The sequence below is a fragment of the Brevibacterium sp. K11IcPPYGO002 genome, assembly GCF_050920635.1.
GTDB lineage: Bacteria > Actinomycetota > Actinomycetes > Actinomycetales > Brevibacteriaceae > Brevibacterium.
In genome coordinates this window covers 113,968-1,036,713 of the sequence record NZ_CP131929.1, presented here as the reverse complement: position 1 = coordinate 1,036,713, position 922,746 = coordinate 113,968, and the positions used below count along the sequence as shown (strand labels likewise).

Below are 922,746 nucleotides of genomic sequence, written 5' to 3'. Positions count from 1 at the left end.
CTCTTTGTTCGCAGCGATCGCCTTGCATACGCGTGCCACACCGGGGGTGTAGGCGCGGGAGAGGTCATCGCGGTTGCGCAGGGGCACCTTCGGGGCGGATTCGAGCTTGCCGCCGAGGTGGAGGAGGAAGGTTCGGTCGGAGACCTTGTGGACCTTGACACCGGGCAGGGCGCCGAGAGCGTCGGAGACCTCGTCGGCGTGGGCGACATCGCGGGTATCGGCGCTGACGTCGATGATGACCGAGTGCGGAGTGGACTCGACGACGTCGAGGGCGGTGACTGAGGCGCCGGTGGCGGCGGCCGCGGCGACGAGGTCGGAGGTCGAGGCCTGACCGATCTCGGTGCCGACGCGCAGGGTGATGGAATATCCGGGGCTGGTGGCGACCATGGGAAATATCCTCCTTGATATCGAATTTCCGTATTATGGATAATAACTTTTGCCTGGTGGAAATTCTAGACGGTACCCGTGAATTCGGAAAGTTTCTTCCATTCACGACTACACTGAACGGAGTTTCACTGCCGAGACTCACCACAGATTAAGGAACTTCGATGAGCAGCAACGACACCCCGGCGGTCCGCCAGTCCAAGGGCGGAGTGCAGTCCGTCGAACGTGCGTTCGGACTGCTTGAATGCATCGCGAACTCCGCAGGATCGGCGACGCTGAGCCATATCGCCGCGGACGTCAATCTGCCCCTGCCGACGATCCACCGCCTGCTCAACACCCTGGTCAATCTCGGCGTGGTCCGACAGCTGCCCGACCGCGGCTATGCACTGGGACCCGGTCTGGTGCGGCTCGGCGATATCGCCGGCTCTCAGCTCGGCGCGATCGCCCGGCCCTATCTGCGCGAGCTCGTCGCCGAACTCGGAGAGTCGGCGAATGTGGCGACGATGGACGGAGACATGGTCGTCTACGTCGATCAGGTCGCCTCCGAACGACAGATGCGGATGTTCACCGAGGTGGGACGCCGGGCCCATATGCACGCCACCGGGGTCGGCAAGGCCATCCTCGCGGGCCTGGGATCCGAGCAGGTGCGGCATATCGCCGCCACCGCAGGAATGCCCACCCCCACGGAATACAGCATCGGCACGATCGAGGACCTCGAGGCAGAGCTGGGCCGCATCCGTGAGCGCGGCTATGCCATCGACGAGCAGGAGCAGGAGCTCGGAGTGCGCTGCTTCGCCATGGCGATTCCCGACTCCCCCGCTCCCTTGGCGATCTCCGTGTCGGGTCCGATCAGCCGCGTCGACCAGGCGTTCGCCGATCGGGCGGTGCCGCTGCTCAAAGACGCGGCCGCCCGCATCTCCGCAGAGATGCAGAGCGGCCGCTGACGTCGCCCTCGGGTCCTCGACCGGGTCAGGAGTCTCCGCCGGCCGTTCCCGAAGTGCCGGCGTTGACGTCGTTCAGACGATAACGTCGAGCCGCCTCGGCGGGGATGGATCCGTCGATCTCACCGCGCTTGGCAAGCAGCTGCAGGGTGCGCACGACCATCGAGTGCGCGTCGATCTTGAAGTGCCTGCGCGCGGCGGCGCGGGTGTCGGAGAAGCCGAACCCGTCGGCGCCGAGGGTCGCGAAATCGTGGTCGAGGTACGGCCGGATGAGGTCCGGCTGAGTCGAGTCGAAGTCGCTCGTGGCCACGATCGGTCCCGGCTGGCCCTCCAGCTTCTGCCGCACGTACGGCACGCGGTCGGCCGCCTCGGTGCCGTCGGCGGAGTTGAGCTCCGCTGCCTCGCAGTCGAGGCCGTCGCGGCGCAGCTGGGCCCATGAGGTCACCGACCAGACGGCGGCGTCGACGCCCCAGTCGGCGGCGAGCAGGTCCCGGGCTTCGAGCGCCCAGGGCACGGCCACACCGGAGGCGAGCAGCTGCGCATGCGGACGCTCCCCCGGGGCCTCGGCGACGCGGTGGATGCCCTTGAGGATGCCCTCGACGTCGACGTCGTCCGGTTCGGCCGGCTGGAGCATCGGCTCGTTGTACACGGTGAGGTAGTACATGACGTTGCGCTCATCCTCGCCGAGGTCGTGCTCGCCGTACATGCGATGCAGACCGTCGCGGACGATGTGCCCGATCTCGTAGCCGAAGGCCGGATCATAGACGCGCACGGCCGGGTTCGTGGCCGCGAGCACCGGGGAATGGCCGTCGGCGTGCTGCAGCCCCTCACCGGTCAGGGTCGTCCGTCCGGCGGTGGCGCCGATGATGAATCCGCGGGTCATCTGGTCACCGGCGGCCCAGAAGGCGTCGCCGGTGCGCTGGAACCCGAACATCGAGTAGAACACGTAGATCGGGATCATCGGTTCGCCATGGGTCGAGTACGCGGTACCCGCAGCGGTGAATCCGGCGGCGGCACCGGCCTCGTTGATGCCCACGTGGAGGAGCTGACCGCTGGTGGCCTCCTTGTAGGAGAGGAACATCTCGCGGTCGACGGCGAGGTAGTTCTGCCCGTTCGGGTTGTAGATCTTCGCGGTCGGGAAGAACGCGTCGATGCCGAAGGTGCGGGCCTCATCGGGGATGATCGGCACGATCCGCTCGCCCAGCCCCTTCTCTCGCATGAGGTCCTTGAGCAGCCGGACGAAGGCCATCGTCGAGGCGGCCATCTGCTGGCCCGAGCCCTTCTTCGTCTGCGCGAACGCCTTGTCACTCGGTGCGGGCAGGGTGATCCGATTGTTCTCCGGCTTCCGCGCCGGCAGGAATCCGCCGAGCTGACGTCGGCGGTCGAGCATGTACTGGATCTCCTCGGAGTCCTTGCCCGGGTGATAGTAGGGCACCGCGTACGGGTCCTCGTCGATGACCTTGTCGCTGATCGGGATGTCCATCCGATCGCGGAAGGCCTTGACGTCGTCGGCGGTGAACTTCTTCATCTGGTGGGTGGCGTTGCGGGACTCGAACGTCGTGCCCAGACCGTAGCCCTTGACGGTCTGCACGAGGATGACGGTCGGCTTGCCCTTGGTGTTCACGGCCTTCTGGTAGGCGGCGAAGACCTTGTGATAGTCGTGGCCGCCGCGCTTGAGGTTCCAGATGTCGTCATCGGACAGGTGGTCGACGAGGCCCTTCGTGGCAGGGGTGCGGCCGAAGAAGTTGTCGCGGATGAATCCGCCGGATTCGGCCTTGAACGTCTGGTAGTCCCCGTCGAGGGTCTCGTTCATGATCTTCACGAGGTCGCCGGTGCGATCCTTCGCCAGCAGGTCGTCCCATTCGCGGCCCCACAGGACCTTGATGACGTCCCAGCCGGCGCCGGTGAAGGTCGCCTCGAGCTCCTGGACGATCTTGCCGTTGCCGCGCACGGGTCCGTCGAGGCGCTGGAGGTTGCAGTTGATGACGAAGGTGAGGTTGTCGAGTCCTTCGTTGGCGGCCAGCTGCAGGGCGCCGCGCGATTCGGGTTCGTCCATCTCACCGTCGCCGAGGAACGCCCACACCCGCTGATCCGAGGTGTCGGAGATGCCGCGGTTGTGGAGGTAGCGGTTCATCTGCGCCTGATAGATCGCGTTGATCGGGCCGAGCCCCATCGACACGGTCGGGAACTGCCAGAACCCCTGCATCAGCCGTGGGTGCGGATACGAGCTCAGTCCGTGCGGGGCGCGGGAGACCTCCTGCCGGAACCCGTCGAGGTCGGCCTCGGTCAGGCGGCCTTCGAGGAACGCCCTGGCGTACATTCCCGGTGAGGCATGGCCCTGGAAGAAGACCTGGTCGCCGCCGCCGGGATGATCCTGGCCGCGGAAGAAGTTGTTGAAACCGATTTCGTAGAGCGTCGCGGCACCGGCGTAGGTGGAGATGTGTCCGCCCACGGAGATCTCCGGCCGCTGCGCCCGGTGGACGAGCATGGCGGCGTTCCAGCGCAGCCATTTCCGGAAACGACGTTCGACCTTCTCCTCACCCGGATAGAAAGGCTCCTGGTCGACGGGGATGGTGTTGACGTAGTCAGTGGTGGTGACCTTGGGCTGGGCGACGGAGTTCGTGGCCGCGCGTGCACGCAGCGCCTCCATGATCTCGGCCGCGCGCTGGGTTCCGCGCGCGTCGACGAGCCCTTCCCAGGACTCGATCCATTCATCGACCTCTTCGTCGGTGATTCCCCTCGAACTCGCCGAGGTTGTGTCCTGTGTCATATCGGGGTTTCCTTCTCACGGGGTCCGGGCTCCCGGAACAGTACCCCGGGAGCCCGGAGATGGAAAGTCCTGTCTCAGCAGGTGATGGTCAGGTCTCAGCAGAAGTCGGCGACCTGCGCCCACGCGTCCTTGTTCTCGTCGACGCCTTCACGGGTGAAGGTGGCTTCGATGAGGCCGTAGGGACGGTCGGCGACGATGAAGACCTCGTTCGGGTTCTCGAGCCCGAAACGGTCGATGTCATAGAGGAAGTGGTGCTTGTTCGGGCAGGAGAAGCGGATCTCGTCGATCTCCGGCACGGCCTCGATGACCTTCTCCCCCATCTGGTACAGCGTGTGCTGCAGGGCATGGGAGAAGTGGTCGGTGAATGAGTCGAGGATGATCTCCTTGACCTTGGTGTAGACGGCCTCGAAGTCGAGGTCGGTGGTGTTGTAGATCCACCGGGTGGCGATATCGGTGGCGAGGATCCGGTCGTCGGTCTCCGGCAGAGTCGTGTACTTGTCCTTCGGGTAGCCGACGAAGCCCGATTCCGTGGTCTTGAGCACGGTGAGCCCGTTGAAGCCGGAGATCAGCGTGTCCTCGTCGCCGTTTCGGGTGAAGACGACGGTGCGGACCTCGGGTGCGGACTTGAAGAACGAGTGCTTGTGGTCGTTGATCCGGTCCCAGCCGTATTCTTCGGCCTCCCAGCGACCGCCGGTGACCCAGTCGAAGCTCGACGTGAAATGGTCGGCCAGGCCCATGAGGAACTGTTCGGGCGAGCTCACGCCCAGCTCCTTGGCCTTCGCGAAGACCGTGTTCTTCTGCGTGTCGGTGGCGACGACGTGCTCGTTGTTGCCTTCGGTGTGCGCGGTCTCGAAGTCACCCCACAGCTGCGAGGTGACGTTGAGATCGCGGATCTCGTGGCGGTCGGTATCGCGGTAGACCCGCATGAGTCGGTTCTCCGCCTTGCCGTACTGGTTCGATGTCAGTCGGACCTTGCTCATTTTCTTCCTCCAATTCGTCGGCGTGCGGCCCTGCGCACACCGTGACCATTCGATTGGCGAGGCCTGCCGGCAGTTCCCGGTCGGCTTCGGCGGTTTGTTGAGGATGGCGATCCTGCAGGGGGCCTGCTTCCCCTGTGAGCGGTTGTGGGCGCGGCTCAGCTGCCGCGGTAGGTGCTGTAGGCGAAGGGGCTGAGCAGCAGCGGAATGTGATAGTGCTCCTGGCCGGCCTGGACGGTGAAGTCGATGGTGACCACGGGGTGGAAGTGGTCGACCTTTCGGGCTGCGAAGTAGTCGCCGGTGCCGAAGACGATCCGGTAGTTGCCCGGCTCGAGGTGGTCGGGGCCGAAGTCCGAGACTCGTCCGTTGTCGTCGGTGCGGGCCGAGACGATGACCTCGTCACCGGAGTAGAGAGTGGCCTCGAGATCAGCGGCGGGGGTGCCGACCATCGAGTCGAGGGCGTGGGCGGTGATGAAGCTCATGCGAGGATTCCTTCGAGTCTGAGTTCGGCGATCTGGATGAGCTGCTGCCCGACCTCGGCGGCCTCATCCTCTGCGGTGTTGTCCATGCGGCGCTGCAGTTCGGACAGGATCTCCTCAGGGGTGCGCCCGGCGGCGCGGATGAGGAAGACGCGGTCGAAGCGGGCTTCGTAGGCGGCGTTGCCCGCGGCCAGCTGGGACTGCACATCGGCTTCCATGGTGCCGAGTCCGGCCTGTTCACGGCTCGAATGGGCCGCCTCGGCGCTGTCGCCCTTCGCCTTCTCGCCGATGCGCGGATGATGGGACATCGCCGCGTCGATCTCGGCGCCGGTCAGCGGTGTCGCAGTTCGGGATGCCGCCTTGGCGGAGTAGAGGTCGGCCAGGGGGCGGGCGTCGACGACCGCGTCGATCCACCGGTCGACGTCGAGGCAGGGACGCAGAATTCCGCGGGCATCATCGGCTGGGAGTCGGTTGAACTCGGCCAGGTCCACGGTGACCTCCTTGGCAGGCGCTGAATGACTTTCACCGTTCGGAATACCATTTCCGAACAACTGCTCCGAGTCTGCTGGGCACTACTGGGAATGTCAAATTGCTCACATATTCTTGTGGAAACTTTCTTTCGCATGGTGGATACTGGGTGTGTGGCAAACGCCGCACACCCGACCATCGACGATGAGGTTGAATGAGTGCATGAGCCTGACAACCATTGATCCGACCCCGACGATCGTCTGTGCGCCCGATTCCTTCAAAGGTTCGGCCTCCGCCCCTGCCGCCGCGGCCGCCATGGCCCGCGGTGCCCGGGCGGTCTTCCCCGACGCGCGAGTCGCCGAGTTGCCCTTCGCCGACGGCGGGGAGGGCACGCTCGACGCTCTGCTCGCCGTCTGGGGAACTCAGCCGCGCACCGTGCACACGGTCGATGCCCTGGGCAGGACCACCTCGGCGGACTTCGGTCTCTCCCCGGACGGACGGACCGCGGTCATCGAAGCCGCCCAAGCCAATGGCCTGCCGCAGGTCTCGGACGTGGGGCTGCAGCCCGAACGCGCCGATACCTTCGGCGTCGGGCTCATCGCGGCCGCGGCACTCGACCTCGGCGTCGAGGAGATCCTGCTGTGCATCGGCGGCTCGGCGAGCACGGACGGCGGGACCGGAATCCTGGCCGCCCTCGGCGCACGCTTCAAAGATGCCGCAGGTCAGCCGGTCGCACCGGGCGGTGGCGGGCTGGCAGCGATCGCTGAGGTGGATACCTCGGGGCTGGATCGACGGGCCACGGCGGTGCGGTGGCGCATCGCCGTCGACGTCGACAATCCGCTCACCGGGCCTCGCGGGGCCGCCGCGGTCTTCGGCCCGCAGAAGGGAGCGGATGCGGACTCGGTGACCGTGCTCGATTCCGGGCTCGGGCACTTGGCCGGGGTGCTCACCGGCACCCCTTCCGAGGCGAGAGACCTGGCGGCGACTCCGGGATTCGGGGCCGCCGGCGGGATTCCGCTGGCGCTGACGACGCTGCTCGGCGCCGAGGTGGTTCCCGGATCGACGATGGTCGCCGAGGCTGTGGGCCTGGCCGAGGCTCTGGCTGATGCCGACTTTGTGCTCACGGGAGAGGGGTCCTTCGATTCCCAGTCCTTGGGCGGGAAGGTCGTCGCGGCCGTACGGGACCACGCCCCCGCCTCGGCGAGGGTGATCGTCATCGCCGGTCGGGTCGGCCTGTCCGCCGCGGAGTGCTGGGAGGCCGGGATCACGGCGGCGCTGTCGATCGCACCGGGACCCGCGGACCTGGCCAGCCTGTCCGAGCGCGCCGAAGCGCTCATCGAGGACACGGCCGCGCAGGCGTGTGCACTCAGCTCGCCGCCGAACACACCATTTCAACGACGAAAGGACGCACCATGACCACGACCATTCAGACTCAGCTCACCGTCGGAGACATCGCTCCCGACTTCACGCTCACCGACGCCGAGGGACGGACCGTGTCGAAGTACGACTTCGCCGGCCGCAGCGTCATCCTCTACTTCTACCCGAAGGCGGCATCGCCGGGCTGCACGACGGAGGCCTGCGATTTCCGGGACAACCTCTCCGCCCTGGCGGCCGCCGGCTTCGAGGTCCTCGGCGTCTCCCCCGACGACACCGAGTCGCTCAAGGAATTCGTCGCTGAGGAGGGACTGACGTTTTCGCTGCTCTCCGACCCGGGCGCTGCGGTGGCGAAGGCCTACGGCAGCTACGGGCAGAAGACGATCGGGGAGCACACGTTCCAGGGCACTCAGCGCTCGACCTTCGTCATCGGCGCCGACGGCACGCTCACCCACGCCGAGTACAACGTCGACGCCCGCGGCCACGTCGCCCGCCTCCGCACCCAGCTCCTCTAACTACTACCTGACGGCGGCCCAGCAACCTCGCGCGAAGTTGCTGAGCCGCCGTCAGGTGCTTCTGGGCGCATCATCCGGTGCGCAGACGGGCGGCGAGGGTCCCGAGGATGCGTTCGAACGGCGCGGTGCGGAACAGGTCTCCGAAGGTCAGGCGTATGATCTTGTACCCCCGGGCCTCGAGCGCCGCTTCACGCGCCTTCTCCGCGGCGAGACTCTCTCGTGTCGAACGGCCCTCCATCGTGTACTTCTCCATCCCGTCGATCTCGACGATGAGCCGGGCATCGTGGTTGCAGAAGTCGACACGGGCGATGACCTCGCCGAGGTGGCCGAAGAACTCCACCTGCGGTTCGAATCCGGAGATGCCGTGTTCGAAGAAGCGCACCGCGGCGATCGACTCCGAGGGGGCCTCGCGCCTGCCGTCGGTGAGGTCGAGAGCACGCAGCACCGCGGCGTCCCCGCGGGATTCGGGACACTCCGCCAGCACCGCTTCGATGCGGAAACGCGTGGTGCGCCGCCGGCGGATCACCTCGTCGAGCATCGGCACGGACACGTCCGGACCATAGTCTCGCGCGATGTCGATGAGCGTGCGCTCCACCGTCGTCACCGCATAGATGCCGACCATCTTCCGGTGTGCAGACGGAATCGCGCGATTGCGCACATAGAGGTGCCGGTACTTGCGACTGACGTTCGGCCGGAACACCTCCACCCTCATCTCAGCCGGATACGCGATCGGGAGCTCGTGGATGAGTGCCGCCGACAGATGGGAGAAGACCTCGCGCCCTTTCGTCACCCGCCATCGCCCCGATGCGGTGTGGATCTTCTCGGCCCGCGTGCGAATGAGCACTCTCAGGGGTTCGATCTCATCGCGCATATCGCCCTGGTAGCCGAATTCCTCGAAGTCCGCTTCGGTCAGAGCCGCCCAGATCGGCTCATGTCGCGCGTCCGCGCAGGAGCCGGTGGCCACATATCGTCCTCGCGCTACGCGTTCGAGACAGCACTTCTCCCCGCGCCGGATCTCGTCTTTGGTGAACCCCTTTTGAGTCGTCATACTTAAGTACATGAAGCCAAATTGCATCGTCATGCATCAAAACACAATAGTCCGTACTAATCTGTGGATAACTTCTCCCCGGAACTACCCGACGGCGGCCCAGCAACCTCGCGCGAGGTTGCTGGGCCGCCGTCGGGTAGTAATTCAGCGGGCTTTTAGGAGGCGGCCCGCGGGGGTCTCGAAGTCGACCGGGGCTCCGCGCAGCACCGTTCGCGTCACACGACCGCGGACGGTGCGGGTGTCGTACGCGCTGATCTGGTTGCGGTGCCAGAGTTCCGTGGCCCGCACCGTCCACTCGTCGTCGGGGGCGAAGACGGCGAAGTCCGCGTCATTGCCCTCGGCGATCGAACCCTTGCCTTCGACCCGAGCCACGGCCGCCGGAGCCGCGGACATCCAGCGGACCACCTCGGCGAGCTCGATTCCGCGCTTCGCGGCTTCGGTCCACACGAGCGAGAGTCCCAGCTGCAGCGACGAGATCCCGCCCCACGCCGCACCGAAATCGCCTGTGTCGAGCAGTTTGAGTTCGGCCGTCGAGGGCGAGTGGTCGGAGACGATGCAGTCGATCGTGCCGTCGATGAGCCCCTGCCACAGCGCCTCCCGGTTCGATTCCTCACGGATCGGCGGACAGCACTTGTGCGTCGTCGCCCCGTCCGGGATCTCCTCGGCGGTGAAGACGAGGTAGTGCGGGCAGGTCTCGACGGTGAGCTTGATGCCCTCGGCCTTGGCCGCGGCGATCTGCCCCAGCGCATCTGCCGAGGACAGGTGCAGGATGTGCGCCCGGGCTCCGGTCTCCCGGGCAGCGTCGATGACGCGGGCGATCGCGACGTTCTCGGCTTCGCGGGGGCGCGTGGCGAGGAAGTCGGCGAACTTCGGACCCGAGTTCTTCGGCGCCGAGGTCATCACCTCGTGATCCTCGGCATGGACGATGAGCATTCCGTCGAAGGAGGCGATCTCGGCCATGTTCGCCTTCATCTCCGCCGGTTCCAGCGGCGGGAACTCCTCGACGCCGGAGTCCTCGAGGAAGCATTTGAACCCGTAGACGCCCGCGTCGTGCAGGGGCCGCAGATCCGCGGTGTTGCCTGGAATCGCCCCACCCCAGAAGCCGACGTCGACGAAGGCCTTGGGTTCGGCGACAGCCCGCTTGGTCTCCAGGGCCGCGACGTCGACCGTCGGCGGCAGGGAGTTCAGCGGCATGTCGACGATCGTCGTCACTCCCCCGGCCGCGGCCGCGCGGGTGGCGCTGGCGAAGCCCTCCCACTCGGCGCGACCGGGATCGTTGACGTGGACGTGGGAGTCGACGAGACCGGGTAGCAGCACCTGATCGTCCCCGATCTCGATGACGTCGACCCCCGCCGAGGCGGCCGTGCCCAGATCCTGTCCACCGCGGGCGATCTCGGCGATCTTCCCGTCCCTGACCCCGACCGTCGCCGGCTCGATGCCCTCGGGCAGCAGAGCCTTCGCGGCATGGATGATCAGGTCGAAGTCGGCGTCGTTGCTCATGTTCCTCCTCGGTCGCCCGCCCCTGAGGGCCGGTGAATGCAGTTTCGGTATACCGTTCTAGCCTACTCGGCTCGGGCCGTTCGGCCCAGCCCTCCGGCGGGTTCGACCCCGCCTATTTCGCTGCGGCCAGTTCACCCATCGGGCTCAGCGCGCTCGGAGCGTCGGCCGGAGTCTGGGCGAGCGTCTCGAACTCGTTGATCTGATCGAGGGCGGTGCCCATCGAGATGTTCGTGACGCGTTCGAGGATGACTTCGACGACCACGGGAACCTGGTGTTCGTCCATGAGCTCCTTGGCCACGCGCAGCCCTTCGCCGATGAGCTCGGGATCCTCGACCCGCAGCGCCTTGCACCCGAGCCCCTGGGCCACGGCCACATGGTCGACTCCGTATCCCGACGATGCGGAACCGGCGGTGTTGATGTTCTCGAATGCCAGCGACACCTCGTAGTCCATCTCGAAGCCGCGCTGGGACTGGCGGATGAGACCGAGGTAGGAGTTGTTGACGACGACGTGGACATAGGGGATCTTGTGCTGCGCACCGACGGCGAGCTCTTCGATCATGAACTGGAAGTCGTAGTCGCCGGACAGAGCCACGACGGTCTCGCCGGGCTTGCCCTTGGCCACGCCGAGCGCTGCAGGCCCGGTCCAGCCCAGGGGTCCGGCCTGACCAGCGTTGATCCAGTGCCGGGGACGGTAGACGTGGAGCATCTGAGCGCCGGCGATCTGGCTGAGGCCGATCGTCGAGACATAGGTGACGTCCTTGCCGAAGGCTTGGTTCATCTCCTGGTAGACGCGCTGTGGTTTGATCGGCACCTCGGTGAAGTTCGTCTTCCGATGTTCGGTCGCTTTCCGTGCCGTGCATTCGCCGGCCCAGCCGGTGAAGTCCGGCAGTCCGCCCGACCGCGAACGCGCCGCCGCCAGCAGCGCATCGAGCGCGGCACCGGCGTCGGAGGCGACTCCGAAGTCGGGGGCGAAGACGCGTCCGATCTGGGTGGGTTCGATGTCGATGTGAACGAACTTCCGACCCTTGCGATAGACCTCGAGGTTCCCCGTGTGGCGATTGGCCCAGCGGTTGCCGATGCCGATGACGAGATCGGATTCGAGGAAGGACGCGTTTCCGTAGCGCACGTGCGTCTGGATTCCGACCATGCCCGCGGCCAACGGGTGGTCATCGGGGATCGCACCCCAGCCCATCAGGGTCGGCGAGACCGGGATGGAGGTGAGCTCGGCGAATTCGACGAGCCGGTCGGCGGCATCGGCATTGATGATTCCGCCGCCGGCGATGATGATCGGGTGCTCCGCCTCGGCGATGAGGTCGAGGATCTTCTCTGCCTGCACTGCGGTGGCCGCAGGCTTCGCGGGTGCGAGCGGTTCGTAGGTGTCGATGTCGAAGTCGATCTCGGTCTGCTGCACGTCGATGGGCAGGTCGATGAGCACGGGACCGGGGCGGGCCGAGCGCATGAGCTGGAACGCCGTCTGGAAGACGCCGGGCACCTGTCCGGCTTCGAGCACCGTCTTTGCCATCTTCGTCACCGGTTTCGCGATCGAGGCGATGTCGACGGCCTGGAAGTCCTCCTTGTCGAGCACGGCCACGGGAGCCTGGCCGGTGATGCACAGGATCGGCTGGGAGTCGGCGGCCGCGGCGTAGAGGCCGGTGATCATGTCCGTCCCTGCCGGGCCCGAGGTGCCCAGGCAGACTCCGATGTTGCCCGGTGCCGAACGGGTGTAGCCATCGGCCATATGCGAGGCTCCCTCGACGTGCCGGGCCAGGGTGTGGCGGATTCCGCCGTGGGCCCTCATCGCCGAATACAGCGGGTTGATCGCCGCTCCCGGCAGCCCGAAGGTCTCGGTGGCGCCTTCCTTCTCGAGGATGAGCACAACGGCGTCGACTGCGCGCATGCGTGTCATTGTTCGTCCTTTGTTCTGGAGCCGACGACGACGCTGTCGCCGGCTCGGTTCGTGGTGGGGCGGTGGGAAATCGCCGAGGCGGTCGTTCAGTTCTCGTTTGTGCCCGAGAGGGCCTCGATGACGGTGAAGAGACCCGAATGGTCGAGTCCTCCGTTGCCCTGCTGCACGGTTGCGGCGACGAGCTGGGCGACCGTGGCGCCGAGCGGGATCGCCACTCCTGCCTCGCGGGCGGCGGCGGTGACGATGCCCATGTCCTTGTGGTGGAGTTCGAGCCGGAATCCGGGGTCGAAGGAGCGGTCGAGCATCTTCTGCCCCTTCTGATCGAGCACCTTGGACCCGGCCAGTCCCCCGCCGAGGACCTGCAGTGCCGCACTCGTTTCGACTCCATAGGCTTCGAGGAAGACGACGGCCTCGGCAAGGAGTCCGATATTGCCGGCGACCATGAGCTGGTTCGCGGCCTTGACGGTCTGGCCGGCGCCTGAGGGGCCGACGAGGACGATGGTCTTGCCGACGGCGTCGAAGACATCGGCCGCGGCGTCGAAGTCGGCCTGGTCTCCGCCGACCATGATCGACAGGACGCCGTCGATGGCTCCGGGTTCGCCTCCGGAGACGGGCGCATCGAGGGGTTTGAGACCGGCGTCCTTGGCCTGGGCCGCCAGTTCGGTGGCCACATCGGGACGGATGGTGGAGAAGTCGATCCAGGTGGCCCCGGCTGAGGCGTGGGCGAGGATTCCGTCGTCGCCGGTCAGCACGGCTTCGACGTCGGGCGAGTCGGGAACCATGGTGATGATGACATCGGCCCCGTCCACCGCCTCGGCGATGGTGGCGGCGGCACTGCCTCCCGCCTCGGCGAGGGCGTCGGCCTTGGCCGGGGTGCGGTTGAAGCCGCGGACGTCGAATCCGGCGTTGATGAGGTTCTTGGCCATGGGCAGGCCCATGATGCCGAGTCCGATGAATGCGATGGTCTTGGACATAGTGGGGGTTTCCTTCGAGTCGTCGGTGGTGAGGTTCAGGCGGTCTGGGCGGCGCGATCGAGCCAGTCGAAGGCGGTGGCGCGGTCCTGTTTGTATTCGAGTGCCACGGATCCGGTGTAGCCGAGCTCGAGGGCGCGGTCGATCCACTGGCGCAGCGGCAGCGATCCGGTGCCGGGTGCTCCGCGGCCGTCGGCGTCGGCGATCTGGATGTGGCCGAAGTTCGGGGCTTCGGCTTCGATGACGGCCGCGACATCGTCGCCGTTGACGTGCATGTGGTAGAAGTCGGCGAGCACGGCGATGTTCTCGGGCCCGTCGGCGCGGACATGTCCGACCACCTCGGCGGCGTCGGCGTAGCGCTTGAGCGGGTAGGCCTCGGCCCCGGAGACGGGTTCGACGAGGACGGTTCCGCCGATCTCGGCGACCTTGCCGGCGGCCAGCGCCAGGTTGGCGGCGGCCGTGGCGTCCTGTGCGTCCGCGTCCTGGCCGTCGGTGCGCAGTCCGTAGAGCGCGTTGAAGGCGCGGCAGCCGGTGCGGCGGCCGATGTCGACGACGATGTCGACGTTCTTCGCGAAGTCCTCTTCGGCACCGATGATCGAGACCATTCCGCGGTCGCCGGCGGCCATGTTCCCGGCCCAGAAGTTCAGGCCCTTGAGGGCGACCCCTGCGGATTCGAGGGAGGCGATGAACTCATCGACCTCCGCCGAGGTGGGGGTCGGGTTCCCGTCGAAGGGCCACCAGAATTCGACCTCGTCGAATCCGGCGTCCTTCGCTGCCTGGGCGCGTTCGAGAACGGGCAGTTCGGTGAGCAGGGTGGAGCAGTTGAGGACGTAGCTGCCAGGTGAGGTGAAGTTCTGGGACATGGAGCTCTCCTTTGAGTTGCCGCTAGTTTCCGTATTGTGGAAGTTTATTTCCATTCCGTGAAATCAGCATAAGCGGCCCATGGAGTTCCCGTCAAGACCTTCGTCCCAGAACTACGTGACGGCGGCCCAGCAACCTCGCGCGAGGTTGCTGGGCCGCCGTCAGGTAGTAATTAGGGGTGGAGGGAGGTGCCGTCGACCCAGACGCCCGCGATGTCGGCCGGGGTGCCCATGGCGAAGATCGTCGCCAGGGCGTCGCCGTCGTCGGCGGCGTGGCGGATGCCGACGTCCAGGGGCTGCCCCTCGGCGGGACGGATGAGCACGGCGTCGAAGCGCTTGCCTTCGCTGAGCACGCCGACATCGTCGAGTTCGAGCGCTTCGGCACCGGCCGCAGTGGCCAGGTGGAGCAGATGCGCCGAGTTCAGGGCCACTCCCCCGGACGGATCGAGCTGCTGCATGAAGTACGACTGCACCCCTTCCTTGAGCAGGTTGAACCCGGTCCCCGCCCCGACGTCGGAGCCCAAAGCCACGCGGACGCCCGCCTCGATATGCCGGCGCAGCGGGAAGAAACCGCTGGCCAGAGCCGAGTTCGAGGTCGGGCAGTGCGCGGCCACGGCCCCGGCCTCGGCCATGCGTGCCAGTTCCCGATCCTGCGGGTGGACGTTGTGTGCGAGTACCGTGCGCCGACCGACGAGTCCTGCCCGGTCGTAGGTGTCGAGATAATCACGAGCCTCGGGGTGGATCTGCGCGACTCCGGAGATCTCATCGACGTTCTCGTTCAGGTGCGAAGTCACCCAGATGCCCGGATTCTCCTCCACGAGTCGGCCGCCGGCGGCCAGCAGCTCGGGACCTGCGGAGAACGAGAACCGCGGCGTCACCGCGTAGCGCAGGCGTCCGTTCCCGTGCCACCGGTCGATGAGCGCCTGACTCTCCTTCGTCGAGCGCTCCACATCGGTGAGCAGCGACTCGGGCAGGTTCCGGTCGCTGGTGACCAGGCCAGAGGTGATCCGCAGCCCCGATTCTGAAGCGGCGGAGAAGAAGACGTCCATGGCGCTCGCGAAGTGCGAACCGAAGACCATCGCCGAGGTGGTCCCCGCCGAGATCAGACCCGTGAGGAATTCGCCGGCCACCGCCTTCGCGTAGGCCGGGTCGGCGAGTTTCGCCTCTTCGGGCAGGGCGCACTGGTCGAGCCAGTCGAGCAGAGGCCGCCCGAGGTGGCCGATGGCCCTGACCTGCGGCAGATGGACGTGCGTGTCGATGAGTCCGGGGATGAGCACACCGTCGCGGAGGTCGATGACCTCGGCGTCCGGATGCGCTGCCCGGGCCGTATCGACGTCGGTGCGGGAGGTGATGAGCCCGTCGTCGACGACGAGGGCGATATCGGACGCCGAACGCAGCCGGCCTCCGGTGAACGGGTTGTCCGGCGTGTCGAAGACGCGGGCACGGTAGATGACCACAGTGGTTCTCCTTGAGTCAGTGATGAAAGTCAGTGGTGAAAGTCAGTGATGGAAGTCAGCGTGAAGCTCAGCCGATGCGGCCGAGCAGGTCCGCGGCGACGCTCACGGCGATCGTCGCGGGCGCTTTGCCCGGCAGCTCGGGCAGTCCGATGGGGCAGCGGATGGTGTCGACGGCCTCGAGGTCGAAGCCCTCGGCGGCGAGGTTCTTGCGGAAGCGCTGCCATTTCGCATTCGAGCCGATGAGTCCGACCGAGCCGAGGTCGCCGCGGGTCAGTGCCGCGGAGCACAGGTGCAGGTCTTCGGCATGGTCATGGGTCATGATGACCACGTGCGCTCCGGCCGGCAGGCTCTCAAGCACCTCTTCGCCGACGACCGCGAATTCGCGGCGGATCCGCGCCACCGGCGCCTCCAACTCGTCGAGAGCCTCGAGCTGTTCCGGACGGGAATCGGACACGGTGAGGTCGAGATCGTGGCGGGCGAGGATCCGGGTGAGTTCGAGGCCGATGTTGCCGATGCCGAAGATCGCCACCGAGGCGGGCACCGGCAGGGGTTCGAAGAGCATGGTGACCTCTCCGCCGCAGCATTGGCGACCGTATTTGGCCGGAGCCTTGTCGTTGAGCCGCAGGGTGAGCATCTCCGGGGCCGTCTGACCCTCGGCGAGCAGTTCCCGGGCACGGGTGAGGGCCGTCATCTCGAGATTGCCCCCGCCGATGGTCCCGAACAGGTCATCGGCGGTGGCGATCATCTTCGCTCCCGCTTCACGTGGGGCGTGCCCACGCACCGCGGCGAGAGTGATGAGGACTGCCGGCACCCGAGCTGCGCGAAGCTCGGCTGCGGTGTCCATCCAGGTCATGACGGAACTCGTTGTCCTTCCCTCGCCGAGGCTGCCGCCCCCGAGCCCTGACCGCGGGCTTCTTCGATCGCCCAGAACACCGCTTCGGGTGTGGCCGGAGAGGCGAGGTCGACGCTGTGACCGGGTCGTGCGAAGGCCCCGACGGCCTCGCGCAGGGCTTCGCGGACGGAGAAGGCGAGCATGAGCGGGGGTTCGCCCACGGCCTTCGACCCGTACACGGCTCCCTCTTCGTGTGCCTTGTCGAGGAAGGTGACGTTGAAGACCTCGGGGACTTCGGAGAAGCTCGGGATCTTGTATGTGCTCGCCGCCTGAGTGGCCAGACGTCCCCGGCTCGGCTTGTCCGATTCGTCCCAGCGCAGATCTTCCAGCGTCAGCCAGCCGGCGCCCTGGATGAAGCCGCCCTCGATCTGTCCGAGGTCGAGCAGCGGTGACAGGGAGTCCCCGACGTCGTGGACGATGTCGACGCGACGCAGGGTGTAGGAGCCGTCGAAGCGGTTGACTTCGACCTCGGACACCGCCGCCCCGTAGGCGAAGTACTTGAACGGCTCCCCGCGCATCTGCGAGAGGTTCCAGTGCAGGCCCTCGGTGCGGTAGAAGCCGGAGGCCGAGAGTTGGATGCGCTGGAAGTACGCGGTGTTGATCAGCTCTTCCCAGGTCACCGTCTTCGGTGAGGACAGCGCGGAGACGATCCCCCGTGAGATCTCGACTTCATGCGCAGGAGCACCGAGGATGCCCGCGGCGACCTGTCGCAGCCGGTCGAGGATCTGGTCGCAGGCGTTCTTCACCGCTCCGCCGTTGAGGTCGGATCCGGAGCTCGCCGCCGTCGCCGAGGTGTTGGGCACCTTGTCCGTGCGGGTCGGCGCCAGGCGCACCGTCGACAGGGGCACGCCGAGGGTGGTGGCCGCGACCTGCAGCATCTTCTGGTGCAGGCCCTGGCCCATTTCGGTGCCGCCGTGGGTGACGAGGACGGAGCCGTCCTTGTACACGAGCACGAGCGCTCCGCCCTGGTTGAAGGCGGTGAGGTTGAACGAGATCCCGAACTTCACCGGAGTGATCGCCAGCCCCCGCTTGATGTGCTCGTGGCTCGAGTTGAAGGCGTGGATCTCGGCTTCGCGGGCCTCCAGATCGGATTGGGAGATGAGCTGATCCCAGCATGCTTCGATCCGCTCGGGGTGGCGTACCGGCTGATAGTAGGGAGTGTCCTGGCCGTCGGCGTAGAAGTTCCGGCGCCGCAGCTCCCGGGCGCTCAGTCCCAGCTGCGGGGCGACACGTCCGATGATGTCCTCCATGACGAGCATGCCCTGCGGGCCGCCGAAACCGCGGAAGGCCGTCTGCGAGGTCTTGTTGCATTTGGCGATGCGGCCGGTGACTCGGATGTTGGGCACCCAGTAGGCGTTGTCGATATGGCACATCGCGCGGGTGAGCACGGGTTCGGACAGGTCGAGGCTCCACCCGCCGTCGGCGGTCAGTGTCGCATCGAGGGCGAGGATCTTCCCCTCCTCGGTGAATCCGATCTTCCACGACGAGTGGAAGCCGTGTCGTTTGCCGGTCATGGTGATATCGCGGGTGCGGTCGAGCCGCAGTCGCACGGGCCTGCCGGTCAGCTTCGCACCGAGCGCGGCCAGGGCGGCGTAGCCGTGGGGCTGCATCTCCTTGCCGCCGAAGCCGCCGCCCATGCGCAGGCACTGCACGGTCACCTCGTGGGCGGGGACTCCGAGGACGTGGGAGACGATGTCCTGAGTCTCGGTGGGGTGCTGGGTCGAGGACTGGATGAAGACCTGTTCGTTCTCGTCCACATGAGCCAGGCAGGCCTGCGTTTCGAGGTAGAAGTGCTCCTGACCGGCGAACTCGAATTCGCCTTCGAAGACATGGGCGGCGTCGGCGAACGCGGAGTCGACTTCGCCCTTGTCGATCGACAGGGGTGTGCCGTGGTAGCTGTCGGCGGCGATCGCATCTCGCACGGTCACCAGCGACGGCATCTCCTCGACCTCGGCGGTGACTGCTGCAGCGCCTTCCTTCGCGGCCTCGAGATCCTCGGCGAGGACCCAGGCCAGGGGCTGGCCGAAGAACATGATCTCGTCGACCGGCAGCATCGGCTCATCGTGTTTGACGCCCTGGTCGTTGACGCCGGGGATGTCGGCGGCGGTGATGACCTTGACGACGCCGGGCACCGCATAGGCGGGTGCGACGTCGATGGCGCCGAGGCGGCCGTGGGCGGTCGTCGACTGCACGGGGAAGGCGTGGAGGACGCCGGTGAGGCGGCCGATGAGGTCATCGGTGTAGAGCGCGGTTCCGGTGACGTGGCCGAAGGCGCTTTCGTGGTGGTGGCGTTCGCCGACGACCGGGTCGGCGGGGCGCTGGGAGAGCTGGCTCATCACTGGACCTCCTTGCTGGTCACGGCCGGGTGGCCGAGCTGCTCGGCGTAGAAGCGTTCGAGGGAGGACCGCAGCATCGCGGTCCGGTATTTCGCACTTGCTCGGTGGTCGTCCATCGGGGTGCCTTCGGCGGCGAGGGTCTCGGCCGCCGCATGCACGGTCTCCAGGCTCCACGGTCGGCCTTCGAGGAGGGCTTCGGTGGCGGTGGCGCGCAGCGGGGTGGCCGCGACTCCGCCGAGGCCGATCCGGGCCTTGGCGATCATGCCATCGCGGATGTCGACGGCGTAGCCGATCGCCACCGAGGAGATGTCATCGAAGCGGCGTTTGGCGATCTTCTGGAACGACGTCAGCGGAGACAGCGGCAGCGGGATGCGGATGGCGGTGATGAGCTCATCGGAGGCCCGCACCGTCTGCCGGTATCCGGTGAAGTAGTCGGCCAGCGCCACGGTCCGGGACCCGCGCACCGAGGTGAGCACGAGTTCGGCTTCGAGGGCCAGCAGGGCCGGCGGGGTGTCGCCGATGGGCGAACCGGTGCCGAGGTTGCCGCCGATCGTCGCCCCGTTGCGGATGAGGCGGGAGGCGAACTGCGGGAACAGTTTGCCCAGCAGCGGAATGCTGCCGGAGAGTTCGCGTTCGAGTTCGGACAGGGTGTGGGAGGCACCGAGTTCGACGAACGATTCGGTGCGGCGGATTCCGCGCATCTCCTCCAGCCGGTCGACGGCGAGGATGTTCTTGGCGCGCGCTCCCTTGATGTTGACCTCGACGCCCCAGTCGGTGGCCCCGGCCACGACGGTGACCTCGGGATCCTGACTCAGGGCCTCGACCGCCTCGGCGAGGGTGGCGGGACGACGGTAGCGTCCGATCCGGCCCGTGGCGGTGTCGGCCCGCTGATAATCGGTGGCCACGGGGGCCGGTGCCGGGCGGTCACGGCGGGCGGCCAGCGCATCGTCGGCGGTGGGCTGTCCGAGAGCGTTCGCGGCGTCGCGGATGGGACGGTAGCCGGTGCAGCGGCACAGGTTGCCCGACAGGGAGTGGAGGTCGAAGCCGTCCTCGCCGCGATCGGGGCGGTAGTATTCGGCGGCCATCGAGGAGATGAAGCCGGGGGTGCAGTATCCGCACTGGGATCCGCCGCGCACGGCCATCTCTTCCTGGACGGGGTGGACGGTGTCTCCGTCGGCCAGACCTTCGGAGGTCACGACCTCTCCCCCGTCGAGGGCTGCCGCCGGCAGCAGGCAGGAGTTCACTGACGTCCAGCGGGTTCCGCCGGATTCGTCGGGGCGGGCGACCATGATCGCGCAGGCCCCGCATTCGCCTTCGGCGCAGCCTTCCTTCGCTCCGGTCAGACCCTGACCGCGCAGGAAGTCCAGCGCATTCGTATGGGGTGGGCCGTCGAATTCGCGGACGGTCCCGTTGATTGTCACTTCGGCAGTTGACTGGTCCGTTGTCGCTGCGGACATCGCACTTCACACCTCCCGCGCCTCTTCACTGAGGCGCACAGTGCATGGTTGGAACAATGTGCTTCGTTCTTCGAGCTTCTGGTTATCCATGCGAACAGCGCAGAAGAACGTGGAATCGGGGACTCATGCGTCCCCGCAGGTCAAGCCCCGTGGGCGATCTGACCCTTTCCCCAAGCTGAGTGTCCAACCATTTTTCTCATGCTCCCAAGATAGCCGAAATCGGGCCGCGAACGAAGTACAGGACGAAACCGGCCGAGACGACCCACAGCAGCCAGTGGACCTGGCGGGCACGGTTGCTCATGGCGTGGATGAGCGCCCAGGAGATGAATCCGACGCCGATTCCGTTGGCGATCGAATAGGTCAGCGGCATCGTCACCATGGTGAGGAAGACCGGCAGCGAGGTGCGGAAGTCGGTCATGTCGATCTCGCGGATCTGCGTGACCATCATGGCGCCGACGACGACGAGCGCGGCGGCTCCGGCTTCCATCGGGATGACGGCGATGAGCGGTGAGAAGAACATCGACAGCAGGAACAGCACACCGGTGATGCAGGCGGCGAGCCCCGTGCGTGCCCCCTCGGCGATTCCCGCTGCGGAGTCGACGAAGACCGTGTTCGACGATCCCGAGGCGGCTCCGCCGAAGACCGCGCCGAGACCTTCGACGATGAAGGCTCCGCGGATGCGCGGGAACATTCCGTCATCGGTCTGCAGTCCGGCGCTGCGGGCCAGTCCGGTCATCGACCCCATGGCGTCGAAGAAGTTCGTGAACACGAGGGTGAACACGAGCATCGTGGCCGCGAGGACGCCGATGTGCTGGAATCCGCCGATGAGGTCGAAGGAGCCGATGAGACCGAAGTCGGGAAGGGCGATGACCTGCTGCGGGAATTCCGGAGCGGCGAGGTTCCAGCCCAGCGGGTCCGGGTCGACCGGGTCGCCGACGGTGCCGAGCTTCGCGAAGGCCTGGATGATGATCGCGGCGATCGTGGCCACGATGATGCCGATGAGGATGCCGCCGGGAATCCGCCGTGCCACGAGGATGCCGATGAGGACGAGGGCGAAGACGAAGACCAGGGTCGGCAAGGAGCCGATCGATCCGTCCTGGCCCAGCTGGACGGGAGGTCCGGCCGGGGTGCGGGTGACGAACCCGGCGTTGACGAAGCCGATGAAGGCGATGAAGAGTCCGATGCCCACCGTGATGGCGATCTTCAGCGCGTGCGGGACGGCGTTGAAGATCGCGGTGCGGATGCCCGTGGCGCCGAGGACGACGATGATGATGCCGTTGATGACCACCAGGCCCATCGCATCCGCCCAGGTGACCTCCTGGACGACGGACACGGCGAGGAAGCTGTTCATCCCCAGGCCCGCGGCGAGACCGAACGGCAGCCTGGCGACGACGCCGAACAGGATCGTGATGACGCCGGCGACGAGCCCGGTGACCGCGGTCAGCTGAGCGAAGTCGAGGCTGTCGCCGGCGATGTCCTGGGAGCCGCCGAGGATGAGCGGGTTGAGGACGACGATATAGGCCATCGCGACGAAGGCGACGATGCCTCCGCGGATCTCCTGTCTGATCGTCGACCCGCGCCCTGTGATTTCGAAGAATCTGTCGAGAAGCCCCGGTCTCGAAGATGCGGTCTGCACCGCTTGGTCGTTGTCAGCCATTTTCATGGACCACCTCAGGTTGTTCGATTTGGTCAGTCGGCGACACCATCGTCGTCGACCCTGCGCCTTGAACATGCGCAATGAAACAGACGGGCATCGATCCTCGACCGATCCAAAAATTCCACATCCTGGAAAACTCTTTCTGTTTCATCGAGCAAGTCTCGCCGCTCGACCCTGATGTGTCAATCATCACACCCCTGCCCGCACCGATGCCATCTTTCGACGGGACAGACGAAACCCCTGATCAGAATCGACTGATCAGGGGTTTCCCGTGGCGGTGGCGGTGGGATTTGAACCCACGGTAGGGGGTTGCCCTACACAACATTTCGAGTGTTGCACCTTCGGCCGCTCGGACACGCCACCGCCGACAACTGTACAGCGGTGGACTTTCTGCGTCCAAATCGGTTCGCCGTGAGCTGGGACACGTCAGCGTCTGGCCGCGAAGAACTCCCGCAGCAGGGCCCGAGCCTCCTCCGCTCGGATCCCCGAGGTCACCTCCGGATGATGGAGTGCGGCGCGGTCCCGCAGCAGGTCCCAGACAGACCCGACGGCACCGGCCTTGTCGTCGAAGGTGCCGAAGACGACTCGGTCGATCCGAGAGCCGACGAGGGCCCCGGCGCACATTGCGCACGGCTCCAGGGTGACGACGAGCGTGCAGCTGTCCAAGCGCCACTTCCCCCTCGCCGAGGCGGCAGCGGAGATCGCCATGAGCTCGGCGTGGCCGAGCGGATCGGCATCGACCTCCCGCCGATTGTGACCGCGCCCGATGATCTCACCGTCCCCGTCGACGACGACGGCACCGACGGGAACGTCGTCATGAGCCGGGGCGAGGACCGCCTCGGCGAGGGCATGCCCCATCCATTCGCCGAACCGGGCCGTGGTCGCAGCGGTCAGCGTGCGGCCTCGAGCTGATCGGCGAAGCCGACGGTCTCACCGACGTGGGCGACGACCCGGGCGGGATCGGATCGATAGCTCTCGACCTGGTCGATGAGCGTGGCGGCGGGGACTCCGCGGTCGGAGTAGATATCGGCGTCTCCACCCCATTCGGAGTCGGCGTCGAATTCGAGCATCTCGACCTCGTCTTCGTCGTCGTCCTCGGCGGCCGAGTCCTCATCCTCCTCGGCGCCGAAGTCGTCTTCGGGTTCGGCATCGTAGGCGTCGGGGCGGGAGTCGAGGAAGTCGGCGAAGATCTCCGCGAACGGGCTCGCCTCGACGGCGGCGAGATCGGACAGGAAGACCTTGACCTCGTTGTTCCCGCACAGACGCACGAGCCCGAACCATTCGTCTTCGTGTTCGATGACGGCCACGGCCTCTCCGTCGTCGCCGGCGGCCGAACGCATCATATCGACGAGGTCGTCGAGGTCGTTCGCGTCGCGGACGTCGACATCGAGGGCGCGGAAGCCATCGCCGGAATCGGCCAGGATCTCAGTGAAGTACGACATGCCTCCATTGTGAACGCTTCGGACCGCATTGACCACTGCCGAAGCGGCGAAGTTCTCCCGTACCATTTGGGGTATGCATCTTCACGTAGCCGATCACCCGCTCATCGCACACAAACTCACCGCTCTGCGCGATGCGAACACGGATTCCGCTCGCTTCCGCCAGCTCACCGAAGAGCTCGTCATGCTGCTGGCCTACGAGGCGACCCGATCGGTGGCGGTCGAGGACAAGGAGATCTCGACCCCGGTGACGACGACCACCGGCACCCGCATCGCCGAACCCCGCCCCGTCGTGGTCCCGATCCTGCGCGCCGGCCTCGGCATGCTCGACGGAATGCTGCGCATCCTGCCCACCGCCGAGGTGGGCTTCCTCGGAATGGTCCGCGACGAGACGACCTTCGAACCCAGCGCCTATGCCGACCGCCTGCCCGATGACCTCACAGGTCGGCAGATCTTCGTCGTCGATCCGATGCTCGCCACCGGCGGCACCCTGGCCATGGCCATCGACTTCCTGCTCGCTCGCGGGGCTCGCGACGTCACTGCGGTGTGCCTCGTCTCCGCCCCCGAGGGCGTGGCACGCATCGAACGCGACTACAGCGATTCCGCCGAGGTGAAGGTGTACACGGCCGCACTCGACGAGAAGCTCAACGAGAAGGGCTACATCGTGCCCGGACTCGGCGATGCCGGGGACCGGATGTACGGAATCGTCGACTGAGACCTCGCGGATGACGATTTCGGTCGTCAGCCTCGGCGAGTGGGACGTCATATTTCGTCACGGTCGTCTCATTTTCGGGTTTTCCTTTGCGCGGCCGAAGTTTTGTGACAAATAATGAAGCCATGACTTCGACGATTCATCAGATGCGAATGCCGGGCGCACATATGTGTATGCCCTGCGTTCGTGGTCGGTGATCTCACTCCCGCTGTCCGGCCTCGAACGAGTTCACTCAAGCAGCGGACTCCTCCAGTCATATCGACCTCATGGTCGAAAGCAAAGGACAGCTATGCCGAATCCAGAACCCGCCTACGTCCACCCGCGCAGTGCAGTGGCCACTCGACGTGCAGGAGCCAGGTTGAGCGCAGTCGACCCGCAGAACGCACCGCACACCTTCGGACCGGCCGGGGTCGTCCCCTCGCCGAAGGCCGCTCGCGGAATCATCGTCTACATCGGACTCGATGAGTCCAAGGCCGCAGCCGACGGCACGAACCTCTCCGCGATCGCCGCCGAACTGCAGGCCTACGCCAAGGAACTGGCCAGCCAGGCCGAGACCCAGGCCGTCATCGCCTTGGCCCCGGAAGGCCGCGGCAGCGACATCGACGCCGTCCGGGCCGTGGCCACCGGCTCCCCCGCCGCGACAGGCGCGCCGGCGGCGACCCACGGGCCCGTGCGCTCGCGCATTCCCAACCGCATCCACCCGCCGGCTCTGCGCGAGGAGACTGCTCCGGCGGCTCCCGCACCCCGCGGTTTCGGTGGTCGCGCCGGCGATGCCTACACCCAGGCGACAGGGGAACGCCTGCGCATCGACATTCCCCGCCGCGAGGTCCGCATCGACGGTGACCTCGTCGATGTCACGACGAAGGAATTCGACCTGCTCGCCACCCTCGTCTCCCACGCCGATGAGACCCTGCCCCGGGAGGACCTCATCACCGCGGTGTGGTCCGGCGGTGAGGTTCCCGACGAACGCACCGTGGACGTCCATATCCGCCGACTGCGGCGCCGCCTCGGCGAATACGCCTCCGTGGTGCGCACGATGAGGGGTTCGGGATATCGCTACGACACTCACCCCGATGTGACGGTGTGGAGCGCGACGGCGCGTCGCTGATGTCGAGCGGCTGTGAGCCGCGTCGCAAGTCGCTTCCAGCGTGGGGCCAGACTTCCCGGTTAAGATCGTTGATCGATGAACCAGGCATATTCCTCACCGCGCAGAAGGCATAGCCCCGCGAAGGGCATCACCGCATTGATCTTCGGGATCCTCTATGCGGCATTCCTGCTTCTCCACAATCTGCTGCCGACGCGGATGGGCGTCGCGCTCATCCTCGAATCGGTGCTGCCGTGGACGGGGATCGTCCTCGCGCTCGTGCTGCTCATGTTCCTCATCCGCTTCTCGTGGCTCTCGGCCATCGGATTCCTCGTGCCCGCTCTGGTGTGGACGGGGATGTTCGGTCCGGCCCTGCTGCCGAACGATGATTCCGGTGATCCGGACCTGACGGTGGCCACCCACAACGTGGGGGCGAGGATGCCGCAGCCCACCGCTGCCGCGCAGAACATCGTCGACCGTGATCCGGACATCGTCACGATCCAGGAGCTCGAGTCGCTGTCGGGCAAGATCATCCACAAAGAGCTCGACTCCTCGTTCGAGCATTCTCAGGTCGTCGACACCATCGGAGTGTGGTCGAAATGGCCGATGTCGGAGCCCGAGGAGGTCGACCTCGGCCTGCAGTGGCCGCGGGCTTTCGCGACCACGATCTCGACCGATCACGGTGACATCCGCTTCTATGCCGTACATATGCCATCGGTGCGCCCCGGCCACGAATCGATGCGCAATGCCGCTCTGCGCCGCTTGGCCACGGCCGTGGAGACCGACAGCGCCGAGCATGTCGTCGTCGCCGGCGACTTCAACACGGCGACGACCGACAACAATATGGAGACCCTGGTGCCGCCGCTGCAGGATACCCGGGAGGAGGCCCGAGGCGGCTTCGGCTTCACCTGGCCCGCCCGGTTCCCCGTCACCCGGCTCGACCATGTCCTCTACCGCGGTTTCGACGCCACCTCCGACGAGGTGCTCGAACGCGGATCGAGCGACCATCGCGCCGTCCTCGCCGGGCTCGACCTCAAGTAGTCGGGGTCAATGCGTGCACTGCCCTGTCGGCTGCGGTGTGCGCTCGGCGGCACCGGCGTCGAGTTCGTCGGCGATCTCGGCTCGGGTGAGGGCGTAGCCGGTTTCGTCATCGGTGGCCGAACGGGCGAAGACCATGCCGACGACGTTTCCGTCGGTATCGATGAGCGGGCCTCCCGAATTGCCTTCCCTCACGATTCCGCGCAGGGCATAGACTTCCCGGACGACCGACTGCGAGTCGTAGATGTCGAGTCCGCGGGCGTTGATCTTCTCCCGCACGCGGGCCGGTGAGATCGTATAGGGACCGTTGGCGGGGAATCCTACGACGACGGAGTCGTCGCCGGGTCCGAGCCCGTTTCCGAAGTCGAGGGCGGGGGCCTCGAGCCCAGCGACTCGGAGCACGGCCACATCGGCTTCGGCATCGAATTCGACGACCTCGGCCCGGTACGGCCTGCCCTTGCCCCCGACCTGCACGGCCAGTTCCGTGGACCCGGCCACGACGTGGGCGTTGGTGGCGACGAGTCCGTCCTCATAGACGAAGCCGGAGCCTTCCGAACCGGTGGCGCAGCTGGTGGCCGTCGTCGTGATCTTGACGACCGAATCGTCGACGCTGCGTCCGACGGCGACCATGCCTTCGTCGGGTTCACCGACTCCGCGGATCTGTTCGGGCTGACCGGAGAACACCTGTGGGAACCCGGAGGCGCTCAGTCCCTTCGCCAGTCCGCCCAGCGCGTTCTGGGAAGAGTAGGGAATGGTGCGGTCGATCGCGGCGATGACGGTGGAGTCGGCGACCCAGCGGTTGGGTTCGACGAGCGGGGAGGTGCGGATGAAGCCGGCGGCGAGCCAGACGACGAGGACATAGACGACTCCGGCGGTGATCGTGCCGCCGATGGCATCGATGCCCTGACCGAGGTCGGAGTCCATGTTGTGCTTGATCCACGCGCCGATGCCGCTGCCGGCGAAAGCGAAGAGAACACTGAGGACCAACGGCATCGAGGCCAGCAGCATGAGCACACCCGGGTTGTCCATGACGTCGGTGCCGGCGCTCAGCGATTCGACGAACGGGGAGAGCAGGCGCCCGAGAATCCAGCCGACGATGAAGCCGGCCGCGGTTCCGAGCGCGGTGATGATGCCCTGGCGGAACCCGGCGAAGAGCGCCCCGATGCCGAGGACGATGAGGAGGATGTCGAAGATCGTCACCGCTGGAACTTACCGCACAGTCTGTCTGGAGGCCGCGAGCAGTCGTTCGCGGGCGTCGGAGAACTGTTTGAGTTCGGCTCGTTCGATCTTGCGTTCCTGTTCTCCGCCGATACCCGCGAGCACACGCATCCGCGTCGTCGACAGTTTGCCGGAGGTGCGGATCATGGTCTTCATCTCCTCCTTGCCGCCGGGGAACGACTTCGCCCAGTCGCGGCCGTTCTTCCGACCCTTCCAGGTGCCGAGCATGTCGACCTCGGCGTGGGTGAGCCAACCGGAGTTCGCATAGTCGCCGAGCATGTTCTGGGTGTGCATTCGCTCGCTGCGGCGCAGAATGAGTCCCAGCGTCACCCAGGCGGCGGAGAGAATGGCGCTGAGCACGACGAGGCCGATGATCTGCGGGAGCATTCCGCCCATCACGTTGCGGGTCGCTTGCCCGAACGCACCGAGGAGAGTCATCGAGGCGTTCCAGAAGCCGTGCAGGACCATGCCGAGTGCGAGCCCGGGCAGCCACATGAGGATGAGCGACCACCACGGCCATTTGCGGGCGGCGAGGCCGATCGACACACCGGCGCAGGTCGAAAACGCAGTGTGCAGCAGCGGTGAGCCGAGGCAGCGCATGGCGAATGTCACTGCCAGTCCCGGAAGTTCGCCGTCGTTCCACGATTGGCCGAGGTAGAGGATGTTCTCGGTGAAGGCGAATCCGGCACCGATGAGCGAACCGTAGACGAGCCCGTCGAGGGGGCCTTCGAAGTGGCGACGGGCGGCGAGGACGATGACGAGCAAGAGAACGGTCTTGGTCGATTCCTCGAGGATCGGAGCCTGAATGACTGCACCGATGACGTCGGGCACCCCATTGATGCCGACCATATAGAGCGCGATGTCACCGACGAGTGAGAAGCCGAGGGTGAGGATGACCGAGGCGACGGCTCCCCAGAGAAGACAGATACCCAGGAGGAGCTTCGGCTGCGGTTTCCATCGATCGAGCCAGAGCACATACGCGATGATTGCCAGAAGCGGGATCGCCGCGAGTCCGATGAGACCGAAGAGGCGGACGCCGAAGCTCAGTCCGCCGAGCAGAGCGAGAAGGCCGAGCCCACCGACAAGAGCGACGAGAACGAGGATCGCGGCGACGAGGCGGACGATGTTTCCGGTCGAATCGGGTTCGGTCTCCGGTTGTGCCTTTCGCACGGCACCGGTCCAGGGAGTATCGGTGACGACCTGTTGAGGTGCCTGCATTCCTGCACGGATCCGCATCTCCTGAGTCACCGTCGGCGCAAACCGCGGCTGAGCATAGACGCGAGCCTGCGCAGGCGGGGGCGCATACATCACCGGCTGACCGGGCATGGGTTGCCCGGGCATCGACTGCCCCTGAGGCGGCATCGGGTGGCCGGGAACCGGTTGCATCTGAGGCTGGCTCTGCATGTGAGGCTGGCTCTGCGGCGGCATGGGTCCGCCGGGCGCCTGCTGCGGAGTCGGCTGCTGCGACCCCTGCACTCGCGGCCGGAACCGATCATGATTATGCGGCTGGCCCTGAGGCGGCACCTGTCCCTGTGCCGGGGGAACATTCGGGTTCGGTGGGCCCTGCACCTGGGGCGGCTGCGGTCTCTGCGAACCGGGACCGTTCTGTGCCGACATAGATCGTCCTTCTGCAATGGGGGAAATTCCGCTCACCTCAGTCTAGAGTCCAAGCCCTCAGCGAACGGCCCCGTCATGTATCTGTCCAGCAACACTTCAGCCGACTGCCACGTTCTGCTGACGGCTCCCCGAGCCCCACTCAACCATTTTCGGGTGTGGATGGTTGCGAACTCTTCGACACCACCTCGGCGCATTCGATCATCGTCCGACTGCCGACGTCGCCCACCTCACGCGCCCGACGTCGCCATTCTTGCCTGCACCACTCCCCTCCCCCTCGCCTCCGACAGGTCGCCCACTCGCACGTCACATTCTGTGGATTCTCGAAGCGGTATCCACAGCCTCTCGGGCGGCCCTAGTCCGACACGGGGCTCTCCGTGTCGAATCGGTCTATGACTACTCTCAGACTTGCGTCGTTGCGCACCGCATTGCTTCTCACCGTCCTCACAGTCGCGTCCCTCATCGGGCTGGGACCGGCCATGGCCGCGGGACCACCGGTCAGCCTCGGCGAGGTTCCTGTGCTCACCGCTCCCAGCGCCTACGGACCGGGTATCTGGCACCACGCCAAACAGGGCAAGACCTGGTACGGCTCCTACCGGACCTTCCCGGACACCTCCGCCTACTGCATCGATGCGGGGAAGAAGTCCCCGCTGCCGAAGTACTTCAAGGGCGCGAAGGCAGACACGGTCACCTCGGCTCGCACCGCGTGGGCGCTGCACGAATACGCCGACTCGCAGTCGAAGGATGTGCAGGCCGCGCTGAGCGCGATGGCCCGCTTCGACAAGGCGCTCCCCCATGATCACAAGGTGCCGCCGGCGAAGCCCGCCGACCTGGGCAAGAAGTTCACCGGTGCCGCGAAGAAGCACTCGACGATCCTCGCCGAGGCGAAGAATTTCGCCGGCCCCTACACCCTCGACATCAGCCTCGAGCCGGTCATGCGCATGCCCGTTCTCGAGCCCTATGCCGCCCCGGAGTCCGCCCCTTCTCCTGACTCCTGGGCCTCCGATTCGCCTGCCAGCAGCAAGGACAGCGCCAAGGATGACCCCGGCAAAGGCGCGGTACTCGGCACCCCCACCGATGAGGCGACGCTGACGGTCTCCCTGCTCAGCGCCTCCGGAGCACAAGTCCCCGACGTCCCCGTCACGCTCACGACCGCCGGCGCCGAGAAGGCCTCGAAAACCATGACCACGGGGAAGGAGCCTGTGACCACGACACTGCAGGCGAGCACACCGGGCACTCTGTCCGTGACCGCGAAGGCGAAGGTCGCCCCACAGACTGTGCGCGTGTTCGAACCGACGTCCGGCACGCGAGTGCAGCGGGTCATCACCCCGGACACTCCCGCGTCCGTCACGGACAAGGCGTCACTGGAGCTGAGTTCCCAGCCGAAGGTGACCACCGAGATCTCCGATCAGACACCGACACCGGGAGAGCCAGTCACCGACGACTTCACCGTCTCCGGTCTCATCGGCGACCACACCGTCACGGTCGTTCACACTCTGTGGCAGACCGCGACGGCACCGACGCAGGGCACGAAGAACGATGACGCTCGCGAAATCGGGTCCGTGACGTCGAAGAATGTCGGCAACGGCAACCACACCTCCGGCGAGATCACCGTGCCGACTGACTTCCACGGCTGGCTGTACTTCACCGAGACGATCGCCGGGGACAAGGCGACGAAGGAGTGGAAGGGTGTCCACGGCCAACCCCGCGAGACGGGGTTCGTCCCGTGGACCCCGACAGCCGACACCGAGGCGGTGCTCGAGGGCACATCGACTCACGACGAGGTGGCCGTGACGGGTCTGCGGCCGGGTTCCGAAGCCGTCCTCACCATCACCGCCTACCATGTGGAGACCGAACCCGAGCAGTCGAAGAAGACCGACGGCACGGAGCTGTCCGTGCAGGACTTCACCGTCATCGCCGACGAGAAGGGCCACGTCGAGATCGACACGGAGCCGATCGATATGCCGATCGGTTGGGTCACCTATGTGACCGCGATCGAGGGCAGCGACGTCAATAGGGCGTGGACAAGCGATTGGGGTGTTCCCGCCGAGACCGTGCACCGTCCGCCCGAGGAGAAGCCGTCAACACCCCCGGCACCGGAAGAGCCGAGCACTCCGCCGGAGGAGCCAAGCACCCCTCCGGCTCCCCCGGAACAACCCGAGCAGCCGAGCACTCCCCCGTCTCCTCCCGAACAACCCGAGGCTCCTCAGGCCCCGGAAAAGCCCGAGTCTCCACCGGTCGAACCGGTCGCGGAAACTCCCACGGCGCCCGCGGCCCCGGCACCATCCGGTGAGCTGCCCCGCACGGGCACGACTGGCACCGGCATGCTCATCGGCCTGGGCATCGTCTTCGTCGGACTCGGCTCAACGATCCTGCTGATCTGCGGCAGCCGCCGCGAGAAGGACTGAGAATTGAGCTCAGGGGTGTTCTAGGCCGATCGTCCCGGCGAGAACACCCCCAGCCCGCAAGACTGCCGCCCCACGCAGCGCCAGATCGTCCAGTCTGTCGTCGAGTGCGGCGAGCATCGAGCTCGTGTCACCGAGCTCTCGCATCATTGCCAAGGCTTCGCGGATTTCGTGAATGCCGTACCCTCCGGACCGCAGCGCGGCAGTGCTCCTCGCATCTCTGATCGCTGCGAATCGGTAGAGACGCGCAGTTCGAGCCCCGGATCCCACCCGGTGCGGGGTAATCAGTCCCTCCGATTCCCAATATCGCAACGTGGATGCACGCACGCCCACCGCCTCAGCAAGTTCGGTGATCGTCATCGATTCGTGGGTCGTCTCGCCCCCAGGCTCGCCGGCAGTTTCAGCTTCGGACCGGATCGAGAACAGCATCGAGCGTGCTGCAACGACCTGCCGACGATGCTCGTCCACTTCAGTCACTTTGCCGGTGAGAAGGGCGATCGCCTCACCGGGATCGAGCCGCGGAAGTTCGGTCATCACCGATCGGGCAGCAACAGGGCCGACGGCGAAAGCAAGATCACGGTATGCGGACAATGCACTGACATGCACGTCTGAGTACCGCCGGTAGCCGTTGACCTCCCGTGCGGCCGCGGGAATGACACCGCGGGATTCGAGCTGACGGACCTGCTGTACCGAGTACCCGCTGATCGAAGCCACGTCCGAAGTGCGAAGAGTGATCACTTCCCTAGAGAAACCCGACATAGGCACTTCAAGTGCACACTTGGATCATGAGTATGCACGAGATCATCGACCGAGTCCACAGTCTCGACGGACTGCTCCACATCGCTCCTGAGGCCGGCGGCCCGTACCCCGAGTTGACCTGGGGAGACCACTTCTTCTATTTCGCTCTCGACGGAGAAGTGCCTGCGAACACTCAGCCTTTCGCCACCATCACCACCAAGGACTACCCCGATGACACAGCCTCCGAGCTCTCGGCTCCCGATCGGTGGAGGCTCAATCTCCACATCGGGCGTGCCCGGTACTCCGCACTCTTCGGCGAACCTGACCCCGATGTCGACGCGAACGCGGACATCCTGGGTCAGCAGTCCGTCACAGACGCAGTCCACCCCCACCCGCTGTATCGCAGGCAGGGGTGGGTAGCCGTCGTGAATCCGGGATCACGCACAGGGAAGCAGGTCGACGAACTCCTCATCGCCGCCCACGACGATGCTCGGCATCGCTGGAAGCGAGCTCATCGCCAGGGGTAGGGCCGCCGCGGCGGGATCCTCAGTCCTGCACCCAAGTGTCGGCCCAGGCTCGGGCGCCGTTCATCATCAGGCCGACATCGGCACCGACGAGAACGAAGGACGCTCCGGCTTCCAGGTACTTCCGTGCCTGCTCGGGATCGAAGGCGTTGACGCCGACAGGTTTGCCGGCAGCCTTCACTGCCTCGAAGGTCCTGGCCACCGCGTCGGTGACGTCCGGGTGGGTCTGCTGGCCGAGCAGCCCCATCGACGCGGCCAGGTCCGAGGGACCGACGAAGATCTGGTCGATTCCGTCGACCGCGGCGATCTCGGCGGCATTGTCGACCGCAGTCGCCGATTCGATCTGTACCGTCAGGGATACGAATTCCTCGGCGCGCCCCAGGTACCCGTCCACGGCGTTCCACCGGGAGGCCCTGGCCAGGGCCGAACCGACCCCGCGCACACCCTTCGGCGGATAATGGACGGCCGCCACGGCCGCCTCGGCGTCGGATTTCGTATCGACCATCGGCACGAGCAGGTTCTGCGCTCCGAGGTCGAGGTACTGCTTGATGAGCACCGTGTCGTTGACCGGCACCCGGACGACGGGGGTGGCCGGGTAGCCGTTCATCGCGCGCAGCAGACTCGTCGTGGTCTCGAGTCCGATCGGGGAATGCTCGGCGTCGATGAGCACCCACTGCATTCCCGAGGCCGCGGCGATCTCGGCGGCCACGGGCGAACCCGAGCACACCCACATTCCGGCCAGGTACTGACCGCCGCCGAGTCCGGCCACACGGTCGGTGAAGGTCTGCGGAAGCTCTACTCGAAACGGCATGTGATGACTCCCAGCTCTCCGTAGTCGGCGTGGACCGTGTCGCCGGGACGGACCCACATGGGGCGGGTGAACGATCCGGCGAGCACGGTCTCTCCTGCCCGCAGCACGTCTCCGTGTTCGGCGAGTTTGTTCGCCAACCACACGATTCCGCGCGCCGGATGGTCGAGGACGGCGGCGGCGACTCCGGAGTCCTCGATCGTCTCATTGCGATAGAGCAGAGCGTTCACCCGACGCAGGTCGACGGCATCGACGGCGACCGGCCGACCACCGAGGACCATCGCCCCCAGCGCCGCATTGTCGGAGATGGTGTCGACGATCGTGCGACCCTCCATCTCGATGCGCGAGGACAGGACCTCGAGTGCGGGGACGACGTACTCAGTGGCGCGGAGGACGTCGAAGAGACTGACATCGGGTCCGCGGAGCTCATCACGCAGCACGAAGGCGAGTTCGACCTCGATGCGCACCCCGGAGTACTGGGAATGATCGATCACGGAACCGGTGGCATAGACCTGGTCGGCGAAGATCGCTCCGTAGTCGGGTTCGGTGATGCCGGTGGCCTGCTGCATCGGCTTCGAGGTCAGTCCGATCTTATGACCATAGAGCCGACGGCCGGCAGCCTCCCCGCGACGGCGCCATTCGTTCTGCACCGCATAGGAGTCTTCGACTGTCATATCCGGATACTTCGCGGTGAGCAGACCGATCTTCTTTCCTGTCCGCTCCGCAGCCGCGAGATCGTCGGCGATGGCCGCGATCGTTGCCTCATCGAGCATGTGGATTCCTTTCAGAGCTGGTTGCCCAGCTTGCCCTCGTTTTCATCCGCGCGGGTGTAGGAGAACCCGTCGGCACCGATCGTCACGGCCATCTCCGAATCGTCCGTGCGGGCGTGCACGGGCTGCGGGTTGCCGTCGAGATCGAGGACGAGTGAGGCATCCGTGTACCAAGACGGCACAACGGGGTTGCCCCACCAATCGCGGCGCTGATTGTCGTGGACGTCCCAGGTGATGACCGGATTGTCCGGGTCGCCGGTGTAGTAGTCCTGCGTGTAGACCTCGACGCGGTGTCCGTCGGGGTCGCGCAGGTAGAGGTAGAACGCGTTCGAGACGCCGTGGCGGCCGGGCCCGCGTTCGATCGAGTCGGACCGGCGGAGGGCACCGAGTTTGTCGCAGATGGAGAGGATGTTGTGCTTCTCATGCGTGGCGAAGCAGACATGGTGCATGCGCGGTCCGTCTCCGCCGGTCATCGCCGTGTCATGGACGGTGGACTTGCGGCGCATCCACGCGGCGTAGACCGTGCCCTCTTCGTCCTGGATGTCCTCCGTGACACGGAACCCGAGATCCTGCATGTACTTCACCGCCCGCGGCACGTCCGGGGTGACCTGATTGAAGTGGTCGAGGCGGACGAGTTCGCCGGGGATGTGCAGGTCGTAGCGCCACGACATGCGTTCGACATGATCGGATTGGTGGAAGAACTCGTACGGGAAGCCGAGCGGGTCGACCACCCGCACGGAGTCGCCCACGCCCTTGACGAAGCCGTCGGCGCTGCGGCGGACATCGCAGCCGAGTTCGGTGTAGAAGGCCACGGCCTTGTCGAGCTCTTCCGGGCTGCGCACCCGGTAGGAGAACGCAGCCACGGCAGCGACCTCGCCCTTGCGCAGGACCAGGTTGTGGTGGATGAACTCCTCCGTCGAGCGCAGGTAGAGCGTGTTCTCGTCCTCTTCGGTGACATAGAGTCCGAGCACGTCGACGTAGAACTCCCGCGACGCGGCCAGATCGGTGACGACGAGTTCCATATAGGCGCAGCGGAGGATGTCGGGCGGGCTCGTCTGCGGCGTGGCGATGGGGTTGTCGGCGGCGATGCTCGTCTCCTGGCTGACGAAATAGCCGGCCGAGGTCCGAGTCATATCAGTGCGTTTGGTCATGGCTGCTTCACTGCTTTCCGAAGACGGGGTTGTGGACCTCGCCGAGGTTGATGTGCACGGACTGCTGTTCCGTGTAGAAGTCGATCGACCGGTACCCGCCCTCGTGCCCGAGCCCCGAGGCCTTGACACCGCCGAAGGGGGTGCGCAGGTCGCGGACGTTGTTCGAGTTCAGCCACACCATTCCCGATTCGACGGCCTGGGAGAAGTTGTGGGCGCGCTTGAGATCCGAGGTCCAGATATAGGCGGCCAGACCGTACTTCGTGTTGTTCGCCAACTCCAGGGCCTCCTCGTCGGAGGAGAACGGGGTGATGGCGACGACGGGCCCGAAGATCTCCTCCTGGAAAATCCGCGCGTCGGGCTTCACATCGGCGAACACGGTCGGCTGGACGAAGTTTCCGGTCTCGAAGCCCTCGGGGCGTCCGCCGCCGGCGACGAGGCGGGCCTCGGACTTGCCGATCTCGACGTAGGACATGACCTTCTCATGGTGCTCGGGGTGGACGAGCGCAGCCACCTCGGTATCGGGATCCGAGGGCAGACCGACCTTCACACGCTTGGCCTGGGCCGCGTAGCGCTCGACGAACTCGTCGTAGATCGATTCCTCGACGAGGATGCGCGAACCGGCGGTGCAGCGCTCCCCGTTGAGGGAGAAGACGCCGAAGATCGTGGCGTTGACGGCAGCCTCGATGTCCGCGTCGGCGAAGACGACAGCCGGGGACTTGCCGCCGAGCTCCATCGACAGGCCCTTGAGCCAGGGGGCGGCATTGGCGAAGATCGTCTGGCCGGTGCTCGATTCGCCGGTGAAGGAGATGAGCGGAACGTCGGGGTGCTTGACGAGCGAATCGCCGGCGAAACCTTCCTCACCGAAGCCGTTGACCATGTTGAACACACCGGTGGGCAATCCTGCCTCTTCGAAGATGCCCGGCCACAGGGAGGCCGAGAGCGGAGTGAACTCGGCGGGTTTGAGCACGACGGTGTTGCCGGTCGCGATCGCCGGTCCCAGCTTCCAGGACTCGAGCATGAACGGCGTGTTCCACGGAGTGATGAGCCCGGCCACGCCGATCGGCTTGCGGTTGACGTAGTTCGCCTGGCGGCCGGGGACCTTGAAGGCGTCATCGACCTGAGCGACGATGAGGTCGGCGAAGAAGCGGAAGTTCTCCGCCGCGCGCGCCGCCTGCCCCTTGGCCTGGGTGATCGGCAGTCCGGAGTCGAAGGACTCCATGGCGGCGAGTTCGTCCTTGCGGGATTCGACGATATCGGCGATCTTGTTGAGGATGCGGGCGCGCTCGCGCGGGAGCATCGTCGGCCACGGCCCCTCGTCGAAGGCCGTCTTCGCCGCGGCGACGGCGGCTTCGATATCGGCCTTCTTGCCCGAGGCCGCCGTAATGTAGGGCTCGTTCGTCACCGGGTTGAGGACGTCGAATTCGTCTCCGTCGATGGAGTCGACGAACTCGCCGCCGATGTAGTGGCGGATCTTCTCCGGCATTGCGGCCGGCAGGGTGGTGGACTGTGTCATGAGTTGTCCTTTCGTGAATCTGTCTGCAGATCCGTGGTCGGGGCTGTGGTCGTCTGGGAGTTCTGGAAGCTGTGCAGCGTGGCCGAGCGGTGCTCGCGCACGGCCCGTTCGACCTCCTGCGCCGAGGCGCGAGCTCGGATGAGGGCGACGATGCGGGAGTGTTCCTCCACCGACTCGAGCGCCCGTTCGGGGACGAAGGAGAACGTCGAATCCCGCAGGTGGTTGAGTCGGTCCCATTCGAGTTCGACGAGGGTGCACAGCCGCTCGTTCGGGCAGCGCCGGTAGAGCGTCTCGTGGAATTCGTGGTTGAGTCGGGTGAACTCGGCCGGTTCGAATTCGTCGAGCAGCGCCCGCATCCGATCGTTGATCTGCTCCGCGGCATCGAGATCATCGGCACCGAGGTGGCCCTGAGCTTGGGCGACGGCCGCGGCCTCGAGAATCGCGACCGCTTCCATCGACTGGGTATAGGAGCCCTGGTCGACCATGGCCACGCGGGCCCCGACGTTGCGCTCGAAGGTCACGAGCCCGTCGGCCTCCAACCGACGGATGGCCTCGCGCACCGGCACCACGGAGGTGTCGAGTTCGAGGGCGATCTGCGCGAGCACAAGTTTGTGCCCGGGCTGGTAGGTCTGGTCGGCGACGCGCTCGCGGATCCACCGGTAAGCGGTCTCGGCCTTGCTCAGGGACGGGGCCGCGGTCGCTGCCTGTTCGGTCTTCACCGTGAGGCCTTCCATTCGTCGAATTTCGCCTTCCATTCGCCCTTGGGCGGGAAGAGCTCTTCGATCGGGTTGCCGGCGGCGACCTGTTCGGCCACCCAACCGTCCTCGACCTCCTTGGCCAGTGCCGCGTCGACGACTTCTTCGACGAGGCCACGGGGGATGACGATGGCTCCATCGTCGTCGGCGACGATGACATCGCCGGGTAGGACGGTGGCGTTTCCGCAGGCCACGGCCACGTCCGATTCCCACGGCACGTGCTTGCGACCGAGCACGGCAGGGTTCTTCGCGGTGGAGAACACGGGCAGGATCTCGGCCACCTCGGCGGAGTCGCGGACTCCCCCGTCGGTGACGACGCCGGCGGCGCCGAGAGATTTCGCACGCAGGGCGAGGATGTCGCCGAGGGTGCCCGAACCGGATTCGCCGCGGGCTTCGATGACGACGACCTCGCCGGGGCGGATCGAGTCGAACGCCTGCTTCTGGGCGTTGAAACCGCCGCCGTGGGACTTGAACAGGTCTTCGCGGTTGGGTACGAAGCGCAGGGTCTTCGCGGTGCCGACGATCTTCGCGCCCGGTTTCAGCGGGGCCACACCTTCGATGACGACATTGTTGAGTCCGCGCGACCGCAGCTGAGCCGACAGGCCCGCGGTCGGAGCCTCGGTGAGTTTGGCGACGAGGTCGGCGTCGAGTGCCGTCGCGGCAGTGCCATCGGCGTCGCCCTCCGGGGCAAGTCCGGCGGCAACACGCGAGCCCCAGGCGTCGACGGTGAGTGCCTCGTTCACCGCGGGGAGGCTGCCGAGATTCTCGTCGAAGTCGCCGGGCCCGTCGACGACCGTGGTGGTCAATCGTCCGGAGCTCAGCTCTTCGCCGTTCGCCGAGGCGGCCGTGACCTCGACCTCGACCGTGTCACCGGGGGCGACGACCGAGGATCCGGCCGGGGTGCCGGTGAGGATGACGTCACCGGGCTCGAGGGTGAGATGCTGGCTGAGGTCCGCGACGATCCGCGGGAGGGTGAAGATGAGCTGGTCGGCTCGCGTGCCGTCATCCTGGACGACCTCGCCGTTGACCCAGGTGCGCAGGCGCAGGGAGTCGGGGGCCGCCTCGGCGGCGGGAATGACTTCGGGACCCAGCGGGGTGTAGCCGTCGCGGCTCTTCGAGCGCACGTTCGACCCCTTGTCCGGGGTCTTCATGTCGTAGAGGCCGAAGTCGTTCGAGGCGGTCACGCCGGCCACATACGACCAGGCGTCGGCCTCGGTGACATTGCGGGCAGACGTGCCGATGACGACGGCGATCTCACCTTCGAAGGCGAGCAGCGAGGTGCCTGCCGGGCGCTTGATGGACTGGCCGGAGGCGGCGACGGAGCTGGCCGCCTTGAGGAAGTAGGACGGCTGGGCGGGGCGTTTTCCTCGTTGCGCCGCACGGGACTCATAGGCCACATGAACGGCAATGATCTTGCCCGGGCGGGCGGGAACACCTGCTGGAGTCGACATCGATCTCACACCTCATTTCGATTGGCTTCACTACAGATCGTATATGATACGGTTCCGGAGAACAAGTAATCCAGGCCACAGAGAATGTGGCCGGGATGCACTGCAGACGCACGACAGGACACAGGAGTCATGGCAGCACAGAAGCACACTCAGACCCGGGTGGCGTTCGCGACGATCGTCGGCACGAGCATCGAGTGGTACGACTACTTCCTCTACGCGGCGGCCTCGGGGCTGATCTTCAACCAGCTCTTCTTCGGCCCGCTCGGATCGACGCTGTCGACCATGGTCGCCTTCGCGACGGTCGGGATCAGCTTCCTCTTCCGCCCCTTGGGCGCATTCCTCGCCGGACATTTCGGCGACAAGCTCGGCCGCCGGGTGGTCCTCATCATCACGCTCATCGCCATGGGCGCCGCAACTGCGCTCATCGGCTTCCTGCCGACCTACGAATCCGCGGGCGTGCTCGCCCCGATCCTGCTCATCGCCCTGCGCATCATCCAAGGCATCTCAGCCGGCGGAGAATGGGGCGGAGCCGTTCTGCTCGCCGTCGAGCACGCAGATGAGAAGTCACGCGGACTGCGCGGTTCCTTCCCGCAGATCGGCGTGTCCATCGGCCTTCTGCTGTCCTCGGGCGTACTCGCCCTGATGACGTCGATCGCCCCGGGCGATGCCTTCCTCGAATGGGGCTGGCGGGTGCCGTTCTTCCTCTCCATCGTGCTCGTCTTCATCGGCTACTGGATCCGCCGCGGAGTCGAGGAATCCCCCGTGTTCCACGAGATCGCCGAACGCAAGGAGCAGGTGACGAACCCGCTGGGCACGCTCATCAAGAGCCACTGGCTGCTCGTCGTCCTCGCCTCGCTCGTCTTCATGGGCAACAACGCCGCCGGATACATGACCACCGGCGGATACATCCAGAACTACGCCACGGACCCGGCCGGCCCCATCGGCCTCGAGCGCGGTCCCGTGCTCTGGGCCGTGGCCGCCTCGGCGGTGTCCTGGCTGGTGTTCACGATCATCGCGGGCGCCGTCTCGGACAGGATCGGACGCCGGAACACCTACATCCTCGGCTGGATCCTCCTGCTCGCGGGCATCTTCTCTCTGTTCCCGCTGGTCAACACCGGTTCGGTGGGCATGCTCCTGCTCGGACTCGTCGTCCTCACCATCGGCTTGGGCTTCACCTACGGTCAGCAGCCGGCGATGTACGCCGAGCTGTTCCCCTCCAGCGTCCGCTTCTCCGGGGTCTCGGTCTCCTATGCGATCGGGTCGATCCTCGGCGGCGCCTTCGCCCCGACGATCGCGAAGGGCCTCGTGTCATCGACGGGAACGACCGCCTCGGTGGCGGTGTACCTGGGCGTCGTCGCCGTGCTCGCCCTCGCCGCGACCCTGCTGCTGCGTGATCGCACCGGAATTCCGCTGGGCCCCGACCACGAGGACGAGCAGGCGGTGAGCCCGATCATCGGGATCGGGGCGCTGCAGGTGACCCGCGATGACGGTGACCGGCACCACCCCGCCGACACCAGATCGTATATGAACTGATAGCATTCGAATATCACGACGACGTGTCACGAACCGGAGGTTGACATGCATTTCCATCAGAACGGCTACGTGTCCGCGGACCCGCGGATCGAAGAGGCCGCTGGGTACGGAATCGAGCGCAGCGAGGAGCTGCCCGATGAGGTCGATGTCCTCATCGTCGGCAGCGGTCCCGCGGGAATGATCGCGGCGGCTCAGCTGTCGCAGTACCCGCACGTGAACACGCGGATGATCGAGAAGCGCGATTCCCGGCTGGTCATCGGTCAGGCCGACGGCATCCAGGCGCGTTCCGTCGAGACCTTCCAGGCGTTCGGCTTCGCCGAGGAGATCATGCGCGAGGGCTACCACATCACGGAGATGGCGTTCTGGAATCCGGATCCTGAGAACCCCGAGAACATCATCCGCACCGGTCGGCCCAAGGATGACGAGCACGGGATCAGCGAGTTCCCGCACCTCATCGTCAACCAGGCACGCGTGCTCGACTACTTCGCCCAGTTCGCCGCCCAGTCCCCCGGCAAGATCACGCCCGACTATGGGATCGAATTCGTCGACCTCACGGTCGACCAGGACGCCGCGACCGCCTCGGCGAAGGATCATCCGGTATCGGTCACCGTCCGTTACACCGCAGGCGAGCGCACCGGGGAGGAACGCACCATCCGCGCCGGCTACGTCGTCGGGTGCGACGGTGCCCGGTCGAAGGTCCGGTCGTCGATCGGTCGGACGATGTCTGGCGATCAGGCCAATCATGCCTGGGGTGTGATGGATGTGCTCGCGGATTCCGATTTCCCCGATATCCGCACCAAGTGTGCGATCTCGTCGAAGCACGGCAACATCCTCCACATCCCCCGCGAGGGCGGGCATCTGTTCCGGATGTACGTCGATCTCGGCGAGGTGCCCGAAGATGATGCGCGCAAGGTGCGGTCGACGAGCATCGACGAGATCATCCGCCGGGCGAATGCGATCATCGCGCCCTACAGCATCGACGTGAAGAACGTGGCCTGGCATTCGGTCTACGAGGTCGGGCACAGGCTCACGGACGCCTTCGACGACACCGATGAGACCGCACCCGATTCGCAGTGCCCACGCGTGTTCATCACCGGCGATGCCTGCCATACGCATTCGGCGAAGGCCGGACAGGGAATGAACGTGTCCATGCAGGACGGCTTCAACATCGCGTGGAAGCTCGGGCAGGTCATCTCGGGCCGGTCGTCGACGGAGCTGCTGCGCACCTACTCCGCCGAACGGCAGGTGGCGGCGAAGAATCTCATCGAGTTCGACAAGGAATGGTCGACGCTCATGGCGACTCCGCAGGAGGAGCTGCCGGACAAGACCTACCTCGAGGACTTCTACGTCAAGACCGCGGAGTTCCCAGCCGGGTTCATGACCGAGTACACGGAGTCGATGATCACGACGCCGACGACGCATCAGGAGCTCGCGGTCGGATTCCCGATCGGCAAGCGGTTCAAGTCGGCTCGGGTCAAGCGCAGCTGCGATGCGAATTTCATCCACCTCGGTCACGAAGCGCGTGCCGATGGTCGCTGGAGAGTCTATGTCTTCGCCGATCGGGCCGCTCCGGTCGTCGACAGCTCCGCTGACGGCTCCGCCGGTGAGTCGAAGGTGGCGGCGCTGGCGGAGTGGCTCGCATCTGATCCGGCCTCTCCCCTGGTTGCCTTCCGCCGGGAGGGCGAGGATCCCGATGCCCTCGTTGAGCTCAGCGTCATCTACCAGCAGGAACACAAGGAGTTCGCGTTTCCCGATGTGCCGCAGGTCTTCCGTCCGCACGTGGGCGCCTACGACCTCGAATACGTGGAGAAGATCTACGCGACCCTGCCCGACGAGGACATCTTCGAGGCCCGCGAGATCAGCCGCGACGGCGCCGTCGTCGTGGTCCGCCCCGACCAGTACGTCTCCGGCATCTTCCCGTTGGACGCACATGCCGAGATCGGCGACTACTTCGCAGGAGTCTTCGAACCCGTGAAGTGATGCCGGAATGGTTCCGTGCTCAAACGCCCTCGACTGGTGGTCTCTGGACTGCTGGCCGGGGGCGTTTGGTCTGCGCGAGGAGCCCGCAGATCCCAGCTGAGATGAGTGCGGCGGCTCCGACGAGCCACAGCCCATATCCGACGGAGGGGTAGCCGATCTCCATTCCGCCCGTCGGAGTGCCGTCTGGCAGCTGACCGTCCCACATCAACAGCGGCGGCTCGAGGACGAGTCCGATGAGGAGGACGACGATGAGGGCTCCGATGAGCATGGCCGCCGCGGCCCACCACCGAGCCGAGGGGAAGAAGAGACCGAGGACGGCGATGGTGATGATCAGCGCCCAGAGGACGAGGTAGAACGTGTCGGGAGGAGTGGTGGAGTCGAGTGACCAGTCCCCCAGCGAGGTCATGATGATGCGCGGGCCGCTGTCGTTGAAGCTGTCGATGACGGGTATGAAGAGGGTGATGACCCAGGCGGTCAGCGTGATGAGCGGAAGCAACCGTGCCAGGCGCCGCAGTCGGCGTGACCTCTCTGCAGCCTCCCCCGGTGTCCTCCGCTGAGTGGTGCGTTCGATCCGGCGGCGGTCGCTGATGAACCCGCACACTCCTGCTGCGATGAGTGCGCAGCCGCCGAGCGTCCAGAGGAGGACGCCTGCTGACGGATCGGCGACGATGAGGGCTGAGCGGTCCTCGCCGGCGGAATCTGTGACCCAGACTCGCTCACGGGGTGGGCGCGCGAGGAGGACGATCTCGATGATAAGGAGCCCGACGCCGCTGAGACCAGCGACGAAGGACCAGTGAGAGAAGGGGCTGAACGCTCTGGCGGTTGCGGCACAGATGAGCACGACCGCCCATGCCAGCAGCAGTGTCGGCAGGAACTCGAGGCTGCCGAGGGACGTGACGATGAAGCGTTCGTCGCCGTGATCGCCGCTGTCGAAGATCGGGATCCAGATCATCAGCACCCAGGCGGCGACGGCGACCCACGGCAGCCGCTGTGCGAGGCGATGGGTTCGGTTCCCGCGAGGCCACGCGGTGACCCTGGGCTCCGTGCGACTGGGGGATGCTGCATCGGGAACGTGTGCGGTACCGCTGCGGACCCGGCTTCGACGATGACCGCCGAGGAGGCCGCAGACTCCCGCGGCCAGAAGACAGAGACCCCCGATAGCCCACAGCCCTGCACCGACCGCCGGTTGAGCGACGACCGTTCCGAAAACCGGCCTCCCCCGATCATCGACGGCGTCCCACATGATCGTCGGCAGATTCGCCAACGAGGCGGCCAACACGAGGAAGGCGCAGGCGCCGAGAATGAGAGTTCCCACCGACCACAGGCGCCCGACGACGTCCGGCCACGGGTGCGAATCGGGCCGAGACCGGCCGCTGATCAGGGATGAAGCAACCGCACATACGACAACGCCGACGGCGACCAGGACCATCGACACACGAGCCTCCTCGAGGTCGAACGGCGGTCCGCCGAGAGCAGTGACGATGATCCGCGGCGGGTGCGGCGCTTCGGAGATGTCCTCAGGGCTGGCGGCCACCGGAACCCACAGCATGAGAATCCACAGGCAGAGCGCAGACCACGACAGTGCTTGGGCGAATCGCAGAAGCAGTCGGCCGTCTGAAATCCGTCGGACTCTCACCAGCCCGGGCCGAGACTTACGCGGCGGGACCATGGCGCTTCGACATGCAGCGTTTGATCCGTTCACGACGGTCATGGTCCTGTTGGGCAGCTGCGACCAGACCACAGATGCCGGCGGCGACGAACAGAAGGCTTCCCAGAACCCACAGGCCGAAGCCTGCCGCAGGATAGGCGACTTCCATGCCGCCGGTGGGCATACCGTCGGCCGTCTGCCCGTCCCACATCATGATCGGCGGATCGGCGACCATCTGCAGGAGTCGCAGTCCCAGCACTGTGCCCAGAACGATGGCCGCGATCGACCACCACTTCGATGCGGACAGCAGCCAGGCAGTGAACGCGCCGGTGAGAATGACGACCCAGAGCACGAGGTAGACCTCATCGAGGTCATTCATGTCGATCGGCGAGAACCCGAGAGACGTCACACGGATCCGCATCGAGCCGGGTCCTCCGCTGTCGAGGACCGGCACGAAGATCGTGATCACCCAGCAGGCCACCGCCCCTGATGGGAGCACACGCGCCACAAGGTTGAGACTGCGCCCCCGCGCAGTCGTCAGAGGTGTGCTTCCGTTCTTACCCGCCCTGTCCATAACTACGATTCTCTGCAGTCTCTCTGTGACAGGTGTTGCCGCCATGTTCCAGATCCGACACGCAGCTCAGTCGGGCCCGAACACCACCTGCACCAACTGATGCTCGACCATGCTGCCTCCGCAGTCCTTCGCGGACGGGCGCCGGTGCGCATTGCGTCTGCGCCAGTCGGCGATCTTCTCGGCACGCGTGCAATACCGTGGTGGCCGCTCTTCCGGCTGAGCCGACGCTTGCGGTTCGTCTGTGCCGACCTCTTCGGCGGCGACCGTTGCCCTGCTGTCTTCCCTCGCTGCTCTCCTGGCTTCCTCCCTATCCGGTTCGAGGATTCGGGAGAAGAGCTGCTGCCAGTCCGATCCCGGCGGCGAACCGCCCGGTTCCGACACTGATACGGGACGCGGGAACCGTATGCGACGGACCACCGCTGGCGTGGCCACCTCATAGGAACGCCCACTCGGCGTGGTGACGCGCAGCCCGTCCGCTGTGGCCTCGTGCGTCCACCCGGGATGTTCCTTCGCGTAGTTGCAGGACGCACACAGCCCGGAGCCGTTCTCCCAGGTGGTTTCTCCGCCTGCGGCGACAGGCTGAGCGTGATCGGCGTGCCGGATCGGGGCGTCGCACCACGGGGTCCGGCAGACATCGTCACGGAAGGTGATCATCTGCCGCAGTCGGCCGGTGAACTCCCGGCTCTTCGCATCCATTCCCACCAGCTGCCCATCCTCGGGGCGGGTGAAGATCCGGCTGATGAACATCTGTGCTTCGTTCGCGGCGATGAACTCTCGGGCCGTCTTCGCCGGCAGCGGCCCGTACCCCGGAAGCCAGGCCGGAACGAGTCCGTCGGAGAGCAGAGATTCGGTGTCGACGAGCAGATGGATCTCCGCGGGCACCGCCGTTGCGCTCGCCTGCCCGCTCAGCCGTTCGACGAACGTATCGGCGATGACCTGCTGGCGGTTCCGTCCGCCGGCATCACCGGCAGCAGTGATCGTCTCAGCGCCGGCCCGGAGGCTCTCATAGGCGGCGACGGCCCGCGTCAGCGGCAGGATCGCGGAGATCCTGGCGATCCCGTCATCGATCACGGTCATGTTCACTCGACGATTGGACTTCGCTTTCGCTGCCCTCTTCGCGGCCGCCTCGGCGTCCATCTCCGCACTGAGCGCACGCACTTCGGCGCGCAGGCTCCGCAGCCCGGACGGCCCCAGACTCCGCTTCATCCGCATATCGACCGTGCGCCGATCGGCAGCGACGAGGACCGCGGTCTCATCGACCATGATGCGCACCTTGTCCTCGGAGATCTCCCCGCCGGCCAGAGCTTTGAAGGTATTGGGCATGCCCGTGACGATCGAGCGGGCAGTGCTGAGGAACTTCCGGCCCGATCCGGGCGAGACCTTCTTCGCCAGCCCGACCTCGTCACCGGCGCGCTTTCCGCAGTCGAGCGCGGGCACCCGGTTGAGCCGGTCCCGCTCGATGCGCAGTGTCTCGAAAGCCACTGTCTCTTTCGCCTGTGCGGCGGCGACAGCAGACTTGAGTTCTTCGAGCGCTGTGATCCGCTCCAGCGTCTCGGCCTCGGTGTCGCCCGGGTCGAGTGCGCGCAGGAAGTCACCGATCCGAGTGATCTCGGTCAGCGGATCCGGAACCGACGCTGGTTCCCGTGCGGGGTCGACGTCCATATGAAGACAGTACCCAGCGGCACTGACACGACTTCGCAACCGCCCCCGAAGAAGACCGTTCGCGCAGGTCACGAACTGTTCCCGGCTCAGCCGCCTCCGTTTCGGGCTCAGCCGACTCCGTTTCGGGCTCAGCCGACTCCGCGCTGGATGCGGTTGAGGATCATGTCCATGGCGACGATGTTGTGGCCGCCGTCGGGGATGATGAGGTCGGCATTGCGCTTCGACGGCTCGACGTAGAGTTCGTGCATCGGCTTGACCGTGCCCAGATATTGGTCCTCCACCGACTGCAGGGTTCGCCCGCGGTCGACGACATCGCGTTTGATCCGGCGCAGCAGGCGCACATCGGCATCGGTGTCGACGAAGAGCTTGATGTCGAGCAGCTGGCAGATCCGCGGTTCGGCGAAGATGAGGATACCTTCGACGATGATGACGGGTGCGGGCTCGACTCGCGTCGTCTCATCGCTGCGGTTGTGGATCGAGAAGTCGTAGACCGGGCTGTCGACCGCCTGCGAGTTCCGCAGCGCAGTGAGGTGGTCGACGAAGAGGTCGTTGTCGAAGGCGTCGAGATCGTCGTAGTTGACCTTCTCGCGCTCCGCATAGGTGAGTTCGTCGCGCCGTTTGTAGTAGTTGTCGTGGAAAAGCACCGACGGCGGCCCCTCGCACTTGTCCAACAGCGCCTGAGTCAACGTCGTCTTCCCGCTGCCGGTTCCGCCGGCCACGCCCACAACCAAAGTCTCCACGGCACAAATATAGACCACGACCCCCGCCGAGGCGGCTCCCGGCTTCCGTGCTCAGCCGAGGCTGCGGGTCAGCTGAGTCCACAGCTCCTGGTCGAAGCGCCGCCTGCCGAGCAGACCGGCCATATGCCTCACCGCATTGTCGACCTTGCCGCGCCAGACCTCGATCGCCATCTTCGCGTCCGCCCGGCTCAACGCGCTGAACATGGCACGGTCGTCGCTGACGATGCGGTCGCTGGCCGGAGAATAGTCGAGCTGCAGAATGGAGATGAACAGACGCAGCCGCAGAGTCAGGGCCTCGAAGGCACGCGCCGATTCCCGCAGCCCCGATGCCCGGGCCAGCTCCTGCTGGAAATGGAGGTCGGCGTCCTCGACGTCGATTCCGCTGCGCGTCGGCGCCGAGGCCTCGACCTGCCGCAGAGCCAGCTGCACGGGCACGAGGTAGCGCTGCGGACGCAGGGCCAAGGAGCGGAGCACGACCTCCCCGATGGCCATGCGCGCGGCATAGAGGTCGAGCACATCGACCGTCGTGATCAAGGGGATCCGTGCACCGCCACGAGAACCGTCGAGGAGTTTGTCATCGACCATCCGTCGCAGCGCCGCGTCGACCGAGGCCCTGGGCACCTGCATGCGACGCGACAGCAGGCGCGGATTGATCCGATCGCCGGGTTCGTATCCGGAATCGATGATCTCCTCACGCAGCGCGATCGCCAGGTGTTCGGTGATCGACCGCGTCTCCTTCGGCAGCCACGACGAGATCTCCATTGAGTCAGAAGTGATGGAAGTTCTCTGCGGCTCGTAGGGGACCGATTCCCGCCACAGCACTCCTTCGAGTCCGTGCCGAACGCGGTCGGCCACCAGATCGAGCAGGGACCCGGGAATGTCCTGACACTCGCCGAGGCGGCTCTTGAGTGCGCTGACGAAATCGTCGAAATCCGCGCACACCGCCACCCGGGCTCCAGCCCCGTCGGAGAGGTCGTCAGGAACCTCACCGAGGGGGTCGAAGACGAGGAAGTCACCGTCACCGTCGAGCAGGCCGAGCAGTTCGGCGGTGGGCACCTGCCGATGCTCGCTGTCGAAGCGCTGTGCCCACCGCCCGACTCCCGCAATCCGCAGGGCCGCGGTGATTCCGGCGATGCGTCGCTGTACCCGCCGAGGCGGCACGATCGTCGCGGACTCCTCACGACTACCTGCTCCACCTGCATCGATTCTGCGAACACCGACGATGACGAGGGGAAACCCGCTGGCAGCGAGGACGAGCTCGGAGCCGCCGGACATCTCGGTGACGGGGATCGTCAGCGCCCTCACCGACCGAGAGACGATGCTCTGACTCAGCCCCGTCGCCTCGGACAGAGCACGGGTCGAATAGTCTCGCCCGGAGATCCGGGCCCCCGCGGTCGCGACGAGAGCCTCGACGACCCGGTCGGCAGTCTCCTGGATCGGCGGGCGACCGCTGCGGGGGCGATCCTCAAGGTCGGATCGGTTCGCCCAACGACGCAGGGTCGACGGTGATGCACCCGTGCGCGCGGACGCCTCGGCGAGGGTCGACGTCGTCAGCAGCGACACCGCGTCACGACGGAACTCAGCGGAATACATCCCTCTATCTTAGGACTTCTGACTCAAACATTCTCAGCGTTCCACTCCATCTCTTCACCCCCGGATTTCGGCGGCGCATACTGATCTCACACCCCGGCTCCACGGTCAGCGCCGATACGTGAGAGCACCGAATCCGAGCACCGAAGGAGCACAGTTGCTGCACACCGAAACCGACCTCGCCACGCTCACCGCCCAGTCGATCGACACCGTCCGCCGGTGGCTGCGAGTGTCGACGTCGATGACCACGGCGAAGAACCCCGCGGCCGAACGCCTCTCCGCCGTCCTCTCCGACGACAACGGCCTCGACTTCACTGTCGGGTTCGTCGATCGGGTCGTGCGCACTGACGATGTCCACGCCGCCGCCGACGCGCTGGCCGAGGTCGGCAAGCTCGCCCCTGAGACGATGTCGTACCTCGACCGCGCGCAGATCAAGGCCGGTGCCGCACTGGCCAAGATCGCCCCGCAGGTCGTCGTGCCCGCCGCCCGCACTCGTCTGCGTCAGATGGTCGGGCATATGGTCGTCGACGCCCGGGACAAGCAGTTCGGCAAGACCGCAGCCGCGCTCACCGCCGACGGTCACCGGCTCAACATCAACCTCCTCGGCGAGGCCGTACTCGGTGACGGCGAAGCCGACAACCACCTGGAGCAGACCCACCGGCTGCTCGCCCGTGACGATGTCGACTATGTGTCGGTGAAGGTCTCCTCGGTGGCTTCGCAGATCTCGATGTGGGCCTTCGACGAGACCGTCGACTATGTCGTCGACCGCCTCCGTCCGCTCTACCAGCAGGCCGCGAAAGCCCCGACCGGTGCGAAGTTCGTCAACCTCGATATGGAGGAGTACCAGGACCTCGAACTGACGATCGCGGTATTCACGCGCCTGCTCTCCGAACCGGAGTTCAAGGATCTCGAGGCCGGAATCGTCATCCAGGCCTACCAGCCCGATGCGCTCGGCGCCGTGCAGCGGCTGAGCGAATTCGCTTCCCGTCGCGTCGAGAACGGCGGGGTCGGGATCAAGGTCCGCCTCGTCAAGGGCGCGAACCTCGCGATGGAGACCGTGCATGCCGAGATCGCGGGCTGGCCTGCCACGACGTGCGATTCGAAGCAGTCCACGGATGCGAACTACAAGCGGGTCCTGCACTGGCTGTTCACCCCGGAGCGGATGAAGGGGCTGCGCATCGGTGTGGCCGGCCACAACCTCTTCGACATCGCCTTCGCCCACCACCTCTCCGTCGAACGCGCGGTGACCGACCGCGTCGAGTTCGAGATGCTCCAGGGCATGGCCAGCGAGCAGGCCGCCGCCGTGACCGAGGACGTCGGAGACCTCCTCCTCTACGTTCCGGCCGTGCATCCGAAGGAGTTCGACGTCGCGATCTCCTACCTCGTGCGCCGCCTCGAGGAGAACTCTGCGTCCGAGAACTTCATGTCCGGAATCTTCGACCTCGCCAACGGCAACGACGTGTTCAAGCGCGAAGCCGACCGATTCACCGCATCGGTCAACCAGCTCGAATCGATCCTCGACGCCGAGGGCGAGACCGCACCGGCCCCGAACCGCCACCAGAACCGGTCGACCGAAACACTCGGCGAGACCGTGGTGCCGACCCGGTTCTTCAATGAACCCGACACCGACCCGTCCCTTCCGGCCAACCAGGAGTGGGTGCGCACAATCATCGCCGAGGCGACCGCCCCCGGCTACCTCGACGACCGTCCGAACGCGCCCAAGGTCGAATCCACGGACGTACTCGATGAGATGATCGCCCGCGGTCGCGCCGCCGCTGCCGACTGGCGGGCCCTCGGCGCCGCCGGTCGCGCCGAGATCCTCCACCGAGCCGCGGACATCTTCGCTGCCCGTCGCGGCGAGTTCATCGCCGTCGAGGCGGCCGAGGTCGGCAAGATGCCATCGCAGTCCGATCCCGAGGTATCCGAGGCCATCGACTTCATCCGCTACTACGCGCTGAATTCGCTCGAGCTCGACAACCTCGAGGGCGCGGAGTTCACTCCCGATGAGATGGTCGTCATCACTCCCCCGTGGAACTTCCCCGTGGCGATCCCCACCGGCGGCACCGTTGCGGCGCTGGCGGGCGGATCCGCAGTCATCCATAAGCCGTCGAAGCCGACCCCGCATTGTTCGGCACTCATCGTCGACTGCCTGTGGCAGGCCGGAGTGCCCAAGGACGTGCTGCAGCTGTGCGCACCGGTCGAGCGGGAGCTCGGCCAGCATCTCGTCTCGCATCCCGATGTCGACCGGGTCATCCTCACCGGTGCCTCGGAGACCGCGGCGATGTTCAAGTCCTTCCGTCCCGAACTCCACGTCAATGCGGAGACCTCGGGCAAGAACGCACTGGTCATCACCCCGGCGGCGGACCGAGACCTCGCCATGGCCGACCTCGTGTACTCGGCGTTCGGACATGCCGGGCAGAAATGCTCGGCCGCCTCGTTGGGCATCATGGTCGGGTCGACCTACGATTCCGAGCGCTACCGTCGCCAGCTCGTCGATGCCGCCTCGTCGATGGTCGTCGATTGGCCCTCGAACCTCGCATCGACCATGGGCCCGCTGACCGAGGACCCGTCGGACAAGCTGCGTCGGGCACTGACGACGCTGGAGCCCGGCGAATCCTGGCTGCTCGAGCCCAAGCAGCTCGACGATTCGGGGCGCCTGTGGAGCCCGGGAATCAAGGACGGGGTCAAACCCGGTTCCTTCTTCCACCTCACCGAGGTCTTCGGTCCGGTGCTCGGTCTCATGCATGCCAAGGACCTCGATGAGGCCATCGAGTTCCAGAACGCCGTGGACTTCGGCCTCACCGGCGGCATCCATTCCCTCGACCCCGAGGAGGTCGCCACCTGGCTCGATCGCGTCGAGGTCGGCAACGCCTACGTCAACCGCGGAATCACCGGTGCGATCGTGCGTCGGCAGTCCTTCGGCGGCTGGAAGCAGTCCTCGGTGGGGCTGGGATCGAAGGCAGGCGGCCCGAACTACCTCATGCTCTTCGGCCATTTCGCCGATGCCGGCAACCAGGACCTCGAGGCGGCGAAGGCCGATGACAAGCGCTGGTTCGAAGCCGAATTCGGTGCGGCGAAGGACCACACGGGACTGCGCGCGGAGGCGAACATCTTCCGCTACCGTCCCCGCCCGGTCACCTTGCGCGTGACCGCCGAGGCGAGCCTGTTCGATCTCGAACGCTCCCTCCACGCGGCCGCCACGGTCGATTCCCCGGTGCAGCTGTCCGTGGCCGAGGATGTGGCAGCCGAGGTGAAGATCGCGGTGACGAATGCCGGTGTTCCCGCCCGCACGGAGTCGGCCGCCGAGTTCGCCGAGATGGTCGGTCAGGGTCGCTACGACGACACGGTGGGTGCCCGCATCCGCGTTCTCGGTCGGTTCGAGGACGAGCTGCTGGCTGCAGCCGCACCCCGTCCGGAGGTCGCGATCATCGATGAGCCGGTGACCACCTCGGGACGAGTGGAGCTTCGGTACTACGTGCAGGAGCAGGCGGTGTCGATGACCCTGCACCGCTTCGGCAACCCGAGCCGTGACTTCCACGAGCTCGCCGCCACCCTCACCTCCTAATTGCTACCCGACGGCGGCCCAGCAACCTCGCGCGAGGTTGCTGGGCCGCCGTCGGGTAGTTCGGGGGCAGGGTGAGTTGTGTAGGATGAGTGCCACCTGCAGCACTCAGTGGACTGTCCGACTGTTCACAAGCTGTTCACATCTTCGCCGCTGTCGTCGATGAGTGAGCCGCTAGGGTGCAAGGGACCGCGCACGTGATCGTCACGATGCGCACAGCCGCTCATCCGCCCGAAAGGCTCCCATGAAAGTCACGACAACTCTCTCTTCCGCCGCGGCGCTCAGCCTCGTCGCAGGCCTGTCCCTTCCCCTCGCACCGACGCCCGCAGTCGCAGCAGACGCTGCGGCAGACGGCATCCACATCTCCGAGATCGCCTACACTCTCGAGACCGACTTCATCGAGATCGCCGCCGATCCCGGCACCGATGTCTCGGGCTGGACCTTCGGCTCGGTGACTCGCGGCGGCAGCGTCTATGCGCAGGAGAACACGATCACCGCGCCCGAGGACACGACGGTCGGTGATTCCGGTGCCGTGGCCATCGACGTGCCGGTCACGAACTCCGTCAAGGCCGGCTCGGCCGCCGACGGCGAATACGGTTCGAGCGCCTTCGTCATCGACGATGACGGTGAGTTGGTCGACTTCCAGCAGATCGGCGGCGTCGTCGGCGGCAAGGGCGTCACCGGCGCGAAGAACGTCTATACCCCCGCACCGGTCGTCGGACAGGAAGCCGAGCCGACGGGCGCGACGGCCGCCGGCGGCCAGTCGATCCAGCTCACCGGCGACGCATGGACGTCGGCGGCGCCCACCCCGAATGCCCTGCCCGACGGCGACGGCGGTGACCTGGATCCCGACGGCGTCACCCCGATCGCCGATATCCAGGGCACCGGCGACGCCAGCCCCGTCCAGGGCAAGACCGTGACCACCCGCGGTGTCGTCACCGCCGCCTACCCCGAGGGCGGGCTGAACGGCTACTACATCCAGACCCCGGGCACCGGTGGAGCAGGCGCCGATGACGCGACCCCCGGGGCCTCGGACGGCATCTTCGTCTACTCCCCCGACACCGTGGCCGATATCAGCATCGACGACCACGTCGAGGTCACCGGCACCGTGTCCGAACACTACGGACAGACTCAGATCTCCGTATCCGCGTCCGGCTTCGAAACAGTCGACGAACCCGCCGAGGCGGTCAAACCCGTCGAAGACGCTTTCCCCGCAGGAGACGAGAAGCGCGAATCGCTCGAAGGCATGCTCGTCCAGCCGAGCGAATCGCTGACCGTCGCCGACAACTACAACACGAACACCTACGGTGAGGTCGTCCTCGCCACCGGTGAGGGCACCCTGCCCCAACCCACCGACGTCCACCGCCCCGGCACCCCCGAGGCAAAAGCCCTGGAAACCGAGAACCTCGACCGCGAGGTCGTCCTCGACGACGGTGCCACCGTGAACTTCCTCAAGGCCGACAAGGACATCCCCCTGCCGTACCTCAGCCAGGAGGACCCGGTCCGCGTCGGCGCGCAGGCGACCTTCACCTCACCGGTGGTGCTCGGCTTCGATCACGAGAAGTGGCGGTTCCAGCCGACGACCCGCCTGACCGGAGCCAACGCCGAGGCGGTGCAGCCGACCACGTTCACCGACACCCGCACCGACGCCCCCGAGGCCGTCGGCGGGCAGGTCAGCCTCGCCAGCTTCAACGTGCTCAACTACTTCACCACCACAGGCGACCAGCTCTCAGGGTGCCAGTACTACGACGACCGCAATGGTGACCACATCACCGTCCGCGGCGGCTGCGATGCCCGCGGTGCCGCGAACGCGGAGAGCCTCAAGCGGCAGGAGACGAAGATCGTCACCGCGATCAACAAGCTCGACACCTCGGTCGTCTCGCTCATGGAGATCGAGAATTCCGCCGCCTTCGGCAAGGACCGCGATGACGCGCTGGCGACACTGGTCAAACGCCTCAACGAGGCGGCCGGGACCCAGAAATGGGACTTCGTCGAATCCCCGTCCGCGGTCCCGTCCGATGAGGACGTCATCCGCACAGCCCTGATCTACCAACCCGCCGAAGTGGCCCCGCAGAACGAGTCCACGATCCTTGACGATCAGGATGCGTTCTCCAACGCTCGCGAACCCCTGTCCCAGGCGTTCGCTCCGAAGGACGACTCCGGTGAGGTCGAGAAGGACAAGACCTTCGTGACGATCGCCAACCACTTCAAATCCAAGGGGTCGGGCTCAGGTCCGGGCAACGAGGACTCCGGCGACGGTCAGGGCGCGTCGAATGCTGATCGCGTCAAGCAGGCCGAATCGCTCGTCGGGTTCGCCGGTGACCAGCAGGAGGCCGCGGACAGCGACCTCGTCTATCTCCTCGGTGACTTCAACTCCTACACTCAGGAAGACCCGATGCAGGTCTTCTACGAGGCCGGATACAAGGACATCGCCGCTGAGAAGACGGACGAATCCACCTATGTCTATGGCTCGCGCACCGGCAGCCTCGACCATGTCCTCGCTCTCGACGCCTCGGACGCGGGCAACGATGCAGGTACGGATCCGTCGGCCTTCGACTCGGTCACCGGGGCCGATGTCTGGAACATCAACTCGGTCGAGTCCCTGGCGCTCGAATACAGCCGCTTCAACTACAACATCGCCAACCTCTACGCGCCGGACCAGTTCCGGGCTTCCGACCATGATCCGGTCGTCGTCGGTCTCTTCGACTCCTCAGATGAGGGCGGGGACGACGACGCCGACGGTTCCGATGAAGCGGATGCCGGAGACAACGCCGACGGCGCAGGCGATGATGCGAACGCCGACGGTTCGAGCGATCATCCCGGCGGAAAGAACGCAGGGAAGAACGGCAACCACTGGGGCAGCCGCGACGGCGACCACCCCGGAGGCAAGAACGCAGGGAAGAACGGTCGCCACAACGGTTGGTGACACTTAGTCGATGACGGCCACCTGCCCTCGCATGAGCACTCGTGCCGTGCGGAAGAGGGAGGTGGCCGTCACTGTGTCCGCGTCGAACACGGCACCGGCGGTGACCACACCCGACGGGGTAGCCAGCCGCACTTCCGGCCCGACTGCCCCGGGCCGGGAGCGCCGGATGATGCGGTTGATGATCGTGTCCGGGATCTGCGCGGGCGCGGTCTGCCATTCGTCCAGAAGTTTTGGTGTCTCGCCGGCCAGAATTGATTCGGAAGCGATCTCCACGACTCGTTGCGTCTGATCGTCATCCAGAAACGAAAACGAATTCGCGGCGTTGAGGGCAGTCATTGTCTTGCTACTTGCTCTCGCACCCTCGATCCGCAGTGCGCCGGCCGCTTTGAGCCCGAACTGCAGGCCGCTATCCAACACTCCAGGCCGAACAAAGCAGACATCCTGGATCGGATAATGCAGACTCTCTACATCGGAAAACGCAGAAACGCTGCATCGGATAATGCAGAGCAATCCAGTGAGAACTTGTACTCCCGAAGTAACACTCCTACAGACGTCACTGCACGGATGCCAGCGGCCTCAGCGTACGGATCTCGGCACGATCGCCATGGCCGCGAAGCCGAACAGAGCGACGACGGCGAAGAGGTAGAAGCCCCACGGGTAGGCGATGCCCGCGGTGACGAGGGCACCGGTGATGAAGGGGCCGACGATGGCACCGATCCGCCCGATGCCCGAGGCCATGCCCAGCGCGGTGCCGCGGGCTTGAGGCGGGTAGACGGCCGAGACGAAGGCGTAGACGAGCACCTGGGCGGAGAAGACGAAGACTCCCGTGATGAACACGGCGAGGTTGAGCAGCACCTGGCTGGTCATCGGGATCGACAGTGCGGCGAGGAAGATCGCGGCGAGGACGAACCACATGAGCACGATCTTCTTCGTCCCGTGCTTGTCGGCCAACCAGCCGGCCAGGACGAGTCCGACGACGGCGCCGATGTTCATGACGAAGAGCATGACCAGCGAATCAGAGACCTCGTAGCCGGCGTCGGCCATGATCTTCGGCAGCCAGGTGTTGAGTCCGTAGACGAGCAGGAGTCCCATGAAGCTCGCTGCCCACACGCCGATGGTCACCAGCGCGAGCTTGCCTGCGAAGAGTCCGGCCATTCCGGTCTTCACCTGTGCGTCGACAGTGCCGTCGACAGAGCCGGCCGGATCGGCGGCGTCTGCGTCCACCGCTTGTGCAGCGGCGGGGTTGCGTTTGAGTTCCTGAGCGATGAGGAAGACCTCGGACTCGGGCAGTTTCCAGATCAGAAGGGGAACCATGACGAGGCCCGCGATGCCGCCGGCGAGGAAGAGCAGGTGCCAGTTGTGGGAGTAGGCGACGGCGAGCAGGGAGATCGCCACCGCACCGGCGTGATAGCCGGTCATCGTCAGGGTCGTGGCCTTACCCGTCTTGCCGGACTTGTTGTACTCGCTGATGTAGGCGAGCGCACTGGGCATCACGGCTCCGAGGAAGAGTCCGGCGATGAACCGGCAGATGGTGAACAGTGCGACGTTCGGCGCGAATGCGACGAGCAGGGTGAAGACGCTGAAGCCGATGACGCAGCCGATGATCGCCCACCGCCGCCCGATCCGGTCGACGACGGGGCCGACGGATACGGCGCCGAGGCCGACGCCGACGAGACTGAGGGTGGCCACCATCGTGGCCGCCTCGGGGGTGAATCCGAGGGCCTCGGTTGCCAGCAGCTCGGGGATGACCGCGCCGAGGACGACGAGGTCGAAGCCCTCCAGGGCGACGGCCAGCCAGCACAGGACTGCCGGCCAGCGCCCCGCCGAGGCGAAGCCGGTCGTGGATGCGGATGGGGAGGGTGCGGACATCGATGTCTCCGAGGTGGTGTGGTGTCGGTCAGAACGGGTAGGGCGCGATGGACGAGCGCATCGTCACCCATTGGGTTTCGGTGAAGGCTTCGATATTCGCCTCGGCCCCTCCGAATCGGGATCCGTTGCCGGAGTCCTTCATCCCGCCGAAGGGGACGTTGGCTTCGTCGGAGACGGTCTGTTCGTTGATGTGGACCTTCCCTGTGTCGACGAGGTCGGCCAGGTCCATGGCCATCCCCACATCGCCGAGGATGCCGAGCGAGAGCCCGTATTCACTGTCGTTGACCATTGCGGCCGCCTCCTCCAGGGTGGAGAAGCGTGCGACGGGTGCGACGGGCCCGAAGATCTCCTGAGCCCAGGCCGGGTTCGAGGGGCTCAGGTCGGTGAGCACCGTGGGTGGGACGAAGGCACCTTCGCCCGGTCCCCCGGCGACGAGCCTCGCACCGTCGGCGGTGGCTTTGTCGAGGATGTCACGGACGTGGGTGCGCTGTTTCTCGTCGATGATCGGTCCGATCGCGACCTCCTCGGTGGCGGGGTCGCCGACCGGCAGGTTGCGAGCGCGTTCGGCCAACTGTTCGACGTACTCGTCATAGATGGAGTCGTGGACGAGGTGGCGGCCGGTGGTCATGCAGATCTGGCCCTGGTGCATCCACGATCCGAAGGCCCCCGCCGAGGTGGCCGGACCGACCTCGGCTCCGGGAAGGACGACGAGCGCATTGTTTCCACCGAGTTCGAGGTGGCAGCGCTTGAGGAGGCGACCGGCGGCTTCGCCGACCTTGCGTCCGGCCGCGGTGGACCCGGTGAAGGAGATGACGGAGACCTCGGGTGCGGCGACGACGGCTTCACCGGCGTCGAGGCCGCCGGGCAGGACCTGGAGCAGCCCTTCGGGCAGGCCCGCCTCGGCGAAGACCTTCGCGATCGCCACTCCGGCGCACACGGCGGTGCGCGGGTCCGGCTTGAGCAGGACTGCGTTGCCCAGGGCCAGAGCTGGGGCGACGGAGCGCATGGCGAGGATGAGGGGGAAGTTGAACGGGGCGATGACGGAGACGACTCCGGCGGGCACTCGGCGGGCGAAGGACCAGCGGGGTTCGTTCGAGGTCAGCACCTGGCCCTTGGGGTGGCTGGGCAGCGCGGAGGATTCATAGCAGATGGCTTCAGCGGAGGAGATCTCGAGAGCGGCCTTCGGCGGGATGGAGCCGGCTTCCCGGATGATCCAGCCGGCGAGCTCATCGGCGTGTTCGGCCCACAGGGCACCGGCGCGGCGCAGCACTGCGGCCCGTTCGGCCGGAGTGGTCTTCGCCCATTCCTTCTGTGCAGCGGCGGCTCGCGTGGCGGCGGCGGTGACGTCGTCGGCGCTGGCGGCACCGAGGCGGCCGAGGGTCTCACCGGTGGCCGGTTCGATGACGTCGTAGGTCTCTCCCGAGCCTGCGGTCCAGATGCCGGTGAAGATCTTCTCGTGCCAGTCGGTTCCCAGGAAATCAGTCATTGTCTGTCCTCACTTCTTTGTCGGGGCGGGACTGTGGTGCACCTCTCGTCAGGGTAGTGATCCGCACCACCCGAAGCCACAGTGATCCCATTCATTGAGAATCTGGCATCGGAACCGCTAGAATCCGAGGCATGGCGAACTCTCCTTCCGGCGATTCGATGATCGATCGGCTCGTGCGCGTGCTCGCATCCTTCGACCCGGACCATCAGAGCCTGAGCGCCGAGGAGATCGCAGAGCGTGCCGAGCTGCCGAAGTCGACGGCGTACCGACTGATCGGTGAGATGATGCGTCACGACCTGCTCCAGCGCGACCCCACAGGGCGCATCCGGATCGGGGTCGGAATGTGGGAGCTGTCGAACCGCGCCTCGGATGCCGTTGATCTGGCTTCGGTGGCCCGCCCGCACATGATGGGTGTGCATGAGTTCGTCGGTGAGAACACGCAGTTGGGCATCCTGCGGGAACGCGAGGTGCTCATCATCGAGCGCATGTCGGCGCCGAATGCAGTCATCCACCGGTCGAAGACCGCCGGTCGGCTGCCCGCTCATGCGTCCTCCTGTGGGCTCGTGCTTTTGGCCTACGCGCCGAAGCATCAGCGGGAGGCATATCTGCGGGGACCGCTGGCCGCGATCACGGAGAAGACGACGACGGATCCTGCCTCATTGCGCACAATGCTCACCTCGATCCGGTCTCACCATTTCGCCGAACTGTCCGGCCATATCGATGAGGGCACGACTGGCATCACGGTTCCGGTCTTCGACGCCGGCGGGGCGGCGATCGCCGGTCTCGGGGTCGTCATCGATTCGGAGCATCGGAAAGGAGTGCCTGCGATCATGCGGGTCCTGCGGACCGCCTCGGCGAGGATCACGCAAGATCTTGCGAACGATCGTCGCTTCGCCGACTGAGCAGGATCGCTGCGGCTCGGACCACGACGACTCAGATCAGCACGCCGACGATCAGGCAGAGAATTCCCAGCAGCGGCAGTGTTCCCTGTTTGAGCGCCGAGGCGAGCAGCTCGCGGCTGGAGAGCGCGAGCACCAATGCCGCGGCGACCATCGATCCGGCTCCGACGAAGACGAGGGTGAGTCCGACTTCGGCAGCGCCTGTGCCGAAGACGATGAGGCCGATGAACACGGTGAGAGCGAGGAAGAGGTTGTAGAAGCCTTGGTTGAAGGCCAGGGACTTCGTCGTCTCGGCCTCGGCTTCGGTCGTGCCGAAGGTGGCGCGGGCACGTGGACTCGTCCAGGCGATGGATTCCAGGTAGAAGATGAAGACGTGCAGGGCGGCGGCAAGGCCGGCGAGGACGAGTCCGGCGATCGTCATGCGCGGGCCGCGAATCTCGCTCGTCGCTTCTCCGCCTCCTCCTCTCGATTCTTCGGCGGCGCGTTCGTCACCAGCGCATCGAGGAGATGCTGAGTGGTGTGCGCGATCTCCTCGACCGCGGCGTCGAAAGCCTCGGCATTGGCCTGCGAGGGTTTCGTCGTCCCGGCGATCTTGCGCACGTACTGCAGAGCGGCGGCATGGACTTCGTCGGAAGTGGCTGCGGGCTCGAAATTATGGAGGGTTCTGATGTTTCTGCACATGCTGAAACGGTACTCCTCGGCACTGACACAGAACAGATCTTCCGCCGACTGCGGACGGAATTCTCGAGGATTGGAGCGCTGAGCCTTCAGTCCCTCTTAGGCCGGTAGGTGCGGCCGAAGCTGCGCGGATTGGCCTCGTCGATCGTGGCGAGTTCCCAATCGAGGCGTCGCCCACCGGGGACATCGAAGATCCGCGTTCCGTCCCCGAGGAAGACCGGGGCGACGTAGACCTGGAGTTCGTCGATGAGGTCGACCTCGAGCGCCTGCCGGGCGATATCGGCGCTGATGATCTGGATATCGCGGTCACCGGCGATCTTCTGGGCCCGCTCGACCGCCTCGGTGATGGTGCAGTTCATCGCCGTCACCGAGGCGTCTGCGGCCAATTCCTCGGGACGATGGGTGAGGATGATTTCCGTCCCCGACCACGCCCCACCGTACGGTTCGGCTGTCATCTCATCGCGGATGTCGGCCTGCGCCTTGGCCGCGTCATAGCCGCGCCGACCGGAGATGATGACCGCGACCCTCGATGCCATGTCCTCCGTGGTGCCCTCGGCGGTCTCCGCGGTCTCGCCCAGCCACGACATGTCATGGCCCGGCCCGGCGATGAACCCGTCGATCGAACAGGTGAAACCCCATGCTACTTTTCCCATCACTCCCCCTCGAGCTGGCGTAATCGGCTCTAGTGATTGCAGATTGCAATTAGTCAACCACTGTTGAGCGCCTCAATCAATGCTTGACGCAATCAAGCAGCCCCGCAGTCAGTGGAATGCTCTCCGGAATTTCATCGTTGTGCCTGATGAGGGCCACATCAGCCGGGCTCCGCAGATTTTCGAGAAAGAAGGACATCGCCATGGCAGATTTCACGAACAAGGTCGCACTCGTCACCGGTGGAGGCTCCGGACTCGGAGAGGCGATCTCCAAGGACCTCGCCTCCAAGGGCGCGAAGGTGGTCCTCACCGACATCAATCTCGACGCCGCGCAGCGCGTCGCCGATGAGATCGCCGAAGCCGGAGGAACCGCCTCGGCGATCCAGCAGGACACGTCCTCGAAGGAGGATTCGGAGAAGGTCGTTCAGTTCGCCGTCGACACCTATGGTGGGCTCAACTTCGCCGTGAACAACGCAGGCATCGGCGGCAAGCAGGTGCCCGTCGGTGAGACCGACCTCGACTCCTGGGACAAGGTCATCGACGTCAACCTCAACGGCGTGCTCTACGGCATGCGTTTCCAGATCCCGGCCATGCTCGAGTCCGGTGCGAAGGACTCCGCGATTGTCAATATGGCTTCGGTTCACGGAACCGTCGCCGCGATCAACAACGGCGCGTACACCGCCGCGAAGCACGGCGTCGTCGGCATCACGAAGAACGCCGCCGCCGAATACGGCGCGGAAGGTCTGCGCATCAACGCGGTCGGCCCCGGTTACATTACGACTCCGTTGCTGGAATCGAGCCTCGATGCCGAAACCCTTGAAGGGCTCAAGGCCAAGCACCCCCTCGGCCGCCTGGGCACCGCAGATGAAGTAGCTAAGGTGGTGTCGTTCCTGCTCTCCGACGACGCTTCGTTCGTCAGCGGCGCCTACTACCTCATCGACGGCGGCTACACCGCGGTGTGAGGCCCCCGGCCGGCGAACCGGACCTGGCGTTCAATGTTCCGTGCTGTTCAATCTCCTTGAACACCTGCGGTTCATTGAACACCGGGAATCGTCTGCCCGCGGGCCATGGTTCAGACCGACGACCAAGCAGCCGCCACCGCTTCTGCAGCCGCTTTCGCAGTCACCTGCGGTCGGCACTGATGGGCGAGATCAGTCGTCCACGCCTGCTCTGAAGGAATCGAAGCGAACGACACGGCACCCGGGCTCGTGAACGGCCCGTGACGCGAGAACAGCTCTGCGGCCTCGCTGCTGATGATCCCATTGACCGCCATCGCCCACATGTCATAGAGATCGCGAGAGGCATGTCTGTCGTTCCACGCTGCAAGTTTCGCTGCAGCGAATGCAGGAGCAGTCAACACGGTGAGCCGAGCAGGCGGCGCATCACTGTAGCGCTGTTCGATTTCTCGCCACTCGGTCGGCCAAGGTGGATATCCCTTCTGCGACAGCAGTTGAATCTGAATACGCGAATCGGCTACCGACATCACCGCAGGCTCCGAACGCCGAGTGTCAACCAGATCCGGAGTGAACGCCGGGCGGCCCAACGAGCGTCGCAGGCTCCTGCTCACCGCGGCTTGGATGAATCCGGCCACCAGCTGCCTGTCGCCGACGGCGATCAGATCGATGTCCTCAGACAGCCTCAAATCGGTCAGATGGGTGCGTGTCAGCGCAGTTCCACCGAAGAAGATGACGTCTTCAGAGACCGCTGCTGATAGAGCCGCCAGGACATGCGAAATGAGATGGTCACGGCGCACCTGGGATTCCGCGACACCGAAATCCTCAGCGATTGAGCTCGCCTCGTCTGCGTCGAGTAAACCCGGATCCGGCCCCGGCATCGGAGCCTTCGCTTCACTCATGCCTTCTGCCCCGTCCCCCGCACAATTCGTCTCACGGCGTCATTTGCTCGAACTGATCCGCCGACGACCTCGGCAAACTCGTCGAGGTCGATCTGCGGCCGCAGGTTCCTGGCCGCCTCTGCCGATGCTTCAGGGTTGCCACCCTGTGCCGGCCTCATCAGCAGGTCGAAGAGTGTCTGCTCACGAGACGCGATCAGCCCCGAGCCGAGCTCGGTCCTCTCCACTGAAGCGTCAATGCCACCCAGATCGCGATGAGCAAAATACACGGTTCCGCTTCCGACCCGAAGAGGCCTGCGCCCGGCGACAGGGATCGCCACCACCGTACTGCCGATGGCACGAGGGATCGCACCCCAGAATCGAGCAGCGCCGATCCCCATGAGAATCGCCTGTCGACTTCCGTGCCTGGACGCGGCAACCGCAAGCGCGGCGGCCTCAAGACTCGGTGACCATGTACGGGCATCCTGGCCATTCGGAGGTGCGGTGTACACCCCCCGCGCGATGCGCTTGAGCGCACCTTGGTCGACGAGGTCATCGAGTACTCTCCACGAGTTCGTCCCGAGACTTCGCGCATCCTGATAGCGCATCGTCCTCATCGGCGCACGAGCGACCGCCCTGAGGATATCGATCGCATCTGTCATTCCGACCACCTCTCAACTATGCACAAATATACCTTTTCGGTATATTTCTGCATAGTCACGCCAAAATGGTTGTGGCCCACCTCAGTGCTCGTGCCCGGCCGGCACTCCGACTTCTGCCTCCTGACCTCGCTCGATGACGACGAACTGGCCCATCATGCCCTCGTCCTCGTGCAACAGCATGTGGCAGTGATACATGTACGGCATCGTCGGGTCGGTGAAGTCCTCGAATCGCATGAGCAGCCGGTAGTCGCGATTCGGTTCGAGGTAGATCGTGTCCTTCCTTCCGCTCATCTCCACCGGCGGCGCCTCCCCATCGACCGAGAGCACGTCGAACTGCACATCATGGACATGGAAACTGTGCGGGATCGGCTGCCTGCTGCGCACTTCCCACACCTCGGTGTCGCCGACGTAGGCCACCTCGTCGATGCGGTTCATGTCCATCCGCTCACCGTTGATCTCACGTTCCTCGAGTTCGAACTTGCGGGTCCTGGCGGCCTCGGGCCCGTCCAGGGCATCCTCCTCGGCGTGCTTCGACGGCGACCACGCAGGTTCGGGAGCAGGTTTCAGGGTCTCGGCTGCGCGGAATTCGAGAACGTCGAAGGAATCGTGACCGCCCATCGTCGCCGGCACCGCCACCCCGCCGAGGTCGACCTCGGCCGAACGCATCCGCACCGTCTCGCCCGCCGAGAAGTCGACGACCACCTCGGCGCGCTCCCCCGGCGCCAGGCGGAGCCGGTCGACCTCGGTGGGTTCGCCGAGGAGTCCGCCGTCACCGGCGATGAGATCCATCGTCCGGTCGGGGAATTCGAAGGCGTAGGTTCTCGCCGTCGATCCGTTGAGCAGGCGCAGCCGCACCTTCTCCGACGCCACTTCCTGCACTCCGCCGATCGTGCCGTTGACCATGACGGTGTCGCCGAGCATCCCCGGCTCGGCACCGTCGTGCGAAAGCTCGAGCTCACCGTCCTCGAAGGATCTGTCCTGAACGATGAGCGGCAGGTCGTCGACTCCGTATTCGTCCGGCAGATCCGCCTCAGTGCTGGCATCGTCGTCGAGGATGACCATCCCGGCCAGCCCTTTGTAGACATGGTCTTCGGTCTTCCCGTGCGGATGCGGGTGGTACCACAGGGTCGCGGCCGGCTGGTCGATCGTCCAGTACGGCTTCCACGTCTGACCAGGGTCGATCATCTGGTGCGGTCCCCCGTCCATCTTCGCCGGCAGATGCATCCCGTGCCAGTGCACGCTCGTCGGTTCGTCGAGGTCGTTCGCGACGTCGACGGCGATCTTCTCCCCGCGCTCGGCCCGCAGGGTGGGCCCGAGAAATGACCCGTTGAATCCCCAGGTCTCCGTCGGCCCGTCCTGTCCGGGGAACTCCGTCGCCCCTTTCTCAGCGGTGAGGTCGAAGGTGCGCACACCGTCGTCGACCGTCGATTCCGCCAACGGCGGGATGGCCAGTTCGTTGTCGAACTCGGCCTGCGTCACCGAGGTGGTCGACACTCCGCAGGCTGCCAACCCGACCGCGACGACCACCGCAACGGCGGCACCGGCCGCGACCGAGGCATGCCTGCGCCGTTTCATCGCTGCTCCCGCTTCCCGAGCATCGCCTGGATGCCGAAGGCCGCCAGTCCGGTGAGGGCACCGATTCCGGCGCCCATTCCGAGGCTCGGGATGAGTGCCATGAACACCGCCGGCCCGGTGCTGATCAGCCCGGTCCCGGCGAGCAGTCCGCCGAATGCAAGGGTGAGGAAGCCGTGCGCCCCACCGCAGATCGTCAGGGTGAGCACGGGGCGAGCGACGCGGGCGAAGCCGACGGTCCCGATCCAGATCGCACCGGTGAGACCGAGCAGGGTCAGCGCGCGGACGGCACCGTCGCCGAGGATGGGCCACAGTCCGGTCAACGGCCACAGGAGTGCCAGAGAGGACAGACCGACGATGAGCGGCCAGGACAGAGGGCGTTTCGAATGTGTTGTCGTATTCATGTCCTCCACTCTTCCGACCGGCCAGATCTGCCACATCGGCGCTGAGGCGTCAGTTCCGCCCGCCCGAAGGCGAGACCCGCGTCGCCTGCAGGCGATCGCCGGATCGACGCCGGACGACTGCGGCGAACGCGTTTGCTCCGTAGTCTTGGACTATGGGTTCGGCAGATGCTGGTGAGACGGGTGAGGAGCGCGAGCGCCTCGAGCCGTGGCTGACCGATGCTTCTCTGGCGGTTGCGGTGACCCTGGTGATCTCGCTGGTCATCGCCGCCGATTCCGAGTCGTCCCCGCTGCCCGGCGTCGCCTGGGCCATCGGCTTCGGCGCTCTGCTGCTCCTGCGTCGCCGACTGCCGCTGGCCGTACTGGCCGTGACCGTGTTCGGGATCTTCGCCTACTACGCTCTGGATCTGCCGCCGATCGGCATGGTCCTGCCCGCTGTCGGCGCTCTCTACTCCACTGCCGAGGTGCGGCGCACCTCGTGGTCCGTGCTCGGCGCCGCCGTCCTTATCGCGGTGTCGACGTTCTACAGGTTCGATGACCTCGACCCGCGTGCCCACCTGACCGGGTACGGCTTCGTCACCGAACTGGCGTTGGCCGCCGCCGCAATCGCCCTCGGCTCCGTGGTCCGCTTGGTCCGCGAGACCCGAACGCAGTCGGCGCGCATCGCCGCCCTCACCTCCGCCGAGGAATCCCGAGCCGCCGAGGCGCGGATGCACGCCGAACGGGTGCGCATCGCCCGCGACCTCCACGACACGATCGGCCACACCCTGTCCGTGGCTTCGCTGCACACCTCCGTGGCGGGCGAGGCCGTGGACCCGGACGACCGTGCGGCCGCACTCGAACGGGTGCGCGGTGCCACCTCGGAGGCACTGAGGGAACTGCGTCGCACAGTCAGAGTCCTCCGCGAGGAGTCCGCGGGCGAGACCGACCCGGGTCCCGCCTCGGCGTTGGGGTTGGCTTCGATCTCCTCCGTCATCGAGGCGGCCCGCGCCGCCGGCCTCGACGTCACGGTCGACCTCGACGTCGACCCCGGACAGCTGCCGCGGGCCGTCGACGCCGCGGCATTTCGGATCGTTCAGGAATCGGTGACGAACGTGCTCCGCCATTCCGGGGCGGACGTGGCCCGTGTCTCCGCGCATGTACGTGCCGACGAGCTCATCGTGCGCATCGTCGACAACGGTTACGGCGGAACCGTCGATCCGGAGCCCGGTGCCGGCATCCGCGGGATGAGGGAACGGGCGGGACTGCTCGGTGGTCGCCTCGGTGTCGGGCCGAACGACGAAGGGTTCACTGTGACCGCGCACCTGCCGATCGATGTCGAGGAGGAACCATGACCGAGGTGATCCGCGTCGTCATCGTCGACGATCAGGAACTCGTTCGGGCCGGTCTGCGGCCCCTGGCCGAACGCGACGGTGACATCACGGTCGTCGCCGAGGCGGCGAACGGAAGGTCAGGCCTGTCGCATGTGCGGGAGCTGCGCCCCGACGTCGTGCTCATGGATATCCGCATGCCCGTCATGGACGGGATTGAAGCGACGCGGGCCATCGTTGACGACGCTGCGTTGAACGGGGTCAGGGTGCTCATGCTCACCACCTTCGACGAGGACGAGAACGTCTTCGCCGCCATTCGGGCGGGAGCCGCCGGGTACTTGCTCAAGGATGTCTCTCCCAGCGATCTGCGCGCCGCGATCCGCGCTGTCGCCGCCGGTGATGCCCTGCTGTCACCATCGGTCACCGCCGGGGTCATGCGGGCCGTCGCCGAGGGACATTCCCCCGATCCGATCGGCCATGGACTCGATGAGCTGACGGAGCGGGAGGTCGAGGTCCTCAGCGGAATCGGGCGTGGGCTGACCAATGACGAGATCGCCGCCGAACTCTTCCTCAGCCCCGCCACGGCTCGCACTTACGTCAGCCGGCTGCTCACTCGCCTCGATGCCCGGGACCGTGCCGCGCTCATCGTGCTCGCCTATGAGACGGGGTTGGTCCGGCCCGGCGATGCCACCCCTCGCTGATCGACGACTGCTCCCATCGAACGTCCTCAGAGCACCCAGTGCACACTCTGTTTGCAGGCGTAGCGTGGCAGGCACAGCCCAAAAGGTTTGGACCGTGGACGACAACACAAGGTGATCGACCATGAGCACGACACAGACCTATCAATATCCGAAGACCCTGGCGGTGGTCCTCGGCAAGAGGGCGGCACTGTTCCTCTTCATCGGCGTCCTCGGGTTCCTCCTCGTCAAGATCGTCGGCCCGATCCTGCAGTCCGGCCCCGAGTATGTCGTCGAGGCCGTCGTCTCCGGGATTCCGCTGCTCATCGCCGCCGGCAGCGCTATCGCCGCGCTGACTTTGGCGATCGTGCACAGAGTGCGTCACAAGGCTGCGTGAATACTGCCCCACATGGGTTCACTCCGGGTGCGCGACGATATTGAACACGTTGCCGTCGGGTGCGCGGACGAAGAACCGTCGCACTCCCCATTCTTCGTGGGTGAGCGGGTGGACGATCTCGATGCCCTGCTCCTGGGCTTCGGCGAAGGCAACGTCGACGTCCTCGACGAGCACCGAGGCCACGGGATTCGTCTGCCCCGTCTCATCCTCGGTGAGCACCTGCACGCTGGCGCCGGTTTCCGGGGAGGTGAAGCGTGCGACCCAGCCGAGGTTGAATTCCTCACTGCTCAGCCCGAGGAAGCCCGAATAGAACTCCCGCGCGGCGTCGATGTTGTCGACAGCGATGTCCGGGATGATCCTGTTGACCTTCATGGCATCACCACTGATCGTGGTCGAAGATCTGGCAGAACACGCTCGTCATCTGATCGCTGAAGAGGACGAACTGGACCTCATCGATCGATTCCCAGCGCCCGCGGGACCGGCCGTCGACGATGACACTGTGAGCCGCCTCGGCGACGTCTCTGGGCGACCAACCGTAGACTCCGCCGCCGATGGCGGGGAAGGCTATCGAGGTCGCACCGAGCTCCTCGGCGAGGTTGAGGCTCGATTCGAAACAAGACTCGAGGATCTCCGGGTCCGCCTCGCCCGCGTTCCGGTTCGGTCCGACAGTGTGGATGACCCAGCGGGCGGGCAGATCTCCCGCCGAGGTGGCCACGGCCTGGCCCGGCGGCAGACCGCGCACATGGGTCGTCTGTCTGACCTCGCGGCAGGCTTCGAGGAGCGCGGGACCGGCCGCGCGGTGGATGGCTCCGTCGACCCCGCCGCCACCGAGCAGGGACGAATTCGCGGCGTTGACGATCGCGTCGACGGCCACCTCGGTGATATCGCCTTCGAGAACCGTGATCTTCATGTCTTGAGTCTAGACATCGGCACTGACATTGCCCACCGTTTCGGGCGTAACCTGAGGTCAGCGCGAAGGAGGGCTCATGTGCAGACTGCTCGGGTTCATCTCCCCCACCCCGACTACGGCCGGGGATCTCATCGGGACCGATGAGTGCAGGCAATGGCAATCGATGGGGACCGTCCACGATGACGGATGGGGCACGGCATGGATCGACACCCGCGCCGAGGCGGTCGCACGGTTCCGCACGCCCACGGAAGGGGCGGATGATCCCCGGTTGGCCCGGGCATTGGACACGGATGTCAGTGAAGGTCGGATCTGCCACCTGCGGATGGCGACGACGGGGCTGGCCGACCTCGAGGAGAACACGCACCCGTTCCTCGCCGACGGTGTGGCGATGGCGCACAACGGTTCTGTGCACCCGATCGAACGACTGCGCGAATTCGTCAGCGTCGCCGAGGCGGACGAGGTGGGCGGAACGACGGATTCGGCGATCATCTTCGCCCTTGTTCTGCGGCGGCTGCGGCAGGGTGAGTCGCTGCTCGGATCCGTGGTCGGGACAGTGCGGATGCTGCGGGCCGGCTTCGACCACCCGGGCATGAATCTGCTTTTCCTCACTCTCACAGAGATGATCGTCGTCCACGCCACCGCGGGCACGCAGGTGCCGTATCTGCAGGGCCCACTGCCGCCGGATCATCACGATCACTACTACCGGATGAGCTGGCGGCGTTTTCCCGACAACGCAATGATCGTGTCCTCCTCGGGGCTCGACCACAAGGGGTGGAGCCTCATCGAGCAGAACACGATCATGCGGCTGACCGTCGCCGATGGGGCGGAGACGATCGTCAGACTGTAGGCGTTCGGCCGGGGTGGGGCCGTCAGGCCGGTCAGGCTTTCTGGACGGTGATGGTCCAGCTGGCGTCGGTGACCCGGTCGAAGTGGGTGACGGGGTAGCCGTTCTCGGCGGCCCACTGCGGGATCGCCTCGGTGGCCTGGGTGCAGTCGAAGTTGATGACGAGTTCGTCACCGGCGGTGAGACCGTTCATCGCTTCTTTGGCTTCGACGAGTGGGAAGGGGCAGACCTGGCCGTCGGTTTCGAGTACTTGCTTCATACTGTCCTGCTTTCTGCCGCGGGCGCTGCGACCTGCGACTGCTTCGGTTTGATTGTGGCCTTCGCCGCGATTCCGGCGCCGGCGATCATGAAGACCATGGACACCCAGCCCTGGTATTCGAATTGGGCGGTCGAGACCATGGCGTTGCCGACGGTGCAGCCGCCGGCGATGGCCGCGCCGACGCCCATACCGATTCCGCCGATGATCGACTTGATGATCGTGCCCTTGTCCGGCACGCGGACCCGGAACTCGCCGGAGGCCTTGGCGGCGATGAAGGAGCCGACGAGGATGCCGATGACGAGCATGACACCCCAGTCGATGAGCTGTGTGTCACCGGTGGTGAGGAACCCGGTGAGGTTCGCCGAGGGGGTGGTGATGCCCAGACCGGAGTTGCGGCCCGTGGCGGCAGAGAGCGGCCAGGCGATCGTGGCGATGATGCCGATGACCACGGCGGTGGCGAAGGGGTTCCAGCGCTTCTCGGTGAGCAGGTGCGCCAGACCGGTCTTGCGCGGCGGCAGGGCTGCCATCGGGGCCTTGAGTTTGCGATTGTGATGGACGGCCAGCCAGATGGCGATCGCTGAGATGACGGCGACGAAGACCCAGGGGCTCAGCCCGGTGCTCGCCTGCAGGGTGCCGTTGTCCAGGGTGATCGAGCGGATTTCGTCGGTGAAGCCGGCGAGAGGGCCGAGCTTCATGACAGCGGAGAACAGCGCGTAGAAGATGAGGGCGAACCAGCTGCCGACGAGTCCTTCACCCGCTCGGTAATAGGTGCCCGTCGCACAGCCTCCGGCGAAGACGATGGAGAAGCCGAAGATCAGTCCGCCGACGATCGAGGCCAACCACGGGAACGGTGTGGCCTCAAGACTGATGACCCCGAAGCTGTTGAGCAGGAACAAGCCGATGGAGTGGACGGCGATGAGGACGATGAGGGCTGAGAACCAGCGCGTGTTCCCCGTCAGGGAGAGGTCGCGGAAAGCTCCGGTCACGCAGAAGCGCCCACGCTGGAGGACGAATCCGAGGACGAGGCCGACGATGAGTCCGGTGATGATCATTGAGCTGCTTTCTGTTCACGGCAGGTTCGCGGACGAACACAACAGTTGCCCATTTTGCTCAACAATCCGGGGCGAGTCAACCGGGGGTCAGGTTAGCGCCCGCGCCTTAGTTGCACCGAAGCGCCAACCCCACAACGAGAGTCACCCCATGTCCGTTGACTGTCATCGAATTGCCGGCCCAATTGCCCACGGGCATCGCTTGCACGGTCATCTCATAGGTGGAGATGTTCAGCAGTGACGGATCTTTGAACGTGATGGTGGTATCGGTCGTCGTGTATTCGTAGGTCGTGCTCGTCAGCAACCTTCTCTTCACAACTGTGACCTTGTAGACGATCTGCACCTCACCGACCTGAGCTGGTGGTGACCAGTCGAGCCTGAGCTCGCTCCCCAGCAGCGTGAGGAGTACCGAGTTATCAGTGCACCTCAAATCTGAAATGTCTAGCGAACCAGCGTTGAGTTCCCCCTGGCTCGTCTTCGAATCAGTCCACCCGGCGAGCGTGCCGTTGACCGCGACCGGACCCGCGACGAGGGCGAGCAAGGCGACGACCGCCAACAGCAGACGGGCCCGTTTCCATGATGGCCGCGGCGAAGTTCTGCCTGTCATGACACCCTCGCTTTCCGCGTTCTCGAGACGATTGCCGAACCAGTGACCACGAGCAGTAACGCAGCGAGCAGAATCCACTGCCAACCGTCGATTCCGGTCCGCGGGAGATCACCAGATTTGTCACCATCGGAATCAGAGTCAGAATCACCTGGCGCAGAAGGATCACTGGGGTCACCCGGATCTCCGGGCCCCGTCGAGACCTCGTCGCCAAGGCCTTCAGCGAGCACACGCACCCCCGCCGTGGAACCAGCAACCGCCTGAGCATCGGCCCCGGCGTCGAGAGCAGCGGTCACTTCGACTCGGCGAGAGTCCTCGCTGTCCATGTCCAACAGCTTGCGCCCTCCGTCGGCTGCGGACTCCAATTCGCTGAGCAACATCCCGCTGGCCAGCAGTTCCGAGCCGGTCGGACACGGGGCTTCCGCTTCGGTCATCTTGCATGACCGCACGTCGATGAACAGCGAATCGGCCAAAGCCTCAGTCGACACTCCAGACCCGATCGAGACCGTTATATTCCCGGCTTCGGGAGCATCAGCCCAGATATCGACCGTCCATTTCGCCGATGCCCCTGGCCCGAGATTGCGCATCTTCTCGACATCGCCGAAATCACGCATACGCAGGATGTCATCCGTCGTTTCTGCCGACGCGGACACGTCGTGGTCCGCACCTGCGCCGAGGACATCCTCGGCGAACGATGCCTCCGGCACTGCGTGCCCTCCGACGGCCACGGCCACCACCACCGGCAGCGCGATGGCATGCCGCGGTGACCGCGCACGGGGGCGGGTTGCCTCGGCGAGGGCGTCGTCGTCTTCCTCTTCTCGGCGTGGCCAGAAGGCCCACACGACGAGGAGGCTCGCCGCGACCGTGATGCCGCCGAGCAGGAGCGGATTGCGCCACTGCTGAAGGATAGGAGCGACCCCGGGGACGGAGAACATCACCGTCCGGACAGTCTCGGCGGTGTAGGGGTCAGGGTCTTTCTCGGAGTTCGCGTCGCCCTTCATCTCAAAGGACACGGCACCGGTGGAGTCGTCAATGCTCTGGATCTCGGTGACGCGGTGGGTCACCGGCAGGACCTTCTCACCGCGATCGACGGTGACGATGTCGCCGACCTTCATGTCCTTTGCGGGGATCTCACGAACGAGAGAGGCCGATCCGGCCGGGATCGTCGGACTCATCGACCCGGTCTTGAACATGATGATCGACACGTTGAACACGAAGCTGAGGATGACGAGCACGATGCAGACCACGCCGAGAACAGCGAGGATGTTGAGCACGGCCCCGCCCAGCCATGAACCCACGCTGTCCTTCGCCGCCATGGTCAGTTCTCCGGCGCGACGGACTCGGCGTCGAACGTCCAGGTGTGAGTTGCCGACTGTCCCTGCGCGTTGGTCGAGGCATCACTCGGCAGGCTCACTTCGAAGCAATAGGCCTGGATCGAGGCACTGGCAGCCTCGAGAGTCGGCTCATTGGTGCTGGTATTCGCAGTCGTCAATGCCACGGTGCTCGACTCCCCGCCGAACACATAGGTCGCCGAGCCGTTGAAGTTCCCGGCACCACAGGCGAACCCGGAGACGTCGCCTGCGGAAATGTTCTGAGTCACCGCCCGATACTTCAGTGCGCCGGCCATGGCGTTCGGGCTGTCGATTCCGTTGCCCCTGACTGTGAGTGCACCAGCGATGGACGTGTCTGGACTGGTTCGCACAAACACGGGGGCGTAGACCTTCGACCCCGGAAACATCGGTGCGGAATCGAAGGTCATCTCATTGGTGCTGGTCCACTGGTCATCGATCGACAGCTCGATGTTGAACGTCCCGGCCTCGAACGACCCGTCAGCGGTTTCATTGTCCGTCCACGCGGCGACCGTGGCCGTCGCGCCCACGCCGAAGACGAGGCCGCCAGCGAGAATCGCCTTGATGCGGCGGCCTCGCAGCTGCCGCCGCTGAAGATTCCTGCGTCGCTGACGCATCTGCCGTCGACTGACCGGGCGGGCATCATCAGGCACCCGCCCGGTCGAGAAGAGCCTGCGAAGCGACGAGAAGTGGAAAGGCATGAATCAGGTCTGCGTGATCATTCAGCCGAGGTCGCGGTGAACCCCCACTGCGCAGTGGTGTTCTGCCCCTGCTCCAGCGAGTCGCCGGCGGTGACCTGGAAGCACAGAGTGACCCGGTCGCCGGTCGCAGTGTCTGCGCCCGCGGAGAGGTTGAAATCAGCAGCTCCCGCGGTCGAGTCCAGCGCCGTTCCCTCGGGCACAATCGACGTGCCCTCTGCGGTGGCCGAGCAGTCCCCTACCGAGGCGACCTGAACGATCGCGTAGGTCAGCGCCGCAGCGTTGTCCCCGCCACCTGCTGCCGAGGTGAGAGCGACGGTCGAGTCATAGCTCGTCGGTCCGTCGAGGCGCAGCACGAAAGGTGCCGCCACGGTATCGCCGGGCGACATGTTGTTCCCGCCGTCGAGGTCGAAGGTCAAGGCCGCGGCACCGTCACTGCTCTCATGATCGGCGAAGTCGGTTCCATTGGTGCTGCCCTGAACGTTGAACGAGCCGGCACCGAAGGTGCCTTCAGCCCACTCATTGTCGGTCCAGGCCGCCAGCGTCACGGCAGCGCCGACGCCGAGGACGATGCCACCGGCGAGGATGGCTTTGAATTTGCGCGAACGCGTCTTGGTTGTCGTCACAATGACTCCTCATCTGCGGCGCATCAGCGCCTCTGTTCTGCGGCGCACCAGCGCCAAGGTCACAAAGAAATGAAGCGGGTAATGACTTCATTGTGACTGCTGAATTACTTTACAGATACTTTTAGACACCACTTCTATTATCTGTTATTGAATGGTTACCAAGCGGCCACCTCAGCGCTCTCAGACCGGCCCGCGCTATCGCGCCTCCAGAAGCGCCTGACTCCCATTCATTGAGAACGCCATCGCTTCGTGTCCGTGACTCGGCGCACACTGTTGAGAAGACAGAAGGCAAGGAGGCCAAGGTGGCACAACTTCAGACAGACGTTGCGATCGTCGGAGCCGGACCCGCGGGACTCATGCTCGCGCACCTGCTGCACAATGCAGGCATCGAATCCGTCGTCATCGACAACCGCAGCCGCGACGACATCGCCCACACCCACCGCGCCGGCATCCTCGAAGCAGGATCGGTGCGCATGCTCGAGGCTGCAGGCGTCGAATCCCGCGTCCACTCGGACGGGCACCGCCACGACGGCATCGACATCCGAGTCAACGGCTCCTCGAACCACTTCGACTTCCCCGAACTCGTCGGCGAATCCGTCTGGCTCTATCCGCAGAACGAGATCTTCGTCGACCTCTCCGCCGCCCGCGAACGGACCGGTCGCCCCACCTATTATTCGGTCACGGACACCCGCCTCGGCGATATCGAAACCGACCGCCCGTGGGTCACCGCGACCACCTCAGACGGCGACGAGCTGCGCATCGACGCCCGCTACGTCGTCGGCGCTGACGGCTCCCGCGGACCGTGCCGCTCGATGATCCCCGACGGCACCCGGCAGCGCTTCTTCCACGAGTACCCGTTCGCCTGGTTCGGCATCCTCTGCGAAGCCCCGCCCAGCCACGAAGTCCTCATATACTCCCGCTCCGAACGCGGCTTCGCACTCATCTCCCAGCGCTCCGATGACGTCCAGCGCATGTACTTCCAGGCCTCCCCCGACACCGACGTCACCGACTGGTCCGATGACCGCATCTGGACCGAACTCCAGGCCCGCGTCGACGGCCCCGACGGCTTCGAGCTCAAGACCGGACCGATCTTCGACAAGACCGTGCTGCCCTTCCGCTCGGCCGTGACCGAGCCGATGCAGCACGGTTCGATGTTCCTCGCCGGCGACAGCGCCCACACCGTCCCACCGACCGGAGCGAAGGGCCTCAACCTCGCCTTCGCCGATGTCGCCGTGCTCGCCCCGGCCCTCATCTCGGCGCTCAAGGACTCCGACGCCGAGGCGCTGGCCGGCTATTCGCAGACCGCGACCAAACGCGTGTGGAAGGCTCAGAACTTCTCGTACCAGATGACACGGATGCTCCACACCGACCCGACTCAGGATGCCTTCGAAACGAAGCGCAGCCTCGGCGAGCTGAGATCCATCCTCGAATCCGACCACGGTCGCCGCTACCTCGCCGAGTGCTACACCGGCTGGCCCCACGGCTGAGCCGTAACCCCACCGACCCCACCACGATGTCAACCGACGAAGAGACGAAGAAAGGTTCGACGATGAGTCAGCACCAGTCCTCGGACACCGACGATCAGACCGTGAAAGGCCCCGACGACGCCGCCGAATCCCAGGCGACACTGTCCGCCGAGATCGACGGTATCGAAGCGCAGTACAAGCAGGACGTCGCCGGCGGCAAGAAGCCCGAGACCCAGCCGCGCCTGGACTACCGGCCCTACCGGTCATCGATCCTGCGCCACCCGACGAAAGATCCCCGCCACACCGACCCCGAGACGATCGAGCTCTTCTCCCCCGCCTTCGGGCACCGGGACATCGGCACCCTCGAATCCGACCTGACGATCCAGGCCGACGGCGAACCCATCGGCGAGCGCATCCGCGTCACCGGCCGGGTCCTCGACGGCGAAGGACGCCCCGTGCGGGGTCAGCTCGTCGAGATCTGGCAGGCGAACTCGGCCGGACGCTATATCCACAAACGCGACCAGCACCCGGCCCCGATCGACCCGAACTTCACCGGCGTCGGCCGCACCCTGACCGGCGACGACGGCTCCTATTCGTTCACGACGATCAAACCGGGCCCCTACCCGTGGAAGAACCACCACAACGCCTGGCGACCGGCCCACATCCACTTCTCGCTCTTCGGATCCGAGTTCACGCAGCGGATGATCACCCAGATGTACTTCCCCGGGGACCCGCTCTTCGCGCTCGACCCGATCTACCAGTCGATCACCGACCAAAAGGCGCGCGACCGCCTCGTGGCGACCTATGACCACAACATCACCGAGCACGAATTCCTCATGGGATACAACTGGGACATCGTGCTCACCGGCGCCAACCGGACCTGGATGGAAGAAGAGGACGATGACTGACACTCCCACGACCCCTGATCTCACTCCGACCCCGGGCCAGACCGTCGGCCCGTTCTACGGCTATGCGCTGCCGTTCGCTCACGACAATGAGCTCGTCCCGCCAGGCTCGGCTCGCGCCGTGCAGCTGACGGGAACCGTCTTCGACGGGGCAGGCGACCCGGTCCCCGATGCCATTCTCGAGATCTGGCAGCCCGATGAGCACGGCGTCGTCCCCCGAGAGACAGGCTCGCTTCGCCGCAACGGCTTCACCTTCACCGGCTTCGGCCGCGCCGCCGTCGACCCGGAAGGCGAGTTCAGCTTCTCCACGGTCAACCCCGGCCCCACCGAGGCGGGCAAGGCACCCTTCATCAGCGTCGTCATCTTCGCTCGGGGTCTGCTCAACCGACTGTTCACCCGCATCTATCTGCCCGAGGACACCGCGGCCCTGACCGCCGACCCGCTCCTGTCCTCGCTCGACGAGGACGAGCGCGCCCGCCTCATCGCCACTCGAGGGGCTGACGGATCGCTGCACTTCGACATACGGTTGCAGGGTGAGGAGGAAACCCCCTTCCTCCGTTTTCCCAGCCATGAGGACTGACGCGACATGACCGACACCGCCCACACCCGGTTCCTCTTCGCCCCCGGCGATCTGCGCGGTTCCGAAGCCATCGACGACGCCGCGTTCATCACCGCGATCGGCCAAGTCGAGACCGCATGGATCGTCGCACAGGGACGGGTGGGGCTGGTGTCGTCGGAGATCCGCGCCGAGGTGGCCGCCGCCATCGATGCCACGATCCGTACGCTCACGGACGATCACACCGAACTCGAGTCCTTGGGTGAGGCCGCCGAATCCGGCGGCAACCCGCTCATCCCGTTTCTCGCCCGCGTCCGCTCCCGACTCTCCCCCGAAGCCTCGCGCTGCCTGCACCGGGGGCTGACCAGCCAAGACGTCATCGATACGGCCATCGGCCTGCTCGTCTCCCGCGTCGTGCGGCAGATGCAGGCCAGGCTCGAAGTCATCGGCACCTCCCTCGTCGAACTCTCCGACGCTCACGCGACGACCCTGTGCCTGGCCCGCACCCTCACCCAACCGGCCCTGCCGACGACTTTCGGCCTCAAGGCCGCAGCCTGGGCCGCCGAAGTCAACGAAGTCCAAGGCCAGGCACCCTACGTCGACTATGTGCAGGTCGGCGGGGCAGCTGGCACCCGTGCCGCGATCCGCTGGTTCGCCGGCGACTCCACCGACTCCCTGCTGCGCGAATTCCACGTGCAGATGGTCGGTCCCGATGCGGCGCTCACACAGGTCCCCGTCCCCTGGCACACCGATCGCGTTCGCATCCTGTCTTGGGGCTCCCACCTCGCCCAATGCGTCACAGTCGGGGCCTCCATCGCCCGCGACGTCCTCATCGGCGTGCGCCCCGAGATCGGTGAGCTGTCCCTGACGTCGACCGGCGGATCCTCGACGATGCCGCACAAGTCGAACCCCACCTCGGCGGTGCTGCTCCACCGCAACGGGATGCGCGTCCCCGGAGCGCTGTCCACACTGACCACGGCCGCCGCCGAAGCCATCGAAGAACGCTCCGACGGCGCTTGGCATGCCGAATGGCCGGCTCTGTCCGAGCTCATGACCCTGGCGATCTCCTCGCTCATCATGCTCGACGAGATGATCGCGGGCCTGCGCGTCAATGCTGAGGCCATGCGCGCGAACCTCGATGCCGCCTCGCCCGGGATCTACGGGGAGAAGCTCGGCATCGTCTTCGGCGACCGGATCGACAAAGACACCCGCGCAGCCATCATCGCCCCCGGATCCGACCCCGTCGCCGCACTCCGAGCAGAGATCGGCGACGACGACGGAATCGAGGAATTCTTCACCCCCGAGTCCTACCTCGGCGAGGCCGAGGACATCCGCCGCACCATCCTGGCGACCATCAACAGCTCCGGACCGCAGGAGATCGACCTGCCGCCCTTCGACTGAGCCCCGCATTTCGACTTGAGAACCGACCGAAGAAAGTGACACCCATGGACCTCACCGCATCCGTACTTGCCGCCCCCGCCGCCCCCGCCGACGACGCCCGGGTGCTCGTCGTCCTGCCCTCGCTGGGCACCTCCGCGGCCGCCCTGTGGCAGCAGGCCGCCACCGAGCTGAACGCGCTCAGCCCGGAGACGACGGTCATCGGCATCGACCTGCCCGGTCACGGTCGCTCGGCTCCGATCGACGTCCCCGCGGGGACGTCGGTGGCTCCACGGATGACGATGTCCGACCTCGCCGAGGCGGTCCTTGCCACCCTGGACCGGGTCCTTCCCGATGTGGCCGCGCCCGGCGCTCCCGTCGACCTCGCCGGTGATTCGATCGGCGGCGCCACCGCCCTGCAGCTGGCACTCGACCACGGCGACCGCTTCGGTCGCATCGCGGTGTTCTGCACGGGCGCGAAGATCGGTGAGGCGACGGCGTGGGAGGAACGCGCCCAGACGGTGGCGACCTCGGGCACCCCGACGCAGGTCATCGGTTCGGCACAGCGCTGGTTCGGTGAAGGGTTCATGGACCGGGAACCGGATGCCTCGGCCGCGCTCCTCCACTCGCTGCAAGACGCCGACCGCTTCTCCTATGCTGCTCTCTGCTACGCGCTGGCCGACTTCGATGTCCGCGCACGACTGCCCGAGATCACGCGTCCCCTGCTGGCCGTCGCGGGCTCTCAGGACCAGCCGACTCCGGCGACGAAACTCGCCGAGATCGCAGGTGATGTTCCCGGGGCGCTGCTCGAGGTCATCGACGGTGCCGCCCATCTCGTCCCGGCCGAGGCTCCGGTCGTGACCGCGGGCCTGCTCGCCGACTTCCTGCAAGGCAAGGGCCTCGGTGCAGGGGCCGGCGGCACCGGCGGTGCGGGCGCAACTGCCGCGAGCGATTCGCCGGCCGACCTGCCCACCGCCTCCGGTCCGCGAGAGGCCAGCCGCGACGAGGTCCGTGAAGCCGGAATGACTGTGCGGCGGCAAGTGCTCTCCGATGCCCATGTCGACCGCGCGAACGCGAAGGTCGACGACTTCACGAGCGACTTCCAGGACCTCATCACCCGCTACGCGTGGGGAGAGATCTGGACCCGGCCCGGGCTCGAACGTCGCATGCGCTCGGCGATCACGCTCACGGCGATGATCGCCGGAGGCCACGAAGCCGAATTGGCGATGCACGTTAAGGCCGCGCTGCGCAACGGGCTCACCCGCGACGAGATCAAGGAGGTCCTCCTCCAGTCGGCGATCTACTGCTCCGTGCCGAGCGCGAACACCGCCTTCTCCGTCGCCTCTCGAGCCCTGGCCGAAGCCGAGGAGAACGCGGACTGAGCGCCCTGGCCTATCGATCGGCCGCCTCGGCGAGGGCCCGGGCGGTTAAGTGGGCTCAGAGTGCACATTTTTCACGAGATTCTGGCAATCTGGCCACACTCAACTGAGCAAGCGAGGGTTCCCCGACCACAGGGACCCGCGGCGGAGCCGACTGAGGCTGTTCGAATCGTCACAATGCGTCCACAGGACTACCGGGCAGCGCCGATCGACAATAGGCTGGTGCGGTTGCCTCCCCGATCTCGCCTGCCCTGAAGGAGCCCCATGAGTGATGCCCCGGTCTCCCACGGAGTCTACAAGTTCGCTGTCTTCGCCCTGGCGATCGGCGCCTTCGCCATCGGGGTGACCGAATTCGCGACCATGGGCCTGCTGCCGATGATCGCCGAGGAGCTGGGCATCACAGTCCCCCAGGCCGGGCATGCGGTGTCGTTCTACGCCATCGGCGTCGTCGTCGGCGCGCCGCTGATCACCACCATCGCAGCACACATGGATCGCAAGCTGCTGCTCCTGTGCCTGATGGGGCTCTTCGCTCTGGGCAACCTCGCCTCGATGCTCGCGCCGACGGCCGGGCTGTTCAACATCGCACGCTTCGTCTCCGGCCTGCCGCACGGAGCTTATCTGGGCATCGGAGCCGTCGTCGCCGCCTCCCTCGTCCCGGCCAACCGCCGCGGCCGAGCCATGTCACGGGTGATGCTCGGCCTGACGATCGCGAACATCTTCGGCGTTCCCTTCGCCGCGGCACTCGGCAATATGTTCGGCTGGCGCAGCGCCTACGCCCTCGTCGCCGGCCTGGGAGTGGTCACCGTCATCATGGTCGTCATCGCCGTGCCGCGCGTCAGTGTCGGAGCCGGCGAGGTTCCCTCGGCCCGAGGCGAGATCAAGGCGCTCGGCCGCGTCCAGATCATCCTCACCCTCGTCGCAGGCTCCGTCGGCTTCGGCGGCATGTTCGCCGTCTACACGTACATCACCCCGACCATGACCGACGTCGCCGGCGTCCCCGGCGTCGCGATCCCCTGGGTGCTCGCCGTCTACGGCCTGGGCATGACCGCAGGTTCGCTGATCGCGGGCCCTCTGGTCGACAAGTCCATCGAGCGCTCGGCCACCGGCGGCATGATCCTCTCGGCTCTCGTGCTCGCCGCCTTCGGCGCCTTCACCCATATAGCCGCCATTGCGATCATCGCCCTCTTCCTCATCGGCATCTCCGGGTCCATGATCACCACGGCCCTGCAGATGCGCCTGTTCCGCGAATCCCATGACGCCCCGAGCCTGTCCGCGGCCATGAACCACGCCGCCTTCAACCTCGCCAATGCCCTCGGCGCGTGGCTCGGCGGAATCGTCATCACCGCCGGCCTCGGCTATCGTGCACCGGCTTGGGTGGGCGTGGGCCTGTGCCTGTCCGGGCTGGTTGTCATCTCCATCGCGATCTTCCTGCGCCGAGGCGGCTCCCCCGACCCGAGCACCCGCACCTCCGTCGAGACCTGAGTCCCGGGCCGCACCGAGAAACGGGCTGCGTGTCGAGAAACGCGTGTGCACGCCCGTGTCTCGACGCTCAGCCCGTTTCTCGGTGAAAGTGCCGATACGATGAACGCATGGATCACCCCGCGCCCAGTCGCTCTCTTGCCCTGACCCGTCGCCCGAAGTCGGCCCTTCTGCTGACCCTCGCTGCTTTCGCCGTCCTCGCCCTTCTGCTGCTGAGCGGATGCGGATCGTCTGATTCCGAAGGGGACTCCGGCGAGTCCTCCGGGAGCTCGGACTCCTCGGCCGCTGCGGGAACCTGCTCCTACCCTGCTGACTCGCAGTCCGGCGCGAAGGAAGTCGACGCTCCTGAAGAGAAGCCGCAGGCAAAAGGCAGCGTCGACGCAACCGTGGCGACGAGCGCCGGGGACCTCGCAGTGACTCTCGATGCCGACCGCACACCGTGCACAGTCAACAGCTTCCTGTCGCTGGCCGCGCAGAAGTACTTCGACGACACCGACTGCCACCGACTGACCACCGAAGGCATCTTCGTCCTCCAGTGCGGTGACCCCACGGGTACCGGCTCGGGCGGTCCCGGATACTCGTTCCCAGATGAGCTCGATGGTTCCGAGACCTACCCGGCAGGGACTCTGGCCATGGCGAACTCTGGTCCCGATACGAACGGCTCCCAGTTCTTCGTCGTCTACGATGACAGCTCGCTGCCGCCCGACTACACGGTGTTCGGACAGCTGGACGAGAAGAGCACGAAGACCGTCGCCGACATCGCGGCCAAGGGCACGGACTCCGGCGCCGGCGATGGAGCGCCCAAGGAGAAAGTGACGATCACGCAGGTCTCGACCGCGGACTGACCGCCGGTCTGAGTCGTCCAGAACACTTCGACCACCTAGTAATCCCAATTAGTGAGACTCGGAAATCGCGTTTTGTGAGACGGGCGTAGTGTCTATTCGTCGCCGTCGACGCTGTGCCTGACACAGCGCCGACGGCCTTTTCCATTGGCACGGACCACCCGCCCGTGCCTGCACTCACGAAACAGCGGAGCACCACGACCATGTCCACCGAAACACAGCCGGAGAATCCCTCCTCAGCACCCGGAGTCGACGACGCGATCGCGGCGACTCGGAAGAACAATACCCGCGGCAAGGTCCTGACCGCCTCGATGGTCGGCACCACGATCGAATTCTTCGATTTCTACGCCTACGCCACGGCCTCCTCGCTGGTCTTCCCGGCCCTCTTCTTCCCCAACCAGACATCGACGACTCAGCTGCTGAGCTCGTTCGCGATCTTCGGCGTCGCCTTCGTCGCCCGCCCCCTCGGCTCGATCATCTTCGGCCACTTCGGTGACCGCATCGGCCGGAAGAAGACGCTCATCGCCTCCCTGCTCATCATGGGCATCGGCACCTTCCTCATCGGCCTGCTGCCGACCGCCAGCACCCCGGGCTGGGTCGTCCTCGCCCCGCTGTTCCTCGTCCTCCTGCGCTTCTGCCAGGGCGTCGGCCTCGGCGGCGAATGGTCGGGCGCGGCCCTGCTGGCCACCGAGAATGCCCCGAAGGGCAAACGCGCCGTCTGGGGCACTTTCCCACAGCTCGGCGCACCCGTCGGCTTCATCATCGCGAACCTGCTCTTCGTCGCCCTCGGCACCTGGACCTCCCCCGAGGCGTTCCTCGCCTGGGGCTGGCGCATCCCGTTCCTGCTCTCGGCACTGCTCGTGGCCGTCGGCCTCTACGTGCGCATGTCGCTCATGGAGACCCCGGCGTTCCAGCTCGTCGCTCAGAAGCAGCAGATCTCGAAGGCCCCACTCGGACGGGTCTTCGCCACGAGCTGGAAGCCGCTCATCCTCGGCACGTTCATCATGCTCGCGACCTACGTGATCTTCTACTTCATGACCGCGTTCACCCTCACCTACGGCACCTCGCCGGCCACCCCGGAACAGGCGCAGTCCCTCGCCGAGGCGGCAGGGAATTCCTTCGATCCCGCAGGCTTCGTCGCGGGGCTGGGGTACACGAAGAACGAGTTCCTCACATATCTCATTATCGGAGTCGTCTTCTTCGGAATCTTCACCGTCGTCTCCGGACCATTGGCCGAGAAGCTGGGTCGGCGGAAGATGCTGCTCGGTGTGACCGTGCTCATCGCCGCCTACGGGCTCGTCGTCAATGCCCTGTTCAATGCCGGCACCCCGGGAGTCATCATCGGCCTCATCGTCGGCTTCATCCTCATGGGCCTGACCTTCGGCCCGATGGCCGCGTACCTGCCGGAGCTCTTCCCCGCCAACGTCCGCTACACCGGATCGGCGATCTCGTACAACATGTCCAGCGTCATCGGGGCCGGTCCCGCACCGTTCGCCATGGTCGCTCTGTGGCAGGCCGAAGGAGGGTCGATCGTCTACTGCGGCCTCTACATCATCGCCGCAGCGATCCTTACGATCATCGCCCTGTGGCTGGCCAAGGACACCTCGGAGATCGACATGGAGGATCAGCTCAGCTGAGGCTGCCGAGCTCGACCAACGCCCTGAGGGCCCGACCGACGTTGTCATCGGTCGGGCCCTTTCGCGTCCGCGGCCGGCGGCTCAGGCCGGTCACCCGCATACACGGCAACACTACGATTTCGTCACAACCACCTCGGCGATCATCGATGCGACATGAGTGTGACCCAGTTCACGGTAGGATTCCTCGCAGACACTGCTCAGACTTCAACGTCAGAGCGAACCGCGAACGTGACTCATTTGTCACCGATCCCCTGGAGGAACCATGAAACGACGCTCGAGTCTGGCCATTGCGGCCGTCGGCGCCATGCTCGCCCTGTCCGCCTGCGGCGGAGGCGATTCCGAACCTGCAGCGACCGCCGAGGGCGGGGTGCCCCTGGTCAAGGAAGGCAAGCTGACCACCTGCACCCATCTGTCCTACCAGCCCTTCCAGTTCGAGAAGGACGGCGAGGTCGTCGGCTTCGATGTCGACATCGTCGACGCCGTGGCGAAGAAGCTCGGTGTCGAGCAGGAGATCATCAACACCTCGTTCGAGACGATCACCTCGGGTGCGGAATTCAACCAGAACAAATGTGACGTGGCTGCAGCGGCGACGACGATCACCCCCGAACGTGAAGAAGCCACGGACTTCTCCGAGCCGTACTTCGACGCGAACCAGGCGATTCTGACGAAGGATGACAAAACCGCGGAGGATGAGGCCGGGCTCAAGGACTTCAAGGTCGGTGCACAGTCAGGCACCACCGGCCTCGACTACGCCGAGGAGCACTTCAAAGACTCCGAGGTCATCACCTACGAAGATCTGCCGCTCTCGCTCGAAGCGCTCAAGACCGGTCAGGTCGATGCCGTCATCAATGACAATGGTGTGCTGTACAACTACAACAACGAGAACAAGGGCTTTGCGATCGGCTTCGATATCAAGACCGATGAGCATTACGGCATCTCGATGAAGAAGGGCAACACCGAGATGAAGAAGGCCGTGGACGACACGATCAAGGAGATCAAGGACAACGGCGAGTACGACAAGATCTACGAGAAGTGGTTCGGCGACGCTCCGAAGTGATTGCCTGCGAATGGGCGGCCTGCTGCGATCTGTCGTTGCAGCGGGCCGCCCGTTCGGCTGAAATCGACCGACCTGCTTGAGTCTCTTCCGTCTCTCACGGCACGCACCCTGGCGGACATCCCCGCCACAGTCTTCGAAGGACAACCATGTCAGTTCCCTCCGCGTCAGAGGACGGCCGCCCGACCGGCCCCGCCGTCCCCGTCGCCACCGCCACCCCGAAAGCGAAGATGAGCAAGCGCCAGAAGGCGAAGCTCTCCCGCGGCATCCAGTACGCCATCCTCGTCATCATCGCGATCCTCATCGCGATCTTCGCCGACTGGCCGACACTCATCGACACGTTCGGACGGGCCGACATCGCCACGGGCATGTTCCCCGACGTCATTACGATGGCCTTGAAGAACACCGTGATCTACACGTTCCTCGGCTTCACTCTCGGCCTTGTCATCGCCTTGTTCGTCGCGCTCATGCGCCTGTCCTCGGTCGGCGTCTACCGGTGGCTCGCGACGATCTACATCGAGTTCTTCCGCGGACTCCCGGCCCTCGTCGTCTTCCTCGTTCTGGGATTCGGCATGCCTGTGGCCTTTCCCGGATTCAACCTGCCGCAGCTCGTCGTCATCATGATCGCTCTCGGCCTCGTGTCCTCGGCGTACATGGCCGAAACCATCCGCGCCGGCATCCAGGCGGTGCCGAAGGGGCAGATCGAAGCCGCCCGGTCTCTCGGCATGTCCTCCTCGCGAGCGATGTTCACGATCGTTCTGCCACAGGCGATGCGCATCATCCTGCCGCCTCTGACCAACGAGCTCATTCTGCTCGCCAAGGATTCGTCGCTGGCCTATATCCTCGGCTCCTCGGTCGACGGCCGTGAGCTCGCGGCACTCGGTCGCGCCGAGATCGTCAACACCGCCAACCTCACACCCTTCATCGTCATCGCACTGTGCTACCTCATCATCACGGTTCCGCTGTCGTACCTGTCGCGGGTGTTGGAGAAGAAGTACGGTTCCGCAGATTCTGGAGTGAAATGATGAATGTCCCCACCGCCTCGGCACGCGCGACCACAACCCCGATCATCGCCATCCGCAACCTCCAGAAGAGCTTCGGAACGAACCAGGTCCTCACCGACATCAGCCTCGACGTCGACAAGGGCGAGGTCGTCTGCGTCATCGGGCCCTCGGGCTCCGGCAAGTCGACGATGCTGCGCTGCATCAACACACTCGAAACACCCACCGGCGGCTCGATCGTCGTCGACGGCATGGACATGACCGACCTCGATCTCGACATCGACGCCGCCCGCACCCGCATCGGCATGGTCTTCCAGTCCTTCAACCTCTTCGCCCACCTCACCGTGCGTGAGAACCTCACGATCGCGCAGACGAAGGTCCTGGGGCGTTCGAAGGCCGAGGCGAATAAGGTCGCCGAAGCGAACCTCGCGAAGGTCGGGCTCTCCGAGAAGATGGAGGCCAAACCGGGATCGCTGTCCGGCGGGCAGCAGCAGCGGGTCGCGATCGCCCGGGCCCTGAGCATGGACCCCGATGTCATGCTCTTCGACGAGCCGACCTCCGCACTCGACCCGGAGACCGTCGGTGACGTCCTCCAGGTCATGCGCAACCTCGCCGAGGCGGGAATGACGATGGTCGTCGTCACCCACGAGATGGAGTTCGCCCGGCAGGTCGCCGATCGCGTGGTCTTCATGGACGGCGGAGTCGTCGTCGAGGAAGGACCTGCCAAGGACGTCATCGGCAACCCGGCCGAGCAGCGGACGAAGGATTTCCTCTCCCGCGTCCTCCATCCCGGCCAGCTGGGATAGCCGCGATCTCGCCGACCGCTCACGTTACCGTCGCTGTATCAAGCTCTACGGCGCGCGCTCGACGCTGACGTGAGCGGTCGGCGAATGCGAGCAGGTTCAGAGGGTGAAGCCGGCGGGGAACGGGTCGCTGGGGTCGAGCATGAACTGTGAGGTCGCGGTCAGCCAGGCACTGCCGGTGATCGTCGGCACCACAGCCACATGCTCGCCGACTCTCGTCTCCTCGACGAGGCGTCCGGTGAACGAGGTGCCGATGAAGCACTCGTTGACGAAGTCTGTGTTCAGGTCCAGCTGCCCACGGGCGTGCCGGATTGCCATGAGCGCGATCGTCCCGGTGCCGCCGGGCGAACGGTCGAGCCAGCCGGGGTGGTTGATGAGCACATGCCTCGCATCCGGCACCTCGCCGCTCGGACCGGGTTGCGTCGGCTCCGTCAGGAACACGACGTGCTCGCAGCCGCTGTAGCCGGTGACCGGGTGCACCGGCGACAGCTGTTCGTTGACGGCGGCCATGATCTCGCGACCGGCGGCGGTGAAGTCCTCGGAACGATCACGTTCGAACGGGACGCCGACGTCGGCGGCGGAGACGAAGGCGTAGAAGTTCCCGCCGAAGCCGATGTCGCAGGCGATCGACCCTCGCCCGGGCACCTCGACGGACTGGTCGAGAGCGTGCGCATACGAGGCGACGTTGACGATGGTCACCGACTCGGCATGACCGTCCCGGACGACCACCTCGGCGGTGATGAGCCCGATCGGGGCGTCGAGGCGCACCGTCGTCACGGGCGAGGTCACCGGCACCATTCCCGTCTCGACGAGCACGGTCGCCACCGCGATCGTGCCGGCCCCGCACATCGGGAGCACGCCGGTGACCTCGATGAAGAGCACTCCCCAGTCCGCGTCGGCACGGGTCGGCGGCTGCAGGATCGCTCCCGACAGCCACCCGTGGCCGCGCGGTTCGCACATGAGGAAGGTCCGCAGATCGTCGGAGTTCTCGATGAACCACTCACGGCGTTCGGCCATGGACTCACCGGGGAATGGTCCCACTCCCCCGGTGACGACGCGGACGGGCAGCTCCTCGGTGTGGGCTTCGACGGTCTGGATGAGACGGGTGGTCTGCACGGTCGATCGCCTCGCCTTTCTCGCTCAGTTCTCCAGAACCTCTTTGAGGATGACGCGGTAACCCTGGCGGGAATCGTAGCCGTGGATCTCACGGGTGTCGAGCGCCGACATGAAGTCGAGCACCTCGGCGGTGATGACCTGTCCGGGCACGAGCACCGGAAACCCGGGCGGGTACGGGGTGACGAATCCGGCCGAGACCGGATGTTCCCCGTTCTCGACCCGGCGTCGCAGCTCATGCGGCAGCACGTGCTCGATGTTCTGGCGACGCAGACCCGCATAATAGGCGGTGCGCAGGTCGCCGTCGGGCAGCTGCTTCGACGGGTCGTCGGCGGGCACCTCGGCGGCGTAGTCGGGGGCGAAGGCCGAGAAGTCCGGCAGCGGCGGCATCACCGCGGCGGGTTCGGTCGACGCATCCTGTTCATGGAGTTCGTGCGGGTCGTTGAACTTCCCGGCCAGTTTGACGAGCACCTCGATGAGGTAGGCGACGGCCGAGCGTGAGGTGCCGATGTTCGTCATGAACAGCACCGTGTTCCGGCTCGTCTTGTTCACCTGGATGCCGTAGCGGTCCATGAGGTGTTCGTGCTTGAACGTGTCCCCGTCGACTCCCGTGCCCGAGATCTCGACGGTGATGCGGCTGGGATCGACGACGAACTCATCGCGGACCCAGGCGTCCCACATCGTGGAGAGCCCATCGCGCAGCGGCATCGTCCGTTCGGTGACCCGATATTCCTCGGGGATGAGATCGGCGGCGGTGAGCACCTTGAACGTCTTCTTCAGCAGAGGATGACGCGCGATCGCCGAGGACAGGCTCATCGCCAGGTCGAGCTGCTTCTGCACAAGTGCGAAGCCCTCCATCTCCACCTGCCTGCGACCGAGGTCGAGGGACGCGAGGATCTGGTAGTTCGGTGACGTCGAGGTGTGGGTCATGTACGCCTCGTGGAACGCCTCCTCGGCGCCGGTCGAGAACTCCTGATCGTAGACGTGGATCATCGACCCCTGGCGCAGCGCGGTCAGCGTCTTATGCGTCGACTGGGTCGCGTACACGCGGATCGTCGCGTCCGGCGGCGGCAGCAGGTCCTCCTCCAGCCACACCGAATCGGGGGCCGGGGCACCGGTCTCGGGATCGAACAGGCGCTTCTGCTGCTCCCGGTACGCCGCGGCGTGGGCGTTGGTGGCGAGGTTCTCCTCGAGGGTCTCCGCGGCGACCATGGCGGTGCGCTTGCGGGTGACCGGGTGGAACCGGGCGAAGGCGAACCAAGCTTCATCCCAGAGGAAGACGAGGTCGGGTTTGATCGCCAGGCATTCGGACATGACCTTGTAGGGGTCGTAGACGATTCCGTCGAAGGTGCAGTTGGTCAGGGTGATCATCCGCACCTCGTCGAGGCGGCCGGCGGCCCGGTAGTCGAGCAGCAGCTGCTTGATCCTGTTCAGCGGCACCGCCCCGTAGAAGGCGACGTCGTTGAGCGGATACGCCTCGAGGTAGGCGGTGCGGGCACCGGTGAGCATGAGCGCATGGTGGTGGGACTTGTGGCAGTTGCGGTCGACCATGACGACCTCGTCGGGTGAGACGACGGCCTGGTGGACGATCTTGTTCGCCGTCGACGTGCCGTTCGTGACGAAGTACGTGCGTTTGGCCCCGTACGCACGGGCGGCCAGCGACTGTGCCTTCTTCAGTGTGTGCACCGGCGCGAGCAGGGAGTCCAACTCCCCCGAGGTGGCGCTGGATTCGGCGAGCAGCAGGTTGAGCCCGTAGAAGTCGACGAAGTCGCCGATCCACTTCGACCCGACGACGGAGCCGCCGCGAGACACGGGCAGTGCGTGGAAGACACCGGCGGGGCGGCGGGCGTGCTCTCGGATGGCGTCGAAGAACGGAGTGTCGTAGAGGTGCTGGGCGCGGCGCAGCAGGGACAGATGGAGTTCGAACTGGTCCTCGCGGCGGAAGACGCGACGGAACCGGTGGGTCAGGGCACCGGCGAGGCTTTCGATATGGGCGCCCGCCATGAGGTAGAGGTCGAGTTCGGGGCGCAGATTCGCCAGCGTGTCGGCCAGCCGCAGCACCCGGCGCACCGAATTGAGCGGGCTCATCGGCGCCGTCGGCGATTCCTTCGTCGAGGTGTGCGCGAACTCGATGGAATCGCGCAGGTCACGGCTGAGCACCTCGCGGGTGTTGTCGGTGAAACCGGGGCGGATGACGCAGGCGAGCAGGTTCGGGTTCGTCAGGGCCGCCGCCACCGCATCGTCGGCGGTGGGCACGATGACGTAGTCGTAGATGAACTGGTCGGAGGCGTTGCGGAGTTTGAGCAGGTCCGTGTGCAGTTCGTCGCGACCACCCTCGGTGGTCTCGTCGACGATGAGGACCTCGAAGCGGGGACGGGTATCCTGGCGGTCCTTGAGTTCGGCTCGCTCATCCTCGGTGAGGTCGTCTTCACCGGTGTCGGGCACGGTGGTGCCGCGCAGCCGATTCACCGCACGTGTGATCATGTCGTGCGCGCGGTCGAATTCGCCGTTCGAGAGCAGGTCGGTGATCTCCTCGACATAGCGCTGACCGAAACCGGCCCAGTAGAGCTCGATCGTCTTCAGCGAGCGCAGCGAGCGCCACACCTCGCCGTCTTCGGCGATCATCGAGAAGTCACCGCCGCTGACGGCCAGGCGTTTGATCGCGAACTTCAGGTACTCCCACGCGTCCGAACGCAGCCGCCACGTACTCGCCGGCATTCCCGGATCCCGTTCGAGCTGGGCCCGGCGCGGCGTCGAGTGGGCTCCTGCGCGACTGTGCCTGCGGCCGCCGCCGAGGTCGGTGGGCTCAAACTCCTGCGCCGTTGCCTGGTCGGAGTCGATTCCGGTCATGCGAGAGCCTCCTGGCTGTCAATCTCAGTCCCCACCCCGGTCCGGTGTGGATTTCCTGCTCACGGACTCAGTCGGCGGACCGTACTGATTCCGTTGTTGCACGATCATACGACCTCACGGTTGCGAATGGGCAGGGTGGTGGGCTGTTGAGACAACCACGGGAGGCGAAATGATGATAAGCATGGGGTATGGACACCTCCGCGTCTCTTTCTGCAGGTCATCTCATCGTCGAGGAACTCGAAGCACACGGAGTCACTCGCACTTATCTGGTTCCCGGCGAGTCGTATCTCGATGTCATCGACGGTCTCCGCGATTCGTCGATCACCCCGATCGTCTGCCGCCAGGAGGGCGGGGCCGCATATATGGCCGTCGCCGAGGGGCGGATGACCGGAGTGCCCGGAATCGCCATGGTCACCCGTGGTCCCGGAGCGGCGAACGTCAAGGTCGGCGTCCACACCGCCTTCCAGGATGCGACCCCGCTCGTCGTCTTCGTCGGTCTCATCCCCACCGATCATCGCGGCCGCGAATCCTTCCAGGAATTCGACCTGGACGGCTGGTTCTCCTCGACCGCGAAGAAGGTGCTCACCCTCGATGATCCCGATAAGGCCGCCGAGGTGGTCGTCGACGCCATGCACACCGCCGTGACCGGGCGGCCCGGTCCCGTCATCGTCGGTCTGCCCGAAGAGGTCCTCGTCCGCCCGACGTCGGGGACGGTGCTGCCCCCACGCGTGCACGGTTCGGCCTCACCGTATGCCGGGGACGTCACGGAGCTGCGGGCCCGCATCACCGCCGCCGACCGTCCCGTGCTCATCATCGGCGGCGAGGACTGGTCCCCGTCGACCTCGCGGCGCATCGCCCAATGGTCACGCGACCGCGGCCTCGGCGTGCTCGGCACCTTCCGCGCCTATGACGGCATCGACCATGACAGTCCGAATTTCCTCGGCATCCTGGGCTATGGCGCGTCCCCCGTGGCGAAGCGAGTCCTCGCCGAGGCGGACCTGCACATCTTCTTGGGCTGTGTCCGCACCGATGTGGCCACCGACGGGTTCACCAACGGCGTCGACCAGCGCACCGTCGTCATCGGCCCCGACGCCGATGCGCACGGCCATTTCGGTCGTCTCGACCAGCACATCGTCACCTCGGTCGGGCGGTTCGCCCAATCCCTGTTCACCGAGGAGGGAACCCGCACCTATTCGGTGTCCTCCGACGGGTCGATCGACGAACCGCCGCTCGGCGATGCCCTGTCCGAGGCGGCCGGGGATGCCGTACCGCTGCCGGGTTGGGTCGCCGAGGCCCGGGCCGAGCTCGAGGCGTGGCGGACACCGCAGGTGGCAGGTTCGGGGTCGGCCGCCTCGGCGGGATTCGTCGACATGGACGAAGCATTCGTCCATGTGCAGGACCTGCTGCCGGACGACGCGATCATCACCTACGGGGCGGGGAACTTCTCCGGCTGGGCGACCAGGTTCCTGCCCACGCACGGGTTCCCCTCGGCGCTGGGCCCGCGCAACGGATCGATGGGATTCGGTGTGCCGGCCGCCGTCGCCGCCGCGCTCGTCCATCCGGAACGGTCCGTGTTCTGCATCGCCGGCGACGGGGATTTCCTCATGAACGGGCAGGAGATGGCCACGGCCGTCCAATACGGCACGGACCTTACCGTGGTGCTCAACGACAACTCGGTCTACGGCACGATCCGAGGCCATCAGGACCGCGAATATCCGGGCCGGGCCACGGCCACGGCACTTAAGAATCCGGACTTCGCAGCCATGGCCACGGCTTTCGGCGGGCTCGGCATCCGCGTCGAACGGACCGAGGACTTCCGCGACGCGTTCGAACGGGCTCTGGCACACAAGGGGCTCTCGCTCGTCCACTGCATCACGGATCCGACCGTTCGCGGGGCGCGCCTGCCGTGAACTGCTGGTGTGAACGGGCCGGTGTGAACGGCGGAGCGGACGACGTGCGAATCTGACTAAGGTGGCTCTATGAGAATCGACGCGATCTTCACCGACCTCGACGCCTACACGCTTGATCCGACCCGCCCGCGAGCGCAGAAGATCGGGGTGTGGGGCAACCGGATCATCGGCTTCGACGAGGAGCTCGATGGCATCGACGCCGACCGGGTCGAGTCCCTGGGCGGGGCGACGGTGCTGCCGGGCTTCAACGACGTCCACTGCCACACGACGTGGTTCGGTCTCACCCTGGCCTCGGTCGATGTCACGGCGCTGCCCGGCGGTCTGCCCGATGTCTACGCCGCGCTCGAGAAGGCCGCGGCGACGACTCCGTCAGGGGAATGGATCGAAGCCACGGGGTACGCCCACCGTGACTATGACGGGCAGTATCCGGACCTGGGCCGTCTTGACGAGATCACCGGGGACCGCCCCCTGTTCATGCGGCAGACGTCCGGCCACGCCGCGATCGCCAACACCGAGGCGATGCGACGGGCCGGGATCCTGGACCCCGATTTCGAGGAGCCGGTCGGCGGGAAGGTCGTCCGCGACGCGGCCGGACATCCGACGGGGCTGATCGAAGAGACCGCACAGACGCTGGTGCAGGACCTCATCCGCCCGTATTCGCTGGACACCGTCGTCGACGCCCTCGATCTGGCGACGGCCTACTACGCGAAGGAAGGCATCACGTCTTTCGGCGAATGCGGAATCGCCTACGGCTGGATCGGCCACTCCCCCATCGAGATCAGCGGCTACTTGCGAGCCCGCGAAGAGGGCAAGCTGCGGGCGCGAGCCCAGCTCATGCCCCAGGCCGACGGGCTGCATCCGATCGCGGCGAACTCCGCCGACGGGTTCGGCATCGGTCTGGATGCGGGACTGCGCACCGGCCTCGGCGATGATCTCATCTCGATCGGGCCGGTGAAGTTCTTCATGGACGGTGCCCTGTCCGGCGAGACCGCGGCGCTGCGGGAGAACTATGCGGGCAAGGACCACCCCGGCTATCTGCAGGACGACGCCGAGGTGCTGCGGCAGCAGATCCTGGACACCTATGCCTCCGGCTGGTCGTTGGCCGTGCATGCCATCGGCGATGCCGCTGTGGATGCGGCGGTCGCCAACATCGTGGAGGCGCAGAAGCGCTACGGCCGCCGGGCGGTGCCGAACCGGATCGAGCATGCCGCTTTGGTCCATGACGAGCATCTGGCGACGCTGGCCGAGCACGGAATCGTCGTCACCCCGCAGGCGGCGTTTGCCGACGGCATCGGGGACGGGATGAACGCCTCGCTCGGTCCGGACCGGCGGCACCTGATCTATCGGGCGAAATCGTTCGTCGATGCGGGTGTGCCGATGGCCGGCAGCTCGGACCGGCCGTGCGCCGACGGCAATGTGCTGCGCGGAATCGAAGCCTATGTCACCCGCCGGACCCGTGACGGGGATGTCATGGGTTCGGCGGCCGAAGCCCTGAGCGTCGATGAGGCGATCGCGGCCTACACGGTCGAGGCGGCAAAGGCCTCGGGTCAGGGCGCGGACAAGGGAACACTGAGCCGAGGCAAGCTCGCCGACTTCGTCGCCCTGGACACCCACCCCGGAAACGTCGCGGCGGACGAGATCGCGCAGATCCCCGTCCGCGCGACAATCCTAGGCGGCAACTACACCCACCAAACCCCCTAATTGCTACCTGACGGCGGCTGAGCAACCTCGCGCGAGGTTGCTGGGCCGCCGTCAGGTAGTAAGGGGAGCAAGTCAGTGGGGGAAGTCTAAGTCGGTGAGGACCTTTTCGAAGACTCCGAGGCCGCGTTCGAGGTCCTCTTCGCTGATGTTGATCGGCGGGACCACGTGCAGTCGGTGGTAGTTGTTGAACGGGATGACGCCGTGTTCCTTCAGCGCCGCCACCACCGAGGCGACTTCGGGTGAGCCGCCGCCGTAGGGGGCCAGCGGCTCCTTGGACTCCTTGTCCCAGACGAGTTCGATCGCCCAGAACGCTCCGGTGCCGCGAACCTCTCCGACGTGCTTCGAGTTCTCAGCGATCTGCCGCAGACGCGGACCGATGATGTCCTCCCCGATCCGGGCGGCGTGGTCGATCATGCCCTCATCGGCCATCGCGTTGATCGTCGCGACCGCGGCCGCGCATGCCAGCGGATGCCCGGAGTAGGTCAGCCCGCCGGGGTAGACGCGTTCGGCGAAGGTCTCGAAGATAGCATCGCTGATGACGACTCCGCCCAGCGGCACATACCCGGAGTTCACACCCTTGGCGAAGGTGATGAGGTCGGGGACGATGTCGAAGTGTTCGAAGGCGAACCATTTGCCCGACCGCCCGAATCCGGCCATCACCTCATCGGCGATGAGCACGATCCCGAACTCGTCGCACAGCGCCCGCACACCCTGCATGTACTCGGGACTGGGCACCATGATTCCGGCGGTGCCGGGAATGGACTCGAGGATGATCGCCGCGATCGTCGCCGGCCCCTCCAACTCGATGGTCCGCCGCAGGTGCTGCAGTGCGCGTTCGGTCTCTTCGGCTTCGGTGGCGGCGTGGAACTCCGAACGGTAGAGGAAGGGCCCGAAGAAGTGGACAACGCCCGATTCTCCGGTCTCGTTCTCCCACCGGCGCGGGTCACCGGTGACGTTGACGGCCGTCTGGGTTCCGCCGTGGTAGGACCGGTAGCGGGCGAGCACCTTGGTCCGGCCGGTGTGCAGACGGGCCATCCGGATGGCGTGCTCGTTCGCATCCGCGCCGCCGTTGGTGAAGAACACCCGGTCGAGCCCGGCAGGGGTGCGATCGGTGATGAGTCGAGCCGCCTCGGAGCGGGCGGCGTTGACGGTGGCCGGGCTGATCGTGCACAGCACATCGGCTTGGGCCTTGATCGCGGCCACGACGGCCGGATGCTGGTGGCCGATGTTCGTGTTCACCAGCTGCGAGGAGAAGTCGAGGAACTCGCGACCGTCACCGTCGACGACCGTCGACCCGAACGCTCTGACCACCGTCGGCGGGTCGATGAGCCGCTGCGCCGACCACGAGTGGAACACGTGCGCGCGGTCGAGCTCACGGGCTCGAGCCGATTCGTCCTTGAGCGCTGCGAGGTCGGCATCGCCTGGTTGGTGCACCATCGTCACCCTTTCACTGAAGTACCGGGGATGAGCACGGAATCCGCGCCCGTGGGCTCATCGTAGAACACATTCGACTACAGTGACGAGCATGTCTTACCGGACCGTCGTCAGCCCCGTCGAGGCCGAGATCGAGATCAAGAGATCCCGTTTCCTCGCCCGCCTCTCCCCCGCCGCCGATGAGGCCGAGGCCAGATCCGTCATCGCCGCCGCCCGCGCCGCGCATCCGAAGGCCCGCCACCATTGTTCGGCGTTCGTCCTCGACACCGATTCGCGCACTCAGCGTTTCAGCGATGACGGGGAGCCGGCCGGCACCGCGGGCGCTCCGATCCTCGATGTCGTCACCGGCCACGATCTGACCTTCGTCGTCGCCGTAGTCACCCGGTATTTCGGCGGCACCCTGCTGGGTGCGGGCGGGCTCGTGCGCGCTTACGGTCAGGCCGCCTCGGCGGCGGTGGAGAGGGCCCGGATCGTCACCCGTCGTGAACGCGTCCCGGTGTCAGCAGCCGTCGACTATGCCCAGGCCAACGCCCTGGAGCGGGCGGCCGGGAACCGGGGGTGGACGACGCGGGCCGACTACGGCGGTGAGGTCGGACTCGACGTCCTGGTTCCCCTCGCCGAGGTGGCCGATGCGCAGGCGATGTACGCCGACCTCACCGCCGGCCGGGCAGAGCCCGAGGTCGGTGAGGTCGAATGGGTGTGAGGCCGGGGATCGGCGCTCGGATCAGCGAGAGCTGATCAGTCGAGCGCGGCGATCTTCGCGACCTGAGCGTTCGTGAGCATGACGAGGTCCTCGGGGCGGATCTCGATCTCGAGTCCGCGACGGCCGGCCGAGACGAACACGGTGGAGTGATCGAGCGCGGTGCGGTCGACGACGACCGGCACGGCATGGCGCTGTCCGAACGGAGAGACTCCTCCGACGGGGTAGCCGGTGCGGCGTTCGGTCTCGGCCACGCCGGACAGCTGGGCCTTCTTCGCACCGCGTGCGGAAGCCAGGGCCTTGAGGTCGAGCTGACCGGAGACCGGGACGAGCGCGGTCACGGGCTGACCGTCGACCTGGATCATCAGGGTCTTGAACACCTGGTCGGAGCTGACGCCGAGCTTGTCGGCGGCCTCCGAACCGTAGCGGCGGGTGGCCGGATCGTGATCGAAGCTGCGCAGGCTGTAGTCGATGCCCGCCAGGTTGAGCACTCGCACGGCCGGGGTCGCCGCACTGGAAATCTTGGATGCAACTGTCATAAGGGGGTAGTGCCTCCTGCCCGCAGGTCGGCGGGGCCAGAAGGCGCAGATCTCACGACTTCGTGTCCCCGCGTCGATACGGACGGAATGTTGTATCGGTGCTGATAGGTACCCGCCCACAATAGGCGAAGTAGGCTCGCGGACGCCAATTCCCATGACTTCAAGTGACTCGTCGGTAAGCCCGTCGAGCATTTCGGCCGGGGAGGTTCAGCCCCACCCGAGCTCGTGGAGCCGGTCATCGTCGAGACCATAGAAATGCGCGATCTCATGGACGATGGTGATGACGATCTCCTCGCGCAGGTGATCGACATCCTCAGCGAAGTCGATGAGGTTGTCACGATAGATGAAGATGTTGTCGGGCATCTCGAACCCCGCGATCCCCCGCTCCCCGATCGGTGTGCCCTCATAGAGGCCGAGCAGGTGCCGGTCACCGTCCTCCGGCCGGTCCTCGACGAACAGGGCGACATTGTCCAGCTGTTCGGTCACCCCGGCCGGCAGCAGATCCAGGGCTTCGCCGAGGATCGCATCGAACTCCTCTTCACTCAGAGCCTCCATGCCTCCCACTCTAGCGACCCCGATCCCCTCGCCGAGGCGGCCGCGCGAAACGTCGCAAAGCGCCGTTTCCGTCGTGTGACCGAGGACACCCCTTTTCGTTTTGCATTCCGCGAATCGGGTGGGATAAGCTTAACGTCGTTGCCCACGGGGAATCCGAGGACAACCTGGGCCCCCATCGTCTAGAGGCCTAGGACACCGCCCTTTCACGGCGGCGACACGGGTTCGAATCCCGTTGGGGGTACGGTGTAAGATCGTAAGGTCTTCCATCACAACAGCAAGGCCCTGTGGCGCAGTTGGTTAGCGCGCCGCCCTGTCACGGCGGAGGTCGCGGGTTCGAGTCCCGTCAGGGTCGCGGAGCATAAGGCTCTTCTTCGGAAGAGCCTTTGTTTCTCTCGGCATACTTGATGAGTATGTCGGCGGCTCGGCTCTGTAGCTCAGTTGGTAGAGCGTTCGACTGAAAATCGAAAGGTCACCGGATCGACGCCGGTCGGAGCCACCAGAAGGAAGCCCCGCTTCCCAGTCCAGGACTGGGAAACGGGGCTTCTTCGCGTCTGCGCTGCGAAACGCTGCCCACTTGGTTCAGAGGGCCCGACGTGATCTGCGCCCCGCATTCGGGACCCCTGACTACCTTTGCGGTGACTCTGCGGATTATTCGCGTAGTACTGCGGAATTTCGGCATACCCCCGCCACTACGCTGATTGCGGCCCCGGGAGTGGTTGCTCCTCCCCGGGCAGACCGCCTCCCGCACAATCCCCTGGGAGCCCGGTCTCCACATCCCCACAGTGAGCAGGAGATCCTCGACGTGCGCACTTCAGCAGATATCGGTCAGCTCGGAACCGGAGACCACCCCTCGCTCGCAATCTTCGACCGCGGACCGGTCCCGGCCCCGCGCACACTCATCGACATCTTCACCGAGACCGTGCGCGCCCACCCCGATGCCACTGCCATCGATTCCGCCGATGCCGCCCTGAGCTACCGGCAGCTCGCCGAGGCGGCCGACCAGTTGGCCCAGCGCCTGCACCGGTGCGGGATCACCCGTGGTGATCGGGTCGGCATCCGCGTTCCCTCGGGAACCGCTGACCTCTATATCGCCGTGCTCGGAATCCTCACCGCCGGATGCGCCTACGTCCCCGTCGACTGGGACGACTCCGAAGAGCGCGCGGCCACCGTCTTCGACGAGGCCGCAGTCGCCGCCGTGATCGGAGAGAAGCTGAGCATCGTCCCCACTGCCGAACCGGCCCCCGCCGCCTCGGCACCCGCCGGACCGCCCGGCCTCGCCGACGATGCGTGGATCATCTTCACCTCGGGCTCGACGGGCAAGCCCAAGGGTGTGGCGATCACCCACCGTTCGGCCGCGGCTCTCGTCGACTCCGAACATTCCCTCTACCTCGCCTCCGACCCTCTCGGTCCGGCCGACCGGGTCATGGCCGGGCTGTCCGTGGCCTTCGACGCCTCCTGTGAGGAGATGTGGCTGGCCTGGCGCAACGGTGCCGTGCTCGTGCCCGCACCCCGAGACATCGTGCGTTCCGGCCCCGACCTCGGCGACTGGCTGACCGCACAGCGCATCACGGCGGTCTCGACCGTGCCGACGCTGGCTTCGCTCTGGCCTGCCGAGACACTCGAACACGTGCGTCTGCTCATCTTCGGCGGGGAGGCCTGCCCGGCCGAGCTCATCGCCCGCCTCCACGAACCGTGGCGGGAGGTGTGGAACTCCTACGGCCCCACCGAGGCGACCGTGATCGTCAGCGCCGCCCTCCTCGTGCCCGGGGACATTGTGCGCATCGGCCGGCCCATCGACGGGTGGGAGCTCACCGTCGTCGATCCCGACACCGAACATCCGGTGGGGTGGGGCGAATCCGGAGAGCTCGTCGTCGGCGGCGTCGGCCTCGGCCGCTACCTCGATGCCGAGAAGGACGCCGAGAAATACGCTCCCCTGCCGGCGCTCGGCTGGGATCGGGCCTACCGCACCGGCGACCTCGTCCGTGCCGAGACAGACGGCCTCCTCTTCGAGGGCCGGATCGACGACCAGGTCAAGCTCGGCGGCAAACGCATCGAACTCGGCGAGGTCGACACGTATCTCGCCGCAATCCCCGGAGCCAACACCGGAGCCGCGGCCGTGCAGAAGACGAGCGGCGGCTCCGACGTCCTCGTCGGCTATTTCACCGAGACCGAACCCGGCAGCATCGACATCGACGCCGCCCGAGCGGAACTGACCCAGAAGCTCTCGGCCGGAGTCGTCCCGGTCCTCACCGTCCTCGACGAGATGCCGATGAAGAGCTCCGGCAAGGTCGATCGCAAGGCGCTGCCGTGGCCGCTGTCGACTCCCGAGACCGAGGCGACCGGGCTGAGCCCCGATCAGCAGTGGCTGCGAGAACTGTGGGTCGAACAGCTGGGGCCGATCGCCATCGATGCGGAGACGAACTTCTTCGAGGTCGGCGGCGGTTCCGTCCAAGTCGCCCGTCTCGTCGCACGCATCCGCCGCAGCCACCCGAGCGCCTCGATCGCTCAGCTCTACGCCCATCCCACCTTGGCTCAGATGTCCGACTACATCGGCACGCTGTCGTCCTCCCAAGCCAGGAATCCGATGCCCGGACGGCTGCCGGTGGGTCCGAAGATCTTCCAGATCGCCTTCCTGACCGGCATCTACGCTCTCAACGCCGTCCGCTATATCGTCGCCACGGTCACCGTCGTCTGGGCCCTCTACTTCTTCCTCGCCGCCGCGTGGGTTCCACCCGTGCCGTTTCTGCCCGTCGCCGCCGCCTGGTTCCTCATCTTCTCCCCCATCGGACGCATCGGCCAGGCCGTCATCGTCGCCCGAGTGCTCACCGTCGGCCTGCGGCCGGGACGTTATCGCCGAGGCGGCTGGACGCATGTGCGCCTGTGGGCCGCCGATCGCTTCTTCGTCTTCCTCCGCCTCGAGCACCTGGCCGGCACCCGCCTGAACACCCTCGTCCACCGTCTGCTCGGAAATTCCGTCGGCACCGGCGCGTACCTTGCCAACCAGCCGCCCGTGTCCGGGCTCGCCCGGATCGGCGACTGCGCCGTCGTCGAGCGCGATGCCGACCTGCGCGGCTATCGCGTCGTCGGTGACACCGTCCACATCGGCCCCGTCACCATCGGCGATTCCACCCGGATCGGCACCCGCGCGGCCATCGAGCCCGGGGTCACAGTCGGCTGTCGCAGCGAGGTCCAAGCAGGCTCCCTCGTCGACATCGACATCGACGCCGATGAATCCTGGGGCGGTTCGCCGCTGGAGTTCCTCGCCGAGGCGGGGCTGAGCTGGCCCGAACAGAACCAGTTGAGCTCGTACGACGCCACCGCTTGGTCGACGGCGACACGGATCCTCGCCGAATCCGCCGGCATCATGCTCATCGGCCTGCTGCCGCTGCTGGCGTTCGTTCCCGGAATCGCCATCGTCCTCCCCCAGGTCATCGGGATCGGCGATTTCCCGACCGTGGCGACGACGCTGGCCGCCTGGGTGCCGCTGACCGCCGTGCTCACGGCGCTGACCTGGCTGACGCTCGTCACCATCACCGTGCGGGCGCTGGCCCACTACGTTCAGCCCGGCTACTACCGCCAGGATTCGGCCACAGGCTGGGCAGTGTGGCTGACTCAGACCCTGCTGGACCGGACCCTGATCTCGGCGTATCCGGTCTACGCGTCGATCGCCACTCCCCTCTTCCTGCGCTGCCTCGGTGCTCGCGTCGGCAAGGACACGGAGATCTCCACGCTCGAGACCATCCCCCACCTGACCTGGATCCAGGACCGGTCGTTCATCGCCGACCATGCCCTCATCAACGCCCCGCGTCACTATCGGGGCTGGATCCACATCGGCACGACCGTCGTCGGGCGGGGGACCTTCGTCGGCAACTCGGCGATCGTCGGTGCCGATATCGATCTGCCGCCGGACTCCCTCGTCGCCGTCCTCGGTTCGAGCCCGGTCAAGGCCGCCGTCGGCACCTCGTGGATCGGCGGGACCGCGCAGGCGATTCCCCGCTCCCGCAATGATTCCCAGTCGGCACGCACCTACCGGCCGTCGACGGCCGTGAAATGGGCCCGGGGCGCGGTGGAGAGCGGACGGTTCATCCCCTTCATCCTCACGAACTGGATCGAACTGGGACTCGTCGCCGCCCTCAACGCCATCTATATGAGCACTCTCTTCGCCACGGGCTCCCCAGCGCAGGGGCTGATCATGGCCACACTGTGGGCGTTCCCGCTGACCCTGGGCGCCGGCATCGCCTCCGTGCTCATCGCCGTCGCCGCCAAATGGGTGCTGGTCGGGAGGTTCACGGCCCGGGAGCGCCCGCTGTTCAGCAGCTTCGTCTGGCGCAATGAGCTCGCCGATGTGTTCGCCGAATCCCTGGCCGTGGCGTCGCTGATCAAGATCGCCATCGGTTCCCCGCTGGTCGTCTGGTACGTCCGGATGATGGGGGCGCGCGTCGGCCGGGACGTCTGGCTGGAGACCTGGTGGCTGCCGGAGTTCGATATCATCGACATCGCCGACCGTGCGAGCGTCAACCGCGGCACCGTCCTCCAGACGCATCTCTTCCATGACCGAGTGATGTCCCTTGTTCCCACCCGCCTCGAATCCGGAGCCACCCTCGGCGTCAACAGCTTCATCCTCCCCGGGGCCGTCGTGGGCGACCGCACCGTCGTCGGCGATGGATCCCTCGTCCTCCGAGACGAAGAGCTGCCTGCCGACTCCCATTGACAGGGCAATCCCGTCGAACCGATCACGAAGGGAGTTCCGGCATGACCGGCACCACCACCGATCGTCCGATGCCCGGGCCCAGGCGGCCGCGTGAGATCTGGACCGGGCGGTCCGAAGTGTGGCTGTCCGAAGTCTCCTCCGACCCGGCCGAACCGATGCGCAATGTCGCCGGCGGAGGACTGCGGACGTCGAACCGGATGCTCACGAACGTCGTCGACCGCGAACGACGCCGCAGACGCGCCCGGTCCTCGGGAGTCGATGCCGCACGCGGATTCGCACTGATCGGCATGTTCGCCATCCACATGCTGCCCGCCGCACGCGAGGACGGGACGCCGACCCTGGTCTGGCAGCTGCTGGCGGGGAACTCCGCGGCTCTCTTCGCCGTGCTCGCCGGAGTCTCGCTGGCGTTCAACAGCGGTGCCGAACAACCTTTCACCGGGACGAAGATGAACCGCTCACGGGCAAACGTCGCAATCCGCGGCCTCCTCCTCATCAGCCTCGGAGTCGGCCTCAACCAGATCGGTCTGGCAGCTTTCGACATCCTCCCCTACTTCGGAGTGATGTTCCTGCTGGCCATCCCCCTGCTGCCGCTGCGAGCCCGGACGCTGCTCATCATCGGCGCCGTCATGATCGTCGTCCTGCCGCTGGTCCGCTTCCTCATCCATCGTCAGGTCGACGGATTCGGCTGGCATCCGAACCCGACTCTCGCAACGATCATCAGCGCTCCGGTCGACGTGCTCTCCTCTCTGCTCATCACCGGTGCCTATCCGGGCCTGACGTGGTTCGCTCTCGTCTGCATCGGCATGGGCATCGGACGTCTGCAACTGCACTTCACGACTCCACGGATGCTCATCATCGTCGCCGGTGGAGCGGCGATGCTGTTCGCGATCGCCGTCACGAGGCTCCTGGTCTACCTCAACCGCTTCGGCGGATACACGATCGTGCGCACCTCCTTCCCCGGCAAGACGACCGACGAGGTCGATGACTTCCTCGTCTACGGGCCCACCGGCCCCCTGCCCACCGCGTCGCCGGGCTGGCTGATCTCGGGCGGACCGCACACGAATACCCCGTTCGCCTTCCTCATCGGAGTCGGCTTCGCCATGGCAGCCATCGGCACCTGCATCCTCATCGCCCGTCGCAGCAATCTGCTGCGGCCGCTCGTCATGATCGTCCGGATTCCGATGTCCCTCTACGTCAGCCACCTCATCCTCCTGACCATGTCACCCGACGACTTCGGAGCGTTCCGCCTCTTCATCGTCCAGTGTCTCTTCGCCTTCCTGTTCACGGCTGTGTGGCTGCGCTTCTTCAAGCGCGGCCCCGTCGAAGCCGTCATCACAGCAGTCACCCGCGCCCTGACGAAGCTGCTGGGATTCGGCGCATCACCAGGCAGCTCCGTGGCCAGGGCCTGAGATGGCGACCGGCGGGGCACCGACGACCGGCGCCTACCGGTGGAGAGATCGTCGGCTGCCGCCGCACACCCGGGTGCTCATCTGCCCCACCGAGGCGGCAGGTGCCTCAGGTGCCGTCGGACTGCTGCTCACCCTGCTCTCCCGGGAGTTCTCCACCCCGATCGATGACCTCGTCTGGCACCGCCCGAGCGTCGCCACCGTGCGGACCGGCTCGGACCGGCTCTTCACATCCATCTCCCGCACCGACGGCTGTGTTGCCGTGGCCGTCAGTCGCCGCCGCATCGGAATCGACATCGAAGCGACCCAGACACAGGAGCAGAGCCGCGACCTGCTGACTCTCTTCCATCCGCGCGATCAGGCAGCCGCGAACCGAGTGGACGGGGCAGCTCGCAGGAGGCGCGTGACGACGATCTGGACCCGCATCGAATCCGTCCTCAAGCTCCGCGGCACAGGGCTGAGAGTCGACCCCGGAACGGTGAGGGTCGGCCCGGGCCCCGGCGCGCTGAGAGGCCGCCGCATCCGCACGGTCTCTGCGGTCGCAGCGCTGTCCGCGACGGCCGAGTATTCGGTCTCGCTGGCTTGGGATCGATCCCGCAGGGCTTCCCACTCCTCTTGAAATCCCCACCGACTGGAGTAGGTTGAAGATGAGTTCGATGACCCGCCCACGTCGTGGTGGTGCCGGGTGAAAGGAGAGCACGATGACGAACAATCCGACGATTCAGGAACTCAGCCACGAGGACAGGGCTTTCCCACCCCCGGCGGAATTCGCCGCGAATGCGAATGCGAAGGCCGACGAGTACGACAAGGCCGCGGCCGACCGGATCGGCTACTGGGCCGAGCAGGCACAGCGCATCAGCTGGGAGACCCCCTTCGACACGGTCCTCGACTGGTCGGAGAAGCCCTTCGCGAAGTGGTTCACCGGCGGCAAGCTCAATGCCGCCTACAACTGCGTCGACCGCCACGTCGAGAACGGCCTCGGCGATCGCGTGGCCTACTACTTCGAAGGCGAATCCGGCGACACCCGCACCATCACCTACTCCGATCTGCTGCGCGAGGTCTCGAAGACCGCGAATGCGCTCACCGAACTCGGGGTGGGGACCGGCGACCGCGTCGCGATCTACATGCCGATGATCCCCGAGACGGTGTTCGCCATGCTCGCCTGCGCCCGCCTCGGCGCCCCGCACACGGTCATCTTCGGCGGCTTCTCCGCCTCGGCGATCGCCGATCGCGTCAAGGACTGCGGAGTCGAGTTCGTCATCACCGCCGACGGCGGCTATCGCAAGGGCAAGCCCTCGGGCCTCAAGTCCGTCGTCGACGAGGCGATGGACGACTGCCCCGAGGTGCGCAATGTCCTCGTCGTCCGCCGCACCGGCCAGGACGTGGACTGGAATGACGACCGTGATCTGTGGTGGCACGAGGTCGTCGATCGACAGCCGGAGACCCACACCGCGGAGGCCTTCGACGCCGAGCATCCGCTCTACATCATGTATTCCTCGGGCACGACCGGAAAACCCAAGGGCATCATGCACACCACCGGCGGCTACCTCGTCGGGACCTCGTTCACGCATTGGGCGGTCTTCGACATCAAACCGGAGACGGACGTCTATTGGACGGCCGCGGACATCGGCTGGGTGACCGGCCACTCGTATATCGTCTACGGTCCGCTGGCCAATGGGGCCACCTCGGTGCTCTATGAGGGAACCCCGGACACCCCGCACCGGGGACGGTGGTGGGAGATCGTGCAGAAGTACAAGGTCTCCATCCTCTACTGCGCCCCCACGGCCATCCGGTCGTTCATGAAATGGGGTCGCGACATCCCCGCCCAGTACGACCTGTCCAGCCTGCGACTGCTCGGCAGCGTCGGTGAGCCGATCAACCCCGAAGCATGGATGTGGTACCGCGAACACATCGGCGGGAATAGCTGCCCCGTCGTCGACACCTGGTGGCAGACGGAGAACGGCAGCATCCTCATCAGTCCCCTGCCGGGCGTGACCGAGACGAAGCCGGGATCGGCGATGCGCCCGCTGCCCGGCATCGTCGCCGACGTCTACGACGACCAAGGCAATTCCGTCGAACCCGGAAACGGCGGCTACCTCGTCATCAAAGAACCGTGGCCGTCGATGCTGCGCACCCTGTGGGGCGATGAGGAACGGTTCAAGAAGACCTACTGGTCGCAGTACCCGGACGTGTACTTCGCCGGAGACGGGGCGAAGATCGACCGCGACGGCGACTTCTGGGTCCTCGGCCGCGTCGACGACGTCCTCAACGTCTCCGGGCACCGGATGTCGACCGCGGAGATCGAGTCCGCCCTCGTCGCCCACCCGAAGGTCGCCGAGGCGGCCGTGGTCGGGGCGAGAGACGAGATGACCGGTCAGGCGATCGAGGCATTCGTAATCCTCAGGGAGAGCGCGGACGACGGCGGGGACGATGTCGTGGGTGAGCTGCGAGGTCATGTGCGGTCCTCGATCGGCCCGATCGCGACTCCGCGCTCGATCATGATCGTGCCCGATCTGCCGAAGACCCGGTCGGGCAAGATCATGCGTCGACTGCTCAAGGACGTGGCCGAGAATCGCGAGGTCGGCGATGTCACGACTCTCGCGGACTCCTCGGTGATGGACCTCATCCAGAAGGGGATGAAGGAGAGCTGACCGCCCCGGGAGACCGGCGATTGACGAACCCGCCCTTGCGTGACCTACAGCACACTGATGTACTGTTGAGTAACATCTCGTGGGACCCGCTTGGGCGGGTTCGCTTCGAGACCGACGGCACTGACACCTAACTGCAAGGACGCATCGACATGACGCGTGGAACGACGATCGCCGGCAGCCGCATCCTCATCACCGGGGCCGGAAGTGGAATCGGTCGGCTCATGGCTCTCGAAGCCGCTGACCGCGGGGCCGCCGAGGTCATCATCTGGGACCTCTCGACTGAGAGCGGTGAGACTGTCCGCCAGGAGGTCGAAGCCAAGGGTGTTCGCGCCCGCGCCTTCTCCGTCAATGTCGGAGACTCCGCTCAGGTCGCCTCCACCGCTCAGGACGTCGGCGACATCGACATCCTCGTCAACTGCGCCGGTGTCGTCACCGGCAAGAAGCTCCTCGACGCCGACGAGGCCGCGATCCGACGCACCTTCGACGTCAACACTCTGGCCCTGTACTGGACGACGAAGGCGTTCCTGCCCGGCATTCGGGCACGCAACCACGGCTCGATCGTCACCATCGCCAGCGCTGCCGGGCTGACCGGCGTGGCCAAGCAGACCGACTACTCGGCGAGCAAATGGGCCGCTGTCGGCTTCACCGAGTCGCTGCGCGGCGAGCTGCGCACAGACGGCAGCCGAGTCAACACCCTCGTCGTCTGCCCGTTCTACATCAACACGGGGATGTTCGCCGGCGTCCAGACGAAGTTCCCCCGTCTGCTGCCGATCCTCGAAGAGAACAACGTGTCCACCCAGGTCATCGACTCGATCGAATCCGGTCGTGAGCAGCTGGTCATGCCCTCACTCGTCCGGTTGGTCCCGGGCGCCCGTCTCCTGCCGACCCGCGCGTTCGACAGGGTCATGGACTTCCTCGGCGTCAACCAGACGATGGACCACTTCACCGGTCGGACCGGCAACGGCAGCTTCCGCAGCCGTCGTGCGGCACGCAGACGCCAGCCGGCAGGAGTCTGAGGCAGACTCACCCGGTGCGTCCCCGCCGCTCCCGCGCTTCGGGTCCACAATGGGATCAGGAAGACACGGGAAGGAGCCACCATGGCGATGACCGATCTCGTCCTCGAGGGCGGCGGGGCGAAGCTGCCGGGACTGGTCGGCGCAGTCGAAGCCCTTGCCGACGGCGGCTATGACTTCCACCGGATCGCCGGCACCTCGGCCGGGGCCATCGTCGGCGCGCTGACCGCGGCGGGCATCGGCCCGCAGACGCTGCGAGAGAGGGTCCTCGAACAGGATTTCACCGAATTCGAGGACCTGTCTCCTGCGTTCCGCCTCGTCCCCTGGCTGGGCAGAGTGCAGGGACTGCTGGTGCACAAGGGGATGTATGTGGGGCAGGCGCTCCACGATTTCCTCGCTTCGGCATTGGCCGATCAGGGAGTGCGCACGTGGGGTGACCTCAAGCTCGAGGATCCGAACAGCGCGGCCGGCCCGGAGCGGTCGTATCGACTCGTCGTCATCGTCTCCGACGTCTCCCGCGGCCGTATGCTCCGCCTGCCCTGGGACTACGACGAGGCCCTCGGCGTCGATGCGGACAGTCAGTCCGTCGCCGAGGCGGTGTGTGCGTCGGCGGCCAGCCCGTTCTTCTTCCGCCCGCGGGCTCTGCCTGCCCAACCGAGTGTTGCCGGCGGGGACTCCGTGCTCGGTGCCGACGGCGGTCTGCTCTCGAACTTTCCCGTCGACGTCTTCGACCGCAAGGATGCGTTTCCGGCACGGTGGCCGACCTTCGGTGTGATGCTCTCGGCCCGGCAGACAGCGGCCGCGGAATGGCGGCCCAACGCGACGACGTACCAATACGCGAAGTCCGTGCTGTCGACGATGATCAACGCCCACGACCGGCGGCACATCGATGACCCCTCGGTGACCGAGAGGACGGTGTTCGTCGACACCACCGGACACAGCAGCACGGACTTCGCCCTCACTGACGATGACAAGCTCGACCTCATCTCGTCGGGCCGAATGGCCGGAGAGAAGTTTCTGGCCCAGTGGGACTGGCAGGAGTGGAAGGACCGTTTTGACCGGAAATGATCCTGACCCCCATGGCCTGCGACCGAACGACGTGTCAGAATGAGGGCCCGACCCTGATTGCGAGTGAAGGAGAGATCATGAGCGAGTTCGACGCGGATGCAGCAGACCGGCTGGAAGACGACCCCATCCTCGATGATCCCGAACTCGACGAACCGACGGCCGATGAGTTGGATGATCCCGAACTCAGCGCCGCCGAGGCCGAGGCCGACCAGGTCGACGCCGACTCCGACATCGATTCAGACATCGATGACGAACCCGGCGACGCCCCCGTCGAACCCGGCGCGGAGGGACCCGAAGGGACCGGCATCGAAGGCGCCGACGATGTGCTCGTCGACGACGCCGGCTGGGAAGACGAGAACGAGGCCCCCGACCTCTCGGACGAGTTCGACACCGATCAGTCGCCCGCAGCGGAACAGGGAAACCGCGTCGGCGACGAGATGGTCTCCGACGGCGATGACGACTTCGAGGTCGCCGAGCTCGACGGGGATGACCTCGATGTCGATGCCCTGGCCGATGACGGGACCGAGCAGGTCTCGGTCATCGACGGCATGCCCGAAGTCATCGACGACTCGTATCAGGAGGACTGAGGCCGGTTCAGGTCGGAGAACGCCTGGTAGGACAGCACACTCGTGATCTCCGCCGGCTCATCGCCATCGAGGACGGCGAGCGACCGCATCGCTTCCGACATCGCCGCCCGGTAGAGCAGTGATCCGGTGCTGATCCGCCCGACCCCTGCCTCGGCGAGTGTCGACCCTGGATATCGCGTACTGGCCAGCACATTCACCGGGACCCGGCTGTGGCCGGTGATCGCCTCAACCGTTGTGAGGTCGAGGTCCCCTGGGACGAAGATGCCATCGGCACCGGCAGCGGTATAGGCGTCGATGCGGCAGGTGACCTCGCCGAGGCTGTCCCGGCCGAGCCAGAATGTATCGATCCGAGCGTTGACGAACAGAGCGGGGAAGGCTTCCTTGATCGCCGTCACCTTGGCCGCGAGGACTCCGGGCTCGCTCATCCGCCCCTGTCGTGAGTCCTGGATGTTGATGCCGTCGATGATGAGGCCAACCTCGGGGTCGGCGGCGAATGATTCGCGTACGACGCCGACGACGGATTCGGGACCGTCACCATATCCGTCTTCGAAATCGCAGGTCAGCGGCAGTTCGGGAACTGCTGCGCGGACGGCGGCGACGAGACGTGCGGTAGCCGACAGAGTTTCCCGGTCCTCGTCGGCGGCGCCGATGCCCGCCGCGACTCCCAGACTTGTGGTCCCGATGGCCGCATGCCCCGCCTCGGCGAAGAGCTGAGCACTGGCCACGTCCCACGCACAGGGCAGGATGAACGGGTCGCCCGGTGTGTGCAGGTCGCGGAAGGCTGTCACTGTGTCAGTCAGAGCCGATCCTTTCGTGCCGCGAGCACCCAGTCGAGGTGTTCACGCCCTTCCGGGGCGATCTTCAGCGCCCGCGAGTTCGGCCGTCTGACAATCCACTCACGGTCGAAGAACGTCCGGCAGATGTCGTCGCCTAAGACCCCGCCGAGGTGCGAGCGCCGTTCCGTCCAATCGAGGCACCGGCGCACCATCGGGCGTGGGGATGACGAGCGTTGACCGACGACCACGCCGAACGCCTCGGCGAGGCCGGTCCGGCCTTCTGCGGTCACGGTCATGGACTCACCGATCCATTCTCGCTGCATCAGGGCGGAGAAGAGCTGAGTGCCGAGCCGGCCTGCGATGTGCCTGTAGCAGGTTCGTGCCTCGAGCAGCTGACGGTCGCGGGTCTTCGCCGCCAAGGACGGTGCGGCGGCCACATGATCTCCGGCGAGAGCCCCCGTGTGTTCCAACCAGTCCGCAATGTCGGTCGAGGCGATCTGGACGTAGCGGTGCTTGCCCTGACGTCGTTCGGTGAGGACCTCGTGGTCGACGAGGATGCTGACGTGGTCGGACAACGACGACATCGGAATCGACAGGGCGCGGGAGAGTTCGGTGAGCGTCCACGCCCGCCCGTCGAGAAGGCTGGCACAGATCATCACGCGCGTGGGGTCGGCGATGGCCGATGCCAGGGCGGCGATATTCGGTGCGGACTCAGGGAATCTCCTCGTCATGTCCTCATCGTAGGGCTGTGTCGTTTCGTGATTCCCGAAATGTCCCGGCTTCGCGTTCTGCCGCCCAGCCTGGACTGCACCACGCATGGCCTAAGGTTGAGGGCGGGAGTTTCCGTCCGAGGTGAGGGGGCATGCGTGGCCGAATTGACAGAGGGCACCGAGGCGGCCGACCGACTCGAATCCGCACTGACCGGCCGAATCGATTCGTCCACCCTCGACGAGATCGCAGCACTTGCCCGGCAGGTGCCGCGTGCCGAGATCGGCCGCCTCGTCCATACTTCGACGCCGCTGCAGTCCGCGATGCTCTTCCGGGTGCTGACGAAGGAAGAGGCCCTCGATGTCTTCGAGGATCTGCCTCCGGCGTACCAGGCCGAACTCATCGGCAACCTCCGCGAACCCGAGGTTGCCGACATCGTCGACGGCCTCGACCCCGATGACCGGGCCGAACTCTTCGGAGAGCTGCCCGCCGGAGTCGCCAGTCGTCTGATGAAGGGGCTGACCCCGGACGAGCGGGCGATGACCTCGGCCGTCCTCGGCTACCCGAAGTCCGCGATCGGCCGCTACATGTCGCCGGAGGTCCTCGGCATCCACGAGGATTGGACGGCGGCTCAGGCGATGGAGGTCGTGCGCGCCCGCATCGACGGACCCGAGACCGTCTATCTCCTGCCCGTCGTCGGACCCGGCCGGGTGCTGCGCGGAGTCGTGTCCCTGCGCAACCTCATCGCCGTCGACGAGGACACGATCATCGAGGACATGGTCCGCGACTCGATCAGCACACATGCGCTGACCGACCGTGAGGAGGCCGCTCGCGAGTTCCTCTCCCACCGGCTCATCGCGATGCCGGTGACCGACCAGGAAGACCGCCTCGTCGGCATCCTCACCATGGATGACGTCCTCGACATCATCGACGAGGAGGACGCCGAGGATATCGCCCGCGGTTCCGGCACGGAACCGTTGGATCGCTCCTACCTGTCCTCGACCATCATGCGACTGGTCAAGAGCCGCATCGTGTGGCTGCTCGTCCTCGCCGTGTCTGCGATCCTCACCGTCCAGGTCCTCGAAGTCTATGAGGACCGGCTCGATCAGGTCGTCGTCCTCGCCCTCTTCATTCCCCTGCTCACCGGCACCGGCGGCAACACCGGCAACCAGGCGGCCACCACCGTCACCCGGGCCCTGGCTGTCGGAGAGGTGCGCATCCGAGATCTCGGCCGCGTGATCTGGCGAGAGCTGCGCGTCGGGGCGCTGTTGGGTGCGGTTCTCGGCGTTCTCGGTTTCTGCGTCGCCGGCCTCGTCTACGGCTGGGCGATCGGCCTGGTCATCGGGCTGACGCTGCTGTCGGTGTGCATGATGGCCGCAACAGTGGGCGGACTGATGCCGATCATCGCGAAGAAGGTCGGGGCCGACCCCGCGGTGTTCTCCAACCCATTCATCTCCACGTTCTGCGATGCCACGGGTCTCATCCTCTACTTCACGATCGCCACCGCAGTCCTCGGCCTGAGCTGATGACGCCTGCTGGGCCACGGTCTCAGCCCGACCAAGCCTCCCACAATCGCGCGTAGCGACCGCCTGCGGCAACGAGGTCGTGGTGGGTGCCTTCCTCGACGACGCGTCCGTGCTCCATGACGAGGATCCGATCGGCCTTCTCGGCCTGGCTGAGCCGGTGCGCGACGATGAGCGCACCACGGCCGGCAAGGGCCGCCTCGGCGGAGGATTCGAGGGCATGGGCTCCGGCCGATCCCGCCTCGGCGGTGGCTTCGTCGAGGATCGCGAAGTCCGGGTCGGCGAGGACGAGACGGGCCAGAGCGAGCGTCTGCTCCTGGACCGCAGACAGACGGACCCCGCCCTCCCCGATCTGCGTGTCGAGGCCGTTGGGCAGGGATCGCGCCCAGCCCGCACCGACCGTGGTCAGGGCCGTGCTGACCTCGTCATCGGTCGCATCCGGACTCGGCAGGGAGACGTTGTCGCGCAGGCTGCCGGAGAAGGTGTGGACCTCCTGCGCGACCATGGCGATGTGCCGGCGCAGCACGGATTCGTCCAGCGATCCCACATCCACCTCATTCGCCGAGGCGGCCCCGCCGTCGGTCAGCCGTGCCCGTCCGTGACCGGGAGCGGAGAGTCCCGCGGCGATCTTCGCCAGCGTCGTCTTCCCGGCACCGGTGGTGCCGACGACGGCAACGTGCTCACCAGGGGCGATGCTCAGGTTCACGCCGCGCAGCACGTGATTGTCCGTATCCGGGTCCGCGTCGTAGGAGAACCACAGATCCTCGAGCACGAGCCACGGGGCGGCGGGAGCGGCCCGGGTCGATCGGCTCGGCGCGGTGGCTGCCTCGTCGATGACTCCGACCATGCGGGTCAGGGAAGCCCCGGCCGACTGGACCTGGTCGAAGAGCCCGACGAGGGCACCGATGGGGTTGAAGAGACGGTGGAAGACCAGAGCCGCCGTGGTCACGGCTCCGGCAGTGGACTCGCCGAACCAGACGAGGGCGAAACCGGCGATGAGCAGCAGGGAGAGCACGACCGCCTCGGCGCGATTGTTGCGGCCGAAGGCGCGGGTGAGGAACCGGAAGACGTCGATCGACAGATCGCGGGCGTGCGCGGAAGCGGAGTCGATGCGACGCATCTCTCCGGCCTCGGCGCGGTAGGCGCGCAGGGTCGCACCCCCGGTGAGCCCGCCGAGCAGACGCCCGGCACGCCGGCCGAAGGCTGCGCGTTCCTCCTTGTAGATGGGTTCCGACCGGGGCAGATACCAGCGCAGGGTGAGCCAGTACATCGGCACGGCGACGAGCCCGGTGAGCCCGAGGCGCCAGTCGATGGCGGCCAGACCTGCGGCGGAGACGATGACGACGAGAAGGGATTCGACGACGAGCGGCAGCACTTGGCCGGCGGCCTCACCGATCTTCCGGGAGTCGTCGGCGACGCGGGAGACGAGGTCTCCGGTGCCGGTGACCTCGATCCGCTGGGACTCGAGGGATAGCGCCGAGTCGACGACTTCGGTGCGCAGTTCGGCGACGACAGGCATGGCGATGCGGGCGAGCGCCCACGCACCGATCCACGTTCCCGCGGCCATGACGTTGCCGGCGATCGCGACGGCGACGGCGCACGTCCAGACGAGTTCGGGACCGGCTCCGGCGGGGAGTTCGTCGACGAGGCGGCCGATCGCCCACGGCCCGACGAGGCCGGCCCCGGCATTGGCCGAACCGGCGATGACGAGGAGGACGATCCAGCCGGCTCTGCGGCGCAGCAGCGGAGCCAGATGAGCGAAAGAGCGACGTCGGGAGGCGATCGTCAGGGTGGTCTGCGTCGGCGTCGTCATCGGGTCACCGCGTCTCTGTAGGCGTCGGCGCCGTCCGCGTCTGCCTCGAGCAGGTCGGCATGAGAACCGATGAGCAGCGGGCCGGACGTCGGACGATAGACGACGGTGTCGGCGGCGGCGAGGAAGGCCGGTGAGGAGGTGAGGATGATCGTGGCTCGATCCCGTGTCCGGCGGCGCAGTCGACAGAGTCCGTGGGCGATCTTCGCCTCGGTGACGGCGTCGACGGCGGTAGTGGGTTCGACGAGGACGAGGATCTCGGGGTCGGCGTTCAGCGCGCGAGCCAGTGCGACGCGCTGGCGCTGACCGCCGGAGAGATTCCCGCCGAGCTCCTGGATCCGGTAGTCGAGTCCCCCGTCGACGAGGTCGAGCAGTTCGTCGGCTCCCGAGGCGGTGAGTACCTCGGCCGAGACCGGCGGGTGATCGGTTGCGCAGTCGACTGCGCGGTCGTCGGTGTCTGAACGGTCGTCGGCGACGACCATGGTGATGTTCGATCCGATGGTGCCTTCGAACAGGTCGACGTCGTGGGGTGCGACGAGCATCCGGGCGGGGCCGAGGGTCCGGGCATGGGAGGTCAGCGCCGACAGCAGTACCGCTGCGTCCTCGGCATCCTCGGAGACGATGCAGGTCAGTGTGCCGCTGGCGGTGGTGAGTTCGCCGGCATCGCCGTTCGTCGGCCATCCGGTGATGGTGATTCCGGATTCGGTGGTGGTGACGCTCGGGCGGTTGTCGGCGGTGTTTCGGGTAGTGGTGGCCGCCTCGGTGATGGTCTCCGTTCCATCGCGGGCGTCGTTTGGAGCGTCGATGTCGCCGAGCAGGCGGGCGATCCGTTCGGCGGCGCCGTGGGATTGGGCGAAGAGGCCGACGATCTCGGCGAGTGCGCGCATGGGTTCGGTGAGGAAGGCGGTCATGCCGAGGATGCCGATCAGCGCCCCGACGCTCATCTGGCCGTCGATGAGACGCAGACCCGCGACGATGAGGACGATCGCCAGCACCGCGGACATCACGAGCGCACCGAGCCCAGCCAGGCGACCGGTCCTCTCACCTGTGGCGATGCCGGCTTCGGCGGCCGCATCGGAGGTGGCGCGGTAACGACGCACCGCCCACGGCTCCCCTCCCATCGCCTTGACCACGCGCAGTCCGTGCATGAGGTCGGACGCCGAGCGTCCCGCGGAGGCGACGGCGTCGAGCTGGGCGGTGGCCTTCGCGGACACCGAGCGGCCGGGCAGAGCGACGATGATGAGTCCGATGGGCACGGCGACGAGGACGACGAGTCCGGTCACGGGGTCGGCGATGAGCAGGAAGACCGCCGCGGTGATCATGCCCAGCACCGAGGCGATGCCGCGGCCGGCCTGCTGGAAGGACGTGGCAGCGGTGTCGGCATCGGCGGAGGCGATCGAGAGCACCTCCCCCGATGTCCGGTCGGGTGGCAGGTGTGATGCGGTCAGGGCGGCGTGGGTGATCTCGACGCGCAGGGCATGGGCTTCGTGTTCGCGGGCGGCGTTGCACAGGCGCGCGCCGAAGCGGTAGCCGAGGCTGAGGATCGTGAAGAGGAGACCGAGGCCGAGGACCGAGACGATGAGTCCGGGCATCGAGAGCGGGATGATCGCGCGGTCGACGATGATGCCGATCGCCACCGGGACGAGGGCTTCACAGACCTGCCACAGTGAGAGCGTGGCGGCGCCGCCGAGCAAGGGGCGAATACGCCGGCGGGCGGATCGGCGCAGCAGCTGCGCCCCGGTTTCAGGGGTCTTCGGCACAAAGGCTACCCTAACAAATTCGGTGAGGAGCCGGCTCGGATGAACAGCCGACTGCCAGGGCGGGCCCCTAGGATGACCTCATGACTTCTCCGATCGACTACGGCATTCCCGATCTCACAGGGCGCACGGCCCTCATCAGCGGCGCGAACAGCGGACTCGGCCGGGTCGCCGCACGCGTGCTGGCGGGGCGGGGCGCTCATGTCGTCCTGGCCGTGCGCAACCGCGCCAAGGGTGAAGCCGCCGCAGAGACGATGCCCGGCAGCACCGAGGTGCGCGACCTCGACCTCGCCGACCTGTCCTCGGTGCGCGACTTCGCGGCGGAATTCACCGCACCGATCGATCTCCTCATCAACAATGCCGGGATCATGATCCCTCCCCTGTTCCGGACCGCCGATGGATTCGAATCGCAGTTCGGGACGAACCACCTCGGCCATTTCGCCCTGACGAACCTGCTCCTGCCGCAGGTGCGTGAGCGCATCGTCACCGTCTCCTCCATCGCCCACCGGTTCGGCACGATCGACTTCGACGACCTCCAGTGGAGGCGGCGACCGTATCGACCGATGGCCGCCTATGGCCAGTCGAAGCTGGCGAACCTGCTCTTCGTCTCCGAACTCCAGCGCCGATTGTCCGAACGGTCGTCACCGGTGATCGCGACGGCAGCCCACCCGGGAATGGCGGCGACGAACCTCTTCTCCTCCAGCGATGACGGCTCCTTGGACGCCCGAGTCAGCCGCGCGTTCACCCGGGTGGTCGCCCAGAGCGAGCAGAACGGGGCCCGGCCGATCCTCTGCGCCGCTGTCGCCGACCTGCCCGGAGACAGCTACATCGGACCGACCGGTCCGTTCGAGATCCGCGGAAAACCGGGGTTGGCATCTCGTTCGGCGAAGTCCACCGACACCGAGGTGGCCCGGCGACTGTGGACGGTGTCCGAAGAGCTCGCCGGGGTCGGATTCCCGGAATTGTGAGGACTGCCGATGCTTACGATGACGAGGGTGGAGCCATGACGATTCTGCGCAACGTACACATCATCGACGGCGACGCCGCCGGGGATCCTGTCGACATCGACTTCGGTGACACGACCACGTCGATCCGCCCGGCCGAGGGCGGGACAGGGGCGGTCGCGGAGAGGTACGTCCTGCCCGGTCTCATCGACACCCATGTGCACCTGAAATCACGGGCGCCGCTCGTCGACGCGCTTCGCTCGGGACTGACGACGCTCGTCGATCTCGGAACGCATCCGGACTCGCTAGTCGACGAGTTCCGGTCCGACCGCGGAATCCCGGCGATCATCAGCGCGGGATCGGCCGCCTCGGCGCCGGGAAGCACACAGATCGAGGTGATGGGATTCCCCGTCGAATCCGGTGTCACCGGGCCCGAGGATGCCGTCCGGTTCCTCGACTGGCGGGAGGCCGGTGGGGCCGATCTCATCAAGATCATCATCGAGGACCCGGACGCCACCGAGGTGCCCGCGCTCGACGTCGAAACGCTGCGGGCGCTCGTCGACGGAGCCCGCGGCCGGGGGCTGCTCACCGTCGCGCATGCGGTCACACCGGGGGCGTACGATCGCGGCCTCGCGGCCGGCGTCAATGTGCTCACACACGTCCCTTTCGGGGCACGGCTGAGCGAGGCGACGATCTCTCGGATCGTCACCACGGGCACCATCGTCTCCCCCACCTTGGTGATGATGCGTGCGATCGCCGAGGCCCGCCTCGGCGATCATGCCGATTCCGCGTTCGCGCTCGCTGTGTCGAATGTGCGCGCCCTGCATGCGGCGGGAGCGCGGATCATTGCGGGCACCGATGCGAATGAGACGCCGTTCGCGCCCGTGCCCCACGGGGCGTCGCTGCACGATGAACTCGGGTACCTCATCGAGGCAGGGATGACCGTCGCCGAGGCGATCCGGTCGGCCACGTCGGGGGCCGCCGTTGCGCTCGGACTGGACGATCGGGGCCGGATCGTCGACGGTGCCCGTGCGGATCTGCTGGTCTTCGAGACCGATCCGCGGGATGACGTGGGGGTTCTGCGCGCCCCTGCTGAGGTGTGGGTCGGCGGAGCGCTGGTCAGCGGCTGACCGGTTGCACCGGTTGACCGTGCCCGGGGCAGTTCAGCGGAAGGCCTGCTGGCCGGTGATGTGGCGGCCGAGGATGAGCGTGTGGACCTCGTCCGTGCCTTCGTAGGTGCGCACGGACTCGAGGTTGTTCGCGTGCCGCAACGGTGAGTATTCGAGTGTGATGCCGTTGCCGCCGAGCATCGTCCGGGCCTCCCGGCAGATGGCGATGGCTTCGCGGCAGTTATTCAGTTTGCCGACGGAGATCTGCACGGGGTCGAGGGTGCCGGCATCCTTGAGGCGTCCGGTCTGGATGGCCAGGAGCGTGCCCTTCTGGATCTCGAGGGCCATATTCACCAGCTTCTCCTGAGTGATCTGATAGGCGGTGAGCGGCTTGTCGAACTGGAGTCGGTTCTGTGCGTAGTCGAGAGCGACTTCGAAGGAGTCGCGGGCAGCGCCCATGGCGCCCCACATGATTCCGTACCGGGCCTCGTTGAGGCAGGAGAACGGACCCTTCAGGCCCGTGACCTCGGGCAGGACCGCCTCGGCGGGCAATTCCACGTCTTCCAGGTCGATATCGCACTGGATGGAGGCCCGCATCGACAGCTTCTGCGTGATCGGGGTGGCGGTGAAACCGGGGGTGCCGGTGGGCACGAGGAAGCCGCGGATACCGTCGTCGGTGGCGGCCCAGATGACGGCGATATCGGCGATCGAGGCCAGACCGATCCACCGTTTGGCGCCGTTGAGGGTCCACGATCCGTCAGCATTGCGGGTGGCGGTGGTGGCCATGGAGGCCGGGTCGGATCCGGCGGTGGGTTCGGTCAGTCCGAAGCAGCCGATCATCTCTCCTTTGGCCATTCCGGGCAGGTAGCGGTTCTTCTGCTCTTCGGATCCGAATTTGTGGATGGCCGACATCGCCAGCGATCCCTGCACGGAGACGAAGGTGCGCAGTCCCGAGTCACCGGCCTCGAGTTCGAGGGCGGCGAGACCGTATTCGACGGCGGAACGTCCCGGGCAGCCGTACCCCTGCAGATGCATGCCGAGGAGGCCGAGCTCGCCCATCTCGGCCACGATCTCGGTCGGGAAGGTTGCGCTTTCGTACCAGTCGGCGATGTTCGGGCGGATCCGATCATCGACGAAGGTCCGGACCTTCGCGCGCAGGGCCAGCTCATCGGCGGTGAGGAGTCCGGCGAGGTTGAGCAGGTCGGAGGGGTCAGCGGTGGTGTCTGGGGCGGTGTCTGCGGTGGCTGTGGTCATGAGGGTCTCCTGGGGCGTCGGGGTCGTCTTCAAGAGTGCCATCGGAATTACTCAGAGTCCAAGAGGTAATATCGAGGTGATTATTTGCAAATAGTTATCAATCTGGGCGGTAGGGGTAGGTCATGGAGTTCAGGCAGGTCACGGCGTTCCTCGCCGTCGCCGAGGAGCTGCATTTCGGGCGGGCCGCGGAACGTCTGCACATCGCGCAGCCCGCACTCAGCCAGATGATCCGCGCGCTCGAACGAGACCTCGACGTCGATCTGTTCGAGCGGACGACCCGGCGGGTCCGACTGACGCCGGCGGGTGAGGCGCTGCTCGAACCCGCCGCTGCGATCGGGACTCAGGTGGACGGTGCCCGGCGCATCGCCCGGGCCGCACAGCAGGGTCTGGCGGGCCGGGTGCGCATCGGATTCGGCGGCACGAGCGGCTACTCCATCCTCTCCAGACTGGCCCGCGAGGTCGGCGAACGGCACCCTGGCATCAGCCTCGACCTGCAGCCGCAGATGTACTGCGGGGAGGCCGCGATCGCGCTGCGCGACGGGGAGACGGATCTCGCGATCATCAGCCCGCCGGTGCCGGCCGGTGTCGAGGTCCACGTCATCCGACAGGAGAGCGTCATGATCGCCATGCCCTCGGGGCATGAGCTGGCCGAGCGCCAGTCGGTGAGCATGGGCGAACTCGCCGGTCAGCCGTTCATCTCCTATGCCCCATCGCACGGATCTCAGGTCAGAGAGGTGATGATGCGGCTGGCCGATAACGCCGGTTTCCTGCCACAAGTCGTCCAGGAGGCACCGGATCCCTACAGCCTGCTGGCGCTCGTCGGCGCGCAGGTCGGCATGGCCGTCGTCGTCGAGTCCTCGGATCACATCCGCATCGACGGGGTGCGCTATGTCCGCCTCGCCGAGGGCGGGGATTCCTTCACTCTCGCCCTCGGCTGGCGCCGGAACAATCCGTCCGAGGCGCTGGCGAGGGTGCTCGACATCATCCGCACCCTCTTCCCCTCCCCTCTTGCTACCTGACGGCGGCCCAGCAACTTCGCGCGAGGTTGCTGGGCCGCCGTCAGGTAGTTCGAGGAGCGCGAAGTCAGCGCGGAAACGAGTGAGAGACTGTGGAGATGGTGCGTTCGCCCGATCTTTCGGACTACGCCGCAAAAATGCGGCGGTTGGCTCAAACAGGTGTCGACCTCGATGTCGACGCCCGGTTCATCGATATGCTCGCGCCCCGCGGGGCGACGATCCTTGATATCGGCTGCGGGATCGGCAGCGCAGTCGCGGCACTGCGCACGGCCGGGCACCGGACATTCGGCATCGACCCGACGCCTGAGGTCCTGCAGGTAGCGACTGACCTATTCGACGCTGCTTGGTTCCGGCAGCTGTCAGCGACAGACCTGTCACCTGGAACGATGACAGATCATCGGCTACCGAAGAACTTCGATCTCATTCTCATGTCAGGTAACGTGCCGGCTTTTCTGACCCGGGCGGAGCTCTCAAGGGCATTCGCCGCCGCAGACGAGCTGCTGGCGCCAGGCGGTCGCCTCGTTGTCGGAACAACGACCCATCGACGAGGCGACCCTGCCGATCTCGATCACTGCGCGGCCGGAACATCACTGAGACTTGGGCATCGTTATGGAGACTGGCACCTCGGCGCATTCGATTCCGAATCACCGTGGTCAGTCAGCATCTATTTGGCCCAAGGTAACCGCCGCACAGCCGACGGTCCCGACGGCATTCACGTATTACCGCCCGAATAGCCCTTATTACTACCTGACGGGGGCCCAGCAACCTCGCGCGAGGTTGCTGGGCCGCCGTCGGGTAGTCCTGGAAGCGCAAAGTTGGTGCGGAACGAGAGAGACTGCGGGTATGGATCTTTCAACCAGCACTGCCGTTCGGCTAGCCGCAACGCGCGGTGCCTCTTCCTCTCACAGCGACGCCGTCGACGCGCAGACAGGTTGAGACCATGAATGTCCACACCCGAATCGCCGTAATCGGAGACGTCGGCGGCCATTTCGGGCCGCTCGCCCATCTCCTGGGAGAGCTCGGTGTGCGGTTCGGATCCGCGATCGAGTGGCCGCAGGACCTCCATGTCGTCCAAGTGGGCGACCTGGTCCACCGTGGCCCCGCATCCGCTGAGGTCGTCGGCCTCGTCGCCGACCTTCTGGAACGAGGCGTGTGGACTCAGATCGTGGGCAATCACGAGCAGCTCTACGTCGACCGACCAATCTTCGGGTGGAATGAAACCATCGACGAGGCCGCCCAGACGCAGCTGCGGGATTGGTGGGCAGATGGTCGTCTCAGACCGGCGGCGGCCGTCATCGACGACTCAGGCGAGGAGTGGCTGATCACCCATGCCGGCCTGACGGCTGGCTTCTGGCGCCATGGGCTCGGAGCCCCCGACAGCGCCGAAGCGACGGTGGCGGCGTTGAAGGAAGCCGCCGACGATGGAGCGCTCTGGCATCCCGGGACGATGCTCCTCGGTGTCGATGACGACAACGCCGGTCCGGTATGGGCAGCCGCCGGGACGGAAGTTTATCCTTCCTGGCCGCGGCTCGGGACCGAAATGCCGTTCAATCAGATCCATGGCCATTCGAGTGCGTTCGATTGGAACCGCAGCCGGTGGTCGGCCGAATCCTGGATCCAACAGCAGATCAGACTCGACGTCGATCACCGCCATGCCACTTTCGAACATGCCGGCCGCAGAATCGTCGGAATCGACCCCTGCCACCTCGCCGAGGCGGCCCCGGTCTTTGACCCGTTCATCCTCCACGGGGCAGTGATCAGCTGAGGGCCCCTCTGGAGAGACCTTGCTCTCAGTGCTACCCGACGGCGGCCCAGCAACCTCGCGCGAGGTTGCTGGGCCGCCGTCGGGTAGTAATTACCAGGAGATGACTTGGGGGACGCTGATGTGTTTGAGCCCCTCGAGACCGAATTCGAGACCGAAGCCGGACTTCTTCACCCCACCGAAGGGCACGCGGGGATCGACGGCACCGTGCTTGTTGATCCACGTGGTCCCCGCCTCGAGGCGAGCCGCGACCTGCCGGCAGACGTCGAGATCCGTGCCCCACACCGAGGACCCGAGACCGACTTCGAGTTCGTTGGCCCACTCAATGGCCTGGTCGAGGTCGGTGTACTTGATGATCGGCAGCACCGGCCCGAACTGCTCCTCGGCCACCAGCGGATTGTCGTTGTCGATGTCAGCGACCAGAGTCGTCGGGTAGAAGTAGCCGGGCTGGTCGGCGACGGGGTCGCCTCCCAGGAGCACGCGGGCTCCCCCGTCCTTGGCCGCGTCGACGAGACGAGCGACGATGTCGTACTGCTGCCTGTTCTGCAACGGACCGAGGACGTTCTCCTCGTCCAAGCCCACGCCCATCGGAGACTGTCCGGCCACCTCGACGAGGGCCTGGCACACCTGGTCGTACAGGGATTCGGGCACGTAGAGCCGCTTCATCGCCGCACATGTCTGTCCGGTGTTGATGAACGCGCCCCAGAACAGGTCTCCCGCGATCTGGGCGGGATCGGCATCCTCGAGGACGATGCCTGCGTCATTGCCGCCGAGTTCGAGAGTGATGCGGGCGAGGTTGTCGGCGGCGGTGCGCATGATCGCCTGTCCGGTCTTCGTCGACCCGGTGAACATGATCGTGTCGACGTCTGCGTGGCTGGTCAGAGCGGCACCGACCGCTCCGTCTCCGGGAACGACTGCGAGCACATCCGCCGGCAGCACCTGGTTGACCACGGCCACGAGCGCCTGCACGGACAGCGGCGTGTACTCCGAGGGCTTGAGGACGACGGTGTTGCCCATCTTCAGTGAGGGCGCGAACTGCCAGACGGAGATCATCATCGGCCAGTTCCAGGGCCCGACGGCTCCGACGACGCCGACGGGACGGTAGTGGAGTTCGGCGTGGGTCTCACCGTCATCGACGAGAACGTCGGGTTCGAGCTCGAAAGCAGCGTTCGCACGCAGCCAGGCCGCGCACGCACCGACTTCGAAACGCGCGTTGGGTCCATTGAGCGGTTTGCCCTGCTCGCGGGAGAGCAGTTCGGCCAGCGCCTCGGCGGAGGCTTCGATCGCATCGGCGGCTTTGCCCAGCAGGTCGCTGCGCTCCTGGGAGGTGCGCGCGGCCCACGCCGACTGGGCCTTGCGTGCGGCGGCCACGGCAGCGTCGATCTCTGCCGGTGTGCCTTCGTGAGTGCGGCCGACGACCTCGCCGGTGGCGGGATCATGGATCTCGCGTCCGGCGGGGTCGACGATGGCGGCAAGAATTCCAGCGGTGGTGGTCATTTCGGTGGCGGTTGCCTCGGCGGTCATGGTGCTCCTTTGATCGGCGACCGGGTGGTCGGCGGCGGTTGGTGTGGTCATTTTCCGGCGGTGTGTACGGCTGTTTCGGGCGGTCGGAACGCTTACGTCATCCCAGGGAACCACCCGAACCGATTCCTGCATAGAGGTGCGGCGCGGACGAGCGGAGGACGATGGCCCAGATCGTGCCGATGAGCCCGGGGACGAGAACGATGGCCGGCAGCAGCCAGGACAGCACCGAGGTGCCCTCTGCGCCGATGAGGGCATTGAAGTTGATGACGATGGCGACGAACAGGGCGAGCAATCCGACCGCAGACAGGCCGGGGGCGATGACGCGGGTCCACAGCGAATACTCCCCCGACGTCGTGCGCAGGAAGCCGACGACGGCGAGCGCGGTCAGCGCCATGAGCAGGACGAGCCCGAAGGCACCCATGTTCGTCAGCCAGGTGAAGAGGGTGACGACAGGGAACAGCGGGTCATCGCTGCCGGAGCCGACCACGGCGAAGACGAGGATGATGACGAGTGCCAGCGCCGACTGGGTGAGGGAGCCGGCCACCGGCGCGCCGGTGCGTCGTGAGGTCCTGGCCAGCGACTGCGGAAGGACCCGGTCCCGGCCGAGGGCGAAGACGTAGCGGGCGACGATGTTGTGGAAGGCCACGAGTGCGGCCAGCAGCGAGGTGAGGAACAGCAGGTTGCCGAGGTCGACGAACCACACCGGGGCGTGTTCGCCGAGGAAGACGAACATGAGGTCGGGTCCGAATTCCTGGGAGCGGCCGATGACCTGCGAGGCCCCTTCGCCGACGACCATCGCCCAGGCGGAGAACGCATAGAACACCGCGATGATGCTCACCGCGATGACAGTGGCCCGACCGGCCGTGCGACGAGGGTCTTTGACCTCCTCGTTGTAGATGGCTCCGGATTCGAAGCCCATGAAGGCTGCGATCGAGAATGCCAGGGCCGCGCCGACCCCGGGAGCGAAGAGCTGGTCGAACGCGAGCCCGTCGCCGGTGATGCCTTCGGGGCTGTGCGCAAGTCCGATGATGTCGAAGACGATGACGACGAGGAACTCCGCACCGACGATGATGCCGAGCACCTTCGCGGAGAAGTCGACGCGGAGGACTCCCATGATGCCGACGATGACCCAGGCGATGAGGGCGCAGACCCACCAGGACCAGGAGACGCCGAAGAGGGTGTCGAGGAAGGAGGAGAAGACGAAGCCGAACATCCCGGCGATGCCGATCTGCATGGCGTTGTAGGCCACCAGTGCGGTCATCGCCGCACCCATCCCGGCGGGCTTGCCCAACCCCTTCGAGATGTAGGCGAAGAAGGCGCCGGCGTTGTGGACGTGGCGGCTCATCGCGGCATAGCCGATCGCGAAGAGGATGAGGACGATTCCGAGGACGACGAAGGACAGCGGAATCCCGACCAGACCGGTGACGGCGAAGTTGCTGGGTACGCCGCCGGCGACGACGGTCAACGGCGCCGAGGCGGCGATGATCATGAAGACGAGCGCGGGGATTCCGATGCGGCGGGCATCGAGTGAGGCCGCGGCCGCGGATGCGTGCCCGACCTCCGTGGAATTCCGCTCGGCGGCATTGCCGAGCGGGGAACCCAGGCCGCCATTGGCCGGGTCCGAACTGAGTGTGCTCATGTGATCTACCTAACAGTCAAAGTGATTACTGCCAGTGTGGACACCGCCCGCCTGTCGCGTCTTGGCTTTGCAGGCAGAGTTCTTGACGATTCGCGCATCCGCGCCTCGGCCCTTTCGGTTCAGCCGCGGCGGGGACCGGCTCAGCCGGCCTGGGCGCTGCGGCGATACCCGGCGGGCGGCTGGCCGACGACGCTGCGGAACAGCCGGGAGAAGTGGGCAGGGTCGCTCAGTCCCCACCGGGCGCCGATGGCGGCCACCGGAGTCTGCCGTTGCCCGGGGTCGGCGAGGTCGAGTCGGCACTTCTCGACGCGCCGCCGCCGGATCTCCCCGGCCACGGTCTCACCGCTGCCTTCGAAGATCTGATGCAGGGTGCGCACCGAGATGAAGTGGGCGGCGGCGATGGTCGAGGGGGTGAGCTGCGGGTCCGAGAGATGAGCATCGATGTAGTCGGTGATCTCGGCACACAGTCGCTGCCGTTCGTCGATCTCACTGCCTGTGGCCGAGAGCTCATCGGCCATCACCGTGGTGAGCAGATCGACGACGTTGCCGGCCAGCCGCACACCGGTCGCCCGGCTGAGGGTCGGCAGCATGGCCCCGGCCTGGGAGATGACCTCGGCGACGACCGAGCCGAGCTGGTGGTCGGCACCGATCGGGGTGGCGGTGAGCTGACCGACTGTTCCGGCAGGAAGGTTGACCCGCGACTGCGGAAACATCATGACGTAGGACGAGAAGTCCGAATCGAAGCTGAGCGTATAGGGACGCGATGTGTCGTAGATGGCCAGCGAGCCGGGGGCCAGGGCCATCTCTCGCCCGTCCTGGACGAGCAGACCGTGCCCGTCGAGCTGCAGTGAGACCTTGAAGTAGTTCGTCCCGGCCGGGCAGCCGTGCGATTCCGATCGGGCTCGGGCGATCAGCTCGGGAGTGCGCAGGACGGCATGCGGGTGGGCGTTGATCTGCGACATCACCACGGAGTCGTAATCGCGCGCGCTGATGCGACCCTGGAATCCGCCTCGGCGCTGGGGTTCGGTATCGAGGGGGACGAACGAGTCCGAGACCAGGCTCCGCCAGTCGTCGAAGTCGTTCGCAGTGTCTTCAAGCAACATCGTCGTCCTCAGTTCGCTCGGCCCCGACCGCTGCGTCGAAGGCTCGTTGTCCGGTCACTCTATCCCCAAACGGCGGGGCAGTCACGACTTCGAGCCAGCTTACCGACCATTTGGTCATATATCTCCAGCAAAGCTCCCTCCACCCGGCTTACGTCGACCCCGTCGGATCAGCTCGACCGGCCGAGTCGGGCGATGAGATAGTCGAGCTGGGCCCGGAAACCGGCGAAGTCGAATCCGTACCCGCCGATGATCGCAGTGGTCTGCGCACCGAGGAAATACGTCAGGAGCACCTCGGCCTCCGATTCGATGTCGACCTCGCCCCGCAGCCGACCATCGGCATCGGCCTCACCGAGCCAGGCCACGATCCACGCCCGCCACAGCTCCATGGTCTCAGCGGTCGCGCGGGCATGATCGGGATTCTGGGCCACCTCGGCGAGATAGGACAGGACGACGCGGGCCTCATCATGTAGCTCCGGCGTCACCGGGAGCACCTCATAGGCGAAGGCACGCAGCGCATCGAGCCCACGCAGACCCGCCGTCGAGGTCGCCACCCTGGCATTCGTGGCCTCGAAGACGTAGAGATAGGTGGCCGCCAGCAGGTCTGCCTTCGACCCGAAATACGACTTGATGACTCCATTGGCGAAGCCCGCCTCAGTCGCGATATCGCGCATCGTCGCCCCATTCAGACCTTGGCGGACGATCAGGCGCAGCGTCGCCTGCACGAGGTCCAGTCGACGCTGGTCGTGGTCGACGATCTTGGGCATGGCTCCTCCACAGCGGTGCAGATCGAGTCTTGACTTTATTTCCTACGAGTGTAGATTTTAGCGTGACTCAGCCCACAGGCCCAGATTGCAAAGGTGCACCATGTCCTGCCATTCCTCCACTCCCGTCGCCGAGGCGACCACAGCCACCCCCTTCACCCTGCCGACCGAGGCCGAGATCTCGACCGTCACCGCGGTGCTGCGCTCGGCCGGGCACTTCCCCGACTCCGCACGCATGGCCTACATCGGCCTGCTCGATCCCGTGCGGGGCACGGATCGGACCACCGCCGAGGTGGATCGCCGCTTCCGTGCCTTCATCCTCGACAAGTCCGCCGGCACCGCCCACGATATCGTCGTTTCGGCGACCCGTGAGACGGTCGAATCCGTCGCCGAGGTGGACTCCACCGAAGAGGGCGAGTTCCCCGTCATGGAAGAGGAGTTCGAGGTCGTCGAAGAAGTGCTCGCCGCCGATCCGACGTGGCTGGCGAGCCTCGAGAAGCGCGGACTGCCCGTCGCAGAGGTGCGGGTGGCACCGTTGTCGGCCGGCGTCTTCGAATACCCGGAGGAGAAGGGACGGCGGATCCTGCGCGGGCTGGCGTTCCACCAGCAGCATGAGTCGGACTCGGCGTGGGCTCATCCGATCGACGGGCTCGTCGCCTATGTCGACGTCACGAACCGAACCGTCGACCAGGTCCTCGACCTCGAGAACGCACCGGTGCCCACCGAACACGGCAACTACACGGATCCCGAGCTGACCGGGCCCGTGCGGACTTCGCAGAAGCCGATCTCGATCACGCAGCCGGAGGGGCCGAGCTTCACGGTCACCGAGGGCAACCACATCGAGTGGGAGAAGTGGTCGTTCGATGTCGGCTTTGATATGCGCGAAGGCCTCGTCCTGCACAACATCGCCTTCGACGACGGTGAGCGCCGTCGCACGATCCTCGATCGGGCGGCGATCGCCGAGATGGTCGTTCCCTATGGTGACCCCTCGCCGGTGCGGTCGTGGCAGAACTATTTCGACACCGGCGAATACCTCGTCGGGCAATGGGCGAACTCGCTCGAGCTCGGGTGTGACTGCCTCGGCGATATCACCTATCTGTCTCCGTGGGTGGCGAACAACCTCGGCGAACCTCGGCAGATCAAGAACGGCATCTGCATGCACGAGGAGGACGCGTCGATTCTGGCCAAGCATTCGGACCTGTGGTCGGGTGTCGCCTACACCCGCCGCAATCGCCGCTTCGTCGTCTCGTTCTTCACCACGGTCGGCAACTACGACTACGGGTTCTATTGGTACCTCTACCTCGACGGCACGATCGAATTCGAGGCCAAGGCCACCGGTGTCGTCTTCACCTCGGCGCTGCCGAACGGGTCGACGGATTTCGCCTCCGAGATCGCGCCCGGTCTCGGCGCCCCGTTCCACCAGCACCTCTTCGGCGCCCGCCTCGACTTCGCCCTCGACGGCGGCACGTGCCGGGTCGAGGAGGAGGACGTCGTTCGTCTGCCGGTCTCGGACGACAATCCGCGCGGCAATGCCTTCAGCCGGTCTCGGACCGTTCTGGCGACCGAGTTGGCTGCGCAGCGGGATGCGGATCAGTCGAAGGCGCGGACCTGGGTGGTGACGAACCCGGAGTCGACGAACCGCCTCGGCGAACCGGTCGGGTACAAACTGCACCCGACGGGTCTGCCGACGCTGCTCGCGGCCGAGGATTCGTCGATCCATCGGCGTGCGACGTTCGCGTCGAAGTCGCTGTGGGTCTCGCAGTATCACGAGGACGAACGGTATCCGACCGGGGACTTCCCGAATCAGCATCCCGGCCATGCGGGGCTGCCGGCCTGGACGGCGGCCGATCGCAGTGTCGACGGGGAGGACATCGTCGTCTGGCACAGCTTCGGCCTCACCCACTTCCCGAGGGTCGAGGACTGGCCGATCATGCCCGTCGACACCGTCGGCTTCAAGCTGCGACCGGAAGGGTTCTTCGACCGCTCCCCTGTCCTCGACGTGCCCGCGCCCGAGTCCGGCTCCCCCTGCTGCGACTCCTGACCTCCCCAATTGCTACCCGACGGCGGCCCAGCAACCTGGCGCGAGGTTGCTGGGCCGCCGTCAGGTAGTTCGGGTGCGATTGGGCCGGAATTGACGATGCGCGCACAACCGTCGCCGACGGCTTGCCGAATCGTGCACACCTCGACCGCAGGCATTCCTCGGCGGTGACCGGCGTCACTAGCCTGAGGCCATGACAACCGAGCAGGAGGCAGGCAGCGTGGCCGCGAACATCACCAGTCATCCGACGACTTTCCCCACCGAACTCCCCGATGACCACTTCGACTACATCGTCGTCGGAGCAGGATCGGCCGGGTGCGTGATCACCCGCCGGCTCCTCGATGCCGGGAAGAAGGTCTGTCTCATCGAGGCCGGCGGGGACGAGACGAACCCGAACATCGACCATCTCAACAACCTCGGTCTCATCTGGCATTCGGCTCAGGACTGGGACTACTACACCACTCCGCAGCCGGCTGCGATGGACCGGAAGATCCATCTGCCGCGCGGGAAGGTGCTCGGCGGGTCGAATGCCCTCAACGCCGTCATCTGGGTCCGCGGTGACGCCTGGGACTACGACCAGTGGGTCGAATCCGGATGCCCCGGCTGGTCCTGGGACGAGGTCGCCCCTGTCTTCGCCGCGATCGAGAACTATGACGGCGAGATCACCGAGAACCGCGGCACCAGCGGGCCGATGGATGTGCGCGTCGACTACGCACGCAACCCCCTGCAGGAGGACATGTTCACGGCCGCCACACAGACCGGCGTGCCCGTCAACGACGACTACAACTCCGGCACCGTCGAAGGCATCGGAAAGATCCAACTCAATGTCCGCGACGGCAGACGGCTGAACACCTGGCGCGCCTACCTCAAGCCCCGCCTCGGCGATGAGAATCTGACGATCCTCACCTCCGCTCACGCCCGTCGGCTTCTCCTCGACGGGACCGCGGTCACCGGTCTCGAGATTGATTTCCGGGGACGGGTCGGCACTCTGTCCGCCGGCGAGGTCATCCTCTCGGCCGGCGCCCTGGCCTCGCCCGAGCTTCTCCTGCGCTCGGGCATCGGTCCCGCCGAGGAGCTTGCCGAGGTCGGCATCGACTCGGTCGCCGATCTGCTGGGCGTGGGCAAGAACCTCCAGGATCATTGGCTCTCACCGGTCGTCTTCGCCACCGGCGATCGGGAGGTGCCGATGGGAGAGGTCGCTCCGGCTGAGGTACATTTCTTTGCGAAGTCCCGACCGGAGCTGCCGGTCCCCGACACTCAGCCGCTGTTCTTCTCCGTGCCGATGTATGCCCAGGATGCTGCCCCTGCCGAGCAGACCGGACCGGGTCCCGGCGGAGCTTTCACTCTGCAAGGCGGCCTGGTGCGTCCCGAGAGCCGCGGCGAGGTCAGGCTCAGCGGGCCGAACCCGCAGGATCCGCTCGTCGTCGATCCGCAGGTGCTCTCCGCACAGGCCGATGTCGACGCTCTCGTCGCCTCGGTGAGGCAATGCCGTGAGATCGGGCGAGCCGAGGCCCTGTCATCGTGGCAGCCCACCGAGATCCACCCCGGCCCCGAGGTGGCCGACGAGGATCTCGAGGACTACGTCCGCGGGTCGGTCGTGACCTATCATCACCAAGCCGGAACCTGCCGGATGGGCACGGACGCCGAGGCGGTCGTCGACCCGGCCACGTTCGAGGTCCGGGGCGTGAGCGGGCTGCGGCTGGCCGATGCGTCGATTATGCCGTTGGTGCCGACCGGGAATACGAACGCTCCGACGATCATGATCGCCGAACGCGCCGCGGCCGCTCTCGTCGGCTCCCCCGCCGACGGAATCACCGCCCCAGCCTCTCACTGATTCCCCTTATTGCCACCTGACGGGGGCTCAGCAACCTGGCGCCAGGTTGCTGGGCCCCCGTCAGGTAGTAGGAGGCTGGTATCTTCTACTTCGTCGGCCGATCTGCAGACGAGAGGGACTGGGAGTGCACGAGGCAAGCGATATGACCGTCCCCGCACAGGAGCTGCTGGTGACGATCGGGACGGGCCTGCTCGCCGGTGGGATCTCGTCGGTCGATGTCGAAGACGCACTGACCGGACTGGCGCCTGCGGTCGGATTGAGGTCCATCAACGTTGCCGCCCTCCCCAAGGGCCTCTTCCTCACCATCGGCCCCGGCAGTCCCACCCGTTTCGAACGCATCGGCCCGGACCTGCGGTTCGACCAGACTGCGAAGCTGCTCGACATCGTCGATGCCGTGCGCTCGCGTCGGCTCGGCGTCGAGGCCGCCAGCCGCATGATCGAGGCCGAGGTCTATGGGACTCCTGCTCGCTGGCCCGGATGGGTGACCTGCCTCGGCGCGGTGCCCATCGGCGTCGGACTGTGTCTGCTGCTCGAACCCGGACTGGTCAACCTCGCCTTCGCCGCCCTCGGTTCGCTCATCGTCGCGGCAGTGCTCGCCGTCAACGCCCGCCACCCCAGCCTCGGACCGCTGCTGCCGGTCACCTCGGCGTTCATCGTCGCGGTGCTCATCCTCATCGGCTACCGCCTCGACTGGCTGGACAGTCCCCTGCGCACGATCGTCGCCACCCTGGCCCTGCTGCTGCCCGGCAGTGCCGTGGTCACCGGACTGACCGAGATCTCCGCCGGGGCATTGTCCGCCGGCAGTTCGCGGCTCGTCTCTGCCACCGTCCAGTTGGCGATGTTCATCGCCGGCGTCGCCGGTGCCGCTGTGGCCACCGGAACCGGGGTCGAAGCCCTTGCGAACTCCCAGCTGACCGCCTCGACCTGGTGGCTGTCGGCTCTCGGCGTGGCGGCCGCGACGCTGGGCCTCATCATCTATCTGCATACCCCACTCGAGCACACGGTGCCGATCGTCCTCACCATCGCCGCGGCCGCGCTGGCTCAGCTGGGTATCGGCGCCGAATTCGGCGCGGCCATCGGCGGGCTGGCCGGCGCTTTGACCGCATCGCTGGTGGCCGTCGTGCTCTCTCGCCTGCCGAAAGGGCCGATCTGGCGGATCAGCTTCGTGCCTGCGTTCCTCGTCGTCGCGCCAGGGTCGTTCGGGCTCCTCAACGCCTCGCAGATCGAATTCGGCGACGGGTCCGGGGTCGCCGGCAGCATGCTGGCGGCTGCGACCACGTTCTTCACCATCGCCATCGGCACGGTCATCGGCGCTGCCATCGCCCACGCGGTCGAACCCAAGGACGAAATCGTCGCCTGAGCCAGGCTTCCTGCTACCTGACGGGGGCCCAGCAACCTCGCGCCAGGTTGCTGGGCCCCCGTCAGGTAGCAATTGGGAGGAAAGTCAGGAGGGTTCTTCCTCCGCGAACGGAGTCGACGCCCGATCGAGACGGTCGACCTCGTCGGCGCTGAGCTCGAGTCCCGGTGCGGCCATGACCGCCTCGAGCTGCTCCGGCGTACGTGCCGAGGCGATCGGTGCCGTCACGCCCTTGGCCAACAGCCAGGACAGCGCCACCGTCGCCGGAGCGACATTGTGCGAATCAGCGATCGCGACGAGATCATCGACGACCTTGAGCCCCTCGGAGCCGAAGTACCCCTGCACCATTCCACCCCGGTCGGCCCCGTCGAGGTCGGCCTCGGTCCGGTACTTGCCGGTGAGGAAACCCGCAGCGAGGCTGAAGTAGGAGAACACCGCTAGATCTCGCCGCTCGGCGACCGGGCGCAGATCGGTCTCGAATTCCCTCCGATAGACGAGGCTGTACTGCGGCTGGATGGCCACCGGCTTGACCAGCCCTTCGTCCTCGCATGCGGCGAACCACCCGGCCAGACGCGCCGGCGAATAGTTCGACACGGCGATATGCGAGGCCTTACCGGAACGGACGATCTCATCGAAGACGCGGGCCACCTCGGCGATGGGGGTCACCTCATCGTCACGGTGGGCGTAGTAGAGGTCGACGTGATCGGTCTGCAGACGCTCCAGTGAGGCGTCGATGGCGGTGCGGATGTATTCGGGGTCCTGCGTCTTGTGGTCGGGATGGTCGCCGACCTTCGTGGCGATGACGACGTCATCGCGGTTGCCCCGCGAGGCCAGCCAGGTGCCGATGATGGTCTCCGATTCGCGACCGGTGTTGCCGGGCACCCATGCAGGGTAGGACTCGGCGGTGTCGAGGAAATTGCCGCCGCCGGCCACGAAGGCGTCGAGGACGGCATGGGACTGCGCCTCGTCGGCCGTCCACCCGAAGGTGTTCGTGCCGAGATTGATCGGGAAGACGGACAGGTCAGTGCCGGGAATCTGCTTCCGAGACGTCAAACTTTCCTCCATTCGTCGAATGCTCGGCCGCGTTTGGACCGCGCACCGACGTAACGGATGAGTGCGGAGGACTATTCCGCCGAGGCGGCCCGCCCGTATCCGCGCCCCGTGCGGGAGGTCGTGAACGCCGACGTTTCGTAGCCGGCGCGGGCCTCGGCCCGCGCCTGAGCGACTTGGTCGGGCACCATGGCACCGAAGACACGGTCCCGGATCGGCTGCGGCAGGAGTCCGACCAGTCGGGTCACCGGACCGATGAAACCGGGCACGGTGATCTCGAAACGGGGCCGGGTCACCGCGTCGACGACGGCGGCCGCGACATCGTCGGGACGCAGCAGCGGGCCCGCACCGGCGCCGGTCCCCGCGGCCAGGACGGTGTCGACGACGGCGGGCATGACGGCGGTGAAGTGCACCCCGGTTCCGCGCATCTCTGTGCGCACGGCCTTGAGGTAGCCGAGCACCCCGTGCTTGGTCGCCGCATACGTCGCCTCCCCCGGGGTCGGCAGAATCGATGCCGCCGAGGCGACCGTGATGAGGTGCCCGTGCCCGGCCTCGCGCATGGCAGGCGCGGCAGCCTTGATCCCGTTGATGACGCCGAGGAGGTTGACCTCGAGCTGCGCGCGAGCGACCGTATCCGGTTCCTCGTCGAAAGAGCCGACCCACATGATTCCGGCATTGTTGACGAGCACATCGACGGGTCCGAGATCGCGGCGGACGGCTTCGAGGAAATCGGCGAAGGAGTCCGGGTCGGTGACGTCGAGGCCGAAGGCAGCCACTCCCAGTTCCGCGGCGGTGTCCGCAGCCGCTTCACGATCGCGGTCGCCGATGGCCACCCGGGCGCCGGCGGTGGTGAAACGCGCGGCGATCGCCTTGCCGATTCCGCGTGCCCCGCCGGTGACGGCGACGACCTTTCCGCGCGTTGAGCCGGAGCGTTTCATGCGGCGGTTCCTCCCTTCTTCATCTCCCGGTCGATCTCCCACAGGTAGTGGTCGAAGTCGACCTCCATCGTGTGCCGGGGAGAGTCGTAGAACTGCTTCTTGTTCCGGCGGTCGTCGCGGGCCATCTCTCGGACCATGTCCCGACGGCTCGGCAGCTCGCAGTCTCCGGTGAGGATCTTCGCGACCAGCTTCGCCTGGGCCTCGGACAGCGGCATGACCGCGCCCACCGGTTGGAGCAGGCCGATGAAGAACAGACCGGGCCGATCGGGGTGGACCATCCGCTTCCACAGCGGCAGATCGTTGTTCTCGACGTCGACGACATCGGAGGACAGGAATGGGAAGGACACTCGGTAGCCGGTGGCCCAGACGATGAGGTCGGCCGGGGCTGAGGTTCCGTCGGTGAAGACGACGCGGTCGCCATCGAGGCGTTCGATCCCGGGACGCACCGTCACGGCACCGGCCTTGAGCCGATCCCGGATGGCATCGGATTGCACAGGGTGGGACTGGCCAGGCGCATGGCCGGGCACCGGCAGTCCGTACTTCTTCAACCCGCCGGAGAGGATCGCGCCGAGGCGCAGCCGGGCCGAGGTCATCCACCACGGAGCCCAGCCGGGCAGGACGATCTGGTCGGTGGCCATGCCCATGATCGTCTTCTTCATCACCCATTGGCCGCGTCGGATCGACAGGGTGACGGTGTTCGCCCGGTGCGAGCCCTCGACGGCGATGTCCATGGCCGAGTTGCCGGCACCGACGACGACCACATCGCGTCCGTCGAGCTGGTCGCCGCTGCGGTAGTCGTGGGCGTGGATCTGTTCACCGGCGAACTCCCCCGGGTAGGCAGGATCGGGCCAGCGGGCATCCCAATGATGGCCGTTGGCGACCATGACGGCGTCGTAGTGCCGAGTCTCCGACACGGCGTCCGGACCGGTTCCGGATCTGATGTCGACCTCCCAACCGCCATGGCCGCCTCGGCGAACATCGGTGACTTCGGTGTTGAAGGTGATCGTGTGACCGAACCCGAAGTGGTCGACGTAGTCGCGGAAATAGGCGAAGACCTGGTTGTGGCTGGCGTAGTGCGGGTAGTGCTCGGGCATCGGGAAGTCGGAGAAGGCCATGCGCGGGCACGAGGTGTTGATCTGCAGGGTCTCGTAGCAGGCGCTTTGACCGTTGGGGTTGCCGAAGAGCCATGTGCCTCCGATTTCGCTGCCTTTTTCGAAGCAGTCGAACGGGATCGCCGAGGTGTAGAGGGTCTTCGCGGCGGCGATGCCGGACGACCCTGCTCCGATGATGCAGACCTTCGGCAGTGAGGGGTCCGGGGCGATCGGAGCGGTGGGGGCCGGAGCGCGACGACCCTGTCGAATCATGTAAGCCATGTCACAGAGTATGCCAGTGAAAATAAGAATTTTCACTATAATGGGAGGATGGATTCTTCTCCGGCCCAGCCTTCTGCCCCACGTCGCTGGCACGGCACTCTGCGGTCGGAACGGGATTCGGCGCGTCGTACGCGCCTGCTCGACGCGGCTCTCGAGCTCTACGGAACGATCGGGTTCCGAAAGACCTCGGTACAGGCCGTATGCCAGGAATCGGGGGTCTCCAGCCGGTCCTTCTATGAGCTTTTCCCGACTCAGGAGAGCCTTCTCGAAGACCTCTACATCGAACTCAACGAGGAGATCTCCACGGCCCTCGACGAGGCGCGGATCCCCTCGAGCGCCACACTGGCCGAGGCCGCCGGGCTGATCGTCGGGGCGGCGCTGTCGCCGATGCTCGATGACGAGCGCAAGGCCCGCGTCCTCGAGGTCGAAGCCGTCGGCATCTGCGACTCGCTCGAGGAGCGTCGCCACGAGACGATGCGACTGCTGGCCGCCTCGGTGCGGGGAGCCTTCGACGAACTCGACCACGCCTACGGCCTCACCGCGCCGGCCGCTGCCGGCGACCTCACGAGCATCGTCCTCGTCGGTGGAATCACCGAGGCGCTCGTGCAGCGCATCCACACTCCCGCCGATGAGCGGTCTTCCCGGGATGAGTTCCTCACCGCCATCGCCGAGGTGGCCCTGCGCGCCCATGGCATCGCCGACCGCCAATTCCGCCTCCGCCCGGTGTGATGGTGCCGCGGGCACGGCGGGGGCCGGTGGTGCCGTCCGGGCCGACGGTCAAGGCTCACCTGAGGAGACGGTCCATGCGACGGTCGGAGAGCTTCTTGCCTCCGGTCTGACAGCGGGGGCAGTATTGGAGGGATTTGTCGGCAAAGGACACCTCGGCGATGGTCTCCCCGCAGACGGGGCACGTCTCGCCGGTGCGGCCGTGAACGGAGAATCCGCGTTTCTTCGCGGTTTTGATCTTGCCCGGCGGCAGGCCGATGAGCCTGCTGCGGGCGGTGTCGAGTACCTCGTGGATGGCGGTGTGCAGTGTCTGCGAATCGACGGTCTTCGCGGTCGCGAATGGGGAGAGTCGGGCGGCGTGGAGGATTTCGTCGGTATAGGCGTTGCCGAGGCCCGAGATGATTCTCTGATCTTCGAGGACCGTTTTGATGCGAGAGGTCGACTCGGACAGTGCGGCGGCGAGTTCGTCGACGGTGAGGCTCAGGGCGTCGGGGCCGAGCGAGGTAAGGGCGGGCACCTCGGAGAGGTCGCGGACGAGGGAGACGGCAGCGTTCTTCTTCGATCCGGGTTCGATGAGGTCGGCGGCGGCACCCGAGGCCAGTCTCACCCGCATTCCCAATGGCCCTCTGCCCATCCGGATCGGACCGCTCGGTGCGGTGTCGTGCCAGGTCAGCCAGCCCATGCGGGCGAAACGGCAGACGAGGTCGAGACCGTCGAAGCCGATGATGAGGGCCTTCCCGCGGCGGGCCGCCTCGGTGATTTCGAGTCCCGCGAGCGCATCGATACTCGGGTCGACGGTCTTGAGCAGGCTGAGTTCGGCGATGTCGGCGCGCGTGACGAAGTCCCCGACCAGCCGCGGACGCAGGAAGTCGACGAGCGCGTCGACCTCGGGCAGCTCCGGCATAGTCCCAGTATCCTCCTCACCCCACGATCCCAACACCCCCAATTGCTACCTGACGGCGGCTCAGCAACCTGGCGCGAGGTTGCTGGGACGTCGTCGGGTAGTTCGCAGACGCACATTCCCGGTCTCGGGAGGTGACCGACCTTGAGAACCCTCGAGTGCACGACTAGCGTGGATTAATCACCGGCAGCCGTATGGTTTCGGTGGATCCCTGACTGCCGAAGGAGGCGGACAATGGCTGAGAACGTTGCTCAGAAGCTCATCCGATCACATCTGGAGTCCGGGGAACTCGCTCCCGGAAACGAACTCGGGATCCGGATCGACCAGACTCTCACCCAGGATGCGACGGGCACCCTGGTCATGCTCGAGCTCGAGGCCCTCGGCCTCGACCGGATCCGCACGGATCTGTCCGTGCAGTACGTCGATCACAACCTGCTGCAGACCGATGAGAAGAACCCGGAGGACCACGAATTCCTCCGCTCTGCGGCGGCGCGATTCGGGCTGTGGTTCTCCCCCGCCGGCAACGGCGTCTCCCACCCCGTTCACCAGTCCCGGTTCGGCAAACCCGGTGCGACTCTCATCGGCTCGGACTCCCACACCTGTGCCGCGGGCGCTTTGGGCATGCTCGCCATCGGCGTCGGCGGCCTCGAGATCGCCATGGCCATGGCCGGTGAGCCCCTCTTCATCAGCGCCCCGCAGATCATGGGCGTCGAGCTCACGGGCACCCTGCCCGACTGGGTCTCGGCCAAGGACGTCATTCTCGAGATGCTGCGTCGTCACGGCGTCAAAGGCGGAGTCGGGAAGATCATCGAATACCACGGGGACGGGTTGAGAAACCTCACGGCCATGGACCGTCACGTGATTGCGAATATGGGGGCCGAACTCGGTGCCACCGCCACGGTCTTCCCCGCCGACGATGCCGTCCGCGACTACCTGGAAGCCGTTGACCGAAGCGAAGACTTCACCCGCATCGAGGCCGACGCAGGTGCCGAATACGATCTCACTGACAGCATCGATCTCTCGCAGCTCGAACCGCTCATCGCCGCACCGTCGTCGCCGGGCAATGTCACTCCGGTGCGCGAGGTCGCCGGCGACGACGTCTTCCAGGTCGTCGTCGGCTCCTCGGCGAATCCGGGCCTGCGAGATTTCGCCGTTGTCGCCGAGACCCTGGCCGACCGTCAGATCCACGCGCAGATCTCCCTCGACATCAACCCCACCTCACGCGAAGTCCTCGCCGATCTCATCGCCGGCGGATGGCTGACCTCGCTGGTGGGGTCAGGGGCCAGGATCCACCAGTCCGGTTGCATGGGCTGCATCGGCATGGGGCAGGCCCCGGCGGTCGGGCGCAACAGTCTGCGCACCATGCCCCGGAACTTCCCGGGCCGGTCGGGCACGGATGAGGACTCCGTGTGGCTGTGCTCGCCGGAGACCGCGGCTGCTGCCGCACTGACTGGGAAGATCACCGACCCCCGCGACCTCGACATGGACTATCCCGAGGTGCGGCTGCCCGAGAAGTACTCCGCGAACCGCAAGATGCTCGTTTCCCCGCTGGAACCAGAGGAAGCCCGATCGGTCGAACTCGTCAAGGGAGCGAACATCTCGACCCTGCCGGACTTCGATCCGCTGCCCGATGACATCGATCTGGAGATCCTGCTCAAGGTCGGCGACAACGTCTCCACTGACGAGATCATGCCCGCCGGCTCCCGTGTCTTGCCGTACCGGTCGAACATCCCGAAGATCTCAGAGTTCGTCTACATCCAGGTCGATGACACCTATGCCACCCGTGCCGCCGAGCACGACGGCGGGCACGCGATCGTCGGTGGGGAGAACTACGGTCAGGGGTCCTCACGTGAGCATGCGGTCATCGCTCCCCGCTATCTCGGTCTGCGGGTAGTGGTGGCGAAATCATTGGCGCGGATCCATTGGCAGAACCTCGCGAACTTCGGCGTCCTCGCCCTCGAGTTCACGGACGAGTCCGACTACGACTCACTGTCCCAGGGCGATGTGCTTGAGTTCCGTGGTCTGCGCGATGAACTCGGTGAGGGGACGACAATCACCGCCGAGGCGGCCGGTCGACCGTTCGAATTCCGCCATGGCCTGTCGCCCCGTCAGGTCGAGATGGTCCTCGCCGGCGGTCGCATCGCCCAACGCGCCGCCCACCTCAGCTGACTCTACGAACTACCTGACGGCGGCTCAGCAACCTGGCGCGAGGTTGCTGGGCCGCTGTCGGGTAGTAATTATTGGGGGTCGGCGAGGAAGCCTCGGAGGAGCGCCGCCGTGCCATCGAGGTGTTCAGCCATGGCAGCACGCGCGGCTTCAGAGTCGCCGGCGAGGATTGCCTCATGGATGTGCAGGTGCTGCTCGTGGGAGTGGACGAGGTTGGGTTCGATCATCGGGATGCATTCGAGGAGCTTGTTCGCCCGTGTCCGACTCTCGACCATCGAGCGCACTAGGCTCGGCGAACCGGTCATCTGCGCCCAGGTCAGGTGCAGCTGCGAATCGAGACGGCGGTACGAGGCCATATCAGAATCCCGGCTCGCTGCGAGGGCGGCCGCCAACTGACCGCGCTGGGCCGCGGTGAGATCCTGTGCGGCCGCCACCTCGACGATGCCGATTTCGACGACCTTTCGCCAGGTAAGTGTGTCGTCGACTTCTTCGGGTGAGAATCCGCTGCCGGGACTGTCGTCGATCCGCTTCGTGCCCGCACCCGCAGAAACAACTCTTCCGGGTCCGGCGCCGCCGTCCACCGCCTCCACTCGGGTCTTCGTCACGAATGTTCCGCCGCCGCGCCCGCGGCGCACATTCACCCATCCCGCCGACTGCAGTTCGGAGATCGCCTCTCGCAGAGTGGCCCGCGAGATCCCGAGATGCTCCGCCAACTCCCGCTCTGCGGGAAAGCGCTCACCGGGCGGGATGATGCCGAGCCGAATGATCTGCAGCAGGCATTCGATCGTCTCCTCGAAGACGTTGCCGGAACGGGCAGGGGCGATCGCCCGCAGTGCCGTCATCTGCTCCTGCGGTGCGCTCGTTTCCTCAGCACTCATACCTTCACGATCTCACAGCGGAGTCGTATAGGCGTTCGTCAGTCCCCCATCGATGGTGAACGACTGCGCGGTGACGAAGGAGGAATCGTCACTGGCGAGGAACGCTACCGCGGCGGCCATCTCCTCGGCCTCGGCGAATCGACCCATCGGCACATGCACGAGCCGTCTCGCCGCCATCTCCGGATCCTTGGCGAAGAGTTCGCGCAGCAGCTCCGTGTTCACCGGCCCCGGGCACAGGGCATTGACCCGGATGCCTTCCTTTGCGAATTCGACGCCGAGTTCCCGGGTCATGGCCAGCACCCCGCCTTTGGAGGCGGTGTAGGAGATCTGCGAGGTGGCCGAGCCCATGAGCGCAACGAAGGACGCTGTGTTGATGATCGACCCGCGCCCCTGCTTGCGCATGTGTTTGAGTGCTGCCTGAGAACACAGGTAGACGGAGGTGAGGTTGATGTCTTGGACCTTGCGCCACACGTCGAGGCCGGTCTCTGTGATCGACGCGTCGGCCGTCGGCGAGACCCCGGCATTGTTGAAGGCGACGTCGACGCTGCCATAGGTGTCCGCGGCGGTGTCGAAGAGGTTCTCCACGGCGACCGGATCCGTTACGTCAGTGGCGACGAAGAGTCCACCGACCGCCTCGGCGGCTGCCGCTCCGGCTTCGCTACTCGTGTCGGCGATGACGACGTTGGCCCCTTCGGAGGCCAGCCGCTTCGATGTGGCCAGGCCGATGCCGCTGGCCCCGCCGGTGACGACGGCGGTGCGTCCGGGCAGGCGGCGGCAGATGATCTCAGCGGATGCAGTCTCGGAGGGCCTCGGTGATGCGTTCATGGGTTTGTCCTTTGTTCAGGGAGGAGGAATTCGCGGCGGATGCGGCTTCGGGTCAGTCGGTGGCGATGAAGACGCTCTTCGTCTCGGTGAACGAATCCATCGCGTGCGGGCCGAGTTCTCGGCCGATGCCGGAACGCTTGAACCCGCCGAACGGCGTCGAGTAGCGCACCGCGGAATGCGAGTTGACCGACAGCGCCCCGGTCTCGACGCCGCGCGCGGCCCGCAGTCCGCGTCCGATGTCGCGTGTCCAGATCGAGCCGGAGAGCCCATAGTGGGAGTCGTTGGCCATGGTGATCGCCTCTGCCTCGTCGCGGAAGCGCTGGACGGTGACGACTGGGCCGAAGATCTCCTCGGTGACGATGCGATCGTGCGGCGTCTTGGGCAGCACCACGCTCGGTGCCAGCCAGTACCCGGCACCGCTGGGCGCCTGCCCGGTGAAGGCAATGTCGACTCCGTCAAGGAACTCCGACACCATCAGCAGATGTCCGGCGGAGATGAGCGGGCCCATCTCCGCGTCCTCTTGGGCAGGGTCGGTGACCTTGACGCCCTTGACTGCAGGCTCGAGGAGTTCGAGGAACCGGTCGAACACGGACTCCTCGACGAGGATGCGCGAGCGTGCGCAGCAGTCCTGGCCGGCGTTGTCGAAGACCCCGTACGGGGCCGTGGCTGCGGCCTTCTCGAGGTCCGCGTCGGCGAAGACGATGTTCGCCGATTTGCCGCCGAGTTCGAGGGTGGTACGTTTCATCGCCTTTGCCGAGTCCGCGAGGATCTTCTCTCCTACTTCGGTCGACCCGGTGAACACGATCTTCGCCACCCGCGGATCGTCGGTGAAGGTCTGCCCGACGACAGAGCCCCGCCCGGGCAGGACCTGGAACACATCCTCGGGGATGCCGGCTTCGATGGCGAGTTCGCCGAGGCGGATCGCGGTCAACGGGGTCAGTTCCGCGGGCTTGAGCACGACTGTGTTCCCTGCGGCCAGGGCCGGGGCGAATCCCCACCCCGCGATCGGCATGGGGAAGTTCCACGGCACGATGATCCCGACGACGCCGAGCGGTTCGTGGAAGGTGATGTCGACACCGCCTGCGACGGGAATCTGATCCCCGAGGTGGCGTTCGACCCCACCGGCGAAGTAGTTGAGGACGTCGCGAACGTTTGCGGCTTCCCCGCGGGCGTTGCCGATCGTGTGCCCTGCCTCGGCGACTTCGAGTCGGGCGAGGTTGTCGATGTCAGCGTCGACGGCGCGGGCGAAGCTGCGCAGCAGTTCGGCCCTTTCCGCCGCCGAGGTGGCCCGCCACCTCACGAATGCATCCGCGGCGCGGCCGATGGCATCCTTCGCCGATTCGACGGAATGTCCGGCCACCTCGGTGATGGTCGTCTCTGTGGCGGGGTTGAGGACTGCGGTCATGGTCGGGCCTCCACGGTCGGGTCGGTGGTCGTTCGGGTGCGGGCGCGGTCACGCGCGGTAGTAACGAGTGCGGTGAAAAGCCGCAGGTCATCCAGGGTCTCTTCCGGGTGCCACTGGACCGCGAGCATCCGTGCATCGGCCGTTTCGAAGGCTTCGATGCACCCGTCCGCGGCGTGTCCGCTGACGTTAAGGCCTTCGCCGAGGCGGTCGATGGCCTGGTGATGGTGGCACCGGACCGATACGGCTTCGCCGATCGTCGCCGAGGTGGTCGTGCCCGGGACGGTGGTCACGTCGACGACTGCGAATTCGTCCTTCACCTCAGCTTCGTGTGCCCCGTAACCGGTGAGGTCGGGCAGGTGCTGGTGCAGGGTGCCGCCATGGACGGTGTTGACGATCTGCGCTCCGCGGCAGATCGCGAGGACGGGGACGTCGGACTGGCGGGCGCGGCGATAGAGCGTGGTCTCGAAACTGTCGCGGCGGGTGTTGGGTACCTGGGTGCGGAGATGGGCGGTCGCCCTATAGAGAGCCGGGTCGACATCATCGCCGCCGGTGAGCACGATGCCGTCGAGTTGGGCGACCTCAACGGCCGACCACGGCTGTTCCGGCGGCAGGAGCACGACGCGTCCTCCGGCGCGGGTGACCGCGGTGACGTAGACACTGGGCAGAAAGGCTGCATCGCGGTCCCAAACACCGTATTGCCCTCTACCGTAGTAGGTCGGCAGGCCGACGAGGGGGCGGGGCCCGCCTTCGTCCTCAGAGACGTTCGAAACCACGCTTGACCTCCCAGTCCGTCACGGCCGCATCGAAAGCGGCCATTTCGACTCGCCCGGCGTGCGAGTAGTGGTCGACGACCTCGTCGCCGAAGGCGCTTCTGGCGACTGTCGAGGAGTCGAAAGCGGCGACCGCGTCGTGGAGGCGGCGGGGAATGTGCGGCACGTCCTGGGTGTAGGCATTGCCGGCGAGCGCCTCGGGCAGTTCGAGCTTGTTCTCCAAGCCATGGATGCCGGCGGCGATGAGTGCCGCACAGGCGAGGTAGGGGTTCGCGTCGGCGCCGGGGGCTCGCTGCTCGAAGCGCAGCCCGGGCCCGTGGCCGACGATGCGCACCGCGCAGGTGCGGTTGTCCCAGCCCCAGCCGACCGCGGTGGGGGCAAAAGAGCCGTCGGCGAAGCGTTTGTACGAGTTGATGTTCGGGGCGTAGAGGTAAGTGAAATCAAATTGGGTGGCCACGACGCCGGCGACGAAGTGCTTCATCGTCTCCGACATCTCCGTTCCATGCCCGGTTGGGAACGCGGGTTTGCCCTCACTGTCATTGAGGCTTAAGTGGATGTGGCAGGAGCTGCCTTCACGGTCGTTGGGCTTGGCCATGAAGGTCACGGACTTGCCCTCCTGATCGGCGATCTGCTTCGCGCCGAGTTTGTACACGACATGGTTGTCGCAGGTGGAGAGGATATCGGCATAGCGGAATCCGACCTCGAGCTGGCCAAGGTTGCATTCGCCCTTCGCGCTCTCCGTGTACAGGCCCGCCCCGTCCATCTCGGTGCGCAGCCGGTGGAGGTAGCCTTCGACCTGTCCGGTGCCGAAAAGCGAATAGTCGATGTTGTACGTGCTCGCAGCCTCGAGATTGCGGTACTCCCCGACCATCGCGTCGCGGTAGCTCGTGTTGTAGAGAGCGAACTCGAGTTCGGTGGCACCGATCGGACTGAAGCCGAGCGCGCCGAGGCGCTCGAGCTGAGCCTTGAGGATCTGCCGAGGTGAAACGGTCATCGGGGTGCCGTCGATGAATGCGAGATCGCACTGGACCATGACGGTCCCGGGGTGCCAGGGGATGTGGCGCACGGTTGAGTAGTCGGGGACGAACATGAAGTCGCCGTAGCCGCGTTCCCACGAGGTCAGCTCATAGCCGTCGACGGTATTCATCTCGACATCGGCGGCGAGCAGATAGCTACACCCCTCGGTGCCATTGTCCATCACTTCGTCACTGAAGAACCGGGCGGTGATCCGTTTGCCCTGCAGGCGACCCTGCATATCGGTGGCCGCGACGAGCACGGTGTCGACCTGCCCGGAGGCGATCTGCGCCTGCAGCTGGTCAAGCGTCAACGGGGATGGAGCAGTGCTCATGGTTCCTCTTCTCAGTAGTGGCGCATCGTTGCGGCAGCTGATGGAAGCGCTTTTATTCAAGGCTCTCGTTTAAGGTATGCCATCAATCCATTTATTGGCAAGAGTGTTGAACTCGATTCCCTCAAGTTTGCTGAATCACTCGATAAATTGACCATTGACAAACCTTTTATTGAAGTGAGAAGCTCAACGACAGAACAGAGCTGTGAGCCCGGTCACGCGCCGCCATTCCGCGCCGACCAGGCGCCCCCGGCACCACCATCAGAGTCGATCTCGCGGTGCCGCCGACGCGCAGGAGATTCCGCGCAGACGTATTAGTTTCGAGCAGAACGGTGTTCTCCATGGCCAATGACGCCACCCCACCCAAAGATCCACAGCAGCAGCCGCCGCCACAAACAGGATCCTCGCCGACGGCGGGCCTCAGCGATGATGAAGCCGGCCTCGCCGAGCTCGGCTACAAGCAGGAGCTCAAACGCGGAATGTCCGGTTTCGGCAACTTCGCCGTATCGTTCTCCATCATCTCGATCCTCGCCGGCTGCATCACCTCCTACAGCATCGCTTTAGGCTCGGGCGGCCCGTCGGCGATTACCATCGGCTGGCCCCTGGTCGGCATCTTCGTCCTCTGCGTGGCTCTGTCCATGGCCGAGGTGTGCTCGAAGTACCCGACCGCGGGCGGTCTCTACTTCTGGGCCGGACGGCTGGCCAAACGCAACAAACGGCATTGGGCCTGGTACGTCGGGTGGTTCAACTTCCTCGGCGAGGTGGCCGTCACTGCGGCCATCGACTATGGTGCTGCCACGACGATGATGGCCTTCGCGGCGCTCACCTTCGGGGTTGTGCCCACGGCGCTGAATACGTTCGGGCTCTTCCTCGTCATCATCGTCATCCACGGCCTGCTCAACACCTTCGGCGTCAACCTCGTCAACCTGCTCTCGGGCGTTTCGGCCTGGTGGCACATCGTCGGCGTGCTCATCATCGTCGGCGCCCTGTGGATCATGCCGACGAAGCACCAATCGTTCAGCTGGACGATGACGGCCTGGCACAACGAAACCGGCTTCACGTTCATGCCGTTCGTATTCCTCATGGGTCTGCTCATGGCGCAGTACACGTATACGGGTTACGACGCTTCAGCGCACGTGGCCGAGGAGACGAAGAACGCTGCCGTCGCGGCTCCGAAAGGCATCGTCATGAGCGTGCTCATCTCGATCATCGGCGGGTGGATTCTGCTCTATTCCATCACTGCGTCCATTCAGGACGGTTCCGAAGCAGGTCTGACCGCGCTCAACGCCACCGAGACCGGACTGCCGCCGGCGCAGGTGTTTCTCGACGCGCTGAACAATCCGACGATGGCGAAGTTCCTGCTCTTCATCGTGTGCGGCGCTCAGTTCTTCTGCGGCATGGCCTCGGTGACGGCGAATTCGCGGATGAGCTATGCGTTCTCCCGAGACGATGCGATTCCGGGGTCTCGGTGGTGGAAGAAGGTCAACCCGCGCACCGGGACGCCGACAAACTCGATCTGGCTGTGCATCGTGCTCTCGACCGTGCTCACGCTGCCCGCGCTGTTCAATGAGACCGCGTATCTGGCGGTGACGAGTGTGGCGGTGATCGGACTTTACATCGCCTATGTCGCTCCGGTGCTGCTGCGCAGGCTCAAGGGCAAAGACTTCCAGGACGGTCCTTGGAACCTCGGCAGGTGGAGCGGGGTCATCGGCTGGATCGCAGTCGTGTGGGTGATCTTCATCTGTATCCTCTTCGTCCTGCCGCCTAGCCTGCCGATCACTATCTCAACGTTCAACTATTCCCCGATCGCGGTACTCGCTGTGGCTCTCATCGCTGTCGTCCTCTGGTATGCCCGCGGGAAGAAGCATTTCATGCAGCACCTGGACAAGGAACAGCTGGCCATTGACGAGAAGAAGCTGCTCGAAGAAATCGACGACTGACCCCTAGTTACTACCCGACGGCGGCTCAGCAACCTCGCGCGAGGTTGCTGGGCCGCCGTCGGGTAGCAATTGGAAAAGAGAAGGCGGCCCGGACGCTCCCGCGGTGGAGAGGTTCCGGGCCGCCGTCTCGTGCGAGCTCTCGAGCGGTCAGGAGCTCACGATCTCACGCTGCTTCAGCCCTTGACCTTGGACTCGATGGCCGCGCCGACCTCGGCGTCGATGTTCTTCCAGTACTGGATCGCATTCGACAGCACCGGCTCCTCGACTCCGTCCGAGAGTGCGCCGGCGACGGTCTCGATGAGACCCTGACGCTCTTCTTCGGAGTAGACCTCGCGGACCAGGGTGTGTGCCTGGCCGAAGTCGTCGTCCTCGGCGTGCAGGCTGTAGGCGCTGCGCACCAGTTCGCCATCGGCCTCCCAGCCGTTGTCGACCGGCCCCTGCTCGTCCTGGTAGGACCGTCCGTACGAGTTCGGGGCGTAGACCGGTGCATTACCCGAGTGGTGGTACTGCATCTGCCCCTCCTTGTCGTACGAATTCGTCTTCGTGACAGGAGCGTTGACCGGCAGCTGGTTGAAGTTCGTGCCGATGCGGTTGCGATGCGCATCCGGGTACGAGAACACGCGGCCCAGCAGCATCTTGTCCGGCGAGAGCCCGGTTCCCGGCACGGTGTTCGAGGGGCTGAAGGCAGCCTGCTCGATCTGTGCGAAGTGGTTCGAGGGGTTCTCGTTGAGGGTGAAGCGGCCGACCTCGATGAGCGGGTAGTCCTTCTTCGACCAGGTCTTCGTCAGGTCGAAGGGGTTGAAGCGGTAGGTCTTCGCCTCTTCGTAGGGCATGATCTGGACGTAGAAGGTCCAGGACGGGTAGTCCCCACGCTCGATGGCCTCGAACAGATCGCGGCGGTGCATATCCGCGTCCTCACCGGCCATCCGACCGGCTTCCTCGTTGCTCATGTTCTCCACACCCTGGTCGGTGTGGAAGTGGTACTGGACCCAGAACTTCTCCCCCTCGGCATTGACCCACATGTAGGTGTGCGAGGAGTAGCCGTTCATGTTCCGCCAGCTCTTCGGCAGGCCGCGGGGTCCCATGAGGTAGGAGACCTGGTGGGCCGATTCGGGCGAGAGCGACCAGAAGTCCCACTGCATGTTGTTGCTGCGCAGACCCGAATCGGGGGTGCGCTTCTGCGAGTGGATGAAGTCCGGGAACTTCATGGGATCGCGGACGAAGAAGATGGGCGTATTGTTGCCCACCATGTCGAAGTTGCCCTCTTCGGTGTAGAACTTCAGCGCGAATCCGCGCACGTCACGCCAGGAGTCCGGCGAGCCGAGCTCACCGGCGACGGTGGAGAAGCGGGCGAGCATCGGGGTCTTCTTGCCCGGCTGCAGGAAGTCGGCCTTCGTGTACTTGGAGACATCCGCGGTGATTTCGAGCTCACCGAAAGCGCCGGATCCCTTGGCGTGGGGGCTGCGCTCGGGCACACGCTCACGGTCGAAGCGAGCAAGCTTCTCGACCAGCGCAACGTCGTGGAGCAGCAGGGGCCCGTCTGCTCCGACGCTCAGCGAATGAGCATCTGATTCCCTCGGCGCACCGGATTCGGTCGTCGAGGGCTTGGTGTTGTCGTGTCCGGCGTACTCATGATCTGTATGTTGCGTCATCACATCTCCTTCAACCGTGAGATTTCAGGCATCGTCGCTCAGCTTGCGATCACGGCCACCGGTGAGAAGTGCTTCCCGCCGGTGCAGCTGATCGAACGACTGAGTGCCGTTGGCCTGATCTCGATTTCCCGACTTCGGCGGAACCTCGTCGGAGTCACTTTCAACATAACGATGTTCGCTACCAGGTACAACCCAGGTTCGGCTGTCGAAATTCCCGTCCCTGACGTTGCCCGTCTCACCCCTGCGCCGAGGCGGCCGATCCATCACTGGAACCGCCCGTCGATCCGCCGGTTCCGGATCCGCCGGAGCCTGCCGATCCGCCGCCCGAACCGTCCGACCCGGAGCCGGTGCTGCCGCTCGTGCCGCCGCTGGTGTCCCCGGTGCTGCCGCTGCCGTCGGTGGAGGTGGAACCGCTGCTCGCATCGGTGCCGTCCGTGGTCGTCGAGCCGCCGGTGGAATCGTTCGTGCCCTTCGTCGTGTCCGAGCCCTGTGAGCTCTGGCCCTCGGCCGTACCTTCGGTGCCGGTCTCCCCCGCCGAGGTGGACTGATCGTTCTGAGTGCTCGATCCGCTGTTCGTGGAGCCCTGACCGCCGTCGGTGCCCGACCCGGATCCGCGCGACGATTCGTCCCCGCCGGTTCCCGAGTCCGAGGTTCCGTCGTTGATGACGGTTTCGTCGTTCGCGGAGCTTCCGGTCACCGATCGTGAGATCTGCGAGGTGCCTGGTGAGATATCTGCTTCGGTGAAGTTCTCGGCCACAACGACCGCGCCGAGTCCGATTCCGAAGGCGGCGACGCCGATCGTCAGCGGGTAGAGGATCCGTTTGCGGCGCAGCTTCTGCCACCAGGTACGGGATCCGCTCTTGGTGTCATCGGCGTCCCCGTCCACGTTCTCGGACTCCCCCTCTCCCGTCGCCGAGGCGGCTGTCGCGTTCGCGTTGCCGGCTGCGGGTTCCGGTGGGGCGAAGGCCGAATCCTCGGCGAGTGAGGGGTCGACTGCAGCGGTCTTCCCGTTGGGGTTCTTCGCGATCTTCGCTTTGACTGCCGGGGCGAGTTTGGATCCGACCTGTTGGATCTTCTCCTTGCCTTTGTCGAGGCTGCGACCGTAGAGAGTGACGGCCAGGGCGGTGACGATGCTGGCGACTCCGGCGCCGACGACAGTGCCTGCGACGCCGAGCTGCCCGCCGATGACCGACGAGGTCGCCGCAGCGCCTGCGCCTGCCAGCAGCTGAGTGGCGGAGATCCGACCGTCCGAGGACTTCTCGTCTTTTTCGTCGTCGACCGTCGCTGTCGATTCGGCGACGCCGGTCGCGGTCGCAGAGGTGGCCGGGGCAGCGGCCGTCGGTGAACCTTGGGGTGTGTCGGGCAGCGTCGTCATCGGCTGCTGTGCGACCTCGCCGTCGCGGCGGATCGGGTTGGGCGGCATCACCGGGGTGACGAGATGTTCGGTGGGTTCGGCCGCCGGGGTCGGGTGGGAGCTGACGATCTCTTCGGTGATCAGCGGCAGGGTCTGGGAATGTTCCGGCATACGAGTGTCATCGTTGTGCTCGCGCTGATCGTTCTTGCCGCTGTCTCCGACCGCCAAAGTTCCTCCAAAGTCCGGTGGAGCACCATTCTCGGACACCGACGTTCGGGCATCCTGACACTTCGTGCCCGAAGCTGGGAAAGACCTGATGGAAACGGTCGGGTAAGGCTCCGCCACCTCGGATGATGCGCGCGAATGTGACGCCGGGGACAATCGGCTCCCACCGATTTCTCAGATGTGTTCGTCGCACCTGCCGGTGTGGAGAACGACCACCGAGACCTCATCTGGAACAGCCTCACCCGGGTCGAGTTCGAACAGCTGAAAACGAGGGAAATCGACGTCGGCTTCGACAGTGAGCACCAACCGGATTCCGTCGGCTGGAACCGGCCGACCGATGACCATCTGCAGCTCGCCAGAAGCAGAATCGGATTCTCTGCCCGAGTCAGCGCCTGAGCCAGTGCCCGAGCCAACGCCCGTGTCGGCACCAGCGTCGCAGGCGACGTCGTCTGTGCTGTCATCGGCGACCATGAGGTTGACGGCGAAGCAGGGGTCGGCCAAATCGACGAGGCTCACGTTCTGCTCTCCGTGGAAGTGCACCGGTCGGAGGGCCGGCACGCGATGCACGTGACCGTCGATCTCAAGGGCCACCTCGGCGGTGGGCAGGAAGGTGCGCGCCATTCCGGGCAGGGCTGAGAACGGGCCCACACGTTCGAGCCTGGCGATGCTCAATCGCCAGGGGTGAAGACCTGGAGTCAGCTCCACCGAATCCGTCAGCCCGACGAGCTCGGTGGTCTGACCGCCGCCGTTGGCCCACGGAACGGGATCACGGTCGGCGAAGGAGGCGAGCGCGCGCATGACTCAGCGCGCCGTGGGCGGGTGGGGCCGCCTCGGCGATGGCGCGGTCATCCCTTGCACAGGCAGAACGGGTGACCGGCCGGGTCGAGGAACACTCGGAACGTTTCTCCCGGCTGTTCGGGGGCTTTGCCTGCACCGATCTCGAGCACAGCCTCCTCGGCGACGTCGAGATCGTCGACCATGACGTCGAGGTGCATCTGCTGCGGGTGGGCCTGACCGGGCCAACTGGGTGCGTGATAGTCCTCGACCTGTTGGATGCAGATCGGCGGCCAGGAATTGGAGACGACTTCTGCCCAGGTGCCGTCCTCGTCGACGGTGACAGACCAATCCAGGAGTTTGCCGTAGAACTCCGCGAGTTCACCGGCGTCGGGGGCGTCGAGCACGACAACGGGCTGCTTTGCGATAGCCATGTCCCGAGTCTACGCCGCCGCACTGACACGACGAAGGCCTGGACACCAGGGCGTAGGATTGTTGAGCAGATCCGCCGATGCTTCCGAATACTCTCGGTCGCATCGGCTCCCGACAGTGAAGGTGCGCGATGAGTTCTCATACCCTGCCCGTCGGCGACGCTCCCGCGGTGCACATCATCCACGACAATCAGGAATGGATCGCTCCGTTCACGGATGCGCTCGACCGCCTCGGCGTCGCCCATGTCGAATGGCTGCTGCCCGAGACCACGATCGATCTTGCCGCCGAACCTCCTGCCGGCCTGTTCTGGTCGCGGCTGTCGGCGTCGGCGCACACCCGCACCGATCCGCAGGTGAAGGAGTACGGGCGAGCGGTCCTCGACTGGCTCGCCGCCGCCGGCCGCCGAGTCATCAACGGTCGCGACGTCTACGAGCTCGAGGTGAGCAAGATCCGACAGCATCGCGAGCTGGCCGGCCAGGGCCTCGACGTGCCACGCACCGCGGCCGCGTTCGGATCGCAGGCGCTCGTCGAGGCGGCTGCCGGCTTCACTCCCCCGTTCATCACCAAGCACAATCAGGGCGGCAAGGGCCTCGGTGTGCGCCGTTTCGACTCCCTCGCCGAGCTCGAGGCAGCCGCCGATGAGTTCGCGCCCGGTGGCACGAATGCGCCGATCGACGGAATCACGCTCATCCAGGAATATGTGCAGCCGGCTCAGCCGTTCATCACCCGCGCCGAGTTCATCGGCGGACGTTTCCACTATGCGGTGCGCGTCGACGTCTCAGGTGGGTCGTTCGAACTGTGCCCGGCCGATGCCTGCGAGGTCCCGGGTGCCGGGGCCAGCCCGGACGTTCCCCAGTTCGCCCGTCGAAACGACGTCACGGCCGCAACCCCGCTCATCGCGCGCCTCGAGACGCTGCTCTCAGGTCTCGGCATCGAGATCGCCGGCATCGAGTTCATCGAAACCGCCGACGGCCGCGAGGTCGTCTACGACATCAATACGAACACGAACTACAACCCGTCGGTCGAGTCCGCCGAACTGTCGGCCGGCCGGCAGCCAGCCGTTGACCGGATAGCGCAGTACGTGTCCGACACCCTCGCCGAGGCGGCCCCGCCGTCGGTGTCCCCCGCCGGGTCCGCAGCGTGGTGAGTTCCCGGGCCCGAGTTCTGATCGATCTGCTGGCAGAGCTGCGCACCGTCCGGCCGGGTCATCGCGCATTGGTGGCAGTGGACGGAGTCGACGGAGCCGGGAAGACCACGATCGCCCGTGAGCTCGTCGACCTTGCGGACGAGAACTCGGGATGTGCCGGCGCTGCAGGCACGCGTACCGATCGGCTGGTCGCCGCCATCAGCATCGACGGCTTCCACCGTCCTCGGGTGATCCGCTACGCCCACGGCAAGGGACCAGACACTTTCTATCGTCATTCCTACGACTACGAAGTTTTCGTCGAGTCCGTCGTCGAACCGTTTCGTCGAGGTGATGCGATCGTTCCAGCTGTGTGGGACGTCGACGAGGATCGTCCGCTGGCGCCGGAACCTCGGAGTCTGCCGAAGGACTGCATCCTCCTCGTCGAGGGGATCTTCCTCCACCGTCCCGAGTTGGTGGGTCTCTGGGATGCGAGCATGTGGGTCGAGGTGCCGTTCGAGGTCTCAGCCCCACGCGGAAACGAGCGGTTCCCCGGAGCCTTCGTCGCCGATCCCGAGGCTGCGTCGAATCATCGCTATGTCGGCGGTCAGCGTCTCTACTTCTCCGAGGCAGCTCCGTGGGAGAAGGCAACATGGGTGCTCGACAATCGCGATCTGGATCGGCCAGTCCTGACCTGCCGAACCGCATTCGATCACTCTGGCAACTGTTCTTGTCCCGGGTGATAGTGTCGGAGTCCTACAGGGGAGCGCCGAGCGAGCCGGCGCTGAGAGTGCATATGCAGACCCTTTGAACCTGATCCGGTGAGCACCGGCGGAGGGAGTGGAATCGCAATGACCACCACAGACTTGGACACGTCGATCACCGTGGCTGCTGACGGAGCGGTATCGGCACTGCTACGATCAACCAGCCGGCAATGGGCGGAGGCCGTCGACCACCGGTTCGTCAGGGAACTGTTCGCCGGCACCATCGACGACACCGTCTTGCGCGACTATCTGGTGCAGGACTATCAGTTCTTCGAATCGTTCCTGTCCATGCTCGGCGCCTGCGTGGCCCATGCCGATGAGCTCGACGCGAAGCTGCGATTCGCCCGACAGCTGGGCATGCTCGTCGCCGATGAGGACACGTATTTCGTCGATTCCTTCGCCGAGTTGGGAGTCGCGCCCGCCGACTACCTCCACCCCGAACTGACCATACCGACGGCGGGCTTCCGCGATGTCATGGATGATGCCGTCGCCTCGGCGTCGTATCCGCAGCTGCTCGTCGTCCTCGTCGTCGCCGAATGGCTCTACCTCGACTGGGCCGAGTCCCGTGAGGAGATGCCGAAGCGGCAGGTTCACCGAGGATGGATCGACCTCCACCGAGGCGAGGCCTTCCGCGAGTGGGTGCAGTTCCTCGTCGACGAGCTCGAACGTGCGTTCCCGACCGACGCCCAGAGCTCAGTAGCCGAGACCCTGACCCGCGCCTGGAACCGGGCCGTCGATCTCGAACGCGCCTTCTTCGACACCGCCTACGGCAGCTGAGCCGCACTCAGCCGCCCGGGACTGCGCATCTCGGCCGCCCAGCCCACTGGCCTAGACTGGCCTCATGAGCACAGGTGTTGATGCAGTCGTCGTCGGATCTGGTCCCAACGGCATGTCTGCCGCGGTCACTCTGGCCCGGGCCGGACTCTCCGTCGAGGTGTTCGAAGCTGAAGCCACGATCGGCGGTGGTGCCCGCACACTCGACCTCGGCCTGGCACCCGGCGTCACCCACGACATCTGCTCGGCCGTTCATCCCCTGGCGATCGCCAGCCCCTTCTTCGTCGACTTCGACCTGCGCGCCCGCGGCATGGAGCTGACCACCCCCGAGATCTCCTACGCCCAACCCCTCGACGGGAAACCGGCCGCGCTGGCCTTCCACGATCTCGACGAAACGGTCGACCGCCTCGGCGAGGCGGGACCGGAATGGCGGCGATTCTTCGCCCCGCTGCTCGACCGTGTCGATGACGCGATCTGGCTCTCCCTCGGTGACAAACGCTCCGTGCCCGAGACCCTCCGCGATGTTCCCGGCATTGCGAACGTCGTGAAATTCGGTCTGCGACTCCTGTCCCAGGCCAGCCCCGCGTGGAACATTCCGCTGTCCCACGAGTCGACGCAGTCCCTGTTCACCGGGGTCGCCGCGCACGCCATCGGCGGGCTGCCGGCGATGGGCACGGCCGCTACCGCCACGATGCTCTCCACGGTCGCCCACGCCGGAGGCTGGCCCTGCCCCATCGGCGGATCTCAAGCGATCGTCGACCACCTCGTCGCCGATCTCGAAGCTCACGGCGGCACCGTGCACGCGAACTCCCCGATCGCCCACGTCACCGACCTGCCCAAGGCCCGCGCCTACCTGCTCGACACTTCGGCGTTGGGTGCGGCACAGATCTTCTCCGGCCTGCTGCCGGCCCACGTCGACACGAGCCTGCGAACGTTCAAGCACGGCAACGCCGCGGCCAAGGTCGATTTCGTCCTCAACGGTCCGGTCCCCTGGTCCGACCCCGAGGTCGGCCGTGCCGGAACGATCCACGTGGGCGGCTCGCGAGCGCAGATGGCCGCCGCCGAGGCGCAGGTGATGAACGGACGGATGCCATCAGACCCCGTGTGCCTCGTCTCCGACCCGACCGTCTTCGACCCCTCCCGCGAGGTGAACGGCCTGCGCCCGCTGTGGACGTACGCGCACGTGCCCTTCGATTGCCCGCTCGACCCGACCGAATACGTGACACGGCAGATCGAACGCTTCGCCCCGGGCTTCCGCGACCGCGTCGTCGCCCACAACGCGATCCCCGCTTCCGAGATGGCCGGGCACAACCAGAACTACATCGGCGGGGACATCGCCACCGGCGTCGTGTCCTTCTACCGGATGATGGCTCGCCCGCGCCTGACCTGGGACTCCTACAGCCTCGGCGTGCCCGGGGCGTTCCTGTGTTCGGCGGCGACCCCGCCGGCCCCGGGCGTACACGGAATGAACGGCTGGTTCGCCGCACGCCGAGCGCTGAAGACCCGCTTCGGAATCGACGAGGCACCCAGCCTGGCACCGGGCGACTGACGGAGTGCGTCCCCGCAGGGACGCACCACCATCCCAAACGTGATCGAATCGGGCACAGATTGTCGGGCGGGACGCCCTGGGCCACGGGAAGTATGGATGAGTGAAGGGAGAGATCGTGATCGCTGAACTCAATACACTCATCGACGCCATCGAGTCGAACCTGACTGCCGATTCCGCGGAGTCCGTCGAGATTGGTGCGCTGGCCGCCAGGCTCGGCACGACCGAGTATCACCTGCGGCGGATGTTCTCATCGCTGGCGGGAATTCCGCTCTCGGAATATGTCCGCAGGCGCAGAATGACCGTCGCTGCCGGTGACGTCATCGACGGTGAGGATCTGCTGAGTGTAGCCGTGCGGTACGGATACGGATCGACGGAGGCATTCACGCGCGCCTTTCGGTCCGTCCACGGTACGGCTCCGTCCGAGGCTCTGCGAAATGGCGGTCCCCTTCGCAGCCAACAGTCACTCAGGTTCCGCCTGACGATCGAAGGGAGTTCGACCATGGACACCAGAATCATCGACCACCCCGCATTCGCACTCATCGGCCATGCTGTGCGTGTGCCGCTCATCCACGAAGGAGAGAACCCGCACATCCGCGAGTTCGTCGCTTCACTCCCGCACACCGAGCACGCACGGCTCAGAACGCTGTCGGACACGACCCCGACAGGACTACTTCAGGTCACGGACGGGGTGGATCCGGACTACCGAGAAGGAACCGACCTCACCTACCTCCACGGGGTCGCGGTCTCAGCGGCCGCCTCGGCGCCGGAGGACCTCGATGTCATTGATGTCCCGGCGGGGATGTGGGCCGTCTTCACGGCACACGGCCCGTACCCGCAGGCGCTTCAGGACACGTGGGCGGCCACGGCCGGCGAATGGTTCCCATCGAATCCGTGGCGGCTGCGTCCGGGGCCTTCGATCGTGTCGATTCTCGATCGCGCCGAGGATTTCAGAACGGCGACAACCGAACTCTGGCTGCCGGTGGAACGGGACTGACTCAGCTCCGCAGCCACCGGTCGGCATCGTCGTCGCAATGCCGGTCAACCACCTCGGGGGCGGTGTCGATGACGTCGTTCAGCCCCGAACGTCGTATCCAGGTGCCAGCCCGCCATGAGGCTCGCGGGCCGATCATCGGTATTGCCCGCGGTGGGATCGTCTCCGGTTCCTCGCCGAGGTGACCCTGCCCTTCCCCCTGTAAGGTGAGGGCCGAGGTGGACTCCGTCGAACTCCTCGGACACCTGTGACCAGTCCGGGATGACCCAACGGCCCTTGCGGCCGGTGGCCTCGAACCAGGTCTGACGGCGTTGGGCGGCGACATCGGCGGGCCCTACGTCATTCGGCTCGGATTCTGGTTCCCGCTGTGATTCCGAACCCGCACCGCACGGCTGCAGACGGTCGCGGCGACCCCTGCACCTTTTCGACGGGAGAGCCGGCGGCGCATGCGGCGCTGCGGAGCTCAGCCAGGGCACGCGCTTCCGCTGTGAGAGGTTCGGCCCAGGCGCCGAATTCGTCATCGTGCCCGCGCTGGGCCAGCCCGAACACGAGCGAGCGTCCCCACGGGGACGGCAGCAGATCTTCAACGGTGAGTCGGTGGTCCGACCCGGTTCGGTGCTCTTCCGGGATGGCCATGGCATCCAGACTCTGTGAGGTCTTCTCAACCTACCCTGACGAATTCCTGCCCGTCGGAATCCTCTTCGTCCGGGCTCACGGGGGCGACCACTTTGGCGACGGCGAGGATCCGGGCACCCTTCGCTGCCTTGAACCCGGCGCCGAGGACTCCGATGATGATGAGGACAGCCCCGCACAGTTCCCCGAGTGTCACGGTCTCCCCGAGGACCAGCCATGCCGCGCTCATTCCGACCACAGGCACGAGCATCGAGAACGGAGCGACGATGCCGGCAGGATTGCGTGACATCAGCCACGACCAGATGCCGGAGCCGAGGATGGTCGCGATGACCACGGTGTAGATCAACCCCGCCGCGCCGAGCAGGCCGGTCGGTGTGCCCAGTGTCGTCATCGAACCGCCGATCGCGGCCGGTCCCTCGACCACGAGGGAGATGAGAAGCATCGGAAGCGGTGGGACGATCGACATCCACATCGTGAACTTCACCGGCTCGACCGAATGTGCCTGCCGATTGCTGATATTGCCGATCGCCCACCCGAACGCTCCGGCTAGCGTGAGGAGGAAGGGGAGGAAGCTCGCTGATGAGTCGAGGCGCTGCCAGCCGACGACCCCCAGTCCGGCCATCGCGACGAGCAGGAACACCATCTGCGAAGCACGGACCCTTTCCTGCAGGAACGTCATCCCGAGCAGCACGGTGAAGGGCCCAGACGCCTGAAGGACGAGGGAGGCCAGCCCCGTGGGCATACCGGTGGCCATCGCCCAATAGAGGAACGCGAACTGGAGCACACCGAAGCCGAACCCGTATCCGAGGATCCACCGGAACTTCACATCCGGCTTCGGCACGAACAGGAGCGCTGGCAGCGCGAGTACGGCGAAACGCAGGGCGACGAGGAAGAACGGCGGGAACTGGTCCAGCGAGAGATCGATCGCAAGGAAGTTCAGTCCCCACATCACCGCCACCGAGGCGGCGAGCAGACAGTGTTTGAATGACATGTCCTCATTCTCGAACCCGATCAGAGTGAAGCACAATCGCAGAATACTGAATCTACTCTGTAGCATACCTTCATGGTCATCGATCCGAAGCATCTCGAACTGCTCCGCCTGTTTGACGAGTACGGCAGCGTCAGCGCCGTCGCCGACGTCACCCATCGCTCCCCCTCGGCTGTCTCGCAGCAGCTGCGGCAGGCCGGTCGCGAGATCGACCGCACCCTCGTCGAACCCGCCGGACGCGGACTCACCCTCACCGCCGCAGGCAGACTGCTCGCACGGGGAGGACGGGACGTGGCCCGCACGCTCGCCCGAGTGCAAGCACAGTGGGAGGGCCACCTCGGCGAGGCCGCCGGAGAGATCGGCCTGGCCGGACTGCCGAGCGCTCTCACCCACCTCCTCCCCGACGCGCTGCGCCGGCTGCGCGAGGAACATCCGCGCATCGACCTTCGCATGGACGATGTCGATCTCGCCGAGCACGAGTTCGCAGGGCTCACCAGGGATGTCGACATCGTCGTCGCGCACAGCCTCGTCGCCGAACGCCCCATCGGCACGGACGGACTCACCGTGGTCCCGCTGGCACGCGAACCCATCGACGTCGCTCTTGCCGTCGACCATCCGCTCGCCGGACGCACCGAACTGAGCCCTGACGACGTCGCCGGATGCCGCTGGGTGGGAGTGCCTCGGGGTTACCCCTTCGACACGATCCTCACCTCGATCGAACACGTGACGGGGCACGACCTCGACGTCGTCCAGCGGATCCGGGACAACCGGCTCATCGAAGCGATCGTCGCCTCCTCGGACCAGGTCGCGCTCCTTCCCCGGTTCACGACCCCGCGCGATGCGGGACTCTCACTTCTGCCGTTGACGGGGGTGACGACGACGCGCTGGATCGTCGCGGTGATGCGGCCGGACACAGCCGAGCGGGTTGCGGTGCGCGCGGTGATCGGCGCGCTCAGCCAGGTCGAGGAATCTGCGGTCTCACCGTCTGCGGGCTGAGGCCAGTTGCTTCAGGCGCGGGCGAAGCGCCGCGGCACGAGTCTCTCCAGCGGCAGGAACGCCGTCCAGCAGATGACGGTCGGCAGGAAGTGGATGCCCAGAGCGAGATACGTCATGAGGTGGAAGAGGAAGAAGAATGCCACGGCCCCGTAGAGCCACTTGCCCTTGAGGAACAGGACGACCGGTGAGAGGAACTCGAAGACGAGTGTCGCCCATTGCGCGGCGATGAGGAGGCCGGGCATCTCGAGGAACGGCTTCGACCATTCGGCGCCGCGGCGCATGAGCGCCCAGACGATGACCGCCCCGTTGGCCCAGTGGGTGATGTTGCCCGAGGCGATCCACTTCATGAGCACCGAGTAGAAGTAGGTGAGGACGACGGCGATCTGCACGATGCGCAGCGCCCAGCCGGCCCGCGCCGAGGCGGTGCCGACGTCCCGGAAGCGCGCCGTTCCGATCGTCGGCAGGACGAAGGCGGCGATGACGAGCGCCATATGGTCGTGCGCGACGTAGCCGTAGCCCTGCGTGTAGAACATCCACGCCCCGAAGCTGATCGCCACGGCCCACCCGCTGAAGCGCTGGAGGAATCCTGCGGCGGCGAGGAGGGAGAAGACGATGATGAGGGCGAGCAGGATCTGCGCGCCGAGGACGCTGACGGCGGGGATGTGGAGGAACCTTGCCAACCACAGCGGCTGATAGAACTCGGGCGTCCAACCGTGGGCGATGACGTCACCGGAGATCGTGAGCACATCGATGATGATGAAGACGTAGATGAAGACGCGGAACACGGCCACTCGGGCCAGGGGGACCTCGGGCATGAACCAGCGGAGGACCGGGTTGGTGGGGGTCGCCTCGGCGGGGGTGGCCGTCAGGGTCGGGGTGCGTCTCATCGGACCTCCCATGTCGCCAGTGTCGTCTGTTCGGGTTCACCGACGGCCAGGCCGTTCTTCAGCTGCGTGGTGGCGCGGCAGAGGATCATCGTCTCCGGTTTCGGTTCGTCCGGATGCAGCCGGATGTACGAGTCGGCCATCGACTGCAGGAGTTCGGGGTGGGCGATGACCCGATCGAGCTGGGATTCGACGTCACCGCGTTCGATGCCGACAGTCGCGGTGTTGAACCCGAGGCGGCGCGGTTCGTCCTCACCGGGGAACTGGGCTTCGAGGCACGTGGAGTTCACGGTGCCGTTGAGGTCTTTGGCGGTGGCGTACTGGGTGAGCGATCCGAGCGGGAAGAAGTCATTGGTGTTGAGGAACTGTCCGCAGGTGAGGATGACGAAGGCAATCGCGGGCACGACGATGCGCCAGCCGATGGAGACCTTCGACAGCGGTTTCACCCGGGTCGCGGGTTTCGACCGGGCGGACGGCCCCGTGCCGGGGCCATCGGACGCGCCGGCAGCGGGGTCCTGGCTCGTCAGGAGGCGGCGCTTCTTCTCTTCCATACGCTTACAGGACTCGTCCTCTCGGGTGCGGCTCGTTCGCAGACAATCCTATCCGCCCCAATTGCTACCCGACGGCGGCTGAGCAACCTGGCGCGAGGTTGCTGGGCCGCCGTCAGGTAGTAAGAGGGGTCAGGAGCTGCGGGCGTAGAGGTTGAGCTGCTCCCACCCGGCCGCATACTTCTGGAACGCGGCGACCGCGGACTCGGAATCGTTGTTGCTCAGCGCAGTCACCCACGAGTCGACGAGTTCCGCGGCTTCGCTCGGCCACAGCACATCGGACATCCCGCCGAGGTCGAGCTCGAGGATCGAGTTCATATCGAAGGTGTCGATCCACTCGGCCAGAACCGAGGTCTGCTCGACCATATCGACGACCTTCGAGGTGTCCGCGATCGTCTCCGAGGCCCATTCCATCCGCGCCGAGGCGGCCAGGATGTCCGTGCGGATGAGCACCCGGAGGTCCTCGTCGGTCTCCTCGGTGATGATCTGATCCTCGGTCAGCGAGAAGAACAGCCACCACGACGGAGGCACGTCCCAGGCCGAGACGCGGGTGAAGATCCTGGTGTCCTTGGCGTCCTGCAGCCACTCCGCGCGACGGCTGGCGGCACGTCTCCGAGCGGACTTCGGAGCGACGATGTCCAAGGTCGCCTTCGAGGTGTGTTCGGCCAGCGAATCGAGCGCCTCCCACCCGCGGATGTCCTCCTGAGCAGGGCAGAAACGGTCGACCCCGTCCGCGGTCTGAGACGCCGGAAGGAAGATCGGAGTGCGCCGAAACGAATCAGCCACGGGCGACGGGGGCAGGGAGATCAAGCGCTTGTCAGCGTCGTGGGAAATCTGCTCCTCGATGCGTGACCGGTTGTCCTCCACCTGCCTGTCTTGCAATTCGGAATGCACCACAAGAGGTTCGAAGATCCGCAGGGTGACGACATAATCGCGACGGTAGGCCATGGGTTCAGCCTATCCAAGGTCCACTCACAAAATGGAACTTCCCAGTATGAACAGGTAGGATTTAAGCGCATAGCAGAGATCTAGTCCGGGGCTATTAGCCCCATAGACGACGGAGGGGGTCACGCCAGTGGGTCGCGGCCGCGCAAAGGCAAAGCAGATCAAGGTAGCTCGGAAGCTGAAGTACTACAGCCCGGATACCGACCTTAATAGACTCCAGCAGGAGCTGGGCGCCGACGCGCACAAGTCTGGTCCGTCCGATCCGTACGACGATGAACCCGACTACTCGGCTTACGCCGACAAGTACAACGTCGACGATGACGACGAGTACGAGGACTGAACTCGGATGAGTCCAGCCGCGCACGGCTGATCTGACACGCACAGAGGGCGGGGACTTCGGTCCCCGCCCTCTGTCGTACGCCCGGGCATCCCTCGCCGAGGCGGCTGCGCCCTCACGCGCATCACGCACCGTTGCGTGCAATTCCTCCGCCTACGTGGCCATCACGCACCGCAAGCAACACACCCCCGTGCAGGAACACGAGGGTGTGAGACCAACGGTGTGAGAAGCCTCTGCGCCGAGGGTGTGAGAGTTTCGGTGAGGGATGCCCCGCGACCAGGCCAGCCGCTCGAGATCTGCTGAGCCGCTCGAGAAGAGCTACTGCAGGATCGCAGCGCCCCCGTCGACGCCTTTGGCGCCCTGCACATAGTAGGGATCGCGCGCCAGAGAACCGTCATCGGCGGCGACGTCGCCGAGCACCCAGGCTCCGGGGCTCGCGGCGAGGACACCGTCGACGGATGCTGCGTCGACGACGAGGACCATGCCGACGCCGAGGTTCCAGGTGCGTTCACGGTCGTCCTGCGGCACTCCGCCGAGCTCGCCGAGCACGGAGAACACCGCCGGGATCTCCCAAGAGGCCCGCGACATCCTGGCGACCAGACCCTGCGGAAGCACCCTGGCCACATTGGCCGACAGTCCCCCGCCGGTGACGTGCGAGACCGAATGGACGGCATCGGGCAGTGCGTCGAAGAGAGCAGCGAGTTCGCCGGTGTAGACATGGGTGGGAACGAGCAGCTCCTCACCGAGGGTGCGGCCGAACTCCGCGACCTGCCTGTCCAGGCCCCATCCCGCCTCGGCGATGATGTGGCGGACCAGGGAGTATCCGTTGGAGTGGATGCCCGAGGACGGCAGACCGATGAGCACGTCCCCGTCGCGGACCTTCTCCGGCCCGAGCAGCTTCGACGCCTCGACGACACCCGTGGCGGCACCGGCGACATCGTATTCGTCCGCCCCGAGCAGACCCGGGTGTTCGGCGGTCTCCCCGCCGACCAGTGCGACACCGGCCGAGGCGCAGGCGTCGGCGATGCCGCGCACGATATCGGCGATGCGTTCGGCCACGACCTTGCCGCAGGCGATGTAGTCGGTCATGAACAGGGGGCGGGCACCACAGACGATGATGTCGTCGACGACCATGCCGACGAGGTCGTAGCCGATGGTGTCGTGCTTATCCATGGCCTGCGCGATGGCGACCTTCGTACCGACGCCATCGGTCGACGAGGCGAGCAGCGGACGGTCGAAGTCCTTGAGCACGGAGACGTCGAAGAGTCCGGCGAATCCGCCCATCCCACCGACGACCGAGGAGTTGTGGGTGGCCGAGACCGCGGCCTTCATGAGTTCGACGGCGCGGTCTCCGGCCTCGACGTCGACGCCTGCGGCGGCATAGGTGGTGGACTTCGGGTTCGCGTCGGAACTCAACTCAGCATCCTTTGTCGGCGGGGGTGTTGTTGACGGGAATCGGGTACTCGCCCGAGAAGCAGGCGGTGCACAGCTGGCTGCGTTCCTGCTGGGTGGCGGCGATCATGCCGTCCAGGGAGATATAGCCCAGGGAGTCCGCGCCGAGGTTCTCGCAGATCTCGTTCGTGGTCAGCCCGTTGGCGATGAGTTCGGCACGGGTGGCGAAGTCGATGCCGTAGAAGCACGGCCACTTCACCGGCGGGGAGGAGATGCGCACATGGACCTCTGCCGCTCCTGCCTCTCGCAGCATCCGCACGAGCGCCCGCTGGGTGTTGCCGCGCACGATCGAATCGTCGACGACGATGAGGCGCCTGCCCTCGATGTTCTCCCGGATCGGGTTGAGCTTGAGGCGGATGCCCAGCTGTCGCAGGGTCTGTGAGGGCTGGATGAAGGTGCGGCCGACATAGGCGTTCTTCATCAGCCCCTGACCGAACGGGATGCCCGAGGCTTCGGCATAGCCGACGGCCGCCGGGGTGCCGGATTCGGGGGTGGCGATGACGAGGTCGGCGTCGACCGGGTACTCCTCGGCCAGCTGCCGGCCCATCTGGGTGCGCGCGGCGTGGACGTTCTTGCCGGCGAGCATGCTGTCGGGACGTGCGAGGTAGACGTATTCGAAGACGCAGCGGGCCTGGCTCGGCTCGGCGAAGCGGTGCGAGCGCAGACCGTCTTCGTCGATGGCGATGAGCTCTCCGGGTTCGATGTCGCGGACGAACTTCGCGCCGACGATGTCGAGTGCCGCGGTCTCCGAGGCGACGACCCAGCCGTTCTCCAACCGGCCCAGCGACAGGGGCCTGACCCCGTGCCGGTCACGGGCTGCGTAGAGGGTGTGCTCGTCCATGTAGACCAGCGAGAACGCGCCTTCGACATGGGGCAGCAGGTTGAGAGCCGCCTCGGTGAGGTTCTCTCCCTCTTCGGTCGCGAAGAGCTCGGTGACCAGGGATGTGTCGTTCGAGGAGTCGCGGAAGGGCCGGGTGCGGGCCGTCTTCTTCGTGGCCTCCTCGACGACCTTCGTCGCATGGTCGCGGCGAGCGTCGGCCATGGTCTCGAGGGCGTCGAAGTTCGTCAGATTGCCGTTGTGGGCCAGCGCCACGGTGCCGAACGGAGTCGGCCCCAGCGTGGGCTGGGCGTTCTCGAACGAGGGTGATCCGGTCGTCGAATACCGGGTGTGCCCGACGGCGATATGGCCCTGCAGGAGCTCGAGATCGCGTTCGTGGAAGACCTGGGAGACCAGGCCCATGTCACGGTAGATGAGGATCTGCTTGCCGTTGCTGGCAGCGATCCCCGCGGACTCCTGTCCGCGGTGCTGCAGGGCGTAGAGCCCGAAGTAGGTGAGTTTGGCGGTTTCCTCGCCGGGGGCCCAGACTCCGAACACACCGCATTCATCCTGCGGTCCGCGGTCCTGGGGGTCGATTTCGTGCGTCAGCTGCCCGTCTCCTCTTGCCACGAGTGAAATTGTCTCATACCCGCAGCTGCCCTCTGACCCGGTGCTCAGACTGTGGAACCGGGGGCCGAATCCCGTCCGGCTCCCGCATCGTCCCCGTCATCGGCCGCGGGAGCCGGATCGTCGACCGCAGGTGCGGCATCCTGGCTCGCCGAGGCAGTCCCGTCGTCGCCAGCGTCGGCATCCGGGTCCTCCCCGCGGGCTTCGGCGATGCGACGGCGCGCGATCTCCTTCGGATCGTCGACCATGTCGATCTGTGCATCGACCCGGAATTCCTTCGATGTCTTCCGTCCCCGCCAGTCGAGGATGAGCGCGACGAGTCCGCCGAGGAACAGTCCCCCGATCCCGAGGACGAGCAGCAGCAGACCCAGCCCCTTGGCCACCGTGTAGCCCATCGGCATATCGGCCGGGTCGACGAAGACCGCGAGGATTCCGGCGAGCACGATGCCGAGAACCGCGCCGATGCCCATGAACACCGAGTACTTGGGGCTGCGACGGACGGAGACGTCGATCTGGTCCTTCATGATCTCCTTGGACATGTGGCCGGATGGGCCGATGGATCGCCGGGATCGCCCCGGAACTACAGGTCGCGAACAGTCTAGTCGAGTCAGCCTGAGGTTCCTCCCAGGCAGTCTCATGCCAGTTCCCATAAACTGGACACAACTAAACTGGACTCAACCAGATTGACGGTCACTGAAGACAGAGGATTGCGATATGTCCCATACGATCATCGTCGGCATCGACGGTTCCGACAACGCCGAATGCGCCCTGCAGTGGGCGATCACGCACGCACAGAAGACCTCCGCAGAGATCCGCATCGTCTCCGCCTACACCGTCCCCGGCGTGAATATGAGCCAGGCCGATATCGTCTACCCCGCCGATTTCGACAGTGCCGTGAAGCAGACCGTCGAATCCATCGCCGAGGCGGCCGCCGCCACCGTCACGAAGGCCGGGATTCCCGTCTCGACGACGATCGCTCCCGGTGACGCCTCCGGAGTGATGGTCGAGCATTCGAAGAACGCCGCCCTCGCCATCGTCGGGGCACGTGGTCGCGGCGGATTCGCCGGTCGCCTCCTCGGGTCCGTGGCCTTGGCGATGCCCGCGCACTCGCAGTGCCCCACCGTCGTCGTCCCGAGCACCTGGCCCACCCGAGTCATGCCCACGACTCCCCTGCCCGTCGATGATCCCGTCCGCACGACGGATGGTCCCTCCGCCGAGGCGGAGACCGCTTCACGCCCCGACTTCTCCGGGGAGGTCGTCGCCGCCGTCGATCCCTTCGAAACCGACACCCCGGTGCTGCACGCGGCGGCCGCTCAGGCAGCGATCTACGGTGTTCCGCTGCGCCTCGTCGGGGTCACCGCCACGCACATCCTCTCGCCGGAGTGGATGCCCAGCGAAGAGCATCTCATCCGGATGTACGACGAAGCGGCGAAGGCCTTCACCGCCGCGGCCGATTCGCTCACGACCGATTTCCCCGACCTCGAGGTGCGGTACTCGATCTTCGACGCTCCCGCCACCGAGGTGCTCGTGTCCGCCACCTACACCGCCGATCTCATGGTCATCGGCTCCCGTGGCCGCGGCGGCTTCGTCTCCACCATCCTCGGGTCGACGTCGCAGGGCGTGCTCTCCCACGCCGTGTGTCCGGTTCGGGTGGTGCGAGTCAACCGCCGTCAGCCCGGTCGTCGCCGCTGAGCCGCAGCCGCGTCAGCCGAGTGCGATGAGCCCGATGCCGGTGACCACGACGAGGGCACCGACGAGTTTGAGCAGCACGTTCCTCTCCCCGAAGAACCACCAGGCCAGCAGGGTGCCGACGATGATCGAGGTCTCCCGCACGGGAGCCACGAGCGCCACCGGCGCCTGCTGCATTGCGTAGAGGACGAGCACATACGCCAGGGGCGAGAGGATCGCCACGGTCACGAGTGCCCGCTTGTGGTTCCTCAGGATCTCACGCAGGTCCGCGCGTCGGTCCCGGCCTCCGGGCAGTGTGAACGCTCCCGCGGTCATGATCAGTCCGACGCAGGTTTCGGAGACCGCGAAGTACAGCAGCGGGGAGTCGCTGACGTGGTTGACCGCGAAGTCGTCCCAGAGCGTGTACGAGGCGATGAACGCCCCGATCAGCCCACCCCACGCCAGGCCTCGCCGCAGACCGTCGCTGGTGGTGGGACCGTCCCCACCGCGGGGGCGGATCGTGACGACAGCGATTCCGGCGATGACGGTGAAGGCTCCGAGAGCCTCGGCGAGGGTGGGACGCTCACCCAGGAGGGCCACGGCGATGATGATCGTCACGACCGGCCCGGTGCCGCGCGCCGTCGGGTAGACGACGCCCAGCGGCGCATGGTCGTAGCCGGACTGCAGAGCAACCGAGTAGGCGATGTGGAACACCGCGCTCAGTGCCGCCGCGCCGACCAGCCCCCAGTTCAGCGGCTGCGCGCCGGTGGCGATGATGACGGCTGCGACCGGGGCGAGCAGGATCGCCGAGAGCCCGTGGTAGCCGAGCACGAAGGCAAAGCCCTTGCCGGTGACGGACTTCGCGGCGAGGTTCCACACAGCGTGGGCGATCGCGGCGATGAGGACGAGCCCGAGGACGGGGAAGGTCATCTCAGCACCGCCCTCTTCGGCACCGTCACAGCTTGATGGCGACGGTCTTCGTCTGCGTGTATTCGTCGAGTGCTTCGATGGACTTCTCGCGCCCGTAGCCGGACTTCTTGAACCCGCCGAAGGGCAGTTCGACTCCCCCGCCGGCACCGTAGGTGTTGACGAAGATCTGACCGGCGTCGACCTCGGCGGCCAGGCGATGGGCGCGGGAGATGTTCTGCGTCCACAGCGCCGTGACCAGCCCGTAGTCGGTGCCGTTGGCCAGGGCCACAGCCTCATCGTCGTCGGCGAACGGCAGGGTCGCGACGACGGGACCGAAGACCTCCTCCTGGGCGATCCGAGACTGCGGGTCGACGGAGTCGACGATGGTGGGGGTGATGAACGCCCCCGCGGCGAGGTCGTCGGCCAGGCCGTCGGGCCGGGTGCCGCCGGTGACGATCTGCCCGGAATCGACCTCGGAGAGGAACCCGTCCACCCGATTATGCTGCTTGGCCGAGATCAGGGGACCGAGCATCGGGTCGTCGAGACCGTAGCCGATGGTCACGGCCGCCATGGCCGTCGCCATCTTCTCGACCACCTCGGCGTGGATGTCGCGGTGAACGATGAGCCGGGAGCCGGCCGAGCAGGTCTGCCCGGCGTTCTGGATGATGGAGCGCACGAGCGACGGAACGGCCGCATCGACATCGGCGTCGGGGAAGACGATGTTCGCGGACTTCCCGCCGAGTTCGAGGACCGTGGGCACGACCCGCTCGGCGGCGGCGTGGGCGATGGCCGAACCGGTCTGCGTCGATCCGACGAAGCCCAGGTGCGCTACCCCGGGGTGGGCGCTCAGTGCCGCTCCCGCCTCGGCGCCGAGGCCGGTGACGACGTTGAAGGCTCCGGCGGGGAAGCCGACGGAGTGGATGAGTTCGGCCAGTCGCACGGTCGACCGCGGGGTCTCGTCCGCGGGTTTGGCGACGGCGCAGTTGCCCGTGGCCAGCGAGGTGGCGGCGGCGCGGCCGATGAGCTGGAGCGGATAGTTCCAGGCCACGATGTGGCCGGTGACGCCGAAGGGCTCCCGCCGCGTGTAGACGTGCATGTCCTCGGCCAGCGGGATCGCGTGACCGTAGTAAGACTCGATGGTGTGGCCGTAGAACTCGAAGTAGCGGGCGCACACGTCGACGTCGGCATAGGCCTGGGTCAGCGGTTTGCCCGTGTCCTCGGATTCGATACGGGCCAGATCGTCGCGGTTGGCGGTGATGACGGCCGCCGTGGCGATGAGCAGACGGGAGCGCTGTTCGGGGCTCGAGCGTTTCCATTCCCGCTGCGCCTTCGCCGCCACCCGCACGGCTCGGTCGACCTCATCTGCTCCGGCGCGGGCGATGTCGCCGAGCTGGCCGCCGGTCGCCGGGTCGATGTTCGCGTAGGTGAGCAGAGAGGGGACATGCCGCCCGCCGATGAACGACGTCGTCTGCGTGATCTGTGCGCTCATCGTCGGTCCTCGAGTTCGGCAGCGGTGAACAGGGGCAGGAAGTCGCCGAGGTCGGCTCGGGTTCCCGAGGCGTCGATGTCTCCGGCGGCGAGCGCGGTGGCGAAGTCGGTGCGTCCGGTGACCAGGCCCAGCCACACCTCGGCGGAGGTTTCGACGACGTTCGGAGGGGTGCCGCGGGTGTGCCGGGGCCCGGCGATGCACTGCGTGACCCCGAACGGCGGGACCCGGACCTCGACGCTGTTGCCTTCGGCGCGAGAGGCGAGCTCTTCGAGGGTGAAGCGCACGGCGGTGGCGGTGGTCGACCGGTCGGCCGGGGCCGCATCGAGCCTCGCCTGGGTCAGCCACATCTCCACGGCACTGCGCCCCTGATCGGGGTCGATCCTTCTGCGAATCGCCATCAGTCCTGCTCCCTCCGCCGAATCTTCGCTACATCTTCACCCACGCAGAGCGCGCCGACAACGTCCGTCCGCCCCTCGGAATCCGTGCCCCCGGTGACCGTGTCCGTGATCGCTTCGATCACGGCGTCGATCGTGTCATCCTCCGGCGCCGAGGCGGCTCCCGGCCCGGCAGGGAACGCTCCGGCCCGCCGGAGCAGGGTCAGCGCCACGAGCCCGGTCGCCCGCGAGGATCCGTCGAGGCATTTCAGCGCCACCGAATACCCGGTTCGGGTGGCCATGACGATGACGCCTTCGGCCCCGCCCTTGGCGAAGACGCCGAGCCGGTCGATGACGGTCGAGTTCGGTCGGCCGTGGCCCTCGATCGCCCACGGGTCGGCGAAGACCGCCTCGGTGAGGGTGCGCGCCTCGTCCTCATACGCGGTCCATGCCCCTGTCGCCGCCTCGGCGGCGCCGTCGGTGCTGCCGATCCGCACGACGCGGCCGATCGCGCGGGCCAGTCCGGTGAGGCTGAGCGCGAACACGGGAGCCCCGCAGCCGTCGATGCCGACCGCGGACGGTTCCTCGGAGGCGAAGGCGGCGACCACCTCGGCGACCTTCTGCTGCACGGGATGGTCCGGGGACAGGTAGGTGGAGGTGTCGGCGCCGATGGCACGGGCGGCGGCGAGGAACGCCGCATGCTTGCCGGAGCAGTTGAAGTACAGGGGCGAGCGCGGGTCGGTGTCCGCATCTCCCCGCACCCGTGCGCGTTCCTGCAGTTCACGCCGGAAGGCTCCGTCGGCGGGATGGGCGGACGGGCACTGCAGGTCGGATACGCTCAGCCCTGCGGCCTCGAGCATCGATTCGACGACCTCGACGTGCCCGGCCTCGGACTTGTGCGAGGCGCTCGCCAGGGCCGCGGCGGGTCCGGTCAGCTGCGCGCCGAGGCTCATCGCGGCGATCGCCTGCAGCGGTTTGAGACTGGAGCGGGTGAACACGGCTGCGTCAGGGGCGCCCAGGCTGATCAGCGGCGATCCGTCCGGGGCGAGGACCACGGCGGATCCGATGTGCCGGGATTCGATGAACCCGGAGCGCTCGACGACTGCGAGCTCGGCGGCTTGGGCGGGAGTGAAAGTCGAGAGGGTCACGCACTCAAGCCTACGACCCTTTAGGCTGGTGGCGTGAAGGTTCTTGTCATCGGTTCGGGCGCCCGTGAACACGCCCTTGTCCTCGCTCTCTCGCGCGACCCGCAGGTCGACGCCGTCATCGCCGCTCCCGGCAATCCCGGGATCGCGCAGATCGCCCACACCGAGGCCGTCGACGCCTCGGATGCCGCCGCGGTGACCGCGCTGGCCGAGACCCTCGACGTCGACCTCGTCGTCATCGGGCCCGAAGCCCCGCTGGTCGCCGGTGCTGCGGATGCTCTGCGCGAAGCCTCCTTCCCCGTCTTCGGCCCCAGCGCGGAAGCCGCGCACCTCGAAGGCTCCAAGGCGTTCGCGAAGGAGGTCATGGAGTCCGCGAACGTGCCGACTGCCCGCACCGTGGTCGCCTATTCGACCGATGAGGCCGCCGCTGCGCTGCGCGAATTCGGCGCCCCGCATGTGGTCAAGGCCGATGGACTGGCCGCCGGCAAGGGAGTCGTCGTCACCGATGACCTCGATGCCGCGCTGGCGCATGCGAGCTCGTGCCTCGAGGTCTCCGATCGGGTCGTCATCGAGGACTACCTCGACGGACCCGAGGTCTCCCTGTTCGTCCTCTGCGACGGCACGACCACCGTCCCCCTGGCCCCGGCTCAGGACTTCAAACGCATCGGCGACGGCGACACCGGCCCGAACACGGGCGGAATGGGCGCGTATTCGCCGCTGCCGTGGCTGCCCGCCGGCACGGTCGACGAGATCGTCGACACCGTCGCCCAACCCGTCGTCGATGAGATGGCCCGCCGCGGCACGCCGTTCACCGGTCTGCTCTACTGCGGTCTGGCGCTGACGTCGAAAGGCCTGCGCGTCATCGAGTTCAACGTCCGCTTCGGCGATCCGGAGACCCAGTCCGTGCTCGCCCGGCTGGCCAGCCCCCTGGGCCAGACGCTGCTCGCCGCCGCCGAGGGGCGCCTCAACGAAGTCGCGGCCCTCGAATGGGATCCGCGCTCCTCGGTGACCGTGGTCATGGCCGCCGAGAACTACCCGGGCACGCCGAGCACCGGAGACATCATCCGCGGGCTCGACACCGCCGCGGCCCTGCCCGACGTCAGCGTCCTTCACGCGGGCACGAAGCTCGCGACCGGCCCCAGCGGCGGGTTCGCCCCCGAGGACGCCGTGATCACGAAGGACATCGCCGAGACCGGTGACATCGTCACCTCCGGCGGCCGCGTGCTCTCCGTCGTCTCCCTCGGTGACGACCTCGACGATGCACGCGCGAGGGCCTATGCCGCGGTCGACGAGATCGCATGGGACGGCGAGCAGCATCGCACCGATATCGCCGAGGCGGCCGCCGCCGGACGTATCGAGCTCGCCTCCGGCTACGCCTCCCCCGCCCCGGTCGCTCCGGTGCTGCCGGGCTGGAAGCATGTGTATTCGGGGAAGGTCCGCGACCTCTACATTCCCGCCGACGCCGCCGATGCCGCGAGCGCCGAGCAGCTGCTCATGGTCGCCTCGGACCGCATCTCCGCCTACGACTGGGTGCTCGATTCGGAGATCCCGGACAAGGGCAAGGTGCTCACCGGTCTGAGCCTGTGGTGGTTCGATCAGCTCGCCGATGTCATCGGCAACCATGTCATCAGCTCGGACGTGCCGGCCGCCGTGGCCGGGCGCGGGCTGATCGTGCAGAATCTCTCCATGTTCCCCGTCGAGTGCGTCGCCCGCGGCTACCTCACCGGTTCGGGAATGTCGGACTACCGGGCCACCGGATCGGTGTGCGGCATCCAGCTGCCCGCCGGGCTCGTCGAGGCCGATCGCCTCGAGCCTCCGATCTTCACTCCGGCGACGAAGGCGGAGCTCGGCGACCACGATGAGAACGTCAGCTTCGATGCCGTCGCCGAGACCGTCGGGACGGAGACGGCGGAGAAGCTGCGCGATCTGACCGTGGAGATCTACCAGCGTGCCGAGCAGATCGCCCGGGAACGCGGGATCATCCTCGCCGACACGAAGTTCGAGTTCGGAACCCTGCCCGATGGCACGATCGTTCTCGGCGACGAGGTGCTCACCCCTGATTCCTCCCGCTTCTGGGACGCCGCGGGTTATGAGGCCGGCAAGGCTCAGTCGAGCTTCGACAAGCAGTTCGTCCGCGACTGGCTGACCGAAGAATCCGGGTGGGACAAGGCGTCGGACACTCCTCCCCCGGCGCTGCCCGCCGAGGTCGTCGAGAAGACCCGCGCCCGCTATATCGAGGCCTTCGAGAAGCTCACCGGGGAGACGTTCCCCGGCTGAGGCCCTGCGCGCCGCAGAGCGCCAACACGTGAGCCGCGGGGCACCGACACACAGTCGGTGCCCCGCGGCTTCGTCGTTCCCAGAGACTCCCCGGCCACCTCCTGCCGGCTGTCGCCGACATTCGAGCCGCCAACTCCTCCTGTGCGAATATCGCGGAATGAGACGCTGATTCAGCATCACTGGCAATCTGCGTTGCAGTTTCCATCAATAGAGCCGCAATTGAGCAACGGAATCAGTGGAATCGGGAGTGAACTTCCGCTAAGGTGACTTCACAGTGATTCAGGACACACAGTGAGCGGACTCTGCGATCCGCCTCTGCCACGACACAGCAGTCGGGAGGCACCGATGGACCTCGACATCCTCGACGTCGCGATCTTCGACGGTGAGGCTCTGCGCCCCGAGGATCGCGTGAGCATCCGCGACGGGATCATCACCGAGATCGGCACCGGTCCCGCAGCGGTGCCCGCCGCGCGCACGATCACCGCCGCCGGCAGGCTGCTCACTCCCGGATTCGTCGATGCGCATGTGCACACGACTTTCGGCGGCCAGGAGGCCCTGGCCTGCGATATCAGCGGAGCCGACAGCCTCGAGGCGGCGCTGCAGATGATCCGTGAGTATGTCGCCGAGACGACCCGTGATGACGGCGCGACCGACCCTGCGAACGACTGGGTCATCGGCGGAGGCTGGTCGATGGCGCACTTCCCCGGGGGCGATCCGAGTGCCGACATCCTCGACGCGGCCTGCCCCGATCGGCCCGCGATCCTGCTCAGCGCCGACCATCATTCGGCATGGGTGAACACGCAGGCGATGTCCGCGGCCGGACTCGACGAGACGTCGACGGCGCCTGCCGGCGGCGTCATCGTCACCGATTCGACCGGTCGGCCCACTGGGTGCCTGCACGAATCGGCCATCGACCTCGTCTCCGCATCGGTTCCCGCGGCCTCCGACGAGGAGGTCCTGGCCGGTCTGCGCGAAGGTCAGCGCTATCTCAACTCCCTCGGGGTGACTGCATGGATGGACGCCATCGTCGGCGACTACGGCGGTCACCGCGACCCGTACGGCACCTATGTCGGGGCGGCGGAGACCGGCGAGCTCCATTCCGAGGTCGTCGGCAGTCTGTGGTGGCCGCGCGGGGTCACCGACATCGACGCCGAGGTGGCCCGACTGACCGATCTCGCCCGTGCCGAGGGACGCTTCCGCGCCACCTCGGTGAAGCTCATGCTCGACGGGATCGTCGAATCCCGGACCGCGGCGATGACGAACGAATACACGTGCACCTGCGGCGGCTTCGGAACGAGCTATTTCACGCAGCACCACCTCGAGGCCTCGTTCGCGGCCCTCGATGCGGCCGGTTTCGACATCCACTGCCATGCGATCGGCGATGCCGCCGTCAAGGCAGCCCTCGACGCCTTCGCAGCCGCCCGCAGCCCCGGCGCAGCCAACACCGGCGAACGCCGCCACCATATCGCCCACGTCCAGGTCGTCGATCCCGCCGATGTGCCGCGCTTCGCCGAACTCGGCATCACCGCGAACCTGCAGGCGCTGTGGGCCTGCCATGACGAGCAGATGATCGACCTCAACCTGCCGTTCCTCGGTGCCGAGCGCAGCGGCTGGCTCTACCCTTTCGGGTCCCTCAACCGCACCGGCACCCATCTGGCGATGGGCTCGGACTGGCCGGTGTCGACGGCGAACCCGTGGGAGGCGATCCATGTCGCACTCAACCGCTCACACCCGACCGCCGCGGACACCTCTCCCCTGCTGCCGGACGAGGCGATCGACCTGACGACGGCACTGCGTGCCTACACCGCAGGCTCGGCACACCTCCTGCGCTCGACCGACAACGGCCACATCCGCACCGGTCGGCCGGCCAACCTCGCCTTGGCCAGTGTCAACCCCTTCACACTGCCGACCACCGACATCGCCGGAATCACCAACGTTCTGACGATCTGCGACGGCCGCATCGTCCACGATGATCTGCCGCCTCAGACACCGACCACCACGTCCGCACCGACCACCACCGGCTCAGCCCGCTGACGACGAAAGGCCATCATGACCAGCACAGCCACCTCGGCGCCCTCTGCGGAAACCGGACTCGACCACCTCGAGATCCAGGGCGTGAAGAAGGTCTTCGGCGACAACACCGCCATCGAACGCCTCGACTTGAACGTCCGCAAGGGCGAATTCCTCTCCCTGCTCGGCCCCTCCGGCTGCGGAAAGACCACCCTGCTGCGGATGATCGCCGGGTTCGAGACCCCCACCGACGGGGCGATCCTGCTCGGCGGCAACGACATCGTGTCCCTGCCGCCGCACCGCCGACCGGTCAACACGGTATTCCAGTCGTACCTGCTCTTCCCGCACATGAACATCGCCGACAACATCGCCTACGGACTCAAGCAGGCGAAGGTTCCGAAACCGGAGATCGCCCAACGGGTCAGAGACGCCCTGGCACTCGTTCAGATGGAGGACTTCGCCGGACGCAAGCCCGAACAGCTCTCCGGCGGTCAGCAGCAGCGCATCGCCCTGGCCCGGGCGCTCGTCAACCGCCCGCAGGTCCTCCTCCTCGACGAGCCGATGTCGGCGCTCGACCGGAAGTTGCGGGAGGAGATGCAGCTCGAACTCAAACGACTCCACACGAAGCTCGACACGACCTTCGTCTTCGTCACCCACGACCAGGACGAGGCACTGGCGATGAGCGATCGCATCGTCGTCATGTACGACGGCGTCATCCAGCAGATCGGGACCGGTGAGGACATCTACGCGAATCCGCACAACGGCTTCGTCGCCGGCTTCATCGGCAAGCAGAACTTCATCTCCGCCGAGGTGACGTCGGCCGATTCGACGACCGCGACTCTGAGCACGGCCAACGCCGTGCTCACGGCCCCGACGCTGACACTCAAACCGTCCACCGCGGCCGGTTCGCCCCGTGATCTCACCGTCGGCGACCGGGTGCGCGCAGCCATCCGGCCCGAACGGATGCACGTCGCCCCGGCCGGCGGGGCCTCCGGGGACGCGAACACGGCACGCGGCGCGGTGATCTCGTATTCGTTCTTAGGCGACGTCATCCAGTACATGATCGTCGTCGGCGACAACGACGAGATCCTCGCTCGTGTCCCCGCCGCCGGGCGGGAGCCGATCAGCGCCGGCACCGAGGTGGAGCTGAGCTGGGACGCCGACGCCGTGGCCGTGTACGACCGTGAGCCTGGCCTGCCGACCGCGACCGTCGAGGGCGGTGCCTGACATGGCCGGCACACGACCCGATGTGACATTCCTGGCCCCGCGGGCCGCCTCGGCGAGGTTGAGCCGGCGAGCGCTGCTGGCCGGATTCGGTGTCGCGGGCCTCGGCGCACTGAGCGCGTGCGGGAAGACCACGAAGATGGCGGCGTCGCCGCCGACCGACGGCAAGCTCGAGTCGAAGCTCAACCTCTACTCGTGGGGCGACTACGATGCTCCGGAACTCATCGAGGCGTTCAAATCGAAGTATGACGTGCTCGTCCAGGTCGACTCGTACGGATCGAACGAGGAACTCGCCGCGAAGCTCTCCACCTCACGCGGCACCTCCGGCTACGACGTGGTCGTGCCGACGGGATCGAACGTTCCGCAGATGCTCAACCATGATCTGCTCCAAGAACTCGATCTCTCGCTCATCCCGAACTTCGAACACATCGACGACAACTTCAAGAACCAGTACTTCGACCCGGACAACACGTACACGGTCTGCAAGGCCTGGGGCACGACCGGATTCGTCTACAACACGACGAAGATCGACCGTGAGCTGACCAGCTGGCAGGACTTCGTCGACGCCGCGCAGAAGGAAGCGGCCGGCACGACGGCGCTGCTCGAGGACCCGTGGGAGGTCTCAGCGATCGCCTTGGCCGCCATGGATGTCAGCCTCAACACCGAGGACGAAGACGAACTCGACCGGGCTCGGACGATCGTCGTCGACCAGCTGGCCCCGAACATCAAGGCCTATATCGGCAATGCCGCCACCGGCATGATCCAAGGCAGCTTCACGATGCTGCATGCGTTCAACGGCGACGCCCGGCAGGGACTGTCGGAGGTCAAGGACCCGGAGAACTGGAAGTTCGTGTTCCCGACGCCGTCGGCGAACCTGTGGACGGACACGTGGGCGATCGCCACCGGTGCTCCGCACCCGGACTCCGCCCACGCCTTCATCAACCACATGATCTCCCCGGACACGGCCGTCGAGCAGCTCGACTACATCGGCTATCCGATCGGCACGAAGGGGCTCGAAGAGCAGGCGGTCCAGGCCGACCTCGACGAACGTGACCTCATCTTCCCGGCCCAGGAGGTCCTCGACCGTCTCGAACCGAGCAAGCAGACCCCGGCCGATCAGATCCGCACGAAGATCTTTGCCGACGCCCAGGCCAGGAGTGGAGCATGAGCACAACCACGACCACAGAGACAGCCAGGCGCGGGCTCTCCCCGCGTTTCTTCGGCCCGGCGGCCATGTCGTTTCCGACGTGGGCCTATGCGCTGTTCTTCTTCATCGTTCCGCTGGCACTCATCGTCTTCTACAGCTTCGGCTACAAACCGGATGAGTTCACGGCCATCGCCACCGACCGGCTGTCCTTCGACCGCTACCCGGAGGCGATGAGCGCAAGCTTCGTCTCCACGTTCTTCGCGACCCTGCGGATCTCGATCGTCGGCACGATCCTGTGCCTGCTCATCGCCCTGCCCTTCGCCTACTGGTTGGCGGTCAAGGTCTCCCCGGCCCGCCGTTCCCTGGCCCTGGCATTGGTGATGGTGCCGTTCTGGACGAACTTCCTCGTCCGCACCCTCGGTTGGCAGATCATGCTCTCCCCCGACGGGTTCCTGTCGAACTGGCTGCAGGGTCTCGGGCTGCTCGATGGACCGCTGGACATCCTCTACACCCGATCGGCTGTGCAGATCGGCGTCGTCTACAACTATCTGCCGCTGATGATCCTGCCGCTGTTCGTCGCCATCGACGCCTCCGGCAAGAAGCTGAGGGAGGCCAGCTACGACCTCGGCGCGGGGAAGGTGAAGACCTTCATGCGGGTGACGCTGCCGATGGCGATGCCGGGAGTCGTCTCCGGCTGCCTGCTCGTGTTCATCCCGCTCAACGGCGACTACGTCACGGCGACCGTCCTCGGCGGGGCGAGCGGCTCGATGGTCGGGCAGCTCATCGCCAATCAGTTCAACACCGCACAGAACTGGGCGGTCGGGGCGGCCATGGCGATGATCCTCATCATCTCCACCTTGGTCGTCGTCGGCCTCGGATTCGCGCTGCTCAAGCTCGGGCAGGCGATCACCGCCAGACTCAACAGTGTTCCGCTGCAGGACGGGAGGGCCTGAGATGCCGAAGAAGAACACGTTCGCACGTCGGACACCGACCGATATCGCTCTGCACGTCTGGGGCATCATCGTCTTCGTCTACCTGTTCGTGCCGATCGCGGTGATCATCGCCTATTCGTTCAACAACGGCAAGGTGCTCGCGAACTTCCGCGGATTCGGCCTGCACGCCTACATCAGCGGCATCAACAACGACATCATCGTCTCCTCCATCGTCACGAGCCTGCAGGCGGCCGTGGGCACGGCCATCGTCTCGACGATCTTCGGCACCCTCGGCGGGGTCGCTCTGGCCAGGGCGCGAAGGGGCGCATGGTGGGCGCTCGGACTGACCGCGATCCTCGGGCTGACGCTGGTCACGCCCGAGATCGTCGACGGCATCTCGTTCCTGCCGTGGTTCGTCACCGTCGGCGTCGACTGGGGCATCACTCCGCTCAACAACGGTCTGGTCAGGCTCATCATCTCGCATGCGATGTTCTCGATGGCGATCGTGACGTTCATCATCAGGGCCCGGCTCGCCGGCATGGACACCCAGCTCGAGGACGCCGCCGCCGATCTCGGCGCGACACCGTGGAACCGGTTCAAGGACATCACCCTGCCGATCGCGGCTCCCGGCATCCTCGCCGGTGCCCTGATGTCGTTCACCGTCAGCCTCGACAACACGATCCTCTCGAGCTTCGTCCAGCAGCCGGGCTACACCCCGTGGCCGGTCTACATCTTCTCCGCCGTCCGCGTGGCTCTGCGCCCCGAGGTCGCGGCGATGTCGACGGTGATGTTCGTGCTCACCCTCGCCGCGCTCGGCTTCGTCGGCTTCGTCCTGCGCAAGGCCGGCGGCAATGCCACCGAGATCATCAAGACCATGGCCGCCTGATCCAACCCATCACCGAGGCGACCCCGAAGATCGCCGGCGCCGAGGCGGCCCGCCGTTCCGCACCACCCCGCACCTGCTCATCCGGCGGAGTGTCCGCCGACCGCACCGTGAAGAAAGTGAAGTGACATGGACGTCAATGCCGCATTGGCCGACGCCTCGACCATTCCGTTCTGGCTCGATACCGACCTCCGTCCGGCGCCGCTGCCGCCGCTGGTCGAGGACCGCGAGACCGATCTCCTCGTCGTCGGCGGCGGGTTCACGGGTCTGTGGACGGCGCTGCAGGCGAAGGAACGGGACCCGAGCCGTCGGGTCGTGCTCGTCGAGGCGAACTCGATCGGGTGGGCCGCCTCGGGGCGCAATGGCGGATTCTGCGCGGCCAGCCTCACACACGGCTATGACAACGGGCTAGCCCACCTGCCTGAGGAGAACGATCGGCTCGCGCAGCTGGGCCGGGAGAACCTCGACGCCATCGAAGCAGCGGTGGCGAAGTACGGAATGGACGTCGAGTTCGAACGCACGGGCGAACTCGACGTCGCCACCGAGGACTACCAGGTCGCCGAGCTGCGGGAGGCCCACGATCCCGATTCCGGTTTCGTCTTCCTCGACCAGCAGGAACTCGCGGGGATCGTCAAGTCACCGACGTACAAGGGTGCGCTGTGGGATTCTCGTGAGGTCGCGCTGGTCCATCCGGCGAAGCTGTGCTGGGAGCTGCTGCGCGTCATCCGCGAACTCGGGGTCGACGTCTATGAGGGCACGAAGGTCACCGATGTCAGCGATGCGACGTCGACCGTGCAGGTAAGCACCCGCGTGACCGCGGAGACGATCGAGGACTGCGCATCCGCGCCGTGCACCACGATCACGGCGAAGCGGGTCGCGTTGGCGACGAATGTGTTCCCGTCCCTGCTCAAGCGGGTGAGTCTGCACACCGTTCCCGTCTACGACTATGCGCTGATGACCGAGCCGTTGACCGACGAGCAGATGGCCGCGATCGGGTGGGAGGGCCGCCAGGGCATCGGCGACTGCGCGAATCGCTTCCACTACTACCGGCTGACCGCGGACAATCGGATCCTCTTCGGCGGCTGGGACGCCGTCTACCACTTCGGACGGAAGGTGTCGTGGAAGTACGATCAGCGGCCCGAGACCTTCGAGACCCTCGCTGAGCACTTCTTCGAGACCTTCCCACAGCTGGCCGGACTGAAGTTCACTCACAAATGGGGCGGACCGATCGACACCTGCTCGCGGTTCTTCTCGTTCTTCACCAGCGCCTATGGGAAGAAGGTCGCCATGGCTGCCGGGTTCACCGGGCTCGGCGTCGGTGCGTCGCGGTTCGCCGGAACGGTCATGCTCGATCTGCTCTCCGGCGAGGACACCGAGCTGACAGCGCTCGAGATGGTGCGCAAGCTCCCCCTGCCGTTCCCTCCCGAACCCGTGGCCTGGCTGGGCATCAAGATGACGACGAATGCACTGATCAAGGCCGATGAGAACGAGGGTCGGCGCGGACCTCTGCTCAAGGTCCTCGACGCAGTGGGCATGGGCTTCGATTCGTAAGCTCGCGTCGGCCTGTCCGGCGTCCGGACCCCAGGCGGGGAATTCGGCCGTGGTTGGTAGACTCTGGGTGAGCGCGGGAGGAACTCCCGAACACTTTCACAAAGGAGCAGTACACGCATGGCACGTGTCGTCGTTGAGGTGATGCCCAAACCCGAGATCCTTGACCCGCAGGGCAAGGCGATCTCCGGCGGACTGACCCGTCTGGGCTTCACCGGGTTCGGTGAGGTTCGTCAGGGCAAGAGGTTCGAACTCGAGGTTGACGGCGAAGCCACCGAGGAGGTCCTCGCCCAGGCACGCGAAGCCGCGGAGAAGCTTCTGTCGAACCCCGTGATCGAAAACGTTGTGGCCGTCCGCGTGGCCGAGGATGCATCGTGACCGCTGTCGCTGCTGATCCCACCGCCGCGGCGACCGCAGAGTCCGGTGTCTCCGTCGGAGTCGTCACATTCCCCGGAACGCTTGATGACCGTGACGCCGCTCGAGCCGTTCGCCTGGCAGGGGCGAACCCGGTGAACCTGTGGCATGCGGATTCGACTCTGTCCGGTGTCGACGCCGTCATCCTGCCGGGCGGATTCTCCTACGGTGACTACCTGCGCTGCGGTGCGATCGCCGGATTCGCTCCGATCATGGAGTCCGTCGTCGCTGCGGCGAATGCCGGTATGCCGGTGCTCGGCATCTGCAACGGCTTCCAGATCCTCTGCGAGTCCCGTCTGCTGCCCGGTGCCCTCATCAGAAACGATCACCAGCACTTCATCTGCCGCGACCAGGACCTGGTCGTGGAGAACGCGAACACCGCGTGGACGAGCGACTTTGAGCAAGGTGAGACGATCCGCATTCCGCTGAAGAACGGTGAGGGCGGGTTCGTCGCCACCGACGAGGTGCTCGACGAGCTCGAGTCCACCGGGCGCGTGGTCTTCCGCTACCAGGGCTTCAACCCGAACGGGTCTCTGCGCGACATCGCCGGAATCACGAACGAAGCAGGCAACGTCGTCGGTCTCATGCCGCACCCCGAACACGCCGTCGAGGCCGGTTTCGGCCCCGAGTCCGGCGGCGGAATCGACGGTCAGGGGTTCTTCTCCTCGGCCGTGCGCACTCTCGTCGCCAAGGGCTGAGACCACCCCGGCACGTGGTCCGGCTTTGCTCGGACACGCTTCAGGCCCCGAACTCGGTTCTTTGCGAGTTCGGGGCCTGAGCTGTTGTGGCCGGACAGCAGTGTGTCGCTTTCGCAGTCACCACGGTCGCCGTCGGGCCGGGTGGAGTCACCAACCCGACGGGTCACCGGTCGCTGTCAGCTCCTGTTCTTCCGGCGGGCCAGTCCGATGGCTGCTCCACCGCCGAGGATGAGCAGGGCGCCTGCCGTCAGTCCGGTGAGTTCAGCACCGGTACGCGGCATCGACGAGCCGTCTCCGGATCCGCCGGAATCCCCGCCGTTACCGCCACCGGACTCACCACCGGTCACGACGAACTTTCCTGACCTGCTGACGTCCATACAAGCGGCGACGACTTGGTACGTCCCGACGTAGTACGCGGGATCATCCCCGAGGCCGTAGACCTGGATTCCGGCTGCGCCATCCTGATCAGCCGTTGCCGTCTGCTCGTAGAGCTTCTCGCTCTTATCACCCGAGTACACCTCGAAATGCACATCGGCGTCCGCTGCGCAGTCGGTGAGAGTCATCTGTACGCCCTTGTCTCGGTCGATGAAGTCCACTCCGGAGATTCGTTCGGGACTGATCGAGAGCGTCGGGTCGACGACGCTGCCGTCATCGGTGACCGTGAACGTGGTCTCGGCGCTCTTGTCGCCGCAGGAGGCGGCGACGGTGAAGTCACCGATCCAACCGGTGCCGCCGTCACCGTCCGGGAGGAACTGAACGGATCCGGCCGCATCTTCACCGGCCTCCTGGGTCTCTTCCCAGATCACGGTGTCGGGGTCTTTCGCGGAGCTCACCTGGAACGTCACCTCGGAGTCGACGTGGCAGTTGACGAGGGTGATGTTGACACCGTTCTCGAGGAAGTCGGCCAGCTTCTGGCTCTGCGGAGTGACACTGAGATCGGCATCAGTTCCGTCGTCGTTCTCAGTGACCGAGTATGTCGTCTCGGCGCTCGTGCCGCCGCACTTCGCGCTGACCACGAAGTCACCGATCCAGCCGTCGCCACCGGTGCCGGGCATGAAGGACGCAGAGACCGAACCGTCGTCGCCGGCGGTCTTCGTCTCTTCCCAGATATTCGTGTCCTCGCCCTTGCGGACGATGGTGATTGTCACCTTCTCGCCCGGTTCGCAGCTGCTCACGGTGATGTCGACACCGTTGTCGAGGTACGAATCGATCCCCTGGCTCTGCGGATCGACGCTGACTGCCGCATCCGACTCATCTTGGCTGTCGGTGATCTCCACGCTGCCGGTGAACGTCTTCGACTCCTGCCCGTCGCGGGCGACGGTCACGGTGACATCGACGACATCGCCGACCTTGAGCTCGGTATTGCCGCGGAGCTCTCCGTTGAACGTTCCGTCGCTGTCGACGGTGATGGAGCTGTTCTCGCCCGGTTCGGCGGTGACAGTATCTCCGGCCTGCAATCCGGTGATGGTGTACGGGATGGATTCAGCCGCCTCGTCGACCGGCATCGTCGACCGGTCGAGGGAGAACGAGGCGTCGATCGGGGTTGAGTCCTCGGACGGCTCCTCCGAACCTTCGCCAGGATCGGCCGCCTCTTCACCGTCGCCGGGATCGGCCGCGTTCTCGTCGCCTCCCGGATCAGTCGATTCCTCCCCGTCACCGGGTTCGGTAGGTCTGCCGTCGTTGCCGGGATCAGCGTCGTCACCAGGGCCCGCGGGCGGATCCTCCGGACCCGGGGTTTCTGCGTCACCGTTTCCTGCTCCCTGCACGACCGTCGCGTCTGCTGCAGACTTGTCGTCGGCCAGCGCGACCGCCGGACTCAGTCCTCCGATGGAGAATGCCAGGGCGAATGTTGCCGCCATTGCCAACCGTCTCATGATGGTCCTTCCAGAGTTCTGGCCGGTTGCCGTCTTCAGTTATGGCTTGGACCATACGCAGGCAGAGGAGTGCGCACGACTTTAGTTCATTTAGGTCATGACAGAAGTGATAGAGGTGTTGTGCCGAATGTTTATCACTTCGCAATACTGTTCGCGCGCCCGATCTAGGGCGCCCCGCAGGTTCGGACCAGCTGCTGTGCTCTCACCTGCACAGCAACGTCGAGTCGGGGTCCGAGATCCACACGGCAGAGCAGTCAGATCAATGTCACATTCGGGTCGATTTCGGCATAAGCCAGGCAGAAATCGTTATGCCGGATTTCCGTTCATTTCCTGATTTCTGCGGTGAAAACGAGGCCGGGTCCCCGAGCTCGAGCTCGGGGACCCTGCGACCGGTTGGAACTGTCAGGCCTGCGGCGAGGACCCCTCTTCTGCCGGCGCCTCGGTGCTCTCGCCTTCGGCGTTCGGCCCGTCCGCACTGTCACCGTCGGAGGACCCGGTCTCGTCGCCGACCGGCGTACCAGACTCGGGCTCGGTCTCGGCGAGCACCTCGGCGGTGAACTGCTCCTCGGCGTCCTCCCCGCGGAACTGCGACATGTACAGCCGGTAGTAGGCGCCTTGTGAGGCAAGCAGCTGCTCATGATTGCCGTGCTCGACGATTGCGCCGTCCTCCATCACGAGGATGGTGTGAGCGTCACGGATCGTCGACAGCCGGTGGGCGATGACGAACGACGTCCGATCGGTCCGCAGCGCCGCCATCGCCTGCTGCACGAGTACCTCGGTGCGGGTGTCGACCGAGGAGGTCGCCTCATCGAGGATGAGCAGCGAGGGGTCGGCGAGGAAGGCTCGAGCGATCGTGATGAGCTGTCGCTCACCGGCCGAGACGCTTCCACTGTCGGAATCGATGACCGTGTCATAGCCGTCGGGCAGCTGACGCACGAACCGGTCGACCATCGTCGCCTTGGCCGCTGCGACGACTTCCTCATCGGTGGCACCCAGCCGACCGTAGCGGATGTTGTCGGCGATCGTGCCCTCGTACAGCCAGGCGTCCTGGAGCACCATGCCCACATGCGAGCGGAGGTCGGCGCGGCTGAGGTCGCGGGTGTCGATGCCGTCGAGGAAGATGGTTCCGCCCGTGATCTCGTAGAAGCGCATCACGAGATTGACCAAGGTCGTCTTGCCGGCACCGGTGGGTCCGACGATCGCCACCGTGTGTCCCGGTTCTGCGGTGAAGGACACCTTCTCGATGAGAGGAATCTCGGGAGCGTAGCGGAAGCTCACCTCGGAGAACTCGACCTTGCCCGGGGTGCGCGGGGGCAGTTCCCGCCGCACCTCGTCGGGATCTTCCTCCTCGGCGTCGAGCAGCTCGAAGGTCCGCTCCGCCGAGGCGACTCCGGACTGGAGCATGTTCGCGACACCGGCCATCTCGGAGATCGGCTGCGAGAACTCACGGGAGTACTGGATGAACGCGGTCGCATCGCCGAGCGTCATCTGCCCCGTTGCCACCTTGAGGCCGCCGGCGACTGCGATGAGGACATAGCTGAGGTAGGACACGAACTGCATCGAGGGCATGATCATGCCGGAGACGAACTGTGCTCCCGCTGAGGCCCTGTACAGTGATTCGTTGCGACGGTCGAACTCGTCGAGCATGACCTCATCACGGCCGAAGGCCCTGACGATGTCGAGGCCGGAGAACGACTCTTCGACGTGCCCGTTGACCTCACCGGTGTGCTTCCACTGCGCCTTGAACAGCTTCTGCGACCGAGTGCCGATGACACCGGCGATGATCGCCGACAGCGGCAGAGCGATGAGGGCCAGCAGCGCGAGCTGCCAGGACACGATGAACATCATCACGCCGATGCCGATGATCGTCAGCGCGGACTGCACGAGCTGCGAGAACGCCTGCTGCAGGGCCTGCTGGATGTTGTCGACATCGTTGGTCACTCGTGACATCACATCGCCGCGCTGCCGCGTGTCGAAGTAGCGCAGCGGCAGTCGGTTGATCTTGCGTTCGATGTCCTCACGCAGTCGGTAGACGACCCGCATGACCAGGGCGTTGAGGATGTATCCCTGCGCCCACATGAGCATCGAGGCCACGAGGTACATGAGCAGGACGGCGATGATGATCTGCCCGAGTGCGGTGAAGTCGATTCCCTGCCCGGGCACCACCTCGGCGGTGGCGAGCATATCGGCGAAGTCGTCGCGGCCTTCGGCGCGGGCCCCGGCGATGATGTCGTCGATATTCGCACCTGCGGGCAGCCCAGCACCGATGACTCCGGAGTAGACGACGTCCATCGCCTTGCCGAGGACCCTGGGAGCGATGACGGTGAGGACCACGGAACCGACGACGAGGGCGACGACGTAGATCATGCCCTTCTTCTCGCTGGCCATGAGCCCGAACAGGCGTTTGACCGAGGGCCAGAAGTGCTTGGCCTTGCGCGGAGGTGTGCCTCCGCTCATCTCCAGTTCCTCGCCGCTGGGAATGTACTCGTCTTCCGCAGCCACCACGGTCTCGGTCGAGGTGTCGTCGGCCATGTCAGTTCACCTCTTCCGTGGTCAGCTGGGATTCGATGATCTCGCGGTAGGTCGGGTTCGCCTCGGCGAGTTCGTCATGGGTGCCGCGGCCGACGATCTTCCCTGCTTCGAGGACGATGATCTGGTCGGCGTCCCGGATCGTCGACACGCGTTGGGCGACGACGATGACGGTGGCCTCCCCCGTCGATTCGTCGAGGGCCGCCCGCAGCCGTGCGTCGGTGGCGACGTCGAGGGCGGAGAACGAATCGTCGAAGACATAGATCTGCGGCTTCACCGTCAGGGCTCTGGCGATGCAGAGACGCTGACGCTGCCCGCCGGAGTAGTTCGTGCCGCCCTGGGCGACGCGCTCTGAGAGCCGGTCCTCCTTCTCGATGACGAAGTCGTCGGCCTGAGCGATGCGCAGGGCCTCCCACAGCTCGTCGTCGGTGGCGTCCTCGTTTCCGAAGCGCAGGTTCGAGGCGATCGTGCCGGAGAACAGGTACGGCTTCTGCGGGACGAGACCGATGAGCTGGGCCAGCTGGTGGCGGTTGAACTCGGTGACTGGGGTGCCGTCGATGAGGATCTCGCCTGCCTGCGGGTCGATGAGTCTGGGGATGAGGTTGACGATCGTCGATTTGCCGGAGCCGGTCGAGCCGATGATCGCGGTGGTCGTCCCGGGCTGGGCGGTGAAGGTCAGTCCTTCGAGCACAGGCACCTCGGCGCCGGGATATCCGAAGGAGACATTGCGGAATTCGAGCTCACCACGGCCGGGCAGGTCCGTGACACCGGCGGGGATGGTCATCGTGGTGCGGGTGTCGAGGATCTCGGCGATGCGTTCGGCGCAGACGACGGCGCGCGGAATCATCATCATCATGAATACGCCCATCATCACGGCCACCAGGATCTGCAGCAGGTACTGCAGGAACGCCGTCAGCGATCCCACTTCCATCTGTCCTGCGTCGACGCGATGACCGCCGAACCACAGGACGGCTGCGGTCGCGAGGTGGAGGATCATCATGATGGCGGGGAACATGAGCACGAACAGATTGCCGACCTTGACCGAGGTTTCGGTCAGGGCACGGTTGGCATCGGCGTACCGGTCGGTCTCAAAGGGTTCGCGAACGAAGGCGCGGATGACGCGGATGCCGGTGATCTGTTCGCGCAGAACCCCGTTGATGTCGTCGACCTGGTCCTGCATGCGGCGGAACAGCGGCATGAGGAGGTAGACGAGGATGGCGACGACGATGAAGAGGACGGGCACGGAGACCCACACCAGCCAGGACAGCCCCGCGTGTTCCCGCAGGGCCATGATGATGCCGCCGATGCACATGATCGGGGTCGAGACCATGAAGTTCAGGGTCATGAGCACCAGCATCTGCACCTGTTGCACGTCGTTGGTGTTGCGGGTGATGAGGGTGGCGGAGCCGAATCTTCCGACCTCGAGCATCGACAGGTCGTCGACCTGCCGGTAGATCGCTCTGCGGAGGTCGCGGCCGACGCCCATTCCCGTGCGTGCGCCGAAGTAGATCGCGGTGATCGCAGTGACGACCTGAACGAGGCAGACGAGCAGCATCGTCAAGCCCGTCGACCAGATGAAGTCGGTGTCGCCCTTGGCGACGCCTTCGTCGATGATCCGAGCATTGAGGCTGGGAAGGTACAACGCTGCGATCGTCGAGGCCAGCTGCAGGATGACGACCAGAATGATGAAGGGCCAATAGTTCTTGGCGTATTTCAGGGACAGGCGGAGTAATGCCACGTTGAACGTCCAGAGTGAAGAAAGGCTGACAGTTGAGTCGTGAGAGTTGCGAAGCGCAACAGACTACCTTACATGAGTTCTCCTCCCCGAGGTATATGAACGGACGACGATTCTGGCAGTTCTGCTGAGGCCTCTACTCCACCATGAGGCACTGACACGGCCATCGCACCGCGTGCCTCCTCGATTCTCGGGCGCTCCCGCATACGCTTGACAGCATGAGCTCAACTCTGCAGGACCTGGTCAACCGCGCCGTCTTCTACTCGACGGAGGTGCAGACGCATTTCGGTGCGCTCATCGCCGACGCCGAGTGGGAAGTCGACTTCAGCTCCGACCCGCATCTGACGTTCACGTCGGCCGACGGTGGCGTTCTGCGCGCCCGACCACACCTGCTCGGTTCCGAGTCCGACCGAGAGAAGACTTGGCTGTGGGGATGGGAGAACGTCAATGACTTCCCCGATGCCGTCGTCGGGCTCTCCCACGAGGTGCGCAAGTACGGGGCCGCCGAGGATGTCACCGAGCTCACGACCCCGGAGCTGTCCCTCGATGAGGAGCTCGCACTACGCCTGACCCTGGCGTCGAAGGAGGCCACTGACAAGTGGGCCCACTATCCTGCCGCCGCCGGTGCCGGGACCACGGTATGGCTGCTCGTCGATGCCGCCGAGGTCGCCCTGCCCGCACCGCAGGTCAAGGTCTCTGTGCGCGCGCTCATGCAGGGTCTGACGCAGACGACGGTGACCGATCACCGCGCGGCTGTCGAGGCGTACGTCGCTAAGCGCGGCATTCCGACGGCAGAGCTGCCCGAGGGTGGGCTGCGGATGCTGTTCTCCGACGGCTCCGCCGACCTGTCCTTCGACGATCAGCGTCGCATCTCCAACTGCGACCTGAACGCTCCCTTGGAGGGTGAGGCCGCCGACCAGTTCGCCGCCGCGGAACCCACAGGCACCCCCGCCGAGGCGGCCGCCGCCTCCCGTACGCCGGATTCGGCTTCCGCTTCCGCCGCGGACGATGTTGCCGCACCGTCTGAGACGGCCCCGGCAACTCCGGCGGCTGCTCAGACAGAGGAAACTGCACCCACGAAGTCCGTGCCGGACGAGCAGCCGGCAGCGGAGGCAACCCCGGCGGCCGAGGCTCGGGCCGACGAAGCCGCAGAGCCTGCGGCGGAGGCTTCGGATGCCGCACGCGGACAGCAGCAGCCGGAAGACGAACGACCGCGCGGAGACGGGTCTGTCGAGCCTGCGCGGGCAGAGACTTCTGCCGAGGATGAACCAGTCGAGGAGGCCAAGCCGAAGAAGAAGGGGCTGTTCTCGAAGTTGTTCGGTCGTTGAAGCAGCTTTTGATCTGCCGGATCATTCATCGCCCTTCAGCGATTCACGGGTGCCTCGGGACCCCATCGGAACCCGCGGTCGAAGAGGAAACGTCTCTCGTCATCGTTGTGCAGTGTCAGTTCCGAGTCTTCTGTCCGCAGAGAGAACTCCCCCTCTCCGACCTTCGAGTACCGGAACTCGACCGTGCCGGAGGGATCGCGAATGAGGGTCTGAGCGCCTTTCCGGACGGGGTAGAGCTTCCCTGTGATCGACTGGCCATCGACGCTGTAGACACCGTCCTGGAAGTCCGCGTCGGCGTACCGCACACTCATTCTCTTGCCCTTGCCCGATCCGATCTGGCCGAAGGCGATCTGAGTGATGTCTGCGGTCGTGTGGTCGGTGCCTTCGATCGGGGTCGTCTTGCCTGACGTAGTGACGGTGTAGACACCAGAGATCTCCTCGGGAGTGCCGGGGTTGCCCCAATTCAGGCTGATACCGGTTGCCAGACCGCTGCCGATGATGATGACGACGGCGAGGATCGGGGATACCCAGCGGGTGATCCTGACGAAGATCCGGTTGCGCCAGATGAGGCCGCTGACCGCAGGACCGACGCTGCGCCCGAGTGCGAATCGCATGACTCGAGGCACATTGGGGATGAGCAGGATGAGACCGACCAGTGCCATCGCTCCGGACAGTTGCTTCACCGGCACGTCGAACGTCAGGTTGAGCAGGAAAACGACGCTCATGTCCAGAGCAGCGATGAGTGCACCGAGCCAGGCCGAGCGCCGGAAGAGCAGCAGGGTGACGGCGATCAGCTCAGCAAGGCCCGCCAGAAACTGCACGGTCGGGGAGAACGCCATGAAGCGCCACAGCAGTCCCATGGGGCTCATCTCGCCGTATTGGACAAGAGCATCGGCGTAGTCGGCGTAACCCATCTGAACGTGAAAGACCTTCGTCCAGGCGTAGGGCAGGAGAGACACCGCCAGCCCCATCCGAAGCACCCAGTGGAGGACCCAAAGGATCCCGACCCCTCGAGACCGTGACCGAAGCTGCTGAGCTGACTGTTCTGTTGATTGTTCCTGTATCGCAGTGTCTTGCGTCATCATGGTGATCAGATTACTGACAAAACCACTTGCCCCGAAGTGGGGTTCTCCGGACCATTCCAAAAGACATTCCCCACCACCCTATTACTACCTGGCGGGGGCGCAGCAACCCCGCGCCAGGTAGCCCGGCCCCCATCAGGTAGCAACAAGCACGGAAACACACCATGAATAAAAGAAGAGGCCCTGCCCCTGACCCGAAGATCAGAAGCAGAGCCTCCCCACTAAAAAATTATTGCGGCAGTCACTTACTCTCCCACAACCACCAAGTTGCAGTACCATCAGCGCGAATGGGCTTAGCTACCGGGATCGGAACGGTTAACCGGGCGTTTCCCCACCACTATCACCACCGCAAAACCACACAGACCACCACCACAACCCACAAGGATTGTCAGCGGTAGTGGTCCAAGAACCGCATAGCGAACGCGAACACCAAAAACAATGTCATGCGCACCCCACAAGGGCGCATTCTCTCATCACAACCAGAAAAGATTACTCACAGAAACACTCTCTCGCACACACCAACCCCACAAAAGGGAAAAGTTGATGAGTGATCGGTGTATTAGTACCAGTCAACTCCACACATTGCTGTGCTTCCATACCCGGCCTATCAACCCCATCATCTATAGGACACCTCCCCTGACAAAAGTCAGTTGGAAATCTCATCTCGGAGCCGGCTTCCCGCTTAGATGCTTTCAGCGGTTATCCATCCCGAACGTAGCCAACCAGCCATGCTCCTGGCGGAACAACTGGCACACCAGAGGTTCGTCCGTCCCGGTCCTCTCGTACTAAGGACAGACCTCCACAAATTTCCTACGCACGCAGCGGATAGGGACCGAACTGTCTCACGACGTTCTAAACCCAGCTCGCGTACCGCTTTAATGGGCGAACAGCCCAACCCTTGGGACCGACTCCAGCCCCAGGATGCGACGAGCCGACATCGAGGTGCCAAACCATGCCGTCGATATGGACTCTTGGGCAAGATCAGCCTGTTATCCCCGAGGTACCTTTTATCCGTTGAGCGACCACGCTTCCACAAGCCATGGCCGGGTCACTAGTCCCAGCTTTCGCTCCTGCTCGACACGTCCGTCTCACAGTCAAGCTCCCTTGTGCACTTACACTCGACACCTGATTGCCAACCAGGCTGAGGGAACCTTTGGGCGCCTCCGTTACTCTTTAGGAGGCAACCGCCCCAGTTAAACTACCCATCAGGCACTGTCCCTGAACCCGATCAGGGTCCGAAGTTAAGAAATCCACTATGGTCAGAGTGGTATTTCACCGATCGACTCCACCCCAACTAGCGTCGAGGCTTCCCAGTCTTCCACCTATCCTACACAAACCACACCGAATCCCAATACCAAACTATAGTGAAGGTCTCGGGGTCTTTCCGTCCTGCTGCGCGTAACGAGCATCTTTACTCGTAATGCAATTTCGCCGAGTTCGTGGTTGAGACAGCAGAGAAGTCGTTACGCCATTCGTGCAGGTCGGAACTTACCCGACAAGGAATTTCGCTACCTTAGGATGGTTATAGTTACCACCGCCGTTTACTGGGGCTTAAATTCTCCGCTTCACCCTTACGGGTTAACAGGTCCTCTTAACCTTCCAGCACCGGGCAGGCGTCAGTCCGTATACATCGACTTACATCTTCGCACGGACCTGTGTTTTTAATAAACAGTCGCTTCTCTCTGGCCTCTGCGACCACCACCAGCACATCCCACCGCAAGGGTGGTTCACCGGGATGGTCCCCCTTCTCCCGAAGTTACGGGGGCATTTTGCCGAGTTCCTTAACCACGATTCTCTCGATCACCTTAGTATTCTCTACTCGACCACCTGTGTCGGTTATAGGGTACGGGCAACACACACCCTCACGTCGATGCTTTTCTCGGCAGCAGAGGATCACCAGATCACCCCACCAATTGTGGGGCGCCCATCAGCTCTCACACACTTGTGGGGACGGATTTACCTACCCCCACGTGCTACAACCTTAGACCGTGACTACCATCGCACGGCCTGGCTACCTTTCTGCGTCACACCTCACGCTTACCGACTCCACACTCAGGTCCCACCCGCATCACCAAACACCAGGACCGAAGTCCCAGCGGGCGAATTGGATGGTTAGTCTCATGTGTTTTGGTACTGTCGGTTGTGTGTCGGTACCAGAATATCAACTGGTTGTCCATCGACTACGCCTGTCGGCCTCGCCTTAGGTCCCGACTTACCCAGGGCGGATTAGCCTAGCCCTGGAACCCTTGGTCATCCGGTGGACGGGTTTCTCACCCGTCTTTCGCTACTCATGCCTGCATTCTCACTCGAATCGCCTCCACCACTCGTTCACACGGCGACTTCACCGGCAACTCGACGCTCCCCTACCCAACACCACACCATTACGGCTAAACGTGGTGCTGCCACAACTTCGGCGGTGTACTTAGCCCCGCTACATTATCGGCGCTCAATCACTTGACCAGTGAGCTATTACGCACTCTTTCAAGGATGGCTGCTTCTAAGCCAACCTCCTGGTTGTCTTCGCAACTGAACATCCTTTCCCACTGAGCACACGCTTAGGGGCCTTAGTTGATGGTCTGGGCTGTTTCCCTCTCGACAATGAAGCTTATCCCCCACTGTCTCACTGCCACGCTGAACCTTGACTGGCATTCGGAGTTTAGTTGACGTCAGTAACCCGGTAGGGCCCATCAGCCATCCAGTAGCTCTACCTCCAGCAAGAACCACGCAACGCTGCACCTAAATGCATTTCGGGGAGAACCAGCTATCACAGAGTTTGATTGGCCTTTCACCCCTAACCACAGGTCATCCCCTCCATTTTCAACTGAAGTGGGTGCGGGCCTCCACGCGCTCTTACACACGCTTCACCCTGCCCATGGCTAGATCACTCCGCTTCGGGTCTAGGACACGCGACTAAATTCGCCCTATTCGGACTCGCTTTCGCTACGGCTACCCCACACGGGTTAACCTCGCCACGCACCGCTAACTCGCAGGCTCATTCTTCAAAAGGCACGCCATCACAGTCATCAAGATACTGCTCTGACGGATTGTAAGCACATGGTTTCAGGTACTCTTTCACTCCCCTCCCGGGGTACTTTTCACCATTCCCTCACGGTACTCATTCCGCTATCGGTCATCAGGAAGTATTTAGCCTTACCAGGTGGTCCTGGCAGATTCACACGAAATTCCACGAGTTCCGTGCTACTCGGGCAACGCACACACCACGACAGGTCAATGTTTCGTCTACGGGACTCTCACCCACTCCGGTCCTGTTTCCCACCAGGTTCGACTACACCAACACCAATCGCGGACCAGTCATGCTGAACCGGACCATGCACACCCCACAACACCCTGACAGCAACACCAGCACGCTTGACACTGACAAGGTTTAGGCTCATCCAGTTTCGCTCGCCACTACTCCCGGAATCATTGTTATTTTCTCTTCCTGCGGGTACTGAGATGTTTCACTTCCCCGCGTTCCCTCCACATGCCCTATATATTCAGACACGGGTCACCACCCTCACGAGTGGCGGGGTTTCCCCATTCGGAGACCCTCGGATCAACGCCTGTTTATCGGCTCCCCGAGGCTTATCGCAGATTTCCACGTCCTTCATCGGCTCCTGATGCCAAGGCATCCACCATGCGCTCTTACACACTCACCCAACCCCCTTTCAGGAATTGGCTTCGTGTGCGCGAAAAATTGTTTCATTCACCTCAACTAGATGATGACAAGAAAAATCACATTACATAAACAACACTTTCGTGTTGTTTGATGCTCGCGTCCACTATACGATTCTCAAACCACTACCAAACACCGGCCACCACACAGCACCATTTCGCTGCTGCCTGGCCGTCGGGTTGGTCCTGTTGGTTGAAACCACACCCACACACACTGTGCGGGGTTTGTGATTCCAGGACCCAATAACGTGTTCGTCCTAGCCCACCCGATCACCACCGTCGTCATGGCACACAGGCCACACCACGCTGGTTGGATGAGCGAAAGAAGTGATGTTCCACCCTTGAGCTCCCAACCAGAAACACGGACGGTTTCTGTTGTTGGGGTTCTGATGTGTGCTCCTTAGAAAGGAGGTGATCCAGCCGCACCTTCCGGTACGGCTACCTTGTTACGACTTAGTCCCAATCACCAGTCCCACCTTAGACGGCCCCCTCCCACAAGGGGTTGGGACACCGGCTTCGGGTGTTACCGACTTTCGTGACTTGACGGGCGGTGTGTACAAGGCCCGGGAACGTATTCACCGCAGCGTTGCTGATCTGCGATTACTAGCGACTCCGACTTCACGTAGTCGAATTGCAGACTACGATCCGAACTGAGACTGGCTTTAAGGGATTCGCTCACCCTCACGGGTTCGCCTCTCTCTGTACCAGCCATTGTAGCATGCGTGAAGCCCAAGACATAAAGGGCATGATGATTTGACGTCATCCCCACCTTCCTCCGAGTTGACCCCGGCAGTCTCCTATGAGTTCCCACCATCACGTGCTGGCAACATAGAACGAGGGTTGCGCTCGTTGCGGGACTTAACCCAACATCTCACGACACGAGCTGACGACAACCATGCACCACCTGTACACCAGCTCCAAAGAGAAGAACTGTTTCCAGAACGGTCCAGTGTATGTCAAGCCTTGGTAAGGTTCTTCGCGTTGCATCGAATTAATCCGCATGCTCCGCCGCTTGTGCGGGCCCCCGTCAATTCCTTTGAGTTTTAGCCTTGCGACCGTACTCCCCAGGCGGGGCACTTAATGCGTTAGCTACGGCGCGGAGAACGTGGAATGTCCCCCACACCTAGTGCCCAACGTTTACGGCATGGACTACCAGGGTATCTAATCCTGTTCGCTCCCCATGCTTTCGCTCCTCAGTGTCAGTTACAGCCCAGAGTCCCGCCTTCGCCACCGGTGTTCCTCCTGATATCTGCGCATTTCACCGCTACACCAGGAATTCCAGACTCCCCTACTGCACTCTAGTCAGCCCGTACCCACTGCACGCGCAACGTTAAGCGTTGCGTTTCCACAGCAGACGTGACCAACCACCTACGAGCTCTTTACGCCCAATAATTCCGGACAACGCTCGTACCCTACGTATTACCGCGGCTGCTGGCACGTAGTTAGCCGGTACTTCTTCTGCAGGTACCGTCACCTTACGGCTTCTTCCCTGCTGAAAGCGGTTTACAACCCGAAGGCCGTCATCCCGCACGCTGCGTCGCTGCATCAGGGTTTCCCCCATTGTGCAATATTCCCCACTGCTGCCTCCCGTAGGAGTCTGGGCCGTGTCTCAGTCCCAGTGTGGCCGGTCGCCCTCTCAGGCCGGCTACCCGTCGTCGCCTTGGTAGGCCATTACCCCACCAACAAGCTGATAGGCCGCGAGCCCATCCCCGATCGAAAAACTTTCCACCAACCCTCATGCGAGGGTAGGTCGTATCCGGTATTAGACCCAGTTTCCCAGGCTTATCCCGAAATCAGGGGCAGGTTACTCACGTGTTACTCACCCGTTCGCCACTCATCCACCAACAGCAAGCTGTCGGCTTCAGCGTTCGACTTGCATGTGTTAAGCACGCAGCCAGCGTTCGTCCTGAGCCAGGATCAAACTCTCCATAAAAAACTTTATGTCACGAATGAATCCCAGCAAGACAGCCAACCCCTCACGGGGTGAGAAGGTTGACCCATAAAATTACTGACCAAACACACCATCCACCCCACACAGCAGATGGTTCGGCGAAGAACCACCCACCAGGGGCGAACCAATGTTTGGCCAGGTGATTGTCTTACCAGAAAATAAATTGTTCTGGCATCACAACTTGTTCAAACAAACACGCTATTGGATTCTCAAACCACAAACACACACCCATCACCACACCACAAGATATAACTCTAGACCACCCCAGAGGCGACGTGCAAATCCAAAACCGACTTTCTCCACGTGACACCCACCACACGGTCTGCAGTGCTCAGCGATGCCACTTGCAGAGCGGCCGGCTGCACATCAGTCCCTGCACCAAACGAGCCCGAATGCCGCGCGATTCAGCTGCCCAGGCGTATAGCTTTGCGCAAGCGTGCGAGCTGCACGTCGATGACGGCACCCATCTCGGTGATCTCTGCCCGTCGGATCCCGCGTTCGACCGCCTGCGATCTCCACCCTTGGACTGCGCTCACGACCTCATTGAGCACTGACACAGCAGTCGGCTTCGTCAGATGGCAGAGAGAGGCGAAATCGAGCAGCGCCTCTGCTTCAACCTCCGCGGACACGACGCCATTGATCGCGGTCTGCCGTTCGACCGCGGGCTCCGGTTCCGGGTTGATGTCGAAAGCCGGGCTCAGCTGCCATCCCGCGTCCGCCCGTATGAAGCCATGGTTACGCAAATGATCGTCCGTATTGTGCAAAGCAACCGAGAATGCCACTCGGCGAAACAGTTCCGCACAGTCGCTGCGCCAGCTCCGGCTGTGGTCTTCGATAGCTTCGACGATATCGAGATAGTCACCGGCTTCTCCGTCCCGACGCCCGGTTGCTGTCATCGCACTCATATATCCGATCCGACGGTCGGCCGTACGATCGAACCTCTGCAGAAGAAGCACGGATCTCTCGTCGACGCTCAGCAACCGAGATTCAGAAGTGTCGATTCCGGCCCTACGGGCGAGCTCGAGTGCCAGACTCTCCCATGCGATGACGTCTCGATCGTCTCCGGGCCGGGAGAACTTCGCGATCAACAGTCGCCCCTCATCGTCCGCCACAGATGCTTTGGGCCGCGCCCCTCCCAGAGATCCTGTCCCAGCGTCAAGAAGGCGCTTCACAGCCGTGCCCGACCCTTCTGCGGCCCCATCGGCAGCCCGCTGCAGCTCGGGCAAGGAGAGCAGTTTCGGTACACGGTTCGTCGGGCTGAGGAAATCTTCTCCAGCCGCACGACGAAATCGCAGAGCCCCTTGCCGGGTGCGGTCGCTGACTCCGAGCAGGAAGTCGATGTCTGTCAGACGGCGGTCTCGCACGACGCCGTCGGCGACCTGCCGCCGATGCTCCTTCGCAACGAGGTTACGACCCCACCGGTCAGGAGAGCAGTCGGCGAATGCTCCCGGCAGACCAGGTACGCTGAATGGGGCTGTCGACAGCGGGAGCTCAGGGTCGATGGAATAGGCCCATCGAGTCCTCGCGTACTCATCCGAATATTTGAACGTCGTCGAGATCTGCCCCCGTGCGATGTGGAAGTACGCGGTGCCGACGAATACCGCCGTTCCGCCATGGTCCATCTCAACCCGGATCTGCTCACTCATCGACGGACCCTGTTTGGAAGTGTTTCAGCGGAACGTAATCTGCCGACATCGGTGCTCAGAGGATCAAATGCGGCGGACACATGGTCGAGCTGCCCCAGTGCCTGCATAACCGACATCACTGCCCCGATTGATACGCCTGCGTCACCACGTTCGACTTTCTGGAGCGTCGATCGAGAGATGCCGGCCCGCTCTGCGACTTCGACTGCCTTGAGCGATTGCATGAGTCGCCACCGACGAATCGAGGATCCGATCTCGCTGAGGCGGCGATCCACTTGTCGAGTGACGCTCATTTGGGCTCCTTATGAGTGCAATACTCACCACATAATCTATTAACGACTAGAATACGCGTCATTAGATCCACCGGCAATGCCCATTTCGAGCGAATCGGTGGCCGGCTCCTGTCCGGGTCGACTCCACACAATCTCTGCGCGTCAGTAAGAACACCGCTCATAGTCGACGGCGACCGGGCCGGAGAATACACGAATGGCCTCGCCCGACTCCCGCTCAGAGTCGGACGAGGCCATTTGCTACCTGGCGGGGGCGCAGCAACCCCGCGCCAGGTAGCCCGGCCCCCATCAGGTAGCAACAAGCACGGGCAACACACCTCATCGTGAATACACCTGACTTCCACAACTCGGCGCTGATTTCGCAAGTCAGTCCGTATTTGTGCTGGTCACAAGGTTGGGGATTGTGTTGGTGGGGCACTAATCGGCTGTCTACCATGGGGTTATGTCGCCTCGTCTACGGAAAGTCACCACTGCTTCTGGGGCCACAGCCGTGCAGATTGTGCGCAAACACCGTGGGAAAGTCACCGTCCTTGAGCACCTCGGGTCCGCTCACACCGAGGCAGAACTGACAGCCTTGCTCGCTGCCGGCGACGAGAAGCTCGCCGACTATGGGGCAGCCGAACAACTCGAGCTCGAATTGGGTTTACCTGCCGATACTGCTGCACCGCCACGAGCGCGAACCGTTGTGGGCTCACGGTCATCTGTCCTCATCGACGCCATCACCGCGTCGTGGAAGAGACTCGGTTTCGCTGACGTGATCGATGACAACGCCTTCTTCCAACTCGTGCTGGCACGATTGGTCGAACCTACCTCGAAGGCAGACAGTCTCCGTGTCCTTGCCGAGCTTGGTATCGAGCCACCGCATCACAACACGTTCCTCAACTGCCTCATCCGGGCCAACGAACGCGACTACCGCGGGAACATCGCAGAGAAGTGCTTCGCCCACAGTGTCGCCACCACCGGCATCAGTCTGCTCCTTTATGACGTGACGACCTTATATTTCGAGGCTGAGAAGGAAGACGCGCTGCGCCAGGTCGGGTACTCGAAAGAACGTCGCGTCGACCCGCAGATCGTCGTCGGACTCCTCGTCGATCGGACAGGGTTCCCGTTAGAGATCGGGTGTTTCGAAGGGGCGAAGGCAGAGACTCACACGATCATTCCCGTGATCAAAGCCTTCCAAGAACGCCACGGTGTCACAGACATGGTCGTCGCCGCTGATGCGGGCATGTTGTCGGCGAAGAATCTCAAGGAACTCGATGATGCCGGGCTGCGGTTCATTGTCGGGTCGAGGCAGACGAAAGCTCCACACGATCTGGCTACCCATTTTCGGTGGAACGGTGAGTACACCGAGGATGGGCAGATCATCGACACGATCACCCCGAAAGGTGTGAAGCGACTCGACCCGGATCGGGTGAAGGTCAGACGCGAACTCGTCTGGTCGGCTCAGGAACATCCGGACGCGTGGCGGGTGGTGTGGCAGTACCGGCGTAAACGGGCGATGCGTGATGAGCAGACTCTGAACCTGCAGCGCAACCGGGCATTGGCGATCATCGACGGGGAGAAGCCGGCGAAGAAGGCCCGGTTCGTGAAGGTCACGGACGAGGAGAAAGCCTTCGATGAGAAGGCTTACGAGCGGGCGATGAAGCTGACTGGATTCAAAGGCTATGTCACGAACATTCCCGCCGGGACCATGCCTGCGACCGAGGTCATCGGCAGCTATCACGACCTGTTGCACGTCGAGCAGTCTTTCCGGATGTCGAAGACCGACTTGAGGGCTAGGCCGATCTTTCACCGGAAGAGGGATGCCATCGAGGCGCACTTGACTGTCGTGTTCACAGCATTTGGCCGTATCGAGGTTCATGCAGGACGCGACTGGGATGTCGTTGAAGAAGGTCATCACGAGTTTGCGGCCGTTGCGGGAGTTCACCGGCCGAGTGGGTGGCCAAGACATCACCTTCGACCCTGAGGTCACTGGTGAAGCGAGAGAAATCGCGGCTGAGCTACTGCCGGACCGATTTTCGGGGCACTAAAATTGTGGAACTCAGGCCGGAGAATACACGAATGGCCTCGCCCGACTCCCGCTCAGAGTCGGACGAGGCCATTTGCTACCTGGCGGGGGCGCAGCAACCCCGCGCCAGGTAGCCCGGCCCCCATCAGGTAGCAACAAGCACGGGCAACACACTCTGGCATCACAACTTGTTCAAACAAACACGCTATTGGATTCGCGGGGTGTTAGCGTCCTGAGTATGAGCATCGAACCCGCAGACACATCACTGCCGAACGCCCAGGCTCCGATCGCCGTCATCGCCGGTGCATCGGGATTCATCGGCGGCGAGCTGCTGAATGCACTCACCACGTGGGGGTATGCAACACGGACGATCGGCCGCTCCCCCGCCTCGGCCGACGCCACCTGGGATCGTCCCGACCGAATCGCCGAGCTCGTCGACGGCGCCGATCTGCTCATCAACCTCGCCGGTCGCAGCGTCGGGTGCCGGTATACGGATGCCAACCGCCAGGTCATCTGGGACTCCCGCGTCGATACGACCCGCACTCTCAATACGGCCGTGGCGGCCGCCTCGGCGCCGCCGCGCCTGTGGATCAACTCGAGCACGGCGACCATCTACCGTCATGCGATGGACCGTCCGCAGACCGAGGACGACGGTGACATCGGCGAAGGGTTCTCGGTCGACATCGCCAAAGCCTGGGAGAAGGAGTTCTTCGCCGGGGACCTGCCCGCGACCAGACGAGTCGCGTTGCGAATGGCGATCGTGCTCGGTGACGGAGCGGCTTTGAACATGTTGGCCACAGCGGCCAGATCCGGTGCAGGCGGTGCCCAGTATGAAGGTCGCTGGTTCCCGCACCGGCGCTATCGCGGGATCGGCCCGGACGCTTCCGGGCCGACCGTCTGGCGGGGGCATCCGCCGACTCACGGACGACAGCGGTTCAGCTGGGTCCACATCGACGATGTGCTCCGGGCGATCCGGTTCATCGACGAACATGACGAGCTCAGCGGGCCGATCAACGTCTCGAACCCACAGGTCGCGGACAATCGCTCACTGATGAAAGCGCTGCGCACAGCAGTGCGCATGCCCGTGGGGATTCCTGCACCCAGGTGGCTGCTCGAGATCGGGATGACCGTCCTGCGTCAGGAGTCGGAACTCGTGCTCAAGAGTCGGTGGGTGCTGCCGACACGACTCGAAGCGGCCGGGTTCGACTTCAGGTGGACCGACATCGATGCGGCGACGAAGAACCTGCTGCGCTGAAGCGAGGTCACACGCTCAGCCGGCGGCCGCCTCGGTGGGGATTCCCTGCTCGACGCAGTCGGCGCAGTATGGTTGCAGGCCCTTGTCCGTGCAATCGATGCACCGCAGGTACTGCCTGCGGCACTCGAGGTTCGCACAGTTGACGAACTCCGGGGTCTTCTTGTCGCAGGACACACAGTGCCCGATGGATTCGACATTGTCCCCGAACTCGACGTGCATGCGCTTGTCGAAGACGTAGAGCGAGCCGTCCCAGTAGCCGGAGCTGCCGAAGGTCTCGCCGTAGCGGACGATGCCGCCGTCGAGCTGATAGACCTCCTCGAATCCGCGGTTCTTCATGAGCACGGACAGGACCTCGCAGCGGATTCCGCCGGTGCAGTAGGTGACGACGGGCTTGTCCTTGAGGTCGTCGTATTTGCCGGATTCGATCTCGGCGATGAAGTCACGCGTGGTGTCCGTGTCGGGCACGATCGCGTCCCGGAACTTCCCGATCTGCGCCTCCATCGCGTTGCGCCCGTCGAAGAAGACGACCTCCTCGCCGCGTTCGTCGAGGAGTTTGTGCAGGGCTCCGGGTTTGAGATGTTGGCCGCCGCCTTGGACTCCGTCGTCTGTCACGGTGATCTCGTCCGGGGTGCCGAAGGTGACGAGTTCGTCGCGGACCTTCACGCTCAGGCGTGGGAAGTCATCGCCCTGACCGTTCGACCATTTGATGTCTGCTCCCTTGAATGGCGCGTAGGACTTCGTCGCCCGCACGTACTGCTTCACGTCGAAGACGTCCCCTCCGACCGTGGCGTTGATTCCATCCTTCGATACGATGATCCGCCCTTTGAGACCGAGACCCTCGGCCAGGGTGTGCTGCCACAGCTTGACCGCTTCGGGGTCGGGCAGCGGGGTGAAGACATAGAACAGGACGATCTTGGGAGTTGCCATGGTTCCCATTCTAAGTGGCGTGCGACCGTCCGATTCCCAGCCGGGAACGGCCCATCCCTTCCCCGAGGCGGCCCTGCCGTGGACGCGCTTCGCCCTTGCGGTGGGGACACGGCTAAGATTGGCCGTGAGTGCCGTGTCGTATGAAAGGGCCCCGAAGAGGACATGACGTCTAACCTCAGCTCTGCGGATTCCACGCAGGTCGATTCCCCGCAGAATGCATCGAAGAAGGTCAAGGAGACGGTCGAGTTCGCAGCGGCGAACCCCGACGTCGAGCAGCCTTTCGCCGATCTCGGTCTCACGGCCGACGAATACGAGAAGATCAAGGCGATCCTCGGACGTCGCCCCACCTCGGCGGAATTGGCCATGTATTCGGTGATGTGGTCCGAGCACTGCTCGTACAAGTCTTCGAAGGTCCACCTGTCCAAGTTCGGTGACAAGGTCACCGAGGACATGAAGAAGCACCTGCTCGTGGGCATCGGCGAGAACGCCGGCGTCGTCGACATCGGGAACGGCTGGGCGGTGACCTTCAAGGTCGAATCCCATAACCACCCCAGCTACGTCGAACCCCACCAGGGTGCGGCCACCGGAGTCGGCGGCATCGTCCGCGACATCATCTCCATGGGTGCGCGCCCGGTCGCCGTGATGGATCAGCTGCGGTTCGGAGCCATCGACCATCCGGACACCGCCCGTGTCGTCCACGGCGTGGTCGCCGGCATCAGCAACTACGGCAATTCCCTGGGCCTGCCGAACATCGGCGGCGAGACCGTCTTCGATTCCGTCTATCAGGGAAATCCGCTGGTCAACGCCCTGGCTGTGGGTGTGATGCGGCACGAGGACATCCGTTTGGCCAACGCGTCGGGACTGGGCAACAAGGTCGTGCTCTTCGGTGCGCGCACCGGTGGCGACGGCATCGGCGGTGCTTCGATCCTCGCTTCAGAGTCCTTCGACGATTCGAAGCCGTCGAAGCGTCCAGCCGTGCAGGTCGGCGATCCGTTCGCTGAGAAGGTGCTCATCGAATGCTGCCTCGAGCTCTTCCACGCCGGTGTCGTCGAAGGCATTCAGGACCTCGGCGCCGCGGGAATCTCCTGTGCGACCTCGGAACTGGCGTCCAACGGCGACGGCGGTATGCACATCGCCCTCGATGACGTGCTGCTGCGCGATGAGACGCTGACCCCTGAAGAGATCCTCATGTCGGAGTCGCAGGAGCGGATGATGGCTGTCGTCCGTCCGGACCGCCTCGAGGAGTTCTTGCAGATCGTCGGCAAATGGGAGGTCGAGACCTCCGTGCTCGGCGAGGTCACCGACTCCGATCGTCTCATCATCGAATGGCACGGCGACGTCATCGTCGATGTGCCCCCGCGCTCTGTCGCTCACGACGGCCCCGTGTACAACCGTCCGTTCACCGAACCGTCATGGAGCGCCGAGGTGGCGGCGAACACCGTTGAGGCCGCTGGTTTGGCGAAGCCCCAGTCCGATGATGAGCTGCGGTCGACGATGCTGCAGCTCGCGGGGTCGCCGAACCTCGCCTCGAAGTCGTGGATCACCTCGCAGTACGACAAGTACGTTCAGGGCAATACCGCACTGGCCTACCCGGATGATGCCGGTGTCGTCCGCGTCGATGAGGAGTCCGGTCTCGGCGTGGCCATCGCCACCGATGCCAACGGCCGCTACAGCTTCCTCGACCCGGCGCGCGGTGCCCAGCTGGCTCTGGCCGAGGCCTACCGCAACGTCTCGACCTCCGGTGCCATTCCGCGTGCGGTCACCGACTGCCTGAACTTCGGATCCCCCGAGGATCCGGAGATCATGTGGCAGTTCGCGCAGGCTGTCGAAGGCCTCGCCGGCGCCTGCCAGGACATGGGAATCCCGGTCACCGGCGGCAACGTGTCCCTGTACAACCAGACCGGCGGAGTGGCCATCCACCCGACTCCGGTCGTCGGTGTGCTCGGTGTCTTCGATGATGTCACCCGCGCCACCCCGAGCGGCTGGCAGGAGCCGGGCCAGACCATCTATCTGCTCGGCACCACCGAGGCGGAGCTCGACGGTTCGGCGTGGGCCGACGTCACGGTGGGCCACCTCGGCGGTGTTCCTCCGCAGTACAAGCCGGCGGCGGAGAAGGAACTCGGCGAGATCCTCATCAACTGCTCGCGCGACGGCATGATCGATGCCGCGCACGATCTGTCCGAGGGTGGACTGTCGCAGGCACTCGTCGAATCGTCGCTGCGCTATGGCACCGGCGCCCGGATCTGGCTCGACGAGGTCTGCGAGCGTGACGGCATCGACGTGTTCACCGCACTGTTCTCCGAATCGGCGGCGCGCGCGATCGTCGCCGTGCCGCGGTCGGAAGAAGTCCGCTTCAAGGACATGTGCACGGCACGCCGGTTCCCGTTCGTGCGCATCGGCATGACCGATGCCGGCGACGGAGCTCCCGAGCTCGAGGTCGTCGACCACTTCCAGGTCGGCCTCGACGAACTCGGCCAGGCCCACGAGGGTACCCTGGCTGATCGCTTCGGCGGCAGCGTTGCGGCGGTGACCGAAACCGCCGTCTGACACTGGCGGCGAAGACTGACTCCCGGACGGCCTCTCGGCCTCGACAAAACCAGCTGCGGTTGGTCCTCTCGAGGCCGAGAGGCCGTCTCGCTGTCGCGCTGTGTCCAAATCGCCCTGCTGGGCGTGACGGTCACGAAAGCGAGTAAGCAGCCTTCTCACCTTGGCGCTTGCTGCGGCTCTAGCGGTCACGCAGCGGTCCGATCAGGCCCCAGGCAAGAGCGGTGAAGACGGCGACGATCGTCCAATAGATCAGCCAGAAGGAATCAGCCAAGCCCGCGATCGCGATTCCGATGGCCAGCAGTGCGATGGTGATCGTCGAGGCGGTCAGGCAGCGCAGCCAGTATCCGAGACTGGTGCGGGTCGGTACGGCAGGCAGTTCCACTTCGTTGGGGTCCTTATGCCGACGGGCGAATCGGCGGTCGACGCGGGCGATGGCCTCCGGACCGAAGACGACGGAGAAGCCGACGTAGAACGCAGCCATTCCGTGACTGAAGTCCGACGACGATCCCCGGTGCAGATCAATGTATGTCAGGCCGACGATGAGGATGTCGATGAGCGGGGTGGATACGAGGAGAACTGTCGAGACCGTTCTCCAGTGCATCAGATACCGCGCGCTTACTCCGGCGAGCAGAACGATCCAGAACAGTACTTCACCGGCGATGATGAACAACAGCATCAGGTTCCTCGCTCAATCGCGTGGGTTTGCCGTGTCTTTTGTTCGAACCTAGTGGTGTGGGAATGGCTGCTGGCCCGATCCAGGAGGCCACTGATTCGGGTGAGCCTGTGTCGTATGACCAGCTTGCGGGTAGATCTGCTGTGGGTGAACCTGTTGCTGAGTCGAAGCCGGCCGGCTTGGCATCGGCACCGTTCCAGCCGGCAGGAGGCCGAGCATGTGGAAGAGTCCGAGAATGATGAAAAGGAGTATGAGCCAGGCACCTTGGACGATCACCATCGACAGTGCCTTATCCAGTGGGCTTGCGTTCAGGCCCCGGCCAGCAACGTAGCTTCCCGCATTCATCACCACGGCGATGACGATTCCGACGACGAGGACCCACCACCTGCGGCGGCGGACGATGTTCCATGCGCAGAATACAGCGGCGAGGTACACGACGCTGATTACAACCTGGGCAATACTCGCGCGAAGCGCCGAATCTGTGCCGGCTCCAGTGCCAGCGACGCTGAAGATGAAGCTCACGACCGGGGTGAGCACCAAAAGGCAGATGCAGCCGAACAGGTAGGTTCCGGCGGCGATGAACCGGCGCGTCCAACTCACATTCTTCACCAGCAGCATGGCGATGGTACCGATGACGAGACGCAGCAGTGATGAGAGAACTGTCCAGAGACTGTAGACGACAGGGGCGTTCGAACTACCGGACATGCTCAACGGTGCCAAGACCAGGCCGGGCAGCACACCGATGATCAGCGCCGCCCAGAACAGTGACCGCGCGAGCCATCCGGGGTGGCGGGAGCCTGCCGTATTCGATATGACTGACGCCCCCGGCGTGGCCTGCGTATCGAATGGTGCCGGAGGACGCGGTGGCACCGGCGGATATGAATACTGATCTGATTCGTAAGGAGCCACCGACTGTGGAGTCGGCCGGTTCGGACTCGTCCAACGCTGCCCGTTCTGCCCATAACTCATGATTCCAGCCTACTGACCCGCGACCGTTCACGCGCCCGGGTAGCCGGGAAGATAACCGGGACGCGTATCGACCGGCCGGGCAGGCACGTTGCGGTGAAAGCTCGCAGAGTTTGCTCGGTCGATGGGTACAGTTGCCCCTCCGATCCGGCCCAGCAGGTGGAATCCACCGAATCCGCCCAGAACGAGTATCAACGACACAGTCACCACCACGGCCGTCATCAGCAAGGGAGACGTGCCGAACGACATCATCGCAAAGAAGGTCAGCTGCTGAACCACAGCGACGATGCCGGACCAGACGAACGAGAGCAGTAGAATCCACCACCGGCGATTGCGGATGATGTTCCACGCCAGATAAGTCACGCCGAAGAACAGAGTGAGACCTGCCGGCACGCGGATGAAGTCCGGTAGGAATGACATGGGCGGCTGCGACGCTGACTGGCTGTAGGGCGGCGACAGAATCGGCACGACAACCAAAGGAACGCACCAGACTGCGACGAAGAGGGACACAGCAGAAGCTCGTCGTAACCACACGGTGTTGCGCACGAGCAGCAGAGCCATGGCTCCAACGACGATAAGAAGTGATCTCAGACCTGTTGTGATCAAAGGACTCAGCATTCCAAGCACTGGGACCAGCGCCGTCAAGGCCACAGAAATCAGCGGTGGAACGATGTAGAGCGCAACTGCGAGGCAGATCAGGCACCGGGAACACCAGAGCATGACCCGAGCGAACTGTTCGGTCTGGGAAGCCGCCGCAACGGAATTGCCGGGGCTGCCCATTTGACCAGCATTCTGCTGGGGCGGCAGCGCCCGGCTCACATCTGGTGTCTGCGGCTGTATCGAACTCATGGTTTCACTCTAGGACCACGCGGCGGACTGCGACGTCCGCTGAAGTAGCAATGCTGACACGTGTACCGCGGCATCTGACATAACCGCCTGGCCCGTCAGCACACGTGACCGAAGATGACACCGACCGCACATGCACGACTGCGAATGTGATTGCCTGAAGGAGAACGATGAGCCTCAGCCGTTCCGCGGCCAGGGACTCAGCAGCACAGCAGAACGACACCACATTCAAGGAAGAGGAACCAGTCATGGCGACGATTCGCACATCCCACGCGGGATCCTTACCCCGCACCCCCGAGCTCATCGAGGCCAACAAGGCCAAGCAGGCGCAGAACACCGCCCGCCTGGCCGGCGAGTCCGTGACGCAGGAACAGGAGCAGGAATTCGACGAGCTGCTGGCCGCCAGCGTCACCGACCTCGTCAAGCGGCAGAAGAACCTGGGCATCTCACTGCCGAACGACGGCGAATACGGTCACGCCATGGCCGCGGACTTCGATTACGGAGCATGGTGGCACTACTCATTCGCCCGCACCGGCGGGCTCGAGCTCGATGATGTCGACAAGTGGGATGCACCGGCTGTGCGTTCCGAACCCGGCAAGACGGTTCTCACCAGCTTCGGCGACCGCCGCGATCGCAACCTGTTCCCCAACGTCTACTCCGACGCCGACGCCGGAACCGACACCGGCCAGCAGCCGCAGTTCCCGAAGGCCACCGGTCCGATCAGCTACATCGGTCAGGACCAGGTCAACCGCGACGTCGCGAACATCAAGGCCGGTCTGGCTGCCGCCGGGTACGACGAGCGTGCCGGGTACATCAATGCGCTCTCCCCCGGTTCGGCCTCCCGCATCGCCAACGAGTTCTACTCGTCCGATGAGGAGTTCATCTGGGCATGGGCCGATGTGCTCCGGGAGGAATACCTCGCCATCACCGAGGCGGGGCTGACCGTCCAGATCGACGATCCCTCCCTGGCTGAGAACTTCGACCAGATCAACCCGGAACCGTCGTTCGCTGACTACCGCTCGTTCATCCAGGTGCGCATCGACGCCCTCAACCATGCGCTGCGCGGAATCGACCCGGCGCAGGTGCGTGTGCACACCTGTTGGGGTTCCTGGCACGGGCCCCACGTCACCGACCTGCCGTTCATCGAGATCGTCGACCAGGTGCTCTCGATCAACGCCGCCGGCATCACCTTCGAAGCCGCGAACGTCCGCCACGAACACGAATGGCGGATCTGGGAAGAGAAGAAGCTGCCCGAGGGCAAGTACATCATCCCCGGAATCGTCTCCCACTCGACGAACGTCGTCGAGCATCCCGAGCTCGTCGCCGAACGCATCGGCCGGTTCGCCAAGCTCGTCGGACCCGAGAACGTCGTCGCCTCCACCGACTGCGGCCTGGGCGGACGAGTCCACCCGGACATCGCCGTCGCGAAGTTGCAGTCCCTGACCGAAGGTGCCGAGATCGCTTCGAAGCGCTTCTGATCTGCGGCCGCAGAAGCAACAGCAGTAACACCGGTCCCCTCCGTCAGGCTCGTCTGCCGAGCGGAGGGGACTTCTGCATCACGCCCCGATGCCGAGCTCCTCGTCGAAGCAATCGGCAAGCGTCGGGTGAGCGAACTGGTAGCCGGTTTCCTCCAGCTTCTCCGGCACCACCCGCTGATCGGCCAGCGCGAGCTCCTTCGCCCCGTCACGGCCGAGCATGATCTCGGTGATGAAACCGGGCGTCGGGATCCATGCGGGCCTGCGCAGGTGGGCGGCGAGAGCCTCGGCGAATTCCGCCTGCGAAACGAGATCCGGGGCGACAGCGTTCACGGGTCCCCGCACATAGTCGTAGAGGACGGCGTGCACATACGTGCGTGCCACGTCGTCGAGGGAGATCCAGGCCAGAGCCTGCTCCCCGCTGCCCAATCGACCGCCGGCTCCGGCGAGGAACAGCGGCGCCTGCAGTTTGAGCAGACCGCCCAAGGAACTGAGGACGACTCCGGTCCGGATCGACACGCGCCTGATTCCGGCGTCCTCGACTCCGGCCGCCGTCTCCTCCCACTTCTGGCACACCTCGGCGAGGAATCCCTCGCCGGCCGGCCCTGTCTCGTCGACAGGTTCGTCGGCTTTCGCCCCGTAATAGCCGACCGCAGAGGCGCAGACGAAGACCGACGGACGCTTCTCCTCGGGCAGACCGCGCATCGTTTCGACGAGCAGCCTCGTCGAGTCGATGCGGGAGGACCAGATCTCGTCCTTCGCGTGCTTGGTGAACCGCGTGGCGATGGATCGCCCGCCGAGGTGGACCACCGCATCCGCCCACGCGAGGTCCCGTGGATTGAGGATTCCCAGATCAGGGTTCCAATGCACCTCGTATTCGAACTTCGGGGTCTCGCGGACAAGCAGTCGGACGAAATGTCCGGCGGTGGAGAACAGGGCGGCGACCTGGCGTCCGATCATTCCGCTTCCGCCGGCGATGAGGATGTGTTTGCCCTTCTTCCGCGTCAGCAGGGGCGCGTTCGTGGATTCGAGGAAGTCGATGTCCATGAGCATCCGCTTGCGACGGGCGTCGAAAGTGGCTTCGAGGTAGTGAGTGAGGCCCCGGTCGATGACGTCGAAGCCCTGGGGAGCCATGGAGAATTCGATGTGGTCATCGATCTTCGTTCCGCCGGCGACCGAGGTGAACTCGTGCGTGTGCTTCCACTGGCTCAGCGGGCCCTTCTTCAGCTCATCGACGAACGAGAACCGCGAGGGTCCCTCCGAATGCACGGAGCTGAACGGCCGTCGCACGAGCCCGTAAGTGCCGGGCACGCTCGTCCTCACCTGCGCCACCGAGCCCGGGGCGATCGGAGGATAGCTCTCTTCGACGATCTCCTGGGCCCAATGAGGCGAGAGGCGGGTCAGCGCTCCTGGCCGAGCATGCCAGTCGAATGTGGTCTCCGCACCGAGCGGAACTTCAGATGTCGACTCAAAGATGGTCATGGCATCCCTCCTACCTCGAATGATGCCACCGGTTTCTGAGAATATGACCCGCAACTCACCTAAGACCAGGTGAATTGTTCTCGCCGAGGCGGCTCACCCGCCCAGCGGTCCCGAAAGACGCTTCCGCGGGACCCGAAAGCCGCTTCAGCGGGCTCGAAGTGTGAGCGCAGTGATCTGGATCGGGGCGCTCACACTTCGAACCCGCGGGTGCAGCGCGGTCAGTCGGCGGCAGGGATCTTGCCGAAGCGGAACGCCGACCAGAAGTCACCGCGCACGTAGCCGTGCTCCGGCTCCGGGTCGAAGTCCCAGTGGCGGACACGGCCGACTTGGAGCGCATCGGCGACGAGCTGCCTGCTGCGCTGCGAACCGAGCACATGCTCCTCGAGATGCTCGAGATCGTAGCGGGACTCGAGTTCGGCGCGCATCGACTCACGCGCCTTGGCAAAGGCCGGATCCTCGGCCCGATTGACCAACTCGTCGGGGTCGGCGGCCAGGTCGAAGAGCAGCTCCGGGTCGCCCGGGCACACGGTGAGCTTGAGATCTCCACGCACCAGCGTGACCTGCGGCCGGTAGGTGCCTTCGGCGAAGTACTCGATGACGACGTCGCGATCCTCGGGTCCGACCTTGCCCGCGGCCTCCCGCCGGGCGGACTCGAGCAGCGAGGTTCCGCTCAGACCGTCATCGATCGCCGAGGCGGCCCCGGAGTTCGCATCGCCGGCACCCACCGATCCCGGCCCGACTTCTCCCGTACCCTGGGCGATGTCGAGCAGGGTCGGCGCGAGGTCGACGAGGCTGACCGGGTTCGCATACCGGCCCGGGGCGATCACCTCGGCGGGACCGTTGATGATGAGCGGAACCCGGGAGGACTGTTCGTACGGGGACATCTTGAACCACAGCCCCTTCTCCCCCAGCATGTCGCCGTGGTCGCTCGTGACGATGATGACGGTGTTGTCCGCGAGGTCGAGTTCGGCCAGCCGACGCCGGATGGCCCCGACGTGGTCGTCGATGTAGTTGACCGCCGCATAGTAGGCCCGACGCGCTCGCCGCAGATCCTCGGTGCCCGGTTCGCGTTCGTCGAAGCCGCACATCGTGCGCAGGCGGTGGCTGTGCGGGTCCACGGCCGGATCGGGAACCTCGGGGTGGGCTGGGTCCGGGATGGCCACCTCGGCGAATCGGTCCCAGTTGGCCTTCGGCGGCTCGTACGGGTCGTGGGGATGGATGAACGAGGTGACCATCAGGAACGGCTGATCGGTCCCGGCGGCCTGGTTCGCGCGTTTGCGATCGTTGAGGTGACGCAGGGTCTTGAAGATCACCTCGTCGTCGAAGTCCTGCTGGACGTTCGCGGTCGCCGCACCGGCGGTGAACACGGGGTCGGCCTCGTGATACCACTGCAGCTTCTGCTCCAGGGGACGGTTCCAGTCGGGCACCATATCGAGGTCGGCCGGGTACACGTCCGTGGTCAGCCGCTCTTCGAAACCGTGGTGCTGATCAGGGCCGATGAAGTGCATCCGCCCGATCAGCGCCGTGTGGTAGCCGAGCTTGCGCAGGCGGTGGGCGAAGGTCGGCACCGAGGCTGCGAAGTCATCGCCGTTGTCGAGGCAGTCGATCTCCGAGGGCATCCGCCCGGTCATCATCGACGCCCGCGACGGCGAGCACAGCGGAGTATTGCAGTACGCACGGTCGAAGACGGCTCCATCGGCGGCCAGGGCGTCCATGTTCGGCGTCAGCGCGGCGGCGTCGCCGTAGGCTCCCAGGGCCTGGGCGGCCATCTGATCGGCTTGGATGACGACGATGTTCGGGGTGGTCATGAGTGGTCCTCTCTGCGGTCGGAGCCGAGGTCGGCTGCGGAATCGGTCACTGAATCCGGGTCGGGTTCCGTCGCCGAGGCGGCCACGGAGTCCGCATCCGTCGCCGAGGCGGCCACGGAGTCCGCCTCGGTCGTGGAGGCGTCGTTCCCTTCCGTCGCTTCCGTCGTCGAGGCGGCGTCCGCCTCGGCGGGGGCGGTACCGTCTTCCGGAGTCCATCCGTCGGCCCACTCCCCCGTCTCGTAGTCGAATCCGACGGGTTCGCCGTTCTCATCCGTGCGCTGGTACCAGTCGGTGTAGTCCTCGTGTTCGGAGTCGATGCCGCAGTTCGCGCCGTCTCCCGGTTCGGTGGGCACGACCTGCAGGGCGAAGTCGTCGCCGTAGGATTCGGCACCGGCGACCACCGCATTGTCCACGGCGTTCTGCGCGTACTTCCGGCGCAGCGCCATCGGGTCGGTGCGCAGCTCCCTCACCCAGGCGATGATGATGAAGAGCATGATGACCGCGAACGGCACAGCCGTGACGATGACGAGCTGCTGGAGTCCCTCGAGCGCGTTCGCGTTGCCGAGCAGGAGCATCACCACGGAGATGCCCGACATCACCAGGCCCCAGAACACGACCACCCACTTCTTCGGCTCCTGGTCGCCGCGGCTGGCGAGCATGCCCATGACCACGGAAGCGGAGTCAGCCGAGGTGATGAAGAAGATCGCGAGCACGACGATCGCCACGAACGGCAGCCATTCGACGTAGGGCAGGTTGTCGACGAGTGCGAAGAAGACCTCGGGGGCGGCCATGCTGTCGGAGAACCCGGCGGCACCGTCCCGGTACATCGAGATCGAAGTCCCGCCCATGACGCCGTAGGCGACGAAGAGCAGCGTCGAGGGAATGAAGATCGTGCCGAGGAGGAACTGGCGGATGCTGCGCCCGCGCGAGATGCGGGCGATGAAGGTGCCGACGAAAGGCGACCAGGAGATCCACCAGGCCCAGTAGTAGACGGTCCACACCGACTGGAACTCCTGGGTCTCGGAACCCCAGGACAGGGACTTGCCCATGAGATCGAACATCGACCCGAGGTACTCCATGAGCGCCGAGGGCAGCAGGTTGAGCAGGAACAGGGTCGGCCCGAGGAAGAGGACGATGCCGACGATGCCGATCGTGAGCACGATGTTGATGCTCGACAAGTAGCGGATGCCCTTCGAGACACCCGAGACCGCAGAGATGATGAAGCCGAGGGTGAGGACGAGGATGATGATGACGAGCATATTGTTCGTCATCGGTCCCGCACCGGAGACGATGCTCGCTCCGGTGCCGATCTGCATGGCTGCGATGCCGAGCGCGGCGGCCGTGCCGAACAGTGTGGCGACGATGGCGAAGATGTCGACGAGTTTGCCGGCGAAGCCCTCCGACTGTCGTTTGCCGAAGAGGCTGACGAAGATCGAGGACAGCAGCAGGGACCTGCCGCGGCGGTAGGCGGCGTAGGCGATCGCACCGCCCACCAGGGCGTACATCGCCCAAGCGTGGAATCCCCAGTGGTAGTAGGTCTGCGCCATCGCGCCGTGGAGTGCTTCGATCGACTCCGGATCATTCGTCAGCGGGGGTGGAGTGATGAAGTAGGTCAGCGGCTCGGAGGGGCCGAAGAAGAGGACTCCGATGCCGATGCCCGCGGCGAAGAGCATCGCCACCCAGGCGAACGTGGAGAACTCGGCCTTCTCCCCGTCCTTTCCGAGCGGGATCTTTCCGTACGGGGAGAACGCGAGGATGAGCATGGCGACGAGGATGACGAGGGCGACGAGGTTGAACAGCCAGCCCACATTCATCGTCGACCAGTCGAATGCGGCCTGCGCCACCGAGGCGACGCTGCCGGAATCGGCGATGCCCCAGATGACGAAGGCGACCGTGAGGGTTCCGGCGATCGCGAAGATCACTTTGTCGAGGGAGTACCGGCGCCGCTGTTCGTCGATGGCGATGCCGGGCACGAGGATCGGGTGGGTGTCGTGCGGGTAGTGGCCGTGTGTGTCTTCGAGATCGGCCTTCACGGGACCGCGCGGGCGGCGGTAGTCGAATTGGCCGAGGTTGCGCCCGGTCTCACGACCGACGCGTTTGGCGTCAGCCCCCATCCGGCGGGCATCGGCCATGATCCGTTCACGTGAGGCACGGCGAGCCGCCTCGGTGGTGGCATCGGACCGCTGATCCGGGCCCGGATCGTGTTCGTCGGTGCGGTTGGAGTCATCTGTCATGTGTCGGTTCACACTCTTTCGATTGTTGCGGAAACTGCCGAGATCGATCGGTGCCGCGCACGAAGACGAACGCATCAGGGCCCGATGGCATGAACGCACATCGGGTCAGAGTCGGGAATCAGGTGATGCGACCGGCCGGCGGTCGTCGATCTGGCAGATGGTCTGCGGATCGGCGATCAGTGACTAGGGCTCTCCGCCCCACCAGCCGACGGCCACGGGTTCCCAGGAATCATTGGCGAAGCCGCAGCTCGGGCGCTCTCGATTCGGGGTCGACCAACCCCAGCGGTGGTGGTCGTCGAATCCGAGAGGGGTCATGCCTTCGGACGATAACAGCTTGCGTGAGGCTTCACAATAAATTCTCAGCAACGAATGGGCGCCGCCATCGCCGAGGATGCACCGGGCTGAGCCGCTCGGACCTGCCCCGCGCGGGAACGGTCAATCGGGCAGTCCCGGTCGATTCGGCAGTCTCGGTCGATTCGGCAGTCCCGGGTCAGCCGATTTCGACGAGGATGACTCCGACGGTGATGAAGCCGATGCCCAGCAGCGCCTTGCGCGTGAGCGGATCCTTCCAGATGACCCGGGAGAGCAGGCAGACCAGCGCGACTCCGCAGGCCGCCCACAGACCATAGGCGACGCCGAGAGGCATGCCCTCGGCAAGTGTGCGGCCGAGGAAGAAGAAGGCCGCGGTGTAGCTGATGGCCACGGGAATGAACCAGATCCTGCGCTGCAGTCCGGCGCTCGCACGCAGGCACAGGGTGCCGGCGACCTCGCTGAGGATCGACAGGGCCAACCACATCCAGCTCATTCGGTCACCTCCGTCTCCACGGTCGCGGATTCTTCGGGAGTGCCGGATTCGACGAGGATGACGCCGATGATGATGAGGGCGATGCCGATGATGGCGCCGACGCTCAGAAGTTCACCGAAGAGCACGACACCGAGCACGGCGACGAGGGCGACCCCGCTGGCCGACCAGGTCGCGTACACGGCACCGAGCGGCATGCCCAGCCGCTGGGTGAGGCCGAGGATGAAGAAGGCCGCGGCGTAGAGGACGACGACCCCGGGAATCCACACCGGATCGGCGACCGCGGCTCGCAGCATCAGGGTGGCGGCCACCTCGGCGAGTATGGCGGTGACGAGCAGCAGCAGACGTGTCGAGTTCATCCGGTCACCTCCGTTTCAGCATCGCCGGACGTTCCCACAGCTGCATCGATGGTTGCCGCTGCGGCATCGTCGGACGTTCCCGCAGCGACTCCCGCAGCGGCATCGATGGCTGCCGCAGCGGCGTCGATGAGCGCGAGCGCGTGCGTGCGCACGGCCGCGATATCGGTGGAGGGGAACACTCCGGTGGCTTCGGACATCCATGCGCCGTCGGCACAGAACCGGGCGGCGGTGAGCAGTGACACCGCACGATCTTCGAGCCCGGCGGTGTCGAACCACGGACCGAGATGCTCGCTCCACGCACGCGACAGCTTCGGGTGGTAGAGCGCATCGGAGAAGATCCAGTAGTCGGCGCGCGAGACCTCGGCGGTGGTGGCCACGGTGACGTAGGCCCGGTGCCGTTCGAAGCTCGTCAGTTCCTGACTCGAATGTCCGGTGTGCTCGCGCAGCCGCTGCGCCCAGTCCTTCGCGGCATGGTCGACGAGCCCGAGCATGAGCGCTTCCTTGGACGGGAAGTGATACATCAGGCCCGGTTTCGTCAGTCCCGCCTGCTGCGCGACCGATTCGAGCGAGATCGTCACACCCTGCACCGAATCGTGCGATTCGGCCAGAGCCTTCGCCGCGTGAAGAATCCGCGTCCGTCCATCATTCGCCATGCCTCAACTTTACCAACCGGTTGGTAAAGTTCGCCAGTGCGGAAGAGAGGGTGGTCCACACCACGCGGTGTGAACCACCCTCTTATGTGCCTCGACTGGGCGTCATGCGCGCGGCTGCTCTCCAGCGAGCTCGTCGCCCATGCGCTTCAGCGGCTATCGAGTCTCGGCTCAGTTCAGCAGTGCCCGGTCGCCGAGCGTCGCTCCCTTGAGTTTCGAGAATTCGCCGAGCAGGGTCTCGACGGTCAGGTCCTTCTTCTCCTCGGCCGAAGCCTGGTAGATGATCCGCCCCTCGTGCATCATGATCAGCCGGTTGCCCAGCGCGATCGCCTGCTCCATATTGTGGGTGACCATGAGGGTGGTCAGCCCGTCCGCCTCGACGATCTTCTTCGTCAGGGTCGACACCAGTGCAGCACGCTGCGGGTCGAGAGCGGCGGTGTGCTCGTCGAGCAGCAGGATCCGCGGCTGGGTGAATCCGGCCATGAGCAGGCTCAGTGCCTGCCGCTGTCCGCCGGAGAGCAGTCCGACCTTCGTCTTCAGCCGGTTCTCGAGGCCGAGTTCGAGAGTCGCCAGCTCCTCTTTGAAGTGTTCGCGCCGTTCCGAGGTGGTCCCCCGCCCCAGCCCGCGCGGCTTTCCGCGTTTGAGCGCAAGGGAGAGGTTCTGTTCGATCGTGAGGTCCGGAGCGGTTCCGGCCATCGGATCCTGGAAGACTCGGCCCAGGTATCCCGCTCGTTTGTATTCGGGCATCCGCGAGACCTCGGCGCCGTCGATGGCGATCGATCCGGAGTCGATGGGCAGACGGCCGGAAATGGTGTTGAGCAGCGTCGATTTTCCGGCACCGTTGGAGCCGATGACGGTGACGAAGTCGGATTCGTCGAGTTCGAGCGAAAGCCCTTGCAGTGCCTTGCGTTCGTTGACGGTGCCGGGGAAGAAGGTCTTGGAGATGTTGTCGATCGTGAGCATGGGTCTCAGATCTCCTTCCCGGCTCTGGAGCCGGTCGCGCCGGCGGGGATGTCGGCGACCTCGGCGGGGTCTTTCATATCGGTCGTTCCCGCCGGCACCGAGGCGGCCGCGCGGTTTCCGCGTCCGCGCAGTGAGGGGATCCGTTTGAGGAATCCCCACCTGGGCAGCAGCAGTGCGATGACGACGAGCAGCGCGGTCGTCAGCTTCATATCGTTCGTATCCAGGCCCGCACGCAGGGCGAGGAAGATGATGAGCCGGTAGACGACCGACCCGAGGAGTGCGCCGAGGCTGGCCATGACGATGTTGCGGCTGCCGAACACGGCCTGGCCGAGGATCACCGAGGCGAGTCCGACGAGGATGAGGCCGATGCCCATGCTGATATCGGAGAACCCCTGGTACTGAGCGACGAGCGCTCCGCAGAGTGCGACGAATCCGTTCGAAAGTGCCAGGGTGAGCATCGTCGAGTTGTCGGTGTTGACGCCGAGGCTGCGGATCATCTCTTTGTTGTTGCCGGTGGCCTGGATGGCCAGTCCGAGATCGGTGGTGAGGAACCAGTCGATGGCGAACTTGAGGATGAGGGCGAAGGCGAGCAGGATCGCAATCGACCCCCAGGTGCCCATGAGCATGTTCTCGCGCAGCGGGGTGAACACGGTGTCTTCTCGCAGGAGCGGCAGGTTCGCCTTCCCCATGATCCGTAGGTTGATCGACCACAGGCCGATCATGGTGAGGATTCCGGCGAGCAGTCCGTCGATGCCGCCTTTAGTGTGAAGCAGGCCGGTGATGTAGCCGGCGATGAGTCCGGCGCCGATCGCCGCGAGCGTGGCCAGGAAGGGGTTGACCCCGGCGATGATGAGGGAGGCTGCGGTGGCGCCGCCCGTGGTGAAGCTTCCGTCGACGGTGAGGTCGGGGAAGTTGAGGACCTTGAAGGTCAGATAGACCCCGAGCGCCATCGCGCCGTAGATGAGCCCGAGCTCCAATGCTCCGAACATGGGTTTCCGTTCATTTCTGGTGTGTGGTTCATGGTGGCCCCGAGGTCGTCGGTGTCAGCGCCGGCGACCTCGGGGCCGGTGACGTTGGTGCAGTCGAGGAGTTCAGGACTCCCTGCACCGGGTCACGGTTGGTGTCGGTTACTCGATGACCTTGTCGGCCTCGTCGACGAGTTTCTGCGGAATCTCGGCGCCCTGGGCCTCGGCGGCCTTCGGGTTGACGACGAGCTCGAGGTTCGAGCTGGTCTCGACGGGCATTTCGGCGGGCTTCTTTCCGTCCTGGAGGATCTTCAGAGCCATTTCGCCGGTCTGTTCGCCGAGCTTCGTGTAGTCGATGCCGCGGGTGATCGCCGCGCCGGACTCGACCTGGCCGGCCTCCGACCCGACGAGCAGAGCCTTGTTCTTCTCTGCCGCCTGGACCATGGTCGACACTGCCGAAACGACGTTGTTGTCGGTGGGCACGTAGTAGGCGTCGACCTTGCCGAGCGAGTCCACGGCCTGAGCGAGCTCGCCCGAGTTCGCGATCGTCGCTTCCTTGATCTTCACATCGAGGCCCTCTGCCGCCTTCTTCGCGAGATCGACCTGCACCTGCGAGTTGACCTCGCCGGAGCTGTAGACGATGCCGACGGTCTTCGCATCGGGTTTGACGTCCTTGACCAGCTTCAGCTGCTCTTCGACCGGATTGAGGTCGGAGGTGCCGGTGACGTTGCCGCCGGGGCTGTCATTGGAATCGACGAGTCCGGCTTCTTCGGCGTCGGTGACGGCGGTGAAGAGCACGGGCTTGTCGGTGATCGCCTGGGCTGCGGCCTGAGCGGCCGGGGTGGCGACGGCGAGGACGAGGTCGAGGTCGTCGCTGGCGAACTGCTGTGCGATCGAGGTCGCATTGGCCTGTTCGCCCTGGGCGTTCTGCACGTCCCATTCGACGTCGACGCCGGCATCCTCGAAGGACTTCTTGAAGCCTTCGGTGGCGGCGTCGAGCGCCGGGTGCTGCACGAGCTGCGAGACGCCGATGGAGAACGAATCGCCTTCGCCGCCACCGCTCTCACCGCCGCCGCAGGCCGAAACCGCAAGAATCGAACCGACTGCCACCATCGCTGTGGCCACTTTGCTGAGACGCATTCTTCTCCCTTTCGGAATTTCGGTCCGCCGGTGCGGATCCGTCACGAATTCTGCATTCGACACCGTCGCTCCTCGCGGGCAAGGACAGTGACGGCAATGCAGATGAATGATGCGCCGCCGTCACTCAGACCGTTCTGAGTTCATGACGCGCATCACGTCGAATGTGATGATATCCACTCTATGGCCCGGCACTGACACCGGGTGCCGAATCCGGGTTTTGGAGACAATCGTCCCAGTATCGTTATCTGCGGCGACAGTCGTCCCCTCAGGGCTCTGTTTCGACGTCCGATCGTCCCAGCACGTCGAGGATCCAGGCGTATTCGAAGGCGACTTCCTTCCAGGCGTCATACCGCCCGGAGACCCCGCCGTGCCCGGCGACCATTTCAGTCTTGAGCAGGGCGTTCGCACCGACCTCGCGGAGTCGGGCGACCCATTTCGCGGGTTCGACGTAGAGGACCCGGGTGTCGTTGAGCGAGGTCACGGCCAAGATCTGCGGGTAGGCCGCCTCGGTGACGTTTTCGTAGGGAGAGTACGAGCGCATGTACTCGTAGACCTCCGGATCATGCAGCGGGTCGCCCCACTCCTCCCATTCGATGACGGTCAGCGGCAGCTCGGGCATGAGGATCGAGGTCAGCGCGTCGACGAAGGGCACGTCGGCGCTGATTCCGGCGAAGAGCTCGGGCGCCATGTTCGCAATCGCACCCATGAGCAGGCCCCCGGCCGATCCGCCGCTGGCCACGAGCCGATCCGGACTCGTCCACCCGGTGTCGATGAGGTGGCGGGCGACGTCGATGAAGTCGGTGAACGTGTTCTTCTTCGCCGTCGTCTTGCCCTGGTCGTACCAGTGTCGGCCCATTTCGCCGCCGCCGCGCACGTGCGCGATGGCGAAGACGACGCCGCGGTCGAGCAGCGACAGCCGCGAGACCGAGAAGTACGGGTCCATGCTCGCCTCATACGAGCCGTACCCGTAGAGGAGCAGCGGTTTCGCCGAGGCGGCTCTGCCGTTCGCCTCGTCCGCGCCGACTCCGTCCGCTGCGTCCTCCGTCGAGGCGGGATTGCCGTGTTCGCCGTGTTCGTCGTGTTCGTCGGATCGGTGCAGGTCCTTGCGGAAGACCACCGAGATCGGGATGTCGGTGCCGTCGCCGGCCTTCGCCCACAGGAGGGTTTCGGTGTAGGCGTCGAGGTCGACGGATCCGAGAACGGGCTGACGCTTGAGGACCGTGTCAGTGCCGTCTGCGACGCTGTGCGAATAGAGCACCGCGGGCGTCGACATGGAGGTGAAATGCAGTCGGATGCTCGTCTGTGCGAATTCGGGATTGCCGCCCAGTGACAGGGTTCCGGTCTCCCGGCCGAAGGGCAGTTCCTGCAGCGATCCGAAGGGTGAGGAGGCATCGCCGAGGCGGATGATGCCGACGCGGGCGAAGCCGCCGCGACGGTAGCTGAGCACGATGAAGTCGGCGAAGGCGTCGACATCTTCGATGCGCAGGTCATCGACCCGCAGTTCGCCGTTGTGCGTTTCGCCGCTGCGCAGCTTTCCGTTGAGCAGCTCTCCGTTGCTGCCTGCGGCTTCGGTGACGATGACGTCGCGACCGGGCGCGGTCGGGTCCGCGGCGGGGACGTCGACGAGCTCGAAATCGGCGCGATTGCGGTTGTGGGTGATGAGGAATCGGTCCTCACCGCCGATGACGGCGTGCTCGACGGTGTATTCGACTCCGTCGACGCGGGGCCAGATCTCCTGCGGTTCGGCTTCGAGGTCGTCGACGCTGATGCTCCAGTACCCGGTGGTCGTCTTCGACCCGGTGACGACGAACATCATCCGGCCCGAACGTGAGAATCCCGAGCCGACGAAGAAGCGCTCATCGGGTTCGTGGAAGATGCACACGTCGTCGCTGCTGTCGGTGCCGACCACGTGGCGCCACACCTTCTCCGGCCGCCAGGCGTCGTCGACGGTGGTGTAGAAGACGAAGCGACCGCTCGGGTCGAGGGAGGCCCCGGCAAAGGTGCCCTCGATCGTGTCGGCGAGGTCATCTCCTGTGACCAGGTCGCGGAGTCGGAGGGTGTAGCGTTCGTCGCCGGTGGTGTCGACACCGTAGAGGAGTCTGCTGCCGTCGTCCGAAAGTGAGAAGGAGCCGAGGGAGAAGAACTCCTGACCGGCGGCGGCGATGTTCGAGTCGAAAACGACTTCTTCACCGGGCAGAGGTTCTTCGCCGACCTCGGGCGGCGTCCAGTCATCGGGCCCGGAGATGGGGATCCGGACGCTGATGCCGTAGTCGAGCCCGGCCTTCGTGCGGGAGAAGTACCAGTAGTTCCCGCGTCGGTTGGGCACGGACATATCGGTCTCTTTGATGCGCGTCTTGATCTCGGTGAAGATCGAATCTCGGAGGCCTTCGAGGTGAGCCGTCTGTGCGCTCGTCCAGTCGTTCTCTGCTTCGAGGTGGGCGATGACTTCGGGCGACTCCTTCTCACGCATCCACTCGTAATGGTCGATGAAGGTATGGCCGTGGTGGGTGCGCTCGAAGGGAACCTTCTTCGCCACCGGCGCAGAAGCGGGGGTGGTCGCTGTCGAGGTCCCGGTCTCGGACTTGGTCCCGGCGTCGGCCCCGGCCCCGGACGGGGTCTGTGCTGCAGGAACGGTGGCAGGAGAATCGGCATCAGTCATGGTCCCACCCTAGTCACTCCGCCCGTTCACCTCGTCTGCGGCCAGTCAGCCGAGGCGTTTCCCCGATCTTCGCTGTTATACCTCGGTGGAATGATCACACACAGACGGGCCGCGACGACCAGGCGACGCCGCGCAGCGATGACCCGCTGTGCGCAGAATGCACTCAACGCGCTCAATGAGCAGAACGCGCAGAGCGAGCACAAGCTCGCAGTGGACACTCAGCAAGCTCTAAGGTGAGTCTCGAATCACACTCGCCTTCAAAGGAGAAGACCGTGCCACAGGCGCCACCTCCCGAGGATTCGACGGTCGAATCCTCCCATCCCTCACGACGCACCTTCGGACGCATCGCCTACGGGGCGATCGCCTTGGCAGCGATCGGAACGGCAACGACCTACTCGGTCAGGGCCGCCTCGGCGAAGGGCGACCTGTCGTCGAATCTCACCCTCATCGCTCCGGCCGGCGCCGGCGGCGGCTGGGACGGCTTTGCCCGCGAGACCCAGCAGGCCATGCGCGTCGACCGGCTGGCCAACAACGCCCAGGTCGTCAACATCCCCGGAGCCGGCGGCACGATCGGCCTCGGCAAGTTCTCGACGATGCACGGCCAGGCGGACACGATCCTGGCCACCGGCACCGCCATGGTCGGCGGGATCGCCCTGAACAAGTCGCCGGTCGGATTCGACAACACCACCCTGATGGCCCGCGTGGCCGAGGACTACGACGTCCTCATCGCCGCCGCCGATTCCCCGCACAATACGATCGACGATGTCATCGGCGCATGGAAGAAGGACCCGAAGGGACTCGTGTGGACGGGCGGTTCGGCGGGTTCGGTCGACCATCTCACGATCGCGCAGCTCGCGCTCCTCGGCGGGATCGCCGCGTCCGACATCACCTACATCCCGAAGTCCGGCGGCGGCGAAGCGATCCAGACGCTGCTCTCGGGGACCACCGACTTCGCCTCCTGCGGCTTCAACGAGGTCTCCGACCAGATCGAAGCCGGACGCGTCAAAGCCATCGGCGTGGCCGCCCCGAAGCGGATCGAGGGCTTCGACGAGGTGCCGACGATGTCCGAACAGGGCTATGAGGTCACGCTGACGAACTGGCGCGGCTGGCTCGGCGCCCCGGACATCACCGGCGAGGAATCCGGCCAGCTGCTCGACATCCTCCAGAAGACCCGCGACAGCGCGGCCTGGAAGGACGCCCTCGAACGGAACAAGTGGACCGACGTGTGGCTGACCGGCGACGAGTTCGCCGAGTTCATCAAGGAGGACTCGTCACGGGTGGAGAAGCTGCTGAAGGAGTTGGGACTGTGAGCGCACAGACGACGAAACGCACGGGCCACCTCGGCGCGGGAACCTGGTGGCAGGGACGGTCAGGACTCATCGTTCCCCTCATCATGGGTGCATTCTCGACCTATCTGCTCGTCGGCATCCTCACGATGGACGTGCCTGCGGATGCGGACAAACCGGGTCCGCAGTTCTTCCCGACGATCATCATGCTCGTCGGCTACGCGCTGACGGTCCTGCTGGTCATTGCCTATATCCGCAATCCCGAACCCGTCGACGTCGACGTCGACGATGCGGTACCGGCCCAGGTCGAAGAGGACAAGGCGTTCTCGACTCCGGTCACCTCGGCGGTCGCGGCCTCTCGACTCACCCCTCATGAGGAGGACGAACCCGAGGACGACCGCGCAGCCCTGGCCGCGGCCCGCAGGGCCGATTCGACGCACCGCACTCACAGTGACTTCGTGTCCCTGGCCTGGGGCGCCGGCGGTTTCGCGGCGTTCGCCCTCATCCTCGAATTCGCCGGGTGGATCATCGCCGCAGCGCTGCTGTTCTGGTGTGTGGCCCGGTCGATGGGATCGAAGAAGCCGCTGTTCGACCTCACTCTGGCACTGACGTTCTCGTCCCTGGTCTACATCGCCTTCGCGGTGATGCTGGGACTCAACCTTCCTTCGGGAATTCTGGGAGGTGGCTTCTGATATGGACGCTCTCATGTCCCTCTTCGAAGGCTTCGCACACGCTCTGACCCCGATGAACCTGCTGTGGGTGTTCGTCGGCTGCTTCCTCGGCACCGCCGTCGGCGTGCTGCCGGGCCTCGGGTCGTCGATGGCCGTGGCTCTGCTGCTGCCGATGACCTTTGCCCTCGACCCCACAGGCGCGTTCATCATGTTCGCCGGCGTCTACTTCGGTGGGCTCTTCGGCGACTCGACGATGGCCATCCTCATGAACACCCCGGGTCAGGCCTCTGCGATCGCCTCGACGTTCGAAGGCCACAAGATGGCCAAATCCGGGCGGGCCCCGCAGGCTCTGGCCACCGCTGCGATCGGCGCATTCATCGGCGGGTTCATCTCCTGCTTCCTCGTCGTCTTCGTCGCTCCCGCGTTAGCGGATCTGTCGACGAGCTTCGGCCCGGCCGAGTTCTTCGCCCTTGCCCTGTTCGCCTTCGTCGCCACCTCCTCGGTGGTCGCCGATTCGGTGCTCAAGGGGCTCACGGCTCTGGTGCTGGGCATCGGCTTCACCGTCATCGGCATCGACTCGGTTTCGGGCACGGAGCGGTTCACTCTCGGCGTCCCCGAACTCTTCGACGGTGTTTCGCTGGTCACGGTGACGGTCGGTGTGCTGGCGCTGGGCGAAGTGTTCTTCATCGCCTCCCGGATCCGCCGCCAGGCCACGGACAACACAGTCAGCTCCTCGGGCCGCCCGTTCCTCTCCCGCAAGGAGGTCGGCGAAGCTCTGCCGGCGTGGCTGCGCGGCACGGCGATCGGTCTGCCTTTCGGCGTCATCCCCGTCGGCGGTGCCGATGTACCGACGTTCATGGCCTACGGCCTGGAGCGCAAGCTCGATTCCCGGCGGAAGGATCCGCAGTTCGGACAGGGCGCGATCCGTGGTCTTGCCGCCCCCGAGGCGGCCGGATCGGCGACGACGGGCATCGCGATGGGTGCGCTGTTGGCTCTGGGTCTGCCGATCTCGGCGACGGCGGCGATCATGCTCGCGGCGTTCCGTCAGTACGGCATCCAGCCCGGTCCGCTGCTCTTCGACCGCTCCCCCGAGCTCGTCTGGGGTCTGCTGGCGAGCTTCTTCGTCGCGATGATCGTCCTGCTCATCATCAACCTGCCGTTCGCTCCGCTGTGGGCGAAGCTGCTGAAGATCCCGGACCCGTACCTCTACGGCGGCATCGCGGTCTTCTGCGGCCTGGGCATCTATGCAACGTCCGCCTCGACATTCGAGCTGCTCATCCTGCTGGGCATCGGCGTGCTGAGCTTCGTGCTCAAGCGCTACGGTGTGCCGTTGGCGCCGCTGATGATCGGCATGGTGCTCGGGCCCCTGGCCGAGTCGAACCTGCGTGATGCCCTGTTGGCGGCCGGCGGAGATGCGTCGACTTTGGTGTCCTCGCCGATCACGATCGTCATCTACCTCGTGCTCATCGCCGCTCTGGTCTACACCGGCATCGGCCGAGTGCTCGCCCGCAAGCGGCAGAAGCAGGCGACACAGGAGGTGCTCGCTCCGGCGAACTCGTCGCAGGGCTGATCCCCGCGGCCGCGGCGTGGGCCGCCGCGGTTGCTGGGTGCGGTTCCGGCCGCGGCGATCACCAGCGACTGGGGAGATGGTCCCGGCTCCGTGCCGAGGATCGTCTCCCCAGTCCTTTGCCGTAAATGGCGTCGAACATAGGTCAGCACCGGATACTTTCTACCCCCAGGAAGTATCCGGTGCTGACCTATTTTCGTGGGGAGTCCACTGCCGGGCGCGCTCTCCCCCGCGTCCACTGCCCAGCGTGCTCTGCCCCGCGCCCACTGCCCATGATGCGGGATCAGCGGTCGGAATCAGATCGGGAGGATGCTCTCGGCAGGAGTCGCCCGGCGCCCTTGAGACCGAAGCTGGTGAGCACAGCGGCGATGAGGACGAGGACCACGGCCGCACCGGCGGCCCACTGCACGCCGAAGTCGAAGGCCGACACAGCCGCCTCGGTGATCCTCTCACCTGCTGCGGAACTCAGTCCGGACGCGTATTCGAGGGCGGAGCCGAGCGTATCGAACTCGGCTCTGTCGGCTGTGTCCCCGATCGCGGACTGCAGCGCGGATCCGTACATGAAGGTCGAGAGCCCGCCGAGCACGGTCGTGCCCATGACGGATCCGAATTCGTAGGCGGTCTCCGATATCGCCGAGGCGGCTCCGGCCTTGTGAGCGGGGACCGCGGCAAGGATGAGGTCGTTCGTGATGACCTCGGCGGCGCCGAGTCCGATGCCGAGGATGAGGAAGGCCAGCAGCAGTCCCATCACGGAGTGTTCGGAGGTGAAGGCGATGATGCCCATGCCGATGGCGTTGAGCGCGAGCGCACAGGGCACGACGACGCGCGGTTCGAAGCGGGCGATGAGCGGCACCGCGAGGTAGCCGGCCGCGACCGAGGTGATCAGCCCAGGGATGAGCACAAGCGCGGCGTCGATCGGAGAGAGCCCGAGCACGAGCTGGAGCAGCTGGGTGCCGAAGTAGAGGAACCCGGCCAGCCCCATGACGCTCAGCAGGTTCGACACCACCGCCGAGGTGAACACGGAGTTCGCGAACAGCCGGACGTCGAGCATCGGGTTCGGTGTGGCGAGCTGGCGAAGGACGAAGCTGGCGCCGGCGACGATCGCCACGGACAGGGTGAACCAGAAGAGGAGGTCGGCGCCAGAGGCCATGCTGTGTTTGATGGCGAAGACGAGCGGGGCCAGGGCGAGCATCGACAGGATGATGGAGAACGGGTCGAAGCGGCCGGGGTTCGGATCGCGCGATTCGGGCAGCAGGATGGCGGCCGCGGGGATGAAGAGCGCGATGAGCGGCAGGTTGATGAAGAAGACCGAGCTCCAGTGGAAGTGCTCGAGCAGAAAGCCGCCGACGATCGGACCCAGAGCGGCACCGCCGGAGAACATCGCGGCCCAGGTGGCGATCGCGATGCGGCGGTCCTTGTCGTGGTCGAAGATGTTGCGGATGAGTGACAGCGTCGAGGGCATGAGGGTGGCCCCGAAGATGCCCAGCAGTGCACGAGCGAGGATGAGCATCTCGGCCGAGGTGGAGAACGCCGCGAGCAGTGAGGCCGCACCGAATCCGGCGGACCCGATGATGAGCAGTTTGCGACGCCCGACTCGATCGCCGAGGCTGCCCATGGCCACCAACAGACCGGCGAGCATGAGCGCGTAGATGTCGACGATCCACAGCAGCTGCGTGCCGGTCGGATGCAGACCGGTGCTGATCGCGGGGATCGCGAAGCCGAGCACCGTGTTGTCGATCGAGATCAGCAGCACGGGGATCATGAGCACCGCAAGGCCGGCCCATTCGCGCCGACCGGCACGCAGCTGTGGAGTCAGTGTCGTCGTCATGCCCACCACTGTACCGTCTGGACGGTACAGTTGGGAAGCGGAAAGGTCACCCGCATTCGCACGCTCAGGAGATACACGGAGTGCTCGACCGCCTCGGCGATGACCGTGTCCCTACCCGCATCCCCGCCCGGCACCATCGGTCCGCCCCCTCACCGCCTCGGTCCGGTTTCGGGCGCACCGTCAGTCTCATGGGCCACGCCATCGACTAGGCTCGTGGCCATGGCACGCAATCCGACCGCAACCAAGGAGAAGCTGCTCGACGCCTTCGATACGCTCCTCGACGAACACGGCACAGCCGGAGCGACTCTGGACGCAGTTGCTGCGAAGGCCGGAGTCTCCAAGGGCGGTCTTCTCTATCATTTCGGCTCGAAAGCCGAGCTCATCAAGGGCAGCTTGGAACGGCTCGACCAGCTGGTCGACGAGGACATCGAAGAGATGAAGGCCGCCGGCGAACGCCTTCACTACTACTACCTCGAGACCTCGGCCGAGGTCGGTACTCCCCTCGACCGCAGCCTCATCGCCGCCGGATGCCTCGCGCTCGAGAACGAGGAGGCCAAGGCGGCTCTGCGCAGGACCAGGGAAGCGTGGTTCAACTTACTCAACGACCACCTCGGCGATGCTGATCTGGCGATGACGATCCAGCTCATCGGCGACGGCATGTACTTCAATCAGAACTTCGGGCTGTCACAGGATGAAGCCCTCGAGCACGTGAAGCGAGTGCTCACCCGCCTCGGGCTCTGAATCACCCACCATGGAGTTCCGGACGTCTCGTGCGGGTTATTGCCTCAGCTTTCCGCACAGATCGTCCGGAAGTCGGCCCGCGGCCGCTGTATCACTCGCACACAGCTGACTGTGGATGGCGCTTCTCTATCCACAGGCTGGTTTCTCGCCATTTCTTTTCAGTGACCGGCAGGCGAAGCTGGCTCCTATGTACGCTGACTCTCGCTGGATGATGCACGATTTTCCGGAGGTGTTCCGAACCCGGGACTACATCGAACGAGGCATCACACGGCACAGCCTCTATCATTCGAAGCGCTTTCAGCAGGTATTGCCCGGCGTACGGATGGACCTCGAACGGTTCGACCGTCGCCCAGTACCGGCGTGGGCCGATGCTGACTGGCTGTTTGATGCGCAGAGACTCAGAGCCGCGCTCCTCCACTACCCGGACATTGCTGCCAGCCACGCCCTTGCCGCGCGGCTCTACGGCTGGCCGCTTCCTTCCACCTGGCTGACGTCGCAACTCCATGTCTCAGTCACAGAGCCCAATTGTCGGATCAGACTCCCAGGGATCACTCTGCGTCGAATGACGACCATGACGGTCAGGCAATGGTTCAGCTTACCCATTCTCGCTCCAGCAGAGGTCATCATCGGAATCGCAGGCGACCTGACGCAACGCGACCTCGTGAAAATCTGCGACGCGGCCGTCGGCAACTGGCACGGACCACCACAGATCGGGCTCGACGAACTGCGTGACTGCGTTCGCACACGTTCATTCCTCCGCGGACGACAGCACCTCTTGGAAGCGGCCAACCTCGCCCGTCCGACTGTTGATTCGCCACCCGAGACAGACCTGCGGCTGTGGGCCGTCGACGTCGGTCTTCCCGAACCTGTCGTGCATCCTCATGTTCCCAGCCGCCTCCTTGGGCGCATTGTCGAACCTGACCTCGGCTATCCCGACGCACGGCTTGCGCTGGAGTACGAGGGCGGTCACCACTTCGAATCGAAGCGGCAGAGAGAAAGCGACCTCAGACGCGACGAAGCGCTCCGTGCAGAAGGCTGGACGGTCCTCCACGTGACGAGCAATGCCAACTACATCCTGTTGGAGGCACAGATTCGTGACCATTTGGGTCTCGAGCCGCGCGTTCGGTCGGGCCGGGGCAGTGGTGGCGGCTGTTGACCATGCAGCGACTGACTGGAATGACGCTCGTCTCAGGCGAGATTCAGCTAAAAGATGGGAAGTTCCGGACGATCTGTGCGGAAAACTGAGGCCCAAATCAGCACAGATCGTCCGGAACTTCCTATAACACGCCTCCGCACGCAGCGAAGATGACCGGTTCGGGCGAGAGTCACCTCAGGTGGTGCACCTCCTGCAGCCCGTACACCGGAGTCTCGATACCTTCGTGCCGGGCCTTGAGCTGCAATGCCAGGTAGAGCGAGTAGTGGCGGGACTGGTGGAGGTTGCCGCCCATGAACCACAGGTTCTCCTGCTGGGTGGGCTTCCACATATTGCGCTGCTCGCCCTCCCACGGGCCCGGGTCCTTCGTCGTCTCCGATCCCAGCCCCCAGCATTTGCCGACCTTGTCCGCGGTCTCCTGGTCAACAAGGTCGGCGACCCATCCGTTCATCGAACCGTAGCCGGTGGCATAGACGACGAGGTCAGCCGGCAGCTCGGTGCCGTCCGCCAACACAACCGAGTCAGAAGTCAGGTGGTCGACCTGGCCTTTGGCCAACTTCACTTTGCCGTCGGCGACGAGCTCGGCGGCTCCGACGTCGATGTAGTAGCCCGAGCCCCGGCGCAGGTACTTGAGGAACAGACCGGACTCGTCGTCGCCGAAATCGAGGTCGAACCCGGCATCTTCCATGCGCTGGTAGAAGTCCTTATCCGCTTCCTTGATCTGGTCGTAGAGCGGGATCTGGAACTCGTGCATGATCCGGTACGGCAGCGACGCAAAGATGAGATCCGCCTTCTCCGTCGTCACCCCGCTCTCAAGAGCGCGTTCGGAGTACAAGTCCCCCATCGCGATCTCCACGAGCGAGTCGCTCTTGACGATGTGCGTGCTCGAGCGCTGCACCATCGTGACGTCGGCGCCGTTCTCGTACAGGGCTCCGCAGATGTCGAAGGCCGAGTTGTTGCTGCCGATGACGACGACCTTCTTGCCCGCATAGGCGTCAGGGCCCGGGTGCTGCGAGGAATGCTGCTGCTCGCCCTCGAAGATGTCCGAGCCCGGGAAAGTGGGGATGCTCGGCTTGCCCGACATGCCCGTGGCCATCACCAGATGGGTCGGGCGCAGAGTGACTTTCTCTCCGTTCCGGTCGACCTCGACCGTCCACCGGCCTTCTGCTTCGTCATAGGTCGCCGAGGCGGCTGTCGTCGATGACCAGTACGGAATCTCCATCACCTTCGTGTAGAACTCCAACCAGTCCGCGATCTTGTCCTTCGGTGCGAACACCGGCCAATTGTCGGGGAACTTCAGGTACGGCAGGTGGTCGTACCAGACCGGATCGTGCAGGCACAGCGACTTGTACCGCGACCGCCACTGGTCACCCGGCCGCTCCCACCGATCGATGACCAGGGAGGGCACCCCGAGTTGGCGGAGGCGAGCGCCGAGGGCGATCCCGCCCTGCCCGCCACCGAGGATGTACGGATCGGCGGTCTTACCCCAGGCGGCGTCCTCCTCGGCGAGTTTCTCCGACCAGCTCTTCCGCTCGGGATCTACGCCGTGTTCGGCACCCTTGGCCCGGCGGGTGCCGCGCGGCTCCTCGTGACCGGCGATCTCCTGCAGCGAGGTGAGCATGGTCCAGGCCTTGATGCCGTCTTCGTCGATGAGGCGGACCAGCCCTTTGCCTCGCCCCACCGAGGTGGTGAAGGTGAACCATGCTTCCGTCACTCCGTCGGCGGTTGCCGCCGGTTCGGCCAGTTCGAATTCTTCCGGTGAGACCCGGTCGAGATTGTGGGTGAGCAGGTCGGTGACTCCGTCGGGGTTCTCCACCGTTTTGAGGTTCCAGGTGAAGGACACGAGGTCCCTCCAGTAGCTGTCGGTGGCGAACAGTCCGGCGGCGGCCGGAATGTTCCTGCGGCTGAGCGCCGATTCGAAGTCCTGCAGCCACCTCATTGCGATGTCGTCGGCAGTCAGCTGGGGACGGTCGAGCGTCGTTGTCATGTCACTCCTCCTCATTGAGTTCAGTGACTCCAAACTAGGCCGGGCGTTCACGGCTCGGAAGAGTTGCATCGGATTGCAAGGCTCGCGCCGGGCCGGGATTCTCACCAACGTTCCGACCCCATGGTCAGAGATGCGTTCCCGTCTTATACTCAAGGCATGCTTCAGCCGGATCTGGCGCATCTCGCCAGAGATCTGACACGCATTCACGATGCCGTGATCACCGGGGCGTCGCCGCCGGTGCAACCGCGCGCGCTGGTCAGGCGTTCGTGGGATCGGATGCTGCGCTTGGGGCTGGACCCGGATGGTGCGAATGCGCGGATCGTCGCCGATGAAGCCGAGCTGGAGACTCGGCGGCGCACGTCGCGGTTGCGACTGGTCGTCGAGGAGATGCGCTCGGTGCTGCTGCGGGCTCCGGACGCGGCTCCGTTCATCCTCGTCGTCACCGATGCCGACGGCGTCATTCTGTGGCGAGACGGTGCGGCATCGGCCAGACGGCAAGCCGATGAGCTCGGATTCGTCGAAGGAGCGCATTGGTCCGAAGTCAAGGTCGGCACGAATGCCATCGGCACGGCGCTGACCGAGGAGGCACCCGTCCAGCTCTTCTCCGCCGAGCACTTCGAAGCCTCGCAGCATCCCTGGTACTGCAGTGCCGTGCCCGTCCACGACCCGCATGACGGAACCCTGTTGGGAGTCGTCGATATCAGCGGCCCGGCGATGACCCTCCACCCGGCCGTGCAGTCCTTGGTGACGACGGCGGTGCGTCTGGCCGAGGCGCGGCTGATGATCGCGCAGCAGGAAGCACTGAACACCTTGCGCGATCGGATGTCGGCGATGCTCGCCGGCACGTCCGGCCCGGCCCTCGTCGTCGATGAGGCCGGATGGGTGGCCTACCAGCAGGGAGTGCGCAGCCGCGACCGCATCGAGGCCCCCGCTGCCGACCGCTCGATCCTCATTCCCGGTGCTGGTCTGTGCCTGCCGGAGAAGATCACCGGCGGGTGGCTGCTGCGGCCCACCGGCGACCGTCGAGCCTCGGTGACTCTGCGGATGAGACAGGACCCACCCGTGCTCGACATCCATTCCGGCACCGACCCCCTCGTCGTTCCGCTCACGCCGCGGAGGGCGCAGATTCTGGCGGCGGTCACCTCGGCGGGGGTTGCAGGGATCAGTGCCGCCGATCTCAGCCAGCGCCTCTACGGGGACGGCGACCATGTGGTCACCGTCCGCGCTGAGGTCTCGCGTCTGCGCCGATCCGTCGGTGCGCTGCTCGCCACCCGCCCCTACCGGTGGGCCGAGGGCGTCGACGCACGGGTGGAGTGACTCTCGGGCCGATGCGGATCAGTCCGAGCCGTCACGTGCCGGCCCCGCGGTAGCTGCCGACCGACCACAGCACGCCCTCGGGGTCCTGGATGGCGAAGTCGAGCGATCCGTAGTCCTGCTCGGTCAGTCCCATGACCTCGGTGGCACCGGCGGCGAGCGCACGCTGGTGGAGCTCACGGACGTTGCCGGAGGCCAGATACACCGACCCCGAGGCGACTCCCGTCTTGGTCATGACCCCGCCGTCGTCGCGGACGGACCCGAGCATCACTCCCCCACCCTCGGGCCAAGCGAGTTCTGCGTGATCGACGCGATCCGGATAGTCGGCGTTCGTGTATTCGGCGATGACGTCGAAGCCGAGCGCCTCCTGCAGGAAGGCGATCGCGGCTTTGGCATCGCGGTAGCGGAAGGTGGGCCAGACGTTGGCATGGTTCTCGGACATGGTCACTCCTGAGTTCGTCGCAGTTGGAATTCCATCATCGACGCACACCCACCATCAGGTCTTGGACAAATGGGAACAGGTCATCCCCTCGCCGAGGCGGCCCCCACCGAATCTGTTCCCCCAGTCCGGGTCCGGGCCACGTCATCGGCGGCCAGCCACCGGCTGGGGCTGAGACCGACGAAATCCTGGAAGTCCCGGTTGAGGTGCGCTTGATCGGCATAGCCGCAGCTCACAGCGATCTCCGCCAAACTGCCCCGGCCGTCCGGGATGAGCCTCCGCGCCCGATCGAAGCGGACGATGCGGGCGGCGTCCTTGAGTCCGATCCCGTATTCGGATCGGAACTGGCTGCCCAGATGGCGCCTGCTCCATCCCACGTCGTCGGCGACGCGGGAGACGGGCAGACCGCCATGGCTGTCGGCGATCCGATGCCAGGCGGCGGCCACCTCGGTGCGGGGACGATTCGCGTCATCGATCGTGCGCGTGAGCACGTCGTCGATGGCGGCGAAGCGGGCGGACCATTCGGTCTCGAGGTTGACCCGCTCGTGCAGTTCCGCGGCCAGCGGCCGGGAGATCCGAGCGAGGTCGACGCTGTGGTGGGCGAATTCTGCGGCGGGGATTCCGAAGAACGCCCGTGGGGCCGACGGGCTGAAATTGATCTGGATTCCCGACATCGTGCCGGGGTGGGCGATGAGCGTCGAGCGCAGGTGGAGGCCGGCGAGCAGCACGTCGAAATGCTCACGGCTGCCGGTGAGCGCATCGACCTGGCACAGTGGTTCGTCGATCGAGACGATGAAGGTCAGAGTTCCCGATGGCAGTCCGAGGTGCGTCCCCGCGGGGACGCCGGAGATGTCGTAGCCGACGTAGTCGCCCACGAACGGCCGCAGACTCGGGTGAGGCCGGCCGATCAGGTCGTCAGTGCGCGACGCGGACATGGCGCCAGTGTAGACCCGCGAGTGCGGGCAGGTGGGCGTGATCGGCCCGGCCCGTCACGATCGTTCGACGACGCCCCAGATCGGGTCCGTGAACGATCGGTCGAGGTCGAGCCCGAATTCTCCACGGAGAACGGCGGCGAAGTCGGCGGCATCGGTCACCGTCCGCTCAATGCGTTCGGGCTCGTCACCGGGGCGGAGGCTGCGCAGCTGGTCACCTTCGAGCGACACCTTGCCGCCGCTGTCGAGCGTCCTTGCCACCACCGGTGCGCCGGTGAAGCGCGTGCCGGGTTTCGTCGCGGTGAACCAGTTCGACACCTCGAGGTCGGATTGTTCACGTGGGACATCCGCGAAGGCATAGACGGTGCGGAACTCCTGGTCAGCACTGGTCCGCGACTGCAGCGCCCAGTCGGCTTCCGCTCGCATCGCCGGTTCCAGCACGGTGTCGGCCGGGACGATCCTGTGCTCTCCGTGCTCTGTCGTCCGCGGTTTCGACTCTGCCTCGAGTGCGAGTGCAGCCTGCGGCGTCCCACCGCCGAACCCCGGGTCGACGAGGAAACGCCGACCCTTGATCTCGACGATCGTCGCCTGGTGGGTCAGCGGTCCGGGCGCGGACCTCCCGTCGCCGAGGTGAACGCGGGCGAGGATCGGGTGCGCGCTCAGCCCGAGCTCTCGGAGCACGGCGCGGATGAGTGTCGCATGTTCGTGGCAGTAGCCGCCGCGGCCGGCGTCCAAGAGCTTCGCCGTCAGTGGGTCGAGGTCGGTGGGAATGCCTCGCGACTTCCCTGCCGCGCGTGCGGCGATGACGTCGAGGTTCTCGAAGCAGATCGACCGGACGTGGGCGGTCAGCAGCTCGTCGATGAGGTCGACGATGTCGTCGATCGTCCCGTGCGCCCGACGGCACAGTCCGTCCTCCGAGCTGTCGAGTCCGAGCCGGTCGGCATACCGGGCTGCAAGCGATGACGGTGTCATTGCGGGTGCTTCCATTCCGGGCGCGAGTTCACGCCCACGGTTGGGGTCGGAGTCCGTGGGCTCCTCGATAGTTCGGTGAGCTCGGCTGCTCCCACTCGCCGAGGAGGTCCTCGGGGAGCCGATAGACCGTGACCTGCAGTGGGTGGCAGTTCTCCACCGGATCGGACGAGCCGTCACCGAACATCGGTGCGGACAGATCTCCGCCGGGGCAGGTGGACAGGGCCGCGAGCAGGTCTTGTTCGGCGAAGAACTCGAAGTGGTCGCCCGGGCGTGCCGGGCAGGTCTTCATGAAGTATTCGTCGTTGCTGTTCAGCCCCGTGCACTGGAAGACGTTGAGCACATCGTGGACGTCGAATTCGGTGAGGCCGTAGGGCAGGATCGCGCGGACGAGGTTCGAATGGCAGTGGTAGTCGAAGTCGACGCCGCTCAGCATCTGCGACACATACGGGTCGCATCGGGTGCCCAAGGTGTCGTGCACGCGACCGCCCTCCGGGTCGATGCCGTAGTCGGACAGTGTGTCTCCGACGATGGTGGCCATCGGTCGCAGAAACGGCAGCGTCGACCACAGGCGGTCGAATGTGGACACGTGCGCGGCCTGGACTTGTCGTGTCCGTGACGCCCAGAAGCGTTCCCTGGGATCGTAGCGATTCCACAGATTGAGGTCGCCGACCTGCGGGCCGTCGACGGTGGAGATGCGGCAGACGTGGCCGGCGGGGACGTCCCATGCCTGTCCGGAGCGGATGGGGATGGTGAACTCGTCGATGATTTCCCGGGACTGGGTGTCTTCACCGATCTGTGAGTAGAAGTCACTGTCGACCTCGAGCGCGGGGCCCTGATAGGCGGCTTCCTGCAGACGGCTCTGAGCCATTGGACGCGTCCTCCTCCGTAGTCGTGTTGCCTGCAACGATGCCAGCTTCTCACCGGCTGTCCAAGACGGTGGTCGTCGGGTCTATGCTGAAATCAGAGAGCCGACGCAGGTGAATGAGCCGCGTCGTCGCATGCACCGAACCGCGTGCACCGAGCAGTGGGAGGTCGGAATGGCTGAAGAGATCGACGTGGAGATGCAGGACACGGGAGAGTTCCTGGCCAGCATCCGCTCAGCGACGGGAACCGACGAGATCGTTCTGATGTTCGACGATGCCGAAGAGGTCTCCGACGGAGTCTTGGGCAATGACGAAGCCTCTGTCCGGGCGACCGTGGAATTCCTTCTCAGCCATCAGCCTCCCGGGGACCTGCCTGACCGGATCGACCTCGTCGACATCGCCGCCGCCTACGACGGCGCCGTCGAGTCCATCCGGAAGCTGCGGGGTTAGCAACCCACAAACACTGTGCTGACGGGCTCATGCCGAAGGGCGGAACCGACGCACTGTCGGTTCCGCCCTTCACCATGTGTTTCGATCCGGGAAGCTCCCGGGGCCTTGCTCAGTCCAGCAGGTCGTGACGCACGATCGACTGTTCGCGGTCGGGGCCGACGCCGATGACCGACATCCGGCAGCCCGAGAGCTCTTCGAGGGCCAGCACGTACTTCTGCGCATTGACCGGCAGGTCGTCGAAGGTGCGAGCCTTCGTGATGTCCTCGGTCCAGCCGTCGAAGTACTCGAAGATCGGCTTCGCATGGTGGAACTCGGTCTGCGACACCGGCATCTCATCCTGGCGCACTCCATCGACGTCGTAGGCGACACAGACAGGAATGCGCTCGATGCCGGTGAGCACGTCGAGCTTGGTCAGCACATAGTCGGTGAAGCCGTTGGTGCGGGCGGCGTAGCGGGCGATGACCGCGTCGTACCAGCCGCAGCGGCGCGGACGACCGGTGTTGACACCGAATTCTCCGCCGGCCTTCTGCAGGTATTCGCCCATCTCATCGAACAGCTCGGTCGGGAACGGTCCGGCACCCACACGGGTGGTGTACGCCTTGACGATGCCGACGACGCGGTTGATGCGGGTCGGGCCGATGCCCGTACCCACGCAGGATCCGCCGGCCGTCGGGTTCGACGAGGTGACGAACGGATAGGTGCCGTGGTCGACGTCGAGCATGGTCGCCTGACCGCCCTCCATGACGACGACCTCACCGCGGTCGAGCGCCTCATTGAGCATGAGCTCGGTCTCGGCGACGTAGGGACGCAGACGTTCGATGAAGGGTTCGAAGTATTCGACGATCTCTTCGACCGACACCGCCCGGCGGTTGTAGACCTTGACGAGCAGTTCGTTCTTCTGCCGCAGCGATCCTTCGATCTTCTGGCGCAGGATGGACTCGTCGAAGACGTCCTGGACGCGGATGCCCAAGCGCCCGATCTTGTCCATATAGGCCGGTCCGATGCCGCGGCCGGTGGTGCCGATGGCCCGCTTGCCGAGGAACCGTTCGGTCACCTTGTCCAGCGTCTGGTGGTACGGAGCCACGAGGTGGGCGTTCGCGGAGATCCGCAGCTTCGATGTGTCCGCGCCGCGCGACTCGAGCGCGTCGATCTCCTCGAAGAGCGCCTCGAGGTTGACGACGACGCCGTTGCCGATGACCGGGGTGACGTTCGGTGAGAGGATGCCCGCCGGCAGAAGCTTGAGTTCGTACTTCTCTCCTCCGACGACAACCGTGTGGCCGGCATTGTTCCCACCATTGGGCTTGACCACGTAGTCGACGCTGGTGCCGAGGATATCGGTGGTCTTACCTTTACCTTCGTCGCCCCACTGAGCGCCGACGACAACGATTGCTGGCATGAGAGTGCTTCACCTCGAAGTGAAAGGGGATGTCATTACTCCCCAAGTCTACTGGGTCACACCGACACAGCCGCCATCGGGAGCATTCCCTCACCGAGGCGGCCGCGGGCAGGAGACCCGAAGCTCCCACTCGCGGCCGCACCGAGACCCGACCCCGGTCTCACTCCATGCTCATCCCCTTGGCCGGGGCGATCCGCGACATCGACCTCGCCGGTATCGCCGAGGCGAGAACGGCGGCGAGCACTGCGGCGACGCCGATCAGCCCGATCTGCGTCCACGGCACGGACAGCACCGGATTCGCTGAGGCAGGCATCATCGATGCCGTTCCGACCCAGCCGAAGAACGTGCCGACCCCGGCTCCGACGATCAGTGCGATGACCGTCATGAGCAGCGATTCGATCGTGATCATCCGCGACATCGCGGCTCGGGTGAATCCCAATGCCCGCAGCAGGGCACCCTCTCGGCGTCGTTCGATGACCGAGAGCGTGAGTGTGTTGCCCACTCCGATCACGGCGATGACCACCGCGGCCGCCAGCAGTCCGAGCACCACGCTCAGAGCGACCTGGAACAGCGAGGCGAAATCCGCCCGGTACTGTGCCGCAGTCGCATCGGCTGAGGCACCGACGGCGTCGAGTTCGGAGGTCAGGGCCTCGATCTGCGAAGTCGAAGCGTCATCGGCGATCTTCGCCCAGGTCTGTTCGGCCGCATCGTCGCCGGCGGCCTCCTCGAGGGTCTTGGCATCAGTCCCGCTGACCAGGGCCGTCCCCGCGGGGACGTCGAAGGAAGTCTCGATCGTCAGATCGAGATTCTGATCGCCGAGGCGGACGGTCGCGCTCTGGCCGTCGACATCAGAATCCGCCTCGTCGAGTCCCACCGTTGTCGGGTCGAGGAGGATCGTGCCCTCATCGACGTCGTACCCGTCGCTGCGCAGAACCGGGGAGTCCGCGGCCGCCTCGGCGCTGGTGATCGCCACATCACCGGACCCGTCGGTCCCACCGACGCTCACCGAGGCGGTGGGGGCCGGGATGTTCATGCGCTCCTCGACGATCGGCGAATCTTCGAGCACGGAGGCGATCTTCGCATCATCGGCACCGTCTTGCCCTGCCGCGGAGACCACGAGATCGACCGGGGTGTCCTCGGCGGTGGCGAGCTCGAGGGTTCGCTGCAGGCTCGAGGAACCGACGACCACGGCTGTGACGAGGGTGATCCCGATGAGCAGGGCACCCGTCGTCGAGGCGGTGCGTCCTCCCGCTGTGCTCGCCGACCGTCCGGCCAGCTTCACTGCCGGCGAGCGCCGAGTGATCAGGCCGACTGCGGCGGCGAACAGCGCCACCAACGGCGGCACGAAGACCTTCGCACCGACGAGGAGAGCGACGAAGAGCGCGAAGCAGCCGACGATGCCGAACAGCACGGACTGGCTCGTGGTCCCGAGCAGGCACAGCGCGATTCCGCCGATGCCGAGCACAAGAGACAGGCTCAGTCGCACCCACCGGATGCGCGGGGCGGCGGCAGGCACATCGACCGGTCGAAGTGCTTCGATCGGGGACACCCGGGAGGCGCGGATCGCGGGGATCAGCCCTGCCGCGAGGGTGACGAGGATGCCGACGACGGGCCCGACGACGAACGCCGTGGCGGACGACGACATCTGAGCGAATTCCGGCATCCAGAACGCACGGACCACGGTTGAGAGTCCCCATCCGATGAGGAGACCGAGTCCGACGCCCAGCACGGAGCCGACAGCCCCGAGGCTGAGGCTCTCCACCACCGCGGCCCCGCGCACCTGACTGCGTGAGGCACCGATTGCGCGGAAGAGTGCGAGCACGCGGGTGCGGGAAGCGACGAGGACGTTGAAGGTGTTCGAGATGACGAGTGCCGCGACTCCCGCGGCCAGCAGTCCGAAGGCGATGCCGATGGTCGAGAGCATGTCGGAGGTCTTCGACAGCGACTCGATCTGCTCTTCGACGACCTGGTCGACGGTCTGGACCGATACGTCGGCACCGGCATCGGCGAGCGCGGATTCGACCGCCTCGGCGAGGGCCGTGCGATCGCTCCCATCGTCGGCGACGACTCGGATGGAGTCGGGCACGAGCTCACCCGGAGCGGTGGCCAGCCCGTCATCGGTGAGGTAGAGATTCATCCCCGCGGACGAGGAGCCGGGCATGATTCCGGAGACGGTGTAGCTCGGGCCGGCGGCGGAATGCCCTGGCCCGTCGAACTCGCCGAGGGTGATGGTGTCGCCGACGCCGACCCCGAGGGTCTTCGCGTCGGCTTCGCGGAGCATGAGTTCGTCGTTCGAGTCCGGGACGGAGCCGTCGACGGTGTCGAACTGTCCCTGTGGGAGATTCGTGGCCGACCCTGTCACCGAGGTGGACCCGGCCTTGACGGCGACGAAGGCGGACTCGGTGAGCTGGGCGGACTCGACCCCCTCGACGTCGGCCACCGTCTGACGCATGGACTCGGTGAGCGGGGAGGCCTCATCGGCTGCAGCTGCCGGGTCCTCGGATGCGGCCGCGGTGACGGCGACGTCGGCGCCGGCCCATTCGGCTTGGACCTGATTGCGCAGGGTGTCGCCGAAGGCCTGGGAGAACAGGAGCGCCGCGACGATGAAGGCGACGGACACGGCGATCGCGATCATCGCCGCGCTCAGACGCCCGGAGGCGCTGCGGAGGTTGGACCAGGCGATGCGGATCATCGGGCACCTCCGTCTGTCGGCGCGGACGCGGCGGCAGGCCCGGGACCGGCTGCAGACCCCGGGCGGGCCGACTGGCCAGCAGGTGCGGCTCCCGAAGACGCCGAGGCCGCCGTGACATTCATCAGCGCGGCGGCCACGGAATCCGGATCCGGTTGGGAGAGCTCACCTGCCAGCCGTCCGTCGGCGAGCAGAACGACGCGGTCGGCGCGGGCGGCGGCCCGGGGATCGTGGGTGACCATGACGACGGTCTGCCCGAGTTCATCGACCGAGGCGCGCAGGATGTTCAGGACCTCTTCACCGGAGCTCGAGTCGAGGTTGCCGGTGGGCTCGTCGGCGACGAGCACATCGGGCTGGGCGACGAGTGCGCGAGCGACGGCGACTCTCTGCTGCTGTCCGCCGGAGAGCTCGTGCGGCCGGTGGCCCAGGCGCTCGCGCAGACCGAGCAGGTCGACCATGCGATCGAAGATGCGGCGGTCGGTCTTCTGCCCCGATAGCTGCGAGGGCAGCAGGATGTTCTCCTCGGCACTCATCGCGGGCACGAGGTTGAAGGACTGGAAGACGAAGCCGATGCGGTCACGGCGCAGCGCCGTGAGCTTGCGGTCGCCCAGCCGTGAGATCGCCGTGCGCCCGATGAAGACCTCGCCCGAATCCGGGGTGTCGAGTCCGGCGAGCATGTTGAGCAGCGTCGATTTGCCCGAGCCGGAGGGTCCCATGATGGCGGTGAAGCGTTCGGCTTCGATGTCGAGGCTGAGGTCGTCGAGCGGTCGGACCTGCGCGTCCCCTCTACCGTAGGTTTTGCGCAGTCCGATGGCTTGGATGGCCAGCCTCGGTGCGGGGTTCGAACCCTGGCCCCGGGTCGACCCTTGCGCGGAGGTCGGGGATGAGGCCGGGGAAAGATGGGCATCGGTGTATGTCGCTGATGTGTTCATGCCTCCAGCTTCGTCGCCGGGCCCACCCTCCCACATCGGACCTGAGGATGGTCTTCGCCGCAGAGCGCCGAGGCGGCCGTGGCCCGACCGTCATACCTGAGGATGATTTCGAATTCCTTTGAGCGACCTTGCTCGCCGACGATGAACCGGTCTCGAGCAGTCGGCCCAAAGCACGTGCGAGATGCTTCCGGTTCAGTGACCGGGGCCGACGAGACCGGCTTCGTAGGCGAACACGACGGCCTGCACACGGTCACGGGCCTCGAGTTTCATGAGGATCCGACCGACGTGGGTCTTCACGGTCGGCTGCGCGAGGAAGAGCCGCTCGCCGATCTCGGTATTGCTGAGACCGGTGGCGATGAGGACGAGGACCTCGGTCTCGCGCTGGGTCAGTGACTCCAGGCGCCGCATATCGGCCGCATCGAGACGGCTCGCACCGGCCTCGGATGGTGCAGGCTCAACGCCTTCGGGCTGTGTGGGCGCACTTCCCCTGGCCGAGGTCGCCCCAGCTGACGAGGCCGCTGATTGCGGATCCGAATGGGAACGAGACTCCGCGCCGAGGTGGGGCAGGAGTCGTGTCTCGAGCAGTCGTCTGGTGGTGGTGGGAGCGATGACGGCACCGCCGTCGACGACGGTGCGGATCGACTCGAGGAGCACCTCGGGCAGGGTGTCTTTGAGCAGGAAGCCTGACGCACCGGCGCGCAGCGCGCGCAGGGCGTAGTCGTCATCGTCGAAGGTGGTCAGCACGATGATCTTCGGGGGACGGATCGTCCCCTCGTCGGCGAGAGCGAGGATCCGCTGGGTCGCTTCGATGCCGTCGATGCGGGGCATCCGGACGTCCATGAGTACGACATCGGGTTGATCTTGTACGACGATGTCGAGACCTGCCGCGCCGTCGCCGGCCTGTCCGACGACGGTGAGGTCCGGCTGAGAGTCGATGACCATGGCGAAGCCCGCCCTCACGAGGGCCTGATCATCGACGAGGACGACGCGAAGCGGCCCGCTCTCCCGAGCATCGGTCGGACCGTGCACGGTCGCCTCGTCATCGGCGCTCATCGGCTGCTCTCCTCGACTTCGACGGACTGACTCACTCCGGCCTCGGCAGCCTCGGCAGCCTCGGCGGGCTGTCGCGTCTCAGCCTCCTGTCCTGCTACGGCGAACTGCCCGGTTCCGGCAGCCCCATTCTCTCCCTGATCGGACGAATCATGAGGGCCGGTGCCCGCGGTGAGCCCGGAATCGGGTCCGGGAGTGGGCGCGGGAGCGGACAGCGGCAGTCGGGCCTCGACGAGGAATCCCGTCATCGTTCCGAAGGCGCTTCCCATGACCGCACCGGAAGAGAACCCGGGCTTCGCGTCGGTGCGCGCTTCGGACCGGTCCTTCACTCCGGTCGAACGGATCGGTCGAGCCGTGAGCGTGCCGCCGTAGAGCGCAGCGCGTTCCTGCATGCCGACGATGCCGTAGCCACGGCCGTGGGCAGCCGTCCCTGTCGGGTCGTCGGCTCCGTGGCCGTCCGTCTCTCCGCTCACGCGAGCGCTCGTCTGTCCGGTTCCGTTGTCGCTGATGCGGGCGACGAGCTCCGCGTCCTCGGCCAGCAGCTCGACATGTGCCCGAGCACCGTCTCCGGCATGTTTGAGCACATTCGTCAGCGCTTCCTGAACGATGCGGTAGACGGCGAGCGACGCTCCTTCAGCCAAGCGGCCGCGGTCGACGTCATCCAGTTCGGTCACCGAGACCGGGAGCCCCGCCGACCGCACATCGTCGATGAGGGAGCCGATGTCGGCGACGCCGGGCAGCGGCGACGAAGAGCGCTCGTCGTCCTCCTCGGCGCGGAGGAAGCCGAGCAGCGACCGCGTCTGTGCCAAGGCTTCCCGTCCGGTCTGTGCGATGGTCTCGAGGGCGCCGACCGCGACAGCCGGATCGGTCTTCGACGCATAGCGACCTCCGTCGGCTTGGGCGATGACGACGGACAGGGAATGGGCGATGACATCATGCATTTCGCGGGCGATGCGCATGCGTTCGGCATCGGCGGCCAGCCGGGTCTCGGATTCCCGTTCGCGTTCCAGCAGGCGGTTGCGCTCCCGAATACCCTCGATCTCGCGGCGGCGACGGAATCCGACTCCGCCCAACAGCCAGGCGATGAGCACAATCGACGCACACAGTGCCACGACGACGACCAGCAGCACGTATTCGCCGAAGGCCAAGGGGCGCGGGTTCACCCCGATCGTCGCCTGCAGGGACACGAGGTAGAGCCACCCGCCCAGGAAGAGTGCGCCGAGGAGGCCCAGGACGAGCACGATGCGACCGTGGTTGCGTGTCCCCCACGCCGTCGTCGAATACACGGTGAGCGGAACGGCGACGATGCCGAAGGTCGGACCCATCATCGTGAGCACGGTCAGCAGGCAGCCGACGGCGATGAGCGAGGAGCTCAGCAGCGGGGCTGCGCGCCGCAGTCCCAGCGGCAGCGTCTGGAGCAGAACGATGCCGATCTGCACTGCAACGGGCACCAGGGCGATCTCGCTCCGCTCGGCCTGGGAGGAGGTGAAGACGACGGTCAGATAGGTGATCGGCAGAGCCCAGAGCAGCGAGTCGACGATCCACGGATGAGCGGTGAGGGTGCGACGGATGCGGTCGACTCGGTCGGGGGTGGGCAGCTGCGGCTCCGGGCGGTGGCCCTCGGTCCGGATCGATCGATTGCTCATGTCGGCCATGGTAGTTCTGCGCCGCCGGGGCTCACATCATACTCAGGGCTGATCCGAGCCGACGACGCCGGCCGTGGCGCTCACCCGCGGCAGCACGCTCAGCCTGGACGGCTGCCCACCCCGACTGACCGAGCAGGACCTTCCCTAGCGCACGACCCCGGACCAGCCGCCGCGTCTCCCTCGCTCGGCGAGGATCTGCTCGCGGAGGATGTCCGCGTGCCCGCAGTGGTGCGCGAGTTCCCGCAGAACGTGGAGGAGGACCCATCGCAGCGGCATCGGTCCCGCCCGATGGCCGGTGAGCACGGTGTCGAGATCCATTCCCTCGATCGCCGAATGCGACCGCTCCACGGCGGCCCGAAAGTCAGCCGAAACGCTGGCGATCGTGTCCGAGGAATCAAGGAGGAAGGAGTCCTTGGAGTCGCGCGGCAGCCCGTAGTCGACCCGACTCTTCCCCGTGACCGCCTCACCGAACCAGACGGTCTCGACGAACACCGCATGCTTGAGCAGAGACAGCAGGCGGGTTCTGCTCGGCACCAGGGACCGCCTCGCTTCGTCTTCGCTCAGCTCGTTGAGACTGCCGAGCAGATGCTGTCGGTGTTCGTCGATGAACGCTGTGAACTGTGCGGCCAGATCGGCCTCTCGCAGGGCGAAGGTGCTGTTGGCATCGACTCCGTTGTCCGTCATGGCTCCAGCTTAGAGCCGCCTCGGCGAGGGAGGACACACCTGATCGCCGACTCGCCCGAAATCGCAGGCATCCAGCGTCCTTGTCCGCCAGGTCCCCCACCCCTATGCTGAAGTCACCCACGTAACCCGTCGTTCGGGCAGGAGCCTTGGCATGGTCGCCGGAGCCGTCGACTTCAGGGCATCACCGCTCAGAGGAGGTCGCTCATGTCCACCACGTCAATGCATCCGGCCACGAGTGCTTCGCAGAACCGATCCCCGAACCAGCCCGAGAACCAGCCGCAGTCCCCCGCGCTGCCCTACGCCCGCCGCCGCGATCAGCTCGTCGGGTCCGTCATCGATGCCTCCACCACGGTGCTGGCCCAATATCACCACGACATCGTCAAGTTCGGTATGGGGGCACCGGCCCCGGATATGCTCCCGGCCGCGGATTTCGCCCGGATCGCCTCCGACGTGTTCTCCCCGGAGAACTTCACGTACGGGGAGACGAAGGGCGAGCCCATCCTCATCGAGGCCCTCCACGACTACCTCGCGTCCACCGATCAGATCCCGCCCGAACAGCAGGGAAACCGTGACCGCCTCCTCATCACCTCCGGAGGAATGCAGGGCCTCGACCTCGGGTTCAAGCTCTTCGTCACCCCGGGCGACCTCGTCGCCTGTGAGTCGCCGACCTATACGAACGGCTCGGCGACGGCCATGAGCTATGAAGCGGAGATCCTCGAGATCCCCGTCGACGAAGAAGGCATGCAGATCGACGCCCTCGAAGAGCACACGCAGCGCACCGGGCGCGCCCCGAAGGTCATCTACACCGTCCCGACCTTCCAGAACCCCGCCGGAGTGACGATGTCTCTGCCGCGTCGCGAACGCCTGCTCGAGTTCGCTCACCGCCACCGTTCGGTCATCATCGAGGACAACCCGTACGGAATGCTGCGCTTCGAAGGCCAGTCCCTGCCGGCGCTGAGCGACCTCAGCCCGAACGATCCCCTCATCTTCGGAGTGCGCACCTTCTCGAAATTCGTCGCCCCGGGCCTGCGGGTCGGGTGGATCGACGTCGACCCGGAGGTCCGCGAGCTCGCCGTCAACGCCAAACAGACGATGGACTCCTGCGCCCCCGTTCCCAACCAGCACCTCATCGCCCGCTGGCTGGCCGAAGGCGGTGCCGACTCCCACGTCGAGGTCCTGCGCAAGGCCTACCGCGACCGGAAGATCGCGATGTCAGAGGGCTTGGCCCGCCTCTTCCACGGCGAGATCCGAGCCACCGATCCCGACGGCGGATTCTTCCTGTGGGCGACCTTCGAGGACGAATCCATCAACACCGAAGACCTCATGACCACCGCGCTCGAGGAGGGGGTCGCCTACATCCCCGGTCCCGCGTTCTCCCCGGCCGGGAACTTCTCGAATGCGCTGCGCCTGTGCTTCGCTTCGGCGGCCCCCGACCGCATCGACGACGGCCTCGAACGTCTCCGCCGTGCCGTCGACCGGTACCGCGCATAGCGCTGATCACCACGACGACAACCTCGCCGAGGCGGCCCGCCGGGTAGCTTTGTGGGTGACCTGCCAAGCTACCCAGCGACCGCCACTGGCGCGTCTGTCTGTGTTTGCCTCAGAATACCGTCACCGCCGGCTGCTCGAGGAAGGCGGTCCACGACGGCACAGTACTCGGTAGCGATCCGTCGGACCACTTCGGCTGCGGGGAGTCGTTCCGATACCAATCCTGCTGTCTGACCGGCTTCGACTTTCCCGGTCTCGACCTCACCGTCTTTGGCCGACTGGCGAAGCACTTTCGAGGCGAAGACTTCCCGTCGGTCGCCGACCGGCGCACCCGCATACTCGAGATCAAGCATCTCTTCGGTGAACTGATTGCGTAGAGTGCGTATCGGGTTGAGTTCTCGGCCGACGAGGACTGCGTCCTCGGCTTCCGCGACGAGAACCATGTCCTGATAGGCCGAATGCACGTTCGCCTCGGTGGTGGCGATGAACCGGGTGCCGAATTGGGCGCCGGCGGCTCCCAATGATAGCGCAGCGGCGAGCGCGTGACCGTCAGCGAAACCGCCGGAGGCCACGACCGGGATCTCGGGGAACTCTCGCGCAATAAGGCGGGTGAGTACCAGACTCGTCACTCCGTGCTCGGGCGGATGGCCGCCCGCTTCCGCACCGACGACGACCAGTCCGTCGACTCCGGCTTCCACGGCCTTGGCCGCGTGGGTGAGGCTCGTGACGACGTGAAGCCAGATCGTCCCGACCTCGTGAAAGGCACCGAGGTGCTTCTTCGGTCCGCCCTGTGAGGCGATGATGACCGGCGGCGCATGGTCAATGAGATGGGCGATCGTCTCCTCGGCTCCCTTGCGGTAGAGCGGCATGTTCACCGCCCACGGCCGGTTCGTGCCTGCCTGTATTCGGGTGAGGCATTCGTCGAGATCGGGCAGCCGCATCGGACCTGCCGCGATGACTCCTAGCCCACCGGCGTTGGAGACAGCCAGCGGGAGTTCGGCGCATGAACTGACCCAGGACATTCCGGCTTGGACGATGGGCAGATCCGTCCCGATGAGTCGCGTCAGTGCGGTATCGATGCGCATCTCAGACCGCCGCCATCTTATCGAGGTACGTCTGTGCCTGACGGGCCAACCCGCCGCGTTGGATCTTCGAACTAGCGGTCATGCCCAGTTCTTCGAAGTCGTCGAGGAAGCGAACGTATTTGGGTACCTTGAATCCAGCCACACGTTCGCGCAGCCATGCCACGAGCTCTGCCTCCCCCATCGACTTTCCGTGGGACAGCGAGATGAAAGCAAACGGCACTTCGATAAGGCGGGGATCGGGCACTCCGACGACTACGGCCTGGCGCACCGCTGGATGCAGGAGAAGCTCCTCCTCGATCTCGACGGGAGACACGTTCTCTCCGCCGACTCGGATCATCTCCTTGAGTCTGCCGACATAGATCAGCCGTCCTTCCTCGTCCAGGGTGCCAAGGTCCCCGGTGCGCAGCCAGCCGTCAGAGGTGCAGGCATTGCGTGTGGCCGTGGGGTTGTTGAGATACCCGGTCATGACGTTCCAGCCACGGACTTGGATCTCTCCCCTGGCTCCTGTCGGCACCGGCTCGTCGGCGGCGTCGTCCCAGATCCTCACCTCTACGCCCGGTTGCGGCAGCATCGCCGAAGCGAGCCGCACATCCGCGGGTTCCCACCAGGCCGACTGTGCGACGTTCGGTGAGGCTTCCGACTGCCCGTACCCGGCGACGACCTCAGTTGCTCCGAGTTCCTCGGCCACCCGTCGGAGCACAGCGGCAGACGCCGCTACCCAGGCTCCACGCAGGACGAGGGTTCGCTGCGGTCGGTCCGGGTGATCGAGAAGCATCAGGGCAATCGTGTCATTGCCTGAGAAGTGGGTGCAGCGTTCCCGTTCGAGGACCTCGAGAGCGGTACCAGCGACGAATCGCTCCATAGTCACCAAAGTGGACATCGACTGGGCGCTGCTGAGCACGGACAGCGTGCTGCCCGCTACGTGGAAGAACGGTCGCACCGAATGGAATCTGTCACCGGCCCGCAGTCCCATTCTTACAGCCGAAAAGTGAGCGTCGGCGCACATGCCTCGGTGGGTCAGAAGCACCCCCTTCGGCCGAGACGTCGTCCCCGAGGTGTATTGGATGAGCGAAGTGCTCGCAGGGTCGATTTCGAAGCTGTCATCGACAACGGTCTTGTTGTTGCGATCGGTTGCATCGTCGTCCGTCGTCGCCTCTTGTGACCGGGGGCCGACGAAGTCTGACCAGCGGGTCCATCCGGCAGCGATTTTCGCCTCAGCATCGTCATCGAGCACGACGACGGACTTCAGATGAGGCAGTTCAGGGTGCGGCAACTGGGATTCAGGTCCAGGTCCGATGCTGTCGATAGTCGACAGGAAATCGTTCGACAGCACGCGCGGGGCAGTGATAAGGAACGCCGCCTGCGAGTCGCTGAGCACATGTGCCAGGTCACTTGAGCGGTACCGGGTGTTAACCGCGACGACAACGGCGCCGATGCCAGTGATCGCGTAGAACAGCTCCGCCCAGCGTGGCCCGTTGCCGGCGCACAGGGCCACGCGGTCACCGGCGCGAATGCCGATGCGTTGCAACACCTCAGCGGCAGTGTCGGCTGCGTGCTTAAGCTCGGCATAGGTGACGCGGTCCTCGCCGCAGACCACGGCTTCAAGGTCCGGGACCGTCGCTGCGGCTCGAGCGAGCACTGCCGAGGTAGTCAGAGGACAGGCGTCGGCCGGCACGTCCGTGCGGTCGAATGGGTCCGGGTCGAACGCGGCCGTGGATTCGTTCAGAGCGGTCACTTCCGCACCTCCGTCGTGGTGTTCTCGTCATTTCGGGCCTCAAAGTCTGCGAGTCCCTGCTTCCATTCGCTCTGGGCGAGGTTCGTCTCGATGGCGCGCAGTTCGATGTCGAGACCCTGGTCGAGACTGACTTCGCTCCCCGAGTCTATGGCGCTCTTCGTGAGTTGCATCGCCGAGGTGGGTGCTTGGGCCATCGTCTGTGCCGTCTGCAGCGCGAACTCCCACCCTTCTGCGGCGCTGAGCACCTTCTGCACGAGCCCGAGTTCGACAGCTTCGTCCGAGCGCACCATTGAGTTTGTGAAGAGGAGTTCCTTGGCTTTGCGCATTCCGACGACGCGCTGCAGCCGTTGGGTGGCGCCGATAGTTCCCCAGTGGACTTCGGGGTAGCGAAAGCTCACGTTGTCCTGTGCGTACGCGAAGTCGCAGGAGAGTGCGATCTCTCCCCCGGAACCGACGACGGCTCCCTGCAGATAGGCGATGACCGGGACTCGGCAACGCAGAATCGCCCGGTATGCCGCAAAGGAGGCCAGCCGCCTCTTACGAATCCAGGCGGCATCCTTGTCCCGTCGTTCCTTTAGATCGGCACCGGCGCAGAACGTGGGACCGTTGGCACCGATGAGCACGGCGCCGGGGGGCTCGGCATCGATCGACGCGAAAGTCTCGCTGAGATCGTGACAGAGCTCGAAGTTGACAGCGTTGCGGGCCTCGGGACGGTTGAGAGTGACGACGAGGACCTCGCCGAGGCGCTCGGTCGTCAGAGTGTTTCGAGGACTCGGCACGAGGCCGGCATCTTGTGCCGCATGAGTCATCTGCCTCCGGCTCATGCTGGGTCCTCCGGTCCAGTGGGTTCGACCGCGCCGAGCGTGCGCACAGCTCCGACAGGGTCGAAGACTCCCAGGACTGCTTCGTTGTCTGCTCCCAGCAACGGTGGCACCGTGATTGACGGGTCGTCGTAGCTGTCGAATTTCACCGGGGTGCGTAGTGCAGAGAAGGTCCCGACCGTGGGGTGGTCGAAGGTGCCGACCATCCCCCGGGCTTGTGTCTGCGGGGCGTTCAACGCTTCCTTCACTGTGCGCACTTCGCCGGCGGGAATGCCGTGCTCACCGAGGGCGCCCACTAGCTGGTCACGAGTCCATGACGAGATGGCCGCTGAGAGGGCTTCAGTCACTTCCTCACGACGTTCGACCCGTCCCGAGTTCGTGGCCAGACGCGGATCGTGAACCAGGTCGTCGAGGCCGAGGACCTCACAGATGAGGGGCCAGTGCTGATCGCTGCCGCTGATCTGCACCCAGCCGTCTCGACATTCGAAAGCGGCAGAGGGCACCCGGCCGAGATGTGCGGTTCCAGTTCTCATCGGGTCGTCGTCGAGAGCGAAGGTGCGCGCCGCTGCGAGCGCGAGCAGGCTCGTCTGAACGTCCATCATCGCAATGTCGACGAAGGTGCCGATGCCGTGGGCGCCACGACCGACGAGTCCCGTGAGGATCGCGATCGCCACCCACAGTCCGCTGGTCATGTCCGCCAGCGGAATGCCAGCTTTGGACGGGCCCGATTCAGGCTCACCTGTCAGGTGCATGACACCGGAAAGTGCTTGGAAGACCGTGTCGTAGCCCTTCCGCGTCCGTTCGGGGCCTGTCTGACCGAATCCGCTGGCTGCGACATAGATGAGTTGTTCATTGATCTCGTGCAGGCGATCCCACCCCAGGCCGTAGCGGTCCATGGTGCCGGGAATGAAGTTCTCGACTACGACGTCGACCTCGTTGACGAGGCGTTCGACGATATGTCGGTCGTCATCGCTTCTGAGGTCGAGGGTGATGGACTTCTTGCCGCGGTTGAATGCGAAGAAATAGGCACTCTCGTCACCGATGCGCGGTTCGAAGGAGCGGGTTTCGTCACCCTTGCCCGGTCGTTCGACCTTGATCACTTCGGCGCCCATATCGGCGAGGATCTGTGTGGCCATCGGTGCTGCGAGTACGCGGGAGAAGTCGAGGATGCGGATTCCATCAAGCGGTTTGGTCATATCAGCTCCTGAATGAGCGCATAAGTGCGTTGAGGTCCTGACCGGCGTCCATCGCAGCCGCCGTCGGGAGATCTGCCACGCGGTAGTACAGGGATTTGATGGCGCTCATTGCGCGGGGGGATCGACCGGCCCAGCCGGCTGCGATCTCCTGGGCCCGGTCAACTTCCCTGCCTGCTTCGACGGCCTCGTTGGCCAGTCCGAACTCGGTCATCTCCACCGCCCCGAGCGTGCGACCGGTCGAGATCAGTTCGAAGCCGAGTTTGCGGCCGAGGTGGCGCTGCAGACCGGTCATCACGAGCGCAGGCACGATGTCGTGCTTGATCTCGGGATAACCGAACGACACGTCTTCGGCGACGACGATCATGTCGCAGGCCAGGGCCAGTCCGGCGCCGCCGCCGACCGCGTGGCCTTTCACCGCGGCGACTACAGGCACAGAGAGCTGAGTCGGAAGCGATTGCAGTTCAGAGGTCAGAGCTGCCCGCTCAATTACGCGGTCAGCGTGGTCGGGTGTGAGGTCAGAAAACTCCTTGAGGTCAGCACCGGCGCAGAATCCGCGACCAGCGCCGGTGATCACGACTGCACGCACCTCCGGCGCGCGGTCGCACTCGACGAGGGCATCGCGAATCGCCGTGGTCAGTTCCGTGTTGAGCGCGTTGCGTTTGTCCGGACGATTCAGCGTGATGGTCCTGACTCCTTCGGAGTCCGTGATGATGAGCGTGTCACTGGTCATGCGACGTCTGCCTCTCTCAATATCGTGTTCGCCAGTCCTGCTCTGGCTGTCTTGCTCAGGAGCGTACGGCCGAGGATGCTTTCGCATTCGGCAGAGGCCTCCATCACCGCGTCAAGGTCGAGGCCAGTGTCCACCCCGAGCGAATCGAAGAGATTGACCGTGTCTTCGGTGGCGACGTTGCCGGTCGATCCGGACCCGTAGTGGATCATGTTCGGGTGTCCGCCGACTCCTCCCATGGCTGAGTCGAAGCTGCGGCAGCCGGCCTCATAGGCGGCCATGATGTTAGCGATGCCGAGGCCGCGTGTGTCGTGGAAGTGAGCGACGATGGTGAGCTCGGGAAAGGCCGGCACCAGTTCCGCGAAGAGTCGCTTCGCGGCCGCTGGGTCCGCCAGGCCGGTGGTGTCCCCGATGGTCACGTATCCGGCGCCGAGATCGCGGAACCGTGCCACATCATCGATAACAATCTGCGGGTCGATGGCTCCTTCGAACGGGCAGCCGAAGGCGACCGAGACGACTCCCACCAGGGTGAAATTTCCCGCGGCAATGGCGGCCATCTCTTCGACCTTCTGCCACTGTTCTAATCGACTTGCACGCAGGTTGACCTGCGAGTGCGAGTTGCTGGCTGAGGTGAGCAAGCTGATCTCATCAGCACCGTAGCCGGCCTCAGCGTCTGCCAGCGCACGTTGAACGGCCTTCTGATTAGGGCACGTCGCTTTGAACGAGATTCCTTCACGCCTCGGTAGTGCACTGAGCAGTTCACTGGCGTCGGTGAAAGCGGGCACCTGCTTCGGATGGCTGTAGCTGGTGGCTTCAATGCGTCGGAATCCGGCGCCAGTGAAGGATGCGAGCACTGCGAGCTTCTTTGCAGTCGGTACGAATGCGCTTTCATGTTGCAGGCCGTCTCGGGCGAAACATTCGTTGATGCTCACTCTGTCGTTCATTCTGGTACTGCTCCTTTGTCGTCCCTTTAGGCTATCGCACGACTGTTGATTTAATCAACAGTCGTCATCTATTTCGCCTCACCGTTCCTCATCGCCTGACACCACGCGCCCCGACGCGACCCCATCGCCGCGGCCACCTTGATCGACTGGCGATTCCCCATCAGCATTCAGCTCGGTGCACAGCCTCGTATCCGCTTCACGCAGCGACCTGGCCGGGATACCGATGAGAACAACGAATACTCCGCACAGAATAATGAGACCACTGGCCATGAGACCAACAGATATATCGCCGGTGATCACCTGGATCGCGGCCAGCATTGCCGGGGCCACGGCAGCCATGACCGATCCCGCAGCAGTAACGAAGGCAATGCCGGTAGCGGCGGTCCGCGGCGACAGATAGATCGACGGGATCGAGTAAAAGACCGTGAGCCCCGAGTAGTGAGCGCACGCCATCACGGTGAGCAGCACTACCACGAGCGGCGGTGTATCAAGGGTGAACGCAAGGATGAACATGGTCGCGACGCCGGTCAGCCACGGCACCGCCGTATGCCAACGACGCTCGCGCGTTCTGTCCGAGTGACCCCCGACGAGCAACATGACGATGATTCCACCGATCGGCGGGATTGCAGAGAGCAAGCCCAGTGACAGCGGATCGTCGATGCCGGACCGGTGGATGATTCGCGGCGTCCAAAAGGAGACCGCATTGGCGAAAGTGTACGCCGCACAGGCGCCGAGTCCGAGAATCCACACCCTGGGGTCGCGCAGCGCAACTCGCAGACCGCCGTGCGATTCGGACCTGGCTCCTTTCGTCGCAGAGTCATCCGCAAGGTCTCGCTCAATGACAGCCTTTTCCACGTCGCTCAGCCACACGGCCTGCGACGGCCGGTCACAGAGCGACAGCCAGGCGATCCCCGCGAGGATGAGTGGCGGAATGCCCTCGATAATGAACAGCCACTGCCAGTCAGCAAGACCCGCCACTCCGCCGAAAGCGCTCATAATCCACCCGGACATCGCGGAGCCTACGGCACCCGAGATCGGAATGGCCATAAAGAAGATCGCGGTCACACCGGTCCGTCGGCTCGAAGGGAACCAGTACGAGAGGAAGAGCAAGCAGCCAGGAAAGAATCCCGCCTCGGCAACGCCGAGGAAGAACCGAGCAATATAGAAGGTCACTGGCCCGGTGATGAACATCGTGGCAATGGTGACCAAGCCCCACAACATCATGATTCGCACAATGGTCTTGCGCGCGCCGATGCGGGACATGAGCGCGTTCGAGGGGATCTCGAAGATAATGAAACCAATGAAGAAGCAGCTCACACCCAATGCGTAGACTGCCTCGCTGAATCCCAGATCGCGCTCCAGTCCGATCTGGGCGATGCCGATATTCGTCCTGTCGATAAAGCTGATGAAGTAGCAGATGACCAGGAGCGGCATCAGCCGCAGCGCCACCTTTCGATATATGCGTTTTTTCTCGGCCGGCGACACCTCTGTCGCGGAATTGATTGCCACGGTCAAGCCCCCAATGCCTTGATTCCAGTTAAGTGGTTCAAGTCTCGTCTTGAGTGTTGTACTTGTCAACACTAAAGTCAACATTCATTGCAGGGCATATTCCACGGGCTGCGATCACCTCATCCGGGAGTATCGTGCTCGTGGTGTTCAAGGACGATTGCGACGTCCGCGAGCTTGTTCAGCGCCCGGTCGAGGACCTCCCGCTCTTCGGGGTCCAAAGCCGCCAAGACCGTTTGGTCACGTTCGTTTGCCGCCTCGATGATCTGCTCGAAGAGCGACTGCCCACTATCGGTGAGGGTGAGCTGACTCGACCGGCGGGGGCCCAATGATTTGGAGACTAAGTCCCGATCCACAAGCCCCGAGATGACTCGACTCATCTGTGCTTTGTCGAGTGCAGCCAGACGAGCCAGTTTGTTCACTGTCATCGGCTGTGTTTGGCCGAGCAGGGCCAATGTTCGCCACTCGGGAAGACTGACATCGAATTCTCGCCGAAATCGCGGCCCGGCACTGGCAGACAACAGGTTGGCCAGACGACGCACTCGGAATGAGAGCAGTTCGGTGATCTGCAGCGGCTTCGCCATCGCGTCGCCTTCGGTGTGTGGTACGTCGTCCATATAGTCTTCCAATCTTCTTGCGCGCCGTTGGCATAGAACCGTCAGAACCCTATCGTTCCATGCCGCCGTGCGATTCAGGGCGCTTGAGCCGGTTCGCGAACTGCGCCGACACTTCACCGCGGCCTTTGTCGGCCGCTTATGGCACAATATTGGTGTCGCGCATGCGCGACACGGCGGTGGGGCTCGCCGTACCCAACCTCGGCGCGGGACTCGTGCAGACGCTCGAGACTCCGCAGTCGACAACAGTCCCTACCTCGACCGGCTTCAGCATGCCCGAAAGGTAGGAGAGACCATGACCACCGGCCCCGAACCGAGACATCGCGATCCGAAACATGACGGTCCGCCGCGCGCCCGCATCATCCTCGGCATCGTCCCCGATCAGCCCGCCGAGGTGATCGCCGCCGCCGCGGACTACGCCGCCCACTTCGACGCCGAGCTGATCTGTGCCCATGTCGACGACTCCCGCTACACCGTTGAGACCCGCCCCGACGGCTCCGTGCTCTCGATGCCCATCGATCCCGACACCACCGACGAGGCGGCCACCGAGTTCGACCCCGAACTCGAGCGCCGCATCGCTGCCGCCCTGGCAGGGACGCATGTGGCCTGGTCGACCCGTGCGCTGGCGGGGTCGCCGGCGCAGGAACTCGACCGGCTCGCCGAGGCGCTCGATGCCCGCATGATCGTCCTCGGCGTCCGTCGCGCAGGTGTCCGCGGATCGTTGCACGAGTTCTTCAACGGTTCGGTCGCGATCCAGCTGTCGAGGCACCAGCATCGCCCGCTCGTCGTCGTTCCGCTGGCGGCAGGCGCCGAGGGCATGGACGGCCCCGAAGCCGCTGCGACGTCGCCGACACCAGGCGCCTCCCCCGCTGCTGAACCTCTGACCGGCGAGGCCGGGCAGTGACCCGGCCGGTCCATCTGCGGCTGTCCTATCTGGGGCTCGCGTTCCTCGGCGGCACGCTCGGAACCGCGGCACGCGAGGCGGTCAGTCTGAGCCTGCCGTCCCTCGGCGATGTGCCGTGGGCGATCCTCACGGTCAACATCCTCGGCGCGTTCGCACTCGGTCTTCTCTTGGATTCCCTGGCGCGCAGCGGTCCCGATGAGGGGTGGCGCCGGAGAACGCGAATCCTCGTGGGCACCGGTTTCATGGGCGGTTTCACCACGTACAGTGCACTGGCCGCGGATACGGCGGGCCTCCTCGGCGCGGGTCCGGGCGGTGCGGACAATCCCGGTGTCGGTCTGGCCTACGGGGTGGGCACGGTGCTCATCGGCGGTCTCGCCACGTTCGTCGGCATCGCCACGGCGACGGCGCTGCGTCGAGGCGGCGGTGAGGTCGACGAGGGGGCCGACGATCTCCCGATCGATGCCGACTCCTGGGACGAGGACGCCGCGGATGCCGGTCGCGATGTCTCAACTGACCGTCACCCGGGAGGCGCCCGATGACCCCGCTGGTCTTCATCGCCCTTGCCGCCGCCGGCGGGCTCGGTGCCTCGTCACGGATGCTGCTCGACGGACTCATCAAGTCCCGCATGAGCACCGCCCTGCCGTGGGGGACGATCATCATCAACGTCTCGGGGTCGCTCGCTCTCGGTCTGCTCACCGGGCTGGCCGGAGCGAACCTGCTGCCGGAAGCCTGGCATCTGGTGCTCGGCACGGGATTCCTCGGCGGGTACACGACGTTTTCGACGGCGAGCTTCGAAACCGTCCGACTTCTCCAGCAACGTCGCTGGGTCGCCGGTCTGGTCAACGGACTCGGCACCCTCGTCTTCGCCACAACGGCCGCGGCGATCGGGCTGTGGCTCGGCGGTCTGGCTTAGCTGCGACCGACCGTTTTAAGATCAGCCGCATCTCGACACGCCTCCCCTCATCGAGGCGCTGTCCGCGCAGACGCCAAACGGCCCAGTTGAAGTCGAAGAGCACACATTTGATCATGTGCTCTTCGACTTCGACTGGGCCGTCAGCGCCCGAGCCCGTCACTCCGCCAGCGCCTCAGCATCAGCTCACGCGTAGGCCCGCTGATATTGGGCCGGGCGGTAGTCGATATCGAAGCGCAGGGCGTCGGCGGCGCGCAGCGCGAAGTTCGGGTCGCGCAGATGCTCACGGCCCGCGAGGATCGCATCGGCCTGGCCGGTGGCCAGTATGTGCTCGCCCTGGAACGGTTCGCTGATGAGGCCGACGGCCGCGGTCGGCAGCCCCGATCCCTGGCGCACGCCGGCGGCCAGGGTCGTCTGGTAGCCGGGACCGACGGGAATCGACGCCATCACATTGCCGCCGGAGGAGACGTCGATGAGGTCGACGCCGTGTTCCTTGAGCCATCCGGCGACGTGGACGGTGTCGTCGAGTGTGAGCCCACCGTCGGTCCAGTCCGTCGCGGACAGGCGCACGAACACGGGAACGTCGTCGCCCACCTCGGCGCGGGTGGCATCGACGACCTCGAGCAGCAGCCGGGCACGGTTCTCCGGCGATCCCCCGTAGGAATCGGTACGAGTGTTGCTCAGCGGGGACAGGAACTCGTCGATGAGATAGCCGTGGGCGGCATGGATCTCGACGAAGTCGAACCCGGCCTCGATCGCCCGGCGCGCCGAGGACCGGAAGGCCGCGACCACCTCGGCGATCTCCGTCTCAGTCAGGGCCCGGGGTTCGGCGAGGCCCTCGAAGGCCAACGCGGACGGAGCCACGGTCTGCCAACCGCCCTGCTCGACCGGGACGCTGCCGTCGCCGTCGGTCCCCCACTCGGGATATGTCGAGGCCTTGCGGCCCGCGTGGCCGAGCTGGATGCCGGCGGCCGCTCCCTGCGAGTGAAGGAAGTCGACGATGGGGGCGAAGGCGTCGCGCTGCGCGTCATTCCACAGCCCCAGGTCCTTCGCCGAGATCCGCCCCTCGGGAGTGACGCCGGTGGCTTCGACGATGACAGCTCCCGCACCTCCCCTGGCCATGGCGCCGTAGTGGACGGTGTGCCAAGGGACAGGGACGCCGTCGAGAGCCTCGACGGAGTACTGGCACATGGGCGGAACCCAGATGCGGTTGCGGAAGGTCAGGCCGCGCAGAGTGAGCGGTTCGAACAGCAGATGAGACATGGCACCTCGCGATCTCGTGGAGAATGTGCAATTGGATGTACGACGTTCTTCGTACTTCAATGAAGGACCATACTACGATGAATTTCGTACTACCAAATGTTTCGTACAATGGGGAGATACGGCGCTACATGTGATCGGTGGCTGTTCAGACGACATCCACCGACGCTGACCGACACGATGGCGAGAAGGGAGGGTCCTGATGCGCACACTCGACCACCCCAGCAGGGGCGAGATGAGACTCGACGCGGTTCTGGCCGCGCTGGCCGACCCGGTCCGTCGGACCGTTGCCTGCAAGCTCAACGACGCATTCGACGATCATGCGTGTGCGACCTTCGAGCTGCCGGTGTCGAAGTCGACGGCGACGTACCACTTCCGCACCCTGCGCGAAGCCGGCGTCATCCGCCAGGAGTACGAGGGCACGAAGATCATGAATACCCTGCGCAAGGATGACCTCGACGCTCGCTTCCCCGGCCTCCTCGACGCCGTATTCGCAGCCCAGTACATCGAACGCGCCGAGGCGACCGCCCCCGATCCTCAAGCCTGACCCGACCGAGTCGCCTCCGCCCAGACGCGCCCGAGCCCCCCTCCGCCCCAGACGTGACCGAAGCGGGCGGGCGACGCTCTCCCCTGCGCAAGCAAGCCCTTCTCCCCCGCTGACGAAACTTAAGTGGGGCGAGATTGCCCGCTACTTACGGGTAGACGAGCAAACTGGCCCCACTTAAGTCGCAATCGGGACGACCTCGTCGTTCTGATTGAGCACCTCGACCCAGAAATCGACGATGCCGTCGGACCGGGCCTCAGCTGCTGACCGGCTGCCCCTCCTGCCGGGCCTTGGCCCGACCGCGGGCGAGATCGACCAGTCCGATGATTCCGGCGAAGACGATGACGAGCGCGATGAACCCGAAACCCGCAACGACGGCAGCGCCGTAGCCGGCCAGAGGCTGGACGACGAAGAACACGGCGGTGACGATCGCGATGCCGATGGCCGTGCCCACCCGCTGCCCGGTCTGCATCACGCCGCCGGAGCTGCCCGCGTACTCGACGGGCACCTCGGCCAGAGTGAGCGTCTGGTTCGGGCTGATCGCCATTCCCTGTCCGAGGCCGGTGATCCCGAGCGTCAGCAGCAGCCACCAGATGCTGATTCCCCAGGCCTCATGTGCCAGCACCAGCAGCGCCGAGGCGACGACCCCGGTCAGACCGATCGCCACCCCGAGGACGACCATCTTCCGTCCGAAGGTGAGCACGACACGGCCGGCTGCCTGTGCGGCGATGGCCGAGAGCAGCGCCGAGGGCAGACCGATGAGGCCGGCGTGGAGGGCGGGGAACCCGAGACCGTTCTGCAGGTAGAGCGCCACGATGACCCAGATGCCGGGCATGCCGACGAAATACATGGACGTCAGCGACGCCCCGTAGGCGAAGCTGCGCGTCCGGAACAGCTGCATGTCGACCATCGGTGATCCGCCTCGGCGGGAGTACCGGTTCTCCCACCGCACCCACAGCCAGACGACGGCGACGCCGACCGGGACGAGGGCGTAGATCCACGCCCCTGCGCCGCGTTCGAGGAAGGGCAGCATGACCAGCAGCGTGCCCACGCCGAGCAGCACGAGTCCGATCGGGTCGAAGTCGGCCCGACGTCGGCCCTGCGAGGCGGACTCGGTGCCGGTGCCGATCCAGGCGCTCTTGGGCAGCCAGAACCGGCCGAGGATGATCGCGGTCAGGGCGATCGGCACGTTGATGAGGAACGCCGATCGCCATCCCCATTCGTCGCCGAGGACAGCGATGAGTCCACCGCCGAGGACGGGGCCGATGCCCACGGAGACCCCGACGATCGTGCCGAACATTCCGAAGGCGCGACCGCGCACCTTGCCGTGGAAGTACTGCTGGAGCATCCCCACGCCCTGGGGGCTGAGCAGGCCGGAGCCGAGGCCCATGACGACACGGGCGATGTTGAGCACGAGCGGGTCCGGGGACAGTCCCGAGATGAGGGAGCCGAGGGCGAAGACACTGACGCCGATGACGAAGAGCCGACCACGCCCGAAGAGGTCGCCGGCTCGGCCGGCGGCGACGAGGAGCACGCCGAAGGCGAGCGTATAGCCCGACAGAACCCACTGGATCGCCGAGTTCGAGGCGCCGATCGAGCGCTGCATGTCGGGGAGGATGACATTGACGATCGAGACGCTCAGCAGCGACATGAACATCGGGACGAGCATCACCGCCAGGATCTTGCGCTGCTCTGCCGTCATGACTGTCTCGGAAACATTACCCATTCATATAGTTCTACGCCGCCCTGCCGACAAGCACAATCGGCCTCCGCGGTGCGTTTGCTCACGCACCACGGAGGCCGATGTATTCGCCGACGATGCGGCGGGCCTGCTCCCTTACTCCCCGCGGCCGATGGCGTCCACGGCTGTCGGGTCGGAGGAGTGCAGGAACTCCTCGATGCGCGCGGCCTCTTCGCCTTCGCCGATCGCTCCGGCGGCACGGCCGAGAGCGTAGAGCGCGCGGAGGAATCCGCGGTTGACTTCGTGCGAGTACGGGATCGGGCCGGCACCGCGCCATCCGGCGGCACGCAGGGCGTCGAGTCCGCGGTGGTAGCCGACGCGGGCGTAGGCATAGGCGTCGACGAGGCGGCCCTCCTGGTGCGCTTCCTCGGCGAGTTCCGCCCAAGCCAACGAGGAAGCCGGCAGTGCGGCTGCCACGTCGATGGGCTCTTCACCTGCGTCGATGCGCTTGCGAGCGTCGACGTCCGGGTGGTCGTCCGGCAGGTAGGTCGGCTGCGGGCCGAGCTGGCTGGCATCCAGATTGCCGATATGCGATGGGTTGCCGATGGGCTGGGTCATTGCGTCTCCTTCGTAGTCGTGGGCATAGTCAACATCTTCTCGCCGAGGCGGCCGTCCGCCCCAGCGTCACGGTCAGTTCGGGGACACAGCTATTTCGAGGCCACGGTCAGTTCTTCTTCACTTCGGACGGCAGAACCGTGTACGGGTTCTCACTCAGCGCGCCGGTGACTCCGGCGTCTGCGAGCTTCTCGAGCTGCTTCTCGTCCTTGACGTCGGTGGCCCAGACGGCCAGGTCCACTCCGGTCCATTTCTCGGCGACATCGGCCTCGACAGCCAGGGCCGTGTATCCGCTACCGGAAAGCGACTCGTTCCGTGTCGCCGTCACGTCCCCGGTGAACATGGCGCCGACGCCGGCATCGGCGGCGGCACGGGCCACCTCGGGGTCATCGGTGCGCACGAGCGTCGAATCCTCGAGCCCCGCCTCGGTGATGGTCTTCAATGCGGGGGTGGCCACCTCGGCGGAGTCGATGGCGGGCATGAACACGGTGTCCCCGCCGAACTCGTCGACGATCTGATCCCAGGTGATGGGCTCGCCCGGGCTCGTGTCCTTGCGGGCCGGTTTGATGGTCTGGTCGAGGAATTCGTCCGAGTCGAGCTCGTCAAGGCTCTTCTTCAGGCCCATGTCCTCGGCGGCGGTCTCCGGGTTCGCGGCCACGATCGTACCGTCGCCCAGCGCGGTGAGCGTGGGTGCGGGCAGGTAGCCGAACTTCACATTCTCGGTGAAGGCGCGCTTCGAGTTCGCCGGATACACCGAGGATCCGCCGTCGAGGGCGCCCACGGCCGGCGGGTTGAGCGAATCGACGGTCAGCTGGTCGTCGGAGCCGAAGAGGTTCATCGCGAACACACCCGCGACGAGGACGACGACGATGATTCCGGCCCACAGAGGGGCGTTGAATTTCTTCGGCTCGGGACGATCGGGCACGGGAATGCGTTCGCGGGATTCGGGATCGACGCTCGGCAGCGGATCAGTGGTGCCGCGGCCGTAGCGGTCCCGGTGTGCCCGGCTCGGCTTCTTCTTGCTCATCGGCTGCTGTCCTTCGTCGTTCCGGCCCCGGTGACGAGCCCCCGGAGGAACCCGGCGCCCCAGCACAGGTGCATGGTCGGAAGGACGATGCCGAACCAGAATCGCTCGCGTCGTCCGCAGTCCTTCGCCGCCGAGGCGGTGGCCAGGATTCCGGCGATGTAGCCGAAGCTCGGCACGTGGATGAGCGAGGTGAACCGGCGGAGGAACTTCGGCCACCGCTTCGTCGTGCCCGTCAGTTGGAGCAGGGTCTCGACGACGGCCGCGCTGATGCCGAGCACGAGCAGCGGCGGGGCGAAGTAGCGCAGCGAGTTCTGCGATCCGTAGCGGCGGATGAGTTCGGCCCGCCAGATTCCGGTGGCCCAGAACTGCTGCGCGATCTTCGACCAGGTGCCGCGCGGCCAATAGGTGACTTCCATGTCGGGGTTGAACCAGATGCGGCCGCCGGCGGTGCGGATGCGCAGGTTGAGCTCCCAGTCCTGACCGCGTTTGATGCCTTCGTCGAACCCGCCGAGGTGGTCGAACACTTCCCGACGATAGACGCCGAGGTAGGCCGATTCGGCTTCCTGCGCCTCGTCGCCGGAGTGGTACGCGGGGCCGCCGAGGCCGACCGGGGACATATAGGCCCGTGCCACGGCTTTCTGGAAGGAGGTCCTGCCGCGGGCGAGCATGAGTCCCCCGCAGTTCGCGGCCTTCGTCTCGCGCAGAGTGTCGATGGCCTGCTTGGTGTAGTCGGGCCTAAGTCCGGAATGCGCGTCGACGCGGATGATCACCGGGTGCCGGGTCGCGGCGATGGCGAGGTTGAGCCCGATCGGGGTCGCGGCCTGCGGATTGTCGACCGTCTGGATCCGTGAGTCGCGGGCGGCCATCGATGCGATGATGGCATTCGTATCGTCGGTCGAGGGACCGAGAGCCAGCACGATCTCTTTGTCGCCGTCATACTCCTGCGCGAGGATCGTGGTGATCGCCTGCTCGATGTGCTCGGCCTCGTTGAGGACCGGCATGATGAAGGAGACACCGGGCTTCTCGGCCAGCGGCGGAAGGCCCTCCGGGGTCAGGATCTCAAGTACTTTCGACACGCTGTCAATCTTCCCATACCCGCGCGCACCCGGTCTTGAGGGGGCATACAGGTGGGGCCCGGCTCACAGACCCCGAGCGATGAGCTCCTTCATGATTTCGTTCGTGCCGCCGTAGATCTTCTGCACCCGGGAATCGGCGTAGAGGCGAGCAATCGGGTATTCGACCATGTATCCGTAGCCGCCGAATACCTGCAGGCAGCGGTCGACGACCCGGTTCTGAGCATCCGTGGCCCAGTACTTCCCGGCCGACGCCTGCTCTGTTGTCAGCGTTCCCCTGATGTGTTCGCTGGTGAGGTGGTCGATGAAGGTGCGGACGGACAATGCCTCGGTGGCACATTCGGCGAGGACGAACTTCGTGTTCTGGAAACCGAGGATGGGCCTGCCGAAGGCCTCCCGCTCCTTCGCATAGGCGACGGTCTCCCGGACGGCGAATTCCGCGGTCGCGGCACCGCCGACGGCGATCGCCAACCGTTCCTGAGGCAGCTGCTGCATGAGTTGGATGAACCCGCGGCCCTCGACTCCGCCGAGGACGTTCCCGGCCGGGACGCGCATGTCCTCGAAGAACAGCTCCCGCGTATCCTGTCCGTGCAGTCCGACCTTCTCCAGCACACGTCCGCGGGACAACCCCGGCAGATCATTCACCTCGGCCACGATGAGCGAAACACCCTTCGCACCGGGCTCGTCGCTCGTGCGGGCCACGATGATGACGAGGTCGGCGTGGGACCCGTTGGTGATGAAGGTCTTGGCGCCGTTGATGACGTATTCGTCGCCGTCGCGCACCGCCCGGGTCGTGATGTTCTGCAGGTCCGAGCCGGTGCCCGGTTCGGTCATCGCGATCGCCGAGACGAGCTCGCCGGTGGCCATGCGGGGCAGCCACCTGCGCTTCTGCTCTTCGGTGCCGAAGGCATTGATGTAGTGGGCGTTGATCGTCGAATGGACGCTGTTGCCCCAGGCGGTGTCGCCGACGAACCCCTGTTCCTGCAGGAGCACCGCCTCGTGGGCGAAGGTGCCGCCACCGCCGCCGTACTCTTCGGGGATCGAGATGCACAGCAGACCGGCGTCGCCGGCCCGGGTCCACGTTTCGCGATCGACCTGTTTCTGTTCGGCGAAGCGGGCTTCGTGCGGCACGATCTCCTTGGCGAAGAATCCGCGTGCCAGATCACGCAGGTCGTCGGTCTCCTGGGTTTCCCAGGTGCCGCGGTATCCGTCGAGAATCATTTTTCGTCTCCTGACATTGATGGTTGAGCTGGTGTCAGCGGGTTGAACGGGGGTGCGGGGTCCTTGAGTAGGACTTTCGTGTGCGGTGGGGATGCGCGGGTGGGGATTGTGCGTCCGGGTCACCTCGGCGAGGGGCGATCACACGAGGGCGACCGGCTCGATCGGCAGTTCGTGTTCCGCGGCGAAGGCGACCCAGTGCGCCGTCGGCTCGGCTGCGAAGACCCGCTCGAGCTCTTCGTGCTCCGACCCGAGGAGAGACCCCAGCGCCTTCGCGAAGTGCGGTTCGAGACACGCCACGGCAACGTGCCCGTCGGCCGTGGGATAGGTGCGGTAGACCGGCAGACCCCCGCCGAGGTGGCCTCCCGGTGTGCTCATTCCGTGCCGCGCCGGCCCTGCCGCCCATTCGGCCGCCTCATCGAGGACGACCCGCCGGACGACTCCGCCGGTGCGCTGACCGGCGTCCTGACCGGCATCGCGTCGGGCCTCGAGTGCACGCAGCCCCGCCAGGGCCTGGAGTGCGGCGTGCTCCCCGCCGAGGACATCGGCGACGGGCACCGTGGGCATGGTTCCGGGCAGGAGGGTGGAGTGAGCGGCCTGGTAGGTGAGGTCGTGACCGGGGACGTCGGCACGGTCGCCGGCGAATCCGACGATCTCGACGTGGACCAGTCCGTACTCGTCGACGAGTTCCGGCAGGCCGAGCGCCGCTGCCGCGCGCGGGCGCATCGAGGTGAGCAGCAGATCGGCCTCGGCCAGAAGTGCTTTGAGCTGTTCCGCTCCCGCTCCGTCCTTGAGGTCGATGGTGCGGATCTCCTGCCCGGCGGTGAGCTCCTGGTAGTAGTCGGGGTACAGCAGGTTGAGGGGATCGCCGACGGGCGGCTCGACCTTGATCACCCGGGCGCCGATCGAGTGCAGGCGTGCGGCCGCCAATGGTCCGGGAAGATTGACGGCAAGCGAGATCACCGTGATTCCGGCGAGCGGTTGAGGGGCAGTCATTCTTGGGGCCTCCGGTCGAGTCGACTACTCACTTTTGAACAAACATATAGGATGTTGAAAGACCGTTCAATGCCGCGGAGGGAATCCGTCCCGCGAAGCCGGCAGTATGCGCCGACCTGAGACAATGACGGCGGACGACAGAGGTGAGGACATGAGCGTGCCGATGAATGTGGACAACGGAACCAGCAGCGCCGACGCCGGCGGCCCCTCGGGGTCCGACCTCACCAGCCGGGCCCGCATCCGCAATGCGGGGCTCCACCAGTTCGCGACGACCGGCTTCGCCGGCACACCCCTGCGCGCCATCGCCTCCGAAGCCGGAGTGGCCATCGGTCTGATCTCGCATCATTTCGGTTCGAAGGACGGTCTCCGAGAAGCCGTCGAGGGCTGGGTCGTCGACCAATTCGCCGCAGCGATCACCGGTGCCGATTCCGCCGCTGCGAACTCCGTCGCAGATACGGCCGCTCGCGATGCCGCGGTGGCCCGGATGCTCGAGAACAATCCGCTCATCGTCGGCTATCTGCGTCGCGAACTCCTCGAAGACTCCGCCGATCGCACTCTCATCACTCGCCTGGCCCGGCTCTCGCTGCAGAGCGTCGACTCGATGCGCTCGGGCGGCGTCGCCTCCACGGACAGGGATCGCGTCGATCAGGTCGTCACCGTCATGGTCCGCCAGCTGGGCAGACTGTTCCTTCAGCCGCTCGTCGATCAGGTCGTCGACTCATTTCCCACTGATGAGCGCCCGACTGCCAAGCCGGAGCTGACGATCACCGTACGCACACCGCAGGACTGACCGAGCTCAACTGCACCCGCCCTCATCTGACCCAGCTCAGCTGCACCCGCCTCACCTGCGCGGATATCATGCCCTCTGCCCTCCGGGTTGTGCCGTGTCGCACATTCCCGTACATTCACAACATAGGACATCATACGTCTTACGTGTCGGTCCTAAATGTCAGATGGGGCTTCCGCTCGCACTCACGCCCGCGCCGGCCCTCTACATCATCCACGTGAGGAGGGAGCATGGACGCTCCGGGACTCGGCGGCCTCAACTGGGCCGTGATCATCATCTACCTCTTGGCCACTCTCGGCATCGCGGTCTGGTTCACCCGCCGGGCAGGCAGAGGCAAGGACGCCTTCTTCAAGGCCGAAGGGCGGATCCCGGCTTGGGCGGCGGGCTTCTCCATCTACGCGACGACGCTGTCGGCGATCACCTACATGTCCACGCCCGAGCAGGCGTTCCTCGCCGATTGGTCCTATGCGGCCGGCAACATCGCGATCTTCGCGATCGTCCCGCTGCTCGTGATCTTCTACATCCCGTTCTTCCGCAAGCTCGACGTCACCACGGCGTACGAGTACCTCGAGGAGCGCTTCGGCCCGAGCATCCGCGTGCTCGGCTCGGTCCTCTTCGTCCTCTTCCACATCGGCCGCGTCGCCATCGTCATCTATCTGCCGACGCTGGCCATCAGCTCGGTCACCGACATCAACCCGGCCGTCGTCGCCGGAGCCGTCGGCGTGCTCTCGGTCGTCTACACCTTCCTCGGCGGCATCGAGGGCGTCATCTGGTCCGATGTCGTCCAGGGCATCATCCTCCTCGTCGGTGCCGCGGTCATCCTCATCTTCGGCATCATGGCCATCGACGGCGGGCTCGGCACGGTCGCCGCCGACGCTGCGGCCGATGACAAGTTCATCTCCGCCGACAACTGGAAGTTCGGCGGAGCGGCAGCGGCCATCCCGATCGTCTTCCTCGGTTCGGTCTTCAACAACCTGCACCAGTACACGGCCAGCCAGGACGTCGTCCAGCGCTACCAGACCACGGACTCGCCGAAGTCGACGGCGCGTTCGCTCATCGTCAACGGCTTCCTCGCCCTGCTGACGATCCCGCTGTTCTACGGCATCGGCACCGTCCTCTTCAGCTTCTACCGGCACGCGGAGTCGCTGCCGGAGGGCTTCAACACCTCGGCGCTCGTGCCGTACTTCGCGGTCACCGCGCTGCCGGCCGGCATCTCGGGTCTGCTCATCGCCGCGATCTTCGCCGCTGCGCAGTCGACGATCTCGTCGAGCCTCAACTCGATCTCGGCCTGCGTGACCGTCGACATCCGCGACCGCTTCTTCCCGTCGAAGGACGGAGCGCCTCGCACCGGGGTCGGCTTCTCCCGCGCCGTCATCGTCATCGTCGGCGCCCTGTCCGTCGGCGTCGCGCTCTACCTCTCGGCGACCGATCAGGCCCAGACTTGGGACCTGTTCCTGTCGATCACCGGGCTCTTCGGCGTTCCGTTGGCCGGCGTCTTCGCCCTCGGGATCTTCACCAAGCGGGCGAACACCTCGGGCGTGCTGGCAGGTCTCCTGCTCGGTGCCGCACTGGCCTGGATCGTCCAGGACACGGCCGGGCTCTCGCCGTTTGCCGTCTCCACCGTCGCATTCATCGGCGCCATGGTCTTCGGCTACCTCATCTCCCTGCTCACCGGGACGATGCAGCGCGGCCGCAGCGACCACGATGTGCTGCCGCTGACGATCTTCGGCAAGCGCTCGGCCTACACTCGCCGAGTCCCCACCGAACCCGCTCGGGCGGTCGCCGCATCCGCGGCCTCCTCCCGTGCGGTCTCCGCGGCCGCCTCCCCCGCGGTCTCCGCCGACTCAGCCCCGACGATCGGATCGGATCCGACCGAGCCCGGGGCCGCCTCGGCGAGCAATGACAAGAACGACAAGTAAGGACACGACCATGACTGACTTCCACGGCATCATCCCCCCGCTGCTGACCCCGCGCACGGCGCACGGTGAGATCGACCGGGCGGGGCTGGCCGCCCTCGTCGACCACCTCGTGGCCGGCGGAGTGCACGGAATCTTCGTGCTCGGGTCCTCCGGTGAGGTCCCGTACCTGACGAACGCCGAACGTGACCTCGTGCTCGAAACCGCGCTCGAGGCCGCCGCCGGCCGGGTGCCTGTGCTCGTGGGCATCAGCGAGCAGACGACCACCCGGGTTCTCGACGAGGCCGACCGTCTGCTGGCCATCGGCGGTGACGCCGCCGTCGTGACCACGCCGTTCTATGCCCTGTCCGATGCCGCCGAGGTGGAGCGCCACCTGCGCGCCGTCGCCGCCCATATCAGCGTGCCCGTCTTCGCCTACGACGTGCCGGTGCGCACGCATATGAAGATGCCGCTCGACGTCCTCGTCCGCCTCGCCGAGGAGGGTGTGATCGCCGGAGTCAAGGATTCCTCCGGTGATGACGTCGGGTTCCGCCGTCTGCTGCTGGCGACGAAGCACCTGGACGACTTCGCCGTGTTCACCGGCCACGAGGTCGTCACCGACGGTGCGATGCTCGGCGGGGCGGCGGGCATCGTCCCCGGCCTCGGCAATGTCGACCCCGCCGGATACGTGCGCATCTATGATGCGGCGAGGGCCGGCGACTGGCAGGCTGCGGCAGCCGAACAGGACCGTGTGGCAGCCCTGTTCGACATCACCGGGGCAGCCACGCCGGGTCGCGTCTCCGCGGGTGCGGCGGGGCTCGGCGGGTTCAAGACCGCCCTGCAGCTCATGGGCGTCATCGACTCGAACCGGATGGCCGAGCCGATGGAGGCGCTCAACGCCGACGAGGCCGAGCGCGTCCGCCAGATCGTCAGCACCGCAGGACTGCTGTGACCCTGCCCGCCACCGTCGCCGTCGATGTCGGAGGCACGAAGATCCGTGCCGGCTCCGTCATCGACGGCGAACTTGCGCACGTGCGCAGCGTCCCGACGCCTGCGACCGCAGGTGCCCGGGCCGTTCTCGACACCATCGCCGAGGTGGCCGCCGCCGTCATCGCCGAGACGTCGGGTGCGCGTGGCGCCGAGACCGGCGGTCATGGCAGTGCCGCGACTGCCGGTCGTGGCAGTGCCGGATTCGGCGGTCTTGTCGGGGGCGGGGACGGCTCGGGTTCCGACTTCGTGTGGCGGATCGGCATCGGCGCGGCCGGGGTCATCGACCCGTCGAGCGGTCTCGTCGTCTCCGCGACGGAGTCCCTGCCCGGATGGGCCGGAACGGACCTGGTCGCTGAACTCTCCGCGCGCACCGGCCTTCCCGTGCGCGTCGTCAACGATGTGCACGCCCATGCCCTCGGCGAGGCCGCCGCCGGAGCCTCCCGCGGTGCTCGAAGCTGCCTGCTCGTCGCGGCGGGCACCGGAATCGGCGGCGGGTTCATCGCCGACGGGCATCTGCTCACGGGCCGGAATTCCGCAGCCGGTCATATCGGTCATGTGCCCGTCGCAGCTGCGGCCGGTCTGGGCTGCCCGTGCAGCGGCACCGGCCATGTCGAGGCCATTGCTTCGGGTCCGGCTGTTCTCGAAACCTACCGGCGCCTGGCCTCTGGCTCTGCCGAGCGCGTTCCCGGGCCGGCGGAGCCTGCGGCACACGAACATTCCCGCAATCAGGAATCGGCGAATCCGTCCAGCTCCTCCTCGGGGCCAAATTTAGGATCCGATCATGATGCGGCGGCCGCCTCGGCGAACTCAGCATCCGTCCCGGCCAACACCCGAGAATTGGCGGCGGCCGCCTCGGCGGGGGATGCTCTAGCAATCCGCGCCTTCGACATCGGGGCACGTGCCCTCGGATCGGCACTCGGCGGGATCGTCAATGTCCTCTCCCCCGAGGTCGTCGTCATCGGCGGCGGACTCGCCGAGATGGACGGCATCTGGTGGGGACCCCTCCGGGAGGCCTTCGCCGCGGACCTCATCCCCGCCGCCTCCGGAACTCAGCTCGTGAAGGCAGAATTGGGACAGGATGCCGCGCTCATCGGCGCCGCCGGCCTGTGGAACGACGAGCGCGGCGAGAAGCACTGAGACGCTTCCCTCCCGTGACACCGACACACCGACGAACGCGCCGACCGGCAAGAAGAACGGCCAGAAGAAGGAGACTCACTGATGCTGTCGAAGACCGAGATCCTCGAGGCGCTGCAGGGGCGGCTCATCGTCTCCGCGCAGGCCTATCCCGGCGAGCCGATGCGCGATCCGAGAACGATGGCGCAGGTGGCGGCCTCGGCGGTCAGCGGAGGAGCGGCGGCCGTGCGGGTGCAGGGGCTCGGCGACATCCAGGCGACCCGCTCGGCCGTCGAGGTCCCGATCATCGGCCTGTGGAAGGACGGCAAGGACGGGGTCGTCATCACTCCGACCTTCCAGCACGCCTATGCGGTGGCTCTGGCCGGATCCCACATCGTCGCCCTCGACGGGACACGGCGTGAACGACCCGACGGGCTGAGCCTGGCCGAGACGGTCGAACGCCTCCATGAGCAGACGAACGCCCTGGTCATGGCCGATTGCGGCAGCCTTGACGATGCGAAGGCCGCGGTCGAGGCCGGAGCCGACATCATCGGCACGACCCTGGCCGGCTACACAGGCGAACGGGCGAAGACCGAGGGTCCCGATCTCGGACTCATCAGCGCCCTCCGACGTGCGGAACTGCCCGCGCTGCTCGTCGCCGAGGGCCGCATCCACACCCCGCTGCATGCCGCCGCCGCGGTCGAGGCCGGCGCCGACTCCGTGGTCGTGGGCACCGCGATCACGCATCCGACGACGATCACCTCTTGGTTCACCGAGGCGGTCGAGGGCTGAGTTCGCCGGCAACCGTCCCGGGCTAGGCGCTCCGGCTGCGCGGCCGGAGTACGTGAGCCCGCCACCTACCCGTCCGAGCTGATTTCGCTCAGAGGCTCTGCCATTCCGGTTTGTTCTCGTACGCGTGACGGTAGTAGTCGCCGAGCTGCAGCCGCGACGCCGCCGCATCGTCGAGCATGACCGTGACGTGCGGGTGCATCTGGAGCACGGTCGCCGGCCACATCGCGGAGATCGGTCCCTCGACCATCTGATGCACGGCCTCGGCCTTGTTGCCGCCGGTCGCGACGAGCACGAGGTGTTTGGCCTCCATGATCGTGCCCAGCCCCTGGGTCAGGCACAGCTTCGGCACCTGTTCGACGTCGCCGTCGAAGAACCGCGCATTGTCGAGCCGCGTCTGGTGCGTCAGGGACTTCACTCGCGTCCTTGAGGCCAGGGATGATCCAGGTTCGTTGAACGCGATGTGACCGTCGCTGCCGATCCCGAGGATCTGCAGGTCGATCCCGCCCGCCTCGGCGATCTTGTGTTCATAGTCCGCCGAAGCGGCCGCCAGGTCATCGGCCGATCCCTCGGGACCGTGGACGGCCCCCTCGGCGAAGTCGACGCGCGTGGCGATCTCGGTGTCGATGACGTTGCGATAGCGCTGCGGATGGTCGTCGGCGATGCCGACGTATTCGTCGAGCATGAACGCCTGCGCGTGGGCGAAGGACAGCCCTTCGTTCTTGTGGCGGGTGGTCAGCTCATCGTAGATGCGCAGCGGGCTCGATCCGGTGGCCAGCCCGATGACCGGGGCGGCTTCGGTGCGCAGCAGCCGCTCGATCGCGTCGGCAGCGAGTTCCGCCAGCGTGTATTCGTCGGCGATGACGACTTCCATGTGGTCTCCTTCGTCGTTCAGTCAATCACTTCTGCTCGAGGGCGCGCATGATCGGCTCATAGTGGGCGGTGATCGCGGCGCGGAAAGCCGCGGCATCGCCGGATTCCGCCGCTTCGAGCATGAGGCCGTGGGCCTGCGCTGTCTGCTCGAGGTCGGCGGCCACGGCGACGTTGAGTTTGGGCAGGACGGCCGTGTGCACATCCCAGAACGCTGCGACGAGTTGACCGACGAGCGAGTTTCCGAGTTTCGCAAGCAGTCCCGTGTGGAAGGCGCGATCCTGCTGCGGGAAAGTCTTTCCGGCGGCGGCGAGCGCGGTCATCTCATCGACGAGGGAGTGCAGCTCCGGGTTGGAGGTTCCGCGCAGGGCGTCGACGATCTGCGCGGACATTCCGTGATCCAGGGCCTTGCGCACCTCGACGACATCGCGGAGGGCGTCGAGGTCGTCGCCGGGGCTGAGCACGCCGCGGAAGACGAGGGCTTCGACGAGTGCATCGAGCGTCATATCGCCGACGTACGTGCCGTGGCCGTGGCGGACGTCGACGATGTCGAGGGTCGAGAGTTTGCGGATGGCTTCCCTGACGTTCGACCGCGAGACGCCGAGGCGGGTGCACAGTTCGCCTTCGGTCGGCAGCAGGTCCCCGGGACGCAGACCGTCGGAAAGGATGAGATCCTTGATCCTGTCGGACGTCGTCACTTTCCGTCCGGTCTCTGTCGTCTCCGCCATGATCACCTTCTGCTGGTCGTTCCACGCTGACCCTCCAGTATACGTCTGACATCAGATGTACCGGTGATGAGTTCCCTCCTCGAGACGAGAGCCAGCGCCCTTGTCATATACGCGGCGCTCGATGACTACTAGAGTGATAGGAGTCAGCGGTCGTCGCACGGCCGACAACCACGACCCATTGGAGGAGTCATGAGTGGAGTGGCGGTCACCATCGCCGTTGTCATCATCATCCTCGTCGTCGCCGTCCTGCTGTTCGGGAAGCTGCGCACGAGCGTGTTCTTCACGGTGAAGACGCAGGAGAACGTCATCGTCGAAAGATTCGGCAAGTTCAAGAAGGTCGCGCGGCCGGGACTGAACACGAAGGTGCCGTTCATCGAGACGACGAGCAGGCCGATCTCGCTGCGCGTCCAGCAGCTCGAGGTCAACATCGAGTCGAAGACGAAGGACAATGTCTTCGTCACCGTTCCCGTCGCGGTCCAGTACGTCGTCGAAGAGGACAACGTCGCCGATGCCTATTACCGACTGGCGAATTCGGAGGAGCAGATCCGCTCCTATGTCTTCGACACCGTCCGTTCGGCGCTGTCGGGACTGACGCTCGACACCGCGTTCGAGTCGAAGGACGACATCGCCGAAAACGTCGAGCGCCGACTGTCGGAGTCGATGAAGCGCTACGGCTTCAAGATCGTGAGCACTCTGGTCACGGACATCACCCCTGATCCGCGCGTGCGGGATTCGATGAACTCGATCAACGCCGCGCAGCGTGACAAGGTCGCCGCGCAGTCGCTGGCCGAGGCCGACAAGATCAAGCGCGTGACTCAGGCACAGGCCGAATCGGAGGCGATGCGCCTGCACGGTGAAGGCGTGGCCGCTCAGCGGAAGGCGATCGCCAACGGCATCGCCGAACAGTACGCACTGCTGCAGGAGGTGGGCATCCACAAGACTGCCGAGCAGCTGCTGATGATGACCCAGTACTTCGACACGATGCAGAACGTCGCGCAGGAGGGCCGGTCGAACGTGCTGTTCATGCCGTCGAACCCGGGCGGCCTGGGCGAGATGGGCCAGGAGATCCGCAACGCCCTGTTCGCCGCCAATGCCGCGGACGAAGGCTCGCATCTGCCCGCTCCGCAGGGCCGCGACGACGCGGGCGATGACTCCAGGCGCAGCTCCGGCAGCGGCGCCGACCGTACGAACGTCCCGCCGCAGCCGACGACTCCCCCGGCAGATCGGTCCGGGCAGTATGCCGGCGGACAGGGCCAGGGCGGCTCCGGACAGGGAGCGGGCGGACAGGGCCAACCCGGGCAGGGCCAGCCGGGGCCGGGCCAAGGTCAGCACGGTCAGCAGGGACACACGGATCCGCGCTCCGCGGCCCAGTCGGCCGTTCGCGCCGCCGCCGAGCAGTGGCGCAACCGCCGCGGCGGCAACCAGGGCTGAGCCGGCAACGCTGAGCCGGCCGGCAGTGCTGAACCGGCAGCGCTGGTCCAGCAGAGTTGAGCTGGCAGACACCGCTCAGCGCACACCGCCGAGGGGCGGGTGAAGAGAGATCTTCACCCGCCCCTCAGCCGTATGCGCACCCCCGGAAATCCACTTGGGAACTCCTCCACCGGCGGGGTCCTCCCCATAGGAACTCGCCGCCACCTGGGAACTTCTCTTCCTAGAAACTCGCCGCCTCCTGGGATTTCGACGCCGCCCGCGAACTGACTGACTCCTGGGAACTCGCCGCCTCCCGGAATTATTGGTTGTGCACAATTGAATTGTGTGCAATCATTTTTCCCATGAACATGCTCGATCTCGACCGGCAGCTCTGCTTCGCTCTCTATTCGGCGTCACGAGCGATGACCGCGTCGTACAAAGATCTGCTTGCCGAACTCGGCATCACTTATCCGCAGTATCTGGTGATGCTCGTGCTGTGGGAAGAGGGTTCCGACGACGATGGTGTGACGGTCAAGCACCTCGGCGAGCGCCTGCAGCTCGATTCGGGCACGCTCTCCCCTCTGCTGTCACGACTCGAATCGCTCGGCTTCGTCACCCGCCATCGTTCCGCCGAGGATTCGCGCAGAGTTCTCGTCCGCGCCACCGCCGAGGGCGCGGCGGCCAAAGCACGCGCCGAATGCGTTCCCGCCCGGATCGGTGAGCGCACGAATCTCGACCCAGCGTCGATGCCCGAGCTGCTGAAGACCCTGCGCACGCTGACGAGGAACCTGCGCGCGGAACCGGCGCCCGTCGAGTCCCCCGACCCCCTGCCGCACCATTGAACTCACACCGCACCGCTGACCCCGCACTGCACCGCTGACCCCACATTTCACCACCGACCCCACTGATCACCGCCGATCCCACTGATCACCACTGATCCGACAATGCACCACCAACGGAAGGAAACATCATGAAGGCTCTCTACACAGCAGAAGCACTGGCCACAGGCGAAGGCCGCGACGGCCACGGACGCACGAGCGACGGAAAGGTCGATGTCGATCTCGCGACTCCGACCGAGATGGGCGGCAGCGGCAACGGCACGAATCCCGAACAGCTCTTCGCCGTCGGCTACGCGGCCTGCTATCACTCAGCGCTGCGCCTCGTGGCCGGTCAGGCCAAGGCGAACGTCGACGATTCCACGGTCGGCTCACGCGTCAGCATCGGCAAGGACAATGAGGGCGGGTTCCAGCTCGCCGTCGAACTCGAGGTCACTCTCCCGCACCTCGACAAGGCCGAGGCCCAGGCGCTGGCCGACAAGGCCCACAAGGTGTGCCCGTACTCCAACGCCACCCGCGGCAACATCGACGTCACCATCACCGTCACCGACGACTGAGCGGCAACGCGGCTGTCAGGAGTCGGCGGCAGCCCTCCGGCGGCTGACCGGCTCCGGCGCGCCGGCGCGGGCCAGAACCTCCGGCCGCAACAACAGCTGAGGGGCGGGTGAAGATCTCTCTTCACCCGCCCCTCAGTGCCGTTCTGATCCAGCAGCCGACCCGCAGACCCTGCCCCACCCAAACCTCAGCTGACATCAGCGGATACCAGCTGACACATGCGAACCTCAGCGCGACGCTATGACCTCAGCGCTCGGCCATCGCCTCGAGCGCGGACTTCTCGACCGCCTCGGCGACGGCCGGGGCAACACGGGAATCGAGCGCGCCGGGCACGATGTAGCCGGGCTCGAGGTCATCGCCGACGAGATCGGCGATCGCACGGGCGGCGACGAGCTTCATATCGTCGGTGATCTCGGACGCATCGGCGTCGAGCGCACCGCGGAAGATTCCAGGGAACGCGAGGACGTTGTTGATCTGGTTCGGGAAGTCGCTGCGCCCGGTAGCCACCACGGTGGCGTACTTGGCGGCGACGTCGGGGGCCACCTCGGGGTTGGGGTTCGACAGAGCGAAGATGATCGCGTTGTCGGCCATGTTGGCCAGGTGCGCCTCGTCGATGGTGCCGCCGGAGACGCCGATGAAGGCATCGGCACCGTCGAGGGCCTCGCCGATCCCACCGGCGATTCCGCGCGGATTCGTCGACTCGGCGAGGAACTGCTTGGTCTCGGTCAGATCGGAGCGGCCGGCCTCGACGACGCCCTTGGAATCGAGGACGACGATGTCCTTCACGCCTGCGTCGGCAAGGATCTTCACCACGGCCACACCGGCAGCTCCGGCACCGGAGACGACGACGCGGACGGAATCGAAGGACTTCTTCACCACGCGCAGTGCGTTGGTCAGTGCGGCAAGGACGACGACGGCGGTGCCGTGCTGGTCATCGTGCATGACGGGAATGTCGAGGGCTTCTTTGACCCGGTCCTCGATCTCGAAGCAGCGCGGGGCGGAGATGTCCTCGAGGTTGATCGCTCCGAAAGTCGGGGCCATGCGGACGATGGTTTCGACGATCTCGTCCGTGTCATTGGTGTCGAGTACGATCGGAATCGCATTCAGCCCGGAGAAGGACTTGAACAGGGCGCACTTGCCCTCCATCACCGGCAGCGAGGCGGCCGGACCGATGTCACCGAGGCCGAGCACAGCCGACCCGTCAGAGATGACCGCGACGAGCCGGCCGGTCCACGTGTGCGTGCGCGCCAGCTGCGGTTCGTCCTTGATCGCGGTACAGACCTTGGCCACGCCGGGGGTGTACGCGATCGAGAGGTCGCGCTGGGTCTGGAGCGGTGAGGTGAGCTCGGCGGAGAGCTTGCCGCCTTCGTGTGCCTCGAAGATCTCGGCGTCGGTGATCGGGCCCTGCGAGCCCTGGTCGGAGGCGGCTGAGTTGTGAGCGGTGGTCGTCATGGTTGATCCTCATGGTTGATGCGGCGGCGGTCCGTGAGCGTGAGGAGCTCGCGCGCACTCGGCTGGGCGAGCACTCTGCTCGATGATCGGATCATCGGTGCAGCCGACAGTGATCGTCTGTCCACCGGTCGGCGCGGACACGGTCAGCCGTGAGCACCGGCGATGGTCTGAGCGAAGAACTGGTCACCAGTGAAGGATGGTGCGGTGACGTCGACGCGGCCCGCGACGTGGCCCTAGGTGAAGGGCTACGCGGTTGCGCGCAGTGCGGATACGGCTCGCATGTGGCGAGTACCGACCTCATGGGTCGCATCCGGCAACCCGATCATCATAACCGATGCTGTGACCCGTTACACCCGAAAATCCCGCCCTCACCGAGGCTGTCCCGCCGTTTCGGTGGCACGTTCTCCAGACCTTTGGACCACGCGGGAGGGCTGTGGCCTTCGGCCTCACCGAGGCGGCGCGTCCTTGACGCGCCGACCCATTTCGAAATTGCGACGGGTCAGCGCCGAGGAGGCACGCCCCGATGGCCGACTCATTCTGCAGCCGCGACGGGTCAGTACCGAGGAGGCGTATTCTCCCCGGAAATCGCAGCAGACCTTCCCCGCAATCCCCACCCAGGAACCGCACTCATCCAGAAACCGCGCCTGACCTGCATGGATGAAATCCAACACTCTCATGTCAGTGCCGGATGCAACGATGATGAGGTAATCAGAACCTCTTAGATCTCTCACCGAGAAATATTCGAATCCTTTCTTTGTTTTCTATTGTGACTGTCCGTTTGAACGCTTATCATAGAATTAACAGCTTTTCGATTCAGCACCACTCCCGACAACGAAGTCCGAGGCAGGTGAAAACGCAATGAAGGGCACCACCAACCGTTCGACCCCGGGTCGGGCCGAAGAGCCGGGCGCAGCACAGACTTCGCCGTCACCGCGATTCGCCGTCCGCTTCGAATCCAGCATGTCTCGCTTCGCCGAGAATGCCGTCGCTTCCGATCGTGCGCATTTCTCGCTCCTCGAGTCGGTCTCTTCGGTCGTACTCGAACAGGTGTTCATCGAGTTCGAACTCCCCATGCCCGAGGGGTCCGAGCCTTTCCGCTGCGAGACGATTGCTGCAACCTTCGAGCGTCGAGCCGAAGAGTCCGAACAGACCACCGGCTTCGGCTCGGCGGATACGTTCGAGATCGCACCCACGGACGCACCGTCGTCGACCGATGCGCTTTCCTCCGCAGCAGTAGTGCCTTATGATGCCGACTTCGCCAGCGCGCAGGTGGAAAAGGCGGCTGAGTCCGAGAAGAAGGTCCTGCCTGAATTCCCCGAGCTCGATGAAGGCATCTGCTTCTCGAAATGGGTCTATGACTATGTCGACGCGGAGGACCTCGTTGAGATCTCGACGGTGCTGGGGACCAATACTGCACGCACCTACCGTCAGCTGACCGGCGCGATGACGATCTTCTATGGTCTTCCCCGCTTCGCCGACCGGGTCCGCGCCGGAGAGTTCACCCAAGCCCATGTCGACGTGGTTGCCCGCCAGTGTGCCGACGTCGCGTTCGCCTTCCTTCCGAAACTCGATATCTTCCTGGCGGCCCGGCGCGCCGATATCACCTGCGAGACTCTGCGCCGTGATCTGGCCAAAATGATCGCCCTGCTCATTCCGCCCGTCGACAATACCGAGCTCGCCACCAAGCGTCGTCGCATCGATGTCGACGGCTACAAGGACGGCTCAGCTTGCCTGACCGTCAGCGGACCCTCGGCGGAGATCTTCGCCTGCTACAACCGGATCCAAGGCATGGCTCTTGCCGTGCATGGCAAGAACAAGTCGGCATTCAACTTACCCGTGGGCGTTGAGATCAGCGATGACCGCTCCATCTCCCAGCTCGAGTACGATCTGTTCATCCGGCCTGTCCCGGAGCTCAAGGTCAAGGTCGTGTCGGTCGATCCGATCACGGGAATCCAAACAGCCAAAGACACATCGCTGCTCGACGCCGACGGCGAGCTCATTCCGGATATGAACTCCGACGACGCCGTCGCCGACTTTGCGAAGCATGTTGCTTCGGGCTCAGCCGGCGACGCAATGGAGACGTCCGACGGAAGTTCAGCCGGCGGCGCCGGGGAGTCGTCCGACGCTTGCTCTTCTGACGACCGGTCCGTCGGTTCGGCGTTCGCCCCGGACAGCGAGGACGCTGACGGACCCGTTGAGTATTTCGTCAAGCTGCGTATGCCCACCAATGCGTGGTGGCTGTCGCATCAGGCCGCCACCGTGGTGACCGTTCCCTTCCTCACCCTCACCGAAGATTCGGACCTGCCCGGCACCTTTGCCGATGGCTCGCCTGTACCCGCCGAGGTGGCCCGCACTATCGCCGGCCGCTCGAAGAGCATCCAACGGATCCTCACCGACCCCGGCACCGGCACTCCCCTCGACGCCAAAGCGACGACTTACCAAGTCCCCAGGGATCTTCGGAAGACCCTTGTCGAGCAGTGGACGGTGTGCACCGTTCCCGGCTGCTCGCGTCGGGCCGAGAAGTCGGAGATCGACCACGTCGTTCCGTTCTTCCACCTGAATCCGCTCAAGGGCGGTCTCACCCGGTTCGGAAACCTGCATCCTCTGTGCAAAAAGCACCATGCATTGAAGACCGCCGGCCGCCTTCGGGTCACTATGCCCAAATCCGGTGAGCTCGACTACGAGTTCAAGCACGGGATCACGACTACTGTGTCGGCGCCCGGCCAGCCGATCAATGTGGCCCAAGCGCTCGAATTCGATGCATTGGGACGACTGGGTCTCAAACGGTGGAAACTGCCCTGGTCGATGGTCCCGCCAGCGCCAAGGGTGCTCGAACTCATGCCCGGTGAGTCGACGATCCGCCAGCGCGACGAAGAGAAGCGCCGGCGCGACGAGGAGAGGCGTCAGCGAGAGGAACGCGAAGCCCGACAGCGACGTCTTTCGGAGGCGTATCGGGAGCAGCAGGCAGAAATCAGGCGACTGCGGCTTGAACGCTGCCTCGATTGGGAGAACTCTGTCTTCCAGCCGTGCCTCCCCGCCGGCACAGACCCAGCTGCAATGAAGCAGCTGACTGGGAACGCCAAGTATGCAAAAGCAGTCAAATGGGCGCGTCTCGCGGGCCTCGCCATCGACGACATCACCGTCGACCCGAACGGGCTCGACAAACCCAGCGCTCGTACCAGCACGGGCTCGAGCATCAGCGACTCGGAGGTCAAGACGCAGTCTGAGGACGCTTCCGGCTCCAAGGACGCTGGAGCCGACGATCCCTGGGACCACCGTTTCGTCTCCAAGACGGTGAACTGGGAACACGACCTCGAAGTCGATCCCCCACCATTCTGATGACGCGCCGCGGAGCCTCTGACGTCACTGCAGGTGGGGCCGCTGCAGTTCAAGCGGATGGAAGGCACCCAACCGTCCGGGCACGTAGACTCATGACAATTGAACGATCGCTCAGAGGCAGGTGGAGATCGGACACGTTTCCGCCGACACCTGGAGAAAGAGGAATAGATGAGTGTGCTCTATCTGGTCCGGCACGGACAGGCTTCGTTCGGCACCGATGACTATGATCGACTGTCCGACCTCGGCAAGGAGCAGAGCCGCATCACCGGTCGCTTCCTCGCCTCACAAGGACTCGAACCCGATCGCATCATCCTCGGTGAGATGCTGCGACAGCGCCAGACCGCCGAAGGCCTCCTCGCAGGACTCGGCCGCGAAATGGACGCCCACGTCGACGATGGCTGGAACGAATATGCCGCATGGGAGCTCACCGGCGTGCTCGAAGATCTCGACCCCCGCGCTCAGCACGATTCGAAGATCTTCCAAGGAGAACTCGAACGCGGTGCCGCCCGGTGGGCCTCGGGTGAGCACAACGCGGACTACACGGAGACCTACAACCAGTTCACGTCACGCGTCGATCGAGCCCTCGATGATGCGGTCGCAGCCATGGAGTCGGGACAGTCGACGATCGTCGTCTCAAGCGCCGGCGCCATCGCGTGGACCGCGGCCCGTCTGATCGGCGGCGGCTTCGATCAGTGGATGGCCTTCAACCGAGTGACCATCAACACCGGCATCACGAAGATCATCACCGGCCGAGGCGGAACCAGCCTCATCTCGTTCAACGACCACGGCCACCAGGACCCGAAGAACGCCACCTACCGCTGAGGCGGCGAAAGCCGACCTCGCGAGTCACCCCGCCGAAGCGGCAAAGGGCCGAGCTCGCGAGTCAGCCCGCCGAGGCGGCGAAAGCCGAGGCGGCGCAGGCCGGGCCCGCGAGTCAGTCGTTCCTGCTCTCTCCGGATCGCCCGTGTTCTGTCCCCGTGGGGATCCCGATCACTAGCGGCTCCGCAGGTCCGCAGCATCCGCCTGCGTCCGGTGCGCCTGCCGCGGGCAAGTCGACAGAACCAGGCTTGCCGGTCGGCGCGTCACACGAAGATCCGATGTCAGTCGAACACACGCCGGTCTCCGGCAGGACGAGCTCGACTCGATCCGCTGCTTCGTGGTCCCCTGCAATTGCTGCGACGACGGAGCGGACCTGCTCGTAACCGGTGTACATGAGGAACGTCGGGGCTCGCCCGTAGGACTTCATGCCCACGATGTAGAAATTCGGCTCCAGATGCCCCAACACCCGGGCGCCATGCGGAGGGACCGTTCCGCAGCTGTGATACTCGGGATCGATGAGCGGCCCCAACTGCTGCGGAGCTTCGACAACCGGGTCGAGGTTCAGCCGGATCTCGCGCAGGAATCCCAAGTCGGGACGGAAGCCGGTGGCCGGGACGACCCGATCGGCGTGGAGCGTCACCGGCTCACCGCCGGTCTCGGCCGCCACGGAGCCACCACCGTCGGCGGCGAACCCGGTGATCGTCGTAGAGGAATGCACATCGATGGCTCCATCTTCGACAAGGCGGCGGAGCCGGGCGCCCAGGGCTCCGCGAGCCGGCAGACCGTCCTGGTCCTCCCCGCCGTAGACGGATGCGGGGTCTGCGCGCCTGAGCACCCAGCCGATTCGCGTGCCCGGCACTTCCGCACGCAGCTCTGCCAGAGCCAAGAGCGTGTTCGCCGCCGAATGCCCTCCACCGACGACAAGAGTCTGCCGTCCGGCGAACTTCTCACGGTCACGGCCGGTCACATCGGGCAGAGGCGAGGTGACGAACCCGCTGCGACGTGCCTCGACTTCGCCGGGCGCTGCGAGCCCGGACTGCCCGATCGGGTTCGGGCTCTCCCATGTCCCCGAAGCGTCGATGACCGCCCTGACCTGGAAGTCCGCCGTTGCTCCATCGGAGTTCTGCGTGCGAACAAGGAAAGGAGTCGATTCACGCTGCGCGGTGCCCGTCCGGTCCATTCCGACTCGGCTCACTGCCACAACCCGGGTATCGGTGAGGATGGCGTCCCGGAGTTCATCTGTCTCGGCCAGCGGAATGAGATAGTCCCGGATGAGTTCGTCCCCTGTGGGCAGGTGCTCGCCGTCGGGTTCCTGCCAACCGGTGGGTGCCAGCAGGCTGCGGGCCGCGACGTCGATGTTGTACTTCCACGGAGAGAACAACCCGATATGACCCCACTCGGCCGCTGCCGCCGCGACGGAGGATCCCACTTCGAGGACGAGCGGTCGGGTCCCACGTCGGACCAGCTGGGCCGCGGCCGCGAGGCCGACGGGACCGGAACCGATCACGGCGACCGGCAGATCTGCGAGCGCGATATCAGTCATCGGGAGCCGCCTCGGCGATGGGGTCCGACGTGGTCGTCGGCTCTGTGGATTTCGTCCCGGCGTCGGGGGCGAGATCGACGATGAGGGCTTCGACTCGGGTCCGGATCTCATCACGGATTCGGCGCACCGATTCCAGGCCTTGACCTGCGGGATCGTCCAGAACCCAGTCTTCGTATCGTTTGCCGGGGAAGATCGGGCACGCATCGCCGCAGCCCATCGTGATCACGACGTCGGAGGTGCGCACGGTATCTGCGTCGAGCAGAGTGGGGCTGTTGCGGGTGATGTCGATGCCGAGCTCCCGCATGGCATCGATGGCGACGGGGTTGATCGTCTCGGCCGGTGCGCTGCCGGCGGACCGCACTTCGACTGATCCCCCGCCCAGTTCCCGAAGGAATCCGGCCGCCATCTGGGACCTGCCGGCGTTGTGCACACAGACGAAGAGGACACTCGGCTTTGGCGTTGGCGTGAGACTCATGCTCGATTCGCTCCTTGAACAGAGTTTGAGGGGAAGAAACGGGGTCGTGCCCAGAGCGCGACGTAGACGAGGGCGACGAGGATGGGCACCTCGATGAGCGGGCCGACGACTCCGGCGAGCGCCTGCCCCGAGGCGACGCCGTACGTCCCGATCGCCACTGCGATGGCGAGTTCGAAGTTGTTGCCGGCGGCGGTGAATGCCAGGGTCGTCGTCTTCTCATAGCCCAGGTTCAGGGCTTTGCCGATGACCATCCCGACAGCGAAGACGACGACGAAGTAGACGAGCAGAGGCAGGGCGATGCGGGCGACGTTGCCCGGGTGAGAGGTGATCTCGTCGCCCTGGAAGGCGAAGAGCACGACGATGGTGAACAGCAGTCCGTACAGCGCCCACGGCCCGACCTTCGGGAGGAAGCGATCTTCGTACCACTGACGCCCCTTCGCCTTCTCACCCACGGTACGTGTGAGGAAGCCGGCGAGAAGCGGGATTCCGAGGAAGACGAGGACGCTCGCGGTGATCGCCCAGAAGGAGAACTCGCTGCTGGTCGTCGGCAGCCCCAGCAGATTCGGCAGCCACTGCAGATAGAACCACCCGAGGAGACCGAACGCGAGAACCTGGAACACGGAGTTGATGGCCACGAGCACGACGGCGGCCTCACGGTCGCCACACGCCAGGTCGTTCCAGATGAGGACCATGGCGATGCACCTGGCCAGCCCGACGATGATCAGTCCGGTGCGGTATTCGGGCAGGTCGGGAAGGAAGAGCCAGGCGAGCGCGAACATGAACGCCGGAGCCGCCAACCAGTTGATGACCAAGGAGGTGACCATGAGCTTCTTGTCGGCCAGCACGTGCCCGGTCTCGTTGTACCGGACCTTGGCGAGCACCGGAAACATCATCACCAGGAGGCCGATGGCGATCGGCAGGGAGACGTCGGCGACCTTGACCGAGTCCAGAGCCTCGGCGAGACCGGGCACGAGCCTGCCCAACACCAGGCCCAGGGCCATGGCACCGATGATCCACAGCGGCAGGAATCGGTCCAGCGTCGACATCTTCGCCGCCCCTGGCGATTCAGCGTTGGCAGTCGCCGTGGAATGCATGGTCCCCCTCGAGGTGCGAATCGTGCCGACACCATCGTCATGTGTCGGCATATTGAAGTTCATCGATACGATAGGACCACGAGACATCGACAAATGTCAATGTATGGGCATAATGGAACAGTGACCACACAACCCGCGCCATCTCCGACGGAGACGGACGTCTGCTGCCCGTCGCTGACCGTCTCGCCGTTGAGTCTCGACGACGCCCAGGACTTCGCGCGCATCCTCAAAGCAGTGGCCGACCCGACCCGGCTGCGGCTGGTCTCCCTCGTCGCCGCGCACGAGCAGCAGGAAGCGTGCGTCTGCGATCTCACCGAACCCGTCGGTCTCGGCCAGCCGACCGTCTCCCACCATCTGAAGATCCTCGTCGATGCCGGGGTCCTGCACCGTGAGAAGCGCGGAGTCTGGTCCTACTATTCGCTCGAGGCCACCACGTTGAACCGTCTGTCGGAATTCCTCTCCCCCGGCTGAGGCGGCGCACGGGTAGGGTTCTTTCGCCGAGGCGACCCACCCCCTACCGCTGCCGGTGGACGTGCGCCACGGCTTCGGCGCGACTGCGCACGCCGAGCTTGCGGTAGAGCGCGGACAGCCGATTCTTCAGCGTCCCGGACACCACTCCGAACTCGCGGGCGATCTGCGCGATCGACTTCGACGAGTCGATCGCGAACAGCAGCGACTGCTCGGCCGGGGTGAGATCGGTCTGGAAGTCCGGGGCCACAGGCGAGGTCTCCGGCAGCTCGAGCAGTCGCCTGCGCAGCTCGGCCGCCGTCACCTCGCCCGGGCCGAACGACCTGGCCACCGCCTCCCACATCGGATGCTCAGCCGACTCGTGCACGAGCGCATGCCTCGCCTCTCGGGTAAGCTGTGTGATCGCCAGCACGGACGACGTGATCGAACAGTAGTCGAGCACATGGACGAACGTCTCGAGCGCTTCGTCTGCCCGGCCCTCATGGTGGAGGATGTCAGCGCGCAGCGCCATGGCCGAACTCTTCAGCCTGGGCCCCTGGTCACCGGACAGCGCCTGCCCAGTCGCGCTCCACAGTTCATCGTGCTGGCCGAACACCAGAGCCTGCCGTGCCTTGACGATGGAATATCCAGGGTTCTGCGGGTTCATGCGGTCACCCAGATTCTGCAGCGCCTTCGTCTCCCCCGCGGCAACCAACACGGAGCTGGCGATGTTGAGGATGCCCGAGAACCGCGTACTCTGTGCGTCGGCCATCGGCAGGAAACCTACTTGTGTGCTCTCCGTCAGCAGCTTCGCCGCTATCGATGCGCGCCCCTGGAAGACATAGTGCAGGCTGCGCACGACGTCGGGAATCGGCCCGAGGTGTTCGGTCGGCCGTGCTGTGTCGAGCGCGGAGACGATCTGTTCGGCGGCAGCGAGGTCGAGACGGTCGAGGCTGCGCATCAGCTCAATGCACAGGGCAGTATGCTCGCCCGGCAGCGCCTCCATCCCAAACCGGGACGCGGCCCCTCGCGCCCGATCCAGGCTGCGGTCCATCTCCGATCCGTGCCCATGGCCCATCCCGGCCAAGGCGGCCTCAACCAGTCCGGACAGCAGCGGGTGGGGAGAGTTCGGGGTGTAGATCTCGGCGAACTGGACGGTCCGCTGCAGCATCGACATCGCCTCGGGAAAGCGACCGGCCACGATGAGGTTGCGCCCGTGTTCGAGATTGAGTTCGGACTGCAGCATGAGCGTAGGTCCGGGGTGACCTTCGCCGAGGTGGCGCAGTCGATCACGTCCCGCTTTGAGGATGTCCAGCGCAAGTCGGTTCTCCCGATTCAACCGGTGCGTCCGCGCTTCCAGCGTGGTGAGCACAGCCACCTCGTCGGCTGAGAGCGGCAATGCAGGCTCCGCCCGGAGCAGACCGTGGAGTTCGGGCACGACGATGCTGTCGAAGTCGGTGGCGGCCAGCAGCGTCGGTCCATCGTCTGTGCGAAGCCGCAACCGGGTCGAGTCGATCCGGCGGGCCGCGCTGCGGGCCAGGGTGAGGATCGGGTTCGTCGCGAGGACATCCTCGGGGACGCTGAGATAGGCCTCGACGGCGGTGGAAGCGTCGAGAAAGACGTTGACCGAGCGGCGGGCCCAGGCTCGTTCGAGGACATGCCAGTTCCGGGTCTCGACGGCGACGTCGACGACTTCAACAAGCCCGGATCGCTCATCTGCACGCATCCGACCGAAGGTGTCGGCAGCGGCCGCACCGAGCGCTTCGCGCGGGTTCTTGCCGGCGAGTCTCGGGTCGATCGCGGTGGTGCGGCGGACGAGCATCCGGATGAGGGCGGGGACAGCGAAGACCTCGTCGGGGCCGGTCGAGATCATCAACAGGCCCTCATCGATGAGGAAGGAAGTGAGGTCCTCGGCAGTCGCGTTGGCCGTGTCGGTCACGTCGGCGGCGACGTATGCGGCGTGGACGAGATCGACCGCCGCCGAGGTGATTCGGGAAGTCCACGCGAAGAGAGTCAGCAGGAAGAGTGCCGCGGATTCCCGGGAGACACCGTCGACGACGGGTGTGAGTGCGGGCGCGAGCTGTGCATCGATACGGTCGGGGTCGGTGTCGGCAACCGGCACACCTGCGTTCAGGCGTGCCCGCAGGAGGATGTCGGCGATGCGGGTGCGACCACCGGCGCAGGTGAAGAACTGGGTGAGTTCGGACTCGGAGAGGACATCGCTGCGTTCGATCGCTGCGGCGAATTCAGCCTCCGAGTAGGCTCGTGGCCCCCATTGTGCGTCGAATGTCGAGGGCGGTGGGGTCGCCGTCTCGTGTGGGTTTACGCCTCGGTTCGTATGGTCGTCTGTCACTGTCGGGATCTTCTCTGTCGTCTCGGCGCGCGCCGAGGTGGCAGCCGGGGAGCTGCGCAGGTGGGCTGGGGATGTGCGTAACTGAGTATGACAGATCTGATCGGGCCGACCGCGTCGTCGAACCTGACTGTTTCCTTACAGCCGCCACCTCAGCCGGACTGACTCGGCCCCTCACACCCACCGATACTCGTACTCGGGCCTCCCCGGGGTCCCGTGCCGGGGCTGCTTGATCGCCTGTTTCGTCGATACGAGATGTTCCAAATACCGGCGGACGGTCACGCGAGACAGATCAAGCCGACGCCCCACCTCGGTGGCGGAGACCGGAACCGGAGAGTCCCGGACGAACGCGGACACGGCGTCCAAGGTCTCGGCGATGAGTCCCTTGGGCAGGGTCGTTGCCGACACGGACCGCAGAGCTGAGAGCGCATTGTCCACCGAGGCCTGAGTCGCCAAGGACCCCGAGCCGGTGAGTCCGCGCCGGAACTCCCGCTGGTTCTCCAGCTTCTCCCGGAAGGCCGCGAAGGTGAAGGGTTTGATGAGGTATTGGGTGATGCCCGATGAGATCGCCGACCGGATCACTTGGAGGTGCCGCACCGCGGTGATCGCGATGATGTCGACGTCCTGACCACGCGAATTCAGGCGCCCTGCAACTTCGAGACCGTGAGAATCCGTGAGGTTCATGTCTAGGAGGACGATGTCGACCGGGGTGCCGGCCGCGGCGAGTTCGTCGAAGCGTTCGATCGCCTCGTGTCCGCCCAGACACGTTGCGACGACGTCGAAACCGGGCACCCGCGCCACGAAGTCCGCGTGCGCCTGCGCCGTCATCGGATCGTCTTCGACGATGAGGACCCGCAGCGCGGCATCATCGCTCACGTGAGTCTCCTTCCGCCCGATCCTGACTCGAACCCTCACCGTCCGTGGTGGGTTCCCTGGCAGAATCGTAGTCGCCCGCCCCGTCCCCCAGCGGGAGCGTGATCGTGAAGATCGCCCCGCCATCGGAGTCGACATCGATATGCCCGCCGAGGCGGCTCACCGCCTGCCGGACCAAGACGAGTCCGAATCCGTGCCGTCCCACGCCTGCGACCTCGGGTTTCGCCGAGGCGCCGAGGTGGAAGAGCGCCTCGATGTCGTCGCCCGCAAGCCCGGGACCGGAGTCCGCGATGGTGATGATGAGCTCCCCGTCCGCGGCGACGAAGTCTGCCCACACATGCTTCTCATCCGCGTCCGCGACGGCGTCGAAGGCATTGTCGAGAAGGTTGCCGGCGACGGTGACGAGGTCGCGGGCATCGAGTCGTTCAGGCGGGAGTTCCCCGGTGGCGGTGACAGTGAGTTCGATGCCGCGTTCGTGGGCCTGCGCGGCCTTGCCGATCATGAGTGCGGTGATGAATGGTTCGTCGAGGGAGGCGACGAAGGAATCCGTCAATCGCTGCGACTCCTGCTCATCCTTGACCGCGAAGTCGAGGGCCTCCTGCACCCGGCCGAGCTCGATGAGTGTGGAGACCGTGTGCAGTCGGTTGGCATGTTCGTGGGTCTGGGCGCGCAGGGCTTCGGACAGCGTCGTCATCGTCGCGAGCTCTCCGGTGAGCTCCTGGATGTCCGTGCGATCGCGCAGCGTCGCGACGGTTCCGCCTTCATCCCGCCCGCCGCGCGGCTGCCGGGCCTGCTTCTGACTGATGACGAGGACTCGATCCTCGGTGAAGTGGATTTCGTCGACCGCGACCCGACCAGTCGCAAGAAGGTCACGGACGGATTCAGGCAGGGCCACCTCGGCGAGGGAGATCGGCGTCGAGTCCTCAACTGTGGGCAGGCCGAGCAGGGACGCGGCCTCGTCGTTGTAGAGGACGAGTCGACCGGTTTCGTCGGCGAGGATGAGTCCCTCGCGCAGGGAATGCAGGGCCGAATCGTAGAACGCGAACAGCCGGCGCAGCTCCTCGGGACCGTAGCCGAGGGTGACTCGGCGCAGGTAGCGGGCGAGCAGCCAGGAGCCGAGACCACCGAGGGCGAGAGCGGCGAGGCCGACGAGGATGATCTGCGGCAGGGAGGCCGCCTGCGCCACGGACAGTGTCTCCAGGGTCACGCCCACGGCGACCATGGCGGTGACCTCGCCGTCGGCGTCGGTGATCGGCACGATCGCGCGCACGGACGGGCCGAGCGTGCCCACATACTCCTCGGTCTCGGCCTGCCCTGCGCGGGCTTTCGCGGTGGACCCGAGGTACGTCTTGCCCAGCTGATCGGGATCCGGGTGGGTGTAGCGGGTGCCGTCACGGTCCATGATCGTCACGAAATCCACCTCGGCGGTGTCGATGACGGTCAGCGCGAACGGCTGCAACCGGGCGGAGGGATCATCCTCGGTCACAGCCTCGGTGACGAAGGGGTCGTGGGCGAGGGTCTCGGCGATGGACAGCACCCGTTCTCCGGCAGCGTGCCGAATGTTGTTCAGCGTCGTCACGTAGCTCGTCACCGACAGAGCGGTGCAGACGATGACGATGAGGACGAGCTGGACGAGGAAGAGTCGCCTCGCCAGGGTCCCGCCTCGGCGAGCCCGGAATCGATCCCGGCCCCGCCGTGGTGGGGCCGGGACGGAGGTCATTACTTCGTGTCGCTCTTCTTTTTCTTCTTGCTGCCGCCGGTCAGCAGGAGGGCCAGGCCGATCGCGGCCAGCCAGGTGTCCTTGGCCACGGCGATGCCGTCCTCGGACGGGCGGATTCCGTCGTCCTTGGTCATCGAATCGATGGAGAAGTAGTTCGCGACGAGGCCTGCGGCAAACGTCGTCAGTGCGGCGCCGGCGATGCGGGTGGGCACGAACGGCAGCAGCAGTGCGGAGCCGACGGCGATCTCACCGTAGGAGAGGAACTTCCCGAACTGGGCGGGGGTCATGTTTTCGACCATGGGCACACCGTTGGCGGCCATCTGCTGGAGTCCCGCGGCGGAATCCTCGTCGAGGCCGAGCTTGCCGATGCCCGAGTTGAGGATGAACGCGCCGGGGGCTGCGCGCAGAAGTGCGGTGCTGAGTTTCATATCCTGCTCCTTCGTAATGGGATCATCACTGAGCCAAGACTATCCGCGAGAGCGCAGGTGCGCCACAGCACAAGGACTGTCGACCCCAGCTGCCGAGACTCTCAGCCCTGCGTGCTGGTGCGGATCCGCTCGATGAGATCGTCGAGGGCGTCGTCGAACTCGCGCTGGGCGTGGTCTTCCATGAGCAGGCCCTGCAATCGGGCCACCGTGGGATACTCGCCGAGGTCGTCGCCGGCGGAGGACTCCTCCTCATCTCCGAGGACCTCCGGGGTCAGGGAGGCCGCTTGGAGCAGAAGCGCGCCGACGAGGAAGCTCGTGAAGGCCTTGTATGCCGCCACCGCCTCGGCGTCGGCAAATCCGAAGCGCTGCAGCGAGGACAGGAAGTCCTCGACCCAGCGCACGCTTCGCAGCGGCGGACGGAGCCAGGGCGCCTGAGGTGGCTGGGTGGCGATGAGAGGGAAGATCCGCGGATGCTTGAGGGCCAGATTCCGCGTGGCATTGGCGACACGCTGCAGATACTCCTCCCACGAATGGGAGTCCTCTGTCATGAGATCGTCGTCGAAGAGGCCGTCGATGAGCTCGTCGACCATGGCCTCGAGGAGGTCCCCCCGCCCCGAAACGTGCCGATACAGTGCCATCGCCTCTACGTCCAAGGCCGTTCCGAGGCGACGCATCGTGAGCTCGCTGAGACCGCAGGCATCGACGAAGGCGATCGCCGACTCGACGACCTGTGCACGATCAAGTCGCTGCTGAACCACGCGCGCCTCCCTTTCCTCGTCGGAGATGTCGCAGACCGGGCGGATTTCACCGTCAGTCTACTCGCTTGATCCGACGCGTCGAGAGATCCCCTGATAACGCGATTACACTGTAAACTCCTCATGGATGACTAAGCTATCACCCTCCATCGACCACCCGACTCGCCGGATCTATTGCGCAGCGAAAACTCGGTCTGCTAAGTTGATTACACCATAAACATGAATAGTGCTCGACAGAGCAGGACGTCCAGACCGATCCATACGAAAGGACGAATCATGAATTCCCACGACAAGGCCGACAAGACCTCAGACAAAGCAGAGGAGCTCAAGGGCAAGGCGAAGGCCGCTGCCGGCAAGGCCACCGATGACAAGAGCCTCGAGGCCGAGGGCAAGACCGACGCGGCCAAGGGCAAGATCAAGCAGGTCGGCGACGATGCCAAAGATTCGCTGAAGGGCGTCAGAGACTCGCTCAAGGACTCACCGGAGAACTGAGGGACGCGGCTGGAGGGCGGAGGCACTGTCCGCCTCCGCCCTTCGGCCATGCTTTCAGATCCTATGCCCCAGAAGTCGACGTGCCGGCACGATCCGGCCCGGCGGCACGAGAAGAAGAGACGATGATGGGAACTGACCGCCATGCTTTCGTCGTGGTGGCCAATCGCCTCCCCGTCGACCGCATCGACGGGACGTGGGAGTCCTCGCCCGGCGGGCTGGTCTCAGCCGTGGCTCCCGTGGTGCGTGAGCACGCCGGAGCCTGGGTCGGTTGGGCGGGCACGCACGACGACAGCCTGGAGTCCTTCGATGTCGATGGGATGAGCCTTGTCCCCGTGCCTCTCAGCCTCGACGAACATCAGCAGTACTATGAGGGATTCTGCAACGCCACCCTGTGGCCGCTGCACCACGACCTCATCGTCGCGCCGCAGTACCACCGCTCGTGGTGGCGGGCCTATCGGGCAGTCAACGCCCGATTCGCACAGGCCGCGATCGCGAGAGCCGAGATCGGGGCGACGATCTGGGTACATGACTACCACCTCCAGCTCGTGCCGGCGATGATCCGAGCCCAACGACCGGACCTCAGGATCGGATACTTCTGCCACATCCCGTTCCCTCCCGTCGAGCAGATGGCCCAGCTGCCCTGGCGCGACGAGATCCTGCGCGGCCTGCTCGGAGCCGATGTCATCGGTCTCCAGCGAGAGGCCGATGCCGCGAAAGTCCGCCAGGCCATGCAGAAGCTGTTGGGCATGGACCCCGAGGAACTTCGCGGCCGCGTCGGCTCGTACCCGATCTCGATCGACGTCGAGGAGATCCGAGCCGCGGCCGAATCCCCGGCCGTACAGGAGAAGGCCCGCTGCTTCCGCCGTGATCTGGGCGATCCCGCCACCCTCATGATCGGGGTCGATCGCCTCGACTATTCGAAGGGGATCCTGCACCGGCTGTGGTCCTTCGAGGAGCTGATCGATGACGGACTGCTCGATGCGCGGGGAACCTGTCTCGCACAGATCGCAGTCCCGTCCCGCGAAGGCGTGCGCGCCTACCAAGACCTGCGCGACGAGGTCGAACATACGGTCGGGCGCATCAACGGGAGGTTCTCCACTCTCGGTCGCGATGTCATCCACTACTCCCACCACTCGTATTCGACAGAGGAAGCCGTCGCCCTGTACCTGGCCGCCGACATCCTGCTCGTCACCTCTTTGCGGGACGGGATGAACCTCGTGGCCAAGGAATTCGCCACTGCCCGCCGAGGCAGGGGCGGGGCACTCGTCCTCTCCGAGTTCGCCGGGGCCGCCGAAGAACTCGACCAAGCCATCGTCGTCAATCCCCACGACCGGGCCGCCCTGAAGGCGGCCATCCATCATGCGACCACGCTCAGCGAAGACGAGGCCCGGAGGCGCATGGATGCGATGGCCGACACCGTCGCCGCCTTCGACGTCCGCCACTGGGCGCAAGCTTTCCTCCACGACCTGCGAGACCCAGCATCTGCGGCGGCTCTGTCGCCCAGCGACTGGTGACACCGCCGATTCTGACCGACCCACCCCAAGGAGACCACTGTGTACACGATGCTCAACAACCAGGAATCCTCGAAGTACGACCTCTACCTTCCCGGCAAGCTCGTCGCCGCGCTGCATTACAAACTCGAGCCCGACGCCAATGAGGTCATGTTCATCTACTGTGAGGCGATCGAGCCCACACAGGCCGACCGCCACCGGTGGGAGCTCATGCGACGGGCCGTCGAAGACGCGAAGGGCCGACGCCTCAAGCTCACCATCACCTGTCCCATCGGCCGCAAGGCCCTCGAACGGCAGGAACCGCCTGTCGATGTCGGTCCCCGGCAGGCAGAGGGCCCACGGGCCTGACCCCGCCCGGCCGACCCTCGCCGGCCGAGCCCCCGCCTCGGCGGGCGCCCAATTCCTCCTGTGAACACTATGAACGCAACCGAGACACCCGTCACACTTCGCTGGCACAGTTGTCGGGTACATCACCACCGCGGCCAATCGTCGCGTGCGATCCCACCCACCGACGGGTGAGGTCGCGAACATCATCTGGAGGAAACATGGCAACGTCGCCACAACAGCAAGGCGGATCCTTCGACAAGGAGATCGCCGCCGCAGCAAACGCTCCCGAACCGGGTGCCCCGCAGCGGAAGAAGGATCGCACGCACTGGCTCTACATCATGGTCATCGTGGCCGTGGTCGCCGGTGCCGCTCTCGGGCTCATCGCCCCGGATGCCGGAATCGCACTCGAACCCCTCGGCAAGGCGTTCGTCGCGCTCATCAAGATGATCATCGCCCCGGTCATCTTCTGCACCATCGTCCTCGGCGTCGGCTCCGTGGCGAAGGCCGCCACCGTCGGCAAGGTCGGCGGACTCGCCCTCATCTACTTCCTCATCATGGCGACCTTCGCCCTGGTCATCGGTCTCGTCGTCGGCAACTTCATCCACCCCGGCGACGGCCTGCACCTCCAGCCGTACGAGGCGGCCGCCGGTGGTGAGGAAGGCGGAATGGTCGCCTTCCTCATGAGCCTCATCCCCGGTGACATCCCGGTGCTTCCCACCCTCGTGCTCGCCCTCCTCGTCGGCTTCGCCCTGCAGTCGATGGGCAAGGCCGGCGAGCCCGTGCTCACCGGCATCAAGCACATCCAGGCCGTCGTCTTCAAGCTCATGATGATGATCATGTGGGCCGCCCCGGTCGGCGCCTTCGGTGCGATCGCCGCAGTCGTCGGCAAGACCGGCTGGGCCGCGATCGGTGCGATGGCGACCCTCATGGGCGCCTTCTACCTCACCTGCGCCCTGTTCATCGTCGTCGTCCTCGGCGGTCTGCTCAAGATCGTCACCGGGCTCAACATCTTCCTGCTGCTGAAGTACCTGGCCCGTGAGTTCCTGCTCATCTTCTCCACCTCGTCGTCCGAGTCGGCCCTGCCGCGCCTGATCGCGAAGATGGAGCACGCCGGAGTCTCGAAGCCGGTCGTCGGCATCACCGTGCCCACCGGTTATTCGTTCAACCTCGACGGCACCGCCATCTACCTGACCATGGCGTCGCTGTTCGTGTCCTCGGCCATGGGTATGCCGATGTCGATCCCCGAGCAGATCTCGCTGCTCGTGTTCATGATCATCGCGTCCAAGGGCGCCGCCGGCGTCACCGGTGCCGGCCTGGCCACCCTGGCCGCCGGTCTGCAGTCGCACCGTCCCGAGCTGCTCGACGGCATGGGCGTCATCGTCGGCATCGACAAGTTCATGTCCGAGTGCCGTGCGCTGACGAACTTCACCGGCAACGCCGTGGCCACCCTGCTCATCGGCAAGTGGACGAACGAGATCGACCTCGACGTCGCCCGTGCCACCCTGTCGGGTGAGAACCCGTTCGACGAGCTCTCGCTCGAACCGGATGCGCACGGTGCGTCGACGGATGCCCCCGAGGCGGCTCGCCCCGCTGAAGGCGAAAAGGTCACCGTGAGCTGACCCCCGGTCGCTCCCGCTCCACAACCGCCACGGGTGCCGATGTCCTCATCGTGAGGACGTCGGCACCCGTGGTGTTTCGTCTTCCCTCGCCGAGGCGGCCCTGCCCTGTCGTACCGCTGTGACGAGGGTTCGAACCATCGGATCAAGAAAACGTCCCGGCCGGCCAATCCACGTGCGCGAGCCCTCCGAACGACACATGTCCGATCCAATACGGACGACCACGAAGTCAGAAGGGGACAGAGACCATGAAGAATCTCACGCTCATCAACGCCCGCACCGTCTCCGGTGCCGCCCTCGCGAGCATCGTCATTGCCGTCGGTCTCATGGCCGCGCCCGGGGGCGCCTCCGCTGCCGAGACCTCACCGACCGATTCGACCGAGGCCTCGGGGGCGCTCATCAACGGCCCGATCATCGATCTGGGCGACCTCCTCGGCGATATCAACATCGGGCAGTTCCAGTAACGACCGATCCCCTGCTTGCTCACGTGAGCCTACAGCCGGGTTGCGCTGAGCACCCGCGCGCCTCCTTGCCGACGGAAACCTCGCCCAAGGAAACCCCCACCCAATGCGAAAGACACGATGACTGACGAGAACGCTCGAATCGACCTCACCTCAGCACAGCGCGGAATCTGGTACGCCCAGAAGATCGAACCAGACAACCCGACGTTCCAGATCGGGCTCTACGTCGATATTCGCGGGCCGCTCGATGTCGACAGAATGCGCAAGGCGGTCGCCACGACCGTAGCCGAAGCCGACTCGCTCAACGTCGTCTTCGGTGAGGACGAAAAAGGTCCCTTCCAACAGCTCGGACCGGCACGCAGCCATCTCCTGGTCCGTGACCTGCGGACGGAGTCGAGTGAGGATCCCGAAGCCTCGGCCCATGCGCTGATGCAGGAGGATCTCGAAACCGTCCACGATGTCGATGAGGGTGACCTGCTCCGGTCCCAGCTGTTCCACATCGGACCCGACCACTGGATCTTCTATCAGCGGGCCCACCACCTCCTCGTCGACGGCTATTCCGCCGTCCTCGTCCTCCGCCGCGAATCCCAGGTCTACCGGGAACTCGCCGATCAGGGAACCGCATCGGACTCGCCCTTCGGCAACCTCGACGATCTGGTGGCCGAGGAGGCTCGGTACCGTTCCTCGCAGCGCTTCACCACCGACGCCGAGTTCTGGAAGCAGGTGCGCTCCGAGTCGGAGACGGCCACCGGCCTGGCCGACCGTCCGGCATCACCGGCACGACGGCTTGTCACCTGCAATGCCGACATCCCCCAGGAGCTCTCATCACGCCTGGCCGGCTCCCGGTCGGCACCGACCCTCATCCTCAGCGCCGCAGCGGCCTACCTGCACCGCATGACCGGACGAGAGTCCATCTCGGTGGGCCTTCCGGTCACTGCTCGTCGCAGCGCCCTGTCCAAATCAGTGCCGTCCATGATGTCGAAGATCCTGCCGGTACAGGTGCAGGCGGCACCGGGGATGACGTCGGCAGATCTCGTCGCCGACGCCGGCGCCACACTGCGCGAGACGCTCACCCATCAGCGCTTCCAGTATCAGGAGCTGAGCACCGACAGCGACTACATCGGGCCTTCGGTCAACATCTTCCCGCACGTCGACGACATCGACTTCGGAATGTCGACCGCCTCGCTGCACCTGCTGTCGACCGGCCCGGTCGATGACCTCTCGATCATCGTCCACGGCATCGGAGCGGATCCCAGCTCCGATGGAGGCAGCAGGCCGGCCATCGTTCGGTTCGAGGCGAACGCCGAACTCTACGATCAGCACAGCCTCGCCGAGCACCTGCGGCAGTTCCTCTCCGTCCTGCGCCAGTTCGATCCGAGCGAAGATCAGCACCTGTCGGGGCTCGCGCTCATCGATGCCGGCGAGTCCGACGAACTCATCGCGGGCGGCCAGGGACCCGCCCAGAGCCTTCCCCGCCACACCGTGGTGGAGGAATTCTCCCGTCACGCCCGCAAATCCCCATTCGCCACCGCGGTCGTCGCCGAGGACGGGCACATCAGCTTCTGCGAACTCGACCGCCGCTCGACTGAGCTCGCGAACCGTCTTCGGGACTGCGGTGCAGGGCCCGGGACTCGCATCGCGGCACGCTTGGGCCGGTCCACCACGCTGCCCATCGCCGTGCTCGGAATCCTCAGAACAGGTGCCGCCTACGTACCCCTCGACCCTGACTATCCGGCCGACCGCCTCGAAGCGATGATCGCCGATTCCGCGCCGGTGCTCGTCATCAATTCCTCTGCAGCGTCGGGTCCCGCCGGAGAAACGAGTGTGAGCACCGACCGACCCGTCATCGACATCGACGCGGAACCACAGTCGACAGCACCGACGACCGAGTCGACCCAGACCGAGTCGACCCAGACCGGGTCAGCGCAGGCCGGATCGACGCCTGCTCCCGACGACCTCGCCTACGTCATCTTCACCTCCGGGTCGACCGGTCGGCCCAAGGGCATCGGGGTCGAGCACCGGTCGCTGCTCAATCTCTTCCACAGCCACAAGAAGACCATCTTCGATCCGGCCGCCCAACGGCTTGGACGAGGACTGCGCGTGGCGCACACGGCAGGGATCTCTTTCGACGCCTCCTGGGATCCGCTGCTGTGGCTCTTCGCCGGGCACGAACTCCACCTCATCGACTCGATCACCCGCCGTGACCCCGAAACTCTCACCGACTACTTCGCCGCCCACGGCATCGACTCGATCGAGACGACTCCTTCATTCGTCAAGGCCCTTCTCGCGCACGGCACGTTCAGCGGCACCGAGCATCCCAGCGTCGTCGCCCTGGGCGGCGAAGCGGTCGAACGCGGTCTCTGGGATCAGCTCGCGGCCCTGCCCGAGGTGGACTCCTTCAACTTGTACGGCCCGGCGGAAACGACGGTCGACAGTCTCACCGCTCCCATCGTCGCCGGTGCCTCACCCGACCTCGGCGGCTCCGTGGCGAACACCAGGCACTACGTCCTCGACTCCCGGTTGGCCCCTGTTCCGGCGCAGGCGCGTGGGGAGCTCTACATTGCGGGGCTGAATCTGGCGCGCGGCTACGTGGGCCGCCCGGCCACCACCTCAGAACGGTTCATCGCCGACCCCTTCGCCGACGACGGCTCCAGAATGTATCGCACCGGCGACATCGTCCGCAGGCCTCTGGCCGGAGGCATCGAGTTCCTGGGCCGGGCCGATGAGCAGATCAAACTGCGCGGCTATCGCGTCGAACTCTCCGAGGTCGAGCTCGCTCTCCAGTCGGAGGGCCGGATCCGGTCGGCCGCGGTCATCCTGGGACAGAACCAGGCCGGCTACAGTCAGCTTCTCGGCTACATCACCGCCGATGAGCAGATCGATACTGCCGAGGTGCGTCGGCGCATGAAGACGCGCGTACCCGACTACATGGTTCCGTCATTCATCACACAGATCGAGCGGATTCCCCTCACCGTCAACGGCAAGCTCGACCGCGCCGCGCTGCCGGAACCGCAGTCGGCGCAATCGGAATCGGCAGCACCAAGGACAGTCCAGGAGCAGGCCGTGGCCGAGGCCTTCGCCCAAGTGCTGGGGGTGGAGACCGTCGGCATCGACGATGACTTCTTCGAACTCGGCGGGCACTCCCTGCTCGCCACCCAGCTGGTGGCCTCACTGCGGGAGAGGTTCGCGTCCCCACCCGCCCTGAGCGAGATCTTCCACCATCCCACCGTCCGCGAACTCAGTGCCGGACTCGACCTCGACGACACGGCACAGGAGCCGGCAGACGAACTCGTCGCCGCAGACCGTCCCGCGACCATTCCCCTGTCCTACGCGCAGAGCCGTCTGTGGTTCCTCAACCAGTTCGACCCGGCATCCGCGGCCTACAACATTCCGCTCACCCTGCGCATCCGCGGAGACCTGGACACCCATGCTCTGCGAGCTGCCATCAACGACGTCGTCGCTCGGCACGAGAGCCTGCGCACCGTGTTCCCGTGGACCGAGGGTCAGCCCGAACAGGTGGTCCGCGCCGCCGACGATGCGCAGATCGCCCTGCCCCTTGTGGAGATCAGCGAGGACCTCGTCGATCACACCGTCGATGCGGAGACGACACACGGCTTCGACGTTTCGACGCAGCTGCCGATCCGGGCCCTGCTGATCAGGCTGGGCACCGAGGATCATCTCCTGCTCCTCACGCTCCACCACATCGCCGCCGACGGCTGGTCGCTGCGGCCCCTGGCCGGTGACCTCTCCGCTGCCTATCGCGCTCGGGCTCGCGGCACCACCCCCGCCATCCCCGAGCTGCCGGTCCAATACGCCGACTACGCACTGTGGCAGCGGAGAACGCTCGGCTCCGAGGACAACCCCGACAGCGAGATCGCCGACCAGCTGGCCTATTGGAAGGACGCGCTGACCGGGGCTCCGGTCGAACTCAGACTTCCCGTCGATCGGCCCAGGAGCGCACAGAACACCGACCGTGTCTCCCGCAGGGTCCCCGTCGACATCGACGCCGAGACCCACGCCGGTCTGCGCCGGCTCTCCGGCGAGCGCAATGCCAGTCTGTTCATGGTCCTGCAAGCCGCCTTCGCTGTGCTGCTGAGCAGACTCGGTGCCGGCAACGACATTCCCATCGGCACTCCCGTCGCCGGCAGGACGGAGACGAAACTCGACGATCTCATCGGCTTCTTCGTCAACACCATCGTTCTGCGCACCGACACCTCCGGCAACCCCAGCCTCGTCGATGTCGTCGATCGGGTCCGCGCGTCCAACCTCTCCGCCTATGCCAATCAGGATGCGCCGTTCGAACGCGTCGTCGACGAACTCGCACCCCCACGTTCGGATCAGCTCCATCCGCTGTTCCAGGTCATGCTGACCCTGCAGAACACTGCCCCCGCGGCTCTGGACATGGGTGACCTCGACGTCGAACCCGCACCCGGGCCAGAGGTGTCGGAGGCGAAGTTCGACCTCCTCCTCGACCTGGCCGAACGTGAGAACGACGGCGCGTCTCGCCCGGTCGGCGAAACAATGCCCACGGTCGATGAGGCTGCCGGCATCACCGGCTCCCTCGAGTTCGACTCCGCGCTCTTCGACGAATCCACCGCCGAAGCCATCGCCGCGCGATTCGTGCGAGTGATCGACCAGTTCGCCGCCGACCCGCACACACCGCTGCGCGAACTCGAGGTGCTGCGTCCGGACGAGCTCGCAGAGATCCGCACTCAGGGTCAGGGCCGCGCCGCGGTCGCACCCGAGTCGACGGTCCTCGACGTCCTCGATTCGACGATCAGGAGGCATCCCGACCGTCGGGCGCTCATCGCCGACGACGGTGAGCTGACCTTCGCCGGCCTCGGGGCCCGCATCGACCAGATCGCTCATGTCCTGGCCTCCCGCGGAATCACAGCGGGAGACACCGTCGCCATTGCCCTTCCCCGGTCCGCCGACGCCGTCGCGGCCCCCTTGGCCGTCCTCTCGATCGGGGCAGTCGCTGTGCCCATCGACCTCAGCTACCCCGGAGAGCGGATCCGGCTGATCCTCACCGCGAGCGCCCCCGCGGCCGTCATCACCGACGAGGCTGAACTCCCGGTCCGCCCGGGCACAGCGATCGGCACCGCCGAACTCCACACCGCCGAGGTCGGTCGACGTGCCGATGACACCGCCGACCACGGTCGCCGCTGGGCCGACCGTCCGGTTCCGAGCGACCGCGCCTATGAGATGTACACCTCGGGTTCGACCGGCACTCCGAAGGGTGTGGCCGTCCCCCACAGTGCACTGCTGAATCTGCTGGCCCATCATCGGGAGACCATCTTCGCCGAGGCGGGACTCGACGTCGGACCGGTCCAGGCGGCGCACACGGCGGGGTTGGGCTTCGACGCCGCCTGGGACCCGGTGCTCTGGCTCGTGGCAGGAGCGAGCCTGCACATCGTCGGCGACGAGATCCGCCGCGATGCCGAAGCACTCGTCCGATTCTGCCGCGAGCATGAGATCCGGGCCCTCGAGACCACCCCGTCGTTCGTCAGGCAGCTCATCATCTCAGGACTGTTCGACGACGAGACCGAGGAAGACCGCGTCCCGCTGTCGCTCGCCCTCGGCGGAGAGGCCGTGCCCGAGGATCTCTGGCAGGAGCTTGCTGCGAACCCCAAGGTGCGAGCCCACAACTTCTACGGTCCCACCGAATTCACCATCGATTCCGTCACCGCCGCAGTCGCGGGAGACCGACCCACCATCGGGCACCCGATCAGGAATGTTCGAACCATGGTCCTCGATCAGAATCTGCGTGAGGTCCCACATGGAGTCGTCGGCGATCTCTATATCGCCGGCGCCGGAATCGCCTCCGGCTACGTCAACAGGCCCAAGGAGACGGCAGCGCGATTCGTCGCCGATCCTCTCGAACCGGGCGCTCGGATGTACCGGACCGGCGACCTCGTGCGCCGACACCCCGACGGCAGCCTCGACTTCGTCTCCCGCGATGACGACCAGATCAAACTGCGCGGATACAGGGTCGAGCTCGGAGACGTCGAGAACGCCCTGGCCACGGGCAGCGGCGTCACCCAGGCGGCGGCCATCGTCGAGAATCTCACGAACCCCGAATCGGCACGGCTCATCGGCTACTACACCGGGGACGCCGACGAGGCGGCCCTCCGCGATCACCTCGCCGCCCAGCTGCCGGCACCGATGGTCCCCCACATCCTCATCGGTCTCGACTCGATCCCGCTGACCTCACACGGCAAACTCGACCGCTCCCGGCTGCCTGCCCCCACTGCTTCGGGGACCACGGACTCCAGAGCCGCGCGCAGCGCGGACGAACACACCATGTGCCGAGTCTTCTCGTCCGTGCTCGGTGCTGATGAGATCGGCCTCGACGACGACTTCTTCGACCTCGGCGGGCACTCGCTGCTGGCGGTCTCCCTCATCGGCCGCATCCGCACTGCCTTCGACACCGAGCTGCCGCTGCGCGCAATCTTCGACTCCCCCACCCCGGCTGCGCTGCTGAATCGACTCGAGTCTCGCGGCCGCACCGAGCCGGCACCCGCCGAGGAGCCCGCGAGGACGGCAGAATCGGCCGACGGTGCGCCGCACATGAGCCTCACCGCGTGGAGTCGGTCGCACGGGCAGCCCCGCCCGCAGCTGATCCCTCTGTCCTATGGGCAGGCGCGGCTGCACTTCCTCAATCAGCTCGACACCGATGCCTCGGACTACACCATCTCCTTGGCTGTCCGATTCTCCGGAGATCTCGACGCGGATTCTCTCGGCCAGGCGCTGACGGACGTGATCGCCCGACACGAGATCCTGCGCACCGTCTACCCCAGTGTCGATGGCAGCCCCGTCCAGCAGATCCTGCCCCCGGACGCCGGCGAGGGTCTCATGGCACGCCGCACCACAACCTCTGGCACGCAGACCGCGGAGCGAATGCGGGACGAGGCCGCCGTCGGATTCGACCTCAGCCGCGACCTTCCCATTCGTGCGAGCCTCTTCACTGAAGGCGACGAGTGGGTCCTCCACCTGGTGATGCACCATATCGCCACTGACGGGGCCTCGCTGAGACCGCTGACGCAGGACCTGTCCACCGCCTATGCCGCACTGCGCGGCTCGGCCCATCCGATGCAGCGCACCCTCGAGGTCCAATACGCCGAGTACGCGCTCTGGCAGCGCCATGTTCTCGAGGACGAGCAAGCCCCCCCGGCAGCGGAGGCCCCGCTCCTGGAACGAAAGGTCCGGGCGTGGCACGACCGGCTCGAGGGGATTCCCACCGACATCACCCTGCCCGCCGATCGTCCCCGTCCCACGACCGCCAGACAGTCGGGTCGTCACCATCACTTCAGCCTCGACGCCCGTACCTCTGTCCGTCTGGCAGCGGTGGCCGCGGAGAACGGGGCCAGCCTGTTCATGGCGCTGCACTCCGTGCTCGCCGGCTATCTCAGCAGGCTCGGTGCCGGTGAGGACATCGTCATCGGCTCCCCCAGCGCCGGCCGCTCGGACCCGGCGTTGGAAGACATGGTCGGACTCTTCGTCAACACCATTCCGATCCGCACCGACACCTCGGCGGGCCCCGGCCTGCGCGAGCTCCTGGCTCGCACCCGCGCCGCAGTCATCGATGCTGTGGAACTCGACGACGTGCCGTTCGAGCGTCTCGTCGAATCGGTCAATCCGCCTCGCGAACTGGGACGCCATCCCCTGTTCCAGGTCATGCTGTCCCTCGAGGAGTCGGCAGCACCGAAACTCGAGCTGCCCGGGGTGACCACGAGCATCGAACCTGAGGTCGAAACCGGTGACGCGAAGTTCGACCTCTCGTTCACATTCCGCCGCAGCGATGCCGAGGCGGGGCTCGCGGTGGTCCTCGACTTCAACTCATCGATGTTCGACGCGGAGACCATCGCCGGCATCTGCCGACGATTCTCCCGATTCGTCGATGAGGCCGTGCAGGATCCCGAACGACCGTTGCACGACATCGCCCTGCTCGACCCGGTCGAAACGCGGACGGCGATCGATTCCCTCACCGGCCCCGAGCCTGCAGACACGCCGCCACCGGTGCTCGACGTCTTCGCCGCCACGGCAGCCCGACTGCCCGATGCCATGGCGGTCCGGTCCGACCAGACGTCACTGTCCTACCGCGAACTCGACGCGGCTTCGTCCGAGTTGGCGCACAAGCTCATCGACCAGGGAGCAGGTGCCGGCGAAACGGTCTCCGTCCGACTGAGTCGCGGCCCCGGCGTCATCGTCGCCACGCTGGCCGTGCTCAAGTCCGGTGCCGCCTTCAACCCGATCGACATCGACTATCCCCGCGGCCGCACCACGGCGATCCTCACCGACGCCGAACCGCTCATCGTCATCACACAGCCGGGCGGCGCCTCAGAGCTCGCGCCCCTCCTCGCCGATGCCGGGATCACGCCGAGCATCGTCGAGATCTCGCCGGCCGACGGTTCGGATCGCACCTCGCCTGCTCCTCAGGGGACGCCGATCCCAAGGGGAACCGCTGCCACCACGACCGCGATGCCGCCCACGCCTCATCGTGAATCGGCGGCCTATGTGACCTTCACCTCCGGCTCGACGGGCCGGCCCAAGGGCGTCGAGGTCGGCCACTCGGCCTTTGCGAATCTCCTCGCCTCCCACCGCACACGGCTCCTGCCGACCCCGAGTGATGAGGCCGATCGGATTCCGGTCGCCCACACCACCGGAATCGGCTTCGACGCCGCCTGGGATCCCCTGCTGTGGATGGTGGTCGGGCATCCGCTTCACATCGCCTCGGAGACCGTCCAACGCGATCCGCAGCAGCTGGCGGCCGATCTGCGCAGACTCGACATCGGGTTCTGGGAGACGACACCGAGCTACCTTCGCCTGCTGACCACCGAACCGGAATTCGAGCGCATGATCACCGAGGCCGCGGAAGAAGACTCTCCGATCATCCTCGCCCTCGGCGGGGAAGCGATCGATCCCGATCTCTGGCAGTGGCTGCGCGACCACCCGGGCATCATCGCCCACAACCTCTACGGACCCACGGAGACCACGGTCGACGCATTCGCCGCGCCTGTGGGCGCCTCCCAGACGCCGATTCTCGGGGCACCGCTTGAGCGCATGCGCGGATACGTCCTCGATGAACGCCTCCATCATGTGCCGTCCGGCACGGTCGGCGAACTGTATCTGGCGGGTGAGCAGTTGGCCCACGGGTATCGGGGCCGACCGGGGCTGAGCGCAGAACGCTTCGTCGCCGACCCCCACGGGGGCTCGGGCGAGCGCATGTACCGGACCGGTGATCTCGTCGTCCGGCACAAGGGCGGAGAGCTCGTATTCATCGGTCGCAGCGATGATCAGATCCAGCTGCGCGGATACCGGGTCGAACTCGGGGAGGTCGAGCGGGCCCTGCGCCAGGCACCGGGCGTCAGGGACGCCGTCGTCCGCCCGTTCGGCACGGACCCTGCCACCATGCAGCTCGTCGGCTATATCATCGCCGGGGCCGGCGCGAGGACGGAGACCGACGCCGAGCTCGCCGAAGACGCAACCGGGACGTCGTCTCCAGACGTGCTCGCCGATGAGGCTCGCGACCATGTGCGTTCGGTCGTTCCGTCCTACATGGCGCCCTCGCACCTCGTCGTCATCGACGAGATCCCCCTCACCGCTCACGGCAAGATCGACGAGGCGGCCCTGCCCGATCCGTCGACAGCGGCCGTCGGATCGCGGCTGATGCCGCGCACGCCGCAGGAGGAGACCGTCGCCGCGATCTTCGCGCGCGTCCTGTCCCTGCCGCGTGTCGGCATCGATGAGTCGTTCTTCGAACTCGGCGGGCACTCGTTCCTCGCCCGGCCCCTCATCGCGGCCGTCAACGAGGCCTTCGGTGCCGATCTGTCGGTCCAGGCCCTGTTCCGCTCATCGACCGTCGAACAGCTCGTTCGCGAGGTCGGCCGAGGCGGTGCGGACTCCATGGCCGACAGCCTCCACCGCCTGCTTCCACTGCGCCGCGCGGGTTCGAAGCCGCCGCTGTTCGCCGTTCACCCGGCCACGGGCATCAGTTGGGGATTCGCCGCGATGCTCCACGGCCTCGATCCGGATCGTCCGCTGATCGGCCTGCAGATGCCCGGCCTCTCACCCGGGGACCCGGCGGAGATGACGGCCCGGACGCTGACCGAACTCGCCGACGACTACATCGACCATCTGCAGACGGTTCAGCCGTCGGGCCCCTACCACCTGATCGGGTGGTCTCTCGGCGGCGTCCTCGCCCACCGTCTGGCCACCCGCCTTCAGGAGCAGGGCGAGTCCGTCGCGTTCCTCGGAATTCTCGACGCCTTCCCCACCGGGCAGGAGCGCAACGCCGATGTCGGCGAAGGGTCCGAGCTGTGGGCGAACTACCTCGGCGCCAATCACCCGGCGATCACGGAGACGACGGAGGGTCTCGATGACGAACGGGCCCTGGAGATCCTGCGTGCACACGGTGATCCCCTCGGCAATGTGGCACCGACGACCATTGCGGCGATGACCCGCGGGTTCTTCACCCTGGCCAGACTGATCCGCGAGGCCCCGGTGGAGACGTTCGACGGTGAGCTGGTGCTCTTCACCGCGACCCGAGACGTTCCCAGCGGCACCCCCGGCCCCGACTCATGGCGCCGATTCGTCACCGGCGACATCCACGTCACCGAGGTCGATGCCCGGCACTCGGACATGCTGAGTACCGAGGCTCTCGAAGAGATTCTTCCCGTCCTGTCCATCCACATGGACGAGGCCGCCGAATCACAGATGAGTTCCATCCACTCCTGGAACCAAACCCCGCCAAGCAACACCACTAGGAGCTGAAACCCCATGAATAATCCCTTCGATGACACAACAGGGACCTTCCGCGTGCTGGTCAACGACCTGCAGCAGCATTCGCTGTGGCCGTCGTTCGCCGATGTGCCCGCGGGATGGGTCCTCGTGTTCGGACCGGCCAGCCGCGACGACTGCCTCGAATTCGTCGAGGAGAACTGGACGGACATTACTCCGCGCCGGCTCGCCGAGATCGCCTCATAGTGATTCGCCTGGAGAATCTGAGGAAGAACTATGGGGCCTTTCGGGCTCTCGACGGCATCAGCCTGGACATCGAGGAGGGACAGATCTTCGGTCTCCTCGGCCCCAATGGGGCCGGGAAGACGACGACCGTCAAGGTCCTGTCCACACTGATCCGCCCCGACTCCGGCACCGCCGTCGTCGCAGGACACTCGGTGACCGCCGATCCCACTGCCGTCCGCCGCAGCATCGGCCTCTCCGGCCAGTACGCGGCCGTCGATGAGAAGCTCACCGGGTACGAGAACCTCGTCATGGTCGCCCGCCTCTACGGGATGAGCCGCCGGGAATCGGCGGCCCGTGCCCGCGAGCTGCTGGCCGAATTCGGTCTCAGCGACGTCGCAGGCAAACGCGCAGGCGCCTATTCGGGAGGCATGCGGCGACGACTCGACCTGGCCTCGGCCCTGGTCGTGCGTCCGCCGGTGGTCATTCTCGACGAACCGACCACCGGGCTCGATCCGCGCGCACGGCTCGACACCTGGGAGGTCATCACCACCCTGGTCAGAGGCGGCACCACCGTGCTGCTGACGACCCAGTACCTGGAGGAGGCCGACCAGCTGGCCGATCGCATCGCCGTCATCGATTCCGGACAGGTCATCGCCGAGGGAACCTCCACGGACCTCAAGGGCAAGCTCGGTGCCGAACGCATCACACTGACGCTGACCCACCGCGACTCCCTCGACAGAACCCTGCGGATCCTCGACCGCATCTTAGGCGACTCCGCCCACCCGCAGACGGACGCGTCGGGACTGCGCATCACCGCGTCCGCACCACTGGGACAGAGGGATCTGCTGCAGGTTCTCGCCGCCTTGGATGAGGAGGGGCATTCCGTCACCGAGGCGGCCCTATGCCGTCCCACGCTCGACGACGTGTTCCTCGATCTCACCGGACAGCCCACCTCGGCGAGGCCCTCACGGACACCGGCAGACACCGCCGAGGTGGGAGTATGACCACGCTCGTCTCCGCCGCTCGCGACAGCTCCGTCATCGCCTGGCGCAATCTGCTCACGGTCCGTCGGACTCCGGGAGCCCTGGTCACCGGGGTCGTCCAGCCGGTGATCTTCGTCTTCCTCCTCGCATTCGTCTTCGGCGGCAGCCTCGGCGGTGGGCCGTACCGGGAGTTCCTCATCGGCGGGATCCTGGCTCAGACGCTGACCTTCAATTCCTCCTTCACCGCCGTCTACCTCGCCAAAGACCTCCAGCTCGGACTCATCGACCGTTTCCGTTCGCTGCCGATGTCACGGGTCGCCGTGATTCTGGGCAGAACATCCTCGGACCTGGTCACCAGCCTCATCTCCGTGGCCGTGACGATGATCTGCGGTCTGCTCATCGGGTGGCGCATCACCGAAGGATTCGGCTCGGCCCTGCTGGGCATCACGCTCCTGCTGCTCTTCAGCTTCGCCATGTCGTGGATCGGTGCGGTCATCGCACTGACGGCCAGGAGCGTCGAGGTGGCACAGAGCCTCGGCCTCATCTGGCTCTTCCCCGTCACCTTCATCTCCGGAGCCTTCGTCTCGATCGACACCCTTCCGGGCCCGCTGCAGACGATCGCCGCGTGGAATCCCATCACCGCGGTCGCCACCAGTGTCCGAGAACTGTTCGGCAACGCACCGCCGGCCGGGTTCGTCACCAGCACGGGCTGGGCGGCCGACAACGCCGTCATCTATGCGATCGTCAGCTGCGTTGCGGTCATCGCCGTCTTCTCGCCCATCGCCGTCTCCCAGTACCGTCGGATCAGTCGGAGATGACGAGAGCCGCGATCGAATACCTCATCAGCGACATCACAGCGATCGAACGGGTGCTCGCCGATCACCCGTGGCTCGATTCGCTGCTGTCACCGGACGAGGTCGCTCGCGCGGACCGTTTTCGCAGACCCGCCGATCGGGCCGCGTTCCGAGGGGCGCATCTGATCTTTCGGCTCATGGCGGCTCGCCGCCTCGGCGTCGATCTCGACGAGGCCGGCGAATTGGAGCTGATACGCCGCTGTCGCACGTGCGGCGGCCCCCACGGCAAGCCGACAGTCCCCGGGGCGGAACTCAGCCTGTCTCGGTCGAACGGGGCCGTGGCGATCGCCTCGGCGCCTGGGACCTCACCGATCGGAGTCGACATCGAACAGGTCCCGACCGATGTCTTCTCCGGCTTCGACGACTACGTCCTCGGCCCGACGGAGACTCTGACCGAGGGCGGCGATGCCGTGCGTCGGCGCATCGACGTCTGGGTGTGCAAGGAAGCCGCGGTGAAGACCACCGGGCATGGGCTGGCCGTGCCGCCCAGTGATATCGAAGTCATGGACCTGCCGTCGGGAATCGGCCCGCACGGACCATGGACAGCCACGATCGCGGCCCCCGGAAATTCCGAACTCGACGCACTCAACATCTCCCGGCTCACATGCCCTCGACCGTATGTCGCGGCGTTGTGCAGTGCCGATCGACTGCCCGTCGAGGCTGTCGGTCTGCAGGAGGTTCTCGCCGGACGGTGAGGATACATGCAGCCCAGCGAGACAAGCCTCCTCAGGACGGAGCCCGATCGCCGAGGACTTTCCCCGGGTTGAGGTTCTGTCCGGGGTCGGTGGCCCGAAATACGGCGTCGACCATGAATGCCCCCGGCTCGCTGATGTCGTCGACGAGCCACGGCTGGTGCTCGGTGCCGACTCCGTGGTGGTGCGACAGGCCTCCACCGGAGTCGATGAACTCCTGCTGAATGCTGTCCTTGACGTCCTGATACTCCGCCAGCGCTGTGTCCTCATCCGTGTAGGGAATCGCGAAGGTGAAGTACAGGCAGGCGCCGCCGTGATAGCTGTGGGACAGATGGCAGAACATGAACCCCGGTCCGCCCTGCTCACTGCGGGTCTGGCGGAATCGCTCGTGCACCCGAGCATGGACGTTCTTGAGATCTCCCCACGTCACTCCCGTTTCGCAGACATCGCCGAAGACCTTGTAGTTGAGCAGGAAGTCGCGCAGATACGGGGTGTCGAACTTCTTCTGATCGTAGACGGCGCCGGGCCCGGAGCCGAGACTGATTCCGCCTCGGCGAGCGATGAGTTCCTTCACTTCGGCCTTCTCACGTGCCACGCGCTCCTTCGACCCTTCGAAGCAGACGTATGACAGGCACATGCCTTCAGTCGTGTCCCAGCCTTTGGACCGCAGGTAGGCGAACAGGGCGTCCTGACCGCGAGCCGCGATCGTTGCCTTCACACCCTTCGGCTCAGAGACCATCGCGAGACTGAACCGAGTCTCGGGCCCGTCTGAGAGACGGGTGAACGCGGGCGTGACCTCGGAACGGGCGATGTCGTGCATGGCCTCGACTCCACTCGCCCAATCGGGGAAGAGGTAGGCGATGACCTGCCGCACCTTCGGCAGCCGATGCACCTGCACCGTGCATTCCGAGATCACACCGAGTCGGCCTTCGCTGCCGAGGACCATCTCATGCACCGAGGGACCCGAATCGCGGCCCGGAATGGGCTTGCTCACCATGACGCCACGAGGGTGGACGACGCGAAGACCACGCACGATGTCTTCGATGTCACCGTACTTGTCCGACTGCATTCCCGATGACCGGGTCGCCGCCCATCCGCCGAGGGTCGAATAGCTGAACGAGTCGGGGAAATGACCCATCGTCCATCCGCGAAGATTGAGCTGCTCCTCGAGGTCGGGTCCATATGCTCCAGCTTCGACTCGGGCGAGGCCCGAATACTCGTCGATGTCGATGACTCGACGCATCCTCCCGAGATTCAGCGAGACGATGGGACGCTCCTCATCCGGACTCGGGGTCACTGAGCCGGAGATGCATGAGCCGCCGCCGTAGGGTATGAGCACGAGATCGCGCTCGAGGACGAGAGCGAGGACAGCGGCGATCTCATCCTCGCTGCCGGGGTAGACGACGGCGTCGACGAGGCGGGTGATCGGCGCGTGGCGCACCCGGTAGAGGTCCGGCAGGGAGCGGCCGAACGAATGGATCACGCGCAGTTCGTCGTCGACGCTGACATTGTCCGACTCGACCACGGCGCCGAGCTCGTCGAGAAGCGTCGATGACATTCGAGACTCAGGTATGGTCAGATCGCTGAGCACCGGGGTGGTCGGCCGCGGAGCATTCCAGAGGTCGAGACCGACTTTGTCCTTGGCGATCGCAGCGAAGTCGGGTTTGGTCTCCCACCGGAAGTCGACTCCTTCGGCTCCCCAGCCCCACCAGCGGTGCCGCTTGACGTCCTGCATTCTCATGGGTTCGCTCATTTCTTCGTCCTTTCCGGCGATTCGACGTGTTCACTGCCGACACCGATGTCATCGGCTCCCGCGGCGAAGAGTTCCGCGACGAGTTGCCGCACCCGCGCGGTGAGTTCAGACAGAGATTCCTCGTCTCGGGCGGTGACCGGTTCACCGAAAGCAACATGCACAGGTGGCCTGCCCGCCGCCGGCCAGACAGCGCCTTTGGGCATCGCTTCGAAACCACCGACGACCGCTGCCGGCACGATGGGAACCGAGGCATCGACTGCCAGCCTGATCGATCCGGCCTTGAAATCAGCGATCGTGCCTGACTTCTGCCGACTTCCCTCGGGGAACAGCAGAACCGGCACACCCGAGCGCAGCAGTGCGCGGGGCAGATTCGCGCTGCCGCGTGATCCTTCGCGATAGATCGGAAACGCGTTGAACAGCCAGCGGACGAAGAGTCGCTTGTGCCACACGGTGAAGAAGTAATCGTAGGCGACTCCGGTCGCAAGGAACCGCGACTGTCTGCGCGGCAGGCTCTGCGCGATCATCGGCGCATCGAGGTGTGAGGTGTGATTGGCAATCACGAGAAAGCCTCGGTCGAGCTGGCACACTCCTGGGGCGATACTCACCGTCGGAGTGATCGCCGAACGGACGAGGCCCCGGAAGAGGACACGCTGGAGGAGGAATCGCAACGCAGAGCGCGTGCGCGACCGGTATTTCGGCGGCGCCGACGGAGAGAAAGTGTGATCAGACATCTCCACTGGTTCGGAGCCGGCAGCGGGATCGGATGGGCGTGAGGACGAACTTTTTTCGACATGACGGCGGATGACGCGCCGAGATGGTGCTTCCGGACGATCATCGTCCCCTGGCTGGGCCGGTCCCGGATTGAGCATCATCACCCTAGCCTTCCTGCGCCCGACGAGAGCCGAGAGCAGCGGACAGGCGGTGGATCACCGGACGCGGCAGCACCCGAAGCGTCGTCGAGATGACCTTCCACCGCAGCTGCGGCACCGAGATCCTCTTCCCACGAGCCGCGTCGCGCAGACACCCCTCCACCAGCATATCCGCGTCCATCCACAGCGGGTCGGGAATCGACGTTCCGGCGATCCCGGCTCGCGAGTGGAATTCGGTGCGCACCCAGCCCGGCACCAGGGCGGTGACGCTCACCCCTGTGCCTGCGGTCTGGACCGACAGCGACTCGGAGTAGTTCTGCGTCCACGCTTTGATCGCGGTGTAGTTGTTCTGGGTCAGTCCCGCGCTGACGGAGCAGACATTGATGATCCAGCCCCGCCCTCGATGCTTCATCGCTCTGGCGGCGGCCCCGCCGATGATCAGCACGGCGCGCTGCATCACTTCGAAGCCTCGATCATGTTCGGTGACATCCGGGCTGAGCAGACTCGCGCGGACCGAGAATCCCGCATTGTTGACCACGATGTCGATCTCGGGTTCGTCGCCTGGCTGCTCTATCCGGGTGGCCACGCGGGCCTGGGCATCCCGGTCGGAGAGGTCGGCGACGATCGTTGCGACGTCCACACCGAATTCCCCGCGGATGCGCTCCGCAGACGACTCCAAGGTGCCGGGGTCTCGAGCAACGAGGACAAGATTGACACCGCGTCTGGCGAAAGAGCGGGCGAAAGCCGCACCGATGCCCGCAGTGCCTCCGGTGATGAGGGCCACATTCATATTGCTACGATACAGGCATCCGATCGTCCGTCCGCGCCGAATCACCGGTGTTCACCACGTTCGCGTCCACTCCGAATCGCACTCTCTATCCGATAGGTCTCCGCATGCACGCCAGCCGATACCTCTTGACCGGTGCCACAGGGTTCCTTGGTCAGGCGCTGCTCCAAGCGCTGCTCGAAAGCGACCCGCACGTCGCCGTCACCGCACTCGTTCGTCCCCGCGGAACCCAGTCGGGACATGATCGTCTGCAGCGGCTGCTCGGCAAGCCGGTCTTCGCGTCCTGGATCGATCGGGTCGGCGAAGAGACTGTGCGTGAGGCCTTCGAGTCACGGGTCACGGCCCTCGAGGGAGATCTCGCTGATCTGCCGCCCTTGACCGATCGCTTCGACGTCGTCATCCACTCCGCATCGAGCGTGTCCTTCGACGCTGCTATCGATGAGGCGTTCGACACCAATGTCGGGGGCGTCGAACGACTCTATGCCGCTCTGCGGGAATCGGATCAGAGCCCTCACGTCATCCATGTCTCGACAGCCTATGTCGGAGGCATCGCGAAGGGCCTCGTGCAGGAGTCCCGGCTGCCCCACACCGTCGATCATGGCGATGAGTTCCGGGCGGCCCGGCAGGCCAGGACCAGCGTCGAGTCCGAATCCAGACAGCCCGAGAATCTGAGTCGATTCATCCGCACAGCCCGCGCTCGACGCTCTCGGATGGGCCCGAAATCGGTGGCCGCCGGGGCGGAAGCCGCCAGGGAGAGCTATGTGCGGGATCGACTCGTCGAGTTCGGACGCACCCGTGCCCAGTCCCTCGGGTGGACAGACATCTACACCTTCACCAAGGCGCTTGCCGAGCGGATCGGCGAAGAGTGGGCAGCCGAGGGGCATCAGGTCTCATTCGTTCGCCCGTCCATCATCGAATCCGCGTTCCGTCGACCGAGCCCCGGGTGGATCGACGGCTTCAAAGTCGCTGACCCCCTCATCATGGCCTACGCCAAAGGAAGCCTCTCGGAGTTCCCCGGGCACGCCGATTCGGTGCTCGACATCATTCCCGTCGACTATGTCGTCAATGTGATCCTCGCCCTTGCCGAACAGGGTCCACTCGAGCGGCAGCCGGCAGAGCACGACAGCGGCTCCGGACAGCCGGATCGAGGGCATTCGGACTACTACCAGGTCGTCTCGGGCACGAGCAATCCCCTGCCGTTCCACCAGATGGTCGGAACCGTCCGCGAGTACTTCCTCGCCCACCCCCTGCCTGACACAGAGGGGGTTCCCACGGTGGTGCCCGAATGGAGCTTCCCCAGCTCCGAACTCATCGAACAGCGCATCCGGCTGAAGGAACTGGTCACGGGCGTCGGCCGCGAAGTCGTCGAGAGGCTGCCCGCCTCGACGCGCACACGCGCTCTGACCTCACGGCTGCACAGAACTGACGCCAAACTGAAGTCACTGCGTCAGTTCGCCGACCTGTACCAGCAGTACACGAAGACAGAGATGATCTTCGATGATGCGAACACGAGACGGCTGCTTGAGCGGCTGCCGGAGGACTGCTCGACCAACCGCAGGTTCGACGTGACCGAGATCGACTGGACGGAGTACTTCCAAGACGTCCACATCCCGGCGATCACAGAACTCACCCGCAGCTATTCGCGCAGACGCCGCCAGAACGAGGCCCCGCCCACTCCGCGTCCCCTGCCGCCCACTTCCGAGGCTCTGGCCGTCTTCGACCTCGACGGGACGGTGATCTCGGCGAACATCGTGCAGCAGTTCGCGGCGGTCGTGCGCGCCACGCAGCCGATCTACAAGTGGCCGGCGATGATGGGAACAATGGCCGGAGTCGTCCCCGGACTGCTGCGCGCCGAGTACCGCGACCGTTCGGATCTCATCCGCATGGTCAATCGCCGATATCAGGGCTTCGAACTCGATGAGCTCCGAGCGGCCGTCACCGGCCGCCTCGGGCAGACGATCCGCGACTCCATCCGCCCCCAGGCCCGGCAGCTCATCGACGAGCACCGCGCGGCCGGTCACCGCACGGTCCTGCTCACGGGCGCTCTCGACGTCCTCGTCGAACCTCTGGCCGATCTCTTCGACGAGGTGGTCGCAACCCGGATGGACGTCACCGATGACGGTGTTCTCTCGGGGTTCCTCGCGAGCCCTCCGCTGGTCGATGAGGCTCGGGCGAACTGGCTGCGCAAATATGCCGACACCGTGGGTGCCGACCTGGGACGTTCGACCGGCTACGGCGACTCTCTGGGCGACGCCGCGTGGCTCGAACTCGTCGGCAGCCCCGTTGCCGTCACTCCGGATCTCGGTCTCTACGGCCTGGCACTGAAGAAGCGATGGAAAGTGATGGAATGGTGACAAGCGACAGAACAATCCACGACCGCCGCGTCGAGCATCCGCCCGGGCATGTCGGAGGACGACTGTTCTCCGATGCGGAGCATCCCATCGTGCTGCGCACAGCATTCGATGTCGATGACTATCTTGCTCACGCTCGAGGGCGCATCGAATTCGACTCAGAGCGCATCGAGGTGCCCGGGGACGTGGCACGCGATCTCAGCTTCCTATGGCGGCTGGAGAACTCGGCGCTGGCCGAGACCCGAGCGATGTTCGCCTCCTGGACGTCCAACGAAGCGCGAATCACAGCCTTCGTGACGGGATGGGGCTACGAGCGGTACTGGTTGGCGCGGGCGCTGCGCGACATGCTCGAAACCGCCCTCAGCCCTGAGGACCTTCGCGGGGGCAGGTCACGGAGGCTGCGCGGAATGTGGGTCGAACGGGGCCTGCCGATCCTCGCACCTGTCGTCGGCGGACTGGTCAAGGAACCTCTCACCGCCGGGCACATGGCCAGGCTCGCGATCCAGGAGGCGGGCCTCCAGGCAGCTGAACGGGCAGTGCGGACACGACTCAGCGGTGAAGCCGCTCGCGTCCTGACCGAGATCATCGACCGGCGCGAGGCGATCGTCCGCTTCTTCCGTTCGGAGGCGGTGGCTCGGATCCGACGATCACGGATCGAAGCCCTCACCGCCCGCGCTCACCTCATGCGGCCGTGGGCTCCCCTGCGGATCGTCGGAGTGCCCGAACCGGATGAGGCCGGCGCTCTGACGAGCATCTTCGCCTCTGCCTCCGACAGACGACGTCTGATCGACTCGGATGCCGAGATCGGACGGTTCCTGCCGGGGAACCCGCAGCCTTCGATGAACCAAGTGACGGCGGCACTGCGCTCGACGCGCAGAGCCCATGCTCAAGCAGGGAGAAACCATGGCATTTGACTTCGACAAGTACGCCGAGACGTCCGAGGCGGTGAACTGGACCGATCTGGATCTCGATGTCTTCGACGACATGCCCTTGGACAGAGACACTCTCCGGTCGGTGCGATACATGTGCGACGTCGAGTATCACACCACATGTTTCGTCAGGGAGCTGCTCGTCACGCCTTCACACAGCGAGGACGCCACGGCAGCATTCATGACGATGTGGAACCGTGAGGAGTTCTGGCACGGAGAGGCATTGGCCGCCGTGCTCGAGAAACACGGGATCCACGTCGATTACGACGAGGTCAAAGCCAAGCGGATGAGCTTGGGGTGGAAACTCGCTCTCGGGCCTGCGAAGCAGTCGGTGCTGTCGAACATGGTGGGCACGGACTTCATTGCCGTGCATATGGCCTGGGGTGCGGCCAACGAACTCTCCGCCACAGCCGGATATCGCAGGATGGCGGCGATGCAGGACCACCCGGTGCTCTCTCCGCTGCTTGAGCGCATCGCCAAACAGGAGACTCGGCACGTGGCCTTCTACACGACTCAGGCACGGCAGAGACTCGAGGACAACCCCCGAGCTCAGAAGATCGTGCGCCTGGCGCTGGGAAAGCTGTGGAAGCCGGTGGGCTCAGGGATGATGGACGATGCCGAAGTCGAACATGTGATGAGTCATCTCTTCCAGGATCACACAGACGAACTGGACAAGCTCGACAAGAGCGTCCAGAAGCTGCCGGGTCTGGACTCGCTGACCATCTTCCGCGATGCCTTCGCCCGCTTGGGAGTCGGCTGACTGCGGCCCGCTCTGCGAAGGATAACTCAGGTTTCTTCTCCATCCGCCCATCCGGATGCTCGCCCGCTGCGAATACCCAGTACACAGCGAGCAATGGAGACCACTTCACTGCTGTGGGATCATCCGCATCACTGTTTCTAAGGAGTGCGGAATGGATTCCGGATCCGGCAGCGACGACTCCGGCTCGGAGTCGGGCAGCTCCGAATCCCAACCGGCTGACTCGAGCGAGTCCGAGATGCCCGACGAGTCCGGCGACGCGTCCATGGCCGATTCCGACCTCGTCGGCAAGGGCTGCTCGGCCTACGCCGAGGCGAACCCGGACGGGGCCGGATCCGTCGAGGGCATGGGCCAGGACCCGGTCGCCACTGCCGCGTCGAACAATCCGATGCTGACGACCCTGACCAAGGCGGTCTCGGGCGAACTCAATCCCGATGTCGACCTCGTCGACACCCTCAACGGTGACGAGTTCACGGTCATCGCCCCGGTCGACGACGCCTTCGCCGATGTGCCCAAGGACGACCTCGACGCCCTGGCCAAGGACTCGGACCAGCTGACGAAGGTTCTGACCTACCACGTCATCCCCGGACAGCTCTCCCCCGATGAGATCGCCGGTGAGCACGAGACCGTCGAAGGTTCGAAGGTGACCGTCTCCGGTGAGGGCGAGGACATGAAGTTCGACGATGCCGGACTGGTCTGCGGCGGTGTCAAGACCGCCAACGCCACGGTCTACATGGTCGACGCCGTGATGATGCCGGAGAAGTGACCGGAACCTCCACAGTGAGAGAGCATCACGATGCAGCGGCCGGGGTCGCCCCTCAGTCGCCCGCAGATCTCTCGTCCGATCGATACTCTGCGAAACGAAGCCTGAGGAGATGAGAACATTGGTGGATGAGCTCAGACGATCCGACGGCGTTTCGACATGGTCCCCCGGGGTCCCCGACCCTCTCCAGACAACAGGCCGCCGGCTCGCCCGACGACAGTTCGGGCGATGCCAGCGGGCGGTTGCTCGTGAGGATCGCCGGGGGTGATGCAGTCGCCTTCGAGCAGCTCTTCACGAACCAGTCGAGCATCCTCATGGCCGTGATCGTCCGGATCGTCAAGAGCCGAACACTGGCCGAGGAGGTCCTGCAGGACTGCTTCACCGAGGTGTGGACGCGGTGTTCGGGATTCGACCCGACCCGCGGCAGCGGACGGGCATGGCTGATCACTCTGTGCCGCAGACGCGCCATCGACTGTGTGCGCAGTGTTCAGTCCCAGCAGGACCGTGACCTCGCCGACGGGCTGCGCACCTCCACCGAGGCGGTGGAAGGAGTCGAGCAGACTGTGATCGACCGGGCGGAGTCGGATCGCACGGTCTCCGCGTTGAAGATCCTCCCCGAAGATCAGAGCAGGCCGATCGTCATGGCCTTCTATCAGGGCATGACCCACACTCAGATCTCGGAGAATCTCCAGGTGCCGCTGGGTACCATCAAGTCACGGATCAGAGACGGAATGAAGAAGCTGCGAGAAGAGTTGGGGGCAAGCCGATGAGCGCAGATCGTGACTATCTGGCTGCCGGGCTGGCCCTCGGCGGGCTCAGCGACTCCGAGCTCGCCGAGGCTCAGGCGCTGGCCGATGCCGATGCCGAATTCCGTGCCGAAGTCGCCGCCTATGCCGACGTCATGGCCGACGCGGCCGAATCCGATGAACCGGTCGAGGTCAGTGCGACTGCCCGCAATGCGATTCTCAGCATCCCCCGAACACATGCGCAGCAGAGGCCGACGGACGGACCGCAGAGCCCGGCGACTCATACCCAGGCGGACCCGACTGCAGCGACCCCGGTCGCGCTCGCGTCTCCGGCTTCGCTGGCCGACCATCGCGAGTCACGTCGCCGCTCATGGCTGCCGTATGCGGCCGCTGCGGCCGCTCTCGTGGTCGCGACCGGCTCCGGGGTGACTGTCTGGCAGCAAACGCAGCGTCAGAACCAGCTCGAGGAGGATCTCACCACCGCGCAGCAGCAGCTCGACGATTCCACACGGCTGATGCAAGCCGATGATCTGCGCACGAGCACCGATGAGCTTCCGGAAGGAGGAACGGTCACCGTGTCATCCTCGGAGTCCGAACAGCTCATCCGGATCAGCCCCGAGGATGTCGGACGGGCTCCAGAGGGGAAATCACTGCAGATGTGGGTGATCGGCGACGAGGGGCCCGAAAGTGCCGGGCTGATGACCGGAGAATCGACGACGATCGCCGGCCACGCTTTCACCGACGGCAGCGTCTTCGGCATCACCATCGAGCCGGAGGGCGGATCGGACCAGCCGACCACGGACCCGGTCGTGGCGATCAACCTGTAAGGCCCGAGGCCAACCTCGAAGAGTCTTCCGTCCTTCGGGGAGTTGCTCCAAGGCAGGTGGGCTCGACGGCACCATGTAGCAATTGAATACTCTGCTGCCGAAAGTGCACAAGTGCTACACTGGAGAGCAGACGCAGGAGGTTGCCATGACTGCACAGGCGCATCAACCTATGGCCCCAGATGAGCAAGTGGATTTCGATGGCCTGAGCCCCCACGAGGTTCAAGACGCCATTCGGCTCTACAAACAGCGCAAGCGGCTCCGGGTGTCCGGTCGTGCCACGCTGCGAAAGCACATCGATCAGGACTATGTCGACAATGCGCAGATCGTTTCTGGAGCGACTCAGCGGCAGGCGGTCCGCAGTGGTGAGATTCGGAAGCGGCTCCTCGAGAGTGAAGGTGCAGCCACTTGCTCGGCCGTGGCTGACATGCGCGGCTCCAACGAGAAAGCCGCACGTCAGTGGGTATCGCGCCAGCGCCACGAACAGAGGCTATTCACCGTCGAGGCACAAGGGCGAGTCATCGTGCCCGCCTTTCAGCTCGACGACGAAGGCGACCTCGACAAGGCGGTCAGCAGCATAATCGTCCAGCCTATGCTCAAGGCTGGCGTCCGCGCATGGGCAATCTGGGCATGGAGCACACGACCGACTGGACTCCTCAGCGGGCGGGTCCCCGCCAAGCTGGTCCACGAGAAGCCAGAGGTGGTTGAGAACGCGGTCAAGATCCACATCGATGACCTCGACTTCCCAGCCGGCGCATGAGTCCCGCGTTCAGACCCGAAGCGCTGACCTGCCCGGAGCCGTCTACGTGCACGGTGGCGATCGATACGCTGACTGACCTGGCTCGCAGAGGCCGACTGCCGTCGACGACCATCTCCGCAGACACAGCCTGGAGTCGCGTTTATGACTCCCGGTTCGGACGCACGGAGTTCAACCCCGGGTTCGGCAACGCGCGGTTCTCCCCGTTCGACTCCGAACTGGGCGAGAACCGGGTTGCCGTCATATACCTGGCAGGAACCCCAGAGGCCGCCCTCCTCGAAGGCAGTCTCCGGGATGTCGACGTGAGCGGCATTCCGGAAGCGGAGGAGGAGAGCTTCCACGGACTTCTGCACGTCGAACTGCTCGCCTCAGAAGAGATGAAGGTTGCCGACCTTCGAGATCCGCAGTTGGACGATCTTGGCCTGAAGCGGACAGCGATTTCGTCCAGCCCCAGCCAGCATTACCCCTGCACTCGCACTGTCGCCAAAGCCGTCCATGCTTCGCCTCAGAATTTCAGCGGCATCATCTGGCACTCCCGGCAAGTAGAAGTCAGCCGACTGCCACGAGTGCCCGTCATTGTTCTCTTCGAAGAGCGTCTGAGCCGAGGCCGTGACGCCTTCCGTCTCAACCCGGGACGAGACTCCATCGGCTCCCTCTACGAAGGCGAAGGGCGAGTACAACTCGATACGCTGCTCGACCGACTCGGTGTGTCCGTCGTGGACTATTGGGACTGATCACTGGCGGAGTGACCAAACTGCGCCCTCACCCCTTGGTCATCACGAACACCGTCACCGAGCTCACGGCCAAGTTGATCCGCAGCTTGCCGTCGCCGTCTCCACCACAACCACCACGGGCGCCGATGTCCTCATCGTGAGGACGTCGGCACCACACGGCCGGATCGGCCTAGTTGGGCCTTCCTTCGCCAGCACTGGACAGCGAGCTCGATTCAGCCCAATAGCCGTCGGCCCCACGCATCCTACCTCGGACTCCCAGCATTCACCTGATCGGCCAGCCCAGCCGTTTGCGGACTTTCGCCGCCATGACTCGAACATCATCGTGTTCGAGCGTGCGGGAGAAGCTCGGAGTTTCTGGAAACGCCGAGGCGGCTCGTGCGAACAGCACGACTGCCGGATCACCCACGACAGCAGACGGGACCCAGAGACCATCGATCCGATCACCCAGCTGATCATGGATGGCTGCGGCCCATGCACGACAGGTGCTCTTCGACGCCTGCGGAAGCGAGGCAGTTGCGCCATGGCGCAGCGCCCAATCCCCAGATCCTTCACCGCCGGTCAGGTTGAGCAATTCAAGCGGCCGGCTCGGGATCCATCCCGATAATGCTCTGTCTGACGTCAGTGTGATCGCCCGGGCGGCCTGGAACACCTCAGTGAAGCAGGTGATGTAGCTCGACGCAGTGTAGGACACCCCGGCAGTCGACTGAGCACCCAGCGGCCCGGGGTGCGGGTCCCAGCGCTGACTGCGAATCGGTCCTGTCCAGCGAAGATCATTCCAAGCCGCCGGATATTGCCCCGAGGTCGTATGGATTCTCCATAACGCTCCGCCATGCTGGTAAACGGTCCCCGGAGGAAGCGTCAGCGGAACTTGGGGGCTGCGAGGGTTCTTCGCCCGAGCGGGACTCACTCATACGCCAGTTCAGCAACCAACGACGCGACAGCCTCAACTGCCCCTCCGGCACTCAGCCACTCGACAGGCGACCTGCCGCCCAGCTCGTCGTTCTCCTCTGTCATGAACCGCTGAATAGTCAGCGGGTGGGCGTACCGAGGGAATTCCGGGATGATCGCTCGCAGTCCCGGAACCACCCGATTCCCGCCGAACTGCCAGTCGGGAAACAGTGTGGAGCGTCCGTTATTCGTCGGCAGAGCATACAGGTCACCTGTCAGCTTCGATCGACGGATGCTGGCTCCTTGCCGTCCCAGCAGTTCGGCGACCTCACCGGTCGTCAGCGCGGAGTCTCGAGCTTCCTTCTCCGCAAGCGTCCGATCCTCAGCGACCTGGATGCGCGCGGCCTCGTGCGACTGCGCGGACAGGTCCTCTTCAGTGAGGTCGGTGACCTCAAGCAGGAAGTCGCGTTCGCCTGCGGACAGGGGCTCCGAGGCCGGACCGCTCATCTCGCGGAGGATGTCCAAAAAGGCATCAACGCTCAGGGGATTGCCCCGACGGTTCAGGGCAGTCTCCAAACGCTCCGTGTGGTCGAATGCCTCAGTACTCATACACACCATGTTACAGCGTGACAACAGGTAACTCCATAGATTAGGGAAATTGCCTTGACACCCAACACAGTTTTGCTTCGTTTCGCTAAAAGGGCCCTCAAGGATGCCGTCCCGGCCACTCACCCCTTCGTCATCACAAACACCGTCACCGAGCTCCCGGCCAAGTCGATCCGCAGCTTCCCGTCATCGCCCATGCCGCCGCTCTGAGCGTCCGACGCCCCGGACGCATCCGGCGAACTCGATGCCGACTCCCCAGCCGACGAAGAAGCCCCACCAGAAGCCGAAGCCGCCGCCCCATCCCCACTGAAAGGAACTGAGTCAGGCAGCGGATTCGCCGGAACCACCTGAGTCGCACCCTTCACATCATTCGACTCCCCATAAACCTGCGAGGCCGAGTCGACAGCAAACCCCGAAGGCATCGACAGCGTCACAGGATTCCCACCCACCGATGCCGCGTCGTTCGCGTTGATCACCGTCGTGACCAGGGTGCGGCCGTCGTTCTTGACCACGGTATAGGCGCTCATATTCCCACCGCCGGAAACCGAGGTCTTAGTGAAATGCCCACCGACACTCGGCACCAACAGCCGCAGCCCCAACATATTCGGACGAACTTGAAACGCATTCGACCGGTCCCCGTGATCGGCCGGATCACAGATGAGCGACATCGGCGCTCCCCCATTGCACGCACCAAGCATCGAATGCATGGCCATGCGCTCGACTCCGAGCGTGGCCGCATACAGTGTGTAATCGGCCGCCCACAGCGCCGAGGCGTTCGTCAGCGACGTGTCATTCGTCCCCGGGCAGCTCGTCGGCCCGGTCTCCTCGAGCCACAGCGGCACACCGGCCGCATCGGCCTTTGACTTCCCGATGCCGAGGTTCTTCTTCGCCGCCTCTTTCGCCAGCGGGACGATTAGGTTCACCGCCTGCGGGACTGGCCACCCTGGCCGCCGGCCTGCAGTCGCATCGACTCGAGCTGCTCGACGGTACGGGCGTCATCGTCGGCATCGACAAGTTCATGTCTGAGTGCCGGGCCCTGCCGAACTTCACCGGTAACGCCGTGGCCTCTCTACCCGGTCAGAACCCGTTCGATGAGTTCTCGCTCGAACCGGATGCCCACGGTGCGCCGACGAATGCCCCCGAGGCGGCTCGCCCCACTAAAGGCGAGTGGGTCTCCGTGAACTGACCGACGGTCCCTCTTGCTCGACTTCCCCCACGGGTGCCGACGCCCTCATCGTGAGGACGTCGGCACCCGTGGCTTCTTCAGACGGTCGTTACCGCGCGCCGCCGAGCATCTCTCCGCCACTCGCGATGAGTTGTCCACCTTTGTACACGTCTCGTTCCCGTGGAGTGTCCATGATGGCCGCAGTGACACTGTCGGAATCGAGGACGATGAAGTCCGCAGGTGCACCGAGGGCCAGCCCGAATTGCGCGTCGTCGGTGAGTTCTGTTCCGTCGGGCCGCTGTCCGGCCATGACCTGTGCACCACCCCTGGAAGCGATGTCGAAGCAGTGCTCGATCGCATCGTCGCGACGGAATCCATTGGTGAATGCCAGCTGCCACGTCCGACGAAGCAGATCGCCGTCTCCGTAGGGGCTCCAGTAGTCGCGTTGTCCGTCCTCACCGAGTCCGATGGCAACTCGATGGTCACCGAGGATGCTCTGCGGCAGGCTGCCTTTCTGCGGGGCGACGGTCGTCACCGAAATCCCGGCATCGGCGATGAGTTCGACCAGCTTCCGGACTTCGGGTTCGGGATTCGTGTTCAGAGCGAAGGCATGCGAGATGGTCACTTTTCCCTCGAGACCCAGTGCCTTTGTCCTGTGTGCGATCTCTTCAAATGAGTAGATTCCAGCGGTGCCTCCTTCGTGGAGGTGGATGTCGACTCCTTTGCCGTGCTTTTCCGCGAGTTCGAAGACGATGTCGAGGTGTGTCTTGGGGTCCCTGTCGTACTGCACCGGGTCAAGTCCGCCGACCAAGTCGGCTCCTTCGGACAGTGCGGCGTTCAGCAGGCCCTTGACGCCCTTTTCTCTCACTATCCCGGCTTGAGGAAATGCGACGATCTGCGAATCGAGGACATCGTCGTATGCGGACAACGCATCACGAACTCCGCTGAAGCGTTCGAGGAGGCAATCCGAATCGATCTGAGTGTGCGAGCGGATGCGCGTTCCTCCGGAGGCAATGATGGTGGCGATGGCGAAGCTGGCCTGGTCGCGTACGCTGCGCTCCCCGTTCCGCCAGTTGGCGCGGTCGTTCATGATGTAGCCGTGCAGGGTGCCGTCGGCCGTGTGAGGCCGGAACCGTTGGCCCATGCGGTTGGAATCGAGATGGGCATGGACATCGCCGAGGCTCGGCAGCAGCAGTTTCGACGGACCGGCCTCTCCGGTCGGGGTGATCGCATTGATCCTGCCATCAGCGACCTCGATGTCGACTGCAGCGTCATCGTGGCGGCGGGCGAATATGCGGACGTTTTTCACAGTGGTCATTTGACTCCCTCGGTCGTGTGGCGGTCTTTTGGTGGTAGGTGGGCTCCAGTCGATCGAGACCTGAAGTCAGAGATGCAGCACTGTCTGAGCGAGAACGGCAGCGACGACGAACGAGCTGGTTAAGGTGATGAGAGCGATGACAACTACACGCCAGCTGAGCTGCTTGACCGCCTTCACGTCACGCCCCAGGCTCAAACCGATGAGTGCCAGTTGCAGGAGGCCGAACAACATCACGTCCATACCGTCGACCAGGCCGGTAAGAGAAGCGGAGAAGGGCACGAAGGGGGCGCTGATAATCGTCGCGAGTCCCAGAACCCAGACGCTTGCCGGAACGGCCGGAACCCATCGTGCCATTTGGAACGACATAGCTGTTAGCGCCAGCAGGAAGACCGTGCCGAGCAGCTGTCGAGGCTCGAATGCACCTGTCCCGATCGCATTGAGCAGGAGTCCGAGTCCTCCTGCGCTGGCGTAGACGAATAGCGAGACTTTCCGCCCGGTGGGTTCGGGCGGGTCCGAAGGTGCTGCCCCTTCTGCTTTTACTGCCCCGCCATCGTCTGAGGGAACCTCAGAGACATCGCCGGCGGAGCCCCGGCGAGTATTCTCCGCCCGGGAGGCATCGCCATCGGGAACAGCTCCCCGAGCAACCAGCTTCGCTTCCTCGATCTCAACCGTGGGACGCCTCCAGATCCTGGTCCAAAACAGATACAGCTTGCGCGCCAGCGGCAGTGAGAGGAAAACGCCTGCATAGAATCCGACGATATTGGTGACGAGGTTGGACAATCCTGCCAACGCCATGATTTCAGTTGCTTGAGATGGATAGAGGACAGACAGGGCCCCGACCCCGCCCAGCATCATCGATGACGACCCGAGCCCGAGTCCCAGAGCGAGAGCCAGAGGGTGGAGAATATCGAGGCTGCCCAGCAGTCCTGCAATCAGCGAGATGTAGAGCGCACCGAAGAGTGATCCGAAGATCCACACTCCGAAGACGCCCCGATACTCCGGTGATCGAGTTCCGAACCGTTCAATGGCGAAAGCCAGAAATGACTCACGATCGACAGACCAACTCGCCCCTATCGCCGACCGCCCCATGCGCAGTCCCACTGCAATCGGCAACGCAATGATGACAGTGCCGAAGATGTGGCCGACTTCCTGCAGCAGGATCGCAGGCCCGAGGTTGGTGACCTTGCCGATAGAGGGCCCGATGCCCATGCCGAGAAGCGCAAGGAACAGAACGATTCCTATGCGAATCTGCGGCTCACCGACTGCACGGACCCGTCCAGTGATCGGCAGAATTTTCTGGAGCCCGACGATTGCGCCGATGAGAACTGCCCAGATGATAGGAAACAGCACGATTGCCGCTGGCCCGATTCTGATGGTGTGCTCACCGATGACGATCGCGACGAGGGAGATGGCGAACCCCAGTCCGACCGAGACAACCCAGTGCTTCAGCCCAGCCTTTTCGGGCATAGATCCAGCCGAGCCAGTACTCGAAACAGATGATGACGACTGTGTCATTTGTATACCAATCGATGTGAATGGAGCGAACAGTTTCCGCTTGTTCCGCATGAATCATTGCATATCTCGCATCACGTTACAATAGTCACATTCCATCTGGTATACCTAGAGTATGGATTTCTCAATTCGTGCACAGCACATCCTGGCGGGCTCCGGTGCTCATCGGCACTGGGTGAAGGATGGCTACGTTCACGTTCGCGACCAGACCATTGTCGGCATCTCACACACTCGGCCATTGACTCAGACAATCATGGACCTCGGCGAAGTGGTTATGCTTCCAGGCCTCATCGACCTCGATGCCTTAGTTGACATCGACCACCTGCTCCTCGATTCATGGCACGACCCTGAAAATTCCCTCCTTCTGTCGGGCTCCGTCGACCACTGGACTTCGCGCCCCTCGAACGTGCTCACACCTGAGGAACGCACAACTCTTCGTACATTCGGCCTCGTCCAGCTCGCTCTGCACGGGATCACCAGCTATATGCCCATCGCTTCGGAAGTCCATCTCGAATGGGATGAATCGACAGACGAACTGCGGGAACTGGCCCGCGTCTCGAAACAATTGGGACTCAGAGGGTGGCTTGGCCCGTCCTATCGATCATCGGTAGTTGCCGCAGCCGCAGATTCGAACGGACGAATCTCCCGTTCCTTGGTCGATGACGAAAACCGCGGTGAAGCCGGCTTGAGGCGAGCACTCGAGTTCGCTGACGAGATCACGGCCGCGGCAGACCCGCTCATCCACCCGGTCCTTCTGCCGTGCCGCATAGAGACGATGAGCGACGAGCTCCTCCGCGCAACCGCGGCAGAAGCAGAAAAGCGCCATCTTCTGGTGCGCCTCCACAGTTTGCAACAGGGATGGGAGCGCGAACTCATTCAGGAACGCAGCGACCTGACCCCGTTGCAGCTGATCGAGCAGGTGGGCCTGCTCAATGAGCGTCTCCTCATACCGCATGCACTGTGGACGGATCGCCACCCACGGCTGGGAGGACTCGAGACCCCCGCCAAAGAATCTGCGGATCTGCGCCGACTCGCTGCAGCCCGGGCCAGTGTGATCCACTGCCCGCTGACATCATTCCGCTACGGAGAAGTCCTCCACACGCTCAGCGACTACAACGCGGCAGGAGTCACTATGGCCATGGGCACTGACTCGTTCCCACCGGATCTCATCCGCGGCATCGATGTCGGAGTGCACGCTGCAAAGGCGCGGTTCGGATACGGGTCGGCCGATGTGTCTCAGTACATCAATGCAGCGACGAGCGGCGGCGCAGCCGCGCTGAATCGCCGGGATCTCGGAACCATCGAACCGGGCGCCACAGCCGATTTCACCGCATTCTCTCTCAGTGACTTCCTCGACGGCGTCCACGATGACCCGCTGCGCACATTAGTCCTAGCCGGTACCGGAAGAAATGCCGTGTTCTCCATGGTCGCAGGACAGACAGTCATGCGAGACGGGGTGATTCCGGGCATCGATCTCGACATGCTGAGGGCCGAGGCACAGGCGGTCTTTGAGAAATTGCGCGAAGGGTACGCCGTTCGCGATCCATTGGGGCGCTCGACCGATGAAATCTTCCCTCCGACATTTCCATTGGAGCGCTTATGCTGATCCTCACCCGTTCCGACCTCGAAGCGTTGGTCGACACCGACGCGACCATTGCTTCTCTGCGGGAGGTGCTGAGTCGACAGAGCGAGAGCGCGCTGACGGTGGCTCCCCACGCGCTGCGATTGGACGACGATTCAGCGTTCGTCCCGATGATCGGCGCTGACCTCGTGTCAGATATCGTCACGAGCAAGACCCTCATGGACAGCCCAAAGAATGCGAGACTCGGGCTACCGTCGCAACGCTCAGCGATCACCGTCATCGATCGGAACTCTGGCGAGGTGAGAGCCATCCTGCACGGTGGAGTGCCCACTCGCGTGCGCACTGCGGGAGTATCTGCCGTTGCCACCGATGCTCTTGCTCGCCCCGAAGCTTCCGTTCTTGGCCTCATTGGTGCAGGGGCGCTGGCGGTCGAACATGTCCGAGCTGTCAATCGCGTAAGACCTTTGGAGACTGTTGTCGTGTGGAGCAGAACGCGAGAGTCAATGCAGCGATTTCATACTCAACTGGAGAAAGTCTGGAATGATGGCACCATGCCCCGAGTCTCCAACGCGTCTGCACCCGAAGACGTAGTCTCTCGCAGCGAGATCATCTGCACGCTGACGCCCAGCGTGACACCCGTGGTCAAGGGTTCGTGGTTGCGGCCAGGACAGCATATCAACGTGGTCGGGGCCCGTCCGCGACCAACCGATCGAGAAGTCGACGCGGATGCCTTCGATCGCAGCCAGGTGTTCGTCGATCATCTGGACACAGTGGCTCACGAGTCCGGAGACTATCTGCTGGCCAGGGGCGAAGACGGTCGACTGCCCGAAATCGTTTCGGAACTCAGCAGGGTACTGCGCGGGGAGGTCGCTGGCCGCCGAACGTCTGAAGATATCACTCTCTACAATTCTGTCGGCGTAGGTCTCCAGGACACAGCCATCGTCAACGTCATCCTGGAAGCTGCTGCGGCGTCAAAAGCCGGGACGGTCGTGGATATCGATGCCTGAATCCCGCGCGGGAAGTCTGACCGAACAGGCCGAAATCGCCGTTCGCGAAGGCATCATTTCAGGCAGATATGAACCAGGATGCCGCCTGCGAGAACGAGAGCTCTCCGTCGAACTGGGTGTCTCGCGCGTGCCCGTACGTGAGGCACTTCGGAATCTGGAGTTTCAGGGATTTGTCACTATTCAGCCGCGGCGCGGGGCTATCGTGCGCGAGATGTCGACTCAGGACGTCGATGAGCTCTTTGATTTGAGAACCGCACTCGAACCTCTGGCTGCAGGCGCCGCCGCGCGCAGGTACCGAGCTGGGGAGCGACACGAAGGGCTCGACCACGCAATGGAAAAGGCACAGGAGGCGACCGATTCGGCTGATGCCCAGGCCATCCTGCTTGCGAACTCCGAGTTCCACACCGAGCTGGTCCTCGCCGCCCGACACCATATGCTCACCGATGCTATGGCACCGGTGCTCGCTCGCACCAGGTGGCTCTTCGCACAGACTGCCGACCGAAGCGCGGAAATCCAATCCCATGAACATCATCAGATCTACGAGTCGATTCACTCAGGTCAGGACAGGCTGGCCGCCGCCTACATGCTTGCGCATGTGGAATCGGGTCGGCAGCCGTCACTGGATGTCATCGCTGACCAGCGCTGACGGCGTGCCACAGCCTTTCCAGCGTTCACCCCTTGGTCATCACGAACACCGTCACCGAGCTCCCGGCCAAGTCGATCCGCAGCTTCCCGTCATCGCCCATGCCGCCGCTCTGAGCGTCCGACGCCCCGGACGCATCCGGCGAACTCGATGCCGACTCCCCAGCCGACGAAGAAGCCCCACCAGAAGCCGAAGCCGCCGCCCCATCCCCACTGAAAGGAACTGAGTCAGGCAGCGGATTCGCCGGAACCACCTGAGTCGCACCCTTCACATCATTCGACTCCCCATAAACCTGCGAGGCCGAGTCGACAGCAAACCCCGAAGGCATCGACAGCGTCACAGGATTCCCACCCACCGATGCCGCGTCGTTCGCGTTGATCACCGTCGTGACCAGGGTGCGGCCGTCGTTCTTGACCACGGTATAGGCGCTCATATTCCCACCGCCGGAAACCGAGGTCTTAGTGAAATGCCCACCGACACTCGGCACCAACAGCCGCAGCCCCAACATATTCGGACGAACTTGAAACGCATTCGACCGGTCCCCGTGATCGGCCGGATCACAGATGAGCGACATCGGCGCTCCCCCATTGCACGCACCAAGCATCGAATGCATGGCCATGCGCTCGACTCCGAGCGTGGCCGCATACAGTGTGTAATCGGCCGCCCACAGCGCCGAGGCGTTCGTCAGCGACGTGTCATTCGTCCCCGGGCAGCTCGTCGGCCCGGTCTCCTCGAGCCACAGCGGCACACCGGCCGCATCGGCCTTTGACTTCCCGATGCCGAGGTTCTTCTTCGCCGCCTCTTTCGCCAGCGGGACGATGAGGTTCGGCGCCTGCGGACCGCGCCCCGGCACCTTCGACGAATCACAGTCGTAGAGCTGATACCAATGCTGCGCGAGCGCGGTCTTGTTCTTGACATCAGAGTCCAAGAAGGCCGTCATCCACGCCCCGTCGTAGACATCGGGACCGATGATCGGCGCCTCGGGCCGTTTCGCATGGATCGCCTTGGCATACGCCTCGAGCTGCCTGACGTACTTGTCTTCGTTCCAGCCGTCCTCCCGGACGGCACCGTCGGGAACATCGTCGACGGTATAGCCATTGGGCTCGTTCCCGATCCCCAGACCGATGAGCGAATCGCCGAGGATGTCGACCGCATGCGCGGCCATGTCGGCTCCCCGCTCCGGATCGTAGACACCGAGGGGAACGCCGAGGGTGACCGTCGACCCGGTGGCATCGACGAGCTTCTTCAGCCTCTTGAGGTCATCAGGAGTGATCGTGGTCTTCTCGCCGTGCTTCGGCGCCTCCCCCTTCGACGTCCAGAACGTCCTCCGGTCGAGGGCATTGCCGGCGAACCGCAGTGCCGGAGACCCGAGCGCTTTCAGCTGCTCGTCGAGGTTGGACTTCGCCGGGTCGAGCCGCGGGTCGGCAAGGTCGGTGGCTTCGAAGGAGACTCCGATGTTGTCGGACCTGAAGCTCGGTCCCGTCTGTTCAGCGGTCGCGGTGATCGATGCGGCATCACCCGAGGCGCTGTCAACATTCGCCTGCTCGAATTCGGTCGGCGTGGGACTCGGCTCCGGGGACTGATTCGAGGACGACGAACCGTCCGAATCGAACCACGAACATCCCGACAGCACGAGGGCGAGCGCCACCACGCTGCCCTGGATACTCCTTCTGAGGTTCACTCCGATAACTCTGCCCTGTCCCCGCAGAATCGACAACTTCCACAGTGCCTTCGGGAGGCCTCCCGTCCGAATACCCCACCCGCCGAGGCGCCCGCCCCACGCCCATGGCATCGTAAGGGTGAAGATCACGCCACCTGAGCCCACCCGAGGAGAGGAACCGCCATGCCCGACAACGTCGCCCGGCCCTCCCTCACCCCCATCCGCGGGGCCTTGGGTATGTCGGTGGCGATGGGCATGGGCCGGTTCTTCTATACCCCGGCCCTGCCCCTCATGGTCGCAGCCCTCCACTGGAGTTCGGCTCCCGGCGCATGGATCGCGACGCTGAACTACGTCGGCTACTTCATCGGCACCCTCGTCATCGCCCAAGGCTGGGTCGAACCCAACCGCTTCGTCTACCGCCTCAGCCTCATCGTCTCCACTCTGGGTCTCGCCGCGGTCGCCTTAACCCCGAACCTCATCTGGCAGGGCGGCATCCGCACGATCGCCGGCATCGCCTCGGGGCTGATCTTCGTGTGCGTGACCCAACGGATACCCGCGAACTCCCGCCGGCCCCGCGACGGCGGCATCTCCTACGGCGGAGTCGGCTTCGGCATCCTCGTCTCCGGAGCGATCGTGCTCGCCGCCGGGAGCTTCGCCGACTGGCGTCAGCTGTGGCTCATCTGCGCGGCTGTGTCCGCGGTATTCTCGATCATCGCCTGGACGTGGCCCATCCCCGCCCGGATCCCACAACACCCCACCCTCGCCGACCCGACCGATACCACCACCAACCGCTCCCCCGCAGACACCACCAGACCCAACACCGACGATCCCGCCGAGGCGGCCACCCCCTTCGACGCCAACCGTCGGCGAGCCATGGCCGTCCTCTCCACCGGCTACTTCTTCCAAGGCGGCGGCTACATCATCATCGGCACCTATCTCGTCGTGCTCGCCGGCCCCGTCTTCGGCGCCACCGCGGCCGCCTCGACGTGGCTCATCGCCGGAATCGCGACGGCGGCCTCTCCCCTGACGTGGTCAGCCGTCGCCGCCCGCATCGGCACGGTCAAGGCTCTGACGCTCTGCTACTGCCTCCAGGTATTCGGTGCCCTGCTCGCCGTCTTCGGCTCCTCCCCAGTCGTGCTCATCATCGCCGCAGCCCTCTTCGGCTTCACCTTCATCGGGGTGGTCATGATGACGATCGGCGTCGGCACGCAGCTGGGAGTCGCGAACGCCTCGGCGAAGCTGACGTCCTGGTACAGCATCGGTCAGATCGTCGGACCGGCCGTCGTCGCAGCGGCGCTGAGCGAGCATATCGCCGCCGCCTTCGTCGCCTCGGCGATCGCTCTGGCCATCGCCATGGTCCTGACCTTGGTCGGCGTCCTCGCCGGCAATGTCGGGCGGTGACGCGTGCCGGCCATCTCTGTGTCTCGGCGGTCAGCTGCCAACGGCCCTCCGCCGCGGTTGCCGGTGCGAGCGGTCAGAAAGCTATGCGCAAGTCGGGTTCGGCGGTGAGGACCTCTCCATCGAAGTGCTCGCCTGCATCTTCAGCGGACGCTGAACGGTCATTGCCTGGCCAGAAATGGGTGAGAAGCAGCCGCTTGGCACCGGCTCTCTGAGCCCACTCACCGGCTTCGGAAGCAGTCAATAGGTTGCGGCGGGTGCTGTCCTGCTCGCCGGGTCGGTCGGTGGCATCAACGATGTAGAGATCGGCTGCGCGACCGAGATCAGCGAGTCCCGGATGCGGTCCGGTGTCTCCGGTGAAGGCGACCGCTGCCGTCGCGGTCTCGAGGCGAACTCCGTAATTGGGCACGAAATGCGGCAAAGACACGGAGCTGAGCCTCAAAGGCCCGACTTCGAAGTGCCCAGGCAGCAGATGGATGTCGAATGCCGAGGTCATGTCGAGGCCTGGTTCCACAGCGCCGAGGCGGTCGATGACTCCGGCGGGGCAGTACAGCGGCAGCTTCTTCGTCGGTGTCTCGGCATACTGACGGAAACGGAACAGCGCGTGAAGATCGATGCAGTGGTCAGGGTGTTCGTGAGTGATGACAACCGCATCGATCTCAGCATCTGGCACATGACTCAACAGGCGCGGGAACGTGCCATAGCCGAGATCGAGCACAAGTCGGAACCCATCCCAGTCAAGGAAATAGCCGCTGCAAGCCTCCCCTGGGACGGGGTGGGCGGCCGAGGCTCCGAGGACCGTGAGTGTACGCATCACATCAGCCTGTCACGCCTGCCTCGTACCGTCCACATTCTTCGTCATACGGGGGTCGGGACCGATCGCCTCTCTCACTCCGCTGTGGCCGCGAAGACGACCCCTCTGTGAAGGAGGAGGTATCGTTCGCGGTGTTTACGCTGTAATCTTCTCGGCGAGTGCTGTTTGAGGTCGGCAGACTCGGAGGATGCAAAGGCACATGGAATCGCACCCTTCGGCCGGCCAAGTGAAAGGCAGCTCTCCGACGTCGCTGCGCTCAGCCTCGGCGTTGATCAGATTCCGCACCGGCCATCGATCCGGTGGTGCCACGCTCACAGCGAAACCGATAAGGAAGAGAAATTATGGCTATTGTCCTATGGATCCTCGCAGCGCTGCTCGTCGTCTCGGGCGTCTTCGCGATCTTGCGTAAGCAGATTCTTTGGGGCGTCGTCCTCATCGTCGTCGGCTGCCTCGTGGGGCCAGGAGGGGTGAGCATCTTCGCCTGATCTGCTCGCACCGTCACGTGAGGCGTCTCTCTCCGGAGGGGCGCCTCACGTGCAGGTGGAGAACGAGTCAGGACCAGAGCGCCACCGCCCCGTAAGCGCCCCGATCTTCGGGACCGGAAGGCACCACCGCTTCAGCTCAGCTGCCGCAGATAGCTGCTGAATCCGCCGCGCGTGCGACCGGACAGACGAGCAGACGTGAGCACTCTGCAGTCGTCGGTTCTGCGGATATCTCCGCCCTCCCGCAGCACCGCGTCGACGATTGCCTCGTCCTCACCGCACACCAGCGGCGGTACGCCGCCCATGGCTTCGAGCACGCCGGCGCGCAGACCCATGTTCGCTCCGAATATGTACGGGTGGTTCTCGAGCAGTTCGTGGTTGGCATGCCAAGCTGCGATCAGTTCGGTCGATGCTGTCTCCGGGCGTGGGGCCACAGTGCCCACCAGGCAATCGACACCTGTAGCGGCGAGTTCAAGATGTGTGGTGATCCAATGTTCGGGCACTCTGCTGTCGGCGTCTGTGAATGCGATCCACGCCGAGTCGGAGTCTTGCTCTGTCGTCGATTTCTCTTTTCGCATGAAGTGCCTCCATCCGAAGTCGCGGGCTCGACCCACGGACTGAAAAGAGGTCGCGAGGACGAAGACGTCGCGATGTCGGGCGGCGAAATCCTCGACGATGCCCTCCGTGGCATCGGTGCAGGCATCTGCCACGACAAGTACTCGAAACCGACAGTTGATGCCTCTCTCGACAGCGCATGAGCGCGATCGCTGCACCGACTCGAGGCACCCGAGGATGTCTTCCTCCTCATTATGAGCCGGGATGATCACACCCAAACGCGTGATCATGCGTGCCCCTCGGCCGCGGATGGGCGGAAATCCTTTTCGATCGTGATGATGTCCAGACGATAATCCCCTTCATACCGGTGTTCGATCCGATGACGAGGCCAGGCGCCTAAGCAGATGCGATGCACTTCATCGGCATCCAGTGGCCAATCGTCGATCTCTCCCCTCCAGTGGCAGAGCACGAGGACGAAACGAACCGTTGTCGAGCCATCGATCTTCTCCAAGGTGTCGAAGAGCTGGGAACGACTGAGGTAGAAGCCGGTCTCCGACAGCACGACGCAGTCGAAAGTGCCCTGGGGCCACTCGAAGGGAATGGTGGCATGGACGAAGTTGATTGCCGATGAAGGCGCAGCCCCTCGGCGTCTGGCGATTCGCAGAGCCTGCGAACTCGCATCGACTGCCGTCACCTGCGCCCCGACACCAGCGAGCTCATGGGTCAGAGCGCCGACCGAGCAGCCGATCTCAAGGATATGAGCGTACGGAACCGCAGGCAGATGGGTGAGGAGATTCCTGCGTTTGGCGATCTCATATTCGGAACTCCACACCTGCCAGGGGTCACACCGTTGAACGTGGACTTCGTCGAAGACCGCAGAGGCCGCACTGGCGTCGTGGAGCGTCTGTGAGCTGCCGCCGCCGCAGGAAACCGGAGTCGCGGCGGCGCGGAAGTCCGAGACCGCGAAGGTGTCTCCGCCACGACGGAAATGGTCGAGATGAGCGGGGCCGACGATTGCTTCGTCTCCGGGCTGATCGGATAGCGCTGAGACCTGCGAGGGATAGCAATCGAACACTGCCTGCCTGTCGAAGTTCGCTGGATCGGGCAGAAACGACCAGCTGCGCCACGCCTCGTCGGCGGGGTCTGCCCAATGCCAGTACCAGATCGGGTACTCGAGCACCGTCGTGTGGCGGTCACGCCCCAGCTGCAGGGCTGCCGCTCCGATCGCCTCATGATCGCCATGTCCGTCCCGGCTGTAGGGTGAGACGAGCACGACGTGCCCCTGGTGCTGGTCCACTTCGACCGCGATCTCGTCGACGATCCTCTGGCTGAATGCGTCCAGCTGCCCATCAGGCAACCCCACGAAACGGCGGGACAGACGCTCGTGATCAAACAGATCCAGTGCCGCATCGAACTCGCGCAGACGCATCTCTCTGAGTTCCTTCGTCGAGTGGGTGGGAGACGCCGGATGGGATCGTTCCCCTGCGGTGAAGAGCAGGACGACGACTCGATGAGCGGACCGGCGCAGGCGGGCCAGCAGGCCGGCGGCTCCAAGGGCCTCATCGTCCGGATGTGCGGCAAGGATGATGAACGTGGCCCCGGCAGGCATGGCCTCGACCCCGAGCGCGGGAAGATCCTGCACACCGGCTTCCCTCCAACAGGCTTCGGGCGTACCGGTGTCACGATGGTCAAAACCCATTGTGGTCGACCTTCGTGCGCAGTTCCGTGCCGAGAGCGGCTTCATCGCGTGGACCGTGGTGCTGACTGATGTAGACGGTGAGGTCAGCGTCGGCTTTGGCGAAGCCGACATCGCCTGTCAGCGCCGCCGGTCCCGCGATTTCGCGACTCAGGTGCTGGATCCGGCGAACTCCTGAGTAGACGATATTGCGCACTGTCAGGGCCACGGTCCAGGCACGTGCACGGGAGTACTCGTCACTCCCGTCGGCTGCGGCCGCTGCCTGCGCGAAGACGCTACGAATCGAGAAGATCTCAGCCTCGAGCTGACCGATCAGCATCTCACCGACTGTGGATGGGTTGGAGCGCTTGCTGTGCCGCCGCACGGCGTTTCTTGCCAGTCCCACGGCTGCGCCGAACCAGCACGCTGCCACTCGGATGCCTCCCCACGCGAACGCAGGTCGATCCAGGTACCAGTTCGGCGGACCGAGGACGGTGACGGGCGTTTTCGTGAATGCGACACTTCCGCTTGGGATCTCCTGCAGCCCCACGCTCGGCCACGCAGTCGGCTGGACCTGCACTCCGCGATTCCTGAGGTCCACGGCACAGGCGTACGATCCTCTGCCGCTGCCGGCGATGACGATCGCGTGGGAGAGTTCGCCCGCCAAGGAACACCAGGCTTTTTCCCCAACGATCACGGCCTGTTCGCCATCTGCACACACGGTGAGGACGTGAGCTGGAGACTCGGCGGCGTAGACCCCCCAGGTCGAGCCATCGGGTGCGTCGTGTCCGGCTTCGGCAAGGATGCCCAGCGCATCCACATGGGGTTCGAGCATCCGAGCGACAGCGACATCGACGGCCGCCACTTCGAGCAGCGACTCCCACTGCCGCATCTGAGACGACGTCCCGGTGAGTTCGAGAAATCGACTCAAGGCGCGAACCTTGTCAGCGGTCTGCGCATTGCTGGTGACCAGCTTCCTGAGCTCGTCGCGGCAGGCAGGTTCGTCGCGCCAGGAGCCCAGAGGCGCCGAAATCATCCCAGTGACGTCTAACCGATGCTGTGTGTTCATGTCGAGTCTTTCTGAAATCGTCGGGCAGGTCCTTATCAGCCATCAGGCGGTCTGGCTGACATCATCTGTGTCCGGGTCATTGTCGGTGTATACCCGCTGTCGCATCCGCTGTCCGTGAGTCAGTCGCTTCACATCTACGTCGGAGTCGAAGCTTGCGCCGATACCGCCGGCGACGACGCCCATCGCTGCGCTGAGCCAGGCGAGGTCGAGATAGTTGGCGACCATCGCCTTCTGCTGGATCTGGGCCGTCATGAACTCGGGATCGATGACGATGAGACCGCCCAGCAGAATGAGGCCGACCAGTCCCGCGTAGAGCGCGAGCACGGTGATCAGCAGGGTCAGGACGGTCGAGAGGTTGTAGTACATCACCACCGTGGCCAGGCTATCGCTGCGTGGTTCGTCCCAGAGTTTGTGGTTGATGATCAGCCAGGTGACCATGACCAGGATGGCGGCCGCGCCGATCGACAGCAGCCGCGTGGTGGACAGATAGGTCGACATCTGCCAGATCGAACTGTAGAAGATGCCGAAAGCTCCTGTGGCCGATGCCGCGGCGAGGGCTCCAGAAAGCTTCGGGACGGTGCGCCACGGGTCGTTGGCCATCGTCATTCCCAGAACCAGACGTGGGCCTCCAGTGAAGGTGTGGGCGTGCAGCGACTGGTGCTGTGCGTCTTCGTTCCTCGACCAGTCGGACCAGCGCAGCAGAAACCGGCGGGTCGTGTCTTCGGGATCCCACGGCACCAACTTGTTGACCGAACTCATCAGCACTTTGATGATGCGGCGCTTGGTCGACCATGCGCCAAGAGTGGGACAGGACACGATCGCTAAGTTGCTGTCGGAATGGACCTCGGCGATCAGCGGGTCGCCCTGAGTATGGCGCGGGATCTCGGTGAGGATCAGAACGATGTTGACGTCCGGGTAGTCGGCCCGAAGGTCCTCGACAGCGCTGAGGTCGAGTTCGCTTTCCGGTGTCAAACGGATGGTGTCAGTCGCCGTGTACAAGGTCGTTGTGACCCCATACGCGTCTTGCAGAAGCCTTTCGAGTCGTTGATGAATAGCGGCCGCTCGGCGGCTGGGCAGGCCCGGGTCGGCCACGAGAAGGACCTGGAGGGCCTCTGAAGAGGTGTCGAGCATATTGATCCTTCTCAGCTCAGTGAGCTGTCTGAGGGTATGGCTAATTGGTTGGTGAGAGGCGGATGCGTTCGATGAGTTCGTCGAGGGCATCGTCGAACTGGCGTTGGCGATGATCTTCGCTGAGCAGGTCACTCAGCTCGTTCACGGTGGGATACTCCGATAAGTCGGAGTCGTCATCGGGCCTGTCGTGATCGTCTTCGTCGGTGATGGCGAAATTCGTGGAATGGACTTGCAGGAGCAGATCCCCGATGAGAAAGCTGGTGAACGATTTGTAGGCACCGACCGCGGCCGCATCGGAGAACTCGAATTGCTGCAGTGTGGAGAGGAACTCTTCGACCCAGCGCAGGCTGCGCAATGGAGGACGCAGCCACGGGGCTTGGGACGGTTGCGTGGCGATCAGGGGAAAGATCCCGGGATGATCGAGCGCCAGTTCTTTCGTCGTATTGGCCACCCTCTGGAGATAGTCCTCCCACGACGACGGTGTCTGCCTCATCAGCCGGTTGTCGAACAGACTGTCGATGAGAGCTTCGACCATCGCTTCGAGAAGATCTTCGCGTCCGGAGACATGCCGATACAAGGCCATGGCTTCGACCCCCAGGGACTGCCCGAGTCGTCGCATGGTCAGCGCATCGAGTCCGTGTGCGTCGACGAAGGTGATCGCCGCTCGCACGATGTCGTTTCTGGTCAGACGATTCTGGGCCATGGGATCCTCCCTGCCCGAGTTGACAAATGTTGAACCTGCTCGCTCACCTCAGATGTCACACAGCCCAAGACCTCCTTTCACCCCTGAGGCGCGATTAGCGCGTAAACACTTTTACGCTATGCCGTCCAGGCTACATCGGGTCCGCGGCGACGAGAACCCCCTGCAAAATTCGCCGTAGGCTCTTCGCACAGACCCACAGTGTCTGTTAGCGTGATTACGTCGTAAACATGAAAGGAGTCGACATGAAACCCGCAGTCAAAGAATTCCAGGACGATACCGCACTGATGGATGAAGTGAAGCGCCAGGCGGCAGCGGGCATCGCCAAGGATGACCTCTTCGTCATCTCCCATGACGATGACCGCACCGACCGCGTCGCAGGCAGCGTCAACGCCAACGAACCCGACGATCTCAGCAATCTCGTGGGCACCCGGTACGACAAGAAGGGCGACGAGCTGCGTGCGATCTTCGAGGAGTTCGGCTTCACGTCGAACGAGTCCGACGACCTCGAAGAGAAGCTCGACCACGGCAAGATCCTGCTGCTGATCAACAGCTGAGGCACAGGTAGCCGGACACGTCTCACACAGAATCTCCCATCGCATCGGATCCCGCCTGCTTGCGCGAGACCGGTCATGCACGCGAAAGGAAGAAAGATGAACGACAGCTCCCCCGAAGTCGACAAGCTCAAGGGCTCCGCGAAATCTGCCGCAGGCAAGGCCAGCAGTGACAAAGGACTGGAGGCCGAAGGCAAGACCGACAAGATCCAGGCCGAGGGCAGACAAGCCGCAGAAGAGATCAGGGACACGGCTCGTGAAGCCGCCGAATCTCTGAGGAACGGTCCGAAGCACTGACGTTGCCCGGAGGAAGGGCGAGGACCAGGTTCTCGCCCTTCCGCTGCCCCGGCAGGAGAAGAACTCAACGAGTCTCAGCGGCAGATGAGTCAGAAGAGCGAGAAGAACATGGCAGAGACCAACCCTGAACATTCGTTCATCGTCCTGGCGAACCGCTTACCCGTCGACCGGCGCGAAGACACCTGGCAGGCCGCGCCGGGAGGCCTCGTCTCCGCACTGGCGCCGATGGTCAGAGCCGAACGTGGGGCGTGGCTCGGCTGGACTGGAGGCTTCGACGAAACGATCCCACCATTCGAATTCGACCAGATGTCACTCGTTCCTGTCCCTTTGACGGAGGCTGAACATCGAGCCTACTACGAGGGCTTCTCCAATGGCGTGCTGTGGCCGCTCTACCACGACCTCATCGTCACTCCTCAGTACCATCGCACGTGGTGGCGCGCATACGAGGCGATCAATTCCCGGTTTGCGCAGGCGGCCGTCCGATCGGCCGCCTTTGGAGCCACCATCTGGGTCCACGACTATCATCTGCAACTGGTTCCGCACATGATCAGGCTGCTCCGCCCCGACGTGCGGATCGGCTTCTTCAACCACATTCCCTTTCCCCCCGTCGAGCTGTTCGGGCAGCTGCCCTGGCGCAGAGAAGTCGTCGAAGGTCTGCTCGGAGCCGACGTCATCGGCTTCCAGCGCAACTCGGACGCGGAGAACTTCCGGGCGGCGGTGCGTAAATTTGCCGTCGATGCCGATGCCCCGCCTCCCCTGATCGAGGCTTTTCCCATTTCGGTCGATACCGAAGCGATCCGTCAGGCCGCTGACTCGGAGGCGGTGGCTCGAACGGCGACCCAGATTCGCCGCGATCTCGGCGATCCGGACATTCTGATGCTGGGCATCGATCGTCTCGACTACACCAAAGGCATCCCCCACCGCCTCCGGGCGTTCGATGAACTCCTCGATGACGACCTGCTCTCACCGCAGACGACGAACTTCCTGCAGGTGGCTGTGCCCTCTCGCGAGGGCATCGCAGCCTACCAGGACCTCCGCGACGAGGTGGAGCGACTGGTGGGACGGATCAATGGTCGTTTCGCGACGCTGGGGCGAGGCATCGTCCAATACTCACACCATTCGTATTCGTTCGAGGACACTGTGGCCCTGTACCTCGCCGCCGATGTGCTCGTGGTGTCGTCCCTTCGCGATGGGATGAATCTCGTCGCCAAGGAATTCGTCACCGCCCGCAGAAATCGAGGCGGAGCGCTTGTGCTGTCAGAGTTCGCAGGCGCCGCCGATGAACTCGAGCAGGCCACCATCGTCAACCCCCATGACATCTCAGGGCTGAAGACCGGAATGCACCAGGCCGCAAGCCTGGACACCGTCCAGGCACGAGAGCGCATCGCAGCGATGGCGGCAACGGTCGAAGACCATGATGTGCACCACTGGGCCCAAAGGTTCCTCACAGCTTTGCAACCGTCCGCGCCGCTCGGTCCCGCAATGGGGAAGTCAGCGACTGCCCATCGTGACCGAGCCGCGCAGAAGGTTACATCTTCTGATTGACGACGCAATCGACTCAATCGGCGGCGTCCCGCTCACGAGCTCACCCCGCGGCGCCCACCTCATATCCGAATACTTCACTGAGAGAGACATGAATTCCTACATCCTGCTCAACAACCGCGAAGCCTCCAAATACGATCTCTACCTCCCTGGCAGACTCGTGGCGGCTCTCCACTACAATCTCGACCCTGCCGAACACACGATGATGTTCGTCTACTGCGAAGCGATTGAGAAGACAGAGGCGAACAAACACTGCCGGGAGCTGATGCGACAGGCGACTGAGCACACCAGGAACCGCCGTCTCGAACTCACCATCCCCTGCCCCATCGCGCGCAGAGCCCTCCAAGAGGCTTTGGCAGAGGTCACGAGCACCGATGATCTCGTCCCCGCCGAACGGTGAAACTCAGGCCATGAGCAACGCCGAAGAATACCAAGATCGCGCCGCCCGTATCGCTTCCGAGCTGGGCGAACTGTGCGAGACCCACCAGATAGTCGTGGGTGTTGCCGAGTCACTGACAGGTGGCAAGATCGCCAGCCAGCTCGCCGCTGTGCCGGGTTCTGGCAATTGGTTCGCGGGTGCTGTCGTCGCCTATTTCAGCGATGTCAAACATCAGCTGCTGAGAGTCCCGCGGGGGCCAGTCATCTCGCAGACGGCTGCCGAGAGTATGGCAAGTTCTGCGTGCACCCTTCTGGGCTCCGATGCCGCCGTGGCCGCTTCCGGCGCCGGGGGCCCTTCGGGCCAGGAGGGGCAGGAGCCAGGCACGACATGGCTTGCTGTCGCTGTCGGCTCGGAAGTGTACTCCGAACGACAGATCTTCTCCGGCGAACCAATCGAGATCCTCGCTCAGACTCAGGAACGGGCGCTGGCACTATTGCGGGACGTCCTGCGCGAAGCGATCTGACTCATCAGGGGTGTGGCGGCGCGGTTTGAAGCAACAGGGGAATCGTCCTCTTCACCCGGGTATCAAGGAACCGCAGACGGTGACGACTGCTTCGACTTTCAGGCCAGCCCAGAGGCGATGTAGTCGTCAAGCTTCCCCGCCTCCCGGGCCGCTGCGACAGCCAGTGCCTCGTTGGGGTCTTCGAGATGGATCACCAACGCCGCGTCATCGTATGCTCGACCGGCGCAGATCATCTCGCCATCGTGCTCACCACCGTCGGTGATCCAGACTTTCAGATCCTGCTCTTCCAGCGCATCCCAGACATCCGCTGCCTGCTGCTCGTAAGTGGGAGAGAAACGCTCAAAGACCTTTTCGACATCGTCACCTGTGGGAGCCTGTGCCCGCCCAGGTCGGGGAAAGTCGGGTCGCGTCGTTATCTTTTCTGTGCTCATGGTCACAATCTAGCAGTCCAACGGTTCCGCGACTGCCCCTCACATCCGACCAGTTAGATAAGAGCAACCAGGCCACGCGATGCTCGATGCTCCCAATACTGACGGAGTCCAAGAAAGGAGTCACAGTCCAGGCCGGCCGTGGAGATACTCATCCAGCGCGTATTGAACCGGGCGCACCGTAGAGTGCGCCCGGTGAACAATCTCAGATTGGCCTCAGACCGTGGATGAATCGTCTGTTCGGGCATACCTGGCGATCTCATAGGCCTCCGGTCGATAGATCACGGCGTGAGGACGACTCGTCGTCAGATAGTCACGAGCCCAGGACACCACCGCTGCGGCACGTTGCTGCCAGCCTGAGAGAAGACCTGCGTGGACTGCCAGCCAGCCAAGGAACGCCGGCATTCCCTGCACTTGGTATCGGCGCGGAGTCAGCTCGGCCACCGACTGCCCTCGACCGATCATCGCCATATACCCCATATCGACAAACTTGAATTCGCGGCGGGGCCGTCCAGTCAGGTCGGCTCGAATATTCTCTGCCGCCCATCGGCCCGACTGTTTGGCGACCGAGCCCAACTGCGGCAGCTTCCGATCCTTGGCATCAACGATATTGGCGGCATCGCCTAAGACATAGACTCCCTGGCACTCCGGTGCCGTGAGGTCTTTGGCCACATCGATCCGTCCCCCACGACCGGTCGTGAGTCCGGCAGGCTCCAGTAGGTGCGAGGCTTTCAATCCGGCGGCCCAGACGACGATTTCCGCATCGATCTTCGTCCCATCAGCAAGGGAGATATCTGTATCGGAGACTTCCGAGACAGCACTTCCCAAATGCACCTTGACGCCGAGTTTCTCCAACCGGTTCCTGGTGTATTGCTGGGACGTCTGCGAGAAGGGCGGCAGCACAGTGTCGACCATGTCCACCAGGTGAACCGCGCACGACGAAGCGAAACTGTGCGAGTAGTACTTGCCGACTACGTCCCTGATGTTTTCGGCGATGGCCCCGGCAGTTTCCACACCATTGGGACCCGCGCCCACGACGGCAACCGTGAAATTCTGGTTTGTGGAGTGGTCGTGGTTCGCCGATGCTCGTTCCAAAGCTCCGAGCAGTGCTGATGACAATCGGGCGGCGTCGTCGACCGAATACAGGGGGTAGGCGTGTTCTTCCGCTCCGGGAGTATCGAAGAAGTTCGGCTCCGCACCCGAGGAGATCACCAAGATCTCCGCTCGGTAGCGCACACCGTCTGCGGTGGTGACCGTTTTCTTCGCTGCATTGATCGCAACTACTTGCGCCGTGCGAATTGTGACATGCTTCCGCTCCCGGTGGAGGATGGAGCGCAGGGGGCGAGCCACCGTTGAAAGGGCGATCTGGGCGGTTGCCACTTGGTACAACAGGGGCTGGAACTGGTGATAGTTGTTCTGATCGAGCAAGAGCACGTCGACTCCGGCCCGCCCGAGGCGCTTGGCTGCTTCGAGGCCAGCGAATCCGGCGCCGACGATCACGACTTTGTAGGTTCGTGACACGGAGTCCTCGCCCGCGGTCCGTTGATCGGTAGAAGTTTCGTTCATGCTGTCTGTCCTCCTATGGCATGCTGTCGAGCAACCGTTTCGCAGACGCAATCGCTGGGGCTGGTGTCGTCTCGCGTTCTGTGAACAGATGCGCCCGCAACCGGGGAAGATAGTTGAAGCTCTTGACCAAGTCTGTCAGCGATGACGTGAACGCGATAGCCCCTTCGACTCGACCGGGAATCCTCCGCTGGGAATTCCGCGCGAGCGATGAAATGAAGCTCTGCCCCCACCGAACTTCGAAACGGAAAGCGCGGCTTGGAGTGAGCCTCAAGCACTGAAGCTCCGTTCGGATCCGCATGCGACCCAGTCGGCCACACTGACAGGCCGAGAATTAGACTGAGCGCATGCACACGAGTGTTCCAGACGACTGGCAACCCTGGCGCACGCCGTCATCGCTGGAGGGACGTAGACCCGGTCGGTCCGACCTCGAACGGGCCAGTCTTTGCGGCAGGGGCCGTGAAGACGTTCTCCCCTACCCAGACGATGAACTGTGCAGGGGAAAGATACGCCTCCTCATCGTCGGGATCAATCCGAGCCCGTGGACCATTGCCGTCAACGCGCCCTTTGCCCGACCGGGGAATCGCTTCTGGCCTTCGCTCCATCGCGCCGGGGTCACTGAAACCGTGGTCGACGCATCTCGCGGGTTGAGCAGCGCAGATGAGAGGATGCTCGCGGAGCGCGGCCTCGCCATGACGAATTTGGTCTCTCGGCCCACCGCCCGAGCCGCTGAGCTCGATGACGCTGAACTTCGCCGCGGTGGCCAGAGGACGGTGAGTCGAGTGAGCACTCTGCTCCCCCTCTCCGTAGCCGTCGTCGGGATCACGGCCTTCCGGAAAGCGTTCGATCTTCCTCGTGCGGTGGTGGGCAGACAGGACACCAACCAGCTCAATGGTTGGCCTGATCAAACCTCTTTATGGGCTCTTCCCCATCCCAGCGGGCTGAATGCGCATGAGACGCTCAGCAGCCTCGCAGAGCATTGGCACAAGGTGTGGGCCGACGTCGAGGGAGGCGCCGCGAACCGGGCCAAACCGCGGTGAGAGGGCGGGTGATGCCACTCCCCTCGAACGGCACACGCAGCAAATGACCACGGGCGAGATGACCCCGTAAAGCGAGTTCGCTCAGTATGGCCGGACCAGTATCCGAGGCGACGGCGACTCGGACCGCCGCATTGCTGCTGAGCACCAGAGCTGGTTCGACTGGCACATGATCAACGAGGAGATCCCGCGCAGCCTCATACGTTCCCGACCCGGGTTCCCTCGTCACAAGCGCGGTCGCGGCCAGTTCTTGCAAATTGATCTGCCCTCTTCGTAGGGCCATTCATATCGGGGTCCGATCGCCACCAGCAATTCGTCTTAGTGGACCACATGACTGTGCAGACCCACTGGAACATGTGATTCTTCGATGAACCCCAGCTGAAGATGTCCCTGTGAGTCCCGCTCCGGAGGAAGCATTCGCTGCTGCGCAACTACTCCATCTCCGGACACTCCCGGTTCCTGCTGGAGTCGCCGCGATCCGCGGCATTCCCGTTGGCGAGATCTGCATCAGCCGTCTTGGACATCTCCGCTATCTTTCGAGGTCGTCGGCACGCCCGCTGTGACCTGACTCGGCGTTCTCGGTCTCTGAGTTCCCGCTGTTCTGATGACTCGATGTTTCACGGTGGCGCGACGCGTATGCTGGTGTCGAACCGAGAAGAGGGGAATCGTGGACGCCGACGTCGTAGTCGTGGGAGCAGGTCTCGCGGGCCTGCAGTGTGCCAGACGGTTGCAGCGCAACGGTTTGACTGTCCAGGTCTGCGAATCGAGTGATGATGTGGGCGGTCGCGTGCGCACCGATCGAATCGACGGGTTCCTCTGTGACCGTGGGTTTCAGCTGCTCAACCCCGCGTACCCTGCAGTGCGCGCTTTCATCGACGTCGCCTCACTGGACCTGCAGACTTTCGGGGCAGGAGTGATGGTCCGCAAGGGACAGCATCTGACCACGCTGCGCGCATCCTTGAGCCGACGTGGCACCGAGTCATCCGGTTTGAGTTCCGGACTGCTCAGACCGAAGGAGATCCGCGGACTTCTGCGATGGCTCGGTCCGACTCTGCTGCGGCCATCGTCAGCCTCGCGCGCAACGCGGGACTCAACTCTCGCCGAATCTTTGGAGGCTGCGGGAGTCACGGGAGCTTTGCGCCGAGACGTCATCGACACGTTTTTGGCCGGTGTGCTGGCCGACAGTACTGGCGCGAGCTCGGCGAACTATGCTCGACTGCTGATGAGATCATTCGTGCGCGCGATCCCCGGTCTGCCCAGGAAAGGCATGGCGGCTCTACCCGAACAGATGGCGGCTTCTCTCGAAACGCCCGTGCGCGTGAACACCGCCGTACGAGACCTTCGCGAGACCGATGATGGTGTGGAAGTCGACACCGACCAGGGACGGATACGAGCGCGTGTCGCTGTCACCGCGGTCGGTGCTGAGGATCTCGAGGAACTGACCGGCGAGAAGACTCCTCCTACACGCGGACTGACGACCTGGTGGTTCCAAGCTCCGGAACCTCCTCTCGAGGATCCGCTGTTGGTGCTGGATGCCTCGGCTCCCCAGGGAGGCCCAGATGGGCCCGTCTGGCACACGGCAGTGGTCTCAAATGCAGCACCGAGCTACGCGCCTGCGGGATCGGCGCTCATTGAGGCAACGACGCTGCTCGATCGGCCCGATGGTCTGGCCGACGAACGGGAGATCCGGCAGCATCTCGAACGCATCTACGCCACGTCGACGCGCCGGTGGCAGGTTCTGATCAATCATCGGCTTCCGCACGCACTGCCGGCCTCGGCTCCCCCTCTGATCGACCGATCGGTGCAGCGGATCTCCGAGAGAATATTCGTCTGCGGCGACCACCGTGACACCGGCTCGATCCAAGGCGCTTTGGTCTCCGGCGATCGAGCCGGGCAGGGAATCGCCGGAATCCTCTCATCTGCCTCCCGCCGTTCCGACAACGAACCTAGTGCGAAACGGTGATCGCAACCTGCGGAACTCCCCCTGTCTGTGTCCGAGGAGTCCGGGCATGCCCCGGGCCAATCATCGTGACCACCCCATCCGACGGGCTGTTGCGGCCCTCCTGACCGGTCTCTTCACCGCGACTGCCTCCGTGGGCTGTGCCGCCGCAAACAGTTCAAGTCTGGATTCCCTGCTCGTGGCCGTGTACCGCGGTGAGGCCGCGTGCGACGGGTGCCCGGAGACGGTCGCACAACGGCTGAGAGCCTCGTTCGCCGACGCCGAGGTGGTCTTCATCGGTCGCGATGAACGTCTGCCACTGCAGGCCGATTCCCTTGCAGAGGTGGACCTCTACGTCCAACCCGGTGGCGGGGATGACATCGACGCTGCCGCCGACGCGCTGCCGCCTCGATCCGTCAGGGGCCTTAAACAGTATGTTGCAGACGGCGGTCGTTATCTCGGTCTGTGTATGGGTGCCTACCTGGCGGGACCGGTCGCGTTCGGCCTCGTCGACAGGGATCTCGACGGTGAGGTCGGCCGCCCCGAATTTCCAGTCACTGACAGCAGAGAGACCGTGGTCGACGTCGCGTGGGAGGGGCATCATCGCCAGACGTTCTTCCAAGAGGGCGCAGGCCTTCCTCCACCCGAGGATCGCGCCGACGTGTTCGCGCGCTATGGCAATGGCGATATCGCCACAGCACGCTACGACCACGGTGACGGTATGGCGGGTCTCATCGGCCCGCACGCCGAGGCCGACCAGACGTGGCTGGACGAGGCGGGATTTGCCGATCCGGACGGAGACGACTGGAATTACGCCGTCCCCTTCGTTGAAGCGCTGTTGGACTGACTTCTCCCCGACATCGAATGCCGGTTCTGTGACGGGAGTTCTCCTGAAATCGTCCGGTCGCCGACTCGACGTCAACGCGACCTCGCCGAGCTTACCCTCGGCGAGGTGGCACACACCCGACCGCCCGTGTAAGACTACGTAGGCGATTGCTTTTTCAATGATCGCTCGATCTGCGAATTGGCACACCGACTACGACAGCCTCCCCCACAGGAGCGCGGAGGAACCGAAGGAGCTATCCCCCATGACAGAAAATCCTGGGATCACAGGTCATTGGGACATCGATCCCTCACATTCTCGACTGGGATTCTCCACACGCCACGCCATGGTCTCGCGTGTGCGCGGAGCGTTCAATGATGTCTCCGGTTCGGCCGACATCGCCGAGGATCTTGCCGACTCGACCGCCGAGGTCATCATCCAGACCGCGAGCGTCGACACCCGCAGCGAGGGCCGCGACGAGCACCTGCGTTCGGCAGACTTCTTCGACGTGGAGACCTACCCGGAGATCCGTTTCGTGTCCTCGGCCATCGATGAGGTCGACGAAGGCTCGTACATCGTCACCGGTGAGCTGACGATCCGTGACATGACGAAGACCGTGTCCGTTCCCCTCGAGCTCATCGGCGTCGAGACCGATCCATTCGGCAACCTGCGCGCCGGCCTCGAGGGCTCGCGTCGCATCGACCGCAAGGACTGGGGCGTGACATGGAATACGACGCTCGATTCCGGCGGCGTGCTCGTCAGCGACAAGATCACCCTCGAGTTCGAGCTCTCCCTGATCAAGAACCTCGCCGAGGCGGCCCCCGCCGATTCGTCCGAAACCGCCGATGAGGACGAGGCCTCCACCGAGGCACCGGAACCCGCCCCCGAGGCAACTCCCGCGCCGAATACCCCGGAGTCAGCCCCGACCGCTGAGCCCGCCGGCAAGGAGTTCCCTCCCCCGCCGCCGGTCAAGCCCGCCGACAAGCCCGCAGAGAAGGCCGCGGCGCCTAACCAGCCGGATGCTCAGTCATCCGGGAACAGCTTAGGAAAGCTCTTCGGCCTCCGCTGAATCCAGCGCACGTCCGCAGACGTCAGCGGCCCGATACGGCAGTCCTCACCGCGGATGAGATCGGTACACGAGCCGATCTCACCCGCGGCTACTATTGAGACCAGCACCAAATGACCGGACAGAGGAAGTAGGACTGCCATGGCCAAGCTGACGAAGATGGTTTCCGCCATCGGTTCTCTCAAGGACCTCAACTCCGCCCGCGCCGAGTTCGATGACGCATCGAAGACCATTCCCACCGAGGCTGCCTTCCCACCCGCAGACATCCGTCCCACCGCGGACGACTCCCGCACCCTGATGCTTCGGGTGACGAATCCCGGAAACCCCGCCGAGGCGGCTCCGCAGTCATCGAGCCAAGGTGACACTTTCGCTGTCATCCATGTTCCCGCCGCCGGTGAATTCGCTGCCGTGCTCGTGCTCAACCCCTCCACACAGATCGAGGCAGGTCAGACGTTCGGCACCATCGCCGACGAGGGCGGGTGGCCGGTCGTCGTCGCCATGGTCGAGGAGTTCCTCGGCATCCGCATCGATCACATCGCACAGCTGGAAGCAGACGCGCTCGGTCGCGTCATCGATGAACTCGGTGGCCTGCACGTCTACAGCCGCGCAGCGTTCAGCGCCGGCGGCACTGATTTCGTCGAGGGGACGAATAACCTCGACGGAGCGACATCGGCGATCTTCACTGCGGCAGACCCGGTCGATGATGCCGGCCAGACGCGAACCCGCAATCAACGTGCTGTCGTGCGTGCGCTCGTTCAAACACTCAAATCAGGTGGGCTGGTCAAAGATCCGAACAAGGGCGCGGCGGTGCTCGGACATTTCGCGTCGGGCATTCAGCGCAACGCCGAGCTGACCACGAGTGAGCTCGTCAAGATCGCCAATGGCCTCCGCACCTTGCAGACGGACGATATCGCGGTGGTCACCGTGCCCACGAACTCGCGTCGCGAGGAAGACGGAACGGTCATCATCGACTTCGACCCCGAAGCGGTGCCGGCACTTAAAAACGTTCTGGCCAGCAACGACGTCGCAGACTTCTTCCGTTATCTCGTGTCTTTGGGGTACTGAGACGTGCAGTCTCGCATTCGCCGTGTCACTCGGCGTGAGTCGACGACGTGCCCCGCTTTTCCACCAGGTCGCGGACGCTTTGCACGATCGACCTGTAGTCCTCGTCCCGGTAGTGGAACGGCTGGGGCCCCCATTTGTGGTCTCGGTTGATCCGGACTTGGCTGCTGGCCCTTGTGACTGTTGACTTCACCATAGACTGAGCGAATCTGCGGTATCGGACATAGTCTGCATTGGCAGCGACGGCCCTATCCGCATATTCTTCTGCTTCTGTAGGTCTGACGTCTCGCAGGCTAGTCAAGGCTTCGGCGATCCCTTGCCCACGCGTCACTCTGCGGCTAGCTTCGCGGCTACCACGTTGCAGCCGTCGCCAGCTGCGACCCAGCTTCGCCAGGCTGTCGCTTTGCGGATGCTGGGCACCATCAACGGCTCCAGCCCACTCGATGTCGAGCAGAATAGTCTTCTCCCACAGCCCAGCGCCCTTAAGCCCATCAACAAGCTGGATAAAGCCAGACTTCCATCGGCCGAAGTGTTCTTCATCTCCGAATTCAATGAGTCGCGCACCATTCCGACGTGCTTCGCGGGCAGCACCACAGGATTCGACTTCGATCGAATTCGTCATGGTCGTACCGTCAGGAAATTCCCAGAACCCCCGTCGTTCGTCGACCAAGTCGAGGAGAACGACCTCGAGGTCGCTCGCGGTGTGAACGATCCGTTCGAGACCTGAACCATGAAGATCGTTAGTGACCATTCGCTCCTGGAAAGCGGAGGTCAGTTCACTCAGATCGATTCCGGCTGCCCCGTGCGGAGATTTCAAACTCGTCACCGAGTGCCTGGCCACGTAGGCCACAACTTCAGCTTCAGGCATGAACTCTGCGGTGTCACGACTCACACAGGAACCGAAGATCGCGACCTTCATCGGCGCGAATCCTGGTGGACAACAGATGCTTCATCTTCCTGCCGCAAGCGCTGCCGCTCCTCGTATCGTTCATCCGCGATCTTGCGTGCGCGCGATGCGAGTCTACGGCGGGTGAAGTCATCTGCGGCAGCAATTTCTGACGCACGATCGTCAGGATTCGCGGCCCGCAAGACCACGCGCTTCTTACTGGGGCTCATCCGTAGTGGCGGGGCATCGGAGATTCGAGGGGCGCTCACTGCTTGCGAAGCTGGTTTGGGTAGAGCCGGGAACTTGGCCTTCGGCATCTCGGTATCGAAGGATTCCGGCCAGACCTGTTCGTCAGCGGCGGCCAACATCGGGGTCGGAGTCTCTTCGACTACTTCGACCGTGTCCTGGCGCTTCACATGGCGGGCCCGAGAGGCCTTCATCTTAGACGGGCGCGCTGCATGCCGCGGAATGGGATTCTTGATGAGTTCGGGTTCGAGGATATTGATCTCTTCTTTGACGGCGTTGCTCATCACATCGGCGAGGAGTTTGTCGGCGATATCTTCCTTACCCTTGGCAACATTCCACGCCCACCACCGGTATTTCTCTGCAACAGCCTCGGCGGGGCCATTCATGAGGATTTCGCCACGGTGCATCCACACTGCACGAGTGCACAGCTCCTGAATCACCTTGGCAGCGTGGTTGACGAGCAACACCGTTCCCGCTTCAGCGAGAAGTTCGTCCATTGCACGTTCACTTCTCTCGGCGAAGGTTGCGTCACCTGTCGACAGTGCTTCGTCGATGAGCAGAATCTTCGGACGCGCAGCCAACGCGATGGCAAATCGGAGTCTGGCGCCCATACCCGACGAGTAGGTTCCCATCGGCCGGTGGATCGCCGAGCCCAATGCCGAAAGTTCAACGACATAGTCGAAGGCTTCGGCCGCCTCTTCGGGCGACAATCCCATGGCCAGGCAGCCGAGTCGCACGTTCTCGCTTCCTGACAGCGCTGGCTGCAGGGCTGCACTGACACCGAGCAGAAGAGGCTGGTATCGGACGAGAATGCGGCCGCGATCCGGCTGTTCGACTCCAGCCACATTTCGCAGAAACGTCGATTTGCCGGATCCGTTAGTCCCCACGATGCCGACCATCTCGCCCTCACGAGCGACGAAGTTGACGCCGCGGAGAGCACGAACCGTAGTCTGCCCCCGGCGACCGGCAACCGCGTTCGTCAATCGCCGAATTCCTTTGGCACGGTGGCTCGGATCGTTGGTGTTGACCGTGTATCGTACCTGAACATTTTCGGCAATGATTGTCGGATCCTGAATTTCAGAGTCGGCCATAGTCTTCCTCCCCTCTCCAGAAAAACAGGAATCCAATAACGAGCAGGCCGAATGCCCACAAAGTCCCGATGATCCACATCTTCGGATCAGACTCGACTCCATAGAGCAGCGAATTGCGCACCAGCGACAGATACGCATGCATTGGGTTGTACTGCATTGCTTCCAGAAGCGCTGGGTGTTTTCCCAAACGGTCTTCGATGGAGAAGAACACTCCTGAACCGTAGAACCAGAATCGGCTGAGTATCGACATTAGGTTCGTCAGGTCGGGGAACTTATGTCCGAGTCGCGCGAGGAAACATGCCAAACCCACGTTGAACAGTGTCTGCAGAATTATGACCGGGATGACGAGCACAGCTCGCCACGTGATGGCTTCAAGCGGCGGCACAATTGCAAGAACGATGACCATGACAAGCAGGGTCGGCATGAAATCCAGGAAATTGCGGACAACAGTCGAAATCGGCAGTGCCGCGCGAGGAAATTGAAATCCCTTGATCATCGAAGCACCTGATCTAATCGAAGCAGTCCCCCCAGTCATGCATTTGCTGGTAAACCCGAAGAAGAACACTCCGACCACTAGAAAGCCGATGAAGTTCGGAACACCGCGTGATGTCTGCAAGATGAAACCGAAGATGAACCAAAACGCAAGCACCAACATGAGCGGGTTGAGGAACAGCCAACCATAGCCGAGTAGGTTCTTCCTTGTCGAGCTCGACATCTTGGCCCGAGATTCGGCAATGATGAAGTGCCGACGATTCCAAAGCGAGGCGAGGTAGCTTCGCAGGCTCGTCCGTCGTCCGACGGGGACGAGGCCCTCGCTCGACACTGACGGTATCGTGCTCAGTCCCAGCGGGTTCTTCGTCTCACTCATCGTGCTTCAGCTCCCATGAGTTGAGAATAGACCTGCCCATATCGTCGACCGATTTCCTTCCACCTGCGAGTTGCAAGAACGTGTGCTCGTCCATTGTCCCCGAATCTTGCCCGTGCCTTGTCATCGGAGGCGAGCTCAGACAACAGTTCCGCAAGTTTCTGCGGATTCTCCGCCGGTGTCGACAAGCCCGCACCGTCCGGAACAAGTTCGCGCAATGCAGGCACGTCCGAGATGACAACGGGCCGTGCAAGACCCATCGCTTCGATCGGTTTGATCGGAGTGACCAGACGACAGACCGGTTCGTCCTTGCGCGGCACGACGATGGCATCGAGGGCGAGTTGGTACTCAATTGCCTGAGCTTGAGAGACCCGTCCGGTGAAGACTGCGTTCTCCCCCAGCGGTGCTGCACGTTCCCGTAGTTCCGGCAGAGCGACACCGTCGCCGGCGATCAGCAGCCGCAGGTCCGTGCCTTTGCTCCGGGCCAGGATGACGGCATCGACGAGGTCATCGAGGCCCTCATAGCCGACGATCGACGCCGCCGTTCCGACCCACACCCCGTCATCGGGCAGGCCGAGGCTTCTTCTCACTTCGGCCGGAATTCGGGTGACATCAGTGTCGACGACGGCTTCGGAGACCGAGTTCGGAATGAGTGTGATGGTTTCTGCCGGCACTCCCCCGGCGATCAGGTGCTCACGCATCGTCTCGCCAAGAGTGATGACGGCGTCGGCAGCCGATGCGACTTCGATCTCCTTGGCCCGCATGAGCGCGAAGCGTTGGCTGTCCCGTCGTGCGGAACGCTCTTCCGGACTGCCGCCTGCAGCCGCCCATGTCTCTTCCAGGACACCGCGGACTTCGTAGACCCACGGCAGGTCCGCTGCTGCCGCCGCCGCTCCGGCAGCCAAGCCGTTGACGTAGTGCGTTGTCGTGTGCAGGATCTCAGCACCACGTTCATGCGCCTCGGCGGCGATGCGATTCGCCTGCTCGCTCAGCCGTTCGGACGGCGTGGGACGGGGTCTCAACGGCACATCACGGATGTACTCGACGCCGTCGACGACCTCGACCGGCGCCTGGCTCAGGCGTCCGATGGTCACGGGATACGACGGGCGCGTGATCGCAGCCGTTTGATGGCCGGCCTCCGACAGAGTGGTGAGGATGGCATGTGACCGGTACGCATAGCCGGAGCGGGTATGCGGCAGAGAATTCGTCAGCACATGCAGCGCCGTCGGATGAGCATCTCGGTCATGATCCGCATGGCCGCGGGCCCGACGAGCCGTGATGTGACTCGAAACCTCGGGCCACCATTGAGACTGCAGACACTGTCGTTCATCGATCAGTCGTGTCCGGCGTGCGCCGTCAGGCAGAATTGCGATGGCTTCGTCGATGTGTCCCTTGGTCCACTCGATACGTGAACTCAGTGCGCAGGCACCGCGGACAGCAGCGGCGATCGATTCGGCTTCATCGAGGAGTCCCAGATTGAGAGCGATTTCGCCGAGTAGGCGTGAAGGCGAGGGAGAACCTGCGACCAATGACTTCGCCACTGTCTCTTCTCCGAGCAACCACGCAGATGCCGCCCGACTGGCATCGCCCGGCAAGCGTCCCAGCGTGTGTCCGACGAAACGCGAGGCAGGGCCCGGCAGGCGACGTGCCAACTGCATACCGAAGAACACGCGGTCATCGTTGATGTGTCCGACAGTCGTCACAACGACGTTCGTCAACTGCCGGGCGAGGAAGCGCAGGTTCACGAGACCACCTGCTCGAGGACGCGTTCGTAAGTGCGCCCCATTGCGGCGGCCGAAGCATGTCGAACCACCCAGTCGCGTGGGTTCTGACCTGCAGGCGGATTCGATCCGAACTCCTCACCGGTTTCGACTCGTTCTCGCATCCTCGACATCGCCGCGGCCACGGAATCGACATCACCGGGAACCGCGACTTCTCCCGCCGCGGTCTGCGTGATGATGTCAGCGGCCTCACCGGCAACGACTCCGAGGACAGGAATTCGACGAGCCATCAACGAATAGAGCTTCGACGGGACTGTGCATTCATAGGAATTGAGGCAGCTGAGGCTGACTAGTCCGGCATCTGCCCATTCCCAGTGGGCAGCGAGTTCGGCGCCTGCGATCTGGGGATGGAACTCGACCGGCACCCCATACGCTGCGGCTGCGGTTTTGAGCTCGCCGGTATCGACGCCGCCGCCGACGATGCGCAGTCGCACACCTTCGGTGCGGGCCAAGGCGCGAATCGAGGTGCTGAGATCCTGGGATCGACCGACAGTGCCCACGTACAGCAGGTTGAGCCCTCGGCGATCGGCAGGAGTCCTGCCTTTGACGGCGTCGCCGTCGGTGCCCGTCTCATCTGCGGTAGGGACCAGGGGGATTGCTCCCGTGGCGGTCAGGCCGGATGCGCCTTCCAACTCCGCCGGTGAGACTCCGCTGCGAACGACCTCTGCGGTCACTCCACGCTGTTCCAGGCGACGTTTGAAACCTTCAGTAGTGACGACGACGACCGCCGCACGCCGTTGGGCACGAGTGAGCAGGTCCGGCAGCAGTCGATGTTCGAGACGCTGCGTCAGCGTCCCGGGAAGATATCGCCCGACCGCTCCCGTCACCAAATTCATTTCCGAAATGAGGTCCGGCCACGCATCGCGCACTTCAGCGACATGCGGCACTCGCAGAAGTCGCGACAGGGTGTCGCCCGCCAGCAGAAACGGCAGTGCCGGAGTCGTGGAGACGATGACGTCGGGACGCATTCTGCCCCTCAGCCGGTCAATGACCGCCGACATCGCACCCGTCGCCGATACCGTCTGATCGAGCAGCTGACGAGCCATCGATGATCCGCTATGCAGGTACGGCACGCGAAGGATTCGCTCACCGTCGACGCCGGTGTCCCAAGTGCCGCCGAGTCGCACGTCGACTCGATGACGCCCCCGCCCGACCTTCGATCCGAAGAACCCGTTGCGGTCGGAATACGGGTAATGGGGATGCGGCGCCACCGTGATGACATTGTGACCGGCAGCGCGCAGGTGGTCGACGAGGATCCGCCACCGTCGCTGCGGTGCACCGACCTCGGGGTAGTAATAGTGGCTGAGCAGAACGATTCTCATGCGGTCGTCGCCTCCTTCAGCGCCCGTCGCCGCAGCCACAGCGGCAGCAGCGCATAGAGGGCGAGCAACCCGACCCAGAACACATGGGCCGGGTACGTTGTCGCCGTATTTCCGCTGATGAGTGTCGGGACGGCCATAATGCAGGCAAGGACGCTCAATGCGGCGTGGAAGAGCGAAACGGAACTGTGTGGCCAGCCCGCCTGCTGGATCCGCTGGTAGATATGTTCACGATGAGGCAAGAGAATATTCTCTCCCCGGAAGAGCCGTAGGACCAAAGTGAGTCCGACGTCGAAGAAGACGAAGATCATCGGTGCGATGATAACGACGATCGGGACGCCATGAACGAACAGCCAGACCGCGAGAGCGAATACAGCCGCTCCGATTCCGTAGCTTCCCGTGTCTCCGAGGAACGCCTTGGCCCGACCGAGGTTGAACGGGAGAAACCCGACAGCGGCGCCGGCCAGCGCCAGAGCAAGCAGTGCAATGTCGTTCTCTCCTACCCAGGAGCTGACGAAGGCGAACCATCCGGCAGTGACGATGGTCCACTCGGTGACATAGCCGTTGAGTCCGTCGACGAAGTTCACGGCGTTGACAGTGGTCACGCCGATGACCGCGAAGGCGATGACGTGAGCGATTCCCTGTGTTGAGAACATGGCGATGATCGCGCTGAACAGCAGAGCCAGGATCACCTGTCCGATCAGCCGCCCGGCGGGGCGCAGGGAGTCGAGATCGTCGCTCATCCCGATGGCCGAATAGCACCAGGTCAGGACCAGGAAACCGACAGGAAGGAGGATCCCGCCGAGGCCGAAGACACCGTCTTCGCTGACGGTCCACACCATGGCCAGAATCGTGGCCACGGTGATGCCGCAGCCGATGGCGATTCCCCCGCCGCGTACGGTCGACAGCGTATGCGAGGAGCGATGAGAGGGGACATCGACGACCCCCGCTCGGCGCAGCAGCGGAAAGGCGATGAGGGCGCTGAGAACAGTGACCACCGCGGCCACTACCAGAATCACCAGCGACTGCAGAGCCATCAGAGGCCGACTCCGGTGTCATGGGGGTCTGCGCCTGGCTCGGGGGTTCTTGATGTTGTCGCTGCCGGCTCGATGGCTTCCGTCGCGTCATCGGTGGCCGGTGCCGTCTCGAAGTCGAGGAGACGAGTCAGGTGCTCTTCGAGGCCCGACCTGTGAGTGAAAACCCGCGGGTCCCGAGATTCGGCGACCAGGGCACCGAGTTTCTCCAGATCGATCGGAGCGATCGGCACCTGAGTGATCAGCGGATGGTTGGGGCGGCTGTCGACCTCTCCGGGCGACAGAAGGGCTTCAGTCAGCTTCTCCCCCGGGCGCAGACCCGTGTAGACGATCTGCGCATTACTGCGACCTGACAGCGCTATCACTCTCTTGGCGAGGGCTGCGATGCGGATCGGTTCGCCCATGTCGAGGACCAAGGTCTCTCCGGGGCCACCGATCGCTGCGGCCTGAAGAACGAGTTCACAGGCCTCATCGGCGGTCATGAAGTATCGGGTGACCTCGGGATCGGTGACCGTGACGGGGTCGCCGGCCGCCACCTGGGCCACAAACGTCTCGAGTACGGACCCCCGGGATCCGAGCACATTGCCGAACCGCACCGACATATAACGTCGTCCGGTTGCCGCGGCCACAGCGGCGATCGCCCGTTCGATGGAGAACTTCGTCCGCCCCAGCACTGAGGTCGCACCGGCGGCTTTGTCGGTGGAGATGTGGACGAAGGCATCGACGTCGTGAGCCACCGCTGCATTGAGCAGATCGAGGCTGGCTCCGATGTTGGTGCGCACTGCCTGCTCCGGGAAACGCTCAAGGAAAGTCAGGTGTTTGAGAGCCGCGGCGTGGAAGATGATGTCCGGCTTCGCCTCAGCGACGAGGGAATCGATGAATGCCGGATCTCGCAGGTCTCCGAGGACGAGGTCATCACTGGTCAGAAGGGCTGAGCCCTCAAGACCGAGCTCAGTGGCGTGCAGGCCGGATTCGTCCCGGTCAGTCATGATGAGTCGGGCCGGATCGAACCGGGCGACCTGACGGCACAGCTGTGAGCCGATGGAACCGCCTGCCCCGGTGACGAGCACGACCTTGCCGGTGATCGCCGAAGCGATGTCGTCGATATTCGTTGAGATCGGTTTGCGTCCGATGAGGTCTTCGAGGCTGACATCTCGGAAGCTGCGGTGACGCAGGTCCGCGACGTCATGCGCGTCCGGCTCGGGACGGGCCAACGCGGAGTCCGAGAGTTTCGGCATGATCTTGATCTCGACCGGCCGGGATTCGAGATTCGACGCGATACGGGAGAGCTCTTCGGGCGGCAGGTCAGCGATCGCAATGATGACGGCCCCGGCTCCGGTGCGATCAACATGGGTGGCGATGTCGGCAATCGGTCCGAGCACGCGGATTCCGTTGTAGCGCAGATGCCGCTTGGCAGGGTCGTCGTCGAGGATGCCGACAGCGACGAATTCGTTGTGCGTGTCCTGAGCGATCATATCGAGGGCGAGCATGCCCTGGTTCCCCGCACCGACGACGATCGTGGGCCGGGACGCACCAGATGTGGTGAGGCTGCGTTGCCTCAAGTTGCGACGAATCCAGTTCTCGAGGCTCTTGACCACCACCATGAGCGCCCCCGCCGTGATCGGGACGCTGGTCGGGATGAGCAGTTGACTGGCGAGCGCGAATTCGGCCACCCACATGATGCCGACGCCCAAAGCAACGGTTCCCACGATGGCAGCGAACTGATCGGTTGAGCCACGTCGGTAGCGTCCGCGGTAGATCGCCAGTGGCCCGCCGACGAGGAAGACGATCAGGCCGATCGCCGAACAGACGAACATGCCCAGTGCGTTGACGAGCTCGGTGTGGAAGTCGTATCGCACCAGCGTCATCGCTACGACAAGGAACGCGAAGACGAAACCGTCGATGAGGGACAGTGCCATGGCTCTGCCGTGTCGTCTCATTGGGGTCCGTGAGGGAATGGGCTCTGTGTTGCTTCCCACTGTCCTCTTTTCGTTCTACGGGTCAGACAAGCGACCGGGCTTGCAGCCCTCGCGAATTACTCTCCAAGTATACTATTGGGCACGCTAGCAGTCTTACGTATTGGCATAAACTGACCTCCTGCAGCTCCCCGCAACCCAGACGAATGCAGTTCCTGATGGAATTCAGCCCCTGATCGCGGCATCTTTTCATCCATACAAACCAACTACGTGTGCACTGATGCGAAACCTTGCCACAAAACCAAGAGCGGGTGGCCAGATTCGTGAGACGCCCGCTAGCCTCAGTTTTGCCCCTCCAGACCGCCGCACCTGGTTGTGCTACCGCTGAACCATCGAACCTGAAGACCGCTATCCGACGTCGCAAGCGCGGTGTGTAACTCCGCCCAAAGTGTTCTTAGCGACCATCTGACATTATGCTCTAGAACCGTATCGTACGGTCAACCTAGGCAGTATGAAACCGGATTCCTGCGGCACCTTCGCCATTCTCCTCGCACAGCTACTCATCGAAATCTTACGCAGCGACACGGCGAAGAGGTCCTAACCTCGTTTCCAACCAATTCAAAGTGCCATGGCCGACTCGCAGCGCTAGTACTATTGCGAGTGCGCACATTTGTAGCGTTCCGAGAGTTCAACCTGCCCGCGCGGGTGCCGAAGCCACCGCTGACGAGAACCCACCAAACGAATCACCAGCAAGGAGAAGATGAATGGCTCACCAAACAGTCACGATTGTTGGGCAAGGCTATGTCGGCCTGCCCCTGGCACAAGCTGCGACGCGAAGCGGGTGGAAGGTCCACGGGTTAGATGTGACTGAGTCACTTGTGGACATGCTCAACAGTGGACGCTCGCACGTTGACGACCTCTCAGATTCTGAGATCCAAGAGATGCTCGACTTGGGCTACGTAGCGACTACCGATTCGGCGGTAATCGCGGAGTCCGACGTCGTGGTAATGTGCGTTCCCACCCCGCTCGCGGAAGGTGGCAGTCCTGACCTTGCCGCGGTCAAAGGGGCCAGTCGAACAGTGGGGGACAATCTAACTGCGGGCACGACTGTGATTCTCGAGTCCACCACGTACCCCGGAACAACCGACAATCTAGTGCGGCCCATACTGGAACTTGCTTCCGGCCTGGCGGCCGGTGAGGATTTCAACCTCGCCTACTCCCCGGAGCGAGTAGACCCTGGATCGAAAACGTTCGGGATCAAAAACACGCCCAAGCTCATCGGAGGAATTGATGATGCGTCCACGCAGTCCGCGGCCGCATTCTATCGGACGTTCGTTGATAAGCCAGTCCCGATGACCGGCACCAGAGAGGCCGAGACCGCGAAGCTTCTCGAAAATACCTTCCGACATGTGAACATTGCATTGGTGAATGAGATGACCAAGTTCTGCAAAGAACTGGATATCGACATTTGGGAAGTGATTCGCGGCGCGTCTACGAAACCGTTCGGATTCATGAAATTTACCCCGGGACCCGGAGTTGGTGGTCATTGCATCCCTATCGACCCGAACTATCTATCGTATGAAGTGCGAAACCAGCTCGGATATCCATTCCGATTTGTCGAACTAGCGCAAGAGATAAACAACTCCATGCCGCGATACGTAGTCGACCGCGTATCGGAGCTACTCAACGAGCATCGGAAACCCATCAACGGATCGGACATTCTGCTACTCGGTGTAACCTACAAAGCCGACATCGCAGATCAGCGCGAGTCGCCGGCAAAGCCAGTTGCCGAACTCCTCCTTGAGCGGGGAGCCAACGTTATGTTCCATGACCCAATGGTCGACGTGTGGAACCTAGAAAGCGGCGACATCACTCGCGAAGCAGATCTCGAAGACTCAGTCGTGAAAGCCGACGCGGTAGTAGTTCTCCAAGCGCACGACACATATGATCTGGGCGGACTAGCGTCCAAGTCCAAAGTCATGCTCGACACCCGAGGTTCAGCCCCTAAACCAGCCATTTGGCTCTGAGCCAATAGTTGGCCGAGCTGGCATTCACAGCACCCCAGCAGTCGCGCGGGCAGCAGGAAAGAGGTACTTAATGACTAACCGCCGAATACGTGCAGCTCTGTTCAGCGCGGGGACGGCCTTCGGCCTGCTGGGTTTGCTGTGGACCCTGGTCCCCCTCGCTAGGTACAATTTCTCTTGGATCACCACTGTTCTTATCAGTATTGGCTGGCTATTACTACTCGCACTGTTGATCAGCGACCGTCGAGGCCGCAGTGAGCGCGATCACCTTCGCATCGAACTGAAGACTCACGATGATCGCGGACTCAATCGCACGAACAGGATTCTGACAGCAATCGGAGATGAACGAGCTAAGGAATCGCGTCACGAGTATCACATGGAACGATCGCTCGAGCGAATCGAAGCGCGGCTCGGGCAACTGTCAACACGCTCAGGTTCAGCCCCACACGCTCTCAACGAAGAACACCTCGACATCCTCTTCGTCACGAGTAATGGGGCAGGACTTGGTCATATCACCCGGCTTAAATCAATAGCAAGGCATCTTGGGACTGACCTTACCAAAGAGTTCCTGACACTTTCTCGGGCCTATCGTTCACTAGCCGAGACCGGGGATACAATCCACTATTTTCCTTCCGTAGATGCGGCGGGCATCTCGCCGAAACTCTGGAATCGCGCCTTTGAGCGTCACTTTGCCGCATTGGTCGATGACAGACGCCCCAGAGTGGTGGTATTCGATGGAACGTGGGTCTACTACGGACTGACTAATGTATGTAGGGATCAGGCAATCCCGTTGGTTTGGGTTCAGCGGGGTAACTGGAAGAACGAAGTCAATCAAGCTTCCCCTCAAAGGCACAACGCAATTTCAGTCGTTGACGAAGTGATCATCCCGGGCGACTTCGCCATAGCCGAGCAGGTCGACGTCGGTCCGGAGATAGAGGCGGTGCGAACGGAGCCGATCACCTTGATGAAACGTTCTGACTTGCTCAAACGCCGTGAAGCGATCACAGAGCTCGGATTGGATCCCTCCAATAGATATGTACTGGTGAACGTGGGAGGTGGTTCACTGGGCGACCAGACCGATGTTCGAAAGACAGCATGTGAGGCCATCCACCAATTGGGAGAATCGTGGCAGGCTGTCGTCGTCAAGTCGCCCCTAACCTCCGGTGAAACAGCGCAATCCATTGGTGCCGTGGAGATTTCCGCGTATCCGGTAGCACAGTATTTTATGGCGTTTGAGTTCGTAGTGGCGGCAGCCGGGTATAACTCAGTTCAGGAGACAATCTCTCTTGGTATTCCGAGCGTTATCGTACCGAACTCTCGCTCCATAACTGATGACCAGGTCGCTCGTGCCCAAGGCGCAGCTGAGGCAGGATGGGCAATATCGGCAACAACTGCAGCTGGAATCCGAGACGCGATCGCGCGAATGGCCGACGACGCTCAACGAGCCAAAGTGGTGGACAGCCTTTGTGCCGTCGAAGAAACCAACGGAGCAGAGTCAGCCGCGCAAGCGCTTGAATCTATCGTTCGGCAGTCTCGATGGACCACCAAGATCGACAGAATAGGCACGACGAAGTCCGCCGCGAAGGCAGTTACCGACTGATTGCTGAAAGTTTTCCTCGATGCCACTCCTCAGCAATCGCGAGATGCTCGTTGAACTGATCCGGGCTCAAAGGCCCATGCTTTCCTTTGTCGAACAGCACTAGCTTGAATCTTTCAGTATCGATATCTCGATCCACTTCAGCCACTCCGAAAACACTCGCGAATGGTTTCAAATGGTTTTCAATATGAAACTTGTCCCATCTGTGCTGAGCATAGTAAACATAGTTTGACACTCCACCTACTTCGTAATTAAATGGAACTGACAGGCGTTCGCCGTAGGTTTCAAGCGCCGCATTAGAGTCGAAGCCATCGAAGCCGGCTTGCAGGAGTCGACTCACCTGAGGTTCGTGATAATTCGTGACGATTGTCTGCGGATCGGTAACGAAAGCCAAGGAACCCGGGAATTTTTGCGACGCGCGCAATGAAGCAAAACCTCCGCCAGAGCTACCGACGAAGACAAGCTGAGAGGGTTCAGCGACTTCGACGAGGCGTTGAACTAATTCAACAATCCAGTCCATTGGGTCCAGACCATCGTGCCCGGCATACCAGGCCAGCTTCAAACCCAAGTCGAGTTGGATGCTCGGATCGGCTATTGAACAGAATGATAAACTCTCCGAGCGCAACGAACGAACGCGCTCAAAGCGTGGGAACCAAGTTCCATTGACCATCGCACCGTGGAACACGACATGTAGTGGCTCACCATGCTTGAGGCTGCTGAAAGCGTAGAACTTCATGCCGAGTTTCTTAGGGTGATGAAGAACTGTGTCATTCTCTAAGATCTGGTCGTCAATCGATGCGAATGATCCCCTGGTATCGAAGATTTGAGCCGAAAACGACGCGCCCAATTTCCGTAAATCAGCATCCGGACGCGGCCGCGCTGGCGACGAAATGTCTTCTAACGCCTTGAGCCTCACGGACAACTCACGGACCTGATCTTCGGCTCTTTCCAAGCGCGCCACAAGGTCGGCAGTTAGTGGATGCGATCCGGGGTCTATATAGCGCTCATAATGAGGCATGAATTCAGTCCAATCTAAACAAACGTCTTGCTGCTAACTCGAAGCCGCGTAAAAGCGACAAACGATTCGGCTGGAAACCTCGAAACTGTTATTCGCTCACCATTGCCAGTCTCTGCACAGTGCTGTCCACAGCCGCAATGTAATCTGGCGATTCCAAAATCGCACTTACGTTCCATGACTGAACAAGCGAAATGTCCGATGAGTTAGGTTCACCAAGCCACTCAACCACGCGATCAATCACACTGCCTTTAATTGAGACTGGCACATATGCCTGAATGTTCGGCAAAAACGGCCTTTCAAGGAAGCCCAACCCATCAAATTGATCACAATATACTTTCGCTCTCGCTCCAAGAGCTTCCATGACGCCTCCGGCATGGGGGATTCTTGACAAAGCCCAAGCCAGTCCAATCTCATGGTGGATCGGCGATTGGACAATCCTTCTACGAATCTCCTGAGAACGGAAGAACGCAGAGACTTGATCGCTCGAAAACTCATCTCCACTTAATGCGGCCTCGGTAATAGACTTCCGAAAACACTTGAAACACCGACCACAAGGCTTCCCGGGCTCACCTCTCACACAGCTCTGAGCCTTTAGAAACTGTCCGTGTTCGCGAACCAATTTCGAAGTTAGAACCTCGCTCAAACCAGAAACCGGCAACGACATCTCGATTCCGGCTACTTCAAAAATCGGCGCCCACCGAGAGTAGATTGTTCGATCGCTCAGATCCGAGTATTTGTACTTACCCAGGCCACCAGCTGATTCTAGAACCGTGCCAAACGAGATCGATCCAATCTCCAAAGCATCTGCGTTCAGCACCAGCGGCAAAGAATTTGACCAATCAACTGGAAAGCCTATTGGCTGTCTGATCACCTCGACGTTGGACCGCAGAGAGACCGCGGCACGCCCGCTAGTGGCTACGGCATTGAGACTGTCGAGAGCGGCAGCCTCCTTGTACATAGATTTTGGCAGGTCATCAAGATGAGATCTCCGCATAAAGACTGACACTGTCTGTCTTGGCAAAAGCAGTAGTGCAGCACAAGAATCGATACCTCCAGAAAATGCGAGCCCGGGCAAACTACCCGCGCTTCGGCGGGCGCTATGCCCTTCGACTCCATCGTCCGAAATGACATCAATGCCGAAACGTTCTTTTACGACGCGGCACATCTCGTAGCTTGGAAGATTGGGAACGTTCAGTCGCCTGATTCTGGTCTGACCGCATACCAGCAAAGCCGCCACAGTCAGTAGATCTGGATGGATGTGATCCGACATGCCCAAGGAGCCGCCTGATACCAGCTCTGTCACTACTGGGGTCGAGAGAAGGCGATCATACTGCGCACTCCCTGCACGTGCGGATATGTCGTCACCGCTTTCAAGCTCAAACCTTAGCCAACACGACTCAAACGGTTGCTGCTCAATTGAGTAAGTAATCTTCATTCTTGCCTACATGCCTTTCTGGCTGCGTTCGCCGTCCCAGGGTTCCAAACTCAGCACCGAGTCGAACACAAATAATACCTGCGAGTGGCGACTAGCTCTTCCGGCCACACTTCAGCTAGTTAAATCTCCGAGCTCAGTACCAGTAACCTTCGGGGACACAGACTGGCTGAGGCCAAGCCTCTCGACCAAACTACGCGGAAGCTTACTAGCTACTCCCTGCAGCGTCAGACGATCGGCGTAAATCTGAAGTATGGACTCATCATGGCCCTCACCGAGAATGAGCTTCTCCAACGTCTCGAGGTCGGAAGGGGACCGAGCACCCGCCACCGATTCCAAACCGTCTACTTGTATATCGCAATCATGAAAATGCTGAGCAAGTGCAATCGCCGGCAAAGACCCGCGCCCTGAACCTCTTATCAAGATTTCTTTACAGTCGAGCAGTGTAATCAGCTCCCGCACTTTCATGGCCCAGCGGGGAATCAAGTTGTCATTTGCAGTACCAAATAACCATCCGAAACTCAAATCGACCGATTTAACGTAGGTCGTGTCGACAATTGTCAAGTGATGACTGGGAAATACACTATCGACTCGCGCTTCACGAACGAAACCAAACCGGTCAACGACGCGATCATTGGAAATACTAACAACCAGCCGATCAGTTTTACCGCGCACGAAGCTTGCAGCTAAGGGAACTTCCTCGTTCAGAGAAAGATCTGGCAATAGCGCTAGACGATTTACTCGCTTCCGGGGCAACGCTAATGAGGTAACATCGCGACAGTCTTGAATGTCATCAGTAATCCATCGCGCCCCTTTTGAACGAGGCTTAGGCTGAAGAGGAGTTGATTTAGAACGGTCTTCAAGTGTGCTGGGAACGATCGATGAGAGCCCTGTCCACAAGCGCTCCAAAATATCCGTCTTCGTCGACTCGCGCCTGACTACTTTCCCCAAATTTCTTGCACGCACGGAAGTCGCGATTAGTGGTCGCAGGTAGGGCGGGTTTGCGGCAGGACCGCTCCCAGACTCATTCATATAGCTAAGCGGGGAAGGTGTTGTTCGGCCCGAATTGACGACACTGTACTCAACAAAGTGGCTGTCTAGGAACTTTGCTAGCCGGCCGCCACCATGCAGTATAGAGATGTTGAGTTGCCCAACCGAGCCACGAAGCAGTCCCAACCAAACTGCAGAGTCGAAATCATCGTCTAACACGAGCTCAGGTACCAGTGAAGGCATCAAAGCGTACTCATGAGCGACCACCTGTTGAAGCTCGTCCAGTGCCGATCCATCGTATCTCAAAGCCACGTCGATCGGATTCCAGTACATCGCCCCATTCGAATCTCGCACCAGCTCGTCCTGGTTTGAGCTTTCGGGGCCACTCTCAAACGTCGCGCATGCAGCAGAAACTTCAACAGCTGAACCGAGAAAGTCTACCTCAATGTCACGCGCGGTTGCCCTTAGTGCTAGGCCACGGGCGTCGCAACGAATAACCACGCAATCACCCGATACGTCAGCGTATTCGCAATCAAACTCCTCAGCCGATTGCATCCACGACCCGAGCAATCGACGAGAAACTTGTTCGAGAGAGACATTAAGGCCGAATTGAGGTCCAGGCCAGCCAACTACAGCGCACCACGCTCCCGAGCTAGCTGAAGCAACTGCAATTGGAGCACGCGCTCCCCGCGTGTCCATCTTGAAACTGGGTCGTCCAGACAATTCCGACGAATCCGCAAGGTAAAGCTTCCATGCATGTCGAATCGGCGCATCCGTGGAAAATTCACCCGAGTATTCGATAGAGACAAACTGGCTCCCAGAGGTACTACTGGTAAGCGCAGGCTGCTTCGCACCCCCGATCGCATCTATAAGATCGCGCAAGGCGCCATTCCTTTGATCGATCCACGTAGGTCGCTGGCCAAACAATCGAACGCAATTGAACGCAACCGTTGCTTCATCGTATTGCTTCTCGCCTGCGCTGTCGGGAACACGCAAAAGATACAACTCCCCAACTTCCCACTCTGTCGCGCCCCATGGAATATGTTGCAACAGAGATGGGTCCGAAACAAGCAAAGTATCAATTGATCGACGTTCGCCAAACACCACGGGTTCGACGTGACCGTCGACAAATAGCGCAGAGACGTCATCATCCAACTTATCAGTTGCATACTCGCTGAAACGCATTCCAACCGCGTGTGCAAGCCCGATCCTCTTGGTTTTGGCAGCCATTCCGGCAACTGCGTCAACGATCTGCGAAGTCATTTCAGCACAAGATCGCAGATCCGCGACGAGAACCGCTTCCAGGTTTATAGCGTCGCCTAGAGGAAGACGTGGTTTGAAACTCGACGGCACAAACGAATCAATGTATTCGTGAAGGGGTCTGTAGAAACTTTCCGCTTCAGCGCAACGTTTATGAACCAGCCCAAATCCCTGGGAGTAGATAAGGCGATTCGGATGGCGAAACCCTGGAGCAAATTCGTTACGACTCAAGGAACCAGATGTCAGGCGCACGATCGCCAGCGGCTCATCTCCAACTATGGGAGTCTTAGATTGATACGCTGCTTCCATGCGCAACCGATACTCTGAATCGCCACCTTTGCGCGTGTAATGAAAGTATCCGATCCGGCGTACTGCCTCGGCCCTAAACATTAAAGACGACTCATTGCGACGGAGCACTTTCGGATAACCAATTTGAACCGGATTTAAGTAGTCATCAGTTCGAACGCAAGAAGACTGTGTCGCTACGAGAAGTGGATCATCCAACATTGGTCTAATTTGCCGCTCAAGTCTTTCCGGATGAGACCAGTCGTCACTATCCTGGAAAGTAATGAATTCGCCACGAGCGAGCGTAATTGCGCGGTTACGTATGAGATATGTTCCACCGTTGACGCGTTGCCTCACGACACGAATCCTAGGATCCATTTCCGCAAGTCGTTGGTAAATTCCCTGGTATTCCAGACCGGAATCATCGTCGATAATTAAAAGCTCAAGAGACCTCCAGGTCTGATTTAGTATTGAATGCACGGCGCCGAGAATGGTGTCGTCCCGCCGATATGTAGACATCACTACTGTAACGACAGGCCCATGCAAACACTTTTTCGGCGCAGACCACAGCTGGTCAAATGGAAAGGGCCCCAAACTTGGTTTTAGTTCGACGGGATGCAGATCCGAGCTCGGACTAAGAAATTCGTTGAAGAGCTTCAGCCACTGCGTGGCTGGAATGGCTTCCTCGTTAGCGTCATCGAAAAAGGGGCTATGGATCCCCAAACGGTACTGACGCATCCGCCATGCGTTCGGCTCCATATTTTTAAGCGCCCAGGCCGCTTTTCGACACCGACGCTTAACGATTAGCGACTCGATCAGTATCCGCCTGTATTTCGAATCAAGTTTAGGAAACTGGGGCAAATCATCTACGGCCTGCAGAATATCGATTCCCTGGTCGATTGAAATCGAACGACCAGACAAACAGAGAACCCGCGCTAAACTTTGGAGAATTTCAAATGAATACGATGAGTACAGTCTAATCGCACGGGGATCGCTTGCTATTGCCCTTCGTGCGATCCTCGCGACTTCGCTCGCATCAACATTGGCGCCGCCGTCCAGCAGCGCTGCTAAGATATCCGGGCCCAGTTCGGAGCGTTGGATCAATAATGACCCCTCGCGCTTGGGTGCGTTCAACTTCCGTAAGACCTGAGCGGATTCACGAAGAGCCAGACGAGCGCCAGTCGTCACGGTTTCTCCTTATTTGATCGCAACAAGTGCGACTGAACTGGCGTCGATGAATTCTGCAGATGGAGGTCAGGGTAGTCCTCAAGCCAGGTTCGAACCATCTGTCGCTCAGACTGCCGGTTTACGTCGTCTGCAAAAATGCGGGCACCTTCGGCCAGGCGGTCGCCCAACAAGCTCATCGCCCCACCTCGTAGCTCGCCCAAGGCTTGTGGCGGCCCATCAACAACTAACAGATCAATACGGCTAACCCCTCGTAGCTCCCGAATGTCGTACCACTCGATCTCGCGGTCATCGACCTTGTGCTCAACTATTGGTGCGTGAATCACTGTAGCGTATTCCGAAAGGTCATTTTCGATTAGCAATTCCCTCGTAGAGTTAGCAAAGTCAAGATCGTGCTCGAGAGCGTAAATGTGTCCTGAGCCTGCAGCCTGAACGGCCATGGCCATCCACAGAGTTGAAGTTCCGCTTCCACACTCGATTATGATACCGGGATGATGACGATTGATCGCATTTGTTATATCCAGCATTCCGGTTGGGGTAAGAGCCCAGCCACCCAGTAAAGGAACTCGCCCGGATGGCTGATAAAGCTTCACCAGTTTCTCGAGAGCTTCAATTTCTTTTGGTATTTGATAAGAGAGGTAATAGAGATACTTTGAATGGTCAATCTGCTCACCCTGGCCAACCGAAACTGCTTGGCTCGTTGGACCTACTTGTTTCAGCGCAACCAGTTGCCGCGAAATATTAGCGATGTCCTTTCGAGTGCGCACCATTTCTAACTGCACTTCGTCGACCATGTAGTCAATCCTGGCAGTGAATTTACCTTCAAGAAGCTCCAATAGTCCAAATGTTTCAACTTGACGTCTAACACTTCGATTTAGTTGCTGCTTGGTACGAGCGACTAGCAGTTTGGTTTCATTCAGATTGTCCGAGAAGTGTTCAATGGAAGTCCGGTTCTCAGCTTCCAATTCATAAGCTGCGAGTATTGACTTTTCGATCTTGTCAACTCTCTGAAGTACAGTTTCAAGTTGAGTGCACTTCTGATCTATCCCACGGATTCCGGAATCGATTTCATTAATTTGATCGCTCATCTCTTTTAACATATTCTCTGAAGCGAGCTGTCGTTGTTGGCCTTGTTCAATCTGCGACGAGCTGTTCTTTCGCTCAGCACGCAAATGGCGCAGTTCAGTCCGTATCTCGCGCAATGACTGCGAGGCGGCGCGCATTTTACTGACCGACCAAATGGCAACAATTCCTAGTGACAATATGGCGGCTAGAATGCTGAATTGCCAAGAGTCTGCGACTATTCCAACGATCACTCCCAGAAACAATATGCTGTACGCCGCTACAATTGAGAGCATTCCCTTGGTACCTCTCATCGCGTTGAATCTCGCTTCTGGTGTTCTGAGGTCACTTCGCTTTCGGGCCCTTCAACTATGCTCCGGAGCTCTTCAACCGTGTCAGCTAGCGCCGATTCAGTCCGTATCGTGTTAGCGGAGATTGTCCTCAGCAGCTGGTCGAAATGCATCTGAGGAACTGTCAACGATCGGGACGCAAGAGTCAGATCTTCGAATGCTCGGTGAACTTCCTTCGGCACTTTGATGGCACCGCCGGCCGGATACTTGTTGACGACAGCTTGTATGGTTGCGAGTGACGTCGCTCCACGCGCGTTCTGTTTCTGAATACCAGCCAGCCTCTGTTTCACCGTCTGCAGAGTTCTAATTTGTATATAACCGACACCCAATATGACGGTTAAGATACCGACTGTTGCCACGATAACGGCCCAAACAGCTCCGAAGGCCAGGCCCGCGACAGCGGTCAGAATCGCAGTGCCTGCAGCAACTGCCATGAGAATGTGTCGAACAAACTTCACTTTGAACCTATCTCTCGTAAACCCATCGCGGTATGGTATGCCCAGGTTCGGAACTCACCATCCTGTGTGCCTGATATACCTCGATCATCTCGTAAAATCGACGCTCTTTGTAATCCTCATAAGTCGACGGTGAGTCGAGTAGTTCCCATGTGGACTCTGGAATTACTGTCTCATATATGAATCCAGCTTTGATCAGACCACTCGGCTCGAGAGCTGAAATCAGAAATATGGGTTTGATATAGGGGTATCTGAGTTGCACAAAGGCGAATTGGTCGACAAGTTCATTGACCTCTTCGTCGGTATGTTTCGTTGCTTCGACTGCGATCCTCAACGATGTCTTCACTGCGTTCGGAGGAAGGTAGATACCCGATGGCATCTCCTGGAGTGCTGCCGCAGCTGGAACTGAGTTAACCGAGTTGGTTGTCGAAATTGAAGTCACGGTGGTCCTAGCTCGGAACTGATGTAGAAGTGGGCGAGAAAGGAACAGCTTTCGACGAGTCGAAATCTTCACTGTTCTCAGAAGAATCTTCCAGCCCCGGAGTTGGCATCTCACCGCGAACGAGTCGCTCAATGATTATGGCCGCGTCGTTCGCGCCGTTCCGTGGAAACGCTTCCACCGCCGCAGCTCTCATACGGTCCCTGACCCGCGGATTCATTATCGAACTTATTGCGTTCTCGAAGTCAATACCATCAACAGTCTTCGCACTGGCGCCAAAACCCGCTATTGGGGCGAACGATGCTCGGCGATTCTGATCGTCCAACGTCTCGGTAGCACGGGCGACGAACACAGTCGGTACGGCAAGATGCACAAGCTCATGGTACGAGTTGTAGCCCGACGTCGAAATCGCGGCGTCGAATGCATTTGCATACTCCGCAATCGGATAAACCGGCTTCATCACGATGTCTCCGACGCCTTCCAGGGCAGACGCATGTAGCGCATGGCGAGGAGCAAAGATCGTTAGTTTTTCGCCCGAAGAGGCACTCGTCCGCAGCAAGTCTTGAATTCTGGTCATCAAATCGACAAGCTGCTCGGTCGTGTCTGCAGACAGATTCAACAGGATGGCAGTGCCGTCATCTGGAAGGCCAAGTTCCTCTCGAGCCGCCGACCGAGAAAGCAACTCATCGCGTTGAACCAACGTAATTGGGGGAACGTAAAGGGTTCCCTCCCATTGCCTCGTGGTGAAGCCCATATCAACTGCAGCGGCAAGATCCATCGGCTCAAGCACATAGTCAAATGCATCAGCCATTCGGAGACCAGCTGGCTTTCTCTGCTGCCGCCACAGACCTCGTCTCGACCATACAAAAGTCACATCGGGATACTCACGACGAATCTGCCTAATCACCTCCGGTGGGTTCACATGATCGACGACGACGACAGAGGGCTTAGCTCTATCCAACATCAGTCTCATGCGGGTGTCGAGAATCTTTTCCCAGGCCGGCTTTTGCTTGGCTGCAAACTTCATCTTCTTCGCGGAGGGGAAATACTCGACGGGAAACCCTTGCTCGTGAACAAGATGATACGCCTCAGACATCGTCAGGAAGATCGGCTGAACCTCCGATCCTAGACGTTTAGCATAAGCCATCAAGCGAGTTACATGACCGAGTCCGTGCCCGTTGTCCGTATAGAAAAGTACTTTTGGCTTTCCACTGACGGATTCACTGAGCTTAGGCACGTGAACCTGCGTAGGCACGTTCTTCTTGCGAGGTGGTCCAATCAGATCATTAAGCCTATTGACATGCGACCGGTAGCTGAACCGCTCGTCAAGGGCATTGTGCGCGGTCTCGCGACGTTCGCGGAGAAATTCAGGATCTTCTGCCAGGCGGTACGCAGCCTCTTTAACCTCAGCGGCGGGCAAATACATCGCAGCATCCGAGAAAATAGCTTCGAAGTACGGCGGCAGCATGGCGATTGCTCCTGTGGCAATTGCCTCGAGCACAGCTCTACCGAATGCCTCGTGCATCGCTGGATGGTGGTAATAGGGGTAGATGTCAATCTTGCGAAGGAACTCAAGCGGCGAAAGAGCACCGAATTTGTATACAGTCCAGTTCTTCGGCACGCGCCCCAGCACTGACCGCGGAGTTTTCGCTCCTCCCATGATCGACACTTTGAATGTCCGCAGGGCGGGATAGGCGTCGAAGATCTCACGTTTGCTGATCGGCCACTTTCCCGGAGCATCCCTCGAATGCCGACCGATTCGAATTGGCCGTGGCAGCTGTCGGGGTCGTTCAACATGCCAGTCATCAAGATTGATGATGTTGGACCAGGTAATCGGTAAAAGATCGAGCTTGGGATGCCTAGCCAACATGTTCCTGCGAACGATGGACGACAGCGGAACCCAGGACCACTGATGACCGAATAGTTCTTCTGCCTGAGCCGCCACCTCATGCGGATCATAGAGAAGAGAAGAGACCGCAGGATCTGTGTTGAAAGCGTTTGCGACGAGTAGCCATTTCTGAGCCCGAACCCGAGGTTTGAATGGTTGCCTGACCCCGAACATCGAAGGCCCACGGGCAATCACCAAGCCTGCCTCGATCTGCTGATCCGGACGATACAGTCGAAGCAATCCGCTCTCAATGAGTCTGACGATACTTTCATCCAGGGGGCGTGCGCCGCCGCGTGCCGGCCCCGACAAAGACAGCAATCCTGTTGTATAACCTGCGGCAGAATGCGCCAGAATCTCCTGCGCCAGCGACTTGTTGCCGCCCCCTACTAGTCGCGCATCTGTCACGACCAAAATGTCGACGTAGTTGCTGGTCATTGCTCTCAATTCTCGGCGGGGACGGACGTCATGTTGGTGAGCATTCGCTACAACAGATCATTCCGTCTCCAGTAGACACTTCATTCCATGCTCACAGTCGAGAGTTTATTCCATCATGCGGTTCTCTGTGTCAGCAGCCACTATAGCTGGCGTTGCAAGCCAAAGGGAGTCTCCAGGTTAAGATGAGCGGACTTCCCTTCTCGCAACGACAGAACGGACTGCAACTCGATGCAAAGCACGACGCCCGCAACTCCGGACAAGACGTTCTACTGGCAAGGTTTGGAAGAGTTCCTTGCAGTCGATGCCTTACCGGACGGCATCCATCGCCTGCGTCTATCGACCAGCAATGGAACTGCTTTGACACTGGATCTGAGGATCCACCTCGATCAGGGAGCACCAATGACGGTGCACTTCTACGGAGCACAACAGTTCCCGAGAAAGAACACTGATCCCATTTTCGGTGCTCTTCCCACATCGCGGGATCTCGGCTCATCATACGTACTCATCCATGATCCGACCCTCAGCCTCAGCGTCGACATTGGACTGGCCTGGTACGAGGGATACAAGGGTTTCGCAGCTGCCCCCACCATCCGGACTGTCCTCTGTCACCTCGCCGAGATATCGAACGCACCACGCACCGTGCTGTGGGGAGGTTCGGCAGGCGGCTACGCTGTTCTGCGTCACGTCGGCACCATCCCGAACGCCGTCGGATTCGTCTGGAACCCTCAGACAGCGATCACGCGGTATCAACCCGCGCCCGTCCGCCGCTATGCGAACTTGGCGTTCGACTCTGATGACCTAGCCAGAGGCGCTGCAAGTACGCCAGGCATCACCGTTGATTTGACCACTCTCCCGCAAATGCCTTGGTCAAAGTCGTCAATAGTTTATCTTCAAGAAGCTGACGATCGTCATGTCAGCCGACACCTCGCATATCTGCTCGCTGACCAGTTTCCAGAAGTGTCGAGAGAGGTAGTCCGGCGCGACACATTGTTCGGCCTGATAACGCCCAACTTCTATCTACACCAATCCCTTTGGGAACCTGGTCATACTCGACCGCCAAAATCGGCGATGAATGCTTTCCTGCGCAGACTTCTCGATATGTCGCTCGACCTACCTGAAATCCTTTCGACCCTTCAGCAGACCTCGCATGATCTCATCCGAGCCAGCAAGTCGTCTTTCCGGGGGCCAGTAAGATTCGAGCTCGATGCGCCCGTGAAGCCAGTTTCCTCAAGAATCCGGACAGTGCAATGGGGAAGCCGTTTCGGTCGTGAGGTGACAGCACAAATGACCGATACTGCACCAGCGCTGGTGACCCGGAGCATTCTCGGTCAAAGCATCATTACAGCCTTCAGCGTGCGCAAGAGTCCGATACCGAAGACCGCACTCGATCTCGCTGCCACAGCCAATAGCGAACAACGCCAATATCTCTTGCGAGATCGGCGAGCTTCCGCCAAGGCCGAATTCGATGGGGACAGCGACGTCGAAGTTGTAGTCCTCGATCTCTTCGAGGAAGTACGCGGAACTGTAAATGCAGGAAACGGATTCATCGTCACGAACCATGGGTTCCTCCGCCGATCCGATGGAAGTGACCTCACCGAACATGAGTTCGGGAGCAAACGACATCGCACATTGTGGAAGAGTCGTCTTGAGAGATTAAACGCGATTTCCATCGAGAATGGAGTGGACCTCGTTCTCCTGCATGCAGATGCCGAAAGACTGACAATCCAAGATTGGGAGTGGCTCGGCATTCCGGAACCCACCGTGGAAGTGCTTGACCGCTGGTCCGCCATGATGGACGAAGTTAGGGAGCAATTGCCGGCTGCAACTTGGATAGACGCCGAGGTCGATGCCCCCCTCCACGATGTCGCAACAATCACCGGTGAGAAGCTGGCTCACGTGTTAACCGAGCTCAAGTCTCTCGGCCGGAACGGTAAAAAGTCTGACCCGGAAGATTCGACGGGCTTCGAACACCAGTCAACTGACTCATTCTAGTCGGACGGGCCATTGCTCGGGGTTAACCGGATGTTCGAGGAGGGTGCTATCGATCATTTCGATCATCCGATAGAAAACTGAACCGTTCTCACGACCTTCGTCGCTGATACCCAGCATCGAATCAAAAATGTTCCTGACGTTCAGCGGAATGAACGCTTCGGCATAGAAGTCACGCTCATTCATCGCTGCTCCGTGCCATGCGCCCATACGATGCTCCCAATAGAAAAGATCATACGGATCGATCTTCCTCGAGGCGGAAACGAAGTCTGTTTCGTCCATGTACTCAGCAAATATCGTCGAGACGACTGCGAACCACTCACGTCGCCCAGCATTCTCGACCCTCGCGCGGACCTTTCGGCCCATCTTTAACCAATAAAGTTCCGCCATCGCCTCGGGTGTGACTGGAGGGGCAGCGCCATTACGAATCAACGGAGTGAAGTACCGACGCGCGATCTCCAAGAGATTCCCGGTCACCGCTACGGAGGTCTGTCCGGGAAAATATGTCATAAGGTTTTCAACGACCGAAAAGTGATGTCGCAAATAGCTCGCCTCTGACAGTCGCGATGCAAGCCGACTGCTAGGTCGTGACGCAGGTACCACCGAATGAGGTAGGCTCCTTGAACCAGCCAAATCAACTGCGAAGGCTCGATCTAAGGCGGTTCGCCAATCCGAGCCGTAAGTGTATGCCTCGAAGGCGACACCACTTTGCAACAGGAGCGCGAGCATGAGCCGAGAATCGAGTCCTGAAGTCAGCGCAAGTCGAACGGGCCGTTCTGCGGCAATCTGAGATATCCCGGCAACGGCCCGCTCGATCGTCGTCGAAGCCACCTCGTCCACGGTCCGAATCTGGGGGACAGAATGCGGCCAGAATCGCTCAATTCGACCGGTCTGAAGATCTAAGAGGCAGTTCGGCGGTAGGAGTCTTACTTCAGGGAACGGAGTTCGGAAACCGGGAAATCCGAAATGGAACGCCAAGGGATCCGTAGCATTCCCAGAACCGATTACTTCAGCGACCGGTCGGGCATGTGACCCGACAACTCCCCCTGACACGCAGTAGTACACCGATCTCATACCTGTCGCGTCAGTGGCAATCTTCAGTTGACCCGAGCGCCCGAAGATGACGGCATATCGACCGACTAGGTCTCCCAGAGCCCGTAGAAACCGTTCCTCGCCAACAATCAGTTCTGAGAGCAGATACTTCGCTGGATCAGGCTGCTGATCTGGTTCGGCAATTGCACACGACCCGATGATGACGATGACGCGATCTGCATCAGCGACATGCCTGATCTCGGTCCATGGGTGGACCCACAGCCCTCCGATTGCTTCACACCTGTCAAACGACTCCGGGACTCCCGTAGCCGAATCGGTCAGAACGAATCCCCGCGGATACCGGAGGACATCAATGTCGCCCATACCTCCTAGTGTAGGGGAGCTGCGCAACTATTTCCCGAAGATGCAAGTCAATTCGCGGAGTTCAGTCACGTCCGAAGATATCTCGCGTATAGACTCTGTCCAACACTGGGCGTAGTTCGTCGGTTACTCTGTTGGAGACGATGACACTGGAACGGCGTTTGAATTCTTCTAAGTCGCTAACCACCTCCGAGTGAAAAAACTCCTCCTCAGTAAGGTTCGGCTCGTAGACGATCACTTCGACACCTTTGGCCTTGATCCGCTTCATCACTCCCTGCACAGACGAAGACCGGAAGTTGTCTGAACCTGATTTCATCGCCAGCCGATAGATACCGACAGTCGTCGGGTTCAGTTTCAGAATATCTTCGGCTACGAAGTCCTTGCGTGTGCTGTTAGCCTGCACAACGGCGGCGATGATGTTTTGCGGGACATCCACGTAGTTGGCCAGGAGTTGCTTTGTGTCTTTGGGCAAGCAGTATCCTCCATACCCGAAAGACGGATTGTTGTAGTGCCCGCCGATTCGCGGATCCAGGCTGACACCTTCGATGATTTGCCGCGTATTGAGGCCATGTGTCGCGGCATAAGTGTCCAACTCGTTGAAGTAGGCGACTCTCAGAGCCAAATAGGTATTCGCGAAGAGCTTGATCGCTTCGGCCTCGGTCGGATTTGTCAAGAGGACCGGAGCAACATCGTCGACAGCACTCTCCACGAGCAACCGCGCAAATTTTGCCGCCATGTCAGTGGTGTCGCCGACGATGATCCTCGACGGGTGGAGATTGTCATAGAGCGCCTTTCCCTCCCTCAAGAACTCAGGTGAAAAGATAATTGCTTTCGTACCATGTGTCTCGCGCAGCTGCTGAGTGAAACCGACGGGGACCGTCGACTTGACGATGATCACCGAATTCGGCGCACAGCATCGCACCGCAGAAACCACCGACTCAACAGACGACGTGTCGAACTTACCGGATTCCGAATCATAATCTGTTGGTGTCGCAACTATCACATAGTCCGAACCGGAAGCGTTGCTTTCTAGATCCGTTGTCGCATGCAGATTCAATCGCCCTTCAGCGAGATGCTGCTGTATCTCCGCATCTTCGAGTGGTGATCGACCAGCGTTAATCTCAGCGACCTTGGTTGCGTTGATATCGACTGCGACGACTTCGTTATGTCGTGCGAGGAGAACAGCATTCGACAGGCCAACGTAGCCAGTGCCGACAACAGTGATCTTCATTCATAGTCCTGACAGTAGGTGTGGGCGCCTCGACAGACGGAGGGGACAGAGACTGGATTGCATTTACCGTCTTTGATTTTAGCCCCTGAGGTGCCCACGGCCTCCCCCAACCGTGGCGACTTGGAGCCACCGGCCGCTGTAACATGGTAGTGAGCATTGCAGGTCTGCCGCGTCGACGCGCAAGGCGGTTTACCTCAAACTCCCGATAGAGCGCGCCACGGAAGAGGTACAAAAGTTGCCCGCATCACGTTTACGGACTCTGAGGACGGCGATGTGGCATCTGCGGAATGGAGGACCCTCCCAGTTACAGAAATGGCGACGGCGACGCCGAATGTCTCAGGTAGCGCCGTCAGCGCCTCGCTCAATCACTTCGGCGAATTTGGCGCACTTGAATCTTGAGGACATCTTCCCGGCTCAAGTTAACACCACTCGCCCAGCCGTCTTCGCCGACGTCAATGTCGGCGTCATCCTCGATGAGTTTACAATGGCGAGCTTCGGATATGAATGGCAAACCGTCGCCTTAAGCAGGCACTCATGGCGAGACCAGTTGGACGATCTCGATTTCGTATTCCTCGAGTCTGCATGGAATGGCAACTCGGGTGAGTGGAAGTATCAATTGACGGGAGATTCGGGCCCGAAGGCAGACATCACGGACCTGTTGGAATACTGTCGCCAACGCGGAATACCTACTGTATTCTGGAACAAGGAAGATCCACCACATTATGAAGACTTCCTCCCAATAGCGCGCCTCTGCGACGTCGTGTTCACGAGCGATTCTAGGCTTGTGGATCAGTATCGGGTCGAGCTCGGCCACGACAAAGTCGCCTCATTGCCTTTTGCAGCACAACCAGCCATCCATTCCCCTGCACGTCCGGCTCAGAACTTCGCAGTTCGGGACGTCGCGTTCGCAGGAATGTACTTCGCACACAAGTTCCCCGAACGGCGGGAGCAGATGGATATGCTCCTGGGGGCAGCTGCCGATGCGTCGGGGCGGATGGAGTATGGTCTCGAGATTTTCTCACGTTTCCTCGGCGAGGATGAGCGATACCAGTTTCCGGGCGAGCTCGCCGAACACGTCATCGGTTCCCTCCCCTACCGCAATCTGCTCACTGCCTACAAGTACTACAAGGTGTTCCTCAATGTGAACTCTGTCGTCGATTCGCCAAGCATGTGCGCGCGGAGAATCTTCGAGATCATTGCAGCCGGGACGCCTGTCGTAACTACTCCCAGTGCCGCGACAAGTGAATTCTTCCCGCGAGACGAGCTGCCCCAGCCCGAGAGCAGAAACGATGCTGAACTCGTTCTGCGCGCATTCGTTCGGAGCCGGGAACTTCGTGAGCGGGCTGTCCACAAAGCTCAGCGACGAATCTGGCGCGAACACACCTACAGTCAGCGGGCAATGACTGTGATGGACAGCCTCAACATCGCCTACGAAAATCCGTTTCCACAATCCATTTCCACCGTGGTTTCGACTAATCGTCCGGACCATCTCAATAATGTCATCGCAACTCATGCCAAGCAGCTTCACGATGATCGCCAATTGGTGCTCGTCACTCATGGGTTCGAAGTTCCGGCTGACTTCGCGGGCCGCGCGAAGGATGCCGGAATCGACAATTTCGTGGTCGTTCACGTCCCTGAAGACCGAAGCCTCGGCGAGTGCCTGAACGCCGGAGTCGCTGCAAGCAGCGGAGATGTGATTGCCAAAATGGACGACGATGACATCTATGGCGAGCACTACCTCTCAGACCAATTGGCTGCACTGAGGTACTCGAATGCCGACCTTGTAGGAAAACAAGCCCACTACCTTCACCTGCGCGGGCGCAATATCGTCATGTGCAGATTCCCTGAACGCGAGCACAGATTCACAGACTTGGTCATGGGACCGACGCTGATCGGCAGTCGCGACATTTTCGAACAGTTCCCCTTCGCTCACCGCACCCTCGGCGAAGACACGGATTTCCAGCGCCGCCTCGTCGAGGCAGACGCCAGCATCTACTCGGCGGATCGATTCAATTTCGTTCAGGTCCGCGGGGATCACGCACACACGTGGTCAGTCGACGACGATCTGCTTCTCGCAAATAGCAACGTCCATTCATACGGGTTCGCCGCCGACCATTACTGTTTCTGAGCGACGGAGAGCAGGTCGTTCATAATGACGACGCTTCTCCCTGCTGAGTAACCGTCACCGTAGGGGTTCGCAGCGTTTGCCATCTCTCGGTAGGCTTTCTTGTCGTCAAGCAGGCGAGATACTTCTGCGATGATCCTCTCCACGTCCGTGCCAATGAGCTTCACAGTACCGGCTTCGACGGCCTCGGGCCGTTCCGTATTCTCCCGCAGGACAAGTACTGGCTTCCCCAGGCTCGGCGCTTCTTCCTGAATGCCGCCCGAGTCAGTGAGCACGATGTCGGAGTTCGCAATGAGATGCGAGAACTCACCATATTCCACCGGCTCTATGAACACGACGTTGTCAAGATCTTCGATCTGCGGAGCAATCGATGCCCGAACCTGCGGGTTCTTGTGGGCGGGCCACACGATGAGGAGATCCGGATATCTAAGCGCCAGGTGACGCATCGCTCTGCCGATGTTGACCATATTCTCACCCAGGTTCTCACGGCGGTGGGTTGTGACCAGCAGGACTCGGCGCTCGTCCTTCTCTAGATCGGCAAGCCCTGGGATCGAATTCTTCGACGGTCTTTCGACAGCCCAATGAAGAGCATCGATGACAGTGTTGCCGATGACGTGGATGTTCTCGTCGGGAACACCGTCGGCCAGCAAGTTCGATCGCGAGACCATCGTCGGAGCAAGGTGGACACGGGCGATCTGAGAGACGATTTTTCGATTGGCCTCTTCGGGGAACGGTGAGTTGATGTCGCCACTGCGCAGTCCGGCTTCGAGGTGAACGACTGGGATCTCCCTGTTGAACGCAGCGATCGCAGCGCCCATCACGGTCGTCGTGTCCCCCTGGACGAGGACGGCATCGGGCCGGTGCTCTTCGAGGACCGTGTCGATCTTGGAGATGACGTTGCCGGCAATCGCGTTGAGCGTCTGGCCGTGAGCCATGAGGTTGAGATCGACATCGGGGACGATGTCGAATACTTCATTCACCTGATCAAGCATTTCCCGATGTTGAGCAGTAACAACAACGATCGGCCTGAGCTTCGTGTCTCTCTCAAGCGCCTTGATCACGGGGGCGACCTTGATAGCCTCAGGTCGGGTTCCGTAGATCACCATAACTGAGGGGTTTGAGATCTTACTGACGATGCTCAAAAAGGCTCCTACTCGAAAGCGGCGTGACCAAGCAAATCTAACACTGGTGCACCTGAAGTCCGCAGTTCCGACAGTCAGACTCATTTCCTCTATTCGAAAAAACTCATTACCATCTCACATGTCGTCATAAAATGTTTGGAGTCTCAGTAATGCCCCCCAGTCTTGCTGGCCAGCGCCCGTCAGTAGCCGTCATCGGACTCGGGTATATCGGGTTGCCGACCGCTGCGGTACTGGCAAGCTCGGGGGCTGACGTAATCGGTGTCGACATCAACTCCACCGCGGTGGAGACAATCAACGCCGGTCAGGTTCCGTTCATCGAACCCGACATGGCGACCACCGTGGCCGGCGTCGTCTCTCAGGGATATCTGCGAGCCACAACCGAGACCCCGCACGCGGACAACTACATCGTCGCTGTGCCGACACCATTCAAGGACCGGCATGAACCGGACTTGTCCTACATCGAGAATGCAGGCAAACAGATCGCTCCCCTGCTCGACGGCAATGAGCTCATCATCCTCGAATCGACTTCGCCTCCTGGAGCAACAGAGTTCCTGGCCGAGACGATCATGAAGGAACGCCCTGATCTCACCCTCAAGCCCGGCAGCGCACAGACCGTCTACTTCGCTCACTGTCCCGAACGCGTCCTACCGGGTCGGATCATGATCGAGCTGCGGACGAACAACCGCATCGTCGGCACGCTCAACGGCAATGCCGGTGAACGGGCCCGCGACCTCTACCAGCTGTTCTGTGAGGGCGAATTCCTCATGACCGATGCGCGCACGGCCGAGCTGTCCAAGCTGACCGAGAACGCCTACCGCGACGTCAACATCGCCTTCGCCAATGAACTGTCGATGATCGCCGATGGTCTCGATATCAACGTCTGGGAACTCATCGAACTGGCTAACCACCACCCACGTGTCAACATTCTGCAGCCGGGCCCCGGTGTCGGTGGCCATTGCATTGCCGTGGACCCGTGGTTCATCGTCGCCACTGCGCCAGAGCAGTCATCGCTCATCAAGACTGCCCGTGAAGTGAACGACTCCAAGCCCGGATTCGTCTTGGACAAGCTCATCCCTCAGGCGAAGCGCATCAACGAAGTGAAGATCGCAACGCTCGGATTGGCGTTTAAGCCGAATATCGATGACCTGCGTGAGAGCCCAGCTCGTCAGATCGTCAACCGTCTTGCCGAAGAGCTGCCTGAGGCGACGATTCTCGCCGTCGAGCCGAACATCGACGAACTCCCGGCAGAATTGGAGTCCCGTGACAACGTGACCCTGTCCGAGACAAAGACTGCAATCGACCAAGCCGATATCGTGCTGCTGCTCGTCGACCACAATGAGTTCATCCGCATCGACCGCGCTCTGCTCACACAGAAGATCGTCCACGACACCCGGGGCGTGTGGGGGCAAGGATAGACCACCGCCACTTCTCGTTCGGCCCGCTTCGCAGATACTTCTGGAAGCGGGTCGAATCCGTTTCGGCCCATTGACATGGGATGAATCACGGGCCCGCGAAGGTCGTCACGCATATGTCGTCCCGCGTGCCGGCATCCCCGAGGCCTTGACGAAGTAAACATAGGATGTCTAGACTTCAAAACAGGAAATCGGATGGAGATTCTTCGAGAATATCTCTATTTCTCGATCCACACATCCGATCTATAGGATTCTGTTGTGCCCGAGGAAGGGAACTATGTCTCAGATCGCCGAAGTCGACGTCATCGACCTGCGCTTCCCCACGTCACTGAGTCTTGACGGCTCCGACGCGATGAATCCCGATCCCGACTACTCGGCGGCCTATCTCATCGTCTCGACAGACGCACAGCCGGCCGAATTCGGACACGGCTTCGTCTTTACCATCGGCCGCGGCAACGACATCCAGACCGAAGCGATCCGCGTCATCGCCGAAACTCTCATCGGGCGCAATGTCGAAGCGATCCTCGACGACATGGGCGGTTTCTGGAGGGAGCTCGTCCATGACTCGCAGATCCGTTGGCTCGGACCTGAGAAGGGCGTCAGTCACATGGCGATCGGCGCCGTCGTCAACGCCATGTGGGACCTCAAGGCCAAGCGCGCAGGCATGCCTCTGTGGGAGCTACTGGGGTCGATGAGCCCGCAGGAGATCCTCGGCCTGGTCGATCTGCGCTACCTCAGCGATTTCATGACCGTTGACGATGCCCTGTCGATCCTTCAGAAGGCGGAGCACGGCAAGACTGCACGCGTGCAAGAGCTGCGCGACCGCGGCTATATGGCCTACACGACATCGCCCGGCTGGCTCGGCTACTCCGACGAGAAACTGGCCCGACTCTGCCACGAGGCCCTCGACGACGGCTTCGAACAGATCAAGCTCAAGGTCGGCGGCGATCGCGACGACGACATCCGACGCCTGCGCATCGCGCGTGACATCTGCGGTGAAGGCTTCCCTATCGCGATCGACGCGAACCAGCACTGGGATGCAGCCGAGGCCGTCGACTGGATCGGCGATCTCGCCGAGTTCGACCTGCGCTGGGTCGAAGAACCGACCTCTCCCGATGATGTCCTCGCCCACTCGTACATCCAGAAACGCATCTCACCGACGCCGGTTGCCACCGGTGAGCACTGCCAGAACCGCATTCTGTTCAAGCAGTTCCTGCAAGCCGACGCCCTGCGCGTGATGCAGATCGATGCGACCCGCGTTGCCGGAGTCAATGAGAATATCGCCAACCTTCTGCTCGCCGCACACGCTGGAGTTCCGGTCTGCCCGCATGCAGGCGGGGTCGGCCTGTGTGAGCTCGTCCAGCACATGTCGATGTTCGACTTCGTAGCCGTCTCGGGTTCGATGGACGATCGATGCATCGAGTTCGTTGACCATCTTCACGAACACTTCGTTACGCCCGTCGACCTCCGATCCGGACGCTACTGGGCACCATCGGCGCCAGGTACCGGAGCCGAGATCAAACCCGAGACTCTCCAAGCCTTTGCCTTCCCCGAAGGACCGAAATGGACGGAGCTGGCCGATACCGTAGCCCCGAAAGCACCCGCTGAGACTGCCGTCTGAGCAAACGCTCACCTCACCAGTCCCCACTACATTCCAACTCTCACCGCATAACAGGAACGACGACGTGACTGAATCATCTGACACCGCTGTTGACATTGCCCGTGACCATTCGAGAGAACCGATTCCCGGCAAGGTTATCCTCATTGCAGTCCTCGCCGGATTTTCGGGGCTGCTCTACGGTTACGACTCGGGCGCAATCTCTGGAGCGCTCCCGCTCCTCATCGATCAGATGGGTCTCAACGTCGGGGAGCAAGGGCTCATCACCTCGTTGCTGTTGTGGGGCGCCCTCCCATCGATCATCGGCGCCACGGTCGCGGCGAAGCGATTCGATCGTCGACATCTTCTCATCGTTGCCGCTGTCATCTTCCTCGTCGGCTCGCTCGCCTGTGCAATCGCGCCGAACCCAGTAGTGCTCGGTGCTGCTCGATTCTTCCTCGGCCTGGGCGTCGGGATCGCGAACATGTTCGGGCTGATCTATCTGTCCGAGCTGTCCCCCACCCGAATCCGTGGTCTCCTCACTGGCCTTTACCAACTGGCGGTCAACTTTGGAATCCTTGCCGCCTATATCGTCGGTGACGCCTTCCAGACCTCGGGAGGGTGGGAATGGATCCTCGGCATTGGAGCCCTTCCTGCTGTCATCTTCCTCGTCGGCATGGTCCTTGCCCCTGCCAGTCCACGGTGGCTAATCACCCGCGGCCGTGACGATGACGCGCGAAAGGTGTTGAAATCTCTGCGCGGCACCGAAGAAATCGCCCGCATGGAATTCAACGACATCAAGGCCAGCCTCGCCAAGCAGGAAGGCGGCATCGGCATGGTCCTACATTCTGCGCGCCGACCGATGATCGTCCTCCTCATCCTCACCTTCTTCCAGGTCTTCACTGGCATCAACGCCGTCGTCTACTACGCACCGATCATCTTCGCGGAGTCCGGCATGGGTGCCAATGCTGGAGCCTATGCGAACTACGGCGTCGGAATCGCCCTCGTCCTCTCGACCGCCATAGCACTGCCCATCATCGACAAGCTTGGGCGAGTCAAACTGCTCGCGATCTCAATGATCGGTCAGGCTATCGCGATGGTCGGACTCTGGCTACTGCCCGACGCAGGCTGGATCAGCATCTTTGCGGTCTTCATCTACACATTCGCATTCGGCATCGGCATGGGTCCGGTCTTCTGGCTGCTCGTTCCCGAGGTACTGCCCCTGTCGATCCGTGCCATCGGTACCGGGATCATCACCTTCGCCCAGTACCTGTTCAATGCGGTCTTCTCCTGGGCTTTCCCTGTAGCCCTCGACGCTATCGGATCAATCGTGTTCTTCATATTCGCCCTGCTGTCCGCAGCCGCACTGTGGTTTGTCCTCGCGCGGGTGCCCGAAACGTCGAACAAGTCTCTCGAGGAAATCGAGGCCTACTGGCGGACCGAACGAGCCGCCAAGCATCCCGAATCCTCGATCCGGAACTGAGCGGAGGACCCATGCTTACCACACCGATTACCCACCCGGAGCTGCTGGCGGCGCTCGCTCGATGCGGGCATGGATCGAAGATCCTACTCGCTGACGGCAACTATCCGCACGTCACTGGAGTGCCCGCCACAGCCGAGCGCATCGCCTTGAACGTCTCCCCCGGCCTGCTCACGGTCGATCAGATCCTCGTTCCCCTGAGTCGGACACTGACCGTCGAGTCCTGCGAGTACATGCTCACGGCGGAGTCATCGAAGGCACCGGCCGTCATCGGCTACGAAGAGATCCTGCCCGACGTCACCTTCACCGGCCATGAGCGCTTCGCCTTCTATGGTGCCGCCTGCGAACCCGATGTCGCGGTCGTTGTCGCCACCGGCGATGAACGCCAATACGCCAACCTCTTGCTCACGGTCGGGGTGTTCACAGCATGAGTATTTTCGCACCGCCCGTTGTCGACGCGCACCTGCACCTGTGGGACAGGAGCAGGCTCGACTATCCATGGATGACTGAGAATCCTCTGCTACCGCAGACTAGTCTGCCCGAGGACCTTCCGTCGTCGACCACCGGAGCCGTCGTCGTCGAAGCCGGTGCCCGTCAGGACCAGACCGCCGCCGAAGTGGAATGGCTTTCCGAGCTGTCCCACCGATTTCCCGCTATCTGGGGAATCGTGGCGGCCGTCGACCTCACCGCCCCCAACCTCGGCGAGGTACTTACGAAGCTGGGCGAGAATCCACTCGTGGTTGGCGTAAGGGACAACTTCGAGGGCCGTCCCCTCGGTGATCTCGAGCTCCGTTCGTCGGAGGGCCTGGCGCTCAAGAGAGGAATCGTCTCCGTCCTCGAGACTGGGCTGACATTCGACATCTGTGTCCGCAGCGCCCAGCTGCCACAGCTCTCCGGTTTCCTGGACTCGATCGCCGAGGCCCGCGGTTCGGCCGCCGGGCTCGTCCTCGACCATCTCGGGAAACCCCTGCCCGACGGATCCGCTGTCGATCACGAGGACTGGGCCCGGTCGATGCGACAGCTTGCCAGCCTACCTGGGTTGCACATGAAGTTCTCCGGGCTTCCCGGACAGATCGCCGGCGCTGTCGAAGTCGCCCGCGCGCATGAGCTCGTCCACGACGCGCTCGAGATGATCGACGAATTCGGGCCACAACGGACGATGCTCGGCACCGACCATCCTGTCTCCACCCTCGCTCACGGCCTCACGGCCTCCGAGTGGACGGACGTAGCCAACTCAGAGTTCCGCAATCGACTCACCACTGCAGAGTCGGAGGCGGTCAATGGCGGAACCGCCATCAAATTCTACGGACTGAGGAGTCGATCATGATCATCAACAACCCTGTCGTCCGCCGACTGCACGACCAGCGAAGTCTCGGCTTCGGCGGTGCACCGATCGGGAACCTCTACCGGCGCATCGACGACGAAACGGCCATCGGAGCCGTCACGGTGGCCTGGGAACAGGGCATCCGCTACTTCGACACCGCTCCCCACTACGGTCTCGGGTTGAGTGAGCGCCGCCTCGGTGAGGCTCTGTCCGATCGTCCACGTGAGGAATTCCTCCTTTCGTCGAAGGTCGGACGCTTGATCCGTCCGGCTGACCAGCCACGCGAACTCGATGACGAGGGGTTCGCGGTGCCCGGAGACCTGGTACGTGTGCGTGATTACTCCGGCGACGGCATTCGACGCTCCGTCGAGGAGTCCCTCGAACGGCTGGGTCTGGAGAAGATTGACATCATCTACATCCACGACCCCGACGACTACTGGACAGAGGCGTTCGACGGAGCGGTACCCATGCTCAATCAGCTTCGCGACGAAGGCATCATCGGAGCCTGGGGCGCGGGGATGAATCAGGCCGAAATGCTCACCCGTTTCGTCCGCGAGACCGACATCGATCTCGTAATGCAGGCCGGTCGCTACACCCTGCTCGAACAGGGCGGACGAGAAGAGCTTATCCCCGAGTGCGAGCGTCGGGGCGTGGGAATCGTCAACGTCGGGGTCTTCAACTCGGGCATTCTCGCCAACGCGGATCCGCTCGCCCAGGCGAAGTACAACTACGAGGAAGCGCCATCCGGGATCGTCGAGAAGGCCCAGAAACTCGCAGTGCTGGCCATGGCCCACGGCACGACTCTTCCGGCCGCTGCCCTGGCATTCAGTTTCCGGGACCCAGCCATCACAAACGTGACTGTTGGAATGCGGACCGCCGATCAGGTCCGGCGCAATGCTGATCTGTTCCGACAACCTGTGCCCGATGCTTTCTGGGCCGAGGCTGTCGACACCGGGTTGATCGCAGTCGATCCGAAGACATTCGGCTGATTGGTCTGCAGACACGTCTTGGCCAGGACGTGCTAGTTTCCCACTCGCCCCGCAGCAAATGACCGACGCTTCGGTCCGGTCAATAGCCCCAATAGAAGGAGAAACCCCATGGAGTTCATGAGAGTCGGCGCACGCGATCAGGAGACGCCGGTCGTTCGTGTCGGAGACAACCACTTCGACATCAGCAGCATCGTCACAGACATCGACCCGGCGTTCTGGGCCGAGGGTCCTACGCTCGTCGCGAAGGCTCTCGACGAGGAAAGCCTGCCGACGATCGACGTCAAGGGTCAGCGTATCGGTGCCCCGATCACCCGTCCCTCGGCAGTGATCTGCATCGGACAGAACTATGTCGAGCATGCGGCCGAGTCCGGTGATCCGGCACCCGAACAGCCCATCATCTTCTTCAAGACCCCGAACACGATCACCGGACCCTACGATGCGATCGGCATTCCTCCGCGGGCTGAGAAGTTCGACTGGGAGGTCGAGCTGGGAATCGTCATCGGCAAGCAGGCCGCATACCTCGCGAGCCGGGCGGATGCCTTGGACGTGATCGGCGGATACCTCACCGCGAACGACCTGTCCGAGCGTGACTACCAGTCGACTCACTCAGGCGGACAGTGGTCGAAGGGCAAGTGTGTGAAGGACTCCATGCCGTTGGGGCCGATCCTCGTGACCGCAGATTCCATCGACGCTCACGATCTCTCGCTTTCCAGCTGGGTCAACGGCGAACCGCGCCAAGGCTCATCTACCTCGGACATGATCTTCCCTGTCGAGGACATCGTCTTCCGCCTCTCCCAGTACATGCAGCTCGAACCCGGCGACATCATCTCCACCGGAACTCCAAAGGGAGTGGCGTTGTCGGGCAAGTTCCCTTATCTGGTTCCCGGCGATGTGTCCGAGGTCGAGATCGAAGGACTCGGCCGACAGCGCCAGGAGTTCTTCGAAGTCGAGGTTCCAGCCGGAGTCGGCGCCGATCTGCTGCTGAGCTGAGCACGTAGGGTCGGCCGGCTCGGCCGCAGTTTCTCGACGCATATGGATCACAACTATCAAGAAAGCCGAAATGAAATGAGCACATCAGAGGAATTCGCCGGACTGACCGCGATCGTCACGGGAGGAGCCTCAGGCATCGGCAAATCCGTCACCGAGCTGCTGCTGAAGTCCGGAGCGAAAGTCGCCGTCCTCGACCTCAATCCCGACGGAGCACCGGCCGGTGCTCTTGGCCTGCAGTGCGATGTCTCCGACCGAGCCTCGGTCGAGGCCGCCGTCGAGTCCGCTGCCGTCGAGTACGGCGGAATCGATATTGCCATCAACAACGCGGGCATCGGCGCCCAGGGGCAGGTCGATGCGAACGACGATGCCGAGTGGAACAAGGTCCTCAACGTCAACGTCGTTTCCGTCGCTCGCGTGACCGCCGCGGCCCTGCCGTACCTGCGCAAGTCGGATCACGCGGCCGTCGTGAACACCTCGTCGATTGCTGCGACTGCCGGACTGCCCGACCGGGTGCTCTACTCCGCGACCAAGGGAGCAATCTACTCGATGACCCTAGCTATGGCGGCCGACCACGTCCGTGAGGGCATCCGCGTCAATGCTGTGTGCCCGGGCACCGCGAACACCCCGTGGGTGATGGGCGGGTTGATGTCGAGGGCGGAGAACCCAGAAGAGGAACTTCGTCAACTCAATGCACGGCAGCCCCACGGTCGCCTGGTCGAACCTGACGAGGTGGCTCGAACCATTTTGTTCCTCGCCAGTCCGTGGCAAGGATCGACAACAGGCACGACCCTCGCCGTCGATGGAGGCATGCAGGGGCTTCGGCTTCGAGCAGAGTAGATCGACGCGTTTCCAGAGACACCTGCTGGTCGGAGAGCTCTTCGGCTGGCAGGTACTTTGTCATTTCGGAGTCTGGTACCTAACCAAATACCGAACCCAATGATTAATCTACGTTCGGCTCTGGTGGGTGAGTGCCATCAGCGTCAGCCCCTATGGCTTCATCATCGACGTCAACATGATCGACCCAGCGTTGCACACCGGTGACATGTAAAATCATGATTGACTGCGCCAGCCGAGCATCTCCGGCCGCCAACGCGTCGATGATGGCACGATGTTCGCTGAGTGTCTTCTCCACAGCCCCGACTTCGCTCATCCCTCGCCAGGTCCGAGCTCTCGTTGTTTTAACCGAAACAGCTTCAAGCATTGCCGCAAGATAGTCATTTCCGGCATAGCGGGCGATCGTGGAATGGAACTCAAAGTCGTGCGCCACCAGGGACTCGATTGATGAAGGGTCGGTCTCTGAGATAGTGGCTCGCAGCTCTTCCAGTCCGGTCTCATCGATGAGTCCAGCTGCGCGGTAGGCGGTCTCGGCTTCGAAAACCCTCCTGACCTCCAGAATCTCACGCAACGAGCCCGAAGCGTGCACGTCGACAAGGAATGACACTGCCTCGACCATGTCTTCGGCAGCGAGCGCTGTGACATATGTTCCTGATCCGCGCCGGACGTCGACCACGTTGATGAAGTCGAGAGCCTTGACAGCTTCCCGCAGCGAATTGCGGGATAGCCCGAGCCGTTCCGAGAGCTCCGCTTCAGGTGGCAGACGATCCCCGGGTTTGAGCTCACCGCTGACGATGAGGGCCTTGATCTTCTCGAGTGCGTCATCCGTCAGTGCCATGACCTCAACCTACAACACCTTTCTACGCGCCCTCCTCAGGTGCAAAGGCGCCGCTCTGGCCAGAAGTCCGGCACCCCCGCAGTTTCTTGCGTGGGTGCCGGACACATTCAGCTGTGGATCAATTTAACCGGATCGATCACTCGTACACCAGGTCAGCGATCTTCTTGTCATCAATGTTGTCCTTGTCGTACCAGTAAAAGTCGGTCGGGATCTGCTTCTCGAGTTCCTTACCGTCTATTGCGTCCACTGCCGCTTGAACGGTCGTCCCACCTATGTCAAGAGGGCTCTGGGTAACTGCGCCGAGCATCGCTCCGTTGCGGATCGCATCGAGCTGGGCCTTGCCGGAATCGAATCCGACGACTTCGACGTCTTCGTTCCCGAGTTCTTTCACGCCCTGGACAACGCCGATCGCCGCACCTTCGTTAGTTCCATAGATCGCGGCAAGATCCTTGTTCGACTGCAGGATCGCCTTAGTCGCATCCGCAGACTTCGCCTGATCCCCGTCAGCGTTCTGCTGTGCGACGATCTTGATATCCGGTTCATTCTTCTTCATATAGTCGACGAAGCCGTCACGACGGTCGACTCCTGTCGCGGCAGTCTCTGAGTGAGTGACGATCCCGACTTTACCTTTGTGAGATATCGCTTCAGCAACATGCTTAGCCGCTTCCGCCGCGGCAGCCTTGTTGTCAGTTGCCACCGTGGTGACTGGGATGTCCCCGTCGACTCCGGAGTCAAAAGCGATGACAGGAATGTCGTTCGACTGTGCCTGTTGCAGGAGCGGAGACATTGCCTTGCTGTCCAAAGCTGCCAATGCCAACGCGTCCGGCTTGTTGTCCAAAGCCGTCTGCACCTGAGTGACCTGCTGCTCGACATCCGTTTCAGTATCGGGACCGACATATGTGACCTTGACTCCCAGCTCCTTCGCCTTGGCTTCTGCACCTTTTTTCACTGTCTGCCAGAACTGGTGCTGATACCCCTTCGATACGATGGCAATCGTCTTCTCGCCGTCCCCACCTTCGTTTCCAGCCGACCCGGACCCACAACCGGTGGCGAGGAGGGCAATGGTTGACAGTGCCGCCAGAGATGTCATCAGCTTGCTAGTTCTCATAATTGTCTCCTTTGATTCTTCTTATAGGTCTAGGTTTGGGGCTGGGAGGTGACAGCGGTCGAGTCCCTCGCAGGTTTCCGATGGGGTGATACTGATCCACGAGCGGAGGCATTCTTCTTCCGTACGATGTCGAGGTAGACCGCCAGCAATACGACCACGCCGATGGCGACCTGCTGCCATTCCTGAGCAACACCGGCCATCCGCAGACCGTTGTCGAGCACTGCCATAATGAATGCTCCGATCACCGTGCCGACCATGGAACCACGACCACCAGCCAAGGAAGTTCCGCCGATTATCACAGCCGCGATTGCCTGCAGTTCGATACCGGCTCCACCGGTCGGCTGAGCTGAAGACAGTCGCGAGGCTGACAGCACTCCGGCGAGCCCGACGAAAAGTCCGCAGAGCACGTAGACGGTTATGAGCCAAGCTCTGACGTTGACTCCCGAGAGTCGGGTCGCCTTTTCATTGGAACCGATAGCGAAAGCTGTACGGCCGATCAATGTGCGTTGGAGGATGACCACAGAGACAACTATGAGAAGGATGAAGATCACGCCGCCGAGCGGCAGCCGCATACCCGGGATGAGCGAGACGTTCATAATCGCTCCGAAGCCCGGTGTCTCCGAGAAGTAGATCGGCTTCGTGCCGCTGATGACGAGCGACAGACCTTGGGTGACCATCATCATTCCAAGAGTCGCGATGAATGAGGGCAACCCTAGGACAGCGACGTTGACGCCGTTGACAAGACCGATCAGACCACCGAAGCCGATCGTCAATGCGATGCCCAACCACAAAGGCAGTCCCATATTGGTGATGAAGACACCGGCCATCACCCCGCAGAGGATCATGCCCGTACCCACGGACAGATCGATTCCGCCAGTGATGATGATGAACGTGACTCCGAGTGCGAGGAGGCCGACCGTAGTGACAGTGGTGAGAATCGTCGAGAAATTCGTCAGAGTCAGAAACGAATCCGGGTTGATAAAGGCAAAAACGATGATGATGATGACAAGACTTGCGATTGCGAGCAGCTGCTGCAGCGAGTTTCTCCAGAAGCTGCGTTTCGTTTCACTCGCGGACGCAGAATCCGAAATGAGTCGGGGAGCGAGATCTGTAGACATTCAGGCCACAATTCCTTCTGTTTCGACATGCTGGGTAGCAAGTTCCATAACTGAGTCCTGGGTAGCATCAGCCGCGTCAATGATTCCGGTGAGGTAACCTTCGCTGAGCACCCCGATTCTGTGTGAGAGAAGCAAAACCTCGGGCAACTCGGACGAGATGACGATGATCGATTTCCCCTGCTCGCTCAATTCACGCAGCAATTGATAGATCTCCGCTTTGACGCCGACGTCAATGCCTCGTGTCGGTTCGTCGAAGATGAAGATTTCACAGTCCTTGACCAACCATTTGGCAATCGCAACTTTCTGCTGATTCCCACCAGAGAGTTTGTCCAGCTCCTGGTGGATCGACGGGGTTTTGATGGCGAGCGCCGAGGAATGCTTCAGCGCAACTGCGTCGATTGCGGTCTCGTCTATGAGCCCGAACCGGCTGAACGATCTCAAGCTCGGCAATGAGATGTTGTCCCGCACACTCTGTCCAACAAGGACTCCGAGTTGCTTGCGGTCTTCGGACAAATAGCAGATTCCCAATCGTGCCGCTGCGGCCGGATCGGTGATGCGCACTTCGCGCCCGTTGAGCTTCAATGTGCCTGCGGACACCCGGTCAGCTCCGATGATGGCTCGTGCAGTTTCAGTTCGCCCGGCGCCCATCAGCCCGGCCAATCCGAGGATTTCACCTCGACGTAGGCTGAAGCTGACATCTCTCAGTTTCGCCCGGGTCTCCAAGCCGCTGACTTCGAGGACGATCTCATCGGTCCCACGATAAGCCGGCACCTCATCGACTGCGGCAAGCTCTCGGCCGACCATCATTCGGATGACCTCCGGCATTTCAGTAGTGGCTGTCTCAACCGTCCCGATCTTTTCCCCATCACGGATGACGCTGATCCGTTCAGTGATGGCCTTGAGCTCAGGCATACGATGCGAGATGTAGATGACTCCGGTCTGTGGAGTGATGAACTGGCGGATCAGACGGTGAAGGAGTGCGACTTCTTCATCGTTCAGCGCAGCAGTCGGTTCGTCCATGATGATGATGCGTGCGTCATGGCTCATTGCTTTGGCGATCTCGACCATCTGCTGAGCGGCAACCGTCAGATTCCCAACCAGTTCCTTCGGATCGAGGCTGAGCCCCAGCCGAGTGAAGAGTTCACGTGCCTGTCTGTTGAGCTCACGATCATTGACGAAGATCCCGAACCGCGGCTCGCGCCCAAGGAAGATGTTCTGCGCAACTGTGAGGTCATCCACGAGGTTAAACTCCTGGTGGATAATTGCGATTCCGTGGGCCTCAGCGTCCAAGGTCGAAGAGATCTCCGTGTGTTCGCCATCGATCCAGAACTCTCCAGCATCAGCCGTATAGACGCCAGCGAGGAGCTTCATCAGAGTGGACTTCCCCGCACCGTTTTCTCCTACTAGGCCAAGCACCTCGCCGGGGTACAGGTCGAGGTCCACTCCAGAAAGTGCCTTCACTCCCGGAAACCCTTTGCTCGCCCCGCGGATATCCAGCAACGGCACCGCTTCACTTCTGACAGTGGCAGATTCGGACACTACGGGCATGTACGGCAACTCCTCATTGAATTCCAAAGACATCCTATGTCTACTGAAAAACGTTAGATGATTCATTGGTCGCTGACAAGCATTATGCGTACTTTTTGATTTTCTGAAACAGAATCTTCAATCATTGATTGGATGACTTCTCCTGCTGGTGCTGATCACCGCACTGTCGGCAGCCACCTGAAGTCACCGCTCTGTACATATCCGTTTCACGGGATTAGGACTATAAGACCCGGATAGAGTTGCAGTGTCTGACCATCGCCCACCGCTGTGCTGAGGAGAAGAATTGACCGCTGAACCGATCTGGCTTCCCGATCCCGACCAGACTCCGCGACCGCAGATTGCCGACTTCATCGACTTCGCCAACCAGCGCACCGGCCAAAATATGGCCGGATATGACGATCTGTGGAAATGGTCGGTGGACGACCTCGACGGATTCTGGGGCGCGGTCTGGGACTTCTTCGACGTCATCGCCGATGAGCCCTACACCGAAGTCCTCGCCGATCGGTCCATGCCCGGCGCCACATGGTTCCCCGGCACCCGCCTCAACTACGCCGAACACGCCCTTCGAGCCGGCCTCGACGACACACTCGCCGACGAACCGGCCATCATCACCATCAAAGAATCCGGCGAGCGCCGCGAGACCACCTGGCGCGAACTGCGTCGCCAGGTCGGATCTGTCGCCGCCTGGCTGCGCGACCAAGGTGTAGGAGAAGGCGACCGTGTCGTCGGCTACCTGCCGAACACCCACCACACCCTCATCGCGTTCCTCGCGACTGCTTCGGTCGGCGCTATCTGGTCCGCTTGCGCTCAGGACTACGCCGCCGAAGGTGCGGCAACGAAGCTCGGCCAGCTCGAACCGAAAGTTCTCTTCGCCGCCGACGGCTACCTTTGGAACGGTCAGGCCTTCGACCGCCGCGACCAAGTCGCGGACCTGGCCAACCGGATGCCGAGCCTGCGGGCCGTGGTCGGGGTGGGCAACCTCGGCGAGGAATTCACCGATGAACACGGTCAGATCACGAACCTCACCGCCTGGGACGATATCGCCTCCGGGGATGCCGAGCCCGAGTTCGCGCGCGTCGATTTCGATACCCCGCTGTGGGTGCTGTACTCCTCGGGCACGACGGGGATTCCCAAGGGGATCGTGCACAGCCACGGCGGGGTCGTCATCGATCACCTGCGCCTGCTGGGTCTCCACCTCGACATCCGGCCAGGTGACCGGTTCTTCTGGTACACGAACACGAACTGGATGATGTGGAACCTCGTCGCCTCGGCGCTGGTGGGCGGTGCGACCACGGTGTGCTTCGACGGCAGCCCCCTCTATCCGGGGCCGGGCCGGCTGTGGGAGATCGCCGCGGACACGAAGGCGAATGTGCTCGGGGTCAGTCCCGGAATCTTCCTGGCCGGGATGAAGGCCGGGCTTGAACCCGGCACCGAATTCGACCTCTCCGCGCTGCGGACGATCGGTGCCACGGGTGCCCCGGTGCCCGCCCACTGCTTCCCGTGGGTGCGCGATGCCGTGGGCGAGCGCGTGCAGCTGGCCTCGACGAGCGGCGGCACCGACGTCGTCAGCGGCTTCGCCGGATCCGCCCCGAACTGTCCGATCTGGGCCGGGGAACTCTCACGGCCCATCCTCGGCGTGGCGTTGGAGTCCTGGGACGATACTGGTCAGCCGTTGGTCGGCAAGGTCGGCGAGATGGTCATCACCGCCCCGATGCCGTCGATGCCGGTGAAGTTCTGGAACGATCCCGACGGTGAGCGCTACCGCGACACGTACTTCTCGATGTTTCCCGGAGTCTGGCGCCACGGCGACTGGATCACCATCACCGACCACGGCAGTGTCATCATCTCCGGCCGTTCGGACGCCACCCTCAACCGGCAGGGTGTGCGCCTGGGCAGCGCCGACATCTACGACGTCGTCGACGGGATCCCCGAGGTGGCCGAATCCCTGGTCATCGGTGCCGAGCAACCGGATGGTGGGTACTGGATGCCGTTGTTCGTGGTGCTGGGTTCGGGGGTTTCGTTGGATTCTGGGTTGCGGGACCGGATTGCTGGGGAACTGCGGTCGAAGGCGTCACCGCGGCACGTGCCCGATGACATCATCGCGGTGCCCGCGATTCCGCACACGAAGACGGGGAAGAAGCTCGAGGTTCCGGTGAAGCGACTCATCCAGGGGCATGCGCTGGAGAAGGTGGCGAATCCGGACGCCGTGGATTCGTTTGAGGCGCTGGAGTATTTTGTGCGGTTTGCAGGTGGGGCGCGCAATTGAGCCTGCGTCCGATACCGAGCTGAACGAACCCGACCCCGTACTCCACTGTTCGTGGATGTACGGGGTCGGGCCGCCTCGGCGAGGGTTTTGGTTACTGACGTCGATGGAATCGACGTCATGTCACGGGATCATTTCCCGTCGATGTGTTCGGCTGCGGTCTCCTTGGTGTTTTCGACGTTGGCGACGACCTCCGCCGACTTCAGGCGGGTCTTGATGCCAACGTAGAAGACGATGGCGGTGAAGATGGTGCAGACCAGCTCACCCCAGCCGAACGTGAGCACGCCCATGGCTCCCTCGCCGTAGTTGCTCAGCAGGCTGAGCACGGCCAGTCCGCCGAGCCACAGGATCATCCACCAACCGGACTTGAACTGCAGGGGCGGAATCTTGCTGCGATCGCTGAAAGCGTAGTGCAGGCCGAGGACCACGTAGCCGAGAGCCATCGCCAGGAACAGCTTCCAGTTCGTGTCCCACCCTGTCCAGAACACGATGAGGTTCGCCGCGAGGAACCCGAGGAACGGCAGGGTGTCTCCGCCGGGCAGTTTGAACGGGCGCTCCTGGTCCGGAAGCTGACGTCGCAGCGCCGCCACCGTGACCGGGCCGGATCCGAAGGAGATGACGGTGCCGGAGGTGATGAACCCGACCATCTTCGCCCACGACGGGAACGGGAAGAACAGGAAGCAGGCGACGATGAAGGTGATGAGCAGACCGAACCACGGGATGCCCTTCTTGTTCAGCTTCGTCATCGCGTGCGGGGCATTGCCCACGCGCGCCTGCGAGTACGACAAGCGCGGGGTGAGCGCGGTGAAGATCAGACCAGTGTCGGCGGGAGAGACGACGGCATCGATGTAGAGGATGATCGCCAGCCACATCGCGCCGAGCATGAGCGCGATCTCGGCCCACGGTCCCGCCGAGTTCGAGAACGACAGTCCGCTCCAGCCGTCCTTGAGCAGGTCGGTGGGGATGGCGCCGATGAACGCGACCTGCAGGAGGATGTAGATGATGCCGGTGAGCACGATCGAACCGATGACGGCGAAGGGCACGTTCTTCTGCGGGTTCTTCGTCTCACCGGCGAACTCCACGCCCTGACGGAAGCCGAGGTAGGAGAAGACGATGCCCGCCGCGGGCAGGGCCGCGAAGATCGGTGCGATGCCGTTGGGGGCGAAACCGCCGAACTCGGGCATGTGGAAGTGACCGGGGTTGAACGCCAGCAGCGCCAGGCCGACGAAGACGAGGACGATGACGAGCAGCTTCCACCACACGAGCACGTTGTTGAACTGGGCGAAGAACTTCACTCCGAACATGTTGATGACGCAGAAGACCGCGACCATCGCGATGCTCACGAAGATGCCCGGCACCGTGAGGACGAGCACCCCCTCCTTCGACTCCATCAGCCACGGCATATAGCTCGAGGCGTACTGGACGGCCGCGAGGACCTCGATGCCGACGGTTCCCGCCGCCGACAGCCACGTGATCCACCCGCTGGTGTAGCTGGCGAACGAACCGAAAGCATAGTGCGGGTAGCGCACGACACCGCCGGCGACGGGGAACATGACACCGAGTTCGGAGTAGTTGAGTGCCACGAAGATGATGAGGATGGCACCGATGGCCCAGGACAGGATCGCGGCCGGGCCGGCCATGCTCGCGGCGTCGAAGGCACCGAAGAGCCATCCGGAGCCGATGATCGACCCGACTCCGGTGAAGAGCAGCCCGGTCTTGCCGATATCGCGTTTGAGTCCTTTGTCATGGACGACTGTCACGCTCGTATGCGAGCCCGATGACAGGGAATTGCGTAAGGACACCAGTGCCTCCCTAGGTAGTGACGGCTGAGTTTCCGCCGCCAGCTTTCTCCTGTCGAAACGTGATGTCAATTACATAGCTGGGTTATACGGCAAGGTCACAGACTCAAACGACCCCGAACACGCCTTTTGGGTGTTCGGGGTCGAATGGCGGAACGTCGAGGGTCACTATGTGAGGATTTGGGCCTTCGGGTCTCGGCTGCCGTATCGGCCTGATCAGCTCCCGGCGTTCGCGTCCGCGGTCAGGTGGGCTCGCGCCTCGGCGAGCATGGCCTAGGAAGCCGAATCCGGTCCGAGCCAAAGCGTCAAACTTTGCTGCTTACAGGGTTAGACAGCACTACGCAGGTTCTGCAGTCGGCCCTTGGTCTCTGTAGAGCCGAATACCAGGATCATGAAAAACGCATTGATCACTGCGCTCAATGCGATGAGCACGATAATGATATTGCCGGTTTCAGCGCTTATGGCCGTGACGACGGTGGGCATCATTCCGCTCAGTCCATAGCCGACATTCCACGAGAACGCAGTCGCCGTTGAACGAATCTCGGTTGGGAACGTCTCGTTCAGGAAGATGATGAGTGGTGCGCTGATCGCCCCTGAGAGCATCACCATCACAGCACTAGCTACAAGAATCCACGCCGGCTGATCGGACAGCACATATTCGATCAACCAATACAACCCCGGAATGAGAACGAGGCAGCCAAGCCCCGACCAGAGAAATACCGGTTTACGTCCGACATGCTGGCTAAGGTGCCCGCAAAGCACTGCGACCAGCGCAGATCCGAATACATTGATAATGAGAAACAAGCTAGCTTGGCTTTGGGGCAGGTGAAGGTGAGTCTTGAACACCGTGGGCAGTATGCCGGTTGTCAGGTAGTACGGGGCCGAACCTGCAAAGACGATCGCCGCAGTGATGAGCATTGGTTTGCGCCAGCGTTTAGAGAACAGGTCGCGCACCGGGGTTGGATTAGTGGGCGTGAGTGCCCCCTTCGCGCGAATCGCGTTCTGGCCGGCCTTCCACAGAGGCGATTCCTCCGTGCGCTGGACCACCACGTAGTTGATTAGAGATCCGACGAGGGCGGTGAGGAATAGAATCCTCCATCCCCATTGACCAAATGCATCGTCACCGATGATCGCGCTGATTCCGATCACCATTAGGTTGATGACGATGACAGCAAGACTGGCCCCGCCCCCTTTGATCAATCCCGCCGTCATTCCTCGGAACCGTTCGGGCACGCTCTCCGTGGCGAGAGTATGAGTAGAGGCCGCAATACCTCCAACGAACACTCCTTGCACGATGCGCAGAAGAATGAAGAGCACTGGAGCGACGAAGCCGATGGTTGCGACTCCCGGCAGGACGCCCATCAACGCCGTAGCAATGCCGGCCCCGACGACCCCGATGGTCATCGAGAGCCTGCGGCCATGCCGGTCGGCAACGGTACCGAGAATGAGCGCGCCCAGCGGTCTGACCAGAAGACTGATCGCGAACGACGCGTAGGTCGCGGTCAGAGCTAGCATGTCATTGTCACTGGGGAAGAATACCTGCGACACATAACCGGCCACATGCAGAATGACCATAAGATCGAACATGTCGATCATCCAGCCAAGGACTGCTGCCCCAACTGCTTTACCCTGCTCACGTGTCATGCGCTCTTTGCCGTCGGAAGCGGGCTGTATAGTTCTGGACTCGGACATCATCGTCCCTCCGGTGCGTTTCGTTAAAAATGAACTCTTAGTTGAACTGGAAGATTTCTTTTGGGTTGTTGACGAGTATTCGATGTCTTTGGGTCGGGTCCGGCGCGTAGCGTTCGAGCAGATCAAGCAGCTCCCCATCGTTCGGGACGGGGCCTGAATGCAGAGGGTGAGGCCAATCAGTTCCCCACAGCACACGATCAGGAGCCGCGGCGATGTACTCGCGCGCATAGGCCGTGGCATCGTCCCACGGAAAGCCAGCGACCGATCGTCGGTCGCCGTTTGACAGCATCACCCACCAGTTCCCTCGGCCGAGGAGCTCACAGATATGCGCGAAGTTCGGGTCGTCCAAACCGTATTCATACTGCAGCGGCCCCATATGGTCGATGATGATTGGGGCTTCAACATCAGCAAGGAGGTCAGTGATGGGCTTCGGATCGACGCTGTTGAGATGAAGCTTGAGGTGCCAGCCGAGGGGCGCCACTCGCTTTGCGGTTCTGATCACTTCGTCGGGGACGGGCATACGGTTCTTAAGCTTCGGGTGATAGTTAAACCGAGCACCTCGCATTCCAGCAGCGTGCAGCTCGGCTAGCTCCTCGTCGCTCGTCGAGTCATTGACTATCCCGCACCCAAGATAGTTTGGTCCGGCCCGGTGCAGTGCATCGATCATGGCAGCGTGATCATTACCGTATGCGGTCGACTGCACGATCACTCCACGATCGATGCCGAGGGCGTGGTGCATGTCAAGCATCGCATCAACAGAGGCCTGATAGACGACGTAGGCAGCATCCGGTCGGACCGGGAAATGGTCTCGATCGCCGAAAATGTGCACCTGGCTGTCGCATGATCCAGGTGGCACGTCAGTGGCCGGTGCCCGAGTCTCGGGGTCGTACAGTGCGTAGTCGAACATCTGGCTCCTCATGGTTCGCAACTTTGGTCATTGCAGGGAAGGATGGCTGTCATCTCAGATTGAATGAGGATGTGGTCACGTGTAGTGCCAACCGCGACTTGTCGGACGGGACGGTCGTACTCGTTTGGGAAAATCTCCAACCAGCGTTGGTTGAGGGACTGCCGGACGGCAGAATTCTGAATGCGCACGGAGAGTTTAATGACGTCGTCCCAGGAACTCTCCGCCTCAGCGAGAATGGATGCCAATCGGTCGAACATCAGTTCGCACTGTTCCAGCGGATCATCTGAAAATTTCGTCGGATCGGATCCCTTGCCCCCACCGTGGACGGCACCGGTCATCAGAGTGCTGCCTACAACGCACGCAGCTGGGATTGGATTCTCGTGACTGAATCCGGGGATGTACAGACTTCGTCGTCTCATCGTGTCTCCTCCTAATCGCCAAGGTGCGAATTCACACTACGAAGACGCGAATACGAGCCTCAAGAAGACCGACTAGGTTATTCATAAAAACTCGGAATATATAATAAATGCCCAGGTCAGGAGGGTCGCATCCAACCTGCAGAGCGTGATTTCTGTGCTGCTACATTGAGAAAAGTCGTGACAGCTCGTTCCATCTTCGCTCGGTAGAGAAGCCTGACGGGAAGCCATGCTGAGTCATCAGTAACGGTGTGAAGAGTTACGGCTTCGGTTGCGGTGACATTGTTCGCAACCGACTTCGGGAGAATCGACAGACATTGTGTTCCCCGCAACGCCGTCAGAGCACGATTTCCAGGTAGTGGGTTGTCGAGGAACTTAGGTCGAACGCCGGCCTCTTCGAGCATCTGATCGATCAATCCTTGATAACCGGGTGCCAGGGACTGCGGAGTCACAAAGAACGTCTCATTCTTGAGATCGATGAGTTCGACGCTTTGGGCGCCGCATAATCGGTGCCCGCGTGGGATGGCGATGCACACTTTCTCGCGCGCGATCAGCGTGCTCGAAAGGTCTTCTGACGGAGGGTCGGTCCTCACCAACCCAAGATCGGCGCGACCGCGAAGCACTCCTTCGATTACATCGCGTTCCCACATCTCCAGGGCGTCGATCGCCAGTCCCGGCAGAGCGGATTGATTCGCGGAGACGAGTTTTGGCAGAAATTCGTACCCAACGCTCATGGTGTAGAAGATTGTGAGCTTGCCTTGTCGACCCTCTTGCGCCGCTCGGGCACGCTCGATTGCGCGATCAAGCAAGGTGAGGACTTCGTTGATGTCAGAACGAAATGACTGGCCTGCCGTTGACAGTTCAACCCGTCGGGTGCTGCGAACGAATAGTTCCACCTCTAGATGATCTTCGAGTCTTTTGATTCTTTGGCTCAGCGTTGGTTGCTCAATACCAAGGGCCAATGCTGCCCGTCCGAAATGCAACTCATCCGCCAGATATGCGAAGGACCGTAATGTCTCAACGTCAAGATTCATTCCCGAATTTTATCAATAGTGGTCAGAGTTTGCTTGAGGCTCCGTTTGCGACCCCCTTACGTTGAAGAAGTCGCAAAAATACATTCATTCAGGAAATGAGGCTCTTATGACCCCTTCGCTCCGAGGTTCAATCGTCCCTCTCGTGACACCGTTCAACGATGACCAGTCGATCGACTATGGGGCGCTGAGCGCGCTCGTCGAAGAACAAGTGGAATCCGGATCTCACGGGATCTCAGTAACCGGGACTACAGGGGAACCTGGGTCCCTTGTCCTCGCCGAACGATTGGAAATGATCGAAGCGTCTGCCTCTGCAGTCGCTGGGCGGGTGCCGTTCGTTCCTGGCACAGGCACACACCAACTACCAGAGACAATTGAACTGACGAAGAAGGCCGCCGAGGTAGATGCCGATGCTGCCCTCGTTATCGTTCCGTATTATTCCAGGCCGACACAGGCCGGGCTCTACGAGTGGTACTCCCGAATAGCCGAGTCAGTGGACATCTCGATTCTGCTTTACAACATCCCCTCGCGAACCGGCGTCGAGATCTCCCCTGAGACTGTCGGACGCCTCTATCGCGACCATCCCAATATCATCGGCATGAAGGAAGCGAGCCCCAACTTCTCACACGCCAACTTCGTCATGCAGGAATGCGGCGAGGATTTCCTTCTCTTCTCTGGGCTCGAAGCACTCTGCTTCCCCATTCTTGCTATCGGCGGCGCCGGCTTCATCAGCGTCACCGCCAACTTGGTACCGAGAGAAATCGCGGAACTCTATGACGTGTTCGAAGCGGGCGACTGGAGGACAGCCCGAGCATTGCACTATAAACTCCTCGAACTCAATGATGTCGTACTGACTGAAACCAACCCGACAGCGGTCAAGTGGCTGCTCGGCAGGATGGGCAAAATCAACCCGACTGTTCGGCCTCCGCTCATTCCACTGTCGGAATCAGGCCAAACGACTGTTGCCACAGCCGCCCAGACGTGGAACCTACTGGACGGACGAGAAGCATGGGCATGAGCGAAGTAACCTACTCAGCCTTCTGCCGGACTGGGACGACAACAGTAGCGAGCCAGCTTCTCAAGCGGGGGTATCGAGATCAGCTCGTCCAGGGCGTCGGTCCCGTCGTTGACGACCAAAAGCTTGTCGGCGAGGCGTGGACGATGCGCACGATTCCTGCCCGTGAGGATACCGAAGGACTGTGGCCCGGAACCACGCCCGAATCGGGCCTCAGTCTGTTCGCGGTCGTTGAGTCCGTTCCGCGGGGAGCCGTTCTAGTCATCGACGCGCGTCGGGACCGACGCACGGCAACTGGAGGAGACATCCTCATTGAGCGGCTTAAGTTCAAGGGTGCTGCCGGAATCGTCACGGATGGGTGCCTACGCGATGCGGATGGTATTCGAAAGGCGGGGCTGCCGAGTTTCAGTGCCGGTTCCACCGCTAACGTCAGCCGCAACCACCTTCGTGTTGTCGAACAGGATGTACCTATCGGCTGCGGTGATACTGCGGTCTACCCCGGTGACATCATCGTTGGTGACGCCGATGGCGTCATCGTCGTGCCCGCGCACTGTGCTGATGAGGTGGCGCGAGATGCATATGAGCAGGAAATGCTCGAAGAGTTTCTCGCTGAGAAGATCAGGAATGGCGCTCCATTGCATGGCATCTACCCTCCCTCAGCGAAGGTGAGAGCGGAATTCGCCGGTCAAAGGATCGAAAGATGAGGATTGAATCGACATCTCTGTCGCCGGAGGAAACCTATAGATTGCTGTCCGGGGTAGTCGTTCCGCGCCCTATTGCATGGGTGCTGACGGCCTCTGCGGAGGGCTTGAAAAACCTTGCGCCGTTCAGCTGTTTCACCTTCGTCTCGAACAAACCACCAATGGTAGGAATCAACATGGGCCGTAAGAATGGTGTGCCCAAAGACACTCGCAGCAATATCGCTGTCTCCGGAGAGTATGTGGTCCACATTCCCACTGCAGCATTCACCGAGGCAGTGCATACCAGCGCCAAGGAGTTTCCTGCTGAGATCAGCGAGGTCGACACCTTGGGCTTGAGGACCGTGCCGTCGACACATGTGAGCGTGCCGAGGCTCCGAGACATCCCTCTCGCCATGGAGTGCCGATTCCACAGCACCACCGGTTATGGCGACACCGGGGCAGAGTTCGTCGTCGGAGAAGTGCTTGCCTTCCATGTCGAAGAGCATCTTTACGAGAATGGCAAGATCGACACCGCAAACCTCAATCCGATCGCACGAATCGGCGGCCCAAAGTACTCTACGCTTGGTGAAATCACGACATTGACCGCCATCAAACAAGTTCCGAAGTCGGTGATACGTCACTAGCGCAAATACGGAATTCGGTTGAAATTCCGTCGCCGATCGCGCGTAAAAGAAGATTCTTAAACTAGCCGCGTATGGATCGAGCGCCCGTGCCGGAGACTGACACCAGTTTCTTGCAATCGTCGGTCTCCGGTGCCGCTGCAGCAGTGTCCGCGCCCCTTCCTATGCGATGCCCCGCGATTTGGTCCGAAGATGAGTCTTTGACAACTTCCATATCTACTGATCACGTTTGCTCGCCCCGGCGAGGACATTCCGGGCCGAAAGCTACTTTCACAGACTCTCTCCGAACACGGACGGTTGCTCAGCCCCCGGCGTTCGCGTCCGCGGTCAGGTGGGCGCGCGCCTCGGCGAGCATGGCCTCACGGGTCGCGATCTTCACGCGCTCACGTCCTTCAGCTTCACCGAGTGCTTTCTCCGCGGCCTCGAGCCGGTGGTAGCCCTCCCAATCGGTGAAGTCGACGCCCTTCGACTCGAGCAGCTCGATGATCGAGGACTCCTCCGGGTACACGGGTTCGGTGAGCACACCTGCGGCCTGATCGTCGAGGATGTGCCCGATCGTCTCGAGTGCATCACCCTTCGTATGCCCGATGAGCCCGACGGGCCCGCGCTTGATCCATCCGGTCGTGTACACGCCGGGGATGACGTCCGCCTCGGCGGCCTTGGTCTGATCCTCGGCGTCGACGACGCGCCCTTCGTGATTCGTAATCACCTTCTTGGCCTCGTCGAAGGGCAGCTGCGGCAGCTTGGTTCCCGCATAGCCGACCGCCCGGTACACGGCATCGATGTCCCAGTCGTGGAAGTCCCCGGTGCCGTTGACGCCACCGGTCCCGTCGAGCTCCTGACGTTCCGTGCGCAGCCCGGTCACCCGATCCTCGCCGAGGATGGCCACCGGTGCGTGCAGGAAGTGCAGGTGCAGACGCCGCTTCGCCCCGGTCTCCTCCCGCATCGCAAAGTCCGTGAGCGTCTTCGTCACCTGCTTGACCTGGTTGCTCGACTCGATGGCCTCGAGCGAACCCTGATCGAACTCGTAGTCCTCGGCGTAGACGATGATGTCGACGTCGTCGACCTGACCGAGTTCACGCAGCTCGAGAGGCGTGAATTTCGCCTGCGCGGGACCCCGGCGGCCGAACACGTGGACGTCGGTGACCTTCGAGGACTTCAGCCCCTCATAGACGTGATCGGGGATCTCCGTGGTGTGCAGGTCATCGGCCTGCTTCGCGAGCACCCGGGCCACATCGAGCGCGACATTGCCGTTGCCGAGCACGGCGACCTTCTCCGCATCCAGCGGCCAGGTCTGGGCCACATCGGGGTGGGAGTCGTACCAGTTGACGAAGTCCGCGGCCCCGTAGGATCCGGGCAGATCGATCCCGGGCAGCGACAGCGGTGCGTCGATGAAGCAGCCGGTGGAGAAGATCACCGCATCGTAGCGGTCGGTGAGCTCGCCGAGGTTGATGTCCGCACCGTATTCGACGTTGCCGAACAGTCGGATGTCACCACGGTCGAGGACCTTGATGAGCGCGTTGATGATGCCCTTGATCCGCGGATGGTCAGGGGCGACCCCGTAGCGGACGAGCCCGAATGGTGAGGGCAGGCGTTCGAACAGGTCGATGCTCAGTTCCAAATCGTGCTCGGCCTTGGTCAGCAGGTCAGCGGCATAGATGCCGGCGGGACCGGCGCCGATGATGGCCACTCTGAAGGGAATAGCAGGCATGAGTTTCCTTGATCAGTCGGAGGTGAGAGGAGTCGCTCGGAATGGTTAGGAGCGAAGTCGCTGGAGTTCAGTTGTCGCTGGGTGTTCAGTCGTCGGTGTTCTGCGGCGGCAGTGCGGCGATGAAGGGATGGTCTTTGTCGACGACCCCGTGGGCGGCCGCTCCGCCCGGGGAGCCGATGTCGTCGAAGAATTCGACGTTCGCCTTGTAGTAGGCCTCCCACTCATCGGGCACATCGTCTTCGTAGAAGATCGCCTCGACGGGGCACACGGGTTCGCACGCCCCGCAGTCGACGCATTCGTCGGGGTGGATGTAGAGGGAGCGGGTGCCTTCGTAGATGCAGTCGACCGGGCATTCTTCGATGCAGGCTCGGTCCTTCAGGTCCACGCACGGCTGGGCGATGATGTAGGTCATGGGTTCCTCACGAGTTCGGATGCGTGCGCTGGCACAGGCTCGGTCGCCTGGGTGAACGCACCATCGGCGTAGGGGCTCAGGGTCACGACATCACCGGCGACGATCACGGCCGGTGACCGGACGCCTCGGCGAGCCGCCCGGAAGGCGATGTCGCCGAGCGTTCCGATGGTCACCCGCTGGTTCTCACCGAATCCGTCTTCGACGATCGCGACCGGGCAGTCGTCACCGCGCCCGGTGCGGGCGAGCACCATCGCCGAGTTGATGAGTGTGCCCACTCCCATGAGCACGACGACGGTGTGGTCGCGTCCCCCGCCGATCTCACCGAGCTGGTCGTGACCGGTCACGACCGTGTACGAGGTGGCCACCCCTCGGTGGGTGAGCGGGATTCCGGCGACCGCGGGAACCGAGTTCGCGCTGGTCACGCCGGGAACGACGCGGACATCGACACCGGCGGCCCGACAGGCGGTGACCTCCTCTCCCCCACGTCCGAGGACGAAGGGGTCCCCGCCCTTGAGCCGAACGACCCGGTGGCCCAGCTTCGCCTGTTCGATGAGGATGTCGTTGATCTCGCTCTGCGGCACCGGATGGTGTCCCGGCTGCTTGCCGACGTCGATGATCCGGGCATCCAGGGGTGCGCCGCGTTCGGTTTCGAACTGATCGATGACCGATCGGGCGCCGAGGCGATCGGCGACGATGACATCGGCGCGTTCCAAGGCGCGCAGACCGGTGACGGTGAGCAGTCCGAGATCGCCCGGTCCGGCACCGACGAGCAGCACGGTGCCCGGCTGCTGCGGGAGGAAGAGTGTCATGACTGGTCCTCGGGAGTGTGGATTCCCGCGGCGAGGGTGTTGCCCGACTGCGGGTCGATGACGACGAAGGCTCCGGCCGTGCCGTGGTCGCGGAAGTCCGGGGCCGGCAGCTCGGCGGACAGCTTCACCCGGGCCAGGCCGATGTCGTTGCCGGCGAGCACCTCGGCGGCCTCCAGCCCGGAGGTCTCAAGGTTGCGTTTGGCCTCGATGGTGACGATTCCCTTCACGGTCGTCGTGCCCGTCTTGATGAGCACCCGATCCCCCGTGCGCAGGCCCTCGGACGTGAAGGGGAAGACCTCGGCGCGCAGTTCCCGGCGCGGGGTGGGCAGGGTCCCGGCCGCGGCGATGACGCTGCCCCGGGCGGTATCGACGTCATCGGCCAACCGCAGTGCCACCGACAGCGGCGCACTCGCGGTCTCAAGCGGTCCGCTGGCGGTATCGATTCCAGTCACCGTCGTTGTCAGCCCGGCGGGGTGGATCTCGATCTCATCGCCGAGGCTGACCCGCCCGGCCGTGATCTGTCCGGCCACCGCCCGGTAGTCCCGAAATTCCTCGGGGTCGAGACCCGGTGCCAGTCCCCCTTGCGGGCGCAGCACGGTCTGCACGTCGAGGCGGAAGGCCTCGAGATCGGCGGTGTCCTCGTCCGCACTCGGCAGGGTCTCGAGGAGTTCGAGCAGCGCCGGGCCGGAATACCAGGGTGTGTTGTCCGAGGTGGTGGCGACATTGTCCCCGGCGAGCGCAGAGATCGGGATGAGGTGCGGGGTCTCGAGGCCGATCTCGTCCGCGAGGGTCGTGATGTCGTTTTCGACGGTCTCGATCGCTGCCTGGTCGTAGTCGACGAGGTCGATCTTGTTGACGGCGATGATGACGTGGCGGATGCCCAGGCGGGACACGACGGTCAGATGCCGGCGGGTCTGTTCGGTCGCTCCGGTGCGGGCGTCGATGAGGACGACGACGGCATCGGCGGTCGAGGCTCCCGTGACCATGTTCCTCGTGTACTGCACGTGTCCGGGGCAGTCGGCGAGGATGAACGAGCGACGGTCGGTGGCGAAGTACCGGTAGGCGACGTCGATGGTGATGCCCTGTTCGCGTTCGGCCCGCAGACCGTCGGTGAGCAGAGCGAAGTCGAACTCTCCGCCGAGGAAGCCGCGTTCCCGGCTGGTCGCTGTCACGGCGGCGAGCTGGTCGGCCAGTATCGCCTTCGCATCGTGGAGGAGCCGGCCGACGAGCGTGGATTTCCCGTCGTCGACGGATCCGGCGGTGGCGAAGCGCAGCAGCGTCTTCGTCGTCGTGTCCAAAGTCGGCGTCGCCTCGGTGGTGGTTGTGGTGGCGGTTGCGTCAGTGGTTGTCGTCATCAGAAGTACCCGTCCTTCTTGCGGTCTTCCATCGCCGCGGCCGAGATCCGGTCGTCGGCGCGCGTGGCTCCGCGCTCGGTCACAGTGGTGGCGGCCACCTCGGCGAGGATGGACTCGAGGTCATCGGCGCTCGATTCGACGGCACCGGTGCAGCTCATGTCCCCGACGGTGCGGTAGCGGACCGTCTTGGTCGTGACTGTCTCGTCCTCGCGCGGGGTGGAGAATTCGCCGGTGGCCCACCACATGCCGTCGCGTTGGAAGACTTCGCGGTCGTGGGCGAAGTAGAGCTCGGGCAGCTCGATGCCTTCGCGGGCGATGTAGCTCCACACGTCGAGTTCGGTGAAGTTCGAGATCGGGAACACGCGGACGTGTTCGCCGGGCAGGTGGCGGCCGTTGAAGAGGTTCCACAGTTCGGGGCGCTGGCTGCTGGGGTTCCAGCCGCCGAATTCGTCGCGCAGGGACAGGATCCGTTCCTTCGCCCGAGCTTTGTCCTCGTCGCGGCGGGCACCGCCGAAGACGGCGTCGAACTTCCCGCCCGTGATGGCATCGAGCAGCGGCTGGGTCTGCAGAGTGTTGCGGGTCCCGTCGGGGCGTTCGCGCAGACGGCCGTCGTCGATGTAGTCCTGGACCTTCGCCACCGTGAGGTCGAGGCCGTACTTCTCCGCAGTCTCATCACGGAAGCGGATGATCTCGTCGAAGTTGTGTCCGGTGTCGACGTGGAGGAGTCCGAACGGGATTTTCGCCGGCCAGAACGCCTTCGCCGCGAGGTGCAGGACCGTCACGGAGTCCTTGCCGCCGGAGAACAGCAGCACGGGGCGTTCGAACTCGGCGGCGACCTCACGGATGATGTGGATCGCTTCGGATTCGAGGACGTCGAGGGTGGACAGGGAAGTGTTCGTCGGGTTGGCGGGTGTCGCCTCGGTGGTGGTGCGGGTGTCGTGGTTGAACTGGGTGTCGATGCTCATGTGTGGAGTCCGCATTCTGTTTTGGTCGATCCGGCCCAACGGCCGGCGCGGGGGTCTTCCCCTTCGGCGACGGGGCGAGTGCAGGGCTGGCAGCCGATCGACGGGTACCCCTGGTCAAGCAGCGGGTTGACCGGGACGTCGAAGGCGCGCGAGTAGTCGAGGAGGTCGTCGAACGACCATGCGGCCAGGGGGTTGACCTTGACGAGGCCGTTCTTCTCATCGAAGGTGATCAGCGGCGTGTTCGTCCGGGTCGGGGCCTCGTCACGACGGACTCCGGTGAACCAGAGTTCGTAGCCCTTCAGTGACTTGCTCAATGGTGCGACCTTGCGGCGGGCGCAGCACAGGCCCGGGTCGCGGGCGAAGAGGTCCTTGCCGAACTCGGCGTCCTGCTCTTCGACGGTCTGCTCCGGGAGGACGTCGACGATGTGGACATCGACTCGGCGGGCCACCTCGTTGCGGGTGTCATAGGTCTCCCGGAAGTGATAGCCGGTGTCGAGGAAGAGGACGTCGACGCCGGGCTGGTACTGGGCGACGTAGTGCGGCAGGGCGGCGTCGGCCATCGAGCAGGCCACGGCGCAGGCCGCGGTGTCGAAGTTGCGGGACACCCAGCGGATGACGTCGGCGGGGTTGGCCTCGGGAACCCCGTTCTCCGGGTCACCGGCGAGTTCACGGGCACCCGCCTCGGCGAGGGCTTTGAGCTCCTCGACGGGACGTGGTTCGGGGCGGGGCTTTGCCGGTGCCCCTCCTCTCGCCGAGGTTGCCGAGGTGGGAGTCGCCTCGGTGGTGGTCGTGTTCGTGCGGCTCATACCAGTTCCTCCTCGTCAACGCGGTGGGCCCATTCGGAGAATGTTTCGGTCTCCTCGCGCCCGGCGAGGAAGCGGCGGACGAGCTTCTCGACGTAGTCGCTGAGGTTCTCGGCGGTGACCTTGAGTCCGCGGACGGTGCGGCCGAGTCCGGCTTCGTCGCGGTCTTTCGAGGCCAGGCCGCCGCCGACGTGGACCTGGAAGCCGGGAACCTGTTCGCCGTCGTCGGTGGTGACGATCTGGCCCTTGAGCCCGATGTCGGCGGTCTGGATGCGGGCGCAGGAGTTCGGGCAGCCGTTGAGGTGGAAGCTGATCGGGTGGGGCAGCTCCTCGATGTCGGCGAGGCGCTCCTCGAGCTTGGTGATGGTGTCGGCTGCGGTCTGCTTGGTCTCGACGATGGCGAGTTTGCAGTATTCGATGCCGGTGCACGCGATCGTCGAGCGGCGGAAGAGGTCCTTGCGGCTGGACAGGCCCAAGGCGTCGAGTTCGGCGACGACGGCCTCGACGTCCTTCTCCTCGATGTCGAGGAGAAGGACCTTCTGGTGCGGGGTGGTGCGCAGGCGAGTGGAGCCGTACTTCTCGGCGAGGTCGACGAGTTGGCCGAGCAGGGTGCCCGAGACGCGACCGACGACGGGGCTGACGCCGATGTAGTAGCGGCCGTCGGTCTGCTTGTGCACGCCGACATGGTCGCCGGCGGTGAGCGGTTTGGCCGGTGCCGGTCCGTCGGCGAGTTTGTAGCCGAGGTATTCGGTTTCGAGGATCTCGCGGAACTTCTCCGGACCCCAATCGGCAAGCAGGAACTTCAGGCGCGCCTTGTTGCGCAGACGGCGGAAGCCGTAGTCGCGGAAGATCTGGGTGACGCCCAGCCACGTCTCGACGACCTGGTCGGGGGCGACCCAGGTGCCGAGGCGTTCGGCGAAGCGGGGGACGACGGACAGGGCGCCGCCGACCCACAGGTCGTAGCCGATGCCGTGTTCGGGGTGGTCGACGGCGACGAAGGAGCAGTCGTTGATCTCGTGGACGACGTCCTGGCTGGGGTGGCCGGTGATCGCGGTCTTGTACTTGCGCGGCAGGTTCGACAGTGACTGGTCGCCGATGTAGCGGCGGGAGATCTCTTCGATCGCCGGTGTCGGGTCGATGAGTTCGTCGGCGGCGATGCCGGCCACGGGTGAGCCGAGGATGACGCGGGGGACGTCGCCGCAGGCTTCGGTGGTCTGCAGGCCGACCGCTTCGAGGCGGCGCCAGATCTCAGGCATGCTCTCGATCTCGATCCAGTGCAGCTGGATGTTCTGGCGGTCGGTGAGGTCGGCGCTGTCGCGGGCGAATTCGGTGGAGATGTCCGCAATGACCCGCAGCTGATCGGTGGTGAGCTTGCCGCCGTCGATCCGGACACGGAGCATGAAGTATTCGTCTTCGAGCTCATGCGGTTCGAGCTTCGCGGTGCGGCCGCCGTCGATTCCGGGTTTGCGCTGGGTGTACAGGCCCCACCAGCGGAAGCGGCCGTGCAGGTCGTCGGAGTCGATCGAAGAGAATCCGCGCTTGGCGTAGATGGTCTCAATCCGGGCGCGAACGTTGAGGCCGTTGTCCTCGGCCTTGTCGATTTCGTTTTTGTTCAACGGTTCATGACCGTCGATCTTCCACTGCCCATTGGACTTCTTTGGGCGGGCGGGCCGCTTTGCGGCTCGTTTACCCGCTGTTTCCTTGTTCTCTTCCACCTGAGTGGACATTGCTGTCTCCAAACGCTGAGGGGAACCAGTGATGAGTCACGCTACATGAATGCCGAATTGCTCAACAAATTACCGAAGGGTTTGTGTCACGGAGTGACATATGGCGTCACGGTCTGCCGCGAGCGCGGTCAGGCGTTGAGCATGTCCGGTGCGGTGGGGTGGGCGTAGTCATGACAGCCGCCTTCGGCATGGGCGCTATCTGCATGGGCGCTGCCTGCGCCACTATTGCGGCCGGCCGCGAGAACACCGGCACCGACTCGGCCGCAGATGCCCTCGCGGACTCGGTCGCGGACGATGTCGACGAGCCGGGGCGGCACGGCGGAAGCGGCACCGCCGGTGAGCAGGGGCGGGGCGAGGACGCCGGGCGAGTCAGCGCTGCTGCCACTACCGGCATCGCCGCTCTTCACACTGCCGCTCGCACTTCCGGCGACGCCGGCCTTCGCACCTCCGTCGGCCTTCGCACCTCCGCGGGCGACGAGTCTGCGCGCGAGATCGTCGAAGAATCCCGGAGCCAGCAGGTAGTTCGCTAGCACGGGGCGGGCGCCGCGACTGCGGCTCTGTTCAACGAAGTCTTTCAACGGCACTCCCCCGCCGGCGAGGAAGCCGACCTCGACGGGACGATCGAGCTCTGCCGCCAACAGTCTGCCCATCTCGCGGCAGGACTCGTTCGCCCGTTCGTCACTCGAACCGGCTGCGGCGAGGATGACCTCGTCATTGTCCCGCAAGGGCGGAAGTCGATCGGCGAGGATCTCTGCGAGCCTCGGATCCGGACCGAGCGTGGGGGTCCGTCGAACATCACGGCCCGATTCAGCGGCACGACCGACCGCCTCGGCGAGGTCGACATGGACGTGATAGCCCGGCGAGAGCAGAAGCGGCACGAGAATCACCGGACGGTCGGCGGGCAGTCGGGCGATCACCTCGTCGACGTCGGGCTTCTGGACGTCGACATGACCGAGCATGACCTCGTCGGCGATGCCCCGAATGCGCAGGTCAGTGGCGACCTCCGCGGCGAGCACCTCGATGAGGACCTGCCCGGTCGGCGATGAGGTTCCGTGGGAGATCAGACCCACCGACGGCAGCCCCGTCCCAGCGCCCGCCCGAGTCACAGTGCCCGCCCGGGTCACAGCGCCCGCTCGTGAGTCGAATACGTTGATTGCTCAACGGCTGAGTGGCCGGCGCGATCAGCTTTCGTGACTCTTGAATGCATTGCCACAGCGTAACCCATCCGCATCAACCCCGCACTCAGGCTCGTCATTGGCGAAATTTCGCCATTTTGCGTCATCTTTCGACATACGGCGACCGAGTTCGTAGGATTGCCGTTGATTTCCCATTCTGCTCAACAGTTTCGCTAGTGTGTGTTGTCAACGCACTTCTGCGCATCTGACACGTCCGCGTCGTCGACGTCGTCCTCACCGTCTGCGCCTCCACCTCCTTCGCGTCATCCACGAAAGGCAAGCACATGCGTCAGCTCATCATCCTCGGGATCGTCGGCCTCATCGCGCAGCTCATCGACGGCTCCCTGGGCATGGCCTATGGGGTCACCTCAACCACGCTGTTACTGGCGGCGGGGACGGCACCGGCGGCCGCCTCGGCGGCGGTGCATTTCTCCGAACTGGGCACAAGTCTGGTGTCGGGGATCTCCCATCACCGGTTCGGCAACGTCGACTGGCGGACGGTGGGCATCCTCGCCGGGCCCGGCTTCATCGGCGCGGTCCTCGGGTCGACGTTCCTCGCCAGTCTCAACGGGGAGGCTGCGACCCCGTGGATCTCGGGGATCCTGCTCGCGCTCGGGGTGTACGTGATCTGGCGGTTCCTCGCACTGGGTGGGAAGCGTCCGGAGTTCAAGTCACGGCCGAGTGCGGGGATGCTCGTGCCGGTCGGCTTCGTCGGTGGAGCACTCGATGCCATCGGCGGTGGCGGCTGGGGTCCGGTCGGGACGACGACGCTGCTCTCATCAGGTCGTTTGGAGCCGCGGAAGGTCATCGGGTCGATCGATACGAGTGAGTTCGTCGTCGCCGTCGGCGGTTCGCTCGGGTTCCTCATCGCGTTGGGATCGCAGGGCATCGAATGGCAGATCGTGGCGGCGCTGCTCGTCGGCGGCGTCATCGCCGCACCGTTCGCCGCATGGCTGGTCAAGCTGCTGCCCGCGAAGGTGCTGGCTGTCGCCGCGGGCGGAATCATCATCCTCACGAATATCCGCACCATCCTGCTCACCTTCGGGTTGGATGCGTCTGCTGTGTGGCTGACGCTCGCCGGCCTGGCTCTCGTCTGGTTCGCTCTGCTCGCTCACGTCGTCCGTCTGGAGCGGGTGGCCGCGAAGGCGCGGAAGGCCGAGGAGGCCGGCGTCGAGGTGGCCGTCGGCAATTGAAATTGCATCCGCGTGTTCAAAGGGCAGGCGCAGACCCCTAAGGCTCTGCACCTGCCCTTTGAACACGCGGTTGCGGGCACTCACCACGGCGGGTGAGCGGCGTCGGGAGGCCGGGCCCGAAGCGACCACCGGCAGGTGAGTGGCGTTCATTCCGCCGCCCCGTCGAGCGGATTCGCTTAAGGTGCGATCGTGGCAACGACCCGGTCCCGGCACCCGGTGTACGAGCGCCGCGCATGGGAATAGAGTGGCCACAGTCGCGTCCGCCCACTGATCGAAGTGTGCGCCTGCGACAGACAGGAAGGCTCGGACCACGGCAGATCGGAGACGCCATGGAATGGCTTGAAGTGCTCGCCTGGACTTCCCTCGCCGTCAGCGCTGGCCAGGCAGTGACGATCAGCATCGACATCACGCGCCACCGGCAGTCGATGATGCCGATCATGAACCTCGTCTGGCCGCTCATCGGCCTTTTCTTCCCTCTCGTCGGCATCTGGGCGTACTTCACACTGGGACGGTCGCACCACGAATCAACGGATGCCACGGACTCCCACGATCAGGGCAAGCCGTTCTGGCAGAGCGTGTTCGTCTCTACAACTCACTGCAGTGCCGGCTGCTCACTCGGCGATATGATCGGTGCGCCCTTGGTCTTCCTCACCGGCTTCGTCATCGCCGGTTCGAGCCTGCTCACCGACTACGTCGTTGAGTTCGCACTGGCATACATCTTCGGCATCGCCTTCCAGTACTTCGGGATGGGGTTCACCAAACACGACAGCCCCAAGGACGCCCTGAAGAATGCCATCAAGGCAGACACACTCTCGCTGGTCGCATTCGAAGTCGGCATGTTCGGCTGGATGGCACTGGTGTCTCTGGTCTTCTTCTCCTCGCCGCCAGAACCCGATTCACCGGTCTTCTGGCTGATGATGCAGATTGCGATGATGCTGGGCTTCCTCACGAGTTTTCCGGCGAACTGGGTGTTGGTCAGGAAGGGCGTCAAACATGCCATGTAGGCGGCAACTGAAGTTGCATCCGCGTGCTCAAAGGGCAGGCGCAGACCCCTAAGGCTCTGCACCTGCCCTTTGGACACGCGGTTGCGGGCGCTCACAAGCGGTTGCGGGGACTCACCCGCCGTCGCTTAGCCTCACCCGCCGTCGCTGAGGTGGCCGGTGACGACGATGTTGTCCTCATAGTGACCGGTGTCGTCGTCGAACTCCCCGCCGCAGGTGATCAGGCGGATCTCGGGGTCCTCGGTGTTGCCGTAGACCCGGTAGTCGGGGAACGAGTCCTTGCCGTAGTCGGTGACGTCGTCGATGGTGAACTCGGCTTCGGAGCCGTCTTCCCGGGTGACCAACACGGTGTCTCCGGCCTCGAGTGCACCGAGACGGTAAAACACTGCAGGCCCCTCCGAAGCGGAGTCGACGTGTCCGACGATGAGGGAAGGCCCCACTTCGCCGGGGGTGGGTGAACGCTTGTACCAGCCGGCGGGCGCGTCCTTGCCCAGGGGTGGGACTTCGAGCTCGTCGTCGGCGGTCAGCCCCAAATCCATGAGGCTGGTGTCGACGTCGATGGCCGGGATCCGCAGCCGGGTGGGGGCCGAGGCCTCCATACCGGCTTGCTGATCGCCGTCGCCGCTCTGTTCGGTCCGGGGAGTCGAGGGATCCTTCGGCTTTGCATCGGCCGACGGTGTCGTGCGCGACTCGGACTGTTCGGCGGCGGAGTCGGCGTCGGGTTGGGGTGGTGAGTGGTCGGTGAGAAGACCGGCGGTGATGAGCACGGCAGCGATGGCAAGCAGGGCCAGGGCCGCCGCGGTCCATGCGATTCTGCCGCGGCCGGTCCTGGCCTGCTTGCCGTTCATGTCGCTCCCGTCTCAGTCGTGGTCGAAGGTCACCGGGTTTCGGCCGATGACTTCCGCTTCCGGGAGATCGCGAAGGCGGCTCCCGCTGCTACGAGGACTCCCCCGCCGGCGGCGAGCATCACGGTGTCATCGGTGCCGGCGGTGCTTCCGCCGCCGGTGTCCGGTCCGCCCTTGGGCGGCTGTCCCATCTGGCTGTCAGCCAGCGTCCCGCACAGTGCCGGGGCCGTCGCGGCCTGCGGCAGGCTGTCGTCGAGGGGGCTCTTGGCGTCCTGGACCTCCTGCGACTGCTTGGCAGGATCGAGTCCGTGCACGACGACGGTGGCGCGACCGTCCTTGATCGCGTCCTTCGTGTCGGCGTCGAGGTCGATGGTCCGCTCGTAGGTGGCCGACCCGCCCTTGATGCCGGCGTGCTCGACATCGACCGCGGCGTCGGCGCTGGTGTCACCGGAGTCGGTCAGGGTCGTGGACACCTCACCGTAGGCTGCTCCGCCTTCGGGGGTGTTGACGATTCCGTCGCCGTCCTCATCCGCCGAGGCGGTCGGGCACTCGGCGCTGCCGTTGGCCTTGACGTGGATGTGCTGGACGTGGGGGTACGGGCCGTCCTGGAAGTCTTCGGCCAGTCCTTCGACGTGTTCGGTGATCATCGCCTGATCGCCTTTGAGCGTGATCATGATGTCACCCGAGGCTCCGCTGTCGTTGACCTCATTGAGATCGGCCTGGTAGGTCCAGCCCTGTTCGGAGTCGCTGCTTCCGGCTGTCGCCGCGGCCGCGGGGCCTGCTGCCAGGCCGAAGGCGGTCAGGGCGAGCACCGGGGTGAGCATGAGCTTCTTCGCTGTGCGCATGGTGTCTTTCCTCCTCATAGTCGGACGGTCCCAGTCGGGATCGAACACTCGTGATTCGGAGCACTCTGCGCATCGGATGGGTCGGTGCGTCAATTCATTGTGAATCGACGTCATCTCGGCGAGGTCAGCACCGCCTCGGCGAGGATCACGCCTGCTTGTACACCTTCCGGGCGACGATGACGCCGATGAGGGACAGCAGCGACAGGCCGGCGTAGTAGAAGCCGGGCACGGTCAGCAGACCCGTGGCACCGAGCAGGGCGGTGAGGATGAGCGGGGCGAAGCCGCCGAAGATCGCGACGCCGAAGCTGTAGGCGATGGTCATGCCGGAGCTGCGCACCTTGACGGGGAACAGTTCGGAGAGCATAGCTGGCATCGGGCCGAAGTAGAAGACCATGAACAGGCCGACGATCGCCTCGCACAGGGTGAGGACGCTGATCGACGGGTTCGCGGTCAGGAGGATGAACATCGGCCACGCGACGATGATGCCGACGATGGTCGTCGGGATCATCACGGTCGTCGGACCCACGCGGTCGGCCAGGCGGCCGGCGAACGGGGCGCCGATGAGGGTGATGAGGCCGGCGACGACGGCTCCGGGGAACGCCGCCCACGGTTCGAGTCCGAGGTTGCCGACGGCGAACTGCGGCAGGAAGGTGATGAGGTAGACCGAGATCGTGGCCATCGCGATGATGAGGAACGCGGAGAACAGGCGACCGAAGTGCTCGCCGAGGAGGACGCGCAGCGGGTTGTCGGTCTTCTCGGCGGCCTTGAATTCGGGGGTGTCATCCATCTTCGAGCGGATGTACCAGCCGACGGGCCCGATGAGCAGGCCGAGGGCGAAGGCCACACGCCAGCCCCAGGAGTGCAGGGCCTCTTCGCTCAGGGTCGAGCTGAAGATCCATGAGACACCGGCGGCGAGGAACATCGAGATGCCCTGGGTCGCGGTCTGGAAGGACGCGTAGTAGGCCTTGCCGCGCTTGGCGTTCTCGGTGAGGAAGGCGGTGGCGGACCCGAATTCGCCACCGGCGGAGATGCCCTGGATGATGCGGGCGATGATGAGGCCGATCGCACCCCAGATGCCGATGGTCGCCTCACCGGGCAGGATGACGATGATGAACACACCGAGCGTCATCAGACCGATCGTCAGCGACAGGGCCGACTTGCGGCCGTGCTTGTCGGCGTAGCGGCCGATGAGGATGGCGCCGAGCGGGCGGACGACGAAGGTGATGGCGAACGTCGCCCAGGTCATCAGCTGGGCGGACAGGCCCTCGCCGGGGTAGAAGACCACGGTGATGGAGGTGGCCATGAACCCGAAGAGGATGATGTCGTACCACTCGAGGGCGTTGCCCAATCCGGCCGCCACTACGGCTTTGCGGGCCCGCGACTTCTCTTCGCGGGTGACCTCGATCGTCTCACTCATCGTGTGCCTCTTCTTGTAGTTGCCCGGGTGCCGTGGTCGGCGGAGCCGGTGGTGGTTCGTTGGCTTACGGGATGCAGGCACCGTTGCTCGCCATCCTGGGTCTGATGTCGCTTGCTGTCGTTCTGATCGGTGTCTCTGATCTGGCGAGTACGCCCCTGCTGTCGTCAGCGTGACGATTGTAGTCCGGTCATATCCGGTCGCAAATACTGTCTCAGCAAGCGTCCGTCAGTGCCGGTTGTTACGATCACGATATGTCGACCGAAGCCCGCAATCCTGCTCCTGCCACGGCGGTCGAGGTCCGCGGTGCCCGCGTGCACAACCTGCAGGGCATCGACATCGACGTGCCTCTGAACACCCTCGTCGCCATCGCCGGCGTCTCCGGGTCGGGCAAGTCTTCACTGGCCATGGGAGTGCTCTATGCCGAAGGGTCGCGGCGCTACATCGAAGCACTGTCGACGTACACCCGCCGACGCATGGCTCAAGCCGCCCGTGCCGATGTCGACACCGTCCGCCATATCCCCGCCGCCCTCGCCCTGCGGCAACGCCCCGGAGTCCCCGGAGTCCGCTCGACTTTCGGCACCTCCACCGAGCTGCTCAACGTCATCCGCCTGATGTTCTCCCGACTGGCCTCCCACCTCTGTCCCAACGGACACCGACAGAAGCCGACCCTCAACGTCGCCGCCGAGGAGCCCTTCGACTGCCCCGAATGCGGTGAGACCGTCCACGCTCCCGGCGCCGAGGAGCTTGCCTTCAATTCCGGTGGAGCCTGCCCCCACTGCGAGGGCATCGGCACCATCAGAGAAGTCGACGATGCCTCCCTCATCCGCGACCCCGACCTGTCGATCGACGACGGCACCGTCATCCCCTGGCAGATGTTCGGCTTCAACGTCCAACCACAGATCGCCCGCGAGTTCGGCGTCCGCACCGACGTGGCCTGGCGCGACCTCGAGAGCTGGGAACGCGACATCGTCTTTGCGGGCCCCGAAGAGAAGAAGCACATCACGGTCACCTCGAAGAAGGGACTGCACGACCTCGACTTCACCTTCCGCAACGCCCGCCTGACCGTGACCGAGGAACTCAAACGCGCGGACAATGAGAAGCGCTTCGCCCGGGTCAGCCGCTTCCTCTCCGAACAGGTCTGCCCCGACTGTAAAGGCACCCGACTCTCCCCTGCCGCCCGTGCACCGCGCATCGGTGAGATCGGCCTCGCCGAGGCGACCGCCAAGACCCTCGACGAACTCGTCGACTGGGCCGCGGACGTACCTGCCGGGCTTCCCTCATCGATGCAATCCATGGCCAGATCGTTGGTGAACGCGCTGCTCGGAATGGCCCGCCGATTGCTCGATCTCGGACTCGGCTACCTCGCCCTCGACCGGGCCGGTTCGTCCCTGTCGACCGGTGAACGCCAACGCGTCCAGCTTGCCCGCGCCGTGCGCAATGAGACGACTGGAGTCCTCTACGTCCTCGACGAACCCTCGATCGGTCTCCACCCCTCGAACATCACGGGCCTTCAGGGCGTCATCACCGACCTCCTCGACGAGGGCAACTCCGTCGTCATGGTCGACCACGACCCGCTGGTCCTCCGCGCCGCCGACCACCTCATCGAGATCGGTCCCGGCTCCGGACGCGACGGCGGAACGGTCGTGGCCACCGGCACCGTCGCCGACCTCGACAATCATCCCGAGTCCCGCATCGGCCCCTACCTCACCGGCCGTGCCGAAACGCTCGTACGCGAGTCCGCAGCCGCCTCGGCGACCTTCGATCACGGGCGGATCCGATTGCGCACCGCACCGATCCACACGGTCCATGCCCTCGACGCGGAGATCCCACGGCAGCGGCTGACCGTCGTCACAGGAGTGTCCGGATCGGGCAAGACCACCCTCGTCCTCGACAGCCTCGTCCCCGCGCTCAAGGCCCCCGACGCACGTTCGCGGCCCGGTCATGTGCGTGAGATCGACGCCGACGGGATCGACCGGGTCTACGTCGTCGACGCCACCCCGATCGGCATCAATGTCCGCTCCACCGTGGCCACGTATTCCGGCGTGCTCGACGACCTTCGCCGAGCGTACGCCCGCCTCGAGTCGGCGAAGGTCGACGGGCTCACGGCCGGGGACTTCTCGTACAACACGGGTTCCCTGCGCTGCCCGAAATGCGAAGGAACCGGCGAGATCACCCTTGACGTGCAGTTCCTCCCCGATGTCGACATCCCCTGCCCTGACTGCGAGGGCCGCCGGTACAGTCCGGACGCAGACGAGTACAGCCGTGCCTCGGATGCTGATGGTCAGCCGCTGTCGCTGCCTGATCTGTTGGCGATGTCCGTCGCCGAGGCGCTGCCCCACCTTGCCGAGATGCGCAAGGTCCACGCCCGGCTGAGGGCGCTGAAAGATGTAGGACTCGGATACCTCACCCTCCACGAGGCGACACCGGCACTGTCCGGCGGAGAAGCGCAGCGGCTCAAGCTCGCCACCGAGCTCGGGAAGTCGCAGCAGCACACGCTCTTCGTCTTCGACGAACCGACCGTGGGCCTGCACCCCGAGGATGTGCGTGTGCTTGTGCGCGTCTTCCAACAGCTGCTTGACCATGGCGCAACGGTCCTCGTCATCGAACACGACCTCGACATGATCGCAAACGCCGATTGGATCATCGACCTCGGTCCCGGCGGGGGTCAGGACGGTGGACAGATCGTCGCGACGGGAACCCCGCAGCAGGTCGCGGACACCTCACACAGCGTGACCGGTGAGTACCTCAAGGGGCATTTGCAGCCGAACTCTGCCGGATAGGGTCCAACGCATAGGGACAGAGCCGCCCCGCGCGCCCGAGCGCACGTCCCTGCTCGCCTGAGCAGTCTCAGGCTCCGCTCGCGGCAGCGCCCACGCAGAGGACGAGACCGACGAGCGAGGCAACGGCCATGCCGATCATTGCTGCGGCCATGACCCACAGACGCACTCGACCCGGTCGAAAGGCGAAGCGGGCGATGAGCAGGATCAGATAGAGCACTGCCGCTATCACGATCGTGGTGATCGCTGTGGGCACCGCCGTGCTGCCGAAGACGATGATCGCTGTGAGCACACCCGCGATGACGACGAGGAAGATCCCTCCGGCCACGATCCAGATCGTGCCGGACGAGCTGCGCAGCGCAGGCTGGTCACTGATGCGACGTGACTCGATCGGCTCGCGTGAACTGTTGTCCATGCCGTCGAATCTACCGAGCGAACTGTGACTCGGCTAGGGGATGCGGTGCCTCAGCCCGGCTCCTGCTCGACTTCCTTCGCCTTTTCAGCTTTGGTGAAGGCCTGGTACTTGCGAATGACCTCGAGCGCCGGGCCATCGGCGAGCAGCTCGCCCTTCTCGATCCACAGAGCACGGTTGCACGTGTCTTTGATCGTGCGCATCGAGTGCGAGACGAGGAAGACGGTACCGGCGTTCTCACGGATGGACCGGATTCGGCCCTCGGAACGGTCACGGAACTTCTTGTCACCGACGTTGAGCGCCTCGTCGACGATGAGGATCTCATGCTGCACCGAGGTCGCGATGGCGAACTTCAACCGTTGGGACATGCCCGAGGAGTAGGTGCGCATCGGCAGGTCGATGAAGTCCTCGAGTCCGGTGAATTCGACGATCTCATCGAACTTCTCGTCGATCTCGTCACGGGTGAGCCCCAGCGCCAGAGACCCGAGAATGATGTTGCGAGCACCGGAGAGATCCGGAATCAGAGCGGCACCGACACCGAGGAGGTTCGGCCGTGAGGTCGCATAGATCGCGCCCTCGGAGGTCGGGGTCAGCCCCGTGATCGACCGCATGAGCGTGGACTTCCCGGAGCCGTTGCTGCCGATGATGCCGATGGATTCGTTCTTGTGCGCGACGAAGCTGACGCCCTTGAGGGCGTGGACCTCCCGCAGCTCGCGGCGCTTGGACATGACGTCCTTGCTGCCGAGCTTGAGCTTCTTGCCCGTGGCCAGCGTCTTGTAGCGGACGTGGACGTTGTCGCAGACGACGACGGGCGGGTTGTTCCGCGTCACCTCGGGCAGGCTGCCGGTGTCGAAGGTCTGCTCTTCGTTCGTCTCACTCATCACGACCGAACCTTTCCTCGGCCTGCCAGAAGAACACGAAGCCGATGATGAAGATGCCGAATGCCCAGATCGCCAGGTGCCAGAAGTAATCGTAGGGAATGACACCGTCCTTCATGAGGATGCCGCGGGCGATCGCCAGGACGTTGTTCAGCGGCTGCCAATCAGCGAAGGGCTGCAGCGCCGGGTTGATCTTCTCGACCATGACCTTGAGGTCGAAGAAGACGCCCGAGGTGTAGAAGATCATCCGGGAGATGAACGGAGTCACCTGGGACAGGTCACGGAAGTGGACCGTCGCGCGGGCGAAGATGAAGGCCACACCCTGGTTGAAGACCCAGAACAGGAAGACCAAGGGGATGAAGAGGAACCAATCCCAACCGGGTTTCGCGCCCCACAGCATGACGAGCAGTGCCATGAAGATGAAGGTGGGAATGAAGTTCAGCAGGTTCTGGAACACCGTGGCGATCGGCAGCACGATGCGCGGGAACGGCAGCGATTGGACGAGAGAGGCGTTCGAGATGATCGATTTCGCCCCGCCGTTCATCGAGGTGTTGAAGAACTCGAGGACGAAGACGCCGATGATGACGAAGGGGGCGAAATCGTCGGGCCGGGCGGTGGCGCCCCGCATGATGAAGCCGAAGACCGTGCCGTAGATCAGCGCCGAGAACGCCGGGCGCAGCAGCACCCAGAGCATGCCGAGGCGATTGCGCTCGTTCTCGGACTGCATCCGATACTTCGCAAGCGTGTACGTGAAGTCGCTTCGGTTGAGAAGCTGTCTGACGTACTGGGGCAGAGACGGCCGTCCACCCACTCTCTCGAGTCCGTGGTCGGCAGCAAGCCTGGCCATATCCATGAACAGAAAATTCTCTCGTCGGCGACTGGGGATAGAACAGGAAGAGTCTACGGGATGAGACTAGCGCGGACTCACAGTCGGCTGTGAGCCTTGAAGTCGAAGTCGGGGTCGGCGATCTGGGCCCGAGTCGGAATGTGATTACCGCCGAGTACCCGTCGGGCGGCCGCCTGCATCGGCGGCCAGTTGAACGTCTCGACACCGATGAGCGACGACTCCGGGCCAGGTCCGTCGAAGTGGAAGACCTGGAATTTCGCTCCGCTGGGGTCATATCGGATGATCGTGTCGTCGGCGTCGGGGCTCGTCAGGCCCGCCGTGAACACCTTCTCCGGGCCTTGGAAGCTCCAGTGCCAAGGGACATCGGACCAGACTGTCGAACCGTCTGCCGACCCGCTGCCCGAACCGGCTTCGGGGGCGTCTTCGACACCAATCGATGCCCCGTCCGAGTCTGCGCTGAGGAGTTCGGCGAGGAATTTCCCGTGGCTTTCGGCCACCGGTTCACAGGCCCAGGGGTGGTCGAGTGCATAGGGTCCGGCGGTGACGATGGCGCAGTCGCCGACGGCGAAGACACCCGGATGGGATGTTGCCAACCTCTCATCCACGTCCCACGCATGAGCGGGCCGGTGACCGTCGATCGGAATCAGTTGCGGGCGGGCTCCGACGCTGGTGATGAATAGGTCGTGAACATCGGCCGGGATGTCATCCGGGCTCGAGGTGTGGGTGACGAAGTCGACTCCGGCGGCTTTGTGCCTCTCGAACAGCGCCTGCCGGACGGGAGCGGAGAGCTGTTTGCGCAGGGGTTCGTTCCCGCGCAGGTAGACCGTGGCGCGGTGCCCGGCAGCCACCGCCGAGGTGGCCACTTCCATTCCGAGATAACCGGAGCCCAGCACGCCGACGTTGAGAGCTTCGGTTGCGTTGTTCACGCGAGCGAGGATCCATTCGGCATCGGCGAGGTCGTAGACCGGCAGGGCGTCCGGGTAGGCGGGAACCTCCGGGCGGTTCGCTGCCATCCCGGTGGCGAGGATGCAGTGGGTGAAGTCGATGGACTCCCCCGAGGCCAGGTGGACGGTGCCCGCGGTGGCGTGGTGCTCGGCCAGCGGATGGGGGTGCCGCTGGGTCTCAGCGGTGTAGCGGGAGTCCGCGGCCGCCTCGGCGAGGGTGATCTCTTCTGCCCGGTCACGGACGAAGGTGATGTGCTCCGTCGACTCGAGGTGGTAGGGCAGGTGGTGGCGGGAGCCGTCGAAGAGGTGCTTCGACAGCGGCGGACGCTCGCACGTCTCGCCGGCCCGGGGGTCGATGACGGTGACGGCCTGACCGCGCGCGTTCAGCTCCCGCGCCGCAGTCGTGCCGGCCAATCCTGCACCGATGATGACGATCCGCTTGCTCATGCCTCCATGCTAATCCTCGCCGAGGCGGTCGGGCGGGAGGTGCGGGTGCCCGGCACGGACAGAGGAGGAGCCGTGCCGAGCGCCGTGGAGCCTGGTACGGCTCAGAGTTCGGTGGTCTGAGTGCCGCCTGCCGGACGGTCTCCGGTGATCTTGGACTTGACCATGCGGAACAGGCCCGATGCCTTGCCGCCGGGCAGCCCCCAGTGCTGGGCGGAGTGTGTGACGACCGTGATGAGCCCGAGGTTCGGATCCCGACGGTCATCGAACCAAGCCTTGGCGGAATCCGACCACAGCTCATCGACCTTGGCCTCGTCGTCGACGAACTCGACGCGCCCGGCGACCGACAGCCAATTGCCCGCCTCGGCGATGCTGATATTGACCTCGCGGTTCGTCCGCAGAGCACTTGCCTGGTCGCCGTCGAGGGCGAGGAAGAACCATACGTCGGCATCCTCGGTGACCTCTTGAGGCGCCATCGGGTGGGCGAGGATCTTGCCGTCAGCCAACGCGGTCGCGAGCATGACGGAGTCGGCGCCGCGCAGGATCTTCACGACATCGGCCTGGTTGAGCTCGTCTGTCGCCGCTTCTCCCGCGGGCTTCTGCCTGTCGCCGCGGGTGCCGCCGGCTTCCGTGTCGTCGGTGGCGGAGGAGGCCACGGACCCGGCGGAGGAGGATGCGGAGGACCCGGATTCGCGCGATTCCGAGTTCGGGCCCGCCTCGGCGATTTTCGATTCGTCCACCGCCGTGTGTGAGCCGTCGGGGTTCCGATGCAGCGTCACCCCTTCCGCGTCGGCAGCGTTCTGGGCACGGGCCTCGACGTTGCGCTCGGTGTATCCGACTTCAGCCTGCGGCTTCATGTCCGAGGTCCCGGCCAGCGGCTCGGCCGCCTCGTCCAGTTTCGCGGCGACGTCACGTGCCTTCTCCTCGGCCGGTGACTCGTCACTCGTGTCTCTGTTATTCATGACCGTTTCCCTTCGCAGACGGTTCCTGGCGCTGCAGAGGCCCTCGCGGACCGGATTCGGCGAGCGCGACAGCGACTGCACGGTCATTCTTACACGGCTCTCCGATCGGCAACAGCCCCCTTGGAATCGAGTCCGAGACATGAGGTCCGGAACCGTTCTGCCAGTGTGCATGGGGTCGGGCACAGGCGCGAGCGTGGTCGCGAGGCGGCGCGGCTTCGGAAGCCTCGGGCAGATGCGGCGCCGCGTGCGGCTGCGGACCTCTCGGGCAGGTGCGAGCACTGGGTCTGCGTGCCTACACTGAAGTCATGGATGAAGAAACGACCGTCACCGTCAACGACATCCCCGAAGGGGCCGCCATCATCGACGTCCGCGAGGACGACGAGTGGGAGGCTGGGCACATCGAAGGCGCGATCCACGTGCCGCTGGGTGAACTGCCGGGCCGCCTCGACGACCTTCCTCTCGACGACGACATGTACGTTGTCTGCCGCACCGGCGGACGCTCGAACCGAGCCGTCGCCTGGCTCAACCAGAATGGCTTCGATGCCTTCAATGTCGACGGCGGCATGGGGTCGTGGAACCTCGACAACGGTAAGCCGATCGTCTCCGAGACCGGCGAAGAGCCCTGGGTGAAGTGAAGGTGTCAACTTTCTGATACTTCGCCCGACAACGGCTGGCTTCAGATGGATCGCATAGATGTCACTGACTGGCTGGTCGTGGGTGACGAGTCGATGGGTGCCGACCCTAAGATCTGGATCGCTCCGGGCCCGATGTCTGACTCGCCCTCGCTCCTCGGTGCAGATTGGTTGTTCAAGAGCGCAAAGACCGGCAACCGTCACGACGGACAGACTTATCGTCGACACGATGATGTTGCCGAAGCAGTCGTCTGCGAGGTCGCGAAGCTCTTGGAGTTGCCGACTGCACCCGTGCATTTGGCGGTCCGAGACGGAATCCAGGGCATCATTTCGCGAAATGTGATTCGGAAGGAACACACTTCCCGGTCGGGCGACCTAGTGCTCCTCGGCACCGAAGGATATGTGTCCTGTGCTGGGACCCGAACTACGAACGAGCGCCCAGGTCACAACCTCACGAACATCGCCTTGGTCTTGGAAGGGCTGAAGGGCCCAGCTGAGTCGAACTATGAACCTTGGTCAGCATTCGACGTCTTCAGCGGATACCTGCTGCTCGATGCCCTATGCGCGAATAACGACCGCCACGCCGAAAACTGGGCCATTGAGATACCTCCGCTCGGCGACGCAAAGCAACCCGATCGGCTGGCCGCAAGTTTTGACCATGGATCATCGTTGGCCTCTGCGGTCGAGGACGACGTCTGCGACAAAAAGCTTTCGGCAGTCAGCAAATTCTGCCGGGCAGGAAAAGCCAAACGGTTCGAGGACAGAAAACAATCACTGGTAGAGCTCTGGTACGACTCGCTCAAACAGTCTGACCGCTTCGCTCTGACATGGCTCGAACACCTGGCGAAGCTGGACGTCGGCAAGGTAGCCGAGGTCTGTCATGACATAGATGTCGTGTCAGATGCGCGCGCTACATTGATGACTGCGATAATAGAGGAAAACAAGCGAAGGATTCTCCAATGCGCCCTACAGAACTGATTGCGGCCCCGCAGGTTCCACGTAGCGGCCAGCATGCACGGAAACTGCTCGTTACCCAGAAACTGCCCCCGCGGAACCTTTATGAGACCATCGGAATCCTCACTCAAGAACCCGATTATTCATTCCACTTTTCGTACTTGAGCGCATACGTTCAGGCTGAATACTTCCGTGAGCTTCCGGGACTGCCGAAGGATCCAGGTGGGGTAGATTCCGATCTGCTGTTCCCGTTCTTTGCCGAACGCGTCATCTCTCCAGCGCGCCCAGATCGCTCCAAATCACTGGCGTTCCTCAGACTTTCGGAATCTGCCGAACCCTTTGAGATTCTCGCAAGATCAGGTGGCAGCAGGATCAACGACCATCTTGAGCTGCTTCCGTTTCCAGAGGCAGTTGGAGAAGATCGATATACATTCGCCTTCTTTGTCCATGGTGTGCGGTACCTCGACGGGGAAGGCCACTGCGTTCTCGAGCAGCTGGGGCCCGGCGAGGCCCTGCAGGTGGAGAGAGAACCTTCGAACCCAGAGTCCGAACTGGCGCTCAAAGTCAGTCACAACGGAGCATCATTGGGATACATTCCGCACCCGCTTCTCAATTTCGTCAATCCTGCTGTCGCGGCTGGGGACTATAACTTGACTGTCGTCCAGCGAAACTCCCCGGATGCCGGCTTTCACCAACGGTTGCTGGTCAGGTTGGATTACACAGCTCGCGGAGACGATGCGCCGTTTTCCGGAGTTGATCTCACGGAGTTCTGATCTCAGTCCTTTGAAGGCTCTGTACCCGAACCGGAGGCAGCCGCCTCGGCGGGGTCCGGGATCTCATCCGGTCGGTACTTCGGCAGCCGGGAAGCCGGCACCGCCGCGATCAGACTGATGCCGGCGAGGACGAGGAAGCCGAGCTTGAGCGTACGCAGCCGCTGCTGAGAATTCAGCTCGACGGCATGCTCGACCTGCTCCGGCGTCGCCGTCGTGCCTGCGAGGACGTCGCGCAGTTCGTCATTGCTCACGAAGTTCGCATTGTCGAGGTCGACCTGCTCGACGAGTTCCGGCGGCAGTTCGGGATGATCGTCGGCAGCTGAGGCCAGACCGGCCGAGAGCACCGTGACCAGCAGCGCCCCCATCACCGCAGTGCCGACGGCCGAGGCGAGGTTCTGCGCGGTGCCGCGGATCGACCCGACATCACCGGCCAGATGCTTCGGCGCTGCCGTGACCAGGACATTGAAGACCAGCGTCACCAGCGCACCCTGCCCGACGCCGAAGACGATGAGGCCGAGGATCGTCGGCAGAGTCTCCCAGTTGTTCGTCACGACGAACGCCAGCCAGACGAGCGCCGCCGTCGTCAGTCCGAAGGAGAACAGCGCGATCGTCCTCGGGGAATAGCGTTTGTAGAAGCGGACGATGAGGGTCGCGGTGACGAAGACCGTGAGGTTGAACGGCAGCATCGCCAACGAGGTGTCGAACGGGGTCCGTCCCTGCACGACCTGTATGTAGGTGGGCACGGTGAAGTTCACCGCCGCCTCCATGGCGACGATGACGAACATCGCATAGACCGCTGCGCGCTCACTCGGCCGGCCGAGCACGCTGATGTCGACGAGAGGCACCTTGCCTGCCGCCTTCCGGCGCTTCGTCCAGATGAAGAACAGCTGCCCGAGGACCACGCCGACGACGATGAACACCGGCGCCGGTGACAGCCCGGCGATCGAGAACGGTGCCCCATCCTCGGCGCGGATGATCCCCCACCCATTGAGGTTGTTGAACCCCAACGTCAGCAGCACGACCGCAGCACCGATGAGCGCCGAGGCGACGAGGTCGATCCGAATCGACGCGTCCCCCTTGTCCGACTTCAGCGTGAACGTCAGCGCGAAGACGATGACGGCCAGGCCCAGCGTGATGAAGAAGATCGGTCGCCACCCCACCAGCGTGCCTAAGGTACCGCCGATGAGGAACGCGCTCATCCCGGAGAAAGCCCGCGCCGAACCGAGAGACCCGACCGCAGCCGCCTGCTGCGCGCCGCGGTAGTTCTCCGCAATGAGCGCGACGAGGGCGGGCACGATGATCGCGGCGGCCGCACCGGCGAGCAGCTGACCGGCGATGACCCAGGTCACGGTGCGGGAGAAGATCATGAGCAGCGAGGAGGCCGCGAAGACGACGAGGACGACGCGGAAGATGAGCACCCACCCGATCCGCTGACCCAGCTTCGCGCCCGTCATCACGAGCGCGGCCACCGCGAGGCCGTAGACGACGATCGTCGATGAGGCGACCGTGGGCGGCACACCGAAGTCGTCGACCATTCCGCCGAGCGAGATCGGCAGGGCGGCGACGTTGAACGACATGAGGACCTGGGCGAGGAAGAGCCCGATCATCGGCGCCCACGACCGGCGCTCGTCGGCGACGTCGTTCGATGCGGTTTCGGCACTCATCATTGTCCTTTCCGTCGGCGGTCGACAGCAGCGTTCGATGCGAAGAGGTTCATGCCCAGGACCCGGGAGATGTGGAAGCACACGCGCTGACCGCGCACGCTGTTGCCCGCGGAGTCCAACCTCGGTGAAAAGGTACCCAGCGCACCCTTTCCCGGGGCGATGGCGACGATGCCGCCGGAGACCCCGGATTTGGCGGGCAGCCCGATCTCGAAGAGCCATTCGCCGCTGTTCTCATACATTCCGCACGAGGCGAGCAGCGCGAGCGTGTCACGGGCCACCTCGGCGGAGACGACCTGCCGGCCGGTCAGCGGATTGATCCCACCGTCGGCGAGCGTGGCGCCCATCACCGCGAGGTCGTGCGCGGTGACCAGCAGCGAGCACTGCCGGGTGTAGATGTCGACGGTGTCGAGCGGATCTGTGATGATCCGCCCATAGCTTTCGAGCAGCCGGGCCAGGGCCTTGTTGCGCTGATTCGTCTGCATCTCCGATTCGTACACCCGACCGTCGAGGCGAAGCGGCCGCCCGGCGAAGCGGGAGAGCCCGGAGCGGATGTTCTCCCATTTCTCCGCCGAGGTGGCCCCGGGCATCAGCGCGGTCGTGGCGATGGCGCCGGCGTTGACCATCGAGTTCAACGGTTTGCCGTCGTTGAGTTCGATCGCCATCACCGAGTTGAAGGCGAGCCCGGTGTTGTTGACGCCGACGCGTTCGTGGACGAGTTCGGAGCTGCGGGCCTGACAGACCAGTGCAAAGACGAAGGCCTTGGAGATGGATTGGATGGAGAACTCGATGTCGACATCTCCGGCCTCGTGCACGGTCCCGGCCGACTCAATGAGACTGAGCCCGAACCATCGGGGATCCGCCTCGGCGAGGATCGGAATGTAGTCAGCGACCTCACCGTCGTCGAGCCCCCGATAACGCGCGTGGATGTCGGCCAAAGTCGAGTCGATGAAACGGTCGGAGGGCAGGCCGCCGGTGGAGGCTCGCTGTCTGACCGATTTCTCGTCGGGCCCGACCATCACTGATCCTCGTCCCAATCGTGCGGGTTGGCGTGGACCAGGCCGCTGGGCGCCTGTCCGCGGAGTGATTTCACTCTATCTCAGGGATTTCCTCTTGCACAGGCCTCTGGCCAGTGATGATCGCCGAGATTGTCGGTCGGCAGTCTTAGCGCTCTGCTTCCGTGACGAGCCGGTGGGTTGCACTACGGATGAGCCGCGAAAATGAGCCCCCTTGCTCCGCTCCCACGATAGGTCTACCGTCGAGACCACGGATCACTCCCGCACCTCTTGTGATCCTCAATCCTCCGTCGAACGGCGTGAGCGTGTTCAACTCCGAAGGGAGCAGAAGTCATGAGTGACGAGAAGAAGAACCTGCCGGAGAACGCAGCAGAACAGCAGACCGAAGACGAGCAGGAGATCGAGAGCTCGACCGTCGGAGTCGGCCCCGATACGGATGCCGAAGGCAGTTCCCAGACTCCTGAAGACAGGCTCGAGCGCATCGCCGCCGAGCACGATGTCCCGATCGATCGGGACCCTGAGGAAGCCCAGGCCAAAGCCGAAGGGGCCTACTCCCCCGACAAGGAGCGGGATATCAGCGGTGGAGACACGAAGGAAGAGGACGACGACTCCGTGGAGCCGCCGGACTGAGTCTGCGGCAGCGCGGGCTCGGTCATGGAAATCCGATCCGTCGTGCCTGCAGAGTCCACGATGCAAGAACTCCGTGGACACAACTGTGACGGGTGGCCCGGATTTGGCAAGGTAGAAGAATGACAACACGCGCCGGCCAGTTGGCCCAGGACAAGGATCTCGTCGACGTCCCTGCCCTTCTCGATTCCTATCACGACTTGGTTCCCGACCCTTCGGTGCCTTCGCAAGCAGTGAGCTTCGGGACCTCAGGCCACCGCGGTTCGAGCTTCAACCGTTCCTTCAACGAGGCGCACATCGCGGCCATCACCGCGGCCATCGTCGACTTCCGCCGAGACAAAGGAATTCGCGGACCGATCTTCCTCGGCCGTGACACTCACGCACTGAGTGAGCCCGCATTCCTCACCGTCCTCGAGGTGCTCGCCGCCGCCGAGGTTCCTGCGCTCATCGACGAACGTGACGGCTTCACCCCGACCCCTGCCGTCTCCCACGCGATCCTCGGCTTCAACGCCGGGAAGTCACGCGATGAGGCGCAGGCCGACGGCATCATCGTCACTCCCAGCCACAATCCGCCCGCCGATGGCGGCATCAAGTACAACCCACCGCACGGCGGACCCGCCGGCACCGAGACGACGACCTGGATCGCCGAACGCGCGAACCGGTATCTGGCCGAGGGGTGGGAGAAGATCCCGCGCACCCCTTTCCAGCGGGCATTCCACCTGGAGAACACCGAGAACTTCGACTACGTCTCGAACTACGTCGACGACCTCGAGTCGGTCATCGACTTCGATGTCATCCGTTCCTCGGGGCTGAAGATCGGCGCCGACCCGCTCGGCGGAGCCAGCGTCGACTATTGGGCGGCGATTGCCGAGGACTACGACCTCAACCTCGACGTCGTCCACCCGGACGTCGACCCCACCTGGTCATTCATGACCCTGGACTGGGACGAGAACATCCGTATGGACTGCTCCTCCCCCTATGCGATGGCCGGCCTCATCGCCTCACGCAATGACTTCGACATCGCCACAGGCAACGACGCCGACGCCGACCGCCATGGCATCGTCACCCCCGATGCGGGCCTGATGAACCCCAACCACTATCTGGCCGCGGCCATCGACTATCTGCTCGACTCCCGCACCAACTGGCCGACCGGCGCCGGGATCGGCAAGACCCTGGTCACCTCGTCGATCGTCGACCGCATCGTCGCGGCCCACAACCGCACCCTCTTCGAAGTTCCCGTCGGCTTCAAATGGTTCGTCCCTGGCCTGCTCGACTCGACCCTGGCTTTCGGAGGTGAAGAATCGGCCGGCGCATCGTTCCTGCGTCGGGACGGCAAGGTGTGGTCGACGGACAAGGACGGCATCATCCTCGCCCTCCTCGCGGCCGAGATGACTGCGAAGACCGGACAGACTCCCTCGCAGCGCTATGCGGGACTGGCCGCGAATCACGGCACCAGCTCCTACGCCCGCCAGGATGCCCCGGCGACACGCGCACAGAAAGAACGACTGGGGTCACTGGATGCCTCTCAGGTGGGCGCGAAGACCGTCGGCGGTGAACCCGTGAAGGCGGTGCTCACCTCGGCGCCGGGCAACAACGCCCCGATCGGCGGACTGAAGGTCACCACGGACAACGCATGGTTCGCCGTGCGGCCGTCGGGCACCGAAGACGTCTACAAGATCTACGCCGAGTCCCTGCGCGACGAGGACCACCTGCGCCAGGTCCAGCACGACGCCCGAACTCTCGTCAACGGGGTGCTGGAGTAAGGGACTGCGCGTTGCTGCGGAGGTGCGCTCAGGCGGCGAGTCCCGCAGCGTCGCCTCTCAACGCCTGCTTCCGCGTGTTCGAAGTGTGAGCATAGGGATCTGATTCGCTGCGCCCACACTTCGAACACGCGGATGCGGGAGCACAGGTTCGTGCGCGCGGGATTCCGTGTGTGGGCAAGTGCGCGGGAGCGAGCACGGATGCGGGAGAGCAACTTCGTGCGGGCAAGTGCGCGGGTCACGATCGCGTATCGCTGCTCAAGCAGAACTGTTGCACAAACGCGCGCCACCAGCCGGATGGCCGCGCCGGCCACCACCGCGCCGGGCCTGCGAGCTGCGCCGGCCGCAGTGCCCACATAGAGCCCTGACCACAAGGTTCATCTGCAAGACTTCTTATCTTCACCGGTCGAGCACTCACCATGTAACAACGACCGCCGCACAGCCGCAATGTTCCTGTGTTCCGGCCGTAATCGGCTCCAAGTCGGCTTTCAGTCTCTGTTGTCGCGGCCTCATATTCGATCGCAATACTGTTCTGCGTCAGATGACACGCCGCCCCGAAATGACCTCGCGGTCAACTCGCAGAGGCGGCAGAACAGCAGAAGGGATCGACACAATGACGTCCACCATTCGCAACCGCACAGCAGCCATCGGAATCGCCACCGTCGTCGGACTCGCCGGCCTCGGGCTCGCCACAGGACCGGCCATGGCCGCCGACGCGTCTCCGGCCGACTCATCCAGCCAGTCCACTGACTCCGACGTCGGCACGCAGTCCGTGTACTATCCGACCGATCCGGTCACCTACGCCGACGAGCTCGTCCGAGCCTGGGGACAAGGCGATACCGACCGAGTGGAGGCATTCTCTTCATCCCAGGTCGCCGAGAAGCTCAAGGCCCACAGCGACGACGAAGCCACCCACTGGACCCGCGTCGGCTCAGAGGGGGCCGCCGGCACAACCTACGTCGACTACGAGAACACCGTCACCGGCGAGAAGATGTGGCTTGGGATGCCCACCGAGGCCGTCGTCAATCCCGACGACGAGTGGGGCACTCCCAACGCGGTGCACAAGGTCAACTTCGAGGACTGATTCGATCCAGGCCAGGCGAACGACAGCCGGTGGCCGAGTCTCCGCGACCATTCTGAATCAGAATAGTTGAACTTTCAACTGTATTGATATACAGTCGAAGCATGCTCAACGCACTGATCAAGAAGCTCTTCGGGCGAGACGTCAGCCCCGCCCACACAGAATCGCACCGCGCAACCCACAAGGAGACAGGCACTATGAACACATACACCATCTTCGGAACCGGCAACATGGGAACCGCCATCGCCGAGGTCCTCGGCAAGGGCGGAGCCACCACCGTCAACATCTCCCACGCCGAGGCCGCAACCGCCTCCATCACCGGAGACGTCGTCATCTTCGCCCTGCCCTACCCTGCCATCGACGAGGTCATCGGCAATCACCGCGAGGCGCTGGCCGGCAAGATCGTCGTCGACATCACCAACCCGCTCAACTTCGAGACCTTCGACGAGCTCGTCGTTCCAGCCGGATCCTCGGCGACCGCGGAGATCCAGGCCAAGCTGCCGGACTCGTCCGTCGTCAAGGCCTTCAACACGAACTTCGCCGCCACCCTGAGCACCGGCACGGTCGGTGACCTCTCAACCACAGTTCTCGTCGCCGGTGACGACGAGAACGCAAAGAAGACGCTCATCGAGGGCGTCAACGCCGGCGGCCTCGACGCCGTCGACGCAGGCTCGCTCAAGCGCGCACACGAACTCGAGGCTCTCGGCTTCCTGCAGCTGACCCTTGCCGGTGCGGAGAAGATCAGCTGGACCGGTGGATTCAGCCTCGCCGAGTAAGCCGTCGGACTGGGTGGTCAGCCCTGCGAATCACCGCATCACTGAGTCGACCGCCCAGCCGGAACAACCTTCGACAGTCCAAGCGCCCCGCTCCGGGCTGTTCCGGAACGGGGCGCTTGCGCATGAAGCCGAGGGATGCCCGGCGAGAGATGTGGCTTGGGATGCCCACCGAGGCCGTCGTCCGTCCTGACGACGAATGGGGCACACCCAACGCGGTGCACACGGTCAACTTCGAGGACTGAAACTCCGGCCCTCGAGCCGCAGACCCATGGAGCCGCAGACTCATCGAGCCCCGCACCAGGAATTCCTGGTGCGGGGCTCGGTGCGTGACTCAGCGACGCTGGGCGTCCGCGGCTGCGGCTGCGGTCGGCCGCCTCGGCGAGGGACGGCCGGGAATGGGCCGCCTCGGCGAGGTTCTAGAGGTGGGCCTCCGGGGCGTTCTGCACGTAGTCGGCCACGGTGTCGTTCTTGAACGCGTCCTGGACCTTCTTCAGCTCCTCCTCGTCGACGTTGACGATCGACTGACCGTCCGGGGAGGTGCCGACGCCGGCCACGGGGGCGGTGAAGAACTCGATGTCACCGGGGCGGACATCACGCATATTGAACGCGGTCGAGGAGATGTACTTCGCGTCCAGGCCCGAGTCGACGTACATGTACGGCGCGAAGTTCTTGACCATGTCCTGGATCTTCTTCGGGTTCGACAGAGTATCGGCCGAGATCATCTCGTTCGTCAGCCCGCGGATGAACGCCTGCTGATTGCGCGCACGCTGGAAGTCGCCGTCCTGGAACTGCTTGCGCTCGCGCACGAAGGTCAGCGCTTCATCGCCGTTGAGGACGTTCTCGCCCTTGGTGAACGTGTAGCCGTTCTTCTCGAACGCCTGCTCGGAATTCACGGTCACCCCGCCGAGGCTGTCGGTCAGAGCCTTGAACCCCTCGAAATCGATGATCGCCACGTGATCGAGGTCGGTGCCGATGAAGTCCGAGACCGTCGACACGGCCAGCGGCAGACCGCCGTAGGACAGGGCCGCGTTGATCTTCGCCTTGCCGTGGCCCTCGATGTCGACGTAGGTGTCACGCGGGATCGACATGATCTGGACGTTGCCGCCCGACTCGGGCAGATGCATGACCATGATCGTGTCCGAGCGCAGCCCGCGCGAATCGTTGACGTCGACATTGTCCATCGGCTCATCCGAGCCCAGCAGCAGGATGTTCGTGCCGTCGCCCTCCTTGCCGCCGGCGCTGTCCTTGCCGAAGACCTGCTCATCGTTGAGCTGGTTCGCGTTCTTGTCGAACGACCGGCCGACGCTCCAGACGTAGAGTCCGATGCCGAGCACGCCGAGGATGACGATGATCAGCAGGGCGACGAGGACCTTCCGCCACACGCGCTTCTTCTTGCGTGGGCGCTGCTGTTCCTCATTCTGGTGGTCGAAGAGATCGTCGAAAGTGGTGTTGTCCGTCATCGGCACTCCGGGGTTTGAGCGGTCGGCGCCGGGCGCCGGGGTCATTGGGCAATCCCGCCCATTGTATAGCGACCGAGGTGACCCAATTCTCAGCCGCGCGGCGCACCCCGCGCGAAAGCGCGCGGGCGAACGGGAGGGCAGGGCCGCCTCGGCGAGGTGTTCTGCCTTGTCAGACGTTGTGATACTCGGCTCCGACCGGGATGACCGGGACCGATATCCGTTCGTTACCCACGGATGATCCCGGCGCCGAGGTGAGGGGAGTCACCAGCAATTCCGCGGGCTCGACATGGTCGGTCGGGTCAGGGCTGGATAGACTTTCCTGGTGTTCAATAACTATCGGGAAATTCTGTCGCTTCCCGGTGCTCTCAAGTTCTCCTTGGCCGGTCTCGTCGCCCGGATGCCCATCGCGGTGCTGGGGCTGGGCATCGTCCTCTTCATCCAGGGCGTGACCGGGTCGTACGGCATGGCGGGCATCGTCTCCGCCGTGTACATGATCGTCCAGGCACTTGCCGGCCCCGGGATCGCTCGCCTGGTCGACCGCCTCGGCCAGGCGAAGGTCATGGTGCCCATCGTCATCACCCACCTCATCGCGTTGGCCCTGCTCATCGTCTCCGTGTACGAGGAATGGTGGACGGGATTCGTCTTCGTCTTCGCCGGCATCGGCGGCGCCACCGTCGGCTCCGTCGGTTCGCTGGTGCGCTCACGCTGGTCGCATATCGTCGACACCCCGAAGAAGCTGCAGACCGCGTTCTCATGGGAATCGGTCGCCGATGAGCTGATGTTCGTCTCCGGGCCGGTGCTGGCCACGGTGCTCGCGACGGCCGTGTGGCCGCCGGCCGGTATCATCCTCTCGATGATCACCGTCGGCGTCGGCTCACTGCTGCTCTACATCCAGAAGTCAACCGAGCCCCCGCCGGTGGAGCGGACCACCGACGCGAAGGGCCACGTGTTCTCGAACCCGGGCATCTTTGCGATCATCATCGTCAACATCTTCCTCGGCGTGAACTTCGGTGCCATCGACGTCATCGCCGTCGCCTTCGCCGACGAACTCGGCGTGAAGTCCACGGCCGGTGTGCTGCTGTCGTGCCTGGCGCTGGGATCGCTCATCTCCGGCGCACTGTATGGGGCGAGGAACTGGAATTCGGCAGTCCACCATCGCTACGGCACGGCCGTGGCCGGTCTGGCCGTGGGTGCCTGTCTGATGCTTCTGGCGAATTCGATGGTCACCTACGGCATCATCCTCATCCTCGTCGGATCGGCGATCGCACCGAGCCTCATCGGCGCGAACTCCGTCATCGAGCAGCTCGCTCCCCCGCGCAGGCTCACCGAGGCGTTCGCCTGGCTGGGCACCTCGCTGGGCTTCGGCGTCGCCTTCGGATCGGCCGTCGCCGGCAACATCATCGACGCCTTCGACGCGAAGACCGCGATGCTCCTGCCCGCCGGCTGCGCTGTGCTGGGGGCGATCATCGCGCTGTCGCTGCTCAAGCTGCTCAACCCTTCGCGCTCGAGCCACGAGGCGCGGCTGGAGAAGGACCGCCGGCGCGAGCGAGTTGTGGAGGGGTAAGTCAGCGGTGGGGCGAGCGCTTGCGCGATCGCTGTCTCGCGCGCCTCGGCGAGCATCCGTCACCGTTAGTGTCACACTCTCGCGTTGGTCTCTCTTCGCGCCACTGGCTGCGCATCCATCACCCATAGCGAGCAAACACCCCGTTGCGGCGGGGTGTTTTCGCGTTTGCGGGAGGTGATGCACGGAGGGGATGGCGGCGCGACCGCTCAGCCCAGCCCCAGCGGCCCAAACGTGGCCCCGCGGGGCCACGGAACGGCAGGGCCGCCTCGGTGATGTCAAAGATCATTGACATCCTGATGTCAAGCATGTTTTACTTTTCATGTAAAGAGAAGTTGACATCAAGGAACGGCATGGAAGTTCAGACCTCGAACCTCAAGCAGGTTCGCAAGGCTGCGGGGCTGACGCAGGCGCAGCTGGCACAGCTCACCGGGGTGTCGCGGCAGACGATCATCGCGACCGAGCGCGGCGACTACGCCCCCAGCGTGTATCTGGCGCTGCGCATCGCCCGAGCCTTAGACACGACAGTCGAAGAGATCTTCTCACTCCAGGAGGAATCGTCATGAACAACATCAGCGACAACAAGAACCGCCCCAACGCCTTTGCCGACCGAATCGCCGGCTTCGACGACCCCTCGATGGGAGACGAACGCGAACGCGACGTCATTCTGCGGGCGTATACCTTGGGGGCCGTCGTCTCCACCTACGTGTTCTTCGCGCTTGCACTCATCTTTGCCGTCTTCGGCGCGGGAATGTGGAGTGTGCTCATCGTCTTCGGCTCCATGGTGACCAGCATCGTCATCTCTGCATACTGCCAGCGTGAGAATGTGGACTTCTCCATGTCTATGGCTCGCGTCTCGCCGAGGCGACTGATCGTCGGCAATATCGTCGGCGCCCTGTTCGCCATCGTTTGGGTCGGTGCAATCGTCTTTCATATAAGCAACGGCTACCCGCTCATCGATGCCGGCATGGGAGCAAGCGCAACCTTCGGCGCCCCCACCAGTGCGTACACCATTGCGATCAGTGCAGCGTTCGGCTTCATCCTCGCATTGACCATTATGACGATCTCCCGGGTGCGCAAGATCAAGCAGGCCCGCGCCGAGGCGGCCGCTGCCGATGAGATCGACGACGAGGACTGATTCGACTCAACGCTTGAGGCTCGGTGCTTGAGGGTCGGTGTTTGGGCGTCCATCATTGATGGCGCCAGAACACCCCGGTCCGCTGGGGAGTTTCGCTGTCTGCGGTGTGACATTCCGCTACGTCGCCCCTGCTACTCTTGAGACTCCGTGAAAGAGACCGAGGAGGTGGTACCCGTGATTGCAGTAACAAGGGTGCTCCCCTGCGGAGTCACGGTCGGACGATGAGTCGTCCGGGAGCGCCGATCCTTCATCGCGCTCCCGAAAGGCACGACCATGCATTTCACCTCCGAACAGCACCTCGACGGAGAATTCGTCGAACGTCAATTCCGCCTCGACGATACTCCGGGCATTCTTTGGACACCGTCCTCCGCAACTGAAACCGAGCCGGCTCCGATCATTCTCATGGGTCAGCCCGGCGGCATCGGCATAGAGCGGATGTACCCGCGACTGATGGCACGCGCCCGCAGCACCGCCGCACTTGGGTTCGCTTCCGTTTGCCTCGAGATGCCCGGTTCGGGTGAGCGTCCACGCCTCCCCGGCATGGACCAGGCACGCAATCGGCTGCGTTCTGCCATCCTCGCCGGCGAATCACCCTCCGCTGATCTCATCGACGAGATCATCCTGCCGCTCGTCGAGCAGGCAGTTCCCGAATGTCAGTCGCTGCTCGATGAACTCCTGCGCCTTCCCGGCCTTGCCGACAGTGTCGGCTTCTCCGGCGGAGTGATTGCGATCGCCGTCCGGCTGGCTGCGATCGATTCCAGGGTCGCGGCAGCCGGGCTCTTCGCCGGCAGCTTCATTCCCCAGTCGACCATGGAAGAAGCCCGGCGCGTGACCATTCCGCTGCCCGTCCTCCTGCAGTGGGATGACGAAGGCAATGACCGTGCGGCCGCTCTCGAACTCTTTGACGCCTTCGCCTCAAAGGAAAAGACGCTCTACGCCAATATGGGCGGGCACACAGGAGTTCCGGATTTCGCCGGCGAGGATGCCGCCCAGTTCTTCACGCGGCACTTGAAATGAGCTGACCGCTGCAGCGGGGACCCTGGGGACGAGAAGATACTCCATCGGCCCCGCCCCGTCATGCCCAGTCCTTCTTCGCAGACGTCTCGCCGACTCCGGCGTTGAAGACGTTGTGCGGGTCGAGGTCTTTGAAGTGCGCTTCCATCTTCGGCGGCACGGGGTAGAGCCTGCCGTAGTTGTGTTCGGCGGGAACGGCGGCGCCGCGGGCTTCGAGCAGCTCGGTCATCTGCTTTTTCAGCGCCACCGTGTCGACGCCCTTCTTCGCCACATGGTCCTGGTGGAAGACGTGGCAGAAGAAGTGCCCGTAGTAGGAGCTGATGTGCAGCTGGTCGGCGATCTCGTCGGGCAGCACCTCGAGCCAGTCCTCGTCATCGCGGCGCAGCGCCACGTCGAAGGTGATCATGTCCGAGGAGTCCTCGCGGTTGAGGTTGAAGTACCGGGTCGCAGCACTCGCGGCGCCGAAGCGGTGCAGCATCGCGGACTGAGCCTCATCGGCACTGCACACGAAATAGTCACCGTGGTGGGCCTCCTCGGCGAAGAAATCGTCGAGGAATGCACCCATCCGCGCTTTCTCCTCGGCACTGACGACGAGGAGAAGATGATGCTCGAAGCGGTCGCGGTACTCGAGCATCCGCGTGGGCAGCTGCTGCGGGAGCAGGCCGAACGCGTTCTGCGCGATCGTGTCGGCGACGGTCTCGCCGAAGAACGGCAGCTTCGCGAACACGCCGTTGGCCCAGTTCTTCAGCGCAAACAGCTTGATCTGCTCGCGGCTGCCGGCGTGCTTGATCGAGACGAACGTGTCCTTGCCGTACTTCTCGGCGAGGTCGAACGAGGGGCGGCCCATGTACTCGCCCGAGATCGGCAGCGGCATGTCCGAGGTCAGGATCGCCCGTCGCAGGTCTTCGAGTTCGGCTGGGGAGTTCGTACCGACGTAGAACGTGGTCGCTCCCTCTTCCTTCGGGAAGGTGCGGGTGCGCACGGCGAAGACCATGAGCTTTCCGGCGGAACCGGAGGCCTCGTACAGGTAGTCGGAGTTCGCGTTGAACCGGGCCGGTGAGTCGACGATCCTGCGGACCTGCTCACCGTATTCGGTCTCCGTCGTGTCCTCCGGGGCGGGGGTGACGCCTTCGGGGTCCCAGTCTCCGCGTTGGAGTTTGTCGAGGATGTGGGCGGGGTCGTCACCGAGCTCCACGCCGAGGTGGTTGACGAGTTCGAGTCGCCCCGCCTCGTTGATTCGGGCGAAGATCGCGTGCTTCGTGAATGCCGGGCCCTTGCGGATCTGGGAGCCGCCGGAGTTGTTGGCGATGCCGCCGATGACGGAGGCACCGATCGACGATGAGCCGATGACCGAGTGGGGTTCGCGGTGGAACGGGGCGAGCGCCTCGTCGAGTTCGTACAGGGTGGACCCGGCCAGGCAGATCGCCTCACGGGCGTCGTTGATGAGGTAGATCTCGTTGATCCGCAGGGTCGAGATGATGACGATCGGACGGTCGTAGTCCTGCGCGCCGGGCCCGGAGCCGCCGGTCAGTCCGGTGTTGGCCGACTGTGGGATGACGATGAGGTCGTTGTCGACGCAGACCTGCAGGGCCCGCCACATGTCGACGAGGCTGCCCGGGCGCAGCACGGCCAGCACATTCCCGCCGCCGAAGCGGTTGCCTTTGGCGTACGGTGCGGTCGCCCGCGCGGAGGTGAGGACGTGACGCGGCCCCATGATGTCGATGAACGCGTTGACGGCCGGGAACTGGTGACGTGACTTGCCGGGCATGTGGTCGATCCCTATCGGTAGGCGACGGTTGTTCTCATGGTAGGCCGCAGGCCGCGAACCCCGCGACCTCTCCTATTGCTACCCGACGGCGGCCCAGCAACCTGGCGCCAGGTTGCTGGGCCGCCGTCGGGTAGCAATTAGGGGTGTTTTGTGGATAGGGCGACTGCTGAGAGGCAGGCCAGGCAGATGACCGCCACGGCCGCCAAGGACACCGTGTACGACAGCACGAGCAGCAGGGCGGCGAGCACCGTGGGCAGCAGAAACCCGGAGTACGCCAGCGAATAGTAGACCCCGGTGATGCCGGCGAGCTCCTGCGGTGTGGCGATGGCCTGGACGATGATGAGCCCCGAGACCACACAGATTCCGTAGGCGACACCGAGCACGATCGCCACGATGAACGCGAGGATCGGGTCCGCCAGAAGTGCGGCCACCGCCCCGAGCCCCATACCCACGGTCATCAGCCCGAGTCCGACGACGAGCGCCCGCCCGCCGGTCAGTCGGTTGATCCACGGCACGATGTTCTGCACCAGCGCACCGGCTCCGAGCGTGACGACGGTGAGCACCGTGGCGTACATCGTCGTCCACTCCCCCAGCTCTGCCTGCACGATCGCCGGCATCACGGCATAGGCGACGCCGGCGGCACCGAACACCCAGGGCGCGGCCGGCACGATCAGTCGCAGGAACGTCCGATGCGCGATGAGCGGAACGCGCAGACCGTGCCACCAATGGCCTGCTGCCCGTTGGTCGCGAGGCATCGATTCCGGCGCGAAGATCACCAGGATCAGTGCGGCGAGGTTGAGCACTCCGTGCACCGCGTAGGGCACGACTTCGGGCACCGGCCCCCATTGGGCCAGGCACCCGGTGACCGCCGCGCCCATGGCAAACCCCAAAGTCAGCGTCAGCGAAGGACGCCGGGCGCCGGCGGTGATTCCGGCCCGGTGATCGAACGGCGGGGCCGAGAGCTCCTTGATCCAGCTCGTGCCCACCGACATCGCCACCCCGACGCCGATCCCCGCGAGCACCCTGCCCAGGCAGAGCAGCCAGAACAGATCGAAACCGACCCCGAGGCCGAGGCTGCCGGCGATCGCGGCGAGCGATCCGGCGATGAGGACCGGTTTGCGTCCATGCCGATCCGACAGCGCCGAGGCGACCAACAGTCCCGGAATGAGTCCGCCCACGTACATGCCCAGCAGCAGGTTCGCCTGCCAGATGGCGTAGCCGCCGTCCTCCTCATACATGTGCACGAGCGGGGTGAAATGATTGCCGCCCCACGCGAGCAGGAACATCGCCGGGGCCACCCGCAGCCACGCCCGTGGTCGTCGTGGCCGCTGCGGCCCACGATCGGGAGCCACCTGGCCGAGGTGGGACCGGGCAGGGTTAGGAACCGTCGTTTCGATGTCCGTGGCGGGGGCCGCCTCGGCGTGGCTATTCCGGTCCCCTGTGGGGACTGCCTCGGCGGCGGTGTCGTTCGTGAAGGTCGAGGGGTAAGCGGTCATGGTCCTCCTCAGCGGGACTGCGGGAAGTGGGAGCCTTCGATGTGGGCGCGGACGAGTCGGGCGAAGCCTTCTGCGTCGCCCGACTCGGCGCGGTCGGTGAGAGTTTCGTGCTCGGTCAGGAGCGTGTCGAGGGTGTGCGGCGCGTCGATGGCGACCTGGAAGGTCAGGCGGGCCAGGCGCGGGCCCATGGTGGTGAGCATCTCGGTGACGATGGCGTTGTCGCCGCTGCGGATGAGGCGGGCGTGGAAGGCGTAGTCGGCGCTGGCGAAGCCGAGCGGATCGCCCGCGTCAAGGGCCTTCCTCTGCTCGCCGAGCAGGGTGCGCAGATCGGCGGCCAGAGCGGTGAGGTCGCCGCTGTCGGACAGTGTCTCGACGGCGTCGATCTCGAACATCGAGCGCACGGCGAGCAGGTCGCGGCGCTCCTTGCCCGTCACGGTGGTCACGAGCGCGCCCTTCTTGGGGACGAGGCGGACGAGGCGCCAGCGTTCGAGCTGGAGCATCGCCTCCCGGGCGGGAGTGCGACTGGCGTTGTGCGCGGCGGCGAGGTCGGACTCGATGAGGAGGTCGCCGGGTTCGTGTCGGCCTTCGATGATCTCCCGGGCGGTCGCCGCGGCCATCCGAACGGCGATCGGAGCGGAGTCGTCGATGCGCTGCCAGGGCAGTGTCAGCAAATCATTCACGGGCCCACGGTATCAGATGCATACATTGATGCATGCATCTAACTTTTCGAACTACCCGACGGCGGCCCAGCAACCTGGCGCGAGGTTGCTGGGCCGCCGTGGGGTAGTAATTAGGGTGTGGTCAGGTTGGGGAGGGCTCTTGAACGGTGGTGAGCAGGTGGGTGAGCACGTCGGTGACGGTGACGACCGCGTGGCCGCCGTCGGCCCTCTCCACCAAGGCCAGCTGCGTGCCCACGTCGCGCATCGTCGCGAACGCCCGCACCACGGTCATCGATCCGTCCACGACGGTGACGGGACGGGCCGCCTCGGTGGCGGGAGCATCCTCGGCGAGTCCGAGCACATCCCGGACATGCACCACATGACTCAGCCGACCATCAGCCTCGGCGCGGACGAGGATGCGACGGTGTCGGTCACGGCGCGACGCCTCGCGCACCTCACCCGCAGTCGCTGCCGGACCGACGGCTGTCGGCTCCGGGCGACCGGCCACGAGCTCGTCGAGGCTGAGCCGGGTGAGGTCGAGGGCGCCGAGCAGAGCCTCCGAGGACTCTTTCTCCAAGGTTCCCGCCTGCGCCGAATGCTGAAGCAGCTGCCTCAGGTCCTCCGGCGTATGCGCCTGATCGACCTCGTCGACAGGTTCGACCCGCGCGAGGCGCAGGCACGCGTTCGCAGCGTTGTTGAGCACATGCAGCAGCGGGCGGGTGAGGAACATGAACGCTCGCATCGGCAGCGCCAGCATGATCGCCGAGCGTTCCGGATGCGCCACCGCCCACGACTTCGGCGCCATCTCACCGACGACGAGGTGGAGGAAGGTGACGACGATGAGGGCGAGGACGAAGCCGATGATGTCGGCGATCCACAGCGGCAGGCCGAGCGCTTCGGCGACCGGGGTGATCCAGTGGTGGACGGCCGGTTTCGTGATCGCCCCGAGCGCCAAAGTACACGCCGTGATGCCCAGCTGCGATCCGGCCAAAAGCACCGACAGCTCGGTCGAGCTGCGCAGGGCAGCCCTCGCTGAGCGGCTATCGACGGCGGCGTCTTCGAGGCGGTGGCGTTTGGCGGCGATGAGCGCGAATTCGACGGCGACGAAGAACGCGCTCAGCCCGATGATGGCGATCGTGATCGCGGTGATGACCCAGAAATTGCTCATCGTTCCACCTCGATTCCGACCCGCAGCCGCGCGGGCACATGCGTGGCCACTTCGACGACGTCGATGACGAGGCGCTCGGTCTCCGGGGTGTCGTGTTCGCTGAGGTCGGCGGGATCGATCGGCAGTTCGATCGCGACCCGGTCGCCCACCTCGGGGAATCCGCGGAGATGTTCGATGACGAGTCCCGACAAGGTCTGCGCCGAGGTGGCCGGCAGTTCGCGTTGAAGGACGCGGGCTGCCTCGTCGAGAGGGATGGTCCCGGGGGCCTGCCAGGTGCCGTCTCCGGTCTCGACGAGTTCGTCGACGGTGTGGTCGTGTTCGTCGGCGATGTCACCGACGAGTTCCTCGCCGAGGTCCTCCATCGTCAGGATTCCGGCGAAGCCGCCGTATTCGTCGACGACGCAGGCCATCTGCTCTCCGCGTTCGAACAGCGTGGCCACCGCGTCCGGCAGTGGGAGGGATTCCGGCACGAAGACCGGGTCGCGCAGGAGGGAGCGAACCCCGGTCGCGGTGGAGGTGCCCGTGGAGCCCGGTGCCTCCTCGGCGACGTTTTCGCGGGTGCCCGGCCCCGCCTCGGCGAGGACGTCGAGGAGGTCGATCGTACCGATCACCTGATCGTCGGCGTCGAGCACGGGGTAGCGGGAGTGGCCTCGGCTCATCAGTTCGCGCACCTCGTCCAGGGGCGTGTCGATGTCGATGACGTCGACGCGTGAGCGCCGCACCGTGGCGTGGGCGACCGTCTGGGCCGGGAAGTCGAGGATGCGGTCGAGCATGAGCGAATCGTCGTCGACGATCTCGCCGCCCTCCCGGGATTCGGCGACGATGTGCTTGAGGTCGCGGCGGGTGGCCGAATGATCGACGTCGTGGACCGGTTCGATGCCGAGGACGCGCAGCAGGGCATTCGAGGCTTTGTCGAAGATCGTGATGAGCCAGCCGAACAGGGTCAGATAGATCGAGGTCGAGCGCGCGAGCCAGGTGGCGAGCGCCTCGGGGCGGGCGATGGCCAGGTTCTTCGGGAACAGTTCGCCGAAGAGCATCTGGATGAGCGTCGAGACGAGCAGGGCGAGGACAGTGCCGATGAGGATGCCTGTGCCGGCAGGGATCGGGGTGCCTCCCAGGGCCTCGCCGACGGCTGTGCCGATGAGCGGTTCGGCGACGTAGCCGACGAGCAGACCGGTGACGGTGATGCCCAGCTGCGCGCCGGAGAGCATGAAGGAGGTGCGGCGGGTGATGGACAGGGCTCGGTCCGCGGCGCGATCACCGGAGGCCGAACGAGCGGCGAGGCGGGAGCGGTCGACGGCCATATAGGCGAATTCCTGCGCCACGAAGTAGCCAGTGGCCACCGTGATGAGGAGGACGACGAGGAGGCCGACGAGAAGTGAAAGCAGCCAGGTCAACGGCGACCACCTGCCCGCGCGCTCTGTGCTCGCAAAGCGTCTGCCCGCGCGCTATTGAATTGTTCTGAGGTGCTGAAGGTGATGTCCCAGCCGGGACTTCGATAGTCGTCCATGGTCCTTCCGAAAGTGATCAAGTGGGCGGCTGGTCACGATTATCCTGACCCCGGCTGACAGAACGCTGAACCCGCGCCCCTCCCACAACTAGCCGACGGCGGTTCAGCAATCTTGCGCCAGTTTGCTGAACCGCCGTCGGCCGCGTCTCTGAATCACCGTGACGTCGCTGAATGCGCCCACAGCAGTGCGCATTCAGTGACGTTACGGTCGTCTGGCAGAACGCTGAACGGCGAAGGTCTCAGCTGCCGAAACTCTCCAGGAGCGCGATCACAGACTCTTTTCCGAGCTGATGCGCCGCAAGCGGACTGTCCCCGGTCAGGAGGTTGCGGTCGCGTGTGGTGGCACCGGTCATCTCATCGTTGATGATCTCGATGCCGTCCTTCTTCAACGTCTCGCCGAGAGCCCACGGCATCTCGCCAGGTAGATAGCCGATGTCGATGTTCGCGCCGAAGTCGAGTGCGTCCGGGAACGCAGTGACACGATAGTCGGCAAAGGGATTCGTGGAGCGACCGAGACCCGCGGCCAACAATGCCGCCGGACCATGACAGAGAGTGATGATGAGCCTGTCGTTGTCTAGGAAGAAGTCCAGGGCAGCCTGCACGTCCCGGTCGAAGGGGATGACGTTCATGGCACCGTGACCGCCCGGGATGAAGATCGCGGCGTAGTCGTCGAGGCCGTTCGCGATGACGTCGGAGAGCCTCAGCGGAGCCTTGAATTTCGTCTCGGTGCTCGACCACGCGGAGGCGATGGCCTCGTCCTGCCCGGGGTAGGCCCACCATTCGAATTTTCCGGGCCCGCCGCTGACGGTGGCCACATCGATCTCGTAGCCGGCCTCAGCCATGTGGTGGAGTGGCAACAGCGTCTCGACGGGATGGTTGCCGGTGGAGAAGAACATGCCATTCCTCATGAGCATGTACCGCTCGTCGGTGGCGATCGTGAGGATCTTCCACTTCCCGCCAGTGTATGTCTCCTCGGTGACGAGGCCGTCGAAGTCGGTCCTGCTCGACGTGTACTGGGAGAGCGAGTACGGGCTCGGGAAGAAGGCGTTGGCCTCCGCCTGATCGGGCACCGGGCTCCGGTCTTGAGATTTGTCGCTGTCAGTCATGTCTTCACCTTTCGCTCGTGTGGCTCACTTGCAGGTCGGTGTCGTCGGTGCATCGACTGACCTGTCAGCATACGGCACACGGAAAGGCACCGCCAACGACTCGGCCCAACGGGCACAGGAGCATCAACTGATCGCTGAACCTCACCCCTCCCCGGAACTACCTGACGGCGGCGCAGCAACCTCGCGCGAGGTTGCTGCGCCGCCGTCGGGTAGTAATTATTCGACGAGTTTGCCTTCTTGGCTGATTTCGTCGGAGTGCATGAGGGCTGCGACGTCTGCTGAGACCGCTGGGATCGACTCGCGGACGACTCCGGCCGACGGCGACCAGACGAGATTGACCGTGAGCTCCGGATCGATCTCGGGGTAGTCGCTGCGGTTGTGGCAGCCGCGGGTCTCCCTCCTCTCCAGGGCGCATTCGAGCGTCGCCCGGGCCGCGAGCACCGACGACCGCAGGTCGAAGGCATGGGAGAGGTCGGCGAAACCGGCAATGTCGGGATGAATACCCACAGACCCCATCCGCGCCTCGATGCCGGCGAGCTTCTCCAGTCCAGCCAAGAGTCCGGCCTCGTCACGGACGACTCCGGCGTGTTCGGTCATGAGGTTGCGGACCTCGCGCTGCAGGGCACGCACGTTCTCCGTGCCCTCGGATGCCAGCAGATCGGAGATCTCGGCTCTGGCCTCGGTCACCGCGGCATGCGACCGCACCTGCGCCTCCAGCGAATCGGAGTACGCAACGGCGGACCGTCCGACGATGCGGCCGAAGACGAGGAGCTCGATGAGCGAGTTCCCGCCCAACCGATTCGCCCCGTGCAGACCCGACGAGGCCTCGCCGATGGCCCACAGTCCCTCGACGTCGGTGCTGTGATCGACAGGGTCGACCCACACTCCGCCCATCGAATAGTGCGCGGTCGGGGCGATCTCTATCGGCGAGGCCGTGATGTCGAGCATCTGCGTCTCCATGAGTGTCTGGAACACCCGGGGCAGCCGGCTCATGATCGTCTCGCGCGGCAGGTGGGAGACATCAAGCCACACTCCCCCGTTCTCGGTGCCGCGGCCCTCGGCGATCTCCGTGTAGGCGGCCAGCGCCACCCGGTCACGGGTGGACAGCTCCATCCGCTGCGGGTCGTAGCGTTCCATGAACCGCTCCCCCAAGCCATTGCGCAGGATCCCGCCCTCGCCGCGGGCCGCCTCGGAGACCAACGTACCTGCCGCGTTCTCGGGTTCGAGGATGCCAGACGGGTGGAACTGGACGAGTTCGGCATCGCGCAGCCGAGCCCCGGCTTCGGCGGCCAGGCGGAAGGAGTCGCCGGTGTTCTCGTCCCGGCGCGAGGAGGTCCGCCGCCAGATCCGGTTGTGTCCGCCGGCGGCGAGGATGACGGCGTCGGCGTAGATCCGGTAGCCGGTGCCGTCGATGACGTCGAAGCCATAGGCGCCGAAGATGCGGCCGTCGGCCACCAGCAGCTTCGTGATGTAGACGCGATCGAGGATCGGAATCTCTAAGGCTTCGGCGCGACGAATGAGGGTGCGCTGGATTTCCAGCCCCGTGTAGTCGCCGGCGAAAGCGGTGCGACGCCAGGTGTGGGCGCCGAAGAAGCGCTGAGAGATCCGACCGTCGTCCTCCTTCTGAAAGTCCATTCCATATCGCTCCAGGTCAGCGATGCCTTCGGCTGCTCCCTGGGTGACGATTTCGACGGTGCGGGGGTTGGCGAGGTCATAGGATTCCTTGATCGTGTCGGCCGCATGCTGGGCCCACGTGTCGTCCGGGTCCATCGTCGCCAGGGCTGCGTTGATGCCGCCGGCGGCCAGGGAGGTGTGCGCGTCCTCTTTCGGACGTTTGCCGACCGCGAGGACGTCGGCGCCTGATTCGGCGACCTCGATCGCGGCCCGCAGACCCGATCCGCCGGTTCCGATGACCAGCACCGAGGTGGAGATGGAGTGTTCTTTTCGGCGGGATCCGCCCTGTGTGGTGTTCATGAATTCCACTATGGAACCGCCCACTCCATACGTCCAATGCATTGTTCGAGTCAACTCGATAGAGATATGCTATCTGCATGTCTGACCTGCAGAGAGAGCGCTCATGAACCTCGAACAGCTGCGGAGTTTCGCCGAGGTGGCCGCCACCGGCCATTTCACGAAAGCCGCCGCAACGCTTCACCTGGCCCAACCGTCACTGTCGAGGCAGATCTCGACGCTGGAGAAGGAGCTCGGGGCCGAGCTCTTCCACCGCGCGCATGGTCACATCACGCTCACGGATGCCGGAGCGACCCTGCTGCCGACGGCGAAACGCATGCTCGCCGACGCCGAGGCGGTCCGCCGTGACATGGATGAGCTCGCCGGTCTGCGGCGCGGTCGCGTCCGGCTGGGCGCGACCCCGACCCTGTGCGTGAGCCTCGTGGCCGAGGCGATCAGTCGGTTCCACACCGCCCATCCCGGCGTCGAACTCGAGCTCGTGGAGAAGGGGTCCCGTGAGCTCATCGAGGCCCTGGCCGGCGGCGAGCTCGACCTCGCGCTCATCACTCGCACCTTCGACCTCGCCCCGCAGATGCCCAGGCTCAGCCTGCGCGGGATCCTCGCCGAGGATCTCGTCGTCATCGCCGCCGCCGGTTCCGATCTGCTCACCTCGGGCCGCGCGCAGACCGATCGGATCACCCTCGCCGAGGTGGCCGACCGCCCCCAGGTCCTGTTCCATCACGGCTACGACCTCAGGGAGGCGACCTCCTCAGCGTTCGACTCAGCCGGGCTGAGCCCCCGGGTCGTCGTCGAGGGCGTGGAGATGGATGCGGCGCTGCGGTTCGTCGAACGCGGTCTCGGGGTCGCGATCGTCCCCGCGATGGTCCTCGTCGACCGGCCCCTGCTCGATTCAGTCCCACTGGTCGACCCGCGGCTGCCGCGCACGGTCAGCCTCGCCACGCGCGCGGACGTGCGAGCGACGAGGGCCGCCTCGGCGATGGAGTCGACGATCCTGTCCACCGCCCACACGCTCACCGACACCGAGCCCGGACTCTCCAACTATGTCCGGGTGCTGGAGTAGGCAGTTCCCAGCTCAGCGCGCCGCCACGCGGACACGGCTCCGAGCCTCAGAACCAGGCGTCGGCGAGCAGCGTGAGCGACCGGCGCTGCACCTCGGGGTCAAACGCGTAGGTGACGGTGATGAGTTCGTCGGCGCCGGTGCGTTCGACGAATTCGGCCATCTGCACAGTCGCGGTATCCGGTGAGCCGACGGCGCTGATGGACAGCATCGGGCTGGTTCCGCCCTGCGCATCGATCTCGGTCGGGTCGACCGGGGGCTGCAGATTGCGGCGGCGGCCGGTGCGCATGTCGTTGAACATCTGCTGGACCGAGGTGAACTGGCGGGCCGCCTCGGCGTCGGTGTCGGCGACCATGACGTTGATCCCGGCCATGACATAGGGCTGGTCGATCTGCGCGGTCGGGGCATCGGTGGTGAACGAATCGCGGTAGGTCTTGATCGCGATGTCGATCTGGTCGGGCGCGAAGTGCGAGGCCAGGGAGAACGGCAGACCCAGCTGACCGGCGATCGAGGCGCCGTTCATCGTCGATCCGAGCACCCAGATGGGCACGTTCATCCCCGCCGAGACCGCCGACTTGATCGGCATGGTGTGCGCCTGACCGGTCTCGGAGAACCAGCCCTGCATGTCATAGATGTTCTGCGCGAAGTCCTGCGGTTCGGCCGAGGACCGGGCGAGCGCCTGCGCGGTCATCCCATCCGTGCCGGGGGCACGGCCGAGGCCCAAGTCGATGCGCTCACCGTGGATGTTCGCGAGCGTTCCATACTGTTCGGCGACCATGAGCGGGGCATGGTTGGGCAGCATGACACCACCAGAGCCGACCCGGATCGTCTCCGTCACCGAGGCGGCCTGCGAGATGAGCAGGGCCGTGGCGCTGGCGGCCAGGCCCATCGTGTTGTGGTGCTCGGCGAACCACAGGCGCTGATATCCCAATTCGTCGGCGAGCTGCGCGTTCGTCATCGATTCGGCGATGGCGTCGCGGGCGTTCGATCCTTCCCGGATGGAGACGAGATCGAGGATGTTCAATGGAACGGACAAGGCGGGGGCTCCTTCGGTGGGTATGCAGTGCGACCGCAGAGCGCGATCACACGACTTCATTCACCTGTGGCAACAGTCCGGGCAGACGGTTCTATTCCTGGTCTGTTCCTGGGCAGACGGTCACAGTCGGCGGCAGACGGTTCAATTCGAGGGCTGCCGACGGATAGTCTTGTGCAACCGGACTCCGCGATGAAGGAGAGAGCATGACCACCTCACCACAGCGCCGAACCGGGCGGCTTCTCACCGGTGCCACACTGTCCCTGGCCGTCGTCCTCAGCGCCTGTTCCTCGGATTCGGACTCCGACGAGACTAACGGTCGGGGCGGGTCGGAGTCGGGGGCCGCCTCGGCGAGCGCTGGGTCCGGATCAGCCGACGCCGGGTCCACGGCGGGTGCGGACTCTCCTGAGGTTGTTGCCACCGGGCTCGAATCCCCGTGGTCGATCGCCTTCGTCGGGCAGACCATGCTGGTCAGCGAACGCGATTCGGGTCGTATCCTCGAAGTCTCCGCAGGTGGAGACGTTCGTGAGGTCGGCCGGATCGATGATGCCTCGGCCTCGGGTGAGGCCGGCCTCCACGGTCTCGCCGTCGACGATGACCGACTCTATGCCTTCTTCGCCGCTGGGACAGAGAATCGGATCGTCAGGTTCGACCTCCTCGGCGAGGCCGGGGACCTGTCCCTGGGTGAGGAGGAGACGATCCTCGACGGACTGCCGACGGCGAACTTCCACAACGGCGGGCGGTTGGCATTCGGCCCCGACGGGATGCTCTATGCCACGCTCGGCGATACGGGCGATCGCGACAGTGCCCAGGATGAGCAGGCGCTGTCGGGAAAGATTCTGCGCATGACACCCGATGGCGAGGCACCCGACGACAATCCGTTCGGCGATTCGCTCGTCTTCAGCATGGGACATAGGAACCCGCAGGGCATCGGGTGGGACGACGAGGGCACGATGTATGCCTCGGAATTCGGGCAGGACACGTGGGATGAGCTCAACGTCATCGAAGCCGGCGGCAACTACGGCTGGCCCGAGGTCGAAGGCATCGCCGAGGATGACGGTGCAGGTGACGGCTCGGGCGGCGGTGACTCGGGCGGCGGTGCCGGCGATTTCATCGATCCGGTGCAGCAGTGGTCACCCGACCAAGCGAGCCCGTCCGGACTGGCCGTCACCGAGGACAGCATCCTCATCGCCGGACTCCGCGGGCAGCGGCTGCACCGGGTGCCGCTTGATGACCTGGCGTCATCGTCGCAACTGTGGACCGGTGATTACGGGCGACTGCGCGATGTGGTCGAGGCACCCGACGGGTCGCTGCTCGTACTGACGAACAACACCGACGGCCGCGGAGAGCCCGGCCCGGACGACGACCGCCTCCTGCGCTTCACGCCCTGACGGCGTACACTCCTGGCTCACTCCACAAGAGAGCTACTCACTCACCGGTGCGGAAGATTTCGCTCGGCATCGAATGCCTGACTTCGGCCAAGACCCGCCAGTGGTCAGCCTCAGCCAGGCGCAGAAAGACGTCACATAAGTTGATCGGAATCAGCACGCAGGCGTCAATCAACACCTTGACTGCGGTCACCGCGTCTCCGAGAATCCCGCGTCTCGAACCGGTCGATAGTCGTCCACATCGTCCTCCATCGCGTCGAGGCGCTCTCGCCGGCGAATACGGTTCCTGCTTTGAAACTCGAGGACATCCCGAAGCAGCACTCTCCGGTGCCGCCCTCGCATCTCATACGGAATCTCGCCTTGTTCCAGATACTTGATCAACGTCGGCCGTGAGATTGCCAGAGTCTCGGCCGCCTGTTGGGTGGTCAGGGACTGACTCCGATGCGATACGGCGACAGCGTCACCGTTCTCAAGCACTGAAAGCACACTGTCCAATATCTCGGCGACTTCGTCAGGGACGGCCACGAAGTCCGCTCCTCCGGCCCCGAGAGTCAGAGATGAATTCGATCGAAGCATCTCCCGCATTCGGGCATACTCCGAATGCTTCGCGGGAAACGTGGTCTTCTCGTCGGAGGCCGTCATGTGTCAATGATATTCGCAATAAACGAAAATCTCTAGGGACTTATGTTCCGCAGCCAGGCTCGCCCGCCTCGCAGGTACGACCGAGGCCCCGAACGCTCTTCGCGTTCGGGGCCTCGTGACAGACGTGCTGCGTCGGTCACCGGACTGCTGACTCAGTTGTCCTTGGTTCCGGGCAGTCCCTGGGACTTGCGGCGCATGAGCAGGACGACGATGACGATGATGGCCAGGCCGCCCACGGACAGCAGCACGATCATCGGCATCGACATTCCGGAGTCGCCGCCGGTGGATTCGCCGATCTCGCCGCGATCCTCGGTGTCCTTGCCCGGTTCGTCGACGACTCCGCCGCCGAGCCCGGCCTTCGTCGACTCTCCGGACGACTCCTTGACCTCACCGCCGGCCCCTTCGGAATCCTTGATAACGAACGAGTAGTCGCCGGAGATCGGGTGGCCGTCCTGCGACACCACGCGCCAGGTGACCGTGTAATCGCCGGGCTTGAGATCGTCGGGCAGAGCGACGCTGAGCTTCTTGCCCTCAACGGTCAGCTCACCTGCGGAGACGTCTTTGCCGTCGACGACGACCTTGACCTCGGAGCCGACTTCCTGGATGTCGCCGGAGAAGGTCATCTCGAGCCATTTGGGCTGCTGGTCGAGCTCGGCACCGTCCTCGGGGTTCGACGACACCAGCTGATCATGCGCACTGGCGGCTGGAGCGAAAGCGAACACGCTCATCGCGGCCACCAGCAGGGCGGCGAAGCCCAGCCTGAGAGCGGACCAGTTCTGTCGTGTCATGAGACGAGTCATGAGAGTTTCTCCTTCGAGGCGTACCTGCGATTTCGATCGTGTCAGCGAGCTTGTGCTTACCAGTATCACTGAGATTTCGCGGCCAGCGTGCGCAGACGATCCGTGATTCCCGGCACGGATACTTCAATTGTCTCAAGAGTTTCTTCGAAATGCTTGAATTCCCCGTACCAGGGATCCTCGACATCGGGGGCGGGGATGTCGTCGTCCCCCGCCGAGGCGGCGCTGACCTCCCCTGCGGCCACCGCGGTCCCATCGGCTCCCGCGCCTCGGGCCGAGACGGCCACCCGCGGATCGAATTCGCGCAGCATCCGCAGCTCCGGGGCCGCCTCGGCGGGAAGACCTGAGATCATCCGCTGCAGCGCACGGTAGTGGCGGGCGGTCATCGCGACCGCCAGATCGCGCTGCGCCAACCATTCGGCCGTGATCTGCCGGGCGATGTGATCGTCGGTGCGGTAGCCGGCGGCGGCGAGCACACGAGCCTGACGAGGGTCGATGGGGTTGCCGGCCTCCTCGTCGCTGATCCCGGCGGAGTCGACGACCGCCTCGGCGCCGGTCTCGGCCAAGTGATGCACGAGCACACGTTCGGCGGTGACGGACCGGCAGATGTTGCCGGTGCACACGAAAACGACGGATGCCAGACTCATGCGGTCCTCCTCGGGCGGGGCGTACGGGGCACTGATCACGATACTGTGGGGCCATGACTTCTGAAACCTCACAGACCTCGATCAGGCCCGCCGACGACCTGTACCAGCACATCAACGGCGAGTGGATCGACTCGTTCACGATCCCCGACGACCGGGCCGGCGACGGAGCCATGCGTGAGCTCTTCGACACCGCCGAGACGAAGGTCCGCGACATCATCACCTCCGTGTCGGACACTGCGCAGGAGCCCGGGTCCGAGGGGCAGAAGGTCGCCGACCTGTTCACCTCGTTCATGGACGTCGAGCGCATCAACGCCCTCGGCGTCGCCCCGCTGGCCTCGACGTTCGCCGCCATCGACGCCGCCGAGGACAAGTCCGAGCTCGCCGCAACGCTCGCCCGACTCGAGACCGAAGGCATCGGCGGAGTGCTCGGCGGGTACGTCACCGCCGATGCGAAGGACTCCGACGTCTACGCCCTCTACCTCGTCCAGGCCGGGATCTCCCTGCCCGATGAGGACTACTACTTCAACGACGACCACGCCGAGGTGCGCGCGAAGTTCCTCGCGCATGTGCAGAAGATCGCGGCCCTGGCCGGTCTCGGGGAGAAGTCCGGGATCACTGATGCCGAGGTGGCCGCCAAGGTGATGGCGTTCGAGACCGAACTCGCCCGACACCACTGGGACCGGGTGGCCTGCCGCGATGCGGAGAAGACGTATAACAAGTATTCGATCTCTCAGCTGCGCGACCTCGGCCCCGAGTTCGACTTCGACTCCTACCTGGGGATCCTCACCGCCGAGGCGGCCGATCTCAAGTACCTCGTCGTCTCCCAGCCCTCGTTCGTCACGGGCATGGCGAAGGTGTGGGCGGAGACCGATATCGAGACCATCAAGACCTGGCTGCGCTTCGTCGTCGTCTCCGACACCGCCTCGCTGCTCTCCGATGAGTTCGTCGAGGAGAACTTCGACTTCAACTCCCGGACACTGTCGGGCACCCCGGCCCTGCGGGAGCGCTGGAAGCGCGGGGTCAGCCTCGTCGAGGGCTACCTCGGGGAGGCCGTGGGCAAACTCTATGTCGCCGCCGAGTTCCCGCCGTCGTCGAAGGACGCGATCGATCACCTCGTGGGCATGCTCATCAAGGCCTATGACAAGTCGATCCGCGAACTCGACTGGATGAGCGAGGAGACGAAGGAACGCGCCCTGGTCAAGCTCGCGAAGTTCACTCCGAAGGTCGGCTATCCGGAGGTGTGGCGGGAGTACCCGGCCGTGATCGACGCCGCCGACCTGGTGGGCAATGTGCGTCGCTGCTCGCAGGCCGAGCATGTGCGGCAGGTCAAACGGATCGGCGGACCCATCGACCGCACCGAATGGCTGATGACCCCGCAGACGGTCAACGCCTACTACCACCCGGTGATGAACGAGATCGTCTTCCCGGCCGCGATCCTCCAGCCGCCGTTCTTCGACGCCTCCGGTGATGTGGCGGCGAACTTCGGAGCCATCGGCGCGGTCATCGGCCACGAGATCGGGCACGGCTTCGACGATCAGGGTTCGCGCTATGACGGCGACGGCAACCTCGTCGATTGGTGGACGTCTGCTGATCGTGAGCGCTTCGAGGAGCGCACGAATGCGCTGATCGCCCAGTATGAGGAGCTGGTTCCGGCCGGTCTCGAGGCCAACCAGCATGTCAACGGAGCGCTGACGGTCGGTGAGAACATCGGTGACCTGGGCGGCCTGTCGATCGGCTGGAAGGCGCTCGAGCTCGAACTCGGCGAACGGGCGGGTACCTCGGGTGTGCCGGTGGCGCCGAGCCCCGAGCAGGCGAAGGCGTTCTTCTCCGCGTGGGCGAAGGCGTGGCGGTCGAAGATGCGCACCGAGGAGCGTGTGCGCAGGCTGTCGATCGACCCGCATTCGCCGGAGGAGTTCCGCTGCAACCAGGTCGTGAAGAACATGACCGCCTTCCACGACACCTACGGCGTGACCGAGTCCGACGGCATGTACTTAGCCCCCGACTCCCGAGTCACCATCTGGTAATTACTACCTGACGGCGGCCCAGCAACCTCGCGCGAGGTTGCTGGGCCGCCGTCGGGTAGTTCGGGGAGGAAACGGGCGCTGGGAGCCCGGGGATCCGAGTGGAGTGACTCAGCGGTGGTGGCGGATGAGGGCGACCATGCGGTAGTCGAATTCCTGCCAGCTCGAGATCGAGGCACCGGATTCCATCGCAGCCTGGAAGTCCTCGACCTCGGTGCGATCGGATTCGAGCGGAATGTCGAAGGGCATCTCCACGTAGAGCAGCCCGCTGGCGTCGGTGTGGACGATGTCGAAACCGGCCTGCTTCGGGTCGAGTTCGTTGTTCATCACGATGAGCAGCCGGTCCTCGGGGGCCGAGTATTCGGTCTCGATGCCATCGACATACCCCTGCTGCGACCGCAGCTCGCGCTGGGCCTGGATGACGAACGCCGAGTATGCGCCGATGCCGATGACCGGAATCCGTGAGGTCAGCGCTTCGGTGGCGACATCGATGAGCCGCGACCGGGCCTTGCGCCCCAGCGGGGACAGATCCCCACCGGACATGGCGACCCCGTCGAAGCCGACCAGCGAGATCCGCCCGTCGTCGTGGTTGGGGTTGAGGATGGTGATGTCGAGGCCGAATCGTGAGTACCAGGGGCGGGTCACCTCGGCGCTGTTTTCGTCCCACCACACGTAGAAGAGGAACGGCACGTTGATCCCGGCCTCCGAGTAGAAGAACGGGGGACGCCGCTCACCTGCGGTGACGTCGAAGGGAACGACGTTTCCCTCGATCGGGGCCGGGCAGGTGGCGAACGAGGTGAACGCGAACGGGTAGTTCACCGCACGGTTGAAATCGACGACGAGCGACCCGTCCTGATTCGGCACTCCGAGATCGATGGTCCGCCACGCCGAGGTGGTGCTCCCGTTCGTCGAATCGTGGAAGTCCAGCTGGAGCCCGGTCTTCGGACACCCGGTGGCGAGCAGGTTCACCTCACCGTGCTGAGTGTCGAACGTGACGATTCCCGCCGCCTGCGTCTGCAGCTGCAGATCCTCTTGAGCGGTTTCGATCGGGTAGGTCTTGAACGGGTCGAACCGGGTGAATCGGGCGAGGAAGACGAAGTCCGGGTCCGGGTCGAAGACCGGAACCTCGAAGAACTTGCCCAACAGCGGGGACTTCGAATTGCGCACACGCACACCGAGGCGGCCGGCCCGGTCGATGAGTTCGTAGAGGACGTTGCCGACGGTGAACCAGTTGAGCGATCCGCCGGTCGGAAGTTTCGCGCTGAACCCGTTCTCCTCGACGCGGACCTGAGGTCGAGCGGGCACGGCTGCGTGTCCGCCGGTCGCTTGTGAACCGGCATCCGATCCGGCATCCGCACCAGCAGAACCATCCGCACCAGCCGCAGAATCTGCGCCCGCACCGGCCGCCGCGTCGGCCTGGTCCGTGACCCTCGGCAGGGTCGAGGTGTCGCTGGGCACGGCCGGGCTCGTCGCCCGGGTCGGCCCCGAGTTGGTCACACCCGCGCCGTTCGCCCCAGTCCCAGCCCCAGGACCTCCCCCAGTCCCAGCCCCGGAACCAGTCGAATCCGAACCGTCTCCGCCGTCGCCGACCGCGCTGAGCAGGTCGAACGTCTCCGCCGCTGGACCGGCCTTGATTCCGGTGTCCAGGGACACGGTCACCCACCCGTCGTCGACGGTGAAGGTGCCGGGGGCGTCGGTCCAGGTCGATTCGTCCTCGAGCCAGTGCAGCCCGACGACGCTTAGCCAGCCGAACGGTTTCGCCAGTGCCGAGTTCCGTGAGTCGCGCCAGGTGTTCCACTCCGTCACGAACTGGTTCACGTCGAACACTCCTTGCCGTCGCTGGTGCGGCAGCAGGATCGCTGCTCCCGCCTGATTCTCGGACCCGGTGGCAACCCGGCGTCTGAGACCTGATCTTCTTCACCTCCAAACTACCGCAAACGATAGGCTGGGGAAATGAATGAATCACTCCCGAGACCGGATCGGGCCGCGACGACAGCGGCCGACCTCGGCGACTTCGTCAGCGCCTCCCCCAGCTCCTATCACGCGGTGGCCACCGCCGCGAAACGCATGGAAGAAGCCGGATTCTCCCACCTCGACGAGTCCGTTCCCTGGGCGCTGACACCTGGGACCGGGCACTACGTCATCCGGGACGGCGCGCTCATCGCGTGGATGAATCCCACCGTCACCGAGGCGGCTGACCGGTTCCGTGTGTTCGGTTCCCACACCGATTCCCCGGCGTTCAAACTCAAACCCGGCGGCGAGTACACCGCTGAGGGCACCCGTCAGGTCGGGGTGGAGGTCTACGGCGGGCCGTTGCTGAATTCGTGGCTCGATCGTGAGCTCGCCTTCGCCGGTCGTCTCGGCCTCGCCGACGGCCGCATCGTGCTCGCCCGCACCGGACCGATCGCCCGCATCCCGCAGCTGGCGATCCACCTCGACCGTCAGGTCAACGAGGGGCTGACCCTGGACAAGCAGCGTCATACCGCTCCCGTCATCGGCCTGGCCGACCTCGCCGAGGCGGACATCATCGAACTGCTCGCCGCGTCCGCCGGAGTCGATGCCGAGACCGTCGTCGGCCACGATGTCTACACCATCCCCACTCAGGAACCGGCCCTCTTCGGTGCGGCCGAGGAGTTCTTCGCCTCGCCGAGGCTGGACAACCTGCTGTCCGTCCACGCCGGTGTCACCGCGCTCACCCAGCTCGATGCCGACGGCCTCGACGGCATCCCCCTGTTCGCGGCCTTCGACCACGAGGAGATCGGATCGAATTCGCGCTCGGGAGCATGCGGCCCGTTCCTCGCCGACGTCACCGAACGCATCGTCGCCTCCTTGCTGCCGCAGTCGACGCGCAGCGATTATCTCGCGTCGATGGCCTCCTCGGTGTGTGTCTCCTCCGATGCCGGGCATGCTGCTCATCCGAACTATCCGGAACGACATGACCCGCATGTCCGCCCCCGCCTCGGCGGCGGTCCCCTGCTCAAGCTCAACGCTCAGCAGCGCTACGCCACGGATGCGGTCGGCACGGCCGTGTGGTCGCAGGCATGCACGGCCGCTGGGGTCGACTACCAGGATTTCGTGTCGAACAATGCGATGCCCTGCGGGTCGACGATCGGACCGCTGACCGCGACCCGACTGGGAATGACCACCGTCGACGTGGGTCCGGCCCTGTACTCGATGCACTCGGCCCGCGAGATGGTCGCGGTCTCCGATGTGCTCGCTCTCGGTGCCGCTGCGAAGGCGTTCCTCCAAGGCAGCTGACCTCGCACCCCCGGCGGGCCTCGAATCCGCCGACACCGCGGTTGTCCTCACCACGACGATCGTGATACGAATTGCACGACCCCACGGGAGCCCGCTGCACGGGCTGAGATCGGACTGCATCGTCCGAGACCGTAGAACCTGATCCGGTTGATACCGGCGTAGGAAGTGAGGACTGCAGATGACTGCATTCACCCCTGAAACACCCGCCCCTGCCACGACTTCGTCTGACGCAGATTCGCACGACGAATTCACCCTCGAGCAGTATCCGACGCATTCGCCGGCGTGGGTCGACGACACGGAGCACGGCATCCGCGTTCCCGTGACCCGCATCGAACTCGAGGACTCGAACGGCCGGGCCAACGATCCCGTCGACGTCTACCGCACCGTCGGACCGGGCAGCACTCCGGAAGAGGGACTTCCAGCTCTGCGATTTCCGTGGATCGAGGATCGCCTCGACACCGAAACGTACGCAGCCCGCGGCCACCGCATCGCCGATGACGGTCGTGCCGCCGTCCGCCGAGGTGCCCCGTCGCAGCAGTGGAAGGGACGCAGACCGGTTCCGCGTCGGGCCAAGACCGGTCGCACGGTCACCCAGATGCACTACGCAAGGCAGGGCATCATCACCCCGGAGATGCGGTTCGTCGCACTCCGCGAGCAGTGCGATGTCGAGCTCGTGCGTGCCGAACTCGCCGCCGGTCGGGCGATCATCCCGAACAACATCAACCACCCCGAATCCGAACCGATGATCATCGGCAAGGCATTCCTCGTCAAGATCAACGCGAACATCGGCAATTCCGCGGTCACCAGCTCCATCGCCGAGGAGGTGCAGAAGCTGCGGTGGGCCGCGAAGTGGGGTGCCGACACCCTCATGGACCTGTCGACCGGCAATGACATCCACACCACTCGGGAATGGATCATCCGCAACTCCCCCATCCCCATCGGCACCGTCCCGATCTATCAGGCGCTGGAGAAGGTCGACGGTAATGCGAACGCGCTGACCTGGGAGATCTATCGCGACACGGTCATCGAACAGTGTGAGCAGGGTGTCGACTACATGACCGTCCACGCCGGTGTGCTGCTGCGCTATGTTCCGCTCACGGCCGACCGGGTCACCGGGATGGTCTCCCGCGGCGGGTCCATCATGGCCGGCTGGTGCCTTGCCCACCACGAGGAGAACTTCCTCTACACCCACTTCGACGAGCTCTGTGAGATCTTCGCCCGCTACGATGTCGCGTTCTCACTCGGCGACGGACTGCGACCGGGGTCCATCGCCGACGCCAACGATGCCGCCCAGTTCGCCGAACTCGACACACTGGCCGAACTCACCGAACGTGCGTGGGCCCACGATGTCCAGGTGATGGTCGAAGGCCCCGGGCACATTCCGCTCCACCTCGTACGGGAGAACGTCGAACGCCAGCAGGAGCTCTGCCACGGCGCACCGTTCTACACCTTGGGTCCGCTGGTCACGGATATCGCACCCGGATACGACCACATCACCTCGGCGATCGGGGCGACCGAGATCGCCCGCTACGGCACGGCGATGCTCTGCTACGTCACCCCGAAGGAGCATCTCGGCCTACCCGACCGCGACGACGTCAAGACCGGGGTGATCACGTACAAGATCGCCGCGCATGCCGCGGATATCGCGAAAGGCCACCCCGGCGCGACGGCCCGCGATGATGCGCTGTCGAAGGCTCGGTTCGAGTTCCGCTGGCGGGATCAGTTCGCGCTCGGCCTCGATCCGGAGACTGCCGAGGCGTTCCACGACGAGACGCTGCCCGCGGAACCCGCGAAGACCGCGCACTTCTGTTCCATGTGCGGGCCGAAGTTCTGCTCGATGCGCATCTCCCAGGACATCCGCGACACCTACGGCAGCGCCGAGGCTCAGGAGGCCCTGGCAGGAATGCAGCGGAAGAGCCGCGAATTCCTCGCCTCTGGCGGAGAGGTCTACCTGCCCGATCCGACCGTCGGCCTCAAGGCGGACTGACCGTCGTTCAGGGCGTGGCGCGTCTATCGCAGTGTGCACGATTCGACTGACGCGCCAGGCCGTGAACGAGCGTTGCGGAGGCGATGTAGGTTGACGGTATGAGCGAACTTCAGCGTGCCTTCGACGCGCATCTGCACATCATCGATCCGACCCATCCGCTGATCGAGAACAACGGCTATCTGCCCGACCCATTCACGGTCGCCGACTATCGCGCGAGGCTGCAGAGCCTGCCCGAGGTGGGAGTCGACGTCGCCGGAGGTGCCGTCGTCTCCGGCTCGTTCCAGGGCTTCGACCAGGGGTACCTCGTCGAGGCGCTGCGGGGGCTCGGCGGCAGCTATGTCGGTGTCACACAGCTGCCGGATGCGACCACCGATGAACAGATCCGCCGCCTCGACGAGGCCGGCATCAAGGCGCTGCGCTTCAATATCGCCCGCGGTGGTTCGGCCACTCTCGATGCCCTCGACAGCTTCGCCCGACGGGTCCATGACCTTGTCGGATGGCATGCCGAGCTCTATATCGACGCCCGCACCATCGATGCCGACCTCGCCGCACGCATCGCCGCACTGCCGGCGGTGAGCATCGACCACCTGGGCATGCACGAGGACGGACTGCCCACCCTGCTGCGCCTCGTCGAGGCCGGGGTGAAGGTCAAAGCCACCGGTTTCGGTCGCGTGGAACTCGACCCCGCCGAGGCGGTCCGTCGCATCGTCGACACCGACCCGACCGCGCTCATGGTGGGCACGGATCTGCCGTCGACGCGGGCACGTCGCCCCTTCTCAGATGCTGATTTCACACTCCTCCTCCAGGTGCTCACCCCCACCGAGGCGGACGCCGTGTTCTGGTCGAATGCGGCGAGGTTCTACGGCCTCGAACCGTCATCCGCTGAGTAGACGTTCATCTCCGCCCAGTAGCATGAGTGAGATGAGTTCACGTCAGTCGAATCTCGCCTCCACTCTGCACACCCTCGACGGTCGCAGCTACGGCAATCTCAAACAGATCCGCGGCCGCTACACCTTCGGACCGGTCACCGTGTTCATCGATCGGGTCCAAGCCGATCCGTTCGCCTCCCCGTCGAAGGTCCGGGTCCGTGTCGATCGTGCCGATGCGAAGGTTCCGCTTGAGCTCACCACCGAGCGCGCCGATCGCATCGCAGCGGCCGACTACCTTCTCCGTGCCGGCAATGAGGTGCTCGCGAAGCTCGATCAACGCGCACTGATCCTCGGCCGCCCCGGGCAGGAGATCCTCGAACGGACGAACATCCTCATCGACGACGCCGGGCTCGAGGCACGTCTGCTCGTCAATCTGCCGGCCCGCGGCCGCCGCATCCTCGGCCACCAGGCCGCCGACATCCTCACTCGCGATCTGCCCGAATTCGCCGAACGGCTCTTTCTCTTCGACCGCTGGTCGGACGCCCCGGCAGGCAGGGGAGGGAACACTCCCGCCCCATCGGCCCACGGGCTCGCCGACCACGTCCAGCTGCACCGGGATCAGCTGGAACTGCGCAGCCGCCTCGGCGAGGCCGGACTCATCGGGTTCATCGGCAACGGGGCGATTCTGCCGCGGAAATCCGGGGATTCGGACCTGCCGATGACATCCTCCGATGCGGTGGCCTTCACCTCCCCTCCCGAACTCGAACACACGGTCGATCTCTCCAGCGGCCACAGCGTCACCGGCATGGGCATTCCCCGCGGGGTCACCGTCATCGTCGGAGGCGGCTATCACGGGAAGTCGACGATTCTGCGCGCGCTCGAACGCGGCGTCTACCCGCATATCGCCGGCGACGGGCGCGAATGGGTCATCAGCGACCCGACTGCCACCTCCATCCGAGCCGAGGACGGTCGCGCCGTGACCGGCGACGACATCTCGGCGTTCATCAACAACCTACCCTCGGGCACTGACACGAGATCCTTCTCCACCACGAATGCCAGCGGATCGACCTCGCAGGCGGCCAACCTCGTCGAAGCGATCGAGGCGGGTGCACGCACCCTGCTCATCGACGAGGACACTTCGGCGACGAACTTCATGATCCGCGACGAACGCATGCGCGCGCTCATCCCCGCCGAACGGGAACCGATCACCCCGTTCGTCGACCGCGTCCGTCCTCTGCTGACCGAGCAGGGCGTATCCACAGTGCTCGTCGCCGGCGGATCGAGCGCGTTCTTCGAAGTCGCCGACCACGTCATCGCCCTCGACGCCTATGTCCCCCGCGAAGTCACGAACCAGGCACATGACCTCGTCGGCGTCACCGCCGCCGACCTCAGCCCGGACTCCGGTTCAGACTCCCCCGCCGCCCCCGCTTTCACCGCCGCACCGCGTGTGCCGACGGCGAAGGCGCTGCGTCCGGCGTCGAAGACGAAGACCGCCCGCGCTAAGGGATCCGACCGGATCCAGTTCGGCCGCGACTTCATCGATCTCATCGCCATCGCTCAACTCGTCGACACGCAGCAGGCCGCCGGAGTAGCCGAGACACTCGAATACCTCGCGGAGATCTTCGACGGACGCACCTCCCTGACCGAGGCGCTGGCCGAGGTCGAGGACATGCTCGATGCCGAAGGGCTCGACGGAATCACGGGCCACCGCGACCATCCGGGTCACCTGACCCGGCCGCGCCGGCAGGAGATCGCCGCCGCGCTCAACCGCTTCCGCGGGTTGAACCTCGAACGCTGACGAGCGCGACCTACCTATCCAACAGTCCAACCAGCTCGGCGTTTGTACCCACCGGCAGTGAGCAGGAGGTCCCTCGGCACACGATCGCCGTCCCCGCGGGGACGTCGACCTCCCGACCGTCCGGTCCGGGCACCCCGGTCGAAGCGGTGAGCAGAGTGACCGCTGGATGCCGGGCAGCGATGGTCCGCAGCGCCTCGTCGCCGGTGGCGACCCGCACGGGCGACAGTGCCCGCTCGGCCTGCCACAGCGCATGGCCGCACCCGCGCGGAGCCTGACCGGCCAGTGCCCGATAGACCCCGAGCAGCCGATCTCTCACCTCCAACAGTCGTCCGGTATCCAGCGCGGCCGCCTCCCCTGACGACTCTGCCGCACCAGGCGTCGCACCGGATTCTGGACCACCGGACGTGGCAGCGTCGACGCCGAGCTCGGCGAGCAGCAGCACCGCCTCGGCGGCCGCCGATCGTCCCGACGGCACGGTGTTGTCGACGGGGTCCGCCGACTTCACATCGATGATCCCGTCGCCGAGCGAATCGACCGCCTCGAGAACTCCGTCCCCTTGTTCGGAGGTGAAGAGGTCGAGCATCGTCGCCGCGAGGTCGACCAGATCCTCCACCCTCGCCGAGGCGGCCCCGCCGGACAGCTGCCGAACCGTGATTCCAGCGGTGATCGTCTGCGCCCAATCGGCGAGCCCGCCCCGCCCGGGGCCGGCGACTCCGCCGGTGAAGCTGCGCCGCACATCGACCACGGCCGAGCCGGCCTGCTCCATCGATTCGGCAGGCTCCGCCGAACCGGCGCTCGCTCCTGCCCGCTTGATTCGCTCGTCCATCGCCGTCCAGAAGCGCACGGCGGTTTCTGCCCATCGCGCCGAATCCGCAGATCCGGCGTTCCCCGTGGTCGCACCACCGGTCGACTCCGCACCACCCGTCGAATCGGCACCACTGACTGACTCAGCGCCCGCACCTGAGTACAGGGCCGCCTCGGCGAGGGCGGTGACGGCCAGGGCATTCCATTCGGTGATGATCTTCTCGTCACGGGCCGGCTGGGACCGGCGAGCGCGCAGCTGGTCGAGCATCTCGCTCTGATGCTTCGTCGCCTCGATGTCCCACGGCGCGGGGTGGTCCGCGTCGAAGGGCACGTCTTCCATGCCGAGCCAGTCGATGATGCGCACGGCCGCGACGACCTGGCCGGACAGCTCGCCTCCGGCCGGCGAATCGACGAGCCCGAGCAGCCCGGCCTGCCCGGCTTCAGCGAATTCTTCGGGGGCGAAGACATAGGCCGCGCCCTCTTCGGAGACTCCCGCCGAGTTGAGTGAATCCGCGTCGAGGGCGGCGATGAATCCGTCATCGGTCGACAGGTCGCTGATCAGGAAGTTCGCGGTATCGGCGATCTCGCGTTCGGCCAGGGCGAGCCATTTCGACCTCGGGTCCAGGGCGCGTTCGACCTTCGCCCAGGCGACGACGGCACGCAGGTAGAGGGCGTTGTCGTAGAGCATCTTCTCGAAGTGCGGCACGAACCACTGCCGGTCGACGCTGTAGCGGGCGATCCCGCCGCGCACCTGGTCGCGCATGCCGCCACTGGCGATTCTGGCCAAGGTCGAGCGCACGGCGATGAGGCAGTCGAGGACGAGCTCACCGGTCAGGTGCCCGTCGGCGCCGAGCCAGCCGAGCCGTCCCTCGGCCCGGACTCGATCGATCGGGTGTTCCCCGGCCTCTCCCTCATTCGCCGAGGCAGTCCCGCCGGTTCCCGGGCGTCCCGAAGCACCGTCGTCCTCTCCCTCACCCGCCGAGGCGGTCCCGCCCAAGCGCACGAACGCGGCGAGGAGCTGGAGGACGTTCATCATCGGCGGGAACTTCGGGGCACCGCCGAATCCGCCCCAGGCCGGATCGTAGGAATCGAGCAGCGCTGCGGCAGCGGAGTCGAGCTCATCGGGGGTCAGGGACTCCGCGGCCGCCTCGGCGGGGAGGGCGCTGGTCACGGCATCGGCCATCTCGGCCAGTCCGCGGTCCATCCGGGATGTCATCTGATCGACCTCATCGCGGCGGTCCGTCCACGTCGCCGACACGGCCGAGAGCACCTGTGTGAATGCGGGCAGATTGCCCCGCGGCGCGGGCGGGAAGTAAGTGCCGGCATAGAAGGGACTGCCGGCAGGTGTTGCGAAGATCGTCATCGGCCAACCGCCCTGTCCGGTCATCGCCTGCAGGGCGTTCATGTAATAGGCGTCGATGTCCGGCAGTTCCTCACGGTCGATCTTCACGGGCACGAACCGGTCGTTCATCATCGCCGCGACCGCTTCGTCCTCGAACGACTCATGGGCCATGACGTGGCACCAGTGGCAGGTGGAGTAGCCGATCGAGATGAGGAGGGGGACGTCACGGCGGGCCGCCTCGGCGAGGGTGTCCTTCGTCCACATCCGCCAGTCCACGGGATTGTCGGCGTGCGCGCGCAGGTAGGGGCTGGTCGATTCGGCGAGTTCGTTCGGCATGCCTCCAGCGTCTCACTTCGGACGATCACACGCGAGGCCATCTCCCGCCCGCCGACAGAGATCGCCGCCCTCCAGCCGACAAGGCAGCTGGTTTTTATGGGAGCATGGGGCCATGAGCACCGCACCGGACACCGACGCCCCCGACCTGAGAATCGGCCTCGACGCCCGCAGAATGGCCCTCACCATCGTTGCCGCCGTCGTCTTCCTCGTCACGTGGGTCGGTGCAGGGCTCCTCGAGGTCAAGGCTCAAGACTCCTCTGTGTCGTCACCGGGTCCGAGCCTCCTTCGCCTCGCGCTTATCGCGGTCTCCGGCGCCGCCGCGATCACGGTCGCCCGCGGTCTTCGCCCGATCCCCCGCAGCGTGTTCATCGTCGTCACCGTGGTTCTCTGCGCCGTCGAAGCGCTCAGGTCGATCTTCACCATCGACACGTTCGGCGCCGACCCCGGGGGCCTGGCCGACAATCCCGCGCTCACCACGGCCTTGGCCTCCGCGAGCCTCATCGTCGCGGTCGCTTTCCCGATCGTTGTGGCCCTTGCCCTGGCCGCGGTCACGGCCCGCCTCGTCCCCGTCGCCGAGGCGGCCTCCCCCGCAGTCCTCCGCCGCCGTTCCCGTGCCGCCGCCATCGGATTGTTCGTGGCGGTCGGGATCGTGCTCCTCGTCTGGCTGCTGCGAACCATATTCGTCGACGCCCTGCTCCTGTTCGAGTACGGTGATGCCTTCAATGCTCTGGGCGCAGCGGCCGGAATCGTCTCCGCCGTCCTCGCCCTGCGGCTCATCGCCGAGTCCCGATCACTGCCTGCCGATGCACCGGCCGTCGGCTCGGCGCCGTCCGGCACCACGCCTCGATCTGCTCGCACTCTCGCGTTCGTCGTCATCGTCTGCGGACTGTACCTGTGCCGGGAGTCGACCATACTGGCGGTCGGATACCCACCGGCGTTCACTTTCGGATACTCGGGCTGGGTCGTCTCCATGTTCGGCCTCGTCCTCGGCAGCCTCGTGCTCGCAATCCGCACACTCAACTGCGCCCCGACCGGTGACATCGCCCCGATAGCGGAAGCTGGTTGAGCGACAAGCTCTGCCCAGGTGAACAGCCGACCGCCCAAACCTGAGCCGGACCATCTGCCGAGACGGCATCATCCGCGTCGCAGTTCCCTCTTCCCCCGCATCCGGCATTCTTCTACACTATGTAGAACTTAGTGGAGCGGGAACCGATCCCGGTGCCCGCCGCTGGGAGACAGGAGAACGACAATGAACGCCGAATCACCCTGGACGCTCGACGCCGCGGACTGCTGGGACCTCCTGCGATCCGCCTCCGTCGGTCGCCTGGCCGTCATCGCCGATGGTGCCCCGGAGATCTTCCCGGTGAACTTCACCGTCGAACATTCCGCACTCGTCATCCGCACCGGCGATGGCACGAAGATCGACGCCGTCCGCAGCCATCCCCGCGTCGCCTTCGAAATCGACGGCGTCGACGGGCAGACCGCGTTCAGCGTCGTCGTCAAAGGCGACGCGAAGGAGATCAAGGCTCCCGACGAACTGCGCGACACCGTCTCCCTCGACGTCTCCCCGCTGCAGGCCGGGACGAAGAATCATTTCGTCCGGATCCTCGCCGAGGAGGTCACCGGCAGGAGCTTCCCGGTGACCGATCCCGCGACGTGGAAGTCAGCGCTCAGCGATGTGGCACCCGCACCGCACGAGTGACCCCGTCGACCGGTTCTTCGTCGATCAGAGGGCTTCGACGACCTCGACGAGGCGGTCGGGGGCGTTGGTGATGATTCCATCGGCGCCGACATCGATGGCCCGTTCCATCTCGCCGATGTCGTCGACGGTCCACACCAGACTCGTCATTCCGAGCTCGTGGATGGCGGAGAGGAAGTCCTCGTCGGCGGCACAGAATTCCGGGTTGACCTGGTCGACCCAGTCGGCGAAGTCCTGGAGTTCGTCCGGGCACGGGCGTCCGAGCACACCGACCGGGATCTCCGGGGCGAGCGCGTGGAATTCGGCGACGAACGCCCAGTTCGCGGACTGGACGACGAGCATGCCGGCGGCCAAAGCCCGCTCGAGGTAATTCGGCACGGTGCGCAGGGCGGACAGGACCGCCTCGGCGATTCCGGGATAGACCTCGGGATGTTTGACCTCGAGCAGCAGGCCGGTGCGGGTGTCGTGGGCGAGGGTGAGCACCTCGGCGAGGTGGGGCACGCGGACACCTGCGAACTCCTCACCCTTCCAGCTTCCGGCATCGAGCGTGGCGATCTGGGCGGCATTCATGCCGGCGATTCTGCGGTCTTCGCGGTTCGGGTACAGGGTGCGGGCGTCGGTCGTGCGATCGACGGTGGTGTCGTGCATGATCACGAGCTCGCCGTCGGCGCTCATGTGGACGTCGGCTTCGATCATGTCTGCGCCCTGGTCGATGCCGGCGATGAACGCGGGGATCGTGTTCTCCGGCCACTCGGCGGACGCACCTCGGTGTGCGATGACCAGGGGCGGAACCCGAACGCGGGCAGGATCGATCACGGTGTCGGCGATGCCGGCGCTGAGGTCTCTGGGCGAGGGATCGGAGGTGGGGGTGGCGAGGGTGATGGGCATTTCAGAACTCCTCCACGGAGACTGCGGGTGGCGTTCGGGCACCGAATCCAACTGCTGCTTAGGCGACCGAACGATGAGTACTAGGCCGCCCAGACTAGGCGGCCCGAGCAAGGCCCGGGTGATGCGCGAGTGGACGGGACATGAATCCTGCCGGTGTCGGCACTGAGACTGCGATCATCCAGTGCAAGGAACGGCGTAGATTCATGAAGTTCGCATCAGGGTAACCCTCAGTAGGTCTCGCTTACCGTCATCAGACGTATCTCTCTTGAAGCAAATGAGCACTTGAATTAAGAGTTATGACGGATATGATCATCCTGTGAACCAACGCACAACGCCGTCGACATTTCTCGATCCCATCGACCGCACGATCATCGACATCCTTCACCGGGACGGTCGAGCACCGTGGTCCAGAGTCGCCGAGCAGCTGGACGTTTCCGCCGCTACGGTCCGCCGCCGATATGAAGCAATGCATTCGACAGGCACCATTCGCGTCGTCGGGGCCACCGATGTTGCCCGACTCGGAATGGGGATGCCCGTCTTTCTGCAGTTGTCCAATGCCCGCGCGGACCTCCCGGAGCTCGTCTCACGCCTCCGCGCTCGGCCTGAGGTGCGCTTCTTCGCGACGCTCCTCGGAAGCGTCGACATCACCGCGGAGATGGTGTTGCCCGAGGGGACGGATTATGGCCGGCTAGTCGGCGAGATCACCGAAGGCACTTCTGCGACTGCTGAAAGCCTCCTCATCACTCATGCCTTCGCTTCGGGCCAAGATTGGGCTCCTCCGCGGGAATCTGCCGACCCCACACGGCTAGCTCCGATCGAAACCTCGCCGGCGGCCCACATCGACCTGACGGATTCCGAGGCCAAGGTGCTTGGGATGCTCATGCATGACGGCCGGACTGGCCTCGGCGCTCTGGCCTCTGCGATCAGCAAGTCGGAGAACACCGCCGCTCGCATCATCGACCAACTGCATAGGTCCGGGGTTCTCGACTTCCGTATCCTCGTCGAGCCGGTTCACTATGGCTTCACTACCGAGTTCTTTCTGTGGCTGGAAGTCGAACCACGCTTCCTCATGGAAACTGCATCAACTCTCGCCGAACACCCTGCGACGAAGTACCTCACCGCCACCACGGGCCGGTCAAACCTGGCCGGTCAGTTCATCGTCCGCGACCGCGCCGAGCTTTTCCGGTTCTCCACACAGGTACTCGCCTCAATGCCAGGCATTCGCACGGCAGACATCTGCGTCCAGACAGCAGTGCACAAACGGGTCTGGACAACGCTCGAGAACGGCCGGTACGCAACCGATGGACAACCGCTCGACCCCCTTGAGTATCTCCAACCCTGTCCGTGAGAGATGGGGCCTGCAGTCGTGGGAAAATGCGCCGAGCCTCAGCGCTGTCACAGCGCCATCCGTTGGCACCCGCCTCAAACAGCTGCGAAGCACAACCAAACAACAAACCAGAGGAGACGGAAATGACCTCACTACCTACTGAGATGACAACGACAGCGCCCTGGCAATGGCCTGAAGAGACTTGGCGGAGAGAGGTCAACCGTGTTCGTGCAGGACGCAAGCTCGTCCACGGCAATCCTGCTCGACGTTGGCCGAACGCTGCGAAGTGCGCCGTGCTCATCTCTTATGACTCTGACCACGAAACTCCATACCTTCGCGACGGCCAGACCTCACCGGGCTCGTTAGCACAGGGAGAGTATGGCAGCCGCTCGGCAGTGCCGCGAATACTGGAAATGCTCGCGCGCCACGAGGTGCCAACAAGCTTCTACGTACCTGCCGTCTCCGCCCTGCTGCATCCTCAAGACATCGACGCCTACGTGGCGGGCGGGCACGAGGTTGCCGTACACGGATGGATTCACGAGCGCAATACACAGTTGCCCTATGAGGCAGAGCTCGACCTCATGGGACGAGCAGCTGACACACTCGAGAAGCTCAGTGGCACTCGGCCGATCGGCATCCGCACGCCGTCCTGGGACTTCTCACATTCGACGCTCCATGTCATCAAAGAACTCGGCCTCGTCTACGACTCCTCTCTTATGGCCGATGATGAACCTTACGAACTCGACGCCGACGGCACACCGACTGGAATCATCGAGATCCCCGTCGAGTGGATCAGAGATGATGCACCCTACTTCATGATGGATCGCTTCGGGGGCCTTCGACCTCATCTGTCGCCCTACGAAGTCGAGCGGATCTGGATAGACGAATTCGAAGCCGCCTATACCGCCGGCAGCATGTTCGAACTCACTCTGCATCCGCATATCAGCGGCCATCGTTCAAGGTTAGCGATGGTCGACCGGCTTCTCAGCCACATCCGGTCCTTCGACAACATTTGGTTCGGTACCCACGCTGACCTCGCCCGACACATCGTCGACATGACTCCTGGTTCCACCACAGATCTGCCGTCTGGTCGATCCTGAATTCTGTCCCCGACGGCATCAACGACGTGCCGTCACTTCGCGAAAGCATAGGCCCACAAATGTCTACTGCACCACAGACCAATCAACCACATGAGACGAAGCTGTCCCGGAAGGGCCGCAAGGCGCTGCTCGCTGGAGCCGTCGGCAACACTGTCGAGTGGGTCGATTGGGCAATCTATACGACCTTCTCGTCCGTCTTCGCCGTGCACTTCTTCCCGGCCGGCGACCCAGCGGTCGCTCTCCTGTCTACCCTGGCGGTCTTCGCCGTCGGCTTCATCATGCGGCCGATCGGAGCTGCGGTTCTCGGCAACTTCACCGATAGACACGGTCGAAAGAAGGGAATGGCGCTGACCATCGGACTCATGGCGGGTGCCTCGGCCATCATTGCCATTACCCCCGACTACTCGATGATCGGCATCTTCGCACCGATCATCCTCGTACTCGCCCGTATGCTCCAAGGCTTCTCCGCTGGAGGCGAATTCGGTGCTTCCTCGGCTTTCATGGTCGAGGCCGCTGCACCTCAACGCCGTGCATTCGCTGGTTCGTGGCAGCAGGTTTCTGTGGGGGCGGGCAGCCTTTTGGCCGCCGGAATCGGAGCGGTCATCACCTCAGCGCTCGATTCTGAGGCCCTCGATTCTTGGGGATGGCGTCTCGCTTTCGCCCTCGGTGCGTTACTGGGCTTGTTCGGCCTCTGGTTGAGGTCCAATGTGGCCGAGTCAGAGTCTTTCGAAGCGGTCAAAGCCGCAAAGCCGACAGATGAGCCGAAGCGCTCATACCTAGCGATGTTCACGCAACACCCCGGTGCTGTCGCACGCGTCTTCGGAATCACGATCGCCGGCACGCTACTCTACTACATCTGGGTCTCCTACCTGCCTACCTACGCGCATGTCGCGACAGGCTTGCCGCTCAATCAGGCGCTGACCGCGAATTTCATGGCCATCGCCTATTTCATCTGCGCGCTTCCTTTCGTCGGTCTTCTTTCGGACAAAATCGGTCGGAAACCGACAATGTCAGCTTTCGCTGCTGGATTCCTTGTGTTGGCGTTCCCCTTGCTCAATTTCCTCGACAACAATTTCTGGATCTTCCTTATTGTCGAACTCATCGGGATGACTCTGCTGCTCGGATATTCCGCCAACTGCGCCGTGATCATGGCGGAACAGTTCCCACCCGAGGTCCGAGCCACCGGTATCGGCCTCCCATATGCCCTCGCAGTCGCTATCTTCGGAGGCACCGCTCCGTACATCATCACGTGGATGAACGACATGGGAGCTGGGGACAAGGTATGGATCTACTGTGCTGTCGCCGCTGCCATCGGCCTCGCTGTCTATCTCACAATGCCTGAGACAAAGGGGAAGAAGCTCGGATGACACCGTTCGCACCACATGCTCTGATCACCGGTGCCGCCAGCGGCATTGGCCGGGAGATCGCCCACACCTACGCCACCCGTGGGTCTCGCCTCACGCTCGTCGACTTCAATGAAACTGCCCTGAGAGCATTCTGTGACGAGCTTCGCCGAGGAGGCACAGAAGCCACCCCGATCACTGCAGATCTGCGCGACCCGTCTGCCCTCACATCGGTGATGGAAACTTCGTTCGCGATCGCTCCGGTACATATACTCGTCAACTCCGCAGGTGTCTATCCTGCAGTTCCGTTTCTCGACATCACCGCAGAAGTATGGGACGCCGTGCAGGCGATCAACGTTCGTGCTCCTCAACTGCTCACTGTCGAGTTCGCCAAACAGGTACGCCGTCTCGACCAGGAGATACCTCCTGGTCTTCCTGCCGTCGTTAATATCTCCTCTGGAGCGGCACTGCGTGCACGCCCTGGAGCCGCACCGTACTCGACGTCGAAGGCGGCCGTCGAGATGGTCACCCGAGCAAGTGCTCTCGAACTCGGTGAGTTCGGCATTCGCGTCAATGCCGTCGCGCCCGGCTTCGTAGTCGTCGACAGCGAGCTCAACAGACTCACCGACGACTATGTCGAAGCAGTATCCATCAACCCACTGGGGCGTAAAGGACGGGCTGGTGACATCGCGCAAGCTGTACTTTGGCTCGCGTCCGCAGACGCCAGCTGGGTGACCGGAGAGATAGTGCGCGTCGATGGCGGATCTGCAGCCGGCGCACTCAACCTCCCTCTGCACTGGCCTGAGACTCGCACGGAGATCGAGTCCGAACTGCACACAGCGAATATCTCCCACTTCGGTGGCAGTGATAATGAGAAAGAGGACCGCAACTAGTGACCAAAGAAACACCAGCGCCATCTGACATCTACACAGTCGTCGGCGGCGGCGCGATTGGCGGTACGCTCGCCGCACACATCGCCTTGGCCGGTCATCCGATCCAGATCGTCGACGCGGACACCGAACACGTTGCTGCAATCCGCAGCTCGGGACTGAAGATCGAGGGGCCCGAGGAATCTCTGAGGGTCGACCTTCCTGCGTTCGACCCCGTCGATGCACCCGAGGAACTCGGTCCGGTTCTGCTGGCCGTGAAATCCCAGGCAACTTCTTCGGCAATGAAGTGGATTGCGCCTCGACTGCGAGAAGACGGTTACGTCGCCTCACTGCAGAACGGCCTCAACGAGGCTGCCATCGCCGAACACATCGGGATCGAACGCACTGTCATCGCCTTTGTCGACCTCTTCGCCGATGTCCTCCAGCCTGGCGTGATCAAGGATGGTGGTATAGGAACCATCGCTTTCGGAGAGTTCTCCGCGGAGTGCGCCGATAGGGAATGCAGTTCGCGTACTTCAGAGAAAGCTGAAGCGGACCTCCGAGCAGACGGAGTCATTCGGCCGAGGGTCGAGAAACTCGCTGCCGACCTTGCGCATTGGGGCAGGCCGATTGTCAGCGGCAACGTCTCCGGCTTCCTCTGGTCCAAGCTCGCCTTCGGGGCAATGCTCACCGCAACTTCGCTCGTCGACGAAGACATGGCTTCGGTTGTGGATTCGAATCGTGCCACGATGCTCGGTCTGGCACGTGAAGTGTATGCAATCTCCGACGAGCTCGGCATCCGGCTCGAGAGCTTCGACGCCTTCACTCCGGACGACTACCGAGCTGAAAGGCCCGAGGGAGTCGTCGACTCGGCGTTCGACTCCCTCTGTCGATGGCTCGAGGGACAGACAAAGACACGCTCGGGGATCTGGCGCGATATCAACGTCCGCAAACGCCCGACCGAAGTGCCGTCGCAGTATGAACCGGTCATCGCGATCGCGTCAGAGCAGGGAGTTCTTACCCCGCGACTGAGAGCGTTGGTCGATGTCATCGGGGAACTCGAACGCGGCGAGGTGCTTATGGGCCCCGAGCTGCTCAAACGGATCTCTTAGGCTCAGACACGATCCGCTTCCAGACAACTGAACTGCAGAAGCAATCGGTGGTCGCGGAACCGAGGGCCTCGCCCGAGCGGTTGCGCGCCCACCTATTTGCGCTTTTTCGCAAGTAAGCGGGTTTACAAAGTTCCCGGCCTTTCGGCACCTCGGGTTGCCTGAACAGGCCCCGCACTCCCACTGCTCGGTGCCAAGTGGCAGACTGGGGATAACCCCGGACGGAGTTCTCGCGTTCCGCACCTCCGATCCTCTCCAGCACGATTGCCGAAGGAGGCGCAGTTCAATGGAGATGCTCCAGAGTGCATTCGACAGTGTCAGCACCGTATCGTCATACATCCTCGTAGCTGTTCTCATCCCCACTGGTCTGTATTTCACGATCCGCACGGGAGTGGTGCAGATCCGCCTGCTGCCCGAGATGCTCCGCACCTTGACGGAGCCGGGCGGACGGGATTCCGAGGGCAACCGGAACATCTCGCCGTTCCGCGCCTTCTCGATCTCCGCGGCCTCGCGAGTGGGGACGGCGAACATCGCCGGTGTCGCATTGGCGATCTCGCTCGGCGGTCCGGGGGCGATGTTCTGGATGTGGCTGACGGCCATCGTCGGCGGGGCCACGGCCTTCGCCGAGTCCGCCCTCGGCCAGCTGTACAAACTCAAGGACGGCCCGAACTTCCGCGGCGGCCCCGCCTATTACATCAAGCACGGGCTGAACATGAAGTGGCTCGGATTGGTCTTCGCCGTCATCGTCGCCATCACCTACGGCGTCGTGTTCAACTCCGTGCAGTCGAACTCCATCGTCGACGCCGTCGGCGCATCCTTCGGAGTCGAGAATTCGGACGGCATCTTCGCCGCGGTCGCCGGTGCCATCATCGCCGTCGCCGCATTCGCGATCTTCGCCGGCGGTGCCAAGCGCATCTCGAACATCTCGGCTTATCTGGTGCCGATCATGGCCGGTCTCTACCTCATCGTCGGCATCATCGTCGTGGCGATGAACATCGGTGCCGTTCCGTCGATGATCGCGACGATCTTCGCTGACGCGTTCAGCATGCATTCGCTCGCCGGCGGCACTTTGGGTTCGATCATGCTCATCGGTGTGCAGCGCGGTCTGTTCTCCAACGAGGCCGGCATCGGTTCGGTCCCGAACGCGGCAGCAACTGCATCGGCGTCGCACCCGGCCAAGCAGGGCTTCGTGCAGGCGCTGGGCGTGTACTTCGATACGATCCTCGTCTGCTCGATCACCGCGTTCATCATCCTGCTGTCGAACCCGGAGTACGGCAGCTCTGCCGAGGGCATCCAGCTCACACAGACGGCGCTGAGCGGTCAGCTCGGGCAGTGGGCGATCCACTTCCTCACTTTCGCGATCTTCCTCTTCGCGTTCTCGTCGATCCTCGGCAACTACTACTACGGCGAAGCGAACATCGAGCATCTGACGACGAACCGCGCCGCATTGCGGGTATATCAGGTCATCGTCATGGTTTCGGTGTTCATCGGTGCGATCGCTGCGCTCGACCTGGTCTGGACTGCCGCAGACATCTTCATGGCGATCATGGCGCTCATCAACCTCTTCGCTCTGCTGATGCTCTCGCCGCTGGTGTTCTCGCTGTTGAAGAACTACCAGCAGCAGCGCCGAGCCGGTTTCGAACCCGTCTTCCACCGCGGCGATCTGCCCACGTTCAAGCGCATCAACACCGAGGTCGACGCCTGGGACGGCACCGACGAGGTGACCACCGCGAAGTTCTGGCAGGACCGCGGGAAGAAAGTTCGCTCCGACAGCGAGTGACGCTGCCGAACAGCAGTCGACAACGCACATCGGGCGCTCCCTTTCGGGGTGCCCGATGTGTTTTCATTTCCCAAGTTCCGCAGGCAGTCCGCTGACCCTAAGGAGGTCCCGATGAGTATCGATCGCGCCGAGTTGGCGAACGCCCTCGCCGAGGCGACCGGATGGTCAGTCACGGCCGATCCCCACCGTGTGACGTTCACGAATGATGATCCAACACAGGTGGTCATCAGGACTGTCACCGATTCCGAGATCGGGGAACTCCGCTATAACGAGAATCGCCGTGCCCAGGGTTACGGAGGCAAGAGGACTGCCGATTTAGGTGCCTTGTGGCTTCCCCTCTTGGAAGCCTTGGGCCCGTTCGAAGGATCACGCGGGATGATTCGTGGGACTGACCTGAGGATCATCGAGTAGCCGCGACCCGTCGAGGTCTGCGGGGAGGCAAAGGGGTCCGGCGTCGCGACTGCGGCACCGGACCCCTTCTGTGCTGATGCGTTCACTCCGCAGGGAGTGTCCGGCGGGTGCAGGGCATCAGCGACCGGATTCATTGCGTGTATGGAGTCACCGACCGGCAGGAGTGAAGTCCGTGCTGCCGACGAACTCCGGACGCGACTTCGGCGCTGCGAAGGGGTCCACACAGGTGTTCTCCACCGAGTTGTACACGATGAAGATATTCGAGCGTGAGAACGGAGTGACGTTGCCATTCGACGCATGCATGCAGTTGGAGTCGAACATGATCGCTCCGCCCGCGTCTCCTTCGAGCACGTCGATGCCGTATTCGTCGGCGAAGTCGCTGAGAGTCTGACGATCCGGGGTGCCTGCGCCCTGCATGATGAGTGACTTCCGATAGTTGTCCTCGGGAGTGCCTCCCACACAGCTGATGTAGCGCTTGTGCGAGCCGGGCATGATCATCAGCGGACCGTTGAAAGAGTAGTTGTCCGTCAGCGACAGCGAAATACTCACCGCACGCGGGCCGGGCATTCCGTCTTCAGAATGCCAGGTCTCGAAGTCCGAATGCCAGGAGAACTCCTTGCCCACGAATCCCGGCTTGTAGTTGATCCGGCTCTGATGGATATAGACATCGGATCCGAGGATCTGACGTGCGCGGTCGACGAGACGCGGATCGTTCGCGATCTTTCTGAAGATCTCATTGGTGCGATGGATGTCGAATATCGACCGGACCTCGTCGGACTCGGCTTCGACGACGGTGCGCTCATCGGCCTTCACCTCGGGGTCGTGCGACAGCCTCTGGAGCTCGTCGGTGAAGAGTTTGAGCTCTTCGGGGGTGATGAGCTGATCGATCGTCAGATAGCCCGTGTCCTCGAAGTGCTTGAGCTCCGCCGCCTCGAGGGGGCCGCCTCCGGGAGAACCGAAGACGATCGGACCCGTGCGCGGGAGAACCTCAGTGGTGTCACCGGAGCGAGTCGGATAGAGATCTGTGGTTGCGGTCGCAGCTGACACTGCTGTCATCATTTCTCCTTCCTTCGCTGTGTGCCGTCTGCCGGGCCGGTGGCGTAACTTCTCATCGGCCCCGCAGATCGGGTTGTGCGGCCACCGTAACAGGAGGACATCGTCCCCGGTACCCCGGTCAGAGCCAGAACAGAGAGACCGGCACCCTCGGTGCGACCCAACAGAGATGAATCGCCTCCAAAGGTGCCGGTCATTCTTTGGACGGTCAGCGTTTGACCGACTTCGAGGTCGCTCCGGTTGCCCAGCTGACCTGGCTGAAGGTGACACGGTAGTACTTCTTGCTCTTCGACTTCACCTTGTAGGTGGCCTTGCCCTTCTTCGCGGAGACCGTCTTCAGCGTCTTCCATTTGCTGCCGGACTTGACCTGGAACTTCACCTTCGGGCTGTACTTGATCTTCCCGTAGCGCTCCGGGTGGTAGACCTTCGACGACGAGGTCAGCGTGACCGTGCTTCCCTTGCGCTTTGCAGAAAGCGAAGCGTAGGACTTGCCGCGGACGTAGAAAGTGCCCTTGGTGTAGTCGGCACGCTCGACTTCGCCGTAGCTGTTATAGCTTGAGCCACCGTAGTAATAGGCCCTGACTTCTGAAGGTCCGAGGGTGTACTTACCCAGGCCATCTGACGATGGGCAGATCATGATCCGGTCCTTCTTGGAGCCGCTGTAGTCCGAGAACCACGCAGTATCGGCCCAGCCGTGACGACCCCGGATATCAGTGTCAACGTCCCAGTCATCAATCCTGGACTTCTTATGCTTCATGTAGACGTTTGTATATTTGCAGTTCCAGTCGGACACAACGACGCTGTCTCCCCAGAGCTTTGTAACGTCGAATGATGAACTCGCCGCCTCGGCGGAGACGGCGGGACCGACGGCGAGAGCAAGAGCGGCAACGGACGCCACGAGGGCGCGCTTGAGGAACTTCATGGAGACTCCAACTGAAGATGGGATGGAAGGGGATGCCTGAGTCGGAGTCAACGAATGTGTAATCGGCAACGAGAAGTCACGAACTTGAAAGTTGTATGACCGAAGATTATCACACCTGCAGTCCGCTCGGCTCCTGCTTAACCGCGCCATTCAAGCGTACAACTCAACCACACGCGAAAAGGCGGCCCGAGCGCAATGCTCGGGCCGCCTCGGCGAGTGAAGCTCAGTCAGCTTCCGCCGATCCAGTCTTCGACTGGACCTCGATCAGTTCGCGGGTGCCGCTTCATCCTCGAGGATGAGCGGGTACACGCCGTTCTCGTCGTGGACCTCACGGCCGGTGACCGGCGGGTTGAACACGCAGGCCATGCGGAGCTCTTCCTCAGCCACGACGGTGTGCTTCTCGTTTCCGTCGAGCAGGTACATGACGCCATCGTGGAGCGGGTAGACCTTGCCGGTCTCCTCGTCGGTCAGCGTTCCCTTGCCCTGCACGCAGTACACGGCTTCGACGTGGTTCTGGTAGTGGAACGTCGAGGTGGTTCCGGCGTAGATCACTGTGTCGTGGAACGAGAATCCGACGCGCTCCTTACCGAGCACCATGCGGCGTGAGCGCCAGGTCTCGGACTTCACATCGCGGTCGGTGTCGTTGAGGTCATCGCGGTTGACTACGTACATCTGTGGTCCTTTCGCAAAAGGTCGGTGAAAGTGTTCAGGGGGTGGGCCGCGGACGTCCGTCGCACATCAACGGCGTCCGTCGGCCCGGGTGGACGATCGAACAGGTGAGCTCGATTCCGCCCAAAGCTCAGGCCGGCGCCACAGCTGCGACGCCGGCCCGGCAGAGGTGGGTCAGGCCAGTGCGGCCGTGGCTGCGGCGGGAGCGAATTTGGCCACTCCGGCCTCGATGATGTCCAGACCCGCCTGCAGATCGCGCGAGTCGATCGTCAGCGGCGGCATGATCTTGATGACTTCGTCATCGGCGCCCGAGGTCTCGAGCAGGAGACCGTTCTCGAAGGCGTAGGCGGCAACCTTCTCGGCTACCTCGAGGTCCTCGAAGCACAGGCCGGCCAGCAGGCCGCGTCCGCGGATCGATGCGCCTTCGGCCTTCTCGACGATTCCGTCGAGGCGCTGGTGCAGAGCGGCGATGGTGTCGGCAAGCTGGTTCTGGAACTCGTTGTCGGCCCAGAAGGTCTTGATGGCGGCGGTGGCAGTGACGAACGCGGGGTTGTTACCGCGGAAGGTGCCGTTGTGCTCGCCGGGCTCCCAGACGTCGAGCTCGGGACGGAACAGGGTCAGTGCCAGCGGCAGACCCGAACCGGAGATCGACTTCGACAGGCAGACGATGTCGGGCTCGATGCCGGCTTCTTCGAAGCTGAAGAACGAACCGGTGCGGCCGCAGCCGGCCTGCACGTCATCGACGATGAGGAGGATGTCGTGCTTCTTGCACAGGTCGGACAGAGCGCGCAGCCATTCGGCGCGTGCGGCACGGAGTCCGCCCTCTCCCTGCACGGTCTCGACGATGACAGCGGCAGGTTTGTCGACACCCGAGCCGGAGTCCGCGAGGACCTTCTCCAGCCACAGGAAGTCGGGCACCTCGCCGTCGAAGTAGTCGTCGTAGGGAATCTTCGAGCTGTTGGTCAGCGGGATTCCTGCGCCTTCGCGCTTCATCGAGTTGCCGGTCACCGACAGCGAGCCCAGCGTCATGCCGTGGAAGGCGTTGGTGAACGAGAGCATGTGCTGACGGCCGGTCACCTTGCGGGCGAGCTTGAGAGCCGCCTCGACGGTGTTGGTGCCCGTCGGCCCGGGGAACATGACGGAGTAGTCGAGTCCGCGCGGCTTGAGGATGAGGTCCTGGAAGGTCTGCAGGAACTCACGCTTGGCCGGGGTCTTCATGTCCATCGAGTGCAGCACGGCACCCGACTGCAGGTATTCGATCAGCGGGTTGATCACGGCCGGGTTGTTGTGGCCGTAGTTCAGTGCACCGGCACCGGAGAAGAAGTCGAGGTATTCGTTGCCGTCCTCATCCCACTGCTTGGCGCCCTGCGAACGGGCGAAGGTGGCGGGCCAGGAACGGCAGTAGCTGCGAACAGCTGATTCGCGAGTTTCGAAGATGTCGGGCTTGTCAGTTGGTGTGGGCTTGGCGCTTTCAGTCATGACTTGAGTCCTTTCGACTTCCAAAGTTGTGCGTCTGCATCGGATGCAGTCGCCGAGGCGGTGGCCGCCGGCGCTTATTGCGGGCGATCTCTTCCGCCTCCTGGCACCTGGCGCGTCCGCTCCCTTGCAGCAGGGGTCCGCGCGGCACCGGGGTGGGGCTCGTTACAGGGGCGCGATCTCGTAGAGGTACTCGGTGTCGTGGCCGTCCGGGTAGAGGTCCGGAGTGAACAGCGGGCGACGGTCGAAACCGGCCCCGCGCTTCTCCGCGAACGTCTGGAACAGACGGTTGGACGCCGCATTGTCATCGGTGATCGTCGTCTCCATCCGCAGAGCACCGGTGCGGTCGGCCAGCTCGTTGAGCATGGTCGATGCGAGTCCGTGTCCGCGGAAGTTCTCGTCGACGGCGACCTGCCAGATCATCAGGGTGTCCGGATTCTCCGGACGGGTGTAGCCGGTGACGAAGCCGGCGGGCTCTCCGCCGATCCGTGCGATCACCGAGGTGTCCGCGAAGTCACGGCACCACAGCAGGTACGAGTACGAGGAGTTCAGATCGAGCACGGCTGTGTCTTTCGCGAGCCGCCATAGATGTTGCCCGTCCTCCAGCTCAGGAGTCCGGACGTCGATTTGCGTCTTCGGTTCAGCGAGTGCGTTAATCACGCCAACAAACCTAGCGGGATGAGATTGAGCGTCAACCTCGAAACCGTCGATTCCGGGCCACTTTCACAACGTTGCCCCCGGCCTGCCGACATGTAACGGACCGGACTTTCCCCATGGCATCTCTGGGATGCGTCGGGGCGCTTCTTCGCGCTCATACCGCGCCAGAGGTTCGTTATCGTTTCGTTACATTTGCGCGGAGTTGGAACAAGGGTTCCACGTGTTCCATGTCACTTCACTCGAATTTGGATAGCAAGGATGCCTGCTGGTCGGTGAGGCGCCCGAGGCCCTGTGAGCGGCTTCGCGGCGGCTGCGAGGTTGTTCGCGCAAGCGCGAAGCTGTTCGCGCAGGAGCGAGGTTGTTCGCGCAGCGCCGCCATCAGCCGGAAGCTGAGCGCCTGCCGCCGCCGACACGAGTTAAGTGTGCGAAGAATGTCGCTGAGAGGCCGATTTTCGGCATTCTTCGCACACTTAACTCTTTCTCCCCGCTGCTTCAGGCCGCTGCAGAGGTACGGAAGCAGATGAGTGCGCAAAGCCGGCTCGAAAGGTCGCGACTCAGGTGAGCCCCGCTTGCCTGGCTCCGAACCTCAGACGCACTGGCCTCAGCACTCGACGACGTTGACGGCGAGGCCGCCCATCGCTGTCTCCTTGTACTTCGAGGACATGTCCGCACCGGTCTGGCGCATCGTCTCGATCACCTCGTCGAGGCTGACCCGGTGCTGGCCGTCGCCCCACAGCGCCATGCGGGAGGCATTGATGGCCTTGCCGGCGGCGATCGCATTGCGTTCGATGCACGGCACCTGCACGAGCCCGGAGATCGGATCGCAGGTCAGGCCGAGGTTGTGCTCCATCGCGATCTCGGCGGCGTTCTCCACCTGCTCAGGGGTCCCGCCCATCACGGCGGCCAGTCCCCCGGCGGCCATCGACGAGGCGGATCCGACCTCGCCCTGGCAGCCCACCTCGGCGCCGGAGATCGACGCGCGTTCCTTATAGAGGACGCCGATGGCCGCCGCGGTGAGCAGGAAGTCGACGATGGCCCGGTGCTTCGCGGACTCGCCGCCTTCAATCACTGCGGGAACGTAGTTGAGCGCATAGTGCAGCACGGCGGGGATGATGCCGGCCGCCCCATTGGTGGGTGCGGTGACGACGCGGCCGCCCGATGCGTTCTCCTCGTTGACGGCCATTGCGATGAGGTTGACCCATTCGAGGTAGTAGCCGGGGTCCCGGTCGGGGTCCTCGGCCTTGAGTTTGAGGTACCAGTCGTGTGCGCGGCGGCGGACCTTGAGCCCTCCGGGCAGGTAGCCCGAGCGGTCCAGAGAGGCCGAAGCGCATTCCTCCATCACCGAGTAGATGTGGAGCAGTCCATGCCGGATCTCATCCTCGTCACGCATCGACAGTTCGTTGGCGTGCATGATCTCCGCGATTGACAGGTCGTTCTCGCGGCAGCGTTGCAGCAGCTCGACACCTGAATGGAAGGGATACGGCAGCTCGTCGTCGTAGGACTCGAGCTCGGCATCGACGACAGAGTCCGCCACCGCGAACTCGGCGCCCCCGTCATCGGCCGCACCAGCCTCGGCGGTCTTCTCCTTATCGAGGAATTCGGTCTCCGAGGTCACGAACCCGCCGCCGACGGAGTAGTACGTCTCCTCGGCCAGCGTTGTCCCGGCAGCGTCATAGGCGGTCACGGTCATGGCATTCGTGTGGCGCGGCAGCACGGTCAGGGGTCGTTTGACCATGTCATCCTCGGTGAACGAAAGCTCGACGCCGTTGCCGGTCGAGTCGCCGAGGATGATCGTCCCGGTCTCGGACATCCGCGTCCGCCGGGCGGTGAGCTCATTGGCTTCGATGAGATCGGGACGGCAGCCCTCGAGGCCGATGAGGATGGCGTCGAAGGTCCCGTGGCCGGCGCCGGTGGCGGCCAGGGAGCCGAACACGTCGACGCGCAGATCCGCCACGGATCCAAGCGAATCGCCGAGGAGGTCGATGAAGCTCGCGCCGGCACGCATCGGTCCGACGGTGTGGGAGCTCGACGGTCCGATGCCGACCGTGAAGAGGTCGAAGACACTCAATGGCATGGCAATCACTTCGTTTCTGATGAGATGACGACGGGGCCGACCGAACAGCCGTGCACTCACGTGCATGGCGTGCCGATGCCGACGATGTGTCGGCACCGACCTCGACCGACCCCGCTTCAGGGTTTGTGTCCTCCGCCCGGAGGCTGAGGCTCAGAGGGAGTTCGCCTCGGCGTAGCCGGCGGCGTCCATGACTTCGCCGACCTCGGTCACATTGACCTCGAACAGCCAGCCCTCACCGTAGGGGTCGGAGTTGAGCAGTCCGGGTGAGTCCACGGCCGCCTCGTTGATGGTGACGACCTCGCCGGTCACCGGGGTGTAGAGATCGGACACGGACTTCGTGGACTCGACCTCACCGCAGGTCTCACCTGCGGTGATGGTGTCGCCGACCTCGGGCAGGTCGACGTAGACGACCTCGCCGAGGGCATCGGCGGCGACGGCGGTGATGCCGACCTTGACGGTCTTGCCGACGAGCTCATCGGCCGCGCCGTCGACCCATTCGTGTTCGGCGGAGTAGGTGAAGTTCTGCGGGAGCGGGGGCAGCTGTGCCATATGTCTTCCTTACTGTGACTGCCGGTCAGCGGCGGTCACGACGTTGTTGTGCCGGATGGGACCAGTCTACGAGTCACCGGTCCCATCCGGATGAACTTTGGGTGAGCCTCAGTGGGCCTGGCGCTTGTAGAACGGCAGTTCGACGACGGTGAAGTCGTGCGCCTTGCCGCGGATGTCCACGGTCACGGCGGTGCCCGCCTCGGCGCGGTCCCGGTCGATGTAGGCCAGGGCGATCGGGTGGCCGAGCGTCGGTGAGGGCTGACCGGAGGTGACGGTGCCGACCTCGGAGCCGTCGATCGACACGGCGGCTCCGGAGCGGGCGGCGCGGCGTCCCTCCGAGCTCAGGCCGACGAGCACGCGCGGCGGTTCGGTCTCACCGAGTTTCGCCAGAGCCTCGCGGGCGAAGAAGTCGTCCTTCGTCTTGAACCCGATCATCCGGCCCAGCCCCGCGTCGAACGGGGTGGTGTTCTCATCGAGTTCGTTGCCGTAGAGCGGCATCCCGGCTTCGAGCCGCAGCGAATCGCGTGCGGCCAGTCCGCAGGGCACGAGTCCGTAGTCGGCGCCCGAGGTCACGAGCGTGTTCCACAGGCGGGTGGCGCCGATGTTCGGGATGTAGAGCTCGAACCCGTCCTCACCGGTGTATCCGGTGCGGGCGAGCATGAGGTCGATCCCGGCGATCGTCAGCGGCATCCACGCGTAGTACCCCAGGTCGCGCACCGCCTGACCGATGGTGATGGTGTCACCCCCCGCCGAGGTGGCTCCCCCGTTGGCATCGTCGGTGACCTGGGCCTTCGCCTGGTCTCCGGCACCGGTGCGGGGTCCGAATTCGCCGTGGCCGGACTCGTCGAGGGCGCGCAGGATGATCGCCTCCGAGTTCGGGCCCTGCACGGCGATGAGCGCGGTGGCGTCGGATTCGTCGGTCAGGTGCACATCGGAGCCGGGGGCGACGTCCTGGACGAAGTGCTCCACCCGGTCCTTGAGCGCTGCGACCACGGTGGGCGTGTTCGAGGCGTTGGGGACGATGAGGAACTCCTCGTCGCCGATGCGGTAGGTGATGAGGTCGTCGAGCAGGCCGCCTGACTCGTTGACGATGACTCCGTACTTGGCCTTGCCGATCTTCATCTTCGAGTACTTCGCGACGAGCGCGTAGTCGAGGAAGGCGGCGGCGTCGGTTCCGCTGATGCGCACCTCGCCCATATGGGAGAGGTCGAAGAGGCCTGCGGCCTCACGCACGGCACGGTGTTCGGCGAGTTCCGAACCGTATTTCAGCGGCATGTCCCAGCCGCCGAAGTCGGTGAACGAGGCACCGAGCTCGGCGTGGATGCCGTGCAGCGGGGTCTCTTTGGGCGTGTTCGCAGTCTGATCGGTCATCACTTGTCCTCTTCCTCGAACTCTTCGAAGGCCTCTGGCGGCGGGCAGGAGCACACCAGGTTGCGGTCGCCGTAGGCTCCGTCGATGCGGCTGACCGGCGGGAAGTACTTCGTGTGGCGCAGTCCGGGAACGGGGAACACCGCGGTCTCGCGGCTGTATTTGCCGTCCCAGTCGTCCATCACCACGGTCGCCGGGTGCGGCGCAAGAGCCAGCGGCGACTCTTCGTAGGTATACGACTTGCCGATCTCGTCGATCTCGGCGCGGATGGTGCGCATGGCCTCGATGAAGCGGTCGAGTTCGTCCTTGTCCTCGGACTCGGTGGGTTCGACCATGAGGGTGCCGGGCACCGGGAAGGCCAGGGTCGGGGCGTGGAAGCCGAAGTCGATCAGACGCTTGCAGACATCTTCTGCGGTGACTCCCGTCGCTGCGGTGATCGCGCGGAGGTCGAGGATCGTCTCGTGGCCGACGAGTCCGTTCTCACCCGAGTAGAGGATGGGGTAGACGTCGCCGAGCTTCTTCGCCAGGTAGTTCGCCCCCAGCAGGGCGGCCCGCGAGGCTTCGCGCAGTCCTTCGGCACCCATGAGTTCGAGGTAGGCGAAGCTGATGGGCAGGACTCCGGCGGAGCCGAACATCGATGCGGAGATCGGCAGCTCCTTGGCCTGCGGGTCGCCGGCGACGAGTTCCGGCAGGGTGGCGTCGCCGGGCAGGTACGGGGCGAGGTGTTCGCGCACCGCGACGGGGCCGACTCCGGGGCCGCCTCCTCCGTGGGGGATGCAGAAGGTCTTGTGCAGGTTGAGGTGGGAGACGTCGCCGCCGAATTCGCCGGGCTTGGCGAGTCCGACCATGGCGTTGAGGTTCGCACCGTCGACGTAGACCTGGCCGCCGGCGGCGTGCACCTTGTCGCAGACCTCGCGGATCTGCGGTTCGAACACACCGTGGGTCGACGGGTAGGTGATCATGATGCCGGCGATTGCGCCTTCGTGCTTGGCGATCTTCGCATCGAGGTCGTCCATGTCCACGGAGCCGTCGTCGGCGGTGCCGACGACCTGGACCTGGAGTCCGGCGAGCACTGCGGAGGCGGCGTTCGTGCCGTGCGCGGACTGCGGGATGAGCACGACGGTGCGGGCATCGTCGCCGTTGGCCACGTGATAAGCGCGGATGGCGAGCAGTCCGGCCAGCTCACCCTGCGAGCCGGCGTTGGGCTGCAGGGACACGCGGTCGTAGCCGGTGACCTCGGTCAGCGAGTCCTCGAGGCGGCCGATGAGTGCGCGCCAGCCCTCGGTCTGGTCGGCCGGGGCGAAGGGGTGGATGGAGGCGAATTCCGGCCAGGTGATGGGTTCCATCTCGGCGGCGGCGTTGAGCTTCATCGTGCACGAGCCCAGCGGGATCATCGTCCGGTCGAGTGCGAGGTCCCGGTCGGACAGGGTGCGCAGGTAGCGCATCATCGAGGTCTCGGAGCCGTGGGCGCTGAAGACGGGGTGGGTGAGGAATTCGGTGTCCCGGTGGAACTTCGAATCGTATGCGGGTTCGGGCACGGCGTTGGCTCCGAAGGTCCCCGCCGAGGCGGCTTCGAACTCGTCCGCGTCGACCCGGGCGATGATGCCGAGGGCTTCGAGCAGACCGTTGGCATCGGCGACGGTGTGGGGTTCGCCGAAGGAGACGCCGACGGTGGTGTCGTCGACGACGCGGATGTTGAATCCGGCCTGGTCGGCGACGTAGCGGGCGGCTTCGGCATCGGCCACGCGCAGCGCGACGGTGTCGAAGAAATCCCAGGTGAGAACCTCGGCGCCGGGAGCGGTGTCTGCGGCACCGGCGAACGCGTGCGCGAGGCGATGGACGCGGGAGGCGATACGGGTCAGGCCGATCGGGCCGTGGTAGACGGCGTACATGGAGGCGACGTTGGCCAGCAGCGCCTGCGCGGTGCAGATGTTGGAGGTCGCCTTCTGGCGGCGGATGTGCTGCTCGCGGGTCTGCAGGGCCAGGCGGTAGCCGGGCTTGCCCTGGGCGTCCTTGGACACTCCGACGAGGCGGCCGGGCAGCTGGCGCTGGAGTCCGGACTTCACGGCCATGAAGCCGGCGTGGGGGCCGCCGAAGAACAGGGGCACACCGAAGCGCTGGGCCGAGCCGACGGCGATGTCCGCGCCTTGGGAGGCGCAGTCCTTGAGCAGGGTGAGTGCCAGCAGGTCGGCGTCGAATGTCACGAGCGCCCCGCGGTCATGCGCGCCGTCGACGGCGTCGTGGAAGTCGCGGATGGCACCGGTGGTGCCGGGCTGGGCGCAGACGATGCCGAAGATGTCTTCGCCGACGAGACCTTCGGCGAGGTCGGCGACGGTGACGCGGAAGTCCATGGCCTTGGCACGGGCGCGGACGACGGCGATGGTCTGCGGGTGGAGTTCGGAGTCGAGGACGACGGTTGTCCCCTTCTTCACGGCGCGACGCATGAGCAGGACCGCCTCGGCGACGGCGGTGGCTTCATCGAGGAGGGAGGCATTGGCGATGTCGAGGCCGGTGAGATCCTGGACGACCTGCTGGAAGTTCAGCAGCGCTTCGAGCCGGCCCTGGGAGATCTCGGGCTGGTAGGGGGTGTAGGCGGTGTACCAGGCGGGGTTCTCGACCAGGTTGCGGCGGATGACGGCCGGGGTGATCGTGTCGTAGTAGCCCTGGCCGATGAGCTGGGTGCGCATGACGTTCTGTGAGGCGAGGTCGCGCAGGTCGTTCAGCACGTCGAATTCGGAGCGGCCTGCGGCCAGGTTGAGTTCGTCGTTCTGGATGGATTCCGGGACGGCAGCGGATGAGAGCGCTTCCAGGGAGTCATAGCCGAGTTCGGCGAGCATGGCCCGGGCGTCGTCGGCGCGGGGGCCGATGTGGCGGTCGGAGAAGGGGCGTGCGGTGTCCCCTGTTGCCTGCGTCGTATGGGCGAGTGAACTGGTCAATTGCCGTCCTAGGGTCGGTGTCGCGTCCACCGATGGGAGGACGCAGCGTTCGCTGAGTGTCCTCCCCGATCTGTCGGACCGGAGTCCTTCAGATATGCCTGCAATCGGTGGTACTGGGCCTGAGAGTTTCCCGGGGAGGGAATTGCACCTACGGCGCTGCTCGATGCCCGGCTCGGTTCGGCCTGACAGCGGCAGCTCTCCCACGTCTTGTCTTAGCGGCGTATGAAGTTATGCGCACAGCCAAGTGGGCCTCGGTGGACCCCGGCTGAGACTGCGCCTCCGATTCTAGTGAATGAAGTCACCCCCGACAAACCCCCTGCTGGCCCTCTCGCCGTGACCGCTCGTCGGACCGCTGCGAGGCCCAGCTCCCCGCGGCAGCTCCGCCTTGCCGCGTATGCAGAAATAGGTCGCTATCGGATACTCTGCTTGCTCAGAAGTATCCGATAGCGACCTGGATTCGGGCGCCGAAGCCCGTTAGCGACCTAGATTCGCCGAGGCGGCGTGCGGTCCCGCTGCGATGTTCAGATCGCGTTGAGGTCCTTGCCCTTGGTCTCGGGCAGCTTGACCACGGCGACGATCGTTGCCAGGCAGAGCAGGACCACCCAGCCGCTGGAGAGCCAGCTGAGGTCGAGCGAGTTGAACAGTCCGTTGAGATACGGTGCCGTTCCACCGAACACAGCCACAGAGACTGAGTATGCAAACCCGATTCCTTGGGTACGGACCTTCGTCGGGAAGGCCTCGGACAGGACTGCCGACAGCAAGGCTCCTGCCATCGAGACCACGAGCAGTGCCAGCGTCGACGCAACGAACAACGTCCAGCCGGTGTCCGTGATCATGCCCATGAGCGGATACTGCAGGATCGCCATGAGCACTCCGAAGCCGATGAGCACCGGCCGACGACCGATCCGGTCGGAGAGGGATCCCCAGAAGGGCAGCGACGCGAGTGCGATGATCTGCGCACCGACGGTCGCCCAGTAGGCGGTCTGCGCATCCATACCGCGTTCGGTGATCGCCAAGGTCGACGCGTACGACGTCCAGGTGTAGTGAGCCGCGGTGATACCCGAGGTCATGAGCACGACGAGGACGATCGCACGAGCCACACGGCCGCGATCCAGCGGGGTCGGGTCGACAACTTCTTCCGCTTCATCGGATTCGAAGACATCGCTTTCGACCATTCCGCGCCGCATCCACAGCGCAACGAGCGCGAGCAGACCGCCGAGCGCGAACGGAATCCTCCATGCCCAATCGGAAACAGCCGCCTCGGAGAAGACATTCGTGATTACGCCCCCGATCGTGTAGGCGACCACCGAACCGCCGAAGATGGCGACGAATACGATGGAGCCCCAGAAACCGCGTTTGTGGGCCGGAGCGATCTCGGCGATATAGGAGTTCGCCGTTGCCGACTCTCCGCCGTGGGCGAAGCCCTGTGCCACTCGGATGAGGAGGAGGATCAGTGAGGCGAAGACGCCGATCTGTCCGTAGGTGGGCAGGACGGCGATGAGGAACGAACCGCCTGCCATGATGAGCATCGTGACGATGAGAACGAACTTGCGCCCCTTCACATCGGCGATCTTGCCGAACACGATGCCGCCCAGGGGTCTCATGAGGAACCCTACAGCGAAGACGCCGAGGGTTGCGAGGACGGAGGAGACCGGGTCCTCACTGTTGAACATGGCGGCCGCGATGAACGGCGTGAACACCGCGTAGGCGCTCCACTCGTACCATTCGAGGATATTGCCGATGGTGCTCGCAACGACGGATCGCCGTTTCAGCTGCAGAGGCACCTTTGTCTCTGCGATCGTGTCGGTCATGGCTTCCTTTCCACTGCTTCATTGGAGGTGGTGGTGGTGCTGTATATCTCTGTGGTGCTGCTCGGTGGTGCGGATCCTCCTGTCTCCAGTTCGCCCTCAGACGACGGTGGCGGAGATGGCTTCGGCGGCTGCGATGAGTTCGGGGACTCCGGTTTCGAGGTTGCTGGTGAAGTCACCGGCCGCCGGTGCTTCGCCGTTGAGCCACCTCGTGTAGATGGCTTCGGAGAAGATCGCGGCCTTCCACAGCGCGAACGCCTCGTACCAGGGCAGGTCGGACAGATCGAGTCCTGTCTTCTGCTGATAGCGAGCGGCGAGTTCGGATCGGGTGAGGAACCCCTCCCCTGCCGTGACCGGGGTGAGGTCCATGACCGTGCGCGGGTGCTCGGCGTCGGTATAGGTGACGAGGAAGTAGCCGAGGTCGGCGAGCGGATCGCCGAGCGTCGACATCTCCCAGTCGAGGATCGCGGAGACCTCGACCGGCACGGACGAGGCGATCATCGCGTTCCCGGCCCGATAGTCGCCGTGGACGACCGCGTGTCGCTGAGCGGCCGGAATGTTCGCGGCCAGCCATTCGCCGAGGCGGCTGACCTGGGGCAGGTCTCGTTGAGTGTTCTTCTCCCAGAGGGAGGCGAACAGCTTGACCTGGCGCTGCATGTACCCGTCGGGACGGCCGAGGGCTGCCACCGCGGGAATGGAGACGTCGACGGAGTGGAGGTCGACGAGGCGGTCGACGAGGGCTTCGCTGAGTACGCGACGGTCGGCCGCCTCGGCGAGGAAATCGGGCAGGGTGTCGGTGACGACAGTGCCGGGAACGAAGTCCATGACGTAGAACGGCACGCCGAGCACGGACTCGTCCTCGCAGATATGGAGGATGGTCGGCACGGCCACGTCCTGGGTACCGAGGACCTGCTGGATCTTCGCCTCGCGGACCATGTCGTGGGTCGACTTCGGGATCGGGGGACGCGGCCCACGGCGCAGCACCACGTCGATGTCGTCGCGGCGGATGCGGAAGGTCACGTTCGACTGGCCTTCGCCGATGCGGTCCCAGCGGACGGGGCCGGAGCCCAGCCCGTGTTCGTCGAGGTAGTCGGTGATGACGTCGATGATGAGCAGCGGCGGCGTGGTCAGGGCGCGCGCCTCGGCGGCGGTGTCGACGACGTCGACGAGCTTCTCGGTCATCGCGCCTCTCCGACGTTGTCGAGGCGGGGTGCACCCGCGGCGACTTCCTTGCGACGCTTCGACGAAGCGCGACGGGAGATCGCGAACTTGTGTGTCTCGGTGGCGCCGTCGTAGATGCGGAACGGGCGGACGTCGTTGAGGTACTGGATCAGCGGCAGCTGGTCGGAGACTCCGTCGCCGCCGGTGATCTGAATGGCGCGGTCGATGACGCGGTAGACGGCTTCGGAGCAGTAGACCTTCGCGATCGACGATCGCGAGTTCGCTTCACTCGCGTCGGTCGCGAGCACCTCGGAAGTCTTCGTGATCATCGCATCCGAGGTTTCGATGTCGATGACCGACTGTGCGATGAGCTCCTGGGCGAGTCCCTGGCGTGCCAGGATGTCGCCGAATGCCTCACGGTGTTCGGCGCGGTCGAGTGCCGTGTCCAGTGCGCGGCGGGCCAGTCCCAGCCACCGCATGCAGTGCGTGAGGCGGGCGGGGGCCAGGCGCACCTGAGCATAGGCGAATCCCTTTCCGGGTTCGCCGAGGATCGCCGAGGCGGGGACGCGGACGTCGTCGAAGTGGACGTAGGGGTGACCGCCGGCGATGGTGCGATCGACCGTGTGGATCGACCGGCCGACGCTGACGCCGGGAGTGTCCTTGGGCACGAGGAACATCGTGGCTGCCTGGCCCTTGCGGGCCTGGGCCGAGCCGGAGCCTTCGCCGGTGTCAGCGGAGTCCTCGGCGACGGTGGCGGCCATGACGATGAAGAAGCTGCACAGCTCAGCCCCGGAGATGAAGCGCTTGTCGCCGTTGATGACCCACTCGTCGCCGTCCTTGACCGCGACCGCGCGGGTCGCCAGCGCCGACGGGTCGGAGCCGGTGCCCGGATGTGGTTCGGTCATGGCGAAGGAGGAGCGGACGTCACCGGCGGCCAGCGGAGCGAGGAACTGCTCCTTCTGCTCCTGTGTGGCGATCTGCTCGAGCATGTGCATATTGCCTTCATCAGGGGCCATGCAGTTGAGGACGGCAGGTCCGATCGGCGAGTAGCCGGCTTCCTGGAAGACAGGGGACCAGAATTCGATCGGCACGCCCTGGCCGCCCCATTGGGTGGGCACGTGTGGGGCGAAGACGCCGGCTTCCTTGGCTTTGGCCTTGAGGTCGGTCAGCACTGCTTCGTCGAGGTAGTCGCCCGGATGGGGTTCGGCGGGTATGACGACCTCGCGGATGAAGGTGCGGGTGCGCTGGCGCAGCTCCTCGACCTCTGCTGGGATTCGGCTCATGCTGTGCCTCCTGCTGTGATGAGTCCGCCGTCGGCGGTGAGAATCTGGGCGGTGACCCAGGCAGAATCGGACGAGGTCAGGTATGCGGCGGCTGCGCCGATATCCTCGGGAGTGCCGAGGCGGCCGGCCGGATAGGCGGCGGTGACTTCTTCTTCCTTGCCTTCGTAGAGGGCGGTGGCGAAGCGGGTCTTGACCACGGCAGGCGCAATGCCGTTGACGCGGATATCGGGCCCGAGTTCGACGGCGAGCGTCTTCACGAGGTGGGCGACGGCGGCCTTTGAGACGCCGTACATGCCGATGCCTTCGCTGGGGCTCTGTCCGGCGACCGAGGAGATGGACAGAATCCGGCCCTTGTTCTCCCGGAACTTCAGTCCCTCGTGATGGACGGCCCCCTGGATCCAGGCCAGGGTGCCGAGGACGTTGACCTCGAGGATCTTGCGGGCGGCATCAAGGTCGATGTCGACGGTTTCGCCGTAGACGGGGTTGATGCCGACGTTCGTGACGAGCACATCGAGGTGGCCGTACTTCTCCGCGATAGTGTCGAAGACCTCGGTGCGGTGGGCCGGGTCATCGGCCTTGCCGGCGATGCCGATCGCGGTGCCGTCGGGGAATTCGGCGACGGTCTCGGCGAGCGGTTCGGGCTTGCGGGCGGTGAGGACGACTGTCGCACCTTCGGCCTGCAGCCGCTGGGCGATGCCGAGTCCGATGCCGCGGCTCGATCCCGTGACGAGGGCGACCTGGCCCTCGAAACGGCGTCCGATCGTTGATTCGCTCAATGTCTCTCCTGTGCTGCGTGGTTGTCTGTCAGTGGTGCCTATTTGTTCGACGCTGCTTCTTTTCCGGAGTCGCGCAGCAGTCGACGTTGGATCTTTCCGGTGTGTGTTTTGGGCAGGTCGGACATGACGTGGACGGTGCGTGGGTATTTGTAGGCGGCAAGCCGTTCTTTCGTGAAGGCGATGAGCTCCTCGGCGCTGGCGCGCTGTCCGGCGCGCAGGGAGACGTAGGCGACGACAGTTTCGCCGCGGTAGTCGTCGGGCTGACCGACGACGGCGGCTTCGAGCACAGCCGGGTGTTCGTAGAGGACGTCTTCGACCTCGCGCGGCCACACTTTGTAGCCGGAGGCGTTGATCTGGTCCTTGATGCGGTCGACGAGGTAGATCCAGCCGGCGGCGTCCATGACTCCGACATCGCCGGTGCGCAGCCAGCCGTCGTCGAAAGCCGCCTCATCGGCCTCAGGTTTGCCGAAGTAGCCGGGCGTGATCTGGGGTCCGCGCAGTTCGAGTTCGCCGGCGCTGGAATCGGTGACGACGGTCCCGTCGGAGATGTCGACGATGCGGGCTTCGAGTCCGGGGAACGGCACGCCGATGGCCAGGGTGTCGGTGGCCGGGTCGACAGGGGCTTCGGTGTTCGGCGGGACTCCGATGACCGCCGAGGCAGTTTCGGTCATTCCGTAGATGTTGTGGATGTAATGACCGAACCGGTTCCGGAAGCGCTCGACCGTGGCCGGAGGCACGGGGGCTCCACCGGAGTAGAGGTAGCGAATGTCCTGCAGATCCTCGGCGGTCGCGGACTCATGTTCAAGCAGGGCGTTGTAGACGGTGATCGAGCCGATTGTCACAGTGACCTTGTCATCGCGGATGGCGGTGACGATCTTGTCCGCGTTGACGCGGCCGACGAAGTCGAGCGTGATCGGAAAGATCAGCGAGGTCGCCGCGCAGGCGACGGCTCCGGTGATGTGGAAGAGCGGGGCGATGGCGAGCATGACGTCGCCTTCGCCGAGGTTCATCCACGCTCCGTACGACCGGGCCACGGCAAGCACATTGCGGTGGGTGCCGACGGCACCCTTGGCCGGTCCGGTGGTGCCGGATGTGTAGGTGAGCAGGGCGGAGTCATCGAGTCCGGGCAGCAGTTCGGTGCGGTGACTGGGAACGTCGCTGCGGTGGGAGTCGAGGAAGGGACCCCACGCGTCGACGGCGATCCCGGACTCGGCGGGGGTCGCCTCGGCGAGGGTGGCCTCTGACTCACGGGAGGCTGCCGCCTTGGCATCGCCGGTGAAGTCAGCAGGGTCGCAGTCGTATTCGTCGTCATCGGTCGTGAGCACCCAAGTCAGCGAGCTGCCGGTGAGGGTCTCGCGAGCCTGGCCGAGATCTGCTTCGTCGCAGATGATCGCCGAGGCGGACGAATCGTCTATGAGTTCGCGCAGTTCGCGACCGCGGTACATGGGATTGAGGACGAGAGGGACGATGCCGACTTTCCACGCCGCCAGCAGTGCGACGGCGAACTGCGGGACGTTCTGGAGGTAGACGCCGACGATGCTCGATTTCTGCAGGCCGCGGGCGAGGAACCCGGCGGCGAGCGCTTCGGCCTCACGGTCGATGTCGGTGGTAGTGAATGTGCGGCCGCGGTAGGTCACGGCGGTCTGGTCAGGGTGGGCCTCGACGCGGGCATTCCACGCATGGGCAGTGGACTTGTCGTGGATCTCCGTCGCCTCGCCTACTCCGGCGGGGTAAAGCCGCGTCCACACGTGCTGCGTAGCGGTGGAGGTGTTGTCGGCTGCCATCTGACTGTCGCCCTTCATCATGTCTGGACCGAGCCGGTTCCCTGCGGCCCGACCGAGCGCTCGCTCGGTTAGTTCTGTATCGTAGGTCACACGATGGTCGGGCGCAAGGGCAGACGAAGGAGATGCCTCGGCGGCCAAGGAGAATCAACAGGCGAAGGGATATCTCGGCGACCAAAGGGACCCGCCGGACGAGAATGGCCGTAGATTAGGGATGAGACGACAGTGACACTGAGCAGGCAGGGACGACTCGTGAGCAACGCACCTTCGACCGACTGGCGCGACTACGATGCGCCGTTGCTTTCGCCGATCCTTCAGTCCGCGCTCGACAGCTTCGTCAAAGGCGGATTCCACGGCACGAGCATCCGTCAGCTCGCCGGTGCGGCCGGCCTGTCAGTGCCCGGTCTCTATCACCACTTCGCGTCGAAGCATGCGATCCTCGCCGAGATCGACCGGCTGGCGATGGAGGACCTATGGCAGCGCAGCGTCGCCGCTCTCGCCGACGGCGGGCAGGAGCCGACCGCACGATTCGACAGACTCATCGAATGCCTGCTGCTCTTCCACGCACACCAGTCCGAACTCGCCTTCATCGCATTCAGCGAGATCCGAGCGCTGAAAGATCAGCACCGGGATGCTCATATCGCTGCTCGTGACCGACAGCAGAAACTCCTCGACGAGGTGGTCGAGGAGTGCGTTGCCGACGGCAGCTTCACCACGGAGTTCCCGCGGGACGCCTCACGTGCGATCACGACGATCTGCACGGGCGTCTCGCAGTGGTACCGGGCCGGCGGTGAGCTTGATCCTGCTGGCGTAGCCAGGCGCTATGGCGAGATCTGCGCCCATGCCGCCGGCCTCCCGGTGAGGTAGCGCGTGCCCCTCAGGCGCTGCCGCCGGCGGTGACGACTCCTCCATCGGCGGTGAGCACCTGGGCGGTGATCCAATCGGCGTCGTCCGACGCGAGATAGGCGACGGCACCGGCGATGTCCTCGGGAGTCCCGAGGCGTTTGACCGGGTACGCGGACGCGACCTCCTCCTCCCTGCCCTCGTAGAGCGCGGTGGCGAACTTCGTCTTGACCACTGCCGGGGCGACGGCGTTGACACGGACGTCGGGACCGAGCTCGACGGCGAGGGTCTTCGTCAGGTGCGAGACCGCCGCCTTCGAGATTCCGTAGAAGCCGATGCCCTCGCTCGGCACCTGCCCGGCCACCGATGAGATCGCCACCACCCGTCCCCGGTTCTCACGAAAGTTCAGGCCATTATGATGGACCGCGTCCTGCACCCAGGCCAGCGTGCCGAGCACATTGACGTCGAAGATCTTTCGTGCGGCGTCGAGCTCCATGTCGACGAGCGGACCGTAGACCGGGTTGATTCCGGCGTTGGCCACGAGCACATCGAGGCGACCGAACTTCTCAGCGATCGTGTCGAACACCTCTGCCCTGTGTGCCGGGTCGTCGGCCTTGCCGGCGATGCCGATCGCCGTGCCCTCGGGGAACTCCGCGACTGCCTCGCCCAGTGCTTCGGGCTTGCGCGCGGTGAGGATGACGGTGGCGCCTTCGGCCTGCAGACGATGCGCGATCCCGAGCCCGATACCGCGGCTGGCACCCGTGATGACGGCGACCTGCCCGTCGAAACGACGTCCTGACTTCGGTTCCGCAGAGGCGGCTGTCGGCTGTGCTGCTGAGGTGCTGTCTGACATTGATGAACTCCAGTGTTCGTGCAGTGACATGGTCATTCGGCGCTGACCTGGCGAATCGCCGTGAAGCGAGCGTTCGTTCAGCGATCAGTTCTCATCGTAGGCATAGCCGTCGGAGGAAGACAAGGACTACATCAACAAGCGAGCGCACTGGACGAGAATGGAGTCATGAATCATCTCGAGTTCCACCTCGACGTCGGCCCGGCCGCACAATTCCCACTCGCCCGCGACGCGGTCTTCTCGTGGGCGCTGCAGGACCTCGCCGGCGTCGTCGTCCGCCCGTCTCGCCGGGTGGTCGAGGGCCAGATCGTCGATCTGGGACTCAATCCCGGATGGCCGGCCCCGCCGAGGCGGCTGCGCGGTCGCGATCTGCTCGTGCCTGTGGGTTCGTGCGTCGTGACCCGGGTGATCGATGAGGAGGATCGTGCCGGATTCACCTATCGCACCCTGCCGGGTCACCTCGAGGACGGAGAGGAGACCTTCCTCGTCTCCATCGGCACCGACGATCGACTGGCCGTGACCATCAGCGCCGACTCCGTTCCTGCGCATCCGCTGCTTCGCCTGGGCGCCCCGGTGACGGTGGCCGGACAGGAGATGATGGCCAGGCGGTATGCCGAGGGCCTGAAACGGCAGCTCAGCACCGCCGACAGCAGACGTCACGGCCGCGCCCTCGCCTCGGCCTCAGCACTGCTCGGTCGCGAGCTGAGCTTCACAGAGACCCTGGCCGGCGGTCAGCACGCACTGACCGTGGCAGTTCGAGACGGAGACGCGGAGCTCGTCGTCCGCGAGTTTCCCACCGGCCACGACGCAGCGATCCGGGAGTCCGCGGTGCTCGGTCGGCTGGCCCCGCTCGGCGATCTCGTCCCCCACCTCATCGCCCACAGCGCCGACACCAACAACCCGGTCATCGTCACGACCCGCGTGCCGGGGACCTTTCCGGATCCGGCCACACCGCTGACCACCATCGCTCGCGAGATGGCCGCGGCACTGGTGCGCATCCACGAACTCGACGGCACCGGTCTGCCGGTGACTCCGCAGTCCCCGCCTCCTGGAACCTCGGATCTCGCCGTTCGCGCACAACGCGAATGGGCGGACCTCGACCGCGACGAGGAGGTCCTCACGCACAGGGACTTCTGGGCAGGCAATGCCCTCTGGTCGCAGGGACGCCTCACGGGAGTCGTCGACTGGTCGGGCGCGAGCCGGGGACCACGGGGAGTCGACCTCGCCTGGTGCCGTCAAGATCTCGTGCTGCTCGGCTCCCCCGAGGCCGCCGCCGTCTTCCTCGCCGCATACGAAGAGCGATTGGGCCGCCGCATTCACGACATCCGCGCCTGGGACGTCCAAGCCGCGGCACTCGCCCACGACCGTGTCGAGACCTGGCTGCCGAACTACCACGGAATCGGCCTCACGGACATGACCGCCGAGGATCTCCGCCGCCGCCTCGACGAATGGAACGCCCAGCTGTGAGCACGTCCGGCAGTCGCCGGCGTCCGAAGTCGAACTGAACGGCGGCAGCGCCCGTCGGCCATGCACCCAGCAGCAATCCGATACCTCAACAGTCATGAATGCATGTACATTATTGACTGATTCGATATATGGTGGGATGGACCATACGCGCACCCTGCGTGCTCAAGACAGGATGCGCGAGCCGGGCGTTCCGAACCCGGCAGCACGCGGCGGCGCCGCCGGCCCGACGAGAGGGAGACATTCGACGATGAAGCAGTCGACCACTTCTGAGCACCACGACAGCGGCCCTGGGCACGACCACCACCGGTCACCTGCCCATGACCGCCTCGAGGAGTTCCTCCCGCGCGCGGGCACAGGTCCGCTGTCGGGGCAGATCGTCGTCGACTTCTCCCGTGTCCTCGCCGGCCCGTACTCGACGATGATGCTCGCCGACCTCGGCGCCACCGTCATCAAGGTCGAAGGACCGAAGGGCGATGACACCCGTCACTGGGCCCCGCCGGTGCGCGAGGACGACGCCACCTACTATCTGTCGATCAACCGCAACAAATACGACCTCGTCCTCGACTTCACAGACCCCGATGACCTCGCTACTGCGCAGAAGCTCGCGGCGCAGGCCGATATCATCGTCGAGAACTTCAAACCGGGTGGGCTGGCGAAGTACGGCCTCGACCACGACAGCATCGCCGCGACCAACCCGGCAGTCATCTATGCCTCGGTGACCGGATTCGGGCGTGAGAACCCGCTGCCCGGATACGACCTCCTCGTGCAGGCGCTGTCCGGGTTCATGTCGGTCACCGGCAGCCCCGACGGCTCGCCGTACCGCGCCGGCGTCGCCGTCTTCGACGTCATGACCGGGCTGCACACGACGATCGGCATCCTCGCCGCGATCCAGCACCGCACGCTCACCGGCGAGGGCCAGCTCGTCGAAACCAACCTCATGTCCTCGGCGATGTCCGGCCTGGCCAACCAGTCCGGCGCCTACGCCGCCGCAGGAGTGAATCCGACACGGATGGGCAACGCCCACCCGAGCCTCTACCCCTACCAGCCGATGGCCGCGAAGTCCGGCGAGATCATCATCGCCGCCGCCAATGACGGCCAGTTCCGGATCCTCGCCGAGGTGATCGGACGACCCGACTGGTGCGACGACGAGCGATTCGCCGCCGCGAAGAACCGCAACGCGAACCGCGACGCCCTCGAACCCGAACTGCTCGAGGCCCTCCAGGCACACACCGCCCAGGAATGGTTCGACAAGTTCTCGGCCGCCGGCCTGCCCTGTGCTCCGATCAACACGATCGCCGAAGGCGTCGAACACGCCACGAGCCTCGGCCTGTCACCGGTCGTGGACACCGGCACCGGCGAACGCGTCATTCCGACCGTCCGCAACCCGATCACCCTGTCGAGATCGCAGGTCTCCTACGACCTCGCTCCTCCGGAGCTCGGAGCCGACTCCGATCGGGTCCGCGCCTGGCTCGACAGCCTCTGAACCGTTCACCACAGACGAAGGAGATCCAACAATGGACAACACGGAACTCGACGACATCCTGTCTGCCGTCCGAGAATTCGTCCGCGAGAAGGTCGTCCCCCTCGAGACCCAGGTCGAGGACGAGGACGCTTTCCCAGAAGCCATCATCAAGGAATCCGCCGAAATGGGACTCTTCGGCTGGGCCCTGCCCGAGGAATACGGCGGCCTCGGCCTCAATGCCGAACAGGACGCGCTGCTCGCTATGGAACTCGGCTACACGACCCCGTCGTTCCGGTCCCTGTTCGGCACGAACAACGGCATCGCCGGACAGGTGCTCGTCAACTACGGCACCGATGAGCAGAAGTCCGAATGGCTGCCCCGCCTGGCCGCCGGCGAGGTCGTCGCCTCCTTCGCCCTCACCGAGTCCGAGGCCGGTTCCGACCCCTCGGGCCTGCGCACCAAGGCCGAACGCGTCGGCGACGACTACATCATCAACGGCTCCAAGCGGTTCATCACCAACGCCGAGGCCTCCGACGTCCTCATGGTCTTCGCCCGCACCGACCCGAACGCCACGGGCTCGAAGGGAATCTCCGTCTTCCTCGTGCCCACGGACACCGCGGGCGTGACCGTCGGACCGCACGATCACAAGATGGGTCAGGCCGGCGCCTGGACCTCGGAGATCTTCTTCGACGACGTCCGCGTGCCTGCCGCCAACCTCATCGGCGGCGAGGAGGAGAAGGGCTTCTACGCGGCCATGGCCTCGCTCAACAAGGGACGTCTGCACATCGCCGCGATCTGCGTCGGACAGTCGATCCGCATCCTCGACGAATCCGTGCGTTTCGCCGCCGAGGCGAAGCAGGGCGGCGAGCCGATCGCCCGGTTCCAGCTCGTCCAGGCGATGCTCGCCGACATCTACACCGATGTCGCCGCCGCCAAGTCGCTCGTCCTCACGGCCGCTGGGCGCTGGGACGCCGAGACCGATCGCAAGCTCGGCCCCTCTTCGGCGAAGCTCTTCGCCTCCGAAGCACTCGCCCGCGTCGCCGACAAAGGCGTGCAGATCCAGGGCGGAATGGGCTATATGCGCGAATCCGCGGTCGAACGCTTCTACCGTCACGCCCGCCTCTTCCGCATCTACGAAGGCACCTCCGAAGTCCAGCGCGTCGTCGTCGCCAAGCAGCTGCTGGGTGGCGCACACAAACCGCAGTTCAACCTCTGAGCTGGGCCCTCACTGCACCTGAACGACCAATGACACGGGCCGCCTCGGCGAGGTCAGCCTCGTGTCGCGGCACCACACCCACACGAAAGGCATCACCATGACTGAATCCACGCCCGCGAATTCCGGCATCACCGTCACCGACACCGGCGGAGTCACCGCCATCCCCGGCCTGCTTGCCGGCAAGGTCGCCGTCGTCACCGGCGGAGCCCAGGGGCTTGGCCTGGCGATGGCGCGCAGCCTCGTCGACTCCGGAGCGAAGGTCGTCCTCGCCGATATGAATGAGGAGAGCCTGCAGGCGGCCGTGATCGAACTCGGCGGAGACGGCATCGCCACCGGCGCCGTGTGCAACGTCTCCGACCTCGAGGCCGTCGAGAAGCTCGCCGAGGCGGCCACGACCGCATTCGGCGGTATCGACATCTGGGTCAACAACGCCGGCATCACCCGCGATGCGACGATCCGGAAGATGACCGAGCAGCAGTTCGACGACGTCATCTCCGTCCACCTGCGCGGCACATGGAACGGGCTCAAGGTCGCCACCGCGCTCATGCGCGAACAGGACCGCGGCGGCTCGATCATCAACGTGTCCTCGATCAGCGGCAAGGTCGGCAACCCCGGACAGTCGAACTACTCCGCCGCGAAGGCGGGCATCGTCGGCATGACGAAGGCCGTGGCCAAAGAGGTCGCGTTCAAGAACATCCGCATCAACGCGATCCAGCCCGGTTTCATCAACACCGCCATGACCGCGGCCATGCCGCAGCACGCGATCGACTCGAAGCTCGCCGAGATTCCGCTCGGCCGTCCCGGCGAACCCGAGGAAGTCGCCTCCGTCGTGCTGTTCCTCGCCTCCGGACTGTCGAGCTACCTCACCGGCACCGTCACCGAGATCTCCGGCGGCCGCAACATCTGATCGAGTTCGCCCTCGCCGAGGCGGCCCGACGTTCCTGTCGCACCTTTGCCGAGGCGGATCACCCGATCACCGTGAGAAACGGCCCGACGTCCCCGCGGGGACGTCGGGCCGTTGTCATTCCGTATCTCCGCGTCCGACGCGGCAACGTTTCACCGTAACGGTCCGGCCGCCTCGGCGAGGATCAGGTCTTGGCGGATCGTCGGCCGGGCAGGCGGACCACGCCGCAGGCGACCATGCCGATGAGCGGCAGCAGCGGCCAGATCCAGGTGACGCCGTGGCCGTCGACCATTCCGGTGTCGGCCAGGATGGCCAGGCCCGCGCAGATGGCCACTGAAGCGGCGATCGGCATCCACACGGGAGGAGCGGGACGATCGTCGGGGGACGGTGTTTCGAACCGGCCGAAAATCGCCACGAGCACCCCGGTGGTCGCCAGCAGAACGAGTGCCCACAGCGGACGGGTCAACCACCAGATCCCGGACAGCGGAGTCGGCAGCAGGGCATTCGCGTCGAGGCCGATGAGGACGTTGGCCAGGGCCGTCAGTGCAGTCAGGTGCCAGAGGAACCAGGTCATGATGCGCTGGTTGACGAGCACCGTGAGGAACCACAGTCCGGGGCTGCGCAGGAGTGCGGCCAGCGGACGCCTAAGCATGAGCACGATTCCGGCCTGAGCCATGCCGAGGAAGGCCATGGTCACACGGGTCGGGGCGGAATTCGAGATCGTGTCGGTGCCTGCGGTGATCATCGACACCGGGTACGGGCCGAAGCCGACGAGGAGCCCGAGCCCGGCGGCGCCGATGACGAAGAGCAGCAGGCAGCGTTTGATGCTGGAGAGTCGGCCGTCGAGCCAGGCGTAGCCGAACTGGTGGAAGCTCGCCCAGACGAGCAGGTAGTTCGGATAGCCGGCGAGCCTGCTGTCTGCGACGATGCTGATGAGGTCGATGATGCCGGCCAAGCCGATGCCGGCGATGATCGACCACCAGCCCCATCTCTCCCACAGGATCAGACATGGTGGGGCGACGATGACGACGAGCAGATAGGCCGCGAGGAACCACGTCGGTACGAGTGCCATCTGGGATGCCAACTGGACCGATGCAGGCGCGGCCCCGGCGGCCAGAGCAATGACGCAGGTGACCAGCCAGACGATCAGCAGTGGGATGAGGGGCAGACCGAGTCGGCGCAGGCGCGCCCGCAGCCATTCGGCGTAGCCGGTCTGTCGCCGCCTGGCCGAACGCCAAGACAGTGCGTTGGAATAGCCGCCGACGAGGAAGAAGATCGGCATCACCTGGAACACCCAGGTCAGCGGGTGCGTCCACCTGGCCTGGTCGAGCAGACCATGCGGTTCGATGCCGCCGGTGGCGCTGACGGCGATGATCGTCCAGTGGCCGAGCACGACGACGGTGATCGCTGCGGCGCGGAGGAAGTCGACCTCGCGGCTGCGGGTGTCCGGGGTCGCCTCATCGACCTTGCGGGCTTGGGCCGGGAACGAGCGGGGCATGCGGGGACGTCCTTGTCGGTTGGTCGGGGAACGGCTGTTGAGGGAACGGCCGGTGCGGGTCGCATCCATCGCCGAGGTGGCCGGCCGCCTCGGCGAGGTCAGGCGCGGTATCTGATTTCGCCGCCGACGACGGTGAGCACGACTCGGGTGTCGCGGATCGCCTCGGCGTGGACGAACAGGGCTTCCTCGGAAGCATAGCCGAGGAGCCCGTCGGCCGACGTTTGTGAGAAGGTCGGGTCGCTCGACTGCGGGGCCGCCTCGGCGGTCACACCGGCAGCGGCGCGCGCGGCGACACTCGGGTGGTCAACGCTGAGCCCTTCGGCCACGCACGGGTCGGTGTCGACGAGGATGAAGTCGGCGTCCATGCCCGGCGCCAGATATCCGCGCCGGTCCTCGAGGCCGGCGGCGAAGGCCGGTCCCTGAGTGTGCAGACGGATGGCCTCGACGGCGCTCATTCGGCGGTGCGGCTGGAAGGTCGTGGATGACTCACCTGAAATGTCCGCCCTGGTCATCGCCGCATAGATCGCGGCGAAGGGGTTGGCGGGTTCGACGGGTCCGTCGGAGCCGAAGACGACGTGCGCGCCCGCCTTGAGCAGGTCCGGCCAGGCATAGGCGGCCAACTGCGCGGACTCGTCGATGAGGTGGAGCAGGTGCAGATCGGAGATGCAGTGGCGTGGCTGCATGGACGCGAGCACCCCGAGCTCGGCGAATCGGGCGACGTCGGACGGTTGGATGAACTGGGCGTGTTCGACGCGGTGACGCAGGGGTCGGCCGAACTTCTCCTCCGCGGCCCGCGTGGTGCCTTGCAGTCGCTCATAGACGGCGAGCACATGGTGGTTCGCCTGGTCGCCGATGGCGTGGATGGCCACGGAGATGCCCGCCTCGGTGGCGATGTGCGCCTGGTCGAAGAGTTCGTCCTCGGTCATCTGCGCGATGCCGAAGTTCTCGGTCTCGCCGTCGGTTTCGGGAAACGGTGAGGACATATGCGAGGTGTGCGAGCCGAGCGCCCCGTCAGAGAACAGCTTCAGCCCGCCGCACTGCAGCCAGTCGTCTCCGTCGCCGGTGTGCCAGCCGGTCTCGATTGCCCACGGCACCTCGGGTGAGCGGAGGAACAGCGTCACCCGCATGTCCTGTCGACCGGCTTCGTGCAGGTCGTTCCACCCCAGTGTCGCGGAGATGCCGTCGAAGTCATGGATCCCGGTCAGGCCCTGGGACAAGAAGAGTTCCTGCGTGGTGGCCAGCCGTTCGACCTGGTCCTCGCGGCTGGGTTCGGGGATGAAGCGGGCGACGAGGTCAGTGGCGTCTTCGCGCACCAGACCGGTGAGCTGGCCGTCGTCGTCGTGGACGAAGCTGCCGCCCGAGGGGTCATCGGTCGTGGAGTCGATGCCGGCGATCTCGAGGGCGTGGGCGTTGACCCACAGGGTGTGCAGGTCGAGTGACCACATCGCCACCGGGTGGTCGGGAACCTCGGCGTCGAGGAGTTCCCGGTCCGGATAGGACGGGTCCTCCCACTTGTTGAGGTCCCAGCCGGAGCCGACCACCCAGGTGCCCACCGGAAGCGAATCGGCGCGTTCGCGGATGGCCTCGACCGCCTCGGCGAGCGATTTCGTCTGGGACAGGTCGAGGTCGGTGAGCGAATCGGCGTACATGATCGAGTGGATGTGGCCGTCGACGAATCCGGGCAGAATGACCTGCCCGCCGCAGTCGATCTCGTCGATCTCGAGGCCGGGGATGACCGTGGTCGCACCGACCCCACCCGCCGAGGCGAGCGCCGCAGTCGTCGACGATTCCGCGGCGGCGATGTCGAGAAGTTCGGCCCGGGTGCCGACGGCGACGATGGTCGCCCCGTCGACGAGGAGCGCGTCGGGGGCCGGCTGCGTGAGGTCGAAGGTCGGGGCGGGGGCCGTGTCAGGGGCCGTGTCTGTGTTCGATGCGCTCGGGTCGGAGGCGATCGACGCAGGGGTGCTCGAGGCGGGGGTACTCGAGTCGGGCTGGGGTGCGAACGTGCGCACCACGGCGTTGGAGAACAGACGCATGGACACCAGTTTAGAGCGGGTGCGGCGAAGTCGCTGAGTGGTCCGATCACCACCCCTTCCTTGCTACCTGACGGCGGCCCAGATACCTCGCGCGAGGTTGCTGCGCCGCCGTAAGGTAGTAATTGGTGGGCGAAGGTGAGGGCGCAGCCCGTCTTTTCTACGAGGAGTAGAATTGAAGGCATGACTCACTTCTTCAGCACCGATGACTCGCGGCTGGCGGCGAGCGCTCGGATCATCCTGCCCGCCATCTGGCTCGGGCTCATCATCGGCATCTCCCTCATCGAGGCGCCGCTGAAGTTCACGGCCCCGGGCATCACGATCCCGTTGGGATTGGGCATCGGGCGCCTGGTGTTCGGCGTGATGAACTGGGTCGAACTGGTCATCGCCGTTATCCTGCTGTGGGCCCTGCTCAAGTCGGGAGTCGACCGCGCCTACCGCAGTGTGGCCTGCGGGCTCATCGCAGTGCTCATCATCAAGGTCATCGTCATCCGACCGCTGCTCAACCAGCGCACCGATGCGGTGCTCGCCGGGGTCGACGACGGCGGTTCGGCCCTGCACCTGTTCTACATCGCCGCCGACGGGCTGCTCATCGTCGGGTTGGTTGCCGCACTCGTGCTGGCAGTGCGCCGGTGGGTGACGATCCGGCCGGCCGTCGAGGCAGACGACAAATAGAGGAGGCCGCCGGGTCTGCTCAGACCGAAAGCGCAGCCACCTTCCGTTCCCTCACCTGATCGAGGAAAGCCGAGAAGAGGATCCGGCGGTCGCGGACATCAGCGCCGTTCTCTTCGGGGTGCCACTGCACTCCGAGGATCCAGGTGTTCTCGATCCGTTCGGTGGCTTCGACGACGCCGTCGGCGGCTCGTGCGGCCACGCGGAGACCCTCCCCCACTCGGTCAACGGCTTGGTGATGGCCGTTGCGCACCGTGAGTTCGTCCTGCCCGTAGAGGTCGTGGACGATGGTGCCGGGAGTCAGCGTCACGGTCTCATCGATGAACAGCGGCTGGCCCGGAGCACCCTTGTGCAGGTCGAACGGGTCGAGGTCGGGGATGAGCGATCCCCCGCAGGCGACGTTGAGCAGCTGCGAGCCCCGGCAGAGCGCAAGCAGGGTGGCATCCTCGGCGATCGCCGTCCGAATGATCGCGATCTCCCGATCGTCGGCCCGCCGGTCCTTGCCGTATTCGTTCGGCACCGGCTCGGTGTGCCCATACAGCCGGGCATCGACATCGCCTCCGCCGAGCACGAGGATTCCGTCGGCTCGGGTGACGGCATCCGCGTCCGGTGCACTCTCGCCTCCGACGTCGTGGATGGAGACCCGAGCACCGAGACGGTGCAGATCGTCGACGGCCGTGACGGTGAGGTCCCGCTGCAGAGCGACCGAATCCTCGGGCTGGCCGGGCATATTCAGCTGCACAACCACCGCGATCTCGACATCCGCTGTCTCAGCGGGTGCGGACCGCAGCACCTCGTCGTGGGTGAGGATGTTCAGATTCACTTTGCTCCTAGGACTGATGGATTCAACCACCGAGAATGTAGTTGATGCTGTGCACCGAGGCTCTCCGCCGTCATGACGGTTCAGACGGCGGCCCCGATGCGACGGTGCCTGCGGTCTCTCGCCTGAGCGACCACCCAGGCGAAGAGTGCACTGTCGACGGGTTCGGTCTCCGCACGATCTTCTGGGTGCCACTGCACCGCCACGATCGCATGGCTCGGATCCTCGACGGCTTCGATGCAGCCGTCGCTAGAGCGGGCAGTGACCTGCAGACCCTCGCCGAGGCGGTCGATGGCCTGATGGTGATAGCTGGAGACGTCGACCGCACCGGCCAGACCGAGGGCATCGGACAGTCTCGATCCCTCCGTCACCTCGACCGCATGGACGGCTCCGACATGGTCGACACCGGCGTCGGGCCAATGCTGATAGAGGCTGCCTCCGCGTTCGACGTTCCACAGCTGGAGTCCGCGGCAGATGAGCAGGGTGGGAATGCCCTGTTCTACAGCGGCGGCTATCGCGCGTGAATCGGCGTCATCCTGGTCGGCGAAGTCCGTGGCCGCGTACGTCTCATCGGGTTCCTGCCCATACCGTCTCGGATCGATATCTGAACCGCCCGGCAGCACGATGCCGTCGACATGGGACAGCAGTCCGCTGGTCACGACCGGTGGGATGATGACCGGTTCTCCCCCGGCCCGAGCGATGGCACGGAGCACGGCATCCGCCACGACGCTTCCGGAATGACGCAGCCCGTTCACCTGGGACGACGACATCGCGGGGACGCCGATGAGCGGCTTCTCACTCACGCCGAAGCTCCTTGGGAATCAACGGCGGCAGAAGTCGTCGCCTGTCCCGCTTCGAGGGTCTCGGCGGGGAACGGCAGATGAGGCATCCAGGCAGACCACACACGTTCGAGCGAGCCGTCCTCGATGACCTGTCGGATCCCTGCATCAAGCCGCGCCAGCAGATCTGGTCGTTCCTTCGACACTCCGACGCCCCAGGGATTCCGGGTCTGGGCAGTGAAGGCGAGATCGAACTCCGCTTCATCACCAAGGGGAACGGTGACCACATCGTCGTCGACCATGGCATCGACAGCATGGTCTCTGACCGCTTGGATCATGTCACCGAAGACATCATCGGTGGGGCCGAAGGGTATGAGTTCGGCTCCGGCGAAGGTCTCGGCCAGCGCCATGTTCGCGCTGCCCTCGATGGCGGCGACCTTGTATCCGTTCAAGTCCTCCGGACCGCGGGCAGGATCGCCGGCCCGCACCAGCACGGATTCGTTGAACACGGCATAGGGGCGGGTGAAGTCGAGCTGTGCCACGCGGGAGGGAATGATTCCCTGCCCGCACCACACACCGTCGGCCTCACCGCGCTGGACCGACGGAATCATGTCGTCCCAAGCCACCACGTGCCATTCGAGGCTGAGGCCGAGAGCATCGGCGACCAGCGCGGCGGCTTCAGGCTCGTAGCCGGTGCGGGTCGCTCCGCCGTCGATGGATTTGTCGAACAGAGGCGCGGCGGCCGAATCGATGCACGCCAAGCGCAGAACCCCGCTCACGGGATTGCCTGCCAGTACTGGTCGAACTCCCACTGCGTTAGCGCGCCACAGTACTGCGCCCATTCGTTCTCCTTCATCTCGAGATAGGTGTCTGCGAGCTGAGGAGGCAGTGCGGTGCGGATGAACTCGTTGTCGCGGAACGCCTCGACGGCGTCACCGAGTGTCCGCGGCAAGTCGACGCCCTTCGCTCCCGCTTCCGGAGGTTCGACCTGGTTGCCGATTCCATCCGCCGCGGCAGCAGCCAGCAGCGCGTGGGAAAGGTAGGGATTGACCGAGGCATCGGGGACCCGGACTTCTGCGCGCCCGTTCGAGGAGATGCGGATCATCGAAGCACGATCGTCCAGACCCCAGTCGGCGGTGGCCGGAGCGAACTGGCCCGGATCCCAGAAGCGCTTGTACGAGTTCACGGTAGAGGCGAAGATGAGCATCATCGCGGGAGCGTTCTTGACGATGCCGCCGACAACCCAGCGCCCGATCTGCGAGAGATGGAGGTCCTTGACTCCCTCATCCTCGAAGGTGTTGCGGCCGGTTTCGTCCCACAGGGAGATGTTGTGGTGGCATCCGGCACCCATTTCACCGATGAACGGCTTGGGCATGAAGGAGGCTTCAACGTCGAACTCGCGGGCGACCTGGGAGCAGATCTGCCGATAGGTGACCAGACGATCCGTGGTCCTCTCGATCTCGTCGAAATTCCAGTTGAGCTCGATCTGCCCCTTGTCCTCGTAGTCTCCTTCGATCATGTCGAATCCGAGGGCGTTGGCGTATTCGTGGACGCGCTTGTAGATGGGGCGCATGCCTTCGAGGTATTCGACTTGGTAGGCGGGGTTGTAACCGGGAATCGTCTTCGGCTTGATCGATTCGCCGACCCACACCATCTCCGGTTCGGTGCCGGATTTCATCGTCAGCCCGAAATGGTCCTTGAGCAGCTGGTGCGTGCGCTTCATATGGGCGCGGGAATCATGGAAGTTGGGTCGTCCGGCGATCTCACCGAGGTGGTCCGGCTCGTAGGTCGAGCAGAAGATCCGCCCGATCGACTTGTCCCAGGGGAGCTGGTTGAACGAGTCGGGCTCGGGCATCGCGACGAATTCCTTCGAGCGGATGTCCGCGCCGATGGGATTTCCGAACACGTCGTTCTGGAAGTCCATGAGCGCGTTTCTCGTGAAGTTCACGCCTTTGTCGAGATTGCGCACGATGTGCTTCGCCGGCACCATCTTCGCAACGGTGCGCGAACGCAGCGTCGGGACCATGTAGTAGAGGTATTCGACGCCCGAACGCTCGATCTTCTCTTTGATCTTCTCGACGGCGTCGTTGTCCATGTTCGCCAAATGGTGGCGCTCAAGGGCGCCGTTGTCGAGGAGATCGTTCTGGATCGAGTTCTTGAAGCCCTCTGCGAGGTTCGTGTCGGACGAATCTCTCCGGCGCAGAATCTCCTGCAGGCACGGATCTTCAGTGGTGGGCGGGGTCGTGATGGTCATCATTCCTCTTCTCGCTGACCGGCGACGATGCCGGTTTCTGGGTTCGGCTGGTGCCGAAGTGGTGTGCGGTTGTCAGCTGCGGACGTCGAACGTCAGCGGCAGACTGATCGGTCCGGTGTTGCCGGAGTCCGGCAGCCAGGAGTCGCCGCCGGGGCAGGCGAGATTGGTGATCCTGGCTGCCAGCAGAGGCAGCGCCTGACTCATATCGGCCCGGGCGATGTAGTGACCCAGGCAGTGATGGATTCCGCCGCCGAAAGTGAAGTGGGGCTTTCTGTCTTCAGCCGTGATGTCGATGTCCGGATCGGGGTAAGCGCGTTCATCGGTCCCCGAACTGTGAGTGAAAAGATGCACCGTGGTGCCGGCTTCGAAGTGCACTCCTTGGAACTCGAAGTCCTCGATGACTTCCCGCGTCACCCACCTGGTCGTCGGATTGACGCGCAGCACTTCCTCGAGCGCAGACTTGGCCAGTTCGGGCCGCTGCGCAAGGATCTCCCACTGCTCGGGGTTCCGAATGAACGTCTGAATGGCCAGGCCGAGCTGATTGCGTGTGGTGTCCATACCGCCGAAGAGCATGAGCACCAGCGCGTTTCTGAGCTCTTCGGCATCCAGCTTGTCTCCCGATTCGCTGAAGTGGATCAGTCGCGACACGACGTCCTGACCGGGCTCGGCGCGACGTTCTTCGATGAGGTCTTCGACAAACGCATACAGTTCGCGAACAGCCTGGTCGACTTCGTCGATCTTCTCTTTGACCTCGACCGACAGTGCGTAGCCGACGGTGTTGGCGCGGGAGGCGATGAACGGCCAGTGCTTGTGGTCGAGCCCCATCATCGCGCACAGTGCCCGCGTCGCGAACGGCTCCGCGAAGTCCCGCACGAAGTCGCATTCGCCCTTGTCGATGATGGCGGCGATGAGCTCCTCGGCGATCTCTGCGAACTCCGGCTCGAGCTTGCGTGCCATCGACGGAGAGAACGCGGGATTGAGCAGCCGGCGAATCCGGTGGTGCTCGTCGCTTTCGAGAACGAGCAGATTCTTACTCCACCATTCGTGGAAGGCACCCGAGTGGACGCCGTGATGTTCCGGCCAGCGCGCACTGCCCTGCGACAGCTTCTGGTCTTTGAGCAACGCGGCGACCTCGTCGTAGCGCAGCACCGCGAATCCGTAGTTGGTCTTGGCGATCCACGACTGCTCACGTGCGTTTCTGACTCGCTCGGATGCCATGGCGAATTCCGGATCTGAGATGTCGAGATACGGAATCTCTGCTGTATCGACCGTCGTGGTCATCGTTCACACTCCCGCGAATCCTCGTTGATCTAGGTTTGAACTAAACCTTCATTTCTGAATGAATGAACTCTATGAATCAAATCACAACCGGAGCGGTACCGCAAGACCTCTGCACCAAACTTCGAATCCGGCAGAGAGTGCGGCTAGCTCCGAGATCAACGGGAAGGACCGCTGACTGGGCGCCCGAGCGACACGCTCGGAAGCGCGGCCCCAGGACGGAGGGCTTGCCGAATCATTGTTGATCCGTAATGATTGAGAAACAGATGTTATTGATTTCTGTCCCCGGTCGCTGTCAGGAGCCTCGGCTCCAACGTCACTGAGTCACAGACGAATCCAGCGACCACGACGACTGGTGGACGATCACCGGAGTTCAATGGAGAAATCGTCGACCAATGGAGGCCGAACAATGAATGCCCAGACACCCAGCCGCATCGCGGTCGTCGGCAGCGGGCCCGGAGGATGCTTCACGGCACAGGCACTGAGACGACACTGGAAAGATGCAGAGATCACGATTTTCGATCGGCTTGCAGCGCCTTACGGACTCATTCGCTACGGCGTCGCCGCCGACCATCAGCACACGAAGGCCGTGACCCGGCAGTTCGATCGCAACTTCGACTCCGATGAATTCCGCTTCGCGGGAAATGTCGAAGTCGGAAGTGACATCAGCCTGGCCGATCTCAGAAGCGCCTTCGACATCGTTGTCCTGGCCACCGGGCGGTGGCGTGATCGCGCGCTGACGGTGCCGGGTTCCCACCTGGACGGGGTGCTGGTCTCGGGCGACATCGTTAACGCCCTCAATACCGTTCCGCGTCCAAACCTGCCGATGCCCGCCATCGGCGAACGAGTCGTGGTTGTGGGAGCCGGCAATGTCGCTCTCGATATCGTTCGCTTCCTCATCAAGACCGCCGCCGACTATGACAACAGCGACGTCAGCCCGGAAGCGCTCGGGACGTATCTTGCACGGCCCGCCCGTGAGATCACGGTGCTCAGCCGCTCTCCGATCGCGTCGGCCAAGGCCGATGTCGCTATGGTGCGCGAGCTCGGGAAGATCCCTGGAGTCGCCTTCACCGTCGCCAACTCCTCATCCGCTGCAGAGGACAACACCCTCGGCCTCAAACGGGAGGCGGCCTTCGCCGACCTCGCATCCATCGCACCCGAGGAGACACGAGCGGAGGTCCGCTTCGTCTTCGGCACCGCCCCCTCACGCATCCGGGGCACCGACCATGTCGAGTCGGTCCACCTCGCAGAGGCGCCTGCCGGTGTCGACAGCGTAATCACGGCCGATACCGTCATCTCCGCGATCGGTTTCGATGTCAACGCTCCGGGCCATTGGCACTATGCAGAGGAATACGACTTCGCCCCGTCGGACGGACCGGGGCGCCTCGAATGCGGCCTCTACCGCGCAGGGTGGCTCAAACGCGGCCCGGTTGGAGCGATCCCGGCCAACCGGGCAGACGCCCACCAAGTTGCGAAGGAGATCATCGCCGATGTCGAGTCCGGTCGGTGCCCCATCGGAGACGACCCCGGCGGCTTCGCAGCACTCCCGGAAGACCTTCGCAGCAAGGCCGTGAGCTTCGCCGACTGGCAGCAGATCGATGCGGCCGAAGTCGCCAATGCCGAACCGGCGCGAATCCGCACGAAGTTCAGAACCCATGCCGAGATGCTCGAAGCAGTCGAGGATCTCAGAACGAACGGCAATGCCGCCGCACAGACCGCACCGACACACTCAATGGTGAAAGGATAGCCATGAACATCGTCGTCCTCTACGGAACCGAGTCGGGAAACTCCGAGCTCATCGCTCAGGACCTCTCGGACAAGCTCAATGCAGACGGACAGTCCGCCGAAGTCTTCGATCTGCAGGACTTCGAACCGGAGTCCATCACACCGGAGAGCTTCTACATCGTCGTGTGCTCAACACACGGCGACGGCGAACTGCCGAACACCGCGCAGGACTTCTTCGAGAAGTTCTCTCAGTTCGAGGGAGATCTGACCGGAGTCCGCTACGCGATGTTCGGCCTCGGGGACAGTTTCTACGAAGAGAGATACTCCCAGGGCAGCGAGCACATCGACCGCCGTTTCACCGAACTCGGCGCGCAGCGGGTCGGCGAATACGGCCGCCACGACGCGTCTTCCTGGGATCTGCCGAGCGATGTCGCGCTCGAGTGGCTGCCTGCAGTCGTCGCTGCCGCCGACGCCTGAGCCGACGGCAGCCGCACCCCTGAAGCCGGCGCCGCAGTCGTCTGGACGAATACGTCCAGACGGTAGGATCGAGCCAGGCGGAGCAACCACAGGAGGTGCAGGACTGTTGAGCCAGGCATTCAGGTACGTGCTTGCTTCTCACGGATCGAGTGGACCGTTCGGCTATGGCGACGCCCTGGCCGATCAGATCGTCTCGGCGATCTCGCTGGGGTCGATCTCCGTCGGCGAGCGCCTGCCTGCCGAGATCGAGCTGGCCGGGGAGTTCAATGTCGCCGTGGCGACATTGCGGAAGAGTCTTGCCCTGCTGCGCGACAAGGGCATCGTCGAGACCCGTCGTGGTCGCGGCGGCGGGACGTTCATAGTCAGGGTCCCATTCCCCTCGGACGAACAGATCAGCACCTATCTTGCGAGCCTGTCGATCGTGGCCTACCGCGACTACGGCGATGAGCACACGGCCGTCGCCACCGGCATCGCCCGCCTGGCCTGCCAACGAGCCCACTCGCAGGCCATCAGCGAACTCCGTCACGCCGCACAGCGGCTCGACGAGGCGACGACTCTGGCGGAATGTTCGGCCGCCGATTCCCGATTCCACACTCAGCTGGGTGTCGCCTCCCAATCCCCGAGGCTGCTGCGCGCGTCAATGCGCCTGCAGAGTGAGATCCTGGCCCTGAAATGGTCCCCCGCCGGCGTCGCCGCTCAGAAGAGCGAAGTCCTGGCGGACAACGCCGAGATCGTCGAAGCTGTCGCCGCTCACGATATCGAACGCGCCGAGCGTGCGGTCGAGGCCAACATCAGAAAGACCGTCTACAGCCTCATCGACGTTAAGCTGACAATCGAATCCAACGGTGCTGACCAACTGACTGTGGAGTGAGTAGGAGCGACATGACCAACGCGACAGTGCATGACGCAGCACGCGAGATCTCGGTCTGGGCCGATGGCTTGTTCCGCGGACTCGAGGACCTCGAAAGGAAGCTCAGCGCCCATCTCACCGCCGACTTCGCCGGAGAGCCGCCGTTCGAAGTCGGACGGAAGGCTCGCACCGCCCTGGGTGCCGATGTCGCCGAATTCCTTGGAGCCCATTCCGGATTCGACGGTGCCGGGCTCATCTTCAAACTCGATCTGCTCGAGCCGTCAACGGCACGCATCGAATGGTGGATCACCGACGGCGATGACATCTCGCGCAGAGATTTCATCCTCGATCGCAGCTCGGACCGCTTCTATGACTATGAGTACTTAGAGTGGTTCGAGGGCGGCTTCAACGCCGGGACGAGGACTCTGGCGGGCCCGTATATCGATCACCTCGGGGTTGATGACTATATCGTCACGCTCACCGTTCCGTGCCACGTCGGCGACCGCAGGGTCGGGGTAGCAGGAATCGACATCCTCATGAACGACGTCGAGTCGCAGCTGATTCGGGTGCTCGCACCGCTCGGACATGGGGCGGCGCTGCTCAGCCGGCACAATCAGGTCCTCGTCGGAAATTCGGGAGAGCTGAGCACCGGGGTGCGCATCGCCGTGATGCCTCCGGGATATTCGCGGCTTCCGCTGGACGTGGCAGGCGTGGATCTCAGTCTCCTCTATCGCGACGACGAGAGCTGAACCGGAATCGGAGAGCGGCCCCTATCGTGATGACAGGGGCCGCTTTCGCCGCTCCGGCTCAGGACTCCGTCAGCTGAACCTCTGTTCCGGAGTCAGTCGGCTCGGCCGGTGCTCCGGAGTCCGTCGGCTCAGCCGAGCTTCGTCTTCTCCGGTACCGCGTGCGCGAACTCAGTGGCGTCACCGCCGGCTCTCCCCCGACGCTCGGGGTGGGAGAGGAACAGATACAGCGCACCGATTCCGACGACGGCCAGTGACATGAGGCCCACGATCCACGCGTCGTACCAGGGCACGTCCGGCACCGGCCATACGACGATCACCATGGCGAACACCTGATAGGTCAGAGCGGTGATCGAGATCAGCCAGCCCCATCGGCCCATTGTGAACTCTCCGCTGGGCTTCCAGCCCTTCACTCGCGCCCTGATCGAGGCGAACACCACCGAGGCGAATGCCAGGTAGATTCCGAAGGAGGCGAAGGAGATGATCGCCAGGAGCGCATTCTCGCTCAGCAGCGAGATGAGGATGACGGCCGATGGGATCGCACCGGCGACGATGAGTGCATACGGGGGAACCGCACGAGTTCGGCTGAACTTCGCGAGCATATGCGAGAACGGAAGCTGATTGTCGCGACCCATCGAGTACATCAGGCGCGAGGCGGCCGCCTGCAGGGAGATCGTGCAGGACAGGAACGACACCAGGACGACCGCCATCACCAGCTTGAAGCCGACCGGACCGAACGCCTCGGTGAAGATGACGGTGATCGGGTCCGGGATCGTCCCGTTGATGATGTCCTCGAAGCTGCCCACTGCCAGAATCAGTCCGAGCGCGATGAACATCGAGGCGAGGCCGCCGACGTAGATCGTCATCCGCATCGCTTTGGGGATGACTCGTCCGGGGTTGCGCACCTCCTCGGCGACGTCGCCGTTGGCTTCGAAGCCGTAGTAGAGGTAAATGCCCATGATCGCGGCACCGATGAAAGCGAGCGCGAAGGGCGTCTGATCTTGAATATCTGCCGGGCGGAAGTCCTGGAACAGAACCGACAGGTCGTGCTTGCGTACGGTGAGCAGCAGCCATACGCCGATCGCCGCGGTTGCGAAGATCTCGACGACGAAGCCGACGAAGGCGACATTGGCGAGGAACTTCGTCCCGCACAGGTTGGCGATGGTGGCGAGGAGAATGATGAACAACGCCAGCAGGACGTTTGCGATCGGGGACATCTCGATGCCCAGGAGGGCACCGAGGAAAGGTCCGGCCCCGTAGGCCACCGAGGCGATGGTGACGTTGATGGCGATCATGTAGATCCAGCCGCTCATCCACCCCCACTTCTTCCCCCACAGATGTTTGTTCCAGGGGTAGATTCCGCCGGCGATCGGGTACTGGGAGACCACCTCGCCGAAGACGGTGGCCACAAGAAGCTGTCCGGCTCCGGCGAGGATCAGCATCCAGAATGCCGGCGGGCCGGCTAGTGCCATTGACGCGGCGAAAGTCGCATACACGCCGACGACAGGCGACAGATAGGTGAATCCCAGGGCAAGGTTGCCCCAGAATCCCATATCTCGTTTGAAATCTCCGACCTCGTGGTGAGCATCGCTGCCCGCAACGGGGTCGAGTGGTGAGTGAGTGTCCATGCTCCCGATTCCTTCTTTGGAGTCGAAGCTCGCCTACCGCGGCGTTCGGTCCGGCAGCAGTCCGTTCGCACTACGTATTCGACGTGGCCGACGCTGACGGGCGCGAAATGCCGATAGGGCAAGGTTCGCTGAACTAAAACATATGGAACTGTTTCTTTAAGCGCCCTGGATGTCGAATTGGACAAACCAAGAGCAGAAAGTGAATTGCCCCGAAAAGCCTGAAGTTGAACGTCTCCCCCTTGAAATGTCACGGCTTCGAGGTCTCTCTGAGCGGGCTGTTCTTCGATGGTCCACCCGACGGGTCATCTGAATACTATCAATTCTAGATGTTTAAGCAACAGGTTTTTGGCAACATTTGTGACACGGACCACTCGCCGGCTCCTCTGCGCAGCCGACAGCGTCAGCCGCGGCACCAGGCCCGGACTCAGAAGTACACGGCCAGCGGGCCTCGAGGGCCGTCGATGACGTCGACGGGGGTGTCGAACACCCGGGACAGCACCTCGCCGGTCATGATCTCCTCGGGCGTGCCGAACTCGACCACCGCACCGTCTTTGACCGCACAGATGTGGTCGGCGTAGTGACCGGCGAAGTTGATGTCGTGGAGGACGATGACGATAGTCCTGCCCATCTCGGCCGCCGCCAGGCGCAGGTGCTGCATCATCTGCACCGATCGCTTCATGTCGAGATTGTTCAGCGGCTCATCGAGCAGCACGTAGTCGGTGTCCTGCGCCAGCACCATCGCCACATAGGCACGCTGCCGCTGCCCGCCGGAGAGCTCGTCGATGAATCGGTTCTCCAGCTCACCGAGCTCGAGGAAGTCGATCGCCTGCGAGATGACTTCCTCATCGGCAGCCGTCAGGCGTCCCTTCGAATGCGGGAAGCGACCGAAGCCGACGAGCTGCCGAATCGTCAGCCGTGTGATGAAGTGGTTCTCCTGCCGCAGGATGGATACGATCTTCGCCAGGTCCTTCGACTTCGTCGACGACACATCGAAACCGGCCACCGAGATCGCACCGGAATCGAGCCCGAGCAGCCGCCCGATCATCGTCAGCAGAGTCGACTTCCCCGCACCGTTCGGCCCGACCAGGGCGGTGACTCCCCCGGCCGGGATCTGCAGGTCGACGGGTCCGATCGAGACCTCGTCGTCGTAGGATTTGCGGACCGATTCGAGCGTGATCACAGGCGCCCCTTTCGCAGGATGACGAGCAGGAAGGCGCCGCCGCCGACGATCTCGATGATGATCGACACGACCCCCTCGGCGTAGAAGATGTTCTTCATGACGAAGTACGCCCCACCGAGGACGACGAACCCGAGGAGGGCGGCCATCGGGAAGAGACGCTTGTGGTCATAGGTGTCGGCGAACTGGTAGGCGAGCATCGCGACGAGGAAGCCGAGGAATACCATCGGTCCGATCATCGACACGGACACCGCCATGAGGATGGAGACGAAGAAGAGGACTCTGATGAGTTCGCCCTTGAAGTTGAGCCCCAGGTTGCTCGTCATGTCCCGCCCCAGCGCCATCACATTCAGGCGTGAGGAACAGAGGTAGAGCCCGAGGCAGGCCAGCACACACAGTGGGATCGACACCGGCAGGTAGCTCGAATCCGAATTCGAGATCGACCCGAACAGGCGTGCGGAGAGGATGTCGAACTCGCTCGGCGTCAGCGTCCGCTGCATGAATGTCGCCACCGATCCGAGTCCGCCGCCGATGACCACGCCGATGAGCAACATGAGCGCCACCGAGGAATGCCGCCCCGACAGCAGCCACCCGTAGAGCGCCAGCGACAGCCCGACCATGAGAATGAGTTGGACGACGAAGGGCACGAGTCCCTTGAGCTCGACGATCGCCGTGACCCCGAAGAAGTACATCGCCGAGGTCTGGATCGCCACGTAGAGGGATTCGAATCCCATGATCGAGGGCGTGATGATCCGGTTGTTCGTCACCGTCTGGAAGGCGACCGTGCCGAACGACTGGCACAGCGCGACCAGGGCGATGACGACGAGGTTCGTCAGCCGCAGCTCCGCGATCAGCCAGAACCCCGGGTCCGTGATCGGCATCGGATTGTCCCAGGCCAGGATGCCCAGAGCGATCCCCGCCGAGGCGACCGACAGCACGATGATCATCGTCCAGTACCGCCGCACGGACTTCGCCGTCGGCAGCGGACCCGACGACCGCTGAGCGGGCGAAGACCCTCGCCGAGGCGGCCGAACGACCCGTGCGCCCGCACCGGAACGATCCGTGCCGGTCGGGTCAATGACAGCGGGACGATCTCGGTCGACCGCCTCGGTGCCGGTGGACCGATCCCCGCCGTTCACGACGGTGGCCGCGGTCGGGTCGGCCGCCTCGGTGCCGGTGTCGACCGGGGATTCGTCCTTCGCTCGCATCGGCACTCACCCGACCTTCCGCTGACGCAGCAGCAGGGCGACGAACACGGCCGCTCCGACGACGCCGAGGATGAGGGAGACGGGCACTTCGAAGGGCATGACGATGATGCGGCCGATGAGGTCGCAGATGGTGACGATCGCGATGCCGAGCAGGCACACCCACGGCAGATTCGAGCGCAGGTCGTCGCCGCGGATGAGCGAGACGATGTTGGGCACGATGAGGCCGAGGAACGGCAGGTTGCCGACGACGACGGTGACCACTCCGGTCGCAATCGCCACGAACACGGTGCCCAGCAGCAGGATCTGGTTGTAGTTAAGGCCGACGTTGGTGGCGATCTCCTTGCCGAGTCCGGCCACGGTGAAGCGATCGGCGAGGACGAAGATGGCCACGACGACGGCCGCGACGATCCACAGGGTCTCGTACTGGCCCCGCAGGATCGAGGTGAAGCTGCCGGCGAACCAGATGCCCAGGGATTGGAGCATGTCCGTCTGCACCGCGATGAATGTCGAGACGGCGCCGACGACGGCGCCGAGCATGATGCCGACGATGGGCACGATGAGCGAGGACTTCAGGGACACGCGGCGCAGGAAGACGAAGAAGACGAGGGTGCCGATGAACGCGGCGATGATCGCCCCGACCATCCGCGCCACGATCGAGGCATCGGGGTAGATGATGACGGTGAGCATGAGCCCCAGTCCCGCCCATTCGGTGGTGCCGGTCGTCGTCGGTTCGACGAAGCGGTTCTGGGTCAGCAGCTGCATGACCAGTCCGCACATCGCCATGGCGGCACCGGCCAGGACGAGGGCGATCGTGCGCGGGATCCGCGTGATCTGGAAAATCTCCGCCCCGCCGTCGCCGCCGAAGACGTCATAGACGCCGGTGAGCAGCGAGATCGCGAGGAGGATGGCGACCCCGAGGATGCCCAGCACAAGCGGCCATCCGAACAATGGTGCCTTCGCCGAGGCGGCCCCACGTGGGGGCGAGGCTGCCGTCCCGCTGGGGGACAGAACCGCCGTCCCGGCCGGGGACGGGTCGGCCGTTCCCTGTGGGGACTCAGCCGTCCGGTTGCGTCGGGCTTCGTTCCGACGGCGGGCCGCCTCGGCGAGGGTCATCACTTCTGGTCTTCGAGCTTGTCGGCGAAGTCGTTGAAGAATTCGGTGTACGTCTGGATGCCTTCGTTGAGGTAGGTGTCCTCGGGGAAGTAGACGATCTTGTCGTCCTTGATCGCAGGGACGTCCTTCAGCGCTTCGGAGTCTTCGAGAACTTCGGCGGCCGGGGCCGAACCTTCGTCGCGGTCTTCTGGGGCGAAGGAGGCGTCGCGGTCGAGGACGATCATGAGGTCAGGGTTCGACTTCGCGATGGCTTCGACGGAGATGTCGTCGCCCTGGTGGTCTTCGCTGCCCTCGTCGACCTCGAGAGCCGGGTCGAGGTCGAGGATGTCGAAGACGGGACCGACGGTGCGGCCGACCGATGGTGCGGCGTAGCCGATGTCGCCGGCGGACGTGATCAGGCCCATCACCTTGTCGCTGTCGTCGTAGGCGGTCTGAGCACGTTCGATGGAGGCATCGAAGTCGTCGACGAGCTCCTTCGCCTCGTCCTGCTTGCCGAAGACCTCGCCGAGCACGTCGGTCTGGCGGCGCAGTTCGGCGTCGAAGTCCTCACCGTCGCGGGGATCGAGTTCGAGCACCGTTGCGTCGGGAGCGAGCTTGGCCAGATCGTCGTGGAACTGGGCGAATCGCTGACCGTTGACGATGAGATCGGGCCCAGCCTCGACGACCTTCTCGAGGTCGGGTTCGCGGTGGTTGCCGAGGTCGAGGATCGAGTCGTCCTGGGTGTAGTCGAGGTCATCGCTCATCAGGGAGACGGCGCCGCCGCTGAGTTCGATGCCCCAGTCGCTGAGGGTCTGGAAGGTGCGATTGTCGGTGGCGACGACGGACTGCGGCGGGGAGGCGACGGTCTGCTTGCCGTTGTTGTCCTCGACCTCGATCGTCGAGCCGGAGTCATCGGCCTGCGCCGAATCGGAGTCGGCAGAGCCGCAGCCTGCCAGGGTGAGAGCGACGACGCCTGCCAGGGCGCTCAGTTGAAGGCGAGTCGAAACCATGGGGTCCCACTTTCAGGAATGAACGTATGAGAAGAGCGTGTGCACACACTGAAAGTAAGCTTAGCCTATGCTTCGAAAATAAAGTCAAAGAAGTGTGACGTTATCTGCATCACACTTGAAGTGGGATCGGGCGGGCGTACGGCGGGCTTCGCTGCGCCCTGGTCAGATGGCGGCGATGAGCCTGTCGACCTCGTCCTGGGTGTCGGCGGCGGCTGTCGGGCCGCCGGATCCTCCGCGGCTGACCTTGAGTCCGGCCTCTTCGACGATGACCGCCCCACCGGCGTAGTCGTAGATGCCCAGGCCGCGTTCGGCGTAGCCGTTGACTCGGCCTTCGGCGACCATGCACAGATCGAGTGCGGCCGAGCCGCAGCGACGGATGTCGTCGTATCCGGTCATGAGGCTCTCGAGCTTGGCCAATTGGGCGCCGCGGTTGCTCAGGGCATACGCGAACCCCGTTGCCAGGAGCCTGCCGGACAGCCCGGGCGGCGTCCCGCGCAGTCGTCGCGCCGGAATGGCGGCACCTGCCTCGCGGTGGTCGACCAGACGCCCGTCGATCCGAAAGGCGCCTAGGCCCGCGGCCGCCAGCCATGTGGCGTCCAGCCCGGGCGAGGCGACGAGTCCGATCTGCCAGTCGCCGAGTCCGAGGCCGGCGTCGTTCTCATCTGCGACCGCGCAGACGCCGACGGAGAAGGCGTGGTGTTCGATGTTGCGGACATAGTTGACGGTGCCGTCGATCGGGTCGATATGCCATTCCAGTCGCCGGCCGTCGTCCGCGATCTCATTGAGTGCACCGGTCTCCGGCTCGAAAGCGTTGAGCCCCAGCAGGAAATCCGCGGGGAAGAATTCGACCGGGTCGAGGGCTTCCGCCCCCTCTTCGCCGACCATGAGGTCGCGGGGCCTGACTCGGTTGAGGTAGCCGCGCACGAGCGCCTCGATCTGCGCGTCCGCGCGAGTGACGAGGTCGTTCGGCGAGGTCTTCGTGTCGACGACACTGGCGTCGAGGCTCGCGCCGAGCAGCGGCCTCCAGGCGAGCATCTGCTCCCACGCCATGAGTGAGAGGTCGGAGGCGATGCGGATCAGAGAGTCGTCGACGATCTCAGCGGGCAGGGACTCGAGCTCGGAGTTCATACGGCCACTCTAGACAACCCGTCGCACCCCTCGCCCGAGTGTCCGCCAACAGGCCCGGAACCACTCGGTTCCGCACCTTGTGTAACAAGACTGCAATACACCGGCGACTATGTACTTCTTGTATCTAATCCACCCCAAGGCGCCAGGAACTCCGATCACACGGCTATTCTCGCCTCCCAGAAACGCACCTGCGGTTGCCGTCACGGAACCTTGCGGCAGGTGATTTCGCAAACACAGGACACGTCGAATCCTGAAGTGATTTTCGTGTTTCGAGCAGAAATCACTGGGAGAATGTGTTCGCCCAACAGGCCCATTGTCCCCGGAACGAGAATTCCCGCTTCCGGCGTCTCGATGAATCGGTCACGCAACCGTCAGAGAACGTCCATGAATCGCACAAGGGCGGTGATCCGTACCGATTACGGGTCACCGCCCTGGTTTCTGCGAGGGAAGTGCGGACACAGAGGTGGCCGGCGAGTGCCGTTCTTCCCCTGTGACTCCTGAGGTCAGGCGGGGTCGGAGACTCCGGCCTTCGGCTCACTGCGCTTGACCGGTCCGTGCCTGCGCACGATCTCCTGGACGGCCTGCGAAGAGGTGCCAGCCGCCTCGGCGATCGCACCGAAGGTCGCACCTTCTTCGCGGGCGCGCAGAATCGCCATCACATAGTCGGTGTTGATTTTCGAACGCTGCCGCGCGACCTTTCGGACGACGCCGACTAATGCGGTCTGATCAACTGTCAATTCACGAGCTCGACGAGACATGGTTTCTTCCCCTGCATTCATGTTGTGGCCCGTTGCCACGAATTGGTGTAGTCCCATTAGATACCACGAATATGTCAAGACGCCAAGAATTCCCGGATATAGGAACTCAGGCTACTGTGTAGCACCGTTCTGAGCACGTATGATAACGAAAGTATAACTTTCCATGGGTCTGGATGATGACCGTCGCTCGCACCTTTCCTGCGTGGACGGTATCGATGTTCCGGCAACCCAGGTGGCACAATGCGGACATGACGACTATGGCCGATCCCACTGGAGCGAATCGGGCGACCGTCGACGAAGACGAGTCCCAGACGCCGCTTCCCACCGCACTCGCCGAACAGTTCCGCGCCGCGGGCATCCGTGATTTCAGCATCGACGATACCGAGCGCGCCGCGTACTCCTCCGATGCCTCGCTCTTCCGACTAGTCCCTGCCGCCATCGTCTTCCCCCACGACGAGGGCGAGGTGGCTCGTGCCCTGTCTGTTGCGCGCCGCCTCGGTGTGCCCATCACCAGCCGCGGTGCCGGCACATCGATCGCCGGCAACGCCATCGGCCGCGGCATCGTCCTCGACTTCTCTCTCCATATGAACGCGGTCCTCGACCTCGATCCGGATGAACAGGCGGCCTGGGTGCAGTCCGGCTGCATCCACGCCCACCTGCAGAAACAGGCCAAACCGCACGGTCTGCGTTTCGGCCCGGACCCGTCCACCCACACCCGCTGCACGATCGGCGGGATGATCGGCAACAATGCCTGCGGGCCCCGGGCGCTGGGCTACGGACGCACGGGCGACAACATTCTCGCGCTGAAGATCATGCTCATCGACGGCACCGTCGTCACCCTCGATGACGCGGACGCCTCCACCACGTTCCCGCGGCTGCATGAACTCGTGGCACAGAACCTCGGCACCATCCGCACGAACTTCGGCACATTCTCCCGCCAGGTCTCCGGGTACGGACTCGAATCCCTCCTTCCGGAGAACGGCTTCGACGTCCGCCGTGCATTCGCCGGCACCGAGGGCACCTGGGGCGTCATCCTCGCGGCGAAGATGCGCCTGGTCAAGGATCCGAGCTTCACCTCGGCGGTGGTGCTCGGCTACGCGGACATGGTCGCCGCCGCCCACGATGCGCCGCTGCTGAAGGACTTCCCCGTCGCCGCCTGCGAGGGACTCGATTCGCGCATGCTCGACCGGGTCATCGACACCAAAGGCGCCGAGGCGGTCCCGCCCCTTCCCGAGGGCGCGGGCTGGCTCGTCGTCGAGCTCACCGGCGAGAACGAGGCAAAGCTCGAGGCCGAGACTCAGCGCCTCATCTCCGAGTCGAAGGCCCTCGACTCCGCGGTCCTCGACGCCCGAGCAGCGGCCGAGGTATGGGCGATCCGCGCCGATGGCGCCGGCCTGGTCTCGCGCACCCCCGATGGGCGCGATGCCCACGCGGGATGGGAGGATTCGGCGGTTCCGGTGGACCACCTCGGCGATTATCTGCATGACCTCATGGAGCTGCTCGAGGAGCACGGACTGTGGGCCATTCCCTACGGGCACTTCGGTGACGGCTGCCTGCACATGCGCGTGGACTTCCCCCTCGCGGATCCGAACGGCGGGCAGGTGATGCGCGATTTCATGGTCGCGGCCACGAAGCTCGTCGCGCGCTACGGCGGGTCGGTCTCCGGGGAGCACGGGGACGGCCGGGCCCGCTCCGAACTGCTGCGCCTCATGTACACCCCAGCGGCGCTCGACCTGTTTTCCCAGGTCAAGCGGCTCTTCGATCCTCAGCATCTGCTCAATCCCGGTGTCATCGTCGACCCGGACGCGCTCGACGAGTCGGTCCGCCTCACCCAGCTGCCGCTGCGTCAGGAGCTGCCCGGCACCCTCGCGATGGCCTACGAAGGCGAGTCCGCCGGTTTCGCCTCGGCGGTGCACCGGTGCACCGGAGTCGGCAAGTGCCGTGCGGATTCGGCGGCCGGCGGCGGCATCATGTGCCCGTCGTACCAGGCCACACGGGATGAGCGGCATTCGACGCGAGGGCGTGCGCGAGTGCTGCAGGAGATGGTGTCCGGGGATCTGCTCGAGCCTCGCTGGGACTCCCCCGATGTGCACGAGGCTCTCGACCTGTGCCTGTCGTGCAAGGCCTGTGGGACGGAGTGCCCGACCGGCACGGACATGTCCACGTACAAGGCCGAGGTGCTCTACCAGTCATACAAGGGCAAGCTGCGGCCGATGAAGCACTATTCGCTCGGGTTCCTTCCGCAGCTCGCCCGTCTCATCACTCCTCTCGCACCCGCGGTCAACCGGGTCTCCGGGCTGCCGGGGCTGACGACGCTGGCGAAGAAGATGGCCGGCATCGACGTCCGCCGGTCGATTCCGCAGTTCGCGGCCACGACGTTCAGGAAATGGTGGGCCACCACCGCCGAGGCGGCACCGAAGTCGCGTGCGAGCGCCGAGTCACCGGGCGCGGATTCGTCGCCGGCCGCGGACTCGCTGCCGCCCACGGCTGAGGTCGTGCTGTTCGCGGATTCCTGGTCGAACCATTTCGCGCCGCGCATCCTCGCCGCGGCTGTCGCCGTGCTCGAGCAGGCCGGGGTTCATGTGCGGGTGATCGATCAGACGGTGTGCTGCGGACTGCCGCTCATCTCGACCGGTCAGCTCGATGCCGCGAAGGCGAATCTGTCGGAGACGATCACCACACTCGATGCCACCGGAGATGTGCCGATCATCGGCGTCGAACCCTCGTGCTTGGCAACGCTCAAGGACGATTCGCTCAAGCTCGTCGCCGATGAGGCCTCGCACCGAGTGGCGAACCGGGTGCAGACCCTGGCTCAGTATCTGCTGAGCATCGGCGCCGAACTGCCCGACCTGTCCGGAGTCGAGGCGCTTGTGCAGCCGCACTGCCACCAGTCGGCGATCTTCGGCAACGCGGCCGATCAGGAACTGCTGGCCCGGGCCGGAGCGGACACGGAGTTCCTCGGCGGGTGCTGCGGTCTGGCCGGGAACTTCGGCGTCGAAGACGGTCATTTCGAGACTTCGGTCGCCGTCGCCGAGGTGGCTCTGCTGCCGGCTCTGCGCAGACGCGGACGGGCCACCGGGGTGGAGGCTCGGGCCGATTCCGTCACCGTCTTCGATACCGATACCGATACCAATGCTTCAACTCATCGTGCGACGGAGGCTGTCTCAGATGCTTCGCGCGCTCGTGCCACGGGATCCGGCGCGGACGGGCGGCTGCAGGTCGTTCTTGCCGACGGGTATTCGTGCCGCACGCAGATCACGGATCTCAGCGACGCCGCGGGGGTGTCGCTGGCAGAACTCCTCGCGTGGGGGTGGGGGCTGGAACCGCGGCGATGAGTCCGAGGTCAGGGCCGCCTCGGCGAGGTTTCAGGCCCTGGCAGTCGCCTCAGGCCTGGCCGTCGCCTGAGGCCCTGGCCGTCGCCTGAGCCCCTGGCAGTCGCCTCAGGCCTTGGCCGTCAGCACCGGGACCTCGGCTTCGAGGAGGATGCGCTGGGCCTGCGAGCCGAGGATGAACTTCCCGATCGCCGAGCGTTTGCGCAGGCCGATGACGATGAGTTGGGCGTCGTACTCCTCGGCGAGATCGTTGAGCGTGCCGGGCAGATCGTCTTCGTGATCGGGCTGGAGCACCTCGACCTCGACGTCCGATTCCCTGCCGAGGTCGACGATCCGCTTGATCTCATCCTCACCGATCTCGGTCGGAGCTCCACTGGCACCTCGTCGCTGTGAGTTGATCACGACGGCAGCGCTCGACCGCAGTTTGGCCTCTGCGAAGCCCGCACGCAGAGCAGCCTCACCCTCGGGAGCGGGTAGGTAGCCAATGAGAATCGTCATGGCCCCCAGTATATGGACTCATCCATGATTCGTTCATTTCGGGATCACTCTACGGTCAGGTAACCGCCACCCCACTCCCCCAATTACTACCTGACGGGGGCCCAGCAACCTCGCGCGAGGTTGCTCAGCCGCCGTCAGGTAGTCCTGGGGGTGTGGATGCGTCGACGACCGCCTGCGCTCGTGCGGCGTGGTCGCGCAGGGACTCGATGAGTTCCGGCGGATGGAGCACTGCGATCTCGGCGGGGATGGCCGCCAAGGTGGCCGCGACCCACCTGAGGTCCCAGAATCCGCAGGTGATGCGCACACCATCGGCCGCCTCGGTGATGGTGGCACTCCGGGTGGGGAACCATTCCTTCGCTTCCTGCGCCGAGGCGGGGGTGCGCAGCACGACCGTGTGCGGATACGCGGTGGTGGTGACGGCGGCGGAGACGGCCGCCTCGGCGTCGTGGTGGTCCCGTGGGGTGAAGCTCAGGGTCGTCGCGTGGACCCGGTCCATGCGATCGAGGCGGAAGACCCGATGATCGTCGCGGTCGAGGTCGAAGGCGAACAGATACCAGTGCGCGCCGAGGACGACGAGGCGGATCGGCTCCACACGACGCACGGACGTGCGGCGGGCATCGTCAGGGCCGTCATCAGGGCTGTCGTCCGAACCGGACCGATACGGGATCGGTTCGGCAGTCGGTGCATTTGGCGCGCTCGTGACAGAGAGGTCGTCGGCCCCATTCCGCCGCATCTTCCGATAGTCGAAGGTCGCGATCGTCGACGCGTTGATCGCCGAGGCGAGCGTGATGACCGCATCGATGTCGACTCCGGGGACGTTTCCCTCGGACACGGACACGGCCGCCGCGATATCCGCGACGGCCGCGCGCATCGCGGGCGGGAGCCTCTCCCGCAGCTTGGTCGTCGCCGAATCCGCATGCTCGGTGTCCAGGCCGGCCCCGCGCAGGAGTGCCAGACCCACCGCGGTAGCCAGCGCCTCGCCCGCCTCGAGCTGCAGAGGCGGCAGCACCGTCCGCGATTCGGCGCGGTAGCACCCGGCAGCACCCGTGCCCGAGGAGATGATGTAACCGAGAGCGCGCAGTTCGGCGATATCGCGGCGGATGGTTCGTGGGGTGACGTCGAAGCGGGCGGCGAGCTCGGCGGCTGCGTACCCACGCCCAGATGCGAACATGCCGAGCAGAGCCAGAAGCCTCGCCTCCGAGCGCATCGCACCTCCGGGTTGAATTCGCTCAAGTGGATTCCGATCAGACTGAAATCCCGATGCGGACAGTATATGTCCGCATAGCGGCCCACGATGGGATCACCGGCGCAGCGAATCGACTGCGGCGGACATGCCAAGCGGAGACCTCATAAGGAGAGACCATGCCGTTCTTCACCCCTTCCGTCACGACCGAAGCCGATGCCGCCTTCACATACCTCACTCAGCAGTGCAGGCAGCTCAAGCTCACGTCGCTGGGCCTGACCGATGCGCAGGCTCGCAGCACGCCGACGGCCAGTGGATTGAGCATCCTCGGGCTCATCGTCCACGGCGCCCAGGTGGTCAACAACTGGCTCATCCAAGTCAAGGATCCGACTCGAGAGGTCGGAGAAGACGACTACCGGATGGTCAACGAGAAGGTGGGGCTGACGATGATGTTCGACGGGTCGGCCCTCCCCGACCTCGACATCGACGAGGCGGTCGCGATCTTCGACACGGTCATCGACGGGATCGAGGAGGCTCGCTCGGCTGTCGAAGAGGCTGGGACCGACCTCGGCACCGAAGTGCCGATGCCGGACAACCCGTGGATGCCCGATGACTTCGATATGACCGTGCGGTGGATCCTATGGCACCTGGCGACCGAGATCGCCCGCCATGCCGGTCACGCCGACATCATCCGCGAATCGATCGACGGGGCGATCGCCTACCAGCTCAACGCCGAGGCCGACGGTGAGCCGTGGCCGCCCGAGGGTACGGACTGGTCCTGAGTCCCCACAGAACCACCCCCAGAACCACCTGACGGCGGCTGAGCAACCTCGCGCGAGGTTGCTCAGCCGCCGTCAGGTAGTAATTGTTAGGCGACGAAGGCTTCGCTGGTCTTGGACACCCGGTCGACCAGGTGGTCGGTGTAGGCCGGCATGGTGAGGAACTCGGCGAACTCCTCGCCCAGAGCCGTCTCGCGGAAGATCTCCACGGCCTCGTCGAAGTGATCGTCGGCGGTGCGCTGCATCAGAGCCAGCTCCTCGCCGAGGTAGCGCTCCACCAGACGCGAGGTCAGCTGCTGACCGTTGTCCAGAGTCACCTCGTGGCGGATCCACTGCCAGATCTGCGAGCGGCAGATCTCCGCCGTCGACACGTCTTCGAGCTGGTTCTCCAGAGCCACGTGCCCGTTGCCGCCGAGCCACTCGTTCATGTACCCGATGGCCACACGGATGTTCACGCGCACACCCTCTTCGGTCACGACGGGTTCGAGACCGGTGATGTCGAGGATGTTCTCGCTGGTCACCTGCACATCGGGGCGCTTGTTCTCCAGCTGGTGCGGAGCTGATCCCAGAGCGGCGTCGAACACGGCCAGAGCAGCCGGAACCAGTGCCGGATCGGCCACCCAGGTGCCGTCGAAGCCCTGCCAGGCCTCGCGGGCCTTGTCCTCACGCATGCGCTCGAACTCGGCGGCCACGAACTCCTGGTCCGGGTGATCGGCCATGAGGTTGGACATGGTGCCGATCGCGTGTGCTCCGCGACGGTGGCAGGTGGCCACGAGGCGGTCGGTGAAGGCCTTCATCAGCGGCAGGTCCATCGTCAGACGTTCGCGGTCGGGCAGAACGTAGTCGGTGGTGTTGCGCAGGTTCTTCACCACGGAGAACAGGTAGTCCCAGCCGGCGGCCTCGAGGCCGGCGCAGTGCTCGCGCAGCTCGAAGAGGATCTCTTCCATCTGGAACACCGCGGTGATCGTCTCGATGTGAGCGGTGGCCCGGATGGTGCCCCGTTCGATGCCGAGCATGTTCTGCGCCAGGACGAACACCTTGTTCCACAGGCGTGCTTCCTGCGAGGACTCGAGCTTCGGCAGGTAGAAGTACGGGCCGGAGCCGTTGTCGATGAGGTGGCGAGCGTTGTGGAAGAAGTACAGACCGAAGTCGACCAGCGCTCCGGAGGTCGAGAACTCCTGGCCGTTGTCATCGACGTAGATCAGGTGTTTCTCGGGCAGGTGCCAACCGCGGGGACGCAGCCCGATGGTCGGCTGGTTGTCGTTGTTGACGCCGGGCAGCTGTCCGCGGATGGCGCGGAAGAGGTTGACCTGCCCGCCGATGACGTTGGCCCAGGTGGGGCTCGTGGCGTCTTCGAGATCGGCCAGCCACACCTTCGCCTGCGAGTTCAGCGCCGCCACGACCTCATCCTCGGTGACCGGGCCGGTGAGTTCCACGCGGCGGTCTTCGAGGCCGGGGGCACCGGCGGATCCGGCGACCGACCAGGAGCGGTCGGCTCGGATGCGTGCGGTCTCGGGCTTGAAACGGGGGAGGGTTCCGCCGTTCATCTCGGCCGCGCGGGCCCGCCGCGTGCGCAGCACATCGCAGATGGTGCCGGCGAACTCGTCGTGGAGCTTGGCGATGAACGTCAGAGCAGGCTCCGAAAGGACGGTGCCGAAGCCGGCTTCGAGCGGCGCGTTGATCTTGATGTAAGACATGGGCTTCTCCTCACCCGTCGTAGTGTGTGCCTGGAATGTGCGGCTGGTTCTGTGGGGGATCCTCGCCGAGGCGGCTGCCCCGTGTTCGTGAGCGTTCCCGTGGGATCGTGGCGGGGTTGTCGTTTCGTCTGTGGTGTGACGGAGCGGATCGACAATGTAAACCCCGTGAAAACACTGCCGATCCGCCCCGGGTTCTGGGTGGGTTCATCCCCGCTGGTCAGCGGAGTGCGAACCCGGTGCGGCTCAGTGGAACTGAGCGGTTTCGGTGGAGCCGGCCAGTGCGGTGGTCGAGGACTCCGGATTGACCGCGGTCGAAACCAGGTCGAAGTATCCGGTGCCGACCTCGCGCTGGTGGCGGGTCGCGGTGTATCCGCGGTCTTCGGCTGCGAACTCGCGTTCCTGCAGGTCGACGTATGCCTTCATCTGTTCGCGGGCGTAGCCGTGAGCCAGATCGAACATCGAGTAGTTGAGAGCGTGGAAGCCGGCCAGGGTGATGAACTGGAATTTGTAGCCCATGGCTCCGAGCTCGCGCTGGAACTTCGCGATGGTCGCATCGTCGAGGTGCTTGCGCCAGTTGAACGACGGCGAGCAGTTGTAGGACAGCATCTGGTCCGGGTACTCGGCGTGGATCGCCTCGGCGAACTTCTTCGCAGCGTCGAGGTCGGGAGTCGAGGTCTCCATCCACAGCATGTCCGCATAGGGAGCGTAGGACAGTCCGCGGGCGATGCCTGCTTCGATGCCGTTGGTGATCTTGTAGAAGCCTTCGGCGGTGCGCTCACCGGTGACGAACTGCTGGTCGCGCTCGTCGATGTCCGAGGTCATCAGCGTGGCTGCCTCGGCGTCGGTGCGGGCGATGACGAGGCTGGGCACGTTCTCGACGTCGGCCGCGAGGCGGGCGGCGTTGAGGGTGCGGATGTGCTGTGAGGTCGGAACGAGGACCTTGCCGCCGAGGTGGCCGCACTTCTTCTCGGATCCGAGCTGATCCTCGAAGTGCACACCGGCTGCGCCGGCGGCGATCATCGAGCGCATGAGCTCGTAGACGTTGATCGTGCCGCCGAAGCCTGCTTCCGCGTCGGCGACGATCGGAGCGAACCAGTCATCGACCTGCTTGTTGCCTTCCGAGGTCTCGATCTGGTCGGCGCGCATCAGCGCGTTGTTGATGCGGCGGACGACCTGCGGGACCGAGTTGGCCGGGTAGATCGACTGGTCGGGGTAGGTCTGACCGGCGGCGTTCGCGTCGGCGGCGACCTGCCAACCGGAGAGGTAGATGGCGTTGAGGCCGGCCTTGACCTGCTCGACCGCCTGGTTGCCGGTCAGCGCGCCGAGGGCGTTGACGTAGTCCCCGGAGTGGATGTCGCCGGCAGTGATCTGGTTCCACAGGCGCTCGGCTCCGTGACGGGCCAGCGTGTGCTCTTCGATCAGCGAACCGCGCAGTTTGACGACATCCTCGGGCTCATAGTCGCGAGCGATTCCCGACCAGCGGGCGTTGGTGGCCCAGTCGCGGCGGATGGCTTCAGCATCGTGCAAGCTGTTCTGCGTGGTGTTCTCAGTCATTGTCCTTCTCTTTCTCGATCTCTCGGGGTTGTTGATGTATCCAGTCTGCGGGGGCCGCAAGGGCTCTCGCATTGAATTTCTGGATGAATAATCTCGATATTTCCGGTTTCAGAAATTTCACGGTTCTGTCATACTGTTTTTCACGACTGTGAACCAGCCCACAGAAACCGAGGGAGGCGCCTTGAACAGCGTTGGCGCGGAAGTTGAGAGCGAAGACCAGCAGACCGACCCGCTCAGCATCGGCAGAAGAATCCGTTTTTTTCGCAAGAAGCGTGGTTTGACCCTCAACGAGCTGGGGCAGGAAGTGGGGCGCGCAGCGTCCCAGATCTCGACGATCGAGAACGGCAAGCGAGAAACTTCTGTCACGCTCTTGGCCGCGATTGCGAAGGCACTGAAGACAGATGTCTCCGAGCTCATCGATCCGGCTCCGATCGACGAACGTCAAGCCCTCGAGTTGGAGGCCGAACGCAATCAGGCCTCCCCCATGTACTCCGCACTCGGCCTGCCGCAGGTGCGGATCAAGTCCCTGCCGGCCGATGCCCTCGAAGCGATCGTGGGTCTCCAGCGGCAGCTCGGCGAAGCCCTCGAACGGCGTGCGGCCACCCCGGAGGAAGCGCGTCGGGCCAATCGGGAGCTGCGGGATCGGATGAGGGAGAAGAACAACTACTTCGCCGACCTCGAAGCCACCGCCGCCGAGCTGCTCGACCTCGTCGGCTACGAGTCCGGAACGGTCTCACAGCGGCAGACGGCACTCATCGCCGAGAAGCTCGGTTTCAGCCTGCACTACGTCTCCGACCTGCCCGAATCGACCCGGTCGATCTCGGACACCGCGAACAAGCGGCTGTATCTGCCCAATGCCGATGCCGCCTTCGATCCGCGTTCTCACCTGCTCATGAGCCTGGCTCCGCATGTCCTCGGCTATGACTCCCCGAAGGACTTCCACGAATTCCTCCAGCAGCGCGTCGAGGCCAACTATCTGGCCGCCGCGATCCTGCTGCCCGAGTCCGCGGCCGTCCCGATGCTCGAGGAGGAGAAGAAGAAGCGAGTGCTCTCCGTCGAGCATCTGCGCGATATGTTCGGCGTCGGCTACGAGATGGCCGCCCACCGGTTCACGAACCTCGCCACCGAGCACCTCGGCCTGCCCGTGCACTTCATGAAGGTCCACAATTCCGGCACCATCCACAAGGCGTATTCGAACGACGGACTGCCGTTCCCCACCGATCCGCTCGGTGCGATCGAGGGACAGTTCGCATGCAAGCGCTTCACCTCGCGCACCGTCTTCCGCGTCGCCGACCGCTTCAGCCCGTACTACCAGTACACCGATACCCCGCACGGATCGTTCTGGTGCACAGCCCGCGTGCTGCCCGGCGGCGACTTCGCCATCAGCGTCGGCGTCCCGTTCTCCCATGTCCGCTGGTTCGAAGGTCGGGAGTCACCGATCCGCTCGCAGTCCGGATGCCCGGATCCGTCCTGCTGCCGGCAGGCCCCGGACGATCTGGCCGAGAAATGGGAGGATCAGGCGCTGCCCTCGGCCCGCATGCACGCCTCCCTCCTCGCCGCGGTTCCGCCCGGTGCGGTGCCCGGAGTCGACGACACCGAGGTCTACGAGTTCCTCGAACGCCATTCCGGCTGATCGTCGACATCGATCGACGATGCAGGAACCCCTCGCCGAGGCGGGACTTCCCGGAGACCGGTGAGCCCGGGTCAGGTGCCGGGCATCGGGTGTGACGATTCCGTGTCGACGAGGCTCAGCTGGTCGTGTTCTCGAAGGCCCGATCGACGATCGTCTCGGCGATCGCCAGCGCCGAGGTGGCCGCCCACTTCGGCACGGACCTGACCATGGTCAGCCTGCCGCGCTTGGTCACAGTGAGTTCGTCGACGAGTTCGCCGTCGGCGGTCATCGCCTGAGCGCGGACTCCGCGGGTCCCAGGGACCACCGTGGTCGGGTCGAGCTCGGGGACGAAGCGGCGGATTCCGTCGACGAAGGCGGTCCTGCTCACCAGCGGCCTGGCTCCGCGGGCCACTGTCTTCGCTGTCTGCGCGGCCAACTTCCAGAACCCCTTGGATCTGGCGGTCGAGCTGATATCGGCGAGGTCGAATCCGTGGCGGTCGTAGGTTTCGCGGCCGAGAGCCACGAAGGTGTTCGGTCCGAGGATGAGCCCGTCGTCGAGTCCCCGGACGATCGAGGTTTCGGTGAAGGGGGCCTGCGGGTCGGGAACGGATCCGACGATGCCGCGGACCACCTCGGTGCCGGCGGGGGAGTCTGTATCAGCAGCAGGGATACGGTAGAAGTCGCTGGGGAAGGGCACGATCCTCGGTTCGGCATCGAGCCCCGCGGCGGTCGCGAGGTGATCGGCCTGGAGGCCGGCGCAGACGATGACGATGTCGAAGGCACCGAGCACTTCTTCGACGGCAGCGTCCCGAACCGAGCCGTCGCGGCGTGACTTGCTGGGTGTGTCACCAGCGCGCGATTCTGCGCCACCAGTGCGCGAGTCGTCTCGACGCGACCAGGAGTCCGAGAGCTTCTGCGTCCACTCGCCGATCGTCGATTCGGCCTGTTTGAACCAGTCCTGCCCACCGAAGCGATCGCGCAGCTCGTCCGCAATGCCGATGACGGGTTCGCGGCCTTCCTCTCCGCGGTAGGTGCGCGGCCGGTCGCGGACCTGATCGTCGCGATGGTCGCGGTCGTGGACCTGGTCGTCGCGGCTGTCACGGTCGTCGACGGCGTCCTCGCGCGAGCTGCCCCGTTCGCCGCCCGTGTTCGCACCTCGTTCGTCCTCATCGGACGACTCTCCGGCTGCAGCTCCATCCCCCGCCGGCAAGTCGTCTGCCGGGACCGGGCGCCCACGCAGTCGGACTTCGTTGCTCATGGCATCGACGCCGGTGATCTCGGTGCCGAAGCGGAATGTCCCTCCGGCGGCGCGCACATCGGAGGCGAGTGCCGCGGTGAGCGCCGAGAAGTCGGCGATGGCCGCATGGGGTGAGAAGAGTCCGAGGACTCCCCTGACGGCCGGTTCGACGGCTCCGATCTCGTGGCGTTCGAGCAGTCTGGCGCCTGGAACCTCGTTGTCTTTGGCGCGGGCGAAGATCTCTTCGAGTCGTTCGGCTTCGTCGGTGTTCTGGGCGATGAGCAGCTGACCGCATTCCCGGTAGGGCACGCCGGCTTCGGCCATATAGGGGAGGAGCAGCTGGAGGCCCCGCTTGGTGAGTTCGGCTTCGGCCGAACCGGGCTCCTGATCGAGTCCGGAGTCGACGATTCCGGAGGTGTGACCGCTCTGATGTGCGGCGACGGCATCTGCTTTGTCGAAGACGGTGACCTCGGCGGCGGGGAACCTCATGGTGACTTCGCGGGCGGCGGCGACACCGAGGATGCCGGCACCGACGACGGCCACTCGTGAAATACTCATACAGCAATCTTGGCACCGTTCGGGGTGAAGGAGAAGGATGACGACCGTCTTGGAGTGGCCGGGCAAGGCCGCCGCCTTCGCCCTCGGCCACCGCCTCATCGCGGATGCCGACACCGGACCCGGCCCTGGTGAACGGGGACCCGAGCCCCGCCTCGGTGAGGGTGATACGGAACGCGAGCCCCGCCCCAGCGCGGGTGACGAGGGACCCGAGCCCCGCCTCGGTGAGGGTGCCCGTCGTCCGCACCTGCGCAAGGTCGACGGATCGAGTGTCGCTCCCGATCCGCGGGAGAATCTGCTCATCGTCGGGGACAACCTGCCGGCTCTGCAGGCGCTGCTGGCCACGCATCGCGGGCGGGTCAAGGTCGTCTACATCGATCCGCCATACAACACGGGCAATGCGCACACCTACAAGGATCACGGACACGATCACGCCAGTTGGCTGTCGTTCATGACTCCGCGGCTGCTGCTCGCGCGCGAGCTCATGCGCGACGATGGGGTGCTGTTCCTCCATCTCGACGACAAGGAGAGCGCGTGGGCGCAGCTGCTCGGGCACGAGATCTTCGGTGAGGACAATTCGCTGGGCACGCTCATCCATCAGCGGGCCAAGGGCGGGGGCAATGCGCGCTCCTTCGTGCGCGGGCACGACTATGTGCATGTCTGGGCCCGGGAGGCGAGCCGGGTCGGGCCGTTCCTCACGGAGAAGAAGTCGCCGGCGAAGCTCGAGGTCATCGAGGGCAGGCGGATGCTCGTGGAGACCGATGTGCTGCGCGCCGGATTCGGCCGGTATGCGCGCGGGTCGGAGCGGCGGCTGATGTATGAGGACATCGTCGCCGTCAAAGGCGAGAGGAAACTCGCCGAGGTGGACGCGAAGCTGGCATCGGGCGAGTACATCCTCCGGCCCTGGGGAACCGAGGGCAAACACGCAGTGGTGCGGGTGACGCCGGCGGAGAAGGCGAGTTCGAAGATGTACTCGATCATCAAGGCGCTCGGCGGGCAGAACGATCTGGAGCCGCTGGGTCTGGCGGGGGTGTTCAGCTATCCGAAGCCGGTCGAGCTGGTCAAGGCGCTCGTGGCCTCGCAGACGTTCTTCGACCCCGATGCCATCGTCCTCGACTTCTTCGCCGGATCCGGGACCACGGCGCAGGCCGTGATGGAGGCCAATTCGCGCGACGCAGGTGCGCGATCATTCGTGCTCGTGCAGACCCCGGAGCCGCTACGGTCGAAGACGGCGAAGGCCGTGGTGGTCGGTGACGGAACGGGCCGGACCGGCGACGCCGAGTTCCCGACGATCAGTGAGCTCACCGCCGAACGCATCCGCCGTGCCGCCGCAGCCCACTCCCCCGGACTGACCTTCACCCAGCTCGAGGTCGACGACGGCGAATAGTGGGCCACCCTACCCACCAGCCGGACACCTGACCACGACTCAGGTCAGCAGGAGCACCGTTCGCACCGCGAGTTCCGGACGATGCGTGACGGTTTTCAGGCGCCGCCCCCGCACGGATCGTCCGAAACTCGACACAGGTACAGGCAGGGTTCGCGCGCCCAGATACCCCAGATGCTGGAACCCTGCACGGCACCGGTTCTGAGACTCTGCGGGCGATCAATCGGACTCCTCTGACAGCATTCGGGTCGGAGTCGTAGGCTCGAGGTGAGTCAGCTGCTCACCGACAACCACTGCCTCTGATGAGAAGGAGCAACCATGTCAGTCGTCGCCATCAACGCGCTCTCCGTTCCCGAACCCGCCCGGGAGGAACTCGAAAAGCGCTTCGCCGAACGCAAGCATTCGGTCGACGGGGCTCCCGGCTTCGAAGGCTTCCAGCTGCTGCGCCCCGTCGCCGGCGGAGACCAGTACTTCGTCTACACCCAGTGGGCGACGAAAGAGGACTTCGAGAACTGGCGTGCCAACCGCTCGTCCTCGCACGAATCGACCGGCAAGGCCCCGGTCTCCGACCAGGCGAACCTCCTCGAGTTCGAGGTCGTCGACCTCGGCGACTGAAGCCCGCACCAGCGCCCGGAGCGGACGCGCCCGACTCCGGGGCCTCCTCGTCGAAGGACCCTTGAAACCTCAAGCGCCTCCTCGGCGCGGTAATACCAATTGCCCGAGGACGTCGGCCTAAGCGTCGGCGTCCTTGTCCAATTCGCTGAACGCTTCGACCTTCTTCGGGCTGCCGGCCACGAGGATCTCATCGTCAGCGTAGAGGGTGACATCCCGGTCGGCGATGTCCCAATGGCCGCCGCCGCGACGTTTGAACGCGACGATCGTGACGTCATACGTCGAGCGCAGCCCCAGCGAAGCCAAAGGCACGTCGGTCGTGCGCACCGGCGGGGTGGTGCGCGCCAGGACGAAATCCTCGTCGATGGGCAAGAAGTCCGAGATATGCCCCCTGATCAGGTGGGCCAGCCGGCGGCCCATATCGTTCTCGGGGCTGATGACGTTGCCGATACCCAACTGGTGGAGGATCTCGGCGTGGGTTTCGCTGATCGCCTTCGCCCAGATGTGCCGATTGCCGAGCTTGAGGATCCGCGACGCCACGAGGATGCTCGCCTCGAGGTCGCTGCCGATGGCGATGACGACGCGGGAGACCTCGTCGATGCCCAGCTGTCGCAGCACCACCTCGTCGGTGGCATCGGCGCGGGAGGCGTGGGCGAGGACGTCGGCGAACTCGGCCACGACCGATTCGTCGCGGTCGACGCCGATGACCTCAACTCCATGCTCGGCGAGCTCACGTGCCAGTGACCCGCCGAAGCGGCCGAGCCCGATCACGGCCACCGCACCGTCCCTCGCCAGCGGCGAGGGGTCGCCGGTGAAGAACGACGCGGACCGCGCCATCCAGTTCTTCTTCTCGTTCATGGTCTTTTCCTCTCCGGCCCGGCGGCCGTCAGCCGATCAGCGGGCGTTCCTTCGGCAGTTCATAGCGGATGGGGCGCTCGCGCAGTGCCAGCCCGGAGGCGACGGTCACCGGGCCGAGCCGGCCGAGCACCATGGTCAGAATGAGCACGATCTGGCTGGGGCCGGACAGATCCGCGGTGATCCCGGTCGACAGTCCGACGGTGCCGAAGCCGGAGATGACTTCGAAGAGGACCCGGCTGAGACCGAACCTCGGGTCGACGAGCAGGATGACCATCGTCGCTGTGAGCACCCAGCCGAGCGCCAGGACGATGACCGTCGTCGCCTGTCGGTGCACGTCACGGGAGATGCGGCGGCCGAAGAGGGTCACGGCGCGGCCGCCGCGGATCTCCGTCCACGTCGTGGCCGCGAGCACCGCCATCGTCGTGATCTTGACCCCGCCCGCGGTGCCGGCCGGGCCGCCGCCGATGAACATGAGGATGTCCGTGCCGAACCACGCCACCGTGTGCATCTGGCTGATGTCGATGGAATTGAACCCGGCAGTGCGCGTGATCGTCGACTGGAAGGCCGCGGCCTGGATCTTCCCCCATACATCGAGGTCGCCCATCGTCGCTGAGTTGTTCCATTCGATCGCAGCGATGAAGACGGTTCCGCCGATGAGCAGAACCGGGGTGAGCACGACCATGATGCGCGTGGTCAGGCCCCATTTCAGCGGGGTCCGATACCGGCGGAAGAGTTCGATGAGGACGGGATAGCCGAGCCCGCCGAGGATGACCGCCAGTCCGATCGGACCGCAGATGAAGGGGTCGGCCGCGTAGTCGATGAGGCTGTCCTGGCGAAGCCCGAATCCGGCGTTGTTGAACGCCGAGATCGCATGGAAGATCGCATCCCAGATCGCGGCCGTGACGGGTTCGTCGTAGTGGAAGTAGAACCGGAGGAACAGCGCCGAGGCGACCACGACCTCCGTAGCCAAGGTCAGAGTCGTGATCCGCAGGACGAGCGGTTTGACGCCGCCGATCGCGTCGCTCTTCGTCTCCGAGGCCACGGATTGGCGCAGCCTGAGGCCGGCTTTTCCGGCCAGCAGCAGGGCGAGCAGTGCGGTGAGCAGGAGCACGCCGAGGCCGCCGGCCTGGATGAGGCAGACGATGACGATCTGACCGAAGAGCGTGAAATCCTGACCGGTGTCGAGGACGACGAGTCCGGTGACGCTGAGCGCCGAGGTGGCCGTGAAGAGGGCCTTGAGCAGTGAGATGCCGCCGTCGGCGACGGTGGCCGCCGGGGTCATGAGCAGAGTGGTTCCGGAGACCAGTGCTGCCGTGTAGCCCGCGATGACGCGGACGATCGCTGCGCGATGTGAGCTGTGCACCTGACGAAATGTAGCACCATCGCAACGGTTCGGCGTCCCGCGCAGACAACTCACCGGTAACGGTCAGAATCCTGCTACTCTGCCTTATCGGAACTGCCGTGATTCGGCTCACGCCGGCGGCACGGCCCAGTATCTGTTCGTCCGTTCACACAGAAGTGTCGAGGTACACATGAGTCAATCGCAGGCAGCAACAACGGATCGAGGCCACGGCTTCGTCAAGGCCCTCGGTTCGATCGATGCGCTCTTCATCGGATTCGGTGCGATGATCGGCTTCGGCTGGGTCGTGCTCACCGGCGAGTGGCTGTCCGGCGCCGGCACCTTGGGCGCCATCCTCGCCTTCGTCGTCGGCGGCATCATCATGTGCTTCGTCGGCACCGTGTACTCCGAGCTCGTGGCCGCCATGCCGCACGCCGGCGGTGAGCACAACTACCTGATCCGGGCGATGGGACCGCAGGTGTCCCTCTTCGGTTCTTGGGCGATCACCGGCGGCTACATCAGCGTCGTCATGTTCGAAGCCGTCGCCGTGCCGAAGACCGCCCTCTACCTGTTCCCGAACCTCGAGTTCGTCAAACTGTGGACGATCGCCGACTTCGACGTGTACCTCACCTGGGCGCTCGTCGGCACCGTCACCGCGATCATCATCTCGTGGATCAACATCCGCGGCGTGAAGATCGCCTCCCTCGTCCAGACCTTCGTCGTCTCCTTCCTCATCATCGTCGCCCTCATGCTCCTGGCCGGCGGCTTCACCGGCGGCGAGGCCGCCAACACCCAACCGCTGTTCACCGGCGGCGGTTCCGGCTTCATCGCCGTCGTCGCGGTCGTGCCGTTCCTCTTCGTCGGCTTCGATGTCATCCCGCAGTCGGCGGAGGAGATCAACCTGCCGCCGGCGAAGATCGGCAAGCTCGTCGTCATCTCGGTGCTCATGGCGATCACCTTCTACGTCATCGTCATCTGGATGACGTCTCTGGCGATGCCCGCCTCCGACCTGGCCACGCATGACCTCGTCACCGCGGATGCGCTGTCGGCCATGTTCAACTCCGCCGTCTGGGGCAAGATCGTCATCGCCGGCGGCCTGGCAGGCATCATCACCTCGTGGAACGCGTTCCTCATGGGCTCGTCTCGCCTGATGTGGGCGATGGCCGTGGCCGGCATGATCCCGGCCTGGTTCGGCAAGCTCCACCCGCGCTACCGCACTCCGGTCAACGCGATCCTCTTCATCGGGGCACTGTCCGCCCTCGCGCCGTTCCTCGGCTCGGCGGCGCTCGGCTGGATCGTCGATGCGGGGTCGCCTGCGATCGTCATCGCCTACTTCCTCGTCAGCGTCGCTTTCCTGGTCCTGCGCAAGCGCGAACCGGCGATGGACCGACCGCTGCGCATCGGAGGCAAGGGCAACTCCGGTTTCGCCATCGGTGTCATCGCGGCCGTGCTCACGCTCGTCCTCTTCGTCCTCTACCTGCCGATCACCCCGGTCTCCGCACAGCTCGCCTGGCAGTCATGGGCGATGTTCGGCCTGTGGCTGGTCATCGGAATCGTCTTCATGTTCCGCCTGCCCCGCGGAGTCAAGGCCGGCCCGAACGCCGAGAACGAACTCCTCGCGAAGGTCAAGGCGCTGCGCGGAAAGTGATCGCGGGCGCCCGGCTGGCCCAGGCGCATCCGTCACCGCAAGTCGCACTTCGCACGATTGCGAGCACCCCTCACCGGTGCCGGCACCCCGCACCAACCGCCGCACCCCTCACCCTCAGCAGCAAATCACCCCTTTGCAACGGGGTGGTGAGCTGCTGACGGTGAGGGGTGCGTAAGTATCTGGAGGAGATGCCGTTATCGGTGAGGGATGCCGGCGAACGAGCTCGGGCATGCGAACGCGGCCGCCGGCTCGAAGCAACGGCGACCGCGCTCGGTCTCGGGAGCGGGAGTCGGCTCAGACTGCGGCGTCGAGGCCGCGCATCTTCAGACGCTCACGCTGGTTGGGGTTGACGCTCGGGCGGAACGGCATCTCGACCACCTCGGCGCGAACCGGGACTCCGGGAATATCGGCGAACGGCTCCGGCAGATGCACCCAGTACTCCGTGCCGAGCTCGGTTGCCGACACCGGAACGTGCGCCATGGCGATATTCGCTTCGAGTTCCGGCGAGTACCACGGCGAGGTCACGTACCCGACGGCCTCTCCATCAGCTGCGGCGGAGACGAGCCAGAAGTCCGGCGCGTAGTCCGTGATCGGTTTGCCGCCGATCAGCAGGCCCACCAGCTGTGTGCGATACGGCGGAGTGCCGGCTTCGATGAGATCGCGCACCTCCTCGAGGCGGGCCTTGCCGATATAGTCTGCTTCCTTCTTCCGCGGCACCTGGTAGGACAGGTTGACCTGGAACGGGAGTGTCTCGAAGTCCATGTCCTGACCCCACGAGAGGATGCCGGCGGCGATCCTGCGGTGGTGGCTGGGGGCGACGACCTTGAGGTTGTACGGCGCGCCGGCGTCCAGGACGGCGTTCCACATATCCTCGGCGTACTTCGTCGCATCCTTCAGGTAGATCTCGTAGCCCTTCTCCCCGGTGAATCCCGTCTGGGAGATGATGACGTCGCGGCCGCCGACCTGGGCTTCCATGAGCCCGTAGCTCGGCAGCGTGCGCCCCTCCTCACCGACGAGGTCGGCGATGACGTCGACGGATTTCGGACCCTGGACCTGCACGGGTGCGACGTCGATCTCGGCGATCGTGACATCGAACCGGCCGCCGACGTTGACCCCCTGCAGCCAGAGCATGAGGTCGGTGTCGGAGAGGCTGAACCAGAACTCGTCGATGCCGACCCGCAGCAGAATCGGATCGTTGAGGATGCCGCCGGCTTCGTTGCACAGGATGACGTAGCGGGCACGCATCACCGGGATCTTCGTTGCGTCACGGGTGATGACGAAGTTGACGAACGCCTCGGCGTCGGGACCCTTGACCTGGATCTGCCGTTCGACGGCGACGTTCCACAGGGTCACATCGTTGACGAGGGACTGATACTCGGCCATCATCCCGCCCTCATCGCGGGTGATGTAGCCACGCGGGTGGTACATCCGGTTGTAGATCGACGCCCGCCAGCAACCCTGCTGCATGGACAGTTCCCAGTACGGGGACTTGCGGACACGGGTGTCGATGAGCATTTCGACCGGGGTCGGGCCGGACTGACGTAGGTTGATCGGGACTTGCCTGTCACTTTGGTCCACTGTGGGGACATTGTTGTCCATGGTGTTCCCCCTGCTCGCACAGTTTTATATTATGGAACTCAATTCCCATATCATGGGTACAATGAGTGTAAGATCGAACACACCGGGACGCAAGGAACTCGCACTTGCGAGTTTCATGAATCGACCTCCGAGAAGGAGACGAGGATGTCACAGTCAACGCTGCGCACGCTGTTGAGCACCGCCCGCTACGAAGTACTGCCCACGGCCGGAATCGTCGAACGCATCGAGGAGTACGTTGCACCGGGCCGCGAGATCACCGTGACCGCATCGACTGGGCTGACGCTTGAGGCGACGCTGTCCACGGCCGAGCAGCTCCAGGCTTTGGGATTCCGCGCCGTCCCCCACTTGGCCGCCCGGATGATCCACGGCAGACCCGAGCTCACGGAGATCGTCGATCGCCTCGCCGAGGCGGCTGTGGACCGGATCTTCGTCCCCGCGGGGGACGCCACTCCCCCGGCCGGCGGGTACGTCGGAGCGCACGACCTCCTCGTCGATCTCTCATCCATGGCCGCACCGTTCCAGCACATCGGCGTCAGCGCCTATCCGGAATCGCACCCGGTCATCCCCGACGATGTGACGATCCAGGCGATGTGGGACAAACGCGACTACGCCACGCACCTGGTGTCAAACCTGTGCTTCGACCCGGCACTCGTCGCCTCGTGGGTGGCCAGGGTTCGCGCACGGGGCGTCGACCTGCCGCTGGTCCTCGGCATCGCCGGGAAGGTCGAGCTGGCGAAGCTCGCTCGCGTCGCGACGAAGATCGGGGTGGGTGAGTCCACGCGGTTCCTGCGGAAGAACACGGCGACCTTCACGCGAATGGCCAAGCCCGGCGGCTACAACCCGCGAAAGTTCCTCGACAAGATCGGCCCGTTCCTCGACGACCCGGCCATGGGCGTCGCCGGTCTGCACATCTATACGTTCAATCAGATCAAGGACACCGAGGTCTGGCGCCGCAAGCAGCTCGCGGCCCTCGGCGGCGCCGAAGAGGTCTCGACTGCGTGGTAAGCAGCCACCGCAGTCAGAGAATAGGTCGCAATCGGACACGGCCACACGAATCCAGGTCACCATCGGATACTTTCAGCGCCGAAAAGTATCCGAATACGACCTATTTTCGGCTCGTCTACCTGTGGGTGACCTTGCGCTTGAGGGTGCGCGAGAGCAGTCCCGCCTCGTCGACGAGCAGTGCGCCGAGGCGGTCGTGGTGGTCGGCGATGCGCATCGTCGGTCCGGAGATGCCCACGGCGGCGACGACGTCTCCGTCGATGCCGAACACCGGTGCCGCCAGAGCGTCGAGGCCGATCTCGAATTCTTCGTGGACGATGGCGAATCCGCGTTCGCGCACCGTTTCGAGATCGTCGGTGAGCTCCTTGCGTGAGCCCAGGGTCTTCTCGGTGCGCCGTTCGAGCCGACCGGTCGGCAGCGGGATCACGTCGTAGGCGAACATGACCTTGCCCAGAGCCGAGCAGTGCGGCGGCACCTCGACGTCGGCCCAGTTCGTGGCCCCGAGGACGAAGGTCGAATCGACCTGAGCGACCTGGACGACCCCCTTGGGGCCCGGCATGGCGAGATTGACGGTCTCCCCGGTCTCTTCACTGAGGCGCTGCAGGGTCGGATCGGCCGCGGAGACGAGGTTCTCCACTCGGTCGAAGCGGGAAGCATAGGTCGCGAACAGCGATCCGCCGCGATAGAGGCCCTCACCGTCGCGTTCGACGAGACCGTTGCGCTCGAGTGCGGACAGCAGGCGTGAGACCGTCGACCGAGCCAATTCGGTCTCGTCGACCACCTCGGTGTAGGAGATCGGTTCGTCGGACCTGACGACCAACGACAGGATCACTGCCGCCCGGTCGATCGACTGGGTCCCATTGCTCATCGTGCTCAGCTCCGTCGGGGAAAGGGGGTCGGCGGAATCGAGGCCCACCGACCGCACTCACCCTACCCCACGCCCTGAGACTCTGGCCGGGTTGCACGTCGTGAGTTACAGTTTCGAAATGAGCAACAGCGAAGCGGGCTCGGGAGGCGTCCAATCCGTGGATCGGGCCGTGACGATCCTCGAGATCATCGCCCGCACCGGGCTCGCTGGGATCACCGAGATCGCCGGTGAACTCGGGGTGCACAAATCGACGGCGTCACGCATCGTCTCCACCCTCGAGGCCCGCGGACTCGTCGAACAGGATCACCACCGCGGCCGATACCGCTTGGGCCTGTCCATCCTCCGTCTGGCCGGGGCGACGACCGCGCGCCTCGACATCGTCCAGGAGGCCCGCCCGATCACCAAGATGCTCGCCGAGGCGACCGGTGAGACGATCAATGTCGCCGTCCTCTCCGACGGCGCAGCCCTCTACCTCGACCAGGCTTCGTCGACGTCGTCGGTGCAGAGCCACAACTGGGTCGGTCAGCGCATTCCGCTGCACGCAACCTCCAACGGCAAGGTCCTGCTCTCGGGCCTGAGCGAAGACGGCATCCGCGAGACCCTGGGGGCGAAGCTGACCCGCTACACCCCGCACACGGTGACCTCGGTTCCGCAGCTGCTCACCCAGGTCGCCGAGGTGGCCGCCACCGGATTCTCGCTCGTCATCGATGAGCTCGAGGTCGGGCTGACCGCGGTGTCCGCTCCCGTGCGCAATGCCCACGGGGACGTCATCGCCTCGATCTCGGCCTCGGGACCGAGCTTCCGCTTCACCGAGGACAAGGTCGCCTCGGCCAGAGATCTGCTCACTCGGGCGGCCGCCGACATCTCCGCCCGTCTCGGGTGGCGCGAACACTGAACCACGCCAAGTCGGCACCCTACGAAATCGGCATCCGCCGAAATCGGCACGCACACGCTCACGGAGGTCCGCCTCGGCGAGGGTGCGATCATCCTCCGCGAGGAGGTCGTCAGTCGAGGACGTACGTGGTGCCGTTGTCGATGCTCTCGACGGCGCGGCGGTAGAGATTGCCCACCGCCTCATCGGAGGCCGGCGGGAATCCGGGGAAGAAGTCGTGGAAGTGTGTGGCCGACTCCAGGACGGTCGGGCTGGCGACGTTGATGCGGATGCCGCGCGGCATCTCACCGGCGGCGGCCATGACGAATGATTCGACGGCTCCGCTGGCCATCGCGGCCGCCGATCCGGTGGGGATCGCGGCGCGGGCCGTCACCCCGGTCGTCAGGGTGATCGAACCGCCGTCCCGGACATGGGGCAGGCCGATGCGCACCAGATCCAGCTGGGCGAGCGTTGCCGTAGAACCCCGACTCGAAGTCCTCCCGGGTCAGTTCGGTGACGGGTTTGAACGGGACGTGTCCGGCCGTGCACACGATGGCATCGACGTCACCGACCTCGTTCAGCAGCGACTCGATCGTCGCCGGATCGTCGAGATCGACCGCCGGATCCGTGCTGCGACCGACCTGAATGAGTTCGTGCCTGCCTTCGAGCGCTCGGACGGCCGCGGTTCCGACGTGTCCCTTGGCTCCGATGATGAGTACCTTCATGGTGTCTGCCTCGTCTCGCTGGTGTCCTGGTCTGCTGCGAGCCTAAGCACAGTCGGAGGCGAAGAGAAATACCTCTGTGCAGATATTCATGTCTCGGATGGGCATGGGCGGGACTGGGCAGACACACGCACAGCCTCATCAGGGAATGGCAGACTTCCTCGCAGACACCGATCGATGCGACTCGACCCGACGATCTGGACGCGGCCCTGGCCAAAGCCGATATCGTCATCGCCATCGTGAAAGACGAATGACTGATGGACGTCGTCCTCGACAAAGCCGTCGGAATCACCTCGGCGGCGACCTCATTCACCCATTCGCATGCCGAAGTGGACTATCGCGAGATCGCCGATTCGCCCGAAGTCGACGTCACGATCGAATGGAGTTCGCACAACGCCCACTCGGCCTGCCCCCGATTCGCCGAATTCGCTCAGCAGTACTTCCGAGAGCTGACCGCCCAGCCCTGACGCTGTCGTTCGACGCGTTCGTCCGACCGCGCAATGACCGCGCAGACGCCCTCTTGACACTCCCGCCTCGGCGGAGGACGATCATCGTACGCAGTTCCACATAGCGCGCATCGTTGCATAATTTGCAACAATGCCGGTGAAGGCGACGAAGCCTTCAGAGAGGAGCCTGCTCATGGCTTCCGTCCCCGCCCACGCCAGCGTCGTCGTTGTCGGAGCCGGCATCGTCGGCAACAGCCTCGTCCATCATCTCGCCGAGCTCGGGTGGACCGATATCGTCCAGGTCGACAAAGGCCCGCTGCCGAACCCGGGCGGCTCGACCGGACACGCCTCGAACTTCATCTTCCCCGTCGATCACTCGCGTGAGATCACCGACCTCACCCTCGACAGCATGCGCCAATACAAGATCCTCGGCGTCTTCACCGAATCCGGCGGCTTCGAGGTCGCCCGCACCGAGGAGCGCATGGAAGAGTTGCGGCGGCGCATGGCCTCGGCACGGGCCTGGGGCATCGAATCCTCCCTGGTCACCCCCGCCGAGGTCGCCGAGAAAGTGCCATTCCTCGATCCCGAAGCCATCCTCGGCGCGTTCTGGACTCCGACCGTCGGCGTCGTCGATTCGGTGCGGGCGGGCACGATGATGCGCGAATCCGCCGAATCCAAGGATGCGCTCACGGTCTCGCCCAACACCGAGGTGACCGGCATCGATGTCGATGGCGGCCAGATCACGGCCGTGCACACGACGAAGGGTGAGATCGCGACGCACCGCATCCTCATCGCCTGCGGTGTGTGGTCTCCGCGCATTGCGGCCATGGCCGGTGCCGCGATCCCGCTGACTCCGGCCGTCCACCAGATGATCAGCGTCGGACCCGTCCCGCAGTTGGCCGAACGTCCCGGCGAGATCTCGTTTCCGATCGTGCGGGACATGGACACCTTCTGCTACGAGCGTCAGCACGGCTCCGACATGGAGATCGGCTCGTATGCCCACCGGCCGATCCTCCACGATCCGGATGAGATTCCCTCGATCGAGGCGGCGAAGCTCTCCCCCACGGAGATGCCGTTCACGGACGAGGACTTCGATCCGCAGCTCGAACAGGCCGTCGAACTCATGCCCGAAGTGCTGTCGAATCCGGACGTCGAGATCCGTTATGCCATCAATGGTCTGCTCTCGCTGACCCCGGACGGGGCGCCCATCCTCGGCGAATCACCTCAGGCCAAGGGCCTGTGGTCGGCGGCGGCCGTGTGGGTGAAGGAAGGGCCGGGCGTCGGTCGGGCCGTGGCCGAATGGATGACGAACGGCCTGCCGGAGATCGACGTGCAAGGTGCCGACATCGCACGCTTCCACTCTCACCAGCGCACCCGCACCCACGTGAAGGCGCGCACCTCGGAGGCATTCAACAAGACCTATGGGATCGTCCATCCCGGCGAGCAGTGGAGTTCCGATCGCGACGTCCGCCGCTCACCGATGTGGCAGCGCGAGGTCGAGCTCGGGGCGGTGTTCTTCGAAGCCGGCGGGTGGGAGCGACCGCAGTGGTTCGGGTCGAATGCCGGACTGCTCGACGAGTTCGGTGACGCGGTGATGGACCGCGGCGCCGAATGGGATTCCCGCTGGTGGTCCCCGATCATCAATGCCGAGCACCTGGCGATGCGCAAGCGCGCCGGGCTCGTCGACCTCTCGAGCTTCGTCATCTTCGACGTGTTCGGCCCCGCCGCCCTCGACGCGGTCCAGTCCATCGCCCTGGCGCAGATGGATGTGGCCGTCGGTCGGGTCGTCTACACCCCGATCCTCGATGAGAACGGCGGGTTCCGTTCCGACCTGACCATCATGCGACTGGCACACGACCGCTTCCGCGTCGTCACGGGTGCTGCCCACGGAATGGTCGATCTCAAATGGTTCGCCGACCGCCTGCCCGATATGGGCGCGCAGATCGCCGATCTCACGAGTTCGTGGACGACGATCGGGCTGTGGGGACCGCGAGCCCGCGACATCCTCGGCGAGCTCACCAGCGCCGATGTCTCCCATGAGGGGTTCGGGTTCGGCAACGCCCGGGTCATCGAGATCGGTTCGCTCGAGGTGCTCGCCTCCCGCATCTCCTATGTCGGCGATCTCGGCTGGGAGCTCTACGTGCCGATGGAATCGGGGCTGAAGCTCTGGGATGCGCTCATGGACGCCGGCCGAGGTCACGGACTCGTCCCCGTCGGTCTCGGCGTCTACGGCACCACCGGTCGGATCGAGAAGGGCTACCGCGCGTTCGGGGCCGAGCTCGATTCCGAACGCAGCGTCGTCGAGGTCGGGATGAGCAGACCGAAGGTGAAGTCCCAGGATTTCGTCGGCAGGGCCGCACACCTGCGCCACCGTGAGGAGGAGCCGAAGGCGGTGCTGTGCTCACTCACCGTCGATGACCACACGAGCGCCAGCGGTCAGATGCGGTACATGCTCGGCGGGGAACCCATCGTCTCTGCCGACGGCGATCCGCTGATCGACGGGCACGGCCGGAACTCCTATGTCACCTCGGCGGGGTCGGCTCCCAGCCTGGGCAGACACGTGCTCATGGCGTTCCTCCCACCCGCCGAGGCGGTGCTGGGCAACCGTCTGCAGGTCGTGTACATGGAGGAGTTCTATCCCGTCACGGTGGCATCGGTCGATTCGACGCCGCTGTTCGACCCCGACAACGAGTGCATCAGGAGATGAGATGAACATCCTCGTGTGCATCAAACGCGTCCCCGATATCGCCGGCTCCGTCACCCTCGATGCCACCGGTGCCGGGATCGACGACTCCGGGCTCGGCCACACCATGTCCTCGCACGAGGAATGCGCCGTCGAACTCGCGATCCAGACCGCGGCCGCCACGGGTGGGACGGTCACGGTGCTCACGGTCGGCCCCGCCGAGGCGGTCGAACAGCTGCGAGCGGCCGTGGCCGTGGGTGCGAACGACGGCATTCTCGTCGAGGCCGCCGACCCGTCCGTGTTCGCCCCCGAGGACATCGCGCAGATCATCGGCGATGTCATCCGTGATCGCGCCGAGGCGGGGCAGACCTTCGATCTCGTCCTCACCGGGGACGATGCCGCCGACACCGGCGATTTCCAGGTCGGGATCCGCCTGGCCTACGACCTCGAGTACCCGGTGCTGACGAACATCCAGACGATCAGAGTCGGTGGGGCGGATGAGGATGGCGGGTCCGGTGCCGGCCCCGGCTCCGGTCGTGTCGAGGCGCGCGGGATCGGGCCGGCGGGAACGGAGATCTTCTCACTCGGCCTGCCCGCCGTCGTCGCCGTCCACGAGGGCGGGGTCGATCCGCGCTACCCCTCGATCACCGGACGGATGAAGGCGAAGAAGGCGCAGGTCGTCGAATACGACGCCCCGGAGCCCGGGACGGGCAGCCCCCGCATCCGACTCGAACTGCCCGAGGTGAAGGCGAGTTCGGTGACCATCCTCGGCGAGGGGCCTGAGGCGGCTCCCGCCCTGGTCGATGTGCTCGAACAGATCGGAGTGATCCGGCCATGACTGTGGTCTACGTCGAAACCGACCCGACAGGCGAGGTCACACTCACCTCCGCCGAAGCCCTCACCTTCGCCCGCAAAACCCCCCAATTACTACCTGACGGCGGCGCAGCAACCTCGCGCGAGGTATCTGGGCCCCCGTCAGGTAGCACGGAAGGGGTGGTGATCGGCCCACTCATCGATTCCGCCATCGCGGCGCTGGGGCGACTCGGGGTCAGCGTCATCCACCATCTCGAGCACCCGGATCTCGCGGAGTATTCGGCGGCGGCCTGGGCGCGGGCGATCGTCGACGTCACCCCGGATTCCGGCACACTGTTGGCCTCGGGCACCCCGCGCGGTATGGAGCTCATGGCCCACGCCGCCGTCCGCACGGGTGCACGCATGGCGGCCAACGTCATCGCCTGCGACGAAGAGGGCCTGCTGCGGCAGGTCCACGGCGGCACCGCCTACGAACGCCTCCGCCTCGACGGGGACCTTCAGGTGCTCACAATCGCCGGCCACGCCTGCACCCCCGAAGAGACGACCCCGGTGACCCCGGAGGTCTATGACTACGACCTCACCGTCGCCGAGGCGGACCTCGCCACCCGTGTCCAGCGCACCGAGGCAGAGGCCGCCGATGATGCGTCCGGACTGACCTCGGCCAGGGCCGTGGTCGGCGCCGGTCGCGGAGTCGGCTCGGAGAACGGGTTCGCCGAAGTCCTCGAACTCGTCGACCACCTCGGCGGGGCCTTGGGCGTCTCCCGCGTGGTCACGGGTCTGGGCTGGCGACCGCACGCCGAACAGGTCGGTCAGACCGGTAGCCGCATCTCCCCCGACGTCTACATCGCCTGCGGCATCTCCGGTGCGATCCAGCACATGGCCGGGATCGAGGGCGCGAAGACGCTCGTGGCCATCAACACCGATGAGGAATCCACGATGGTCCAACGGGCCGACTACGCGATCATCGGCGACCTCCACGAGGTGGTCGGAGCCGTCAATGAGGAGATCGTCCGCCGCCGCGGCTGAGCCCGGTTATAGTTTCCTCAAGGACCTCGGAAGAGACGGGGCCTTCCGGAAGCGGCGAAAGGCGGCTGTCGTGCGCTCTGTCCCCACGAGTTCGACGCGATCGGCGGATCGACGGTGAACCGGCTCGTCCGCATCGCCTACCTCGGCTTCGTCGCCGGGGACTCCAAAGCCTTCACGATCATCCACCAGGTCTCGTTTGCGATCATGCTCGGGGCGAGCGCAGCCCTGCTCAGCGCATTGCGACCGGATTCCGCGGTCGCCGATGATTCGATTCTGGCCGGGGCCGGTCTGCTCATCGTCGCCACGCTCGGTGCAGTGTATTCGGAGAAGTTCTCCCGAGCCTGGGTGCCGAACCTCGTCATCCCACTGCTCGACTTCCTCGCCCTGGGGCTGTGCCGGTGGGCCACCTACCCGGACGGCGGAGTCCTGTCGATCCTCGCCTTCACCCCGGTCGTCTGGCTCGTCACGAGTTTCCGCACACGCGGTGCCGTCATCTCCGTGGCGGCCGTGCTCATCACTCTCACCTCGGTGAGCCTGTTCGGCGGTGAAGGGCCCGTCGATGCCGCCCGGATCGTGCTCGCGCTCATCCTGCCTGTAGCCGTGATCCTCGTCTCCGGGATGATCATCGGTCTCGAAACGCGTCTGAGCTCGACGAATCTGCGCCTGAGTGCGGCATTCGATCGACAGCGGGATCTGACGCGAGATCTGCGGAGAACGAGCACCCTGCTACGGGGCACCGGGGCGAGCGTCGACGTCGGGGTGAAGGTCCTCGAAGAGAACGGCACGACGGTCTTCGAGAATCCGGCGTTCACGACTCACCTCAATGCCGCCGTGGCGCGGATGACAGGCGAGCAGGATTCCCCGGCGGACGCCGTCGCCGCTGGCGCCATAGACGCGGGCGTCGACGAGGTGGACATGTTCTGCGCCGACGGGATCACCCGCATTCCCCCGTCGAACTCACCGCTGACACGCGCCCGCCGGGGCGAACGGTTCTCAGATGAACTCATCTGGGTCGGCCCACAGGACGGCGAACAGCTGGCACTGTCGGTCACGGCGGTGGGCTGGCAGGGGCATCCGAGCATCGCCCCGCACACGATCGTGACCACCCAGGACGTGACATCCACACAGCAGCTCATCCGGGCCCGCGAGCGCATCCTCGCCTCGGTCTCCCACGAACTTCGGACCCCGTTGACGTCGATCATGGGCTATACGGAGCTCGCGCTCGACGAACTCGACGACGGCTCCTCCGCAGCCGCCTCGGCGATCGCGTCCTATCTGACCGTCGTACAACGGAACTCCGATCAGCTGCTCGCCATGGTCGAGGACATTCTCAGCACCCAGCAGACACCGTCGAACCGCTTCGAACTGAACATCACCGAATTCGAACTCACCCCGCTCATCGACGACGTCGTCGAACAGCTTCGCTCGACGGCCGCCGACCAGGAAGTCGAACTCGCCGTCGAGTCCGTGGGTTCCCCGACGATTTCGGCCGATTCAAAGCGCATCACGCAGGTGCTGACGAACCTCGTGGTCAACGGCATCAAGTACTCCGGCCCCGGGCATCGCGTCACCGTCAGGACGCAGTCCGATGCGCTCGGCATCGGATTCGACGTTGTCGACGACGGAACAGGAATGCCCGCCAACGAGGTCGATCAGCTCTTCACGGCGTTCTTCCGCGGCGCCGCCGCCCGGGCCTCCAGCCAGCGGGGCGTCGGATTGGGGCTTGCCCTGGTCAAAGGCATCGTCGACGCACACGGGGGAACGATCACGGTGTCCTCGTTTGAAGGCGCCGGCAGCACGTTCAGCGTTCGCATCCCCTCCCGAGACGAAGGAACCCGACCATGACCCGAAACGAAGGTACCCGACCGTGACCGGACACGACAGCCGCTCCTCGACGAGGCAGATCGGACCGCTCGCGGTGGTTCTGTCCCTCGTCTACGGAGTGCTTGCGGCCTACATCTTCTGCTTCTCCGGATCCTTCGGCCGCCTCGGCGAGTACTGGTGGTTCGACATCGCACTCATCACCATCACGATCACGGCCTCTCTCTCACTGGCCTACGTCAGCCTGCTGCTCATCGCCTATGTCCGGCAGAAGGCCGTCGACCCCGGTGACCCGACGGACTTCACCTGGCATTTCCTCATCCCCTGCCGTGATGAGGAATCCGTCATCGCCGAGACGGTCTCGGCCGCACGGACGTCCTTCCCCACCGCGCACATCTGGGTCATCGACGACGCCAGCGAAGACTCCACCGCAGCCATCGTCACCGACATCATTGACGTCGACGACCGGACCCATCTCATCTCCCGGGTCCTGCCCGAGGCACGGACGGGGAAAGGCAAGGCACTCAATGCGGCGTACCTCTCGGTTTCCGAGTACGTCGGTGCTGATCCTGCCGACCGTGCTCGTGCGGTCATCGGGGTCCTCGACGCCGACGGGTTCCTCTCCGACAATGCTCTGGCCGTGCTCTCGGGACCGGCGGGCTTCGGCGATGACTCCCTCGGCGCAGCCCAGCTCGAAGTGTGGATGAAGAACCGCGGCGACAAGCAGCCACGCCCCGGCCGCGGCCGGTATCTCAATCTCCTCGGGCGGTTCCTCGTCCGGATGCAGGACATCGAGTTCCGCACGTCGAATTCGGCGATGCAGCAGCTGCGCGTGACCACAGGCACCGTCGGCATGGGCGGCAATGGGCAGTTCACCCGGCTGACCGTCCTCGACGCCTTGACCGAAGACCACGGGGAACCGTGGGGCAACAAGCTCAGCGAGGACTACGAACTCGGACTCAATATCCTCACCCGCGGCTTCCGCAACGGCTATTTCCCGCAGGCGCACGTGTCCCAGGAGGCGCTGCCCTATTTCCGCCGGCTGCTCACCCAACGCACGCGCTGGGGCCAGGGGATCATGGAGTGCGCGTCGAATCTGCCCGCCTTGCGCAAGAGCCGTGTCCTGAAGTTTCCCGGGTTCGTCGAGATCCACTACTTCATGAGCCAGCCGTGGCTGATGATGCTCAACCTTCTGCTCATCCCGATCGTCACCGCCGTCGCGATCGCTCAGGGATTCTTCGGCTTCGTCAGCGATGCCGCGACCTGGATCATCGTCCTCACCGGGCTCGTGTTCGTCGTCCTCCCCTACGCCCTGTGGGGTCCGCTCTACCGACGATGGGGTCCCGAACCCATCGGTCGGACCGCCTCGGTGCTGCTGGGGTTGGGGTATCTCGTCTACGTGTACTTCACGTACTTCTACTATCCGCGCGCGATCGCACGCATGGTCACCGGCCGGAATTCGTGGGCGAAGACGAAGCGCAACGCCGACGACGTGCTCGTCACCTCGACCTTCACCCCGGCAGCGCTGCAGGTCGTTCCGCTGCTCGACCAGAGCAGCCTCACCGACCTCGCCGAGGAGCTCGAAGGCAGGGACGAATACGCCGTGGAGATCGTGTCCCGGTTCGCCCTCATCTGGCCCCGCCGTCTGGCGAACCTGCAGCAGGCCGTGGCCGCCGAGGATGTGCTGGGAATCAGCGATGCGATCGCCAGCATCCGGGTGGCGTCGACGATGGTCGGGGCACGCCGACTGCAGGTCGCGGCCGAAGACTTCACGACGCTGGTCGAGAGCCGCGAATTCGATGCCGCCCGCGCCGCACTGCCGCGCCTGGCCCGCGTCGGAGACGATACGATCGTCGAGATCCGCGCCCGTTTCCTCGACCTGCCGACCCGCGGCCAGCACTGAGGTCCGGGCCGGCGCTCGTCCGGGCCGGCGCTCGTCCGGGCCGGCGCTCGTCCGGGCCGGCGCTCGTCCGGGCCGGGACCGAGATTCCGCCGGTACCACCTGACGACAGCCCCTGAACCGCCTCGGCGGTCAGCGCGTCCGGCTCATTCCGTGTCCATCGCCTGCAGGAATTCGCGGATCTCGCGTGGTTTGAAGGGTTTGGTGAGGAAGGCATCGGCACCGGCCTCGACGCTGGCGTCGCTGTCACTCTGCGTTGCCCGGGCGCTGATCACCACGATCGTCGCCACGGTGCGGGGTCGGATCTGCCGCAGGAGTTCAAGACCGTCGATATCGGGCAGACCGAGGTCGACGGTGATGAGAGTGCGTTCGACCTCGTCGAAGCGTTCGAGTCCGAGCTTGCCCGTCGCCACCGATTCGACGGTGTATCCGCTCTGTTCCAGAACGACCTCGAGCAGTCGGCGGATATCGTCATCGTCTTCGATGACCAGTGCGTTCTTCGAATCCATACCGACCCGTCCCTTCACTTCCGGCTCAGACTGCCGCGTCCGGACTCCTGCGTTCGCTCCTCAGCTTAGTCTTCTCTGCATTGACTGGGGCGAGATTTCCGTGGCCGCTCACAACCTGGTTAACTATGGAACGATCGTTCAGACACATTTCCTCATCAGCTCACGGAGGCAGTCATGGCCACATTCGAACTCTCACCAGAAGTGCGCTGGTCGGACCAGGACCTGCTCGGCCACGTCAACAACGCACGGATGATCACGCTCATCGAGGAATGCCGTGTGCGCTGGATGCATGAGCTCCGGGCCGGTCACATCACCGGCGGCGGGCTGCTCGTCGCCCGCCAGACCATCGACTACCTCATCCCCGTCATGTACGGCCCCGAGCTGAAGATGACCGTGACGGTGAAGAAGCTCGGCAACTCCTCGTTCACCGTCAACACTCGCGGCGACCAGGACGGACGTCAGGTCTTCGACCACGACTGCGTCCTCGTCCACATCGACCGGGAGACTCAGAAGCCGTCCCCTCTTACCCCCGAACTGCGCGCAGTCTTCGAACCGTACCTGCTGGACTGAGGCGCGAACCGCTTCACTCTGACAACTGGCGCCGCAACCATGGCCGATTCGTTCAAGCCGCGCCACCAACCGTCCGCATAGTCTGAAGTCATGAAACTCGACGCGATCTCCATCATCACCGCAGACATGCCCGCCGCCATCACCTTCTACTCCGCGCTCGGTCTCGAGCTCGCCGACGGCGGCCCGGACGCCCCGCACACCGAGTTCACCGCCGGGTCCCTGCGGGTCCTGCTCGACACCGAGGCGGTCATGCTCGGCATCGACCCCGAATGGACCCGGCCGACGGGCGGACACACGATGTCCTTGGCCTTCGACTGCTCCACCGCCGAGGCGGTCGATGCGACATTCGCCCGGCTCACCGGTCGTGGCGCTGAGAACTCCGGTCCCGTGGCCGGAGTCGTCCACGAACCCTGGGACGCATTCTGGGGGCAGCGCTACGCCGTGGTCTCCGATCCCGACGGAAACGAGGTCGACCTCTTCGCCGCCCTCAACTCCTAATTGCTACCCGACGGGGGCCCAGCAACCTTGCGCGAGGTTGCTGGGCCCCCGTCGGGTAGTAAATGGGTGGGCGGGCTGGTGGGACGGACGCCTAGAGCGCACCCTCATCCGATGAGCGAGCGCTCGTCTCTTCGCAGGTGCGCGGCGTCGGCATACCCGACCTCGGCCGCGGCCGCCGTGCGCGACCGGCCCGCATCGATGAGGTCTCGCGCGGCCCGCCAACGCAGGATCTTCGCCAGGTGCTTAGGTCCGTAGCCGAACCATTCCGCGCTCAGCCGGCGCAGCTGCCGCGGTGAGTACGCGAACTCCGCGGCCGCCTCGGTGACGGTGTGGGCAGGCGAACTTGAGCGCACGTCCAAGGCCCGAGCCAGGGCCATCGGCCGCAGGTCCAGCAATGCTCGGTCCGTCAGATCGCCGGCCGTATCGAGCAGCACCCGGGCAGCTCCCGTCACCGAGGCGGCCCCGCCCTCACCGACGTTCGGGACCCCGGCATGCCTGCCGCCGATCACCGCGTCAAGGGGCGTCACCCGGTCGGCCAGTTCCCCCGCGGAGGTGGTCAGCAGCTGCGGAAGCACGCCGGAGTCGAAGCGCAGGCCCACCGTCGGTGCGACCGAACCGTGGAACATCCGGGCCGTGGAATCGGCCCCGGCGATGACGATCCGTCCGTCGAGGACGATGAGGTCCATGCACCCGTCGGGGACGATGAGCGAGGGAGCTGGAGAATGCACGGCGTCCGGCCCGAAAGCGAGGTTGCGACGGGCCGGGTCGGCCGCCTCGGCGAGGAAATCCGCCGTATCGGGAACCGAGACCCACAGGCTCGCTCGCAGGCGCGGGATCCGGGTTTCTCGGTACATGAACTCGGCCTCCTGACGCTCTCGGCGGTAAACTCGACGGTGTTCATCTGATGCGGGCGGCGCGATCTGCCCCCAGAATAGCGCGCGACCGGTCCCGACAGCGGACCGAACGCCCGAGCTCACGGGAAGGAATCATGGCTGCAGCATCCGCAGCGCCGGTGTCGGCACGCAGGCAGGCTCGCCATGTCACCGTCTTCCTCGATGTCGACGGCGTCCTCAACTCCTACCCGGTGCCCAAGCTGCGCGGCATGGCCGAGGGACGGAAGAAGCTGCACGCGTGGCATTACGAACTCCACTACCGGCCGGCCGTCGTCGAATTCTTCGACCGTATCGTCGAGACCCATGAGGTCGACGTCGTGTGGCTGTCGACCTGGTCGCAGCGGTGCAAGTCCGAACTCGAACCGAAGTTCGGTCTGCGTAACTCCTTCGACGTCATCGAAATGCCCGATGAGACGCACAATCGCTTCGCTCACGATCCGCAGCAGTGGTGGAAGGCCCGTGCCATGGAGGACTGGCTGGCCACCCACGAACACGGACGTGCGATCTGGATCGATGACGACCTGGCGTGGCCGGCCACCCGCGAGTACTTCCTCAGCCACTACTCGCCCAACCGCCTCAAACTCATCGCCCCGGACTTCGCCCATGGCCTGACGAAGGCCCATCTCAAGGAGATCCGGGAGTTCGCCTACCCGAAGGCCAGCAGTCCAAAGACCGACGAAGCCAGGACCGGCGAAGCCAAGACCGGCGATCCGACAACATCCGACCCGAGGGGGACTTCATGACGCGCATCGGCCTGCTCGATTCCGGACTCGGACTCCTCGGCACCGCCGACGCGCTGTTCAACCTCGCTCCCGACGCGGATCTCGTCCTCGCGATGGACCCCGACTTCACTCCGTACGGCAGTCTGAGCACCGACACCCTCGAACAGCGGGCCCTGCATTCGGCCGGGGTGCTCGCCGACTGGGAACCCGACGCCATCGTCATCGCCTGCAACACCGCCTCGGTGCAGGCCCTCGAGGCCGTCCGCGCCCGCTACGAACCGGCCATTCCCGTCATCGGCACCGTGCCTGCGGTGAAGATGGCCGCCGGCACCGGACAGGACTTCGCGATTTGGGCGACCCCGGCGACCACGGGCAGCGAGTATCAGCAGAACCTCATCGACTCCTTCGCCGCCGACCTGCACGTGGCCAAGGTCGCCTGCCCCGGCTTGGCCGAGGCGATCAACGCCGCCGACCTGAATAAGATCGACACCGCCATCGAGGATGCCTTCACCCAGATGGGACCCGGAATGGAGACCGTGGTGCTCGGCTGCACCCACTACGGACTCGTCGCCGACCGGATCATGGCCGCCCGCGCCGGAGCGCTGACCGTCTTCGACTCCCCCATGCCGGTGGCCAAGCAGACCCTGCGTCGCATCGGCCTCGAACCCGCCGGAATCGGCGAGGAGCATTCGGACACCGGACGCGTGCTCGCGACCTTCGCCTCCGGCCGCCGCGTCAGCCTGCCCCGTGCCCTCGACGCCTACCCGGCCGGCAAACGACTGCTCGCCCGCGAGGCATGAGCGCCCCGCTCAGCGTCTGAAGGCAGCCGCCAACGCTTGGGCGCTGGCACCGAGCATAGTGGCGTCGTTTCCGACGACGGTGAAGTCGTAGCCCTCGTCAACGAGTTGCCGCGCACGCTCGCCTGTGCCTGCAGCGATTCCACAGGGAATTCCACTAGCGCGAGCTGCGTCGAGAACGGCTCGGCCTGCCTGTGCGAGCTGAGGACTGCCCGGCTCCGCACCCAGCGCTACTGACAGATCCGCAGGACCGACAAACACAGAGTCGACTCCCGCGGCCAGGATTCCTTCGATATTGGCAACGCCCTCACCCGACTCGATCTGCACGACCAATGCAGCGTTGTCTGCTTCCTGCTGATAGTCAGTCCCCGGGTCGACTGCCCACCCCCCGGCGCGGGTTGTCGGGCCGAAACCGCGGTGGCCCCGAGGCGGAAAGTGCGCTGCAGCCACGAGCTGTTCTGCCTCCTCGGCGTTGTCGACGTGTGGCACAAGGACGCCGCTGGCACCAGCATCGAGACTTCGCTGCACCCACTCATACCCGTGCGAGGGAATCCGAACCAATGATTCGACCCCCAGCGCCTTTGCCATCGCCAATAGTCGTGCTGCAGACTCAATCGACATCGGAGAATGTTCAAGATCGATGACGACCAGGTCGAAACCAGCGATAGCCATGAGCTCCACCGATTCGACGAGGGGGAACTTGATAAATGTGCCCAGCTCGACATCTTCGCCGAGGCGGCTCTTCATCGACCTCATCGGGGAAAGTCCTCGGCATTGACGACCCATCCGTTGTCGGCGAAGTCATCACGCGGTGGGCTGAAGAGGTCGATCATGAGGTTCAGTCCCTCCCCGACAGCCCGACTGGTGTGGACTGTAGGCGGCGGGATGATCGTGAGCGACGGTCCCTCTACGTCTACATGGACATCGTCCCGCCACTGGCTCTGCTTTGTGGTCCAGGGCGTCCGGATGTGATGCTTCCACGCTCCGGAAAGTGTGAGCGAACCTTGCTCGAAGTCATCATGGTGGTGCGGCGACAGCTTTTCTGGGTCACGTGGCCCGATTTGATCATCGAGGAAGTTGATCATGAGGGTGTGAGTCCTGAAGATCGTACCGAAGCGTCCATTTTCCGGCGGGTAGTCGGAGAGCGGGTAGGCTTTGAGTGCGTTCGGGGCAGGTAGGTCTTCGGCCAACCGAGCAACGCGGGGATGTGCCTGAGCATATGACTCGGCGTTGGCGGCCTGCGGCGCCCCATCGGCCATGATGTCTGAGACCGCTACAACGATGCTCTGTTCACTCGCTGATACTCGCGCAGGGCCGGGCGGAACAATGATGATTCCGCGCTCGTCAAGCGCAGCGCTTTCTTTCGAGACCGCAACATTTATCTCTCCAGGACCGTCCTCGACAATGAGAACGCATCCGCGGTCTCGGTTGAATTCGAGTTCGGATCCGGCATCTAGCTCGATGTATTCGACCAGGAAGTTCTGGCCACGAGCCGCCCAGACCCTGGTTCCGGGAACAGATGTGTCTGCTGCGTTTGGATCGCGGAACAGATGCGTCTCGGGGGCAGCAATGCCTTCGGTCCCGAGCGGCGGGGCTGTCTTCTGCGTCAGACGAGAACGGGGATCGGATGAATCGTACATAGTGGGTCTCCTCAGTCGTCGATGTCGAACAGCGTGCGCGGGTTAGTGTGGACGATCATCCGGAGGTCGTCCTCCGGCAACCCCAGATCAAGAAGCCCCTCTGCTACTCGGATAAACCCGTCCACTGGCCATGGGAATCCTTTCTGCCCAAGATCAGATCCCAGCAGGGTGTTCTCTGCGCCGAGGACCGTGATCCATTCGAGCAGTTGCTCGAGGGGCCACCGCATCTTTGCTCCCGGGTCATACATATGGAGTTCGTGCTCGACTTTGGCACCCATGTCAATGAACTTTCGGCACTGCTCCGGCTCAGCTCCGATGACGAAGTCGGGATGTGAAATGACAAGTTTCCTGACACCACGGCCGAGTGCTGCAGTGAAGCACGTCTCCATATCATCCGGGTGAAGGTGCCCACCGTTGAGAACCGCGCCTTTCTCAGCGATGAGGTCGAAGATTGGCAGAAGCTCGGGAACTACACGACCGTCTGCCTCGACTACCTCTATGCGGTTCGTTGTGACTTCGACAGTAGTCGTGGGAAATCCGTGGGACTCGGCATGGTTGTCGATGTGCCGGCCAGAGGAGACTGTCGGCAGATAGACGACCTTGCCTCCCAGCCCGAGACACATTTGGACCTGGGCGAGGTTCAGGCCTCCAATACTCGAGTTGAGAGCAACAGCGCCGATGACCTCCGTCGGCACGTCCTCGAGCAGGCTCCTCTGTGCGATTACGTCCATCTGCGTGTTGTGGTGGTGGCACTTGAAAACCATCGCCCGCATCCGCAGTCGATCCCAACCGTCTCGGGCTCCAGTTGCGGCATCGAACTCTCGCGGCATCGCCGACGGAGCGGGATGGCAATGGGGGTCGATTATTCCGTCGAGGATCCTAAGAACTCTCTCATCAGCCATGGTGGTTTCCTTTCTGCTAGTCCACTTGCTTGGGACTAGGTATTGAGCTGAGACGCTTTGTGCCTCGTAATCGGGATAGATGACGAGGATGGATCACTGCGATTTCGCGCGATCGAGGTCTGCGGCGGTGTAATTCATGTTGATGCCCTTGGTTTCAGGGAGTACCCACACCGCTATGAGGCAGGCGGCACTACTGAGGACCATGATTCCCGCCGTCCACCATGGTCCCCCTGACCAGAGGTAGAGCGCTGCAGCTGCCGCGGGCGCTGGTGCGGCCAGTAAGGCGGTTGAGATCTCACGAGACAGTGCCACTCCGGTGTAGCGGAATTCGGCGGGGAACAGTTCGGTGAGATAGGCGGCTTGTGCACCGGTGACGATGTATACCCCGAAGACCATGAGGATGTGACCGCAGTAGAGGAAGATCACCGAACCAGAGTCAAGCAGCCAGAAGAAGGGGAAGGCCGTGGCCATACCGAGGATGGAGACGATGATATAGATCGGTTTACGGCCAGCCTTATCCGTCAGCCAACCAGTGACCGGCACGAGGACGATCGCCAGAACCGACGCAACCAGGGTGCCGAGAATCGCCGTTCCACTGTCGTAGCCAATATCTTTCGCATAGCTGATGGAATAGGTCAGGCTGACGTACGAGTTCCATCCGATCGGGGCGGTGAGCAACACAGCGAGGAACAATCGCTTAGGGGTCTTCCGAAATACCTCAGCGAACGGCAGCGATCGAGCGGACCTCTCATGCTCGAGCTTCTCAAAAACCGGCGATTCCGAGATGCGCATGCGGAAGAAGAGTCCGACGAAGACAAGCGCAAGACTGACGAGGAACGGGATCCTCCAGCCGAAGCTCTCCACCCAGTCGGCGGGCGCTGAGAAGACTGCTGTGGCGACCAGCGCAGACAACACCACGCCCGCGTAGATCCCAATTCCGGGCACTGATGACCAGTATCCGCGCCGATTCGCGGGGGCCATCTCACCGATCATCACGAATGCGCCGGCATACTCAGCTCCAGCGCCTAGCCCCTGGAGCAGCCTCAACACCATGAGGAGCGTCGGAGCGAGTAGGCCCGCAGATGCGAAAGTCGGGAGAATGCCGATCATCGTCGTCGCGCCGCCCATGAGAAGCAGAGTGCTTACAAGAGCGGCTTTTCGTCCGAAACGATCGCCGATATGACCAAAGACTACGGCTCCCAGCGGTCGGGCGAGGTACCCGACACCGTACGTGGCGAACGCGGCGATAGTGCCGATTGCCGCTCCCACCTCAGGGAAGAAGATCGTAGGGAAGATGATCGCTGCTGCTTGGGCATAGATCATCACGTCATACCATTCCAGCGTGGTCCCGATCACCACTGCCGGCACTAGACCATTGCGCGACTGTTTCCACGCGGCAGCATCGTGCCTGTCCGCTCGGGGGTCGTATGTCGCTGCGGGTTGTTCGGCCATAACCATTGTGTCCTCCACGCCTCATCGCGCTGATTAGAATGTTCACATTGAGTGTATGAAGTTCACATTACAAACGTCAACAGAAATTTTCTCGGCTTTCATCACCAAAAACCTCTAAAAACGTGCGCATAATGAACTCTGATCCAGCAATCAAAGAAAGGGCCCTCTCGTGCAACGAGATCGCGGACCGCAAATACCGGTCAAAACAACCCCACACAGCGGGCAAGCAGATATCCAAGCCGTTGGACGCACCGCCCAGATCCTCTCCCTCTTAGGTCCACATCGCGAACACATCACAGCGCAGTCCACTGCGGAACTGACCAAATTGAATCGGACGACTGCCCATCGATATCTCAGTTCGATGGAACAGTCAGGACTTCTAGAGCGCGATGGGTCGAGGTACACGGCAGGACCACTACTTGCGCAGCTCTCTTCATTCCATCTCGGCCGCCAGCTCCTCATGTCGGTTGCACCCCCGAAAATGAGCGAACTGGTTCGGCAGACTGGCCTGACTTGCGCGCTCAGCGTCTATGGCTCGAACGGCCCTGTCGTCATCCACATCGAGGAGAACCGGACCAGCGAGATAATGTTGACGGTCCCGCTCGGCACTCAGCTCGATCTCTATTCCGCTCATGCACAGATATGGCTGGCCTATGGTGCCGATCAGATCGGAGCATCACGATTGCTCAGTATGCTTCCCACCGACCACCGGGCTGAGCTGGAATCATTGATTAGTGATGCGCGGGATTCCGGGATCGGGCTCCGGGCATTGAATGACTCCGGGTACGTAGCCGTATCCGCCCCTATATGGTCAGGCACCTCCCTGGTTGCCACTTTGGCGACTATGGGCACGCCGATAATGTTGCCGGACAGCAGAGACAGCCATGCCGCGCTGGCTCTCACCGAATGCGCGAAGGCGATCTCTGAAGAGATGGGCGGCAGTTCACGTTCCTGATGAGCCGAATCATGATACGAAGGAGGTGCGCGGTCACGGCGAGCCGCCCTCCCATTCGCCCGAGAGGCCTGAGCACCCCGCCTCCGCGTTCCCTCCGAGCCCGGTCTTTCCGCGCCGTACAGGCGTAGAATAGATCGGATAGTCAATCGTCAAAGGAGGCGATTCGACATGTTGGCGCTCAGTATCCTCGCCGCACTTGTCGCCCTCGGAGCAATCACGCTGGGAAACAGCCTGAAGATCGTCAAGCAGTATGAGCGTGGGGTGGTCTTCCGCCTCGGCAGAGTCAATGCCGAGCCCCGTCCGCCCGGGATGACCGCGATCGTCCCCTTCGTCGACAAACTCGAGAAGGTCAACCTCCAGATCGTGACCATGCCGATTCCCGCCCAGGAGGGCATCACCCGCGACAATGTCACCGTCCGCGTCGACGCCGTCATCTATTTCAAGGTCGTCGACCCACGCAAGGCCGTCGTCGACGTCGAGGACTATCAGCTCGCCGTCGGTCAGGTCGCCCAGACCTCGCTGCGCTCGATCATCGGCCAGAGCGAGCTCGATGACCTGCTCACCAACCGCGAACGCCTCAACCAGGGTCTGGCGATCATGATCGACAGCCCCGCCGTCGACTGGGGCGTCCACATCGACCGCGTCGAGATCAAGGACGTCGCCCTGCCGGAGACGATGAAACGCTCCATGTCGCGCCAGGCCGAAGCCGAACGCGAACGCCGCTCCCGCGTCATCATCGCCGACGGTGAGCTGCAGGCGTCGAACAAGCTCGCCCAGGCGTCCGAGGCCATGGCCCACACGCCCTCCGCCCCTGCAGCTGCGCCTGCTCCAGACCATCGTCGAGGTCGCCGCGGAACGGAACTCGACCCTGGTCCTGCCCTTCCCCGTCGAACTGCTCCGCTTCCTCGAGAACAACACCCCGGCCGCTCCTCCCACCACCGCAGCGGGAGCGAAGCCGACCACGAAAGCAGAGGCCACGACCCCGGTAGCAGAGACGGACACCCCCGCCGAGGCGGCCGACGGGTCCGAATCGGACGCGACGTCGAAGGCGCCTGCCGACCTCGACGCCATCGTCCAGGCCATGTCCGAATCGCTCAAGCTCACCGGGCTGATGCCCGAGCAGGAGCGCGTGACCTCGGACATGCCGGAACAGGAACGGACCACATCGGAGTCGGCCGACCGATCCGGCACTGCCGAACAGGAGGAGCACCTCGGGCACGCCTGACGTCTTCAGCGTCTGTCCAAACCCGAGGACTAGGCTGGGTGCATGGACCTCAAGCGCACTGGAAGAACAGTCATCGTCAACGGCGTCATCGCCCTCGTGATGGGTGCGCTGATGATGGTCTGGCCCGGCTCCTCCGCCGAGGTGGTGGTGCGGATCTTCGCCTGCTGGCTCGCCGTCATCGCCATCTCCTCCCTCGTCTTCGCACCGCGCGGAGGCCGCACCGGCAGCATGGTCACACGTGCGGTTCTGCTCATCCTCCTCGGCGTGCTCATCTTCCTCACCCCGATGCTGTTCGCGTCGATGGTCACCGTCCTGACCGGGTTCGCGATCATCTTCTTCAGCTTCCTTGCCCTCACCATGTCCTTCTTCATCCGCCGGATGGGTGTCAGGTCCTGGTGGGTGCTCACCGCCATCGGGGTGCTGGGCATCATCCTCGGCGGTTTCTTCCTCTTCGCCCCGGGCGCCGGAGTGACCGCACTGATCTTCACCCTCGCCGGATTCATCATCCTCGTCGGCATCGCCCTCATCGCCCTCGGCCGTCGCCTGCGCAGGGTCGACCGGCAGATGAGAACCGACCCGCACCGCAATCGTCCCGACGACGGCGGCGGCGATGTCATCCGCGGGGAGATCATCGACTGATTCCGGCCGCCTCGGCGAGCTTCTCCCACATCGTTTGAGCCCGGATCCGCGCAGATGCGGATCCGGGCTCAGTCTTACCCACGTTTCGGGCTGCAGTGGTCATTGTCACACAGCGAATCCCGATCCCCAGCGCACCCCTGCACCACCTCCCGGAAGGGCCCGCCGACATAGCACCTGACCTGGAACATTGCGTGAACGGACGGCGAAACCTACCGATTGTGCACGAGCATTTCGTGAGCCTCGGACGCGGTGTTCACCGTCCGTTCACCTTCGCCGTAACCTGGCGGTCATTCGACCTGCGAATCATGGAGGCAGACAGACACTGCCTCATCGACTGAACCCCGCTAGGAGAACGAATGACCCAGGTTCTGGCCCCGGAGCGCCACACTCCGCCGCCTGCCGTCGGCCGCAGCAACGACCGCCTCTGGCATCTGGCCTTCGGTGGGCTGCTGGCGATCACCCTCATCGCCTTCACCCTGTGGTCCTTCGACTTCGTGGGCCGGGACGCTCCCCGCATGGTTCTCGTCACCACCGTCATCTTCGGCGCCTTCATGGCGTTCAACATCGGCGGCAACGATGTCGCCAACGCCTTCGGCACCTCGGTCGGCGCCGGCACCCTGACGATGAAGCAGGCGCTGCTCGTGGCCGCGATCTTCGAGGTCAGCGGCGCCCTGCTGGCCGGCGGAAACGTCACCGACACGGTCAAGAGCGGCATCGTCGACCTCAGCGGGGTGGCGATCAATCCGATGGACTTCGCCTTCATCATGATGGCGGCCCTCCTCGGCGCCGCAGTGTGGCTGCTCGTGGCGACCCGGATGGGCTGGCCGGTGTCGACGACGCATGCGATCATCGGCGGCATCATCGGTGCGTCTCTGACGATCGGCTTCGTCACCGGCACCGGCGGACTCGCCATGGTGCAGTGGTCCGAGGTCGGTCAGATCGCGATCTCCTGGGTGCTCTCCCCCGCCCTCGGCGGACTCGCCGCGTTCATCATCTACGGGCTGATCAAGAAGTACGTGCTCGGGACGTCGCTGTCGCACACGCTCAAGCCGCATATGCTCGCCCCGGTCTCCGCAGCCGAGGGGTCCGTCGACGCGCAGATCGACGCCGCCACCGAGGATGCCCCCACCGGCGAAGGATCGGTCGGCTCTCATTCGGCTCTGCAGCGGTGGGTTCCCCTCATCGCCGCCGGCGGCGCGGTCATCATCACTGCGATGCTGCTGTTCAAGGGCCTGAAGAACCTCGACATGAGCGTGACCACGGTCGGCGGCCTGCTCATCATGGCGATGATCGGCGCGGCCGTGTGGCTGGCCGTGTTCGTCTTCGCCAAGACCCTGCGCAAGCAGACTGTTCCACGTGCGACCTACATCCTGTTCTCCTGGATGCAGGTGTTCACCGCCTCCGCATTCGCCTTCAGCCACGGGTCGAACGACATCGCCAACGCCGTCGGCCCCTTCGCCGCCGTCCTCGATGTGCTCCGCACCGACAGCATCAGCGGCGAGACGACCGTGCCGTTCGCGGCCATGCTCACCTGCGGCATCGCACTCATCGTCGGTCTCTGGTTCATCGGCCGCAAGGTCATCGCCACCGTCGGCACGAAACTCACCGAGATCCACCCGGCCTCCGGATTCGCCGCGGAGCTCGCTGCCGCGGGAATCGTCATGGCCGCCTCGGTGAGTGGTCTGCCGGTGTCGTCGACGCATATCCTCATCGGTGCGATCATCGGCGTCGGACTGGTCAACCGTTCGGCGAACTGGAAGCTCATGAAGCCGATCGCGCTGGCATGGATCATCACCCTTCCGGCCGCCGCGGCCATCGGTTCGATCGGCGTCATCACCCTGCGCACCATGATGGGCTGACCCACTGACACGAACACTCGCACGCGGTCGCCGGACCGCGTTCGAGACATCATGTCGAACGGATCCGCTCCTCGCCCCGCCGGCTTCCACGCGAAGGCGGCGGGGCGTTTTTCGTCCGAACCCTGGTCTCGGCAAAACCCCCTGTGCTATCTTGATCAACATGGGAACATTGAACAGCAGCGCAATGACTGCGCCTTGCTTCTTTATTCGTCTCCGCAGCGCCTGACAGCGCGCCGGACGGATTCTTCTGTGATCGGCTGACCGACGACGGTCACCCTGATCACCTCTGCAAGCGCGTTGTCCTCCCGGAGAGCCCTCGGCGTCCGGGCGATGCGGCAATCGGCTGATCCCTGTCCGATCCCCTGACCACTGCGATCATCAGTGATCGACCAGGTCATCGCGGATCGATCTGACTCACCATCATTGCGCTGCCTCGGGTGCCTCCATCTGATTCTTGGAGCACATCCCATTGCGATCCCACACACCACGACACCTTTCGACACGCAGACAGTCCCTTTCGCGTTCGGCCCCGCGGTCACAGCACGGCGGACGACATGAACTCGGCCAGAACTTTCTGCGCTCACCCACCACCATCTCAACGATTGCGAGCCTGGCTCGTTCCACTTCCGGACCGATCATGGAGATCGGTCCAGGGGATGGGGCAGTCACCGCCGAGCTCTACCGACTCGGACGAGAGCTCACGCTCGTCGAACTCGACGAAACGAGGTTGGATCACCTTGAAGACACGTACCCGCGGGCCGAGGTCCGGCACGCCGACATCCTGACCACTCGGCTCGACCGGCCGGTCATCGTCGGCAATCTGCCGTTCCACCTCACCACTGCCATCCTCCGCAGGCTGCTGCGCTCCGGGCGCTGGCAGCAGGCCATTCTGCTCACGCAATGGGAAGTGGCCCGCAAACGCGCAGGAATCGGCGGATCGACCATGATGACCGCGCAATGGACCCCATGGTTCGACTTCCGCCTCATCACCCGCGTCTCTGCCGATGCGTTCACCCCGAAACCCAGCGTCGATGGCGGCATCCTCACCATCGATCGCTGCCCCACCGGATCGATTCCAGTCAAGGCTCGATCCGATTATCAACAGTTCGTCCGTGCGGTCTTCACCGGTCGCGGGCGAGGAATGAAAGGAATCCTCTCAAAGATGAGCATCACCGATCACCGCAGCCTGCAATCGACCATGGACCGCAACGACATCAGAGGAGACACCTTGCCCAAAGACCTCACCCCCGACCAGTGGACCGGACTGTTCACCGAACTGGCCGGCGAATCAGATCAGACGAATGCGAAGAAGGGATCGACCATGCGACACAACAAAGGAAACAAGAACCCCATCGCCGAGGCGGCCCCGCAGACACCGTTGATCACCGGAGAGCTGCCCATCGCCGGCTCCAAACCGGCGACCGAGAAGCTGCAGGCGTCCATCCCGGGCACCGACCCGAAGGCGAAGAGCCATGACAAGGGCCATCTGCAGGCCGAACGCGGTTTCATGAATCAGCATCAGAAACCGCAGCAGCCCCAGCCGAGGTGGAACCTGCCGAGAAGGTGAGTCTCCGGCGTCCCGGCCCGACGTATCGCAGTCGAGCCGGGACGCTGGCCGGCCCGGGTCCCTGGCCGGCCTGTGCAACGCCTGATCTTTGTGCCGACGGGCCGTTGCAGAAGGACTTGTTCAGCTTCCTCCGCTGCTCCCCGCAGGCATCGTGAGCAGAAGCGTCGTGTCACCCCCTCCGTCTACACTGAGAACACGTTCGCGAGTTGTGGCCATCGGTACCTGGCCGGCCACACGGCAACCCGTCATCGACCGGGTGCCCCAGGGGAAGAACGGGCCCGGGCAGCCAGCCCGGGCAAGCTTCGATCCGGGTCAGCGCTGCCGAAGCGCGCCCGAGAAGGACGGTGTGCCATGTCCGCAGACTTCGACAACGACTCCGCCGATTCCCACAACGACACCGAGAACCGTCGCAGGGCCGCTGAACAGTGGCCGGGATTCGACCCCGAGGAGGCCCTGCACTGGTCGAAGGTGCTCCTCCACCACTCCCCCGACCCGCAGCGTGCCGGCATCAAAGCCCAGATGAGCTCGGCGATCAAACGGGGCATTCCGATTGCCGGACCAGGCTGGGTGAGCACGGCCGATGCCGCTCGCAGTGATGGCTTCACACCGGTGCTCTATCAGACCCTCTTCGAAACGCTGCGAACCATTCCCAAGACGGCATTCCGGTCCCACCCATGGCATCGACAGAACAGGCACGGCACTTACCTGCCCGGCACCCCGTATGAATCAGAACTCTGGTGCGACTGGCCGAAGCTCTTCCTCACCGAAGGCTTCGACGCCCACGCGGCCACAAGCCTGACCCTGCTACGTGCCGAACCGAAGTTCCCGCGGCCGCGCACACGCGGCGAAGGCGAGAGTGCCTGACTCAGCGCGGCGAAGACGAGAGGGTCTGACCCCGCTCGGCCAAGGCGAGAGCCCGGTCCCGCCCGTCACTCCGGTCCCGCCCGTCACCTCGCCGCGGCCGCATCCAGATATACGGCCGCGGCGAGCGCGGCAGCGATCGTCTCCCGCCTCCCGCCGATGTCCACGGTCACCGCGTCATCGGTGCGATCGACGACGTCGAGCGCGACATCGGGAAGCACACCCGCCTCGGCGAGCTTGCCCAGAACAACAGGATCGGCGTCGGAGACCCTCAGCACCGCATAGGACCCGACGGCCGCCTCGGCGAGGAGGGTCGGAGTATGGGTATCGACGGCACCATCGGCACCCGGGATGGGATCGCCGTGCGGGTCGGACGCCGGGTGGCCGAGGAACGCGTCGATGCGGTCGATGAGCCGATCCGAGGCGGCGTGCTCGAGGATCTCGGCCTCATCGTGGACCTCGTCCCAGCCGTACCCGAGCGACTTCACGAGGAACGTTTCGATGAGCCTGTGCCTGCGCACCATCGACAGGGCGATCGCCTTGCCCTGCTCGGTGAGCACGGGCGGACGGTAGGGCACGCGTGTGATGAGACCGAGTTCGTCGAGTCGTTTGAGCACCTCGGTGACATTGGCCTTCGTCGTTCCGAACCGCTTCGCGAGCTCGGTGGCCGTCATCGGATCCCCGCCCCATTCCTGGGCCGACCAGATGGCCTTGAGGTAGTCCTGACTGACCTCGGAGACTTCACCTGCACGCATGCCCCCAGTATCCCATGGACGCATCGGCCCGCCCGGCACTTCACCCGAAGTGAGTGATCGGGCACAGATGTTCCCAAACGATTACGACCGACCCACCCCATCGCCGAGGCGGCCCTGCCAGAATCACATTCATGACCTCACAGCCCATCCCCTCCGACCCGGTTCGCCCAGCCGACGACGCCGACCGACCGGAGTCGGTGCGGCCCGCCGTCCCCGACGGCCCCTCCCCCGCCGAGGACGGCTGGTTCCCGTTCCGTGCGTTCCGCCGCTGGGCGAGGACCCGCAGAACGGACTCTCGCCCCGCAGCCCAGCGGGGACCCACCGCCCCGGACGGCCCGCGTCCGCGACCAGAGCGGCTCACTGCACCCGGTCTGTTCCGTCCCGGCGAGATCGAATACGCGCGGCTGCGGAGCCTGCCGCCGTTCGACACCGATCTGCTCATCCTCACCAACGCGCGGATCATGCGGGTGCGCACCGACGCTCAGGGTTCCGTCGCCCAACTCTCGGAAGCGAGGCCTCGGCAGGCAGCTGATGTCCGCGTCGAGGAATCCCGTGGACGGGCCACGGTGACCGTGGAGCTGCACGTCGGATCGTCGATGCGGTTGGAGGAGACGACCCCCGCCGAGGCGCAGCGCTTCGTCGACTCCTTCACCGAGGTGGCCGCCCGCTCACGGACTTGAGCGCCGTCCCCCGAACCTGAACAGCCCCGTTCCCCACCTGCTCACGGGCTTAATTTGGGCGACCCTGCCCCTTAGTCGGCTTCCTCAAAAGAGGGGGTGCTGATTTTGTGAGAAACCTCCACTCGTAGAATAGATCGGGCCCAATTTCGGGCCCGGTCCCTTTTTGTCTACCGGAGGTCGATGCGTGCAGGATCCGAACGAAGAGAAGTTGAAGCGCCCAGTCGTCGAACGTGAGCGATTCGGCGGCACCGACCGGGCGACGCGAATCAGCAGGGACATCGACCCCGAGAAGCGCGCTCCGATCGACAGCTCGGAGATGAGCAAAGGCCCTGAGGAGCTCTCCGACGAACGCGGCTCCCGGGTCAACTGGCGAGTCTTCATCGTCGCCTCCCTCATCATCCTCGCGTTCTCCGTGTGGGCGATGGCCATGCCGGATTCGGCGCAGTCGACGATGAAGACTGTTGTCGACTGGATCGCGGAGAACCTCGGCTGGTTCTATGTCGTCACCGTCACCGCGGTCATCGGCTTCGTCCTCTGGGTCGCACTGTCGAAGGAAGGTTCGGTCCGCCTGGGCCCCGACCACTCCCGCCCGCAGTACAACCTCTTCACCTGGGTCGCCATGCTCTTCGCCGCGGGCGTGGGCATCGACATGCTCTTCTACTCGGTGACCGGACCGATCACCCAGTACCTCCACCCCGTCAACGCCTCCCCCGAATCGGCGGCGGCTTCCCAGGATGCCGTGGTGTGGACGATGTTCCACTACGGCATCGCCGGCTGGTCGATGTATTCGCTGCTGGGCATGGCGATGGGGTACTTCGCCTACCGCTGGGGTATGCCCCTGTCGATCCGCGCGGTCCTCTACCCGCTGCTGGGCAAGCGCGTGCGCGGAACCACCGGTGACGTCATCGATATCTTCGCCCTCGTCGGCACCGTCTTCGGAGTGGCCACCTCGATGGGCATCGGCGTCGTCCTGCTCAACGTCGGATTCGCCACTCTCTTCGGCCTCGAACAGGGCCTGGCCCTGCAGATCGCGCTGGTCATCGTGGCCGTGGTCATGACCGTCGCCGCCTGCACCTCGGGCGTGGACAAGGGCATCCGCCTCGTCTCGGAGCTCAACCTCTGGTCGTGCGCGGCGATGATGCTCTACATCCTCGTCACCGGCAAGACCGCGTTCCTGCTCAACGCCATGGTCGAGAACATCGGCCGGTTCATCTTCACCCTTCCCGAACGCACTCTGTCGACGTTCGCCTATGTCGACGGCGGTTCCGAATGGATGGGCGGCTGGACCCTGTTCTTCTGGGCCTTCTGGCTCGCCTGGGGTCCTTTCGTCGGTCTGTTCCTGGCCCGCATCTCCCGCGGCCGCACCCTGCGTGAGTTCGTCATCGCCGCAATCACCGCACCCGTCATCTGTGACTTCATTATCGTCACGATCTTCGGCAACTCCGCCCTGTCCGAGGTGTTCAACGGCAACGACGAGTTCGCGCAGACAGCCATCGCCTCCCCGGAACAGGGCTGGTACGACCTGCTCGAAATGTTCCCCGGAGCGACGTTCCTCATCGGACTGGCCACACTGTCGGGTCTGCTGTTCTACCTCACGAGCGCGAACTCCGGTGCCATGGTGATGTCGAACTTCTCCTCCTCGATCCCCAATCCGGAAGAGGACGGCAAGAAGTGGCTGCGCATCTTCTGGGCGCTGGTGACCGCAGTGCTCACGATCGCCATGCTCGTCGCCGGCGGTGTGACGACGATGGAGTACGCGACCCTGATCTTCGCCCTGCCGGTGACGATCATCGCCTACCTCGTCATGGCTTCGTTCTCGAAGGTGCTGCGCATGGAGCGCGCCGAGCGTGAGGGTCGGATCCGTCGTCGCCGCACCACTGCCGCTCACGGCGGTCGTGCTCCGGAGAAGACCTGGCGTCAGCGTCTGGCCACTCTGCGGTCCTACCCCACGAAGAAGTCCGTCGAACGCTTCGTCGCCGAGGTGGTCGGACCGTCCTTGGACGCCGTGGCCACGGAGTTCCGCGAACTCGGCTACACCGTCGAGCACCTCCAGACCATGAACGAGGACACCGGCATCACGACGAACACGCTCAATGTCGACATGGGCGAGCAGCGCGACTTCCACTATGAGGCCGCGGCCGTCGAAGCGAATGTGCCGTCGTTCGGTGCCCGCAATGCCCCGCGCGGCGACGACAAGTACCTGCGCATCGAGGTCTTCACCCAGACCGGTTCGGAAGGCTACGACCTCATGGGCTTGAGCTCGCAGCAGATCATCGATGACGTGCTCGACCGGTACGAGAACCACCTGTCGTTCCTCGCCTATTCGCACGAGCACTCCTACCAGTCGGTCGTCACCCCTCCCACACCGCCGACCACGGATTCGATTCCGGCGGTGCCCAAGGACCCCGACGACGTCGAAGAGCTCGAAGAGCCGAAACACTGACCCCACCCCTTCGCCGGGGTGGCCGTGCCCACCCGCAGAGGCGGCACACTGTTGATGTGCGAGCGGTCTCTGTGAGGTGGGCCTCGTCGAATCTGAAACATCATCGGCAAGTCGGGCACCCCCTGGATCTGCCAGACTCTGAGTATGAAGTTCCGCAGGTCAGCATTCCGCAGAATCCTCGTATATGGTGCCGTCGTCGCGGCCGTGATCACGGTCTACTTCCTCTGGGCAAATACAGGTTTCATGGCACAACCGAAGAGCTTCGACGGCAGCACCCTCGATGCCTCGTTCGCCAAGACTCTCGCCTTTCAGCTCTATGGCTCAGTCTGCTTGGTTGCTTTCATCGTGTTCCTGCGGATCAGTCCGCGGGACGGCGATGACTCTGGCCCAGATCCTTCAGTCGCGCAGACGCGCGGATCCTTCACCGGCTTCATCAACCAACCGTGGCACATGATTTTCGCTGTCGGTCCCATCTGGGCGGTGATCGGGGTCGCGGCGACGTTCATCTGGCACGCGAGTGCGCAGGACTCTGGGAACTTCGGAACCGTGTGGGGCGACTTCGCGTCCTCACCCTTGCCTGCTGTCGTCATGCTCTTCGCCTATTGGTCTGCGGCCAACCTCAGCTTCATCTGGACGTCGGTCGCCGAGGCGGTCAGCCGCCACCATCGCGGTCTTTACCTGACTATCCTGACGTTCATGTGGCTGTTTGTCATCGCCTCCTCCTTCTTCTTCGGATACGGAGTACCGGAGATGCCGACCTGGATTGCACTCGTCGTATGCGGTTTCATCTTGCTGCTGACGCTGCCCGTCCTCGCGGGCACACATCGGTGGGCGGTCGCCCGAATCTCCAGTTATGACCACGCGAATCCACCGCAGGACCGGAACTTTCAGGACCGGCAGACCGCCGCTGCCAGACGTCAGAGGGCACGATCCGACAGGGCAAGGGAGGGCGAACCGCCATACGATCTGCTCGCGGCCAACGAGAAGCTCTACCGGTATCACCTCAGCGATCTCGGTCGCGAACCGCAGATGATCGTGCTCACGAACACCCGGATCGTCCGTGCCTCGATCGTCGCCCCGGGCCGCTCGTTCGTCCTCGAACAGGTAGAACCGGGTCAGCTGCTCGGCGCCGAGACGACTCACCGCGGTTCGGAACCGGTCACCCTGCTCTACTTCCGGAACCGCCCGGACATGGAACTCGTCGGCGGGGACCCGGGCGCCGCAAGCACATTCGCCGGAGCGGTGACGTCCCTGGCTGCCACCGGCCGTCTGCCGCACCAGGAGGCATAGGTTATGGACTTCGGCCAGGTGGTCGCTCTGCTCACCGCCGGCGACTACACGATCTCCCGCGAAATCATCCAACGCGGTATCGCGTTGCTCTTCCTCATCGCCTTCGCATCCGCGTTCAACCAGTTCCCGGCTCTCCTCGGCGAACGGGGACTCACCCCCGCCCCACGATTCATCGCTCTGACCTCGGCCAAGCAGGCACCGAGTCTCTTCCGCTGGAAGCGGTTTGCGTATTCGGACCGACGACTCCGCCTCGTCTGCGTGATCGGAATGGTCCTGGCCGCCTCGGCGATCATCGGACTGCCCCAGGCCGGTCCCGCATGGGTGCCGATCCCGGTGTTCTTAGGCATGTGGGGACTCTACTTCTCGATCGTGTCGATCGGGCAGCGCTTCTACGGCTTCGGCTGGGAATCGCTGCTGCTCGAGGCCGGATTCCTCGTCGGCTTCCTCGGCTCCCACGAGGTGGCCCCGACGTGGACGATGATCCTGTTGCTGCGCTGGTTCGTCATTCGCATCGAATTCGGAGCCGGAATGATCAAGATGCGCGGGGATTCGTCCTGGCGCGACCTCACCGCGATGGACTATCACCATCAGACCCAGCCGATGCCGAACCCGCTCTCCCGCCGGGCCCACCTCATGCCCGGCTGGTGGCACAAGGGCGAGACCCTGGGCAGCCATATCGTCCAGCTCGCCGCCCCGTGGCTGCTGTTCCTGCCCCAGCCGATCGCATCGTTCGCCGCCGTCGCCGTCATCATCACCCAGCTCGCTCTCGTCATCAGCGGCAACTATGCGTGGCTGAACTGGGCGACGATCCTGCTCGCCTGCTCGGGAATCAGCGATACGTTCTTCCGGTGGATCCTCGGCGGCCCGTTCCCCGAATGGGGGTGGAATTCCGTGGCCGCGATCGTCACCGATCCCACTGTCACCGAGGCGGCCGGTTCGTCCGCAGGCGCCGATCCCTCTCAGCCGATGCCGGTCTGGTGGCTGATCGTCGTCCTCGTATTCGTCGCGTGGCAGGCCTGGCTGAACGTGCCAGCGCTGCGCAATCTCTTCTCGCCGAATCAGCTGATGAACGCGAGCTTCAATCGACTCGGACTCGGCAACGCCTATGGCGCTTTCGGGTCGATGACCGAGACCCGCAACGAGATCATCATCGAGGGGTGGGACGGCGAGCGCTGGCAGGAGTACGAGTTCAAGGGCAAACCCGGGGACGTGTACCGTCGCGGGCCTGTCATCGCGCCCTATCATCTGCGCCTAGATTGGCTCATGTGGTTCGCCGCGCTCGGCGACTACCGGCAGACGTGGTTCACCGAGCTCGTGCGCAGGATCGGCTCCGGTGATCCGCAGATCCGTCGCCTCATGGGCCCCGACCCCTTCGACGGTGCCGCACCCGACCTCATCAGCGTCCGCGTCTTCACCTACCGCTATGCCACCCGCGCCGAACGCCGTGAGGCCGCCGCTGCCGGAGAACCGAGACCCTGGTGGGTGCGCTCGGACCCGCGCACCCTCGTCCGACCGATCGACCTGAGGAGGGACTGACCTCCATGAGCGAACGCCGACGAGCCTTCTCCCGCACTCTCATCGGAGCCGTCACCCTCAGCGGCCTGTCGACGGTGCTCTTCTTCATCTGGAACACCGGGCTCGCGCGCACCTCCGCGACCTCGGACGTGATCATCGACGCCGAGGCGGCCGGACCTCTGAGCTTCGCATTCATCGGGCTCGTGACCTTCGTGGCCATCATCTTCTTCACCGGCACCGACCGCGACGAGGGCCAGCGAGCCAAGCCCACCGGTGCCCCGCGCGGATCGCTCAGACTCTTCACCCGGGACCCGCTCATCGCCGTCACCAGCATCGGGCCTCTGTTCGGGCTGTGCTTCAGCCTCACAGCACTGCTGTGGCACACGTTCGCATCCGTACCCGGTGCTCCCGAAACCGTATGGGGTGACTTCACGAACTCGCCGCTGCCGTTCGTCGTTCTGTGCGCGGCAGCCATCGCCTCGACGAACTTCGGCCTGGCGATGGCCGGAGTCACAGTGGCCGTACGCAACCGCACCGGCCCGGCGCTCTGGCTCGTCGCGGGCAATGTCACCCTCGGCATCGGTGCCGGGGCTCTGTTCGCCTGGCTCTCTTTTGCGAATACCGTCATCGCTGCGGCAATCACCATCCCGCTTGCGGCGGTCTCCGTGACCGCCCTGCTCGGAGCCCGCCGGATGGTCGTCAGCAGGGCCGGCGAGGAGAAGCTCTCCGCGCGTGCCCGTCGCCGTGGGCCGACCCCGCCGCCCTATGATGCCCTCGACCGAGACGAGTCGGTGTGGCTGAAGATCGGCAACCGCAATCCTCGCGGTGCCGAGTTCCTCCTCGTCACACCTTCCCGCCTGGTCCACACCCGACCGACTGCCTCAGGAAGCACGGAGATCATCGACGAGGCGGCCCCGAATCAAGTGGTCGAGGCGAGCACTCGAGTCGATCGCGGGCATGCGACCGCCGTTGTGCAGCTCCGGGACCGGCCGGCTTTCCGCCTGCACGGCACCGACCCCGAGGAGGCTGCCGAGTTCGCGCGCAGGCTCACCGTCCTCGCCCGGTCGGGAACCCTCCCCGACTGACGAACCGCATCGGCGAGGCGATTCTCCGTTCTGCACCGGGACGTCGGTGACGCCGATGCGAGGCCCCGCCTCGGCGAAGGTCAGTCCACACCGAGGGCGAGCAGGACGATGAGAACGACGTTGAGGGCGATGATGAGCGCCGAGGCGGCCGCGGCGATGAGGGTGATCCACCGGGAGTTCGCGAATTCGCCCATCACCCGGCGGCTGCTCGTGAGCCTGACCAGGGGAATCATCGCAAATGGGATGCCGAGGCTGAGCACGACCTGGCTGAGCACGAGCGCCCAGGTCGGGTCGACGCCGATGGCGAGGACGATGAGTGCGGGGATCATCGTGAACGCGCGCTGCCACACGATCGGGATGTGCACGCGCAGCAGACCCTGCATGATCGATGCGCCCGCATAGGAGCCGACTGCGCTCGAGGCCAACCCCGAGGCCAGCAGTCCGATGCCGAAGAAGAGGCCGACGACCTCGCCGAGGTTGGCCGTGACGACCGCGTGCGCTCCCTCGATCGTGTCGGTGCCGGTCTGGCCGCGCAGTGCCGCGGCGGCCAGCAGCAGCATGGCGATATTCACGGACCCGGCGATGACGAGGGAGAGCACGACGTCCCAGCGGCTGGCGCGCAGCAGCTGCCCGGTCGAGGTGGTCGCATTGTCCCGGTGCCGGTCGACCGAGAGCGCCGAGTGGAGGTAGATCGCATGGGGCATGACGGTGGCGCCGAGCATGCTCGCGGCCAGGACCACGGAGTTCGTGCCCTCGAGCCGCGGCACGATTCCACCTGCGGCTTGCCCCCAGTTCACATCCCCGACGAACAGGCCTGCTAGAAAGCCGATGGCGATGATGACCAGAAATCCGATGATGACGAACTCGAAGGGACGCTGACCGCGAGTGGATTGGATCGACAGCAGGAACAGCGACACCACGCCGACGATGACTCCGCCGAGGAGGAGCGGCAGATCGAAGAGGATCTTCAGGGCGATCGCCCCGCCGATGACTTCGGCGAGATCGGTGGCGATGGCGACGACCTCGGCCTGCCCCCAATATGCGAGGCGAGACCGCCTGCGAAGTCGATCACCGAGGAGGCTCGACAGCGACTGCCCGGAGACGAGTCCGAGCTTCGAAGACAGATATTGGACGAGAACGGCGATGAGGTTCGCTGCCACGAGCACCCAGACGAGCAGGTACCCGTATTCCGCACCGGCGGTGAGGTTGGCCGCGACGTTGCCCGGATCGACATACGCGATGGCCGCGACGAAGGCCGGGCCGAGGAGAAATGCGGTGGAGATCTTCTTCCGGCCATGCTTCTTCTGCCCATGCTCGCGAGTGCGTACCGATGCAGAGGGATCGACATTCATGAAGTTAAGGTACATTAACTTTCCTGCCGAGGGCAACACGACACTTGGCCTGGAAAGTGAACACGGAAGGGCTTAAGGTTCGAGCATGGCCAGTGAACACGTTCAACTGAGGTCCGGCAAGCGCCGGCAGACCGAGGATCGGATCATCGGCGCCGCCGCGAAGCTGTTTCTCGACCATGGTTTCAAAGCCACGACCATCCGGGCGATCGCCAAGGCCGCCGAGGTGTCGGTCGGCCGGGTGATGGCCGTCGGGGACAAAGACGCCATCCTCGTCGCCTGCTTCGACCGGTGGATCGGTCAGCTGCAAGCCGGGACGTACACGGCTCCGCCTCGGCGAGGCAGTCTCTCGCAGCGCGGGAGCTCGTCGGTGCAGCGGCATCTGCTCGAACTCTTCCTACCGTTCCTCGAGTTCTTCGCCGAACACGAGGATCTGTCCCGCGACTATGCGGCCGCGATGATGCGGGTCAGGGGCGAGCCGGAGGTATTCAATGCTCTCGCCGTGGACCTGCAGAGCCGCCTGACCGAGTCGCTGGTCTCGATCGGGATCGATGAGGGCCACGCACGCGCCAGCGCCGCAGCACTCTACGACTCGTACCTGGGCATCCTCTTCCGGTGGGCGGCGACGACGATGAGTCTCGACGACGCCGTCGAGGCGATGCTGGCCAGCATCGTCTTCCACACTCGCATCAGGAGCTCGCTGTGAGAGGTTCACCATGATCTTGCTGCCCGATCCGGTCTGGCCGGTCGTCGTCCTCGCGGTCATCGTCGCCGGCGACGGTCTGCTCACCTTCCGTCCGCCGCGCGCCATTGCCGCCTGCCTCGACGGGGTCGGCTTCCCACGCGAGTGGTGGTGGGTGCTCGCGGCGGTGAAGTTCCTCGCCGCAGCCGGCCTGGTGGCAGGGATCTGGATTCCCAGGTTCGGCGCGGCGGCCGCGGCGGGCCTCATCGCCTACTTCCTCTGCGCCGCTGCCGCGCACCTGCGCGCCAGGTATGTCGGCCGGGACTTCTGGCTCAATTGCCTGGGCATGCTCACCGTCTGCCTCGCCGTGTGCATCGTCTGCTTCTTGCTTTAGGCACCGGCTGCTTCCTGCAGACACATGCTTCTTCCTGTAGGCGCCCGCCTCCTCGCGCAGACGCACCCGCCTCCTCGCCAGCGCGTTCCATCGACCCCGCTGTGGCACCCATGTCTCAGTCCGGAGAATTCTTCGCCACATCCCGCACCTCGATCCTGTTTTGGCCTAGAGTCGAAGTACGGCATCGGCGCCACCGCGGCGTTCGGCCGTCCGGCAGAGTTGCAGAACTGCTCGGTGATGGTGCCGAGCCACCCGGCAGAGGAGTGTGGACATGCCCGAATATGCCGACAGCAGTCGCACGCGCGACGAGACTCCCCAAGAACGCCACGAGCGATGGGCCTGGATCCATGAGACGGCGTCGATGACGGGGTGGGACTTCTCCCCACTGTCCGGCCGCCTCGTCGCCGATGATCCGCCCTGGGACTTCGACCAGATCTGCCTCGACGCGATGGCCGAGTCGAGCAGCTGCCTCGACATAGGAACGGGAGGCGGCGAGCGCCTCGGCGAGCTCATCGATCGCCTCGAGGATGCCCGGCCTCCCGGCGAACCGTCGCCGACGATCTCCGCGACCGAAGGGTGGGAGCCCAACGTGCCCCTGGCCGCCTCGATGCTGGAGGATTACGGGGTCGAGGTCACCCGGTACGACAGCGATCATCACCCGGAGATGCCGTGGGGCGACGGTGAGTTCGACCTCGTGATGAACCGCCACGAAAGCTATGACCTCGCCGAGGTGGCCCGCGTGCTCTCCCCGGGCGGGCTGTTTCTCACCCAGCAGGTCGACGGCACGGAGGCGCAGGAGTTCCGCGACTTCTTCGGCGGCGGGGTGGGCGATCTGCACCAACAGCTCGAACCGTGCCTCAGCGATGCCGAGAGTCAGGGCCTGTCGATCGAGGCGGCGCGCAAATGGCAGGGGACGATGCGCTTCACCGACGTCGAGGCGGTCATCGAGTACCTCGCCTATATCCCGTGGGATGTCCCCGGGTTCTCCGTGCGGTCCAACCTCGATGTCCTCAGACGCCTGGCCGAGTCGAGTGAGCCGATCACAGTCACGCAGAAGAGGTTCCTCATCGTCGCCCGCAAACCCTGACCCGGCTCCTCCCTCCAGGGAGGTTTTCCCGACCCCGCTCGTGGGATAGCAGGATGGGGCGGCGCCGGTCCGCGTCGATAGCGTCGAAGTATGACTTCGACGGACTTCTCGTACCCTCAGCCCACCGATGATGAGCTCGCGGCACAGCAGCCCCGATCCCCCGCCCCTCCCTCTCAACTCGTCTATGCCTCCCCTCGTCCCGATGATCTGGCCGACGCACACGCCTCCGCTGCGGCTCGGATGGATGGCGCCGCCTCGGCGAAGTCACCGACGCTGGGCAAGGTGGCCGTGGTGTTCTCGATCGTCGCCATGGTCCTCAGCCTGGCCGCCTCGGTGATTCTGGGCGTCACCGTCGGCCCCTCCGAGGCGGCGTCCGGCTACTACTTCACCGACACTCCGGATTGGTATCAGACTCTGGCGACCGTGCTCGTCGGCGTCCAGGGCCTGTGCACCTGCTCAGGTCTCACAACCATCGTCCTCGGCATCACGGCCGCAGCCACCGGGCGGGGCCGAACTCCCGGCATCATCGCCATCGCAATCGCGGCGATCGCCCCGTTCGTCTCATTCGGCACCTTCGTCGCCCTCAGCTTCCTCGCCGCCTGAGCCTCCCCCGACTCCGCCGAAAAACGGGCTGAGTGTCGAGAAACGCATGCGCACACCCGTGTCTCGACGCTCAGCCCGTTTTTCGGCGATCTGTCCGAATTCCGAACCACTCATTGACACCGCCCCTCGCGCGATGCACGATTGAACAAATCGATTTGGCCTCTGTATTTCAGGCCGATCACGATGTGTATCGAGGAGCAGTGCCATGCCCGCAACACCCGATCCGGACCACACCGGCAGCACAGTCGGCAACGACGCCGACACCGCCTTCGACACCGACACAACGCCATCCGCAGACACCACCACGTCCGGCAAGGCCGTCCACCCCGTCGATCAGCTGCGCCCGATCCGCAACCTCATTCCCTTCGCCATTCAGCACGTGCTCGTCATGGTGGCGACCCCGATCTCGTCGGTGTTCCTCATCGCCACCGCACTGGGGCTGGATGCGCAGACCACCTCGGCGGTGCTGTCGGCGGTCTTCGTCTTCTCCGGTCTCGGGTCGATCCTGCAGTCGGTGGGAGTATGGAAGGTCGGCGTCCGACTGCCGTTCGTCATGCTTCCCGGCGGGGCCGCGACGATTCTGTTCATCACCATCGCGCAGGGCACCGATGTCGAGACCGCGGTCGGGGCCGTGCTGCTCACCGGTGTCTTCTACATTCTCGCGGTGACGCTGTTCGTCAAGGTGCTCAAGTTCTTCCCGCCGCTGGTCATCGGGATCATGGTCATCGTCATCGGCATCAACCTCGTCCAGGTCACCGGCAAACTCATGGTCGGCGAACCGGATTCGCCGGACTTCGGCGACCCGCAGAACCTGCTGCTCGGCCTCATCACGATCCTCATCACCGTCGTGTGCTTCCGGTTCTTCCGCGGGATGCTCGGCAAGCTCTCCATAGCGGTCGGGCTCATCGGCGGCACAATCGTCGGTGCGCTCATGGGTGCCACCGACTTCTCCGGCCAGACCGATGGCCCGCTGTTCGCTGTGCCGACCCTCTTCCCGTTCGGCTCGCCGAAGTTCGATCTCATCGCCGCGATCCCCATGCTGCTGTGGGCGCTGGCGTCCATGGCCGAGGCGACCGGACAGACGATCATCAATGCCGAGATCGTCGAGAAGAAGGTCGAGCCCGCCCGCGCAGTGCCCAGGCTCATCCGCGCCGACGGACTCACGACGATCCTCGGCGGCCTCTTCGGCACCCCGGCGATGGTCACCAGCGGCGAGAACGTCGGCATCGTGCGCGCCTCCGGTGTGCGCAGCCGCTACGTGACCGCGATCGCCGGCATCCTTCTCATCCTCATCGGGCTCAGCCCCGTCGCCCGCATCCTCAACGGAGTGCCGTCGGCTGTCGTCGGCGGCACTGCGGTGGTCGTGTTCGCCATCATCGCCGTCCTCGGCATCCAGATGCTCGCGAAGATCGATTTCAATGAGACGGGCAACCTCATCACCGCGACCGTCGGCCTGGCCGCGGGCCTCATGCCGGTGCTCCTGCCCGGAATGTACTCGAAGCTGCCACAGACGGCATCGTCCCTGCTGGGAAGTGGTGTCGCCATGGCCGCGTTCGTCTCGGTGCTGCTCAACCTGCTCTTCCACCACACCGGCAAGCGCAACCGTCACCCGAAGGCCCGGACACCGATCGCCGACCCGAGCAAGCTCGACCAGCGACCGGCCGACTACCGGATCTGAGGATCGTCCCAGAATCGGAACTGGGGTTCACCGGGAACCGAGTCCCCGGCCCGAGTATCTGGTTCAGACCCAGTTCCGGTCCGGCGAATGGCCGGCTGTCGATTCCCTGACGACGAGAACAGGACCGGATGAACCCGCCGAGGCGGCCGCCCCCGACGCGCCCACCGCGGCGGGCTCCGTGGCGCCTCCGTCCCGGGCAGCGCATTCCGTGTCGCCGTCCAAAGCGGCGGTCGCATTCGGTGAGTGATCGCCGTCGAGCACGGTCACGAGCATCTCGACTGCCGCACCCGAGATCGCCTCGAGTCCGAGGTCGACGGCGGTCAGCGGCGGATTGCTCGTACGTGCGCGCAGACCGTCATAGCGGGTGGCGATGAGCAGATCGTCGCCGACTGTGCGGCCAGACTCCTGTGCTGCTCGCACCGCTCCGGTGGCGAAGGTGTCGACGGGAGCGAGTATCGCGTTGACATCAGGGTGCGCGGCCAACAGTTCCTCGGCGGCGGCGAAGGCCCCTTCTTCTCCGGAAGTCTCCTCCGCCTCGGCGATGCGAGGGGCGAATCCACGGGCGGCAGCGGTCTCGACGTAGACCTCGCGGGCTGCGATCTGCGCACCGCGTTGGCTGCGGCTGACGAGCAGGGCCGGTTGCGTGGCGCCCTGGTCGAGAAGGTGATCGAGCAGCAGCTGAGCCGTGCCTCGATGGTGGAGATCGATGCTCCACCGGCTGGCGGCTCCGGTGTGCGTTGTTGATGCCCGTGATGCTCCGTCCGCGGCGGGCGTACTCGGCCCGTCGATCGTGACGTAGGGGATGCCCCGGTCACGCAGCGCCTCGGCGAGGGGGTCGTCAACGGTCGGCTCCAGGAGGATCGCCCCGTCGATGTCGAGCAGATCGACGGGGTTGGCCGCCTCGGTGGGTGGGGCGAGGACGAAGACGTAGCCTTCGAGCAGCGCCGTCCGCGCACATCCCATCGCCAGTTCGGTGAAGAACCCCAGCTGAGAGGGCCCGGCGGACACGGCCGCCGGCATCGACGACAGCAGGGCCAATGTCTGCGACTTCCCCGAACGCAGGCTGCGGGCACGGGCGCTCGGTCGGTAGTTCAGCCGCTCGGCGACTTCCTTGACCTTGGCCCGGGTGTCGGCATTGACCTTGCCCTGGCCACTGAGCGCGTGCGAGACCGTCGTCCGCGACACCCCGGCCTCACGCGCCACGTCGGCGATCGTGACGCGGTGCGCGCGCGGGAAGTCAGACATGGAATCAGCCTACTTCACACAGCGACGGTAGGCGGGTCCACAGAACTCAGGTCGCAATCGGACATTTCTCAGCCCTGAAAGCATCCGATGCTCACCTCTGTCTGCCGCGCCCCGCCTTTCAGGCCTGGACGATGACGATGATGCCGGAGACGATGGCGAAGCCGAGGACGATATAGCGCAGCACCGGCCCCTCGAGGCGGTGGTGGACATAGCGGGAGAGGAACGAACCGACCACGAGGAACGGCAGCAGCCACGCCGTCGCAATCATCGTGTCCGCCGAGACCTGCCCGCTGAAGGCGAGCACGAAGAGGGAGATGATCTCACCGACGAGGAAGCACACCGCCACCGTCGACCGCAGCTCCGGCCCGGGACTGTGCTGATAGGCCAGCGCATAGGGCGGCCCGCCGATGCCCGTCGAGGTCTCCGTGACTCCGGTGACGAGCCCGACCGTCGCGAGCACCGGCTTGTTCGGCGTGAATTTCGGCGCCAGCAGTGCGACGACCGCGGCGATGAGAGTCGACCAGCCGATGAGCAGCGCGAGCTGGTGGAGATTGACGATGACGAGGATCCACAGACCCGCGAACGTGCCGGCGAATCGGCCGACGCTGATCCATTTCACGCCGGTCCAGTCGATATGCTCCCGCTCGCGCGCGGCGATGTAGAGGTTGAGCGGGATCATCAGCACGAGCAGCATCACCGGGATGAGGCTCGGATCGATGAACGTCACGACGGGCGCGAGGATCATCGCGAATCCCATCCCCGTCGACCCCTGCACGAATGCGGAGATGAGGACGACCGCGGCGATGATCGCAAACGCGAGCATCGACATCAGAAGTCATCCCTCATCGACGCGGCATCCCCTTTGACCTCCGAGGCTGTACTTGATTCCGGGTTCACCAAGGCGGCCACCCCGTTCGTGGACGCGGCCGAGTGTTCTCCCATCCACCTCGCCCGGTGCTCGGCCGCGCTCGGGTCGATGCGGGTGATCGGCGAGTTCTCCACGACCCGCCGGGAGACGTCTTTCGCACGCTCGAGGAATTCGCGGCCGTCCCAGTCGACGGGCCAGCCGTGTTCGAGGCGCAGCTTGCCGTCGACGATGACCGCGTCGATCTGGTCGCGGTTGGCCAGACGGACGAGTTCCCACGGCACATCCCATGAGGGCACGAACTCCGGGGTGTCGATATTGATCACGAGGAGGTCGGCACGGGCACCGGGTGAGATCTCGCCGATCTGCCCGGACAGCCCGACGGCGTCGGCGCCGCCGCGCAGACCCTGTTCGAGCCAGGTCCAACCACCTCCCGCAGAGGAGTCGATGACGTCCATTCCGCCGGTCAGTCGCTGAGCGGTCTCGGCGGCGTCGAGGAGGCGGAAGGCGTCCGAACGGGTGCCGTCGGTGCCGAGTCCGATGCGCATCCCGAGCTCGTGCATGAGCAGTGCGGGCGCCACGGCATTGCCCTTCCAGGAGCTGGCGACCGGGTTGTAGGCGATTGCGCCGCCGGATTCGCGGAGCAGTCGGATCTCCCGCGGCGTGAGCAGAGTGGCATGAGCGGCGAGCAGCTCGGGCCCTAGAGCGCCGAGGCGGGCGAGGCGTTCGAGCGGGCGTTCGCCACCGGCAATGAGGGAGCGTTCGACGGCGACGATGTGCTCATTGAGGTGAGTCTGGAAGGGGACCCCCGCGTTCCGGGCCATCTGTGTGATCTCCACGAGCGCCTCGTCGGAGGCGACCTCGGGAATGGACACGGCCAGGGACGGGTGGACGAGGGAGGCGTCGTTCCACCTGCCCAGGTGGGCATCGGCGGCGGCGACCACCTCGGCGACGGTCGAGGTGCGCACTCCCCCGCCGAGATCATTGCAGATGACGCCGAGCACGCAGCGCAGGCCGACGTCGGTGGTGACGTCGGAGATCGCGGAGACGTCGACGCTCGAACGGGTGCCGGCGTCGGTGACGGTGGTGAAGCCGCCGCGCAGGGATTCCCAGGCGGCCAGGCGGGTGGCGACGTCGATGGCTTCGGCGTCCATGTTCGACTCCATCGGCACCCAGACGCGTTGGAAGATCTCGGAGGGTTCGCCGAAGACGAGGGACTTGCCGAAGGACTGGGTGAGATGGTGGTGGGCGTCGATGAAGCCGGGCATGAGCAGTCGTCCGGGCAGGTCGACGCGAACCGGCTCGGTGGCGACTCGGTCGGCACTGGGACTAGGGTCGGCGGCGTTCGCGTCGGTCCGCAGCGATTCGGCCTGGGCGGCCACCTCGGCGAGGGGACCGACGGCAATGATCCGACCTCCGTCGACGAGCACCGCATGGCCGGTCTGCGCGCCTTCGGGCAGGAGAACCTTCTCCGGGACGAGCAGTGTCGGGGCCTGGTGGAGGCTGCGCAGCTGAGTCATGGGGTCCTTCGCATCTCGAGGGTGTGGCCAAATCGATTTGGCTACGTTAATTCTACGGGTGCCGACGATGCCGGTCAACGCTTTCCGGGCCCTTTCCGCAGGCCGCAAGCCGTGCTGGGCGGCGACTAGAATAGGGGTATGACATCCCTGCCGCTCATCCCCGCCTCGGCGGTTTCCGGACGCCTGGAGTGCGGGTATTTCGAGCGTGGGGAATGCCGGTCCTGTGCGCTCATCGAGACTCCGTACGGGCAGCAGATCACGGACAAGGAGTCCTGGTGCCGGGAGATCCTCACCGAGGCGGCTCCGCGAGTGTGGCTGCCGACCTTCGCCGGCGGGGTGCGAGATTTCAGGAATCGGGCGAAGCTCGCCGTCGGCGGGTCGGCCGGACACGTGACCTTGGGCATCCTCGATCAGGAGTTCGACGGCGTCGATCTGCGTGACTGCGGGATCCAGACTCCGGCGATCCGTGCGGTGATCCCGGTGCTCGCGGAATTTCTCGATGCCACCGGGCTCGAGCCCTATGACGTCTCTGCTCGCCGTGGGGAGTTGAAGTTCGTCCATGTCACGGCGGCGCCGTCGGGTGAGCTGATGATCCGGTTCGTCGTCCGCACTCAGCATGGGCTCGACGTGCTGCGGTCGCGGAAGGATGCGTTCTTTGACCTCGTCCCGGACGCGTCCGTAGTGTCGGTGAATCTGCTGCCCGAACATAAGGCCGTGCTCGAAGGCAGCCGCGAAGAGATGCTCCGCGGTGAGTCGCTGCGGATGAACCTCGATCGGGTCGACCTGCTTCTGCGGCCGCAGAGCTTCTTCCAGACGAATACCGCTGTCGCCATCGGGCTCTACAACCAAGTGGCCGAGTGGGTGGACGCTGTTGACGCCTCGAACCTGTGGGACCTCTACTGTGGTGTCGGCGGGTTCGCGCTCTGCTGCGCTTCTCCCGCGCGTCGGGTCACCGGGGTCGAGGTGAGCGAGCAGGCGATCGAGTCGGCGAAGGTCAGCGCCGCAGAGCTCGGCATCGACGCTCGGTTCCTCGCCGGCGATGCCACGGAGTTCGCCGAGGCGAACCTGACGGGAACGTCCGCGGCGACCGACTCAGTCGATGTGACTGGCTCAGTCGATGTGACTGGCTCGGCCGCAGCGGCTGGGGCGGGCGACCCTGCCGGTGCAACGGAGCCGGCCGACCCAGCCGGCGTCGAACGACCGGACTGCGTGATCGTCAATCCGCCTCGGCGTGGGATCGGTGCACGGCTGTCGGCGGTGTTGGAGAACTCTGGCGTCGAGCACATTGTCTATTCGAGCTGCAATCCCGTGTCGCTGGCAAAGGATCTCGCGCGGATGCCCGCCTACGAGGTGGCCCAGGCGCGGATCTTCGACATGTTCCCGCACACGAAGCACCTCGAGGTCGCGGTCCTGCTCCAGCGGCGGTGAGCAACCCCCTGTCCGCGCCGACCGCTCGGGTTACCGCCGACCGCTCGCCGTGACTCAGCCTGCCCTCGCCCACCGCTCGACATACCGCCCAGCGCACGCCGCATAACTTGCTACAGCGACGGTAACTCGAGCGGTCGGCGAAGTCGGCGGTTTGGTCTGTTCGGCATACAGCAAGTTTCAATAGGCCATGCCCATAGCGGCACGGACGCCAGCAAGCGTCTCGTCTGCGATGGCATTTGCCCGCTCGTTTCCGTCCGCAAGTATTCGCTCAACAGCCGCAGGGTCCGCCTCAAGTTCTCGCCGGCGCGCCCGATGGACAGCGAGGTATTCATTCACCGCTTCTGCCGCTAAGGCTTTGAGCGCGCCCGCGCCCTTTTCTCCTACCTCCGAAGCTATGACTTCCGGCTCGGCGCCGGTGCAGACCGCAGTCGTCGCCAAGAGCGCAGAAATTCCCGGCCGCCCTTCAGGATCGTAGGTGATCTGTCGTTGAGAGTCTGTCTGAGTCCGACGAATGACGGCGGCAGTCTCATCAGCACTCATTCCCAACGAGATGGCGTTTCCATAGCTCTTCGACATCTTCCTTCCATCGAGTCCAGGAAGTTCGGGAGTCTGCGTCAGCATTGCTTCTGGTTCGCGAAAGACTGGGCCATATCGTTCGTTGAATCTACGCGCGATAGTGCGGGTGATCTCAACGTGCGGAAGGTTGTCCTTCCCCACCGGCACCAGATTGCCCTTGCAGTAGAGGATGTCCGCAGCTTGGTGAACTGGATAGGTCAGCAGCAGTCCGCTCAGGGGGCGTTCTGAGGCTGCAAGCTCTGACTTCACAGTTGGGTTGCGCCGAAGTTCACTGTCCGAGACAAGACTGAGGAAGGGCAGAAGGAGCTGGTTCAGGGCAGGTACGGCCGAATGAGTGAAGATCGTCGTCCGCTCAGGATCGATCCCAGCCGCGACGTAGTCCATGATCGCCTCGCGGACGTTGCTCTTCACATTCGCCGAGGTGTCCCTGTCCGTGATCACCTGATAGTCGGCAAGAACGACGAAGGTTTCGACTCCACGATTCTGCAGACTGACTCGCTCGAGGATCGAACCGAAGAGATGCCCGAGATGAAGTGGACCGGTCGGACGCTCGCCGGTGAGCATTCTGTACTTGTTCGGTTGTGTTTTAACCTCGCTGCGAAGCTGCGGCATCCGTGCGAGTGTGGCGGAGTAGGAATCCATGTGTGATCTCCCGTTTGTGCGGTGATGCGGTCAGAGGTGCACGGGTCGCACAGAAGGATCCACAGAAATTGCGGGCTGCCATGCAGCCCGCGGGTATGCGTCAGTCGGCTGCTGTGAGGAGCAGCCACCACCAGTTGAGTCCGGAATTGCGCATGCCCTCACCCTACCTCGTCTGCGGTCGGTGATCGGTTCGATGGCCCGAAACAATCCCACGCCATCGCTTCCCGCCACGCGCTATGCTGGAGCCGATGACCGGACAGGCTTACAGCCACTCACGGATCGGTGACCCGGTCCGAACATGAGCCCCACGGACCCCGAGTTCACAGCTCGCGGTCCACCCTTTCGATGCGCCCTCAGCATCCGCGAATCCAGCCATCGAAAGGAAACTTCATCATGTCAGCAACCTTCAACCACACCATCGTCGCCGCGGCAGACCCAGCCGCCTCGGCGCAGTTCTATGTCGATGTCCTCGAGGCCGAACACACCGAGTCCTGGGGGCCATTCGCCAACATCATGCTCGACGGCGGGGTCATGCTCCAGTTCGCCACTCCCCCGCCGGGATATGACATTGTTCCCGTGCACATGGCCTTCCTCTGCACGGGCGACCACTTCGACCGAGCCGTTGACATGATCAAACAGCGCGGTCTCGATTTCTGGGCTGATCCGCAGCGCACTCGCCATCAGGAGACGAACACTGAGCACGGCGGCCGCGGAGTGTATTTCCTCGACCCGTCGGGAATGTATCTCGAGCTCATCACCCGCCCATACCTCTGATCGCTCCCGACGCTCACCGACCGCTCACGTTACCGCCCACCGCTCACCGCATAACTCGGTACAGCGACGGCAACGTGAGCGGTCAGCGACAACGGGCAGAACACCCTCACCGCAGCTTGGCGGTCACCTCGGCGGCGGCAGCCTTGACCCGATCGACGATTGAATCGGTGTCCTCGGGCAGGGTCTCGGTGACGAACGAGAGGCCGATGGCCGCGATCGGGCGACCCAAGACATCGAAGACCGGTGCCGCGAGCGTCGAGATTCCCGGCGTGACTTCGCCATGTTCGATCGCGCTTCCGGTCCGTCGCTCCTGGGCGAGCACGGCATTGAGCGCCTTCACCGAGGTCGGTCCCTTGCCCGTGCGCGTGACGAACTCGGTCTCGGACTGCAGCATCGCCAGCACCTCGGATTTCGGCAGTTGAGCGAGGATCGCCCGCCCGGTCGCCGTGAGATAGCTGGGCATGCGCACCCCGGTGGCAGTGATGACCGCGACGGATTTGAGTGACTGCTCCTTGAGCACGTACTCCGTCTCCCACCCGCGGATGACGGCCAGCTGCGCGGTCGTGGCGGTATCCTCGGCGAGCTGACGGACGATCGGCTGCGCCAACCGCTGCAGCGGGTTCGTCCGCAGATAGGACGCCCCGAGCTCGTGCACACCGGCTCCGAGCACATATCCGGATTCGGTGCGTGCCACGAGGCCGAGCTCCTCGAGCACCGCGAGGATGTCATAGGCGCTCGACCGCGGGATCTCGAGCGACCTGACCAGGGCACCGGCCGTGATCGATCGGTTCGACGAGGCCATATGCCGCAGGATCGCGATCGCCCGCCGCAGCGCCGGAACTTCAGCCACGACTGCCTCCCTTCCCCGAACGCACGATGTCCTCAGCCACGGACTCAGCCCTCCATCTCCAAGACCGCGAAGGCCTGCGCGTAGAGTTCGGCGATATCGCCGAGTTCGGTGTGCACTCCGTCGCGCACGCGGACATGGCCACCGGTGACGGTCAGATGCACATCGCTCGCGCTGGCCGTGAGGATGATCTGCTCGTCCAGTGATCCCATGGTGCGCATGCTGTCGGTGCGCACAGCCACGAAGTCGCACGCCTTCCCGACCTCGAGCGCACCGACCGGAAGGTCGAGACTGCGTGCCCCGCCTTCGGTGAGTGCGGTGATGAGTTCAGCCGGAGAGAACCGTCCGCGTTGCCCTGACCGCAGCCGCTCCCCCGCCTCGAGCCCCTGGGTCTCCCGCAGGGCGTCGAGGACGACGTGCTGGTCGGAGCCGAGGGAGATCACGGCTCCGGCGTCGTCGAGTTCACGGGCCGGGCCGATGCCGTCGGCGAGGTCCGCCTCGGTGCACGGGCACATGACGATGGTCGAGCCCGATCCGCCGAGGAGCGCGATGTCCTCATCACTCAAGTGAGTGGCGTGGACGGCCGAGAGCCGGTCGTCGACGACGCCCGAGCGGGCGAGCACTTCGGTCGGGCTGGCCCCGTACGCGGCCTGCGAAGCGTCGTTTTCGGCCGGCTGTTCGGACAGGTGCACGTGCACGGGCCCGGACAGTTCAGTGAACCGCTGCAGATTCGCGGCCGGGACCGCGCGGATCGAATGGATCGCCGCACCCACGTGCACGAAGCTCTCACCTGGGGCGTTGACGGGGAATTCGTCGGCGAAGGTGTCGATCAGGCCCGCGTGCCGGTCCATGTAGCCGTCGATCGTGCCGTCGCCGAACCGGGCCTGTTCGGCCGAGAGTTCGGAGTCGATGGCACCGGTGAGGTAGCAGGTGTCGAGCAGTCGGATGCGGATCCCCGCCGAGGTGGCCGCCCGTGCCAGCGCCCGTTCCATCGCGTGGGCGCGCAGTTCGTCGTCGTTCGCGTCCCCGCGGGGACGTTCGGTGTGAACGTCCGCCTCGGCGACCGGATCCGCCGCGTCCCCGCGGGGACGATTCGTGCCGTAGGGCGTTCCGTCCTGTGCGTGGTGGACGTAGTGGAACTCCCCCACCGAGGTGTAGCCGCCGGCAAGCATCTCGGCGAACACGGCGCGGGCCACGGTCTCGTAGGACTGGGGGTCGAGTTTCGCTGCGACGGAGTACATGACTTCGCGCCAGGTCCAGAAGGTGCCGCCGTCGCCGTGGGTGCGGCCGCGCAGCATCCGGTGGAAGGCGTGCGAGTGTGCGTTGACTCCGCCGGGCAGGATGAACCCGTGCACCGCCTCGGCGTCGGAGGGTGCGGTGTCGATCCCGGTCTCGACGGCAGTGAGCGTTCCGGTGTCGTCGGCGCTCAGCAGGACTCCGTGGGCGACGGCTCCGTCGACCCAGGCGGATTCGCACCAGTAGCGGGTGCTCATCGTGCACCTCCTGCCGACGGACCTCCGGTGCTGGCCTCGGCCAGGGCAGCTTCGATGCCGAGTTCGCGGGCGAGCACTTTGACGAGTGCGTCGACTCCGGCCCTCTGGTCGTCGACCTCGCAGGCCTCTTCGGGAGCGTGGGAGACTCCGGTCGGGTTGCGGACATAGAGCATCGCCGACGGCACATGGGGCGCGAGGATTCCGGCGTCGTGTCCGGCGCCCGAGGGCAGCAGCGGTGCGTCCGGCAGCACCGAGGTCAGGCGCGAGTTGAGGTCGGCGGTGAAGTGAGTCGTCGGCGAGTAGGACTCCTGCGAGATGGTCACCTCGACCCCGGAATCGGCGCCGTGGTCCTGCGCGCGACGGCTGATCGCTTCGAGCACCTGTTTGACGACGGCGTCGTCGGGGTGGCGGATGTCGAGCCAGAAGCTCATGGACGAGGCGATGACGTTCGTTCCGCCCGGATGGATGAGGGTGCGGCCCACAGTCGCCACGGCACTCGCGTCAGTGGCGGCCGCTAGGGTCGGGATATCCCCGATCACACGGGAGGCCGCGACCACCGGGTCGGCGCGATGGCTCATCGGAGTAGTGCCGGCATGGTTGCCCTGACCGGAGAAGGCGAAGTGCCAGCGCCCGTGGCCGATGATCGAGGAGCCGATGGCGACGGCCTGATCGGTGTTGATCAGACCGATGCCCTGTTCGACATGGAGTTCGATGAAGGTACCGATACCGGCCAGCCGAGACTGGTCACGCCCGACCCGTGCAGGGTCGAGGCCATAGCCACGGGCGACGTCGGCGAAGGTGTCACCGGCGGCGTCCTTGAGCCCGAGTGCCCGGTCTGCCTCGATGGCACCGGTGAGCAGCCGCGAGCCGAGGCAGGCGACGCCGAAACGTGATCCCTCTTCTTCGGGGAACACGGCCAGGGCGAAGGGCCGGGTGGACTGGTCGAGTGCACCGGAGGCCTTGAGCACGTCGAAGGCCGCCAGCGCCGAGGCGACGCCGAGGGGGCCGTCGAACTCGCCTCCGCCGGGGACGGAGTCGAGATGGGAACCGGTGACGACGGCGTTCGCACCCTGCGGGGTGGCCCAGGCCCATGTGATGCCGTTGGCGTCGATTTCCGTGTCGAGGCCGCGGCGGTCCGCCTCGGCGAGGAACCACTCGCGCAGCTCCCGTTCGGTGGCCGAGAATCCGGGCCGCTGGTAGCCGGGACCGCGGGTGTCGCGGCCGGTGTCCTCGATCTGGCTCAGCAGCGAGACGACATCGCTCATTAACAGTTCACTCCGTTCGAAATCGGTCGGGGCCGGTGATGTGTCGGTCCCGTGGTCGGCCGGCCTGGCGTCAGAGGACCGATGGTCGGGCCGGTCGGCGACCTGCCCGACCCTGTATCAGTCTTCGTGCGTCGTGGCTGCGTCTGTGCCCGAAGCCTCGGCGGCGGCTTCGAGGTTGCCCAGCGCCGTGAACTCGGGATCGTTGACGGCCGGTCCGCCGTCTGCCGGCTGCCAGGTTCCGGCAGCGGCGGTGACGGTGTGGGTCAGCGGCGTGACCGACTCGGCGGCGGCGACCAAGGAGCCGTCCTTGACCTTCGCGATGGTCTCGGCGAGTTCGGGCGAGAGGAACCGGTCGGGGCCGGGTCCGGGGACGGTCTCGCGGATCGCCGCGATCACGGCTCCGGTCACCGGCGCCGGTGCGGCGTCACGCATATCGCAGGCGCGGGAGGCGGCGTAGAGTTCGATGCCGATGACGGAGGCGAGGTTGTCGACGACCTTGCGCAGCTTGCGTGCGGCCGACCAGCCCATGGACACATGGTCTTCCTGCATCGCCGAGGACGGGATCGAGTCGACCGAGGCCGGGGTCGCGCCTCGTTTGGCCTCGGAGACCATGGCCGCCTGCGTGTAGTGGGCGATCATCAGGCCGGAGTCGACGCCGGCGTCATCGGCGAGGAACGGGGTGAGGTTCTGGTTGCGGGCGACATCCATCATCCGGTCGGTGCGGCGTTCGGACATCGAGGCGACGTCGGCGGCGACGATGGCGAGGAAGTCCAAGGCATGGGCCAGGGGTGCGCCGTGGAAGTTGCCGTTTGACGACACCATCCCATTGGTGAGTACGACGGGGTTGTCGATGGCGGCGCGCAGTTCGCGTTCGGCGACCTGGGTGGCGAAGGCGACGGCGTCGCGGGCGGCGCCGTTGACCTGCGGGGCGCAGCGCATCGAGTACGCGTCCTGGACGAGGTGGGTGGAGTCGCGGTGGCTGGCCGTGATGCCGGAGTCGGCGAGCGCGGCGAGCATGTTCGCCGCCGAGGCGGCCTGACCGTCGTGCGGACGCAGCGCGTAATGGAGCTCGGGGGCGAAGACGGCGTCGGTGCCGAAGAGTCCTTCGATGCTCATGGCCGCGGACACATCGACGGCGGTGAGCAGGTTCTCCAGGTCGGTCAGCGCCATGATGAGCATGCCCAGCATGCCGTCGGTGCCGTTGACGAGGGCGAGGCCCTCCTTCTCGGCCAGGGTGACCGGGGTGATTCCGGCCTTCGCGAGGATCTCATCGGCGGGCCCGGCCACACCGTCGGGTCCTTCGGCCACTCCTTCACCCATGACGACGAGGGCGCATGCCGACAGTGGTGCGAGGTCTCCGGAGCAGCCGAGTGATCCGTACTCGTGGACGACCGGGGTGATACCGGCGTTGAGCAGATCGACATAGGTCTGGAGGACTTCGGCGCGGACGCCGGCGCGCCCCGTGGCCAGGGTGCGGGCGCGCAGCAGCATGAGCGCCCGCACGACCTCGCGTTCGACGGGTTCGCCGACGCCGGCGGCGTGGGAGCGGATGAGGGATTTCTGCAGCTGGGTGCGCAGCTCGGCGGGGATGTGGCGCTGGGCGAGCGCCCCGAATCCGGTGGAGACTCCGTAGACGGGCTTCTCGGCCTGGGCGAGGGCGTCGATGGCCTCGCGGTACTTGTTCACCCGGGCCAGGGTGGCCTCGGACAGGGAGACCTTCGCGTCGTGGCGGGCAACGTCGACCACCTCGGCGAAGGTGAGCGTGTCGGGGTCGAGATCGATGGATGTGGTCATGAAGAGCCTTTCTGTGAGTGCGTCAGTGTGAAGTCTGAGTCGTGGATGAAGTTCAGCCGCGGGGCCGGTTGTCGACGATGAGCTCACCGCCGGAATAGACGCGTTCGACCAGCTGGACACCGGGCCGGTAGGCCAGGTGGCGATAGCTGGGGGCGTCGAGGATGGTCAGATCGGCGCGGGCTCCCACACCGAGGTGGCCGACGTCGGTGCGCTGCAGGGCGTTGGCTCCTCCGGCGGTCGCTGCCCACACCGCCTGTTCGACGGTGAAGTGCATGTCGCGGACGCCGATGGCGATGACGAAAGGCATGCTGTTGGAGAACCCGGAGCCAGGATTGCAGTCGGTGGCGATCGCCAGCGACACCCCGGCATCGACGTAGCGGCGAGCGTCGGGGTAGGGCTGGCGGGTGGAGAATTCGATGCTCGGCAGCAGGGTGACGACGGTGCCCGCCTCGGCGAGGACGGCGAGGTCCTCATCGGAGGCGAAGGTGGCGTGGTCGACGGACACGCAGCCGAGTTCCGCGCCGAGTTTGAGCGCCCCGCCCTCGGTGAGCTGGTTGGCGTGCAACCGTGGTTTCATGCCGGCGGACTTGCCGGCTTCGATGATCCGCCGCGTCTGATCCTCGGTGAAGGCACCGGTTTCGCAGAACACGTCGATCCACTTCGCCTTGCCGGTCGCCGCCGGGATGATCTCGTCGATGACGAGGTCGACGTAGCGTTCCGGCTCGTCCTTGAACTCCGGCGGGACGACGTGCGCGGCGATGAGGGTCGATTCCTCGGTGTGCCGGTTGATGATGTCGAGGGCCTGGATCTCGTCGGCCACGGTCAGTCCGTACCCGGATTTGATCTCGAACGTCGTCGTTCCCTGCCGCTTCGCCTGGTCGAGCAGGTGGACGAGGTTGGCTTCGAGTTCGGCTTCGCTGGCGGCGCGGGTGGCGGCCACGGTGGTGGCGATGCCCCCGGCCGAGTATTTCTGCCCGGCCATGCGAGCCGCGAATTCCTCTGACCGGTCACCGGCGAAGATGAGGTGGTTGTGGCTGTCGACGAAGCCGGGGATGACGGCTTTGCCGCCGAGATCGATCGTGTCGAGTCCGCTGAGGTCATTCGCCGAGGTGACTTCCCCGTTGGCGATGTCATCGTCGTTGAGGCTGCGTCCCCCATCACCGAAGTGGCTCCCTGCTGCCGTGTCCGCCTCAGCGGACGATCCCGACCAGATGATCCGACCGTCATCGATGAGCAGTGCGGCATCGGTGATGACGCCCAGCTCGCCGAGCGTGTCGAGGTCGTTGACGACGAGTTCGCTGATGCCGGTGATGAGCTGCATGGCGAGTCGGGCCTTTCCGATCGAGAATGATTCCCTCTCAGTATGGACCGCACGATGGCGGGGCAGAACCTCTCCTGCAGATATTCGTCCGATATTTCGGACAGTCGGCAGAGGCGGCAGTCTGGGCACGCGGGCGAGCGACGGGTAGCCTGGCGACCTATCCACCTCGATCATCGAACCAGGGACAAAGGAGACGGACGATGAGCACTGCCAGCATCCTCGGCGAGGGAGAACCCGGACGTTCACTGGCCGGACGAACGATTCTCATGAGCGGCGGCAGCCGTGGAATCGGTCTGGCGATCGCGCTGCGTGCCGCCCGCGACGGGGCGAACGTCGCGCTGCTGGCGAAGACCGCGGAACCGCATCCGAAGCTCGAAGGCACGATCTATACGGCCGCCGAGCAGATCGAGGCGGCCGGCGGCAGGGCCCTGCCGATCATCGGTGATGTCCGCAGCGACGACTCCGTGGCGGACTCGGTCGCGAAGACCGTCGAGACATTCGGTGGGATCGACATCGTCGTCAACAACGCCAGCGCCATCGACCTGTCCCCGGTCGAGGACCTGCCGATGAAGAAGTTCGATCTCATGAACTCGATCAACTCACGCGGCTCCTATCTCTTGGCCACGACCGCGCTGCCGCATCTGAAGGCCTCGGACGCCGCGCACGTCCTCACGCTCTCGCCCCCGCTCAACCTCAACCCCGTGTGGGCGGGCAGGCACCTGGGCTACACGATGGCGAAGTACGGGATGTCGCTGGTCACGCTCGGACTGGCCGAAGAGCAGCGCGAAGCCGGAGTCGCGGCGAACAGCCTGTGGCCGAGGACGACGATCGCCACGGCCGCTGTGAACAACCTCCTCGGCGGCGAGCAGCTCATGGCACGCAGCCGCAAGCCCGAGATCATGGCCGAGGCGGCGTGGGCGATCCTCACCTCGGATCCGCGCAAGGTCACCGGCAATTTCTTCATCGACGACGAGGTGCTGCAGGCTCAGGGCGACACAGACCTCTCCGTCTACGCGCATGATCCGTCGCGGTCGGGTTCGGTCGGCCACGGCCCCGACGACCTCGAACTCGACCTCTTCCTCGACGAGTAGAGGCGCGGCTCTCAAGGCTCCAGCGGCGCAGCCGACTGCTCGCGATCGGCGACTCTCCGCGATCGGGGAGTCGCCGCGGCACACAAAAAGTCGAGCAGCACAGTTTTGAAACTGTGCTGCTCGACTTTTTGTGTGCTATTCAGCGCCCTTACTGCGCGGCGGATTCCTCGTCGCGCTTGTCCAGCTCCGGGATCATCGGCACGCGCTGACCGCGCTCCTCGGCCACTTCGGAGGCGCGGTCGTAGCCGGCGTCGACGTGGCGAATGACGCCCATGCCCGGGTCGTTCGTGAGCAAGCGTGCCAGTTTCTTCGCGGCCAGCTCGGTGCCGTCGGCCACGGAGACCTGTCCGGCGTGGATGGAGCGGCCGATGCCGACGCCGCCGCCATGGTGGATGGAGACCCAGGTGGCACCCGAGGAGGTGTTGACCAGGGCGTTGAGCAGCGGCCAGTCGGCCACGGCGTCCGTGCCATCACACATCGATTCGGTCTCGCGGTAGGGGCTGGCGACGGAACCGGAATCGAGGTGGTCACGGCCGATGACGATCGGGGCCGAGATCTTGCCTTCGGCGACGAGCTGGTTGAACAGCAGACCGGCCTGGTGGCGTTCCTTGTAGCCGAGCCAGCAGATGCGTGCCGGCAGGCCTTCGAACTCGACGTATTCGTTGGCCGCGTCGAGCCACGTGTGGAGGTGTTCGTTGTCAGGGAAGAGTTCCTTGAGAGCCTTGTCGGTGACCTCGATGTCCTTCGGGTCGCCGGACAGTGCGACCCAGCGGAAGGGTCCGAGGCCTTCGCAGAAGAGGGGGCGGATATAGGCGGGGACGAAGCCGGGGAATTCGAAGGCACGGTCGTAGCCGGCCTTGCGGGCTTCGTCGCGGATCGAGTTGCCATAGTCGAAGACCTCGGCACCACGGTCCTGGAATTCGACCATGGCCTTCACGTGCTTGGCCATGGACTCCTCCGCACGGATGGTGAACTTCTCCGCATCCTGCTCGGCCTCTTCGTGCCAGTCGTCGACGCTCACGCCCACCGGCAGGTAGGACAGCGGGTCGTGGGCCGAGGTCTGATCGGTGACGATGTCGACCTCGGCAGCTTCGGGGCGGTCGAGGATGAGCGGGAGGATCTCCGCGGCGTTGCCGACGAGCCCGACCGACAGAGCCTGCTTGTTCTTCTTCGCTTCGATGACCTTGGCCAGTGCGGTGTCGAGGTCGGTTTCGACCTCGTCGAGGTAGCGCTTGCCCTTGCGGCGGTCGAGGCGGGTCTTGTCGACGTCGATGATGAGGCAGGCGCCGCCGTTGAGGGTCACGGACAGCGGCTGGGCTCCGCCCATTCCGCCGCAGCCGGCGGTGATAGTCAGGGTTCCGGCGAGGGTACCGTCGAAGCGCTTGCGGGCGATGGCGCCGAAGGTCTCGTAGGTGCCCTGGAGGATGCCCTGGGTGGCGATGTAGATCCAGGAGCCGGCCGTCATCTGGCCGTACATCATCAGGCCTTCGGCCTCGAGTTCGCGGAAGTGCTCCCAGTTGGCCCAGTCTCCGACGAGGTTGGAGTTCGCGATGAGAACACGTGGGGCCCATTCGTGGGTGCGCATGACGCCGACGGGCTTGCCGGACTGGATGAGCAGGGTCTCGTCATCCTCGAGGTCGTCGAGGGTCCGCACGATCGCATCGTAGGCTTCCCAGGAGCGGGCGGCGCGACCGGTGCCGCCGTAGACGACGAGGTCTTCGGGGCGTTCGGCGACTTCGGGGTCGAGGTTGTTCATGAGCATCCGCTTGGGCGCTTCGGTCTGCCACGACTTCGCGGTGATCTCGGTTCCGCGGTCGGCGCGGATGACGCGGGACGGATCGTGCTGGGTGAACGACGGCTTGGTGGTCATGGGATTCTCCTTGTCGCTGTGTCCGACGAGGCGGATGCTTGGCTGCCGCTTCGCCGTCGCGCCGAGGTGTGGTCTCCCCTGCGCTGTCGGCTCTGACTACACCATCCATTCTGTCGGCTGAACCAGATTGCGGAAGTGGCCCGAATCAAGTTCCGTCCGACATTTCGGACACAGACGTAATCAATCACATCTAACCGCTCCCCCGCCCCTCTCCATCGCAGAACCCATTCCCACCTCGATTCATTACACCTACTTCTTAATCGAGACGTTTTCGATCCTTTAAATCAAGATGGGAACCGCATAAGGTCATGGGCAATACCTCGACCCGGACCATCTGTCCCCACGATCACGAATCGCCCGCATCCCGAAAGAGGAACAACGATGTTCATTGCTCCCACCGCCGTCGTCGCCGCCACCGAGTCAGACGCCCTGCTCACGACTCGCACCCGGGCACAGAACTGGCGGTCGAAGGACATCGGCATCCCGGACCGCGAGCTCACCGACGCGGCACTGGAGGATCTCGCCAGGCGGGCGAACATCCTCGGCGAGGAATCCTTCGAACGCACCGTCGCCGCCGTGCGTTCCAGCCGCAGCGGCGATTGCCCGATCATCCCGGACATCGCCTCGGCCGCCGAGGTGTTCCGTGAATTCCTCCGTGCCGCCCGCATCGACGGCTGGCTCTATCTGCGCGAATCCGACGGATATGTCCACCCGTACCTCGTCGTGAGCATCGACGTCGAGCACGGTGACAAGACGCGCGGGCCGCGCGTGAAGGTCACGCTCGAAGCCGACAACCCCACGGTAAAACGCCCCTCTCGGGCACCCCGGATCCTCTACTTCGAGGAGACCGAGGTGGTCGGCAAGACCCCGGAAGAAGCGCTCACCGCGGCAGGAGCCTTCCGCGAATCCCCCGAACTCAAAGACGAATACGCCCGACGCCGCGCGGATTTCAAGGAGATCATCGATCACGGATTCGGCCGCCAGTACCTATTCACCGGACGCGCCATCCGCACCGATGACCACCGTGCGGCCAACCGGCGCAGCGGCCGCAAGGTCGTCAACGACGTCGCCCCCGACGAGATCGCCGGTCTGCGCGGAGTCAGCACCTCGGTGCTCTTCGACGCCGGTGATTACGGACCGATCCCCGTTCTCACCGCAGTGCGCGTCTTCGATCTCGCTGCTCAGGACTATCTCGACGTCAACACCGGAGACCTGCGCGCCTACGAATACGACCCCACTCTCCAGGACAAACTCGTCCTACCGCCCGACCAGCGGGAGCTGCTGACCATCCTGACCACCGACATCGAGGTCTTCACCGGCGACATCATCGAAGGCAAGTCCGCCGGAAACGTCATCCTCGCCAAGGGTCGCCCCGGAGTCGGCAAGACCCTGACCGCGGAAGTCTACGCCGAGGTCATCGGCAAACCCCTGTACTCCATCCACTCCGGGTCGCTGGGCATCACGCCCGAGGCCGTGCGGAAGAACCTCGAGATCATCTTCGACCGCGCGAAGCGCTGGAACGCGGTGCTGCTGCTCGACGAGGCCGACGTCTTCGTCCTCGAACGCGGATTCGACCTCACACAGAACGCCATCGTCGCGGAGTTCCTCCGCACCCTCGAATACTTCGACGGGCTCCTGTTCCTCACCACCAACCGCACGAACGGCGTCGACGAAGCGATCCTGGCCCGTTGCGCCGCCGTCATCGACTACCAGGCCCCGTCCGCAGACGATGCGCGTCAGATCTGGCAGATCATGGCCGCCGGCAACGAGGTGGAACTCGGCGACGAACTCCTCGACCGACTCGTCACAGAGTTCCCCGACATCACCGCCCGCGACATCAAGATGGTCTTGCGCCTGGCCCTGCGCATCTCCGTCCACCGCGGCGAGCGCCTCGACCTCGACGACTTCGCCCATGCCGCACACTTTCGGGGAATCCGCATGGCCAGTGCCGCGGAGGCGACCGAGCTGGTCGGTGCGCGATGAAACTCGAGACCCGCCAGTTGGAGTACTTCACGATGGTCGCACGCGAACGGCACTTCGGGCGGGCCGCGGAACGCCTCAAGCTCGCGCAGCCGTATCTGTCGCAGCAGATCCGCAAGCTGGAAAGGCAGTTGGGAACCACTCTGCTCAACCGCACCACCCGCTCCGTGTCGCTCACCGATGCCGGGGCCCACCTGCTCGACGAGGCAGATCGCGTGCTCGCCCATCTCGACGCCCTCGGCAAGGAAGTCCAACTCATCGGCGCGGGACTCACCGGGCCGCTGCGTCTGGGCTTCACCGGTTCGACGACCTACGGCATCATGCCGCAGGTCGTCAGGCGCACGGCCAGTGCCGCCCCGAAGCTGCAGCTCAACGTCAGCGGAGAGATGGTCACTCCCCGCCTCGTCGACCGTCTGCTCGACCGCAGCATCGACATCGCTCTGCTGCGCGGAGGCACCCAGGCGAAGGGGATCAGCATCAGCGTCATCGGCAGCGAACCCTCCATCCTCGCGGTTCCCTCGGATTCGCTGCTCGATGTTCCCGGATCGATCACCGCGGCAGAACTCGGTGAGCACGCCCTCGTGGGATATCCCGGGAAATCGACGATGTCGGAGATGACCGCAGAATTCCTCGGTCGCGCCGGCTCCCGCCCCGACTACTCCGTCCGGGCTTCCGAGACCTCGACGCTGATGTCGCTCGTCGCCGCCGGTCTCGGTGCAGCGGTCGTCCCCCACACCGCCACCGCGCTCGGCATCCCCGGAGTCCGCTTCCGCAACATCGACGAGGCCCCGCGCACCGACCTGACCGTCGTCTGGCGCTCAGACGAAGAGACCCGCACCATCGTCCGGATGATCGAGATCATCACCGAAGTCGTCACTGAGAACATCGACGACCCCACCGCCGAGGAGAAGGAGCAGCCAGCGTGAAGATCACTGGCGTCGAAGCCGTCCCGTATCGCATTCCCATGCGCAAGCCGCTCAGGTTCGCCAGCGGCGAGGTCCACCACATCGAACACGTGCTGCTGCGGATCGCAACCGATGAGGGCCTCGTCGGCTGCGCCGACATCCCACCGCGCCCCTACACCTACGGCGAGACGAAAGAATCCGTCATCGGCATCGTCAACGGGGTGTTCTCGACCGCTCTGATCGGCGCCGATCCGTTCGACCGCTCCCTCATCCATTCCCGGCTGCACCGCACGATCGGCAACCAGACAGCCAAGGGCGGAGTCGACATCGCCTTGTGGGACCTCATCGGCAAGGCGCTGAACACACCCGTGCACCGCCTCCTCGGCGGGTTCGCCGATTCGCTCGAGGTCTCCCATATGCTCGGATTCGCCCCCACCGAGGCGGTCGTCGAGGAAGCGCAGAGATTCACCGAGACGTACGGAGTCCGATCGTTCAAGATCAAGGTCGGCCGACGTCCGGTCTCTCTCGACATCGACCTCGTCGCCGCTCTCAGAGAGCAGCTCGGGCCCGATGCGCTGCTCTATCTCGACGCCAACCGCGGGTGGACCGCCACCGAAGCTGCGCAGGTGCTCGAGGCCACGGCCGGACTCGACCTGCGATTCTTCGAAGAACCCGACGACGCCGACGAGATCCTCGGACGACGCCGCCTCGTCGCCTCCTCGCCCATCCCCATCGTCGCCGACGAATCGGCACCGAACCTCGGCGCCGCGGCCCGTGAGATCCATACGGGCGGCGCCAGCGCACTGTCGATCAAGACCGCACGGACCGGGTTCACCGAATCCCAGAAGATCCTGTCCTTTGCCGAGGCTCTCGGCCTCGACGTCCTCATGGGAAATCAGATCGACACTCAGCTCGGCAGCACGGCGACGGTGACCTTCGGAGCGGCCTTCGAACATTCCTCACGGTGGCCCGCCGAACTCTCGAACTTCCTCGACATGGCAGACGATCTGATCGCCGAACCGATCGAGATCACCGACGGACGCGTCCACGTTCCGACCGTGCCTGGTGTCGGCACGCTCATCGACGAGGACAAGCTCGCCCGCTACCGCATCGACTGACACCCCGAACCCACCGACCACCCACCATCCCCGACCTCGAAGGAGAGAACATGCTCTACCTCGTCAGAATGGACGTCGCTCTGCCCCAGGACCTGTCGGCAGACGACACCGCCGAACTGTTGGCTCGTGAGAAGAACTATTCGCAGGAGATCCAACGCGACGGACGGTGGAAGGAGATCTGGCGAGTCGCCGGCGAATACGCGAACTACTCGGTCTTCGACGTCGCCGATCACGACGAACTCCACACCATCCTCAGCGGGCTGCCGCTCTTCCCCCATATGAAGATCGCCGTCACCCCGCTGGCCACTCACCCGTCCCATATCTGAGACCGGAACCGATCCGGCACTGTATCAAAGGAGAGACACATGTCAGAGAACAGCTTCACCGCCGAAGTCGACGCCAAGGCCGCCGATTCCGGTGCCAACGCCTCCGCCCAGTTCCGTGAGCGTCAGGCTCGCGCCGCCTCCGGCGGAGTCGTCGACCACGAGCGGGTCAGCCTGCTGGCTGGAAAGGCGATCAAGGGGCTCAACGACCTCATCATCGAAGAGCAGGTCAGCTACGAGGAGTACAACGCACTGAAGGCGTGGCTGATCAAAGTCGGCGAGGACGGCGAATGGCCGCTGTTCCTCGACGTCTGGCTCGAACACTCCGTCGAGGAAGTCGCCAACGAAGACCGTGAGGGTTCGAAGGGCACCATCGAAGGCCCCTACTACGTCACGGACTCCCCCGAATTCCCATGGAACGGCACGATCCCGATGCGACCCGACGAACCGGGCACCCCGTTCGTCTTCAAAGGCCAGGTCACGTCCGTCAGCGGAGAGCCGCTGCCAGGTGCCAAGCTCGAACTCTGGCATGCCGACAACTTCGGCTTCTACTCCCAGTTCGCACCCGGGCTGCCGGAGTGGAACCTGCGAGGCACCTTCGTGGCGAATGAAGCCGGTGAATACGAGATCCACACGATCCGTCCGGCGCCCTACCAGATCCCCACCGAGGGCGCCTGCGGTCAGCTCATCGAGGCCGCCGGTTGGCACGCCTGGCGTCCGGCTCACATGCACTTCAAGGTGCATGCGCCCGACCACCAGCTCATCACCTCGCAGCTGTACTTCCCCGGTGATCCGCACAACGACGATGACATCGCTTCGGCCGTCAAACCCGAACTGATGCTCGATCCCCAGCCCAACCCGGACGCTGAGGGCGAAATGGTCACCTACAACTTCGTCCTCGACCCCCAGCGCTGATCCTCAGCAGGGACACGGTCCGCGCCGGATGAGGTGCAGGTCCGAACTGAGCGCCTCGGCCGCAACGAACCCATCGTTGCGGCCGAGGCGCTCAGGTCGTCATGAGAGCAGAGACGACCACGCGTGGACGGAGATCCTCCGCTGTCCGCACGCTCCCGCAACCGCCGGGCTCACACCTCGGGGATTCCGTCGCCGAGGTGGACCGCCGCCAACTCCGTGCGTGACCTGATCCCGAACTTCTCGTAGATATGCGTGAGGTGGTACTGCACCGTCTTCTCCGCGATGAAGAGTCGGCGTGAGACCTCGGCATTCGTCATCCCCTGGACGACGAGATCGGCCACGGACATCTCCTGCGGCGTCAGGATGACGGAGTCGATATTCTCCGGTCCAGCAGGGCTCCCGTCAGTGTCGGGGCTGCCCCGCCACGCCATTCCGGTCGCACGCAGCTCCCGATCACAACGCCGCAGATGGGCTTCGGCACCCACCCCTTCATAGAACTCCCGCGCCCGGACCAGACTCTCGACGGCGTCCCGACGACGGTTGGCTCTTCTCAGCATCTGGCCGCGGCTGAACAGCACCTTCGCCACGGTCGTGTCGTTCTGTCCGTCCATGAGAATCGTCAGCGCGGCGTCGAATCCGCGCTCCGCCTCGGCGAGGTCACCGGCGTCCTGTGCCGCCCTGGCCTTCGCGGCTTCGGCGCACCCACGCAGATAGGCACCCGATGTCGCGGTATGAGCGTGGAAGCTGTCGGCGATCTCGGCGGCCTGCTCGCTCAGTCCCACGGCGATGAGCGCGTCGACGATCTCCCAGCCCCACGGCCAGAAGGAGCTGCGCGAGTCCGACCACCGGTCGACGTCGAGCAGGGGTCGCAGCGCAGCGGCTCGACCGTCGTGGTCTCCTCTGAGATCGGCGGCGACCGAGCGGGCCAGTCGGGCCGGCACCTGCATCGCCAGATAGTCGCTGAGGATGGCGCCGTGTCCGGTCCGGCTCATCACTTCGTCGACGGGACGTCCCCGCCAGAGCCTGATCTCGGCCGCGGTCCACTGCAGCAGCTGAGCGAGCAGCGGAATGTTCGCGTCATCGCAGATGCGCAGCCCGGCCTCGGCCGTCTGCAGCGCGTCGTCCCATTCGCCGAGGAGGTACTGGACTCGCGCCAGCCACCCATAGGCCCACAGCGAGATCCGCAGCGAACCGCGCTCCCGGTGGGTCGGCGCCGCGGCTTCGAAGTCGCGGACGGCTCTGCGGTGGTCGCCGGCGAGCATCGCCACCCACCCTGCGCACAGACGCAGTCGCTGCTCCTGTGCCCCGCGGAGTCGTTGCGCGGCCATGGTTCGCAGCTCGGCATCGGCTTCGGCGAGGAGCCCCTGCGCGGCGAAGCCGAGTCCGCGGACCACTCTGGATTCGACATAAGCGGGTTCGCTCGGATCACTCAGTGCGATCGCGCGGCTGGTCCACGCGCAGATCTCGGGTCCGTCCCAGCGCACGAGGGAGTCCAACGTCCGGCGCAGAGCGATCTGGGCATTGAGTTCGTCACCGACGGCTCCGGCGTTCTCGGCACGAGCGAGCAGATCGTCTGCCAGTGCGGCCTGCCCTCGATGGGTGGCGATATTGGCCAGCACGGTATCGCGCAGCACCGACGGCGCGATGCTCTTTCCGATCTCGACCCACGGCAGGACTTCTGCCACTCGTCCCGCACTGGCGAGCGCATCGATGCCGGCCAGGAGCTCATGGTCGCGATCGGCAGAGGCCGGGAGGACTCTCGCAGCCCCGAAATGCAGCTGTGCCGCATCCTCCCAGCGTCCCTCCCGCTCAGCATCGACGGCAGTGGTGATGAGACGCAGGGCCAGCTCGGGATCGAGTCCCAATGAAGCCGCTGAGAGGTGGAAGAGCTTCTCCTCTTCGGACGGGGCGGTCTCGGCGGCCCGCCGGCGGAGGAACCGCCGTGTCGACGGCGCCATCGTCTCGAGGATCACTGTGGCCGCAGTCGGGTGGCAGAGCCGCAGGGTGATCCTGCCCGCCGAGTCGTGTTCTCGGTAGACGCCGTGGGCCACGCCGAGGTCGATCGTCCCTTCGATGTCGTCGACTCCGGCGACGTCCATCACCCGTTTGAGGTCCTGCGGTCGGCGCAGGATCGCCAGTGCGGAGGCGACATCCTCGACTTCGGTGGAACCGGTGCACTCGATCCGGCCCAGGACCTCGCGGATGACTGCCGGCGGCAGCGGCAGCTGGCCCGGGTCGGCCGGCCATCGGCCCGGGGGCAGCAGAGCCAGGATCTCTTCGGCGGCACGCAGTCGGCCGCCGCTCTGGGCGACCAGGGCGGCGGCGCCATGCTCTCCGATGTTGTGGAATCCGCGACCGGCGGCCAGTTCGATGGCATCGTCGGTGCCGAAGTCGCAGATCTCGATCCGGGCCGACTGGGAATCCCTCGCCATCCGCTGGAAGTCGGGGTCCAGCGAGCCTGTCGATGCCGGGTCGAGACAGATGAGAAGCAGGGTGCGAGTGTCACGCAGGCGCCGCCCGATCTGGCTGAGCACCTGCAGGCTCTCGGGATCGGCGAAGCCGATGTCGTCGAGGACGATGATGCGCTCAGCTGCTGCCGCCACGGTCGTCGATGCAGCCGTGTCACCGCGCAGCAGCTCGATGAGGGCATCGGCCACCTGCAGCTGCACAGCGGTGGGGCAGTCGTGGCCGTCCGGCAGGAACTCGGACGCGTCACGCAGCTGTCCGAGCAGAGCGAACGGGACCCCGCGACTCCAGTGCGTGCCGACGAGGACTTCGCAGCTCTGCCCGGCTGCGTCCTGCAGGGCACGGACGACACCGGACTTGCCCGCACCGGACGGCCCTTCCAGAACGACGGTCCTCCCACCCGTGTCCGCCAGCGACTTCCACAGGTCGACGACGGCGCGGAGGGCTCGTGCCGGACCGGGCAGCAGTGGAAACGCGGCTGACCCTGCTCCGTCTATCCCTGATCACCTCCGCCGACCGGCAGCACCGAGCCGTTGATGTACGAGGCGGCATCGGAGGCGAGGAAGACGATCGGCCAGGCCTGCTCTCTCAAGGTGCCGTAGCGACCGAACAGACTCGATTCCGTCGTCTGTTCGACGACCTGGCGGAACCATCCTCGCTCTTGATCGGTTTCGGCGCCCGGGCCGCGCGGGATCCGCCGCTCGGGTGCTTCGGTGCCTCCCGGTGCCGTCGCGACCACACGCACTCCCGCCTCGGCGGCCTCCATGGCCAGTGATGCAGTGAGCGCATTGACCCCGCCTTTGGCAGCCGAATACGGGACGCGATTGACTCCGCGGGTGGCGATCGATGACACGTTGACTATGGTACCCGCGCCGCGGGTCTTCATCCCCGGCAGGACGGCACGGCACATCCACAGCGTCGGGAACAGGGAGCGGCGGATCTCCGCTTCGATCTTCTCCGGTTCGTAGTGCTCGTAGGGCTTGGCCCAGATGGTGCCTCCGACGGCGTTGATGCAGACGTCCGGCAGCCGCAGCGCCTCGGTGCCCGCGGCCACCACGTGCTCCGCGCCCGTCCAGGTCTCAAGGTCACCCAGCACCGTCGCCGAGGCGAGTCGGCGTCCGCGTGCAGCCGCGATCTCCTTCGCTTCGGTCTCCGTCTCGGACACGAGATCGGATCGGTCGGCGAGGATGAGATCGGCTCCATGGGCGGCGGCGAGCAGCGCCGTCTCCCGGCCGATGCCCTGGGCGGCCCCGGTGATGAGCACGAGCTTGCCGGTGAGCAGCCCCTGGTCGTCGACCCGTGTCTGCGCCGTCTGCGGTACAGGCGTCTCGGCCGGCTCAGGAGGCATGCGGCACCACCTTGCACATCGTCGCGCGAGTGTGCTCGCTGTGCGAACGCAGAACTCGACGCGCCGCCTCGATGTCGTTGTTCTCGAACGCCGCAACGAGGTCGTAGTGCTCGGCGTCGACTTCAGGGGCGATCCAACCGCCGTTCTTCAGCGCCTCGACGATCTGGCTCTGCACCTCCAGCCGACGAAAGCTCTCGAGGAAAGCAGGATTGTCGGAAAGGATGAAGAGGTATTCGTGGAATTCTTCGTTGAGTTTGCCGAACTCCTCCGCGTCGAGGATCTCTTCGCCCTTGAGCGCCGTCGAGACGTTCTCTGCCAAACGTCGGAACTGTTCGAGCTGTTTGTCTGTCAGCCGCCCCATGAGCAGCTCGGTCACCGCCAGTTCGAGACCCGTGCGTGCCTCAAGATGGGCCATCGAGTCCTGGCGGGTGAAGGAGAGCCGGCCGGTCTGCATCGATGACACCGCATCACCGGCGCTGATCGTATCGCCTGATTCCTCGATTGCCTCTCGGCTGACCGGAGCACCCGACTCGTCGTCATCGGTCGACCCCTTGGGGGCGAACCTCTCGTAATAGAAGTTCGCCGGGGTGATGCCCTCGTCGCTGAGCCAGGAGGAGACTGCATCGACCATCGGCGGCGGACCGCAGAGGTAGATGTCGACATCGCCGCCGGCGAGGTGCTCCTCCTCGATGTACTGCGTGACGTAGCCCTTCTTCTCCGCCGTGCTCTCCGGCGAGGACACGCAGAAACTGTAGCTGAGAGTGCCCATTTTCTCGACGTAGTCATCGAGGAGGTCGAGACCGACGAGGTCGGTGTCATTGGTGACTCCGTAGATGAGGTGGATAGGCTGATCCGTGCCGTCGTCGGCGAGCTTCTCCAGGATGGACAGGATCGGGGCCAGGCCGGTTCCGCCCGCCAGCATCAGCATCCGACGCTTCGGGGGACGAAGGAAGAAGGTCCCGAACGGACCGGTCATCGTCAGCTTGTCACCGATGGCTGCGCGTTCGGTGAGGAAGGTCGACATCGCCCCGCCCGGGGTGTTGCGGACCATGAATGAGGTGTTCTCGATCTTCGGACCGGAGCTGAAGGAGTAAGACCGGGCCTGGTCGGTGCCGGGAACCTGGAGGTTCATGTACTGGCCGGGCAGGTAGGCGAGGTCGTCCCGGTTCTCCACTGCCAGCGTGAAGCTCACTGTCGAGTCCGCGTGGAACTCCAGGTCGACGATCTCGGCGTCGAAGTCTGAGGCCGAGGTCTTCGCCACGTCCGAGGTCGTGGGGACGTCGATCGTCATGTCCGTCTCGGGGGTCGCCTGGCAGGTCAGCACATAACCCGCGTCGAGCTCGTCTTCGGTCATCGCATCGTCGATGAAGTCGCCGGGGTCGAACTCTCCGGAGGTGCAGAACGATTTGCAGGTTCCGCACGCTCCGTCACGGCAGTCCGAGGGCAGGTTGATCCGCGCCTTGAACGCGGCCTCCATCACCGTTTCGAACTGATTGACCTTGATGATCTTGGTGACGCCGTCTTCGAAGCTGATCGCTACGTCGTTGCTCATTGTCTTCTCCTAAGTCTCCGCTGCGCATCCTCGGGCAGGTGGGGCTGCGCGTCCTCGGGCAGGTGGGTCATCGGTCGGTGCCGGGTGTCAGATCATGTAGATGTCGATGATCTGGTGCACCGTGTCGTTCTTGAGGATGACCTTCTTGTCGCGGATCACCGGGGCCCGGCCCGACAGATCGAGGGTGTAGAGACTGTGGCCGTAATAGGTCAATGTGCTCTGATAGCGGTAGTAATGGGTGGTCCAGCTGAACCGGACCTCGACCTGGTCGCCGTCCCGGGACAGGAATTCGATTCCGCCGAGGTTGTGCTCTGTGCGGGGTTCGGGCAGCGAGGTCGCCGCCGAACGGTCGGTCCGAATCCGGAAGACTCGGTCCTCCAGTCCGCTGCGATCCGGGTACCAGATCAGAGAGATCTCGTTCTGCGGGTCACTCGTCAGGGTGTCGTCGACGTCCCAGGCGGGCATCCAGAAGGAGGCTTCCGGGTGATAGCACTCCAGCCATTCTTCGAACTGCCACTCGTCGAGCAGCCGCGCTTCGCGGTAGAGGAACTGGCGGATCACCTCGGCGGTCTCCACATCGACGACGAGAGCGGAGGAGGTCTCCTGTGCGGTCAGGGTCATGATCGGGTCGGTCCTTTCGGGGTCTGTGCTGCGCGTGCGCGGATGTATTCCGGGGTTGCGCGGGTCTGTTCTGCGAATGCGCGGGTCGCTCCCGCGCGGGTCTGCTCCACGTGTGTGCGGATCAACTCCGCGCTGTGGCGTCTGCCGCATCCTCCCGTTCCAGAGCGCCGACCATCACGGACTGCCAGTATTCGTGCTGGACGGGGTAGAGGCCTTCGTCCTCGGTCTTCGCGCCCGAGGCGATCGGGTTGATGCCCAGGCCCTTCGCCTGCTCGTCGGGCCCGTCGATCTGGTGCTCCTGACCGCGGGACATGTCGTTCCACGGAGCTGCCGAGGCGCGGTAGGTCTTGTGCGCAGACCGGAATTCCTCGAGGTCATCGGGAGTGGCCATGCCGGTGGCATTGAAGAAGTCTTCGTACTGGCGGATCCGGTTCGCCCGGGCTTCGGCGGATTCGCCCTTCGGCGCGATGCAGAACGTGGTGACCTCGGTGAGGTCGGCGGAGATCGGCCGGATATGGCGGATCTGTGAGCTGAACTGGTCCATCAGGTAGACGTTCGGGTAGAGGCAGAGGTTGCGGGAGATGTTCGTCATGAAGTTCGCCATGGTCTCCCCGTATTCCGTGACCAGGCGTTCCCGTTCCGACCACAGCGAACGGTCCTCGGGGTTCGTCCACTCCTGCCACAGCAGCAGGTGCCCGTAGGGGAAGGAGTAGAAGCCGCCGGCGACCTTGCCCCAGCCGCCTGCATCCATGGCCTTCGTCTCGTTCTCCGATTCTCCGGACTTCCGGCGGGCGGTGGTCGCCGCATAGTTCCAGTGTACGGAGGTCACGTGATAGCCGTCGGCCCCGTTCTCCGTCTGCAGCTTCCAGTTGCCCTCGTAGGTATACGTCGTCGCGCCTTTGAGGACTTCGAGGCCATCCGGTGACTGGTCGACGACGGAGTCGATGATCACCCGGGTGTCGCCGAGGTGCTCCTCGAGCGGAAGGACATCGGGGTTGAGCGAGCCGAAGAGGAAGCCCCGGTAGCTTTCGAAGCGGGCCACTCGGGTGAGGTCGTGCGACCCTTCCTTGTTGAACTGTTCGGGGTAGCCGCCGTTGCGGCCGTCCTTGACCTTGAGCAGCTCACCGGAGTTGCGGAAGGTCCACCCGTGGAAGGGACAGGTCAGGGTGGTGCGGTTGTCGGTCTTGCGCCGGCAGAGCATCGCCCCGCGGTGGGCGCAGGCGTTGATGAGGCAGTTGAGTCCGCCCTGCTTGTCGCGGGTGATGACGATCGGCTGGCGACCGATATAGGTCGTGAAGTAGTCGCCGATCTCGGGGATCTGGGACTCGTGGGCCAGGTAGACCCAGTTGCCTTCGAAGATGTGCTTCATCTCGAGCTCGAAGATCTCCTCATCGGTGAAGATCTGCCGATTCACTCGGCGGACGCCGTCTTCGGGCCGTTCCTGGACGCCGTTCGCGATGAGTTCGCGGGTGTCGGGACGGACATCGAGCGTATCGGTCATGGGAGCCTCCATTGGTCTCTGCGGTGCGTTCGAGCATCCGATCTCAGGGCGAGCATCCGGTGTGAGAACTCGGCGCTGCCCGATCGGTCCACCCCATCCTCGGCGATCGTGATGCCCTTCACACCAGGGGGATGCCTAGGCATGACCCAGGGGGTGCGAACTGGGGTTCTCGGGGTGCCGGGCGTCGGCCTCGCGCCACTAGGGTGACCGGTGATCTCTCAGCGTTGAGGAAAGGACCGCTTCTGTGGAACGCATCGAACAGCTCTATTCGGATCTCGCCCGGCTCGGCCGCGAAACGGAGATGATGGACACCGTCATCACCATGCTCGCCGACGACCTGATGGAGAAGACGACCGCGGACGGGCACAGCCGCCACGTCGTGCTCTCCCGGATCGTCGAGGGCGGATTCGAGCTCTCCCGCCTCATCGAAGCCGCCCTCGGACTGCCGACTGCGGCCGATGCCGACGACGATGCCGTCGAGGATGTCCGCAACGGCTTCCGACGCTGCCATCTGGCGTTCACCGCGGCGGCGGGACACCTGAGCCGAATGCCCGCCCACGAGACCGTGGACTATCGCGGGCTTCACCTGAGCCCGGGCGAGGTGGTGGGCCAGCGGATCGGTGAGATCGTCATCGCCCATGATTCCCTGGGCACTGCATGGACCATCGAGGAAGCCGACCCGGACTCCGCGCTCGATGCCCTGGAGACGCTCATCCGCAGACTGCGGATCGCCGAGGCGGCCCCGGGCCTCATCATCGAAACGACCGAAGGCGACCGCTGGGAGATCGGCGAGGACGGTCAGGTCGTCACCGGCGATCGTGAGGACCTCGTACAGTGGCTGGCGTGGGGGCATCCCGGGGAGATCGAATCCGCCTCGGAGCTTCCCGTCCTGCCGACCCTGCCCCGTTGGATCTGAGCCGCTGCCTGACGAATCCGACGGGAGAATCCCCATGCACGAACGCCCCGACATCTCCGCACCCGACTCGGCGTCGCGGAGGGAGCCGCTGTTCGAACGGCCCATCGAATCGATGCCTCGGTGGGCGGATATTCGGCGCGATATCGGCCTCGATCACTGTCTCAATGCTGTTGTCGGACTGATCTTCGGCATCACGGGACCGATCGCTGTGACGATGGCGGTCGGGTTGGCCGGTGGCCTGTCGAATGCGCAGTTGGCTTCGTGGGTCTTCGGGATATTCCTGTCGGCAGGCTCGGCCACGCTGGTCATGTCACTGATCTACCGGCGCCCCCTGGGTTTCGCATGGTCGATTCCCGGGACCGTGCTGCTGGGCCCCTCCCTGCAGCACCTGAGTTTCGGTGAGGTGGTCGGAGCCTTCTTCGTCACCGGTGTGCTCACCCTGGCTCTGGGCATGAGCGGTCTGGTGCGGAGGACGATGGCGCTCATTCCGCAGCCCATCGTCATGGCGATGGTCGCGGCGATCTTCCTCCAATTCGGCACCGACATCGTCGCATCGAGTCGGACCGCGCCTGCCATCGTCGTGCCGATGGTCCTCGCCTACATCCTCCTCACAGCGGTGCCCGGACTGGCGCGGGTCATCCCGCCGGTGCTCGGGGCTCTGCTCGTCGGCTTCTTCGCCGTCGCCGTCGGCGGTGACCTCGATCTCGCGCCTGCGGGACCCGTCGTCGCCCACCCGGTGTTCACGGCACCGGTCTTCACCTGGTCGGCACTGCTCGAGCTCGTGGTTCCGCTGACCCTGACGGTTCTCGTCGTGCAGAACGGACAGGGCGAGGCCGTGCTCGCCCAAGCCGGTCACCGCACTCCGGTCAACGCCTCGGCAGTCGTCTCGGGACTCTTCTCGGTGCTCAATGCCTGCTTCGGCGCCGTCTCCGCATGCCTGACAGGCCCGACCAATGTTCTGCTCACCGCTTCGGGCGAGCGCGAGCGCCACTACACGGCGGCTCTCTTCTACTCTCTCCTCTGCTTCCTCGCAGCCGCATTCTCCCCGCTGGTCACTCGCTTCATGCTCGGGACTCCCGAGGCGTTCATCCTGGCGCTGGGCGGGTTGGCGATGGTGGGCGCTCTGCGCCAGGCTTTCGTCTCCGCGTTCGCAACCCGATTCACCTTCGGCTCACTGACGACCTTCATCGTCACGATCGCCGGATTCGACCCGTTCAACATCCATGCCGCGTTCTGGGGAATCCTCCTCGGCTGCGTGGTCTCCCGGTTCCTCGAGCCCCAGGATCACAGAGCCGCCGGACTCTCCGCAGCCGCAGAGACGTCCGCCACCGGCTGCACCGGCGAGATCCGGTAGCTTGCCGGGGTCCGGGCGAGCTTGATCGGCGAGGCCACCCCGCGGTAGCCGTCGCTCATCTCCACGACCATCTCGCGGTGCGCGGTATGCGGGTGCTCGACCACCTCGGCGGCGTCGAGGATCGGACCGGCGGGCACGCCGATGCTCATGAGCTCCTCGGACAGCTTCTCCGCCGAGGCAGAAACCATCAGCGCTTCGAGCTCGGTCCGCAGCGCGTCTCTATTGCCCAGACGGGCCGCATTGTCGACGAACCGCGGGTCCTCGGCGAGCTCGGCAGCACCGAGGTGGTCGACGAGCCGGGCGAACTGTCCGTCGTTTCCGGCGGTGATGAATATCTGCCCGGCCCCGGTCGCGAACGCCGAATACGGGGCGATGTTCGGATGGTCGTTGCCCGACAGCTTCGGCACGGCTCCGCCGCCGAAGAAGTTCGGCAGATGCGGGTGCATGACGGAGATCCCGCAGTCGTACAGCGTCGTCTCGACCCGTTGACCGCGCCCGCTGGTCACTCGTTCCTGCAGCGCCATGAGCACGCCGATGGCCGCGTTGAGCCCGGTGACCATGTCGACGGCGGGCATGCCGATGCGCATCGGCCCGGTCGACGCATCGCCGTTGACCGACATCAGCCCCGACATCGCCTGGATGATCGCGTCGTATCCCGGTCGCCCGCCCAGCGGACCGTCGTCACCGAAGCCGGTGATCGACGCGTGCACGAGGTGCGGGTAGCGGTCCGGAATATCCGCCACCGGATCGAGCCCCCACTTCGCCAGGGTCCCGGTCTTGAAGTTCTCGACGAGCACATCGGCGCCGGCCAGCAGCCCGTGCAGCGCCTCCTGCCCCGCTACGGTGCGCAGATCGAGGGTGATCATCCGTTTGTTCCGGTTGATCCCGGCGAAGTAGCTCGACACCTCGGGCGCGACGAACGGCGGCCCCCAGGTGCGCGTGTCATCGCCGGCCGGCGGCTCGACCTTGATGACCTCGGCACCGTGATCGGCCAGGATCTGCGTGCAGTAGGGCCCACCGAGGATGCGCGAGAGATCGACGACAGTGATCCCGGCGAGTGCTCCCGCGCTCACTGTCCGCTTCCTCCGGAACGCGCAGTCCCATCCTCGTCGGACTGACCGGAGCCATCCTCGCCGAGGATGTCCTCGACGGCCGCGAACGCGTCGTCCCGGCCCATGCCGACACCGTCGATGAGGGCGTCGAGGACAGCGTCGTCTTCGACGACGGGGACGAGCGGGTTCTGCGGCATCAGTTTGTGGCGCAGCACCAGGGCGGCGATGACGATGCGCGACCAGTCGCCGCGGCGCTCACCGATCCGCGCACCTTCCGAGGCCATGATGGACGCGCACACGAGGTTGTAGGTCGCGGTCGCGAGCTGCCGCACCCGCGCCTGCTCAACGCCTTCGGGCGTGTTTTCGAGCGCGTGCAGCAGCGTCGAGCTCAACGATTGGACCTGACGGCGGAACGCGGCCGGGAGGTCGGCCGCCTCGGCGATGAGCGTCTCCACGTGCAGGAACAGGGGCCCCAGCTTCCCCGCCCGGTGGGCTGCGCGGATGACGTCGAGGGCGACGATGTTCGAGGTGCCCTCCCAGATCGATCCGAGCTGGGAGTCGCGGAAGACGCGGGCGTCACCGTACTCCTCGATGTAGCCGACGCCGCCGCGGATCTCCATCGCGTCCGCGGTGACCTTGCGGGCGTCGCGCGTGGCACGGAACTTGATGAGCGGGGTGAGGATGCGCAGCACCGAGGCGGCTTCGGCATCCCCGGCATCGGCGCGGGCGAAGACGGCGGCCGTGTGCAGTGAGATCGACAGCGCCTGTTCCGTGGTCGTCATGATCTTCGCGAGCTGGCGACGCTGCAGGGGCAGCTTGCTCAGGGTCGAGCCGAAGGCTTCGCGATTGCGGCAGATGAACTTCGACTCCCCGAAGGCCCGGCGCATGAGGCCGGCCGCGCGCACGGCGTTGGACAGGCGGGAGGAATTGACCATATCGGCCATCTGCACGAATCCGCGTCCGATGTCGCCGACGAGGTAGGCCGTCGCTCCCTGCAGGCTGATCTCGCCGCTGGGCATCGACTTGGTGCCGAGCTTGTCCTTGAGACGGACGATGCGCATCGAGTTCGGCGACCCGTCCTCGAGCGTGCGGGGCAGGAGGAAGAGTCCGATGCCCTTGATGCCCGGCTGGGCTCCTTCGGGTCGGGCGAGGACCATGGCGAGTTCGGCGTCGGCGTTCGAGCAGAACCACTTCTCTCCGGTCAGCGCCCAGGTGCCGTCGCCGTTGTCGACGGCCGTCGTCGTCGCCCGGCCGACGTCGGAGCCGGCGTCCTGTTCGGTCATGAACATCGCGCCCTGGGTGAGAGTGTCGACATCGGTGCTCGTCAATCCGCCGATGAACCGCTCGACGAGTTCGGGGGATCCGTACTTGCGCAGGGTGCGGGTGAGCGAGTCGGTCATGTTCACCGGGCACAGCAGTCCGAATTCCGCCTGCGTGAACAGGTAGACGAGGAGGTACTTGACGATCGGCGGGATCGGTTCGTCCCAGCCGAGGACACCGGGCCGGTGGCTCATCGCGGCCAGACCGAGTTCACCGAAGGCAACTTCCTGCAGGCGACGGTAGGCCGGGTGGATCTCGATCGACTGCTGATCGGCACCGCTGCGGGTGCGGTGCTTGAGAACCGGAGGATTGTTGTCGGCATCGTGGGCGAGGTCGTCGAGCTCTGCCCCGAGGCGGGGCCCGAGGTCCTCGAACACGGGGCGCAGGTGCGCGAGCAGCTTCTCGTCGAGGTAGAGCGGCAGCAGGTCCTTCAGCGACCGATCGTCGGCGAACCGGTCGATGCCGTGGCTGTCCGGAACGGGGGTCATCGTCGTCTCGGGCGACGGAACTGTCTCACGCAAGATAATCTCCTTTGATGCTTTCTTCGACGGTATGCCCGAGAATCTGCAATTGACAAAGACATTTCTCTTATCCCTGATAATCTTCGGTTATGGCAGAACCGAGTCTCAAGCGCCTCCAGTACTTCATCGCCCTGGCCGAGCACGGCAAATTCCAGCTCGCCGCCGACGCGGTGAACATCTCCCAGCCGGCGTTGAGCGCCGAACTCAAGAGGCTCGAGGACTTCGTCGGCAAACCGCTGTTCCACCGCAGTCCCGTGACGAAGCTGACCGCGGCGGGAGAGGCGCTGCTGCCCTATGCGAAGTCTGCCGTCGGGGCAGCCCATCGATTCAACGAGTACGCGGCGGCCGTGAACACCGGGGCACCGACGTCGATCTCGATCGGCACCGTGGCCACCTTCCTCCACCGTGGCCTGCCGCAGACGATCACGGACTTCTCCGCGACGCATCCGGACATCCTCGTCACCACCGAGGAAGCCACCTCGGCGGCGCAGTCGGACATGCTGCTCGGCCACGACATCGACATCGCCTGCGGCCACATGCCTCTCCAGCACCCCGGCGTCGTCTGCACTCCGGCGGCCCGGGAGTCGTTCTGGCTGTGCGCTCCGGCGGGATCGCCGATCACCACCATCGCCGAGGCGGTCGACTCCCCGTTCGTCATCTTCCGCAAGAGCGCATCCCCGATCTACCACGACACCGTCGTGGGCATCTGCCGCACACACGGCTTCGAACCGCAGATCCACCATCGGACGGCCAGCTGGTCGGCCGCCGTCGAGATGGTCGCTCACGGACTCGGCGTCTCCCTCGTCCCCTCACCGGTGGCCCGCAGCTACCACGGCGATGAGCGACTGACCTTCACCCGCGTCGGCACTCGTCCGAATGCTCCGCAGGCGTGGATCACCGTTCGCCGGGAGGATCAGTCCACACTCATCGGCGACCTCGCCCTCGCCCTCGTCATCGCCTCGGAATCACTCGCCGACCCGGTCGCCGACTGAGGAACCGAGCCCCGTCTCACGAGTGTCCACAGCCGCCTCGGCGAACCCGATTTCGCACTCTGATACCCACCTGGCAACAATGACTTCCCGCGCAATCGGGACTGGTATCAGCAAAAATTCTCCCCTCCCGCTCTACGGGCCGGTAGGCCGCAGAACATCAGGGAATTCAGCTCCAGCTTCACTACAGGTTATGGCGATATAACCAAATAGTGTTTGCACGGCCCTCCGGGGCAACTTACGGTGAACGAGCACCTATACCACGTCAGCAACGCGTGGCATCGGTCGGCGCAATGACGCTCCACCTGAGAGGAATCGCATGTCTGACTCCGTCAACACCGCGAAACGTGCCCGCAAAGCCGGCATCGCATCGTTCATCGGAACCACCATCGAGTGGTACGACTTCTACATCTACGGCACCGCCTCGGCGTTGGTCTTCGGGCACGTCTTCTTCCCCGACACCCTGCCCGCCGGCGTCGGCACACTGCTCTCCTTCGTCACGATGTGGGCGGGCTTCCTCGCACGTCCGCTCGGCGGCATCATCTTCGGCCACTTCGGCGACAAGTACGGACGCAAGAAGACACTTGTCGTCACCCTTGTGATGATGGGTGCGGCGTCGTTCCTCGTCGGCCTGCTGCCCGGATACGCGACCATCGGCATCGCCGCTCCGATCCTCCTCACCGGCCTGCGCATCCTCCAGGGCATCGCCGTCGGCGGCGAATGGGGCGGTTCCGTACTCATCGCCAGCGAGAACGCCCCGAAGGGCAAGGGCGTCCTGTATTCGGCCTTCGCCCAGCAGGGATCACCGGCAGGAAACCTCATCTCCTCGGGCATGTTCTTCGTCCTCGCACTCATGCCGACCCCGCAGTTCCTCCTCTTCGGCTGGAGGATCGCGTTCCTCGCCTCGATCTTCCTCATCGTCATCGGTCTCGTCATCCGCCTCAAGCTCGAAGAGCCGGAGAACATGAAGGTCGTCAAGCAGAAGGACGCTGTCGTCAAGGTCCCCGCACTCGAGGCGATCAAGAAGCACTGGGTGCTCATCCTCCTCGGCGCCGGTGCGCTGCCGCTCATCCAGGTCACCTACCTCAAGACGACATTCGCGACCGCGTGGGCGACGGACTCCACCCATTCGTGGGGCTACAGCTCGTCGACCTTCCTCGGCATCGTCACCATCGCGCTCGTCGTGCAGTTCATCGTCCAACCGTTCGGCGCGATCATCCTCGACCGCGTCAAGGACATGCGCAAGGCGATTTTCTGGATCATCGTGCCGGAGTTCGTCCTCATGCCGCTCATGTTCTTCGCGATCGAACTCGGTCATCCCGGCATCGCGCTGGCTGCCATGGCCGCCGCGACCGTACCGCACTCGTTGTTCTACGCCGGCATCGGCGGCATCATCGCCCGGGCGTTCCCCACTCGAGTCCGGTACACGGGAATCTCGCTGGCCTACCAGCTGTGCTCGATGACCGTGGGCGGCGGCACCGCCGCGGCCGCACAGTGGATGTACACGAGCTCGGGATCCATCGTTCCGGTAGCGATCCTCAGCGCCGGCTATGCGCTCGTCTCCCTCATCTGCACGCTCATCCTGCTGAACAAGACCGGCTGGACGGCGAGCGAGAGCTCGAAGGCCGAAGCCGCCGACGAGGCGGAATTCGCCGCAGCCCGCGCCGCCGAGAAGGCCGAGCGCGACGCCGACGAGAAGGGTGTGCCTGGCGCGACCGGCTCCGCTCCGGCCGCCGACTCCGCGGACGCGGTCGGCACCAGTGATTCCGTGTCGGCCGCCGACACCACAGGCGCGGGCTCCGAACCTGTACCGGCGCGCGCCCCCGTCACTCCCTGAGGCTTCAGCCTCGACGACGATGAGGCCCCTGCCTCGATAACCATGCGGTCCCGAGTCCCCTGATGGACTCGGGGCCGCATCGCATTGCGCGGTCTGCTAGGTGTAAGAGGTCAGGAGGCTATCGACGGGGCAATCAGCCGAAGATGCTCACGGCACTGTTCACGACGAATAGCACATTTTTAAAACTGTGCTATTCGTCGTGAACAGTGCCGTGACGCTGGTGTCCTCGGGCAGGTGCCAGTGCCCCGTGCCAGCCTCAGCGCAGGTAGAGGCGAACCGTGTCGATCTCGTCGCGGAGCAGCCGGACCTCCTCGGCCGTCGGCGCCTGCGTCTGCGTGACATCCTCAGCGACGGCGAGGTCCCAGCCGGTCGCCTCCTGCACCTGCTCGACGGTCACTCCCGGGTGGACCTCGGTGAGTTCGAGCTCGCCGAGCCGCTCCCGCCGCCGCAGGATCCCCAACGGGGTGATGACGGTGGAGACGCCGAATCCACGCGGTTGGATGAAGTCCGGCTGCTCCGCCGCGCGCACCGGCGAGGCCGAGGTGACGAAGTCGAGTTCGGCGGGGAAAGCGGCCGGATCGTGGCGGCGGAGGACGACGAAGACCTCTCCGGCGCCCGCCATGATGTCCGCGGCCCCGCCCGACCCGGGCAGGCGCACTGTCGGAGAGTCCCAGTCGCCGATGACGGTGGTGTTGAGCGAACCGTACCGGTCCACCTGCGCCGCGCCGAGGAAGCCGACGTCGACGTTCCCACCCTGGAGTACGTACCCGAAGAGGGCATGCATGTTCACGACCGCCTCGGCGCCGGAGACGACGACGGAGTCCGCGATGCCCTCGGCCATCGATTCGGGGTGCGCGCCGGCGACACCGGATTCGTAGATGAGCTGGATGGTCGGATTGACCGTGCGGTGGGCGAGGTCGACGGCCAGCGTGGGCAGCCCGACGCCGGCGAAGACGGTGCGGCTGCGGGCGAGCATCTTCGCGGCCGCGCAGACGATGAGTTCGGTTTCGGTGAAGTCCTTCGCCGAGGCGGCGCTCACTTCAGGCTCCCTTCGCCGAGTCGGGCACGGCCGAGTTGGGCAGCGCCTTGTTGGGCAGGGCCTTGGGCAGTGCCTTGTTGGGCACGGCGTCCGTAATCGACCGCGCCCGAGGGGCGCGGATCCACGAGCAGACCGCGGAGGCGATCGTGACCGATCGAGTCGAGATAGTCGGCGTGGTCGCGGGTGCCGCGAACATGGGCATCGAGCCACTCCTGCAGCTTCACCGGGTCCTTCGAGATCGCGGTCCATTCGCGGTAGAAGGCATTGTCACGGTCGTAGGAGCCCTGCACATAGGACGGGTGCGCCCCGGTCCGCACCTCGCACACCGCGTCGACGGCGTGGGCGGGGATGAGGGTGCGGTTCGGATCGGAGCGGACGACCTTGTCGTCGACGATCTCCTCGACGGTGACGATGACATGGTCGGCCGCGTACACGGCTTCCTGCTGAGTGCCTGTGATGCCCCAGATCTGGACGTTGCCGTGCCGGTCGGCGCGCTGGGCATGGATGATCGTGACATCGGGGTTGAGCGGCGGCACGACGTACGTCTTACTGCCCGAGTACGGGTCGACGACGGAGCGGATGTCCGGGTTGATGCCGGGAATGTCGGACCCGACGAAGGAGGCGATCGGGGCGAACGGCAGCCGAGCGGCTCCGGCGTGATAGCGCAGCGTCATCGCGTGGTGTGAGTGCTCGTCGACCGCGAGCGGCCGCGGGTCGGCAGATTCGATGCGACGACGCACCTCGTAGAGGCTGCCCGCCGAACCGGAGGCGAAGAACGAGCAGACGAGGCGATCGACGCAGTCGGCGGCGATCATCATGTCGCTGAGCAGATCGGGGGTGAGCCGGCAGAAGGTGAGTCCGGAGATTCCCTGCCGGATGATCTCGTGTCCGGCGGCGAACGGGATAAGGTGGGAGAACCCTTCGAGCGCCACCGTGGCTCCGTTCTCGACGAAGCGTTCGATGGCCTCGGGCAAACTGACGACTGTGTCACTGTCCATGGTTCGCAGGCTATAGCAATTACCGAAATCCGCAAAACAACTCTGTGATTATTGCCTAATCATGCAATAATTAAGACATTCGCCCGGACCGCCTGATACAGGAGACCATTGTGGAGCTGCAGCAGATCCGAGCCTTCGTCGCCGTCGCCGAGGAACTCCACTTCGGCCGCGCCGCCGAACGCCTCGGCATGGCTCAGCCTCCGCTGAGCCGCACCATCCGCTCCCTGGAGACCGAGCTCGGCGCCTCACTGTTCCAACGCACGACCCGCTCGGTCAGCCTCTCCCCCGCCGGTGAGGCGCTGCTCGAACCGGCCAAGCACATGCTCGCCACCCAGCAGGCCGCCATCGAATCCGTCCACCGCTCCTCCAGCGGTGAGGTCGGACGCGTTCGCTTCGGCTATTCACACCCCTCGTCCCGCGACCTCGCCGCCACCCTCGTGGCGGCCTCACACGATCGCAATCCGGGCATCACCTTCCACCTCGAGTCGACGGTCTATGCCGACGAAGGCCTCGAGAGGATCATGGACGGCACTCTCGACCTCGCCCTGGTTCGCTGGCGCCGGCGGCCCCCGCTCATCGCCGGCCGCCCCGTGGCCATCGAGCGCCCATGCGTCGCGATGCCGAGCACCCACCGCCTGGCGGGTCGGAAGAAGATCACCGTCGCAGAGCTCGCCGACGAACCCTTCGTGCTCCTGCCCGCGCGGCCGAATTCGAACCTGCGCGAAACCGCCATGCGCCTGTGCCTCGATGCCGGATTCAGCCCGCACACGGTGCAGGAGGCCCCCGACTCGCAGTCGATCTCCGCGCTTGTGGCTGCCGGGATGGGCGTGACGATCACGTTCGACTCCGTCGCCGCCGGCTACGATTCGCGGGTCTCCGCAGTGCCGCTCGACCTGCCGAATGAGGCCACCCAGCTGCACCTCGCGTACCGCCTCGACCAGCAGGACGCAGCCCTGAACACGGTCCTCGATGTCGCCGAGGCGGTCCTGCCGACCGTCCGCTGAGCCAGGCGCATCGCCGGCCGAGTCCTCAAATTCGCCGGCTGAGCCACGCTGAACCCGTCGTTCGCGCCGAAACGATCGCGCTCAAGGGCCTCCGCGCCGCAGGGCCGGCCGACCATTCATTGAGACGCCCCTTGTCAGCCTCAATCCATTCGGATATGTTCATAAATCAGAACGTATTGATATCAGGATCGGCAGTGATGCCGATTGTGTCGGTGCCGCGGCTGCCGCAGTCGGACGGCTCGACAGCAACTCAAAGGGAGACTCTGTGTCCGAAGACATCGTCATCTGCGAACCTCTCCGCTCCCCTGTGGGCGGATTCGGCGGACAGTTCAAGAACGTTCCGCATGAGGAGCTCGGCCGACAGGTCCTGACAGCACTGCTGGAGAAGACCGACCTGCCGGGAGAGACCATTGAGGATGTCGTCCTCGGCAACTGCTATCCGCACATGGAGACTCCGGCGATCGGCCGCGTCGTCGCCCTCAATGCGGGACTGCCGATCACCGTTCCCGGCCGCCAGGTCGACCGCCGCTGCGGCTCCGGCCTGCAGGCGATCGCCGATGCCCACGCGATGATCTCGGCCGGCTTCGCCGACCTCGTCGTCGCCGGCGGCGTCGAGTCGATGAGCCGTGCACCGTTCTTCAACGAGGAGATCCGCTGGGGTGTCAAGGGCGGCAACATCGAGCTCAAGGACGGTCTCGTCCGCGGCCGCCTCACCGCCGGCGGCGAAGACTACCCTGTGCCCGGCGGAATGATCGAAACCGCAGAGAACCTGCGTCGGGAGTACAAGATCTCACGGGAGGACCAGGACGCCTACGCGGTGGAATCGCACCGTCGGGCCGCCACGGCGACGGAAGAGGGGAGGTTCGCCGACGAGATCGTGCCGATCACGCTGCCGGCCACCAGGAAGACCCCCGAACAGGTCATCACGACCGATGAGCACATCCGTCCCGGATCGACGGTGGACAAGCTCGCAAAGCTCAAGCCGATGCTCGGGAAGTCCGACGCTGAGGCCACGGTGACGGCCGGCAATGCCTCGGGCCAGAACGACGGCGCCGCGCTGTGCATCGTCACCACCGCCGCCAAGGCCGCCGAGCTGGGCCTGCGGGTCTTCGCCCGTATGCGCAGCTGGGCCGTGGCTGGAGTGCCGCCGAAGACGATGGGCATCGGTCCGGTGCCCGCGACGGCCAAGGCCCTGGAACGGGCCGGGCTCGAACTCGGCGATATCGACCTCATCGAACTCAACGAGGCATTCGCGGCGCAGGTGCTCGCCTGCACGACCGAGTGGAAGCTCACGGAGTCCGACTTCGCCGAGCGTCTCAACGTCAACGGCTCGGGCATCTCACTGGGCCACCCGGTCGGCGCGACCGGTGGGCGCATCCTCGCCACCCTGCTGCGCGAGATGGATCGCCGCGAATCGCGCTACGGCCTCGAGACCATGTGCATCGGCGGGGGCCAGGGCATGGCCGCCGTCTTCGAACGCGTCGCCTGAGTTCTTCACCAGACGATCCGACCCGCCAGCCCCGAGTTCCGGACGATCCGTGCGGGAACAGACACCCATTTCCCGCACGGATCGTCCGGAACTCTCACTCTCCTGCGGCGGGCCACGATCAGCGGTCCGCCGCAATCACCATCCAGAAGCCGGCACCTATCCGCTGGGCGGGGCATCAATCGCGCGGAGCGACCTCGACCGTCGCCGCCTTCGGGCCGGCGGCCACCATCGGGGGAAGGTAGGGGCTGCCCGCGTACTTCGCCTCGTAGGCGGAGTCGATGCGGGCGCCCAGCTCGGCATCGTCGATCGGCTCGAATTCGACCTCGTACTCCTGTCCGGCCGCGCTGATCCTGCCGAACCGCTGCTCCAGCGCCGACCGGTACCACTTGCCGTCGGTGCCGTTGTAGGCACGGACGAAGACCCGGCCGTCGACGACGACCGACCAGATCCAGGTCAGGGTTCCGGTCGTGTGTCCGTCGGCGTGGTAGACGGCTATGTGGAAATCGTCGTTGTCTCCGATCGCCTCACTGATCTCTGTTGACCATTCGTTCATGGTTTTCCTCCTCAATCGTCGGTGAAGACCTGCTTCGCGACCGACATCGCTCCCATCCCGTTGGGCCAGCCGGCGTAGAAGGCCAACTGAGTGATCGCTTCCTTGAGCTCATCCTCGGTGCATCCGTTCTGCCGAGCGAAGTCGAGGTGGAAGGCCAGCTGCTCCATCTTCCCGGTCGCCACGAGGGCTGCGACGGTGATCATGCTGCGATCGCGTTTGCTCAGGCCTTCGCGTTCCCAGACCTCGTCGAAGAGGACTCGGTCCGTGTAGTGGACCAGGCCCGGGGCGAAGTCCCCGAATGCTCGCTGTCCTCCGGTCCACCCTGTTGCCGACTCTTCCGTGCTCTCGCTCATCCCGGATCCTCCGTTCTCTGAGTTCTCTGTCATGGTGTGCGCATGCTGTCCGGTCACTTGCCGCTGTAGACGGGGAAGGCGGCGAACTCGCCGTAGTCGCTCTGCTCGAGACCGCGCAGTGTGCTCATGTCGTCGTCGGAGATGACGAAGTCGACGTCTGCATTCGTTCGCATGTGATCGGGATTCGCAGTCTTCGGCAGAGAGACTGCCCCCAGCTGCAGGGTGTAGCGGATGCACAGCTGCGGAACGCTCACTCCGTACTTTTCGGCCACGGCGGCGACGTCGCGGTTCTCGAGCATCTTTCCGTGGGCGATCGGAGAATAGGCCTCGACGAGGATGCCCTTGCTCTGGCAATGGGCGATGAGGTCCGCAGGCGTGTTGCCGATGTGAGCAAGAACCTGATTGACGTGAGGAGTCACTGTGGCGCTCTCGGTGATTGCGGCCAGGTCGCCTTCGAGGAAGTTCGAGACGCCGATCGCCCGCAGCCTGCCCGACTGGTAGGCCTCTTCGAGTGCCTTCCAGGCCTGTCGGTTGCCCTCGCCATAGTCACCGCCGCGGAAATCGTCCCACGGCTGCGGGGCGTGGATGAGCATGAGATCGAGGTAGTCGAGGCCCATCGTGTTCAGCGACTCGTCGATCGCAGCGACCGCCGTGTCATAGTCCTTGATCTCTGCGGCGAGTTTCGTCGAGACGAACAGGTCCTCGCGAGGGACGCCGCTGGTGCGGACCCCTTCGCCGACACCGCGTTCGTTTCCGTACGCCTGAGCGGTGTCGATATTGCGGTAGCCGATCTCGATCGCATCTCGCACGGCCTGAGCGGCTTTGTCGTCCTCGATGAACCAGGTGCCCAGCCCGAGCTGAGGGATGGTCACCTCGTTGGACAGTGTCAGTGTGTCAGTGAAGATCGTCATCCCTGATCTCACTTTCCGTTGATCGTGTTGTAGGTGTCGTCGTCGACCGGTTCGAGCCATTCGTTGCTGACGTCGTCACCGGGGGTGATGAACGCGAGGTGGCTGAACCAGGAGTCCGCTGCGGCTCCGTGCCAGTGCTTCGTCCCGGCGGGCACGCGGACAGTGGTGCCCGGCTCCATGCGCACCGGAGCTTCGCCTTCGGCCTGGTACCAGCCTGTTCCGGCGGTGCACATGAGGATCTGGTCGCCGCCGCCGTTCTTCCCATGATGGATGTGCCAGTTGTTGCGGCAGGCCGGTTCGAAGGTCACATTGCTCACCGGAACGCTGCCGCCGGCGAGCGGGGCGAGGTAGCTCTGGCCGATGAAGTACTGCGCGAAGGCGTCGTTGGCCTCTCCGGTGGGGAACATCTGGTCGAATTGCGGGTCGGTCATGATCTCTTCTCCTCGTGCCGATGGGTTCTTTCGGAATCCATCCTCGTCTCCGTTGAGCTGAAGCACCAGAGGCAGAAATCATCCTGGGATGCCTTTATCCCCCTCAGCAGGGACGCCGGCGGACTCTTGCCGCTCGGTCGACCATGCGGCAAGGAAACGCAGAGCTTCTCCGGTGGGACTGTCCGCGGCAGCAGTCCAGACGACGAGCGACTGTTCGGAGTCATGGGCCTCGACGAGCGTGTCCCAGTCGAGGACGAGTTCGCCCGCGGTCGGATGGCGAAGCGTCTTCGTACCCGTTGTCAGGCTCTTCACCGTGCGCCCGGCCCACCATTCGGCGAATAGGTGATCCTGAACGGAGAGCTCGCCGACAAGAGACGTCAGCTTCGGATCGTCAGGGTATTTCGCGGCCTCCATGCGCAGCTGCGCAACCGCGGTCTGCGCTGCCGTGTCCCAGTCGGCGTAGAGCGACCTCATCGTCGGGTGGGTGAAGAGAATCCGGACGTAGTTGCGCTGGGCCGCAGGGATCGCCCCGAAGTCGATCATCATCGCCGCGGCGAGGTCGTTCCACGCGAGGATGTCCATGCGCCTGCCCATGACGATCGCCGGAGTCGTTGTCAGGTCCTCGAGTACACGCTGCAGCTGGGGCACGACCTTCTGAGCGCCTCGCCGAGGCGATCTGGTCGCGGGCTTGTCGGCGAGGCTGAAGAGGTAGCTCCGCTGGTCCTCATCCATCTTGAGCACGTCGGCCAATACGCCGAGGACGGGAGCTGAGGCTCTGATCCTTCCCTGCTCGATCCGCGTGTAGTAGTCGGTGCTGATCGAGGCGAGCTGGGCGACTTCCTCGCGTCGAAGCCCCGCGACGCGACGGTGTCCGACCCCTCCGGCCAATCCAGCCTCCCCCGGAGAGATCTCCCCGCGACAGGTCTTGAGGAAGTTTCCGAGTTCATTCATCTTCGCAGTGCCAGCCATACCCATCATCATGGCACTTCCCCCTGCCGATGAGAGGGGGAGGGAAAAATCCCTGGACGAATCCATCCGACACTTCGGACGAAATCCTCATCAGCCCCGTTGTCTTCGCCCTGGTCACCGCCGAGGATGAGAATCATGAACGCAACGAAGCAGCTGCTGACCGGTGTCCGGGTCGCCGATTTCTCCCGTGTCCTCGCCGGTCCCTACGCCACGGCGATGCTCGCCGATCAGGGCGCCGAAGTCATCAAGATCGAAATGCCCGGCCACGGCGACGATTCCCGACATCTCGGACCCTTCACCGAATTCGGGTCGACCTACTTCACCGGCCTCAACCGCGGAAAGCGCTCGATCGAGGCCGACCTCAAGGACCCCGACGACCACGCACGACTGCTCGAACTCATCGCCGAATGCGACGTCGTCGTCGAGAACTTCCGCCCCGGCGTCGCCGCGAAGCTCGGCCTGTCCTACGAGGACCTCAAGGCCGTCAGACCCGATCTCGTCTATGCCTCGATCTCCGGCTTCGGCCAGGCCGGCAGTCAGGCGGGACGACCTGCCTATGACACGGTCATCCAGGCGCTGAGCGGACTCATGGCCTCGACCGGCTTCGCCGAGGGTTCTCCCACCCGAGTCGGCGAATCGATCGCCGACGTCTCCGCCGGAGTCTTCGCGGCCTTCGGCATCTCCTCGGCGCTCTTCCACCGTCAGACCACCGGCGAGGGAGCCCACATCGACATTCCGATGCTCGATGTCATGCTCGCCATGCAGCCGACGAATGCTTCCCTCCACTCAGCTGGCTCCTCTCCGTCGCGGGTCGGCAACCGCCACCCCGTCTCCGCCCCCTTCGACACCTACCGCGCCGCCGACGGACTCGTCGTCATCGCCGTGGCCAACGACCGCCTCTTCGGCACTCTCGCCGCCACGCTCGGCAAGCCGGAGCTCGCCGCCGACCCGCGCTTCGCCACCGACGGCCATCGATCGGACAACGACGAGGCTCTGCGCATCGAGATCGAAGAGTTCACCAGCGGGCGCACCGTGACCGAGCTGTGTGAGATCTTCGATGCCGCCGGAGTCCCGAACTCCCCCGTCCTCGATTTCGCCGAGGCGGTCACCGGCCCCATCGGCAATGGTCGCGGACTCACTGCCGCCGATCCGCGCACCGGTCACGCCTATCTCGGCCATCCGCTCCTCGTCGACGGCACCCGCCCAGCGTCGACGCTTCCGGCACCTCACCTCGGCGAGCACAATGCCGACTTCGCCGAGGCGGAAACGGCGGACCTGACGGAACCGACCAGCTGAGCCCCGGGCAGAGGGAATCGGCCCATCCCACGACCGGCCCTGCCTCGGCGAGCGCGTCCTCCTCACCCCACGACCGGCCCACCCTCGGCGATCCCTTCAGCTTCAGACCACATCCACGACACCATCAAGGAGCACTCTCATGGCCTTCGACATCACCGCCGATGAACAGGAATTCGTCGACGCCGTCGCCCAGATCAGCACGGACGTCCTCGCCCCTCATGCCGCGGCCGCCGATGCGAACGAGCGTGTCTCCGACGAAACGCTGAAGACCCTCGCCGAGGTGGGGGTCATGGGGCTCAATCTGCCCGAGAAGTTCGGCGGGCCCGGAGTCGGATCGGTGGCGATGAGCCAGATGGTCGCCGCCATCACCGAGGCGTGCGCCTCGACGGCGTCGATCGTCACCGCGCAGTTCCTCGCCACCGATTCGATCCTGCTCGGCGGCACCGACGCGCAGCGCGAAGCGTGGCTGCCGCGGGCCGCCGCCGGCGAGGTCATCGGTTCCTTCGGTCTCACCGAACCCGGCGCCGGGTCGAACCCGGCGGAGATGTCGACGAAGGCCACGCGCGTCGACGGCGGCTGGCACATCAAGGGCACGAAATGCTTCATCACGAACGCCGGTTTCGCGGACTTCATCATCGTCTACGCGAAGACCGACGTCGATGCCGGCCACAAGGGAATCAGCGCATTCATCGTCGACACCGCGGCCGCCTCGGCGGGGTTGGATTTCAATCCCCCGGAGAAGACGATGGGTCTGCGCGGCAGCCCGGTCTATGAGTTCGTCATCGACACCGTCGTCCCCGAGGATGCCCTCCTCGGGAACGCAGGCGAAGGCTTCACCACGGCCATGCGGGTGCTCGACCGCGGACGCATCGAGGTCGCCTCGATGAGTCTGGGAATCGGCAAGGCAGCACTCGACGCCGCCGTGGAATGGGCGGGCGAGCGCAGGATCAGCGGGAAGCCGCTGGGCCGCCTCCAGGGCATCGCGTTCAAGCTCGCGGACATGTACACGAAGTACCGCTCGGCTTGGCTGCTGACGATGGACGCCGCCGAACAGCGCGATGCCGGGGTCGACTTCACCCGGTCCTCGGCGACTGCGAAGCTCGCTGCCTCCGAGGCGGCCGCCTTCATCGCCGACGAGGCCCTGCAGATCCACGGCGGTTACGGCTTCACCCGTGACTTCCCCCTGGAGCGCTATGTTCGCGATGCCCGGATCTACCGGATCTATGAAGGCTCCTCGGAGATCCAACGCACGATCATCGCGCGCTCCCTGGCGAAGTAGCTGCCGGCACGGAACTTAGGCGCCGGTGTCCGGGAGGCCGGGCGCGAAACAGCGCCGAAATTTGTCCAGGTCTACGATCGGCACGTCGCTTGAGTGCACGTCGCTTCAGTGCACGTCGCTTGAGTGCACGTCGTCCGAGTTCCGGTCGATCTGTGCGGAACTTGGAGGCGAAAACCCGCACGCATCGTCCGGAACTCGTCGATCCCACGGGAGGCGAGGGCCGCCTCGGCGAGATTTTCCGATATCTCGGACGAAACCTGTGACTCGGATCTCGTGGGATGCGAACCGGCGGTGCCACACTGAACCAGGTCCATCAGTTCAAAGGAGAGAAACATGGCGAGTACGACCAATTCGGGGGTCGAGAAGCGGTCCATCGAGATGGTACCTGACGCCGAGCGTCACGGAACGCCGCGTTCCCAGTTCACACTGTGGTTCGGTGCCAACACTCAGATCACCGCCATCGTCGACGGAGCGCTGGCCGTCGTCTTCGGCGCCGATGCACTGTGGGCCATCATCGGCTTGCTCATCGGCAACATCATCGGCGGCATCGTCATGGCACTGCACTCGGCGCAGGGTCCGCAGCTGGGTCTGCCGCAGATGATCTCCTCGCGTGCGCAGTTCGGAATCATCGGCGCGATCATCCCGCTCGTGCTCGTCGTGCTCATGTACATCGGCTTCGCCTCGACCGGCGCGGTGCTGTCCGGCCAGGCCGTCAACCTTATCATCGGCGTTCAGACCCCATGGGTCGGCATCGTCATCTTCGGTGCACTCACGGCGCTCGTGGCCCTGCTGGGATACAAGTACATCCACGTGCTCGGTCGGATCTCCTCGGTGACGGGCCTGCTCGGGTTCCTCTTCATCACGTACTGCGTGCTCACACAGGTCGACGTCCCCGGACTGATCTCGGGTTCGTCGTTCGCCTTCCCCGCCTTCCTCTCCGCCATCGCCCTGTCCGTGGGCTGGCAGCTGACCTACGGACCGTATGTCGCCGACTATTCGCGGTACCTCCCGCGCTCGACCCCGTCGTCGAAGACCTTCTGGTTCACCTTCGGCGGATCGGTCATCGGTTCGCAGTGGTCGATGACCCTGGGCGCGCTCATCGGTGCGGCCGCCATGACCGAGTCCGGCAACGAATTCGTCGAGAACCAGGTCGCCTATGTCGGCGACATCGTCGGCGGGGGCGTGTTCGCCCTGCTCATCTTCATCGTCATCCTGCTGGGCAAGCTCACGGTCAACACCCTCAACGCCTACGGCGCGTTCATGTGCACACTGACGATCCTCACCTCGTTCAGCAACAAGGCGACCATCCGCCGCTGGACCCGCGCGGTCTTCGTCATCGGCATCGTCACTCTCACCGTGCTCGTGGCCCTGCTGGCCTCGGCGGACTTCCTCGCGAACTTCAAGAACTTCGTCCTCGCCCTGCTCATGGTCTTCACCCCGTGGAGCGTCATCAACCTCACTGACTACTACCTCATCTCGAAGGACCGCTTCGACATCCCCGCCTTCTACGACCGGCACGGTCGCTACGGCAATTGGAACTGGCGTGCGCTGGCCGCCTACGGGATCGGCGTCGTCGTGCAGATTCCCTTCCTCGCCCAGTCCTTCTACACCGGCCCACTCGTCGCGAAGCTCGGCGGAGCGGACATCTCGTGGCTCGTGGGCATCATCGTCACCTTCGTCCTCTACTACGCGCTCATCCGCAAGCACGGAGTCGCCCCGACGGAGACGATCTACCCCAGCCTCGAGGAACTCGAGCGCAAGTGAGCCCCACCCTCACCGAGGCGGCGCTGACCTAACCGGGCAGCTGACCTCGGCAGGGTGGTTCCGCTCCCCCAACGGCCGCCGGTCGGCAGCACTCAGTGCTGTCGACCGGCGGCCTTCGCCGTGTCTCGCTCACAACGAGCATTAAATCGTCGCCAGACTCCTTAGATCTGCGCATTTCATGCACACGTGTTGCGCATATCACGCATTCGGTGGCACACTTGCAGGAGCCGCGCCAACGGGGCCGTCGCGCACCGATGTGCCCCGGGCCGCAGGCACGATCACTGAACAGATCCACCTTCGTGCAAGGAAGCCGAGTACGACCGCGCAGAACATCGACCGGGACGACCGCACGGGCGCCGTCACCGCTGTCGACCCCTACCATCTCGACCCCAAGGACGTGCTCGAACCGCCCACGACCTTTGCGGGCAAACTCAAGTACCTCGGCCCCGGTCTCGTCATCTCGGCAGCGGTCATCGGCTCCGGAGAGCTCATCACGACGACTGCGCTCGGTGCCAAGGCCGGATTCGTCCTGCTCTGGCTCGTCATCATCTCCACCGCGGTCAAGGTCTGGGTCCAGCTCGAACTCGCCCAGTGGACGATCCTGGCCGGCAAGCCCGCGCTCGAAGGCTACGGCCACGTCGGCCCCCGCCTCATCGGCCGGGCCGGGTGGATCAACCTGCTGTGGATCCTCATGGACTTCGCGAAGGTCCTCCAGCGAGGCGGCATCATCGGCGGTGCCGTCGCGGCGCTGAGCATCATGGTGCCCGTCTTCGGCGAACCGCTGTCCACCCCGTCGCTCGTGTTCTGGACCGTCGTGTCGCTCGCGGTCGTCATCGCCCTGCTCGTGACGAACCGCTACAGCATCGTCGAGAAGTTCTCCGTCGGCGCGGTCATCATCTTCACCGTCTCCACTGTCGGGCTGGCGATCTCGCTGCCCTTCACCGACTTCGCCTATACTTCGGCGGACGTCATGAGCGGACTCACCTTCGCCGTTCCGGCCGGCACGCTCGGCTTCGCGGTGGCGATGTTCGGCATCACCGGAGTCGGCGCCGACGAGATGACGACCTACACCTACTGGTGCCTGGAGAAAGGCTACGCCCGCTACACCGGCCCGAACGACGGCACCGCGGAACGTGCCCGCCGCGCCCGCGGCTGGATCTCGGTCATGCGCACCGATGTGCTCGTGTCCTGGATCGTCTCGACCGTGTGCACGATGTCCTTCTACGTCATCGGCGCGGCCATCCTCCATCCACAGAACCTCGTTCCCGAGGGCAACGACATGATCACCACCCTGTCGTCGATGTACTCCTCGACGATGGGCGAGGCCGGACACTGGATCTTCCTCATCGGCGCCTTCGCCGTCCTCTTCTCGACCTTCATCGCCTCGACCGCGAGCGTTCCCCGCCTGTGGACGAACACCGTGTCCATCCTCGGCGTCTTCGACTGGGAGAACATGCGCACCCGAACTCGCATCATCCGTGTGCTCACCGTGATCTTCCCGATCATCTGGGCGTTGAGCTACCTCATCATCCAGTCCCCGGTGATCATGGTCCAGATCGGCGGGGTGGCCAGCGGCATCTTCCTCGTCGCCGTCGTCATCGCCGTCTGGTACCTTCGCTCCCGAGAGGTGCCGGCCGAGTTCAAGTCCAACCACTTCTTCACGGTGATGCTCGTCTTCGCCTCCCTGGCGATCGGCCTGCTGGGCATCTACACCGTGTTCAAGACCTTCGGAATCGAGATCGGAGCCTGATGCGCCTCACCGTCCTCACCCCGTCCTTCGGCAAATATTCGAGCACCCCGCGCGCTCGCGCAGCTGAGCTCGGTCTCGACATCATCGACCGAACCGAAAACCATCCCAAAAATGGCCAGGACCTCATCGAGGCGATCTCCGACGCCGAGGCGGTCCTCGTCGGTCTCGATCGGATCGACGCCGAGGTGCTCGCCGCCTGTCCCGGCCTCAAGGTCGTGGCCAAGCATGGTGCCGGAGTCGACAACATCGATCTGGTCGCCGCTGCTTCCGCTGGGGTTCGGGTCGTCAACACCCCCGGAGCGAATGCCGAATCCGTCGCCGACCTCACCCTCGGGCTCCTCCTCATGGGCGCCCGCCGGATCCGAGCGGCCGAGGATTCGCTGCGTGGCGGTGAGTGGGGCGTGTTCTTCGGTTCACAGCTGAGCGGCAAGCGCCTCGGCATCCTCGGCTTCGGTCGCATCGGTCGGGAGGTCGCCAAGCGCGCGTCAGGGTTCGGCCTGAGTATCGCCGCGTACGACCCATTCGTCCCCGACGAGGCGATCACCGAGGCAGGGGCCACGCCCCAGACCCTCGCCGAGGTGGTCGCCGGGTCCGATTTCCTCACCCTCCACCTCCCCGGTGGAGAGGAGCCGCTGCTATCGGCCGAACTCCTCGCCACAATGCCCGACGGTGCGGGGCTGATCAATGCCGCCCGCGGCGGCCTCGTCGACGAGGCCGCACTGGCCGCGGCGCTCGAATCGGGCCGCCTCTCCTTCGCCGCGCTCGACGCCTTCGCGACCGAGCCGCCGGCATCGGACGACCCGCTGCTCGCCGTACCGAACCTCATCGCCACCCCGCACATCGGCGCCTATTCCGATGTTGCCAACGCGAACATGGGAACCTGGGCAGTCGAGGACGTCGTCCGCGTGCTGCAAGGCGAAGAGCCCCGCTTCCCTGTGTCCTGACCGACTCGTCGATCAGCTCAGTTCGCCTCCGCCGGCTCGGCTATCAGCTCCGGTGCGTCCCGGAGATGATTCAGACCTCATCGGAGAGCAGGAACTCGGGGATCCTGCGGTGTTGGATTCCGTTCGCGTTTCCTCCGACAAGTGGGTCGAGTGTCAGAAGGTATTTCGGATGGTTGTCCGCAATCGCTTCGAGCGACCGATGTTCTCGGCGCCTGGTCTCCTCGGTCGCGATCGTCGTGGCCACCTGGATGTAGACGACCTCGTCGGCACGCTGAGCCACAAAATCGACCTCGGCTGTTCCGACCCGACCGATGGTGACCTCGTAGCCGCGTCGCCGCAGCTCCATCCACACGATGTTCTCCAGCACTCCCGAAAGACGCTGGTCCGAGTAGCCGAACAGGGCATTGACGATGCCGTGATCACCGACGAAATGCTTCTCATCTGTCGCGAGGACGGCCTTGCCGTGCAGATCGAACCGGGGCACTCGTGCGATCACGAAGGCTTCGGACAGTGCCGTCAGATAGTTGAGCACGGTCTCATGGCCGATCGACCGGCGCTGAGACTTCATGAAGTCAGCGACACGTCGAGCGGAGAACGGATTGCCGACATTGTCGATTGCGAACGCGGCGACGCGTTCGAACATATCGGCGTCTCGGATCCGATTCCGCGCCAACACATCCCGCACGAGTGTGGATCTGTAGATGTCCATGATCATCGAGCGGGCGTCGGCTTCGTCGAGGGGCAGCATGTGCACTCCGGGGAATCCGCCGAGGCGCAGATAGCGTGTGAACTCGGCGTCTGTGTCCGTCATGCTGGCGACCATAATCGCCACTCGGGCCGATCTGACCCATCGTGGCGATTATAATCGCCACAACTTGCCGAGTGAAGGATTCCGGCGATTGCAATCGCCACGAACCGGTCGGATCAGGTCAGACAGATCCGGCCAGATCGTCTCGGGCCACCTCGCCTCAGGCCAGGCCGCGCTCCACATCGGCGGCGACCGTCGCGGCGACCTGCTTCTTCGCCTCCGCCGAGAGCGCGTTGAAGGGCGCCCGGGCCGGGCCGAGTCCGAATCCGCGCTCGTTCGCGGCCGCTTTGACCACTGTGTTCGGGTTGCCGAGGGCCAGGCAGTTGCGGATCGGGCGGATGCTGTCCTGCGCGGTGCGCGCAGCCGCCGTGTCGCCGGCGGCGAACAGGTCGAAGATCGACGCCATCGTCTGCGGGTAGATGTTCGCAATCCCGCTGATCCCTCCCGCCCCGCCGGCGAGCAGGGTCCACAGAATGAGCGAGTCATTGCCGGAGATGACGTCGAAGGACTCGCGATCGGTGCGCTCGAGGTACTGCAGGATCGTGTCGAAGTTCCCGCTCGAATCCTTCACTGCGGTGATGTTCTCCACCTCTGCGAGCTTCTCGAGCGTCGCCGGGGCCACGGCGTTGCCGGTTCGCGCGGGGATGTTGTAGACGATGACCGGGACGTCGACGGAATCGGCCACAGCCCGGAAGTGGTTCTCGATCTCGACCTGCGAGGCGGCAGCGAAGTACGGGGTGATGATCGACAGCGCATCGGCTCCTGCCGCAGCCGCATCGGATGCGATCGCGATGGTCTCCCTCGTCGTCGCGGCACCGGCGCCGATGACGACGGGGACGGCACCGGACACCTCGTCGATGACGATGCGGGCCGCCTCGGCGCGTTCGGCTGCGGTCTGGGCGTAGAACTCACCGTTGGTGCCGAGTGCGAAGATGCCGTGGATGCCTGCGTCGAGCTGTCGGTTCACGTGTGCGCGCAGGGCCGCCTCGACGATGCGCTCCTCCTCGTCGAAGGGCGTGGCGATGGCGGCGAGGATGCCGTTGAGAGAGGTCATGGTGGTCCTTTCACAGGATTGGTCGAATCGAGACAGAGATGGTTCAGCGGTTGTACTTCGGTTGGGAGCCGCGCACCGCGGCGGTCGCCTCGTCGACGGCGGTGAGCACATCGGCCGGCAGCGGACCCTTCGCGATGGCCGCGATATTCGCTTCGAGCTGGGCAACGCGGCTCGCTCCGAGCAGGAGGGCAGAGACGCCCGGCGCCTCGGCGACCCAGCGCAGCGCGAGCTCGGCCTGCGGGATCCCGGCGCCATCAGCCACGGCCGCGAAGGCCTCGACCGCAGTGAGGACGGAGTCGGAGAGGTAGCGCTGCGAGTACATCTCTGCGAGCACGGAGCCGGAGAATCGATCGCCGGTGCCGTCGGTCGAGGGACGGCGGGCGAGCAGTCCGCCGGCCAACGGGTTGTACGCCATCGTCACGATGCCGTGAGCCTGTCCGCATTCGAGCCATTCATCTTCGATCCGACGAGCCAGCACGCTGTAGACGTTCTGCGCCACCATCGGTCGCGGGGCGCCGGCACGCTCGGCCGCGGCGATGACATCGACGGCCTGCCACGCGGAGAAGTTCGAGATGCCCAGGGCGGCGATCTTGCCTTCGGCACGCAGGGCGGCGACGGTCTCGAGCGTCTCGTCGAGGGCAGCCGCCCGGTCGGGCTGGTGGAGATAGAAGAGATCGATCGAGTCGACGTCGAGACGACGCAGCGAGCCTTCGACGCTCGCACGCAGACCCTTCGCCGACAGCGGCGAGTGCTCGCCGGCATCGGCATGGGGCATTCCGGCCTTCGTCGCCAACACGATCCGATCACGGTGCTTCTTCACCAGCGGCGAGATGAGCCCCTCGGTCGTCGACTTCGCATAGCCGTTGGCGGTGTCGATGCCGGTGATACCCGCGGCGATGGCCGCCTCGAACACCTCGCGCGCGTCCGCTTCGGCCACCGTGTCGCCGAACATCATCGTGCCGAGCACCAGCCGGGACAGGGGGACGGAGACTCCGTCGAGCGTGATTGTCGAGTCTGTGGTCACAAGGGTCTCCTCGTTGAGTGGGGCAGATCGTCGATACCCTGATCTTCCCACTTATGCGTGGATCGTGCAACAAGTTGCGCATTTCGCGCAGACATGTCACTGTAGAGATGTTCAGCCGGACCGGACGCAAAGGAGTGCCATGTCAGCAGGCGAATCCGGCGCCCTGGTCATCGCCGACGATCTCAGCGGCGCGGCCGAGGTCGCCGCCACACTCGATCCGGGTACGCCGATCGTGCTCACCTCGTCGAGTGCAGACTCCGCGACCGGCTCAGATGACACCATCACCGAGGCGAACGCCGGAGCAGAACCCGATCGATCCGTCATCGAGGCGGTCGTCACCGCCCCCCGGGACCTCGTCGTCGATCTCGACTGCCGTTATCTGCCGGCCGAGTCGGCCGGCGCCTGCACTTCGGCTGCGCTTCGTGACTTCGGCTCGTCCCGCGCCGCACTCATCAAGGTCGATTCCCTGCTGCGCGGCAACATCTGCGCCGCGATCACTGCGGCCCTCGACCACGCGAGCGGACCCGTGATCTTCGCTCCGGCGCTTCCGCAGCAGAGCCGCACGGTCGTCGGCGCAGTGCCCTTCGACAACGGAATTCGTCTGAGCAGCACTCGCGCCTGGAGCCTCGAGGACGGCAGCGCACCGGAGACGCTTTCGGATCTGTGCCCCGTCCCTGCCCGCCACATGGGCCTCGACGAACTGCGATCGCTGACTGGCGCTGATGCCGCCGACGTCTTCAACGACGCCGCCGACAGCCGCGACGCCGCTGTCGGCTCGGAAACCGGTGTCGACGCCTCGCATGTCGGCTTCGGCGGCGAGCGCCTCATCACCGCCGATGCCGAGTCGATGGAGGATCTCACCCGTATCGTCGCCCTCGCCGAGGCGACCTCAGCCATCCTCGTCGGCACGTCCGCACTCGCGCGCGCCCTGGCCGAGCGTCGACGAGGCAGACTCACTGCGCCAAGCGACGCATCTGCCCTGGCCGATGCTGGTGACGCCCCAGCTGAACGACCCGACCCCTCATCATTTCCGCGCACGCCTGCACGGGTCCTCACTCTCCTCGGCACCGCAGCGGAACGCATCGATGCCCAGATCGCTCACCTGTGTGACCACTCGGACGCTCGTGTGCTCGACTTCCCTGCCGCCGAGGTGGCCGCATGGGCAGACGATCCGCACCGTCTCGACGATTCCGCCGCACTCGTCCGCGCGGCCTTGACCGAGTCCCACCTCGTCGTCCGTCTCACCGACGCGGGAAGCTCCGTCGACCCTCGGCCGCTGCCGGGATTCCTCGCCGAACTCACCTCCCGCGCTCTCACCGGATTCGGACCTGTCGCCCTCGCCGCCGCCGGCGGAGAGACCGCCAGGGCCGTCCTCGACCACCTCGGCGTGGACCGGATCGAAACGGTCCGAGAGATCCACCCGGGGGCCGTGCTGTCCACGGTCGGGGCCACCTCGGCGAGGACGATCGACGGGATCGATCTCACCGCCGTCGTCACCCGGCCCGGCGGTCAGGGCGGACCCGATTCCCTCACCCTCATCCACGCGGCTCTGACCTCCGGCGAGCCCACCACGACCACCGCGGCCACCGCCGCGAACCACGAAGGAGAGCCAATGAACGCGCTTCCCACAGTCGCAGTGACCATGGGCGACGGGGCCGGGGTCGGCCCCGAGATCTGCATTGCCGCCTGCCTCGACCCTTCGGTCCTCGCCGTCGCCGCACCCGTCGTCATCGGCGATGCCGCACGACTCGAGCAAGCCGCGCAGGTGCTCGGCGTCGAGGCCGAGATCCGCCGCGTCGACTCCCCGGCCCAGGCCGAGCAGCACGACGGGGTCATCAACGTCATCGATTTGGCCCTGCTGCCGGCCGATCTGCCGTGGGGCGAACTCTCCCCGGTCGCCGGCGATGCGGCGTTCCGCTACATCGAGCGCGCCGCGCAGCTGGCGATGTCCGGTGAGGTGCAGGCGATCTGCACGGCGCCGCTCAACAAGGAGGCCCTCCACTCCGCCGGTCACAAGTACCCCGGGCACACCGAGATGCTCGCCTCGCTGACCGGGACCGAGGAGGTCTCGATGATGCTCTCGTCCCCCAAGCTGCGCGTCATCCACGTGACTACACACATCGGGCTCATCGACGCCGTGGCGAAGATCGAACCCGGCCTCGTCGAACGCACCGTCCGCCGCGGCCACGACGCCCTCGTCCGGGCCGGGCTGGAACGACCGCACATCGGCGTCTGCGCGATCAATCCGCACGCCGGCGAGAACGGCCTCTTCGGCTACGGCGAAGAGGAGGAGAAGATCACTCCGGCGATCACGCAGCTGCAGGCCGACGGCATCGACGCGGTCGGACCGCTGTCGGCCGACACCGCATTCTTCCTCGCCGGCCGCGGAGACTACGACCTCATCGTCGCGATGTACCACGACCAGGGGCACGGGCCCATCAAGGTGCTCGGCATCGACGCCGGCGTCAACATCACGGTCGGACTGCCCGTCATCCGCACCTCGGTCGATCACGGCACCGCCTTCGACATCGCCGGCACCGGCAGAGTCGACACCGAGTCGATGAGTGAGGCGATGCGTCAGGCCGCGGCCCTCGCCGTCGTCTGAGTCTCTGCTCTGCGCGGTCCGCGCGGCCGACAGTCCGGGTTCGGCGCCCTCACCGAGGCGGCCCTGCGCAATCCGCGCGATGATCCGCGATACAGTGGCGACCAACGACAACCGATCAGGAGAGAGATGAACGCTGGCGAACGTCGCGAGGAGATCCTTCAGCTGGCCCGCACCCAGGGCGAGATGAGCGTCGATGCCCTCTCGGAGATGCTCGGGGTCACCGCGTCGACGATCCGTCGCGACCTCGCGAAGCTCACTGACTCGGGCGAGCTGGCCCGCACCTACGGCGGAGTCATCGCCGTCCCGACGGAGTCCGAGACCACGCTGGCCGAGCGCTCCCATGAAGCCCCCGAGGTCAAACGCGCCATCGGATCCTGGTGCGCCAAGCAGGTGCCGGCCGGTTCGCATGTGCTCCTCGACGCCGGGACGACCACGGCGCAGATCGCGCGCGCACTCCGCGACACGGCACCCTTGTCCGTGGTGTCCTCCGGACTGACCTCGCTGCAGCAGATGGCCGACCTCGAAGGCGTGGAGTTCACGCTCCTCGGCGGCCGCTATCGGCCTGTCAGCCAGGGATTCATCGGACCCATCACCGAGGCGGGGCTGGAGAGGTTCACCTTCGACTTCGCCTTCCTCGGCGCCGATGCCGTCACCGCCGAGGACGGGGTGTGCGAGGCCCTGCCCGAACAGGTGCGACTCAAGGAGCTGATGAGCCGCCGAGCCACTCACGTCTTCGTCGTCGCCCATGCCGAGAAGCTCGGCCAGCGCCCCTTCCACGCGTGGGCCGACCTCGGCACCGGCTGGACGCTCGTCACCGATGATTCGGCCGATCCCGCGCAGATCGAACTGTTCGAAGACCGCGGCATCACCGTGGTTCGCGTCGACCAGATGGGCAGCGCCGTGCACAGCTGACGGCTCCTGCGGTTCAGCCCCAGAGCTTGCAGTCGGTGTGGACCTGGTCTTCGACGCCGGAGATCCAGTCCTCCGCGAAGACGACGTGACGGATGGCCCGTCGTGAGCTGTAGGCGAAGACGACGTGGATGAGTCCGTCGGCGTCGACGATGCCGTGCGGGTACTCCTGACGGCGGTTGCTGCGCAGATTGCCCTCACCGGAGAACCCGTCACCGGGCTCGATGACTCGACGCACGGGCCACGTGCGGCCCTCGTCGTCCGAGACGGCGATGACGATCCGCATCCGCTCATAGGGCCAGACCACTTCGCCGGGTTCCGTGGCCACCTGGTGCTCGTTCGAGACGAGTGCGAGCCTGCCCGAGGGCAGCAGGAAGGCGCTGAGACCGGCATTGTTGTTCGGCACTTCGGTGGCCTCGGGCGCCGACCAGGTCTCGCCCCCGTCCTCGGAGCGGCTGAGGTAGACCCAGTCGGCGAAGCGGGAACGGAACAGGCTGACGAGACGTCCCGACTCGAGCTCGACGATGTTCGGGTGGACTCGACCGGCAGCCTCGGGGAACTCGACCTGACGCCAGGAGGCGCCTTGGTCCGCGGAGAGCTGAACGACCGGTTGGTCGGAGCCGTTCTTCGAATCGTCGTCGAAGCACAGCCACTGAGTGTGCGCCCACGTCCCATTGTGGAGGATCTGGATCGGCTGTCGGCAGAACGTCCCCTCATGGTCGAAGAGCGTCTCCGGTTCGCTCCAGCTCACTCCGTCGTCTGCCGAGCGGATCACCTTGACCACGGAGGTGTGCTGGAGGTTGAACGTCTCCGGCACTCCTGACTGGCGGGACAGCTGGGAGGTGTAGACGAGCCAGATCGTTCCATCCGGGGCGGCGAAGAGCCCCGGGTTCTGATCGGACCGGATCTCATCACGGGTGACGCTCGCCGAGGCGGTCCACTCCCCCGTGTCCGTATCGAAGCGGGACACCAGGATGTCGATGTCCCCGTTGCCCTCATCGCTGCCGCCGAACCATGCGGCCAGCAGGTCACCGTCCCGAAGCGCAAGGATCGACGGAGCGTGGTTCGAGCGACGGCCGGTGGGGATGACGGCCGCGGCACAGCCGTCGTCCTCGAAGAAGCGGAGTCGTCCGTCCGCCGGTGGTGCCGGAATGCGGTCGAGTGAGGGCTGGGACAGCAGATTCATGGGTTTATCCTCCATGTCTTGGCAACGATCATCGGACAACGCAGGGCCCGGCCACCTCGCCGAGGGAATCCTCCGTGGAACGGCCATGCTCGTCGGTCGGGTGGGCCGCCTCGGCGAGGGAGTCCTCGCCGGCGGCGATTCGACCCGATCATCCGAACGCGGTGGCGAACATCGCGGGGATCTGCATGGCGATCTGGACGCCGACGACGATGGCGATGATACCGAGGAGAAGCAGCAGTCCGGTCTGCCATTTCCGATTGACGGCGTAGGCATGCATGTGTTTCTTCCGCGAGGTCAGCAACAGGATGCAGACGACGATGATCGGGAGGCTGAGCACGGTCGAGATCGCGGTGCCGACGATGTTGAGCGAGATGAGATCCGGGGCGCCGGGGATCGTCGACGCCAGGGGCAGGATGATGAAGACGATCGCCTGGATCCACCGGAAGGCGGGATTCTCCTCGTCGCGGCCGAGGAACTTCCGCATCGACGGCACGGTGTGGTTGATGCCGTTGATGGCCAGCTGAGCGAAGCCGCGCGACTGCGGCGGGAAACTCGTCATCGCAGCGAAGAAGATGCACATCCACAGCAGATACGGACCGACCGGACCGACCGCAACCGAGAGCATATGGGAGAGGTCGAACTCGTCGCCGATGGAGAAGCCTGGGTTGGCGGCGCTGAACTCGGCCGCGACGATCCAGAACAGGAGGTTGATGATGAGCAGCGGGGCCATACCGGCGATGAGGTCGAACTGTTGGATCTTCCGATACTTCGGCCCGACCCAGCCCTTGTCACGCATGAACCCGGAGTAGAGGAGATTGGGCATGTTGCCGGCGATCGTGCCGATCGTGGCGGAGGCGATGACGATGGGGGCGAATGCCGAGGTGTTCTGCTCCTGGGGGATCTCGAAGGCCATTCCCTGCACGAAGCCGGCGATGTCGAAGGTGCCGATCTTGATGAGCGCATAGATGAAGGCGATGATCATCGCGACCGAGGCGAAACGTGCGAAGTACTCGAGGACGACGAACTGTTTGCGCAGCATGACCAGCGACAGAGTGAGCGCGACGATGAAGATCGCGCAGAAGAACCGGCCCCAGGCTCCACCCCACTGACCACCGGTGAGCTCGTGGAGTCCGACGGCCGCGGCCAGGAGGAAGGTGGCCTGGGTGATGAATCCGGCGATGAGCACGACGGCACCCATGATTCCGGGAAGGACCGGCGAGAGGCGGGCGAAGCCGTCCAGGATCTGCGTGTCGCCGTGCTTGTTCATCAGCGTGTACTTCGCAATGGACGAGATGATGAACGTGCGGGCGATGAGAGAGAGGATGAGCGTCCACAGCAGCGCGTACCCATAGGAGGCACCGGAGACGGAGGAGCTGACGAGATCGCCGGTGCCCAGGAACGACATGGCCAGCACGAGACCGGGCCCGACCGAGGTGACGAGACCGAGGCCGCGCGGCAGCGGATTCTGCGCGGGCATCGAATTGACAGAGCTGCGTTTCACGCTATGGACATCGGCGGCCATGGCTGCACTCCCATGTGTAGATGGACATCTGAACGATTGACCGATGAATGATGCAAGGATTGGTCCGCGTCATCACCGTGCGCAATCTTCGTAAAGACTAGCCCATGTATGCGTATTGTGCGCAAGAGGTTCGACGAAAAAGATGCCAATCTGTGCGTTCTGCGCATAGAATGGCTGCTCAGAACGCGCAATCTGCGCCGCATGGTCCAATGGGCCGGGGTGGAGGAATGAGGAACCAATGGAGATCATCCAGTACCTGATCATCGGGATCGTGGTGCTGGGCTCAGCCTGCCTGCAGGGCTCCATCGGATTCGGCCTCGGCATGATCACCGCACCGGTGCTCGCGCTTCTGCGCCCCGACCTGCTGCCATCGGCGCTTCTGCTGCTGGCCACCCTCACCTCTTTCACCGCGTTTGCCCGTGAGCGTCAAGACGTGGATTGGAAGCTCGTCGGCTGGGGTGCCCTCGGACGGCTTCCCGGCATCGCGATCGGCACCGCAGCCGTGGTGCTGCTGCCGGATTCCGGACTGTCACTGATGCTCGCGGTCACCGTCCTCGCCGGTGCCGCCTTCAGCTTGGTCGGCTGGTCACCGGCGGCCTCACACCGCAATATGTTCATCGCCTCGTCGGTCTCGGGGATCTTCGGCACGGCCACGAGCATCGGCGGACCGCCGATCAGTCTCATCATGCGCTCGCTCGACCCGTCATCGATGCGCTCGACGATGAGCGCCTACTTCACTCTCGGCAGCATCCTGTCCCTGACGGGGCTGACCATCGGCGGGGAAGTCGGCACCAGGCACCTCATCGCGGCGGCGGTTCTGCTGCCATTCATGCTCATCGGTCTGTGGCTGTCGAACTTCGTCATCCGACGCGCCGACCGTCGACTCCTCTACCGCCTCGCAGTCGGCGCTTCGATCGTCGGCGCGCTCCTCGTCATCGTCGAAGTCGTCCGCTCGCACCTCGCCTGACCTGACCTCACCTGACCTGGCGACAGACCATATTCGTCACTTAACTACCGCTCAGTCCTACTATCAAGTAATGTGTGTGGTGCCCGTCACAATCAGGGCGTCCGACGGTGAACACCCTGGCCGACCGCACCCCGTCGCCACACTGCTCTCACCGTCACGATGCACACCATCGTGGTCTGCATCGACACCACTGTCCCGCACCTTCTCAATGCCGAGAGACCAGGCAGAACAGGACCACCGCCTATGAGCACGCCAACCACAGCACTGCCGACCACATCCTCCACACGACCGCATCGTCGCCTGCGGGCGCTGAGCGCCGCAGCGATCGTCGGCCTCGCACTCACCCTGTGCACGACGACCGCTCCGGCCCAGGCCGCCGAGCTCGTTCCGCAGACCGAAGACGAAGCCGAAGAGTTCCTCGACGACCGTGCGGCGGAGGATCCGAGCACGCTCGATCGCGACAGCGTCCCCGAGGACATCAGCGTCGAAGAGGCGCAGAAGGCCGTCGAGAAGACCGACGAACTCACTCCCGCCGATGTCGAATACGCCGCCGCTCAGGAGGACCTGCCGGCGTCAGGAGTCCCCGGGGACTTCTATCGGACCCCGGACTCGCTGCCGAGCGCGGACGGCACGGTGCTCAAGCAGGCCGACTCCGATTTCTACCTCGACCCGGTGAAGCTCATCAAGCATGACGCGAAGTCGACGGTCTTCATGTACAAGACCACCGATGAGAAGGGCCAGGCGCGCGCCGCGACCGCCACCCTGCTCACGCCGAACGGGGCGAGCGGCCACGCCGACGATGCCGTCGTCATCTCACCGGGGACTCAGGGCATCGCCGACAAGTGCGCTCCCAGCCGTCAGATGGGCATGGGCACCGAATACGAAGGCATCTCGGTCGCATCGGCCCTGGCCGCGAAGCATCCCGTTGTCGTCGTCGACTACATGGGCCTCGGCACCGAAGGCACCCACCACTTCGTCGACCGCGTCGAAGAGGGGCGTTCGGTCCTCGATGCGGCGCGTGCCGTCCAGCAGGTGGACGGCAGCGAGATCGATGAGGACACCAAGCTCCAGCTGCGCGGCTACTCGCAGGGCGGTCACGCCACGACGGCGGCCCTGGAGCTCCAGAAGGAGTGGGCGCCCGAGCTCAACATCGCCTCCGCTTCGGCCGGCGCGGTGCCGGTCGATCTGCACACGACCGTGTCCGGGCTCTCGAGCGTCTACACGGCATTCGCGCTCTACGGTGTCGTCGGGTTCGCCGAGCAGGCCGGCATCGACACAAGCGAGTTCCTCAACGAGAAGGGACAGAAGATGGTGGCCGAAACAGCGGACAAGTGCACCGTCGAGGCCCTGCTCTCGACCGCCTTCACGGATGGGAAGTCGCTGACGAAGAACGGCGAGTCATTCACCGACATCATCGACGAGCACTTCACGGACATCGTCGACCGTCAGCGGTTGGGCCAGGCCGAGGTGCCGAATGTACCGCTGCTGGTCAACCACAGCCGCCTCGACGACGTCATCTCGTTCGATCAGGGCAAGGAACTCGCCTCGACCTGGTGCAGAGCCGGTCACAAGGTAGCGTTCGAGGACAACCTCGCCCCCACTCACGTCGGCGGCTACATCGCCGCGCTGCCACGCATCGAGATCTTCACCACCCGCACCTTCGCGGGCAAGGCTCCGCTCGACAGCTGCTGGAGGCTGTGACCTCCCACCTTCACCGAGGCGGCCCACACCGTTGGGGAGCCCATGCACACGAGGCGGCCCTCCCGAAAGGGGAGGGCCGCCTCGGCGATATTCACACCGTTGGGCTGTGCCTGCGCACGGTCACATGACGTAGGAGAGGATCATCGACACGAGGGTCGCGACGACGACGGAGTTGAAGGCGAAGGCGACGATGACATTGGCACGCACCATCCGCCACGCGTTTCGCGACACCGCCTTCCCGGGCAGCGCGGCGGTCATCGTCGATGACAGCACGGAGAAGGTGAGGTAGTCGCCGAATTCGCGCGGGGCGTCCATGTCGAATTCGAGCTGGCGCGCGTCGGGACTGCCGCCGCCGCTGAGGTCGATGCGCATGAACTCGAGCGCGAACGAGTACACGAGCACCGACCATGAGGCGATGACATTCGCGAGACCGAGCGCTGCGGAGATGACGGGACTGTCCTCGGCGCCCGAGGTGACGAGGAAGATGTTGAAGATGAACGCCACATAGGCGGCCATCGTCGCCCAGGAGACCGCCCCTCCCATCCCGAACCACCTCGACCCCCAGCGGCGCCGGGTGGCCAGCGTCCAGCGAGCATGGACGATGAGCTCGGTCTCGTCGAGGTCGTTCAGCCCCACATGCGTCCACATCAGGTAGGTGAGGGCGAACAGGGGCCAGAAGACGAGGAAGACCGTGATGAACTCGCCGGTCAGAGCCGGCGACACAGCCGCCGATCCCTTCGCCCAGGCGCCCGAGCCCAGCGGGGAGAAATCGAGGCCGAACACGACGACCAGGCTGACGACGAGCGCCGGCACCCCTGCGATGTTCGCACGCATATCGTCGGAGAGCGTGATCATCTGACTGTGCGTGGGTCTCATCGGCCCGACTCCGGTTCGTTCGACGCGTCTGCTGTTCGAATTCAGCCTAACCGAGCGGCGAAGGCGAGCAGCTCGCGATCACTGCCGGGGCGGCCGGCCAGGTCGATGACAGCCATGACCTCCAAGCCGGCCCCACCCTCGCCGAGGCACGCCCCACCTCGGCGAGGGTGTGCTCATCGATCGGATGAGCCCAGCTGCACCGTCGGCGCCAGCCCGGTCCACGGCCGCAGCTGCTCGATCGCGGCGGCGACGTCGAAGGCGCGGGTGTCGTCATAGGGGTGGGCGATGACCTGGACGCCGGTGGGGATGCCGCAGTCGGCCATGCCGGAAGGCACATTGACGATCGGCACACGGTTGCAGATATTGAACGGCATCGTCATATGCGCCTGCCAGTAGTGGTCGAGACGCGCGCCCTCGGCGCCTCCCCCGGCTCCCGCACTGCGTGTTCCATCCGCTTGTCCGACTCCGCCGCCTTCGCGACCGATGCCGCCGCCTTCGCGACCGACGCCGTCGGCACCGACCCAGATCCCGTCGAGATAGCTCGCATCGGCCTCCAGTCCGGCCACCGCCGAGGTGGGCGCCACGAGCACATCGAACCCGTCCATCGCAGACGCCAGCTCCGCCTGGATCTGCGCTTCCATGGCGAGTCCGTCATAGAAGGAGCGGCGTGCGGCGACGGCTTCCGCATCGTCCATGAACCGCACCGTGTACTCAGCCAGGGTGTGTTCATGGCCGCGGGTGGCCTGGCGCATGGCAGGCGCGAGCAGGTTCCCGAAATGCGTGAACGCGGTCTCGAAGATCCGCTCGGACGTCCACGGCAGTGCGATCTCCTCGACGTCCGCCCCTGCCGATTCCAGCGCCGAGGCGACCGCGCGGGTGTTCGCTTCGATGTCCTTCCCGACGGGGAAGTCCCCCAATCGCACGCACAGCGCGACCTTACGTCCGCGGAGTCGGTCGGCCGCCTCGGCGGGGTCGAAGTCGTCGAGAAACCCGGGCGAGGCGATCGTCGCGTGATCGCTCGGATCGACGCCGACCATGACGCGGGCGAGGAGGGCGGCGTCGGCGACGGTGCGCGCCATCGGCCCATCCCCGCGGTACCAGTCGGCGGCCAGCGGCTGCGCGCCGGGGATCCGACCGTACGGGGCTTTGTACCCGACGGTGCCGGTGAACGCGGCGGGCAGCCTCGTCGAACCGGCGATGTCGGAGGCGGTGGCCAGGGGCGCAAACCCGGCGGCGAGCGCGGCACCGGACCCACCGGAGGACCCGCCGGGTGAGAGGTCGAGGTTCCACGGGTTGCGGGTCACGCCCCACATCGGCGAGTGCGTGATCGTCGCGCAGCTGAACTCCGGGGAGGTGGCTCGGGCGTGGACGAATCCCCCGGCGGCGCGGATGCGGGCGATGATCGCGGCATCATGGTCGGCGATGGTGTCGCGTTCGTGGAGCAGCCCTTGGGTGAGGCCGCGGCCGGCGATCGCGTGTTTCTCCTTGGCGATTACGGGAAGTCCGAGCAATGGCCGGGCGGCGGCCGCCTCGGCGAGGTCATCATCGGTGGCGTTCGCATAGAACGTCTCGGCTTCCCGCGCCGAGGTGACCGCCTCCTCGACGACTTCGGTGACCGCATTGATGCGCTCATCGTCAGAGGTGATCCGGCCGATGAGCGAGCTCAGGTAGTCGACCGGGGACAGCTCCTTGGTCCGGAAAGCAGCGAGCGCCTCGGTGGCGGACAGGGTCCAGGGTTGAGTGGGGTCGGGCGCTGTGGCTGGACCGGTTGCATTGGCGGTCATGGGGTCACCTCGATGTGAGTTCGCAGGAGGTCGCTGCTCTCACCGTAGCGGATGCGCTGAATATCGGTGCTCATGCGCGCGCCTCGGCGACGGAGGAACCGACCCACACGGCACCGTCACGGACGTCGGCGAGTTCACCGCGGACGAGTTCGCCGGCCACCGAGGTGAGGACGCGGACTCCTCGGAGCATGTCGTCGTCGGTGGTGAATTCGCGTTCGCAGTGGGAGACGCCGTCGACGCTGGGCACGAACATCATCACGGCGGGCACGCGGTGATTCATCGCCACGGAATCGTGACCGGCCATCGTCTCCAACCGGCGGATGCTCAAGCCCTCGTTGGCGACGGCTTTCTCGGCGAGTTCGACGCCCTCGGTCGGGAAGTGGCGTTTGTCGCGGATGTCGAAGTCGCGGGCGTTGATGGTGATGTCGTGGGTGCGGGCGATCTCGGCGATCTGCGTCCTCAGCGAGTCGCGGGCGGCTTGGACGATGTCGGGATCGGAGGAGCGGAGGTCGGCGACCATATGGACGCGTCGGGGCACGACGATCGGCGAGTTCGGTTCGACGACGTGCTGGCCGACCGAGGAGACGAGCGCTTCTTCCTCGAACTCATCGACCACCTCGGCGACGGCGAGGACGACCTTCGCGGCTGCGACGAGCGCATCGTGGCGGTCGGCCATGGCTGTGGCACCGGTGTGGGACTGTTCGCCGAGGACGTCGATGTCGAGTTTCTGCGTGTACCAGCTGGCCTCGACGACGCCGATGTCCGTGGCTTCGCGTTCGAGGATGCGGCCCTGCTCGATGTGGATCTCGGCGTAGGTGATCGCCTCCGGCGGGGTGTCGGTGCCGGCATAGCCGATGGCGCCCAGCGCCTCGGCGACGGTGGTGCCGTCGAGGTCGGTGACGGCGAGCATCTCGTCGAGGTCGAAGAGCCCGGCGTAGACAGAGCTGCCCATGATCGACGGGGCGAAGCGACCGCCCTCCTCATTGAACCAGTTGACGACGGCGAGATTGAACGTGGGTTTCAGCCCCGATTCGGCGAGCTCCTCTTTCACTCGCAGGGCCGCGAAGAGGGCGGCGATGACTCCGTAGGCTCCGTCGAAGCGCCCCCCGAGCGGCTGCGAGTCGAGGTGGGAGCCGATGAGGACGTACGGGGCTTCGGGGACGAACTCGAGGCACGCGAACATGTTCCCGATCGCGTCGACGCGCACGTCGAAGCCGTTGTCCGTCGCCCAGCCGCGCATCCAGTCACGCGTCTGCTTGTCCTCCGGCGTCAGCGCCTGCCGGTCGACGCCGTTGTTGTCGGTGGCACCGATGGTGGCGACGAAGTGGAAGTCGGCGAGGAAGGCTGCGTCGGAGGACGGGGCTGCCTGATGGTTCATTGCTGATCGCTTCTCTCATGAGGGTGGGTAGTGGTTTGCATGGGTCTGGGGCGCGGGTGGGGGGTCGGTTGGGGCTCGCACATCGCTTTTCGTTCAGTTCATCGCTTTTCATCTCGATGATCTGTACAAAATGTGATGTGAAAGTGGACGAAACTCGATGTCAATGCAGGCTCACCAGTGCTCACCCCAGACGTCCGCGGGTCTCGGGCAGACGCGTGACGAAGATGAGGACGAGGCACAGGGCAGCGACTGCGGCCATGTAGTAGCCGGGAGCGGTGTTGACGCCGGTGATGTCGACGAGCCAGGTGCCGACGAACGGTGCGGTGCCGCCGAGCACTGCGTACGAGATGTTGTAGCTGATGGCCGCCGAGGTGAACCGCGTCTTCGTCGAGAATCGCTCGCAGAAGAAGGTGTAGCAGCCGCCGCCGTAGCAGCATAGGGCGAGGACGAAGATGGTCTGCCCGAGGAAGGCCAGGCCCATGTGTCCGCTGGTCACAAGGCCGAACGCCGGCACCGAGGTGACCGCCAGCAGAATCGTGCCCGCGATGAGCATGGGGCGCCGACCGAACCGATCACCGAGGTAGCCCGCGATGGGCAGGAAGATCGTGTAGCTGGCCATGGCGATCGCATTGATGAGCAGCGACTGCTCACGGCTGAGGTCTCCCGTGGTCTGGATGTAGGTGACGAAGTAGGCAGAGAGCATGTAGAAGCCGAGTGCGGTGACGCCGAGGACGAAGAAGACCTGGAGCATGCCGACCCAGTTCTCGCGGAAGGATTCGCGGATCGGGCTGAACTCCTTGGGACGTTCCGCAGCGGTCTGCTTGAACAGCTCGGATTCGTCGGTCTTCGACCGGATCCACAGACCGACGGCCGACAGCGGCAGGGCCAGCAGGAACGGCACTCGCCAACCCCAGGAATCGAAGGAGGCATCGCTCATCACCGTCGACAGCACCAGGATGAGACCGCCGGCGAACACCGAGGGCAGAGCAGTCGCGGCCAAAGTGATGTTGATCCACAGACCGCGCTTGGCCACCGGGGCGTGTTCGTAGACGAACGAGGGTCCGCCCACGGATTCGCCGCCGGCGGAGAAGCCCTGGCCGAGTCGGGCGAGGATGAGCAGGATCGGGGCGAGCCATCCGATCGTGTCGAACCCGGGCAGGATGCCGATGAGCGCCGTGCAGGCTCCGACGAGGAAGATCGTGATGGTCAGCGTCTTCCGCCGGCCCACCTTGTCCCCGAGGGCTCCGAAGAACAGTCCGCCGAGGGGGCGCATGACGAAGGCGACGCCGAAGGTCGCGAAGATGACCAGCAGGCCGGTGATCCGGTCGCCGTCGGGAAAGAAGTATTCGGACAGAATGACTGCCGAGAGTCCGTACAACGTGAAGTCGTAGAACTCGACGAACTGGCCGATGCTGCCGCCGAGCAGCACTTTCCGCTGCATGCTCGTGGACGTGCGTCCCTGCTCAACTGTTGGGGTGGACATCGAGGTGCTCCTGGAGTCGCGTGATGGTTGGCACCATCTTTGCGGCACAGATCACATCAGTCCAACAGTTACTTTTTGGGTAGCTCATAGATCCGATTGATGACCGGACGCCGGGCCGAGGATCTCCTGCGTCAGCTCGCAGTAGGCCCGGCCCCGCCGATTGAGTCGGACGTCGTTGGGCCAGATGAATGCGAGGTCGATGCTCGGGAAGTCGTCGAGGAGCGGGATGTCGACGGTCTTCGAACCGATGTAGGTCCCCGAGGAGACGCTCTGGCTGAGCAGGGAGTAGCCGAGCCCCATCGCCACGAACGAGCGCACGGTCTCGTACCCGGAGAACGAGTGGCGAATGTGCGGGACGACCCCGGCGATCCGGAACAGCTCGTCGTAGTACTGGCGGGAATAGGGAAGATCGAGCTGGATGTAGTTCTCGTCCGCCAGCTCGCGCAGATGCACGGGGCGGGGACGCCCTCCGGCCCCGAGGCGGTGCTCGAGTGATACGAGGACGTGCGGCCTGACGACATCGATGAGATACGTGTCGAAGCGGTCGCTCAGCCCCAGCGTATACGTCAGGGCGATGTCGCAGTCACCGGCAGTGACCGCACGCTGCAGCTCTTCCAGGTCCGCTTCGAGGTAGTTGACCCGCACATCCGGATAGCGCTTCTCGAACTCGTCGTGGATGAGCGGCAGCCTTGTCGGTGCAATCGGCGAGAACACGCCGACGGTCAGCTGACCGCTCAGCGACCGAGAGAGCCCGAGCGCGGTCTCCCCGAGGTTGTCCGAGGACTCGAGGAACGGCGTGACCTCCGTGAGGAAGCGCTTTCCCGCCGGGGAGAGCACGACCGACCGGTTCTTCTGCCGGATGAAGAGGTCGAGGCCGATGGTCCGCTCGAGCTGCGCCATCGCCGTCGAGATCGCCGATTGGGTGACGTTGAGCTGCTTCGCCGCCTCGGTCATATTCTCCCGCCGGGCGACCTCCTGGAAGTACCGCAGCTGCACGAGCGTGAAATCGAGTGCCATAGTCCCTCATCATCCCACCCGCAGCGGCCATGCATGCAGCCACAGCCCCGCCGAGGCGGCCACCGCCACAGGAATGCCGTCCTCACCGAGGCGGCCCGTACCCATAAAAATGCCGCCCTCACCGAGGCGGCCTACCGCGGAGCCTTTGATCGCCGCGGCAATCCGCGTCGATCTCGGGTCAGTTTCGCGTCAGCTGCGCGTCGATCTCGTGTCGGTACCGACAGATAGAATCACCCTCAAACACGCCGATAACGCATTCTCTATCATTTCAATAGTCACTATCTCATGGAACGACAATTCAAATCGAATTCTTTTCGAAGTTTCTATTGTTTTCTCCATCGTGACTGCCTATAATTTCAGTAAGAGACCTTCAACGGCGAACGGAACTCGACAGCGATGACATTCACCCCCGACCGCAAGCGACGCAAGTCAGAAAAGCGCGACCGCCGCGCTGTCACTGACTCGCGCGGCGGGGCGAGTCGACGGCCACCGAGCACATCGGGTCCCACAGATCCCACCAACACCCCGTCTCGTGCCGCTCGTGACACCGCGGACAACGTCCCCATGCACCCCGAAAGCGAGTCACCACGCCCTGAGTCTCTGGCTGAGCAGCTCAAGGCAGCCGGGCTCGACCTCAGCGGCCACCACTTCGCCGAGGTGTTCGAGGCCCTTGATCCCGTATCGACCGATCCCGTATCGACCGACCCCGTATCGACCGATGGCGAAGAACAGGGCGATGCCGCATCGACTGCCAGCTGCGAACAACCGAACGCAGCCGACGCTTCAGCATCATCCACCGAGATCGAGCCGAACGCTCCGACGGACTCGATTTCACAGCCGAACCCGGCCGCACTGTTCGTAACAAGTGAGCAAAACCGCTCAACCACGCAGCCCGCATCCACTGATCCCGCCACCCCGGTCACCACAAGCACCCCCGCCGCCGCTCACCCCGAGGCTGAAGAAGACTTTCAACGACCGGCCTCGCTTCACCCAGTCCTCACCGACTCCGCTTGGAACGACCTGGCCGCGAGCACTCCCGAGATCACCGACTCGATCGCCTCACTGACCGGACTGGTCGCAGGGCTTCGGGCATTCGACCGCCCGATGGGGCCCGGCGAAGCCCTGCAGGTCATCGATGGGGCGGAGGCGCTGCGTCGGCTGAGTGAATCTCTGTCCACACTGGCACTTGCCGTCTACGAACGCGTCGGCACGCCCAAAGACAGTGGCGCCAAGTCGACCAAGGCGCTCATCCAGGAACGCCTCAACCTCTCGGGGCGGGAAGCAAACCGCCGAGCAAAGCTCGCAGAGAATCTCGGCGGACGAGTCGCGCTCGACGGCCAACCGCTTGAGCCCGAACACCCGCTCGTCGCCGAACAGCTCCACCTCGGCACCCTGCCCGCGGAGCATCTCACTGTCATCGAAGACTGCCTCAAGGCGCTGCCCGCATGGGTGGACCACGAGACGAGATCCCGCGTGGAAACCGACCTCGTGAAGTACGCGAAGTCGGTGACTGTCAGCGAGCTTCGCGACATCTTCCGTCAGATGCTTGCACTCATCGACCCCGACGGCGCCGAGCCGCTCGACCCCAGCGACCGTTCTGCCTATTTCATCACTGCCCGGCCCAAGCGCAACGGAGACTGGAGGCTGGAGGGCGTCCTCGACCCTGTAGCGGGATCCGAACTGCACGGACTGCTGACCTCAAGGATCCAATCCGCGAAAGACAACACAGCGAGCACAGCTGAATCCTCCAGCGGCGAGGAAAAGTTCGAGCCTCTCGACGCCGTCCTCACCGGAGATCGCTTCGATGCTCCACCGTGGGCCGTCAGCGAGGCCACCGGTGGCCCCGAGGCTTCAGATGATCCCGCGACCGATTCCGAAGACTCCCCTGCCGCTCGGTCCGTTCCTGCCGGCCACGGAGTCCGCCCCGACGGCACGACCGTCGATCTCATCAGCGAGCAACCCAATGCGAAGGCCTGGATCTACGAGCGTTTCGCCACTCTCATCTCGCGCATCAGCATGAAAGAAGCCGCCAAGGGCTCGCCCTACGCTCTGGTCGTCACAGCAAAAGCGTCCGACATCGCCAACGGCACCGGCGAAGCCACCACAGGCTCCGGCGACCGTTTCCCTATGGACGACATCACTCGACGCGGCCTCAACGGCACTGTCTTCTTCCATCTGATGGATGAAAAGGCTCGCACGGTGGAAGTCTGCACAGATCAGCGCTTCGCCAACAAGAAGCAGACCGCGGTCATCACCGCCCGAGACCGCGGATGCGTGTTCCCCGGATGTGACGCGCCCCCTGGGTGGTGCGACGTGAACCATGTTGTGCCGCACGCCAGGGGCGGCAAGACCGACATCAACAACATGTGTTGTCTATGCTCCTTCCACCACCACCTCATGGACCGCTCCGACTGGGAAGTCTTCATGCTCACCGACGGGCGGCCAGCATGGCGACCGCCTGAAAGCATCGACCCCGCTCGCACTCCGATCCTCCACTCGAGGTTCATCACCGACGACATCATCGAGGGCCTCTTCGGCACGTAGCCGGGCATGACGACTCGAGGGCACCGCTCTGTCTTCACTCCGGCGTGAGCACAAAAGGCACCACTGTGACTTCACCCCCGGCCCCGTCGGTGCGAGAGACGCCCCGGCCGCGCCTCCATCCCAACGCAAGCGCGAAGGGCACTGGCACGTTCACCCCTCAGCGAAAAGGGTCCGTGACTTCGCGCAGTTCGACGAGCAGCCGCTGAAGCATGTCGAATGATTCGCCCCCGAGATGGATCCTCCATTCGCCCTCAACCTCGGCCTCCGCCTGGCGGGCGATGGCGATGACTTCGAACCCGCGGTCGGTGATGGAGATGAGCTTGGCACGACCGTCCTTGGGATCCCTCGAGCGCTCCAAATAGCCGGCGGTGATGAGTTCGTCGACCAGGTAGGCCGCACTCTGCTTCGTCAGCTGCGCGGCATCGGCGAGCTCGGTCAGCCGGGAGCCCTCGGGACTGACCCGCTCGAACAACCGCGCCTGCGACAGGGTGATCGTGTGCCCGGCGGCTCCGACTGCGTCCATCGATCGCATCTCCATCTGGCGGTATGCGAGGAAGGCGAGCATCCCGAGGCTCGGCGCTGGGCTCGAATCTTGCTGCCCACTCGAACCCGCCGTCGTGTCCTGTTCGCCCATCAGCGTTCCTCACTAGCTCGAATTGCTCTTGTGCCACCTCGCCACGCAGTCTATAATAGTCAGACTATCTGACTATTATCTGTTATTCCACCGCTCTCATTCACCGCAGAAGACGACTCCACCCTGAATCGAGTCACCCGCTGAAGACGGCCCTCGCACAGGACGGTCGCCGCCTCACCAAGGAATCCTCCCGCTCAGACAGACCATCCCTTCACCAAGGAGAAGCATCATGGATGATGCACTGTGGTCCACCGTCAGTCGCGAACGCCTCAGCCTTGCCGACACGCTCGACGCGCTCACGCCCGAGCAATGGGCGACCCCGTCCCTGTGCTCCGAATGGAGCGTGCAGGATGTGGCAGCGCACTTGGCGATGACTCCGACCGCGCCCACATTAGGACAGATCGTCGTCGGCATCCTGCACTCCCGTGGCGACCTCTGGGCCTTCGGGCGCGACATCGCCCGTGAATACGCTCAACGACCGACCGACCAAATCATCACAGAGCTCCGCCGCACCGCCGATTCCAGGCACCTGCCTCCGCTGACCAACCCGGACAATGCCCTCCTCGACATCATCGTCCACGGACAGGACATCGCACGGCCGCTCGGGATCGAGCGCATGATCCCCACCAGCGCGGGCCTCGCCGCCTTCGCGCGTGCTTGGTCGATGGGCTGGCCGTTCCACGCGCAGCGACGACTGCGCGGCATTCGACTTTCCGCCACCGACGCGAAACTCTCCGCCTCCGACGCGAACTTCGCCGTCGGATCAGGCGAACTGATCGAGGGCCGCCTCGGCGATCTGCTCCTGCTTGTCACCGGTCGCACCGAGGCTGCGCTGCCGCACCTTTCCGGACCGGGAATCTCCCTGCTCACGCCACCGTCCATCTCAACGGAATGATCACCATGATCGCCATCGTCACCGCGCTCGGAGCCTTTTGGCTCGGCTACCTCCTCCGCTCAAGACTCGCCGCCCACCTCAGCTATGCCGTCGCCTACTTGTGGGCATTCGTCTTCCAGACCCTGTATCTGCTTCTGGCCAGCTTCGATGACGTCAACGACCCAGTCTTCGCCCCGGGGTCGTTCCCCTTGGAGTACGGGCTGGTCACCCTCGGAATCCTCGTCATCGGCCTCGCCCTGGTCGAGGCCGGCCACCGGCTGCGCCACCGCCGGAGCATCCGCACGGAGGCGGCGACCGACGGCGGGCTGGCCGCCGCATAAGGGATTCTCAGAGGGCCGGCAGCCGAATAACGCATTCTCAGCCACCACAAATAGACTGGGCTCATGCCTGCAGTTCCCACGAGCGCACTCCTCGCCGAGACCACACTTCCGCACGACATCTCGGCAGCGATCCCCAGCCCGTCCATCTCGAGCTTCCAACTCGGACCGCTGACGATCCACTTCTATGCGCTGTGCATCCTCGTGGGCATCATCATCGCCATCGTGCTGACCAACCGTCGCCTGACCAAGCGCGGCGTCGAGGACTGGCAGGTCCTCGACATCGCGACTCTGGCCGTCCCGATGGCCATCGTCTTCGCCCGCATCTACCACGTCATCACGCACTACACGGACTACTTCGGACCCGGCCGCAATCCCTGGAATCCGTTCGAACCCGGCTCGGTCTGGGCGATCTGGGAGGGCGGCATCGCCATCTTCGGCTCACTCATCGGCGGCACCTTGGGCGCGTGGATCATGTGCCGCAGGCTCGGCCTCAAACTCACCACTCTGCTCGATGCCCTGGCCCCGGGCCTCATCCTCGCCCAGGCCTGCGGACGCTTCGGCAACTGGTTCAACCAGGAGCTCTTCGGCCTGCCGACCACCCTGCCCTGGGGTCTCGAGATCGATCCCGGCAACCCGGCCATTCCGCTGGGCACTCCCCCCGGCACGCTCTTCCACCCGACATTCCTCTACGAGGTCATCTGGAACAGCCTCGGCGCCCTCGCCCTGCTCTACCTGTCCCGCCACATCTTCTTCCAATGGGGACGCCTCTTCGCCGTCTACCTCATGTGGTACGGCGCCGGCCGTATCGTCTGGGAATCCATCCGCCTCGACCCGAGCTTCATCATCCTCGGCCTGCGGACCAACGTGTGGGGCGCGATCGGCGCCGTCGCACTCGGCGTCATCATCATGCTCGCCCAGTGGAAACGCCACCCCGAACCCGAAGAATCACCGTTCATCCCCGGTCGCGAACCCCAGCCTGCAAAGGACTGACACACACCCTCGCCGAGGCGGCTCCCCCGCCCATGGGGATGTTTCCCCGACGAGCCGGCCGGTCCCGGGCTATCTGATTCGGGGCCAGCCGCATCGGCCCGGCTCAGGCGACGAGCGGTCCGCCTTCCTTCCAGTAACCGAGAAAGGAAATACGGCCCTTCGGGATGCCCAGTTCCTTGGCAAGGTATCTCCTCGTCCTCGTCACCGCGCCCGCTTCCCCGGCGATCCATACGTACAAGTCGTCCGCCGGACAGGCAGGGTGCGGGTCCGCCGGACTCGGGTCTGCCCGCAGCTGTCGACGCCCCCACTCGCGGACCATCGGCTCGAAACCGGAGCCGGGCCCCGCGGTCGGAGCACCCAGCTGCACGCCCGGACCAGTCGGCAGCAACTCCCTGTCGAGCGGATCCGAGGCCTCGACGAGGATCTCGGCTTCGAAGCCGTCGCCGAGGCTGCTGTGGATGTTCGCGATCGCGGGGAATGCCGTCTCATCTCCGATGAGCAGGAGCTTCGTGGCCGAGCCCGGGTCCCAGTGCAAGCCATATCCGGTAAATCCGTTGCGCACGTCCGGTCCATTGATGACGAGTCGATCCCCCACCTGTGCGCTCTGTGCCCACAGGGAAACTGGTCCGGCAGGTTCGTGGATGAAGATGTCGACATCGACCTCTGCCGCTCCCGGCCGAATCCCCGACGGTGTGTATGTCCGGAGGACGTTGCGCTCGTCGACAGGAAGCCGCTTCCATCGCGCGTACCACTCCGACGGATGCGGGGTCGGGTCCTGCAGCAGGCCGAAATCGGTGATGGTCCCGTCATGCAGCGGCAAGACCAGCTTGATGCGCTGATCGAGCCCCCAAGGAGCGAAATGCTCGAGAGTATCACCGGCGAAGGTCACACGCAGGAAGTTCGGAGTGATCCTCTTCACTGTGGAGACGCTGACTGGAAACGCCGTATAGGCCCACGGCCGAGTCGACGATGCGTGCTCGATCGCGCCTCCGGTCATGCGTGGGCATCGAGGTACGCCTCGATGTCGTCAAGCACCTTGTGAGCGCCCTTCGGCCCCACTCCAGAGACCCAGTAACTGGTGTCGACGGGGGTCACGTCGGGGAAGGCGTCGGAGTTCCCGGCGACCACCTCGGGGATTCCGGAGTCGTCGCTGACGTCGTCGACGGTGACGAACACCGCGTCTGCCAGGGCGTCGACGGCGTTCTCCGGAGAGATGTCCGCCTGCAGACCATCGGCCCAGATCTGATCGGGAATCGTATAGCCCACGCATTCGAGCAGGCTGCCGGCAAAGGAAGACGGGCCGTAGAGACTCAGCGTCGCCTCGTCCCGGGGACGGATCATCTGCGCGGTCTCACCGTCGATGTCGTGTTCGTCCCTGATCGCCGCACAGCGATCATCGACCTCTTCGAGCAGTTCGGACGCCTCCGCCCTGCGGCCCAGGGCGTCCCCAACGAGAAGTGCGTTGTCCCTCCACGAATCGGCTTGGCTGGCGATGAATACTGTCGGGGCGATGTCCTCGAGCTTGCCGTATAGCTTCGAATGCCGTGACTCCGTGCCGAGGATGAGTTCGGGTTCAAGCGCAGCAATGGCTTCGAGATCCGGCTCGGGCACCGTGCCGACAGACTCCACACCGTCAGCCTCGAGGTACTCGGGGATGCCCGTGACATTGCTCGCGACTGCCGCACCGAGTGGCGTGACCCCAAGGGCGACCGCGGTGTCGAGCTCGAGCGGCTCGAGAGTGACGACCTCATCGGTCTCAGCGATGACCTCGGAGACGCCACGCGCATGCTTGACCGAGTGAGTATCTTTGCCGCTCTCCGGCTTCTCTCGATCACCGCCGGCCTCGCAGGCGGACAGCACCGCGAGGATGCTGAGCACGGCAGCACCTGCGGCAATCGGTCGGAATCGGACTGAGTTCGACATCATGCGGATCTTTCGTCAGGATGATTGGTCGCAGAGGCACCGCGACCCGGCCATAGGTAAGGCTACCCTGACTCAGAAGCTTCGACCAGCGGGTCGGCCCGATCGACCACACAATCGGGCGCATTGCCGCATGGCTCTGATCCACAGGAAAATTACCATATAGTAACCTTGGTTCCATGCACTTCTTCCGCATGATTCTGCACCTGCTCAGGTCCCATCGACGCTCCGCGCGCGATATCTGGGACACGTACTCCCTGCCCATGCGCGTTCACCTGGGCGAGCTCGACATCTTCATGCATCTCAACAACGGCAAGTACCTCTCGATCATGGACCTGGGTCGACTCGACATGATGGTGCGCAGCGGTGCATGGCAGGCGATGCGTGAGCGCGGCTGGACCGGTGTCGTCAGCGCCGAGACCGTCAGCTTCCGCAAGTCGCTGAAACTCTGGCAGCGCTACAGCCTCGAGACCAAGATCTGCGGCATCGATGAGCGCACCGTGTTCTTCGAACATCGCATGGTCGTCGCTGGAGAGATCTTTGCCCGCGCCTATGTCGCCACGCGCGTGATCTCAGACAGTAGCCCGCTCACCAGGGACGACCTCATCGAGGCGTTCGGAGTGCCGGAGAATGCACCTGAACTGCCCGACTGGCTCCACGAGTGGCGCCGCGACAATGCACTGCCGAGCACTCGGCGGCCTGCCTGGAGCAGCTGGAACTAGCCGAGCCCCACCGCACGGCCGGCCCCAGCCACTTCAGGATTCGATCCACTCCTTGAGCCGCCCCAGGCCGCGAGTGATCGCGGCTTCATCGATACCCGAATAGGCAAGCCGGATATAGGACCGGTCCTCCCCGGGCTGCGGTGAGCCGAAGTGCTCGCGGGTGCAGAATGAGACACCCGTGGCATGCAACGCCTCGGTGGAGAAGTCCGCCAGAGTCGCGATCCCCTTCGACTCCATCGCCTCGGTGACATCGGGGAAGACGTAGAACGTCGAGCCCGGTGTCGCCACACTCATGCCGGGGATCTCATTGATGAGTCGACAGGTGGCATCGCGCCGTTTGCGCAGCACCTCCAACATCTGCCCCACCGGCCCCTGCGGTCCGCGCAGGGCAGCGATCCCCGCCCACTGCACGTACTGGTTCGTGCACGATTCGTCGTTGGTGTTCATCAGCGAGATCGCCTCGGCGACTTCCTTCGGCGCCACCGCGCAGCCGAGCCGTGACCCGGTCATCGCGTACTTCTTCGAGAACGTGTAGAGGATGACAGTGCGCTCACGCATGCCCGGCAGGGCGGCGATCGACTGAGACTTCCCGCGATAGCGCATCTCGAAGTACGCCTCGTCGGAGAGCACCCACAGGTCGAACTCCTGCGCGATCGCAGCGATGGCCTCACGCTCACCCGGGGTGGATTCCGCGGAGATCGGATTCTGCAGGTCGTTGTAGATGATGGCCGTGGTGTTCTCATCGATCGATGCCCGCAGGTGGTCGAGGTCGATGGCGAACCCGTCGGAGGTCGGGACGTACCGGTAGGGCAGCGCCGTACCGCCGAGGTATTCGATCTGGGACTCGTAGATGGGGAACCCGGGATTCGGGTAGAGCACACCCTCGCCGGGATTCATCACCGCTTGGAGGAATTTCGTGATCACGGGCTTGCCTCCCGTGGTCACGACCACCTCGGCGGGGTCGATCGTCATCCCGCGCCGCGAGCCGAGGTCATCGGCGAGCGCCTCCCGCAGTTCCGGGATTCCCGGTCCCGGGCAGTAGCCGGTCTTGCCGTCGGCGATCGCCTGGTCGAGGGCTTCGACGATGTGGCCGGCCAAGGGGAAATTGAGATCGCCGAGGTGGAACGGGAACACCTCATTGCCGCGAGCCTTCCATTCGGCGGCGGCTTGGGCCACGCGGAACGCGGTCTCGGTGCCGAGGTTGTCCAAGCGGCGAGCAGTCTTCATCGTCGGCTCCTTCTTCGGGGTCCATCTCTTCGAGGGCAATACTGTGGTATCGGGGCTGGGGTGTCCGTGGGTGCTGCGCGCCGTAGGACGGAACCGTCCCAGGGCACGGCGCGCACCGGTTCACTCACGATAGAACACCTGACCTGGGATTGTCAGCGGTGTCCGTGCCGGAGGACATAATGGCAGTCAACGACGAGCGTGCGATTGCGAGGAATCATGGACGACAGCGAACTCGAACGGTTCTATAACCGTCACGGCATCGTGCCGGAGTGCAGGTCCGGTTGGCATCCGATCATCGAGGACCTGGACAGGAAGATCGCCGCCATCGCCCCGGACTATAAGGCCGAGCAGATCAAGGAGAAGCTCGGCACACTGAGGTTCTACTTCAGCGAACTAACCGTCGACCCGGATGACTGGGACGCTGTGTACACGCTGGTCGATGAGGCAGAAGAACTGTCCCGGTCCACGTGTGAGGTCTGCGGGTCGACTGACGCGACCGTCGGCCCCCGCACCCGCAATCAGTGGATCAAGACGCTGTGCGAAACGCACGCGAACTGACGCCCGCACCGGCCCTCATCCCTCACTGGGCGCGATGAACAGCTTCCGCAGCGGAGCACCGTCGATGTACCAGCGCGTATTCATCCCCTCGTCGAGGCGGACAAGCGACCCCGGCGCCAATTCGATGGGGTCACGGCCGGGTTCGTCGAATTCGATGCGGCCGGTCCCGGAGATGACGAGGAAGACTTCGTCGACTTCGATATCCCGCATCGCTCCCCCGCTCATCTCCCACAGCCCGAAGTCGGCGCCGCCGATGGTGCCGAGTTCGGCGAATCCCGTCGTCACCGGCTCCTTCGCCGAGGCGGCCGATCCTTCCGACTCGAGCGACCCGACCGTGTCGACTTCTCCCGCCGAGGCGGACGGAACATTCTGCCACTCCTCGATCGGTTCGTGGCTGAGTGGGACATCGTGAGTGTTGATCGGCTCCATTGCGCTCATGCGACCAGTGTAAGCAGACAGCCCGCCCACTCTCCGCCAAGGCGAAGAAATCAGTAGGGTGCCGAGCTCGTTTCAGCATCTGATCTGAACTGACACAACTATTCACTTCCCGTCGGTCGTGGGATAGAACTGATTCCGTAGGCGACCGTCTGGTCTGCCTCGAGTTCAGGAGTTGATCCGTGTCCTACTTCAATGGTGAAGCCTCACACTGGCTGGCGGCCTCCCCCGCCGAAGCCTTCGACCCCACCCCATTGCCGCGCGAGAAGCAGGATCTCGTCATCGTCGGCGGCGGACTGACCGGCCTGTGGTCGGCCTATTACGCCAGGCAGGCTCACCCCGAGTGGGCGATCACGATCATCGAGGCCCGCCACATCGGCTACGGTGCCTCCGGCCGCAACGGCGGATGGCTCTCAACCCTGCTGCCGGGCAACCGCACCAAGTTCGCCGAGGCGGTCGACCGTGCCCGTCAGAGCGATCCCACCGGACCGGTCGGTTCGGCCGGGCTCGACGGCGTGGCGAGCGTCCGGGCCTTCCAGTCCGCGCTCTTCGACTCCATCGACGAGGTCCTCGAGGTCTGCAAGACCGAAGGCATCGATGCCCACCAGGTGCGCGGCGGTCATATCGACATCGCTCAGTCGGAGGCCGGCCTGTCCCGGCTGCGCGACCTTGAGGCCGGCAATGAGCAGTTCGGATATGGGCCCGAGGACATGCAGTTCCTCGACGCCGAGGCGACGCGTGCCCGCATCAACGTCGACGGTGCGCTCGGCAGCCTCTACTTTCCCGGTACCGCCGCCATCGACCCGGCACTGCTCACTCGCGGACTCGGCCACGTCCTCAGGGAACAGGGCGTGACCATCTGCGAGGCTACCTCGGCGAGGCATATCCGAAAGAATTCGGTCGCCACGGACCGCGGGCCGGTGCACGCGGACACGATCTTCGTGTGTCTCGAGGGGTATTCGGACACGGTCGGCGGCGACCTGCCGGGGCTGGCCGGACGCCAGGTCATCCCGGTGTTCTCGTCGATGATCGCGACCGAACCGCTGCCGGACGAGGCATGGGCATCGATCGGCTGGGAGGGCCGCGAATGCCTCGGCGACACGGCACACACGTTCATCTATGCCCAGCGCACCGCCGATGGTCGGATCGCGCTCGGCGGTCGAGGGGCGCCGTACGCGTTTCGATCGGGTCTGCCCGGTGATGGCGAAGTCCCCGCCGAGGTGGTGAACCTCCTGGCCGGGCGCCTGTCCTCACTCTTCCCGGACCTCGAGTTCGAGGTTGCGCATGCCTGGCGGGGTGCGCTCGGGGTGACCAGGGATTGGTGCGCCGGCGTCTTCTTCGACCCGGCACAGCGTATCGGAGTGGCCCGCGGCTATGCCGGGCACGGGGTGACGGCGACTCACCTGGCGGCGAAGACCCTGCTCGATCGGGCCGCCGGGGCCGTGACACCGTTGACCGCGCTGCCGTGGAACGACCACGTCTCCGGGCAGTGGGAGCCCGAGCCGATCCGCTGGTTGGGCATCCGGTCGATGTACAAGATCTTCGGCCTCGCCGATACGTGGGAGTCGGTGACCGGGGCGAAGAAGACGAGCCTGCTCGCCCGCTTCGGCTCCCGCCTGGCCGGGTTGCATGAGTAGCGGGGCGGCCGCGCGCCCCACGCCAGCGGCCCACTTCACCGACAGCTCACGTTGCCGTCGCTGTACCGCGCTATATCTCGAGCGCTCGACGCTGAGTCGAGCGGTCGGCAGATCGTGTCCGCGCACAGCCGACCACGACAGTCTCTCGATGTGACTTGGCCCTATTGTCGCCGCAGTTTCAGGGGCAGACTGAAGCCATGACGAACTCCCGCATCTCCCCCATGGCAGAGACCTATCCGGCCTCAGACATCCGCAAGATGTTCAATCTTGCGCTCGACTTCCCCGACGCCGTGAAGCTCACCGTCGGCGAGCCGGACTTCACCACCCCGGAGCACATCAAGGCCGCGGGCATCCGCGCGATCGAGCACGACAACACCCGCTACGTCGCGAACGCCGGCATCCCCGAACTGCGGGCCGCGATCGCGCGGAAGTACTCGACTCGGTGGAATCGCAGCATCGAGCCTGCGAACGTCATGGTCTCCTTCGGCGCGATGGAAGCACTCACCTTCGCCCTCGATGTCACCGTCTCCCCCGGTGACGAGGTCATCATCCCCGACCCCAGCTTCCCGAACTATCTGGGGCAGGTGCACCGCCTCGGCGGGGTTGCCGTGTCCGTCCCCGTCACCGAAGACAATGATTTCAAGCTCCGCGCCGAGGATGTCCGCTCAGCGATCACGGACAAGACCGCGGCGATCATCATCAACAGTCCCTCGAACCCCTTGGGTTCGGTGATGGATCGGGCCGACCTCGAGCAGATCGCCGCGCTGGCCGATGAGCACGGGTTCGCCGTCATCTCCGATGAGGTCTATGACGAGATGGTCTTCGAGGCGGAATACACCTCCATCGCCGAGGTGAAACCATCCACCGCCGAGGTGAGGGCTGAGTTCGATCGGTTCCTGGCCATCGGCAGCTTCTCGAAGACCTATGCCATGACCGGGTGGCGGTGCGGATTCGTCATCGGTACGGAGGATCTCATCGCCCCGATGGCGCTGCTGCAGGAGGGTCTGACCTCGAGCCTGCCCGGGTTCGTGCAGGAGGCCGCCGTCGCTGCGATCGAGGGGCCGCAGACGGCTGTCGAGGAGATGGTCGCCTCGTATGCGAGGCGGCGGGAGCTCATGGTCGAGCGCATCAATGCCATCGAGGGCTTGAGTCTGCTGCGACCGGCGGCGACGTTCTACGCCTGGGTGAACGTGTCCGAGTGGGGCCTGTCATCATGGGAGCTCGCGACCCACCTGCTCGAGGAGCACAATCTCGCGACGATCCCTGGTTCTGCCTTCGGCCCGGCCGGCGAGGGCTACCTGCGGCTGACCTTCGCGGTCTCGGACGAGACCATCAACACCGCGTGCGACCGGTTGGAGGCCTTCGCCGCAGCTCGGTGATGCCGGCAGGCGTTGAGCCGGCGGCGGTGATGCCAGCGAGCGTCGAGCCTGCGAGCGCTGTGCCAGCGAACGCTGATGCCGGCGAGCGCTCAACTCAGCGTCGACCGCGCAGGGTATAACGCGAGCGGTCGGTGGGACGATGCGCGGTCGCTGAACAATGTCCCTCCTCACCCCACGGCGCGAACGCTCAACTGTCGTCGTAGCTGATTTCGACGCGTCGGTTCTTCGCCCGACCCTGCGGGTTGTCGTCGCCCTTCTTCGTCGTGTTCTTTGCGACAGGGTCCGCTTCCCCATAACCCTTGACGGTCAGGTCGAGGTCGGACCGTGAGTCGGCGATGACATCGGCCACCGCCTGCGCCCTCTTCTTCGACAGCTTCTTGTTCGCCGCATCGTCGCCGATCGAATCGGTGTATCCGGAGACTGTGACTTTCGTACCGTCGGGAACCTTCTCCACGGTCGTCGCGATGGCCTTCTCGGCCTTGTCGGAGATCTCGGCGCTGCTGAAGTCGAAGAGGATGTCGCTGGCCAAGGTGATGACTGCGTCGTCCCCGTCCTTCTTGTTCGTCACCAACGGCTCGACAGACTCCGAGGTGTTCCATTCTTTGACTCCGTTCACTTCCCACCGCTGGACCGAATTCTCCAATTGTTCCTTGGATGGTTCGGGCAGGTCGGCCGGCGAGGTCGCCTGGGTGTCAGCCGCGACTCCAGCGGTTGTACCGCCTGCGATGCCGAGCCCGGAGCCGATCAGAACACCGGCCCCGATCACGCTGAGGACAGGAACCCATCGATGACGCGTGTTTGCCGCCATCACGACTCCGTAATCGGCACGTCGGTGAACTTCGGCCACGATTCCTGCACCCTGATATCGACAGAGTCGATGTCGTTCTCCGGCGCCTTGAACACGGCCCACGCGGTCATCGGGTGATTGTTCGTCGTCTCGGTGAGCACCGAGTCCGAGGTCCATTCATCATAAGTGTCCGAGATCGGCGAGTAGACCTTGAGATTGTCAGCGTCGATGAGCTGCGGGAAGAATCTGTCCTCGCCCCAGACGTCGAAAACGCTGATCACATCGTCGTCTGCCGCAGACTTGAAGTGCGGGGTGATGACCATGGTCAAGGTCTGTGTCTTTCCCCTGACCTCGAGGGAATGAATTCCGACCGTCACGTGTCCTCATTGGGCCCAGGGACTTTGACATCCTGTTTGACGATGACGTCATCGGGATCGATGTTCTCAACGCCTGGCGTCGCACCATCGCTGCTGCCGCCTCCGCCGTCGGCCGCCGAGTCCTTGTCTTTGGAATCAGAATTCTGCGGCGAGGAGCACCCCGTCACGGCCAGAATGCAGAGGGCCGCGCCAGCGAGGCCCCGAGTGAGCTTGGTCGAGATCACGATCAGTCGTCTTTCCGTCGTCGGTCATGGCACGAAACCACCGATGCCGACAGCCCCGTCATTCTCGATTGACCACGTTAACACCGGCGTAGTCCCATTCAAAGGAGGACCATAACTTCGGGGACAACCCTATCTACACACCGTCGGTCAAGAGGCAGCACCGAACGGGTCCTGCGCTGCCCATGTCACCCCACGGCGGCGAGTGCCGAATTCCAGCTTCCGTAGAACTTCCGGACGGCCGCGGCCGAGGGCACGTCGCCCTTGTGCTCGGCGGCGTATTCCGTGTAGGCCTTGTAGGTCGCGGCGGTCCCGCGCGATTCGCAGTCGGCGAGGAACTCGGCGATCGCCTTGGCATAGGCATCCGCGTCGAAGCGCAGCTGTCCCTTCGCCCGGCCGATCTTGTTCGTCGCCAGACCTGCTGCCTTGAGCGCTTCGTTCCACGAACCGAACCGCTGCACCGCGGTCTGACTGGTCGGCGGCCAGATCGTCGCCCCCTGCGCCGAGGTGGCACCGAGGTTCTCGAGCACCGTCTTGCGCAGCTGGTCGTACCGGCTGGCGGTCAGACTCGGGACCTCCGCCCGGCCACGGACGTACGCAACCGCCGCAGCCACCTCGGCGAGGGTCGACGTCACGGACGTCCCTGAATCCTTCAGTTGGACGGTCAGCGCCGACTCCACCTCGGCGAGGGTCTCCAAGTCGGCGGGGCTGAGCTTCGCCGGGTCGGCGCTCGCGGGGATCCCCGGCGCACCGGTGGAATCGAGGCCGCGGGCGGTGACGAACAGCAGCGCACCGAGCACGGCCAGCGATGAGGTGTGGGTTCTCCCGGTATCAGACATTCACTCCATTGTACGTTTCAGATGGGACACCGACCCGAAATCGTTCGGACCCGACGTCACACTGGCGAGAAGCACCTGAGCACGGTCACCTGGAGTGGCGGAGTCGCGTCGGCCCCATCGCTCGAACATCAAGCATCGTGTTCAACGCGAAGAACAGACCGCTGATCACGACCGCGGTGATCGCGGCCAACGGAATCGAGCCGGTGATGAGCAGGTAACCTCCGCCGAGCACGAGCACCGACGCACCTGCCGAGACAAGACGCCCGGTCAGCCTGCCTCCGATGTCGCTTCCGCTGAGGACGACGTCGATGGTCCGTGAGATGACGAACCAGGCGACGAGGATGCCCAAGGTCGCCAGCAGCGATTCGGTCAGACTCAATCGCATCTGCAGGTGCATCGTCTCGCCCAAGAGAGTCGCGGCGAACGGGACGATCAGGGGCAGTCCCAACGCGATGAGGATCGGTCCTGTGAGTGTGAGGACCAGCCGATGGCGATACAGCGAGCGCATGATTCGTCCTTTCTTCCTGCGGCGACGAGGTCCGTGGGCGATGGTCTGATCGGTGAAGTCAAAGATGACCGCGGCACCTGAGTGCTCTGCGCGCTCAGCCGGACAGCAAGGCGAGCGAGCCGGTGGCGATGAGCGTGGTCAGGGTCGTCCAGGCGATGATCGCGATGCCCTGCCAGAGCAGGATCCACGACGTCTTCACACCCGCACTGACGAGGATCGTCGATGTGATCTGGGTGGGAATCGCCAGCGGCCCGAGCAAGCTCGCGCCGGGGACCCCGAAGCGGGTGAGGAACTTCTTGAACTTGACTCGTCCTTTGGACTCGGGCTTCTCACCCTCACCGAGGTGGCCCTCCGCGGCCTTATCCTCCGCCGTGATGTCCGTCGGAGAGTCGCCCGAGGCGCTCTCCGCCGTCACCCCGGCCCCGACCGCTGCCAGCTCACGACTGGCACTGCGGCGGGTGACGACCGCGCGACGGGCCCGTGCCCCGAGGAGCACGATGACAGTGACGCAGACGAAGTTGCCGATGGCCCCGGCAATGCCGGCGAGCACGGGGTTCATCCCAGCCCAGACGCCGATGATCGAGGAGATCTCACCCTCGATGAAGGGAATGGCACCAGCGGCGGCGACGATGAACGGCTGGAGCAGGTCGGGAACCTGAGCGGCGAGACCTTGGAAGAATTCGATGATCGGGTTCATGGTGTCCTCCTGAACGTGTTGGTCAGATCCCGGCCCGGAAGAGCCGGATCTGACGGTTGATACGTTCAGTACAGACTGTGTTCTCGGAACAGGGTCAAGCCCTCATCGGCGAACCCTGCGAATCCTCAGCTCTCTTCCACTTGCGCGGCAACGTGCTTGATGAAAGCAATGAACCGCTCGCGATCTTCGTCCGGAATCTCGAGCGTCGGGAAGACGGCGATGAACGCCCGCTGGATGACATCGATCTGCGCGTCGTTGTACAGCTCGCTGATCGTGCCGATGATCGCGGCCTGTCCCATCTTCACGTCCCCGGTCATCCGATCGGTCGGCGCGAGGAGCCAGGGTTTGGTCTCGAGATGGCGTTTCATGCTCGGAGCGATCTGCTCGGCCAGACGCGTCCGCGTGTCCTCATCGGCGTCCTCGGCGAGTTCGTCGATCTCCCGATCGTAGGGTGTGGTCTCGGACATGATGGTTCTCATCTCCGCCAACGCGGAGTCTTCGTAGAGGCTCGAGTAGATGTTCATCAGGCTGCGATCCGCGCTCGACATCCGCGCGGCGATGTCGATGAAACCCGCGGCCGTATCGATCGGCGCCCCGTGTTCGAGGAGTTGGACCACCTCGGCGCGGGCCTTTTCCAAAGCTGCGATCTGCTCATCGAGGTCACCCTCGAGCTGTTTGAGCGCGATCTGCTGCTGCTCGTGGTCGTCGTCGACCGACCCGATGTCGGACAGCGGAATCCCGAGCTCGCGCATTCGCCGGATCTGATGGAGTCGGAGCAGGTGGGAGGCACCGTACTGCTTGTAGCCGTTGCTCATCCGTTCGGGCTCGGTGAGCAGCCCGAGCTTGTGATAATGCCGGACGGTGTTGACCGTGGCGCCGGCCAGACGCGCCAGTTCGCTCGTGCTCCAACCCACGGTCAGGTCCTTCCGCCGGTGCCGTGTCGATCGCGGATGCCCACCAGTCTAATTGGAACGGACGCACAGGTGGAGCCGGATCGGAACGGCCACGTTCGGTACACGGGCGAACGGCCACCGCCGCGTCCAGATCCCGCCGGGCTCAGCGCTCGGCGAGCAGAGCCGCGAGACCGGTGATCCCCCCGACCCCGGTCGGTTCGGTCGCGGTCAGCGGCAGCTGTGCCAGCGGAACCGTCGGCACCGCGGACCTCAGCCGTGACACATGCTCATCTTCTCGCTGTCGTCGGTCCGCGAGGAACTCTCCGGCATCGGCCGGCGAGCGTCGATTGACGACGATCCCGGACAGTTCGATGCCGATTCCACCGAGGTCGGTGACGAGGCCGAGCGTCTCGGCGACCGGCAGCTGTTCGGCGATGGTGACGATGAGGAACCCGGTCTGCCGCGAGTCGGAGATGGACCGTCTCAGCGCGGCGAAGCGGTCCCGACGAGCCTGCAGCTTCTGTCGGAGTTCGGCATCCGGCGTCGGCGTCTCCTCCTTGGGGCTGACCAGGTGGCGGGCCGCGGCGGCGAAACGCTCGGACCGGTCGCGGTTGGACAGCAGCGTCTCCGCCCAATCGGTCAGACGCTCCGGCAGCGCCAGCAGGTGCAGGGTGTGGCCGGTCGGCGCCGTGTCGACGACGACGAGGTCGTAGTCGGCCGCCTCGGCGAAGATCGTCGCGATCCGCTCGAGCACCGCCGACTCATGACTGCCGGGAGCCGACCTGGCCGAGGCCAGATGCGCGCGGGCCGCGCGGTGGGTGCTCTCGGGCAGCATCCGCGTCATCATCCGTTCGACGGAGGCGAAGTGCGCGTCGATCGTCGCTTCGGGGTCGACCTCGAGGGCATCGACGAATCCGCGCTCACCCGTATGGACCCGCCGAGGTTCGTCCGCGAGCTCCTGCCCCCAGATGTCGCCGAGGTTGTGCGCCGGATCCGTGGACACGAGCAGGACGCGTCCGCCGTCGTCGGCCCGGGCCATGGCCAGGCCCGAGGAGACAGTCGTCTTGCCCGTCCCGCCCTTGCCGCCGACGAACAGGCACCGGTGGTCGCGCGCGATGTCTAGCAGCATGCGATGTGGTCCAGGGGCGAACGGGGCAGACCCATGCGGCGATGCCAGGCATGGAAGTTCTCCCACAGGGCGGGCATGAGCTCGGCCGTGTAGTAGGCCGCCGGGTCGGGCACCCCGAGCGCCTCGCCGAGGACGACGACGGTGAAGAAGTCGTCCTCGGCCTGCTGTTCGCGCTTGAGGGTCTGCCGGTAGGGGCCGACATAGAACTCGACGAGTCCGTCCCGGAACGATGACCACCACTGCCCGAGACCACCCGAGCTCCCGGAATGCGACTGGGACATCGGCTCAGACGTTCTCTCGGGTCGCGACGAGCTGCTCGTCGGCGTCCGGGTCCTCGGGCGGTTCCGCCCATGCTCGCCGCATCGCCTGGATCGCTTCGATCGCCACCCAGATGCTGGCGATGATGATGACGACGTCGATGGCGAAGAGCAGCCAGTCCTGATTTCCCAGCGTGGTGAAGCTGACGAGCTGCTCGATGGCCGCCCAGAACGACATGACGAACACGAACACGAGCGGCACGAGGGCCGGTGCCGGGTTGCGCCGCTTGCGGATGAGGATGACGGCGATGATCGACAGCGACAGGGATGCCATGAGCTGGTTCGTCGTGCCGAACAGCGGCCAGATCCGCAGTCCGCCTTCTCCGCCGAGCCCCTGGGAGAAGGTGAGGCCGAGGCCGATGACGACGACGAGGAGCGTGGCCGGGACGTTCGTGATCTTGATCTTCACGGCATCGCCGACCTCTTGGATGACGAAGCGCAGCAGACGCATGCCGGTGTCCATCGTCGTCGCGGCGAAAAGCACCGCCATGGTCGCGAGCACCGTCGCCGACAGCGATGCCGGCAGGCCGAGGCCGTGCTCCATGAGGGCGCCGCCGCCCTGGACGAAGGCCCCGACTCCGCCTTCGCCGAAGGCCGAGTAGATCTCGTGCCACGCTGCGGTGGACTTGATGCCGCCGATGATGGCCAGCACGGTGCCGAGGGCGAGCAGCCCTTCGCCGACAGCCCCGAAGTAGCCGACGAAACGGGCGTCGGTCTCCTTGTCCAACTGCTTCGAACTCGTCCCCGAGGCGACCATGCCGTGGAACCCGGAGATCGCACCGCAGGCGATCGTGACGAACAGCAGCGGCACCATGCTCGGGGTGCCCTCCGGCACGGCGGTGTTGATGGCGGGGGCGACGATCTCGGGCTTCGTCGCCGAGAACAGAGTCGCCGTGAGCACGGAGCCGAAGAGGAGGATGAGTCCGATGAACAGCTGCACGCCGTTGATGTAGTCGCGCGGCTGCAGCAGGACCCACACCGGAAGCAGCGAGGCGATCGCTCCGTAGACGAAGAGCACGACGATCCAGAAAGTCGCCGGTCCCACGCCGAGGAAGTCATCGGGCAGGGCGACCGGAACATAGTTGCCGAGCACGATGAGGCCGTAGAGCAGGATGACGCCGACGATGGTGACGGGGATGAGCGGCACCCGCAGACGGTAGACGCAGACACCGACGATGAGCGCCACGCCGATCGCACCCCAGGCCGGGATCACGGCAGACGGGGTGCTGATGAGCAGGTCCTTGATGACCACGGCGAAGGCCGCGATGACCATGAGCAACAGCAGGAAGATGACGATGAGGAAGAGGTTCGCCCCGCGCTTGCCGATATAGCGCGCCGACAGGGCTCCGATCGACCGTCCCTTATTGCGTTCGGAGGCCCAGAGCGTCCCGAAGTCGTGCATGCCTGCGAAGAAGACGGTGCCCAATGTCACCCACAGCAGGGCGGGCAGCCAGCCCCAGATGACGGCGATCGCCGGGCCGACGATAGGCGCGGCTCCGGCCACCGAGGTGAAGTGGTGGCCCCACAGGATGTATTTGTTCGTGGGCACGTAGTCGACCCCGTCGTGGAGTTCGTGCGACGGAGTGGTGAAGGAGTCGTCGAGCTTGAAGATCTTGCGCCCGAGGAACTTCGAGTAGAGGAGGTAGCCGGCGATGAGCATCGCCAGCCCGATGATCATAATCAACAGGGAGCCCATGAGGACCCTCCCTTCGGAGTCGAACGATGCTTCTGCGCATCGTCACTGCAGTTCTTCCCAGCATTTTATCAGCGCACTTGAAGCTCGCCGACACAGCCGCCTCGGCGTCACCGGATTGAGACCTGCCGGCCGCGCATCCGTCACGGCCGACCCCTCTAGCCGCCGCACCGGAGAGGGTATAGCGTGGCGACCGGGCACCGGTCTCCCGTGCCGGAGCCCTGAGATCTGATGACCGTCAACGAAAGGCGAAGTCAATGACCGATACGAAAGTCAGCGCTTCGAGAACGATCGATGCGGCACCCGAGGACATCTTCGACGTCCTCAACAATCCGGAGCGTCACGCGCAGCTCGACGGTTCGGGCATGGTGGTCTCCGATGACACGAGCGATCGCATCACCAGGACCGGTCAGAAGTTCACCATGAACATGCAGTGGGATCAGATGGGCGGCGACTACAAGACCGACAACCACGTCATCGGCTATGAGGAGAACAAGCTGCTGGCCTGGAAGACCGCGCCGGCAGGCGAAGAACCTCCGGGCTGGGAGTGGGTCTGGGAACTCACGCCGCTGGGTCGGCACTCGACCGAGGTCTCAGTCACCTACGACTGGAGTGCGGTGACCGACAAGGAGCTGCTCAAGAAGATCAGCTTCCCCGTCGTCAGCGAACAGGACCTCGAGTCCTCACTCGGCAATCTCGCCGCAGCGGTCTCGCAGGACTGAACGCTGCCGGGCATCCGCTGGACAACCCTGCGGAGCGCCCGCTCGCTTCCGGCGGCCCTGAGCGAACTCACCGCAGTTCGCTCAGGGCCGCTTCCGCGCGCGCACGCCGATCCTCTATCGCCATCTCCCACCAGTAGTCGCCACGTTCGCCGAGCCCGATCTTCGCGGCGTTCACCCGCCGCCGGGCTTCGGCCAGATCGTCCTCCGCACCCGCCTTCTTCGCTTTCCCGACAGCGTTTCGTGCCGCACCGAGGTGGCTCTTGAGCTCCTCGACCACGCGCGGTTCCAGGCCCGGATCGGTTCGTCGCCACCTCCGCCCTGTGACGATCAGCCACTTCTCGTCATCGGTGTAGTCGTCCGCGCTCATCCGACGAAGAGGCAGAACGGGTGGCCGGAGGGATCGGCGAAGACGTACAGCGGCTCGTCGTCATCGTCGGTGCGGTCGAGCAGCAGTCGGGCGCCCAAGTCCTCCGCCCGCTCACGCTGGCACTCGAGGGCATCCCGGTCCGACACCGTGAAGTCAAGGTGCATCTGCATCGGCACATCGGGCCGCGGCCAAGTGGTGTGTTCGAAGTGGTCGACCTGCTGGAAAGCCAGCTTCCGATGCCCCTGGGCGTCGGTGAGCACCAACCAGTCTGTTTCGTCGACCTCGCTTGTCGACGGCTCGTCACCAGGGCGATAGATGTAGCCGAGCAGGAGTCGGTAGAACTCGGCTGATCGTCTCGGCTCTGTCGTGTCGATGACGGTGTGCAGCAGCTGCGGATACTCAGTCATGCAACGTCCCCCTCTCCCGTCTCGCAGGGTTCATCCGTACTCCAGCGGGGTGAGCACGGCGATCTTCCAGCCCTCGTCGGTCCGCACGAGCTGGTACATATTCCGCTCGTCGGGGGCACCTCCGTGGTAGGTCCAAGTGACGTCGACCCAGATGCTGTGTGCGGTCGATGCAGCCACCTCGACAGCGGTGTCGACCTCAGTCACCCCGTCGTACTGCCCGACGGCTTGTGCGAAGAAGTCATGGGTCTGTCCCGCATCGGTGACCAGGATTCGCTGCCCAGGGAACTCGATGAGCGCCGGCACCGCGTAGTGCTCGGCGATCGCCGCCGCCTCCCGATCGATCAGGGCACGGGTGTAGGAGTCGAAGAACTGTGTGTGAACCTCATTGTTCCCATTCATAGGGACCAGGCTACTCCGCGCCCCTGACACCGACCGAGGCCCGTATCCTGGGACTGCCATGACTGATCATCCGACGCCTGCGTCCCGCGAAGACCGCTGGCGCAGCCGTTTGGCCATGCCGGTGCTCATCGCCGCACTCGTGTCGATTCCCGCCGTGTTCCTCTCCTTCCTCTCGGAGCCGTGGAGCGCCGCCGGCCGCATCGTCAATCTCCTCTCCGGGCTCGTGCTCGTGGGCGAGACGCTCATCCTCTTCATCGTCTCCGAGGACCGTGTCGCGTGGCTGCGCCGCCACCGGTGGCTCATCGTCCTCACCGTCCTCATCATCCTCGGCGTGCTCTTCGCCCTCGGACCCGTGCAGCTCTTCCGCCTCATCCGCCTCATCGGTGCCCTGCGGATCCTGCGCACCGGGCGGATCATCAAGGCCGGCCGGCTCCTGTCCCACCACGTCGACGGCCGATGGAATCGCCTCGCGGCTCTCGGCGTGTCCGTCCTCGTCGCGATCTTCACCGCTGCGACGCTGGCGGATCCGACGTCGACGGTACGCGGCCTCCTCCACGAGGTGCTGCCCTTCCGCTTCGGACCGATCGCTGTCGTCGCCTCCGGACTCGTGCTCGCGGTCGCAACCTTCATCGTCCTCTTCGACCGCAGCTCACGCGCGGACGCCCCACACGAAGATGCCCAGGACGAGGACGACCGGACGACGACTGACGACGGTGAGCGGTGAGAGGATGTCTCCGTGCCCGAACATCGACCGACCCCCACCGCCATCCCCGCCGATTGGCGTGATGCCTTCGCCCCACTCGCCGAGGCGGCTCCGCATTCGCACACGCCCGTGGCCCTGGGATTCGAGCTCGTCCAAGTCATCCCCCGCACATGGTTCGAAGCCCAGCACTCCGTCCTCCTCGACAAGGACGACGTCACCCCGGGCGCGAATCCGAGCCTCGCGATCCGCCCGCTCATGCTCAGCGAATCCGGCAACTGGGTGAAGAAGTCCCTGACCTGGCGCACCATCGACCGCATGGCACGGCAGTTCGACATCGACCCGGCCCACCAGGAATGGTTCACCCAGCTCGCGGGACTGCGCACCCGCGGGAAGACGGACTTCACGCCCGACGGGGCGCCGTACCACCTCGGCGATTTCCGCACTCCCCTGCTGTGGGACCACTTCACGCAGGGGAAGAGACTGGGCATCGAATTCGTCGGCATCAATCCGGATATGACCATCCGCATCGGTCACAACGCGAAAGCCGCCATCGACATCCGCCGCAGCCAGAACCGCCTGCAGGTGCAGACGCGGGCGACCATCGACGAACGCGAATATGCTCCCGGGCTGATCAAACCGATCTGGACGCACGGCTTCTTCGGCATCGACGTCACCAGCGGTTTCACCGTCACCCTCGCCCCTACGGAGACTCCGACGAAGGAATCCGCGCTGCCCGTACTCCAGTCCCCCGGGCCGATCACGATCCCCGCGGCCGAGGCCGAAGAGTTCTTCGAGGAGTACTACCCGCAGCTGCGGTCCAGCGCCGAGGTCATCAGCAGCGACGCCACCGTCGCCTTCCCGCAGTACGGTCGCCCCCGCCTCGTTGTCTTCGCCGCCTTCGGCGCCGGCGACAAACTCTCCTTGCGCTGGTATTGGGAGTACCAGGGACCCCGCCGCACCTTCCCCGTCATCGACCGATTGAGACTCAGCGCCGCCTCGGCGAGGGAATACGCGGAGCAACGCGAACTCGACTTCGAAGATGCCGTCGTCACCGAGGTCGACAAACTCCTTGCCGACACCCACGGAACCGGCTCCGCCCTGCCGACCATCAGAGACGTCGAACTCGACGACGCCGACACCGCGGACTTCGTCGTCAACGTCCTGCCCGGGCTCGAAGAGATCGAACACGTCAAGGTCATCACGCGCGGGAAGAAGCAGCCATACCGGGAACTCGGCGGGGAGCCGAACGTGAAGATCACCTCGGTCGAGTCGGAGAAGAACGACTGGTTCGACCTCGGCTTCCAGATCAGCATCGACGGCCACCCGGTCCCCTTCGTCAAGCTGTACAAGGCACTGGCGGCCGGGACAAAGAAGATCAAACTCTCCGACGACTCGTTCCTGTCGCTGAACAAGCCGATCTTCGACAAGCTCAAAGCCCTCCTCGCCGAGGCGGACCTCATCCCCGAATGGGAACCCGGAGCGCCGAAGATCTCCCGCATGCATGTGGGTCTGTGGTCGGATTTCGAGGACCTCGCCGACGAGTCCGAACCGGCCGTGACCTGGAGAGACTCAGTGCGCGCATTGGCCGACCTCGAACACCTGCCCGCGACCGAGGTGCCTGACCTGAACGGCGCGGCACTGCGTCCGTATCAGGTGCAGGGATTCCGGTGGTTGGCGCTGCTCTATCGGTCCCGCCTCGGCGGGATCCTCGCCGACGACATGGGCTTGGGCAAAACCCTGCAGACGCTCGCGCTCATCACGCATGCGAAGGCGGACACACCCTTCCTCGTCGTCGCTCCCACCTCGGTGGTCCCGAATTGGGTGAAGGAGGCGACCGCGTTCACCCCTGACCTCGACGTTCGTGTCGTGGCCGAGTCGACGCGGGCGCGTGGGGTCGACCTCGCCGAGGTGGTCGACGGTGCAGATGTCATTGTCATGTCGTATGCGATGTTGAGGTTGGAGGAGACCCCGATCTCGCGGATGGAGTGGGCGGGACTCATCCTCGACGAGGCTCAATTTGTGAAGAACTCCACCGCACAGACGCACCTGGCGGCGAAGGAAGTGCGTGCACCGTTCCGGCTCGCGCTGACCGGGACTCCGTTGGAGAACTCGCTCAAGGACGTGTGGTCGCTGTTTTCGATCACGGCGCCCGGACTGTTCCCGTCACCGCATCGGTTCGAGGAGGAGTACGTGCGTCCGATCGAGTCGGGTGAGAATTCGGGACGGATGCAGCGCCTGCAACGGCGGATCCGACCGTTCATGATGCGGCGGACGAAGGATCTCGTCGCCGCAGATCTGCCGGAGAAGCAGGAGCAGGTCATCTCAGTCGAGCTCAATGCCGCACACCGGAGACTCTACGATCGGATCCTGCAGAAGGAGCGGAAGAAAATCCTCGGCTTCATCGACAGCGAATACGACAAGCAGCGGTTCATCGTCTTCCGGTCGCTGACCCTGCTGCGGATGCTCGCGCTCGACCCCTCGATCGTCGATGCCGAGCATGCCGAGGTGCCCTCGTCGAAGTTGGCTGCGCTCCTGGAGCGGCTCGACGATGTCATCGCTGAGGGGCATCGGTCGATCGTGTTCAGCCAGTTCACGTCGTTCCTGACCAATGTCGCTGCCGAACTCGACGCTCGCGGGATTCCCTATGTCGTCCTCGACGGGTCGACGCGCAATCGCGGGGCGGTCGTCGATGCGTTCCGGTCGGGTGAGGCGCCGGTGTTCCTCATCAGTCTCAAGGCCGGTGGGTTCGGGCTCAACCTCACCGAGGCGGACTACGTCTTCCTCATGGATCCGTGGTGGAATCCCGCCTCGGAGAATCAGGCGATCGACCGGGCGCATAGGATCGGGCAGACGAAGAACGTCATGGTCTACCGCTATGTCGCCGAGGGCACGATCGAGGAGAAGGTGCTCGCCCTGCAGAAGCGCAAGGCCGAACTCTTCGACGACCTCATGTCCGATTCCGGCACCTATGAGGGCCGCGGACCCGGCGGTCAGGCCTTCAGCCAGACCGTGACGGCCGCGGACATCAAGGGGCTGTTCGAGGGGTAGGGGCCGATTCCGCATCTAAGCTCACAGATGCGGCGAGAATATTGACTTTAGGGGGTCTAAAGTAAATATTCTCCTCCGCAAACTTCACCAAACTTCATCAACGGTCGCCGCTGGCACAAAGAAGCCCCGCCCGCCCGCTTCCTCAGAGGCTTCTTAGAACCGCCCGCGCACACTGGCGATATGACAGAGAAACCCCGCCTGAACTTAGCCGGCGCGCTCAGCCTCGCAGTCGTCGCTTACCTCCTCGTGCTCGCCGGCGGCATGCTCATCGTCGGCACCCCGGCCTGGTCCCCATTCGAAGACCACGCCGTGGTCGCCGTCAACGCGCTCCACTCCCCCGTCCTCGACATCATCGCGCACACCCTCAACATCGCCTTCGGGTCGATCGGGGCGATGATCCTCACCCTGGCCCTCGCGGTCGGGGCCGGTATCCGATTCCGGTCCTGGGCCACCTCGGTGCGGGTCATGACCTTGATCGTCGTCCCCTGGGCGCTGTCCTACATGCTCAAGATCATCGTCGGACGTCCTCGTCCCTCCCCGGCCGGGCTCACCCACGACACCGGAGTCGACCCATCGACACTGAGCTACCCGAGCGGCCACACCGCGTTCGCTGCCGCGATCATGGTCACTCTCGTGCTCCTCGTCATCCACGGACGCCGAGGACTCCGTATGCCGCTCATCGCAGCAGCGATCGTCGTCGTCCTCGTCGCTGGCTGGTCACGCATCTACCTCGGCGTGCACTATCCCACCGATATTCTCGCCTCCATCGTCCTCGTCCCCGCCACCGTCATCGCCGCCAACCGAGTCATCACCGGCGTCACCGGTTCACCCCTCATCCGACAGCCAGAAACCACCACCGAGGAGGCCGTCCCACCCGCTCCGCCGTCCCCGGCCACGCATTCGCTTCCGAGCTGAATGATGGCCCGGTTCTCCCTCCGCCGGTTCCGCGGGCATTCCGCCCTGGAACCAACCGACTGCGTCCGCTCGGACAACGACCTGGTGATTCCGGTGCGACCCGCGCCCCAGGTCGTGGCCCCGGCAGGCCCCAAGGTGGATGCTTGTCCTATGGACTCACACTCCCCGGACTCGCTCACCGCCGACGACCGGCCCCGGCTCCTTCTCATCGAAGACGACCCTGAGCTGGGACCGATGATGGCCAGCGTCCTCGAAGAGGTGTACGTGGTGACTCTCCTCGCCGACGGCCACGCCGGACTCGCTGCCGCGAACACCGGTCGCTTCGACGTCCTCATCGTCGACCGCCGCCTGCCCGGAATGGACGGGAGCACCGTCGCCCAGACGCTGCGCCGCGACGGAATCTCCACCCCGATCCTCCTGCTGACCGCCTTGGGCACCACCCAGGACAAGGTCACGGGACTCGACGCCGGGGCGAATGACTACCTCGTCAAACCCTTCGAATTCGATGAGCTCTTCGCCCGCCTGCGTGCCATCCGCCGCCCCGGAGCCGCCGGCGAGACCACTCACCAGATCGGCGCATGGGATTTCTTCCCGCATTCGCGCATCATCGAATCCCCCTATTCGGGTCAGATCGTACTCACACTGAAGGAATCCGAGCTGCTCGAGCTCCTTTCCAAACACCCGCTGAAGACCTTCAGCCGCGAAGAGATCCTGGCATCCGTCTTCAACGCCGAGGACACCACCGGCACCGTCGACACCTACATCCACTACCTGCGGAAGAAGACCGAACCCGAGATCGTCATCACCGTCCGCGGCCGCGGCTACCGCTTGGGTCAGCTATGAGGCTCTTCGGCCGTCCCACCGACCCCGACGCCCGGCTCATCAACGCCACCGCCCGCCGGGTCGCCCTCTGGATCACGGCAGCGGCGACAGCGCTGGCCCTCATCGCTGCCCTCGGTGCCCTGTGGGTCGTGTTCTCCCGCATCCCGCCCGGTGACCTCATCCAATCCGGCGATCAGGAACGGACCCTGACCATCAGCGGCCTCGATATCCTGGAGAACGGCCTGATCATCGCCATCGGCGCCGTCATCCTCGCCGGGGTCCTCGCCCTGCTCATCACCCGCCGTGCCGTCGCCCCGCTCGTCGACGCCCTGGCCCGCCAACGACGCTTCGTCGCCGACGCCTCCCACGAGCTGCGCACCCCGCTGACCGTCCTCGACACCCGCATCCAGCTGCTCCAAAGGTCAGTGGGTCCCGATTCCGCGCAGGCCGAGACCGTGGCGAAGCTGCGCAGCGATTCCCGCACGCTCATCACCATCGTCAATGACCTCCTCGAATCCGTCGAGGTCACCCCCACCGCCGAGGCGGCCCCCACCTCGGTGCCGGAATCGATCGATTCCGTAGTGGCCACGATGCGGCTGTCGGCGGAGAACCGGCACGTCAGCCTCGACATCGCCGAGGATGCGGCGAGCGCGGCTGCCCTTGCGCGCAACCCAGACGCCCCGGGCACCAGTGCAGACCCGCTCACCGTGGCCATGCCCGCAGCCAGCCTCAACCGGTGCCTGCTCTCCCTCATCGACAACGCCCTCAAGCACTCACCGGAGAAGTCGACCGTGCGCATCAGCACCGCTGCGGACAAGCGACGCATCTCCATCTCCGTGCGCGACGAAGGCCCTGGCATCTCCGGAATCTCTTCCGACCGCGTCTTCGACCGCTTCGCCCGCTCCTCCGATGCCCGCGACGGCGGCGGGACCTCCCGCACGGGGTTCGGCATCGGACTGTCCTTGGTCCAGGAATCGGTGAACCGGTGGGGCGGAACCGTGGAGGTGGCGGCCACCTCGGCGCGGGGAACGACGATGACCCTTAATCTGCCGCGGCCACGCAGTCGCCACCTGCGTACCCGCCGCCAGCGCCGGAGCCGGTGATGACGGGTCCGGCAGGCGTGGATTCGGCACGGTCGGCCTCCACGCCACCTGTGAGAAGGTTCAGACGCACGGCCCCGATTTTCGGGTCAGCATCCAGCTTGGGCCAGAAAGATCATGCCCATGACCACACCAACACCGCAGCACCCGTCCGCGCCCGGGCCCGCGCAGATGCTGAGCAAAGTCCCCGAGATCACGATCTGGTTCTGGATCATCAAGATCCTGTGCACCACTGTCGGCGAAACCTTCGCCGACTGGATCAATATGGCCCTCGGCGTCGGGCTGACGATAACCGCCGTCCTCTTCACCGTCGTCACGGCCGTCATCCTCACCGTGCAGATGCGTCTGCGCCGCTACCTGCCCGCCCCCTATTGGCTGACCGTGGTCGCCACCTCCGTCACCGGCACCCTCTACACGGACATCCTCACCGACCAGCTGGGTGTGCCCCTGTGGATCAGCTCCGCGGTCTTCGCCGCCGCCCTCATCATCGTCTTCGCCATCTGGCACTCGAAGGAGCACACGCTCTCCATCCACAGCATCATCTCCACTCCGCGCGAAGCCTTCTACTGGCTGGCAGTGCTCGTCACCTTCGCCTTGGGCACCGCGCTCGGCGATTGGACGCTCGAGCTCACCGGCTGGGGTCCCGGACCGTCGATCCTGCTGCCGGCAAGCCTCATCGCGGTCACCGCGATCCTCTGGCGCTTCGGCCTGGGCCCGGTCCTCGCGTTCTGGGTCTCCTACATCCTCACCCGCCCGCTGGGTGCGAACATCGGCGACTTCCTCGGCCTGTCGAAGGCCGAACAGGGACTGGGCCTGGGGACCTTGGCCACGAGCATCCTGTTCCTCGCCGTCATCGCCGCCGTCGTCATCTACCTGACGGTCAGCCGCACCGACGTGACCGAGAACAGACGGACCCACACCGAGGCGGCCGCCCTCACTTCCCCGCATGCCGAATCATCTGCGCATCCCATTCCGCCCGTATCTGCGACCCGCAGAAAGGTCACGGCCGGTGCCCTCGCCGTCACCGGCCTGGCCACGATCGCCCTGCTCACCTTCACCGGCCTGCAGCCGCATCAGAGTGCGCTGGCCGACGAGGGACCGGCACCTTCCTGCTCGTCGGACGGCCCCGCAGTCTCGACCGCGGCCCAGGCCAAGACAGCGGCTCAGGCTCACTTCCCCGCCGCGGACAATGCTCAGTTCCGCACGATCACGTCCGAGGCGAAAACACTCGTGGCAGCAGGCGATCAGAAGGGCGCCCTGGTCAAGGCCAAGGAGCTCGAGACCGCATGGGACCAAGCTCAGCCGCGTCTGCAGTCCAAAGACTGCTCGACCTGGACGTTCATCGACAGACGCATCGACCCGGTGCTCTCCTCCGTCCGAGCCGCACACCCGGACCAAGCCGCAGAGCAGCAGGCGATCACCGACCTGCTGGCCAGCCTGCCCCCGAAGTGAGCCCACCTGAAGGAGACGCCGATGCGCATTCTCGTCGTCGATGACGAAACGGAGATGGCCGCTCTCGTGGCACGTGGGCTGAGCGCCGCAGGCCACGAAGTCCTCACCGCCCACGACGGGCTCGAGGCTCTGTCTCTTGCCCATGAGCACACCTTCGATGCGGCCGTCCTCGACGTGATGATGCCCGGGATGACCGGGTTCGAACTGTGCCGCTGGCTCAAAGGCAGCGACCCGCAGATCATGGTCGTCCTGCTCACCGCCCGCGATGCCGTCGACGATCGCATCCGCGGCCTCGACGAAGGTGCCGATGACTACCTCGTCAAACCCTTCGCCATGGCCGAACTCACCGCGCGCATCCGCGCCATCCACCGTCGCGACACACTCACCCCGCAGACCCACATCAGCTTCGGATCCATCGACCTCGACCTGTTCTCTCACCAGGCCGAGGTCGACCGACGCTCATTGCCTCTCAGCCGCACCGAATTCGATGTCCTCCGCACCCTCGTTCAGGCCGAAGGCGACGTCGTCCCCCGCCTCAGACTGCTCGAAGCCGTGTGGGGGTCCGCCGCGAACATCGATCCGAACATCCTCGACCAGTACGTGAGCTACCTGCGCCGGAAGCTGCGCGAGAAGGACGCCGACTGCCGCATCAGCACCGTCCGCGGAGTCGGCTACCGACTCGAGAAGACACCCAAGGAGGCCCGGTCATGACCAGCACCCACCACCGTCTGCTGGGCCGCGTCGGCATCGGCACCCGCATCGCCGGGGGCAGCTTCCTCATCGCTCTCGTCCTCTGCGTCCTCGCCGGCCTGCTGCTCAACACCCGAGTGGAGGAGATCCTGCGCGCGAACACCGAATCCGTGCTCGCCAGCGAAGCCGCCCCCTATGCGGAGGCGATTCGGACCGAACCGGGTGAGTCCTTCGACAAACCCGGACCGTCTCAGCACGTCGCCGTCGTCGATCCGGCCGGAAAGGTGCGCATCAGCACTCTCGACGCCGACGTCTCTCGCTCCCTCAGAGCCGGAGATCTCGACCCGGGAACTCAGGAAGTCCGCGGATCGGGCACATCGACGGGGGCGTCCACGTCTGGGGCGACCAAGAACGCCGACTCCGGGTCCATCGTCCGCCTCCAGATGCTCCATTCGGCCGACGGGGACTGGCAGATCGTCGCGGCACGTCCCATCGCCGAGGAAGCCGCCGTGCTCACCCCGATGCGGGCTCTGCTCATCGCCTCCCTGACGATCATCGCCTGCGCCGTCCTCTTGGCCTCTCTCCTACTGACCTCGGCCTCGCTGCGTCCGGTGCGGCGGATCCGGCAGACCGCCGAACGCCTCATCGACACTCCCAGCGAGGAAACGCTGCCGGTGGGCACCGTCGACGATGAGATCTCCCAGCTGGCCCGGACCCTCAACGAACTCATCGGCAAGCTGCGCGCCTCGGCTCAGCGCGAACGCCAGTTGGTCTCCGACGCCAGCCATGAGCTGCGCACCCCACTGGCGATGCTGCGCACCCGGCTCGAACTCGCCCGCGCCGAACCGCGCAGCTTCGATGAGCTCCAGGACGACATCGCCGGAGCCGAACGCTCTGCGGTGCGCCTGACCTCCCTCGTCGATTCTCTGCTGCTCCTGTCCTCCATCGAGGCGGCCGACCCGTCCGCGACCACCGCAGCCGACCTCGAAGAAGAGGTACGAGAAGCCGTCGACCGGGCGGTGTTCCGCGCCGGTGACCTGCCCGGCGCCATCGACATCAACGACGACATCAGCCTCGAGGCGCGGACCGCCCGTTTCGCACTGCGCACCCACGACCTCGGCCGCGTGGTCGACAATCTGCTCTCGAATGCGCTCAAGGTCAGCAGCGACGGAGACCGCATCGACGTCGAATGCCACACGAGCTCCGAAGCGCTCACCCTCATCGTCAGCGACACCGGCGGCGGCATGCCCGAGGACTTCGCCGACCGCGCCTTCGACCGCTTCAGCCAGAGCGACGAATCTCGTGCCCAAGCCACCGGAACAGGGCTGGGGCTGGCGATCGTCGCCGCCATCGTCGACCGCGCGCACGGCACGATCGATCTGGTCAACCGGCCCGGCTCAGGGGTCACCGTGCTCATCGTCATTCCCATTGCGGAAGCGCCCGCCGTCGAATCTGAATGAAGTTTCAGACGCGGCGGCTCTCTGGCCGGGCAAGCTCCCAGGCACGGATTCCACGATCGGATCATGACCTCCTCACCGCTGCATCTCGACATCGTCCTCCCCGTCTTCAACGAGGCCGAGGCCCTGCCGGCCTCCGTGCTCGAACTCCACCGGTTCCTCTCCGAGACGGAGGATTCGCTCAACTGGCAGATCACCATCGCCGACAACGCGAGCACCGATGACACAGCTTTCATCGCCGGGTCTCTGGCTGCCACCCTGACGAACATCCGAGTCGTCCACCTTGCTGAGAAGGGCCGCGGGCGAGCGCTGAAACGGGCGTGGACCACCTCGAGCGCGCAGGTGCTCGCCTATATGGACATCGATCTGTCGACCGATCTGCGGGCGCTGTCGCCGCTCATCGCCCCGCTGCTGACCGGACATTCGGATGTCGCGATCGGTTCTCGACTCAAGCGCGGATCCCGAGTCGTTCGGTCGACCACACGCGAAACCCTGTCCCGCGGCTACAACCTGCTTCTGCACACCGTGCTCGGGGCGGCGTTCTCCGATGCCCAATGCGGGTTCAAGGCGGTGTCGGCCTCCGCCGCCCACAGGCTGCTGCCCTTGGTCGCCGATGAGCAGTGGTTCTTCGACACCGAGCTGCTGGTGCTGGCCGAACGCTGCGGTCTGCGCATCGCCGAGGTGGCCGTCGATTGGTACGACGACCCGAAATCGACCGTGGATGTGGCGGGAACTGTCAAGGACGATCTCAAGGGCATCGCCCGAATGGGGTGGCCGAATCCCACCCGCGACGAGGCGGTCGCGCAGGTTCGCACGGAGATCGGTCGGCTGCCGCTGCAGGCGGCTCCCCCACTGACGGCGCAGCTCGTGCGCTTCGGTCTCATCGGTGTGGCCTCTACGATCGCCTACAGTCTCCTGTTCCTCACCTTCCACTCCTTCCTCGGCGCTCAATGGGCGAACTTCCTCGCGCTGGCCATCAGCGCCGTGGCGAACACCATGGTCAATCGTCGCCTGACGTTCGGAGTCAAGGATCCTGCGACAGCAGGGGTGCACTTGGTGCAGGGTCTCCTCGTATTCGCCGCCACCTGGGCGCTGAGCAGCGGTGCGCTGTCGATGCTCACACGCACCTCCGAGCCGGCCGGCCCGTGGGAGACTCTTCTTCTGCTCACCGGCGCCAACGCCGTGGCCACGGTGCTGCGGTTCCTCGTGCTGCGTCTGATCTTCCGCCCGAAGGCTGAAGCCGTGCGCGTCGAATCCCGCATCACCCGACGAGAGCTCATGGGCGCATGAAGGCGAGCATCAGCGCAGTGCCGGCGAGAGGGATGGGCCCGGCACGCCGGCGAGAGCTCATCGGCCTCGGGATCCTCCTGCTCGGGGCGGCGATGCTCTACTTCACCGCCCTCGGCGCAGATGGCTGGGGCAACGTCTACTATGCGGCGGCGGCACAAGCGGGAGCCTCGAGCTGGCATGCGATGCTCTACGGGGCGTCTGACGCCGCCGCCTCGATCACCGTCGACAAACCGCCTGCTTCGCTGTGGCTGATGTCCGCCTCGGTGCGGGTGTTCGGGCTGAGCCCGACGGCAGTCGCGCTTCCCGAGGCGGCACTCGGCGTCCTCACGGTCTGGCTGGTCTACGCCACCGTGCGTCGGGTCGCTGCGGCGAATATCGCCCTGCTGGCGGGGGCGGCGGCCGCTCTCACCCCGATCGCTGCTCTTGTCTTCCGCTACAACAATCCCGACGCCCTGCTCACGGCACTGTTGGCTCTGGCGGTCTATGCCACGGTCCGCGGACTGGAGCGTCCGCAGCTGAGGTGGATGATCCTCGTCGGCGCGGCCTTCGGATTCGCCTTCCTCACCAAGCAGCTGCAGGCGTTCCTGCCGTTGCCCGGTTTGGCCTTCGCGTACCTGTTCGCCGCTCCCGTCGGGTTCTGGGCGCGAGTGCGGCATCTGCTCACTGCGGCGATCGCCCTGGTCATCACGGCGGGCTGGTGGGTCGCACTCGTCGAGCTCACTCCGGCCTCGGCCCGGCCGTACATCGGCGGGTCGACGACCAATTCGTTCCTCGAGCTCACCGTCGGCTACAACGGACTGGGCCGCATCCTCGGCGGCAGCGGCAATTCCACAGAGACGGTCGGAGGTCTTCTGCGGCTGTTCACCGGAGCGACTGCCGACGGCATCTCCTGGCTGCTGCCGACAGCGCTCATCCTCGGTGTGGCAGCGCTGGTGTTCTCACGATCCCGCCCCCGCACCGATGTGGCTCGAGCGCTGCTCATCGGCACGCTGGGCGGCCTCGTCGTCTCCGATCTTGCGCTGAGCATGATGAGCGGGATCTATCACTCCTACTATTCGTCCGTCATGCTGCCGAGCCTCGCGGTGGCCATCGGCATCGGAGCCTGCGAAGTGTGGAAGCACCGGAAGTCCGTCGCCGGGCGCATCGTCTTGGTTGCAACGGTTGCTGCCACCACCGCATGGGCGGCTGTGCTGCTGGCAGGCGGTCCCGAGCAGACCGTTCTGCTGCTGCCCGTCGTCATCGTCCTCGGTCTCGCTGCCTGCCTGCTCATCGCCTTGCCGGTCACCACGGCGTCCCGGACCGGGCGTCACAGTTTCGGTCAGAACCTCGCCGAGGCGGCCGCCCCGGCGACCGTCACCACGTTGGGTCGGGTCTTCGCCGCCTTGGCGATCACCGCAGCCCTCATCGGGCCGGCCGCGGTCTCTGTCGTCACCGCGTCGCTGCCGCATCATGGGGCCGGGCCGGTGGCGGGGTACCCGTCCGACCCGATCAGCTCGGGTGATCCTGCGGTTGTCTGTCTGCTGCAAGGTGCGGGCAGCTCCGAGTGGGCGGGAGCCGTCTCGGGGTCGACACCGGCGGCGACCTATCAGCTCTCGAGCGGAATGCCGGTGATGCCGGTCGGCGGATACACGCACACCGATCCGACTCCCACGCTCGACCAGTTCCGCACGCTCGTCGCCGAGGGCCGGATCCATTGGTACATCGGCACCCGCGGACCGATCGCCGACTGGGTGGCCGCGCACTATCAGCCGCTCAACGCGGGCAGCGCGATCGTCTACGACCTCACCTCGACTCCGGATGTACCGCAATTATCTGGTCAGCTGGGAAGTTCCTGCGGCGTCACCATCGGGCAGTAATCTCAGAGGTTCCTCAGAACCGGAAACGGATCATTGAAACATGGACATCACCAGCATCCTCATCGCCCTCGGACCTCTCGCTCTGCTCGCCGTCGGCGGGATCGTCTTCGCTGAGAACGGTCTGCTCTTCCCGTTCCTGCCCGGCGACAGCCTCGTCTTCGCAGCCGCTCTCCTGGCCGGTGCGCTGCATATCAATTGGATGATCATCGCCCTCATCGCCGGCATCGCCGCGTGGGCCGGCGGCGAGCTCGGGTACATCCTCGGCCGCAGGTTCGGTCCGCGGTTGTTCAAACCCGATGCGAAGATCCTCAAGACCCACTACCTCGAGGAAGCGGAGAGGTTCTTCGCCAAATACGGCCGACCGTCCCTGGTGCTGGGTCGGTTCGTGCCGATCGTGCGCACATTCATCTCACCGGCGGCCGCCTCGGCGAAGATGCCTCGGTCGAACTTCTCCCTGTGGAACGCGATCAGCGCCGTCATCTGGGCAGGTCTCTTCGGTCTGGCCGGGGCTCTCTTCGGGGCGATCCCATGGGTCGCACACAACGTCGAACTCATCGCCTTGGGCATAGTCGTCATCACGGTCGCCCCGGTGATCGTCACCGCGGTCGCCCGCAGACGTCGGCAGCGCTTCCTTCCGGGTGCCGAATCGCCGTCCCGTGAGGGCACGCCCCGACCCCGCACGGGTCGACACTGACACGGCGGCCCGAACTCGCAGGGCCGACCGCCCGGTCAGGCCAGCCGTCCACCGCGTCAGGCCATCGAGAGGAAGAGCTTCTCGAGCTCGTCGGTGCGCACATCGTCCTCGTCGTCCTCGAGGCATTCCCGCAGCGCCGTCGAGATGATGAGGAAACCGGCCCGGTCGAGTGCCTTCGACACCGCTGAAAGCTGATGGATGACGTCGCGGCAGTGACTTCCGTCCTCGACCGCGGTGATCACCGCACCGAGCTGCCCCTGCGCCCGACGCAGTCGGTTGAGGATCTTCTTCTGCGCAGCGGGGTCGGCGAGCATCCGCTCCCCCGGGTCTCCCTCTGCCCTTGTCGGTTCGGTCAGAGCTGTGTCGCGTTCGCTCATCGTCGTCCTTTCACGTTCTCGATGTTGACATCAACCATACCCCTAAGGGTATATTGAATGCATACCCCTGAGGGTATATAAAACCAACGATGAACTGGCCAGCGATGGCCGAAGAAGGAGACAGCTATGTGTCGAGCAGCGACGTGCCGAGTCTGCGGAAAGACCACGTGGGCAGGATGCGGACAGCACATCCAGTCGGTGAAGAGCACGGTCCCGGCCGGCCAGTGGTGCAACGGCAAGCACACCCAGGCCGAAGAGGATGCGGCCCGAGCGGCCAAGCCCGGCTTCTTCTCCCGCCTCTTCGGCCGCTGACCCCACGGCAGACCAAACACCCGTCGACCACGGAAAGAAGACTCCCATGCTCCTCGAACGCATCTTCGACGCCGATCTCGCCCACGCCAGCTACGTCATCGCCTGCCAGGCCAGCGGGGAAGCGATCGTCGTCGATCCGCGCCGGGATATCGCGGTCTACCGCGACTTCGCCGACCGCCACGGACTGACGATCACCGCCGTCACCGAGACCCACATCCACGCCGACTACCTCTCCGGCACCCGCGAACTCGCCGCCGCCACCGGCGCGACGATGTACGTCTCCGACGAAGGCGGACCCGACTGGTCCTACGGGGCAGGCTTCGACGACGCGGTGCGCCTGCACGACGGTGACGAGATCGCCCTCGGCAACATCACCCTGCGCGCCTCGCACACCCCCGGCCACACTCCCGAGCACCTGTCGTTCCTCGTCACCGACGGTGCCCAGGCCGACGCACCGGGGTTCATGCTCACCGGCGACTTCGTCTTCGTCGGAGACATCGGACGCCCAGACCTCCTCGACGAGGCGGCCGGCGGCTCCGACACCCGCTTCGCCGGTGCCCGCGACCTCTTCGCCAGCCTCCGCGACCGCCTGCTCACCCTCCCCGACTACGTGCAGATTCTGCCCGCCCACGGCGCGGGAAGCGCCTGCGGCAAAGCACTGGGGGCCATTCCGACGACCACCGTCGGCTACGAGCGCGCTTTCGCCTGGTGGTCGCCGTTCCTCGAGAGCGGCGATGAGCAGAGCTTCGTCGACGAACTGCTGTCCGGGCAGCCCGACGCCCACGCCTACTTCGCCCGAATGAAGACCGAGAACCGGGAGGGCCCGTCACTCCTCGGCGCACTCGCCGAGCTCGAAGAATTCGACGCCGGTCGTCTGCAGGAGAGGGTCGAGGACGGCTCGGCGGCCTTCATCGACACCCGTCCGACCGCAGACGTCCATGCCGGCACCCCGGCCGGGGCCCTGCACATCCCGGGACCCGGCAAGGCCGCGAGCTTCGGCGCCTGGGTCTTCGACCCGGCCGCAGAGTCGACGCCGATCATCGTCCTCGCCGATGATGCCGAGCAGGCGGCAGAGTTCCGCAATCATCTCATCCGGGTCGGCATCGACACGGTCACCGGCTACGTGACCTCGCTTGCCGGAATGGAGCTGCACCCGGTCGACCTGGTCGACCCGGCGGATCTCGCAGACGCAGCCGACATCCGCCTCGTCGATGTCCGCTCGAAGAACGAGCACGCCGGCGGCCACATCCCCGGTGCGACCCAACTCAGCGGCGGCCGCGCCCTGTGGGAACTCGACCGCCTGCCCAGCGAGGGCCGGATCGTCACCTACTGCCAGAGCGGCACCCGCAGCAGCATCACCGCCAGCGCCCTGCGCCGCGCCGGATACCGGGTCGCCGAGCTCGCCGGCTCCTACGACGCCTGGCGATCCCTCGAGTCCTGATCCGCATGTCAGAACCCTGGCGCTCGGATCACGCGAATGTCGGGCCTACGCCCCGTCGAGAAACCTCTCGATGCGTTGCGGCACTCGTCTCGTCACCGTGCGCCAGACGATGGCATCGTCCATCGCCGCACAACCGGCGTGGGCGGCGATGTTCCGGTCGCGGGTGAGCCCTTGTCAGCTGCCGCTGGATGCGCTGCAGGCCAGAACGGCGCCGGCAGGGTCGGCGATGACGACGTTCCGGTGGCCCTCAGTGTCGAACGGGCCGAGGATGACGGTGCCGCCCAGCGACTCGACGAGTTCCGCCGTGGTGTCGGCATCAGCGATGGAGATGTTGACCGCCCAGTGCGGCGGGGCGTCGGCACCGACAGAGAGCAGACCGATCCCCCGCCCGTTCAGACTCCACCGAAAGAAGGGCGCTCCCGGGACGTCCTCGAGCCGCCAGCCGAAGACGGATCCGTAGAACGCCTGAGCCGATTCGCGGTCCGGAGCATGCAGAGACGCCATCGACCATGCTCCGAGCTGGGAGGACGTCTCAACGCCCTCGGCGACTCCACCGTCATTGACGCAGAAGGGGATTCCGGACGAGTCCGCCAGAACCGCGGCCCGGCCACCCGTGCCCCGCTCCAGCGATGGCAGGAGGCACGCGCCGCCTGCGGCCAGCGCCTCGGCGATCGTGTCGTCGACGTCGCCGACGCGCACATGGATCAACCATGCGGGAGGCACCGATTCCGGGCACGCGCAGATGCCTGCGGCGCGGTGTCCGCCCAAACGGGCGACGAGGGCGCGGTCGCCCTCAGCCGGGTCGACCGTCCACCCGAAGACCTCGGTGTAGAAGTCGACGGCGTCGGACACAGATGGTTGGAGCGTCTCGATCCAGAATGGTGCACCGGTCGGGTGCGTGCTGCCATGGGACATCTGCATCATCCACTCCTGAGGAATCGGGTTTGCCGGGCACTCGGACTTCCGCCTCGTCGCCTGCATATGGCTATGGCTAGTTTTCCGCGGGCGTCGCAGGAAAGCGGTCCGGGAGCCGCCAGTGCAGCTGCCCGGTTTCGAGGTCGTGGACGAGGGCCGCGATCCATTCCCTCTCAGCGGCGAGGACAGCGCGGCGGTACTCATCTTCGATCACATAGACCCGCTCGAGCCCGTACTCCCGGCGCACCCGCTCGGGGTCGAGGGCAGCAAGCGCGGAGTCCAACTCTCCGAGGCGTTCGTCGAGAAGCTCGACCAGACGCGCCGGAGCGATCAACGGCAGGCAGGACAGAGCCGCGGGGAAGGACGGAAACTCGTTTCGCGGGTGCGCGAGCGTGTCGGCCAACCAGGACAGCAGCACCTCGCGCCCTTCCTCCGTGCTCCGGTAGACCACTCGGGCACGCGGAGCATCGTCGGGAGCCGGAACGATCAGACCATCGCGTTCCAGCCGCGTGAGCACCTGGTGGATGGAATTGCGGGAGGAGACGTTGACGACCGCATCCTTCTCACGCATGCGGATGAGCTGCTGCATCCGATATGCGTGCATGGGTGCTTCTTCCAGCAGCGTCAGCACGATCATGGCGAGCGGCGAGCGCCCCGGCTGCGGCTGTGCCATGACACCCCCTCCGTCGATTTCGTTCACACGGTATTGACCGCCATACTATACCTAGTCATATTATGACTATGACACGCGCATTGATCGTCGGAAGCGGGATCGCCGGACCCGCCGCCGCACTCGCCCTCGCCAAGGCCGGCATCGAAGCGGAGATCGTCGAACGTCATCCGCGTCCCGCCGATGAGGCCGGGGTCTTCTTCACGCTCGGCTCGAACGGTCTGGATGCACTCGCTGTACTCGATCTTCAGGAAGCCGTCCTTGCCCATGGGTTCGCGACTCCGGCGATCGAGCTGCGCAGCGGCACCGGCAGACCGCTGGGCCTGAGCCGGATCGGAACCACAGGGCCCGACGGGACGACCAGCCAGACGATGCGGCGAACCGACCTCTACGCCGTGTTCCGAGACCGCGCCGTCACCGAGGGCATCCCGATCACCTACGGCAGGGAACTCGTCTCCGCAGTCGACACCGACAACGGTGTTACGGCGACTTTCGGGGACGGCTCCACCGCAGAGGGGGACATCCTCGTCGGCTGCGATGGTGTGCACTCACGCACGAGGATGCTCATCGATCCGACGTCGCCGCCTCCGGTGAGCGCGGGGCTCATCAACTACGGCGGATACACTTCCGGCGTCGACGTGGAGACCGAACCCGGCACGTTCCGCATGATCTTCGGCGAGCGCGCCTTCTTCGGCTATGCGATGGCACCGGATCGGACGGTGTGGTGGTTCGTGAACGAACCCACCACGGTCACCTCGGCCGCCTCCCTCCCGGTGCGCAGCGAGGCCGAGCTGGCCACACACCTGAGCGGACTGTTCCGGAATGATTCCGGACCTGCCGCCGAGCTGATCACCGCAGGAAGCGACCTGGCCCGCCCCACGCTCACCTATCTGCTCCCCCATCTGCCGCGGTGGCAGAGAGGACGCATGATCGTGATCGGCGACGCCGCCCACGCCCCGTCACCGAGCTCGGGTCAGGGCGCCTCCCTCGCGATCGAGGATGCGCTCGTCCTCGCCCAATGTGTGCGCGACCTCGGCCCAACACGGACCGCCTTCGACAGGTTCGAGGCCATCCGCCGTCCACGCGTCGAGCGAATCGTCAAGGCCGCCGCACGCATCAACAGCAACAAGTCGGCCACCGGTTTCACTCGGCTCATTCGAGATGCCGTCCTCCCCATCATCCTCAGGCTCAGCGGCACCCGAGAGACCGATATGACCTACGGCCACCACATCGACTGGAACCAGCAGATCCGAGCCTAGGGCCACTGTCGTCAGCGTCATCTCCGTCCGGGGGCACAGCACGAACACGAAGCCATCATCGAAATCCGGCCCTGCGCGAGCCGCTTACCCCTCCGGGGCGGGGATGATCGGAAGCTCGGTGGTCACCTCATCCCGGGGAACCGCCTCGGTGCTGGTAGCGGTGTTGTCCACGGAATCGTCGGCGGGCATGCCGGTCAGCCGTTCGGGGCGAAGGATCTCGCCGAGCTCATTCCGCTCGAGCAGACCGTGCTCGACCACGAGATCGGCGATCGGTTCGTTCTTCGCCAGTGCTTCCTTCGCGAGCTTCGCGGCGGCAACGTAGCCGATGACCGGGGCGAGCGCGGTGATAACGGTGACCGAGCGGTCGACGGTGTCTTCGATGTGCGCCTCGTTGGCGGTGATGCCGTTGACGCAGTTGATGCGGAAGGTCTGGGCGGCGCGTTCGAGCCACGTGATCGACTGGAACAGCGAGTGGGCGATGATCGGTTCGAAGGCGTTGAGCTGCAGCTGTCCGCCTTCGACGGCCATCGACACGGTGACGTCGGCACCGGCCACGGAGTACGCGACCTGGGACACCGCCTCGGGGATGACGGGATTGACCTTGCCGGGCATGATCGACGATCCCGCCTGACGGGCCGGCAGGTTGATCTCGCCGATGCCGGCCTGCGGTCCCGAGGACAGCAGCCGCAGGTCGTTGGCGATCTTCGACATCTTCAGCGCACTGCGCTTGAGCGCACCCGAGAAGGTGATGAAGACGCCCGTGTCGGAGGTGGATTCGACGAGGTCGCCGGCCGTTTTCAGGTCGAGTCCGGTGATCTGCCGCAGGTGCTTGATGACCGCTTCCTTGTACCCGACCGGGGCGTTGATCGAGGTGCCGATGGCGGTGGCACCCATGTTCACCTCGCCGAGGAGGGCGACGGCTTCCTCGAGGCGTTCGACGTCCTCGCGCAGGGTGGTGGCGAAGGCGTTGAATTCCTGGCCGAGGGTCATCGGTACGGCGTCCTGCAGCTGGGTGCGCCCGACCTTGACGATGTAGGCGAACTCGCGGCCCTTCGCGGCGAAGGCATCGGCGAGGAGCGTGAGTTCACCGAGGAGGTTCTGCAGTGAGAACGCCAGCGCGATCTTGATCGCGGTCGGGTAGGTGTCGTTCGTCGACTGGCTGTGGTTCGTGTGGTCGTTGGGGTGGATGAACGCGTAGTCACCCTTGGAACGGCCGGCGATCTCGAGAGCACGGTTGGTGATGACCTCATTGGCATTCATGTTCGTCGAGGTGCCGGCTCCGCCCTGGACGACGCCGACGGCGAACTGGTCGTGGAGTTTGCCTGACTTGATCTCTTCGCAGGCGGCGTCGATGAGGTTCGCGCGCTGGTCGTCGAGCGCCCCGATCTCCGCGTTCGCCCGGGCCGCGGCCTGTTTGACGCAGGCGAAGGCGCGGACGAAATCGGGGTAGACGGAGATGGGGCGGCGGGCGATCGGGAAGTTCTCGTTCGCCCGGGCCGTGTGCACTCCCCAGTAGGCGGTATCGGGGATCTCGAGGCTGCCGATCGAGTCGGTCTCCGTGCGAGTGGGGAGATTCTGGCCGGTGGGGATCTGGCTCGTCGTCGACGAGTTGAGGGTAAGAGAGGCGGTGTTGGGGTCTGCGGAGGCGTTCGACTCAGTCATAGTGGTTTCAGATTCTCACATTTTCGATGCAGCCGACCATGACGGTCATGACACTGCCGCCGCTGTGAGCGGAGCATCCACCGGGGCGTAGTCGCGGTACATCCGCTGGATGCCGATCTGATCAGCCAGGTACTTCGCATCGTGCCAAACTCCCCAGATGAAGCTCGATCCACGCCGCGACAGCCACGGCAGACCGAGAAAATACACTCCGGGGACGGGCGAGACTCCGCGTGCATGAACCGGGTAACCGGACTCGTCCAGCACGTCCTCAACGTTGAGCCACGAATAGTCGACTCCGAACCCGGTCGCCCAGATCACCGTGCGAATGCCTGCCTCGGCTAGATCGAGTTCGAGGATCGGATTCACGACGCATTCCGGATCGGCTCCGAGCACATGAGCCTCGGGTTCAGGCGGCAGGTCGAGGCCATTGCGTTCGATGTATTCGTCGGCCGCGTTGAGCAGCGAGAGATAGTTCTCGTCACCATTGGCGATGTTCTTCTGCAGATCCGTCCCCAGAACGAGCCTTCCATCTGAGTACTCATTGGCCCGCCCGAGGAGCGTGATTCCGGAATCGGCCAGGTCCCGGAAGTCGACGGTATGTCCGCCTCCGGCACCGCTGACAGCAATAGTGACGTGTTCGGCTCCGGCAGGCGGCGTCACGAGATCCCACAGTCCGAGCACGCCCAGCCACCAGCAGAAATCGCGGCCACGGTAGGACCGGGGAGGACGATCATGGGGACCGACGGCGAGATGAACCGGACGGCCCGAGTTCTGAATCTCTGCGGCGATCTGAACGCCCGAAGACCCTGCTCCGACCACGAGGACTCCGCCGTCTTTGAGCTGGTCAGGGTTCTTGTACGAGCTCGAATGCATCTGGGTGAACCCTGCGTCTTCCGGAATGAGTCCGGGAATTCGCGGGGTCTGGAACGGACCGGTTGCCGACACCACGTAGTCGGCATCGATGACACCTGAGTCGGTGGTCACCCGGTAGCCTCGACTGCCGCTGTTCTCATCGACCGAGGTGACTGTCACACCGGTTCGCACTGGCAGGGCTTTGCGATCGACAAGTTTCTGAAAGTAGTCGGCAACCTCTGCCTTCGTGGCGAATCCATCAGGATCGGTCTCTTCGAATTCCTGTGTGGGGAAGCGATCGTGCCAGGCGGGCCCGTTGGCGACGAGGGAGTCCCATCGGCGGGAGCGCCAGGCTTCGGCGACCCGATCCTTCTCGAGGACGACATGGGCCACTCCCCGCTCGCTGAGATGCTCGCTCATCGCGATTCCGGCCTGGCCGCCGCCGATGACGACGACCTCGGTGGTTTCTGCGGCTGTGTTCGACATGGACACCCTTCCGTCGGTGCCGCGCTGCGGCGGCATGTGCTTCGTTGCTGGCGGGCACAACTTCGATGTTGCCCTGACGCCTTCCAGCAAACCGCAGGTGGAAGCGGCAATGCCAATAGTTCTTCACGGTCCACTGCATCTTATGAATAGATGCAGTAATCATTTGTCGATCACTTAGGAGTATCTAACGGAAACGCTCTCAGCCTGACTCGGGCGCCACCTCGGCGAGGATCTCACGGACGACCTCCGTCACGGCCGCGACCTTCGCCGTCTGCCCGGAACGGGCCAGGGTCGACACGGCCACGTGCAGGGTGGGCACCGGATCGGAGATCTCGAGGATCGTCGTCCGCTCTCCCGTGTAGGTCTGCCGGATCCGCGGACGCTGGTTGAGGATCGAGAAGCCGAGGCCCATGGCAACCATCGAGCGCACGGTCTCGTAGCTCGAGCTGCGGTAGCGCACCTGCGGCGTGATCCCGGCCAGGCGGAGCATGTTGAGGAAGTACTCGCGACTGTCCGGCAGGTCGAGGACGACGAAGGCATCGTCGGCGAGCTCGGACAGCGAGATCTTCTTCCGACGGGCCAGTCGGTGATCGGTGCCGACGATGACGTGCGGCCGGGCCTCGCCGACGATCTCGGCGCGGATGCCGTCGGATTCGGTGAGATCGTAGTTGAGCGCGAGTTCGACCCGCCCGCTGCGCAGCGCATCGATGCTCTCCTCGTGGTCTCCTTCGACGACCTCGACGGTCAGCTCCGGGTGACGTTCACCGAGCCGCTGGAGCAGCTGCGGCAGAAGGAAAGGCGCGATCGTCTGGAAGCAGGCGATGACGATGGTTCCGCGCACCTCACGCTGTCCGGCCTGGATCGAGTCGACGGCGTCGGTGATCCGCCCGAAGATCTCCCGGGTCTCGTGCAGCAGACTCTCGCCCGCCGAAGTGAGCACGAGCCCCTTCGAATGCTGTCGCACGAACAGCGGAGCCCCGAGGGCCTTCTCCAGTTGGTTGATCGCCGTGGACACGGCCGACTGAGCGATGTGCAGCTCCTGGCTGGCCTCGGTCATATTGAGCGTCTTCGCGCATTCGGCGAAGTACGACAGTTGGGTCAGCGTGATCGAGAATCTCTGCACCATTGCGGCTCCCTGAGACGAAGAATCTGTTTTGTAGATGCTCTGACTAAATTATAACTATTTCACAGATGAATGGAATGTCTCGAGAATGGGTGGCAGACAACGACCGCTTCACTCGACGAGGAGACACCGCCATGGCAGAGCCGACGCACACACGACTGAGGATGTTCAACACGAAGGACACCTATCCGGAACAGAACCTCGACAACGATCTCTGCCAGGCCGTCGTCGCCGGCGGTGTCGTCTACCTGCGCGGACAGATCGGCCAGGACCTCGAGACCCGGGAGTCTGTGGGCATCGGCGATGTCACCGCACAGGCTGAGAAGGCGATGGCGAACATCGCGATGCTCCTCGAAGAAGCCGGCAGCAGCCTCGCCGACATCGTCAAGGTCACCGTCTACATCATCGACCCCCGCTACCGCGAGGACGTCTACCGGACCATGGGCAAGTGGCTGAAGGGCGTCTTCCCCGTCTCGACCGGCATCGTCGTCCAGGCCCTGGCCCGTCCCGAGTGGCTCGTCGAGATCGACGCCACCGCCGTCATCAGCAACACCGCCGAGGCGGGACGTACCGAGGTGACCCAGTGACCTTCTCGCTCCTCCTCCACGACCCCGAGACCGGGGAGTTCGGCTCCGCGATCTCCTCGTCCTCACCGGCCGTCGCCGCCCGCTGCATCAGCCTGGCCGACGGCATCGGTGGGGTGAATTCCCAGAACATCACCGACCCGCGGCTCGGTCCGGCCATCATCGACGAGATGCGCACCGGCAAAGACGCAAAGTCGGCGCTCGACACCGTCGTCGCCGCTGCCGATCCGACCGCGATCGACTTTCGGCAGCTGCTCGTCATCGACGCCGCCGGGAATACGGCCGCACACTCGGGCGCACAGGCACTCGGCATATTCGGTGCCCGCACCGAAGCCCATGCCGTGGCCGGAGGCAATATGCTCGCGGACCTGACGGTCCTCGACGCCTTCATCGAGACCGCGCTGTCTGCCACAGGTCGCCTCGAGGAACGCCTCTTCGCAGCTTTCGAAGCAGCGATGGCCGCCGGCGGCGAAGCCGGCCCCGTCCACTCCGCCGGTCTGTCCGTCGTCAACGGCTCCGGTTGGCGGGTGACCGATCTGCGCGTCGACTGGGCCGATGAGGATCCGATCGGACAGCTGGGCCGCCTCCTCGAGATCTGGATGCCTCAGCGGGATGACTACATCACGCGCGGCCTCGACCCGGCCGCCTCACCGTCCTACGGCGTACCCGGTGACGACCGATGAACAATCCAACCGCAGTCAAGGATCGAATCGGCGCCCGGATCACCGAGATCGCGCCGAAGCTCATCACGCTGTCGAACTCCCTCCACGACGACCCCGAGCTCGGCTGGCAGGAGTTCCGCTCCTCGGCCGCCGTCGCCGGAGTTCTGGCCGATCACGGCTTCACCGTCGAACGCCCCTACCTCGGGCTCGAGACCGCCTTCCGCGCCACGTCTGGGACGGGAGAGTTCACCATCGGCTTCCTCGCCGAATACGACGCCCTGCCCGGCCTCGGCCACGCCTGCGGCCACAACCTCATCGCCGCCATGAGCGTCGGCGGGGCGATCGGCCTCGCCGAGGCGGCCACGGAGCTCGGCATCACCGTCGAGGTCATCGGGACCCCGGCCGAAGAGGGCGGCGGGGGCAAGATCGAACTGCTCGACCGCGGCGCCTTCACCGAACTCGACTTCGCTCTCATGGCCCACCCGGCGCCGGTCGACGTCGCCGAAGCCGAACCGTTCGCCGTCGCCCACTGGCACGTCGAATACACCGGTCGCGCCGCCCATGCCGCCGCATACCCCGAGCGCGGAATCAATGCCAACGACGCGTTCCTCATCGCCCAGGTGGCCCTCGGTCTGCTCCGTCAGCAGCTGCCGAAGACCGTGCGCGTCCACGGGGTGATGACGAATGGCGGAGAGGCGCCGAACGCGATTCCGGCCAAGACCGAGGGCCGCTGGTACGTGCGCGCCGAAACGACGGAGGAGCTGCTGGCCGTCGAGCAGAAGGTCATCAACTGCTTCGAGGCCGGGGCGCTGGCCACCGGTGCGCAGCTGTCCATCACCCCGGAGAGCCGCCGCTATTCGGAGATGCGCACCGATGAGGCAGCACTTGAGGCCTACCGCGCCAACGCCGAGGCTCTGGGCCGGGATTTCGACGTCGACCCCGTCGCCGCGACGATGAACCGCGCGTCGACGGACATGGGCAACGTCTCTCAGATCGTCGACGCCATCCACCCCTATATCGGTGTCGGCGGCGAGGCGAGCAACCATCAGGCGGCGTTCGCCGAGTCCTGCGTCGGCGAACGGGCCGAACGCACTCTCGTCGACGGCGCCACCGCTCTGGCCTGGACAGCCGCGGACGTCAGCGTCCAGCGCGGCTGAGCGACAGCCGCACCGCCAGCACAGCGCTGGCAACCACGATTCCAAAGGAGGATTCGGACATGTCAGGTGACACACAGGCCGCCGCGGGGCTGGCCTATCAGAAGGGTCTGCGCAAGAGCGTGGTCGCCGGCTCCATCGGCGTTCTCGTCCACTGGTTCGACTGGGCCGTCTACGCCTATATGGCCACGACGATCGCGTCGATCTTCTTCCCCGAGGAGGACAGCACTGCAGGACTGCTCGCCACCTTCGCGGTCTTCGCCGTCTCGTTCCTCGTCCGCCCGATCGGAGCGGTCATCTTCGGCCGCCTCGGCGACAAGCTCGGCCGCAAGCACACACTGTCGCTGGTCATCCTCGCCATGGCCCTGTCGACGCTCGCACTCGGAGTGCTGCCGACCTACGGAACCATCGGAGTGCTCGCCCCGATCCTCCTCATCGTCACCCGCATCGTGCAGGGGCTGGCCGCCGGCGGCGAGTTCGGCAGCGCCGCGGCGTTCCTCGGTGAGTTCTCTCCGCCGAAGCGCCGCGGCTTCGGCTGCAGCTGGCTCGAGGTGGGTTCGCTGGCCGGGTTCCTCTTGGCTTCCTTCGTCGTCTTCCTCCTCAACCAAGCACTGACGCCCGATCAGGTGAGTGCATGGGGCTGGAGAATCCCATTCCTCATCACGGTGCCTTTGGGCTTCATCGGCCTCTACATCCGCCGGAAGATCGAGGACACCCCGGAATTCGCGGCACTGCAGAAGATGGAGACCGTCGCCGAGGCGCCGCTGCGTGAGGTATTCAAACGCAATCCCAAGCAGTTCCTGCAGACCTGTGGCATGGAGACGTTCATGAACGTCACCTTCTATGTCGTCCTCGTCTACCTGCTCACGTATCAGGAGACGGCCGTCGGCATCGAACCAGGTCGGGCCGCACTGCTGTCGACCCTGGCTTCGGCGCTCGGGCTCGTCATCGTCCCCCTGGCGGGCCTCGCCTCGGACAGGTTCGGACGCAAGCCTGTGCTCATGACCGCGGCGATCGCGCTCACTGTGCTCTCGGTTCCGCTGTTCGTCCTCATGGGCGCCGACTATCCGTGGGCGTCGTTCGTCTCGACCTTCGGCCTGGCGTTCATCCTTGCGATCATCCTCGGCACCCACGCCGCCACCGTCGTCGAGCTCTTCCCGACCCGCACGAGGCAGACCGGACTGTCCATCGCCTATGCCCTGACTGCCGCACTCTTCGCCGGCACTGCGCCGTACATCCTCACCTGGCTCATCGATTCCACCGGCAGCACGCTCAGCCCCGGCTGGTTCCTCGCCGTCGTCGGCGTCATCGGCATCGTCACCGTCGCCTCACTGCCGGAGACACGCGGCATCGACCTGCTGCGCTCCGATGACCTCGAGGAATCATCGGCACCCTCGGCTCCCGAGGCGGCCGAGGTTGCCGAAGCGGCTGATGTTGCCGAGGCGGCCGCCCCGGTTGAGCGCCCCAGCCCCTCGCCTGTCGAGCCCTCCAGCGACCGCTGACCGCTGTCACTGCCCACTCGCTTCCGCATCACATTCGAAGGAGACTTTCCATGACCGCGACTCTGACCGATACCACGACCCGACCGACCACTGTGGCCGAGTGGCGCGCCGCCGCGGCGGCACTGACCATCGACGGACGTCCGGTCATCGACGGACGACGTGTCGACGCCCGCTCGGGCCAGACCCATGCGAAGACGAACCCGGCCACCGGTGAGGTGATCTCGCAGCTCCACCTCGGCGACGTCTCCGATGTCGACACGGCGGTGGCGAGCGCTCGCACCGCTTTCGATGCCGGCGACTGGTCGCGCGCCTCGGCGACCCATCGGCGTGAGGTGCTGCTGCGCCTGGCCGAGCTCATCGAAGCACGCTCAGACGAATTCGCGCTCCTCGACACCCTCGACATGGGCAAGCCGATCGGTGAGTCCTCGACGATCGACGCCCCGGGTGCCGCCGCCCTCTTCCGCTTCTACGGTGAGGCCATCGAAAAGCTCAGCGACGACATCCCGGTGACCCCGACCGGGTCCACGGCGCTCGTCACCCGCGAACCCCTCGGCGTCGTCGGGGTCATCGTGCCGTGGAACTACCCGCTCGAGATCGCGACCTGGAAGATCGCACCCGCACTGGCCGCCGGCAATGCCCTCGTCGTCAAGCCTCCGGTCGAAGCCTCGCATTCGATCCTGCTGCTCGCCGAGATCGCCGCCGAGGCGGGGCTGCCTGCCGGAATCCTCAACGTCGTGCCTGGTCGGGGCTCGGTCATCGGTGAGGCATTGGGCCGTCACATGGATGTCGACATGCTCGGCTTCACCGGGTCCACGGGAGTGGCCAAGGCCCTGCAGGTCTACGCCGGGGAGTCGAACTTGAAGCGCCTGGCGCTCGAGGCCGGCGGCAAGAGCGCGAATGTCATCTTCGCCGACACCGATGACCTCGCTGCCGCGGCTCGGAAGGCGGCGTTCGGCATCTTCTACAACCAGGGTGAGGTCTGCTCGGCCACCTCGCGGATCTTCGTCGAACGCCCCGTCTATGAGGAGTTCGTGCATCTGCTCGAAGAGGCGGCAGAGGACTTCCAGCCCGGGGATCCGCTCGACCCCGCCTCGGCGATCGGCTGCCTCGTGTCCGAGAAGCACGCCGATGAGGTATGGGAGTGCATCGAAGAGGCCCGCAGGGACGGCACCATCGTCCAGGGCGGCAACCGCCCGGCGATCAACGGCCGCCGTACCTTCATCGATCCGACGATCGTCACCGACCTGCCTGCCGATCACCGCCTGCACAGCCACGAGATCTTCGGACCGGTCGCCCTCGTCACTCCCTTCGACACCGAGGAGGAGGCGATCGCGAAAGCCAACGAAACGCCCTACGGTCTGGCCGCGGCCCTGTGGACGGGAAGCATGGCCCGGGCCCATCGAGTCTCCGCGCGGCTGGTTGCCGGCACTGTCTCGGTCAACACCGTCGACGCACTGGGTTTCACCACGCCCTTCGGCGGGTTCAAGCAGTCCGGCTTCGGCCGTGACCTCTCCGTCCACGCGCTGGAGAACTACTCGGACTTCAAGACCACCTGGCTGCAGTGGGGGTGATGCATCCTCGCTGCTGCGCGGCACACCGGCACTGAGGTTCATTCTCGGCGCGGTGAATCGGCATCTGCCCCAGCGCGGGGCAGTACCGGTTCACTGCGCCATTGTCGTCTCCACCAGTCTGCACCCTGTCAGCACTTCGGCATTGGCAATGATCATTCGAAAGATGTCGTCGACGTCGAGTGGGGTTCCGCCCATGAAGTGCAGACCGTATGCGTCTTCCATCGCCACGAGGTTGCTCGCCGCTGTGTCCACGGGCAGTGCCAGTGTGAAGACTCCCGCGTCGACGCCCTCGTTGAGGACTGCGACATAGAGCGAGACTTCGAGCCGGTACATCTCTGCCATGAGCCCTGCGTGGAAGGTATCCCTGTACGCGTGGATATGCAGCTCATTGAGCACTTGGAAGTCGACGTCGTCGCGTGAGCGCGGGATGCCGCTGCGAATGATCCGGGCGAGCCTGGTCGCCGGCGGCTCATCTGCGCTCCCCTGCTCGCGACGGTTCCAATAGAACCGCGACACCGCGTCCTCGTGTACTTCTCGCACGAGGTCTCCGAGGTCGGGATAGTAGTACGCCACCGATCCGGCGCCCAATTCTGAGTGCGCGGCCACGTCGATGGTTCGCAGCCCGTTGAGTCCGCGCTTCGCGATCGCCTGCTTCGCCGCCTGCACCAGCTGTGCTCGACGGCCCGCCTGATTCTTCGGTCTCGCCATGGGTCCATTATCTCTTGAAGTGATGCAGGCAAACGCGGATCGGTATGGCCGCACCTCTGTCAATCGACGCCTGTGCGTGCAATTCTTTACGGTGTAACTCAAAGAACTCTATCGGACGCCCACTCACAAGGAGGTGGATGGTGTCTTCCCTTGAACGCACGACCGCATACGCGGACGAACAGAAGCAGCATCTGAAGAAGACTCTCGGCCGGTTCGACATCGTGCTCATCGTCATGTCGGCGGTCTTGAGCATCGAAGTCCTCGCTGAGACCGCAGGATTCGGCGCGGAGACCTTCACGTGGACCCTTGTCCTCGCGATCTTCTTCCTCGTGCCCTACGCCCTCGTCTTCGCCGAGACCGGCAGCACCTTCGTCGGCGAGGGCGGAGCCTATATCTGGGTTCGCCAGGCCTTCGGACGTCCCGCAGGTGCGATCGCCTCGATACTCAGCTGGGTCACCCAGCCGGTATGGGTCGGCGGTTCGATGGCGTTCCTCGCTACCGGCACCTGGAACCAGTTCATCAGCCCGATCGAGACCGGATCGATCGGCGACTGGATCTTCAAGATCGTCTTCATCTGGATCACGGTGATCGCGGCGATCCTGTCGCTGGCGAAGGCGAAGTGGCTGCCCACGCTCGGCGGCGTGCTCAAGGTCATCTTCATCGCCTTCTTCCTCTTCACTACGATCATCTATGCCGTCCAGCACGGCGTTCAGCCCCTCCACCTCTCGGACTTCAGCCCCAGCCTCGGCGGTTTCCTCGGACTCGTCCCGCTGCTGCTCTTCTCCTACCTCGGGTTCGAGGCCTCGAACAGCGCCTCGGACGAGATGAAGAACCCGAAGAAGGACATCCCCGTCGCGATCGCACGCTCCGGTTTCATCTCCGCACTCTGCTATCTCCTGCCGGTCCTCGCCATGCTGCTCGTGTTGCCGACCGAGACGATCACCGGCATCGGAGGGCTCCTCGACGCCGTGCAGACGGTGTTCAACGTCTATGGGCCCGCTGCCGAAATCATGGTCGTGCTCGCGGCGCTGATGTTCGTCATCATCCTCGCCTCACAAGGCGCGGCCTGGATGATCATGAGCGATCGGATGCAGGCGCTGACTGCGGCCGACGGCGCATTCTTCGGAGGCTTCTTCGGCAAGATCTCCCGCACACTGGGCACCCCGGTCAACGTCAATCTGCTCTCGGGCACCGTCGCCACGATCTTCCTCATCGCGGCCATGCAGCTCAACGGTGATGCCGGTGCACTGTTCGGCGTCGTCCTCTCGATCTCCATCTCGACGTTCCTGCTCAGCTACCTGCTCATCATCCCTGCGGCCATCAAGCTGCGCTGGAAGCATCCCGGCATCGAACGCCCCTTCCGGGTGCCGGTCGGAAATGTCGGGTTCACCATCCTCGGCGGCATCGCCTTCCTCTGGATCCTGCTCGGATCCTGGGTCGCGATCTTCCCCGGCACGCTCGATCGGCTCTTCGGGCATGAATACAACTTCCTCGACGAATGGGGCGTCGATCAGGGACCGTTCACGGCTCTCACTCTCGGCACCCTCGGCGCACTCGCCGCGCTGGCTCTCATCGGTTACGTCCGTGGACACCGGGTCCGTGTCTTCCGCCCCACCCCGGCCGATCCTCAGGATCTGCTCGACGACCTCGACCCCGCTCTCGACAGCAAACTCGATACACAGAAAGGCATGTGAAGACCCATGACTGCACCGACAACGACTGCCACTGCAATACATCCGCTCGATCGCCTGACCGGCGAGGAGATCGAACTCAACCGGGCGATCATCGTCGACGCGGGCCACGTGAGCGAACAGACGCTCTTCGCCCTTGTCAGCCTCGTCGAACCGGATAAGCGCGACGTGATCTTCGACGCGACCGACATCGACCGTCGCGTGCGCTCGCTCATCATCGACCGCGGCACCGGGGAGCAGACGGAGCTCCTCGTGTCGCTGACCGCGCGCAGGGTGCTCTTCGCTCGAGTGCTCGATGTCGCGGCCGAAGGCCAAGCACCGATCACCATGACCGAATACGAAGAAGCCGAGCAGATGATCCGCAAAGACACGACGTGGCGGGCGGCCGTCGCGGCGCGCGGCATCACCGACGTCGAAACCGTGCGCATCTGCGCGCTCTCTGCCGGATGCTTCGACATTCCAGGCGAAGCGGGCCGCCGCCTCGTCCGTGGCTCGTCCTTCATCCAGTCGGACCCGCAGGACAATGCGTGGGCGCATCCGCTCGAGGGGCTCGTCGCCTACCTCGACCTCAACACGGGGGAGGTCGTCGAAGTCGTCGACACCGACATCGTGCCCGTGCCCCAGGAGCGCTTCGACTACCATCTCGACTCCTGGCTGCCCGAACCGCGGACGACGCAGAAGCCGATCGAGATCACCCAGCCCGGGGGAGCGAGCTTCACCCTCGACGGGGATGTCCTCGATTGGGAGAAGTGGCAGGTCCGACTCGGCTTCGATCCGGTCGAAGGGCTGGTGCTCCATCAGATCAGCTTCGATGACGAAGGCGAGCGCCGCCCCATCGTCTACCGCGCCTCGGTGGCGGAGATGGTCGTGCCCTACGGCGATCCCAGTCCGGTGCGCTTCTGGCAGAACTACTTCGACGCCGGCGAGTACTCGATGGGCAAGAACACGAACTCACTCGAACTCGGGTGCGACTGCCTCGGCGAGATCCACTACTCGGATGGCGTGCTCGCCGATGATCAGGGGCATGCGCACACGATCACGAACGCCATCTGCATCCACGAGGAGGATGCGGGGATCCTGTTCAAGCACACCGACGAGTTCACCGGCGCCGTCGACGTGCGCCGCAACCGCCGCCTCGTCATCTCCTTCTTCATCACCGTCGGCAACTACGACTACGGCTTCTACTGGTACCTCTACCTCGACGGCACGATCGAGCTCGAATGCAAGGCCACCGGCATCGTCTACACCGCGGCCTACGGTGACGAGACTCAGCGGCAGCGCTGGTCGTCACCGCTCGGCGACGAGGGGCTGGGCATGCCCTTCCACCAGCACATGTTCTGTGCCCGCCTCGACATGCAGGTCGACGGCATCGCCAATGCCGTCGATGAACAGGAAGCTGTACGCGTGCCCGTCGGCGAGGACAATCCCTACGGCAACGCTTTCACCCGCAAGCTCACGCGGCTCACTGCCGAGGGCGGTCGGACGGCCGATGGGGAGGCCGGCCGGGTCTGGCACATCGTCAATCCGGAGAAGAACAACCGACACGGGTTCCCTGTCGGCTATGAGCTGCGGGTACCGGATGAGCCGACGATGATGGCGGCCGAGGGGTCGTCGATCTCGAAGCGAGCCGGTTTCGGGTCGAAGCACATGTGGCTGACGCACTTCGATGCGGACGAACGGTTCCCATCAGGTACGTATCCGAATCAGAACCCGGGTGCCGGCACCATCAGGCAGTGGGTCGAGCAGCAGCGCCCGGTCGATGGCGACGACATCGTCGTCTGGGCGTCGTTCGCGATGACGCACTTCCCGCGTCCCGAGGACTGGCCGATCATGCCGGTCGACAAGCTCGGGTTCACAATGAAGCCCTATGGCTTCTTCGACAGGAATCCCGCGCTCGATGTGCCGCGCCCGAAGTCGGGTCACTGCGGCACCGGGGCCGGTCACTCCTGTGAGTGCGACTGAGGGGTATCCACGATGAGCAGCATGGCATCGTTCCTTATGGTCGCCTCGGGGATCCTGTGCCTGACCGGCGCTGTCGCGTCGAAGGGACGACCGGCCATCGTCGCCGCGACTGTGATGGTCCTTGCCATGATCGACCTGGCCTATGCAGCCCTGGTCCCGCCGGTCGTCTGGTCGGGGGCGCTGCTCTTCGCCGGGCTCTGCTTGGCCGTGTTCCTGCGAGCGTCGTCCAGGGCTCCTTCGCCGAGGCGGTCCCCCGCTCTCGTCACGAGTGGCGCAGGCGGCGTGTCGGGATCCGAGGACGGCCGGGCTGTTCGGTCATCGATCGCGTCTGACCGCTGCGTATCACGGGCGGATTCTCACTCGGGCCCGACGGCTGCGGTCCTCTCCGCCATCACCTATCCGGTGATGGCGTGGCAGGTCCTCAACCATGGGGCACACATGAGCGGTTCGACGCACGCCGGTGGCCATGAAGCTGGTGGCCATGGTCATCATGCCGGTGACATGTCGCTCATCAGCACATTTCTGACGGTGGCCGTCGTCGTCCTCGCCGTGCTCTTGGTGATCTGCGCTGTCCACGACATCGTCCGAAGACGCCCTCTGGTCTCACTCGACTGTTGGGGAATGGCCGCGATGATCGTGGTGATGCAGTTCCTTCACTGAGCGGAATCGTCACCGCCAGGATTCTTCACTGACCGGCAAAATAGAGATCCGAATGCGCCGCACAGCGTGGATTGAACTGCGCCGCGCATTCCGGGCATTCATCGGTTGCTTTGTAGGCGCTGATCGTCAGTTCGCTCCAGCAGTTCCCGCACAGGATCGCAGGACGATCCCACTGCTCGCGTGGCCACTGCTGTGCGGGATGGTCCGCCGTCTCCGAGTGGCACAGGTGGCAGGGATAGTAGCGGTCGCAGCAGGCGAAGCGGATCGCGATGATGTCGAGCTCGGTGGCGTAGTGGACGCACCTGGTGTGATCGTCGACGATCTTGCCATAGACCCGGACCTCGGACACCGCAGCTTCCCTTCTTCCCGCGCTCTATTCGCCGCACTTCCAGCCTAGCGGTCCTCGAGGTCCGTCCGAATAGATGGGACATCCACCTGTTGAAGATGATCCTTGACCTCCTCGAAGAATTCATTTGTTCATTCGCTGTGCAGGGCTTGGCCAACATCACGCGCGACTACCCGTTTGCGGCCCATCATGTGATCAAGAATTTCGCCGGCTTTGTACCACCCAGAGTTGCCTTTCCGGTCTGGGGGCTGTCGGCGCCAACATCAGTCACGAGATTGGCACCGCAGTTGCGGCACATCAGAGAGGTGCACGACGGTGGTGATTTTGCCAACCAAACGAAGAGAGTGGTGACTAGAGTCGACGTCCTCATATCACCTGGAACGAATACCTCAGTGGGACATTCGCCCGGGAGACTGGGTAGCTCCGTGTCTCAGTCGCGATGTGAATCAGACCGTGCGCAAAGTGCTCCCGACCAGCTCCACAGCATCGACGATCTCTTCACTGACGATCATTGAATGTATCGCCTCGATATCGCTGTGAACCGGTCGATCGTTCTTGAGCCTCGGAACTATCGCGCGAATCGAGTCGTAAGCAGCAGCCACGCCTCGACCGATGGAGTCAGAAGAAATGAACTCCACTGCCTGGCAAGCGCACAGAAGCTCGATGGCGATCACCTGAGAAACGTTCTCGACCACTTCCAGACTCTTGAGCGCGGAAGATGTGCCCATGCTCACGTGGTCCTCTTGACCTGCTGCCGACGGGATGGAATCCACTGAGGCAGGCTGTGCCAACCGCTTGTTATCAGAGACCAAGGCAGCAGCAGTGTACTGAGGAATCATGTACCCCGAATCAGTCCCCGGGTTCGGTGATAAGAATGGAGGAAGCCCACTGTGATGCGCAGATGTCAGCCTGAATGTTCGCCGCTCCGAAATACTGGACAGCTCTGTGAGAGCTATAGCGAGCAAGTCCAAAGCCATCGCCACTGACTCACCATGACAGTTCGACGACGACAGAGACATCTCGTCCTCAGTGAATACCAATGGGTTATCGGTCGCTGAGTTCATTTCGTCCTCGATCACAGACTTGACGAATCGAGTCATGTCCTTAGCAGCGCCGTGGACCTGCGGGATAGACCTCACGCTCAAAGCGTCTTGCACCTTGTCCTGCGAATTCGCTTCGCCCAAGCTGCTTCCCGCTAACATTGTTCGCAAATTCGCGGCTGTAGCTCCGACGCCCTTGTGCTTCTTCACCGCGCCTATGCGAGCGTCGAACGCGGTGAGATTCCCGCGAAGCCCCTCGACAGAGACGGCGCTTGAGATGTCGGCCGATTTCAGAAGCGACAGGGCATCATGGACGGCAAGCCCTCCGAGCGCAACCATGTCGCAGGTGCCGTTTAGCAGGCTCAGCCCCTCTTTCGCTTGCAAGGCAATCGGTCTCAGCCCTCGCCGTTCGAGTGCCTCGGCGCCAGGGAGCTCTGACCCGTCCACCCTGGCGACCCCTTCACCGATCAGAACAGACGCGATGTGAGCCTGGTACGACAGGTACCCGAGCGAGCCCTTTCGAGGGACTCGCGGTAATACATCCCCATTCAACATATTGAGAAGCAAGTCCACGACTTCTTCCCTGATCCCGGAGTACCCCAGCGATAGGTTCCTGACCATCATGGCCATTACGGCACGTGTTTCGTCCGCGGAGAGAGGCTCTCCCACTCCACTGGCGTGACTGCGGACAAGACTCAGCTGCAGCTGAGCAGATTCTTCGGGGCCGATTCGGATCTTACTGTTATCGCCGACACCGGTCGTAATTCCATAGACAATTGCGTTCTGGCGCAGCAGATCGTCGACGACTCGCCGGGACTCCCGAATCTCTCTGCGCGAATCGTCAGAAATGTACACATGGTGACGACGTCGGGCGATACGATGCAGGTCATCGACACCGAACCCATCTGGTCTGATGGTCACATATTCTTGCGAGTTGATTTCGTGCTCCTTCACTCAAAATGCCTTTACGACTGCTATGGGTATCACGACGAAAACGTGAACCGAATCAACTCTCCAGTTGAGATGTTTCGGACCTGTCATCTTCCTCGACAGCATCTATAACCTTCGCATCCGAGCGAAGGTATTTAGCGGCGCAGAACGAAATGAGGATGATCAGGAATAAGACCGGGAATCCTGCTAAGGTCGCAGTCTGTTTGACTGCGTCGATGCCCGAAATCTCTCCTCCGGTACCGGCCGTCACAGTGAGAACTGCCAAAAGGCCGATCAATCCACCCCAGAACATCTTCACCATGGCCGGGGGCTCCGGATTCTTGAGATCGTTGCCGGTTGTGGTCAATGACGACATGGTCGTGGTCAGCGAATCTGCCAGGGTGGTGAACGAAATGAAGATCGCAATCAACATGAGGGTGCCGAAGAGCAGTGACAGCGGAAGCTCGTCCAAGAATGCGAACAATGACAGCGGCACACCGCCCTCACCGTTGATGATGTCCCAAAGCTTGCCATCTCCCTTCCAATCGAAGTACATGGCCGCACCGCCGAACACCCAGAACCAGAAAGCTCCGAATGCGGCCGGCAGCAGAAGGTTGATCGTGACGAACTCACGGATCGTGCGACCATATGACACTCGAGCGATGAACATTCCGATCAAAGGGGCGTTGGCACCCCAGAGAGCCCATTCGAAGATCGGCCAATCACGGGGCCATGATTCGCCGTCCATTGGGCTGAACCACAGATGCATCTCCGCGAAGTCAGAAAGGTACTTTCCGGTGCCTTGCGTACCAATGGTCATGATGTAGGCGGTCGGACCCACTACAAGCACGAAGACCAGAAGCAAGAGGAAAAGCCGGGTGTTCTGCTCCGCGAGGAACTTGATTCCTTTTTGGAGGCCGGTGTAGCTCGACAGAATGTAGGTAATGGTGATGAGAATGGCGATGGCCGCCCACAGAGTGGGGCCATTGACGATGTCCGTATAGTGCGAAACGCCGCTGCCGATCTGCAGCACCCCTTCCCCAAGGATCGCAGACATGGCACCCGCAATGGCGAACATGCAGACATTGTCGACGACGGTTCCGAGGCCCCCAAGTGCCCGCCTTCCGAAGATGGGGTACAGCGCAGAGCTGACTGCGTAGGGCATGCCCTTGTTGTAATGTGCGTATCCGATTGCGATTCCGCAGATGACATACAAGGCATATGGGGCGACCGTCCACTGCATCGTCACGGCCGCAATCGAAAAGGTTGCTGCCTGCTCCGATCCTGACTCCAGCCCGAGCGCATTCGGCGGGTCCATGAAATGGGTCAGCGGTTCAGCCGTCCCCCAGAACAGGATTCCGGTGCCGATGCCGCTGGTCAGAGAGATCGCGAACCATTGCCATTTCGACAAAGTCGGTTTGGCCTCGTCGCCACCAATTCTTATCTTTCCGTACTTCGAAAAGCCCACATACAGACAGACGAAGATCAATACGAACACGGTCAAACTGAATAGCCAGCCGAAGTTTGTGAAGGCGAATCCCACTACTGCCGACTGTATGTTGTAGAACCATTGAGGGGCTGCGATACCCAGGACCGCGGTGGCGACCAGGAGGACCGCCATCGGGGCGAACACTCCCCACCGCAATTTCTTATTGTTCATCATTGACTCCGGTGGATTGTCCATCAATTGTGACCAATCGTCAGCACCGGGATGGCAGCAGTTCTGTACCGTCCTTGGTCACTCAGTTGCTGATGCGAACAGTGGTGCTGGAAAGGCCTCCGGCCATGCTGGCAGGTCACCATCTGGCTCACAATCCATCGACGCAGAAATATGTCCGACATGTCGGACAGGCTATAGCCGTTCTTAAAGTCCGCATAAGGTTTCGAGCCTAATACTCTCCACGCTCCTGCCGCCTTGTGTGCATGACGGAGGGACAGAAAGGCAGTTCGGTTATATTGCTGGCCTAGTGCTGTTCGATCCGGAGAAAGCCACGGACAATGCCACGTTCACACTCAACCAACGCTGGCTCCGCGCGGAATCGACGGCGTCTTCGGCAGTGGCGAACATGTGGTGGAGGACGGGCAGTCGACCGGACGCAGTGTAGGCAAGGGGATCACTGAGCCGCACTGATTGCGGGTAATGTGGAGACCCCGAGCCGATGAGGATCCATGTCGCAACCTGCAGATTTCGTGCACCCCTTCGCCGAGGTGGCGCTGAGCAACATCACCCGTGAGTACCCGTACGCTTCCCATCATCTGGCGCGGAGTTTGGCCGACATCGTGCCCGCGGTGGAGAAGCATCCGGCATTCGGGAATTCCTATGACTGGCACTCGAGCGTGCACATGCACTACCTATTGGCGTCGCTGCTGGAGACCAAGGAGGCTCAAAGAGCCAGTTGGCGCGAACGTGCGATTGAAGTTCTCTCTTCACACCTGAGCGAGGAGAATATGCTCGCCGAGGCGGCTTTCCTCCGTGAGAATCCTTCGTGGGAGCGGCCGTATGGCTGGGCGTGGGCGGTAGAGCTCAATCGGGTGGTCAATGCCAGCGAGGTTGACGAGCTGCGTGCGCTCAGCGCGAACACCCAAGTGCTCGCAGATACCGTCTTCGACCTTGTGTCCGCGTGGCTGCCCAAGGTGGCCGCGCCAGTTCGGCATGGAGTGCACTCGAATACGGCCTTCGGTCTGCGGCGGATCCTCATCGGCGCTCGGACGGCTGGCCGCGATGACGTCGTCGATGTCATCGCAGGTGCGGCGCGGCGCTTTTATGCCGAGGATGCCGCGTGGAACTTCGTACAGGAGCGCAGCGGTCACGACTTCCTGTCCCCTGGCCTATGTGAAGCCGACCTCTTGGCTGAGATCCTCACCGAGGATGAGCTCGCGTCATGGCTGCCCGAGTTCCTCTCGGAACTGTCCCCCGAATCACCAGCTCTCACTCACGTGAAGGTCCTCGACCCGACCGACGGTCAGCAGAGCCATCTTTACGGCTTGGGACTCTCGGTCGCGGCATCGGTGATGCGCTTGGCCCCGAAGTTAGAGGCGATCGCGGAAAAGTCCAGTCATGACGAGCTTCTGACCCAAGCCAAGGGCATGCTCACGCGAGTCGATTCGCTGATGGCGCCTGGCCTCGAAGCCGCAGTCTCCGATGAGTACGTGTCTTCCCACTGGATCGCGACGTTCGCATGGGAAGCGGCCTGCCTAGGCAACACCGTGCGCTCCTGAGAAGAGCCTCAAGACTACGAAGCTCAAATCCTCCCCGAATCTATTCCTCAATCATTCGACCGTGCTTACCGCATGGCCTCATACAAATAGACGCCATTTCAATCGACTGTCTCGTTGCATGTCGCAGCACCGGTCATCACCAGCGGTGCGCACAGGCCCTGCTCGAGAAGCCTGACTACGTCAATAAGCCCATTCTGTCCATGAAGCAAGCCGTGTCAGCTCCGGGTGCAAAGATAATCTAGACAAATCAGCATCAAAATTGAGAGTCGGTGAATGGAGCGAAGTGGACACATCGGTTCCCTGCTGGCTTCGCGGACACGCTACGGCCGAAAGTTATCGGAACTTCGTAATAGAAGTCTCCATCGACTCCCGAGACATTGATTCATGGGACTATCTGTGGTTCCGCTACCCCGAATTGAACGTTGAAGAAGCGATCGATCTGCATTTTTCCACAAAGTGTCATGATTGGTCAGTCGGGAGCTGGGTCAATTCGATCGCCAATTCCAGCACATCACAAGTCCCACTTGCAGTTACCCGCAAACTTCGAAGAACCTATTGGGGCCTGGCAGAAGAGTCCAGGTACCCCACATTGTTCTCCTCATTGCGAGTTGACGGTGAGTTTCTTTTGACAAGGCTGTCTAGGGCGAACTGGCAGAGAGGGGAGGTCCGTCGTACCATCTATCAATGTTTGATTGCTGAACCTTTTGGCGATAGTCAATCCGAACTTCGACTATTCCGGCACAGGCTCCGAGTGCTTGATCTGTTGGGGATATCTGCACCGCCCGACGCTGCCACATTGCTGATACGCGCTGATCGGCTTCTCTTGAATGATTCTTCTGGGCAACTGACTCCGGAAATTATCGAGTCCTTCAGACGCAGGCACCCGGGACAGATCTGCCAGTCCGTGCCCCTGACAAACAACGATTCTTGGGGCAACTGCACAGATCAACAGTCAGTTGATGCAACTGCTGCTGCCGATGTTGTTGAAACATTAGATTCCTCGCCGAGAACTACGCAGCCAGAAGAGTCGCTACCGAAGTCAGAACCGAGCTCTCACGAATCGTCGTCCAGTCTTTCTCGCGACTTGGCCGAACCAGCGTTACCTACACAGCTCACCCACGTCAGGCCATCTGCAATGGTAGTCGTCCGGCGATCGGGGATATCAGCCCTCCAGAGTTTCATTGACGAATCAAGTCACGGTCGACTGACCGTGGACGCAAAGTTCCTCGCCGCGGGTCTATCAATCCACGAGGAGTGGTACATCGCCTTCGGCTGGGGAGTAAAGGTTAGAATCGGCACCTCAACAGCTACGGTGTTGGGTGCAAAAGTTACTGTCCGCGAAAATGACCTGCTGGCCTCTTTCCGAACTTTGGACTCAGCGCCTGGAGCGTCCGAAGTGACTATAGCCCTTCGCCATTCTCAACAGTTTGAGTCCAGAACCTGGGAAGCCGCGACATCCGCATTGTTCGCCTACCTTTTCGCGCGGACTGATCGATTACGAACAACCACAGCCCGAATCGACGCGGAAGTGGCAACCATGCGGTTCAAGCGCAGTCAGTGGTCAGTTACATATCTCTGCAACGAATCAGTGTCAGTGAGTGAAGTGAAGAGAGCAGTCAAGATTCAATCCAAACAGCACAAAATGATCTCACGTAAGGCACACGACACGCGCAGCTATTTCCAAATACGACACGGAAACGTTGTGCCAGTAAGAGGCTACCGAACTGGCCGTAACAAGTAGCCGGCAGCTGAACCACTTTTGCGAATCATTAATCAAAATCCAACCAAATCGCTGGAGAACCCAAATTCCAATCGCGCATAGCTGGCTTTCCCGACACCACGACTCCAATTAGGCGATAGGCCGATGATCGCCACTTGCCTCGTCAGTGTTTACGCTCCAAGTCAATTCGAATATCGCCTGTTGGTCCGTCTTCTCCACGCACGCTCAACTAAGTCCGCTGCCACTGCAGGATCATCGTGCTCCCAAATATGAATTACGATCCAACCTGCCTGAGACATAACACGATCAACTCTTAGGTCACGGCCTTTGTTCTTTGCGATCTTTGCAGACCAATAGTCGGCGTTCGTTTTGGGCGATATGAAGTGCAGAGGACACCCGTGCCAGAAGCAACCGTCGACGAACACGACGATCTTTGCTTTGGAGAAGACTATGTCGGCGCGTGACCGAACTCCTTTGATCGGAGAGCAATCCACACGGAATCGCAACCCACGAGAGTGCAGGATCGAACGCAACGTCAGCTCAGGCTTTGTGTCCCGTCGCTTGTTCGCTTGCATCGTGCGCCGCGCGTGGTCAGATGATGCCCATGACCCGGCCATTCAATCTTCCCCTAGCTGTCGAGTGGGTCAACGCAACTCATTTATTTCGTTCCAGTGCCTCAACAGTTTGTGTATGTATTGCATCAACAACATCGCGCAAGTACTCATGGTCGTCCTCAGGCAACTGCACCACCCCGGAAGTCTGCTGAAGTCTTCGCATGAATATGTGCGAATATTCGCGTCTTACTTGCCCTGAGTAGCCTGATTCCAGGATCGCGCCAGCAACTTTCTGCGCTAGCCGCGGTCGATTGGTGACAATATGTTCGATGATCACACCGTAGTCGTCTTCTGTAAGTCTTCCATCTTCAACAATTTCTGGGCCGAAGATGATCCACCGTTTCCAGAGACGCTGAAAGACATGTCGGCGGGCTCCGCCAGTTACTCTCGCCTGAAACGACTGCGCCTTGGCTCTCGACGAGCTTCCCATAGCCATTCGCTTGGCAGCGAGATCCGGCAACAATATCAGAGTCAGGAAATCCCAAACGTGTGGATCGCCGAATTCTCCTCTTGATTTTTCTCCAGCTTGATAAAGGACCCTGCCCATTGCCATGTCAAAAAATGCAGTCGCCGACAAATTTGAACTGGTTGGGGGCATGTCCAGTGACTCAATGCATACTTGACGCAGTTCTCGTAGTGAGGCTTCTCCGATTCGGACGCCTCCGGTCGGAGGAAAGGTCCGGGGACCGTTTAGCGCGGTGTCGAAAGCGGCTTCGCTGAACTCAATGCCGCTGTCGAAGTTCTCGACGAACTTAAGCCGGATACGATTTGCCTCTTTGGCATCAACTCGAGGGTAGAGCATGTTGCTCTTCATGGTCAGTCCTTCAGAAGATTGGTTCCAGCAACGACTTCGTATTCGTGCTGCTCAGGGGTCAGCCGATACGACTTGACTGCGGCGGAAAGAGACATCTGCAGATAATGCTCTGCAGCCCGCTGTGCCGCGGCAACGACAGATTCTGGATACTCGGCGGCCACCTCTTCGACAGACTTCTGATCCGCAATGGTCGAAGACAGACGCGTAGCCGTCGCAATGAGAACTCGCACAATCGCAGCATCGAGTTCACGGACCACATGCGGATCAGGGTTGCCACTAATCAGCTTCCGCACTGGAGCAAAATCTTCATTCAGCTCTAGTCGGATCGAATGCGCGAACGGCGCTTCCAACTCATCGGCAGATACGACCAATCGCCAAGGAGCCGCAGGCATTCCTTCTTTGTCGAACGAGTAGCTCGACGTCGGAAACCCATCCAATTCAGTGTCGAGCGGCAACCTCAAGGTCGGCCCTTCAGCGATAATTCGTCTGCGGAGCCACGAGTGCGAAGAGTCCTCTCCGATAACGTGGGTACTCACAGTGAGGACTTGAGAAACGACTCTACCGTCTAACTGCAGTTCAGCCTCTGCCGTCATCGACGACTGTCCGAGCTGGAGCTGTGCGTCTATCGACGCTGAGTATGCTGTGCTCGGACAATTTACAGTCAATACCAGTCTAGGATTACGGACTGCGAGGTTGCCCAGCTGGCTGGATCCAACGCGAACTGAAATACCCACTGTGAGCTCTGCGTTAGAGTCCCAGTCGTCAGCGATTGTCGACTGCGAGACCTGGCCTCCGTTAAGTCTCAGAGTCCAGGCGGTCCAGTCGAGATCACTCGCGCCCAATCGAGGATAGGGGAACAGCCGCTGTTTACTCATGCCTCCGCCTCAGCCTTGATTGCGACTTCGAGGGCCGCTGGTGCACGAGTATGCAAGCGCAGCTGCACTTCTTCTCCCGGGGGTACAACGCAATCCGCGCCGACCTCCAATAGCTTGCCTCCGGAGCGCCATATGATTGACAGTTCGTCGTCACCAAGCCCCAGTCTTCCGTCCGACGTGATCGCGAATACCTCGGCACTTAGAGTTACTTGACGACCTTCTTTGTCTGCGGGACGCACGTCAATGACTTGGCCGCCTCCGTTTGGCAACGACATCGATCGGACGATTGTAGCTTCAGTTCCACGGCTCTTCTTGGCTCCTCCGGATTGTCGGGCTTTCCGGCGTGGTGAATCGCGGACTGTCTCATCCTCCGGGGGCAAGCCCAGCGGAACGAAACCACGAAGCCCCAACGCTACCTTTCTGACCGACTGCTCTTGCTCCTTGGGCTGAGCATGGTTCTCACTGAGAAACGCCTTCGTCTTCGCACGAATCAGGTCCAGAGCACGTCGAACCACATAGCGTGATGCTTCGCTGTCTGTGGCGTCGGGTGTCCATCTATCGTGAGTCGGTGGTTCTGACGCGGAGAAATGGTCATCGCACTGCGGGGTCGGTTTGAAAACTCCATGCCATTGGAGAACACTACTCTCAGTCTCAACTATGGGGTCGTAATTCACCACAAGTTCAGCTTCGGACCGCATCAGACAGAGAGCGTTCTTCGGCGCGGAACTCTCACTTTGAGCGTCAAGCACTGCGCTCTCGATCAGAAAGAGATGACCGATCGTATTGCCTGTCTGCTCCCCAAACAGTTCCTTCTTCTTCGATCGCATCGGACCTCGTGGGCTCAGAGTGATCGGAAAGCATTGCGAACGCACAGTGCCAATCGGGAGTGACGCCTCATAGTCATTCTTCAATTGGCCCTGCACCTGTCGGATTGAATTGAGAGCGGACGCAAAGTGCCCGTACTCAGACAGCGCTAAATCAACGACGGGCTTCTCAGCGCGATTCTCAAAGAGCTTGACGATCATTGGCCGCGACTCTTCGCCGTTCGGGACCACCTTCGGCCACGCGCTATGCGCAACAGCATCCGACACTTGTCGGATCAAAGCTTCCGCGTGCTCTTCGGTTCGAACTGGCACTCGCGCATCAAGATCATCATCGATACCGACAGTGATCACCGGGTCGAGAATGAGGATTGACGTCCCTGTTTCCGGTTCGCCCTCGTCAGTATCGCCGAAGTGGGTTCGAAATATCCGCTCGCCGATTGCCGCGGCTTCGTCTCCACGGAGCGGGACTATGTCATCGTCGTCGGGGTCGCCCCACCAGTGAGCTCCTGTGTATCTTGCATTGTCTTCTTCATATTCGTCGTGCAATGCACACGCGATGAGCCGATGCTCAGCTTCACCATTTTGTGTGAGGCATCGTGACCAATAGACGACACTATGCGCGCTCGAAATTTCGAAACTTGCGGTCTTGCCGAATCCAAATGTCCCTCCAGACCGCCCCGACGATTTTGTCGAACCGATGTCGAAGACGAAGGAGTTGAAGTTGTTCTTTTCGCCGTCTCGAGCAACCTCGGAGGCACGATAGGGCCCATTCAACCCCACAGTGCCTCGGTCGAAAATCTCGATCGCATGAACGTCCGGAGATCGAAGACAGTCTAAAAGATCAGAGAGCGAGTCGGGGAGGTCAGTGAAGACATTCTCTCGGAGAATCTGTTTCACTTCGTTATCCAGCCGGTAGACCCGAACACCGTATGCAGGGGTCCATTCCTTGTCTCGCGCATCCCATGAGTTCTGAAGAGTCTCCCGTACGAGAAGCTCCAACCTCGAAAGCGCGCTGGTGGGTCGAAGCAGCTTACCGCGCCCACCACTAGTCTGATCCCCTGCACCCCTTGGCTTTGAATATCGTTTCAGCGCAGAGAACGTCATTTTGGCCCCGCTCCTTTCGAAGCAAGTCGGGTGAAATCGAAGAAGAGATCCGAGTCCCTTAGGGACCCAAGATTCAGCGAATAGGACAGCGACGAGACTGCGTCGGCGACCTGTTCATGCAACGCTGATCGGTTCAGCACCGGGGAATGTTGGTCTATCTCCCAGAACCGCCAGGACAGCAGGCTGAATGAGAACTTGTCTGAACCGGGCATACCTTCAACATATCCCGCGTCGCGCAGCTTGCCGGTTAGAACTTGATGGTCTGCACCTAAGGCTCTGAGACGTTCAGTCGCAAGCTCAATCGAGTCAGTCCCGTGCCGTTGGATCTCGGCCACTGCTAATGTCAATGATCCGGTCTTAGGCGGTTGCAACTGACGCAGACCGTGGACCGTTACCGCGGATCGATCTTGAAACGCGGAGGTCTTCACTTCGACTCGTGCCGAGTCGCCTGTGAAGTCGTGGATATCCTGCGCAGTACGTTGCCACAATTCGATCGCCGATGAGCCGAGTTCCTCGATGGCGTCTTCGAGAAAACGAAGCTCACCGTAGATACCCGCGGCCGTAGCCTCTGACAATTCTGTCGTTGCCACGTGCAGCAAACGGCGCCAGCCTGAAGCAGCCGCGTTAACCACATCGATCACTTCAGATTCTCTACCGAGTGCCGAACGCACTTCTTCGATGAATACGAAGAAGACATCATCCAGACGCGGCTCATGGCAGACCACTTTCAATGCTCGGGTGGTGCGGCCCGACACCTCGTCGCGAATTTCAACGCTTTGGACACTGATCACCTGGCTGACCGAGTAGCTGATGTCGCGTTCACTGTCCGTCGTGAAATAGGCGGCTGCGAATTCTCCCTCTTGATAGCCAAGCCATGTACGACGCAAGCCATCCGAATCTGCGAGCAGGACTGACGCTTCACCGACGACCAGCGCCGACCCGTCACGAATCGCTGCGTGGAAGATCTCTTTCGTCGAGTTCATACGTCGCCTTTGAAATCTCGTTCGGTGTCTTCTACAAGAGGTTCATCAAGATCCTCAGCATCATCGAAGATGGGACGAACCGCGATCGTACTGCCCTTAGTCTCGAGTTCATTCCTGGAATCAAATGGTGCCACGACAGCCATGCCTACTATCGGAGGAAGACCATCCTCTACAAGAGACGGGTTTATGGCTTTCAGTGCCGAACTCATCGGCATTCTGTCTTTCGAGGTTGATTCAGAGAACCGGCTGATCGGATACAGAATGAGCAGGCCACGGCCATCGCCACCTTCTCTGTCTTTCCGCCAGTTGTACTGGGCCGCGTTGTTGAGTTGCGCAAGTGTCGCGTTTCGCGGCAACTTGTCCTGAAGGCGCAGATCGAGGATGACATCCTTGCCGGACATCAATGCACGGATATTGATCGATTCTGAGTCGTGCAGCTCTTCATCTTGCTTATTGATCGGAGAGCGCCGGATTGAACCAACCTTCGTCCCAGCAACATTTAGCCCATCGACGCCCTTCCCCTCGCTGGGCACGACTACATTCCAATGCTTCTCAGGAAGCTTCTCGCTCGACCACTTGACGGCATCGGAGAATACTGACTGATTCTTCTCATGGACTTCAAACTCCGAGAAGAATTTTTCGAGCTCTTCGATCGGGACGTCTTCAAACAAAGTCGGCACTGACAATGATCTGAAGGGTTGAAGCCGTTGCAGAAGGGCTTCCGCCGATTGTGCATTCTTCAGTGATTGCTCCGGACTTGAGAAATCAAACTCCGTGGTCTGCAGGCGGTAGCCTTCAAAATCGACTTCTGCCTCCAAGGCGTGCTTCTGTTTGGCCGAACTCGTCACTTGCAGACGACCCGGGTGCAACCGCACTCGCACGCCGATTTCCGCCGGTGTCATTCCCGCCTGCGTCATTCGAGCGATTTCACTACGCAGATCCGACTCGACAGTCGCCAAGAACCGGTAGTCCTCATCGAGTCGCGGACTAACCCAGATGCGCTGTAGGTCCTCGTACCCTCCGCGATACCCGAACCAGCGCCCCATTTGAAGCAATGTGTCGTAAGTATTGGAGGTCCGCGTGAAATATGAAACGAAAAGGCCCTCCAACGTCAATCCCCGCGACAAGGTGCTGCCGCCGATAACGATCACCGTCTGAGGCTCATGCGAATACGAAAGGCGTTCGCTGTCGTCCTCACGACCGTTGTCAACGATAGTACGCAGATAGCGCAGAACATTCGGAATCTCGTCACTGATACGAGGCCATGTCGGAGCCAGCCCGTCACCGTCGTATAGTGATGCAGCTTTGTTGATTTCGGCCTCAAACACATCTTTGAATCGCTCCACATCACCATTGAGCGACGCTTTCCGAAGTGGTTCGAGATACTCTTCCACGGCGTCGCGAGTGGCAAAGTGCGGATCCGTCCGGGGAGTCGTATGGATCAGCATCGTTGAATGCTTCTTCTGCTGTCCTCGGATACGGCGGACCGCGCATGCGACTATGAACCACCGGATCGCCTCTCCCAGCGACTTGGTGATATTCGGCTGGAACCCCTCAACAGCCTTGCCACTAGGTACGAGCTCACGAACTTCGTCTTTGGTGATCGGCCGAATCACATCCGGAGTTTCGGCGTCACGCGCTTCATCTTCGACATCGTGCAGGCCAAAGATTCTCTCCGCACCGAAGTAGTTCGCAGGAGTCGGCATGACGTGGATGAAATCCCGTGGATAGAGTTCCGGCAATGCACCCTCGGGGACATTGGGGTCCATGAATACGTTGGCAAATGGAGTGGCGGTATACCCAACGTAGGTACCATTTCGAACTTCAGCCCATATCTGCCGCATCAGGAGATTGATGGCGGTCGGTTCGTCACCGATCTTCGCAGACGCATCAGGAGTCGCCTGATCCGATTCGTCGTCGATGATGAGGAACGGTGTGTCACGTTTGGTTGCGAAGTCAAGGCTGCGAAGAAATTCCATTACCTTTTTGAGCCGGTGGCTGTTCTTCTTCACCACAGCTAGGATTTGCCCATGGTTCGCCACGATGGAACTGGCGTTGCCAGTGTGCGCATCACCAAAATCGCCTTCAGAGTCAGTGAGACGATACCAAGCTTGCCGATCTTCGAAAATGCCGAGGTCGCTATCAAGGCGGACTTGCGTCTGCCTACGCAGATTGTTGTGCACGCCTGACAAGACGAGTACGAACTTGTATCCGCTATCTAGAGCCTTTGCAATGACCGCTGAATAGTTCGCAGTCTTTCCGGACTGCACATTTCCGATCACTAGTCCGAGTCTGTTGTCTTCGTCGACTCGTGGTTCCGCCAAGGACGCGACGATTTCTTCGGTAGACCGGTCAATCGATTCAACCGCACCAGCAAGACCGCCAACCGCCATTCGACTCCGCAACTTAGCCCACACGCCGTCCTCTGGTGCTCCCGAGTACCAGCCCAATTCACGAAGATCTCTTCGTCTTGCCGTACCGACCTCTGTCAACTTCGTGCGAGTCAGAACTTTCTCTTCGTGTTCTCGCTCAATCGCCTCTAGCTCTTCATCGATCCCGGGAAACGCTTCCATCGTTACCTTCGTCTTCTTCCTCGCATCATCGCGAGACATCGTCTGAAGATACTTGTTGAATACGATTTCAATCGGCGAAGGCTCTTGGCTCATCAATGCTCCTAGGGAACGACGGATCCTGACTGCAACCGACCGCGGACGCCAGCTCAAACTGTTGGCCCCGATGCAGACATGTTTAAACCAACATTAGCGCGAACCACAGACATTGTTGTTCGGCGTACATTGCGGACTCACGACGGGCTTGAGACGTAGTTCTACCAGATAGTTCTTCTTCTGCAGGGACTTCATCGTTTGGCACAAGAACTGCAGAGGGCTTCGGAACCGAGCCCTCAAGTCAAAACACTTTGGGAAGCAGTCCGATCGACAGATCGCCGACGGTCGAGTCAGGTAGAAGTCATTTGCGATCTGCATCAAGCTGACCTCGACCTGTTTGCAACGGCCTGGGCGGAAGTACGTCAGCAATCGGCATCGGGACAGATTTGACCTCGATCAACGACAAAGATTTCTCAGTGCGCCCGACGGAACGCTATTCGCAAGCGGTACGACTTAGCGCATATCTTCCACGGTCAATTCGCTTGTTGACGCAAAGAGCTCCGCCATGCGCTCAGCGTCGATCTTGCCCTTCTGGGCAAGCCGAATCATTTCAATCCAGGCCAACATTCCGATCACAGAACCAGGGCTGTCAAGCAGGTCGGCCAACTGCCGAACCCGGTGTTTTGCACCTTTCGAAACAGAAACAGCAATGAAGACCCAGAACCTCAGCGGGCCTCCAGGCATTGCACGGTAGGTTTCCACATATTCACGCATAGCCCGCTCGTGAGACGACGGAAGCGAGTAGTCGCCACTATAGGCCTTAGTATCGACGATTCCTCGCCACTCTCCAGGCATAGTGACTACGACGTCTGGCTCACGCCCGGCTTGTCCGACGCACTCCGCATCCAGCTTGAAAACCCGCCGAAAGAGCTCGGCGGTAGCCTGTTCGAACTTCCGGGGAGCATCTTTGGCCGAGGAGTGAGGCAGCGACTGGTAGCTGTATAGAAAATTATCCAGTGTCCGATCTGTCCCGAGCACCTTTTTAGCAGCTTTCTCAACCTCAGAGTGACCAAATCCGGTCTCATCGACGAGCCGCGTGACAATGTCCGAAGTCGCACCGTCGACAAGCAGTTCCTGCTCTGACATTCTGGTTAATTTCGTAGTCACCTGACGGCGCACAAACTCGCCACGTGTGATGCCCTTAGCGCCGCTCAGATTTCTTGTGTCCTTCGACTTTCCCGGAGGGAGTCCATACGACCGCTGGAACCTGTCCTCATCCTCGGGGTTGGGAATTAGTTTGGCTCGCCCATATTCTTCAACCAATTTGGCAGCTTCATCCCCACCACTCGGGGCTAGCTCGACCTCGCCCGACCTACGGTCAATCACGCCCGTAACCTCAAGCCAATTGAATACCGTGTTTGCGATGTCACCGAACCGATCCACAAGCTTTTCGAAGGTATCGCCCCGTTTGCCGAATCTCTCTACAAACTCGATCTCGTTGATTTCTGTCGAACGATACTTCTTAACCTCCGCCGCTACTCGATCAGCGTCGGCTTCGGTGTCGCCGGTGCCGTTCAAGATCACCACTCTCGCGACTTCATCATTCGTAAGATAGCCGCCTAGTTCAGGGTGAAGAAGAAGACGGAGCAACAGTACAAATGGTCGAAGTTTGAAAGCTGGTGAAATATCAACACCGCGCGACACCGAGTAAACAGATGGGTACTGGAACTTCATCACCTGATGTTTGAGGACCGCGGACGGATTTCCGCCCTCAGCTAAGGCAGTGCCAGCTAGAGTCAGCTCAAGTCTTCCGGTTTCGTCTGAGTTGAACGCCAGGCCGAGGCTACGCACCAGTGCCGCGTGCGTCCGTCCTCCTGAACCAGTTCGGTCCCTTCGCGCACCGCGGCGTTTGATTTCTTCTCGCTCCAGGATCTCTTCGAAAACTAGGTGGCTCTCACGATTTCCACCCCACCCCGACTCACCAGCCGCTTCATTCAGGGCGGAAACAGTCAGAGGCAGACGGTAGAGTTTCCGCTGCGGCCGCGAGAGCATCCAATAATCTTTGGTCGCCATACTCGAACCCTACCGCGAACAGCTGCTCCCGCTCAGTTCGAAATGTACTTCATCAAGGACGGTTCAACATAGGGGTACTCGATTCCAGCAAAGCTGTTGAGGATAGCTTCGAAGATCACCTTCGCGCCCTTAGGCGGCACAGCCATACCGATCTGTTTGCGCACCGACTCCTTATTTCCCTTGAACACGAAGGAATCGGGGAACGTTTGGAGGCGCGCACGCTCACGATTTGTGAGAGCCCGGGGCTCTGACCAATGGTAGATGTGGGTGCCGCCTCCGCCCGACCCGGTGACAGTGTAGGCAGGCTTATCCGAGCTCAGCCGACGATAGATCGACGAAAGCTTGGTCCGCGTATTGATTCTTAGGTGTTCGGGCATGTCGGCAACCCAGGCATTGCCTCCTGCCGGGATGTGGTTGAGTCGTTCAATCACTCTCGGCGACTGGCGAGTCATTTCCTGATTGGCGGCCCAATCCGGGATACCGGCAAGTGCTGTGCTGGCAGATACGTCTGAATCGGCAAATACCTCGGGGCTGGGTACTTTGTACTCAACATCAATGTCTTTGCGGATTCCGACCACGATCATGCGATGCCGAGCCTGAGGCACCCCGTACTCTTCGAACTTGTAGTAGTGCGGGTAGACCCGGTAGCCAGCATCGATCATGTCTCGGAAGATCTTGCGAAGCGTGGCTCCACCATCAGCACGAATTCCACCCACGTTTTCAGCCAAGAACCAGTCCGGCTGGAACCGTTTAAGCGCCTGGACTCCGTATGTGTATAGCGGACCGAACTCACCTTCGAATCCTTTCCGCTCTCCAACGAGGCTGAAATCGTTGCAGGGAAAGCCGAATGAGAGACCGTCGATATCCCCGAGCTTCGCAAGCTCTTCGTAATCCAGCTTTCGAATATCCGCGTGAACGACCGACCTTGACTCTTCATCTCCGACAATGTTCGATGCGTAGGTTCGGCAGGTATCTTCGTCATAATCGGTGGCCCATTGATGAACGATCTTGCCGTGCTCATTTGAGGCCAGATGTGCGCCCACACCAAGCCCTCCCGGGCCTGAAAACAGCTCGCCCATCCTGAACGTCTTCACGGAGGCGTCTTGCGGATGCGTCGCCATGCTATCTTCCATCTGCATCGTCATCTCGAACGCCCTTCTTCCTGCCTTAGACCATGTTGTAGCGCCACCGCGGATGCACTTCACGAAGTGCTCATACACTCCGCACTGCACTGTTCAACACAGGATCATCTTAGCTGTGTTGTGTCTTGCGCGCAGCTCAGCTTCTTATACCTGCGAGCTTATGACTCGGCACTGACATGGGCAGGCACGGCTTTTGCGGAGTATCTGGACACCGTTTCTAGGATATACATTCGGTCGGACCGTTCTGCGTCAAGGTTTGGTGAGAGCCTCTACTCCACATCTGAGAAGCCGCTTCTGGCGCAGTGACAGTTCCCAACATTGTCTCAACGAGATTTCGAACTCATCGGTGGGCTTCGATCCAGTCAGCAAGATGCTTTGAACAATAGGTGTCGAAGTGACCTTTCAATGACGAGCCGTGTGTCGACCGAATAACATGCAACTCAGCCGCATCGTAAATGGTGCCGGCTCCACAGGAAGTACAAGGCGCCGCCGGTCGGTCATCCACTTGGCTGAATTCAATCGGAACGTCGAACTCTGCGTTCTCTCTGATTGCGATCTTTTCGGCAGGGATCACTGGCCGACGAGTAGTTCTTCGTTCCACATACCATGCCTTGCCTATCTGATCGCGAAGAGAACTGTAATCAACAGACGATATGGATTCTCGCTCCAGCCACCGCAGGTCAACGCTGGCAAAGCTATACGCTGCCAATCGGTGTCGTGGAACTACGTAGAACTTCCACTGAATTATGTCCAGAGGATCGAAAGCCTCCGGGTCCATCTGACCGTTAAGACACATCACATAAACGTCGGCGTTGTAGTCGGCCCGGAATGAATATTCGCCGGTTTCTTCGTTAAGAACTCTCCCTTTCAACCCTGAGAACGAAGGTTTGGAAAGTTGTCGCTGTCTCCATGACTGCAGGTATGCCGAGCTTTTCACTTCGATTCGAACCGAGTCAGTCGAATTCGGGTGCCAGAGCAGATCGAACGGATCCCATTCCACCCGATTTGATTCGATGCCGAGCGCCCTGCCTACTAGAAACTCAGCCAGGTATCCCCTTGTATTGTTCATCTGGAGATCTTGCATGGCGAATCTCCAGAAGTCCGACACAGTTGCACCGCCCACCCCTGCGAAGGCTTCATCGCCCGTCAACCGTGGCCGTGTTGTCGGGTCGGGTCGAATAATCCATCCTGCAGAGTCGCGAGGAATACCATCAGATAGATCCACCATGGCACCGGCTCCTTACAGCTGTGAACTCCGCCGAGTCTTTTGATCTCTTTGCTTACCGAACCGACCACGTTACCAACTTCCGGGTGCGCAGTTCCGGCTCCTCGTGAAATTAACGATCTATCAGGTCCGCAAGAACAGCCTCGGTGTCCCCGCTCAACTGCGGCGCTGGCATGGCATCTGCCACCGGAGTCCCACCGAACGCCAACGGCACTCTTGGCGCCAGGACTCGTCCGACACCCGGCTGGTCGATTTCGGTGAGCATCGGGTTCTCTGTCGAGCACCTAGGGTCAGAGGTCACGAGCTCCTCGAACGTTTGGAACCCGCCGACGAGCACTCCGGCCTCGGCGAGCAGCTTCGTCGCGTCCTCGGAGTCGTGCGCGGTGAACCACGGTCGCACCACCGCATCGATAGCCTCACGTGCCTCGAACCGGCCGCCCTCAGTGTTCAGGTCGACGTCGAGCAGCGGACCGATCATTTCAAGCTTCTCGCCCAGCCCTGTCGCCTTCCCCAAACCCCGCCAGTGCTTGTTCGAGATAACGACGACCATCACCTGACGGCCATCCGCGCACTCGAACGACTGCCCATAAGCCCCATACAACCCGTTGCCCAAAGCACCACGGGTCTTGCCCGTCGCCTGCACCTCCGCGATATAGCCGAGGTTGCCCACGGTGGCGAGCATGACATCCGACAGAGCCAGGGTGATCTCCTGCCCCTTACCCGAGGAACGACGATCGAGTTCGGCAGCCATGATCCCGTTAGCGATATAAAGTCCCGCAGCGACGTCCCAGGCCGGCAGCGCATTGTTCACTGGCCGCTCATCGTCACCGGTGATGATTGGGAACCCACTGGCGGCATTGACCGTGTAATCGACCGCCGGGGAACCGTCGTGCCACCCGCCCAAACGCAGCATGACAAGGTCCTCTCGATGCCGCTTGAGATTCTCATAGCTCAACCACCCGCGAGCCGGCAGATTCGTAATCAGCGTGCCCGCCTCGGCGATAAGGTCGGTGGCGATCTTCTGCCCCTCCTCCGACTTCAGATCGAGCGTGACCGAGCGCTTCCCCTTATTCAGGGACGCCCAATAGATCGAGGTGCCGTCATCGCTGATCGGCCACCGGTTCGCATCGATATTCCCGCCGATCGGGTCGATGCGGATGACATCGGCACCGAGCTGCGCCAAGGTCATTGCACCCAACGGGGCTGCGACGAACGCGGAGATCTCGACGACTTTGAGGCCGGTCAGTGGTGCGGGGCGGGTGTCGGTCATGGTCGTTCTCCTCAGTTGTTCGTGCTCACGGTCGCGGCGATGGCCGTCTTCCCATCCGAGGCGACGGCCTGCAGGTCATGGACCCCGGGTTCGGTCTCCCTGCCGACGAGGTGGATCTGTTCGTTCGCGAACAACGGGGACTTCGCGGTGAATCGATATTCGGTCACAGCCGCCTCGGGGTGGGTAGACATGAACGCATCCAACAGCCACGTTGCCGTCAACGGACCGTGGGTGACAAGCCCGGGGTAGCCTTCGATCTCGGTGACGTACGGGTGGTCGTAGTGGATGCGGTGGGAGTTGAACGTCAGCGCCGAATAGCGGAAGAGCATGACTTCATTCGGTCTGACCGAACGCGTCCAGTCCCAGCCCTCCGGGACTGCACTGTCCGTTCGCGGGGGCTTTGCTGCCGATCCCTCCGGCGCCGGGTTGGCTTCCCGGTAGACGATCGTGTGCCGATCCGTTGTCGCCAGGGTTCCGTCTGCCGTGATCTCATGGCGCAGCTTCACGAAGCACAGGGGCCCGGTGCTGCCGGTCTTCTCGGTGATCGACTCGATCGTCGTCGTGCGTTCGATGCTCTGTCCGGGCAGGATCGGGGCGTGGAAGGTCAGGTCGCTGCCGGCCCACATCCGCCTGGGCAGAGGCACCGGGGGCATGAACCCGCCAAGCGCGGCATGCCCGTCAGTTCCGAGGTCACTCATCGGTACATCGTCTTCGGAGAAGTGCAGCCAGTGCCCGAGCGGGAACAGGGGTGCCGCCGGGTCACCGTCACGGCCGAGCAGTGTCGCCAGACGTGCGGCACGTTCCCCATCGGCGGTCTCGGTGGCGGTCGAGGTCCGGCCGACCCAGTCTTGGAGGTTCGTCTCACTCATCGCAGTCAAGTTCCTTACGGTAGTTCGAAATGTGCGCCCACAGTGGCCTAATTGCTACGTGACGGGGGCGCAGATACCTGGCGCCAGGTTGCTGGGCCGCCGTCAGGTAGTAATTGGGGTTAGCGGCCGAGGAGTTCGTCGGAGATGATGCGCATCTGGATCTCCGACGAGCCCTCGAAGATCTTCGTCAGGCGGGCATCACGCCAGTAGCGTTCGACAGCGAAGTCCGTCGTATACCCGGCACCACCATGGATCTGCACCCCCTCCGAGGTGACCTTCTCACTCATCTCCCCGGCCAGGTACTTCACCATCGCCGCTTCCTTGTCACACCGGCGACCGGAATCGATCTGCGTGCACACGTGATACATCAGCTGCCTCGAGGCTTCGATCTGCGCGGCCATGTCCGCGACCTTGAACCGCAGATGCTGGAAATCAGCCAACGGGTGCCCGAACTGCTCACGTTCCTTCAGATACTTCACCGAGTCCTCGAGAGCCGCTTGAGCCAGACCGATCGACCGCGCCGCCGTGTGCGCACGACCGACCTCGAGCCCGGACACTGCCTGGTAAAATCCACGCCCTTCCTCACCGAGGAGGGAATCGGCGGGGAGGACGAAGTTGTCGAACGACAGCTCCCAGGTCTTCCACCCGTGATACCCGATCTTCTTCGCCGGCGCCCCGGAGATACCCTCAGGGAAAGTGCCGCGTTCCTTCTCGACGAGGAACACCGAAATCCCCCGATGCCGCTTCTCCTCCACACTCGTGCGGGCGAAGAGGACGATGTAGTCGGCCTGATCGGCATACGTACACCACATCTTCGTGCCGTTGATGACCCAATCACCATCAGCATTGCGTTCGGCCTTGCACCGCAGATTCGCCACATCCGACCCAGCCTCAGCCTCGGACAGGGCGAACGCACCAAGGTACTCACCACTGGCCACCTTCGGCAAAAGCCTCGCTTCCTGTTCGGGCGAGAACCCACCGCCCATCCCGTTGCCGCGAGCGAGCAGTCCGGCCACGGACATCCAGGCACGGGAGAGTTCCTCGGCCACAAGGCAGTACTCGAACACCCCGAGCCCCAGGCCCCCGTATTCCTCAGGGATGAGGATGCCGAAGAACCCCATCTCCGCCATCTGTTTGACCATCGAATCCGGGAACTGCCCCTCAACCGGGTCGAGTTCGTTGGCGATCGGCAGGACGACATCACGGGCGAACTCGCGAGCCAGAGCTTGGATCTCGAGGCGTTCCTCGGTCATCATGTGCGGAGTGTCCGGACGCGGACGCGGCTTATGAGTCATCTTCTGCCCTTTCTGGGGTCGTCATACCTACTTCGATTCGTATCACTGTCCGACCGCCGCCGGCTGAGTCGCCCATTCGCGGAGGACGGCGGTTTTGATCTTCGAGCCGTTCGTTCCCGCGGTCACGGGCATGGTCTCGACGAGTCTGACCTCGGTCGGGACCTTGAAGCTGGCGAGCTGCTGCCGGCAGTACTGCCGGATCGCCTCCGGCTCGGGAGCGGTGCCGGGCACCGGCTGGACGAAAGCGACGACTTCGGGCTCGCCGGCATCGCTGCTGCGCCCGACGACCTTGACCAGCTCAATGTCCGGGTGGGTGATGAGGTGCAGCTCGATCTCGGCGGGATCGACGAGGAATCCGCGCAGACGGATGACGTCCCCCATCCGGCAGACGTATTCGAAAGCCTCAGGCCCTTGCGCGCGCCCGAGGTCCCCCGTCTGGAACCATCCGTCGGCGGTGAAGTTCTTCCGTCCTTCTCCCCGATCGCCGAGGTAGTGGTCGACGACGTTGGGACCGCGGAGTTGGACTTCGCCTTCCGAACCGTCGGACACGGGTTGGTCCGTGACCGGATCGGCGATGCGGTATTCGTAGCGAGGATCGACGAGGCGACCGCCGCCCGAGTACCGCAGCTCTTCCGGTGTGTCGTTCGGCCAGAACGACGTGAGTGCGAAGACTTCGGAGGATCCGTAGACGCCGACGGTGTGGGTGCCGAACCGCTCGGCCGCCCAGTCGGCGATGTCGGCGGACATTCCTTGGAAATCGGCTACTCCTGCCCACCGCCACGATTCGAGTTTCGTGCCCGTGTCGTCGCAGGCCTTGCGCACGCGGGAGAGCATGTCGTCGGCTCCGACGAAGTGTGAGCCGGAGAAGGTGCTCCAGGCTTCGACGAGTTCCTGTTCGTCGAAGACCGGGTGGAGGAGGACGGCTGCTCCGCCGAAGAGTGCTCCCATTCCTGCCGAGTATCCGAAGACACCCGAGTACGGGAGGGGTTCGACGAGGACGTCGCCGGCGGTGAAACCGATTCGAGCGGCGACCTGTTGGGAATGGGTGATGACCGCTGACTCACGGTGAGCCGCGAGCTTCGGCATCCCGGTCGAACCTGAGGTCGTGAATGCGACGGAGAGTCGTGATTCTTCGGGTGCGGCCTCGGCGAATGATGCCTCTGTCTGATCCGCGGCTGGCGACTCCGCGGGGACGAGGACCGCCCCGGCTCCGAGGTCGTAGTCCGCGATCGCGGGTTCGCTCGCGGCTCCCGGCACCGCCCAGACGAATGCCTTCGGCGGGGTGAACGGCTCTCCCGGGGAACGATCCTGCTGGGCGGAACTCTCCTGCTCCACCTCGGCGATGGCTTTCTGCGCGGTGTCGAGGAAATCGAGGTTGCGGAATCCGTGGGCCATGACGAGCACGTGCGGGCGGGCCTTGGTCAGGACATGCCCCACCTCGGCGACGTTGTAGCGGGTGTTCACTCCGATCACGTGGGCACCGAGCGCGGAAGCCGCGAACTGCCATGCATAGGTGTCGGACCAGCTGGGCAGCCAGACCGCGATGCAGTCGTTCGGGCCGACACCGTGATCGGCGAGCAGGCCGGCGAAATCGTTGGTGCGGGCCAGCAGATCCGAGACGCTGATGCGCACGTGCCCGGATTCGGCTCCGTCACGAACGGCACCGGTCGGCACCGGATCGATGAGGGCCGTCCGCTGTGGGTCGGTTTCGGCCCAGGATTTCAAGTGGCCGTAGAGAGTGGCGGGCGAAGTCATGAGTGGGCAGCCTCCAGTTCTTCGGTCTTTCGGTCGGCACTGCCGGTATCGGCACTCCCGGTATCGGCATTGCCGGTATCGGCACCGCAGGTGTCAGCACTGCGCACCCAGGAATCGACCGCCTCAACGAAGTCCGGCATCTCCTCCATCGGATAGTGCCCGATTCCCGGCAGGAGGACGAATGTGCCGCGAGGGATGGACTCTGCGTCACGGCGGATCGCCGCGGTGTCGATCCACAGGTCGTCCTCACCGGCGACGAGGATCGTCGGGCAGGCGACACCGGGCAGTCCCTCATTGACGTCGTGGCGACCCCAGCCGATGAGATCCGAGTTCGACACGATCGGATCTTCTCGGCAGTGCATGCGGGCGATGATCTCCCGCTGCTCCTCGTCGACGGCCGACCCGACGACTGCCCGGGTCCCCCAGTAGGTGCGATCACCGCGGGAGGGCGTGGAGATGTCGACGAGTTCACGTGTCAGCCCGCGCAGCGACACATGGCCGGGACGGGATCCCGCGGCCATGGCGATGGCCGCGATGATACGGTCACCGGCGCGTACGGCCAGGTCGATCGTGATCTTGCCGCCGATCGAGCAGCCGACGGCGACGAACCGATCGATCCCGAGCTGGTCGAGCACGTCAAGACCGAATTGTGCGTATTCGCCGAGGTCGGTCACCGGGCCGTTCTTCGCCGGCTCCGTGCGACCGTGTCCGGGCAGGTCGGGAACGATGACCCGGTAGCCGTGGGCGGCGAGGTCCGCCGCCACATGACGGTACTGGACTCCGGACTGTCCCGCGGTGTGAACGGCGAGCAGCGGCGTCGCGTCGATGTCACCCCAGTCCTCGACGAAGGCGATGCGGTCGTCGATGATCAGCTGGTGAGCGCGGAGGGTCGTCGCTGCCGGAGTGTTCGTGTGGTTCGGGGTCGTCATCTCAGGCCACCTGCAGATTCGTGTCGAGGTTGGATTCGGAGCCGGCATATCCGGCTGTGACAGCCATGGCTCGGGCGTGGTCGATGATGCGCATGAGTGCGCTGGTCATGCGCAGGTATTCGTACCCGGATCCTGTGGACCGCATCTCCCCGCTCATCGCGGTCTCCATGAAGCGGTTGCGCTCTGCGGTCATGAGGTCGATGAAGACGTCGCCGGGGATGGAGAGCACGAAGTCGGCGCCGAGGATGGAACGGGAGACGACCTCGAGCACGTGGCCGCGGTAGCACCGGATGTGCACGGGGCGACCGCCGATGGAAAGGCCGATCGTTCCGTCGTAGGCCTCGATGAGTGTGGAGAACTCGGAATCGTCGCGCAGGCGATCGCGCAGTTCGCTGTTCCACCCGGCGCTGCCGGGGCAGAACAGTTCGGACACCTCGTCGGTGTTGTCGATGGCTTCGGCGAAGGCGAAACGCACCGAGGCGGAATAGGCGGCATTCCCTTCGAGCTGGGCTGTCACTTCGGTCCGCAGCTCCCGCCCCTTCTGGGACTGCACGGCGGTCACCACCGCCGAGGGGGTGACGAGTTCGCCGAACTCGGCCTGGACCGCTCTGTTCGTCTCCAGCTCAGCCGAAACCAGTCGGACCGCCTGCCCCAGCTCCTGACCGATCGCCTCGGCGACGGAGTCGGCCAGTGCCAGGGGACTTGCCGCGGCCAGTGCGTCAGCATCGGCGAGCAGTCTTCGACCGGGTTTGAACGGGGTAGTCATGACTGTTCCTTCCAGGTGTGCTTATGAGAGCGGGTGAACTTATGAGTAGATTGGTGCCCATGGAGGACACCCCAGCCAACGCGAACCGGCGGCGAGCAGCGCCGAGATTCATCGACCGTGACACGGTTGTCCACGCTGCCCTCGAGGTGTTCTCCGCCCAGGGTTTCCACGGCGCATCGACGCGGCAGATCGCGAAGGCGGCGGGCACCTCCCTGTCGAATCTCTACAACTACTTCGGATCCAAGAGCGAGATCCTCGAGTTCGTGCTCGAAGAGACGGCGCGAACCCTGGCCGATTCCCTCGAGGAAGCGGTCGGCGCAGCGGGAACGATCCCGCTGGCGAGGCTTGAGGCGGCGGTGCGTGCCTACGTCGATTTCATCGTGGCCCAGCCGCGCGCCTCGGTGGTGGGCATCACCGAATTCCGCTACCTCGAGGGGGAAAACCGCGCCGAGGTGGTCGCCGAGAGAGACAGGACGGAAGCAGTGTTCCGGGCAGCGATCGGTGACGCTGTGTCCGCCGGAGAGTGCGAGGTGCGCAATCTCGGCTCGGCGGTGCGCGGCGTCGTCACCCTCTGCAACTCGATGTCGACGTGGTACCGGCCCGACGGCGAACTCTCGCCCGCCGAACTCGCCGATCTGCAGGTCGACCTCGTCTTCGGTCTGGTCCGTGCCGCCACGCGACCTGCCTCTTCCGACTGACATCATCCGAGCCGTTCGACCGTTCGGGCGTCGGCGGCGTCGACGGCCGGTGGGAACGAGAACCGTGCCGCGTCCCATCCGGATTCGAGCGATGACCAGAAGAAGAACGAGACTCGACGCTCCTGGAAACGCCACCCGTGTGCCGTTCTCACCATCGTGTCTTCGTACCGACCGGCCGCGATCTGGGATTCCCCGTCGACGACGCAGGGTTGAAGCAGCCAGGTCGTCCCGGTCGCGGAGTCGCCGTCGAGTTCCACGGTTTCATTGGAGCTGAAGTGCCACCACGATGTCACGGTCGAGGAGTTGAGCTGCGGGAAGAACTCGAGCATCTCCGCACGACCGCGTGCAGTGGACAGGCCGACGAATGCGCCGTCGTCGGTGAACGTGTCGGCGAGGTCCTCCCAGCGACCGTCATCGAGTGCCTGGCAGTATCGGGCGCGGAGCTGCCCGATCTCATGAATGTCTTCGAGGCGAGTGATTCTCTCTTCGAGTGTCAGCGTGGTTTCAGGCATGTTCGGCCTCCTCAGCGGTAGTGGACTTGTCCGTCGCACCGAGCCGGCCGGCTTCGCGACGCTCGCGTTCTTCGATGTCGGCGGCCGTCTCATGCAGGTTCGCCTGGAAGCGTTCCCTGATGGAGTACACGGCGACGAAGGTGATCACGGCCATCGCGATGATGTAGAGGGAAACGCTCGCCGAGGTGCCGGTCGCCTCGATGAGGGAGACCATGATCATCGGCGCCAGGCCACCGGCGAAGACACTTGCGAGCTGGAACCCGAGTGAGGCTCCGAAGTAGCGAACGTCTGCGGGGAACATCTCGGCGAACAGTGCCGCCTGGGGCCCGAACATCATGGCGTGCAAGGTGAGGCCGACGATGATGGCTGCGGCGACGAGGATCGGGTTGCCGGTGTCGACGAGCCAGAAGAACGGGAACGCCCACACGGCCATGAGAACGGTGCCGAGCAGGAAGATCTTGCGGCGGCCGTGTCGGTCCGACCAGGCTCCGAAATAGGGGATTGTGAAGATCTGAGTGGCGACGGCGAGGCAGACGATCATGATCATCGTCGTCTGAGACAGCCCGACATTCGCGGTGCCATAGGACAGCATCCCGGAGATCATGACGTAGAAGGTGCCGTTGACCACGAAGAACGCACCAGCGGCCTGCAGAATCTGCTTCCAGTACAACCGCAGCTTGCGGCCGAAGGGCACGCGAGGCATCGTCTGACCGGCGGTCGCGGCCTCAGCCTTGGCCTGCATCGACTTGAAGACAGGGGTCTCTTCGATCTTCATCTGCACGAAGATTCCGACCGCGACGAGGAGGATGCCCGACAGGAACGGCACACGCCAGCCCCAGGCGATGAAAGCACCTTCATCGACGAAGAGCAGGATGCACAGGAAGAAGGCATTGCCGATGATGATGCCGGCAACGGTGCCCAACTGGACGAGGGAGCCGTAGAAGCCGCGACGCTTCAGCGGTGAATGCTCGGTCAGCAGCAGCGTGGCGCCGCCCCATTGGGCACCGACGCCGAGTCCTTGGACCAGGCGGGCGGTCACCAGGAGGATCGGCGCCCAGATTCCGATCGTCTCGTAGCTGGGCAGCAGTCCGATCGACGTTGTGGCCAGTCCCATGACGATCATCGAGGCGACGAGCGGTCCCTTGCGACCGAATTTGTCGCCGAGTGCACCGGCGATGATGCCGCCCACGGGGCGGGCGATGAAGCCCACCGCGAGAGTGCCGAACGAGGCGATGGTTCCCAAGGCGCCTTCGAGCGAAGGGAAGAATACGTGACCGAAGACGAGCGCCGAGGCGGTCGAATAGATGAGGAAGTCGAACCATTCGAGCGCTGTCGCGATGACGGATGCGCCGGCGAGGCGAGTCATCTTGCCCTCATCGGGCATGTCGAGTTCGGTCGCAGTCGTGCCGGACGTGGTCGTGTCAGGACCGGTGGGTGGGTTGGATGATGGATGCATTTTCACTCCTCATTGAGCAGGGAAGAACGTTCGTTCTTGTATGCTGAGTATGACAGAGGCACCCCGCCCAGGCAACAGGCATCCGATTTCAGCCCCTGATCCAGGAGGAGCACGTGACCACGAAGCACACCACCGACAACAGCCTCTACCTCGAGGATCTCGCGGTCGGCCAGGTCTATCGGTCCCCTTCGAGGACGCTCTCGGAGGCCGACCTCACGATGTTCTCGATGCTCTCCGGCGACTGGAACCAAGTCCATGCCGACGCCGAATACATGCAGAATCAAGGCGGACGCCTGCTGCACGGCGCCTTGGGAATCGCCGTCATCACCGGCCTGATGGACCGGGCCGGCTGGTTCGCTCAATCGGCCATCGCCATGACCGGACTCGACGAGTGGAAGTTCCTCACGCCGCTGCGCATCGGAGACACAGTGACGGTCGAGATGGAGATCCTGTCGTGTCGGAGGGTCTCCGCCGGAGACAAGGGGTTCGTCGACCGGCGCTTCACCCTGCTCAATCAGCACGGCGAGAAGGCGCAGGAGGGGAGATCCGGATTCCTCATCAAACTGGCACCTTCCACGCCGTGACCGAACAGGGCTGATGCCCCTCAGGCCTTGTTCCGGCCGATGAGCTGCTTGGCGATGACGTTCATCTGGATCTCGTTCGTGCCTTCGCCGACGATCATCAGCGGAGCATCCCGGTAGTAGCGTTCGACGTCGTATTCGGTGGAGTATCCGTAACCGCCATGGACGCGGATGGCGTCGAGGGCCACCTCGGCGGCCATCTCCGAGGCATAGAGCTTCGCCATCCCGGCCTCCATATCCACCCGCGCCCCCGAATCATAGGTGCGAGCAGCGTGGAGGACGAGCTGCCGGGCAGCCTCGAGCTTCGTCGCCATCATCGCGAGCTTGTTGCCCACCGACTGGTGCTTCCAGATCGGTTTGCCCATGGACTCACGTTCCTGCGAGTACTTCACGGCATCGTCGAGCGCCGCCTGCGCAACGCCGAGCGAGCGGGACGCGACCTGGATGCGGCCGATCTCGAGTCCCTTCATCATCTGCTTGAACCCGACACCCTCGGCCTCACCGAGCAGCTGCGACTGCGGCTGCCTCAGTCCGTCGAAGGACAACTCGCAGGTCTCGACGCCCTTGTACCCGAGCTTCGACAGATCCTGGGAGACGGTGAAGCCTTCCCCCTTCTCCACGAGGATGATCGAGATGCCCTTATGACGGGGCTCGGCTTGCGGGTCGGTCTTGCACAGCAGCGCAATGAGGTCGGATTTCCGGGCGTTCGTGATCCACGTCTTCGACCCGTTGATGACGTAGTCGTCACCGTCCTTCGTCGCAGTGGTGCGCATCGCCTGCAGGTCGGATCCGCCGCCGGGTTCGGTCAGCGCCATCGTCGCCCGCAGCTCACCGGTGGCCATCCGCGGCAGGTACGTATCCTTCTGCTCATCGGTGCCGTATTCCTGGAGGAGCTTCGCGACGACGGTGTGCCCGCCCATCGCACCCGCCAGGGACATCCACCCGCGAGCGAGCTCGGCAGTGATGAGCGCATACGCCTCGGTCGAGACCTTGCCCATCCCCCACGGCTCGTCGATGGCGAGCCCGTAGATGCCCATATCCTTCATCGTCTGGATCCACGCTTCGGGATATTCATCGGCGTGCTCGACCTTGTTGACGCTGGGTTTGACCTGTTCGTCGATGAATTCGGCGACCAGATCGATCATCATCTGCTCTTCATTGCTCACTGGCATGCGGGCTTCCAACTCCTCGATCATTGAGGGCACCACGCGGAGGCGGTGCACGATGCGAAAACCCGCTCGGCTGGTGTGCACTGCGCGTGCCCTCGTGGGACCAGGCCATGTGCACGGTCGTTCTCGTCGGCGAGCTCTCACCATTAGTTACATATACATTACCAATGCCATGCAATTATGTGCACTTGCATCAACAGTTGAATTGGTCGCCGGCGCCGCCCGACTGGTCAATGAAACGCACCGACGGACGACCCGAATACGCCCACTCAGCGTGCGATGCTTCGCCGCGCCCATGCGGTCTCCACCCGATCACCGCCGTCCAGTCCGAATGGAGCCTGTGGTCGCGTGATGTCGAAGACCACGTGGTGCCCGCCTGCGCCGAGCTCGGGGACGGGTTCGTCCCGTACAGCCCGCTGGGTCGCGGCTTCCTCACCGGCACCCTGACGAAGGACCAGGTGGCCGGCGATGTCCGCGGCAGGACCGCACGCATGGGTGAGGCGTGGGATGCCAATCAGCGGATCGTCTCCATCGTCGACAATCTGAGGTGGATCAGCTTCGGGCGGGAGTGAGCACAGCCGGGCGCTCTCCCCGATCGCGTCGGCACCCTCTGCCTCATCGGCATTTTCTAATGTAGAGTAGAAACTGGTTCGCAACGACGCGAAGAAAGGTCGTCTCCCATGGCACTCAAGCGCACCCTCTACGATGACACTCACGAACAGTTCCGCAGCCTCGTCCGCGAATTCGTCGAACGCAACGTCGCAGACAACGCAGCGCGTTGGGACGACGAGGGACAGGTCGACCGCTCCCTATTCACCGCCGCGGCGGAGGCCGGCATCCTCGGCTTCGGCGTGCCCGAGGAGTTCGGGGGCGGAGGAAACGAGGACTTCCGCTTCAACGCAATCATGAGCGAAGAGCTCGCTCGCAACCCGGTCTCCAGCGGCATGGGGTGCATCGCGCTCTCCAACGACATCACCATCCCCTACTTCACCGACCTGACGAATGACGAACAGAAGCGGCGGTGGCTGCCGGGAATCGCCTCGGGCGAGCTCATCACGGCCATCGCCATGACAGAGCCCGGAACCGGCAGCGATCTCGCTTCGATCCGCACCACCGCGCGGCGCGACGGAGACGACTACATCGTCAACGGCTCGAAGATCTTCATCTCCAACGGCCAGAACGCCGACCTGGTGGCCACCGCGGTGCGCACCTCGGAGGACCCGCACAAGGGCCTCAGCCTGCTCGTCGTCGAAGGCGACACCCCGGGGTTCACCCGCGGCACGAACCTCGACAAGGTCGGCCTCTCTGCCCAGGACACGAGCGAGCTGGTCTTCGAGGACGTGCGCGTACCTGCGGCGAACCTCCTCGGCGCCGAAGGCTCGGGGTTCCTCGGACTCATGCAGAACCTGCCCCAGGAACGCCTGTCGATCGCCCTCGCCGCCGTCGCCTCGAGCGAAGGAGTCCTCGAGCGGACCCGCACCTATGTCACCGATCGACAGGCATTCGGTCGGCCCATCGGCACATTCCAGAACACCCGCTTCGAGCTAGCCGAGATGACGACCGCAACCGCCGCCAGCCGCGCCTACATCGACGCCGCGATCCTCGAACACTGCCAGGGCACGCTCGGTCCGGCCGATGCCGCGGCGGCAAAATTCTGGACGACCGAGCAGTACGTCCAAATCGTCGGACGCTGTCTCCAGCTGCACGGCGGCTACGGGTACATGAAGGAGTACCGCATCGCCCAGGACTATCTCGATTCGCGCATCACCACCATCTACGGCGGCACGACGGAGATCATGAAGGAGATCGTCGGCCGCGACCTCGGGCTCTGAGAACTCAGTCCGGTGCGAATGTCGAATGGCGGACGAGATCCTGCGTCGAGGAGATGAGGTCCTCGAGTGATCGAGTGCGCGGGTTCCACCATTCGACTGCCCAGTTCATCGACCCGAGCAGCAGCAGGCGGAAGACGTTGATGTCGAGGTCCTCCCTCAGCTCGCCGGCCTCCGCCGCGTCCCGGAACAGCGTCTGCCACAGTCGGCTGTAGGCACTCTCCTCCGCCGCCGGTCGCTCTCGCACCTTCTCGGGGACCTGTCCGGCATTGCGCACTGCGGCGATCGTGTAATCGGAGATGTCCAGTTCGCAGCGCAGGTGCGCCTCCACCGCCGCCAGCAGGCGGTCCCGAGGCGGCGTGTGCTCCGGCAGCTCCGCGAGCACGGCCTCGAGATGAACCCGCACCCGATGCGCACCTTCCCACATCACCGCCTCGACCAGATCGTCGCGAGAGGGGAAGTGATAGTAGATCGCCGGGGCTTGGATTCCAGCCGCCTTCGCGACATCAGCCATGCGCATCCCCGCATAGCCCTTGCGGCTGAGGACACCTGCGGCAGCATCGAGGATCCGCCCCCGAGTGCGTGCGGACTTCGAGACCGATTCGACCATGCGACCAATCTAACAGCAATTCGAAAACCGCCGAGGCGGCTCTCCGCCTCCCACCTGGCTGACGTTTTGCCCCGCATCGACGTGCGGCAAGCAGAACCGGCTCCCATCACATTTATGAATACGTATTAGAAAAATCCGTGACTTCCGTCCGTGAGGGTGCGATACTCAAGACACACCGCTCCTTCCGATCCGACGGCATCCGGCTCGACGGCTCCCGTCGCCTCCGGACGGAGGACCGACCGCCCGGGCAGGGCGGCAGACGACGAAGTTTGAAAGGTGTCACCATGGCCGATGCTGCTATTCCCTCGCAGGCCCGCCGCAATCACTGGATGAACCAGATCGCCATCCATGCGCAGATGAAACCGGATGCCACCGCGATGAAGTTCCGCGGAGAGGTCACGACGTGGCGCGAGACCCGCGATCACATGGACGCCTTCGCCGCCGCGCTTCGCCGCCGAGGAGTCGGCTTCGGTGACCGAGTCCTGCTCCTCACCCTCAACCACCCTCAGGTGGTCGAAGCGGTGTTCGCGATCAACCGCCTCGGCGCGATGGCGGTTCCGGTCAACATCCGACTCACCCCGCCCGAACTCGGGTATATCGTCGATGACGCTGACGCGGACATCATCCTCGTCGACGAGCCGCTGCTGGCGCTGATCGATGCCGTCGGCCAGGTGACCGATCGGCTCAAGCGCGTCATCGTGTTCGGGCAGGCGACCGAAGACCGGGAGTCCTATGCCGACCTCATCGCCGAGAAGATCGGAGAGACTGACTTCCCGGACGTGCCCGAAGACACCACGGCATTGATCATGTACACCTCCGGCACGACGGGACGGCCGAAGGGAGCGATGCTCGACCACATCAATCTCTTCTCCCAAGCGGTCACCTGCCTGCAGGTGAACACCATCGTCAATGAGGACATCGCCTTTCTCACCGCGCCCCTGTTCCACATCGCCGGTCTCGGGTCCATCGCCGCGAACTTCGTCATCGGCATCCCCACGGTGATGCACCCTCTGGGTTCCTTCGATCCCGTCGAACTCCTCGATGCCTGGGAACGTGAGCGCGCATCGATCGTCTTCAACGTGCCTCAGCAGTGGCAGCTCATCTGTGCCGAACCCAGCGCCCGCACCCGCGATCTCAATCTGCGCGTCATCAGCTGGGGTGCCGCACCCGCCTCCGACACGCTGCTGCGCACCATGTCGGAGACGTTTCCCGACGCGATGAATGTCGCCGTATTCGGCCAGACCGAGATGTCACCGATCACCTGCGCCCTGCGCGGTCGCGACTCCCGGCGCAAGCTCGGTTCGATCGGGCAGCCGATTCCCACGGTTCAAGCGCGCATCGTCGACGAGTCGATGAACGACGTCGAGGTCGGCGCGGTCGGCGAGATCGTCTACCGCGGACCGAACCTCATGTCCGGCTACTGGCGCAAACCCGCGGAGACGGCGACGGCGTTCGCCGGCGGCTGGTTTCACTCCGGTGACCTCGTCCGTCAGGACGAGGAGGGTTTCGTGTGGGTCGTCGATCGCAAGAAGGACATGATCATCTCGGGCGGGGAGAACATCTACTGCGCCGAGGTCGAGAACGTCATCGCCGCACACCCGAAGATCGCCGAGATCGCCGTCACGGGACGTCCCGACGAGCAATGGGGCGAGATTCCCGTGGCCACTGTCGCTCTCGCCGACGACGATGACGCCCTCACGCTCGATGAGCTCCAGGCGTGGCTGGACGACAGACTCGCCCGGTTCAAGCAGCCCAAGCGCCTCGAGATCGTTCCGGCCCTGCCCCGCAATGCCTCGGGCAAGATCAACAAGGTGCAGCTGCGCCACCCCGAACCGGCAGGAGGCTGAGGTCGCTCACCCGATGAACCCCATCACCGACTCCCGCACCTGCAGGGCGGCGAGGAATCCGAACAGGGCCAGGCAGATGCCCAGCAGCACGTTCGACCACTTCGTGTTGCGCAGCTGCGCCGGCACGGTCGACCGATTGAGGATGACGAGCAGGGCGAGCGCGAGCACCGGCAGGATGAACGCGCTGATCGCCGCGTAGACGAGGACGAGGGTGACCGGTTTGCCGAGGCTCATGATGACCAGCGTCGCGATCGAGAGGTAGACGAGGGCGCCGCGGAACTCGATCGACTTCGCCGACATCTCGTGGGCCGGTTCGTCCTGGTGCGGGTACCGGCGCAGCACGCGCAGGCAGTCGGCGGTGACGTAGGCGATCCCGGAGAACCCGCCGAGCACACTCGTGTACACCACGGCGAGGAAGCTGATGAGGAACACGAGCCGCCCGGTCTCACCGATCCGCCCGATCAGGTCATCGGCAATGGCGAACAGAGCATCATTGTCCGCAATTGTGAAGCCCTGACCGTAGAGGATGAAGGCACCGACAGCACTCATCGCCACGGCGAAGACGAAGACGAGTCCGTAGCTGATGACCAGGTCAAGGCGCACCACAGGCTTCCAGTCGGGTGTCCGCCACGCCTTCTCGCGGATCCAGAACGAGTAGGCGAGGATGCCGGTCGCTCCCCCGACCCCACCGATGAGCGACATCACCGTGATGATCGAAGTGTTCGGGAACGTCGGCACAATCGTTGCCGCGGCCACCGCTTGAGCGTCCTGACCTTGGAACACGGAGATCGCCAGGGCGAGGATGCCGAAGAACATGAGGATGCCGAAGCCCATCATCGCCTTCTCCACGATTCCGTACCGGCCGATTCCGACGAGCACCGCGGCGGAGAGGAGCACGACGATCGCGGTCGGCCAGAACGGCAGGAGCGGGAAGATCGCCTGCAGGATGCTCGTCGTCACCGCGATGACGCCGGCACCGAAGAACAGCCCGACGAGCAGCTCGGCGATGAGGAACAGGATCGGGAACGTCCGCCCGCCGAACCGGGCGAGGTGGGAGATCAGTGACCGGTCGCCGCTCATCTGCAGCCGCGCGACCGCCTCGGAGAGGACGAACTTGAGGACGATGCCGACCGTGAACACCCAGATGAGCGCCAGCCCATACTCCGCCCCGGAGTTCATCGTCGTGATCATGTCCGACGCCCCGACGCTGGCCAGGGCGAGCACGATTCCCGGACCGATGAGGCGGAGGCGTCCGGTCCATGATGTCGGCGCCGAGGCGGCGGTCGTCGTCTGCGATGTCGTTTCGGCGGACATTGGCGGGGTGGGCTCCTTCACGTGGGGTCGTCGACGCCACCGGAGACGTTCGCACGGGGCATCGTTCGCTCAGGAGAGTATGGCCGAGGTCGCCACATTCCGGAACGGAAGTCTCAACACCCGGGAAGCGCCGCTGTTTCAACCCATTCCGCAAGGTTGTTCATCGCCCGCTCAAGACCCATTCTAGTCGCCGAATCCGAGGCCGATTCGCAGTCTGCGAGCGTATATTCGACGCCATGGCTGCAACACTCGATGAAGGACCCTTCTTCCACGGCACCCGTGCCGAGCTCGCCCCCGGGGACCTGCTGACCGCAGGCTTCGCCTCGAACTACCGGCCCGAAGTGACGATGAACCATATCTACTTCACCTCGCTCGTCGACGGGGCAGGGCTCGCCGCCGAGGTGGCCGCCCTCAACTCCGGATCTCCGCACGTCTACGAGGTCGAACCCCTCGGCGACTTCGTCGACGACCCGAACGTCACGGACAAGAAGTTCCCCGGCAACCCCACGCGCTCCTTCCGCAGCAGCGAACCCCTGCGCATCGTCCGCGAGGTCACCGACTGGAAGCGCCTGAGCGAGCAGGACCTGCAGATGTGGCGCGAACGACTCGCGGCCATCCGTGCAGACGACGACAAAGAGATCATCAACTGATTCCGCCGAGGCGGCTGACCGGTCACGACGACACCGTCGCGCCCGTGGTCGAGTCGCGCGTGCCCGAACTCAGTTGTGCCGCTCAACGATGTCGAAATCGGCGCCCGTCGCATTGCGGAACTTGCCGCCCTGGGCGGCGTAGTCATCGCCGGTCTCCTGCAGCTTCGTGACGAAGAGCGGGCACACGGGCGCGACGGTCACACCACGCTCGCGAGAATCGTCGAGTGCCTCAGAAACGAGGAATTTCGACAGCCCGCGGCCGCCGAACTTCTCGTCGACGACCGTGTGGTGGAAGATGCGTTCGGTCTCCGCGTCGGGTCCGGGCAGGAAGAATGCGCTCCCGGCGACGGTCCCATCGGCGACGGCGACTTCATAGGCCTGCGCTGCTTCGTTCAGCGAGACCGTGACCTCGGCCCCGGTCTTGTCCTCGAATGTCTTCGGCATGGTTGACGCTCCTTATCTCTGCACCTGCGGGGGTGGATTCTTCCGTGCTCTGATCGTGACGTCGGGCAGCCTCGGCGCGGGGAGCCTGCTCATCCCATCGGCGTTCTGCCCTGGCCCGCCCTTGCCGACGTAGCCGTCGACGACGCCGAAACGGTCGCCTTCGGCCTGCCATTCCTCGCGGTACCGGGCGATCTCCTCGTGGGTGCGGCCGACGAAATTCCACCACATGACGATCTCTTCGGTGAACGGCTCACCGCCGATGAGGATGAGCCGACCGGGGTCGTCACTGCGATTGGCGATGCGCAGTTCATCGACGCCGATGCCCGTATAGCCGATCGATGCGACCGGCAGATCGACGTTCTCCAGGCTGATATCACCGGAATCGACGAGGAGGCCGTGCTCGAACCGCGGATCGACGGGCAGGTCGATGGCTGCGCCCGGGTCGAGGCGGATCTCGGCGCCGACCAGCGGGCTGTGCGTGCGCACCGGTGAGGATCCCTCGCCGAGGCGGCCGAGGAAGACGAGCATCTCCCCGCCGTCAAGCGGCACGGGCTCGGGTTCGAAGTGCTCGAATTCGCGTTCGGGCTGGTGGCGGGTGGCATCGGGCAGAGCCAGCCACAGCTGAACGCCGTGCAGGCTCGTCGTATCGTCGGTCGAGACCTCGGAGTGGCAGATGCCTCGGCCCGCGGTCATGAGGTTGACCTCGCCGGGCAGGACGAGGCCCGCGTTGCCGCCGGAGTCGATGTGTTGGATGGCGCCTTCGAACAGCCAACTCACGGTCTGCAGTCCGGTGTGCGGGTGCGGTGCGACGTCCATTCCGCCGGTGACGGAGACGTCGGCCGGGCCGTAGTGGTCGACGAAGCACCACGGTCCGATCAGCGAGCGTTGGCGCTGTGGGAGAGTCCGCCGCACGGTCATCGCGCGGGGCCCGCCCAGCGGCACCTCGCGGGAGGTGATGATCTCGACCGGCGAACGTCCCTGCTGGTCACAATTGGGGCCGGGCAGTCCCCCGGCCGTGCAGACGACCTGTTCGGGACGGGACTCGACGTTGCTCATGGCCACATGCTACCGAGGATCGGGGGCTGCGGGGAGGGTGCCCGCTCCCCTACCCGACCGGGCAGATCTTCGACACGAGCTGGAAGATCTCCTCCGCCTCGGCGTCGGTGACTCCGGCGAAGCCTGCGAAGATGACCTCGGCATTCGTCTCGGCCGCCTCGTCGCAGAGCCTCACCCCCGCCTCGGTGAGGGTGACGAGCACCCCGCGCTGATCCTCCGGGTCGGGTTCCTGCCTGACCAGCCCCCGCTTCTCGAGCTTGCCGAGCAGCCGGCTGAGCGCACTGCGGCTGATGACGAGGCTGCGAAGCAGATCCCGCTGTCTGACCTGAGTTGCAGGTCGGGCATTGATGAGGACGTCGAACTCATTGGCGCTCAGTTCGTGGCGGGCCCGGAACTCCGCTTCGAACCGCGTCATGAAGTCCTGGTACTTCTCCATCATCAGCCGCCATGCGGCGATCTTGATCGGGCCGTTCTGCCTGATCATGCTGCTTACGGGAGTCGTTTTGTCCATCAGCCTGTCTATCCGTCTGCGAAGTGCCGTCCAGCGTGTCGCCCGGCACATTTGTTGCACCGTCAACAAAACCGTAGTTCAATGGTATACCCGGCCTCTTTTCAGAGGCCCGTCGACCACCCCTCGACGACAGTACCCGGCATATCCCCAACGTGCCCCCGGTTGGCAGAGGTCGAGCAGAGCCGCCCCACGGCTCCGATCTCACTCCGGGGGTATCGTATTGCCTCACGCCCCGCACTTCCCACGTACCCCGCCCGGCCGGGGTCTGACTCGATCCCCGGCCGAGCGGCGTCGTGATCACCCGAACGCCGGCCGCTCAGATCTCTCGCCAGTGCAGCCGCTCCTGCCGCTTGGCCATGAACATCGCCGCACCGAGTGCCGCGAGAGCCACGATCGCACCGACGAGGTCGAGCACATGGTTGGGCGTGACCAGACCGATCGCCCCGAGCGCCAGAACGATGCGCAGCCAGATCGGCAGCGGCACGAACAGGTGCCCTTCGGCTGCGACCGCGAGCAGCGTGACCCCGATGAGCAGGATGACGGCGGCCCGGATCGTGTCCACCGCCGAGCCGTCGAGCATGAGCAGCTCCGGCTGATAGACGAAGACGAAGGGCACGATGAGCCCGCCGAGGGCCAGGCGCATCGCGAGGAATCCGGTGCGCATCGGAGACCCACCCGACAGACCGGCCGCGGCGAAGGCCGCGAGGGCCACGGGCGGGGTGATATTGGCGAAGAGCCCGAAGTAGAAGACGAAGAGATGAGCGGCCAGGGGCGCCACGTCGAGCTGGACGAGGGCGGGGGCGGCCATCGTGGCGACGATGATGTAGGCCGGGATCGACGGCAGCCCCATGCCCAGGATGATGCAGGCGACCGCGGTCATCAGCAGCGTCGGCAGGAGGAATCCGCCGCCGATGGTGACGATGGTCCCGGCCAGCTTGACGCCGAAGCCGGTCTGCGTGGCGACGCCGACGATGATGCCCACACAGGCACAGGCCACCGCCACGGACACCGCGGTCAGCGCCCCGTCGCGCAGGGCGTGGACGATGTCGAGCAGCGACATCCGGGTGCTCTTGCGCACCATCGCCGCCGCGATCGTGACGAAGATCGTCGTCACTGCGGCGAAGAGGATCGTCGTCCCGGAGAAGAAGAGCATGTAGAGCAGGAACAGCAGCGGCAGCAGCAGGTGCCCGCGTTCCTTCATCACGTCCATGACCGCCGGCAGGTTCTCCCGGCTGATGCCGCGCAGACCCTGACTCGTCGCCCGCAGGTGGACCTGGATGAGGATGCCGAGGTAGTAGAGCACGGCCGGGATGATGGCGACGAGGACGATCTGCGTGTAGGGAACCCCGAGGGTCTCGGCCATGATGAAGGCCGCGGCGCCCATGATCGGCGGCATGATCTGACCACCCACCGAGGCGGCCGATTCGACGGCTCCGGCGAAGTTGCGCTGGTAGCCCACCCGCTTCATCATCGGGATCGTGAAGGCGCCGGTGGTGACGACGTTGGCGATCGCCGAACCGTTGATCGACCCGAGGAATCCGGAGGCGAGCACGGCGACCTTCGCCGGACCGCCGCGCGCCTGTCCGGCCAGGGCCATGGCGATGTCGTTGAAGAACTGCCCCATCCCCGACTTCTGCAGGATGGCGCCGAAGAGGATGAACAGGAAGATGTAGGTCGAGGACACGCCGATGGCCGTGGAGAAGATGCCCTCGGTGGACTCGTACATGAAGGTGACGATCCGGTCGAGGTCATAGCCGCGGTGCCGGAACAGACCGGGCATCGACCGCCCGTAGTAGTCGTAGACGATGAAGAGCACGGCCAGTATCGGCAGCACGAGGCCGGTGACCCGCCGGGCCGCCTCGAGGACGAGGACGAGGCAGAGGACGGAGAAGACGACGTCGATGGTCTCGAACCGGCCGCCGCTGACGGTCAGCCGATCGAAGACGACCGCGAGGTAGACGGCGATGGCCACGGAACCGGCGATAGCCAGCCAGTCGAACCAGGGCGGGGTCGAACGCGTCTCGCGGAGGCGGAAGCGCTGGACGGCGAAGCAGAGGACGAGGATCGCGCCGACGTGGATGCCGCGGTGGACCAGGGTCGGCGGTCCCCCGAAGAGGGCGTAGTAGATCTGGTAGAGGGAGAGTCCGACGGCGAAGACCGTCAGCGGCAGCGCCCATTTCGTCGACCAGATGTCGCGTGTGCGCGATTCCCGGTCGTATTTCTCGACTGTGTCGATCGACTCCGGCGGCGGAGCCTCGGCGGGCAGTGCGTTCGTCATGGTCTTCAGTCTCCGATCACGATCATCTCGGCGTGGACGTGGTGGCCGATGGCCCGGGTCGGCAGCAGGAGCTCGCCGTTGACATAGATCCGGTGGTGGACGCGGTGGGAGTGGATCCACCGCACGGCTTCAAAGTGCTCATCGAGGCCGCAGAGCCTGACCATGTCACCGTCGAGTTCGGTCCGCGGGGCCTCGAACGGGGCGCCCGCTCCCATCAGCGACAGTTCCGTGCAGTCGAGGACGAGTTCGTCGCCGACGGCCCGGTAGTACTCCCACCAGGGAGTCTTGTCGACCGAGTGCATCCACGTCATCGCCACCTCGTCGTCGCCGTCGATGGGCACCGACCGGTACACCCGGTCACCCGGCGCCTGCTGTCGGATGACCAGCCGCCTCGGCGCGGGACCGGACACCGCCGGCGGGACGGCGATGCCCAGCCCCACCGTGGTGGCGAGCGTGAGAGCCGCCCTGCGGGTCAGGCTCGTGATGGCTCAGCCCTGTTCGTCGAAGTACTGCTTCGCTCCGGGGGCGAGTTCGCTCACGGGCACGTCCTGCGCGTTGTCGACGGTGATGTCCTTGGCCGCGTTGTGCGAGCTCTGGATCTTGTCGATGCTGTCGAACAGGGTCTTCGTGATGTCGTAGACGGCGTCGTCGCTGAGCGAGGGGCTGACGACCAGCAGGTTGGGGATCGTCAGGGTCTCGGCCGCCTCGCTGTCGCCGTAGGTGCCCGCCGGGATCTCGCCTTCGCCGAAGTAGTCGTGTTCGGACAGCAGCTTCTCCCGTCCGTCACCGGTGAACGGGACGACCTTGACGTCGTCGCTGGTCGCCAAGTCGGTGACCGCGGAGTTCGGCAGACCGCTGGTGACGAACGCGGCGTCGAGCTGACCGTTGCGCATCTGGTCGATCGCCTCGGCGTAGGGCAGGTAGTCGGCGCTGAAGTCGTCGTAGCTGAGCCCGTAGGCGTCGACGACGGTGCGGGCGTTGAGTTCGACACCGGAGTTCTGATCGCCGACGGAGACCGATTTGCCCTTGATGTCCTCGATCGAGTCGATGCCCGAGCCTTCGATGGTCACAAGCTGGACGTACTGGTCGTAGAGGTTCGCGACGACGGGCAGGGAGTCGATCTGCTTGCCGTCGAAGGCGCCTTCGCCGGCCAGGGCTTGGTCGACCGCGTCGCCCTGGGTGAAGGCGAGTTCCGCTCCCCCGTCCTGGATGAGGGTGAGGTTCTCCACCGAGGCGCCCGTCGACTGCACGGAGGTGTCGGCGCCGAGTTCGTCGGCGAGGATCTCCGACATCGTGGCTCCGACCTGGTAGTACACGCCCGAGGAGCCGCCGGTGGCGATCGTGATGAAGTCGGCGCTCTGTTCGCCCTCCTCACCGCCTCCACCTCCGCCGCCTCCGCAGGCGGTGGCGAGCAGTGTCAGGGCCGCGATTCCGGCGGCTGCGGCGAGGGTGCGGGGTCGGCGAAGAGTGCGCGTCATTGTGTTCTCCTTCGAAACCTGATGATCAGGTGAGTGTTGCGTGAGCAATGCCTACGTACTGCACCCTAGAGGAACACCGTGACCATCGCCACAGCCGACCACTGCGCAGGACGGATTGTGATGAATCCGTTCTCCCCCGCCGAGGCGGTCCGACGTTCGCTGCCCGACCGCTGGAATCCGCCGGCCGCGAAGGAGGCCGCCCCCCACCGAGGCGGCCTGGCGTTCAGTCCCGCGGAATCCGTTTCCGCCACGGCCACCACACGGCTCGTCCGATGTCATGGACGAGGGCCGGGACGACGAGCGAACGGACGAGGATCGCGTCGAGGAGGACGCCGAAGGTGACGATGAAGGCAAGCTGGAAGAGGAACATCACCGGGATGACGGCGAGTGCGGCGAAGGTCGCCGCGAGCACGATCCCCGCCGAGGTGATCACCCCTCCCGTGGCGACGAGTCCGGAGAGCACTCCCCGTCGGGTGCCCAGGTGCAGGGATTCCTCGCGCACCCGGGACATGAGGAAGATGTTGTAGTCGATGCCCAGCGCCACGAGGAAGACGAACGCGTACAGCGGCACCGAGGGGTCGGCGCCGTCGAAGCCGATGAGGTGGTTGAATACCAACGCCGAGACCCCCAGCGCCGTGCCGAAGGACAGCACCGTCAGCGCCACGAGCAGGAGCGGGGCCAGCAGGGAGCGCAGCAGGAGGATGAGGATGACGGTGATGACGAGGAGGATGAGCGGGATCGCCAGTGCCCGGTCCGCCTCGGCGGTGGTGTTCGTGTCGAGGTCGACGGCGGTCTCGCCGCCGACGAGGGCCCCGGCGTCGATGTCGTGGACGGCCTCGCGGATGTCGGTCACGGTGGTCTCGGCGGCCAGGGAGTCGGCGGCGTCGGTGAGCGTGGCCTCGAGGAGGACGGCACCGTCGACCTCGGTGGGTGCGGGGGTGGCCTGAGACCCGTCCGAGGCCTGCGGCGGACCGCCGCGGGGGGCTTCGGGTTCGCCGTCGGCGTTGATGGCCAGGGTTCCGCTCGGGGAGTCTGCGGCGGTGACCGACAGGGATTCGACCCCGTCGAGATCGCCGATGGCCCGTGCGGCGTCTTCGAGGTCGTCGGCGGCGACGACGATCTGCGTCGGTGAGCCGGAGCCGCCGGGGAAGTGCTCGGCGAGCACGTCCTGACCGTCGCGGGCTTCGGACTGGCCGAGGACGAATTCGGATTGGGCGACTCCGGAGGCCTTGAACTGCGGGGCGGCGAGCAGCGGGAGCGCGAGGACGATGACGAGTCCGATCCAGATCGCGCGCGGACGCTTCGCGACCGCCTCGGCGATCCTCGCCCACAGCCCGCGCTTGGTCGGATTCGACGGACGCGGCGGGAAGGGCCAGAAGACGGCGCGGCCGATGGTCATGAGTGCGGCGGGCAGGAAGGTCAGTGCCGCGAGCATCGCCACGACGATGCCGATCGCCGCGACCGGGCCGAGTGCGCGCGTCGAGGCGAGGTCGGTGAGGAGGAGGACGAGGAGTCCGGCGATGACGGTTCCACCCGAGGCGGCGATCGGTTCGAGGACGCCTTTGAGGGCGCTCAGTCCCGCACGGACACGGTCGGTTTCGGTGCGCAGGGCGTCGCGGAAGCGGGCGACGACGAGGAGGGAGTAGTCGGTGGTGGCACCGACGACGAGGATGAAGAGGATCCCCTGGACCTGCCCGTTGATGAGGAGGATGCCGGCATCGGCGAGGTGCCAGATGACGAAGATCGAGGCGGAGAGTGCGGCCAGGGAGGTGAAGAGGACGATGATCGGCAGCAGCGGCGAGCGGTAGACGATGACGAGGATGACGAAGACGGCGATGAGCGCGACGAGCAGCAGGATCCCGTCGATGCCGGCGAAGGCTTCGGTGAGGTCGGCGGCGAACCCGGCCGGTCCGGTGACATAGACGTCCGCGACCGTGGTGGGGAGACTCCCGCTCTGATTCGGGGACGTGTCGGCGGCGGCCGCGATCGGGAAGGCTTCGCCGATGGCGTCCCTGATCCGCTCGACATCGTCGGCGGTGGTCTCCGCGGAGACCGGGAGGATGACCTCGAGGGCGTCGCCGTCATCGGAGGGGATGAGCGGTGAGGCGTCGGCGGCCAGCAGGTCGTCGTCGACAAGGGTCTGCGTCAGTTCGTCGAGTCGGGACCTGTCGTCGTCGGTGACTCCATCGCTGTTTTCGAGGACGACGATGGCCGGAACGTAGTCGAGGTCGCTGAACTTCTCGATCTGGTCCTGAGCGCGGGTCGATTCGGCGGATTCGGGCAGGAAGGACGAGCGGTCGTTCGTGGCGACCTCGGAGATCTTGCCGAAGTAGGGACCGCCGACACCCGAGATGCCGACCCAGGCGACGAGGAGGACCGCGAAGAGCGCGATGAGTGACTTGCGCCCGCGGATGGGGCCCATGGAGTGTCGCTGGGTCGCGGCAGCCGTGCCGTCGTCGTTTTCGTCACCACCCGTGGGGCCGCCTCGGCGGGAGTCGGGATTCGGCGGCGTCGAGGTCAGGAGGTGACGTGGCATGGTCTCAGGCTACGCCAGTTCGGAGGTATCGAGACATTGCAGTGCGAGTACGATTTCAGCCGCAGTTCGTGGGTCAGTGAGACGTGCGTCCAACACCTTTTCGATCTGCCCGATTCGGTAACGCACAGTGTTCTCGTGCACATGCAGCCGCGCAGCAACCTCAGCAATGCTGCCGCCGCTTTCCACGTAAGTGCGCAGTGTGGTGGAAGCTTCGGGCTTGGTGACTATCGGATTGAGAAATGCAGCCACTAGCCGACGATCGAAACGCAGACTCATTCGTGCCGCGGCCCATTCGATCGGGCGCATTCGGTCGACGAACGCGAACTTCGTCCCGCGCACTGAACCGAGTGCCACATTCGCAGTCTGCAGCATCTCAGGCACTTGGCTCAGTGCAGTGAAGAGGCCAGATACTCCGACGCCGAGAAGACCTGGAGCATCCAGGCGACTTTCGATATCGAAGTCTCCCGAGCACACCACGGTCTGTTCGATCGCCGATGCTCCATACTCAGACTCTCTGATGACGAGCCCGCCCCCAGGAGGCAGAGTTGGTCGTGCTGATACGGAATCTGCAATGTCGAGACGAACCCGTACTGCCCGGATCGGCTCGTAGGCGACGAATCCGAAACTTTCGAGGAGCCGCCAAATCGCAGGTTCGCGTCCCGGTGAGACTCCGGCTTCCAAATCTCGCAGGACTCGGACCGATTCCTCACGTCGATTGCTGATCGAGAAGGATTCGAATCCCTCGAAAGCACGCAAGAGCTTGGTCAAGACATCGAGGATAAGGCTAACAGCCGCATCGTCCTCCCGTTCCACAAAAGCATCGGCGTGCACGGCGACGACAATGACGTGGTTGCGACTACGCAGTCGAACTGTCTGAGCGTAGACGTGCCAACGTCCGATTGCCCCTGACTTCGGCTCATCCCACCGGGCACGGTCCGCGTCTGCGAAAATTTCATCCTGCACCCACTGAGAAATGAGATGAGTCGGCGCCGTACCGACAGATCGGATGACCTCTCCGAGCTCGTTGACGACAAGTCCCGCACCTCTGCAGATATTCGTGGCACGCAGAAGTGCCGACTCAAGAGGGTCTACTGAGTTCAGACCACTCATCAGCTCGTCGAAGATCTGCTCTCGCGTCAGTGATTTTCGGTTCGAACTCATCTGCGTCTCCCCTCACCGTCACGGGTGCCGACTGATCAGCGGGCCAGCCGTCAGCAAGAACGCCGACACTTTGTGATTTTCACAAATTCTACTGGTTCTTCCTTCGTCTGCTCCATTGACCTGCTCGAGTGCCGAGAGCCAGGCTATGGAGAACACCACAATCAAAGGAGATGACCGTGGCAGATCTACGCGTCGCAGTCGACGTCGGTGGAACGTTCACCGACATCTGTGTTTTCGACGAATCCACCCAGAAGATGAAGGTGACGAAAGTGCCTTCAACCCCGGACAACCCGATGGAGGCTGTTCTCAACGGGGTAAAGCGAGCGGACATCGACCTCAGTCAGGTTGAACTCTTCTCGCATGGAACGACCGTTGCAACCAATGCGCTCATCACTCGCAGATTCCCCAAATCAGCGATGGTGACTACCAAGGGATTCCGTGATGTCATCGAGATCCGTGATGGCACGAAGGACGATCTGTGGGACGCATACTCAGACGTCTCCGGTCCCTACATTCGTCGCCGTGACCGATTCGAGGTCACTGAACGAGTCGACTATGCCGGCAATATCGTCACCGAACTCGATGAAGTGGAGGCCCGAAAACTCGGGCGGCTGCTGAAGAAGCGCGGCGCGACGACCATTGCCGTCTGCTTCGTCAACTCTTATGCGAACTCCGCGAATGAGTTACGGATGCGAGAAATCCTCGCCGAGGAGCTCCCAGAGGCCAGCATCTCAACCTCGGCAGAAGTGCTGCCGGAGATCTTTGAGCACAACCGATTCAACACGACAGTAGCCAATGCTGTACTCGGACCTCTGGTGTCCGGTTATGTCGAACAGCTCGACAGCAACCTGACCGAAGACGGCTACGCCGGCGAGCTGCTGCTGCTCCATTCGGGCGGCGGTTCGATGACGTCGGAGATGGTCAAGAAGTTCCCGGTCCGGCTGGCGGCTTCGGGCATCGCCGCCGGCGCGATCGCCGCCCAGCACGTCGCCGAGCAGTGTGGGTACGAAAACGCCGTCGGGCTCGATATGGGCGGCACCTCGACAGACATCACACTCATCGCCGACGGTGAGCTGCGAGAGACGAACGAGTGGGAGGTCGAATACGGTCACCCCATCGTCTTCCCCAGCATCGAAGTCCTCACCATCGGCGCGGGCGGTGGATCACTGGCTCATATCGACATTGCCGGTTCGCTGCGAAACGGCCCTCAGTCAGCTGGGGCCGCCCCAGGCCCTGTCTGCTATCGACGAGGCGGGGAGGAACCGACGAACACGGATGCGAACCTCTGGCTCAATCGACTTGGCACCGATCTCGCTGACGGTGAGATGACCCTGGACCGCGATAGCTCGCGGTCAGCGATCAAGGAGAAGATCGCTGACCCGCTCGGACTCGACGTCGACACTGCGGCCGAGTCCATCGTCAAGGTCGCCAATGCCAACATGGCCGACGCAGTCCGACTCGTGTCCATCCGCCGCGGACTCGATCCACGAGATTTTGCGCTCATCGCATTCGGCGGTGCCGGTGCACTGCACGGGGCCGATGTGGCACGCGAACTCAACATCCCCACTGTCATCGTCCCGCCCAGCCCGGGAGTCACCTCGGCGCTGGGGTGCCTCCTCGTCGACATCCAACACGACCTGTCGCAGATGTTCACCGGCGTCGCGGACTCCGCAGACGCAGAAACGGTCGAACAGCACTTCCGCGAACTCGAACTCGAAGGTCGAGATCGACTGCGACATGAGAAAGTCGCCGAGGAAGACTCGGTCTTCGAACGTGGAATCTCGATGCGTTACCACGGCCAGTGGAGGTCGCTGCAGGTGAAGATGGGCTCCGGCCCGAATGCGCTGCGCGAGGCCGTCCAACTCTTTCACGAGGAACACGAGAAACAGTACGCGTTCCGGCAGGATGACACCCCGGTCGAGATCTTCCAACTCCACCTCAAGGCGCTCGGGAAGACACCGAAGCCGACCTTCAAACCGACCCCTGTCAGCAGCAAAGATCCCGGTGAGCCGCTCGAGGTCCGCGACGTCTACTTCGACGGACAGTGGCATTCGACGCCGGTCTACCAGCGGGAGAACTTGCCCTCGGGAGCCGCGTTCATCGGACCGGCGATCCTCAATCAGATCGACTCGACCACCGTCATCCCGCCGAACTCGTCCGCCGTGATCGATGAGTGGTTCAACATCCGCATCGCGCTGACGGCAGAGACAGCAGAGCCTGCGCTTTCAGCTGCGAACAATTCAACACAGAACGGCCTGTGAGGAGAGACCCATGACCACATCAACGGAACAGTCGACGTCCACGCTCGACCCGGTGACTTTCGAAGTACTGAAGAATGCCTTCGCCACCAGCGTCGACCTCATGAGCGAACAGATCCTGCGGACCTGCTATTCGTTCGTCATCTACTCACGCGACTTCTCGTCGGCACTTTGTGACCGCTACGGAAACACCGTCATGCAGGGCAGCGCTGACATCGCCGTCCACGTCGGCACTCTGCACTTTCAGTGCAAGGCCGTCATGGAGGAGTTCGGTGATGACATCAATCCTGGCGACGTCTTCCTCATCAACGACCCTTACCGAGGCGGCACGCACTTCAATGATGTCAGCTTCATCCGTCCGATCTTCGCTGATGACGAGATCATCGGCTTCGCGCAGAACAAAGGCCACTGGGCCGATATCGGTGGGTCCGTCCCGGGCTCGTTCGATGTCTCTGCCAGTGAGCACTTCGGTGAGGGTCTGCGCATCACCCCGCTTCGGGTCTGGCACAAGGGCCGGTTCCTCCACGATGTAGCTCAGCTGCTCGTGTCGAATACGCGTGCTCCCGATCAGGCCCTCGGCGATCTCAACGCCCAAGCCGAGGCCACAGCTGTATGCGAACGCGAAGTGCTCCGCCTCGTCGACAAATATTCGAAGGACACGGTCCTCGATGCGATGCAGGAGACGCAGGACTATGTCTGCCGCACCGTGCTCGCCAGCCTCGGCGATCTGCCGAAGGGCGAGTGGGAGACGGTCGACTTCCTCGACGGCGATCCGGCTAAGGGCGAGGGGCTGGCTCCGATCCGGGTGAAGCTCACGCTCGATGGGACAGGTATCCACTACGACCTCACGGGATCCGCCGAGGCGGTCTCAACGTTCCTCAACTCCGGCTACGGGACGACCTTCTCTGCGATCTACGCGGGCACGAAGACGTTCTTCCCCGAGGTTCCGCTCAACTCCGGGTTCTACCAGGCGGTGACCGCAGAGATCGGCGAAGAGGGAACCGTCGTCAACGCCGGCTGGCCGCATGCAGTGACCGGGTTCTGTTCGGGCCCGTACGAGAAGGTCATGAACGCGATCTTCGAACTGTGGTCCCACATCATGCCCGAACGCGCGATGGCGTGTGCATTCAACCTCGAGTATCTGCTCGTCGGTGGGCATGATGCCAGGACCGAGTCGAGCCCGTACTTCATGTGGTACGACTGGATGGCAGGCGGATGGGGCGGCCGGTCGACGAAGGACGGCTCCTCCGCGACTTCACCGGTATTCGGCACCGGACTCGCCGTGCAGCCGGTCGAGGGACAGGAGCGCCTGACCCCGGTAATCACGACTCAGCACTCGATCAACATCGACTCCGGCGGGCCGGGCAGGTTCCGCGGAGGATGTGGAGTGAATAAAGGCGGCATCCTCACAGATGCGACCGGTGCGGTGATGAGCTACTGCTGCGACCGCGGGCGGTCGACGACGTGGGGCATCAATGGCGGACTGCCGTCGATCCCACACGGAGTCTGGCTCAATCCTTCGTCAGAGAACCCGCGCTACTTGGGTGCCACGTTCTCGAATGTAGCCATCAGTCCGGGTGACACGTTCGAACGCCCCAGCGCTGGAGGAGGAGGCTTCGGTGACCCGCTGGAGCGAACCACCGCCGAGGTGCTCGAGGACGTCATCGACGGCTACGTATCCATAGACCGCGCGGCCAAGGACTATGGAGTCGTCATCCGTGAGATAGATGCCGAACTCGATGATTACGAGATCGACGAAGCCGCGACAGCGGATGAACGGGAACAGATCCGCTCCGAACGCGCGTCCTGGCTGGATGCCGACCCCGCCGAGGTGGCCCGCCGTTACCGCGCTGACGAGATCACCGTCCACGACGTCATCCGACAGTACGGCGTCGTCCTCGACTGGGGTACCGGTGAACTGCTCGAGAAGTCAACGGGACAGTTCCGCGATAGCATGCGAATTCGGTCCGCTTCGCACTGGAGTTGAGCACCCCCCGAAAGTGCGCCCGGCGATTCTGCATCGAATCGCCGGGCGCACTTTCGCACTTCAACTCATTCCGCCCGCTGACTATTGCGCCTGCGCAGTAATCCTATAGGATCTAGGAAAGAGGAATCAGTTCGAAGGGGAACTAGTGACCCGATTATTCAATGACCCGAATGACTTCGTCTCTGATATGTCGCGCGGCTTCGCACTCGCCTCATCTCGGTGGGTGCGAGCAGTCAACGGCGGCGTCGTGCGCTCAACGAAGAGTCATGAGCCGACGGTCTCTCTCGTTATCGGCGGCGGAAGTGGCCACTTTCCTGCGTTCTCCGGCCTCGTCGGCCCTGGGTTGGCGCACGGGACCGCCGTGGGCAACGTATTCGCCTCGCCCTCGGCGAAACAGATCATGTCAGTCGCCCGCAGCTGTGACCAGGGACGCGGCGTCCTCTTCAGTTACGGCAATTATGCGGGCGATGTCCTCAACTTCGATCAGGCTCAGCAGCAGCTGCGTGCCGAAGGAATCGACACACGGACGGTCGTGGTCACCGATGACATCTTCAGCGCGTCCCGAGACGAGATGGACAAACGCCGAGGCATCGCCGGTGATCTCGTCGTATTCAAGATTGCGGGTGCCTCCGCGGAAGCAGGCCTCGAACTGAGCGAGGTCGAACGTCTCGCCCGAGCCGCCAACCACCGTACTCGGTCAATCGGAGTCGCATTCTCCGGGTGTACTCTCCCCGGGGCCGATGAGCCGCTCTTCACCGTCCCCGAAGGCACCATGGCCGTCGGACTCGGCATCCACGGAGAACCCGGCATAGACGAAGTTCCACTCCCCTCAGCAATGCAGCTAGCCGAGCTCCTCGTATCACGTCTCCTAGACGAGGCGCCCGACTCTTCTCGACGAGTCGTCCCCATCCTCAACGGGTTGGGCACCGTCAAGTACGAGGAGCTCTACCTACTCTACGGACTCATCGACCCGCTGCTGAGGGAGGCCGGTTATGAACTCGTCGGTCCGGAAGTCGGTGAGTTCTGTACGAGTTTCGACATGGCGGGACTCTCACTGACTCTCCTCTGGCTCGATAATGAACTCGAACAGCTGTGGGAAGCACCGTGCTCCTCGGCAGCCTTCACTCGAGGCGATCTAAAGGGCCTCCATCATCCACCGGAGTTCGCCCAGCAAGAGCTTCCAAGCGAAAGCGATGCGGGTTTCACGTCGATGCCTGCCTCGACTCCCGCGTCGCTATCGTCCAAGCGACTCGGAAGACAGATCTCCACCGTCGTTGATCAGATCGCGACTGTCCTCGACGGCGCGGCTGGCGAGCTCGGCCGCCTCGATAGCATTGCCGGCGACGGTGACCACGGGATCGGCATGCAACGAGGGTCGAAAGCCGCAGCACGCGCTGCATTCGAGGCTACGAGCAGCGGCTACAGTGCTGAGGGGGTGATCCGTGCAGCCGGTGAGGCTTGGGCCGATGTCGGCGGAGGCACCTCCGGCGCCATTTGGGGTCGGATCATCTCAACACTCGCCGACGGGTTCGCAGGGGACAAAGTCCCGGATCCCACTGAGTTCTCTGCCGCTCTCGCGGCAACAGTCAGTGAGGTCCGCTCGTTCGGCGGTGTAGACGTCGGCGACAAGACTCTGCTGGATGCCCTCGTGCCGTTCGAGACGGAGTTCTCACGAAACATCGGATCCGGAAACTACGCGGCCACGAATTCAACGTTCATTCAAGCGACTTCTCGTGCCGCTCATGCAGCGACTCGAGCCGCCCACGCGACCGCCGAACTCGTCCCGAAACGTGGTCGAGCCCGCGCACATGGAGATCGAAGCGTCGGCACCCCAGACCCCGGCGCGATCTCTCTGGCGATGATTGCCGAGTCCATCGCGGATCACCTGACCTCTCACGCGACTTCCAGCACCGTGCCCACCAGCGACAACATCGCTACCTCCGACAGCACCAAACGAAAGGCAACGGGAAAATGACTCTGCGAGTAGTCGTCGGATCAGACGATGCAGGATTCGAATACAAAGAAGTCATCAAGTCCGACATGGGAGATGACAAGCGCATCGCATCTGTGTTCGATGTTGGGGTCGACTCCGATTCGCACACCTTCTACCCCTCCATCGCGACAACCGCAGCAGAGATAGTCGCCCGGGGAGACGCCGATCGGGCGATACTCATCTGCGGTACTGGACTCGGTGTGGCGATCGCGGCCAACAAGGTGAAGAGCATTCGAGCGGCCACCGCCCACGATTCGTTCAGCGTCGAGCGTTCCATCATGTCCAATGACGCGCAGATCCTCTGTATGGGGCAGCGGGTCATCGGCCTCGAACTCGCCCGGCGTCTGGCTCGGGAATGGATCGGCTACACTTTCGATCCGACGAGCGCATCGAATGACAAAGTGGCACAGATCAGCTCCTACGAGTCCCGCTGATCCATGTTCGGCGCAACTCGCTCTTCATGTATGCCGCCCCTTCCTGACTTGCTCATCGGGACCAGCCTGAAAATGTACATGTCACACGCCCAGACATTGGACTGGGCCAGAACGGTCAACACGCTCACGCGCGCCCACCCTGCGGTTGTCTCGGGAATTGCCGGGCTCGTACTCCTCCCTCAATTTCCATCGATTCCAGCCTGCCTCGACCTTGTCGGGCCGCTCCAGATCGGTGCCCAGAATCTGTCAACCGAAGATGCCGGCGCGTGGACGGGAGAGGTCTCCGGGGCCGTGCTCGCTGAATTGGGCTGCCGCTACGTCGAGGTCGGCCATGCCGAACGCCGCCGACACTTTCATGAGACCGAGGAGGTCATCCGCTCAAAGACCGCTGCAGCATTGCGGCACGGATTGTTTCCGATACTGTGCGTAGGAGAGGAGTCCAAAGGTTCCCCTGAATCTGCCTCCAAGGAGGTAGTCGCCCAGATCCGCTCGGCATTGCGCCCCTCCCCGAGCGGCTCGCCGCCCCAGGCCGCCGTCGTCATAGCCTACGAGCCGATGTGGGCGATCGGCGCACGGCAACCCGCCGCCCCTGATCACATCGCCGCGGTGTGCAAGTACGTCCGCGCACACATCCACACTGACCTCCCAAATCTCGACATCCGCATCATCTATGGCGGCAGCGCGGGACCGGGCCTCCTCACGGAACTCGGTTCGGCAGTCAACGGGCTCTTCCTAGGCCGCTTCGCTCACGATCCCGAATCACTGTCAAGGATCCTCGACGAACTCTCCGATGTCATTATGCTGAAATCATGAACGCACAGCCTTCAACCCCGCGCGCCGACATCGAACGTCGAGGACTCCGCGACCTCGTCTACGAACACATTCTCGAAATCCTTCTCACGGGCGAGATCTCACCGGGCGAAAGGGTATCCATCGACGGGTTGGCCAGGAACCTCAATGTCTCTCCGACCCCCGTGCGAGAAGCGCTGGTCGACCTCGAACGCACCGGCCTCGTCATCCGCGAAGCATTGCGCGGCTACCGCGTCTCGCCTCCGTTGGATCGCAAACAGCTGGAGGAGCTCTTCATCGCCCGCGAGACAGTGGAGACCGCCGCAACGAAATTGGCGACTCCAGCTGACGACGAGCTGCTCCGCTCGCTCGAGGAAGCCCACGCCGCGCACGAAGCGGCAGGAGCCAAGGTTCGCGAGACCGCACAACACGGTGCTGAATCCTCCGACAGTCCCGAAGAGGCGCAGCGGATGCGCGTGAGCGCGGCACAGGAATACTTCGCCCGAGACCGAGACTTTCACGACAGAATCCTCGAACGCAGCGGCAACCGCTACCTGATCAGGATGTCGCAAGACCTCGGCGCCCAAGTGCATCGTCTTCGTCAGGCTTTGCCGCACGGCATCACTGATGTGGGCGAAGCCCTGTCCGAACACCGTGCGATCATCGAGGCCTTCGCTTCGCCAGACCCCACAGCACCGGAAGCCGCCATGCGCCACCATGTCAGAATGGTCGCCCACCGAGCACTCGTCGAAGACCCTCCTACTCCCTCTCCCGACAACCATGAGGACCCATGACTCCAACCGAGCACACGATTGCCTGCTGCATGCACGGATTCTCCCCCACTGACAACAACGGACATCCCTTGACGGCAGCCGACCCCGGGTCCTGGGCCGCAATCTTCTCCACGCTGTCTAGCCTTGGATTCACGGCGCTCGAGATCGCCGACAGCCATATCCGTCCGGCCGGCCTCACCGCTGAACGACGCAACATCCTCAAACGGCTCGCCGCCTCGGCGGGAGTCGAACTCACCTCAGTCCATGTCCAACGCCAGTCGATCATCGAACCTGAACGCGGAGAGGCGAACCTCGCCTACGCCCACCGAACGATCGATGCCGCAGCGGAACTCGGGTGCCAGATCTTCTCCACAGGACTCCATCAGCCCTTCTCATCTGCCCAACGCAAAGCATTGTGGTTCTGGACTGCGAAAGGCTGGGAAGACCCGGCAGACCCTGAAGTTCGGACACTTGCGGTGCACCGGCTGAGGGAACTCGGCAGGCACGCCGCCGAAGTAGGATTGCCGATGTCGTTGGAAATGTACGAAGACACCTACTTGGGAACAGCCGAATCCGCGGTTCGACTCATCGAGGAGATCGGACTCGACAATGTCGGCCTCAACCCTGACATCGGCAACCTCATCCGCCTGCACCGTCCCATCGACGACTGGCGGGAGATGCACGAACTCGCCCTGCCCTACGCAAACTACTGGCATATGAAGAACTACCAGCGCGATGAAGCGGCCGACGCCTCTTGGTTCACGTCTCATCCCACCACCATGCAGAACGGGCTCATCGACTACCGGGCAATGGTCGCCCGGGCCGTGGAGCTCGGCTTCGACGGCCCTTTCGTCATGGAACAGTATGGGGGCGACAGCCTCGGCGTCTGCGCGGAGAACAGAACCTATCTCAGCGGACTTCTCGCCCACCCCCAACCAGCGAAAGGCCCGGCAGCTTCATGACATCCTCATCTCCTGAATCACATACTCCGCTCTCGCTGGGAGCGCCTTTTCCCGCTGAGCGCACGGCAGTCCTCACTGGCGTCGGCAGCACAAACGGGATCGGCCGACACACCGCTCACCGCCTCGCCCAATCCGGCTGGAACCTCGGACTCATCGCGCGTCGCGATGACCAAGCTCGTGACCTCGCTGAAGAGCTTGCGGAATCGTACGGCGTCTCGGCGCTCGGCATGGGTGCCGATGTCACTAACTCCGAGGCGATCGCCGAGACGGCCACCGCTTTCGAATCGAATCTGCCCCAAATCGTCGCGCTTGCGAACTTCGCAGGCGTCTCGTCGTCTGTGACCTACTTCGAGATCACCGATGAGGAGTGGACGCGAGTGATGTCGAACAACCTTACATCGACCCACCTGGTCACACAGGCGTTCGGACGCATCATGGCAAAGAACGGTCTGGGCCGCATCGTCGGTCTGTCTTCGGTCACTGCTCAGAAGGGTGGCGGAACATTTTCCAAGACTGCATATGCCGCGGCCAAGGCGGGGATTGTCGGACTCATGCGCGGAGTCGCCCTGGAGCTCGGTCCTTACGGGGTGACGGCGAACTCCGTTTCTCCCGGTCCGGTCGACACTGACATTATGGGCGGACCACTCGATGATGAACGCCGTGCGGCGATGGGAGCGGCGACCGCGCTGGGCCGCATCTCGGTGCCAGAAGATGTCTCTGCCACTGTTGAGTTCCTTTTCAGCGAGGGAGCCGGACACATCACAGGGCAGACGTTGAGCATCAACGGCGGCCTCTACTTCCACTGAGCACTTCGCCAGTATCGAATTACCGACTTCGATTAGCCGAATACACTATCGAACCGATCCAATGGAGGATCCATGTCAGTAAACGCCGACCACGTCACATTTCTCGGTCTCGGTGCCATCGGCCTGCCTATGGCACTGAGGATGTATCGCTCTGGCTTCCATGTCACCGGTGTCGATCCGTTTCCCGAACCCAGACATCGCGCTAGTGCGGAGGGCCTGCCGACTGCGGAGTCTCCGCTGTCAGCAAAAACGGCGGCAACGGTGATCGTTATGGTCGCCGACAGTGCTCAGCTCGAACAGGCTCTCGAGGGCGACACACGGACTGGATCGCCTGGGCTGCTCGACCTCATGTCGCCAGATGCTGTGCTCGTCATCATGTCCACGGTGGGGCCCGATGCTGTCCGCAGCGCCTCGGCGCGGGCATCGGAATTCGGCATCGATGTCCTCGATGTCCCTGTCACAGGAGGCATCACCGGGGTCCTGGCCGGAACCCTGCGAATGCTCGCGTCCGGTCCCCGCCATGTCCTCAAATCGCGGAAGGACGTACTCGAGTCGCTTGGAACGGTCATCGAGTGCGGTGATCGCATCGGCGACGGCCAGTCCTTCAAAGCAGTGAATCAATTGCTGTGCTCCGTCCACATCGTGGCCGCGGCGGAGGCACTGTCTTTGGCGGAGAGGCTCGGCCTTGACCAGGAGAACGTGCTCGACGCGATGTCGGCCGGGGCCGCCAATTCATGGATGCTCAGCGATCGGGGACCGCGAATGTTGGAGGGCATCGATGCCCAGGTGTCAAGTGCGGTGAGCATCTTCGTCAAGGACACAGCCCTCGTCGCCGATGTTGCCGACGGCAGCGACTTCGATCTGGTGATGCTTCCGGCGGCGGCTCAGAAATTCGCAGAGGCAGCTGAGCTCGGTCTGCTCGGCCGCGATGACTCACAGGTGGTCCGAACCTACGATCCCTGACTCGGCCTGGTCACACGTCCGCTTAGGAGCCTCGTCCGCCCGTGGATTCAGTTGTGCGGTGCCCGCTTGCCGACCACATATTCGGATGCCAGAGTCAGCGACCGCGCCACTCATAGGGGGTTTTGCTGACAAATGCATGCACCGCATTGTGGAAGTCCTCAGAACCGTAGATCCGGTGGACGATGTCTTGGTCATCAACGGTCCCGCCGGATTCCGAAAGCCTGCGCACGACTTCCTTGACGGACCACATCGTCAGCGGCGCATGGCCCTTGAGCGTGTTCGCCCATTCTGCTGTCGCCTCGGCGATGTCATCGGTGACGAGTCCGACGAAACCGGCGCCCAGCGCTTCGTCGGCGTCGAGGAAACGAGCGCGAAGCAGCATGTCGACCACCCGGGCTCGTCCGAGCAGCTCGATGAGCAGGCCAAGCGTGTCGGCGGACAAGCAGTTGCCCAGAGTCCTTGCGATCGGAACTCCGAAGCGTGCCCGTGGTGAGGCGATGCGCACGTCGGCACAGGCCGCGATTCCGAGCCCTCCGCCAACGCAGTAGCCGTCGATTGCGGCAATTACCGGAACGTTGACGGCACAGAGTCGGGCAAGTACCTCGGAGATCCGCTTCTCGTATGCGACACCCGCGGCACCGTCGAATTCAGTGAACTGCGCAATGTCGGTTCCTGCGACGAATGCTTTAGGTCCCGCACCTTGCATGACCATGACGCGGATGCCGTCGTCGGCGCCGGCCGTCTCACATGCTTCGGCAAGTCCCATGTACATATCCCATGTCATCGCATTGCGCGCCTCAGGACGGTTGAATGTGACCGTGAGGACACCGTCGGCTCTATCGACGAGAAGATTGTCAGTCGTCTCCTTGCGGTCTGGAGTGTGCATCATTTGTTTGCCTTCCCATTGCGGCTCTCAGCGTGCTGTGGAGTGAATTTGGTGAATTGTTCGGACGCTTCAGTGCGCCTTGAGTTCGGCGAGTTCATCCGCAGTGAACCCGAGTTCGTCGAGCAGATTATTGTCCGCACCGAGTGAGGGACCAGCCGGTCCCCGTTTTGTCGGCGTCCGCGACAAGCGCATGGGCGAGCCGATCTGTCGCACCGTGCCGGCAACCGGGTGCTCAGAGTCCCAGAAGAACTCACGACTGACAAGATGGTCGTCGGAAAAGACCTGCGAATAGTCGCTGATCGGAGCACACGGCACGCCCGCTTCGTTGAGGACCTCTACTACCTCGTCCGTCGTCATCATCATTGTCTTCTCTTCGATGAGTGCGATCAGCGATTCTCTGTGAGTCAGCCTGTCATAAGATTCCTGAAACCGATCGTCGGCGAGCAGATCTTCGAGCCCCAGCGCTTGACAGAATCTCTCCCAATTGCGCGGGGTGTTAGCTCCGATCGTCACGAACCCGTCGGACGTGTGGACTGCCTGATAGGGCGCCTGGTTCTGGTGTGCAGAGCCATTCGGCCGACCGACCTTCCCTTCGACGAAATATCCGGCGGCCTCCCACACCGCGTAGGAGACCCCGCTTTCAAAGAGGGATACGTCGATGTATTGCCCTTCCCCTGATCGGTGCCGTTCGTAGAGCGCCGAGGTGAGCGCAAGCGCCACGTACATCGCCGAAGTGAGGTCACAGATAGGCACCCCCACCTTGGCCGGCGGAGAATCGGGATGCCCTGTGATGCTCATCAGCCCGCTGCGCGCTTGAGCCATGATGTCAAGGCCGGCCAGTTTCGCCAACGGTCCGTCCTGCCCCCACCCGGACGCCGAAGCGTAGATGATTCCCGGATTGCGCTCTCGCACGTTTTCATAGGCGACACCGAGTCGCTGCATAACGCCGGGTCGCATGTTCTCTACGACGACATCAGCCGTCTCAGCCAACCGCATGAACGCCTCCCGCCCGACCTCACTCTTGAGATCGAGGGTGACCGATTCCTTGTTTCGATTGATGAGCATGTAAGGGGCGCTTTCGCCATTGACGAAAGGGCCGGTGGTTCGGGTTTGATCCCCACCCTGCGGATTCTCTATCTTGATCACCCGCGCGCCGAGGTCGGCCAGCTGCATGGTGGCAAATGGCCCCGCCATGAACACACCCAGTTCAAGTACCGTCACGCCGGCCAAAGGTCCAGCACTCCCGGTCAGTTCGGATTCTCGTGTATTCAAGAGCTTCTCCTCTGATCTCCATCGATCCTGTAGGAAATGGCGACCCACCTCGGATCGAACCGTTGAATTATCTGTGTGATGTGCGTTACAGTTGCCACACTACAGTATACAAAAGAGGATTCATACCACAGTGTCTATTCCCATCACGTCTCAGCCGAGCCTGGCCACTTTGGCCAGACAGGCCTTGGAGAGGACGATCCTGGCGGGGACCTATCTTCCAGGCGAGCGACTCGTCGAAGAACGCCTATGCGAAGAGCTCGGCATCTCACGCCCGCCGTTACGAGAAGCTCTCAAGGAACTCGCGAACTCTGGCCTGGTCGAACACGTTCCGCGCAAGGGAGTGCGCATCATGTCGATCACTCAGCACGACGTGTTTGAGATCGCGACTTTGCGCCGCGAGCTCGAGCGGATGGCAATGCAACTGGCCCTTCCGAATCTCGACCCGGCACGAGTCGAACGATGCAGAGAGTCTCTGCGCACGATGGAGACCATTGCAGCGACCGGCACTGAAGGCGATATGGTCGCCGCTGGCTTCGAGTTCCACTACGCCGTCGTCGGACTGGCCGGCCATCGGCGGATCGAGACGACTTACCGCGCGATGGCGATGCAGCTGCAGATGTGCATGGCTCTGAACAACCAGGCTCGGCGCATGATCGAAGACCTCGACGGCAATGTCGCTCGGCATCAGCGCATGCTCGATGTAGTTCTGCGCCGTGACCAGGAAGAGATCGAGGCCGAATTCGACAATCATGGGAATCTTTCGTTCCTCGTCGATGCGGTCGACAGACTCGAAGGCGCCACCGCTGAGTCCGATCGCTGGAAGGAAGGGGTGCGCGAGGCACTGGCCCGGGCCGAATAAACGGACCCCTTAACACCGCGATGGTCGAACGACACAGTTTGCAACTGCACCACCGAATCAGACAAATACGGACATTCTGTCAAAGGAGATGGAAATGCACTCGAAGAAACTGCTCGCCACTGCCGCCTTGACCGGTACCCTAGCTCTCGGTCTCGCAGCCTGCGGACAGGCGTCGACCGACTCTGCAGGGAGTGGCTTCGAGCCCAAGGGCAAAGTCACGATGATCGTGCCGTTCGCCGCCGGTGGTGGCAGCGACATCGCCGGGCGCGCTACGGCATCAGGACTCGAAGACACTACCGGAAAGACACTCACTGTACAGAACATCGACGGTGGTTCGGGTGCCGTAGGCTACTCCGAATTCATGGGGCGCAGCGGTGATCCAAATTATCTGCTGGCCACCGAGACAGCCATGCTAGCCCTACCCGCGACTCAGGACGTCGAATTCACCTACGAAAGCTTCACTCCGATCATGAAACTCGGAGACGACTACACACTGATCGTGACGAAGTCCGATTCACCGCTGGAGACGTGCTCGGATCTTACCGACAAAGCGAAGAAGGAACGCACAGTAGTCGCGATCTCAGGTGCAACCGGACTGGACAATATCACTTTCACTCTGATGGAGAAAGCCACAGGAGCCGAATTCGATCGAGTGCCCTTCGAATCGGGAGCCGAGGTGATCACTGCGGCCCTCGGCGGCAAGGTCGAAGCTATCTCGGTCAATCCCGGTGAGGTCTCAGGCCAGCTGGAATCAGGAGACCTAAAGGCGCTGTGCGCGGCGTCTGAGGAACGATACGACTACGACGATCTCAAGGACATCCCTACTGCCAAAGAACAGGGAATCGACGTAGCCTTCGCGCAATTCCGTGGTCTCATCGCCCCCGGGGACATTCCCGCCGAGGCCAAAGAGTATTGGATCTCGAAGGCTGAGGAGTTCGCCGAGACGGACGCTTATACCAAATACATCGAAGACAACAAGATGCAGCCGAACACCGCCTACGGCGACGACTTCACGACTTACCTGTCGGAGAACGACAAAGAGCTGCGAAACGCGATCGGAGAATGATGACGCAGCCACGGATTGTGATGACTCCGGGGGATCTCTCGGGCATCGGCCCTGAGCTCCTGGCGAAGCTGCTCGCCGACACCACTGATCGCGCGCGCATACATGCGTTCGTAACTGCTACGGAGGCCGAGCTCGATGAGTTTGCGAACCTCGCGGGCGCAGAGATCCCCGCTCGCGCTGACATCGAATTCCTCGGCACAACGTATCGCGGACCTCAAGTTCCTATCGGCGAGGTCTCCGCTCATGCGGGTCAGCGCGCTCTGGCTGACCTTGCCTCCGCGCTCGATCTTTGCGACAGCGGCCAAGCCGACGCGGTGCTATTCCTTCCGCTCAATAAGGGAGCACTGGGTTTGGCGGGAATGGCACAAGAAGACGAACTACGTTGGTTCGCCGAACGGCTCGGCTACTCTGGATTCACCTCCGAACTCAACTTCATAGAGTCGCTTGTCACAGCCCGGGTCACCTCTCATATTCCGGTGTCCCAGATCTCCGAAGGGATCAGCGCCGGTCGAGTCCTCGAGACGATCGAACTGCTCCACCACGTTGTCAGTCAGTCACGGACACCGTCCCCTCGCCTCGCAGTGTGCGCGCTCAATCCGCACGCCGGCGAGGGAGGCAAATTCGGCCGAGAAGAGATCGACGACATCGGACCCGCGATCGAACTCGCCCAGTCGCGAGGTATCGATGTCGACGGACCGTTCCCTTGCGATACGCTATTTGCCCGGGCGGCAGGCGGTGACTATGACGGCGTCGTAACCATGTATCACGATCAAGGCCAGATCGCTATGAAGCTCCTCGGGTTCGATCAGGGCGTGACCGTTCATGGGGGTATTCCGATTCCGATCGCTACTCCCGCACACGGTACCGCGCACGGCATCGTCGGCACGGGGACTGCCGACCCGGGCCCCAGCCGTCACGCATTCGATCTCGCAGTACGGATGGCCGGCGGAGCCCCTCGACCCCCTGCGACCGCCGTTACATCCACTACGGAGACAGTGGCACCATGAGTACGGCAAGCGATACCACGAAGAATCCGCCGCGAAACCGCCCAGAGGTCTCCGATGTCCTCGGGACCGCGATTCTCGGGGCCGTCGGCGCTGTTGCTGCGATGATGGGTCTCCGATACGGGCTGACTGTCGATAGCGGCCAGGTGGGACCGGGGATGTTGCCGTTCCTCACGGGCGTATTCATTTTCCTGGCTTCGGCGGCAGAAATACTCCGACTCTTCTTCGCCCGTGTCGGCACCTCCGGCGGCCGGATCATGTCGGAGGTGGAGAACATTGAAGCCGCGGCGTCAGAATCGGTCGGCTCCGCCACTTCCATGACTGAAAACGCGTCTGGCGAGGCCCTGGACACGTTCGGACGAAACGCGCAGCAACGCAATCGTGCTCCGTTCTATATCTTCTTCACCTTCGGGGTCGCACTCGCAATCGTCCCTGTCGTCGGGCTCCTAGTCGCCCTCTCTGCCGCCATCCTGTTCGTACTCGTCATCATCGAGAAGCAGAAATGGTGGACATCAGCGACAGCGACAGTCGGGGCCGCCGCTTTCGTCTACACCGTGTTCGGGCTCGTCCTGTCGGTTCCCCTCCCGACCGGCTTGCTCGGCCTAATCTGAGGAGCCAACGTGCTGGACAATCTCATGCTCGGCCTGTCCACAGCGGTCAGTCCCGAGAATCTCTTATGGTGCTTCGTCGGCGTGCTTCTGGGCACCATCATCGGCCTGCTGCCAGGCCTCGGCTCTACGACCGGTGTGGCCATCCTGCTGCCAGTCACACTCGTCTTCGAACCGGTCACCGCACTCATCATGCTCGCGGGGATCTACTATGGGTCCCAATACGGTTCATCGATAAGCTCGATCCTCATCTCCACTCCTGGTGACTCCTCAAGCGTCGTACTCACCTTGGACGGATATCAGATGGCGCGGAGAGGAAGAGCCGGAGCCGCTTTGGCAATCTCCGCAATCGCATCATTCTTCGCAGCACTGATCTCCCTCATCGGCCTAATCGCCCTCGCACAACCAATCGCCCACTTCGCCCTCAATTTCGGCCCGGCAGAGAATCTCGCGATCATCCTGCTGGGAATGGCGACGATCGTGTCCTTCGCCGGCGAGAACATGCTCCGAGGAATTACTATGGCGGCGGCCGGGCTGCTCGTGTCGATGGTCGGCGTTGCCTCCGGATTCTCCACAGCTCGCTTCACTTTCGGCAGCGTCAATCTACTCTCCGGCCTCGACTTCGTCGCGGTCATGATCGGCATCTTCGCTGTCGGAGAAGTCCTCCATCAGATCCGTCGCGGCGGAGAGAAACCGATCCGCGCTGGATTCAAAGATCTTTTCGTCACGAAGGATGAGCTCGCCCGATCGGCTCCGGCCGCAGCTCGCGGAACTGCGCTAGGATTTGGTGTAGGCGTACTCCCGGGCGCCGGCGCGACCCTCGCGACGTTCCTCGCCTATGGAGTCGAGAAGCAGGTCAGCAGGTTCAAACATCTCATCGGCAAAGGTGCTCCAGAAGCTGTTGCGTCCCCCGAAGCAGCCAACAATGCGGCCACCAACGCAAGCTTCATTCCCACGCTCGCTTTGGGCATCCCCGGCAGCGGCACGACAGCTGTACTACTGGGCGCGTTCGTCATCTTCGGACTCCAGCCCGGACCGCTTCTGTTCCAGCAGGAGCCGGATCTGGTGTGGGGACTATTAGTCAGCTTCTTCTTCGGCAATCTCATCCTGTTGGTGCTCAATCTGCCAATGGCACCAGTCTTTGCCCAAATCCTCAGGATCCCGTATGTCTTCCTCTACCCGATCGTGCTGATGATGAGCTTCATCGGAGCGTTCGCGCTTGGTAATAACATCTTTACCCTGTGGGTCGTGTTCGTTTCGGGGCTTTTGGGCTATTTCATGAAACGGTTCGATTTTCCGGCCGCCCCGTTCGTTCTCGGGCTCGTGCTCGGTCCGATGCTCGAGAAGTACCTGGTGCAGACCTCCGCACTGGGCGAAGGAAGTCTGCTCATCATGTTCCAACAGCCCCTCTCTCTCGTTCTCACACTCGCGGCTCTGATCGCTCTGCTCTATCCACTCGTCGGAGCTGTCATCCGAAATCTCAGGACCCGCAACGCAGACAGGGCGTCAAAACACAGAAAGCTCAATTCTCACTGATTTTCTGTCGTCCGACGACCGAGGGTCAGAGCAGGGCAGTGCCAAGTTCGGGCGGTCCTTCGACGGCGGAATCGCGATCGATAGCTCCGAGATGAGCAGGTTCGAGAATGCAGCCCACGAAGTCGGCACCTTCGTCGTCATCGAAGGCGTCTGCAACACGCTCTACCGCACGGCGCTGATGATCGATTCGGACCCCAGCGTCGTCGGTGTACATCGGAATGTCATGCCCAACGGCACCGAGCTCGTCATCTGGGGCTCCGAGGACGGTTCGACACTCGACACGATCGACACTCTGATCGGAAGAGTAGGCAGCGTCATCTGCTTGGAGAATGGCATGCCCCCTGGTGCGCCAGGCGATGTATGCCCAGGGAGTCGAACTCTACTGCGCTCCCACCGTCGACGACCGACCGACGTCGACTCGGCCGGACGGACCGGCTGACTGCTGAGCTCAGGTCCTGCTATCTGCGGGATAGAATTCCTGCTATTTGCCGGGTTCGCCTCCTGTCAGGAACACCCCCGATCTCAAGGGGCTGACCACGCTCCGGCTGAAAGACTATGTCGATGCTCTTGCGCCCTCGGGATTCCCCGGCCTGCAGAACTTATCGGGTCGCGCACTGAGAGCGCAGATCGACAGCTACATACGAAATTTCGTCGACAGAGACATCCCTGATTCAGGTGTGTCCGTACGCAGACCGGATGTTCTCATCGACTGGCTCAGAGCATACGCAGCAGCGATGTCGACAACGGCGAGCTACACGCGAATACTCAATGGCGCGACAGCCGGATTCGCCGACAAGCCGAATAGACAGATCGCCTCTAAATACAGAGATCTGCTCACTCAGATCTGGGTCCTCGACCCGGTTCCCGCATGGACAGCTAGCGGGTCGGAGCTCAGTCGGCTGCAGAGCAGCCCTAAACATCATCTGGTCGACCCTGCACTGGCTGCTTGCCTCATGGGCATGACATCCGAGGTCTTACTGGACGGAAAGGGCTTCGCTATCGGCCCGAAGGAAGGAACACTCCTCGGCGACGGTCACGAATTCCGATGTCCGTCATCTCCTCTGGCTGCGCAACCAGATCAGTGATCGGCTGGTGGATGCGGCCGTCATCAACACGGGTCCCGGCGCCTATCGTCGAGACGATGGGATCGACGTCAGTCCATTGGGACTTCTCGGACCCTGATCACGGTCGTGCCAAGGACGACCGATTCAGCGGAACAGCAGCCAGTCTCGGAGTAAGTCAGGCGTAGGAGAGTGGTGATCTGCATCCACATCAGGCATGGTATCGCGCCGAGCAGCATAATCGCTCAGTTCCGGTGCCCGGCTCCCGGGCGGCCCCACGCGCGAAACCCTGCACCGCCGGCCGGCTGAGACGCGGACGACCCACAATCTGACGATCATCCGCGCTCGAGCCGGCGGGTGCAGGTTCCATGGACGCTGCTCTAGCGGCGCACCAGCACGGCGTCGCGGCTCCGACGCCGTCGCGCCCTCACCCCGAGCAGCACATCGATGACGACGAAGACTGCGAGGCTGATGCCCACCAACGGCAGGAACAGACCGATCGCAATGGCGCCGAGCGCGACGGCACCCATCCCCCACCACGGCGCCTCATTCAGCGCACCACGTTCCGGGGCACGCCCGACCCTCGCGGCTTCGAACCGTGTCACCGGTCCACGCTTCGGCCGACGCTGCCACCACATCACGTAGCCCCACACGACCATCGACGCGATGCCGATGGCCAGGACGAAGAGCACGATCTGGTTGGCCAGTCCGAACATCGATCCCATGTGCACGTCGATGCCCCAGCGGGCGAGCTTCGCAGGCACGCTGTAGTCGGCGAAGTCGACGCGATCGGTGACCTCCATCGTCGTCGGGTCGAAGGCCACAGCGTCGACCTTCGTGGGGAAGCTGCGCTGGATCTCCTGAACCACCCACGCCGAGTGGTCATCGGCAGGTGGCCGGATCTCGACGAGCCCGGTGTCGATGTTGACCCCGTGTCCCATCGACAGCATCATGTCGAAGTCGGCCGGGTCGATTGCGGCATGATCAGCGGCACTGCCGGCCGCCTCGGCGGACGAGTTGCCACCATGACGGGCGTGCTCGCCGGTCGCCGAGGCACCGCCGAGTTCCGTCGACACCGCCGGGGTCTCCCAGCTCAGCGCGGCACGCAGCTTCGTCACGTTGTCCCCGCCCAGCTGCGACCAGGTGATCCCGGTGGCCGAGAGGAACAGCATCCCGATCGCCGCCCAGATCCCTACCGAGGCGTGCCAGGAGAAAGTGCGCCTCAGCCCCTGGTGCTTCCGGCTCGGTCGCAGCATGGCCAGCGGTTTCCTCGTCCGCCGAGCGCGGAGGACCCAGAGCACGATCCCCGCGGCGGCGACGATTCCCATCCATGAGGCGGCGAGTTCGCTGTAGAACCGTCCGACGTCGCCGAGGTGGAGGCTGCGGTGCATCTGATCGATCCACGTCCGCAGCGGCAGGGCACCCGAGGTGCCGTACACGGTGAGGTCACCGACCACCTCGGCGGTGGAGGGGTCGACGAAGATGGCCCGAGATTCGCTCTCCCCGAGGCTGGGGTCGGAATACATCACGCGCGTGGTGTCGCCCGGTTCGGGTGCCGGGCGGACGGCGGACAGTGTCGCGTCGGCGTCTCCGACGACGGCGTTCGCGGCCGTGACCTGGTCGGCCAGAGGAAGCGAATGGTCGGTCGCGGGGACGCTGAGCTCATCAGCGTAGATCGCCTTCTCCAACGTCGGGCTGATGGCGTAGGCCGCCCCGGTGAGCGCGGCGATGAGAATGAACGGGCCGATGAGGATCCCCGCGTAGAAGTGCAGGCGCCGCAGGAGCGGGCCGAGCCATGGGAGGCGGCGGTCGGGTCGATGCGGTTGGCTGGAAGGTCGTCGGCCGGGACGGCCGGTTCGGTGGTCAGGTACTGGATTGTTCCTGGTGAGATCTCGGCCGGTGGAGTCCGGGCCCGAGTTTTCGGGCACGGTTGATGACGGTGTGGTCATGGTGATGCTCTCTCTCAATTGTGCTGAGCCGGATCTGGTCGGCCTGATGCTTTCGACGGGCAGACGCGGTCGACGACCAGATGGGCTCAGCAGTGATCGCACCGGCTCACGGGAGCCGATGCGCGGATGTGTTGAGTGTCAGACTGCAGGCTGCGGCGGGCCCCGCCGCAGCACCGGTGAGCGGAGGACGCCGAGGCTGCGCGGCAGCTCGGGCTCGAATCCGATGAGTGCCCGCGGTTTCCCGATCGGCGGTCGCGAGACGGCGAGGCGAGGGATGACCGCGCGGATGATGAGGCGGGCGAATTCGCCGAGCATGACCGGTAGGCGTTCGCCCCAGTAGATCATCGCGATGGTGACGATCCCGGCAACGCAGTGGGCCAGCAGCATCGCCGGCGAGGAGTGCGCGTGCATCTCGGCGGCTGCACCGCCCGACCCGTCCATGGCAGGCATGACCGCAGAGTCATGGGTCATCTGCATCGCACCGCTGGGCATCGAGTTCATCGATGCATGGTGGGTCGTCTGCATCGACGCGTGCTGCGAATGCGAACCGAGGAGAGCGGCGAGCCCGCCGTCGGATCGTGTCGAAGCACCAGGCCCACCGGAAGCGGTCGGCGTGAAGAGGGAGAACAGGAGGTGGAAGAGCGTCTGGCTGATCCCGACGGAGACCGTCAGGCGCGGCAGCGACAGTCGGTGCCCGGCGAGCGCAACGCAGACGAGGATCGACAGCGCCAGCGGCACGATGAGGCCCATCGTGGTCGGAAAGGCTCCCCCGCCGAGGATGTGCGACGTCAGTGCGACGAACGTCGCCGCGCTCGCGGCGAGGGTGCCGCGCAGAGCGCGCCGGTGCCTGATCCTCATCCCCACGGGCCTATTTTCACACAAGCCCTGCGCACAGCGGTGCCGCGCGAGACAAGACGGTCCTGCCGCTCCGGGATATCCCTCGGCCGACGTTCCCCGGAGAGATGTCCAGAGGATACTCTTGCCATCTGCAGTGAACCATAGGTACAGTACCAATATGTCCACATCCTCGCAGACATCATCGTCCGCCAATGCCCGCACTCTGCTGCTGCCGTACATGCTCGGACTCATCGTCGCCATGGCCATCGTCCAGATCGTCATTGCGGCCACCGGCGGCGAGGTCACGATCCTCGCCGGCATCCTCACCGCCGTCGTAGCGCTGGGAATCGCGGTGTGGCTGTGGCGGATCCTGCGCGTGCTCAAGCGTGTCCGCTTCGGAGTCGTCATCGCCCATGCCATCGCGTTCGTCACCGTGACGATGTCGTACAACCTCCATGCGCTCGTCCGCCTCATAGACGCAGGCCGCACCATTGATACGTCGGCCGCGGAGAACCTCCATATGGCGCTCGGCGGCTCGTGGATCGGAGTCACCATCGTCATGAGCGGACTCTGGGGACTCGGCCTGCTCATCCATCTCGTCGGTTCGGTCCTCGGCCGCGGCTGGGAGGACTGAGCGTGGCGGCCGAAACCCCGGAAGAGCGCGAATGGCTCGACCACCGCGTCGACTCCTGGGTCGAGACCTACAAGAAGTCGATGCTCACCCCGATCACGCTCTCGCTCGTCGCCACGCATCAGCCGGCCGAGATCTCGACCATCGCCGAGGCGGTCACCGCCGCCACCGGCTGGCAGATCACCGAACGCGGCCTCTACCGCACGATCAAGAGGCTGCAGGACTCCGGACTCCTGGTCAGCACGGCCGTCGATGCCCCGAGAACCGGGGCAAAACGCAAACTGCTGTCCCTGACCACGCTGGGAGCGAGCTACCTGACGGGAATCCGGGGCCACCTCGTCGAGGTGCCGGAACAAGAATGACAGGAGCGGGGCCCTGAACCGGCGATGGCGGCATCAGTGAAGCAGAGTTCGGTGAACTCCCGGATCATCCGTGTGCCGATGCCCTTGCCTGTCGCGGTGACCTCTCCGATGAAGTAGTCGATCGTCAGCGCATCCCTCGGTGCGTCGGCCAGAGCGATGAGTTCCCGTTGCTCGTCCGCATAATCCCAGATCGCACTGCGTTGGATGAACCCGACCGGTACCCCGGCGTCCTCGACGATGAAGTCGAATGACGGTTCGGAGCCGTCGATGCTGCCGCCGAAGTCCCGTTCGATCGCCTCCGACGTGGTCTCGTGGTTCCAGAATCGCGCAATACGGGGCGAACTGAGCCATCGCGCGAGCAGCGGAAAGTCGGCTCTGGTCGTCCGTCGGAATTCCACGTTGTCCCCGCAGTCGGCGTCAACAACTGCCGTGCTGCCTCACATCTCTTCGTGGGTGAGCGGATCCCGGCCCTTCATCCGGCCGCGCTCGAGTCCGGAGATGGCCGCCACCTCGGCGCGGGTGAGTTCGAACTCGAAGACATCGGCATTGGAGCGTTGACGGTCGAAGTTCGCCGATTTCGGGATCGGGATGCTCCCGATCTCGATATGCCAGCGCAGAACCACCTGGGCCGGGGTCACGCCATGGGCGGCGGCCGCCTCGGCGATGGGGGCTTCGTCGAACAGCCCCTGGTCACGGTAGAGCGGGGACCAGCTCTCGGTCTGCACGCCGATCGACTTGTGGAACGCCACGAGCTCGGTCTGCGGGAAGTACGGGTGCAGCTCGACCTGGTTGACGGCCGGGGCGACTCCGGTCTTCTCGGTCAGTTCGGTGAGCATTTCGGCGGTGAAGTTCGAGACGCCGATGGACTTCACGAGCCCGCGATCGCGCAGCTCGATGAGGCCCTCCCAGGTCTCGACGTACTTGCCGACGCTGGGGTTGGGCCAGTGGATGAGGTGGAGGTCGAGGTAGTCGAGGCCGAGTCGGGCCAGCGATTCCTCGGTACTGGCGATCGCCTCGTCGAAGCCGTGGTGGCGGCCGGGGATCTTGCTCGTGACGAACAGTTCCTCGCGTGGGATGCCGTTGTTCACGATGGCCTGACCGACCTCGCGCTCGTTCTCGTAGTTCACCGCGGTATCGAGGAGGCGGTAGCCGTTGTCGATGCCCGCATCGATCGCGTCGATGCCCTCCTCGCCCTTCATCGCGTAGATGCCGAGCCCGAGCTGCGGAATCGCACGCCCGTCGTTGAGGTCGATGGTGGGGATGAAGGCTGGAGTGGTGTAGTCAGAGAAGTTGGCCATGGCCCAACCCTATGACCGCCGAGGCTGCGCTGGCCAGGGTGTTCATCGTGAGTTTGAGTGGAGGTGGGGGCGAACGGTTGCTCACTCCTGAGCGTCGAGCGCCTTGATCAACCTCGCCGAGGCGGTGTTCCGGTACGAATCGACGAGCAGTTCTCGGATCTCTCCGTCATCGAGGTCGGCGATTTCCAGGCCGACCCAGCCGGAGGGCCCCAGGTACATGGGAATGAAGCTGCCCGGCTGCTCGAGCACCGCCTCGGCGTTCATGGGGTCGAGCAGGACGAGCAGTGCCTGCGGGTGCTGCACCATCGCCCCCGAGTCGTGCTTCTCGGTGCCGCTGTAATGAGCGAAGATCTTCTTCGTGAAGAAGGCCGGCCTGCCGTGGGAGATCTTCTCGGCCGCCTCGGGCAGGCCCAGCGCGATCGCGCGGACCCGCTCGAGCATCGGATCGTCGTCATCGAACATCTGCGGATGCGCCATGAGTCAACGGTACTGCCTGCCTCACCTCCGCAGAACCGAACACCTTCGGTACGCGGATTGCCTCACCCACGGCGTACTGTCCATTCTGTGAGTGAAACGCCATCCCTCCGGCTGCGCCAGCACGGGGTCCGCGCGGTGACCCTGGTCCTCGCGGTCGCGGCTGTCCTCGTCGTGGCCGCAGGAGGCCTGACATGGGCTGAGATCGGCGAGCTGTCGACGACCACGGTTCCGGTGCTCGCGTTCGTCCTGACGATGACCATCGTGGCGAAGCTGGCGAACGTCGCGGGGGTCTTCACGGTTCTGGCCGGACATCTCGCGCGGTGGGGTCGCGGACGTGTGGCGATGCTGTGGGTTCTCGTCCTCGTCATGACCGTGCTCATCACTGCGTTCATGTCCTTGGACACCACGGCGGTCCTCGTCACCCCGATCGTCGTTGTCTTGGCTCGCCGAGTCGGCCTGTCGCTCCTGCCCTTCGCCCTGGCCACCGTGTGGCTGGCGAACACGGCCTCCCTGTTCCTCCCGGTGTCCAATCTGACGAACCTCATCGCCGCCGACACCTTCGGGCCGCACCCGAGTGACTTCATCACCGCCCTGTGGGTGCCGGCCCTGACGGCGGTGCTCATCACCGTCGCTGCGCTCTCGATCATCTACCGCCGATCGCTGAGAGGTCGGTACCGGCTCGACACCCCCGCCGAGGTGGCCGACCGTCCCCTGCTCATCGTCGCCATGATCGTTGTGGGCCTGCTCGTGCCGCTGCTCGTGTCCGGAATCCCGGTCGCTATCGTTGCCGGTGGGGGCGCCGTGGTGCTGCTCATCGCCTTCGCGATCCGCAATCGCGGTGAGCTGAGCTTCGACATTGTGCCGTGGCGGACTCTGGTGTTCGCGACGAGCCTCTTCGTCCTCGTCGAGGCCGCCCACGTGCACGGGCTCGGGTCGCTGTTGGCCTCGGCCAGCGGCACCGGTAAGGACCTCGGCAGCTTGCTGCAGGTGGCGGCGGTCGGCGCCTTGGGTGCGAATGCGGTGAACAATCTGCCGGCGTTCCTCGCCCTCACCCCAATCGCCGAGTCCCCGTTGCGCATGGCCGCCCTGCTCATCGGGGTCAACCTGGCCCCGCTGATCTCACCGTGGGCGTCCCTGGCGACTCTGCTGTGGCATCAGCAGTTGACGAGTCTCGACGTGGAGATCTCCTGGCGTCGCTACGCCCGGCTCGGACTTCTCCTCATCATCGTCCTCGTGCCCGCCTGCGTGCTTGCTCTCTGCCTGAGCTGAGCAGTCAGCTCACTCGAGGGTGCCGAGCACCTCGTTGAGCGCCTCGGTGGCCGAGGGGTGGGTGTAGATCGTGTCGCGCAGCTCGGTCGCGGTCACATCGTGGCGCATGGCGAGCGCCACGGTGTTGATGACCTCCTGCGAGTGCACGTGGACGAGTGCCGCGCCGAGGACGTGGTCGGTTGTCGCGTCGACGACGAACTTGACGATTCCGCGGGGGTCGCCTTCGATCTTCGCCCGCGGAGCCGCGGCGATATCGGCCTGGAGCTTCGCACCGACCTTGATCTCATAACCCTCTTCGCGGGCGGCCTTCTCGGTGAGGCCGACGCGGGCGACGGGCGGGGTGAGGAACATCGTGTACGGCACGGATCCGCGGTCCTTCGTCGACCGTTTGCCCTCGCCGAGGAGCTGATCGGCGAGGATCCGGTTGTCGTCGAGCGAGATGTAGGTGAACATCGGGCCGCCGTTGACGTCGCCGAACGCGTACACACCCTCGGCGGAGGTGCGCAGGTACTCATCGGTGACGATGAACCCGCGTTCGTCAGTCTCGATGCCGGCCTTCTCAAGTCCGAGGTCGGCGGTGGCGGGCTTGCGTCCGACGGCCAGCAGGACCGCCTCGGCGTCGATGGTCTGCGCCTCACCGCCAACCTCATAGGTCACGGTCGCGGCCTCGGCGCCGTCGTTGACTGCGGTCACGGAGGCGCCGTTGACGATGGTGACGCCGTCGTCGACGAGGGCCTCGGCGACGACCTCGGCGACGTCGTCGTCTTCGTTCGCGAGCGGGCGGGGTCCGCGGTCAAGGACGGTGACCTGCGAACCGAAGTGGGCGAACATCGATCCGAATTCAAGTCCGATGTAGCCTCCGCCGACGATGACGAGGCGATTCGGGAACGGGTCGACGTGCTGCAGGGATTCGGAGTCGTGGATGCGGCCGCCGAGCTGCGCGCCGTCGATGGGTGGGATGTTGGCGACGGATCCGGTGTTGACAACGACGGTGTCGGCGGTGATCGTCATGGTGTCGGCGCCGCCGGTGACACGGACTTCGCGTTCGCCGGTGAACTCGGCGCGGCCGTTGACCAGCAGCACCGAGTCGAGGTCGGCGAGCATCGAATGGTTCTTCTTCCGCATCGCACCGGTCAGGGTGTCGCGGCGTTTGACGGCCTTGGCAAAGTATTTGTCGGTGTCGTCATCGGCGCGTTTGTTCTCGGCGTCGTGGACGAGGATCTTCGTGGGGATGCAGGCGATGTTGATGCAGGAGCCGCCGATCATCATCTCCGACTGTTCGACGACGGCGACCTTCTTGCCGGCGCGAGCCATGGTCCCGGCCAGCGTCTTGCCGCCCTTGCCCCAGCCGATGACGAGGAGGTCGACGTGTTCGGTGTGGTCGGTGCCGGTGGGGGTGGAGGATGGGGTGGCTTCGGGCGAGGTGGCCTGCTGTGTCACTGTCTCTGTGGTCATGCTCAGTCCTCTCGAGGTCGGTGTCTGTCACTGTACTCGCCCCTTATTGCTACCCGACGGCGGCACAGATACCTCGCGCGAGGTTGCTGGGCCGCCGTCGGGTAGCAATAAGGCTTTTCAGTCGCCGGAGATGAGGGACATGGAGCTCGGGTTTCCGCGGGTGGAGTTCATCGTGAAGCTCGCCTTCCACGGCAGGTACCGATCATCGGAGGATTCGATGACATCACCGGCAGTCGTGAACGCCCGCCGACGCACCCGCAGCAGCGGGGTGCCCACGGGGACATCGAGGAGCTTGGCGTCGTCGTCGTTCGCACCCACCGCGTCGATGGTCCGCGACGCCCGGTTGATGTCGACTCCCTGGTCGATGAGCTCCTGATAGATCGACCCGGAATCCGTGTCGAAGGCCAACACGTGCCGACCGAACTCGAATGGGTAATTCAGCCTCTCGACCATGGCCGGAGCGTCGTCCATGAGCCGCAGCCGGAACACCGAGACGATCGGATCGCCCTCTTCGATCCGCAGGCTCGCTGCAAGCGACTTTTCCGCCGGCTCCCGTGCCACGCGCTGCGTGACCTGGCCGGGCACGATGTCCGAGGCGTGACACCACTGAGAGAAGGAGATGACGTCGTCGAAGGACTGGGTGAGGACGTTGTCGAGCACGACCGTGCGCCTCCCCCGCCCCGAGGAGATCAGCCCCTCCCCGCGCAGAGCGGACATCGCCTGCCGCACGGGTCCGCGGGAGCTTGCGAACTTCCGTGTCAGCTCTGCCTCGGAGGGCAGCTCATCGCCGGGCTGGAACGAACCTTCACGGATCGCCGTGCGCAGATAGTGCGCGATCTCGTCATGCTGCTGACGCGTGCGGTGCCTCGGGCCGGTGGTCATGACCTCACTTCTCCTTCGACGATGTCCCTGCGGCGGCTCAGAGAACAGCAGCCCATGGTCGCGGCGGTGCTGTCTCGGTGAACTCGCAATGGCTCAACGGAGTCCGAATGTCACATTCAGGTGAACAGACATCAAACTTGTACATACATATCTTCATCTTACGGCACATCCGCACGAATATGAGGGAATGCCGACAACAGATCTCATCATCACCGGCTCGGGCATCCTCGGCCTGGCCACCGCATTCCTCGCCCACCGACAGGGGCGCAGCGTCCACATCATCGACCGCTCCGACCGCCCCGTGGGCTCGTCCATCCAGAACTTCGGGCACGCCTGCTTCACCGGCCAGTCCGATTCCGCACAGCCGATCGCCGCGAAGGCCCGCGAGGGCTGGCTCGATGCCGCGGCCGCTACCGGGCTCTGGGCTGCCGAGACAGGAACCTTCATCCCCGCGATGACCGAGACCGAGCTCACCGTCCTCGAACAGTTCGCCGCTCATCGCGGCCCCGAGCAGGCACGGCTGCTCGACCCGGACACGATCGCCGAGGCGGTCGGCAACCCCGGACTCGCGGCCGTCGGCGGGGCCCATCTGCCCCTGGACATGCGCGTCGACCCCCGCCGGGCAGCCCCCACGATCGCCGCATGGCTGGCCCGCCAGGGCGTGGAGTTCACGTGGAACACGCAGGTCACCTCGGTGGCCGACGGCACCGTGTCGACGACGCGCGGGGACTTCCATGCCGAGCAGGTCGTCGTCTGTCCGGGCTATCAGCTGACAAGCCTCTTCCCCGAGATCGCCGACGCCCACGAGATCCGCATCTGCTCGCTCGTGATGTCGCTCATCGAAGCCCCGCAGCACATTCCGACAGGCTTCGCGATGCTCACCGGCACGTCGCTGGCCCGCTACGACGGGTTCGCCGCCATGCCCGGCGCCGAGACGCTGCGCCACGACCTCGACGAACGGGAACCCGAGCTGCGCGGCTGCATCGCGAACCTCATGGTCACCGACATTCCGCAGGGCCTGCTCATCGGCGATTCGCACGCCTACGACCTCAGTCCGGATCCCTTCATCGATGAGAGCATCGGCGCCCTTCTGCTCGATCGAGCCGCCTCGATGCTCGGGATCGAACGCCCCACCGTGCTGCAGCGGTGGCTGGGCATGTACGCCGACAGCCCGACGACGAACCTCGTCCTCGAACGCCCGGACGAGCGCACGACCGTCGCCGTCGTCGCCTCGGGGATCGGCATGACCCTGTCGTTCGGCATCGCCGATCTCATCCTCTCCGGCGGCACCGCTGACATCTGAGGCAACTCCCCCTCCTCGCCCTGACACCATCAAGTCCATCCGGCCCCGAGGTGGTCGCGCCCATCCACGCGACCGCCTCGGGGCCGGTTCGACAACTGGGGCCGGCTCGACGACTGGGGCCGGCTCGATGCCCCCAGAGATGCGTCGCCCGGCTCGGACCCGCCCGACCGTTTCAGTGACCGTCGCCACGATACGTCGGGGTAACTCCGAACCGACCGTGAAGTTGTCATGTCCAGTCGGTGAACTGCCCAAACTTGTATAGACATTCGTTGATGGGCTCGACAGGATGAATGCGAACGATCACTCCCGTATCGCAACCTGCTCTTCGAAAGGCAACCCCACCATGACCTCCTTCCTCCGCTCCAAGGCGGTCCGCACGATCACCGCCGGCCTCCTCGCCCTGCCCCTGCTCGCCGCGTGCGGCAGCTCCGGAGGATCCGGCGACGACACGATCACCTTCGCCGCCGTCCCCGCCGAATCCTCCTCGACGCTCGAGTCTTCCTTCGAGAACGTCACGAAGCTGCTCGAGGAGGAGACCGGCCAGAAGGTCGAATTCCAGAACGCCTCGGACTACGCCGCCGTCATCGAAGGCATGCGCGCCGGCCAGATCGATGCCGCCTCCTTCGGCCCCTTCGCCTATGTCATCGCGAAGGACTCGGGCATCGACATCGAACCCGCCGCAGCACCGACGAACGACAAGGCCAAGGATCCGGCCTATACGTCGCTGGCCTATGTGAAGAAGGGCTCGGACGTCACGAGCCTCAAGGACCTCAAGGGCAAGAAGGTCTGCTTCGTCGACAAGGCCTCGACCTCCGGCTACCTCGTGCCGATGAAGGGTCTGCAGGACGACGGCATCGACATGGACAAGGACCTCGAACCGGTGCTCTCCGGCGGGCACGACGCCTCACTCCTGTCTCTGAATTCCGGTGACTGCGATGCCGCGTTCGCCCACGATGCCATGCTCACCACCCTCGAGAAGTCCGGCCAGGTCGACAAGGGCAGCCTCGAACCCGTCTGGGAGTCCGACTCGATCACCGAGGACCCGATCGCGGTGAACAACGACTCCCTCGACGCCGATACGGCCGCGAAAATCACCAACATCCTGCGCGAGAAGGCCAACGTCCCGGCCATGGTCGAGGCCGGAATCTGCGATTCCGAGGACGACTGCGTTCTGCCCGAAGAGATCACCTACGGCTACAAGGAAGTCTCCGACGCAGACTTCGATTCGATCCGCGACATCTGCGACGCCACCCAGGCCGACGCCTGCAAGAACGTCGGCTGAGAAGGATGACCATGACACACCCTCACCCCACTTCCAACCCGACGACGCCTGAGCTCCAGACGGAGATCGACTCCATCTATTCCGTCCAGCTCGATCATGTCACGAAGGACTTCGGCGGCGGAGTGCTCGGCCTCGACGACGTCAACCTCGGGTTCCGCACCGGCGGGATCAGCGTCCTCCTCGGTCTCTCCGGCTCCGGCAAATCCACCCTCTTACGCCATATCAACGGACTGCACAGTCCCACCTCGGGGAGGGTGCGGGTCCTCAGCCAGGATATGGACCGGCTGCGCCGCTCCGAGCTGAAGGCCGTGCGCCGCGACATCGGCGTCATCTTCCAGTCCTTCAACCTCGTCGGACCGATGTCCGTGCTCGAGAACGTCTGCGCTGGCGCGCTCGGATCGCTGCGCGGACCGCGCATCACCCTGATGATGTACCCGAAGGCCATCCGTCGCGAAGCCCTCGAGAAACTCGACCGCGTCGGTCTCGCCGACCGTGCCTACCAGCGCGCCGACACGCTCTCCGGCGGTCAGCAGCAGCGGGTCGCGATCGCCCGCGCACTCATGCAGCACCCGACGGTGCTGCTCGCCGATGAGCCGGTCGCCTCCCTCGACCCGGTATCGGCCCGCGACGTCATCGACCTGCTGCGGCAGATCTCGGCCGAGGACGACCTGACCGTCATCGCCTCCCTGCACCAGGTGCAGCTGGCCATCGATTTCGCCGACCGGATCATCGGTCTGCGCACCGGCCGGGTCGTCCTCGACCGCAAGACCGCCGGGCTCAGCGCCGAGGAGGCCTCCCAGATCTACTCGAGCGTATCCGGAATGGACACCGCCGCCGAGGCGGGCGACCGTGCCGATGCGACCATCGTCGGATCGCAGACCGCGAAGTCCCGCGCAGAGGCGGCCGCCCGGGTGGGAGCCACCCGATGAGTCTCGTACTCGACCGTGAGGCTCCCGCCGTCGTCGAACCGCAGCGTCCCCGTCCGTCGGGGAACTCCACGGTGGCCGTCATCGTGCTCATCGGCCTCGCCGCTGCCGGTGCCTGGTCGGTGTGGTCACTGGGCATCGACATCGCCACGATCGCCTCGTCGTTCGACAATGCCGTGGGGTTCTTCTCCCGCATCGTCCCACTCGACTTCCCGGCTTTCGGTGAGACCGTCTCGCTTGTCGTCGAGACTCTGGCGATCGTATTCTTGGCGACTCTGCTCTCCGTCGTACTCTCGATCCCCGTCGCCCTCTTCGCGGCTCACCCCACCCGGATGGGTCGCGGTTCGCAGTGGACGGCACGGGCCCTCATCGTGCTGGCCAGGGCGATTCCCGACCTCGTGCTCGCCATCGTGTTCCTGCGGATGATCGGACTCGGAGCCACGGCCGGCATCATCGCCATGGGCATCCATTCGGTGGGGATGATCGGCAAGCTCTACGCCGATGCCATCGAAGAGCTCGACGATGGGCCCCGCGAATCGATCGAAGCTCTCGGCGGCAGCCGCTCCCAGCAGATCCTCACCGCGATCCCGCAGTCGCTCATGCCGCAGCTCATCGCCACTGCCCTGCACCGGTTCGACATCAACCTGCGCACCTCGGTGCTGCTCGGCTACGTCGGCGTCGGCGGAATCGGTCTGGCCATCGCGGACTCGCTGCGCACCCTGGACTACCAGCGCGGAATGGCGCTGGCGGTCATCGTGCTCATCCTGTGCATCGTCATCGAGCTCGTCTCCGGATCCATCCGGGCCGCGCTCATGGCCTCGACGGGGGCGACGATCACCGGCGGCACCTGGGTCGACCGGATGGTCAACCGGGGCCGGGTCACCGGGGTCGGGGACCTCGACCTCACCCCGCCGTGGAGCGTGGCACGGTTCCGTCGTTTCGCCTCGGCGGCGGTGCTCATCGTCCTCACGATCGCCGCCCTGTGGCGGGTGGACGTGTCATGGTCGGCACTGGCCGCGGGTCTGCTCGACCTGCCGCAGACCGTGAGCCTGTTCTTCCCGCCGTCGACCGGCGGGACGCTTACCAACCTCGTCGAGCAGCTGCTCGTCACCATTCAGATCTCGCTGGCGGCGACGTTCATCGGGGCGATCCTCGCGGTGCCCATCGGCGTCCTCGCCGCCCGCAACGTCGTGGCGAACCGGGCCGTGCACCAGGCGTTCCGGGTCCTCATCGTCGTCGTCCGCGGCATTCCCGAACTCATCCTCGCGATCATCTTCGTCGTCATCTCCGGACTCGGCGAGGTGGCCGGAACCCTGGCCCTGTCCATCGGTGCGATCGGCCTGCTCTCGAAGCTCATCGCCGACTCCATCGAGGAGACGGACCTCCAGGTCCAGGAGGCGGTGCGGGCCACCGGAGCCGGCGAGGCGCAGGTGTTCTTCTCGGCCACCCTGCGGCAGGCGGCACCGGCGTTCGTCGCCCACATCATGTACCTGCTCGATACGAACATCCGCTCGGCCACGCTGCTCGGCGTCGTCGGCGCCGGAGGAATCGGATTCCTGCTGCTCAACGCCTCGCGGGTCAACCAGTTCGATGTCGTGACGATGGTGCTCATCCTCATGGTCGCCGTCGTCCTCGCAGTCGAAGCCCTGTCCATGTGGCTGCGCCGAGCCGTGCGCTGAGCCTGCGCAATCAAGTCCACCCGCCCGCCGAGATTTCCGTCCGCCGACCAAGCGGGCGAAGCAGAGCCCACGAACTCGCGTGGGCACCACCGCAAGAGAAAGAGAATCGACATGAGACAACTTGCCGTCTTCGACATGGCCGGAACCACCATCGACGAACGTGACGAGGTCTACCGCGTGCTGCGCGAGGCCACCGAACGCGAGGGCGCGGACTACTCCGATCAGGTCTTCCAGAAGTGGATGGGCACGGAGAAGCACTGGGCGATCGAGAATCTGCTCCGCCTCGGCGGGGTCGAGGTCACCGAGGAGGTCCACGAGCGGGCCTGGCAGTGGTTCCGTGCCGAGCTGCGCGAAACCTACACCAAAAATCCGCCACGGCCGCTGCCCGGAATCGAGGAGGCCCTGTCGACTCTGCGGGAGCGCGGGATCAAGGTGGGATTGACCACCGGGTTCTCCCGTGAGATCGCCGATCTCATCTTCTCCACCATGGGGTGGGCACCGGGCCAGACTTTCGACGTCTCGGTCACCGGCGACGAGGTGCCCGCCGGGCGTCCGGCACCGGACATGATCAACAAGGTCATGGAGACCGTCGGGGTGACCGACCGCGCTGCCGTCGTCAGCGTGGGAGACACCTCGGCGGATATTGAATCGGCACTGGGCGCCGAAGTCACCGCCGTGGGCGTGCTCACCGGGCACCTGAGCCGGGAGGATTTCGCGGCCGAGGGCGCGCACCTCGTCCTCGATTCCGTGGCGGACCTGCCCGCGGTGCTCGCCGAGCAGGAAGCTGCAGTGAACGCAAAGTGACGGTTCAGGCTCATTCGACGATGAAAGGCACCGAGGCGGCCGATCGTGGCCGCGCGACCGCTCAGCCGTTTGCCCAGGTGTGGACCGGCGGTGCCGATTTCGAGCTCCGCGAGTTCGACCGGCCGCACCTGGCACCGGGCGAGAGCCTCATCCGACTGACCGCGGCCACGGTGTGCGGATCCGACCGGCACACCGTCAGCGGACGTCGTCCGGGGGCGTGCCCTTCGGTGCTCGGCCACGAAGGTGTCGGCATCGTTGAGGACACGCGCGGGGATGTGCCCGTCGGCACTCGCGTGGTCTTCTCGGTCACCTCGGTGTGCGGTCAGTGCCGGAACTGTCGACGCGGGCTGAGTGCGAAATGCACCTCGGTGCGCAAGGTCGGCCACGAATCGGGTGAGTCGGACTGGGCGCTGTCGGGCACCTACGCGAGCCATATCCATCTGCCGGCCGGCGTGGCCATGGTCCCGGTGCCGGATTCCCTGCCCGACGGGGTGGCGGCGACTGCGGGATGTGCCGTGGCCACCGTCATGGCGATGTGTGAAGCCGCCGGTGACCTGCGGGGACGCCGTGTCTTCGTCAACGGCATCGGGATGCTCGGGCTCACCGCGGTCGGGGCCGCCCTGTCTCGCGGTGCCGCCGAGGTCATCGCCGCCGATCCGCATCCGGACCGTCGCTCTCTGGCCGAACGGGCGGGGGCTGCTCGGTCGGTTGAGCCGGGCGTGGAGCTCGCTGATGTCGATGTCGCGCTCGAGCTCTCGGGCGCCGAGGCGGGGGTGCGCTCGTGCATCGACTCACTCGGCATCAGCGGGACCGTGGTGCTCGCCGGCAGCGTGACCCCGGGGCCGCAGGTGTCGATCGATCCCGAGCAGATGGTGCGCGGATGGCGCACGATCACCGGAGTCCACAATTTCGAACCCCACCACTTGGCCGAGGCCGTGGAGTTCCTGGCAGCCGACGGTGCCGCTCTGCCGTGGAAGGACATCCTAGGCGGCCCGATCCCGTTGACGGATCTGCCGCAGGAGTTCGCGCGCCCGACAAGGGCCCTCCGCACAATAGTCTCCCTAATTGCTACGTGACGGCGGCCCAGCAACCTCGCGCGAGGTTGCTGGGCCGCCGTCGGGTAGCACGGAAGGTGTTGCTGACAACTGAAATCGTGGTGCCCCACGCCCGATACACTGCTGAACAGCACAGGCCGTGGCCCCGGAAGAAAACGAGCGAGCGATGCAGTTCACCTTGGCACAGATCACCGGCTTCATCGCGGTGGCCGAAAACCTTCACTTCGGACGCGCCGCTGAAGAGCTGAATATGACCCAGCCACCGCTGAGCCGGCAGATCCAGAAGCTGGAGAAATCGATCGGTGTCCACCTCTTCGAACGCAACAATCGCACCGTCACACTGACGCCGGCAGGTGAGGCCTTCCTCGCTGAGGCATACGGTCTCCTCGCATCCGTCGAGCGTGCCCCTCGGCGAGCACAGAAGATCGCCGAGGGCTCCTGGGGTCAGATCACCATCGGGTGCACTGCGGTCTCGACGTTCGGCGTCCTTGGCGGTCTCGTCTCGACCCTGGCAGAACAGCTGCCGGGCATAAGCGTCGAGATCGCCGAGATGGTGACGGCAGAACAGATCAAGGCCTTGTCTGAGGGCAAGATCGACATCGGCCTGGGGCGAGTGGGCCGCATCCCCGAGACCATCGACGCGACCCTGGTCCTGTCTGAGCAGCTCGTACTGGCAGTTCCGTCGGACCATGCGTTCGCCGCACGTGACTCTGTGGGCACAAAGGAGATCTCCGGTCAGCGACTGCTCATGCACGATGCCACGAAGGCTCGATACTTCTACGATCTCACCGTTCGCTACATCGATGTCGAAGCCAATGAGGTGGCTCACTCGCTGAGCCAGATCCTAACCATCGTCAATCTCGTCGCTGCCGGTCGCGGCATTGCCGTCGTCTCGGAATCAGCTGCTCACCTCGGCGTCGACGGTGTCACCTATGTCCCGCTCCACGACGCTCCACGCGATGTCGTCGAACTTCATGCGATCTGGAACCCGGAGTCCCGCAACCCGGCGCTCAAGGAAGTCCTCACTTTGATTCGCAGAAAGTGAACACAATACCTTCCGAGCATCAATGCATATATAAATAATCTTGGACAGGAATTATTCCTCGTTCCTACAGTGGGATCACTATCCCGACTAACAAGGACGTCATTCCGTGGCCAATTACCAACCTCAAGAACTCGCCGACCACCTCAAGGACGGACTCCTCTCCTTCCCTGCGACAGCATTCAACGAAGACCTGTCCCTCGACGCCAACGCCTATTCCGACCACATCGCTTGGCAGTCGAGCTTCGACGTCGCCGGACTCTTCGCCGCTGGCGGAACCGGCGAGGGATTCAGCCTCACTCCCCCGGAAGCGAAACAGGTCGTGAGCTTGGCCGTTGCGAACTCACGAGCTGAGGTGCCGGTCCTTGCTTCGGCAGGGGGTGCGACTGCACACGCCGTTCAGAATGCGATCGACGCCGAGGAGGCCGGAGCAGAGGGTCTCCTCGTCCTTCCTCCCTACCTCACTGAATGCGGCCAAGACGGCCTCTTCGAGCACGTGTCCGCCATCTGCGAAGCTACGAAGATCGGCGTCATCGTCTACAACCGTGCAAATGCGGTCTACTCGCCCGAGACCGTTGAGCGCCTCGCCGACACCCATGAGAATTTCATCGGCTTCAAGGACGCGCTCGGCGACATCGAGCAGCTGACGAAGGTCTACGCTCGCACCGGCGACCGCCTCTTCTACCTCGGCGGACTTCCGACCGCAGAAGTCTATGCACTGCCGCTGCTGCAATTGGGAATGAGCACCTACTCATCCGCCATGTTCAACTTCGCACCCGAGTTCGCCCTCGACTTCTACGATTCAGTACGCAAACAGAACCGCGCCGCAGTGACAGAGAAGCTCAATTCCTTCGTCCTGCCCTACTCGAAGATCCGCGAACGAGTTGCCGGCTACGGCGTCTCTATCGTCAAGGGCGGCCTCAAAGTCATCGGCCGCGACTGCGGGCCGGTCCGGCCACCCTTGCAGAACCTCACCGAGGCAGACCTGCAGGATCTCGAACAAGTTATGTCCGCTGCGGGCATCCGCCTCGACCGAACCGCGTCCGCGGTCGCCTGAACGGTCAGGACGCCACGCATCCACGGCTGAGACAACCACACCCACAGATCGGCGCCGATCGGCTTGAGCCGGTCGGCGCCGAAATCGCTATCAGGAACAGAGGTCACTCATGACGACACAGCTCACTACCGCGACGACCGACGCGGACGTCCACACATCACTTTCCGGCACATCAATTGTCGCCGGCACCAAAACGCCGGGAAAGGGGGAAACCAGCCGCGCAATCAATCCTGCGACGGGCGAGACCTTGGCTCCCGAATACACGCTGCTCACCGAGGAGCAGGTATCCGCAGCCATCGCCGAAGCCCACGACGCCTTCCCTTCGTACCGCGGCACTTCGCCGGAGATCCGCGCAGCCTTTCTCGAGAGCATCGCAGCCAACATCGAGTCCGACGCGCAGCGCATCGTCGATCGGGCCGCACTGGAGACCGGACTTCCTGCGGGGCGCCTGAATGGCGAGATCACCAGAACCTCCAACCAGCTGCGCCTGTTCGCATCGGTCGTCCGGCTCGGTGACGCCCACGGAGCGCGCATTGATCCCGCGCTCCCTGACCGAGCACCGTTGCCGCGCCCCGATATTCGTCAGCGCAAGGTTCCTCTGGGGCCCGTCGCTGTCTTCGGCGCGAGCAACTTTCCCCTCGCTTTCTCGACGGCAGGCGGTGACACCGCTTCGGCACTTGCTGCTGGATGCCCAGTCATCGTCAAGGCCCATAATGCCCATCCCGGGACCAACGAACTGGTCGGTGCCGCCATCACGCGTGCCGTCCGCGACAGCGGACTCCACCCGGGTGTCTTTTCACTCGTCTATGGGTCTGGCGCCGAGGTCGGGCAGCAGCTTGCCACGGACCGGCGAATCACGGCCGTCGGATTCACCGGTTCCAGGACGGCCGGAGTGGCGTTGTCGGCCGCCGCTGCGGCTCGCCCCACACCGATCCCCGTCTATGCCGAGATGAGTTCAATCAATCCCGTGTTCGTCCTGCCGGGGGCCATTGCCGGTGACGTCGCCGAGGTGGCCCAGGGCTTTTTCGGCGCAGTGACCGGTTCCTCCGGTCAGTTGTGCACCTCCCCTGGAATTCTCTTCGTTCCCAACGGCGACCGCGGAGACGCTCTGACGGCTCGCATCGCAGAGGAATTCAACTCGTCGAAGGGCCAAACGATGCTCACCCCCTCCATAGCCGCAGCCTGGCAGAGCGGAGTCGACCAGCTTTCAGCACAGCCGGGAGTCTCATCTCTGGCACAGGGGTCGGATGGAGAGACGTTCAATGCGCCCGGACCCCGTGTGTTCACGACCTCAATCCGGGACTTCGCATCGAATAAGGAGCTGCAGAACGAGGTCTTCGGGTCTGCAGCCATCGTCGTGCGCTACGACTCGACCAATGAGCTGGTGCCTGCCGTGGCAGAGCTCGAAGGACAGCTGACTGCGACACTGCAGATGGGTGAACAGGACACCGAAGTGGCAGACGCGCTAGTGCACGCGCTGGAACTCACCGTCGGCCGGATCATTGTCAACGGTTGGCCGACCGGAGTCGACGTCGGTCACGCGATGATCCACGGTGGACCATTTCCAGCGACGTCGGCTCCCCAGACCACCTCGGTGGGTGCAACCGCGATCGACCGCTTCCTCCGCCCGGTCGCCTACCAGAACGTCCCGCAGGCCATTCTTCATCCGGTTCTCCAAGAGGCCAATCCTTGGGCAGTGGCCCGGGTGCTCGATGGTCGATACTCTGCGGCAGAACGTGGCGGCGCCTCGGACGCAACCGACGCGGCCGCCTCGGCGAAATCCTTCGTTGCCAGCGTGCGCCACCGTCTCAAGAAACTCGGATTCGACCTTCCCTTAGCCAATCCTGCCAGCTACAGCTACAAGACGGTGACCGTCGCCGGCGAGTTGGCCTTCGTATCCGGGCAGATCGCCAAAGGCGACGGAGAAGTACCCGTCCAGGGAGTCATCGGTGAAGACCTAAGCATAGAGGACGGAATTGCGGCAGCTCAGCTGTGCGCGGTGAATCTCATTGCCCAGCTGGAGACGAACCTCGGTCTGGACAATGTCGAGAGCATCGCCAAACTCAACGTCTATGTGGCCAGTCCAGCAGACTTCAGCAAGCACCCCATCGTCGCTGAAGGAGCTTCCAAACTCCTTGTCGATGCTCTGGGAGACGCCGGTCGTCATGCACGCACTGCTCTCGGAGTCCCGCGCCTGCCTGCGAACTCACCGGTTGAGATCGAAGCAGTGATCAAGCTCAAGAGTCCAGGTGAACTCCGCCCCAACTGATCAGCTGGGAAGCTGACAGCGAAAACGCAGAGCGGTCCGGTCGATTCAACGACCGGACCGCTTTTCAATTCCCTGCTGGCCAGCAGACAGCTCCATCTCACGTTTCTGCTGCCCTAAAGCTACGCAACGGGGCGGACACTCCCTTGTGAGAATGTCCGCCCCGTTCAACTTGCAAGGAGTCGGGCGTACTGCGTGAGACGCATCGAAGTGGAGAGATCCTGTCTCAGCGCTTTGAGAGGATATAGGTCCGGTCCGCCCCGATGTACCAAAGGTCCTCGGTGCCGATCGCCACATTGCCGTACCGCCAAGGAATCTCCGCTGCGCCGAAGGACCCGACATCCAAGACATGCTTGTAGCCGGGACGCAGCTCGTTGGCGAATGACTCCTGCTTGCCCATGAGGTGCCCGACATTGCGCTTGCGGTATTCCGTGTTGAAATCCACTTCTTCACCAAGCATGCCGATCTCGATCATCCTACCGAGGTGGGGTGCCAAGTAGTCCAAAGTACCTGCGTGGACGTCTTCGCACACGACTCCGGGGCGCAGTTGGCCGATGATTCCCTCACGGACCACGTCGAAGAAGAACTCATACGCTTCTTTGGCGCCGTCGGTGCGCGGAAGCGACCGTGCCATGTCGGAGGTCGCCACAGTGATCCCGTCGAAGGTGATTCGCACACCAGCGTCGAGTTGGATGCACTTCGTGTCATCGTTGATCGGGAAGTCGACGGGAGGCCCGGGGAACAGCATCCTGTTCGAGGAGTGCAAGTTGGTGAAGTACGGTTCGACCGCAAAGGGAATCACGTTCTCCGTGCGAAATTCGACGATTTTATCCACGTAGCGCGCGTAGATGTCGAGCTCGGTGAACTCAAGCCCCGCCGCCAAGGATTCCTCTGCCCATTTCAGAGCCTCTTCGATGGCGAAGACGCTGCACCTGGCAGCGACGATCTGAAACCCGAGGTCTTCGTGGTCGCGAACGTCGCGCCAGTGACCGAGAGCGGTCGACAGCTCGTTGAGGACGGCGCCTTCGGCCTCGAGTTCGAGCGCCAGACCGGTTGCAATCCACTCCTCCTCAACGCCGATCTGGTTACCATGGGCCAGTGCCACAGCTGCCGCACCGAATCCTGCGAAGCGGCCGATCGGAGTGCCGGACACACCGTGCGCGGTCTCCGGAGCGAGAACATAGAGCTTCTCGTCCTGACTGGACCAAACCGCCAGTTGACCTTCGCTCTGCTGAGTTCCGACGACCTCGCTGAAGTTCGGCGGAGCGGAGATGACGACGGCGTCGAGCCCTCGGTCCTTGGCCATCGACTGCAGAGCCGAATAGCGCGTATCGGTCTGCGACTGGATCTCCTTGCTCAGTCCGTCAAGGTGTTCAACATCAGCGATGAGCCGCGTCGCAGTCTCCGCTCCGAGCTCACGCCAGCGAGAGAAGCGCTCAAGAACCGCTGCGGTGTCGATCTCATAGGCAACAACCGGAGTCGTCGGCTGCTTGTCGGCGACGACGTCGAGGCTCTTCGACAGCGTCGAGTAGTGCTTCATGACGACACCGGAGTCAAGACCGACCTGTTCCCCTTCTGCGAGCTCCTCAACCAATGTCGCCAGTGATGCTGAGGCCGGTGTATCGGCAACAATTCGGGGATCGATCGTCACCCACGGCGCATAGAATCTCATCCGCTCCTTCGGCACCCCGGCGGACAGGGCGTTGCCCTGCTCCTGCTGGCGAACAAGCAGCACTTCACCGTCGGTCGTGTCGGCGATGAGCGGTGCAACCAGGGGGCTCGAATCTAGGCGAATCGCAGAGAACAGAAGGCTCTTCTGGGCATCTAGTCCGAACGAATCTGCCAGACGCGTCTTGTCGGTTGTCAGTTTGATCACTGCGTTTTCAACTCCATATCTTCCTTGAGACGTGTTCGCCTCTACCGGTGTGCCTTGGGCCGAAGGTGCCCTGCCGGCCATCCCTGTCTTGTGTTGGTCGGGCCGGACGATCGGACCGCTCAGCTGATCCCGGCGGTGACGCCGATGTGGGATTCGATCTCCGCCACGTAGCTGGCGAAGTTCTCTGAGAATTTGTGCTCTTTCGCGCGGGGACGTTCGATGTCCACTTTGACGTCGGCGACGATCCGGCCCGGACGATCGCCGACGACGACGACTCGATCTGCCAGCCATACAGCTTCGGAAATGCTGTGAGTGACGAAGAGGACACTGCAGCCCGTGCGACGCCAGATCCGTTGGATCTCGAAGTTCATCGAATCGCGTGTCATCGCGTCGAGCGCGCCGAATGGCTCATCCATGAGGAGGATTTCCGGACGTGAAACCAACGCGCGGCAGATGGCGACGCGCTGTTGCATTCCGCCGCTGAGTTCGTAGGAGTACCGAGTCGCCTTCTCGCCGAGTCCGACCATGTGCAGCAGCTCCATGGCGTGGTCCTTGGATTCCGATGTGACAGCGTCACGAAATTCCAAGGGCAGGAGGACATTGTCGAGATTATTCCGCCAGGGCAGGAGAACCGGGCTCTGGAACACCATTCCGATGTCCTTGAGAGCGGCGCTGATCTCGCGTCCGCGGATGAGGATTTCGCCTTCAGAGGCTTCCTGCAGACCCGAGATCGTGTTGAGCAGCGTGGTCTTTCCGCTGCCGGACTGGCCGACGATTGAGACGAACTCCCCCGGATTGACGTGGAAGTCGAGTCCCTTGAGGACGACGTTCTCCTGCCCGTCGCGAGAGGTGTAGGTCTTGCCGACGTTGTTGACTGAGATCGCATAGTCAGTGGTCATGGTCGTACTCCATTCACTTTGTAGGTGCCGCAACGTCTTCGTCATGGCGAATCGGGTCGATGTAGTCGTTCGTATAGATGTCGTCGACGGTGAGATCGGTCGAATTCTCGAGACCGAGGAAGTCGGTAGCCACGCTCAGCATCTGTCCAACTCCATCGTCGGTCATCACACCGAACTGGTCGTCTGACTTTCCGGTGGCCCAGTTCAATTCGCATTGCGACTTGAGCGCATAGGTCACGGTCTCCGGTTCGTACCCTTGAACTTCCTTCGTGAAGTCCTCTGCAGTCTGATCCGGGTGGTCGCAGGCCCAGAGAAAGCCCTTCTGCATAGCGCGGTTGAAGCGCTCAACACGCTCGGGATCATTCTTCAGGGCCTCATCCGAGACCACGATGCCATTGCCGTAGAGGTCGATGCCGACGTCAGACCATTTGAGGATGTTCGCCTTCTCACCGAGCGCCATCAGCGCCGGCTCGTCGGAGACGTAGAGCGCGAGGTTCGCATCCCAGCGGTCGGCCAGCAGACCTGGAATCTTCGATTCGCCGGTGGCGTGGACGACGTTGACGTCATCCTGTTTGAGGCCACTGCGTTCGAGCGCGAGCGGCCACATAGCCGTCATGGCACCGGCACCCTCAGTCGCCACCGTCTTGCCCTTCATGTCCTCCCAGGTTTTGATACCCGAACTCTCGAGTGCGATAGTCGCGTACGCTGATCGGGCCTGAAGCAGATTCACCTGCTTAACGTGAGCTCCTTTGCCCTGGCTGAGGATGGTCGCGCCGAAATCGGCCCATCCGGCGTCGACTCTCCCGGTTTCGACGGAAGTCACGGTGTTCGTTGAGCCGGAACCCGGCATCAGCGAGACGTCGAATCCTTCCTCTTCAAAGAACCCCTCGGCCTCAGCTGCGAAGAACGGTGCATGCTTCGGCAGATAGGCGACGTCGACCATGAGGTTGAAGTCATCGAGTCCGTCCTTTGGCGTGCATCCTGTCAGAGTGACGACAGACAGCAGGAGCGGCGCAACTAGCAGTTTCTTCAAGATGTGCATGGTTCCGCCTCTCACTTCGTGTAGTTCTTCCACGGCAGCAGCTTCTTCGAGATGAGGTCGATGATGAAGAAGAGAAGCAATGCGATCGCCGCAAGCACGATGAATGCTGCGAACATCGAGGGGAGGTCGACCTGAGAGTTCGCGAGAAGAATGACGTATCCGAGTCCCTTGGACCCGGCGATGAACTCACCGACCACGGCACCGCCGACAGCCAGCGAGATCGAGATCTTAGCTCCCGTGAAGATCGAAGGAAGCGCATAGATGAAATCGATCTTCATCATCTTCTTCAGCTTCGAGGCACGGTTGATGCGTGCAAGGTCCTGCAGCTCGTGCGGCACAGAGTTGAGCCCGTCGAATGTGTTGATGACGAGCGGGAAGAATGCGATGGCCATTGCCACGAAAGCCTTCGACTCGAAGCCGAAGCCGAACCAGACGATGAACAGCGGCGCCAGAGCGACCTTCGGAATCGTGTCGATGGCGATGAGCGCCGGATAGAGGAAGGGACGAAGGAAGGAAGCGTAATAGAGGAGTGCTCCACACAGAACGCCCAATGCTGTGCCGAGCGCAAAGCCTGCGAGACCTTCCTGCAGGGTAGTGAGAGCGTTGACCGCGAAGTATCCCGGGTTCGTGAATAATTCTTCGAACGCCGAAATCGGACCGACAAGCAGATACTTCGGGAAGTCGAAGATGAAGACTGCTAGCTCCCAGATCGCGAACAATCCGACGAGCCCGACAACAGCTTTGATTCCCGCTGTGAATGACTCAGGTTTGAGCCTAGATGCAGTCGGCGGAGCTGCCGGCGCAGGGCCGGGCTCCACAGGTCGAACTGCATCGGTATCGATGCGTGGTGCTGTTGTCATTTGCGATCCCTCCATTGGGTTCTGGTCCATGAGCAGGTGTGGCATTGCATTTGTGACGTGGAACAACTGTGATGCGTTCCAGTATTCGCGACTCAACGATGCCTGTCCAAGATTGTTTTCGCATGTTTCGATACCCTGAAGGAATTGCATCAATGAGTTTGTGCAGGCAGGAAAAACTCGAGAGTTTAATTGAGAAACGCCAGGATACTCGGACTTCCCAAGAACATCCTGGCGCACCATGGCAACTTCGCGCGCAACGCTGACCCACCCACCGACTCGAACTACCCGACGGCGGCCCAGCAACCTCGCGCGAGGTTGCTGGGCCGCCGTCGGGTAGCAATTAGGAGCGGGCGTTTGCTAGGTCGTTGCGGAACGCGCGACCTGCGGCACCCAAGTCGCCGCATGAGGTGATGAAGCGGAAGCCCTGCTCCTTGCGCAGACGCGCCTCTTCGCCGTCGCCGCAGTGGATTCCCGGGATCACCCCGGCGGCATCGGCGGCCGTGCGGATCCGCACGAGTGCCTCGGCGTGAGCTTCATTCGGCTGCCCGGGCAGGGCCCCGACGGCGAACGCGAGATCAGCCGGACCGACATAGACCCCGTCGATTCCCGGCACGGCGCAGATGTCCTCGACCGCGGACAGCCCTTCCTCGTTCTCGATCATGACGAACAGCAGCGGGCGCTCATCGTGTGTGTCCTGTACCGCACCGTGCATGATCTCGGCGGTCGGTCCCCACGATCGATCCCCGCCCCGGGATGGATAGTCGAGCGCGGCCACCGCGGCCTGCGCCTCGTCGACCGAGGACACGAGCGGGACGATGATCGCCTCGACTCCCGCGTCGGCGAGCGCCCCGATTTCCGTGAATCGGTTCGCCGCGACCCGCGCCGTCACTAGCGCGTCCCCGCTGGCGCGCACGGCATCGGTCAGCCGCAGCACATCGGTGGGGCGCACCAGCCCGTGCTGCAGATCGAGGCAGACATAGTCGAACCCGGCCGCCGACCCGACCTTCGCCAGCTCCGGGCTCGTCGACATCATCCACAGTCCGTTGTAGGTCTCCCCCGCGCGCAGGCGGGCCCGATGATTCTCAATCGCAGCAGTCATGACTGCATCGAATCACGGAACCCGCCCTGCCACCAGAGGTGCCCGATATCCGGATGAACCTCACCGAGGCGGCCCACCCCTGCGTACGAATCATCGATCATCTCGCCGAGGCGGCCCTGCCCATCCATGCGACGGATTCTCCCGCACGAAACGTCGTCCCGCCTCGGCGAGTGGACGATGGGGGCGAGTCCTCAGCCGTCCTCGAGAACCATCACTCAGCCGGGCTGTCCTCGAGGAGGGGACCGATGACTCGGTGGCGGGCGATGACGAAGGGGGCACTGGACCCGACTTCGAGGAGTTCGAGGTCGAGGCGACGAGGCAGCAGCGGCCGCCCCTTACCGAGGACCACCGGCGCGGTCCACGTGATGATCTCGTCGAGGAGTCCCTCGTCGGCGAACTGCCCGGCGAGGTCGCCGCCGCCCATCACCCACAGGTCACGGTCGCCGGTGGCGGTGCACATTTCGAAATAGTGGTCGGAGACCGAGCCCTTCGCGAATCGGATGTCGGGACTCTTCCCATCTTTCCCGGCTTCGGGCAGGCCGAGCTTCCGGTGAGTCATCACCCATGCGGGAACCTCGTAGGGCCACGGTCCGTCGAGGTTGCGCAGCACCCATTCGTACGTCGTCGCACCCATGACGATCGCTCCGACTCCGTCGATGAACCCGTCATCCGGCGGTTCTTCGGTCTGGCGCAGCAGCCATTCGAGCGAATCGTTCGGGTCGGCGATGAACCCGTCGAGCGTGGTCGCGGTGTAGTAGACGGTGCGTGACACGGGCAGTCTCCTCCTAGTTGCGTCTGTCTTTCATCCTATTGCGACAAGGCTCTCTCACAGCAGATCGGCGTCGATTCCGTCAGAAGACAGAACCGACGCCGATCGATGCGACAACTCTTCACGCCTCAGATTTACTGAGCCGCGCCGCGTCTCACACCTCCCCAGTCCGCAGCGCCTCGGCGATGTACTCGGCCTGCCGGATCGCCAGCGCCACGATCGTCAGGGTCGGGTTCGCGGCGGCACCGGTGGTGAACACCGATCCGTCGGAGATGAAGAGGTTCTTCACGTCGTGGGTCCGGCCCCACTTGTCGACGACTCCGTCTTCGGGACGTTCGCTCATCCGCGCGGTGCCGAGGTTGTGCGTCGACGGGTACGGCGGAGTGTGGTGGGACGTCTGCGCCCCGACCGCCTCGTAGACTCTCTGCCCTGCGGCGTAGGCATGTTCGCGCATCGCCAGGTCATTGGCGTGATCGTCGTAGTGGACGTTGGGCACGGGCAGACCGTTCGTGTCCTTGACCGTCGTATTCAGCGTCACTCGGTTGCTCTCCTGCGGCATGTCCTCACCGACGATCCACATTCCTGCCGTGTTGAGATACCGGTCGAGCAGCGCCGCGAAGTCCGGTCCCCACCCGCCGGGTTCGACGAAGGAAGCCATGAACGCCGGACCCAGCGAGATCGTCTCCATGTAGTAGCCGCCGGAGAACCCGCGGTCGGGGTCATGGATCGACTCATCAGCGATGACTCCGGCCATCGTCTCCCCGCGGTACATCCGCACGGGTTTGTCGAAATGGCCCCACACGGTGCCGGTCAGGTGGCGCATATAGTTCCGCCCCACATGCCCGGACGAGTTCGCCAGCCCATCGGGGAAGGACGGTGTTCCGGACAGCAGGAGCAGCCTCGGCGTCTCGATCGAGTTGCCGGCCACGCACACGAGCTTCGCGGCCTGCCGGTGGAGGTTGCCGTCCTTGTCGAGGTAGAGCACGGCATCGGCGCGGCCGTTCGCATCGTGGGTGATCTGCACGGCCTGGGACTCCGGCCGCAGATCGAGCAGCCCGGTATCCGCTGCCCGCGGCAGCTCCCTGACCAGCGTCGACCACTTGGACTTGTTCTTATCGCCTTGGAAGTTGAACCCGTCCTGGATGGAGGCGGGGCGGCCGTCGTATTCTTCGGCGTTCGTGGCGTACGGACCGGTGGCGTAGAACTTGTAGCCGACTTCCTTCGCACCGCCGGCGAAGACCTTGTAGTTGTTGTTCGCCGGCAGCGGCTTCCGACCGTGGACGTGGGTCGAGCCCATCGCCTTCTCCGCCCGATCGTAGTATGGGGCCAGTTCGTCCAGGGTGATCGGCCAGTCGAGGAGGTTCGCTCCGTCGATGCGACCATAGACGCTGCGGGCCTTGAACTCATGGGCTTTGAACCGCGGCGTCGCCCCCGACCAGTGGGTCGTCGTCCCGCCCACAGCCTTGACGATCCAGGCCGGCAGGTTCGGGAAGTCGCGGGCGATCCGCCACGATCCCGTCGTGGTCCGCGGATCGAGCCAGGCCATCTGGTTGAAGGCTTCCCATTCGTTGTTGACGTAGTCCTCGTTGCGCAGATACGGCCCGGCCTCGAGGACGACGACAGGGATGCCCTTCGCCGTGAGCTCGTAAGCCAGCGTTCCCCCGCCGGCGCCGGAGCCGACGATTACGACGGCCTCCTCGTCCGGGTCGATGCTGTATCCGGTCACACTGCGTCCGGCCTCGGCGCCGGCACCGCGTCCTGTGTTCTCAGCGGTCATCACTTCTTCACCTCTCCCATCTCGACGCTCTGCGGCGCGGGCTGATTGGTCGACTCGTCACCGACAGCACTGCCGCTGCGGACCCCCGTTGCCCCGACGCCGAGTTCGGGAATCGGCTCGTCCTCGGGGTAGACGATGCGCGGTTCGGGCAGCCAGTCGAGATCGTCGAAACCGCGGTTGATATAACCGCCCTTGTCGAACGACGGCCCTTCGTAGCCGAGCGTCTCCCACACTTCCGTATCGTCATAGAGGTTGAGCACGGCGGTGCGGCGAACGAAGCCGAAGAACTCGGTGGACTCGACCCGCCGCAGCACCTTGAGCGCGGAATCGTCATCGAGCCCGCAGAAGTCACCATCGGAGAGCTGATCCAATGACAACAGCCCTTGGATGAGGGCCACCCGGAACCAGGTCTCCTCATCGGCGGCGATGAGGATCTTCTCCGCGGTGCGCACATACGGCCCGTCGGGGAAGTCTGCGTGCGGGAACGCCACGCGCAGCACTCGGATGAGGGTCTGCTTCGCCTCGTCCGTCATCTCCATCGCATTCAGCGATGGGTATTTTGCAGGGAATGCCATCGGATGCTCCTTTGCTCCACTCGGCCGGCGGCATCGACGCACGCCCGCCACTGTCCTGACATGAGCAACCTATGTGACCCGCGACACCATCGACTATCCTCATTCTCACCACATGAAAAAGTCGATCGCCGAGGCGGCTCCACCGTCCCGCACCCACGACCGTTCCCGTCCCGGCGGGGACGGACCCGGCCCGGCGGCCGGGGCCGGATGCCCATCGCCGAGGCGATCGCACAGTCAGGAGACCGCGTGTCCAACAGTGCCGTGATCCAACGAACCTTTGCCGTTCTCGAAGCAGTTGCCTCTTCGGGCAGCGCATCAGCGAAGACCGTGGCCACCCGCCTCGAGATCCCTCTGCCGACCGTCTACCGACTCCTCAACGAGCTCGCCGATTCTGGGTATCTCGTCTATCTCAAGGACACCAAGCGTTTCGAGCTCGGCCCGAAATGCTTCGAACTCGGACTGTCGTTCCAGCAGCGCCTCGTCGCTCCGCATCCGATCCGGCAGATCACCGATCAGCTCCACCGGTCGCTGGGCACCGCCGCCTATTTCGCGATCTACCGCGGCTCCGACATCATCCTCACCTACTGCTCCGACTGCGAGAAACACCCGCGGCTGAGGCCCCTGCGCTTCGGCTTCCACGAGGCGGCGCACGCCACTGCTTTCGGCAAGATCCTCCTGGCCGGAATGCCCGAACCGCAGCGCACCGACTACCTCGAGGCGCGCGGAATGCAGGTGCTCACCCCGCAGACGATGATCAGCCGAGAGGCCCTCGACCCCCACCTCGCAGAGGTGGCCACCCGCGGAATCGCATGGGAGCACGAGGAGTTCCTGCCCCGTCAGACCTGCGCGGCCGTGCCGGTGCGCAACGGCACGGGAATGCAGGTCGGGGCGATGGCGATCAGCACTCCCTCGTCGAAGATGGCGGGGAGGGCGAAGTTGGTCGAGTCGACCCTGCGCGAACATGCGGGCCTGGCATCGAGCTACCTGCGCGGCGGTTCGGTCACCGTCCCCGTCGCCGAGCACGCTTAACCCCCAGCTTTATCGCCACATGAGAAGAACCGTGTCCTCCAAGCGATGACTCTGCTGAGAATGATCGTGCTCGCTCACAGTTGAGAACTCAAGGAGGAGAAATGGGCACGACCAACAGCGTCGCAGTGGTGACAGGATCGGCACGGGGAATCGGACAGGGCCTTGCGCGAAGGCTCGGAGCCGATGGACACCATGTCATCGTCGCCGACCTGCCGAGCATGCAGGACGGAGTGGCGGAGACCGTCGCAACGATCGAAAGCGCAGGTGGGAAGGCCACCGGCGCCGAGGTGGACGTCACGGACGAAGATTCGCTGAGCCGCCTCGTCGAGGTGGCCGTCGACGCGGGAGGGAAACTCGACGTCTTCGTCGCGAACGCCGGAATCGCCCAGGTCGAACCCCTCATCGACTATTCGAAGGCTGATTTCGAGAAGATCGTCGACGTCAACCTCACCGGCGTCTTCCTGTCGTATCAGGCTGCGGCGAAGCAGATGATCGAACAGGGCAACGGGGGCAAGATCATCGGCGCCGCCTCGATCGTCGCGTTCCGTCCTTTCGCGCTGCTGTCGCCGTATTCGGCGACGAAATGGGCGGTGCGCGGACTGACTCAGGGAGCTGCGATGGAGTGGGCCAAGCACGGCATCACCGTCAACGCCTACGGCCCGGGCATCGTCGGCACCGCGATGTGGGATCTCATCGATGAAAAGCTCGCCGCCGAGGAGGGGCTGGCCAAGGGTGAGGCGATCAAGAAATATGCTGGTGACATCCTCATGGGCCGGGTGTCCGTGCCTGAGGACGTCGCCAACCTCGTGTCGTTCCTCGCCGGCGAGGATTCCGATTACATCACCGGGCAGACCATGCTCGTCGACGGCGGAATGCAGTTCTCGTAACGTCGTCGCAGTGGGCGGTACAGGCACCGCCACCCAAGTTTTCCCACGTAAGAAGTCACCCGCAAAGAAAGGTAGAAGACATGATCTTCATCGTCGTGAAGTTCCCCGTCAAACCCGAAATGGCCGAGCAGTGGCCGGAGATCACCCGCGAATTCACCGAGGCGACCCGTGCCGAACCCGGCAACAAATGGTTCGTCTGGTCGCGCAGCCTCGATGACCCGAACGAGTACGTCCTCGTCGAAGCCTTCGACGATGATGCCGCCGAAGCGCATGTGAAGTCCGATCACTTCCAGGCCGCGACCGCCGAGGGCGGGCCGATGCACTCCGCTCTGGCAGCGACCCCGAAGATCATCTCCCGTCAGATCGACGGTGATGATTGGGATGCGATGGGCGAGCTCCAGATCGGCTGATCCCTCACCGAGGATGTCCCGCGGGCCCGCTGATTCGATCGGTGGGCCCGCGCTCTACTCACCGTCACCCTCGCTGCAGCTCGGCTGAGTCTATTCCCATGCCGCACACCGATTGATAAGATTGTCTTATGAGCTTCGTCGACGAGTACCGCCACGCGCAACGCTGTGAAGACATTGCGCGACTGCGCCGTGCACTCGCGCTCCGAGCCATGCTCGCCAGTGGCATGAGTCAGCGAGAGATCGCGAATGATCTTGGAATCTCGCAGCCTGCCGTGAGTCAGCAGCTCAAATTCGCCCCCGCTCTTGATCTGGTTCATCCGGAGATCCTCCTGGAAGCCGCTGTTCCGATTCTCATGAAACTAGCCTCGGATCACGGCTATGAGAATTTGGCTGTCTTCGGTTCCGCTGCGCGCCGTGAAGCTCGAATGGACTCCGATATCGACTTGCTCGTCGACGCTCCGGAAGGCACTTCGTCTTTCGCCTTCATCCGTTTCAAACAACTTATCGAGAAGGTTCTCGGCAGAGAGATCGACTTGGTCGACTATGGCGGACTGAAGCCGGGGGTAGACGATGACATCCGCCGAGAAGCGGTGTCGCTGTGATGGATCGCAGAATTGCTAAGGAACTGCTCCACATCGAAGCGTGGCTAGATCGTGTCGATGACATCGTCTCCCGAGGGAAAGACGCTTACCTCCGAGACGAGCTGCTTCAGGAAGCCGGAGATTCCCTGATGATGAAGCTCGGCGAAGCCGCAAATCGGCTGTCGCGCATGGAAGCGCGTTCGCCAGCGGGAATAGATTGGGCTCTGGCCACCGCCAATCGCAATTTCATCATCCATCAATACGACGCAATCAATCGCTCCGTCACCTGGCTGACCCTGTCCGTCGACCTCGGCGAGTGGAAGCAGGCGCTTCTGCCCTCGTTCAGAGCGGCGCAATCGTCACTGCAGACGCTCTCTGAACAGACCGACTGACTCTCGGCACCGGCCAGCTCCCCAGCGTGGCGAACCTGCAATAGCTCGGCCCCTGCACTAAGCCGCTGCAGGTTCACCGAGCTGAACGATCACTTCTGCGGCAGGTATGCCTTCTGAGACTCGACCCATTCGTCGAGCACGCTTACACGGTCGTCGAACTTCGCGGTCGGGAAAGCAAGCCCCTTCGTCGGCACACTGGCGCCGAGTTCGACGAGCAGCGGTCGCAGTGTCGTTTCCACCGCGAGCGTGTGCGCCGGGGATCCGATGGTGAAGACCGGGATCGCGGTCAGCCCGTGCAGACCATTTGCGTCATACCGATCGAGGAAGGCTTTGAGCAACCCTGTGTAGCTGGCCTTGTAGGTCGGGGTGGCGATGACGGCGAAGTCGGCAGTGGCCAGACGCTCGATGAGTGTGTCGAGACGGTCGGACTTCCAGGAGAAGATCTGGTCGGTCACCTCGGCGAGTTCAATGGTTTCGTCGATCTCGGAACCGGTCACCTCGGCGATCTTGCCTGCGAGGTCCTCGGCCACCTGACGGGTTCGCGAGTTGGGGCTCGGGTTGCCGACGACGACGGCGATGCGTGTGGTCATAAGGGGTCCTCTCAAGTCGACTGAATCCGTGAACGACAGAAACTCGCCGCTCACCATGAATGTCAGCTTAACCAGGCCGACTCCAGGCCGGCTCAACTGCAGTCATGGGCAGTCACAGACGAGGCCAGGCCCACACGACCGCACCGAAGACCAATTGATCTGATATTAGCGAGCAATATCACCGAACACTGCCCCACAAATCCCCTATTGACGTATAAACATCATAGGTTTAGGCTCGATTCTGCCATCAGAAGTTTCCACTTGATCACCTCAAGTCACTCCATGGCCGGTGCGCGCAGAGCCGCGCTGCACCGCACATCGCAATGAGAACGGGCTGAAATGAGCACCACCTCTGAGAACCACGATGCGCACCCGGCGGCGCGCATCAGCGGAGCCGTCGACAACCTCCTCGGCTCTGTCGGCAATGACCGTGCAGAATCCCTCGTTGCCGCGAGTGCCACCGAAATAGACCGCTCGTTCACACCACCGTCACCGCCTCATTGGCTCAATCCACCAGGCACTTCAGTCGATTCCTCAGATGTTCATTGGAACAACACCGTCGACAAGTCCCCGAGAACCGGAATCTTCCGCACATACACAGAGTCCACGGTCACTGGCGCGCCTGTACTGACAGATGAACTGTCCGGGTTAAGAATCACCCACAAAGACAATATCGGCATCCGCAACTATCCGATCACTGCTGGTAGTCCGGCCTTGTCGGACACGCGAGCAGAGACCACCTCCCCCATGCTCCGCTCACTCGAAGCGGCAGGAGGAGCGATCATCGGGGCCAACCATATGGCGGAATTCGCACTGAGTCCCACCGGCCACAACCAATGGTTCGGAGACGGCGTCAATCCCCTCAGCGCTTCCCACCTGTCTGGGGGTTCGTCAAGCGGCTCGGCAATCTCCGTCGCCACCGGCGCCTGCGACCTCTCTATAGGTACGGACACAGGAGGATCCGTACGGCTTCCAGCCGCCTATTGCGGCCTCGTCGGATACAAGCCCACCAATGGCCTCTTCTCCCATTCCGGTCTCATCCCGCTTTCCGAGACTCTTGACACCATTGGGTTGCTAGCCTCCGACACCACGATTGTGCAGCAGGCTTTCAAGGTTCTCATCTCCGACTCCGCGGTCGTCAACGCCGAAGCACGCGGACTAATCGATGCCAGCGAGGACTCAGTGTTCTCCGGCTTCGCGCACCTGTCCCGGTCTGCCGTCGTTAGAGACTGCGAGAACGAGGTCGCCTCCGCATTCGCTAGTGCACTCGACGTCGTCGAGGAGATCGTACTGAGCAATACCAGTGGATTCGGACATCTGGACGGTTCTGGAGTCGACATCGACGATGCCGAGCTCAATAGAAGGTCCGTCACAGTTGTCAGTGTCGAGGCCGCACGAAACGTCGGCAGCATCCTCGGATGGAATTGGGACCTCCTCGGCGACCAGGTGCTCTCACGCGTGATCCGTGGAACTGCGATTCCCGCGATCGGCTACGCAGATGCTCTCGCCTGCCGTTCGGCTCTGACCTCAGAGTTTCTCGCCACGGCTATGGGAGGTTCGCGGTTCCTCCTCACACCGACGAGTCCGATCCTCGCGCCACAGATGTCGACGTCCGACGCGACAGGTTCCCGTGCTCGCAGCGACTACCTGCGAGCCAGCAAGTACACACGCACCATCAACTATCTCGGACTGCCTGCGATCACTGTCCCGCTGCCAACTGCAGAAGGAGGGCTCTCGCCTGCTCTTCAGCTCATCGGCCGCCCTTACGACGACCGGACGCTGCTCGCAGTCGCGGCGACTATCGCAGAGAACTGCAGACAACCACAGAAATGACTGTCCAGAAAATCACCACGATCTCGGAATGAATCCGAGGAAAGGCGCGACAAGGATGTCCGTTGACACCAATGCAGAACAGATAGAAATCGGGGCGCGCATGGATGCGCTCACCCCCAACACCGAACACAGGAAGCTCTTCGCATACATCGGCGCCGGTGCCATGATCGATGCCTACGACATCTATGTCGCAGCCGGTGTATCAGCAGCGCTGGTCTCGACCGGCTTCGCAGGCGTCCATGAGATCGCAGTCTTCATGTCGATGACGTTCTTCGGCATGTTGCTGGGAGCTGCAACTGCAGGCTTCGTCGGTGACAAGTTCGGTCGTCGGATGAGCTATCAGATCAATCTGGCCATCTTCGCCGTCGCAGGGTTCGCTGCCGCGCTGGCTCCGAACTTCGAATTCCTCGTCGGTACCCGATTCGTTATGGGTATCGGCCTCGGGGCCGAACTCGTCCTCGCTGCTGCCATCCTCGGTGAGTTCATTCCTCCACGCAGTCGCGGGCGGTGGACGGCAGCGCTCGGCATCCTCGTGAACTCGGGTCTGCTCTTCGCCTCGGCGATCGGTGCATTGGTGATCTCGAACTTCGGATGGCGCTGGATGTTCGCCATCGGAGCATTTCTGGCGGTCATCGTCTGGCTGGCACGCCGGAGGTGCCCGGAATCGCCTCGCTGGCTAGTCGTCAGAGGACGGTTGAACGAGGCCCAGACGATCGTCGAACGGTTCGAAGCAAAGTCGGCAACGACCCTGGCAAACAATCCGCCCGCACCAACCACCGCCACTCACACCGACGAATCGTCGACAACCTCCAAACGCCCGTTCTGGCAACTTGCCGTACTCGGAACCGTCCTGGCTGTCGGAGTCAACATGTTCGTCTACGGCTTCATCTCCTGGATGCCGACGTTCTTCGTCGAACAGGGCATCGACGTCTCCCATTCCCTGGCCTATACGACTGCGATGGCTATCGGCGCGCCCGGCGGAGGCCTCGTCTGCCTGCTGCTCATCAATAGACTCAACCGGCGCACTGCGATCATCATGTTCTCGATCATCGTTATACCGCTTGGCTTCGCCTATGCAGCTGCACAGTCGATCCTCATGATCGTCATCATCGGCATTCTGCTCGTCACCACCATCTACACGCTCGTGACTTTCGTCCTCTACTCCTACATGCCTGAGCTCTATCCGACCCGCTACCGCCTTCGCGGAACCGGGATCTCCTACACCTTTGCGCGCGGCGCGTCGATCATCGTGCCTTTCGTCATGTCGGGACTGTTCGTGGCATTCGGGATCTTCGGCCCCATCGGCTTCGTCTGCGCTATGGCCGTGTGCATGATCGTCGTCGTCGTTGCGATACCCATCGAAACCCGCGGGCGCAGCCTCGAAGAGATCTCCTGATCTCGCCTTGCCCGATGAGACAGCACTCCCCTGACTATCCAGCCTTTCCAGCCACTGCCCACTAAGAAAGTAGAAACATGACAATCCACGACGCCACCATCGGCCGGTTCTTCGAGGACTTCACCGTCGGTGACATCTATCAGCACCCTTTCGGACGCACCATCACCGAGGCGGACAACGTCTGGCTGACCAACTTGACTCTCAACACGAACCAGAACCATTTCAACGAGCATTTCGCTTCGCAGAATCCGATCACCGACGGCAAGATCATCGTCAATTCCGGTCTCACAGTGGCCATGGTGCTCGGCCTGAGCGTGTTCGACATGAGCCAGAATGCAATCTCGAACCTCGCCTTCACGGACATCAATTTCCGCCATCCCGTCTATGTCGGCGACACCATCTACGCGGAAAGCGTATGTACCGAGGCTCGTCGGTCGAAGTCCCGCGACTACGCAGGCATCATCTCGATGACGACTCGCGGGCTCAATCAGGACGGTGTCACCGTGGTCAGCTGGAAACGCTCGGTGCTGATCGCCACGCGGGACAGCGGGATCGGACAAAGACATTTCCCCGAAGCAGCCGACTCAGTCAGCGACTACAGCTGAGAACCATGATGAACACGCTCTCCAAACAGCTGCGGATTCCGCAGACAGACAACAGACCGAAATCAGGAGGAGTCAGGATGCAGCCCCTCGAAGACATCCGCATCATCGCTGTCGAACAATACGGAGCGGGCCCCTGGGGATCCATGCAGCTCGCCGATCTGGGCGCGGATGTCATCAAGATCGAAGACCCGAACACCGGCGGCGACATCGGGCGTTATGTTCCACCGTTCCGAGAAGGAACCGATTCGCTCTTCTATGAGTCGTTCAACCGGAACAAGCGCAGCATCGCGCTGAGTCTGAGCGACACAGCCGATCGTGAGATCTTCGACCGCCTCGTCGCCGGTGCCGACGTCGTCTATTCGAATCTCCGCGGCGATGTTCCGGCCAAACTCGGCATCACCTACGCCGATCTCCAGGACATCAATCCCCAGATCGTGTGCTGCAACCTGTCCGGTTATGGCGGAGGTTCAGCGGCGAAACGGCCCGGCTACGACTACATGCTCCAATCTGCGGCCGGATGGATGGACATCACGGGTGAGCCCGACGGACCACCAACCAAATCAGGTCTGTCTCTCGTCGACTTCAGCGGCGGACTCATCGCAGCGATCTCGATGCTCGCGGCCGTCCATGCCTCCCGCCGCGACGGAGTAGGTACCGACTGCGATCTCAGCCTCTTCGACACTGCGGTGTCGATGCTCACCTACGTGGGCAATTGGCATCTCAATGAAGGATTCGAACCGCAGCGGACCCCAAAGTCCTCACATCCGTCGCTCGTCCCGTTCCAGGCGTTTGAGACAAGCGACGGTTGGATGACAGTCGGCTGCGCCAAAGAGAAGTTCTATCTCCGCCTCGCCGAGGTGGTCGGAGACGAAAGGCTCGTCGAGGACAGGTTCTCGAGCTTCGACAAGCGGATCGAACACCGAGAAGAACTCCTCAACATCCTCGACAAAGCATTCCTCCAGCGCACCGCCGATGAATGGGTAGGACTATTGGAGACGGCCGGAGTCCCCGTGGCCAAGGTCAAAAGCGTGGCAGAAGCGCTGCAAGACCCGCTGATCGCTGAACGCGGTCTGGTCTTCGACACCGACCACCATCGTTGGGGCACGATCCGCAATATTGCGACGGCCCCGCGAGTCGGACCTCCGCTGACGGGTAATCGAGCAGCTCCGACAATCGATGAACACCGCGCCGAACTCCTGGAGGAGCTCAGCACCACCATGAACAGCAAAGGAGCCTGAGACCATGTTCGAACTCAGCGAAGAGCAGAACGATTTCAAGACATCGCTGCGGACTTTCGTCGACAAGGAGATCATCCCTGTCGCGCGAGAGATGGAAGCAGCAGGCGAATATCCGGCCAAAATCATCGACAAACTCAAAGAGATGGGGCTGTTCGGCCTGACCATCCCCGAGGAGCACGACGGCCTGGGCATCGATCCCGTTTCGTTCGGAATCGTCTTCGAGGAGCTTGCCCGCGGATGGATGGGCATCGCTGGGGTCCTCGGCAGCCACACGATGGCAGCGAAGATGATCGCCGAACACGGCACAGACGAACAGAAGTCGAAGCACCTCTCCGCTCTCGCTTCGGGAGAGCGCCGCACGGCCCTCGCCCTGACCGAGCCCGATGCAGGGACCGACCTCCAGGGCATCAAGACGACGGCGAAGAAGATCGGTGACAAATACGTCATCAGCGGGGCCAAGATGTGGATCACGAATGCCAGGCATGCCGATCCGTTGCCGGTTCTCGTGAAGACCGATACCTCAACAACGCCGGCTCACAGGGGCATGAGTATCCTCTTGGTCAGCGCTGACACACCGGGCTTCGAAGTCACCAAAGACATCCCGAAGCTCGGTTACAAGGGCCCCGAGAGTTGTGAGATCGTTTTCGACAACTGCAAAGTCAGCGCCGATGCCCTGCTCGGCGGAGTCGAGGGCCGAGGCATGCAGCAAGTGCTTTCTGCTCTTCAATGGGGACGAGTGAATATCGCCGGCCGGTCCGTCGGCATTGCGCAGAGGGCACTCGAAGAATCAGTTGCCTATGCCCAAGAACGAGAATCTTTCGGCCAACCGATCTCTCAGTTCCAAGCGATCCAACTGCGCGTCGGTCGGATGGCAACACGGGTGCAGGCGGCACGCCAACTGATGTATTGGTCGGCTCAGTCGCTGCTCAAAGGTCGAGCCGACGGAGAGACCGGCATGGCAAAAGTCTTCTGTTCAGAAGTCGCCCTCGAATCCGCAATCGAGGCAATGTCCATCCATGGCGGCTACGGCTACTCGAACGAGTACGAAATCGAACGGCTGTACCGCGACGCTCCCCTGATGAGCATCGGCGAAGGCACGAACGACATCCTCAATACCGTGATCGCCAAGTCGATCTTCTCCGGCCGTACCGCGATCTGATCTCAGGAGATCTCATGACCAGCATCTCAGAATCCATCGCCTCTTCAGTCGCATCGATCCGGCTTGAGGACATCCCCGCAGAAGTGCAGTCTCGTGCCCGCCATCTTCTGCTCGACTCGGTCGGGGTCGCTCTTGCCGCCAGCAATCAGGATTTCGCGGCAGTCACCATCGCCGGACTCGCAGAGCTCGACCCTGGTCAGACTCCGGTCATCGGCAGCTCGACCACACTTTCCAAGACCGGAGCGGCGATCGCCAACGGCCTGATGATCCACGGCCACGACTTCGATGACACGCACATAGCGGCCGTATCGCACGTCAGCGCCTCCTCCCTTGCCGCAGTCATCAGCGCGAGCGCCGCCGACGAATCGATCAGCTTCGGCGACCTCCTACTCAGCTACATCCTCGCGATCGAGGTGAACGCCCGTCTGGGCATGGCCGTCGACGGACGGTTCCACGACAAAGGGTTCCACCCCACGGGTATCCTCGGGGCGTTCGGATCGGCTGTCGGTGTCGGAGTCCTGCGCGGACTTCAAGTCGAGAAACTGGTCGACGCTCAAGGCATCGTCGGTTCGTTCTCCTCGGGCCTCCTCCAGTTTCTCGATGAGGGCGCCCCGACGAAACGGCTGCACCCGGGGTGGGCCGCCAACGCAGGACTCCATGCCGTCTCGCTCGCAGGTGCCGGGTACTCGGGTCCGACGGAAATCTACGAAGGCCGGTTCGGGCTGTATCGCACTCACATCCAGGACGAAGAATCACCCGGGCTCGAGGCGTTCGAGAACCTCGGGGAGATCTGGGAAGTGGCGAATGTTGCGGTCAAACCGTTCCCCACGTGCCACTTCACCCATTCGTTCATCGATATTGCGCTGCGCCTCCGGCAGGAACCTAACTTCGACTTCGACCGAATCGAGTCGATCTCGGCGAAGATCCACGACGTACCCGGCGCGGTGGTCTGCGAACCGGCTGCGGACAAGCTGCGACCTCGCAGCGAGTACGATGCCAAATTCAGCCTGCCCTATCTCACGGCTGCCGCTCTGCGGCATGGGCAGATTACGTTCTCGGAACTCGACGAGACTGCTCGCGCGGACGAGTCTGTTCTCAATGTCGCTGCACGGATGAACGTCGAACACGACCCAGCGAGTCTCTACCCGAAAGCGTTCTCCGGAGACCTGGCCATTGCGCTCGACAACGGCACCATCTTCCACGAAGCAGAGCAGGTCAATCGCGGTCACGAATCCCGCCCGTTGACCAACGCCGAAGTGGCCGAGAAGTTCTCCGCCTGCGCTTCACCAGTCGTCGGCTCGGTACGAGCAGCAGAGATCGCGGCAACTGTGACAGATGCTCCTGTCGACCGGCCAGCAGCCGCTGTCATCGGAGACTTCTGTGGTTGACGACGACAGCGGACCGGGGAGCGTCACCGCCACGAACCCGCCGGAAACAGACGTGTTGGGTCCCGGATGGCTGTTCGTCCCGGCCGACCGACCAGAGCGCTTCGAGAAAGCCGCAGCAGTCAGCGACCAGATGGTCATCGACCTCGAAGACGGAGTTCGCGAAGCCGATAAGGAGAATGCCCGACGCCTGTTGCGGCGATCCGAGTCCGTACCGAGACGGGCCTGCCTGCGCATCAACGGCCTGTCTACTGCTCACGCCGAACGAGACCTCGAACTCGCACGAGAGTTGGGTTTCGATTCCGTCATGGTTCCGATGGCAGAATCGCATCAGCCCTTTTCTCGGTTAGCTGACTTCTGCGTCGTCGCTCTAGTCGAGACGGCTCGCGGGGTCATTGAATCCGATCGCATCGCGGCTCACCCCAACGTCAACGCTTTGGCCTTGGGAACGGCAGACCTGCAATCGGATCTGGGTGCGCGCGATACAACAGGGACCGCTGGTGTGTTCGAGGACCTGCTCGCGTACGCCCGGGCGACGCTCCTCTTCGCAGGCCGCGCTCACCATATTCCCGTCATCGACTCGGTACATGCCACTGTGGCCGACGATGCAGGGCTGCGACGGGCCGCCGCAATAGCGTCAGCTTACGGAATGGACGGCAAACTGGCGATCCACCCGAAACAGATCGAAATTATTCGCAGCGAGTTCGCCCCCAGCAAGTCGGAGGTGGCTTGGGCAGCTGCCGTGGTCTCTGAGGCCGAATCTCGAGCTGCAGGCGCGTTCGTCCTCGATGGCGAGCTCGTCGACGAAGTCATCATCCGCAGGGCGGAAGGAGTTCTCGCCAGGACCCAGTGACCTGAGCACCCGGCGGCACTGCGATCCGACACGGATCTGCGCGAGCCAACCGCTCTGTGGAGGGGTATCGCACTACCATGGCATCACAGGCGATCGTCTTCGGCTGCAAACCACCGATCCGACGAGCCTGACAAGGAGAGTGGACAGAATGCCCCAGTGCGCCCGCCTCAACCGAATGACGGCCAGGATTTCAGATGGTTGAGTCGAAAACCGCCTACGCCGTCGTCGCTGAGAAGATCCGTCGAAACATCCTCGACGGAACCTTTGCTCCCGGATCTCGGCTGCCTTCAGATGCCGATCTGCGCGAGACCTATGCTGTCGGACAGAGCACCATTCGCGAAGCACTTCGCACCCTGTCGAGCGAACATCTGGTCAAGAGCGTTCGCGGCGTCAACGGCGGCACGTTCGTCACGATCCCGACCGTCGGGCACTTGGGGTCGCAGTTGGAAGTCGGCGTCACTCTCCTGGCGTCATCCGACTCGATATCGATCGACGATCTCATGGAGATCCGGCATATCACCGAAGTTCCAGCGGCTGGCTACGCCGCCTCGAGGCGAACCGACGATGACCTGGAAAAGCTGCGGAACTCGGATCCGAGCCTGCGCAGCGAAGAATCGTCGTTCTCCAGTCATTCGACCTTCCACCAGCAAATCGTCGAGGCGGCTCACAACCCGTTGCTCGAGGTGGTGACGATCCCTCTGTTCAACGCACTACAGAACATCGTCGGTGAGGCGAATGCGGCCGCGAACATCGGCGCGAGCGTGAGCCACGATCACTCAGTGCTCTTAGAAGCCATCGTCCGACGCGATTCCATGGCAGCGATGTCGCTCATGCGTCAGCATCTGGATTCCGTCTCCGAGTACTATCGCAACCGCGGAATCTGATCATGTCGTTGGGGGCGCAGAATTACTCCAGAACCCCCTCCCCGCGTGCTTGCTGGCTACGGGCCGCCTGGAAACCCCAGTCTCTACTCACTCGAAGCGACACCCCTGCGCAGCGTCGACGAGTGGCCCATTCCGTTCCGCCGTCTCTGGTCTCCGCACCTCGACGCACTCTCAACCGAGATCGCCCGAGTAAAGCGACAGCGCCGCCTTGCAGCAGACGAATCCGACACGCACCCGACCACCGCTGAGGAGCGTTCATGACCACCGCCGAGCCCAGTCGACCCACCGAAGACCAGGTCCTCGCTGCACAGGCCGATGCCGTCGACCGCGGACTCAACATCACCGTCGAGGGCGACACCCAGCACACGGTGCAGACGCTGAGCCAGACCTACCCGACCACCGTCGCCGACCTCTGGGAGGCCTGCACCGATCCGGTCCGGCTCGAGCGCTGGTTCGCCCCGGTCAGCGGTGACCTCGAACTCGGCGGTCGCTACCAGATCGAAGGCAATGCCTCGGGCTCGATCGAAAGTTGCGAACCGCCCGAGTCCTACTCGCTGACCTGGGAATTCGCGGGAGGAATCAGCCATGTCACCGTCCGCACCGCCGAGGCAGACGACGGCGCACGTCTGACCCTCGAGCACTCGCACACGGGTGAGGCGAACGCCGATATCTGGGTGCAGTTCGGACCGGGCGCCACCGGGGTCGGGTGGGACATCTCCCTCCTCGGTCTCGCCAACCATCTCGTGGCCGGCACGGGACGTCCCGCCGACGAGAACGAGTGGGTCACCTCTGTGCAGGCTCAGGAATTCGTTCGTGCCTCCAGCACCCGCTGGGGCGAGGCGTCGGCGGCCGCAGGAACGCCGGTCGATCAAGCGCGCGCCGCTGCCGAGAGGACAACCGGCTTCTACCTCGGCCAGCCTCCGACTGAGTGAAACGAGGCTGAGCCCTACTCCCCCGCCTGCTTCCGCGCGCCCAGCGCCAACCGGGCGATGTCGCGCAGCACTTCGAGCTCCTCACTGCCGTCGAGCAGCGCCCGCAGCTCAACGGCGGCCCGGCTGAGCAGGGTGCGATAAGCGCCGGCGACGTTGTCCGGTTCCCGGGTCAGCGGGTAGGACACGCAGAGGGCGAACACGATCGCACCGACGGTGAAGGCCACACTCGCCGAGGCGGTCCCGGCCACCCGTGCCTGCTTCGTCGCGTAGAACTCCCCCGGATTCCCCGGCCCGCACAGCGCCAGGGCCGCCGAGCCGCCGTCGACGAGCGGCAGCACCGCTCCGACGCCACGAGAGACACGCAGCTCGTGATCAGCTTCGACATTGCGCACGCACACCCGATCCTCACCGACGCGGACCCACAGCTGCACGGATTCCCCGGTCATCGTCCGCAGATGGTCGAGCACCGAGTTCGTCGTGGCGATATTGCGCCGACCCGGGAACGGCCCCAATCGCAGCAGCCCGGACGAATCACGGACGATGAAATTGTGCTCCCGCAAGTCGTTCAGCAGCCGGTACGTCGTCGACTTCGAATAGCCGAGGCGGCGGCACACCTGTGCGGCAGTCATCGGCGAATCCTGGAGGACGGCGAGGATGGCCGCACTGCGGTCGATGACACCGATCTCCGCCGGCGCCTGCTGAGAGCTCTTCATCCCCATTCCTCACGACACCGTCACATCGGCGAGCAGCTTCCTGCGGCTCACCCACCACCGGACGATGATGGGTCCGATGATCCCTGCCACCATGAGGATGATGATCGACAGCGACAACGGCCTGGTGACCAGGGGCGCGAACGATCCGCCGGAGATCTGCAGCATGCGGCGGAAGTTGTCCTCGAGCAGCGGCACGAGCACAAGTGCGAGGATCGCCGGGGCCAAGGGGATCCCGCCCTTCTCCATGAGGTAGCCGATGACTCCGAAGATGCCGAGCATCATCAGGCCGAACAGGCTGAATTCGATGGCGTAGGCACCGATGACCACGAGCACGAGGATCGCAGAGAAGAGGATCTCCTTCGGCATCTTCAGCAGTTTGACGAACACTCCGACCAGCGGCAAGTTGAGGATGATGAGCGCGATATTGCCGATGTACATGCTGGCGATGATCGTCCAGATCAGACCGGTGTCGTCCCGGAAGATCAGCGGCCCGGGCTGCAGACCGTACATCGTGAACACGAAGAGCAGCAGCGCCGTCGTCGCCGAACCCGGGATGCCGAGGCTGAACAGCGGAATCATCGCGCCACCCACACCGGCGTTGTTCGCCGCCTCGGGACCGGCCACGCCTTCGATGGCACCGTGACCGAATTCGTCCTTCCGCTTCGAGAGCCGCTTCTCCATGATGTAGGACATGAACGAGGCCAGCGAGGGACCGACGCCGGGCAGGATGCCGATGATGAAACCGAGCACCGAACCGCGGGCCCACGGCCCGGCCGACCGCTGCCAGTCCTGCTTCGTCATCCACTTGTCTTCGCCGAAGCCCTGGATCTCATCCTTGGCCCCGCGCCCGAGCGCGAGGTTGCGGATCGCCTCGGGGATGGCGAAGAGCGCCATTGCGAAGATCGTGAAGTCGATCCCGTCGGAGAGCAGATCGATGCCGAAGGTCTGCCGGGGCAGTCCGGTCTGGAAGTCCAGCCCGATGAGGCCGACGGCCAGGCCGATGAAGATCGAGATGAGCGCCTTGGCCCGCGAACCCGCCGACATCGTCGACGCGAGCAGCAGGGCCGTGGCCATGAGCAGGAAGTATTCGGTGGCGCCGAAGACGTTCGCGAGTTTGACGAGCACGGGCGAGAGGAATGTCAGCCCGATGATGGCCAGGGTGCCGGCGAGGAACGACCCGATCGCCGCGGTCGCCAGCGCCGCCTTGCCGCGACCTCGGCGAGCCATCTCGTAGCCTTCGATCGCGGTCACCGCACTGGCAACCTCACCAGGGGTTTTGATGAGAGTTGCGGTGATCGAGCCGCCGTACATCGACCCGTAGTAGATTCCGCACAGCAGAATGAGACCGTGGACCGGTTCCATGCCGAAGGAGACCGGAATGAGGATCGCGATCGCGGAGATCGGTCCGATTCCCGGCAGTACTCCGACGACGGTGCCCAGCAGCACGCCGAGGAGGGCGAAGGCGAGGCTGGCCGGCTCGACCGCCGAGGCGAAGCCGCCGCCCAGATCGATGAGAGTATCCATGTCCGCCCCCTAGCCCAGAATCCCGACAGGCAGGTACACGGCGAGTCCGAAGACGAACGCCGCGTAGACCAGGACCGCGAAGACGACGGAGAAGATGAGATTGCGGATCCACTTCTCCGGCGCGTAGATGCTGGTCAGCCCCATGAGGAACGCCGCCGTCGACAGCAGGAAGCCGACGGGGATGAGGATCGCCAGGTAGACGAAGAAGAGCGCGAACTGGAACACGACCTTGCGCACCTGCGGTTCCGGCGGAGCATCGAGAACGACCCCGCCGACCGCTTCGTCCGTACCTGCCGTCTCCAGGGACGACTCCCCCGCCGAGGCGGCGCTTCGGTCCGTGTCTCCGCTCACCGAGGCGCTCCCGCCGCCCGCGTCGGAGCCGGGCACGGACCCCGTGCCCGCCTCAGCGGACCCCGCGGACCCGGGCCCCGCCTCGGCGAGGGTGTCCTTCCGGTGCCGGACGACGGCCTGCCCGGCGAGGAAGAGGCCGAGCACGACGAGCCCGATGCCGACGATGGCGGGGAAGGTGCGCGGGGTGACGATGTTCGCGGTCTCCTGGATGGAGAACGTCGCGATGTAGTAGACCGCGCCGATGACGGCGACGGCGCCGCCGGTGACGAGGTCGGTGCGGTGAGCGGTCATTTGCTGTTGCCCAGGTCGGTTTCCTTCACGCCTTCTTCCACCGTCTTCGCAGCGTCGTCGACGTAGGCCTGAGCTTCGTCTCCGGTGTGGAATTCGGTGGCCCACTGGTTGTTCTTCAACGTCTCCTGCCAGGCGTCGGACTTGCTCACGTCCTCGAGTGCTGTGGCCCAGAAGTCCACGGCTTCCTGCGGCATTTCGGCGGGTCCGTAGACTCCGCGCCAGTTGCCCAAGGTCACGTCGTAGCCGGAGTCCTTCGCGGTGGGCACCTCGTCGAAGGGGGCGGCGAGCGGCTTCTGCGCGAAGGTGACGAGCGGTTCGATGTCGCCGGATTCGATGACGGAACGGAATTCGCTCATTCCAGCGATCGCGACCTTCGCGTCTCCGTTGAGCATGGCCGTGGTCTGTTCGCCGCCGCCGTCGTAGTTGACGAAGTTGATGTCGGCCGGGTCGATGCCGGCTTCCTTCGCGAACAGCGCGAACGGCAGGGTGTCGTCTCCGGCGGCCGCGACGGTGACCTTCTGCGGGTCGTCCTTGAGGGCCTTGACCAGGGCGTCGAGGTCCTTGAAGTCCCCGTCCTTCGGGGTCACGACCATGAAGTCCTCGACGTAGAGGGTGGCGATGAGGGTTGCGTCCTCGGGGCCGAACTTGCACAGGTTGCGCGCCTTCATCGTCTGACTGGCCAGGGAGGTGATCGCGATCTGGTCGTCTTTGCCCTTCTCCTGCTGCATCATCGACGTCAGCCAGGAGCAGCCGGTGCCGCCGGGCTTGTTCTGCACGGGCAGCGGAGTGGAGACGATGTCTTCCTTCTGCAGCGCCTCGACGAGAGCGCGGGCCGTGGTGTCCCAGCCGGATCCGGGTTCGGCCGGAGCGGTGACCGAGACCGGCCCCTTCGGATAGTCCCCGCCTTCGCCCGGAGGCTGCGCCTTGTTCCCGCAGGCGGTGGCGACGAGGGCGACCGTGGCGAGCACGGCCCCGATCTTCGCCGCGCGCTTGCGCGTATTCGCCCGTCCTGTCTTCGCCGAGGCGGCTGTCCGTGTCCGTGTGATCGTCGTTGATCGCATGAGCTGTTCCCCTTGTGTGTTCGGTTCTCGATATTTGGTGGTGTGCTGGTGGGTCTGATGCCTGCGGGATGGGTGCCGAGCTGTTCGGAACTCCTCCGCCCGGAGCCGGTGCTCCGCTGACTGAGCTGTCAGTCCAGACGGTGCTCGTCGGGCTGGGGTCCGTCGGCCGGTGGACCCGTCGGCACCGCCGGACCGTCCCGGTAGTGGCCGTTGTGACGACCGGGTTCGGGCACAGCGCTGCGCAGACCCAGCCGAGACCCGTCGAAGGTCAACGGCAGCAGCGGCACTTCGACGCTGGTCCCACTCGGCAGCCCGGTGTGGGCGAGCGCTCCGGAGGCCACGAGGTGCGGATCGGAGGTGAGGTCTGCGGGGGTGTTGACCGGGGCCACGGGCAGGCCGCGGCGCGTGCATTTCTCTTCGATCTCGGCCAGGCTCAGCTGGGACAGTGCGGCTTGGAGTTCTGCGTGGATGCGGTCGCGTTGGTCGACTCGCCCCTGGTTGGTCAGCATGTCCGGATCGGCGGCGAGTCCGATCAGCCCGAATTCGTCGCAGAGGTCACGCCACTGCCCGTCGGAGACGGCGGCGACGAAGACCTGGTTGTCGTGCGAGTCACGGAAGATGTCGTAGACGGCCCACGTGGCCTGCCGGGTCGGCATCGGCCGCGGTGGTTCGCCGCTGATCTGGGACTGCGCCATATGGGTGCCGACGAGGAAGGCGTTGTTCTCGAACAGTGCGGAATTGATGAGTTTTCCGCGCCCCGTGGTCTCGCGCACCCGCAGTGCCGACTGGATGCCGATGACGCCGAACATTCCGCCCATGATGTCGTTGACGCTGGCGCCGGCGCGCAGCGGCTGCCCGGGCGGGCCGGTCATATAGGCCAGTCCGCCGAGCATCTGCACGACCTCGTCGAGGGCGGCCCGGTTCCCGTAGGGGCCGGACAGGAACCCCTTGAGCGAGCAGTAGATGAGTCCGGGGTTCCGGGCGGACAGCTCCTCGTATCCGAATCCGATCGATTCCATCTTTCCGACGCGGAAGTTCTCGAGCAGGACATCGGCGGAGTCGATGAGGTCGAGGACGCGGTCACGGTCGGCCGCCTCGGCGATATCGAGTTGGACGCTGTGTTTGTTGCGGTTGAACGCGGGGAACAGCCCGGATCCGGACCCGGGCAGGTAGCGGGTCTTGTCGCCGGCTCCGCGGGGTTCGACCTTGATGACCTCGGCGCCGAGGTCGGCCAGGATCATCCCGCAGCTCGGCCCCATGACCATGTGGGAGAACTCGATGACGCGGATGCCTTCGAGCGGCAGCGGTTCTGCGGTTGAGTCCGCAGGGTTCGCGGCGGGGGTGTCGTCGGTCATCTCACGCCCTCGCCGAGGCGGCCGCGAACCGGTCGTCGAAGACCGCGGGGGTCGCGGGGATGTCCGACAGGCTCGAGGTCAGGTCGTGGCCGACGGCGGCGATGAGGGGGTCGCGCACCTCGGTGAGCGCCTCGACGTCGACGCCGGTGGCCACGCCTTCGCGGTGGAGGAGGTGGACGAGGTCGTCGGTGCCGATGTTGCCGGCAGCACCCGGGGCGAAGGGGCAGCCGCCGAGTCCGCCCATCGCGGCGTCGAAGTTCGAAATCCCCAGGTCGAGGGCGGCGGCGACGTTGGCCATGCCGAAGTTGTAGGTGTCGTGGAGGTGGAGGTTGACGGGTTTGCCCGGGAAAGCGGCGAGGACCGCCGAGGTGTTGCGGCGGACCAGCGATGGGCTGGCGTTGCCGATGGTGTCGGCCACCCCGATTCCGTGTGCTCCGGCGTCGACGAAGGGGCGGAGGACCTCGACGAGGTGGTCAGCTTCGGTGATGCCGTCGAAGGGGCAGATGAAGCTCACGGCTGTCGTGATGTCGAAGCGAAGCCCCTGGTCACGGGCGAAGTCGGCGGCGTCCATGAGGCGGTCGGACGACTCGGCGATGGAGGCGTCGGAGTTCGCTTTCGAGTGCCCTTCGGAGGCCGAGAGGACGAGTTTGATGTTCTTCGCGCCTGCGTCGACGGCCCGCTGGGCGCCCTTGAGGTTGAAGACGAGGGTGTAGAACTCGACTCCGTTGTCTTGGTGCGGAGCCAGGCGGCGCAGCAGCTCGTCGGTGTCGGCCATCTGCGGGACCTTCTTCGGATTGACGAAGGAGCCGACCTCGATGTGGTTGAGGCCTGCGCCGATGAGCTTTTCGGCCAGGGCGACCTTGGCATCGGTGGGCACGATCGCTTTTTCGATCTGCAGCCCGTCGCGCAGAGTGGTGTCGAGGATGTCAACGGTTGTTGGCCGGACCATGGGACTCCTTCACACATGTTCCCGAATAGCGGGAAACGAATCGTCGCCGCGCTCCAGTGTGCGGCGTCACATTCGTTATACATGGCTCTCTGCGCGCGAAACAGAGTTTGTTCGGCATGTGAGAGGGCAATGAGAATCGCCTGTGTCCAGTCCCGTTTATCGGGAAGCCTAGGACTTCGGCCGGTATGTCTGGATCGCGTGACCTGCTTCGAGTTCACTGCGATCGACGAGTTCGAGGTCGACGACGTCGCTCAGTCCGGCGAAGAGGTAGGGACCGTGGCCGGCGATGCAGGGATGGATGACGAACTCGAACTCGTCGATGAGGCCGAGTTCGGCGAGAGCCAGCGGCAGCGTCACTCCCCCGACCGCGAGTCCCGTCACGGATTGCTCCTTGAGTTCGCGGACAGCGGTGGCGAGATCGCCGCGGATGAGTTCGGAGTTCCAATCGACGCGCTCCAAGGTGCTCGAGACGACAAATTTGCGGGCCGGGTCGATGGCCGCGACGAACGGGTCGAGGTCCGCCTCCGGGGTCGTGTCACCCTCGGGCCGACGCCAGGCGTCTTCCATCATCTGGTAGGTGATGCGGCCGAAGATCAGGCCGTCGGCACGCTTGAGATTGTTCGCATGGTGGCGGTGGAAGTCGTCGCTGATGACCCCCACGCGATGATCGCAGCAGCCGTCGACGGTGACGTTGATCGAGTACCTCAGCTCGCCCATGGCTCAAGAGTAGACCTGGGATGTCTCCGACGGTAGTGGTTTCGGCGTTCAGTCCTCGCCGCTGTCGTGGTCTAAGTCCGGAGATGCATTCTGCTCCGGTGCCAGCCCCAGCCATGACAGCACTTCGTCGGTGTGCTCGCCGAGGTCAGGCCCGAGGTGATCGATGGGGACCGATTCGCCGCCGATGACAGGAGTGATGCCGGGGAAGGCGACGTCTTCGAGCACTTCTTCGCCGGTGGAGACGTCGAGGTTCTGGATCATTCCGCGGGCGTTGAGCTGCCCGTCAGCGACGAGGTCCTCGGCTGTGTAGATGGGCCCGGCCGGAACGCCCACGTCTTCCAGGGTCTCGACGACGTCCTCGACCGAACGCTGCGCGCACCATGCCCCGATGGCCTCGTCGAGTTCGTCACGCCGCTGCCAACGGCCGGCATTCGTCTGCAGGTCGGCATCCTCGGCGAAGTCGGGCCGCTCGATGGCCGTCATCAGTCGGCCGAAGATTCCGTCCCCGTTGCCGGCGATGACCACGGATTTCCCACCGGCGCAGAGGTAGCCGTTCGAGGGCGCGATGCCCTCCATCCGACCGCCGGTGCGGGTGCGGACCTCGCCGAACGCGGAGTAGTCGGGGACAAGGGATTCCATCATGGAGAACATCGCCTCGTTGAGCGCGACGTCGACGGTCCGCTCCGACAGTGAGCCCTTGCCTTCGAAGCCGTGCGCGGATCCGACGACCGCCTCGGCGGCTCCGGCGATCTTCTGCCGCTGTCGGTCGAAGAGCATCATCACGGCACCGAACGCCGCCTGCATCCCGGCGATCGAATCCCCGATCGAGATGCCCACACGAACCGGTGGGCGGTCGGGGTCGCCGACGAGTTCGCGGAAGCCGGAATATCCTTCGGCGACGGCGGCGAATCCGGGCCGGGACGACATCGGTCCGGTCTGGCCGAACGCGGAGATCCGCACGAATACGAGGTCGGGGTTGGCCTCTTCGAGGACGTCTGGGCCGAGTCCCCACTTCTCGAGGGTGCCCGGGCGGAAGTTTTCGAGCAGGATGTCGCTGCGGCGGACGAGTTCGAGCACGGCCTCGCGGCCCTCGTCACTGCGCAGGTCGAGGACGACGGACTTCTTGTTGCGGTTGATCGTGCGGTAGAGCATCGAGGTGCTCCCGGCCTTGAGTCGCCAGTTGCGCAGTTCGTCGCCGGTGCCGGGGCGTTCGACCTTGATCACCTCGGCGCCGAAGTCCGCGAGCATCCGCCCGGCGGTGGGTGCGGCGATGTAGTTGCCGAGTTCGAGGACTCGCACACCGGAAAGGGGAAGTCGGTGCGTGCTCATGACGATGCTCCTAGTTGTGCGTGGTTCGGTTCTCCCATGGTGCCAGGTGTCGGCGCGATCGGCGCGGATATCCGCCGTCCGGGCGGTCGGACGGTCCACCTCGCCGAGGCGGTGCTCAGCTGTTCCGCAGCGTGACCTACGCGCGTTGGCCGAAGGATTCGGTCGGAATCTCAGCCTTCGACCGACCGACCCCGGCACGCACGGCTTCGCAGACCGCAACGACGAGGATGTTGACGCCGAGGCCGATGATGCCTTCGCTGATCGCCCACGGCAACGGCAGCCAGAACGTGTAGGCGATGACGACGATCAGTCCCGCCGCGAGACCGGCGATGATCGAGCGAACACTGAGACGACCGCGGAAGAAGAGAGCCGCGGCGATCGCCGGAGCGAGCTGGTCGAGGCCGGAGAACGTCAGCAGCAGGAGGTTCGCCAGCAGGTCGGGCATGACGATGGCCAGCAGCAGCGACAGGGCAGTGGCGACGACGACGATGATCTGAGTCGCAGTGAACTGATGCCGTTCGGATCTGATCCGGAAGACATTGCGTGAAGCCAGGGTCGAGATACCGATGAGCAGCGCGGCCGAGGGCACCATCGCAGTGGTGATTCCGGCGACGGCGAGGACTCCGATCACCCAATCGGGGAACATCTGTCCGGACAGGTGGAGCAGAGCCGAGTCGGCGTCGGTGTTCCGACCGAGGATGACGACGGCCACGTAGCCGACGATGAGCGGCAGGACGATGAAGGTGTTGTAGATCGGCAGCCACAGGTAGTTCTGGCGCAGCACCGCGGAGCTGCGGGCGGCGAGGATCGGCGGCCACATGTGCGGAAGAGTCACGAAGGCCACGCCGATGGCGCTGATCGCCATGTTCGAGATGTACCAGGGGATGCCGTATTCCTCTGTGCCGTGGACGCTCAGGAGGTCGGGCATGGTGGCAGCGACGGTGTCGAAGACGTTCGTGAATCCGCCGGTGAAATGTATGGGGATCGAGATGCATACGACGAAGAGCATGACGAGCATGAGCGCGTCTTTGAAGTATGCGGTCGTGGCCACGCCTCGCAGGCCCGACCACAGGACGAAGGCGACGACGAGGATGAAGGCGATGACCATTGACCACACGCCCGTCGTTCGGTTGCCGGTGACGAGTTGGACGATGAGGCCGAGTCCGGTGATCTGCAGCTGCAGGTAGGGCAGCAGGAAGATGACTCCGCAGATGCCGGCGATGACTCCGAGGGTGCGCGAGGAGTAGCTGTGTTCGAGGAAGTCGGCCTGTGTCAGGTGTCCGCTTGCTTTGGCCATGCGCCAGATCTTCGGGCCGATGAAGTAGAGGACCAGGTAGCCGAGGGGTACGTAGGGCATCGAGTAGAAGGCGGCGGCGCCTCCCGAGACCACGAGCCCGGCGGTACCGAGGAAGGTGAAGGTGGTGAAGGTTTCGCCGGCCTGAAGCAGCCAGGTGGTGGCCACGCCGAAGCGTCGGCCGCCGACGGTCCACTCGGAGAGGTCGGCATTGGGCTTCTTGCGTCCGATGAACCCGAGAATTGCGACGAGGACGATTCCGCCGAGGGTGACGATCTCGATAGTGCTCATCTCAGCCCTCCCGACCGTTGTCGGGGTGTGCCTGCACTTCCGGTCGGTCTCCGACTTTGGCCGATTCGAGACTCTCGGCTTCTTCGAGGGCAAGGTCGTCGAGGTGGCCCTGCCGTTCGAGATCGGGGCGGGTCTTCTCGATGATCAGGAGGATGCCGGTGACGAGGAGGCTGCCGGGCACACAGGTCCACCACAAGATGGTCGGCAGCCCGAGAAACAGATGTGGGCCGTTGAGAATCGGCAGCCATTGGAGGACGAAGGCGGCGATCACCGGAATGAGACAGAGAACCGCCCAGACCGTGACGCGACCTTTCGTCACCCGTCGTGTATCGGAATCGGGTGTACTCATTGTGCCTCCCGCACTCGTTCGACCGGTCTGCTCGGCCGGCGGTCCGACCACCATGGTCACGACCACGTCCATCTTCTCTCCACAAGCGGTGCTGGACGGTGACGAAATGCCGCTGACAGCAAAGTCGCATTGAAAAGCTGCCTTGGCTGAACATCAGCTGCGGCTTGAGTGAACTTCGCGCAACATTCCTTGAACTCTGTTGTCACCCAGGCTCTGGGTGCCGAAGACTGGCAGACGAGTCGCAGACAGCGATGATTCGTCACCGAATGAGGAGTTGAACATGGAATCGAACGATTTCGCAGGCAACAACGACAGCGGGCAGAACGACTTCGGCAATCAGCAGCAAGGCGGCCCCGAAGGCCACCAGAGCGGCTTCGGCGACCAGGGCGGCCACCAGGGTCAGCCGGGTCAGCAGGCTGACTTCGGCGGCCAGGATCAGCAGACTCAGGGCGGCCAGAACGACAGCGGCTTCGGCGGCGGCGATGATCGCGGCCAGCAGGAGCAGGGACAGCAGCCCGGTGGCTTCGGCGGAGACAACGACCGCGAACAGGGCGGCCAGCCCGGCGGCGGCTTCGACGGCGGCCAGGAACAGGGTCAAGGTGGTTTCGGCGGCGAGCAGGGCGGCTTCGACAAGAACCGCTGATCTCGGCGCTCACCCGATCTGGCGTCGCCTCTGAGCCGCCAATCCACACGCAAGCGGCGCACCATTCATCGGTGCGCCGCTTCGTGCATTCACTCCGTGACGGTCACGACGACCAGCCACTCCAGCCTGGATTCAGAAGAAGTACCCCTTGGGCGGCACGAGCTGCGCGAACTCGACCAACGCCAACAGTCCTCCGACGAGACATCCGGAATAGAGCACAGCGGTGAGTATCCGGATGCGGGCAACGACGATCAGGAACACGAGGGTGAAGACTCCTGACCCCACCAGCATCCCGAACGCGAAGACCACCCAGATGTAGCCGATGATCCACAGCGCGGAGACTCCGACGATCCGCAGTCTTTCTTTCCATTTCTCGTCGAAACGTCCGAAACCCTCGCTCCGGATGCGCATGACATCTCGACTGAGACTGACGAGTGCAAGCACGATCCCGACGGTTCCCACCGCCAGCGGGAACAGCTGCCCGCTGGACGAGAACTCACGCGACATCACGACCACCGCGACGAAGAACACCATTGCCGCACCCGATACGAACAGGTCGAGGAAGCCAGGTACAGACAGGTCGGACTTTTCGGAAAGATGGACGTTCGGATCCTCGTCGACCGTGGCGACCTCGACGCCGGTTCGCGAGCTCACGTTCATGGGCTCCCCCACCGGACGGGCCGACGACGGAGAGTCTGCCTTCGACATACCAATCACGGCGGACGGATCGACCGTAACCGGAGAAGCGTCCGCGCCGAACACGGCCGTTCGTGGGTCGGCACCGCTCGTGGGCCCGTTCCCGTAAGTCTGCGGCGCCGCATTCCTGCGCGTCTTGCCCAGGTAGGCGCGTACCGCGGGAACGGCGATGGCGGTGAGAAGGATGGCGGCGATGACGAGAACGACCGGTCGCGTTGCCCACTCTCCACCGGGGAAGGCATTGACGGTGAGGAAGTAGTAGCGTTCCAGCGGCTCAGCCAATACGAATGCGATGAGGAATGGGGCACGCGGAATATTCACGACCTTGCAGATCCAGCCGATGATGCCGAGCAGGAACATCAGATAGAAGACGTTGAGGTTGAGTGGCTCCTGGAAACCGCTGAGAAAGAGAACGGGGATGAGAGTCGCAGCAAGCAGCGGGAACGAGACGAAGCTCAACTTCGCCAGCGGTCGAGCGAGAAAGAAGGACAGTGCTGCACCGGCCACACTGGCAATGGCGAAGGCCCACACGATGAAGTAGACGAGGTCGAGGTCGTTGGTGATGAGCGTAGGTCCCGGCTGGATTCCGAAGATGAGCAGCACTCCGAGCAAGAGAGCGAAAGGTGCCGCGCCGGGTACTCCGAAGAGCAGGGTCGGGATCAGGGCTCCGGATTCGATGCCGTTGCTGGCGGCCGAGGGAGCGATGACTCCTCGCGGGTCGCCCTTCCCAAATTTCGAGTCGTGTTTCCGGCTGGCGAATGCCTGCGCCTGGCCGTACGCCAACCAGGACCCGGCAGTCGACCCGACGCCAGGCAGAATTCCCACACCCACTCCGACGGCCGAACCGCGTAGGACATCGCCTTTGTTCCGTGCGATGTCTTTGACTCCTTCGCGCCAGCCTCGACCGATGTCGACTTTCCCGTCGGAGACAGATGTCTTCTTCGCCACGAGGTCGATGATCTCGGCAAGGCCGAAGATGCCCAATGCCGCGGCAACCAGGCCGATTCCGTCCGTGAGGAACTCGGATCCGAAGGTGTAGCGATACTCCGCCGACACCGGTGAGACACCCACGAGACCGAGACCCAGGCCGAATACTGAGACGAGGAGACCTTTGATGATGTTGCCTTTGGACAACATGGCAGTGAGAAAGATGCCCATGACGATGAGTCCGAAGATCTCGGGAGATCCGAACGATGTCACCAGCGGAGTGGCTATGGGAATGACGAGCGTGAGCGCCACGATGCCGATGAGACCGCCGAGCATCGAGGCGATGAAGCTCGCCGACAGTGCACGCCCGCCCGCCCCCTTCTTGGCCATCTCGTGGCCATCGAGGAGGAACACTGACGCGGCCGCCGATCCGGGGATTCCGAGAACCACCGAGGTGATGACATCGGAGGTGTGCACCACCGCCACCGCGCCGATGATCATTGCAATCGCCTGATTCGGCTCCAAGACGAAGACGAACGGCAGCAGTACGGCCACCGCCCCGGTACCGCCGAGCCCGGGAATCACCCCAATGACGATCCCGACGACCACCCCCACCACCAGGTACATGAGCATGGTCGGGTCGGCGAAGGCCAATAGAGCTTCGTGTGCTGCGTCAAGCATCTGTCTTACCTCATTTCGTATGTGGATCGAGTCAGTCGAGTACTGCGCCGTACTTGTCGCTGAGCAGTGTTTTGGTGAAGGCGAGGACTTCGTCGTCGAGCTTCATTGCGGCCCGGAACTCATCACGAGCGGCCCTGCCGGAGACCAGACTGTATCCGCCGAGGGCCTCTCCCGCCTCGGCGATGAAGCGGTCGTCGGCATTGAGTTCGTCAACCATCTCGGCATACTTCTCAATCACCGCCGGGTCGGTCCCCGCGTTGGCCCAGAGTCCCTTCTGGTAGAAGAAACCGGGAACGACGAAAGCCTGCAGGGCCCGGAAGGCGGCCGACTCATGCGCTGTGGGCGTCGAGGTCTGAGACTTCTTCGCAAAGATCTCGGTGACGGTCGGGATGTCGGGAATGTTAGGATCGCGCACTACTTCGCCGTCGACGAGGCTGCCGATGGAGAACAGCGGCACGGCCTCCCCCGCTTCGACGAGCGGCTTGACCTGTTTGAGGTAGGACGAGGTCGTCTGGAAATCGAGGTCGGCCTCGCCGCGCTGGACCGCTAACCGAGTGGGACCGCGGCCTTCCATCCCGAAGACGCCTCTGATGTCGGCGCCAAGGGCTTCGAGCGCTAGCAGCGGCACCAAGTCCAATCCGGTCGCCGACATACCGCCGTAGCGATGCTGCCGGGAACCGTCGAAGAGGTCATCGGCACGCGTGATTCCTGTATCTGCGCTCGTCCACAGCACTGCTCCGGTGCCGTTGAGTGCGAGCGGCTCCATCGCCGCGAAGTCGAATTCTGCGACTCTGTGCTCAAGCATGCTCTGGAAGTAAGTCGTCGCCGAGGCGACGAGAGTCTGTCGACCGTTGACGACTTTCGCTCGTGCGTATGCGTTGGTGCCGGTGATCGATTCGCCTCCGGGAATGTTCTCGATCTGATACCGGTCGACCTCCCTCTGCAGCGAAGCGAAGTACGGCGTGATGAAGCGTGCCCAGGTGTCGGTTCCCCCACCGGCAGAATAGGGAACGACCACGTCGACGATTCCTTTGCCCGAGGGTTGGAAAGCCGTCTGCGTGGGAGCACATCCAGCGAGTGCCGCCAGCGCGCCGAGGCCGCCAAGCCCGAAAACCGATCTCCGGGAGATGATGGTGTCATTGAAGTGCCGCACTGCACTTGTCCTTTCACAGGTGGATTGAACGTCGCTGTTCTCGGAGTTGGGACAGGAGGGTCCTGCCCAGTTGGAGTCGTCAGAGCATCGGCACCGGCAGCCTGGCATGGGCTAAGGTGCGCGCGGTTCGGCGGACGGTGACCAGACGCCCTTCCGGCCTCTCGCGGACGCGAGTTTCGATGACCCCCGAGGGGATTCTGATGCGAAGGCGGTCCGAGATTCCGCTTCGCAGCGATTGGGCGACGGTCGTGCCCGCAGTCAGTGCGGCAACCGTCACCCCGACACTGCCCGTGATCGGCATCGCCGGGTGGGCTGACCCCATCGACAACATCAGGATCTGCAAGTCGGCGTCAGCATCGGCTGTTGGTCCGACGACTCCGAGTTTGGGAATGGCGCGCTCGGCCTCGGACTCAGAGTCAACGAGCCCCATGACCACTGCGGCTCGCAGCCGCAAATCCTCAAGTTCGGAGAGTCGGTCGCCGATGAGGTTCGGCCAGGTGTCGAATGCCGACACGTCCAGTCCGAGGTCGTGTGCATCGATCATCGCGAGTGGAGCTCCTGCGTCGATCATGGTGGCACGTACCGTCTCGCCTCGTCGGTTCTGCAACAGCGACTGCGGCACGCCAGCAGGCAGCAGTTCGCCGGTGGTCAGCCCCTCAGGCGATTCGAAGCCCAGATCCACCCTATGGCCGGCGAAGACGGTTCCCGGGATCGTCTCGGATCCGTGAACGGGAAGACGTCGCCCCGGTGTGGGGATGGTCTGAATGATGACCTGGTCGGTATTGGTGTTACGAGTCCGGACCTCGGTCACGTCAGAATCGGGTACGACCCACCCCTGCTCGATCGCGTAGAGACCCACTGCTGCCGAACAGTTGCCGCAGTTGCTGCCCCAGTCGACTCGAGCTTCGTCGATACGCACCTGCGCAAAGGTGTAGGTGACATCGCAGTCGTCTTCTGAGCTGCGCTCGACGATGAGTGCCTTGCTCGTCGTCGATGTACCGCCTCCGACCCCGTCGAGCTGCCGCGGGTCGGGACTGCCGAAGATTCTCGGCAACAGCACATCGGCAGGGATTCCGTAGCTGTCGAGTGCAGCTGCGTCGAACGTCCAGCACTTGCTGGTGCCTCCGCGCATCCACCGCGCATCAACGAGCTGCTGTGTCGAATCTCTGAGGGTCGCTGTCATAGCACCAATAGTGGCGATGCTATGTTTGAAGCACAATGTCGCAGATCTGATTATGACCTAACCAATTCTGCATTCTTCTTTCAAATAATCGGCAGATTCGCCACCAGAACGCTGTATCAAACGCTTCGATTCCGCGACCAACTTGAAGATGGACGATTTCACTTATACTTAAGCTATGCTTCATTCATGGCGACCTTCGATACGAAAAGACTTGAGATATTCGTCGAAACCGTGAACAACGGGTCGATCACAGCAGCCGCGGAGCTTCTCGGCTCCACCCCTTCAGCTGCGTCTCAGCAGCTGCGTCGACTCGAGCAGGAGACCGGACAACCGCTCCTGCGTCGACGGTCACGCGGCGTGGTTCCGACCGAGGCAGGCATGATCCTCGCCGCTCATGCGCGGAAGATCCTCAACCGGATGTCCGCCGCGCAGGCCGACCTCGACGACCTCACCCATGGGCGCCGAGGCTCGTTGGTCATCGGCGCCTTCCCGACGGTAGCGTCGTCTTTTCTGCCCCTGGTCATCGAACGCTTCAGCAGTCAGTATCCTTCGGTGTCCCTGTCCATCAGAAGCACACGCATCGACCAGCTCGTCTCGGACCTCGAAACGGGCCAGACCCATCTCGCCCTGCTGTGGGACCACCCATGGCGGCCGCTGGACGTCGAGGGGATCAGGACAGAGGACCTCTTCAGCGAGTCATTCGTCGTGCTCGCCTCTCGTCATCATCGGTTGGCCGAGGTTTCGGATGTGAGCATGCGGGAGCTCGCCGATGAATCGTGGGTGGTCCGGGCAGAGAAACATCCGGTCGTCGAAGTGCTCGATCGTGCAGCAATTGCGGCAGGCTTCCATCCGCAGATCGCCATGTATGCCAACGACTACCAGGAGGCCCAGGCGATGGTCAGCGCCGGCATCGGACTCGCCCTGGCACCAATGAGTGCTGTCGAGGCCACCCACCCCGGCGTTCGGGTCCTCAGCCTCGGCGAAGCAGCCCCGGTCCGTCGGATCATGGTTGGCCAGCGTGAAGAGCGAGTGTACTCACCTGCCGAGATGGCGTTTCGGACCACTCTCATCGAAAGCGTCGCTCGCCGCCGGGCCTCCAGCCGGGTCACGCCGTGACGGTCACGACTTGACGGTGCCGGCCGAGTCCCTCGAGCTCGAGTTCGACGACGTCGCCGTCGGCCAGATATGGGTATTTGCCCGACAGCGCGACTCCCTGCGGGGTGCCGGTGAGGATGACGTCTCCCGGCTCGAAGGCCATCGCCTGGCTGAGCTGGAAGATGATCTCGCCGACGGAGAAGATGAGGTCGCTCGTCGACGAATCCTGGCGAGCTTCGCCATTGACCCAACTGCGCAGCCGCAGGTCACCGGGGTCCACCTCGGCGGCGGGGCGGATCCACGGGCCGAGCGGTGTGAACCCGGGCAGGTTCTTCCCCTTCGACCACTGGCCTCCGGACTCTTCGATCTGCAGGCGACGTTCGGACAGATCGTTGCCGAGCACGTACCCGGCCACGTGGTTGAGCCCCTCCCTCGCCGAGGCGACCCTGAAGGTCCGTGATCCGATGACCACTCCGAGTTCGACCTCCCAATCGGCTTTCGTCGCATCCGGCGGCAGTTCGATCGGGTCGGTGGGCCCTGCGATGGTCGAGGGCATCTTGAAGAAGATGACGGGGCGCTCGGGAGGTTCGGCTCCGGCCTCACGAGCATGCGCGGCATAGTTCATGCCCACGCACACGATGGCAGACGGCCTGGTCAGCGGTGCTCCGACGCGCATCTCATCGGCACCGTCGAGCGCCTTGAGCTCTCCAGCGGCGAGCGCCTTTCGGACTCGTTCGATGCCGTCAGCGGCAAAGAAGTTCGGGTCGATGTCATCGGTCAGCGGGCGGAGGTCGAAGCAGACTCCGTCGTGACGGACTGCAGGAATCTCGTGTCCGATCGGTCCCAGTCGCAGCAGTTCCATGCGGTTCCTCTCTACTAGCTCTAGGCCACGTCATTGTTACCTGCAGTCAGGCTAGCGAGACTGCCTGCGCTAATTTGGAATTGTTCAAGTATTGGACACTCGCGGCATCGAAGCTCCCACCGAGCTCGACCGTCATACGGTCTGCTGGCGGATGTAATCGGCCTTCGCTCGACGGGGTACGACGACGATCGGCACCGGAGAGTTCTGCAGGATCCGCATCGCGTGGCTGCCGAGCGAGACTCGCTTGAGCGCACCCAGCCCGGAGGACCCGAGCATCATCACTTCCGGGTGCTTCCACTCGACAGCCCCGAGGGCCGCAGCCCAATCGGCGCCCGTTCCCACGACGACGTCCGTCTCACCAGGTTTGATGTGCAGCTGTTCGATCGAGCACAGGATCTTATCCGTGTCGCGCTGGACGGTCTTCGTCCACTCGTCGATGACGCGCGACTCCATATCGAAGGGCACGTTCGCCGAGGCGACCACGCGCGAACGCGGTGCGAACGAGGCGATGCGGAACGGCACGTCCGACTCCGCCGAGACCATCGCAGCACCGAGGATGAGATCCGCCGAGGTGGACGACCCCGAATACGCGGCCGTGATCCGCTCCAGCCGCGCCCCCTCCGAGGCCTGGAACCCGGCCGGAGCCAGGGCCACCGGCAGTCGTGCACTGTGCAGCAGACCGTTCGACACCGACCCGAGCGCGATCTTGCCCGACTTCCCCTCTGCCGACGGGCCGACGACAAGTCGATAGGCATCGGTCTTCTCACACATCTCGAGCAGACCGCGCCGTGACGACCGCGCAGAGTGGAGGACGCATTCGGACTCGATATCGCTGGGAATGAGCGCACGCGCTTCGTCGAGTGCCGCCTCGGCGACGGTGCGGAATCTCTTCTCATACTGGCTCTCGAAGTGCACGGGTGCCATCGGAAAAGCGGCGGAGTCGACAGCCGTCGCGACGATCCGGCGCCGATAGGTCCGGGCGAGGACGATCCCCAGTTCGACGGCAGCGCGGTTGTCCTGACCTGGGGCAAGACCGACGACAATGCTCATTTGGATCCTCCTGTGGAGTCCGTTCCGGCGGAATCGGAATTGGTGGGCCCCGCCTCGGCGAGCTGTTTGCCGAGGACCGAGGACTTACGGCCGAAGATGACGTACAAGCCCAGGATAAAGGCGGTCCAGATGACGAAGACGACAATCGTGATGACCTGCAGGCTCGAGATGATCCAGAAGCAGCCGATGATCGAGAGCACCGGCAGGACGGGATAGAACGGGACCTTGAAGCCGCGTTCGAGGTTCGGTTCGCGCACGCGGAGGATGATCACGGCCAGGGACACGACGACGAAGGCGACGAGGGTGCCGATCGAGGTCATCTCGGCGAGGAAGTTGAGCGGGATGAACCCCGCGAGTATCGCGATGACGACGGTGACGACGATCGTGCCCTTGACCGGGGTGAGCGTGCGGGGATTGACGTCGCGAAAGAGCTTGGGCATCATTCCGTCGCCGGCCATCGTGAACAGGATTCGGGACTGGCCGTATATGGAGACCAGGGTGACGGAGAAGATCGAGATCACCGCACCGGCGGCGACGATCGTGCCGGGCCACTGCGAGCCGACGATGTTCTCGAGAATGGCCGACAGGCCGGCGGTCTGACCGTCGAATTCCTCCCACGGCTGGGCAGACAGGGCGGCGACGGCGACGAGGACGTAGACGGAGGTGACGATGATGAGGGCGGCGATGAGGGCTCTGGGCATCGTCTTCTTCGGGTTCTTCGTCTCATCGCCGGCGGTGGCGACGGCGTCCATGCCGACATAGCTGAAGAAGATCAGGCCCGATCCGGCGACGACTCCGGAGATGCCGAAGGGCGCGAAGTCAGCGAAGTTGTTCGAGTCCCAGCCGGTGACGCCGACGCAGATGAAGAAGATGAGGACGCCGACCTTGAGACAGACCATGATCGCATTGACGACGATGGACTCGCCGGTGCCGCGGACCAACAGGAAGCAGCACATCGCGAGCAGCAGGATCGCCGGGAGGTTGACGATGCCGCCTTCCTCGGGAGCGTAGGCCAGGGCGTGCGGGATCTCGAATCCGAAGAGGTTGAACAGCAGCTGGTTGACGTACTGCGACCAACCGACCGCGACGGCAGCTCCCGCGACGCCGTATTCGAGGAGGAGGCAGGCGGCCACACCCATCGCCGGCAGCTCGCCAAGGGTCGCGTACGCATATGAATAGGAGGAACCGGACACGGGGACGGAGCCGGCGAGTTCGGCGTAGCAGATGACTGCGAGACCGGCGACGACACCGGCAACGACGAATGACCAGATCACTGCCGGTCCCGCCACGGGCACGGATTCGGAGAGGATGAAGAAGATGCCGGTGCCGATCGTCGACCCGACGCCGACCATCGTCAGCGAGAACAGCCCGATGGTGCGCTTGAGGTCGGTCTCGACGTCTTCCTTCTGCCGCGGAACCGGTTTGATCCGGAACAGCTGCTGTCGCAGTGTGGGCATGGTCAACTCCTGACATCATTGTCGGTTCGGTATACCTCGTCGCTTCGACTGTACTTCAGGTTCGCGGCTCCGGCGGCGTCGGAATAGTGAAATCGTGGGTCGGTGCGCGGTTGGGCGCGCAGACCTGCGGTTTGTGCGGATCATGCGGGTCGCGACTCCCTCCCGCATTTGCTACCCGACGGCGGCTGAGCAACCTGGCGCGAGGTTGCTCAGCCGCCGTCGGGTAGTCCTGAAGCGAAGCGGACGAGGTATCCGAACTTTATTCAACCAAACAGTTGACTACCGTGCACAGCCAGGTCTACGCTTCTAATCAACCGCAAGGTTGAATATCAGTTTCGATCGCGCTGCACGGGAGGCTCATATGGCCGATCAACTGTCCAAGGTCTTCGCCGCCCTGGCCGACCCGACGAGACGGGACATGGTGGCCCGCCTCAGCGTCGCGGATTCGACGGTGAACGAACTCGCCGAACCCTACGACGTGAGCCTGCAGGCCGTATCGAAACATCTCAAGGTGCTCGAGGACTCCGGACTGGTCTCCCGCACCCGCGACGCCCAGCGCAGACCGGTCCACCTCGAAGACAATGTGTTCGATCTGATGACGAAATGGATCGAAAGATACAAGCAGCAGGCAGAGGAACGCTACCAGCGCCTCGACGCCGTCCTCGAAGCGATGAACGCGGACGAGGAAATGAACGACCCGGACTCGAGCGCCGCCTCGGCGAGGGGATCCGATGACTCAGCACCACACTCAACCGACAGAAAATCACGCAAAGGAGCATGACATGACCACAACGGACACCGCAGCCGACTATTCGACTCTCAAGCTCGACGTCCCCGAGGGGGTGCAGACCGTGTCGATCACCCGCGATTTCGCCGCCACGCCGGACAAAGTGTTCCGGGCTCACATCGACCCCGAAGTGTTCGTCAAGTGGTGCGGACCGGACTCGATCACGAACACGATCCGCGAATGGAATGCGACGACCGGCGGGAACTGGAGCTACGTCTCGACCGACGATCGCGGCGAGTACGCGTTCTTCGGCTCCTTCCACGAGGTGCGGGAGAACGAGCGCATCGTCCAGACCTTCACCTTCGAGGGTTTTCCGGACGCGGTCAATCTCGAGATTCTCACGCTCACCGACCTCGGTGACGGACGGACCAGGCTGACGTCGACCTCGATCTTCGACTCGGTCGAGTCCCGCGACGGCATGGTCGCCTCGGGCATGGAGCACGGCATCGTCGAGGGCTACAACAAACTCGACCGCCTCCTCGCCTAATTACTACGTGACGGCGGCTGAGCAACCTGGCGCCAGGCTGCTCAGCCGCCGTCAGGTAGTTCTAGCGGGAAGGATCGGACATCATGGCGAAGTAGGAGTCGCGGCTGCGGCGCACGTGCCGGGCCATCACTTCGGCTGCCCGCTCGACTTGACCCGCGTCGATAGCCGCGATGATTTCACGATGCTCGGGCCACGCCTGCGGTCCTCGTCGAGTCACGTTAAGCGAATACAGCCATTCGATCTTGCCCGAGATCTGCCGCAGCAGACTGACAAACGACAGACTCCCACTGAGCTCGGCGATCGCGAAGTGGAATCGCATGTTCAGCACCGCGAGATCCTCGAACCGTTCCTGCTCGATAACAATGTCACCGGCCCCGAGAATGTCGTTGATCTCTTTGCGCTGCTCCCTCCACTTCAGGTCAGGGACATCGCTGGCGTTGAGCGCCGCCGCACGCCTGGCCGCACGCTTCGCCGTCGCCGCCTCAAGCACGATGCGAATCTCAAACAGATCTTCAGCATCCTCGACCGGCGAAGGAGCGACGACCGAACCGCTGTACTTCCGCGATTCGACGAGCCCCTCCGCCTCGAGCGAGCGTAGAGCTTCCCGGATCGGAATCCGGGACACCTCGTACTTCTCAGCCAGCGCCGCTTCACGCAGTTTGGCTCCCGGTTCGAGCCGACCACCGATGATGTCAGCGCGGATCTGGGTTCCAACGCTGCCTCCATGTGCTGAGAGCGATGGCGATGGAGCGGAATCAGACATTGAGCAGACCGGAGCCAGGTACGGCAGCGAGAAGCCGCTGCGTATATTCGGCCTGAGGCCTCTCAATCACATCTTGTGTGGCGCCCGATTCGACGACCTCTCCGCTTTTCATCACAACAACATCGTCTGCCAAGTTAGCGACCACTGCAAGATCATGGGTGATGAACAGGCAACTGACGTCCAAGTCGTTCTGCAGATTCCTCAGCAGATCAAGGATCTGCTCCTGGACCAGCACGTCGAGCGCTGAGACGGCTTCATCACAGATCAGGAGCTCAGGCTCACTGATCAGCGCTCGCGCGATCGCGATCCTCTGACGCTGACCGCCCGAAAGTTCGGACGGCCGCCGCTCAAGCATCGTCTTCGGCAGAGCCACCTGGTCAAGGACATCTGCAACCTTCTTCGACCGATCAGCACGATTGCCGATCTTGAACACGTCAAGAGGCTCCCGAATGATTCGCTCGACGCTCCACATCGGGTTCAGAGAGGAGAAGGGATCCTGGAAGACCGGCTGGCTGAATCGACGCAGAATGCTGCGTTCAGAACGGCTTGTCGCGTCAACATTTCTGCCGCCAGCGAGTACCTCCCCACTCGTCGCTTTCTCCAGCCCCAAGACGATCTTCGCGATCGTCGACTTTCCTGATCCGGATTCACCGATCACCGCGGTGGTCTTTCCACGCCGCGCTGACAGACTCACTCCACGCAGAGCATGAACTTCTCGGCCGCGCCCTCGAAGCTTGTAGACCTTGTGCAGATCATTGATTTCCAAGACCAAGTCCGTGGCTTTCTCGCCATTGCCAGATTCGACAGCATCTGCCGTTTCAACAGCGCTCTCCACCACCAGGCTCGGCGCGGCTTTGACCAGCGACTGAGTGTACTCATGCTGCGGGTTGCCCAAGACCTGCTCGGGAGCGCCGCGCTCAACGACGCGCCCCTGGTGCATGACGAGAATCGTATCCGTCCGCTCCCCCGCCACCCCAAGGTCGTGTGTGACGAACAGGAGGGACATTCCGCGCTCTGTCACCAGCTCCTGCAGGTGATCGAGAATCTGCTTCTGCACTGTCACGTCGAGAGCCGAAGTCGGCTCGTCCGCGATGATCAGATCCGGGTCTCCGGCTAAGGCTATGGCGATGAGCACCCGCTGCCTCATCCCGCCAGAGAATTCGTGCGGGTACGACCGCCGCCGATTCTCTGGGTCGGGGATCCCAGCGTCAGTCATGAGTTCGATGACACGTTTCGTGACCTCTGACGAATTCGTCATCCCGTATGTACGGAGCGCATCGCCGATCTGATCCCCGACTCGCATGCTCGGGTTGAGGCTGGCCATCGGGTCCTGCGGAACAAGAGCAATCGATCGCCCTCGCAGCGCCTGCATTCGCTGACGGCTTGCTCCGACAAGTTCTTCTCCGCGGTACTTCACTGATCCGCTGCTGACCTTTCCAGCACCGGGCAGCAGCCCCAAGATGGCCCCGATGGACGTCGACTTACCCGACCCGGACTGGCCGACCAGAGCCAGACGCTCGCCGGGTTCCAGTGCGAAATTGACGTCGTGGAGCACCGGCGACTCGTAGGAGACCTCGAGTCCCGACACTTCAAGCACGAATTCTTCGACCATCCGTCTCACCTACCCGCCGCGTAGCCCTGAGCACCGCGTGGATTGGCGCCCGCCGTCAGTCGGCCCGTCTTCGGGTCGCGAGTCACACATGACAGACGCCCTAGGTCCCAACTCCCGGCACGGGTCACTTCGTGTCCACGTGAGATGAGTCCGTTGATGACGTCCTCGCCGAGACGGTCCTCAACGACCGCTCCTCCCGGCACCCACGTACGGGGCCAGAAGGAACCCGCCAACGCGGTCGTATGCAGAGCTGGAGCGTCGATTGCCTCCTGCGCCGCGTAACCGCCGACGAGCATCCTCAGAATCAACAGCAGCTGCCACTGTTCCTGTTGATCACCCCCCGGAGATCCGAGGGCGATGATCGGCTCCCCGTCCTTTGAGATCAAAGTTGGCGTCAGTGTCGTCCTTGGACGCTTACCCGGAGTCAGCGCCGACGGGGCCGTTTCATCCAACCACATCATCTGCAGACGCGTGCCGAGACAGAACCCAAGTTCGGGGATCGTCGGGGAAGACTGAATCCAACCCCCGGACGGGGTAGCGGAGATCATATTTCCCCAACGATCAACAACGTCGATATGGCAGGTGTCTCCGTTATTCACACCATTCTTCTGCACAGTCGGTTCGCCGATGCCCGCCTTGATCAAGGCTTCCTTGTCCGCCCCTTCCAAGGTCAGCGGAGGCTGGAACGTGGGTGCAACTCCTGCACGGTCAGCGCCGGGACGGAAATCGTGCGATGCAGTCGAGCCGATGAGCTCGCGACGCTGAGTCGCATACTCCGCACTGAGAAGCCACTCAAGGTCCACATCGTTGTCGCCGTAGTAGGTGTCCCTGTCAGCCATCGCGAGCTTGAGCGCTTCGAGGATTGTGTGGGCACCCAGTTCGGTCGAGGGATCGAGACGGTCGTCGTCGAATCCCTCAAGGATCTTCAGAGTCTGCAGCAGCACAGGGCCCTGGCCCCACGCCGCGATCTTGGCGATCTGATACCCGCGGAAGTCGATTGTCACCGGCTCCTCGAAGTGGGCATCGAAGGAAGCGATGTCTTCCAGGGTCATAACCCCTGCATGGTCAGTGCCGGTCGAATGTCGGTGCGGTGCCTTGATGAACTCGGCGATCGCTTCGGCCACGAACCCTGTCTTCCATTCACGTCGGGCTGCCTGAATCCGCTCCTCTCGAGTTTCAGCGTCATCCCCAGCAGAGATCAGGCGACGCAGGACATCGGCATACTCGTGGTTGAAGATCAGGTCGCCAGCGTTCGGAACTTCACCGTTTGGCATCCACTGCGCAGCAGACGTCGGCCAATGCTCAATGAAGAGTTCCCTGACCTTTTCGATGGTCCCGACTGTCCGAGCAAGTGCGGGATGACCGTTGTCTGCATAGTCGATCGCGAATTCGAGAACGTCGGCCAGTTCCCAGCTGCCATGGTGTTCGAGAAGGTTGAGCCACGAATCGACCGCCCCCGGAACAGCTGCGGCAAGCGCCCCAGCGCCGGGAACCATATCAAGACCTTCGCTCCGAAAGTGCTCGATGCTGGCTGCGGCCGGAGCTGGACCCTGCCCCATCATGATCTTCGGAGCAGATGGCTCCTCTGCTGTTGCAAAGACACCGGTCATGTCGCCGGCGGGCCCGTTGAGATGTGGCTCGACAACATGCAGCAGAAAGGCTCCTGCCACCGCAGCGTCGAAAGCGTTGCCCTCCCTTTCAAGGACTGCCTGCGAAGCCGCGGTCGCCAACCAATGTGTCGACGCGGCCATGCCGAAATGACCTTCAAGGGTAGGTCTGGTCGTGAACTCGGGGGGTGTGGTGAATGACAAGTCAGTGTCCTTTCTTGGAATTGGGATCGAGGGAGTCGCGCAGGGCATCGCCGAAGAGATTGAAGGCAAGGCAGATGAAGAGAATTGCCAGACCCGGGAACAGCGCGGTCGATGGTGCGCGGAAGATGTACTGCTGAGCATCCGACAGCATGATGCCGAGGCTGGGCGACGGCGGCTGGATGCCAAGACCGAGGAACGACAGGATCGACTCTCCGATGACTGCAGTGGGAAGAATGACTGTCGCCTGAACGATGATCGCAGAAGCGGCATTGGGCAGAATGTGCATACCCAGAATTCGTGTCTTCGATGCATCGGTTGCGATCGCTGCTTTGACGAAGTCGGCTGACTTCAAGCGCATGGTCTCGCCTCTGACGACTCTGATCATCGTCGGCACCTGCGAGATGCCCAACGCAATCGCAGCATTGGCCAGGCTCGGTCCGGAGATGGCTGCCAGTCCGACGGCGATGATGAGGAAGGGGAACGCCAGCGTGACATCTGTCAGACGCGAGATGACTGCGTCGAGTCCTCGGAAATACCCTGCCAACAGGCCCAGAGGGGTGCCTACGACTACTGCCAAAAGCACCGCCAGAAGCCCTACCTGGAGGGACGCTCGAACCCCGAATGCGAGTCGCGACAGAATGTCACGCCCGAGGTCGTCTGTGCCGAACACATAGCCGACTGTTCCAGGCACCTGAAACGGAACTTCGAAGTTCGTCTGCGCGAATCCGTATGGGGCAATCAGTGGGGCGAAGACACCGATCAGAACAACGATGACGACCATGATCGAACCGATGAGCCCCGAGGGGGTCGAAATGATCGACCTGATCAACCAGAGCGCCCGGTTGGACGACGCGTGGAACTCGGGAACCAATCCTTGAGTCTGCTTGTTCGTGTTGGTGACAAGTGGTGTGCTCATGATGCATCCTCACTGACGCGAATCTGAGGGTTGATGACCGAATAGAGGATGTCTACGGCCAAGTTGATGAGAATGTAGGACACGGTGATCACAAGAACTACTGCTTGGATCACGGGATAGTCGCGAGAGAACACAGCGTCAAGAGTCAGTTTGCCGAGTCCGGGAAGAGCGAAGATCCGCTCGGTGACAACAGCTCCAGATATCAGTCCGCCCAGCTGAAGTCCGACGATGGTGACCAACACGATCAGCGAGTTGCGCAGACCGTAGCGGAAGAGAACCCGCGGACGCGAGAGTCCTTTCGCCCGAGCCATTCGAACGTAGTCAGTGCCCATAGTCTCGATCATCGAAGCTCGCGTCTGACGAGTGATGACTGCTGCAAGGCTGGTTCCCAGGATTACAGCCGGCAGAGTGAGATAGTAGATGCCTTTGATCGGCTCCGAGAAGATATCGACATATCCTGAGGCCGGGAACCAGCCGAGGCCGACCGCCAGACCGAGGATTGCCAGCAGTCCCAGCCAGAAGTTGGGCACGGAGAGTCCGAGCAATGCAATGAAGTTGCTGCCGAATTCCGGCCATCGACCGCGGAACCGTTCCGCGATCATGCCGAGCGCAACTCCGACGACCACAGCTACGACGATCGCATAGAGCGCGAGCCACAGCGTGACCGGCAGAGTAGTGGCGATCATGTTGGTAACCGGCAGTCCGGTTCTCGTCGACTCGCCCAGGTCTCCGGTGACGACGGATCCGATGAACTTGATGAATTGCATCAGCATCGGCTCATCGAGGCCAAGGTCGCTGCGGATGGCTGCGAGACGTTCCGGCGTCGCCTCTTCACCGGCCATGGCCAAGGCTGGGTCGCCGGGCAGCATTCTGACTCCGAAGAAGATGACGATCCCGGAGAGCACGAAGGTGATGATCGCGTGAAAGATCTTGGTGAGGACAAAGCGAGTCACTTCCGGCCTCCATTCTTCAAGAAGCCAGCTTCCGAAAGGTGGACCACACCATCCGAGAAGACCTGGATTCCCGCAACATCTTCGGTATAGGCGGTGAGGTTCTTCTGCCGGTAGAGGTAGATGATCGAATTGGTTTCTCTCATCCGTTCAGTCGCCTTCCCGTACAGTTCTGCACGCTTCTTCTCATCGGTTTCTTCGCTTGCCTTGGTCAGCAGATCATTGATCTGAGCATCGTCGATTCCAGTGACGTTATTGGCGGCACCTGGGAAGTGGAATGAATACAGGTTTCCGTGCGGATCGACTCGTCCAGACCACCCCAGTTGGAGCATCTCGTAGTCTCCGCGGTCTTGGGCATCGAGCAGCGCGGTGTATTCCACCGGCTGCACCTTGATATCGAATCCGGCTTCTTTCGTCGCAGCCTGGATGGCCTGGGCAAACCGGAGGGTGTCCTGGGTATTCGAGACTTTCATATTCACTTCGAGTGGAAGTTCGACCCCGGCGTCCTTGAGGATCTTCTTTGCACCCTCCGGGTCGTAGGCGACGCAGCCATTGCTGGCCTCAGTCGCAAACGGGCTGTCAGGGGCGATGCCAGAACAGGCTGGAGAGAACCAGCCGTTGAAGACGGTGTTGACCAGAGCCTTGCGATCGATCGCCATTGACAGAGCTTTACGCACTTCCGGCTTCTGGCCGAGAGGACCGGAATAGTTCTCCTTCTCGTCTCCGAATCCCATGTTGACAGTCAGTCCCTGGTAACCCAGCGAGTTCGACTGCAGGAGGCCGATCCCAGATTCAGCGTCCAGCGCATCGACATCTTGTGGCGAGATCGTGTCGGCGACTTGCACGTCTCCCGAGCGGATATTCGCGGCACGGATATTCGCGTCGGTCATGATCTGGTAGGTAATCGAATCCAAGTGGATCGAGTCCGCGTCATAGTAATTGGGATCTTTAATGACCTTGATCGATGTCTGAGCGATCCTCTTCTCGAACTTGAACGGTCCGACGCAGACTGGGTGATCACCGAAGTCTTCGCCCTGTTTTTCCAGTGCTGTCGGCGACATGATCATGCCTGCCCTATCAGCCAAGGCGGCGGTGAAGGGTGCGAAAGGTTTGTCGAAGGTGACTTCAACCGTGTGATCATCAGCAGCTTCAATTGATGAAATCGGTCCGAGCTCGGCCGCACGTGAAGAAGCCTCGAGGTTAAGTCCGCGCTCGATCGTGGTCTTGACCGCGTCAGCGTCGAAATCGGTTCCGTCAGCGAACTTCACGCCTCGCTTGACTGGAATTCTGACGGTTTTGCCATCTTTGGAGATAGTGGGTAGTTCCGTCGCAAGCATCGGCACTATCTCGCCGTTTTCATCGATGTCATAAAGCTTCTGACACATGGTCTGCATTACGTAGCGCGTGTACAGAGATGACGATGAAGTCGGGTCGAGCCGATCCGGCTCAGATGACAGGGCCATGACAAGATTGCCGCCGTCTTCGAAGTCTGACGCATCAGCATGCACCGACTTCACATCAGTCCGATCCGGCGGGTCCTCTAGCGGCTGCACAGGAACGCATCCCGCCAACAGTACAGCGCCGACAAGCGCCGCGCTTATCCGAATTTTCACTCGCACTCCCTCGTGGTCTCGGATCTTGGTGATTTGTTGCATACAATCTATAGTGAAATTAACCTTTTGCATACAAAAAATGTGAAAGTTTCGAGATGTGGGAATCAACCGACGCACTTCTCTCTACACATTCAGGACTTGCTCCAGTCGAACCTCCCGCCCCGAAAGGACCCTCATGACTCGTCGCCTCGACCTGGCCATGCTGCTGTTGCTGACCTTCTCGACCGGCATGGTCGATGCCATCGGCTACCTCGGCTTCGACAAGGTCTTCACGGGCAACATGACCGGCAACGTCGTCATCCTCGGCATGGGTCTGGCCGGCGCCGACGGCGTCCCCGCCCTCCGTCCCGCCCTCGCGCTCGTGTTCTTCATGATCGGCGCGGCACTGTCCGGGCGAATCCTCGGCGACATCGGCGAGAATTGGCACCATCGGACGACCGTGATCTTCTCGGCCGTCGCCGTCGGCTGTGCCGCATTGTCCGTCTACGTCGCGGTCGTTCCCGATCCAGAGATCGGCCTGGCCGGCACGATCTTCACCTCAGCCCTGTCCGCGCTCATGGGTGCGCAGGCCGCGGCCGCGCGGAAGATGAAGATCGCCGATGTCACCACCGTGGTCGTGACCTCGACGATCGTCGGCCTCGCCGCCGATTCGAGCCTGGCCGGCGGCGACAATGTCCGCTGGATCCGCCGGGCACTGGCCGTCGTCCTCATCCTCATCGGCGCTCTGGCCGGTGCCGCCACGCTCATGCTCAATCAGTGGATCGGCATCGCCCTCGTCGCCATCATGATCGCCGCCGCAGCCGTGATCGGCCACCTCGCTGAGAAGAAGAGACGAACCCGCGCCGAGGCGGCCGCCGCCGTTGCCTCGAACGCCTGAGTTCGCGTACCGCCCAGTTCGGGCCGTGGCCGCATTTGGCCACGGCCCCAACTGTCACAGCGGCACCCGTCGCGCCTCGCGTCAGCGCACGCCGAGCTTCTTCCACACCACGAGGATCGCCGTCACGCTCAGCGCTCCGGCGAGCAGCACCCAATAAGCCGGTGCCTTCGCGTCACCGGTGATGCCGATGAGCCAGGCCGCCACCAGCGGGGTCAGTCCTCCGAAGATTGCCACTCCGACGTTGTAGCCCAAGGACAATCCCGTCCCCCGCACCTCGGTGGGGAAGATGTCACCCATGACGCTGGCCAGCGGCCCGTAATAGGCGGCCTTGAGGATCGAGAAGATGATGACGACGACGATGAGCACCGACAGCGCGTTGGCCGCGACGACCCAGGTGAACAGCACCCAGGTGAGAACCATGACGGCGAGCGCCGCGGGAATCATGAAGGTCAGCCGTCCGAGCCTGTCGCAGAAGTAGCCGGCGACCGGAGTGCAGAAGAACAGCACGAGCCCGGACACGAGGGTCGCCCAGAACCCTGCGGAGCTGTTCATACCGAGGTTGTCGACTGCATAGGTCGGCACATACGTGATGAAGTAGTTCAGGCAGGTCGAGACAGCGATCGCGCCGATCGCCAAAACCACGGCCAATTTGTGATGTCGCAGCACCCCTCCGATGGCCGCTGCTTCCTTGGGCTTCTCGGCTCGGGCAGCGGCGAAGGCAGGAGATTCGGGCACATGCCGACGAATGTAGAGCCCGACCGGACCGACGAGGAGCCCGACGATGAAGGGCAGACGGAACCCCCAGGTCTCAAGCTGCGCTTGAGACAGCGTCGTCGTCACGGCCACGCCGATGATGGAGGCGAGGATCGTCGACATCGCCTGCGAGGTGAACTGCCAACTGGCCGCGAAGCCGCGGCGGTCGGGCAGGTGTTCGACCATGAGTGAGGTCGCCGACCCGAATTCGCCTCCTGCGGCGAATCCCTGAATGAGCCGGGCGAGCAGAATGAGAAGCGGCGCGGCCAGTCCGATGACATGTGCCGGCGGCATGAGCACGATCATCAGGGTGCCTGCGAACATCAGCCAGATCGTCAGCGTCAGTGCCGGCTTGCGCCCCTTCCGGTCGGCAAAGCTGCCGAGCACGATTGCCCCGACCGGGCGGATGAAGAAGGACAGCGCGAATGTGCCCAGGGCAAGCATCACGGAGACGGCGTGGCTCTCGGAGGGGAAGAACGCCACAGAGATGTAGACGGAGAAGTACGCATACACCGAGATGTCGTACCACTCGAGGGCATTGCCGATCGAGGCCGCGGTGATGACCTTCCACGATTTCACCGGCTTGTTCTCAGCGGTATTCTGCGTCGACAGCGCTTCTGTCATGATTGGGCTCCTTTGCCTGCAGTGTGGTGGTGGGACGGGCTGGTTGGCGGCGACACGGGGCCTCCGACAGCAGGTGGGGTCATTTCGAGGAGAACCAGTCGTCCGGACGCATATGCATGTCCCAGAACATTCCCGTCATGATCTCCGCCCCCTGCTCGAGGATCGACACCAGGGCATGTTCATCGGGTGCGTGCTGATTGCAGCCCGGGTAGGAATGCGGCACCCAGACGGTCGGCAGTCCGAGCACCTCGGCGAAGACATCGTTCGGAATCGTTCCCCCGAGGTTCGGCTCGACGGCGGCCCCAAGTCCGGTCGTCTTACGGATCGATTCCGCCGCCGCCGTGACGACTCGTGCTCCCGGGTCCAGACGTGTGGCCGGCATGCAGTGTTCGAACTCGACCGCGACCCCGTGGATCCCTTGTTCTTCGAGGAAGATCCGGACCCGGTTCTCGAAGTCGCTGACATCCGTGCCGACGACGTAGCGCAGCTGCATGCTCGCCGAGGCGGTGCCGGGGATCGCGTTGACGACCTGAGCCGGATCCCCGGCATCGAGAGCGAGGACCTCGAGGACATTGAAGGCGAAGACCCGTTCGGCGGGACTCAGACCGGGCTCGCCCCAGTTCGGATCGGTCTCCGGCGCCCCCTCCTCGACGATGTCGGGAAGCTTCGCCACCGCGTCGATCACCGAGGCGGGAGGAGCGTCGGGGCGCAGAGCCGGGATCCGGATGACGCCGTGGCCATCGACCAGCGCATTGATTGCGGCGGCGATGACCGTGGCCGGGTTCCGCAGACGACCGCCCCAGTTTCCCGAGTGATGGTCGCCGTCGCGTTCGTGGGCGATGAGCCGGAAGTTCAGGGCCCCGCGGGAGCCGAGGAAGAGCGTGGGCACCTCGGCGGCGATCCGCGGACCGTCGGAGGCGAGGAAGAGCTCGGCCGAGAGGTCAGCGGCATGTGCGGCCGCAAACGAGCGCAGGCCCATGGATCCTGCCTCTTCGGCGGTCTCGAGGAGGACCGTGACGTTGTAGCCGAGCGTCGCCTCGGCGACTGAGCCCGTCCCGCCGAGACCGGCGAGCACGGTCCGCAGCGCCACCGTGTTCACGCTGTGCTGTCCCTTGTTGTCGGCGGTGCCGCGGCCATACAGGCGATCACCGTCACGGGTGAGCACCCAGGGGTCGAGCCCTTCGGCCCACTGCGAGTCGTGGGCGAACTGCACATCGGCGTGGCCGTAGAGCAGCACCGTCGGCAGCCGCTCGTCCTCGACGCGGGTGGCGATGAGCAATGGATGCTCATCCGATTCCGGGTTGTCGTGGATGGTCGAGGAGAAACCGAGTTCGGCGAGTTCCGGGACGATCTCCTCGCTGAGGTAGGCCAGCGCTGCCGGCCCGCCCCCGGGAGCCTGGCTTTCGGTGCGGCGCGCGACCCGGCGGGAGAGACGGTCGATGAAGTCCGTGCTGCGGACGAATGCACCGGCACGTCGGGCCAGGTCGGTTCGGGTCTCGGCGGATTGTGCCGCAGCCTCGCGGCCGGTGTTCTCTGTGTTCATGACTGCCAGCCTCGCCGAGGAGCAGGCTCGGCGACAGCCGGATCCGTCCACGCCCGGGTGCGATTCCCGCACCGAGGTGGTGCGTTTGCTGCACCACCGACGTACGCTGGTCTCGCACCCGGCCCGAAGGACGACCACGATGACCGATCTCCGCAGTCTCACCACTCTGCTCGCCGTCGTCGAATACGGGTCGATCCACCTGGCCGCGAGGTCGATCTTCATCTCCCACTCGACCGCCAGCCGTCAGATCAGGAATCTGGAAGAGCATTACGGCACACAGCTGTTCGAGAGGACGAGCTCCGGCGTCATTCCCACCGCTCAATGCCTGGCCGTCGCCGATTTCGCTCGCCGGACCATCGCCGAGTCGGAACTGCTCGCCGACTCATTCGGCGAGTACTCGGGCGCCGTCGAAACGGTCTCGATCGTGACGAGCACCGGTTTGGGGCAGACCGTGGTGGCCGATGCCATCAACCGGCTCATGCGGACAACGGACCGAGTTCAGGTCAGCATCATCGACCGAGGCTCGGTCGAGGCTCTGCAGGTGCTGCGGAATCGACAGGCCGATCTGTGCGTGAACTTCTCGGTCTCGAGCCAGGAGTTCGGGACTCTGCCCGGAGTACGCAGAGTCGCCGAGGTCGAAGCGGCGAACTTCGCAATCCTCGACGAGGACCACCCGCTGGCCGACCGGTCCAGCCTGTTCATCAGAGACATGATCGACTATCCCGTCGGCACCCTGCCCGCAGGGAACACGGCGAGGATGCGCATCGAGCAGGCCGTGCGAGCGCAGGGGCAGGTCTTCTCCCCGTCACTTGAGGCCACGTGTCCAGTGCTCATGCTGCGATCGCTCGTGGGAACGTCGATGATCGCCATGATGGCGGGACGGACCATTCCGACGAATCTCGATGCGGTCGGCTGCACAGCGGTCCCGATCATCGACCCGGATATCGAATCACGCTACATCCAGATCCTCGAAGCCGATCCGCGCCGCGAGTCCCACGGCCTCGACCTTGTCGTGGAGGCCCTGCAGAACAGCCTCTGATTCCTCAAAAGCTGTGGAACATCACGTTCCACCACATGGATTCTCGGCGACATCGACGCTGGCCGCCGACGATAATCGAGCCATGAGCAATGGAGCCGAGACGACAGCACTTCAACAGCCGACCTTCCCACTCAAAGCGCCGGGAACGGCGGTCGTCCACGCGGGCCAGCGACAGAGTCCCCGCATCGTCTCCGTGCCGACTCGCTGCACTGAGCACGTCCTCGAACTCACGGAGGGCGCGGACCTGTTCAGCGCCCTCGAGCAATCGCTGACCGATTTCGCCGTTCCCGGCATCATGGCCGAGTTCGTCTCCGGCGAATTCGGGCACATCGACTACGTCCACCCCGCCTATGGTCCCGATGCCGAGCACCCGATGTCGTTCACCGAGGCGTTCACCATCGATGTCCCCACCCGACTGCGACATGCATCGGCCACCATCGGCGTCCGTGACGGCTCTCCTTTCTGCCACGTCCACGCATCGTGGACCGGTCCCGACAACGAAGCCAGAGGCGGCCATCTGCTGCCGGGCACGCTGGCAGGGCCGGCCGGACTGACGATCCGACTCTTCGCCCTCCCTGACGCGCAGCTGCTCAGTGAGGTCGATCCCGAGACCGGGTTCTCCGCGTTCGCGCCGCACCCGGTCACACCGGCACACGCCACCGCGTCAGCATCAACCGCGCCCGATCTCGCCGAGGCGGCCCGCCCCGCCGATGCCGTCGTCTCCCGGATCCGTCCTGGTGAGATCCTCGGCGAGGCGGTCCTCGCCGTCTGCCGGACCGCCGGCTTCGACTCCGCCGAGGTGACAGCGAGCCTCGGCAGCACGACCGGAGCCGTGTTCACAGGCGGCAGTGCCCCATGGCCGGCCGTCGAGTTCACCCACCTGAGCGGAACCGTCACCGATGCCGCGAGCGAGACCCCGCAGGTCACCCTCTTCGGCGAGGTCGTCGACGTCGCCGGAGAAGTCAGCTTCGGCACCCTCGAATCCGGAGCCAACCCGGTGGCAGTGACCTTCGAACTCTTCGTCCGCCGCACGAACTGACCCGCCAGCCACGGCCGACAGAACAGCGCCCCGGCACAGGTAACGTCCCGAGGCGCTGATTCAACTCAGACTTCCCTCACGACATCACGGCCCCGCCGTCGACGCGCAGGATCTGCCCCGTCGTGAATGCGGCACCGTCGGTGGCGAGGTAGGCGACCGCCTCGGCGATCTCATCCGGCTGACCCATACGGTCGAGCGCCTGGCCCGAGGTGTCATAGGTCTGTCCGACGGTGAGCGCGGACTCGACCGGGCCGGGAGCCACCGAATTGCAGCGGATGCCCCGGCGTCCGTACTCCTTGGCCACCCATTTCGTCAGGGCGATGATCCCGCCCTTGCTCGCCGCATACGCCGGCCCCGAGCGGGCACCGGCCTCCCCGTCGGAGACCGCTCCCCCGTTGATGCCCGAGATCGACGAGATGTTGATGATCGACCCGCTCCCGGCCTCCCACATGTGCGGGTGGACGGCGGCCTTGATGAAGTTGAACGTCCCACCGAGGTTGGTCTCGATATCGCGCTGCCACTGTTCAGCGGTGATCTCATCGATGCCGATGCGTGCGGCCGTGCCCGCATTGTTGACGAGGATGTCGAGACCCCCGAAGGTCGACACGAACGACCCCACCGCGGCAGTCACCTTGTCGGCGTCGCGGACATCGAGGGAGAACGCCGCGAATCGCTGATCCGGGTACTCCGAAGCCAGCCCGGCCGCGGCCTCCTCCGCGCCCTTGAGGTCGACGATCCCGACCGAGGCACCCCGCCTGGCAAGCGCGCTGGCGATGGCCAGGCCGATGCCCTGCGCGGCACCGGTGACCAGGGCCGTCTTGTTCGTGAGCAGATACGGTTCCATGATTCTCCTTCGACAGAGGTGAGTGAGACGTGAGATTCCCGGCCCGACCGAATGGCCGGGCCCGCCGGCCGAGGCCGACGCCCGCAGGCGCCGGCCCCGACAGCTGGCAGACCGAACTATCCGACCCCGAGCAGGTCGGGCAGCCAGTTTGAGATCGCCGGGATGTAGGTGATGAGCAGCAGGGCGATGATCGCGCAGATGAGGAACGGCATGATTCCGCGCGCGACCTCCTCGAGCTTGATCTTCCCGATGCCCGCTCCCACATAGAGGTTGAGCCCGACCGGCGGGGTGAACAGGCCGATGGCGAGGTTGACGGTCATGAACACACCGATCGTCGTCATGTCCACGCCCACGCCGATGAGGATCGGCACGAGGATCGGGATGAACAGGTAGAACGCGCTGATCGCGTCGACGAAGGCCCCGACGATGAGCAGGATGATCGTGATCGCCGCGAGGATGAGGCACTTGTTGTCCGTCACGCCCAGCACCGCCGTCGAGATCCGGTCGGCCACCCCCTCGACGGTGATGACATAGGAGAAGAGGCTGGCCACGCCGACGATGAACATGATGACCGCGGTCGAGACCCCGGACTCGAGGAACACCTTCGGCATGTCCTTCCAGGTCAGCTCCCGGTAGACGAACACCCCGACGACGAGCGCGTACACGGATGCGACGGCTCCCGCCTCGGTGGGGGTGAAGATTCCGCCGTAGATCCCGCCGAGGATGATCACCGGGATGAGCAGCCCGGGAATCGCCTTGATCAGCGCGGACATGAACTCACCGAACCCGCCGTCGTGATGGGCCGTGACCGTCGGATCGACGGTTCCGACGCCCGATCCGGACGATCCGGAACTCGCCGAGGCGGCCTTCCCGTTCGTCGTCAGCAGCTGAGTCTTGCCCGCTGTCGCAGAATCGCCTGCCGCACCGTCACCCGAACCGCCGTTCCCGGCGGAACCAGACCCCACCGCAGTCGACGTCGACCCGGCCCCCGCCTCGGCGCCGGCCTTGGCCCTCACCGGCAGACCGGCGAGCTCACGCACCCGCGGGACGAACAGGGCCGCGATGAAGAACGCGAGCGCCATGATGATGCCGGGCACGATGCCGGCGATGAACAGCCGGGAGATCGAGATCGACCCGAACTCGGCGGCGACGACGGCGAAGATGATGAACGCGATCGACGGGGGCACGACGATGCCAATCGACCCGGAGGCCGCGACGAGGGAGACCGCATGCTTCTTCTGGTACCCGTTGCGCACGAGCGCGGGGATGAGGATCGCACCGATCGCGGCCACGGTGGCCGGCCCCGATCCGGAGATCGCGGAGAAGAAGAACGCGGAGATGATCGTCACCGCGGCCAGGCCGTGGCGCAGGCGTCCGAAGATGAGGAACGCGAGGTCGACGAGCCGCTGCGAGATGCCCGTGTACTGCATGACGATGCCGGCGAGGATGAAGAACGGGATCGCCAGCAGCGTGCCCGAACTCATCGACGGGAACATCACCGAGGGCACGACGTCGAGGACCTGGAAGCCGTCGGTGGTCACAAGCGTGACGACGGCGGACAGGCCGAGGGCGAAGGCGACGGGGATCCCGAGGCCGAGGAAGAGGAAGAAGCTGCCGAAGAGCAGAAGCGCGATCATTTCCGGCCTCCTTCGGCATCGGCTGAGAATTCGGACGAATCGACGGTCGGGGTCGCCTCACCGGCGAGCCTGTCGACGACCGCCTCGGCGGAGGTGTCCTCGCCCAGAGCCGTCCGCAGGGCCTGGATGCTGCGGATGATTCCGAGCAGACCGGCCAAGGGGATGGACAGGGTGAACAGCCACTGCGGGATGCCCAGCGATGGGGTCGCCCGGCCGCGCAGCCCCTGCGCGATCGTCATCTCGCCGCCCCAGATGAGGAGAACGGCGAGGAAGACGACGATGAGTCCGGTGCCGGTGAAGAGCAGAGCGCGGCGGGTCCCTGCCTTCGCGTTCTCGACGAGGTAGGTGAATCCGAGATGCGCGCCGAGGCGGATCCCGACGACGGCTCCCATCATCGTGAGCACGACGAGGAGGTTGATGGTGATCTCCTCCGAGAAGGCCAGCGAGGCCTTGAAGATGTAGCGGGAGAGGACGTTGACGAAGGTGACGATCACGATCACCATGAACGAGGCGATGATGACCCAGTCCTCGAAGAATCTGATGACTCTCATCTCACAGTCCTTTCGGGATGAACGCCTGGGCCATGTCCGGTCCCCAGACCTTGCGGTATTCGCTGTAGATCGGACCCAGCTTCGCGCGGAAGGCGTCCTTCTCCTCGTCGCTGAGTTCGTTGACCTCCATACCGGATTCCTTGAGTTTGTCGATGAGCTCGGACTCACCGTCACGGTTCTTCTTGATCTGGAACGCGTTCGCATCACCGGCCAGCCGGGTCACAAGCTTCTGATCCTCGGGCGTCAGGGAGTCGAAGAGATCCTTGTTGACGCCGAGGATGAGCGGGTCGTAGGAGTAGTTCCACAGCGTCAGGTACGGCTGGACCTCCTGCAGGTTCGCCGAGTAGATGACGTCGATCGGGTTCTCCTGCCCATCGATGGCACCCTGCTGCAGCGCGGTGAAGACCTCGCTGAAGGGCATCGTCGTCGGGTTCGCGCCGATCTGCCGGTAGAGGTCGGTGTACATGCCGAAGCCGGGGATGCGGAACTTCATGCCCCGCATGTCCTCGGGGGTGTGGATGGGCCGGTGCGTGTTCGTCAGCTGCCGCATCCCGGATTCGCCGAAGCCGAGCAGATGCACTCCGCGTTCGGCGAGGTAGTCCTTGTACACCTGCCCGCCGGCACCGGCGAGTGCCTCCTGTCCGTCCTCGACGGAGTCGAAGACGAAGGGCGCGGTGACGGCGCCGAAGCGCGGGTCGACGCCGGCGTAGATGATCGGCGAGTTGTAGGAGAAGTCCTTCGCACCGTCCATGAGCTGTTCGACCCCGGCGGTGGGTTCGCCGGCGGAGAGTCGTTCGCTCGTGAAGATCTTCATCGTGATCCGACCGTCGGTCTCTTTCTCGAGGTCCTTCGCGAGCTTCTGTGCCGCGAGGTACCACGTGCTCGTCGAGCCCGTCGTCACCGTCATCTTCCAGCGGTAGCGCTGCTTGCCGTCGTCGGTGGTGCCGAAGTTCGTTCCGCACCCCGCCAGCAGCAGGGCGCACACCATCAGTACGGCGGACCAGACGAGCATGGTCCTCGTCGTCCGTGTTCTCGGCACCATTGCCTCCTTGATTTCCGTTATTTCACTGTCGTTGAGTTCGGCGGGGTCAGGCCCCGCTGCGGCGCAGTCCCTCGCCGAGGCGGTCGCCGCCGTCCGTACGCACCGTCCGCGTCATCGTTTCGGCATCCCCGCGTAATGGGTCAGTCCCCCGTCGACGGGGATGAGCGTCGAATTGATATAGGTCGATTCGCGTGATGCGAGGAATACCGCGAGGTCCGCGACGTCTTCGGGTCGGCCCATTGACCCGGTCGGGGATTGGGCGTGCCGGGCGGCGAGCATCTCCTCGACCGAGTCGTAGTGACCCGAGATCGAACGATGGATGAGCGGGGTCTCGATGAGCCCCGGGGCGATCGAGTTCGCGCGGATGCCTTCGGAGGCGTACTGCGCGCCGACGACCTTCGTCAGCTCGATGAGCCCGGCCTTCGACGCCGCATACGCCGGGTAGTCATAGCCCATATACCGCATCCCGCCGACCGAGGACACCGTGATGATCGACCCGTGCCCGGCCGTGCGCATATGCGGCAGGGCATGCTTGATCGCCGAGAACGCCCCGGTGAGGTTGATGTCGAGGGCTCGGCGGAAGCCGTCGGTGGCGAGGTCGTCGACTCCTCCGTTGACGACGATTCCGACGTTGTAATGGAGCACGGTCGGCCCGCCGAGGCGGTCGGCGCAATGGGCGAACGCCGCCGCCAGCGAGTCCTCGTCGCCGACATCGGCGACGACCGTGGTCAGTTGAGCGTCGAGATCAACCCCACCGAGGTGGCACCGCCCGGTGGTGTCCGCCCCGTTCGAGTCGGCCCGGGCGGCCGCCTCGGCGAGGGCCCGTGTCGCTTCGTCAAGCGCACCTGGGTCACGGTCGACGATGCAGACCTTCGCCCCCTCGCGAAGGAATCCGATGGCCGCAGCGAAGCCGTTGTTCACCTCCCCGTCCGGAGTGCCGCAGCCGATGGCCATGATCGTCGTGCCGACTAACCTACCTGCCGGCCCTGACACGACTGCCGTGTCTGCTGTGCTCATCGTGCGCTGCCCCGTCCCTGCGAGTATTCGGCTTTGAGTTCCTTGCGCGCGAGTTTGCCGTAGGCCGTCACCGGCATCGTCTCGACGACGTGGATCTCCTTGGGCACCTTGTACGCGGCGAGCCCCGACTTGCACAGCGCGGTCAGCCGCTCGGCCAAGTCGGCGATGCTGCTCGTATCCGCGGCATCGGCCCGGTCGCCGCCGCCGGGACCAGCATCGGCACCGGCCGGCGCCTTCGCACGTTCGATCACGGCCACGCCGATCTCGCCCCACTGCGGGTCGGGCACGCCGACGACGACGGCCTGGGCCACCTCGGCGTGGGTGAGGAGGAGCTCCTCGATCTCGCGGGGGTAGACGTTCGATCCGCCGGAGATGTACATATCGGATTTGCGGCCGGTGAGGAACAGGTACCCGCGGTCGTCGAGGTAGCCGACGTCGCCGGTGTGGAAGAGTCCGCCGGCGAAGGATTCGGCGTTGGCATCGGGGCGACCGAGGTAGCCGGCGCACACGGTCGGTCCGGCCACGCAGACTTCGCCCTGCTCTCCGGTGGGCAGCTGCGTGCCGGTCTCGTCGACGATGACGATCTCGACTCCGGTGCGGGCACGGCCGCAGGTGCCGATGCCGGCGTTGTCGACGGGGATGGCTCCGTGGTCCTCGGGGCGGAGGATCGTGATCGCTCCGGTCACCTCGGCGAGGCCGAAGTACTGGACGAGGCAGGGTCCGAGCCGCTCGAGCGCCCGAGCCTGGTCGGTCGCGAGCATCGGGGCACCTGCGTAGATGACGCGCTCGAGGGTGTGGTCCTCGGGTCCGCGGCCGTCGGGAAAGCCGGCGACGATGCGGTTGAGGATGGTCGGGACGGTGAAGGCGTTCGTGATCCCGTAGGCGTCGATGGCCGGCCACAGGGACTCCACGCTGGGCTTGCCGCCGGGGTGGATGACCGATGGGGTGCCGCCGAAGACCTGCCCGAGCATGTGGATGCCCGCCCCGTGCGACAGCGGTGCGAGCACAAGGGAGGCTCCCGTCTCGTCCTCGTTGGGAAAGAGGTCGCAGCGGTGGTTCATGAGCACCGCGCCGAGGTGGCGGTGCGTGAACGTCGCGGCCTTGGGTCGGCCGGTCGACCCGGAGGTGAAGAAGTACCAGCAGGGGTCGTCCTCATCGACCGTCGAGTCGACGGCTTCGGCATCACTCACCTCCGCCGAGAGCACACCTTCGCGCCGAGACGACTCTTCGTAAAGGATGCTGTCGACGTCAAGTCGTGCGCTCGGCGAGGTGCCGCCGGTGGGCAGGTCCCCGATCCAGAAGACGGGGCCGGTGAAGCCCGTGCCTTCGAGGGCCGTGACGAAATCGGAGTGGGCGCGGTCGGCGATGACGGCCGCCGGGGCCACCTCGGAACTGATGCCGAGCAGCTCCTCGGTCGACAGGGCCGCGTTCGGTGGGGCGATGACCCCGCCGGAGCGCAGAATCCCCCAGAACGACTGGATCACCTCGGCGTGGTTGGCCGAGACGAGGAGGACGGTGTCGCGACGATCCACCCCACCGGCTTGGAGGGCGGCGGCGAGCGCCTCGGCGCGGGCGTCGAGTTCGGCCCAGGTCCACCGCTGCCCGTGATCGTCGTCGACGACGGCGAGGCGGTCGGGCAGACGTCGGGCGGTCTGGGTGAGGAAGTGGGAGACGTTGACCCCGCGCCGAGGTGTGGGCGTGAAGTCCTTGGCCGGGGAGGTCTGGGAGACGGCGCGCATCAGCGGACGCGCTCGAGGACGGAGGCGAAGTTCGACACGGCGGCACCGCCCATGTTGAAGACTCCGGCGAGTTCCGGGGACTCGATCTGGATGCCGGGTGACCGACCGGTCAGCTGAGCGGCGGCCAGGGCGTGCATGGACACACCGGTCGCGCCGATGGGGTGGCCCTTGGACTTGAGTCCGCCGGAGGGATTGACGGGCAGACGACCGCCGATCCCGGTGGCGCCCTCGTCGAGCAGAGTGTGTCCCTGACCGGGAGCGGCGAGGCCGAAGGCTTCGTATTCGAGGAGTTCGGCGATGGTGAAGCAGTCGTGGGTCTCGAGGAAATCGAGGTCGTCGATGCCGATGCCGGCGGCCGTGAGCGCCTGGTTCATGGCCGCGCGGGCGCCCGCCATCTCGAGCGGGTCGCGCTGGGACAGCGGCAGGACGTCGTTGGCGTTGCCCATGCCCCTCCACGTCACGGCCTGCGGCGCGGAGGCGGCGACATCCTCGGCGGCCAGGACCAGCGCCGCGGCTCCGTCGGAGACCATCGAGCAGTCGGTGCGGCGCAGGGGTTCGGCGACGTACGGGTTCTTCTCGCTCACGGTGTTGCAGAAGTCGAAGCCGAGGTCCTTCTGCATATGCGCCAGAGGATTCTGCGATCCGTTCGCGTGGTTCTTCGCGGCGATCTTCGCCAGTGCCTCCGAGTGATCGCCGTAGCGGGCGAAGTACTGGCGGGCGATCTCGCCGAAGACTCCGGCGAAGGATTTGAAGTGCTCTTCCTCTTCTCGGAAGCTGGCGCTGAGCAGCACCTCGTTGACGTCGTGGCCGGAGGCCTGGGTCATGCGTTCGGCACCGATGACCAGGGCCGTCTTGTGGCGGCCGGCGGCGATGGAGTCGTGGGCGGCGAAGATCGCGGCAGACCCCGTGGCGCAGGCGTTCTCGTGCCGGTGGGCGGGCGTGCGGCCGAGTTCGGGGAACACGGTGCCCGGCAGGGCGGCTTCGAATCCTTGGCGGGAGAGCCCGTTGTTGAAGACGCCGACGTGGATGACGTCGATGTCGGCCGGTTCCAGTCCAGCCTCGGCGATGGCATCGCGGGCGACGTCGGCCATCATCTGGGGCAGCGGTGATTCGGACCGGCCGAACTTGCCGTGGGACCAGCCGATGATCGCAGGTGAGGACATGGACACTCCTTCGGGTACCGGGCTCTGCGGAACGAGCACTGTCCTCACATACTTTCCCGGTCCCATCAGCCGGTCAAAGAAAATCCACCATATGGAACATTGGTGTCGGCCTTCTACACACCTCCACCGGCCCAGCCGCCGAAAAACGCATGGAGCGTCGAGAAACGGGCGCACACCCGTTTCTCGACGCTCCATGCGTTTTTCGATGAGCTTCGGCGGCGACTGCCGCCCCGGCTCAACCCTTCAGGCGCGTCATCTCCGGGTCGAAGAGCGGCTCGGCGGTGACTGTGGCCGGCAGACGGCGGCCGAGGTATTCGATCTCCACGGCGTCACCGACCGACAGGGTGTTCGGCAGCCAGGCGTAGGCGATCGACTTCCCGATCGTGTAGCCGTAAGCCGCCGAGGTGACGTACCCATCCGCGACACCTGAGCCGCCGACCACGTACACCGGCTCGTTGCCGAGCGCGACGTCCGAGGGCACGTCGAGGGTGAGGCAGGTCAGCTTCGTCGTCGCCTCAGCCGCCCTGGACTCGAGCGCGGCCTTGCCGATGAAATCGTCGGTCTTCGAGGCCTTCACGGCGAATCCGAGTCCGGCCTGAACCGGTTCGTGTTCGCTGGTCATGTCGGTGCCGAAGGACCGGAAACCCTTCTCCAAGCGCATCGAGTTGAACGCCTCGCGGCCTCCGGCGATGATGCCGAATTCCTCACCGGCCTCCCACAGCACATCCCACAGTCGCGAACCCAGATCCGCCGAGGTGTAGATCTCCCAGCCGAGTTCGCCGACGTAGGACAGGCGCATCACCGTGACCGGCACTCCCCCGAGCACTGCGGGCTTCGTCCGGAAGTACTTGAGGCCGGCGTCGCTGAAGTCCTCATCGGTGACCTTGGCGATGACGTCCCGGGCCAGGGGTCCCCACAGCCCGATGCAGCAGGTGCCCGGAGTCGTCTCGCGCACGGTCACCCACTTCGACGGGTCGGCGGCGGACTGGTGCTTGGCCGCCCGTGAGATGGCGGCGAAATCGATGTTCGAGTTCGCTCCCACCTGGTAGGTCTCTTCGTCGAGGATCGCGACCGTGATGTCGCTCGTGATGCCTCCGGCCTCATCGAGCAGCAGCGTATAGCTGACCGCTCCGGGCTTGCGCAGCATCGACGAGGTGGTCATCCCGTGCAGCAGTTCGCCGGCACCGGGCCCGGTGACTTCGAAGCGTTTGAGCTGGGTCATGTCGAACATCGCCACCGAGGTGCGCGTCTTCCACGCTTCGGCCGCCGCGATGGGCGAGTGGAACTGATCCGCCCAGGCGTCGCGTTCCGGTGCCGCCCACTCGGACGGCATCTCCTCGAGCAGAGCAGCGTTCGCGTCGAACCAGTGCGGACGCTCCCAGCCGGAGGTTTCGAGGAAGAACGCACCGAGCTCCTCCTGCTGCCGCCGGAACGGGCTCGACCGCAGGTCACGCGGGGCGACCCGCGGCTGCAGCGGGTGGATGATGTCGTAGATCTCGACGAAGTTCTGCTGCGAGGTCTCGCTGACGTAGTCCGGAGTCGTCTGCACGTCCTCGAAGCGGTTGAGATCGATGCCGGACAGGTCGGTCTTCGACCGGCCTTCGGCGATGAGCTCCGCCACGGCGCGGGCGATACCGGCGCCATGGGTCACCCACACCGCCTCGGCGACGAAGAATCCGTCGACCTGACGGGACTGTCCGACCAGTGAACCGCCGTCCGGGGTGAACGAGAAGATTCCGTTGAACCCGCGCTGGATCTGCGTCTGTGCGAGTTCGGGCAGCAGAGTCTTCGTCGCCTCCCATTCGGGGGCGAAGTCGTCCGGGGTGAACTCGAGGCTCGAAGGCATCCGTTCGGATGTGATCTCGTCCGGCGAGTAGGTCCGCAGGGTGTCGAGGTCGACGGGCATCGGACGGTGGGCGTAGGAGCCGATGCCGATCCGCTCACCCCATTCGCGGTAGTACAGGTCCTTGTCCTGGTAGCGCAGGATCGGCGCCTGTGCCCCGGCGGGCACCTCGTTCTTGCCGATGAGCGAGGGCACCTCGGTGGTCCAGGCGAATTGGTGGCCCAGCGGCAGCAGCGGGATCGGGGTGCCGACCATCTCACCGATCTTCGGTCCCCAGAATCCGGCGCAGGAGACGACGATATCGGCGGGGATCCGATCCTCACCGGCGATGACGGCGCTGACCCGCCCGCCTGTCGTCTCGATGTCGGTCACCGTGGTCCGGTCGCGGAATTCGACTCCCGCGGCACGGGCACGTTCGATGACGAGCTGAGTTCCCTTCGCCGCCAATGCAAGCCCGTCACCCGGAGTGAGCAGTCCGCCATGGACCATGTCCCGGTTGAGCATGGGGAAGAGCTTCGCGCACTCGTCGGCGTCGATGACGTCGGCGTCGACGCCGTAGGACCGGTTCCATCCGGCCCTGCGGTGCAGATCCTGCAGACGATCCTCGGTGGTGGCGATCTCGAGTCCGCCGACGGGCAGGAACGAGCCGCGGCCGTCGGCGTCCTTGAGCGAGGTGAGTTTCTCGATCGTGTACTGCGCGAACTCGGTCATCGACTTCGACCCGTTCGACGAGAAGACGAGTCCCGGGGCGTGGGAGGTCGAGCCGCCCGGGATGGTCAGCGGGCCCTGTTCGATGACGAGGGTGTTGGTCCAGCCCAGCTGCGCGAGTTCGTCGGCGAGGTTGGCGCCGACGATGCCGGCTCCGATGATGACGACTCGTGGTGATGTCTTCGGCACTGAGTACTCCTTGTTGTTGACGGTGGTAGAGGCTGTTGTCGCAGCAGACGCCGGAGCGGGGCTCAGACGTCCAATGCGGAGAATTTGGTTTCCGGTGCCCAGAAGATCGAGGCGACGAACCCGACCAGGGGGAAGATCGCCGCGATGAGCAGGGTGCTCGAAACTCCCAGGTGTTCGAGCGTGACCGGGAACAGATAGGTGGCTCCGGCAGCACCGACCCGGCTGAATGCCGCGGCGTAGCCGACGCCGGTGCTGCGGAACCGGGTGGTGAACATCTCCGGGGGATAGACATACTGGATGCTGTTCGATGCGGTGATGATGAGGACGAAAGCGCCGAAGACGATGAGCACGACAAGCGACGGCAGATCAGTCCACCCGCCGAGGACGACGAGCAGGACCACCATGAGCGCGAAGGTCCAGTTGACGAAGGTGCGTCTCGGCAGCAGCCACAGCAGCCACAGCCCCACTCCGGCGCCGAAGAGCTGGAGCGCGTTCATGAGCAGATCGGTGGAGAACCCGTTGTTGAGATCGAGGTCGTCGAGCACCGGCACGATGAACGTGAAGATCGCGAACAGCGGTCCCACTTGGCAGAACCAGAACAGCCCGGAGTAGATGATCGTGCGGGTGTCGTTCTCCCGGAAGAAGTCCCGCAGCCGGGTCTTGACCACCTCGGCCGGGGCTGGAGGCAGTCCGTACTGCGGGCCGTAGTGCGCGGTGATGATCGCCTGCGCCTCGTCCGTGCGGCCCTGCGCCTGCAGCCACCTCGGCGACTCTGGCAGCGCCATCCGCAGGATGAGGACGACGAGTGCCGGCACCGCGCTGCTGGCCAGGAGCATCCGCCAGGAGTCCGCGTCCCAGACGTGGGCGACGACGAAGGCGGAGATGAACCCGATGAACCAGAAGGCCGCGATCGATCCGAGCAGGACGCTGCGGTGGCGGCGCGGAGTGAACTCCGCGAGCAGGGCCGTGCCGACCGCGTACTCGACGCCGATGAGCAGCCCCAACAGCAGCCGCATGGCCACGAGATCCCAGGTGCCGACGACGAAGAGCTGGGCCAGGGAGATGACGACGAAGCCGACGAGGTTCCAGAAGAACACCCGCTTGCGCCCATAGCGGTCAGCGATCCGTCCGAAGAACAGGCCGGAGACGAAGATGCCGATGAGCGCACTCGCCGCGATGAGTCCCTGCCCCAGCGCCGACAGTCCCAGTTCCGCAGCTGCCGGAGAGACCGCCCCGCCGATGACCCCGAGGATGTAGCCGTCGATGAATATTCCACCGAAGGCCGCCACCGCGACGAGGAGCACGAGCCGATTGAGCGGAGCCTCATCGACCGAGATCCGCCCGGCACCGATCGGCTGCGCGACAGCACCCCGACGGACCGGCTCGATGCCGTCGATGTCCTTCTGCTGTGTCATGTGGTCTCCTTCGACTCACTCAACGAATGTTGTGGTCAGGGCCCTGTTCAGGCGTCGATGACGAGGTCGGTCTTCGCCGTCGAGCAGCACGGCAGGAACTTGCCCGCGTCGATCTCCCTGGCGCGGATTCCGCCCAGATGATTCATCTCGACGTCCCCGTCGAGCTTGACGATCTTGCAGGATCCGCACATGCCCTCCTGGCAGTTCGCGGGGATCTTCACCCCCGCCTTCCGCGCGGCCTGGAGGACCGTTTCGTCCTCCCCGACGCAGACGTTGAGGCCGGTGCGCACGAACGACATCGTGTGCTCACCCTCACCCACAGTAGGCAGTGCGGCGGGGTCGACGACCTCCGTTTCGTCATCGTCGGACGATCCCGTCGCCGAGGCGGCCGTCCGGCTCCCCGCCGAACCCGCAGACCCAGCGTTCGACGCGGACCCGGAACCCGCCTCGGCGAGGTTCTCGTCGGTGACCCCGACGACCTCGATCTCGACCTCGTCCTCGACGGGCACGACCGCCTCGGCGTCGACGGCTTCGGTCGGCGCCCCGACGGCCTCGATGGGACCGTCGGCGTCGTATTCGGGTTCGTACAGATCCAACGCGGCGGGCTGGGACTCGAAGTACTCCTCTGTCGTCGCCGCGATCTCCTCGGCGATCTCACCGGCGATGGCGACTTCCTCGGCGTATTCGGCACGGATCTCGCGGTCGCCGGAGAAGAACTCCATGAACACCGAGGTGTCGTCGACGCCGACGCTGCGCAGCAGCTCGGTCGCGGAATTGAGGTAGCCCTCCGGACCGCAGGCGAAGACCTGCCGGCCGTTGGCATCGGGGACGAGTTCCTCGAGCAGCTCCTGCGACAGCCGACCCGTCCGCCCCGTCCACTCCTCACCGCACTCGCGATCGCCGAGGCAGTAGATGACCTTGATCCTGAAGTCTGCCTTGGCGAGGAAGTCGAGCTCCTCGGAGAAAGCGAAGGAGTCGGGGGCCGAACCGTGGTAGAGGAGGACGACGTCGGCCTGCCCGGGCAGGGCATGGACGGTCCGGATCATCGACATCAGCGGGGTGATCCCGGCCCCGGCCGCGAGCAGCAGGAAACGAGCCCGCCGGTCATAGTCGGCCAAGTGGAAGGCCCCGACCGGGCCGAGCATGTCCAGGGTCGTTCCGGGTCGGATGTTCTCGTGTGCCCACGGAGACACCCGACCCTTCTCGTCGCATTTGATCGTGATCGAGAACGTCCACGGTTCGGTCGGAGCCGACGAGATCGAATAGCTGCGGGATACCGGTTCGGCATTCGGTCCGTCGATGGGGAAGTCGATGTTGATGTACTGCCCGGAGCGGAACGCCAGGGGCGCACCGTCCATGCGACGGAAGACGAAGACCATCATGCCACCCGCCTCGGGGATGGTCTCCACACATTCGGCGGTGAACTCCTGCGGGTGCCAGGGGCCGAGCGCGGTGGCGGCCCCGGCCGGGCCCGCGGTACTCGACAGCACCCGGTTCCACGGCATCTCCAGGCCCCGAACCCGCTGGGCGAGCGGTGTCGCCGGCGCAGCGGAGGACCTCATCCGATGTGCTCCCGCATCCGAGTCACGTACCAGTTGATGAAGGCCTCGACCTGGTATTCGCTCTTCATGTACGGACCCTGCTCGTAGAACGGGCTCGCCGCTCCCTGCTGGCAGAGTTCGACGAAGGCTTTGTCCTGCAGGTTCGTCTGCTTCCACGTGTGGGTGAGCGTCTCGAGGTCGTAGTCGACGCCTTCGACGGCGTCATCGGCAACGAGCCAGGTGGTGCGCACCAGCGTCTGGTGTGCGTTGATGGGGTACGCGCCGAAGGTGATGACATGATCGCCGAGGAGGTGGAACCAGGAGTTCGGCTGCAGGTGCATCGAACACCGTCCGAGCCGGAAGTCGGGCAGGTCGCCGAGCAGCTTCTTCGACAGCCGACGCCCGTCTGCGGAGAAGGACTCCCCCGCCCCGTCGAGTGATTCGCGGGAGATGCGGATCCCACCGACGCGGGTGTCGAGCTCTTCGACGACCTCATAAGGCAGGCCGTAGCGGCGGCAGCGGTATTCGAGGGAGGCCTGCGCCTGCTGGTTGCGCTCCCATACATCCTCGAGATGGGGAGGGATCGTCTCGTCGGTCAGGCCCCAGGTCGGGAACAGCGAGCAGGCGAGCTCCGGATGGCCGTCGCAGTGGTAGCACTCGCGGTTGTTCTCCATCACGAGTTTCCAGTTGCCCTCTTCGACGATGTTCTGCTGGTACGCGACCTTCGTCTTCCCCAGCTCGTGCGGGCCGATATAGGGTTCGAAGATCTTCGCGGTCTCGTGGAAGTCCGTCGGCGGCTCCTCGGCCAGGCAGATGAACACGAGCCCGGCGGCGATCTTGCCGTGCGCGCGCTTGAGCGCGTAGCAGGACTTGTCGAAGGTCATCTCGCCCGGCGCCGAGGCGTGGATGAGGTCGCCCTCGGGCGAGTAGGTCCACGAGTGGTAGCCGCAGACGAGGTTGCCCGTCGTGCCCTGCGGGTCAGTGAGGACTCGTGCCCCGCGGTGGCGGCACACATTGTGGAGGACGTTGACTCCGCCGTCGTCATTGTGCAGAACGATGAGTGAGTACGGACCGTAGTCGAGCGTGACGTAGTCACCGGGCTCGGGGATCTCGGCGACGCTGCAGGCGAAGACCCAGTGCTGGCCGAAGATGGCCTGCATGTCGAGGTTGAACAGATTCGGGTCGGTGTAGAACGGCGCCTCGAGCGAGAAGCCGGCTCGACGGGTGTCGAGTCTGATACGGGTCTCGTCGAGTTTCTCCTCGGTGAAGCCGGCAGGGAAGCCCTTCTTCGTCGGTGCCAGGTTGGTAGCGGTCAATTCTCATCTCCCTTGATGTCAGCCATTCACGGCCGGTCGATGAGGCGGCGAACCCCTCGACCGAGGCCGTGGAGACCGAGCCGTGCGGCTGAGATCTCGTGAGCAAGAATAATCAGCAATAACCTCCGGTAAAAGCGCGAGATTTCGTTACATACTGTGCGGAATACCTGCATACTGTTGCTCATGATCGATCCGCGTCTGACGACCCTGCGCACCTTCGCCGCCTGCGGGACCATCGGTGCCACCGCCGAGCTCACCGGCTACTCGCCTTCAGCGGTCTCCGGCCAGCTCAGAGACCTGCAGCAGTCCTTGGGTATGACCCTTCTCGTCAAGGACGGCCGGGGACTGCGACTGACCTCGACGGGGCGCTATCTCGTCCGCCGCTCCGACGAACTGACCGCCGCGTGGGAGGACATCCGCGCCGGTGCACTCGGGGCCGGCGACCAGGCTCCGACGCATTTCGGCATCGGCGGCTTCTCGACCGCTTCGTCGAACCTTCTGGCACCATTGGCCGCCGAACTGCGCACGACCCGCCCCGGGATCAGCGTCCACGTCATCGAAGCGAGCCCGGCTCGCTGTTTCGAGCTCCTCGTCGCCGAGCGCATCGACCTCGCCGTCATCGTCTCGATGCAGGGCAATGTCCAGGTCGAGGAGGATGATCGGTTCGAAAGCATCGACCTGCTCGACGACCCACTCGACGTCATGGTGCCCGCCGATCATCCGATCGCCGACCGCGAATCGGTGACCTTGGGCGAGCTGGCCGGCGAGGAGTGGATCACCGCAGGACCGGGCTCGCCCTACCACGCCCTCTTCGTCGCCGCGTTCACCGCGGCCGGGGTCACGCCGACCGTGGCCCATGAGTCCGTCGAATGGGAGACTTCGGCAGCGCTCGTCGGAGCCGGGGTCGGAGTCAGCCTGCTGCCCAGGCTGGCCAGCCTCGCCGGGGAGGCCAACGTCCGCCGCGTCCGACTGACGGGAACCGGCCGCCTGAGCCGGAAGATCATCGCCGCAGTGCGGGCCGGAAGCCGCAGGTCTCCCCTGGTGAGAGAGTCGATGCAGCATCTGCGCACGATGTCGCAGCTCATCCTCTCGACTCGCCTGCGCGAGGACTCCTGACGAGTGTTTCGCTGAGCTGCGGCGACGAATGCATAGCGCTTGATATTTCTTCCCGCAGGGGCTTGACAGAGTCCGACGTGGGCGGCGAGACTGCAGTCACGTCTGATGAAAGACTGATATGTCAGCGTAGCCTCTCGACTCGCTCACATATCCAACTCCCCCGCACGCGCATTCATGGAGGCTCGACGATGAGCAATAAGGCAATCAGCTATGCAGGTCCCGGGAAGGTCGAGGTCATCGACACCGAGTACCCGGAATTCGTCCTCAAGGACGGGCCTGGAGTCAATCCCGCCAATATCGGCCGCAAGGTCGATCACGGCGTCATCCTCAAGACGGTGGCGACGAACATCTGCGGCTCCGACCAGCATATGGTCCGGGGCCGTACGACTGCCCCGGAGGGCCTCGTGCTCGGCCACGAGATCACCGGTGAGGTCGTCGAGGTCGGCCGGGACGTCGAGTTCGTGCGTGTCGGCGACCTCGTGTCGGTGCCGTTCAACATCTCGTGCGGTCGCTGCCGCAACTGCAAGGAAGGCAAGACCGGCATCTGCCTCAACGTCAATCCGGACCGCCCGGGTTCGGCGTACGGCTATGTCGACATGGGCGGCTGGGTCGGCGGGCAGGCCGAGTACGTGCTCGTGCCCTATGCCGACTGGAACGTCCTGAAGTTCCCGGACAAGGACCAGGCGATGGAGAAGATCCTCGACCTCACGATGCTCTCGGACATCTTCCCCACCGGTTTCCACGGTGCCGTCAGCGCCGGTGTCGGTGTGGGCTCGACAGTCTACGTCGCCGGTGCGGGCCCCGTCGGAATCGCAGCGGCCACCTCGGCGCTGCTGCTCGGTGCGGCCTGTGTCATCGTCGGCGATCTCAACGAGGACCGCCTGGCTCAGGCCCGCGGATTCGGGTGCGAGACGGTCGATGTCTCGAAGGGCGACCCGAAGGATCAGATCGCGCAGATCCTCGGCGAACCCGAGGTCGACTGCGGCATCGACGCCGTCGGCTTCGAAGCTCGCGGACACGGCAAGGACGCCGGCCATGAGGCACCGGCGACGGTGCTCAACTCGCTGATGGACATCACCCGGGCCGGAGGCAGCCTCGGCATCCCCGGTCTCTACGTCACCGGCGATCCGGGGGCTCCCGACGAGGCGGCCAAGGAAGGGTCGCTGTCGATGCGCTTCGGCCTCGGCTTCGCGAAGTCGCATGTGTTCGTCACCGGCCAGTGCCCGGTGATGAAGTACAACCGAGGACTGATGCAGGCGATCCTCCACGACAAGGTCTCGATCGCGAAGAACGTCAATGCGACACCGATCCGCCTCGAGGACGCCCCGCAGGGCTACGCCGACTTCGACTCGGGTGTGGCGAAGAAGTTCGTCCTCGACCCCCACGGCCTCATCTCTGCCTGAGGCACGTTTCGCGGGCTATTCTGCGAAAAGTGGTCGCAATCGGATAGTGCGAGCCGAAATACAGGTCGTAACCGGATACTCAGGAGGCCCTGACAGTATCCGGTTACGACCTATCTTTGCGTCCACAGCCGGCCTTCAGCCCCGCTCCTCATCTTCCAGCCGCGCAAACGCCAGGTGGGCGAGCGCCGCGGCCTGATCGCCGAGCAGTCCGTCATCGAAGACCACCCTGGGCGAATGGTTCGTCTCGGCGTCCGGGTCGATGCCTTCGGGTGTCGCACCGAGGAAGACGAATGTGCCCGGAACCTTCTGGAGCACAAAGGAGAAGTCCTCCGACCCCATCCTGGGATTGTCCATCTCGACGACCCGCTCGGCCCCGAAGACCGAGCCCAACCGCTCGAGCACGATCGCCGACTCGTCCGGGTTGTTCACGGTCACGGGGAATCCCACCTGGAAGTCGACCTCGGCGGTGCAGCGATGCGCCCGGGCGATGTTCTCACCGATCTCCGTCACCCGCTCCTGCAGCAGTGCCAGAGACTCGGCGGAGAGGAACCGGATGGAGGCGGTGAGCTTCGCCGAGTCCGGGATGACGTTGCTGGCCTGCGCGGCTTCGAGCTGGGTGACCGAGACGACGACGGGGTCGAAGATGTCGAATGACCTGCCGGTCATCGTATTCAGGGCCAGCACCACCTCGGCGAGCGCCGGCCACGGGGTCGCGGGTCGCCTGCGGTTGGCTGCTGTGTCCGCCGGCCCCGTGGATGGTCAAGGTGAGATCGGCGAACCCGGCCATGAGCGGTCCGCCCTTCGTCGTGAAGCGACCTCGAACGTCGGCTTCGACGTGGATGCCGTAGGCCGCGACGACCGGGACTCCGGCGGCCTCGAGCACGCCTTCGGCGATCATCGGCTCGGCCCCGCCCTCGACCTCCTCAGCCGGCTGGAACATGAAGATGATCGATCCGGGGATCTCCTCGCGGTGAGCGGCGAGCAGGCGGGCGGCGCCGACGAGGCCGGCCGTGTGCAGATCGTGACCGCACGCATGCATGTTCCCGTTTGTCGATGCGAAGTCCAGGCCGGTGTCCTCGACGACCGGCAGCGCGTCCATATCCCCGCGCAGCAGCACCGCGGGCCCGGGTTTGCCGCCCTTGAGGACGCCCACCACCGAGGTGAGCGACCGGCCCGTAGTGATCTCGAGCCCCAGTCCGGCGAGCTCATCGAGCACCGTCTGCTGCGTCAAGGGGAGGTCGAACCCGAGTTCGGGATTCGCGTGCAGCTTCCGTCGCAGGGAAATGAGATCGCCGAGGTGGCCCTGAGCTTCGGTGCGGAAATCTGGGGTGGTCATGGGGCTCCTTCTGCTCGCCGTCACCCGCGTGCCACGAGTTCTCGTCTGTCTCCAATCTACGCCTTGTGAGATTTTCCCATTCATTGCAGGGCCCTGTAGCGAAACGAGAATGCTTCGTCGGGAATTCTGCCCGGACCGGCAGCGGCTGGGCTCGACGTCAAGGGGGTACTGCGGAGGTCTCGCTCGTCGGGGCTGTCTCGGCCTGTCGTGGGCTACATGGACCACAGGGCGGAAGTGCGCGAATTCCTGACCTCTCGACGGGCGAAGGTCAGCCCGAAGGATGTCGGCCTGCCTGCGGGCAGGAACCGACGGGTGCACGAGCTGCGCCGCACCGAGGTCGCGGCCAACGCACTCGGCCGGGCTTTCTACAAGGATGCTTATGACATGCCCGGCCAACCTGAGAGCTTTCCACCCGCAGCGAGGACTTCCACCAGCTCTGGAGTGCCCACGACGTGCGCCACCACGGCTCCGGCTTCAAGGAGCCACCGGAACCATGAAGATCACCCTGAACATCGGCGACGACCAGGTCTCCGGCGAGCTGTACGACAACCCGGTCGCCGACCAGATCGCCGAGCTGCTTCCAATGGAGACGGACTTCGACGACTTCCATGACCAAGAGACGTTGTCTCGGCTGCCGCACCCCCTGGACGTTTCCGCAGTGCCGCGCGCCGACGAACCGAAACCGGGCGAGATCGGCTGCTACGCACCGGAATCATCATTGGTCCTCTACTACGCCAGTCCCGGCCGCTGGCCCGGGCTGGTACGGATCGGCCGCATAGATCTGCCGGTCGAACAGCTCCGTGCGCTGCCCGACGGAACCCGGATTGCGTTCGCCGCGGCCGGGTGAGCCCACGCAGCTTGGCAGAATAAGACGACGCCCAGACCCCCGCTGAGACGGCCTGGGCGTCCCTATGTTCCGGCTGTGTCCCTCAGCCGTCCACCGACGCGGGCTCGGTTCTCAACCGCGCGACTGTGCCGACTTCCTGCTCGGTGCGGCGGTCCTTGACGACCAGGATGCTGAGCGGCAGGAAGTAGAGGGCTGCGATGACTGCCCCCACGGCGACCGGTCCGGTCGCACCGAGCGCAGATTCGAAGGCGAACCCGGCGATCCAGGACCCGACGGCGGTGCCGACGTTGAACGATGAGGTGGCCAGCGCCGAGGCCAGGGTCGGTGCCTGGTCGGCATAGCCGACGGCCTTGCCGATGAGGATCGGGTTGGTCGACATGCCGAACAGGCCGAGCAGGAAGATCAGCGCCACTGTCGTGATCGGCGAGTGGGAGAACAGCGCCAGGCCCACCAGCACCAGAAAGGTAGCCGCAGCAGCAGTGAACAGTACGCCGTAGGGTCGGTGGGTGCCGAGGCGTCCGCCGAGGTTGGAGCCGATCAGAGCGCCGAGCCCGTAGGCGAGCAGCACCAGCGGCACTGCGGAGGCGACCATGCCGGTGTTCACGGTGAGCAGCGGGGAGATGAAGCTGTAGGCGGCTAGCGAGGAGCCGCAGACAATAGCCGCGCTGCCTAGGACGAGCCAGATCCGCACGTCGGCCAGTCCGGCGATCTCCCGCCGCACCGACGGTGCCGAAGCGTGGTCGGACTCAAGTGGCACCTGTTTGAGGATCGGCACAACGGCAATCAGCGCGAGGACGGCCAACGCCCAGAAAGGTCCACGCCAGCCGATGGCCTGGCCGGCGAATGCACCGAGCGGAACGCCGACGACGTTAGCGAGCATTCCACCGCCGAGCACGATGCCGAGCGCGCGGGAGCTCTGCTGCGGTCCGACTGTTTGAGCAGCGACGACGGCGGCGACGGCCCAGAATGCGCCGGTGGCCAGCGCAGTGACGAACCGCATGCCGAGGATGAGCGGGAAGGCGTCGCTCAGCGCGACGACGGCGTGGCCGATCGCGAAAACCACCAGGGAGACGGAGAGCGCAAGGCGACGCTGCATCTTCAGCGTCGCGATCGCCATCAGAGGGGTACCGACAATCATCCCGATGGCGAACACGGTGATCATCAGTCCGGTGTCTGCGACGGGAACGCCGATGCTTACGGCGATTTCAGGGAGGATGCCGGCGACAATGAACTCGGTGGTGCCCATGAGGAACACCCCTGCGGCGAGGACGTAGATCAGCAGTGGCAGCCGGGCTGCTGCGGACGGACTTGATATTTCTGGCATAGCTGGGTGTGGATCTTTCGGACCGAAGACAGATGCTGAGACCCAGGGAACGCAGGATGCGGTTGGGCCACGATCCATATCAACACCTTTTCCACGGGTGAGGGAGTCCCTGACAAGGGGGGGGTACTGAGAGAGACTCCCTAACTAGATGTCGACTGCATACCGTTGAACTGCGGACAGCATCGGGCTGAAGACCCGTCGACGGAAGGACCCTCTCATGACCACAATCGCAATCATCGGAGCCGGACCCGGACTCGGACGGGCCACGGCCCGCCGATTCGGTCGCGAGGGATTCTCCGTCGCCCTTGTCTCCCGAACTCAGGACAACGTCGATCGGCTCGCCGACGAGCTGTCCGAAGAGGGGATCACGGCACGGGGGTACGCGGCCAACGTCCGAGGCCCGCAGGCGCTGCGAGCCGCACTCGACTCGGCTGCCGCCGACCTGGGTCCGATCGAGGTCCTCCAGTACAGTCCGGTCCCGGCGAAAGAATTCATGAAACCGGTGCTGGACACGACAGCTGAGGACCTCGTCGGTCCGCTCGAGCAGTCCGTGTACGGGCCGGTCACCGCCGTGCAGCACGTCCTGCCGGGCCTGCGCGAGCTTGGCCGCGGCACTGTCCTGTTCATCAATGGATCCAGCGCGGTCGCCCCGAACGGGAACGTGACCGGCACCTCGATCGCATTCGCCGGAGAATCAGCCTACGGGCAGATGCTCCACGACGCCCTCGCCCCGGAGGGCATCCACGTCGCGCAGCTGATCATCCCTCGCGGCATCGGGGGCGGCGAACCCGATCACGAGCCTGATGCGCTGGCCGAGCGCATCTTCTCTCTGCACCGCGACCGAGGCGCGTTCCGATCGTTCGTCGGCGACGCCAGCGCCTTCGCCTGACCACGGCAGAGAGGAGACACCTATCGCTCGCGTCCTGATAACTGGCTCGACCGACGGCGTCGGACGAGCCACCGCTGCGGCACTGCTGGAGGACGGACACCACGTCATCGTTCACGCTCGCAACCGGCAGCGGCTTTCCACCGCGGACGATCTCATCTCCCGTGGAGCGACCGGTGTGGTCGGCAACCTCGCCGACCACGCCCAGGTGCTCGGCCTCGCGGAGCAGGTGCACCGAATCGGCAGATTCGACGCTGTCATCCACAACGCAGGGGTCCTTGCCGGCCCGAAACTGGTGCCGGTCAATGTACTCGCCCCATACGTGCTCACTGCGCGAATCCCCACCGCCCGTTTGATCTACCTCCCTAGCAGCATGCACCGCGGAGGTCGTACCGATCTCTCCCACCTCGGCGATACCGGTGCCGGTTTCTCGTACTCCGACAGCAAGTTAGCTGTCACGGCGTTCATGGCTGCCGTTGCGCGGCGCTGGCCCGATGTGCTCGCGCACGCGGTCGATCCGGGCTGGGTGCCCACGAAGATGGGCGGCCCATCTGCAAGCGACGACCTGGCCCTCGCTCATGTCACCCAGACCTGGCTCGCGACCTCTCAAGAGGCAGACGCGCTTGTCTCCGGGCGCTACTGGCATCACCAGCGGATCGAGCAGCCGCATCCGGCCGTGGACGACGAATCGTTCCAGGACCGGCTGCTGGCGGCTTTCGCCAAGCGCACCCGCGTCGAACTGCCGTACATCTGACTCGCGGGACAATCTGCGCACCGCAAGATTACCGAAGGAGTACCACCATGACTGAACTGACCTATGATTTCACCGGCAGAACCGCGTTTGTCACCGGAGCACCTCTGCCCGTCGACGCCGGCCACACCGCCCAATGACCGCGCTCGTGAAGTGGACATCCAATACGTCGCGTAGAACGCTTCTCTCGACGATCTCGATACTTATTGCGACCGGGCTGCTTGCCGGTTGCACGGACGGGCCCGAAGAAGGCGGGGCCCCAGTTACGCCGTCGACGTCGACGAGTCACAGCGCCGGAGAGACCGGCGATGCCGGATCATCAGTGCAGGCCGTCGAGGGTACCGTCGTTCGGTTCACCGCCGGGAGCGCTTCGGTCGACGTTACGATCGGCCAGGACAGTCCTGCGACGCGCGACTTCGTCGCTATGCTGCCGATGACGCTGGAACTGGAAGAGTTCAACGGGCGGGAGAAAATTGCCGATCTTCCCCGCGAACTCGACTACGAGGGAAGCCCGGGTTCGGATCCCGAGGACGGCGACCTCATCTTCTTCGTCCCTTGGGGCAACATCGGCTTCTACTACAACACCGACGGGATCGGATACTCCGACGACACCCTGCATTTGGGTACCTTCAAAGCGAGCGATGAAGAGCTCTCGCGTTTCGAAGGACAGTCAACAACCGTCGAGAGCATCGAATGAGACTATTCAGCTCACCTCGCGATACTTCCATCGCACTCGCCTTCTGAGTGCCGCCTTCGCACCCTTGTTGCCGGTCGACACGGGCAAGTAATGTTGACTACCCACGTCACTCAACGAGGAGACCGACCGTGCGCATCATCATCACTCAGAACATCACTCTCGACGGTCGTGTCGAGATGCTCGACGACTGGTTCGACCCACAAGCCCAGGACGAGGAGCTCTCGGCCGAACTCATGCGACAGTCCGCGAACGAGGACGTGCTGCTGCTCGGTCGGCAGACCTTCGAGGACTTCCGCGGCTATTGGCCTCACGCCACCGACGACACCACCGGGGTTGCCGACCACCTCAATCAGGTCGACAAACGCGTCGTGTCCTCGACGCTGACCGAACCGGGATGGCAGAACACGCAGATCATCAGCTCCGACCCCATGCGCGCGGTCGCCGATCTGCGGGAAGCACCAGGACGTGACGTCATCGTCACCGGCAGCATCACGCTGGCCCACGAACTCATCGCGGAGGGTCTCGTCGATGAGTATCGGATGTTCACCTACCCGGTGTGGCAGGGTCGCGGACGCGGATACTTCCACGATGGAGCGCACTCGGCCAGACCGCCCCGCCTCAAACTCATCGACTCGAAGGCCTTCCCGAGCGGCATCACCTACTCGGCCTACGAGCCGAGCACCTGACCGGCGGCGAACTCGGCCGAGCTCAGAGCCGAGAAGCTGGTACCGTCGCTGCTCATGGAGCAGCCCGGGCTTGTTGTCTACGACCTCGATGGTGTCATCACACGCAAGGACACGTTCTCCGCACTCGTCATGAGCCGCTTGGTGCGTTCACCATTGCGGATAATTCGATCGTTGTCGACGGCCGCACTCCTACTCTCCGAACGTAAGGCACTGGCGTCACGCAGGATCGCAGAGATCGCACTCGTCGCCGATTCGGCGAGCACGGAGTCCGCCTCCACGACGCATCGTGACCCGAACTGCTGTGCTAACGCCCCGCTTCACGCGGTGCCGAACATGACCTTCCGGCCATCGGGGTCCTCGACTGTGACGACGACATCGTCGACGGCCACAAGCGGAGTGCCCGCGTGTCTGATCCGCGTCAGGAACTCCGGCTGATCCGGGATCCGAAAGTACAGGTGCGTGAGATTCGACTCGGCCACCGGCGGGAACGCATAGTCGGCGAAGGCCTCGGCCGAATGCAGAGCCAGCTGCACTCCCCCGGCTTCGACGACGAAGTACGCGTACTCCTCATCGCCTGCGGTCGTCAGCGGCAGCCCCGCGATCTCCCGATAGAAGGCGGCGGTCGCCTCGGCGTCGGTGCAGGTGAGGAACACCCCGCGAAACGTCGATTCCATGGCCGACTCCCTTCGCTGCGGATGGCACGGGCCACCCTCCGTGCAATTGCGGTAGCCGCAGTGTACCCGAATCCACCTACCGCAATACCCCTTGCCAAGTGACGCACATACTCCACACATTCTTCGGGGAGTCGCCCCTGTTAACCTGACAGGCTGAAACCGATGAGCAGGAGTGAATGTGCGAACGAACCGGTGGCTGCTGGGCCTGGCCATGTCCGTCTCCGTGGTGGCGCTGGCCGCCTGCGGAAGTCAGGATGACGAAGCAAAGCCGAAGGAGTCCTCGGCCGCAGCCGAACAGTCCCCCGGCGCCGACTCCGCCCAAGACCAACAGGGCCAGCAGGGCAAACCCAACACGAAGGACATCCCCGAAGTGGTCGCCGAGGTCAACGGCAAGAAGATCACGAAGGACGAGTTCGTCCCCCTCTTCGAAACCCAGTACCAGCAGATGCAGATGCAGGCCCAGCAGTCCGGCCAGCCGGTCGATGAGAAGGGCCTGAAGAAGCAGACCGCTGAGAACCTCGTGAGCACTGAAGTGCTCGTCCAGGAAGCCGACAAGCGCAAGATCGACGTGACGGACAAGGACATCGACAAGGGGCTCAAGGAGTCCGCGAAATCGGGGCAGATGAGCGAGAAGGACTTCCTCAAGGCCATGAAGGACCAGGGAATGGATGAGAAGAAGGTCCGCTCGGAGCTGAAGAACCAGCTGAAGATCGAAGGACTCATCGAGGACGAATACGGGGAGTTCGAGGTCACCGGCGAAGAGATCGGACAAGCCTATGAACAGGCGAAGTCCCAGCAGGAGCAGATGGCTGCGCAGGGCGGCCAGGGCCAGCAGGAGATGCCTCCGATCGACGAGATGCGCCCCCAGCTCAAGGAACAGGTGAAGAACCAGAAGTCCACCGAGGCGACTCAGAAGTACGCGAAGAAGCTGCGCAAGCAGGCCGACGTCACGATCCACCTCTGAGGCCCGAGCACCACGGATTCCATCCCATTTGGCAAGAAACTGCCGCCTTTTCTCAAGAAACAGCTGAGTGTTCCTCGCATTTTCCGTGTGTGGAACTTACCCTGAGGTGGACTCTCCGGTCGGTCAACCGACCGCCGGCCGCACGTGCCGTCCGCTGACCGCTGTCGACGGTGACACGAGTTTCTCTGCAGAAAGGGACTTCCCGTGGCTTCCATTCTCACGCGCTCGGCGATCGTCGCGCCGAAGAACTTCAACCGGTGGCTGATCCCACCGGCCGCTCTGGCCATCCACCTGTGCATCGGCCAGGTCTACGCATTCAGCGTCTTCAAGATCCCGTTCATGTCCCACTTCGACACCGGTGAGGTCTCGATCGGCTGGATCTTCTCGATCGCGATCCTCATGCTCGGCATCTCCTCGGCCGTCTTCGGCCCCTGGGTGGAGAAGAACGGTCCACGCGCCTCGATGGTCGCCGCCGGTACCTGCTGGGTCGTCGGATTCTTCGTCGCCTCGCTCGGCATCATGACCGGTCAACTGTGGCTGGTCTACCTCGGCTACGGCGTCATCGGCGGAATCGGTCTGGGCATCGGCTACATCTCCCCGGTCTCGACCCTGATGAAATGGTTCCCGGACCGCCCCGGACTGGCCACGGGACTGGCCATCATGGGCTTCGGCGGCGGAGCGCTCATCGCCAGCCCGATGTCAAACCAGCTCATGGCCCTCTACGGCGGCGGCGCCGATCCCGAAGACCTCGTCGCGGGCCTGACCCCGACCTTCGTCACCCTCGGCATCGTCTACGCCGTAGTCATCGCCGCCGGCGCGTTCGTCATCCGCGTCCCCCACCCCGAGTGGTCCCCGAAGGGCTTCGACCCGTCACAGGTCAAGGCGAAGCCGATGCAGACGAAGGGCAACGTCTCCGTCCGCAACGCCATCCGCACACCGCAGTTCTGGCTGCTGTGGGCCGTCCTCTTCCTCAACGTCACCGCGGGCATCGGCATCCTCGAGAACGCCGCCCCGATGATCCAGTCCTACTTCGGCATCACCGCCGCCGCGGCCGCCGGCTTCGTCGGCCTGCTCTCCATCGGCAACATGGGCGGACGATTCATCTGGTCGACGACGTCGGACTACCTCGGGCGGAAGAACAACTACATGCTCTACCTCGGCGTCGGAGCGATCCTCTACCTCCTCGTCGCGCTCTTCGGCGGCGATTCGCTCATCCTCTTCGTGCTGGCCACACTGGTCATCATCTCCTTCTACGGCGGCGGATTCGCCACCGTGCCCGCCTACCTCAAGGACCTCTTCGGCGTTTACCAGGTCGGAGCCATCCACGGCGCCCTGCTCACCGCCTGGTCGGCAGCCGGTGTCGCCGGCCCGCTCATCGTCAACTCCGTCGTCGAGGCGGGAGAAGCAGCAGGGAAGGAAGGCCCCGCGCTCTACACTCCGGGAATGTTCATCATGGTCGGCGCGCTGGTCATCGGCTTCATCGCCAATGCCCTCATCCGCCCGGTCAGCGAGAAGCACTTCGAACGCGAAGAGGACGTCAAGGCCAAGCAGGCCGCCGCCCTCGAAGAGAACTGAAGGAAGGACCACGATCATGAATGATTCGACTCCCGTCGCCCACGTCCCCGACTCCGGCTCACCGCAGTCGCCGGTCGGCGGCGCCTACAAGTCCGTCGGCTCCGTCCTCACCGTCGTCGTGGTCGGCGGTCTCCTCTGGGGCCTGTCCCTGACCGTGATCAAGGCCGTCGCGATCTTCACCGGCTGAACCCCTCGCCGAGGCGGCCCTGACGCAGCCGCGAACCCACCGTTCTCAGCACTCGACCCACAGAATCGAAGCCTCGCCTCAGCCGCGCCACAGCCCAGCCACAGCGTGCGGGTGCTGAATAGGAGTCATCAGGAACTCCTCCTCAGCAGAGAAAGGCACGACCATGAACGAGTCGAGGCGCACGACGTCAGCACACACGGCGACCGGCGCTGGGCACAACGGTGACAACGCGTTCGGCACCAGGACGACGGCGGCATCCGTCACCCGATCCCGCCCCCGCAGGCGTCGACTCGCCCTGGCCGTCACCGGAGCGGCAGCGGCGCTGGCGCTGAGCATCGGATCGGCCGCGGGCCTGTCGGCTGCCGCTGCGGCACACACTCACACGATCGCGGCCGGGACCACCCAGTCGGCCATCCCCTTCACCGGGCAGCCGACCGACCCCGGCCGGGGAGGCAGCGGCGGCCGGGGAGGCAGCCAGGGCGGATACTCCGGAGGCACCACTCCCGGCGGCGGCTCGCAGTCGCCTGACACCGGGCAGGGCAGCGACGGTTCGTCCCAGCAGGAGGCCAGCCCGGCGAGTGCGAAGGAGTCGACCGGCGTCGTCCTCATCGACACCCAGCTCGGCTATGAGAACGCCGAGGCGGCCGGCACCGGCATGGTGCTGAGCAAGGACGGTCTCGTGCTGACGAACAACCACGTCATCGCCGATTCGACGAAGATCTCCGTCACTGTCGCCACAACCGGCAAGACCTACGAGGCTTCCGTCGTCGGTTCGGATTCGACGAAGGACGTGGCCGTGCTCAAGCTCAAGGACGCCTCGGACCTGCAGACGGCGACGATCGACGACGACTCCGTCTCGGTCGGCGACGACGTCACCGCCGTCGGCAACTCCGAGGGCGGCGGAGTGCTGCAGGCCGCCGACGGCTCCGTCACCGACCTCGGCGCTTCGGTCACCACCACCGCGCAGGGCACCGAGGATTCGGAGACGCTCGATGACATGATCCAAGTCCAGGCCGATATCGTCTCCGGGGATTCCGGCGGTGCGCTGCTCGATGACGAAGGCGAGGTCGTCGGCATGAACACCGCGGCCTCCTCCGGCAGTGCTGTGGTCACCGGCTACGCCATTCCCATCGAGTCGGCGCTGACGACCGCCGAATCGATCATCGACGGACAGCAGACGGCCACGAACACGCTCGGATATCCGGCGTTCCTCGGCATCGGGGTCCAGCAGGATTCACAGAGCGGACAGTCGGGCCAGTCAGGTCAGGGCAGCCAGTCCATCCAGCCGGGAGACGGCAGTCCGAACGGCCAGTCGGGCGCATCGTCGCAGACCGCGGGTGCCGCCGTCGCAGGTGTCTACGAGGACACTCCGGCCGCCGAGGCGGGACTGACCGCCGGCGACACGATCACGAAGATCGGCTCGACCCAGGTCACCGACGGCAACTCGTTGTCCGAGGCCATCGCCGAGCACAAGCCCGGAGACACCGTGTCCGTGACGTGGACGGACGCCGACGGTCAGACCCACACCGCCGAGGTGACCCTGACCGAGGGCCCCGCGGCCTGACGAGGAGATTGCCCGACCGCCGCGGGCGAGACGTAAGATCGGGCCATGCCCGGACACGAAGACGCCTCGCCCGCAGAGCGGTCGCCCCGCCCCCGGCTGGGCCGGGGGCGCCTCGACTGGCCGACGATCCTGCGCAATATCGCCCTCGCTCTCGCCCTGCTGGCAGGAGTGTGGGCGGTCTTCAACGTCCGCCTGCCGTCGGTCGATGTGCTGCAGGACGATATCGCAGCCGCCGGATTCTGGGGCTTCGCCGTCTTCGTCCTCATCTACATGGGCGTCGCAGCCACCCCGATCCCCGTGACGATCATGGCCACAGCGGGAGGCCTCATCTACGGCCTGCCGTTCGGCACCATCCTGTCGATGGTCGGAGTCGTCGGGGGCTGCTGGATCGGCTACTGGATCGCCCGGGCACTGGGCCGGGACACCGTGCTGCGGCTGCTCGGCTCACACGCCGAATCGGTCGAATCCCGGCTCACCGGCGGTGGGTTCTACGCGGTGTGCACCCTGCGCCTCATGCCCGGATTCCCCTACTGGCCGGTCAACTACGGCAGCGGAGCACTCGGCATCGACAACCGCACCTTCCTCTCCGCCACCGTCATCTCGTCCCTGCCGGGCCAGCTCTCACTCGTCGCCGTCGGGGCGTTCATCGGGAACCCGAGCATCCTCAACGGCATCGCCGTGGGCATCTCCTGGGCACTGGTCATCACGCTGACGATCATCACGATGCGCCGCTGGAAGCGCACGCGCGATGCTGAGCAGGCACAGGCAGAGCCGCCTGAACGTCCTGAGACCTAGCCGAAGTTCGGCTTCCGCCTCTCCTGGAAGGCCCTGAACCCTTCGGCATAGTCCGGGGTCTGCCGCGCCGATTCCTGCAGGGCCGCCTCTTGGGCCAGCACCTCGGCGAGGTTCGGGCGTTCGTCGGCGAGCTTCTGGACGAAGCCCTTCTCCAGGGCGAAGGCCTCGGCCGGTCCGGTGACGATCTTCTCCAGCTTCGATTCGACGAAGTCGGTCAGTTCCGCTGCTGGGACCGCACGGGAGACGATCCCGGTGGCGGCCGCCTCGGCGCCGGTCATGAAGTCTCCGGTGATGATGAGGTCCATGGTCCGGTGGTAGCCGACCCGGTCGAGGAACACATGGTGGGCACCGGAATCGAGCATCGCACCGATCGCGGCGAACGGGGATCCGAACTTCGCGTCCTCGGCGGCGACGATGATGTCGGCGGCCGCGGCCACTCCGTACCCGAGCCCGAGTGCCGCCCCCTGGACCTGCGCGATCACAGGGATCGGCAGCGCCCGGATCGCCTGGAAGACGGGGGCGAAGATCTCGGCGAGGAAGGCGTGGGCATCGTCGGTCTCGACGTCGACGTTCGCGATGTCACGGCCGGAGCAGAAGACCTTGCCCTCCCCGCGGATGACGAGCACGCGCACGTTCGGGACCGCCTCGGCGACCTTGGCCACGGCGGCGGCGATATCGCGGAGGTTGTCCGCGTCGAGGGCGTTGCGGGACTCGGGTCCGTCGAGGACGATCTCGGCGATCGGGCCGCGGTTCTTCAGCTGGATCTCGGTCATGGATGCTCCTTTGCGTGTCCGTATTGCGGGGATGTCACCAGGTGTAGAAACCCTGCCCGGACTTGCGGCCGAGTTCACCGGCGGCGACCTTGTCCTTCAGTATCTGCGGGGGTGTGAAACGCTCGCCGATCTCTTCGGCGAGGTGCTCGGCGATGCCGAGGCGCACATCGAGCCCGACGATGTCCGTCGTCCTCAGCGGCCCGACCGGATGCCGGTAGCCCAGAGTCATGGCCCGGTCGATGTCTTCGGCACTGGCGACGCCGTCTTCGACCATCCGCATCGCCTCCAGAGCGAGAGCCACGCCGAGGCGGGAGGAGGCGAATCCGGGCGAGTCCTTCACCGTGATCGCCGTCTTCCCCAGTCCCGTCACCCAGTCCTTGGCGACGTCGACGAGTTTCGGATCGGTGTGGGTGCCGACGACGACCTCGACGAGTTCGGACACGGGCACCGGGTTGAAGAAGTGCAGCCCGATGAGCGCCTGCGGGCGCGGCAGGGCCGCGGCGAGCTCGTCGATCGACAGCGCCGAGGTGTTCGTCCCGATGCTCGCGGCGGGAGCGTGCTTCGCGATGGTCGCGAGCACCTCCTGTTTGAGTTCGACGATCTCGGGCACGGCTTCGACGACGAGGAGGGCCTCGTCGAGCAGGGTCGGATCGCGGTCGACGATGACGGTTCCGGGCACCTCGATGCCTTTGGACGCCGACTTACTCGTAGATGCGTCGATGCGCTGCCTGGCGGCGGCCACGGTGTCGTCGGTGTTCTCGATGACGATGACGCGGGCTCCGGCGGTGGCGAAGGCATGCGCGATTCCCGCACCCATCCGTCCGCCGCCGAAGACGCCGACGACGTCGGGGACGCGGGCGGTGGTATCGACTGCCTCGGTGGGGGTGTCTGTGGTGTCGCTCATGTGTTGTCGCCTTCCTTCGCCGCCTGTTCGGCGGCCTTCTTCGCCTTCTTGGCCTCGCGTTTGGACAGGAACGCGTCCATGCGGGCGAACTTCTCGTCTGTTTCGAACAGGACCGCCTGGGCCACATTGTCGATGAGCGGATGCGCCTCTCTCGGGGCGTGGAACGCCGACTTGCTCAGGCGCACGGCCAGGGGTGCGAAGCTCGCGATCCGATCGGCCAGCGCCTGACCGGCGAGTTCGAGGTCCTCGGGGTCGACGACGTCATTGAGCAGACCGATGGCCTTGGCTTCATCGGCCTGCAGGGTCCGTCCGGCCAGGAGGATCTCCTTGGCGCGGGGTTCGCCGACGAGTTCGCGCAGGCGCCACGCGGCTCCGGCTGCGGCGAGGATGCCCAGACCGGTCTCCGGGTTGCCGATCTTCGTCGACGGGGTGCCGATGCGGAAGTCCGCGGCGAAGGCGAGCTCGGCGCCGCCGCCCAGCGCGAATCCCTCGATCAGGGCGATGACCGGCATCGGCAGTTCCTGGATGCGGGAGAAGATCTTCGAGTTGATCCCGGCCAGGGCATCATCGCGACGCCGATTGCGCAGCTGCGAGATGTCGGCCCCGGCGGCGAAGACTCCGGATGTGCCGGTGAGGATCGCAACCTTCGGTTCGGCCTCGAGTTCGGCGCACACGGCGTGGAGGGCATCGACCATCGATTGGTCGATGGCGTTGCGGACCTCGGGTCGGTTGAGTCGGATGATCGTCCGGTCGGAGTGGCGTTCGATGAGCAGTGGGGAGGCGGAATCGCTCACACGCGCTCCAACAGCAGCGCCGAACCCTGGCCGACGCCCACGCACATGGTCGCCAGTCCCTTCGTCGCCCCGGCCTGTTCCAGACGGTTGAGCAGTGTCAGGGTGATGCGGGTCCCGGAGCAGCCCAGCGGGTGGCCCAGAGCGATCGCTCCGCCGAATCCGTTGACGGTCTCCGGGTCGAGCCCGAGGTCGCCCATGCACGCCAGCGACTGGGAGGCGAAGGCCTCATTGAGTTCGACGGCCTCGAGGTCATCAACGCTCCAGCCGGTGCGTTCGAGCACCTTGCGGGTCGCCGGGACGGGTCCGATGCCCATGATCTCCGGGGACACACCGGCATTGGCACCGGCGACGACCCGGGCGCGCGGGCTCAGACCGTGCTTGTTCGCATAGTCCTCGGACACGAGCACGACGACGGCGGCGCCGTCGTTGAGCGACGAGGAGTTTCCGGCGGTGATGACTCCGCCGGGTCCGTGGATGGGACGCAGCTTGCCGAGCTTCTCCAGCGTCGAATCGCGCGGACCCTCATCGGCGGTGACCTCGCCGACGGGCAGGATCTCACGCTCGAAGCTGCCGGCCTTCTGCGCGGCCAGCGCCTTCTGATGCGACTGGAAGGCGAATTCGTCGAGAGCCTCACGGGTGAGCTGCCACTTCTCGGCGACGCGTTCGGCCGTCTGCGGCATCGACAGGGTCACGTCCTCACCGAAGGCGGGGTTCGTGAACCGCCAGCCGATGGAGGTGTCCCAGGTCCGACCCGGCTTCGGCCACGCACGCGAGGGCTTCTCGCTCACCCACGGGGCGCGGGTCATCGATTCGACACCGCCGGCCACGACCACATCGGCGTCTCCGGCGGCGATCATCGCCCGGGCCGTCGTGATCGCGGTCATTCCCGAGGCGCACAGACGGTTGACGGTGAACCCGGGCACGGATTCGGGCAGTCCGGCCAGGAGCACGGCCATGCGGGCGATGTTCCGGTTGTCCTCACCGGCCTGGTTCGCCGAGCCGAGGATGACCTCGTCGATATCGGTCGGGTCGATGCCCGCGCGCTCGACGACGGTCTTCATCGTGGCAGCCACGAGGTCGTCGGGCCGCTGGTCGGCCAGTGCACCCCCGTAGCGTCCGATGGGGGTGCGCAGTCCGTCCAGAATGAATGCCTCGGGCATGGGTCTCCTCGCTGACGAGTTCGGGTAGGTGACATGGTACGGGCTTGCACCCGTTGGTGTGCGGGCTGGCGCCCGGTTGGGTTCGGGCCGCTTACGAGTCGAAGTCGACGGTGACTTCGTCGCTGACGGGGAACGTCTGGCAGGTGAGGACGAAGTTCGCCTCGACCTCGGCGTCCTCGAGAGCGTAGTTGCGGACCATGTTGACCTCACCGCCGCAGATCTTCGCGCGGCAGGTTCCGCACACCCCGCCCTTGCAGGCGAACGGCAGATCGGACCGGGATTCCTGTGCGGAGTCGAGGATGGTCTTGCCCTGCGACATCGCCGAGGTGGAGCGTTTGCCGTCGAGGATGACGGTGACGTCGCTGGTGGCACCCTCGACGACCTTGTCCGCGTGGACGACCTCCGGCGGCGGTTCGTCGACGTAGAAGAGTTCGAAGTGGATCCTCTCCTTCGGCACGTCGAATTCGGCGAGCACCTTGCGGGCGTCTTCGAGCATGCCGAAGGGTCCGCACAGCCACACATGGTCCATGCTGCCGATCGGGACGATGGCGGTGAGCAGGTCCCGCAGCTTCTCCTCGTCGAGGCGGCCGGAGAAGAGCTCGACATCGCGGGGTTCGCGGGAGAGCACGTGGACGAGGTCGAGCTGCTGGTTGCGGGCGTCCTTGAGGTCGGCGAGCTCCTCGGCGAACATCACGGTGTTCGTGTGCCGGTTGCCGTAGAGCAGAGTCACCGAGACGTCGGGGTTCGACAGGACGGTCGAGGCGATGGAGAGCATCGGGGTGATTCCCGAGCCTGCGGCGATGCACAGGTGCCGGCCGCCGACGGAGGCATCGGCGCGGAAGCTGCCCGAGGGAGGCTGCACCTCGATGACGTCGCCGGGACGGACCTCGCCCACCAGCCACAGAGAGAAGAGTCCTTCGGGGACTTCGCGCACACCGATGCGCGGGGCGGTTCCGGCCGGGGCGCAGATCGAGTAGGTGCGGCGGTGCTCGGCACCGTCGATGATGCGGCGCAGTGTCAGGGACTGTCCGGCAGCGAAGTCGAAGAGTTCGCTGTATTCGGCCGGCACATCGAAGGTCACAGCGGCCGAATCCTCGGTGAGGTGATCGACGGACTTCACGGTCAGCGGGTAGAAAGCCGACCGGGAGAATCCGTCGGCAGGCTCGGTGGCGGGGGCCGCCTCGGCGGTCTGATCGATCGTCTGAGTCATCAGATCTCCTTCACATGGTCGAACGGTTCGAGGCAGTCGTTGCACTGGTACATCGCCTTGCACGCGGTTGCGCCGAACTCGGAGGACAGGCGGACGTTGTCCGATCCGCACAGCACGCAGGTCACGGCGCGGCGGGTGGGCATGAGGGTCAGCGCCACGGGGCCCGTGCGGACGGGGGCGGTTCCGGGTGGGGAGATTCCGGCGTCCTTGAGTGCCTGTCTGCCGCGTTCGGTGATCCAGTCGCTCGTCCAGGCGGGTGTCAGGGACACGCGCACCTCGGCGTCGGGGAATCCGGCCTCGAGGAGTTCGCGCTGCAGGTCATCGCGCATCGTCGCCATCGCCGGGCAGCCCGAATAGGTGGGGGTGATGGTGGTGACGACGTGGCCGTTCTCGATCGTGACGTCGCGCAGCACGCCGAGGTCGAGGAGGGTGAGCATCGGCATCTCGGGGTCGGTCACGCGTTCGGCTGCGGCCCAGGCACGGTCGATCGCCTCGGCGTCGGTGATGCCTTCCGGGCGGGTGCCGGTGTCGGTCGGGTAGGTCTCGAGCATGGCGGTCACCACTGCCCCTCCGGGTGCTCGCGGGCGACGACCTGCATCTCGGCGAGCAGCTTCGACAGGGCCTCGGTGTGGAGTCCGTCGCGGCCCTTGCCACCGTGGACGCCGACTCCGGCCAGACCGCCGCGTTCGGGCCGGTCGATTCCGGCCGCGGCGAACACCTGGTCGAGGATGACGGATGCCTCGTCGGCCACCGTCGCGGGGTCGACGCCGATTCCGGCTTCGGCCACGGCAGTCTCGACCGGGTGGGTCTCGAAGAGTTCGGACCACAGCGGCCACAGGCCGTTCAGTGCGGCGACCAGGCGGGATCGCGATTCCTCAGTCCCGCGGGCCAGGGTCACGACCCAGCGTCCGGCGAAGTCGCGGTGGTAGGACATCTCCTTGATGCCCTTGGCCGCGATGGCTGAGAGCACGGTGTCGCGGCTGCTCGAGAGGCGTTCGAAGATCGACAGGCGCCAGGTGGAGTAGATGAGGATCTTCGCGACCGCCTCGGCGAAGTCGCCGTTGGGAACCTCGGCCAGGCGGACATTGCGGAAGCCCAGGTCGTTGCGGAAGTACGCGAGCCGGTCCTCATCGGGCACCGGGGAACCGGCGGGCAGTTCGGGCACGAGCTGCGGATCGGCGGCTGCGGCGCGGGCGAGCAGGAGACGCGCCTGACCGAGGAGGTCGAGGGCGATGTTCGCCAGCGCGATGTCCTCTTCGAGGTCCGGGGCGTTCGAGCACCATTCGGAGATCCGCTGGCTGAAGACGAGCGCGTCATCGCCGAGCATGAGGCAGTACGCGCCGAGGTCCTCGGGATCGACGCCGTCGGGCACGGTCGTGTCGACGCCGGCCAGGGGGTCTTCGAAGTCGGTGCCGAAGGCCCAGTTCGCGTCGTTGACGAGCAGTCCGGAGTACGCGTTGTCGTGGTCGCCGTGGTCGACGTTCGTGCCGGCTTCGTCGTGTTCGACGTGGATGGTGGGTTCGTTGTTCGCAGTCATCTCTCGCCCCTTCTCACATATGGGGGACATCGGCGGGGATGTCGTAGAAGGTCGGGTGGCGGTAGACCTTGTCGCCGCTGGGGGCGAACATCGGGTCCTTCTCGTCCGGGCTTGAGGCCGTGATGTCGGAGGCGCGGACGACCCAGATGCTCACGCCTTCGTTGCGTCGGGTGTAGACGTCGCGGGCGTGATGGACGGCCATCTGGTCGTCGGCGGCGTGCAGGGATCCGACGTGGACGTGGTTGAGTCCGCGCTTGCCGCGCACGAAGACCTCGTACAGCGGCCATTCTCCGCGGGTCGAGCCCGCAGTCGAATTGTCCTTCGCCGAGGTGGGGCCGGGGTTGGTCTCGGTCATTTCGCTGCCTCCTCAGGCGTGGTGGTGTCGACGCCGGCGGCGGGAGTCTCGTCGGCCGCCGCCTCGGCGGTCTGGTTCTCGGCGAAGGCGAGCGCGGCTTCGCGTACCCACGCCCCTTCGTCCCAGGCGCGCTTGCGGTGGGTCAGGCGCTGTTCGTTGCAGGGTCCGTCGCCCTTGACGACGGCCCAGAACTCGTCCCAGTTCGGGGTGGAGAAGTCGTAGTGTCCGCGTTCTTCGTTCCACTTGAGGTTCTCGTCGGGGAACGTCACGCCGAGGGCTTCGGCCTGCGGGACGGACATATCGACGAACTTCTGGCGCAGCTCGTCGTTCGTGTGGGTCTTGATGCCCCAGATCATCGACTGTTCGGTGTTCGGGGAGTTCTCGTCGGGCGGGCCGAACATCATCAGTGCCGGCCACCAGAAGCGGTTGACGGATTCCTGGACCATCTCGCGCTGGGCGTCGGTGCCGCGCATCATCGTCATGAGCAGTTCGTAGCCCTGGCGTTGGTGGAAGGACTCTTCTTTGCAGATGCGGATCATCGCGCGGCCGTAGGGGCCGAAGGAGGTCCGGCACAGCGGCACCTGGTTGCAGATGGCCGCCCCGTCGACGAGCCAGCCGATCGTGCCGACATCGGTGTAGGACAGGGTCGGGTAGTTGAAGATCGAGGAGTACTTCTGTTTGCCGGCGACGAGCTTCTCGGTGAGCTCGTTGCGTGTGGCGCCCAGGGTTTCGGCGGCCGAGTAGAGGTAGAGGCCGTGTCCGGCTTCGTCCTGGACCTTCGCCAGCAGGATCGCCTTGCGCCGCAGGGAGGGTGCGCGGGAGATCCAGTTGCCTTCGGGCTGCATGCCGATGATCTCCGAGTGCGCGTGCTGCGCGACCTGGCGGATGAGCGTCTTACGGTAGGCCTCGGGCATCCAGTCCCGGGGTTCGATCCGATCCTTGGCCTCGATCGTGGCGTCGAACTGCTCCTGCAGCTGCGTCTCGTCGAACCGGTTGTCGTTCACTTGAGTTGTCATGACCACTCCGCCCTTGGATGTGCCCTTGTCAGGACCTGCCTCGGTCAGCGGCTGCCGACCTCGAATCGGTCCGACCATCGTCAGACCTCTGGCCCAGGGCATCCATTTACTGACCATTTGTTCTGTATTGTTTCCACCAGTGTCGCACACCCCTCGCCCGGGCGCAATGCCACCCGCAACGGAGCCGCTCAGCCCCGCCGCGTCGCCGAGTCGCCCCTCTGCTCAGCGGCGCCCGCCGAATTCAGGTCAGCGTCGGATACTTTCGGCGCCGGAAAATGTCCGATAGAGACCTATATTTCTCGGCAGCCATCCGATGGCGACCTATTCCCGCCCGGGCTTGACGATGCGTGCGCAATTCGCAGGCCGAACCACCCCGGGACTTGACACCGAAGACGATCGGCACGATATTTATTGACCAGATGGTCGTTTATTCTCCGACGGGCTGACCGTCCGGGATCACGGGGAACTCTCACCGTCGTCCACACACAGCGGCGCAGGCGCTCCTCGTGCACCGGCGCCCGAACCCGCGACTCGAGGAGGAGCCGAGCATGGGACAGCCCGCCCACGATACGACAACCGCGGAGTCGGAGACACCGAACGGCTTCTCCCCCACCGAGGCGGCCACCCCGGCCCCAGAGACCACGACGTCCTCACCCGAGCTCACCGGTGCGGCCGCGATGTTCGCCAATGACCGAGCTTCCCAGCACTTGGGCATCACCGTCGATGACCACGGACCCGGGTGGGCGCAGTGCTCGATGACGGTCACCGAGATCATGACCAACGGCCACGCCATCACCCACGGCGGCTACATCTTCCTCTTCGCCGACACGACCTTCGCGATGGCCTGCAACTATCCCGGATCGATCACGGTCGCCTCCGGCGGCGACATCGACTTCCTCAAACCCACGTACCTCGGTGACGAGCTCGTCGCTCGCGGCCATGAGGTCATCAAGCAGGGCCGCTCGGGCATCTACGACGTCACCGTCACCCGCGGCGACGACATCATTGCCACCTACCGCGGCCGCTCCCGCACGCTGCCCGCCCGCAAGTAGACCCGGCCAACCGCACGACTTCCCGACCCGCGTCCGGCTCCCCGCCGAGCCGGACGACCCCCACCGAACCACCCGTCGACGACCGGTCACCGAAGAACGGTGGACCACCTCGGCGGTCTTTGGATCTGACACACAGAAGAGATTCGCAAGGAGACGATGATGACTGAGACCGACCTCGACGCCGGCGAACGGATGAGCCTGGACGAGCTGCGCGCCGACCAGCTGACAAACCTCAAGACCACGGTGACCTCGGTGTACGAACGGGTGCCGTTCTACCGGAAGGCCTTCGACGAACTCGGCGTGACTCCCGCCGACATCACGAGCCTCGATGACATTGCGAAGCTGCCGTTCACGACCAAGCAGGACCTGCGCGACAACTACCCGTTCGGGCTCTTCGCCGTCCCGCAGGAGCAGGTCGCGCGCATCCACGCCTCCTCGGGAACGACGGGCCTGCCGACGGTCGTCGGGTACACGATGGGCGATCTCGATCGGTGGGGCAGCCTCATCGCGCGGTCCATCCTCGGTGCCGGCGGCAAGCGCGGACAGATGATGCACAACGCCTACGGCTACGGCCTGTTCACCGGCGGTCTCGGCGTCCACGGCGCCGAGCGCCACGGCTTCACGGTCGTCCCGATCTCCGGCGGTCAGACCCCGCGCCAGGTGCAGCTCATCCAGGACTTCAAGCCCGACATCATCACGGCCACCCCGACCTATCTGCTCACGATCCTCGACGAATTCCACAAGCAGGGCATCGACCCGACCTCGACGAGCCTGAAGACCGCGATCTGCGGCGCCGAGCCGTGGACGGACGAGATGCGCAAGGAGATCGAGAGCTCGTTCAACATCAACGCCGTCGACATCTACGGCCTCTCCGAGGTCATGGGACCGGGTGTGGCCTGCGAATCCGCGGTGACGAAGGACGGCCCGACGATCTGGGAGGACCACTTCTACCCGGAGATCGTCGACCCCTTCACCGGTGAGGTGCTGCCCGACGGGCAGGAGGGCGAACTCGTCTTCACCTCGCTGACGAAGGAAGCGCTGCCGATCATCCGCTACCGTACGCATGATCTCGCGACCCTGCTGCCGGGCACCGCTCGCCCGAACTTCCGCCGCATCTCGCGCATCACCGGCCGTTCCGATGACCTCATGATCATCCGCGGCGTCAACGTCTACCCCGCGAACGTCGAGACCGTGCTCTTCGAGTTCGCGCCGCTGAGCCCGCACTTCCAGCTCGTCCTCACCCGCCCGGGTCGGATGGACGAGATGACCGTCGAGGTCGAAGCCCGCGACGGCGTCGGCGCCGTCGAGCTCGAGGGTCTCGACAAGCTCGTGGCCGCCCGCATCAAGGAGCGCCTCGGCGTCTCCTGCACCATCGACATCAAGCTGCCCGGCGACCTGCCGCGCTCGGTCGGCAAGATGAAGCGCATCATCGACCGCCGCGAAGGCGTGCGCTGAGATGAGCGCCCCGGATTCGCAGCATGCGCACCGACCTGTGACCGGTATCGCGGCGTGCCGCCCGGCACCTCGTTAGACTGGTGCGCATGCCTGAATCCCCCTCACCTGCGCAGACTTCGCCGGAGACAGCGATGACTGCGAACCCGGCCGCCCCCAAACGCTCCCGCCGCGGCCGTCCCGGATACGACCGGGAGACGCTCATCAACAGGGCCACAGAGGTCTTCGTCTCCCGCGGCTACGACGGCACGTCGATGGACACGGTCGCCCGTGAGCTCGGCATCACGAAGTCGGCGATCTACCATCACGTGACGTCGAAGGAAGAGCTGCTGCATCTGGCGATCAGCCGCGGCATCCGCGCGCTCGATTCCGCCGTGGAGACCGAGAGTCTGCGTGAGAACGTCTCCGCACTCGAACGCCTGCGCCTGGCCGTGCGCGCCAGCGTGGTCATCCTCATCGAGTACCACCATTCGGTGACTCTGCTGCTGCGCGTGCGCGGAAACTCAGCCTTGGAACGCGAAGCCCTCGAGGCGCGCCGCAAGATCGATGCGAAGGTCCGAGCCCTCGTCGAGGCCGCCATCGCCGAGGGCGGCCTGCGTTCGGACTTCACCCCCGGACTCATCACCCGCCTGCTCTTCGGCATGGTCAACTCGATCACCGAGTGGTACCGGCCCAGCTATCCCGTCGACCCCGACACCATCGCCGAGGCGGTCACAACGATGGCCTTCCAGGGGCTGGAGGCCTGAGGGCCTTCACGCCGCCGATCTCTTGGACAGCGACGTCCCGGGAGGAATGCCATGAATGCTGCCGCCGCGACGGTTCCGATCATCCTCAATCCGAGTGCGCGCAGAGGCGCCGTGCTCAGGCGGATCGACCCCCTGACAAAGGCATTCGCCGCGCACGGACTCGAGGCAACGTTCATCAGGAGCACGAGCGCGGACCACGCCGGGCAGCTCGCAGCCGACTTCGCTGCGCAGGGCTCGGACCTCGTCGTCGCGCTCGGCGGTGACGGGATGGCGCGTGCGGTCGCGGCCGGGCTCGTCGGCACGGAGACCGCGCTGGGCGTCATCGCCGGCGGACGCGGCAATGACCTCATCGGCAAACTCGGCATCCCGAACGACATCGAGGCCGCCGCGGCCATCGTGGCTGCCGGTCGTGACCGGACCATCGACGTGCTCGACCTCGACGGGAAGATAAGCCTCGGCAATGTCTGTCTCGGCCTCGACTCGACCGTGCAGCACCACGCGAATACCGCGAGAGTCATCCGCGGACGCTGGGTCTACCTCTACGGCGTCGTGCGCGCACTGCTTCCGCCCAAGCGCATCGAGCTGGAGCTGACGATCGACGGCCAGCACCTCGCCTTTCGCGGGCTCACCGCGGGATTCGCGAATTCCGGCCGCTATGGCGGCGGGCTCCGGCTGTCGCCCGAGGCGGCCCTCGACGACGGTCTCATCGACGTGGTCCTGCTCCGGGAGGGGTTCCTGCCCAAGCTCGCCGTCGAAGTCGTGGAATACAGCCTCGGTCGACACCACAGGCACCCGCATATCCACTTCGCCCACGCGCGGGAGGTGAAGATCGACGTTCCTGAGGGCGCTGCCCCGGTCGAGATCATCGTCGACGGGGATGCGATCGCGCAGACTCCGGCGACCGTGACGATCCGCCCGTCATCGCTCAAGGTCCGCGTTCCCCACGACCGGTGATTCGGGTCACCCAAGGTTCCGGCGGCAGTCATCCGCCGCGAGAACACTCAGCACAGCGAGAAGGCCCAGTCCCGGACGTTCCGTGCGGTCGAACTGCTCGAAATCCCGCACAGGACGTCCGGAACTCGACATCCTTTTGCGCCCTCAGTACTCCTTGGCCACCAACGTGAGCACGTCGTAGTTCGCGACGGGCTCCTCGTTCTGGTTGACGACCTGCGCGTCCCAGCGGACCTCGCCGTATTCGTCGGTCTCACGCGGGGTGATGCGCTTGGCGGTGAGCGTCACCTTGAGCTTGTCACCTGGGGAGACGGGCGTGATGAAGTTGAGCCCCTCGAGTCCGTAGTTCGCGAGCACCGGGCCCGGGTCCGGCTGGACGAAGAGTCCGGCGGCGAAGGACACGATGAGGTAGCCGTGGGCGACGCGTCCCGGGAAGAACGGGTTCGCGGCGGCCGCCTCCTCGTTCATGTGTGCGTAGAACGTGTCGCCGGTGAAGTTCGCGAAGTGCTCGATATCGTCGAGCGTGACTTCCCGCCATTCCGAGTCGAGGGTGTCGCCGATGCGCAGATCGGCAAGCGACTTCGTGAACGGATGCTCGCCGAGGCGGCGCTCCGATCCGTTGACCCATTCCCCGCCGATGGCGGTGAGCATGTCCGGGGAGGCCTGGATCGCGGTGCGCTGCATGAAGTGTGTGATACCGCGCAGTCCGCCCATCTCCTCACCGCCGCCGGCCCGTCCGGGGCCGCCGTGGATGAGGTTCGGCAGCGGCGAACCGTGGCCGGTCGACTCTTCGGCATCGTCACGGTCGAGGACGAGCACGCGGCCGTGCCACGGGGCGATCCTGCGGACGAATTCGGTGGCGAACTCACGGTCGTGGGTGACGACGGAGCCGACCAGGGAGCCACGGCCACGGGCGGCCAGACGGACGGCATCCTCGGTGTCGGAATAGGTGATGATCGAGGTCACGGGCCCGAAAGCCTCGATATCGTGGACGGCATCGGACCAGGCGTCATCGGCCTGGAGGACGGTGGCCGCGACATAGGCTCCACCGTGCTCGGCGGCCAGACGGTCGGATTCCTCACGTCCGCCGGTCAGCAGGTGGGCTCCCCCGGCGATGATCCGGTCGACCGCGTCGAGGACGTCGGTGCGCTGTTTGTCGGAGACGACGGGGCCCAGGCGGGTGGACTTCTCGCGCGGATCGCCGACGCCCTGGGTGGCGAGCTTCGCGATGATCGCTTCGCCGACCGCCTCGGCGTGGGCCTCGGGGACGAACGTGCGGCGGATCGCGGTGCACTTCTGTCCGGCCTTGACGGTCATCTCGGCGACGACGCCGGAGACGAAGAGGTCGAACTCCTGCGTGCCGGGTGCGGCGTCGGGACCGAGCAGGGAGAAGTTGAGCGAGTCCGCCTCGGCGAAGAAGCGGGTGCCGCGCTGGGTCACACAGTCGAGCGCGGACAGCGTGCGGGCGGTGTTCGCAGAGCCGGTGAAGGCGATCGCGTCCTGTTCGGCGAGGTGGTCGAAGAGCGGGGTGACGTCACCGCTGACCAGCTGGATCGCGCCTTCGGGGAGCAGCCCGGACTCGATCATGTCGGCAACGACGGCGCGGGTCAGGTGGGCGGTGTCGGTGGCGGGCTTGACGACGACGGGGACGCCGGCGACGAACATCGGGCCGAACTTCTCGAGCATGCCCCAGACGGGGAAGTTGAAGGCGTTGATCTGCAGCGCGAGTCCCTGTCGGGAGGTGAGGATGTGGCGGCCGACGAAGGTGCCGTTCTTCGACAGACGCTCGACTCCGCCGTCGAGGTGGACGGTCGAGTTCGGCATCTGGCGGCGGGCGACGCCGGAGTAGGTGAAGAGGGTGCCGATTCCGCCTTCGATGTCGACGAAGGCGTCGCGCTTCGTGGTACCGGTGGAAAACGAGATCTCATGGTAGTTCTTCGTGCGCTCCATGAGGTAGGTCGCGAGCTTCTTCAGGATCACACCGCGCTGGTGGAAAGTGAGTGCCTGCAGCGCCTCGATGCCGGTGGTCCGGGCATGATCGGCGACGGCGGCGAAGTCGATTCCCGCCGAGCTCACCGAGTGCAGGAGCTCTCCGGTGCCGGCGTCGCGGACGGGTCGGGCGGACTCGGACGCTCCGGGTGTGTGCCAGCCTCCGGCCACATAGGAACTGAGGATTTCGGTCATGCTTTGCTCTCCCTCGCGGAACGACGTCTCCCGGTTCACGGTGGCCGATGTCGGCACCGCTGCCGATTCATAGAAATATACTAACCAATTGGTCGGTAATTGTCATCGGCCGATGAGTGAACGAGCGACATGTGACACCGTTCACTCACTGCTCTATGATCGGAAGCAATTACTGACCAAACAGTCACCTGAGTCAGTGAAGCACCGGCAATGTCGCCCGCAACGAAAGTTCCCGCATGTCCTCCACAGCACCCGGCCCTGCCGCAGCGCAGCCGCCCGCACCACATACGATCTCCCGCGAGGAGCGCAAGGTCCTCGCCGGCACCCTCGTCGGCACCACCATCGAGTGGTACGACTTCTTCATCTACGCTCAGGCCGCCGGTCTTGTCCTCTCGGCTCAGTACTTCGGCCCGCTGGCCTCGGACAATCCGGCGCTCGGCCAGATCATGGCCTGGGCGTCCTTGGGCATTTCGTTCCTCTTCCGACCGTTGGGCGCGATCATCGCCGGCCACCTCGGTGATCGGATCGGGCGCAAGAAGATGCTCGTCCTCACGCTCATCCTCATGGGGGCCGCGACCTCGCTCATCGGACTGCTGCCGAACTACGCGATGATCGGCGTCGGCGCACCGATCCTGCTCACCCTGCTGCGGATCCTCCAGGGCTTCTCCGCCGGCGGCGAATGGGGCGGTGCCGCACTGCTGTCGGTCGAGCATGCCCCGGTCTCCAAGCGCGGGATCTTCGGCGCCTACCCGCAGATCGGCGTGCCCGTGGGCATGATTCTCGCCACCGGCGTCATCTGGATCCTGACCACCGTGCTCACCCCCGAACAGTTCGCGAGCTTCGGCTGGAGGATTCCGTTCCTCTTCTCCGTCGTCCTCGTGCTCGTCGGCTATTACATCCGCCGCCAGGTCGAGGAGTCACCGGTCTTCGCCGAACTCGCCGAACGCAAGGCCGAATCCTCGGCCCCGCTGGGCACGCTGTTCAAGAAGAACACGAAGGAAGTCGTCCTCTCCGCGCTCATCTTCATCGGCAACAACGCCGTGGGCTACATGATCATCGCGTTCTTCGCCGCCTACGCCTCTCGTCCTCTCGCCGAGGGCGGTTCCGTCGGCCTCGACCGGGCGCCCGTGCTGCTGGCGACGACCCTGGCGAGCTTCGGCTGGCTGGTGTTCACGATGTGGGGCGGTGCGCTGTCGGACAAGCTCGGTCGCGTGCGCACCTTCCAGATCGGCTACGTCCTGCTCATCGTGTGGCTCATCCCGACATTCCTCATGATCGACATGGCCAATATCTGGATGTACGGCATCGGCATCTTCGTCCTCACCGTCGGCATGGGCCTGTCCTACGGCCCGATGTCGGCGATGTATGCGGAGATGTTCCCCGTCGAGGTCCGCTACTCGGGTGTGTCGATCGGCTATGCGCTCGGTGCGATCCTCGGCGGCGCCTTCGCCCCGACCATCGCCGAGACACTGCTCGCCGAGACCGGAAAATCGATCTCGATCGCGATCTACATGATCATCGTGTGCATCATCTCGCTCATCGGCGTCAGCCTCGTCAAGGAGACGAAGGGCAACGACCTCGGCCTGACCAAGCTCCACTGATCACGCGGCACTGAGGCGGCACTGTCCAAGCGGCGCTCAGCCGACCCCGGTGACCGGCTCACCGTAGGCGATGACCTCGGCGTCGACTGTCAGCAGTTCCAGCCCCTCGGTACGAGCCTGAGCGATGAGGATTCGGTCGAACGGATCCTGGTGGATCGGCGGAAGATCACCGACCGCGATCGCATGCGCCGAGGTGATCGGCAGCTCCCGATAACCGTTCTCCATCAATCCTCGCCGCAAGATTCGGGGATTGATGGAGAAGTCACCCTTCGCAGGTGACGATTTGATCGACACTTCCCATATGCTCGCCGCACTGAACAGCAGGTCGTTGGACTCATCACCGATCCGGTCACGCGCTTCCGCGCTCAGCTTCTCAGGTTCGTAGGCCGCCCAGAGGAGAAGGTGAGTATCAAGCAGAAGCAGCATCGCCGTCTCCGAAAAGAGCAGCGATCCGGCCTGCTTCGAGATCGTCGAAGTCGTCGGGGACCGATCCGTGACCGGCGAGGAATCCCAAACGCTGCTCTCGCCCCTCTTCGTCATATCGAACGAGGCGAGCAATCGGCTTCCCCGCGCGGGCAATCGTCACTGATTCTCCCGCAGCAACAGCTTCGAGCAGGCGGGAGAACTGCGTCTTGGCTTCGTGGATGTTGACCATCGTCATCGGCTTCTCCATCTGCAGATCAGACTTAGTCCAGTTGGCTTAGTCTATCATCGGGTCGATTGCGGCGGGCCGAGCGACCGCATGACCGCGCCCGTGCGCCCTGCGGGCGGATCCACCCCGAAATCCCCGGAAGAATCACGGCGGATCCACCCACAGGAGACACCTGCCCGGCAGCACTCGCATAGGCTGATGAGATGACTGAGCTGACGTACGCCGACATCGAAGCCGCCGCTGTACGGATCGCCGGTCGGGTGCGCCCGGTGGCCGTGGCCCCGGCCGACGAGGACGGACACGTCTTCGCCCTCGAGTTCATGCAGCACACCGGCACGTTCAAGACCCGCGGTGCACAGAACTTCATCCAGGCTCACCTTGCCGAAGGCACCTTCCCCGAGGCGGGAGTGACGATCGCCTCGGGCGGCAACGCCGGACTCGCCTGCGCATGGGCCGCCCGTGCCGCCGGTGTACCGGCAACCGTCTTCCTGCCGACCACCGCGCCGAGCGTGAAGGTCGAACGACTGCGTTCGTATGGCGCGCGAGTGGAGTTGGTCGGTTCCGAATTCGCCGAGGCGGCCGCCGCCTGCCAGGATTTCGTCGTCTCATCGGGGGCGCTGGCCTCGCACGCCTACGACCACCCGCTCATCGCGGCCGGTGCAGGCACGCTGATGACCGAGATCCTGGCGCAGGTGCCCGATCTCGACACGGTCGTCGTCTCCGTCGGAGGCGGCGGCCTGTTCGCCGGCGTCGCGACTGCGGCGACTCATCACGGAATGCGCACTGTCGCGGTTGAGCCGGAGAACTGCCGAGCGCTGAATGCAGCGATTGAGGCGGACGAGCCGGTCGACGTCACGGTCGATTCGGTGGCCGCGGATTCGCTCGGTGCCCGTCGCGCCACACCGCTGGCACTGGAGGCGGCACGGTCGGATCTGGTCACCTCGGTGCTGGTCAGCGACAACGCGATCGTCGAAGCACGGCAGCGACTGTGGGACGAACACCGGCTAGCGGTCGAGCATGCCGCGGCGACGGCATTGGCGGGAGTCCGCGGTGGCGGCGGAGGGAAGACGGCCGGCGACGGCAAGTCGGTCAGCGGCTATGTGCCGGCCGAGGGCGAGAAAGTCTGCGTCGTCCTCTGCGGGGCGAATACGAGCCTCGGCGATCTCTGAGGCGCAGTCAGCGCAGTCGAAGGCAGGAAGTCAGCGCGTTCGGTCGCGGTCCTTGGACTTCAGTGAAGCCTTGATGAGGCCGAAGATCGCGAGCGCCACGACGACGGTGATGATGGCCTTGACGAGGAACCACGCGACGGAGAACGCGACGTTGACCACCCACCACGCGATGATGATGGCGATGATCGCGCCGATGACGCTCCACACGGTACTCATCTTCATGTCTCCAGCCTAGGCCCGAGTGCACGGCGGTGCAATGCGCGCGGTGATCGTCCCAGCCGATCATCAGCCGACGGACGCGACAGACGCACCGGACCGGACCGCGCGGGCCGACCACCGGCGGTCGGCGAAGCCCACCTCGATCGGGTGGTCGAAAGCGGCGGAGACCTGCTCGGAGGTGAGCACCTCGGCGATGGGACCGGCGGCGGTCAGCCGCACGTCGGAGATGAGCGCCGCGTGCGTGGTGGTCTCCGGAATCTCCTCGAGATGGTGGGTGACCAGCAGTGTTGCCAGCTCCGGCGAGCGCAGCGACAGGGCGTCGATGGTCTCGAGCAGCTGTTCGCGGGCGGCCACGTCGAGGCCCGTGGTCGGTTCGTCGAAGAGCAGCAGCTGAGGGTCGGCGATGAGCGCACGTGCCACGAGCGCACGGCCCCGCTCCCCCTGCGACAGCACCTTCCACCCGACATCGGCACGGGAGCCCAGCCCCACCTCGGCGATCTGGGCATCGGCCTTCACGACATCCTCGGGTGAGGGTTCCCACCGCATGGGGCGCTCGACGGTGCCGGTCAGCCCGGTGAGGACGACCTCGCGGACGGTGAGGTTCGAGCGCAGCGGGTGGCGCGGGTTGACGTGTCCGATGAGGCGGCGCAGGGCTGCGAGATCGACCCGACCCATGCGTGATCCGAGGATGTCGACGGTGCCCGAGCTCGGGAACACCTGCGCCGAGGCGAAGCTCAGCAGGGTCGACTTCCCTGCTCCGTTCGGCCCGATGAGCACCCAGTGTTCGCCGGCACCGATACGCAGATCGATGCCGTGGAGAATGTGCGTCTGCCCCCGGCGGAACGTCACATCGGCGATATCGAGCACAGTCTCCGCCACGTCTCGCTCACCCCTCAAGATCGACGGCCCCACCGGCCGGTTGGACCCATTCGATTCTAGGACCCACCTCGCCGAGGCGGCTCCCACCCTGAGATTCCGACGTTTCGCATCGTGGATCAGGAGTTCGACCCACTGCCGCGCTCTCGTCAGTGCGGTCGCGTCAGTGCAGCGTCGGGCCATAATGGAGACATGCACAACGGCGCCGATTCGAATGAGGACCTCCGCGAGGAATATCGCATCAAGATGCGCGGTCGGCTGCTGCGCCGGTCGGCGTCGTTCAACGTCGCCCACGCCGTCGACAGCCTCGAACCCGGCACCGGCGCGCAGAGCATCCAACGCGCGCTCACGCTGCTCAACCTCGTCGGGCTCATCGCCGGGGAGCGCCGTGAAGGCGCGAGCCTGTCCGAGCTCGCCTCGATCAGCGGTCGACCGAAGGCCAGCGTCCACCGCATGCTCCAGGCGCTCATCGCCATGGGCTACGTCGAACGCCTCGAAGAGGGCGGGTATCGCCTCGGCGTGCAGTCGCAGATCCTCGGTCAGCTGGCCCAGAAGTCGGTCGATCCCCTGGTCACGGAGTCAGAGTCGAGTCTGCTGCGCCTGGCCGAACTCAGCCAGGACACCGTGTTCCTCACTCTGCGCACGGGCAGCTATTCGATCTGCGCCCGCCGCGAGGAGGGCTTCGGTGAGATCTTCAACAACGCCCTGTCCGTAGGCGACCGACATCCCCTGGGCATCGGCGCCGGATCGCTGGCGATCCTCTCCGAGCTCTCCCCCGCCGAGGTGGACGCCCAGTTCGAGGCCAACGCCGAGATCCTCGCCGAGAGGTATCCGAAGGTCTCCGTCCCGCACCTGCGCGACATCATCGATCAGGCCCGCATCGACGGCTTCGTCCACAATCCGGGGCTCTTCGCCAAGGGGTCGTGGGCGGTGGCAGTGCCGCTGCGCATCCGCGGTTCCCGCCCACGTGCGGCCCTGTCGATCGCCTCGATCGCCGACCGTGTCACCGGCTCCCGAGTCGAACGTCTCGTCGCTCTGCTGCGCCGTGAGTCGAAGGCCATCGCGGAGGCGCTGAGCTCCCAGACCGACCCCGTCCCGGACTCCGGCGACCTCTGACCGACACCGCGCCTCGGTGCCGTGTGTGACCTCAGGTAGCGTGATGGGCATGCCGGAGACTCCTGACGCTGCGACCGTGTCCCTGACGATTCCCGACCTGCGCGACCTGTGCATCGCTGCGATCACGGCGGCCGGTGGCTCACCCGCACTGTCGCAGTCACTGGCGGAGGCGACCCTGGCCGCCGAGAGACGGGGCAAGACTGCCGTCGGCACGGCACACCTCGTCGACTATCTCGACGGCCTCGAGGCCGGCCGCATCAACGGGCAGGCGCGGCCGAAAGTGACGAAGCAATTGCCGGCAGCACACCACGTCGATGCCGACCGCGGCGCTGCGCAGCTCGCCTTCGACGCCGCTTTCGACGACTTCGCCTCGTCTGCCGCAGACCTCGGCATCTCCGTGCTGAACATCGCCAACGCCTTCACCGCCGGCGAACTCGGCTATTACACGACCCGACTAGCGGAGCGGGGTCTTTTGGCGTTTGCAGGCGCCAACTCGCCGGCGCTGATGTCGCTGTTCGGCTCACCGGGTTCGGCGACCGGAACGAACCCCTTCTCATTCGCCGTCCCGCACCCCGATGGCCCGCGCATGTTCGATCAGGCGACCAGTGCGACAGCCTGGGTCAACGTCCGCGACGCTGCCGATCGTGCAGAAACGATCCCCGAGGGGTGGGCACTGGACCCGAGCGGGGCGGCCACGGTCGAGGCCGAAGCCGCGCTCGCCGGTTCCCTGCTGCCGTTCGGCGGGGTCAAGGGCAGCAATGTGGCTCTCATGATCGAACTCCTCGCCATCCACGGCGGGGGCCGCTTCTCCGTCGACGCGCCCGCCTTCGACTCGGGGCAGGAGAACCCGGGCACGGGACTGTTCGTCATCGCGATCGCGCCAGACGCGTTCGATCCCGACTATTCGCAGCGGGTCACCGACCACCTCGACCGCCTGCACGCCAGCTTCGGCGTCGACTTCGGTCGCAAACGCAGCCTCGAGGTCATCGAACTGCCGGAGGAACTCCACTCAGCGCTGCTCACTCGCAGCCGCAGCTGAGCCGCCGACCGCTCGAGTTACCGTCGACCGCACACCACATAACTCGGTACAGCGACGGCAACGTGAGCGGTCGGCATCAGCGGCTGGAGCCGGAGTGAGCGCTCGACGCCGAGTTGAGCGGTCGACGTCCGTGCTCAGCTGCCGAGGGTGGCCAGAGCTGCCTTGATCCGCTCCCTGGCGTCGGGATCGGTGTCGGCCAGGGGCCGCCTCGGCGAACCGACGGGGACGCCGCGCAGTTCGAGGCCGGTCTTCACGGCTTGGATGAACGGTTCGGAGATCATCGCGTCGATGACCGGGTAGAGCCGCTGCCACTCGTCGCGCGCACCGTGGAGGTCGCCGTCGGCGATCTTGGTCGACACCGACACGATCTCGGACGGCAGGACGTTCGCGGCTCCCGCCACCATTCCGGCCGCGCCTTCGACGAGGCCGGAGTAGATGTAACTGTCCCAGCCGATGAAGGTGGAGATGACGTCGCTGTGGTGGTGGATGAGCTGAAGTGCCTGCTCCCAGTTCGCGCTCGAGTCCTTGATGAAGCGGATGTTCGCGACATCCTCGGCGAGCTGCCTCACTGCGCCGGGGTCGAGGTTGACGCCGGTGGCCGCAGGGATGTTGTAGAGCATGACATCGATGTCCACAGCCGAGGCGACAGCCTTGATGTAATCGCCCGTCTCGGCCTGCGTCAGGGGCTCGTAATACGGTGTGACGATTATGAGGACATCGGCTCCGGCCTCCTGCGCGGCTCGGGAATGGCGGATGGCTTCCCGCGTCGAGGTGGCTCCGGTCTGCGCGACGATCGGCACCCGGCCGGCTGTGCGTTCGATGACGAATTCGAGCATGGACTGCCGCTCGTCACCGGTCATCGTGGCGAACTCCGCGGTCGAGCCGCCGACGACGAGGCCGTCGACTCCACCGTCGATGGACCGGTCGACGATGCGGCCCAACGCCTCGAAGTCGATGTTCTCCTCGGCGTCGAAGGGAGTGGTGAGTGCGGTGAGGACTCCGCGCAGCTGAGTGGTCATGATGTCTCCATAAGGGTCTGAGGTGCAGTGGTTGCCTGGGGTGCGGTGGAGTGAGTATTCGCCTCGTGTCGAGGCGGCTCGTTCTCGTTGGGATGCTGGACGGGGTGGTGCCGACGGGTCTGGCGTGCCGTGACGAGGATGTTCGCGGCCTCTTGCGCGGCCGTGAAGCCGGAGCTGATGGCGGTCTCCGTATAGAGGGTGCCCATGTAGTCTCCGGCGAGGAACACTCGGCCGGACAGCGCGTTGAGTGTCGGCTGGAGCCTCCCGCGCCCCGGGAAGCAGTAGGGTGCGCCGGTGCGCCACCGCTGCACCTGGGCTTCTTCGACGATCCCGGCGAACCCGGGAAGGACTTCGTCGAGGTCGCTGATGTAAGTGTCGAGGATATCCTTGTCGTCCAGGTCAAGAAGCTTCCTGGCCAGGCTCGCCGGGGAGAAGGTCATGATGCTTCCTCCGGGCTGGCGCTCCGATTCGGTGCCGCGGACGATGTTGCCCTGGTTCATCACCACGTTAAAGGAGCGCTTCGGCGTGGCGATGCCGTAAGCCCGGTCCCAGGGCTGGAGTTCGGTCTCGTTGGTGAGGAAGGCCGCGGACACATAGGGTCCGTAGACGATCTTCGACAGCGCCTCCCGCTTGTCCTCCTGCAGGTCGACGGCGATCTTATGGGCCACGGTCGCCGGGGTCGCGAGGACGACGGACAGCGCTTCGATCTCGTGGTCGATGTCGTCCTGCCGGTAGCGGACGACGACGTGGTCCTTCTTGTGGACGATCTCGTAGACTTTCGCATCCAGCTGGATGTTCTCCTGCAGCGGGGCGGCGATCGACTCGACGAGGTTGGACGGCCCGCCGCCGATACTGCGGTTGAGACCCTGCCCGATGTTCCACACGAGGCTGAAGTAGCCGATGCCGGCACCGGCGGCGAGTTCATCGGGGTCGGCGGCCGAGCGGGTGATCGTCGGCCGGAACATCGCCTCGGCATCTTCGGACAGTTCCCCGATGTAGTCGGCGAACGAGCGGTCGTTCTCGAAGTCGTAGATGCGCTGCTGGCGCATCTCCGAGCTTTCGTTCGGGCGCAGACGCACGGCATTGGCATAGCGGAGGACGTCGGCGGAGACCTTGACCCCGGCCTTGATCATCGAGGCCCGGTCCTTCAGCGACATGGGGATCCGGAACGGATACGACTGGACGGGCCCGTCGATGAGCAGCTTGCCGTTCATCGACACCGCCGACAGCGATCCGGGGATCTCCGTCGAACGGGTCTGCGTCTCGGTGATAAGGGCATTCGTCGCTGTCTTGCCTCCGGCGAACATGTGTCCGCCCCAGTTGAGGAAATAGCGTCCGCGGTTCTCCGAACGGATCCGACCGCCGACTCGGGAACCCGATTCCAGCAGCGTCACATCCCAATTGCGCAGTCGCCATGCTGCTGACAGTCCGGCGAGTCCGCCGCCGACGATGACGGCATCTTTCATGGGGAGCACCCCCTCTCTGCTCTGAGCGTCCGCGCACCTTCACGCGGATCGTCTGCACACAGAATAGGATGTGATCACATTTATTCGCAAGTATTTGATCACATCTGATTTCAGGGTGTTCTTCAGGCCCGCATCTGCCGGCCTCAGGCGCCCAGCCCGGCACGGATGCGGCGGACGGCGTCGTCGAAGGATTCTTCGGTCACCTCGGCGGCGACGGCGGGGTCTCCGGCGTCGACGGCGTCCATGAGTCGGCGCTGGTGCTTGAGCAGCGGAGCCTTGGCATCGGCCGCGATCTCCCGCCTGGCGCCGACGAGTTTATAGGCCCGGCAGCGCAGCCACAGGGTCCGGATCGTCTCGACGAGGACGGGATTGCCCGACGCGGAGTAGATCGTCGCGAGCAGCTCCTCGTCGTGGTCGAGGTACTCCGAGGCATCGCCGGAGTCGAGCGCCGACTCCATCGCCGCGAACTCCTCGTCCAGCCGCGCCCGGCCCGCCTCGTCGAGCTTCTGCGCGCCCTGGACCGTCGCTTCGACCTCGAGGATGCGACGCACGGAATAGATCTGCAGCAGCTCCTCGGCGGTGAATTCCTTGACCACCGCCCCACGATGCGGACTGGTCTCGACGAGCCCGACCTCCTCGAGCCTGGCCAGCGACTCACGCACGGGCATGACGCTCGTGCCCAGGGTCGCCGCGAGTTGGCGGATCCGCAATCGGTCTCCGCTGCGATACTCGCCGGAGAGGATGCTCGCCTGCAGCGCCTCGAACACCTGGTCGCCGATGCGCGGTCCGATCTCGGTCTGGGTCTCGCTCATAGTCGACAGTCTATCCACGCCGAGGCGGCTTCCCCCGTCTGCCCGATCACTTCAGCCAGGGCATGACGACGACCGGGACCGGTGCGTGCCGGATGATCTTCGCCGCATTCGTACCCAGGAAGACCCGGGAGCGCCGCCCCTCCGACGAGGACCCGACGACGAGGAGTTCGCCGGACTCCCACTCGATCGCAGCCAGGGCCGCTTTCCAGTCCTTGCCGATTCCGACCGCCTCGGCGATGGGCTCTCCTGCCGCAGCCTCCCCGTGTTCGGCCCCGTCGAGGCTGTCGATCGCTTCGACCTGCGCGGTCCTCAGCTCGGCGACGAGCGACCGGCGCGCCGATTCCTCTTCGACGGACTCCGGCGGAACGGTCCGGCCGCTGACGCCGAAGGTCGCGATGCGCAGACGCCCGCAGGTGGCGTGAGCGAATTCGGCGGTCGCCGCGAGCACCGCCCGGGCCTCCAGATCGGGGCGGAACGAGCAGGTCACCCGAGTGAGCCGCTCCGGGGCGACGAATCCCTTGGGCGCGAGCGCCACCGGCACCGGGGAGGAATGCAGCAGCCGGTCGGAGGTCGCGCTCACGCGGATCCGCCCACGGGTTCCCTCGGTGCCGGATCCGAGGACGATCATCGTGGCTCGGTGGGCGGCCGCCTCGGCGAGGAGGCCCTTCGCCCGGGATCGGTTCTCCACGGCCACCGCCACGGTGGTCAGATCGGGGCAGATCTGCGCCGCCGCAGCCTCGGCCTCGCACACCGCCTGCCGGGAGCGTTTCTTCGCCCACGCCGCGAACTGCAGGTCGCTGCCCGAAGGGATCGACCCTCGACCGGCCTCGGGGACGACGCTGACGATGCGCAGGTCCTCATCGTAGGAGCGGGCGATGAACGCGGACAGGTGGAGTGCGGAACGGTCTCTCTTCCCATGCGGGAATGCGGCGATGATCGTCATGGTGTGCCATCCTTCGGATCGGTGTCGGACAGGGTTGTGGTCCCGGACGAATCAGAGGTCCGAGACGGGTCGGACGAACGGGAGGTCACGGCCGCCTCGGCGTGCATCTCTTCCCAGAAGTTCGCGTGCTTGATCCCGAGCTTCACGGGGTCGAAGACGGGGTTGAGTCCCTGCTTGCGCTGGGCGTCGAAGTCCTTGAGTGTCTTCAGCGCGATTCCGGACAGCGCGATGAGGGCGAGGAAGTTGATGACGCCCAGGGTCGCGTACCCCATGTCGCCGACGGCCCAGACCGCTCCGGCGTCGACGACGCAGCTGATGAAGCACACGGCCAGCAGGGCGCATTCGAGGATGCGGATATAGACTCGATCGCCTTCGCCGACGATGAAGGACAGGTTCGTGTCGGCGATGAAGTAGAAGGCGACGATAGTCGTGATCGCGAACATCGCCACCGAGATCGCGATGAACGGTGAGCCGAATCCGGTGGCCACGGTGTCGACGGCAGCCTGGGTGAAGTTCGTGCCCGGCTCGATGCCCGGGAGGTTGACGAGCAGTTCGCGGCCGTCCTCGGTGATGACGTTGTACTGTCCGGTGACGACCATCATCAGTCCCGTGAGCATGCAGACGGTCAGGGTGTCGATGTAGATCGAGAAGGTCTGGACGAGCCCCTGTTTGGCCGGGTGGCTGACCTCGGCGGCGCCGGCGGCATAGGTGCCTTCGCCGACACCTGCGACATTGGAGAACAGGGCGCGGCGCACGCCCCAGGAGATTGCGGCTCCGACGATGCCGCCGAAGACCTGGTCGGTGCCGAAGGCCGAGGAGATGATGAGTCCGATGGCGGCAGGCAGTTCGGTGACGTTGACGAGCAGGACGATGATCGCCCCGCCGATGTAGCCCACCGCCATGATCGGGACGATGATGTTGACGACGCGCACGATGCGTTCGCGCCCGCCCCAGATGATGATGCCCAGCACGGCGGTGACGACGAGGCCGGTGACCCAGCCGGGGATGCCGAAGGCGTATTCGACGCTCACGGCGATGCTGTTGGACTGGATTCCGGGCGCCAGGAGGGTGTAGAGGATGAGCGCGATGACCGCGGCGATCATTCCCAGCCACCGCTTCTGGAACACCTTGTACAGGTAGTAGGGAACGCCGCCCTTGAGTTCGCTGTCGATGCGCTCCTTGAAGATCTGGGCGAGCGTCGATTCGATGAACGCGGTCGCGCCTCCGCAGAAGGCCATCACACCCATCCAGAACAGGGCGCCGGGTCCGCCCCAGCCGACGGCGGTGGCGACGCCGGCGATGTTGCCGACGCCGACGCGATTGCCGATCGTCAGGGCGAGCGCCTGGAAGGGCGTGAGTCCGCCGGGTGCGGTGCTGCCGTCGCCCTTGAGCTCGCGCAGCATCTGCGGGAAGAGGCGGATCTGGAGAACTTTCGTGCGGATCGTGAAGTAGAGGCCCATGACGATGGCGAGACCGATGACCGGCATCCACATCGCATTGGCGATCTCCTGCAATCGAATGGTGAAGTCCATGAGCACAGCTCCGTGTTCGTGGTCGTTGGATGGGCGCTGACGCCGGCGGCGCGCGACGACGACGGCTCGAATCCCCGTCGATGTGATTGCATGTTACACGAATCACGTAATAATGTGATCACATCTACCGATGTGTATCGCGTGGAGCTCCCAGCAGCCGAACCGAAGAAGCAGAGGCCCTCATGCCCATCCCATCGACCGAATCCATCGTCCGCAGCACGACACAGGCGCCCCTCGTCGCCGAGTCCGAGCTGCCCCCGCTCACCCACTTCATCGACGGAGCGTTCACCGAGGCCGGTGCGGAATCCGCGACGACGGCCCTGGTCAACCCTGCCGATGAGACGATCATCGCCGAGGTGGCCGAAGGGTCGGCCGCCGATGTCGACTCCGCGGTGGCTGCCGCCCGTCGGGCCCTGGAGGGGTGGAAGGCACTGACCCCGAAGTCCCGCGCCGACGTCCTGCTGGCCATCGCCGACCGCATCGAGGACAACGCCGATGTGCTCATCCGCCTCGAGTCTCTCAATGCCGGAAAGCCGTATGCCGTCTCCGAGGACGACGTCTCGATGGCCGCGGACACGTTCCGCTTCGCCGCAGGTGCCTCCCGGGCCTTCACCGAACTCGGCTCGGGCGACTATGTCGAGGACCACACCTCGATCATCCTGCGCGAACCGGTCGGGGTCGTCGGGGTCGTCGTGCCGTGGAACTATCCGCTGCTCATGGCCGCATGGAAGATCAGTCCGGCGCTTGCTGCCGGGAACACGATGGTGCTCAAACCCTCGGAGCAGACCCCGCTGACGGCGCTCAAGCTCCTCGAGCTCACCGCCGATCTCCTGCCCGCCGGTATTCTCAACATCGTCCTCGGTCTCGGACCCAGCGTCGGAGCGCGTCTGTCGAGTCACCCCCATATCGACCTCGTGGCGCTGACCGGCAGCGTCGGCAGCGGGAAGGCCGTGGCCACGAGCGCCGGCGAGAGCCTCAAGCGGGTGCATCTCGAGCTCGGCGGCAAGGCCCCGGTCGTCATCTTCGCCGATGCGGATCTGGCAGCTGCGGCCGAAGGTGTGCGCACCGCAGGGTTCTGGAATTCGGGGCAGGAGTGCGGTGCGGGAACGCGCGTGCTCGTCGAGTCCTCGGTCGCCGAGGAGTTCACGCGACTCCTCGCCGAGGAGGTCTCGACGTATGTCGTCGGCGATCCCCGGGGAGGTGCCGAGGTCGAGCTCGGGCCGCTGGTCTCGCAGGCGCACTTCGAGCGGGTGACCGGCTTCCTCGACCGTGCGATTGCCGATGGTGCCCGGCCCGTCGTCGGCGGTGGGCCGATCGAGGGCCCGGGGTTCTTCGTCGCTCCGACCGTGCTCGCCGATGTGGCGGCCGGCTCGGAAGCCTCACAGGAGGAGATCTTCGGACCGGTCGTGACGATCGAGACCTTCGAGTCCGAGGACGAGGCGATCACGCGAGCCAACGAAGTCCCCTACGGTCTGGCCGCCTCGGTGTGGACGCGGGATGCCGCGCGCAGCCTCGATGTGCCGCGCCGCCTCGACTTCGGCACCGTGTGGGTGAACTCGCATCTGGCGCTGGCCGCCGAAGTCCCGTGGGGCGGCTTCAAGGGCTCGGGCTACGGGCGCGACCTGTCGATCTACGCGCTCAACGACTTCTCCCGAACCAAGCACGTGCAGATCAATCACGCCCGGTGACACTGCCTCAATACGCCGACCGCTCAGGTTGCCGTCGACCGCTCGCCGCATAACGCGGTACAGCGACGGCAACCTGAGCGGTAGGTGAGGAAGAAGGCTCAGCGCAGGACGATGGTCCTCTTGCCCGAGAGGAACACGCGGCCGTCGCAGTGCCACTTCACGGCGTTGGACAGCGCCTTGCACTCGGCATCGCGGCCGGCGGCGACGAGGTCCTCGGGAGTGAAGGCATGGTCGACTTCGACGAGCTGCTGGGCGATGATCGGACCCTCGTCGAGTTCGGAGTTGACGAAGTGCGCGGTCGCCCCGACGGTCTTGACCCCGCGCTCCCATGCCTGATGGTAGGGCTTGGCACCCTTGAACGACGGCAGGAACGAGTGGTGGATGTTGATGGCGCGTCCGGTGAGTTCGCGGGCGAGGTCGTCGGAGAGGATCTGCATATAGCGGGCGAGCACCACGAGGTCGACCTCGAAGCGGTCGACGAGTTCGAGCAGCTTCGCCTCGGCCTCAGGCTTCGTCTCCTTCGTCACCGGGATCCGGAAGAAGGGGATGTGGTGCCATTCGACGAGCTCCCGATGGTCGGGGTGGTTCGACACGACCGCGGCGATCTCGATCGGCAGCTCGCCGACCCGGGCCCGGAAGAGCAGATCGTTGAGGCAGTGCTCGAACTTCGAGACCATGATGAGCACCCGCCGCTTCTGCCCCTGCGGCCACAGCTGCCAGGTCGCCCCGAACTCCTCGCCGAGCGCCTCGAAGTCGCTGCGCAGCGCTTCGATCCCGTTGCCGGGCTCGGCGGAGATGCTGAAGTCGATGCGCAGGAACAGCTGCTGCGTCGACTGGTCGTCGAACTGTTTGAGTTCCTTGATATCCCCTCCGTGGGTGAGCAGGGCGCCGGTCACCGAGTGGAGGATGCCGGGGCGCTCTGCGCATTCGAGGGTGAAGATGTAGTCCTGCATGTCTGAATCTTCCTGTTCAGTAGTGCCGAGTCTGGGGTGGTGCAAAATCTGCAGGCGGCCCGAAAACCGGGAATCGTGCCGCTCAGCATTCGATGACATTGACGGCGAGTCCGCCGCGCGATGTCTCCTTGTACTTCGATTTCATATCGGCTCCAGTCTGCCGCATGGTCTCGATCGCCTGGTCGAGACTCACCCGGTGGGAGCCGTCGCCGTGCATGGCCAGCCGAGCCGCATTGATCGCCTTCACCGAGGCGATGGCATTGCGTTCGATGCACGGCACCTGCACAAGGCCGCCGACCGGATCGCAGGTGAGCCCGAGGTTGTGCTCAAGTCCGATCTCGGCGGCGTTCTCCACCTGCTCCGGTGTTCCGCCGAGCACGGCGCACAGTCCTGCGGCAGCCATCGCGCAGGCCGATCCGACCTCCCCCTGGCAGCCCACCTCGGCGCCGGAGATCGAGGCATTGCGCTTGAACAGGATTCCGATCGCCCCGGCAGTGAGCAGGAATTGCACGACGGCATCGTCCGACACGCTCGCATCGCCCACGCCGTCGCCGGTGACGAACCGGTCCATATAGTGCAGCACCGCGGGGATGATGCCCGCGGCCCCGTTCGTCGGGGCGGTGACGATCCTCCCGCCCGAGGCGTTCTCCTCGTTGACCGCCAGCGCGTAGAGGTTGACCCATTCGAGGGCGTCGAGGGAGCCCGATGCCCGATAGTCCGCGGCTTCGAGCTTTGCCTTCAGTTCCGGGGCGCGGCGGCGCACCTTGAGTCCGCCCGGCAGCGTCGTCTCGGCGCGGGTGCAGCCGTTGTGCACGCATTCGCGCATCACCGCCCAGATCTCGAGCAGCCGGGCCCGCAGGTTCTCATCAGTCTGGCGGGCTCGTTCGTTGACCGCCATGAGATCGGCGATGGACAGCCCATGCGCCCGGCACTGTGCGAGCAGTTCATCGGCGGTGGAGAATTCGATGACGTCACCGTCCCGACCTGGTCCCCGCGCACTGTCCTCGCCGGATCCGGGACCGCTCGCGGCCGCGTCGATCGCCTCGGCGGCGTCCTTCTCCGCGGCGAGCTCCTCGGCGGTGACGACGAATCCCCCGCCCACGGAGTAGTACTCGCGCTCGATGAGCTCACCGGCCGCCTCGGCGCTGATGCGCATCCCATTGGGATGGCCGGGCAGGGATTCCCGCAGGTGCAGCGTGAGATCCGATCGAACATCGAAGGGCACATCCCTTCGCCCGCCGAGGTTGAGCGTCCCTTCCTCGCGGACCCTGGCGACCAGCGGGCCCACGGAATCCGGGTCGAGCGTCTCCGGTTCCTTCCCGCTCAGTCCGGCGAGCACGGCGGAGTCCGAGCCGTGCCCGATTCCCGTCGCCCCCAGCGACCCGAAGAGGCCGACCCGGATCGCGTCGACGCGATCGAGCAGACCCTCTGCGGCGAGTTCGTCGACGAAGCGCACCGCCGCACGCATCGGTCCCACCGTGTGCGAGGAGGAGGGCCCGATGCCGATCGAGAACAGATCGAGGACCCCGAGTGCCATCAGCCGGCGCCCCCTTCAGAACCCGCCGACGAGCCGTCCGCACCGGTCGCCGCCGCATCCTCATCGAGGAATTCGGCCATTCCGTCGAGCAGCCAGCGGACCGTGAAGTCTGCGAAGCTCGCTCGCGGGTAGACACGGTATTCGAGCACCGAGGAGTGATGGAGGATGACCGGCACCGGGCCGAGCGAGGTCACGATCGCCGTGCCGACGCCGAAGGCCCGCGGGTGGAGGTCCGCGCGGCAGCTCTTCTCGAGCACCTCGCGAGCCTTGGACCCGCTCAGCTGCAGGATGGTGCGGTTGGCCGAGAGGTCGAGGGCCTGTCCGGGCAGTCCTGCGAGTCCCGCTTCGGCGACGAGGGTCTCTCCCGGCTGCTGCTGGCGGGAGACGTCGACGGCGAGGAACTCGTCGGGGCTCAGCCACAGGACGTGCAGACCTGCCTGGTCCCCGGTGACCTCGCCGACGCGGCGCGGCAGGGGCAGACCGAAGGTGTCCTCGAGGGACTTCCACGAGGCGGAGTCCGGTTCGGCGCGCAGCCCGAGCTGCACGGAGAACGGCAGTTCGCGCAGGGCCACTGCCTTGCCGCCGGCCTGGCTGGCCGCGGCCATCTCACGGCTGAGGTGGGCGGCCGGGGAGACACGCAGATCGTCGAGACCCGCGGTCGACTTCGCAGGTGAAGTGGTGTAGGTGGTGTCAGCCATCGCGGCGGTTTCCTTCCGGATCGTAGAAGACGGGCGAGGTGATCTCGACATCGATCAAGGTGTCTCCCAGCGGGGACTGAACGATCTCACCTTCACGGTTGCGGCCGTTCTCGACCATCGCCAGACCGAACGGACGGTCGAGGCTCGGCGAGATATAGGACGAGGTGACGTGCCCGATCATCGGCACCGGACCGGCCTCCGGTGTGACCGGGGTGCCCGAGGTGATGAGCTGGGCGCCTTCGGCCAGGCGGGTCGTGCCGTCGACGGGCAGGACTCCGACGAGGTGCTTGCGGTCCTCACGGGCCGTGTCGGCCCTGGAGTAGGAGCGTTTGCCGATGAAGTCCTTGACCTTCGACACGATCCACTCCATGCCCGCGTCGGCAGGCGTCACGGTGCCGTCGGTGTCCTGACCGACGATGATGAAGCCCTTCTCCGCACGCAGCACGTGCATGACCTCGGTGCCGTACGGGGTGATGTCGAACTCGGCCCCCGCCTCGGCGACGGCCTCCCAGACGGCGAGGCCGTAGAACGTGTCGACGTTGATCTCGAAGGCGAGCTCACCGGAGAACGAGATCCGGCAGATCCGGGCCGGGATGCCGTTCGCCAGCGTCGTCTCGCGGAAGCCCATGAACTCGAAGGCGTCGTTGGAGACGTCGAGGTTCGGGGCGACCTTCGCGATGACGTCGCGCGACCGGGGGCCTGCCACGGCGACGGTCGACCACTGCTCGGTCACCGAGGTGAAGACGACATCGAGGTCCGGCCATTCGGTCTGATGCCATTCCTCGAGCCATTCGAGGACGGTCGCCGCTCCGCCGGTGGTCGTCGTCATGTAGTAGCGGTCCTCGGCCACGCGCAGGGTCACCCCGTCGTCGAAGATCATGCCGTCGGGCTTGCACATCAGCCCGTAGCGACCCTTGCCGACCTTGAGCTTCTTGAAGCCGTTCGTGTAGATCTGGCCGAGGAACTCTCCGGCGTCGGCCCCGCGGATCTCGATCTTGCCGAGCGTTGATGCATCCTGGAAGCCGACGGATTCGCGCACGGCCTTGCCCTCGCGCAGCACCGCCGCCTCCATGTCCTCACCCGGCTTCGGGTAGTACCAGGGCCGCTTCCACTGACCGACGTCTTCGAACTCGGCGCCGTGGGCGACGTGCCAGGGGTGGATCGAGGTGACGCGGGCGGGATCGAAGAGTTCGCCCTTGCGCCGTCCGGCCAGTGCCGCGAAGGGCACCGGGGCGAAGGGGGCGCGGAAGGTCGTGTGCCCGACCTGACCGAGGTCGTCGGCCTCCCCCAGCACCGAGGCGATCGCGCCGATCGCGTTGACCGCGGAGGTCTTGCCCTGATCGTTCGCCGTCGAGATCGAGGTGTAGCGCTTGATGTGTTCGACCGAACGCATACCTGCGCCCATCGCCCGCTGCACATCGGCGACGGTCTGGTCACGCTGGAAGTCGATGAAGTGCGTGCTCAGGTTCGTGTGATCGTCCTGCGCGGAGGTGACCAGCCACAGCGGACGTGCCGGGGCATACGCCATCGGCGAGGCGGCGGGGACGGCGAGGGCACCCGGGAAACCGGTGCGGTTGGCCGCCTGGCTGCCTGCCTCGGCGCCCTGCCGCAGTGCCGCCTCGAGGGAATAGTCCCCGGTGACGGCGCCGACGGTGAACTGGTCACGCACGGGCGTCGTCGGCACGAAGGCCGCGATGTCGACGTTCCAGTGGATTGCGCCCTTGCGCTGACCGTGCAGGTGGATGACCGGCGAATGTCCGCCGGAGACCGCGAGCAGGTCGACGGCGATCTCCTCGCCCTGGCTCGCAGCGACGGCGTCGTCATCGAGTTCGGTGACAGTGATCGCGCTGATTCGTCCGGCAGGACCTTCACCGGCGGTGCCGGTGACCGCTGAGCCGAGGATCAGCCGTGTGCCCGTGGCTGCGGTGACGGATTCGGCCACCGCCGAGGCGGTCGGGCGGGAGTCGATGACCGCAGGGACGGTGATGCCTGCTGCGTGGAGGTCGGTGACGAGATCATAGGCGGAGTCGTTCGTCGTCGCCACGGCCACGTTCTGCCCTGCGGCGACCCCGTAGCGGCCGAGGTAGGTGCGCACGGCCGAGGCGAGCATGATGCCGGGGCGGTCGTTGTCGGCGAAGACGATCGGACGGTCGTGGGCGCCGGTGGCGAGCACGACCTGACCGGCGCGGATGTGCCAGACCTTCTGGCGCACTCCGTGACCGCCGGCGGCGGCAACCGCGTCGGTGCGGTCTTCGAGGGCGACGAAGTAGTTCGAGTCGTAGCTGCCGAAGACCGTGGTGTTCGGGACATAGGTGAGTTCTTCGTGCTCGGCGAATCCGGCGACGGTGGACTCGACCCACTCCAGGGCGTCGACGCCGTCGATGGTCTCGGCCGTGGCCGGTCCCGCCGCCAGCAGCGAGCCGCCGGGCAGCGACTGGTCGTCGAGGAGCAGGGTACGAGCACCGGACTTGCCGGCCTCGCGTGCGGCGGCGAGTCCGGCGGGGCCGGCGCCGACGATGAGGACGTCGGTGTGCACATGCTTGTGCTCGTAGGTCAGTTCGTCCTGGCCGGGGTCGAGGATGCCGAGCCCGGCGAGGTAGTCGGCCTCGAGCCCTTCGGCGATGGCGACGCGGGTGGCGGGCAGCATCGACTCGGAAACGTCTCCGGAGAACCGGGAGTGCACGCGCACGAGCGCATTGGACTCCTCGACGCCGGCGCCGAGGATGCCGCGGGCGCGTCCGAGGTAGGTCGAGTTGCCGCAGTCGATGCGGCCGGCGGCGATCAGCGCGCTGGCGATCGTGTCACCGGCGAAGCCCGAGTAGGTCGCTCCGTCGACGGTGAAGTCGATCGGGCGGGTGGTGTCGATGCCGGTGGCAGAGGGCAGACGAGAAGCGGAGTGCAGACGGGTGGTGTTCGTCATCGAACCTCTCCTTGTGTGTCGGGACGGGGCGAGCCGATCGGGTAGATCGCGGTGAAGTCGTAGGTGGCCGTGTCGCGGACGGCGTTGAACCACTTCCGGCAGCCGGCGCTGTGGCTCCACATCTCGGCGAAGGCACCGCGGCTGTTCTCACGGTAGAAGAGGTACTCGGCCCATTCCCTGTCGGTCAGGGCGTACGGGTCTTCGGGGTAGGCAACGTGGGCCTGTCCGCCGTAGTGGAATTCGGTTTCGTCGCGTGGCCCGCAGTTCGGGCAGTGGATGAGCAGCATGTCGGTGTCTCTTTTCTTCCGCTCAGTGGGCCACGGCTGCGGCGCCGTGTTCGTCGATGAGGTGGCCGGTTTCGAAGCGGTCGAGGGCGAATGGGGCGTTGAGCGGGTGGGGTTCGTCGTTCGCGATGGTGTGGGCGTAGGTGAAGCCGGCCGCCGGTGTTCCCTTGAAGCCGCCGGTGCCCCAGCCGCAGTTGGCGTAGAGTCCGTCGACCTCGGTCTTCGACACGATCGGTGAGGCGTCGAGGGTGACGTCGACGTTGCCGCCCCAGGTGCGCAGCACATGGGCGCGGGCGAAGATCGGGAAGAGCTCGACCGCGGCGGCCAGCTGTTCCTCGATGACGTGGAAGCCGCCTCGTTGACCGTATCCGTTGTAGGAGTCGACGCCGGCGCCCATGACGAGTTCGCCCTTGTGCGCCTGGGAGACGTAGACGTGGACGTGGTTGGACATGACCACGGTCGGGTGCACGGGCTCGAAGAGTTCGGAGACCAGTGCCTGCAGCGGATGGGTCTGGATCGGCAGGCGGATCCCGGCCATGTCGGCGAGCACCGAGGAGTCCCCGGCCACGGCCAACGCGACTTTCTCGGTGGCGATCGGTCCGCGGTTCGTCTGCACGCCGACGACCTGATCGCCGATGCGTTCGATGCCGGTGACCTCGCAGTTCTGGATGATGTCGACACCCATTTCGTCGGCCTTGCGGGCGAAGGCCCAGGCGACGTGATCGTGCTTGGCGATACCGGCGCGCGGCTGATAGGTGCCGCCCATCACGGGGTAGCGGAGGTCGTCGCCGATGTTGATGATCGGGCAGACTTCCTTGACCTGCTTGGGGTCGAGCCATTCGGCGTCGACGCTGTTGAGCGTGTTCGCATTCACCCGTCGCTGGGATTCGCGCACGTCCTGGAGGGTGTGGGCGAGGTTGAGCACGCCGCGCTGGGAGAAGAGGAAGTCGTAGTCGAGCTCTTCGGGCAGCTGCTCCCAGAGCTTGAGGGACTTCTCGTAGATCGCGGCGGATTCGTCCCACAGATAGTTCGAGCGGATGATCGTCGTGTTGCGGGCCATGTTGCCCCCGGCGAGCCAGCCGCGTTCGAGAATGGCGATGTTCGTCATTCCGTGGTTCTTCGCCAGGTAGTAGGCGGTGGCGAGGCCGTGTCCGCCGCCGCCGACGATGACGGCTTCGTAGGACTTCTTCGGCTCCGGATTGCGCCACAGGAAGTCGGGGTGTTCGGGAAGCTGGTCAGCCATCAGCGTGCTCCGATCTCGGTGAGGGTGGGGTACAGGGGGTGGTCGTTCGCGAGTCGGGTGACGCGTGCGCTCAGTTCGGCGATGATCTCCGGGCTCGCGCCGTTGTCGTCGGTGCCGGCCTTGAGCACTTGCGCGATGATGTCGGCGACCTCGACGAAGGCAGCGGAGCCGAAGCCGCGGCTGGCCAGCGCCGGGGTGCCGATCCGCAGTCCGGAGGTGACCATCGGCGGTCGGGGGTCATCGGGCACGGCGTTGCGGTTGACGGTGATGCCGATCTGGGCGAGCAGATCTTCGGCCTGGGCTCCGTCGAGGGTCGAGTTGCGCAGATCGACGAGGACGAGGTGGACGTCGGTGCCGCCGGTGAGGACGGAGATCCCACGTTCGGCGACATCGCTCTCGGTCAGGCGGCGGGCGAGTTCAGATGCCCCGGCCAAGGTCCGCTTCTGCTTGTCGACGAAGGTGTCGGTGGCGGCCAGGCCGAAGGCCACGGCCTTGCCGGCGATCACGTGTTCGAGGGGTCCGCCCTGCTGACCGGGGAAGACGGCGGAGTTGATCTTCTTTGCGATGTCCGCGTCATTGGTGAGGATGATGCCGCCTCGGGGGCCGCCGAGGGTCTTGTGCGTCGTCGAGGACACGACGTGGGCGTGCGGGACCGGTGAGGGGTGGAGGCCCGCGGCGACGAGCCCGGCGAAGTGGGCCATGTCGACCATGAGGTAGGCACCGACGGAGTCGGCGATGCGGCGGAACTCGGCGAAGTCGAGCTGCCTGGTGTAGGCCGACCAGCCGGCGACAATGAGCTTCGGCTGGTGTTCCTGGGCGAGGCGTTCGACTTCGGCCATGTCGACGCGTCCGGTGTCGTCGAGGCCGTAGGGGACGATCGAGTAGAGGCGGCCGGAGAAGTTGATCTTCATTCCGTGGGTGAGGTGGCCGCCGTGAGCGAGGTTGAGGCCGAGGACGGTGTCGCCGGGACGGATGAGGGCGTGCATGACCGAGGCGTTGGCCTGAGCACCGGAGTGCGGCTGGACGTTGGCGTATGCGGCGCCGAAGAGGGCCTTGACGCGGTCGATGGCGATGCGTTCGATCTCATCGACGTGTTCGCAGCCACCGTAGTAGCGGCGGCCCGGGTAGCCCTCGGCGTACTTGTTCGTGAGCACCGATCCTTGAGCTTCCATGACTGCCGCGGCGGTGTGGTTCTCCGAGGCGATCATCTCCAGGCCCTCGCGCTGCCGGGCCAGTTCGGCGTCGATGAAGCCGGCGATGGAGGGATCGAGTTCGGCGATCGAAGTGCTCAGTTCGACGGGTTCACGGCTGGGGAAGGTCTCAGCGGAAGCGCCCGCCGAGGCATCGGGCGTGGCGTTGTCATCGACGGCAGGGGCCGCGAGCTGCTCTGTCATGGATCTCCTTCGATCGGTGCTGATCAACCAACCCCGGCTGATCAGCAACTAATATATCAGATGCGTTCCTGTAGTGTAGGCAGAGAAATCCAGCCGACGCAATACGTTGTCCGCAAAGAGTTTGAGGAGTCTTCTCATGAGCACATCCGCCGATGCGACGTCACCGACGACGTCCTTGGCGAATCACGCCTATGAGATCCTGCGGCACCGGCTCATCATGCTCGACATCGCTCCCGGCGATCCGATCAACGAGGCGGCCCTGAGCTCCGAGCTCGACGTCGGGCGGACCCCCATCCGAGAGGCCCTCAAACGCCTCGAGCGCGATCACCTCGTCGTGTCGTATCCGCGGCGCGGAACCTTCGCCACGAATGTCGACCTCACCGATCTGTCGACGATCTCGGAGATGCGCGAGGCTCTCGAGCCGATCGCCGCCAGGCGCGCGGCGCGCAACCTCACCCCGGAGCGGCGCATGGACTTCACGGCCGCCATCGCCGACCTCAGGGCGCTCGAGGCGACCGACGAGCAGCGGACTCTCATGGAGCGCGACCTCGACGTCCATCGCCTCATCTACAGCTCCGTGGACAATCCGCACCTGTCGGAGACCCTCATCCGCCTCGATGACCTGGCCACCCGCATCTGGTGTCTGGTCATCCCGGGGATCCCGGATCTCGTCACCCATATCCGCGAGCACATCGATCTGCTCGAGGCGATCCTCGACGGCAATGAGGAGGCCGTCGCCGCCCGCGCCGCCGAGCACGTCCGCGAGTTCGACAAGACCGTCCGCTCCACCTTGCGCTGAGCCTCACCCTGCATTGACGTGATCACATTCACACACTAGCGTTCATGAATGTGATA

Annotated in this window: 795 protein-coding genes, 4 tRNA genes, 3 rRNA genes, 10 pseudogenes and 4 riboswitches (1 of these 816 only partly in view); of the genes and pseudogenes, 362 read left to right on the top strand and 450 right to left on the bottom strand. The window is 64.5% G+C overall.

Annotation, left to right across the window (positions count from 1 at the left end; all coding sequences use genetic code 11):
* Nucleotides 1-387, bottom strand: the 5' portion of a protein-coding gene (locus tag QYM46_RS04585) for an NAD-dependent malic enzyme (protein ID WP_169251513.1). Its footprint begins 996 nt before the window's first position; 387 of the gene's 1,383 nt are visible here — the first part of the coding sequence; its start codon is at nt 385-387; the stop codon falls past the left edge of the window.
* A 161-nt stretch (nt 388-548) separates the two neighbouring features.
* On the opposite strand from QYM46_RS04585, the gene QYM46_RS04580 reads away from it, so the two are divergent.
* The gene (locus tag QYM46_RS04580; RefSeq protein ID WP_169251512.1) at nt 549-1,328 is read left to right on the top strand and encodes an IclR family transcriptional regulator; all 780 of its coding nucleotides are present in this window, start codon (nt 549-551) and stop codon (nt 1,326-1,328) included.
* A gap of 25 nt (nt 1,329-1,353) precedes the next feature.
* Here QYM46_RS04580 and aceE read toward each other — a convergent pair whose 3' ends face one another.
* The 4 genes from aceE to uraD all read right to left on the bottom strand — a co-directional run bounded on the left by aceE (nt 1,354) and on the right by uraD (nt 6,042).
* Nucleotides 1,354-4,095, bottom strand: a complete 2,742-nt coding sequence (gene aceE / locus QYM46_RS04575) for a pyruvate dehydrogenase (acetyl-transferring), homodimeric type (RefSeq protein WP_432791037.1) — start codon at nt 4,093-4,095, stop codon at nt 1,354-1,356.
* 95 nt (nt 4,096-4,190) lie between these two features.
* A complete protein-coding gene (pucL, locus tag QYM46_RS04570) occupies nt 4,191-5,075 on the bottom strand; it encodes a factor-independent urate hydroxylase (protein ID WP_432791036.1) in 885 nt (294 codons plus the stop codon).
* Between the two features lie 155 nt (nt 5,076-5,230).
* Nucleotides 5,231-5,554 (bottom strand): hydroxyisourate hydrolase, encoded by a 324-nt coding sequence (gene uraH, locus QYM46_RS04565; protein ID WP_432791035.1) that lies wholly within the window; start codon nt 5,552-5,554, stop codon nt 5,231-5,233.
* The gene (gene uraD / locus QYM46_RS04560; RefSeq protein WP_432791034.1) at nt 5,551-6,042 is read right to left on the bottom strand and encodes a 2-oxo-4-hydroxy-4-carboxy-5-ureidoimidazoline decarboxylase; all 492 of its coding nucleotides are present in this window, start codon (nt 6,040-6,042) and stop codon (nt 5,551-5,553) included. Before uraD ends, uraH begins: the two co-directional genes overlap by 4 nt.
* Nucleotides 6,043-6,241: 199 nt before the next feature.
* On the opposite strand from uraD, the gene QYM46_RS04555 reads away from it, so the two are divergent.
* Entirely contained in the window at nt 6,242-7,435 is a 1,194-nt protein-coding gene (locus QYM46_RS04555; protein WP_432791033.1) for a glycerate kinase, read from the top strand.
* Nucleotides 7,432-7,908, top strand: coding sequence for a thioredoxin-dependent thiol peroxidase (gene bcp / locus QYM46_RS04550; RefSeq protein ID WP_432791032.1), 477 nt, complete (start codon nt 7,432-7,434; stop codon nt 7,906-7,908). Before QYM46_RS04555 ends, bcp begins: the two co-directional genes overlap by 4 nt.
* Nucleotides 7,909-7,978: 70 nt before the next feature.
* Here the strand turns inward: bcp and QYM46_RS04545 are convergent, their stop codons facing one another.
* The 14 genes from QYM46_RS04545 to QYM46_RS04480 all read right to left on the bottom strand — a co-directional run bounded on the left by QYM46_RS04545 (nt 7,979) and on the right by QYM46_RS04480 (nt 23,434).
* The gene (locus QYM46_RS04545; RefSeq protein ID WP_432791031.1) at nt 7,979-8,989 is read right to left on the bottom strand and encodes a DUF559 domain-containing protein; all 1,011 of its coding nucleotides are present in this window, start codon (nt 8,987-8,989) and stop codon (nt 7,979-7,981) included.
* Between the two features lie 111 nt (nt 8,990-9,100).
* A complete protein-coding gene (gene allB, locus QYM46_RS04540) occupies nt 9,101-10,456 on the bottom strand; it encodes an allantoinase AllB (protein ID WP_432791030.1) in 1,356 nt (451 codons plus the stop codon).
* 112 nt (nt 10,457-10,568) lie between these two features.
* Nucleotides 10,569-12,362, bottom strand: coding sequence for a glyoxylate carboligase (gcl, locus tag QYM46_RS04535; RefSeq protein WP_432791029.1), 1,794 nt, complete (start codon nt 12,360-12,362; stop codon nt 10,569-10,571).
* 86 nt (nt 12,363-12,448) lie between these two features.
* On the bottom strand, nt 12,449-13,336 hold the full coding sequence (locus QYM46_RS04530; RefSeq protein WP_169251502.1) for a 2-hydroxy-3-oxopropionate reductase: 888 nt from the start codon (nt 13,334-13,336) through the stop codon (nt 12,449-12,451).
* A 35-nt stretch (nt 13,337-13,371) separates the two neighbouring features.
* A complete protein-coding gene (locus QYM46_RS04525) occupies nt 13,372-14,196 on the bottom strand; it encodes a hydroxypyruvate isomerase family protein (protein WP_432791028.1) in 825 nt (274 codons plus the stop codon).
* Nucleotides 14,197-14,366: 170 nt separating this feature from the next.
* The gene (gene guaD / locus QYM46_RS04520; RefSeq protein WP_432791027.1) at nt 14,367-15,650 is read right to left on the bottom strand and encodes a guanine deaminase; all 1,284 of its coding nucleotides are present in this window, start codon (nt 15,648-15,650) and stop codon (nt 14,367-14,369) included.
* 67 nt (nt 15,651-15,717) lie between these two features.
* Nucleotides 15,718-16,503, bottom strand: coding sequence for a xanthine dehydrogenase accessory protein XdhC (gene xdhC, locus QYM46_RS04515; protein ID WP_025776996.1), 786 nt, complete (start codon nt 16,501-16,503; stop codon nt 15,718-15,720).
* Complete coding sequence (xdhB, locus tag QYM46_RS04510; protein ID WP_432791026.1) at nt 16,500-18,878, bottom strand: xanthine dehydrogenase molybdopterin binding subunit; 2,379 nt, start codon at nt 18,876-18,878, stop codon at nt 16,500-16,502. Before xdhB ends, xdhC begins: the two co-directional genes overlap by 4 nt.
* Nucleotides 18,878-20,335 (bottom strand): xanthine dehydrogenase small subunit, encoded by a 1,458-nt coding sequence (locus tag QYM46_RS04505; RefSeq protein ID WP_432791025.1) that lies wholly within the window; start codon nt 20,333-20,335, stop codon nt 18,878-18,880. The genes xdhB and QYM46_RS04505 overlap by 1 nt, the downstream gene beginning before the upstream one ends.
* A 196-nt stretch (nt 20,336-20,531) precedes the next feature.
* Nucleotides 20,532-21,992, bottom strand: coding sequence for an NCS2 family permease (locus QYM46_RS04500; protein WP_432791024.1), 1,461 nt, complete (start codon nt 21,990-21,992; stop codon nt 20,532-20,534).
* A complete protein-coding gene (locus QYM46_RS04495) occupies nt 21,985-22,143 on the bottom strand; it encodes a hypothetical protein (RefSeq protein WP_432791023.1) in 159 nt (52 codons plus the stop codon). Before QYM46_RS04495 ends, QYM46_RS04500 begins: the two co-directional genes overlap by 8 nt.
* 121 nt (nt 22,144-22,264) lie before the next feature.
* Nucleotides 22,265-22,355: transfer RNA gene (locus QYM46_RS04490), tRNA-Ser, on the bottom strand.
* 63 nt (nt 22,356-22,418) lie between these two features.
* A complete protein-coding gene (locus QYM46_RS04485; RefSeq protein WP_432791022.1) occupies nt 22,419-22,850 on the bottom strand; it encodes a nucleoside deaminase in 432 nt (143 codons plus the stop codon).
* A gap of 32 nt (nt 22,851-22,882) precedes the next feature.
* The gene (locus tag QYM46_RS04480) at nt 22,883-23,434 is read right to left on the bottom strand and encodes a tRNA adenosine deaminase-associated protein (protein ID WP_432791021.1); all 552 of its coding nucleotides are present in this window, start codon (nt 23,432-23,434) and stop codon (nt 22,883-22,885) included.
* Nucleotides 23,435-23,507: 73 nt separating this feature from the next.
* Here QYM46_RS04480 and upp point away from each other — a divergent pair, with 73 nt between their 5' ends.
* The 3 genes from upp (at nt 23,508) to QYM46_RS04465 (ending at nt 26,268) form a co-directional block, all read left to right on the top strand.
* Nucleotides 23,508-24,146, top strand: coding sequence for a uracil phosphoribosyltransferase (upp, locus tag QYM46_RS04475; protein WP_025777002.1), 639 nt, complete (start codon nt 23,508-23,510; stop codon nt 24,144-24,146).
* 286 nt (nt 24,147-24,432) lie between these two features.
* Nucleotides 24,433-25,251, top strand: coding sequence for a winged helix-turn-helix transcriptional regulator (locus QYM46_RS04470; RefSeq protein WP_101594512.1), 819 nt, complete (start codon nt 24,433-24,435; stop codon nt 25,249-25,251).
* Between the two features lie 75 nt (nt 25,252-25,326).
* The gene (locus QYM46_RS04465; RefSeq protein ID WP_169251494.1) at nt 25,327-26,268 is read left to right on the top strand and encodes an endonuclease/exonuclease/phosphatase family protein; all 942 of its coding nucleotides are present in this window, start codon (nt 25,327-25,329) and stop codon (nt 26,266-26,268) included.
* 6 nt (nt 26,269-26,274) lie between these two features.
* Here QYM46_RS04465 and QYM46_RS04460 read toward each other — a convergent pair whose 3' ends face one another.
* The gene (locus QYM46_RS04460; RefSeq protein WP_432791019.1) at nt 26,275-27,465 is read right to left on the bottom strand and encodes a MarP family serine protease; all 1,191 of its coding nucleotides are present in this window, start codon (nt 27,463-27,465) and stop codon (nt 26,275-26,277) included.
* A gap of 9 nt (nt 27,466-27,474) precedes the next feature.
* Nucleotides 27,475-28,824, bottom strand: coding sequence for a PrsW family intramembrane metalloprotease (locus QYM46_RS04455; RefSeq protein WP_432791018.1), 1,350 nt, complete (start codon nt 28,822-28,824; stop codon nt 27,475-27,477).
* Nucleotides 28,825-29,489: 665 nt separating this feature from the next.
* Here QYM46_RS04455 and QYM46_RS04450 point away from each other — a divergent pair.
* On the top strand, nt 29,490-31,505 hold the full coding sequence (locus QYM46_RS04450; protein ID WP_432791017.1) for an Ig-like domain-containing protein: 2,016 nt from the start codon (nt 29,490-29,492) through the stop codon (nt 31,503-31,505).
* Nucleotides 31,506-31,514: 9 nt separating this feature from the next.
* On the opposite strand, the gene QYM46_RS04445 is transcribed toward QYM46_RS04450, so the two are convergent.
* Nucleotides 31,515-32,240 carry a MerR family transcriptional regulator gene (locus tag QYM46_RS04445; RefSeq protein ID WP_432791016.1) on the bottom strand — a complete coding sequence of 242 codons (726 nt, stop codon included), beginning with the start codon at nt 32,238-32,240 and terminating at the stop codon, nt 31,515-31,517.
* A gap of 47 nt (nt 32,241-32,287) precedes the next feature.
* Here QYM46_RS04445 and QYM46_RS04440 point away from each other — a divergent pair, with 47 nt between their 5' ends.
* The gene (locus QYM46_RS04440) at nt 32,288-32,767 is read left to right on the top strand and encodes a DUF6194 family protein (protein ID WP_432791015.1); all 480 of its coding nucleotides are present in this window, start codon (nt 32,288-32,290) and stop codon (nt 32,765-32,767) included.
* A gap of 19 nt (nt 32,768-32,786) precedes the next feature.
* Here the strand turns inward: QYM46_RS04440 and QYM46_RS04435 are convergent, their stop codons facing one another.
* From QYM46_RS04435 to QYM46_RS04410, 6 genes are read right to left on the bottom strand one after another with little or no spacing between them, the layout of a single operon-like run.
* Nucleotides 32,787-33,575, bottom strand: a complete 789-nt coding sequence (locus tag QYM46_RS04435) for an HpcH/HpaI aldolase family protein (RefSeq protein WP_169251489.1) — start codon at nt 33,573-33,575, stop codon at nt 32,787-32,789.
* Complete coding sequence (locus tag QYM46_RS04430; protein WP_432791014.1) at nt 33,560-34,345, bottom strand: fumarylacetoacetate hydrolase family protein; 786 nt, start codon at nt 34,343-34,345, stop codon at nt 33,560-33,562. The genes QYM46_RS04435 and QYM46_RS04430 overlap by 16 nt, the downstream gene beginning before the upstream one ends.
* A gap of 11 nt (nt 34,346-34,356) precedes the next feature.
* Nucleotides 34,357-35,493, bottom strand: a complete 1,137-nt coding sequence (hpaD, locus tag QYM46_RS04425; protein ID WP_432791012.1) for a 3,4-dihydroxyphenylacetate 2,3-dioxygenase — start codon at nt 35,491-35,493, stop codon at nt 34,357-34,359.
* Nucleotides 35,494-35,500: 7 nt separating this feature from the next.
* Entirely contained in the window at nt 35,501-37,006 is a 1,506-nt protein-coding gene (locus tag QYM46_RS04420; RefSeq protein WP_169251486.1) for an aldehyde dehydrogenase, read from the bottom strand.
* Nucleotides 37,003-37,725: a GntR family transcriptional regulator gene (locus QYM46_RS04415; protein WP_432791011.1), complete on the bottom strand. Its 723-nt coding sequence runs from the start codon at nt 37,723-37,725 to the stop codon at nt 37,003-37,005. Before QYM46_RS04415 ends, QYM46_RS04420 begins: the two co-directional genes overlap by 4 nt.
* Nucleotides 37,722-39,212, bottom strand: coding sequence for a fumarylacetoacetate hydrolase family protein (locus QYM46_RS04410; protein WP_432791010.1), 1,491 nt, complete (start codon nt 39,210-39,212; stop codon nt 37,722-37,724). Before QYM46_RS04410 ends, QYM46_RS04415 begins: the two co-directional genes overlap by 4 nt.
* A gap of 129 nt (nt 39,213-39,341) precedes the next feature.
* Here QYM46_RS04410 and QYM46_RS04405 point away from each other — a divergent pair, with 129 nt between their 5' ends.
* Nucleotides 39,342-40,745 carry an MFS transporter gene (locus QYM46_RS04405; protein WP_432791009.1) on the top strand — a complete coding sequence of 468 codons (1,404 nt, stop codon included), beginning with the start codon at nt 39,342-39,344 and terminating at the stop codon, nt 40,743-40,745.
* Nucleotides 40,746-40,790: 45 nt separating this feature from the next.
* A complete protein-coding gene (locus QYM46_RS04400) occupies nt 40,791-42,725 on the top strand; it encodes an FAD-binding monooxygenase (protein WP_169251482.1) in 1,935 nt (644 codons plus the stop codon).
* Between the two features lie 19 nt (nt 42,726-42,744).
* Here QYM46_RS04400 and QYM46_RS04395 read toward each other — a convergent pair whose 3' ends face one another.
* The 5 genes from QYM46_RS04395 to QYM46_RS04375 form a co-directional block, all read right to left on the bottom strand.
* Entirely contained in the window at nt 42,745-44,274 is a 1,530-nt protein-coding gene (locus QYM46_RS04395) for a hypothetical protein (protein WP_432791008.1), read from the bottom strand.
* Between the two features lie 103 nt (nt 44,275-44,377).
* Nucleotides 44,378-44,947 (bottom strand): hypothetical protein, encoded by a 570-nt coding sequence (locus QYM46_RS04390; RefSeq protein ID WP_432791007.1) that lies wholly within the window; start codon nt 44,945-44,947, stop codon nt 44,378-44,380.
* A 66-nt stretch (nt 44,948-45,013) separates the two neighbouring features.
* Complete coding sequence (locus QYM46_RS04385) at nt 45,014-46,609, bottom strand: DUF222 domain-containing protein (protein WP_432791006.1); 1,596 nt, start codon at nt 46,607-46,609, stop codon at nt 45,014-45,016.
* 128 nt (nt 46,610-46,737) lie between these two features.
* Complete coding sequence (gene udk / locus QYM46_RS04380) at nt 46,738-47,349, bottom strand: uridine kinase (RefSeq protein ID WP_025777019.1); 612 nt, start codon at nt 47,347-47,349, stop codon at nt 46,738-46,740.
* A 51-nt stretch (nt 47,350-47,400) separates the two neighbouring features.
* Complete coding sequence (locus tag QYM46_RS04375; RefSeq protein ID WP_432791005.1) at nt 47,401-48,942, bottom strand: FCD domain-containing protein; 1,542 nt, start codon at nt 48,940-48,942, stop codon at nt 47,401-47,403.
* A gap of 154 nt (nt 48,943-49,096) precedes the next feature.
* On the opposite strand from QYM46_RS04375, the gene QYM46_RS04370 reads away from it, so the two are divergent.
* Nucleotides 49,097-52,504: a bifunctional proline dehydrogenase/L-glutamate gamma-semialdehyde dehydrogenase gene (locus tag QYM46_RS04370; RefSeq protein WP_432791004.1), complete on the top strand. Its 3,408-nt coding sequence runs from the start codon at nt 49,097-49,099 to the stop codon at nt 52,502-52,504.
* A 241-nt stretch (nt 52,505-52,745) separates the two neighbouring features.
* On the top strand, nt 52,746-55,427 hold the full coding sequence (locus tag QYM46_RS04365) for an ExeM/NucH family extracellular endonuclease (RefSeq protein WP_432791003.1): 2,682 nt from the start codon (nt 52,746-52,748) through the stop codon (nt 55,425-55,427).
* Nucleotides 55,428-55,430: 3 nt separating this feature from the next.
* Here QYM46_RS04365 and QYM46_RS04360 read toward each other — a convergent pair whose 3' ends face one another.
* The 3 genes from QYM46_RS04360 to QYM46_RS04350 all read right to left on the bottom strand — a co-directional run bounded on the left by QYM46_RS04360 (nt 55,431) and on the right by QYM46_RS04350 (nt 58,782).
* The gene (locus QYM46_RS04360; RefSeq protein WP_248279105.1) at nt 55,431-55,763 is read right to left on the bottom strand and encodes a hypothetical protein; all 333 of its coding nucleotides are present in this window, start codon (nt 55,761-55,763) and stop codon (nt 55,431-55,433) included.
* 240 nt (nt 55,764-56,003) lie between these two features.
* Entirely contained in the window at nt 56,004-57,296 is a 1,293-nt protein-coding gene (locus tag QYM46_RS04355; RefSeq protein ID WP_169251476.1) for an MFS transporter, read from the bottom strand.
* Between the two features lie 28 nt (nt 57,297-57,324).
* Nucleotides 57,325-58,782 carry a benzaldehyde dehydrogenase gene (locus QYM46_RS04350; RefSeq protein WP_169251475.1) on the bottom strand — a complete coding sequence of 486 codons (1,458 nt, stop codon included), beginning with the start codon at nt 58,780-58,782 and terminating at the stop codon, nt 57,325-57,327.
* Nucleotides 58,783-58,913: 131 nt separating this feature from the next.
* On the opposite strand from QYM46_RS04350, the gene QYM46_RS04345 reads away from it, so the two are divergent.
* Entirely contained in the window at nt 58,914-59,684 is a 771-nt protein-coding gene (locus tag QYM46_RS04345; RefSeq protein ID WP_169251474.1) for an IclR family transcriptional regulator, read from the top strand.
* A 31-nt stretch (nt 59,685-59,715) separates the two neighbouring features.
* Here QYM46_RS04345 and QYM46_RS04340 read toward each other — a convergent pair whose 3' ends face one another.
* The 3 genes from QYM46_RS04340 to QYM46_RS04330 all read right to left on the bottom strand — a co-directional run bounded on the left by QYM46_RS04340 (nt 59,716) and on the right by QYM46_RS04330 (nt 61,012).
* Nucleotides 59,716-60,102, bottom strand: a complete 387-nt coding sequence (locus QYM46_RS04340) for a DUF1304 domain-containing protein (RefSeq protein ID WP_432791002.1) — start codon at nt 60,100-60,102, stop codon at nt 59,716-59,718.
* Nucleotides 60,099-60,362 carry a DUF2277 domain-containing protein gene (locus QYM46_RS04335; protein ID WP_039207958.1) on the bottom strand — a complete coding sequence of 88 codons (264 nt, stop codon included), beginning with the start codon at nt 60,360-60,362 and terminating at the stop codon, nt 60,099-60,101. The genes QYM46_RS04340 and QYM46_RS04335 overlap by 4 nt, the downstream gene beginning before the upstream one ends.
* Nucleotides 60,363-60,448: 86 nt before the next feature.
* Nucleotides 60,449-61,012, bottom strand: coding sequence for a dihydrofolate reductase family protein (locus QYM46_RS04330; protein WP_432791001.1), 564 nt, complete (start codon nt 61,010-61,012; stop codon nt 60,449-60,451).
* A 200-nt stretch (nt 61,013-61,212) separates the two neighbouring features.
* Between QYM46_RS04330 and QYM46_RS04325 the strand changes: the two genes are divergently transcribed.
* Nucleotides 61,213-61,971: an SDR family NAD(P)-dependent oxidoreductase gene (locus QYM46_RS04325; protein ID WP_169251471.1), complete on the top strand. Its 759-nt coding sequence runs from the start codon at nt 61,213-61,215 to the stop codon at nt 61,969-61,971.
* 110 nt (nt 61,972-62,081) lie between these two features.
* Here the strand turns inward: QYM46_RS04325 and QYM46_RS04320 are convergent, their stop codons facing one another.
* The 4 genes from QYM46_RS04320 to QYM46_RS04305 form a co-directional block, all read right to left on the bottom strand.
* Nucleotides 62,082-62,864: a nucleotidyl transferase AbiEii/AbiGii toxin family protein gene (locus QYM46_RS04320; RefSeq protein WP_432790999.1), complete on the bottom strand. Its 783-nt coding sequence runs from the start codon at nt 62,862-62,864 to the stop codon at nt 62,082-62,084.
* Nucleotides 62,861-63,502: a hypothetical protein gene (locus tag QYM46_RS04315; RefSeq protein ID WP_432790998.1), complete on the bottom strand. Its 642-nt coding sequence runs from the start codon at nt 63,500-63,502 to the stop codon at nt 62,861-62,863. Before QYM46_RS04315 ends, QYM46_RS04320 begins: the two co-directional genes overlap by 4 nt.
* Nucleotides 63,503-63,583: 81 nt before the next feature.
* Nucleotides 63,584-65,077, bottom strand: coding sequence for a multicopper oxidase family protein (locus tag QYM46_RS04310; RefSeq protein ID WP_432790997.1), 1,494 nt, complete (start codon nt 65,075-65,077; stop codon nt 63,584-63,586).
* Entirely contained in the window at nt 65,074-65,478 is a 405-nt protein-coding gene (locus tag QYM46_RS04305; protein WP_432790996.1) for a hypothetical protein, read from the bottom strand. The genes QYM46_RS04310 and QYM46_RS04305 overlap by 4 nt, the downstream gene beginning before the upstream one ends.
* Nucleotides 65,479-65,630: 152 nt before the next feature.
* Here QYM46_RS04305 and QYM46_RS04300 point away from each other — a divergent pair, with 152 nt between their 5' ends.
* From QYM46_RS04300 to QYM46_RS04290, 3 genes are all read left to right on the top strand, one after another.
* The gene (locus QYM46_RS04300; RefSeq protein WP_432790995.1) at nt 65,631-66,809 is read left to right on the top strand and encodes a sensor histidine kinase; all 1,179 of its coding nucleotides are present in this window, start codon (nt 65,631-65,633) and stop codon (nt 66,807-66,809) included.
* 5 nt (nt 66,810-66,814) lie between these two features.
* On the top strand, nt 66,815-67,486 hold the full coding sequence (locus QYM46_RS04295; RefSeq protein ID WP_211168113.1) for a response regulator: 672 nt from the start codon (nt 66,815-66,817) through the stop codon (nt 67,484-67,486).
* Between the two features lie 121 nt (nt 67,487-67,607).
* The gene (locus QYM46_RS04290) at nt 67,608-67,859 is read left to right on the top strand and encodes a hypothetical protein (protein WP_169251465.1); all 252 of its coding nucleotides are present in this window, start codon (nt 67,608-67,610) and stop codon (nt 67,857-67,859) included.
* Nucleotides 67,860-67,877: 18 nt separating this feature from the next.
* On the opposite strand, the gene QYM46_RS04285 is transcribed toward QYM46_RS04290, so the two are convergent.
* Both QYM46_RS04285 and QYM46_RS04280 read right to left on the bottom strand, forming a co-directional pair.
* On the bottom strand, nt 67,878-68,231 hold the full coding sequence (locus QYM46_RS04285; RefSeq protein WP_432790994.1) for a VOC family protein: 354 nt from the start codon (nt 68,229-68,231) through the stop codon (nt 67,878-67,880).
* Between the two features lie 4 nt (nt 68,232-68,235).
* Complete coding sequence (locus QYM46_RS04280) at nt 68,236-68,769, bottom strand: O-acetyl-ADP-ribose deacetylase (protein ID WP_169251463.1); 534 nt, start codon at nt 68,767-68,769, stop codon at nt 68,236-68,238.
* A gap of 76 nt (nt 68,770-68,845) precedes the next feature.
* Here QYM46_RS04280 and QYM46_RS04275 point away from each other — a divergent pair, with 76 nt between their 5' ends.
* The gene (locus QYM46_RS04275; protein ID WP_432790993.1) at nt 68,846-69,616 is read left to right on the top strand and encodes a class II glutamine amidotransferase; all 771 of its coding nucleotides are present in this window, start codon (nt 68,846-68,848) and stop codon (nt 69,614-69,616) included.
* A 31-nt stretch (nt 69,617-69,647) separates the two neighbouring features.
* On the opposite strand, the gene QYM46_RS04270 is transcribed toward QYM46_RS04275, so the two are convergent.
* The 6 genes from QYM46_RS04270 to QYM46_RS04245 all read right to left on the bottom strand — a co-directional run bounded on the left by QYM46_RS04270 (nt 69,648) and on the right by QYM46_RS04245 (nt 74,198).
* Nucleotides 69,648-69,872, bottom strand: a complete 225-nt coding sequence (locus tag QYM46_RS04270) for a sulfurtransferase TusA family protein (protein ID WP_169251461.1) — start codon at nt 69,870-69,872, stop codon at nt 69,648-69,650.
* Nucleotides 69,869-70,924, bottom strand: a complete 1,056-nt coding sequence (locus QYM46_RS04265; protein ID WP_432790992.1) for a YeeE/YedE family protein — start codon at nt 70,922-70,924, stop codon at nt 69,869-69,871. The genes QYM46_RS04270 and QYM46_RS04265 overlap by 4 nt, the downstream gene beginning before the upstream one ends.
* A gap of 106 nt (nt 70,925-71,030) precedes the next feature.
* Nucleotides 71,031-71,477: a hypothetical protein gene (locus QYM46_RS04260; RefSeq protein ID WP_432790991.1), complete on the bottom strand. Its 447-nt coding sequence runs from the start codon at nt 71,475-71,477 to the stop codon at nt 71,031-71,033.
* 47 nt (nt 71,478-71,524) lie between these two features.
* Nucleotides 71,525-72,823, bottom strand: a complete 1,299-nt coding sequence (locus tag QYM46_RS04255) for a signal peptidase I (protein ID WP_432790989.1) — start codon at nt 72,821-72,823, stop codon at nt 71,525-71,527.
* A gap of 20 nt (nt 72,824-72,843) precedes the next feature.
* Nucleotides 72,844-73,575 carry a SipW-dependent-type signal peptide-containing protein gene (locus QYM46_RS04250; RefSeq protein ID WP_432790988.1) on the bottom strand — a complete coding sequence of 244 codons (732 nt, stop codon included), beginning with the start codon at nt 73,573-73,575 and terminating at the stop codon, nt 72,844-72,846.
* A gap of 17 nt (nt 73,576-73,592) precedes the next feature.
* Nucleotides 73,593-74,198, bottom strand: coding sequence for a SipW-dependent-type signal peptide-containing protein (locus QYM46_RS04245; protein WP_432790987.1), 606 nt, complete (start codon nt 74,196-74,198; stop codon nt 73,593-73,595).
* Nucleotides 74,199-74,500: 302 nt separating this feature from the next.
* Here QYM46_RS04245 and QYM46_RS04240 point away from each other — a divergent pair, with 302 nt between their 5' ends.
* The 12 genes and pseudogenes from QYM46_RS04240 (at nt 74,501) to QYM46_RS04185 (ending at nt 86,700) form a co-directional block, all read left to right on the top strand.
* Nucleotides 74,501-75,685, top strand: coding sequence for a 4-hydroxybenzoate 3-monooxygenase (locus QYM46_RS04240; RefSeq protein WP_432790986.1), 1,185 nt, complete (start codon nt 74,501-74,503; stop codon nt 75,683-75,685).
* 62 nt (nt 75,686-75,747) lie between these two features.
* A complete protein-coding gene (gene pcaH / locus QYM46_RS04235) occupies nt 75,748-76,572 on the top strand; it encodes a protocatechuate 3,4-dioxygenase subunit beta (protein ID WP_432790985.1) in 825 nt (274 codons plus the stop codon).
* Nucleotides 76,565-77,149 (top strand): protocatechuate 3,4-dioxygenase subunit alpha, encoded by a 585-nt coding sequence (gene pcaG, locus QYM46_RS04230; RefSeq protein ID WP_432790984.1) that lies wholly within the window; start codon nt 76,565-76,567, stop codon nt 77,147-77,149. The genes pcaH and pcaG overlap by 8 nt, the downstream gene beginning before the upstream one ends.
* A gap of 6 nt (nt 77,150-77,155) precedes the next feature.
* Entirely contained in the window at nt 77,156-78,526 is a 1,371-nt protein-coding gene (locus tag QYM46_RS04225) for a lyase family protein (protein WP_432790983.1), read from the top strand.
* Between the two features lie 44 nt (nt 78,527-78,570).
* Nucleotides 78,571-79,308 (top strand): annotated as a pseudogene (locus QYM46_RS04220) (alpha/beta fold hydrolase); the annotation flags it as partial.
* Between the two features lie 159 nt (nt 79,309-79,467).
* Nucleotides 79,468-79,884, top strand: coding sequence for a 4-carboxymuconolactone decarboxylase (pcaC, locus tag QYM46_RS04215; protein WP_432791717.1), 417 nt, complete (start codon nt 79,468-79,470; stop codon nt 79,882-79,884).
* A gap of 261 nt (nt 79,885-80,145) precedes the next feature.
* Nucleotides 80,146-81,363 carry an MFS transporter gene (locus QYM46_RS04210; RefSeq protein WP_432790981.1) on the top strand — a complete coding sequence of 406 codons (1,218 nt, stop codon included), beginning with the start codon at nt 80,146-80,148 and terminating at the stop codon, nt 81,361-81,363.
* A 107-nt stretch (nt 81,364-81,470) separates the two neighbouring features.
* Complete coding sequence (locus QYM46_RS04205; protein WP_432790980.1) at nt 81,471-82,205, top strand: peptidylprolyl isomerase; 735 nt, start codon at nt 81,471-81,473, stop codon at nt 82,203-82,205.
* A gap of 200 nt (nt 82,206-82,405) precedes the next feature.
* A complete protein-coding gene (locus QYM46_RS04200; RefSeq protein WP_432790979.1) occupies nt 82,406-83,839 on the top strand; it encodes an MFS transporter in 1,434 nt (477 codons plus the stop codon).
* A 262-nt stretch (nt 83,840-84,101) separates the two neighbouring features.
* Nucleotides 84,102-84,896, top strand: coding sequence for a basic amino acid ABC transporter substrate-binding protein (locus tag QYM46_RS04195; protein WP_169251447.1), 795 nt, complete (start codon nt 84,102-84,104; stop codon nt 84,894-84,896).
* Nucleotides 84,897-85,123: 227 nt separating this feature from the next.
* A complete protein-coding gene (locus QYM46_RS04190) occupies nt 85,124-85,918 on the top strand; it encodes an amino acid ABC transporter permease (RefSeq protein WP_432791716.1) in 795 nt (264 codons plus the stop codon).
* Nucleotides 85,918-86,700, top strand: coding sequence for an amino acid ABC transporter ATP-binding protein (locus tag QYM46_RS04185; protein WP_432791715.1), 783 nt, complete (start codon nt 85,918-85,920; stop codon nt 86,698-86,700). Before QYM46_RS04190 ends, QYM46_RS04185 begins: the two co-directional genes overlap by 1 nt.
* Nucleotides 86,701-86,796: 96 nt before the next feature.
* On the opposite strand, the gene QYM46_RS04180 is transcribed toward QYM46_RS04185, so the two are convergent.
* Together QYM46_RS04180 and QYM46_RS04175 are read right to left on the bottom strand one after the other, a co-directional pair.
* A complete protein-coding gene (locus tag QYM46_RS04180; protein WP_432790977.1) occupies nt 86,797-87,813 on the bottom strand; it encodes a proline racemase family protein in 1,017 nt (338 codons plus the stop codon).
* 24 nt (nt 87,814-87,837) lie between these two features.
* Complete coding sequence (locus QYM46_RS04175) at nt 87,838-90,660, bottom strand: aminotransferase class I/II-fold pyridoxal phosphate-dependent enzyme (RefSeq protein WP_432790976.1); 2,823 nt, start codon at nt 90,658-90,660, stop codon at nt 87,838-87,840.
* A gap of 188 nt (nt 90,661-90,848) precedes the next feature.
* On the opposite strand from QYM46_RS04175, the gene QYM46_RS04170 reads away from it, so the two are divergent.
* Together QYM46_RS04170 and QYM46_RS04165 are read left to right on the top strand one after the other, a co-directional pair.
* On the top strand, nt 90,849-92,570 hold the full coding sequence (locus QYM46_RS04170; RefSeq protein ID WP_432790975.1) for a thiamine pyrophosphate-dependent enzyme: 1,722 nt from the start codon (nt 90,849-90,851) through the stop codon (nt 92,568-92,570).
* A 69-nt stretch (nt 92,571-92,639) separates the two neighbouring features.
* A complete protein-coding gene (locus tag QYM46_RS04165; protein ID WP_169251444.1) occupies nt 92,640-94,271 on the top strand; it encodes an amidohydrolase in 1,632 nt (543 codons plus the stop codon).
* A gap of 72 nt (nt 94,272-94,343) precedes the next feature.
* On the opposite strand, the gene QYM46_RS04160 is transcribed toward QYM46_RS04165, so the two are convergent.
* Entirely contained in the window at nt 94,344-95,708 is a 1,365-nt protein-coding gene (locus tag QYM46_RS04160) for an aspartate aminotransferase family protein (RefSeq protein ID WP_432790974.1), read from the bottom strand.
* Nucleotides 95,709-95,796: 88 nt separating this feature from the next.
* On the opposite strand from QYM46_RS04160, the gene QYM46_RS04155 reads away from it, so the two are divergent.
* On the top strand, nt 95,797-96,408 hold the full coding sequence (locus QYM46_RS04155; RefSeq protein ID WP_169251442.1) for an IMPACT family protein: 612 nt from the start codon (nt 95,797-95,799) through the stop codon (nt 96,406-96,408).
* A 35-nt stretch (nt 96,409-96,443) separates the two neighbouring features.
* Here the strand turns inward: QYM46_RS04155 and ybaK are convergent, their stop codons facing one another.
* Nucleotides 96,444-96,944: a Cys-tRNA(Pro) deacylase gene (gene ybaK / locus QYM46_RS04150; protein WP_432790973.1), complete on the bottom strand. Its 501-nt coding sequence runs from the start codon at nt 96,942-96,944 to the stop codon at nt 96,444-96,446.
* 207 nt (nt 96,945-97,151) lie between these two features.
* A complete protein-coding gene (locus QYM46_RS04145) occupies nt 97,152-97,499 on the bottom strand; it encodes a metallopeptidase family protein (RefSeq protein WP_169251441.1) in 348 nt (115 codons plus the stop codon).
* Nucleotides 97,500-97,667: 168 nt separating this feature from the next.
* On the opposite strand from QYM46_RS04145, the gene QYM46_RS04140 reads away from it, so the two are divergent.
* The 10 genes from QYM46_RS04140 (at nt 97,668) to QYM46_RS04095 (ending at nt 108,935) form a co-directional block, all read left to right on the top strand.
* Nucleotides 97,668-97,740, top strand: a tRNA-Glu gene (locus tag QYM46_RS04140).
* 37 nt (nt 97,741-97,777) lie between these two features.
* A tRNA-Asp gene (locus tag QYM46_RS04135) sits at nt 97,778-97,851 on the top strand.
* A 71-nt stretch (nt 97,852-97,922) separates the two neighbouring features.
* Nucleotides 97,923-97,998, top strand: a tRNA-Phe gene (locus QYM46_RS04130).
* A 303-nt stretch (nt 97,999-98,301) separates the two neighbouring features.
* A complete protein-coding gene (locus QYM46_RS04125; RefSeq protein WP_432790972.1) occupies nt 98,302-102,210 on the top strand; it encodes a Pls/PosA family non-ribosomal peptide synthetase in 3,909 nt (1,302 codons plus the stop codon).
* Between the two features lie 41 nt (nt 102,211-102,251).
* Nucleotides 102,252-103,619 (top strand): heparan-alpha-glucosaminide N-acetyltransferase domain-containing protein, encoded by a 1,368-nt coding sequence (locus QYM46_RS04120; RefSeq protein ID WP_432790971.1) that lies wholly within the window; start codon nt 102,252-102,254, stop codon nt 103,617-103,619.
* Nucleotide 103,620: 1 nt separating this feature from the next.
* Entirely contained in the window at nt 103,621-104,235 is a 615-nt protein-coding gene (locus QYM46_RS04115; RefSeq protein ID WP_432790970.1) for a 4'-phosphopantetheinyl transferase family protein, read from the top strand.
* Nucleotides 104,236-104,317: 82 nt separating this feature from the next.
* Nucleotides 104,318-106,267, top strand: coding sequence for an acetate--CoA ligase (gene acs / locus QYM46_RS04110; protein WP_432790969.1), 1,950 nt, complete (start codon nt 104,318-104,320; stop codon nt 106,265-106,267).
* Between the two features lie 149 nt (nt 106,268-106,416).
* Nucleotides 106,417-107,283: an SDR family oxidoreductase gene (locus QYM46_RS04105; protein WP_432790968.1), complete on the top strand. Its 867-nt coding sequence runs from the start codon at nt 106,417-106,419 to the stop codon at nt 107,281-107,283.
* A gap of 81 nt (nt 107,284-107,364) precedes the next feature.
* Nucleotides 107,365-108,348: a patatin-like phospholipase family protein gene (locus QYM46_RS04100; RefSeq protein ID WP_432790967.1), complete on the top strand. Its 984-nt coding sequence runs from the start codon at nt 107,365-107,367 to the stop codon at nt 108,346-108,348.
* 77 nt (nt 108,349-108,425) lie between these two features.
* A complete protein-coding gene (locus tag QYM46_RS04095; protein ID WP_432790966.1) occupies nt 108,426-108,935 on the top strand; it encodes a hypothetical protein in 510 nt (169 codons plus the stop codon).
* Here QYM46_RS04095 and QYM46_RS04090 read toward each other — a convergent pair.
* Together QYM46_RS04090 and QYM46_RS04085 are read right to left on the bottom strand one after the other, a co-directional pair.
* Nucleotides 108,923-109,723 (bottom strand): isocitrate lyase/PEP mutase family protein, encoded by an 801-nt coding sequence (locus QYM46_RS04090; protein ID WP_432790965.1) that lies wholly within the window; start codon nt 109,721-109,723, stop codon nt 108,923-108,925. The two genes, QYM46_RS04095 and QYM46_RS04090, sit on opposite strands and share 13 nt — an antisense overlap.
* An 8-nt stretch (nt 109,724-109,731) precedes the next feature.
* Nucleotides 109,732-110,442 (bottom strand): ArsR/SmtB family transcription factor, encoded by a 711-nt coding sequence (locus QYM46_RS04085; RefSeq protein ID WP_169251431.1) that lies wholly within the window; start codon nt 110,440-110,442, stop codon nt 109,732-109,734.
* A 135-nt stretch (nt 110,443-110,577) separates the two neighbouring features.
* Between QYM46_RS04085 and mgtE the strand changes: the two genes are divergently transcribed.
* The gene (gene mgtE, locus QYM46_RS04080; protein ID WP_169251430.1) at nt 110,578-111,945 is read left to right on the top strand and encodes a magnesium transporter; all 1,368 of its coding nucleotides are present in this window, start codon (nt 110,578-110,580) and stop codon (nt 111,943-111,945) included.
* 22 nt (nt 111,946-111,967) lie between these two features.
* Here mgtE and QYM46_RS04075 read toward each other — a convergent pair whose 3' ends face one another.
* Both QYM46_RS04075 and QYM46_RS04070 read right to left on the bottom strand, forming a co-directional pair.
* Entirely contained in the window at nt 111,968-113,755 is a 1,788-nt protein-coding gene (locus tag QYM46_RS04075) for an ABC transporter ATP-binding protein (RefSeq protein ID WP_432790964.1), read from the bottom strand.
* Nucleotides 113,752-115,512 (bottom strand): ABC transporter transmembrane domain-containing protein, encoded by a 1,761-nt coding sequence (locus QYM46_RS04070; protein ID WP_432790963.1) that lies wholly within the window; start codon nt 115,510-115,512, stop codon nt 113,752-113,754. The genes QYM46_RS04075 and QYM46_RS04070 overlap by 4 nt, the downstream gene beginning before the upstream one ends.
* A gap of 80 nt (nt 115,513-115,592) precedes the next feature.
* Between QYM46_RS04070 and QYM46_RS04065 the strand changes: the two genes are divergently transcribed.
* A complete protein-coding gene (locus QYM46_RS04065) occupies nt 115,593-116,477 on the top strand; it encodes an oxidoreductase (protein ID WP_432790962.1) in 885 nt (294 codons plus the stop codon).
* 35 nt (nt 116,478-116,512) lie between these two features.
* Entirely contained in the window at nt 116,513-117,583 is a 1,071-nt protein-coding gene (locus QYM46_RS04060; RefSeq protein ID WP_432790961.1) for an amidohydrolase family protein, read from the top strand.
* Between the two features lie 33 nt (nt 117,584-117,616).
* Here the strand turns inward: QYM46_RS04060 and QYM46_RS04055 are convergent, their stop codons facing one another.
* Nucleotides 117,617-118,816, bottom strand: a complete 1,200-nt coding sequence (locus tag QYM46_RS04055; RefSeq protein ID WP_432790960.1) for an acyl-CoA dehydrogenase family protein — start codon at nt 118,814-118,816, stop codon at nt 117,617-117,619.
* Between the two features lie 122 nt (nt 118,817-118,938).
* Here QYM46_RS04055 and QYM46_RS04050 point away from each other — a divergent pair, with 122 nt between their 5' ends.
* From QYM46_RS04050 to QYM46_RS04040, 3 genes are all read left to right on the top strand, one after another.
* Entirely contained in the window at nt 118,939-119,835 is an 897-nt protein-coding gene (locus QYM46_RS04050) for a LysR family transcriptional regulator (RefSeq protein WP_169251424.1), read from the top strand.
* A gap of 95 nt (nt 119,836-119,930) precedes the next feature.
* The gene (locus QYM46_RS04045; protein ID WP_432790959.1) at nt 119,931-120,566 is read left to right on the top strand and encodes a class I SAM-dependent methyltransferase; all 636 of its coding nucleotides are present in this window, start codon (nt 119,931-119,933) and stop codon (nt 120,564-120,566) included.
* Between the two features lie 206 nt (nt 120,567-120,772).
* Nucleotides 120,773-121,597, top strand: coding sequence for a metallophosphoesterase (locus QYM46_RS04040; protein ID WP_169251422.1), 825 nt, complete (start codon nt 120,773-120,775; stop codon nt 121,595-121,597).
* Nucleotides 121,598-121,687: 90 nt separating this feature from the next.
* On the opposite strand, the gene QYM46_RS04035 is transcribed toward QYM46_RS04040, so the two are convergent.
* The 4 genes from QYM46_RS04035 to QYM46_RS04020 form a co-directional block, all read right to left on the bottom strand.
* Nucleotides 121,688-123,091, bottom strand: a complete 1,404-nt coding sequence (locus tag QYM46_RS04035; RefSeq protein ID WP_432791714.1) for an aldehyde dehydrogenase family protein — start codon at nt 123,089-123,091, stop codon at nt 121,688-121,690.
* Between the two features lie 124 nt (nt 123,092-123,215).
* Entirely contained in the window at nt 123,216-124,607 is a 1,392-nt protein-coding gene (locus QYM46_RS04030; RefSeq protein ID WP_432791713.1) for an APC family permease, read from the bottom strand.
* A gap of 290 nt (nt 124,608-124,897) precedes the next feature.
* Nucleotides 124,898-125,860, bottom strand: a complete 963-nt coding sequence (locus tag QYM46_RS04025; RefSeq protein ID WP_432790958.1) for a helix-turn-helix domain-containing protein — start codon at nt 125,858-125,860, stop codon at nt 124,898-124,900.
* Nucleotides 125,861-126,027: 167 nt separating this feature from the next.
* A complete protein-coding gene (locus tag QYM46_RS04020) occupies nt 126,028-126,624 on the bottom strand; it encodes a TetR/AcrR family transcriptional regulator (protein WP_169251419.1) in 597 nt (198 codons plus the stop codon).
* Between the two features lie 100 nt (nt 126,625-126,724).
* On the opposite strand from QYM46_RS04020, the gene QYM46_RS04015 reads away from it, so the two are divergent.
* From QYM46_RS04015 to QYM46_RS04005, 3 genes are all read left to right on the top strand, one after another.
* Complete coding sequence (locus QYM46_RS04015; protein WP_432790957.1) at nt 126,725-128,662, top strand: primary-amine oxidase; 1,938 nt, start codon at nt 126,725-126,727, stop codon at nt 128,660-128,662.
* A gap of 190 nt (nt 128,663-128,852) precedes the next feature.
* On the top strand, nt 128,853-130,493 hold the full coding sequence (locus QYM46_RS04010; protein WP_432790956.1) for a GMC family oxidoreductase: 1,641 nt from the start codon (nt 128,853-128,855) through the stop codon (nt 130,491-130,493).
* Between the two features lie 142 nt (nt 130,494-130,635).
* On the top strand, nt 130,636-131,853 hold the full coding sequence (locus tag QYM46_RS04005) for a threonine/serine exporter family protein (protein WP_169251416.1): 1,218 nt from the start codon (nt 130,636-130,638) through the stop codon (nt 131,851-131,853).
* Between the two features lie 84 nt (nt 131,854-131,937).
* Here QYM46_RS04005 and QYM46_RS04000 read toward each other — a convergent pair whose 3' ends face one another.
* Genes QYM46_RS04000 through QYM46_RS03990 form a run of 3 tightly spaced genes read right to left on the bottom strand, consistent with a single transcriptional unit; the run spans nt 131,938 to nt 135,211 of the window.
* Nucleotides 131,938-132,915, bottom strand: a complete 978-nt coding sequence (locus tag QYM46_RS04000; RefSeq protein WP_169251414.1) for an aldo/keto reductase — start codon at nt 132,913-132,915, stop codon at nt 131,938-131,940.
* A 59-nt stretch (nt 132,916-132,974) separates the two neighbouring features.
* Complete coding sequence (locus QYM46_RS03995; protein WP_169251413.1) at nt 132,975-133,838, bottom strand: SDR family oxidoreductase; 864 nt, start codon at nt 133,836-133,838, stop codon at nt 132,975-132,977.
* The gene (locus QYM46_RS03990; protein WP_432790955.1) at nt 133,835-135,211 is read right to left on the bottom strand and encodes a flavin-containing monooxygenase; all 1,377 of its coding nucleotides are present in this window, start codon (nt 135,209-135,211) and stop codon (nt 133,835-133,837) included. The genes QYM46_RS03995 and QYM46_RS03990 overlap by 4 nt, the downstream gene beginning before the upstream one ends.
* Nucleotides 135,212-135,259: 48 nt before the next feature.
* On the opposite strand from QYM46_RS03990, the gene QYM46_RS03985 reads away from it, so the two are divergent.
* Entirely contained in the window at nt 135,260-135,940 is a 681-nt protein-coding gene (locus tag QYM46_RS03985) for a TetR/AcrR family transcriptional regulator (protein ID WP_432790954.1), read from the top strand.
* A gap of 55 nt (nt 135,941-135,995) precedes the next feature.
* On the opposite strand, the gene QYM46_RS03980 is transcribed toward QYM46_RS03985, so the two are convergent.
* A complete protein-coding gene (locus tag QYM46_RS03980; RefSeq protein ID WP_432790953.1) occupies nt 135,996-136,841 on the bottom strand; it encodes a DNA-formamidopyrimidine glycosylase family protein in 846 nt (281 codons plus the stop codon).
* Nucleotides 136,842-137,072: 231 nt separating this feature from the next.
* On the opposite strand from QYM46_RS03980, the gene QYM46_RS03975 reads away from it, so the two are divergent.
* Entirely contained in the window at nt 137,073-139,007 is a 1,935-nt protein-coding gene (locus tag QYM46_RS03975; protein WP_432790952.1) for an aconitate hydratase, read from the top strand.
* Nucleotides 139,008-139,075: 68 nt separating this feature from the next.
* Here the strand turns inward: QYM46_RS03975 and QYM46_RS03970 are convergent, their stop codons facing one another.
* The 5 genes from QYM46_RS03970 to QYM46_RS03950 are packed head-to-tail and all read right to left on the bottom strand — an operon-like array spanning nt 139,076 to nt 144,230.
* The gene (locus QYM46_RS03970) at nt 139,076-139,882 is read right to left on the bottom strand and encodes a FadR/GntR family transcriptional regulator (RefSeq protein WP_432790951.1); all 807 of its coding nucleotides are present in this window, start codon (nt 139,880-139,882) and stop codon (nt 139,076-139,078) included.
* A 12-nt stretch (nt 139,883-139,894) separates the two neighbouring features.
* Nucleotides 139,895-140,707 carry a 3-oxoacyl-ACP reductase gene (locus tag QYM46_RS03965; RefSeq protein ID WP_432790950.1) on the bottom strand — a complete coding sequence of 271 codons (813 nt, stop codon included), beginning with the start codon at nt 140,705-140,707 and terminating at the stop codon, nt 139,895-139,897.
* Nucleotides 140,708-140,759: 52 nt separating this feature from the next.
* Entirely contained in the window at nt 140,760-142,112 is a 1,353-nt protein-coding gene (locus QYM46_RS03960; RefSeq protein WP_432790949.1) for an aldehyde dehydrogenase family protein, read from the bottom strand.
* On the bottom strand, nt 142,109-142,885 hold the full coding sequence (locus QYM46_RS03955) for a gamma-glutamyl-gamma-aminobutyrate hydrolase family protein (RefSeq protein WP_432790948.1): 777 nt from the start codon (nt 142,883-142,885) through the stop codon (nt 142,109-142,111). Before QYM46_RS03955 ends, QYM46_RS03960 begins: the two co-directional genes overlap by 4 nt.
* Nucleotides 142,866-144,230, bottom strand: coding sequence for a glutamine synthetase family protein (locus tag QYM46_RS03950; RefSeq protein WP_432790947.1), 1,365 nt, complete (start codon nt 144,228-144,230; stop codon nt 142,866-142,868). The genes QYM46_RS03955 and QYM46_RS03950 overlap by 20 nt, the downstream gene beginning before the upstream one ends.
* A 338-nt stretch (nt 144,231-144,568) precedes the next feature.
* Here QYM46_RS03950 and QYM46_RS03945 point away from each other — a divergent pair, with 338 nt between their 5' ends.
* The gene (locus QYM46_RS03945) at nt 144,569-146,167 is read left to right on the top strand and encodes an amino acid permease (RefSeq protein WP_432790946.1); all 1,599 of its coding nucleotides are present in this window, start codon (nt 144,569-144,571) and stop codon (nt 146,165-146,167) included.
* A gap of 173 nt (nt 146,168-146,340) precedes the next feature.
* Here QYM46_RS03945 and QYM46_RS03940 read toward each other — a convergent pair whose 3' ends face one another.
* From QYM46_RS03940 to QYM46_RS03925, 4 genes are all read right to left on the bottom strand, one after another.
* Nucleotides 146,341-147,819 (bottom strand): catalase, encoded by a 1,479-nt coding sequence (locus tag QYM46_RS03940; RefSeq protein WP_432790945.1) that lies wholly within the window; start codon nt 147,817-147,819, stop codon nt 146,341-146,343.
* Between the two features lie 235 nt (nt 147,820-148,054).
* The gene (locus QYM46_RS03935) at nt 148,055-149,344 is read right to left on the bottom strand and encodes a hypothetical protein (protein ID WP_432790944.1); all 1,290 of its coding nucleotides are present in this window, start codon (nt 149,342-149,344) and stop codon (nt 148,055-148,057) included.
* A 228-nt stretch (nt 149,345-149,572) separates the two neighbouring features.
* The gene (locus QYM46_RS03930; RefSeq protein WP_432790943.1) at nt 149,573-150,196 is read right to left on the bottom strand and encodes a HutD family protein; all 624 of its coding nucleotides are present in this window, start codon (nt 150,194-150,196) and stop codon (nt 149,573-149,575) included.
* Nucleotides 150,197-150,243: 47 nt separating this feature from the next.
* Complete coding sequence (locus QYM46_RS03925) at nt 150,244-150,606, bottom strand: VOC family protein (RefSeq protein WP_169251405.1); 363 nt, start codon at nt 150,604-150,606, stop codon at nt 150,244-150,246.
* A 128-nt stretch (nt 150,607-150,734) separates the two neighbouring features.
* On the opposite strand from QYM46_RS03925, the gene QYM46_RS03920 reads away from it, so the two are divergent.
* The 5 genes from QYM46_RS03920 to QYM46_RS03900 all read left to right on the top strand — a co-directional run bounded on the left by QYM46_RS03920 (nt 150,735) and on the right by QYM46_RS03900 (nt 155,808).
* Nucleotides 150,735-151,751, top strand: coding sequence for an ATP-grasp domain-containing protein (locus QYM46_RS03920; RefSeq protein WP_432790942.1), 1,017 nt, complete (start codon nt 150,735-150,737; stop codon nt 151,749-151,751).
* Between the two features lie 77 nt (nt 151,752-151,828).
* Nucleotides 151,829-152,470: a uridine kinase gene (locus QYM46_RS03915; protein WP_432790941.1), complete on the top strand. Its 642-nt coding sequence runs from the start codon at nt 151,829-151,831 to the stop codon at nt 152,468-152,470.
* A gap of 7 nt (nt 152,471-152,477) precedes the next feature.
* A riboswitch (TPP riboswitch) is annotated at nt 152,478-152,584 on the top strand.
* Nucleotides 152,579-153,268 (top strand): TenA family protein, encoded by a 690-nt coding sequence (locus QYM46_RS03910; protein WP_432790940.1) that lies wholly within the window; start codon nt 152,579-152,581, stop codon nt 153,266-153,268. Its footprint overlaps the riboswitch before it by 6 nt.
* 64 nt (nt 153,269-153,332) lie before the next feature.
* Nucleotides 153,333-154,814 carry a phytoene desaturase family protein gene (locus tag QYM46_RS03905; protein ID WP_432790939.1) on the top strand — a complete coding sequence of 494 codons (1,482 nt, stop codon included), beginning with the start codon at nt 153,333-153,335 and terminating at the stop codon, nt 154,812-154,814.
* Between the two features lie 115 nt (nt 154,815-154,929).
* Nucleotides 154,930-155,808: an AraC family transcriptional regulator gene (locus QYM46_RS03900; RefSeq protein WP_169251400.1), complete on the top strand. Its 879-nt coding sequence runs from the start codon at nt 154,930-154,932 to the stop codon at nt 155,806-155,808.
* A gap of 658 nt (nt 155,809-156,466) precedes the next feature.
* On the opposite strand, the gene QYM46_RS03895 is transcribed toward QYM46_RS03900, so the two are convergent.
* Nucleotides 156,467-157,429, bottom strand: a complete 963-nt coding sequence (locus tag QYM46_RS03895) for an EamA family transporter (RefSeq protein ID WP_432790938.1) — start codon at nt 157,427-157,429, stop codon at nt 156,467-156,469.
* A 72-nt stretch (nt 157,430-157,501) separates the two neighbouring features.
* Between QYM46_RS03895 and QYM46_RS03890 the strand changes: the two genes are divergently transcribed.
* Complete coding sequence (locus tag QYM46_RS03890) at nt 157,502-158,422, top strand: LysR family transcriptional regulator (RefSeq protein WP_248279103.1); 921 nt, start codon at nt 157,502-157,504, stop codon at nt 158,420-158,422.
* A gap of 11 nt (nt 158,423-158,433) precedes the next feature.
* Here QYM46_RS03890 and QYM46_RS03885 read toward each other — a convergent pair whose 3' ends face one another.
* The 3 genes from QYM46_RS03885 to QYM46_RS03875 all read right to left on the bottom strand — a co-directional run bounded on the left by QYM46_RS03885 (nt 158,434) and on the right by QYM46_RS03875 (nt 160,802).
* Complete coding sequence (locus tag QYM46_RS03885; RefSeq protein ID WP_432790937.1) at nt 158,434-159,309, bottom strand: hypothetical protein; 876 nt, start codon at nt 159,307-159,309, stop codon at nt 158,434-158,436.
* Nucleotides 159,306-159,857 (bottom strand): hypothetical protein, encoded by a 552-nt coding sequence (locus QYM46_RS03880; RefSeq protein ID WP_432790936.1) that lies wholly within the window; start codon nt 159,855-159,857, stop codon nt 159,306-159,308. Before QYM46_RS03880 ends, QYM46_RS03885 begins: the two co-directional genes overlap by 4 nt.
* A 129-nt stretch (nt 159,858-159,986) precedes the next feature.
* A complete protein-coding gene (locus QYM46_RS03875) occupies nt 159,987-160,802 on the bottom strand; it encodes a hypothetical protein (protein ID WP_432790935.1) in 816 nt (271 codons plus the stop codon).
* 127 nt (nt 160,803-160,929) lie between these two features.
* On the opposite strand from QYM46_RS03875, the gene QYM46_RS03870 reads away from it, so the two are divergent.
* Entirely contained in the window at nt 160,930-161,139 is a 210-nt protein-coding gene (locus QYM46_RS03870; RefSeq protein WP_169251396.1) for a DUF3073 domain-containing protein, read from the top strand.
* 315 nt (nt 161,140-161,454) lie between these two features.
* Here QYM46_RS03870 and purM read toward each other — a convergent pair whose 3' ends face one another.
* Genes purM through QYM46_RS03855 form a run of 3 tightly spaced genes read right to left on the bottom strand, consistent with a single transcriptional unit; the run spans nt 161,455 to nt 164,556 of the window.
* Nucleotides 161,455-162,552, bottom strand: a complete 1,098-nt coding sequence (gene purM / locus QYM46_RS03865; protein WP_169251395.1) for a phosphoribosylformylglycinamidine cyclo-ligase — start codon at nt 162,550-162,552, stop codon at nt 161,455-161,457.
* Between the two features lies 1 nt (nt 162,553).
* Complete coding sequence (gene purF / locus QYM46_RS03860) at nt 162,554-164,035, bottom strand: amidophosphoribosyltransferase (RefSeq protein ID WP_432790934.1); 1,482 nt, start codon at nt 164,033-164,035, stop codon at nt 162,554-162,556.
* 44 nt (nt 164,036-164,079) lie between these two features.
* Entirely contained in the window at nt 164,080-164,556 is a 477-nt protein-coding gene (locus tag QYM46_RS03855) for a hypothetical protein (protein WP_432790933.1), read from the bottom strand.
* 190 nt (nt 164,557-164,746) lie between these two features.
* Here QYM46_RS03855 and QYM46_RS03850 point away from each other — a divergent pair, with 190 nt between their 5' ends.
* Complete coding sequence (locus QYM46_RS03850; RefSeq protein ID WP_432790932.1) at nt 164,747-165,724, top strand: universal stress protein; 978 nt, start codon at nt 164,747-164,749, stop codon at nt 165,722-165,724.
* Nucleotides 165,725-165,736: 12 nt separating this feature from the next.
* Here the strand turns inward: QYM46_RS03850 and QYM46_RS03845 are convergent, their stop codons facing one another.
* From QYM46_RS03845 to QYM46_RS03830, 4 genes are read right to left on the bottom strand one after another with little or no spacing between them, the layout of a single operon-like run.
* The gene (locus QYM46_RS03845) at nt 165,737-166,630 is read right to left on the bottom strand and encodes an EamA family transporter (protein ID WP_432790931.1); all 894 of its coding nucleotides are present in this window, start codon (nt 166,628-166,630) and stop codon (nt 165,737-165,739) included.
* Nucleotides 166,631-166,655: 25 nt separating this feature from the next.
* A complete protein-coding gene (locus tag QYM46_RS03840; RefSeq protein WP_432790930.1) occupies nt 166,656-168,098 on the bottom strand; it encodes an aldehyde dehydrogenase family protein in 1,443 nt (480 codons plus the stop codon).
* Nucleotides 168,095-168,496 carry a sterol carrier family protein gene (locus QYM46_RS03835; RefSeq protein WP_432790929.1) on the bottom strand — a complete coding sequence of 134 codons (402 nt, stop codon included), beginning with the start codon at nt 168,494-168,496 and terminating at the stop codon, nt 168,095-168,097. Before QYM46_RS03835 ends, QYM46_RS03840 begins: the two co-directional genes overlap by 4 nt.
* Complete coding sequence (locus QYM46_RS03830; protein ID WP_432790928.1) at nt 168,496-169,620, bottom strand: asparaginase; 1,125 nt, start codon at nt 169,618-169,620, stop codon at nt 168,496-168,498. Before QYM46_RS03830 ends, QYM46_RS03835 begins: the two co-directional genes overlap by 1 nt.
* Nucleotides 169,621-169,653: 33 nt before the next feature.
* Between QYM46_RS03830 and purD the strand changes: the two genes are divergently transcribed.
* The 9 genes from purD (at nt 169,654) to purQ (ending at nt 180,750) form a co-directional block, all read left to right on the top strand.
* Complete coding sequence (purD, locus tag QYM46_RS03825; protein ID WP_432790927.1) at nt 169,654-171,894, top strand: phosphoribosylamine--glycine ligase; 2,241 nt, start codon at nt 169,654-169,656, stop codon at nt 171,892-171,894.
* A gap of 345 nt (nt 171,895-172,239) precedes the next feature.
* Nucleotides 172,240-173,928, top strand: a complete 1,689-nt coding sequence (locus QYM46_RS03820; protein ID WP_432790926.1) for an amidohydrolase — start codon at nt 172,240-172,242, stop codon at nt 173,926-173,928.
* A gap of 15 nt (nt 173,929-173,943) precedes the next feature.
* Nucleotides 173,944-175,131, top strand: a complete 1,188-nt coding sequence (locus QYM46_RS03815) for an ABC transporter ATP-binding protein (RefSeq protein ID WP_432790925.1) — start codon at nt 173,944-173,946, stop codon at nt 175,129-175,131.
* A 1-nt stretch (nt 175,132) separates the two neighbouring features.
* Entirely contained in the window at nt 175,133-176,296 is a 1,164-nt protein-coding gene (locus tag QYM46_RS03810) for a polyamine ABC transporter substrate-binding protein (protein WP_432790924.1), read from the top strand.
* Nucleotides 176,293-177,228, top strand: coding sequence for an ABC transporter permease (locus tag QYM46_RS03805; RefSeq protein ID WP_432790923.1), 936 nt, complete (start codon nt 176,293-176,295; stop codon nt 177,226-177,228). The genes QYM46_RS03810 and QYM46_RS03805 overlap by 4 nt, the downstream gene beginning before the upstream one ends.
* Before the next feature lies 1 nt (nt 177,229).
* Entirely contained in the window at nt 177,230-178,093 is an 864-nt protein-coding gene (locus tag QYM46_RS03800) for an ABC transporter permease (RefSeq protein ID WP_025780532.1), read from the top strand.
* Nucleotides 178,094-178,219: 126 nt separating this feature from the next.
* Nucleotides 178,220-179,641 carry an NAD(P)/FAD-dependent oxidoreductase gene (locus QYM46_RS03795; protein ID WP_169251383.1) on the top strand — a complete coding sequence of 474 codons (1,422 nt, stop codon included), beginning with the start codon at nt 178,220-178,222 and terminating at the stop codon, nt 179,639-179,641.
* Between the two features lie 117 nt (nt 179,642-179,758).
* On the top strand, nt 179,759-180,016 hold the full coding sequence (gene purS, locus QYM46_RS03790; protein WP_025780534.1) for a phosphoribosylformylglycinamidine synthase subunit PurS: 258 nt from the start codon (nt 179,759-179,761) through the stop codon (nt 180,014-180,016).
* A complete protein-coding gene (gene purQ, locus QYM46_RS03785) occupies nt 180,013-180,750 on the top strand; it encodes a phosphoribosylformylglycinamidine synthase subunit PurQ (RefSeq protein ID WP_432790922.1) in 738 nt (245 codons plus the stop codon). Before purS ends, purQ begins: the two co-directional genes overlap by 4 nt.
* Nucleotides 180,751-180,926: 176 nt before the next feature.
* Here the strand turns inward: purQ and QYM46_RS03780 are convergent, their stop codons facing one another.
* The 3 genes from QYM46_RS03780 to QYM46_RS03770 form a co-directional block, all read right to left on the bottom strand.
* Nucleotides 180,927-182,624: a hypothetical protein gene (locus QYM46_RS03780; RefSeq protein ID WP_432790921.1), complete on the bottom strand. Its 1,698-nt coding sequence runs from the start codon at nt 182,622-182,624 to the stop codon at nt 180,927-180,929.
* A gap of 402 nt (nt 182,625-183,026) precedes the next feature.
* Complete coding sequence (locus QYM46_RS03775) at nt 183,027-185,156, bottom strand: ABC transporter ATP-binding protein (protein ID WP_432790920.1); 2,130 nt, start codon at nt 185,154-185,156, stop codon at nt 183,027-183,029.
* A gap of 1 nt (nt 185,157) precedes the next feature.
* Entirely contained in the window at nt 185,158-186,891 is a 1,734-nt protein-coding gene (locus QYM46_RS03770; protein ID WP_432790919.1) for an ABC transporter ATP-binding protein, read from the bottom strand.
* A gap of 215 nt (nt 186,892-187,106) precedes the next feature.
* Here QYM46_RS03770 and QYM46_RS03765 point away from each other — a divergent pair, with 215 nt between their 5' ends.
* On the top strand, nt 187,107-188,216 hold the full coding sequence (locus QYM46_RS03765; RefSeq protein ID WP_432790918.1) for a DUF6882 domain-containing protein: 1,110 nt from the start codon (nt 187,107-187,109) through the stop codon (nt 188,214-188,216).
* Between the two features lie 35 nt (nt 188,217-188,251).
* Here QYM46_RS03765 and QYM46_RS03760 read toward each other — a convergent pair whose 3' ends face one another.
* The 6 genes from QYM46_RS03760 to QYM46_RS03735 form a co-directional block, all read right to left on the bottom strand.
* Entirely contained in the window at nt 188,252-189,175 is a 924-nt protein-coding gene (locus QYM46_RS03760) for a DoxX family protein (protein WP_432790917.1), read from the bottom strand.
* 355 nt (nt 189,176-189,530) lie between these two features.
* Nucleotides 189,531-189,649: ribosomal RNA gene (rrf, locus tag QYM46_RS03755) — 5S ribosomal RNA — on the bottom strand.
* Between the two features lie 188 nt (nt 189,650-189,837).
* A 23S ribosomal RNA gene (locus tag QYM46_RS03750) occupies nt 189,838-192,957 on the bottom strand.
* Nucleotides 192,958-193,377: 420 nt separating this feature from the next.
* Nucleotides 193,378-194,906, bottom strand: a 16S ribosomal RNA gene (locus QYM46_RS03745).
* The 16S, 23S and 5S rRNA genes sit together here, the layout of an rRNA operon.
* A gap of 422 nt (nt 194,907-195,328) precedes the next feature.
* Nucleotides 195,329-196,570 carry a type II toxin-antitoxin system HipA family toxin gene (locus tag QYM46_RS03740; RefSeq protein WP_432790916.1) on the bottom strand — a complete coding sequence of 414 codons (1,242 nt, stop codon included), beginning with the start codon at nt 196,568-196,570 and terminating at the stop codon, nt 195,329-195,331.
* A complete protein-coding gene (locus QYM46_RS03735; protein ID WP_169251377.1) occupies nt 196,567-196,860 on the bottom strand; it encodes a helix-turn-helix domain-containing protein in 294 nt (97 codons plus the stop codon). The genes QYM46_RS03740 and QYM46_RS03735 overlap by 4 nt, the downstream gene beginning before the upstream one ends.
* Nucleotides 196,861-197,299: 439 nt before the next feature.
* On the opposite strand from QYM46_RS03735, the pseudogene QYM46_RS03730 reads away from it, so the two are divergent.
* Nucleotides 197,300-198,887 (top strand): annotated as a pseudogene (locus tag QYM46_RS03730) (IS1634 family transposase).
* A 216-nt stretch (nt 198,888-199,103) separates the two neighbouring features.
* A complete protein-coding gene (locus QYM46_RS03725) occupies nt 199,104-200,120 on the top strand; it encodes an epimerase (protein ID WP_432790915.1) in 1,017 nt (338 codons plus the stop codon).
* A 15-nt stretch (nt 200,121-200,135) separates the two neighbouring features.
* On the opposite strand, the gene QYM46_RS03720 is transcribed toward QYM46_RS03725, so the two are convergent.
* On the bottom strand, nt 200,136-201,047 hold the full coding sequence (locus QYM46_RS03720; RefSeq protein WP_432790914.1) for a rhodanese-related sulfurtransferase: 912 nt from the start codon (nt 201,045-201,047) through the stop codon (nt 200,136-200,138).
* Between the two features lie 162 nt (nt 201,048-201,209).
* Here QYM46_RS03720 and purL point away from each other — a divergent pair, with 162 nt between their 5' ends.
* The gene (purL, locus tag QYM46_RS03715; protein WP_432790913.1) at nt 201,210-203,594 is read left to right on the top strand and encodes a phosphoribosylformylglycinamidine synthase subunit PurL; all 2,385 of its coding nucleotides are present in this window, start codon (nt 201,210-201,212) and stop codon (nt 203,592-203,594) included.
* Nucleotides 203,595-203,772: 178 nt separating this feature from the next.
* Here the strand turns inward: purL and QYM46_RS03710 are convergent, their stop codons facing one another.
* From QYM46_RS03710 to QYM46_RS03700, 3 genes are read right to left on the bottom strand one after another with little or no spacing between them, the layout of a single operon-like run.
* Nucleotides 203,773-204,270 carry a hypothetical protein gene (locus QYM46_RS03710; protein ID WP_432790912.1) on the bottom strand — a complete coding sequence of 166 codons (498 nt, stop codon included), beginning with the start codon at nt 204,268-204,270 and terminating at the stop codon, nt 203,773-203,775.
* A gap of 48 nt (nt 204,271-204,318) precedes the next feature.
* A complete protein-coding gene (locus QYM46_RS03705; protein ID WP_432790911.1) occupies nt 204,319-205,236 on the bottom strand; it encodes a hypothetical protein in 918 nt (305 codons plus the stop codon).
* 27 nt (nt 205,237-205,263) lie between these two features.
* Entirely contained in the window at nt 205,264-206,082 is an 819-nt protein-coding gene (locus tag QYM46_RS03700; protein ID WP_432790910.1) for a hypothetical protein, read from the bottom strand.
* Nucleotides 206,083-206,327: 245 nt separating this feature from the next.
* On the opposite strand from QYM46_RS03700, the gene QYM46_RS03695 reads away from it, so the two are divergent.
* A complete protein-coding gene (locus QYM46_RS03695) occupies nt 206,328-207,557 on the top strand; it encodes a cobalamin-independent methionine synthase II family protein (RefSeq protein ID WP_432791712.1) in 1,230 nt (409 codons plus the stop codon).
* Nucleotides 207,558-207,635: 78 nt separating this feature from the next.
* Here the strand turns inward: QYM46_RS03695 and QYM46_RS03690 are convergent, their stop codons facing one another.
* The 11 genes from QYM46_RS03690 to QYM46_RS03640 form a co-directional block, all read right to left on the bottom strand.
* Nucleotides 207,636-209,036 carry a TIGR01777 family oxidoreductase gene (locus QYM46_RS03690; RefSeq protein WP_432790909.1) on the bottom strand — a complete coding sequence of 467 codons (1,401 nt, stop codon included), beginning with the start codon at nt 209,034-209,036 and terminating at the stop codon, nt 207,636-207,638.
* 218 nt (nt 209,037-209,254) lie between these two features.
* A complete protein-coding gene (gene betC, locus QYM46_RS03685) occupies nt 209,255-210,844 on the bottom strand; it encodes a choline-sulfatase (RefSeq protein ID WP_432790908.1) in 1,590 nt (529 codons plus the stop codon).
* Nucleotides 210,841-213,078 carry a BCCT family transporter gene (locus tag QYM46_RS03680; RefSeq protein ID WP_432790907.1) on the bottom strand — a complete coding sequence of 746 codons (2,238 nt, stop codon included), beginning with the start codon at nt 213,076-213,078 and terminating at the stop codon, nt 210,841-210,843. The genes betC and QYM46_RS03680 overlap by 4 nt, the downstream gene beginning before the upstream one ends.
* Nucleotides 213,079-213,261: 183 nt before the next feature.
* On the bottom strand, nt 213,262-213,393 hold the full coding sequence (locus QYM46_RS03675) for a hypothetical protein (RefSeq protein WP_269320690.1): 132 nt from the start codon (nt 213,391-213,393) through the stop codon (nt 213,262-213,264).
* A gap of 175 nt (nt 213,394-213,568) precedes the next feature.
* On the bottom strand, nt 213,569-213,883 hold the full coding sequence (locus QYM46_RS03670) for a DMT family transporter (protein WP_025779934.1): 315 nt from the start codon (nt 213,881-213,883) through the stop codon (nt 213,569-213,571).
* Nucleotides 213,880-214,239, bottom strand: coding sequence for an SMR family transporter (locus QYM46_RS03665; RefSeq protein ID WP_432790906.1), 360 nt, complete (start codon nt 214,237-214,239; stop codon nt 213,880-213,882). The genes QYM46_RS03670 and QYM46_RS03665 overlap by 4 nt, the downstream gene beginning before the upstream one ends.
* Nucleotides 214,236-214,892, bottom strand: a complete 657-nt coding sequence (locus tag QYM46_RS03660) for a TetR/AcrR family transcriptional regulator (RefSeq protein WP_432790905.1) — start codon at nt 214,890-214,892, stop codon at nt 214,236-214,238. Before QYM46_RS03660 ends, QYM46_RS03665 begins: the two co-directional genes overlap by 4 nt.
* 168 nt (nt 214,893-215,060) lie before the next feature.
* Entirely contained in the window at nt 215,061-215,852 is a 792-nt protein-coding gene (locus QYM46_RS03655; RefSeq protein ID WP_432790904.1) for an ABC transporter ATP-binding protein, read from the bottom strand.
* 5 nt (nt 215,853-215,857) lie between these two features.
* Nucleotides 215,858-216,841 (bottom strand): ABC transporter permease, encoded by a 984-nt coding sequence (locus QYM46_RS03650; RefSeq protein WP_432790903.1) that lies wholly within the window; start codon nt 216,839-216,841, stop codon nt 215,858-215,860.
* Between the two features lie 138 nt (nt 216,842-216,979).
* Nucleotides 216,980-217,957, bottom strand: a complete 978-nt coding sequence (locus QYM46_RS03645) for an ABC transporter substrate-binding protein (protein ID WP_432790902.1) — start codon at nt 217,955-217,957, stop codon at nt 216,980-216,982.
* Between the two features lie 265 nt (nt 217,958-218,222).
* On the bottom strand, nt 218,223-220,616 hold the full coding sequence (locus QYM46_RS03640; RefSeq protein ID WP_432790900.1) for a S9 family peptidase: 2,394 nt from the start codon (nt 220,614-220,616) through the stop codon (nt 218,223-218,225).
* 272 nt (nt 220,617-220,888) lie between these two features.
* On the opposite strand from QYM46_RS03640, the gene QYM46_RS03635 reads away from it, so the two are divergent.
* From QYM46_RS03635 to QYM46_RS03625, 3 genes are read left to right on the top strand one after another with little or no spacing between them, the layout of a single operon-like run.
* On the top strand, nt 220,889-221,926 hold the full coding sequence (locus tag QYM46_RS03635) for a Bug family tripartite tricarboxylate transporter substrate binding protein (RefSeq protein ID WP_432790898.1): 1,038 nt from the start codon (nt 220,889-220,891) through the stop codon (nt 221,924-221,926).
* A complete protein-coding gene (locus QYM46_RS03630) occupies nt 221,923-222,594 on the top strand; it encodes a tripartite tricarboxylate transporter TctB family protein (RefSeq protein ID WP_432790896.1) in 672 nt (223 codons plus the stop codon). The genes QYM46_RS03635 and QYM46_RS03630 overlap by 4 nt, the downstream gene beginning before the upstream one ends.
* A 1-nt stretch (nt 222,595) precedes the next feature.
* Nucleotides 222,596-224,143 (top strand): tripartite tricarboxylate transporter permease, encoded by a 1,548-nt coding sequence (locus QYM46_RS03625; RefSeq protein WP_432790895.1) that lies wholly within the window; start codon nt 222,596-222,598, stop codon nt 224,141-224,143.
* 280 nt (nt 224,144-224,423) lie between these two features.
* On the opposite strand, the gene QYM46_RS03620 is transcribed toward QYM46_RS03625, so the two are convergent.
* Entirely contained in the window at nt 224,424-225,968 is a 1,545-nt protein-coding gene (locus tag QYM46_RS03620; protein ID WP_432790894.1) for an MFS transporter, read from the bottom strand.
* A 219-nt stretch (nt 225,969-226,187) separates the two neighbouring features.
* On the opposite strand from QYM46_RS03620, the gene QYM46_RS03615 reads away from it, so the two are divergent.
* Together QYM46_RS03615 and QYM46_RS03610 are read left to right on the top strand one after the other, a co-directional pair.
* Nucleotides 226,188-226,709, top strand: a complete 522-nt coding sequence (locus tag QYM46_RS03615; RefSeq protein ID WP_432790893.1) for a TetR/AcrR family transcriptional regulator — start codon at nt 226,188-226,190, stop codon at nt 226,707-226,709.
* 115 nt (nt 226,710-226,824) lie between these two features.
* Nucleotides 226,825-227,865, top strand: coding sequence for an endonuclease domain-containing protein (locus tag QYM46_RS03610; RefSeq protein ID WP_432790892.1), 1,041 nt, complete (start codon nt 226,825-226,827; stop codon nt 227,863-227,865).
* A gap of 169 nt (nt 227,866-228,034) precedes the next feature.
* Here QYM46_RS03610 and QYM46_RS03605 read toward each other — a convergent pair whose 3' ends face one another.
* Nucleotides 228,035-229,849, bottom strand: coding sequence for a flavin-containing monooxygenase (locus QYM46_RS03605; protein ID WP_432790891.1), 1,815 nt, complete (start codon nt 229,847-229,849; stop codon nt 228,035-228,037).
* 156 nt (nt 229,850-230,005) lie between these two features.
* On the opposite strand from QYM46_RS03605, the gene QYM46_RS03600 reads away from it, so the two are divergent.
* On the top strand, nt 230,006-231,166 hold the full coding sequence (locus tag QYM46_RS03600; protein WP_169251356.1) for a GAF domain-containing protein: 1,161 nt from the start codon (nt 230,006-230,008) through the stop codon (nt 231,164-231,166).
* 31 nt (nt 231,167-231,197) lie between these two features.
* Here the strand turns inward: QYM46_RS03600 and QYM46_RS03595 are convergent, their stop codons facing one another.
* The 4 genes from QYM46_RS03595 to QYM46_RS03580 form a co-directional block, all read right to left on the bottom strand.
* Complete coding sequence (locus tag QYM46_RS03595) at nt 231,198-231,605, bottom strand: VOC family protein (RefSeq protein WP_169251355.1); 408 nt, start codon at nt 231,603-231,605, stop codon at nt 231,198-231,200.
* An 80-nt stretch (nt 231,606-231,685) separates the two neighbouring features.
* Entirely contained in the window at nt 231,686-232,537 is an 852-nt protein-coding gene (locus QYM46_RS03590) for a helix-turn-helix domain-containing protein (RefSeq protein ID WP_432790890.1), read from the bottom strand.
* 54 nt (nt 232,538-232,591) lie between these two features.
* Nucleotides 232,592-233,506 (bottom strand): arylamine N-acetyltransferase family protein, encoded by a 915-nt coding sequence (locus tag QYM46_RS03585; protein ID WP_432790889.1) that lies wholly within the window; start codon nt 233,504-233,506, stop codon nt 232,592-232,594.
* Nucleotides 233,507-233,534: 28 nt separating this feature from the next.
* Nucleotides 233,535-234,374, bottom strand: coding sequence for an urea carboxylase-associated family protein (locus tag QYM46_RS03580; protein WP_432790888.1), 840 nt, complete (start codon nt 234,372-234,374; stop codon nt 233,535-233,537).
* 169 nt (nt 234,375-234,543) lie between these two features.
* On the opposite strand from QYM46_RS03580, the gene QYM46_RS03575 reads away from it, so the two are divergent.
* Nucleotides 234,544-234,819, top strand: a complete 276-nt coding sequence (locus QYM46_RS03575) for a hypothetical protein (RefSeq protein WP_169251351.1) — start codon at nt 234,544-234,546, stop codon at nt 234,817-234,819.
* A 109-nt stretch (nt 234,820-234,928) separates the two neighbouring features.
* Here the strand turns inward: QYM46_RS03575 and QYM46_RS03570 are convergent, their stop codons facing one another.
* The 6 genes from QYM46_RS03570 to QYM46_RS03545 form a co-directional block, all read right to left on the bottom strand.
* Complete coding sequence (locus tag QYM46_RS03570) at nt 234,929-236,215, bottom strand: adenylosuccinate synthase (RefSeq protein ID WP_169251350.1); 1,287 nt, start codon at nt 236,213-236,215, stop codon at nt 234,929-234,931.
* Nucleotides 236,216-236,375: 160 nt separating this feature from the next.
* Nucleotides 236,376-238,907 carry an ABC transporter permease gene (locus tag QYM46_RS03565; protein WP_432790887.1) on the bottom strand — a complete coding sequence of 844 codons (2,532 nt, stop codon included), beginning with the start codon at nt 238,905-238,907 and terminating at the stop codon, nt 236,376-236,378.
* Nucleotides 238,904-239,836 carry an ABC transporter ATP-binding protein gene (locus QYM46_RS03560; RefSeq protein WP_432790886.1) on the bottom strand — a complete coding sequence of 311 codons (933 nt, stop codon included), beginning with the start codon at nt 239,834-239,836 and terminating at the stop codon, nt 238,904-238,906. Before QYM46_RS03560 ends, QYM46_RS03565 begins: the two co-directional genes overlap by 4 nt.
* A 192-nt stretch (nt 239,837-240,028) precedes the next feature.
* Nucleotides 240,029-240,889 carry a response regulator gene (locus tag QYM46_RS03555; RefSeq protein ID WP_432790885.1) on the bottom strand — a complete coding sequence of 287 codons (861 nt, stop codon included), beginning with the start codon at nt 240,887-240,889 and terminating at the stop codon, nt 240,029-240,031.
* A complete protein-coding gene (locus tag QYM46_RS03550; protein ID WP_432790884.1) occupies nt 240,886-242,532 on the bottom strand; it encodes a sensor histidine kinase in 1,647 nt (548 codons plus the stop codon). The genes QYM46_RS03555 and QYM46_RS03550 overlap by 4 nt, the downstream gene beginning before the upstream one ends.
* Before the next feature lie 144 nt (nt 242,533-242,676).
* The gene (locus QYM46_RS03545; protein WP_432790883.1) at nt 242,677-243,216 is read right to left on the bottom strand and encodes a DinB family protein; all 540 of its coding nucleotides are present in this window, start codon (nt 243,214-243,216) and stop codon (nt 242,677-242,679) included.
* 204 nt (nt 243,217-243,420) lie between these two features.
* Here QYM46_RS03545 and QYM46_RS03540 point away from each other — a divergent pair, with 204 nt between their 5' ends.
* A complete protein-coding gene (locus QYM46_RS03540; protein WP_432790882.1) occupies nt 243,421-244,707 on the top strand; it encodes a PLP-dependent aminotransferase family protein in 1,287 nt (428 codons plus the stop codon).
* 68 nt (nt 244,708-244,775) lie between these two features.
* On the opposite strand, the gene QYM46_RS03535 is transcribed toward QYM46_RS03540, so the two are convergent.
* From QYM46_RS03535 to QYM46_RS03500, 8 genes are all read right to left on the bottom strand, one after another.
* Complete coding sequence (locus QYM46_RS03535) at nt 244,776-245,789, bottom strand: NAD(P)H-dependent flavin oxidoreductase (RefSeq protein ID WP_432790881.1); 1,014 nt, start codon at nt 245,787-245,789, stop codon at nt 244,776-244,778.
* A 1-nt stretch (nt 245,790) separates the two neighbouring features.
* On the bottom strand, nt 245,791-247,524 hold the full coding sequence (locus tag QYM46_RS03530) for a class I adenylate-forming enzyme family protein (protein WP_432790880.1): 1,734 nt from the start codon (nt 247,522-247,524) through the stop codon (nt 245,791-245,793).
* Nucleotides 247,521-248,348, bottom strand: coding sequence for an enoyl-CoA hydratase/isomerase family protein (locus tag QYM46_RS03525; protein ID WP_432790879.1), 828 nt, complete (start codon nt 248,346-248,348; stop codon nt 247,521-247,523). The genes QYM46_RS03530 and QYM46_RS03525 overlap by 4 nt, the downstream gene beginning before the upstream one ends.
* Nucleotides 248,345-249,541 (bottom strand): CaiB/BaiF CoA transferase family protein, encoded by a 1,197-nt coding sequence (locus tag QYM46_RS03520; RefSeq protein WP_432790878.1) that lies wholly within the window; start codon nt 249,539-249,541, stop codon nt 248,345-248,347. The genes QYM46_RS03525 and QYM46_RS03520 overlap by 4 nt, the downstream gene beginning before the upstream one ends.
* A gap of 1 nt (nt 249,542) precedes the next feature.
* Nucleotides 249,543-250,271 (bottom strand): enoyl-CoA hydratase/isomerase family protein, encoded by a 729-nt coding sequence (locus QYM46_RS03515; protein ID WP_432790877.1) that lies wholly within the window; start codon nt 250,269-250,271, stop codon nt 249,543-249,545.
* Nucleotides 250,268-251,212 (bottom strand): hydroxymethylglutaryl-CoA lyase, encoded by a 945-nt coding sequence (locus QYM46_RS03510; RefSeq protein ID WP_432790876.1) that lies wholly within the window; start codon nt 251,210-251,212, stop codon nt 250,268-250,270. Before QYM46_RS03510 ends, QYM46_RS03515 begins: the two co-directional genes overlap by 4 nt.
* A gap of 78 nt (nt 251,213-251,290) precedes the next feature.
* On the bottom strand, nt 251,291-252,721 hold the full coding sequence (locus QYM46_RS03505; protein ID WP_432791711.1) for an MFS transporter: 1,431 nt from the start codon (nt 252,719-252,721) through the stop codon (nt 251,291-251,293).
* 119 nt (nt 252,722-252,840) lie between these two features.
* Entirely contained in the window at nt 252,841-253,335 is a 495-nt protein-coding gene (locus QYM46_RS03500; protein ID WP_432790875.1) for a MarR family winged helix-turn-helix transcriptional regulator, read from the bottom strand.
* A gap of 161 nt (nt 253,336-253,496) precedes the next feature.
* Between QYM46_RS03500 and QYM46_RS03495 the strand changes: the two genes are divergently transcribed.
* From QYM46_RS03495 to crcB, 4 genes are read left to right on the top strand one after another with little or no spacing between them, the layout of a single operon-like run.
* Nucleotides 253,497-253,619 (top strand): hypothetical protein, encoded by a 123-nt coding sequence (locus QYM46_RS03495; RefSeq protein ID WP_432790873.1) that lies wholly within the window; start codon nt 253,497-253,499, stop codon nt 253,617-253,619.
* 8 nt (nt 253,620-253,627) lie between these two features.
* Nucleotides 253,628-254,236: a universal stress protein gene (locus QYM46_RS03490; RefSeq protein WP_432790872.1), complete on the top strand. Its 609-nt coding sequence runs from the start codon at nt 253,628-253,630 to the stop codon at nt 254,234-254,236.
* Nucleotides 254,233-254,775 (top strand): fluoride efflux transporter FluC, encoded by a 543-nt coding sequence (locus QYM46_RS03485; RefSeq protein ID WP_432790871.1) that lies wholly within the window; start codon nt 254,233-254,235, stop codon nt 254,773-254,775. The genes QYM46_RS03490 and QYM46_RS03485 overlap by 4 nt, the downstream gene beginning before the upstream one ends.
* On the top strand, nt 254,772-255,149 hold the full coding sequence (gene crcB / locus QYM46_RS03480; protein ID WP_432790870.1) for a fluoride efflux transporter CrcB: 378 nt from the start codon (nt 254,772-254,774) through the stop codon (nt 255,147-255,149). The genes QYM46_RS03485 and crcB overlap by 4 nt, the downstream gene beginning before the upstream one ends.
* 183 nt (nt 255,150-255,332) lie before the next feature.
* Here crcB and QYM46_RS03475 read toward each other — a convergent pair whose 3' ends face one another.
* Nucleotides 255,333-256,409, bottom strand: coding sequence for an NADH:flavin oxidoreductase/NADH oxidase (locus tag QYM46_RS03475; protein ID WP_432790869.1), 1,077 nt, complete (start codon nt 256,407-256,409; stop codon nt 255,333-255,335).
* A gap of 199 nt (nt 256,410-256,608) precedes the next feature.
* Here QYM46_RS03475 and QYM46_RS03470 point away from each other — a divergent pair, with 199 nt between their 5' ends.
* Nucleotides 256,609-256,953, top strand: a complete 345-nt coding sequence (locus QYM46_RS03470; RefSeq protein WP_169251342.1) for an ArsR/SmtB family transcription factor — start codon at nt 256,609-256,611, stop codon at nt 256,951-256,953.
* A gap of 253 nt (nt 256,954-257,206) precedes the next feature.
* On the opposite strand, the gene QYM46_RS03465 is transcribed toward QYM46_RS03470, so the two are convergent.
* The 6 genes from QYM46_RS03465 to QYM46_RS03440 all read right to left on the bottom strand — a co-directional run bounded on the left by QYM46_RS03465 (nt 257,207) and on the right by QYM46_RS03440 (nt 263,560).
* On the bottom strand, nt 257,207-258,676 hold the full coding sequence (locus QYM46_RS03465; protein WP_432790868.1) for an MFS transporter: 1,470 nt from the start codon (nt 258,674-258,676) through the stop codon (nt 257,207-257,209).
* A 111-nt stretch (nt 258,677-258,787) separates the two neighbouring features.
* Complete coding sequence (locus tag QYM46_RS03460) at nt 258,788-259,249, bottom strand: DUF3151 domain-containing protein (protein WP_169251340.1); 462 nt, start codon at nt 259,247-259,249, stop codon at nt 258,788-258,790.
* A gap of 106 nt (nt 259,250-259,355) precedes the next feature.
* Nucleotides 259,356-260,273 carry a hypothetical protein gene (locus tag QYM46_RS03455; protein ID WP_432790867.1) on the bottom strand — a complete coding sequence of 306 codons (918 nt, stop codon included), beginning with the start codon at nt 260,271-260,273 and terminating at the stop codon, nt 259,356-259,358.
* Nucleotides 260,270-261,349, bottom strand: a complete 1,080-nt coding sequence (locus QYM46_RS03450) for a glycosyltransferase family 2 protein (protein ID WP_432790866.1) — start codon at nt 261,347-261,349, stop codon at nt 260,270-260,272. Before QYM46_RS03450 ends, QYM46_RS03455 begins: the two co-directional genes overlap by 4 nt.
* A gap of 63 nt (nt 261,350-261,412) precedes the next feature.
* On the bottom strand, nt 261,413-262,567 hold the full coding sequence (locus QYM46_RS03445; RefSeq protein ID WP_432790865.1) for an acyl-CoA dehydrogenase family protein: 1,155 nt from the start codon (nt 262,565-262,567) through the stop codon (nt 261,413-261,415).
* A 138-nt stretch (nt 262,568-262,705) separates the two neighbouring features.
* Complete coding sequence (locus QYM46_RS03440) at nt 262,706-263,560, bottom strand: CoA transferase (RefSeq protein WP_169251338.1); 855 nt, start codon at nt 263,558-263,560, stop codon at nt 262,706-262,708.
* Nucleotides 263,561-263,711: 151 nt separating this feature from the next.
* Here QYM46_RS03440 and QYM46_RS03435 point away from each other — a divergent pair, with 151 nt between their 5' ends.
* The 5 genes from QYM46_RS03435 (at nt 263,712) to QYM46_RS03415 (ending at nt 269,137) form a co-directional block, all read left to right on the top strand.
* Nucleotides 263,712-264,350 carry a TetR/AcrR family transcriptional regulator gene (locus QYM46_RS03435; protein WP_432790864.1) on the top strand — a complete coding sequence of 213 codons (639 nt, stop codon included), beginning with the start codon at nt 263,712-263,714 and terminating at the stop codon, nt 264,348-264,350.
* Nucleotides 264,351-264,577: 227 nt separating this feature from the next.
* On the top strand, nt 264,578-266,266 hold the full coding sequence (locus QYM46_RS03430) for a sodium:solute symporter (RefSeq protein WP_432790863.1): 1,689 nt from the start codon (nt 264,578-264,580) through the stop codon (nt 266,264-266,266).
* A gap of 10 nt (nt 266,267-266,276) precedes the next feature.
* A complete protein-coding gene (locus QYM46_RS03425) occupies nt 266,277-267,194 on the top strand; it encodes a dihydrodipicolinate synthase family protein (RefSeq protein WP_432790862.1) in 918 nt (305 codons plus the stop codon).
* On the top strand, nt 267,191-268,369 hold the full coding sequence (locus QYM46_RS03420) for an ROK family protein (RefSeq protein WP_432790861.1): 1,179 nt from the start codon (nt 267,191-267,193) through the stop codon (nt 268,367-268,369). The genes QYM46_RS03425 and QYM46_RS03420 overlap by 4 nt, the downstream gene beginning before the upstream one ends.
* A gap of 81 nt (nt 268,370-268,450) precedes the next feature.
* Nucleotides 268,451-269,137 carry an N-acetylmannosamine-6-phosphate 2-epimerase gene (locus QYM46_RS03415; protein WP_169251334.1) on the top strand — a complete coding sequence of 229 codons (687 nt, stop codon included), beginning with the start codon at nt 268,451-268,453 and terminating at the stop codon, nt 269,135-269,137.
* Between the two features lie 88 nt (nt 269,138-269,225).
* Here QYM46_RS03415 and nagB read toward each other — a convergent pair whose 3' ends face one another.
* Both nagB and QYM46_RS03405 read right to left on the bottom strand, forming a co-directional pair.
* Nucleotides 269,226-270,008, bottom strand: coding sequence for a glucosamine-6-phosphate deaminase (gene nagB, locus QYM46_RS03410; protein ID WP_432790860.1), 783 nt, complete (start codon nt 270,006-270,008; stop codon nt 269,226-269,228).
* A gap of 25 nt (nt 270,009-270,033) precedes the next feature.
* Entirely contained in the window at nt 270,034-270,732 is a 699-nt protein-coding gene (locus QYM46_RS03405) for a FadR/GntR family transcriptional regulator (RefSeq protein WP_432790859.1), read from the bottom strand.
* Nucleotides 270,733-270,921: 189 nt separating this feature from the next.
* On the opposite strand from QYM46_RS03405, the gene QYM46_RS03400 reads away from it, so the two are divergent.
* The 3 genes from QYM46_RS03400 to QYM46_RS03390 all read left to right on the top strand — a co-directional run bounded on the left by QYM46_RS03400 (nt 270,922) and on the right by QYM46_RS03390 (nt 273,535).
* The gene (locus QYM46_RS03400; RefSeq protein WP_432790858.1) at nt 270,922-272,163 is read left to right on the top strand and encodes an SPFH domain-containing protein; all 1,242 of its coding nucleotides are present in this window, start codon (nt 270,922-270,924) and stop codon (nt 272,161-272,163) included.
* 341 nt (nt 272,164-272,504) lie between these two features.
* Nucleotides 272,505-272,984, top strand: coding sequence for a MarR family winged helix-turn-helix transcriptional regulator (locus QYM46_RS03395; RefSeq protein WP_432790857.1), 480 nt, complete (start codon nt 272,505-272,507; stop codon nt 272,982-272,984).
* A 128-nt stretch (nt 272,985-273,112) separates the two neighbouring features.
* Entirely contained in the window at nt 273,113-273,535 is a 423-nt protein-coding gene (locus tag QYM46_RS03390) for an organic hydroperoxide resistance protein (RefSeq protein ID WP_039209212.1), read from the top strand.
* Nucleotides 273,536-273,779: 244 nt separating this feature from the next.
* Here the strand turns inward: QYM46_RS03390 and QYM46_RS03385 are convergent, their stop codons facing one another.
* Nucleotides 273,780-274,985, bottom strand: coding sequence for an NAD(P)-dependent malic enzyme (locus QYM46_RS03385; RefSeq protein WP_169251330.1), 1,206 nt, complete (start codon nt 274,983-274,985; stop codon nt 273,780-273,782).
* Between the two features lie 858 nt (nt 274,986-275,843).
* Between QYM46_RS03385 and QYM46_RS03380 the strand changes: the two genes are divergently transcribed.
* On the top strand, nt 275,844-278,324 hold the full coding sequence (locus QYM46_RS03380) for an HNH endonuclease signature motif containing protein (RefSeq protein WP_432790856.1): 2,481 nt from the start codon (nt 275,844-275,846) through the stop codon (nt 278,322-278,324).
* Nucleotides 278,325-278,492: 168 nt separating this feature from the next.
* Entirely contained in the window at nt 278,493-279,146 is a 654-nt protein-coding gene (locus QYM46_RS03375; RefSeq protein ID WP_432790855.1) for a histidine phosphatase family protein, read from the top strand.
* 112 nt (nt 279,147-279,258) lie between these two features.
* On the opposite strand, the gene QYM46_RS03370 is transcribed toward QYM46_RS03375, so the two are convergent.
* From QYM46_RS03370 to arsB, 3 genes are read right to left on the bottom strand one after another with little or no spacing between them, the layout of a single operon-like run.
* Nucleotides 279,259-280,686, bottom strand: coding sequence for an NAD(P)-binding domain-containing protein (locus QYM46_RS03370; RefSeq protein ID WP_432790854.1), 1,428 nt, complete (start codon nt 280,684-280,686; stop codon nt 279,259-279,261).
* A complete protein-coding gene (locus QYM46_RS03365) occupies nt 280,679-281,161 on the bottom strand; it encodes an arsenate reductase ArsC (protein WP_169251322.1) in 483 nt (160 codons plus the stop codon). The genes QYM46_RS03370 and QYM46_RS03365 overlap by 8 nt, the downstream gene beginning before the upstream one ends.
* Complete coding sequence (arsB, locus tag QYM46_RS03360) at nt 281,158-282,255, bottom strand: ACR3 family arsenite efflux transporter (protein WP_432791710.1); 1,098 nt, start codon at nt 282,253-282,255, stop codon at nt 281,158-281,160. The genes QYM46_RS03365 and arsB overlap by 4 nt, the downstream gene beginning before the upstream one ends.
* 99 nt (nt 282,256-282,354) lie before the next feature.
* On the opposite strand from arsB, the gene QYM46_RS03355 reads away from it, so the two are divergent.
* A complete protein-coding gene (locus QYM46_RS03355; protein WP_432790853.1) occupies nt 282,355-282,726 on the top strand; it encodes an ArsR/SmtB family transcription factor in 372 nt (123 codons plus the stop codon).
* Between the two features lie 43 nt (nt 282,727-282,769).
* Here QYM46_RS03355 and QYM46_RS03350 read toward each other — a convergent pair whose 3' ends face one another.
* The 5 genes from QYM46_RS03350 to QYM46_RS03330 all read right to left on the bottom strand — a co-directional run bounded on the left by QYM46_RS03350 (nt 282,770) and on the right by QYM46_RS03330 (nt 288,831).
* Nucleotides 282,770-285,055 (bottom strand): helix-turn-helix transcriptional regulator, encoded by a 2,286-nt coding sequence (locus QYM46_RS03350; RefSeq protein ID WP_432790852.1) that lies wholly within the window; start codon nt 285,053-285,055, stop codon nt 282,770-282,772.
* A gap of 171 nt (nt 285,056-285,226) precedes the next feature.
* Entirely contained in the window at nt 285,227-285,880 is a 654-nt protein-coding gene (locus QYM46_RS03345; protein ID WP_432791709.1) for a response regulator, read from the bottom strand.
* A gap of 37 nt (nt 285,881-285,917) precedes the next feature.
* Nucleotides 285,918-287,645, bottom strand: a complete 1,728-nt coding sequence (locus tag QYM46_RS03340; RefSeq protein ID WP_432790851.1) for a sensor histidine kinase — start codon at nt 287,643-287,645, stop codon at nt 285,918-285,920.
* Nucleotides 287,645-288,073, bottom strand: coding sequence for a hypothetical protein (locus tag QYM46_RS03335; RefSeq protein WP_169251318.1), 429 nt, complete (start codon nt 288,071-288,073; stop codon nt 287,645-287,647). Before QYM46_RS03335 ends, QYM46_RS03340 begins: the two co-directional genes overlap by 1 nt.
* A gap of 101 nt (nt 288,074-288,174) precedes the next feature.
* Nucleotides 288,175-288,831 carry a TetR/AcrR family transcriptional regulator gene (locus QYM46_RS03330; protein WP_025780048.1) on the bottom strand — a complete coding sequence of 219 codons (657 nt, stop codon included), beginning with the start codon at nt 288,829-288,831 and terminating at the stop codon, nt 288,175-288,177.
* A 273-nt stretch (nt 288,832-289,104) separates the two neighbouring features.
* Here QYM46_RS03330 and QYM46_RS03325 point away from each other — a divergent pair, with 273 nt between their 5' ends.
* From QYM46_RS03325 to QYM46_RS03280, 10 genes are all read left to right on the top strand, one after another.
* Complete coding sequence (locus QYM46_RS03325) at nt 289,105-289,320, top strand: CsbD family protein (RefSeq protein WP_152349260.1); 216 nt, start codon at nt 289,105-289,107, stop codon at nt 289,318-289,320.
* A 122-nt stretch (nt 289,321-289,442) separates the two neighbouring features.
* Nucleotides 289,443-290,834 (top strand): alpha,alpha-trehalose-phosphate synthase (UDP-forming), encoded by a 1,392-nt coding sequence (locus QYM46_RS03320; protein WP_432790850.1) that lies wholly within the window; start codon nt 289,443-289,445, stop codon nt 290,832-290,834.
* A gap of 39 nt (nt 290,835-290,873) precedes the next feature.
* Nucleotides 290,874-291,179 (top strand): hypothetical protein, encoded by a 306-nt coding sequence (locus tag QYM46_RS03315; RefSeq protein ID WP_169251316.1) that lies wholly within the window; start codon nt 290,874-290,876, stop codon nt 291,177-291,179.
* Between the two features lie 197 nt (nt 291,180-291,376).
* Nucleotides 291,377-292,777, top strand: a complete 1,401-nt coding sequence (locus QYM46_RS03310; protein ID WP_432790849.1) for a cation:dicarboxylate symporter family transporter — start codon at nt 291,377-291,379, stop codon at nt 292,775-292,777.
* A 245-nt stretch (nt 292,778-293,022) separates the two neighbouring features.
* Entirely contained in the window at nt 293,023-293,238 is a 216-nt protein-coding gene (locus QYM46_RS03305; RefSeq protein ID WP_169251315.1) for a hypothetical protein, read from the top strand.
* A gap of 117 nt (nt 293,239-293,355) precedes the next feature.
* Nucleotides 293,356-304,008 carry an amino acid adenylation domain-containing protein gene (locus tag QYM46_RS03300; RefSeq protein WP_432790848.1) on the top strand — a complete coding sequence of 3,551 codons (10,653 nt, stop codon included), beginning with the start codon at nt 293,356-293,358 and terminating at the stop codon, nt 304,006-304,008.
* 6 nt (nt 304,009-304,014) lie between these two features.
* Nucleotides 304,015-304,221 (top strand): MbtH family protein, encoded by a 207-nt coding sequence (locus QYM46_RS03295; protein ID WP_135810413.1) that lies wholly within the window; start codon nt 304,015-304,017, stop codon nt 304,219-304,221.
* The gene (locus QYM46_RS03290; protein ID WP_432790847.1) at nt 304,221-305,204 is read left to right on the top strand and encodes an ATP-binding cassette domain-containing protein; all 984 of its coding nucleotides are present in this window, start codon (nt 304,221-304,223) and stop codon (nt 305,202-305,204) included. The genes QYM46_RS03295 and QYM46_RS03290 overlap by 1 nt, the downstream gene beginning before the upstream one ends.
* Nucleotides 305,201-306,001, top strand: coding sequence for an ABC transporter permease (locus QYM46_RS03285; RefSeq protein WP_432790846.1), 801 nt, complete (start codon nt 305,201-305,203; stop codon nt 305,999-306,001). The genes QYM46_RS03290 and QYM46_RS03285 overlap by 4 nt, the downstream gene beginning before the upstream one ends.
* Nucleotides 305,998-306,732 (top strand): 4'-phosphopantetheinyl transferase family protein, encoded by a 735-nt coding sequence (locus QYM46_RS03280; protein WP_432790845.1) that lies wholly within the window; start codon nt 305,998-306,000, stop codon nt 306,730-306,732. The genes QYM46_RS03285 and QYM46_RS03280 overlap by 4 nt, the downstream gene beginning before the upstream one ends.
* A 31-nt stretch (nt 306,733-306,763) precedes the next feature.
* Here QYM46_RS03280 and QYM46_RS03275 read toward each other — a convergent pair whose 3' ends face one another.
* From QYM46_RS03275 to QYM46_RS03265, 3 genes are all read right to left on the bottom strand, one after another.
* Nucleotides 306,764-308,482: an FAD-binding oxidoreductase gene (locus QYM46_RS03275; RefSeq protein WP_432790844.1), complete on the bottom strand. Its 1,719-nt coding sequence runs from the start codon at nt 308,480-308,482 to the stop codon at nt 306,764-306,766.
* Nucleotides 308,479-309,042, bottom strand: a complete 564-nt coding sequence (locus tag QYM46_RS03270; protein ID WP_432790843.1) for a lysophospholipid acyltransferase family protein — start codon at nt 309,040-309,042, stop codon at nt 308,479-308,481. The genes QYM46_RS03275 and QYM46_RS03270 overlap by 4 nt, the downstream gene beginning before the upstream one ends.
* A gap of 316 nt (nt 309,043-309,358) precedes the next feature.
* Nucleotides 309,359-310,141, bottom strand: coding sequence for an SDR family NAD(P)-dependent oxidoreductase (locus tag QYM46_RS03265; RefSeq protein WP_432790842.1), 783 nt, complete (start codon nt 310,139-310,141; stop codon nt 309,359-309,361).
* Between the two features lie 104 nt (nt 310,142-310,245).
* Here QYM46_RS03265 and QYM46_RS03260 point away from each other — a divergent pair, with 104 nt between their 5' ends.
* The 8 genes from QYM46_RS03260 to QYM46_RS03225 all read left to right on the top strand — a co-directional run bounded on the left by QYM46_RS03260 (nt 310,246) and on the right by QYM46_RS03225 (nt 317,999).
* Nucleotides 310,246-312,492 (top strand): HAD-IB family hydrolase, encoded by a 2,247-nt coding sequence (locus QYM46_RS03260; RefSeq protein ID WP_432790841.1) that lies wholly within the window; start codon nt 310,246-310,248, stop codon nt 312,490-312,492.
* Entirely contained in the window at nt 312,486-313,403 is a 918-nt protein-coding gene (locus QYM46_RS03255) for a hypothetical protein (RefSeq protein ID WP_432790840.1), read from the top strand. Before QYM46_RS03260 ends, QYM46_RS03255 begins: the two co-directional genes overlap by 7 nt.
* On the top strand, nt 313,393-314,178 hold the full coding sequence (locus QYM46_RS03250; protein ID WP_166827603.1) for an acyl-ACP desaturase: 786 nt from the start codon (nt 313,393-313,395) through the stop codon (nt 314,176-314,178). Before QYM46_RS03255 ends, QYM46_RS03250 begins: the two co-directional genes overlap by 11 nt.
* A gap of 151 nt (nt 314,179-314,329) precedes the next feature.
* On the top strand, nt 314,330-314,941 hold the full coding sequence (locus QYM46_RS03245) for a fasciclin domain-containing protein (RefSeq protein ID WP_432790839.1): 612 nt from the start codon (nt 314,330-314,332) through the stop codon (nt 314,939-314,941).
* Between the two features lie 125 nt (nt 314,942-315,066).
* The gene (locus tag QYM46_RS03240; protein WP_432790838.1) at nt 315,067-315,708 is read left to right on the top strand and encodes a sigma-70 family RNA polymerase sigma factor; all 642 of its coding nucleotides are present in this window, start codon (nt 315,067-315,069) and stop codon (nt 315,706-315,708) included.
* Nucleotides 315,705-316,511, top strand: a complete 807-nt coding sequence (locus QYM46_RS03235; protein WP_432790837.1) for an anti-sigma factor domain-containing protein — start codon at nt 315,705-315,707, stop codon at nt 316,509-316,511. Before QYM46_RS03240 ends, QYM46_RS03235 begins: the two co-directional genes overlap by 4 nt.
* A 145-nt stretch (nt 316,512-316,656) precedes the next feature.
* The gene (locus tag QYM46_RS03230; RefSeq protein ID WP_432790836.1) at nt 316,657-317,268 is read left to right on the top strand and encodes a hypothetical protein; all 612 of its coding nucleotides are present in this window, start codon (nt 316,657-316,659) and stop codon (nt 317,266-317,268) included.
* A gap of 53 nt (nt 317,269-317,321) precedes the next feature.
* Nucleotides 317,322-317,999: an RES family NAD+ phosphorylase gene (locus QYM46_RS03225; protein ID WP_169251301.1), complete on the top strand. Its 678-nt coding sequence runs from the start codon at nt 317,322-317,324 to the stop codon at nt 317,997-317,999.
* A gap of 262 nt (nt 318,000-318,261) precedes the next feature.
* Here the strand turns inward: QYM46_RS03225 and QYM46_RS03220 are convergent, their stop codons facing one another.
* The 3 genes from QYM46_RS03220 to QYM46_RS03210 form a co-directional block, all read right to left on the bottom strand.
* On the bottom strand, nt 318,262-318,906 hold the full coding sequence (locus tag QYM46_RS03220) for an RES family NAD+ phosphorylase (RefSeq protein ID WP_432790835.1): 645 nt from the start codon (nt 318,904-318,906) through the stop codon (nt 318,262-318,264).
* A complete protein-coding gene (locus QYM46_RS03215) occupies nt 318,903-319,496 on the bottom strand; it encodes a hypothetical protein (RefSeq protein WP_432790834.1) in 594 nt (197 codons plus the stop codon). Before QYM46_RS03215 ends, QYM46_RS03220 begins: the two co-directional genes overlap by 4 nt.
* 119 nt (nt 319,497-319,615) lie before the next feature.
* Nucleotides 319,616-320,416 carry a hypothetical protein gene (locus tag QYM46_RS03210; protein ID WP_432790833.1) on the bottom strand — a complete coding sequence of 267 codons (801 nt, stop codon included), beginning with the start codon at nt 320,414-320,416 and terminating at the stop codon, nt 319,616-319,618.
* A 137-nt stretch (nt 320,417-320,553) separates the two neighbouring features.
* Between QYM46_RS03210 and QYM46_RS03205 the strand changes: the two genes are divergently transcribed.
* On the top strand, nt 320,554-320,679 hold the full coding sequence (locus QYM46_RS03205) for a hypothetical protein (RefSeq protein ID WP_432790832.1): 126 nt from the start codon (nt 320,554-320,556) through the stop codon (nt 320,677-320,679).
* Between the two features lie 88 nt (nt 320,680-320,767).
* Here QYM46_RS03205 and QYM46_RS03200 read toward each other — a convergent pair whose 3' ends face one another.
* Nucleotides 320,768-321,976, bottom strand: a complete 1,209-nt coding sequence (locus QYM46_RS03200) for an amidohydrolase family protein (RefSeq protein ID WP_432790831.1) — start codon at nt 321,974-321,976, stop codon at nt 320,768-320,770.
* Nucleotides 321,977-322,042: 66 nt separating this feature from the next.
* Nucleotides 322,043-323,443, bottom strand: coding sequence for a DUF3100 domain-containing protein (locus tag QYM46_RS03195; protein ID WP_432790830.1), 1,401 nt, complete (start codon nt 323,441-323,443; stop codon nt 322,043-322,045).
* 160 nt (nt 323,444-323,603) lie between these two features.
* Between QYM46_RS03195 and QYM46_RS03190 the strand changes: the two genes are divergently transcribed.
* The 3 genes from QYM46_RS03190 to QYM46_RS03180 are packed head-to-tail and all read left to right on the top strand — an operon-like array spanning nt 323,604 to nt 326,723.
* On the top strand, nt 323,604-325,094 hold the full coding sequence (locus QYM46_RS03190) for a chlorohydrolase family protein (RefSeq protein WP_432790829.1): 1,491 nt from the start codon (nt 323,604-323,606) through the stop codon (nt 325,092-325,094).
* The gene (locus tag QYM46_RS03185; protein ID WP_169251295.1) at nt 325,088-326,077 is read left to right on the top strand and encodes an ornithine cyclodeaminase family protein; all 990 of its coding nucleotides are present in this window, start codon (nt 325,088-325,090) and stop codon (nt 326,075-326,077) included. The genes QYM46_RS03190 and QYM46_RS03185 overlap by 7 nt, the downstream gene beginning before the upstream one ends.
* On the top strand, nt 326,070-326,723 hold the full coding sequence (locus QYM46_RS03180; protein ID WP_169251294.1) for a GntR family transcriptional regulator: 654 nt from the start codon (nt 326,070-326,072) through the stop codon (nt 326,721-326,723). The genes QYM46_RS03185 and QYM46_RS03180 overlap by 8 nt, the downstream gene beginning before the upstream one ends.
* 25 nt (nt 326,724-326,748) lie before the next feature.
* Here QYM46_RS03180 and QYM46_RS03175 read toward each other — a convergent pair whose 3' ends face one another.
* On the bottom strand, nt 326,749-328,401 hold the full coding sequence (locus QYM46_RS03175; RefSeq protein ID WP_432790828.1) for a hypothetical protein: 1,653 nt from the start codon (nt 328,399-328,401) through the stop codon (nt 326,749-326,751).
* Nucleotides 328,402-328,563: 162 nt separating this feature from the next.
* Here QYM46_RS03175 and QYM46_RS03170 point away from each other — a divergent pair, with 162 nt between their 5' ends.
* The gene (locus tag QYM46_RS03170; protein WP_432790827.1) at nt 328,564-329,781 is read left to right on the top strand and encodes a YbfB/YjiJ family MFS transporter; all 1,218 of its coding nucleotides are present in this window, start codon (nt 328,564-328,566) and stop codon (nt 329,779-329,781) included.
* Between the two features lie 73 nt (nt 329,782-329,854).
* Here QYM46_RS03170 and QYM46_RS03165 read toward each other — a convergent pair whose 3' ends face one another.
* Nucleotides 329,855-330,592, bottom strand: coding sequence for an MBL fold metallo-hydrolase (locus tag QYM46_RS03165; protein WP_039209173.1), 738 nt, complete (start codon nt 330,590-330,592; stop codon nt 329,855-329,857).
* A gap of 341 nt (nt 330,593-330,933) precedes the next feature.
* Between QYM46_RS03165 and QYM46_RS03160 the strand changes: the two genes are divergently transcribed.
* Nucleotides 330,934-331,077 carry a GPGG-motif small membrane protein gene (locus tag QYM46_RS03160; protein ID WP_162835624.1) on the top strand — a complete coding sequence of 48 codons (144 nt, stop codon included), beginning with the start codon at nt 330,934-330,936 and terminating at the stop codon, nt 331,075-331,077.
* 131 nt (nt 331,078-331,208) lie between these two features.
* Here the strand turns inward: QYM46_RS03160 and QYM46_RS03155 are convergent, their stop codons facing one another.
* The 5 genes from QYM46_RS03155 to QYM46_RS03135 form a co-directional block, all read right to left on the bottom strand.
* Nucleotides 331,209-331,919 (bottom strand): glycosyltransferase, encoded by a 711-nt coding sequence (locus tag QYM46_RS03155; protein ID WP_432790826.1) that lies wholly within the window; start codon nt 331,917-331,919, stop codon nt 331,209-331,211.
* Nucleotides 331,916-333,328, bottom strand: a complete 1,413-nt coding sequence (locus QYM46_RS03150) for a PIG-L family deacetylase (protein WP_432790825.1) — start codon at nt 333,326-333,328, stop codon at nt 331,916-331,918. The genes QYM46_RS03155 and QYM46_RS03150 overlap by 4 nt, the downstream gene beginning before the upstream one ends.
* Nucleotides 333,318-334,373, bottom strand: coding sequence for a hypothetical protein (locus tag QYM46_RS03145; protein ID WP_432790824.1), 1,056 nt, complete (start codon nt 334,371-334,373; stop codon nt 333,318-333,320). Before QYM46_RS03145 ends, QYM46_RS03150 begins: the two co-directional genes overlap by 11 nt.
* A 42-nt stretch (nt 334,374-334,415) precedes the next feature.
* Entirely contained in the window at nt 334,416-335,465 is a 1,050-nt protein-coding gene (locus QYM46_RS03140; protein WP_432790823.1) for a hypothetical protein, read from the bottom strand.
* Between the two features lie 79 nt (nt 335,466-335,544).
* On the bottom strand, nt 335,545-336,207 hold the full coding sequence (locus QYM46_RS03135) for a TetR/AcrR family transcriptional regulator (protein ID WP_432790822.1): 663 nt from the start codon (nt 336,205-336,207) through the stop codon (nt 335,545-335,547).
* 242 nt (nt 336,208-336,449) lie between these two features.
* Between QYM46_RS03135 and QYM46_RS03130 the strand changes: the two genes are divergently transcribed.
* The 5 genes from QYM46_RS03130 (at nt 336,450) to QYM46_RS03110 (ending at nt 339,499) form a co-directional block, all read left to right on the top strand.
* Nucleotides 336,450-336,761 (top strand): general stress protein, encoded by a 312-nt coding sequence (locus QYM46_RS03130; RefSeq protein WP_039209161.1) that lies wholly within the window; start codon nt 336,450-336,452, stop codon nt 336,759-336,761.
* Between the two features lie 96 nt (nt 336,762-336,857).
* Nucleotides 336,858-337,055, top strand: coding sequence for a CsbD family protein (locus tag QYM46_RS03125; protein WP_432790821.1), 198 nt, complete (start codon nt 336,858-336,860; stop codon nt 337,053-337,055).
* An 84-nt stretch (nt 337,056-337,139) separates the two neighbouring features.
* Nucleotides 337,140-338,600, top strand: a complete 1,461-nt coding sequence (locus QYM46_RS03120; RefSeq protein WP_432790820.1) for an alpha,alpha-trehalose-phosphate synthase (UDP-forming) — start codon at nt 337,140-337,142, stop codon at nt 338,598-338,600.
* A complete protein-coding gene (locus QYM46_RS03115) occupies nt 338,563-338,997 on the top strand; it encodes a hypothetical protein (RefSeq protein ID WP_152609634.1) in 435 nt (144 codons plus the stop codon). Before QYM46_RS03120 ends, QYM46_RS03115 begins: the two co-directional genes overlap by 38 nt.
* Nucleotides 338,998-339,007: 10 nt before the next feature.
* Nucleotides 339,008-339,499, top strand: coding sequence for a CinA family protein (locus QYM46_RS03110; protein WP_432790819.1), 492 nt, complete (start codon nt 339,008-339,010; stop codon nt 339,497-339,499).
* Nucleotides 339,500-339,597: 98 nt separating this feature from the next.
* Here the strand turns inward: QYM46_RS03110 and QYM46_RS03105 are convergent, their stop codons facing one another.
* Both QYM46_RS03105 and QYM46_RS03100 read right to left on the bottom strand, forming a co-directional pair.
* The gene (locus QYM46_RS03105) at nt 339,598-339,930 is read right to left on the bottom strand and encodes a hypothetical protein (protein WP_039209154.1); all 333 of its coding nucleotides are present in this window, start codon (nt 339,928-339,930) and stop codon (nt 339,598-339,600) included.
* 213 nt (nt 339,931-340,143) lie between these two features.
* On the bottom strand, nt 340,144-341,493 hold the full coding sequence (locus QYM46_RS03100) for an NAD(P)/FAD-dependent oxidoreductase (protein ID WP_432790818.1): 1,350 nt from the start codon (nt 341,491-341,493) through the stop codon (nt 340,144-340,146).
* Between the two features lie 344 nt (nt 341,494-341,837).
* On the opposite strand from QYM46_RS03100, the gene QYM46_RS03095 reads away from it, so the two are divergent.
* On the top strand, nt 341,838-342,530 hold the full coding sequence (locus QYM46_RS03095; RefSeq protein WP_166827730.1) for a mismatch-specific DNA-glycosylase: 693 nt from the start codon (nt 341,838-341,840) through the stop codon (nt 342,528-342,530).
* Here QYM46_RS03095 and QYM46_RS03090 read toward each other — a convergent pair.
* Nucleotides 342,451-342,810 carry a LysR substrate-binding domain-containing protein gene (locus tag QYM46_RS03090; RefSeq protein WP_200885296.1) on the bottom strand — a complete coding sequence of 120 codons (360 nt, stop codon included), beginning with the start codon at nt 342,808-342,810 and terminating at the stop codon, nt 342,451-342,453. The genes QYM46_RS03095 and QYM46_RS03090 overlap by 80 nt on opposite strands.
* A gap of 339 nt (nt 342,811-343,149) precedes the next feature.
* Here QYM46_RS03090 and QYM46_RS03085 point away from each other — a divergent pair, with 339 nt between their 5' ends.
* From QYM46_RS03085 to QYM46_RS03070, 4 genes are all read left to right on the top strand, one after another.
* Entirely contained in the window at nt 343,150-344,490 is a 1,341-nt protein-coding gene (locus tag QYM46_RS03085; protein WP_432790817.1) for an NAD(P)/FAD-dependent oxidoreductase, read from the top strand.
* A 46-nt stretch (nt 344,491-344,536) separates the two neighbouring features.
* A complete protein-coding gene (locus QYM46_RS03080; protein WP_432790816.1) occupies nt 344,537-345,313 on the top strand; it encodes a BPL-N domain-containing protein in 777 nt (258 codons plus the stop codon).
* Nucleotides 345,314-345,554: 241 nt separating this feature from the next.
* Complete coding sequence (locus QYM46_RS03075) at nt 345,555-346,358, top strand: YceI family protein (protein WP_432790815.1); 804 nt, start codon at nt 345,555-345,557, stop codon at nt 346,356-346,358.
* A 138-nt stretch (nt 346,359-346,496) separates the two neighbouring features.
* The gene (locus QYM46_RS03070) at nt 346,497-347,420 is read left to right on the top strand and encodes an LCP family protein (RefSeq protein WP_432790814.1); all 924 of its coding nucleotides are present in this window, start codon (nt 346,497-346,499) and stop codon (nt 347,418-347,420) included.
* 25 nt (nt 347,421-347,445) lie between these two features.
* On the opposite strand, the gene QYM46_RS03065 is transcribed toward QYM46_RS03070, so the two are convergent.
* Genes QYM46_RS03065 through QYM46_RS03035 form a run of 7 tightly spaced genes read right to left on the bottom strand, consistent with a single transcriptional unit; the run spans nt 347,446 to nt 356,579 of the window.
* Nucleotides 347,446-348,336 carry a DUF6270 domain-containing protein gene (locus QYM46_RS03065; protein ID WP_432790813.1) on the bottom strand — a complete coding sequence of 297 codons (891 nt, stop codon included), beginning with the start codon at nt 348,334-348,336 and terminating at the stop codon, nt 347,446-347,448.
* The gene (locus tag QYM46_RS03060; protein ID WP_432790812.1) at nt 348,333-349,640 is read right to left on the bottom strand and encodes an ABC transporter ATP-binding protein; all 1,308 of its coding nucleotides are present in this window, start codon (nt 349,638-349,640) and stop codon (nt 348,333-348,335) included. The genes QYM46_RS03065 and QYM46_RS03060 overlap by 4 nt, the downstream gene beginning before the upstream one ends.
* Nucleotides 349,627-350,508, bottom strand: a complete 882-nt coding sequence (locus tag QYM46_RS03055; protein WP_432790811.1) for an ABC transporter permease — start codon at nt 350,506-350,508, stop codon at nt 349,627-349,629. The genes QYM46_RS03060 and QYM46_RS03055 overlap by 14 nt, the downstream gene beginning before the upstream one ends.
* Nucleotides 350,505-352,250, bottom strand: a complete 1,746-nt coding sequence (locus tag QYM46_RS03050) for a glycosyltransferase family 4 protein (protein WP_432790810.1) — start codon at nt 352,248-352,250, stop codon at nt 350,505-350,507. The genes QYM46_RS03055 and QYM46_RS03050 overlap by 4 nt, the downstream gene beginning before the upstream one ends.
* Complete coding sequence (locus QYM46_RS03045) at nt 352,247-353,608, bottom strand: glycosyltransferase family 4 protein (protein WP_432790809.1); 1,362 nt, start codon at nt 353,606-353,608, stop codon at nt 352,247-352,249. The genes QYM46_RS03050 and QYM46_RS03045 overlap by 4 nt, the downstream gene beginning before the upstream one ends.
* Complete coding sequence (locus tag QYM46_RS03040) at nt 353,605-354,642, bottom strand: MraY family glycosyltransferase (protein WP_432790808.1); 1,038 nt, start codon at nt 354,640-354,642, stop codon at nt 353,605-353,607. The genes QYM46_RS03045 and QYM46_RS03040 overlap by 4 nt, the downstream gene beginning before the upstream one ends.
* Nucleotides 354,642-356,579: a polysaccharide biosynthesis protein gene (locus QYM46_RS03035; protein WP_432790807.1), complete on the bottom strand. Its 1,938-nt coding sequence runs from the start codon at nt 356,577-356,579 to the stop codon at nt 354,642-354,644. The genes QYM46_RS03040 and QYM46_RS03035 overlap by 1 nt, the downstream gene beginning before the upstream one ends.
* Before the next feature lie 740 nt (nt 356,580-357,319).
* On the opposite strand from QYM46_RS03035, the gene QYM46_RS03030 reads away from it, so the two are divergent.
* Together QYM46_RS03030 and QYM46_RS03025 are read left to right on the top strand one after the other, a co-directional pair.
* Nucleotides 357,320-358,582 carry a nucleotide sugar dehydrogenase gene (locus tag QYM46_RS03030; RefSeq protein WP_432790806.1) on the top strand — a complete coding sequence of 421 codons (1,263 nt, stop codon included), beginning with the start codon at nt 357,320-357,322 and terminating at the stop codon, nt 358,580-358,582.
* 70 nt (nt 358,583-358,652) lie between these two features.
* Nucleotides 358,653-360,179, top strand: coding sequence for a glycosyltransferase (locus tag QYM46_RS03025; protein WP_432790805.1), 1,527 nt, complete (start codon nt 358,653-358,655; stop codon nt 360,177-360,179).
* Here QYM46_RS03025 and QYM46_RS03020 read toward each other — a convergent pair.
* The 6 genes from QYM46_RS03020 to QYM46_RS02995 all read right to left on the bottom strand — a co-directional run bounded on the left by QYM46_RS03020 (nt 360,169) and on the right by QYM46_RS02995 (nt 370,975).
* Nucleotides 360,169-361,194 (bottom strand): hypothetical protein, encoded by a 1,026-nt coding sequence (locus QYM46_RS03020; protein ID WP_432790804.1) that lies wholly within the window; start codon nt 361,192-361,194, stop codon nt 360,169-360,171. The genes QYM46_RS03025 and QYM46_RS03020 overlap by 11 nt on opposite strands.
* 88 nt (nt 361,195-361,282) lie before the next feature.
* Nucleotides 361,283-362,464, bottom strand: coding sequence for a DUF6395 domain-containing protein (locus QYM46_RS03015; protein WP_432790803.1), 1,182 nt, complete (start codon nt 362,462-362,464; stop codon nt 361,283-361,285).
* A gap of 276 nt (nt 362,465-362,740) precedes the next feature.
* A complete protein-coding gene (locus QYM46_RS03010) occupies nt 362,741-366,349 on the bottom strand; it encodes a glycosyltransferase family 2 protein (protein WP_432790802.1) in 3,609 nt (1,202 codons plus the stop codon).
* Complete coding sequence (locus tag QYM46_RS03005) at nt 366,346-367,722, bottom strand: class I SAM-dependent methyltransferase (protein ID WP_432790801.1); 1,377 nt, start codon at nt 367,720-367,722, stop codon at nt 366,346-366,348. The genes QYM46_RS03010 and QYM46_RS03005 overlap by 4 nt, the downstream gene beginning before the upstream one ends.
* A complete protein-coding gene (locus QYM46_RS03000) occupies nt 367,719-368,192 on the bottom strand; it encodes a hypothetical protein (protein ID WP_432790800.1) in 474 nt (157 codons plus the stop codon). The genes QYM46_RS03005 and QYM46_RS03000 overlap by 4 nt, the downstream gene beginning before the upstream one ends.
* A gap of 470 nt (nt 368,193-368,662) precedes the next feature.
* Nucleotides 368,663-370,975 carry a hypothetical protein gene (locus QYM46_RS02995; RefSeq protein WP_432790799.1) on the bottom strand — a complete coding sequence of 771 codons (2,313 nt, stop codon included), beginning with the start codon at nt 370,973-370,975 and terminating at the stop codon, nt 368,663-368,665.
* 228 nt (nt 370,976-371,203) lie between these two features.
* Between QYM46_RS02995 and QYM46_RS02990 the strand changes: the two genes are divergently transcribed.
* Nucleotides 371,204-372,967: a DUF6270 domain-containing protein gene (locus QYM46_RS02990; RefSeq protein ID WP_432790798.1), complete on the top strand. Its 1,764-nt coding sequence runs from the start codon at nt 371,204-371,206 to the stop codon at nt 372,965-372,967.
* On the opposite strand, the gene QYM46_RS02985 is transcribed toward QYM46_RS02990, so the two are convergent.
* Entirely contained in the window at nt 372,959-373,804 is an 846-nt protein-coding gene (locus tag QYM46_RS02985; protein ID WP_432790797.1) for a hypothetical protein, read from the bottom strand. The two genes, QYM46_RS02990 and QYM46_RS02985, sit on opposite strands and share 9 nt — an antisense overlap.
* Before the next feature lie 637 nt (nt 373,805-374,441).
* Nucleotides 374,442-375,608: a nucleotide sugar dehydrogenase gene (locus QYM46_RS02980; protein ID WP_432790796.1), complete on the bottom strand. Its 1,167-nt coding sequence runs from the start codon at nt 375,606-375,608 to the stop codon at nt 374,442-374,444.
* A 388-nt stretch (nt 375,609-375,996) separates the two neighbouring features.
* Here QYM46_RS02980 and QYM46_RS02975 point away from each other — a divergent pair, with 388 nt between their 5' ends.
* Complete coding sequence (locus QYM46_RS02975) at nt 375,997-377,736, top strand: glycosyltransferase family protein (protein ID WP_432790795.1); 1,740 nt, start codon at nt 375,997-375,999, stop codon at nt 377,734-377,736.
* Here QYM46_RS02975 and wecB read toward each other — a convergent pair.
* The gene (gene wecB, locus QYM46_RS02970; protein ID WP_432791708.1) at nt 377,724-378,839 is read right to left on the bottom strand and encodes a non-hydrolyzing UDP-N-acetylglucosamine 2-epimerase; all 1,116 of its coding nucleotides are present in this window, start codon (nt 378,837-378,839) and stop codon (nt 377,724-377,726) included. The two genes, QYM46_RS02975 and wecB, sit on opposite strands and share 13 nt — an antisense overlap.
* 185 nt (nt 378,840-379,024) lie before the next feature.
* On the opposite strand from wecB, the gene wecC reads away from it, so the two are divergent.
* The 8 genes from wecC to QYM46_RS02930 all read left to right on the top strand — a co-directional run bounded on the left by wecC (nt 379,025) and on the right by QYM46_RS02930 (nt 387,504).
* On the top strand, nt 379,025-380,290 hold the full coding sequence (wecC, locus tag QYM46_RS02965) for a UDP-N-acetyl-D-mannosamine dehydrogenase (RefSeq protein WP_432790794.1): 1,266 nt from the start codon (nt 379,025-379,027) through the stop codon (nt 380,288-380,290).
* 274 nt (nt 380,291-380,564) lie between these two features.
* Nucleotides 380,565-381,908 (top strand): enolase C-terminal domain-like protein, encoded by a 1,344-nt coding sequence (locus QYM46_RS02960; RefSeq protein ID WP_432790793.1) that lies wholly within the window; start codon nt 380,565-380,567, stop codon nt 381,906-381,908.
* A 64-nt stretch (nt 381,909-381,972) separates the two neighbouring features.
* Entirely contained in the window at nt 381,973-383,367 is a 1,395-nt protein-coding gene (locus tag QYM46_RS02955) for a sugar porter family MFS transporter (protein ID WP_432790792.1), read from the top strand.
* A gap of 11 nt (nt 383,368-383,378) precedes the next feature.
* The gene (locus tag QYM46_RS02950; RefSeq protein WP_432790791.1) at nt 383,379-383,795 is read left to right on the top strand and encodes an RbsD/FucU domain-containing protein; all 417 of its coding nucleotides are present in this window, start codon (nt 383,379-383,381) and stop codon (nt 383,793-383,795) included.
* A 71-nt stretch (nt 383,796-383,866) separates the two neighbouring features.
* Nucleotides 383,867-384,691, top strand: a complete 825-nt coding sequence (locus QYM46_RS02945) for an amidohydrolase family protein (protein WP_432790790.1) — start codon at nt 383,867-383,869, stop codon at nt 384,689-384,691.
* Nucleotides 384,688-385,677: an aldo/keto reductase gene (locus QYM46_RS02940; protein WP_432790789.1), complete on the top strand. Its 990-nt coding sequence runs from the start codon at nt 384,688-384,690 to the stop codon at nt 385,675-385,677. Before QYM46_RS02945 ends, QYM46_RS02940 begins: the two co-directional genes overlap by 4 nt.
* 108 nt (nt 385,678-385,785) lie before the next feature.
* On the top strand, nt 385,786-386,667 hold the full coding sequence (locus QYM46_RS02935) for a fumarylacetoacetate hydrolase family protein (protein WP_432790788.1): 882 nt from the start codon (nt 385,786-385,788) through the stop codon (nt 386,665-386,667).
* A gap of 75 nt (nt 386,668-386,742) precedes the next feature.
* Complete coding sequence (locus QYM46_RS02930; RefSeq protein WP_432790787.1) at nt 386,743-387,504, top strand: SDR family NAD(P)-dependent oxidoreductase; 762 nt, start codon at nt 386,743-386,745, stop codon at nt 387,502-387,504.
* 103 nt (nt 387,505-387,607) lie between these two features.
* Here QYM46_RS02930 and QYM46_RS02925 read toward each other — a convergent pair whose 3' ends face one another.
* From QYM46_RS02925 to QYM46_RS02910, 4 genes are all read right to left on the bottom strand, one after another.
* Nucleotides 387,608-388,339: a FadR/GntR family transcriptional regulator gene (locus QYM46_RS02925; protein ID WP_432790786.1), complete on the bottom strand. Its 732-nt coding sequence runs from the start codon at nt 388,337-388,339 to the stop codon at nt 387,608-387,610.
* Between the two features lie 136 nt (nt 388,340-388,475).
* Nucleotides 388,476-389,447: an ABC transporter substrate-binding protein gene (locus QYM46_RS02920; protein WP_432790785.1), complete on the bottom strand. Its 972-nt coding sequence runs from the start codon at nt 389,445-389,447 to the stop codon at nt 388,476-388,478.
* Between the two features lie 29 nt (nt 389,448-389,476).
* Nucleotides 389,477-390,565 (bottom strand): ABC transporter permease, encoded by a 1,089-nt coding sequence (locus tag QYM46_RS02915; RefSeq protein WP_432790784.1) that lies wholly within the window; start codon nt 390,563-390,565, stop codon nt 389,477-389,479.
* The gene (locus tag QYM46_RS02910) at nt 390,566-392,146 is read right to left on the bottom strand and encodes a sugar ABC transporter ATP-binding protein (RefSeq protein WP_432790783.1); all 1,581 of its coding nucleotides are present in this window, start codon (nt 392,144-392,146) and stop codon (nt 390,566-390,568) included. It lies immediately after the preceding gene.
* Between the two features lie 250 nt (nt 392,147-392,396).
* On the opposite strand from QYM46_RS02910, the gene QYM46_RS02905 reads away from it, so the two are divergent.
* Nucleotides 392,397-394,379 (top strand): acetoacetate--CoA ligase, encoded by a 1,983-nt coding sequence (locus QYM46_RS02905; RefSeq protein ID WP_432790782.1) that lies wholly within the window; start codon nt 392,397-392,399, stop codon nt 394,377-394,379.
* A gap of 128 nt (nt 394,380-394,507) precedes the next feature.
* On the opposite strand, the gene QYM46_RS02900 is transcribed toward QYM46_RS02905, so the two are convergent.
* The 5 genes from QYM46_RS02900 to QYM46_RS02880 all read right to left on the bottom strand — a co-directional run bounded on the left by QYM46_RS02900 (nt 394,508) and on the right by QYM46_RS02880 (nt 400,224).
* Nucleotides 394,508-396,136 (bottom strand): APC family permease, encoded by a 1,629-nt coding sequence (locus QYM46_RS02900; RefSeq protein ID WP_432790781.1) that lies wholly within the window; start codon nt 396,134-396,136, stop codon nt 394,508-394,510.
* A 366-nt stretch (nt 396,137-396,502) separates the two neighbouring features.
* A complete protein-coding gene (locus QYM46_RS02895; RefSeq protein ID WP_432790780.1) occupies nt 396,503-397,819 on the bottom strand; it encodes an MFS transporter in 1,317 nt (438 codons plus the stop codon).
* Nucleotides 397,820-397,904: 85 nt separating this feature from the next.
* A complete protein-coding gene (locus QYM46_RS02890; protein WP_432790779.1) occupies nt 397,905-398,774 on the bottom strand; it encodes an amidohydrolase family protein in 870 nt (289 codons plus the stop codon).
* A gap of 8 nt (nt 398,775-398,782) precedes the next feature.
* Nucleotides 398,783-399,112 carry a RidA family protein gene (locus QYM46_RS02885; RefSeq protein WP_432790778.1) on the bottom strand — a complete coding sequence of 110 codons (330 nt, stop codon included), beginning with the start codon at nt 399,110-399,112 and terminating at the stop codon, nt 398,783-398,785.
* A gap of 197 nt (nt 399,113-399,309) precedes the next feature.
* Nucleotides 399,310-400,224, bottom strand: a complete 915-nt coding sequence (locus QYM46_RS02880; RefSeq protein ID WP_432790777.1) for a LysR substrate-binding domain-containing protein — start codon at nt 400,222-400,224, stop codon at nt 399,310-399,312.
* Nucleotides 400,225-400,366: 142 nt separating this feature from the next.
* Between QYM46_RS02880 and dapA (QYM46_RS02875) the strand changes: the two genes are divergently transcribed.
* Genes dapA (QYM46_RS02875) through QYM46_RS02865 form a run of 3 tightly spaced genes read left to right on the top strand, consistent with a single transcriptional unit; the run spans nt 400,367 to nt 402,560 of the window.
* A complete protein-coding gene (gene dapA / locus QYM46_RS02875) occupies nt 400,367-401,239 on the top strand; it encodes a 4-hydroxy-tetrahydrodipicolinate synthase (RefSeq protein ID WP_432790776.1) in 873 nt (290 codons plus the stop codon).
* Complete coding sequence (locus QYM46_RS02870) at nt 401,236-401,940, top strand: ribonuclease activity regulator RraA (protein WP_432790775.1); 705 nt, start codon at nt 401,236-401,238, stop codon at nt 401,938-401,940. The genes dapA (QYM46_RS02875) and QYM46_RS02870 overlap by 4 nt, the downstream gene beginning before the upstream one ends.
* The gene (locus tag QYM46_RS02865; RefSeq protein ID WP_432790774.1) at nt 401,937-402,560 is read left to right on the top strand and encodes a flavin reductase family protein; all 624 of its coding nucleotides are present in this window, start codon (nt 401,937-401,939) and stop codon (nt 402,558-402,560) included. The genes QYM46_RS02870 and QYM46_RS02865 overlap by 4 nt, the downstream gene beginning before the upstream one ends.
* Nucleotides 402,561-402,858: 298 nt before the next feature.
* Here the strand turns inward: QYM46_RS02865 and QYM46_RS02860 are convergent, their stop codons facing one another.
* The 8 genes from QYM46_RS02860 to QYM46_RS02825 form a co-directional block, all read right to left on the bottom strand.
* The gene (locus QYM46_RS02860) at nt 402,859-404,268 is read right to left on the bottom strand and encodes an FAD-dependent oxidoreductase (protein WP_432790773.1); all 1,410 of its coding nucleotides are present in this window, start codon (nt 404,266-404,268) and stop codon (nt 402,859-402,861) included.
* A gap of 85 nt (nt 404,269-404,353) precedes the next feature.
* The gene (fdxA, locus tag QYM46_RS02855; protein ID WP_025776713.1) at nt 404,354-404,680 is read right to left on the bottom strand and encodes a ferredoxin; all 327 of its coding nucleotides are present in this window, start codon (nt 404,678-404,680) and stop codon (nt 404,354-404,356) included.
* Complete coding sequence (gene cobA / locus QYM46_RS02850) at nt 404,677-405,489, bottom strand: uroporphyrinogen-III C-methyltransferase (RefSeq protein ID WP_432790772.1); 813 nt, start codon at nt 405,487-405,489, stop codon at nt 404,677-404,679. Before cobA ends, fdxA begins: the two co-directional genes overlap by 4 nt.
* Nucleotides 405,486-406,844: a sulfate adenylyltransferase subunit 1 gene (locus QYM46_RS02845; RefSeq protein WP_432790771.1), complete on the bottom strand. Its 1,359-nt coding sequence runs from the start codon at nt 406,842-406,844 to the stop codon at nt 405,486-405,488. The genes cobA and QYM46_RS02845 overlap by 4 nt, the downstream gene beginning before the upstream one ends.
* Complete coding sequence (cysD, locus tag QYM46_RS02840) at nt 406,844-407,809, bottom strand: sulfate adenylyltransferase subunit CysD (RefSeq protein ID WP_432790770.1); 966 nt, start codon at nt 407,807-407,809, stop codon at nt 406,844-406,846. Before cysD ends, QYM46_RS02845 begins: the two co-directional genes overlap by 1 nt.
* Nucleotides 407,806-408,615: a phosphoadenylyl-sulfate reductase gene (locus QYM46_RS02835; RefSeq protein WP_432790769.1), complete on the bottom strand. Its 810-nt coding sequence runs from the start codon at nt 408,613-408,615 to the stop codon at nt 407,806-407,808. The genes cysD and QYM46_RS02835 overlap by 4 nt, the downstream gene beginning before the upstream one ends.
* Entirely contained in the window at nt 408,612-410,339 is a 1,728-nt protein-coding gene (locus QYM46_RS02830; protein ID WP_432790768.1) for a nitrite/sulfite reductase, read from the bottom strand. The genes QYM46_RS02835 and QYM46_RS02830 overlap by 4 nt, the downstream gene beginning before the upstream one ends.
* Nucleotides 410,340-410,467: 128 nt before the next feature.
* Entirely contained in the window at nt 410,468-411,409 is a 942-nt protein-coding gene (locus tag QYM46_RS02825) for a sirohydrochlorin chelatase (RefSeq protein WP_432790767.1), read from the bottom strand.
* A gap of 389 nt (nt 411,410-411,798) precedes the next feature.
* On the opposite strand from QYM46_RS02825, the gene QYM46_RS02820 reads away from it, so the two are divergent.
* A complete protein-coding gene (locus QYM46_RS02820) occupies nt 411,799-412,707 on the top strand; it encodes a sulfite exporter TauE/SafE family protein (protein WP_025776719.1) in 909 nt (302 codons plus the stop codon).
* Between the two features lie 329 nt (nt 412,708-413,036).
* Nucleotides 413,037-413,711 carry a DUF4396 domain-containing protein gene (locus QYM46_RS02815; protein ID WP_169251256.1) on the top strand — a complete coding sequence of 225 codons (675 nt, stop codon included), beginning with the start codon at nt 413,037-413,039 and terminating at the stop codon, nt 413,709-413,711.
* A 131-nt stretch (nt 413,712-413,842) separates the two neighbouring features.
* On the opposite strand, the gene QYM46_RS02810 is transcribed toward QYM46_RS02815, so the two are convergent.
* From QYM46_RS02810 to QYM46_RS02800, 3 genes are all read right to left on the bottom strand, one after another.
* A complete protein-coding gene (locus QYM46_RS02810; protein ID WP_432790766.1) occupies nt 413,843-414,556 on the bottom strand; it encodes a class F sortase in 714 nt (237 codons plus the stop codon).
* A gap of 29 nt (nt 414,557-414,585) precedes the next feature.
* On the bottom strand, nt 414,586-415,398 hold the full coding sequence (locus QYM46_RS02805) for a hypothetical protein (protein WP_432790765.1): 813 nt from the start codon (nt 415,396-415,398) through the stop codon (nt 414,586-414,588).
* Between the two features lie 145 nt (nt 415,399-415,543).
* Nucleotides 415,544-416,815 (bottom strand): MFS transporter, encoded by a 1,272-nt coding sequence (locus QYM46_RS02800; protein ID WP_432790764.1) that lies wholly within the window; start codon nt 416,813-416,815, stop codon nt 415,544-415,546.
* 251 nt (nt 416,816-417,066) lie between these two features.
* On the opposite strand from QYM46_RS02800, the gene QYM46_RS02795 reads away from it, so the two are divergent.
* Nucleotides 417,067-419,595: an excinuclease ABC subunit UvrA gene (locus QYM46_RS02795; protein WP_432790763.1), complete on the top strand. Its 2,529-nt coding sequence runs from the start codon at nt 417,067-417,069 to the stop codon at nt 419,593-419,595.
* 67 nt (nt 419,596-419,662) lie between these two features.
* Here the strand turns inward: QYM46_RS02795 and QYM46_RS02790 are convergent, their stop codons facing one another.
* The 5 genes from QYM46_RS02790 to QYM46_RS02770 form a co-directional block, all read right to left on the bottom strand.
* On the bottom strand, nt 419,663-420,007 hold the full coding sequence (locus QYM46_RS02790; RefSeq protein WP_432790762.1) for a hypothetical protein: 345 nt from the start codon (nt 420,005-420,007) through the stop codon (nt 419,663-419,665).
* Between the two features lie 50 nt (nt 420,008-420,057).
* On the bottom strand, nt 420,058-420,885 hold the full coding sequence (locus tag QYM46_RS02785) for an ABC transporter ATP-binding protein (RefSeq protein ID WP_169251250.1): 828 nt from the start codon (nt 420,883-420,885) through the stop codon (nt 420,058-420,060).
* On the bottom strand, nt 420,878-421,735 hold the full coding sequence (locus QYM46_RS02780) for an ABC transporter permease (protein WP_432790761.1): 858 nt from the start codon (nt 421,733-421,735) through the stop codon (nt 420,878-420,880). Before QYM46_RS02780 ends, QYM46_RS02785 begins: the two co-directional genes overlap by 8 nt.
* Nucleotides 421,736-421,806: 71 nt before the next feature.
* Entirely contained in the window at nt 421,807-423,120 is a 1,314-nt protein-coding gene (locus QYM46_RS02775) for an FAD-dependent oxidoreductase (RefSeq protein ID WP_432790760.1), read from the bottom strand.
* Between the two features lie 101 nt (nt 423,121-423,221).
* Nucleotides 423,222-424,079 (bottom strand): pyridoxamine 5'-phosphate oxidase family protein, encoded by an 858-nt coding sequence (locus QYM46_RS02770; protein ID WP_432790759.1) that lies wholly within the window; start codon nt 424,077-424,079, stop codon nt 423,222-423,224.
* 305 nt (nt 424,080-424,384) lie between these two features.
* Between QYM46_RS02770 and QYM46_RS02765 the strand changes: the two genes are divergently transcribed.
* From QYM46_RS02765 to QYM46_RS02755, 3 genes are read left to right on the top strand one after another with little or no spacing between them, the layout of a single operon-like run.
* Nucleotides 424,385-424,714: a rhodanese-like domain-containing protein gene (locus QYM46_RS02765; protein WP_101596644.1), complete on the top strand. Its 330-nt coding sequence runs from the start codon at nt 424,385-424,387 to the stop codon at nt 424,712-424,714.
* 45 nt (nt 424,715-424,759) lie between these two features.
* Complete coding sequence (locus tag QYM46_RS02760; protein ID WP_432790758.1) at nt 424,760-425,689, top strand: hypothetical protein; 930 nt, start codon at nt 424,760-424,762, stop codon at nt 425,687-425,689.
* Nucleotides 425,671-426,438, top strand: coding sequence for an HIRAN domain-containing protein (locus tag QYM46_RS02755; RefSeq protein ID WP_432790757.1), 768 nt, complete (start codon nt 425,671-425,673; stop codon nt 426,436-426,438). The genes QYM46_RS02760 and QYM46_RS02755 overlap by 19 nt, the downstream gene beginning before the upstream one ends.
* A 2-nt stretch (nt 426,439-426,440) precedes the next feature.
* Here the strand turns inward: QYM46_RS02755 and QYM46_RS02750 are convergent, their stop codons facing one another.
* Nucleotides 426,441-428,102 (bottom strand): MFS transporter, encoded by a 1,662-nt coding sequence (locus tag QYM46_RS02750; protein WP_432790756.1) that lies wholly within the window; start codon nt 428,100-428,102, stop codon nt 426,441-426,443.
* On the bottom strand, nt 428,102-429,118 hold the full coding sequence (gene glsA, locus QYM46_RS02745) for a glutaminase A (protein ID WP_432790755.1): 1,017 nt from the start codon (nt 429,116-429,118) through the stop codon (nt 428,102-428,104). Before glsA ends, QYM46_RS02750 begins: the two co-directional genes overlap by 1 nt.
* A gap of 330 nt (nt 429,119-429,448) precedes the next feature.
* Here glsA and QYM46_RS02740 point away from each other — a divergent pair, with 330 nt between their 5' ends.
* The 4 genes from QYM46_RS02740 to QYM46_RS02725 all read left to right on the top strand — a co-directional run bounded on the left by QYM46_RS02740 (nt 429,449) and on the right by QYM46_RS02725 (nt 433,359).
* Entirely contained in the window at nt 429,449-429,745 is a 297-nt protein-coding gene (locus QYM46_RS02740) for a hypothetical protein (protein WP_432790754.1), read from the top strand.
* Nucleotides 429,746-429,864: 119 nt separating this feature from the next.
* The gene (pgm, locus tag QYM46_RS02735) at nt 429,865-431,505 is read left to right on the top strand and encodes a phosphoglucomutase (alpha-D-glucose-1,6-bisphosphate-dependent) (protein WP_432790753.1); all 1,641 of its coding nucleotides are present in this window, start codon (nt 429,865-429,867) and stop codon (nt 431,503-431,505) included.
* A 610-nt stretch (nt 431,506-432,115) separates the two neighbouring features.
* Complete coding sequence (locus QYM46_RS02730; RefSeq protein WP_432790752.1) at nt 432,116-432,586, top strand: hypothetical protein; 471 nt, start codon at nt 432,116-432,118, stop codon at nt 432,584-432,586.
* Nucleotides 432,587-432,780: 194 nt separating this feature from the next.
* Nucleotides 432,781-433,359: an NADPH-dependent F420 reductase gene (locus QYM46_RS02725; protein ID WP_432790751.1), complete on the top strand. Its 579-nt coding sequence runs from the start codon at nt 432,781-432,783 to the stop codon at nt 433,357-433,359.
* A gap of 416 nt (nt 433,360-433,775) precedes the next feature.
* Here QYM46_RS02725 and QYM46_RS02720 read toward each other — a convergent pair whose 3' ends face one another.
* Nucleotides 433,776-434,819, bottom strand: a complete 1,044-nt coding sequence (locus QYM46_RS02720) for an LCP family protein (RefSeq protein ID WP_169251243.1) — start codon at nt 434,817-434,819, stop codon at nt 433,776-433,778.
* 322 nt (nt 434,820-435,141) lie between these two features.
* Between QYM46_RS02720 and QYM46_RS02715 the strand changes: the two genes are divergently transcribed.
* The 4 genes from QYM46_RS02715 to QYM46_RS02700 all read left to right on the top strand — a co-directional run bounded on the left by QYM46_RS02715 (nt 435,142) and on the right by QYM46_RS02700 (nt 438,535).
* The gene (locus QYM46_RS02715) at nt 435,142-436,383 is read left to right on the top strand and encodes an MFS transporter (protein WP_432790750.1); all 1,242 of its coding nucleotides are present in this window, start codon (nt 435,142-435,144) and stop codon (nt 436,381-436,383) included.
* A gap of 350 nt (nt 436,384-436,733) precedes the next feature.
* On the top strand, nt 436,734-436,946 hold the full coding sequence (locus tag QYM46_RS02710) for a helix-turn-helix transcriptional regulator (RefSeq protein WP_432790749.1): 213 nt from the start codon (nt 436,734-436,736) through the stop codon (nt 436,944-436,946).
* Nucleotides 436,943-437,518, top strand: coding sequence for a hypothetical protein (locus tag QYM46_RS02705; RefSeq protein ID WP_432790748.1), 576 nt, complete (start codon nt 436,943-436,945; stop codon nt 437,516-437,518). The genes QYM46_RS02710 and QYM46_RS02705 overlap by 4 nt, the downstream gene beginning before the upstream one ends.
* A gap of 273 nt (nt 437,519-437,791) precedes the next feature.
* The gene (locus QYM46_RS02700) at nt 437,792-438,535 is read left to right on the top strand and encodes an alpha/beta hydrolase (protein ID WP_432790747.1); all 744 of its coding nucleotides are present in this window, start codon (nt 437,792-437,794) and stop codon (nt 438,533-438,535) included.
* A gap of 58 nt (nt 438,536-438,593) precedes the next feature.
* On the opposite strand, the gene dld is transcribed toward QYM46_RS02700, so the two are convergent.
* The 7 genes from dld to QYM46_RS02665 all read right to left on the bottom strand — a co-directional run bounded on the left by dld (nt 438,594) and on the right by QYM46_RS02665 (nt 448,213).
* Complete coding sequence (gene dld, locus QYM46_RS02695) at nt 438,594-440,300, bottom strand: D-lactate dehydrogenase (RefSeq protein ID WP_432790746.1); 1,707 nt, start codon at nt 440,298-440,300, stop codon at nt 438,594-438,596.
* A 137-nt stretch (nt 440,301-440,437) separates the two neighbouring features.
* Nucleotides 440,438-441,796, bottom strand: a complete 1,359-nt coding sequence (locus QYM46_RS02690) for an MFS transporter (RefSeq protein WP_432790745.1) — start codon at nt 441,794-441,796, stop codon at nt 440,438-440,440.
* 8 nt (nt 441,797-441,804) lie between these two features.
* Nucleotides 441,805-442,476: a GntR family transcriptional regulator gene (locus tag QYM46_RS02685; protein ID WP_167193705.1), complete on the bottom strand. Its 672-nt coding sequence runs from the start codon at nt 442,474-442,476 to the stop codon at nt 441,805-441,807.
* Between the two features lie 121 nt (nt 442,477-442,597).
* Entirely contained in the window at nt 442,598-443,623 is a 1,026-nt protein-coding gene (locus tag QYM46_RS02680) for a CNNM domain-containing protein (protein WP_432790744.1), read from the bottom strand.
* Nucleotides 443,620-445,020, bottom strand: coding sequence for a hemolysin family protein (locus QYM46_RS02675; protein ID WP_432790743.1), 1,401 nt, complete (start codon nt 445,018-445,020; stop codon nt 443,620-443,622). Before QYM46_RS02675 ends, QYM46_RS02680 begins: the two co-directional genes overlap by 4 nt.
* 352 nt (nt 445,021-445,372) lie before the next feature.
* Entirely contained in the window at nt 445,373-446,239 is an 867-nt protein-coding gene (gene hchA / locus QYM46_RS02670) for a glyoxalase III HchA (RefSeq protein WP_169251234.1), read from the bottom strand.
* Between the two features lie 216 nt (nt 446,240-446,455).
* Nucleotides 446,456-448,213 (bottom strand): FAD-dependent oxidoreductase, encoded by a 1,758-nt coding sequence (locus QYM46_RS02665; RefSeq protein ID WP_432790742.1) that lies wholly within the window; start codon nt 448,211-448,213, stop codon nt 446,456-446,458.
* A 103-nt stretch (nt 448,214-448,316) separates the two neighbouring features.
* Between QYM46_RS02665 and QYM46_RS02660 the strand changes: the two genes are divergently transcribed.
* On the top strand, nt 448,317-449,270 hold the full coding sequence (locus QYM46_RS02660) for a LysR family transcriptional regulator (RefSeq protein ID WP_432790741.1): 954 nt from the start codon (nt 448,317-448,319) through the stop codon (nt 449,268-449,270).
* Nucleotides 449,271-449,316: 46 nt separating this feature from the next.
* Here the strand turns inward: QYM46_RS02660 and QYM46_RS02655 are convergent, their stop codons facing one another.
* The gene (locus QYM46_RS02655; protein ID WP_432790740.1) at nt 449,317-450,303 is read right to left on the bottom strand and encodes an LLM class flavin-dependent oxidoreductase; all 987 of its coding nucleotides are present in this window, start codon (nt 450,301-450,303) and stop codon (nt 449,317-449,319) included.
* A 203-nt stretch (nt 450,304-450,506) separates the two neighbouring features.
* Here QYM46_RS02655 and QYM46_RS02650 point away from each other — a divergent pair, with 203 nt between their 5' ends.
* Nucleotides 450,507-451,691: a PQQ-dependent sugar dehydrogenase gene (locus QYM46_RS02650; RefSeq protein WP_432790739.1), complete on the top strand. Its 1,185-nt coding sequence runs from the start codon at nt 450,507-450,509 to the stop codon at nt 451,689-451,691.
* A gap of 37 nt (nt 451,692-451,728) precedes the next feature.
* Here the strand turns inward: QYM46_RS02650 and QYM46_RS02645 are convergent, their stop codons facing one another.
* The 4 genes from QYM46_RS02645 to QYM46_RS02630 form a co-directional block, all read right to left on the bottom strand.
* A complete protein-coding gene (locus QYM46_RS02645; protein ID WP_432790738.1) occupies nt 451,729-451,881 on the bottom strand; it encodes a hypothetical protein in 153 nt (50 codons plus the stop codon).
* Entirely contained in the window at nt 451,878-452,330 is a 453-nt protein-coding gene (locus tag QYM46_RS02640; protein ID WP_432790737.1) for a helix-turn-helix domain-containing protein, read from the bottom strand. Before QYM46_RS02640 ends, QYM46_RS02645 begins: the two co-directional genes overlap by 4 nt.
* Nucleotides 452,331-452,482: 152 nt before the next feature.
* Entirely contained in the window at nt 452,483-453,130 is a 648-nt protein-coding gene (locus QYM46_RS02635) for a copper resistance CopC family protein (protein ID WP_432790736.1), read from the bottom strand.
* A gap of 65 nt (nt 453,131-453,195) precedes the next feature.
* The gene (locus QYM46_RS02630) at nt 453,196-453,774 is read right to left on the bottom strand and encodes a low molecular weight protein-tyrosine-phosphatase (protein ID WP_169251229.1); all 579 of its coding nucleotides are present in this window, start codon (nt 453,772-453,774) and stop codon (nt 453,196-453,198) included.
* Between the two features lie 53 nt (nt 453,775-453,827).
* Here QYM46_RS02630 and QYM46_RS02625 point away from each other — a divergent pair, with 53 nt between their 5' ends.
* Nucleotides 453,828-455,798: a M13 family metallopeptidase gene (locus QYM46_RS02625; protein ID WP_432790735.1), complete on the top strand. Its 1,971-nt coding sequence runs from the start codon at nt 453,828-453,830 to the stop codon at nt 455,796-455,798.
* Nucleotides 455,799-455,906: 108 nt separating this feature from the next.
* On the opposite strand, the gene QYM46_RS02620 is transcribed toward QYM46_RS02625, so the two are convergent.
* Entirely contained in the window at nt 455,907-457,613 is a 1,707-nt protein-coding gene (locus QYM46_RS02620) for a DUF1684 domain-containing protein (protein WP_248279087.1), read from the bottom strand.
* A gap of 135 nt (nt 457,614-457,748) precedes the next feature.
* Here QYM46_RS02620 and QYM46_RS02615 point away from each other — a divergent pair, with 135 nt between their 5' ends.
* From QYM46_RS02615 to QYM46_RS02600, 4 genes are all read left to right on the top strand, one after another.
* Complete coding sequence (locus QYM46_RS02615; RefSeq protein ID WP_432790734.1) at nt 457,749-459,053, top strand: M18 family aminopeptidase; 1,305 nt, start codon at nt 457,749-457,751, stop codon at nt 459,051-459,053.
* 74 nt (nt 459,054-459,127) lie between these two features.
* Nucleotides 459,128-459,236, top strand: a riboswitch (TPP riboswitch).
* On the top strand, nt 459,232-461,040 hold the full coding sequence (gene thiC / locus QYM46_RS02610) for a phosphomethylpyrimidine synthase ThiC (RefSeq protein ID WP_169251225.1): 1,809 nt from the start codon (nt 459,232-459,234) through the stop codon (nt 461,038-461,040). Its footprint overlaps the riboswitch before it by 5 nt.
* Before the next feature lie 98 nt (nt 461,041-461,138).
* Nucleotides 461,139-461,930 (top strand): amidohydrolase family protein, encoded by a 792-nt coding sequence (locus QYM46_RS02605; RefSeq protein ID WP_432790733.1) that lies wholly within the window; start codon nt 461,139-461,141, stop codon nt 461,928-461,930.
* A 31-nt stretch (nt 461,931-461,961) separates the two neighbouring features.
* Complete coding sequence (locus QYM46_RS02600) at nt 461,962-463,707, top strand: ABC-ATPase domain-containing protein (protein ID WP_432790732.1); 1,746 nt, start codon at nt 461,962-461,964, stop codon at nt 463,705-463,707.
* Nucleotides 463,708-463,717: 10 nt separating this feature from the next.
* On the opposite strand, the gene QYM46_RS02595 is transcribed toward QYM46_RS02600, so the two are convergent.
* On the bottom strand, nt 463,718-466,189 hold the full coding sequence (locus QYM46_RS02595; RefSeq protein ID WP_432790731.1) for a thioredoxin domain-containing protein: 2,472 nt from the start codon (nt 466,187-466,189) through the stop codon (nt 463,718-463,720).
* 112 nt (nt 466,190-466,301) lie between these two features.
* Between QYM46_RS02595 and QYM46_RS02590 the strand changes: the two genes are divergently transcribed.
* Nucleotides 466,302-467,255 carry a hypothetical protein gene (locus QYM46_RS02590; RefSeq protein ID WP_169251221.1) on the top strand — a complete coding sequence of 318 codons (954 nt, stop codon included), beginning with the start codon at nt 466,302-466,304 and terminating at the stop codon, nt 467,253-467,255.
* A gap of 183 nt (nt 467,256-467,438) precedes the next feature.
* Entirely contained in the window at nt 467,439-467,891 is a 453-nt protein-coding gene (locus tag QYM46_RS02585) for a pyridoxamine 5'-phosphate oxidase family protein (RefSeq protein WP_432790730.1), read from the top strand.
* Nucleotides 467,892-467,915: 24 nt separating this feature from the next.
* Here the strand turns inward: QYM46_RS02585 and QYM46_RS02580 are convergent, their stop codons facing one another.
* The gene (locus QYM46_RS02580) at nt 467,916-468,776 is read right to left on the bottom strand and encodes a glycerophosphodiester phosphodiesterase (protein WP_432790729.1); all 861 of its coding nucleotides are present in this window, start codon (nt 468,774-468,776) and stop codon (nt 467,916-467,918) included.
* A gap of 316 nt (nt 468,777-469,092) precedes the next feature.
* Here QYM46_RS02580 and QYM46_RS02575 point away from each other — a divergent pair.
* From QYM46_RS02575 to QYM46_RS02540, 8 genes and pseudogenes are all read left to right on the top strand, one after another.
* Nucleotides 469,093-469,206 (top strand): annotated as a pseudogene (locus QYM46_RS02575) (AsnC family transcriptional regulator); the annotation flags it as partial.
* Nucleotides 469,207-469,383: 177 nt separating this feature from the next.
* Nucleotides 469,384-470,124, top strand: a complete 741-nt coding sequence (locus tag QYM46_RS02570; protein WP_432791775.1) for an Lrp/AsnC family transcriptional regulator — start codon at nt 469,384-469,386, stop codon at nt 470,122-470,124.
* 122 nt (nt 470,125-470,246) lie between these two features.
* Nucleotides 470,247-471,203, top strand: coding sequence for a polysaccharide deacetylase family protein (locus QYM46_RS02565; RefSeq protein WP_432790728.1), 957 nt, complete (start codon nt 470,247-470,249; stop codon nt 471,201-471,203).
* A gap of 26 nt (nt 471,204-471,229) precedes the next feature.
* Nucleotides 471,230-472,570 carry an MFS transporter gene (locus QYM46_RS02560; RefSeq protein ID WP_432790727.1) on the top strand — a complete coding sequence of 447 codons (1,341 nt, stop codon included), beginning with the start codon at nt 471,230-471,232 and terminating at the stop codon, nt 472,568-472,570.
* A complete protein-coding gene (locus tag QYM46_RS02555) occupies nt 472,567-473,439 on the top strand; it encodes an SDR family NAD(P)-dependent oxidoreductase (protein ID WP_432790726.1) in 873 nt (290 codons plus the stop codon). The genes QYM46_RS02560 and QYM46_RS02555 overlap by 4 nt, the downstream gene beginning before the upstream one ends.
* Nucleotides 473,439-474,527, top strand: coding sequence for a ketopantoate reductase family protein (locus tag QYM46_RS02550; protein ID WP_432790725.1), 1,089 nt, complete (start codon nt 473,439-473,441; stop codon nt 474,525-474,527). The genes QYM46_RS02555 and QYM46_RS02550 overlap by 1 nt, the downstream gene beginning before the upstream one ends.
* A 283-nt stretch (nt 474,528-474,810) precedes the next feature.
* Complete coding sequence (locus QYM46_RS02545; protein WP_432790724.1) at nt 474,811-476,304, top strand: alanine/glycine:cation symporter family protein; 1,494 nt, start codon at nt 474,811-474,813, stop codon at nt 476,302-476,304.
* 111 nt (nt 476,305-476,415) lie between these two features.
* Nucleotides 476,416-476,715, top strand: coding sequence for a hypothetical protein (locus QYM46_RS02540; protein WP_432790723.1), 300 nt, complete (start codon nt 476,416-476,418; stop codon nt 476,713-476,715).
* A 147-nt stretch (nt 476,716-476,862) separates the two neighbouring features.
* Here QYM46_RS02540 and thpD read toward each other — a convergent pair whose 3' ends face one another.
* From thpD to QYM46_RS02470, 14 genes are all read right to left on the bottom strand, one after another.
* Nucleotides 476,863-477,771, bottom strand: coding sequence for an ectoine hydroxylase (thpD, locus tag QYM46_RS02535; RefSeq protein ID WP_432790722.1), 909 nt, complete (start codon nt 477,769-477,771; stop codon nt 476,863-476,865).
* Nucleotides 477,772-477,976: 205 nt separating this feature from the next.
* A complete protein-coding gene (locus QYM46_RS02530; RefSeq protein WP_432790721.1) occupies nt 477,977-478,690 on the bottom strand; it encodes a hypothetical protein in 714 nt (237 codons plus the stop codon).
* A gap of 264 nt (nt 478,691-478,954) precedes the next feature.
* Entirely contained in the window at nt 478,955-479,362 is a 408-nt protein-coding gene (locus tag QYM46_RS02525) for an ectoine synthase (protein WP_135810511.1), read from the bottom strand.
* A gap of 171 nt (nt 479,363-479,533) precedes the next feature.
* Nucleotides 479,534-480,838 carry a diaminobutyrate--2-oxoglutarate transaminase gene (ectB, locus tag QYM46_RS02520; protein WP_169251214.1) on the bottom strand — a complete coding sequence of 435 codons (1,305 nt, stop codon included), beginning with the start codon at nt 480,836-480,838 and terminating at the stop codon, nt 479,534-479,536.
* A 162-nt stretch (nt 480,839-481,000) separates the two neighbouring features.
* Entirely contained in the window at nt 481,001-481,396 is a 396-nt protein-coding gene (gene ectA, locus QYM46_RS02515) for a diaminobutyrate acetyltransferase (protein ID WP_231488576.1), read from the bottom strand.
* Between the two features lie 697 nt (nt 481,397-482,093).
* Entirely contained in the window at nt 482,094-483,566 is a 1,473-nt protein-coding gene (locus QYM46_RS02510; RefSeq protein ID WP_432790720.1) for an L-serine ammonia-lyase, read from the bottom strand.
* A 150-nt stretch (nt 483,567-483,716) separates the two neighbouring features.
* Nucleotides 483,717-484,115, bottom strand: coding sequence for a glycine cleavage system protein GcvH (gene gcvH / locus QYM46_RS02505; protein ID WP_432790719.1), 399 nt, complete (start codon nt 484,113-484,115; stop codon nt 483,717-483,719).
* A gap of 108 nt (nt 484,116-484,223) precedes the next feature.
* Nucleotides 484,224-485,486 (bottom strand): glycine cleavage system aminomethyltransferase GcvT, encoded by a 1,263-nt coding sequence (locus tag QYM46_RS02500; protein WP_432790718.1) that lies wholly within the window; start codon nt 485,484-485,486, stop codon nt 484,224-484,226.
* Nucleotides 485,486-488,419: an aminomethyl-transferring glycine dehydrogenase gene (gene gcvP, locus QYM46_RS02495; protein WP_432790717.1), complete on the bottom strand. Its 2,934-nt coding sequence runs from the start codon at nt 488,417-488,419 to the stop codon at nt 485,486-485,488. The genes QYM46_RS02500 and gcvP overlap by 1 nt, the downstream gene beginning before the upstream one ends.
* Nucleotides 488,420-488,517: 98 nt before the next feature.
* Nucleotides 488,518-488,632: riboswitch (glycine riboswitch) on the bottom strand.
* Nucleotides 488,633-488,940: 308 nt separating this feature from the next.
* On the bottom strand, nt 488,941-490,230 hold the full coding sequence (locus QYM46_RS02490) for an MFS transporter (RefSeq protein WP_169251210.1): 1,290 nt from the start codon (nt 490,228-490,230) through the stop codon (nt 488,941-488,943).
* 96 nt (nt 490,231-490,326) lie between these two features.
* Nucleotides 490,327-491,409 (bottom strand): phosphotransferase family protein, encoded by a 1,083-nt coding sequence (locus QYM46_RS02485; RefSeq protein ID WP_432790716.1) that lies wholly within the window; start codon nt 491,407-491,409, stop codon nt 490,327-490,329.
* Nucleotides 491,406-492,671 carry an acyl-CoA dehydrogenase family protein gene (locus QYM46_RS02480; protein ID WP_432790715.1) on the bottom strand — a complete coding sequence of 422 codons (1,266 nt, stop codon included), beginning with the start codon at nt 492,669-492,671 and terminating at the stop codon, nt 491,406-491,408. The genes QYM46_RS02485 and QYM46_RS02480 overlap by 4 nt, the downstream gene beginning before the upstream one ends.
* Nucleotides 492,668-493,447, bottom strand: a complete 780-nt coding sequence (locus tag QYM46_RS02475; RefSeq protein ID WP_211168053.1) for an SDR family oxidoreductase — start codon at nt 493,445-493,447, stop codon at nt 492,668-492,670. The genes QYM46_RS02480 and QYM46_RS02475 overlap by 4 nt, the downstream gene beginning before the upstream one ends.
* A 38-nt stretch (nt 493,448-493,485) precedes the next feature.
* On the bottom strand, nt 493,486-495,231 hold the full coding sequence (locus QYM46_RS02470; protein ID WP_432790714.1) for a class I adenylate-forming enzyme family protein: 1,746 nt from the start codon (nt 495,229-495,231) through the stop codon (nt 493,486-493,488).
* 249 nt (nt 495,232-495,480) lie between these two features.
* Between QYM46_RS02470 and QYM46_RS02465 the strand changes: the two genes are divergently transcribed.
* Nucleotides 495,481-496,095, top strand: coding sequence for a TetR/AcrR family transcriptional regulator (locus tag QYM46_RS02465; protein WP_169251206.1), 615 nt, complete (start codon nt 495,481-495,483; stop codon nt 496,093-496,095).
* Between the two features lie 10 nt (nt 496,096-496,105).
* Here the strand turns inward: QYM46_RS02465 and QYM46_RS02460 are convergent, their stop codons facing one another.
* Complete coding sequence (locus QYM46_RS02460) at nt 496,106-496,924, bottom strand: SDR family oxidoreductase (RefSeq protein ID WP_169251205.1); 819 nt, start codon at nt 496,922-496,924, stop codon at nt 496,106-496,108.
* 165 nt (nt 496,925-497,089) lie between these two features.
* Here QYM46_RS02460 and QYM46_RS02455 point away from each other — a divergent pair, with 165 nt between their 5' ends.
* The 4 genes from QYM46_RS02455 to fabG all read left to right on the top strand — a co-directional run bounded on the left by QYM46_RS02455 (nt 497,090) and on the right by fabG (nt 501,973).
* On the top strand, nt 497,090-498,388 hold the full coding sequence (locus QYM46_RS02455) for a DUF1990 family protein (protein WP_432790713.1): 1,299 nt from the start codon (nt 497,090-497,092) through the stop codon (nt 498,386-498,388).
* A gap of 247 nt (nt 498,389-498,635) precedes the next feature.
* On the top strand, nt 498,636-499,871 hold the full coding sequence (locus QYM46_RS02450) for a CaiB/BaiF CoA transferase family protein (RefSeq protein WP_432790712.1): 1,236 nt from the start codon (nt 498,636-498,638) through the stop codon (nt 499,869-499,871).
* A gap of 31 nt (nt 499,872-499,902) precedes the next feature.
* Nucleotides 499,903-501,066 carry an acyl-CoA dehydrogenase family protein gene (locus QYM46_RS02445; protein ID WP_432790711.1) on the top strand — a complete coding sequence of 388 codons (1,164 nt, stop codon included), beginning with the start codon at nt 499,903-499,905 and terminating at the stop codon, nt 501,064-501,066.
* Between the two features lie 97 nt (nt 501,067-501,163).
* Nucleotides 501,164-501,973, top strand: coding sequence for a 3-oxoacyl-ACP reductase FabG (gene fabG, locus QYM46_RS02440; protein ID WP_432790710.1), 810 nt, complete (start codon nt 501,164-501,166; stop codon nt 501,971-501,973).
* A gap of 181 nt (nt 501,974-502,154) precedes the next feature.
* On the opposite strand, the gene QYM46_RS02435 is transcribed toward fabG, so the two are convergent.
* Nucleotides 502,155-503,468: an acyltransferase family protein gene (locus tag QYM46_RS02435; RefSeq protein WP_432790709.1), complete on the bottom strand. Its 1,314-nt coding sequence runs from the start codon at nt 503,466-503,468 to the stop codon at nt 502,155-502,157.
* Between the two features lie 98 nt (nt 503,469-503,566).
* The gene (locus QYM46_RS02430) at nt 503,567-505,504 is read right to left on the bottom strand and encodes an amidohydrolase family protein (RefSeq protein ID WP_432790708.1); all 1,938 of its coding nucleotides are present in this window, start codon (nt 505,502-505,504) and stop codon (nt 503,567-503,569) included.
* Nucleotides 505,505-505,684: 180 nt separating this feature from the next.
* Here QYM46_RS02430 and QYM46_RS02425 point away from each other — a divergent pair, with 180 nt between their 5' ends.
* Complete coding sequence (locus QYM46_RS02425) at nt 505,685-506,176, top strand: hypothetical protein (protein ID WP_432790707.1); 492 nt, start codon at nt 505,685-505,687, stop codon at nt 506,174-506,176.
* 19 nt (nt 506,177-506,195) lie between these two features.
* Here the strand turns inward: QYM46_RS02425 and QYM46_RS02420 are convergent, their stop codons facing one another.
* From QYM46_RS02420 to QYM46_RS02400, 5 genes are all read right to left on the bottom strand, one after another.
* Nucleotides 506,196-506,996, bottom strand: coding sequence for a gamma-glutamyl-gamma-aminobutyrate hydrolase family protein (locus QYM46_RS02420; RefSeq protein ID WP_432790706.1), 801 nt, complete (start codon nt 506,994-506,996; stop codon nt 506,196-506,198).
* 80 nt (nt 506,997-507,076) lie between these two features.
* Nucleotides 507,077-507,796 carry a gamma-glutamyl-gamma-aminobutyrate hydrolase family protein gene (locus QYM46_RS02415; protein WP_432790705.1) on the bottom strand — a complete coding sequence of 240 codons (720 nt, stop codon included), beginning with the start codon at nt 507,794-507,796 and terminating at the stop codon, nt 507,077-507,079.
* On the bottom strand, nt 507,793-508,551 hold the full coding sequence (locus QYM46_RS02410) for a substrate-binding periplasmic protein (protein ID WP_432790704.1): 759 nt from the start codon (nt 508,549-508,551) through the stop codon (nt 507,793-507,795). Before QYM46_RS02410 ends, QYM46_RS02415 begins: the two co-directional genes overlap by 4 nt.
* Nucleotides 508,548-510,026 carry a glutamine synthetase family protein gene (locus QYM46_RS02405; RefSeq protein ID WP_432790703.1) on the bottom strand — a complete coding sequence of 493 codons (1,479 nt, stop codon included), beginning with the start codon at nt 510,024-510,026 and terminating at the stop codon, nt 508,548-508,550. The genes QYM46_RS02410 and QYM46_RS02405 overlap by 4 nt, the downstream gene beginning before the upstream one ends.
* A 72-nt stretch (nt 510,027-510,098) precedes the next feature.
* Nucleotides 510,099-511,307 carry a cytochrome P450 gene (locus QYM46_RS02400; protein ID WP_432790702.1) on the bottom strand — a complete coding sequence of 403 codons (1,209 nt, stop codon included), beginning with the start codon at nt 511,305-511,307 and terminating at the stop codon, nt 510,099-510,101.
* Nucleotides 511,308-511,713: 406 nt separating this feature from the next.
* Here QYM46_RS02400 and QYM46_RS02395 point away from each other — a divergent pair, with 406 nt between their 5' ends.
* The 4 genes from QYM46_RS02395 (at nt 511,714) to QYM46_RS02380 (ending at nt 515,105) form a co-directional block, all read left to right on the top strand.
* Entirely contained in the window at nt 511,714-513,051 is a 1,338-nt protein-coding gene (locus QYM46_RS02395) for an FAD-dependent oxidoreductase (RefSeq protein ID WP_432790701.1), read from the top strand.
* A 2-nt stretch (nt 513,052-513,053) separates the two neighbouring features.
* Nucleotides 513,054-513,506, top strand: a complete 453-nt coding sequence (locus tag QYM46_RS02390) for a flavodoxin domain-containing protein (RefSeq protein WP_432790700.1) — start codon at nt 513,054-513,056, stop codon at nt 513,504-513,506.
* 106 nt (nt 513,507-513,612) lie between these two features.
* A complete protein-coding gene (locus QYM46_RS02385) occupies nt 513,613-514,377 on the top strand; it encodes a FadR/GntR family transcriptional regulator (RefSeq protein WP_432790699.1) in 765 nt (254 codons plus the stop codon).
* A gap of 11 nt (nt 514,378-514,388) precedes the next feature.
* On the top strand, nt 514,389-515,105 hold the full coding sequence (locus tag QYM46_RS02380; RefSeq protein WP_432790698.1) for a cache domain-containing protein: 717 nt from the start codon (nt 514,389-514,391) through the stop codon (nt 515,103-515,105).
* A 128-nt stretch (nt 515,106-515,233) separates the two neighbouring features.
* Here QYM46_RS02380 and QYM46_RS02375 read toward each other — a convergent pair whose 3' ends face one another.
* The 7 genes from QYM46_RS02375 to QYM46_RS02345 all read right to left on the bottom strand — a co-directional run bounded on the left by QYM46_RS02375 (nt 515,234) and on the right by QYM46_RS02345 (nt 523,082).
* Nucleotides 515,234-516,730 carry an APC family permease gene (locus QYM46_RS02375; RefSeq protein WP_432790697.1) on the bottom strand — a complete coding sequence of 499 codons (1,497 nt, stop codon included), beginning with the start codon at nt 516,728-516,730 and terminating at the stop codon, nt 515,234-515,236.
* A 424-nt stretch (nt 516,731-517,154) separates the two neighbouring features.
* Nucleotides 517,155-517,910: an iron ABC transporter ATP-binding protein gene (locus QYM46_RS02370; RefSeq protein ID WP_432790696.1), complete on the bottom strand. Its 756-nt coding sequence runs from the start codon at nt 517,908-517,910 to the stop codon at nt 517,155-517,157.
* Nucleotides 517,907-519,121 carry an iron chelate uptake ABC transporter family permease subunit gene (locus tag QYM46_RS02365; RefSeq protein ID WP_432790695.1) on the bottom strand — a complete coding sequence of 405 codons (1,215 nt, stop codon included), beginning with the start codon at nt 519,119-519,121 and terminating at the stop codon, nt 517,907-517,909. The genes QYM46_RS02370 and QYM46_RS02365 overlap by 4 nt, the downstream gene beginning before the upstream one ends.
* The gene (locus QYM46_RS02360) at nt 519,122-520,228 is read right to left on the bottom strand and encodes an ABC transporter permease (protein WP_432791707.1); all 1,107 of its coding nucleotides are present in this window, start codon (nt 520,226-520,228) and stop codon (nt 519,122-519,124) included.
* Nucleotides 520,228-521,217, bottom strand: coding sequence for a siderophore ABC transporter substrate-binding protein (locus QYM46_RS02355; RefSeq protein ID WP_432790694.1), 990 nt, complete (start codon nt 521,215-521,217; stop codon nt 520,228-520,230). Before QYM46_RS02355 ends, QYM46_RS02360 begins: the two co-directional genes overlap by 1 nt.
* Nucleotides 521,218-521,379: 162 nt before the next feature.
* Nucleotides 521,380-522,345 (bottom strand): inositol monophosphatase family protein, encoded by a 966-nt coding sequence (locus QYM46_RS02350; RefSeq protein WP_169251176.1) that lies wholly within the window; start codon nt 522,343-522,345, stop codon nt 521,380-521,382.
* Between the two features lie 503 nt (nt 522,346-522,848).
* Entirely contained in the window at nt 522,849-523,082 is a 234-nt protein-coding gene (locus tag QYM46_RS02345; protein WP_432790693.1) for a hypothetical protein, read from the bottom strand.
* Nucleotides 523,083-523,351: 269 nt separating this feature from the next.
* Here QYM46_RS02345 and QYM46_RS02340 point away from each other — a divergent pair, with 269 nt between their 5' ends.
* Nucleotides 523,352-526,438 carry an FAD-binding and (Fe-S)-binding domain-containing protein gene (locus QYM46_RS02340; protein WP_432790692.1) on the top strand — a complete coding sequence of 1,029 codons (3,087 nt, stop codon included), beginning with the start codon at nt 523,352-523,354 and terminating at the stop codon, nt 526,436-526,438.
* 105 nt (nt 526,439-526,543) lie between these two features.
* Here the strand turns inward: QYM46_RS02340 and QYM46_RS02335 are convergent, their stop codons facing one another.
* Nucleotides 526,544-526,933, bottom strand: coding sequence for a universal stress protein (locus QYM46_RS02335; protein ID WP_169251174.1), 390 nt, complete (start codon nt 526,931-526,933; stop codon nt 526,544-526,546).
* A 124-nt stretch (nt 526,934-527,057) separates the two neighbouring features.
* On the bottom strand, nt 527,058-528,140 hold the full coding sequence (locus QYM46_RS02330; RefSeq protein ID WP_432790691.1) for a helix-turn-helix transcriptional regulator: 1,083 nt from the start codon (nt 528,138-528,140) through the stop codon (nt 527,058-527,060).
* 155 nt (nt 528,141-528,295) lie between these two features.
* Here QYM46_RS02330 and QYM46_RS02325 point away from each other — a divergent pair, with 155 nt between their 5' ends.
* Nucleotides 528,296-528,898 (top strand): DUF664 domain-containing protein, encoded by a 603-nt coding sequence (locus tag QYM46_RS02325; protein WP_432790690.1) that lies wholly within the window; start codon nt 528,296-528,298, stop codon nt 528,896-528,898.
* Between the two features lie 86 nt (nt 528,899-528,984).
* Here the strand turns inward: QYM46_RS02325 and aceB are convergent, their stop codons facing one another.
* Together aceB and aceA are read right to left on the bottom strand one after the other, a co-directional pair.
* Nucleotides 528,985-530,592, bottom strand: a complete 1,608-nt coding sequence (gene aceB, locus QYM46_RS02320) for a malate synthase A (RefSeq protein ID WP_432790689.1) — start codon at nt 530,590-530,592, stop codon at nt 528,985-528,987.
* 243 nt (nt 530,593-530,835) lie between these two features.
* Nucleotides 530,836-532,146 (bottom strand): isocitrate lyase, encoded by a 1,311-nt coding sequence (gene aceA / locus QYM46_RS02315; RefSeq protein WP_169251170.1) that lies wholly within the window; start codon nt 532,144-532,146, stop codon nt 530,836-530,838.
* Between the two features lie 277 nt (nt 532,147-532,423).
* Here aceA and QYM46_RS02310 point away from each other — a divergent pair, with 277 nt between their 5' ends.
* Nucleotides 532,424-533,779, top strand: coding sequence for an ImmA/IrrE family metallo-endopeptidase (locus tag QYM46_RS02310; RefSeq protein ID WP_432790688.1), 1,356 nt, complete (start codon nt 532,424-532,426; stop codon nt 533,777-533,779).
* A 115-nt stretch (nt 533,780-533,894) separates the two neighbouring features.
* Here the strand turns inward: QYM46_RS02310 and QYM46_RS02305 are convergent, their stop codons facing one another.
* On the bottom strand, nt 533,895-535,553 hold the full coding sequence (locus QYM46_RS02305; RefSeq protein WP_432790687.1) for an FAD-dependent oxidoreductase: 1,659 nt from the start codon (nt 535,551-535,553) through the stop codon (nt 533,895-533,897).
* Nucleotides 535,554-535,590: 37 nt separating this feature from the next.
* Between QYM46_RS02305 and QYM46_RS02300 the strand changes: the two genes are divergently transcribed.
* Nucleotides 535,591-536,937 (top strand): site-specific DNA-methyltransferase, encoded by a 1,347-nt coding sequence (locus QYM46_RS02300; protein WP_432790686.1) that lies wholly within the window; start codon nt 535,591-535,593, stop codon nt 536,935-536,937.
* Nucleotides 536,938-537,252: 315 nt separating this feature from the next.
* A complete protein-coding gene (locus tag QYM46_RS02295; protein ID WP_432790685.1) occupies nt 537,253-537,549 on the top strand; it encodes an antibiotic biosynthesis monooxygenase family protein in 297 nt (98 codons plus the stop codon).
* Between the two features lie 117 nt (nt 537,550-537,666).
* On the opposite strand, the gene QYM46_RS02290 is transcribed toward QYM46_RS02295, so the two are convergent.
* Entirely contained in the window at nt 537,667-538,404 is a 738-nt protein-coding gene (locus QYM46_RS02290; protein ID WP_169251168.1) for a potassium channel family protein, read from the bottom strand.
* A 28-nt stretch (nt 538,405-538,432) separates the two neighbouring features.
* Nucleotides 538,433-539,767, bottom strand: coding sequence for a TrkH family potassium uptake protein (locus QYM46_RS02285; RefSeq protein ID WP_432790684.1), 1,335 nt, complete (start codon nt 539,765-539,767; stop codon nt 538,433-538,435).
* Nucleotides 539,768-539,936: 169 nt separating this feature from the next.
* Here QYM46_RS02285 and QYM46_RS02280 point away from each other — a divergent pair, with 169 nt between their 5' ends.
* A complete protein-coding gene (locus QYM46_RS02280; RefSeq protein ID WP_169251166.1) occupies nt 539,937-541,391 on the top strand; it encodes an APC family permease in 1,455 nt (484 codons plus the stop codon).
* Between the two features lie 294 nt (nt 541,392-541,685).
* Here the strand turns inward: QYM46_RS02280 and QYM46_RS02275 are convergent, their stop codons facing one another.
* A complete protein-coding gene (locus QYM46_RS02275; protein ID WP_432790683.1) occupies nt 541,686-542,969 on the bottom strand; it encodes a glycine cleavage T C-terminal barrel domain-containing protein in 1,284 nt (427 codons plus the stop codon).
* Between the two features lie 165 nt (nt 542,970-543,134).
* Between QYM46_RS02275 and QYM46_RS02270 the strand changes: the two genes are divergently transcribed.
* A complete protein-coding gene (locus QYM46_RS02270; protein ID WP_432790682.1) occupies nt 543,135-543,995 on the top strand; it encodes a methylenetetrahydrofolate reductase in 861 nt (286 codons plus the stop codon).
* A gap of 115 nt (nt 543,996-544,110) precedes the next feature.
* Here the strand turns inward: QYM46_RS02270 and QYM46_RS02265 are convergent, their stop codons facing one another.
* Nucleotides 544,111-544,860, bottom strand: coding sequence for an IclR family transcriptional regulator (locus QYM46_RS02265; protein WP_432790681.1), 750 nt, complete (start codon nt 544,858-544,860; stop codon nt 544,111-544,113).
* Nucleotides 544,861-544,978: 118 nt separating this feature from the next.
* On the opposite strand from QYM46_RS02265, the gene QYM46_RS02260 reads away from it, so the two are divergent.
* Complete coding sequence (locus QYM46_RS02260) at nt 544,979-545,755, top strand: IclR family transcriptional regulator (protein ID WP_169251162.1); 777 nt, start codon at nt 544,979-544,981, stop codon at nt 545,753-545,755.
* Nucleotides 545,756-545,864: 109 nt separating this feature from the next.
* Here QYM46_RS02260 and QYM46_RS02255 read toward each other — a convergent pair whose 3' ends face one another.
* The gene (locus QYM46_RS02255; RefSeq protein WP_432790680.1) at nt 545,865-546,182 is read right to left on the bottom strand and encodes an SDR family oxidoreductase; all 318 of its coding nucleotides are present in this window, start codon (nt 546,180-546,182) and stop codon (nt 545,865-545,867) included.
* A gap of 100 nt (nt 546,183-546,282) precedes the next feature.
* A pseudogene (locus QYM46_RS02250) lies at nt 546,283-546,456 on the bottom strand (short chain dehydrogenase); the annotation flags it as partial.
* 254 nt (nt 546,457-546,710) lie between these two features.
* Between QYM46_RS02250 and QYM46_RS02245 the strand changes: the two are divergent.
* The 6 genes from QYM46_RS02245 to QYM46_RS02220 all read left to right on the top strand — a co-directional run bounded on the left by QYM46_RS02245 (nt 546,711) and on the right by QYM46_RS02220 (nt 555,145).
* On the top strand, nt 546,711-546,920 hold the full coding sequence (locus QYM46_RS02245) for a hypothetical protein (RefSeq protein ID WP_432790679.1): 210 nt from the start codon (nt 546,711-546,713) through the stop codon (nt 546,918-546,920).
* Between the two features lie 172 nt (nt 546,921-547,092).
* The gene (locus QYM46_RS02240; protein ID WP_432790678.1) at nt 547,093-549,606 is read left to right on the top strand and encodes a GcvT family protein; all 2,514 of its coding nucleotides are present in this window, start codon (nt 547,093-547,095) and stop codon (nt 549,604-549,606) included.
* A gap of 1 nt (nt 549,607) precedes the next feature.
* Nucleotides 549,608-550,420, top strand: a complete 813-nt coding sequence (locus QYM46_RS02235) for an electron transfer flavoprotein subunit beta/FixA family protein (protein WP_432790677.1) — start codon at nt 549,608-549,610, stop codon at nt 550,418-550,420.
* 158 nt (nt 550,421-550,578) lie between these two features.
* Complete coding sequence (locus QYM46_RS02230) at nt 550,579-551,421, top strand: electron transfer flavoprotein subunit alpha/FixB family protein (protein ID WP_432790676.1); 843 nt, start codon at nt 550,579-550,581, stop codon at nt 551,419-551,421.
* Nucleotides 551,422-551,535: 114 nt separating this feature from the next.
* Nucleotides 551,536-553,266: a sensor histidine kinase gene (locus QYM46_RS02225; RefSeq protein WP_432790675.1), complete on the top strand. Its 1,731-nt coding sequence runs from the start codon at nt 551,536-551,538 to the stop codon at nt 553,264-553,266.
* Nucleotides 553,267-553,288: 22 nt separating this feature from the next.
* Complete coding sequence (locus QYM46_RS02220) at nt 553,289-555,145, top strand: glycosyltransferase (protein WP_432790674.1); 1,857 nt, start codon at nt 553,289-553,291, stop codon at nt 555,143-555,145.
* Between the two features lie 143 nt (nt 555,146-555,288).
* Here QYM46_RS02220 and QYM46_RS02215 read toward each other — a convergent pair whose 3' ends face one another.
* Nucleotides 555,289-555,651 carry a response regulator transcription factor gene (locus QYM46_RS02215; RefSeq protein ID WP_169251155.1) on the bottom strand — a complete coding sequence of 121 codons (363 nt, stop codon included), beginning with the start codon at nt 555,649-555,651 and terminating at the stop codon, nt 555,289-555,291.
* A gap of 174 nt (nt 555,652-555,825) precedes the next feature.
* Between QYM46_RS02215 and QYM46_RS02210 the strand changes: the two genes are divergently transcribed.
* The gene (locus QYM46_RS02210; protein ID WP_432790672.1) at nt 555,826-556,221 is read left to right on the top strand and encodes an acyl-CoA thioesterase; all 396 of its coding nucleotides are present in this window, start codon (nt 555,826-555,828) and stop codon (nt 556,219-556,221) included.
* Nucleotides 556,222-556,311: 90 nt separating this feature from the next.
* Nucleotides 556,312-556,719 carry a VOC family protein gene (locus tag QYM46_RS02205; protein ID WP_432790671.1) on the top strand — a complete coding sequence of 136 codons (408 nt, stop codon included), beginning with the start codon at nt 556,312-556,314 and terminating at the stop codon, nt 556,717-556,719.
* A 104-nt stretch (nt 556,720-556,823) separates the two neighbouring features.
* Here the strand turns inward: QYM46_RS02205 and QYM46_RS02200 are convergent, their stop codons facing one another.
* Nucleotides 556,824-557,573 (bottom strand): helix-turn-helix domain-containing protein, encoded by a 750-nt coding sequence (locus tag QYM46_RS02200; RefSeq protein WP_432790669.1) that lies wholly within the window; start codon nt 557,571-557,573, stop codon nt 556,824-556,826.
* Nucleotides 557,574-557,707: 134 nt separating this feature from the next.
* Between QYM46_RS02200 and QYM46_RS02195 the strand changes: the two genes are divergently transcribed.
* On the top strand, nt 557,708-558,355 hold the full coding sequence (locus QYM46_RS02195) for an HAD domain-containing protein (protein ID WP_432790667.1): 648 nt from the start codon (nt 557,708-557,710) through the stop codon (nt 558,353-558,355).
* Nucleotides 558,352-559,134, top strand: a complete 783-nt coding sequence (locus QYM46_RS02190; RefSeq protein WP_169251148.1) for a glutamate racemase — start codon at nt 558,352-558,354, stop codon at nt 559,132-559,134. The genes QYM46_RS02195 and QYM46_RS02190 overlap by 4 nt, the downstream gene beginning before the upstream one ends.
* A 9-nt stretch (nt 559,135-559,143) precedes the next feature.
* Here QYM46_RS02190 and QYM46_RS02185 read toward each other — a convergent pair whose 3' ends face one another.
* The 4 genes from QYM46_RS02185 to QYM46_RS02170 all read right to left on the bottom strand — a co-directional run bounded on the left by QYM46_RS02185 (nt 559,144) and on the right by QYM46_RS02170 (nt 563,125).
* Nucleotides 559,144-559,887, bottom strand: a complete 744-nt coding sequence (locus tag QYM46_RS02185; RefSeq protein ID WP_432790665.1) for an HpcH/HpaI aldolase family protein — start codon at nt 559,885-559,887, stop codon at nt 559,144-559,146.
* Nucleotides 559,884-560,771 carry a hypothetical protein gene (locus QYM46_RS02180; RefSeq protein WP_432790663.1) on the bottom strand — a complete coding sequence of 296 codons (888 nt, stop codon included), beginning with the start codon at nt 560,769-560,771 and terminating at the stop codon, nt 559,884-559,886. Before QYM46_RS02180 ends, QYM46_RS02185 begins: the two co-directional genes overlap by 4 nt.
* Before the next feature lie 11 nt (nt 560,772-560,782).
* Complete coding sequence (locus QYM46_RS02175) at nt 560,783-561,673, bottom strand: DUF6282 family protein (protein WP_432790662.1); 891 nt, start codon at nt 561,671-561,673, stop codon at nt 560,783-560,785.
* Nucleotides 561,674-561,766: 93 nt separating this feature from the next.
* Nucleotides 561,767-563,125: an MFS transporter gene (locus QYM46_RS02170; protein ID WP_432790660.1), complete on the bottom strand. Its 1,359-nt coding sequence runs from the start codon at nt 563,123-563,125 to the stop codon at nt 561,767-561,769.
* Between the two features lie 169 nt (nt 563,126-563,294).
* Here QYM46_RS02170 and QYM46_RS02165 point away from each other — a divergent pair.
* From QYM46_RS02165 to QYM46_RS02130, 8 genes and pseudogenes are all read left to right on the top strand, one after another.
* Nucleotides 563,295-563,459 (top strand): annotated as a pseudogene (locus tag QYM46_RS02165) (hypothetical protein); the annotation flags it as partial.
* 147 nt (nt 563,460-563,606) lie between these two features.
* Nucleotides 563,607-564,080 (top strand): IclR family transcriptional regulator domain-containing protein, encoded by a 474-nt coding sequence (locus tag QYM46_RS02160; RefSeq protein ID WP_432791706.1) that lies wholly within the window; start codon nt 563,607-563,609, stop codon nt 564,078-564,080.
* 168 nt (nt 564,081-564,248) lie between these two features.
* Nucleotides 564,249-564,770: pseudogene (locus tag QYM46_RS02155) on the top strand (SPFH domain-containing protein); the annotation flags it as partial.
* A gap of 55 nt (nt 564,771-564,825) precedes the next feature.
* The gene (locus tag QYM46_RS02150) at nt 564,826-565,305 is read left to right on the top strand and encodes a hypothetical protein (RefSeq protein ID WP_432790659.1); all 480 of its coding nucleotides are present in this window, start codon (nt 564,826-564,828) and stop codon (nt 565,303-565,305) included.
* Between the two features lie 42 nt (nt 565,306-565,347).
* On the top strand, nt 565,348-565,944 hold the full coding sequence (locus QYM46_RS02145) for an HdeD family acid-resistance protein (protein ID WP_432790657.1): 597 nt from the start codon (nt 565,348-565,350) through the stop codon (nt 565,942-565,944).
* Between the two features lie 356 nt (nt 565,945-566,300).
* Entirely contained in the window at nt 566,301-567,803 is a 1,503-nt protein-coding gene (locus QYM46_RS02140) for an inorganic phosphate transporter (protein WP_432790655.1), read from the top strand.
* 574 nt (nt 567,804-568,377) lie between these two features.
* Nucleotides 568,378-569,073: pseudogene (gene erm, locus QYM46_RS02135) on the top strand (23S ribosomal RNA methyltransferase Erm); the annotation flags it as partial.
* A gap of 494 nt (nt 569,074-569,567) precedes the next feature.
* Nucleotides 569,568-569,678, top strand: a riboswitch (SAM riboswitch).
* A 43-nt stretch (nt 569,679-569,721) separates the two neighbouring features.
* Nucleotides 569,722-570,234 carry a hypothetical protein gene (locus QYM46_RS02130; protein WP_432790653.1) on the top strand — a complete coding sequence of 171 codons (513 nt, stop codon included), beginning with the start codon at nt 569,722-569,724 and terminating at the stop codon, nt 570,232-570,234.
* Nucleotides 570,235-570,317: 83 nt separating this feature from the next.
* On the opposite strand, the gene QYM46_RS02125 is transcribed toward QYM46_RS02130, so the two are convergent.
* The gene (locus QYM46_RS02125) at nt 570,318-570,986 is read right to left on the bottom strand and encodes a metal-dependent transcriptional regulator (protein ID WP_432790652.1); all 669 of its coding nucleotides are present in this window, start codon (nt 570,984-570,986) and stop codon (nt 570,318-570,320) included.
* 131 nt (nt 570,987-571,117) lie between these two features.
* On the opposite strand from QYM46_RS02125, the gene QYM46_RS02120 reads away from it, so the two are divergent.
* The 5 genes from QYM46_RS02120 to QYM46_RS02100 all read left to right on the top strand — a co-directional run bounded on the left by QYM46_RS02120 (nt 571,118) and on the right by QYM46_RS02100 (nt 577,999).
* Entirely contained in the window at nt 571,118-571,666 is a 549-nt protein-coding gene (locus QYM46_RS02120; protein WP_432790650.1) for a hypothetical protein, read from the top strand.
* A 184-nt stretch (nt 571,667-571,850) separates the two neighbouring features.
* Nucleotides 571,851-574,109: a choline BCCT transporter BetT gene (gene betT / locus QYM46_RS02115; RefSeq protein ID WP_432790648.1), complete on the top strand. Its 2,259-nt coding sequence runs from the start codon at nt 571,851-571,853 to the stop codon at nt 574,107-574,109.
* Between the two features lie 144 nt (nt 574,110-574,253).
* Nucleotides 574,254-575,399, top strand: a complete 1,146-nt coding sequence (locus tag QYM46_RS02110) for a hypothetical protein (protein ID WP_432790645.1) — start codon at nt 574,254-574,256, stop codon at nt 575,397-575,399.
* Nucleotides 575,400-575,402: 3 nt separating this feature from the next.
* On the top strand, nt 575,403-576,935 hold the full coding sequence (locus QYM46_RS02105; RefSeq protein WP_432790643.1) for a lipase maturation factor family protein: 1,533 nt from the start codon (nt 575,403-575,405) through the stop codon (nt 576,933-576,935).
* A gap of 5 nt (nt 576,936-576,940) precedes the next feature.
* The gene (locus QYM46_RS02100) at nt 576,941-577,999 is read left to right on the top strand and encodes a hypothetical protein (protein ID WP_432790642.1); all 1,059 of its coding nucleotides are present in this window, start codon (nt 576,941-576,943) and stop codon (nt 577,997-577,999) included.
* A gap of 80 nt (nt 578,000-578,079) precedes the next feature.
* On the opposite strand, the gene QYM46_RS02095 is transcribed toward QYM46_RS02100, so the two are convergent.
* The gene (locus QYM46_RS02095; RefSeq protein ID WP_432790640.1) at nt 578,080-579,351 is read right to left on the bottom strand and encodes an Nramp family divalent metal transporter; all 1,272 of its coding nucleotides are present in this window, start codon (nt 579,349-579,351) and stop codon (nt 578,080-578,082) included.
* An 85-nt stretch (nt 579,352-579,436) separates the two neighbouring features.
* Here QYM46_RS02095 and QYM46_RS02090 point away from each other — a divergent pair, with 85 nt between their 5' ends.
* The 5 genes from QYM46_RS02090 (at nt 579,437) to QYM46_RS02070 (ending at nt 583,792) form a co-directional block, all read left to right on the top strand.
* Nucleotides 579,437-580,054 (top strand): TetR/AcrR family transcriptional regulator, encoded by a 618-nt coding sequence (locus tag QYM46_RS02090; RefSeq protein WP_432790638.1) that lies wholly within the window; start codon nt 579,437-579,439, stop codon nt 580,052-580,054.
* Nucleotides 580,055-580,064: 10 nt separating this feature from the next.
* Nucleotides 580,065-580,424 (top strand): DoxX family protein, encoded by a 360-nt coding sequence (locus QYM46_RS02085; RefSeq protein WP_432790637.1) that lies wholly within the window; start codon nt 580,065-580,067, stop codon nt 580,422-580,424.
* A 271-nt stretch (nt 580,425-580,695) separates the two neighbouring features.
* Nucleotides 580,696-581,511: a class I SAM-dependent methyltransferase gene (locus QYM46_RS02080; protein WP_432790635.1), complete on the top strand. Its 816-nt coding sequence runs from the start codon at nt 580,696-580,698 to the stop codon at nt 581,509-581,511.
* Nucleotides 581,512-581,601: 90 nt separating this feature from the next.
* Nucleotides 581,602-582,114 carry a hypothetical protein gene (locus QYM46_RS02075; RefSeq protein WP_432790634.1) on the top strand — a complete coding sequence of 171 codons (513 nt, stop codon included), beginning with the start codon at nt 581,602-581,604 and terminating at the stop codon, nt 582,112-582,114.
* A 205-nt stretch (nt 582,115-582,319) separates the two neighbouring features.
* Nucleotides 582,320-583,792, top strand: a complete 1,473-nt coding sequence (locus tag QYM46_RS02070; protein ID WP_432790633.1) for a uracil-xanthine permease family protein — start codon at nt 582,320-582,322, stop codon at nt 583,790-583,792.
* A 63-nt stretch (nt 583,793-583,855) separates the two neighbouring features.
* Here QYM46_RS02070 and QYM46_RS02065 read toward each other — a convergent pair whose 3' ends face one another.
* The 3 genes from QYM46_RS02065 to QYM46_RS02055 all read right to left on the bottom strand — a co-directional run bounded on the left by QYM46_RS02065 (nt 583,856) and on the right by QYM46_RS02055 (nt 587,422).
* Nucleotides 583,856-585,037 carry a LacI family DNA-binding transcriptional regulator gene (locus QYM46_RS02065; RefSeq protein ID WP_432790631.1) on the bottom strand — a complete coding sequence of 394 codons (1,182 nt, stop codon included), beginning with the start codon at nt 585,035-585,037 and terminating at the stop codon, nt 583,856-583,858.
* Nucleotides 585,038-585,155: 118 nt separating this feature from the next.
* Entirely contained in the window at nt 585,156-585,866 is a 711-nt protein-coding gene (locus QYM46_RS02060; RefSeq protein ID WP_432790629.1) for a sulfite exporter TauE/SafE family protein, read from the bottom strand.
* Entirely contained in the window at nt 585,866-587,422 is a 1,557-nt protein-coding gene (locus QYM46_RS02055) for an amidohydrolase family protein (RefSeq protein WP_432790627.1), read from the bottom strand. Before QYM46_RS02055 ends, QYM46_RS02060 begins: the two co-directional genes overlap by 1 nt.
* Before the next feature lie 138 nt (nt 587,423-587,560).
* Here QYM46_RS02055 and QYM46_RS02050 point away from each other — a divergent pair, with 138 nt between their 5' ends.
* On the top strand, nt 587,561-588,850 hold the full coding sequence (locus tag QYM46_RS02050; protein WP_432790625.1) for a methyltransferase domain-containing protein: 1,290 nt from the start codon (nt 587,561-587,563) through the stop codon (nt 588,848-588,850).
* Between the two features lie 177 nt (nt 588,851-589,027).
* Here the strand turns inward: QYM46_RS02050 and trpS are convergent, their stop codons facing one another.
* Complete coding sequence (trpS, locus tag QYM46_RS02045) at nt 589,028-590,068, bottom strand: tryptophan--tRNA ligase (protein WP_432790623.1); 1,041 nt, start codon at nt 590,066-590,068, stop codon at nt 589,028-589,030.
* 393 nt (nt 590,069-590,461) lie between these two features.
* On the opposite strand from trpS, the gene QYM46_RS02040 reads away from it, so the two are divergent.
* Complete coding sequence (locus QYM46_RS02040) at nt 590,462-590,842, top strand: VOC family protein (protein WP_432790621.1); 381 nt, start codon at nt 590,462-590,464, stop codon at nt 590,840-590,842.
* Nucleotides 590,843-590,948: 106 nt separating this feature from the next.
* Here the strand turns inward: QYM46_RS02040 and QYM46_RS02035 are convergent, their stop codons facing one another.
* From QYM46_RS02035 to hutI, 5 genes are all read right to left on the bottom strand, one after another.
* Entirely contained in the window at nt 590,949-591,692 is a 744-nt protein-coding gene (locus QYM46_RS02035; RefSeq protein WP_432790619.1) for an IclR family transcriptional regulator, read from the bottom strand.
* Between the two features lie 44 nt (nt 591,693-591,736).
* Complete coding sequence (locus QYM46_RS02030; RefSeq protein WP_432790617.1) at nt 591,737-593,182, bottom strand: formimidoylglutamate deiminase; 1,446 nt, start codon at nt 593,180-593,182, stop codon at nt 591,737-591,739.
* On the bottom strand, nt 593,179-594,447 hold the full coding sequence (locus tag QYM46_RS02025; protein WP_432790616.1) for an allantoate amidohydrolase: 1,269 nt from the start codon (nt 594,445-594,447) through the stop codon (nt 593,179-593,181). Before QYM46_RS02025 ends, QYM46_RS02030 begins: the two co-directional genes overlap by 4 nt.
* Nucleotides 594,448-594,564: 117 nt before the next feature.
* Entirely contained in the window at nt 594,565-596,241 is a 1,677-nt protein-coding gene (hutH, locus tag QYM46_RS02020) for a histidine ammonia-lyase (RefSeq protein WP_432790614.1), read from the bottom strand.
* A gap of 52 nt (nt 596,242-596,293) precedes the next feature.
* Complete coding sequence (gene hutI, locus QYM46_RS02015; protein WP_432790612.1) at nt 596,294-597,562, bottom strand: imidazolonepropionase; 1,269 nt, start codon at nt 597,560-597,562, stop codon at nt 596,294-596,296.
* Between the two features lie 200 nt (nt 597,563-597,762).
* On the opposite strand from hutI, the gene QYM46_RS02010 reads away from it, so the two are divergent.
* Nucleotides 597,763-598,653, top strand: coding sequence for an SDR family oxidoreductase (locus QYM46_RS02010; RefSeq protein WP_432790611.1), 891 nt, complete (start codon nt 597,763-597,765; stop codon nt 598,651-598,653).
* A gap of 148 nt (nt 598,654-598,801) precedes the next feature.
* Here the strand turns inward: QYM46_RS02010 and hutU are convergent, their stop codons facing one another.
* Nucleotides 598,802-600,523, bottom strand: coding sequence for a urocanate hydratase (hutU, locus tag QYM46_RS02005; RefSeq protein ID WP_432790609.1), 1,722 nt, complete (start codon nt 600,521-600,523; stop codon nt 598,802-598,804).
* 381 nt (nt 600,524-600,904) lie between these two features.
* On the opposite strand from hutU, the gene QYM46_RS02000 reads away from it, so the two are divergent.
* The 5 genes from QYM46_RS02000 to catA are packed head-to-tail and all read left to right on the top strand — an operon-like array spanning nt 600,905 to nt 605,764.
* Nucleotides 600,905-602,506 carry an AAA family ATPase gene (locus QYM46_RS02000; RefSeq protein WP_432790608.1) on the top strand — a complete coding sequence of 534 codons (1,602 nt, stop codon included), beginning with the start codon at nt 600,905-600,907 and terminating at the stop codon, nt 602,504-602,506.
* On the top strand, nt 602,503-603,429 hold the full coding sequence (locus QYM46_RS01995) for a LysR family transcriptional regulator (protein ID WP_432790607.1): 927 nt from the start codon (nt 602,503-602,505) through the stop codon (nt 603,427-603,429). The genes QYM46_RS02000 and QYM46_RS01995 overlap by 4 nt, the downstream gene beginning before the upstream one ends.
* Complete coding sequence (locus tag QYM46_RS01990) at nt 603,426-604,526, top strand: mandelate racemase/muconate lactonizing enzyme family protein (protein ID WP_432790606.1); 1,101 nt, start codon at nt 603,426-603,428, stop codon at nt 604,524-604,526. Before QYM46_RS01995 ends, QYM46_RS01990 begins: the two co-directional genes overlap by 4 nt.
* Nucleotides 604,527-604,576: 50 nt before the next feature.
* Nucleotides 604,577-604,852 (top strand): muconolactone Delta-isomerase, encoded by a 276-nt coding sequence (catC, locus tag QYM46_RS01985; RefSeq protein WP_432790604.1) that lies wholly within the window; start codon nt 604,577-604,579, stop codon nt 604,850-604,852.
* Between the two features lie 39 nt (nt 604,853-604,891).
* On the top strand, nt 604,892-605,764 hold the full coding sequence (gene catA / locus QYM46_RS01980; RefSeq protein ID WP_432790602.1) for a catechol 1,2-dioxygenase: 873 nt from the start codon (nt 604,892-604,894) through the stop codon (nt 605,762-605,764).
* A 170-nt stretch (nt 605,765-605,934) separates the two neighbouring features.
* Here catA and QYM46_RS01975 read toward each other — a convergent pair whose 3' ends face one another.
* The 5 genes from QYM46_RS01975 to benA all read right to left on the bottom strand — a co-directional run bounded on the left by QYM46_RS01975 (nt 605,935) and on the right by benA (nt 613,252).
* Nucleotides 605,935-608,643: a LuxR C-terminal-related transcriptional regulator gene (locus QYM46_RS01975; protein WP_432791773.1), complete on the bottom strand. Its 2,709-nt coding sequence runs from the start codon at nt 608,641-608,643 to the stop codon at nt 605,935-605,937.
* A gap of 80 nt (nt 608,644-608,723) precedes the next feature.
* Nucleotides 608,724-609,578: a 1,6-dihydroxycyclohexa-2,4-diene-1-carboxylate dehydrogenase gene (locus tag QYM46_RS01970; protein ID WP_432790600.1), complete on the bottom strand. Its 855-nt coding sequence runs from the start codon at nt 609,576-609,578 to the stop codon at nt 608,724-608,726.
* Nucleotides 609,568-611,130 (bottom strand): benzoate 1,2-dioxygenase electron transfer component BenC, encoded by a 1,563-nt coding sequence (gene benC, locus QYM46_RS01965; RefSeq protein ID WP_432790598.1) that lies wholly within the window; start codon nt 611,128-611,130, stop codon nt 609,568-609,570. The genes QYM46_RS01970 and benC overlap by 11 nt, the downstream gene beginning before the upstream one ends.
* An 87-nt stretch (nt 611,131-611,217) precedes the next feature.
* Nucleotides 611,218-611,751: a benzoate 1,2-dioxygenase small subunit gene (gene benB, locus QYM46_RS01960; RefSeq protein WP_432790597.1), complete on the bottom strand. Its 534-nt coding sequence runs from the start codon at nt 611,749-611,751 to the stop codon at nt 611,218-611,220.
* Nucleotides 611,752-611,872: 121 nt separating this feature from the next.
* Complete coding sequence (gene benA, locus QYM46_RS01955) at nt 611,873-613,252, bottom strand: benzoate 1,2-dioxygenase large subunit (RefSeq protein ID WP_432790596.1); 1,380 nt, start codon at nt 613,250-613,252, stop codon at nt 611,873-611,875.
* Nucleotides 613,253-613,496: 244 nt separating this feature from the next.
* On the opposite strand from benA, the gene QYM46_RS01950 reads away from it, so the two are divergent.
* Nucleotides 613,497-614,168, top strand: coding sequence for a hypothetical protein (locus tag QYM46_RS01950; RefSeq protein ID WP_432790594.1), 672 nt, complete (start codon nt 613,497-613,499; stop codon nt 614,166-614,168).
* Between the two features lie 34 nt (nt 614,169-614,202).
* Nucleotides 614,203-615,522, top strand: coding sequence for a benzoate/H(+) symporter BenE family transporter (locus QYM46_RS01945; RefSeq protein ID WP_432790593.1), 1,320 nt, complete (start codon nt 614,203-614,205; stop codon nt 615,520-615,522).
* On the opposite strand, the gene QYM46_RS01940 is transcribed toward QYM46_RS01945, so the two are convergent.
* Together QYM46_RS01940 and QYM46_RS01935 are read right to left on the bottom strand one after the other, a co-directional pair.
* Nucleotides 615,453-616,595 (bottom strand): CaiB/BaiF CoA transferase family protein, encoded by a 1,143-nt coding sequence (locus tag QYM46_RS01940; protein ID WP_432790592.1) that lies wholly within the window; start codon nt 616,593-616,595, stop codon nt 615,453-615,455. The two genes, QYM46_RS01945 and QYM46_RS01940, sit on opposite strands and share 70 nt — an antisense overlap.
* Nucleotides 616,592-618,415: an acyl-CoA dehydrogenase family protein gene (locus QYM46_RS01935; RefSeq protein ID WP_432790590.1), complete on the bottom strand. Its 1,824-nt coding sequence runs from the start codon at nt 618,413-618,415 to the stop codon at nt 616,592-616,594. Before QYM46_RS01935 ends, QYM46_RS01940 begins: the two co-directional genes overlap by 4 nt.
* Nucleotides 618,416-618,504: 89 nt before the next feature.
* Between QYM46_RS01935 and QYM46_RS01930 the strand changes: the two genes are divergently transcribed.
* Nucleotides 618,505-619,407, top strand: coding sequence for a LysR family transcriptional regulator (locus QYM46_RS01930; RefSeq protein ID WP_169251119.1), 903 nt, complete (start codon nt 618,505-618,507; stop codon nt 619,405-619,407).
* Between the two features lie 316 nt (nt 619,408-619,723).
* Nucleotides 619,724-621,241: an MFS transporter gene (locus QYM46_RS01925; protein ID WP_432790588.1), complete on the top strand. Its 1,518-nt coding sequence runs from the start codon at nt 619,724-619,726 to the stop codon at nt 621,239-621,241.
* A gap of 256 nt (nt 621,242-621,497) precedes the next feature.
* Here the strand turns inward: QYM46_RS01925 and QYM46_RS01920 are convergent, their stop codons facing one another.
* Nucleotides 621,498-622,280, bottom strand: a complete 783-nt coding sequence (locus tag QYM46_RS01920; protein ID WP_432790587.1) for a CoA-transferase subunit beta — start codon at nt 622,278-622,280, stop codon at nt 621,498-621,500.
* Nucleotides 622,277-623,278 (bottom strand): CoA transferase subunit A, encoded by a 1,002-nt coding sequence (locus QYM46_RS01915; RefSeq protein ID WP_432790585.1) that lies wholly within the window; start codon nt 623,276-623,278, stop codon nt 622,277-622,279. Before QYM46_RS01915 ends, QYM46_RS01920 begins: the two co-directional genes overlap by 4 nt.
* Before the next feature lie 110 nt (nt 623,279-623,388).
* Between QYM46_RS01915 and QYM46_RS01910 the strand changes: the two genes are divergently transcribed.
* Complete coding sequence (locus QYM46_RS01910) at nt 623,389-624,282, top strand: LysR family transcriptional regulator (RefSeq protein WP_432790584.1); 894 nt, start codon at nt 623,389-623,391, stop codon at nt 624,280-624,282.
* 265 nt (nt 624,283-624,547) lie between these two features.
* Entirely contained in the window at nt 624,548-625,771 is a 1,224-nt protein-coding gene (locus QYM46_RS01905; protein ID WP_432790583.1) for an acetyl-CoA C-acetyltransferase, read from the top strand.
* A gap of 175 nt (nt 625,772-625,946) precedes the next feature.
* On the opposite strand, the gene QYM46_RS01900 is transcribed toward QYM46_RS01905, so the two are convergent.
* The 5 genes from QYM46_RS01900 to QYM46_RS01880 all read right to left on the bottom strand — a co-directional run bounded on the left by QYM46_RS01900 (nt 625,947) and on the right by QYM46_RS01880 (nt 628,988).
* Nucleotides 625,947-626,324, bottom strand: coding sequence for a DUF2255 family protein (locus QYM46_RS01900; protein ID WP_169251113.1), 378 nt, complete (start codon nt 626,322-626,324; stop codon nt 625,947-625,949).
* Between the two features lie 11 nt (nt 626,325-626,335).
* Nucleotides 626,336-626,677: a carboxymuconolactone decarboxylase family protein gene (locus QYM46_RS01895; RefSeq protein WP_169251112.1), complete on the bottom strand. Its 342-nt coding sequence runs from the start codon at nt 626,675-626,677 to the stop codon at nt 626,336-626,338.
* A 53-nt stretch (nt 626,678-626,730) separates the two neighbouring features.
* The gene (locus tag QYM46_RS01890) at nt 626,731-627,588 is read right to left on the bottom strand and encodes an aldo/keto reductase (RefSeq protein WP_432790582.1); all 858 of its coding nucleotides are present in this window, start codon (nt 627,586-627,588) and stop codon (nt 626,731-626,733) included.
* 8 nt (nt 627,589-627,596) lie between these two features.
* A complete protein-coding gene (locus QYM46_RS01885) occupies nt 627,597-628,019 on the bottom strand; it encodes a cupin domain-containing protein (RefSeq protein ID WP_432790581.1) in 423 nt (140 codons plus the stop codon).
* 78 nt (nt 628,020-628,097) lie between these two features.
* Entirely contained in the window at nt 628,098-628,988 is an 891-nt protein-coding gene (locus QYM46_RS01880; protein WP_432790580.1) for a helix-turn-helix domain-containing protein, read from the bottom strand.
* Between the two features lie 135 nt (nt 628,989-629,123).
* Here QYM46_RS01880 and QYM46_RS01875 point away from each other — a divergent pair, with 135 nt between their 5' ends.
* From QYM46_RS01875 to QYM46_RS01855, 5 genes are all read left to right on the top strand, one after another.
* Nucleotides 629,124-630,284 carry a CaiB/BaiF CoA transferase family protein gene (locus QYM46_RS01875; RefSeq protein ID WP_432790579.1) on the top strand — a complete coding sequence of 387 codons (1,161 nt, stop codon included), beginning with the start codon at nt 629,124-629,126 and terminating at the stop codon, nt 630,282-630,284.
* 139 nt (nt 630,285-630,423) lie between these two features.
* Nucleotides 630,424-631,563, top strand: a complete 1,140-nt coding sequence (locus QYM46_RS01870) for an acyl-CoA dehydrogenase family protein (protein ID WP_432790577.1) — start codon at nt 630,424-630,426, stop codon at nt 631,561-631,563.
* A gap of 333 nt (nt 631,564-631,896) precedes the next feature.
* Entirely contained in the window at nt 631,897-633,327 is a 1,431-nt protein-coding gene (locus tag QYM46_RS01865) for a purine-cytosine permease family protein (RefSeq protein ID WP_432790576.1), read from the top strand.
* Between the two features lie 256 nt (nt 633,328-633,583).
* Nucleotides 633,584-635,077 carry an Nramp family divalent metal transporter gene (locus QYM46_RS01860; protein WP_432790575.1) on the top strand — a complete coding sequence of 498 codons (1,494 nt, stop codon included), beginning with the start codon at nt 633,584-633,586 and terminating at the stop codon, nt 635,075-635,077.
* Complete coding sequence (locus QYM46_RS01855; RefSeq protein WP_432790573.1) at nt 635,077-636,021, top strand: phosphoglycerate dehydrogenase; 945 nt, start codon at nt 635,077-635,079, stop codon at nt 636,019-636,021. The genes QYM46_RS01860 and QYM46_RS01855 overlap by 1 nt, the downstream gene beginning before the upstream one ends.
* Nucleotides 636,022-636,091: 70 nt before the next feature.
* On the opposite strand, the gene QYM46_RS01850 is transcribed toward QYM46_RS01855, so the two are convergent.
* From QYM46_RS01850 to QYM46_RS01840, 3 genes are all read right to left on the bottom strand, one after another.
* Entirely contained in the window at nt 636,092-636,832 is a 741-nt protein-coding gene (locus tag QYM46_RS01850) for an ATP-binding protein (protein ID WP_432790572.1), read from the bottom strand.
* A gap of 157 nt (nt 636,833-636,989) precedes the next feature.
* Nucleotides 636,990-637,883 (bottom strand): dihydrodipicolinate synthase family protein, encoded by an 894-nt coding sequence (locus QYM46_RS01845; RefSeq protein ID WP_432790571.1) that lies wholly within the window; start codon nt 637,881-637,883, stop codon nt 636,990-636,992.
* Between the two features lie 43 nt (nt 637,884-637,926).
* Nucleotides 637,927-638,907, bottom strand: a complete 981-nt coding sequence (locus QYM46_RS01840; protein ID WP_432790569.1) for an aldo/keto reductase — start codon at nt 638,905-638,907, stop codon at nt 637,927-637,929.
* 139 nt (nt 638,908-639,046) lie between these two features.
* Here QYM46_RS01840 and pdxA point away from each other — a divergent pair, with 139 nt between their 5' ends.
* Together pdxA and QYM46_RS01830 are read left to right on the top strand one after the other, a co-directional pair.
* Nucleotides 639,047-641,512: a 4-hydroxythreonine-4-phosphate dehydrogenase PdxA gene (pdxA, locus tag QYM46_RS01835; protein ID WP_432790568.1), complete on the top strand. Its 2,466-nt coding sequence runs from the start codon at nt 639,047-639,049 to the stop codon at nt 641,510-641,512.
* A gap of 126 nt (nt 641,513-641,638) precedes the next feature.
* A complete protein-coding gene (locus QYM46_RS01830) occupies nt 641,639-642,424 on the top strand; it encodes a DeoR/GlpR family DNA-binding transcription regulator (RefSeq protein ID WP_432790567.1) in 786 nt (261 codons plus the stop codon).
* A gap of 13 nt (nt 642,425-642,437) precedes the next feature.
* Here QYM46_RS01830 and QYM46_RS01825 read toward each other — a convergent pair whose 3' ends face one another.
* On the bottom strand, nt 642,438-643,607 hold the full coding sequence (locus QYM46_RS01825; protein WP_432790565.1) for a sialidase family protein: 1,170 nt from the start codon (nt 643,605-643,607) through the stop codon (nt 642,438-642,440).
* A gap of 148 nt (nt 643,608-643,755) precedes the next feature.
* On the bottom strand, nt 643,756-645,108 hold the full coding sequence (locus QYM46_RS01820) for an Nramp family divalent metal transporter (protein ID WP_169251098.1): 1,353 nt from the start codon (nt 645,106-645,108) through the stop codon (nt 643,756-643,758).
* A 259-nt stretch (nt 645,109-645,367) separates the two neighbouring features.
* Between QYM46_RS01820 and QYM46_RS01815 the strand changes: the two genes are divergently transcribed.
* Nucleotides 645,368-646,096, top strand: coding sequence for a sulfite exporter TauE/SafE family protein (locus QYM46_RS01815; RefSeq protein WP_432790563.1), 729 nt, complete (start codon nt 645,368-645,370; stop codon nt 646,094-646,096).
* Nucleotides 646,097-646,339: 243 nt separating this feature from the next.
* A complete protein-coding gene (locus QYM46_RS01810; protein WP_432790562.1) occupies nt 646,340-647,797 on the top strand; it encodes a lipase family protein in 1,458 nt (485 codons plus the stop codon).
* Nucleotides 647,798-647,917: 120 nt separating this feature from the next.
* On the opposite strand, the gene QYM46_RS01805 is transcribed toward QYM46_RS01810, so the two are convergent.
* The 5 genes from QYM46_RS01805 to QYM46_RS01785 all read right to left on the bottom strand — a co-directional run bounded on the left by QYM46_RS01805 (nt 647,918) and on the right by QYM46_RS01785 (nt 654,335).
* Entirely contained in the window at nt 647,918-648,673 is a 756-nt protein-coding gene (locus tag QYM46_RS01805) for a DUF1345 domain-containing protein (RefSeq protein ID WP_432790561.1), read from the bottom strand.
* Between the two features lie 173 nt (nt 648,674-648,846).
* Nucleotides 648,847-650,457: an amidase gene (locus tag QYM46_RS01800; protein WP_432790560.1), complete on the bottom strand. Its 1,611-nt coding sequence runs from the start codon at nt 650,455-650,457 to the stop codon at nt 648,847-648,849.
* A 70-nt stretch (nt 650,458-650,527) separates the two neighbouring features.
* Nucleotides 650,528-651,835, bottom strand: a complete 1,308-nt coding sequence (locus tag QYM46_RS01795; protein ID WP_432790559.1) for a M20 family metallo-hydrolase — start codon at nt 651,833-651,835, stop codon at nt 650,528-650,530.
* A 181-nt stretch (nt 651,836-652,016) separates the two neighbouring features.
* Complete coding sequence (locus QYM46_RS01790; RefSeq protein WP_432790558.1) at nt 652,017-653,318, bottom strand: MFS transporter; 1,302 nt, start codon at nt 653,316-653,318, stop codon at nt 652,017-652,019.
* Between the two features lie 84 nt (nt 653,319-653,402).
* Nucleotides 653,403-654,335 (bottom strand): LysR family transcriptional regulator, encoded by a 933-nt coding sequence (locus QYM46_RS01785; RefSeq protein WP_432790557.1) that lies wholly within the window; start codon nt 654,333-654,335, stop codon nt 653,403-653,405.
* 564 nt (nt 654,336-654,899) lie between these two features.
* Between QYM46_RS01785 and QYM46_RS01780 the strand changes: the two genes are divergently transcribed.
* Nucleotides 654,900-656,879: a DUF222 domain-containing protein gene (locus tag QYM46_RS01780; protein WP_432790556.1), complete on the top strand. Its 1,980-nt coding sequence runs from the start codon at nt 654,900-654,902 to the stop codon at nt 656,877-656,879.
* A 157-nt stretch (nt 656,880-657,036) separates the two neighbouring features.
* Here the strand turns inward: QYM46_RS01780 and QYM46_RS01775 are convergent, their stop codons facing one another.
* Nucleotides 657,037-657,513: a MarR family winged helix-turn-helix transcriptional regulator gene (locus QYM46_RS01775; protein WP_432790555.1), complete on the bottom strand. Its 477-nt coding sequence runs from the start codon at nt 657,511-657,513 to the stop codon at nt 657,037-657,039.
* 229 nt (nt 657,514-657,742) lie between these two features.
* Between QYM46_RS01775 and QYM46_RS01770 the strand changes: the two genes are divergently transcribed.
* The 3 genes from QYM46_RS01770 to lgt all read left to right on the top strand — a co-directional run bounded on the left by QYM46_RS01770 (nt 657,743) and on the right by lgt (nt 659,718).
* Nucleotides 657,743-658,408: a maleylpyruvate isomerase family mycothiol-dependent enzyme gene (locus QYM46_RS01770; protein ID WP_432790553.1), complete on the top strand. Its 666-nt coding sequence runs from the start codon at nt 657,743-657,745 to the stop codon at nt 658,406-658,408.
* Between the two features lie 5 nt (nt 658,409-658,413).
* A complete protein-coding gene (locus QYM46_RS01765) occupies nt 658,414-658,728 on the top strand; it encodes a hypothetical protein (RefSeq protein WP_432790551.1) in 315 nt (104 codons plus the stop codon).
* A gap of 63 nt (nt 658,729-658,791) precedes the next feature.
* Complete coding sequence (gene lgt, locus QYM46_RS01760) at nt 658,792-659,718, top strand: prolipoprotein diacylglyceryl transferase (RefSeq protein ID WP_432790549.1); 927 nt, start codon at nt 658,792-658,794, stop codon at nt 659,716-659,718.
* Nucleotides 659,719-659,821: 103 nt separating this feature from the next.
* Here the strand turns inward: lgt and QYM46_RS01755 are convergent, their stop codons facing one another.
* On the bottom strand, nt 659,822-660,715 hold the full coding sequence (locus QYM46_RS01755) for a siderophore-interacting protein (protein WP_432790547.1): 894 nt from the start codon (nt 660,713-660,715) through the stop codon (nt 659,822-659,824).
* Nucleotides 660,712-661,641 (bottom strand): ABC transporter substrate-binding protein, encoded by a 930-nt coding sequence (locus QYM46_RS01750; protein ID WP_432790546.1) that lies wholly within the window; start codon nt 661,639-661,641, stop codon nt 660,712-660,714. Before QYM46_RS01750 ends, QYM46_RS01755 begins: the two co-directional genes overlap by 4 nt.
* 176 nt (nt 661,642-661,817) lie before the next feature.
* On the opposite strand from QYM46_RS01750, the gene QYM46_RS01745 reads away from it, so the two are divergent.
* On the top strand, nt 661,818-662,360 hold the full coding sequence (locus tag QYM46_RS01745; RefSeq protein ID WP_432790545.1) for an acyl-CoA thioesterase: 543 nt from the start codon (nt 661,818-661,820) through the stop codon (nt 662,358-662,360).
* Nucleotides 662,361-662,393: 33 nt separating this feature from the next.
* Here QYM46_RS01745 and QYM46_RS01740 read toward each other — a convergent pair whose 3' ends face one another.
* Nucleotides 662,394-663,587 carry a pyridoxal phosphate-dependent aminotransferase gene (locus QYM46_RS01740; RefSeq protein WP_432790544.1) on the bottom strand — a complete coding sequence of 398 codons (1,194 nt, stop codon included), beginning with the start codon at nt 663,585-663,587 and terminating at the stop codon, nt 662,394-662,396.
* Between the two features lie 216 nt (nt 663,588-663,803).
* On the opposite strand from QYM46_RS01740, the gene QYM46_RS01735 reads away from it, so the two are divergent.
* A complete protein-coding gene (locus tag QYM46_RS01735; protein WP_432790542.1) occupies nt 663,804-664,145 on the top strand; it encodes a hypothetical protein in 342 nt (113 codons plus the stop codon).
* A 15-nt stretch (nt 664,146-664,160) separates the two neighbouring features.
* Here QYM46_RS01735 and QYM46_RS01730 read toward each other — a convergent pair whose 3' ends face one another.
* On the bottom strand, nt 664,161-664,583 hold the full coding sequence (locus tag QYM46_RS01730; protein ID WP_432790540.1) for a cupin domain-containing protein: 423 nt from the start codon (nt 664,581-664,583) through the stop codon (nt 664,161-664,163).
* 179 nt (nt 664,584-664,762) lie between these two features.
* Here QYM46_RS01730 and QYM46_RS01725 point away from each other — a divergent pair, with 179 nt between their 5' ends.
* The gene (locus QYM46_RS01725; RefSeq protein WP_432790538.1) at nt 664,763-666,217 is read left to right on the top strand and encodes an NAD(P)/FAD-dependent oxidoreductase; all 1,455 of its coding nucleotides are present in this window, start codon (nt 664,763-664,765) and stop codon (nt 666,215-666,217) included.
* A 197-nt stretch (nt 666,218-666,414) separates the two neighbouring features.
* Complete coding sequence (locus tag QYM46_RS01720; protein WP_432790536.1) at nt 666,415-667,596, top strand: pyridoxal phosphate-dependent aminotransferase; 1,182 nt, start codon at nt 666,415-666,417, stop codon at nt 667,594-667,596.
* Between the two features lie 187 nt (nt 667,597-667,783).
* Here QYM46_RS01720 and QYM46_RS01715 read toward each other — a convergent pair whose 3' ends face one another.
* The 10 genes from QYM46_RS01715 to QYM46_RS01670 all read right to left on the bottom strand — a co-directional run bounded on the left by QYM46_RS01715 (nt 667,784) and on the right by QYM46_RS01670 (nt 675,060).
* A complete protein-coding gene (locus QYM46_RS01715) occupies nt 667,784-668,404 on the bottom strand; it encodes an OmpA family protein (protein WP_432790535.1) in 621 nt (206 codons plus the stop codon).
* Nucleotides 668,404-668,760: a hypothetical protein gene (locus QYM46_RS01710; protein WP_432790532.1), complete on the bottom strand. Its 357-nt coding sequence runs from the start codon at nt 668,758-668,760 to the stop codon at nt 668,404-668,406. Before QYM46_RS01710 ends, QYM46_RS01715 begins: the two co-directional genes overlap by 1 nt.
* On the bottom strand, nt 668,757-668,984 hold the full coding sequence (locus QYM46_RS01705) for a hypothetical protein (RefSeq protein WP_432790531.1): 228 nt from the start codon (nt 668,982-668,984) through the stop codon (nt 668,757-668,759). The genes QYM46_RS01710 and QYM46_RS01705 overlap by 4 nt, the downstream gene beginning before the upstream one ends.
* A 185-nt stretch (nt 668,985-669,169) precedes the next feature.
* The gene (locus tag QYM46_RS01700) at nt 669,170-669,820 is read right to left on the bottom strand and encodes a homing endonuclease associated repeat-containing protein (protein ID WP_432790530.1); all 651 of its coding nucleotides are present in this window, start codon (nt 669,818-669,820) and stop codon (nt 669,170-669,172) included.
* A gap of 85 nt (nt 669,821-669,905) precedes the next feature.
* Nucleotides 669,906-670,328 (bottom strand): hypothetical protein, encoded by a 423-nt coding sequence (locus tag QYM46_RS01695; protein ID WP_432790528.1) that lies wholly within the window; start codon nt 670,326-670,328, stop codon nt 669,906-669,908.
* 94 nt (nt 670,329-670,422) lie between these two features.
* Complete coding sequence (locus tag QYM46_RS01690; RefSeq protein ID WP_432790526.1) at nt 670,423-671,025, bottom strand: small multidrug efflux protein; 603 nt, start codon at nt 671,023-671,025, stop codon at nt 670,423-670,425.
* Nucleotides 671,026-671,150: 125 nt separating this feature from the next.
* Nucleotides 671,151-671,939, bottom strand: coding sequence for a MerR family transcriptional regulator (locus QYM46_RS01685; RefSeq protein WP_432790525.1), 789 nt, complete (start codon nt 671,937-671,939; stop codon nt 671,151-671,153).
* 142 nt (nt 671,940-672,081) lie between these two features.
* Nucleotides 672,082-673,047, bottom strand: coding sequence for an ArsA family ATPase (locus QYM46_RS01680; protein WP_432790523.1), 966 nt, complete (start codon nt 673,045-673,047; stop codon nt 672,082-672,084).
* Entirely contained in the window at nt 673,038-673,328 is a 291-nt protein-coding gene (locus QYM46_RS01675; RefSeq protein ID WP_025777499.1) for a cory-CC-star protein, read from the bottom strand. Before QYM46_RS01675 ends, QYM46_RS01680 begins: the two co-directional genes overlap by 10 nt.
* 4 nt (nt 673,329-673,332) lie before the next feature.
* Nucleotides 673,333-675,060, bottom strand: coding sequence for a carbon starvation CstA family protein (locus tag QYM46_RS01670; RefSeq protein ID WP_432790522.1), 1,728 nt, complete (start codon nt 675,058-675,060; stop codon nt 673,333-673,335).
* 254 nt (nt 675,061-675,314) lie between these two features.
* On the opposite strand from QYM46_RS01670, the gene QYM46_RS01665 reads away from it, so the two are divergent.
* On the top strand, nt 675,315-675,779 hold the full coding sequence (locus tag QYM46_RS01665) for an SRPBCC family protein (RefSeq protein WP_101555809.1): 465 nt from the start codon (nt 675,315-675,317) through the stop codon (nt 675,777-675,779).
* Between the two features lie 67 nt (nt 675,780-675,846).
* Here QYM46_RS01665 and QYM46_RS01660 read toward each other — a convergent pair whose 3' ends face one another.
* Genes QYM46_RS01660 through QYM46_RS01650 form a run of 3 tightly spaced genes read right to left on the bottom strand, consistent with a single transcriptional unit; the run spans nt 675,847 to nt 676,952 of the window.
* Nucleotides 675,847-676,146 (bottom strand): biopolymer transporter Tol, encoded by a 300-nt coding sequence (locus QYM46_RS01660; RefSeq protein ID WP_432790521.1) that lies wholly within the window; start codon nt 676,144-676,146, stop codon nt 675,847-675,849.
* Nucleotides 676,143-676,553 carry a VOC family protein gene (locus QYM46_RS01655; protein ID WP_432790519.1) on the bottom strand — a complete coding sequence of 137 codons (411 nt, stop codon included), beginning with the start codon at nt 676,551-676,553 and terminating at the stop codon, nt 676,143-676,145. The genes QYM46_RS01660 and QYM46_RS01655 overlap by 4 nt, the downstream gene beginning before the upstream one ends.
* 30 nt (nt 676,554-676,583) lie before the next feature.
* Complete coding sequence (locus QYM46_RS01650) at nt 676,584-676,952, bottom strand: hypothetical protein (protein ID WP_432790518.1); 369 nt, start codon at nt 676,950-676,952, stop codon at nt 676,584-676,586.
* 58 nt (nt 676,953-677,010) lie between these two features.
* Here QYM46_RS01650 and QYM46_RS01645 point away from each other — a divergent pair, with 58 nt between their 5' ends.
* The 11 genes from QYM46_RS01645 (at nt 677,011) to QYM46_RS01595 (ending at nt 690,979) form a co-directional block, all read left to right on the top strand.
* On the top strand, nt 677,011-677,676 hold the full coding sequence (locus QYM46_RS01645; RefSeq protein ID WP_432790516.1) for a hypothetical protein: 666 nt from the start codon (nt 677,011-677,013) through the stop codon (nt 677,674-677,676).
* 12 nt (nt 677,677-677,688) lie between these two features.
* Nucleotides 677,689-680,703, top strand: coding sequence for a DEAD/DEAH box helicase (locus QYM46_RS01640; protein WP_432790515.1), 3,015 nt, complete (start codon nt 677,689-677,691; stop codon nt 680,701-680,703).
* A gap of 180 nt (nt 680,704-680,883) precedes the next feature.
* Entirely contained in the window at nt 680,884-681,618 is a 735-nt protein-coding gene (locus QYM46_RS01635; protein ID WP_432790514.1) for a phosphatase PAP2 family protein, read from the top strand.
* A gap of 150 nt (nt 681,619-681,768) precedes the next feature.
* Nucleotides 681,769-682,461 (top strand): response regulator transcription factor, encoded by a 693-nt coding sequence (locus QYM46_RS01630; RefSeq protein WP_432790512.1) that lies wholly within the window; start codon nt 681,769-681,771, stop codon nt 682,459-682,461.
* On the top strand, nt 682,458-683,543 hold the full coding sequence (locus QYM46_RS01625) for a sensor histidine kinase (RefSeq protein WP_432790511.1): 1,086 nt from the start codon (nt 682,458-682,460) through the stop codon (nt 683,541-683,543). Before QYM46_RS01630 ends, QYM46_RS01625 begins: the two co-directional genes overlap by 4 nt.
* A 120-nt stretch (nt 683,544-683,663) precedes the next feature.
* Nucleotides 683,664-684,992 carry a COG4705 family protein gene (locus tag QYM46_RS01620; protein ID WP_432790509.1) on the top strand — a complete coding sequence of 443 codons (1,329 nt, stop codon included), beginning with the start codon at nt 683,664-683,666 and terminating at the stop codon, nt 684,990-684,992.
* A 21-nt stretch (nt 684,993-685,013) separates the two neighbouring features.
* Nucleotides 685,014-685,703: a response regulator transcription factor gene (locus tag QYM46_RS01615; RefSeq protein ID WP_432790507.1), complete on the top strand. Its 690-nt coding sequence runs from the start codon at nt 685,014-685,016 to the stop codon at nt 685,701-685,703.
* Nucleotides 685,700-687,142 carry a sensor histidine kinase gene (locus QYM46_RS01610; RefSeq protein WP_432790506.1) on the top strand — a complete coding sequence of 481 codons (1,443 nt, stop codon included), beginning with the start codon at nt 685,700-685,702 and terminating at the stop codon, nt 687,140-687,142. Before QYM46_RS01615 ends, QYM46_RS01610 begins: the two co-directional genes overlap by 4 nt.
* Before the next feature lie 63 nt (nt 687,143-687,205).
* Entirely contained in the window at nt 687,206-688,429 is a 1,224-nt protein-coding gene (locus tag QYM46_RS01605) for a glycosyltransferase (protein ID WP_432790505.1), read from the top strand.
* Nucleotides 688,426-690,285 (top strand): glycosyltransferase family 39 protein, encoded by a 1,860-nt coding sequence (locus tag QYM46_RS01600; RefSeq protein WP_432790504.1) that lies wholly within the window; start codon nt 688,426-688,428, stop codon nt 690,283-690,285. The genes QYM46_RS01605 and QYM46_RS01600 overlap by 4 nt, the downstream gene beginning before the upstream one ends.
* Nucleotides 690,286-690,325: 40 nt before the next feature.
* The gene (locus tag QYM46_RS01595) at nt 690,326-690,979 is read left to right on the top strand and encodes a DedA family protein (RefSeq protein ID WP_432790503.1); all 654 of its coding nucleotides are present in this window, start codon (nt 690,326-690,328) and stop codon (nt 690,977-690,979) included.
* Nucleotides 690,980-691,035: 56 nt separating this feature from the next.
* Here the strand turns inward: QYM46_RS01595 and QYM46_RS01590 are convergent, their stop codons facing one another.
* Nucleotides 691,036-691,293 (bottom strand): metal-sensitive transcriptional regulator, encoded by a 258-nt coding sequence (locus QYM46_RS01590; RefSeq protein WP_051505072.1) that lies wholly within the window; start codon nt 691,291-691,293, stop codon nt 691,036-691,038.
* A gap of 189 nt (nt 691,294-691,482) precedes the next feature.
* Here QYM46_RS01590 and QYM46_RS01585 point away from each other — a divergent pair, with 189 nt between their 5' ends.
* Both QYM46_RS01585 and QYM46_RS01580 read left to right on the top strand, forming a co-directional pair.
* A complete protein-coding gene (locus QYM46_RS01585) occupies nt 691,483-691,668 on the top strand; it encodes a hypothetical protein (RefSeq protein ID WP_025777490.1) in 186 nt (61 codons plus the stop codon).
* A 46-nt stretch (nt 691,669-691,714) separates the two neighbouring features.
* Nucleotides 691,715-693,109 (top strand): MBL fold metallo-hydrolase, encoded by a 1,395-nt coding sequence (locus QYM46_RS01580; protein WP_432790502.1) that lies wholly within the window; start codon nt 691,715-691,717, stop codon nt 693,107-693,109.
* A 174-nt stretch (nt 693,110-693,283) separates the two neighbouring features.
* Here the strand turns inward: QYM46_RS01580 and QYM46_RS01575 are convergent, their stop codons facing one another.
* Together QYM46_RS01575 and QYM46_RS01570 are read right to left on the bottom strand one after the other, a co-directional pair.
* Nucleotides 693,284-694,033 carry a VOC family protein gene (locus tag QYM46_RS01575; protein ID WP_432790500.1) on the bottom strand — a complete coding sequence of 250 codons (750 nt, stop codon included), beginning with the start codon at nt 694,031-694,033 and terminating at the stop codon, nt 693,284-693,286.
* A 67-nt stretch (nt 694,034-694,100) separates the two neighbouring features.
* Nucleotides 694,101-694,697, bottom strand: a complete 597-nt coding sequence (locus tag QYM46_RS01570) for a PadR family transcriptional regulator (protein ID WP_432790498.1) — start codon at nt 694,695-694,697, stop codon at nt 694,101-694,103.
* A gap of 68 nt (nt 694,698-694,765) precedes the next feature.
* On the opposite strand from QYM46_RS01570, the gene QYM46_RS01565 reads away from it, so the two are divergent.
* On the top strand, nt 694,766-695,953 hold the full coding sequence (locus QYM46_RS01565) for an FAD-dependent monooxygenase (protein WP_432790497.1): 1,188 nt from the start codon (nt 694,766-694,768) through the stop codon (nt 695,951-695,953).
* A gap of 84 nt (nt 695,954-696,037) precedes the next feature.
* Here the strand turns inward: QYM46_RS01565 and QYM46_RS01560 are convergent, their stop codons facing one another.
* From QYM46_RS01560 to QYM46_RS01550, 3 genes are all read right to left on the bottom strand, one after another.
* A complete protein-coding gene (locus QYM46_RS01560; RefSeq protein ID WP_432790495.1) occupies nt 696,038-697,615 on the bottom strand; it encodes an aspartate ammonia-lyase in 1,578 nt (525 codons plus the stop codon).
* Between the two features lie 45 nt (nt 697,616-697,660).
* Nucleotides 697,661-698,953 (bottom strand): flavin-containing monooxygenase, encoded by a 1,293-nt coding sequence (locus QYM46_RS01555; protein WP_432790493.1) that lies wholly within the window; start codon nt 698,951-698,953, stop codon nt 697,661-697,663.
* Between the two features lie 199 nt (nt 698,954-699,152).
* The gene (locus QYM46_RS01550) at nt 699,153-700,079 is read right to left on the bottom strand and encodes a LysR family transcriptional regulator (RefSeq protein WP_432790492.1); all 927 of its coding nucleotides are present in this window, start codon (nt 700,077-700,079) and stop codon (nt 699,153-699,155) included.
* Between the two features lie 131 nt (nt 700,080-700,210).
* Between QYM46_RS01550 and QYM46_RS01545 the strand changes: the two genes are divergently transcribed.
* Genes QYM46_RS01545 through QYM46_RS01525 form a run of 5 tightly spaced genes read left to right on the top strand, consistent with a single transcriptional unit; the run spans nt 700,211 to nt 705,549 of the window.
* Complete coding sequence (locus QYM46_RS01545) at nt 700,211-700,663, top strand: RidA family protein (protein WP_169251062.1); 453 nt, start codon at nt 700,211-700,213, stop codon at nt 700,661-700,663.
* The gene (locus QYM46_RS01540) at nt 700,660-701,343 is read left to right on the top strand and encodes a DUF1028 domain-containing protein (protein WP_432790490.1); all 684 of its coding nucleotides are present in this window, start codon (nt 700,660-700,662) and stop codon (nt 701,341-701,343) included. The genes QYM46_RS01545 and QYM46_RS01540 overlap by 4 nt, the downstream gene beginning before the upstream one ends.
* On the top strand, nt 701,340-702,479 hold the full coding sequence (locus QYM46_RS01535; RefSeq protein WP_432790488.1) for a M20 family metallopeptidase: 1,140 nt from the start codon (nt 701,340-701,342) through the stop codon (nt 702,477-702,479). The genes QYM46_RS01540 and QYM46_RS01535 overlap by 4 nt, the downstream gene beginning before the upstream one ends.
* 59 nt (nt 702,480-702,538) lie before the next feature.
* Nucleotides 702,539-703,978 (top strand): MFS transporter, encoded by a 1,440-nt coding sequence (locus QYM46_RS01530; protein ID WP_432790486.1) that lies wholly within the window; start codon nt 702,539-702,541, stop codon nt 703,976-703,978.
* 50 nt (nt 703,979-704,028) lie between these two features.
* Nucleotides 704,029-705,549, top strand: a complete 1,521-nt coding sequence (locus QYM46_RS01525; RefSeq protein WP_432790485.1) for an aldehyde dehydrogenase family protein — start codon at nt 704,029-704,031, stop codon at nt 705,547-705,549.
* 90 nt (nt 705,550-705,639) lie between these two features.
* Here QYM46_RS01525 and QYM46_RS01520 read toward each other — a convergent pair whose 3' ends face one another.
* Nucleotides 705,640-706,257, bottom strand: a complete 618-nt coding sequence (locus QYM46_RS01520) for a TetR/AcrR family transcriptional regulator (protein WP_432790483.1) — start codon at nt 706,255-706,257, stop codon at nt 705,640-705,642.
* A 137-nt stretch (nt 706,258-706,394) separates the two neighbouring features.
* Between QYM46_RS01520 and QYM46_RS01515 the strand changes: the two genes are divergently transcribed.
* From QYM46_RS01515 to QYM46_RS01505, 3 genes are read left to right on the top strand one after another with little or no spacing between them, the layout of a single operon-like run.
* Nucleotides 706,395-707,951, top strand: coding sequence for an APC family permease (locus tag QYM46_RS01515; RefSeq protein ID WP_432790482.1), 1,557 nt, complete (start codon nt 706,395-706,397; stop codon nt 707,949-707,951).
* Between the two features lie 6 nt (nt 707,952-707,957).
* Nucleotides 707,958-709,910, top strand: coding sequence for a primary-amine oxidase (locus QYM46_RS01510; protein WP_432790480.1), 1,953 nt, complete (start codon nt 707,958-707,960; stop codon nt 709,908-709,910).
* 21 nt (nt 709,911-709,931) lie between these two features.
* Nucleotides 709,932-710,570, top strand: a complete 639-nt coding sequence (locus QYM46_RS01505) for a hypothetical protein (protein ID WP_432790478.1) — start codon at nt 709,932-709,934, stop codon at nt 710,568-710,570.
* Between the two features lie 25 nt (nt 710,571-710,595).
* Here QYM46_RS01505 and QYM46_RS01500 read toward each other — a convergent pair whose 3' ends face one another.
* The 3 genes from QYM46_RS01500 to QYM46_RS01490 form a co-directional block, all read right to left on the bottom strand.
* A complete protein-coding gene (locus tag QYM46_RS01500; RefSeq protein WP_432790476.1) occupies nt 710,596-710,919 on the bottom strand; it encodes a CHY zinc finger protein in 324 nt (107 codons plus the stop codon).
* Between the two features lie 443 nt (nt 710,920-711,362).
* Nucleotides 711,363-712,910, bottom strand: coding sequence for a histidine ammonia-lyase (gene hutH / locus QYM46_RS01495; protein WP_432790475.1), 1,548 nt, complete (start codon nt 712,908-712,910; stop codon nt 711,363-711,365).
* A 52-nt stretch (nt 712,911-712,962) separates the two neighbouring features.
* Complete coding sequence (locus QYM46_RS01490; protein ID WP_432790474.1) at nt 712,963-714,549, bottom strand: BCCT family transporter; 1,587 nt, start codon at nt 714,547-714,549, stop codon at nt 712,963-712,965.
* Between the two features lie 506 nt (nt 714,550-715,055).
* Here QYM46_RS01490 and QYM46_RS01485 point away from each other — a divergent pair.
* Nucleotides 715,056-716,105: a DUF2891 family protein gene (locus tag QYM46_RS01485; RefSeq protein WP_432790473.1), complete on the top strand. Its 1,050-nt coding sequence runs from the start codon at nt 715,056-715,058 to the stop codon at nt 716,103-716,105.
* Nucleotides 716,106-718,007: 1,902 nt separating this feature from the next.
* Here the strand turns inward: QYM46_RS01485 and QYM46_RS01480 are convergent.
* The 15 genes from QYM46_RS01480 to QYM46_RS01410 form a co-directional block, all read right to left on the bottom strand.
* Complete coding sequence (locus QYM46_RS01480) at nt 718,008-718,400, bottom strand: very short patch repair endonuclease (RefSeq protein WP_432790472.1); 393 nt, start codon at nt 718,398-718,400, stop codon at nt 718,008-718,010.
* 79 nt (nt 718,401-718,479) lie between these two features.
* Entirely contained in the window at nt 718,480-719,253 is a 774-nt protein-coding gene (locus QYM46_RS01475) for a hypothetical protein (RefSeq protein ID WP_432790471.1), read from the bottom strand.
* A gap of 2 nt (nt 719,254-719,255) precedes the next feature.
* Entirely contained in the window at nt 719,256-719,714 is a 459-nt protein-coding gene (locus QYM46_RS01470) for a hypothetical protein (RefSeq protein WP_432790469.1), read from the bottom strand.
* A 410-nt stretch (nt 719,715-720,124) separates the two neighbouring features.
* Entirely contained in the window at nt 720,125-721,849 is a 1,725-nt protein-coding gene (locus tag QYM46_RS01465) for a hypothetical protein (protein ID WP_432790467.1), read from the bottom strand.
* A 203-nt stretch (nt 721,850-722,052) separates the two neighbouring features.
* Nucleotides 722,053-723,039: a PD-(D/E)XK motif protein gene (locus tag QYM46_RS01460; RefSeq protein WP_432790465.1), complete on the bottom strand. Its 987-nt coding sequence runs from the start codon at nt 723,037-723,039 to the stop codon at nt 722,053-722,055.
* Nucleotides 723,036-725,705, bottom strand: coding sequence for a Z1 domain-containing protein (locus tag QYM46_RS01455; RefSeq protein ID WP_432790464.1), 2,670 nt, complete (start codon nt 725,703-725,705; stop codon nt 723,036-723,038). The genes QYM46_RS01460 and QYM46_RS01455 overlap by 4 nt, the downstream gene beginning before the upstream one ends.
* 453 nt (nt 725,706-726,158) lie before the next feature.
* Nucleotides 726,159-727,718, bottom strand: a complete 1,560-nt coding sequence (locus tag QYM46_RS01450) for a restriction endonuclease FokI C-terminal domain-containing protein (protein WP_432790463.1) — start codon at nt 727,716-727,718, stop codon at nt 726,159-726,161.
* Nucleotides 727,719-727,750: 32 nt separating this feature from the next.
* Nucleotides 727,751-728,863 carry a DNA cytosine methyltransferase gene (locus QYM46_RS01445; protein ID WP_432790462.1) on the bottom strand — a complete coding sequence of 371 codons (1,113 nt, stop codon included), beginning with the start codon at nt 728,861-728,863 and terminating at the stop codon, nt 727,751-727,753.
* A gap of 337 nt (nt 728,864-729,200) precedes the next feature.
* Nucleotides 729,201-730,088: a hypothetical protein gene (locus QYM46_RS01440; RefSeq protein ID WP_432790461.1), complete on the bottom strand. Its 888-nt coding sequence runs from the start codon at nt 730,086-730,088 to the stop codon at nt 729,201-729,203.
* Between the two features lie 109 nt (nt 730,089-730,197).
* Nucleotides 730,198-731,355 carry a CoA transferase gene (locus QYM46_RS01435; protein WP_432790460.1) on the bottom strand — a complete coding sequence of 386 codons (1,158 nt, stop codon included), beginning with the start codon at nt 731,353-731,355 and terminating at the stop codon, nt 730,198-730,200.
* A gap of 11 nt (nt 731,356-731,366) precedes the next feature.
* A complete protein-coding gene (locus QYM46_RS01430) occupies nt 731,367-732,224 on the bottom strand; it encodes an FAS1-like dehydratase domain-containing protein (protein WP_432790459.1) in 858 nt (285 codons plus the stop codon).
* 119 nt (nt 732,225-732,343) lie between these two features.
* Nucleotides 732,344-733,480 (bottom strand): acyl-CoA dehydrogenase family protein, encoded by a 1,137-nt coding sequence (locus tag QYM46_RS01425; protein WP_432790458.1) that lies wholly within the window; start codon nt 733,478-733,480, stop codon nt 732,344-732,346.
* Nucleotides 733,481-733,561: 81 nt separating this feature from the next.
* Nucleotides 733,562-735,274, bottom strand: coding sequence for an AMP-binding protein (locus QYM46_RS01420; protein WP_432790456.1), 1,713 nt, complete (start codon nt 735,272-735,274; stop codon nt 733,562-733,564).
* On the bottom strand, nt 735,271-736,203 hold the full coding sequence (locus QYM46_RS01415) for an alpha/beta fold hydrolase (RefSeq protein ID WP_432790455.1): 933 nt from the start codon (nt 736,201-736,203) through the stop codon (nt 735,271-735,273). Before QYM46_RS01415 ends, QYM46_RS01420 begins: the two co-directional genes overlap by 4 nt.
* Nucleotide 736,204: 1 nt before the next feature.
* Complete coding sequence (locus QYM46_RS01410) at nt 736,205-736,969, bottom strand: hypothetical protein (protein ID WP_432790453.1); 765 nt, start codon at nt 736,967-736,969, stop codon at nt 736,205-736,207.
* A 59-nt stretch (nt 736,970-737,028) separates the two neighbouring features.
* Between QYM46_RS01410 and QYM46_RS01405 the strand changes: the two genes are divergently transcribed.
* The gene (locus tag QYM46_RS01405; RefSeq protein ID WP_432790451.1) at nt 737,029-737,667 is read left to right on the top strand and encodes a TetR family transcriptional regulator; all 639 of its coding nucleotides are present in this window, start codon (nt 737,029-737,031) and stop codon (nt 737,665-737,667) included.
* A gap of 2 nt (nt 737,668-737,669) precedes the next feature.
* Here the strand turns inward: QYM46_RS01405 and QYM46_RS01400 are convergent, their stop codons facing one another.
* Nucleotides 737,670-738,179 (bottom strand): nuclear transport factor 2 family protein, encoded by a 510-nt coding sequence (locus QYM46_RS01400; protein ID WP_432790450.1) that lies wholly within the window; start codon nt 738,177-738,179, stop codon nt 737,670-737,672.
* Nucleotides 738,172-739,635: an MFS transporter gene (locus tag QYM46_RS01395; RefSeq protein ID WP_432790448.1), complete on the bottom strand. Its 1,464-nt coding sequence runs from the start codon at nt 739,633-739,635 to the stop codon at nt 738,172-738,174. The genes QYM46_RS01400 and QYM46_RS01395 overlap by 8 nt, the downstream gene beginning before the upstream one ends.
* A 113-nt stretch (nt 739,636-739,748) precedes the next feature.
* Here QYM46_RS01395 and QYM46_RS01390 point away from each other — a divergent pair, with 113 nt between their 5' ends.
* Entirely contained in the window at nt 739,749-740,219 is a 471-nt protein-coding gene (locus QYM46_RS01390; protein ID WP_432790447.1) for a MaoC/PaaZ C-terminal domain-containing protein, read from the top strand.
* A 20-nt stretch (nt 740,220-740,239) separates the two neighbouring features.
* Here QYM46_RS01390 and QYM46_RS01385 read toward each other — a convergent pair whose 3' ends face one another.
* Entirely contained in the window at nt 740,240-741,388 is a 1,149-nt protein-coding gene (locus tag QYM46_RS01385; protein ID WP_432790445.1) for an acyl-CoA dehydrogenase family protein, read from the bottom strand.
* A 230-nt stretch (nt 741,389-741,618) separates the two neighbouring features.
* On the opposite strand from QYM46_RS01385, the gene QYM46_RS01380 reads away from it, so the two are divergent.
* Both QYM46_RS01380 and QYM46_RS01375 read left to right on the top strand, forming a co-directional pair.
* On the top strand, nt 741,619-741,957 hold the full coding sequence (locus QYM46_RS01380) for an aldo/keto reductase (protein WP_432790444.1): 339 nt from the start codon (nt 741,619-741,621) through the stop codon (nt 741,955-741,957).
* Between the two features lie 108 nt (nt 741,958-742,065).
* On the top strand, nt 742,066-743,217 hold the full coding sequence (locus QYM46_RS01375; protein ID WP_432790443.1) for an acyl-CoA dehydrogenase family protein: 1,152 nt from the start codon (nt 742,066-742,068) through the stop codon (nt 743,215-743,217).
* Between the two features lie 4 nt (nt 743,218-743,221).
* On the opposite strand, the gene QYM46_RS01370 is transcribed toward QYM46_RS01375, so the two are convergent.
* Nucleotides 743,222-743,824 carry a TetR/AcrR family transcriptional regulator gene (locus tag QYM46_RS01370; protein WP_169251027.1) on the bottom strand — a complete coding sequence of 201 codons (603 nt, stop codon included), beginning with the start codon at nt 743,822-743,824 and terminating at the stop codon, nt 743,222-743,224.
* A 284-nt stretch (nt 743,825-744,108) separates the two neighbouring features.
* Between QYM46_RS01370 and fadD5 the strand changes: the two genes are divergently transcribed.
* A complete protein-coding gene (fadD5, locus tag QYM46_RS01365; RefSeq protein ID WP_432790441.1) occupies nt 744,109-745,671 on the top strand; it encodes a fatty-acid--CoA ligase FadD5 in 1,563 nt (520 codons plus the stop codon).
* A 6-nt stretch (nt 745,672-745,677) separates the two neighbouring features.
* On the opposite strand, the gene QYM46_RS01360 is transcribed toward fadD5, so the two are convergent.
* Nucleotides 745,678-746,985, bottom strand: coding sequence for an Nramp family divalent metal transporter (locus QYM46_RS01360; RefSeq protein ID WP_432790440.1), 1,308 nt, complete (start codon nt 746,983-746,985; stop codon nt 745,678-745,680).
* 236 nt (nt 746,986-747,221) lie between these two features.
* Here QYM46_RS01360 and arr point away from each other — a divergent pair, with 236 nt between their 5' ends.
* Nucleotides 747,222-747,635, top strand: coding sequence for an NAD(+)--rifampin ADP-ribosyltransferase (gene arr / locus QYM46_RS01355; protein WP_432790439.1), 414 nt, complete (start codon nt 747,222-747,224; stop codon nt 747,633-747,635).
* Nucleotides 747,636-747,704: 69 nt separating this feature from the next.
* Here the strand turns inward: arr and QYM46_RS01350 are convergent, their stop codons facing one another.
* The 9 genes from QYM46_RS01350 to QYM46_RS01310 form a co-directional block, all read right to left on the bottom strand.
* On the bottom strand, nt 747,705-748,079 hold the full coding sequence (locus QYM46_RS01350) for a GNAT family N-acetyltransferase (protein ID WP_432790438.1): 375 nt from the start codon (nt 748,077-748,079) through the stop codon (nt 747,705-747,707).
* 12 nt (nt 748,080-748,091) lie between these two features.
* On the bottom strand, nt 748,092-749,135 hold the full coding sequence (locus tag QYM46_RS01345) for a pirin family protein (RefSeq protein WP_432790437.1): 1,044 nt from the start codon (nt 749,133-749,135) through the stop codon (nt 748,092-748,094).
* A 49-nt stretch (nt 749,136-749,184) separates the two neighbouring features.
* Nucleotides 749,185-749,619, bottom strand: a complete 435-nt coding sequence (locus tag QYM46_RS01340; protein ID WP_432790436.1) for a MarR family winged helix-turn-helix transcriptional regulator — start codon at nt 749,617-749,619, stop codon at nt 749,185-749,187.
* Nucleotides 749,620-749,962: 343 nt separating this feature from the next.
* Entirely contained in the window at nt 749,963-751,924 is a 1,962-nt protein-coding gene (locus QYM46_RS01335) for a TRAP transporter permease (protein WP_432790435.1), read from the bottom strand.
* A 5-nt stretch (nt 751,925-751,929) separates the two neighbouring features.
* Complete coding sequence (locus tag QYM46_RS01330) at nt 751,930-752,364, bottom strand: DUF1850 domain-containing protein (RefSeq protein ID WP_432790434.1); 435 nt, start codon at nt 752,362-752,364, stop codon at nt 751,930-751,932.
* 48 nt (nt 752,365-752,412) lie between these two features.
* Nucleotides 752,413-753,402 (bottom strand): TAXI family TRAP transporter solute-binding subunit, encoded by a 990-nt coding sequence (locus QYM46_RS01325; RefSeq protein ID WP_432790433.1) that lies wholly within the window; start codon nt 753,400-753,402, stop codon nt 752,413-752,415.
* A gap of 65 nt (nt 753,403-753,467) precedes the next feature.
* Entirely contained in the window at nt 753,468-753,653 is a 186-nt protein-coding gene (locus QYM46_RS01320) for a hypothetical protein (protein WP_432790432.1), read from the bottom strand.
* The gene (locus QYM46_RS01315) at nt 753,626-755,824 is read right to left on the bottom strand and encodes an MMPL family transporter (RefSeq protein ID WP_432791772.1); all 2,199 of its coding nucleotides are present in this window, start codon (nt 755,822-755,824) and stop codon (nt 753,626-753,628) included. Before QYM46_RS01315 ends, QYM46_RS01320 begins: the two co-directional genes overlap by 28 nt.
* A gap of 123 nt (nt 755,825-755,947) precedes the next feature.
* A complete protein-coding gene (locus tag QYM46_RS01310) occupies nt 755,948-757,099 on the bottom strand; it encodes a PucR family transcriptional regulator (RefSeq protein WP_169251016.1) in 1,152 nt (383 codons plus the stop codon).
* 176 nt (nt 757,100-757,275) lie between these two features.
* Between QYM46_RS01310 and QYM46_RS01305 the strand changes: the two genes are divergently transcribed.
* The 9 genes from QYM46_RS01305 (at nt 757,276) to QYM46_RS01265 (ending at nt 768,064) form a co-directional block, all read left to right on the top strand.
* On the top strand, nt 757,276-759,360 hold the full coding sequence (locus tag QYM46_RS01305; protein ID WP_432790431.1) for a hydantoinase/oxoprolinase family protein: 2,085 nt from the start codon (nt 757,276-757,278) through the stop codon (nt 759,358-759,360).
* Nucleotides 759,361-759,370: 10 nt separating this feature from the next.
* On the top strand, nt 759,371-761,344 hold the full coding sequence (locus QYM46_RS01300; RefSeq protein ID WP_432790430.1) for a hydantoinase B/oxoprolinase family protein: 1,974 nt from the start codon (nt 759,371-759,373) through the stop codon (nt 761,342-761,344).
* Nucleotides 761,345-761,531: 187 nt separating this feature from the next.
* Entirely contained in the window at nt 761,532-763,319 is a 1,788-nt protein-coding gene (locus QYM46_RS01295; protein WP_432790429.1) for a dihydroxyacetone kinase family protein, read from the top strand.
* Nucleotides 763,316-763,771, top strand: a complete 456-nt coding sequence (locus QYM46_RS01290) for a ribose-5-phosphate isomerase (RefSeq protein WP_432790428.1) — start codon at nt 763,316-763,318, stop codon at nt 763,769-763,771. The genes QYM46_RS01295 and QYM46_RS01290 overlap by 4 nt, the downstream gene beginning before the upstream one ends.
* A gap of 78 nt (nt 763,772-763,849) precedes the next feature.
* Nucleotides 763,850-764,584: a triose-phosphate isomerase family protein gene (locus QYM46_RS01285; RefSeq protein ID WP_432790426.1), complete on the top strand. Its 735-nt coding sequence runs from the start codon at nt 763,850-763,852 to the stop codon at nt 764,582-764,584.
* Nucleotides 764,581-765,354 (top strand): GntR family transcriptional regulator, encoded by a 774-nt coding sequence (locus QYM46_RS01280; RefSeq protein WP_432790425.1) that lies wholly within the window; start codon nt 764,581-764,583, stop codon nt 765,352-765,354. Before QYM46_RS01285 ends, QYM46_RS01280 begins: the two co-directional genes overlap by 4 nt.
* The gene (locus QYM46_RS01275; protein ID WP_432790424.1) at nt 765,351-766,295 is read left to right on the top strand and encodes a sugar phosphate isomerase/epimerase family protein; all 945 of its coding nucleotides are present in this window, start codon (nt 765,351-765,353) and stop codon (nt 766,293-766,295) included. The genes QYM46_RS01280 and QYM46_RS01275 overlap by 4 nt, the downstream gene beginning before the upstream one ends.
* The gene (locus QYM46_RS01270) at nt 766,292-767,101 is read left to right on the top strand and encodes an SDR family NAD(P)-dependent oxidoreductase (protein ID WP_432790423.1); all 810 of its coding nucleotides are present in this window, start codon (nt 766,292-766,294) and stop codon (nt 767,099-767,101) included. Before QYM46_RS01275 ends, QYM46_RS01270 begins: the two co-directional genes overlap by 4 nt.
* A 72-nt stretch (nt 767,102-767,173) precedes the next feature.
* On the top strand, nt 767,174-768,064 hold the full coding sequence (locus QYM46_RS01265) for an NAD(P)-dependent oxidoreductase (protein WP_432790422.1): 891 nt from the start codon (nt 767,174-767,176) through the stop codon (nt 768,062-768,064).
* A gap of 94 nt (nt 768,065-768,158) precedes the next feature.
* Here QYM46_RS01265 and QYM46_RS01260 read toward each other — a convergent pair whose 3' ends face one another.
* The gene (locus QYM46_RS01260; RefSeq protein ID WP_432790421.1) at nt 768,159-768,953 is read right to left on the bottom strand and encodes an enoyl-CoA hydratase; all 795 of its coding nucleotides are present in this window, start codon (nt 768,951-768,953) and stop codon (nt 768,159-768,161) included.
* A 66-nt stretch (nt 768,954-769,019) separates the two neighbouring features.
* Nucleotides 769,020-770,222, bottom strand: a complete 1,203-nt coding sequence (locus QYM46_RS01255) for a CaiB/BaiF CoA transferase family protein (RefSeq protein WP_432790420.1) — start codon at nt 770,220-770,222, stop codon at nt 769,020-769,022.
* Between the two features lie 130 nt (nt 770,223-770,352).
* Here QYM46_RS01255 and QYM46_RS01250 point away from each other — a divergent pair, with 130 nt between their 5' ends.
* The 7 genes from QYM46_RS01250 to QYM46_RS01220 all read left to right on the top strand — a co-directional run bounded on the left by QYM46_RS01250 (nt 770,353) and on the right by QYM46_RS01220 (nt 776,380).
* Nucleotides 770,353-771,081, top strand: a complete 729-nt coding sequence (locus QYM46_RS01250) for a GntR family transcriptional regulator (protein WP_432790419.1) — start codon at nt 770,353-770,355, stop codon at nt 771,079-771,081.
* A gap of 94 nt (nt 771,082-771,175) precedes the next feature.
* A complete protein-coding gene (locus tag QYM46_RS01245) occupies nt 771,176-772,147 on the top strand; it encodes a tripartite tricarboxylate transporter substrate binding protein (RefSeq protein WP_432790418.1) in 972 nt (323 codons plus the stop codon).
* Nucleotides 772,148-772,167: 20 nt separating this feature from the next.
* Nucleotides 772,168-773,154, top strand: a complete 987-nt coding sequence (locus tag QYM46_RS01240; RefSeq protein ID WP_432790417.1) for a 4-hydroxythreonine-4-phosphate dehydrogenase PdxA — start codon at nt 772,168-772,170, stop codon at nt 773,152-773,154.
* The gene (locus QYM46_RS01235; RefSeq protein WP_432790416.1) at nt 773,151-773,762 is read left to right on the top strand and encodes a tripartite tricarboxylate transporter TctB family protein; all 612 of its coding nucleotides are present in this window, start codon (nt 773,151-773,153) and stop codon (nt 773,760-773,762) included. Before QYM46_RS01240 ends, QYM46_RS01235 begins: the two co-directional genes overlap by 4 nt.
* 9 nt (nt 773,763-773,771) lie before the next feature.
* A complete protein-coding gene (locus tag QYM46_RS01230) occupies nt 773,772-775,295 on the top strand; it encodes a tripartite tricarboxylate transporter permease (protein ID WP_432790415.1) in 1,524 nt (507 codons plus the stop codon).
* Between the two features lie 91 nt (nt 775,296-775,386).
* On the top strand, nt 775,387-775,734 hold the full coding sequence (locus tag QYM46_RS01225; RefSeq protein ID WP_432790414.1) for a nitrilase-related carbon-nitrogen hydrolase: 348 nt from the start codon (nt 775,387-775,389) through the stop codon (nt 775,732-775,734).
* 46 nt (nt 775,735-775,780) lie between these two features.
* Entirely contained in the window at nt 775,781-776,380 is a 600-nt protein-coding gene (locus QYM46_RS01220) for a DUF4143 domain-containing protein (RefSeq protein WP_432790413.1), read from the top strand.
* A 356-nt stretch (nt 776,381-776,736) separates the two neighbouring features.
* Here the strand turns inward: QYM46_RS01220 and QYM46_RS01215 are convergent, their stop codons facing one another.
* Both QYM46_RS01215 and QYM46_RS01210 read right to left on the bottom strand, forming a co-directional pair.
* Entirely contained in the window at nt 776,737-778,305 is a 1,569-nt protein-coding gene (locus tag QYM46_RS01215) for a PepSY-associated TM helix domain-containing protein (protein ID WP_432790412.1), read from the bottom strand.
* A gap of 138 nt (nt 778,306-778,443) precedes the next feature.
* Complete coding sequence (locus tag QYM46_RS01210) at nt 778,444-779,163, bottom strand: hypothetical protein (protein ID WP_432790411.1); 720 nt, start codon at nt 779,161-779,163, stop codon at nt 778,444-778,446.
* 157 nt (nt 779,164-779,320) lie between these two features.
* On the opposite strand from QYM46_RS01210, the gene QYM46_RS01205 reads away from it, so the two are divergent.
* Entirely contained in the window at nt 779,321-779,776 is a 456-nt protein-coding gene (locus tag QYM46_RS01205; protein ID WP_432790410.1) for a hypothetical protein, read from the top strand.
* A gap of 2 nt (nt 779,777-779,778) precedes the next feature.
* On the top strand, nt 779,779-780,135 hold the full coding sequence (locus tag QYM46_RS01200; protein ID WP_432790409.1) for a helix-turn-helix transcriptional regulator: 357 nt from the start codon (nt 779,779-779,781) through the stop codon (nt 780,133-780,135).
* On the opposite strand, the gene QYM46_RS01195 is transcribed toward QYM46_RS01200, so the two are convergent.
* The 3 genes from QYM46_RS01195 to QYM46_RS01185 all read right to left on the bottom strand — a co-directional run bounded on the left by QYM46_RS01195 (nt 780,084) and on the right by QYM46_RS01185 (nt 781,910).
* Entirely contained in the window at nt 780,084-780,533 is a 450-nt protein-coding gene (locus QYM46_RS01195; RefSeq protein ID WP_432790407.1) for a GNAT family N-acetyltransferase, read from the bottom strand. The two genes, QYM46_RS01200 and QYM46_RS01195, sit on opposite strands and share 52 nt — an antisense overlap.
* 39 nt (nt 780,534-780,572) lie before the next feature.
* Complete coding sequence (locus tag QYM46_RS01190; protein ID WP_432790405.1) at nt 780,573-781,433, bottom strand: aldo/keto reductase; 861 nt, start codon at nt 781,431-781,433, stop codon at nt 780,573-780,575.
* A gap of 81 nt (nt 781,434-781,514) precedes the next feature.
* Nucleotides 781,515-781,910 carry an MmcQ/YjbR family DNA-binding protein gene (locus QYM46_RS01185; protein WP_432790403.1) on the bottom strand — a complete coding sequence of 132 codons (396 nt, stop codon included), beginning with the start codon at nt 781,908-781,910 and terminating at the stop codon, nt 781,515-781,517.
* Between the two features lie 87 nt (nt 781,911-781,997).
* On the opposite strand from QYM46_RS01185, the gene QYM46_RS01180 reads away from it, so the two are divergent.
* Nucleotides 781,998-783,179, top strand: a complete 1,182-nt coding sequence (locus QYM46_RS01180) for an SLC13 family permease (RefSeq protein ID WP_432790402.1) — start codon at nt 781,998-782,000, stop codon at nt 783,177-783,179.
* Between the two features lie 9 nt (nt 783,180-783,188).
* On the opposite strand, the gene QYM46_RS01175 is transcribed toward QYM46_RS01180, so the two are convergent.
* A complete protein-coding gene (locus QYM46_RS01175; protein WP_432790400.1) occupies nt 783,189-784,634 on the bottom strand; it encodes a dihydrolipoyl dehydrogenase family protein in 1,446 nt (481 codons plus the stop codon).
* A gap of 117 nt (nt 784,635-784,751) precedes the next feature.
* On the bottom strand, nt 784,752-785,516 hold the full coding sequence (locus QYM46_RS01170; RefSeq protein ID WP_432790398.1) for a GntR family transcriptional regulator: 765 nt from the start codon (nt 785,514-785,516) through the stop codon (nt 784,752-784,754).
* 187 nt (nt 785,517-785,703) lie between these two features.
* On the opposite strand from QYM46_RS01170, the gene QYM46_RS01165 reads away from it, so the two are divergent.
* The 9 genes from QYM46_RS01165 (at nt 785,704) to QYM46_RS01125 (ending at nt 796,933) form a co-directional block, all read left to right on the top strand.
* Complete coding sequence (locus QYM46_RS01165; protein WP_432790396.1) at nt 785,704-786,819, top strand: TIGR03364 family FAD-dependent oxidoreductase; 1,116 nt, start codon at nt 785,704-785,706, stop codon at nt 786,817-786,819.
* A 343-nt stretch (nt 786,820-787,162) separates the two neighbouring features.
* Nucleotides 787,163-788,101 carry a phosphate/phosphite/phosphonate ABC transporter substrate-binding protein gene (locus tag QYM46_RS01160; RefSeq protein ID WP_432790394.1) on the top strand — a complete coding sequence of 313 codons (939 nt, stop codon included), beginning with the start codon at nt 787,163-787,165 and terminating at the stop codon, nt 788,099-788,101.
* A gap of 11 nt (nt 788,102-788,112) precedes the next feature.
* Nucleotides 788,113-789,030 (top strand): phosphonate ABC transporter ATP-binding protein, encoded by a 918-nt coding sequence (gene phnC, locus QYM46_RS01155; protein ID WP_432790392.1) that lies wholly within the window; start codon nt 788,113-788,115, stop codon nt 789,028-789,030.
* A complete protein-coding gene (phnE, locus tag QYM46_RS01150) occupies nt 789,027-790,706 on the top strand; it encodes a phosphonate ABC transporter, permease protein PhnE (RefSeq protein WP_432790390.1) in 1,680 nt (559 codons plus the stop codon). Before phnC ends, phnE begins: the two co-directional genes overlap by 4 nt.
* 111 nt (nt 790,707-790,817) lie before the next feature.
* Nucleotides 790,818-791,510, top strand: coding sequence for a phosphonatase-like hydrolase (locus QYM46_RS01145; RefSeq protein ID WP_432790389.1), 693 nt, complete (start codon nt 790,818-790,820; stop codon nt 791,508-791,510).
* Entirely contained in the window at nt 791,507-792,586 is a 1,080-nt protein-coding gene (locus tag QYM46_RS01140) for an alcohol dehydrogenase catalytic domain-containing protein (protein ID WP_432790388.1), read from the top strand. The genes QYM46_RS01145 and QYM46_RS01140 overlap by 4 nt, the downstream gene beginning before the upstream one ends.
* A gap of 145 nt (nt 792,587-792,731) precedes the next feature.
* Entirely contained in the window at nt 792,732-793,610 is an 879-nt protein-coding gene (locus tag QYM46_RS01135) for a LysR family transcriptional regulator (RefSeq protein WP_169250997.1), read from the top strand.
* A 106-nt stretch (nt 793,611-793,716) separates the two neighbouring features.
* Nucleotides 793,717-794,664 (top strand): 5-dehydro-4-deoxyglucarate dehydratase, encoded by a 948-nt coding sequence (kdgD, locus tag QYM46_RS01130; protein WP_169250996.1) that lies wholly within the window; start codon nt 793,717-793,719, stop codon nt 794,662-794,664.
* A gap of 109 nt (nt 794,665-794,773) precedes the next feature.
* Nucleotides 794,774-796,933, top strand: coding sequence for an aldehyde dehydrogenase family protein (locus tag QYM46_RS01125; RefSeq protein WP_432790387.1), 2,160 nt, complete (start codon nt 794,774-794,776; stop codon nt 796,931-796,933).
* Nucleotides 796,934-797,156: 223 nt separating this feature from the next.
* Here the strand turns inward: QYM46_RS01125 and QYM46_RS01120 are convergent, their stop codons facing one another.
* From QYM46_RS01120 to QYM46_RS01080, 9 genes are all read right to left on the bottom strand, one after another.
* Nucleotides 797,157-798,806 carry a M24 family metallopeptidase gene (locus tag QYM46_RS01120; RefSeq protein WP_432790386.1) on the bottom strand — a complete coding sequence of 550 codons (1,650 nt, stop codon included), beginning with the start codon at nt 798,804-798,806 and terminating at the stop codon, nt 797,157-797,159.
* Between the two features lie 119 nt (nt 798,807-798,925).
* Complete coding sequence (locus QYM46_RS01115; RefSeq protein ID WP_139467842.1) at nt 798,926-799,705, bottom strand: ABC transporter ATP-binding protein; 780 nt, start codon at nt 799,703-799,705, stop codon at nt 798,926-798,928.
* 13 nt (nt 799,706-799,718) lie between these two features.
* A complete protein-coding gene (locus tag QYM46_RS01110; protein WP_172172741.1) occupies nt 799,719-800,747 on the bottom strand; it encodes an ABC transporter substrate-binding protein in 1,029 nt (342 codons plus the stop codon).
* A gap of 11 nt (nt 800,748-800,758) precedes the next feature.
* Complete coding sequence (locus tag QYM46_RS01105) at nt 800,759-801,757, bottom strand: ABC transporter permease (RefSeq protein ID WP_432790385.1); 999 nt, start codon at nt 801,755-801,757, stop codon at nt 800,759-800,761.
* 190 nt (nt 801,758-801,947) lie between these two features.
* Nucleotides 801,948-802,706: an HpcH/HpaI aldolase family protein gene (locus QYM46_RS01100; protein WP_432790384.1), complete on the bottom strand. Its 759-nt coding sequence runs from the start codon at nt 802,704-802,706 to the stop codon at nt 801,948-801,950.
* Nucleotides 802,703-802,834 carry a hypothetical protein gene (locus QYM46_RS01095; RefSeq protein ID WP_432790383.1) on the bottom strand — a complete coding sequence of 44 codons (132 nt, stop codon included), beginning with the start codon at nt 802,832-802,834 and terminating at the stop codon, nt 802,703-802,705. Before QYM46_RS01095 ends, QYM46_RS01100 begins: the two co-directional genes overlap by 4 nt.
* An 83-nt stretch (nt 802,835-802,917) precedes the next feature.
* Nucleotides 802,918-803,478 carry a dihydrofolate reductase family protein gene (locus QYM46_RS01090; protein WP_169250990.1) on the bottom strand — a complete coding sequence of 187 codons (561 nt, stop codon included), beginning with the start codon at nt 803,476-803,478 and terminating at the stop codon, nt 802,918-802,920.
* 151 nt (nt 803,479-803,629) lie between these two features.
* Nucleotides 803,630-805,252: a GMC family oxidoreductase gene (locus QYM46_RS01085; RefSeq protein ID WP_432790382.1), complete on the bottom strand. Its 1,623-nt coding sequence runs from the start codon at nt 805,250-805,252 to the stop codon at nt 803,630-803,632.
* Nucleotides 805,252-805,827, bottom strand: a complete 576-nt coding sequence (locus tag QYM46_RS01080) for a hypothetical protein (protein ID WP_432790381.1) — start codon at nt 805,825-805,827, stop codon at nt 805,252-805,254. Before QYM46_RS01080 ends, QYM46_RS01085 begins: the two co-directional genes overlap by 1 nt.
* 246 nt (nt 805,828-806,073) lie before the next feature.
* Between QYM46_RS01080 and QYM46_RS01075 the strand changes: the two genes are divergently transcribed.
* From QYM46_RS01075 to QYM46_RS01055, 5 genes are all read left to right on the top strand, one after another.
* Nucleotides 806,074-806,856 (top strand): IclR family transcriptional regulator, encoded by a 783-nt coding sequence (locus tag QYM46_RS01075; protein WP_432790380.1) that lies wholly within the window; start codon nt 806,074-806,076, stop codon nt 806,854-806,856.
* Between the two features lie 101 nt (nt 806,857-806,957).
* Nucleotides 806,958-807,743: an SDR family NAD(P)-dependent oxidoreductase gene (locus QYM46_RS01070; protein ID WP_432790379.1), complete on the top strand. Its 786-nt coding sequence runs from the start codon at nt 806,958-806,960 to the stop codon at nt 807,741-807,743.
* Nucleotides 807,744-807,823: 80 nt separating this feature from the next.
* Complete coding sequence (locus QYM46_RS01065) at nt 807,824-808,153, top strand: putative quinol monooxygenase (RefSeq protein WP_432790378.1); 330 nt, start codon at nt 807,824-807,826, stop codon at nt 808,151-808,153.
* A 128-nt stretch (nt 808,154-808,281) separates the two neighbouring features.
* Nucleotides 808,282-808,755, top strand: a complete 474-nt coding sequence (locus QYM46_RS01060; RefSeq protein ID WP_432790377.1) for a nucleotidyltransferase domain-containing protein — start codon at nt 808,282-808,284, stop codon at nt 808,753-808,755.
* A complete protein-coding gene (locus QYM46_RS01055) occupies nt 808,755-809,126 on the top strand; it encodes a HepT-like ribonuclease domain-containing protein (protein WP_432790376.1) in 372 nt (123 codons plus the stop codon). The genes QYM46_RS01060 and QYM46_RS01055 overlap by 1 nt, the downstream gene beginning before the upstream one ends.
* An 89-nt stretch (nt 809,127-809,215) precedes the next feature.
* On the opposite strand, the gene QYM46_RS01050 is transcribed toward QYM46_RS01055, so the two are convergent.
* The gene (locus QYM46_RS01050; RefSeq protein WP_432790375.1) at nt 809,216-809,716 is read right to left on the bottom strand and encodes an NADPH-dependent FMN reductase; all 501 of its coding nucleotides are present in this window, start codon (nt 809,714-809,716) and stop codon (nt 809,216-809,218) included.
* Nucleotides 809,717-810,055: 339 nt separating this feature from the next.
* Here QYM46_RS01050 and QYM46_RS01045 point away from each other — a divergent pair, with 339 nt between their 5' ends.
* From QYM46_RS01045 to QYM46_RS01005, 9 genes are all read left to right on the top strand, one after another.
* Complete coding sequence (locus QYM46_RS01045) at nt 810,056-811,549, top strand: amidase (protein ID WP_432790374.1); 1,494 nt, start codon at nt 810,056-810,058, stop codon at nt 811,547-811,549.
* Between the two features lie 55 nt (nt 811,550-811,604).
* Nucleotides 811,605-812,945, top strand: a complete 1,341-nt coding sequence (locus QYM46_RS01040; RefSeq protein WP_432790373.1) for an MFS transporter — start codon at nt 811,605-811,607, stop codon at nt 812,943-812,945.
* Nucleotides 812,946-813,022: 77 nt separating this feature from the next.
* A complete protein-coding gene (locus tag QYM46_RS01035) occupies nt 813,023-813,550 on the top strand; it encodes a MaoC family dehydratase (protein ID WP_432790372.1) in 528 nt (175 codons plus the stop codon).
* Nucleotides 813,551-813,627: 77 nt separating this feature from the next.
* Nucleotides 813,628-814,788, top strand: a complete 1,161-nt coding sequence (locus QYM46_RS01030) for a CaiB/BaiF CoA transferase family protein (protein WP_432790371.1) — start codon at nt 813,628-813,630, stop codon at nt 814,786-814,788.
* Between the two features lie 4 nt (nt 814,789-814,792).
* A complete protein-coding gene (locus QYM46_RS01025; protein ID WP_432790370.1) occupies nt 814,793-815,947 on the top strand; it encodes an acyl-CoA dehydrogenase family protein in 1,155 nt (384 codons plus the stop codon).
* 14 nt (nt 815,948-815,961) lie between these two features.
* Nucleotides 815,962-817,335, top strand: coding sequence for an MmgE/PrpD family protein (locus QYM46_RS01020; RefSeq protein ID WP_432790369.1), 1,374 nt, complete (start codon nt 815,962-815,964; stop codon nt 817,333-817,335).
* A gap of 130 nt (nt 817,336-817,465) precedes the next feature.
* Nucleotides 817,466-818,185, top strand: a complete 720-nt coding sequence (locus QYM46_RS01015; RefSeq protein WP_432790368.1) for an HpcH/HpaI aldolase/citrate lyase family protein — start codon at nt 817,466-817,468, stop codon at nt 818,183-818,185.
* 194 nt (nt 818,186-818,379) lie between these two features.
* The gene (locus tag QYM46_RS01010) at nt 818,380-819,069 is read left to right on the top strand and encodes a FadR/GntR family transcriptional regulator (protein WP_432790367.1); all 690 of its coding nucleotides are present in this window, start codon (nt 818,380-818,382) and stop codon (nt 819,067-819,069) included.
* 257 nt (nt 819,070-819,326) lie between these two features.
* Entirely contained in the window at nt 819,327-820,001 is a 675-nt protein-coding gene (locus QYM46_RS01005) for an SRPBCC family protein (protein ID WP_432790366.1), read from the top strand.
* A 14-nt stretch (nt 820,002-820,015) separates the two neighbouring features.
* On the opposite strand, the gene QYM46_RS01000 is transcribed toward QYM46_RS01005, so the two are convergent.
* The 10 genes from QYM46_RS01000 to QYM46_RS00955 form a co-directional block, all read right to left on the bottom strand.
* On the bottom strand, nt 820,016-820,714 hold the full coding sequence (locus tag QYM46_RS01000) for a helix-turn-helix domain-containing protein (RefSeq protein ID WP_432790365.1): 699 nt from the start codon (nt 820,712-820,714) through the stop codon (nt 820,016-820,018).
* 9 nt (nt 820,715-820,723) lie between these two features.
* Entirely contained in the window at nt 820,724-822,238 is a 1,515-nt protein-coding gene (locus QYM46_RS00995) for a tripartite tricarboxylate transporter permease (protein WP_432790364.1), read from the bottom strand.
* A gap of 9 nt (nt 822,239-822,247) precedes the next feature.
* Nucleotides 822,248-822,880, bottom strand: coding sequence for a tripartite tricarboxylate transporter TctB family protein (locus QYM46_RS00990; RefSeq protein ID WP_432790363.1), 633 nt, complete (start codon nt 822,878-822,880; stop codon nt 822,248-822,250).
* Nucleotides 822,877-823,941 (bottom strand): Bug family tripartite tricarboxylate transporter substrate binding protein, encoded by a 1,065-nt coding sequence (locus QYM46_RS00985; RefSeq protein WP_432790362.1) that lies wholly within the window; start codon nt 823,939-823,941, stop codon nt 822,877-822,879. The genes QYM46_RS00990 and QYM46_RS00985 overlap by 4 nt, the downstream gene beginning before the upstream one ends.
* A 128-nt stretch (nt 823,942-824,069) precedes the next feature.
* A complete protein-coding gene (locus tag QYM46_RS00980; protein ID WP_432790361.1) occupies nt 824,070-825,296 on the bottom strand; it encodes a CaiB/BaiF CoA transferase family protein in 1,227 nt (408 codons plus the stop codon).
* A gap of 1 nt (nt 825,297) precedes the next feature.
* Entirely contained in the window at nt 825,298-826,245 is a 948-nt protein-coding gene (locus QYM46_RS00975; protein WP_432790360.1) for a hydroxymethylglutaryl-CoA lyase, read from the bottom strand.
* A 168-nt stretch (nt 826,246-826,413) separates the two neighbouring features.
* The gene (locus tag QYM46_RS00970; RefSeq protein WP_432790359.1) at nt 826,414-826,962 is read right to left on the bottom strand and encodes a dihydrofolate reductase family protein; all 549 of its coding nucleotides are present in this window, start codon (nt 826,960-826,962) and stop codon (nt 826,414-826,416) included.
* A 48-nt stretch (nt 826,963-827,010) separates the two neighbouring features.
* The gene (locus QYM46_RS00965; RefSeq protein ID WP_432790358.1) at nt 827,011-828,291 is read right to left on the bottom strand and encodes a CaiB/BaiF CoA transferase family protein; all 1,281 of its coding nucleotides are present in this window, start codon (nt 828,289-828,291) and stop codon (nt 827,011-827,013) included.
* Nucleotides 828,292-828,427: 136 nt separating this feature from the next.
* A complete protein-coding gene (locus QYM46_RS00960; protein ID WP_432790357.1) occupies nt 828,428-829,876 on the bottom strand; it encodes a sodium:solute symporter family protein in 1,449 nt (482 codons plus the stop codon).
* 1 nt (nt 829,877) lies between these two features.
* Nucleotides 829,878-830,225, bottom strand: coding sequence for a hypothetical protein (locus QYM46_RS00955; protein ID WP_139467812.1), 348 nt, complete (start codon nt 830,223-830,225; stop codon nt 829,878-829,880).
* Nucleotides 830,226-830,505: 280 nt separating this feature from the next.
* Here QYM46_RS00955 and QYM46_RS00950 point away from each other — a divergent pair, with 280 nt between their 5' ends.
* Nucleotides 830,506-830,868 (top strand): hypothetical protein, encoded by a 363-nt coding sequence (locus QYM46_RS00950; RefSeq protein ID WP_432790356.1) that lies wholly within the window; start codon nt 830,506-830,508, stop codon nt 830,866-830,868.
* A gap of 132 nt (nt 830,869-831,000) precedes the next feature.
* Here QYM46_RS00950 and QYM46_RS00945 read toward each other — a convergent pair whose 3' ends face one another.
* From QYM46_RS00945 to QYM46_RS00935, 3 genes are all read right to left on the bottom strand, one after another.
* The gene (locus QYM46_RS00945) at nt 831,001-833,172 is read right to left on the bottom strand and encodes a tripartite tricarboxylate transporter permease (protein WP_432790355.1); all 2,172 of its coding nucleotides are present in this window, start codon (nt 833,170-833,172) and stop codon (nt 831,001-831,003) included.
* A 31-nt stretch (nt 833,173-833,203) separates the two neighbouring features.
* On the bottom strand, nt 833,204-834,325 hold the full coding sequence (locus tag QYM46_RS00940; RefSeq protein ID WP_432790354.1) for a hypothetical protein: 1,122 nt from the start codon (nt 834,323-834,325) through the stop codon (nt 833,204-833,206).
* 79 nt (nt 834,326-834,404) lie between these two features.
* Nucleotides 834,405-835,508: a PrpF domain-containing protein gene (locus QYM46_RS00935; protein ID WP_432790353.1), complete on the bottom strand. Its 1,104-nt coding sequence runs from the start codon at nt 835,506-835,508 to the stop codon at nt 834,405-834,407.
* A 186-nt stretch (nt 835,509-835,694) separates the two neighbouring features.
* Between QYM46_RS00935 and QYM46_RS00930 the strand changes: the two genes are divergently transcribed.
* Nucleotides 835,695-836,624: a LysR family transcriptional regulator gene (locus QYM46_RS00930; RefSeq protein ID WP_432790352.1), complete on the top strand. Its 930-nt coding sequence runs from the start codon at nt 835,695-835,697 to the stop codon at nt 836,622-836,624.
* Here QYM46_RS00930 and QYM46_RS00925 read toward each other — a convergent pair.
* From QYM46_RS00925 to QYM46_RS00915, 3 genes are all read right to left on the bottom strand, one after another.
* Nucleotides 836,614-837,465, bottom strand: coding sequence for a fumarylacetoacetate hydrolase family protein (locus QYM46_RS00925; protein ID WP_432790351.1), 852 nt, complete (start codon nt 837,463-837,465; stop codon nt 836,614-836,616). The two genes, QYM46_RS00930 and QYM46_RS00925, sit on opposite strands and share 11 nt — an antisense overlap.
* A 132-nt stretch (nt 837,466-837,597) precedes the next feature.
* The gene (locus QYM46_RS00920; RefSeq protein WP_432790350.1) at nt 837,598-838,515 is read right to left on the bottom strand and encodes a universal stress protein; all 918 of its coding nucleotides are present in this window, start codon (nt 838,513-838,515) and stop codon (nt 837,598-837,600) included.
* Entirely contained in the window at nt 838,512-839,972 is a 1,461-nt protein-coding gene (locus QYM46_RS00915) for an APC family permease (protein WP_432790349.1), read from the bottom strand. The genes QYM46_RS00920 and QYM46_RS00915 overlap by 4 nt, the downstream gene beginning before the upstream one ends.
* A gap of 361 nt (nt 839,973-840,333) precedes the next feature.
* Here QYM46_RS00915 and QYM46_RS00910 point away from each other — a divergent pair, with 361 nt between their 5' ends.
* Entirely contained in the window at nt 840,334-840,753 is a 420-nt protein-coding gene (locus tag QYM46_RS00910; RefSeq protein ID WP_432790348.1) for an ArsR/SmtB family transcription factor, read from the top strand.
* Nucleotide 840,754: 1 nt separating this feature from the next.
* Nucleotides 840,755-841,246, top strand: a complete 492-nt coding sequence (locus tag QYM46_RS00905; protein ID WP_432790347.1) for an SRPBCC family protein — start codon at nt 840,755-840,757, stop codon at nt 841,244-841,246.
* Nucleotides 841,247-841,307: 61 nt separating this feature from the next.
* On the opposite strand, the gene QYM46_RS00900 is transcribed toward QYM46_RS00905, so the two are convergent.
* The 6 genes from QYM46_RS00900 to QYM46_RS00875 form a co-directional block, all read right to left on the bottom strand.
* Nucleotides 841,308-842,009, bottom strand: coding sequence for a GntR family transcriptional regulator (locus QYM46_RS00900; RefSeq protein WP_432790346.1), 702 nt, complete (start codon nt 842,007-842,009; stop codon nt 841,308-841,310).
* Complete coding sequence (locus tag QYM46_RS00895) at nt 842,002-843,621, bottom strand: dipeptide ABC transporter ATP-binding protein (RefSeq protein WP_432790345.1); 1,620 nt, start codon at nt 843,619-843,621, stop codon at nt 842,002-842,004. The genes QYM46_RS00900 and QYM46_RS00895 overlap by 8 nt, the downstream gene beginning before the upstream one ends.
* A gap of 5 nt (nt 843,622-843,626) precedes the next feature.
* Nucleotides 843,627-845,372, bottom strand: coding sequence for a gamma-glutamyltransferase family protein (locus tag QYM46_RS00890; protein WP_432791771.1), 1,746 nt, complete (start codon nt 845,370-845,372; stop codon nt 843,627-843,629).
* A gap of 61 nt (nt 845,373-845,433) precedes the next feature.
* On the bottom strand, nt 845,434-846,348 hold the full coding sequence (locus tag QYM46_RS00885; RefSeq protein ID WP_432790344.1) for an ABC transporter permease: 915 nt from the start codon (nt 846,346-846,348) through the stop codon (nt 845,434-845,436).
* Nucleotides 846,345-847,301, bottom strand: a complete 957-nt coding sequence (locus QYM46_RS00880; protein ID WP_432790343.1) for an ABC transporter permease — start codon at nt 847,299-847,301, stop codon at nt 846,345-846,347. Before QYM46_RS00880 ends, QYM46_RS00885 begins: the two co-directional genes overlap by 4 nt.
* Nucleotides 847,298-848,953 carry an ABC transporter substrate-binding protein gene (locus tag QYM46_RS00875; protein WP_432790342.1) on the bottom strand — a complete coding sequence of 552 codons (1,656 nt, stop codon included), beginning with the start codon at nt 848,951-848,953 and terminating at the stop codon, nt 847,298-847,300. The genes QYM46_RS00880 and QYM46_RS00875 overlap by 4 nt, the downstream gene beginning before the upstream one ends.
* A gap of 133 nt (nt 848,954-849,086) precedes the next feature.
* Between QYM46_RS00875 and QYM46_RS00870 the strand changes: the two genes are divergently transcribed.
* Entirely contained in the window at nt 849,087-849,788 is a 702-nt protein-coding gene (locus tag QYM46_RS00870) for a YoaK family protein (protein WP_432790341.1), read from the top strand.
* A gap of 81 nt (nt 849,789-849,869) precedes the next feature.
* On the opposite strand, the gene QYM46_RS00865 is transcribed toward QYM46_RS00870, so the two are convergent.
* Nucleotides 849,870-851,165 carry an MFS transporter gene (locus QYM46_RS00865; RefSeq protein ID WP_432790340.1) on the bottom strand — a complete coding sequence of 432 codons (1,296 nt, stop codon included), beginning with the start codon at nt 851,163-851,165 and terminating at the stop codon, nt 849,870-849,872.
* Between the two features lie 79 nt (nt 851,166-851,244).
* Nucleotides 851,245-852,708, bottom strand: coding sequence for a M20/M25/M40 family metallo-hydrolase (locus QYM46_RS00860; protein WP_432790339.1), 1,464 nt, complete (start codon nt 852,706-852,708; stop codon nt 851,245-851,247).
* A 139-nt stretch (nt 852,709-852,847) separates the two neighbouring features.
* Here QYM46_RS00860 and QYM46_RS00855 point away from each other — a divergent pair, with 139 nt between their 5' ends.
* Together QYM46_RS00855 and QYM46_RS00850 are read left to right on the top strand one after the other, a co-directional pair.
* Entirely contained in the window at nt 852,848-853,747 is a 900-nt protein-coding gene (locus QYM46_RS00855) for a LysR family transcriptional regulator (RefSeq protein WP_432790338.1), read from the top strand.
* A gap of 82 nt (nt 853,748-853,829) precedes the next feature.
* Nucleotides 853,830-854,786 (top strand): PCC domain-containing protein, encoded by a 957-nt coding sequence (locus tag QYM46_RS00850; RefSeq protein ID WP_432790337.1) that lies wholly within the window; start codon nt 853,830-853,832, stop codon nt 854,784-854,786.
* Nucleotides 854,787-854,862: 76 nt separating this feature from the next.
* Here QYM46_RS00850 and QYM46_RS00845 read toward each other — a convergent pair whose 3' ends face one another.
* The 11 genes from QYM46_RS00845 to QYM46_RS00795 form a co-directional block, all read right to left on the bottom strand.
* On the bottom strand, nt 854,863-855,630 hold the full coding sequence (locus QYM46_RS00845; protein WP_432790336.1) for an SDR family NAD(P)-dependent oxidoreductase: 768 nt from the start codon (nt 855,628-855,630) through the stop codon (nt 854,863-854,865).
* Nucleotides 855,631-855,746: 116 nt separating this feature from the next.
* Nucleotides 855,747-857,267, bottom strand: a complete 1,521-nt coding sequence (locus QYM46_RS00840; protein WP_432790335.1) for a TRAP transporter large permease — start codon at nt 857,265-857,267, stop codon at nt 855,747-855,749.
* The gene (locus tag QYM46_RS00835; protein WP_432790334.1) at nt 857,264-857,818 is read right to left on the bottom strand and encodes a TRAP transporter small permease; all 555 of its coding nucleotides are present in this window, start codon (nt 857,816-857,818) and stop codon (nt 857,264-857,266) included. The genes QYM46_RS00840 and QYM46_RS00835 overlap by 4 nt, the downstream gene beginning before the upstream one ends.
* Before the next feature lies 1 nt (nt 857,819).
* Nucleotides 857,820-858,860 carry a DctP family TRAP transporter solute-binding subunit gene (locus QYM46_RS00830; RefSeq protein WP_432790333.1) on the bottom strand — a complete coding sequence of 347 codons (1,041 nt, stop codon included), beginning with the start codon at nt 858,858-858,860 and terminating at the stop codon, nt 857,820-857,822.
* Nucleotides 858,861-858,971: 111 nt separating this feature from the next.
* A complete protein-coding gene (locus QYM46_RS00825) occupies nt 858,972-859,877 on the bottom strand; it encodes an SDR family NAD(P)-dependent oxidoreductase (protein WP_432790332.1) in 906 nt (301 codons plus the stop codon).
* Complete coding sequence (locus QYM46_RS00820; protein WP_432790331.1) at nt 859,874-861,616, bottom strand: AMP-binding protein; 1,743 nt, start codon at nt 861,614-861,616, stop codon at nt 859,874-859,876. The genes QYM46_RS00825 and QYM46_RS00820 overlap by 4 nt, the downstream gene beginning before the upstream one ends.
* Complete coding sequence (locus QYM46_RS00815; protein ID WP_432790330.1) at nt 861,616-862,779, bottom strand: thiolase domain-containing protein; 1,164 nt, start codon at nt 862,777-862,779, stop codon at nt 861,616-861,618. The genes QYM46_RS00820 and QYM46_RS00815 overlap by 1 nt, the downstream gene beginning before the upstream one ends.
* Before the next feature lie 235 nt (nt 862,780-863,014).
* Complete coding sequence (locus tag QYM46_RS00810; protein WP_432790329.1) at nt 863,015-865,519, bottom strand: GcvT family protein; 2,505 nt, start codon at nt 865,517-865,519, stop codon at nt 863,015-863,017.
* A gap of 62 nt (nt 865,520-865,581) precedes the next feature.
* Nucleotides 865,582-866,934 carry an MFS transporter gene (locus tag QYM46_RS00805; protein WP_432790328.1) on the bottom strand — a complete coding sequence of 451 codons (1,353 nt, stop codon included), beginning with the start codon at nt 866,932-866,934 and terminating at the stop codon, nt 865,582-865,584.
* A gap of 47 nt (nt 866,935-866,981) precedes the next feature.
* Nucleotides 866,982-868,496 carry a 2Fe-2S iron-sulfur cluster-binding protein gene (locus QYM46_RS00800; protein ID WP_432790327.1) on the bottom strand — a complete coding sequence of 505 codons (1,515 nt, stop codon included), beginning with the start codon at nt 868,494-868,496 and terminating at the stop codon, nt 866,982-866,984.
* Complete coding sequence (locus QYM46_RS00795) at nt 868,493-869,713, bottom strand: aromatic ring-hydroxylating oxygenase subunit alpha (protein ID WP_248279238.1); 1,221 nt, start codon at nt 869,711-869,713, stop codon at nt 868,493-868,495. The genes QYM46_RS00800 and QYM46_RS00795 overlap by 4 nt, the downstream gene beginning before the upstream one ends.
* A gap of 261 nt (nt 869,714-869,974) precedes the next feature.
* Between QYM46_RS00795 and QYM46_RS00790 the strand changes: the two genes are divergently transcribed.
* Together QYM46_RS00790 and fdhA are read left to right on the top strand one after the other, a co-directional pair.
* Complete coding sequence (locus QYM46_RS00790; protein ID WP_432790326.1) at nt 869,975-870,907, top strand: LysR family transcriptional regulator; 933 nt, start codon at nt 869,975-869,977, stop codon at nt 870,905-870,907.
* 188 nt (nt 870,908-871,095) lie between these two features.
* Nucleotides 871,096-872,310, top strand: a complete 1,215-nt coding sequence (gene fdhA / locus QYM46_RS00785) for a formaldehyde dehydrogenase, glutathione-independent (protein ID WP_432790325.1) — start codon at nt 871,096-871,098, stop codon at nt 872,308-872,310.
* Between the two features lie 135 nt (nt 872,311-872,445).
* Here fdhA and QYM46_RS00780 read toward each other — a convergent pair.
* Nucleotides 872,446-873,646: pseudogene (locus QYM46_RS00780) on the bottom strand (M20 metallopeptidase family protein).
* 216 nt (nt 873,647-873,862) lie between these two features.
* Here QYM46_RS00780 and QYM46_RS00775 point away from each other — a divergent pair.
* From QYM46_RS00775 to QYM46_RS00765, 3 genes and pseudogenes are all read left to right on the top strand, one after another.
* A pseudogene (locus QYM46_RS00775) lies at nt 873,863-873,997 on the top strand (transcriptional regulator); the annotation flags it as partial.
* 86 nt (nt 873,998-874,083) lie between these two features.
* A pseudogene (locus QYM46_RS00770) lies at nt 874,084-874,143 on the top strand (hypothetical protein); the annotation flags it as partial.
* Entirely contained in the window at nt 874,140-874,493 is a 354-nt protein-coding gene (locus QYM46_RS00765; protein ID WP_432790324.1) for a cyclophilin-like fold protein, read from the top strand. The pseudogene QYM46_RS00770 and the gene QYM46_RS00765, both read left to right, overlap by 4 nt.
* Nucleotides 874,494-874,575: 82 nt before the next feature.
* Here the strand turns inward: QYM46_RS00765 and QYM46_RS00760 are convergent, their stop codons facing one another.
* On the bottom strand, nt 874,576-875,817 hold the full coding sequence (locus QYM46_RS00760; protein ID WP_432790323.1) for an MFS transporter: 1,242 nt from the start codon (nt 875,815-875,817) through the stop codon (nt 874,576-874,578).
* Nucleotides 875,818-876,034: 217 nt separating this feature from the next.
* Here QYM46_RS00760 and QYM46_RS00755 point away from each other — a divergent pair, with 217 nt between their 5' ends.
* The 4 genes from QYM46_RS00755 to QYM46_RS00740 all read left to right on the top strand — a co-directional run bounded on the left by QYM46_RS00755 (nt 876,035) and on the right by QYM46_RS00740 (nt 878,837).
* Nucleotides 876,035-876,706: an SDR family NAD(P)-dependent oxidoreductase gene (locus QYM46_RS00755; protein WP_432790322.1), complete on the top strand. Its 672-nt coding sequence runs from the start codon at nt 876,035-876,037 to the stop codon at nt 876,704-876,706.
* Nucleotides 876,621-877,457: an SDR family NAD(P)-dependent oxidoreductase gene (locus QYM46_RS00750; protein ID WP_432790321.1), complete on the top strand. Its 837-nt coding sequence runs from the start codon at nt 876,621-876,623 to the stop codon at nt 877,455-877,457. Before QYM46_RS00755 ends, QYM46_RS00750 begins: the two co-directional genes overlap by 86 nt.
* A gap of 145 nt (nt 877,458-877,602) precedes the next feature.
* Nucleotides 877,603-878,151 (top strand): cyclophilin-like fold protein, encoded by a 549-nt coding sequence (locus QYM46_RS00745; protein ID WP_432790320.1) that lies wholly within the window; start codon nt 877,603-877,605, stop codon nt 878,149-878,151.
* Nucleotides 878,152-878,279: 128 nt separating this feature from the next.
* Nucleotides 878,280-878,837 carry a dihydrofolate reductase family protein gene (locus QYM46_RS00740; protein WP_432790319.1) on the top strand — a complete coding sequence of 186 codons (558 nt, stop codon included), beginning with the start codon at nt 878,280-878,282 and terminating at the stop codon, nt 878,835-878,837.
* 317 nt (nt 878,838-879,154) lie between these two features.
* Here the strand turns inward: QYM46_RS00740 and QYM46_RS00735 are convergent, their stop codons facing one another.
* Nucleotides 879,155-879,511 carry a VOC family protein gene (locus QYM46_RS00735; RefSeq protein ID WP_432790318.1) on the bottom strand — a complete coding sequence of 119 codons (357 nt, stop codon included), beginning with the start codon at nt 879,509-879,511 and terminating at the stop codon, nt 879,155-879,157.
* Between the two features lie 172 nt (nt 879,512-879,683).
* On the opposite strand from QYM46_RS00735, the gene QYM46_RS00730 reads away from it, so the two are divergent.
* The 5 genes from QYM46_RS00730 to QYM46_RS00710 all read left to right on the top strand — a co-directional run bounded on the left by QYM46_RS00730 (nt 879,684) and on the right by QYM46_RS00710 (nt 884,596).
* On the top strand, nt 879,684-880,475 hold the full coding sequence (locus tag QYM46_RS00730; protein ID WP_248279058.1) for a SurA N-terminal domain-containing protein: 792 nt from the start codon (nt 879,684-879,686) through the stop codon (nt 880,473-880,475).
* A gap of 204 nt (nt 880,476-880,679) precedes the next feature.
* Nucleotides 880,680-882,050: an L-lactate MFS transporter gene (locus QYM46_RS00725; RefSeq protein WP_432790317.1), complete on the top strand. Its 1,371-nt coding sequence runs from the start codon at nt 880,680-880,682 to the stop codon at nt 882,048-882,050.
* 16 nt (nt 882,051-882,066) lie between these two features.
* Nucleotides 882,067-882,237, top strand: coding sequence for a hypothetical protein (locus tag QYM46_RS00720; RefSeq protein WP_155807369.1), 171 nt, complete (start codon nt 882,067-882,069; stop codon nt 882,235-882,237).
* Between the two features lie 163 nt (nt 882,238-882,400).
* Complete coding sequence (locus QYM46_RS00715) at nt 882,401-883,801, top strand: S1C family serine protease (protein ID WP_432790316.1); 1,401 nt, start codon at nt 882,401-882,403, stop codon at nt 883,799-883,801.
* 45 nt (nt 883,802-883,846) lie between these two features.
* Nucleotides 883,847-884,596 carry a TVP38/TMEM64 family protein gene (locus QYM46_RS00710; protein ID WP_169250913.1) on the top strand — a complete coding sequence of 250 codons (750 nt, stop codon included), beginning with the start codon at nt 883,847-883,849 and terminating at the stop codon, nt 884,594-884,596.
* On the opposite strand, the gene QYM46_RS00705 is transcribed toward QYM46_RS00710, so the two are convergent.
* The 9 genes from QYM46_RS00705 to paaA form a co-directional block, all read right to left on the bottom strand.
* Complete coding sequence (locus QYM46_RS00705) at nt 884,593-885,369, bottom strand: enoyl-CoA hydratase/isomerase family protein (RefSeq protein ID WP_432790315.1); 777 nt, start codon at nt 885,367-885,369, stop codon at nt 884,593-884,595. The two genes, QYM46_RS00710 and QYM46_RS00705, sit on opposite strands and share 4 nt — an antisense overlap.
* Before the next feature lie 34 nt (nt 885,370-885,403).
* Nucleotides 885,404-886,273, bottom strand: coding sequence for a 3-hydroxyacyl-CoA dehydrogenase family protein (locus QYM46_RS00700; protein ID WP_432790314.1), 870 nt, complete (start codon nt 886,271-886,273; stop codon nt 885,404-885,406).
* Nucleotides 886,270-887,067, bottom strand: coding sequence for an enoyl-CoA hydratase/isomerase family protein (locus QYM46_RS00695; protein WP_432790313.1), 798 nt, complete (start codon nt 887,065-887,067; stop codon nt 886,270-886,272). The genes QYM46_RS00700 and QYM46_RS00695 overlap by 4 nt, the downstream gene beginning before the upstream one ends.
* Nucleotides 887,064-888,227, bottom strand: coding sequence for a thiolase family protein (locus QYM46_RS00690; RefSeq protein WP_432790312.1), 1,164 nt, complete (start codon nt 888,225-888,227; stop codon nt 887,064-887,066). Before QYM46_RS00690 ends, QYM46_RS00695 begins: the two co-directional genes overlap by 4 nt.
* A gap of 91 nt (nt 888,228-888,318) precedes the next feature.
* Nucleotides 888,319-889,437 carry a 1,2-phenylacetyl-CoA epoxidase subunit PaaE gene (gene paaE / locus QYM46_RS00685; protein WP_432790311.1) on the bottom strand — a complete coding sequence of 373 codons (1,119 nt, stop codon included), beginning with the start codon at nt 889,435-889,437 and terminating at the stop codon, nt 888,319-888,321.
* Complete coding sequence (paaD, locus tag QYM46_RS00680; protein WP_169253706.1) at nt 889,437-889,988, bottom strand: 1,2-phenylacetyl-CoA epoxidase subunit PaaD; 552 nt, start codon at nt 889,986-889,988, stop codon at nt 889,437-889,439. Before paaD ends, paaE begins: the two co-directional genes overlap by 1 nt.
* 5 nt (nt 889,989-889,993) lie before the next feature.
* Nucleotides 889,994-890,974, bottom strand: a complete 981-nt coding sequence (gene paaC, locus QYM46_RS00675; RefSeq protein WP_432790310.1) for a 1,2-phenylacetyl-CoA epoxidase subunit PaaC — start codon at nt 890,972-890,974, stop codon at nt 889,994-889,996.
* Between the two features lie 13 nt (nt 890,975-890,987).
* A complete protein-coding gene (gene paaB, locus QYM46_RS00670; protein WP_169250907.1) occupies nt 890,988-891,329 on the bottom strand; it encodes a 1,2-phenylacetyl-CoA epoxidase subunit PaaB in 342 nt (113 codons plus the stop codon).
* The gene (gene paaA, locus QYM46_RS00665; protein ID WP_432790309.1) at nt 891,326-892,345 is read right to left on the bottom strand and encodes a 1,2-phenylacetyl-CoA epoxidase subunit PaaA; all 1,020 of its coding nucleotides are present in this window, start codon (nt 892,343-892,345) and stop codon (nt 891,326-891,328) included. Before paaA ends, paaB begins: the two co-directional genes overlap by 4 nt.
* A gap of 548 nt (nt 892,346-892,893) precedes the next feature.
* Between paaA and paaI the strand changes: the two genes are divergently transcribed.
* The 4 genes from paaI (at nt 892,894) to QYM46_RS00645 (ending at nt 896,549) form a co-directional block, all read left to right on the top strand.
* Entirely contained in the window at nt 892,894-893,397 is a 504-nt protein-coding gene (gene paaI / locus QYM46_RS00660; protein WP_432790308.1) for a hydroxyphenylacetyl-CoA thioesterase PaaI, read from the top strand.
* Nucleotides 893,398-893,556: 159 nt separating this feature from the next.
* Complete coding sequence (locus QYM46_RS00655) at nt 893,557-894,852, top strand: AMP-binding protein (protein ID WP_432790307.1); 1,296 nt, start codon at nt 893,557-893,559, stop codon at nt 894,850-894,852.
* Nucleotides 894,853-894,938: 86 nt separating this feature from the next.
* Nucleotides 894,939-895,595, top strand: a complete 657-nt coding sequence (locus tag QYM46_RS00650; protein ID WP_432790306.1) for a TetR/AcrR family transcriptional regulator — start codon at nt 894,939-894,941, stop codon at nt 895,593-895,595.
* A 51-nt stretch (nt 895,596-895,646) separates the two neighbouring features.
* Nucleotides 895,647-896,549, top strand: a complete 903-nt coding sequence (locus tag QYM46_RS00645; RefSeq protein WP_432790305.1) for a diacylglycerol/lipid kinase family protein — start codon at nt 895,647-895,649, stop codon at nt 896,547-896,549.
* A 144-nt stretch (nt 896,550-896,693) separates the two neighbouring features.
* On the opposite strand, the gene paaZ is transcribed toward QYM46_RS00645, so the two are convergent.
* Nucleotides 896,694-898,730, bottom strand: a complete 2,037-nt coding sequence (paaZ, locus tag QYM46_RS00640; protein WP_432790304.1) for a phenylacetic acid degradation bifunctional protein PaaZ — start codon at nt 898,728-898,730, stop codon at nt 896,694-896,696.
* Between the two features lie 236 nt (nt 898,731-898,966).
* Here paaZ and QYM46_RS00635 point away from each other — a divergent pair, with 236 nt between their 5' ends.
* Complete coding sequence (locus tag QYM46_RS00635; RefSeq protein ID WP_432790303.1) at nt 898,967-900,331, top strand: MFS transporter; 1,365 nt, start codon at nt 898,967-898,969, stop codon at nt 900,329-900,331.
* Between the two features lie 36 nt (nt 900,332-900,367).
* On the opposite strand, the gene QYM46_RS00630 is transcribed toward QYM46_RS00635, so the two are convergent.
* On the bottom strand, nt 900,368-900,757 hold the full coding sequence (locus tag QYM46_RS00630; RefSeq protein ID WP_432790302.1) for a type II toxin-antitoxin system VapC family toxin: 390 nt from the start codon (nt 900,755-900,757) through the stop codon (nt 900,368-900,370).
* Entirely contained in the window at nt 900,741-901,004 is a 264-nt protein-coding gene (locus QYM46_RS00625; protein ID WP_248279056.1) for a type II toxin-antitoxin system Phd/YefM family antitoxin, read from the bottom strand. The genes QYM46_RS00630 and QYM46_RS00625 overlap by 17 nt, the downstream gene beginning before the upstream one ends.
* 182 nt (nt 901,005-901,186) lie before the next feature.
* Between QYM46_RS00625 and QYM46_RS00620 the strand changes: the two genes are divergently transcribed.
* Nucleotides 901,187-902,152 (top strand): serine/threonine dehydratase, encoded by a 966-nt coding sequence (locus tag QYM46_RS00620; RefSeq protein WP_432790301.1) that lies wholly within the window; start codon nt 901,187-901,189, stop codon nt 902,150-902,152.
* 30 nt (nt 902,153-902,182) lie between these two features.
* On the opposite strand, the gene QYM46_RS00615 is transcribed toward QYM46_RS00620, so the two are convergent.
* Nucleotides 902,183-902,374, bottom strand: a complete 192-nt coding sequence (locus QYM46_RS00615; protein WP_025777397.1) for a hypothetical protein — start codon at nt 902,372-902,374, stop codon at nt 902,183-902,185.
* 63 nt (nt 902,375-902,437) lie between these two features.
* Nucleotides 902,438-903,250 (bottom strand): ABC transporter ATP-binding protein, encoded by an 813-nt coding sequence (locus tag QYM46_RS00610; protein ID WP_432790300.1) that lies wholly within the window; start codon nt 903,248-903,250, stop codon nt 902,438-902,440.
* Nucleotides 903,251-903,439: 189 nt separating this feature from the next.
* Here QYM46_RS00610 and QYM46_RS00605 point away from each other — a divergent pair, with 189 nt between their 5' ends.
* A complete protein-coding gene (locus tag QYM46_RS00605; protein ID WP_432790299.1) occupies nt 903,440-904,363 on the top strand; it encodes an IclR family transcriptional regulator in 924 nt (307 codons plus the stop codon).
* Nucleotides 904,364-904,412: 49 nt separating this feature from the next.
* Nucleotides 904,413-905,402: an Ldh family oxidoreductase gene (locus QYM46_RS00600; protein WP_432790298.1), complete on the top strand. Its 990-nt coding sequence runs from the start codon at nt 904,413-904,415 to the stop codon at nt 905,400-905,402.
* Nucleotides 905,403-905,536: 134 nt separating this feature from the next.
* On the opposite strand, the gene dapA (QYM46_RS00595) is transcribed toward QYM46_RS00600, so the two are convergent.
* The 5 genes from dapA (QYM46_RS00595) to QYM46_RS00575 all read right to left on the bottom strand — a co-directional run bounded on the left by dapA (QYM46_RS00595) (nt 905,537) and on the right by QYM46_RS00575 (nt 911,174).
* Nucleotides 905,537-906,421 carry a 4-hydroxy-tetrahydrodipicolinate synthase gene (gene dapA, locus QYM46_RS00595; protein WP_432790297.1) on the bottom strand — a complete coding sequence of 295 codons (885 nt, stop codon included), beginning with the start codon at nt 906,419-906,421 and terminating at the stop codon, nt 905,537-905,539.
* Complete coding sequence (locus QYM46_RS00590) at nt 906,418-907,887, bottom strand: flavin monoamine oxidase family protein (protein ID WP_432790296.1); 1,470 nt, start codon at nt 907,885-907,887, stop codon at nt 906,418-906,420. Before QYM46_RS00590 ends, dapA (QYM46_RS00595) begins: the two co-directional genes overlap by 4 nt.
* 143 nt (nt 907,888-908,030) lie before the next feature.
* The gene (locus tag QYM46_RS00585; protein ID WP_169250893.1) at nt 908,031-908,699 is read right to left on the bottom strand and encodes a GntR family transcriptional regulator; all 669 of its coding nucleotides are present in this window, start codon (nt 908,697-908,699) and stop codon (nt 908,031-908,033) included.
* Between the two features lie 46 nt (nt 908,700-908,745).
* Nucleotides 908,746-909,642 (bottom strand): universal stress protein, encoded by an 897-nt coding sequence (locus tag QYM46_RS00580; RefSeq protein ID WP_432790295.1) that lies wholly within the window; start codon nt 909,640-909,642, stop codon nt 908,746-908,748.
* Nucleotides 909,639-911,174: an alanine/glycine:cation symporter family protein gene (locus QYM46_RS00575; RefSeq protein ID WP_432790294.1), complete on the bottom strand. Its 1,536-nt coding sequence runs from the start codon at nt 911,172-911,174 to the stop codon at nt 909,639-909,641. The genes QYM46_RS00580 and QYM46_RS00575 overlap by 4 nt, the downstream gene beginning before the upstream one ends.
* A 182-nt stretch (nt 911,175-911,356) precedes the next feature.
* Here QYM46_RS00575 and QYM46_RS00570 point away from each other — a divergent pair, with 182 nt between their 5' ends.
* Nucleotides 911,357-912,862, top strand: a complete 1,506-nt coding sequence (locus QYM46_RS00570) for an aldehyde dehydrogenase family protein (protein ID WP_432790293.1) — start codon at nt 911,357-911,359, stop codon at nt 912,860-912,862.
* Nucleotides 912,863-912,960: 98 nt separating this feature from the next.
* Here the strand turns inward: QYM46_RS00570 and purU are convergent, their stop codons facing one another.
* The 7 genes from purU to glyA form a co-directional block, all read right to left on the bottom strand.
* Nucleotides 912,961-913,815 carry a formyltetrahydrofolate deformylase gene (gene purU, locus QYM46_RS00565; protein ID WP_169250890.1) on the bottom strand — a complete coding sequence of 285 codons (855 nt, stop codon included), beginning with the start codon at nt 913,813-913,815 and terminating at the stop codon, nt 912,961-912,963.
* An 82-nt stretch (nt 913,816-913,897) separates the two neighbouring features.
* Nucleotides 913,898-915,352: an L-serine ammonia-lyase gene (locus QYM46_RS00560; protein WP_432790292.1), complete on the bottom strand. Its 1,455-nt coding sequence runs from the start codon at nt 915,350-915,352 to the stop codon at nt 913,898-913,900.
* Complete coding sequence (locus QYM46_RS00555; protein ID WP_432790291.1) at nt 915,352-916,050, bottom strand: sarcosine oxidase subunit gamma; 699 nt, start codon at nt 916,048-916,050, stop codon at nt 915,352-915,354. Before QYM46_RS00555 ends, QYM46_RS00560 begins: the two co-directional genes overlap by 1 nt.
* Nucleotides 916,043-918,970 (bottom strand): 2Fe-2S iron-sulfur cluster-binding protein, encoded by a 2,928-nt coding sequence (locus tag QYM46_RS00550; RefSeq protein ID WP_432790290.1) that lies wholly within the window; start codon nt 918,968-918,970, stop codon nt 916,043-916,045. Before QYM46_RS00550 ends, QYM46_RS00555 begins: the two co-directional genes overlap by 8 nt.
* Nucleotides 918,967-919,257 carry a sarcosine oxidase subunit delta gene (locus QYM46_RS00545; RefSeq protein ID WP_025777259.1) on the bottom strand — a complete coding sequence of 97 codons (291 nt, stop codon included), beginning with the start codon at nt 919,255-919,257 and terminating at the stop codon, nt 918,967-918,969. The genes QYM46_RS00550 and QYM46_RS00545 overlap by 4 nt, the downstream gene beginning before the upstream one ends.
* A gap of 22 nt (nt 919,258-919,279) precedes the next feature.
* Nucleotides 919,280-920,497: a sarcosine oxidase subunit beta family protein gene (locus QYM46_RS00540; protein WP_432790289.1), complete on the bottom strand. Its 1,218-nt coding sequence runs from the start codon at nt 920,495-920,497 to the stop codon at nt 919,280-919,282.
* The gene (glyA, locus tag QYM46_RS00535) at nt 920,497-921,891 is read right to left on the bottom strand and encodes a serine hydroxymethyltransferase (protein ID WP_432790288.1); all 1,395 of its coding nucleotides are present in this window, start codon (nt 921,889-921,891) and stop codon (nt 920,497-920,499) included. The genes QYM46_RS00540 and glyA overlap by 1 nt, the downstream gene beginning before the upstream one ends.
* 136 nt (nt 921,892-922,027) lie before the next feature.
* On the opposite strand from glyA, the gene QYM46_RS00530 reads away from it, so the two are divergent.
* Nucleotides 922,028-922,690 (top strand): GntR family transcriptional regulator, encoded by a 663-nt coding sequence (locus QYM46_RS00530; protein WP_432790287.1) that lies wholly within the window; start codon nt 922,028-922,030, stop codon nt 922,688-922,690.
* Nucleotides 922,691-922,746: the final 56 nt, after the last annotated feature.

Coding starts and splice junctions, on each gene's coding strand:
- QYM46_RS00855 (WP_432790338.1), top strand. CDS start 852,848: ATGACCGATCTCCGCAGTCTCACCACTCTGCTCGCCGTCGTCGAATAC.
- QYM46_RS02730 (WP_432790752.1), top strand. CDS start 432,116: ATGACGTCCACCATTCGCAACCGCACAGCAGCCATCGGAATCGCCACC.
- QYM46_RS02755 (WP_432790757.1), top strand. CDS start 425,671: ATGCGCCCTACAGAACTGATTGCGGCCCCGCAGGTTCCACGTAGCGGC.
- QYM46_RS04390 (WP_432791007.1), bottom strand. CDS start 44,947: ATGGACAGGGCGGGTAAGAACGGAAGCACACCTCTGACGACTGCGCGG.
- QYM46_RS02845 (WP_432790771.1), bottom strand. CDS start 406,844: ATGACGACAACCACTGACGCAACCGCCACCACAACCACCACCGAGGCG.
- purS (WP_025780534.1), top strand. CDS start 179,759: ATGGCACGTGTCGTCGTTGAGGTGATGCCCAAACCCGAGATCCTTGAC.
- fadD5 (WP_432790441.1), top strand. CDS start 744,109: ATGGCCGATGCTGCTATTCCCTCGCAGGCCCGCCGCAATCACTGGATG.
- QYM46_RS01070 (WP_432790379.1), top strand. CDS start 806,958: ATGGGCACGACCAACAGCGTCGCAGTGGTGACAGGATCGGCACGGGGA.
- QYM46_RS01735 (WP_432790542.1), top strand. CDS start 663,804: ATGGACGACAGCGAACTCGAACGGTTCTATAACCGTCACGGCATCGTG.
- QYM46_RS02995 (WP_432790799.1), bottom strand. CDS start 370,975: ATGACCAGCAACTACGTCGACATTTTGGTCGTGACAGATGCGCGACTA.
- QYM46_RS03465 (WP_432790868.1), bottom strand. CDS start 258,676: ATGGGTAATGTTTCCGAGACAGTCATGACGGCAGAGCAGCGCAAGATC.
- QYM46_RS02545 (WP_432790724.1), top strand. CDS start 474,811: ATGGAGATGCTCCAGAGTGCATTCGACAGTGTCAGCACCGTATCGTCA.
- QYM46_RS00790 (WP_432790326.1), top strand. CDS start 869,975: ATGATCGATCCGCGTCTGACGACCCTGCGCACCTTCGCCGCCTGCGGG.
- QYM46_RS03460 (WP_169251340.1), bottom strand. CDS start 259,249: ATGACCCAGCCCATCGGCAACCCATCGCATATCGGCAATCTGGATGCC.
- QYM46_RS04290 (WP_169251465.1), top strand. CDS start 67,608: ATGAGCACGACACAGACCTATCAATATCCGAAGACCCTGGCGGTGGTC.
- QYM46_RS01900 (WP_169251113.1), bottom strand. CDS start 626,324: ATGAACGAATGGTCAACAGAGATCAGTGAGGCGATCGGAGACAACGAC.
- QYM46_RS04495 (WP_432791023.1), bottom strand. CDS start 22,143: ATGAAACAGAAAGAGTTTTCCAGGATGTGGAATTTTTGGATCGGTCGA.
- paaI (WP_432790308.1), top strand. CDS start 892,894: ATGGGACAGCCCGCCCACGATACGACAACCGCGGAGTCGGAGACACCG.
- pucL (WP_432791036.1), bottom strand. CDS start 5,075: ATGAGCAAGGTCCGACTGACATCGAACCAGTACGGCAAGGCGGAGAAC.
- QYM46_RS03470 (WP_169251342.1), top strand. CDS start 256,609: ATGCGCACACTCGACCACCCCAGCAGGGGCGAGATGAGACTCGACGCG.
- QYM46_RS02455 (WP_432790713.1), top strand. CDS start 497,090: ATGAATCATCTCGAGTTCCACCTCGACGTCGGCCCGGCCGCACAATTC.
- QYM46_RS01360 (WP_432790440.1), bottom strand. CDS start 746,985: ATGTCCGCCGAAACGACATCGCAGACGACGACCGCCGCCTCGGCGCCG.
- QYM46_RS02085 (WP_432790637.1), top strand. CDS start 580,065: ATGATCTTGCTGCCCGATCCGGTCTGGCCGGTCGTCGTCCTCGCGGTC.
- QYM46_RS02630 (WP_169251229.1), bottom strand. CDS start 453,774: ATGAGTCTGGCATCCGTCGTTTTCGTGTGCACCGGCAACATCTGCCGG.
- QYM46_RS00715 (WP_432790316.1), top strand. CDS start 882,401: ATGAACGAGTCGAGGCGCACGACGTCAGCACACACGGCGACCGGCGCT.
- QYM46_RS02865 (WP_432790774.1), top strand. CDS start 401,937: ATGAGGATTGAATCGACATCTCTGTCGCCGGAGGAAACCTATAGATTG.
- QYM46_RS00690 (WP_432790312.1), bottom strand. CDS start 888,227: ATGCCCGAGGCATTCATTCTGGACGGACTGCGCACCCCCATCGGACGC.
- betC (WP_432790908.1), bottom strand. CDS start 210,844: ATGACCACCCCGAACATCGTCGTCATCCAAGCCGATCAGATGGCCGCC.
- QYM46_RS03555 (WP_432790885.1), bottom strand. CDS start 240,889: ATGAGCGCCGATGACGAGGCGACCGTGCACGGTCCGACCGATGCTCGG.
- QYM46_RS00995 (WP_432790364.1), bottom strand. CDS start 822,238: ATGGATACTCTCATCGATCTGGGCGGCGGCTTCGCCTCGGCGGTCGAG.
- QYM46_RS01270 (WP_432790423.1), top strand. CDS start 766,292: ATGACATCCTCATCTCCTGAATCACATACTCCGCTCTCGCTGGGAGCG.
- QYM46_RS00815 (WP_432790330.1), bottom strand. CDS start 862,779: ATGTCCTCACCTGCGATCATCGGCTGGTCCCACGGCAAGTTCGGCCGG.
- QYM46_RS03255 (WP_432790840.1), top strand. CDS start 312,486: ATGGTGACAAGCGACAGAACAATCCACGACCGCCGCGTCGAGCATCCG.
- QYM46_RS02750 (WP_432790756.1), bottom strand. CDS start 428,102: ATGAGTGCCGAAACCGCATCGAACGACGTCGCCGACGAGCGCCGGTCG.
- QYM46_RS03320 (WP_432790850.1), top strand. CDS start 289,443: ATGATGGGAACTGACCGCCATGCTTTCGTCGTGGTGGCCAATCGCCTC.
- QYM46_RS03795 (WP_169251383.1), top strand. CDS start 178,220: ATGGACGTCAATGCCGCATTGGCCGACGCCTCGACCATTCCGTTCTGG.
- QYM46_RS02720 (WP_169251243.1), bottom strand. CDS start 434,819: ATGACGGACAACACCACTTTCGACGATCTCTTCGACCACCAGAATGAG.
- QYM46_RS03495 (WP_432790873.1), top strand. CDS start 253,497: ATGCGCGACACGGCGGTGGGGCTCGCCGTACCCAACCTCGGCGCGGGA.
- dld (WP_432790746.1), bottom strand. CDS start 440,300: ATGCCCGGCAAGTCACGTCACCAGTTCCCGGCCGTCAACGCGTTCATC.
- QYM46_RS02200 (WP_432790669.1), bottom strand. CDS start 557,573: ATGTACCGAGAAACCCGGATCCCGCGCCTGCGAGCGAGCCTGTGGGTC.
- QYM46_RS03910 (WP_432790940.1), top strand. CDS start 152,579: ATGACCACCACAGACTTGGACACGTCGATCACCGTGGCTGCTGACGGA.
- aceB (WP_432790689.1), bottom strand. CDS start 530,592: ATGTCTTACATCAAGATCAACGCGCCGCTCGAAGCCGGCTTCGGCACC.
- cobA (WP_432790772.1), bottom strand. CDS start 405,489: ATGACACTCTTCCTCCCGCAGCAGCCGGGCACCGTGCTGCTCGTCGGT.
- QYM46_RS00630 (WP_432790302.1), bottom strand. CDS start 900,757: ATGCTGCTTCTGCTTGATACTCACCTTCTCCTCTGGGCGGCCTACGAA.
- QYM46_RS04275 (WP_432790993.1), top strand. CDS start 68,846: ATGTGCAGACTGCTCGGGTTCATCTCCCCCACCCCGACTACGGCCGGG.
- QYM46_RS03575 (WP_169251351.1), top strand. CDS start 234,544: ATGGCTGAAGAGATCGACGTGGAGATGCAGGACACGGGAGAGTTCCTG.
- QYM46_RS04210 (WP_432790981.1), top strand. CDS start 80,146: ATGAGTGATGCCCCGGTCTCCCACGGAGTCTACAAGTTCGCTGTCTTC.
- QYM46_RS00915 (WP_432790349.1), bottom strand. CDS start 839,972: ATGCCCACACTGCGACAGCAGCTGTTCCGGATCAAACCGGTTCCGCGG.
- QYM46_RS01830 (WP_432790567.1), top strand. CDS start 641,639: ATGAACGCTGGCGAACGTCGCGAGGAGATCCTTCAGCTGGCCCGCACC.
- QYM46_RS02445 (WP_432790711.1), top strand. CDS start 499,903: ATGGACAACACGGAACTCGACGACATCCTGTCTGCCGTCCGAGAATTC.
- QYM46_RS03990 (WP_432790955.1), bottom strand. CDS start 135,211: ATGGCTTACATGATTCGACAGGGTCGTCGCGCTCCGGCCCCCACCGCT.
- QYM46_RS03055 (WP_432790811.1), bottom strand. CDS start 350,508: ATGAGTGAGACGAAGAACCCGCTGGGACTGAGCACGATACCGTCAGTG.
- QYM46_RS01335 (WP_432790435.1), bottom strand. CDS start 751,924: ATGACGAACGCACTGCCCGCCGAGGCTCCGCCGCCGGAGTCGATCGAC.
- QYM46_RS01855 (WP_432790573.1), top strand. CDS start 635,077: ATGCGCCTCACCGTCCTCACCCCGTCCTTCGGCAAATATTCGAGCACC.
- QYM46_RS03720 (WP_432790914.1), bottom strand. CDS start 201,047: ATGGCAACTCCCAAGATCGTCCTGTTCTATGTCTTCACCCCGCTGCCC.
- QYM46_RS01720 (WP_432790536.1), top strand. CDS start 666,415: ATGACGAACTCCCGCATCTCCCCCATGGCAGAGACCTATCCGGCCTCA.
- QYM46_RS03985 (WP_432790954.1), top strand. CDS start 135,260: ATGGATTCTTCTCCGGCCCAGCCTTCTGCCCCACGTCGCTGGCACGGC.
- QYM46_RS00895 (WP_432790345.1), bottom strand. CDS start 843,621: ATGGTCGAAGAATTCGTGCTTGAAGTGTCGGGACTCGAGGTCTCCTAC.
- QYM46_RS04225 (WP_432790983.1), top strand. CDS start 77,156: ATGACCGACACCGCCCACACCCGGTTCCTCTTCGCCCCCGGCGATCTG.
- ectB (WP_169251214.1), bottom strand. CDS start 480,838: ATGACTGAAAGCGCCAAGCCCACACCAACTGACAAGCCCGACATCTTC.
- QYM46_RS03385 (WP_169251330.1), bottom strand. CDS start 274,985: ATGACGACCACCGCTCACAACTCAGCCGCCTCCGACCAGGGCTCGCAG.
- QYM46_RS04015 (WP_432790957.1), top strand. CDS start 126,725: ATGTCCTGCCATTCCTCCACTCCCGTCGCCGAGGCGACCACAGCCACC.
- QYM46_RS03615 (WP_432790893.1), top strand. CDS start 226,188: ATGGCACGCAATCCGACCGCAACCAAGGAGAAGCTGCTCGACGCCTTC.
- QYM46_RS01610 (WP_432790506.1), top strand. CDS start 685,700: ATGACCAGCACCCACCACCGTCTGCTGGGCCGCGTCGGCATCGGCACC.
- QYM46_RS01730 (WP_432790540.1), bottom strand. CDS start 664,583: ATGAGCGCAATGGAGCCGATCAACACTCACGATGTCCCACTCAGCCAC.
- QYM46_RS04365 (WP_432791003.1), top strand. CDS start 52,746: ATGAAAGTCACGACAACTCTCTCTTCCGCCGCGGCGCTCAGCCTCGTC.
- QYM46_RS00545 (WP_025777259.1), bottom strand. CDS start 919,257: ATGCTGCTCATCCACTGCCCGAACTGCGGGCCACGCGACGAAACCGAA.
- QYM46_RS02260 (WP_169251162.1), top strand. CDS start 544,979: ATGAGCAACAGCGAAGCGGGCTCGGGAGGCGTCCAATCCGTGGATCGG.
- QYM46_RS01110 (WP_172172741.1), bottom strand. CDS start 800,747: ATGCACATCTTGAAGAAACTGCTAGTTGCGCCGCTCCTGCTGTCTGTC.
- phnC (WP_432790392.1), top strand. CDS start 788,113: ATGACACACCCTCACCCCACTTCCAACCCGACGACGCCTGAGCTCCAG.
- QYM46_RS03695 (WP_432791712.1), top strand. CDS start 206,328: ATGGCGACGATTCGCACATCCCACGCGGGATCCTTACCCCGCACCCCC.
- QYM46_RS03095 (WP_166827730.1), top strand. CDS start 341,838: ATGCACACGAGTGTTCCAGACGACTGGCAACCCTGGCGCACGCCGTCA.
- QYM46_RS03705 (WP_432790911.1), bottom strand. CDS start 205,236: ATGAGTTATGGGCAGAACGGGCAGCGTTGGACGAGTCCGAACCGGCCG.
- QYM46_RS03510 (WP_432790876.1), bottom strand. CDS start 251,212: ATGAACGACAGAGTGAGCATCAACGAATGTTTCGCCCGAGACGGCCTG.
- QYM46_RS04105 (WP_432790968.1), top strand. CDS start 106,417: ATGACGCGTGGAACGACGATCGCCGGCAGCCGCATCCTCATCACCGGG.
- QYM46_RS03080 (WP_432790816.1), top strand. CDS start 344,537: ATGCCCCGGGCCAATCATCGTGACCACCCCATCCGACGGGCTGTTGCG.
- QYM46_RS02710 (WP_432790749.1), top strand. CDS start 436,734: ATGGAAGTTCAGACCTCGAACCTCAAGCAGGTTCGCAAGGCTGCGGGG.
- QYM46_RS03885 (WP_432790937.1), bottom strand. CDS start 159,309: ATGAGACGCACCCCGACCCTGACGGCCACCCCCGCCGAGGCGACCCCC.
- QYM46_RS03645 (WP_432790902.1), bottom strand. CDS start 217,957: ATGCGTCTCAGCAAAGTGGCCACAGCGATGGTGGCAGTCGGTTCGATT.
- bcp (WP_432791032.1), top strand. CDS start 7,432: ATGACCACGACCATTCAGACTCAGCTCACCGTCGGAGACATCGCTCCC.
- QYM46_RS02235 (WP_432790677.1), top strand. CDS start 549,608: ATGAACATCCTCGTGTGCATCAAACGCGTCCCCGATATCGCCGGCTCC.
- QYM46_RS01370 (WP_169251027.1), bottom strand. CDS start 743,824: ATGGTCGAATCGGTCTCGAAGTCCGCACGCACTCGGGGGCGGATCCTC.
- QYM46_RS03030 (WP_432790806.1), top strand. CDS start 357,320: ATGGCTCACCAAACAGTCACGATTGTTGGGCAAGGCTATGTCGGCCTG.
- QYM46_RS02595 (WP_432790731.1), bottom strand. CDS start 466,189: ATGCCGAACGAACTCGCCGAATCGACCAGCCCCTACCTGCGCGCGCAC.
- QYM46_RS02525 (WP_135810511.1), bottom strand. CDS start 479,362: ATGTACGTAGTCAACCGCGATGACCTCAACGACACCGACCGCGATGTG.
- QYM46_RS01350 (WP_432790438.1), bottom strand. CDS start 748,079: ATGCCGAAGACATTCGAGGACAAGACCGGGGCCGAGGTCACGGTCTCG.
- QYM46_RS02835 (WP_432790769.1), bottom strand. CDS start 408,615: ATGAGCCGCACGAACACGACCACCACCGAGGCGACTCCCACCTCGGCA.
- QYM46_RS03975 (WP_432790952.1), top strand. CDS start 137,073: ATGGCTGAGAACGTTGCTCAGAAGCTCATCCGATCACATCTGGAGTCC.
- QYM46_RS02180 (WP_432790663.1), bottom strand. CDS start 560,771: ATGTACGATTCATCCGATCCCCGTTCTCGTCTGACGCAGAAGACAGCC.
- hutU (WP_432790609.1), bottom strand. CDS start 600,523: ATGACCACCAAGCCGTCGTTCACCCAGCACGATCCGTCCCGCGTCATC.
- QYM46_RS02010 (WP_432790611.1), top strand. CDS start 597,763: ATGAGCACTGCCAGCATCCTCGGCGAGGGAGAACCCGGACGTTCACTG.
- QYM46_RS03345 (WP_432791709.1), bottom strand. CDS start 285,880: ATGACGGCGCAGGCGCACGCGGACTTCGTGGCGCGGGTGCCCGGTTTC.
- QYM46_RS01060 (WP_432790377.1), top strand. CDS start 808,282: ATGAGCTTCGTCGACGAGTACCGCCACGCGCAACGCTGTGAAGACATT.
- paaD (WP_169253706.1), bottom strand. CDS start 889,988: ATGCTCGAGACCTACCCGACCGACACCGGCACCCGCCCGGAAGGCATC.
- QYM46_RS04195 (WP_169251447.1), top strand. CDS start 84,102: ATGAAACGACGCTCGAGTCTGGCCATTGCGGCCGTCGGCGCCATGCTC.
- paaA (WP_432790309.1), bottom strand. CDS start 892,345: ATGACAACTCAAGTGAACGACAACCGGTTCGACGAGACGCAGCTGCAG.
- QYM46_RS03355 (WP_432790853.1), top strand. CDS start 282,355: ATGTATGGGCATAATGGAACAGTGACCACACAACCCGCGCCATCTCCG.
- QYM46_RS01015 (WP_432790368.1), top strand. CDS start 817,466: ATGGTCATCGACCTCGAAGACGGAGTTCGCGAAGCCGATAAGGAGAAT.
- QYM46_RS03215 (WP_432790834.1), bottom strand. CDS start 319,496: ATGAGTACTGAGGCATTCGACCACACGGAGCGTTTGGAGACTGCCCTG.
- QYM46_RS03950 (WP_432790947.1), bottom strand. CDS start 144,230: ATGAGCACTGCTCCATCCCCGTTGACGCTTGACCAGCTGCAGGCGCAG.
- QYM46_RS02335 (WP_169251174.1), bottom strand. CDS start 526,933: ATGACGATTCTCATTGGCTACCTACCCGCTCCCGAGGGTGAGGCTGCT.
- QYM46_RS02305 (WP_432790687.1), bottom strand. CDS start 535,553: ATGAGTATTTCACGAGTGGCCGTCGTCGGTGCCGGCATCCTCGGTGTC.
- QYM46_RS03925 (WP_169251405.1), bottom strand. CDS start 150,606: ATGGCTATCGCAAAGCAGCCCGTTGTCGTGCTCGACGCCCCCGACGCC.
- QYM46_RS01125 (WP_432790387.1), top strand. CDS start 794,774: ATGACGACACAGCTCACTACCGCGACGACCGACGCGGACGTCCACACA.
- QYM46_RS00975 (WP_432790360.1), bottom strand. CDS start 826,245: ATGGTCCGGCCAACAACCGTTGACATCCTCGACACCACTCTGCGCGAC.
- QYM46_RS02585 (WP_432790730.1), top strand. CDS start 467,439: ATGAACGCCGAATCACCCTGGACGCTCGACGCCGCGGACTGCTGGGAC.
- QYM46_RS03845 (WP_432790931.1), bottom strand. CDS start 166,630: ATGACCTTCCCCGTCCTCGGGCTCGTCCTCATCGCCGCGATCGCCCAC.
- QYM46_RS03940 (WP_432790945.1), bottom strand. CDS start 147,819: ATGACGCAACATACAGATCATGAGTACGCCGGACACGACAACACCAAG.
- QYM46_RS02690 (WP_432790745.1), bottom strand. CDS start 441,796: ATGACCGCTTACCCCTCGACCTTCACGAACGACACCGCCGCCGAGGCA.
- QYM46_RS02360 (WP_432791707.1), bottom strand. CDS start 520,228: ATGACCCTCGCCGAGGCGGCCCGCCGTCGGAACGAAGCCCGACGCAAC.
- upp (WP_025777002.1), top strand. CDS start 23,508: ATGCATCTTCACGTAGCCGATCACCCGCTCATCGCACACAAACTCACC.
- QYM46_RS00925 (WP_432790351.1), bottom strand. CDS start 837,465: ATGGAACTGCTGCGACTGGGACCGATCGGACACGAGATTCCTGCAGTC.
- QYM46_RS03965 (WP_432790950.1), bottom strand. CDS start 140,707: ATGAACGCATCACCGAGGCCCTCCGAGACTGCATCCGCTGAGATCATC.
- QYM46_RS00550 (WP_432790290.1), bottom strand. CDS start 918,970: ATGACGAACACCACCCGTCTGCACTCCGCTTCTCGTCTGCCCTCTGCC.
- QYM46_RS02815 (WP_169251256.1), top strand. CDS start 413,037: ATGGAATGGCTTGAAGTGCTCGCCTGGACTTCCCTCGCCGTCAGCGCT.
- QYM46_RS01265 (WP_432790422.1), top strand. CDS start 767,174: ATGTCAGTAAACGCCGACCACGTCACATTTCTCGGTCTCGGTGCCATC.
- QYM46_RS03680 (WP_432790907.1), bottom strand. CDS start 213,078: ATGACAGATGACTCCAACCGCACCGACGAACACGATCCGGGCCCGGAT.
- QYM46_RS02885 (WP_432790778.1), bottom strand. CDS start 399,112: ATGACCGGTGCCGTCCACGGTGGGGGCAAGGGATCCGATCCGACGAAA.
- QYM46_RS02925 (WP_432790786.1), bottom strand. CDS start 388,339: ATGGCACTGACGGATGACGCACTCGAGAAGATCAAGGCCCTCATCGTC.
- QYM46_RS02740 (WP_432790754.1), top strand. CDS start 429,449: ATGAGTGACGAGAAGAAGAACCTGCCGGAGAACGCAGCAGAACAGCAG.
- hchA (WP_169251234.1), bottom strand. CDS start 446,239: ATGACTGACAGCGACAAATCTCAAGACCGGAGCCCGGTGCCCGATCAG.
- QYM46_RS01915 (WP_432790585.1), bottom strand. CDS start 623,278: ATGGACAGTGACACAGTCGTCAGTTTGCCCGAGGCCATCGAACGCTTC.
- glyA (WP_432790288.1), bottom strand. CDS start 921,891: ATGACAGAGCAGCTCGCGGCCCCTGCCGTCGATGACAACGCCACGCCC.
- QYM46_RS04355 (WP_169251476.1), bottom strand. CDS start 57,296: ATGTCCGCACCCTCCCCATCCGCATCCACGACCGGCTTCGCCTCGGCG.
- QYM46_RS04200 (WP_432790979.1), top strand. CDS start 82,406: ATGTCCACCGAAACACAGCCGGAGAATCCCTCCTCAGCACCCGGAGTC.
- QYM46_RS01105 (WP_432790385.1), bottom strand. CDS start 801,757: ATGCAATTCCTTCAGGGTATCGAAACATGCGAAAACAATCTTGGACAG.
- QYM46_RS01535 (WP_432790488.1), top strand. CDS start 701,340: ATGAACAATCCAACCGCAGTCAAGGATCGAATCGGCGCCCGGATCACC.
- QYM46_RS04470 (WP_101594512.1), top strand. CDS start 24,433: ATGCCGAATCCAGAACCCGCCTACGTCCACCCGCGCAGTGCAGTGGCC.
- QYM46_RS03075 (WP_432790815.1), top strand. CDS start 345,555: ATGACAGAAAATCCTGGGATCACAGGTCATTGGGACATCGATCCCTCA.
- QYM46_RS01765 (WP_432790551.1), top strand. CDS start 658,414: ATGATCGCCATCGTCACCGCGCTCGGAGCCTTTTGGCTCGGCTACCTC.
- QYM46_RS02780 (WP_432790761.1), bottom strand. CDS start 421,735: ATGGATATGGCCAGGCTTGCTGCCGACCACGGACTCGAGAGAGTGGGT.
- QYM46_RS00835 (WP_432790334.1), bottom strand. CDS start 857,818: ATGAGAGTCATCAGATTCTTCGAGGACTGGGTCATCATCGCCTCGTTC.
- QYM46_RS02435 (WP_432790709.1), bottom strand. CDS start 503,468: ATGCCCCGCTCGTTCCCGGCCCAAGCCCGCAAGGTCGATGAGGCGACC.
- QYM46_RS04580 (WP_169251512.1), top strand. CDS start 549: ATGAGCAGCAACGACACCCCGGCGGTCCGCCAGTCCAAGGGCGGAGTG.
- QYM46_RS01055 (WP_432790376.1), top strand. CDS start 808,755: ATGGATCGCAGAATTGCTAAGGAACTGCTCCACATCGAAGCGTGGCTA.
- QYM46_RS03805 (WP_432790923.1), top strand. CDS start 176,293: ATGAGCACAACCACGACCACAGAGACAGCCAGGCGCGGGCTCTCCCCG.
- QYM46_RS03850 (WP_432790932.1), top strand. CDS start 164,747: ATGTCCCATACGATCATCGTCGGCATCGACGGTTCCGACAACGCCGAA.
- QYM46_RS00615 (WP_025777397.1), bottom strand. CDS start 902,374: ATGAAGATGAGTACCGTGTGGAGCGTCATCGGCGCGATCATCGCCATC.
- QYM46_RS03150 (WP_432790825.1), bottom strand. CDS start 333,328: ATGGGTTTTGACCATCGTGACACCGGTACGCCCGAAGCCTGTTGGAGG.
- QYM46_RS01135 (WP_169250997.1), top strand. CDS start 792,732: ATGCAGTTCACCTTGGCACAGATCACCGGCTTCATCGCGGTGGCCGAA.
- QYM46_RS01375 (WP_432790443.1), top strand. CDS start 742,066: ATGGCACTCAAGCGCACCCTCTACGATGACACTCACGAACAGTTCCGC.
- QYM46_RS04455 (WP_432791018.1), bottom strand. CDS start 28,824: ATGCCCGGGCAACCCATGCCCGGTCAGCCGGTGATGTATGCGCCCCCG.
- QYM46_RS01290 (WP_432790428.1), top strand. CDS start 763,316: ATGACTCTGCGAGTAGTCGTCGGATCAGACGATGCAGGATTCGAATAC.
- QYM46_RS02795 (WP_432790763.1), top strand. CDS start 417,067: ATGTCGACCGAAGCCCGCAATCCTGCTCCTGCCACGGCGGTCGAGGTC.
- QYM46_RS02040 (WP_432790621.1), top strand. CDS start 590,462: ATGTCAGCAACCTTCAACCACACCATCGTCGCCGCGGCAGACCCAGCC.
- QYM46_RS03025 (WP_432790805.1), top strand. CDS start 358,653: ATGACTAACCGCCGAATACGTGCAGCTCTGTTCAGCGCGGGGACGGCC.
- uraH (WP_432791035.1), bottom strand. CDS start 5,554: ATGAGCTTCATCACCGCCCACGCCCTCGACTCGATGGTCGGCACCCCC.
- catC (WP_432790604.1), top strand. CDS start 604,577: ATGCTCTACCTCGTCAGAATGGACGTCGCTCTGCCCCAGGACCTGTCG.
- fdhA (WP_432790325.1), top strand. CDS start 871,096: ATGAGCAATAAGGCAATCAGCTATGCAGGTCCCGGGAAGGTCGAGGTC.
- QYM46_RS03875 (WP_432790935.1), bottom strand. CDS start 160,802: ATGGCCTACCGTCGCGATTATGTCGTCACCCTGCGGATCTTCGAACCT.
- QYM46_RS04410 (WP_432791010.1), bottom strand. CDS start 39,212: ATGTCGACTCCAGCAGGTGTTCCCGCCCGCCCGGGCAAGATCATTGCC.
- QYM46_RS03455 (WP_432790867.1), bottom strand. CDS start 260,273: ATGAGCAAGAAGAAGCCGAGCCGGGCACACCGGGACCGCTACGGCCGC.
- QYM46_RS00765 (WP_432790324.1), top strand. CDS start 874,140: ATGAAGATCACCCTGAACATCGGCGACGACCAGGTCTCCGGCGAGCTG.
- QYM46_RS00885 (WP_432790344.1), bottom strand. CDS start 846,348: ATGAGCACACCACTTGTCACCAACACGAACAAGCAGACTCAAGGATTG.
- QYM46_RS02785 (WP_169251250.1), bottom strand. CDS start 420,885: ATGAGTGAGACGAACGAAGAGCAGACCTTCGACACCGGCAGCCTGCCC.
- QYM46_RS01175 (WP_432790400.1), bottom strand. CDS start 784,634: ATGACCACAGAGACAGTGACACAGCAGGCCACCTCGCCCGAAGCCACC.
- QYM46_RS01660 (WP_432790521.1), bottom strand. CDS start 676,146: ATGAGCGCGGACGACTACACCGATGACGAGAAGTGGCTGATCGTCACA.
- QYM46_RS04525 (WP_432791028.1), bottom strand. CDS start 14,196: ATGTCCCAGAACTTCACCTCACCTGGCAGCTACGTCCTCAACTGCTCC.
- QYM46_RS02895 (WP_432790780.1), bottom strand. CDS start 397,819: ATGACACGTGAGCAGGGTAAAGCAGTTGGGGCAGCAGTCCTTGGCTGG.
- QYM46_RS03280 (WP_432790845.1), top strand. CDS start 305,998: ATGACGAGAGCCGCGATCGAATACCTCATCAGCGACATCACAGCGATC.
- QYM46_RS01870 (WP_432790577.1), top strand. CDS start 630,424: ATGGCCTTCGACATCACCGCCGATGAACAGGAATTCGTCGACGCCGTC.
- QYM46_RS03700 (WP_432790910.1), bottom strand. CDS start 206,082: ATGAGTTCGATACAGCCGCAGACACCAGATGTGAGCCGGGCGCTGCCG.
- purU (WP_169250890.1), bottom strand. CDS start 913,815: ATGCAGGACTACATCTTCACCCTCGAATGCGCAGAGCGCCCCGGCATC.
- QYM46_RS02395 (WP_432790701.1), top strand. CDS start 511,714: ATGAATGCCCAGACACCCAGCCGCATCGCGGTCGTCGGCAGCGGGCCC.
- QYM46_RS03740 (WP_432790916.1), bottom strand. CDS start 196,570: ATGAGTGAGCAGATCCGGGTTGAGATGGACCATGGCGGAACGGCGGTA.
- QYM46_RS00720 (WP_155807369.1), top strand. CDS start 882,067: ATGAATGATTCGACTCCCGTCGCCCACGTCCCCGACTCCGGCTCACCG.
- QYM46_RS02185 (WP_432790665.1), bottom strand. CDS start 559,887: ATGAGGTCGATGAAGAGCCGCCTCGGCGAAGATGTCGAGCTGGGCACA.
- QYM46_RS02175 (WP_432790662.1), bottom strand. CDS start 561,673: ATGGCTGATGAGAGAGTTCTTAGGATCCTCGACGGAATAATCGACCCC.
- QYM46_RS01115 (WP_139467842.1), bottom strand. CDS start 799,705: ATGACCACTGACTATGCGATCTCAGTCAACAACGTCGGCAAGACCTAC.
- QYM46_RS00830 (WP_432790333.1), bottom strand. CDS start 858,860: ATGGTGCCGAGAACACGGACGACGAGGACCATGCTCGTCTGGTCCGCC.
- QYM46_RS02245 (WP_432790679.1), top strand. CDS start 546,711: ATGGACGTCGTCCTCGACAAAGCCGTCGGAATCACCTCGGCGGCGACC.
- QYM46_RS03090 (WP_200885296.1), bottom strand. CDS start 342,810: ATGGCCCTACGAAGAGGGCAGATCAATTTGCAAGAACTGGCCGCGACC.
- QYM46_RS04375 (WP_432791005.1), bottom strand. CDS start 48,942: ATGTATTCCGCTGAGTTCCGTCGTGACGCGGTGTCGCTGCTGACGACG.
- QYM46_RS03240 (WP_432790838.1), top strand. CDS start 315,067: ATGAGCTCAGACGATCCGACGGCGTTTCGACATGGTCCCCCGGGGTCC.
- QYM46_RS03155 (WP_432790826.1), bottom strand. CDS start 331,919: ATGATCACGCGTTTGGGTGTGATCATCCCGGCTCATAATGAGGAGGAA.
- QYM46_RS03905 (WP_432790939.1), top strand. CDS start 153,333: ATGAGCACAGGTGTTGATGCAGTCGTCGTCGGATCTGGTCCCAACGGC.
- QYM46_RS01575 (WP_432790500.1), bottom strand. CDS start 694,033: ATGATGCAGATGTCCCATGGCAGCACGCACCCGACCGGTGCACCATTC.
- QYM46_RS03605 (WP_432790891.1), bottom strand. CDS start 229,849: ATGACAACGACGCTCGACCGTCCCCAGCTGACTGCCGACGACATCGCA.
- QYM46_RS00930 (WP_432790352.1), top strand. CDS start 835,695: ATGGCGACCTTCGATACGAAAAGACTTGAGATATTCGTCGAAACCGTG.
- QYM46_RS00955 (WP_139467812.1), bottom strand. CDS start 830,225: ATGAGTACACCCGATTCCGATACACGACGGGTGACGAAAGGTCGCGTC.
- lgt (WP_432790549.1), top strand. CDS start 658,792: ATGCCTGCAGTTCCCACGAGCGCACTCCTCGCCGAGACCACACTTCCG.
- QYM46_RS03400 (WP_432790858.1), top strand. CDS start 270,922: ATGAGTGGAGTGGCGGTCACCATCGCCGTTGTCATCATCATCCTCGTC.
- QYM46_RS01945 (WP_432790593.1), top strand. CDS start 614,203: ATGCACGAACGCCCCGACATCTCCGCACCCGACTCGGCGTCGCGGAGG.
- QYM46_RS04325 (WP_169251471.1), top strand. CDS start 61,213: ATGGCAGATTTCACGAACAAGGTCGCACTCGTCACCGGTGGAGGCTCC.
- QYM46_RS04395 (WP_432791008.1), bottom strand. CDS start 44,274: ATGCTGTGGGTTCCGGTGGCCGCCAGCCCTGAGGACATCTCCGAAGCG.
- QYM46_RS03880 (WP_432790936.1), bottom strand. CDS start 159,857: ATGGAAGAGAAGAAGCGCCGCCTCCTGACGAGCCAGGACCCCGCTGCC.
- QYM46_RS02790 (WP_432790762.1), bottom strand. CDS start 420,007: ATGGACAACAGTTCACGCGAGCCGATCGAGTCACGTCGCATCAGTGAC.
- QYM46_RS02540 (WP_432790723.1), top strand. CDS start 476,416: ATGAGTATCGATCGCGCCGAGTTGGCGAACGCCCTCGCCGAGGCGACC.
- QYM46_RS01545 (WP_169251062.1), top strand. CDS start 700,211: ATGGCAGAGCCGACGCACACACGACTGAGGATGTTCAACACGAAGGAC.
- QYM46_RS03890 (WP_248279103.1), top strand. CDS start 157,502: ATGGTCATCGATCCGAAGCATCTCGAACTGCTCCGCCTGTTTGACGAG.
- QYM46_RS01695 (WP_432790528.1), bottom strand. CDS start 670,328: ATGCGCTCGCTGTATCGCCATCGGCTGGTCCTCACACTCACAGGACCG.
- QYM46_RS01025 (WP_432790370.1), top strand. CDS start 814,793: ATGTTCGAACTCAGCGAAGAGCAGAACGATTTCAAGACATCGCTGCGG.
- benA (WP_432790596.1), bottom strand. CDS start 613,252: ATGACCGATACGCTCGATGTCCGTCCCGACACCCGCGAACTCATCGCG.
- QYM46_RS00980 (WP_432790361.1), bottom strand. CDS start 825,296: ATGACCGACGACACCCCCGCCGCGAACCCTGCGGACTCAACCGCAGAA.
- QYM46_RS01145 (WP_432790389.1), top strand. CDS start 790,818: ATGAGACAACTTGCCGTCTTCGACATGGCCGGAACCACCATCGACGAA.
- QYM46_RS04160 (WP_432790974.1), bottom strand. CDS start 95,708: ATGGTGCACCAACCAGGCGATGCCGACCTCGCAGCGCTCAAGGACGAA.
- QYM46_RS03995 (WP_169251413.1), bottom strand. CDS start 133,838: ATGAAACGCTCCGGCTCAACGCGCGGAAAGGTCGTCGCCGTCACCGGC.
- QYM46_RS00700 (WP_432790314.1), bottom strand. CDS start 886,273: ATGAGCGACACCACAGACACCCCCACCGAGGCAGTCGATACCACCGCC.
- QYM46_RS02935 (WP_432790788.1), top strand. CDS start 385,786: ATGGAGTTCATGAGAGTCGGCGCACGCGATCAGGAGACGCCGGTCGTT.
- QYM46_RS03195 (WP_432790830.1), bottom strand. CDS start 323,443: ATGCCCGAAAAGGCTGGGCTGAAGCACTGGGTTGTCTCGGTCGGACTG.
- QYM46_RS01875 (WP_432790579.1), top strand. CDS start 629,124: ATGAACGCAACGAAGCAGCTGCTGACCGGTGTCCGGGTCGCCGATTTC.
- QYM46_RS04385 (WP_432791006.1), bottom strand. CDS start 46,609: ATGGACGTCGACCCCGCACGGGAACCAGCGTCGGTTCCGGATCCGCTG.
- QYM46_RS02920 (WP_432790785.1), bottom strand. CDS start 389,447: ATGAGAACTAGCAAGCTGATGACATCTCTGGCGGCACTGTCAACCATT.
- QYM46_RS04485 (WP_432791022.1), bottom strand. CDS start 22,850: ATGGGGCATGCCCTCGCCGAGGCGGTCCTCGCCCCGGCTCATGACGAC.
- QYM46_RS04165 (WP_169251444.1), top strand. CDS start 92,640: ATGAGAATCGACGCGATCTTCACCGACCTCGACGCCTACACGCTTGAT.
- QYM46_RS04250 (WP_432790988.1), bottom strand. CDS start 73,575: ATGCCTTTCCACTTCTCGTCGCTTCGCAGGCTCTTCTCGACCGGGCGG.
- QYM46_RS02565 (WP_432790728.1), top strand. CDS start 470,247: ATGACCTCACTACCTACTGAGATGACAACGACAGCGCCCTGGCAATGG.
- QYM46_RS03275 (WP_432790844.1), bottom strand. CDS start 308,482: ATGAGCGAACCCATGAGAATGCAGGACGTCAAGCGGCACCGCTGGTGG.
- benB (WP_432790597.1), bottom strand. CDS start 611,751: ATGACCCTGACCGCACAGGAGACCTCCTCCGCTCTCGTCGTCGATGTG.
- QYM46_RS02945 (WP_432790790.1), top strand. CDS start 383,867: ATGACTGAGAATCCTCTGCTACCGCAGACTAGTCTGCCCGAGGACCTT.
- QYM46_RS01000 (WP_432790365.1), bottom strand. CDS start 820,714: ATGAAGAGCTCTCAGCAGGCGCCGGCGGAGATCGGTGTCATCGACCGC.
- QYM46_RS03565 (WP_432790887.1), bottom strand. CDS start 238,907: ATGATCCGCATCGCCTGGTCCAACCTCCGCAGCGCCTCCGGGCGTCTG.
- QYM46_RS02705 (WP_432790748.1), top strand. CDS start 436,943: ATGAACAACATCAGCGACAACAAGAACCGCCCCAACGCCTTTGCCGAC.
- QYM46_RS02530 (WP_432790721.1), bottom strand. CDS start 478,690: ATGAAGTTCCTCAAGCGCGCCCTCGTGGCGTCCGTTGCCGCTCTTGCT.
- QYM46_RS03000 (WP_432790800.1), bottom strand. CDS start 368,192: ATGGCAGTTGCTGCAGGCACTGCGATTCTGACCGCTGTCGCGGGCCTG.
- QYM46_RS02380 (WP_432790698.1), top strand. CDS start 514,389: ATGACCAACGCGACAGTGCATGACGCAGCACGCGAGATCTCGGTCTGG.
- QYM46_RS03070 (WP_432790814.1), top strand. CDS start 346,497: ATGGCCAAGCTGACGAAGATGGTTTCCGCCATCGGTTCTCTCAAGGAC.
- QYM46_RS04465 (WP_169251494.1), top strand. CDS start 25,327: ATGAACCAGGCATATTCCTCACCGCGCAGAAGGCATAGCCCCGCGAAG.
- QYM46_RS01520 (WP_432790483.1), bottom strand. CDS start 706,257: ATGGCGAGACCGAAGAATCAGGCGGGCCGTCGAGCACAGCTGGTGCAG.
- QYM46_RS04360 (WP_248279105.1), bottom strand. CDS start 55,763: ATGACTGCCCTCAACGCCGCGAATTCGTTTTCGTTTCTGGATGACGAT.
- QYM46_RS02770 (WP_432790759.1), bottom strand. CDS start 424,079: ATGAATAACAGAGACACGAGTGACGAGTCACCGGCCGAGGAGAAGGCA.
- QYM46_RS03020 (WP_432790804.1), bottom strand. CDS start 361,194: ATGCCTCATTATGAGCGCTATATAGACCCCGGATCGCATCCACTAACT.
- QYM46_RS03035 (WP_432790807.1), bottom strand. CDS start 356,579: ATGAGACGACACGGCAGAGCCATGGCACTGTCCCTCATCGACGGTTTC.
- QYM46_RS03945 (WP_432790946.1), top strand. CDS start 144,569: ATGGCCAATGACGCCACCCCACCCAAAGATCCACAGCAGCAGCCGCCG.
- QYM46_RS04280 (WP_169251463.1), bottom strand. CDS start 68,769: ATGAAGATCACGGTTCTCGAAGGCGATATCACCGAGGTGGCCGTCGAC.
- QYM46_RS02070 (WP_432790633.1), top strand. CDS start 582,320: ATGCCCGCAACACCCGATCCGGACCACACCGGCAGCACAGTCGGCAAC.
- glsA (WP_432790755.1), bottom strand. CDS start 429,118: ATGGTCGGGCCCGACGAGAAATCGGTCAGACAGCGAGCCTCCACCGGC.
- QYM46_RS03305 (WP_169251315.1), top strand. CDS start 293,023: ATGAAGAATCTCACGCTCATCAACGCCCGCACCGTCTCCGGTGCCGCC.
- QYM46_RS02775 (WP_432790760.1), bottom strand. CDS start 423,120: ATGAGCAAGCGGATCGTCATCATCGGTGCAGGATTGGCCGGCACGACT.
- hutH (WP_432790614.1), bottom strand. CDS start 596,241: ATGACCACATCCATCGATCTCGACCCCGACACGCTCACCTTCGCCGAG.
- QYM46_RS00870 (WP_432790341.1), top strand. CDS start 849,087: ATGACTCGTCGCCTCGACCTGGCCATGCTGCTGTTGCTGACCTTCTCG.
- QYM46_RS00965 (WP_432790358.1), bottom strand. CDS start 828,291: ATGAGCACGCACCGACTTCCCCTTTCCGGTGTGCGAGTCCTCGAACTC.
- QYM46_RS03430 (WP_432790863.1), top strand. CDS start 264,578: ATGGACGCTCCGGGACTCGGCGGCCTCAACTGGGCCGTGATCATCATC.
- QYM46_RS02295 (WP_432790685.1), top strand. CDS start 537,253: ATGTCAGTCGTCGCCATCAACGCGCTCTCCGTTCCCGAACCCGCCCGG.
- QYM46_RS01485 (WP_432790473.1), top strand. CDS start 715,056: ATGTCGCAACCTGCAGATTTCGTGCACCCCTTCGCCGAGGTGGCGCTG.
- QYM46_RS03260 (WP_432790841.1), top strand. CDS start 310,246: ATGCACGCCAGCCGATACCTCTTGACCGGTGCCACAGGGTTCCTTGGT.
- QYM46_RS00590 (WP_432790296.1), bottom strand. CDS start 907,887: ATGAAAGATGCCGTCATCGTCGGCGGCGGACTCGCCGGACTGTCAGCA.
- QYM46_RS01295 (WP_432790429.1), top strand. CDS start 761,532: ATGTCGCGCGGCTTCGCACTCGCCTCATCTCGGTGGGTGCGAGCAGTC.
- QYM46_RS01780 (WP_432790556.1), top strand. CDS start 654,900: ATGCACCCCGAAAGCGAGTCACCACGCCCTGAGTCTCTGGCTGAGCAG.
- QYM46_RS01580 (WP_432790502.1), top strand. CDS start 691,715: ATGCTCCTCGAACGCATCTTCGACGCCGATCTCGCCCACGCCAGCTAC.
- QYM46_RS01560 (WP_432790495.1), bottom strand. CDS start 697,615: ATGACTGAGTCGAACGCCTCCGCAGACCCCAACACCGCCTCTCTTACC.
- QYM46_RS03245 (WP_432790839.1), top strand. CDS start 314,330: ATGGATTCCGGATCCGGCAGCGACGACTCCGGCTCGGAGTCGGGCAGC.
- QYM46_RS02160 (WP_432791706.1), top strand. CDS start 563,607: ATGAGCGAACTGGTTCGGCAGACTGGCCTGACTTGCGCGCTCAGCGTC.
- QYM46_RS00635 (WP_432790303.1), top strand. CDS start 898,967: ATGTCCTCCACAGCACCCGGCCCTGCCGCAGCGCAGCCGCCCGCACCA.
- QYM46_RS03310 (WP_432790849.1), top strand. CDS start 291,377: ATGGCAACGTCGCCACAACAGCAAGGCGGATCCTTCGACAAGGAGATC.
- QYM46_RS03920 (WP_432790942.1), top strand. CDS start 150,735: ATGAGTTCTCATACCCTGCCCGTCGGCGACGCTCCCGCGGTGCACATC.
- QYM46_RS03335 (WP_169251318.1), bottom strand. CDS start 288,073: ATGAAACTCAGCACCGCACTTCTGCGCGCAGCCCCCGGCGCGTTCATC.
- QYM46_RS02605 (WP_432790733.1), top strand. CDS start 461,139: ATGAGCGAACTTCAGCGTGCCTTCGACGCGCATCTGCACATCATCGAT.
- QYM46_RS03145 (WP_432790824.1), bottom strand. CDS start 334,373: ATGAACACACAGCATCGGTTAGACGTCACTGGGATGATTTCGGCGCCT.
- QYM46_RS01240 (WP_432790417.1), top strand. CDS start 772,168: ATGACTCCGGGGGATCTCTCGGGCATCGGCCCTGAGCTCCTGGCGAAG.
- fabG (WP_432790710.1), top strand. CDS start 501,164: ATGACTGAATCCACGCCCGCGAATTCCGGCATCACCGTCACCGACACC.
- QYM46_RS03895 (WP_432790938.1), bottom strand. CDS start 157,429: ATGTCATTCAAACACTGTCTGCTCGCCGCCTCGGTGGCGGTGATGTGG.
- QYM46_RS01505 (WP_432790478.1), top strand. CDS start 709,932: ATGGCATCGTTCCTTATGGTCGCCTCGGGGATCCTGTGCCTGACCGGC.
- QYM46_RS03580 (WP_432790888.1), bottom strand. CDS start 234,374: ATGGCTCAGAGCCGTCTGCAGGAAGCCGCCTATCAGGGCCCCGCGCTC.
- QYM46_RS02025 (WP_432790616.1), bottom strand. CDS start 594,447: ATGAGCGATGTCGTCTCGCTGCTGAGCCAGATCGAGGACACCGGCCGC.
- arsB (WP_432791710.1), bottom strand. CDS start 282,255: ATGCATTCCACGGCGACTGCCAACGCTGAATCGCCAGGGGCGGCGAAG.
- QYM46_RS04040 (WP_169251422.1), top strand. CDS start 120,773: ATGAATGTCCACACCCGAATCGCCGTAATCGGAGACGTCGGCGGCCAT.
- QYM46_RS04310 (WP_432790997.1), bottom strand. CDS start 65,077: ATGAAACGGCGCAGGCATGCCTCGGTCGCGGCCGGTGCCGCCGTTGCG.
- QYM46_RS00800 (WP_432790327.1), bottom strand. CDS start 868,496: ATGAGGTCCTCCGCTGCGCCGGCGACACCGCTCGCCCAGCGGGTTCGG.
- QYM46_RS03810 (WP_432790924.1), top strand. CDS start 175,133: ATGGCCGGCACACGACCCGATGTGACATTCCTGGCCCCGCGGGCCGCC.
- QYM46_RS01755 (WP_432790547.1), bottom strand. CDS start 660,715: ATGACCGGAGGCGCGATCGAGCACGCATCGTCGACTCGGCCGTGGGCC.
- QYM46_RS03180 (WP_169251294.1), top strand. CDS start 326,070: ATGCCTGAATCCCGCGCGGGAAGTCTGACCGAACAGGCCGAAATCGCC.
- QYM46_RS01235 (WP_432790416.1), top strand. CDS start 773,151: ATGAGTACGGCAAGCGATACCACGAAGAATCCGCCGCGAAACCGCCCA.
- QYM46_RS03610 (WP_432790892.1), top strand. CDS start 226,825: ATGGCGCTTCTCTATCCACAGGCTGGTTTCTCGCCATTTCTTTTCAGT.
- QYM46_RS03725 (WP_432790915.1), top strand. CDS start 199,104: ATGAGCATCGAACCCGCAGACACATCACTGCCGAACGCCCAGGCTCCG.
- QYM46_RS02240 (WP_432790678.1), top strand. CDS start 547,093: ATGGCTTCCGTCCCCGCCCACGCCAGCGTCGTCGTTGTCGGAGCCGGC.
- QYM46_RS01790 (WP_432790558.1), bottom strand. CDS start 653,318: ATGTCCACCCCAACAGTTGAGCAGGGACGCACGTCCACGAGCATGCAG.
- QYM46_RS02510 (WP_432790720.1), bottom strand. CDS start 483,566: ATGCCATTGAGTGTCTTCGACCTCTTCACGGTCGGCATCGGACCGTCG.
- QYM46_RS03375 (WP_432790855.1), top strand. CDS start 278,493: ATGAGTGTGCTCTATCTGGTCCGGCACGGACAGGCTTCGTTCGGCACC.
- QYM46_RS02490 (WP_169251210.1), bottom strand. CDS start 490,230: ATGACCGACACGATCGCAGAGACAAAGGTGCCTCTGCAGCTGAAACGG.
- QYM46_RS02580 (WP_432790729.1), bottom strand. CDS start 468,776: ATGCCCATCACCCTCGCCACCCCCACCTCCGATCCCTCGCCCAGAGAC.
- QYM46_RS01550 (WP_432790492.1), bottom strand. CDS start 700,079: ATGGTGCAGAGATTCTCGATCACGCTGACCCAACTGTCGTACTTCGCC.
- QYM46_RS03130 (WP_039209161.1), top strand. CDS start 336,450: ATGAAACCCGCAGTCAAAGAATTCCAGGACGATACCGCACTGATGGAT.
- QYM46_RS02665 (WP_432790742.1), bottom strand. CDS start 448,213: ATGAACACCACACAGGGCGGATCCCGCCGAAAAGAACACTCCATCTCC.
- QYM46_RS04450 (WP_432791017.1), top strand. CDS start 29,490: ATGACTACTCTCAGACTTGCGTCGTTGCGCACCGCATTGCTTCTCACC.
- QYM46_RS03120 (WP_432790820.1), top strand. CDS start 337,140: ATGAGTCAGAAGAGCGAGAAGAACATGGCAGAGACCAACCCTGAACAT.
- QYM46_RS01880 (WP_432790580.1), bottom strand. CDS start 628,988: ATGGCTGGCACTGCGAAGATGAATGAACTCGGAAACTTCCTCAAGACC.
- QYM46_RS02100 (WP_432790642.1), top strand. CDS start 576,941: ATGAGCGAACGCCGACGAGCCTTCTCCCGCACTCTCATCGGAGCCGTC.
- QYM46_RS01630 (WP_432790512.1), top strand. CDS start 681,769: ATGGACTCACACTCCCCGGACTCGCTCACCGCCGACGACCGGCCCCGG.
- QYM46_RS04075 (WP_432790964.1), bottom strand. CDS start 113,755: ATGACGACGCCGACGCAGACCACCCTGACGATCGCCTCCCGACGTCGC.
- QYM46_RS03815 (WP_432790925.1), top strand. CDS start 173,944: ATGACCAGCACAGCCACCTCGGCGCCCTCTGCGGAAACCGGACTCGAC.
- QYM46_RS04270 (WP_169251461.1), bottom strand. CDS start 69,872: ATGAAGCAAGTACTCGAAACCGACGGCCAGGTCTGCCCCTTCCCACTC.
- QYM46_RS02405 (WP_432790703.1), bottom strand. CDS start 510,026: ATGACCATCACGACCCCGCCCACCACTGAAGATCCGTGCCTGCAGGAG.
- pdxA (WP_432790568.1), top strand. CDS start 639,047: ATGTCAGCAGGCGAATCCGGCGCCCTGGTCATCGCCGACGATCTCAGC.
- QYM46_RS02800 (WP_432790764.1), bottom strand. CDS start 416,815: ATGAGTGAGACGATCGAGGTCACCCGCGAAGAGAAGTCGCGGGCCCGC.
- QYM46_RS02065 (WP_432790631.1), bottom strand. CDS start 585,037: ATGTCTGACTTCCCGCGCGCGCACCGCGTCACGATCGCCGACGTGGCG.
- QYM46_RS01325 (WP_432790433.1), bottom strand. CDS start 753,402: ATGACGCGCACTCTTCGCCGACCCCGCACCCTCGCCGCAGCCGCCGGA.
- QYM46_RS04085 (WP_169251431.1), bottom strand. CDS start 110,442: ATGACGAGGAGATTCCCTGAGTCCGCACCGAATATCGCCGCCCTGGCA.
- hpaD (WP_432791012.1), bottom strand. CDS start 35,493: ATGACCAAACGCACTGATATGACTCGGACCTCGGCCGGCTATTTCGTC.
- QYM46_RS04000 (WP_169251414.1), bottom strand. CDS start 132,915: ATGGAGGAAAGTTTGACGTCTCGGAAGCAGATTCCCGGCACTGACCTG.
- QYM46_RS04030 (WP_432791713.1), bottom strand. CDS start 124,607: ATGATCATCGCCGCCTCGGCGCCGTTGACCGTCGTCGCCGGCGGCGTA.
- QYM46_RS01770 (WP_432790553.1), top strand. CDS start 657,743: ATGGATGATGCACTGTGGTCCACCGTCAGTCGCGAACGCCTCAGCCTT.
- QYM46_RS00840 (WP_432790335.1), bottom strand. CDS start 857,267: ATGATCGCGCTTCTGCTCTTCGGCAGCTTCTTCCTCTTCCTCGGCCTC.
- QYM46_RS00755 (WP_432790322.1), top strand. CDS start 876,035: ATGACCACAATCGCAATCATCGGAGCCGGACCCGGACTCGGACGGGCC.
- QYM46_RS01675 (WP_025777499.1), bottom strand. CDS start 673,328: ATGTCCCAGTCGCATTCCGGGAGCTCGGGTGGTCTCGGGCAGTGGTGG.
- pcaG (WP_432790984.1), top strand. CDS start 76,565: ATGACTGACACTCCCACGACCCCTGATCTCACTCCGACCCCGGGCCAG.
- QYM46_RS03820 (WP_432790926.1), top strand. CDS start 172,240: ATGGACCTCGACATCCTCGACGTCGCGATCTTCGACGGTGAGGCTCTG.
- QYM46_RS03325 (WP_152349260.1), top strand. CDS start 289,105: ATGAATTCCCACGACAAGGCCGACAAGACCTCAGACAAAGCAGAGGAG.
- QYM46_RS03435 (WP_432790864.1), top strand. CDS start 263,712: ATGAGCGTGCCGATGAATGTGGACAACGGAACCAGCAGCGCCGACGCC.
- QYM46_RS01510 (WP_432790480.1), top strand. CDS start 707,958: ATGACTGCACCGACAACGACTGCCACTGCAATACATCCGCTCGATCGC.
- QYM46_RS03165 (WP_039209173.1), bottom strand. CDS start 330,592: ATGCGTACACTCACGGTCCTCGGAGCCTCGGCCGCCCACCCCGTCCCA.
- QYM46_RS03665 (WP_432790906.1), bottom strand. CDS start 214,239: ATGAACTCGACACGTCTGCTGCTGCTCGTCACCGCCATACTCGCCGAG.
- QYM46_RS00645 (WP_432790305.1), top strand. CDS start 895,647: ATGAATGCTGCCGCCGCGACGGTTCCGATCATCCTCAATCCGAGTGCG.
- QYM46_RS01030 (WP_432790371.1), top strand. CDS start 813,628: ATGCAGCCCCTCGAAGACATCCGCATCATCGCTGTCGAACAATACGGA.
- QYM46_RS02075 (WP_432790634.1), top strand. CDS start 581,602: ATGACTTCGACGGACTTCTCGTACCCTCAGCCCACCGATGATGAGCTC.
- QYM46_RS00910 (WP_432790348.1), top strand. CDS start 840,334: ATGGCCGATCAACTGTCCAAGGTCTTCGCCGCCCTGGCCGACCCGACG.
- QYM46_RS00935 (WP_432790353.1), bottom strand. CDS start 835,508: ATGACAGCGACCCTCAGAGATTCGACACAGCAGCTCGTTGATGCGCGG.
- QYM46_RS02390 (WP_432790700.1), top strand. CDS start 513,054: ATGAACATCGTCGTCCTCTACGGAACCGAGTCGGGAAACTCCGAGCTC.
- QYM46_RS02700 (WP_432790747.1), top strand. CDS start 437,792: ATGCATTTCACCTCCGAACAGCACCTCGACGGAGAATTCGTCGAACGT.
- QYM46_RS03235 (WP_432790837.1), top strand. CDS start 315,705: ATGAGCGCAGATCGTGACTATCTGGCTGCCGGGCTGGCCCTCGGCGGG.
- QYM46_RS02280 (WP_169251166.1), top strand. CDS start 539,937: ATGAGTCAATCGCAGGCAGCAACAACGGATCGAGGCCACGGCTTCGTC.
- QYM46_RS03040 (WP_432790808.1), bottom strand. CDS start 354,642: ATGGCTCTGCAGTCGCTGGTGATTCTGGTAGTGGCCGCGGTGGTCACT.
- QYM46_RS03625 (WP_432790895.1), top strand. CDS start 222,596: ATGGACGCTCTCATGTCCCTCTTCGAAGGCTTCGCACACGCTCTGACC.
- QYM46_RS03550 (WP_432790884.1), bottom strand. CDS start 242,532: ATGAGCAATCGATCGATCCGGACCGAGGGCCACCGCCCGGAGCCGCAG.
- wecC (WP_432790794.1), top strand. CDS start 379,025: ATGCCCCCCAGTCTTGCTGGCCAGCGCCCGTCAGTAGCCGTCATCGGA.
- QYM46_RS02650 (WP_432790739.1), top strand. CDS start 450,507: ATGACCACCTCACCACAGCGCCGAACCGGGCGGCTTCTCACCGGTGCC.
- QYM46_RS03380 (WP_432790856.1), top strand. CDS start 275,844: ATGAAGGGCACCACCAACCGTTCGACCCCGGGTCGGGCCGAAGAGCCG.
- QYM46_RS02890 (WP_432790779.1), bottom strand. CDS start 398,774: ATGTTCGACTACGCACTGTACGACCCCGAGACTCGGGCACCGGCCACT.
- QYM46_RS01455 (WP_432790464.1), bottom strand. CDS start 725,705: ATGAGCCAAGAGCCTTCGCCGATTGAAATCGTATTCAACAAGTATCTT.
- QYM46_RS02480 (WP_432790715.1), bottom strand. CDS start 492,671: ATGAGCCGAATCCCAGCAGAGGTCGAGGAGCTGCGCCAGCGCACCCGC.
- QYM46_RS01715 (WP_432790535.1), bottom strand. CDS start 668,404: ATGGCGGCAAACACGCGTCATCGATGGGTTCCTGTCCTCAGCGTGATC.
- QYM46_RS01865 (WP_432790576.1), top strand. CDS start 631,897: ATGGCGAGTACGACCAATTCGGGGGTCGAGAAGCGGTCCATCGAGATG.
- QYM46_RS02055 (WP_432790627.1), bottom strand. CDS start 587,422: ATGACTCAGCTGCGCAGCCTCCACCAGGCCCCGACACTGCTCGTCCCG.
- QYM46_RS03535 (WP_432790881.1), bottom strand. CDS start 245,789: ATGCGCATCGATACCGCACTGACGCGACTCATCGGGACGGATCTGCCC.
- QYM46_RS03540 (WP_432790882.1), top strand. CDS start 243,421: ATGTCCACCACGTCAATGCATCCGGCCACGAGTGCTTCGCAGAACCGA.
- QYM46_RS01895 (WP_169251112.1), bottom strand. CDS start 626,677: ATGAGCGAGAGCACGGAAGAGTCGGCAACAGGGTGGACCGGAGGACAG.
- QYM46_RS02205 (WP_432790671.1), top strand. CDS start 556,312: ATGAAACTCGACGCGATCTCCATCATCACCGCAGACATGCCCGCCGCC.
- QYM46_RS03440 (WP_169251338.1), bottom strand. CDS start 263,560: ATGACTGCCCCTCAACCGCTCGCCGGAATCACGGTGATCTCGCTTGCC.
- xdhC (WP_025776996.1), bottom strand. CDS start 16,503: ATGACCTGGATGGACACCGCAGCCGAGCTTCGCGCAGCTCGGGTGCCG.
- QYM46_RS00760 (WP_432790323.1), bottom strand. CDS start 875,817: ATGCCAGAAATATCAAGTCCGTCCGCAGCAGCCCGGCTGCCACTGCTG.
- QYM46_RS01345 (WP_432790437.1), bottom strand. CDS start 749,135: ATGAGCAACGTCGAGTCCCGTCCCGAACAGGTCGTCTGCACGGCCGGG.
- QYM46_RS03515 (WP_432790877.1), bottom strand. CDS start 250,271: ATGACCAGTGACACGCTCATCATCACGGACTCCGAAGGAGTCAGGACC.
- QYM46_RS01215 (WP_432790412.1), bottom strand. CDS start 778,305: ATGACCACACCGTCATCAACCGTGCCCGAAAACTCGGGCCCGGACTCC.
- QYM46_RS01210 (WP_432790411.1), bottom strand. CDS start 779,163: ATGAGGATCAGGCACCGGCGCGCTCTGCGCGGCACCCTCGCCGCGAGC.
- QYM46_RS01205 (WP_432790410.1), top strand. CDS start 779,321: ATGTCCACATCCTCGCAGACATCATCGTCCGCCAATGCCCGCACTCTG.
- arr (WP_432790439.1), top strand. CDS start 747,222: ATGGCTGCAACACTCGATGAAGGACCCTTCTTCCACGGCACCCGTGCC.
- paaZ (WP_432790304.1), bottom strand. CDS start 898,730: ATGACCGAAATCCTCAGTTCCTATGTGGCCGGAGGCTGGCACACACCC.
- QYM46_RS02290 (WP_169251168.1), bottom strand. CDS start 538,404: ATGAACGAGAAGAAGAACTGGATGGCGCGGTCCGCGTCGTTCTTCACC.
- thpD (WP_432790722.1), bottom strand. CDS start 477,771: ATGACAGCAGTGTCAGCTGCGACCGCAACCACAGATCTCTATCCGACT.
- QYM46_RS01005 (WP_432790366.1), top strand. CDS start 819,327: ATGACCACCGCCGAGCCCAGTCGACCCACCGAAGACCAGGTCCTCGCT.
- QYM46_RS02425 (WP_432790707.1), top strand. CDS start 505,685: ATGACTCACTTCTTCAGCACCGATGACTCGCGGCTGGCGGCGAGCGCT.
- QYM46_RS01435 (WP_432790460.1), bottom strand. CDS start 731,355: ATGACCGACACCCGCCCCGCACCACTGACCGGCCTCAAAGTCGTCGAG.
- thiC (WP_169251225.1), top strand. CDS start 459,232: ATGACTGCATTCACCCCTGAAACACCCGCCCCTGCCACGACTTCGTCT.
- QYM46_RS03500 (WP_432790875.1), bottom strand. CDS start 253,335: ATGGACGACGTACCACACACCGAAGGCGACGCGATGGCGAAGCCGCTG.
- QYM46_RS01805 (WP_432790561.1), bottom strand. CDS start 648,673: ATGAGACCCACGCACAGTCAGATGATCACGCTCTCCGACGATATGCGT.
- QYM46_RS02125 (WP_432790652.1), bottom strand. CDS start 570,986: ATGCGTGCAGGTGAAGTCTCCGAGGTCAGTCAGGACTACCTCAAGGCC.
- QYM46_RS03110 (WP_432790819.1), top strand. CDS start 339,008: ATGAGCAACGCCGAAGAATACCAAGATCGCGCCGCCCGTATCGCTTCC.
- QYM46_RS03735 (WP_169251377.1), bottom strand. CDS start 196,860: ATGAGCGTCACTCGACAAGTGGATCGCCGCCTCAGCGAGATCGGATCC.
- QYM46_RS01555 (WP_432790493.1), bottom strand. CDS start 698,953: ATGTCGAACACAGCCGCAGAAACCACCGAGGTCGTCGTCATCGGCGGC.
- QYM46_RS04005 (WP_169251416.1), top strand. CDS start 130,636: ATGACCGTCCCCGCACAGGAGCTGCTGGTGACGATCGGGACGGGCCTG.
- QYM46_RS03660 (WP_432790905.1), bottom strand. CDS start 214,892: ATGGCGAATGATGGACGGACGCGGATTCTTCACGCGGCGAAGGCTCTG.
- QYM46_RS00575 (WP_432790294.1), bottom strand. CDS start 911,174: ATGGACTTCACCATTCGATTGCAGGAGATCGCCAATGCGATGTGGATG.
- QYM46_RS01475 (WP_432790471.1), bottom strand. CDS start 719,253: ATGAAGAGCAACATGCTCTACCCTCGAGTTGATGCCAAAGAGGCAAAT.
- QYM46_RS02140 (WP_432790655.1), top strand. CDS start 566,301: ATGACCCAGGTTCTGGCCCCGGAGCGCCACACTCCGCCGCCTGCCGTC.
- QYM46_RS04500 (WP_432791024.1), bottom strand. CDS start 21,992: ATGGCTGACAACGACCAAGCGGTGCAGACCGCATCTTCGAGACCGGGG.
- QYM46_RS01020 (WP_432790369.1), top strand. CDS start 815,962: ATGACCAGCATCTCAGAATCCATCGCCTCTTCAGTCGCATCGATCCGG.
- QYM46_RS04045 (WP_432790959.1), top strand. CDS start 119,931: ATGGTGCGTTCGCCCGATCTTTCGGACTACGCCGCAAAAATGCGGCGG.
- QYM46_RS02600 (WP_432790732.1), top strand. CDS start 461,962: ATGAGTTCACGTCAGTCGAATCTCGCCTCCACTCTGCACACCCTCGAC.
- QYM46_RS01700 (WP_432790530.1), bottom strand. CDS start 669,820: ATGTCTGATACCGGGAGAACCCACACCTCATCGCTGGCCGTGCTCGGT.
- wecB (WP_432791708.1), bottom strand. CDS start 378,839: ATGGTGATCTACGGAACCCGACCTGAGGCTATCAAGGTCGCCCCCGTG.
- QYM46_RS03930 (WP_432790943.1), bottom strand. CDS start 150,196: ATGCGCGCGCTCGCCTCCTTCGCCGACCGTGATCCCGTTCCGTGGGCC.
- QYM46_RS02195 (WP_432790667.1), top strand. CDS start 557,708: ATGGCTGCAGCATCCGCAGCGCCGGTGTCGGCACGCAGGCAGGCTCGC.
- QYM46_RS00625 (WP_248279056.1), bottom strand. CDS start 901,004: ATGGAGAAGCCGATGACGATGGTCAACATCCACGAAGCCAAGACGCAG.
- QYM46_RS02625 (WP_432790735.1), top strand. CDS start 453,828: ATGACTTCTGAAACCTCACAGACCTCGATCAGGCCCGCCGACGACCTG.
- QYM46_RS02930 (WP_432790787.1), top strand. CDS start 386,743: ATGAGCACATCAGAGGAATTCGCCGGACTGACCGCGATCGTCACGGGA.
- QYM46_RS02355 (WP_432790694.1), bottom strand. CDS start 521,217: ATGGTTTCGACTCGCCTTCAACTGAGCGCCCTGGCAGGCGTCGTCGCT.
- QYM46_RS02810 (WP_432790766.1), bottom strand. CDS start 414,556: ATGAACGGCAAGCAGGCCAGGACCGGCCGCGGCAGAATCGCATGGACC.
- QYM46_RS03670 (WP_025779934.1), bottom strand. CDS start 213,883: ATGAGCTGGATGTGGTTGGCCCTGTCGATCCTCAGCGAGGTCGCCGGC.
- QYM46_RS01680 (WP_432790523.1), bottom strand. CDS start 673,047: ATGCTGCTAGACATCGCGCGCGACCACCGGTGCCTGTTCGTCGGCGGC.
- QYM46_RS01035 (WP_432790372.1), top strand. CDS start 813,023: ATGACAATCCACGACGCCACCATCGGCCGGTTCTTCGAGGACTTCACC.
- QYM46_RS01300 (WP_432790430.1), top strand. CDS start 759,371: ATGACCACATCAACGGAACAGTCGACGTCCACGCTCGACCCGGTGACT.
- QYM46_RS02870 (WP_432790775.1), top strand. CDS start 401,236: ATGAGCGAAGTAACCTACTCAGCCTTCTGCCGGACTGGGACGACAACA.
- QYM46_RS01815 (WP_432790563.1), top strand. CDS start 645,368: ATGGAGATCATCCAGTACCTGATCATCGGGATCGTGGTGCTGGGCTCA.
- QYM46_RS01400 (WP_432790450.1), bottom strand. CDS start 738,179: ATGCCTGAAACCACGCTGACACTCGAAGAGAGAATCACTCGCCTCGAA.
- QYM46_RS04175 (WP_432790976.1), bottom strand. CDS start 90,660: ATGACCGGAATCGACTCCGACCAGGCAACGGCGCAGGAGTTTGAGCCC.
- QYM46_RS02830 (WP_432790768.1), bottom strand. CDS start 410,339: ATGTCCACTCAGGTGGAAGAGAACAAGGAAACAGCGGGTAAACGAGCC.
- QYM46_RS03650 (WP_432790903.1), bottom strand. CDS start 216,841: ATGTTCGGAGCATTGGAGCTCGGGCTCATCTACGGCGCGATGGCGCTC.
- QYM46_RS02120 (WP_432790650.1), top strand. CDS start 571,118: ATGACCTCACAGCCCATCCCCTCCGACCCGGTTCGCCCAGCCGACGAC.
- QYM46_RS01185 (WP_432790403.1), bottom strand. CDS start 781,910: ATGGCGCATCCGCAGATGTTCGATGACGACGATCCGATGCTCGAGCGG.
- QYM46_RS01890 (WP_432790582.1), bottom strand. CDS start 627,588: ATGACGATCTTCACTGACACACTGACACTGTCCAACGAGGTGACCATC.
- QYM46_RS00705 (WP_432790315.1), bottom strand. CDS start 885,369: ATGACCGAGATCCAGCTGAAGAACCGCGGCCCGATCGCCGAGATCGTC.
- QYM46_RS01515 (WP_432790482.1), top strand. CDS start 706,395: ATGGTGTCTTCCCTTGAACGCACGACCGCATACGCGGACGAACAGAAG.
- QYM46_RS01600 (WP_432790504.1), top strand. CDS start 688,426: ATGAAGGCGAGCATCAGCGCAGTGCCGGCGAGAGGGATGGGCCCGGCA.
- QYM46_RS03800 (WP_025780532.1), top strand. CDS start 177,230: ATGCCGAAGAAGAACACGTTCGCACGTCGGACACCGACCGATATCGCT.
- QYM46_RS00805 (WP_432790328.1), bottom strand. CDS start 866,934: ATGACACAGCAGAAGGACATCGACGGCATCGAGCCGGTCCGTCGGGGT.
- aceE (WP_432791037.1), bottom strand. CDS start 4,095: ATGACACAGGACACAACCTCGGCGAGTTCGAGGGGAATCACCGACGAA.
- QYM46_RS04095 (WP_432790966.1), top strand. CDS start 108,426: ATGAGCGAGTTCGACGCGGATGCAGCAGACCGGCTGGAAGACGACCCC.
- QYM46_RS03970 (WP_432790951.1), bottom strand. CDS start 139,882: ATGAGTGCTGAGGAAACGAGCGCACCGCAGGAGCAGATGACGGCACTG.
- QYM46_RS03765 (WP_432790918.1), top strand. CDS start 187,107: ATGAGCTCAACTCTGCAGGACCTGGTCAACCGCGCCGTCTTCTACTCG.
- QYM46_RS00960 (WP_432790357.1), bottom strand. CDS start 829,876: ATGAGCACTATCGAGATCGTCACCCTCGGCGGAATCGTCCTCGTCGCA.
- QYM46_RS02450 (WP_432790712.1), top strand. CDS start 498,636: ATGAAGCAGTCGACCACTTCTGAGCACCACGACAGCGGCCCTGGGCAC.
- QYM46_RS03690 (WP_432790909.1), bottom strand. CDS start 209,036: ATGACCATCTTTGAGTCGACATCTGAAGTTCCGCTCGGTGCGGAGACC.
- QYM46_RS01525 (WP_432790485.1), top strand. CDS start 704,029: ATGACCGCGACTCTGACCGATACCACGACCCGACCGACCACTGTGGCC.
- QYM46_RS02400 (WP_432790702.1), bottom strand. CDS start 511,307: ATGACCACGACGGTCGATACAGCAGAGATTCCGTATCTCGACATCTCA.
- QYM46_RS01050 (WP_432790375.1), bottom strand. CDS start 809,716: ATGACCACACGCATCGCCGTCGTCGTCGGCAACCCGAGCCCCAACTCG.
- QYM46_RS01310 (WP_169251016.1), bottom strand. CDS start 757,099: ATGAGTTCGAACCGAAAATCACTGACGCGAGAGCAGATCTTCGACGAG.
- QYM46_RS01825 (WP_432790565.1), bottom strand. CDS start 643,607: ATGAATCTGCTGTCCCAGCCCTCACTCGACCGCATTCCGGCACCACCG.
- QYM46_RS03585 (WP_432790889.1), bottom strand. CDS start 233,506: ATGACACCGTCATCGCTTGCAGCCCGGTATGCCGACCGGCTCGGACTC.
- QYM46_RS04170 (WP_432790975.1), top strand. CDS start 90,849: ATGGACACCTCCGCGTCTCTTTCTGCAGGTCATCTCATCGTCGAGGAA.
- QYM46_RS02215 (WP_169251155.1), bottom strand. CDS start 555,651: ATGGATTCGAAGAACGCACTGGTCATCGAAGACGATGACGATATCCGC.
- QYM46_RS01625 (WP_432790511.1), top strand. CDS start 682,458: ATGAGGCTCTTCGGCCGTCCCACCGACCCCGACGCCCGGCTCATCAAC.
- QYM46_RS04345 (WP_169251474.1), top strand. CDS start 58,914: ATGGCGAACTCTCCTTCCGGCGATTCGATGATCGATCGGCTCGTGCGC.
- QYM46_RS01285 (WP_432790426.1), top strand. CDS start 763,850: ATGTCACACGCCCAGACATTGGACTGGGCCAGAACGGTCAACACGCTC.
- QYM46_RS01490 (WP_432790474.1), bottom strand. CDS start 714,549: ATGATGAACAATAAGAAATTGCGGTGGGGAGTGTTCGCCCCGATGGCG.
- QYM46_RS01810 (WP_432790562.1), top strand. CDS start 646,340: ATGAGCACGCCAACCACAGCACTGCCGACCACATCCTCCACACGACCG.
- QYM46_RS03855 (WP_432790933.1), bottom strand. CDS start 164,556: ATGAAGGACCAGATCGACGTCTCCGTCCGTCGCAGCCCCAAGTACTCG.
- QYM46_RS00850 (WP_432790337.1), top strand. CDS start 853,830: ATGAGCAATGGAGCCGAGACGACAGCACTTCAACAGCCGACCTTCCCA.
- QYM46_RS04155 (WP_169251442.1), top strand. CDS start 95,797: ATGTCTTACCGGACCGTCGTCAGCCCCGTCGAGGCCGAGATCGAGATC.
- QYM46_RS01885 (WP_432790581.1), bottom strand. CDS start 628,019: ATGACCGACCCGCAATTCGACCAGATGTTCCCCACCGGAGAGGCCAAC.
- QYM46_RS03595 (WP_169251355.1), bottom strand. CDS start 231,605: ATGTCCGAGAACCATGCCAACGTCTGGCCCACCTTCCGCTACCGCGAT.
- QYM46_RS01100 (WP_432790384.1), bottom strand. CDS start 802,706: ATGACTGCTGCGATTGAGAATCATCGGGCCCGCCTGCGCGCGGGGGAG.
- QYM46_RS01440 (WP_432790461.1), bottom strand. CDS start 730,088: ATGGTGGATCTATCTGATGGTATTCCTCGCGACTCTGCAGGATGGATT.
- QYM46_RS00845 (WP_432790336.1), bottom strand. CDS start 855,630: ATGGAACCGTATCTGCTCACGAACAAGACGGCCCTGGTCACCGGTGCC.
- QYM46_RS00985 (WP_432790362.1), bottom strand. CDS start 823,941: ATGCGATCAACGACGATCACACGGACACGGACAGCCGCCTCGGCGAAG.
- QYM46_RS02110 (WP_432790645.1), top strand. CDS start 574,254: ATGAAGTTCCGCAGGTCAGCATTCCGCAGAATCCTCGTATATGGTGCC.
- QYM46_RS03675 (WP_269320690.1), bottom strand. CDS start 213,393: ATGACCCCTCTCGGATTCGACGACCACCACCGCTGGGGTTGGTCGACC.
- acs (WP_432790969.1), top strand. CDS start 104,318: ATGACGAACAATCCGACGATTCAGGAACTCAGCCACGAGGACAGGGCT.
- QYM46_RS00605 (WP_432790299.1), top strand. CDS start 903,440: ATGCACAACGGCGCCGATTCGAATGAGGACCTCCGCGAGGAATATCGC.
- pgm (WP_432790753.1), top strand. CDS start 429,865: ATGACAACACGCGCCGGCCAGTTGGCCCAGGACAAGGATCTCGTCGAC.
- QYM46_RS03190 (WP_432790829.1), top strand. CDS start 323,604: ATGGATTTCTCAATTCGTGCACAGCACATCCTGGCGGGCTCCGGTGCT.
- QYM46_RS02500 (WP_432790718.1), bottom strand. CDS start 485,486: ATGACCGATCAGACTGCGAACACGCCCAAAGAGACCCCGCTGCACGGC.
- QYM46_RS01445 (WP_432790462.1), bottom strand. CDS start 728,863: ATGACGATGCAGATGGAAGATAGCATGGCGACGCATCCGCAAGACGCC.
- pcaH (WP_432790985.1), top strand. CDS start 75,748: ATGAGTCAGCACCAGTCCTCGGACACCGACGATCAGACCGTGAAAGGC.
- allB (WP_432791030.1), bottom strand. CDS start 10,456: ATGAGCAACGACGCCGACTTCGACCTGATCATCCATGCCGCGAAGGCT.
- QYM46_RS01570 (WP_432790498.1), bottom strand. CDS start 694,697: ATGGCACAGCCGCAGCCGGGGCGCTCGCCGCTCGCCATGATCGTGCTG.
- xdhB (WP_432791026.1), bottom strand. CDS start 18,878: ATGAGCCAGCTCTCCCAGCGCCCCGCCGACCCGGTCGTCGGCGAACGC.
- QYM46_RS02030 (WP_432790617.1), bottom strand. CDS start 593,182: ATGAGCACCCGCTACTGGTGCGAATCCGCCTGGGTCGACGGAGCCGTC.
- QYM46_RS01565 (WP_432790497.1), top strand. CDS start 694,766: ATGACACGCGCATTGATCGTCGGAAGCGGGATCGCCGGACCCGCCGCC.
- QYM46_RS02640 (WP_432790737.1), bottom strand. CDS start 452,330: ATGACGGCCTCCGACGAGAAGACCACGTTTCCCGCGAAGCATTCGGAG.
- QYM46_RS03960 (WP_432790949.1), bottom strand. CDS start 142,112: ATGACCGCAGTCCTCAACCCCGCCACAGAGACGACCATCACCGAGGTG.
- QYM46_RS00865 (WP_432790340.1), bottom strand. CDS start 851,165: ATGACAGAAGCGCTGTCGACGCAGAATACCGCTGAGAACAAGCCGGTG.
- QYM46_RS02880 (WP_432790777.1), bottom strand. CDS start 400,224: ATGAATCTTGACGTTGAGACATTACGGTCCTTCGCATATCTGGCGGAT.
- QYM46_RS00970 (WP_432790359.1), bottom strand. CDS start 826,962: ATGGGCGAGCTGAGGTACTCGATCAACGTCACCGTCGACGGCTGCTGC.
- QYM46_RS04205 (WP_432790980.1), top strand. CDS start 81,471: ATGGATCACCCCGCGCCCAGTCGCTCTCTTGCCCTGACCCGTCGCCCG.
- QYM46_RS03185 (WP_169251295.1), top strand. CDS start 325,088: ATGCTGATCCTCACCCGTTCCGACCTCGAAGCGTTGGTCGACACCGAC.
- QYM46_RS02375 (WP_432790697.1), bottom strand. CDS start 516,730: ATGGACACTCACTCACCACTCGACCCCGTTGCGGGCAGCGATGCTCAC.
- QYM46_RS04340 (WP_432791002.1), bottom strand. CDS start 60,102: ATGACGATCGCCGGACTCGTCCTCGCCGGCCTTGCCGCCGCCCTGCAC.
- QYM46_RS04440 (WP_432791015.1), top strand. CDS start 32,288: ATGAGTATGCACGAGATCATCGACCGAGTCCACAGTCTCGACGGACTG.
- QYM46_RS01395 (WP_432790448.1), bottom strand. CDS start 739,635: ATGCATCCATCATCCAACCCACCCACCGGTCCTGACACGACCACGTCC.
- gcvH (WP_432790719.1), bottom strand. CDS start 484,115: ATGGCACAGCTGCCCCCGCTCCCGCAGAACTTCACCTACTCCGCCGAA.
- QYM46_RS02910 (WP_432790783.1), bottom strand. CDS start 392,146: ATGTCTTTGGAATTCAATGAGGAGTTGCCGTACATGCCCGTAGTGTCC.
- gcl (WP_432791029.1), bottom strand. CDS start 12,362: ATGACACGCATGCGCGCAGTCGACGCCGTTGTGCTCATCCTCGAGAAG.
- QYM46_RS01420 (WP_432790456.1), bottom strand. CDS start 735,274: ATGACTTCGCCCGCCACTCTCTACGGCCACTTGAAATCCTGGGCCGAA.
- dapA (WP_432790297.1), bottom strand. CDS start 906,421: ATGACCACTCAGCTGCGCGGAGTCCTCACCGCACTCACCACTCCCTTC.
- QYM46_RS01260 (WP_432790421.1), bottom strand. CDS start 768,953: ATGATGCACACTCCAGACCGCAAGGAGACGACTGACAATCTTCTCGTC.
- QYM46_RS03775 (WP_432790920.1), bottom strand. CDS start 185,156: ATGGCCGACGACACCTCGACCGAGACCGTGGTGGCTGCGGAAGACGAG.
- QYM46_RS04285 (WP_432790994.1), bottom strand. CDS start 68,231: ATGAAGGTCAACAGGATCATCCCGGACATCGCTGTCGACAACATCGAC.
- QYM46_RS04530 (WP_169251502.1), bottom strand. CDS start 13,336: ATGTCCAAGACCATCGCATTCATCGGACTCGGCATCATGGGCCTGCCC.
- QYM46_RS03065 (WP_432790813.1), bottom strand. CDS start 348,336: ATGAAGGTCGCGATCTTCGGTTCCTGTGTGAGTCGTGACACCGCAGAG.
- QYM46_RS01170 (WP_432790398.1), bottom strand. CDS start 785,516: ATGACCACCGGCCCGAGGCACCGCACGCGTCAGCAGCATGACGAGATC.
- QYM46_RS01065 (WP_432790378.1), top strand. CDS start 807,824: ATGATCTTCATCGTCGTGAAGTTCCCCGTCAAACCCGAAATGGCCGAG.
- QYM46_RS02980 (WP_432790796.1), bottom strand. CDS start 375,608: ATGAAGATCACTGTTGTCGGCACTGGCTACGTTGGCCTGTCGAATGCT.
- QYM46_RS03980 (WP_432790953.1), bottom strand. CDS start 136,841: ATGCCGGAGCTGCCCGAGGTCGACGCGCTCGTCGACTTCCTGCGTCCG.
- catA (WP_432790602.1), top strand. CDS start 604,892: ATGTCAGAGAACAGCTTCACCGCCGAAGTCGACGCCAAGGCCGCCGAT.
- QYM46_RS03250 (WP_166827603.1), top strand. CDS start 313,393: ATGGCATTTGACTTCGACAAGTACGCCGAGACGTCCGAGGCGGTGAAC.
- QYM46_RS02950 (WP_432790791.1), top strand. CDS start 383,379: ATGCTTACCACACCGATTACCCACCCGGAGCTGCTGGCGGCGCTCGCT.
- QYM46_RS02760 (WP_432790758.1), top strand. CDS start 424,760: ATGGATCGCATAGATGTCACTGACTGGCTGGTCGTGGGTGACGAGTCG.
- QYM46_RS00920 (WP_432790350.1), bottom strand. CDS start 838,515: ATGAGCATTGTCGTCGGTCTTGCCCCAGGTCAGGACAACCGCGCTGCC.
- QYM46_RS02765 (WP_101596644.1), top strand. CDS start 424,385: ATGGATGAAGAAACGACCGTCACCGTCAACGACATCCCCGAAGGGGCC.
- QYM46_RS03590 (WP_432790890.1), bottom strand. CDS start 232,537: ATGTCCGCGTCGCGCACTGACGACCTGATCGGCCGGCCTCACCCGAGT.
- QYM46_RS02460 (WP_169251205.1), bottom strand. CDS start 496,924: ATGTCAGACAGCACCTCAGCAGCACAGCCGACAGCCGCCTCTGCGGAA.
- QYM46_RS01590 (WP_051505072.1), bottom strand. CDS start 691,293: ATGCTCGCCGACCCCGCTGCGCAGAAGAAGATCCTCAACCGACTGCGT.
- QYM46_RS02270 (WP_432790682.1), top strand. CDS start 543,135: ATGTCACAGTCAACGCTGCGCACGCTGTTGAGCACCGCCCGCTACGAA.
- fdxA (WP_025776713.1), bottom strand. CDS start 404,680: ATGACCTACATCATCGCCCAGCCGTGCGTGGACCTGAAGGACCGAGCC.
- QYM46_RS00580 (WP_432790295.1), bottom strand. CDS start 909,642: ATGACGATCATCGCCGCATTCCCGCATGGGAAGAGAGACCGTTCCGCA.
- QYM46_RS01530 (WP_432790486.1), top strand. CDS start 702,539: ATGTCAGGTGACACACAGGCCGCCGCGGGGCTGGCCTATCAGAAGGGT.
- aceA (WP_169251170.1), bottom strand. CDS start 532,146: ATGACTGAGAACACCACGCAGAACAGCTTGCACGATGCTGAAGCCATC.
- QYM46_RS02340 (WP_432790692.1), top strand. CDS start 523,352: ATGACGACTATGGCCGATCCCACTGGAGCGAATCGGGCGACCGTCGAC.
- QYM46_RS03780 (WP_432790921.1), bottom strand. CDS start 182,624: ATGAGACGGTTGGCAATGGCGGCAACATTCGCCCTGGCATTCTCCATC.
- QYM46_RS04050 (WP_169251424.1), top strand. CDS start 118,939: ATGGAGTTCAGGCAGGTCACGGCGTTCCTCGCCGTCGCCGAGGAGCTG.
- QYM46_RS02210 (WP_432790672.1), top strand. CDS start 555,826: ATGGCCACATTCGAACTCTCACCAGAAGTGCGCTGGTCGGACCAGGAC.
- QYM46_RS03285 (WP_432790846.1), top strand. CDS start 305,201: ATGACCACGCTCGTCTCCGCCGCTCGCGACAGCTCCGTCATCGCCTGG.
- QYM46_RS03525 (WP_432790879.1), bottom strand. CDS start 248,348: ATGAGCCGGAGGCAGATGACTCATGCGGCACAAGATGCCGGCCTCGTG.
- QYM46_RS01845 (WP_432790571.1), bottom strand. CDS start 637,883: ATGACCTCTCTCAACGGCATCCTCGCCGCCATCGCCACGCCCTTCGAC.
- QYM46_RS01620 (WP_432790509.1), top strand. CDS start 683,664: ATGACCACACCAACACCGCAGCACCCGTCCGCGCCCGGGCCCGCGCAG.
- QYM46_RS03295 (WP_135810413.1), top strand. CDS start 304,015: ATGAATAATCCCTTCGATGACACAACAGGGACCTTCCGCGTGCTGGTC.
- QYM46_RS02940 (WP_432790789.1), top strand. CDS start 384,688: ATGATCATCAACAACCCTGTCGTCCGCCGACTGCACGACCAGCGAAGT.
- QYM46_RS01160 (WP_432790394.1), top strand. CDS start 787,163: ATGACCTCCTTCCTCCGCTCCAAGGCGGTCCGCACGATCACCGCCGGC.
- QYM46_RS01315 (WP_432791772.1), bottom strand. CDS start 755,824: ATGGGCCCCATCCGCGGGCGCAAGTCACTCATCGCGCTCTTCGCGGTC.
- QYM46_RS03560 (WP_432790886.1), bottom strand. CDS start 239,836: ATGAACACATCAGCGACATACACCGATGCCCATCTTTCCCCGGCCTCA.
- QYM46_RS01460 (WP_432790465.1), bottom strand. CDS start 723,039: ATGAACTCGACGAAAGAGATCTTCCACGCAGCGATTCGTGACGGGTCG.
- QYM46_RS00650 (WP_432790306.1), top strand. CDS start 894,939: ATGCCTGAATCCCCCTCACCTGCGCAGACTTCGCCGGAGACAGCGATG.
- QYM46_RS04555 (WP_432791033.1), top strand. CDS start 6,242: ATGAGCCTGACAACCATTGATCCGACCCCGACGATCGTCTGTGCGCCC.
- QYM46_RS03425 (WP_432790862.1), top strand. CDS start 266,277: ATGACTGACTTCCACGGCATCATCCCCCCGCTGCTGACCCCGCGCACG.
- QYM46_RS01995 (WP_432790607.1), top strand. CDS start 602,503: ATGAAACTCGAGACCCGCCAGTTGGAGTACTTCACGATGGTCGCACGC.
- QYM46_RS03100 (WP_432790818.1), bottom strand. CDS start 341,493: ATGAACGAAACTTCTACCGATCAACGGACCGCGGGCGAGGACTCCGTG.
- QYM46_RS01585 (WP_025777490.1), top strand. CDS start 691,483: ATGTGTCGAGCAGCGACGTGCCGAGTCTGCGGAAAGACCACGTGGGCA.
- QYM46_RS02660 (WP_432790741.1), top strand. CDS start 448,317: ATGAACCTCGAACAGCTGCGGAGTTTCGCCGAGGTGGCCGCCACCGGC.
- QYM46_RS04190 (WP_432791716.1), top strand. CDS start 85,124: ATGAGCAAGCGCCAGAAGGCGAAGCTCTCCCGCGGCATCCAGTACGCC.
- QYM46_RS01080 (WP_432790381.1), bottom strand. CDS start 805,827: ATGGCATTCCCTGCAAAATACCCATCGCTGAATGCGATGGAGATGACG.
- QYM46_RS01745 (WP_432790545.1), top strand. CDS start 661,818: ATGCACTTCTTCCGCATGATTCTGCACCTGCTCAGGTCCCATCGACGC.
- QYM46_RS01930 (WP_169251119.1), top strand. CDS start 618,505: ATGGCAGAACCGAGTCTCAAGCGCCTCCAGTACTTCATCGCCCTGGCC.
- QYM46_RS00555 (WP_432790291.1), bottom strand. CDS start 916,050: ATGGCTGACACCACCTACACCACTTCACCTGCGAAGTCGACCGCGGGT.
- QYM46_RS01850 (WP_432790572.1), bottom strand. CDS start 636,832: ATGACGGACACAGACGCCGAGTTCACACGCTATCTGCGCCTCGGCGGA.
- QYM46_RS02555 (WP_432790726.1), top strand. CDS start 472,567: ATGACACCGTTCGCACCACATGCTCTGATCACCGGTGCCGCCAGCGGC.
- QYM46_RS03045 (WP_432790809.1), bottom strand. CDS start 353,608: ATGAGAATCGTTCTGCTCAGCCACTATTACTACCCCGAGGTCGGTGCA.
- QYM46_RS00560 (WP_432790292.1), bottom strand. CDS start 915,352: ATGGCACTCGGGGTCCTCGATCTGTTCTCGATCGGCATCGGGCCCTCC.
- QYM46_RS00945 (WP_432790355.1), bottom strand. CDS start 833,172: ATGCTTGACGCAGCACACGAAGCTCTATTGGCCTTCGCCGACCCGACC.
- QYM46_RS00905 (WP_432790347.1), top strand. CDS start 840,755: ATGACCACAACGGACACCGCAGCCGACTATTCGACTCTCAAGCTCGAC.
- QYM46_RS01655 (WP_432790519.1), bottom strand. CDS start 676,553: ATGACTGAGTATCCGCAGCTGCTGCACACCGTCATCGACACGACAGAG.
- QYM46_RS04020 (WP_169251419.1), bottom strand. CDS start 126,624: ATGCCCAAGATCGTCGACCACGACCAGCGTCGACTGGACCTCGTGCAG.
- QYM46_RS03005 (WP_432790801.1), bottom strand. CDS start 367,722: ATGAGAGGTACCAAGGGAATGCTCTCAATTGTAGCGGCGTACAGCATA.
- QYM46_RS03105 (WP_039209154.1), bottom strand. CDS start 339,930: ATGAGCACAGAAAAGATAACGACGCGACCCGACTTTCCCCGACCTGGG.
- QYM46_RS03405 (WP_432790859.1), bottom strand. CDS start 270,732: ATGGCGGAGACGACAGAGACCGGACGGAAAGTGACGACGTCCGACAGG.
- QYM46_RS00530 (WP_432790287.1), top strand. CDS start 922,028: ATGAGCACATCCGCCGATGCGACGTCACCGACGACGTCCTTGGCGAAT.
- QYM46_RS03640 (WP_432790900.1), bottom strand. CDS start 220,616: ATGACTGATGCCGATTCTCCTGCCACCGTTCCTGCAGCACAGACCCCG.
- QYM46_RS00860 (WP_432790339.1), bottom strand. CDS start 852,708: ATGAACACAGAGAACACCGGCCGCGAGGCTGCGGCACAATCCGCCGAG.
- QYM46_RS04025 (WP_432790958.1), bottom strand. CDS start 125,860: ATGTTGCTTGAAGACACTGCGAACGACTTCGACGACTGGCGGAGCCTG.
- QYM46_RS04350 (WP_169251475.1), bottom strand. CDS start 58,782: ATGACTGATTTCCTGGGAACCGACTGGCACGAGAAGATCTTCACCGGC.
- QYM46_RS02130 (WP_432790653.1), top strand. CDS start 569,722: ATGTCCGCAGACTTCGACAACGACTCCGCCGATTCCCACAACGACACC.
- QYM46_RS00540 (WP_432790289.1), bottom strand. CDS start 920,497: ATGGCTGACCAGCTTCCCGAACACCCCGACTTCCTGTGGCGCAATCCG.
- QYM46_RS03015 (WP_432790803.1), bottom strand. CDS start 362,464: ATGTCGGATCACATCCATCCAGATCTACTGACTGTGGCGGCTTTGCTG.
- QYM46_RS00950 (WP_432790356.1), top strand. CDS start 830,506: ATGGAATCGAACGATTTCGCAGGCAACAACGACAGCGGGCAGAACGAC.
- QYM46_RS01045 (WP_432790374.1), top strand. CDS start 810,056: ATGAGCACCACCTCTGAGAACCACGATGCGCACCCGGCGGCGCGCATC.
- QYM46_RS03200 (WP_432790831.1), bottom strand. CDS start 321,976: ATGACCACTGTGAAAAACGTCCGCATATTCGCCCGCCGCCACGATGAC.
- QYM46_RS04330 (WP_432791001.1), bottom strand. CDS start 61,012: ATGGGAAAAGTAGCATGGGGTTTCACCTGTTCGATCGACGGGTTCATC.
- QYM46_RS04400 (WP_169251482.1), top strand. CDS start 40,791: ATGCATTTCCATCAGAACGGCTACGTGTCCGCGGACCCGCGGATCGAA.
- QYM46_RS00570 (WP_432790293.1), top strand. CDS start 911,357: ATGCCCATCCCATCGACCGAATCCATCGTCCGCAGCACGACACAGGCG.
- paaE (WP_432790311.1), bottom strand. CDS start 889,437: ATGACTCAGACGATCGATCAGACCGCCGAGGCGGCCCCCGCCACCGAG.
- QYM46_RS02170 (WP_432790660.1), bottom strand. CDS start 563,125: ATGGCCGAACAACCCGCAGCGACATACGACCCCCGAGCGGACAGGCAC.
- QYM46_RS02050 (WP_432790625.1), top strand. CDS start 587,561: ATGACATCCCTGCCGCTCATCCCCGCCTCGGCGGTTTCCGGACGCCTG.
- QYM46_RS00990 (WP_432790363.1), bottom strand. CDS start 822,880: ATGACCGCTCACCGCACCGACCTCGTCACCGGCGGCGCCGTCGCCGTC.
- QYM46_RS01635 (WP_432790514.1), top strand. CDS start 680,884: ATGACAGAGAAACCCCGCCTGAACTTAGCCGGCGCGCTCAGCCTCGCA.
- QYM46_RS00900 (WP_432790346.1), bottom strand. CDS start 842,009: ATGTCTGATTCCGCTCCATCGCCATCGCTCTCAGCACATGGAGGCAGC.
- QYM46_RS01425 (WP_432790458.1), bottom strand. CDS start 733,480: ATGATGACCGAGGAACGCCTCGAGATCCAAGCTCTGGCTCGCGAGTTC.
- QYM46_RS02820 (WP_025776719.1), top strand. CDS start 411,799: ATGCGTCAGCTCATCATCCTCGGGATCGTCGGCCTCATCGCGCAGCTC.
- QYM46_RS02430 (WP_432790708.1), bottom strand. CDS start 505,504: ATGCGTCTGTTCTCCAACGCCGTGGTGCGCACGTTCGCACCCCAGCCC.
- QYM46_RS01280 (WP_432790425.1), top strand. CDS start 764,581: ATGAACGCACAGCCTTCAACCCCGCGCGCCGACATCGAACGTCGAGGA.
- QYM46_RS04065 (WP_432790962.1), top strand. CDS start 115,593: ATGACTTCTCCGATCGACTACGGCATTCCCGATCTCACAGGGCGCACG.
- QYM46_RS04405 (WP_432791009.1), top strand. CDS start 39,342: ATGGCAGCACAGAAGCACACTCAGACCCGGGTGGCGTTCGCGACGATC.
- QYM46_RS03475 (WP_432790869.1), bottom strand. CDS start 256,409: ATGTCTCATCTGCTGTTCGAACCGCTCACTCTGCGCGGCCTGACCTTC.
- QYM46_RS02000 (WP_432790608.1), top strand. CDS start 600,905: ATGTTCATTGCTCCCACCGCCGTCGTCGCCGCCACCGAGTCAGACGCC.
- QYM46_RS00710 (WP_169250913.1), top strand. CDS start 883,847: ATGCCCGGACACGAAGACGCCTCGCCCGCAGAGCGGTCGCCCCGCCCC.
- QYM46_RS03620 (WP_432790894.1), bottom strand. CDS start 225,968: ATGACGACGACACTGACTCCACAGCTGCGTGCCGGTCGGCGCGAATGG.
- QYM46_RS01740 (WP_432790544.1), bottom strand. CDS start 663,587: ATGAAGACTGCTCGCCGCTTGGACAACCTCGGCACCGAGACCGCGTTC.
- QYM46_RS04305 (WP_432790996.1), bottom strand. CDS start 65,478: ATGAATACGACAACACATTCGAAACGCCCTCTGTCCTGGCCGCTCATC.
- QYM46_RS01040 (WP_432790373.1), top strand. CDS start 811,605: ATGTCCGTTGACACCAATGCAGAACAGATAGAAATCGGGGCGCGCATG.
- QYM46_RS04545 (WP_432791031.1), bottom strand. CDS start 8,989: ATGACGATGCAATTTGGCTTCATGTACTTAAGTATGACGACTCAAAAG.
- QYM46_RS02960 (WP_432790793.1), top strand. CDS start 380,565: ATGTCTCAGATCGCCGAAGTCGACGTCATCGACCTGCGCTTCCCCACG.
- QYM46_RS02080 (WP_432790635.1), top strand. CDS start 580,696: ATGCCCGAATATGCCGACAGCAGTCGCACGCGCGACGAGACTCCCCAA.
- QYM46_RS03600 (WP_169251356.1), top strand. CDS start 230,006: ATGCTTCAGCCGGATCTGGCGCATCTCGCCAGAGATCTGACACGCATT.
- QYM46_RS01785 (WP_432790557.1), bottom strand. CDS start 654,335: ATGGCACTCGATTTCACGCTCGTGCAGCTGCGGTACTTCCAGGAGGTC.
- QYM46_RS00585 (WP_169250893.1), bottom strand. CDS start 908,699: ATGAGCGAGACCCAGACCGAGATCGGACCGCGCATCGGCGACCAGGTG.
- QYM46_RS03265 (WP_432790842.1), bottom strand. CDS start 310,141: ATGAATGTGGCCCTCATCACCGGAGGCACTGCGGGCATCGGTGCGGCT.
- QYM46_RS04265 (WP_432790992.1), bottom strand. CDS start 70,924: ATGATCATCACCGGACTCATCGTCGGCCTCGTCCTCGGATTCGTCCTC.
- QYM46_RS04185 (WP_432791715.1), top strand. CDS start 85,918: ATGAATGTCCCCACCGCCTCGGCACGCGCGACCACAACCCCGATCATC.
- QYM46_RS04480 (WP_432791021.1), bottom strand. CDS start 23,434: ATGTCGTACTTCACTGAGATCCTGGCCGATTCCGGCGATGGCTTCCGC.
- QYM46_RS03170 (WP_432790827.1), top strand. CDS start 328,564: ATGCCCGACAACGTCGCCCGGCCCTCCCTCACCCCCATCCGCGGGGCC.
- QYM46_RS01430 (WP_432790459.1), bottom strand. CDS start 732,224: ATGAGTGAGACGAACCTCCAAGACTGGGTCGGCCGGACCTCGACCGCC.
- QYM46_RS01670 (WP_432790522.1), bottom strand. CDS start 675,060: ATGGGCTCCCTGTTGATTATGATCATCGGGCTGGCGATGCTCATCGCC.
- QYM46_RS04435 (WP_169251489.1), bottom strand. CDS start 33,575: ATGCCGTTTCGAGTAGAGCTTCCGCAGACCTTCACCGACCGTGTGGCC.
- QYM46_RS02095 (WP_432790640.1), bottom strand. CDS start 579,351: ATGAATGTCGATCCCTCTGCATCGGTACGCACTCGCGAGCATGGGCAG.
- QYM46_RS04055 (WP_432790960.1), bottom strand. CDS start 118,816: ATGACCACAGCCACCGCAGACACCGCCCCAGACACCACCGCTGACCCC.
- paaC (WP_432790310.1), bottom strand. CDS start 890,974: ATGACTGCGAACAACGAACCCACCATCCACGTCGAACACGACGAAGCC.
- QYM46_RS01970 (WP_432790600.1), bottom strand. CDS start 609,578: ATGCCTCCTGAGCCGGCCGAGACGCCTGTACCGCAGACGGCGCAGACA.
- QYM46_RS03230 (WP_432790836.1), top strand. CDS start 316,657: ATGACTGCACAGGCGCATCAACCTATGGCCCCAGATGAGCAAGTGGAT.
- QYM46_RS01795 (WP_432790559.1), bottom strand. CDS start 651,835: ATGAACCATCAGGCAGCCCCGTCCTCCGACGCAGCCTTCCTCGCCGAC.
- QYM46_RS03365 (WP_169251322.1), bottom strand. CDS start 281,161: ATGAGTCTCACGCCAACGCCAAAGCCGAGTGTCCTCTTCGTCTGTGTG.
- QYM46_RS04060 (WP_432790961.1), top strand. CDS start 116,513: ATGACGATTCTGCGCAACGTACACATCATCGACGGCGACGCCGCCGGG.
- QYM46_RS04315 (WP_432790998.1), bottom strand. CDS start 63,502: ATGACAGATGCGATCGATATCCTCAGGGCGGTCGCTCGTGCGCCGATG.
- QYM46_RS00600 (WP_432790298.1), top strand. CDS start 904,413: ATGCCGGAGACTCCTGACGCTGCGACCGTGTCCCTGACGATTCCCGAC.
- QYM46_RS02635 (WP_432790736.1), bottom strand. CDS start 453,130: ATGACTCGTCTCATGACACGACAGAACTGGTCCGCTCTCAGGCTGGGC.
- QYM46_RS01925 (WP_432790588.1), top strand. CDS start 619,724: ATGTCTGACTCCGTCAACACCGCGAAACGTGCCCGCAAAGCCGGCATC.
- QYM46_RS03840 (WP_432790930.1), bottom strand. CDS start 168,098: ATGAGCGCACAGATCACGCAGACGACGTCGTTCATCGGCGGGCGGCAT.
- QYM46_RS00890 (WP_432791771.1), bottom strand. CDS start 845,372: ATGGCCGCGTCGACACATTGGTTGGCGACCGCGGCTTCGCAGGCAGTC.
- QYM46_RS04145 (WP_169251441.1), bottom strand. CDS start 97,499: ATGGAGGCTCTGAGTGAAGAGGAGTTCGATGCGATCCTCGGCGAAGCC.
- QYM46_RS02060 (WP_432790629.1), bottom strand. CDS start 585,866: ATGTCGATGCTCGCGTTTGCGATCATCGCCGCGGTCGTCCTCATCTCC.
- QYM46_RS04505 (WP_432791025.1), bottom strand. CDS start 20,335: ATGTCCGCAGCGACAACGGACCAGTCAACTGCCGAAGTGACAATCAAC.
- QYM46_RS04100 (WP_432790967.1), top strand. CDS start 107,365: ATGGCGATGACCGATCTCGTCCTCGAGGGCGGCGGGGCGAAGCTGCCG.
- phnE (WP_432790390.1), top strand. CDS start 789,027: ATGAGTCTCGTACTCGACCGTGAGGCTCCCGCCGTCGTCGAACCGCAG.
- QYM46_RS01085 (WP_432790382.1), bottom strand. CDS start 805,252: ATGACCGCTGAGAACACAGGACGCGGTGCCGGCGCCGAGGCCGGACGC.
- nagB (WP_432790860.1), bottom strand. CDS start 270,008: ATGGAAGTCGTCATCGCCGACGAATACACGCTGGCGGAACTCGCTGCC.
- QYM46_RS01750 (WP_432790546.1), bottom strand. CDS start 661,641: ATGTCGAACTCAGTCCGATTCCGACCGATTGCCGCAGGTGCTGCCGTG.
- QYM46_RS03395 (WP_432790857.1), top strand. CDS start 272,505: ATGAACATGCTCGATCTCGACCGGCAGCTCTGCTTCGCTCTCTATTCG.
- QYM46_RS03710 (WP_432790912.1), bottom strand. CDS start 204,270: ATGCTGTTGTTCATCATCGCCGGTGAAGTACTGTTCTGGATCGTTCTG.
- QYM46_RS04430 (WP_432791014.1), bottom strand. CDS start 34,345: ATGCTCGATGAGGCAACGATCGCGGCCATCGCCGACGATCTCGCGGCT.
- QYM46_RS02485 (WP_432790716.1), bottom strand. CDS start 491,409: ATGACCGAGAAGCTCGTCGACGTCGTCGACACCGCCGCCGAGGCGCGC.
- QYM46_RS03060 (WP_432790812.1), bottom strand. CDS start 349,640: ATGGCCGACTCTGAAATTCAGGATCCGACAATCATTGCCGAAAATGTT.
- QYM46_RS04320 (WP_432790999.1), bottom strand. CDS start 62,864: ATGAGTGAAGCGAAGGCTCCGATGCCGGGGCCGGATCCGGGTTTACTC.
- QYM46_RS00825 (WP_432790332.1), bottom strand. CDS start 859,877: ATGAGCACAGCAGACACGGCAGTCGTGTCAGGGCCGGCAGGTAGGTTA.
- QYM46_RS00735 (WP_432790318.1), bottom strand. CDS start 879,511: ATGGAATCGACGTTTCGCGGGGTGTTCCTCACCTGCACCGACGCCGAG.
- QYM46_RS01605 (WP_432790505.1), top strand. CDS start 687,206: ATGACCTCCTCACCGCTGCATCTCGACATCGTCCTCCCCGTCTTCAAC.
- QYM46_RS01665 (WP_101555809.1), top strand. CDS start 675,315: ATGACCGATACGAAAGTCAGCGCTTCGAGAACGATCGATGCGGCACCC.
- QYM46_RS03135 (WP_432790822.1), bottom strand. CDS start 336,207: ATGGCCCAGAATCGTCTGACCAGAAACGACATCGTGCGAGCGGCGATC.
- QYM46_RS00875 (WP_432790342.1), bottom strand. CDS start 848,953: ATGCAACAAATCACCAAGATCCGAGACCACGAGGGAGTGCGAGTGAAA.
- QYM46_RS01165 (WP_432790396.1), top strand. CDS start 785,704: ATGCCGACAACAGATCTCATCATCACCGGCTCGGGCATCCTCGGCCTG.
- QYM46_RS01340 (WP_432790436.1), bottom strand. CDS start 749,619: ATGATCAGGCAGAACGGCCCGATCAAGATCGCCGCATGGCGGCTGATG.
- benC (WP_432790598.1), bottom strand. CDS start 611,130: ATGAGCAACGACGTAGCGATCAGCTTCGAAGACGGCGTCACCAAGATC.
- QYM46_RS01615 (WP_432790507.1), top strand. CDS start 685,014: ATGCGCATTCTCGTCGTCGATGACGAAACGGAGATGGCCGCTCTCGTG.
- QYM46_RS02990 (WP_432790798.1), top strand. CDS start 371,204: ATGCAAAGCACGACGCCCGCAACTCCGGACAAGACGTTCTACTGGCAA.
- QYM46_RS03835 (WP_432790929.1), bottom strand. CDS start 168,496: ATGGCGATTCGCAGAAGGATCGACCCCGATCAGGGGCGCAGTGCCGTG.
- QYM46_RS01380 (WP_432790444.1), top strand. CDS start 741,619: ATGAAACGCACCGACGGACGACCCGAATACGCCCACTCAGCGTGCGAT.
- QYM46_RS01190 (WP_432790405.1), bottom strand. CDS start 781,433: ATGGCCAACTTCTCTGACTACACCACTCCAGCCTTCATCCCCACCATC.
- QYM46_RS01010 (WP_432790367.1), top strand. CDS start 818,380: ATGGTTGAGTCGAAAACCGCCTACGCCGTCGTCGCTGAGAAGATCCGT.
- QYM46_RS01800 (WP_432790560.1), bottom strand. CDS start 650,457: ATGACCGCCAATGCAACCGGTCCAGCCACAGCGCCCGACCCCACTCAA.
- QYM46_RS02265 (WP_432790681.1), bottom strand. CDS start 544,860: ATGAGCAATGGGACCCAGTCGATCGACCGGGCGGCAGTGATCCTGTCG.
- QYM46_RS03300 (WP_432790848.1), top strand. CDS start 293,356: ATGACTGACGAGAACGCTCGAATCGACCTCACCTCAGCACAGCGCGGA.
- QYM46_RS03370 (WP_432790854.1), bottom strand. CDS start 280,686: ATGACTGATATCGCGCTCGCAGATCTGCCGGTCGCCGTGATCGGTTCC.
- trpS (WP_432790623.1), bottom strand. CDS start 590,068: ATGGATTCCTACTCCGCCACACTCGCACGGATGCCGCAGCTTCGCAGC.
- QYM46_RS03520 (WP_432790878.1), bottom strand. CDS start 249,541: ATGACCAAACCGCTTGATGGAATCCGCATCCTCGACTTCTCCCGCGTA.
- QYM46_RS01690 (WP_432790526.1), bottom strand. CDS start 671,025: ATGAACCCGATCATCGAATTCTTCCAAGGTCTCGCCGCTCAGGTTCCC.
- QYM46_RS02805 (WP_432790765.1), bottom strand. CDS start 415,398: ATGCGCACAGCGAAGAAGCTCATGCTCACCCCGGTGCTCGCCCTGACC.
- QYM46_RS01410 (WP_432790453.1), bottom strand. CDS start 736,969: ATGACTACCCCGTTCAAACCCGGTCGAAGACTGCTCGCCGATGCTGAC.
- QYM46_RS00655 (WP_432790307.1), top strand. CDS start 893,557: ATGACTGAGACCGACCTCGACGCCGGCGAACGGATGAGCCTGGACGAG.
- QYM46_RS03545 (WP_432790883.1), bottom strand. CDS start 243,216: ATGACGGACAACGGAGTCGATGCCAACAGCACCTTCGCCCTGCGAGAG.
- QYM46_RS03570 (WP_169251350.1), bottom strand. CDS start 236,215: ATGCCAGCAATCGTTGTCGTCGGCGCTCAGTGGGGCGACGAAGGTAAA.
- QYM46_RS01775 (WP_432790555.1), bottom strand. CDS start 657,513: ATGGGCGAACAGGACACGACGGCGGGTTCGAGTGGGCAGCAAGATTCG.
- QYM46_RS01645 (WP_432790516.1), top strand. CDS start 677,011: ATGACTGATCATCCGACGCCTGCGTCCCGCGAAGACCGCTGGCGCAGC.
- QYM46_RS01595 (WP_432790503.1), top strand. CDS start 690,326: ATGGACATCACCAGCATCCTCATCGCCCTCGGACCTCTCGCTCTGCTC.
- QYM46_RS01480 (WP_432790472.1), bottom strand. CDS start 718,400: ATGCAAGCGAACAAGCGACGGGACACAAAGCCTGAGCTGACGTTGCGT.
- QYM46_RS03125 (WP_432790821.1), top strand. CDS start 336,858: ATGAACGACAGCTCCCCCGAAGTCGACAAGCTCAAGGGCTCCGCGAAA.
- QYM46_RS03935 (WP_432790944.1), bottom strand. CDS start 149,344: ATGCCGGAACATTCCCAGACCCTGCCGCTGATCACCGAAGAGATCGTC.
- QYM46_RS02725 (WP_432790751.1), top strand. CDS start 432,781: ATGAACACATACACCATCTTCGGAACCGGCAACATGGGAACCGCCATC.
- QYM46_RS02615 (WP_432790734.1), top strand. CDS start 457,749: ATGAATGAATCACTCCCGAGACCGGATCGGGCCGCGACGACAGCGGCC.
- QYM46_RS01405 (WP_432790451.1), top strand. CDS start 737,029: ATGGAGGACACCCCAGCCAACGCGAACCGGCGGCGAGCAGCGCCGAGA.
- QYM46_RS04420 (WP_169251486.1), bottom strand. CDS start 37,006: ATGACACAGTCCACCACCCTGCCGGCCGCAATGCCGGAGAAGATCCGC.
- QYM46_RS02350 (WP_169251176.1), bottom strand. CDS start 522,345: ATGAACTCCGAGCTCGAGTCCCTGCCCGCTGAGATCGTCGACGACTCT.
- QYM46_RS00750 (WP_432790321.1), top strand. CDS start 876,621: ATGCGCTGGCCGAGCGCATCTTCTCTCTGCACCGCGACCGAGGCGCGT.
- crcB (WP_432790870.1), top strand. CDS start 254,772: ATGACCCCGCTGGTCTTCATCGCCCTTGCCGCCGCCGGCGGGCTCGGT.
- QYM46_RS00620 (WP_432790301.1), top strand. CDS start 901,187: ATGACTGAGCTGACGTACGCCGACATCGAAGCCGCCGCTGTACGGATC.
- QYM46_RS02590 (WP_169251221.1), top strand. CDS start 466,302: ATGAGCACCGCACCGGACACCGACGCCCCCGACCTGAGAATCGGCCTC.
- QYM46_RS04010 (WP_432790956.1), top strand. CDS start 128,853: ATGACAACCGAGCAGGAGGCAGGCAGCGTGGCCGCGAACATCACCAGT.
- QYM46_RS02860 (WP_432790773.1), bottom strand. CDS start 404,268: ATGCCTGCTATTCCCTTCAGAGTGGCCATCATCGGCGCCGGTCCCGCC.
- QYM46_RS03390 (WP_039209212.1), top strand. CDS start 273,113: ATGAAGGCTCTCTACACAGCAGAAGCACTGGCCACAGGCGAAGGCCGC.
- QYM46_RS04335 (WP_039207958.1), bottom strand. CDS start 60,362: ATGTGCAGAAACATCAGAACCCTCCATAATTTCGAGCCCGCAGCCACT.
- QYM46_RS03445 (WP_432790865.1), bottom strand. CDS start 262,567: ATGATTCTCGACGGATACCGCGGCACCTGGGAAACCCAGGAGACCGAC.
- QYM46_RS01245 (WP_432790418.1), top strand. CDS start 771,176: ATGCACTCGAAGAAACTGCTCGCCACTGCCGCCTTGACCGGTACCCTA.
- QYM46_RS03340 (WP_432790851.1), bottom strand. CDS start 287,645: ATGACCTCCGTCCCGGCCCCACCACGGCGGGGCCGGGATCGATTCCGG.
- QYM46_RS03655 (WP_432790904.1), bottom strand. CDS start 215,852: ATGCTCACGATCGACAACATCTCCAAGACCTTCTTCCCCGGCACCGTC.
- QYM46_RS02680 (WP_432790744.1), bottom strand. CDS start 443,623: ATGAGCAATTTCTGGGTCATCACCGCGATCACGATCGCCATCATCGGG.
- QYM46_RS04120 (WP_432790971.1), top strand. CDS start 102,252: ATGACCGGCACCACCACCGATCGTCCGATGCCCGGGCCCAGGCGGCCG.
- QYM46_RS01450 (WP_432790463.1), bottom strand. CDS start 727,718: ATGGCGACCAAAGATTATTGGATGCTCTCGCGGCCGCAGCGGAAACTC.
- QYM46_RS02105 (WP_432790643.1), top strand. CDS start 575,403: ATGGACTTCGGCCAGGTGGTCGCTCTGCTCACCGCCGGCGACTACACG.
- QYM46_RS00820 (WP_432790331.1), bottom strand. CDS start 861,616: ATGCGCGCCGTCTCCCAGACCTCCCCGGCCAAGGACTTCACGCCCACA.
- QYM46_RS01415 (WP_432790455.1), bottom strand. CDS start 736,203: ATGACGACCCCGAACCACACGAACACTCCGGCAGCGACGACCCTCCGC.
- hutI (WP_432790612.1), bottom strand. CDS start 597,562: ATGCAGCTCATCACCGGCATCAGCGAACTCGTCGTCAACGACCTCGAC.
- QYM46_RS03415 (WP_169251334.1), top strand. CDS start 268,451: ATGCTGTCGAAGACCGAGATCCTCGAGGCGCTGCAGGGGCGGCTCATC.
- QYM46_RS02300 (WP_432790686.1), top strand. CDS start 535,591: ATGACGACCGTCTTGGAGTGGCCGGGCAAGGCCGCCGCCTTCGCCCTC.
- QYM46_RS01225 (WP_432790414.1), top strand. CDS start 775,387: ATGAGCAGGTTCGAGAATGCAGCCCACGAAGTCGGCACCTTCGTCGTC.
- QYM46_RS02470 (WP_432790714.1), bottom strand. CDS start 495,231: ATGGCAGCCGACAACACCTCCACCGCTACGCAGCACGTGTGGACGCGG.
- QYM46_RS03490 (WP_432790872.1), top strand. CDS start 253,628: ATGACCACCGGCCCCGAACCGAGACATCGCGATCCGAAACATGACGGT.
- cysD (WP_432790770.1), bottom strand. CDS start 407,809: ATGAGCATCGACACCCAGTTCAACCACGACACCCGCACCACCACCGAG.
- QYM46_RS04300 (WP_432790995.1), top strand. CDS start 65,631: ATGGGTTCGGCAGATGCTGGTGAGACGGGTGAGGAGCGCGAGCGCCTC.
- QYM46_RS01385 (WP_432790445.1), bottom strand. CDS start 741,388: ATGCCAGTGAGCAATGAAGAGCAGATGATGATCGATCTGGTCGCCGAA.
- QYM46_RS02915 (WP_432790784.1), bottom strand. CDS start 390,565: ATGTCTACAGATCTCGCTCCCCGACTCATTTCGGATTCTGCGTCCGCG.
- QYM46_RS02145 (WP_432790657.1), top strand. CDS start 565,348: ATGGACCTCAAGCGCACTGGAAGAACAGTCATCGTCAACGGCGTCATC.
- QYM46_RS02325 (WP_432790690.1), top strand. CDS start 528,296: ATGCCGTTCTTCACCCCTTCCGTCACGACCGAAGCCGATGCCGCCTTC.
- QYM46_RS02190 (WP_169251148.1), top strand. CDS start 558,352: ATGACGCGCATCGGCCTGCTCGATTCCGGACTCGGACTCCTCGGCACC.
- QYM46_RS04115 (WP_432790970.1), top strand. CDS start 103,621: ATGGCGACCGGCGGGGCACCGACGACCGGCGCCTACCGGTGGAGAGAT.
- paaB (WP_169250907.1), bottom strand. CDS start 891,329: ATGACCGAGACCAACCCCGGCCCCACCTCGGCGAAGGACAATTCGACT.
- purL (WP_432790913.1), top strand. CDS start 201,210: ATGACGTCTAACCTCAGCTCTGCGGATTCCACGCAGGTCGATTCCCCG.
- QYM46_RS04035 (WP_432791714.1), bottom strand. CDS start 123,091: ATGACCACCACCGCTGGAATTCTTGCCGCCATCGTCGACCCCGCCGGA.
- QYM46_RS03160 (WP_162835624.1), top strand. CDS start 330,934: ATGGCTATTGTCCTATGGATCCTCGCAGCGCTGCTCGTCGTCTCGGGC.
- QYM46_RS01095 (WP_432790383.1), bottom strand. CDS start 802,834: ATGGATGGGCAGGGCCGCCTCGGCGAGATGATCGATGATTCGTACGCA.
- QYM46_RS01650 (WP_432790518.1), bottom strand. CDS start 676,952: ATGAATGGGAACAATGAGGTTCACACACAGTTCTTCGACTCCTACACC.
- QYM46_RS02330 (WP_432790691.1), bottom strand. CDS start 528,140: ATGCGCTCGGAGGCGAGGCTTCTGGCTCTGCTCGGCATGTTCGCATCT.
- QYM46_RS01275 (WP_432790424.1), top strand. CDS start 765,351: ATGACTCCAACCGAGCACACGATTGCCTGCTGCATGCACGGATTCTCC.
- ybaK (WP_432790973.1), bottom strand. CDS start 96,944: ATGACAGTTGCATCCAAGATTTCCAGTGCGGCGACCCCGGCCGTGCGA.
- QYM46_RS02090 (WP_432790638.1), top strand. CDS start 579,437: ATGGCCAGTGAACACGTTCAACTGAGGTCCGGCAAGCGCCGGCAGACC.